An 896,320-nucleotide genomic window follows, 5' to 3' on the forward strand; every position below is an offset into this window, starting at 1 on the left:
GGCGGTGCCGGGTTTGCCCAGTCGATACCCGTCGAGGGACGCAGATGCACCCTGTCAACGAGCAGCGACCATGCCACCATCGGCCCGGCTGTGAATGCCATGGCCGCGAGCGAGGCGTAGGGTCCGGAAAGCGGTCCGCGCGGCCCGGGCAGGCCCAGCAGGTCGGCCACGGGCGCGTAATTCCTGCAGAACAGGATCCAGGCGGCTAAGCCGAGCAATCCGGCAAGGCCGACGCCTGCCGAAACGTCGCTCGGCGGTGGCCGGCGATCCATGCTGGCGGTGTAGGGCCCTGCATCCATGCCCCTGCACCTAGCGGCAAAGGGTTAAAGCCACGCCAACGATACGAAACGAGTGGCGATACAGGGCAATCGGGCCGCCGCGTCAGCTCTAGCGGAAAGCGTGAATCGTCCCGCTGTCGTCGAGCACATAGAGCGTCTCGTTGGCCACGATCGGCGGGACACTGACAGGCTGCTTCAGGTCCTGGAAGAGCTGCGCGCTGCCTTCACCAACGCTCAGACGCCAGATCTCGCCCTGGTTGCTGGCCACGTAGAGCGAATTTCCGGCGAGAACCGGACCGGTCCAGAATACCGGGCCTTCCTTGTCCTTTTCGTCGCGCCAACGCTGCAATTGGGTAATCCAGCGCACCTTGCCGCTCGACCGCGCGATGGCCAGCATGCGCGCATCGTCGGTAAGCGTGAAGATCCACTCGCCGGCGATCGCCGGGGTAGAAATCCCCGCCAGGTTGAGTTCCCAGATCCGCTGTCCCGTCACCAGTTCGTAGGCGGCCATGCGACCACCCTGCCCCAGCGCGTAAACCCGCCCGGAATCGATGATCGGATCCGCGTCGATGTCGGTCAGCGAGCCGACCGCAGTGCTGATCGACGTCCGTGCCAGCGCATCGGACCACAGCGTGCGGCCGTTTTCGTAGCGATAGGCGGTGAGCTCACCGGAGCTGTAGCCGGCAATCACGGAGCCCTGGCCCGCAGCGGGCGAAGCGACGCCGAAGACTCCGGCCTGCGCTTGCGAACCCGATTCCTGCCAGGAAAGGCTACCGTCCGCAGCGCTCAACGCGAGGATCTGGTTATCCTGCGTCATCACGATGACGAGGTTGAATGCGAGCGTTGGCGCATCGCGCAGCGGCCCGGCCGGCTTGACCTTCCAGATCTGCGCGCCGGTATCGGCATTGAGCGCAATGACTTCACCGACGCCGTTGGTGGCGAAAACGCGTCCGCCCGAGTAGCTCGCGCCGCCACCGAAGGCCGCGTTGCGCGCGGTCTTGTCGACTTCCATGCGATAGCTCCAGAGCTTCGCACCGGTTGCCGCATCGAAGGCGTTGACCGTACCTTCGGTGTCCACGGCGAACAGCTTGCCGCCACCAACGACCGGCGCCGCGCCGAAGCGGACGCGGTTGCTTGCTCCGGCAATCCGGGCGGTCCATGCGCGGCCCGGTGTGTCTGCCAGAGCAAGATGGCCGTAGCTCTTGCCCGGGGTTGCACTTGCCATGGCCCAGTCGGCGTTCACCTGCGCGGGCGGCAAGACCACGGCAACGCCTGCCAGCGCCGGATCGACGCTGGTTCCGGTTTCGATCCTCGACAACACCGGTTCGCGCACACCGAGGGTCGGCGTATCCTTCTTGCCTTCGCCTCCGCCGAAGAGGCCACCGGAACAGCCCGCAAGGCTCGCCGCCAGGGCGACCGCACTGGCCGCCTTGAAAGCCCATCCGGTGCGCGAAAATCGGTTCAAAGCCATTGCGTCCATGTTCCTGTGTCGGGCCTCGGCCACGCTGTTGTTCAATTGCCGCGTACGGAAGTCGCGCCAGTATCGGCATCGACTTCCTTCAGCACCTTGTCGACATCCTCGACCGCGTCGACCCCCAGCAGCCCTGCCATCTGCCGCGAGCGCGAACGCAGCGTTTCGGGCACGTCTTCATCCCTGGCGATCTGCCCGAACAGGGCCCCGGCCTCTTTCTGCTTGCCCTGTTCGAGATAGGCCATTGCCACCAGCTCACCCGCGCGGCCGAAAAACGGCTGGCCGGGCACCGCGATCGGTTTGAGGCGGGCGATGACCTCGGCAGGGTTCATCGTATCGAACTGCACTTCGACCTGCCGCACAAGAGCCAGGTCACGATAGGCCTTCGGGGCGCCGGTATCCGTCGCCACCTTGCCGAATGCCTCGGCGGCGCCGGCAAGATCGCCGCGCTGGGCCAGTGCGCCGCCCTGGAGAACGAGGGCTGCGGCACGCGTGCCTGCATTGTCACCGGCGGCGACCGCATCGAGCGATTCACGGGCGCTCTGGAGGTTGCCGGCATCGATCTGGTCCATGGCCGAGACGAGCTTTTCGGAGGACGCCTCCATCGCCGCTTCCTGGCGGGCGTCCCACCACAGGTAGCCGCCGAACAGCGCGAGGCCGCCGACCACTACGCCAAGCACAGGGCGGCCATACCTGCGACCGAACTCGGCCATGTCGTCCTGCCGGACAGCATCGTCGACCTCGCGCAGCAGCGCTTCGTCCTGGGCAGCAGCGATCTGGGCTTTCTTGTCCGGGGAATTGTTCGGACTGTTCGGTGTCAAGGCCACGTCGGGCTCGTCTCTCTTGTCGTGGTAATTCGGGTGAGCGCGTCTTTAGGGTCCGGCAGTGGTCAAATCAACCGCGATGGAATGTTGTGCCCGGCAGGTGAATGCAGGGTGAAGTGACGTCACAGGCCCTCGTCGATCCCGGCGGCGCGGCCATAGAGCTTCCGGTAGGCGGCGACCATCTCCGATGCATCGAAGCGCTCGCAGGCCCGCGCACGATTGGCCTCGCCAATCTTGCGTCGCAATGCCTCATCGCCCGACAAAGCCAGCAGCGCCGCACCGAGCGCCGTATCGTCTCCAGCGGCGACAACATAGGGCACATTGGCGGGGGCGACCATGGCGGCCACATCGCCGACCGAAGGCGCCGCCACCGGCAGTCCGGCGGCCATGGCCTCGACCAGCGAAATCGGGAATTGCTCGGAATCGCTCGACAAGGCGAAGATATCGAACAGGCCGACGTAGCGGGCGGGTTCGGCCGCGAATCCCGGCAGAATGACGCGATCGCCGACGCCCGCACGGTCGGCCTCGGCGCGGATCGCATGCTCTTCAGGTCCCTCGCCGACGATCACCAGTTTCCATGGCGCCGGTAGCCCTGAAAAGGCACGGACGAGGCGGGGAAGGTTCTTGATCTGGCGCAGTCCGGCCAGCGTGCCGACCCACTTCTCCCCGGCGGGCTTCACCAGGCCCGGTATGGCATCGCGCATCGGAGCAGCGGCAAAAGCGGCGGTATCTATGCCGTTCGGAATGCGGCGGACACGGCGCGGCGGCTGGTTCCACGCGCCGAGCGCAACCTGTTCCAGCGTTTCCGACGGAACGACGAGGTGCTGCGCCCTGGCAAGAGCCAGCCTGCGATAGCGATTGCGCCACGGATTGAGGCCATTGCGTTCGTCTTCGTTGAACCCGTCCTCGTGATGGATCAGGGGCGGCAAGCCCATCGGCATGGAATAGAGCGCATGCGCCAGCGCCGCATCCATCGCCCCCCAATTGTAGGTCAGGACAAGGTCGTATCCCGCCATTGCCCGGGCCAGCCCAAGCAGCCGCCATGGCCACGGCTTGCCCGCAAGCGAGGGAAAGTCCGTCGGGAAATCGACTCGTGCTTCTGCGGCGAAATGGTCGGCCGCGCCCATTGCGCCGGGAACCCCCGAAACGATCGTGTGGCCGATAGCCGGTCCGAAAGCGTTGATGAGCTGGACGCAGCGCAGTTCCTTTCCGCCGGCGGAGAAAGTGGAATGCAGATGAAGGAAGCGCAGGCTCACCCGGCGCCTGCCAGAAGTGCGTCGATCGCGGCCAGCACGTCCGGCTGGGTCAGCAGGGGGGCATGGCCCGTATCCGGAACGGTGACGAGGGTGAGGCGCTCGCTGCGCGCCTTCATCTCGCGGGCGGTCGCTTCGGACAGGATATCCGATTGCGCACCGCGCACCAGAACCTGCGGTATTCCGGCGAGAGCGGAATAAGCGGCCCACAAATCTGCGGGTGCCGCATTTGCAGGGGCGGTGTTGAAGGGTTCGGCAATGGCCATGTCGTAGTCGAAGACGATGCGTCCCCCCTGCCCCAGCACCATCACCCGCTTGGCCATGGCCAGCCAGTCCTCGATACCGAACCGGGGGTATGCACGCTGGTGCACTTCCCTGAGGGCGCGCGCGGCATGCATCCAGGTCTGGAAGCTGCGCCCTTGGCCGACATAGCCGCGGATCGTCTCGAGACCGCGAGGCTCGATGACCGGCCCGATGTCGTTGAGGACCGCAGCGACGATGCGCTCCGCACCCGCCGCAGCAAGCATCATCGTCATGATGCCGCCAAGCGAGGTGCCGATCGCAATGAAGCGGTCGAACTGCAATTCCCCCAGCAATAGCTCGACATCCGCGACATATTGGGCCGCATTGTAGCTGGCGCTGTCTTTCGCGTAGTCGCTCATTCCCCGTCCGCGCATTTCCGGGACGATTACCCGGCGTGACGGGGCAATCCGTTCTGCCAGCACCGCAAAGTCGCGCGCATTGCGGGTTAGTCCGTGGAGGCAGAGCACAGGCGCCAGCCCTGGCTCGCCCGGATAGTCGCGGTAATGGAGCTTCAGCCCGTCGGCGCTTTCCCACTGGCGATCCGTCCAGGCGGCGTCGGCTTCGGTCTGGTTGGTCAAGGCTCGTGGATCTCGGCGGTGGGGAAGGTTCTGCTTGTGCGCGGGCACGCAGTCCCCCACTTACCCGCGATGCGCTCCGAACCGCAAGCCGCCAGCTATCGCCCTTCCCAAGCTATCGAGCCACTGGCCCCCTGGCTTGGAGACGAAGTACAGGCTGCGGTTTTTCCTGAGGCGAGGCTGCGCTTCCGCAACGACCGTCATGCCGCAACGGTGGGCCTGGCGCAGCTCGACGATGCCGGCTGGGTCGACCACTTTGCCCGCTTTGAGCCCCTTTCCGGTACGTTGCAGCGCCCTTTGGCACTGCGGTACCACGGCCATCAGTTCCGCGTTTACAATCCCGACATCGGCGACGGACGGGGGTTCCTGTTTGCCCAGCTTGTCGATGGTGAAGGTCGGCTACTGGACCTCGGCACCAAGGGATCGGGGACCACCCCGTACAGCCGCACGGCCGACGGTCGATTGACGCTGAAAGGGGCGGTGCGGGAAATCCTGGCAACAGAATTCCTCGAAGCCCTCGGCGTAAACACCTCGAAGACGTTTTCGGTGGTCGAGACGGGCGAGGAACTGGAACGCGGGGACGAACCGTCCCCGGCACGCTCGGCAGTGCTGGTGCGGCTCAGCCATTCGCACATCCGCATCGGCAGCTTCCAGAGGTTGCTTGTGCTCGATGAACGCGATCACATGGCCGAACTGGTCGAATATTGCCTTTCGCGGTTCCCGGGAAGCGAGCCGCCCGCCGATGCGCCCGGGCGCGACGAGCCGGCCGCGCGGCTGCTGCACCAGGTCGTTGAACGGATGGCCGACCTCGCGGCCAGCTACATGGTTTCCGGCTTCGTTCACGGGGTCCTCAACACCGACAACATGAACATCACGGGCGAGAGTTTCGATTACGGTCCGTGGCGCTGGCTCCCGCGCTGGGATCCAGGGTTTACCGCCGCCTATTTCGATCACAGCGGTCTGTACGCATTCGGACGCCAGCCCGAAGCGCTTCATTGGAATTGCGGGCAGCTTGCCATCGCATTGCGCGCGCTGACCGAAGCGGAGCCGCTGATCGCAGCCATGAACCGGTTCGGTCCCGCTTATGCCGAGGCGATTTCGCGCCGCTGGTGCTGGCGGCTGGGTGTCGAACCGCAGGGCCTGGCGGCAGACAGCGCGCTGGTCGCCGCCTGCGAGAAGGAACTGCGCGAAGGAGGTTGGCAACCCGATGCCTTCTTCCACGCCCATCGCGGCGGCAGGGGCGATCTCGCCGCTCTGGCCGACTATGTCGCGGCAGACGGTGCGCTGGACCATCCCTACTGGCACGGGTCGGCGGCCGAAAGCATGTTGATCGACGAGGTCGAGACGATCTGGTCCGCAATTGCCGAGGCGGACGACTGGGCGCCGCTCGAGGCCAAGATTGTCCGCCTGCGGACGCTTGGCGAAGCACATGGCACGGCAGTTCGCCCCGCCGGTCATGTAAAATGAGGCACGGCAGTATGCTGCCTGAATTGACGCGCCGACCTATTGCGCTAGAAGCCGCGGCGGGAGACGCGGAAGGGTCGCATTCAACCCTCCAGAGAACGATCGCAAGACCTTGAGCCAGAACGAGATCATTTCGTACAATCCGTCCACCGGCGAAGAGCTGTGGCGGAGTGAAACCGGCGACGTCGATGCAGCGGTGGATCGCGCCCGTCGCGCCTGGCCCGACTGGGCAGCCAAGCCGCTGGCCTATCGCATCGAAGCTTGCCGCCGGTTCGCCAACGAGGTCCGGACCGCCGCCGACAAGCTTGCCAGGCTGATATCGCAGGAAACCGGAAAGCCGCTCTGGGAATCCAAGACCGAGGTCGAATCGGTCATCGCCAAGGTGGACATATCCGTATCGGCCTATGCCGAACGCACCGGACAGAAGAAGCTGGAGAGCGGCCTCGGCGGCACGGCCGCGGTCAGGCACAAACCCCATGGCGTCATGGTGGTTCTCGGCCCCTACAATTTCCCGGCGCACCTGCCTAACGGCCACATCGTCCCGGCGCTGATTGCCGGCAATGCGGTGATTTTCAAGCCGAGCGAAAAGACCCCCGCAGTCGGGGAACTGCTGGTCAAATGTTTCCACAAGGCCGGTGTGCCGGCAGCCGTGATCCAGTTGCTGGTCGGCGGGCCGGCCGAGGGCCAGGCGCTGGTCGCGCACCGCGGGATCGACGGCGTGCTGTTCACCGGTTCGGCGCAGGCAGGCATTGCCATCAACAAGAAACTGGCCACCAACCCCGGCAAGATCCTGGCGCTGGAGATGGGGGGCAACAATCCCATCGTGGTCGCCGATACGCCGCTGGTGACCGATGCGGCAATCCTGATTGTGCGATCCGCCTTCACCAGCGCCGGGCAGCGTTGCACGGCGGCCCGACGCCTGATCGTCGTCGATAGCATGTACGACGCGATCGTGCCCGAAGTGAAAAAGCTCGCCGACCGGCTTATCGTCGGGGAGCCGTTCGCAGAGCCTCAGCCCTTCATGGGCTGCCTGATCGATAACCAGGCGGCCGACCAGCTGGTCGAATCCTTCCTCTATTTCCTTTCGCACGGCGGCAAGGCCATCAAGCACATGACGCGGGCCGACGACGATCTGCCGTTCCTCAGCCCCGCCATCATCGACACCACTGCGATCAAGGATCGCCCCGATGTGGAACTGTTCGGGCCACTGCTGCAGGTCATAAAGGTGCCCGATCTGGCTGCGGGCATCGCCGAGGCGAACAATACGAGGTTCGGCCTCAGCGCGTCGCTGATCGGAGGCACGCCGCAGGACTACAACCGGTTCTGGGCCAGCGTCCGGGCAGGCATCGTCAACTGGAACCAGCCGACCAGCGGCGCCTCGTCCAAGGCACCGTTCGGGGGTCTGGGTCTGTCCGGCAACCACCGCCCGGCTGCCTATTACGCCGCGGATTACTGCGCCTATCCGGTCGCCAGCAGCGAAATGGAACAGCCGCGCGCCACCGTCGGGGTCGGGTTCCGCGACGGCTGATCGTCAGAACCCGCTGGTCACCAGTGCAACGTCGGTGATGCCCGTTTCGCGTCGCCTTACATAGACGGAATAGTGCCGCCGACCTGAAGAGCCGCGCAGTATATCCGTTTCGCCGGCGCGCTCGTGAACAACGCCGAACCCTCCCCTGCGCGCCATGGCGGCATAGAAGGCCAGAGCATCCTCGCTCGTCACAGGGGTGAGGAAGCGTACCGCACGCAGCTTGCAACCCCCTGCATCCGTTCCCGCAGCTTCGAGCGTATTCCCGCGCGGGTAGATCGGCAGCGCAGCGGGCATGCTGGCGGCCCAGGCCGCCGTAAAAGTGGCGCGATCTGCACAGCGACCCACGCCGGCTGTCAGTCTTGCCAGCTCGACAACGGAATAAAGCGTTTCTTCAGGCAAGCCCGTCGTCGCCGCTGGCTCGCCCAAGGGTCGCAGATTTGCCGTGCCGCCTGCCAGGTCCCCTGCCTCGAGCTTGGCCGCCTCTATGGCTTCGCGCGTCGCGATAACCGCCGGCAGCGAATGATCGGTGTTGCCGCCCAGCGCGGCGTTGGCTTCGTTCTGTTGCGAAAGATCGGGATCGACCGTCAACTGGTCGCCCAGCGCCTGCGTTGTCAAAGGATCCTGCTCGGAGACCGGAGCGGTCTCGTCAGCCCCGGAGTCGCAAGCGGAGAGGACAAGAAGGAATGGTAAGGCGAGGCTACGCATCCCCGCTTCATACGGCGCAAACCGTAAAATCCGCGTCAATTATCTGCGTCGGTCGATGCTGGCCCGAATAAGGATGCCCCGCCCCGAGCAGGTCGGGAACGGGGCATCCTCCGCGGCGTGGTGGGGTGCCGCGGCCCTGGCTCCGCTGGCGGAGCCGGAGTTTGTCATGTCGCTTAGCGGCAGCGGCTTCCACCGCGGTCGATCTCGCGGCCAAGGAGGGCCCCTGCGACACCGCCAAGCAGCGCGCCCAGAGTCCGGTCGCCACGGCCGGCGATTTCGCGGCCTGCGAGCGCCCCGGCGGCACCGCCGATCAGCAGCCCGGTCGTCCCGTTGCTGCGACGGCAGTAGAAGCGCCCGTCATCACCTTCCCAGACGCGGGTGTCGCGATAGACCGGCTCGTCATAACGATAGGAGTCGTAGCGTCCGCGGTCGTAGTAGTAACGGTCGCGATACTTGCGCTTCTTGCCGTGCTCGGACGTTTCGGCCTGCCAAGCGGGCACGCCGTAGGTCGTTTCCGCAGCCGGCAAATGGTGCGAGAAAGGAGCTGCGGCGATCGGCGTGGTCACCATGACTGCGGAGGCTGCGACGGCAAGAGCGGTGGTCTTGAGCAGGTTGGGCATGATTGTTTCCTTTGCATTCCTTGACTTGCGGGCGGGGATCCACCGGTAACCCGTCCGATGCGTTCATGTTTACGCCTTGATTCCTGAACGGTGTGCAACGTGGCTGTCAGAAACGGAAAATTCGACGAAGCGAGCCGTTGCGGGGGGTCAATCGCCGCTTGCGGGCGACAGGCCGTGACCCTAGGGCCGCGCCATGAGCTCATCTCCCGATAGGCCGCCATCCGGCCTGCCGCCTGCGCTGGCTGCCTATCTGATCTGGGGCTTCCTCCCCCTCTACCTGCTCCTGGTCAAGGCGGTACCGCCCTTCGAATTCGTGGCCTGGCGCATCGTCTGGACGCTGCCTGTCTGCCTGCTGATCGTCTGGTTCCGGCGGCAGTGGCCGGAGGTACGCGACGCCCTTCGTAATCCCAAGGTCATGCGGGTGCTCGCTGCAAGCGCTACGCTGGTGGCGATCAACTGGTTCGTCTATGTCTGGGCGATCCAGGCGGAGCAGGTCTATGCCGCCAGCCTGGGCTATTACATCAACCCGCTCGTCAATGTGCTGCTGGGCACGGTGCTACTGGGCGAGAAGCTGTCGCGGCTGCAATGGATCGCGGTCGCCATCGCCAGTGCTGGCGTGGCGGTGCTGGCCACCGGGGCATTGACCACCTTGTGGATCAGCCTGACGCTGGCGATCAGCTTCGGCACCTACGGCCTGCTGCGGAAACAGGTGCCGGTGGGCTCGTTGCCCGGTCTCACCATCGAAAGTGCCATCCTCCTGCTGCCGTCGATCTCCATTGCGATGTGGTACGCTTTCAGCCCGGCTGGCTCCAGTTTCGACAATTCGCTCGGCCTAAGCCTTGCGATCGTGCTCGGCGGGGTGCTGACGGCGGTTCCCCTCCTGCTGTTCGCCATCGCGGCGCGACGGATGGACTATTCGACGCTCGGCTTCACGCAGTTCCTGGCCCCCAGCATCGTCTTCGTTCTCGGCCTCACGGTCTTCGACAAGCCGTTGCACACGGCCGAGATGATCAGTTTCGCCCTGATCTGGACTGCACTTGCGGTGTTCGTCTGGGACCTGCTGGCGAAGCGCCGCGCTACGAGAGCAGCCGCCAGTTGAGCGTTTGCCCGGCGTGCCACGGCACGACCGCGCCGCCGGCCGTCTCCAGCACCTCGGGCACCTGCTGCGGCTCACGCACCAGAGTGATTGTCTCCTCGTTCACCGGCAAGCGGTAGAAAGCCGGGCCGTGGAGCGAAGCGAAGCCTTCGAAATGCTCCAGCGCGCCTTCTTCTTCGAACACGGCGAGATAGCTTTCCAGCGCATGCGGCGCATTGAAGATGCCGGCGCAGCCGCAGGCGCTCTCCTTGGTATGCTTTTCATGCGGAGCGCTGTCGGTACCGAGGAAGAATTTGGCCGAGCCTGACGTCGCAGCCTTGCGCAGCGCCAGCCGGTGCGTTTCGCGCTTGGCGACGGGCAGGCAGTAGTTGTGGGGCTGGATGCCGCCGACCAGCATGGCGTTGCGGTTGATATGGAGGTGCTGCGGCGTGATCGTCGCGGCGACATTCCCGCTCGCCGACGATACGAAATCGACCGCGTCGGACGTCGTGATGTGTTCGAATACGATCCGCAGGTTTGGCAGCCTGGCATGCAGCGGCGCAAGGGTGCGGTCGATGAATTCCTTTTCGCGGTCGAACACGTCCACATCCGCATCGGTCACTTCGCCATGGACGCAGAGCACCATACCGACAGCGGCCATGCGCTCGAACACCGGGTAGAGCCGCTCGATATCGCTGACACCATGCGCCGAATTGGTCGTGGCGTTGGCGGGATAGAGCTTCGCGGCGGTGAAAATGCCCCTAGCGTGGCCTGAAACCAGGTCCTCGGCATCGGTGCGGTCGGTGAGATAAGCAGTGATGAGCGGCATGAACGCCATGCCTTCGGGCACGGCCGCGAGGATCCGTTCGCGGTACGCCGCGCCCAGCGTGCTGGTTGTCACCGGCGGCGAAAGATTAGGCATGACGATGGCGCGGGCGAACTGGCGCGCGGTATAGCCGACCACTCCGGCAAGCATCGGCCCGTCGCGCAGGTGCACGTGCCAGTCATCGGGGCGGCGGATCGTCAGCGTCTCTGTCATGGCGGCTGTCTCTAGTGAGGGGCGCGGCGTCTTTCCAGCGGCGTTTGCGGCGCGTAGAGGCGCATTCCATGAACATCGCCTTCCTTACCTGTCCCGGGACGCACCCCGGATCCCCTGACCGCCGCGCCGATGCCTTCGAACACGATCTGATGGTGGCGGCCATCCGCCCCGAACTGGAAGCCCGGGGTCACGCGCTGGTGGAAATCGACTGGCGCAGCGACCTTGCAGCCTTCGCCGACATGCCGCTGGTCCTGGTCGGCACCCCATGGGACTATCACGACAGCGAAGAGCAATTCCTGGCAAAGCTCGACGCGCTCGAAGCGGCAGGGCACATCGTCTGCAACAGCGCGGCGACCGTGCGCTGGAACGCTCGCAAGACCTACCTTCAGGATCTGGAGGCCAGCGGGGCGGCGACCATTCCGACGGCCTGGATCGCTGCTCCGGTAGCTGCTGATGTGCTCGACGCAATGGACCGGTTCGGGACCGATACGGTTGTCGCCAAACGGCAGGTCGGTGCCGGCGCGGAAGGGCAATCGATCCATCATCGCGCTACCCTCGATCCCCAGTGGAACATGGAGCATCCGGCGATGCTGCAACCGTTCCTCCCGCAAATTCAGGAGGATGGGGAATACTCCTTCCTGTTTGTCGACGGGCAGTTTTCGCACGCGCTGCGCAAACGGGCGGCACAGGGCGACTACCGCGTGCAATCGATCTACGGCGGAACTGAAGAGGTGCTAAACCCTTCAGGCGAGGACTTGGCCGCAGCGGAGGCGGTCGTCGACACGGTGCCGGTCGGGAAACCGCTTTATGCACGCATCGACATGGTGCGCGGCGCGAGCGGACAATTGCTGCTGATGGAGGCGGAGATGATCGAACCCTATCTTTATCCCGAGCAAGGTGCGCGGCTCGGCGAGCTGATAGCCGGCGCGATCGCACGCCGCCTTGAAGCGGGCGCGACAGCCACCACGTGATACCCATGGCCACGCTTCTTACCGATCGCGCCGTGATCCGGCTCTCCCCCCTCGATGAGGGCGAAGATGTCGGCACCTTCCTCCAAGGTCTGGTCACCAACGACGTGCAAGGCCCGCTGCCCGCCTATGCGGCGCTGTTGAGCGCCCAGGGCAAGACGATGTTCGACTTTATCGTATGGGACGATGGCCGCGATCTCTTGCTCGACTGCGAGGCGGCCCACACCGACGAGTTGGTCAAGCGGCTGAGCCTGTACCGGCTTCGGCGCAAGATTTCGATCGCACGAGACGACGGGCTCGCAGTCCACTGGAGCGCCGGTGGCACCGATGGCCAACCCGACCCGCGCCTCGCTGCCCTCGGGCGCCGCTGGCTCGCACCCGCCTCTTCATCCGCTGCCGCCGACTCCGCATGGCTGGCTCACCGGCTGTCACTGGGCGTGCCGGAGGGGCGCGAGGAACTGGGCGATATCCTGTGGCTGGAAACGAATGCGGTTGAACTGAACGGGGTCAGCTTCACCAAAGGCTGTTACGTCGGACAGGAAAACACCGCGCGGATGAACTGGCGGCAAAAGGTCAATCGCCGGCTATTGGTCGTGCCAGTGCAAGACGCCGACCAGAAGCGTGTCAGGGTACGACATGAAGACCTCGGACTTGCGGTGGTCCACCAGCGCCTGGAAGACATCGACCGCACCACCGTGCCGGCATGGATGAGGCTCGAGGGCTAGACCTGTCTTTCCGCGTGGCGGCCAACGAGGTCTTCGATGATCATCCGCTCGGCCGTATCGCGAGCGACGGAATCGGGCAGCGCCAGCGATTTTGCCAGAGGGCCGCCGATTAAGGACTGGCCCAGCGCGAGAAGCACCACCGTATGCGTCACCCGGTGTGCGGCCATGGCATCGAGATGGCCGTCCTCCTCAGGGTTCAGGTCGTCGACCATGGAGTGGATCGTCTCCACGAACGGCTCGATTGCGTCTTCGTGGCCTGTCGCCAGCATCCAGCTGACCAGCGCGCCCCCGCCTTCGCGCTCGAATGCGTCGAAGGCGATATCGACAACCTCCCGGGGTGAACCCAATCCGGCGCGCGTAGCGCGAACGGCTTCCGCCACGCTTTCGCATACGGTTTGCGCCAGATGCGCCGCAAGATCGCGCTGCAAGCCGGCCGCCGAACCGAAATGATGCAACAGGTTCGCGTGGGTGCGCCCTACCCTTGCGCCGACCGCTTTCAACGTCACCGCCTGCGGGCCCGCCTCGATCAACAGGGTGCGAGCGGCAGCAAGGGCCGTGGCACGTGATTCTTCGGGTGAACGTCTTTTGCGGGTTACCATCAAAGTCCCTGTTTTTGCGATCCAGAGCAGCAAGGCTAGCCCCCACAGCCCCGCGCGGCAAGCTGTATGAGAAATCTTATTGACATCAATGTCAGTAGCATTTACTTACACCGTTGTCAGTAACGAATCAGGGTTTTTCGATGAACGCTCCCGCCACTTTCCCGGTCGATACCGCCACCCCCACCCCGGCGGATCTCGAGATCACCGTGCGCGACCGCCGCTTCGGTCGCGGGCTCAAGTCGCGCCGCTGGTGGCTTAATGGCGACCCGGTCGCAAGCGCCTGGATGAACGCACTCAGCGCCACCTTCCCGCGCGGCGAGGCCTTTTTCATCGAATCGGTAAAGGCCTTCCGCGACGGCGCCGATCCCAAACTCACCGCCGAAATCCGCGCTTTCGTGAAGCAGGAAATCAACCACACCCGCGAACACGTCGCCTTCAACAGGTTGGCGGAAGATCACGGTTACGACATCAAGGCCATCGACAAGCGGGTCGAAGTGCTGCTCGACGATCTCAAGGGCCGCCCGGTGATCCTCAACCTCGCCGCCACCATGGCGCTCGAGCATTTCACCGCCATGCTCGGCCACGAACTGCTCAAAAACCCAGCCTACCTCGAGGGCGCCGACGGCGACCTCGGCGACCTGTGGCGCTGGCACTCGGCCGAGGAAGTCGAGCACAAGGGCGTCGCCTACGATACCTGGATGCACGCCACGCGCGACTGGACGCGCTTCAAGCGGTGGAAGGTCAAGAGCCTGATGATGCTGCTCGTGACCGTGCGCTTCATCAAGCACCGCAGCGAAGACACCATGGAACTGCTGGCGCAGGACGGCCTGACCGGCTGGAAATGGCGCCTGGCGCTGGCCAAGTACCTGCTGGTGAAGCCCGGCTTCTTGCGCCGCATTATCCCCGGCTGGCTGGCCTATTTCATGCCCGGCTTCCACCCGTGGAACGAGGATGATCGCGCGCTGATCAACATCTACGAAGGCGATTTCGAAGACGCCTTGCTGCCGGCGGAATAGCTCTCCAGCCCCCTGCCGCGCATGCGCAAAAAAGAAAGGCCCCGCAATCGCTTGCGGGACCTTCTTCTATGTCGATCGAGGATCATGCTGCTCGTGGCAGCTCCATGGCCGGGCCATCGAGGTCGAGTTCGAACTCGACCGACGCTACTTCGCTGCCGCGTGCGAGGCTGTAGCGCTTGCGGATCTGCCCCGTGGGTCGGAAGCCGATCTTGCGCAGGACCTTGCCCGAAGCCGTGTTGTCGGCGAAGTGCCCCGCCTTCAATCGCCGGTGGCCCAGCACGCGGGCGATATCGACCACTGCACGGCCCGCTTCGGTGGCGAAGCCATGGCCCCAGTAGTCACGCCCGATCCAGTAGCCGATCTCGGGCTCGCCCTCGTGTTCGCCGAGCCCGGCGCTGCCGATCACGCCTTCACCCGGTAGGGTGACGAGGAAGTGCGGCAGGCGCATGTCCTGTTTCATCGAGGCGAAGAAACGCGCGTCGGCCTCGCCGTAAGGCCAGGGAGCACGGGCGAGGTTGCGCACGACACCTTCGTCGCTGACACGGGCGTGGATCGCCTGCCAGTCTTCGGGGAATGCGGGCCTCAGGAACAGTCTTTCGCTGCGGTGGAACATGAACTCTCTCCTCGTGGTCCCGCGCCGGGCTCCTAGGCCGGCCGCGTGACAATTGCGTGGCGGCGCAAGGAAATTACGCCAAACTGAGAGGGAGAAACGACAAGAGGGAGACGGGTCGGCCCCATCTCCCTCTACGTCTGCCGGTGGTTATCCCGGCTGGGACCGTCCCGTCTGGACGATCCCGTTATCGGATCGTCCGGTTATTCGGCTGCTTCCGCAAGCATGTCTACCGACACGTATTTGCGGCCGAGCTTGCCCGAGTGGAATCGGACGACACCGTCTTGCAGGGCGAACAGGGTGTGATCCTTGCCCATGCCGACGTTGGTCCCCGGGTAGAACTTGGTCCCGCGCTGACGCACGATAATGTTGCCCGCAACCACGCCCTGGCTGCCGAACTTCTTCACGCCAAGGCGACGACCGGCCGAATCACGACCGTTACGCGACGAACCGCCTGCTTTCTTATGTGCCATGGTCCGTGCTCCTTACTTCTTGTCGGCTGCCTTGGGGGCAGCCTTCTTCGCCGGGGCCTTCTTGGCGGCCGGCTTCGCATCGGCGTCGGCCTTGGCAGCAGCCTTCTTGGCCGGGGCCTTGGCTTCCTTCGCCGGGGCTTCGTCCTTCGACTCCGCAGCCTTCTTCGGCGCAGCCTTCTTTTCTTCGCCGACAGCCGTGATGCGCAGCAGGGTCATCTGCTGGCGGTGGCCGTTCTTGCGGCGATAGTTGTGGCGGCGACGCTTCTTGAAGACGATCACCTTCTCGCTCTTGGCCTGGGCAATGACTTCGGCCGAAACGACAACCTTGCTGGCATCGGCGATCGAATCGCCTTCACCGGCCAGGAGGACGTCACCCAGCGTGATGGTCTCGCCAGCTTCACCAGCCAGCTTTTCGACCGCGATCTTGTCTCCGGCGGCAACTCGGTACTGCTTGCCACCCGTGCGCACTACTGCGAACATCGGTTTAACTTCCATTCGTGTTGCTGTGCCGCTCTCTCATGACAACGGCGCGACCGGCTGCCCGCGTGGGCGGGGCCGGAAAGAAGCGTGCCGTTAAGGGAACATCCGCGCAAAGTCAACGCGCATCGGGGGCTTTTTCTTGTCGACGGCTTGCGCCAGCCACGAGGCAGGTGTGGCGCGGGCCGCAGTCCGTGATATGGGCAGGAAATGAACCCGATTTCGTCCCGCTACCTGCCTGCGACCTGCGTCCCCATCTTGCTGGCGGCCTGCGCCGCACCTCAAGGCGATTATCCCTCGCTCCAGATACGGCCTGCAGAGCGCATCGATCCCGATGCCGAGGCACCACCTCCGCCGCCCGCCGCACCGGTGCCAGCGGCGATACTCGCCCAAGCCGAGGCCCTGGAGCGCCGCGCCGAGGCGGCCGATGGCAGTTTCCAGCGTATGGCCCCGCGGGCAAGCTCCGCCGCCCAGTCGGCGCGGGGCGCGGCCATCGCGAGTGACGCCTGGGTCGAAGCGCAGGTCGCGATCGCCATGCTCGATTCGCAGCGGAGCGAGACCGCCGCCGCCCTGGCCGATCTCGAGGTGCTCTACACCGATCGGGCCATACGGCTGGAGGAGGTCGCACCGCTCGATGCCATCAGGGCAGATGTCGCCCGGATCCTTGCGGCGCAGGATACCACCCTCGCCCGCCTGAAAGGGGTCGTCGGCGGGTGAGCCTGGCCTGCGCGTCTTGCCCGGTTCGGGACAGCGCTGCCTGCGCGGTACTATCCGCCGAGGAGCGCCAGGCGCTGGCGAAGGCGGGACGCACGGTCACCTTGCACAGGGGTCAAACGCTGTTCGCTGCCGGAGACGAAAGCGATGCTTGCGCGACACTTGTTGCAGGGGCCCTGAAGGTAACCGCGTTCGACCGCGACGGCGAAGAGCGGATCCTGGCCCTTATCCACCCTGCCGGTTTCGTCGGCGAGATGTTCCAGCCCTTCGCGCAGCACGATGTGGTGGCCCTGTCGGACAGCAAGCTGTGCGTCTTTTCCCGCGCCGAGATGGAGCGGGCGCTGGAGAAGTATCCCGCCCTTGCCCGTGCCCTGCTGCGTCGTTCGCAGGACGACCTGCACGCCGCCCGCGAACTGCTGGAGCTGACCGGCAAGCAAGATGCCGAAACGCGCCTCGCCGGCCTTATCCTTTCACTCGCCCGGGCGGCCAGCGATTCGCCCTGCCATCCCGCGAAGGTGTTCGAGCTGCCTCTGTCACGCGGCGAAATGGCCCAGATGCTGGGACTGACCATAGAGACCGTCAGCCGGCGCCTGACGCGGTTCGAGAAAGACGGGCTCATTACCCGAAAAGGTGCGCGCGGGATCGAACTGGTCGACCCCGCGCGACTTGCGGCGCTCGTGGGAGTGGGCCTCTAGACGAGCGCTGCAATGGTGACGCAGGCCAGTCCCCAGAAAAGGATCAGGACGGGCAGGATCAGCATCTGGATGACGGCTTCGTTGGCGGGGAGATGTCCGGTCATGGTCCGGATCCCTCGCGACTTGAACTGGCCCCAGCTCATCGCCTCGGCCGAATTCTCGGGAGCCTCGCGCACGAATAGCAGGGGAATCCCATAAAAGCCGGCGAAAAAGATCCCGAAGATCGCCATGGGTATCGCCAGCTCGGGGTTGCCAAAGCCAAGCGTCATGACCGCGAGAAACGCGACGAACAACGCCAGGCTGGCGGCATAGAGACCGCCCGGCAGCTCGAAACTCTGGTCGAAGAACCCGCGGCGAAGCACGGGATGGTCCGTGTGGACGATTGCCTTGTCGGCGAGCAATTCGTTGTGAAGCATTTGGGTCATGAGGCCACTCCTTGTTTGTGGAGCGGTCATGCCGGTTGGCGCGCGGCGATTCCTTGACCTCGGTCAAAACCGGGCAGATTTATTCGTCCCAGCGGGACCTGCTCGCGTAATCGTCGGCTCGCGGTTCGATCCAGTGCCAGCCATCAGCGCGCTTCTCGCGCTTCCAGAACCAGCTCGCGCTCTTGAGATGGTCCATGCAGAAATCGACCGCGTCGATCACGTCGCGGCGATGCTTGGCAGCGGCGGACACGCAGACGACCGGCTCGCCGGGCATGAGCACGCCTACGCGGTGGACCATCAGCAAGCCCATGAGGTCGAACCGCCCGAAAGCGCGGTCGGCGAGGTCGTGCATGCCCGGCAAGGTCAGCGGCTCGTAATGCTGCAACTCCAGCGCCTCGACCCCGCTGTCGCCGCGCACCTCGCCGACGAAAGTGCACACGCCCCCAAGCCCGGGATTGGCCTGTGTGAACGGCCCGATCAGCGTGCCCGGAATGAACATGTGCTCGAGCAGGCGGATATCCCGCATGGCGCTAACCCCCGCTGACCGGCGGCAACAGCGCGACTTCGTCGCCATCCTGCGCCGCAAGCGCGGTCTTGTCCGCCAGCACCCGGCCCGCGCAGGCGACATTGACGCGTTCCTGCTGCAATTGTTCGGCGATGTCCGGACCGACGGCGGCGAGCAGGCCTGCCCAGTCGAGCGGAGCCGGTACCTCCCGCTCACCCTCGCCCGCCATGTCGCGCAAGGGGCCGAGGAAAACGATGGTCACGGCCATTCCTAGCCTCCCGTCATCGACATGTGGCGCGCCAACGCAGGCGCTTCACCCTCGCCGATACGGAAATGGTGCCGCTCGGGCTTGATCCGCAGCGCCGTGTCGAGCGCGGCCGACAGGTTTCCTTCGGGATCGTCCGAGCGCAGCGCAGCGCGCAAATCGACCTGCTCGCCGCCGCCGAGGCAGGGATAGAGTTGGCCGGTCGCCGTCACCCGAATGCGGTTGCAGCCGGCGCAGAAGTTGTTGGTCAGCGGGGTGATGAAGCCGAGCCGGCCGCCGGTTTCCCTGACCTCGACATAGCGCGACGGCCCGCCGGTACGGTGGTTGCTCTCGGTCAGCGTCCAGCGCGCTTCCAGCGCCTCGCGCACCGCCACCAGCGGCAGGAACTGGCCGGTGCGGTCCTCGTCGATCTCGCCCAGCGGCATGGTTTCGATCAGGGTCACATCGTGCCCTTCGCCATGCGCCCATTCGATCAGTGCCGGGATTTCGTGCTCGTTGACGCCCTTCATGGCGACGGTGTTGAGCTTGACATTGAGCCCCGCCGCCTTGGCCGCCGCGATCCCGCCCAGCACGCTCGCCAGCGCATCGCGGCGCGACAGGCGGATGAAGGTCTCCCGATCCAGCGTATCGAGCGAGATATTGATCCGCCGCACCCCGGCATCGGCGATTTGCTGGGCGTATTGCGAAAGCTGTGTGCCGTTGGTGGTCAGCGTCAGCTCTTCCAGCCCGCTGCCGACATATCGCCCGAGTGCAGCAATCAGGTCCACGACATCGCGACGAACCAGCGGCTCGCCGCCGGTCAGGCGGATCTTGGTGATCCCGCGCGCCATGAAGCCGAGCGAGAGATCGCGCAGTTCCTCGAGGCTCAGCACGTCCTTGCGCGGCAGGAATTCCATCCGCTCGGGCATGCAATAGGTGCAGCGCAAATCGCAGCGGTCGGTGACCGACAGGCGCAGGTAGGTGATGCGCCGCCCGAAGCTGTCGATGAGGCCTGTGTCGCTCATGTCCTCAACCTAGCGCATCCCCCGCGCCGGTTCCATCGACAGGAAGATATTGCCCGGTAACGCCCGGCGCCCTGGCAAGATATTCGAGCGTCGCCGACACATCGTTACCGCCAACGACATTGACCCGCTTGGGTGCATGCGCCCGCGCCAGGTCCCGCGCCACCGCACGCCGCCAGTCGGCATGGTCGTAGGGGGCGGCGGCCATGACGATGACGAGGCTCTCCGCACCGGCAAGCAGCCCGGCAATTTGCGGCAGGTATTCTGCATGGAACCGCGCCGCCGCCTCGAGCGGATTGTCGGGCAGCGCACTGCAATCGAGCACCGCCTGCGCCATTCAGCGCCGCTCGCGCCGCAGGGTGATGCCGATCTGCTCCTTGGCCGTGGCGATCGCCAGTTTCACGATCTTGACCGTGACGGCGAGCACCCTGGCATCCTGCACGAACAGCGTTTCGCAGATATGCTCCGCCACCGATTCGATCAGCTTGAAATGGACCCCCTCGGGCAGCGCCTCGGTCGCCGCGAACTTCAGGTCCATGTAGTTCTTGCTCTCGGAGAGCGGCGTGTCCGGGTCGTAACGGTCGGCAACCCTGTATTCGACCTCGATCGACATCCGCAGCGGCTGCGGCTTGCCGGTTTCCTCCGAATAGATCCCGGTCAGGACATCGTGTTCGATATCGACGAATTGCAGGGTCAGCGAATCGGCCATGCCCGCGCCTTAGCCTCGATTCGACCAGCGTGCGAAGATGGCAGTCGGCAGCAGGCGGTCGCTGACCTGTTCCTGTACCGCCAGGTCGCCATGTTCGACCATGCCCGGCAGCCCTTCGAAAATCTCGTCGAGCAGCCCGGCGAGCGAGAGGCTGCTCATCCGCACGGCATAGACCGTGAGGAACAGGAAGCGGCTGTCGCCATCGAGCAGCGCGCGGCAATCGCGGACCAGCGGGGCGAGACCTTCCTCGATGCGCCAGACCTCGCCGTCAGGCCCCCGACCGAACTTGGGCGGGTCGAGAATGATACCGTCGTAGCGCTTGCCGCGCCGCACTTCGCGGGCGGTGAACTTCGCGGCATCGTCGACCAGCCAGCGGATCGGGCGGCCTGCCATTCCGGCGAGTTCCGCGTTCGCGCGAGCCTGCGCGACCGACTTCTTGCTCGCATCGACATGGGTCACCGGGCCGCATGCGCTCAGGGCCTGTGATCCGACTCCGGTATAACCGAACAGGTTGAGCGACTGGGCCTCCTGCTTCCCCTCCAGCTGCGCACGCATCCAGTCCCACACCGGGGCCATGTCGGGGAAGAAACCAAGGTGGCGGAACGGCGTGCAGCTGGCGGTGAAGCGCGCCTCTTGCCAGCTCAGCGGCCAGCCATCGGGCACCTCGCCGGAAAGGTGCCAGCGCCCGCCGCCATCCTCGTCCGCGCCGGGGATGAACTCCCCATCCGCCTGCCACTCAGCGGCCTGCGGGGTCCACATCGCCTGCGGTTCGGGTCGGATGAAACGGTAGCGGCCGAAGCGTTCGAGCTTGCGCCCGTCGCCGCTGTCGAGGAGGGCATAGTCATCCCACCTCTCGCCCACCATCAACTGCGGTTCACGGACCAGGTCGGCCATCAGTCGCCCTGCGCCGCGTGCTCGAGGATGAAGGCGGTCAACGCGTCATAGTCGCCCGAAAGGTCGGTACAGCGTTCCTCGCGCGCGAACAGATCGCCCACGCGGGTCGGCAGGGGCGGGCGTACACCCGTCGCCCGTTCTACAGCATCGCGGAACTTGGCCGGATGCGCGGTGGCCAGCGTCACCACCGGCACAACGGCGGGCAGGTCCACCTCATAGGCAGCGAAGAGCCCTATCGCCGTATGGGGATCGATGATCTGGTGCGAATTCTCGAACGCGCGGCGCATCGAATGCGCCATCGCGTCCTGGTCCACCCGCACACTGGCGAACAGCTCTGCGGCCCCGTCCCGCTGGGCATTTGTCAGGCGCATCGCCTTGCTCGTCTCGAAGCCGCGCATCTGCTCGGCCATGGCGGCGCCATCCCTGCCGCCGACATCGAAGAGGAGCCGCTCGAAGTTGGAGCTAACCTGGATATCCATGCTCGGCGCGGCGGTAGGTGTCACGACCCCGGCGGAATAGTCACCCTCGGACAGTGCCCGATGGAGGATGTCGTTGACGTTGGTCGCGACGATCAGCTTCGCCACCGGCAGGCCCATTTTCGCCGCGACATAGCCGGCAAAGACATCGCCGAAATTTCCGGTTGGCACGCTGAAAGCGACCGCGCGGTCCGGAGCGCCAAGCTGCACGGCGGTGGTGAAGTAGTACACCACCTGCGCCATCAGCCGCGCCCAGTTGATCGAATTTACCGCGCCGAGCCTGATCCCGCCGGCGACCTCGGGGTCGGTGAACATCCGCTTCACCGCCGCCTGCCCGTCGTCGAAGCTGCCGGAAATGGCGATGTTGTGGACATTGGGCGAAAGCACCGTGGTCATCTGGCGGCGCTGGACGTCGCTGATCCGGCCCTTTGGGTGGAGCATGAATATCTCCACTCCATCGCGCCCGGCCACCGCGTCGATTGCCGCGCTGCCGGTGTCGCCGCTGGTCGCGCCGACCAGTGTCAATTGCTCCCCGCGCCGGGCGAGGAAGGTTTCGAACAGTTGGCCGAGCATCTGCAGCGCAACATCCTTGAACGCCAGCGTCGGCCCATGGAACAGCTCCATCAACCAGCGCCGCTCGTCCACCTGCACCAGCGGCACGACGGCGGCGTGGGAGAAGCGGCCATAGGCACGAGAGGTCAGTTCGCGCAGTTCTTCTGGCTTCAGGCAATCGCCGACGAAGGGCGTCATCACCCGCGCCGCGACCTCGGCATAGGGCAGCCCGCGGAAGGCGCGGATCTCGTCGGCGGAGAGCGTCGGCCACTCTTCCGGCACGTAGAGCCCGCCATCGCTGGCGAGCCCGGTCAGCGTGACTTCCTCGAAGGAGAGCGTGGGCGCAGAGCCGCGGGTGGAGATGTAGCGCATCGTGGCGCGCGCGTTAGCGGTGCGGATGGAAAGGGGCAAGCAGGACAGCTTTGGCGCCGCAAAAGTCAGCCACCGCGCTGCCTGCGCCGCAGGGCGAGCACATAGATTACCAGAGCCGTCAGCGCGAAAAAGAACCACTGTCCTGCGTAAGCCAGATGGTTGTTCGGCAAATCCGCTGGATCGGGTTGCGCCAGCGGCTCGAGCCCGGGGGCAGGCTGCGTCAACCGCACCCGGGCACCGTCCTTGCCGCCCGGAACGATCAGCCCGCGTACTTCCCCGCCCTGCCACGCAATGGCTGCGAAATCGCGCGACCAGCCGAGCTTTACGTCGGCAGGTCCCCGTTCCGTCTGGCAACGGGCTATCTGGGCATATCCCGATTGGCCTGACGCATTGCGCGCCGCTGTTGTCTCGCGCCCAATCACGGTGTCGCACGCAAAGACCGCCGGGTGGAACAGGTCGGCTTCGCTTGCCGCCCCGCCGTTGTCCCCCGGGAAGGGTCGCGGATCGCCATCGCGCAACGCCGCCTCGTATCGCGCAATCAGGGCCTCCTTCTCGTCCATCCGGCCAAGTTGCCAGAACCCGAGCGCAATCATCGTGGCGACCGCCGCCAAGACAATGACGGTCGGTATGAGGGGGAACCTCGGCATCGCTACAAATCCTCCAGCGTGGCTTCGCGGGCGTCGTTGCGATACTCGCTGGCCAGCAGCGCTGCCTTGGCCAGCCGCAACCCGGCCATCGTCAGGGCGATGGTCAGCGGCAGCCAGAGCAGCACATGCAGCCACCACGGCGGGTCGACCGCGACCTGCAACCAGACGGCAAGGCCGGTCACAAGTGCCCCCACCAGCAGGATGAGAAACGCCGCCGGTCCATCGCCGACATTGAAACGGTCGTAGTCGAGCCTGCAGGCGCTGCATTGCGGAGCCAGTTTGACCCAGCCCTGGAACAGGGTCCGCTCACCGCATCGCGGGCACAAACCGAAAAGGGCGGCCTCGCCAAGTGCGGGCCGCCCCTTCGCGTTTTCCGGCGAACCGGATTCCATCAGTGGACCGGCGCGCCCCAGCCGCCCCATACGTAGACGGCGACAAAGAGGAACAGCCACACCACGTCGACGAAGTGCCAGTACCACGCGGCCGCTTCGAAGCCGAAGTGCTGGCGCGGGGTAAAGTGGCCCTTGTAGGCGCGCACGAGGCAGACGATCAGGAAGATCGTACCGACCAGCACGTGGAACCCGTGGAAGCCGGTCGCCATGTAGAAGGCCGAACCATAGGTGTTCTGGCCGAAGGGGAACGGCGCGATGCTGTATTCATAGGCCTGGATGCCGGTAAACAGTACGCCGAGCAGAATGGTCGCCCACAGCCCCTTCTTAAGACCCTCGCGGTCGCCGTGCAGGAGCGCGTGGTGCGCCCAGGTGACCGTGGTGCCCGAACACAGCAGGATCAGCGTGTTGAGCAGCGGCAGGCTGAACGGATCGAGCACCTCGATCCCTTCAGGCGGGAAATTCGCCAGCGCGGCCGCGCCGTCCTGTCCGATCATATTGGTCCACAGACCCGCCGCGGCATCGTAGGACAGCGGCGCCGGGAACAGCGCGAAATCGAAGAAGGCCCAGAACCAGCCGACGAAGAACATAACTTCGGAGGCGATGAACAGGATCATGCCGTAGCGCAGGTGAAGCTGCACGACGGGCGTATGGTCGCCCCGCTGTGCTTCCTTCACCACATTGGCCCACCACGAGAAGAAGGTGGCGATGAGGCCGGCAATGCCGAGGCCCAGAACGATCTGCCAGCTCGGCATCTTGTGCATGAACAGCACCATGCCGCTGGTGAAGGTCAGCGCCGAGATGGAGCCGATCAGCGGCCAGATATCGGGTTCGAGAATATGATAATCGTGGTTCTTGGCACCGGCCATGATCATTACCCTGTAACGCGTGTTTCGTGCTGCCCTTAATACCCCCGTGGCAGCGGGTCTAGGGGGGAGTCGGCGCTATTCGCCGTCCTCCAGCTTCTTGTGGAAGGTGTAACTGAGCGTGATCTGCTCCACCCCCTTCATATTGGGATCGTCGAGCGCTGCGGGATCGACGTAATACAACACCGGCATGCGCAGTTCCTCGCCCGGCTGCAGCGTCTGTTCGGTGAAGCAGAAGCATTGGATCTTGTTGAAATAGACCCCGGCCTGCTCGGGCTCGACATTGAAGCTGGCGACACCCGTTACCGGAATGCTGGTATTGTTGCGGGCGGTGTAGAAGGCAAGCGCCCGCTGGCCGATCTTCACCGTGGCGGTCGTCGCCTCGGGTTTGAAGGTCCAGGGCAGATCGCGTGCCGTGCTGGCGTCGAACCGGATGGAGATCGGCGGTGCGCTGGCCGCTCGGGCGGCAGCGGCATCGGCCTGCGCCTCGGTCGCCACCTGGGTGGTTCCGCCGAAGCCCGTCACACGGCAGAACAGGTCGTAAAGCGGCACTGCCGCATAACCGAGCCCGAGCATGAAGAGTGCGCCAAGGATCGCGTACAGCCCGACCCGGGCATTGCGGCGACCGAGATCAGCGACGTCGGGGGCAGGAGCGCTGGCCATGGGTCAATCCCCCATTCGGACGATGGTGATGGCATAGAACAGGACCACGAAGAACAGCAGCAGCCCGCCCAGGACGAGATTGCGGCTTTTCTGGCGGCGGCGATACTCGGCATCTTCTTCGGGGGTCATGGTCACACGCTCAACATGGGGGTCAGGTAACGATCGGCCACCAGCGCCGCGAACAGCGCGAACAGGTAGAATACGCTGAAGCCGAACAGGCGTTTTTCGGGAAGCATCTTGTCACCCTCCACAGCGCGGCGGGTGGCGACAGGGACGGACAGCAGGGCGAAAGCAAGGGTCAGCGCCGCGGCAGCGACACCGTAGATCGCTCCCGTCCCACCGATCCACCAAGGCGCCACGGCAACCGGGATCAGCAGGATAGAATAAGCCAGGATCTGCCAGCGGGTGCTTGCCTCGCCCTTGACCACAGGCATCATCGGGATGCCCACATTGGCGTAGTCGGTCTTCACGAACAGGGCCAACGCCCAGAAATGGGGGGGCGTCCACATGAAGATAATCGCGAACAGCAGCACCGGCATCAGGGTGATATCGCCGGTAACGGCCACCCAGCCGATCATCGGCGGGAAAGCGCCCGCACCGCCGCCGATGACGATGTTCTGCGGCGTGCGCGGCTTGAGCCAGATGGTGTAAATGACCGCGTAATAGAAAATCGCCACGGCGAGGATCGTCGCCGCAAGCCAGCCGATGGCGAGGCCGAGGATGCCGACGGAGGCCGCCGACAGGGCGATGCCGAAGTCGCGCGCGTCGGTCGATCGCATCCGCCCCTGGGGCAGCGGGCGCTTGCTGGTCCGCTTCATCCCGGCATCGAGGTCCGCTTCCCACCATTGGTTCAGTGCGGCCGAGCCGCCCGCACCCATGGCGATACAGAGGATCGCGGTGAAGCCGAGAATCGGATTGATGCTGCCGGGCGCCGACAGCAAGCCGCAAATGCCGGTGAAGATGACCAGCGTCATCACCCGCGGCTTGGTCAGGGCGAAAAAATCGCGCCATTCGGCGGGCAAGACAACCTGTTGGGCGGCAACGCTCATGATCGGTTCTTGGTCTTTCCTTGCAAGAGGGGCGCACCATTGCTGGCGCGCCCCCCCTCTCGTCTGGTCCGGCAGGCCGATGTTCCGGCCCCGCCCGTGCCTACGCCTTGGCGGGCAGCTGGTTGTGGTAGTCGTGGTGGTCTTCGATCACCGGCAGCGTTTCATACTGGTGGAACGGCGGCGGGCTCGACAGGCTCCATTCGAGCGTCGTCGCCCCTTCGCCCCAGTAGTTGGCCGCAGCCTTCTTGCCGACGGTGAAGGCGTAGGCAAGGTTGATGAAGAAGATCGCCACCGAGACAGCCACGATCATGTAGCCGAACGAGGAGACTTCGTTCCAGTAGGCATAGGCTTCCGCGTAGTCCGGATAGCGGCGCGGCATGCCCTGCATCCCGAGGAAGTGCTGCGGGAAGAAGATCACGTTCACACCGATGAAGAACACCCAGAAATGCAGGTGGCTGAGGAACTCGCTGTGCATGCGGCCGCTCATCTTCGGGAACCAGTAGTAGAAGCCCGCGAAGATCGAGAACACCGCACCCATCGACAGCACGTAATGGAAGTGCGCGACGACGTAGTAGGTGTCGTGCAGGTTGTCGTCGATGCCGCCGTTGGCAAGCACCACGCCGGTCACGCCGCCGACGGTGAAGAGGAAGATGAAGCCCATCGCCCAGACCATCGGGCTCTTGAACTCGATCGAGCCGCCCCACATCGTGGCTATCCAGCTGAAGATCTTCACGCCGGTCGGCACGGCAATGACCATGGTCGCCGCGGTGAAGTACATCTTCGTGTTCACGTCGAGGCCGACGGTGTACATGTGGTGCGCCCACACGATGAAGCCGACGACGCCGATCGCGACCATGGCGTAGGCCATGCCGAGGTAGCCGAACACCGGCTTGCGGCTGAAGGTCGCGACGATCTGGCTGATCATGCCGAAGCCCGGCAGGATCATGATGTAGACTTCGGGGTGGCCGAAGAACCAGAACAGGTGCTGGTACAGGACCGGGTCACCACCGCCCGCAGGGGTGAAGAAGGTGGTGCCGAAGTTGCGGTCGGTCAGCAACATGGTGATGGCAGCGGCCAGAACCGGCAGTGCCAGCAGCAGCAGGAAAGCGGTGACCAGCACCGACCACACGAACAGAGGCATCTTGTGCAGGGTCATGCCCGGCGCGCGCATGTTGAAGATGGTGGTGATGAAGTTGGTCGCACCCAGGATCGACCCTGCGCCCGCAAGGTGCAGCGAGAAGATCGCGAAGTCGACGGCGGGGCCGACCGAACCGGTGGTCGAAAGCGGGGCATAGACAGTCCAGCCCGTGCCGGCGCCCAGGCCCGTGCCACCCGGCACAAACAAGCTGAAGCACAGCGACAGGAAGCCCGCCACAGTCAGCCAGAACGAGATGTTGTTCATGCGCGGGAAGGCCATGTCCGGCGCGCCGATCATCAGCGGCACGAACCAGTTGCCGAAACCGCCGATCATCGCCGGCATGACCATGAAGAACACCATGATCAGACCGTGGGCGGTGATGAACACGTTCCACATATGCAGGTTGGTGTCGAAGCTCGATTCGCCGCCGAAGAACTCGACCCAGTATCCGAGATACTGGATGCCCGGCTGTGCCAGTTCGGCGCGCATCACGCCCGACATCGCGCCACCGACAAGACCCGCGATGATCGCGAAGATCAGGTACAGCGTGCCGATGTCCTTGTGGTTGGTCGACATGAACCAGCGGGCGAAAAAGCCCGGCTTGTGATCCGCGTGCGAATGCGCGTGGTCGTCGTGGTGAGCCTGGAAGCCTTCAGCGGTGGTAGCCATCGTGTCTGGTCTCTAACTTTCGCGTAATCGTATCGGAACTGGTATCAGGAAGCAGCAGTCGCAGCGGCGGGAGTCTCGCCCGCCGCAGGTACGGCAGCAGGTGCAGTAGGCGCAGCCGGGGTCGCGCCGGCTGCCGGAGCGGCCTCAGCGGGCGCATCGCCTTCGAACGAGCCGCCCTGCGAGCGCACCCATGCGCGCCACTGCTCCATCGGCACCGCTTCGACGGCGATCGGCATGTAACCGTGACGCGCGCCGCACAGCTCGGAACACTGGCCGTAATAGATGCCCGGCTCGTTGATGGTCAGCATCTTCTCGTTGATGCGGCCCGGCACGGCGTCGAGCTTGAACCAGAGGCTCGGGACGGCAAAGGCATGGATCACATCGGCGGCCGTGGTCTGCACGCGGATTGGAACACCGACCGGCAGCACAAGGCGGTTGTCCACTGCGAGCTGGTGCGGCTCGCCGGCGGCGTCGGCCTGCTCTTCGGTCAGCATGTTCGAGACATACTCGCCGACGTTCTGGTCGGGGAACGCGTACCCCCAGTACCACTGGTAGCCCGTGATCTTCACGGTCACCGCGTCGGCCGGCGGGGTTTCGTACTGGTTAGCCAGCAGGCGGATCGACGGAACAGCGATGACCAGCAGGATGATGATCGGAATAACGGTCCAGACGACTTCGATCAGTGTGTTGTGCGTCGTCTTCGAAGGCACCGGGTTGGCACCGCGGCGGTAGCGCACGATGACCCAGAGCAGGAGGCCCAGGACGAACAGGCTGATGACGGTAATGACCGGCAGCAGGATAGCGTCGTGCATGAACAGCGCTTCTTCGCCGATCGCGTTGTACTGGTCCTGGAAGGTCATGCTCTTGACTGCATCGTCTTCGAACGCGGTCGGCTGGCCCTTGATCATATCGGGACCAAGCGGAGTGTAGCCCGAGGCCTCACCCGCAGCCGGCGTGGCGGCAGCGGCAGGCGGCGTGGCAACCCCTTCGGCAGCGGCGGCGGGCGCCGCAGGAGCCGCGGGTGCGGCAAATGCGGACTGCACGCCGAATGCGAGAACCACGGCAACCAGCAACAGCGCCATCGAACGGGTGGTATCACGAAGCCAGGTGGCGGAGATCATCTTGCGGACGCTTCCCATTTCTCAGTCAAGACCACCTGTGATGGCAGCCGGATCCGGCCCTCCCAGGGGCCATTTGCGGCGCGCTATACGCGCGCTTGCCGCCAGTCACAAGCGCCCCTAGGGAGAAAAATACACAAGCGAGGTTGACCGCGACGCAACGGGCCATACCTCGTTCCGATACAACAGGGAAATACCGCTTTTCAGCCATGACCGAAGAAGACGTCCTGTCCGAATTCCGCGCCAGCGAAGCCTTGCTCGAAGGGCACTTCAAACTCTCTTCGGGGCGGCACAGCGCCTATTACCTGCAATGCGCCCGCGTACTGATGAACCCGCAGCGCGCCAGCAGGCTGGCCATTGCGCTTGCCCAGAAGCTGCCGCGGGACCTGCGCGCCCAGGTCGACGTCGTGGTGTCGCCGGCGATGGGCGGCCTCATCATCGGCCACGAAATGGGCCGCGCACTCGACCGTGATGCCATGTTCCTCGAGCGCCCCGAAGGCGTGTTCCACCTGCGGCGCGGCTTCCGGCTGGAGCCCGGGGCGCGCGTCCTGATGGTCGAGGATGTCGTCACCACCGGCCTGTCCAGCCGCGAAGCTATCGAAGCGGTGCGCGTTGCCGGCGGCGAGGTGCTGGCCGAAGTGGCGCTGGTCGATCGCTCCGCCGGGCAGGTGGACCTTGGTGTCCCTTTCTACCCGCTCGTCGCGATCAATTTCCCGACCTACGCCGAATCCGAGGTCCCGGCCGAGCTGGCCGCCGTACCGATTACCAAGCCGGGAAGCCGCTCGGCGTGAGGCCGCCGGCGCTTCTCTGCGCGGCCTTGCTGGCGCTGGCACCTGCGGCTGCGGCGGCGCAGCCGGCCGAAGCCGCCTATCCCGCGCCCGCAGACGGGCTCTACACGGCGATGATTGCGGCAGTACCTGCTGACAATGGCGACCGCCGGCCCATGTCCGGGGAGGCGGCGACCATTGCCGACACCGGTTCGCTGGTCGAAATCGCCCTCGGCACGACGGGCGACCATAATGGCAATTATCCCTGGGCCTCGGTTACCAAACAGGTCCTTGCCACCATGGCCTTGCAACTGGTCGAAGAGAACCGCCTGTCGCTCGACGCACTGGCGGCAAGCTACATCGTCCTGCCGCGCCAGCGCCGTGCCGCCATGCCGACAGTGCGCCAGTTGCTCCGCCACCAGGCGGGCCTGCGCAATCCCGACGACACGCCGGCCGATGCGCGCGGGATCTCTTCCTTCTACTTGGATGCATCGACCGACCCTGTCGAATGGTGCCTGACCGGTCGCAAGGCTCCGCAGAGGAAGGGCTTTGCCTACAACAATTGCGATTACATCGTGCTTGGCCGAATCCTGGAAGCCGCCTCGGGCAAGAGCCTCGAGGCGTTGTTTCAGGAGAAGATTGCAGAACCGGCCGGGCTCGAGGCGACTCGATTCTCCGACATTGCCGATCCGGTTCCGTTCGAAATGGGCGATGCGACGGACTGGCGCTGGGTGGCAGGCTATGGCGCATCGGCCGCACTGGTCGGGCCGGTCAGCGACATGGCGCTGTTCTCGCGCGCGCTGGCCGACGGCCGCCTGCTCAAGCCCGAATCGCTCGAGGTGCTGTGGTCGGCCGACGCGGATCTCGGCTACATGGCCCTGGGCCAGTGGGTTTTCCCGGCGAACCTCGCCGGCTGCGAGGGACCGGTCAGGATCGTCGAACGACGCGGCGCGATCGGGCGGTACGAGGTGCGCAACTTCATCCTCCCCGACCAGGGCCGCTATCTTTCGGTGGTCGAGCTCGACCCGGACCAGGACTTCGGCGAAATCTGGTCCGGCGAAGGCCTCGCATACGACCTGCTGAGCAAGACTTTCTGCGGGGGCGCGCAATGACCCGGCGGCTGCGGCTCGGCGTCAACATCGACCACGTCGCCACCATCCGCAACGCGCGTGGCGGCGACCACCCCGATCCGGTCCGCGCCGCGCAGATCGTCGCGGCTGTCGGCGGCGACGGCATCACCGCGCACCTGCGCGAAGACCGCCGCCATATCCGCGACGAGGATCTGGCCCGCATCCAGGCCGCGACCAACCTGCCGTTGAACCTCGAGATGGCGGCCACCGAAAATATGCTGGCGATTGCCCTGCGCCACAAGCCGCACGCCGCCTGCATCGTCCCTGAAAAGCGCGAAGAGCGTACGACGGAGGGCGGGCTCGACGCCGCTGGCCTGCACAATACGCTGGTGCCGATCGCGGACCGCCTGGCAGAGGCAGGCATTCGCGTCAGCCTGTTCATCGAGGCAAGCGAACGCCAGCTTGATGCAGCCTTGCGGCTCGGTGTGCCGGTGGTCGAATTCCACACCGGCGAATACGCCCACGCCCAGCTCGCCGGTGACAGCGAGAAAACGGCAACCGAACTCAAACGCATTGCGGACATGGCTGCGCTTGCGGCCAAGAACGGCATCGAGCCACATGCGGGCCACGGCCTGACCTACGAAAACGTCCAGCCTATCGCCGCCATCCCGCAGTTGGCGGAGCTCAACATCGGCCATTACCTGATTGGCGAAGCCGTGTTCGTCGGGCTCGAGAACGCCGTGCGCAAGATGCGCGACCTGATGGACGATGCACGATGAGCGGCGCGAGATGATCATCGGCCTCGGCTCCGACCTCTGCAATATCGAACGCATCGCCAATTCGCTGGAGCGGTTCGGCGAACGCTTCGAGCAGCGGGTTTTCACCGAGATCGAGATCGCCAAGGCCCGCAGACGGCCATTCACCATCGCCGGCACCTATGCCAAGCGCTTCGCCGCCAAAGAGGCCTTCAGCAAGGCCGTCGGCACCGGTTTCCGGCGGGGCGTGTTCATGAAGGACATCGGCGTGATCAATGCCCGGTCGGGCGCGCCGACTTTGGCCTTGACGGGCGGCGCGGCGATTCGGCTTGCGGAACTGACGCCCGATGGCCATGAGGCGAGCATTCATCTGACCCTCACCGACGATCATCCATGGGCGCAGGCCTTCGTCATCATCGAGGCGCACAGGATATGACACCCCAACCCCCAGAAACCCTGCAGGCCAGTGTGACCGACAAAACTTCCTCCGAGACCGCAGAAGAGAAAATCAACTGGCTGGCGGAACTGCGCAGCCTGGCGCTGATGCTGCTGGCGGTGCTCGCCTTTCACAGCTTCGTGGCCAAGCCGTTCTATATCCCCTCGCAGTCCATGATGCCCAACCTCCTGGTCGGCGACCGGCTGGTGGTGAGCAAGTACCCCTACGGCTTCAACTGGTCGTCGGTGAGCTTCCACCTCCTCCCGCGCGGCGACTGGCGGGTTTTCGGCAGCACGCCGGAATATGGCGACATCGTGATCCCGGTCCATCCGGTCCGGAGCGAAGATTACATCAAGCGCGTGGTGGCGCTGCCGGGCGACACCATCGAGGTCCGCAACGGCCAGATCATCCTCAACGGGAAACGCGTACCGCAAAAGGTCGAACCTACCTTCGACCTGCCCATTGACCTCAACAACCCGTGCAACGAAACCGACTTCGAAATCGTGACCAGGCCGGACGGCAAGATGGTCTGCCGCGTGCCAGTGTACCGCGAGACGCTGCCCAACGGGGTGAGCTATCTCGTCATCGATTCCTCGCCGGATACCATGCTCGACAACTACGGGCCCTACAAGGTTCCGGCGGATTCCGTGTTCGTGATGGGCGACAATCGCGACCACTCGGCCGATAGCCGTGCGCCAGTCATGCCTGTCGGTGGCGGTCTTGGCGATGCGGTACCGCTCGCCAATATCGGTGGCCGGGCTGAATTCACTACCTTCTCGCTCGACGGTACGGCGAACTGGAACCCCTTCAGCTGGTGGGGAGCGCTGCGCGACGGGCGCGCCTGGCGTTCGCTGCGTCCGGCCAAGGCGGAGCGCATCGAGCCGCAAGAGGAACCGCCGGCTCCCGATACCGTTACGGCGGAATGAGCGAACGGGGATCAGCGCCGCCTGAAAGCGATGACGGGGCACTTTCGCAGCTAGGCGCCAGTCCGTCGTACATCGACAGCCCGGTCCTGAGACTGGAAGCCTACAAGGCCGCCATCTGGGTCTCGGTCATCGGCCTGGCGGTGCTGTCGGTCTATATCTCGCAATCCCTGCTGGTGATTTTCGGCGGGCTCGTGTTCGCCGCCATGATCGACGGGGGCGCGCGCCTTCTCGGCCGGGTCCTGCCGCTCGATCGGACCATCCGCATCTTCATTGTGCTGGCCGCGGTTACCGGATTTTTCGTCTGGCTGGGCGGTTTCGCCGGCGATCAGATCGCGCAACAGGCGGCAGCCCTGCCTGCCATCGTGCAGGGACAGGCGCAGCTCGTGTTCGAATGGGCCGAGGCCAACGGCTTCGCCGTGGAGGCGACGGACATCCAGTCGATTGTCGGCCAGCTGCTCAGCGGTGTGGGGACGGTCACCCGCGTGCTGACAGGCATTGCCGGCGGGGTGACCTCGGTCGTGCTGATCGTGATCATCGGCCTCTACGTCGCGCTCGAGCCCCGGCTGTACGAGCGCGGCGTCGAATGGATGGCGCCTGCCCACCGGCGCGAAGACCTGCGGGAAACCATCGTCCGCATGGCTTGGACCCTTCGTCGCCTCATGGCCGGGCGGCTCGTCGGCATGGTCATCGAAGGTGTCATGACCTACGTCATGCTGACTGTCGGCGCACAGCTTCTCGGCCTCGGCACCGTACCCATGGCGACGCTTCTGGCCATTCTCACCGGCTTGCTCGCCTTCGTGCCCAACATCGGGGCAATTGTATCGGGAATCCTGATGGTTACCGTCGGTTTCTCAGGCGGGACCGATATGGGGCTCTACACGCTGTTCGTCTATTTCTTCGTACAGAATTTCGACGGTTACGTGATCGTGCCGATGATCGCGAAGAAGACCGTCGACCTTGCGCCCGCCGTGGTGCTGGCTGCGCAGTTGATCATGGGGCTGCTGTTCGGCATCCTCGGGCTGTTCCTGGCCGATCCGCTGCTCGCCATGATCAAGGTTGCGCTGGAGCGGCGGTCGGAACGCAACGCGGAGCTGCAGGAAGCCGCACTACACCGAAAGCTGGCGAAGGCGGGCATCACACTGGATCCTCATAATGGCGCGTAAGTTTCTCTATTTCATTGTTTTTATCGCCGTGATCGTAATCGGCGCCGGTTTCGCTCTCAGTATCTGGAGCCGCGAACTGACCAAGTTTGCCTTCGTACCGAGCGGGGACTTCGTGGAACAGGATCCCCTCGCCGCGAATGCCTACCAGGACCCCAAGATGTGGATATCGCGGCCGGGCATGGGCACAGCGGACCCCGCACGGTGGCAACCGTCGTTCGAGGGCGAGAGGGCCCTGCTGCCCAGCCCGGCCAACCAGAAGCCCCCGCCCTTCGCGGTGTTCTTCGTCCATCCGACCAGCTACATGGACCGCGCCAGCTGGAATGCCCCGCTCGACAGCGCCGAAGCCAACGACCGCGCCCGCCTGTTCGTGCGCGGCCTTGCCAGCCCGTTCAACCAGGCCAGCGAGATCTGGGCGCCGCGCTATCGCCAGGCAACGATCGGCGCCTTCCTGACCGACGCGCCACAGGCGCAGCGCGCGCTCGACGCGGCCTATGCCGACGTGGCGCAGGCCTTTGCCGTGTTTCGCGACAGTGTCGGCGAGGATGTGCCGATTGTGCTCGCGGGCCACAGCCAGGGCTCTCTGCACCTGCTGCGGTTGCTGCGCGAGCAGGTCGCGGGCCAGCCGATCCAGTCCCGCATTGCCGTCGTCTATGCGGTTGGCTGGCCCATCTCGCTCGAACGGGACCTGCCCGAACTACCTTTGCCAGCCTGTGCCACGGCCGGTCAGGCAGGCTGCATCATGAGCTGGTCGAGCTATGCCGAACCGGCCGATCCCGGGCAACTGCTCGACACCTATGCCGCCTCGATCGGTTTTGACGGAAAGCCGCGCGGCAACAGCAATTTCCTGTGCACCAATCCGCTGACCGGCGGGATCGGCGGCAGTGCCGGTGCCGACGCCAATCTCGGCACACTGGTGCCCGATGCCGACCTCGCCGGAGGAGAGTTGGTAACGGGTTCCGTCCCTGCCCGCTGCGACGACCGCGGGCTGTTGCTGATCGGCGAGGCGCCGGAACTGGGCCCCTATGTGCTTCCCGGCAACAATTACCATGTCTACGACATCCCGTTATTCTGGCGTAACCTCCAGCTGGACGCGACGCGCCGGGTAGAAGCGTGGCGAATCCCGGCCTGATCACGGACAGCGCTCTGGCGTTCGGTGACGCCTTACCCGACGGCGGTGCCCTGCTGGCGCTCGACCTGGGCACGAAGACCATCGGCACCGCCACCGCCGATGCCGGCTGGCGCTTTGCCACCCCCGGCAAGACGATTGCCCGCGGCCGGTTCGGCAAGGATCGCACGACGCTGGAGGAAATCATCCACGCACGGGCGATCAGGGGCCTCGTCCTGGGCCTGCCACGCAACATGGACGGTAGCGAGGGACCGCGAGCCCAGGCGAGCCGCGCCTATGCCCGCAATCTTGCCGAAGCTTTTTCGCTGCCGGTACTCCTGTGGGACGAACGATGGTCGACCCAGAGCGCCGAGGCGGCGATGATCGGGCAGGACATCAGCCGCGCCAAGCGTGCGGAGCGCATCGACAGCCATGCCGCGGCGGTGTTCCTGCAGGGTGCGATAGATGCTCTGGCAGGAGGAGGGTTGTAGCCGATGTGGGACTTTATCGGCTCGCTTGCCGATCTTCTGCCCGACCGCCAGCTGCACCGTCGGCCGCGCGACATGGAGCGTGTGACGGGTGCGCTGCACCTTGGCCTTGCAGCGCTCGTGCTGGCGATAGTGGTCGTGGTTGCTTGGGCGTATCTCGCCTGAACCTGGCACGGAATCCAGGGGGATTGTCTCCGTCCTGCGGATGCGCCAAGGCCCTGCGATGAGTTTCGTTTTCGACCCTGCGCGCGCCGCCAAGTTCGTGCTGGGCCACGGCCATTCGGGCTGGCTCGGCCTGCAATTTCGTGGTCACGGCGATGACTGGGCCGAGCTCGAGCTTCCCTGGCGCGAGGATTTGGTCGGCGAAAGCGACCGCCCGGTGCTTGCCTCGGGGCCGATTATCAGCCTGCTCGACATGGCCAGCGGTCTTGCCATCTGGACCCGCATGAAAACCTTCCAGGCGGTGGCCACGCTCGACCTGCGGGTCGACTACCAGCGTCCTGCGCGCGAACGCGAAAACGTTGTCGGCCGCGTCGAATGCTATCGGCTGACAAGGTCGGCCGCCTTCGTTCGCGGCATAGCGCATGATGGCGATGCAGATGACCCGGTGGCGCATATGGCTGGCGTCTTCATGTCGCTGCCGGGGGTTTCGCGCGATGGGAAATGAAACCTGGGAGCTGACGCCCTATGCCCGCTCGCTCGGTATCCGCGTCGATGCCATGGAGGATGGCGTGCCGGTCTTGCGCGCGGGCGGCGAGGAGATGATCGAGGGGCGGCCCGGCGTTTATCACGGCGGGGCCATTAGCGGACTGCTCGAAACCGCCGGTTACGCGGCTCTTCGTCTTGCCCTTCGGCAGGCGGAGCGCGAGGCGCGGCTTAAACCGATCAACATCACGGTGCAGTTCCTCGCCCCTGCCAAGGCCGCGCCCCTGTTCGCCAAGGCACGCATAACCAAGCTCGGCCGCCGCAATGCCAATATCGAGGTGGAATGCTGGCAGGACGAGCGCGACCGCCCGCGCGCGACGGCAGTGATGAACGTGCTGCTCGCCGAAACGACCGCCGACTAGCGCCGCGGTTCGGGCTCGCGCTGGGGCTCGGGTTCGGGCTCGCGCTGGCCGGGCTGGATACCGAGGCCGTCCGGTCCCAGCCTGACATCGATCGGTACTCCGCCGACCTCCGTTCCCACTGTCACCCCGTCTTCCTCGATGCGCAGGCCCTCGGGCAGTTGGAAATCCTCTGGGTCCGGCAGGTCCATCGGCTCCACCGGTCCGGACGGATCGGCCCGGGGCTTCGTCGCGGCGGGAACGCGGCCAGTGGCTTGCAGCATGAAATCGCGCCACATGCGCGCCGGCAGGCCGCCGCCGTAAATCCCGCGGAGCGGCGTGTTGTCGTCATTGCCGATCCAGACGCCGACCACCAGATCGCCGGCCCAGCCGACGAACAGCGCATCGCGGTTATCCTGGCTGGTGCCGGTCTTGCCGAAATTGGCGATCGGCAGCATCGCCGCACGGCCGGTACCGCCATTGATGGCCGCGCGCAGCATCTGCTGCATATCCTTCTCGACCCGGCCGGGATAGCTTTCGGCGCCGTCCCACATCCATTCCCACCAACCCTGCCGTGCGACAGGCAAGGGGGTCGGCTTCACCGGAAAGGCGTTGCCGGCGATACCGGCATAGGCTGCCGTCAGTTCCAGCAACGTGGTTGTAGCCGTACCCAATGCGACGCTCGGATCGCCGGGCGTTAGCGATGCGGTTATGCCGAGTTCGCGCGCCGTCGCGATCACCGCTTCGTCGCCGACCGACTGGTACAGCCGGATCGCCGCGACATTGCTGGACCGGGCGAACGCCTGCTCAAGGGTCAGGGTCGGGGAATAGCGCCCCCCGGCATTGCGCGGCCGATAACTTCCCTGCGTGATCTCGGTGTTGTCGACCAGGTCGCCCGGTTCCATGCCCTGTTTCAGCGCTGCGAGCCAGACGAAGGTCTTGAAGGTCGACCCCGGCTGCCGCTTCGCCTGCGTCGCTCGGTTGAAGGGGCTTTTCGCATAATCCTTGCCGCCGACCATGGCGACGACTTCGCCGTTGGGACGCATCACCACCAGCGCCGCCTGCGCCCCGCCCAGCCCGGCATTGCGGACGATCCGCGTGGCCAAGCCCTGCAGCCGGGCGTCGAGCGTCGTGGTGACGGTTTGCGCTTCGTAGCCGCGCTCGCTCCCGTTGCGCAGAATGGGCAGGGCCCAGTCGGCGAAATAGGTCCCGGTCGGCAGGTCGCTGCGGGTGCGGACATCGAGCCGCGGCGCAGGAAGCCGCGCTTCTGCATCGGTCAGGTAACCGGCCGCGACCATCGCGCCGAGCACCAGGCGCATCCTTTTTTCGGCACGGGCATAGTGCTTGGTGGGACGGAGGGCCGACGGGGCCTGCACCAGTCCGGCCAGCATCGCCGCCTGTGCGGTCGTCAACCGTTCGGGCTGGCGATAGAAATAGTGCATGCTGGCCGCGCGCAGGCCGTAGGCATTGTCGCCGAAATAGGCGTTGGAGAGATACCGTTCGAGAATCTGGTCCTTGGTCAGCCAGGTTTCCAGCCAGAAGGCGATCAGCATTTCGCGCAACTTGCGGGTAATGCTGCGTTCCGGCGTCAGGAAGGTGAACTTGGCGAGCTGCTGGGTGATGGTGCTGCCGCCGCCGACCCCTGTTACGGCTGCGCGGGCAATCCCGCGCGGATCGACGCCCCAGTGGTTGTAGAAACGCCGGTCCTCAATCGCCAGGAATGCCTCGACCACATGGGGCGGCAGCTTCTCGACGGTGACGGGGTCATCGATGATTGCCCCGTTGCGCGCGATCGGGGTGCCGTCGGCGGCGAGGATCGTCAGTTGCGGGGGAACCACCGGTTCCAGCGACTTGCTCAGCGGCGTGGTTACCGCGAGGAAGCCGACGACGAGAACAAAGGCTAGGAGGAAGGCAAGAACCCCCCGCCCGATCCACCACCGCTTGCGGCGATCGCGCCAATAGGCGGGTTGCCACCACCGCTGGCGTTTGCGCTCTTCCAGCGCGACGGCATCGTCGAACCTGTCGAGGCGCTCGTCCCATCCGGAAAAGTCGAGGCCCGCATCGTCGGCTGCGCCGGACCGGCCTGCCATGGGTTCGCCATCACGGGCGAAATAGCCGGCATAAGCGCCTTGCGGCCGCAACGAGGCAAGCCTTCGGCGTTTCGATCCTCCGAACCAGGAAATACCCATCGTCCTACTGTGTTATCCCATTAATACAGCAATGGCGAGAGGTAATGTGACGCGTCTTGCCCTTCGTTGAACGAAGGCGGCAGTCGCGAGGTCAACCCTTGCCGACGATGCTTTCGGGCAGGTCCACACCGAAGACGCGCTGGTAGTATTCGGCCACCAGCATCCGCTCCGCCTCGTCGCATTTGTTGAGGAAGCTGAGGCGGAAGGCGAAGCCGACGTCCTTGAAGATCGCCGCGTTCTGCGCCCAGGTGATGACGGTGCGCGGGCTCATCACCGTGCTGATGTCGCCGTTGATAAAGCCCTGGCGGGTCAGATCGGCGACCTTGATCATGTCGGCCACGGTCTTGGGATCGGTTTCCGGGTTCTTGGCCGAAACGATCGCCTGTTCGGTCTCGGCCGGCAGGTAGTTCAGCCCGACGACGATGTTCCAGCGGTCCATCTGGCCCTGGTTGATCTGCTGCGTGCCGTGATACAGGCCGCTTGTATCGCCGAGGCCAACGGTGTTGGCGGTGGCGAACAGGCGGAAGTTGGGATCGGGCCTGATAACCCGGTTCTGGTCGAGCAGCGTCAGCTTGCCCTCCGTTTCCAGCACGCGCTGGATCACGAACATCACGTCCGGGCGGCCCGCATCGTATTCGTCGAACACCAGCGCCACGGGATGCTGCAGCGCCCACGGGAGCAGGCCCTCGCGGAACTCGGTCACCTGCAACCCGTCGCGCAGCACGATCGCATCGCGACCGATCAGGTCGATACGGCTGATGTGCGCGTCGAGGTTGATGCGGATGCACGGCCAGTTGAGCCGCGCGGCGACCTGTTCGATGTGAGTCGACTTGCCGGTGCCGTGATATCCCTGCACCATCACGCGGCGGTTGTGGGCAAAGCCGGCGAGGATCGCCAGCGTGGTGTCCGGATCGAACACGTAGTTTGCGTCAAGATCGGGCACGCGTTCGTCGCCCTTGCTGAAAGCGGGGACCTGCCAGTCGATATCGATGCCGAAGGTCGTGCGCACATCGACAGTGGTGTCTGGCGCGGCCAATGCAGTCTTGGCGGAGGGTTCGAAGCTCTTGTCGGTCATGTCGTTCATCTCGGGCCGAGGCCTAGACGCGCGCGCGCGCCGGAGCAAGCGGGACGAAAGGCGAGATTTGCTTTCCCACCCCCACGCCCTAGTTAGGACCAATGCCGCCCCCGTCTCCCAGCGAATTTCTGCGCCAGCAACTCGTCGGGCGGGTACGCGCAGTCTTCAACGATGTCGAGGCAGGGCAGCAACCGGTGCCCATCAGCGACGAGGCGCTGTTCGAGAAGGATTCGCCGATCCGCCGGGTCCATGCCGATGTAGTGGGGATGATGGTCGGCGGCATCCGCAGCCTGCTGCTGCAAATGCTCCATCCGCAGGCGCTGCAAGGCGTGCTCGACCATTCCAACTTCCGTGAGGACATGCATGGTCGCCTGCGGCGCACCGCCCGCTTCATCGCCGTCACCACCTTCGGCCACCGCGACGAGGCGATGAAGGCGATCGAGCGGGTCAACCGCATCCATGCGCATGTGACGGGCACCTTGCCCGACGGCCGGCCCTATGTCGCGACCGATCCGCGTACGCTGGCCTGGGTGCATGTGGCCGAGGCGCAGAGCTTCCTTGCCGCCTATTTGCGCCACGTCCGGCCCGATATGCCGGGGCACGAGCAGGACGAATACTATCGCCAGTTCTCGGTAATCGCCCGCGCGCTGGGGGCAGACCCGGTCCCGCTTGACCGCAACGAAGCCGAGGCGATCTTTCGCGAATTGCGCAGCGACCTGCGGCCGCGCCCGGAAGCACGGGAGGTGGCGCAACTCGTGCTGAACCAGCGCACCGAGGGCACCCCGGCTGCGGTCCAATCCGTGCTCGGTGCCGAAGCCGTGGCTCTGCTGCCCTCGTTCGCCCGCTCGATGCTGGGGCTCGAACGGCCGGGCCTGGCAGCCTTCCCTGCCCGCGCCGCGACCTGGGGCATGGGCAAGACCCTGCGCTGGGCTTTCAAGCAGGGCTAGGCGAGCGGTGGCGGCAGGCTGAAGAGCGTAACGTATCGCAGCGCCAGCTCGCGGTCGCCTTCGATCCGCAGGCCCGCCTCGCGCTCGAGCTCGTCCCACGGCACACCCGCATAGATGCCGCCCGCCAGTACGGCCGCAACGGGTGCATGGAACACCGCGTTGGCACCGGCGACATCGCCGCGCCTGATCGGCAACCGGCCTTCGCCCGGCTCGATGACGAAGCTGTCCTCCCCGACGACGAAGCCGATCCGCTTGCCGGCGAATTCCTCGATGCGGGCGTGGTCGACCATGGTGCGCATCGACAGCATCAGCGACACCGGAGAAAGCGGCAAGGTCGGATCGTGCGCGCTCGATTGCGCCGCCCAGCGCCCGGCCTCCTGGATCAGCGGTTCCGCAGCGTAGCCCCATTCGGTGAGTTCATAGACCTGCACCTTCGTTGGCGGCGGCAATTGCTTGCGGACGAGCACCCTGCCCTCCTCCAGCGAGCCAAGCCGTTCGGTCAGCACCTTGGCTGAAACGCCGGGCAGGCTGGCGCGCAGGTCGGAAAATCGCCTCGGCCCGAGCATCAGTTCCCTTACGACGAGCAACGACCAGCGCTCGCCCACCAGCTCCATAGCGAATGCGGTGCCGCAAGCATCGCCGTACCACTTGCCGTGCCCTTTGGTTTCTTTTTGTAACTTCATTGTTGCCTTTAGTAACTTCGAGGGCCACAAAAGACAAGGACCGAGTCGGATCGAGAGGAGAGACAACATGTATGTCGACGGTTTCGTGATCGCCTGCCCCAAGGCTAACAGGGAAAAGTTCATCGAGCACGCAAAGCTCGGCGACAGCGTGTTCATCGACCTTGGCGCGACCCGTGTGGTCGAATGTTGGGGCGATGATGTGCCCGTGGGTAAGACCACCGATTTCCGCATGGCGGTCAAGGCGGAGGAGGACGAAGAAGTCCTCTTCAGTTGGATCGAATGGCCTGACAAGGCGACGCGCGATGCGGCAATGGCGCGGATGATGTCGGACGATTTCAAGGACGATCGCATGGACCAGCAAAAGAACCCCATGCCGTTCGACGGCATGCGGCTGATCTACGGCGGGTTCTCGCCGGTCGTGGAAATGGGAGAGGGCAAATGACCGAGAAGCATGGCGACTTCATCTGGTACGAATTGATGACCCCGGATGCCGACGCGGCACAGGCCTTTTACGGCCCCCTGATCGGCTGGAGTTTCGACAAGGGCGACCCCGGCGGGATGGACTACCGAACTTTCAAGGCAGGAGACGCGCAGATCGGCGGCGTCCTGCAATTGACTGACGAGATGACCGGCGGCGGTGCCCGGCCTGCCTGGCTCGGCTACATCCGCGTCGACGATGTTCCGCAGGCCCTTGCCGGCATCCGCGCGGGCGGCGGCAGTGTCACGATGGAAGGCGGCGAAGTGCCCGGTGTCGGTCCATTTGCGATGGTTGCCGATCCGCAAGGCGCGATGTTCTATGTCATCGACGACCGCTCGGGCCAGTCCGGCAGTGCCTTCTCGAAATATGCGCCGCAGACGGGGCATTGCGCCTGGAACGAGCTCGCGAGTGCCGATCCCGAAGGCGCCAAAGCCTTCTACGGCAAGCTCTTCGGCTGGGTGAAGGACGGCGAAATGGAAATGGGGCCGTTGGGGGCCTATGAATTCCTGCGCCAGGACGACTACGGCATCGGCGCGGTCATGCCCAAGATGCCCGAGATGCCCGTCTCTGCGTGGTCGTTCTATTTTCGCATCCCCGACATCGATGCCGCTGCCGCCAAGCTGGCCGCTTCCGGAGGTACCGTCCTCCAGGAACCGATCGAAATCCCCGGCGGTGACTACTCGCTCGTGGCGCTCGATCCGCAGGGTGCATCATTCGGGCTCGTCGGCCCGCGCAGCTGAGGAGACGGACAATGGCTGAAACCAAGATCGCCACCTGCCTGTGGTTCCAGCGCAGCGCGCATGAGGCGGCGCAGCTGTACTGCGGTCTGTTTCCCGACAGCCAGATCGAGCGGGTCGATACCGCGCCGACCGACTATCCGGGCGGCAAGGCGGGCGATGTGCTGACAGTGAATTTTACCCTGCTCGGCCAGCCATTCATGGGGCTTAATGGCAAGGCAGAGAACGGCTTCACCGACGCGGTCAGCTTCCAGGTCTTCACCGATACGCAGGAGCAGACCGATCGCTACTGGGCCGCGCTCACCGCCGATGGCGGCGGCGAGATGGCTTGCAGCTGGTGCTATGACCGCTGGGGCGTGCGCTGGCAGATCGTCCCGCGCGTGCTCATGGATGCGCTGGGTCACGACGATCCGGGAGTTCGTGGCAGGGTCTTCGCCGCGATGCAGCAGATGGTGAAAATCGACCACGCCGCCATCGAGGCGGCTGTGGCAGGAGATTGAAATGCACGAGCTTTCCCTCACCCGCTTCATCGCCGCCCCGACCGACAAGGTGTGGGACGTGATGGCCAACCGCATCGAGGAATGGTTTTGCCCCGCCCCGTGGCGGGCGGAATTCCCCAGGCTCGAACGCCGCGCCGGCGGGGCGTCCGACTGCGTCATGTACGGCCCCGATAGCGAGGTTCAGCCCAACCCCGGCACGGTCGTCGCGTGGGACGAAGGCAAGCGCTTTGCCTTCACCGATGCGCTGGTCGGCGATCTCGAGCCGAGCGGCCCCTTCATGATCGGCATCTGGGAAGTCGAACCGGCGGAAGAGAACGGCGTCAGCGGGACCCGCTACACCGCCCGCGCCCGGCACTGGACCGAAGAGGCGTGCAAGCAGCACGACGAGATGGGTTTCACGGAAGGATGGGGTGCCTGTGCCGACCAGCTCAAGGCGCTGGCCGAAGCAGCCTGATCAGGCGATGGCGCGCGACTTGCGCAGCAACTGGTAGGCCTCGACCACGCGGTTGAGGCGGCTTTCGTGCTTGCGATCACCCCCGTTGCGGTCGGGGTGGTAACGGCGGACGAGTTCGGAATAGCGTTGGCGCAGGCGGCGGCGGTCGACATCGAGGCCGAGTCCCATGGTGTCAAGCGCCTGCGCCTCCTCGCGGCTGAAGCGCCCGTCGGCTGCCATCTCCGCCTCTCGCCGGGCACGGCTCTTGATGCCGCTGGCGCGCGCGGCGATGGCATCGAGCGGATCGTCGAAGTCCGCCCAGCGCGGCATGCCGTCGATCCCGGCAGTGGGTCGGAACGTGCGGCTCTCGGTCTGCCACCCGGCAGCCGGCGACTGCGCGTCCAGGATCTCGTCGGCGCTCATGCCCTCGAACCAGTCGTAGCCGCTGTTGAACTCGCGCACATGGTCGAGACAGAACCAGCGCCACTGGCCGGGGCCGTCGAACGAATTCCCGGACCCGCCCGGCGCCCGGAATTCGCCCGGCTCGGCGCAAGTCGGGTGTTCGCAGACTCGCCCTCGGGCTTCGTATCGTCCATGGAACCGGTCGGCAGGCATAGCGCCCTAGGATGGTGACGCTGGCCGCGTATTTGAAGAGGACAAACGCCGTGAGTGTACAGGCCGAGATGGAAATGCTGCTGCAAGCAGCCTTCGCCCCGACAAGGCTGGACGTGATCAACGACAGTGCCAGCCACCACGGCCACGCGGGCGATGACGGTTCAGGCGAATCGCATTTCACTGTCGTGATCGAAAGCGAGGCATTCACCGGGGTATCCCGCCTCCAGCGCCAGCGGCGGGTGATTGCGACTCTCGGCGATATCGTCGGCCAGCGGGTGCACGCCGTGGCGATCAAGGCGAGCGCGCCCGAAGAAAGCAGGTGCGAATGAGCGAGTCCGGCACCCCGAAGCGCATCAGGCGTGCTGCGCGGATTATCTTGCTCGATCCGGAGGACCGGGTGCTGCTGTTCCGCTTCGTGCTCGAAGATCGCCCGCCCTTCTGGGCGACTGTCGGCGGCGAATGCGACCCACACGAAAGTTTCGAGGACGCGGCAAGGCGCGAATTGCGGGAAGAAACCGGCATAGACGCCGATCCGGGCCTGCAAGTCGCTCAGCAGAACCCCGAGTTCATCACGCCCGAAGGGGAAGCCGTTCGCGGGGACGAGAGGTTCTTTCGCGTGCGGGTCAGCAATGTGAAAATCTCGACCGATGGTCACACCGCGCTGGAACAGCGGGTGATGCAGGAGCATCGCTGGTTCACCCGATCTGAACTCGCCAGCTGGCACGAGTATATTTACCCCCGTGAGCTCGCAGACCTGATTGAAGTGGACCCCCGGCCATGATCGAACAGACCATTACCCCTGTCACCCACGACCTCGGCCAGTTCCAGGTCCGCCGCGCCTTGCCCAGCAGGGGGCGAACGATGGTGGGACCCTTCATTTTCGTCGACCAGTTCGGCCCGGCGCAGCTCGACATTGGCAGCGCGATGGATGTGCGGCCGCACCCGCACATCAACCTCGCCACTGTGACCTGGCTGTTTGAAGGCGCCATCGACCACCGTGACAGCATCGGCAGCTTCTCGACCATTCGCCCGGGGCAAGTGAACCTGATGACCGCAGGGCGCGGCATCGTCCATTCGGAGCGCAGCCCGCAGGCCGAGCGCGATGCCGGGCCGCGACTCTACGGGATGCAGACCTGGCTGGCCCTGCCCGACGGGCGGGAGGAAATCGATCCGGCGTTCGAAGCGGTCAAGGACCTGCCAGTCGTCGAGGACCAGTGCGCCAAGGCCACCGTGATCATGGGCCAGCTTTGGGGCCAACGGGCTGCGACCACCACCTATGCCGACACCATCTATGCCGAAATCGTCCTCGCCCCCAGCGGCGCGCTGCCGATTGAGGCGGAGGCGGACGAGCGCGCGGTGATGCTGGTCGGCGGCGAAGCGAGCGTGGATGGCCAGCCGCTCGGACTCTATGAGCTGACCGTGTTGGCACCCGACAAGTCGATGACACTCCTGTCCGAGCACGGCGGGCGCGTGATGCTGCTCGGCGGCGAGGCCTTTGCCACCAGGCGGCACGTGTGGTGGAATTTCGTCAGTTCGAGCAAGGACCGGATCGAGCAGGCCAAGGACGACTGGAACAAGGGCCGCTTCCCCAAAGTGCCAGGGGACGAGGAGGAGTATATCCCCATCCCCGGCCAGCCAAAAACGGTCAGCGACCCATGAAAGGACAGGGAGAGGACATGAGCTACGAGGAAAAATGTTGGTGGATCACCGGCGCATCGAGCGGCATCGGCGCAGCGCTGGCCAGGGAGCTGGGCGCACGCGGGGCGCGGGTCATCCTGTCGGGGCGCGACGAGGCGCGGCTGGCCGAAGTGGCCGGGGGGATTGCGACGGAAACACTGACGCTGCCTTTCGATGTGCGTGACGAGGCCGCCATGCTGGCGGCAACCGACAAGGCGGTCGAATGGTCAGCCAAGGACTCAGGAGGCATCGACGGCTTCGTCGCCAACGCGGGCGTCTCGCAGCGCAGCCGCGCGACGAAAACCGCGATGCAGGTCTATCGCGAGATCATCGATATCGACCTGGTGTCGCAGATCGCCGCGACCCAGGCGTTGCTACCGCATATGACCGGGCGCGGGACGGGCCACCTGGCCTTCATCAGCTCCATCGCCGGCAAGGTCGGGGTGCCGATGCGCACGGCTTACTCGGCTGCGAAGTTCGGCCTCGCCGGCTATGCCGACGCGCTGCGGGCCGAGCTTTCGATCGACGGGGTCCAGGTGCACGCGATCTATCCCGGCTCTATCGCGACGAATGTCAGCCGCAATGCGCTGAACGCCGACGGCAGCAAGCGGGGGCGTAGCGACCGTGTGATCGACAACGGCATTGCGCCCGATGACGCGGCCAGGACCATGCTCGATGCCATGGCCGCAGGCGAGCGCGAGATCATCGTTGCCGAAGGGGCCGAGAAAGCCATGGGCGAAATGCGCCGCACGCCCGAGGCGCTGCTGGACCAGGTCGCGGCGATGGTTGCCGCCGGCTACATGGACAAGATGGAAGCGGACGGCTGACGCACATGGACCAGGTGCGGGTCACCCTCGCCAACGGGATCGAGCTGGATGTGGTGGATACGGGCCCACGCGATGGGCCGGTGCTGGTTTTCCTGCACGGTTTCCCGGAAAGCCACCGCACCTGGCGGCACCAGATCGCGCATTTCCGTGACCGCTTCCGCTGCATCGCGCCCGACCAGCGCGGCTATCGCGGCTCGTCCAAGCCTGAAGGGGTCGAAAAATACAAACCGGCCGAACTGGTCGGCGATGTGTTCCTGCTGGCCGACGCGCTCGGGGTCGCGCGTTTCACCATCGTCGGGCACGACTGGGGCGGCGCGCTGGCGTGGGCGGTAGCGATGAGAGGGCAAGGTTCGCGCGTCGAGCGTGCGATCCTGTGCAACGCCGCGCATCCGGTGATCTATGCCCGCCTGCTATGGACCGATGCCGAGCAGCGCGCGGCGGGGCAATATATGCGCGTCTATCGCGACACCTCGCGCGACGAGGAAATCCGCGAGAAAGGTTTGCTGGCGCTGGTCGGCGGGACCGGCAATGGCACCGGCGCCCTGCCCGAGGACGATCCCGAGGAGCGCGAGCGGATCCTCGCCGACTGGTCCGATGGTGAAGCGGCGCTGGCCATGATCACCTGGTACCGCGCCACTCCGATGGCCGTCCCGCCGGCCGAGGCGCCGCTGGAAATCCCGCCCGACGCGAGGTTGCCCAAAGTGCCCGTGCTGACGATCCCGACGCTGGTGGTCTGGGCGCTCGACGACCATGCCCTCTCGCCCGGCAATATCGAGGGGCTGGACGAGTTCGTCGAGGACCTGACGCTGGTGACGATACCGGACTGCGGCCATTTCCTGACCTGGCAGGCACCGGACCGGGTCAACGCGGCGATCGAGGAGTTTCTGGAGAGAACGTCCTAACCGGCCACCCATTCGATATCCGCACCATGCGGGTGCGACCACGTCAGCTGGACCTCTTCGTCGCCGCCGGGCGAGTATCGCACCTTGAGCATATGCCGGTGCACCGTCCGGTCGGCCTCGACCGAGACCCATGCGAGCGGCGTGTCCACCGTTGCCTTCGCCCCTGCCGACTCCATGGCGGCACGGACGCGGTCCTGCTGGTCCTCTGGCACATATTGCCACACGATCGAGTGCATCAGCATCCGCGTCGTGCCGCTCGCCTGCGGCCTTGCCAGTTCGGCCTCGACGAAATCGGCCGCGTTCATTTCCACGAGATCGGGCTCGCGTTGGCGCGCAGCCTCAATCGCCGCCTCCATCCGCTCGAAGCGGACGGTGTGTTCGGGCCAGATATAGGCCTTGAGCCGCAGGGCCTGCGCCGGATCGGTCAGATCGACCGGGGCGACATCGCAGCCCCTGGTGCCGGCGATCCCGATGGCGCGATCGGGCGGCGGCGCACCCTTCCAGTCGGGCGCGAAATGCATCACGCCGTCCTCTGGCCCTACCACCACCCCGCCGAGGTCGTAGCGATAGCGGTCGAGCATCAGGTTGATTCCCGCGCTGGAGCCGATCTCGAGACACTCGAAGCGCGGCGGAAGGCCCTTCTCCGCCAGCCACAGCATCGCGGCGATGAAATTGGCCGAACGGCCCGCCTCGTTGGTCTGCGGCGGGCCGTCTAGCCATGGCATGAGCGCTTCCTCGTGCTCCTGCATGACGGCGCCGATGATCGCTGCATCGTCCGCCGGATCGCCGCGATAGATCGGCGCTAGCGCGGGTGCGGTGCCCGCCAGGTGCAGCGAATGGATCCCGCCCGCGACCCGCAGAGAGAGCGCATCGGCGAGCGGCGCGCCTTGCCAGCTGCGGATGCGCTCGAGCAGCGCATTGCTCGCATCGGACCGCAGCACATCGGCAATCGCGCCCACCACCCGTGCGGTGATATGCGCTCCGGCATGCTCACAATAGGCGACCTGGTTGGCAAAGGCGGTCTGCACGGCGCCCTCCCCCTTGGTCTTCATGTCGACGAATTCATAGGCCGGTCGCGGCTTCTCTTCGCCCATTATCGTTGCCCTTTCGCCGTCCAGTGCCTAAGTGCCGCGCCGCTATGGCAAGCCAACTGACCTTCGCTGTTCCCAAGGGCCGCATCCTCGACGAGGCGCTGCCGGTAATGGCGCGTGCTGGCGTCGTGCCGGAAGACGGCTTCCACGACAAGAGCAACCGCGCGCTCAGCTTCGCCACCACGCGCGAGGACATGCGGCTTATCCGCGTGCGCGCCTTCGATGTTGCCACCTTCGTCGCCCATGGCGCGGCGCAGCTGGGCATCGTCGGGTCGGACGTGATCGAGGAATTCGACTATTCGGACCTCTACGCGCCGGTCGATCTCGATATCGGGCATTGCCGCCTGTCGGTCGCGGAGCCCGCGGGCGGTGCAGGCGAGAGCGCCAGCGCCAGCCACCTGCGCGTCGCGACGAAATACCCCAACCTGACGCGCCGCCATTTCGAGCGGCAGGGCATCCAGGCCGAATGCGTGAAGCTCAACGGCGCGATGGAACTTGCGCCCTCGCTGGGCTTGGCGGGCCGGATCGTCGACCTCGTTTCCACCGGGCAGACACTGAAGGACAACGGCTTGGTCGAAACCTCGCGCATTCTCGACATTTCGGCGCGGTTGATCGCCAATCGCGCGGCACTGAAGACCGATCCGCGCGTTGCTGCGCTGGTAGAGGCCTTTCGGGCCGACGCAGAACAACGGAAGGCCGCCTGATGCGTCGGTACCACATCAATGACGCCGATTTCGAGGAGCGCTTCACCCGCCTCGTCGAAGCGCGCCGCGAAAGCGCTGACGATGTCGGCCGAGACGTGACCGATATCCTGAACCGCGTCCGCGCCTTGGGTGACGACGCTCTGGTCGACTACACCATGCGCTTCGACAAGCACGCGCTGGGCGAGGACGGCAGCGGCTGGCAGATTGCGCCGGCGGACTGCAAGGCCGCCTATGACGCGCTCGACGTCGAGTTGCGCGATGCGCTGGAACTCGCGGCGGAACGCATCCGCGCCTATCACGAAGCGCAGCTGCCGAACGATCGCGACTATACCGATGCCGCCGGCGTGCGACTGGGCGCGAAGTGGTATCCGGTCGAGGCGGCGGGGCTCTATGTTCCCGGCGGCCGCGCGGCCTATCCCTCCTCGCTGCTGATGAACGCGATTCCGGCCAGGGTCGCGGGGGTCGAGCGGCTCGCCATCGTCACTCCGACCCCGAATGGCGAGACCAATCCGCTGGTGCTGGCCGCGGCGCATATCGCCGGGGTGGACGAGATCTGGCGCGTCGGCGGGGCGCAGGCGGTGGCCGCGCTCGCCTATGGCACCGACCGGATTGCCCGCGTCGATGTCATCACCGGCCCCGGCAATGCCTGGGTCGCCGAAGCCAAGCGGCAGCTTTACGGCGTGGTCGGCATCGACATGGTCGCGGGGCCGAGCGAAATCCTTGTCATCGCCGACGGCAGGAACGATCCCGACTGGATCGCCGCCGACCTGCTGAGCCAGGCCGAGCATGACCCCACCAGCCAGTCGATCCTGATCACCGACGATGCCGCCTTTGCCGGGCAGGTGGAGGACCGGGTCGACGTCCAGTGCTCGATGCTGGCGACGCAGAAGGTCGCCCGCGCCAGCTGGGACGCGCACGGGGCGATCATCCTGGTCGAGAACCTCGAACAGGCGATCCCGCTCGCCAACCGCCTGGCCGCCGAGCATGTCGAGCTGGCGGTGGACGATCCGGAAAGCCTGATGGCGGGCCTGCGCCATGCCGGCAGCGTGTTCCTCGGCCGCATGGTGCCAGAGGCCGTGGGCGATTACGTCGCCGGGCCCAACCACGTGCTGCCCACCGGGCGCCGCGCGCGCTTTGCCAGCGGGCTGTCGGTGCTCGATTTCATGAAGCGCACCAGCTTCATTTCCATGGACAAGGCCGGGTTCGACGCCATCGGGCCTGCCGCGGTCAAGCTGGCGCATGCCGAAGGCCTGCCCGCCCACGCCGCCTCGATAGAATTGCGACTCAAATGACCAATCGTGCCCAATCCCGTTCCGCCGCCCGCCTCGCCGCGGTGCAGGCGCTGTACCAGAAGGACATGGAAGGCACCGCGCTGACGCGGCTGCTCGACGAGTTCCACCAGCACCGCCTCGGCCGCGAGATCGAGGAAGGCGAGCAATACGCCGAGGCCGAGGTCGCCTTCTTCGACGATGTCGTGCGCGGGGTCGATGCCCGCCGCGAGGAGATCGACGCGCTGATCACCGGTAAGCTGTCCGAAGGCTGGAGCATCCGCCGGCTCGACAAGACCATGGTGCAGGTACTGCGCGCCGGCACCTACGAACTGCTCGCCCGCGCCGATGTGCCGGTGGGCAGCGTGATCAGCGAATATGTCGACGTCGCCAAGGCCTTCTTCGACGACCGCGAAGCGAAATTCGCCAACGGCGTGCTGGACGCGATTGCGAAGGAAGTGCGGGCGTAACCTCCCCCAGAACCGTCACCCCGGACTTGATCCGGGGTCCCGCTGCGTTTTGAGCGGCGGCTCGGTCAGATCAAGCGTTGCCGAAGAAAAGCGGGATCCCGGGTCAGGCCCGGGATGACGAAAGGGGTGGTGTCGCGGTGACGCGAAAGGCTAGAGCCGCCCCATGACCACCGAATTCGATCTTCTCGCCCGCCTGCGCGCGCTCGCCACCGATCCGGCGGCGCGGGGGCTCAATGACGATGCGGCGGTGCTCTCCATCGGCGGGCAGGAGCTGGTCGTCACGCATGACATGATGGTCGAGGGGATGCACTGGCTGCCCGGGCAGGACATGGCCGATGTCGCGTGGAAGCTGGTGGCGGTGAACCTGTCGGACCTCGCGGCCAAGGGCGCGCAGCCGATCGGGGTGATCCTGGGTCAGATGATGGGCGCCGACGACGACCGCTTTCTCGAAGGGCTGGCCGAGGCGCTGGAGGCCTTCGCTGTGCCCCTGCTCGGCGGGGACACCGTGGGGGACACCACCGGCCCGCGCGCGCTGGGGCTGACCGCGCTGGGCAAGGCGACCCATTCGCCGGTGCCGGGCCGCGACGGGGCGCAGCCGGGGGATTTGCTGTTTATTACCGGCCCGGTTGGCGGAGCGATGATGGGGTTCGAGGCGCTGCAGACGGGCTCCGACGCGGACAGCCTCGCCTTCCGCCGCCCGCAGCCGCTGCTTACCGCGGGGGCTGCGCTTGCCCCGCATGTGACGGCGATGATGGATGTTTCGGACGGGGTGCTGCTTGACGCCTGGCGCCTTGCCACCGCCAGCGGCGTGACCCTCGCGATCGCCAGCGAGGACATCCCCCTCACCGCCCCCGAAACCCGCCGCGCCGAGGCGCTGCGCTGGGGCGACGACTACCAGTTGTTGTTTACAGCCCCGCCCTCGGCCGAGCTACCGGTCAAGGCCACGCCCATCGGCACCGTCGAGGAAGGCGAACCGCCGCTTTTGCTGGACGGGCTCGCGGTATGGGACGCCGAGGGCTTGGGGTATCGGCATTGAGGGGTGCGGGAGGGAACCACGCGGAAGCCTACTTCTTGTCCGATCCCGAACTAGCTTCTGGGTTTGGTGCCATCCAAAGCCGCTCCTTTGGAAACGGTATTCGGTAGGAGGCTGACCACTTCCGGCCGTTAATTTCTATGGCTCCCTTTGGTCTTCTCCCAGCTAGGAAGCTCTTCAACGCGGCCAATTCCGATGATGGCAAGAAAAGGCTGTAACTTTCACCCCGCTTTACAGTGGATGGTGCAGACAGGTCGGGCCACTCTTCTTTCCATTGGATCGAGGCTTCAGGCGCATACTCGTATGGCCAGAGCATCACCTCAATCTGCGCTGGCATCCACGGTTCCGATCGCGCGGATTCGAATGTCCTTACCGTATCAAATGCTTTGGCAACCGACACCGGCAAGCGGGAGATAACTTGGTCGTCATCAAGTGAGCCGTAGACACTCAGGAACACTGACGGATTGCCATATATGAGAAGGTTGCTGTCAGGTTGGTCAGTCGCTTCAACCACCTGGTATTGCCCAGAAAGTGTGGGGGAGTTGGCTGCTAACAGAGATTTTTTGATCGAACGTGCCTCTGCTTCGGTCAAGCGTACCGAGTGGAAGCCACCTTCTGTGCGATAGATCACCTGCCCATCACTATAGAGTGCAAATCTCGGTGAGTCAGACCCAAGGACCTCTGCCCAGGGGTCGTGTTCCAAAAGAACAATCTCGGGGAAGGGTCCTTCGCCTTTCCGCATCTCTGCAAACATCTTGGGCCGCTCAAAGAAACGCACATTCTCGGGGAGCGGAGCTATTGGCGCATCTGCGTAGGTCAACTCGAATGACGGCTCTTCTGGCAGCTTGGCCCCTTCGGTTGCGTTGCATGAAGCGAACGCAAGGCTGATCAGAATAGCAGGCACTTGTTTCGCAATCTGCATCGATTGAACATGCATTAGTAGCAGTCGGAGCGCAATGAGATCGGTTGCATGCGAGCGACTTCTAGCGAAACCATTTTCCTACACGCCAACGCCCCGCTAACCTCGCGTCGGCCCTTCATCAAACTCAGGGCAGGCTCTTTCAGATCGTCGATCAGCGTCCGTCGTGCGAAGTTGTGTCAGAACTTCACTTTGCATCGCGCATATGGGCAAATTTCCTGAAGTTCTCCGCCATCGCGCGGCACGCGAATTTCGAGTGAACTTTGCGTGAACTTTGGCCCCGTTCCCCACCTCTCTAGAGCGCCGAACAGTCCACCCCGCGCTTCTCCAAAATCGGCTTGAGCGCGAAATAGGCCTGCCGCGTCCGGTGGTTGGGAATGCCCGGATACAGGTGATGGATCAGGTGGGTTTCCATGCACATCGACCAGAAATGGCCGACCCTGCTCTTGAAGATATAGGCCTGGTCATAACGGCCCGTATGCCCTTCGCGCGGGTGGTGCGGGGCCCAGCTGAGGAAGAAGCGGATCCAGCTGAGGCCGAGCTGGCGCGGCAGCCACCAACATACGGCGGCGGCGATGGCATAGCCGTTCCAAGCCATGGTGAAGAGCGTGGCCAGATAGACAAGCTGCACCATCAGCGTCTGCTTCAGCGCAGCCCGCGATTCCTCGGTATCGAGCTGCTCGCACACGGTCTTGTAGCGGTTGATCGTGCCGTCGACGCGCGGCTGGCGGTTCCACCAGGTCTTGTACCAGGCGAGCCACATATTCGGCGCCTCGTCGGTGTAGTCCGGGTCTTTTTCCGGATGGTTGCAGTGCTTGTGATGTTCCAGATGCGTCACCCGGCCCATGCTGAAGGGCACCGCGATGGGCAGCAGCGAAACCTCGCCGACCAGCTGGTTCATCCAGCGGTTCCGGTCGCCGCGCTTGGCGATATTGTCGTGCATCGCCTCGTGGCAGGTGACGTAGCCCGCCACCGTCAGGAAGGTCGAGATCGCCAGCGTCACCAGCGGGTGGACCACGCCGAACATGGTCAGCGGGAACAGCGCCAGCCAGAGGGCGAACCCGCCGAGCGCCGCCACGACATAGCCCCACATCGGCCCGCCATGGAACCGCGCGGCAATCTCGCGCTCCTCCTTCAGCAGTTCGACCCTTGCGTATTTGTCGAGCCCGTCGCCTTGCCCCAGCGGGATGGCACGTGCGTCTGTCCCGGTCGCCTCGTCCGCCGGACCGAGGTCGAAATCGAACTGCCGTTCGTCGAGGTCGGGTCGGTCGGTCATATCCACCGGCCCCGGATGGTGGCGTAAAGGCCCCACACTCCGCCGATGATCAGGCCAAGGCCGAGCCGCGACAGTCCCCCCGGCGCATCCCATTCCCAAACCGCCATGGTCTGCGCAATCAAGGGCGCAATAAAGCCGATGCCGAACAGAAACGGCATCACCAGGAATATCTTCTTAATCGCGCCCTGCATGGGCGTTTACTTATCCGTAACCATGAAACGGGGCAAGAGTCGCGCACCGCGATATGGCCGTCGCCTCGTTTCGGCACGCAACGGACAAGGCTGGGGAGGACACGCCGCAATTCGGCGGAAAGGCTTGCCTAACGCAGCCCCGCCCATTAGCCCTTCGCCGCACATGGGCCCCGTCTCGGCGGGGCCCTTGCACATAACAGACCGATTAATCCATTGAGGGGGAAGATGTCGTGAGTCTCGTACAGATCGCGATCGGACTGGGATTGCTTGCCGTTGTCTACGGCATCTTTACCAGCCGTCAGGTTCTCGGCGCGGATGCCGGGAACGCGAAGATGCAGGAAATCGCCGGTGCCATCCAGGAAGGTGCACAGGCCTATCTCAACCGCCAGTACACCACCATCGGCATCGTCGGCGTGATCGTCGCCGTGCTGGTCGGGGTGTTCCTGGGCACCGTGCCAGCCGTCGGTTTCGTCATCGGCGCCGTGCTCTCGGGCGTGGCCGGCTACATCGGGATGAACATCTCGGTCCGGTCCAACGTTCGCACCGCTCAAGCGGCGAGCAAGGGGCTGCAGGACGGCCTGACGCTGGCCTTCCGCGCCGGGGCCATCACCGGTCTGCTGGTGGCCGGCCTCGCGCTTCTCTCGATCGCCGTGTTTTACTGGTACCTGACGGGGCCCGGCGGCTACTCGGTCGGCGGTGAAGACCGTACGGTTGTCGATGGCCTCGTCGGCCTCGCCTTCGGCGCTTCGCTCATCTCGATCTTCGCCCGTCTCGGCGGCGGCATCTTCACCAAGGCAGCCGACGTCGGCGCCGACCTCGTCGGCAAAGTCGAGGCCGGGATTCCGGAGGACGACCCTCGCAACCCCGCCGTGATCGCCGACAACGTGGGCGACAACGTCGGCGACTGCGCCGGCATGGCTGCCGACCTGTTCGAAACCTATGTCGTCACCGTGGGCGCCACCATGGTGCTGACCGCGCTGCTGATGAAGGGTCTGGGCGATCTTCTGCCCAACATGATGGCACTTCCGCTGCTGATCGGCGGCGTATGCATCGTGACCTCGATCATCGGCACCTACTTCGTCCGCCTTGGTGGCGGCACGAATGTGATGGGCGCGATGTACAAGGGCTTCCTCGTCAGCGCGGTGCTCGCCCTGCCGGCGATCTGGTTCGCAACGGACTACGCCCTCGGCGGCATGGGCACCGACCTGCCGGGCACCGAGTTCAACGGCCGCGAGCTGTTCTACTGCGCCTTTGCCGGCATTCTCATCACCGGCCTGATCATCTGGATCACCGAGTACTATACCGGCACGGCCTACCGTCCGGTCCGCTCGATCGCCAAAGCCTCGGAAACGGGGCACGGCACCAACGTGATCCAGGGCCTCGCCATCAGCCTTGAATCGACCGCGCTGCCAACCATCGTCATCGTGGCCGGCATCATGATCACCTACCAGCTCGCCGGTCTGATCGGGATCGCCTATGCGGCGACCGCGATGCTGGCGCTGGCCGGTATGGTCGTGGCGCTCGACGCCTATGGCCCGGTCACCGACAACGCCGGCGGCATCGCCGAAATGGCCGGTCTAGACGACAGCGTTCGCGAGAAGACCGACCTGCTCGACGCCGTGGGTAACACCACCAAGGCGGTGACCAAGGGTTACGCGATCGGATCGGCCGGCCTTGCCGCGCTGGTGCTGTTTGCCGCCTACACCACCGACCTTCGCGAGTTCTTCCCGGGCCTGACCGTCAACTTCAGCCTCGAGAACCCCTATGTGATTGTCGGCCTGCTGCTCGGCGCGCTGCTCCCGTACCTGTTCGGTGCCATGGGCATGACCGCCGTCGGCCGCGCCGCCGGTGACGTGGTGGTCGACGTGCGCGACCAGTTCGCCAAGGATCCGGGCATCATGGCCGGCACCAGCCGTCCGAACTATGCCCGCACCGTGGACCTCGTGACCAAGGCGGCGATCAAGGAAATGATCATCCCGTCGCTGCTGCCAGTGCTCGCACCGGTGGTGGTGTACTTCGTGATCACCGCCATCGCGGGCCAGGAGAACGGCTTTGCTGCCCTCGGCGCGCTGCTGCTCGGCGTGATCGTCGGCGGGCTGTTCGTGGCGCTGTCCATGACCGCCGGCGGCGGTGCGTGGGACAATGCCAAGAAGTACATCGAAGACGGCAACCACGGCGGCAAGGGCTCGGAAGCGCACAAGGCTGCCGTGACCGGCGATACGGTGGGCGATCCCTACAAGGACACCGCCGGTCCCGCCGTGAACCCGATGATCAAGATCACCAACATCGTCGCGCTGCTGCTGCTCGCGGCGCTGGCCGGCCACTGATCGTCGGACAAAGGCACCAAGAGAGGGCGCGGGAACTTCGGTTCTCGCGCCCTTTTGCTTGCGTTAACCGCTCCTAAGCGCTTGCCCGCTAGGATCGACCCTGTCGGGAAGGGCCGAGGGTTAACGCATGACGCAGCACGACGGGGCATTGCTGGCGCAGGCGGCGCAAGCGCAACCGCGCCTGCTGGTCCAGCCCTGGCGCGCGGCGCATGTGCTCGACAACCTCTGGGACTGGGACGATCTGGCGCAGCGCGTTGCCACCCCCAATCCCTTCTTCGAACGCTGGGCCCTGTTGCCCGCACTCGAGAACTTCGCTTGCGATCATCCCGTCCGCCTCGTCACCCTCTATGACGGCGAGACGCTGGTCGGGCTGATGCCGCTGGCGATCAGCCGCCACTACTACGGGCGGGCTGTTCCGCACGTATCAGGCTGGCTGCATCACAACGCGTTCTGCGGCGCGCCGCTGGTCGCGCAGGGTTACGAGATCGCCTTCTGGTCGGCGCTGATCGAGTGGGCGGACCGGTACGGCAGGGGCGTGCCTTTCCTGCATTTGGCCAAGCTGCCGACCGACAGCGCGCTCCATACCGCCCTGCGCAGTGTCCTTGCACTGCAACAGCGGCCCGCAACGGTGGTGCAATCGATCGAGCGCGCCCTGCTCGCCTCCAGCCTGGAACCGGACGCCTATTTCGAACTGTCGATGAGCGCCAAGAAGCGCAAGGAGCTGCGCCGCCAGCACAACCGGCTATCCGAGGAAGGCGAACTGCGCTTCCATCGAAGCGAGGGCAGCGACAATATCGACGCGTGGCTCGACGCCTACCTCTTCCTCGAGAAGTCCGGCTGGAAGGGCGAACAGCGCACCTCCCTCGCCGACCGCAGCGACACCAGCGAGTTCTTCCGCGCCGCCATCGCCGGGGCCGCCCGGGCAGGGCGGCTCGAACGGCTGACGATGACGATCGACGGGCGCCCCATCGCCATGCTGGCAAATTTCCTTACTCCGCCCGGGGCCTTCAGCTTCAAGACTACCTTCGACGAGAGCTACGCCCGCTTCTCGCCCGGCGTGCTGCTCCAGCGCGAAAACCTCGCCCTGCTGGCCCGCGAAGGTATCGAATGGGCGGACTCCTGTGCCGCTGCGGATCACCCCATGATCGAGCGTATCTGGCGAGAGAAACGCACGGTAGTGAGCGTCAACATCGCGCTCGGCGGCGCGATCCGGCGCGGCACCATGCGGGTGCTGGCGCGGCTCGAGACCGGTTCCTTCCCGAAAGGCATCTGACCGATGGACCTTGTGCAGACCCCGACCAGCCACGACACCGATCGCTCGGTCGAGATCCCGCAGGACGTCTTCCCGGCGGCATCGCGCGCACTGTTCGCGGCCAACTATCCCGAGGTGCCGCACATCCTGAGCCACTCGCTGGAGCGACATGCGCTGCTGACGCTCGATGCGCTGGCCGACCTCGCCGGCCAGCTCCCGGCCACCTCGATCGAGTACAACCGCGGCGACCTTCCCATCGGTGTCGACGGCAAGCCTGGCAGCACCGGCATGAGCATCCAAGAGACCATCCTCCATATCGCCACCAGCAACAGCTGGGCGGTGCTCAAGAACATCGAGCAGGTCCCCGCCTATGATGCGCTGCTGCTGCGCCTGCTGGGCGAGCTGCGCGGCGAGATCGAGGCGAAGACCGGGACCATGCTCCGCCCGCAAGGGTTCGTCTTCATCTCCAGCCCCAATGCCGTCACGCCCTATCATTTCGACCCGGAGCACAACATCCTGCTGCAATTGAAGGGCAGCAAGGCGATGACCCAGTTCCCGGCCGGCGACCCCGCCTATGCGCCCGACGAGATCCACGAAGGCTATCACTCCGGCGGCGCGCGCGAGCTCACCTGGCGCGACGAACTGGCCGCAGGCGGCACCGAGTTCCCGCTCCGACCCGGCGAGGCGCTGTTCGTCCCTGTCATGGCCCCGCACTTCGTCCGCAACGGGCCCGACAGCTCGATCTCGCTCTCCATCACCTGGCGCAGCGACTGGAGCTTCGAGGAAGCCGACGCCCGCGGCCTGAACCGCCTGCTCCGCAAGGCCGGCCTCCGCCCCACCGCCCCCGGCCGCTGGCCCGCCGGCAACAGGGGCAAGGCCTACGCCTACCGGGCGCTGCGCAAGGCCGGTCTGGTCGGTTGACGAAACCCTGTCGCCGCCGCACAGGCGGGGCATGAGCGATACCGACCCGCCCGACATCCCGCCCGAGAAGATCGTCGGCAGCCTCGTCAGGCTGCTGACCGTCGAGAAGCACGCCGACGACCGCTTCGAGGGCAGCCCGCAGAAGGACGGCATCGGCCGCGTGTTCGGCGGGCAGGTGATCGCCCAGGCGCTGCAGGCGGCACAGGCCTCGGTAACCGACGGCAAAGAGGCCCACTCGCTCCACGCCTACTTCCTGCGCGGCGGCAAGGAAGGCCCGCCGATCGAATACCGCATCGAGCGCGACTTCGACGGGCGCAGCTTCGCCAACCGCCGGGTGGTCGCGAGCCAGCGGGACGAGGACGGCACCAGCACCCCGATCCTCAACCTCACCGCCAGCTTCCACGCGCCCGAGCCGGGCCTCGAACACGACGACGCGCCCATGCCCGACGTGCCCGACCCCGACAGCCTGAAGAGCGACATGGAGGTTCGCCGCGAGATCGCCGACAAGCTGGGCGAGCGCATGAGCGGGACCCAGCGCGCCATGATGCTGCGCCCGCGCCCGATCGAGATGCGCACCTGCGGCCGGCTCCACTGGATGAACCGCGACCCGAGCGAGCCCGCCGCGCAAAGCTGGTTTCGCACGCTTGCCCCGCTGCCCGACGATGCCGCGCTGCACCGCGCCGTGATCGCCTATGCCAGCGACTACACGTTGCTGGGCACCAGCGCCCTGCCCCACGGCCTCAGCTGGTTCCGCGGCGAGCTGGTCGGTGCCAGCCTCGACCACGCCATCTGGTTCCACCGACCCGCGCGGGCCGACGAGTGGCTGCTCTACGCCACCCAGAGCCCGTGGAGCGGCGGCGGCCGCGGCATGAACCTGGGCCGGATCTTCAACCGGCAAGGCGAGCTGGTGGCGAGCGTGGCGCAGGAGGGGATGATGCGGAAGCGGGTGAAAGCCTGAAACTGTTCTTTTTCAGAGAGTTAGCCTGAAATACTGCAGGAAATTCGCGCGGAGAACTTCAGGAAGTTTGCACAAGTGCGCATGGTAAAGTGAAGTTCTCGCCAGCCTGTGCGCGTGGGGGGATGATCGACGGCATGAAAGAGCCGGTTCGAGGCTAGCAGGCGCAGGGCGTGTAGGACAATCCCTTCGCTTGCAGGTAGAACCTGACGAGAAAGACCCCGCTCCCACGGGCACCCGGTTCTATCCAACCAGCCTTTTGCTGCCCCCTCAGTCCCCCAGCGCGTCTTCGATCGCGCCCAGCGGCACCAGCTTGAAGTTCTGCGCATTTGTGCCGTTTCGGCCGTCTTGCGCGATGAAGATGCCGCGGGGAAACGCTGGGCCGAAATCGCCGCGCTTTGCTTCGATGCCGTCGGTTTCCTCGGTCGCGCCGAATGCACCGGCTGCGATGCGGAAGCGGCCAGCCGGGGTCATGCCGGGCAAGGCAAAGCGCATGTAGGTGTTGTCGCCCTGGCTCGAGGCATAAAGCCAGCCGCCGGTCGTACCCTCAGGGATCAGGGCGAGCCCTTCGACATCTGCGACAAGCAGCCTGTTGTCGATCGGCGCGACCATTTCGCCGGTCGTTGCGCTTGCGCGAAAGCGCCAGATGCCGGCGTCTTCCTCGGCGATGTAAAGCGTGCCGTCTCGCGTATCGATAGCACAACCTTCAGGCTGGGTCGGGACGCGCATGGTACGCAGCAGCTCTGCTGAAGGCGTGGTGCCAAGCGTCAGCCGGTATTCGCCGATCACGCCCTGCTTGGGCACGGCATAGGCAATCAATTGGCCGTCCCGTTGCCATACGCAGACCCCGTAGGCCTCGCCCACGCCCGATGCGACACGACCAAGCGACACCAGCTGCGCGGTAGCGGTGTCGAGCCGGAACAGCGCGAAATGCGCATTGGCGAGGTCGCTGCGGTCGCTGGCGACGACAATCACCCCTTGCGCACCCATGTCGACCAGATCGACATTGTTGAGACCCGGCGCGACGACGAAGTGCTTCTTCGCGCCCTTCAGGTCGTAGACGTAAAGCCCGCTCTTTTTATCGGTGGCGACAATCAGGCTCGCGGCCGGATCGGCAGCATTGCGCCAGATTGCCGGATCGTCCGCCGCATCCTCGTTCGCGGTCCCGACCGGCACCGTTTCCGCCACCGCAGTGACCGGCACTGCCGGATCGCCGGTGATCGCGGGGACGCTTGCGCACGCCCCCACGATCCCCATCGAACCCAGCGCGAAGGCCTGGAAGCCGATCCGCATCAGAATGCGTACCGGGCGACGATCTGGAACACCGGCCCGGCGCGCTCGCTTTCCAGCTCATACTCGTCGAAATCGCGGTTGATCTGGTCGGCAACAGTGGCGAACTTGTTGAAGTCTTCGTCCTTGGTACCGTCGAGCAGGTTCGATCCCACCGCACGAATGGTGAAGCTGTCGCCGAAGCGCTTCTCGATGAAGACTTCGAGGTCCGCGCCATAGCGGGTGAAGATTTCCTCGCCCACGACCCGGCCGAAGGCCTCGCCCTGCTTGCGATAGGTCGCCCCGAAAGCGGCACCAAGGCTCGGCAGGTTCTGGATTGCGCCGAAGTTGTAGACGTACTTCGACTGGTCATTGAAGCGGCGTTCGCCAAACTCGTCGGTGATGTTGCTGTCTAGGATGGCGAGGTTCCCGAACACGCCGGTGTCGGGCAGTCCCATAAAGGCGAGGCTGAAAGAGGCGTCGAACTCGATGCCGTAGACCTCGCCGTTGCCGGTGTTTCGCGGGGTGTAGATAAAGGTGCCCGGCCCTTCCGAACCTTCGAACGGGTTGCCACCCGCATCGCGCACGGTCGCCAGTTCCGTCAAGTTGCTGACGTCACGGTAAAACACATTGACCCCGATCACCCCCGTCCGGCCGATCCGGTGCTCATAGCCCAGATCTCCGCCCCAGGCAGTTTCCGGGGCAAGCTGCGGATTGCCGAGAAAGTCGTTGTCGCCGAATTCGGCTTCCAGCAGGCCCGGGGTGATGAAATCGAACCGCGGACGGCGCAGCGTGCGCGCACCCGACAGGGTGATGCGACCGTCGCCGAGATCGATCTTGACCGAGGCCGAAGGCAGAAATGCGTCGTAGTCGGTTTCGGTCGTCTCGGCACCGCCGACGGTGAGGTCGGTCACGGTCACATCGGTGCTTTCCCAGCGAACACCGGCTTCGAAAGTGACGTTGTCGAACTCGCCCTCGATCAGGGCATAGAGATCGCGGCGGTCTTCCGAAATGGTGTTGAACGCGGTGTCGCCCAGCGCCGGGAAAGGATCGGGAGCGAATTCGCCGGGGTTACGATTGAACTGGTCGTAGCCCTGACGATCGGCTGCAGTCAGGTTGAAACGGCTGCGCACTTCCTGCAAGCGGAAGTCGCGATCCTTGTTCTGAAGGAACCCGCCCACGGCGAATTCAAGTTGCTCGCCGATATTGAACTCCTGCTCGAGATTGACGAAGAACTCCTCGTCACGCGTGTCGCTTAGGATCAGGTCGCCGGTGAAACGCGGCGTGGTGCGGTCGAAATCGACCTCGTATTCGAACTCGTCCTGCAGATCGTCGAAGGTCGAGAACCCGATCCGCAACTTGGTATCGCCGAAGCCCCAGTCATGATCGAGCTTGCCTCCGATCGACCAGCTTTCGGTGGTGATATCGTTGATATTGGCATTGTCGGTCAACAGGTTGCCTGCCGGGGTGGCGCGCACCGGGCCGTTGATCGCGGTCGGATCGTTGTATTCGAAGGAGCGTTCGTCCTCGATCCGCTCGGTGCGGACGAAATTGCCGAGGATCTCGAATTCGGTGTCGCCGCTCTCGATGCCCCAGCTGGCGTTGAAGGCATAGTCTGTGCCGTCGCGCGTATCGGTCTGGTCTTCGCGGTTGTCGAAATCGTCGGTGGCGAAATCGGGGTTGTTCTCCGGCGAATCGCCGAACCGCAGGCTCGACTTGAGCTTGGGGTTGTAGCGGCCCTGGATGTTGGCCCCGAGCAGAACGCGGCCACCGGCCAATGCGCCGCCATAGTAGAAGCCGCCGCTCGGCTTGATCTCGCCGTCGTCGAACAGCAGCGCACCGCCGCGGACATATCCGCCATCGAGCGAGAAGCCGTCGCGCAGTTCGATGTTGAGCGAGCCTGCCACCGCATCGCCGGTGCGGCGGGCGGAAGAGGATCGCACGATCTCCACACGCTCGATCAGTTCGGCAGGAATGCGATCAAGGAAGAACGAGCGGTCGGTTTGCCCGCCGGGCACCTTTTCGCCGTTGATGAGTATCTGGGTGTAGCCCGGATCGAGCCCGCGCAGGCGCGCGCCGTCGCTTTCGATCACGTCGGACAGGAAAGTCACGCCCGGGACGCGCTTGAGCGCGTCACCGGCGGTCAGCGGTTCGAAGCGCTGGAAATACTCCTCGTCATAGACCAGCACCGGCTCGGCTTCCTCGCTGCGGTTGCGGAACCCGATCGAGCCCTGCACCACGATCTGGCGTGCGGTCTGGACTTCTTCGGACTCGTCACCGGTTGCGGCATCCTCTTGTGCATTTTGCGCCATGGCAGGCGCGGCAAGAACGGCGGATAGCGCGCCAGAGGCGCAGGCGAGGAAGAGACGCGATCGGATCATTGGAATTGAGCCCCTGTTGGCCGGTTGGATTGAGGGGCCGGTAGTCGCCGATGTTTGCGGCGTGGTGTCCTTGGCGCGTCTGCTGCGTGACGATTGTGACTGATCGCCGAACACGCACCCGCTTGCGCCGCATCACCATCCGCCTAGACTAGGACAAGGAGAGCCGCCTCATGCACATCACCCGCCAGCCGCCGCTGCGGTATTCGCTCGAACCCTCCAACCACCCCTATCTCTCGGGCGCGTGGACGCCGCTGCACGAGGAGGTGGACGTTCCCGAGCTCGAAGTGATTGAGGGCGAGATCCCGGCGGATATCGACGGCATCTACCTGCGCAATACCGAGAACCAGGTGCACCAGCCATTGGGCCGGCATCATCCGTTCGATGGCGATGCGATGATCCACCAGCTGAGCATTTCGGGCGGCAAGGCGAGCTATCGCAATCGCTTTGTCCGCACCCATTGCTTCGAGGAGGAGCAGATCGCCGGGCGGTCGCTCTGGGGCGGGTTGATGGACCCGGCGGGCACCTCGCTGCGGCCCGGCTTCGGCGCGCATGGGGGGCTGAAGGACACCGGCAGCACCGACATCGTGGTCCACGCCGGGGTCGCCTATGCCACGCTCTACCAGTGCGGCGAGGCGTGGATGGTGGATCCCGAAACGCTGGAGACGCTCGGCAAGGCGCCGTGGGGGCCGCTGGACGGCATCTCCGCCCATCCCAAGGTGGACGAGGGCACGGGCGAGCTGATGTTTTTCAACTACTCCAAGCACGCGCCCTACATGCATTACGGCGTGGTCGACCGCGCGGGGAAGCTGGTGCACTATGTCCCCATCCCGCTGCCCGGCCCGCGCCTGCCGCATGACATGGCGGTGACGCCGCACTGGTCGATCCTCAACGACATGCCGCTGTTCTGGGATGAGGAATTGCTCAAGCGCGATATCCACGCCGCGCGGCTGCACGAGGGGCTGCCGACCCGCTTCGCGCTGATCCCGCGATACGGCCAGCCCGAGGATATCCGCTGGTTCGAGGCCGAGCCGACCTTCGTGCTGCACTGGACCAATGCCTATGAGCTGGGGGACGAGGTGGTGCTGGAGGGCTACCACCAGTCCAACCCCATGCCGCCGCCGCTGGAAGAATTCGGCCGCTACGCCCACATGATGGCCTATGTCGACGAGCACAGCTTCGGCTGCCGCCTGCACCGCTGGCGCTTCAACTTGCAGACCGGCGAAACCCGCGAGGAGCGGCTGAGCGAGCGGATCGTCGAATTCGGCATGATCAACTCGCGCTTCGCCATGCAGCCGAGCCGCTATGTCTGGTCGACCACCAGCAAGCCGGGTTGGTTCCTGTTCAACGGCTATGTCCGCCACGATACGCAAACGGGCGAGGAGCAGGTCTACCAACTGCCCGAAGGCGTCTATGCCAGCGAAAGTCCGATGGTGCCGAGAAAAGGTGCCACCTCCGAGGATGACGGGTACTTGGTCACCTTCCTGATCGACGAGAACACCGGCACCTCGCAGGCCGCGATCCTCGACGCATCGGACATTACCAAGGGCCCGATCTGCCGCCTCGCCCTGCCGCACAAGCTGTGCAGCGGCACCCATTCGACCTGGGTCGATCGCGGCCAGCTGGAGGCGGACAAGGCGTTCCGCCGCGCGCGGCTGGCGGCCTGACCCCCGGCAAGCACCGACCCGGCGCGGACCTCTCCTCCCCCGCCGGGCCGATGCCCTCCCGCCCCCGGGGGGCTGCCTAGTGCGCCATGACCAGCGGCACCTCTACGCCGGTCAGCATGTCGCGGGTCGCCCCGCCGAAGATGCGCTCGGTCAGGCGCATGTGGCCATAGGCACCCATGACGATCGCGCCGGCCTTGCGCGTGGCGGCCGCATCGCGCAGCACCTCGGCCACCCGCCGCCCTTCGCGGGGCAGTTCGACAAGCTCGCAGCCTATGCCGTGGCGCGAGAGATACTCGGCGCCGCGCAAGGGCGGCAGGTCGTAGAGATCCGTCTCCCCTTCGCGCTCCCTGACACAGGCCAGCGTAACCTTCGACGACATGGCCAGGAGCGGCAGCGCCATGCGCAGCGCCCGCGAAGCCTCCGGCGAACCGTCCCACGCGACCAGCACGGGGCAGCGCACATCGAAGCGTCCCCGGTCCTCCGGCACCACCAGCACCGGGCAGCGTGCATGCAGCACGAGGTCACCGACCGTCTCCGATGGCCCGCGCGAGGAAAATTGCGGCTCTGCGGCGCCGACTACGATCACGTCGCTCAGCACCGAATGCCGCAGCAGCACGCTCGATGGGGTGCCTGCACCCTCGATCCATTCGAACGGCACATCCTCATTGGCAAGATCGGCCTCGGTCCGCTTGCGCAACGCCTCTGCCATTTCGCGCCACACCGGCATCATCGAAGCAAAGGTCGCGCCATAGAGATCGCCCGGCATCCCGGCATCGACAGGGATCGCATAGACGATGGTGACGTGCCCGCCGAACGCCCTCGCCAGGTCGAGCGCGACTTGGAGACGCGCTTCGAAACCGGCATCGTCATGCGCGTGTACGGTGATGACTTTCATGGGCCGTCTCCTGCTTAAATGCCGGATGCCTCATGCGAAGCGCGGGCGCATTGACGTGCATCAATTCCCGGTGCGTCCGCAAAATTTGAACCCGGCAACACCCTGTCCGTTCGGCGCATCCCTCGCACGACTTGTCTGGTTGGGCTTGCTACAGAAATGAAAGTTAGAAAATTTTCGTCAATTAAATAATATTTTTTGGTAAACGGTTATAAAAATACAGTATCTGCAATTCGAATCTTTCTATTACAGAAAAATGGATATTTTTCAATAGATTGTTCTAACATCCTACCTGATAGTTTTTTATTGACGCAGGATCTTGATTGTATTAACCTTCCCACCGCGAATGAAGATTTCCGCAGCTTCTCCTTCGCTTAAGAGATCGACCGAGAGCATCCCGCGAAACTAAGGGTCGCGATTGATCAGGGTCGTAACAGTGCGGATTCCATTGGCCGGTCATCCAACTTGAACAAGAGGATGATCACATGAAAAACCTGGTACTTGCTGCATTGGCAGCTTCTCTCGCCCTGGCACCCGGCGGGACCCTGGCCCAGCCGGAAGATATCATCGTTTCGTCGGCACGCCCTATCGACCAGTTCGTCGAAGACGTTTCGCGCGACCTTGATCGGCAACTGAAGCGGCAGGGCGCGCCCTATCCCCACTTCGCTGAAACCGGGCTGACGCAGGTCTTCTTCGAATGCGGGGCCGACGGCAAACCCACCAATATCCGCGTGGGCAGGAAGTCGGGACTGTTCGCAGGCAGCACCGCCCGCAAGGCAGTTGCCAAGCTTCGCTCGCTCCACCCCCTGCCGCAGGGCGTCTCGCACGACCAGACCTTCCTGGCCAACGTCATCATCGCATCCGATCGTGACCAGTTGGAAGACATAACCGAAGAACTGCAGAAGCTGGAAAGGGAGCGGATCGCGGCGGAACGCGGCGGCCGCAAGGTCTTCGCCTTCACACTGCGGGTTTCCCCGAAAGCCTGATCCCCTCGGTCAGGTCAGCCTTGGCACTGCCAAAGGACCGCGCTGCGGGCGGGCCGGTGGCGGTGCCATCCTTCTGTGGCTTCCCGACCAATCGCCCTTGCGGCTGCGCATTTGCCGGCCGCGTCAGCCCCCGGCGTGGTAGAAATCATAGACCTTGCGCGCCACCGCATCGCTTACGCCCGGTGCCCGTTGCAGGTCTTCCAGCGCGGCCGCCCGCACCTTGCTCGCCGTACCGAAGTGCAGCAGGAGCGCGCGCTTGCGGGCCGGACCGATGCCCGGGATCTCGTCAAGCGGCGACGCCGTGATAGCGCGGCTGCGTTTCTCGCGGTGGGCACCGATGACATAGCGGTGAACCTCGTCGCGCAGGCGCTGCAAGTGGAACAGCAGCGGCGAATTGACCGGTAGCGTCTTCTCGCGCCCGTCGGGGAAGTGGAACACCTCGCGGCCCTCTCTGCCGTGGTCGGGGCCCTTGGCGATGGCGATCAGCGGAACATTCTCGATCCCCATTTCCTCGAGCGCGTTGCGCACTGTGCTCATCTGTCCCTTGCCGCCGTCGATCAGGACGAGGTCGGGCCAAAGGGTTTCGTGGCTGTCCTTCCTGCCCGGCGCGGCGTCGCCCTCGCCCTCTTCCGCCAATTTCCGAAACCGCCGCTGCATCACCTCGCGCATCATGGCAAAATCGTCGTTCGACTGCGCCTCGCGGATGTTGAACTTGCGGTACTGGTTCTTGAGGAACCCCTCCGGCCCGGCGACGACCATCGCCCCCACCGCCTTGGCGCCCTGGATATGGCTGTTGTCGTAGATCTCGATCCGCTCGGGCGGGTTGTCGAGTTCGAGGAATTCAGCCAGTTCGCGGTTGAGCTTCGCTTTGGTACCGCTTTCCGCCAGCCGCCGCTCCAGCGCCTCGACCGCATTGCGCTGGGCCTGCTGCATCAGCCTCCGCCGGTCGCCGCGCTCGGGGATCGACAGGCGCACCTTCCGCCCCGCCAGCTCGCTGAGCGCCGCTTCGATAAGTTCGCTTTCGGGCAATTCGCGGTCGACCAGTACGGTCGGCGGCGGGGGCACTTCCTCGTAGAACTGCAGGATCACGTCGGCGAGCACCTGCGCGTCCTCGATCTCGCGCGTGTGGCTGGGGAAGAAAGCGCGGTGGCCCCAGTTCTGGCCGCCGCGGATGAAGAAGCTCTGGATGCCGACCACGCCGTTCTTGTTGGCGAGCGCAAAGATATCCGCATCGCCCACCCCTTGCGCGTTGATCGCCTGGCTGCCCTGGATGAAGGTCGCGGCGCGCAGCCGGTCGCGCAGGATTGCGGCGGTCTCGAAGTCGAGCTCCGCCGCCGCCCTGGCCATCTGTTTCTCGAGCCCCTGCTGCACCTGGCTCGACTTGCCGCCGAGAAAATCCTTCGCCTCCTGCACCAGCGCGGCATAGCCGTCTTTGTCGATCCGCCCGACGCAAGGCGCGCTGCAACGCTTGATCTGGTAGAGCAGGCACGGCCGGTCGCGGTTGGAGAAGAAGCTGTCGGTGCAGCTGCGCAGCAGGAACAGCTTCTGCAGCGCGTTGATGGTGGTGTTGACGCTGCCCGCGCTGGCGAAGGGGCCGTAGTAATTGCCCTTGGCCCGCCGCGCGCCGCGATGCTTCATGATCCGCGGAAAATCATGTTCCGCCCGCAACAGGATGAAGGGGAAGCTCTTGTCGTCACGGAGCAGCACGTTGAACGGCGGGCGGAACCGCTTGATCAGCTGCGCTTCAAGCAGCAGCGCCTCGGCCTCCGAATTGGTGACGACGATTTCCATGCTGCGGCACTGGCTGACCATGCGCTGGAGCCGGCCGGAGAGCTGCTGGACCTGCGTGTAGTTGGCCACCCGCGCCTTCAGGCTGCGCGCCTTTCCCACATACAGCACGTCGCCGCGGGCATCGATCATGCGGTAGACGCCGGGGCGCGGCTTCAATGTCTTCACCGTCTCGCGGATCGCCTCGACACCGGCCTTCAGGTCCGGCTGGGCCGAGGCGACCGTATAGGCCGCGCGCTCCTCGTTGAAGCGCTCGGCTCCGCGGGGGTCGTGAGGAGTTCCGGCCGAGGAAGGTTCGCGTGTTCGGGCCATGGCCGGGACGATTTAGGGTGCCAGTCCGCTGTGGGAAACCCCTCCCTAGGGGAAGCTGTTGACGGGGGCGGCAGCTTGACGCCACGCCGCTAACTGTTACCCCCGGAGTAACAGACCTGCAAAAGCAGGCATCGCCGCGCAATATTCGTTCGGAGGGAGCGAGGGCCGGTATCCGCGCTCAAGCAGCGAAGCGATAGCGCGGAACAAGGACAGGAGGATGCCTTTGCGCCAGTTGCAGGGGATGGATGCGTCCTTCGTGGCGCTGGAAAGCCCGACTTCGCCGATGCACATCGGCTCGATCCTGATCTACAATCCGGAAACGGCGCCGGGCGGCTTCGTCCGCTTCAAGGATATCCTGCAATTCTTCCGCAGCCGCATGCAGCTGAGCCGCACGATCCGCCAGCGCATGGTGCGGGTCCCGTTCGACCTCGACTATCCCTACTGGATCGAGGATCCGGACTTCGACCTCGAGTATCACGTCCGCCACATCGCCCTGCCGAAGCCGGGCGACTGGCGCCAGCTGTGCATCCAGGCCGCGCGCATCTTCGCCCGCCCGCTCGACCTCAACAAGCCGCCATGGGAATTCACCGTGGTCGAGGGGCTGGATAATATCCCGGGCGTGACCCCCGGCAGTTTCGCCATGGTGACCAAGGTCCATCACGCCGCGATCGATGGGATGAGCGGCATCGACCTGATGGAGGCGATGCATACGCTCGACCCCCATGCCCCGCCGCCCAACGCGCCCGACGAGTGGAAGCCCGAACGCATTCCCAGCGCGGCCGAACTGCTGGGCAAGGCCTATATCGGCGCCATCGCCAATCCGGTGAAGCAGATCGAGGTCGCCGCCAAGGCCGCGCCCGGCCTCGCCAAGGCGATCAAGGGCCTGCTGGCGCAGGACTTCAAGCTGTCGAGCGACATGGTCGCCCCGCGCACGCGCTTCAATCGGAAGGTCTCCGCGCACCGCGTGGTCGAGGGGCGCAGCGTGCCACTGGCCGACATCAAGGCGATCCGTGCGCTCGATCCGGGCTGCAAGGTCAATGACGTTTTCCTCGCCATCATCGGCGGGGCGCTGCGCAGATACCTGCTGGCCAAGGACGATCTGCCCAAGGCGACGCTGACGGCAATGGCCCCGATCTCGGTCCGCGGCAAGGAAGAGAAGGGCGACATGGGCAACCAGGTCGCAGCCATGATCGCCCCGCTCGGCACTCATATCGAGGACCCGGCCGAACGGCTCAGATACGTTCACTCCAAGACGACCAATTCCAAGGCCATGAGCGACGCCATCGGCGCGCGCAACATGACGGAGATCAGCAAGGTCAGCCCGGCGCTTTACATGTCGCTCGGGGCCCAGCTCTATACCCGTCTCGGCCTCGCCAACCGTGGAGTCGGCCCGCCGTTCTCGACTGTGGTCACGAATGTCCCCGGCCCGCCGATCCCGATCTATTCGACCGGCGCGCGGCTCGAGAGCATGATGGGGCTGCTGTGCCTCAACGACGGGCTGGGCCTCGGCCATGTGGTGCAAAGCTATTGCGACGAGGCGACGATCAGCTTCACCGCCTGCCGGGAACTCCTGCCCGATCCTGAGTTCTATGTTCAGTGCATAGAGGACAGCTTCAAGGAAATGCTGGCAGCGAGCAAGGCGCTGGATGCAGCACCCGCCAAGCCGCAACCCGCGGCCACAAAACCTTCCGCAAGGAAGCCCGTCGCCAGGCAGGCGGCAAAGCCCGCGCCGAAAACCGCGCCGAAGCCCGCTTCGAAGACTGCGGCAAGGAAGCCGGCTGCGCGCAAGGCCAAGGCGACCAAGGTGCCAGCATCGGAAGCACTGACAAAGCTGAAGAAGACCACCAAACCGGCGACCGCCAAAAAGGCGGCGCTGCCTCGCAGGACGCCCTCGGGTAGCAAAGGGAACAGCAAGCAATGACCGCAGCCACCGCGACACTGGAGGGCGATGCCTCCATGGCCCGCCCTCCGCACAGACTGTTGACCCTGGCCGAACCCGGCCGGGCTTTGGGAGAGCTGGCCGCATTCTATGCCCTGCGACCCTTGCTCGGGCATCTGCCTAGGGGCGACGGGCATGGCGTGCTGGTGTTACCCGGTTTCATGGCTTCGGACGGATCGACCGCCCCCTTGCGGTCGCTCCTCGACGACCTTGGGTACCAGACGGCTGGCTGGGGCCTTGGCCGCAACGTCCGGGTGGACAACGCCCGCATCGAAGCCATGGCGAATTGCGTGGAAGACCTGCACGCCTCGTCGCGGGGCAAGGTGTCGATCGTCGGCTGGAGTCTGGGCGGCGTGTTCGCGCGGGAACTGGCCAAGCTGATGCCCGACAAGGTCCGCTTCGTCATCAGTCTCGGCAGCCCGATCAGCGATGATCGTAACCACACAAATGCGAGGCGGCTGTTCGAGTACCTGAACGGCAGGGAGCCCGAGCCCATGCGCGACGGCAGGTTCCGCCAGCTGGGCAAGGCGCCGCCGGTGCCGACCACCTCGATCCTGACCAAGACCGACGGCGTCGTCCACTGGCGCGGCTCGGTGCAGGCCGACGAGGGCGGGCAGACGGAGAATATCGAGGTTCTCGCCAGCCATTGCGGCCTCGGCGTCAATCCGCTCGTCGCCTATGCCGTCGCGGATCGGCTGGCGCAGGCCGATGGGGCGTGGCAACCCTTCGCCCCGCGCGGCCTCGCTTCGCTAGCATTTCCACGGACCGGGCTGAACTGACCGCTGCCCCGGTTGGGCAGTGTCAGAACAGCTTGCGGAATTCGATCTCCACAAACCGGCCGACCGGGTCGATCAGGGCAGGCTGGTAAGCCAGCGGCACTGCCCCGGTTTCGTCGGTAACGCGCTGGCGCGTGTCGAAGATGTTGTCGACACGCAGCGACAGGCGGGCGTTCTTGAAGATGCCGGGATCATCGCCGACGAGCCACTTCTGCTGGTCGAGCCCCATGAACATCCGCAGGTTGAGCGTACCGATATCGCCGAAGCGCAAGTCGCTGCTGCCCGGCAGGCCGCTGCCCCGCACCGTCGTCGCGGTGCGGTAGTTGCCCGACAGGCGGAATCCGATCCCGCTGAGGAACATGCCGCCTTCCAGCTCGAAGCTGTTGCGCGACACACCGCCGTTCGCACCCGTGGCGTCGCCATCGAGCAGGTCGAGCGTGGGTCCGCCGGGTGCGACCAGCACGGTGCTTTCCAGATTGACGGTGTGATAGAGCGACAGGCTCCAGCGCCCTTGCCCGTCGCCGCCGAAGCCGCCGGGACCGCCGCGGGGCGCGCCGCCACCCGCAGCCGGGGCAGCAACCGGCGCCGCACGTGGCGGAGGAGCCACGGCCGCAATCGTCTCGCCACCCTGGCCGCCGCCGCCCTGGTCTGTCGGCACGCCGCCGCCCTGTGCAGCGCCCGCCCCGCCCGGCAACAGGTCCGTCGGCTTGATCGCGCAGACCCGTTCGCGGAACTCCTTGAGGCGGGCCGGGTCGATCTGGCCGTCAGGCCCCCTGAGCTGGGCGAGCACTTCGGCCGGGATCAGCGAAAGATCGGCAGTGCCGGCCGGATCGTCGCAATGCAGGCCCTTCTGCATGTTGAGGAACACCTGCAGGTCCAGAGGTGCCACTCCGCCCGGGGTCGAGGGCGTGGCCGGGCTGGTCGGCGCACTTGCGGCGAGGTCGACGCTGCACATCCGCTGGCGCGCTGCGGCGATCTTCGCCGGATCGGGCTGGCCATCCGGACCGGCCAGCCGCTGCGCCATTTGCGGCGGCAATTGCGACAGATCGGGCATTTCGCCCGCAGGGGTCGCACAGAACTGCTGCTGCAACTGCTGGAAGCGCTGCGGGTCGAACCCGCCGCCGCCCGGCCCGCGGGCCGGGACAGGCGGGCCTGCGGCGCCATCGGCGAGGGGCTGGGAGGCTGGAGCGGTCGCCGCCCCCGACCCGCCGCGCGCCATAGCCGCGAAGGGACCACCGGCCGCCGCATTCGGGTTGGGTTTGCCAACTCGCCCGAACATGTTGAAACCGTAACGGATCCGGTTGCTGCGGATTTCGGCAAATGTCACCGGGCGCACATCGATCGCCGTCAACGCGCCGCCCGCGTCGCGGGTCACCCGCGATGCGAACGCCGCCTCCGTCGCTGCCGTCAGCTGGGGAAAAGCCGAGGTTACGTCGTTCGACCGGTTGTTGTAATATTCGACGACCAGGTTGGTCCGGTCGAAGAACGGCAGGTCGAGGTTAGCGGACAGCTTCCAGTCGCGCTGCGTTTCGGCCAGCAAGCCGGGATTGCCGCCGCTGGCCTGCGTGACCAGCACGGTCGTGCCGGTGGCGAAATCGAAATAGGGGACGTTGAACGTGTCGATGACCGGCGCACCGAGCTGCGTCAGGCTCGGCGCTTCCTCGCGCGTGACGTAGGAAACCTGCAGGGTCAGCGGCTCCAGCGGTTTCCAGGTGATGCCGGCGTTCCAGTTGGTCAGCGATCCGAAGTCCGACAGGTCCTCGATACCGCCCCCGATGCTCAGCGTGATGTCGCCGAGCGCCGCGCCGAAATCCTCCCGGCGGCTCGTTACGGGGATGCCAAGTGCGGCATTGCCTCGCCACCTCCGCCGGTCGAGCGAAAATCCGGACGTCGTGCTACGGGTATCGGTGCTGTCGATCCCGTTCAGCACGAATCCGGTGCTCAGGGTCAGGCTGGCTTCGCCCCCGGGCAGTTGCACCAGGCCGCCCTTCAGAGTGGCGAGGCTGTCGATACGGTAGGTCTTGTTGTCGGCGATGTCGGTGCCGGCAGCGGCCACCGAAGGCAGGGGACCTTCAATCGAGAGCGTCCCGGCCGCTGCGGCCGCGACCAGTGCGGAAGTGTCGCGGCGACGGTCGATCCGGGTCTGCGACACGCCGCGGTCGGCATCGAGCGTGACCTGCAGGTCGAACGCGCCGACATCGGTCGAAAGACCGCTGCCGAGAGAGTAGGTATTGCTGCGGGTCCGCCGCGCCAGCGGATCGGAGTCGAGCGTGCGCAGCGCACTTGCCCCGCCAGGCGCCGTAAGCACGACCGTGTCCAGCCCCGACAGCCCGCGGGTGACGCTGTTGACCCACCCGCCGTTGATCGTCAGCTGGGTGCGGGACCCCGCCCCGCCCAGCGTGCGCGTGGTCGTACCGTTGAGCTGCAGGGTGGAATTGCGGGACACCAGTGTACGGAAGGCGGCGGGGTCCGGGTCGCCGGCGACCAAGGGAAGACTTCCGGGCGTCTGGACGACCCCTCTTTCCGCCTCGGTCAGCCAGGTCGTGTTGCCATATTCGGCGCTGATGTTGGTCCGCTGCGGGCCGTTGATCGTCAGCATCGATCCGCCGATTTCAGCCGTCCGGTATCCGCCGGCGGTCGGCTGGCCGTATTCGAGCTCGGCTTCCTTGCTGCTGAAGTTGTTCTTGAGGATGAAATTGATGACACGCTGGTCCGGCTGGGCGCCGTATTTCAGGGCGACTTCTTCCGGCAGGACTTCGACCATGCGGATGGCTTCGGGCGGATAGCGCCGGATTTCCCGGAAGCTCGAAATCCGCTGCCCGTTGACGAGGAAGAGGGGAAATCCTCCGCGCCCCCGGCCGGCGCCGATCTGCGGTGCGAGCTGCGCCACAAGATCCTCGATCGAGCGCGCACCATAGGACGCGACCTGCGCCTCATCGAGTTTCACGACGGGGGCAGCATCGGTCTCGACCTGTCCGCGCACCCTGTCGGCAGAAACCACGATCTCCGGCGCGCCACCTTCGGCCGGGGCCGGAGCCGGGGCCGGTGCGTCTGGCGCCGGCTGGGCAGGCGCGGATGCATCCTGCGCCATGGCAGGAACGGCCAGCACGAGGGCGACGAGCGGCAAATATCCGAAACGGGACAATATCTTCCTACCTTTGGCAATCGTCCCCGTCCGGCGGCGTCTCTGACCTATCCGGCGGTCGAGCGCAACATGGCCGAAAGTATCGCCTTGTCGCACATCGGCGGGGGTGGTTAATTCGTCGAAAATGCCGTTCGACGCCTTGGGGTTCCCTTTTCGCCCCTGCGCCGCTAAAGGGCGCGCCACACTGCAACACTTCTCACGGAAACCCGGACTTTATGGCGAAAGAAGAACTCCTCGAAATGCGCGGCAAGGTGGTCGAACTGCTGCCCAACGCGATGTTCCGGGTCGAGCTCGAAAATGGCCATGAAGTGCTGGGCCACACCGCCGGCAAGATGCGCAAGAACCGCATCCGCGTGCTGGTGGGCGACGAAGTACTGTGCGAACTGACGCCTTACGACCTGACCAAGGCACGCATCACCTACCGCTTCATGCCGGGCCGCGGGGGCCCCGGCCAGAACGCGTCGCAGGGCCCCGGCCCGCAGTAATCGCCGGTGGCGACACCACAACTCGTACCAAGTCTCGTTCTGGCCAGCTCCAGCCCGCGCAGGCGCGACCTGCTCGGGCAGATCGGCGTTGTACCGGCGCGTGTGCAGTCACCCGATATCGACGAGACCCCGCACAAGGCGGAACAGCCGCGCCTTTATGCCGAGCGCATGGCGGTGGAGAAGGCACGGGCCGTGCCGCGCACTGATGCCGAGATCGTGCTGGCGGGCGACACGACCGTTGCGGCCGGGCGACGTATCCTCGGGCAGGCGCAATCGCCAGAGGATGTGGCCCGCTTCCTCGCGCTCCTTTCGGGGCGGCGCCACAGGGTTATCTCTGCCATCGCGCTGATCGACACCGCGGGCAAGCTGCGCAGCCGGGTGGTGACCTCGCAAGTCGGCTTCAAGCGGCTGAGCCCGCAGGAGATCGCCGCCTATGCCGAAAACGGTGAAGGCATCGGCAAGGCGGCAGGCTATGCCATCCAGGGCCAGGCCGCCGGTCTGATCGACTGGATCCAGGGCAGCTACACCGGCGTGGTCGGCCTGCCGCTATTCGAAACGCGGGCCCTGCTCAAGGCGGCGGGGATGCCAATTGCCTGAATGGCTGGTCGAGCGCGGCATCGGTGAGGAGCGCGCGGTCCTGTTCGATGACGGGGCGATCCGCGCCGCGCGGCTGCGCTGGAACGGGCGACTGGCGCATGGCGCTGTGGTCGAAGGCGTGGTCGCCGAGCGCTTTCCATCGACGCCTTCCGGCATCGTCCGCCTGCCCGACGGCACCGAGGCGTTCGCCCGCCGCCTGACCGCCGCCGACACCGTGGGCCGCACGGTCCGGATCGTGATCGAGCGAGAGGCCATCGCCGAGCGCGGGCGGCACAAGCGGGCACAGGCCATAGTCACGGCCGATCCGCTGAACCCAGCCCCGTCGCTGGCCGACAGCCTCCGCGCCGAAGGGCATGCCGCCACCGAAGTTCACCGCTTTCCGGCCGGGGCCGACTGGGAAGAGCTGTTCGCCGAGGCCTGGGCGGGAGCGGTGGACTTTTGCGGCGGCAGCCTGCTGTTCGCCGATACGCCCGCGATGACGGTGATCGACGTCGACGGCAGCCCGCCCGAAGCGATCGTGCACAATGCCGTCCCCGCCCTCGCCGCTGCCCTCAGACAGTTCGATATCGGCGGCAATATCGGCATCGATTTCCCGACGCTGGCCGACAAGGGCGACCGCCGCGTCGTGGACGGACGGCTCGGCGAGGCGCTAGTCGGCTGGCCGCATGAGCGCACCGCCATGAACGGCTTCGGCTTCGTGCAGATCGTCGCAAGGCTGCGCCGTCCGTCGCTCCTGCGGCTGATCGGACAGCACCGCACGTCCGCGGCCGTGCGCATTCTGCTGCGCCGCGCCGAATTGGTCGCCGATCCCGGTGCGATCCTGCTGACGATGCACCCTGCGCTGCAAGCGAAGCTGGCACCCGAATGGCTGGACGAGCTTGCCCGTCGCACAGGGCGCGAAGTGCGCACCGCGACCGATCCTGGTCTTGCTTTGAACGGCGCCTTCGCGCAGGCGGTACCGCTATGACCCGTACCTGCCCCATCTGCCGCAAACCCCGCACCGAGGAGTTCTCACCCTTTTGCTCGCAGCGCTGCAAGGACCGCGACCTCGCCCAATGGCTCAATGACGGCTACTCGGTCCCCGGCCCTCCCGCGGCACCGGAGGATATTGTCCCCGAAGACTGATTCCCCCCTTGCCAAGCGCGGTACCCTTCGCCATAGGCGCGCACTCATTCGCGCACAGGCCCAAGTCGGCTGATCGCGTAGGGATGCCTCGGTAGCTCAGTTGGTAGAGCATGCGACTGAAAATCGCAGTGTCGGTGGTTCGAATCCGCCCCGAGGCACCACCTCCTCCTAATCTTCGCCGAGATGCTCCATCAGCCGGCCGGTAACCTCCGGCAGCAGGGCAAGGTCTGCCGGTCGCGTCAGCCGCCAGACAGGCACGCTCGCAGCGATCCGGGCAGCGAGGTACGCCTGTTCGGCCAGTCGCCCCATCGCCTCTAGGAACTGCGGGCGATAGATCGTCTCGCGCAGCACCGTGGTGGCTGCTTCCCCGCCGGTGAGGCGCTCTATCGCGCAAGTCTCGCCATATGCGAGCGCATAGATGCCGGCCAGTGGCAGCGGTCGATCGACGGCAATGGTGGTGCCGCTTTCGAGATGGAACTTTTCCGCCCGGAACCAGTCCTGCACCCGCTCGCGGCCCGACAGGCCGAGCATGTCGATCGCCTCCGCCCACAGCTTGTGGCGCGTGCTGGACGGATAGAGCCAGGTGGGCTTGTCCGCCCGCCCCGGTTCGGCGCGGGAGAGGTCGTCGCCAACCAGCGGCAATCCCTGCTGCGCCAGCGCCGCCGCCATGGTCGACTTGCCCGCCCCTTGCGGTCCGCAAAATAGCACCGCGCCCGTCGGCCCGAGCACCGCGCTGCCATGCAGCATGGCCCAGCCGCGCTGGTAGCCAAGCGCGCCCCACGCACTGCCCAGGGTGAACAGCCTCGCCTCGAGCGAGGTTGGGTCGCCGTAAGGATTGATGGCGATCTCGCTCCCGGCGCTGATCTGCCACGTCCCGACATCCGGTACCGAAAAGCGCAGCGCGTCGCCGTCGATTACCGGAATATGGTCGGGTGTCGCGTCATCCCCCGGATGCCCGGCAAACCGAATGGTCACATCGGGCTCGCCCGCATCGCCATCCGCGCGGAAGGCGTGCCATTCGGGCAGTTCCATTTCCGAATGCACAAGGCAGCCGGAATGGCGATAGGCGAAGCGCGGGATCACCGGCGGGGACATAGCAGAGCTCGGGGAGCGGACAATTGCTATCACCGGCATTCCGCTGTAATGGCCGAGACACAGCCCCGGCGCGGCGAAGCTCACGGCTTCGCAGGCCGGGGCCAAGCGTTTTACCCTGAGGAATTCCCGCCATGTCGCGTCGCCGCCAGATTTATGAGGGCAAGGCCAAGATCCTGTACGAGGGCCCTGAACCGGGCACGATCATCCAGTACTTCAAGGACGATGCGACCGCTTTCAATGCCGAAAAGAAGGGCACTATCAGCGGCAAGGGCGTGATCAACAACCGCATCAGCGAGCATGTCTTCACCCGCCTCAGCCACATCGGCATCCCGACCCATTTCATCCGCCGCCTCAACATGCGCGAACAGCTGGTGCGGCAGGTCGAAATCATCCCGATCGAAGTGGTCGTGCGCAACGTCGCCGCCGGGTCTATTAGCAAGCGGCTGGGCATTCCCGAGGGGGAGCCGCTGCCGCACACGCTCATCGAATATTACTACAAGGACGATGCGCTGGGCGACCCGCTGATCGCCGAAGAGCATATCGCCTGCTTCAACTGGGCAGGCCCGGAAGAGATGCAGGATATCGCCAGCATGGCGATCCGCATCAACGATTTCATGGCCGGCATGTTCGCCGCGATCGACATCCGCCTGATCGACTTCAAGCTCGAATTCGGCCGCATCTGGGACGGCGACTACAGCCGCGTGATCCTGGCCGACGAGATCAGCCCCGACGGCTGCCGCCTGTGGGACATGACAACCGGCGAAAAGCTCGACAAGGACCGTTTCCGGAGGGACCTCGGCGGCGAGAGCGAGGCCTACCAGGAAGTCGCCCGCCGGCTCGGCCTGCTGCAGGAAGACGACGGGAGCAGCCCGGGCGAGGTATTCGACATGAGCGCCCACCGCAGCCGCCTGCGCGGGGCGCCCAAGCCCAAGAAATAGGCACCGACGGCCAGAAAACGCCTGCGCTCTTGCAGGCAAGCCATTGATGCGGCAGGTTGAAACGATGAAGGGTCGTTTCCTGCTCGCGTCTTTCGCGGCCATCGTCGCTGCTCCACTCGCAGCCAATCCATCGTCACCCCCTCCTGTCGCGGAGGCAACCACGGCCGAACCGGTCTGGGCGTGGGAAGAAGGCGACCTCGAACCGGAAAGCGGCTATATTTTCGGCGTGCTCGACAATGGCATGCGCTACATCATCCGCAGCAACGCAACCCCTGCCGGCACAGCGCTGGTCCGGATGGAGGTCGGGGCCGGTCGGCTCGATCAGAGCGAAACCGAACGAGGGGCAGCCCATTTCGTCGAGCACATGGTGTTCAATGGCAGCACCAATGTGCCCGAAGGCGAGATGGTCAAGCTGCTGGAGCGACTGGGCCTGCGGTTCGGGGCCGATACCAATGCCGAAACCAATTTCAACTACACCCAGTACAAGCTCGACCTGCCGGCCAGCACCCCTGAACTGATCGATACTGCATTGTTCCTCATGCGCGAGACCGCCAGCGAGCTGCTGTTCGATCCTGCAGCTGTCGAGCGGGAACGCGGCATCCTCCTGTCCGAACAACGCGACCGGACGAACTACGCCTTTACCAACAGCTATGACCTGCTGGCGTTTGCCGCGCCGGATTCGCGACTTGTCGCGCATTTTCCCGGCGAGGGACGGGAGGATCTCGATGACCTGGACGCCGACCGCCTGAAGGCTTTCTGGGAACGCAACTACGTGCCGCACAAGACAACGCTGGTCGTTGTCGGCGATTTCGATGCAGCCGAGGTGGAAGCCAAGATCAGGGCGCGCTTTGCCGACTGGGCACCGCGGTCGTCGCCAGCGCAGCCCGGTGCCGGCCCCGTGGACCCGAACCGCAAGGGACTGACCGATATCCATCTCGATCCTGCCCTGAGCGAACAGGTCGTCGTCAGCCGGGCGGGGCCTTGGACCGACCAGCCCGACACGCTCGTCAAGCGCGAGACCGACATGCTGCGGGTGATCGGCTACGGCATCCTCGCGCGCCGGTTCCAGCGCACCGCGCAGGCGGAAAACCCTCCCTTCCGCGCCGCCGGGTTCGGGACCGGCGACGTGCTGGAAGCATGGCGCGAAACATCGCTGTCGATACAGGCGGTCGACGGAAAATGGGCGGAAGGCCTTGCTGCGGCGACCGGCCTCTACCGCCAGTTTCTTACCCATGGCGTGAGCGAGGCCGAGATTGCGGAACAACTTGCGGCCATGCGGACCAATTTGCAGAATGCCCAAGCCGGCCAAGCGACGCGCAGCCATGCTGCCTTCGTCGCGCGTGCTATAGCGCTGGTGCGCAACGGGGCCATCCCGATTTCGCCCGATACGAACCTCGCGATACTCGAAGCCGTTGCGCCCAGGGCGACACCGGCGGCGGTCCTGGCGGCGGTCGCCGCCGATGCAATTCCCTTGGACGATCCCCTCATCCGTTTCAGCGGCCGGACCGCCCCGGAAGGTGGCGAAGCCGCTTTGCGGGCGGCATGGGAGACCGCCATGGCAGCGCCGATTGCAGCGCCTGTCGCAGCGCAGGTCGCCGATTGGGGCTATACCGATTTCGGCCCCGCCGGCACGGTCGTGTCCGATACCGTCAGCGAAGCGCTGGGCATCAGGCAAATCGTGTTTGCCAACAATGTGATGCTCAACCTCAAGCGGACCGACCTTGCGCGCGACAGTATCAGCCTGACGCTCGGGATCGATGGCGGATCCTACCTCGATACGCGCGAGGCCCCTTACGGCACGGATTTGACCGGGCTGTTTGCCGCTGCCGGCCTCGGCAAGCATTCGCTGGACGAACTGCAAACAATCCTGGCGGGACGTCGCGTCAATTTCTCGCTCGGCGAAACGCCGGACCGGTTCGCCGCCGGGGCAGCCACCACGCCGCGCGACCTGGAATTGCAATTGCAGCTTGTCGCCGCCTACCTGACCGATCCGGCATATCGGCAGGAACCCCTCGTCCGGTGGCGCAACGGGCTGGACGATTATTTCGCGCAACTGACGGCAACGCCGGGGTCCGCCCTGTCATCGGTGTTGGGAGGGATACTGTCGGACGGCGACCCGCGGTTCACGACCGCATCCCCCGAAGCGTTGCGCGCGCTCGATTTCGAGTTGCTGCGCGCGACAATCTCCGACCGGCTTCGCAACGGCGCAATCGAACTGGCGCTGGTAGGGGATTTCGACGAAGAGCAGGCCATAGCCCTTGTCGGCAAGACGCTGGGCGCCCTGCCGAAGCGCGAAGGGGCTTTCCGGTCCTATCCCGAAGGCAGGCAGCGCAGCTTCACGGCGCAGCGCGGCGACCGGATCGTCTATCATGACGGCGAAAGGTCGCAGGCCCTGCTGCAATATGCCTGGCCGACACGCGACTATGTCGACCCGCAAGCGACCGCCGAACTCAACCTGTTGCGGGCCGTAATCGACCTGGAGATGACGGAAACGCTGCGGGAAAAGCTCGGCAAGGCCTATACCCCGCAGGTCAGCAATTCGCAGTCGCGATTTTACGATGGCTACGGCGTTTTCGCTCTCCTCGCCTCGGTGGACGTGGCGGAAGTGGAGGCAACGCGGACGGCGATCGATGAAGTTATCGCGCGTCTGCGAACCGAGCCTATTTCGTCCGACACGCTGGAACGCGCGCGCCAGCCGATTTTCCAGGACCTCGAAAACGCGCTCAAGACCAATGCCGGCTGGTTGGGTTACGTCGCCCGCGTGCAGACCGATCCCGACCAGATCGACCGCTTCCTCAAGGCTCGCGAACGCTATGCCGCGATCGACCCGGCGCGTTTGCAGGCCGTGGCCGCGCAATATCTGACCGCCGATGGCGCCGTCCGCTTCATCGTCTTGCCGCGTCCCGCCGACGAAGCGCCCGCGAAACCCTGATCCCGGAACGAAGAAGGGCGCCTGCAAGAGGCGCCCTTCCCTATCTGCAACCTCGCCGAATGCGTCAGTAACTGATGCTGGCGGAGATACCGATGATGCGCGGTTCGTTGACGAAAGCCGTGTTGTTGTTGAAGTCGATGCCGCCGCGGACATTGTCCTCGTTGGTGATGTTGCGCGCGAACAGCGCCACCGACCACCTGTCGTCGATATCGCCGTAACCGATCCGCAGACCCCCCTCGATCTGGTTGTTCGAATTGAACTCCAGGCTTTCGTAGAGGAAGAAATTGGTCTTGCCCTGGTACTGCCAGTCGGTGAAGACGAAGATCTTGTTGTCGTCGCCCACGGGCAGGGTCAGCTCGGCGGTGACGTCGGCGGTGAATTCGGGGGCATTGGGGAACGGATTGCCGTCCACCAGCGCGCGAGTATTGCCGGCAATGACCGTGGTCGGATCGGTCACCGTACACTGGGCACAGATGCCCACCGCCAGCGCGTTGTCCTTGATCTCCGTATTGTTCCAGGCAACGCCGGCGGTGATCGTGAAGAAATCGCTGAGCTGGAAGGCGCTGTCGAGCTCGAAGCCGTAGCCGACGCCCTTGTTGGCATTGACGAGCTGCACCAGATTGCCGCCGCCGCCGACCGCAGTGAACTGCGGATCGTCAACGGTGTAGTAGAACACGGCGCCGTTCAGGCGCACGGTCCGCCCGGCCAGCTCGGATTTGAAGCCGGCCTCGTAGGACATGATCTTCTCGCTGGTCGCAACCGAAGGCGGGGAGAAGAAGGCGACGTCGCGGCCCTGGATGGTCGGCGCGCGGAACCCGCTCGCGACGCGCGCATAGAGGCTCGCATCGTCGCTCACATCGGCAAAGGCGCTGAGGTCCCAGCTCAGTCGGGCATCCTCGACCGAACGGAACTGCGGATCGGCGCTGTTGCGGACGCGGAAGAGCTTGTCGTCCTCGGTCCAGCGCAGGCCGCCGGTCACCCGCACGGTATCGCTGACCTGCCCGGTCAACTGACCGAACACCGCCCAGGCATCGTTGCTGTGGCGCACAGTCACGGGCGGCGGGAAGGTGAAACCGACAGTCGTGACGTCGAACTCGCTCCAGAAGCCGAACCCGCCGATCTGCCAGGTCAGCGGCCCTTCGGTGTTCGATGCCAGCCGGACTTCGTGGGTGACCTGTTCGAGCTCGATCGAATCCTGCGTATCGGCCGGGAACGGGATGAATCCCGGCCCCATCACGGGCAGGAAGGACGCGCCGAACCCGCCGTCGATATCTCCGCGGCTCGACCCGGTGCTGTCGTAGTACGAGGTGATGGAGGTCAGCGTGAGCGCATCGCTGGCCCATTCGAACTTCCCGCTGAGGCCGAAAGTCTTGTAGCGCGCCTGGTTGTCGGCACCGGCGTCGAAGAACACCGTGTTGCGGTCGTAATTGGCGTTGAGATCGTTGTTGCCCGGGCCAAGGATGTTGGCGCGGAACAGCGTCGAGGTGCCGTCGAGATCGCGATACTGCGCGTTGACGAGGAACGAGGCGTCTTCGGTGAACTGGAACAGCAACTGGCCGCGCACGGCCACATCGTCGAACCCGCCGAGCGCATCCTCTTCCCCCGTGAAGCCGTTGTCGACCCAGTTGTCCCGATGCTGCCACAGGCCCGACAGGCGTACGGCGATCTTCTCGGGCTCCAGTACAATGTTGGCACCGAAGTCGAGCGCAACCGAACCCAGCGTCCCGACGCTGAGCGAAGCCTGCCCGTCGGTTTCGAAGCCCGGCTTGCGGGTGTCGATCTTGACGATGCCGGCCGGCGTGTTGCGGCCGAACAGCGTGCCCTGCGGACCGCGAAGCACCTCGACCCTCGCGACGTCGAACAGCGGGAAACTTTTCAGCGTGACGTTTTCGAGCACGACATCGTCCATGACGACCGAAACCGGCTGCGAGGCGGCTAGGTCGAAATCGGTGTTGCCGAGCCCGCGGATATAGAAACGCGGCGCGGCCCGCCCGTTGGAGCTTTCGACGAACAGCCCGGGGACCTGCCCCGAAAGCGCAGTATTGTCGGCCCCGGCCGAGAACAGCGTGGTCACCCGGTCCTCATCGAGCGTCGCCGCCGAAACCGGCACGTCCTGCAGATTTTCCTCGCGCCGGTTGGCGGTGACGACAATGACATCGAGGCCTGTGCCTTCCGCCCCGGTAGCGGCAGGGTCCGCATCCTGCGCGGCGGCAGGCGCGGCAAAGGCAAGCGCGGCAAGCGCCAGGGCAAACGGGCTCGCATTGCAAAGCGAGGGTTGGATCGAATGGCGGTTCAGGTGGCGAAAGGTGCTCATCGGGTCCTCCCGGTTTGGGGGTAAAACGGAACGGTAGACACGTATTCCGGGCCGCTCATAGGCGCGAAAGGGTTGCCAGGGCGAGAAACAGGCACGCAAAAACGCGGTTTGCGCAGTCCTTTGCGCGCGGGGTGTAGCAGTAATGTAACGGTGATAGCCCTGGCCGTGGTGCGGAATGCACCTCGCTGCGGGATTGCGGCGCGGCGAGCGATCGCTATAGGGACCGGGCTCCAGTCCAGCCTGCGCACCAGTCCCGGAGCCTGCCCCATGAAGATTCGCGTCCACGTCAGCCTCAAGCCCGGGGTGCTCGACCCGCAGGGCCGCGCCGTTCATCACGCGCTGGAAGGGCTCGGGTTCGACGAAGTGTCCGATGTGCGGGTCGGCCGGCTGATCGAACTGGACGTGGCCGACAGCACCAGCGATGCGGCGCTGACGGAAATGTGCGAAAAGCTGCTGGCCAATACGGTGATCGAGAATTTCTGCATCGAAAAGGCGGGCTGAAGCGATGAAAACCGCCGTCATCACCTTCCCCGGCTCCAACTGCGACCGCGATATGGCGGTGGCGCTCGAACAGGCTGCCGGCAGCGCTCCGCTGCGGGTATGGCATGGCGATAGCGATTTGCCGGCCGGCCTCGATTTCATCGCCCTGCCCGGCGGTTTCTCCTACGGCGATTACCTGCGTTCGGGGGCGATGGCGGCCAAGAGCCCGATCATGCGCGCGGTCATGCGCGAGGCGGCGCGCGGGGTGCCGGTGCTCGGCGTGTGCAACGGTTTCCAGGTCCTGACCGAAGCAGGTCTTCTCCCGGGGGCGTTGATGCGCAACGCCGGACAGAACTTCGTTTGCCGGACGGTCGAGCTCAAGGTCGAAAACAGCCAGTCGCTGTTCACCGGCGGGTACGATGCGGGGCAGACCATCGCCATCCCGATCGCGCATCACGACGGGAACTACTACGCCGATGAAACCACGCTCGACCGGTTGGAAGGCGAAGGCCGGGTGGCGTTCCGCTATCTTGCCAATCCCAACGGCTCGCAGCGCGACATCGCGGGTATCCTCAACGATGCCGGCAATGTGCTGGGCATGATGCCACATCCCGAACGGGCCATCGAAACGGCACACGGCGGGACCGATGGATTGCCGCTGTTCAAGGCTGCGCTGGAACGCCTCGCCGCGGCCTGAGGCGCGCCGGCACCGCCCGCTAAGCGATGAGCCGCGCCTGCCGGTCGAACAGTGTGCGAGCGTCCTGCGCCGACATCGGCCGGCCGAAGTAATAGCCCTGGATCTTGGTGCAGCCCATGTCGCGGATCATCCGCGCCTCGTCGGCGTTCTCGACCCCTTCGGCCGTCGTGGTCATGTCGAGACTGTCGGCCATCGCCACCACGGCACGGATGATGGCAATGCTCTCGTTGTTACCCTGCGCCGCGCCCTGCACGAAGCTGCGGTCGACCTTGATCGTCGAGAACCGCAGCGTGCGCAGGTATCCGAGCGAGGAGTAACCCGTCCCGAAGTCGTCGAGCGCGACCTGGCAGCCCAGCGCCATCACTTCTTCCAGCGCGCCCCGCGCCACATTGGCATCGCGCAGGAAAATGCTTTCGGTGACCTCTATCTCCAGCCTGCTGGGTTCGAGTCCGCTGACCGACAGGGCGCGTACGACCGTCGCGGCAAAATCGGGCTCGACGAGCTGTTCGGGTGAAACATTCACATTGACCTTGGTTGGTGCCGGCCAACCAGCCGCCTCGATACAGGCCTGCTCGAGCACCCATGAGCCGATCGGCACAATCAATCGGGTTTCTTCCGCCAACGGCACGAACTTGACGGGCGACACGAAGCCGTGTTCCTCGCTGTTCCACCTCAGCAAAGCCTCGAAGCTGATGATGCTCTCGTCGTTGGCATCGACGACCGGCTGGAAATGCAACAGCATTTCGCCCTTTTCGAGCGCATTGCGCAGGGAAAATTCAAGCTTGCGCCGCTCTTCGGCCGACTTGTGCAGGGAAGGCTCGTAAATGCAGTGTTCCGCTCCGCCCAGATCCTTGGCGCGATAAAGCGCCAAATCGGCGTTGCGCATGAGTTCTTCGACACTCTTGCCGTCGCGCGGGGCCACTGCCGAACCGACGCTGGCCCCGACATATAGCGTGTGGTGATCGACCTCGTAGGGTTCCGACAGGCGCTTGATGACCCTGCGCGCGACATCTTCGACGCGGGCGCGATCCGAAGCGTCACGGATGACGATAGCGAACTCGTCTCCGCCGAGCCGGCCGCAGATCTCGTTCTCGGTCATCAGCTCCTTCAGCCTGGCCGAAACCTGCGCCAGCAGGCGATCGCCCACAAGGTGGCCGAGCGTGTCGTTGACGGCCTTGAACCGGTCGAGGTCGATCATCAGGAAAGCGCATCGCGAACGCCATTGCCGGGCGTAGCGCATGGCCTCTCCCAGCGCTTCGTTCAGCATCAGGCGATTGGGCAGTTCGGTCAGCGTGTCGTAGCGCGCGAGGTAGGCGATCTTCTCGGACGACTCGCGCTGTTCGGTCACGTCCGAGCCGACCCCACGGAAACCGATATGCTGGCCCTTGTCGTCGAGCATGGGTGTGCCCGACAGCTCCCACCAGCGGCTTTCATTGTCGATCGAGACCTTGACCAGCAGGTTGGAGAAGCTTTCCCGGCGCTTCAAGCGTTCGGCAAGATCGTGCAGGCTGGCCGGGAACTGTCCCGTCTCCCAAGCCTTGCCCGCGATCAGCTGCAGGAAGGGAACGCCCTCGGCCGCTTCCGGCTCGACGCCCATGGCGAAAGCGAAGCGCGGGCTGGCAGACCGAACCTTCCTGGTCGTGTCGATCTGCCAAAGCCAGTCGGCCTCGTTCTCCTCGAATTCACGGAGAAGCAGCGACACCACTTCGTTACGTTCTGCCATCCCCGCTTCCGCCACGGCACCGCGCAGGAACGATTGCGCGCGGGTGACAATCCCGAAGCCCGTAACGACTGCCAGCCACAGGGCGCTCGCTGCCGCGACGTATTCGCCCGCAACCAGCAAACTTACGAAGCCGACCGAATAGACGGTGAAGACATAGGCAAAGGCACCGAGTGGCGCGGAACCAATCGTGATGGCCGCCCCCACCGGGACGATCGCGACCAGGGACCAAACCAGTACGAGGTCGGCGCTATTGCCGCCGACCAGCATCATCGGCAACGGCAACGACCAGCTGGCCGCCGATCCAAGGGCTGCACGGCTGTGCCGCAGCATGTCCCCCCGGGCCAGCGTCCGGCCGTCGAGCCGGCGCAATTCAATGTCATGCCTGGTCAGGTTGGCGACGGCGATGGCAAGCAGGCCGGCCCACAGACCGAGCCACAAGGCAGGGAGTGTCGCCATGCTTGCAAGGATGACGAGCGTGGCGGTAACGACGTGCGATGCGACCCTTATGCGGGTGATCTGCCCCAACCGGGCATACTGGAACGCACGCAACCGCGGCCAGTCGAGCCCGCCTGTATCCTTGATGCCGACAAGCGCGAGCAGAGGCACGTCCGCCGGCAGGGAAACGGATTCAGTTCGGTTTTCGCTCACCCGGCGAGCGTTACGGGTGAAAGGTTATCTGCCAGTAAAGGATGGAGAAAGAAACGCAGCGCAGCCGTTCAATTGGACCCTACTCGACGGTAACCGACTTCGCGAGGTTGCGCGGCTGGTCCACATCCGTACCTTTGACGACCGCCACATGATAGGCCAGCAACTGCACCGGCACCGCGTAGACGAGCGGCGCGATCAGCGGGTGAACCTTGGGCATTTCGATCGTCGCCAGGCACCCGTCGCCCGCCTCCTCCAGCCCTTCGGCATCGGATATGAGCACGATCTTGCCGCCCCGGGCGCGCACTTCCTGCATGTTGGACACGGTCTTTTCGAACAGCGGTCCCGACGGCGCCAGGACGATCACGGGCACCGCTTCGTCGATCAGCGCGATCGGGCCGTGCTTCATCTCGCCTGCGGCATATCCTTCCGCGTGGATATAGCTGATTTCCTTGAGTTTCAGCGCGCCTTCCATGGCGAGCGGATAGTCCGGCCCACGGCCCAAGTAGAGCACGTCGCGCGCCGGGGCGAGGAGCGGCGCCATGGCGGCAATATCGTCGTCATGGTCGAGCGCGGCGTTCAGCGCCGCAGGGGCCTCGATCAGATGGCGCACCACCTCCTGCTCCTCCGCACGGGTCATGCGGCCTTTCCTGACCGCCAGATGCGCGGCCAGCGCCGCCAGTACGGCGAGCTGGCAGGTGAAGGCCTTGGTGGAAGCGACGCCGATCTCGGGGCCGGCATGGATCGGGAGCAGCAGGTCGGCCTCGCGTGCCATCGTGCTGGTCGGCACATTGACGACCGCGGCGATCGTCTGGCCGTTTTCCTTGCAGTGCCTCAGCGCCGCCAGCGTATCGGCCGTTTCGCCGCTCTGCGAGATGAAGATGGCGAGTCCGCCGTCCTCCAGCACGGGGTCGCGATAACGGAACTCGCTCGCCACATCGATATCGACCGGAACGCGAGCGAAGGTCTCGATCCAGTATTTCGCGACCATGCCGGCGTAATAAGATGTCCCGCAAGCGACGATGGTAATGCGCCGGATCGATGACAGGTCGAAATCGATCTGCGGCAAAGCCACGCTTTCGTCGGCCTGACGGACGTAGGAATTGAGTGTCTGGGCGACCACTGTCGGTTGCTCGAATATCTCCTTCTGCATGAAATGGCGGTAATTGCCCTTTTCTACCGCCGCGGCCGATGCGCCAGATGTCACGACGTCGCGCTCCACCGGCTTGTTCTCGAGGTCGAAAATGCGTGCGCCGTCGCGCGTGATGACGACCCAATCGCCTTCGTCAAGGTAGGCGATCCTCTGCGTCAGCGGAGCCAGTGCGAGGGCGTCCGAACCGAGATAGGTTTCGCCATCGCCATAGCCGACGACCAGCGGCGATCCGAGGCGGGCGCCGATCAGCATGTCGGGATGCTGCCGGAACGCAATCGCCAGGGCGAAGGCACCGCGCAGGCGCGGCAGCACGGCCTTGACGGCCTCTTCAGGCGATGCGCCCCGTTCGATCTCGACGGAGACAAGGTGCGCTACCACTTCGCTGTCGGTATCGCTTTCCAGGGTACGCCCTGCCGCCTCGAGCTCTGCCCGCAGCGGTTTGAAGTTTTCGATAATCCCGTTGTGGACCAGCGCCACCTCGCCGGTCGCATGGGGGTGGGCGTTGTTCTCGGTCGGCGCGCCGTGGGTCGCCCAACGGGTGTGGGCAATGCCGATGGTACCGGGGGCCGGACTGCGGGCCAGTTCGGCAGCGAGATTTGCCAGCTTGCCGCTGGCCCGGCGGCGGACCAGCGCGCCGCCGTCAACAGTGCAGACCCCTGCACTGTCGTAGCCGCGATACTCCATTCGCCGCAGACCGTCGACCAGCCGGTCGGCCACCGGTTCCTTGCCCACAATTCCGATAATGCCGCACATGGGGTTCTGCCTTCGTTACAAGATGTAGGGTACGCGGATGCCCGGCATCTTTGCCGGGAAATCCTTGGTATTTCGTGTGATCAGGATCGATCCGTTCACTTGCGCCGTCGCAAGTATGAAGGAATCGAGCAAGCCCATCTTCGCCCGCTGGCGGATGTCGGCGGCCGCGAGAGCGATGCGGGCGTCGATCTCGACCACTTCGAAAGGGGCGATCGCCTGCTGGATGATGTCGCGCCGCTCCAGCACCTCGCCGGACAGGACTTCCGTCCACACGATCCGGCTGATGCGATGGCGGTTGTACCTCGACAATTCGTTGACCGCCTGAGGCAGGTCCTTAAGCCAGTCGACCAGTATATTGGTATCGAAGAAGGGGTCGGACATGGATCAGGGATGTCCCCCACCGCGCCGATCCTGACGAATGGCCCGTTGATAATCCACGCCCTCGGCAATGTCATTGCGGTCCTTCCACAGGCCGGCACCGCGCTTGATCCAGCTCTTGTTTCCATCGGCCGGGGAATGGGCGCGATAGCCGGAAACAGCTTCCCGCAAGACCTGCGCGCGCGACTTGCCTTGCTCTGCCGCGAGCTTGTCGAGCCATTCGATGTCGTCATCGGGCAAGTCTGCGAGGATACGGGTCATAGGTGATATACTGATATCATATCATGATATCGTGTCAAGGCGGCGTTGCGGATGGTTCCGTCGCTGCCCTGTTATCTCTCCACAGGTACAGGCCGGCGGCGATGATGATCGTTGCGCCGAGCAGGCTTACCGCATCGGGCCGGTCGCCGAACCACCACCAGCCCAGCGCTACAGCGACGACGAGCTGGACATAGGTCATCGGCGCGACCACTGCGGCGCCGCTCCGTACCGTGGCCCAGAAGATCAGCCAGTGGGCGGTGCTGGCCGTGACAGCCACGATCGCGCTGCGCCAGAGGACATCCATCGGCGGCAGGGATAGCTGGAAATCGGCCACGCCGGTGGCATGCCCGACCGATGCTGCGACCCATAATACCGGGGCGGCTACGGCCGCGATGTAGACTTGCATCGAGAGGGGCGTACCGTCGCCTGCCGATGCCCTGTTGGCCACCATCAGCAAGGCCATGCAGCACGCCGCGCCCAGCGGCAGCAAGGCGACAGTGCCTACCTCGGCCAGGTTCGGCCGCAGGACGACCATCACTCCGGCGAAGGCGATCGCCGAGGCCACGAATGTCGCCGGCCGGACTTTTTCGCCCAGCAAGGGCCCGCTGAGCAAAGCCGTCAGGATCGGGGCGAGGAACACGAGCGCCGTCGCCTCTGCCAGCGGCATGACGAAGATCGCGCTGAAGAAGGTGATGGTCGCACCGGCAAGGCACAGCCCCCGTGCCAGTTGCAGCCACGGGCGTCTGGGCCGGAACCCGCCGGCGCCCTCGCGGATCGCCAGCAGGGTCGCGAGACCGGCGAAACCGATCGTGAAACGCAGCGCGGCCACAGCCACCGGCGACCACATGCCGGCCATGGTCTTGATCACGCCGTCGCCCACAGCAAGCAGCGCAAATCCCGCCAATGCAATGGCAAGGCCTGTCCTGTCGTCACCATGCATCGGAAAAACGCGTCGCTCCGGCCGAATTCCGCCCGGCGCTTCGCTGCGGGCCCCTTACGGTATCATGCTTCGCCTGCGCCTCGGGTGCGCGCGATCGCGAAGATTACCCCGTAGCCGAGCATTATCAGCATCAGGTGCCGTGCAAAGTAGAATGTGCCGTCGAACAGCGAATTGACCAGCAGGCAATATACCATGGCGAGGAACGGGACGGCGAGGATGTGCTGCCGCGCAACGGCATGGGCCGCAATCGTCGCACGTCCGATGAGGAACAATGCCGCAGCCGTGGCGATCGCGCCCCAGCTGAGCAGGAACTGCAGGATGATGTTGTGCGGCTGCACGTGCTGCTGGCTTCCTTCGGCAAGCGCCCAGCTCGATGCAGCGCTACCGGCACCGAACAGCGGGTATCGTCCGATGGCATTGAGGACATCGCTCCAATAGCTGAGCCTCCCCCCGGTCACGGCATCGCCGCTGGCACCGTCTGTTTCGGCATAGAGCTGGAACGCGGCATCGCCATAGGGTTGCAATGCGACAGCGCCGACGACCGCAACAACCAGGCACGCAACCAGCTTTGCGATCGTGGCCGAATCGAACCTCCAGCGCAGCAGGAAGGCCGTTGCCACGAGGCTCACGCCCACACCCACGATGGCGGCACGCGTGCCAGACCAGATCGTCAGTCCGCCGGCGATAGTCACTGCCACCAGCAGCCAGGCAGGCACCGGCCCCCGGTCGCGGCGGCACAATGCCAGCGCCACCAGGAACGCAGCCAGCGCCCCCGTGAAGGCCCCGAAGGTGCGGACGGAAATGAACCCCGGCAGGGCGAACTGCCAGACATGGTTGTAGGGATCGATATGCTCCGGCGGGAAAACGAAGGTCCACACGAGCAGCGGCACGTAGCAGAGCATGGCGGCCAGCAGGACCCGGGCGAAGCCGTCGACCGATGCCTCGTCAACACCCTCGAGACTGTGCCAGATCGCGCAGGCGAAAAGCATGTGCAGCACCATGACGAGGCTCAGCGACGTCGCGGTCGAGGCGATTTCAGAGAAAAGCACGCCCCCGGGCAGGAAACAGGCGAGGAAGATTGCCAGCGCGACCTTGTCGGGCCGGCGGAGCCCTCCTGCCACGCCCGCGACGGTCATTCCCCTCGCCAGCGCCACCGACAGGACAAGTGTCTCGAGCAATATGAACACGATGCCCAGCTGGCGCAAACCTTCCAGCCACGGCGGATCGACCGATATGTAATAGGTATGAAAAACGATCCCAGTGACCAGCAGCCCGGCGGCAACCGCAAGGCCGAGGTTCCGGAGCCGCAAAGGTGCCCTGGTTTGCACGAGGCTTCCGGCCGGTCCTGTTTCGGAGAGTGTCTGCATCCGGTTTCGGTAGGAAATCCTGGTTAATATGCCGTCAACGGCAAGGCGGCGCGCCTTGCCCTCTACGCGGGCCGACCTTCCCGATTTTCAGAAAATGATAAGGTTTCCCGATTATTCACCAAATTTCGGAAGGCGGCCTTGGGCAAACAGCACCCATCGCCGCGCCACGATTGAACGGTAATTCCTCGGAGGAAGCGCAATGAGTGCATTCGGACGCAAGAACGGGCCTGGGGGTATGGCTCCGGGTGCTCGTCCCGCATTCGGTGTCGCGCGTCCCATGCGCGGCGGCGCCGCCGCGGCGCCGTCACGCGACAATGCCCCGCCGCCCCCGGGTGGCGAGCAGTTTCCGCCGCTGCCAGGAGAAGAAGAGCCCGCCGCACCCGCCGCAGGCGTTCCCAACAAGGAAGATGCGCTGACGCGGCTGACCGACCGCGCGAATGCCGTCCACACCCAGCAGGAGGTCGGCGGCTTCGAAGCCAGCGTCCACAAGATAAAGGAACAGGTGCTGCCGCGCCTGCTCGAACGCGTCGATCCCGAAGCGGCCGCCACGCTTTCCAAGGAAGAGCTGTCGGAAGAATTCCGCCCGATCATCATGGAAGTGCTGGCCGAGCTCAAGGTCACCCTCAACCGCCGCGAACAGTTCGCGCTGGAAAAGGTGCTGATCGACGAACTGCTCGGCTTCGGTCCGCTCGAAGAGCTGCTCAACGACCCCGACGTGTCGGACATCATGGTCAACGGGCCGGACCAGACCTACATCGAAAAGAAGGGCAAGCTGCAGATCGCGCCGATCCGGTTCCGCGACGAACAGCACCTGTTCCAGATCGCCCAGCGCATCGTCAACCAGGTCGGCCGCCGCGTCGACCAGACCACCCCGCTGGCCGACGCCCGTCTGAAAGACGGCAGCCGCGTCAACGTCATCGTGCCGCCGCTGTCGCTGCGCGGCACCGCGATCTCGATTCGTAAGTTCTCCGAGAAGCCGATCACCATCGACATGCTCAAGGACTTCGGCTCGATGAGCGAGAAGATGGCGACTTGCCTCAAGGTTGCCGGCGCCTGCCGCATGAATATCGTCATCTCCGGCGGTACCGGTTCGGGCAAGACTACCATGCTCAACGCCCTGTCGAAGATGATTGACCCGGGCGAGCGCGTGCTGACCATTGAAGACGCGGCCGAACTCCGCCTCCAGCAGCCGCACTGGCTGCCGCTCGAAACCCGCCCGCCGAACCTCGAAGGCCAGGGTGCGATCACCATCGGCGACCTCGTCAAGAACGCCCTGCGTATGCGTCCTGACCGCATCATCCTGGGCGAAATCCGCGGCGCGGAATGTTTCGACCTTCTCGCCGCCATGAACACCGGTCACGACGGTTCGATGTGTACGCTTCACGCCAACAGCCCGCGCGAGTGTCTGGGCCGTATGGAAAACATGATCCTGATGGGAGACATCAAGATCCCCAAGGAAGCCATCTCGCGCCAGATCGCGGAATCGGTGGACCTGATCGTGCAGGTCAAGCGCCTTCGCGACGGTTCGCGCCGGACCACCGAAATCACCGAGGTGATCGGGATGGAAGGCGACGTGATCGTGACCCAGACCCTGTTCAAGTTCGAGTATCTCGACGAGACCGAGGACGGCAAGATCATCGGCGAATTCCGCTCCAGCGGCCTGCGTCCCTACACGCTGGAAAAGGCCCGCCAGTTCGGCTTCGACCAGGCGTATCTGGAGGCGTGCCTTTAGGCCAGGCCATACCCCGGCCTTGGATAATTCCGCCAAAGTTCACACAAAGTTCACACCAAAACCCAACACTGCGGGCAGGTCTGTCGGCGGTAATCTGCGTTGCATTTCAAAGAGCTGAGGGCGATCTAGCAAGGCCTCTGCCTGTAGGAAAGTGCCGCGGCGCAACGGCGCGCTGTCGCCTCGACTCTTCGCTTCGGCCTAGGCCCTGAAGATTGACGGCAACGCCACCATCAGCAAGCCGCCGCCGATGACCGTGCAGGCCATGAACAGGCTCAGCCAGGGCACCCATCCCACCCGATCGATCCGAGCGCGGCGCACACGGCGGCGTTCCATGAAGTTGGCGAACAGGCCAAGCAACACCAGCCCCGCCCCGATCATCGCGAGCAGCTCTGCATCGCCAGCGAAGATCAGGCGGTGAAGAAATTCCATCGCGCCGCCATATGGGCACTCGTCACGGCTTGCACTAGGGCGACTGCATGGATGGCTCCGTCGCCCGCCCCCGCCCGATGCTCGCGCTGCTGCTGCGCCTCGTAACGGCCCTGTGCCTGTCGACCATGGCGATGCTGGTAAAGCTGGCCGGCACACGCGGGGTGGACTTGCCCGAGCTGATTTTCTGGCGGCAATTCATCACCATGCTGGTGATCGGCGGCCTGATGGCGGCCCTGGGAAAGCTGGGCGAGTTGCGCACAAAGCGGTTCGGGGCCCATGCCAGGCGCGCGATCTACGGCATCACCGGTATGTTCTGCGTTTATGGCGCCGTGATGATGCTGCCCCTCGCAGAAGCAACCACGCTCAGCTTCACGACGCCGATGTTCGCCGTGTTGCTGGCGCTGGTCCTGTTCCGGGAAAGGATCGGCATCTATCGCTGGAGCGCCGTGGCGCTCGGCTTTGCCGGCGTGCTGATCGTGATGCAGCCGGGAAGCGGCGGCGACGTCAACCTATGGGGCGTGATGGTCGGCCTGGTGGCAGCCTTCATGGTCGCGCTCATCTCGTTCCAGATCCAGGATCTCAACAAGACCGAGACGCCCTATGCCATCGTCTTCTGGTTCACCGCGCTCACCGTCCCGCCCCTGGCGCTTGCCCTTCCCTTCGTGATCAAGGCGCACGATCCGGCAACCTGGCTCACCATCATCGCCATGGCGCTGAGCGGCGCTTTGGCCCAGATTGCCCTCACCAACTCGCTGCGCTTCGGATCGGCTGCCACCATCATCGTCATCGACTACTCGTCCCTGCTCTGGGCAGTCGCTTACGGATGGGCCATTTTCGGGGTCCTGCCGCCATCTACCCTGTGGCTGGGCGCTCCGCTCATCATGGGTGCAGGGCTACTCGTCGCATGGCGGGAGCATCGGCTGAAACGCAATGCCGCCGTACAGGAACGGGAAACCTCGGCGCTCGTTTGAACGGCAAGCAATTCCAAACAGGAGAGTTGAGATGACGAAGAAGATCGCACTCGCCCTCGGCATCGTCGCGATGTCGCTGGCGACCACCGCCTGCAACACGGTCAAGGGCCTCGGCAACGACATCGAATCGGTGGGCGAAGCCGGCGACCGCATCACCTAACGGCGGAATTTCCGTAACGGCGATTCGCTGGTGCGCGGGCCCCGATAGCGCTCGCGCACCAGTAGCCATATGAGCAGTCCGACCGGCCCTGCCAGGAAGGTCGGGACGAGGAACAGGGCCTGCCATGCGCGGCCGACCCCTTTCTGGTCTGCGTCCCTTGCAATCCAGATACCGACAAAGAGGTCGAAGGCGAGATAGTGGGTCCATCCGACCGTGGTCCCGCCTTGCGAGCCGAAAATGGACTGGACGCCGGCGATCGTCGTGAAATCCATGCCGCTTCCCGATGGGCCGACCGGGTCGAACACCCCACCCAGTATCCCGGCGAGACAGACGGCATACACCAGGCACAGCAATCCGACGCCAAGATACAGCACGGCTGCAAGAACCAGTTCGGTGCGAGGGAGCAGCAACAGCATCGCCCAGGCAATAAGGGCGACGATGTTGACGACCGAAAACAGAGTATCCCACATGGCTGGTTTTCCTAGTCCGCGTCCGCCGGCTGCCGCAATCCTGCTGCTGCACGGGCGATGGCATCATTGTCGTGCACGTAGCGCCCGCGAGCCTTTCTCAGGGACAGCGCGAGGGCGGCTCCGCCGACCGTTTTGGCCGAAATCGAGCGGTACTTGCGGTATTGGCCGTGGAGCAGCAGGTTCGTGAAAGGGCTGGCAAGAATGCCCAGGCGCTCGCCGAGGCGGCGGTCCGATGTCCTTTCGCCGACCAGCAGTCCCGGGCGGAGAATATCGAGACGCTCGAACCCGATCTTGCCGAGTTCGGCCTCCGCCTGCCCTTTGACGCTCAGATAGAAGTTACGGGAATGCGCGTCAGCCCCGATCGAGCTGACCGTGACCATCCGCTTCACCGCTGTCGCCTGCGCGGCGCGGGCCGTATCAACCACCAGCCGTTGATCGACGGCGCGAAACGCGTCTTCGTCCTTGCCGGCCTTGGCCCATGTCGTGCCGAGCGAACATACGAGGGCATCCGGCTTCACCGCCTCCAGCACTTCGCCCCATTTGTCCGGGTCCGCGACGAAGGCTTCCATCCGCGCCCCCGAAGGCAAGGGCACCTCGCGCCTGCCGATGGCGACGAGCCGCAGATCCTCGCGCCCCACGGCCAGCCGCAGGATAGCCTGGCCTATCAGTCCGGTAGCGCCGACGATGGCAATGCGCGTTGGTGCGGGCATGCGTCCTCTTGTTGTTCCTGCCTGTCCTGCCGCGGCCTTAGGGCGCAATGCCGGGCAAATCCATCCTGCAGGCGGGCGCTCGTCGCGGATCAGACATTGCTCAGCCCTGGCGGCACCATGCCGTAGATCTGCTGGCACTGGTTCACGGCGAACCGGTCGGTCATGCCGGCGATGTAATCGACGATGTGCCGCGACCGGGCTTCCTGGTCCTCCGGCAGGGCATGGGCCCAGCGCTCGCCCATCAGGCCGGGCTCCTGTTCGTAAGCTGCATAGAGCCGGGCAACGACATCCCGCGCCCGCTCGGCCGCCTGGACCTGCTCCTCGTGGTAGTACAGCCGTTCGTACATGAACGCCTTGAGCCGCCGTTCGCGCTCCTGCATCCCGGGCGAGAACCCGGCCAGCATCTGTCCTGCACTGCGGACCTCCTCCGGACCCGACAGCCCCTTCGTCGAGGCTTCCGTATGCCGGATGACATCGTTGACCATCAGGCCGATCTGGTTGCGCACCAGTTCCCGCAGCAGGCGCGAACGCTCGACCCCCGGATACTGCCGTTCGACCGCGCGCCAGCCATCCGCCACCAAGTCGATCGTCAGCAAATCGTCGAGCTGCAGGAAACCGGCCCGCAGCCCGTCGTCGATATCGTGATTGTCATAGGCGATGTCGTCCGCCACCGCGGCGACCTGCGCCTCCAGCGACGACCAGCGCGGCAGGTCGAGCGGATAGTCGCTGTCGAGCTCCGCCAGCGCCGGATGCGGCGTCGCCACAGGTCCGTTGTGCTTTGCCAGCCCCTCGAGCAGTTCCCAGCTGAGGTTGAGGCCATCGTGGGCGGGATAGGGACATTCCAGGCGCATGAGCGTGCGCAGCGTCTGGGCGTTGTGGTCGAACCCACCATGCCGCACGCTGGCCTGGTGCAGGGCATCTTCGCCCGCGTGGCCGAACGGCGGATGGCCGATGTCATGGGCCAGGCACAGGGCTTCGGTCAGGTCTTCGTCGAGGCCCAGCGAGCGGGCGATCACCCGCCCGATCTGCGCCACTTCCAGGCTGTGGGTCAGGCGCGTGCGGTAATGGTCGCCATCGGGCGCGACGAAGACCTGCGTCTTGGACTTGAGGCGGCGGAAAGCGATGGAATGGATGATCCGGTCGCGGTCGCGCTGGAAGGCGCTGCGCGGTCCGCGCGTCTCGCTCGCATTATGGGCGAACTCGCGCCCCCGGCTATGGGCGGGATCGGTTGCTAACGGGGAGCGCGGCATGGCACCGCTCTATTGGGCCGCCGACGGGCCGACAACGGGAACAATCGGGCAACATGGCGAAGTGGCAAAGGAAAGGCCGCGCATCGCCGTGGACACGCGGCCTTGCCTTGATAGTTCAATCGATCAGGCGATCAGCGAACGCCGATGGTGTCGGCATTGCCGTCCGGATCGCCCGAAACTGTGCCGCTGCCGCGGATCGCGCCGAGCAGCAGCAGGCCGGCCGCGTGCGGCGATGCCATCGAGGTGCCCGACAGGGTGGCGTAGCCGCCACCCTTGTAGGTCGAGAAGATCGACGAGCCCGGCTCGGCGAAATCGACCGGCGGGTTGCCGAAGTTCGAGAAGCTCGACCAGATATCGCCATTGGCGAAGGAGGAGATGGTGAAAATGCCATTCCCATTGGCCGATGCCGGCGACTTGGTGGTGGCGCTGGTGCTTTCGTTACCGGCCGCAAGCGCGAACTTGAGACCCGTGCCCGCAGCGGCGATCACCGCATCGTTGAGCGCTTGGCTGAATCCGCCGCCGAGCGACATATTGGCGACATCGCCGCTCTGGGCGATGCTGGCGGCATAGTCGATACCCGCGATCACGCCCGAGTTCGAACCCGAACCTCTCCGGTTGAGGACCTTGACCGGAATGACCTGCGTGCCCGGGGCGACGCCGACGACGCCGAACCCGTTGTTGATGGCAGCGATGGTGCCCGCGACATGGGTGCCATGGCCGTTGAGGTCGTCACCGCTGGTGTCGCTGGTGAAATTCGCGGCCAGAGCGGTGTTCACATTGAGATCCGGATGGTCGAAGTCGACGCCGGTATCGATCACTATGGCGCGACCGGCAGCAGCCTGCGTCCCGCCGCCCACGCGGGTGATGCCCCAGGGAATGCTCTGCGGCGGAGGAGTCGTGCCGCCACCGCCGGGCTTGCCCTTCTGCTGGGTGGACATCAGCTGGTCCTGTTCGCAGAAGGCGATGTTCGGATTGTTCGCGGCGATCCGGGCAGCACCCTGGGCCGATATATTGGCGGAAAAGCCGCGGATAGCGTTGCTGTAGACGCTCTTCACCGAGCCCCCGTTGCCGCGGGCCAGTTCGCCGGCCTTGCGGCCAACCGCGCTCTTGGCCACCGCGTCCTTCTTGAACACGCAAATATAGCTGTTTTCGATTTTCTGCGCTGCGGCAGGGCTGGAAACAAGCGCTGCACCCAACAGGGCTGCGCCGATGGCCGCAATGCGACCTGCGACTCGGATTTTCATTGGTGACGATCCCCCTCAAAAGGATTTTTGAGGTCGGCAGAGTGACAGCAAGCCAGCCCTTTGCAAGTGCCTAATTTCGCGTAATCGACACATTAAGCATCGAAATTACGGGAAAGCCGCCAAACTTATTTTATCCGGCGCACATCCAGTCGATCGCTGCTTCGCAGTGGATGCGGCTGCTGTCGAAAATCGGCAGCACGTTGGCCCCCGCATCGACCACGAGATTGAGCTCGGTACAAGCCAGCGCGACTGCGGTTACGCCATCCTGCTCCATGCGCGTGATCATGGTCTTGAAATAGCGTTCCGCACTCCGACTGGCCTGGCCCTTCATCAATTTGTCGTAGATGATGCGATCGGTTTCATCGACCGAGCCCATGTCGGGCGGCACCAGGTCGATGCCCTTGGCCACCAGCCGCTGGCGATAGAAGTTCTCGGTCATGACGTTGCGCGTGCCGATGAGCGCCGCGGGCCCGACGGCAGCCGCGGCCATCCGGTCGCCCATGCAATCGGCGATATGCAGGATCGGGACGCCGACGGAAGCGGCAACCCCGTCGTAGACGCGGTGCATCGAATTGGCCGCGATCACGAGCGCTTCGGCCCCTGCCGCTTCCAGCCGCTGCGCCGAACCCTTCAGCACCTCTTCGGCCCGGCTCCAGTCGCTCGCTTCGAGCAGCCCGTAGAGCTGGCAGAAATCGAGGCTTTCGATCAGCAGCGGTGCGCTCGCCATCGGTGCCACACGCCGTTGCACCAGCTTGTTGAGCGTTTCGTAGTACATGCGGGTCGAAACCCAGCTCATTCCGCCGATAATGCCAAGCGTGCGCAAGGTAATGAGCCCCCGAAAGATAACGCCGCTCGCAGCGGCCAGTCAGGCGGTAACGGTAGCGGCCCGGCCGTCCAAGGCAAGCCCGCTACCGATCAGTCCACCGCTTCGGTCGTGGACGGGGCGGCCAGCGTCGCCTCAAGCCACGACCGGAGGTCTTCGGCGCTGCGATCGGGTGCCTCCTCCATCGGGATGTGGCCTATTCCGGGATAGGAGACGAGCTTCGCATCGGGCAGCTGCTGCATGAACCACCCGGCCGCAGCAAAGGGTATCAGGCTGTCTTCCTCGCCCCACATCACCAGCGTCGGGACAGTGATCGCGCGCACCTGCTCTGCCGTGAATGAGGTCCACGGCAGGGAGAAACGCTCGCGCGTCGCTTCGCGGTTGCCGGGGTAGCGGGCGAGTTCCCAGTAGCGGTCGATCGTTTCGGGCGTCACCACAGACTGGTTGGCGACGCTCTGGCGCAGGCTCCGCTCGACCAGGGGCCGCTGCATCATCTGGCTGGCGACACTGCCGATGACCGGCATGCGCAGGACAGTGAAGGCAAGATTGCCGCCGCCCTCGCGCTTGACCGGCGCGCCCCCGGCATCGACCAGTACCAGCCCGGACAGGCGATCGGGATGAAGCATTGCGAAACGGGCGGCATTGGCCCCGCCCATGGAGTTGCCGGCGAGCACGAATTTGTCGAGCCCGAGCGTGTCGGCGACCGCGAGCGCATCGGCCGCAAACGCATCGGCGTCGTAACCGCCAGTGACATTGCCGGTCAGGCCGTGGCCCCGCTGGTCATAGCGGATGACCCGGTAGCGATCCTTCAGCCTGTCGACCCAGGGCTGCCAGGTGTGGAGATCGGCATTGGAGCCGTGCAGCAGGATGATGGCCGGCGCATCGCGCGGCCCCTCGTCCCGCAGGTGGACCGTGATGCCGTTGGCCAGCTTCACGAACTGCGACGGCGGCGCACCGTACTTCGCGCGCATCGCCGCACCGTCCGTATCCGGTACCCGCAAGGCGAGGAATGCGATGAGAAGCAGGGCGACAATTGCGCCGAGGATCTTGGCCAGTTTCTTCACTTGTATTCCATTTCCCTTATCCAGCGTTCGATCAGCGCCAAGCCGTCTGCGTCGACGGTCGATTTGCCGAGTTCCGGCATGGCGACGCCCGGCTCCCTGCTGCCCATGCGGTAAGTCAGGATCGACCGTTCGGGATGGCCCGGATCGATGTCGAAATCGAACCCGCCCGAACCGCGCCCTGCTGCGACCGGGCGCTTAAGCACTCCCAGTCTGACCGGATCGTCCTGTTCCCAGCGCAGGTCCAGTCCGGAATTGGAAGCTGCGGCACCCGGGCGGTGGCAATGCGCACAGTTGACGTCGAGATAGGCCCGCGCCGCCTTTGCCGCATCGGCGCCGGCCCGTTCTTCCCACACGGGCAGGCTGTCGGCCCCCGCAGGCGCAAGGCCGAGCCGGGCCAGCCAGTCGCGGTCGAGATTGCGGGCCTTGGGCCCGATCGGCACGACCGCACCGTCGAGGCCGTGGCATTCCTTGCACTGGTTCTTGTTGGGAATGCGGTAGGAGATCGTCTCGTCCGCCGCGGTTTCGATCTCGACCCGTCCGCCGGCGAGCGCCAGTACCGCGTCCGTCTGCTCCGCGTTCCAGCGATAGGGCAAGGCCACCCAGCCATTTGACCGATGGAGCAACACGCGGGTCTCGATCAGGCGGCGCGCTGCCCCCTCGCCGAAGGCGAATGTCTTGATCAGCGCGCTACCGACCGGGAATTTCAGAAGACCATCGCCTTCTGCGGCGATTTTTCCTCCCGGCGGAATATACAGGAAGCGCAGCTTGTCTGCCCCGTCCGAATAGAGCGGCATGTTCAGCCGGTAAGGCAGCACGTGCTCCGCCGGAAGCTGCCTCGTACCGTCGGCAAAAAAGCCGAACTGGGAAAGGCGCGCAGGGCTCTCATCGCCGAGGATTATCGCATCGCTTGGTGCGGGCGCGTCGCGCGCAGCGGCCCGGACGGCAAGCGTAGCTGTCAGGACCAGCACCGACGCAAGCAGCAGAACAGGCCCGCGCCGCATCATCCCGCCCGGTCGAACAGGGCGGCAGGCGCGCCGATTGCGCCGAAATCCCATGGCTGGCCATAGACCGGGACTTCGAGCGGCGCCGGCTGCGCTTCCGTCAAAGGCTGTCCCTGCCGGGTCAGGCCCAGCGTCCAGCCGCGGATTTCCGGCGTCGCCAGCAGTGCGGGCGTATCGCTATCCTGGCTGAGGCCGTCCCACAGGATCGGCGGCAGAGCGCCGCCGAAAGCCGCGAGCAGCATGTCCCTGCCTTCCAGCTGCGGGTCGGTACCGCCCTCGTCCACATTGTTGCCCGCAATCACCACTTCGCGCGGGAAAGGATTGTAGCGGGCATCGGTGAAAGGCTGGACATAGGCCACGACCATGAAGGGCGCGGTCGGGTTGTCGCGGACGATATTGTCCTCGATCCAGACCTTCTCGTTCGCCATCACCATGATCCCGGTCCCCCGCCGCACGCCTGCGACGATGTTGCCCGGCGGGGCGAAGTTGGGCGTGGTGTTGCCGACAACGAGGTTGTTCTTGATGACCACATTGCCCCCGCCCATCACCGGCAGGTCGGGCAGGTCGAACACCAGTATGCCGCCGGTGTTGCGGGTGACGAAATTACCCTCGACGATCGCATCGCGGCTGTTCTCGATCTCGATCCCGGCGACATTGTCGGTGGCGACCGAATTGCGCACGGTAATCTTGCTCGACTGGCCGACGTAGATGCCCGCGTCCGACGCGCCCGATACCTCGCTGTCGGTGACGAGGATGCCGGTGCTTTCGACCGGGTAGATGCCGTAGGCGCCGTTGGTGGGCTTGGGCCCGCCGGTCCAGGTGACGCGGATCCTGGCATAGACGATATCGTCGGCGCCCTTGGACTTGATGCCGTCGCCGCGTGCGTTCTCGACCGCGAAATCGCGCAGCGTTACCCGGTCGGAGGTCACCAGCAGCCCCTCGCCCCCATCCTTCTGCGCCCCGAAATCGAGCACGGTCGCATCCATCCCCGCCCCGCGCACGGTCACTCCGTCGACATCCAGACTGAGCCCGTCGGTCAGCACGAAGCGCCCTGCCCCGAGCAGGATCTCGTCACCCGGCTCGGCGAGGATCAGCGCCTCCTGCAGCCTTTCCTGCGCGCCATCGCCCGGAGCGACCGCGATAGTTTCGGCTAGACCCGGCGTCGCCAGCGCCGCAGCCAGCGACCCGATCAGCAGTCGTTTCATGATACCTCTCCCTCGCCGCGCATAGTGCCGCGCCGCCCGGCGAATGCAAGGGGTCAGTCGCCCTGCGCCTCGTCAGCAAGTCCCGTGGCGCACAGCGCCGCGGAACTCGCCGTGACCGCCAGCACCTCGCTATCCCCCACCGCGCGCACGCGTTCGACGAACTGCCTGAGCGTGCGCGGCTTGACCGGCTCGCCCTTCCGGCCGCGCAAGGCTTCGAGCTTGCGCAACTGCGAGATGGTCAGCCGGTCGACCATGCGTTCCGCCATGCAACCGGCATTGCGCTGGCTGAGACCAGCCTTCAGCAGCGCGCTCTCGACACGGTTCTCGGCGATGACCGAGACGCAGCCGGTCAGCAGCAAGGCGGCACACGCGGCCGCCAACGGTATCCGCATCAGTCGAGCGCCTTGACGATTTCCTCGACCATCTTCTTGGCGTCGGCCAGAAGCATCACGGTCTGGTTCATGTAGAACACGTCGTTGTCGACCCCGGCATAGCCGACCCCGCCCATGCTGCGCTTGATGAAGAAGACCTGCTTGGCCTTGTCGACGTCGAAGACGGGCATGCCGTAGATGGGACTGGACTTGTCGGTCTTGGCCGCAGGGTTGACCACGTCGTTGGCCCCGATGATGAAGGCGACATCGGCCTGGGCGAACTCGCTGTTGATGTCCTCCAGCTCGAACACCTCGTCGTAGGGGACATTGGCTTCGGCCAGCAGCACATTCATGTGCCCGGGCATGCGGCCCGCGACCGGGTGGATGGCGTATTTGACCTCGACCCCGTGCTCCTTCAGCTTGTCGGCCATTTCGCGCAGAGCGTGCTGCGCCTGCGCCACCGCCATGCCGTAACCGGGGATGATGATGACCTTCTCTGCCTGTTCGAGCATATAGGCCGCGTCCTCGGCGCTGCCCGACTTGTAGGGCCGCTGCTCGCGCGCTTCCCCGCCACTGCCCGAGCCGCCGTCCGCGCCGAAGCCGCCCGCGATCACGCTGATGAAGCTGCGGTTCATGGCGCGGCACATGATGTAGCTGAGGATCGCGCCCGAGGAGCCAACGAGCGCCCCGGTGATGATCATCGCGGTGTTACCAAGCGTGAAGCCCATCGCCGCCGCCGCCCAGCCGGAATAGCTGTTGAGCATCGAAACCACGACCGGCATGTCCGCCCCGCCGATCGGGATGATGAGCAGGAAGCCGATGATGAAGCTTAGCACCGTCAGCGCCACGATAAGCGTCATGGTATCGGTGGGTGCGGCCATGGCGAACAGCGCGGTCAGCACGATGATCGCCGCCAGCGTGCCGAGGTTGATCAGGTGCCGCGCGGGCAGCAGGATCGGCGAACCGCTCATCCGCCCGGAGAGTTTGAGGAACGCGATGACCGAGCCGGAGAATGTAATCGCACCGATGGCGATGCCGAGGCCCATCTCGATCTTGCTGACCGCGCCGATCCCGCCGTCCGGCATGAGCAGCCCGAAGCCCTCGGGATTGAGATAGGCGGCCCAGCCGACCAGCACGGCGGCGAGGCCGACGAGGCTGTGGAACGCCGCCACCAGTTCCGGCATCGCGGTCATGGCGATGCGCCGGGCCACGACAAGGCCGAAGGCCCCGCCAATCAGGATCGCGACGCCGATCTCGACGATATTGGCGACATCATGGGTCACCAGCGTCGTCGCCACCGCGATCAACATCCCGGCCATGCCGAAGCGGTTGCCGGTGCGACTGCTGGCGGGGCTGGAAAGCCCTCGCAGCGCGAGGATGAAGAACACGCCCGAGACGAGATAGGCCAGCGCGACCCACGGGTTTACGCCGCCATCGCCGGATGCTGCGGAGAGGAAGTCGAACATCACTTCTTCTCCTTCTTCTTGTACATCGCCAGCATCCGCTCGGTCACGGCAAAGCCGCCGAAGATATTGACGCTTGCGAGAACGACCCCGGCGAGGCCCAGCCACTTGGCCAATGCACTCCCAGCTTCAGCCGAAGCAATCAGCGCGCCGACGATAATCACCGATGAAATCGCATTGGTCACCGCCATCAGCGGCGTATGCAGCGCCGGAGTGACCGACCAGACCACATAATAGCCGACGAAACACGCCAGCACGAAAATCGACAGGATCGAGATAAAGTCCATGCTATCCGTCGTCCTTCCGCATCATATCTTCAAGAGATCCAACATCTTGCCAGCTTCCGCCATGCGGGAATCTAGGTAGCTGTCCATCGTCTCGTGAAAGCCCATTGGCTGATCAAGCTCTGGGCACTCCAGAACGTATGTCGTCCGCCGATAATCTTCATCAGCTTGCGCGATGGCAATATCGATGCCAAACTTCGACCCTTCTGCTCGATCAGTCATGGCAGCAAAGCGCTCCTTCAGAGGGGTGTACTTTTTTAACAATCTCGGTTGCGCTGTAAGGGGACATTCAGGATCAAGTTCCGCGATAATCTCAGTGACTAACAGCCGGAACTCGGCTCCCTCTTCCGGTGACCATGCCGACGGATTTCCGGACTCTACGCAGCTGCTAAGGACTGCGAGCAAGATGGGTGCAGAAGTGCATTTCCACTTCACCCAGCATTCCTCTCGATCACCGCCTTGTGCAATTTCACTTCGCCCAGTTCGCGCACTTTGAGGACAATCTCACACTCCAGCGATGCCACCATCTGCTCCACCTCGGCAATTTCCATTTCTGCCAAAGCCTTGCCGTTGATCTGGGTGATCAGCATGCCAACCTTGAGGCCGGCCCTTTCGGCGGCGGAGCCCTTTGTGACATCGCTGATCTCGATCCCGTCGTCGGCCAGCCAGAACCCCAGACCAATAATCGCCCTGTCCTCGCTTTCAGCCGTTTCGTCAGCAGTAGCATTCGCCATGATCGGGACCTGAAAGGTCGTCACGATCAGCGCGGCAGCGAGCAACCGCTTCACCCGCTGAGCCTCTCATTCACAACTTTGCCGCCCTGCGTCAGCCGGATCGCATTGCCTATTTCCTCGTCGAGTACCGGCCTGCCCGTCTCCTTGTCCCAGAAGGCGGAGAGGAAATTGTAATGGTTGCGCGCGAACAGCGCCGAGGCATCGGGCGCCAGCGCAGCGGGGGTGTTGGCATAGCCCATGATGGTGACGCCGTGCTTGACCACTAGCTCGTCGGCCTTGCTGCCTTCGACATTACCGCCCTGGGCGACCGCGAGATCGAAGATCACGCTGCCCGGCTTCATCGTCGCAATCTGCGCGTCGGCGATTAGGCGCGGCGCAGCGCGCCCCGGAATCAAAGCAGTGGTGATGACGATGTCCTGCTTGGCGATATGGCTGGAGACCAGCTCGGCCTGCGCCTTCTGGTATTCTTCGCTCATTTCGGTGGCATAGCCGCCGCTGCCCTCGCCTTCGATCCCGGCGACGTCCTCGACGAAGATCGGCTTGGCCCCGAGCGACTGGATCTGCTCCTTGGTGGCGGAACGAACGTCTGTTGCCGAAACCTGCGCCCCCAGCCGCTTGGCCGTGGCGATCGCCTGCAGGCCGGCAACACCAACGCCCATGATGAAGACACGCGCCGCCTGCACCGTGCCAGCGGCGGTCATCATCATCGGGAAGGCGCGGCCATACTGGTCCGCCGCAGCGATCACCGCCTTATAGCCCGCCAGGTTGGACTGGCTGGACAGTACGTCCATGCTCTGCGCCCGGGTGATGCGCGGCATGAATTCCATCGAGAGCGCTTCGAGCCCGGCCGTGGCATAGGCCTCGACCCGGTCCTTCTGTCCGAACGGATCGAAAGTCGCCGCGACCCACGCGCCCGGCCTGGCGCCCGCGAGCAGTGCCACATCGGGCGCCTGCACACCGAGCACGATGTCGGCATCCTTGATCACCGCGTCGGCGCTGCCGACTTCGGCCCCCGCCTCGGCATAGGCGGAATCGGGGATGGCGGCATGTTCGCCTGCCCCCGATTCGACTGCGACAGTGGCGCCAAGGGCAGCGAATTTCTTCGCCGTTTCGGGCGTCAGCGCAACGCGGGTTTCCCCTGCGGCGCGCTCTTTCAGGGCCGCAATCCGCAAGGGACTATTCGGCGATCAGCACGACGACGAGGAGCGTGATCAGGGCGATGATCGGGATGGAAATCTTTACTGCGGAGATGAACCCCGAATAGGTCTTTTCAGCCGACTTCATGTCGTTGGTGGCCATGGCGTTTGTTCCCCGAAAAACGGTTGGTGTGGTTATGGCGCAAATCCCTATCCGGCAGCGATGCGATTGCCAAGGGGATAGCGCGAATGCCGCGCGGACCTGCCAACAGCCTTAATCGGACCTTTACTCCTCTCGGGTAATTCCCCTGCCTGTACCGCGAAGGGACGGTTTCGGGGTTTTATGGCAGAAGACGATACGCGCCTGCTGATGCTGATCGACGACGAACCGGCGCAAAGCCGGCTCATCGCCGCGCTTGCCGCGCGCGAGGGCTGGCGCACGCTGGTTGTCCGCGATGCCGAAACCGCCATCGCTACGCTCGGCACGCGCCAGGGCATGCAGCTGTCGGCCATCATCCTCGACCAGTGGGTGCCGGGCGACGATGCCTGCCAACTGATCGAGGAACTGAAAAGCCGCCGTCCTGCCCTGCCGATCCTGATGCTGACCCAGAGCGCCAGTCCGCTGCTGGCAGTCGAAGCGATGCGTGCCGGCGCCACCGACTATCTTATCAAGCCCGTCGCGCCAGAGCGCCTGATGCGCGCCTTGCGCAGCGCCACCAAGTTCGAAGCCCCGAAGGCCGAGCTCCAGCCGCTCACCGAGAAGATGCCCGCGGTACTCGACTTCGATGCCATGATCGGGACGGCCCCCGCTTTCCGTACCGCGCTGGCCCGCGCCGCCAAGGCGGCCCGCGGCCATGGCCATGTCGTGATCGAGGGCGAGAGCGGAACCGGCAAGGAAATGCTGCTCCGGGCCATGCACGCCGCCAGCCCGCGGGCGAAATCGCCCCTGCGGCTGATCAACATCGGCGGCATTCCCGGCAATTCGGTCGAATCGGCGTTGTTCGGCCATGAACAGGGTGCGTTTCCCGGCGCCTTCGACCGGCAGATCGGCGCGCTGCAATTCTGCGACGGCGGCACGCTGGTCATCGACGAGATCGACAGGCTGGGCCCGGAACTGCAGGAACGGCTGGCGCAGACGCTGGAGGAAGGCATCGTCCGCCCGATCGGGGCCCGCCACGGCTTCAAGATCGATATCCGCCTCCTCACTGCGAGCAATCTGCCGCTGGTCGACTTGGTCGAGGCAGGCCATTTTGACGCGGGCCTGCTGCGGCTGCTCGGCGCGACGCATATCGCCTTGCCGCCGCTTCGCGACCGCGCCGGCGATATCCCGGCCCTCGCCCGCCATTTCCTCGGCCGGATCGGCGAACAGCCAGGCCTCAGGCACCTGTCGCTGGCCGACAGCGCGCTCGCCATCCTGTCCGCCTTCGACTGGCCGGGCAATGTCCGCCAGCTGCAAGCGGTGCTGTTCCGGGCCGCAGTGTTCTGCGAGGGCGAGGCCCTGACCGCCCGCGACTTCCCGCAGCTTTCCGAGATCGTCGGCGACCTCGGCGAAACCGGCGCATCCTTGCCGGAGGCGGTCGGCGTCATGCTCTATACAGAGGACGGCAACCTGCGCCCGCTCGACGAGATCGAGGCCGACGTCATCCGCCTTGCAATCGGCCATTATCGCGGGCGGATGACCGAAGTGGCGCGCCGGCTCGGCATCGGCCGATCCACTCTCTACCGCAAGCTCAGCGATCTCGGCATCGAGAGCGCAGCTTGAGGTAACGTCTCGACTGCGCTAGACCCTGCGCTGCAACAGGCGAGACCTCCGGTGAACAAGTAACCCTGCAAATCCGACAACCGACCTGCCGCACAGCACGGCGGGCGGGACGAATGCGATTACAGAGGTACTTTTTATGCAAGGATTGAATGGCAAACTGTGCGTCGTCACCGGCGGCGCGCGGGGCATCGGGCGCGCGGTGTGCGAGGCTTTCGTGCGCGAAGGGGGCGAGGTAATCCTGACCGATATCGATGCCGAAGCCGGGCAGGCGGCGGCGCGTGCCATCGGCTGCCGGTTTCACAAGCTCGACGTCGCGGAGGAGGCGGACTGGGACGCGCTCGCCCGGATCGCGCCCGCGATCGACGTGCTGGTCAACAATGCCGGCATCACCGGGTTCGAGGACGGCGCGGCAGGGCCGCACGATCCCGAGCACGCCAGCCTCGCCGAATGGCGGCGGGTCAACGCGGTCAACATGGAGGGGACGTTCCTCGGCTGCCGCTACGCCATCGGCGCGATGAAGGCGAAGGGCACCGGCTCGATCATCAACATGTCCTCGCGCTCGGGCGTGGTCGGCATCCCCGGCGCGGCGGCCTATGCTGCGAGCAAGGCGGCGATCCGCAACCATTCCAAGTCCGTTGCGCTCTACTGCGCGCAGCAGGGCTGGCACATCCGCTGCAACTCGGTCCAGCCGGCCGCGATCCTCACGCCCATGTGGGAAGCGCTGCTGGGCGACGGGCCCGACCTCGAGCAACGCAAGGCGGCCATGGTCAGGGACACGCCGCTGAAGCGCTTCGGCACGGTCGAGGAAGTCGCCGCCCTGTGCGTCTATCTCGCCAGCGACGAAAGCGCCTATATGACCGGCAGCGAACTCACGCTGGACGGCGGCCTGCTCGCCGGCAGCGCCGCTTCGCCCGGCGACTGACCCTTACTGCACCGGCTCGATTGCCTGCACCGGCTGCATGATCGGCGGCGCATCGCTGATTGGCGGGTCCCAGCTGAAGGCGTCGCTGGCGCGCTCTTCGCCCTGGTTGCCGATCAGCTTCATCGTCACCTGCTTCGCCTGCCAGTCGATTTCGACGAGGCCGAAGTTCTCTTCCGAAATGAAGTCCGTGAGCCGGCGCGGGTCGGGCTCGCGCGCGGTATTGCTGGCGGTGTCGTTGAAGGCGAGGTTGAGCGAGGAACTGGTAAGCTCCCACAGCTGTTCGCCGGCGGCGATCGGCGTGTCGGTGTAGATACCGCCCGCGTGGCGATCGCCAGACAGGATCACCAGCCCGCTTTCCTCGCGCCCCCGCAGCATTTCGTACAGCTTGCGCCGTTCGGCCGGGAGCGCTTCCCAGCTTTCGTAGTCGTGCGCATCGGTCAGCACCTGGATGGAGCTGACGAGGATCCGCAAATCGGCCGGCTTCGCCAGTTCCTGCTGCAACCAGGCCCATTGCGCCTCGCCCAGCATGGTGCGGCCTTCGTCCTCGTTCTGCACATAGGGGCCGAGCGGCGGGCGATTCTCGCTGTACGGCATCCGTTCGAGATCGGACCGGAAGAACCTCGTGTCGAGCATGATGAGCTGCACGGTCCGCCCGTCATTGCCGAAACTGCGGCTTTCATAGATGCCGGGGCGCGCCTTCACCTGGGGCGAGGCATCCCAGAAGGTTTCGTAGATATCCTCGGCAAACCCCTTGAAGGCAAAGGCGCCGCCGCCATCGTTGAAGCCGAAATCATGGTCGTCCCAGGTGGTGAGCATCGGCACCTGCGCGCGGAAGGCGGCGAATTCCGGATGGCTGGCCTGCAGTGCATAGGCCTCGCGCAGCGTCGTCAGCGAAGCATCGCCGTTCCAGTTGGTGTCGCCATAGACATTGTCGCCGATTAGCAGGAACAGGTCTGGATCGGTCGCCGCCACCCGGTCCCACATATGCTGCCCGCGCGACTGGTGGTTGCAGCTGCCGAAGGCGATGCGGGTAATCGTGGCCGCCGTCGACGGCATGGGCGCGGCGGGCGGCGCGACCGGCAGGCTGACCTGTTCGCGCAGCTTGGCATAATAGCCTTCGAGAAAATCGCCCGGCCCGGCGTCGACCGTGCCCTCCTGCGCCGCCAGCGGCGCGGAAGCGAGGGCGGCGAACAGCAGGGGAATGGCGGCAACAAGCGAACGCATGGCAATCTCCGGGTAACAGTCGGTCGTCCTTGCACGCGCCATATGACGCGCGGATGAAGCAAGTCCAGCGGGTCGTGATACGGTCGCGCTAGGCCGGCAGGTCGGCGAAGTCGGTCAGCGCCGCATCGCGCAGGCCCCGCCAGACGTTCCTCGCCTGCACCGTTTCGGCGACGTCGTGGACGCGGAGCAGGTGCACGCCGGCATCCATCCCCGCCATCGCCAGCGCGATGCTGCCGCCGAGCCGCTTGTCGGCAGGGGCCTCGTTGCTGAGCGCGCCGATCATCCGCTTGCGGCTTGCGCCGAGCAGGATCGGGTGGCCGAGCGCGTGGAACAGCGGCAGCGCGTTGACGAGCGCGGTATTGTCAGCCAGCGACTTGCCGAAGCCGAGGCCGGGGTCGAGCAGGATCCTGTCGGGCGAAATCCCCGCCGCCACCGCCGCATCGCGCCGCGCGCGCAGGGCGTCGAACACATCGAACACCACGCTCTCGTAATCGCCGTTCTCATGCAGATCCTGTCCCTTGCCCGGCGCGTGCATCAGCACCACCGGGCATCCGGCCCTCGCAACCAGTTCGGCGCTGCGCGGATCGTATTGCAGGCCGGACACATCGTTGACCAGCGTTGCGCCTGCATCGAGCGCGGCTTCCATCACCCCCGCCCTTCGGCTGTCGATGCTGACCGCCGCGCCCATCGCGGCGCAGTACTGCACCGCTGGCAGGACGCGCTTTATCTCCTCCTCCTCCCACACCGCCGCTGCGCCGGGACGCGTGCTTTCGCCGCCGATATCGATGATCGCCGCGCCGGCCTCGAGCATCTTCGCCGCCTGCGCCTTGCCGACTTCGGGGTCATCGAGAAACGCGCCGCCATCGCTGAAGCTGTCAGGCGTGACGTTGAGGATGCCCATCACCTGCGGCTGGTCGAGCCGCACGGTCCTCGCCCCCAGGCTCAACGGCGGATGGACGACCTTGAGATTGGCCCACTGCGTCTCCGCCTCCTCGCCGAGTGCATCGGGCAGTTCGCCTATCACTTGACCGATATGCTGCGGCGAGCAGGTCCATCGCTCGGCCACCTTGCCACCCGTGCGCAGGATCACCGCGAACCGGTGCGCATAGACCATACTCCCCGCCAACCGGATCGCATCGCCCTCCTCGGCCTGCGGGCCCGGCACGAAGCCGATGGGGCGGATATAGACGGTCTCGGTCATGGGCGCGCGCACTCGCAAATGTTGGACATGGACCACTTGGACCACTGTCCAAGGGGAAAAAAGTTACCGGGTGCGTTTTGCCTGTCGGGCGGCAGATGGAAAGGGGCGTAGGTGCGCATTTGCACGGTATAGCGCTGGGGGCGGGTTGTAGGACAGCACGACCTATCCCTCCACTTCCCGTCACCCCGGATCAAGTCCGGGGTGACGCGTTTGGTTCAGATCACATTAGGAGGCCCCAGCGGTCCTAATTCAAGCCATCAGCGGGGTGTGGTTCGTCAAGATCGACCAGGCTTCCGGAGGAACGCCGAAAACCTCGCAGCAAACGTCCTTGGCATCTGATAGGCTGTCGTACAGGTCGTCGCGCTTCATAAGAGGGTCGTCTTCTCTCTCGTAAAAAAGCAGTATGTGCCGAAGTCAAATTCTTCGAGCAGGAACCTGTGTCCTGCCCACGTTGCACCATGTGCCCTGATGAACATAGCCGCGCTCAATCCTCTGTCGCCAGCAGATACAACTGCCGCGCCGCGTCGAGCGGTTTGGCCACGCCCTCATCCTCGTAGTGCCAGAAGGTCCAGCCATTGCAGCTAGGCGCGCCTTGCAGGTCCTTGCCCAGCCCGTGGATCGAGCCTGACTGCTTGCCGCACACCAGCGAACCATCCGCCCGCACGGTCGCTTTCCAGCGGCGCTGCTTGTCGAACACTTCGGTGCCGGGCTTCAGCAGCCCTGCCTCCACCAGCGCGCCGAAGGCCACCTTTGGCGCGGCGCGGCCAGCTTGCATGGTGGTGAGCGCGCTTTCGTCGAGCGGGAGCTCCTTTTCGATCCGCTTCATCGCGACGCCGCGGTAGAAATCCTCGCGCTCGCAACCGATCCATGATCTCCCCAATCGCTTCGCAACCGCGCCGGTGGTGCCGGTGCCGAAGAACGGGTCGAGCACCACGTCGCCCTTCTCCGTCGTCGCCAGCAGCACGCGGTACAGCAGCGCCTCGGGCTTCTGCGTCGGGTGCGCCTTGTGGCCGTTTTCCTTGAGCCGCTCGCCGCCGTTGCAGATCGGGATGACCCAGTCGCTGCGCATCTGCAGCTCGTCGTTGAGCGTCTTCATCGCGCGGTAGTTGAAGTGGTATTTGGCCTTCTCGCCCTGGCTCGCCCACAACAGCGTTTCATGCGCATTGGTGAAGCGGGTGCCGCGGAAATTGGGCATGGGGTTGGTCTTGCGCCAGACGATATCGTTGAGCAGCCAGAAGCCGAGATCCTGCAGGATCGCACCGACGCGGTAGATGTTGTGATAGCTGCCGATCACCCACAGCGCACCGTCGGGCTTTAGAACGCGTTTCGCTTCCGTCAGCCAGGCCTTTGTAAAGTCATCATAAGCCTTGAAGCTGGAGAACTGGTCCCAGTGGTCGGTCACGGCATCGACATGGCTGCCGTCGGGCCGGTTGAGATCGCCGCCGAGCTGGAGGTTGTAGGGCGGATCGGCGAAGACCAGGTCGACCGATGCATCGGGCAATTGCCGCATCGCTTCGACGCAATCGCCCGAGAGGATCTGCCCCAGGGGCAGCGCTACTTTCGGTGCAGCAACCGGCTTCGGCGCGCGCAAAGCGCGCTGTTTCGTGGTCTCCAAGACCCCCATCATTCTTCCCCGTCTGGCTGGTTATCCACAGGGTGAGTCCAAGCGGACTCCGCGTCAAGCACGAAGTATCGGGGAATATGGTTAACGGGCCGTCAACCATGACGGAACATAAAGAGTCCTCCACAAGATGTTGAGTCCGGCTCGTCTTTCGGGACTCGATATACTGCGGTGTGGCGCTGAGGACTCAACTCGTCGAATTCTTGCGGATCAGATGAGCGCCAATTGCGCCACGGGCGCGAAACTCCGCCGGTGGAGCGGAGTGGGGCCGTGGTCCCGCAGCGCTGCCATGTGCTCGGCGCTGCCATAGCCCTTGTTGCGGTCCCAGCCGTATTGCGGGTGCTCGCGCGCGGCCTCGACCATCATCCGGTCGCGCCATTCCTTGGCGACGATGCTGGCGGCGCTGATCGCAGGTTCGATGCCGTCGCCGCCGACGATGGCGCGGGCGGGCCAGCACCACTGCTCGCAGCGCCCAAGAGGGGTGAGATTGCCGTCGATCAGCACCTCGGCCGGCCCCTGCCCCAGCACCTCGGCCAGTCGCGCCACCGCCAGCGTCATCGCCAGCATGGTCGCGCCGAGGATGTTGAGCCGGTCGATCTCCTCGACGCCCACCACCCCCACGCCCCAGGCGCTTTGCGACCGGATCGCCTCGTCGAGCGTGGCGCGCCGCCTGGCCGTCAGTTTCTTGGAATCATCGAGCCCTTGCGGAACATCCGTCCCCAGCATTACAGCAGCAGCCACCACCGGCCCGGCCAGCGGGCCTCGCCCGGCCTCGTCCACGCCGAAAACGGCCGGGGCACGGGAAACGCGAAAGCCTTCGGGAGTTGCAGCAAGCATGAACCAGAACCGCACCAGTCTCTTCGCCCTCTTGTCCCTCCCCGCCATCGCGCTCGCAAGCTGCGGTTCGACCAATTCGGGGGATAGGACGACAGCCACCGCGGGCGATGTCCGTTACGAGGTTTCGGAACACGGCACCTTTGCCGAACCTTGGGCGATGGCCTTCGCGCCGGGAACATCCACGGTGTTCGTGACCGAGAAGGCGGGGACGATGAAGTTCGTCGACCTGACTTCGGGCAAGATCGGCACGGTGTCCGGCCTGCCGCAGGTCGATTACGGCGGCCAGGGTGGACTGGGCGATGTCGCCTTCCTTCCGTCGGAAACCGGGGCGACCCTCGGCCGGCGCACCATTTTCCTCAGCTGGGCCGAAGCCGGCGATGGCGACACCCGCGGCGCTGCGGTCGGCAAGGGCACGCTGGTGTGCGAAGCGGCCGATGCCTGCCGGATCGACGGCCTGCGGGTGATCTGGCGCCAGACACCCAAGGTCACCGGGCGCGGGCACTACTCGCACAAGCTCGCCATATCGCCCGACGGCCAGTATCTCTTCGTCTCGAGCGGCGACCGGCAGAAGATGCAGCCGGCGCAGGACCTGTCGAACACGCTCGGCACGATCGTGCGGCTGACCCTCGATGGCGAGGCGGCCGAGGGCAACCCGTTCGGCTGGACCGACGAGTCGGTCACCCCCAACTGGCCCACACGGCAAATTTGGTCCTACGGCCATCGGAACGTTCTCGGCCTCCAGTTCGCGCCTGACGGCACGCTGTGGGACCTCGAGCACGGCCCGGCAGGCGGCGACGAGCTCAACAAGGTCGAACGTGCCGCCAACTATGGCTGGCCGGTGGTTTCCGATGGCGACCATTACGATGGCCGCGACATCCCGGCGCATGCGACCCGGCCCGAGTTCAAGGCCGCTGCGATCGGCTGGACCCCGGTCATCGCGCCCGGCGACTTCATCTTCTACACCGGCGATGCCTTCCCCGGCTGGAAGGGCGATGTGCTGATCGCGGGTCTCTCGATCGAATCGCTGGTCGAGGTCGCGATCGAAGGCGAGAAGGGCACGGAGGTCGCGCGCTACGGGTTCGACAACCGGTTGCGCGACATTGCCCAGGGCCCCGATGGCAGCGTCTGGCTGATCGAGGATGGCAAGGGCGGCCGTTTGCTGAAGCTGAGCCCGGCTAAGTAAGCGGCAAGCGAAACTGTATCGACAGCAGGGCGCGCGCGCCCTAACCGCCGCGCCCCTATGGCGACGCTTGTCCCCCTTTCCGTAGTCGATCCGTCACTGGTCGAGGCCCTGCTCGATGCAGCCTTCGGGCCGGACCGCCATGCGCGCACCGCCTATCGCATCCGCGAAGGCGCCCACTGGCTGGAAGGGCTGAGCTTCGCCGCGCTCGACGACGAGGACTTCCTTGCGGGCACGATCCAGCTCTGGCCCGTCGCCCTCGCGACCCCCGACGGCAAGGGTCATCCGCTGGTCATGGTCGGCCCGGTCGCGGTGATGCCGGGGCTACAGGGCGCAGGCTACGGCAAGGCGCTGATGGGTGCGACGCTCGGCGCGATCGATGCCATGGCACAGGGTGGCGCGCCCACCCTGCCGCAGGTCCTGATCGGCGATGCGGAGTATTACGGCCGCTGGGGCTTCACCGCCGAACACACGGGGGGTTGGCACTGCCCCGGCCCTTACGACCCGGCACGGCTGCTGCTGCGGTGCGAAAATCCCGGCATATTGCCGCGCGAAGGCATGCTCGGCCCCTGGGCCGGATGACGGGTTCTTGTGAGCGGCGGGCATATCTGCCAACGCTCCGGCCATGCCCTACCAGCCGCCCCCCGATCTAGCCGGACTGATACTCAGCGAGATCGCCGAACAGGTCGCGGCGCGCAAGCTGCCGCCGGTCGAGCAGTGGGCTCCGGAGCGGACCGGCGACAGCCGCATGCGCATCGCTGCCGACGGGAGCTGGTATCATGACGGCAGCCCGATCACCCGCCCGGCGATGGTGCGCGCCTTCTCGGGCCTGCTGGTGCGCGACGATAGCGGGCAGCACTGGCTGTACTCCCCGTTCGAGAAACTGGGCATCGAGGTCGAGGACGCGGCCTTCGTCGCGGTCGACATGGCGCAGCGCGACGGCGCCCTCGCCTTCCGGCTCAACACCGACGAGCTGATCGTGGCCGGGCCGGAGCATCCGTTATTCGCGCGGGGCGATCCGGAGACCCCGGCGCTCTATCTCGGCGTCCGGCGCGGCACCGAGGCGCGGCTCAACCGCAGCACCTACGAACAGCTGGCCGAGCATGCGCTTGCACTGGGCGACGACTGGACCGTCACCAGCCAAGGCGAGACCTTCTCGCTATTACCGGCATGAGCGAACTGTTCGACCGGCTCAAGCGCGTCTTCGACGACGGACATGGCGAGCCTGCCGCTGGCCTCATCAGCGACGAACGTTTCGCAAAGGGTACGCCGCGCCCCGCCGCCGTCCTGATCCCCGTGACCGACCGCCCGCAGCCCGGCGTCATCCTGACCAGGCGCCCCCACGATCTGCGCAGCCACCCGGGGCAGGTCGCCTTCCCTGGCGGCAAGATTGACCTTGGGGAAACCCCAGTGGAAGCGGCGCTGCGCGAGGCAGAGGAAGAGCTCGCCCTGCCCAGCCGCCACGTCCGCATCATCGGCGCGACCGACAATTACGTCACCGGCACCGGCTTCGACATCACCCCGGTGCTGGGCGTCGTCCCGCCCGACCTGCCGCTGGTGCCCAACCCGGGCGAGGTCGAAAGCTGGTTCGAGGTGCCGCTCGCCCACCTGTTCGACACGGCCAACTATGTCGAGCAGAGCGTCTGGTGGGGCGGCGCCGAGCGGCGCTATTTCGAGATGCATTACGAGGGATATCGCATCTGGGGCGTCACAGCGGGCATTATCGCCAACCTGTCACAGCGCTTGCGGCTGACCGAGCTGTTCGATTGACCAAGGCGTTCGGGCAAGGAGGAGTGAGCACGAAATCCCCACTTCCGTTCGCCCTGAGCTTGTCGAAGGGCAGCCCTTTCTTCTAGCGGATTGCTCAGGAAGAAGTGCGGGGCTTCGACAAGCTCAGCCCGAACGGAACTTTCATGTCAGACACACTCCCTTCCGCCGAATGGACCCAGCGCGCGGACCTTGCGCACTTGGCCGCAGTGCTGGGTGCCGACAATCTGCGCTGGGTCGGGGGTGCCGTGCGCGATACGCTGCTGGGCGACGAGGCCCAGGATATCGATGCGGCCACGCCGCTGCTGCCGGATGAGGTGATGGAGCGACTGCGGTCGGCCGGCATCCGCGTGGTTCCGACCGGGATCGACCATGGCACCATCACCGCCGTGCTGGAGGGCGGCCCGGTCGAGATCACCACGCTGCGGCACGATGTCTCGACCGACGGGCGCCGCGCCACGGTCGCCTTCGCCCGGGATTGGCGTGACGACGCGGCGCGGCGGGACTTCACCATCAATGCGCTCTATGCGCATCCGGAGACGCTGGAGATCAGCGATTTTTTCGGCGGCCTGGAAGACCTAAGGGACCGCCGTGTCCGGTTCATAGGCACGGCGCGTGAACGGATTGCCGAGGATCACCTGCGTATTCTCCGCTATTACCGCTTCCAGGCGCGCTTCGGGTCGGAACTGGACGACGAGGCGGAGGAGGCCTGCGCCGCACTGGCGCATACCCTCAAGGGCCTGAGCCGCGAACGCGTGGCGATGGAGCTGCTGGCGCTGCTCGCCCTGCCCGACCCTTACGCCACGGTGCTGCGGATGCGCCAGCGCGAGGTGCTGCCGGTCGTCCTGCCCGAAGCCGGGAATGCGGAACTGGCGCGGCTCGAACTGCTGGTCGGCAATGAAGCGAAGTTTGGCGCCGAACCCGACCCGCTGCGGCGCCTCGCCGCGCTGCTGCCTGCGGTGCCCGCAATCGCCGAGAACGTCGCCGCGCGGCTGCGCCTGTCGCGAACGCAGCGCGACCGGCTCGAAAGCCTGGCTGCGCGCGGACCTGCCGACGGAGAGGGTCCGCTGGCGCTGGCCTATCGCGAAGGGACCGAGAATGCGCGCGACAGGCTGCTGCTGACCAACCGGGACCCGCGCCCGGTGATCGAATGGCCGATCCCGCAATTCCCGCTGAAGGGCGGCGAGATCGTCGCCCGCGGCGTGGGCGCCGGGCCGGAAGTCGCGCGGACCTTGCGCCAGGTCGAGGCGCGCTGGATCGAGGAAGGCTTCCCCGACCGCGCACGGGTCGAGCAACTCCTGAACGAGGTTCTCGCGGGACGCTAGCCGAAGGAATTATCGCGCGGGAAGCCCTGCGGCGGCATCCGCCCGGCGGCCCCGCGGGCGACCTTCCACTGCCAGATGTCGCTTTCGGTCCGGGTCCGGTCGCCCTTGCCGCCCATCTGCCAGCTGAGGCCATTGGCGAGCACGAAGGTGGTGGCATCGGCCAGCCCGCCGTCGCGATAGCGTTGCAGCGTCACCCCCTGCCCGCGCGCCATCACCGGCACTTCCTCCATGTTGAAGACCACCAGCTTGCGGTTGTCCCCGACCACCGCGACATGATCGTGCCCCTCGCCGATCGGCCGCACCACGGAGAGCTTCGCCTTGTCCTTGAGGTTGACCACCTGCCTGCCTTTGCGGGTTTCTGCCAGCAGTTCAGCCGTCTCGGCGATGAAGCCCTTGCCGGTATCGGCCGCCAGCAACAGCCGCGTGCCATCCTTGTGCACGATGACCGCCACGAGCTGCGCCTCGGCCTCGATATCCAGCGTGTTGCGCACCGGCTCGCCGAAGCCCCGCGCGCCGGGCAGCTTGTCCGCGCCGACGGTGTAGAACCGGCCGTTGTCGGCGGCGAGCAGCAGCTTGTCGGTGGTCTGGCAATGGACCGCAAAGGCCGGGCCGTCGCCTTCCTTGTACTTGAAGTCGCCGCAGCCATCCACGCCCAGATCGACATGGCCGCGTGCGGCGCGGATCCAGCCCTTCTGGCTCAGCACGACGGTGACCGGTTCCTTCTCGATCATCGCGTCCATGCTGAATTCGACCGTCGGGGCGGCCTCGGCGATGGTGGTACGGCGGGCGCCCAATGCGGTGTCGAGCGCATATTCCTTCTGCAGCGTCGTCAGGTCGCGCTTCAATCGCGTGCGCTGGCGCGCCGGGCTGTCGAGCAGCTTATGCAGCTCGTCCTGCTCCTTCAGCAGTTCGTCCTTTTCCTGCCGCAGCTGCATTTCCTCGAGCTTGCGCAAGCTGCGCAGCCGCATGTTGAGGATGGCCTCGGCCTGGCGGTCGGTCAGGCTGAATTCCGCCATCATCACCGCCTTGGGATCGTCCTCGTAGCGGATGATCTCGATCACCCGGTCGAGGTTGAGGAAGGCGATGATATAGCCTTCGACCAGTTCCAGCCGCCGGGCGATCTGGTCGAGCCGGTGCTGCGCGCGGCGCTGGAGAATGTCGATCTGGCTGCGAACCCAGTTTTCGAGCAGTTCCTTCAGCCCCATCACCATCGGGGTCCGGGTGGCATCGAGCACGTTGAGGTTGAGCCCGAAGCGGGTCTCGAGGTCGGTCAGCTTGTAGATCGATTCCTTGAGCAGTTCCGGATCGACATTGCGGCTGCGCGGCACCAGCACGATGCGGATCTGTTCGTCGCTCTCGTCGCGCACGTCCTCGAGGATCGGCACTTTCTTGTCGGCGATCGCTTGCGCGATCTGCTCGATCAGCTTGCCCTTCTGCACCTGGTAGGGGATTTCGCTGATAACCAGTTGCCACTGCCCGCCGCCGAGCCGCTCGATGCCCGCCGCGCGGTCGGCCTCGTCCTTGGCCTCCGCCGCATGGAATCGCCCGCGCACGCGGAAGCTGCCGCGCCCGGTTTCATAGGCGGCGGAGATGACCTGCGGGCTATCGACGATCAGCCCACCGGTGGCGAAATCCGGACCGTGGAACAGCTCCATCAGCCGCGCATGTTCGACATGCGGGTTGTCGATCAGCTCCAGCGTCGCGTCGACGATTTCGGACACATTGTGGCTGGGGATGTTCGTCGCCATCCCCACCGCGATCCCGCTTGCGCCATTGGCCAGCAGGTTCGGGAACAGCCCGGGGAAGATCTCCGGTTCCTGCTCCTCGCCATTGTAGGTCGGGATGAAATCGACGGTGCCTTCGTCGAGCCCTTCCATCAGCCGCAGCGCGGTGCGGGTCAGGCGGGCCTCGGTATAGCGGTAGGCGGCGGCGTTATCGCCGTCGATATTGCCGAAATTGCCCTGCCCGTCGACCAGCGGGTAGCGCAGCGCGAAATCCTGCGCCAAGCGGACCATGGCGTCATAGACCGACTGGTCGCCATGCGGGTGGTACTTGCCGATCACGTCGCCGACGACGCGGGCCGACTTCTTGTATGCATCGTTCGGGTTGAGCTTGAGCTGGCGCATCGCCCACAGCAGGCGGCGGTGGACCGGCTTCAGCCCGTCGCGCAAATCGGGCAGCGAACGCGCGGTGATCGTGCTCAGCGCGTAGACCAGATAACGTTCTTCCAGCGCGGAATCGAACGGGGCATCGACGATGGCGTCGAAGGGATCAGGCTCTGTTGTAGTCGTATCGGCAGCGGACATGGCGCTCGCCCTAACAGAGCCACGGTTCGCCTGTCAGCACGGAACGCGGCGCTGTCCCCATGCATTCAAGCTGCATACCGAAACAAGGAGAACCCCCGCCATGAAACGCGTGCTGATTATAGCGACCGACGGCTTCGAACAGTCGGAACTGCTGGGACCGAAGGAACGGCTGGAGAAGGCCGATATCGAAACCACGGTCGCCAGCCTCGAAGAAGGCGAAATCAAGGGCTGGAAGGACAAGGACTGGGGCGAGAGCGTCGCAGTCGACCTCACCGTCGACGAAGTGTCGCCCGATGATTATGGCGCGCTTCTTCTTCCCGGCGGGCAGATGAACCCCGACATCCTGCGCATGAACGAAAAGGTCATCGGCCTGGTCAAGGCGTTCAACGATGCCGGCAAGCCGATTGCAGCCATCTGCCACGCGCCGTGGTTGCTGGTCGAGGCCGACATCGTCCGCGGTCGCACCGTGACCAGCTGGCCTTCGCTGCGCACCGATCTGAAAAACGCCGGCGGCAATGTGATCGACTCGCAGGTCGCGACCGACGGCAATCTGATCACCAGCCGCAATCCGGACGATATCCCCGCGTTCTCCGACGCGCTCATTGCGGCGGTCAAACAGAGTGCATTGGAAGAAGCCTAACCCTCTGTAATACTGAGCAAACGCAAGGCCCTGTCACCCTTGGTGACGGGGTCTTGTTGCATCTGACGCTTGCGCATTCGTCAGAATGTGGCAGAATTATGGCTACAATGTGTCTTCAATGAGGCATCATTGTGATCATGAGGAGAGTGAGGATGCGCAAGATTGTTACACTGGCGGCGGCATCGCTGCTTGCATTGGGGGCTTGCCAGCAAGCCCAGGAAGACGAAGCGGCAACCACCGATGCGGCGGAGTCCGCCGCAGTCACGGCTGAAAGCTCTGCCGGTGCGGATGCAGCCATGGAGGAGGCACCCGAAACTCGCTCTGCCTTACCGGAACTTGCCCAGATCCCCGTCACCCTGCCCCAGCTGGCTTATGCCTACGACTATCGCTGGCGCATGCCCGCCGCGGAGATCGGCTCGCTCCAGAGGCGCCATGCATCCCTATGCGAGCAGCAGGGACCGGCCAGCTGCCAGATCCTCGGCATGACCAAGACCGGGGAGGAAGAAGGCGAGGTACGCGGCGTGTTGCAGATGGCGGTCGCCAGCAAGCAGGCGCGTGCGTTCGGTGCCCTGCTGGAAGACGAGGCCGAAGACGCCGGAGCGGAGCAGGTTTCTGCCGAAATCGCCTCCGAAGAGCTGTCGAAAAACATCGTCGATACCGAAGCCCGCCTCGCCGCCCGCACCGAATTGCGCGACCGGCTCCTGCAGGTGCTCAAGACCCGCAAAGGCTCGGTGGAGGAACTGGTCGAGGCTGAACGCAGCGTGGCGGCCGTCAACGAAGAAATCGACCAGGCGAAGAGCTGGCTCAAGGAAATGGAAGGCCGGGTTGCCTACAGCAAGGTGACGGTCAATTACGAAACCGGCACCCCGGTCACGAGCGACTTCCTCGCACCTGTAGCGGGCGCACTGGGATCGCTCGGGACGATCTTCGGCTATATGCTGGCGATCCTGATCGTGGTGGGCGCAGTGTTGATGCCGATTGGCGGCATGGTCTGGGCTTCACGAGCGCTTGGGCGGCGGATGGCTGCGCCCACTTCGAACTAAGGAGCTTGACTTCCCCCCTTCGACGGGGAGGGGGGAAGTTCTGCCATGGTACCAATCGGCCGTACTTTCGTACCTCACATCCGCGGCCTATCATTGAACCATGGCACATCATGAAAGGCTCGCGCGCCTAACCGAGAACGAAAGAATTTGCCTGCGTCACTGGCTGCAGCACAAATCTGCCAAGGAGATCGCGGTCGAACTGAACATTTCGCACCATGCGGTCGAGAAGCGGCTGAAGACCGCCAGGACCAAGCTGGACGTGACGTCTTCAATCGAAGCTGCTCGAATGCTCGCTGCGGGCGAAGGGTACGGCCACACTGCACCCCATTCATCGGACCTAGCATCCGGTAGTACAGCGTTTCAGCAAAAGCTCCCTCGCACTCTGATTCTGGGAGTAACCGCAATGATTGTGGTTGGAATATTGCTTCTCGCGCCACTCGTGTATCCGGCGCCCGATGCCGTCGAAGGACCAATTTCGCCTACTGTTGCCAAAGCATATGACGAACAGCTCGAAGCAACGCTTGCAACGATGATCTCGTCGGCTGAAATCGGAGACGACGGGGAAGTGTTTTTCGTCCGCCCAATCGGCGACCCGCAATTTCTCCAGCCGAAGAGCGGGCGATACTGGCAGGTCAGTGGTGAGGGCCATGGCGATTTCACGTCGCGGTCGCTCTTCGATCGCCGTCTGCAATCGAGTGGCCGAAAGGCAAAAACACCTGATTTCTACGATTCGAACCAGTTTCCGGAAGAACCTTTGCGAGTGGCGGAGCGAACCGTCATCCTCCCCGGAAGCAAGGTCGAATGGCAATTCATCGTCGCACGCAGCCGTTAAAAGAGTTGCCTAGATCCCGCTCATGTCCCGGGCTTCGGAGGGGATGCGTACGGTGAGGCCGTCCATCTCCTCCGTCAGCTCGATCTGGCAGGAAAGGCGGCTGGTGGCAGTTACGCCATAAGCGAGGTCGAGCATGTCTTCCTCTTCCTCGCTCGCTTCGGGCAGCTGCGCGAACCACTCCCTCGCCACCACCACATGGCAGGTCGAGCAGGCCATCTGGCCTTCGCAGGTGCCCTCCAGCGGCATGTCGGCGGCCTGCGCGATCTTCAGGAGGTTGTCCCCCGGCTGCGCCTCGACCGTCACCGGTTCGCCGCGAGCGGGTTCGAAGGTGACTTTCACTACTGCGCCTCCGCTGCCGCATTGATGGACGCTGCGGCCTGTTCGATCTCGTCGAGCGTGGTGTAGCGCCCGAAGCCGAGCCTGATAGAGTTTTTTGCTTGCGCCTGCGAAAGCCCGATTGCGGCCAGCACATGGCTGGTCCTGCCCGAGCCGCTGGCGCAGGCGCTGCCCGCACTGAACATCACGTCACGGCAATCGCTCATCAGGCGGGCGACATCCAACCCATCGCGGCGGATATTGAGGTTGCCATGCCAGCGCGCCTCGGCGCTGCCGTTGAGCTTCCAGTCGGCGAACAGTTCCCGCGCCCGCGTCCACAACGCTTCGACATGCGCCGCGTCCTTATCCATCCGCTCGACCGCCAGCTGCGCTGCCGCGCCGAACCCGGCACAGAGCGCGGGGCTGAGCGTGCCGGAGCGGACGCCCGCTTCCTGCCCGCCCCCGCCCGAGGTCGAGACCAGCCCGACCCCATCGCGCAGCCACAGCGCACCAATCCCCTTGGGGCCGTGCAGCTTGTGGGCGGAGACGGCGATCATGTCGGCTTCGAACAGCGCCATGCGCCCGGCGGCCTGCACCCCGTCGACCAGCACCTGGGCGCCCTCGGCCTTCGCCTTCTGGGCGAGTTCCTCGAGCGGCTGGATCGTCCCGATCTCGTTGTTGACTTGCATCACCGCCATCAGGCCGATGCGGGCGGGGAAGTCCTGCGACAGGTCGACCAGCCCATCGGCGGTGACCGGTAGCTCGGCCCAGTTGCCGATATCCTTGCTAGTTTCCATGACGGCGGCGTGCTCGATGGCGCTGAAGGCGACCCGCTCCCCCGCGCGCACCGCATAACACCCGCGAATGGCAAGGTTGAGCGCCTCGGTCGCGCCGCTGGTGAAGATCACCTGCCCGCCCGACGGAAACAGCGCCGCGACCTTCTCCCGCGCCGCCTCCACCGCAGCGGCGGCCATGCGGCCCATCCGGTGCGGGCTGTGCGGGTTGCCGAAGCTTTCGCTGCCCGGCCCTCCCAGCCACCGCAGCATCGCCTCGCGCGGCTCGGGCGCGAGCGGGGTGGTGGCCTGGTAGTCGAGGTAGATCATATAAGCGAGCTCCACGCATCGGCAAAGCGCTCCAGCTCCTCGGGCGTTGTGTTCCAGCCGAGACTGACACGGATCGTGCGACTGGCCGTCGCATCGTCCACACCGAAGGCGTCGAGCACCCGGCTCTTCTTGAGCGTGCCCGAAGAACAGGCGCTGCCCGCCGAAACGGCAAAACCCATCGTATCGAGCCGGATTAACAGCGCCTGCGCGCTCATGGTCGGATGCGCGAGGGCGAATATGTAGTCCGCCTTTTCGCCAAAAGTGAGGGTCGAGGCGGAAAGCTGCCCGGCGAATTCCGCCCGCTGCTCGCCTGTCGTGGCCCAAGGACCAGCCTCCAACGCCGCCGCCATGCCCAAGGCGCCCGGCATGTTCTCCGTCCCTTGGCGATAGCCGCGCTCGTGCCCGCCCATCGGTTCGAGCATGGCAAAGTCGCGAACCATCAGCGCGCCGATGCCGATCGGGCCGCCGAACTTGTGGGCCGAGACGACCAGCATGTGGGCGTCAGGCAAGGCCAGCTTTCCCGCCGATTGCGAGCAATCCGACAGGACCAGCGCGCCCGCCTGCCTCACCGTTGCCACCATATCTGAAACGGGGTTGATCACCCCGGTTTCCGAATTGACATGCTGGATGGCGAGGATCGTCTTGCCGTCGATGTTCACCTCGTCCGAGAACAGCTCTGCGTCCGGCGCCGCACGGAACACCGCGTCATGCTCAACCGCGCTGACGATCCTCCGCTCGACCTTGGCCCGGTTGAGCGCCATCCACAGCGCCTCGCTCGCTCCGCTGGTGAAGATCACTTCGCCATCCCAGCCCAGCGCCCGCTTCACCCGTTCGCGCGCATCCTCCAGCGCAGCCCGCGCCCGCCGCCCCTCGGCGTGGGGGCTGCTGGAATTGGCCCAGATGCGGAAGCCTTCCTCCATCGCCGCCTTCGCTTCAGGGCGCAGCGGGGTGGTGGCGGCATGGTCGAGATAGATGCGGTCGGGTATGGCAGGCCCCAGGGGTTCAGGATGATTGCGAATTCAGGCTGGCGCACTATATAGCGCGCACTTCCGGCGCGTCACCCGCGCCGTGCCCGCGCTAACAGGTACCAGCAAATGCCCACCGTGATTTTCCCCGGCCCCGAAGGCCGCCTCGAAGGCCGTTTCTCCCCGCCGCCGCGCCCGCGCGCGCCGGTTGCGATGATCCTCCACCCGCATCCGCAGGGCGGCGGGACCATGAACGAGCAGATCACGCAGAAGCTCTACAAGACCTTCGTCGATCGCGGTTTCGCCACGCTGCGCTTCAACATGCGCGGGGTCGGCCGCAGTCAGGGCAGCTTCGACAATGGTATCGGCGAACTGTCCGATGCCGCCGCGGCGCTCGACTGGGTGCAGTCGATCCACGAAGAGGCGCAGGTGACCTGGGTCGCCGGCGTCAGCTTCGGCGCGCTGATCGGCATGCAGCTGCTTATGCGCCGCCCCGAAATCCGCGGCTGGATCAGCGTCTCGGCCCCGGCCAGCATGTACGATTTCTCGTTCCTCGCCCCCTGCCCCGCCAGCGGCATCTTCATCCACGGCGCGCAGGACACGGTGGTGCAGCCCAACTCGGTCACCAAGCTGGTCGAGAAGCTGCGCACGCAGAAGCACATTACCGTGCACCACGAGGAAATTCCGCGCGCCAACCACTTCTTCCAGGACGAGCAGGAAGAATTGATGGCCTCGGTCAACAACTACCTCGATTTCCGCCTCGATCCGGCCTGCCCGATCACCTGATCGCCGCGGTCGTCCCGGCTCCATCGCTGACCCTGACTGACCCGCCAAGGCGGGATCGGTAGCGCTTTGCTACGCGAAACCGCTTGCCAATCTATGTTATGTTGTATCATTCTCTTTGTGGGTGAGAGGAGAATGGCAATGGCTTATGCAGATACGGCAGGTGCAGGCACGCGCGGCCCGGCGGTAGTTGCGGTTGCGGCGATCCACGCCGCGCTGGCAGTGGTGGTCGTCACCGGGCTGGCGGGCGGCGTCGCGAAGATGATCCCGGGCATCATTCCCGATGCCGTCAATATCCCGCTGGATCCGGTCGAGCCGCCCCCGCCCGACCAGCCGGCGGTCGACGAACCGCGCAAATCGACCAAGATCGTCATTCCGGAAAAACCGTTCGACCTGCCCCTGTCGGGCAGCACCGTCGACGGAACGGAAGAGGAGCAGGACTACACGTCCACCGACACAACCGCGGGCGGGAGCGAAGGCGTCGGCGACGGGCTGGCGGAAACCGGCGGTGCGGGCGAGGCGACGATACAGCGCTTCACCCCCGTTGCACCCAAGGCGCGCAACGGAAACTGGGTGACCGACAACGATTATCGCACCAGCTGGATCAGCCGTGAATGGGAAGGCACCGCCGGTTTCCGGCTGACCATCGGGTCCGACGGCCGCGTCAGCGATTGCACCATTACCCGCTCGACCGGCCATAGCGCGCTGGACGACGCGACCTGCAGCCTGGTGACGCGAAGGGCGCGGTTCGAACCGGCGAGAAACGATCGGGGCGAGGTGACGAGCGGCACATTCTCCAGTGCCGTCGAGTGGCGCATCCCAGACTGATCAGCCTCGGACCGGGTCGCTTATCGGTCCGCAGGTTGCAGACGGTCCACCGGCGCCTGCCCCCCGGTGTCGGGGACCGTCCAGATCGCCACATTGAGCAGGGCGACCAGTGCCAGCAGGACCATCAGGCCCGCCTGCTTGCGTACCCCGCGCCGCCACAGCACGACGGCCCCGGCGACGAGCGCGAAGGCGGCGAGCATGAGGATGGACAGGACAAGGTTCGTCATAGTCGCGCCCCTAGCAAACCGCGTTTGACTTGCCCAGCGGTGCGGGCCAGACATCGCGCATGACCGCACGTACCTACGACATCGCCCTTCCCGCAGTTACCAGGCGGCAGGCGCTCGCCGGCCTCGGCGCGACGACCGCCCTGATGCTCGCCGGCTGCTCCACGACGGCGACGGTGAGCGAGGCAGGCGTGCTGCAGGCGCGCAAGATCGGGGCCGACCGGCTGCTGGAGGTCGTCGCCTACAACCTGCTGGAACATGAGCCCGAGCGGGCAACCGGTCTGGGCGTGGATACCGGCCAGTATGCGCATCTGCGCAGCAAGCTGGAGGATCAGTCGCCAGCCGGCCAGCAGGCTTTTGCCGCGACACTGCGGCAGGATCTGGAACGGGTGAAGGCGTACCCGCGCGACGGGCTCGACTCCGATACCGTCACCAATCTCGACGTCGTGCAGAGCGGCTACGAGGTCGCGCTGCAAGGCTTTGCCCTGCCCTACGGCGATGTCCCGGTCGGTAGTTGGCGTACCGCGCCCTATGTCGTGATCCAGAATGTGGGCAGCTATCTCGACCTGCCGCGCTTCATGGATTCGACCCATCCGCTCAAGACCGCCGAGGATGCCGAAGCCTATGTGGCACGGCTGGAGGCGGTGCCGGTCGTGCTGGCGGGCGAGCTCGAACGGATGAAGGCCGCGCGTGCGATGGGCGTCGTGCCGCCCGATTTCCTCCTGGCCAAGGCGGTCAAGCAGATGCAGGCGACGCTGCTCGATGCCATGGAAGGCGGCGCGCTGGCGGCCCCGGTGCTGCGGGATTCGGAAAACTATCCCGCTGTCGCGCGGCAGAACGTCAATGCGGCGCTGGATATCGTCAAGACCCGCATCGCGCCCGCGCTCGAGGCGCAATTGGCCGAGCTCTATGCCGAGCAGAAGGTCGCGAAGTCCGATCCCGGGATGTACGCGCGTCCCCGCGGCGAAGAGTTCTACGCCTGGGCCCTGCGATCGAGCACCACTACCACCATGACGCCGGACGAGGTTCATCGCCAGGGGCTGGAAGAGCTGGAGTCGCTCCATGCGCGGATGGAGCCGATCCTGCAGTCCGTAGGATATACCAAGGGCACGGTGGGCGAGCGGATGCAGGCGCTCAGCCAGGATCCCCGGTACAAGTTCGCCGAGGGCGACCCGGGCCGGGCGGAGATCATGGCCTTCATCGAAGAGCGTGTCGCCTGGATCAAGGCGCAGATGCCGCGCGCCTTCAACACGCTGGTCGATCCGAACCTCGAGATCCGTCGCCTGCCGCCTGCCGAGGAGCCCGGGGCGCCCGGCGCCTATGGCGGGGCGGGCAGCAAGGACGGCACCATCCCGGGGCGGATGTGGATCAACCTGCGCACCACCGACCTGCATCGCAAATACGACCTTGCGGACCTCGCCTATCACGAAACCATTCCGGGCCATGTGTGGGAAGGCGAGTTCTCGAACCGCCTGCCGCTGATCCGCTCGATCCTCGCCTTCAACCCCTTCAGCGAAGGCTGGGCGCTTTATGCCGAACAGCTGGCGGACGAGCTCGGCGCCTATGACGAATTCACCGTCGGGCGGCTGGGCTATCTGCAGAGCCTGGCATTCCGCGCCTGCCGCATGGTGGTCGACACCGGGCTCCACGCCAAGGGCTGGAGCCGGCAACAGGCGGTCGATTTCTTCGTCCAGCGCAACGGTTCCAAGGCCGAGGAAGTCGCCAGCGAGGTCGACCGCTATTGCAGCTGGCCGGGGCAGGCGACCGGGTACAAGCTGGGCCACAGCCGCATCGTCGGCCTGCGTGCCGAGGCGCAGCGTCAGCTGGGCAGCCGCTATGACCTCAAGGCCTTCAACGACGCAGTGATCCTGGGCGGTAATGCCCCGATGGACGTGCTGGCGAAGAACGTGCAGCGCTACATCGCCAAGACCGGCGCCTGACCCGTGGAGTCGCTCGGCGACGATCTTGCCACCATGCCGCGGGTGCCGCTGGCGGATGAACATGTCGCGGCGCTGCGGGCGATTGGTAGCGAGCGCACCTATCCTGCGGGCACGATGCTGGCCGTGGCGGGCGAAGCGATCGACCGCTTCGTCTATGTGATCGACGGCGAGGTCGAAGTCGTCGACCCGTTCACCGGCGGACGGATGGTCCCGAGCACTCTCGGCCCGACGCAGTTCATGGGCGAGATCGGCTTCCTCAACGGCGGCAGCTGGCTGCTGCCCATGCGCGCGGTGCGCGACACGGCCACGCTCGAAGTGCCGCGCCCCGACATGCTCGCGATGATGGCCCGCGTGCCGGAACTGTCGGACCATGTCATCCGCGTCTTCAGTGCCCGTCGTCGCCGCCAGTTCGAGCTCAGGAACAGCGCCATCAAGTTGATCGGTGCCGACCGTGACGCGGCCGTCCAGCGGGTCGAACAGTTCCTCAGCCGCAACCGCATCCCGTTCCAGAGCCTCGACATGGACGGATCGGGCGAAGAGGTGCTGGCCGCCTGCAATCTCGTCGGCCACCGGCCCGCCGTTATCCTCGGCCAGGACCGCGTGCTCGAGGAGCCGACCCCGCGCAAGGTGGCGCAGTATCTCAATCTCGACCTCGATGCCTGTGCCGAAACGCTCTACGACCTGCTTGTCGTCGGCGGCGGGCCTGCCGGGGTGGCCGCGGCAGTCTATGCCGGTGCCGAGGGACTGAAAGCGCTGGTGATCGAGGACACCGCCATCGGCGGCCAGGCCGGCACCTCCAGCCGGATCGAGAACTACATGGGTTTCCCGACCGGCATCAGCGGGACCGACCTGCTCTATCGCGGACAGATCCAGGCGATGAAGTTCGGCACCCGCTTCGCCATGCCGCGCCGGGTGGAAAGGCTGGAACGGCGCGCCGACGGCGCGTTCTGCGCGACGCTCGACGGCGGCGATGCCGTCTGCGCCCGGGCCGTGCTGGTGGCGACTGGCGTACAATACAGCCGCCTGCCGCTGGACCGGCTGGCCGAACTGGAAGGTGCCGGCGTCTTCTATGCCGCCACCGACATGGAGGCCCGCTTCTGCCGCAACACCGAAGCGGTGGTGATCGGTGGCGGCAATTCGGCGGGCCAGGCCGCCATGTATCTCAGCCGCACGGCAGGCCACGTCCATGTGGTCGTACGCGGCAAGTCCCTCGCCGCATCCATGTCGAGCTATTTGATGGAACGACTGAAGGCCGATCCGCGCATTACCGTCCACTACGACACGGCAGTCACCGCGCTGCATGGCGGCGATCATCTCGAAGCCGTCACATTCCGCACGGCAGGCGTCGAGCGGCACATCCCCACGCGGGCGCTGTTCATCATGATCGGCGCGGCCCCCAACACCTCGTGGCTGGGGACGCTGGTCGAGACCGACGAGCGGGGTTTCGTCCTGACCGGCAGTGCCACCGGCGAGACCTCTCCCTACGAAACATCGTGCGAGGGTATCTTTGCCGTCGGCGACGTCAGGTCCGGTTCCGTCAAACGCGTCGCGAGCGCGGTGGGCGAAGGTTCGGTCGTCGTGTCGCAGATCTGGAACTTCGTCGAGCGCGACCGCGCCTGACCTGCCGCATGGCGGCTCGCAAGCGGCGCGCCGAAAAGCTCGGTATTCCGCGCAGGCGAGTTGACTGGAGCGCGCCGTCATGAAAGCATCGGCCTTTCCCTAGTCGATTTCTTTGAATGGTTCGGGTCGCGCCGATGCGTTTTTTGGCTTTGAGTACACTTTTGGGTTTGTCCCATATGTTGGCGTTTGCCGTTTCAGCGGCATCAGCCAGCCAGTGGCGCGTAGCGCAGACCGACAATTTCGTGATCTATGCCGAAATCGAGGAAGAACGCCTCATTCGCTTTGCCGAAGCGCTGGAGCAGTATCACGATGCCTTGGGCTTGGTGACCGGACACCAGGTCGCACAGCCCAGCCCCTCGAACCGCCTGACCATTTTCGTGTCCGGAAACAGGCAGGACATCCGCGACCTTTACGGCGGCGGCAACCGCTTCATCTCGGCCTTCTATATCCCGCGTGCAGGAGATTCCGTTGCCTTCGTGCCAGCGATCGATGGGTCGCGCGAGGAAAGGAGCGAGGCCTTCACCGCGCTGCTCCACGAATATGCGCATCATTACATGGCCATGTCAGCACGAGACGCCATGCCGCTTTGGCTCAGCGAAGGGGCGGCGGAGTATTTCGCCTCTGCTCGCTTCGGACATGACGGGACCGTCCAGATAGGCGCGCCAGCCGGCCACCGGATCAGGGAGGTTTTCTTTGAGGAGCCGCTGCCGGTTCGCGAGCTTCTGGACCCGGAAACCTACGGCACCGATATCGGCAAGCAGTACGAATCCTACTACGGCAAGGCCTGGCTGCTCTACCACCTGTTGTCGACCGATGCTGATCGCAAGGGGCAATTGGAAAGCTATGTGACCGCGATCCGTTCGGGCAAGCGCTCCATCGATGCGGCGCAGGAAAGCTTCGGCGACCTCGCGGGACTTGACCGGGCGCTCCATGTGCATTCGCGGGGCGACGCCTGGTCGACACCGGCCATCGTTTTCCAGCCGGGCCAGCTCAAAATCGGCCAGGTTTCTGTCACCGAATTGAGCGACGGAGCTGCGGCGGTCATCCCGGTGATGATCCAGTCCCGGCGCGGCGTCACGCGGGAGGATGCGCAGCGGGTTGCGGCGGAGGCCCGGGTGATTGCATCGACCTACCCCGACGATGCCTTCGTGCTGGCGGCCCTGGCGGAAGCGGAGCTCGACGCGGGCAATGACGCGGCTTCTATCGCGGCGGCCGACCGGGCCATCGCCATCGATCCTGGTTTGCATGGTGCCTATGTGCACAAGGGAATTGCCATGTTCCGCACAGCGGCCGCGAGCGAGGACACGAACGCCGCGACAGTGGCGGCCATGGCCGCGTTCGAGGCGCTCAACGCCCTTGAAAACGACCATCCGACGCCGCTGGTGTATTTCTACCTGAGCTTCGCCCAGCGTGGCTTCGTTGCACCGCCTGAAGCGCGGCGGGCGCTGGAGCGGGCGGCCGAACTGGCACCGTTCGACAAGGCTCTGTGGCTGAGCGTTGGCATCATGCAGGCGCGCGAAGGCATGATCGAGCTTGCCCGCCAGAGCCTGCGCCCGGTCGCGCTCGATCCCCACGGAGGGGAACACGCGGTTACCGCCAAGGCGCTGCTGACGATGCTGGAGACTGCCGAGGAGGGACAACCTTTTCGACGGCAAGGGAACACCGGCCTTTAAGCGCGCACTTGCCACATGCTGCGCAGGTGTTAGGTTCTGTAATAGTTCAATGCTTGGTTGAATATTAGGGGTCCGATCCTTGACACACTACTTGCCAGGGCGTCTTTTCGCTTTCTTTGCCATTGCCTTGTTGGGTATCGCCTCGCCTGCATCGGCCAAATGGCGGGTCGCGGAGAGCGATCATTTCGTCATCTATGCAGAAGATAGCGAGAAGGATCTGCAGAGGTTCGCCCTAGCGCTCGAACGGTATCATGCGGCCATGAGCTATGTCGTGGGTCGCAAGGTGAGCCCGCCCAGCCCGTCCAACAGGGTGACCATTTTCGTAGTCGGCGACCAGGGCGACATCCGGCGGTTGAAGGGCGATAACGACCGCTTCGTTGGCGCATTCTACTCGCCCCGCGCCGGCGGTTCGGTGGCGTTCGTGCAGGACATCCAGTTCACCAGCGGCGAACCGACCTGGTCGATGATCCTGCTGCTGCACGAGTATGCCCACCATTTCATCATGACCAGTTCGCGCTTCGCCTTGCCACGCTGGATGAACGAAGGGGCTGCGGAGTTCTTCGCATCGGCCAAGTTCGGTAGCGACGGCACCGTCCAGATCGGCCGGCCTGCCAATCACCGCGCCGGCGAACTGGCCTATGCCGACGACGTGACCGTCCAGGAATTGCTGGATCCCGACCTTTACGAAGCCAAGCGCGGCAGGGGCTATGATGCGTTCTACGGCAAGTCCTGGCTGCTGTACCACTATCTGCGCTTCAACGAGGAGCGGCGGGGCCAGATCGGCACCTATATGCAGAAGCTGGCGACGGGAAGTCCATCGGCCGAAGCGGCACAGGAAGCCTTCGGCGATATCGACCAGCTCAATCGCGAAGTGAAAGCCTATCTCAAGTCCCGCAAGATGTCGGCCTACAATGTCACGCCGGACTTGCTCACGGTCGGCGCTGTCACCATCAGCGAACTGAGCACCGGGGCCGAGGCGATGATGCCCGTCGTCGTCCGCTCGCGCCGGGGCGTCGATGCCGAGGGAGCGGCGGAGGTCGTGGTCGAGGCGCGCAGGATAGCGGCCGCATATCCCGAAGACGCGTTCGTCCTGACCGCCCTGGCCGAGGCCGAATACGATGCCGGGAACGACGAGGCAGCGATTGCCGCCGCCGATGCAGCCATCACCCGCGATCGCGGAGCGAAGAACGCCTATGTCCAGAAGGGCTATGCGCTGTTCCGCCTTGCAGCCGATGCCGAGGACAAGGACGCCGCCTACAAGGCCGCCATGGCCCCGTTCACGACCCTCAACAGCCTGGAAAACGATCATCCCCTGCCGCTGATCTACTACTATCGCAGCTATGCCGAGCGCGGGCAGACTCCGCCCGAACAGGCGAAGCTGGCGTTGGAACAGGCGGCCATGATGGCGCCCTTCGACAAGGGTCTGTGGATCAACGCCGGCATGATGCAGGCACAGGAAGGGCAGATTGCGCTGGCGATTTCCAGCCTGACCTCGGTCGCCAACGATCCCCATGGCGGCAAGGCCTCCGCCGCGGCCAAATCGCTGATCGCGCAGCTTGAAAAGGCGACCGAAGGCCAGCCGTTCCGGTTCGGCAATGCCCGCGGTGTCGCCAATGCGCTGGAGGATGAGGAAGGCGACGAAGGCGAATAGGACGACATCGGCGGCGACGGCGCCTGACGCGCCGCCGCCTGACGCAGATCAGCCCTTCCCGAACAGTCCCTTGGCCATGCCGGCGATATCGTCGAGCGGATTGCCGTCGCCGTCCTTGTCGAGGATTCCCATGATCGACTTGGGATCGTTCCTGATGGCGTCGGCGAACTGGGTGAGCGATCCTTCGCCGCCGATCTGTTCGACAATGGTCTTGAGCGTGCCGGCATCGAGCCCGGTCTTCGCAGAGGCGAGTTCGACCGTGTCGCCCTGCATCTGGTGCGTCTGTCCCAAGGTGGCGACGGCCTTCTCGACCATCTTCGGATCGAGCCCGACCTTGGCCGCGAGATTGGCGATATCGTCGGGCGCGCCGCCGATGTTCTTAAGGATACCGTCCAGCATGCTCATCGCTTGTCTCCGTCGGTTGCGAGTCGTGGCGGCGAGGATACGCCCCGATCAACTGATAACCAAGTAAAGCAACGAAAAAGCCCCGCCAGCGTCTTCGCGCGGGCGGGGCTTCCCTCTCCAACCTGTATGGATGTCAGGCCGCTTGCGGTGCGGCCTGGCGTACGCCTTCGTCGACGTGGTTCTCGAACTGGGCGAAATTGTCGATGAACAGTTGCACCAGCTTCTGGGCGGTGCGGTCGTATTCGTCCTTGTCGGCCCAGGTGCTGCGCGGATCGAGCAGCGTCTGGTCGATCCCGGCCTCGGCCAGCGCCGGGACATGCACCGGAACATCGAAGCCGAAGTTCGGGTCCTTGCGGAACTCGACCTCGTCGATCTTGCCGTCGAGAACGGCATTCAGAAGCCCTCGTGTCGCCTTGATCGGCATGCGGCTGCCGGTGCCGTACTTGCCGCCGGTCCAGCCGGTGTTGAACAGCCAGCACTGCGCCCCGCCCCTGGCGATGCGTTCCTTGAGCAAGTTACCGTAGACGCTGGGATGCCGCGGCATGAAGGCGGCGCCGAAACAGGCCGAGAATGTTGCCTCGGGCTCGGTCACGCCGATTTCGGTTCCGGCAACCTTGGCGGTGTACCCGCTGAGGAAGTAGTACATCGCCTGGTCGGGCGTCAGCCGCGCGATCGGGGGCAGCACGCCGAAGGCATCGGCGGTCAGCATGATCACATTGGAAGGTGCCGGGCCGAGGTTCTTTTCCGAAGTGTTCGGAATGTACTCGATGGGATAGGCGCCGCGGGTGTTCTCGGTCTTGCTGCCGTCGGTGAAGTCGAGTTCGCGGGTCGCCGGGTCCATCGTCACGTTTTCGAGCACCGTGCCGAACATCTTGGTGGTGGCGTAGATCTCCGGCTCGCCTTCGGCCGAGAGGTTGATCATCTTGGCGTAGCAGCCGCCTTCGAAGTTGAAGACCGCCTCGTCCGACCAGCCATGCTCGTCGTCGCCGATCAGCGTGCGGCTGGCATCGGCCGACAGCGTGGTCTTGCCGGTGCCCGACAGGCCGAAGAAGATCGCGCTCTTGCCGTCGGCGCCGATGTTGGCCGAACAGTGCATCGGCATCACGCCCTGCGCGGGCAGAAGGTAGTTGAGCAGGCCGAACACGCCCTTCTTCATCTCGCCCGAATATTCGGTATTGCCGATGAGGATCAGCTTGTCGGTCAGGTTGACCGCGATCACCGTGTCGCTGCGGCAACCGTGGCGTTCCGGATCGGCCTTGAAGCTCGGCAGGTTGATGATGGTGTATTCGGGGACGAACCCGGCCAGCTCGTCTGCCGTCGGCCGCACCAGCAGCGTGCGGATGAACAGGTTGTGCCAGGCCATCTGGTTGATGACGCGGACATTCACCCGGTATTCGGGCTGGCTGCCCCCGAACAGGTCGGCAACGTAGAGTTCGCCCTGCTCCTGCACTGCGGCGAGGAAATCGGCCTTCAGATTGTCCCAGTGACCCTGCGCCATCGGCTGGTTGATCGAGCCCCAATTGATGGTGCTCTCGGTCTCCGCATCGCGGACGATGTACTTGTCCTTCACGCTGCGGCCGGTAAACTTGCCGGTATCGACCAGCAGCGCTCCGTCCCTGGTCAGCTGCCCTTCGCCCTTCTTCACCGCATGTTCGACGAGCTGCGCCGTCCCCAGGTTCGGGTGAATCACGGCTTCGGTGGCGATACCCTGTGCGGCAAGGCTGGTAGACAGCGGGAAGGTCACGCTGGAGTCTCCTGAATTCGGTTTGGCCGGGGGCCGGGGAGCGACACGGTGCAAGCTATGCATAGGTATGCACGCCTTTCCCGGCCCGATAATGCGCAATGGCGATTCCGTCAAACCTTGCGCGCCCCGCCATACACTATCCGTTATCCATGCGCGACGGGGCGTTGTGACCGTCCGGTCTTGGCGCTAGGGTCGCACACGGCCCCGGGCAAGGAAATGCGGCTACGCGATGATTGAGGAAACACAGGTTCTTACAGGCAAGGTCCGGCAGCGGCGCGTCATTGCGCTGGTCGACGACGATCGCAACATCCTGACAACCGTTTCCATTGCGCTACAGGCGGAAGGGTTCGACACCCGCGTCTATTCGGAAGGCGAGACCGCGCTGAAAGCGCTGCTGGAAAATCCGCCCGACCTGGCCGTATTCGACATCAAGATGCCCCGCATGGACGGCATGGAGTTGCTGCGCCGCCTGCGCGAGCATTCGGCCCTTCCCGTCATCTTCCTGACCAGCAAGGATGACGAGGCGGACGAGGAAGCCGGCCTCGAAATGGGGGCGGACGACTATATCTCGAAGCCGTTCAGCCTGCGCCTGCTGCTTGCGCGCATCCGGGCCATCCTGCGTCGCGGGGGCGGCGACGACGGCACTGCAGACCCGGGCAATGTCGAGCAGCCGGAACGCCGCGACATCTACGTACGCGGAAGGCTGACCATCGACCCAGCACGGCACCAAGTCACATGGGCTGGCCGGCAGGTCTCGCTGACCGTCACCGAGTTCCTGATCCTCGAGGCGCTGGCCGCGCGACCCGGCGTGATCAAGAGCCGCAACCAGCTGATGGACGCGGCCTATCCTGACGAAATGTACGTCGACGATCGCACGGTCGACAGTCACATCAAGCGGATGCGGCGCAAGTTCCGGGCCGTCGACGGAGAGTTCTCCGCCATCGAAACGCTATATGGCGCGGGATACAGTTTCTCCGATGGCTGAGCCGGAACGGCTCGCCTCGTTGCACGAACCCCGCGCCGGCCGCGATCTCGCGCGCAGGATGGTCCGGCCGTTCGAACGGATGAGCCTGCTCGACCGGCTGTCGCTTTCGGCGCGCATATTGCTGGTCAACCTCTTGCCGCTGGTCGCCCTGGGCGGCGGGATTTTCTATCTCGACAGTTACCGCGCCCAACTGCTCGACGAACGCTACAAGCTGGCGCGGATCGAAGCGCAGATCACGGCCGAGGCGCTCGCCGGGGCCAGCCGCGAACGGCAGGAAGCGCTTCTGGTGCAGATCGGCAAGGAACAGGGCATGCGCCTCAGGATGTTCGATGCCGAAGGGCGCCTGTGGGCCGACAGTTTCGCGCTCGATGCGCCGGGCTTCACGCTCGACGATCCCACCGACGACAGTTTCGGCCCGCGCTTCGCCCGCTTCCTCGACCAGACGGTCGATACGCTGGTCGGCGCCCCGCCCGTGCCGAAGTACGACGAGCCCGAGGCGCAAAGTGCCTCGGCGTGGCCGGAGCTGGTGCGTGCGAGGCGGCAGGGGCTGACCCAGATCGAATTGCGCCAGGCGGCTGACCGCACGCCTGTGATTACCGCCGCGGCCCCGGTCGGGCTCAAGGGCGTGACCCTGCTGACGACACGCAACGCAAAGGACATCACCGAGGCGGTGCGCTCGGCCCGCTCGACGCTCGGCATCGGGGTGGGCTTCGCGCTGGTCCTGTCGATCCTGCTTTCGCTGTATCTCGCGCGGACCATCGTGCGGCCGCTGCAGACGCTCTCGCGCGCTGCCCAGAAGGTCCGGCTGGGCCGCGAGCGCGAGGTCGAGGTGCCGCGCTTGCCCGAACGGCGCGACGAGATCGGGGTGCTCGCCCGGGCCGTTTCCGACATGACCGATGCGTTGCGCCAGCGGATCGACGCAGTGGAACATTTCGCAGCCGACGTGGCGCACGAAATCAAGAACCCGCTGGCATCGCTGCGCAGCGCGGTCGAATCGCTCGCCAAGGTGGAGGACAGCGAACTGCGCCGGCAACTGCTGGACATTGCGACCCACGACGTGCGCCGGATCGACCGCCTGGTGACGGAGATTTCGGACGCCAGCCGGGTCGATGCGGAAATTTCCCGCGCGACGTTCGAGCGGATCGACCTCGGCGAACTCGTTGCCAATATTCTGGCCACGCGCGAAAGCCGCGGGCTCGATGCCGGGCGGACGATGCGGTTCGAGAAACCTCCGTTCCGTGCGATGGCCATGGGCGTTCCAGTGCGGATCGAGCGAGTGGTCGAAAACCTGCTGGACAATGCGGTTTCGTTTTCGCCGCCGCAGGGGACCATCACTGTCGCGATCGACCGTGGGCCGAGCAGCCTCCATCTCTCCGTGAGCGATGAAGGCCCGGGTATCCCGCCCGAAAACCGGGTGAAGATCTTCAACCGCTTCCATTCCGATCGCCCTGAAGACGAACAGTTCGGGGACCACAGCGGCCTCGGCCTCGCCATTGCCCGGACCATTGCGGAGGCGCACGGCGGCTCGCTGGTGGCCGAGGACCGGGCCGACGGGGCCTCCGGTGCCTGCCTTGTCCTCAGCCTGCCCGAACCGCGCAGCGCCGCGACCGGCGCGCCATGACGCTTTACCAGGCCAGCTGTGTCGCGGTGAACGGCCGTGCCATCATGATCGAGGGTCCGCCCGGCTCGGGCAAGACCTCGCTCGCACTCGCCCTGATAGACCGCGGTGCGCGCCTGGTGGGGGATGACGGCGTAACGCTTGAACTGCGCGACGGCCCGGTGCTGTGGGCCTGCCCGCCCCCGCGCATCGCCGGCATGATCGAGATCCGTAATGTCGGCATTGCCGAACTCGAACCCGTCTCCGCCCCGGTGGCCCTGCTGCTGTCGCTCGACCCTTCCGCGCCCCGTTTCGTGGAGGAAGCGCCCACCCACGATCTTCTCGGCACCGCCGTCCCCGTGCTGCGCTTTGCCCCGCAGGGTCCGGTCGCCGCGATCCGGGCGGAATATGCATTGCGGATGCACGGGCTTGGCGATAGCGCAAGGGGCACATGACCGGCCGCCTCGAAATACTCCTCGTCACCGGCATGTCCGGCGCGGGCAAGACCACCGCCCTGCGCGTGCTCGAGGATCTCGGTTGGGAAACGCTCGACAATTTCCCGCTCCGCCTGCTGCCACCTCTGCTGCATGACATCAGTGCCTCCAACAATCCCGCGCCGCTCGCCGTGGGGTTCGATTCCCGGACGCGCGGTTTCGTGCCGCAGCACATCATCGACCTGGTCAAGCAGCTTGCCAATCGCAGCGACCTGGCAGTCAGCACGCTCTATCTCGACTGCGCCACCAACGAACTGGAGCGTCGCTTCAACGAAACGCGTCGCCACCATCCGCTGGCGCGCGGCCGCTCCGCAATCGAGGGGATACGGGCGGAACGCGAACTGATGGAACCGCTGCGTCGCTGGGCCGAAGCGGTGATCGACACCAGCGAGCTTGCCGCCAACGAATTGCAGCAGATGGTGCGCGAGCGGTTCCAGCACGACGATCCGGCCATCCAGGCGATTACCGTCAGCAGTTTCGGCTTCGCCCGCGGGATGCCGCCGCTCGCCGATCTCGTCTTCGACATGCGTTTTCTCGACAATCCCCACTGGGTGACGGAGCTGCGCGAGCAGACCGGGCTCGATCCCGCGGTCGGCGAATACATCACGGCCAAGGGCGATTTCGACGACGTGTTCCAGCGCATCCGCGACCTGGTGCTCTCGCTGCTGCCGCGCTACCGGGCCCAGGGCAAGGCCTATGTCCATGTCGCCTTCGGCTGCACCGGGGGGCGGCACCGCTCGGTGTTCACGGCCGAAACCATGGCCGCTGCCCTGCGCGAGGCGGGCTATGCGCCGACCGTCCTCCATCGCAATCTCGCCTCGCGCGCGGCCGACCAGTTCGAAGGCAGGCAGGCGTAAAGACAGCAGCCGTTAACCCGCAGTTGCCATGGTGGGGCTGCACGGTTAAGTCCCCGACTTTCCGATTCCGGACAGCACACCAGGCGCAAGACCTGTAACGACGAATACACGCACTGCATGATCGGTCTTATCCTAGTTACCCACGGTCGCCTCGCCGACCAGTTCGTCGAGGCGATGGAGCATGTCGTCGGCCGCCAGGAGGCGGTCGAGACTGTGTGCATCGGCCCCAACGACGATGTCGAGCAGCGCCGCGCCGAGATCGCCGAGAAGATCGCGCGGGTCGATAGCGGCAACGGTGCCATCGTGCTGACCGACCTGTTCGGGGGCACGCCGTCGAACCTCGCGATCTCGCTGCTGGAAACAGGCCGGGTCGAAGTGATCGCCGGCATCAACCTGCCGATGCTGATCCGTCTTGCCGGTGCGCGCAAGACCATGGACGTGGTCGCGGCCGTCAATGCCGGGCAGGAAGCCGGGCGCAACTATATCACCGTCGCCTCCGAGTTTCTCGGGCAGGCCGAAGCGCCGCCGAAGAAAAAGGCCTCATGAGCGGGTCGCGGCGGACCGTCACCATCGTGAACCAGCGCGGCCTCCATGCGCGGGCCAGCGCGAAGTTCGTGGGCGCCGTCGCGACCCTGCCCGACGGCCTGTCCGTGACCGTGGCGAAGGACGGCCACCAGGCGGCGGGCGGCTCGATCCTCGGCCTCATGATGCTGGGCGCGGCCAAGGGCGACACCATCGAGATCGCCGTAGCGGGCGCGGGCGAAGCCGAAGTGCTCGATCAGCTGTGCGCCATGGTCGAAGACGGTTTCGGCGAAGAGTAATCGGCCGATGCCCCGTCGGCAGATCACCGGCTTTTCCAACCCGACGGTCAAATTCCTTCGCTCGCTGCGGGAGAAGAAGCACCGCAAGGCTGCGGGCATGTTCCTGGCGGAAGGGCTGCGCCTGCTGACCGATGCGCGCGAATGCGGGCGGTTGCCGCACACGCTGGTGATGGCCGAAGGGCGCGAAGCGCATCCCCTGCTGGGCGCCCTCGAAACGGAGGTCGAGCACGCCGGCGGCGAGATCATCGAGACCTCGGCCGACATCCTCGCCAAGATTACCGGCAAATCCAACCCGCAGGCGGTGGCGGGGATCTTTGCCGAATGGGATACCTCGCTGGCAGCCCTCGACCGCACGGCGGCGCCGATCTGGCTGGTGGCCCAGGCCCTGCGTGACCCGGGCAACCTCGGGACGATGCTGCGGACCGGCGACGCGGTGGGTGCTGGGGGGCTGATCCTGATCGACGATTGCGCCGATCCCTTCAGCGTCGAGGCCGTCCGTGCCAGCATGGGCGCGGTTTTCACGCAAGCGATTGCCCTGGCGCGGTGGGAGGAATTCCTGCCATGGCTGCGGCAGGGGCCGGGATCGGAGCATGGCGGCCAATTGGTGGCGGCGTCCCTGCGCGATGCAGTGCCCTACCGCGGCGCTGACTATACAGCGCCGTGCTTCGTCCTGGTGGGCAACGAATCGCAAGGCCTTCCCGAAGCCTACGAGGCAGCCTGCGACCTGAGGGTGACGATGCCCATGCTGGGCCGGGCGGACAGCCTCAATGCTGCGGTCGCGGCAGCGGTCCTGTCGTACGAAGTGCTGGCGTCCCTCCCGTCCTGTAGGGCATAAGGCCCTGCAAATTTGGTACGTTTGGCGCTGGCGCGGCAAGGAACGGGCCACGCACGGGGGGATGCGATGCAGGATGTGTTGGCGAAATATGGCAGGATCGCACCCTTGCGGGCGGACGAGGAAGCGACGTTGCGCAACCTTGCGTCAAGGAAAAGCCACTATAGCGTCGGCACCGACCTCGTCGTGGGCGAACTGGACGAACCCGACCAGCTCTTCATCGTCGAAAAGGGGCGGCTGTTCGCCTCGGTGGAACTCGCCGGCGGCGAGCGGGCAATAACGCGGCTCTATTTCCCCGGAGACATAGTCGGCACGGCCAATATCCCTTTCGACCGCGCGACGCATTCGGTCACGGTCAGTACGGCTGCCGATGTTTATGTGTTTCCGCGAACGAAGCTCGTCGAGGCTTTTCGCAGCCTGCCCCGGATCGCGGCGATTTTCTACACCTTCGCGGCGATGGAGAACGCCATCCTCAACGACCGGCTCGTTTCGATCGGGCGGACGAAGGGCCTGGCGCGGCTCGCGGCGCTGATCCTCGAGATCGATGCCCGCCAGAAGCTGCTGCACGAACCGCCTGTAGGCGGCGCCTCGCTCGGCCTCACGCAATTGCAGATCGCCGATGCCATTGGCCTTACCGAAGTGCAGGTCAGCCGCCTGTTCAAGGAACTTGAAGCGAACGGTGCAATCGCGCGGTCCGGGCGGCGGGTCGAAATCCTGAACCGTCCCATGCTGGTCGAAATCGGCCAGTTCACCGACCGCTATGACGATCTCGACCTCGATTGGTTCACCGAAGAAGGCTGATCGGCCCCGGGTGCCCCGCCGGGATGGTGGGGATCCCGGCGGGGCGAGACCGAAGCTACGGCTTCAAGCAGCCGCACCCTCCGACCTCATTCGAACCATGTCCTGCCTGCCCGGGCCGGGCCGCGGACGGCGGTCAGCTCCGCGATCCCGCCCGGCTGACGCGCCAGACGCCGCTCGCGTCGATCAGCTGCATCCGGCACACAGGCTGGCCGTCCTCGTGCAGCTCGGCCCATTCGCCGACCGCGGATTTCTTCGCGACTTCCAGCGCGCTTTCGAGCGACAGCGCCCGGAAAGACAGGCTCTCCCTGTCACCCGGCCCGTCCCCTTCGAAGACAAGCATGTAGTTGCGCAAGCGACCCTCCCGACGGGCCGCTATAGGGGCTGGGAGAGAAGCCGCCTTAACATATGTTGGTAACGACAGGATGTGGTGGCCGCAGGCCGCGGCCGGGCCCTGCCATCGCTAGTCTTCGCGCGCATCCGCCAGCAGGTCGCCCGAGGTATAGCGAGGCGCGCTTTCCACCAGCGGCACATCTTCGATCTCGCGCTTGCCGATCTCGATACCCTTGTCAGCGAGGCGCTTGCCCGAGGACAGTACGTTTCTTTCAAAAGAGCCGACGAACTTGTTGTAATTGTTGACCGCGCTTTCCAGCCCGCCGCCGACACGCTTCAGGTGTTCAGCAGCCGTAGCCAGCCGATCGTAGAGTTCCGCCCCCATCCGGCCGATCTCCTGCGCCTCACGCGCGAGGCCATCCTGCCGCCAGACCTGCGCCACCGTCCGCGCGATCGCCACCAGATTGGTAGGAGTCGCCAGCAACACCCTCTTGTCGAAGGCGAAATTCCACAGCTCGGGATCATGCTCGAGCGCGGCGGCGACGAAATGTTCGCCCGGCACGAACATCACGACATAGTCGGGCGCGTCCTCGAACTGGCTCTGGTAGCTCTTGGCGCCGAGCGTCTGGACATGGCCGCGCATCGATCGGACGTGCTCGCCCATCGCCCGGGCGCGGGTATCCTCGTCACCCGCCTCGAACGCTTCCTGGTAGGCGTTGAGTGAGACCTTGGAGTCGATCACCAGCATCTTGCCGCCGGGGATCCGCACAATCGCGTCGGGGCGCAGCCGCCCGTCCTCGGTATCGATGGAATGCTCCATCATGAAATCGGTGTGTTCGGCGAGGCCGCACTGTTCGAGCAGGTTCTGCAGCGCTCGCTCGCCCCAGCGCCCGCGCGCTTTGGGGGCGTTGGTGAGCGAATTGCCTAGTCGCTGCGCCTCGCGCCGCACCTGCTCCTGCCCCTGCCGCATCTGCTCGATCACCCCGGCAAGCTGCCCGAAGGCATCGACGCGCTTTTCCTCCAGCGTCTTGACCTGTTCCTCGTAGCTCTTCAGCCGGTCGCCGACCGGAGCCAGCAATGCGCGCAGCTTTTCCTCGCTCGCCTTCTCCGAATGGCCCAGCCGTTCTTCGGCGCGCTTGAGGAATTCCTCCTGGCTGCGCGACAGCACCTCGCCGCCGACCGCCTTGAATTGCGCCAGCATCTCCTCGCGCGCTTCCTTCATCGCCGCGATCTGCTTGTCGAAGCTGGCGGCATTGGCCTGCAAGGTCGCGACCTCGATTCGCGCCTGCCCCAGCTCGGCAATGGCGCGCTTGAATTCGGCTTCCTGCTCGCCCGCCGCCTTCTCGGCTTCGGTCAGGCGATCCCGCAGTTCGCCAGCGGGGCGTGAACCGGCAAACCACCCGCCAAGGGCTCCGACGGCAAGTCCCGCAAGCAGGGCGACGATGATGAGAAGCATGGGATCCATTTGGGGAACATAGTCGGAACAGATTCCTACGCCAAGCGGCTTTCGGAACCAATCCCCCACCCTGTTCGCTCTCCTAGAGAAGGAGAATTCTGTCATGTCGATCAAGGAAATGATCAAGGAACACCCGCAGGTCGGGTCCGACTATAACGAGCAGCTGGCAGAAGCGGTGAAGCACGCCATGTATTGTGCGGCGATCTGCAACAGCTGTGCCGACGCGTGCAGCGCAGAGGACATGGATATGGCTGCCTGCATCCGTCGCTGCATGGACTGCGCCGACGTCTGCACCGCGACCTATCGCGTCGCAACCCGCCGGACGGCCGGCAATGTCGCGGTGATCGAGGCCCAGCTGCGCGCCTGCATTATCGCCTGCGAGGCCTGCATCGACGAGTGCGGCAAGCACGACAACGACCATTGCCGCCGTTGCGCCAAGATGTGCCGCGAATGCGCCGACGATTGCCAGAAGGCGCTGGAAGGAATGCTCGCAAAAGCCTGAAGAGGCGCTCTCCGAGAGACAAAAAAGCCCCGCATTCTTGCGGGGCTTTTCGTGTCCGGACTGCAATCAGGCTGCGCGCAGTTTCTGCAGCTTCTTGAGCGCCATGCCGCGCTTCAGGCGGCTGAGATGGTCGATGAACAGGATGCCCTCAAGGTGGTCCATCTCGTGCTGGATGCAGGTTGCCATCAGGCCTTCCATTGCCTCCGTATGCACTTTGCCGTCGAGATCCTGGTAACGGACCGTGCAGGTTGCCGGGCGATCGACATCGGCATAGATCTCGGGGACCGAGAGGCAGCCTTCCTGATAGGTTGCCATTTCTTCGGCAGGATCGAGAATTTCCGGATTCACGAACACCCGCGGCTCGCGCCTGGTGGGCTGGTGGTAGTGCTTGTGCCCGTCATGGTAGCATTCTTCCGGCTCGGCATCGGGATCGTCGGGCTGGAGGTCGATCACCAGCACGCGCTTGGGCACGCCGACCTGGATCGCCGCAAGGCCGATACCGGGGGCATCATACATCGTTTCGAACATGTCCTCGACCAGCGTGCGCAGCTCGTCATCGAACTCGGTCACGGGTTCGGACACGACTTTCAGCCGGGGGTCCGGCACTTCCAGGATTTCGCGAATAGCCATGGAGGTGATTTAGGCGCTGCCCGCGCCCGCTGCAAGCGATGGCTTTCGATCAGAGTGAGCGATCAGCCGACCGGTCGCCTCGCCCGCAGGGCCTGCGCCAATGTCCCTTCGTCGAGATAGTCGAGCTCGCCTCCCACCGGCAGGCCGTGGGCCAGCTGGGTGATCCGCACCGGGAAGGCCTCCAGCCGCTCGGCGAGGTAGTGGCTGGTGGTCTGCCCCTCCAGTGTGGCGTTCATGGCGAGCACGACCTCGTCGATCCCGCCCTCCTCGACCCGGCCGAGCAGGCTGGCGATGTTGAGGTCTTCCGGCCTCACCCCGTCCAATGCAGAGAGCTTGCCGCCGAGCACGTGGTAACGCCCGGTGTAGAGCTTGGCCCGGTCGAGCGCCCACAGATCGGCCACATCCTCGACCACGCAGAGCGAGCGCTGGTCGCGGCGCGGGTCGGTGCAGATGCCACAGGGGTCCTGCGTGTCGACATTGCCGCAGGTGCCGCATTCGACCAGCCGGTCCTGCACCGCCTCCAGGGCTTCGAGCAGTGCGGGCAGCGCGCTGTCGCGGCGCTTGACCAGCCACAGCACCGCCCGCCGCGCCGAGCGCGGGCCGAGGCCGGGAAGCCGCGCGAGGGCGGAGGCCAGCTGCTCGATCTCTTGCGATGCCATGGGCGGAGAGATAGGGGCAGCGCCAAACGAACGAAAGGCTGCCGCGCCCCTTATGCGTATCATTTTCATGGGAACCCCGGATTTCGCCGTGCCGACGCTGCGCGCGCTGGTGGCAGCGGGGCATGACGTGGTCGCCGCCTATACCCAGCCGCCGCGTCCGGCCGGCCGGGGCAAGAGGCTGCAGCCCTCGCCCGTGCAGAATGCTGCCGAGGAGCTGGGGATCGAGGTTCGCTCGCCCAAGTCGCTCAGGTCGCCAGAGGAGCAGGCAGCGTTCGCTTCGCTCGGGGCGGATATCGCGGTGGTCGCGGCCTATGGCCTGATCCTGCCGCGGCCGGTGCTCGATGCGCCCCAGCATGGCTGTCTCAACGTCCACGCCTCGATCCTGCCGCGCTGGCGCGGCGCGGCGCCGATCCACCGGGCGATCATGGCGGGCGACCCGGTGACCGGCGTCACCATCATGCAGATGGAGGCCGGACTCGACACCGGACCGATGCTGGCGACAATCCGCACGCCGGTGGATGGCAAGACCACGGGCGAACTGACCGAGGAATTGGCCGAGCTGGGCGCAAACCTGATGGTCGAGACCCTGCGCGAACTGGGCAAGCATGTCGCGGTCTCACAGGACGACGAATACGCGACCTACGCCCCCAAGATCGACAAGGCCGAAGCCCGGATCGACTGGTCGCTACCCGCCGAACAGGTCGTTCGCCACATCCACGGCCTCGCCCCCTTCCCCGGCGCATGGTGCGAGATCGAGGGCGAGCGGGTGAAGCTGCTGCGGGCCGTGGTGGTCGACGGCAACGGCACCCCCGGCAAGGTGCTCGACGACCGGTTCACCATCGCCTGCGGCACCGGCGCCATCCGCCCCGAACGGCTCCAGCGGGCCGGCAAGCCGGCGATGGACCTGGGCGACTTCCTGCGCGGCAACCCGGTCATGGCGGGCACAGTCCTCGCGTGACCCGGTTCGCGCTGACCCTCGAGTTCGACGGCACGCCGTTCCAGGGCCTGCAGCGGCAGGCGCATGGGCCGAGCGTGCAGCAAGCGGTCGAGGAAGCGGCCCAAGCCGTCACGGGGGCGCAGGTGACGCTGCACAGCGCCGGGCGGACCGATACCGGGGTCCATGCCCTCGCCATGCGCAGCCATTTCGATGTGGGGAGCAGCCTCACCCCGTTCCGCATGATGGAGGCGCTCAACGCGCACCTGCGACCGGACCCCATAGCGGTGACCCATTGCGAGGCAGTGCCCGATGACTGGCATGCCCGCTTCAGCTGCATCGGGCGCAGCTATGTTTATCGTATCGCCAACCGCCGCGCGCCGCTGACGCTGGAACTGAACCGGGCGTGGCAAGTGCCGCAGGAGCTCGACCACGAGGCCATGCATTGCGCGGCACAGGCGCTGGTAGGGCGCCATGACTTCACCACCTTCCGCTCAGCCCATTGCCAGGCACAAAGCCCGGTCAAGACGCTCGACCGGCTCGATGTCGAGCGAGACGGCGAGAATGTGCTGATCCACGCCGCAGCGCGCAGCTTCCTCCATCACCAGGTCCGCAGCATGGTCGGCTGTCTCGCCCTCGTCGGCATGGGCCGCTGGCGCGAGGAACAGGTTGCGGAAGCGCTGGCGGCGCGCGAGCGGCAAGCGCTCGGCCTCAACGCTCCGCCACATGGGCTTTATTTCGTCGAGGCGGTCTATCCGGGCGAGAGCTGACGTAACGTCACCCTTCACATCCCGTCATTGCGAGCGTAGCGAAACCGACAACCCGCATGGGACTCGATCTTGGGAGACATCACATGACCACCGGCAAACAGCTTTTCACCACGCTCGAAGCGGACGGCACCCTCACTGTCGCGATCGAGGACGTGACCTTCCCCGAACCGACCGGCAACCAGGTGCTCGTCAAGATGGAAGCGGCCCCGATCAACCCCTCCGACCTTGCGATCCTGACCGGCGCAGCGGACCTCGAGAACGCGGCCTATTCGCCCGGCAAATACGTCGCCACCATGCCGGAGCCGTTCAACACCGGCTCCAAGGCGCGCCACGGGGCGAAGCTTCCCGCCGGTAACGAGGGCGCGGGCACGGTCGTCGCCACCGGTGACAGCGACATGGCCAGTGCGCTGATGGGCCAGCGCGTCGCCTGCGTCCCGGGCAATGCCTACAGCCAGTACTGCATCGCCGATGCGATGATGTGCCTGCCGCTGGGCGACGTCAGTGCCGAGGACGGCGCCTCGGCCTTCGTCAACCCGATGACCGCGCTGGGCTTCGTCGAGAACGCGAAGATGGACGGTCAGAAGGCCATCCTCCACACCGCCGCGGCCTCGAACCTCGGCCAGATGCTGATCAAGATCTGCCAGGAAGACGGTATCGAGCTGGTCAACATCGTCCGCAAGGCCGAGCACGTCGACATGCTCAAGGGACTCGGTGCGAAGTGGGTGGTCAACTCGTCCGACCCCGATTTCATGAAGCAGTTGCGCGAAGCGATTGACGCGACCGACGCCTTCTACGGCTTCGACCCGATCGGCGGCGGACAGGCGACCGACACGGCCTTCAAGGCAATGGAGCAGGTCGCGGTCAGCAAGATGACCGAGTATTCGCGCTACGGCTCGAACCAGCCGAAGCGGATGTTCATCTACGGCCGGCTCGACATGGGGCCGACCATCCTGACCCCCAGCTATGGCTTTGGCTGGACGCTATCGGGCTGGCTGCTGACCCCGTTCCTGCAGCAGGCCGGCATGGAAACGATGATGCGGATGCGCCAGCGCGTGCTCAGCAACATCACGACGACATTCGCCAGCAGCTACAAGCGCAAAGTCAACCTGGAGGAGATGCTGACAAAGGAAGCGGTCATCGATTATCGCGCCATGAAGACCGGCGAAAAATACCTCGTCACGCCCTGGAGCTAACGCCGGTCGAACTCTGCCTGGATCGCGGCGGGATCGGTGATCCCGTGCGCGACCAGCAGGGCCAGCAGGATCCGCGCCTTTGCCGGACCCAGCGCGCGTGCGGCCACCAATCCGCGCGCATCGTCGTCCACCTCCACATTGCGGTCGACCATTCCCTCGTCGACCCGGCTCGATCGCACCACCGGCACCCCAGCTGCTACCGCAGCCTGCAGCGCGTCGAGCACCACGCGCGGCGCGTTGCCCTGTCCCATCCCGGCCAGCACCATGCCTTCGCAGCCGATACCGAGCAGCGCCTCGACCGGCTTGGCATCCATGCCCGCCCCGGCGGTCAGGATCGCGATTCGCGGCAGCCGCTCGGGCCATGCGAACCGCGCCTTCTCGCCCACGCGCGCCGCCGGACCGAACCAGTCGAGGCTCGTCGGTGTGACCCGCGCCAGCGGACCGCGCGGGAAGCCCTTGAAGGCATCGATATTGCTGGTTGCGGCCTTGCGCACGTCGCTCGACGCGAACACCGTGTCGCCCATCACCACCAGCACGCCCCGCGCTGCCGAGGCAGAATCGCTCGCCACCCGCACCCCGTTGGCGAAGTTGCGCATACCGTCGCTGCCGACCGCATTGGCGGGACGCATGGCGCCGACAAGCACCACGGGCTTGCCGGCGTCGATCGTCAGATCGAGCAGCAGTGCGGTTTCCTCCGCCGTGTCGGTCCCGTGGGTGATGATCACGCCGCAAACGCTGTCATCGGCCTGCGCCCGCAGGACCTCGGCGTGGATACGGTTCCATTCGGCCCAGCCGATATCCTGCGAACCGATGCTGGCGATGGCGACCGGGTCGAGCGCCGCGTCGATCCCCAGCGCCTTGATCTCGGCCACCATGTGTTCGACCGAGATTTGCCCGGGCGTGTATCCGCTTCCGAAAGCCGAGCCGCCACTGCCGGCGATGGTGCCGCCGGTGGCAAGGATGCGGATGCGGGGAGGAGCCATGCCCGCCCCCTATCGCACCCGACGTCCGCCCGACAAGCGGATTGCCACGAGGTCGAGCTTCGCGCATGGGACGGGCCATGAGCGAACGCGCCGATGACTATGGCTGGGACGGCAACGATCCCCAATCGAGCGGTTACATCGCGCCCGAAATCCTGCGGTGCCTTCGCGCGATCGGGGCCAGAAGCGTCCTCGACGCTGGATGCGGGAATGGCTCGATCACCGGGCTGCTGGCGCGCGAAGGATTTGCCGTGACCGGTGTCGACGGCGACGCGGGCGGGATCGCAATCGCCGCCGCAAAGCATCCGGACGTTCGTTTCGCTGTCGCCGATTTCGCCAGCCCTGGCTCCAGCGCTTCCGGCGCACCCTTCGATGCCGTGGTAAGCACCGAAGTCATCGAACATCTCTATGCCCCGCACCAACTCGCCCGCTTCGCTTGGGAGGCACTCAAGCCGGGCGGGCACTTCATCGTTACCACGCCCTACCACGGCTACTTGAAGAACCTCGCCCTGGCCGTACTGGGGAAGTGGGACCATCATCACACCGCACTGTGGCACGGTGGGCATATCAAGTTCTGGAGCCGCGATACTTTGGGCCAATTGCTCGCCGCACAGGGATTCGTGCCGGCCGGCTTCGGCGGTGTCGGTCGGCTGCCGTATCTCTGGAAAAGCATGGTCATGACCGTGCGCAAGCCGGGCTGAACCAGATCGGGTGTTGAAATTAACCCGTGTGGCGCTATGTGCCCCGCACCGGCCACACGGCCCGGGCGCTTAGCTCAGTTGGTAGAGCATCTCGTTTACACCGAGAGGGTCGGCGGTTCGAGCCCGTCAGCGCCCACCATCACCGCCTCCTTGCGCCATGCGCCACCCCGCCCTATCGCCACCCGCGAGCAGCACGGGATCGAGCCGACGTGAACGACAAGCCGGATACCATGGGTTCCAATCAGATGTGGGGCGGCCGCTTTGCCGAGGGGCCGAGCGCGATCATGCGCGAGATCAACGCCTCGATCCCGTTCGACAAGGCGCTGTGGCGGCAGGACATTGCCGGATCGCGCGCGCATGTCGCCATGTTGGCGCAGCAGGGCATTGTCAGTGCGGAGGACGCTGCGCAGATCGACGCCGGGCTCGCCAGGATCGCCGCTGAGTACGAGGCCGATGGCGTGCCCGAGGATTGGAACCTCGAAGACATCCACATGACCGTCGAGGCGCGGCTGACCGAACTGGTCGGCCCTGTCGCTGGTCGCCTGCACACGGCGCGCAGCCGCAACGACCAGGTGGCCACCGACTTCAAGCTGTGGGTGCGCGAGGCGATGACGCGGGCCTTGGCGGGCATAGATGCGCTGCAACGCGCACTAGTGACGCGGGCGGGCGAACATGCCGCCAGCGTCATGCCGGGATTCACCCATTTGCAGACCGCGCAGCCGGTGACGCTCGGCCATCACCTGCTGGCCTATTACGAGATGCTGCGGCGCGATGCCTCGCGCTTTTCCGATGCGCTGGCGCGGGCAGGCGAGTGCCCGCTGGGCGCGGCGGCTCTGGCCGGGACCGGCTTCCCGCTCGACCGCGAGAAAACCGCCAAGGCGCTCGGCTACGCGCGTCCGACCGCCAACAGCCTCGACACTGTCTCCGACCGCGATTTCGCGCTCGATTACCTGATGGCCGCGAGCCAGTGCGCGCTGCACCTCAGCCGCCTCGCCGAGGAGCTGATCTTGTGGGCGAGCCAGCCTTTCGGATTCGTCCGCCTGCCGGACAGCCTCTCCACCGGCAGTTCGATCATGCCGCAGAAGAAGAACCCCGACGCGGCCGAGCTGGTGCGCGGCCATGCCGGACGCATCGTCGGCAGCGCGACCTCGCTGATGGTGACGATGAAGGGCCTGCCGCTCGCCTATTCGAAGGACATGCAGGACGACAAGCCGCCGGTGTTCGAAGCCGCCGGCCTGCTGGACCTGTGCCTTGCGGCGATGGAGGGCATGATCGCAGGCGCCGATTTCCGCACGGACCGCATGCGGCAGGTGGCGGGCCTCGGCCATGCAACCGCGACCGATCTCGCCGACTGGCTGGTGCGGGCAGCCGATATCCCGTTCCGCGAAGCGCACCACATCACCGGGGCGGCGGTGAAGCTGGCAGACAGCCAAGGCTGTTCGCTGGAAGAGCTCTCGCTGGACGATCTGCAGTCGATCGACGGACGCATTACCGAGGCTGCCCTCGACGTGCTGACGCTCGATGCCTCGGTGGCCGCCCGCGCGTCCTATGGCGGCACGGCGCCTATTCGCGTAAGGGAGCAGGTCGCCGCAGCGCGCCGCGCCCTGGGGATGGAGAAATGATGCGTAACTATGTCGTCCCCGCCATTGTGCTGGCACTCGCAGGCTGCGGGCAGCAGGCCGACCTGCAGCGTCTCGAAGGCACGGGCGGTCCGGCCACGCCGTATGGGGCGGCAAGAGAGCCGACCACCGAGGAACTGCTCGCGCCCGATACGCTTGCGGCCCCCGAACGCAGCGTCGAATTGCGTCGCCGGTCGGAAGAACGGGAAGACGATCCGTTCGACCTACCACCCGAATAATCCCGATCCGGGGTAGGCGAGTTACCCCTGTTCCAAGCTAAGCTGTCTCGACTTCGCCGCGACCGGTCGGCAAGGGGCGCAGATGGACCATTTCGAGCTTCGCGACGGTGTGCTTCACGCCGAGAATGTCCCGCTGCCCGCGATTGCCGAGGCGGTGGGCACGCCCGTTTATGTCTATTCGCGCGCTACGCTGGAACGCCATGCCCGAGTCTTTACCGAGGCGCTGGCCGAGGTGCCGCACAAGCTCGTCGCCTTTGCGGTCAAATCCAATCCGAACCTCGCCGTGCTCAAGGTACTGCAGCGTGCCGGCTTCGGCGCGGATGTCGTGTCGGGCGGCGAATTGCGACGCGCGCTGGCTGCCGGGATGAGCCCGGACAAGATCGTCTTCTCGGGCGTGGGCAAGACCCGGGCCGAACTCCAGCTCGGCCTTGCCGAGGACATCGGCCAGTTCAATATCGAATCGCGCGAGGAAGGCTACGAGCTGGCCGGGCTCGCGGCAGCCTTGGGTCGGCGCGCGCCGGCGTGCCTCCGGGTCAATCCCGACGTGGACGCGAAGACCCATGCCAAGATCTCGACGGGCAAGGCGGAAAACAAGTTCGGCGTTCCCCTGATGCGGGCGCTGGAAACTTTCGACGAGCTCGCCACGCTCGATGGCCTCGACCTGCGCGGCGTGGCGGTTCACATCGGTAGCCAGCTGGCCGATCTCGGGCCGCTCGAAACGGCCTTCGGCAAGGTCGGGCAACTGGTGCTGGACCTGCGGGCAGCAGGGCACACCATCACCCATGTCGACCTCGGCGGAGGTCTTGGTGTGCCCTACAAGGCCGGGGACGTCCTTCCCGCACCGGCCGAATATGGCGCAATGGTTGCCCGCGTCACACGCGACTGGGGGGTTCACCTCACCTTCGAGCCGGGCCGCGTCATCGCCGGCAATGCCGGGGTGCTGCTGACCCGGGTGGTTCGGGTCAAGCGCGGCGGCAACGGCCCGCCCTTCGTGATCGTGGATGCGGCCATGAACGACCTTGCCCGTCCTGCACTTTACGGTGCGTGGCACGATTTCGACGCGGTCGAACCGACCGGCGAGAGGATGCTGGCCAATATCGTCGGGCCGATCTGCGAGACGGGCGACACATTCGCCACGGACCGCGATTGCGATGCGCTCGGCTCGGGCGATCTGGCGGTCTTCCGCACCGCCGGGGCCTACGGCGCGACCATGGCCTCGAGCTACAACTCGCGCGGCTTCGTTGCCGAGGTGCTTGTCGACGACGACAGGTTCGCCGTGGTCGCCGACCGGATCGATGCCGGCGCGATCATGGATGCGGAGCGGGTGCCGGAATGGCTGGCATAGGCTCGCTGCCGCTGTTCCACCGCATCCGCGGTACCCGCGTAGTCGTCGTCGGCGATGGCGAGATGGCCGAAGCCAAGGCGCGGCTGGTCGAGCGCGCCGGCGGCATCCCGTGCTCGGAGGCCGAAGCCCATCATGCCCGGCTTGCCTTTATCGCGCTCGAAAGCGAGCGCGATGCGCGCGCCGCTGCGGCGCGGCTGAAAAGCAGGGGTCTGCTGGTCAATGTCGCAGACATGCCGGAGCTGTGCGATTTCACGCTGCCCAGCATTCTCGATCGCGAACCCGTGCTCGTCGCCGTTTCCACCAGCGGTGCATCCGCCGGCCTTGCCAAGCATCTGCGCCTGCGGCTTGAGCGGCTGCTTCCGCAAGCACTGGGCGAACTGGCAGCGACGCTTGCCGGGGCGCGCGATGCCATGCGGGCCCGCTATCCCGACGGCGCGAAGCGCCGCCGCGCGCTGGATGCGGCGCTGGCGGAGGGCGGCATGCTCGATCCCTTCGCCCCGGGCGGTGCAGAACGCGTCGACCGCTGGCTTACCGGCGCGGCGGACACGCTCGCCACCGGCGTGTTCGACATGACCGTGCATGGCGACGATCCGGAAGACCTGACCCTGCGCCAGGCACGCCTTCTCGGCATGGCCGATACCGTACTGCATGACGAAGCGGTCGCCCCCGCGATACTCGACCGAGCGCGTGCTGACGCTTTGCGCCGCCCGCTTCCCCAAGACCCTGCCGGGTTCGAAGGCATCATCGTGGTCCTGCGGCGCGCCTGACAGCGCCTATACTATCCGGCCCGCGTCCGTTCCGATCTCGGCAAAATACCGGGCCATGCTATCGGCTGCGGAATCCGACAGGGCGATGAACGCGCGGCGACGATCCTGTTCGTCCTCCACCCGGACGAAAATCCCCATTTCCACCATCTGGCTGATCCAGCGCAGGGCTGTGGTCGGCGGAACACCGCTGGCGATACAGAGCGAAGTTACAGAAACGCGGCCATGCTCCGCCCTCGCGGCCGTCAGGTCGAGAAGCATATCCCAGGCCGGATCGGCAAACAGGTCGCCCTCGAACAGGCGGTTTCGCGCCTGACGCTGGCGGATGATCTGGCGCACCAGTCGCGGATCGGGCATCGGCGGGCGGGCGGTGCGAGCCAGCTTCTGCGAAAACGCGCCGTCACCCCCCGCGGCATAGCCCCGGCTGGGTGAGCGGAGCCGTAGTTCCGCGGCCGAATCGTTTGCCGGCGCCAGCGCATCAAGCTTGCGTGCAATCTCCGCCACCTGCTCGGCCAGACGCAGCAGGGATACCTGGTCCCCATTCGAATGCTCGCGAACACGCACACCGGCAATGTTGGCCAGCTCCTGCCCCAAGGCAACTACGCGTTCACCCCTAGTCGGCGCGACAAGGATGCGCGGTTGCGACTGGTCCAGGCAGGCGAATACGTCCTCCAGCGCATCGAGCATGGTCGAGACCACCAGCCGCGCACCGCTCCGGGCGACGCGCATGTCGAGCCGCGCCAGCGCCGCCAGCGTCGCGGCGTCGACCTGAGGGCAATCGAGCAGCACGATTTCGCCGAGCGCGACGGGCGCGCCGTCCAGCATCTCGCCCAGGGCCGCTTCGCGCAGGACACGAAAGCCCGCACCGCCCACATCCTCCGCGATCAGGGCGCGGACATGCGGCCGATCCGCAAAGATCGACACGGCCATCGGCAGTCCGGCCGCATCCCGGGATGTGGTGTATTCGAGCTGGGCGGCAAGCATGGCGATTCTCCCTGGATTGAGAACAGGGATAGAACAAAGCACGAATTGGTCAAGAACTACCGGCGGATTTCGATCGGCGTTCCGTCCGGAACCAGCCGCCACAATTCGTCCATTTCGGCATTGGAGAAGGCTATGCAACCGTCCGTCCAGTCACCGGCCATGCGCCCGAATGGCAGTCCGCTCGGTTGGCCGTGAAGGAAGATGTCGCCGCCGGGCGACCGGCCCTGTTCCTCGGCAAACGCGCGATCCTGCGCGTTGGGATAGGAAACCCGGAGGCTGAGGTAATAGGCGCTTTGCGGGTTGCGGGTATCGATGGTGTAGCGCCCCTCCGGCGTACGCTCGTCGCCTTCGAACCGCTTGTGGCCGAACCGCTCGCCCCCGAACTGGAGACCCGCATAGCGCCGTATCTCCGCGCCCCCGCGATAGAGCACCAGCGTCCTGTCCGATTTGTCGACCAGCAGGAAATCTGCCGAGGGCACGGCTGTACCCAGCGGCTCTTGCGCCGGAACGCAGCCCACAAGCAACAGTGCCAGGATAGCAACCCGACGGATCATTCCACGCAGCCTAGGCCGTCCGGCAGGGATGACAAGCCGGGCGTTCGCGCACATAGTCCGCCCCACTTGGTCGCGCCGAGGGAGAGACGGGCATGATCTGGCATTTCGCATCGCTGTTCGAAACGGTCGCCACGCTGGTGCCGGACAAGCCCGCGCTGATCGAAGGCGGGATGCGGCGGTGCTGGCGCGAGTACGAGGAGCGGGCGGCGCGGCTGGCGTCGTTGCTGGTCGAAAATGGCATCGCGCCCGATGCCAAGGTGGCCCTGTATGGCCACAATTCGCCCGAATTTCTCGAAGCGCAGTTTGCGGTGTTCAAGGCGCGCGCGGTGCCGATCAACGTCAACTACCGCTATGTCGAGGAGGAACTCGCCTACCTGTTCGACAATGCCGATGTCGAAGCAGTGTTCTTCGATGCCCGCTTCGCGCCGCAATTGGCGGCGATCCGCGACCGGCTGCCGAAGCTGAAGCTGTTCGTCCGTATGGACGACGGCACCGGAGAAGAGCTGGCGGGCGCGGTGGACTACGAAGCCGCCATTGCGAGCAACGAACCCCTGCCCCCGCTCGATTACAGCGAGGACGACATCTACATGGTCTACACCGGCGGGACGACCGGCATGCCCAAGGGCGTCATGTACCGCCACGGCGACTTCGTGAAGGGGGTCGCGGGATTCCTGCTCGGCCCGGAGATCGAACCGACGCCCGAAATCATCGTCGGCGCCATCCGCATGCTCGAAGCTGGCGGCGAGCTGCCGATCGCCTTCCCTGCCTGCCCGCTGATGCACGGCACCGGCATGTGGCTCGGCGGGTTTGCCGCGCACAGCTTCGGCGGGGCGGCAGCACTGCTGCGCGACGAGCGGTTCGATCCCGACCGGGTGTGGCGCTATGCCGCCGAGGTCGGCGCGACGGCGATCATCATCGTCGGCGACGCCTTCGCCAAGCCGATGCTCGCGGCGCTGCGCAGTGCGGTCGAGCGGGGGGATGCGCCGGACCTTTCGGCGCTGAAGGCCATCGGTTCCTCCGGCGCGATGTTCTCGGCCGAGACCAAGCAGGGGCTGCTCGAACTTCTCGACATCGAGATCCGCGACGCGATGGGATCGACCGAGGGCAGCATGGGCTCCTCCATCGTCAGCCGCGCCGAACCGCCGGGGCCGACCGCGCGCTTCATGATCGGGCCGCATACCAAGGTGTTCGACGAGAACGACGAGGAGATCGCCCCCGGCTCCGACAAGGCGGGCATGATCGCCAACGGCGGCTTCACGCCGGTCGGATATTACAAGGACCCTGAGAAGAGCGCGAAGACGTTCCGCACCGTGGGCGGCCACCTCTATTCCTTCCCGGGCGACTTTGCCAAGGTCGCGGCGGATGGCTCGCTGATCCTGCTCGGGCGCGGCTCGGTCTGCATCAACACCGGCGGCGAGAAGGTGTTTCCCGAAGAGGTCGAGGAAGCCCTCAAGGCCCATGACAGCGTGTGGGACGCGCTGGTGGTGGGCGTACCCGACGAACGCTTCGGCGAGCGGATCGTCGGCGTCGTCTCGACGGCGCCGGGTCACGCAATCGACGAGCCCGCGCTCATCGACTTCGCCCGCACGCGGCTGGCCGGCTACAAGATGCCGCGCCAACTGGTGGTGGTCGATACCGTCGCCCGTGCCGCCAATGGCAAGGCGGACTACAAATGGGCCAAGGAGACCGCGCTGCGGCGGTCACCTAGTCCATGAACGGATCGCGCACCAGGATGGTGTCATCGCGCTGGGGGCTGGTGCTGACGAGGGCCACCGGGGTCTCGATCAGTTCCTGCACGCGCTGGATATACTTGATCGCGTTGGCTGGCAGGTCGGCCCAGCTGCGCGCGCCGACGGTGCTTTCGGCCCAGCCGTCCATTTCCTCGTAGATCGGCTCGACCGCGGCCTGGCTGGCGGCGTGGCTGGGGAAATAGTCGAGCACCTTCCCGTTCAGCCGGTACCCGGTGCAGATCCTCACCTTGGGCAAGCCGTCGAGCACGTCGATCTTGGTCAGGGCAATGCCGGTGACGCCGCTGATGGCGCAGCTCTGGCGCACGATCACCGCATCGAACCAGCCGACGCGGCGCTTGCGCCCCGTGACCGTACCGAACTCGTGCCCGCGCTCGCCGATGCCCTGCCCGATCTCGTCCTCGAGCTCGGTCGGGAACGGCCCGCTGCCTACGCGGGTGGTGTAGGCCTTAACGATCCCCAGAACGAAACCGGTGACATTGGGGCCGAGCCCGCTGCCGCTTGCCGCCGTGCCGCTGACGGTGTTGGAGCTGGTGACGAAGGGATAGGTGCCGTGATCCACATCGAGCAGCACGCCCTGCGCCCCTTCGAACAGGATCCGCGCCCCGGCCTTGCGGACTTTCTTCAGCCGCTTCCACACCGGCTGGGCATATTGCAGCACCGACGGCGCGATCTCGCGCAGGTCGGCCAGCAGTTTCTCGCGATCCACCGGCGGCTCGCCGAACCCGGCGCGCAGCGCGTCATGGTGTGCGCACAGCCGGTCGAGCTGCGGGCCGAGGTCGTCGAGATGCGCAAGATCGCACACGCGGATCGCGCGGCGGCCGACCTTGTCCTCGTACGCCGGGCCGATGCCGCGCCCGGTGGTGCCGATCTTGCCAGCGCCGGCGGCGGTTTCGCGCAAGGCGTCGAGATCGCGGTGGATCGGCAGGATCAGCGGGCAATTGTCGGCGATGGCGAAGTTCTCGGTGGTGATCTCGACCCCCTGCCCCTCGAGCTTGGCGATCTCATCCCGGAGATGCCACGGGTCCAGCACCACGCCATTGCCGATGATGGAAAGCGTTCCGGTCACGATCCCGCTCGGCAACAGGCTCAGCTTGTAGGTAGTGTCGCCCACCACCAGCGTGTGGCCTGCGTTGTGTCCGCCCTGGAAACGGACGACGGCATCGGCGCGGTCGGCCAGCCAGTCGACGATCTTGCCCTTGCCCTCATCGCCCCACTGGGCGCCGATCACGGTTACGTTAGCCATGGATATGCCTTGTCCCCTGCCGGGGTGATCCACAAGGTCCTTCGACAGGACTCGACCAGGGGACGGAATGGAGGGGCGCGGCGCGTCCCGAATGCGGTGCGCGCCCTAGGGCGGAGGGGTGCGGAGAGTCAAGCGGGAGGGTGCCCATGTCACACACAGCCCCCCGCTTTTCAAAGCCGAGCGCCGGGAATTTCTGTCCGCTTTCCATAGGCTTGGTACCAAAAGCGGGGCATGATCGTGTCACTTTTGCGAATCCTTCGGACTCGCTGCTTCGGGGAGCGCATGCCTAGCGGACCAGCGGGCTGTAGGAAAACGTATCGCCTGCCGCCGAGCGGCGCATGGGGCGGCGTGACATTCAGCCGGAAACCATCGGCCTCGCCCGCCATTGATCCTCAAAGGAGATCACATGACCGACCAGCCCACCCTCGCCCTCAACGATGACCGCCGGATTCCGCAACTCGGCTTCGGCACCTGGAACATCGACGCGGATGACGCCGCCGATTGCGTCCGCGCCGCGCTCGATGCGGGATACTGGCTCATCGACACGGCCGCGATCTACGGCAACGAGAAGGAAGTCGGCGAAGGCATCGGCGAATGGTCCGACATCTTCCTCCAGACGAAGATCTGGAACTCCAGCCAGGGATACGACCGGACGCTCGCCGCAGCCGAAAAGTGCCTCGCGCGGCTCGGCCGCGAGCATGTCGACATGTTGCTGATCCACTGGCCCTGCCCGGAAAAAGGGCTGTTCGTGGAGACATGGAAGGCGCTGATCGAACTGCGCGACCAGGGCAAGGCCAAGTCCATCGGCGTGTCCAACTTCCGCGAGGAAGACCTGAAGCGCATCGTCGACGAAACCGGCGTGGTGCCCGCGCTCAACCAGATCGAACTGCATCCCGGCTTCCAGCAGCGCGCGACGCGCGAGGTGCACGACGCCATGGGCATCGTCACGCAAAGCTGGTCGCCGCTCGGCCAGGGCAATGCCTTCGGCAACGACACGATCGAGGCCATCGCGGCGGAGACAGGCCAGAGCGCGCCCGCAGTGGTGATCCGCTGGCACATCCAGAGCGGCTTCAGCACCCTGCCGCGCTCGACCAATCCCGATCACATTCGCGGCAACTTCGGCGCGCTGTCCTTCGAACTGAGCGACGACCAGATGCGGCGGATCGACGCGCTGGATCGCGCGGACGGCCGCATCGGGCCGGACCCGGCGCATTTCAACGGCTAGCCCACAGCCCCCTTGCATCCCGTCTCCGGCCGCGCCACTGGCTCGGCCATGCGCATCGCCCTCTACGAACCCGAAATCGCCGGCAATGTCGGCGCGGTCATGCGGCTCGGCGCCTGCATGGGCGCGGCCATCGACCTGATCGAGCCGCTGGGCTTTGCATGGGACGACCGCCGGGTACGACGCGCAGCCATGGACTACATCGATCATGTCGAGGTGGTCCGGCATCCCGGCTTCGCGGCGTTTCGCGCCAGCCTCGAACTTGGATCGCGGCTTGTCCTGTTCACGACCAAGGCGTCCGGTTCGCTCTACGACTTCGCCTTCCAGCCCGACGACGTGCTTCTGTTCGGCAAGGAAAGCGCCGGAGTACCCACCGATGTTGCAGACGGATGCGACGCGCTGGTCCGCATACCCATGCGGCCCGAGGTGCGCTCCATGAACATGGCATCGTCGGTCGCCGTGGCGGTGGGCGAAGCCTTGCGCCAGACCGGAACGTTGCCCGGGTAACATAACTCATGCCCACCAGTGCGGTCTTTGCGCCAAGCTGTCGACTTGTCCCGTCGCTATCCCGGGCCGCTTGCCATAGTAAAGACGGGGTTAAGTCCATGCGGTAGGATTTTCCGCAGGGGATGACGGGCATATCCGGGGGCATGACGGTCGCATGGGGGCGGCCGCGAGGGATCGGACGGGAGCCGGGTCGAATGAGGGACGAAACGCTGGATGCGGCGGATGCCGCACGTTTGCACGATGCTTTTCCGGCCGATAATCCGCCCGAGCCTGTTTCCCTTGACGGGGCGATGCCTCTTCCAGCGAAGGGCACCGCGGCTTCGGCACTGGCGCTCGCAGTCGCGGCTTGCGGCGGTGGCGGATCATCCGGCGGCGGCAGTCCCCCCACTGGCGGCACGCCCCCGCCGACCTTCCTGAAACCCGACACCGACGCGCAGGCCGCGCGTTTCATCCTGCACGCTTCGCTCGCCGCGTCGCCCGCTGCCATCGCCGACGTGCGGGCACGCGGCTACGAGCCCTGGCTTGATTCCCAGATGGCGCTGGCCAACGACCAGACGGCCGAACAGTTCTTCGTCGCCCGCGGTTACGACGCCGTCGATTCCAACCAGTACTACTTCAACTCCGGCATCGGCGACCGGATGATCTGGAAACAGCTGCTGAGCGGCAACAGCGGGGTGCGCAAACGGGTTGCACTGGCCCTGTCCGAGTTTTTCGTGGTCTCGCTCAACAGCATCGACATAAGCTGGCGCAGCCAGGCCATGGGATATTACTGGGACCAGTTGAACAGCCATGCGTTCGGCAACTTCCGCGACCTGCTGGAAGCCGTGACCCTGAACCCGGCAATGGGTGTCTTCCTCAACACGCTGGGCAATCGCAAGGCCGACCCGCGCACCGGGCGTGTGCCGGACGAAAACTACGGCCGCGAGGTGATGCAGCTGTTCTCCATCGGCCTCTACCAGCTCAACCCCGACGGCACTGTCAGGGCTGGGTCGAACGGCAACCCGGTCGAAACCTACACCAACGAGGATGTGACGGGCATCGCGAAGTCCTTCACCGGTTACGACTACGATTACACCGGCGTCACCTTCACCACCGCGCCCGGTTCGACCAACCAGGTCCAGAGCCCGCGTTACGTCCGCCAGCCGATGACGGCCGACCCGGCCAAGTGGCGGCGGCCCGGCACGACGAGCTTCCATGCGGATGATGCCAAGACCTTCCTCGGCACCACCATCCCGGCGGGAACCGGGGCTGCGGAAACCCTGCGGCTGACGCTCGATACACTGTTCAACCATCCCAACACCGGGCCGTTCTTTGCCAGGCAGATGATCCAGCGCCTTGTCACCAGCAATCCCTCGGCCGCCTATGTCCAGCGGGTGGCGGCTGTTTTCGCCAACAACGGCAGCGGGCGGCGCGGCGATTTGCGGGCGATGTTCAAGGCCATCCTGCTCGACGACGAGGCGCTGGCCGCGACCGGCCTGACCGACAACCGCTTCGGCAAGCTGCGCGAACCGATGCTGCGTTTCGCGCAGTGGGGCCGGACCTTTGGCGCCGCATCGGCGAGCGAGAACTGGGAAATTCCAGACCTCTCGGACAGTGCGGGACGGCTGGGACAATCGCCGCTGCGCTCGCCCTCGGTGTTCAATTTCTTCCGCCCCGGCTTCGTGCCGCTCAACACCCAGGCCGCCGCCAACAATCTCGTCGCGCCGGAATTCCAGCTGGTCAACGAGAGCACTGTCGCGGGTTACGTCAACTTCATCGAGCGCACGATCGACGGCTCGGGCTTCTGGGTGTCGGACGTCAAGGCCGCCTATACCGACGAGCTGGCGATCGCCCACGATGCGCCTGCCCTGCTCGACCGGCTCGACCTGTTGCTGACCGGCCGGCAGCTTTCGCAAGCGACCCGCGACCTCATCCTCGGGGCGATGAATGCCGAAGCGGTTACGCAGGCGTCTGACGATGTCACCAAGCGGCGGCGCATCCACATCGGCGTGCTGCTGGTGATGGTCGCCAACGAATACCTGGTCCAGAAGTAAGGGAGCGCGGGACATGTTCATCGGCAAGAACACCGAGATTTCACGCCGCGCCTTCCTGCAGCGGACAGGTCAGCTGGCCGTGGCGGGCTCCGCAGCGAGCTATGCGCTGGGCCTCGCGGGCATCGGCGAGGCGGCGGCCTTCAGTTCGGCGGGGGGCTACAAGGCGCTGGTGTGCGTCTTCCTCTACGGCGGCAACGATTACGCCAACACGCTCATTCCCGTCGACCAGCCGAACTACGACCGTTACGCCGCGATCCGCGGCGGCGGCGGGACCGGCGGCATCGCGCTGACGCAGGCGAGCCTCGCCAACACTGTGCTCGCCCTGCCGCAGGGCCAGACGCTGACGAACGACATCCGCTATGCCCTCGCCCCGACGATGCCGCGCCTCAAGGCCCGTTACGACGAGGGGGTGATGGCGCCGCTACTCAATGTCGGCCCGCTGGTGGTCCCGCTCACGAAGGTACAGTATCAGAGCGATAACAACGCAAGCTTTCCCAAGCCGCCCAAGCTGTTTTCGCACAACGACCAGCAATCGACCTGGCAGAGCTCCGGCCCGGAAGGAACCGTCACCGGCTGGGGCGGGCGGATGGGCGATCTCGCGCTGTCGTCCAATACCAATTCCATGTTCACCGCCATCAACGCCACGGGGAACGCCGTCTTCCTGTCGGGCCGCAATGCCCTGCCCTACCAGGTTTCGACCAACGGCGCGGTGACGATCGGTGGTCTCAGCCGGCGCGTCTACAATTCGACCGCGGCGCGCGACGCGCTGACCAGTCTCCTGCGCGCGCACAACGGCCATGTGTTCGAGGCGGACTATGCCCAGACCATGGCGCGCTCGATCACCTATGGCGGTTTCGTCAACGATGCCTTGCGCAATGCGTCCCTCACTACGGATTTCGGCACCACCAACCGGCTGGCCGGCCAGCTGTCGGTCGTGGCGAGGCTGATCGCGGCCCGCGCCGCGCTCGGCGTCACGCGGCAGGTGTTCCTCGTCAGCCTCGGCGGCTTCGACCACCACGACGGCCTGCTCGGCAGCCACGATGCCCTGCTCGGCCAGGTCGATTTTGCCATGGACGCCTTCTACCGCGCCACGGTGGAACTGGGCGTGGCCAACCAGGTGACAACCTTCACCGCCTCCGACTTCGGCCGCACGCTCAGCTCCAACGGCGATGGCAGCGACCACGGATGGGGTGCGCATCACTTCATCATGGGCGGGGCGGTCGCCGGCGGCAGGTTCTACGGCACTGCACCGCAGGTCTCGGTCACCTCCGACGACCAGGTGGGACAGGGGCGGCTGCTGCCGACCACCTCGGTCGACGAATATTCGGCGACACTGGCGCGCTGGTTCGGGGTGTCGGACAGCGAACTGCCGAGCGTCGCACCCAACATCGGGCGCTTCGCGACCTCCAACCTGGGTTTCATGCGCATCTGACCCTGCGACAATCGGTGACAATTCGCGACTGGCTTTCGTACCGGACTACGGGCGATATCCGACCCGTTGATCGCTGCCGGGAGATGTTGCGATGAGGAAGATTACCACGCTGGTCCTCGCGGCCACGGCATCGGCCCTGGTCGCCGCCACGTCGATCGGCAATGCGGCCGATCGGGCGAGGCCGCTTGCCGAGCGCGACGCGAGCGCGGCTGCCGGCGGCAGCAGGGAACTGACCTATGGCACCGCGCCCTTGCAGCGGCTCGATTACTGGTCTGCCGGACGGCGAGACGCCCCGCTGGTCGTGTTCGTCCACGGCGGCGGCTGGAAACGGGGCGACAAATCCATGATGAAGGGCTCTGCCAAGCTTTCGCACTGGCGGGAACAGGGCTACGCCGTGGCTTCGCTCAACTACCGCCTCGTGCCCGATGCGACCGTCGAACAGCAGGCGGCGGACGTCGCCGCCGCCGTAGCCTACCTCAAGGCGAACTCCGCCAGGCTCGGGTTCGACGGCCAGCGGATCGCCCTTGTCGGCCATAGCGCCGGAGCCCACCTGGTCGCCCTCGTCGGGACGGATCCGCAATGGTTGCGGGGCGCAGGGCTGAGCATGAACGATGTCGACGGGATCGTGCCGCTGGACGGCGCGGCCTATGATGTGCCGGCACAGATGGGCGAGAACGCGCGGCTGATGGGCGACACCTACGAACAGGCGTTCGGAACCGATCCGGCCCGGCAACGCGCCCTGTCGCCCACGTTCCACGCCGCTGCACCCAATGCGCCCGCGTTCCTGATCCTGCACGTCCAGCGCAAGGACGGCACGGCACAAAGCAGGTCGCTGGGCGATGCGCTGCGCAAGGCCGGGACGCCGGCAACGGTCGAAGGCTTCCCCGGCCGCGGCCTGAAAGGTCACATGGAAATCAACCGCAAGCTGGGCGAGGCCGACTATCCCGCAACGCCGGTGGTCGACGGCTTTCTCGGGGCAATCTTCCGCTAGAGGGCAACCGGCTCGGCGCCTTCCAGCCGATGGGTGCATCCCAAGGCGGCGGCATCGTCTTCCGGCGCGAGCGCAGCGACCGTCCGCCAGCCGATGGCCCGCAGCCGCGCGGCGACGTTCCCGTCATGCCCCAAGGGGAGGAACAGGGTATCGTGCACCGCCTGATCGGGCAGGGACGGCAGCAGCGCATCGAGATAGAGCGAAAAACCGGTAGCGGATTCCTCGCTGCCCCTGATCCAGTAGGTGCCGCCCCGCCCCAGGGCACCCCGGACGCCGTCGGCATACAGGGTGAAGCCGAACCAGCTCTGGTATTCGAAGCCGTGGCGTTCGGTCGGATCGAGCGTTATCCGCGCCCGGTTGCCGAGCCGCGCCGCAATAGTCTCGAGTGCCTCGATACGCCCGGCCAGCGCTCCGCCCGCATCGATGGCGCGCAGGCGGTCCAGCGCCTCGGGCAAGGGCCCCGCCGCATGGATCAGCGGCAGGTAGGCTTCACCACCGGCATCGACGAGGCCGCCTGCGTCCTTGGTATCGAGTTCGCGGCGGACCTTCCCGACCTGTCCGGCTTCCAGCGGGAAAGCGCCGGCCGCCAGCACGTCGACCAGGTCGGGCAAGGTGAAGTCCACCGAAATCCCGCCCGCGCCCGTCGCCTCGATGGCTTCGACCGCCAGCAGCACGATCTCGCTCGCCGCCGTCGCCGTGTCGGATCCGATCAGTTCCGCCCCGATCTGCAGGCGCTGGCGGGCCGGATCGAGCTGGTCGGCCGTAATGGTCGCAACTTCGCCGGCATAGCACAACCGCAGCGGACGCGGCGCTGCCGCCAGTGCAGTCGAGGCGATACGCCCCAGTTGCGGCGTCATGTCGCTGCGCAGGGCCAGCGTGCGCAGGCTCTGCGGATCGACGAAGCGGAACAGGCGGCGGGTACTGACCCCGTCCATCCGTCCCGCCAGCGAGCGCTCGAATTCGATCAGCGGCGGGCGGACCCGGTCATAGCCGTGGCTCTCCATCGCCGCCAGCGCGGCGCGCATGGCATGGCTGACCTTGCGCGCCTCTGCCGGGAGACGGTCTTCGAGGCCGATGGGGAGCAGGTCGTCGGTACTGGTCATAGCGCGTCGCGCCCTGCCCCATCTGCCATCAGAATGCCAGCGGGATCACGGTCTTGACCCCTTCCAGCCCGCACGCCGCCTTGACCACTTCGGCCGGGATCGGCTGGTCGACGCTGAGCAGCAGTACGGCCTCGCCGCCCGCCTGGCGACGACCCAGGTTGAAGGTGCCGATGTTGATGCCATGTTCGCCGAGCAGCGTCCCGATCCGGCCGATGAAGCCCGGTGCGTCCTGGTTGACGATATAGAGCATGTGCCCGTCGAGTTCCGCCTCGATCCGCACGCCGAATATCTCGACAAGCCGCGGCGCCTCTGTCCCGAACAGCGTGCCGGCCACCGAACGGTCGCCCTGCTCGGTCCCCACGGTGACCCGCACCAGCGTGTTGTAGGCCCCTTCCTTCTCGTGCCGGATCGAGCGCACGTCGAGGCCCCGCTCCTTCGCGAGATAGGGTGCATTGACCATGTTCACCGTATCCGAATACCGGCGCATGAACCCGGCGAGGACAGCGCCCTCGATCGGCTTGCCCGACAGGTCCGCCGCCGCGCCCTCGCGCTCGATGCTGATCTGCGTCAGGTTGCCATGCGCCAGTTGCCCCACAAGGCTGCCGAGTTTCTCGGCAAGCCCCATATAGGGCTTGAGCTTGGGCGCTTCCTCGGCGCTCAGCGAGGGCATGTTGAGCGCATTGGTGACGCCGCCGTTGACGAGGTAATCCGCCAGCTGTTCGGCCACCTGCAGGGCCACGTTGACCTGCGCTTCGGTCGTGCTTGCGCCGAGGTGCGGCGTGCAGATGAAATTCTTCGTTCCGAACAGCGGATGGTCGGCAGCCGGCGGCTCGGTCTCAAACACATCAAGCGCAGCGCCGGCCACGTGACCGCTGTCGAGCGCATCCTTGAGAGCCGCTTCGTCGATCAGGCCGCCGCGCGCGCAGTTGACGATCCGCACGCCTTTCTTCGTCTTGGCGAGGTTCTCGCGGCTGAGGATGTTGCGGGTCTGGTCGGTCAGCGGCGTGTGCAGGGTGATGAAATCGGCGCGTTCGAGCAACGTATCGAGGTCGGCCTTTTCGACACCCATCGACACGGCGCGTTCCTCGGTCAGGAACGGGTCGTAGGCGACGACCTTCATCTTGAGTCCGAGCGCGCGGGTGGCGACGATCGAGCCGATATTGCCCGCGCCGATCAGGCCGAGCGTCTTGCCGGTCAGTTCGACGCCCATGAAATCGTTCTTGGGCCAGGTGCCTGCCTGCGTCCCGGCATCGGCCGCAGGTATCTGCCGCGCAACGGCGAACAGCAGGGCGATGGCGTGTTCGGCTGTCGTGATCGAGTTGCCGAACGGCGTGTTCATCACCACCACGCCCTTGCTGCTGGCGTAGGGGATATCGACATTGTCCACCCCGATGCCGGCGCGGCCGATGACTTTGAGATTGGTCGCCGCGTCGAGGATCTCCTTCGTGACTTTGGTCGCCGAACGGATGGCAAGCCCGTCGTACTGGCCGATCACGGCCTTCAGTTCGTCGGGCGTCATGCCGGGTTTCACGTCGACCTCGCAGCCGCGCTCTTCGAAGATCTTGGCGGCGTTGGGGTCCATCTTGTCGCTGATGAGGACTTTGGGCTTGGTCATTGGATTACTCCGGAAATGTGAACTCCGTTCGCCCTCAGCCTGTCGATGGGCTGCACTTCACTTTCGGCGCAGCACTCGAAGAAAAGAACGGCGCTTCGACAAGCTCGGGACGAACGGGAATGGAAAGGAGGAAACGATCGGGTCGGCCTACGCGCCGGCCTTGACCTGTTCGTATGCCCACTCGATCCACGGCAGCAGGCGCTTCAGATCTTCCTGCTCGACCGTGCCGCCGCACCAGATGCGCAGGGACGGCGGCGCGTCGCGATAGCCGTTGAAGTCGTAGCCGACATCGCGGGCTTCCAGCATCGAGGCGATCTTCTTGGGCACGGCGGCCTGGTCTTCGGCAGACAGGCTGTCGTACCAGTCGCCCTGGAAGCGGAAGCAGACGCCGGTGTTGGTGCGCTTGGCCGGGTCCGACACGAGGTTGCGCACCCAGGGGGTCGCTTCGATCCAGTCGGTGACGATCTTCGCGTTGGCATCCGCCCGTTCGATCAGGGCCTTGCGCCCCCCGATCGCCTGCGCCCATTCGAGCGCGAGGATGTAATCCTCGGTCGCCAGCATCGAAGGCGTGTTGATCGTCTCGCCCTTGAAGATGCCTTCGTTGATCTTGCCGCCCTTCTTGAGGCGGAACAGCTTGGGCAGCGGCCAGGCCGGATCGTATTCCTCGATCCGGGCGACGGCCTTGGGGCTGAGGACCAGCATGCCATGCTGCGCCTCGCTGCCCATCACCTTCTGCCAGCTGTAGGTCGTGGCATCGAGCTTGGGCCAGTCCATCTCCATGGCGAAGACGGCGCTGGTGGCATCGTTGATGGTCACGCCCTCGCGGCCCGGGGCGAGCCAGTCGGTGTTCGGGATCTTCGCGCCCGAAGTGGTGCCGTTCCAGGTGAAAACGACGTCGTTGTCCTGCGGGATCGAAGCAAGATCGGGAATCTCGCCGTAATCCGCGTCGAGCGTGGTCAGCCGGGGCAGCTTGAGCTGCTTAGCCGCATCCTGGATCCAGATATTGCCGAAGCTTTCCCACGCCGCCACCGTCGCCGGGCGGGCCGGGTCGAGCATGGTCCACATGGCGCATTCGAGTGCGCCGGTGTCCGATGCGGGCATGATGCCGACGAGGTAATCCTCGGGCACGCCGAGCAATTCCTTCGACAGGTCGATGGCATATTTCAGCCGCGACTTGCCGAGCGCGCTGCGGTGCGAGCGGCCGAGGACTTCGGTTTTGAGATTTGCGGCAGACCAGCCCTTGAACTTGGCGGTCGGACCCGACGAAAAGAAGGGGCGCTCAGGCTTGAGCGTCGGTTCGGCAGTCATGTATTCTCTCCTTGCAGAGAGCTCGCGCGGCGTTGGGACCGCGTGGCCCGCTGGCCGCACTAGAGTTGCGCAGGATCAAGTCAATCGGAAACTTCCGGTCATCGACAGAAGGGTTCGCGCATCGGACCAACACCCCCTCGCCAATCGGGTTCCGCTTGCCTATGGCCGGTGCGATGGAGACGAGCGATTTGCGGATCGCGCTGTTCAGCGGGAACTACAATTACACCCGCGACGGTGCGAACCAGGCCCTGAACAGGCTGGTCGGCTACCTGCTGCGGCAGGGTGCCGCCGTGCGCGTATTCTCGCCCGTGGTCGACAAACCCGATTTCGAGCCGACCGGCGAATTGTTCGACGTGCCCAACATCCGCATGCCGGTGAAGGGGCGCGGCGAGTACCGCATGCCGCTGGGATTGAGTGCCAAGGCAAAGGATGCGCTCGAGGCGTTCAGGCCGAACATGGTCCATGTCTCCTCGCCGGATCCGACGGGCCATGCCGCCGTCAGCTGGGCAAGGGAGCGGGACATACCGGTCCTTGCGTCCGTCCACACACGCTTCGAGACCTATCCGCGTTACTACAATCTCGCCTTCATCGAGCCGGGCATCGAGTGGATTCTGCGCCGATTCTACAAACGCTGCGATGCGCTGGTCGCGCCGTCGCAGAGCATGATCGAGGAATACAAGGCGATGGGGATGCATTGCGACATCGGCCTGTGGACGCGCGGCGTGGACCGCGAGATTTTCGATCCCGGCAAGCGGGACATGGATTGGCGGCGCGCCATAGGCCTTGCCGACGCGGACGTCGCCGTCGCCTTCCTCGGCCGGCTGGTGATGGAAAAGGGTCTCGACGTCTTCGCCGATTCAATAGCCGAACTGCGCAAGCTGGGCGCGCCGCACAAAGTGCTGGTGATCGGCGACGGTCCGGCGCGCGAGTGGTTCGAGAAGGCCTTGCCCGGCGGCATTTTCGCAGGGTTCCAGACCGGCGCGGATCTGGGCCGCGCGCTGGCCAGCGCCGATGTGTTCTTCAATCCGTCGATCACCGAAACCTTTGGCAATGTCACCCTCGAAGCCATGGCGAGCGGGCTCCCGGTCGTCGCCGCGTCGGCCACCGGCGCATCGAGCCTGGTGCATGACGGCGAGACCGGCAGGCTGGTCCCGGCGGGCAAGCCGCGCCTCTTCGCAGAAGCGATAGCCCCGTATTGCACCGTCGAGGCCCTCCGGCACGCGCACGGCGCGGCAGGCGAACGGCGCAGCCGCGCATACAGCTGGGACGCGATCAACCAAGCGGTGGTCGATACCTACCTGCGGATCGCCGAGGCGCGCGGACTTCGATTCAGCGCAGAATGCCCTCGCGGCGCATCCTGAGCGCGTACCACAGCATGAATAGCGTGGTCGCCCAGATCGTCAGGTCAAGGCCCGGGTTGTGCAAGTCGGCGGGAACTTCGGTCACGAAATTCTGGTAGATCGTCGTGCCGACAAGGCCGACCAAGGCCACCATCACCGCCGTCACGGCCCAGCGCGATCGCAACAGGAGCAGGATCGAGGCGAGGAACGCGCCCCAGACGCCCAGCGCCCACACCGCGGTCGCCCATGCCGGGAAACTGTCGAACCAGGCGATCTGGCCGGCAGTCATGCCGAGATCGCCCAGCCTGCCAAGCTCGGTCATCAGATAGCTGAACACGCCGACGCTGTTCCACAACAGCGTCAGCCCGCCGACCGCCCAAAGGTGCCACGGCGCTGCGGCCCTGCCTAACCTGTCCATTGCAATACCCTCCTCCTCCCGCCTCGTTGCGGGCGGTTTGTGGAGGCATGGTAACACGTGATTCGGACAAGTCGAAACGGATTGCGAAGCGGTCGCGACCTGTCAGAGGCGCTCGATCCGTTTGGCGAGGTCGTCGATCATGTCGACGATTTCCTGCCGCATGGCCTCGTCGATCTCGCCGGCCTTGTACTTGTGCTTGAGCACGCTGGCGAGGTTGCCGGCCGCGCGGAAGAGGTCGTGCGGGGCGGCGCCGCCCTTGGCCCGTTCGCCGTGCGCGCCCAGGCGATCCATCAGCGCGTCGACCTCGTCGGCGCGCTCGGCCAGTTCGGCCCGTCCGGCCTCGGTCGCTTCATAGGCCTTGCGTGTGTCGGCGCTGGCAGCCTCGGCGATCGCACCTTCGTCCTGCAAAAGCGAAAGCGTGGGATAGATCGTGCCAGGGCTCGGTGCGTAATCGCCCGCCGTCATTTCCTCGATGGCCTTGATCAGTTCGTAGCCATGGCGCGGTTCGTCGGCGATCAGTTTCAGCAGCACCAGCCGCAGCTCGCCCGAGCCGAACATGCGCCCGCGACGTCTGCGACCGCCTTCGCCGAAGGGGCCTCCCGGGCCGAATGGTCCCGAAGGTCCGAACGGACCGCTCGGGCCGAATGGACCATTAGGTCCGAAGCTGTCCCACCCGCGCGCCCCGCCCATCATGGCGATAAAGGGCCAGGCGCCCTTGCCGAATTTGCCGCGATACCGATGTCCGTACATGCCAAGCCTCCTTATGCGCCTAAAGATATTTCTAAGATATATCTTGCATAGGTCATTGCAAGGGAGGGCGAGTGCACTGATGCGTTTTCCCGACGAGCGGTATAGGACGCCCGACAAATGGCCGACTTGTTCAACGACGACCCGCCCCCGAGCACTCCGGACGAGCCGCGCGAGGATGCGCCGCTGGCCAACAGGCTGCGCCCGCGCTCGCTGGACGAGGTCATCGGGCAGGAGCACCTGACCGGACCCGAAGGCGCGATCGGGCGGATGGTGGCGGCCGGGCGCCTTTCGAGCATGATCCTGTGGGGCCCGCCCGGCACCGGCAAGACCAGCACCGCGCGCCTGCTGGCCGATGCCGTCGGCATGCGCTTCGTGGCGATCAGCGCTGTGTTCAGCGGTGTCGCCGACCTCAAGAAAGCCTTCGCCGAGGCCGACAGGATGGCGCAAGCCGGTCAGCGCACACTGCTTTTCGTGGACGAGATCCACCGCTTCAACCGCTCCCAGCAGGACGGCTTCTTGCCCTTCGTCGAGCGCGGGACCGTGACGCTGGTCGGGGCAACGACCGAGAACCCCAGCTTCGAACTCAACGCCGCGCTGCTCAGCCGCGCGCAGGTGCTGATTCTCCACCGGCTCGATGCCGAGGCGCTGGGCAAGCTGCTCGACCGGGCGGAGGAACTGGAGGGACCGCTACCCCTCACGGCCGAAGCGCGCAAAGCGTTGATCGCGAGCGCCGATGGCGATGGCCGTTTCCTGCTTAACCAGGCCGAAACCCTGTACCATGCGAAGATCGCGGAACCGCTCGACCCGGCGGCGCTGGGCGCCTTCCTGCAGCGCCGCGTCGCCGTCTACGACAAGGACCGCGAGGGGCACTACAACCTCATCAGCGCGTTGCACAAGAGTTTGCGCGGCTCCGACCCGCAGGCGGCGCTCTATTACATGGCGCGGATGCTGGTGGCGGGCGAGGAGCCGCTCTATGTGCTCCGTCGGCTGGTCCGCTTCGCCAGCGAGGACATCGGCCTCGCTGATCCGCAGGCGCTGGTCCAGTGCCTCGCCGCCAAGGATTCCTACGACTTCCTCGGCAGCCCCGAAGGCGAGCTGGCAATCGTCCAGGCCTGCCTTTACCTCGCCACCGCGCCCAAATCGAACGCCGCCTACAAGGCACAGAAGGCAGCATGGAAAAGCGCCCGCGAGACGGGCAGCCTGATGCCGCCGCAGAACATCCTTAACGCCCCGACCAAGCTGATGAAGGAAATCGGCTACGGGGCGGGCTATGCCTACGATCACGACGCGGAAGATGGTTTTTCCGGCGACAATTACTGGCCCGAGGGGATGGCACCGCAAAGCTTTTACGAGCCGGTCGAACGCGGGTTCGAGCGGGAGGTGAGGAAACGGCTGGAATACTGGGACAAGCTGCGGGCGGAGCGCGGGTGAGGCGCTTCACCCATTTCCTCGCCATCGACTGGTCGGGCGCACGGGGCGAACGCCAGAAGGGGATCGCCTTATCGATCGCCGACGCCGCAGGCGGCCCGCCGGTGCTGGTCCGGCGAGGACGGGCATGGAGCCGCGAGGAAGTTCTGCATATCCTGCGGGACGACCTTCCCCCCGACACGCTCGTCGGCATGGACCTGGGGATCGCCCTGCCCTTCGCGGACGCTGGCGCCTACTTCCCCGGCTGGGCCGAAAGCCCGGACGATGCCAAAGCGCTGTGGGCGCTGATCGACCGGATCTGCGAGCAAGACCCGCATCTCGAGGCAGGCAGCTTCGTCTCCCATCCGGAAGCCTCGCGCTATTTCCGCCATTCGAAGGAAGGCGAGGGCGACCGTTTCCACCGGCCCGGCGCCCAGACCCGCGAGGGCCGCTTCCGCGTCGCCGAACATGCGCAGCGTCATCAGGGCGTGCGCCCCGTGAGCAATTTCAACCTCGTCGGTGCGGCCCAGGTAGGCAAGTCCAGCCTGACCGGCATGCGCATGCTCCACCGGCTGCGCGGCCACGCCAGCGTGTGGCCGATCGATCCGCTGCCCGCAAACGGCCCCGTGGTAGTGGAGATGTACACCAGCATCGCTGCCCGCGGGGGCGGGGTCGGAGGAGCGAAAACCAAGCTGCGGAGGATCGAGGATCTCAACACCGCCCTGGCCCGGCTCGGATCGCCCCCGGTCGCAGGAAGCGGCCCCATCGACGATCACTCGTCGGACGCGCTGGTCACCGCGGCCTGGCTCCGTGCCGTCGGTCACGAACCGCGCTACTGGTCCCCCGCCGGGTTGACGCCCGATGTCGCGCGAACGGAAGGCTGGACTTTCGGCGCGCTTTGAAGCAGTGGCGCGCCAACTGCCCTCAAGCAGCGAAGCGATAGGGCGAATGAGCACGCCCTCGAGCAGCAAAGCGATAGGGCAGACAAGTACGCCCTCAAGCAGCAAAGCGGTAGGGCAAACAAGTACGCCGGCTTAGCTCAGTTGGTAGAGCACCTGATTTGTAATCAGGGGGCCGCGGGTTCGAATCCTGCAGCCGGCACCACCCTTTTCGACAGCCACCCGCACCGGACGGATAGGTCCTGCGAGAGTCTTGCATGGCGCTATTGCAAACGATTGCAATTTGGCTTAGCCGTGGCGTTCGGAGAGGGAATTTCATGGACGAAGCACGCAAGCCGCATCTGACGCTGGGGCAGATCCTGAGCATGAACCTGGGGTTCCTGGGCCTGCAGTTCAGCTTCGGGTTGCAGCAGGGCAATATGGGGCCGATCTACTCGTTCCTGGGCGCGGAAGAGAGCCAGTTGCCGCTGCTGCAACTGGCCGGGCCGCTGACCGGGCTGATCGTCCAGCCGATCGTCGGCGCGCTGAGCGACCGGACGCTGTCGCGGCTGGGCCGCCGCACGCCCTATTTCCTCGTCGGCGCGATCATGTGCGCGGTGGGGCTGTTTTTCATGCCCCTGTCCGCCTCGATCATGTCGGCCGTCGCCTGGCTGTGGATCCTCGACGCCGGCAACAACATTACCATGGAGCCGTACCGCGCCTATGTCGCCGACCGGCTGAACCCGGTACAGCGCCAGACGGGCTTCCTGACGCAGAGCGCGTTCACTGGCCTCGCCCAGATGCTGGCCTTCCTGACACCGTCCGTGCTGGTGCTGATGGGAATGGACCGCGACTGGGTGGACGAGCACAACATCCCCTACACCGTGCGCGCGGTGTTCTGGGTCGGCGCGGTGCTCTCGCTCGCCACCATAGTCTGGTCGGTCACCCGCGTGCCCGAGCTGCCGCTGACCGCGAAGGAGCGCGAGTGGATCGAGAAGCAGCCCAGGGGCTTCGGCGCGACCTTTTCCGAGATCGGCTCTGCCATCCGCGAAATGCCGGTGCCGATGCGCAAACTGGGGATCATGATGCTGTTCCAGTGGTTCGCCATGTCGGGCTATTGGGGTTATGTCATCTACACCATCAGCCGCAGCGTTTATGGCACCGCCGATCCGGCCAGCGACGGGTTCCGCCAGGCGGTGCTGACCAATGGCGAGATGGCCGCCTTCTACAACGGCATCGCCTTCCTCGGCGCGTTTGCCATGGTTCCGGTCGCCCGGCGGCTCGGCGCCGGCCCCGTCCATGCGCTCGCGCTGGCGGCGGGCGGGATATCGATGTTGCTGTTGCCCGGAGTGACCGACAAGGCGATGCTGTTTGCCGTCATCATCGGCGTCGGCATCGCGTGGGGCAGCATCATGGGGAACCCCTATGTTATCCTGTCCGGCTGCATCCCGGCAGAGCGGGTCGGCGTCTACATGGGCATCTTCAACATGATGATCGTCATCCCCATGCTGCTGTTTGCCTTCATCATGAGCGCGGTCAATCTCGGCTTCGTGCAGATCGGGCTCGGCCTTTACGACGGACTGCTGGGCGGCGATCCGCGCAACGTGCTGCGCATATCGGGCGTCTGCATGTTCGTCGCTTCTTTCGCCGTGCTGTGGGTGCGTGAGGGGTGGCAGAAACCCGGCGAGGCGGTACCTACCGCGGCATGACAAAGCTTCACGTCCTCCATTCCGCCCAAGCAAGCATCGTCCTGGAACATGACCCGAAGCGGGGCGTGCTGTGGCGCCATTGCGGCCTAAGGCTGGAGCCGGGCGATCTGCCGAGGGCGAGCGAGGGGCGCGGCCCGGCCTCCTTCGCGCTCGACCGCGATGTGGGCATCCCGCTGGTGCCGCCTGCCGGGCTCGGCTGGTTCGGACCGGCAGCCGTGGAGCTGCGCGACGGGCAAGGCGCGCCGATGGTCTTCGCGCCGGGTGAAAGCTCGGTCGAGGAAAGCGGGAACGCGCTGTCGATCGCCTGCGCCGATCCGGCGGTCGGGCTTGAATGGCGCGGCACTTTCGATGCCCTGCCCGGCGGCGCGATCCGCTTTTCGGCGTCGCTAAGCAACACCGGCACCGCGCCGGTGACGCTGGCGCACCTCGCCAGCCTGCAGCTGCCTCTGTCCGCCGGTTTCGCCAACGTCATCTCATGGCGCGGGCGGCACAATGCCGAGCTTACCGAATGCACCGAGCCGATGCCGCAGCAGCGCTGGGAGAAGGTCGGGCGGCGCGGGCTGTCGGGTCATGGCGGGCCGCCGGGGCTCTACGTGCTGGGGCGGGATGCCGGCTGGCATGGCGGCATGACGCTTGCGGTGCAACTCGAATGGTCGGGCGATCACAGCCTCGCCATCGAACGAGACGACGAGGGCTACTGGACACTGTCTGCCGCTGCCATACTGGCAGCCGGGGAAGTCGTGCTGGCACCCGGCGAGCGCTACACCGCCCCCGCCGCCCTGCTCGCCCTGTCGGACAGGGGCCGAAACGGTGCGATGGCGCAGATGCACGCCGCGGTGCGCGATATGCTGCGCTGGCCCGGCGGCACGATGGCACCGCGTCCGGTCCATCTCAACAGCTGGGAAGCCTGCTATTTCGACCACGATGCAGGCCGGATCGAAGCCTTGGCACAGGCCGGTGCCGATGTCGGGATCGAACGCTTCGTGCTCGACGACGGCTGGTTCACAGGCCGCCGCCATGACCGCGCCGGGCTGGGCGACTGGTTCCCCGATCCGCTGACCTACCCCGATGGCCTCGCCCCGCTGGCGATGAAGATCGAGGCCATGGGCTTGCAGTTCGGCCTGTGGGTCGAACCCGAAATGATCAATCCCGACAGCGACCTCTACCGCGCCCATCCCGACTGGGCGCTGGCGGCGCCGGGGCGCGAGCGGCCGACTGCGCGCAACCAGCTGGTGCTCGACATGCGGCGCAAGGATGTGCGCGACTACCTGTTCGAACGGCTCGATGCGGTCCTGAAGAGTGCCCCCATCGGCTACCTCAAATGGGACCACAATCGCGACCACGCCCCTTCCGGTGGCGCAGCGCAGGTCCGCGGCGCCTATGCCCTGCTCGACCGGCTGCGCGCCGCGCATCCCGACGTCGAGATCGAGGGCTGCGCCGGTGGCGGCGGCCGCAGCGATGCCGGGCTCGTGCCCTATGTCCACCGCTTCTGGACGAGCGACAACATCGATGCCGTCGCCCGGGTGCGGATGCAGCGCGGTTTCAATGCCTTTCTCCCGCCCGAGATCATGGGTTCGCATATTGGCGCGAGCCCGTCGCACGCCACGGGGCGAAGCCAGTCTATGTCGTTCCGTGGGGCCATCGCCAGCATGGGCCACCTGGGCGTCGAACTCGACCCGGCCGCGCTGGACGAGGCCGACCGCGCCGAACTCGCAAGCTGGATCGCCTTCTCCAAGGAATGGCGGCACCTGCTCCACGGCACCGTTGTGGCGCTGGGCGAAGGGAGCGACAGCCTGCGCTGGCAGGTCGCCGGAACGCCGGGGCACAAGCTGCTCCATTGCATTCGCACCAGCCCGCCGCTCGACCGCCGTCCGCAGCCATTGCCCCTGCCCTTCGCCGCATCTGCCGAGGCTTGGGACGTGCGCCTGCTGGCGGTCGCGGAGGAAGCCGGACACGGCATCCCGCGATCGCACCTGCACGACCGGATGGAGCGCGAGCCGGTTCGCTACACCGGTAGCTGGCTCGCCCATGCGGGCCTCCCCCTGCCGGTCCAGAAGGCGGAAAGCGTCGCCATATTCGAGATGAAGGAAGTCCATTGATGGCCAGCACCCCGCGCCCGTCTCCGGCCCGTTTCGATCCGTCCGCCGTCAGCGTCTGGAACCCGCAAGGCTTCGCGGCCCTGCCCGCACTGCCGACCTTCACGGCGGCAGATGCACGGCCGATAGCGCCGGACCTCGACCTGTGGGACAGCTGGCCGCTGCAGCACGAGGATGGCTCGACCGTCGAAGTGGACGGGGCGCAGTACTGGTTCTTCCTCTCCTCGCAGAAATTCGACGATCCCGGCCACCGCCATTTCCATGCGCGGATCCGGCTGATGCGGGTCAGGGACGGGCAATGGACCGACCTCGGCAATGCCATGCCCGACGGCTTCTCGCCCGGCGAGGCGGAATGGGCCGGATCCTGCGTCCTTCACGACGACGGAAAGACGGTCACGCTGTTCTTCACCGCCGCCGGGCATCGCGGCGAGGGACGCAGCTTCGAACAGCGCATTTTCGGGACCGGCGGCGTGCTGGGCCCCGATGGCCCGGGCGACTGGCAGGAACCGGAGGAACTTTTTACCGCCGACGACACCGTCTTCATGCCCGCCAACCAGCCCGGCGGCGCCCCGGGCGCGATCAAGGCGTTCCGCGACCCGGCCTGGTTTCGCGACCCGGCAAGCGGGCAGGCCTACCTGCTGTTCACCGGCAGCGCCGGATGGGACGACAATCCGCACAACGGCCTCGTCGGTTACGCCACGCTGGTCGGCGGGTCATGGGATCTGGGCCAGCCGCTGATCCACGCGGTGGGCGTCAACAACGAGATGGAGCGGCCGCATATCCTGGTCCGTGACGGCCGGTACTACCTGCTCTGGTCGACCCAGCGACATACGTTTTCGCCATCGGCTACGGCCGGGCCGAACGGGCTCTACGGCGCGGTGGCGGACCGCTTCACCGGGCCGTGGACGGCTGTGAACGGCAATGGCCTCATCGCGACCAATCCGCCGGAGGAACCGACCCAAGCCTATAGCTGGTGGGCAACCGGCGAAGGCGTGGTGTGGAGCTTCATCGACCACTGGGGCATGCAGGGCCGCACCTTCGCCAGGCACCCCGAAACCCTGCGCACACAATTCGGCGGAACACCGGCGCCGACCTTCGGACTCGCGTTCCACGGGGACAGCGTAGAAATCGCTTGAGATTCAGACGTTTGGTCTGATGCTGGACTTGGAAGGTCACACAAAGTTCACACCAAAACCCTACGCCGCGCACCATGGCCGGGGCACCGCACCGGAAAACGATTTGAAAGAGCCGCAGCGACTGTATCGAAGCCGTGGCCCTGTAGGAAAACGGATTGAACCGTCCGCCTTCGGCCGCCCTTAGGCGCTGGCGCGGATCACCAGTTCGGGCGGCATGACCAACGCGGCGGCAGCCTCTCCGTTCAGCCGCGCCATCAGCCGCTTGACCATCTGCGCAGCGCCGCCGGTGATGTTCTGGCGGATCGTCGTCAGTTGCGGAACGGAATGCCGGGCAAGCGGGAGATCGTCGAACCCGATCACCGCCATGTCGGCAGGAACGTGCAGGCCGAGTTCGTGCAACTGGCGGATCGTCGCCATGGCGATGGCATCGGAGGCGCACACCGCGCCGTCGATATTCCCGTCGAGCGAGGTCATGGCGATGCCTATCTCGTTGGTCATTTCCTCGATCGAAAGGTGGATCGGGACATGCTGCAAGCGCGCACCCTGGCCGAATTCGTCCACTGCGGCCTGCGCCCCGCGGAAACGCTCTTCGATCTCGATGCCGGTCGTGTCGCCGAGGAACACCAGCGAGCGGAGCCCCTTGCCCAGCAGGTATTCCGCCGCCATGCGCCCGCCGGCGAAATTGTCGGTGCCGACCGAACAATGCGCTTGCCCGTCTCGGTGGCTGCCCCAGACGACCATGGGCGCGTAATCTCGCGCGACCGCCTCGATCGCCTCGTACTGGTCGGACTGGCCGATCATCAGCACCCCGTCGACCATGCCCGAATTGACCACCCGGTCGAGCCAGTCGGGATGTTCCTGCGGGATCGCGCGGCTGAGCATCACGTCGTAGCCGCGCTCTGTCAGCTCGTCGGCCAGCGCGCCCAGCAAGGTCATGAAGAACGGGTCGGAGATATGCTGGCGCCGGTCGTGGCCCAGCGGGATGACCACCGCGATCACGCCTGTTTTCTGGCGGCGCAGCTTGCTCGCCATCTGGTTGACCTGGAACCCGTGCTTGCGCGCCAGGGCCTGGATGCGTTCGCGCGTGCGCGCGTTGATCATCGGCTTGTCGGCAAGCGCCCGCGACACCGTGCCGGCTGAAACCCCGGCAAGCTGGGCCAGTTCGGCGAGCGTGCGCACGCGCCTTACGGGCCCGTCACCAGGCTTCGAGGTATCGTCTTCGGCCATTGTCCCCCTGCTCTACCGCAGATCGCGGAGAATGACAGCTTCTATATTGCAATCGATTGCAGTAGCGTTAAGCCGCGCTGGTCCAGGCCTTCGCCACCTGCAGGAGAACAGGGTGCGCCCTTCGTATCATTTCACACCCCGCCGCAACTGGCTGAGCGACCCCAACGGGCTCGTCCACGACGGCGAATGGTGGCACATGTTCTACCAGTACAATCCGCGCGGAGAGGACTGGGGCCACATGTCGTGGGGCCATGCGGTCAGCCGCGACCTCGCGCAGTGGCAGGAACTGCCGGTCGCCCTGCCCGATACTGATGCCCGAATGGTGTTTTCGGGCAGCGCGGTCATGGACCCTGCCGGTTCGGCCGGCTTCGGCCGCGGCGCGATGGTGGCGATCTATACGGCGGCCGCGACCGGGCCGCGCCTCAACCAGGCACAGGCGATCGCAGGCAGCATCGACGGCGGGCACAGCTGGTCCGACTATGGCGCAAACCCGGTGCTCGACCTGGGCATGGCCGATTTCCGCGACCCTTTCGTTTTCCGGCACGAGCCCAGCGACAGCTGGATCATGGCGGTGGTCAAATCCAACGAGCAGGTGGCGCAGATCTACCGCTCCGGCGATCTCAGGCGATGGGATCTCGCATCGGAGATTACCGGCGAGGCGGCACCGGGCCGGGTCTGGGAGTGCCCGACGCTGGTGGAATTGCCAGTGAATGGCAAAGGCCAGTCGCGCTGGCTGTTCAAGGTCGACGCGCTGCAGGGCGCACCGGGTGCCGGGGCGCTCTATCTGACAGGCTCGTTCGACGGGCACCGCTTCTTGCCCGACGGCGGCTGGCAGGTGGTCGACCAGGGGCGCGATTTCTACGCCGCAATCGCATGGAATGGCCCGCGCGACGATGCCGGACGACCGGCGTGGATCGGCTGGATGGGAAACCATGCCTACCAGAAGGACTTCCCGCTGAAAGGCTGGCGCGGGGTGATGAGCGCGCCACGCCGGATGGGCCTGCTGGAACGGGCCGAAGGATTGCGACTGGCGCAGCAGGTCGAACCCGGCGTCGCCGCGCTGTTCGCTGACTTTGGCGCGCTGCGTGCCGACGGGACGGTCGATGTTGCCAGCCGGGTCGAACTCTCTGCGGAGTTTGCCGGTTCAATCCGGCTGACCGACGGGCGGGATAGCCATTTCACCATCCGTGCCGACGGCGAGCGATGGCGGCTCGAACGGCGCGACGCCGCACTGCCGTTTCTCGATGCCGATGCCGTGCTGCAACGCCGCGACGGCGAGGGGCTATCGCTCTGGCTCGACAGCGAGACGATCGAAGTGCTGACGCCGGATGGCACAGGCAGCGCCGGCTTCCAGCATCGCCTGGGCGCAGCGCGACTGGCGGTGGAAACCGACCAGCCGCAGCGCGTGTCAGTCGCCTCGCTGGCCTGAGGCGCGGCGGGCAAGCTCGATCGCGCCAATGATCCCCGCATCGTCACCCAGGCCCGGAGCGACGATATAGCGCGCTAGTCCGGGATCGAGCCGGGGGTGCGAGACATAGCCTGCAAGCCTTTCCTCGGTCTGCACACGCAGGCTCTCGAGCAGGCCCGGCGCCTTCATCACCCCGCCGCCGAAGATCAGCCGGTCGGGCATGTGCATCAGCACCAGCGTGACGGCGAAATCGGCCAGGTAGGAGGCGATCAGCGGCACGGCGTCGGACTCGCGCGCCGCCATTTCGTCGAGCGAGGCACCCCAGCGGTCGATGATCGCCGGGCCGCTGGCAAGCCCTTCGAGGCAGTCGCCATGGAACGGGCAGCGCCCGGCGAAAGGATCGCGCGCCGCATCGCGCGGCGGGCGCACGTGCCCCGCCTCCAGATGGCTGATGCCCCCGCGCGATGCGCCCCTGTGCAGGACGCCGGTGCCGATGCCCGTGCCGACAGTGGTATAGGCGAGCGTCTCACAGCCCTGCCCCGCCCCTGCCAGCCATTCGCCCAGCGCCGCGCCGTTCACGTCGGTGTCGACGATGATCGGCGCACCGAGGCCGGCCAGCGCATCGTGGAACCGCGCGCCGCTCCAGCCCGGCTTGGGGGTGGTGGTGAAGGTGCCATAGGCGGGTGATGCGGGATCGATGTCGATTGGCCCGAAGCTGGCGATGCCGATCCCGGCCAAAGCATGACCGGCAAAAAAGTCCCGCATTTCGGGAAAGGTCTCGGCCGGGGTGCGCGTCTCCATCCGCGCCCGTTCGACGATGGTCCCGTCCATGCGTGCGAGGGCGAGGACGAACTTGGTCCCGCCAGCCTCGACCGCGCCGATCATCGGTTCGCTCACCTATTGCTCCCTGTTGGTCCCGGCGCGACATCGAAGGCGACCGTCAGCCGCTCCTCGCCCACGATCGGCACGGTGCCGTGCCATGTCGTAGAGGGGAACAGCGCCAGCCGCCCGGGCTTGGGCGTGACGTATTGCGTCGGCGCAAGGTCCAGCCCCAGTTCCGGTGGGGCCATACCCAGCGCCAGCTCGCCCGCATGGTCGCGCCCCGGTTCCGGCGGCACGACGATATAGAGCGCCGAGCTCGCCCAGCCATGGGGATGGGTATGCGCGCTGTGATGCCCCCCGCCCGCCAACCGCACCGACCAGCTGCCGGTGAAGCGGATCGCGTCGGGCTTGCGTGAGAGCAGCGGATGGCTGGGATCGTCGGGCAGGCCGTCCCGCCAGCCGCGAACCGCCTCGGTAATCTTGCCACGTAGTTGCTTGATCAGCGGATCATGTTGCAGCAACAGGTTGCGCTCTGTCTGCGTCCCGCCCCGCACCGATTGTTCGGGATAGGGCGCGGCCATGCGGTGCAATCCGCGCAAGAACACCGCCAGATCGGCCAGCTCATCGTCGTGCAGGCCGAGATCGATCGACCGCGCAAAACCGCCGTCCAGCCATTCGGCGCGCTCGTCGCCCGCCAGCCGCCAGCACAGGTTCGCATAGGGCCAGAACTGGCCTGCCTGCGGCGTCGCCAACTGCGCCTGCGAAAGCGCGAGCGCCCGCGACGGGTCGCCATTGCGCAAGGCGTGCCGCACTTGCAGCAGCACCAGGCCCGGGTCCCGCGACCCCTCGAACTGCGCGAAGATCGCCGGATCGCCTCCTGCCTCGCCACTCTCGCAATCAAGCCACAGGCGCAGCAGGGGCATCTCGCCCAGGGCCAGCACGCGGCGGGCACCGTCCCAGTCCCTCGCCGCCGCGAGCTTGTGGAACCATGCTTGCCTCAGCGCGGCATTGCCTGGCTCACGCCTGGCCGCCTCGGCAAAGCTGCGCAGTGGATCTTCCTCGCCCGCCGTGGTGCGCAGGGTGGCAAGGGTATTGTGGCCCTCGATCCAGCCGGGATTGCGCGCGAGGATGCCATCAAGCAGCCGCATCGCCCGCGTGCCCTGCCCCTCGGACGCGAGCGCCAGCGCGGCGTTGCGCACCACGTCCCTCCTGCCCGGATTGAGCAGCGCGGCCCGCTCGAACAGCGGCACGGCCTCGAACCATGCCTCCCAATGGAATTGCGCCTGCATGAAGGCGAGCGCCGGGCTGTCCGGCATCTGCTCGACGGCGGCGTCAACAGCGGCGCAGGCGGCGGCCATGTCCTGCACGGCATAGGCCGCCTGCGCCTGCTTCGCCAGCGAATGGGCATCCAGCTGCGCCATCGCGGCTGTCACACCGCCGGGGCCTTACAATGCCGGTCGATGAACTGCTGGTGGGTGGTCTGCTTCGCCGCCTCTGCCGCCATTGCCGCCTTCAGGCGGCCGAGCCATTCGCCCGGTGCCTGCTCGCGGTATCCCGCCACAGGGTCGCACGCCTCGGGGATATTGCCCTGCCCGATATGGACCGCGTGCCAGCTCGGTGGGCCGAACAGGTCCATGTCGCGCGCGATATGGCGACCATAGCGGCGGAAATGCTCGATCTTGAAGGCCAGCGTGTCGGGCACCTCCATGTCGCGGCAATAGCGCCACAGCTCGGAGTCCTCGCGCGTCGTCAGCTTGTAGTGCAGCACCAGGAAGTCGCGGATGCGTTCGAATTCAGTGCGGGCGATGTGGTTGTACTCGTCGCACACCATGGGGTCGAAGCTGCGGTCCGGGAACAGTGCCAGCAGCTTGGATATCCCCGCCTGGATCAGGTGGAGGCTGGTCGATTCCAATGGTTCCATGAAACCACTCGACAGGCCGATCGCGACGACGTTCCGGTCCCAGAACTTGCGCCGCATGCCGGTGACGAAGCGCAGCCGGTTGGGCCCTGCCAGCGGCTCCCCGTCGAGGTTCGCCAGCAGGGTCTGCTCGGCATCCTCGTCGCTGATGAACTTGCTGCAATAGACGTAGCCATTGCCGATCCGGTGCTGCAGCGGGATGCGCCATTGCCAGCCCGCCTCGCGCGCCGTCGAGCGGGTGTAGGGCGTGAATTCGCCATGGCCGTGGCTGCACGGGATCGCCACCGCGCGGTCGCACGGCAGCCAGTGGGTCCAGTCGTCGTACCCGGCCCCCAGCGCCCCTTCGATCAGCAGTCCGCGAAAGCCGGAGCAGTCGATGAACAGCTCGGCCTCCAGCACTCGCCCGTCCTCGAGCGTGACCGAGGAGACAATGCCGCTCTCCCCATCGAGGGTGACATCGGCGATCTTGCCTTCGACCCGGGTGACGCCGCGCTGCTCCGAATAGGTGCGCAGATAGCGCGCATAGCGCCCGGCATCGAAATGGAAGGCATAGTCGAAGGTCGACAGGACGTTGCGCCCGTCGGGGCTGGGGATGGTGAAGCGGCCGGCCTTCGCCAGTTGCCAGGCCATCGACAATTCGTCGAATTCCCCCGCGTCCTCGCCCGCCAGCCGCGCCTGCAACCACAGCTGGTGGACGTCGCGGATGTCCATCGGCTTGCCGTGCGGGCCGAAGGGGTGGAAATAGCGCGTGCCCTTGGCGCCCCAGTCGACGAACTCGATGCCGAGCTTGAACGAGCCCTGCGTCTCGCGGATGAACTCGCGCTCGTCGATGCCCAGCATGGCGTTGAAGGTGCGGATCGGCGGGATGGTCGCTTCGCCCACGCCGACGGTGCCGATGGCTTCGGATTCGACCAGAGTAATGGCGCAACCCCTGGGCAAGGCATTGGCCAAGGCCGCCGCCGTCATCCAGCCGGCCGAACCGCCGCCTACCACCAGGATCGACCGGATTGCCCGGTCCTTTGCTGCATCCGTCATAGCTCGACCTTAGCGACCAAAAAAAGGGACCGGTAGCCTCAACCACCGGTCCCCGTCTGGCGGGTGGGCCCCGCCTGGAGGATGTGCGCCGCGACCCCCATCGCGCCGCACAATCCCGTCAACCCTTCATCCTCAGAACGACAGGCGGACCGAGGCGCTGATGTTGCGGCCCGGTACCGGGGTACCGCTGACGATCGCGGGGGTCACACCCCCGTTGACGAGCGTCGCGCCGTTTCCGCGCAGGTCGTAGGTGTTGAAGATGTTGTAGACGTTGAGACCGAACTGCAGGTTCTCCATCGGATTGATCCGCAGCGAGGCGTTGAAGGTGGTCTTGCCCTCGAATTCGCGCAGGGCATCGTCGACAACGCTGCTCTGCCCGGTCGCGGAAAGACCGAAGGTCGCAAGGTCGCCGAAGTCGTACGAGGCCGAGAGCGAATAGCTGAGGTCGGGAATGAACGGCGCCTTGGTGTAACTCGGAGCCCCCGAGAGCTTGCGCTGGGCATCGGAATAGGTGGCATTGGCCACGAACAGCAGGCCACCGTTGCGATAGGTGCCGAAGAATTCGAACCCTTGCGACTTGTAGTTGCTGTCGATGATACAGCCGCCGGCACCGCCGGGGCAACGCGTGGCCGAGAGCTCGAAGGTGCTCTGGCTGAAATCGCCCTTGAGCAAGGTGAGTTCCGCCGTCCAGTCGCCGCCGCCGAGGCCGCCGCGCGCCTTCACGCCCAGTTCGTACTGGTTGACGAAATCGACCGAAGGCGTGACGCCGTCCGCGCTGCAACCATTGGTTCCAGCCAGCGCCTCCTGGCCGGTGCACAGCGATCCGTCGCTGGCGATCTTGCCGCCCAGCGTTTGCCGGTCAGAGTTGAACCGGCCGCCGCGCGAGGCCCGGGCGAAGACCGAGACATCGCTCGACGCCTTGAACAGGCCGCCGACCGACCAGCTGGTATAGCTGCGGCTGTAGTCGAGCTGTTCGCGGGTGCCATTGGCGGTGATCGCCTCGATCTGCAGGGTGGGCCTGCTCGGATCCGGCGTCACCAGGAAGGTGTTGCCGCCAGCAATGGCATAGCCGCTGGCGCTGACCCGTTCGAAGCGGACCGAGGCGTCGAAGTTGAACAGGTCGTGGTCGAGCACGAGTTGCGCATAGGGCGCTGTGTTGGTGTAACCAAGATCGTAGTCGCGGGCACAGCAGCTGCCCCAGTTGTTGTTGTAGCCCGAAATGCCCTGGTAGGTCAGCTGGTTGCCGGCGGCATCGAACAGGTCGAGCTGCGAGGGGTTGTCCCCCGACAGCTCGCGCGTCGACTTGTTGACGTGCCAGTCCATCGCGATGGTCTGGTCCATGTAGAAGAACCCGCCGCGCGCGGTCACGACCATGGAGCCGAGATCGAACTCGCCCGCCAGGACGAGATCGTTCACGAAAGCGCCGAGATCGCGCATGTTGGTCGTGACATTGACGTTGTTGTCCAGCAGCGCCCCGGTAAAGACCTGCCCGGCGTTCGGGCCGTCGGCATAGCGGATCTGCGCCACGGTACGGCCGTTGACGGTCGATCCGATCACGCTGGATGTGGGCGCGATATTGAGGAAGGGCGAGGAGAAGCTACCCGAAAGGTCGGAATACCGCGCCTTGTTGTCGATGGTGAAATTGTCGCCGAATTCCCAGTGCAGCTGAGCGCCGATGTATTTCTGGTCGGTCGAGATGCCGTCGATCCCGACACGCTCGAAGGCGCGGTCGCGGTTATAGATGAGCTGGTTCTGGTTGTAGATCGAATAGTTCGTCTGGCTGCGCCCGTCGAAGCCGGGGAAAGCCCGGATGTCGGAAATCTTGTTGCCCGAGAAATTGGCCAGCGCCGGGGCACCGGTATAGTTGATGCCCTGCGTATCGGCGACCTTGAAGAACAGCCGCAGGAACGAGGCGCCATCGCCGAATTCCTTGGTGAGATTGCCCTTCACCTGGATGCTGTCGTTGATCGTGTAATCCACGCCCAGCGGATCCTTGCCGCGCTGGAAGAAGCCGCCGACATGGAAATAGAGGTCGGACGCAATCGGCCCGCCATAGCGGAAGTCGAGCTTGGTATCGTTGAAGTCGACACCCTTGGTCAGCTGCACCAGCCCGCCTTCGGTTGCACCGGTGTGGCTGATATAGTTGATGACCGCACCCGGTGCCTGGCTCGCCAGCGTCGTGGCCGAACCGCCGCGGACCGCCTCGACCGTGGCAGTGGTCGTGTCGAACCGCGTCCAGTAGTCGTTGTTGCCGAACTGGATGTCCCCGAACAGCACCAGCGGCAAGCCGTCTTCCTGCAGCTGGACGAAGGGCGCACCGCCGGTCGCGACGGGCAGGCCGCGCACAGCGATGTTGGAGTTGCCGCCGGGACCCGAAGTGCCCGGCGTCTGGATACCCGGCAGCAGGCGGAAAATTTCCGCTTCCGACTGGGGCTGGAAGTTCTGGATGATCGAATCGTCGATCGCGGTGACCGAGATCGAGCTTTCGATCTGTGTCTGGTTGCCGCTCGATGCGGTGACAACGATCACGTCGAGCCCGGTGGCGTCCGTGGTGCCTTCCTCGGCATCCTGCGCCATGGCGGCGCCCGAAAACGGCAGCGCCACGACAAGGGCGAGCACGGACACACAGGTACGGTAACTGGTTTTCATCGGAATCCCTCTCCTGTTCCGCCGAATGGTCTGCGCATGCACAGCCATCCGAGTCGGAGCCGTTGTAACAATTCCGCAATCGATTGCAATGCCTTTGTGCAAACGATTGTAGGAGAGCTGTGAACCTCCTGAACTGGATGATTTTTCGGGCTGTGGGAGCAGGTTGAGTGGCGCCGCCGGCCGGCGACCGCGATCAGCCTCGACCGCGGTAGCCGGCCACGCCCTGTTCGGGCACCCAGAGCCCTTCTGGGGCGACGCCGGTCTGCCAGAAGACATCAATCGGAATGCCCCCGCGCGGGTACCAGTAGCCGCCGATGCGCAGCCAGCGGGGCTGCATTTCCGCCGCGAGGCGCTGGCCTATCCCGACCGTCACGTCTTCGTGAAAGCCGTTGTGGTTGCGGAAGGAGCCGAGGAACAGCTTGAGGCTCTTGGATTCGACGATGGTATCCTGCGGCGCATAATCGATCACCAGATGGGCGAAATCGGGCGCCCCGGTGACCGGGCAGAGCGAGGTGAATTCGGGCGCTGCGAAGCGTACCAGGTAGAGCGAACCGGGCCGCGGATTGGGAACGTAGTCGAGCACCGCCTCCTCGGGCGAGGACGGCAGGGGCGTCTGCTGGCCGAGGAACTGGGGCTGGGCGGCGGGGCCTTTGGGTGTGTCGCTCATGCCGCGCCTCTGCCGCTATCTTGCCCAAAGCACAAGCTGGCCGTTGGACCGCAGCAATTCACAGCCTATTCAGCGCCGCTTCCCTTGGGACAGGCCTTTCCTTCGACGAGTATCGATGCACACCCGTTTCCTTCTTCCGCTGCTGGCCTTGGGCCTCACGGCCTTCCCGGCCGCACCCGCGCTGGCGCAATCGGCCAGTGATTTCCAGCTGCCGCCGAATCCCGCGCCCTCCCCCACCCCGCGCGCGCAGGGGCCGGTGGACGACAGCGCGACCGTCCCGGTGGCCCCGCGCCCGATCATCCGGCCGACAGCGACCCCGACCGCAACGCCGAGCCCCGCGCCAACAAGTGCGGCCCCGACCGCTTCGCCATCGGCACAGCCCTCGCGTCCGGCGGCGGGAGCGACGCAGCCCGCATCGTCTCCGCGCCAGCCGCCTGGCACCCCCGCCCGTGCGACTGATCCTGCCCGTACTCCCTCCGGCCTGCCTTCGCCCGGCGCCTCCGCCGGGGTGACCGGGCTTCCGCAGGATGGCGCTGGAGGAACGGCCCCCGGCTTCTCCCTGCCGCCCGTGTCGCCGGAGGCATCGCCCCCGGCGCCGGTCGCCCAGGCCGATGAAGCAGATGCAGCAGCTGACGAAAGCCTGCCGTGGTGGTGGTGGATAGCAGCGCTGGCGGTGGCACTCGCAGCGCTGGCGGCCGGCTTGGTTGCCCTCCGCCGCAAGGCAAGTGTGCGCGCGCCCGCACCCATCGTCCGGCCTGTGGTCGCAAGCGAGCCGGCGGTGGCGGACGACGACCTGCTGCGCTACCTCAAGGTCGAGGTCGAGGCGGTGCGCCTAAGCCGCAGCCTCATGGCCGCAACGCTCAGCTACCGCCTGACGCTGAGCAACCGGGCACCGACGGCGATGCGCAATATCGTGCTGGACGGCGACCTGACCAGTGCCCACGGCCAGGCCCCTATCGCAGACCAGCTGGCCGATGCGGGGACTTCCCTGCCCGCGCTTCACTCAGTCGAACACCTCGGCGCAGGCCAGCGCAAGGTGGTGACCGGCGACCTGCGGCTGGAGCTGCGCAGTGTGCGGCCCATCCGGCAGGGAAATGTGCCGATCTACGTGCCGCTGGTCCGGCTGAAGGCGCAAGCCGCCGACGCGCCGGCACGGGCCTTTACCTTCGTCGTAGGCAAGACTGCGGGAACGGCCGGGGCGCGGTTGCAACCCTTCAGGCTCGACACGCCGCCGCAGACCTTCACTGAAATCGACGCCCGCCCGCTCGGCTAGACGTAGGCTTGCGGGGCCGCTAGGCCGGTGCCCATGGACATGCTGGTAACGACCGACTGGCTGGCGCAGGAACTGGGCGCGAGCGACCTCGTGCTGCTCGATGCCTCGCTCCATCTGCCGGGCGCCGGGCGCAATGCGCGCGACGAATTCGAAGTCGCACATCTGCCGGGGGCGCGTTTCCTCGATCTTGCCGGCCTGCACGATCCCGCCTCCAACATGCCCGGCAAGATTCCCGATGCGCCGCGGCTGCAGGACCGGCTCGGTGCCCTGGGGGTGCGGAACGCGAGCCGCATCGTCCTCTATGACGATTCCGCCCTGCGCAGTGCCTGCCGCGCGTGGTTCCTGCTGAAGGCTTTCGGGTACGAGGCTGTTGCGGTGCTCGACGGCGGACTCATCAAATGGCGGGCCGAGGAACGCCCGCTCGAAACCGATGTGCCGGCCGAAGGCAGCGACGACCTGTTCGGCGAGATTACCCTCGTGCCCGACATGGCGATGCTGCGCGACAAGGCGCAGATGCTCGCCAATTGCAGCAATGATGGCGAGCAGGTGCTCGACGCGCGCGATGCAGGTCGCTTCACCGGCACCACGCCCGACCTCGTACATGACCTGCCCGGCGGACACATTCCCGGCGCACGAAACCTCCCCTTTTCCGACCTGCTGCGCAGCGACGGCACTTTCCGGCCGAAGAGCGAACTGCGCGCCTTGTTCAATGGGGCGGGCCTCGACATGGCGAGGCCGCTGGTCACGACCTGCGGCAGCGGCGTCACCGCGTCCGTGCTCGTCTTCGCGTTGCACCTGATCGGCAAGACCGATGTTGCGCTCTACGATGGCAGCTGGTCGGAATGGGGCGCGGACCCCGCCACACCCAAGGAAACGGGAGAAGCGCGCTGAGCAGCGACAAGCCAGCAGGCACCGGGACGCGCCTCGTCGGCGCGGGACGGCGCGAGGAATGGACCGGCCCGGTGGTCAATCCCCCGGTGTGGCGTGCCAGCACGCATCTCTATGCCAGCGAAGCCGAGCGCAAGGCAGCGCAGGGCAACAATGCCGACGGGCAGTTCTATTACGGCCGCCGCGGCGCACCGACACAATGGGCGCTTTGCGAAGCGCTGACCGAGATCGAGCCTGGCGCCTTCGGCACCGTCATCTATCCCAGCGGCACGGCAGCGATCGTGCAGGCGCTGATGGCCGTACTGCGACCCGGCGATGTCCTGCTGGTGACCGACAATGCCTACGAACCGACCCGCAATATCGCCAGCGGCATCCTCAAGCGTTTCGGGGTCGAGCCGCGCTATTTCGATCCGATGGATGTGGACGGGTTTGCCGGCAAGTTCTGCGAACGCACCAGGGCGGTGATGCTGGAAAGTCCAGGCAGCCTGACGATGGAGGTGCAGGACGTGCCTGCCCTTGCCGCCATCGCGCGCGAAAAGGGGGCGGTGACGCTGCTCGATAATACCTGGGCCTCGCCGCTGGGTTTCCCGGCGCTGGAGCGCGGCTGCGATATCTCGGTCATGTCGCTGACCAAGCATGTCTCCGGGCATTCGGACATCATGATGGGCTCGGCCAGCGCGCGCGACGAGCGGCTTTACAAGCGTCTCCGCCAGACGGCGCAACAGATGGGTAACGTCGTCTCGCCCGACGATGCGGCGCTCATACTGCGCGGGCTCAGGACGATGCAGGTGCGGCTGGACCGCGAGACCGAAAGCGCGCTTGTCATTGCCGACTGGATCGCCACCCGGCCCGAAGTTGCGCATGTGCTCTGCCCGATGCGCGCCGGATCGCCCGGGCACGAACTTTGGCAGCGTGACTTTACCGGTGGCTGCGGCCTGCTGTCCTTCGTCTTCAAGGGTGCAACCGACGCGCACCGCGCCGCCTTTGTGGATGCGCTCGAGCTGTTCGGCATCGGCTACAGCTGGGGCGGTTTCGAAAGCCTCGTCGTCCCCTTCGACCCGGCCGACATCCGCAGCGCTACGCCCTGGCCGCCGACATCGTGGAACAGCACGGACCGACTGGGCGTTAGACTGTCGATAGGTCTGGAGGACTCGTCGGACCTCATGGCTGATCTCGCGCGCGCCTTTGCCGCCATGGAGCTAGTTTGAGAACCGCTGCCGCCCCGCCCCCCGCTGCAACGCCCGCTGCGGCCCCGTCCCCCGCCGCAGCGCCAAGCGCCGCCCCGGGGCCGCGTGAGGCTGTGTCGGCCGCCAATGATGCGAAGGACGCCGTCGCCGAAAAGAACGAGACCATTGGTGGCATGGTCAACTCGCTCGACAACATGGCTATCGAAATGGGCGACATGCGGTTGTCGCTTTGGGACGTTTTGTTCGCGTCTGCCATCGTCGTGCTGGTTATCGTCGGCGCGTGGTTCGCGACCAAGGCCATCAAGTCCGTCGTCGCGCGCGCCACCGCGCTGGACGAGACGCAGCGGCTGCTGACCGAAAAGATCATCACCATCATCGTCTGGGCGGCTGCCTTCTTCCTCGGCATCGATCTGCTAGGTATCGATCTGACCGCGCTGGCGGTATTTTCCGGCGCCTTCGGCCTCGCCATCGGCTTCGGCCTGCAGAAGACCTTCGGCAACCTCATCGCCGGGATCATCCTTCTGATGGACAAGTCGATCAAGCCGGGCGACGTCATCGCCATCGCCGACCAGTCGGGCGTTTCCACCTTCGGCCAGATCCGCAAGATCGGCATTCGCGCTGTCTCGATCACGACGCGCGACCAGAAGGAATACCTGATCCCCAACGAGAACCTGATGATCAACCAGGTCGAAAACTGGTCCTATTCCAGCAAAAATGTCCGCATCCAGGTGCCGGTGGGGATCGGCTACAATTGCGACATCGCCGCCGCAGAGGAACTGATGCTGCGCGCCGCATCGCAGGTCGTCCGCATCAAGCAGACCCCGCCTCCGGTCGTCTGGCTCGACAAGTTCGGCGAGAATTCCATCGATTTCGTCATCCATTGCTGGATTACCGACCCCGAGGAAGGCATCGGCAATGTCCGGTCCGAGGTGCTCAAGAACCTGTGGGCGCTGTTCAGGGAAGCCGCGATCGAAATCCCCTTCCCCCAGCGCGACATCAACCTGCGCGGCAATGCGCAGTTCGAGCAACTCGTGGCAGCGATTGCCCAGCGGGTCGAGAAGCCCGGCAAAGACTAGCTTCGTCGCCGGGAAGCGCCGGTTTTGAAACCATCGCTTCCCCGGCTGGTAGCGACCATTTCAAAATCCAAACTACCCCGCCTGCCAGTCATTCTGGTTGGCCGTTTGCAGCCGCAATCCCGAATAAGGCGGCATGACACAGGCTGGAACTATCTATCTCGTCGGCGCGGGTCCGGGTGACGCGGATCTGCTGACGCTGCGCGCGGCGCGCCTGCTCGCGGCTGCCGACCTCATCGTCCATGACGGGCTGGTCGATCGCTCGATCCTCGCCGTGGCAAGGCCCGGTGCGACCTTGATCTCTGTCGCCAAGAGCCGTTCGAACCACACCATGCCGCAGGACGCGATCAATGCCCTGCTGGTGCGAGAGGCGCTCGCGGGCCGCGACGTGGTGCGGTTGAAGGGCGGCGATCCCTTCATCTTCGGGCGCGGCGGCGAGGAAGCCGAGGCCGCCCATGCCGCAGGCGTTCCGGTCGAGGTGGTACCGGGCATCAGTGCCGCCAACGGTGCCGCCGCCGCCGCCCAGATCGCCCTCACCCACCGCGACGCCTCGAGCATCGTCAGCTTCGTCGCAGGGCAGTGCAAGGGTCTGAGCGAGCAGGACTGGTCGGGCCTTGCCGGCAAGGGGCGCACGCTGGTCATCTACATGGGTCTCAAGACCGCCCCGCAAATCGCGGAAAAGCTTATGGCCGATGGCGTTGCCCCCGAAGTGCCCGTCGCCGTGATCGAGAATGCCGCGCGCCCGCAGATGCGCGTGCTGCGCGGCGTGCTGGCCGCCCTGCCCGAGATCGTTTCGCGCGAAAGGGTCGCAACACCGGCCCTGATCGTGATCGGCGAAGTCGTCGCACGCCCCCAAGCCGGGGACGATCTTTCCACCCCTGACCGACAACTTGCGGCGCTGGCCTTGGAGGCGATGCGATGAGAATCCTGACCGGAAACGACCTCAAATCGGGCGCAGTAACATGGTGGGACGGCACCGGCTGGTCGCTCCATGTCGATCACGCCGTCGATGTCGCAGACCGCGCCGACGAGATCATCGCCCGCGAGGAATCCGCCCGCCGTGTCAACGCCGCCTATGCCATCGAGGCGGAGCGAACCGACAAGGGCGTGCGCCCGGCCCACATCAAGGACCGCGTCCGTGCGCTCGGCCCCACCGTCCGCCCCGACCTGACCCTCAAACCTGCCGACCCCGACGCCGGCAACTGGGTGATCTGACATGTACAAGTACGACCAATACGACCAGGCGATGGTCGACGCGCGGGTCGAGGAATTCCGCGACCAGACCCGTCGCCGCCTCGAAGGCAAGTTGCCGGAAGAAGCCTTCCGTCCGCTGCGGCTGATGAACGGGCTCTATCTGCAGCTCCACGCCTATATGCTGCGCGTCGCCATTCCCTATGGCACGCTCGACAGCCGGCAAATGCATGCGCTGGCCGATATCGCCGACAAGTACGACCGCGGTTACGGCCATTTCACCACCCGCCAGAACATCCAGTACAACTGGATCAAGCTGGAGGAAGCCCCTGATTTGCTGGCGGATCTCGCCAAGGCCGAGATGCATGCGATCCAGACCAGCGGCAATTGCATCCGCAATATCAGTTCGGACCACTTCGCCGGCGCGGCCGCCGACGAGCTGGTCGATCCGCGCCCCTATGCCGAGCTGCTGCGCCAGTGGTCGAGTTTCCACCCGGAATTCAGCTTCCTGCCGCGCAAGTTCAAGATTGCGGTCATCGCCAGCGACACCGACCGGGCGGCGATGCGGCTGCACGATATCGGCATCCAGATCGTCGCCAACGAAGCGGGCGAATTGGGCGCGGCCTTTTATGTCGGCGGCGGCATGGGCCGGACCCCGATGATCGCGCCCTGCATCAATCCCTTCGTCCCGCTCGACCAGCTCGTGACCTATGCCGAGGCGTGCCTCAGGGTCTACAATCGCCACGGTCGGCGCGACAACAAGTACAAGGCGCGGATCAAGATCCTCGTCCATGAAATGGGCGCGGTGGAATACACCCGCCAGGTCGAGGAAGAATTTGCCCACCTGCTCAGCCAGGGCATCGAACCCCCGCTGGCCGAGCTGGAACGGCTGCGACCCTTCTTCGCCGATCCGGCGTTCGAAACCGGGATCAGCGATACGCTGGACCGCTCCGACCCCGACTTCGCGCTGTGGGCCGACCGCAATGCCCATCCGCACAAGGCGCCGGGCTATGTCGCGGCGGTGATCAGCCTCAAGCCTGTGGGCGGCATCCCCGGCGATGCCAGCGCGGCGCAGATGCACCTGATGGCGGAGCTGGCGGCGAAATATTCCTTCGACGAGCTGCGGGTGATGCACACCCAGAACATCGTCCTGCCGCATGTGAAGATCGCCGATCTTCACGCGCTCTGGACCGAACTCGAGGCGGCGGGGCTCGGCAGTCCCAACCTCGACACCATCGAGGACATCATCGCCTGCCCGGGGCTCGACTATTGCAGCCTCGCCAATGCCCGCTCGATTCCCGTGGCGCAGAAGATCTCGCAGCGCTTCGCCGCCAGTGGCAAGACCGCCGCGCTGGGCGAATTGAAGCTCAAGATCTCCGGCTGCATCAATGCCTGCGGTCACCACCACGCGGGCCACATCGGTATCCTCGGCGTCGACAAGAAAGGCACCGAGAACTACCAGCTGCTGCTCGGCGGCAGCGAGGCGGCGGACACCTCGCTCGCCAAGATCACCGGCCCCGGCTTCGACGAGACCGGTATCGTCGATGCGGTCGAAACCGCAGCCGATGTCTATCTCGCCCACCGGCAGGAGGGCGAGCGTTTCCTCGACTGCTACCGCCGCATCGGCATGGATCCGTTCAAGGAGGCGCTTTATGGCTGAACACCTCGGCACTAGCCCCGACGACGTCCAGTTCCGCTTCCGCGATGACGAAGTGGCGGACCATGCGCAGGTCACGGTCGATGCGTTTCTCGAGCAATCCAACGCCGCCGCGGTGCGGATCGAGCCGGGCGACGATGCCCGCGCGCTGATCCCGCATCTCGGGCGGCTGCGGCTGGTCGAAGTCAACTTTCCCGCCTTCGGTGACGGGCGCGGCTATTCCTCGGCGCGGATCCTGCGCGAGGCCGGCTACACCGGCGAATTGCGCGCGGTGGGCGAAGTGCTGGTCGACCAGATCGGCTACATGCGCCGCTGCGGGTTCGACAGTTTCGCGCCCGACAGACCCATCGACGAAGACGACGCCAGGGCGGCGTTCGAACGCTGGCCGCATGTCTACCAGCGCGCCGCCGACGCGCGGCGCATGATTGCGGAATTGCGCCATGAATGAGATGCGCGCCATCGACCGGATCGACACCGGCCCGCGCTTCACCGAGCACGATGCCGTGCGCCTCAACCGCCTGTTCCGCGGGTCGAGCACGCAGGAGATGCTGGAATCGGTCATCCGCGACAGCCTCGCGGGCGAACTGGCAGTCGTCTCGAGCTTCGGCGCGGAGAGCGCGGTGTTGCTGCACCTAATCGCTGAGGTCGATCCCGGCATCCCGGTGCTGTTCCTCGAAACGGGCAAGCATTTCCCCGAAACGCTCGCCTACCGGGACGAGCTGGTCGAGGCGATCGGGCTGAAGAACCTCGTCAATCTCTACCCCTGCCTCGGCGAGCTGGAGACGCGCGACGAGACCGGGTTGCGCTGGTCCTATGACCCCGACGGCTGCTGCGAGATCCGCAAGGTCAAGCCGCTCGCCCGCGCGCTGGTGGGCTACGATGCGACTTTCACCGGCCGCAAGGCATTCCAGTCCAGCACCCGCGCCAACCTGCCCCGCTTTGAAGTCGATACGACGGACGAGCAGGGCCGGCTCAAGATCAACCCGCTGATCGACTGGAATGCCAGCCAGATCGAAGGCTACATGATCCAGCACGACCTGCCCCGCCATCCGCTGGTCGCGCAAGGCTATCCCTCGATCGGCTGCTCCCCCTGCACGCGGCCCGTTGCCATCGGCGAAGACCCCCGCGCCGGACGCTGGGCTGGCTGGGACAAGACCGAATGCGGCATCCACAAGCCGGGCGAGGAACCGTTTCTATAGCGCGTTTTATTTCGCGGATACGATCGCCAAGATTCGCGAGAATTCTTACGGAAAACGGCACTTCGGCTCCTGATCGCATTGCGGTCAGCTGTGGAATTTGGCTAGTCAAAGTCAATGGCCAAAGACGCAGCATATCTCAACGAGCACTACAGGTTCTGGCTGCATACTCGGCGCCCTAACTGCAGCACATATGATCGAGGTGACGATGTTCCGTTGAATGTAAGCTGCGCGAGACTTTCGCGAGAAAAGGAATCGCATCGCGGAATCAAGCTGCGAACCGCATTGCACGAGTTGCAGGCGCACGCGGTCAATCAGGACTTTTTGGAAGAAATTGGCTGCCTGAACCATTTGGAGTATCTGGAGCTGGAATATCCTGTCACTGCTTCCGACCTCTCCCCGCTTGCAGCGTTGGCCGAGCTGCGGATCCTCAAGATCAACTCGCCGCGCAACATTGCCGATTTTACGCCGATCCTCGCCCTGCCGAAACTTGAGCGCCTGTTTATCGAGAATGCCAAGCACCTTGCCGACCTTGACTGGCTTCGCCCGCTAGCTGGTCGGCTGAAGGTGCTCGGTATCGAAGGGAGTATGTACACCGCTCAGCGTATCCCAAGCCTCGCCCCGCTCGACCGCTTCGCGCTCGAAGCGCTGTTCCTCACCAACACAAAGCTTGACGACCAGAGCCTGTCTGCTCTGCGTGGTATGAACAGCCTTAGGTTTCTCGGTACCGCGCTTAACGCGCCGCGCAGCGAATTCGAGGCGCTGCATGCCGCGCAGCCTCAAGTGCAATGCGACTGGTTTAGGCCCGAGATGTGGGCGACCTTCAAAGACCCGCGCCCGCCAAAGGGATGAGCGAACCCGTCCCAATGCAAATGTGCGCGTTCCATTCTCATCTCGGAACTGAAGTGCCGATCAATGTTCCAAGTAATCCAGAACCGTGCTGCGGACTATAGCCAGCCATTCTCCCTGTACCATCGCGCGGTCGCCCTCAGCCCTTCGCGGGTCGCGATCATAGGCTGCCACAGCGATTCCGGTGGCTTGGCATCGGCACTTGAGACCCAGTCTGGGTGGCACATGTAGCCGACGCGGTCGGGCGTGAGCTTTGCGCCGTCGCCCCGGACCATGCCGTCCATCTTTGCCGCGAAATCCAGCATGCCGCGCGACAGGCGCGGGACCATCGGGCGTTTGCCCATCGCCCAACCGATGGCGCGGGCGAGTTCGCGGTGTTCCCAGCCGCCCGGCTTGCCGTCGTCGGGCTCGAAGGTGCGCCCGGTGGTGTCCTCACCCGAAGGCAGCACCGCCAGCAGGAGGCGCGCGAGATCGCCGACGTGGATCATCGAGGCATGGCCCTTGCCGGGCATCGGCACGATACCCCGCTTCGCCATCTTGAACAGGTCAAGCACCTCGCCATCGCGCGGGCCATAGACGGCGGGCGGGCGGACGATGGTCCAGTCGAGCGGGCTCGCCATAACCAGCTTCTCGGCCCGCGCCTTGGACGCACCATAAGCCGACAGATCGGGCTCGCGTGCGGCGAGAGAGGAAACGAAAACAAAGCGCGGCACCCGCGCCGCCAGCGCCGCCTCGATGACGTTGAGCGTGCCGGTGACATTGGCCGCTTCGAATTCGGAAACATCGCGCGCGCGGACCTGCCCGGCGATATGGATCACCGCCTCGGCACCTGCGGCGAGCCTGGCCAACGCATTCTTGTCGCCCAAGTCGCCCGGAACCCATTCAACCCCGCGCGCGTCGTCCGGAACCTTGCGCGCCAGCGAGCGCAGCGAGACGCCTTGCCTGGGCGCCAGATCGACCAGCGCCTGCCCGACGAAACCCGTGCCTCCGGTAATGGCGACGATCACAGCATCACCATGTGGTCGCGGTGGATCACCGCCGCACGCGGGGCATAGCCGAGCTGCGCCGCCTGGTCCTCGGCCCGCTTGCCGGCGATGGCCTGCACTTCGTGGACCGCATATTCGCTGAGGCCCTGCGCCAGCGCCTTGCCCTTGAGATCGCAGATCTTGACCAGATCACCGCGGCGGAACTGGCCCGAGACGCCGACGATCCCGGCGGCGAGCAGGCTCGCCCCCTTGCCCAGCGCCACCGCGCAGCCGGCATCGACCCGCAGAGTGCCCATCGGAGCCATGCGCCCGCCGAGCCAGCCCTTGCGCGCGCCTGCGCCGGCCTGCGGGCGGAACAGCGTGCCCACGGCCTCGCCCAAGGCCCGCTCTATCGGCCGCTCGACCGTGCCATTGGCGATAACCAGCGCAACCCCGGCGCGGGTGGCGATATCGGCGGCCTGGAGCTTCGACACCATCCCGCCCGAGCCGAGGCCCGACGAGGTATCGCCCGTCGCCATGGCGCGGATCGTGTCGTCCATTGCCGCGACGACGGGAACGCGCTGCGCCCCTTCCTCGCTCGGATGGCGATCGTAGAGGCCGTCGACATCGCTCAGCAGCAGGACCGCATCGGCCCCCGCCGCCTGCGCGACGCGCGCCGCCAGCCGGTCGTTATCGCCGAAGCGGATTTCCTCGGTCGCGACGCTGTCGTTCTCGTTGATGACCGGCACCGCGCCCGCCTCCAGCAGGCGCTCCAGCGTTGCCGACGCATTGAGATAGCGGCTGCGGTTCTCGAGGTCGTCGAGCGTCAGCAGCATCTGCGCGGCGACAAGGCCGTGCTGGGCCAGACCCTCCGACCACAGTCGCGCGAGCGCGATCTGCCCGACCGAGGCAGCCGCCTGCGCATCGGCGAGGCTCCGCCGACCGCGCTCGGGCAAGGCCAGCTTCGCCGCGCCCAGCGCGATCGCGCCCGAACTGACGATGACGATTTTCTGCCCGCCCTCATGCAGCGCGGCCAGTTCGCCCATCAGGCCGGACAGCCATTCCCGGCGCGGCTCGCCATCCGGCCCGACCAGCAAGGCCGAGCCGAGCTTGACCACCAGCAGGCGGCAAGCTTCCGGATCGCGCAGTTCGGGCAGTGCGGCAATCAAATGGGCGACCACTCGCCATCGCCCTCCTCGAGGTTTTCCTCGGGCGCAGCCTTGGTTTCGGTGGCGGTGCGATCGGGCAGGTAGCCGAGCACCGCATCGAGCAGGGTTTCGATACCCGCACCCGTCGCGCCGGACACCGCGAAAACTTCCTCCGCGCCCGCATCGAGCAACTGCCCGGCATAGGCGGCGACCAGTTCCTCGTCCGCCAGGTCGAGCTTGTTGAGCACCACCAACTGCGGCTTGTCGATCAGGTCCGCGCCGTAAGCTTCGAGCTCGCCATTGACCACCTCGAACGCCTCCAACGGGTCGGTGCCGGCAATGTCGACGAGGTGGATCAGGACCCGGCAGCGTTCGATATGCCCGAGGAAGCGGTCGCCTATTCCCGCGCCGTCCGCCGCGCCCTCGATCAGGCCGGGGATGTCCGCCAGCACAAATTCGCGGCCCTTGTGCCGCACCACGCCCAGCTTGGGCACCAGCGTGGTGAAGGCATAGTCGCCCACCTTGGCCTGGGCGTTGGAGACGGCGTTTATAAAGGTGCTCTTGCCCGCATTGGGCAGGCCCAGCAGGCCGACGTCGGCGAGCAGCTTCAGCCGCAGCCAGACCCACATTTCCTCGCCCGGAATGCCCGGCTGGTGCTGGCGCGGGGCGCGGTTGGTGCTGGTCTTGTAGCTGGCGTTGCCGCGGCCGCCCATGCCGCCTTCGAGCAATACGACCCGTTGGCCGGCTTCAGTGAAATCGGCGAGCACTTCCTCCTTGTCGTCCGACAGGATCTGCGTGCCGACCGGCACCTTGATAACGAGATCGTCCGCACCCTTGCCATAACGGTCCCGACCCATGCCATGCCCGCCGCGGGGCGCCTTGAAATGCTGCGTGTAGCGAAAGTCGATCAGCGTGTTAAGTCCGGAGACGGCTTCGAACACGATGTCGCCGCCCTTGCCGCCATTGCCGCCGTCGGGGCCGCCATACTGGATATATTTCTCGCGCCGGAACGAGACCGCTCCCGGGCCGCCAGCTCCCGCTTTGATGTAAATCTTGGCTTGATCGAGGAAGTGCATGGTGGCTCAACTAGGGATGAAAGAGGGATTGCGCCAGCCCGTTGGCCGGGCGCGGAGAACGGCGCGTAGCGCCGCAAGCCCGACCGGGCGCCCGCAGCGACCGAAAGGGAGCGAGGAAATCGCGCGCCGGAGGGCGTGCGGAAAACAGAAAACCAGTATCCTGCCGATGCAGGATACTGGTGGAGCCGAGCGGGATCGAACCGCTGACCTCGTCATTGCGAACGACGCGCTCTCCCAACTGAGCTACGGCCCCGTCCAGTATTCCTGACCGCCGAAGACAGCGGCAAGGAGCGGCGCTTTAGCGAAAAGCGCCGCCCGCGCAAAGCCCAAACCTCGGGGCGGGGTTACTCAGTCGTCCTTGCCGGGAACGGACTGCACCACCGGTTCCGACGTGAAGGTGACGCCGCCGACGGGGCGCGGCGTTGCCGGATCGGTCGTCGGGGCAGGTTCGGCCGGCATGGTCAGCACTTCGACTGTACCGACAGAGGGCGGGTAGGAGGCCCCGGTCGGCGTTTCGCGGAACAGGACCTGTTCGCCCGAGGTGGGCCCCAGCGATCCCGTCCGGACCCAGGCCGGCACCGGCGTGCCCGGTATGGCATCGGCGCCGTAGGTTGCGGTCCATGTGGCGAGGTTGCGTTCGTAGTTATCGTAGGAACGGAAGAAATCCTGGAACACCACCTCGATGCGCGGCAGCGCCCGGCTGGCGAAACTGTCGAGATCGGCGGGGACGACCAGCGTCGAATCCGCGCTGACCTGCAGCGCGGCATCGCAGAACTGGTCGAGCGCGGGCGGCAGGGCGAAATAGTTGTACACCTGCGTCATGTAGCCGTCGAACTGGCTCTGCCCCTGGCTGCGGCCGTGCTTCGCCCGGAATTCTTCGAGAATCTTGCTGCTGGTCGTCCGGAGCGGGCGTTCGAACTTCGTCAGGAACAGCTTGTAATTGTCGAGGATCGCGGCGTGGCGCGGGGTCAGGCAGTTGAGCGCGGCAACGTTGAGCGCCGAGCGCAGGTTCCATGTCGTCTGTGCCGTCGTGAGCCCGCTGTTTATGGTGAGCCGCTGCCCGTCCAGACCGACAGCAGGCAGTGCCATGGCGGCAGCCCCGCCCGGAGGCGCTGGCCGCGGGGGGATGAGCTGGACCGGCGCAGGCGGGGGCGGCGTGCTGACGACTTTCGGCGGCGGGGCAGCGCCACAGGCGGACACTGCCAGAGCGGCACCAGCAAGCGCGGTCATGCGCAGCCTACCGGAAACGGACAACCAAAGCGACCCGGCCATGCGGTTCAAACCCTCCTCCAAAACACGATCCATCCCACTCCGGACATGAGCCGAAGCTGAAGCGATACCGTTAATGCGACGGGCAGCATAAGAAAATGCCCGAGGTGCAATTTGCACCCCGGGCACGTTCAGTTGAGTCTTTCTTGCGACGGGCGGTTTGCACAGCCCGCCATCAGGCGCGACTATTCGCGCTGGCCAAGGAAGCTGAGCAGGAACTGGAACATGTTGATGAAGTCCAGGTACAGCGTCAGCGCACCCATGATCACGACCTTGCCCATCATGTCCGTCCCGCGCACATAGGCGTAGGTTTCCTTCAGACGCTGCGTATCATAGGCGGTGAGGCCCGCGAAAATCAGCACGCCGAGGAAGCTGATGGCATACATCAGCGCCGGGCTCTGCAGCCACAGGTTGAGCAGCATCGCGACCAGCAGACCGACCACACCCATGATGAGGAAGCTGCCGAGGCCGCTCAGGCTTTTCTTGGTGGTGTAACCGAACAGGCTGAGCCCCGCGAAGGCCGCTGCCGTGGCGAAAAAGGTCACGGCGATCGACCCGCCGGTGAAGCGCAGGAAGATCGTCGACATCGACAGGCCCATGAGCACCGCGAAGGTCCAGTACATCGCCTGGAGGGTCGCCTTGCCGAAGCGGTTCATGCCGAAGCTCATCGCGAAAACGATGGCCAGCGGCGAGAGAGCCACGATCCACATCAGCGGGCCGGAAGCGAAGTTCATCGCCATGCCCGAATTGTAAGTCAGCAGCGCCACGATCCCCGTCAGCAGCACGCCCGAGGTCATGTAGTTGTAAATCGACAGCATGTAAGAGCGCAGGCCTGCGTCGAAAGTCGTGCGCGACGCAACGTCGCCTCCTGCCCGCGGGACAGAGCCGAGGCCCGCCTGCGCCTGCCGAGGTTCGTTCCAGTCAGCCATTTCGATCCATACTCCAATAGCCGGCCGCACTATAGCGCCGGTCTAGGACGGAATATCGGGTCAACAGGCGTTGATTTCAAGCGAAACCGGACGCCGTTCGAAAGTTTGCAACGGCCCGCCGGTCAGCCCCGCCGGCGCGCTTCCCGGGCCATTTCCGCCCCCCGATCGCGCGCCGCGCGCAGCGTTTCGACCATGAGTTCGACGAGCGCATCGTCGCGGTCTAGAACGTCGAGGCCGCGCTGGGTCATTCCCCCCGGGCTGGCGACACGCCGGGCGAGTTCGGCCGGGCTCTCTGTCGACGCGGCGGCGAGCGCTGCAGCACCTTCCACCATCTGCACCGCCAGCCGCTGTGCCTGTTCCGTCGGCAGACCCAGGCGCGCGGCGGCAAGGCCCAGCGCGTCGATGAACCGGTAAACGAAGCCCGGGCCCGATCCGGCGAGGGCAGTCACCAGATCGAACAGGTCCTCCCCTTCGAGCCATTCGGCGCTGCCCAGCAACTCGGCCATGCCGGTGACGACTGTGCGCTGCTCCGCATCGATCCGGTCGGCGACCAGCGCATTGGGCGACTTGCCGAGCGCGCATGCCAGGTTCGGCATCAGCCGCACGATCGCGCCGGCTTGCGGAAAGCGCTGGCGCAGGCTCGCGAGCTCGACACCGGCCAGCACCGAGACCAGCAGCGTGCCGGCCCCGACTGCGCCGGCCAGCCCCGGAGCTACAGCATCGAGAACAGCGGGTTTCACGCCGAGCAGCACGGCCTCGACCGGCCGCTCGGGAAACTCGCTCACCAGGCCGACGCCCTCGGGCACCTGCTTGCCGTGCGGATGATAGACCGTGAAACGCGCAGCCGGCACTCCCGCGCCGAGCCAACCGGACACCATCGCGCCGGCCATGTTGCCGTAGCCGACGACGAGAGTTGCGGGAAAATTCATGCCCGCGCCCCGCAAGGACCCAGGCAAGGCCGCTCAGGCCTCTCCGGCAGCATCGACCAGTGCCGCATCGAGGGCCGCCTCCGGGGTCTTGTCGCCCCACAACACGAACTGGAACGCGGGATAGAACCGGTCGCAATCCTCGACCGCCGATTCGACCAGCGCCTGCGCCTGATTGAGGCTGAGCGTCCCGTCGTCGCCGAGCAATGCGGCGTGGCGATAAACGATGACGCCGCCATTGCTCCAGAGGTCGAAGTGGCCCAGCCACATCTGCTCGTTCACCAGCGCCAGCAGTTCCACCGCCGGTGCCCGCTTGTCCTTGGCCACGCGGATGTCCGGCAGGCAGATCAATTGCAGCACATTGTCGACCGCGCGCCAGATGCCGCGCAACTGGTATTTCGCCCAGCTGCCCTGGATCTCGCCCGACAATTCGTCATCCGACACCGATTCGACCGGCCAGCCGCGGGCTTCGAACAGCGCGGCAAGCATATCGAGCGGCGCCGATTCGTCCGGCTCGCGGTAGCGGTCGAGCGCGGAGTTCATTGCGCGAAGGCCCTTCGGTCGGAACGTGGCTTGGTCATGGGCCGACATGGCCTTACCCGCCGACCCTGCGCAACGCTGCGGTGAACCAAGCTTGGGGAGAACGCGAGCGGCTTGTTCATAGCATGTGCAAAACTGCCAACGCAGCACGCCGGATTCACCGCAATTGCTCGACTTCCTGCCCGTCGGGACTGGTGAAAGTGAACGCGTCGAAGCCCTTTTCCTGCAAATCTTTCAAAGCTTTGCGGGCATCTTCGCGGGTCTTGTAGGGCCCGGCAAGCAGCCTGCTGGTCTGGCCCCAAGCGGTCAGGTACGGACCCTTGCCGTCGAGCAGGCCGCCGGCCTGCTTGGCGAGGCGGCGCCAGTCGAACCTGAGCGCCGCCTTGTCCTGCCCGGTCGCGACCTGCACCCAGAAACGGCTCGGGTGGGAAGGCTTGGCGGGCTCGGGCTTTGCCGCAGGCCTTGCAGAAGGTGCCTTGGCCGCGCTGGCGGGCGCGACTGCGCTGGTCGCCACCGGCCGCTCCACTTCGCGCGGGGCCCTGATCGCGGTGATGTCCACGGCACCCGCTGCGGGAGTCGTTGCCGGACTTGCCGACGGCAAGGCAAGGTCGGCAAAAGCGTTGGCGACCGATGCGCCCGCCGCCGGAGTTGACGGAGCCGGCGCCGTCGACGGCGTGGCCGACGGGGCGACGGAGAGAGCGACCGATGGGGCGACAGGCTGCGCTACCGGCGCGCTTGCGGACGGCATTGTCGCTGCGAGATCGAAGCCGGGCGCGGCGGCCGCGCTATCTTCGATCCGTGCCACCACGACCGGTGCCGGACTTGCATCGGGGGCGGAAGCCGGCACCTCGGGCGCGGAAACAGGTGCCGTTGCCTGGAACGCAGGCGACGCAGGTGCCAGTTCGGGCACCCGCACACCGGCAAGTGGCGCCGAAGGCCCTGTCGTGGCAGGCACGGGAACCGCTTCGGCTGCTGCGTTGGCGAGCGTCGTTACGGGTGCCGATGGCTCTGGCGCACTGAGGGCTGGCTGATCGGTGCGCGGGCGCTCCACGATGCGGGGGCGTTCGGCTGTGCGCGCCAGCGGGTCGGATGCGGCTTCGCGGCGGGCGAGCCGGACGCTGCGTTCGGCTTCTTCGCGAGTCGCGGCGGGCCGTGCGGGAAGCTGGGCCGGTGAGAGGGCCGGCGACGGCGCGGACACCGCAGCCGTTGCGGGCGGAGCGGTCGCTACCGCCTGGGGCAAGCGGTCCGGGATAACCCCGAGCGCCTGTCCGGCCGGTGCAAGAGCTGCATCGGGTGCGCGAGCGGAGCTGGCCGGGGCAGCCGGGGTCGTGCCGGAATAGGCCGCGATGCGCGGGTCGTCACGGCCGATGCGCGCGGCGGTGGGATAGATGCCGAGATTGGCGGCGGCGGCCTGCTGCGCCTTGGTCAACTGCGGCATGAAGCGCAGGTATGGCTCCAGCTTGCCGGCCATGGCCCTGTCCATGACCGCTTCAGTGATAGCGACCGCATCGTCGGGCTTGCCCAGTATGGCAAGGCCGAAGGCGCGCGTGCGATAGGCCGCAAAGTCCCGCCGCGCGATCAGCGGCTGCAGCGTCTGCTCGAACCCGCGCGCGTCGCCGTCGATGGCGAGGCTGAGGGCCAGGCGGCGGATCGTCTCGTCGTCGGCCGGGGCTGCGGCCAGCGCCTGGCGATACCGGTTCTGCGCCTCGCGATTGTTGCCGACGAGATCCCAGGCGAGGCCGTAATCCCCGGCCAGCCGCACGATCTCGACGCCGGCGGCTTCCGCCTCCTGGAACAGCCGCAAGGCTTCGTCGGGTCGTTTCGTGCGGACGTAGGCGGCAGCCTTGCCAGCCTTCACCCGCGGGTCGCCCGGTGCGAGGTCCGCCGCGCGGCCGAAGAAGCCCACCGCCGCATCGATGTCGTCCAGTTCTAGCGAGGCCGTCCCGGCGGCGATCAGCGCATCGAGATTGCGCGGATCACGCGCCAGCCGGGCAAGGGCGGCACGCAGTTCGGCGGCGGCCGGTGACGGAAGCGGCTGGACCACTTCGCGGCCCGGGCCGAATTCCTGCGCCGCGGCAGGAGTGCCGAGCAGGGCGCCGATTGCGAGGGCCATCAGGGATGGGCGGGGCATCATTGGTCTTCCCGTCGTTACCACAGAATGCGGGGCCCGTCCGCCCCGCTGCACCAGTTTGGGGCAGAGCGCCTCGAAGGCCCCGCAAGCCTCTATCGCGGCCAGGCTGAACCCATCATGGCCGGCGGTTACTGGTTGTTCTGGCGTCCGAGGAAGCGCGGGATGTTGAGCGCACCGCCGTCGTCGTCATCGCCGTCTTCGTCGTCATCGCCCTTTTTCGAGCTGGCGCTGCCGCGCGAGAGATTGGCCATCCGTTCGAACAGCGTGCTGCCGCCCGAATCCCCGCCGCCGGCTGCACCGCCCCCGGCTACGAGCCCGCGGCGGCGACCGGGCTGCGCCGGTGTCTCGGGCTCGCCAACGAGGGCGTCGCGCTCGGCCAGTCGATCGGCATCCAGCAGGAGCTCGTCTCCGCCTCCGGAACCCGGCTCGCCGCCGGCATCGACCGGTTCCGCCGCTTCGCCCAGGTCGAGCGTGTCGTCCCAGTCGTCGTCGCCGTCGCCAGCCGGATCCGCACCGAGACCGTCGCTCTCGCCGCCGGCGCCGGGCGCGTAATAGCCTTCGTCGGCATCACTGCGCATTCCCGCCAGCGGATCGACGATGCCGTCGACGTCGTCGAAATCCTCGTCCTCGTCATACTCTTCGTCATCGTCGCCAGCGCCGTAGCCGGTCAGGCCGCCCATGGCCGGTGCGGGCGCCTCGACTTCCGGTTCGGGTTCGGCGAGATCGTAGGCCTCTTCCTCGACCGGTGCTTCATAGGTTTCGCTGCCGAGATCGAGCGGCTCTTCCGTTTCATAGGCATCCTCGGCCTCTGGCAGCTCCAGCACCGGACGCTTCGGCGCACGGGCGGCGCCAAGGCTTACCGCGGGCCGTGCCCCTGCGGACATGCCTTCGGACTGTTCGATACCGGTGGCGACCACCGAAACGCGTATCTTGCCGTTGAGATCGGGATTGAAGGCCGAACCCCAGATGATGTTCGCGTCCTCGTCCACCAGTTCGCGGATGTGATTTGCAGCCTCGTCGACTTCGAGCAGCTTCATGTCGTCGCCGCCGATGATAGAGATGATCACACCCTTGGCACCGGCCATGCTGACACCGTCGAGCAGCGGATTGGCAATGGCGCGCTCGGCGGCCTCGAGCGCGCGGTTCTCGCCCTCGCCCTCGCCGGTACCCATCATCGCCTTGCCCATTTCCTCCATCACCGACTTCACGTCGGCAAAGTCGAGGTTGATGAGGCCGGGCATGACCATCAGGTCGGTAATCGAGCGGACGCCCTGCTGCAGGACCTCGTCCGCCATCTGGAAGGCTTCCTTGAAGGTCGTTTCCGCCTTGGCCACCAGGAACAGGTTCTGGTTGGGAATGACGATCAGCGTGTCGACATGACGCTGGAGTTCCTCGATCCCCGATTCCGCCGCGCGCATCCGGCGCGTTCCTTCGAACAGGAAGGGCTTCGTCACCACGCCCACCGTCAGCACGCCCTTGCGGCGGGCAGCCTCGGCAATGACCGGCGCCGCACCGGTGCCCGTGCCGCCGCCCATGCCGGCGGCGATGAAGAGCATGTTGACGCCTTCGAGCATGTCCTCGAGCTCGGCCACGGTTTCCTCGGCCGCCGCCTTGCCCACTTCGGGCCGCGCGCCTGCACCGAGGCCACCGGTAATATCCGGCCCGAGCTGGATGCGGGTTTCCGCCGAGGAGGAGTTGAGCGCCTGCGCATCGGTGTTGGCGACGATAAACTCGACCCCTTCGATCTGCGCCTCGATCATGTTGGCGATCGCATTGCCGCCGGCACCGCCGACACCGATAACGGTGATCCGGGGCCGCAGCTCGTCAGTCGTAGCGGGGCCGATATTGATGCTCATGACGGTTCTCTCCAAAAGCCCGCAGGCCGCAATTAGTCACGACGAGTGTGACACAAAGCAATTCGCGCTTGAATCACACCGTTAAGCCTTATCCACAGTGGTTTCCACGGACTTGTCAACTGGCATCGCAGCAGAGCCGATCCCGTGGCGACCCACGATTGTCAGAACTGGTCGCGCGCGATCCGCAGGATCTGGCTGACGATACCCATCGCCCCCGGCCGCACCACCTCCTGCTGGCGGCTGCTGACAGACCGGATGTCGACCGGATCGGCGGCGGCATAGAGGCACAGGCCAACCAGTGTGGCGAAACCGGGATTACGCACCAGGTCTCCCATGCCGCGCAGTTCCGGCGGCGTGCCGATCCTGACCGGTCGGCCCAAAGCGCCCTGCATGAATTCCGCAACCCCTGCCAGCTGGGCCGCGCCGCCGGTGAGCACTACCTGCCCCCGCGCGCCGGAATAATCCATTTGCTTCAGTGCCTTGCCGATCAGCTCCGCCTGTTTGCCGAGGTGTTCGGTAATGACCGCGATCAGTTCCGCCCGGTTGACCTTGTGATCCTCTCCGCCCTCGTCGCCCGGCGCGTTGACGGGCACCATCTCGCGGTGATCGGTCGGACTGGCGATGGCAGATCCGGCGAGGCATTTAAGTCGTTCCGCCTGGAAGCGCCGTATGCCGAAGGCCCCGGCAATCGCATCGGTAATGTCGTTGCCGCCAAGCGGGATCGACACCAGCCCGGCCAGCATTCCGGCCTTGAACACGCTCACATTGGTCACTTCGCCGCCCAGTTCGATGAGCGCCGTTCCCAGTTCGCGCTCTTCGGGGCTGAGGCAGGCAAGCCCCGCAGCAATCGGAGTCGCGACCACGGACTCGACCGCGAAATGGGCTCGTTCGACCGCGTCGCGCAAGTTTCGCACCGGGGCGCCATCGGCCAGCATCACATGGATATCGACGCCAAGCTGTTCTGCATGCAGGCCCTTGGGATTGGCGACACCATGCGCCCCGTCGAGCGTGTAGTGGGCGGGTTGCGCGTGCAACACCATCCGCCCGTCCGGCTCGATGTTGTCGCGCGCCGCCAGCAGCAGGTGTTCGATGTCTTCTTCTTCGATCTGCCGGCCGCCGATCGGCACTTCGACCCGCGCAATCCTGCTGGCCAGACCCGCGCCGGCACAGCCGACCCAGACGCTCTGCACCCGAGTGCCGGCGTTCTCCTCGGCGCGCTCCATCGCCTGGCGGATCGCATAGGTAGCCGCCGTCATGTCGGTGATATAGCCGCGCCGGATACCCTGCGACTGGCGCAGGCCCGAGCCGAGCACGACCAGTTCCCCGGTCTCCGATAGGCCGAGGATCATGGCGGAAATCCGCACGCTGCCGAGATTCACCGCACCGAAGATGCGCGCGATGCGCGGAAGGCCCATTACTCGCTCTCCCCCCCGTCCTGCGCGAGCACATCCCGCCCCGGCACGCGCATGTAGACCCGCTCTGGTACCCGCATGTCGAAAGTCGCGACCTTGCCGCCGAGCAGGCGGTTCTGCCCGTCGAGACGGGCGAAGTTGATGAGCGCGGTGGCCGCCTCGGTTTCGCCGCGCGGGAGGGCCAGCACCTGGTCGGTCTTGAAGGTCAGGTTCCAGCGCCGGTTGCCGACCCATTCGGCTGCCACGACCTGCGACTTGAGCGCAGGCGCCGCGTCCAGGAGCTTGCCGAGAGCGCCGACCTGGCGGGCGGCACCCGGTCCGGATACGCGCAACATGCCTTTGGCCGCTGCCTGGGTGACCGGTTCGAGTTCCGTGCCCGTGGCGTCGATGAGGACCAGCCTTCCGGGCTTTGCCAACACCGCGTGGGGGATGCGTTCGACGATGTCGATGACCAGCGTGTCGGGCAACTGGCGCGAAACCCGGGCATCGCCGACCCAGTCCATCGCCAGCAGTTCGCGCCGCAGGCCGTCGAGATCGACCAGCGGCATGGGGGTATCGCGCGTCGCGTAGGCAGCCTCATAGACCTTCAGCTCGTTCATTCGCTCGACGCCGCTCACCCGCACGCGACGGACTTCGAAGCCGGCGTCCGATGCCACGGCGGCGACTTGCGCCTGCGCCATGGCCGGCACGCCGGCGAAGCTGGCGACGAACCACGCCAGCGCGACCCCGCCGCCGAGAATGACGGCAAGGAAAACGCGGTGGAGCTGCTCGTCCGTGAACGGAAGCACGGCCATCGCGCTGTCTAACGCGCCCTTGCCCTGCTTGCGCACCTGCCGGGCCTTGTCCGCCCGGTTCTGCGCCGCGGCTGCGCGCCGGACGCCCTGCCCGTTACGCCTGACCCTGGTTGCCACCTGCGCCTCCTGCTGACTTGCCGAAATGGTCGAGCGCGTCGGCTACGATAGCCTCGACCAGGTCTTCATAGCCCATGCCGACATAGGCCGCCTGTTCGGGTACCAGGCTGAGCGGGGTCATGCCCGGCTGGGTGTTCGTTTCCAGCACGAACAGCCCGGCCTCGCCCTGCTCGTCGTCCCAGCGGAAGTCGGTCCGGCTGGGGCCGCGGCAACCGAGCACGCGGTGCGCCTCGAGCGCGTATTTCTTGCACAGGGCTTCGATCTCGGCCGGTATATCGGCCGGACAGACATGTTCGGTCATGCCGTCGGTGTATTTGGCATCGAAATCGTAGAAGCCGCTCTTGGGCTTGAGCTCGGTCACCGCCAGCGCCCGGCCGCCGACGACGGCGCAGGTCATTTCGCGGCCGCGAATATAGGGTTCGGCCAGCAATTGCCGGAATTCCTGCCACGGGCCCACCGCGTCGCGGCGGATCGGGTTGCCGTAATTGCTCTCGTCAGTAACGATGGCGACCCCGACCGAGGAGCCTTCATTGACCGGTTTCAGCACGTAGGGCCTGGCCAAAGGGTCCTTGTGGAACAGGTCCTCGCTCTCGACGATGCGGCCGCCAGGCATCGGGATGCCGTGCGGGACGAGCGCCTGCTTCGTCAGTTCCTTGTCGATGGCGATGACCGAGGTCGCGAGGCCCGAATGCGTATAGGGCACGCCCATCAGGTCGAGCATCCCCTGCACTGTGCCGTCTTCCCCCGGGACGCCGTGGAGCGCGTTGAACACCACGTCGGGCGCAGCCTCGGCAATGCGCAGCGCCACCTGTCGGTCCATGTCGATCCGGGTCACGCGATGCCCGCGCACTTCCAGCGCCTTGGCCACGCCTTCGCCCGACATGAGGCTTACCGGGCGTTCGTTGGCCCAGCCTCCCATCAGGACAACGACGTGTAGCTTGCGGTCGAGAATCATCGGGGGGCACCTGCAGGATAAAGCTGGACCTGCCAGCCACGGATATCGGCGCCGCAGTCCGGCTGCCACGGATAGGCGCGGGTCTTGGGATCGGGCCAGACGATCTGCACCGCGCCGACGGCTTCCTCTGCGCCCCGCTGCCGCTCGAACCACGTGGCATAGCCGAGATGGGCAGTGCGGGCGCGCGGATCGTCGATCGGGCGGACCATGCAGTCATAGCCTTCGATCAGATTGCCGACGAGACGCCCGTCGGTCAGTTCCAGCCCATCCTCCTGGCACTGGCGGAAGACCTCGTTGATCATCGACTGGGCGAGACCCTGATCGAGGCCGTAGACCAGCACTTCGGGTCGGGAGAGCGAGTGTTTGAACCCGACAGAGTAGCTATAGGATGGCAGGCGGGGATCTTCCGACGCGACATGCATCACCGCCAGGCCGAACCGCTCGATATTGTCGAGGATCGCCTGCTGCTGCGGATCGAGTGTCGTCGAATGGGTCATGGCCGCCCCACCCGCTGGATTTCCCATTCCAGCTCCACCCCCGAATGCGCGTACACGCGGCGGCGGACTTCCTCGCCCAATCCTTCGATATCCGCGCTGGATGCGCCATCGACGTTGATAAGGAAGTTGGTGTGCTTCTCGCTTACCTGGGCCCCGCCCATGCGCAGGCCCCGGCAACCGGCCTCGTCGACCAGTTGCCAGGCCTTCCTGCCTTCGGGGTTCTTGAAGGTCGAACCGCCGGTCTTGGTCCGCACCGGCTGCGAATTCTCGCGCGCTTCGGCGATGCGCTCCATCTCGGCGCCAATCACTGTCGGATCGCCGGGCCGGCCTTGCAGCCGCGCGCGGACGACGACCGCGCCGTCCGGCAGGGCCGAGTGGCGATAGGTGTATTGCAGGTCGGCCACCGGCAGGCTGACCAGTTCGCCACCGGGCAGGACGACGTCGCAATCGATCAGCACATCGGCAGTCTCGCGGCCATAGGCCCCGGCGTTCATCCGCACGAAGCCACCAATCGTGCCGGGGATGCCGCGCATGAATTCCAGCCCCGCTATTCCCGCGTCGCGCGCGGTCGAGGCGACCAGCACCCCATGCGCCCCGGCGCCGCAGGTGACGGTGTGGTCGGCATGGGTTTCAACCCTGGCAAAGGCCTTGCCCAGCTTGATAACGACACCCGGCACCCCGCCGTCGCGGATGATGAGGTTGGAGCCGAGCCCAAGCGCCATGATCGGCAACTGTCCATCGAGCCGCGCGAGGAAGGTCTGCAGATCCTCCATGTCGGCGGGCTCGAACAGCCAGTCGGCTCGCCCGCCCGCCTTGAACCAGACGAGCCTGGCCAGCGGCGCGTCGGCCGTGAGCGGGCCGCGCAGCCCCTCGGTCGAAACCGGCGCGCCGACCGCGCCTTCGACCTCCGCGCTCGGCGCGGCGCCGCGATCATGCATGGCCCAGTCGTCGGGCTGGTGCATCGTCATGCGGCTCGCTCCTGCCGGATCGCATCGGCGAGGCCGGCCGCCCACCTGGTGATGTCGCCCGCACCGAGGCAGACGACCAGGTCGCCCGGTTCGACGTTTTCGGCGAGTACCCTCGCGAGCTCGGCCTGGTCGGCGACCGTGGCCGCATGGCGGTGCCCGCGCCGCTTGATCCCTTCGACCAGCGTTTCGGCGCTGACGCCTTCGATCGGTTCCTCGCCCGCCGGATAGACCGGGGTGACATAGACCGCATCGGCTTCGTTGAAGCAGGACTGGAACTCGTCCATCAGGTCGCGCAGGCGGGTGTAGCGATGCGGCTGGGCGACCGCGTGGACCTTGCCCACGGTCGCTTCGCGCGCGGCGGCGAGGACCGAGGCGATCTCCACCGGATGATGGCCGTAGTCGTCGATGATGGTCACGCCATCGACCTCGCCCGCCCGGGTGAAGCGGCGGCGCACCCCGCCGAAGCTGGCGAAGCCGCTCTGGATCGTCTCGTCGCTGCAGCCCATCTCGATCGCGACAGCGATGGCGGCGAGCGCATTCTGGACATTGTGACGGCCCGGCATCGGCAGGCGCACGTCGGCAATGCGCCGGTCTTCCTCGCCGCGCTGGCGCACGATCACATCGAACAGATTGCCGCCGCCCTCGGGCCGGATGTTGACCCCGCAGATATCGGCCTGGAGCGAGAAACCGTAGGTCACCACGCGCCGGTCGCGCACTTGCGCGATCACCGCCTGCACTTCCGGATGGTCGATGCACAGGATCGCCGCGCCGTAGAAGGGCACATTGTGGATGAACTCGACGAAGGCGCGCTTGACCCCGTCGAAATCACCGTAGTGGTCGAGGTGTTCGGGATCGATGTTGGTGACGACCGCGATGGTGCCGTCCAACCGCAGGAAGCTGCCGTCGCTTTCGTCGGCCTCGACCACCATCCAATCACTATCGCCGAGCCGGGCGTTGGAACCGTATTGCTCGATGATCCCGCCGTTGATGACCGTCGGATCGACCCCGCCCGCATCGAGCAGCGCTGCGATCATGCTGGTCGTGGTCGTCTTGCCGTGCGTTCCGGCAATGGCGACGGTGCTTTTCAGCCGCATCAGTTCCGCGAGCATTTCCGCACGGCGGACCACGGGGATGCGGTTTTCCAGCGCATAGGCGACTTCGGGATTGGTCCGGCGAACGGCAGTGGAGGTGACGATGACCGAGGCATTCTCGACGTTCCCGGCGACATGGCCGATCATCACCTTGATGCCCCGCGCACGCAGCCGTTCGACACTGGCGCCTTCGGCAATGTCGCTGCCCTGCACGGTATAGCCGAGGTTGTGCATCACTTCGGCGATACCCGACATGCCGATGCCGCCGATGCCGACGAAATGCACGATGCCGATATCAGTCGGTACGCCCCTCATTCGGCCCGCTCCCGCGCGGCGTTGCGGGTCGCGGTCGCGGCCTGCGACGACGCGCGCGGCGCTTCCCCCGACAGCTTGATCACGTCCATCATCTCCGCGCCGCCAAAGCTTTCGACCAGGTCCGCGAGGTCCTGTGCCGCCTTCGGCCTGCCACAGTTCCACGCCGCATGGGCAGCTGTCGCCAGCGTTTCCGGACGCTGCGCCATGGCCTGGATTTGCTTTGCCAGTTCCTTGGGCAGGAAGGCGTCCTGGCGGATCATGCGCGCTCCGCCCGCCTTGACCATTTCCTTGGTGTTGAACGACTGGTGATCATCTGTGGCGATGGGCAGGGGGACGAGGATCGCGGGCCGGCCGACCGCCGTCAGTTCCGCGATGGTCGAAGCACCTGCCCGGCCGATGAACAGGTGGGCCTGTGCCAGGCGCGACGCCATATCCTCGAAATACGTGCCGAGCTCCGCCGGGATGTCGTGGTTGCGGTAACGTTCGCGCACGCGCTCGAGATCCTCGGCACGGCACTGCTGGGTCACCTGCAGGCGCTGCCGGATTGCAGGCGGCAACATGGCGAGGCCGTCGGGCACGATGTCCGACAGGACGCTGGCGCCCTGGCTTCCACCCGTCACCAGCACCTTGAGCAGCCCGTCCTCGGTGAAGGGCGGGAATGGCTCGTCGCGCAAGGCGAGAACTTCGGCGCGGACCGGATTGCCGACCAAGTGCACTTTGGCGGCGTGCCGGGCATCGAGACGCCGGATTTCGGGATAGGCTGTGGCGATGGCATCGACGCGGCGGGCGAAAAACCGGTTTACCCTGCCCAGCACTGCATTCTGTTCGTGGATGACGGTCGGGATCCCGGCGCCGGTCGCAGCCAGCATGGTGGGAAAGGCGGGATAGCCGCCGAAACCGACCACTGCGCTCGGTTCGAAGGTTTCGAACAGCCGCAGCGCCATGTCGCGGCCTGCCATCACGGCCTTGGTCCCGGCCCACCAATGCAGCGGGTTCTTGCCGAAGCGACCGGCAGGAAGGACATGGGCAGGCAGGAAATCGGGCTTGCCGGGGATCCTGGCGCCGCGTTCGTCCGTCATCAGCGCGACGTGATGGCCGCGCCGTTCCAGTTCTGTCGCCAGCGCAAAGGCCGGCAGCAGGTGCCCACCGGTCCCACCGGCGGCAAGTACGTAATGGCGGTTGGCGCGGGTCATGCGCCTTTCTCCTTGTTCGTCGAACTCCGCTCCGTCAGGATCGCGCGCAGTCCGGGCGTTTCGCGCGTCAGGAACGGGTTCCGGCGCGTCAGCGCCAGCAGCAGGCCCACACCAAGGCATATGGCAATCGTCGACGAGCCGCCATAGCTGACCAGCGGCAGCGTCATGCCTTTCGACGGAAAAAGCTGGAGGTTTACGAGTATGTTGATGAAGGCCTGCCCGCCGATCTGGGTCACCAGCCCGGCCGAGGCCAGCAGCGCGAAGAGATTTTCCTCGTCGGCGAGCCTCACCAGCACGCGGACCACCAGCGCCAGGTACAGCGCGATGACAAGGGCGCAGGTCAACAGCCCGAATTCCTCGCCGATCACGGAAAACACATAGTCCGTATGCGCTTCCGGAAGGCTCATCTTCCTGAGGCCGAGCCAGAAACCGGTGCCCGTCCATCCCCCGCCCAGCAAGGTCTTTTCCGCCAGCCCGACCTGGTCGAATTCACTCCCGCCGCCGAGGAAACTGTCGATCCGGTACCGGGCGTTGTCATAGAGGAAATAGGCAGCGACGATGCCGGCCACGCCCGCGGCGGCCATGGCGCCGATCTTCTTCAGCGACACGCCCGACAGGGTCACCAGGACGAACCAGACGCCGCAGAACAGGACGGTCGAGCCGAGATCGGGCTGCAGCATCAACAGGGCGGCGACAAGGGCCATCAGCCCGCTGACGATGGCGAGGACGGGGAGTTGCGGATCCTTGAGGCGCCAGGAAAGGATCCAGGCGAGCGCAATCGCGAAGCCGGGCTTCAGGAACTCCGATGGCTGGAACCCCAGTCCGAACCGGATCCAGCGCTTCGCCCCGTTCACCTCGTAGCCGATCAGCGGCACGAGCAGCAGGCCGGCCAGCATTGCGCCGGCAAGGACGACCCCGACCCGCCGCGCATTGTCGCGGCTGAGCGCCGAGGCACCGAACATCACCGCAAGGCCGACGAATTGCCAACGCAGGTGCGCCCAATAGAAATAGAGGTCGGGCAGTTTTTCCTGCGCTGTCGACAGGCGCCGAGCACTGGCGGGCGAACCTGCCGCCACCGCCGCGGTACCGATCACCATGAGCGCCAGCACGAGGCCGAGGAGGACGCGGTCAACCTCGCGCCACCAGATCTTGACCTCCGACCATTTCGAACCGCGTCGCGGCCCGCCTTGCGCCAATGCAGCGCCGAATCCGGGCACATAGGGCTGGGTTGAACTCATGCCGCGTGCTCCCCTTCACCGCCTGTCAGAGCGGCGACGATCTGCCGGAAATGCTCGCCGCGCCGTTCGAAGTCCTTGAACTGGTCGAAGCTGGCGCAGGCGGGGGAAAGCAGGATCACGTCGCCCGGCACCGCCACCCGCATGGCGCGGCGCACGGCGGCATCGACCAGCTCGCTGCGATCGACCGGCACGCGGCCTTCGAGCAGCTCGGCAAAGCGCGGCCCGGCCTCGCCGATGGTATAGGCGGCCTTGACGTTGGCGAGATGCGCCTCGGTCGCGCCGAGCCCGTCTTCCTTGGGCAGCCCGCCAACGATCCAGTGAATGCGCGGGCCATGGCCCTCGGGCGGAAAAGCCGCGAGCGCCGGGGCGGCGCTATCGGTGTTGGTCGCCTTGCTGTCATTGATGAACAGCACGCCGTTGTGGGTCGCGACCCGCTCCATGCGGTGGGGGAGGCCGGTAAAGCTGCGGAGGCCCGCTTCGGTCTGCCCGACCGACAGACCCAGCCGCGCACAGGCGGCCATGGCGGCCCCCGCGTTCTGGGCATTGTGGGGACCTTGCAACGAGGGCCAGTTGGCCTGACCTTCAGGGCTGGCTTCGACGATCGCGTTGAACCCGGCCTTGCCGCGACGGATCAGTCCGGCTTCGTACGCTGGCCAGTTTGCCAGCGCATAGTGATCCTCGCCCTGCATTTCGAACAGGCGGCTCTTGGAGGCTGCGTATGCCTCGAAACTCTCATACCGATCCAGATGATCCGGCGTGATGTTCAACAAAACCGCCACATCGCAATCGAGGCTCTGCGTCAGGTCGATCTGGTAGCTCGACAGCTCCAGCACATAGACCCCCCCATCCGGCAACGGGTCCTGTCCCAGGATCGGCAAGCCGATATTGCCGCCCATCATGGTCGGCACCCCCGCAGTCTTGAGGATGTGGTGGACCAGCGCCGTGGTGGTGCTTTTGCCGTTGGTGCCGGTGATGCCGACGACCTTGTGCGGCGGCAGCTCGGCGCGGGCCTGCGCGAAGAGCTCGATATCGCCGATGATCGGCACGCCGAAGTCGCTGGCGCGCTGGGTGATCGGATGGGTGTTGAGCGGCACGCCGGGGGAAACCACCAGCCCGTCGAAACCGCTCAGGTCCTCCACCATCGGATCGCCGATGAGGGCGCGGCTTTCATAGGCCTCGCGCGGTTCCTGCTGCCGGTCCCACACCATCACGTCGGCACCGCTCGCCAGCAAGGCGTCCGCCGCAGCCTGACCCGAACGGGCGAGACCAAGTACGGCGTAGCGCTTGCCGGACCAGGCGGTGCAGGTGATCATCGGACCTTGAGCGTTGCCAGCCCCATCAGGGCCAGCACGATGGAGACGATCCAGAAGCGGATCACGACGGTCGATTCAGCCCAGCCCTTCTGTTCGAAGTGGTGGTGGATCGGGGCCATGCGGAACACCCGCTTGCCGGTCCGCTTGAACCAGAATACCTGGATGATGACGCTGAGCGCCTCGAACACGAACAGCCCGCCGACGATGGCGAGGACGATCTCGTGATGGCTCGCCACCGCGATGGCGCCGAGCGCGCCGCCCAGAGCAAGGCTGCCGGTATCACCCATGAACACTGCCGCCGGCGGCGCGTTGAACCACAGGAAGGCGAGCCCCGCCCCCATGATCGCACCGCAGAAAATCGCCAGCTCGCCCGCGCCGGGCACGTGCGGGATGCCAAGGTAGGCCGAAAAGTCGGCGCGTCCCGCCAGGTAGGCGATGATGGCAAAGGTGCCGGCCGCAATGATCACCGGCATGATGGCGAGCCCGTCGAGTCCGTCGGTCAGGTTCACGGCATTGCCCGCGCCGACGATGACCACGGCGGCGAAGACGTAGTAGAACGGCCCCAGCGGGATCGCGCGATCGGAGACGAATGGCACGTAAAGCCAGGTGTTGATCTGGCTGACGATCAGGTAGGAAGCGATGCCCGCGACCACGAATTCGAGCAGCAGGCGAACCTTGCTCGACAGGCCGGCGTGGTGGCGCTTGGTCACCTTGTCGTAATCGTCGAGGAAGCCGATGACGCCGAAGCCCACGGTTACCGCGATACAGGCCCACACGAAGGGATTGCGCAAGTCCATCCACAACGCCAGCGACAGCACCAGCGAGGTCAGGATCATCAGCCCGCCCATCGTCGGCGTACCGCGCTTCGAGAGGTGCGACTGCGGCCCGTCTTCGCGGATCGGCTGGCCCTTGCCCTGCCGCACGCGCAGCATGTTGATGAAACGCGGCCCGATGATGAGGCCGATCACGAGCGCCGTCATCACCGTCGCGCCAGTGCGGAATGTCTGGTAGCGGACGAGGTTGAAAATCCCCTCGAAATCCATCCACTCGGCTAGAAGATAGAGCATTCGGCCTTCCCGGCTCCTGTTTAGACCCGACTGGTGAAGTGTTCCACCAGCTTGCCGAGCCCGACCGAGTTGGAGCCCTTGACCAAAATCGCGTCACCGGCTGCAATCCCGTATTCCTGCAGCGCCGCGATCGCCTCGGCAGGCCCATGGCAATGGGCGAAGGAAAGCCCCTTGCCAAGCATGGCCTCGCCCGCTTTCCCCAAGTGCCGTGCCAGCGTCAGCATCTCGTCGCCCACAAGCACTGCGAAATCCACCTGCCCGTCCAGCAGGGGTTCGGCCAGTTGCTCGTGGAACCCCGGTGCGAAATCGCCCAGTTCCTTCATGCTGCCAAGCACCGCGATGCGGCGCGTTGCCGGGGTCTGGCCAAGCTGGCGGAGGGTGGCGCGCATCGACGCCGGATTGGCGTTGTAGCTCTCGTCGATCAGAAGCGCCTTGCCGCCCGCTGCAGAAACCTGGTGGCGCGCCCCGCGCCCTTTAAGTCCGCCCAGCTCTGCCAAGGCAAGCCCGGCCGCGCCAAGGTCGCCGCCAGCGGCATGGACCGCGCCCAGCACGGCGAGCGAATTGCTGATCCAGTGCTCCCCCGGCTCGGCCACAGTGTAGCACAGTCGCCGGTCGGCGATCTGTGCCGTAACCAGCGAGCCGCCATTGGCCGCCGGGATGGCATCGAGCAGTCGGACATTGGCTTCGGGTGCGCGGCCGAAGGACAGCACCCTGGCGCCAACCTTTTGCGCGGCGGCAAGGAGCTGGCCGTATTGCGGCACATCGGTGGGAATGACGGCGGTCCCGCCCGGCTCCAGCGCATCGAAGATTTCCGCCTTGGCATCGGCGATCGCCTCGATGGAACCAAGGTTCTCGATATGCGCCGGGGCGATGGTGGTGATGACGGCGACATGCGGGCGCACATGTTGGGTCAGCGTGGCAATTTCGCCTGCATTGTTCATCCCCATCTCGAACACGCCATAGGTGCTGCGTGACGGCATGCGGGCGAGCGTCAGCGGTACGCCGACATGGTTGTTGTAGCTGCGCACGCTGCGGTGCGCCTGCCCCCGGCTCGACCGTTCGAGCGCCGCGAAAATGGCTTCCTTTACGCCCGTCTTGCCGACCGAGCCGGTCACACCGACGCGCACGGCATCGGCCCGTTCTCGCGCCGCATGGGCCAGCGCGTGGAGCGCTTCGGTGGTATCGCGGACCAGCACGTGCGGCCCTTCGACCGGCCGGTCGACCAGAACCGCTGCCGCACCTGCAGCGAAGGCCTTGTCGACGAACTTGTGCCCGTCCATCGCTTCGCCTTTCAGCGCAACGAAGAGGTCGCCAGGCCGCACATCGCGGCTATCCATTTCGACGCCGGAGACCTGGAACTCGCCACTCGCGACACCGCCCGTCGCCTCGGCAATCGCCTGCGCCGTCCACAGCGCCAGCGGCAGGCTGTCGCGGCGGGTGCGCGGCCAGGACAGGATGGCATTCTGGGCAAACCGGGGGGCGATCATGCCGCGCCTCCCTGCCCGCCGGCACATTCGCGCGCAACCGTCACATCGTCGAATGGCAACAGCTTCATGTTCTCTCCCGAACCGATGATCTGGCCCTGTTCATGGCCCTTGCCCGCGATGAGCACGATGTCGTCTGCCTGCGCCTCGGCGATAGCGGCGCAGATCGCTTCGCGCCGGTCGCCGATCTCGCGCAGTGTGCCGTCGCCGCCCGCGAGCACCGCTGCGCGGATCGCGGCCGGGTCTTCCCCGCGTGGATTGTCGTCCGTAACGATGGCAATGTCCGAGGCGCGCGCCGCGACTTCGCCCATCGGCCCGCGCTTGCCCTGGTCACGGTCACCGCCGGCACCGAACACAGTGATGAGCCTTCCCGACACATGCGGACGCAGGGCGGCAATGGCAGCCTCCAGCGCGTCCGGCGTATGCGCGTAATCGACATAAACGGGCGCTCCCGCCATGTTGAGTGCGGCACGCTCCAAACGTCCCCGCACGGGCTGGAGGCGGGCAACGCCGTCCCACACCAGCGAAGCATCGGTCCCGGTCGCCAGCGCCAGCCCGGCGGCCGTCAGCGCATTGGCGACCTGGTACTCTCCGATCAGCGGCAGGCGCAGCTTGCGGGTCGTCCCGCCGTGCTCGATCTCGAGTTCCTGCCCCAACTGGGTCGGCGTGCGTGACAGCAGGCGAATATCCTCGCCTTGCTCGCCAACGGTAACAATCTTGAGCCCACGCGCCCTAGCCCGCTCGATGGCCCGGCCGGTCCATTCGTCGCCAAGCGTCCAGATGACCGCAGCGCCGCCATCCATCACGACTTCATCGAAAAGCCGCATCTTGGCGTCGAAATAGTCCTCCATCGTCGGATGGTAATCGAGATGGTCGCGGCTGAGATTTGTGAATGCCGCCGCCGCCACCGGCAGCCCTTCGTTGCGATACTGCGAAAGGCCGTGGCTGGATGCTTCATAGGCAACATGGGTGACGCCTTCGCGGGCGAGGCCGGTCATGTTGGCAAGGAAGGTAACGATGTCGGGCGTCGTAAGGCCGGTCGAGACGCTTTCGTCCGGCGTTGTGACGCCGAGTGTGCCGATGCTCGCCGCCCGCTCGCCCGCCATGCGCCACAACTGTCGCGTCATCTCCACGGTCGACGTCTTGCCGTTGGTGCCGGTGACCGCGATGATGGTGGAGGGAACGGGCACGAAGAACTGAGCTGCCAGCAAGGCGAAGGCGCGGCGGGGGTTGGCCTCGGCGATGTGGATCGCCCCTTCGACTGTCGCTTCGGGACGGGCAACGACCGCGATTGCCCCCGCTGCAACCGCTTGCGGAATGAAGTCCTCGCCATTTACGCTGGCGCCCTGGAACGCTCCGAACACGGTGCCCGGTGCGACCTTGCGATGATCGATGGCAAAGCCGGTTACGGACAATTCGTGTCCGGCAGCGATTTCGATTCCGGCACCATGCGCCAGTTTGCCGAGTTTCACTCGTCGCCTCCCGGAATAAGCGGTCGCAGGTCCGAAATGTCGACATCGCGGTTCATGTCCGGCCGAACCCCCAAAATCGGCCCGATCCGCGGGACGAGCTTGCCGACGATGGGTGCGGCATTCCAGGCCGCGGTGCGCTGGAAGGAACTGGCGGTCGTTCCCTGGGGTTCGTCGAGCATGGCGATGATGACGAAGCGCGGACGATCCATCGGGAAGGCGGCGGCAAAGGTCGAAACCAGGCTGGACCGGCGATAGCCGCCGGCGCCGGGCTTTTCGGCCGAACCGGTCTTGCCGCCGACACGGTAACCCGGCGCATCGGCATTCTTGCCGGTACCGTAGAGGGTAATCATCCGCATCAACTGGTTCATGCGGGCGGAGGTCGATGCCTTGAACACCCGGCGTCCCTTGGGTGCTTGTCCGGGCTCGATCTTGTGCAGGGTCGCCGGACGCAGGATGCCGCCGTTGACCATCGCCGCATAAGCGCTGGCGAGATGCAGCGGGGTGACGGCGATGCCGTGGCCGAAGCCGACGGTCATGTTGGTGATGCGCGACCACTTGCCTTTCTGCCAGATCGGGAAACCGCGTGCAGGCAATTCGATATGCGGGCGCTGGTTCATGCCGAGATCGATCATCGCGCGCCGCAGGCGGACCGGTCCCAATTCGTCCGATACCCGCGCGGTGACGGTATTGGACGAATGGATCAGCATCTCGGGAATATTGAGGCTGGCGCCGAGCGGGTGGCTGTCCTTGATGGTGTAGCCCGCAATCGAAACCGGGCTGGCATCGTAGCGCTTGCCGAAATTGCGGACAGTCCCGGCATCTATGGCCGCTGCGACAGTCAGCGGCTTGAAGGTCGACCCGAGTTCGTAGACCTGGTTGGTCACGCGGTTGAACATGTATTGTTCACCGGTCCGGTCGATCTTGTTGGGATTGAATTCGGGCAGCGAGGCGAGCGCCATCACCTCGCCGGTATCGACGTCCAGCACGAGCCCGGCCGCGCCCTTGGCATTGGTGGCCAACATGCCGCGCCGCAGCTCGTCTTCCAGTGCGCCCTGCACGCGCATGTCGATGCTCAGTTCGACCGGGGCCCCGCGCTGTGCCGGATCCGACAGCCGCGTGTCGAGCACCTGCTCCATGCCGACGCGGCCCTTGCCGTCCGCGCCGACGAAGCCCAGCACATGGGCCGCCATGGTGCCTTGCGGGTAGTGGCGGTCGGTTTCGGGCGGCACTTCCAGCGCGATCTCGCCCAGTTCGTAAACACGATTGGCTTCTTCGGGCAGGACACGGCGGCGCAGATAGCCGCCCTTGCCCGACGCCAGCATACGTTCGACCCGCTTCTGGTCGAGGTCGGGGAAAATGCGCTTCAGCTCGGCCGCGACTTCCGCAGCCGGCTTGACCAGCGGCGGGCCGTCTTCCCCCAATGCGGTCGGGTTGAACCACAGGGCCCGGGCGGGATAGTTGCGTGCGAGCGCGATACCGTTGCGATCCGAAATCTCGCCGCGCGGCGGCAGGAGGGCTTCCGAAAGCGACAAAGGCCCGCTCGAACCGCCGCCGATGCCGAGGACGGCGATACGCAGCATCGCTATCAGCGCCAGGACGGCAAAGCCGGCGGCGACCAACAAGACCCGGATGCGCGCCGTCAGCAGGGCTTCCTGGCGGTCCGAAACGAGCCTCACGCGCCCCGACGAAATCGCCGTACTGACCGTCAGCGACGTCATTCGCCGATCCTCGCACTCATGGCGGCAGCCCCGTCGATCTCGGCCGCCATTCCGAGCCGTTCGGCAAGCGAGGCACGCTCGGGACTGGTGGCGGCGGTCCGCGGCTTGCGGTCAGGGACAGCAGTGTCGGGGCGGTCGGCCGATTCATCACCGGACGCGGCCGGTCGGCCGGTCAGCGGCGACACCATGGCAGGCAGCTCGGCGGCCACATCCGTCCTGGCTACGCGGATCGGTGACGGGGCGTTCGGCATCACCGGTTGCGAAAGGCTTGCCAGCTGGCGCTCGTTCTCGAGATACTGGTCCGCGCGCGGAGCGATGTAACCGAAATCGACGGCATTCCAGTTGGCGAGCTGCTGCTGGTTGGCACGGGTTTCGAACTCGATTTCGAGGCGCTTGGTTTCGAGGGTCAGATCGACGATCTCCCGCTCCGCGCGGATGACATCGCTCTTGACCGCGTTCACGCGGAAACTGAGCGCCGCAAACAGCAGGAAGGCGAGGCTCAGTGCCATCGCCCAGCCGATCTGGCGCAACCTGCTGCCCGCCATGGTCATGCCGCTTCCTTTCGCGCTGGAAGGTCGGTGCGGACAGCGTGGCGCAGGGTCGACGAGCGGGCGCGGGGATTGCGCGCGATCTCGGCCTCGCCGGGGCGGATCGCCTTGGATACCTTGGAAAAAACGGCCGGCGGCCCCGAGTCTTGGGGAAGATGGCGGGAGGTGCCGCCGGCCTTTCCGGAAGCGCGCTGGAGAAAGCGCTTCACGATCCGATCTTCGAGCGAGTGGAAGCTGACGACTGCGAGCCGGCCGCCGCTCCGCAGCAGGCGTTCGGCGGCACGGAGCCCCTCCTCGAGTTCGTCCAGTTCGCCGTTCACGTGGATACGTATTGCCTGGAAGCTGCGGGTCGCAGGATCCTTCTTGTCATGCGGCTTGTGGCCCAGCGCCTTGCGGACCGCGCGGGCCAGCTCGCCCGTCGTCGTCAGCGGGCGGGCGGCAACGATGGCACGGGCGACGCGGCGCGATTGCCGCTCCTCGCCATATTCGAACAGGACATCGGCGATCTCGTCCACGTCCGCTTCGTTGACGAAATCGGCAGCGGTCATGCCGCTCTGGCTCATGCGCATGTCGAGCGGGCCATCGGACGAGAAAGCAAAGCCGCGCTCCGCCTGGTCGAGCTGCATCGATGACACGCCAATATCCAAAACAATTCCGTCGACGCTCGCCAGTCCCGATTCGGCGAGTGCATTAACCATTTCGGAGAAGCGGCGCGGATGGAGAACCAGCCGGGGCGGGTTTTCCGCACATTCCGGCCAGTTTTCCCCCGCCGCGATGGCGTCGGGATCGCGGTCGAAGGCGTGGACCGTCGCACCGCGGGCCAGCAGGGCGCGGGTGTAGCCGCCAGCGCCGAAAGTGCCGTCGACGATCACGTCGCCCGGCTGCGGGGACAGCGCGGCGAGGACTTCATCCAGCAGTACCGGGATATGGGGCGCATCCGGCGGCGTCATTTGCGCTTCGCTTCCGCTTCGGCGACGAGGGCCTTGCAGGCAGCCTTTGCCGCAGCCCAGTCGTCGCCCATCCGGTAGAGTTCTTCCGGCCGCCACAGCGTGAAGAAGCGGCCGCCGCCCTGGAAATAGAGGCCACCGTCGACCTGGCCCAGTTCGCGCAGATATTCGGGCATGACGAAGCGCCCGCTGTCGTCGAACGGCAGTTCGGCAAAGCCGTTCAGCTGAGACGAGCGGGTTTCGCGGTCGAATTCGCGGTTGAACTTGAAGGCCATTTCCTCTTCGCGGTCGAGCTGCTGCTCAAACTCCGCCTTGCGGGACAAGCCGAAGCCGACCAGGCAGGTCCAGCGGTCATGCTTGGTCAGGCACAGGATGCGGCTGCCCGAGCTTTCCTTGACCGATTTGCGGAACAGCGGCGGCAGGACGAAGCGGCCCTTGTCGCCAGCCGGCGAGAAGGCCTGTCCGCTATAGCCTGTAAAACCCTGCTCCACTCCCCGCCCGTCCCCGCTTGAGCGCCTTCGCCGTGGACACGGTCCCGCCAGGCCCAGAAGCGCAAGCGCCTCCGGCTCGTCCCCGCCTCAGGGAACGCGCGACAAAACTGCATGTCCGATGAGCGAACGTAATAACGCGCCATTTCCCGGGATTAAAGGGGAAAACACGGAAAAATAAGGGATTACATGGTAACCAAATGATTAATAAGGTTTTTTATAGCCAATTTCCCTGTCGATAACCGTAGCGGTACCCGTGGAATCCCGCAGCTTTTCCGTAATTGCCCGCAGTAAATCCGCTCACGAACCGGCCGCTCCCGCGTTTTCCCGACTCGCTTCCCGCGTCATCCCCAAAAGCTGCCCCAAGGCCACCGGCGAACCTTCGCCACCAACCGGGTCTTCCAGCAGGGTCGCATCCGCAACCAGCACCGCCCCACCGGTGCCGATCCGGCATTGTGCGGCAAGCCCGTCCAGCATCAGGCGACATTGCGACCCGTCGGCCGGACGCAGACGGAAGCTGCCTGCAGCAGCCACCCCCATCTCGGCGGTCCCCAGGCGGACAATCCGCAAGCCGTCGGCTGGGTCGAAGACCATTTCCAGTCCCCACCGCCCCAGGATCGGGCTGAGCATGGCGCTGTCGAGCGGTCGACGCGGATCGCCCAGGGGCAGGTGCGACTCGCCCACCAGCTTGGGATCCGCGAAGACGAGCACACGCCCGCCGCTGCGAACCCAGTCGTCGAGCGCGACGTTTTCCGCAGGGGTCAGGATGCGCGGCTGCGCGAGCAGCAGCAGGTCTACCCCGGCCAGCGAGCCCGGCTGAAGTATATCGAGCGGGGTCACCTCGTACTGGCCTCCCAGCGCTCCGACGGCCCAGTGCGATTGCGTTTCGGCGCCTCCGGATAGCGATGCGAAGGCATCGTTCTCGGCCCAAAAAATCGGCAGTGAAGTCATTACGCCTAGGCGTAGCTGGTCCTGCGGGTCGGGGGGTGGCGGGGTCGCCGCCGGCGTGCACGCGGCAAGCAGCAAGCCGGGCAGAACCGCCGCAAGGGATCGCATCATACTATTGCCGGGGTTCGCCCTGAGCAGGTAGGACGGGGCCCGTGGGGACGGGTTCGGCCGACGCATCCTTCGGCAGGTCCGGCACCACCCCGGCCGCTTCGAGTGCCGCGCCTTCCGAGGTCGGCATATCCGCCGGCTCCGTGGTCGCCGCCGCTTCGGGCACGGAGACGCGTTCGGCCAGCTGTGCACGTGTCATGATCATGTCGGCAACACCGACCAGCAGCACCATGGCGCCAAGCCCGATCAGACCGACTTGCAGGCGTTGCGCCCCTTCGCCTTGCGGAACCGCGGGCGATGCAGGCTTTGCCTCTGCCGCCGATGGGCGGAGCAGCTGTGGCAGCGGGTTCATGGTGCGTATCTTAGCCGATAGCACATGAACGTCAAACGAACGCGGCTTGCCGCTCAATCCCGTTGCAGCCAGTCGAACACCGGCAGGTTCTTCGATTGCAACCATTGGGAGTCGTAAAGGGTCGAGAGATAGCGAAATCCCGTGTCGCACAGGATCGTTGCGACCTGCGGGTTGCCGCGCCCTTCGGCCACGAGTTGCTTGCCCAGCGCCACTGCACCGCCGACATTGATGCCGCTCGACAGGCCCAGGCACAGGCCTTCTTCGCGCAGCAGGCGGGCGACCCATTCAAGGCCTTCCTCGTCCGAGATGCGGAACTGGGTGTCGATCGGTGCGCCTTCGAGGTTGCCGGTGATCCGGCCCTGCCCGATCCCCTCGGCGACGGATGAGCCTTCGCTCTTCAATTCGCCATGGGCGTAGTAATTGTAGAGCGCCGCCCCGTGCGGATCGGTGAGCGCGATGACGACGTTCTCGTCGAATTCCTTGAGGCCCATGCCGACCCCGGCGATCGTCCCGCCGGTGCCTGCGGCGCAGGTGAAGCCGTCGATCCGCCCGCCCATCTGGTCCCACAGCTCCCTGGCCGTGCTCTCGATATGCGCCTTGCGGTTGGCCGTGTTGTCGAACTGGCCGGCCCAGATCGCGCCCTCGATCTCGCCCGCCATCCGGCGCGAGACGTGTTGGAAGTGGTTGCAGTCGGCATATTTGGTGGGCGGCACCAGCACCAGCTCCGCGCCCAGCGCGCGCAGCGTGGCCATCTTCTCGCGGCTCTGGTTGTCGGGCATGACGATGATCGTCCTGTAGCCCAAGGCATTGGCGACCAGCGCGATGCCGATCCCGGTGTTGCCAGCCGTGCCCTCGACCACCGTGCCGCCAGGCTTCAGCTCGCCCTTCGCTTCGGCGTCGCGGATGATCCACAGCGCCGCCCGGTCCTTCACCGAAGCGCCGGGATTGGCGAATTCGCACTTGCCGTAGATATCGCAACCGGCAGCCGCGCTCGGCCCGGCGAGCCGGACCAGCGGGGTGTTGCCGATGAGGGAAAGAGTGTCCTTGAGAGGCGCAGCAGTCGTCATGGGCGGGAGGTAGGCGTTACCCCCGCCAGCGCCAACATAGTTCAATCTTCAGGGGCGATAGTAACCTTCAGCCCGTCGAGATCGGCGCTGAACGGGATCTGGCACGACAGGCGCGAATTGGCTTCGCGGTGGTCGGAACTTTCGAGCAGGTCGTCCTCGTCCTCACTCATGGCGGGCAGCTTGTCCATGAAGGCGGGATCGACATGGACATGGCAGGTCGCGCAGGAACAGCAGCCGCCGCACAGCGCCAGCAGTTCATCGAAACCATTGTCGCGGATAGCTTCCATAACGGTCAGGCCATCCTGCACATCGACCGTCTTTTCCTCGCCCGCACGATCGACCACAACCAGCTTCGGCATTGCTTGATTCCCCATGGATTGAACGGCCTTCCGGCCTCTTGCCCGCGCTGCTAAGCGGTGCGCGCGCGCAAGGCAAGAGAGGGGTTGCACATTGGGACTGACCGCAGAGCAGATTCGGCATGGGCTCGACGAAATGGCCGTGCGCGAGCCGCGCATCGGCAAGGTGCTCGAGACAGCCGGCTACCCCGAGCCGCGCATTCGCCCGACCGGGTACAAGACCATGCTCCGGACCATCGTCGGCCAGCAGGTTTCGGTCGCCGCCGCCAATTCGATGTGGAACAAGCTGGAGGCGGAACTGGGTGAAGCCTTCACGCCCTCATGCCTGCTGAAGCGCGATTTTGACACCCTGCGCGCCTGCGGCCTCTCGCAACAAAAGCAGGGCTATGCCCGATCCTTGTGCGAACTGGTCGAAAGCGGCGAGCTCGACTTCGACACCCTGCCCGCCGATGACGAGGAAGCGATCGAGCAGCTGACCCGGATCAAGGGCATCGGCCGGTGGTCTGCCGAAATCTATCTGCTGTTCGCAGAAGGCCGCCCGGACATTTGGCCGGCCGGCGACCTGGCGGTACAGAAGGCGGTCGGCCGCATATTGGGCCATGACGAGAGCCCCAAGGAAAAGGTGGTCCGCGAGGTCGCCGAGGCATGGCGCCCGCATCGCGGTGCAGTCGCAATCTTCGCCTGGCATACCTACAATATGGAAGCGATCTGATCGCGCTACCTCTCCGCCAGCAAACGGACCCTGCATGACCACCAGCATCGACGCCTTCCCGCTCATCCCCCGCGATCACCTGTTCGGCAACCCGACCCGCGCCGCCGGTCAGATCAGCCCCGACGGGAAATGGCTCAGCTGGCTCGCGCCGCGCGACGGCGTGCTCAATATCTGGATGGCGCCGAGCGCTGATCCCGAAGCCGCCCGGCCCATGTCGAACGACACTGAGCGGCCGATCCGCGAATATTTCTGGGCACCCGACAGCCGCAGCCTGCTCTACATCCAGGACAAGGGCGGCGACGAGAATTTCCTGCTCTATGGCATCGATGTCGGGACGGGGAAGGAGACCACCCTCACCCCGTTCGAGAACACGCGGGTGATGCTCGTCGGTGCGTCGGACACGCACAAGGACAAGCTGCTGGTCGGCCTCAACAACCGCGACGCGCGCTTCCACGATGTCCACCTGCTCGATCTCAACACCGGCGCGCTGACGCTGGTGCTGGAGAACAATGCCTATGCCGGGTTCATGGCCGACGACGACCTGCAGCTGCGCATCGCCATCCTGCCCAATGCCGAGGGCGGCACCGACTATTTCAAGGTCGTCGGCACCGCGGTCGAGACCGAGCCCTTCAAATCGACCGCTCTCGATGACGCGCTGACCACGGCGCCCGCCGGATTCACCCGCGACGGCAAGACGATGTACTGGCTCGACAGCGACGGGCGCGACACGGCAGCCCTCTTCGCGATGGACTGGGCGACCGGCACCATGACCCTCGTCGCCGAGGACCCGCGCGCCGATATCGGCGGGACCTTGCGCGACCAGCAGACCGGCGAGGTGCTGGCGTGGAGCGCGACCTACCTCAAGCGCGAGTGGACCGCGCTCGACCCGGAAATCGGCCAGGCCTTCGCCTTCCTGCGCGAGCAAATGCAGGGCGAGATCGCGATCGCCAGCCGCACCGACGACGATCGCAAGTGGATCGTCGCCAACGATCCGGTGTTCCAGCCCGCCGCGAGCTATCTCTACGACCGCGACGCCGGCACGCTGACCAGGCTTTATGTCAGCCGGCCCGAACTGGCCGATGCTCCACTCCGCCCGATGCACATGCTCGAACTCAAGAGCCGCGACGGGCTGACGCTGCCGTCCTACCTCACCCTGCCGCCGGGCACCGACAGCACCGGCGACGGCGTGCCCGACACGCCGGTGCCGATGGTGCTGCTGGTCCACGGCGGCCCCTGGGCGCGCGACGGCTATGGCTTCAATGGCTATCACCAATGGCTCGCCAATCGCGGCTATGCGGTGCTCTCCGTGAACTATCGCGGCTCGACCGGGTTTGGGAAAAGCTTCGTCAATGCGGCGAACCTGCAATGGGGCCGCCAGATGCACGACGATTTGATCGACGCGGTGGAGTGGGCCGTGGGGGCCGGCATCGCCCCGCGCGACAAGATCGCCATCATGGGCGGCTCCTACGGCGGCTATGCCACGCTGGCCGGGCTGACCTTCACGCCAGAGGTCTTTGCGTGCGGGGTCGATATCGTCGGCCCCTCGAACCTAGAGACGCTGCTCGAATCGATACCGCCCTATTGGGAGCCGCTGGTGGCGCAGTTCCACACCCGCATGGGCAATCCGAACACGCCGGAGGGCCTCGCCCTGCTCAAGGAACGCAGCCCGCTCTACAAGGCCGGCGAGATCGTCCGCCCGCTGCTGATCGCGCAGGGCGCCAACGATCCGCGCGTCAAGCAGGCCGAGAGCGACCAGATCGTGGCTGCGATGAAGGACGCGGGCGTGCCGGTGACCTACCTGCTCTATCCCGACGAGGGCCACGGCTTTGCCAAGCCTGCCAACAATATCGCCTTTACCGCGGTAACGGAGAGTTTCCTCGCCACCAACCTCGGCGGGCGGGCGGAGCCGATCGGCAAAACGCTGGCTGTTTCTACTGCGCAGATCGTCGACGGGGCCGAGTTCGTGGAAGGATTGGCAGCCAGCCTCGAACGAGCGTAAAGCCACGGCGTAGCGGGAGAGGACCTATGGCACGCAAGAGCATCTTCATCACCGGCGGCGGCAGCGGTATCGGCCGGGCCATCGCGCAGAAGTTCGCGGCAGAGGGCTGGTTCGTCGGCCTCGGCGACATCAGCGACAGCGGCATGGCGGAAACCGCGCGGCTGATCGGCGAGGACAATTGCTGGAGCGTCAATCTGGATGTCCGCGATCGCGCCGCATGGGACTCGGCGTTGGAGGGATTTTCGCAAGCCGCTGGCGGGCGGATCGACGTGCTCGCCAACAATGCCGGCATCCCCATCGGCGGATCGCTGGTGCTCAACAGCGAGGACGAGATAACCCGCTGCCTCGACATCAACCTCAAGGGCGTGCTGTTCGGGGCGCAGGCGGCCTATCCGCACCTCAAAAAGACCGCCCCGGGATCGTGCCTGCTCAACACCGCCAGCGCGGCAGGGATCTACGGCAGCGCGGGCGGATCGGTCTATTGCGCGACCAAGTTCGGTGTGCGCGGGATCACCGAGAGCCTCGACGGCGAATGGGCGGGGGTCGGCATCAACGTTCGCTCGCTGATGCCCAGCTTCATCGACACGCCGCTGCTCGACATGGTGCCCAACGCCGGGACCAACGAGCACATCCGCGCGCGCGTGAAGGCTTCGGGGCTCGAAATCACCCCGGTCGAGGAAGTCGCCGAAGCCGCCTGGCGCGCGGTGCACGAGGACCAGATGCACTGGCCCGTCGGCAAGACCGCCCGCCGCATCGCCTTCGGCGCACGCTGGCTGCCGGGCCGCGTACGCAAGCAATCACGCGAGCGCGGGGCGATGCAGTTGCTGGGGGATTAGGGGCGGCGCTCATTGGCCGGCAAGCGTGGATAGGCTGGATCTGACGGCCGGTTTCGGGTGAATTTATGCGGCCGCCGAATGTCTGGGATTGGTTGGAAAGCGGACTGATCTCTATCAGTCGGCAAGCCTGCAACCGTATTGCTGCGCACGCAATCCAAGTCGCTCGATGTGTTCGATCTCTACCAGCATCTCTTCGAGCATTCGGTTCTCTATTTCTCCCGAGTTTGCGGCTTTCAAGCTGCTGACCTGTCCAAGAAGTTTTCTGATGGACGCGGAGCTGAGATCAAAAGGGCACACTTCATAAGGCCAATCGTTCGCGCCATTCCCGAACGTCGAGTGGTTTTCAAATGATAGGCGGCTAATGGTCGGGCTCCCGCCTCCGCAGCTTGCAATGCCCCCGTAGATATCCAGTCCGCGAACTGCCCCGCTCTGGCCCTCGGCTGCAAACCATCGTGCACATCCGTCTGTCAGGCGATCCTCCCAATACCAGACGAGGCCAAAGCCCTTCCAATGATACTGCGCTTGCGCCCGCGAAGGTACGCCTTCTGGCTTCGGGACCAGCGGGCTGATTACCGGCACTAGCCAGCCATAGACAAAGATTGGGCCTATTGGGGTGAGGGTTACCGTAGCAACAGCTATCGCCGCTGCCAAAATGGCGCAGCCAAATGCGCGTTGCCTAGCGGATCTGACTGCCATTGATTGCAAGCTAGTAGACCGGTGGGATGGCTGCAACTGGGTCGCTTGCTAACGGGCAGGTATCGCACAGGCATCAGCCGAGCCGGTCATCCGCGTGTCTTTGTCCTTCCACTGATCTCGCATTGATGCATCACCCGAGCAATGGCGCGTGGTCACGGCAGGAATGGAATGGTGACGCAGCGCGCATTGCCGCATAGCGCTGTCCTACACGCTGCGATCTGTGCCATGCCCTTGCGCCATGGCAAATTTCACCGCTCGCGATGGCACCCCCCCCGCCGCCTCCCCTCGCGACACTCGCAGCCGGAAGTGTGCTTTTCCATCTATTTTTCAGATATTTGATCCGAGAAAGCGATATTGACACGGTGTCAACTTCGTCAAGCGAATGTCAGCTTCGGCGGCACATCACGCCAGCGCGGCGATCGCCGCGACCATCTCGACGTCGCGCTGCGACAATCCGCCCGCATCGTGCGTGGTCAGCGTGATCTCGACTCGGTTGTACACGTTGAACCATTCGGGATGGTGGTCGGCCTTCTCGGCCAGCAGAGCGACGCGGTTCATGAAGCCCCAGGCTTCGCTGAAGTCGGCGAACAGGAACGTGCGCTCGATCGCCTTGCCGTCGCGGGCCAGCGACCATTCCGGGTTCGCGGCCAGCAAGGCCTCGCGCTGGGCGGCGGTCAGTTCGGCGATGGCCATGGCGGTTCCTCGGGCAGCTTGTGGTGGTGCAGGCTTTGGCTTATCGCCCCGCGCCATGCAAGCCGCCCTCGCCGCCAAGGACCTCGCCTGCCGCCGCGGCGACCGGCTGTTGTTTGCAGGGCTCGATTTCGCGCTCGAAGCGGGCAGCGCGCTGCATGTCACCGGCCCCAACGGCACCGGCAAGTCGAGCCTCATCCGCATTCTTGCCGGGCTGCTCCGCCCCTATGCAGGCGCGGTCGAGAGCCATGGCAGCATGGGCTTGATCGACGAGCGGCTGGCGCTCGACCCGGACTGGCCGCTGGCGCGGGCGCTGCAATTCTGGGAGCGGCTCGACGGATGCGGCGACCCTTCCGGCCCGCTGGCGGTGATGGAGCTCGAACCGCTGCTCGACGTGCCGGTGCGCTATCTCTCCACGGGCCAGAAGAAGCGCGCCTCCTTCGCGAGGCTGTTGTGCAAGGCGCGCGACATCTGGCTGCTGGACGAGCCGTTCAACGGCCTCGATGCCGGCGCCTGCGAGAGGGTCGAGGCGCTGGTCGCCCTGCACTGCGGCGGCGGCGGGATCTGCGTGATCGCCTCGCACCAGCCGACCGCGATTGCCGCGCAGAGCCTCGCCATCACGGATTACGAGCGGTGAGCGGCTTCGGCGCCCTGATCCGGCGCGACCTTGCGCTGCTGCTTCCCGGCGGAGCGCGCGGCGGGGCCGTGCTGCCGCTGGTGTTCTTCCTCGCCGTGGCGATGCTCTATCCCTTCGCGGTCGGCCCCGATGCGCCCTTGCTGGCGCGGACCGGCGGCGGCGTGCTGTGGGTCGCCGCGCTGCTCGCCGCGATCCTGCCGCTCGACCGGCTGGTGGCAGACGACCTCCACGAAGGCGTGTTCGACCAGCTGGCGCTGCGGGGCATCGCAGAGGAAGCGACCATGGCGAGCCGGCTGCTGGCGCACTGGCTGGCCTTCGCCCCGCTGCTGCTTGTGGCCTGCTTCCCGGCCGCCGCTCTGCTTGGCCTCGACGGTCCGACGCTGCACCTCCTGTTGATGGGGCTGCTCGCAGGCACGCCGGGCCTTGCCGCCATCGGCCTCATCGTCGCGAGCCTGATGGCCTGCCTTCGTGCCGGAGCTGCACTCGGCGGCCTCATGCTGCTGCCGCTCGCAGTGCCGATCCTGATCTTCGGCGCAGGCAGCCTCGCGCAGGGCGACACGACCGGCGTGGCGCTGGCAGGGGCGATCAGCCTGGGGCTATGCGCCATCGCGCCGTTTGCGGCAGGCGCGGCAATCAGGGCGGCGCGGGAGAGCTAGGCGTAAGGCGGCTGGTGCCGGCCTGTCGGGCTTTCCGTGAAAATCTCCACCCCGTTCTCGGTAATGCCGAGCGAGTGCTCGAACTGCGCCGAGAGCGACTTGTCGCGCGTCACGGCGGTCCAGCCGTCGCCGAGCACCTTGGCCCAGGGCTTGCCGAGATTGATCATCGGTTCGATGGTGAAGAACATGCCCGGCTTGAGCAGCGGACCGGTGCCGGCGCGGGCGGCATGCACCACCTCGGGCGCGTCGTGGAACAGGCGGCCGAGGCCGTGGCCGCAAAATTCGCGCACTACGCCGTAGCGGTACTGGCGCGCGTGCTCCTCGATCGCAGCGCCGATATCGCCCAGCCGCGCGCCGGGCTTCGCCGCAGCCTCGATCCCGAGCATCAGGCATTCATAGGTCACATCGACCAGCTTCTTGGCTTTCAGCGAAGGCTCGCCGGCAAAGTACATCCTGCTGGTATCGCCGTGCCAGCCGTCGACCAGCGGGGTCACGTCGACATTGACGATATCGCCGTCCTTCAGCACCTTTTCGCCCGGGATACCGTGGCAGATCACGTGATTGATCGAGATGCAGCAGCTATGCGTATAGCCGCGGTAGCCCAAGGTTGCAGGCACTGCGCCCGCGTCCAGCATCATTTCGCGAATGGCGGTGTCGATGCTTTCGGTTGTGACGCCCGGGCGGACAAGTTCCGCGGTCGCGTCGAGGATTTCCGCTGCCAGCCTGCCGGCCTTGCGCATCCCTTCGAAACCTTCCGGCCCGTGCAGCTTGATGGTGCCGTCGCGCTGGACGTCGTCGTCGGCGGTGATGACCTGATATTCGCTCATGCCCCCTCATGTAGCGGGTGGCTGCGCAAATTGCGAGGCCCGCCTAACGCAGTGCGAAGGCATCGCGATAGGCCGGGCGGACGGCCTCCAGCACCTCTCGCGTAACGGGCACGGTGATATCGTAATCGCCCTCGGCATAGGGACCGGCGACATAGGGATCGGCGACCAGGCCGATGCGGTTGAACTTGCGCCCGTTCGACGAGCCGAGGAGGATGGTAAGATCGCCGATCGGCGGGCATTGGGCAAACTCGTCGATGCCCATGTCGGCATCGTCCCCTCGCCGTTTGCCACGCTCCGCGTCGAGGGCGGCGCAATAGCGGTCGCGGACTGCGGTTTCCAGAGCGGCCGGCGACAGGAAGAAATCCGCCGGGGCGAGCGCACGTTTCGCCTCGCGATCCCAGACGAGCGTTCGCGTCCCGCTGTTGGGGTGCGCCCCGCCGGTGTAGCTGTAAATGGCAGCGGACAGGCTGAGGAACCGCGGCGTATCCGCGACCACTTCCCACGCCGTCCCTTCGGCGTAGGCGTTATAGGGGAAGCCCTGCTCGCGCGCATCGGCTTCCGCCCTGGTTGCCAGCTCCGCCAGCCGCGCCTGCGCCGCTTCCAGCTCGCTGTCGAGCCGCTGCTTGAGCTCCGGGATCCGGGCAATTTGGACGGGATAGGAATAATCGAACCCATAGAGTTCGGTATCGACTTCCAGGTCCAGCGCAGCAGGCTCGCCCGGAACAGCAGACGCGGACGCTGTGGCTGCGGGCTTTGCGGGACCGGCAGCCTCCCCTGCGTCCGCCGGCTTGCCTCCGAAATCGCACCCGGCGAGGGCAAAGAGGGCAAGAAACAGCCACGCGACACGCATCATCAAGTTTGACTCCAATTCAAGCGCTTCCCATTAACACCCCCAAGCGCCTCGCCAAACGGGAATTGCATGACCACCACCGATCTGATCCAGCCCGACCGCGGGCAAGCCGCCATTCCCGTCCACCTCGTCAACGAAGCCGGCTTTGCCGACTGGAGCAAGACGCTCGGCGCCGGACAGCGGGCATCGCTGGCGGCGCAGAAGTTCGATGGCGGCGGATACCAAGTCGGCATCGTTCCCGATGGCGACATCTGGTTCGCCGTCGGTGGCGTGGCCGATCCTGCAAAGCTGTCGAGCTGGTGCCTGGCACGGCTGGCCGAAGTGCTCCCTGCCGGCACCTACAGGCTCGCTGCCGGCGGGCCCGGCGCGGCGCTTCTCGGCTGGCAAACGGCGCAGTACCGCTTCGCGCGCTATCGCAAGGATGACGACAAGACGCAGGGGCCGCGCGTCCTTCTGACAGAGGACGTGAAGGCTATCGCTCCATCGCAGGCGGAGGCCGAAGCGGTCGCGCTGGTCCGCAGGATGGTCGACACCCCTGCCGAAGACATGGGCCCTGCGGCAATCGAGGCGGAATGCGAGGTGCTGGCGAAAAAGCACAATGCCACGCTCACCGTCACCAAGGGCGACGCGTTGGAGCGCGAGTACCCTATGGTCCATGCCGTCGGGCGCGCCGCAGACCGCAAGCACGCGCCGCGGATCATGCATTTGACCTGGGGGAAGGAAACGGATCCCGTACTCGCCATAGTGGGCAAGGGCGTGGCCTTCGACAGCGGCGGGCTCGATATCAAGCCGGCCAGCGGCATGTTGCTGATGAAAAAGGACATGGGCGGAGCCGCGCACGCCATAGCTCTCGCCGGCCTGATCATGGGCTCAGGCCTCAAGGTGCGACTGCACCTGCTGGTCCCGGCCGTCGAAAACGCGATATCGGGTAATGCCTTCCGGCCCGGCGACGTGTTGCAGAGCCGCAAGGGGCTGACAGTGGAAATCGGCAACACCGATGCGGAAGGACGGCTGATCCTAGGCGACGCGCTGACCCGGGCCAGCGAAGAGAAACCCGATCTCATCATCGATTTCGCCACGCTTACCGGGGCGGCGCGTGTGGCCCTTGGGCCCGAATTCCCGGCCCTGATGGCGCGGCGCGACGAGACGGCGGATGCGCTCATCGCCGCCGGCAAGGCGTGCGACGATGAAGTCTGGCGGCTCCCGCTTCCCAAAGCCTACGCCGAGTGGCTGAAATCGGATATTGCCGACATCAACAACACCCACACCAACGGTTTCGCCGGGGCCAGCGTCGCCGGACTGTTCCTCGACCGGTTTGTCGGCGAGGATATCGACTGGGCCCATTTCGATACCTTCGCCTGGCGTCCGGTTTCCAAACCGGGCAGGCCGAAGGGCGGCGAGGCCTATGGGCTGCGCGCCAGCTGGCGGATGTTGCAGGAACGTTTCACCAGCCGGTAATCTGTTGGGCGCTACGCTTGCGAGCGCGCGAGGTGCAGTCTAAGCGCGCAGGGACGAAGGTTAACAGGGTTGAAAAGGGCACACGTGAGCGAGGACGCGCCATATCCGATTCCGCAGGGGCAGCTGTCCCTGAGCGGCCCGGTCCCGCGCCCGGTGCCCGGCACACTGCCTATTCGCGGCGATGTAGCCCATATCTCGCTCGCTAACCGTTATCTCGTGCCGCACTACGTGGTGCCGCAGGTCGTGCGGGTCGCGCGCGGACCGGCACCGATCCGTCTAGCGATGGATACCGAGAGCGCTACCGTCGCGTCGCTGGACGAAGGCGACAGGTTCGAAGCGCTCGATGTGACCAGCAACTGGGTCTGGGGTACCTGCGGACCGGAAGGCCCGAGCGGATACGTCGCGCGCACAGCATTCGACCTTTGATGCCCCGGTCGGTCTTTATCGACGGGGCGGCCGGCACGACCGGACTGGAAATCCACGACCGACTGGCCGCTTGCGGCGAGTTCGAACTTGTGGTGCTGGACGACACGCGCCGCAAGGATCCTGCCGCACGGCGTGACGCCCTGAACGGGAGCGACTTTGCCATCCTCTGCCTGCCCGACGAGGCGGCGGTGGGAGCAGTCGCCATGATCGACCCGGCGAGCAAGACCCGCGTAATCGATGCTTCCAGCGCGCATCGCGTCGCGCAGGGCTGGACCTACGGCTTCCCGGAACTCGTCGGAACGGATGCCGTGGCGGCCGCCACGCGGGTCAGCAATCCCGGGTGCTATCCCACCGGCTTCCTCGCTCTGGTGGCGCCGCTGGTGCGGCACGGCCTGATCCCTGCCGACTGGCCCTACACCGTGAACGCGGTTTCGGGTTTTTCAGGTGGCGGCAATGCGCTGATCGAGCGGTTCGGGCGGGAGCCCGACCTTGCCTATCGCACCTACGCCCTGGGATTGGGCCACAAGCACATTCCGGAAATGCAGCGCCATGCCGGACTGGTTCATGCGCCGCTGTTCGCCCCGTCCGTGGTGCCGGCTTTCCGCGGCATGCTGGTCGAAGTCCCCCTGCCCCTCGGCGCAATGCCGGGTGCAGCAGGTCCGGCCAGGCTGCAGGAGTGTTTGGCCGAATTCTACGCCGCGAGCGAAGTGGTCTCGGTCGTCGCATCGCACGAGGCGGAACTGGTCGTACGCGCCAACGAAGCTCCGCGCGACGATATGCGACTGGCCGTGTTCGCCAGCAGCGACGGGTCGCAGGCGCGGCTGGTGGCCCGGCTGGACAATCTCGGCAAGGGCGCGAGCGGGGCTGCGGTGCAGAGCCTCAACCTCATGGCTGGCCTGCCGGAGACTGCCGGGCTCTTGCTGCCTCAAAATTAGGCAGCCCGAGCACAGCCATTGGGCACCCCACCTGCCGGTGCCGAAGAGCGCCCTTCCCCCGTTCGAGGCTTTGGCCTAGGCATGTTCGCTGTGCCCATCCGTGAACGATTCTGGCACGATTCTTGGATCGCGCACGGGTGTATTTTCGATCGAACGCCGGCGGGCCCAGCCAGTTGACGCTGTGGGGCCTTCTCCGGCCATATGTGCAGGGGGAGCCGTTCCGGTGAAAAAGATCGAAGCGATCATCAAGCCGTTCAAGCTCGACGAGGTCAAGGAGGCGCTGCACGAGGTCGGCGTGTCCGGCATCACCGTGACCGAGGCCAAGGGTTTCGGCCGCCAGAAGGGCCATACCGAGCTTTACCGCGGCGCCGAATACGTGGTCGATTTCCTGCCCAAGGTGAAGCTCGAGGTCGTCGTTGCCGACAGTATCGCCGCGAATGTCATCGAAGCCATCGCTGGCGCCGCCCAGACGGGCCGGATCGGCGACGGCAAGATCTTCGTGTCCCCGATCGAGAGCGCACTGCGGATCCGCACCGGCGAGAAGGACGAAGACGCGATCTGACAGCCGCGACCAGTTACCCCGTTCCACAGATAACCAACACAGGAAGCATCCCATGTCCAAGGCCAAAGACGTCATCAAGCAGATCAAGGAAAACGAGGTCGAGTGGGTCGACCTGCGCTTCACCGACCCCAAGGGCAAGTGGCAGCACCTGACCATGGTTGCGGGCGTGATGGGCGAAGACGAGTTCGAAGACGGCCTGATGTTCGACGGCTCGTCGATCGAAGGCTGGAAGGCCATCAACGAGTCCGACATGATCCTCAAGCCCGACCTCGACCGGGTCTATATGGACCCGTTCAGCGCCACCCCGATGATGATCGTGTTCTGCGACATCGTCGAGCCTTCGACCGGTGACTGGTACAGCCGCGACCCGCGCTCGACCGCCAAGCGCGCCGAGGCCTATCTCCAGACCACCGGCATCGGCGACACCGTCTATGTCGGTCCGGAAGCCGAATTCTTCATGTTCGACGACGTGCGCTTCGAAGACGGCTATGCCGGCTCGGGGTTCGCCATCGACGACATCGAACTGCCGACCAATTCGGGCAAGGAATACGACGGCGGCAACATGGCCCACCGCCCGCGTGCCAAGGGCGGCTATTTCCCCGTCGCCCCGGTCGACAGCGCCGTCGACATCCGCGGCGAAATGGTCGCCACCATGATCGAGATGGGCCTCAACTGCGACAAGCACCACCACGAGGTCGCCGCCGCGCAGCACGAGCTCGGCCTGACCTTCGACACGCTGGTCAAGACCGCCGACAACATGCAGATCTACAAGTATGTCGTGCACCAGGTCGCCCATGCCTACGGCAAGTCGGCGACCTTCATGCCCAAGCCGATCAAGATGGATAACGGCAGCGGCATGCACACCCACATCTCGATCTGGGAAAAGGGCAAGCCGACCTTCGCCGGCAACGAATATGCCGGCCTGTCGACCAACTGCCTCTATTTCATCGGCGGCGTGATCAAGCACGCCAAGGCCCTCAATGCCTTCACCAATCCGACCACCAACAGCTACAAGCGGCTGGTGCCGGGCTTCGAGGCTCCGGTGCTGCTGGCCTATTCGGCCCGCAACCGCTCGGCCTCGTGCCGCATTCCCTATGGTGCGGGCGAGAAGGCCAAGCGCGTCGAGTTCCGCTTCCCCGACGCGATGGCCAACCCCTATCTCGCCTATGCGGCGCTGCTGATGGCCGGCCTCGACGGGATCCAGAACAAGATCCACCCGGGCGATGCCATGGACAAGAACCTCTACGACCTGCCGCCGGCCGAACTGGCCGAAGTGCCGACCGTCTGCGGCAGCTTGCGTGAAGCGTTGGAAGCGCTCGCCGCCGACCACGACTTCCTGCTCAAGGGCGACGTGTTCACCAAGGACCAGATCGATGCCTATATCGAGTTGAAGTGGGATGACGTGGTGCGCTGGGAAACCACGCCCAGCCCGGTCGAATTCGACATGTACTACAGCTACTGACCTGTCAGCTCGTACCGAACAAGGGGGCCGTCTGGATTACCGGGCGGCCCCTTTTCGTTGCCCGATCGAAAACAGTCAGCGCGGCATGAGCATGCCGCGCTTGCCGATCACGAAAAAGGACGCGGCAAGGGGAACCGCAAAGACCAGCGTGACGATCTCCAGCGCCGATGGGACGCGGACGAACGCCAGTTGCGCAGCTGCTGCCCAGCCACCGAGGACCGTCGCGAGCATGTAGAACGAGGCGGAGCCCGTTTCCCGGAAGACTGCCTGCATCAGCTCGTCCGCACGCCGCGTTGCGGCCAGGGAGATGACAATGGATAGCCCGATGCAGACCACGGCAACGACGCCCGCCAGTTCGCGTCGGAGCACCCCGCCCTCGCCGCCGAGTGCAATGGCGGCGAGTGATATTCCGATGAGGACGCAACCGACCGCGCTCGGGATCATCACCGACGATTGTTCCCGTACTTCGTCGGCATCCTCCACGTTGAGAACGGCCGCCCCCACATTGGGCGATAGGGAGCCGAAGCCGACAAACAGACCCATCAGGACGTATAGTGCAGCGACCAGCAGGCTGGTTTCCGCACCGGCAATCGCGGCAAGCGAGCCGCCCTCTTCGAACGCATCGCCAATGGTCATGGCCATGACGAAGCCGGTCAGCGCGCCCGCCAGACCGAGCCCGCCGAACTTGACCCAGCCGCTCCAGAACGGCTTCGGTGCATTATCAACCATCGTCATTCTCCGGCTCCCACGTATCGATAAACAGGTCGGTCACAGCCACCGCGAACAGCTTCGCCATTCGCAGCGCGAGCGGTAGGGAAGGATCGTATTTGTCGGTTTCGACTGCGTTGATCGTTTGCCGCGACACACCCAAGCGCCGAGCCAGTTCGCCCTGGCTCCAGCCTCTCGCCTCACGATGGTCACGCAACCGATTGAGCACGCAATTCTTCCATGCCTGTAAAGAGCCCTTTACAGTAAAGAATCCTTGTCAGTCAAGAGCTCTTTACAGGCAGAAGCAAGACGGTCGGCCCAGCAGGATGGAACCGAGGGTCCCGCGCAACCGTTGGGGGTCGCAAAGGAGATTGATGATGCGTTTTCTTGCAGCGACAGTAGCCACCATGGCTCTGCTGGCGACCAGCGCCGCGGCACAGCCGGACAAGGGCAATGGCCAGGGCAAGGGTAATGGCGGCGGCAACGGTGGCGGCCCTGCGGCAAAGGTCGAGCGTGGCCCGGCTGGCAATGGCGAGCGAGGAGGCCGCTCGGCCGAGCGCGGGCCGGATCGCGCTTCGGCGCCGCAACGCGACAGGGACAGCGGCCGCGGCGAAGCGAGAGGAAATGGCAACGACAACCGCGGCAATGCTTTTCGCGAAACTGGCGGCCGCGCCGATGATTTCCGCATCCGCGGTAACGATGGGCGGCGTGGTAAAGGCCGCGACGATGGCATCGACATCCGTTTCGTCGATCGCGGAGACAATTTTGCCGTTTTCAGGGACTTCGACCGCCGCGGATCGATCTACGACGGCTGCCCGCCGGGATTGGCCAAGAAGTACAATGGATGCATTCCGCCCGGCCTGGCCCGACAGCAGCCGTTCTTTGCGCCGGCTTTCTTCGGTTACAACGGGTTCGATGACACGCGCTTCTATTACGACGACGGCTTCCTGATCCGGCTTGGTGGTGACGGACGGATCTCCGCCTCCATCCCGCTGCTCGGCGGCGCGCTTGCCATCGGCAACCCGTGGCCTGCCTATTACCGGCCGGTGGAACTGCGACCCTATTACCGCGACTACTACGGACTGGCGCCCAACGGTTATCGCTACGCCGGAAACGCGATCTACCGTGTCGATCCCGAGACCGCTGCGATCACGTCCGTTGCCGCGCTCTTGACCGGTGACGATTTCGTGATCGGTCAGCCCGCCCCGGTCGGATATCCGGTCTACAATGTGCCGTACGCCTATCGCGACCGCTACAGCGATGGTCCGGACGGATATTATCGGTACGCCGACGGCTATGTGTACCGGATCGACCCGGAAACGCGACTGGTGGCTGCTGCCATCGAACTGCTCGCAAGCTGAGCTGGAGAAAACACATGCGAAAACACGCTACCCTCGCAGCCTTGCTTGCGCTCGCCGGCCTATCGGCCTGCGACGCCGCTGACGACACAGATACCACGGCCGTGGCCGGCGCGACGAAAGTCGATACGGGCCTGGACGAAGCCTTGAAAAACTCGCCCGATGTCAGCGGTCTCGCCGCGGCGATGGAGCGGGCCGGCCTTGCGGGAATCTTCTCCTCGCCCGGCGGCTACACGGTGATCGCCCCGCCCAACTCCGCGTTCGAGGAACTGACGGCAACGGGTGACGGGCAGGACGCGGTCGAGCCGGCGATCCTGGCCGCAATGATGCGCGAATACTTGCTGCCCGGCCAACTCGATCTCGATGCGATCGGCAAGGCGATCGACGACAATGGCGGGCCGATAACCGTCGCCACCATGGGCACCGGCACGATCGAATTTGCGCGCGATGGCGAGAAGATCATCGCAACGCATAGCGACGGCGGGACGAAAGCGGTGCTTACCGGGTCGAGCATCCAGGCCAACAATGGGGCCTTGCTGCTGGCGGATGGCCCCTTGGTGGCTCAGCCGACAGGCGCTGCGAGCTGACGGACGCCGAGCCTCAGCCAGCGGTGCTGAAATGGCGGGGGCGTTCCATCTTGGACGGGGCGCCCTCTTCCCGCACCCCGACAGCCTGGCGGACCAGACGTTCATGTTCGGCATCGCCGATTCTGACCCAGCCGTTGGGCCCCAGCTTTTCCATAGGCCGGTAGCGGATCTTGTAGTTCATCCGGCCCGAACCCTGCACCCAGTAGCCGAGATACACGAACGGCAGGCCCAGTTCGTTGGCGAGGCGGATGTGGTCGAGGATGATATAGTTGCCGAGGCCGGTCCGGCCGAAAGCGGCGGGATCGTAGAAGCTGTAGATCATCGACAGCCCGTCACCCTGCCGGTCGGTCAGGCAGGCACCGACCAGCCGGCCGGGCTCGCCGCTGGCGGTCGGTTCGCGATATTCGATGACCATCGTCGACACGGACGTGTGCTCGACCATGTCGGCGAAGTCCATTTCCTCCATCGCCGACATGCCGCCTTCGGGGTGGCGCGAGGCGAGATACGTGCGCAGCAGGTCGAATTGTTCGCTGGTCGCCCACGGGCGGCATTCGATACGGATGAGGTCGCCGTTGCGGCGGATGGCTCGCTTCTGCGACGATGACGCTCTGAACTCCCGCGCGACCACGCGCACGGATACGCAAGCCTGGCAATCGACGCAGCTCGGGCGATAGGCCACTGTCTGGCTACGGCGGAAACCGATCCTCCCGAGTGCTTCGTTCAGCTGGTCGGCATGGGGCCCCTTCAATTCGGTGAAGACCTTTCGTTCGGTCTTTCCCGGCAGGTAGGGGCACGGCGCCGGGCTCGTTACGAAAAACCGGGGAAAGCGAACGGGGGCCGTCACGGAATTGCAAAGCTCCTGTCGGGCGGTGGATTCGTTGCCATGCGACAAGGGCTGTATGCCCCAGAGGAGCGAACGGTAAAACCCCCTTAACCATAAAACAGGGTTAACCGTTGATTACTTTGCACAATTTCCGAAAAGTTAGCGCCCGCCTATCCGCTTGGGCGCCAAGGCTATTTGGCCAGTTCAACCGGGGTCACCGAATACCCTTTTTCGCGCAGGCCGGCGACCAGCCCTTCGAGCTGGGCGGCATCTCGCGCCTCGCATTCGATGTCGGTAATGAGACCCTTGGCCGGCAAGTGGGTGAAAATGCGCTGGTGATAGATCTCGATTATGTTGACGTTGTGGGCGTCGAACTCGCGCATCACCTTGAAAAGCGCTCCCGGCCGGTCCTGCAGGGTGATGCGCAACCGGGCCAGCCGTCCCGACCGCGCGAGGTCACGCAGCAGCACATTGGCGAGCAGCCTCGTGTCGATGTTGCCCCCGCACAAGACGAGCCCGATGGATTTGCCGCAAAAGCGTTCGCGATGCGCGAGGATAGCCGCGAGGCCGGCTGCGCCTGCCCCTTCGACGACCGTCTTCTCGATCTGCAGGAGCAGGCTCACAGCCTCTTCGAGATGCGGTTCGTCGACCAGCAGGATGTCGTCGACCGCCTGTTCGATGACGGCCTGGGTGAACTTGCCCGGCTCCTTCACGGCGATCCCTTCGGCCAGTGTGTCGCCGCCGTAGGGCAAGTCCGCCCCCTTGTAGGCGTTGTAGGAGGAGGGGTAGAGCCGCGCCTCCACCCCGACCACTTCGATTGGCCGCCCCAGCGACTTGGCAACGGTGGCCATGCCGGAGATCAATCCTCCCCCGCCGATCGGCACGACGATGCAATCGAGCTGCGGCGCATCCTCGAACAATTCGAGCGCAACCGTGCCCTGCCCTGCAGCGACGGCCGGGTCGTCGAAAGGATGGACGAAGGTCAGGCCCAGTTCCTCCTCCAGGCGGCGCGCATGCGCATTGGCCTCGTCGAACGTTTCGCCGTGGAGCACCACCTTTCCGCCCACCGCCTCGGTCTGCATCACCTTCACGGTCGGCGTGGTTCGCGGCATCACGATGTGCACCGGCACGCCCAGCCTGGTGCCGTGATAGCTAAGGCCCTGGGAATGGTTGCCGGCGCTTGCCGCGATAACTCCCCGTTGCCGCTGTTCTTCGGTCAGCTGGAGCAAGGCATTGAGCGCACCGCGTTCCTTGTATGCGGCGGTGAACTGCAGGTTCTCGAACTTGAGCCATATCTCGGCCCCGCAGATCTTCGACAGCGTGATCGAATGCATGGTCGGCGTCCTGACCACGGCTCCGGCAATCCGGCCGGCAGCCGCCTCGACGTTGGCGAGGGTCAGAGGCAAGCTGTCGCTGCCGGTTCCTGTGGGATCGGTCCTGCTCATGATGGCTTGGGGCGTAGGGGTGGCGCGGAACGCGTGCAATTCGAAAGAATGTTGGCACGCCCCAACATTACCATTACCCGCGTCGGTCATGCATGAGATCAGGACAGTCGCCTTTGTCGGCCTCGGCGTCATGGGCGGGCCGATGGCCGGGCATCTGGCGCGCGCCGGCTACGAGGTCACGGGATACAACCGCACGGAAGCCCGGGCTGCAGCCTGGCAGGCGAAGCTCGCCGCCGAGGGCCTGTCGGTTGCCACCGCCGCAACCCCCGCTGCGGCCGCAGAGGGCAAGGACATTGTCCTGACCTGCGTCGGCAATGACGATGACCTGCACCAAGTCCTCATGGGGCCTGACGGGATCTTGCCCGCCATGTCGGAAGGGGCGCTGCTCGTCGATCACACCACGGTGTCGGCCGGGCTGGCCCGGCGGATCGCGACCGAAGCCGCCGGTCGCGGCATTGCGGCCGTGGATGCGCCGGTTTCGGGCGGACAGGCTGGCGCGGAAAACGGCAAGCTCGCCATCATGTGCGGCGGGGATGCCGCTGCGGTGGAGCGGGCAAGGCCCGTCATGGAAGCTTTTGCGGCCCGCATCGTCCATGTCGGTGCGGCGGGGGCCGGGCAGACCACGAAGATGGCCAACCAGATGTGCATTGCCGGGACGCTGGCCGGCCTCGCCGAGGCTGTCCGCCTCGCGCAGGCCTCCGGGCTCGAACTGGAGCGCGTCTACGAGGCGATATCCGGCGGAGCGGCGCAGAGCTGGCAGATGGACAATCGCTGGTCGACCATGGCACGCGGCGAATTCGATTTCGGCTTCGCCATCGACTGGATGCGCAAGGATCTGGGCTACGCACTCGACGAGGCCCGCAAGCTCGGCCTTTCGGCACCGGTCACTGCCCTTGTCGACCAGTTCTATGCCGACGTCCAGGCGCTGGGCGGTGCACGGCAGGATACCAGCGCCTTGATCCGGCGCCTGCCACAAGCGAAAGAGACATGATGAAACTGACCAAGATCTTCGCTGCCGTCGCGGCGCTGGCCATATCCGCACCGGCGCTTGCCGACACCCTCGTTTTCAACGTCGACGGCATCCGCATAGACGAGGAAGGCAAGGTCGACCGCTTCGCCGCGCTCCTCATCGGGGATGACGGTCGGATATTGCAGGTACTCGACCGGGGCGCAAAGCTGCCGCAGGCGAGCGGAGGCTACGACGGCAAGGGCCAGGTCGTCATCCCTGGCCTGATCGATGCGCATCTCCATGTCATGGGCATCGGCTTCGGCGCGCTGACCCTGGACCTGTCGCAGACCCGCTCGCTGGAAGAAGCCCAGCAGGCGATCCGCGCCTTTTCCGAAGCCAATCCGGGCCGGCAATGGATCATCGGCCGCGGCTGGAACCAGGAGCTCTGGGGCCTCGGGCGTTTCCCGACCGCAGCCGAACTCGATGCGGCCGTGGCCGACCGGCCGGTGGTCATGGAACGGGTCGACGGCCACGCCACCTGGGTCAATTCGCGGGCGATCCAGCTTGCCGCGGTCACCGCCCAGACCGCCGACCCGGCAGGCGGGAGGATCGAGCGGACCCCCGGCACGAAAGCCCCGGCGGGCGTATTCGTCGATGCTGCCAGCACCCTCATCTACAAGGTCGTGCCGGAACCCCGCCCGCGCGAGCGCGACCTCGCCCTGCAGAAGGCACAGGATATCCTGCTGGCTATGGGTATCACCGCGGCGGCCGACATGGGAACGACCATCGACGACTGGCAGGCCTTCCGCCGGGCCGGCGACGCGGGAAGCCTGCGTCTGCGCATCATGTCCTACGCGGCGGGCGTCGAGGCGATGGAACTGATTGCCGGCTCCGGGCCGACGCCCTGGCTTTACGACGACCGCTTGCGGATGGGCGGCGTGAAACTTTACCTCGACGGTGCTCTCGGCTCGCGCGGGGCCTGGCTCAAGCGGCCCTACCACGACGACCCCGGTAACTCGGGCCTGCCTCTGCTCAAACCCGACCAGTTGCGCAACCTGATGAGCCGCGCTGCGATGGACAACTTCCAGCTGGCCATCCACGCGATCGGCGATGCCGCGAACAGCGAGTTGCTTGCCGCAATCGGCGAACTTGCGGAAACCTACCAGGGCGACCGGCGCTGGCGAATCGAACACGCCCAGATCGTCGATCCCGCCGAGCTGGCCGAATTCGGCAAATCCGGCATCATCGCCTCGATGCAGCCCGTCCACCAGACCTCGGACCGGGTCATGGCCGAGGCCCGCCTCGGCCCCGACCGTCTGGGCGGCGCCTATGCCTGGCGCAGCCTGACCGCCGCCGGCACCAGGCTGGCATTCGGCTCCGACGCGCCGGTGGAATCGCCCGATCCCTTCGCGGGCTGGGCTACGGCCTTCACCCGCGAGGATGCGCGCGGCGAACCGTTCGGCGGCTGGCGACCGGAAGAGCGTGTCTCACGCGAAGAGGCGCTGGCTGCCTTCACCGCAGATGCCGCCTATGCGGGCTTCGCCGATGGACGGTTCGGAAAGCTAGTCGTCGGGGAAAGGGCCGATTTCGTCATCGTCGATCGCGACCCGATGCTGGCGAGTGCCGGCGACCTGCGCGCGACCAAGGTGCTGGAAACCTGGGTTGGTGGCGAAAGGGTATATGTCGCGAAATAGCCCGATTATGGTCGGGCCATGCCGGTGCCGTTAACCCGGTCTTTACTCTCTGCCTCCAGAGGGGCGGGCGAATACAATTGTTTGAGCTGGAGAAAACCAATGAAGCTTCGCCACCTTGCTGCGGCAGCAGCCGCCGTCGGATTGGCCGCCGCACCGCTTGCGGCCGAATCCGTGCGCTCTGCCGCTCCCGTGACCGCGGCCAGCGAGCTCGAAGGCAATAGCGATGTTTTCTACATTCTGGGCGCCGCAGCCATCGTCGCAGCCATCGTACTCGTCGCGAGCGAAGACGACGAACCGATCAGTCGCTGAGCCACCCGATTGCGAATTGGAGCCGATTCTGTTGCTGCAACGCAACACGAGGCAGGCAAGACCTGCAAGGCTTTGTGATTTCGTCGAATTTTGGGGTTGCGCTTCGAGAGCCGGTTTCCTATTACGGCCGGGTATCCGAAACAAAAAAATGTCCTGAAGGAGGGCTCAAAATGAAGTTCCGTGGTGTATTGGCTGCTGCTGCTGCCGCTTCCCTTATCGCTGCCCCGGCTGTTGCCGAAGCTAGCGTTGCTCGCATCTCGGCTCCGGTCGAAGGCGAAAACGCCAACGGCGGTGGCGGCATGCTGCTCGGCATCGCTGCCGCAGCGCTCATCATCGGCGGCATCATCATCGCTGCCGGCGGTGACGACAACCCGATCAGCCGCTGATTTCAGCGCACAATCGAATTTGAAAGCGGGGCTTCGGCCCCGCTTTTTTATTGCCTGCGCCGATTGTCGCAGGGAAGGTATCGCAGGCCATGATGGCTGCGCGCCTACCTCGGCCAAGGCAAGTCGCCCGGCGTTCGACCGGGTCTATTCCTGGGAAGCCTCTGCAGGGGAAGCGGCATCGGTATCTCCGGCATCTTCGCCCGACCGCTCGGTCAAGCGCATGACCAGCAGCGACGCCTCGAACAGCAGGATCAGCGGGATGGCCAGCATGAGCTGCGAGATGACGTCGGGCGGCGTCACCACAGCCGCTATAACGAACATCGCCACGATGACATAACGCCGCGCGGTCACCAGCTGCGCCCGCTTCACCAGGCCGGCCTGGTTCAGCAGCAGCAATAGCACCGGCAGCAAAAAGCTGATCCCGAACGCCAGGATGAATTGCATCACGAGGTCGAGATAATCGCCCGTCCCCGGCAAGGCTTCCAGCTTGAGCCCGCCCGTCGTGCCCTCGAAGCCGAGAAACCACGCAAAGGCGGTCGGCATCACGACGTAATAGGCCAGCGCCGCACCGAGCGTGAACAGGATCGGCGTTGCAACCAGGAACGGAAGGAACGCCTTCTTCTCGCGCGCATAGAGTCCGGGCGCAACAAAGGCCCAGAGCTGGTTGGCGATGATCGGGAAGCTGACGAAGAAGGCCGCGAACAGCGCCACCTTCACCTCGACGAAAAAGGCTTCGTAAAGTTTCGTGTAGATCAGCCGCCCCTCGCCCTGGGGGAAGGCGTCGGTCAGCGGACGAACGAGAAAACCGAAAATGCGGTCCGCGAAATAGAAGCTGGCGACAAAGGCGACGCCAAGTGCCGCGACACTGCGCACCAGCCGCCTGCGCAGCTCGATCAGGTGATCGAGCAGCGGCGCCTGGGTATCGTCGATGTCCCTTATCTGGAAGGCCATGATCGCTGCATCACTCTTTCGGCCTCCCAGGCCCGGGCGCGGGCGCCGTATCGCCTGGCACTGTTTTTACCGGCGGAGCGTCCGCCGAAAACGCAGCCTTGGCCTCCGCCGCCGAAAGCCCTTCGCCGGGCGTAGCGGCAGGCCTTGCCTCGTCTTCCGGATGGAAATCGGACGCCGGATGCTGGGCCATGATAGCCTCGTTCCGTTCGCGCCACTTGCGGTCCATTTCTTCCATCTCGGCTTCCCGGATCATCGTCTCGATACCCGAACGGAAATGGCCCGAGACCCGCCGGACCTTGCCGATCCACCGACCTGCGGTCCGCAGCGCCAGCGGCAGGTCCTTGGGGCCGATCACCACCACGGCCACCACAACGATCAGCAGGAGTTCGGTTGCGCCGATATCGAACATGTGCGCGTTACGGCCTTTCGCGGCCCTTGCTAGGGATCAGGACTTGGCGCGATCGCCCGTGCCGGTTTCGGCGGGGGTTTCGGCGGCCGGGGCCTCGATCTTGGGCGCGTCGGCGGGCTTGTCCGCCTCGTTCATGCCCTTCTTGAAGCTGCTGATGCCCTTGCCGAAATCGCCCATGATCTCGGAAATGCGATTTCGCCCGAACAGGACCAGCACGATCAGCAATACGACCAGCCAGTGGACAAGAGAGAAGCTACCCATTCTGCACTCCGGAATTCGGTTCTTTCGCTACGAGGATGCAAGATAGGCGCAATGCGCCCCTTGCGCCACCCCGAAGCCGCAATTGCCGCGTCCTAGGCGAACGAGGGATCGTCGCGTTCGGCCGCATCGGCCTCCATATCGGCCTCCGGTTCGGCTTCAGGCCCATCCGCATCGTCTTCGCCGGAAACCATGGCTTCGTAGGCGTCGTCGACGGGATCGAGCAGGCCGGCAGCTTTCAGCTCGTCGATGCCGGGCAGGTCGCGCCGGCTCTGCAAGCCGAAGTGGCGGAGGAAATCGGGGGTTGTGGCGTAGATGACCGGGCGACCGGGCACTTCGCGCCGGCCTGCCACCCTCACCCAGCCGGCTTCCATCAGCACGTCGAGGGTACCCTTGGCCGTCTGCACCCCGCGGATCGATTCGATTTCCGCGCGGCTGACCGGCTCGTGATAGGCGACAATCGCCAGCACTTCGGTCGCAGCCCTCGTCAGGCGGCGAACCTGCTCCTTCTCCCGGCGCAGCAGGTGGGCGAGGTCCGGGGCGGTCTGGAAGTGCCATCGCCCGGACCGCTCGACCAGTTCCACACCCCCACCGCCGTAACGCGCCGCCAGCGCCTGCAAGGCCGCGCGAACGTCTCCGGAAGCGGCATCGCCAAGATGGGCCGAGAGCGCGTCGATGCTCAGCGGTTCCTCGGAAGCGAAGAGCGTTGCCTCGACCGCGCGCTCCAGGGGCTCTGGCCTGCTCATGCCACGACCCGGCGCAGGCGCAACTCTCCAAAGGCCTCATGCTGCTGCAATTCGGCCTTGCCGAGCCGGGCCAGCTCAAGCGCGGCGACAAAGCTCGATGCGCGGGCGCTGCGGCGCAATTGCGGGTCGGCAAAGGGCGGCAGGAATTCCTCGAGCGTCATCCAGTCCAGCGTGACCCCCAGCATGGCTGACACACGGTCGAGCGCGCTATCCAGCGTCATCACCGGGCGTTCGGCGATCATGTGGACGACCGGCGCGGTGCGCGCCTTGACCGCGCCATAGGCCTGCACCAGATCGAACCAGTCGCATTGCCACATGGTCTTGCGGTCGATCCGCAGCCCTTCCGGCGCAGCGCGCAGGAAAACGTCGCGCCCGATCCGGTCCCGGGCCATCAATCGTGCAGCGGCTTCCCGCATTGCGCCCAGCCGTTGCAGCCGCAACTGCAAGCGCAGCGCGAGCTCTTCCGGGCTCGGATCCTCCTGCTCTTCCCTGGGCAGCAGGAGCGAGGATTTGAGATAGGCGAGCCATGCCGCCATGACGAGGTAATCGGCCGCAACCTCGAGTTTCAGGGCCTCGGCGCGCTCGATATAGTCGAGATACTGGTCGACCAGCGCAAGAATGGAAATCTGGCGCAAATCGACCTTTTGCCGCCGTGCCAGGTCGAGTAGGAGATCGAGCGGCCCTTCCCACCCGTCGATCGCGAGGTAAAGCGCACTTTCGTCCTTGCTTCCGGGCGCGGCAATGCCGTCCCATGGCTCGTCGTCGAACGCGAGTTGCCCGGTGGCGACGATCAGGGTGTCCTCCGTCACACCGCCGCTCCTTCGATGCCCAGCAGTGCGTCGCGCTTGGCCAGGAGCTCTGCCATGTCCGCCACTTCCCCGGCCTTGCGCGAGGCGAGCGCACGCTCGAGCCTTGCCAGGCCCTCGTCGCGCATCGGGCCGCAGCGCTCGGCGATGCCTTGCATATCGTCCATCTTCGCCCAGCAGTTGAGCACTACGTCGCAACCCGCAGCGATCGATCGTTCCGCCCGTTCGGGAATGGTGCCCGAAAGCGCTTCCATGTCGATATCGTCGGTCAGCAGCAGCCCGTCGAAGCCGATCTTGCCGCGAATGACCTGCGAGATCACGGTGCTGGAAAGGGTGGAAGGATTCTCCGGATCCCACGCCGGGAAGAGCAGGTGCCCGGTCATCCCGACCGGCGTGTCCCTGAGCGCCCGGAAGGGGGCGAGGTCGATTTCCAGTTCGTCATCGCTCGCATGGACGGTCGGCAGGCTCTTGTGCGTATCGCAGGTCGTGCGACCGTGCCCGGGCATGTGCTTGATGCAGCCGAGGACGCCTCCACGAGCGAGCCCATCGAGTATGGCGCGCCCTAGCGCGGCGACCTGCATCGGCTCGCTGCCCAGCGCGCGATCGCCGATGACATCGTGTGCGCCCGGCTGCCTTACGTCGAGGGGCGGATGGCAATCGACGGTGATCCCGACCTCGGCAAGTTCCAGGGCCAGCGCATGGGCGTTGACCCGGGCCGCCTCGATCGCACTGGCCGGCGCGATCCGGTACAGGCGGTCGAACACCTCGCCCGACGGGAAGCCGGCCCAGACGGGAGGCTTGAGCCGGGTTACGCGGCCGCCTTCCTGATCGATGCAGACGAAGAGGTCGTCGCGGCCCTGAATGGCCCGCAGTTCGTCGGTCAGCGCCCGCAGTTGTTCGCGGTTGTCGATATTGCGCCCGAACAGGATGTATCCGGCCGGATCGGCCTCGCGGAAGAAGGCGCGTTCGTCCGCCGTCAGGGTGTGACCGGACATGCCGAAGATTGCGGGCGTCATAGGGCGATGAAGGTCGCAAGAAAGCCCGCTGGCCGCAAGGCCCGGCGGGCGTCCTGGTGTGGAAAGCTAGCAGCCCGCCAGGGTTACTTGACGATGCATTCGATCCCGTCGGCCTTCAGGGCGCTGCAGAGGCGATTGGCGGAAGCCCTGTCGCCCGCGATGGCTTGCAGGCGGTAAACGGTGCCATTGTCGATCCGTGCTTCCTCGACCCGGTACTTCACACCGGAAAGCGCATCGGTCCTGCCTGCCAGTTCGCGCCAGCGGGCATCGGCCCCGGCCTTGCTGGACAGGGCGCCGACCTGCACGAAGGACGAACCGGCCGGAGCCGAAGTCGCGGCAGCCTGGCCGGATGCGGCCGGGACGGCGGAACCCGCTCCGGGCTTGGGTGCCTCGACGCTCGGTCGCGGCGCGGCGCCGCTGTCGGCAAGGCGGCCCTCCCTGGTCTGGCCTTCTCCGACGGCAGGGGCGACATCGCCGGTCCCCTCGAATTTCTTGCCGCCGGGATCGGCCGGTCGTTCCTTGATGTCCCCTTCAGGGGCTGCGATCGTGCTGCCGTCGGCGACCAGCTCTGCGTCGGTCCCGCGATTGGTGAGGTACCAGAACCCGCCGACCAGCAGTGCAAGGATCACGAGCGCAAGCGACACGAAGCCGATCAGTCGGGCCGTGTCCACGCCCTCGTCTTCCTCGTAGTCGGAGGATTCCAGCCAGGGTAGCGGCTCGTCCTCGTCGAGATCGAGCTCCTGCGCTTCCTCGCCTTCCCAAGCTTCGCCGTCGGCGTCTGTCCTGTCCTCGAACGGACCGTCCCGGTCTCCCCCCAGAACAATCATCTCACATCTCCTCCACTGCCTCGACCCCGAGCAAGGTTAACCCGTTCCGGATAACTTGCCCGATTGCAGCGATAAGGAAAAGCCTTGCGGCCGAAAGCTCCGCATCCTGTGCCAGGATGACGCGTTTCGAGGTATCGTCGTTCCCCAGGTTGTAGAACGAATGGAAAGCACTCGCGAGGTCGTAAAGGTAGAAGGCGATGCGGTGCGGCTCGCGCGCGACCGCCGCCGCTTCGACGATGCGGGGGAACTGCGCCGCCTGCTTGACGAGGCTTAGTTCGGCCTCGCCCATGCGGGCAATCGCGCCCTCGGACGGGGTGATCCCCTCGCCCGCGGCCCGCCGCAGCGTGGAGTGGATCCGTGCGTGGGCATACTGGACGTAGAACACCGGATTGTCCTTCGACGCCTCCACCACCTTGGCAAAGTCGAAGTCCATCTGCGCTTCGGGCTTGCGGGTCAGCATGGTGAAGCGGACCACGTTCTTGCCCACTTCATCGACCATGTCGGCGATGGTGATGAAGTTGCCCGACCGCTTCGACATCTTCACCGGCTCGCCCGCGCGCATCAGTTGCACCATTTGCACAAGTTTGACGTCGAACGGGATCGGCTTGCCCTGCCCCTCCGACAAGGCTGCGACGGCAGCCTTGATGCGCTTGACCGTGCCGGCATGGTCCGCGCCCCAGATGTCGATCATCTCGTCGGCAGTTTCCGCCTTCTGCAGGTGGTAGGCGAGATCGGCCCCGAAGTAGGTCCAGCGCCCGTCGCTCTTCTTGATCGGGCGATCCTGGTCGTCGCCGAACCGTGTCGAGCGGAACAGCGGCAGTTCGACCGGTTCCCAGTCTTCCACGGTCTTGCCCTTGGGTTGCTCGAGCACACCATCATAGACGAGATCGTGCTGCCGCAGCCAGGCTTCGGCAGCCTCGGGCTTGCCTGCCGCCTGCAGCGCCGCTTCGGAGGAGAACAGGTCGTGGTGGATGCCCAGCAGCGCGAGGTCGGAGCGGATCATGTCCATCATCCGCTCGACGGCAAAGGCCTTGAAGATTTCCAGCCATTTGCCTTCAGGCGCCCCGCGATAACGCTCGCCGAATTCCTCGGCAGCGGCCTGACCGACCGGAATCAGGTAATCGCCGGGATAGAACCCCTCGGGGATTTCGCCGATATCCTCGCCCAGCGCCTCGCGGTACCGCAGGTGGGCCGAGCGCGCGAGCGTGTCGACCTGTCCGCCCGCATCGTTGACATAGTATTCGCGGATGACCCTGTGCCCGGCAAACTCGAGCAGGCTGGCGAGTGCATCCCCGACCACGGCTCCGCGGCAGTGCCCCATATGCATCGGGCCGGTGGGGTTGGCAGAGACATATTCGACGTTGACCCGGCGCCCATCGCCCAATCCCGACCGGCCATAGTCTGGGCCGAGCGCCGCGATGGCCTGCAATTCATCCAGCCAGGCCTCGTCAGCAAGACGCAGGTTGATAAAACCCGGTCCGGCGATCTCTGCGCTGGTGACATGAGGGTCGCGCAGCAGAAGTGCGGCGATCTTCTCGGCCAGTTGCCGGGGGTTGGTGCCCGCAGGCTTCGCCAGCACCATTGCCGCATTGGTGGAAAGATCGCCGTGAGACGGATCGCGCGGCGGTTCGACCGTTACATTGCGGCGGTCGATCGCGGCAGGCAGGTCGCCCGCGCTCTCGAGCACGGAGAGGACAGCATCGACCTTCGCGGCGAAGGCGGCGTGAATCGTTGTCGGATCAGGCATGCGCGCGCGGTTAGCGGGAATTGCCCGCGACCGCAAAGCGATATGCAGGAAAGGATCAGCGCGTGGCGTTGTAGGCCAGCTGCGCTTCGCTGAGCTGGAAGCCCACCAGGAGCTCGAAGGTGGCGCGCTGGAGCGCGGCCCTCACCTGCGGATCGGCCAGCGGATCGAGCGCCGCATCCACATCGCCCGGCTGGCGTTTGCGGGTGATGCGCTCACGCACGTCGGCGGGCAGCGTCGCTTCGGCCCGGTCGATGAAGGCGCCTGCCTGGGCGCGAGCCTGGGCGCGTGTCTGTCCATCGGCGAACTGGACGGTCACGGTCCCGACCCGTTTGCTGACGACAGCCGCGCCGCCGCGAAGGACGGTTGAGAAATAGGGCAGCTGCACAGTGCGGGCCCCGCGAGCATCGGTCCGGCTCGCTAGCACGTCGAAAGTGACGTTGCTGTAAACCCGCTCGCCCGTCTCGTCGCAGGTCGAACGCACATTGGTGATCGCTGCCGTGACATCGATATCGGCGACGGTGCGCGAGGTCGGCGAACTGAAGGTGGTAATGTCGCCGGTGAAATCCGGGACCCCCACTGCCGGGCACGCCGAACGAATGGCAGTGACGCCAACGCCTTCACCCAGCACAAGGTCGCCTTCGCTCGCACAACCGGCCAGCGCGGCCAGCGCAGCGAGAGGAACGGCGAAACGAAAAGGCAGGGTCATGCGGAATCCTTCGATCAGTCGGTCACGCGTGCCCTAGCGGGCGGCATGCGAAAGCGCTAGAGGGCGCTCCATGAACGCGCCATTTCCGTCCACCGCCGAAACCACCCTCAAGCCGGCCCTGCGGCTGCTGATCGCCGCCCCGCGCGGTTTTTGCGCAGGTGTGGACCGCGCCATCGAGATCGTCGAGCGGGCGATCGAGAAGTACGGCGCGCCGGTCTATGTCCGGCACGAGATCGTCCATAATCGCTACGTCGTCGATTCGCTGAAAGCCAAGGGAGCCGTTTTCGTCGAGGAACTGGACGAGGTGCCGGAAGGGGTGCCGGTCGTGTTCAGCGCCCACGGCGTGCCCAAATCCGTTCCCGCCGAGGCGCAACGGCGCGAGCTGCTGTATGTCGATGCCACGTGCCCGCTGGTCAGCAAGGTACACCGACAGGCCGAGCGCCAGATCGAGAAAGGACGGCACATCATTTTCGTCGGCCATGCCGGCCATCCGGAAGTGATCGGCACCATGGGCCAGGTGGACGAGGGGCAGATGACGCTGGTCGAGACGGTCGAAGACGTCGCGGCGCTCGATTTCGGTCCCGAGGACCGGCTGGCCTATCTCACGCAGACGACCCTGTCCGTCGACGACACCGCCGAAATCGTCGCCGCGCTCGAGCGTCGCTTCCCGCAGGTGCGGGGGCCGAAAGCGGAGGACATCTGCTACGCCACGTCCAACCGCCAGGCCGCCGTCAAACAGATCGCCCCGAGCGCCGACCTCGTCCTTGTAATCGGCGCGCCGAACTCGTCGAATTCGCTTCGCCTCGTCGAAGTCGCCGAGCGCCTCGGCACCAGCGCCCGCCTTATCCAGCGAGCCGACGAAATCGAGCGCGAATGGCTCGAAGGGGTCGGCACGCTGGGGCTCACCGCAGGCGCGTCCGCGCCCGAAAAGCTTGTCCGGGAAGTGGTCGAACGGCTTGGCGAATGGCGCACGGTCGAGGAAACCACCATCGCCGCGGCAGAAGAAAACATGGTGTTCAAGCTGCCCCGTCAGCTGATGGACTGACCTGGCGCGAATGGCGGTTTACACCCATCTTTCCGCCGAAGCGCTGGCCGCTCTGATTGCCGAATACGATGTCGGGGCGCTGCTCTCGGCCAAGGGCATTGCCGAGGGCGTATCGAATTCCAACTGGCTGGTGGAAACGACCGGCAAGGACGGAAACGGCGCGCGCTTCATCCTGACCATGTACGAGCGGCGGATCGATCTGACCGACCTGCCGTTTTTCCTCGACCTGCTCGATCACCTGTCCGAGGCGGGCGCGCCTGTCCCACGGACGATCCATGACCATAGCGGCGCGTCTTTTCGCAACATCGATTCCAAGACTGTCGCGCTTATCGAATTCCTGCCCGGCGTTTCGATTGACCATCCGACCCCGAGCCAGGCCCGTGCCGTGGGGTCCGCATTGGCCCAGATGCACCTGGCTGCACTGGATTTCGGCAAGAGCCGCGGGAATGCGCTCGATCTTGCGACAAACATCGGCAAGTTGCGGGAATGCGGCGCTGGGGCGCTTGCCGGGATCGATCCGTCTATGCCTGCCTATGTTGCACGGGGGGAGGCACTGCGGGATCATTGGCCCGCAGACCTGCCGCAGTCGGTGATCCATAGCGACCTTTTCCCCGACAACGTGCTGATGCTCGGCGAGCGTGTGACCGGCATGATAGACTTTTATTTCGCCTGCACAGACGCCATGGCCTACGACCTGGCAGTGACCCACGCCGCCTGGAGTTTCGAGCGCGGCGGCGGCACGTTTCGGCCCGACATCGGCTCTGCCCTGATGGAGGGGTATCAATCGCTCCGCCCTTTGCAGCCTGACGAGCGGGACGCGCTGCCCTGGCTCGCACAAGCGGCCTGCCTGCGCTTCGTCACCAGCCGGGCCGAGGACTGGATCGATACCCCGGCCGATGCCCAGGTTACCCGCAAGGACCCGATGGATTTCGTCCGGCGGTGGGACTTCTATGCCGAACAGGGCCATAGGGTCTTCGCATAGGCGTGCAGGCGGACTACACCGGCAAGTGATGAAAAAGGTAGAAATCTTCACCGATGGCGCCTGCAAGGGCAACCCAGGCCCCGGCGGATGGGGCGTCATCCTGCGCAAGGGGCGTCACGAAAAGGAACTGTCTGGCGGCGAGGCCGAAACGACCAACAACCGGATGGAAATGCAGGCCGTCATCGCCGGTCTCAACGCCCTGATCGAGCCCTGCGAGGTCGAGCTCTATACCGACAGCCGCTATGTCATCGACGGCATCACCAAGTGGGTCCATGGCTGGAAGAAGCGGGGCTGGATCAACGCCAGCAAGAAGCCCGTCCGCAACGAGGACCTGTGGCACGAGCTGATTGCCGCCGAACAACGGCACAAGGTCGCCTGGCACTGGGTGAAGGGCCATAACGGCCACGCCGAGAACGAGCGTGTCGACCGGCTGGCCAGCGATGCGGCGGAACGATGGGCCGGCGCGCGCCAGCCAGCCGGCTAGGAATTTCCGGCCGGATCAGTCGGCGGACTTGTCCACCACTTCGGCACCGGGCCCGTTCTTGAGGATCGAGTCGATCGCCTTCTTGGCGCTGGCCTTGCTGTTGTAGCCTTCGGTCCAGAAGATGGCTTCGGCATTGTAGCAGAAATAGGCGGCAAATTCGCCTTTCTTGTTCTTCCGGATTTCGAAACGATGCGGCATTCGCCTTCCTCCCACTCGGTGCATCGGCTCCCTTAGCCGAAGCGTGCCGGACTATACATGGCCGGATCGAGTGCGGGTGTAAAATCATCGCATGGCAGGTCGAGCAGCAGGCAGGCCGCAAGCTTGGCTGCGGCAGGCGCGGTCTGGATGCCGTAGCCGCCCTGCCCTGCGAACCAGAACAACCCTTCGCGGCGCATGTCATAGCCATAGACCGGCAGGCGGTCGGGAGCGAAGCTGCGCAGGCCAGCCCATTTGCGTTCCACCTTCAACACGCGCCAGTCGACGACTTTCTCGAACCGGTCGATGGCCTGCGCAACCGCCAGCTCTTCGGCCGCGGCGTCGCACGGCGGGCTCGGCTCCTCGTCATGGGGGCTGAGCCACACGCGGCCGGTTTCCGGCTTGAAGTAGAAACTGCCGGCAATGTCGAGCACGAGCGGCTGACCAGCCGGGGGCGGCGGATCGGTGACAAGCTGGCAGATGGTCCGGCGCAGGGGCTGGATGCCGAGCGGCCGCGCGCCTGCGACCTGCGCCAGTTCGTCAGCCCACGCACCCGCGGCATTGACCAGCGTTCCTGCAGTCCAGCGTCGCCCGTCCGCGCTCGCGAGTTCCCAACGATTGCCCGTGCGAACGGCAGAGACAATCTGCGCGCGGCATTCGAGCCTCGCCCCTGCCCGCTGCGCCCTTGCCAGGTAGTGCTGGTGCAGGCCGGCGACGTCGATGTCACTGCACAGCGGCTCCCACACCGCGTCGCACCATTCCCCGCGCAAGCCCGGGACTTTGTCCAGCATATCGGCCCTGCCGATACGCTCTATAGTGGCCCCGGTGGAGCCGAACTTGTCCATGAAGGCGTCAAGCAGCCCTCTGTCCCGCTCGCGGCCAATGTAAAGCGCACCGCGCGGGTTTAAGAAGCCGTGCTCGCGTAGGTAGGGACCCGAGGCAAGCGTCAGCGGCACGATGTCTGGGCCGCCGTAACATTCTTCCCAGAAGGCGGCCGAGCGCCCGGTCGTGTGATAGCCAGGGGCATGCTCGGCTTCCAGAAGCAGGACGCGAGCCGCCCCCGCGCATTCGGCAGCAAGGCTGGCGCCGGCAATTCCCGCCCCGACTATGGCGATATCGAGTTCTGCCATTGTTGCCCCTGATCAACCCCTTGATGGGGCCGCGCGGTCGAGGAAAGCGGAGATCGCCTCCATCGCGCGGTCCCTGACCGGATCGACTTCGCGCAGGATCTCGTGATGCGCTTCTTTCCCGAAAGCCAGCAGCTCGGCTCGTGGCAGCCGCTGCGACGCTTCGACGATTGGCGGATATGCGACCAGCTTGTCGGCCGAAGTTGCGATCAGGAGCACCGGCGTGTCGACTGCCTCGAGCTTCCCGCGGTCGAACAGCCCGCGCATCGAGGCATAGGCACGCTCCACCCAGCCCCAGCTGCCAGGGCCCATGACGATCTCCGGCCGATGGTCACGCCACCATTGCTCGTCGCGATACCGGTCCGGATCGTGGGTCAGCAATTGTTCGCGATGGGCAGGTGTCTCGCCCGGCTTCTCGCTCCACTTCCAGGCAGGGCGGCGACGGTCGCCAAGTCCCGCCATCAGCTTGGCGACGCGATGCATCAGAGGCATGGGCAGGACTTGCCCGACAAAACCGAGCATCGGGGCCGACAGCACCAGCGCATCGGGATCGACCCGCTTCTCCGCCACTGCGCGCAGCGCGAGATGCCCCCCCATCGAATGGCCGACGATTACATGCGGGCCCGGCGTCTCATTCTCCCAAGCACGCCACAGGGCCGCGAGATCGTCGATCCAGTGGCCGAAGTCATCGATATGGCCGGTCACGGCATCCTTGCCCAGCCGTCCGGACCCGCCCTGTCCGCGCCAGTCGGCTGCCGTTACACGCCACCCGCTCCGGTGCCACTGGTCGAGCGTCTCGAGATACTTCTCATAGTTGTCGCCGCGCCCGGGCATGAACAGGATCGATCCGCGCGCCTTGCCCGGCGCACCGGGCCAGTCGATGCGGCGGACAGGGTGCCCGTCCGGCAGCACGAAGCTGCTCTCGTGCGCGGCTGGCGGGATGGCACGCCGGTCGAACCCCTCGGTTGCAGGGTTAGCGGCGGATGTGCGGGCTTGGCTAATGGCGAACCTCCGGCCTTGGTTACTTTTTGGTAAGTGATGTTCTGTAGCACCTGAGCCTCAAGGGGGACCCACAGGGGCTATCATGCTGGACACACTCCACTACGTATTGCTCGGTGCATTGGCAATCGCGCTGGTGTTCGCGGCATTTACCGACCTGCGGCGGCGCCAGATCGACAACTGGCTCAATGCAGCCATCGCGCTCGCCGCGCCGCTGTTCTGGTGGACCAGCGGGCTCTCGCTGTGGCCGGATGTAGCCTGGCAGTTCGGAGTCGCCCTGGCGACCTTCACGATCTGCGCCGGACTCTTCGCCATGCGCTGGATGGGTGGCGGCGACGTCAAGCTGCTCAGCGCCCTGGCGCTCTGGATTGCGCCGTCGGCATTCCTGAAGCTGGTGGTGATCATGGCGCTGGTCGGCGGCGTGCTGACGCTCGCCTTCGGCATGTGGCACATCGCCCGCAGGCAGAAGGACCGCCTGGCCATTCCCTATGGCGTCGCGATCAGCGCGGCAGGCCTCTGGATACTCTCGACCGAATACCTCGCAACCGGAGCCCCAGCCCTCGGCCTGGCGGCCGCTGCGGGGTGAACCTGATTTTAACCATTTGGGCCGTAGTCACGGCAACCATACCTGCCCGCGTTTCCTGCGGGCCTGTTTGAAGGGGGCTTGTTAGCCATGGACAGGAAGAAGCTGGTTCTGCTGCTTGCGGCGCTGATCATCGCGGTGGGCACCGCCCTTGCCGCACGAAGCATGTTTGCAGGCGCATCCGCACCGCAGGCCGAGGCCGCAGCGGCCGAGGTGCAGGGACCGATGGTGCTCGTCGCGCAGCGTAGTCTGCCGGTCGGCACGATCATCACCGCCGACGCGCTCGGCTTCCAGAAATGGCCCAAGGAACTGGTCAAGGACGCCTACTTCATTGAAGGCGAATCCGACATCGGCAAGCTCCTCGGCACAGTCGTGCGCAATCCCGTCACGGCGGGCGAACCGGTCACCCAGGGCTCGCTCGTCAAGCCGGGCGATCGCGGCTTCCTCGCCGCCGCTCTCGGGCCGGGCATGCGCGCCATCACGGTTCCCGTGTCTGCCAACACCGCCGTCGCGGGCTTCGTTTTCCCGGGCGACCGTGTCGACCTCATGCTGACCCAGGCCGTCAAGGGCGAAGGCGAAGGTCTGAAGGCGACCGAGACGATCCTGCGCAACCTGCGCGTGCTCGCCACCGACCAGCAGACCGAACAGCTCACCGGCGAAGACGGCAAGACCATCGTGCGCGGCTTCAGCACCGTCACTCTCGAAGTGACGCCGAAGATCGCCGAAAAGGTCGCCGTCGCCCAGACGCTCGGCACCCTCAGCCTCTCGCTGCGCTCGATCGCGGACAACCAGGCCGAACTGGAGCGCGCCATTGCTTCGGGTGCGGTGAAGATCCCCGACGGTGCCAGCCCGGAAGAGGAAGAGCGCCTTCTGCAGGCCGCCCTCAACGCGCCCAACGACGGCCCGACGTCCTATTCGACCGGCGGCGACGTGTCGCGCTTCCAGAGCTCGGTGCTGCGCAAGCCGGCCACCGACAAGACCCAGGCCGCTGCCGCAGCCTTCGTCGAAACCATCAAGAAGTCGGGCGGCGCGGAAGCGGGCACCCAGACGGTGATCCGTCCGGTCCCCACCGTTCGCGTGAGCCGCGGCAAGTCCACTTCCGAGGAACCGATCGGCGCGACCGGTCGGGTTCTCACCGGCGAGCAAAGGTAAGGCAATGACCAATCTAGAGATCACTCGCCGCAACGCGGAAAATTCGAGGGGCAAGACCATGAAACGTCGCCTGATTGCAAAAGCGCTGATGCTGAGCCTGGCTGCCATGCCGGTCGCAGCGGGCCCTGCGAGCATCGCCAACGCCCAGTCCATCGTCCGTCCTTCGCAGGAAGTCGTCCTGTCGATCGGTCGCGGCGAGCTGGTGACCATCCCCGGCGCCATGAGCGATGTCTTCATCGCCAATGACGCGGTGGCCGACGTCCAGGTCAAGTCGCAGCGCCAGCTCTACCTGTTCGGCAAGTCGGGCGGCGAGACGACGATCTACGCCAGCAACGCCTCGGGCGACATCATCTGGGCCGCCAATGTGCGGGTCGGCTCCAACATCGACAGCCTCGACCAGATGCTGGCGCTGGCGATGCCGGAAGCGAAGATCGCGACCGCGACCATGGGCACCAACACTGTCCTGCTGACCGGCACTGTGCAGTCGCCCGAAGACGTGGCCGAGGCCGAACGCCTCGTCGGCGCTTTCCTTGGCGACGGCGTGAACGTCATCAGCCGCATCAAGATGGCGACTCCGCTGCAGGTGAACCTGCAGGTCCGTTTCGCCGAGGTGAACCGCAACTTCGCACGTGTCATCGGGGCCAACCTGCTGACCGTCGACAGCACCAGCGGCTTCAAGGGCGGTGTCGGCAGCGCTTCGCGCTCGGCCATTCCGACCTACACCCCGGGCGGACCGGTCGGCGTCGGCGTGACGTCGGGTCCCGACGGAGCGACGGTCGTCACGACGCTCGGTAGCTCGGCGGCAACCATCGCCGGCTTCGGCAAGTTCCTGGGCCTCGATATCGGTGCAGCCATCGACCTGGCGGAGAATACCGGCCTGCTGACCACGCTGTCGCAGCCGAACCTCACCGCCCTGTCGGGTGAAACCGCCGAATTCCTCGCGGGCGGCGAATATCCCTACGAGCAATCGGCGGGTCTCGGCACCACGGCGATCCAGTTCAAGCCCTACGGCATCAGCCTCGCCTATGCCCCGATCGTGCTGGAAAACGGCCGCATCTCGATGCGCATCCGTTCGGAAGTGTCGGAGCTGGACTTCAGCGCCAGCCAGACGGTCCCGGCCATCACCACTCGCCGGGCCGAAACCACGGTCGAGCTGGGTTCGGGTCAGAGCTTCATGATCGCCGGCCTGATGAGCAACCGGGCGCAGAACTCGATCGACAAGGCCCCGGGCCTCGGCGACGTGCCGATCCTCGGCAACCTGTTCCGTTCGAGCTCGTTCCGTCGCGGCGAGACCGAGCTGGTGATCGTGGTCACCCCGTACCTGGTGAAGCCGGTCAACGGCAACGACATCGCGCTGCCGACCGACGGTTACATGAGCCCGAACGAGTTCGAGCGCACCATCGGCTTCATGCAGAACGGCGATACCGGCAATCCGGACGCCTACAAGCCGACGACACGCGACGGGCAGGCCCCTGCCCCGGTGCCTTCGGTTTCGCCGGTCGAGCCGCTTGCTGTCCTCCCCGGCGCCACCGCCGAGGAAGGTCGCAAGTCGAAGAAGAAGAAACCGGCCGAGGACCGCGCGGATGCCGCGGCCCCGGGCTTCAGCCTGTAACGAGGGAGCGAGAACGATGACCAATACGAAACGCAATTTCGCCGGGCTTCTCACCCTTGCTGCCGGCATGGCGCTGGCAGCCTGTGGCGGGATGCCGCAGAACACCTCGCTTTACAGCACCAAGCAGCCGGTGGTGGAACGCACCAACTTTAAGTTCGACGTACAGTCGGGCCAAGGTGGGCTTTCGATCCCGGAACAGCAGCGCCTGGCGGGCTGGTTCGAATCCATGGACCTGCGCTACGGTGACCGCGTCGCGATCGAAGACCCGATGATGAGCGTCGCCACGCGCGAGAGCATTGCGGCACTCGCCGGGCGCCACGGCATCCTGGTCAGCGAAGGGGCTCCCGTCACGGCAGGGTACGTCCAGCCGGGCTTTGCCCGCGTGGTCATCACCCGCTCGACCGCCTCCGTTCCGGGCTGCCCCGACTGGTCGGTCAAGAGCGACATGAACTACACCAATGCGACGCATCCGGGCTACGGCTGCGCCATCAATTCGAACCTGGCCTCGATGGTCGCCGATCCGGAAGATCTCGTGAACGGCGACGAAGGCTCCGGCGAGACGTTCGTCCGCCGGTCGTCGCGGGCTGTCGAAGCATATCGTGAAAAAGCACCCACCGGTGCATCGGGCAGCCTGCCCGGCGGTGGCGTTGGCGGAGGAGGTCAGTAAATGAACGCGCCCTGGAGCTCCGGCATGGCCGGCAACCGTGATCCCTTCGCCGCCTACATCTGCGACGACACCGCGCTCGATATCCTGCGCCCGGTGGTCATCGAGATGGGCTGGCAGCCCGAGAAGTGCAACAAGGGCGGCCTGCGCAATGCAGTCCAGTCCCTGTCCGTCTCGGCCAGTCCGAACATCCTGATGGTCGACCTGTCGGAAAGCGGCGATCCGCTGAACGACATCAACGCCCTCGCCGAGGTTTGCGAACCCGGCACGGTCGTGGTCGCCATCGGCCAGGTCAACGACGTGCGCCTCTACCGCGACCTGCTCGCCAGCGGCATTCACGACTACCTGCTGAAGCCGCTTTCGGCCGGCCAGTTGCGCGATGCGCTCAACCAGGCGCAGGCCGTGTTCGCGGCGCCCAAGAACAGCGATCCCGATGCGGTCAAGCGTCACATCTCCACGGCCGTTGTCGGCACGCGGGGCGGCGTGGGAGCATCGATGCTGTCGACTTCGCTCGCCTGGCTGTTCAGCGACGATCACAAGATGCCGACCGCGCTGCTCGATCTCGACGTGCACTTCGGCACCGGCGCCCTGGCGCTCGATCTCGAACCGGGCCGCGGCCTGACCGACGCGATCGACAACCCGAGCCGCATCGACGGCCTGTTCATCGAACGCGCCATGATCCGTGCCAACGACAATCTTTCGATCCTGTCGGCCGAGGCCCCGATCAATTCGCCGCTGATGACCGACGGTTCGGCCTTCGTGCAGCTGGAGGAGGAATTCCGCCAGGCGTTCGAGATGACCGTGATCGACCTGCCGCGAAACATGCTGATCAACTTCCCCCACCTGCTCGCCGATGTGAACGTCGTCGTGCTGGCCACGGAAATGACGCTCGCCTCGGCGCGCGACACGATCCGCCTGCTGTCGTGGCTGAAGAGCAATGCGGCACACGCCCAGCCGATCATCGTGGCCAACAAGGTGCAGACCGGCGTCGTCGAGATCAGCAAGGCCGACTTCGAAGCGTCGATCGAACGCAGCATCGACTTCCTCATCCCGCTCGACGCCAAATCGGCCGCCAATGCGGCAAAGCTGGGGCAGGTCTTTGTCGACGCCAACCGCAGTGCCAAGTCCAGCCAGGTCATCCGCCAGCTGGCCGAACGCATCATCGGCGTGTCGGACGAGGAAATTTCCGATGGCAAGGCCCCTGCCAAGAAGGGTTCGCTGCTCGGGAACTTCGACTTCAAGTCGCTGCTGAAGAAGAAAGAGCCGGCGAAGCAGAGCGTCGCGGCCGACTAGGGATTATGCCGGCGGGAAGGATTCGTCCTGCCCGCACCGGCACCAGATATGGGAAAGGCAGATAGCGCATGAGCATTTTCCAGCTCTTGCTGTTCGGGGCAGGACTGATGGCTGTCATGGTCATCGGTTATACCGCGCTTTCGGGGCCGTCTGCGGCCAAGGAAAGCCAGCGCCGGCTCAACGCCGTGCGCTATCGCCACTCCGAGAGCACCGACACCAAGGTCGAATCCCAACTCAAGAAGGCCATCGCCGCGCGCAAGCCGCGTGCCCACAAGGTCGCAGGGTCAGGGTCGCGGCTGGAAGCACTGGAAGTGCGCCTCGAACGGACCGGCAAGGGCTGGACTACGAGCCAGTATTTCTACGGTTCGATCGGCATCGGCCTCGCAGTGGCCGTCATCATCTACCTGCGCAGCGGCGCGGCGCTGATGTCGCTCGTCGTCGGCCTCGTGATCGGCGCCGGCCTGCCGCACCTCGCCGTCAATTTCTTCATGAACAAGCGCACCAATGCCTTCAACGCCAAGTTCCCGGACGCCATCGAACTGCTGGTCCGTGGTTTGCGTTCGGGCCTGCCCGTGACCGAGACACTGCAGGTCGTGGCGCAGGAAATCCCGGGTCCCGTGGGCCTGGAATTCAAGGCCATCGTCGAGCGGATCAAGATCGGCAAGACCATGGAAGAAGCGTTGCAGCAGACGGGCGACAAGCTGGGCATTCCCGAATTCAACTTCTTCTGCATCACGCTGGCGATCCAGCGGGAGACGGGCGGCAACCTCGCCGAGACCTTGTCAAACCTGGCCGAGGTGCTCCGCAAGCGCGGCCAGATGAAGCTCAAGATCAAGGCCATGAGCTCGGAATCGAAGGCATCGGCCTACATCGTCGGATCGCTTCCCTTCATCGTGTTCATCATGATCTGGTGGATCAACCCGGTCTATGTCGGAGGCTTCTTCTCGGAAGACCGGCTGATCGTGGCTGGCCTCGGCGGGATGGTCTGGATGAGCATCGGCGCCTTCATCATGGCCAAGATGGTCAGCTTCGAAATCTAGGGAGGGAACGGACATGATCGACAATCCAACCGGCCCGACCCTGCTCGGCTTCGACGTCATCCTCGTCGGCACGATCCTTGCCGGGATCGCCGCACTGGCCGTCATGTTCGCGATCTACGCGGCGCTGACCGTCAAGGATCCGATGGCCAAGCGCGTCAAGGCGCTCAACGAGCGGCGCGACGAGCTCAAGGCGGGTATCGTCAAGTCGAGCGGCAAGAAGCGCCAGAGCCTCGTTCGCAAGACCGACCAGACCGAGAAGGTCAAGGACACGCTGAAGAACATGAGGGTTCTCCAGCAAAGCCAGATCGAAACCATCCAGCAGAAACTGGCCTGGGCGGGTATCCGCAACAGGGAACTGGCCGTCTACGTGATCGGCGCGCGCATGGTGCTGCCGGTCGTGTTCGGCCTTGTCGTCTTCGTGGTCGTCTACTGGCTCGACTTCTTCCCGGAATGGGGCAGCATGAAGCGCTATGCGGCTCTCGTGGCGGCGCTCGGCGCCGGCTACATGGGTCCGGAGATGTATCTCAAGAACATCGCCACCAAGCGAACCGACGCCATCCGCAAGGGCCTGCCCGACGCGCTCGACCTCCTGGTGATCTGCGCCGAAGCAGGCCTCACCGTCGACGCTGCCTTCAACCGTGTCGCCAAGGAACTGGGTCGGGCCTATCCCGAACTGGGTGATGAGTTCGCGCTGACCGCGATCGAACTGTCCTTCCTTACCGAACGCAAGATGGCGTTCGACAACCTCGCTTACCGCGTCAACCTCGAGGCGGTGAAGGGCGTCGTGACCACGATGGTCCAGACCGAACGCTACGGGACCCCGCTCGCCAGCGCGCTGCGCGTGCTGTCGGCCGAGTTCCGCAACGAGCGCATGATGCGGGCGGAAGAGAAGGCCGCACGCCTTCCTGCGATCATGACCATTCCGCTGATCCTGTTCATCCTGCCGGTGCTATTCATCGTCATTCTCGGCCCGGCGGCCTGTTCGATCAGCGACGCGTTCAACATGTAACGCGCCAGCGGTTCTCCAGCCCCCGGAGCATCGGTCTCCAAGGGCAATCCGGCGGCGGGAGGCGGTTCAGCCTTCCGCCGCTTCGATTCCGCCGGCAGCCGTGCGCAACCGCGCCAGCAGGTCGCGCAGCACCTTTCGTTCGGCGGCGCTGAACGGTTCGAGCAATTGGCCCTCGAGGTCGCGGGCCAGGGGCATGATCTGGCCGTAGATCGCCCGTCCCGCAGCGGTCAGCGCGACATGGTGCGAACGACCATCCTGCGCATTGGGTTTGCGCCCGACGAGCCCGCGGCTTTCGAGGACCTTGCAAGCGCGGTTGACCGCGACCTTGTCCATCAGCGTCAGAGCAGCCAGTTCGCGCTGGGTGCGGGCCTCTGCCTCGCCCAGCACGGCCATGATCCGCCATTCGGCGATGCGAAGGTCGAACCGGGCCTGGTACAGCTCCGCAATGCGGCCGCTGACCGCATTCGATGCGATGGACAGCTGGTAGGGCAGAAAGTCCGCCAGTACCGGGTGATTTCTCGGTTTGGTCGCCATTTGGATAGTTTCTAGGGAAACCATCGCCTCTGGCAAGCCGAGCAATGCGTTATCCCAAGACGCGCCCGGCGACGGCATCGAGCTTGGCCATCAATGCCCTGTCGCGCTGCTCGGGCGCGGTGATGATGGCATATTGCAACGCGGTGTCGTGCGGGCTTGCCTCGCGTGCCTTGGGCAGCATTGCGACCAGGTGCTGCAAGGCATTGCGCGCCATCTGCGCATTGTCGTTCAGCACCTTGAGGATATCGGCGGTCTCGACCCCTGCTTCCTCATCGCGCCAGCTGTCGTAATCGGTGACCATGGCAAGCATGGCGTAGGGCAGCTCCGCCTCGCGGGCGAGCTTCGCCTCGGGCATGCCGGTCATGCCGATCACGTCCCCGCCCCAGGCCCGGTACATCCGGCTTTCGGCGCGGGTCGAGAACTGCGGGCCTTCCATCGCCACATAGGTGCCGCCGCGATGGACCTTCGCTCCCGCCGCTTCGGCCGCATCGGCTGCGAGGGCGGACAGCCGCGCGCATACAGGATCCGCCAGCGCAACATGGGCCACCAGCCCCTCGCCGAAGAAGCTGCTTCGGCGCCCCCCAAAACTCCCATTGGTCCGGTCGATGAACTGGTCCACCGCAACGAAGCTGCCAGGCGCCATTTCCTCGCGCAAGGAACCGATGGCGCTGATTGCCAGCAGGTCGGTGACGCCGCAGCGCTTCATCACGTCGATATTGGCGCGATAGTTGACGCTGTCGGGACTGAGCGGATGCCCTGCCCCGTGCCGCGCCATGAAGGTCAGCTTCACATTGCCGATCCGGCCGGTCGTCACCGGTCCGGACGGCTCTCCGAAAGGCGATGCCACTTCGATGACCTGCTGTTCCTCCAGCGCGATGCCTTCGTACAAGCCCGAGCCGCCGAGGACGCCGATATGCCAGCCTTTCGCAATCTTCCTGCTCACTTGTATTCGGGCTCCTGCCACCACGGATAGAAGTCGGGCATATCCTTGCTCGGCCGACCGGGATAGGCGGGCTCGCGCTTTTCGAGGAAGCTGGCGATGCCTTCGGCGGCATCCTTGCCGCGCGACAGGCGGTAGATCGCCCGGCTGTCGATCCGGTGCGCGCCCATCGGGTGGTCCTCACTCGGCAGGCGCCACATCATCGCCCGGGTCATGGCGACGGAGACGGCGGAGGTATTGTCGGCAATCTCGCGCGCAAGGCCTCGGGCCACATCCATCAGTTCGGCCTGCGGGTGGACAGAGCGCACCAGCCGCCCGGCAAGCGCTTCCTGCGCATCGAACACCCTGCCCGAATAACACCATTCGAGCGCCTGCTGCACGCCGACCAGGCGCGGCAGGAACCAGCTTGAGGCCGCTTCGGGCACGATCCCGCGCCGGGCAAAGACGAAGCCGTAGCGGGCGTTGTCCGAGGCGAGGCGGATATCCATCGGCAGTTGCATGGTAATGCCCACGCCCACCGCCACGCCGTTGCAGGCGCTGATCAGCGGCTTGGTGCTGTCGAACAGCCGCAGCGTCAGCCGACCGCCGCCGTCACGGACGCGCTCGTCGGAAAGGTCGGCCACTTCGGTTGGGTCGGAGAAGACCCTGCCACCGCCTTCCGGCGTCAGGTCCGCCCCCGCGCAGAAGGCCCGGTCGCCGGCGCCGGTGAAGATTACCGCCCGCACATCGTCGTCGGCATCGATATCGTCCATCGCGGCGATGATCTCGTTCATCATCGTGCCGGTGAAGGCATTCATCTTTTGGGGCCGGTTGAGCGTGACGGTGGCGATGCCTTCGGCGATATCGAGGCTGATCTGGGTAAAGGACATGCTCGTTTGACTTTCCTCTCGTTCCAGAGGGTGGAGCACGTCGGCAGCTACAAATGCAAGCAAAAGAAAGTGGGCCCGGAGGCCCTTCTCGGAACCGCCCCGTGTCGGGAGCGGTTCATTGCGTGAAGCCCATTCACGCAATCAAGGTAAACCGTGCCCCACATAACGACCAACAATCCCGCCACAGGCGAGGATATCGCAACCTACGAGCTCATGTCGCGCGAGACCGCCTTCGCCAAGATTGATGCGGCTCATGAGTCCTACCTCGACTGGAGGCAGCGCGGCTTCGGCGATCGCGGGGCAATATTGCGCCAGATCGCAACAGTGTTGCGTGACAATTCCGACCGCATCAGCGCACTCATGACGCGCGAAACCGGCAAACTTCTGCGCGACGGCAAGACTGAAGTCGAAATCTGCGCCCGCATCTTCGAATACAGCGCCGACAATGGCGCAACGGTGCTCGCCGACGAGGAGCGCCGGCATTCAGGTGGCCAGAAGCGCGGCATCGTGACCTATGCGCCGATCGGGGTTATCTATTCGATCCAGCCGTGGAATTTCCCGCTGTATCAGCCAGTTCGGGTGCTGGCCGCCAACGCGATGGCGGGCAATGCTTGCATCCTGAAGCACGCCTCCATCTGCACCGGCAGCGGGTTGCTGCTGCGCGACCTATGCCTCGAAGCAGGGCTGCCCGAAGGCCTGTTCGACGTGGTGCTGGTCGATCACGACACCTCCGATGCGATCATCGCCCATGACAGGATCCGGGGCGTGACCATGACCGGCAGTGACGGCGCGGGTCGACACATCGGCAAGACCGCCGCCGAAGCACTCAAGAAGACCGTGCTCGAGCTGGGCTCCAACGATGCCTATCTTGTGCTGGAGGATGCCGATGTAGATCTCGCGGTGAAGACCTGCGTCACGGGCCGCCTCTACAACAATGGTGAAACCTGCGTCTCGGCCAAGCGCTTCGTCGTGACCGAGGCGGTGTACGACCGCTTCGTCGACGGCTTCGTCGAGCGGATGAATTCTACGAAGATGGGAGATCCGACTGCGGAGGATACCCAGCTCGGCCCGGTCTCGAGCAAGGAGCAGTTTGACACGCTGGTCGAGCAGGTGGGCAAGAGCATTGCGGGCGGCTGCACCCTGCTATGCGGTGGCAACCCCGAGGAGGATCCCGAAGGATGGTATTATCCGGCCACCGTGCTCGCCGACTGCAAGCCCGGGACCCCGGCCTACGATGATGAGCTGTTCGGTCCGGTGGCCTCGATCATCAGGGCGAAGGACGACGAAGACGCGATGCGCATTGCCAACGACAGCCGCTATGGCCTCGGAGGCGGGATCTTCACCACCGACGAGGAGAAGGCCATTCGCCTCGCTCGCGACCATTTCGATACGGGCATGGTGCGGATCAATTCGTTCGGCGCAGCCGACCCCAACATGCCCTTCGGCGGGGTCAAGGACAGCGGCTACGGCCGCGAACACGGCGGATTTGGAATGCGCGAGTTCGTGAACGCTAAGGCGATCTTCCTGCCCTGATCGGGCCCCCCAACAATCTGGAGACCACCCATGAATATCCTTATCGCCGGAGCGACCGGCAATACCGGCCTCAGGCTGACCCGCGAACTGGCCGAGCGCGGCCACACTCCCGTGGCGCTGGTTCGGGAAAGCTCGGACACCGAGGGTTTGCCAGAGGCGGCCCGCCAGCGCGTGGGCGACCTTACCGATCTCGATCCGAGCGTGACGGAGGGCTGCGAAGTGGTGATTTTCGCCGCCGGATCGGGCGGCGGCACGAGCGAGGAAATGACCGACAAGGTCGACCGCGACGGCGCGATCCGACTGATCGAGATCGCCGAGCAGACCGGTGTGAAGCGGTTCGTCATGCTTAGCTCGGTCGGCGCCGACAATCCGCCTCCCGACAGCGAGCTGAGGCATTATCTCGAAGCCAAGCATGCCGCCGACGAGCGGCTCATGGACAGCAGCCTCGATTATGCGATCCTGCGTCCGGTCAGCCTCACTGACGAAGGGCCGACGGGCGACGTGATCCTGGGCGATGCAGTCGATCCGAGCGCCAAGGCGGCACGCGGCGATGTCGCCATGCTGCTCGCCGACGCGGCAGAGCAGGACGAGTGGGTCGGCAAGGTGACACTGATGCAGACCGCTGGCTGAACGCCGGCTACGGAAACAGAAAACGCCGCCCGCCCGATGTCGGCAGGCGGCGCTTTTATGTCCATTGCGGACTGATCGTGGCTTAGCGCGGGGCCATGCGAATGGCGCCGTCGAGACGGACGTCCTCGCCGTTGAAGTAGCCGGTCTCGATCATGCACATCGCAAGCTTGGCGTATTCGGTCGGGATGCCGAGACGCTTGGGGAACGGTACCGAGGCGGCCAGCGCGTCGCGCACGTTCTGCGGCGCGGCGGCGAGCAGCGGGGTGTCGAAAATGCCCGGCAGGATGGTGTTCACGCGAATGCCTTCGTTCATCAGGTCGCGCGCGATCGGCAGGGTCATGCCGATGACACCGGCTTTCGAGGCCGAGTAGGCCGCCTGGCCGATCTGGCCGTCTTCACCGGCGACCGACGCCGTGTTGACGATGGCGCCGCGCTCGCCAAACTCGTCGAGCGGGTCGAGCGTCAGCATCCCGGCCGCCGACTTGGCGATGCAGCGGAAGGTGCCGATCAGGTTCACTTGGATCACGAAATCGAAAGCCGAGATCGGGAAGTGCTTGATGCTGCCGTCTTCCTTGCTGCGGCTGGCCGTCTTGATGGCATTGCCGATCCCTGCGCAGTTGACGAGGATGCGTTCCTGGCCATGCGCCTCGCGCGCCTTGGCGAAGCCGGCATCGACGTCCTCGTCGCTCATAACGTTGACCTTGCAGAACACCCCGCCGAGCTCGGCGGCCATGGCGTTGCCCTTTTCCTCGTTCATGTCGAAGATGGCGACCTTGGCACCCTTGGCGGCGAGCGCGCGGGCGGTGGCGGCGCCGAGGCCCGAGGCACCACCTGTCACGACGGCGGGGGTATTGGCTGAAACTTCCATCGGTTTTCCTCTCAGATACTGAAACTTAGACGCGTTCGATGATGGTCACATTGGCGACACCGCCGCCTTCGCACATCGTCTGCAGGCCATACTTCTTGCCGTGACGGTGGAGGCCATGGACCAGCGTCGCCATCAGCTTGGTGCCCGACGCGCCGAGCGGGTGGCCGAGCGCGATCGCGCCGCCGTGGACATTGAGCCGTTCCGGATCGGCACCGGTGTGCTTGAGCCAGGCCAGCGGCACCGGGGAAAAGGCTTCGTTGACTTCGTACAGGTCGATATCGCCGATCTTCATGCCGGCACGTTCCAGCGCGCGGTCGGTGGCGAACAGCGGTTCTTCCAGCATGATGACCGGATCGCCCGCAGTAACGGTGAGGTTCACGATCCGCGCCAGCGGAGTGAGGTTGTGGCGCTTCAGGGTTTCCTCGTTGACGACCAGCACCGCCGAAGAACCGTCGCAGATCTGGCTGGAGGTGGCCGCCGTGATGGTCCCTTCGGGGTTCAGCAGCTTGACGCCGGCAATGCTTCCATAGGTCGCATCGAAGCGGATGCCTTCGTCGACGGTGTGCTGCTCGGTCCCTTCGGGCGTTTCGATGGTGATCGGGATGATCTCGTTGCCGAAGGCGCCGGCATTGGTCGCGGCAATGGCCTTCTCGTGGCTGGCAAGGCCGAACCGGTCGAGATCTTCCTTGGTGAAGCCGTGCTTCTTCACGATCATCTCCGCGCCCATGAACTGGGACCACTGGATGCCCGGGTACTTCTCCTCGAGGCCCGGCGACTTGTAGTTGCCCAGCCCTTCCTTCATGTGGAACATCGCGGTCGAACCCATCGGCACGCGGGTCATGCTCTCGACGCCCGCGGCAATGACGGCATCCTGCGTCCCGCTCATCACCGCCTGCGCCGCGAACTGGATCGCCTGCTGGCTGGAACCGCACTGGCGGTCGATGGTGACCGCAGGCGTGCTTTCTCCCAGATGCTTGCTGGCGAGGACGGCATTGCGGCCGACCTGCATCGCCTGTTCGCCACCCTGGCTGACGCAGCCCATGATGACATCGTCGATGGCCTTGGGGTCGATGCCGCTCCGCTCGACAATGGCGTCGAGGCTGCGGGCGGCGAGATCGACGGGGTGGATACCGGCGAGGCGGCCGCCGCGGCGGCCCCCGGCCGTGCGCACGGCATCGACGATATAGGCGGCTGGCATCGAGTCTCTCCTCAAACGTTTCGATTTGCCACGGGCCTAGGGTGACCTTACGTTTGCGTCAACCGGCATTGTCCCGCGCGCTGGACCGGCACCCGGCCCGGTCGCGCCGGCGGTCGCCCCGGCGGTTGCCAACTCACGGGCCATCGGAATAAAGCGGGTGTGGATCATGACCAGGAAACTCTTCGAAATTAATCCGCACCTCGACCGGGAGGAGCTGGCGGCACGGTTCCGGCGGGACACGCGCGTGCAGGTTCACGATTTCCTGACCCGCGAAACGGCCGAGGAAATCCGCGCCATCCTGCAACAAGCCACCCCGTGGGGACTTGCCATGCAGGCCGAAGGCAGCGAATTCGACGGCGCCCAGCAGGTGCTGCCGCGCGACATGGGGACGCCCGAGGGCCAACGGCGGGCGCAGGCGCTCGGCGCGGCGACCGATGCAGCGGCGGGCCGCGGCGACTATGCCTTCCGTTACGCCCAGTATCCCATCCTGCAGGCGATCCAGGAAGGCTGGGCCCCGGGCAGCCCGCACGAGCTGATCCTCGAATACATCAATGCCCCGGATTTCCTCCAGCTGGCGCGGGACATCACCGGTTTTCCCGACCTGGTGAAGGCCGACGGGCAGGCCACGCTGTTTGCCAAGGCGCAATTCCTCGGCCTGCATATCGACAGCCATGTCGCCGAAGGCTGGAAGGTCGCTTACGTGATGAACTTCACGATCGACGGGTGGAAGCCCGACTGGGGCGGGTACCTCCAGTTCTTCGATGACAAGGGCAACATCACCCAGGGGTTCCTGCCGCGCTTCAACACGCTCAACATGCTGCTGGTGCCGCAGCCCCATTCGGTCAGCATGGTGGCGCCCTTTGCGCCGCTGGGCCGCTATGCCATCACCGGCTGGCTCCGCGACAGGTGAGCGCGGCGACGCCCCGGCAGTGGCACGAACGTGCCATGGCGGCCGAACGCGGCGGTGATGCCGCCGGTGCCGCCGCTCTTATCGGACAGGCGCTGGCTGTGTTTCCGGGCGATGCGGACCTGCTCAACAGCGCCGGCAATCTGGCCATGCGCCGGGGCCGGCCGCAGGACGCGGCGCCGTATTTTGCGGCGGCGTTGCAGGCCCGTCCTGGCGCGCTCGATTTCGCACTGAACCTCGCCATCGCCCTCACCGGCGCGGGCCGGGGCGAGGAGGCGGTGAAAGTGCTGGCCCCCTTTCAGGCCACAGGGGCGCGGGCGCCGCGCTATTGCTCCGCCCGCGCGGCGGCAGAACGGGCGGCGGGCAACCCGGGCGGCGCGGCGCGTTGGTACGATGCCTGCCTTGCCCTCGATCCGCTCCACCTGCGCGCGCTTCACGGGCGGGCGCGGACGGCTCTCGAGCGCGGCGAGCCCGGCGCCCTCGCCCGGGTCGATGCGGCCCTCGCCGCCAATCCGGGGGAAGCGGACCTCTGGCTCGCCCGGGCGCAGGCGCTGGACGTCGCCGGGGATACGGCCGCTGCACGCGACATCGCGCTGCAACTGGTCGAACAGGCGCCGCAATGGCTCGAAGGGCTGCGCTTCCTTGCCCAGTTGCGCCATGCCGCGGGGGAACGCGACTGGGCATCGCATTACGGCGAGGCGGCCCGCCGTGTGCCCAGCGATCCGGCCATCCCTGTCGACCATGTGGCGACACTTGCCGGCCTCGACCTCGCCGCCGAAGCTGCCGAGGTCGCGGCGGAGGCGAAGGCGCGCTTCCCCGGAGCGCCGCAGTTCGCCTTGCTGGAAGCGGTCAATGGCGGCGCGGCGGGCGACGACGATCGGGCCGAGCGGATATTCGCCGGGCTATCGCTGGAGGGCGCGGATCGCTGGCTGCAGGAGGCGCGCCACCGGCTGCGGCGGCACGAGGTCGGACAGGCCCTGGCCCTACTGGACCTCGTGCTCGACGAACGACCCTGGGATATCGGCGGCTGGGCGCTGCGCGGCATAGCCTGGCGGCTCGCAGGGGACGCACGTGCCGAGTGGCTGCATGGCCAGGGCGGCCTCGTTGCGCTGCTCCCGCTGGCCGATGCGCAATCCGTGCTGGCCCCGGCGATAGCGCGGCTGCACGAATTGCACGACGCCTCGCCCATGCCGCTGGGGCAATCGCTGCGCGGGGGAACGCAGACGCGCGGGATACTGTTCGACCGGATGGAGCCCGAATTCGCAGCGCTGCACCGCGCGATACGGGAGACGCTGGAGCTCTATCGCGCGCAGCTGCCTCCGGCCGATGCGGCCCACCCGCTGCTGCGCCATCGCGACGCGCCTTGGCGGCTGCACGGGTCATGGTCGGTCCGCCTGCTGGGCGGCGGCGATCATCACACCGCACATATCCATCCGCAGGGCATCGTGAGTTCGGCCTGTTACCTGGTGCTGCCCGAAGGCCGCGCTGACGGCGACGGCGCACTCGAAGTCGGGAGGCCGGCGCCGGACCTGCGGCTCGATCTCGGTCCGGTAGAGGTCATCGAGCCCCGCGAAGGGCATCTCGCGCTCTTTCCCAGCACGCTGTATCACGGCACCACACCCTTCGGCTCTGGCACCCGAATGACGGTCGCCTTCGACGTGGTAACGGGTGTAGGACCGTCCCGATGAGCGAGAACCAAAACAAGGCGTGGGGCGATTTCTGGGCCCGCCAGCAGGCGCGCGGTGGCGGCGGGTGCCTTCCTGATGGCTGGGGCGCAATCGAGGCAGCGCAGCGCGCGGTATGGACCCGCTTCGCGCAGGACCTGCCGCAGGAATGCCGCGTGCTCGACCTCGCTACCGGCGATGGCAGGGTCATGGGCTGGCTGAAGGAGGCGCGGCCCGACATCGCAGTCGAAGGGGTCGACCTGGCACCGCAGCTGCCCGACCCGCCCGCCGGCACGACCTCGACCGGCGGCGTTCCGATGGAGGAATTGCCCTTTCCCGATGCCGCTTTCGGGGCCGTCGTCAGCCAGTTCGGCTTCGAATACAGCCGGATCGAACTCACCGCCGGGGAAATCGCCCGCGTTCTCCAACCCGGCGGACGGGCCGCCCTGCTGACCCACCGTCTCGACGGCCCCATCATGGCGCATAACTGCAAGCGGCGGATGCAGATCGGCTGGCTGTTCGACCGCAAATCGCTGTTCGCGGTCGCGCAGCGGACCCTCGAAGCACGCGGTCATGCCTTTGCAGCAACACCTGCGGCCATCGGAGAAATCGTGACCGAGGCCTCGCAACGGTTCGGACCACAGTCGGCGGCATGGGAAATTGCAGAGGCAGTGCGGCGTACGCTCGTCATGCCCGGCACCGTCCCGGCAGGCCAGATCGCCCAAACGCTCGATCTCATTTCCGAACAGGCCCGCAACGAGATCGGTCGGATAGACTCGCTTGAAGGCGCCTGCCGGGTAACAGCCGACGAGTTCCGGCTGGCGCAAGCCTTCACGCGCGCCGGCCTGAGGCCGGTTTCACAGGAACAGCTCGGTGAAGAAGGCGGCAAGGAACCCTTTGCCGATTTTCGCATCCAGACCACCGCAACCTGACCACGATACCAACGTCGCATTCGACGAATTCGGGACTAAGGATCCCAGCGTCGCACCGCTGCCGCGACCGCCGTCAGCGCTCCATCGTCTTCCTCCATAGCAAAGAAAAAGGGCGGCGGAGCCGAAGCTCCACCGCCCGTTTTTCGTGTCGCGTGACGCGCGTCTTAGAACTTGAAGTTCACCGAAGCGAAGAAGTCACGGCCCAGCACGTCGTAGGTGCTCGGGTAGGTGTTGGCCTGTTCCTGGTTGTCGCCGAGGCGGGTGCCGTTGTTCGGGTTCGAGACAACGATACCGCCGTTCGCGAACTCGGGTGCCTGCGGCAGGGTGTCGAACAGGTTGTTCACACCGAAGGCCACGGTCACCTGCTCGTTCACGTCGTACGAGAAGGTCAGGTCGATCAGGTCGTATGCCGGGATACGCTCCGAGCCGTTGAGGGCTGCGTAGTCGGTATCCGGATCGTCGTCGTCAACCGCGCTCAGGTGACGCCAGCGGATCGAGGTCGTCAGCGGGCCATCGACGAACGACGCACGGGTCGTCCACTTGTAGCTCGCATTCGGCTCGCCGCAGTTGGCACCGAACTGGCCAGCGCACTCGAGAATGTCAGCGCCCGGGAAGGCTTCGAAAGCGTTGCTTTCGGTCCAGGTACCCAGGAAGCTGAGGTTCAGGGTCTGCTCGCCGGTGTCGGTGAGCAGCGAGAACGGCAGGCTGGTCGAATAGACGACCTGAAGGTCGACACCCGAGGTCGAGAGCGTAGCAACGTTCTGGCCGCCCAGTGCCGGTGCGAAGGCTTCGACGATCTGGCCGCCCGCGTTGCGGATCGGGCCGTTGGCGAAGAACGGTGCACAGACGACCGAGGTGGCATCCTGCACCTGGTCGAAGCACAGTTCGAACGACTGCTGCAACGAGATCGTGGTGATAGCATCATCGATCTTGATGTCGAAGTAGTCGGCCGTGATCTGCAGGCCCGGGATGAACGAGGGCTGCAGCACGATGCCGGCAGTCCAGCTGTCCGAGGTTTCTTCCTGCAGGTTCGGGTTGCCGCCGAAGAACGCCGGGATCTGCGCATTCAGCTGGATGCCAGCGGTGCCCAAGGAGGCAGCCGGGACGCCATTGGCCAAGCAGAGGTTACGCAGCGTGCCCGGAGCCGCCGCAGCAGCGCGCGAACACGGATCGGTCGCACCGGGGAAGCCGATCGACTGGCCGCCGAACAGTTCGCCCACGTTCGGGGCGCGAACGGCGCGCTGATACTGACCACGCAGGGTGATGTCCGGGATCGGCGAGAACTCGACGCCGCCGGCATAGGTCCACACGCCGCCAACCGCATCGAGCGAGTAGTCGGAGTAGCGGCCTGCACCGGTGACTTCGAGACGGAGGCCCGAGTCGGTTTCGATCAGCGGAACGTTGAGCTCGGCGAAGAGCTCCTTGACGCTGTACGAACCTTCGGTCGGGTCACCCGCGTTGAAGCCGATCACGTCGCCCGAGGCGAGCGCGGTGTCCGGAATGAACTGCGACGCAACGCGGCGGTATTCTGCACCGAGCGCGAAGCCGATATCGCCGCCGCCGATGTCGCCGAGGAAGCCCGAGAGGGCCGCGTTGGCAACTTCGAGGGTCGAGATGTCGCTGTTCTGGGCGAGGATCGAGATCTGGTCGACCATCGCCTGGGTCAGCGTGTTCGGGCCGAAGATGTTGATCGCCGGATCGGTACCGTCGAGGCCCCGCTGGAACGCCGAACGCGAGATGTTGCCGCGCTGGATGTTCGAGTTACGGGTACGTGCATACATGTAGTAGGCATCGTAGTTCAGCCAGTCGGTGATGCCGCCGCGGACACCGCCGAGGACGCGGAACGCGTTACGCTCGTCGAGCGTGTTGCGCGAACCGGATTCTACGGTACGACGCTGCAGGAACAGCGAGAGCTGGCCATTGCCCGGAGCCGAAGCGCCAGTGCCGGTTTCGGTTGCGTCGAGCTGCACCAGCTGGGCGAAGTCGGCGGCCGAAATGAACGGCTGGATGGTGGCGAGGTTCACGTTGAACGTGCCGGTCACCGGGGTGGCGGCGAGTTCGCCGGCAACACGGTTGTTGACGAACGAAACCTCGGTGTAGAACTCGTGACCGTCCGAGAATTCGTAGTCGGCATAACCACCGATCAGGTAACGTTCCTGCGGGATCTGCAGGTAGTTGACCGGAGCGTAGTTGTAGGTGTCGCCGGCGCGCGGGCGGAAGTTGCCCGGGGTGTCGAACACGACGGCACGGTTGGCAGCGAAATCGGTGCCGGTACGAACGCCGTTGCCGAAGTAGCGGATGACGCCGTTCGGCAGGGTCGACGAACCGAACTGGCGCTGGGTCAGGCCGCCGTTGCCCGGGCCTTCACCGCCGAGGGCGAAGTTCGAGAACGCACGGTCGCCCTGGAAGATTTCCTGGCGGTTGTAGTATTCGGCGTAAACCGTGGCGCTGCCGCGGCCGTCGTCGAACGAGGTGCCGATCGCGCCGAACAGGTTGTAACGCGCGCCGTCACCTTCCTGGGTCAGCGAGTACTGGCCGCCCAGCTCGACGCCTTCGACGTCCTTCAGGCGGAAGTTCACGACGCCCGAAAGCGCGTCCGAGCCGTACACGGCCGACGCACCACCGGTCACCACGTCGACGCTGTCGAGCAGGAACGACGGGATGGTGTTGAGGTCGACGATCTGGGCGGTATCGTAGAACATCCAGCGGCGGCCGTTGACCAGCACCATCGTGCGGGTCGAGCCGAGGCCGCGCAGGTTCAGCGTGGCGGTGCCGGTGCCGGGGTTGTTCGAGTTCGAGGTGAAGCCCGGAACGACCTGCGGCAGGGTGTTGACGACGTTTTCGACGTTGACGGTGCCGGAGAGCTTGAACTCTTCGTCCTGCACCACTGCGATCGGAGCGGCGGTTTCGACGTTACGCTGGGCGATGCGCGAGCCGGTGACAACGATCAGTTCGCTCTCTTCGGCAGCAGCCTCGTCCTGGGCGTAGGCCGGAGTGGCGAGCATCGCACCGGCCATTACGGTACCGGTAAGCAATGACGCCTTCGTAAAACGGTTGGACATTCCAATCCCCTTGATCCCGCGTGCCCACCTTGGGCACGCCTTGCACGGTTGGTCCTTCGGACACAGTTATCCGAATGATGCGCCTCTAGGCCACGGCCAAGGGTCGCTTCAATCGGGAAACAGCCCGTTCGCGCAATGCGCCGCAGTGTGTGACTTTGAAGTTACAGTTGGAACTAGCTGTTGGCGGGGGTGCCACAGTATGGCACTCGGACCGCCTGAATCCGGAGGAACCATGTCGCGAACCATCCCCATCGCCGCGCTCGCAACCGCAGCGCTCCTGATCCCCCCCGCCCTGTCGGCGCAGGACCCGGTCGTCCCGAACAGCGACGACACGATCGCGCAGCTGCGCAATTGCCGTGCGATTGCCGAACCTACGGAGCGACTGGCCTGCTACGACCGGGAAGTCGGCTCAGTCATCGCCGCGACCGAGCAGGGCACGCTGCAGGTGGTCGAGAAGGCCGATGTCGAGGAAGCAAAGCGCGGACTGTTCGGTTTCAGCCTGCCCAAGATCAAGCTGTTCGGCGACAATTCGCAGGAACTGGACGAACTCGAGACGACGATCGCAAGTGTGCGCCGCGAGGGCCGCGAGGCGTGGATTTTCACCACCGCCGAAGGATCCGTGTGGCGGATCTCCGAAACCAAGATGGGTTGGCGCCCGCCGCAGCCGGGCCAGACCGTGGTGCTCAAGAAGGCAGCAGTCGGCAGCTACTTCATCCGCGTCAACGGCCAGATCGGCGTCAAGGGTAAGCGCATCGAGTAATCACCCGCAGCGCGCGTCGCACGACAGGCACACGAAAGGGGCGGAACCGCAGAGGTTCCGCCCCTTTTTGTCGGCACCAAGGCGTGCGTCAGAGCCCGCCGGGGCCGCAATCGTTCGCCAGGTAGTCCAGCATCTTGGTGTAGAACGCCATCTGGTGTTCGTACATCAGCGTCGTGTAGAAGTGGTCGGCACCCTTCAGCGTGAGGTACTGGACATTGGTCTTGCCGGCCTTGTCGGCGGCATCCTTGAAGTCCTTCATGTGGTAGTACAGCACGCGGCTGTCCACGTCGCCATGCACCATCAGCAGCGGGATATTGGTCTTCGCCACATCGTTATAGGGGTGGATGCCGGTCGTGACGCCGCGGGTCTTGAACCAGTCGTCCAGCGCCTTCGGCGTATAGGCATTCACGACATCGCGGTACCAGACATCGGCCCGCGACACCGCCGCGCCGGCGATAGCGCACTGGTAGATGTTCTGCTCGCGCTGGGCCGCGACGAGCGCCGCATAACCGCCGTAGGACCAGCCGAACATGGCAATCCGGTCCGGATCGACCAGTCCCTGCTTCACCAGGTAGAGCGCACCGTCATCTTTGTCGTCCTGCATCGCGAAGCCGTGCTGATCGTAAGCGGCATCGAAATGCTTCTTCCCCCAGCCGACGGTCTGCCGGTAGCCGGGCTGGAGCACCATGTACCCCGCATTGGCGAGCAGTTGGCCCCATTCGTCGTAGCCGATGACTTCGGGGACAGCCGGGCCACCGTGCGGCAGGACGATCAGCGGGAACGGACCCTTGCCCTTGGGCTTGGTCACGTAACCCGGGATCATCATCCCGTCGCGAGCAGGGTAGCGGATGAATTCGACGTCCGAGAGCTGTTCGGCCTTGAGCAGCGGGTTCTCGCTGCCGAGCTTGGCGATCTTGCCGTCCTTGATGAACCAGTACGAGCCCGGATCGCGCGGCCCGCTGTTCTGGACGATCATGGTGTTGCCGTCGAGCGAGCGACTGGTCACGCGATACTGGTGGGCGTTGGGGATCAGCTTGGCGAGCTGTTCGTACAGCGCCTTTTCCTCCTCGTCGAACCAGTGGTATTCCATCTTGGCGCCAGGATAGATCGCCGCGACCAGGCGCTCGTCGCCCGGGATGGAGCTCTGCACAATGCCCATCACGTCGGCATTCTCGGCCTGGAACAGCTTGCGGGTGTATTCGCCGGTATCGAAATTGAACTCCCACAGCGCGGCCTTGTCATCGCCGTTGCGGGCTTCGATGATGTAGCCGATGTTGGGGTTGTCCGGGTCGAAGCCCTGCAGCCCCTGGAAACCGCCGAGGAAGCGGTAGAGCTGGGTCGGATCGTCCTGGTCGATGACTTCGCCGAACTGCGTCCACGACCCGTCGCCCGGCTTGCGGTAATAGGTCCGTACGGTGTTGTCCGGATCCTGCCCCTGGGTGAAGCGCGGATTGCCCTTGTCGTCGAAAACGGCGTTGGGGTACTTTGTCGTGCCTTTAAGCACGAGGGTACGCGCGCCGGTTTCCAGATTGTAGCGATAGTAGGACCGCGGCCGGAAGACGTCGAAGGGATCGACGCCGGTCAGGTCGCTGTCGCCGCGGCCGGTTTGCACCAGCACGGTATCAGGTTCGTCCGGCAGCGTGTTGACGATGCTGAAGTTGCCTTCGACCTGGTTGAACTTGTTCTTTTCAAGGTTGTAGGAATAGGTGGCGTAGCTGCGGACGTTTTCTTCCTGCCGCTTCACCGCGCTGCGCTTCACCTGCCAGGCCGTACCGAAGATATGGTTGTTGCTGACCCAGCGCGCGCTGATCAGTTCCATCGGGCTGGCATTGAGGCGACGCAGCGGCTTCGACATGTCGCCGGTGGCGTAGATCTCGAGGATGTTCTCCCCTTCGCGGCTTTCGTTCTTGAGCACCAGCACGTGCTTGCCGTCGGGCGACACCTGCACCGCAGTGATCACATCGCGCAGGGCCCATACTTCCAGCGGCACGGTCGGCTGGTTCTGCGGCCCGGCCACGGCCGGCAGCGGGGCCAGCACCGAACCGAGGGTCATGGCGACGCCGGCAAGGGCGAGGCTGGCGGTCTTGAATGCTTTCATTGGGGCGACTCTCTCAAACTTTCCGGTGGGGGAAGGGAAACGAAAAGGGCGGCCCCGGCACGAATGCGCAGGGCCGCCCTTAGTACTCGGTACTAACTGAACCCTCTTAGAACGACTTGGTGACGCTCATGAAGAATTCGCGGCCATCGTAGTTGTAGCCATTGCCGATCGCGGTGTTGTTGATGGCAAGGACTTCGCTGCTGTCGACCAGCGGCGGGGCGGTGTCGAACAGGTTGCTGACGCCGACCAGCACGGTGAAGGTGTCGGCGCGGTACCGCAGCGAGACCGTGTGCAGGAAGTAGGCATCGGCGAAACCGACGTCGCGGCAGAAGATGCCGTCGCCAGCCACGCGGCCGTTGGGGACGAAAGCCCCGCCCGGGCCGGTGTTCGATCCCGAACCGTTGCCGAGACAGGTGTCACCGACCACGCCGGCCGGGCGGCCGTCGGGGCCACGGCCGAAGGCGTCGCTGAACGCGTCCACACCGACCGGATCCTGATCCACCGGACCGGTGTAGTCGATCGTGTAGGCGAGACGGAACTTGTCGATGCCGGCGGTCAACTGGGCGAAGCCAGTCCACTTGGGCAGGCCGAACTCGCCCGCGTCGTCGTCGAAGATTTCGGCCCCGGTGTCGTCGATGAACAGGGTCGAACGCTCCATCAGGTGGTTGGCGCGGACGCGCAGGCCCAGTTCGATGTTCTCGCCGAAGGCTGCGACATCGGTGCCGATGAAGGCGTTGAAATCGATGCCTTCCACCTTTTCGCGGTTGAGATTGATGAAGCCCGAGTTGACGTCGGTGATCAGGAACCGCTGGGTCGCCAGCGGGCTGGCGGTGATGCGGTCACAGAACGGACTGCGCTGGCCGTCGTCGCGGGTGTAGCAGTCGTTGACGATGAACTGGCTGCTCGGCTCGACGATCGAGTCTTCCAGCTTGATGCGGAAGTAGCTCATGCCCAGGTTGATATCGACTCCGGCAAAGGTTTCCTCGAACGAGAAACCAGCGGTCAGCGCGGTCGAGGTTTCCGGGTTGATATCGAGGCTGCCGCCCGAGGTGATTTCCACGCTCGAGGTCTGCAGCGTGTTGAGACCGGTTGCTTCGATACCGACACGGGTCGGATCGCGGCCTTCGCGGCGGCAGTTTTCGAGGATCGTCGGGTCGCGGTCGTCATCCACCGCGCTGTAGGCACCGGCGACGAAGGCGTCGGTCGGGACCGCACAGGGGTCGAACAGCGTGTTGAACCCGCTCTGCCCGGCGAGGAAGTTCTCGCGCAGGTTCGGCGCACGGAACGATGTCCCGTAGGTTGCACGGATCAGCAGCGGGGCGATCGGACGCCAGCCCACAGCACCCGAATAGGTGTAGTTGGTGCCGTAGAACTCTTCGTCCGTGATACGGCCGGCGAGCTTGACGTCGAGCTCTTCGAAACCGGGGATGCCGGCCACGATCGGCAGGTCGAGTTCGCCGAAGACTTCCTTGATTTCCTTGTCGCCGACGGCGCCGAGGTCGGAGAAGAAGCCCCAGAACAGGCCGTTCGACGCCACGATATCCGGCCGCGAGTTGATCTCGTCGCGGCGGTATTCCGCACCGAGCACCGCGCCGACGGTGCCGCCGGGCAGTTCGAACAGGTCGCCGGTAAGGAACGCGTTCCAGGTGATCTGCTTGTAGATGGTGTTGAAGACGCGCTTGCCGAAGATGTAGTCGCGTTCCGCCTGGGTGGCGAAGTCGCCGACCGCACCGGTCAGCACGCTCGGTGCGAACAGGTTGACAGGCACACAGCCCGCAGCGTTGAGGTCCGGTGCAGCCAGGCCCGGATTGGCGAGGCGGGCGGAGTTACAAACGCCGATCCACTGAGGGTCGCCGAAGAAACCGAACACGTTCAGGTTGCTGTCGTAATCGTCGGCGATGCCGTCGCCATTGTTGTCGACGATGCCGTCGCCGTTGTAGTCGGCCGTCGGATCAAGGCCGAGCGCGAGGGCAAGGCGGTCTTCGCGGATACCGGTACGGCTCGAGACGCCCTTGGCGCGCGAATAGACCAGCGAGGTATCGAAGGTCCAGCTCGGGCCGAAGATCGGCGCATCGCCGCGCACGCCAACAACGGCACGGATCTGCTCCTGCACGACGTCGATGTCGTTACGGTCGCCGCGGATCGAGACGATCGGCTGCACCGGCAGGGCAAAGCCGGTCGACAGCGGAGTAAAGGGACGACCCGCACGTGCCTGCAGGGCGTTGTCCACGGCCCGGCAGTCCACCCCGTTGGGGTTGGTGCGGAAGTTACAGGGGTTGAACGGGTTGAGATCGGGCACGAAGGGGAAGAGCTGGGAATTGAACGTCTCTTCGCCATAGATATCGGCGCGGCTGTAACCTGCCTCGAAATAGGGGGTCAGGTTGATGTCGCTGGGAATGGTGTATTCGCCATAGGCCAGGACGTTGATCAGTTCCTGCTGCGGAACAAAGATCTGGTTCTGGTTGGCACCGTTGGTGTTGACGTTCTGGAAATCGACGTCGCGGACACCGTCGCCGTTGAGATCGAGATCGCGGCCGAAGAAGTCCTGCGAATCGCCGAAGTTGAACGGCCGGCCGGTGCGCGGATCGTTCGGGAAGTTGGCGATGTTGCCGTTGCCCGGGAAATAGACCGAGCCGACGCGGGTGTTCGAGAGGAACACGCGGCCGCTGATGCCCGCAATCTTACAAGCGCTTTCCTCGACCGTCACGCCGGGGGTGCGGTTGCGGACGACCGCATTGTCGGCAAGCCCGAGGGTCCGGATATTGCCGGCCTGGTCCACTTCGTAGTGGCGGTCGCATCCGCCGAAGAAGTCGCGATCGCGCAGGCGGATTTCGTCACGGAACGAGTATTCCGCGCCGATCCCGAAGAAGCCGCGGTCGCTGTTGACGCCCCACGAAGCGCCGATGGTGTAATCCTCGCCGCTGCCCATCGGATTGATGTTGCCGTTGGCCGAGAGTTCGAGACCGTCGAAATCCTTCTTGAGGACGACGTTGACAACGCCGGCTACGGCGTCCGAACCGTAAACCGACGACGCGCCGTCGAGCAGCAGGTCGATGCGTTCGATCATCGTGCCGGGCAGCAGGTTGATCGACGGGTTGGTCGGCGCGCCTTCCACACCGGCCGGAGCCATGCGGCGGCCATTGATCAGGACCAGGGTCCGGTCGGCACCGAGGCCGCGCAGGTTGATGGTCTGCGAACCCGGGCCGTTGTCGAGCACGAAGCCCTGGAAGGTGGCATCGATCTGCTGGCCGGCCGCGGCTTCCGAACGCTGCAGGATCTGCGACGGATCGAACAGGCCCGCGTCGTTCTGTTCTTCGGTGGTCAGGATCTGCAGCGGCGAAATGCTGGAGAAGGTGTCGCGCTTGAGGCGCGAACCGGTCACGACGATCTGGCCTTGAGCAGGGGCCGGGGTGCCGTCAGCCGAAATGTCGCAACCTTCGGGCAGGTTGCCGGCTTCGTCGGCGACGCATTCCTCTGCCGCGCCGGCGGTGTCCTGGGCAAAGGCCGGGGCGGCGAACGCCATAGCCATGACAGACGCCGAAACCGCGAGACCCTTGATCGAATTGGCGTGAAACTTCTTCATAACTTCTCCAGTCGCGAATGCGGGACCTGGAGAGCATCTGAAAAGCACGGAAATCGGGACGCCCCGTTCAAGGCTGCCCCCGCGACCTGTCGTTGATGCTGGAACCCCCAGTTCCTGCGATGTCACACGTGTGCAATAGTGACCGGAGAACTGTCAAAGCGGTTTGGGCGATTTCCGTTCATTGCGCGGCAAGGTTGTTGCGCATTTCCCACATTTTTTGCGGCGAGCCGAAAACTGCCTAATTTTATTACGCAGATTGGCCGTAGCAGCGCAATCGAATTACGCCCAATCCATTTCTGCACTGCGCAATATTGTTGCGCTGCACCATCGCACGATGCCGGAGACCGCGAATCCGCAACGATTCAGCCCGGCGCGTTGCGTGGCTAGCCGACTTCCATCCGCAATGCGCCGTCGCCTTCGTCAATCCTGACCGTGCTACCGTCCGGCACCATGCCCTCGAGCAGCTTCTCGGCCAGCGGGTCCTGCAAATAGCGCTGTACCGCGCGCTTGAGCGGACGCGCGCCATAGACCGGATCGTAGCCAACCCGCCCGAGCCATTTCTTCGCGCCTTCGGTCAGGTCGAGGACGATCTTGCGGTCCCTGAGGAGTTTCTGCACCCGGCCGACCTGGATCTCGACGATCGGCGCCATGTGCTCCTGGCCAAGCCGGTGGAACAGGATGATCTCGTCCAGCCGGTTGAGGAATTCGGGGCGGAAGTGCCCGCGCACCACGTCCATCACCTGCGGCTCGACATCCTCGACCTTCTGGCCGTCGTCCATCTGCGCCAGATACTGGCTGCCCAGGTTGCTGGTTAGGATGATCAGCGTGTTGGCGAAATCGACCACCCTGCCCTGCCCGTCGGTCAGGCGGCCGTCGTCGAGCACCTGCAGCAGCACGTTGAAGACATCGGTGTGTGCTTTCTCGACCTCGTCGAACAGCACCACCTGGTAGGGGCGACGCCGCACGGCTTCGGTCAGCACGCCGCCTTCCTCGTAGCCGACATAGCCCGGAGGCGCGCCGATCAGCCGCGCGACCGCGTGCTTCTCCATGAACTCGCTCATGTCGATACGGACCATGGCGGTGTCGTCATCGAACAGGAAGCCGGCGAGCGCCTTGGTCAGCTCGGTCTTGCCGACGCCCGTGGGCCCCAGGAACAGGAAGCTGCCGAGCGGACGGCCCGGGTCCTGCAGGCCGGCGCGCGCACGGCGCACGGCCTTGCTGACGGCCTCTATCGCCTGCGCCTGGCCGATCACCCGCTTGCCGAGGATGCTTTCCATCTGCAGCAGCTTGTCGCGTTCGCCTTCCAGCATCTTGTCGATGGGGATGCCGGTCGCCCGGCTGACGACATTGGCGATATCGTCCTCGGTCACTTCCTCGCGCAGCAGCGCGTTCTCGTTGTGGCCGGTCGCCTCATTGAGCTGCTTTTCCAGCGCCGGGATGCGGCCGTATTGCAGCTCGCCGGCCTTGGCGAGATCGCCGATGCGCTGCGCCTGCTCCAGTTCAAGCCGCGCGGCGTCGAGCTCTTCCTTGATCTTCGCTTCGGCGTGGATCTTGTCGCGCTCGTTCTGCCAGCGGGTGGTGAGCTCGGACGACTGCTGCTCCAGCTCGGCCAGTTCCTTGCGCAGCGCCTCGAGCCGGTCCTTCGACGCGGTGTCGCTTTCCTTCTGCAGCGCCTGCTCCTCGATCCGCAGCTGGATGATGCGGCGGTCGAGACCTTCGATTTCCTCGGGCTTGGACTCCACTTCCATGCGGATGCGCGACGCCGCCTCGTCCATCAGGTCGATGGCCTTGTCGGGCAGGAAACGGTTCTGGATGTAGCGATGGCTGAGCTGCGCCGCCGCGACGATCGCCCCGTCGGTGATCCGCACCCCGTGGTGCAACTCGTACTTGTCCTTGATCCCGCGCAGGATGCTGATCGTATCCTCGACGCTCGGCTCGTCGATATAGACCGACTGGAACCGCCGCTGCAGCGCCGGGTCCTTCTCGACATACTTCTGGTATTCGTCGAGCGTGGTTGCGCCGATGCAGTGCAGCTCGCCGCGGCTGAGCGCGGGCTTCAGCAGGTTCGAGGCATCCATGCTGCCTTCCGAAGCGCCCGCCCCGATAAGCGTGTGCATCTCGTCGATGAACAGGATGATCTGCCCATCGGAGTTCTTGACCTCGTCGAGCACGCTCTTGAGCCGTTCCTCGAACTCGCCGCGATACTTCGCGCCCGCGATCAGCGCACCGAGATCGAGGCTCATCAGCGTTCGCCCCTTGAGGCTGTCTGGCACGTCGCCATTGGCGATGCGCAGCGCCAGCCCTTCGGCAATCGCGGTCTTGCCGGTGCCGGGCTCGCCGATCAGCGCCGGGTTGTTCTTGGTCCGGCGAGCGAGGATCTGGATGGTGCGGCGGATTTCCTCGTCGCGGCCGATGACGGGATCGAGCTTGCCGTCACGCGCCGCCTGCGTCAGGTCGCGGGCATATTTCTTCATCGCGTCATAGGCGTTTTCGGCCCCGGCGCTGTCGGCGGTCTTGCCCTTGCGCAGCTCGGCGATGGCAGCCTCGAGCGCCTTGGGATCGACGCCCGCCGCCTTCATCGCCTGCCCGGCGGAGGTGGTAGTGGCCAGCGCGAGGGCGACCAGCAGCCGCTCGACCGTGACAAAGCTGTCGCCCGATTTCTCGGCGACCTGTTCGGCCTGGTCGAGCACGCGGACGCTGTCGTTGTCGAGGCCGGGTGTGGCCTGCGCGCCACTGCCGGATACCGCCGGAATTTTCGCCAGCGCGGCATCGACTTCATCCTCCACCGCGCGCGGATTCCCTCCCGACCGTGCCACGAGGCCGGACGCCATGCCCTCGCTGTCCTCGATCAGAGCCTTGAGGATATGCGCCGGTGTGATCCGCTGATGGTTCATGCGGATGGCAACGGTCTGCGCCGCCTGCAGGAAGCCCTTCGCCCGGTCGGTAAACTTTTCGAGATTCATGGGTGTGTCAACCTCCTGCTACACCGCGAAATAGTGCGGGCGCATGGCCTCACAAGGGGGGCCGACAATTTTCGCACCCCCAAACAGTGGGCGTTACCCGGCCGGAGGTGGCCGGACATCCGGTTAACGTTGCGATTACCATTCGGCTTTACGGCGATCCCGTCGTCCGGTCGCAATCAAGGGACGGTGGAGAAAAAGAAACGGGCCGAGGCAGGCGGGGGACATTCATGAACATCCAGCAAACCTTCAGCAGGGGAGGGTACGCGACGGTCGCCTTGTTGCTGGCCACGTTGCTGGTCGGTGCAGTCGGCGTCAGCACGATCCGTTTTGGCGGCCCGCTCCATCGCGAGAACGAAGAGATCAACACCTACATCGCGGATATCCTGCCGCCGCCGCAATACATTATCGAACCCTACCTCGAAGCTACCCTCGCGATACGCGGCGAGGGCGATTTCGAAGAGCACCGTCTCCACTTGCGACACCTGCGGGAAGAGCATGACGAAAGGACGGAGTACTGGCAGGGATCCTCCATCGACGCTTCTCTCCGCAAGCAATTGCTTGACAAGGCAGGGGCCGAATCCGACCAGTTCTGGAACGAACTCGACAATGCTTTCCTCCCCGCACTGGCCCGCAACGATCGAGCCGCGGCCGAGCGCAGCTATCAGCGCCTGAGCGCCGCCTACGAGCGCCACCGCGCGCAAATCGACATTGCCGTCAAAGCCGCCCTGGCCCAGCAGAAGCGGATTCATGACCAGGCTGCGGATTCCACCCGGAACTACGTGGCGATCATCGGCGCCTTGGCGCTGGCGCTGGCCGCACTGCTGTTGACCGGCCTGCGGTTCGTCCGTCGCCGCGTCGTGATGCCGCTGGGCCGAATTGCCCGTTCCATCACGCGCGTCGTCGATGGCGATCTCGTCACGGAGATCGAAGTTCCCAGGCATCAAGACGAAGTGGCAGAGGTCGCAGCGGCAATCGAAGTCTTCCGCCAGCGCTCGGTCGAGAAGCTCGAACACCAGGCGCAACTGCAGCGCGAACGCGAACAGGCGAGTGCGGAGCGGACAAGGGAACTGCTCGCTCTGGCCGACCGGATCGAAACGGGGATCGGCGCGATCGTCAACGACTTCGTGGCCTCCTCCGGCAGATTGCGTGAAAGCGCGACGGCGCTGGCATCGAGCGCCGAACAATCGGCCAAGCAAAGCGGCGAGGTCTCGAAGGCCATCAGCGAGACTGCGGAAGGCGTGACGGCAGCAGCGTCTGCGAGCGACGAATTCGCGCTGACGATCGGAGAAATCAGCAAGCAGGCATCATCGTCTGCAGACCTGGCACGCAATTCGACCGAAGCGGCCGCGCAAGCAGACGCAAAGATCCTGTCGCTCGACGCAGCGGCCGACGAGGCCGGCAAGGTCATCGAGATGATCTCCACCATCGCCGCCCGCACCAGCCTGCTGGCGCTCAACGCTTCGATCGAGGCAGCCCGGGCCAGCGAGGCGGGCCGCGGTTTTGCCGTCGTGGCGTCGGAAGTGACCGAACTGGCGCGGCAAACGTCGCAATCGTCCGACCAGGTCGCCGCGCTGATCAAGGCGATACAGGAAACCAGCGACTCCTCCGTAGAGGCGCTCGGCGCGATAACGAACCGCCTAGCCCAGCTCGAGATCAGCTCGACGGCGATCGCATCGGCGGTCGACCAGCAGGCCTGTTCGGGCCAGGAAATGGCGCGCAGCATCGACCGGGCGGCGAGCGGTGCCGATGTCGTGGCGCAGAATGTCCGCCACCTGCACGATGCCGCGCGCATGACCGGCGATGTTTCGGCCGAGGTCCTGGCCGCTTCGACCGATCTCGAGCGGCAAGCGGGCGAATTGTCGCGCCAGATCGGCCAGTTCGTCCGCCAGATCCGGGCGGGCTGACAACACCCGTCGGGCGTAGCCGCAGACCGGCTACTTCACCTCTAGCCTCATTCCCGCTAGGCGCGGGGCGGGAAGAGGAGAAGACATGGGTAGATGGCTCGTGCGCATCGGCGCAACGCTGGCGGTGCTTGCGCTGGTGGTGCTGGTCGGGCTGATGACGTGGGAGCCGTTCACGGCCCGTGCCGCCAAGCCGGCCGATACCGGGCGAACCTACACCTCCGAAATCATCCGCGACGATTTCGGCGTGCCGCATATCCATGGCAAGACCGACCCAGACGTCGCCTATGGCGTCGCCATCGCCCAGGCCGAGGATGATTTCTTCACCCTGCAGGATGTCGTCGCCATGGCGCGCGGGCGCTACGGCGCGATTGCAGGCGAGCAAGGGGCGCAGGTCGATTACGCCTACCACCTGCTCGACGCGCGCGGCACGGCGAAGCGGCATTACGGCAAGCTCCCCGCCGATACGCGCGCGCTGTTCGAAGCCTATGCCAGCGGCCTCAACGACTATGCCGCTGCCCATCCGGGCGAACTGAAGCTGGCCAATCTGTTCCCGGTGAATGGCGAGGACATTGCCGCCGGCTTCGCGCTGCGCCAGCCGTTCTTCTTCGGGCTCGGCAATATCATCGCCAATCTGGTCGCGGGCAAGGATCTCGATCCCGAGTTCGGGCCCGACATTCCCGGCTATTCGCGCGCCAAGGGGTGTGCCTGCATCGAGGAGGGTGCGACGATCTTCGATCCCGACGCGCACGACGCCTACATGAAGGGTAGCGAGCCAAAGGTAAGCTGGTCGCCCTTCTCGCAGGGCGGCGCACTGTCCGGATCGAACGCCTTTGCCGTCACCCCGGCCAGGTCCGGCGGGCCGAGCGTGCTTATCTCCAACAGCCACCAGCCGCTGGAAGGCGGGGTCGCATGGTATGAACTGGTGGTCGAGAGCGAGGAAGGCTGGCACTTCGCCGGGGCCAATTTCCCCGGCAGCCCCTTCCCCTTCCTCGGCCACAACCGCCATCTGGGCTGGACCAACACCGTCAACAGGCCGGATATGACCGATGTCTATCGGCTGGAGGTCGATCCCACAGGCACCAAGTACAAGCTCGACGGGAAATGGCGCAAGTTGGAGAAAAAGACCGTCACCCTGCCGGTCAGGATAGGGCCAGTGGTGCTGCCGATCCGCCAGACCATCTATCGCAGCGCCCATGGCCCGGTGATCAGGAATGACAAGGGCACTTTCGCCATTCGCTACGGCGGGATCGACAGCATCGAGCAGCTCGATGCCTATTACCGGCTCAACAAGGCCAAGAACCTTGCCGAGTGGCAGGCCCAGCTGGCACGCATGGCGATCCCCAGCACCAATTTCGTCTATGCCGACGAAGCTGGGAACATCGCCTATGTCTATAACGCCGCCATACCCGACAGGCCCAAGGGCGAGAACTGGCGCGGCATCCTCGACGGCACCGACAGCAGCCTGATCTGGGACGGACCGGTCGGCTACGAGCGCCTGCCCAAGCTGGTCAATCCGGCTTCGGGCTGGCTTTACAACTCCAACAACGAGCCGTGGACGGCAGCGGGCGCGGGAAGCGACCTCGAGGCGGCCGGTTTTGCGCCCGAGCTGGGCATCGAGACCAAGCAGACCAACCGCTCTCGCCGCGCCTACCGGCTGCTGAGCGAGGCCCGCCTGCTCGACCGTGCCGCGCTGGAGCGGATCAAGTACGATACCGGATATGCGCGCGAAGGCTATGTCGCCGATCTCTGGGATGCGCTGGCGAAGCTCGACCTGCGCAAGCAACCCGGGCTCGCCCGCGCGCGCGACCTGCTCATGCAATGGGATTTCAATGCCGATGGCAGGGGCGCGGGCGACGCGCTGGCGCTGCTGCTGATCCGGGATTTCATGTCCGCCGAATACCAGAACAAGCCCCTGCCCGATGCGAAGGCGAAGCTGCGCGAGGCCGTGGATCACCTGCAGACCCATTTCGGGCGCCTCGACCCCCCGATGGGCGAATTGCTGCGCCTGCGCCAGACACCGGGGCCGTTCGCGATCGACCTGCCGCTCGACGGCGGGTCCGACACGCTGCGCGCCTCCACCACCTGGGATGTCGATGCCGACGGGCGGCTGGCGCTCAAACATGGCGACAGCTTCATCCTCTGGGCGGAATGGTTGCCGGGCCAGTGGGTAACCTCCCGATCGATACAGCCCTTCGGCGCTGCGGTCACTCGGCCCGGCAGCAAGCACTTCACCGACCAGTCTAGGCTGTTCGTCAGCAAGCGGTTGAAACCGGTGTGGTTCTGGCGCGACGATGTCGTGGCAAATGCCATATCCCGAAAGACCGTGACCAGCCGTCGCTGACTGGTTACACCTGCCATCACCTTTGTCGCACAATCCACTGACCGGAGAGACCATGCCCCGTTTTGCCTCGACCAGCCTTGTCGCCCTCGCAACCGGCCTCGCGCTCGCTGCCGCCACCCCGGCCCTGGCCGACAACCATGCCCCCGCCGGCGCTGCGGGCGCTGCCACAGAAGCGGTCGCGCCGCTGCCCGGCCTGATCGAGCAGGTCGACATTCCGTACGAGGAGTTCCAGCTGGACAACGGGCTGACCGTGATCGTCCATGAAGACCGCAAGGCCCCGATCGTCGGGGTCGCGGTGTGGTACAACGTCGGCTCGAAGGACGAGCCCAAGGGCAAGACCGGCTTTGCCCACCTGTTCGAACACCTGATGTTCAACGGCTCGGAGAACGCGCAGGGCGACTATTTCCAGTACCTCCAGGAAATGGGCGCGACCGACTACAACGGCACGACCAATTTCGATCGCACCAATTATTTCCAGACCGTGCCGCGCGGCGCGCTCGAACGCGCGCTGTGGCTGGAAAGCGACCGCATGGGCTATCTGCTCGGCGCGGTGACGCAGGAGAAGCTCGATAACCAGCGCGGCGTCGTCCAGAACGAGAAGCGCCAGGGCGACAACCAGCCGGGCGGGCTCGTGTTCTACGAAATCCTCGAAACCCTCTTCCCCGAAGGCCACCCCTACCGCCATTCGCCGATCGGCTCGATGGCCGACCTCGACAGCGCCTCGATGGATGATGTGCGCAACTGGTTCGTCGACAATTACGGCCCCAACAATGCCACGCTGGTGCTGGCCGGCGATATCTCGCCTGCCGAAGCGCGGCCGCTGGTGGAAAAGTATTTCGGCCCGATCGCCCGTGGCCCCGTCAACACGCCCGCCGCGGCGGCGATTCCCGAATTGCAGGAAGACGTCCGCAAGGTGATGAAGGACCAGGTCGCGGCCACCAACATCAGCCGCTACTGGACGGCGCCGGGCCTCGATAGCCGTGACCTCGTGGCGCTGACGGTGGGTGCGGAGATCCTCGGCGGGCTTTCCTCCAGCCGTCTCGACAATATCCTCGTGCGCGACGAGAAGATCGCCGTCGGCGTGTCCGCCGGCAACTTCTCGTTCCAGCGGGTCGGCCTGCTCAACGTCGGCGCAACCGCCGCACCCGGTGTGTCGCCCGCCGATGTCGAAGCACGCATGAACGAGATCATCGACCAGTTCATCGCCGAAGGCCCGACCGAAGACGAAGTCCGCCGTGCCGCGACCCAAAGCGTGGCGGGCACGATCCGCGGGCTCGAGCAGGTCGGCGGCTTCGGCGGCAAGGCGGTGACCCTGGCAAGCGGCGAGGTGTTTGTCGGCGACCCCGATTTCTACGCCAAGCAGCTCGACATCCTCGCCACGCTGACGCCGGGCGAAGTGAAGGCCGCGATGCAGAAGTGGATGACCCGGCCCTCGATGACGCTGGTCCTCGAGCCGGGCGAGCGCGACAGCACCTACACCGAGGCGGCCTCCGTCGCCGGGGCCGATGCCGAAAAGCCAGCCGCCGACGACACTGTCAAGGTATCGGTGGTCCGCCCCAAGCCCGACATTGCGACGCTGGCCGAGCTCGACTTCCCTGACGTGACCGAAACCACGCTGAGCAACGGCATGAAGGTCTATTACGCGCGCCGCGATGCCGTGCCGGTCACCCGCGTGGCGCTGTCCTTCAACGCGGGCTCCGCCTCCGACCCGGTCGACAAGCGCGGGCTCGAAAGCCTTGCCATGAGCCTCTACGACGAAGGTACCACGACCCGCAGCTCGCAGCAGATCGCCGAGGCGCGCGAACGGCTCGGGGCGGAAATCTCGACCGGCGGCGGGGCCGATCGTTCGACCTTCACCCTGACCGCCCTCAGCGCCAACTTGGCCCCTTCGCTCGAGCTGATGACCGATATCGTGCGCAACCCGGCGTTCGATGCCGCCGAACTGGAACGGGTCCGCACCCAGACCATCACCGGCATCCAGCAACAGATGCGCTCGCCCCAGGGCATCGCCGCCATGACGCTGACGCCGCTGCTTTACGGCGCCAACAGCCCCTATGGCGACAGCGGCAGCGGCACCGTCGAGTCTGTCGCCGCGATCGGCCGGGACGACCTGATCGGCTTCAAGAACCGCTGGATCCAGCCGGACAATGCGTCCCTGTTCGTGGTGTCGGACCTGGCGCTCGATGCCATCAAGCCGCAGCTCGACGAAGCCTTCGGCAAGTGGGCCGGCAATCGCATGGCCCGCGGGACGAAGGATTTCTCCACCCTCGCACCTGCACCCCAGGCTGCGCGGATCGTGCTGGTCAACCGGCCCAATTCGCCGCAGAGTTTCATCTACGGCGGCTACCTCACCGGGGTCGATCCGAAGAGCGAGGGGATCGAGGACCTGTTTAGCGCCAACAATGCGCTGGGCGGCAACTTCCTCGCCCGGATGAACATGAACCTGCGCGAGACCAAGGGCTGGTCCTATGGTGTGCGCGGGGGCGTGGCGCAGCGCGAAGGCGCGGTGTCCTATCTCGTTTCCGCACCCGTCCAGTCGGACCGGACCGGCGATTCGCTCAAGGAACTCATCCGCGAGATCGACGAGTTCACCAGCACCAAGGGCGTAACCGCGGAAGAGCTCGAGCGGATCGTCAACAACGACATCTTCGAACTGCCCGGCCAGTACGAGACCGCCGGTGCCGTGCTCTCCACCATGCAGAGCAATGTCATCTACGGCCGCCCGATGGACTATGCAGAAACGCTGGCGGCGAAATACCGCGCCCAGTCCGCGGCCAGCCTCGATGCCGCTGCCCGCGGGGCGATCGATGTCGACCGCTTCACCTGGGTGATCGTCGGCGATGCGGAGAAGGTGCTGCCCCAGCTGGAAGGCATCGGCCTGCCGATCGAGCGGGTCGAGGCGCCCGGTGCGATCACCTTCAAGCCCGAAGGCGCCACCGGCGGCGAATGATCGAAGCCAATTGACAGCAATGTAGGTAGCGGCGATGGCCGGGCAGACGAACCGTCAGGCCACCGCCGCACCAACCTAACCCAAGGGAGAATGCCAATGTCCGTTTCCGGAACCTACAACACCACCGTCAGCAGCCCGATGGGCCCGCAGAGCGGCACGCTGACCGTCGAGGACAAGGGCGACGGCACCTTCAGCGGCAAGATGGCCGGCGCCATGGGCGCGATGGACATCGACGGCGGGACCGTGGAAGGCAACACCATCAAGTGGTCGATGAACATGACCGTGCCGATGCCGATGAAGCTCGACTGCGAAGCCACCATCGACGGCGACAGCCTGACCGGTGCGGTCAACGCCGGCGCCTTCGGCTCCATGCCGCTGAGCGGCACGCGCGCGTAAGATCTTTGCCCCTTCGGGCAAACGAAAGGCCCCGCTGCAGCGATGCAGCGGGGCCTTTTCTTCGGCTATCGCGCCCGCGCCTTACTTGGTGACCGAGAAATCGAAGATGCGCGAAGTCTGCGCCCCGACCCCTGCCGCACCGACGCCGCCACCGGTCGAGGACGAGTAGATGAAGCCGTATTCGCCCGGCTCCAGCGAGACCTGCGGGACGACCTTGAAGACCCCCGGCGCGATCCGTTCGTAGTCGAACGGGATCTGGTCCTTTTCCATCACCCCGGCCTTTGCCCCTCCGATGTTGAACTGGCCTACCTTGGCCTCGCGCTGGTTCTTCTTCACCTTGAAGCGGACCAGGCTGAATTCGGCGGGCGAGGTGACCGCCCCCGCCATCCAGAAACCGGCGCCGCCACGGTTGGACAGCGACGCATCGGCCTGGTCGAAATAGAAGTAGAAGGTCGGCCGTTCGACCGCCGTCTTGGTCCGCGCCTCGCCATTGGGAATGACGGTCCTGAAGCTCATGGGCGCAAGCCCGCCCGTCAGCGCGTAGCCGAAGAACCCGCCGGTCTTGGTCTGGTTGCTGGTGGTCGCATCGATCAGCCACATCTTCGGCTGTTCGAGCCAGTCGGCCAGCATGTAGACGCCCGAGGGATGCGGTACCATCGGATCTGGACTGTCGATCGATGCTGCAACCGACGATGACGCCTTCGTCTTGTTCGACGCCTGGATCATGGCCGCGATCACGGCCGACGAAACGCCCTTCGCCTTCAGCGCGATAAGCGCGTCGGTCGATACGTCGAAATTGGAGGGCGACGCCTCGATCTTGGCCACGATCGCCTCGTCACCGAGGCCGATGGCCGAAAGCTGCACGACAGTCGCATTGTCCAGCGTTTCCGCCAGCGCGGGCGTAGCTGCGACAAGTGCCGCAGCGGCCATCAAGAGTTTCAATTTCATGGTGCTCCCCTTAGATCCCCCGGCCCTTGGGCCAGGAACCATCAGGTAAACCATTCCGCGCAATGCGCAATCCCGGCAAGCCGGGGTCCGGGCGGCGTATGGCCGGCCTAGCCGTCCAGCTTGTCCTTCAGGATCTGGTTGACCACGCCGGGATTGCCCTTGCCCTGCAGCGCCTTCATCGTCTGGCCGACGAAGAAGCCGAACAGCTTGTCCTTGCCGCCGCGGTATTCCGCGACCTTGTCCTGGTTGTTCGCCAGCACTTCGTCGATCACCGCCTCGATCGCGCCCGTATCGCTGAGCTGCTTCAGCCCCTCGGTCTCGGCGATCTCGGCCGGGGCGCGGCCGGTCCTGAGGACGATCTCGAAGATTTCCTTGGCCTGGCCGCCGCTGATCTCGCCCTTGTCCTGCATGGCGAGGATGGCGGCCTGCGCCTCGGCGGTGGCATGGGCGGCGTTGCCTTCGTCACCGACCGAATTCATTACGCCCGGCGCGACCGAAAGCGCCCAGTTCGCGACCTGCGTCGCGACCGCAGCCTCGCCCTTGCCGATGGCGCTGGCAGTTGCGCCCAGCAGCGTTTCGAAGCGGGCGAAAGTCTCGACTTCGGCAGTCAGTTCGCGGGCGTTGTATTCGCTCAGCCCCAGCTCGCCGACATAGCGAGCACGCTTGGCATCGGGCAGCTCGGGCAAGGACGCCCGGCATTCGTCGAGGAAGCTGTCGTCAAGCTCCAGCGGCAGCAGGTCGGGATCGGGGAAGTAGCGGTAATCGTGCGCGTCTTCCTTGCTGCGCATGGTCCGCGTGGTCCCGGTGCCGGGGTCGAACAGGCGGGTTTCCTGCTCCACCGCGCCGCCACTTTCGATGAGGTCGACCTGGCGGTTGGCCTCGTACTCGATCACCTGCATGACGAAGCGCACCGAGTTGACGTTCTTGGTCTCGGTCCGGGTGCCGAATTCCTCGCCCGGACGGCGCACGCTGACGTTGACGTCGGCGCGCATCGAACCTTCTTCCATGTTCCCGTCGCACGAACCGACATAGCGCAGGATCGAGCGCAGCTTGCGCACATAGGCCCCGGCCTCTGCCGGCGAGCGCATGTCCGGGCGGCTGACGATTTCCATCAGCGCGACGCCCGAACGATTGAGATCGACATAGGACATGGTCGGGTGCTGGTCGTGCATCAGCTTGCCCGCGTCCTGCTCGACATGGATGCGTTCGATGCCGATGACCTTGTCTTCCGGGATGCCGGCCTTCTCGTCGGCCTCGATGGTCAGCGCGCCCTCGCCCACCAGCGGGTGATAGAGCTGGCTGATCTGGTAGCCCTGCGGCAGGTCGGCGTAGAAGTAGTTCTTGCGGTCGAACCGGCTCCACTTGTTGATCTGCGCCTCGATCGCCATGCCGGTGCGCACCGCCTGGCGGATGCATTCGCGGTTGGGCACAGGCAGCATGCCGGGCATGGCCGCGTCGACCAGCGACACTTGGGTGTTCGGCTCGGCCCCGAAGGCGGTGGCTGCGCCGCTGAACAGCTTGGCGTTGGAAGTGACCTGCGCGTGGACCTCGAGGCCGATCACGACCTCCCATTCGCCGGTGGCGCCCTGGATGCGATATGTGCTCATGCCCACCACTTCTCCGGCTTGGCGGTAAAACCGTTGCGCTGCTCGATGGCGAGGCCGGCATCGAGCACGCCCTGCTCGTCGAACGGCTTGCCGACCAGCTGTAGGCCCAGGGGCAGGCCGTTGCTGTCGAGGCCGGCGGGCACGCTCATCGCGGGCAGGCCGGCGAGGCTGGCCGGCACGGCGAAGACGTCGTTGAGATACATGGCGAGCGGATCGGCCTGCATCTCGCCGAGCGCGAACGCCGCGTTCGGCGTCGTCGGGGCGAGGATCAGGTCGCAGTCCGCCCAGGCGCGTTCGAAGTCGCGGGCGACCAGCGCGCGGACCTTTTGCGCCTGGTTGTAATAGGCGTCATAGAAGCCGGCGCTGAGCACATAGGTGCCGATGAGGATGCGGCGCTTGACCTCGTCACCGAAACCTTCGGCGCGGGTCGCGGCGTACATATCCTGCAATCCGGCCTTTTCCGGCAGGTCGCGCAGCCCGTATCGCACCCCGTCATAGCGGGCGAGGTTGGACGACGCCTCGGCCGGGGCGATGATGTAATAGGCCGGCAGCGCGTACTTGGTGTGCGGCAGGCTGATGTCGACGATCTCGGCCCCGGCGTCCTTGAGCCAGCGGGCGCCATTGTCCCAGCTGTCGAGGATATCCTGCGGCGTGCCGTCCATGCGGTATTCGCGCGGGATGCCGATCTTCTTGCCGCGCAAGTCGGCGGAAAGATTCGCTTCCCATTCGGGCACAGGCATGTCGAGGCTGGTCGCATCCTTGGGATCGAATCCGGCCATTGCCTCCAGCATGATCGCGCAATCCTTGACGCTGCGCGCCATTGGCCCGGCCTGGTCGAGGCTGCTGGCGAAGGCGACCACGCCCCAGCGGCTGCAGCGGCCATAGGTCGGCTTGATCCCGGTGGTGCCGGTGATCGCGGCAGGCTGGCGGATCGAACCGCCGGTGTCGGTCCCGGTTGCTGCCGGGCACAGCCGTGCGGCGATGGCCGCGCTGGAGCCGCCAGAAGAACCGCCCGGGGTCAGCGGAGCATTGCTGCCCGGCTTCTTCCACGGGCTCAGCACATTGCCGAAATAGCTCGTCTCGTTGGACGAACCCATGGCGAACTGGTCCATGTTGAGCTTGCCCAACATCCCCGCCCCGGCGCGCCAGAGGTTGGCGCTGACGGTGGATTCGTACTGCGGCACGAAGCCTTCGAGGATGTGGCTGGCGGCGGTGGTCTGGACGCCTTCGGTGGCGAACAGGTCCTTCATGCCGATGGGCACGCCGGCCATCTTGCCGAGCGGCTCGCCCTTCGCGCGGGCGGCATCGACCGCGTCGGCGGCTTCGAGCGCCTTTTCCGGCGTGGTGACGATGAAGGCGTTGAGCTGGCTGGCGGCGGCGACCTGCGCGTTGAAGGCTTCCGCCACTTCGCGTGCGGTGAAGGTGCCTGCCGCGACGCCATCGCGGATTTCGGCGACGCCGAGTTCGACAAGATCGCTCATTACTCGATCACCTTGGGCACGCCGAAGAAGCCGTGTTCGGCTGCAGGCGCATTGGCCAGCACCTTGTCGCGCACGCCGCCGCCGGTCAGCGGATCGGCATCGACCACGTCGTCGCGCAGCCGCAGCGTGTTGGGGATGACGGCGGTCATCGGCTCGATACCCGTGCAGTCGACTTCGCCGAGCTGCTCGACGAAGCCGAGGATCTTGTTGAGTTCGGGGACCATCCGCTCCAGCGCGGCATCGTCCATCTCGATGCGCGCCAGTGAGGCGATCTTGGCCACGGTTGCCTTGTCCACGGACATGGGTGTCTCGTCGCTAGAGGTTTGTCAGTTCGAAGGGGTCGCCGGTTCCGGAGCCGGGGCGGGAGCGGCACCGCCCTGGGGCCCGCCTTGCGCACCCTGGGCCGCCTGCATGGCCTGCTCCAGCGCGCGCATCTTCGCGTCGGCATCCTCGCGGCTCATGAAATCGACCATCTCGACCTCGAAGACGAGATCGGAATTGGCCGGAATGGCGGGGCCGGGGGAGACTTCGCCATAGCCGAGCGCGGCCGGGATTTCGAGCCGGTACTTGCCGCCCTTCTCCATCTGCTGCAGGCCCTGGAAGAAGCCTTCGATCTGCTGGCCCGGCTCGAGCAGCATGGGCGTGCCTTCGGGGAAGATTCCGGGCGGGATGGGCAGCGGGCGCGAGCGGTCGAATTCGGTCCCGTTGGCCAGCTTGCCGACATATTTCACGAACACCACATCGCCGACCTCGGGGCTGCCACCGGTTCCTTCGGTGATGACGTCGACATCGATCCCTTCGGGAACCGCAGCCCAGGCGATGCCTGCCCCGGCCAGCGCGGCAGCGACGACACCGACCCACAGCTTGGTCAGCGAACCCTTGGCGACGGGCTGGATCGGAACGCGGGTAACTTCGGTCATGGTGTATCCTGCAAAAAGCGAAGGGCGCGGAAGAATATCCTCCCGCGCCCTTTGGCGTAAGCCTGCCGCCACTTCAAGCGGGGCGAGGCAAAGAAATGCGGGTCGGCTTACTTGATGCCGTCACGCTCCATCCGCTTGCGCTCCATCTTGCGGGCGCGGCGGACAGCGGCGGCCTTTTCACGGGCGCGCTTCTCGCTCGGCTTTTCGAAGTGGCGGCGCAGCTTCATTTCGCGATACACCCCCTCGCGCTGCAGCTTCTTCTTGAGCGCGCGGAGAGCCTGGTCGACATTGTTATCGCGAACCATGATTTGCATAAAACTCGTCACCTCGTACCAATGGGGAGAGCCCGCGCCGGATGGCGGGTTGCACCGCAAATTTCCAATTAGAATCACGCCGAATCCGCAGAGCGGCCGGCCGAACACGTGGCGCCCCTACACAATAGGCCATGCTCTGGCAAGCCGTGAGACGGAGATTGCCGACGGGGTGTTGTGGCACTGCGGCAACACGCAAAGCGACTTGCCGCAGTGCAACTTGCCGCTTGGCGAGCATGGTGCCCTGCGTCTAAGGCCACGGCGTGAGCACGATGCCCCCCCTTTACGCCGCCCTAAATGTCGCTCTCGGCGGCGCCATCGGTGCCGTCCTTCGTTACCAGACCGGACGGTGGATGACCGGCTGGCTGGGCGCCCCGGCCATGGCGGTCTTCCCGTGGGCAACGCTCGCCGTCAACGCGATCGGCAGCGTGCTGATGGGCCTCCTGGCCGGCTGGTTGGTCAGGACATCGCCGGCAGGCGGCGAGCAGATGCGCCTGTTGCTGGGAACCGGCATCCTCGGCGGCTTTACCACTTTCAGTGCCTTCAGCCTCGAGCTGGTGCTGCTGATGCAGCGCGGACAGTTCACCATTGCGGCGCTCTACGCGATCCTTTCGGTATCGCTGGGCGTGACCGGCCTGCTGTTCGGCATGACCGTGATGCGGATCGCCGGATGAGCGGGTCCGAGCCTTCCGCCATCCGCCAGTTCATCGTCGGCGAGGACGACGCCGGCGTCCGGGTGGACCGCTGGTTCAAGCGGCACTTGCCGCAGGTCGGCTTCGGCACGGTCAGCCGCTGGGCCCGCACCGGCCAGCTGCGGGTCGACGGCAAGCGCGTGCGGCCCGAGGACCGGCTCGAGACTGGGCAGGTGCTGCGCATCCCGCCCGGCGGCGAGGATCCGGACCGCAAGGCCCCCGTTGCGCGCAGCCTTACGCCGGAGCAGGTCGCCGAAGCGCGGGCCATGGTCATCAAACAGACCAAGAGCGCCATCGTGCTCAACAAACCGCCCGGCCTCGCCACGCAGGGCGGGACGAAGACCAACCGCCATGTCGACGGTTTGCTCGATGCCTTCGTGGAAGGCGAAGAGCCGCGCCCCCGCCTCGTCCACCGTCTCGACAAGGACACGTCCGGCGTGCTGCTCATCGCCCGCACCCCGGGCAGCGCGGCGTCCTATTCGAAGCGTTTCTCCGGCCGGTCGGCCAAGAAGATCTACTGGGCGCTGGTGGTCGGTGTGCCCGAAGTCCACGAAGGCGAGATCGACGCGCCGCTGGCCAAGCAGCCGGGCACCGGCGGCGAGAAGATGCATGTCGACCACGAGAACGGCCAGCCGGCCAAGACCCGCTACCGAGTGGTCGAACGGGCCGGCAACCGCGCCGCCTGGGTCGAGCTGGAGCCGATGACGGGCCGTACCCACCAGCTGCGCGTCCACATGGCGGCGATGGGCCACCCGATCGTCGGCGATGGCAAGTACGGCGGGCAGGATGCCTTCCTGACCGGCAGCATCAGCCGCAAGATGCACCTGCACGCCCGCCGCCTGCTGATCGCCCAGCCGGAAGGCGGCAAGCTCGACGTCACCGCCGACCTGCCGGTGCATTTCGCCGAATCGATGGAACAGCTCGGTTTTGATCCTTCTCTGAGCAAGGCCAAGCCGCTGCGGGAGGACGTGACCGAACGCACCCCGGCGGAAAAGAAGCTCGCAGCCAAGCGCCATTTCAAGCAGGCCCGCAAGGAAGCCCGCGCCCCGCGCCGTTCCCGCGGTGGCGACGCGCCGAAGAAAAAGCTCGGCAAGAAGAGCCTGGGCAAGCCTTCCCCCGCCAAGAAGGGCGGGAAGCCCAAAGCGAAGCGCTGATGCATCCCAACCCGCTGTTCCGGAGCGAAGACAGGCAATGGCTCGGCGCCCTGATCGACCGGGTCGGCTTCGGGATGGTATTCCTGACCACACCCGATGGGCCGCGCGTAGCGCATATGCCGCTGCTGCGCGCCGGAGAGGACCGGTTGCGATTCCATCTTGCCAGGAGCAACGCCCTGACCCGCCATCTCGACGGGGCGCGGGCGCTGTTGGTCGTCAATGGCCCCGACGGCTACGTCAGCCCGCGATGGTACGATGATCGGGCGACCGTGCCGACATGGGATTACGTCGCGCTGGAGCTTGAAGGCATTGTCCGTCAGCTGGGCCATGAAGAGCTGGAGGACTTGCTCTATCGCTCGATAGAGGAAAACGAGAACCGGCTCGCCGGTGACAAATGGACCGCCGAGGAAACCCCGCAACCGATGTGGGACAAGCTCGCCGCCGCCATCGTCGGGTTCGAACTGACGATCGAGCACTGGCGCCCTACCCTGAAGCTGTCGCAGAAGAGATCCCGACCCGAGCGGGAGCGGATCGCCGAGCGGCACGCGGCCAACGGCAACGAACCGCTCGCCGCGATGATGCGCGAGGCATTACCGTGAAACTGGCGGTCTTCGATTGCGACGGCACGCTGGTCGACGGCCAGGCCCCTGTCTGCGATGCGATGGAGGCGGCCTTTGCTGCTGCTGGCCTGCCGGCGCCCGACCGGCGGGAGGTGCGGCACATCGTCGGCCTCAGCCTGCCGGTGGCAATCCGCCAGCTTGCCCTAGACGCGACCGACGGACAGGTCGCCTACGCGGTCGAGGCCTACAAGGCCGAATTCCGCGCCGCACGCGAACGCGGCATGGTGGCCGAACCGCTGTTCGAAGGGATCGTGCCGCTGCTCGACCGGTTGCAGGCCGCGCAGTGGTCGCTGGCGGTGGCGACGGGCAAGTCCAATCGCGGGCTCAACCTTTGTCTCACCGAACACGGCCTGCTCGGCCGGTTCGCCAGCCTGCAGGGCGCCGATCTCCATCCGTCGAAGCCGCACCCGGCCATGCTGCAGGTGGCCATGGAAGAATCCGGCGCCGTGCCGGAGCAGACGGTGATGATCGGCGACACGGTCTACGACATCGAGATGGGTCTTGCGGCGGGCACGCGTGCGATCGGGGTTGCCTGGGGCTACCACCCGATCGACGCGCTGCTGGCGGCGGGCGCCGAGGCAGTCGCCGCGACGCCTGAGGAACTGGGGGAGATGATCGATGGATGAAGCCGAAGCCCTGGCCCGCAAGCGGTTCATGGTGCTGCAGGCAATCCGGCTGAGCGGCGCTGTCCTGGCGCTGCTCGGCGCCATCATCATTTCCGGGCGGCTGATCGATATCCCGGCGGTGGGTTACGTGCTGCTGGTCGTGGGTGCGCTCGACCTGTTCCTCGTCCCCAATATCGTGTCGCGCCAATGGCGCAGCAAGGACCGATGAAACGTTTCTGGAAAACAGCCGAGCCGGTCGCCGTCGAAGGCGGCTGGCAGGTCTCGCTCGACGGGCGGCCGCTCAAGACGCAGGGCAACCGGGCGCAAGTCGTGCCGAGCCGCGATTTGGCCGACCTGCTGGCGGGCGAGTGGTCAGCGCAAGGGGAGCACGTCGATCCCTTGCTTTTCCCCCACCGCGACATGGCCGATTATGCCATCGACATGATTGCCAGCGGCGAAGACGATGTCGTCGCAAAGCTGATCGGTTTCATGGACACCGACACGCTGTGCTATCGCGCCGATCCCGACGAGGCGCTCTATCGCCGCCAGCTGGAGATGTGGGAACCCCTCGTCACCGCGTTCGAGCAGCGCGAAGGCGTGCGGGTCGAACGCGCCAGCGGCGTCCTCCACCGACCGCAGCCGGCCGCGACGCTGCAAGCGCTGGAGGCGAAGCTCCGCACGCTCGACCCGCTGTTGCTGGCCGCCCTGTTCACTCTGACGTCGCTTTCCGCATCGCTCGTGATCGGCCTCGCCGGGCTGGAGGATGAGGCTGACGCCGGAGACCTGTGGAACGCCGCCAATCTCGAGGAGGACTGGCAGATCGAGCTGTGGGGCGAGGATGCGGAGGCAACGGCGCGGCGGACCCGGCGGCTGGCAGACTTCACCCGGGCAATGGAATTCGCCCGTGCAGCGCGGGCAGGCTGACTAGCCGCCGATCCAGTCGGCGACCTGCGTCGCAACATCGTTAGCAGCCCTGTTGAGCGCATCGCCCACCGGGACGGCCTCGGCCGCAACGCCCGGCACAATGCTTTCGAACCGCCGCGTCACCACGGAACCGTCGGCCCCGTCGCGGATCGCCTCGAACCGCACGACGGCTGACGATGTCGTTGCGTCATAACCGAAATCGAGCAACCGTCCGCGCAGGCGCTGCCCGGTCTTGATGGTCGGATCGAGTCCGTCGACCACCACGCGCCCGCTCTTGGCGGCGATGGTTTCCGACAGCAGACGGCGGAACAGGCGGCTCGGCCGTTCGACCCATTGCGCATCCTTGAGATAGGCGACGGTCGAAGCATCGACCTGCACCGGCACGCGGGTCACGGAGAGCGCGGCGGGTGCATCCGGCTCGACCACGGTCAGTGCCGACTGGTTGCTGCCGCTGGTGCCGCTGCCGGCAGGGATCACAGTCGCCGGCGTCAGGGTCAGCAAGGCCGGCGGCGGTTCCTTGCCGAGGCTGATACAACCGGTCAGGCAAAGCGCGGCGAGCGGGACAAGGAACGGGCGCATCATTGGCCTTTCGGTTCGTAGTCGGGAAGGGGTTTGGACCCGAGCAGGCTCGACGCCCCCTCGTTCTCGAGGCGCTCGGTGACGACCCTGAGCGCCTTGCTGGTCTCGCGCAGTTCGGCGAGCGCGGCTTCGGCCGCCGGCAGGGTTTCCTCGTTGAAGGTCCGTGCCGCCGGCTCGGCGGAATCGAGCGTACGGCTGAGCGACTTGAGCGCTGTGCTGGCGGATGCGAGTGTGACGCGCAGTTCCTTCGCCAGGGCTCCGCCCTCCTGGTTGATCACAGCATCGGTCGAATTGGTCACCTTCTCGAAGGCGTCGAGCGTCTCGCCAGCCTCGCGCAGGGTGTTCTCCATCTCGCGGATCGTCCCTGCCAGCTGCGGCGAGGCGGCGGCAAGATCGGCGCTGACGGCGTTGGTGTTGCGCAATATGCCGGCCAGCTGGGCCTGGTTCTCGTCGGACATAACCAGCGTCAGCCGTTCGGTCAGCGTCGCCAGCCGTTCGAGCAGCAGCGGGGCGTTGGCGACGAGTTCGCCCAGGCCGCCGCGGCCCGGCGGAATGACGGGCTTGCCTTCCGGGCAGGCGGTGGTTTCGCAGGTGATCCTGGGCGCATCCTTGCGCGCACCGTCGAGCAGGATGGCGGACACGCCGGTGAAGCTCGCCTGGATGCTGGCGGTGGTGCCGACCAGCACAGGCACGTCGTCCTGCACCTTGATCCGGACGCGCACAAATTCGGGGTCCGCTTCGGCCAGTACGATTTCCGTCACCTGGCCGACCGGCACGCCGGCAAATGACACTTCCGATCCCTTGGCAAGGCCGGAGACGGACTGCTTGAAGAAGATATCGTATTCCTGGCTCTTGCCTTCGTTCCAGCGGCCCAGCCAGACGACGAAGATGGCCAGAGCCGCCAGCAAGGCCAGCGTCACCGCCCCGACCCAGATATGATTTGCCCGCGTTTCCATAGCTTATCCCTTTGAACCGCTGCCGCGGGAATTGTCCATGCCCTTGACCGCCGTCGCTGCGCCCCGCGCCTGGCTGGCCTGCGCCGCCCGGCCGCGTGGCCCGTTGAAATACTCCTCGATCCACGGGTGGCCGGTCTCGAGCAGTTCGGGGATGGTGCCCACCGCCACGACCTTGCGGTCGGCCAGCACCGCCACACGGTCGCAGATCTCGTAGAGCGTATCGAGGTCGTGGGTGATGAGGAACACCGTCAGGCCGAGCGTTTCCTTCAACTCGCGGGTCAGGTGGTCGAAAGCGGCGGCCCCGATGGGATCGAGACCGGCAGTGGGCTCGTCGAGAAACAGCAGTTCGGGATCGAGCGCCAGCGCCCGGGCGAGCCCGGCGCGTTTCTTCATCCCGCCCGACAGTTCGCTCGGAAACTTGATTACCGCATCTTCCGGCAGCCCGCTCATGAGCACTTTGAAGCGCGCGATCTCCGCCATCATGGCAGGTTCGATATCGGGATAGAACTGCTTAAGCGGAACCTGCACATTCTCCCCCACCGTCAGCGTGGAGAACAGCGCCCCGCCCTGGAACAGCACGCCCCAGCGGCTCTGGACGCCGAGGTAATCTTCCGGCTCGGCCGCCGTGATGGACTTGCCGAACACGTCGACATTGCCGGCCGCCGGGGTCTGCAGGCCGATGATCGACCGCATCAGGACCGACTTGCCGGTGCCCGAGCCGCCGACCACGCCGAGGATTTCCCCGCGCCTGACCTTCAGCGACAGGTCTTCGTGGATCACTGCCTCGCCGAAGCGGTTGGCCAGCCCTTCGACGACAATGGGAAACTCGCCGCGGAACCGCTTGTGGGCCTTGGCCGCTTCTTCGGGGGTCAGTTCCTCGCTCATCCCCAGCCCACCTCGGTGAAGAACACGGCGAAGAACGCGTCGAGGACGATGACGGCGAAGATGCCGGTGACCACCGCCATGGTAGTGCGCAAGCCGACCTCTTCCGAATTCCCCTTCACCTGCATCCCGTGATAACAACCCGCAAGCGCCACGATCAGGCCGAACACCGGCGCCTTCACCAGGCCGACCCACAGGTCGTACGTGGGCACAACTTCCTTGATCCGTTCCAGGAAGGTGACGAAGGGGATGCCCAGCAGCAGGTCGCCCACCACCGCGCCGCCGACGATGGCCACGACCGCGCTGTAGAAACCCAGCAATACCATCATGAAAGTGCAGGCCAGCACCCGCGGCACGACCAGTGCCTCGATCGGCGAGATGCCGATGGTGCGCATGGCGTCGATTTCTTCGGTCAGCTTCATCGTGCCGATCTGCGCGGCAAAGGCGCTGCCGGAACGGCCGGCGACCATGATCGCGGTCATCAGCACACCCAGTTCGCGCAGGGTGATGCGCCCGACGAGATTGATAGTGAGCGTTTCCGCCCCGAACTGCTGCAACTGCACCGCGCCCTGCTGCGCGATCACGATCCCGATAAGGAAGCTCATCAGCCCGACGATCGGTAGGGCGGATACCCCTACCAGCTCCATCTGCCGCACTGTGGCGCGCAGGCGAAACCGCGACGGGTGGCGGATGATGGCTGCCAGGGCGAGGAGGATCTGGCCGAGGAACCCGACCACGCCGACCATTCCCTGACCGAAATCGCTGACCAGTTCGCCGATGCGCTGCGGGACGCGCTCGAGCAGGCCCGGGCGCGGCGGCGACACGCTGACATGCTCGCTGCTCTGGTCGATGGCGGCCAGCAGGCGCTGGGCACGCTCCTTCGCCCCGACGATGTCGGCGCCTGCCCGGCGTGCGACGGAGCAGGCGATATAGGCGCCTGTGGTGTCGATTTCGCGCACATCGCTGAGATCGACCGTCGCGAAGCCGCCTTCGAGGCTGCGTAAATCCTGGTCTATCGCGCCGATCGTCGACACCAGGAATGACCCGTGCAGGCGCAGCACTTTCGTGCCATCTTCCTGCTCTTGCAGGGAAAAGCTTGCCCCTTGCGACATCCGACCACGCTATGCGGTCAAATGCCTGTTTTCTCAAGTGCGCAATCGCCATGTTGCACCGCAGCGCGCCCGCTGGCAAAGGCGCGCCCTATGACGACTGAACTGGCAAAGACGTTCGACCCCGCCGAAATCGAGGCGCGTTGGTACCGGCATTGGGAAGAGAAAGGCCTGTTCCGGCCCGAGCGTCCCGACGCCGAACCGTTTACGATCGTCAACCCGCCGCCGAACGTGACGGGCAGCCTGCATATCGGCCACGCGCTCGACAACACGCTGCAGGACGTCGTGATCCGTTACGAGCGGCTGCGCGGCAAGGATGCGCTGTGGGTGGTCGGCACCGACCATGCCGGGATCGCAACGCAGATGGTGGTCGAGCGCCAGCTGGAGCAGCGGCAGGACAAGCGCACCAACTATTCCCGCGAGGATTTCGTCGCCAAGGTGTGGGAGTGGAAGGAAGAGAGCGGCGGCACCATTACCCGCCAGCTGCGCCGCCTCGGCTGCTCAATGGACTGGAGCCGCGAACAGTTCACCATGGACGAGCACTTCACCAAGGCGGTGCTCAAGGTGTTCGTCGACCTCTACAACAAGGGGCTGATCTACCGCGATAAACGCCTGGTGAACTGGGACCCGAAGCTGAAGACCGCGATCAGCGATCTCGAGGTCGAGACGCAGACGATCGCCGGTGGCTTCTGGCACTTCAAGTATCCGCTGGCCGATGGAGTCACGACGGCGGAGGGCAAGGATTACCTCGTCGTCGCCACCACGCGGCCCGAAACGATGCTGGCCGATATGGCGGTGGCGGTCCACCCGACCGACGAACGCTACGCCAGCGTGGTCGGCAAGGAGATCGTCCAGCCGATCACCGGCCGCCGCTTCAAGGTGGTGGCGGACGAGCACGCCGATCCGGAACTCGGCAGCGGCTGCGTCAAGATCACGCCGGGGCATGACTTCAACGACTTCGAAGTCGGCAAGCGCGCCGGGATCGCTCCCGGCGAGATGCTCAACATGCTCGATGCCGAGGCGAACGTCTGCCAGACGGCGGACGGGCTGGTGCCGGAGGAGTTCATTGGCCTGCACCGCTTCCGGCGCGATGGCGTGGATGGCGCGCGCGAGCTGGTCGTAAGCCGGATGAAAGAACTCGGCTTCCTCATCCCGCATCTCACGAAGAACAAGGACGGCGAGGACGTCGAGCACGACGCTGAACCGCGCCAGATCGCAACGCCCTTCGGCGACCGCGGCGGGGTGGTGATCGAGCCGTGGCTGACCGACCAGTGGTACGTCAACGCCGCGGAACTGGCCAAGAAGCCGATCGAAGCGGTCCGCAGCGGCGAAGTCGAGATCGTCCCCAAGACGTGGGAGAAGACCTTCTTCAACTGGATGGAGAACATCCAGCCGTGGTGCGTTTCGCGCCAGTTGTGGTGGGGCCACCGGATCCCGGCTTGGTATGCCGAGGACGGTTCAGTCTATGTCGCCATGACCGAGGAAGAGGCACAGGCGCAGGCGGGCGAAGGCGTCGCCCTGACCCGCGACGAGGACGTGCTCGACACCTGGTTCTCCTCCGCCCTGTGGCCCTTCGCCACGCTCGGCTGGCCGGAGCGGACCGACCTGCTCGAAAAGCACTACCCCAACGACCTGCTGATCAGCGGCTTCGACATCCTGTTCTTCTGGGATGCGCGGATGCTGATGGCGGGGTACTTCAACATGGGCGAACGCCCGTGGAACAAGCTCTACCTCCACGGCCTCGTGCGCGCAGCCGATGGCCAGAAGATGTCCAAGTCCAAGGGCAATGTCGTCGATCCATTGGGCCTGATCGACCAGTACGGGGCCGATGCGCTGCGCTTCTTCATGTGCGCGATGGAAAGCCAGGGCCGAGACATCAAGATGGATGAGAAGCGGATCGAGGGATACCGCAACTTCGCCACCAAGCTGTGGAACGCGACCCGTTTCTGCCAGTCGAATGGCATCGGCGCGAGCGACACCATCGCCGCGCCCGAAGCGCGCCTTGCCGCCAACCAGTGGATCATCGGCGAAGTCCAGCAGACGGTCGAAGCGCTCGACGCGGCGATGGCCGACCTGCGCTTCGACGCGGCGGCGAACACGATCTACCACTTCGTGTGGGACCGGTTCTGCGACTGGTACTTGGAGCTGATCAAGCCTGTTTTTGTCGGACCAATCAATGTCGTTGGAGAAGGCGAACCTCAGGCAGCGGATTGGCACGCAATTCAAGAGACCCGCGCCGTCGCCGGATGGGCGCTCGACCAGATCCTCGTCATGCTGCACCCCTTCATGCCCTTCATCACCGAAGAGCTGTGGCACGCGCAGGGCGAGCGGCCCTACGAGCTGATCCTCGCCAAGTGGCCCAATCCGCGCGCCAGCGTTTCCAAGGACGCGACCGACGCGATCGACTGGGTGATCGAACTGACCACCAATGTCCGCAGCGCCAAGAACGAACTCGGCATCGCCCCCGGTGCCAAGCTGGCGGCGTTCTGCTCCGCCCCTTCGGACCTCGCCCGCAGCACAATCGAGCGCAGCGCGGCGGCCATCGAACGGCTCGCCCGCCTGACCCCGGTAACCATGGGCGACGCGCCCGACGGCCCGGCGATGCAGGTTACGGCTGGCGAGGATGTGTTCGTGATCCCGCTCGAAGGAATCATCGATATTGCCGCTGAAAAGGCCCGGCTGGAAAAGGCGCTGGCGACCTCGCAGAAAGAGGCCAAGTCGCTCGAAGGCCGCCTGTCGAACCCCGCCTTCGCCGAAAAGGCCAAGCCCGAAGCCGTCGAGAAGGCGCGCTCCGATCTCGCCTACCACCAGGGCGAGGTCGAGCGGCTGACAGCGGCGCTGTCGCGGCTGGGCTGAACCAATGCATCGCCTTCTGATCTCTGTCCTCGCGCTCCTGCTTCCGACCGGAACCTCGGCGCAAGAAGCGGCAGGTCAAAACGGCGATCCGGTCGTCATCATCAACGGCGTCGTGCAGTATCCGGGGATCGTTTACGAACCTACGGGCAGCGTTGATCATTACGGCCTAACCGTCGAATTCATCGCATGGAGGCAGGACGACGGCCCGGTGAGCACCCAGGCCCTCTCGCTTCACATCAAGGCGGGGTCCAAAGGAGAGATCGAGGCGATCCAAGGTTCGTTTCGAAGAGGGCAAATCGCGCGTTTCGAAGCTGATGGACCACTCACCTTTCACGGCCCCAACGAAGGCGCACAATCCGTACTCGCCGGGCTCGGACAACTGATCGCACCAGTCGAGGATGCGGAGCTCCTCGCGGCGGCTGAGAATGTCTGGAAACCGGAGGGTTTCGCCGATCCTGAATTGGGCGAGTTTGAACCGCATCCTCGGCTTTACGAACACTTCGGTCAAATTCGCGAGTGGCTGGGCAAGAAAACGGTGTTCGAGGTCATCCTTGAACCCATGGGACCGAACGCGCGAGAGCGGGCTTTGAACATGGCCCGCATCGTGTGGAACGATCACGTGGCAATCGACGAGACAATCCGTGAAAGCGTCACCGACAGCATCTACTCGGATGATGAAAGTTATCTGGAAGCGATGATTGTTCCAGTAGGTGGCGGCGAGCCGATCGCCAATGCAACCGAAGACGACCATCCTCCGATTTCACGTGAGGATTTCAAGGCCAATCACCGCCTCACCCGCGTTTCCTGCTCGGCGCAAGATTACTGCGCGCTCGAGTATGTGGCTCAGGGCATCGAATGGTATTGGACATATGACGCGACCATCCGGAGAAAGGATGATGGCTGGTATCTGGACGGATGGGACTTTCCCTAGTTGACGAGGAATGAGCGGCAACGACCTAAAAAAGTAACAGACCCGGCCCTACTTGTCCGACATGTCGCCCTGGTTGGTTCTATCGATCCCCTTGCTGATTATTGTGACGCTGCTGGTTCGCCAGCTGACGCCGGCCCGGCGATGCAGGTGACGGCCGGCGAGGATGTGTTCGTGATCCCGCTCGAAGGGATCATCGACATTGCCGCCGAAAAGGCCCGGCTGGAGAAGGCGCTCGCGGCCCCGCAGAAGGAAGCCAAGTCGCTCGAAGGCCGCCTGTCGAACCCCGCCTTCGCCGAAAAGGCCAAGCCCGAAGCCGTCGAGAAGGCCCGCACCGATCTCGCCTACCATCAGGGCGAGGTAGAGCGGCTGACAGCAGCACTGGCGCGGCTGGGGTAGGATTCAATCCTGCCCTTACGGGCGCATCGTCGACTTTCGGGCACGGGAGTGATGGTTTTGAATGGCCGGAATGAGGGTGGTTTTCGGCCACTTTTTCACGTAATCGGCAAGATGTCAGGTAAGTAGGGAGATGTAGTGTGCTCAAGCTCTTGCTGCTTGCCGGTGTGAGCTTGGCCCCCGCGTTCTCGTTCTCGAACGAAGAACGAGCAGGCCATGAGGCTGACGTCTTTTTTGTCTCTTCTGAAGAAGACACCAAGGCGACCCTTGAGCAACTGATTGATCAAGAATCCGAGCCGTGGAGCAGCGCTAATTCAGCCCTCCGACATTCTCAGGGTGGCCAAATTGCCGTGACAATCCTTCAATATGGGTCCGATGAAGCAACAATTGCTTACCTCTATCATGAGGTCTCTGGTGCCGAAGGTGATAATTACCTCTGCCGGATCAAGATCGATCCCAAAAGCGACGTGGGCTTTTTTCGAACGATGAAATGGTGCCTTAGCTTCATCGATCCGGCCTATCGTCCTACCGTAATTGTTCCACCGATGAAGCCGCGTTGACCTACCATAAGTTGGCAACAACCACGGCACCCTTGCTGATGTCCACCTTGGGGCCGAAAGCGGAATATCCGCATTCTGGATCGTAAAGTTGCCACACTATCAATCCGGCTTGGCCGTTCCTACTTCCCGCGAATGTCGCCATGGCTCGCACTCTCCATTCCCCTGCTGATCGCAACGGCGCTAGTGTTTCGCCATTTGTTGAAGCGGCAGAAGCGAAAGCGGCTGCTAAAAACTCCGCTCACCCCCGAACAACGCGCCGTGGTCGAACGAATGGTCCCGCTGATCCGGCGCTTGCCCTCACCCCTCCGGCATTCGCTGGAAGGCAAAATGAACCTGTTCATGGACCAGGTCATCTTTCGGGGGCAGAACGGCCTCGAAGTAACCGAGGCCATGCAGCTTTCCATTGCCGCGCAGGCGTGCCTGCTCGTCGTTAACAGCCCGGCGTGGTACGATACGCTGCGCAATGTGCTGATCTACCCGTCGGCTTACCTGACCGGCCGCCAAACCCATGACGGCTATGTCGTGCACGAGGGCAACCACGCGAACCTTGGCGAAAGCTGGGCGCGGGGGCCGGTGGTGCTGTCATGGGACGATGCGCTGCAGGGCGGTCTGGTGGCCAATGACGGGCACAATGTGGTGATCCACGAATTCGCCCACCAGCTCGATGGCCTGTCCGGCCACACCGACGGCATTCCCGTGCTGCGAAAAGGGCAGGCCTATGTCGGGTGGGAGAAGGCCATGCTGGACGCCTATCACGACCATGTCGAACGGCTCGAACGCGGCGAGCCGACGCTGATCGATCCCTACGGCGCGACCAACCATCAGGAGTTCTTTGCCGAAGCGATCGTCACTTTCTTCGAACGGCCCAAGCCGCTGAAGCGCGAAGAGCCGGCACTGTATGCCCAGCTGGCCCAACTGCTGTCGCTCGATCCTGCGGAGTGGGCGTGAAGCGGCGTTGTCCTACAGCCCTTTTTTCTGGCATGGCGCAGGAGAACAAAGAATGCCGGTCGGAAAACTCCACCCCCGCCCGAGTCACCTTCCGCATTCTTTCAAGATTTAACATTTTGATTCAAAGCCTTGAAGGACTTCGCGAAAGTGACACGCTGTAACCTTCGTCACTTTCGCAAGACATAATCCAATCCAATGACGCAACCTTCCTCCTCATCGCACAGCATGAGCGATAGACCTGCTGTCGCCGCCTGCCGGCCGGCTGGACATGTCGTGTTTTGGTGTGAACTTTATGTGACCTTTCGGGCAGACAGCCCATGCTGACGCTCGCCACAGACGACACCGGCGGGCCGGAAATCTTCGCCTCGGTCCAGGGCGAAGGCGCCTCTGCCGGTATGCCGGTCGCCTTCGTGCGCCTGAGCCGCTGCAATCTCGCCTGCGTCTGGTGCGACACGGCCTACACCTGGCATTTTGAGGGCGACAACCGCCCGCACCGGTCAGGCACGACCTTCGACCGCAAGGCCAACCAGGTGACGCTGGAGGTCGCCGACGTGGCGGAACGGATCAAGGCGCTGCACCAGACCCGCCTCGTCATCACCGGCGGCGAGCCGCTGTTGCAGGCTGGCGCGCTGGCCGACCTGCTCGAGCTGCTCCCCGACATGAGCGTGGAGATCGAGACCAACGGCACGACCAAGGCTCCGCCCCGGCTCGACATCCGTATCGACCAGTACAATGTCAGCCCAAAGCTCGGCCATTCGGGCAATCCGCCCGAGCTGGCGCTGATTGAGGAGCGGCTCGATGCATATGCGGCCGACCCCCGCGCCTTCTTCAAGTTCGTGATCGCCGATCCGCTGGATATCGACGAGGTGATCGCGCTCCAGCATCATCACGCCATCCCCTCCTCGCGCATCTTCCTGATGCCGGAAGGGACCGACAGCGCCACGCTGCGCAGCCGGATGGACTGGCTGGTCCCGCTCTGCCTCGATCATGGCTGGCGGCTCAGCGACCGGCTCCACATCCACCTGTTCGGCGATACGCGCGGCACATGAGCGAGGCGCAATCCGCACCGCCCGTCGCCATTCGCGGCGACCTGACCAGCGGGCCTATCCGGCGCACGCTGGTGTTGTTCGCGCTGCCGACGCTGATGGGCAATGTCCTCCAGTCGCTCAATGCCTCGATCAACACGGTGTGGATCGGGCGGCTGCTGGGCGAAGCGGCACTGACCGCGACCGCCAATGCCAATATCGTCCTGTTCCTGATCTTTGCCGCGACCTTCGGCCTCAGCATGGCGACCACGGTGGCCGTCGGCCAGCGTTATGGCGCGCGCGATCTCGATGGCGCGCGCCGTGCCTTCGGCGCCGGGATCGGATTGTGCATCGCCGTGTCGATCGCAGTCGCGGCGGCGGGATGGGTATTCTCGCCGCAGCTGCTGGCATTGCTGGAACTGCCTGCGGCCTCGGTCGAATATGCACTCACCTATCTGCGGGTGATCTTCCTCGTCGTGCCGGGGATGACGCTGACGGTGATGGTCTCGATGGGCCTGCGCGGGGCGGGCGATGCCAAGACCCCGCTCTATTTCCAGATTATCGTCGTGCTGCTCGACATCGCGCTCAACCCGCTGCTGATCCTTGGGGTCGGACCGTTTCCGGAACTGGGCATTGCCGGCGCCGCCACCGCGACGGCGATTGCGACCCTGTTCGGCCTCGTCGGGCTGGTCGGCTGGATCTACTGGCGGGACCTGCCGCTGCGGCTGCGCGGGGCGGAATTCGCCTATCCTATCCCCGGGCAGGAGCAATTGCGCTTCATCATAGGCAAGGGCCTGCCGATGGGGGCGCAGATGCTGGTGATTTCTGGTGCGGGGCTGGTGATGATCGGCCTCATCAACCGCGAAGGGCTGATCACGGCGGCGGCCTATGGCGCGCTGCTGCAGCTGTGGAGCTATGTCCAGATGCCGAGCCTCGCCATGGGCGCGGCGGTGAGCGCGATGGTCGCCCAGCACATCGGCGCCGGGCGCGAAGACCGGGTCGACCGGATCAGCTTCGACGGGGCGGTGGTGAACCTCGCCATGACGGCGGTGCTGGTCGTTCTGCTGGTCGCGTTCGACCGCTACGCGCTTTCGCTGTTCCTCGGCGGCGACAGCCCGGCGGTGCCTGCGGCGATCCATATCCAGTGGCTGGCGATCTGGAGCTACCTGCCCTTCGGCATCACCATCGTCGTGTTCGGCACGCTGCGCGCCTATGGCGAGGTGTGGTCGCCGATCTTCGTGCTAATCGCCTCGATGTATGGCGTCCGGCTGGCGGTCTATGCACTGGGATACCCCGCGCTGGGGGCCGACGCGATCTGGCTGTCGTTCCCCATCAGCTCTGTCTTCTCGACGCTGTTCGCCCTCGCGGTCTATTTCCGCGGCAGCTGGCGCGGCCGGAGCAACCTCGCCCCGGCCTGAAGCTTAACCCTGCGCGCGCCAGCGCTGGACCACGCGGAGGACCGATTCTTCCTCGCCGCCGCTCTGGTTCCAAAGTTCGACGAAGCTCGGGTCTTCCGACGCAGGGCGCTTGGCTTCCTCGAGATTGTCGAAAGCGACGCGGATCGGGATGGCGACACCCTCGCCGCAGACGATGCATTCGCGGTTGCGCAGGGCCGGGATACTGTCGAGGAAACCGCGCGCGCCTTCGGGCATGGCAGCCTTGACGAAGGCCTGGTCGCGTTCGTTGTTGAGGCGCATCGAGATGATCGTGCCGCACTGCGACAGCACGCCTTCGGCAAGGTCGGATGGCCGCTGGGTGATGAGGCCGAGCGAGATGCCGTACTTACGGCCTTCCTTGGCGATACGGCTGAGGATGTTGCCGACCGACGACCCGTCGGCGTTCTTCTCGTTGGGCACGTAGCGGTGCGCTTCCTCGCACACCAGCAAGATCGGCCGGGTCCGTTCCTCGCGCGCCCAGATGGCGTAGTCGAAAACGAGCCGGCTGAGCACCGCGACCACCGTGCTGGTGATGTCCGATGGAACGCCGGAGACGTCAATGATCGCAATCGGCTTGCCGCTGGATGGCATGCGGAAGATCTTGGCGATGAAGTCCGCCATGGTGTCGCCGACCAGCATGCCGGAGAACATGAACTGGTAACGCGGATCGCCCTTCAGTTCCTCGAGCTTGGTCTTGAGGCGCATATAGGGGGCCGAGGTATTGGCCTTGTCGAGCTTGCCCATCTCGTCGGCGATCGCTGCGCCGAGATCGGACAGCAGGTAGGGGATGGGGCTGTCGACCGTGATCTTGCCGAGCTGTTCCGCCAGCCGGTTCTTGCCTCTCGCTTTCAGCAGGCACTTGGCCAGGATCTCGGCATCGGTCTCTCGGTCGTTGCCGCTGCTTGTCAGCAGGACCTCGCAATGTTCTTCGAAGTTCATCAGCCAGTAGGGCATCTGCAGGTTCGAGACGTCAAGGATCAGCCCGGTGTTCTTGAAAGCGGCCGAGTATTCCCCGTGCGGGTCGATCATCAGGATATGGCCGTTGGGCGCAGCCTCGCAGATGCGGTGCAGGATCAGCGCCGCGCTGGTCGACTTGCCGGTACCGGTCGATCCGAGCAGCGCGAAATGCTTGCCGAGCATGGCATCGACATATAGGCCGGCGCGGATGTCCTTGGTGGGATAGACGGTGCCGATCTGGATGTTGGAGCGGCCGTCGCTCGCATAGACCATCTTGAGGTCCGCGGTACTCGCCGGATAGATATAGGCGCCGGGAATGGGATAGCGGGTCACACCGCGGCGGAAGCTGTGGATGCGGCCCGTCAGCTTCTCTTCCTGTCCTTCGCCGAGAAAGTCGATGTTGGCGAGGATGCTGCCCGCCTTGCGGTCCTGCCGCTGGTTGCGAACGCTGGCGAGCAGCCAGCTGTTGCCGACACGGATCTTGATCTGGCTGCCGACCTGGCCGGCAAGGGCGATTGAGGGGTCCTCGTCGGTCATGCATTCGTTGAGCCGCTGCAGGTCGAGCGCGATTTGCGAACCCGATCCGGCGATTTCCAGCACCACACCGATGGGTTGCGCGCTGTTGTCGGCGGGCCGCCGCTGCGCAGCCGAAGCGCCTTCGCCTGCTGCGCGGGCTGCACCGAATTCCTGCTTGCTCAAATCTGTCATCGAACGGACCCTGATCCCCTTGCCTCGGTCAAGGCCAGAGGCCTAGCCGCAGCAGGGTTAAGATCGCGTCAATCCTGCGGGGAAGCTGCGCAGGAACGGTCAGATCAGCGCGAAGAGGCGCCCGGCTATCCACCCCATGCCGACCGACAAGCTGATGGCGATGAGGCCGTAGAAGAACGACCAGTCGAGTGAAGCGAACTCCACAAAGCGCCCGAAGCCGACCTTCTCGACCTCCACTTCCGCAATGGCCGAGGCGACCACGCGCCCGTTGCTTATGGCAAAGGTTTCCGCGGTGTAGGTACCCACCTGCACATTCGACGGCAAGGCGATACGGGCCTGGTAGAGCACGCCCTCGCGCAGCTCCACCCCGGCGAAATCCTGCAGGTAGAGGCCCTGCCGCTGGCGCAGGTCGACCAGGCCGTCGCGGAACCGGGCCTGTTCCTCGGGATCGATCGTGCCGCTGGGGGATAGCTGGATGAAATCCGTGCCGAATTCGAAGATAGCCGCCGTGCGATCGTCGACGATCTGGTCGATCGGCCGGTTCGAAGCGACCGCGAAGTAGGACGGGGCCGATCGGAAATCGAGCGCGTCGGCATTCATCCAGACGCCGCCCACCTGCTGCTTTTCACGCAGCCGGATCGGCTGCGACGGACCGCGCAGGACCACGACGACATCGTAGGGATCGCCGCTTTGCACGCCGCCGGGGCCCAGCACGGCGCCGAACAGCAGCAATGTCGTGCCTGTAAAGCCCTGCTGCAGTTCGACCCGATGCTGCGAGACTTCGGGCACCAGCACCGGATCGCGCTGCGCCGTCAGCGCGAGGAAGGCCACGAACAGGAGCGCGAGCCGCTTCACAGCGGCGTCACCGAATAGATTTCGTCGGGTTGTACCCCGAGGCCGAACAGCATCCGCAAGGCGATCAGCAGGACGATGGTCGCCAGGACGAGGCGCAAGAGGTCCGGGCGGGCTTGCAGGGCAATCTTCGTGCCAAACTGGGCGCCGATCACCGACCCGAGCAGCAGCAGCGCTGCCAGCACAAGATCCACGGCCTTGGTCGTCAGCGCATGGGTCATCGTGGTCGCCATTGTAACGAACAGGATGTTGAACAGCGAGGTACCGACCACCACCCGCCCGCTCATCCCGAGGATGTAGAGCATCGCCGGCACGAGCATGAAACCGCCCCCTACGCCCATCAGCATGGTCAGGATACCGACCAGGAAGCCGAGGATCAGCGGGGCCAACGGGGAAATGTAGAGGCCCGAGGCATAGAACCTCCAGCGGTAGGGAAGCGAGGCCACCAGCGGATGATGGCGCCGTTTCGCGGCCGGCGCGGGCGCGCCTCCCCTGCTCGACCGCAGCGCCTCGATCGATTCCCGCATCATCAACGCACCGATCGTCCCGAGCATCAGGACGTAGAGGATGTTGATGACGACGTCGATCTGGCCGAGCAGCTGGAAGAGGCGAAACAGCCCGGCGCCGACAAGCGCGCCCAGAACCCCGCCTACGACCAGCACGCCGCCCATGCGGTAATCCACCCCGCCGGCCCGCTGGTGGGCAAGCACGCCCGACACGCTGGCGCCGGTGACCTGCGTGGCAGCAGATGCTGCGGCGACGGTGGGCGGGATGCCGTAGAATATCAGCAGCGGGGTGGTGAGGAACCCGCCCCCGACCCCGAACAGGCCCGACAATATCCCCGTCAGCGTCCCGAGGGCGACGATCACCAGCCCGTTGACGGAAAGATTGGCGATGGGAAGATAGACGTCCATGGGTCGCCGAGCCGTAGCTTACCGGGGCGACAGATTAAAGCAGGCTGGCGTCAGAATCCTCCGACAATTGTGAGCGCCGCACCCGATCCTGGCTGGGCGTCGCCGGCGAGGCGCTGGCGATAGTCGGCCGAAATGCGCACCGGCACGTCGCCGAGCGTCAGGCGTACGCTCACCGAGGGTCCCGCATCGAGCCGCTCGGCGCCCTTTTGCGCGCCGCCCCAAAGACCCAGGCCGACGCTGAGATCCGCATCGCCGACGCGCAAGACGTCTGCATCGACGCGTGCATGGCCGTCCACGAAGGCCGTGGCGAATTCCCCGCCGGCATAGCCTGCCTGGACATAGCCTTCCGCGACCATCGTGTCCGACAGCTTCAACGGGGCGAGCTCGGTCACGACGGTCGCCACCGGGCGGACAATCCTGCGTCCGGCCGTGTCGGTCAAACGCATTTCGGCCAGCAGCGTCACCGGTACACCTGCGATCGGCCGGGCGCCGAGCCCGGCACCGATGTCCGTCTCCGCATCACGGACCAGCGCCGTTGTTGCACGGGCAAATGCAAAGGGATGGTGTCCGCCGCCCTCGGCGAGACGATAGCGCAGGGAAACGCCGGCCTGGCTACCGCCATAACCGGAATACGGGCCGGCACCGGGGGAACGGCCACCTGCGCTGCCTTCGCGCCAGAAACCCCAGCCATCGATGCGCCATCGTTTCGTGGCTGGCCCCTCCCTCGCCAGACCGGGCACTGGTCCGCCGGCGAGTGAGGGGGCCCGGCCATCGCCGGTCGGGCCCGGACCGGCGGATAGTGCGAACGTCGTCGCGGCAGGCAGGAACGAGGATCCGGGACTATTGCCGGCCATCGCCGGACGAACGGAAGGGACAGGGACCGCATTCCACTTCCCTGGAACCGGCTGGCCCTGTCGTTGCCGGAACGGGATGAAGAGCGGGTGCGCCGGTTCGGGATGACCGCTCGCAATGGCCGAGTCGTCGGGAAACCGTGCTTCGTTCGGGGCATCATCGCCACGATTTCCCTCGACCCCGCGCGCGGTTGCGAAGGGCGGCACCCACACCACCGCCCGGACAGCTATCCACCCGCCGAGGATGAGGGCGAGAACCACCAGTGGCTCACCCCGCCGCACGCCGGAGCCGCTCATGCAGGCGGCCCTTGGCCGACCGTTTGCACAGGGTTGACCGGATGGTCGCGATGCTCGGTCTTGTCCCAGCGCACCTGCCCTCCGGCAAGACTGCCGACATAGGCGATCACTGCCCGGCGACCGGCCATGATGGAAATGATGTTGGCGACGGGAATACGCAGGACCGAGCGAAGCCCTTCGCGCCAACCGTATTCGCGCGCGGTGAACCCGGCCCGCATCACCGCCCGCCACAGCAGGCTGGCGAAATTCACCGCCAGCAGTGCCGTGAGCAGAGGGGAAGACTCGATTGCCGGAGCCATCCCTGTCGCCGCGAGCCCGAGACTGAGGGCCCCGAGCAAGACAAGGAGATAGGCTGTCGCGAGGACCAGTGCGGAAAAGGGCCCGCGCCGATCGCGCATCCGCATCCAGCATTCGGCGACGGACCTGCTCCATCCGAGCCTTTCCCAGCCCTGGAAGGCAATGCCGTGCAACCAGCGGGTCTTCTGCCGCACCGCTTCGTCCAGCCGTCCCGGGAAATAGGCGCGCGTCGCAACCAGCCTGCCATCCGCGTGCCGCACGCGCAGGAACCGCGTCCTTCCTCCGAGCCTGCGGATCGACAGGCCGAGCTGGTAGTCTTCCGTCAGGCTTCCGGCATCGAAGGGAAGACCGTCCCCGCGCGCGGCCGAGAGCAGCGCCAGCTGTTCGCGCGCGATCGCGCACCCGACTCCGGCCGACGGCAAGCCCGCACCGATAGCATCGCGGAGCGGCATCGCCTTGCCGTGAGCCTCGGCGAACTCGTCGCAGTAATGCCCTGCAATCCAGCGGGATCGCGGATGCACGACAGGCAGCACCGGCAGCTGAACGAAGTCAGCTTGGTCGATGGCGGAATCGAGCATGGGCAAAGCGGCCGGATCGACCATGTCTTCCGCATCGTGCAGCAGCACCATCCGGTACCGCCGCCCGTGCCGTCGCTCGTCTTCTTCAAGCGCGCGATACAGCCGGTTGAGGCAATCGGCCTTCGTCGTGGGGCCGGGCACCGAATGAACGACCACGCGAACGCGGGGATCGCCGGACGACGACCCGCTCGCGCTGGCGATGGTCAGCGGGTCATTGGGATAGCAGCCGCAATAGAGGGTCCAGTCGCCCTGCGGCCATGCCTCGAGCATGTGGCGGACCGTGGTCCCGATCACTGCATCTTCCTGCCATGCGGGAAGGAAGACCGCGGCGGGGCCGCTGAGCGGACGGGGACGATCGGTCGCATTTCCGGCGGGCTGCAGACTGGCTGTGACGATCCGCCCGCTGCGTTTCAAGCGCAGCCAGAGCAAATCGATCGCCAGCTCGTCGATCGCGCCGATAAGGAAAAACAGGCTCGCAAAGAGCAAAAGCTCGTATTGAGCGAGTAGCAACCATTCGCCCGGCGTGTAGCCGGCGAAATGCACGAGTCCCCCTGACCCTGTCCCTGCGTGTTCGATTAGCCAACCCCATGTACCCTTGCAACATTGGAATTTTGCCGCAAGAGCATTGGTCATGGCCGAAAAACTTCCCGCACCGACCAAGATACTCGCAACAGCCTTTGCGCCGGTGAAGGCTCTCTTCACCAGCGATGCCTCAGCTGGCATCCTCCTGATCCTGGTGGCTGCGGCAGCCATGCTGGCGGCCAATTCGCCTTTCGCGGACGCCTATCACGGCCTGTTCCACGATTCGCTCCCCTGGACGCCGATCCCCAAGCTCGACACGCTGCATCTGTGGATCAACGACGGCCTGATGGCGGTCTTCTTCTTCGTCGTCGGGCTGGAAGTTAAGCGCGAATGGATCGAGGGGCAGCTATCGACTGCAGACCAGCGGCGCTTGCCGATCCTTGCCGCGGCTGCGGGCATGATCGTGCCGGCCGCGATCTACTATCTCGTCGTTTCGGCCGAAGGGGCGGACGAACTGCTCCGCGGCTGGGCAATCCCCGCGGCTACCGATATTGCCTTTGCCATGGGCGTGCTCGGATTGCTGGGCAACCGGGTCCCTCCGTCGCTGCGGCTGTTCCTGCTGACGGTGGCGATTGTCGACGATATCGGCGCCGTGCTGGTCATCGCCTTTTTCTACACCGCCAATATCAAGTTGATGTGGCTGGCGGCATCGGCGGTGACCGTCGGGATCATGTTCGCGCTCAACCGCAGGCAGGTCGATTCCTACTGGCCCTACATCCTGCTCACGTTGGTCCTGTGGTACTTCGTGCTCAATTCGGGGGTCCATGCCACCATTGCCGGGGTTGCCGCAGCGCTGACCATCCCCATGCGCGGGCAGAACGACGATACCATGCTCGAGCATCTGGAACACGGGCTGGCCCCGTGGAGCGCCTATCTCGTCGTCCCGGTCTTCGGCTTTGCCAATGCCGGGGTTGCCCTGGGCGGCCTGGGCGCGGAAGCGGTCTTCGATCCGCTGCCCCTGGCGATTATCGCTGGCCTCTTCATCGGCAAGCAGGCCGGCATTTTCTCGATAGTGTTCGCGGCGGACAAGCTCGGGCTTGCCGACCGGCCCGAAGGGGCGAGCTGGGCCCAGATATGGGGCGTGTCGGTACTGTGCGGCATAGGTTTCACGATGTCGCTGTTCGTCAGCGGCCTCGCCTTTGCCGGCAACGCATTCCTGATCGAGGAGGCGAAGCTCGGAATCCTGCTCGGATCCCTTCTGTCTTCCCTGCTCGGCTACGGGGTCTTGCGGCTGGCCCGGGGCCTTCCCGCTGGAAAGGTCGCCTCGCCGTCCTGACCGCTACCAGCTGCCGGTATTCGGCATGCTTGCCCACGGTTCCTGCGGAGGCAGGTGGCCTTCCTGCAGCAGCTCGATCGAAATGCCGTCCGGGGCTTTTACGAATGCCATATGGCCGTCACGCGGGGGGCGGTTGATCGTGACCCCGGCATCGGCGAGCCGCTGGCAAGTGTCGTAGATATTCTCGACTCGGTAGGCGAGATGGCCGAAGTTGCGGCCACCGCTGTATTCCTCGGGGACGCTCCCGTCCTCCGGCGGCCAGTTGTATGTCAGTTCGACCTCGGCAAGGCCGGCTTGCCCCGGCGCGGCGAGGAAGATCAGGGTGAAGCGTCCCGCCTCGTTATCGAACCGGCGAACTTCCTCGAGGCCTATCAGCTTGAAGAAAGCGACTGTCGCGTCGGGATCGGTGACGCGGATCATGGTATGGAGGAAACGGGTCAGGCGAAGCTCCGCAGTTTGGCCGTCCGGTAACAGACTGACAGGTACGGTTATCGTTGGCGAATTCAACCCCGTCCTCTGACACCGACCAAAAACCAAGGCCCGCACCGCGCTAGCGGTGCGGGCCTCGCTGGTGGCCCCTTTCGGGGAACCTTACATGCTGTAGCCGATGGTCACGAAGATCCCGGCATCGGTGAAATCCTCCACCGCAGGACCTTCGGTGTCGACGTAATTGAGGCCGAGGGTCAAATTGTCCCCCAGGGCCGCCTTGGCGCCGACGCCCCAGTCGAACGATTCGCCGTCACCGGTGGTCGCGAAGAAGCCGTCGGTGTAGCCCAGATGGGCGGTCAGCGAGAACGGCGTGCTGGGGATCCCGACCTCGAAATCGGAATACAGGTAGAGGTTGTCGTCGCCGCCAAGGGAATCCTGGTCCCAGGCGTAGGCGACACCGACCGTCGCGCCGACCGGCCCCAGCGTCGTCGCGATCGAGGCATAAGGTTCGAAGTAGTCGGTATCGAAGTTGAGCGGATCGGCGATCTCGCCACCGGTCGGGTAGATATAGTAAAGCAGGCCGGCGTCGAAGGTGACGCCATCGGCGATGTCGCCGGTCCAGCCGGCATAGACGTCGAGCTCGACCTCGCCATAGGGCGTACCGCCCGAAATCGACGAAGCCCAGGTTCCGACATAGAAGCCCGTCGTGTGGGTAAGATCGAGGCCGCCCTGCAGGGCGAAATCGCCATCCGAGAAGGATACGCCGCGGAAACGGTAATCGGAAACGAGGGCCACATTGCCCGATAATTCGAAACCGCTCTCGCCGCCCGTAGAATTGACCGTTTCATCGGCCGGCACATCGCCAGCCCGGATGGTGGTCGCCACCGCCAGCGTGCCGGTATCCACAACCGCTGCGGCTTCGGCATCCGGAGTAGCCGGGATGGCTGCGGACGACTGTTCGACAATGTCGTCGGCGGCGAAGGCAGGCGTGGCAATCGTGGCCGCACCGGCAAGAAGAGTAGCGGCTAGGCCGCGAAAGGACGTAAGCATGACAAGCTTCCTTGCTTTTGTGTGTCGCTTCGTCCCACCTGCGCATCGAGCGGTTGCAATTTAACTAACGCAATCTCGCCTCGACGAGGCATAAGAATGCACATTCCTGCTGCACTGCACAACAAAATTGTCACAAAGTGCCAATCGCGGCGCAACCCGTTGCCGATACGCATCACCGGGGCTGGCGCCGCAGCCTCTTGTGCGTTGCGGCAATGTCGCCAAATCCCTATGTCGCGCCCCGCACTGCAGAAAGAACTGCCGACAATCCCCGATGATGAAGTCGCTGACAAAACTGTTCAAGGCCAAGCCTTCGGCGCCGTTACCGGCGGTCCCGGACGGCACGCGCTATTACATCATCGGCGATATCCATGGCCGCGACGACCTCTTCGCCGCGCTCGTTGCAGCGGTCGACGAGGATGCCGCCGGGGCGGACGGGCTGGATGTGCGGATCGTGCTGCTCGGAGACCTGGTGGACCGGGGGCCTGACAGCGCAGGCGTCATAGCGCGGGCTCGCGCATGGCAGGAGCGTCGGCAAGTGGCGATCCTGGCCGGCAACCACGAGGAAATGTTCCTCAAGTCCTTCGAACAGGTCCGCGTGCTCAAGCATTTCATTCGCCATGGCGGCCGCGAGACGATCCTGAGCTACGGCGTCCCTGTCGAGCTCTACAACGAAGCCTCGGTCGAGGAGCTGCAAGGCATCATCCACCAGTATGTGCCGCAGGCAGACAGGGAATTCCTCGCCGGTTTCGAGGAAACGATCGTAGCCGGGGACTATCTCTTCGTACATGCGGGAATCCAGCCCGGTGTTTCCCTTGATGGCCAATCGCGCGACGACCTGTTGTGGATCAGGGAGCAGTTCATCGAATACGATGGAGTCCATCCGCTATTCGTAGTGCATGGTCATACAATCTTCGAGAATGTCGACGTAAAAACTAATCGACTTGGTATTGACACCGGGGCCTTCCGCACCGGAAGGCTGACGGCCCTTGTTCTAGAAGGGACTTCGAGACGACTGATACAAGCAGTCGAGGCAAACAGGACGATTGTCGTCGAGAAAAAGGACAGGTTGGCATGAAAATCGCGATGGTCGGTTCCGGGTACGTCGGACTCGTTTCTGGCGCCTGTTTTGCCGATTTCGGCCATGAGGTAGTGTGTATCGACAAGGACCAGTCGAAGATCAATCGGCTGCACGACGGGATCATGCCGATCTACGAGCCCGGTCTCGATGCACTTGTCGCCAGCAACGTGAAGGCTGGCCGTCTCAGCTTCACGACCGACCTTGCCCTGGGCATTGCCGGCGCGAGCGCCATCTTCATCGCCGTCGGCACCCCCAGCCGTCGCGGCGACGGCCACGCCGATCTCACTTTCGTCCACGAAGTAGCGCGCGAAGTCGGGGAAAATCTCGCCAACGACGCAGTGATCGTCACTAAATCCACCGTCCCGGTTGGTACCGGCGATGAAGTCGAGCGGATCATTCGCGAAAGCGGCACCACCCATCGCTTCGCAGTAGTTTCGAACCCCGAATTCCTGCGCGAAGGCGCAGCCATCGGCGATTTCAAACGGCCCGACAGGATCGTGATCGGCGCCGAGGACGACTTCGGCCGCGAGGTGATGAGCGAGGTCTATCGCCCGCTGTTCCTCAACCAGTCGCCGATCCTGTTCACCAGCCGCCGGTCGAGCGAGCTGATAAAATATGCCGCCAACGCTTTCCTGGCGACGAAGATCACCTTCATCAACGAGATGGCAGATCTTTGCGAGAAGGTCGGAGCCAATGTGCAGGACGTCAGCCGCGGCATCGGCATGGACGGGCGCATCGGTTCGAAGTTCCTCCATGCAGGGCCCGGCTATGGAGGAAGCTGCTTTCCCAAGGACACGCTGGCGCTACTGAAGACTGCCGAGGATTACGATAGTCCGGTCCGGATCGTCGAAGCCGTCGTCAAGGTGAACGAAAGCCGGAAACGTGCCATGGGCCGCAAGGTGCTCGACGCCTTGGGCGGGCTGGAGCCAGCACGCGGCAAGAAGGTCGCGCTCCTCGGCCTTACCTTCAAACCCAACACCGACGACATGCGCGATTCGCCTGCCATCGCTGTGGCCCAGACACTCACCGATGCGGGTGTCGAGGTCGCTGCTTATGACCCCGAGGGGATGGAGCTAGCCAAGCCGCTGATGCCCGAAGTGAGCATGGTGGAAGACCCCTACGCCGCCATCGCGGGGGCCGACGCCGTAGCCATCGTGACTGAATGGGATGCCTTCCGCGCCCTCGATCTGAACCGCGTCAAGGAGCTCGCCAAGGCTCCGGTGCTGGTCGATTTGCGCAATATCTACCAGCCGGACGATGTCCGGTCGAAGGGTTTCACCTACGTCAGCGTCGGGCGGGCCTAGCCGAACCAGCGACGGCGGTTGGCCGTATCACGCAGTCCGGCAATCGTGGCGGCCACCACCAGGCCGGCGGCCACAATGCAGGCAATGGCAATGGCCTGCGCTTCCTGCCCCCCGCGGAAATAGATCGCCAGTAGCGCCCAGCAGAACACCAAGGCGTACCAGGGGTTGCCCCGGCTGCGGGCAACTGCGGCTGCGGCGATCAATCCAACAACGACAACCAGGCCTGCGGTCAGCACGGCATCCTGGCCGTCGCCGATACCGTGAAAAACTAGCGAAGCGGTGATGTTGACGATGCTCGCTGCCGTAAGCCATGCGGCCAGCGCGCTGAAGGTGAGCGCCACGATGAGCCGCTCGGGCAAAGTAAAGTCGCGCTGGAAGCCCACCATGATCCGCAGAATGGCGAGCAGTCCGACGAGCGAGACGAGGATGATGACCGCGCTCAGCGCGGTCAGATTGGCAAACTGCGTGTAGGTTGCCCAGGCGCCCTGCGCGGCGAGAGCCAGGGCCGCCCACCAGCCGATCCGGGCGACCAGGTCGTTCTCCGCCTGCTTCGGCAAGGCCTGCCAGACGGCAAACACTGCGGAACCGAAGAACAGCGGCCCCCAGATGGCGAAGGCCCAGCCCGACGGCGTGATAAGCGTGCGCACGCTGTCGGACCGGTCGCCGATCGGCTCCCCCAAACCGAGCTGCGGCAGGAAGCTCGAGCCGATCTGCCACACGACGGCAAGGATGATGGCGATGCGCTGCGTGGCAGGACGCGGGTATTGGGCTGTCATGTCCGGCGAACCCTTTGGCCGGAGCTCGGTTCCCGGATGGGCGATTTGCCAGGGGGCCTATAAGCCGGGTTCTGTCCTGCGACCGGTTTCGTTTCCGACCGGCGCCGCAGGGGCAGCCATTCATCTGGGCGGACGATTGCTCGTCGCGCTCTAGCAGCCAACCCGGACCTCTCGGAACGAAGCGTTCCTGCCTTTCGGCACGAGGCCCCTATTTGGCCTTGCTCCGGGTGGGGTTTGCCATGCGGGGACTGTCACCAGCCCCCCGGTGCGCTCTTGCCGCACCCTTTCACCCTTGCCTGTGCCTTTGCGGGGCCATCGGCGGTCTACTCTCTGTGGCACTTTCCCTGTGCCAGGGACCGAAATCCCTGCCACGGCGGGCGTTACCCGCCACCCTTGCTTCGTGGAGCCCGGACTTTCCTCGCGCCTTTCGACACGCGGCTGCCCGGCCCCCTGGCGGCACGGCCTATAGGGCGGATTTGACGGGTAGGAAAGTCAGCGCGACAGCCCGCGGTCGCGGTCGAGCAGAAGCTGGAACAGGATCGCGCGCACCTGCCCGCAAACCTCGCCGTCGATAATCTCGGGACGCCAGCGTCGCTGGAAGGCCTCAACCACCTTGTGCCCGTCGGTAATGTCGTAGCCGAACCGTTCGAGCGCGAGGTAGAACGCGGCATCGTTGTCGAACGGGTCGCCCTGTTCCAGCTTCTGCGGACGCGGCAGGCAGAGGTGGTATTCGGCCAGCCGTTCCCACGGAAACAGCTCGCCCGGATCGGCCTTGCGCTGAGGGGCGACGTCGGAATGGCCGACCACATTCGCGCGCGGGATATCGTAGCGCTGCATGATGGAATGGAGCAGCGGGATCAGCGCGTCGATCTGCGCTTCGGCAAAGGGGCGATAGCCGAGGCCGTGCCCCGGATGGTCGAGCTCGATCCCGATACTGGCCGAATTGACGTCGCGAATGCCGCGCCAATAGGACACGCCGGCGTGCCAGGCACGCCTGTCTTCCGGCACCAGCAGCGTGACTTCGCCTTCTTCGCTGATCACGTAATGCGCGCTGACCCCCGCCTCCGGATCACACAAGCGGTCGAGCGCGGTCTCGACCGGCTTCATTTCGGTGTAGTGGAGCACGACCATGGTGATCGGCAACTTGCGGTCGTTGCAGTTCGGCGACAGCCGCTCGCGATGCACCAGCTCGCCCATCAGCCGGGCAGCACCGCCCCCAGCACCAGCGCTTCCTCGCTCTGGTGATACTGCAACTCGCCCTCGCAGCTGTCTGCCAGCAGGTAGAGCATATGGGCAGGGGCGGTCCGGCCGCTCAATCCTTCTGCCGGGAGGCTGCCTTCCAGCGCCTTGCCGATGCTGTCGTCGAACGCGACTTTCGGCCCGGTGGCGCGGACCACGATCTCGCTCGCCCCGTCGCGCCGTTCCGCGCCGATATCCAGCGTTCCGCCGCGGACGAGCGCATCGAGACCCATCTGCGCGAAGTTCAGGAGCACCTTGACCGCCGGCTTGGGCAGGCTGTCCACCGCCAGCGCCCAGTTCAGTTCGACACGGCGGGCGTCGGCCGCCAGCGCCTCTATTACGGCCTTGGGGTCGGTCATGTCGATACGGTCGTCGAAGCCGCCGGCGGCGCCATAGGCGAGACGGAAGAACTTGAGCTTGTTGGCGCTGGTCCGTGCGCTCTGTTCGAGCAGTTCCATGCACCGTTGGCGCATTTCCGGATCCTGTTCGTCGGCCAGCAGCTCCAGCCCGTTGCTGAGCGCACCGACCGGTGAAAGCAGGTCATGGCAGAGCCGCGAACATAGCTGGCTGGCGAGAGTTACGGCGTCGGTATCGTTCATATCGCAGCTTTGTTTCCTGGCGGGGTGTTACACATGTTACACTGTCCTGGGGCAAAAAAATCCGCCCTGCCAGCCACCTGCCGGGAAGCATGGGATAGAGAATGCGGAAAAGCGGACCATGGCAGGGCTCTAGCTGTCCGACACGCGGTAGGAAAGCGGGATGAAGCCTTCTGCCACATCGCGCCAGAAGGTGACCTCGTCGCCGGCGACGATCGCCCATACACTGCCGTCATGCGTTGCCTGTGCGCGGTCGGTCCGGGATGGCCGGGCAAGGCGGTTGGGGTGCGAGTGGAAATAACCGATAACTCCGGGCCCGCCGTGCCGTGCCGTGCGGTAGGCATCGACCAGTGCCTGCGGATCGATCTCGAAATGCGTCTCGGCCTGCGGGTGGACGTTGGCCGCCGCAAGGATTGCGCTGATCCGCCCGCCCTCGCCCAGCAGGATACCGCAGCATTCGCGCGGGTGGGCCCCGGCGGCGAGCTCTGTCATCCCGGCAAGAACCGCGCTTGAGACTTCGAGTGTCATGGCCCATGGCCCTAGCATGAGCGACACCGAAGTCATCACCGGAACACTCGCTACATCGGGCCGCCTCGACAAAGCGCTCGCCGAAGCCACCGGGCTTTCTCGCGAGCGAGTCAAGGCGTTGATGGCCGAGGGCGCGGTGACGGTGGGCAGGACAGTCGCCACCAATCCTTCGGCCAAAATGCAGGCGGGCGCGAATTTCGAGATTCGCCTGCCCCCGCCAGAACCGCTCGCTGCCGAGCCGCAGGACATCCCGCTCGACGTGGTGTTCGAGGACGAGCACCTGATCGTCGTCGACAAGCCGGCCGGGATGGTGGTCCATCCTGCTGCCGGCAATCCCGACGGCACGCTGGTCAACGCGCTGTTGTTCCATTGCCAGGGGCAGCTCTCCGGCATCAACGGTGTCGCCCGCCCAGGCATCGTCCACCGCATCGACAAGGATACGTCGGGCCTGCTGGTGGTCGCCAAGTCGGATGCCGCGCACGAAGGGCTGGCGGAACAATTCGCGGCGCACACCATCCACCGCCGCTATCTGGCGGTTTGCGCGGGCCATCCTGTCCCGCGCGAGGGGACGATCGACGCGCGGCTCGGCCGCAGCGACCGCGACCGCAAGAAAATGGCAATCCTCCCCAAGGATTCCTCGCGTGGCAAGCACGCCATAACCCATTACAGGACCCTGCAGACGATGGCGGATTGCGCATTGATCGAATGCCGGCTGGAAACCGGGCGCACCCACCAGGTCCGTGTTCACTGCCAGTCCATCGGTCATCCCCTATTGGGCGACCCGGTATATGGCAGCGATCCGAAAAGCTTGCGCCCCCTGCTCAAGGAGCTCGGATTCGTCCGCCAGGCGCTTCATGCCGCCGAGCTGGGTTTCCTCCATCCCGTGACGGGCGAAAGGGTGCAATTTACCGCCGATTTACCCGCCGACATGCAGGAACTCATCGACCAAACCGAACGTATTTATCGATGAATGTCGGTGCAAAAATTGGCGCAATCCACTATATGTAACCGTGTGGCCCAGCCGCGCGGATGCCCAACAGGGGTCCGGGCAATCGGGTTGACGCAGAAAGGTTAGGGAAAGAGTGAGCAACACCAAAGCATTGAGCGTCCCGGCGCTTGGCGGCGAGCAGAGCCTCAACCGCTATCTCTCGGAAATCAAGAAATACCCGATTCTCACCGCCGAGCAGGAATACATGCTCGCCAAGCGGTACGAAGAGCACGAGGACCCCGAAGCTGCCGCGCAGCTCGTTACCTCGCACCTGCGGCTCGTGGCCAAGATCGCCATGGGCTATCGCGGCTACGGCCTGCCCGTTTCGGACCTCATTTCCGAAGGCAATGTCGGCCTGATGCAGGGCGTGAAGAAGTTCGAGCCCGATCGCGGCTTCCGCCTCGCGACCTACGCGATGTGGTGGATCAAGGCCTCGATCCAGGAATACATCCTGCGCAGCTGGTCGCTCGTAAAGATGGGCACCACCGCGGCGCAGAAGAAGCTGTTCTTCAACCTGCGCCGGATGAAGAAGAACCTCGACGCTTACGAGGACACCGACCTGCACCCCGACGACGTGACCAAGATCGCGACCGATCTGGGCGTGCCGGAGCAGGAGGTCGTCAACATGAACCGCCGCATGATGATGGGCGGCGACGGCTCGCTCAACGTGCCGATGCGCGGCGGCGAGGAAGGCAGCGGCGAATGGCAGGACTGGCTGACCGACGACCGCCCGCTGCAGGACGAAACCGTGGCCGATGCCGAAGAGGCGCAGGTTCGGCACGACATGCTGCTCGAGGCTATGGGCTCGCTCAACGAACGCGAACAGCACATCCTCACCGAACGGCGCCTGACGGACAATCCGCAGACGCTCGAGGAGCTGAGCCAGGAATACAATGTCAGCCGCGAACGCATCCGCCAGATCGAAGTGCGTGCTTTCGAGAAGCTGCAGAAGGCGATGCAGCGCATTGCCGGAGAGCGGCTGCTGCCCGGCCTCGCCTGAACGAAAGGCTGATCCCACACCCTGGAACCCGCTCCCCATTGCATTGCGATGGGGAGCAACCTAGGCAGGCGGAATGCTCGGCATCGGCACATGGCTGGCTCGGATTGCCGTAGGGTTCGTCCTGCTCAGTCTCATTCTCGTCATTCTCCTGCGGTTCGTGCCGGTGACCGTGACGGCCACGATGCTGCTGGACGACAAGGTCTGGGAGAACGGCCTCAGCCGCGACTGGGAGCCGCTCTCCAACATCGACCGCAACATGGTGCGCGCTGCGATTGCGGCCGAGGACGGCAAATTCTGCGAGCACCGCGGCTTCGATGCCGCCGCCATCGCCAATGCTGCGATGCGCAACATGGAAGGCGGGCGGATCAGGGGCGGATCCACCATCAGCCAGCAAACCGCCAAGAACGTCTTCCTGTGGCAGGGCGGCGGTTATATCCGCAAGGGTTTCGAAGCCTGGTTCACCTTCCTGATCGAGACAATCTGGGGCAAGCGCCGGATCATGGAAGTCTATCTCAATGTCGCCGAGACCGGGATCGCGACCTATGGGGTCGAGGCCGGGGCGCAGCGCTATTTCAGGAAATCGGCCGCTTCGCTGACCCCGACCGAGGCTGCCCGCATGGCCGCAGCCCTGCCCCTGCCCAAGCGGCGCGCGGTCAGCAATCCTTCGGGCTTTACCCGCCGCTACGGCAACACCATCGCTGCGCGGATCGGCGTCGTCCGCCGCGACGGGCTGGATGGCTGTGTCTACCGATAATTCCATGACCGCCGGGCATTCCCACACCCATGAGCACCGTCACGGTCATGCTCATTCACACGGGCACGGGCATGGGCACGGTCATGGTCATGGTCATGGACACGCGCCGAAGGATTTCGGGCCCGCTTTCGCCGCTGGCATCCTTCTCAACGCGGGGTTCGTGGCTGTCGAGGCGACCTATGGCTTCCTGTCGGGCTCGATGGCGCTGGTGGCCGATGCCGGGCACAATCTCTCCGACGTGCTGAGCCTGTTGCTGGCCTGGGGCGCCAGTGTGGCGGCGAAAAGGCCGGCCGGCGGGCGTTTCACCTACGGTTTCAAGAGCTCAACGATCCTCGCCGCCATCGCCAACGCCGCCCTGCTGTTCCTGGCAGTCGGCATCATCCTGTACGAGGCGATCCAGCGGCTGATGGCGCCGGCACCGGTCGAAGGCTGGACGATGATCGTGGTGGCGGGGATCGGCGTAGTCATCAACACCGCCACGGCCCTGCTGTTCCTGCGCGGACAACGCGATCTCAACATTCGCGGGGCGTTCCTGCACATGGCTGCCGATGCGCTGGTTTCGCTGGGCGTGGTGGTTGCCGGCATCGCGATCCTCTGGACCGGAGCGCTGTGGATCGATCCCGTTGCCAGCCTGGCGATCGTGGTCGTGATCGCCTGGGGCACGTGGCGATTGGCTCGCGACAGCGTGAAGCTCGGGCTCAATGCCGTGCCGGAAGGGATTTGCGAGAAGGATGTAGCGGCGTTCCTTGCCGGGCAGGACGGCGTGGCGATGATTCACGACCTGCACATCTGGCCGATGTCGACCACGGAAACCGCGCTGACGGCGCACCTTGTCATGCCGGGCGGAAGCGGCGGAGACGGCTTCCTGACGCATCTCGCGCACGAGCTCGAGCACCGCTTCGGCATAAATCACATGACCGTCCAGATCGAACGCGAACCGGGCTGCGGGGGCGGCTGTTGACGCCCGACCTGCGACGCGAGGCCCTGAAGGCCGCCATGGTCCGCCTCGCCGCTGGCGACCGCGACGCCCTGCGCGAAATTTACGATGCCACCCAGGCGAAGCTTTTCGGCATCTGCCTGCGTATCTTGGGGGACCGCAGGGAAGCCGAGGACGCATTGCAGGACGTGTACCTGAGCCTTTGGCGCCGGGCCGACCGTTTCGATCCGGCGCGCGCCAGCCCGATCAGCTGGCTTGCCACTTTCGCGCGCAACCGCGCGGTGGACCGGCTGCGCTCGGGCAAGGTGCAGCGCGGGGCGGTTCCGGTCGATGAGGCGCTCAATGTCGCTGACGAAGCGCCCCCCGCCGATGTCTTGCTGGAGGATGCCGAGCGCAGCGCGCGGATCCACCATTGCCTGGGCAGGCTGGAGGAACCGACGCGCACTTCGATCCGCACCGCCTTTTTCGAAGGCCGGACCTATGCGGAATTAGCGGACGCTGCCGGCGAACCGTTGGGAACCGTCAAGAGCCGCATCCGCCGCGGCCTTGCCAAACTCAAAGCCTGCCTCGAGCATGACGACCATGACTGACACGGATTTTCTTGCCGCGGAATACGCACTGGGACTGTTGGACGGCGAGGAGCTGGCCCGCGCGCGCGACCTCGAAGGGCGCGACCCCGCTTTCGCCAGTGCGGTCGCCGGCTGGCAGGCCCAGCTCGCCCCCCTCCTCGACGAGATCGGCGAAAAGCAGGCGCACGCGCATCTCTGGCAGTCCATCGAACGCCGGCTCGGCCCACGCCCCGCGAACGACAACCGGGCGGAGCTGGCCGGGCAACTGCGCCGGTGGAAATGGGCGACGGCGATCATGTCGGGCGCTGCCGCCGCCATGCTGGCCGCCCTGCTCGCGCTGCCTTTCCGGGCGTCCGCGCCGGTCCAGCCGGACCCCCTGCCCCCGCTGGCAGCCTCGATCCCGGTCGGCGACAGCGGCGTCCGCCTGGAGGTGACCTATCTCGGGCAGAGCAGGGAACTGGTCGTCGCCGCCGCCGGCCTCACCGCCGACGGGGTACACGATCACGAGCTGTGGCTGGTGCCGGGCGAAGGCGCGCCCCTGTCGCTCGGCGTGGTGGAGCCGGGCACGATCCGCAAGGCCCGGCTCGACGACGCGCTCGCAGCGCAACTGGCGGACGGCGGCAAGCTGGTCCTGACGCGCGAACCGCTCGGCGGCGCGCCCGAGGGCGGCAAGGCCGGGCCCGTGGTGGCGCAGGGCAGCTTTACCGCTCTGTAACGCCGGCAATTCCGGAAAAACTTTCAGCCCGACGCATCCGCCGCGCGGCGGGCTGCGTAACTGCGCGTGCCAGGCAGGACGGGGCCGTTGGCACAACAGGAGAGAATTCCCATGTCGATCATCAAGAAGTCCCTCGCCGCCGCCTCTGCCCTCGCCGTGCTCGGCGGCGGTGTCGCCATCGCTACCCAGCCGGCAATCGCCCATGATCACAAGGCGATGGCCGCCGCCAACATCGTCCAGACCGCGCAAGGCACCGGCGTCCATACGACGCTGGTGGCCGCAGTACAGGCTGCGGGGCTGGTCGACACGCTCGCCAACGGTGGCCCCTTCACCGTATTCGCGCCGACCGATGCGGCCTTCGCCAAGCTGCCCAACGGAACCGTGGCCACGCTGGTGAAGCCCGAGAACAAGGGCACGCTGACCAATATCCTCACCTACCATGTGGTGTCGGGCAAGGTTGGTTCGGCCGACCTGCTGGCGCTCATCAAGAAGCACGGCGGCACCGCGACGATCGAAACTCTGGCCGGGGGCAAGCTGACCGCGCGCCTGTCGGGCGACACCATCGTCATCACCGATGCCGCCGGCCGCGCCACTGCGGTATCGCAGGCCGACGTCAAGACTTCGAACGGCGTCATCCATGTCACCGACGGGGTGTTCCTGCCGGCCTGACAGCCCTTGTTCCCCGGCGGCGTCCGACGTCCCCCCTCTACCCAAGCGGACGCCGCAAAAGCGAAGCCCCGCCCGGCAATGGCCAGGCGGGGCTTTCCTGTATGATTGCTATCGGACGGATCAGCCGCCGAAGTCGTAGGTCAACCGGATGCCGACGGTCCGGGGCGCCAGCACGAATTCGCCGAAGGTACGAGCATAGACCGGATCGCCATTGATGTCGGAGACGATCTGGTTCGAATCCGGGTTCCCGCGGACGCCGCCGACGGCGAATTTGTTGAACGCATTGTCGACATAGAAGGTCGCGGTCCAGGCATCGGTCTTTGCCGCGATCGAGAAATTGTGGATCGCGAAGCCCGGAATCACATAGCCGTTGCCACGGTTGCCGGCAGTCCGCAGCACGTTCGACTGTGCCGTCATCCCCCAGCCGAAACGCAGGTCAACGCTGTCGTTGAGCGGCGTTTCGTAGCTGGCATTGAGCGAGAGCTTGCTCTTGGGCGAACCCGGCAGGCGGTCCCCGGCGAGGCCATCGAGCCGGTCTTCGTTGCCATTGCCGTCGTCCGGCGCGCTGAAGCCCGGCGGGACGAAATAGGCAATGAGGTCGATCGCATCCTCGGTGAACTGCGGATCGGTATAGGCATAGCTGCCCCCGATCTCCAGACCGGGTACCGGCCGCCAGTTGAGCGCCAGTTCGAAGCCCTTCGATTCCGCAGCAGCCCCGTTGATGGTGATCGGCTGGCTGCCGTTCACCGTGGCGGAGGCGACCTGCGGGCCGTTCCACTTGATGTAATAGACCGCACCGTTGAGAGTCACGGTGTTGTCGGCGAACTGGCTCTTGAAGCCCAGTTCGTAGTTGTTGGTGGTATCCGGGAAATACTGGAACTCGTTGGGCAACGCGCAGACGATCTGCGTGTTCGGCAACGGGTTCGGACACAGCGCCACGCCGTTCGCGCTACCGGTGCGGAAGCCTTCGGAATAGGTGGCATAGACCAGCACATCGTCGGTGATGTCGTACGATGTGTTGACCTTGAACAGGAAGCCGTCGTCCTTCTGCCCCACTTCCTGGAAGTCGAGCACGATCGAATCCGGCGCGTCGCCGTCGAAAACGGTGCGGAACAACGGGATGTCCACTGCCGACCGGGCGCGGAAGTCGTAGTCGTAATAGCGCACGCCTCCGGTGACCGACCAGCGATCGGTAATGTCGAAGGTCAATTCGCCGTAAAAGCCGAGCTCCTCGAGCTTCTGTTCGTCGACCGAGAAATACTCCAGGCTGTCGGGCCGTAGCTGGACGCCGCCGAATTCGTCCACCGCGAACTGGTCGAATCCGGGGGTGAATTCCTTGCTGAAACCGTCGAAGCGGAAGTTCTGGTAGAAACCGCCAACGATCCAGCTCAGCGGGCCGCCGTGGCTCGAAACCAGCCGCAACTCCTGCGTGAAGGCGCGCACGTCGCTGTCTTCAAGCGTGAAGGAAGTGAAATTGGGGAACGCCTCGTAGCTGTATTCGAGGCTGATGAGGAGGTCGGTCTGGTCGCGCTGCCCGGTCTCGTCCTCGGTCGCCCAGCCAGTGGCGCTGGTCAGCTGCGCGAAGCCGAGATCTGCGGTGGCTTCGATCGAGAAGAGCTGGGTCTTGCGATCGTTCGGTTCCGGCACGCGCATTGCGGATTCATACTTGCCGAGATCCACCGGCAGGGTGTCGATGCCGCGGTTGGAAAGCTGGCGGCCGCCGGTTTCCTGGTCCTGCAGGGTATAGGCCAGTTCGACGTCGAGCCAGTCCGTCGGTTGCGCCCTCAGGGCGGCACGCGCCGTCAGCGTCTGTTCGTCGTTGACGTCTTCCAGCGGGTTGAAATTGTCCGGATCGCCGAAGTCGTCGGGGTTCGACACGCCGACCGTGCGAACGGCATAGGGATAGTCGATGAAGCCCTTGTCATCGAGATAGTCGACGGACCCGCGGAAGGCGAGGACACCGGGCAGGATCGGCAGGTTCAGCGTGACGCCGGTATCGTGGCTGATGCCGTCGCTTTCCTTGATGGTGTAGAGGTCGGCACGCACGCTGGCGCTGAATTCGTCGAGATCGGCCTTGTTGGGAATGTAGCGGATGGCGCCGCCCAGCGTGCCCGAACCGTAGAGCGTGCCCTGCGGGCCGATCAGGAATTCGACGCGCTGCACATCCTTCAACCGCAAGTCGACCAGCAGCGGGACTTCGCCGAGATAGGTCCCCACAGTGCCGCCGTTGCCGCCGCCGTCGTTGGAACCGAGCGGGTCGGCGCTGAGACCGCGGAACACGACCAGCGAATTGTTGCGTGCGCCGTTATCGACGAAGAACACGCCCGGTACCAGGCGCGAGGCCTCGCGCAGGTTGAAGGCGCCCGCTTCGGCGAGATCGTCTCCGCTCACCGCCGAGATGTTGAACGGCACGTCCTGCACCGATTCCTCGCGCCGGGTCGCCGTCACCACGATGACGTTGTCGGCATTGGCCTCTGTCGCGGCAGCGGCATCGCCATCCTGCGCCATGGCCGGCGTGGCCAGGGCGGCCGCGATCATCGTGCTGCCGAGCAGCGCGGCGCGCAGCGTGTGGCGGGTGCTTGCGGTGGTCATTTTCTGGATTCCTCATCGATTGGGGGTTACGATCATCAGCCCCATGTTGCATGGCAACATAAGGCGAATGAGCCGCGCACTGCGCAATTTGTCAATTGTATGACCGGGAAAACCGCCGTTTCCATTTCAGATTCCCCGCTGACCCGTGCAAGAATGCAACTGTTTGCGGGCCACTTCGAAGCGGCTCATGTTGCAGCGCAGCAAGCGATAAGAGCCGATCCCGGCTGTGTCGAAGCGGTGCTGGTCATGGCGGCCATCGCCGTAGAGCATGGCAATGCCCCCGGGGCGGAGAAGCTCTGCGCCATGGTTACGCAGGCGGGGTGGGAAGGCTGCTGGCTGGCGGTGCTGGAAGCACGGGTAGCGCTGCTGAAGCAGGACCAGGCAAGGGCGAGAGAGCGGGCGCTGGCGGCCTGCCGGATGGGAACGGACGATCCGCATATTGCCAACCAGCTCGGCGTCGCCCTGTCGCGCACGGGTCGCTATGCCGAGGCGGTCGGTCCGTTCGCGCAGGCCGTGGCGGGGGTGCCGGACAACCCCGATTATCGCTACAACTACGGCGTTGCGCTGGAATTCGCGGGCGATCTTGCCGGGGCCGAGCGCGAGTTGCGGACCCTGGTCGCAATGCAGCCGGATCATGCGAAGGCGTGGGCCGCGCTAGTGGCCTTGTCCAGGCAGCCCGATGCCTCGTGGGCCGGGCAGGTCGAGACGCTGTTCGGGAAATCGCACGATACCGAAACCCGGCTGGTGCTCGGTCATGCCCTCGCCCGGTTGGCAGAAGCGCGCGAGGAATGGGACGCGTCGCTCGCATGGCTGGACCGGGCCAAGGCCGACAAGGCGCGCGAAGTGGCGCACGACCGATCCTTTGCCCGAGCACTGGTCGACGAAGCCATCGCCGCCGCTGCAGCCTGCAATTTCGCCGAGACGCCCGAAGGCGACGAGCGCCCGATCTTCATCACCGGCATGCCGCGCAGCGGGACCACGCTGGTCGAGCGGATCATTTCCTCGCACCCGCAGGTGACATCGCTGGGAGAGCTGTCGGATTTCGCCATCCTGCTCAAGCGCGAGCTCAAGACACCGGGTCCGCTGGTGCTGGAACCGGCATTGTTGCAGGCGGCGGCGGGCGATCTCGATCTCGCGCCGGTCGGGCGAGCCTATCTCGAACGAGTCAGCCAGCTCGCGGCTGACGCCCCGCATTTCATCGACAAGATGCCGTTCAACGCCTTCTTCGTGCCGGCCATACTGCAGACACTGCCGGGGGCGCGGGTAATCTGCTTGCGCCGGTCGCCCTTCGACGTGCTGTTCGCCAATTATCGCCAGCTCTTTGCCACCGGGTTCAGCTATTACAGCTATGCCTACGACTTCGGCGACACGGCGCATTTCGTCGCCGGGTTCGAGCGAATGGCCCAGGCCTTCGAGGCGGCCCTGCCCCCGGCGCGCTTCCTCGCCGTGCGTTACGAGGATGTCATCGCCGACCAGCGCGGCCAGACCGAACGATTGCTAGAATTCTGCGGCCTGCCGTGGGACGATGCCTGCATGGAATTTCACCGCAACGCCCAGCCGGTCGCGACTGCCAGCGCGGTGCAGGTTCGCTCACCCATCTACAGCAGCAGCGTCGAGAAGTGGCGCAGATATGGCGAAGGCAGCGCACGGGCGATCAGGGAACTCGCCCGATACGGTATCGCGCCGTAAGGGGCGAGGCAGCTTTTACGCTGCCTCGTCCTTCTTGCGCTTTACATCGTCATTGGCGACGACCCGGATCGGTTCCTTCTTACCGGCCACCACATCGGCATCGATCACGACCTCGCTCACATTGTCGAGATCGGGCAGGTCGAACATGGTGTCGAGCAGGATGCCCTCGACGATTGAGCGCAGGCCGCGCGCGCCGGTCTTGCGCAGGATGGCGCGTTCGGCGATCGCCTTCAATGCCTCGTCGGTGAAGGTCAGCTCCACGTTCTCCAGCTCGAACAGCTTGCGATACTGTTTGACCAGCGCGTTCTTGGGTTCCTGCAGGATCGTGACCAGCGCCTCGACATCGAGATCGTTGAGGGTGGCGATCACCGGCAGGCGGCCGACGAATTCGGGGATCAGGCCGAACTTGAGCAGGTCTTCCGGCTCGCTCTTCTCGAGCAGTTCGCCCACCTTGCGCTTGTCGGGATCTGCGACATGCGCGCCGAAGCCGATGCTGCGCTTCTGCAGGCGGTCGCCGATAATCTTGTCGAGCCCGGCAAAGGCACCGCCGCAGATGAACAGGATGTTGGTCGTATCGACCTGCAGGAATTCCTGTTGCGGGTGCTTGCGGCCGCCCTGCGGGGGGACGGAAGCGGTGGTGCCTTCCATCAGCTTGAGCAGCGCCTGCTGCACGCCTTCGCCCGACACGTCGCGGGTGATCGAGGGGTTTTCCGCCTTGCGCGTGATCTTGTCGATCTCGTCGATGTAGACGATCCCGTGCTGCGCCTTGTCAACATTGTAATCGGAGGCCTGCAGCAGCTTGAGAATGATGTTCTCGACATCCTCGCCCACGTAACCGGCCTCGGTCAGCGTGGTCGCGTCGGCCATAGTGAAAGGCACGTCGAAGGTGCGCGCCAGCGTCTGCGCCAGCAGCGTCTTGCCCGAACCGGTCGGCCCGACCAGCAGAATGTTCGACTTCGCCAGCTCGACATCGCCGCCCTTGCCGCTGTGCTTCAACCGCTTGTAGTGGTTGTGCACCGCGACCGAGAGGACGCGCTTGGCGCGGTCCTGGCCGATCACGTAATCGTTGAGGGTGGTGCAGATTTCCGACGGGGTCGGGACATCGCCTTCCTTGCGGCCCGAAAGCCCGGCCTTGGTTTCCTCGCGGATGATGTCGTTGCACAGTTCGACGCATTCATCGCAGATGAACACCGTCGGCCCGGCGATGAGCTTCCTCACCTCGTGCTGCGACTTACCGCAAAAGCTGCAGTAGAGTGTCGACTTGCTATCGGTTCCGCTCAATTTCGTCATACCTCAGGCTTTCGAACCCTTGCCCCGCCACACAGGCGGATTCGGGCGAGACTATCGCCCCCGGGCCGATTTGCAACCACTGCCATATAAAGGAAACACCTTGCCCGTGGCTGAAAGGGCAGGGTTTCCCACTTATTTCCGGCCGGCGTCCCGCTGCGGGGCACGCGCCCGGGCCGGCCTCACTCGGGCGCGCCGCCCGTGCCGCTGTCGTCGCCCGATGTCTCGCTGTCCGGACGGCTCTCGAAGACCTTGTCGACAATACCGAACTTCATCGCTTCCTCGGCCTCGAGGAAGGTGTCGCGATCCATCGCTTTTTCGATCTCGTCGAGGCTGCGGCCGGTATACTTGACATAGAGATCGTTCATCCGCTGGCGGATGCGCAGGATCTCGCGCGCCTGGATCTCGATGTCCGATGCCATGCCGCGGGCCCCACCGGAAGGCTGGTGAACCATGATGCGGGCGTTCGGCAACGCAATCCGCATGCCCGGTTCACCCGCCGCGAGCAGGAAGCTGCCCATGCTGGCGGCCTGTCCCATGCACACGGTCGAAACCCGCGGCTTGATGTACTGCATGGTGTCGTGGATCGCCATGCCCGCCGTCACCACGCCGCCGGGCGAATTGATGTACATGCTGATCGGCTTCGAGGGGTTTTCGCTTTCGAGGAAGAGCAATTGGGCGGTGATGAGCGAGGCCATGCCGTCTTCCACCGGGCCGGTCACGAAAACGATGCGTTCACGCAGCAGGCGGCTGAAGATGTCGAAGCTGCGTTCGCCGCGGCTGGTCTGTTCGACCACCACGGGCACCAGCGCCCCGGTCATCGGATCGCGCGCAAACTGGCCCTGCGTGCCGTAAATGTCGCCAAGCTGTTCGCGGAGATCGATCATGAAGGGTCCCTTTTTCGTGTTGCGGCTATATCTGTGCTGGCGCGGCAGGGTTCAAGGCTTGAATCACGCAATATCGTTGCCCAGTTTCGAAGCGATGCAACGTTGCGATGCGATGCACCTAGCGGTAACGCCGCTGCCAGATCAACAAAAGGTCCCTGACATGTCCTCACTTCCGTTCTCCTCGCTCGATCCCATCCGCGCCGACGAAGAGGAGGAGGAAGGCGGCAGCGACAAGGGTATGCGCGCCGCGATGATGAACAAGTTCCTCGAGGCGCGGACAGTCATGCTGTTCGGCGGGGTCGACCAGAAACTGGCAGAGCGCGTATCCATGCAGCTGCTCTACCTCGACCACCTGTCGAACGATCCGATCAAGCTGATCGTCAATTCGCCCGGCGGCCATGTCGAATCGGGCGACACCATCCACGACCTCATCGGCTACATCAGCTCGCCGGTTGCCATTATCGGGACCGGCTGGGTGGCGAGCATCGCGACGCATATCTTCCTGAGCGTCCCGCACGAACGCCGGTTCTGCCTGCCCAACACCCGCTTCCTGATCCACCAGCCTTCGGGCGGTGCAGGCGGCAAGGCGTCGGATATTGCCATCCAGGCCAAGGAAATCGTCAAGATGCGCGAACGCATCGCGCACAAGATCGCAGACGCGACGGGGCAGACCTTCGACAAGGTCCTCAAGGATATCGACCGCGACTACTGGATGAGCACGGACGAGGCCAAGGAATACGGCATCCTCGGCAACGTCATCAAGCATTCGAGCGAAGTGAAGTTCTGACCGAACCCGCCGCTCCGGAGGGCGACACAAGCCGCCCGTCCGGTCGAGGCAACGATCTGTCGAACAGGGGTTTGCAGCCCGGACTGCTCGCTTAAGGCGGCGCCTTCAATCGAGGGGCGCACGATTACCTTGCCTGGACCGGTCCGAATCCTTTCCGCAGTCGCGGCGGCGATGGCCTTTGCCGTCCCCTTTGCCGCGTCTGCGGAGGACGCGCTGCCATCCGCCGCCGCAGCGGGGGACACCACCACCGGATCGGCAAGAGGGCAGGTGTACGAGCCCGGCTATTTCGAACGGTTTGCGCCGCGCACCGCGCTCGACATGCTGGAACAAGTTCCCGGCTTCCAGATCACCGGCGACAGCGACGACGGCGGCCGCGGGCTCGGCCAGGCAAGCCAGAACGTGCTGGTCAATGGCGCAAGGCTGTCGAGCAAGAGCGAAGGCGTCCGCGACCAGCTGAAACGGATACCGGCGGCAAAGGTGCTGCGGATCGAGATCGTGGAAGGCACCTCGCTGGGGCTGCCCGGCCTCAGCGGCCCGGTCGCCAACGTGACGGTCGATCTCGACGGTGTCTCAGGTTCCTTCGCTTGGAAATCACGCATTCGTGCGACCTCGGTCGATCCCGAATGGTACGGCGGCGAGATATCGCTGGCAGGGCGCAGCGGCGCGCTGAACTACACGCTGGCGCTGCGCAACAACAACGATCGCGGCGGATCGGAAGGGCCGGGCGTACTGCGCGACGCGGCCGGCGCTGTCTTCCAGCGCGAAGACATCGTCGCCGTTTTCGCGTTCGACAAGCCGACGCTGTCTGCCAACCTCGGTTACGATTTCGGCGGCGGCGTCACCGCAACGCTCAACCTGTCCTACAACCGGGCCTATTTCCGGCGCAAGGATGACCGGACGATCACCGGGCCGGCGCTCGACCCGCTGCAACGCGCGATCCGCACGCGCGAGACCGGCTACGAATACGAGGTTGGCGGCGACATCGCCTTCCCGCTGGCCGGCGGCAAGCTCAAGCTGATCGGGCTTGAACGGTTCGACCGCGAGGATTTCAGCCAGACGCTGGTGGACGAATTCGACGACCCCGCCCTGGCATCGCGCGGATCGCGCTTCACCCGGCTCGACGGCATCGGCGAGCGGATCGGCCGGGCCGAATACGACTTTTCCCTGTGGGGCGGCGAATGGCAGATTGCCGGCGAGGCTGCCTTCAACCGTCTCGGCCGGGTATCGGGGCTGGGAATGCTCGGCGCCGATGGCAGCTTCGTGCCGGTGGATTTCCCGCAGGGCACCGGCGGTGTGACCGAAGACCGATACGAGTTTTCCGCCAGCCTCAGCCGCCCCTTGGGGCCGCGGCTGGGCCTGCAAGTGACCGGTGCCTACGAGTTGTCGACCCTGCGGCAGACCGGCAGCGCTGCCAACGATCGCAGCTTCGCCCGGCCCAAGGGTTCGGTTTCGCTGGCATGGAGCAACGGCGCCGGTTTAGATGTCACGGCAACTGCGGAACGCAAGGTCGGCCAGCTCTCGTTCGGCGATTTCCTCGCCAGCGTGTTTCTCGACAACGACAATGCCAATGGCGGCAACAACCAGCTGGTCCCGCAGCAGAGCTGGGAAACGCGGCTAGAACTGAGCAAGACGCTCGGCCGGTGGGGATCGACCAGCATGATCCTCGCCCGCGAGTGGGTCGAGGACTACATCGACATCATTCCCATCGGCACCGCGTCAGAGGCACGCGGCAATATCGATCGCGCGACCTTCAGCACGCTGGTCTGGAACACCACTCTCAAGCTCGATTCGCTGGGATGGAGAGGCGCCCAGCTCAATGCGGAAATCGCGCTGGAGGATACCTCGCTCCGCGATCCGCTGACCGGTGAAGGGCGCAGCATTTCCGAAGGGTCCGACCGGGAAACCGAAATCGAGCTCCGCCACGATGTGCCGGGTTCCGACATCGCCTGGGGCAGCCGGTTGCGCTACGAGCGCAAGCGCCCCTATTACCGAACAGGGGAGATCGGCCGCACCCAAGATGGCCCGGCCTTCCTCAGCCTGTTCCTCGAACACAAGGACCTGCTCGGCCTGACAGGCAAGGTGACGGTGGGCAATCTGCTCGGAGGCCGCGACCGGTTCGAACGGACGGTGTGGAACGGGTATCGCGATGTCGCCCCGGTCCGTTTCACCGAGGATCGCGACCGGCGCATCGGTCCCATCCTCCGCTTTGACGTCAGCGGCAATTTCTGAGCGCATTCAGCGACTAATGTCGTTCGTCCGGCAGTATCGGGCGTCCGTACCGTATTCGCCGGAGACCATGTCGCTCGTCTCGCGTGTTCGACTCTCCGTCGATGATTACTGTTGTAATCGACATAATCCCGCGAAACGCATCGAACCCCCCGAGGAGAGAGGACCCGATAGCGTGCGACCCCTGGCAACCCGATCCGTCGCCCTAGCGCTGGTACTGGCCACCCTGCCCTTCCCGGCCATGGCAGAAGACGTGGCCGCCCCTGCCGCCGACAGCGCCTCCTCCCTGCCCGAAGGGTCGCTGGTCACCGACGGACAGGGCCAGGTGTACGAACCGGCCTATTTCGCGCAGTTCACTCCGCGGACCGCGCTCGACATGGTCGTGCGCATCCCGGGCTTTGCCATCAATGACGGCAACCAGGGCCAGCGCGGCCTGGGGCAGGCGAACCAGAACGTGCTGGTCAACGGCAAGCGGTTTTCCAGCAAGTCGGACAGCCTGTTCGACCAGTTGCAGCGCATCCCCGCAGGCGACGTGCTGCGGATCGAGATCCTCGACGGAACCGCCCTCGATATCCCCGGGCTGAGCGGACAGGTCGCCAACGTCGTCTATCGCAGCACGCGCACCTCCGGCCAGTTCCGGTGGCGCGGGGGCTTTCGTCCCTACAACACCGAGGCCCAGCTTTTCGGCGGCGAGGTGTCCATCACCGGCCGCGAGGGGGCGCTGGGCTACACCGTGTCGCTTTCCAATCCCAATGACCGCTTCGGGGCTGACGGGCCGACCATTGTCACCGACGCTGCAGGGGTGCTGATCGAGGAACAGTTCAGCAAGTTTTCGGGTCGGTTCGACAACCCCAAGCTGGCGACCAATTTCAGCTATGATTTCGGCGGCGGCACGCTGGCCAATCTCAACCTCAGCTACGCCCATGAATTCTACGAGATCAAGGAGCCGGAAACAGGCACGTCTTCTGCCGGGCTGGTGCGGAGCCGCGACCTGCTGACGAACGGCACCAAGCCGTCCTACGAAATCGGCGGCGATATCGCGTTTCCGGCCGGGCCGGGCACGCTCAAGCTCATCGGGCTCGAACGCTACAGCCGCAATGACGATACCGTCACGCTGGTCGACAGCTTCAGCGACGGGCGCGGCGACACGGGCTTCCGCTTCAAGTCGCTGACTGGCATCGGCGAACGCATCGGGCGGTTCGAATACGGCTGGAAGATGTGGTCGGCCGACTGGCAGCTATCCGGCGAAGCGGCCTTCAACCGGCTCGACCGCGCGTCCCGCCTGTTCGAACTGGACCCGGCCGGCGACTTCGTGGAGCTGCCCTTCCCTGCCGGCACCGGGGGCGTCACCGAGGACCGCTACGAAGGTATTCTCAGTTTCAGCCGCCAGCTCACGCCCAAGCTGGCGCTGCAGATCACCGGCGGCGCCGAATACTCCAGGATCGAGCAGACCGGCTCCGCCGCCAACTCGCGCACCTTCCAGCGGCCCAAGGGTTCGCTCTCGCTCTCGTGGAAACCGCGCGCCGATTTCGACGTCACGCTCGAACTTCGGCGGCGCGTCGGCCAGCTCTCGTTCGGGGATTTTCTCGCGTCCGTTTCGCTCCAGAACGAGAACGAGAATGGCGGCAACAACCGCCTCCAGCCCGACCAGAGCTGGAATATCGAGGCGGAGGTGAACAAGGGCCTGGGCGCGTGGGGATCGGCCAAGCTGATCGTGCGGCAAGCATGGTTCGAGGATTTCGTCGACTTCTTCCCGCTGGCCAGCGGAGGCGAGGCGCGCGGCAATATCGGCGATGCGCAGCGCCTGCACGTCGAACTCAACGCCACGCTGAAAGGCGAGCCTGTCGGCCTGCCCGGGGCGAGGCTTGAGATGAAGGCGCTCAAGCGATGGATGGAGGTGACCGACCCCTTCACCGGCGAGACGCGCCCCTTCTCGTTCGACCTCGACAGCCTGCTCGAGGTCGACTTCCGGCATGACGTGCCACGGAGCGACTGGGCCTGGGGCGCCGGCCTCTTCACGGCCGACAACGTTCCCTATTCTCGTCGCCGCGAGATCGGGCGCGATTGGGAAGGGCCGACCTTCATGAACCTGTTCATCGAGAACAAGGACGTCTTCGGCCTCACAGTCCAGGCGCTGGTCGGCAACGTCCTGGGCGCGCGCAACAAGTTCGAGAGGACCGTGTTCGACGGCGACCGGCCCGGCGGCGGGGTGCTGTTTTCGGAAGTCCGCAACCGCCGGATCGGCCCGATCTTCCGCTTCACGGTGAGCGGCAGCTTCTAAACCGCTTGCATCGGTCGCTGCCGGTGGCAGTTTGCGGGGCATGAGATTGTTCGCCCCGCTGGTTGCGCTCGCCATTGCCCTGCCCGCCTCGGCGCAGGACGTCCCCCCGCCTGCCGAAGAGGTCGCTGCGGCACAGCTTGCGCGGATTGCCGCGCTCGACGACGCCGGCCCGCAGCTCAATGCCGTTATCGCGGTCAATCCCGATGCACCCCGCCAATCGCGCGAAGCGCAGGCGGCGGGCCTGCCGCTCGCCGGGCGCACGGTGCTGGTCAAGGACAATATAGAGACACGCGAACTGCCGACGACCGCAGGCAGCCTCGCCCTTGCCGCCAATCGCACCGACCGCGATGCGCCCCTCGTGGCGCGGCTGCGCGCGGCGGGCGGCGTGGTGCTGGGCAAGACCAACCTCAGCGAATGGGCCAATATCCGCAGCGATTCCTCGACCAGCGGGTGGAGCGCGGTCGGCGGACTGACGCGCAATCCCCATGCCACCGATCGCAACACCTGCGGCTCGTCCTCCGGCAGCGGCGCGGCGGTCGCAGCCGGCTTTGCCTGGGCCGCGATCGGGACCGAGACCAACGGGTCGATCACCTGCCCGGCCTCGATCAACGGGATCGTGGGCTTCAAGCCGAGCGTCGGCCTCGTCAGCCGGACCCATGTGGTGCCGATCTCGAGCACGCAGGATACGGCCGGGCCGATGACAAGGACCGTCGCGGACGCGGCGATGCTGCTGAACGCCATCGCCGGAACCGACCCGGCAGACCCGGCCACGGCCGAAGCCGACACGCGCAGGACCGACTTCACCAGCGGGCTTGGCGGAGACGGGCTGCGCGGGGTGCGGATCGGCGTCATGCGCAAGCAGGTCGGCAACCGGGCCGATGTCCGCTCTGCCTTCGAGCAGGCGCTGCGCGACATGCAGGCCGCCGGCGCGGAGCTGGTCGACATCGACTACGAGCCCGATGGTGCGATGTACCGCGACAGCTTCACCGTGCTGCTGTTCGAACTGCGCGAGGAGATGGGCAGGTATCTCGCCAGCCTGCCGGGCGAGGCGATGCCGCGCACGCTGGCCGACCTTATCGCCTTCAACAAGGCCAATGCCGCATCGGAGATGCGCTGGTTCGGGCAGGAGATCTTCGAACTGGCCGAAGCGACGACCGACCGCGAAGCCTATGCCAAGGCGCGGGAGAACGCAGTGCGCATCGCGGGGGCCGAGACGATCGACCGGCTGCTGGCCGACTTCAAGGTCAGCTTTCTCGTGTTCCCGACGATCGGGCCGGCCTGGACCACCGATCTCGTCAATGGCGACAACTACAATGGTTCGATCGGCTTCGGCAGCCCGGCCGCGATTGCCGGCTATCCCCACCTCACCGTTCCGATGGGCGCGGTCGAGGGCCTGCCTGTCGGCGTATCCCTTGTCGGCGCCAAGTGGGACGACCATGCCGTGCTCAAGGCAGGTGCAGCCTACGAAAAGGCCCGGACAGCGGTGCTGCCCGAGCCTTCTTTCGAACCCTGGCAACCGGCCGAGGCTGGCCCAGGCGAATAGCCCGCGGCCGGCCTGCCGGACCCGGCCTTACTTCTTGGCCGCCGCCTTCTTGGCAGCAGGCTTCTTGGCGGCCGGCTTCTTTTCGGCAGCTTCCTTCTTGGGAGCAGCTTCCTTCTTCGGGGCTGCTTCCTTCTTCGAAGCTGCTTCCTTCTTGGCAGGAGCCTTCTTCGCCGGAGCCTTCTTGGCCGGCTTCTTTTCTTCCTCGGCGTCGGCTTCGATCGCGGCCTCGAGTTCCTCGCGGGTCACTTCGCGGTCGGTGATCTCGGCCTTGTCGAACAGGAAGTCGACGACCTTGTCTTCATAGAGCGGGGCGCGCAGCTGGGCGGCGGCCATCGGGTCGTTGCGGATGAACTCCACGAACCGCTCGCGGTCCTCCTGGCGGTACTGCTGTGCCGCCTGGGTCATCAGCATGGTCATTTCCTGCTGGCTGATCTGGACGTTGTTGGCCTGGCCGATTTCCGACAGCAGCAGGCCGAGGCGCACGCGGCGTTCGGCGATGGCACGGTAATCGTCCTTCTCGGCCTCGATTTCCTTCAGCGCGGCGGCCGGGTCGTCTTCCCGTGCAGCTTCCTGCTGGAGCTGGTTCCAGATCTGCTGGAATTCGGCATCGACCATGCCCTGCGGCACGGCGAAGTCGTGACCCGCAGCGAGCTGGTCGAGAAGCGAGCGCTTCATCGCGGTCCGGGTCAGGCCCGCGGTTTCCTGCTCCAGCTGGCCGCGGATCAGTTCCTTGAGCTTGTCGAGACTTTCGAGGCCGAGGTTCGTGGCGAACTCGTCGTCGATGACGGTTTCGGTTTCGACCTTGACCTGCTTTACGACGATGGCGAACTGCGCATCCTTGCCGGCCAGGTGATCGGCCTGGTAGTTTTCCGGGAAGGTCACGGTGATGGTCTTCTCGTCACCGGTCTTCACGCCCACGAGCTGCTCTTCGAAGCCGGGGATGAATGTGCCCGAACCCAGCACCAGCGGTGCGTCTTCGGCCTTGCCGCCGTCGAATTCGACGCCGTCGATCGAGCCCACGAAGTCGATGATCAGCTGGTCGCCATCGGCCGCCTTCTTCGTTTTGGGCTCGTCCTTGTAGCTCTTGTTGTTGCCGGCGATGCGGGTGATGGTTTCCATCACCGCCTCGTCGGACACCGGCACGGTCAGCCGTTCGAGCTTGAGGCCGTCAACGCTCGGCGCCTCGATTTCGGGGAGGACTTCGAGGTCGATCGTGACCTTGGCATCCTTGCCCTGCTCGTAATCGTCGTTGAGCGCGATCGACGGCTGCATCGCGGGGCGCAGCTTGTTGTCGGCCATGACCTTGTCGACCGATTCGCGGATCGTGTCGTTGATGACCTGGGCGTGCAGCTGTTCGCCATGCATCTTGCGGACGAGGTTGGCAGGCACCTTGCCGGGGCGGAAGCCGGGCATGCGCACCTGCGGCGCGATCTTCTTCACCTCGGCTTCGATCTTCGCATCGATGTCCTTGGCGGTCAGCGTCAGCTCGTAGCCGCGCTTGAGGCCCTCGTTGGTGGTCTCTTTGGTCTGCATGGGGATGTCTTGTGCCTTACTCGAGTATTGCTGTGCGCGAGAGGTCAGCCAGGGGCGGATTGGTGCGGGCGAAGGGACTCGAACCCCCACATCTTTCGATACTGGTACCTAAAACCAGCGCGTCTACCAATTCCGCCACGCCCGCTAACCCGAACGAAGCCGCGCGGCACGCCGGGGGCGCACCGCGTTGAACGCGCGCCTCTAATGGCTGGCGCGGCAAAGGGCAAGCGCCGGATAGGCCAATTGCCTGAGCCGGTCGCCAGAGTGCTTGCGGAGCCGCGCGCGCACGACTATCGGCGCGGCCCATGAGCGACGAAAACACTCCAGAGAATGCCCCCGCCAAGGGTGGCACCGACACCCCGCCCGATCACCTGTCGGTCAATCCGCGCAGCCCGCATTTTAATGCCGACCTGCTGCAGCGGGGCGTGGGCATCCGGTTCAAGGGCCGCGTGCGGACCGATATCGAGGAATACTCGATCTCCGAAGGCTGGGTCCGGGTCCAGGCCGGCAAGACGCTCGACCGCAAGGGCCAGCCGCTGACGCTCAAGCTCAACGGCGAGGTCGAGGCCTGGTTCGAAGACCTGGGCGACAATCCGCCGGTGGCGAAAAAGGGCTGAGGCCGCTTCCATTCACCCCCGAAAAATCAACGGGTTGGCACGGAAGGTCACACAAAGTTCACACCAAAACCCAACACGTTCGGCGTAGAGGGCGGGCACGAGGTAATGCGGGCGACGGATCACGATCTGAAAGAGCCCGTGCGACTCTAGCAATCCCGTGCGCTGTAGGAAAACGGCCTGTTTGACCCCGCGACTGCCGGTCGCGCGGCAACAATTCAGTCGTATTGCGCCAGCACGGCCGCAAAGGGATCGGCCTGCGGTGCAGGGCGAGGTCCGGCGACGGGTTTGCGCTGGACAGGCGGCAATGCGGCGCGCGCTGGCGCGCTGCCTGCCCCGGCCTCAAGCTTCACTGCCGGCGGACTGGCCGGCTCGCCCAGACCCGCGAAGGCCTTGCTGAAATCGCGCGAAGGCTTGGCGGAAAGCGGGGCGCTTGCGGGCGGCGACAGCGAAACCTGCGGTGCTTGCCGTGGCGCAGCGGCAAGGCGCGTGTCGGGTGTTGCCTTGCTCGCCTTGCCATCGGCATAGATGAAGCCTGCAACCGGCCAGCGCGTCGTACCGAGATCCTGCAGCGGCGCATACCACACGCGCACTTCGCTCCAGTCGCCGCGTTCCGACACATCGACCGCCTTCACGCCGCGCTCGACCTGCCCGCGGCGTCCGTCGATCGGCGACCAGTTGGCATGGTCGAGCAGCACGGTCCGGGCATCGATGACGCGGACCACGGTGGCGACATGGCCCAATTGCATCCGCTCCGTCGGGATGAAGGCCATCACGGCACCCGGCTTCGGCTGGCGACCGCGAGCGTAGCGCCCTTCGGCCTGCGCCCACCAGGTGTGCGCATCGCCATAGATCTGGATCCCGCTGACGCTGCGGGCGTAGGGCGCACACTGGAGATAGGGCGGAAGTTCGCCCCCGGTCCCGATCGGAACGGCGACCGTTCGGGCGGTCGCGATGCCTTCGGGCACGACGCCGAGGGCGGCAAGTACCGTCATCGCAGCAAGGATTTTCGCGGTCCGCTTCATCCTGCCGGAGATGCCGCAACAGGGTTACCATGGCCCTGCCCGTTAGGGTAAACGCGCGTTTACACTATGTGACACGGGCCGCCTGCATTCCAATGCGCGCTTGCCAAGTCGCCTGCGAGGGGCCACCTGCGCGCTGTCATGTCCGCGCGCAAACCCACCGTCATCATCATCGGCCGTCCCAATGTCGGCAAGTCCACCCTGTTCAACCGGCTGGTGGGCAAGAAGCTGGCGCTGGTCGACGACCAGCCCGGGGTGACGCGCGACCGCCGGATGGGCGATGCAGAACTCGCGGGAATGCAGTTCACCGTGGTCGACACCGCCGGGTGGGAGGACGAGGATCCCGACACTCTCCCCGGCCGGATGCGCGCCCAGACGCAGGTCAGCCTCGAAGGGGCCGACGCGGCGCTCTTCGTCATCGATGCCCGTGCCGGGATCACGCCGCTCGACGAGGAAATCGCCCGCTGGCTGCGCACGGTCGAGGTGCCGGTGGTGCTGGTCGCCAACAAGGCGGAAGGCCGCGCGGGCGATGCCGGGCTGTACGAGGCCTACGCGCTGGGCCTCGGCGATCCGGCCCCGATCTCGGCCGAACACGGCGAAGGCGTTGCCGACCTGTTCGAAGGGCTATGGCCGGTGATCGGCCATTTCGAGAAGGAAGCCGAAGCGCTCGCCGAGGCGCGCGCAGAGGGCGGCGAGGACGGTTCCGGGGACGGGGACGAAGACGAACCGCTCGGCCCGCTCAAGCTCGCGATCGTCGGGCGGCCGAATGCCGGCAAGTCCACCCTGATCAACCGGCTGCTGGGCGAAGACCGGCTGCTGACCGGGCCCGAGGCCGGGATCACCCGCGATTCGATCGCCGTCGACTGGCAGTGGACCGATCCCAAGAGCGGCGAGACCCGCGACATTCGCCTGATAGACACCGCCGGGATGCGCAAGCGCGCCAAGGTCGTCGACAAGCTTGAGAAGCTCTCGGTCGCCGACGGGCTGCGGGCGGTCGACTATGCCGAGGTCGTCGTGCTGCTGCTCGATGCGACCCAGGGCCTCGAGCATCAGGATCTCAAGATCGCCAGCAAGGTGCTCGAGGAAGGGCGCGCGCTGATGGTTGCGATCAACAAGTGGGACGTGGCGGAACACGCCAGCTCGTTGTTCAACGGCATCAAGGGCGCGCTCGACGAAGGGCTGTCGCAGGTGCGCGGCCTGCCGGTGTTCGCGGTCAGCGCGCGAACCGGCAAGGGCCTCGACGACATGCTGCGCGCCGCCTTTGTGCTGCGCGAGGCGTGGAGCCGGCGGGTGCCGACATCGGCGCTCAACCGCTGGTTCGACGATGCGCTGGAGGCGAACCCGCCCCCGGCGCCTGGCGGCAAGCGCATCAAGCTGCGCTACATCACCCAGCCTACCACCCGCCCGCCGCGCTTCGTGGTGTTCGGCACTAGGCTGGAACTGCTGCCCAAGAGCTACGAGCGTTATCTCGTCAACGGCATCCGCAAGAACCTCGGCTTCGACGCGGTGCCGGTGCGGGTGGTGCTGAAAAGCGCGAAGAACCCGTATTCGAAGGATTGAGCCGATGCTCGACCTGCTGCTGCCGACCGGCAACATCGCTACCGAACTGGTCCAGCGAACCTCCAGCACGCTGATCGTGCAGGAAATCGTGCGGCTGAGCCTGGCCCCGGCGTTCCTGCTGGCCGCCATCGGCGCGGTCATGAACGTGATGATGAGCCGCCTGATCTGGGTCGCCAACCGGATCCACCGGCTGGAAGAGCGGATGGAAGAGGAACAGACGCCCAAGGAACGGCGCGAACTCGCGCGCCTGCGGCGCCGTCGCCGCTATGCCCAGCGGGCGATGATGTTCAGCACCGGCGCGGCGCTCACCATCTCGCTCGTCATTCTGCTGCTGTTCGTCAGCGCCTTCATCACCCCGCAGATCGGCACGCTGACGGCGATTGCATGGATCACGACCATGCTGCTGCTGATCGCCGGCCTCGTGCTGTTCGCGGTGGAGACGGTAATCGCCTCGCTTGGCCAGCGCCGCGAAGGGCAGGACGAGGGCAGCTAGCGGTCCTTTCGTCGCAGCGAGGCAACGGCGCGAGGCATCCGGCGACGACCGACCCCGATTCGTCGCGGGGCGGGGCCGCGATACGTCCGCGCGCAAGGTTCGCGGCGCAGAATCCGGGCAAATTCCCAGCCACAGGAGATTGCCATGAAAACCCTGGACATCACCGTCACCGGCGAAAGCGGCGCGCAGGCCACCCTGAAGGCGCCGGACATCGCGACCGCGCTTGCCGTCGCGGATATCAATGCGTGCGATGGCGAGGTCGCGATCAGCCGCGGCAAGCGCCCGCTCGCGCGTCTGCGCAAGCGCGAGGCGGACGGCGGCGGCTTCTGGGAGGTCAATCCCTGAGGCTGACCGCGAACTTGGGCCTCACCCCTCCTCCGCAGCCTTGCTTTGCAGCTGGACGTAGTTCTGCAGGCCCATGCGTTCGATCATGTCGAACTGGGTTTCGAGGAAATCGACATGCTCCTCCTCGCTTTCGAGGATGCGGGCGAAGATCTCGCGGGTGACGTAGTCGCGCACCTTCTCGCAATGCTCGATACCGTCGCGCAGCAGCGGGATCGCCTCGTGCTCAATCGCCAGGTCGGCGCGCAGGATTTCCTCGACCGTCTCGCCGACCTTGAGCTTGTGGATGGCCTGGAAGTTGGGCAACCCGCCGAGGAACAGCACGCGTTCGGCCAGCACATCGGCGTGCTTCATCTCGTCGATCGATTCGTGCCGCTCGTATTCGGCGAGCTTGTGCACGCCCCAGTCGGCCAGCACGCGGTAGTGCAGCCAGTACTGGTTGATCGCGGTCAGTTCGTTGGTCAGCGCCTTATTGAGATAGTCGATGACGACGGGATCGCCCTTCATGACCCACACTCCTGCAATGGAAGATCGGCCCCGAACATAGGCGGGCAAAGACCTTCCCGACAAGGGCGAAAAGCCGAAAAAACGGCGGAATTCCGCCATTTGCGAGCGATTAGCAATAGCGCGGTTTCAGTTCAGGCTGCGACGCGTTTGCAGCACAGCTGGCGTTCGTCGTCGAGGATCTCGTCTGCCTCGCACAGGCAGCTGCCGCACTGCGGTGCCTTGCCGAGCGCCGCATAGGCGGCGACCGCGTCACCCGGGCAGCGCAGGGCAACCGTGCGCAGCTCGCTTTCACGAATGGCATTGCAGACGCAGACGTACATCCGGTTGGCTCCTGCGAGTGATTCGCAAAAGGGAGTTTATGCGAACAATTCGCAATAGCAAGCGGAAAGCTGCTATCGCCTCAGAGCGAACAGGCGACCGTAGGTAAGGCATCGCCACAGCCACTCCAGCGGCCCGAAGCGGTAGCGTTCGAGCCAGGGCTTCGACCACAGCAACATGAGCCCCCACGTCAGTAGCACCACCAAGTAAAGCTGTGGCCGGTCCAGCTGGCCGAACAGGCCGAGCGCCCAGCCGTGGAAGACGATCATCATGACGATCGAAGTGCCGAGATAATTGGTGAAGGCCGCCCTGCCTGCAGCCGAGACGCGCTGGCCCAGCCACCCCGTCGCGCGCGGGGCATAGAGCGACAGCAAGGCGGCAAGGCCCAGCACCATGGCCAGCCGCGGCAGCACCGTCATGCCCATCATCGCGGCCAGCGTGCTCCAGTAACTGAAGCCCGCTGCCTTCACCCACAGGCCGATGGCGAGGTGGCAGGCCCCGCCCGCCAGCACGCCGATCCAGCCCCACAGCCGCATCCGGCCCGGGTCCAGCCCGCCGCTGAACAGGCCGAACCGGTAGAGCGCGATGCCGATCAGCATCAGCGGGAACGTCTCGAGGAAGAACATCAGAATACCCACCGCCGGGTCGGCCAGGTGGACGTCGAACCGATGCGCGATCAGCCCGGCATAGTCGCCGGCCAACTTCAGGCCGGTGTCGACCCGGTCATCCTCCAGCGCGTATTCCTGCTGCTCCAGCGCGCCCTCGCGCATTTCCGCGAAGGCAGGCTGCTCGCCCATCGGCGTCTCGGCGGCGAGGTAGAAGGGCACCAGCATCGCAGCCAGCATCAGCGCCCCGACAAGGTACCCCAGCAGGCCGACCACCAGCTGCGTCCGTGCCTTCCAGCGCAGGCACAGCAGCGCGACCATGCCAATGATGGCGTAATAGGTCAGGATGTCCCCGCGCCAGATGAAGAAGTAGTGGATCAGGCCGAACACCAGCAGCCAACACAGGCGCCGAAACTGCAGCCGCCGGTCCTGCCCCTTGGCCCAGGCCTTTTCCATGAACAGCATCATCCCTGCGCCGAACAGCAGCGAGAACAGCCCGCGCATCTTGCCGTCGACCAGCACCAGCTGGGCAATCCACATCCAGCCGCCCGGATCATTGACCGGGACGCGGAAGCTGTCGGGAAACATATAGGCCGAAAAGGGCTGGCCGAAGGCGACGATATTGGCAGCCAGGATGCCCATCACCGCTATGCCGCGAATGAAATCCAGGCTGGACAGCCGCTCTGCCGATGCCATCGCGACAGGCGCTGCAGGGCCTGCGGCCGTGCCCTCGTCGTCACTGCCCGATTGCGCCACACCGTCCATCGCAGTCCCTCCGTCCGGGCCAGGACCTAGCATGGTCGTCATGACGCCGGAAGCGGCCCGGCAGGCTTATCGCCCGCCGCGTGTGCGTGCCCCCAAGGTAAGCCGGCGCGTGCGCTAGCGGGTGACGAGACAGCTCTGGCCGCCGCGCTTCAGCGCGTCGCAGGCGGATTGCGCCTCGGCCTGCGTGGCGAAGCCGCCGGCCTGCAGCCTGGTCAGGTTGCCCGAGACGAAGAGCAGCTTGGTCGCCCCGGCGAGTTCCGGCCGCCTGGCCAGCTGGTCCCACAGCCGCTCGGCATTGGCCTTGACCGAGAATGCGCCGAGCTGAACCTTCCACGGCCCGGCAGCCTTCGGGGCAGCGGGGGCCGCCTTCGCAACAGTCGGGGCCGGGGCAGGCACCGTAACGGCAGGCGCAGGCGAAGCGACCGCGGCAACCTGCGGCGCGGGAACGGCAGCACGGGCACCCGTGTCGGCGGGGCTGCGCGCCCCGGTCACCCGTCCGGCTTCCGCAAGCGCCGCCTGTGCCGCTGCCACCGACGGGGCGGCAGCAACCTGCGGGATCGGCTGCGGCAACCGCACCGGCGGCGTGACGCGGGATTCGGAAGCGGCCGACGGCAACGAAGGTTCGGCGGCGGCCAGCGCGCGGCCATCGGCGCCGAGATCGGACGCTGCCAGCTGGCTCGACAGCCGCGCATCGGCCTCGCGCTTGAGCTGCGCGGCAAGAGGCTGGGCCTCCTGGCGCTGCTCGATCGGAATGAAATCGTCCATCTGCTTGATGGCGGGGCCGGCCTGCGGCAGGCCGGCGGCATTGGCAAGGGTCAGCAGGGCATAGGCGCGCACCCAGTCCTTTTCGACCAGGTCGCCGTTGAAATGGGCGATGCCGAGCAGGTACTGCGCCCGGGGATCGCCGCGGTCGGCGGCGGAGCGGACATAGGGCATGGCCTCTTCGCGGCGACCGCCCTGGAACAGCAGCAGCCCGAGATTGTCGGCCGCCTTGATGTGCCCCTGGGCCGCGGCCTTGGCGTAGAAGATTTCGGCCTGGCGGGCGTTCTGTTCCACCCCGCGCCCGAGACGATAGGCCTGTGCCATGTTGAACTGTGCGTCCGGATCGCCCTTGGCCGCGGGATCCCGCCATTCCTTCACCGCGCGGTCGTAATCGCCCGCGCCCCAGGCATCGACACCCGCCTTGACGTCGGCGAATGCTACTGCCGGCCACGCCAGCAATGTCGCCGCCAGCAAACCCTTACGTGCAAGTATCATGGTCATCGCGTCCCGCTAACCTCTCAGGTCGTTCCGTCAGGAAGTCGCGGGATAAGGTGACATAGTGAACATCGCGTTAGCAAAGATTTTCTAACCCGGCGCGGATAGCAGGGTGGATGAGATGGGCAGCCCCCAACCGCGCAGTCGCCACGTCGTTAACCCAAAATTAGGGGTATCCTGCGATCTCCCTTGGTGAAAGCCCGCGACAGGCGTGGGTCATCGAAGCAAATCAGGGGGATCGACCTGTGCGAGTATTGGCACTGGCTTCGCAAAAAGGCGGATCGGGCAAGACGACCCTTTCGGGGCACCTGGCCGTCCAGGCACAGCGCGCAGGCGCTGGCCCGGTGGTATTGATCGACATCGACCCGCAAGGTTCGCTGGCCGACTGGTGGAACGAGCGCGAGGCGGAATATCCGGCCTTTGCCCAGACGACCGTGGCGCGACTCGCCAACGACCTGCAGATCCTGCGCCAGCAGGGCTTCAAGCTGGCCGTGATCGATACACCTCCGGCCATCACCATGGCGATCCAGTCGGTCATCGGCGTCGCCGAACTGATCGTGGTGCCGACCCGTCCCAGCCCGCATGACCTGCGCGCCGTGGGCGCTACCGTCGACCTGTGCGAACGCGCCGGCAAGCCGCTGGTGTTCGTCGTCAACGCCGCCACGCCCAAGGCCAAGATCACCAGCGAGGCCGCCGTCGCCCTGTCGCAGCACGGCACTGTCGCCCCGATCACCCTCCATCACCGCACCGATTTCGCCGCCTCGATGATCGACGGCCGCACCGTGATGGAAGTCGATCCGGAAAGCCGCAGCGCCGCCGAAGTGACCGCGCTGTGGGGCTATATCGCCGACCGGCTCGAGAAGAATTTCCGCCGCACCGTTTTTGCCGCACCGGGCTCGGTCTCGCAGCTTCCCGGCGCAGGCCGTCCGCAGGGTGGCTTCGGCCGCCGGGTGGCCCAGTAAGCAAGGCGGACGCAGGCCATGAACGAAGCTTCCTTCGCCTCTCTCAACCCGAGCCTGCTCGCCCGCAAGGGCGGAGCCAAACCGGCCATGCGGCCGCAACTGACGCCGTTGAACCCGGCCGGCAGCAACGTCGCCGCCAATCTCGAGGATCTCGGCTGGAACGACATGGGTGACGATGCCGACGATGCATCGCACCATCACGGGCAGGTGCTCCACCTGACGCCGGAACCCGCCAACGAAGCCGCCGAGGCCGAATCGCGTGCCGTCGATCGCGCCTCGCAGGATGCGCTGGTAACCCGCGCCCCGGTCGAAGTGCATCGCCAGCAGGCTGAGATTGCCCAGCGCGTGGCAACCGCCGTGCCGACCCCGATCCGGTCCGCCCCGGCCCCGCGCCGCTCCGCTTTCGATCGCGGCAAGCGCGCCGCCTTCACGCTCCGGCTCGACGAGGGTCGCCATCTCAAGCTGCGCCTGCTCAGCACCATCCAGGGCAAGAGCGCGCAGCAGATCGTTACCGACGCACTCGACGCCCTGCTCGACGGCATGGCCGACATCGAATCACTCGCCGCCCAGGTCAAGCGGCGCTGAGAACCACCTTCGAAGGGGGAAAACCAATGGCTCGCATGAACCGTAACGCCGCGCTGGCTCTTTCGACCGCTCTCGGGCTGGTCGCGCTGGGCGGATGCACCGCACAGGGCGCCCCGCGCGCCGATGTGTCGGCGGGCAAGGCCCAGGTCGCGCTGCAGCGCGGCGATAGCGACAGCGCCATCGCCAGCGCCGAGGCCGCTGTCCTCGCCGAACCGCGCAATGCGTCCTATCGCGCCATGCTCGGTGCAGCCTACCTCAATGCCGGCCGCTTCCAGTCGGCCGCGACCTCATTCGACGACGCCATGAAGCTGGGCGACACCTCACCACGCACGGCGCTGGGCTTCGCCCTCGCCGCCATCGGCAAGGGCGACAACCGCGCCGCACTTGCCGTGCTGGAAGACTGGCGCGACGAAATTCCCGCCGCCGACCTCGGCCTCGCCACGGCGCTGGCCGGACGGGCCGATCGCGGCGTGCAGATTCTCGGCAATGCGCTGCGCGCCGGCGAGAACACTCCCAAGCTGCGCCAGAACCTGGCCTATGCCTATGCCCTGCAGGGCAACTGGCAGGCGGCCCGCGTGATGGCGGCGGAAGACCTCACCGGCAGCGCACTCGATGCGCGGATCACCGAATGGGCGATGATGGTGGGTCCCGAGGATCACCAGCAGCGTATCGCCGGCCTGCTGAACGTGCCGGTTCGCGCCGATGCCGGTCAGCCGATGCAGCTCGCGCTCAACGCCGATCCGGCCGCACAGCAGGTCGCCGCGGAAGCGTCTGCGATCGACAGCCCCTTCGTCCGGGCGGGTGAACTGCCCCCGACCGAAGGGTTCATCGCCGCTGTCCCGACCCCGGTTCGCGAGCTTCCGCCGATCGACGGTGTGCCCGTGGGCGGCCCGGTGGTGCAGCCGGCCCCCAAGGTCGCCGCAGCCGCTCCGCCGGTACGCGCGCCCGAAACCTTCCAGGATGCCTTCAGGGCCGATGCGCCTGCCGGGGCATCGATTGCCGAGGTTGCGGCCAGTGCCATCAAGTTTGTCTCGAGCCCGGTCGTGCAGGCCGCACCGAGCCGTGCCGGCGCCGCGCCGGCGCCGCGTGCAAAGGACAGCGTGGTTGCCCGCAAGCTCTCCGCCGACGGGTCGCACCTGATCCAGCTCGGCAGCTTCAGTTCCGAAGCCGGCGCCCGCCGCGCATGGGGCATCTATGCCCAGCAGTATCCGGAACTCGCCAACTACAAGATGGTCATCACCGAGGCCAAGGTGCGCGGCAAGATCTACTTCCGCGTTTCGGCCGGCGGTTTCGAACTCGCGTCGGCGAGCAGCATGTGCGGCAAGGTCCGCGCCAAGGGCCAGGGCTGCATCGCCTGGGCCGACGGCAAGCCGCTGCCCGGCGCGACCGACAAGGGCTATCGCCTGGCCAGCCGCTAAGGCAGCCTCCTGAGGAATATCGGAAGACCCCCCGGGTAATCCCGGGGGGTTTTTCGTATCAGGCCGCCGCTGCCGCGTCTGCTTCGACCCCGCCCTTGAAGACGCGCAGCACCCTGCCCTGCATCGGTTGGCCATGGAACGGCGTATTGCCTGCGCTCGCCGCCATGCGCTCGCGCAGGACGATCCACGGCTTGTCGGGGTCGACGATAGCGATATCGGCTTCGCTCCCTTCCGCCAGCCTGCCGGCCTCCACGCCCAGCAATGCCGCGGGATTGGTGCAGAGCAGTTCGACCGCCCGTTCGATGCCGATCACCCCGTCGCGCACCAGGGTCAGCGTGCAGGACAGCAGCGTCTGCGCCCCCGCCATGCCCGGGGCCGCATCGGCGAACGGCAGGCGCTTGTCCTCCGGCCCGCGCGGATCGTGCCCGCTGGCGATGACGTCGATGGTGCCGTCGCCGATGGCCTCGATCACCGCCTGGCGGTCCGCTTCCGACCGGAGCGGCGGCGACAGGCGGGCGAAGGTGCGGAAATCGCCCGTCGCGAGGTCCGACAGCATGAAATGGGCAGGCGTCACCCCGGCTGTCACGGCGACCCCGCGGGCCTTGGCTTGGCGGACCAGATCGAGCGCGGCGCGGGTCGTCACCTGGCGCAGGTGCAGGCGCGCACCGCTCATTTCGGCAAGCGCGATGTCGCGGGCGGCAGCCAGAGCCTCGGCTTCGGCCGGCGCACTCGGCAGCCCTAGGCGGGTCGCCATTTCGCCGGCGGTGGCGGCGGCTTCCCCGGCAAGTCCGCCGTCTTCGGCATGGCTCACCACGACCAGGTCCAGCATTGCGGCATATTGCAGCACCCGCAGCATCACGCCGCTGTCGGCAATCCAGCCGCGACCCGTGGCAATGCCCCGGGCGCCCGCATCGCGCATCAGGGCGAATTCCGCGAGATCGGTCCCGTCGAGCCCCCGCGTCGCGGCGGCGAGGGGGTGGACCCACAGGTCCGGCTTGCCGCTCTTGGCGATGTAGGAAACCCGGCTCGGCAGGTCGAGCGGCGGCGACTGGTCGGGCATCAGCGCGGCCCGGGTGATCCCGCCAAAATGGAACGCCGGCTTGTCGATCGCAAATACGCCGAGATCGACGAGACCGGGGATGACAAGTTTCCCACCGGCATCGATTGCCCGGTCGCCGTCTTCCGGCGCGTGCTGGCCGATGGCGAGGATGCGGCCCTGCGCACAGGTGAGCGCGCCTTCGACGATCCCCTGCGGCGTGACCAGTTTCCCGTTGGTGACGGCCAGGCGGTGCTGCTGCCTCATACCCATTGCCCCCGGCCAAGGTCGCTTTGCCACCCGGCGACGCCGCGCGCCTTGCGGGTCAGGATGTCGAGGCAGGCCATGCGCACCGCCACGCCCATTTCGACCTGCCGCGTGATGATCGAACGGTCGATCATGTCGGCAACGTCGCTGTCGATCTCCACGCCGCGGTTCATCGGGCCCGGATGCATCACCAGCGCATCGGGGGCACAGCGCTCCATCCGCGCCTTCGTCAGCCCGTAGAGATGGTGGTATTCGCGCGCCGAGGGGATGAACTGGCCGCTCATCCGTTCGTTCTGGAGGCGCAGCATCATCGCCACGTCCGCCCCTTTCAGCGCCGCATCGAAATCGTGAAACGCGACGGCCCCCATCCGCTCGATCCCCACCGGCATCAGCGCCGGCGGCGCACAGACCCGCACGGTCGCGCCGAGCGCCTGCAGGCACAATATGTTCGAGCGGGCGACGCGGCTGTGCAGGATATCGCCGCAGATCGTGACGGTGAGCCCGGTGAAGTCGTCGGCGCCCTCGCCCCGCTCCTCCAGCGCATGGCGCAGGGCCAGGGCATCGAGCAGGGCCTGCGTCGGGTGTTCGTGCTGCCCGTCGCCGGCGTTGAGGACCGGGCAATCGACCTTGCTGTCGATCAGGTCCACCGCCCCGCTGCTGCCGTGACGGATGACGATCGCATCGGCGCGCATCGCATTCAGCGTGATCGCAGTATCGATCAGCGTCTCGCCCTTCTTCACGCTCGATTGCGCGGCGTGCATGTTGACCACGTCCGCGCCCAGCCGCTTGCCGGCAATCTCGAAGCTGAGCAGCGTGCGAGTGCTGTTTTCGAAAAAGGCGTTGATGATGGTCAGGCCGCCGAGCAGGTCGCAATGCTTGTCGCTCTGGCGGTTGAATTCGACCCACTGCTCGGCCTCGTCGAGCAGGTAGAGGATTTCGTGCCGTTCGAGCTGGGCGATGCCGGTCAGGCTGCCGTGCGGAAAGGCCTGTCCGCCCGCTGGATAGCGGCCGGAAGCCGGGGTGTTGCCGTCGCTTGTCATTAAAGCCGAGCCCTTAGTCGAGCCCGGTCGCACCCTCAAGCGGTTTCCTGTGGCACGGCTGCCCGCGACTGCCTATGTCGCCCTTGCACAACAAGAGGGTTCGGCACCGCAATGTCATTCGCGCGCAAGGTCTGGAAGCTGCTGGTCGGGATCAAGGACGGTCTCAGCCTGCTGTTCCTGCTGCTGTTTTTCACCCTGCTGTTCGGCGTGTTGACCGCCCGGCCCGGACCGGCGCAGATCCAGGGCGGCGCGCTGCTGCTGGCGCTCGACGGCGTCGTCGTCGAGGAAAAGAGCGTCATCGATCCGGTGCAGGCCTTCCTCAGCGGCACGGCGCCGACCGGCGAATACGATGTGCAGGATATCGTCCATGCGATCGACACGGCTGCGCGCGACGAACGGATAAAGGTCATCGTGCTCGACCTGTCGCGCTTCCTCGGCGGAGGCAGCGTCCATCTGCAGGATATCGGCGAGGCACTCGACCGGGCGCGCGCAGCGAAGAAACCGGTGCTGGCCCATGCCATCGGCTATGGCGACGACGGCTTGCGGCTTGCCTCGCATGCGAGCGAAGTCTGGCTCGACCCGCTTGGCGGCGCAGTGGTGATGGGCCCGGGCGGCAACAGGCTCTATTACGGCGCCCTGCTCGACCGCTTCAGGATCAACGCCCGGATCTACAAGGTCGGGACCTACAAATCGGCGGTCGAACCCTATGACCGCAGCGACATGTCGCCCGAAGCCCGCGAGAATGCACAGGCGCTCTATGGCGCGCTGTGGGAAGAGTGGCAGGCCCAGGTGCGCAAGGCGCGGCCCAAGGCGGATATCGCCCGGGTAACGCGCGAACCCGCGCAGTGGGTGGCGGCCAGCGGCGGCGATCTCGCCCAGGCGGCGCTCGCCGCCGGGCTGGTGGACAAGCTCGGCAGCTCCGTCGCCTTCGGCAACAGGGTCGCCAAGCTGGCGGGGCAAGACCCGATGGACCAGGCCCCGGGCGCCTATCTCCACACCGGGCTCGACCCGTGGCTGGCGGGCAATCCGCGCGACACAGCCGGAAAACCCATCGGCGTCATCACCATCGCCGGCGAAATCCTCGACGGCGAGGCGGGCCCGGGCAGCGCCGGGGGCGACCGCATCGCCCAGCTGCTCGACGAAGCACTCGACGACGATCTGGCGGGCCTGGTGGTGCGGGTCGATTCCCCGGGCGGATCGGTTATGGCGAGCGAAGTGATCCGCGAAGCGATCGAGCGGCACAAGGCCCGCAAGATCCCCGTCGCCGTCTCCATGGCCAATGTCGCGGCGAGCGGCGGCTACTGGGTCGCGACACCGGCGGACCGGATATTCGCCGAGCCGGAAACGATCACCGGCTCGATCGGCATATTCGCGGTCATCCCGACCTTCGAAGGGCTGGCGGCCGAATACGGCGTCGGGTCGGACGGGGTGCAGACCACCCCGTTGACCGGCCAGCCCGACCTGGTCGGCGGCTTCACGCCCGAGGTGGACGCCATCCTGCAAAGCTCGATCGAAAATGGCTACGCCGATTTCCTCGCACGGGTGGCGCAGGCCCGCGGCATGACCCCGGCCCGCGTGGATACGATCGGCCAAGGCCGCGTCTGGGATGGCGGAACCGCCCGGCAGATCGGGCTCGTGGATCAATATGGCGGCCTCGACGAGGCGCTGGCCTGGGTCGCGGGGAAGGCCAAGCTGGGCCGGGGAGATTGGCATGCGCGATACCTCGGCACGCAGCCGCCGGCCTATGACAACATCTTGCGGTCCCTGCTGCTCGACGAGGAAGCCGCCGGGGAACGTACCGGCGATGTCTTCGGCATGATCGCCTCGCACCAGCGGTCGCTGCTGGGACAGGCCGAGGCGGATCTCGCCCGGCTGGCGCGCGGGAGCGGGATGCAGGCCTACTGCCTTTCCTGCCCTATCCAGCCGCGCGCCGCCGCTGCCGCTGCCGCAGGGCAGGATGGCGGCTGGCTGAAGGGCCTGCTGCGCTTTTTGGCAGAGTAGGTGCTTGTCAGGCGGTCCGCGCTTGCGTAAAGGCCCGCCCCTGTCCGGCGGATTGACCCATCCGCCCATGAAACGGACGGGCGCGTAGCTCAGCGGTAGAGCACACCCTTCACACGGGTGGGGTCACAGGTTCAATCCCTGTCGCGCCCACCAGTTTCAGCCAGACAAAACCGTCTGGGGGACGGTTTTGCGCTGAAACTCCCGAGCGTAAGCGAAGGGTCTGTGCCCTCCTCGGCAGACTAACCCTGCGCCATCAGCGTCCCGCGCCCGATTACCTGGGCCTGGATTTCGCCCGCGCCTTCGAAGATGTTGAGGATGCGCGCGTCGCACAGCACCCGGCTGATCGGGTATTCGAGCGCATAGCCGTTGCCGCCGTGGATTTGCAGGGCGTTGTCGGCATTGGCCCAGGCGACGCGGGCGGCAAGCAGCTTGGCCATGCCCGCCTCGATATCGCAGCGCTCGCCCTTGTCCTTGTGCCGGGCGGCGGAATAGGTCAGCTCGCGCGCCATGACGAGTTCGGCGACCATCACGGCCAGCTTGTCCGAGACGCGCGGGAAAGCCAGCAGCGGTTTGCCGAACTGCTTGCGGTCGAGGGCATATCCGAGGCCGAGGTCGAAGGCGTTCCAGCCGACCCCGATGGCGCGGGCGGCGGTCTGGATGCGGGCCCCTTCGAAAGTGCGCATCAGCTGCTTGAAGCCCTGCCCCTCGCTGCCGCCGAGAAGGCCATCGGATGCGACCGCAAAGCCGTCGAAACCGAGCGCATATTCCTTCATCCCGCGATAGCCAAGCACCTCGATCTCGCTCCCGTCGATGCCCGGGTCGGGGAACGGGACAGCGTCGCTGCCGCGGGTCTTTTCAGCCAGCAGCATGGACAGCCCGCCATAGCCGGGCGTCGCGGGATCGGTGCGGCACAGCACCGTCATCAGGTCGGCGCGGGCGGCGTGGGTGATCCAGGTCTTGGCCCCGGTAATCGTCCAGCTGCCGTCTGAATGGCGCACGGCACGGGTGCGCACCGACGCGAGGTCGGAGCCGGTATCGGGTTCGGTGAAGACTGCGGTCGGCAACACCGCTCCGTCCGCGATGCGCGGCAACCAATAGGCCTTCTGTTCGGCCGTCCCGTTTTCGCCGATCAGCTCGCCCGCGATCTCGGACCGTGTGCCGAGCGAGCCGGCGCAAATCCAGCCGCGCGAAAGCTCTTCGGAAACGAGACACATGGCCGCCTTGCCCAGCCCCAGCCCGCCGAATTCCTCGGCAATACAGACCCCGAAGACGCCGAGCCGCGCCATTTCGTCCACGACATCGAGCGGGATCAGCGCGTCGGCAAGATGCCACGCTTGCGCGTGCGGCGCGATCCGGTCGGCGGTGAAGCTGCGAAACTGTTCGCGGATCAGGTCGAGCGTGTCGTCGCCGAAAGCCTCGTCGGGGATCGCGCCCTCTGCCAGCAGTCCTGCCAACCGGGCGCGGGTCTCGGCCGTGTTGCCATGGGCCATCAACCGTCCGGCTGCGGCATCGGCCTGCAAGCGAGCGGCGGCGTCGGCAATCCCCAACTCGGACGGACGGACGTATTCGTTCTGGCTCATCGGCACGGCGCTGGCGAGCTGGTGCAGATATTCGCCGAAGCCAACCCGCAGCGCCAGTTCCTCCACTTCGCCGAAGCGACCGGCCTTGTGCGAGCGCGCGGCCCAGTCGGCGCAGGCTTCGAGCGCGGCGACCGTCGTCCCGATCCAGGCGAAGCCGTGCACCAGCCGCTGGTGACGTTCGAGCAATACGGGATCGGGCATACCGCCGGGCGCAACGACCCCGGCCACCGCGATCCGCGCCGTTTCCCGATAGTCCTTCGCCGCCGTGCAGGCGCCTTTTGCGGTGTCGATCCATTCGCTCATGGCCGATGGCCTAGCCTTTCGGTTTGCAGAACTGAACCTGTTTCACGCGGCGTCGCGCGCGCCGGGTCATTTCCGCCTCGACGCTGAAACTGCGCGGTCGCTGGTCCCACTCCCCTTCGGCAAAGACGACGAGGTCGCAAGGGGCGGTGTCGTCGGCGGCGTAGCGATCCCATGCCTCGTGGATCATGTCGGGCGGGCCGAACACGCGAACCGCGTTCCAGTAGCGATCGTCGCGGAAGCCGACGAAGTGGACGAGGCAGTCCTTAGCCGGCGCGTCGCCGCGAGGGCGGGACAAGGGGATTTTCCATCGGGACATCGAAGCGCTCGATATACCCCTGCATTCGCTCGCGCACCATGGCGGGGGAAAGGCCGAACATTTCCAGGCTGTAGTTGTGCGGATGACGTTTCAGCGCGCGTGCACGGTCGAGATAGCTTGCCATGCCCGGCAGGGCAGGCTCGATATCGAGTTCGAGGAAGCGATAGACCCGCTCCATGGTGCCGCGCCAGTCTCGTTCCACGTCCTCGTACTGCACGTCGATCATGCGTTCGGACGCGATATGCTCGCGCGCGGCCATCATGCGTTCGACCTGGAGCTGCGACTTGCGCAGCCATTCGCGGCCGATCTCGTTCGCATCGGCGTGGTCGGAGTAGATGATCGTCTGGTTCCAGGCGAGCGAGGCGGCGCTGCCGACCACCTGCTGCGGATCGCGGTGGGTGAAGATCAGCCGCGCATCGGGAAACACCTCGAGCAGCGCAGGCAGGTCGAGCATGTGCTGCGGGGTCTTGAGGATCCACGGCCGCAGGGTCGAGGCCTGCTGGCTCCAGCCGACCAGCCGCAACTGGTCCGCCAGATAGCGATAGGCCGGTGTGGCATCGGTTCCCTCGCACCAGGCGGCATAGCTCGGCACGTGCCACTGGGCCTCGTGCTTCATGCCGTAAAGGCTGGCGCAGAGCAGCCCAAGCTCTTCCTCGGGCTCGAAGGGCCCGGTCGGGTGGATCGAGAGCGTGCGCGGATTGGCGAGCCGGGCGACGCGCATGATCCGCTTGGCCAGGACCGGACGGAAGTCGTCCTTCTCGCCTGCCATGACGGCCTCGAAATCCTGCCGCGGGACCGGGCTGATGGTTTCGAAACTGCGCATGTGGCTGAAGCGGCGGTCGGCGGCGAGCAGGCGGTGCAGGCGCGTGGTGCCCGACCGCATCGGGCCGACGATGACCACCGGTCGCTTTACGGCCCGCTCCAGGATTTCGGGATGGCGGCTCATCCACCATTCGGACAGCAAGCGGTGCATCAGCACCTGCTCGAAATAGAGCATGGCCGAAAAATCGCCCGCCGCATTGAGGCGCGCCTCGTCGCGGACGGCATCCAGCAGCACATCGAACGGCTGGTGGAACCACGGGTCGCCGAAATCATCGAGCCCGATTTGCGCGGCCGCCTGTTCGAGCAGGTAGTCCTTTTCCAGCCGGGCCGGGCGCATCCGTCCGAGTGCACGCCCGGCGCGGATCACGCGGTCGGCGACCGAAATGAACGGTGCGCGGCGTGGCGGCGCGCTGGAAGTGTTTCTCAAGTTCGCCGCCCCTGTCCCCTGTGGCCGCAACCGGTGTGCAAATGCTTCTATTCCTTTGCCTTCAGCGCACAAGGGGGCGCGCGGTTCCGGTCACCGGCCATTTGCCCACTGGCAATCGCGCATGGGGCGAGGCATAGGCGCGGCCATGCACGATATTCGCCAGATCAGGGACAATCCCGAAGCTTTCGATGCCGCCCTCGCCCGCCGCGGGCTCGAGCCTGTGGCAACATCGCTCGTCGAACTCGACGAACGCCGCCGCGCCGCCGCGACGCGGGTGCAGGAAGCGCTGGCCCGCCGCAACGAAGCCTCGAAGCTGATCGGCGCGGCGATGGCCAAGGGCGACAAGGATGGCGCCGAGGCGCTCAAGGCCGAAGTCGCTGAGCTGAAGCATACGCTGCCCGCGATGGAAGAGGAAGAGCGGACGCTCAACGCCGAGATGGAAGGCAGGCTAGCGATCATTCCCAACCTCCCCGCCAACGACGTGCCGCAGGGTGCGGGCGAGGAAGACAATGTCGAGGTCAGCCGCTGGGGCACCCAGCGCGACTTCGCCTTCACGCCGCAGGAACATGCCGATATTGGCCCGGCGCTGGGCATGGACTTCGAAACCGGCACGGCGCTCAGCGGCGCGCGTTTCACCTTCCTGCGGGGCCAGATGGCGCGGCTTCATCGGGCCATCGCGCAGTTCATGCTCGACACGCAGGTGGACAGGAACGGCTACACCGAATGCAATCCGCCGGTGCTGGTCAACGATGCGGCGATGTATGGCACCGACAAGCTGCCGAAGTTTGCCGAGGATAGCTTCCGCACCACCGACGGGCGCTGGCTCATCTCGACCAGCGAAGTCAGCCTGACCGCCTCGGTCGCCGACCAGATCCTGCCCGACCTGTCGCAGCCGATCCGCCTCACCGCCCACACGCCGTGCTTCCGCAGCGAGGCCGGCGCGGCGGGCAAGGACACGCGCGGCTTCATCCGCCAGCACCAGTTCGAGAAGGTCGAGCTGGTCAGCATTTGCCGGCCCGAAGACAGCGAGGCCGAGCACGAGCGCATGACAGGCTGTGCGGAAGGCATCCTGCAGGCGCTCGACCTGCCCTATCGCAAGGTGCTGCTGTGCACCGGCGACATGGGCTTCGGTGCGCGCAAGACCTATGACCTCGAGGTTTGGCTCCCCGGCCAGGGCGCTTATCGCGAGATCAGCTCGTGCTCGAACACAGGCGACTTCCAGGCTCGCCGCATGAATGCGCGCTATCGCCCGGAAGGCGAGAAGAAGACCGCCTTCGTCCACACCCTTAACGGCTCGGGCCTCGCAGTCGGGCGCACGCTGGTGGCGGTGCTGGAAAACTACCAGCAGGAAGACGGCAGCGTGACCGTGCCCGAAGTGCTGCTGCCCTACATGGGCGGTCTCACCAGGCTGGAGCCGGCAGCTTGATGCGCATCCTCCTTACCAATGACGACGGCATCCACGCCCCCGGCTTCGCAGTGCTGGAGGAAATCGCCCGCAGCCTTTCCGACGATGTCTGGGTTTGCGCCCCGGCGGAGGAGCAGTCGGGCGCGGGCCATTCGCTGACGCTGCATCACCCCGTCCGGCTGCGGCAACTGGGCGAGAAGCGCTATTCTGTCACCGGCACCCCGACCGACAGCGTCATGCTGGCGCTGCGCACTGTGCTGGAGGACCAAAAGCCCGACCTGATCCTGTCGGGGGTCAATCGCGGCGCGAACCTTGCCGACGACATCACCTATTCCGGCACCGCCTCGGCGGCCATGGAAGGCGCGCTTGCCGGCATCCGCTCGATCGCGCTCAGCCAGGTTCTCGAACGCGACACCGATCACGAACCCTTCGCGGCGGCGCGGTCCTTCGGCGCCAAGGTGGTCGGCAAACTGCTCGATGCGCCATTCGGCGACCGCACCTTCATCAATGTCAATTTCCCCCCGTTGCCAGCCGAAAAGGTGAAGGGAATCCGCGCCGTACGACAGGGTTTCCACGACTATTCGCGCGGCAGCGTGGTCGAGGGGCGTGACCCGCGCGGGCTGACGTATTACTGGTTCGGGCTCTACGCGATCGAGCACACGCTCGATCACGGGACCGACCTGGAAGCCATCGACGAGGGATTTGTGTCCGTGACGCCCCTGCAGCTCGACCTGACCCAGCATTCGCTGCTTTCCGCAATCGGCGAGCGGTTCGACTGATGCGGCGCGCGGCGCTCCTCCTGCTCGCGGCTCCCTTGCTGCTGGCCGCCGCCGATCCCGCGACCGAGACAGAACACAAGGTAGCCGAGGGCGAGACCCTTTCCGGCATCGCCGAGCGCGCCGGGGTGCCGGCCGCTGTCATCGCCGCAGCGAACGGGATCGCGGAGCCCTATTCCGTGCGTGTCGGCGAAGTGCTGGTGATACCGCGCCAGCGCACCCACACCGTGAAGGATGGGGAGACCGCGCTTTCCATCGCCCGTCGGTACCGCGTGCCGTTCGAGAATATCGCCGTGGCCAACGGGCTCGACACCAAGGGAAGCGTCAAGGCAGGTCAGCGGCTCATCATTCCAGCCGTGATCGCACCCCGGCAGGCTGCCCGCCGGACCATCCCGGCGGCGCCCTATTTCCGCTGGCCGCATGACGGCAAGGTGCTCGCGGGCTTCGGCAAGGGGCACGACGGCATCGATATCGACGTCAAGGTGGGCGATATGGTGCGCGCCTCGGCCAGCGGGACGGTGATCTTCGCGGCGGAGGAAAAGACCCGCTTCGGCCGGCAGGTGCTCATCGATCACGGCAACGGCTGGCAGACATCCTACGGCCACCTGTCGCGCATCACGGTCAAGAAAGGCGATGTCGTCAAGGCCGGGGAACGGATCGGCATTGCGGGCGACGCGGGCACAGCGACCCGGCCCGAACTGCATTTCGAAATCCGTCACAAGGGCGAGGATGTCGATCCTGCAAGCAAACTGCCCGCGCGGGGCAAATAGGCTTCGGCCTCCTATGCGGACATGAGCAGGCAGTACGGACAAGCAAGGCCATTAAAGGGCAAGACTTCGCGGTCGGCGAGGCTGCAACCCTTGCGCCGGGCGGTGCGCGTGCCCGTCTGGGGTGATATCGCGATCCGGCTGGGGCTCGCGTTCTTCCTCATATTCATGGTCGTGATGATCCACTGGTGGGACCGGGCGGGCCTCATCGACCACCACGATGGCGAGATCAGCTTCCTCGACGTGGTCTACTTCACCATGATCTCCGTCACCACCACCGGTTTCGGCGACATTGCGCCGATAAGCGACCGCGCCCGGCTGATCGAAGCGGCCATCGTTACGCCTGTGCGGATAGCGGTGCTCTTCATCTTCATCGGCACGGCCTACACCTTCGTCATCAAGCGCAGCTGGGAGAAATGGCGCATGGCACGCATCCAGAAGCAGCTTTCCGATCACATCATTGTGCTCGGCTACGGCGTCTCGGGTTCCGAAGCAGTCGCCGAGCTGGTCGAACGCGGTACCGATCCTGCCTGTATCGTGGTGATCGATCCCGGCGAGGAGCGGCTGCGCGAGGCAGAGAAGCTCGGCTGCAATGTCATGGCGGGCGACGGCACGCGCGACGAGACGCTGCAGGCGGTCAGGATTGACCGGGCGCAGACAGTGCTGGTGTCCGCCGGGCGCGACGACACGTCGATCCTGATCGTACTTACGGTCCGTCATCTTGCCCCTTCGGTGCCCATCAGCGTTGTAGTCCGCGCGAGCGATAACGAATTGCTGGCCCGACAGGCCGGTGCCGACAACGTGATCAATCCGGTGCGCTTTACCGGCCTGCTGCTGGCAGGCAGCGCCAAGGGTGCCCATATCGCCGAATACATGGCCGATCTCGCCAGCGTCAGCGGCCGGGTGCAATTGACGGAACGCGCGGTCGGGCCGGAGGAAGTGGGCAAACCGTTGTCCGAAAGCTGCGGCCGAGGCATCGGCCTGCGTATCTATCGCGACGGCAAGGCGCACGGCTACTGGGAGGGTGAGTGCGCCGCCTTGCAGGAAGGCGATGTCATCGTCGAGGTGATCCCGACCGACAATGGCGATTGATCCGCGCCTGCGCGGTCGCCGTCAGTTCATCAGCGCGAAAACGCCGCCCATGGCAGCCATGCCCAGCACGAAGTGCCCCGCATCGATCGCGAACAAAGTCCCGCTCTTGCGCTGGTAGAGGTAGTTGATCCCGATCGCCGGAGTCATCACGAAGGCCCCGAAGCCGATCGAGATCATCATGATCGCCCGGTCGCTTGCCCCCGTCATGGCGAACTGGTGGGCGAGGACCAGTGCGATCAGCAATTCGAACGCCAAGGTCAGGCCGAGAATCAGGGCCATGTTGCCGCCCTTGACCTGCTCGTCACTCAGCCCCGCCGCGCGCTGCCACGCCTTGCCGAACAGCACGCCGTACCAGATCGCCCCAACCACGAAGAAGGCCAGCGCCGCCAGCACGATCGTCAGCAGGTTCATGTCACCCATCGTCACGTCCTCCCTGCGGCGGGGGATAGCGCAAACGGCCGCACAGGTGTAGGGGGCGCGCCGACATGTCCATCACCACTACCGCAATCCCCGATCAGAAGAAGGTCGGCATGGTTTCCCTCGGCTGCCCCAAGGCGCTGGTCGATAGCGAGCGCATCCTCACGCGGCTGCGCGCCGATGGTTACGCCATGTCCGCCGATTATGCCGGCGCGGACGTGGTGCTGGTCAACACCTGCGGCTTCCTCGACAGCGCCAAGGAAGAAAGCCTTGCCGCCATCGGCGAAGCGATTGCCGAGAACGGCCGCGTCATCGTGACCGGCTGCATGGGCGAGGAAGCCGATGCGATCCGCGCCGCGCATCCGAGCGTGCTCGCGATCACCGGGGCGCACCAGTACGAAGCGGTGGTCGAGGCAGTGCACACCCACGCGCCGCCGTCGCAAGGTCCGTTCATCGACCTGATCCCGCAACCGGATGTGAAGCTGACGCCGCGCCACTACAGCTACCTGAAGATTTCCGAGGGCTGCAATCACTCCTGCGCCTTCTGCATCATCCCGCAGCTACGCGGGAAGCTGGCCAGCCGCAGGATCGACGCGGTGCTGCGCGAGGCGGAGAAGCTGGTTGCGGCGGGGACGAAGGAACTCTTAGTCATTAGCCAGGACACCAGCGCCTATGGTGTCGACACGCGCCACGAGACGCGGACATGGAAGGGCCGCGAAGTCCGCGCCCACATGACCGACCTTGCCCGCGAACTCGGCCAGCTGCGCACGCCTGAAGGCGAACAGCCCTGGGTCCGCCTGCACTATGTCTACCCCTACCCGCATGTCGATGCGGTCATCCCGCTGATGGCCGAGGGCTTGCTGACGCCCTATCTCGACATCCCGTTCCAGCACGCCAGCCCCAGCGTCCTGCGTGCCATGAAGCGCCCGGCGAACGAGGCCAGGGTGCTCGAACGGCTGAAGAGCTGGCGCGAGATCTGCCCCGACATCGCCATTCGCAGCAGCTTCGTCGTCGGCTTCCCGGGCGAGACCGAGGACGATTTCCGCTACCTGCTCGACTGGCTGGAGGAGGCACAGCTCGACCGCGTCGGCGCGTTCCGCTTCGAACCGGTCGAAGGCGCGCAGGCAAACACCCTGCCCGATCCAGTGCCCGAGGCCGTCAAGGAAGAACGCTACGCCCGGGTCATGGAAGTGACCGAGCGCATCAGCGCCGCCAAGCTCGCGGCCAAGGTCGGCAAGGCGATCCCGGTCATCATCGACGAGGTCGGCGAGCCGGACGAGGACGGCGACATCGGCGCGACCGGTCGCAGCCAGGCCGACGCGCCCGAGATCGACGGAGCGGTCTACCTGCGCAATGTGCCGGCCACGCTCGGCGCGGGCGACATCGTCGAGGTCGAAATCGAGGACGCGGACGCGCACGACCTGTTCGGCGTAATTCGGTGAGGTCGCTGCGACACCATCGCGTTTGTGACGAAACGTCGGCGGGCTTGCGTCGTTAGTCCGGCATGACCCTGTCCATCACCGCCACGCTGCGTTTCAACGCCCCCCACAGGGTCGACTGCCTGCTCCAGTGCGAGGCGGCCATCACGGCAGAGCAGCGCATCCTCTCCGGCGTCACTACGCTTCCCGCGGCCGTCCCGATCACGCGCGTTGCCGCGCAGGACGGGGTGGGCGAACGGTTCTGGATCAGCCCCGAAGGCGATGTCACCATCACCTACGAGGCGGAGGTCGAGGTAACCCGGAAAGCGGTCGATTTCGATACCCTGCGCCAGCTCGAAAAGCCGGACCTGCCGGGCGAAGTCACGCAGTACCTGTTCGACAGCCGCTATTGCGCCGCGGAAAGCTTCCAGCCCTTCGTCGATAGCGAGTTTCCCGGCCTCGTCGGCGGGGGGCGCATCGGTGCGATGCGTGACTGGGTGGCGGAACACTTCAGCTATGTCCCCGGTGTCAGCGGGGCGCATACCACTGCGCGCGACAGTTTCGTCGAGCGGCGCGGGGTATGCCGCGACTATGCCCATGTGCTGGTCGCATTTGCCCGCGCCGCCGGCATCCCGGCACGCTATGCCAGCTGCTACGCCCCCGATGTCACGCCGCAGGATTTCCACGCCATTGCCGAGGTTTTCCTCGACGGCGGAGAAGGCGGGCGCTGGGTTCCGGTCGATGCCACGGGAATGGCCGACCCCATGGCGACGGCGCTGATCGGCGTCGGACGGGATGCGGCGGATGTCAGCTTCCTCACCAGTTTCGGCTTCGTCCAGTTCGACGGGCACGAGGTGACGGTCGAACGAAGCTGATGCCTGAATAGCTATGCGCGGCTCTGGCATGGGGCGCGCCGCACTGGTAGCGTGCCCGCGGTATCGACTGGAGAGGCGCCACCGCATGAGTTTCACTGCCGACCGGCTGCTGTTGTTCGGGGCCACGGGCGACCTGTCGCAGCGAATGCTGCTGCCCTCGCTCGCGGCACTGCATGCCGATCACCTTATCCGCGACGACCTGCGCATCATCGGCACCGCGCGGTCCGAAATGGACGACGAGGGCTTCCGCACCTTCGCCCGCGAGGCGCTGGAGAAATTCATGCCGGCCGAGCGGCGCGCCGACCTCGACGGGTTCCTGGCTCGGCTCAGCTACCAGCCGCTCGATGCCACCGCCCTCGCCGGATACGAGGCGCTGGCCGCCAAGGTCGGGAAGGGAAGCAGCGGCGAGGACGGCGGGCTCGCAATCTTCCTGTCCACCGCGCCGAGCCTGTTCGAGCCGACAATCGCCGGGCTGCAGCACGCGGGCCTCGCCGGGCGGGACGTGCGCATCGGGCTCGAAAAGCCGCTCGGCACCTCGCTCGAGACCAGCTGCGAGATCAACGACGCCGTCGCCGCCGCCTTCAGCGAGGACCGAACCTTCCGCATCGACCATTACCTGGGCAAGGAAACCGTCCAGAACCTGATGGCGCTGCGGTTCGCCAATATCCTGTTCGAACCGATTTGGAATTCGAACTACATCGAGCATGTCCAGATCACCGTCGCCGAAACCGTCGGGCTGGAAGGGCGGGTGGCGTTCTACGACGATGCCGGCGCGCTTCGCGACATGGTCCAGAACCACATGCTGCAATTGCTGGCACTGGTGGCGATGGAGCCGCCGACCGATTTCGACGCTACCGCGATCCGCGACGAGAAGGTCAAGGTGCTGCGCGCGCTGCGCAAGGTCGAAGGCGGCGAGACCGTGACCGGCCAGTATCGCAGCGGCGCCGTGGGCGGCAATGCTGTGCCCGGCTACGACGAGGAACTGGGCAAGGGCTCGGGCACCGAAACCTTCGTCGCGATCAAGGCCCATGTCGACAACTGGCGCTGGAAGGGCGTGCCCTTCTACCTGCGCACCGGCAAGCGGCTGCCCGAACGGGTTACCGAGATCGTCATCCAGTTCCGCTGCATCCCGCATTCGATCTTTGGTTCGAAGGGGGCAACGACCAAACCCAACCGCCTCGTCATCGGCATCCAGCCCGACGAGAACGTCACATTGCATGTCATGGCGAAAGTGCCGGGCCTCGACCGCGAGGGCATCCGCCTGCGGCAGGTCCCGCTCGACATCGCCATGCCCGATGCCTTCAGCGGCACGACCCGCCGCATCGCCTATGAACGGTTGCTGCTGGACCTGATCGAAGGCGACCAGACGCTGTTCGTGCGGCGCGACGAGGTCGAGGCCCAGTGGGACTGGGTCGATGCCATCCGCGCTATCTGGGATGCCAATGCGATCACGCCCAAGCCCTACAATGCAGGCACTTGGGGCCCAAGCGCGGCCATCGCGCTTGCCGAACGCGACGGGGTGAGCTGGCATGACGAGTAACCTCAACGACACCATCCACCGCATCACCCGGCGCGTGATCGAACGCTCGAAGCCGACCCGCGACGCCTATCTCGCCCTGATGGACCGCGAGGCCGACCGCGCGCCCGATCGCAGCCAGGTCAGCTGTTCCAACCTCGCCCATGCCTATGCCGGGGCGCTGGAGGACCAGGCGACGATGAAAGCGGGCAGCGCCCCCAATATCGGCATCGTCACCGCCTACAACGACATGCTTTCGGCCCACCAGCCCTACGGCCGGTACCCGGAACGGATGAAGATCTACGCCCGCGAAGCCGGGGCCACGGCGCAGGTCGCGGGCGGCACCCCGGCGATGTGCGACGGGGTGACGCAGGGCGAGGACGGGATGGAGCTCTCGCTGTTCAGCCGCGATGCCATCGCCATGGCGACCGGCGTCGCGCTGAGCCATGCGATGTACGACGGTGTCGCCGCCCTCGGCATCTGCGACAAGATCGTGCCCGGCCTGCTGATGGGCGCGTTGCGGTTCGGCCACCTGCCGACGATCTTCGTGCCCAGCGGCCCGATGCCGAGCGGGGTCGCCAACAAGGAAAAGCAGCGCATCCGCCAGCTCTATGCCGAGGGCAAGGTCGGGCGCGCCGAACTGCTGGCGAGCGAGATGGGCAGCTATCATTCGCCGGGCACCTGCACTTTCTACGGCACCGCCAACTCCAACCAGATGATGATGGAGATGATGGGTCTGCATATCCCGGGCGCGGCGTTCGTGCAGCCGGGCACGAAGCTGCGGCAGGCGCTCGACCGGGCGGCGGTGCACCGGTTAGCCGCTCTGACCGGGTCGAGGGATCGCAGCCTTGCCCGCTGCGTCGACGAGAAGGCGATCGTCAACGCCGCCATCGGCCTGCTCGCCACAGGCGGTTCGACCAACCATGCGATCCATATCCCGGCGATGGCGCGCGCGGCGGGTATCGTGTTCGACTGGACCGATCTTTCCGAGCTTTCGCACGCCGTGCCGCTGATCGCGCGGGTCTATCCTAACGGCGCGGGCGACGTGAACCATTTCCACGATGCGGGCGGCATGGGCTACGTCATCGGCGAATTGCTCGAAGCCGGCCTCGCCCACCGCGACATCGCGACGGTCTGGGATGGCGATCTGTCGGCCTATGCGCTGGAGCCGGGGCTGGACGAGGAGACGCTGGTGTGGCGTGCCATCGGCGCGAGCGGCGACGAAACCATGCTGCGTCCGCCGTCCGATCCGTTCAGTCCTGACGGCGGGATGCGGCTCGTCCAGGGAAATTTGGGCCGCGGCTGCTTCAAGACCAGCGCGGTGGAGGAAGCCCGCTGGACCATCGAGGCCCCTTGCCGCGTGTTCGAGGACCAGACCGATGTCATCGACGCGTTCAAGCAAGGCGAACTCGACCGCGATGTCGTGGTCGTGGTGCGCTTCCAGGGCCCGCGTGCCAACGGCATGCCGGAACTCCACAAACTGACCCCGCCCTTGGGCGTTCTGCAGGATCGCGGCTACCGCGTCGCGCTCGTCACCGACGGGCGCATGTCCGGCGCCAGCGGCAAGGTGCCCGCGGCGATCCATGTCACGCCCGAGGCGCTCGGCGGCGGCCCGCTGGCAAAGGTGCGCGATGGCGACATGGTCCGGCTTTGTGCCACCACCGGTGAGCTTTCGACCACCGCCGATCTCGCTTCCCGCGAAGCCGCACCCGATCCGCAGGCCGCGTGGGGCGTGGGTCGCGAGATGTTCTCCATGTTCCGCCTACACGCCGACAGTGCAGAGAAAGGCGCGAGCCCGATGCTCGCGGCAGCAGGGCTATGATGGAAGTCGTCGCAGTCGATATCGGCGGAACCCACGCTCGCTTCGCCATCGCCCGCATCGCCGATGACGGCGCGATCACGCTGGGCGAGCCGGAGACGCTCCACACGGTCGATCACGCCAGCTTCCAGACCGCGTGGGAGGATTTCCGCGAGCGGCAGGGCGGTTCCCTGCCCCGTGCCGTCAGTATGGCGATTGCCGGGCCGGTGGGCGGCGACGTGATCCGCTTCACCAACAATCCGTGGATCATCCGCCCGGCGCTGGTGCGGGAAAAGCTCGACGTCGACCGTTACACCATCGTCAACGATTTCGAGGCGGTCGCCCATGCCGTGGCGCGGGCGAGCGAGGACCAGTTCATCCACCTGACCGGCCCCGACAAGCCGCTGGCGCCGACCGGCCGGCTGAGCGTTCTCGGCCCGGGTACCGGCCTCGGCGTGGCGCATCTCTACCGCGAACCCGACGGTCGCTACCGTGTTTCCGCCACCGAGGGCGGCCATATCGACTTCGCCCCGCTCGACCAGATCGACGATGCGATCCTCGCCCGCCTGCGCAAGCGGCATACCCGCGTCTCGGTCGAGCGCGTGGTGGCAGGGCCGGCTATTTCCGACATCTACCAGGCGCTCGCCGCGATGGAGGGCCGCCCCGTTGCCGAAGAAGACGACATCGCCATCTGGACCCGCGGGCAGGACGGCAGCGACAGCCTCGCCGCAGCGGCGGTCGACCGGTTCTGCATGTCCCTGGGCAGCGTGGCCGGCGATATCGCGCTCGCACAGGGCGGCTTCGGCGGCGTCGTGATTGCCGGCGGCCTCGGCTACCGCATCCGCGACACACTGCTCACATCGGGCTTTGCCGAACGCTTCAAGGCCAAGGGGCGGTTCCAGGAATTGATGGCCTCGATCCCGGTCAAGCTGATCGTCCATCCGCAGCCCGGCCTGTTCGGCGCCGCTGCCGCCTATGCCTCCGAACACGGGAAACCCGCCGCATGAAACCTATCGAAGCCATCATGCGCACCGCGCCGGTCATTCCCGTGATCGTGATCGACGACGTTGCCGACGCCGTGCCGCTGGCCCAGGCGCTGGTGGCGGGCGGGCTGCGCGTGCTCGAAGTCACCTTGCGCACCCCCGCCGCGCTCGAGGCGATCGCCGCGATGAAGCAGGTCGAGGGGGCCATCGTCGGGGCGGGCACAGTGACCAATGCGGCCGAACTCGATGCCGCGCTCGCGGCGGGCAGCGAATTCATCGTCTCGCCAGGCCTCACCGAACCGCTCGGCAGGGCGGCGATTGCGGCAGGCGTGCCCTTCCTGCCCGGCACCGCCAATGCGGGCGACATCATGCGCGGCCTCGACTTCGGCCTCACGCACTTCAAGTTCTTCCCGGCCATGGCGGCGGGCGGGCTTCCGGCGCTGAAGGCGCTAGCCGCCCCGTTCGGCCAGTGCCTGTTCTGCCCGACCGGCGGGATCAGCGAAGCGACCGCGCCCGAATGGCTCGCCTTCGATCCCGTGTTGTGCGTCGGCGGCAGCTGGGTCGCGCCGCGAGAGCCCACCGACTTCACAGCCATCGAGGCTTCGGCCCGGGCGGCCATGGCGCTGGCGGCATGAAGTCGGTCGCCGATCTTCGCGACCGGCTCCAGCACCTTCATGCCCGCACGGCGGAAACCCCGCTGTTCAATCCCGTCTTCCAGCTCTCGCTCGACCTGTCGCGCGAGCTGGAGTCGGGCGAGCTGAACCTCGACCAGGTCGAGGGCATGATCTGCGAGCTGGAGACGCTAGCCCTGCAAGACCGCGCCGCGCGCACCCGCCGCCTGCTCGACCTGCCCCGCACCGGCGAGGCCCGGCTCGGCCCGGCGTTCAAGGACTTCGGTGCCTTTCGCGAACATTGGGAGCAGCCGCGCCTCCACGCTGTCTTCACCGCGCACCCGACGTTCCTGCTGACGCCCGAGCAGGCGCAATCGCTGGCCGGGGCGATCGAGGGCGACGGCAGCGTTGCCGACACCGCCTGCACGCTGACCGAGGACCGGCCAGCCGTCACCCTCGCCTATGAACACGCTCGGGCGATGCGAGCCATCGGCCATGCGCAGGATGCGCGCAACGACATCGTCGCGCGGCTGCTGTCTCGAGCCGCAGTCCAGTGGCCCGATCGCTGGCGCGACCTGAGGCCCCTGCCGTTCCGTTTCGCTACCTGGGTCGGCTACGACATGGACGGGCGGACCGATATCAAGTGGTACGATTCGATCGGCTTCCGCCTCGCCGAGAAGGCCCAGCGCCTGCGCCGCTACGTCGCACGGCTCGAAGGCATCGACAGCGGGCACAGGCTGCTGGCCACGCTAAACCCCGCCCTCGCCTATGCCGAAGCGCGGGCGGAGGATTTCGCGCAGGACCTGTCCGAGCCGGTCGACCTGTCGGATGCCGCCAACCGCTTGACGGCTGACCACGAGCACAAGCTGCTGACCCTCGCCCCGCTGATCGGAGCGCTGGAGGATGAAGCACTGACGGCACCCGAGGCCCGCGCGATCAAGCTGAAGGTGCTGGCCGCCGCCATGCGCGCCGACGGCCTCGGCATGGGGTGGATCCATTTCCGGGTGAACGCCAAGCAGCTGCACAACGCCATCCGCCGCCGTATCGAAGGCGGCGATACGCTCGACATCGGCAGCCGCGGTGCGCTGGCGGTGCTGCGCAAGATGGTGCGCGAGGTGCAGCCGAAACGCGCCAATTTCGGCGCGCTCGCGATCGAGGCCTCGACCGCGATCCGCCAGTTCCTCGCCATGGCGCAGATCCTCCACCACATCGATGCCGACGCGCCGATCCGCATGCTGGTGGCGGAATGCGAACAGCCTTCGACCGTCATGGCGGCGCTCTATTTCGCCAAGCTGTTCGGGATCGCCGACAAGGTCGATGTCTCGCCGCTCTTCGAGACCGAGGCAGCGCTTGAACACGGCGGGCGGTTCCTCGACGCGCTTTTGCAGGAGGACGAGTACCGCGCCTATGCCCGCACGCGCGGGCGGGTGTGTATCCAGACGGGCTTCAGCGATGCCGGGCGCTTCGTCGGCCAGCTTCCTGCCAGCCTCGCCATCGAGCGGCTGCAGGGGCGGATGGCCGATGCCATGCGTGCCAACGCGATGAGCGATGTCGCCGCGCTGGTGTTCAACACCCACGGCGAGAGCATGGGCCGCGGGGCGCATCCGGCGAGTTTCCGCGACCGGCTCGAATGGCCGCTCTCGCCCTGGGCGCGGGCCCGCTTCGCGCGCGGCAATATCCGGCTGGAGCCCGAAGCCAGTTTCCAGGGCGGCGACGGCTATCAGTTCTTCGAGACCCCGGCGCTGGCGCTTGCCACGCTGGAACAGATCGCCGACTACGAATGGACCGAGCACGCCCCCACCGAGCCAGACCCCTTCTACACCCGCACCGACCTCAGCCTCGATTTCTATCGCGCCATACGGGCCGAGCAGCGCGACCATCTCGAAAGCGCGACCTATTCGCGGGCGATTACCGCCTTCGGCCTCGGCATGCTCAATTCGACCGGCAGTCGCGTCAGCCGCCGCCAGAGCGATATTTCCGCCGACCGCAGCATGAACCTGCGGCAGATCCGCGCCATCCCGCACAATGCCATCCTGCAGCAATTGGGCTATCCCGTGAACGTCATCGCCGGGATCGGCGCGGCGGCCCAAGGGAATGAGGAAGAGCTCGCACAATTGATTCAATCAAGCCCGCGCGGGCGGCAATTGATGCGGCTGGTGCGCAATGCCAATGCGCTCGCCAGCATCAAGACGGTCGCCGCCTATGGCGAGCTGTTCAACAGCGCCTATTGGGCCAGCCGGACCTATCGCGGGACCGAGGAAGGGCTGTCCGATGCCTGCCAGGCGCTGGCCGATTACCTGACCAAGGACGATCGCAACGGCGTGTTCCGCCGGCTGGTGAGCCGCCTGCGCGTCGATGCGCTCAAGTTCCACCGCCTGCTCGACCTGCTGCCGCCCGAGGACCCGATGCCCGAGCGCGAAGCCACGCGCCGCACCATCGGCGTGCTGCAGGCGTTGCGGCTGGCGCTGTTCCAGCACATGTTCCTGCGCGCGGTCTCGATCCCCAGCTTCAGCAGGGCCAACGACATCAGCCGCGACGACGTGCTGGAGATGGTCTTCACCCTGCGGGTCGATGATGCGCTGGCGCAAATGCGCCGCGCCTTCCCCACCAGCTTCCCCAAGCTGGACGATTTCGCGCTCGACGAAGCCAGCGACTGGCCCGACGACGAGGGTGAGGGCTATGCCGCGATCGGGCGCAATTTCATCGACCCGATAGAACGGGCGCATTCGCTGTCGCTGCGGATCACCACCGCCATCGCCAATCATTTCGGCGCCCACGGCTAGCGTTAAGGATTGCGCCGCGCCCGTCCAAATGCGGGACGCGGCGTGCGTGCGGCTGGATTGCGTCAGCCAACGCGGGCATACGGGGCACCATGAACCCGATGATCAAATGGATTGGCGGCGCGACGGCGGCCGCGGTTTTCGTCCTCGGCGGCGCGACGCTGGCGAGTTCGATGATGGGCGGCGAGACGAAGCCGGTAGCCAAGGCCTCGCTTGAGGAAGCGATCCCGGTCGATCCGGCCAAGGTTGCGGGCTCGGCCAAGCCGGCCAGTGCTGCGCAGACCCCTGCGGCGGCCAAGCCGGATGACGGCTTCGTCGTCAAGCGCATCCTGCCGATAGAAGGGCCGATCAAATACGGCGAGTGGTTCTGGGACGACAAGGACGTGCCCTCCGGGCCGATCGTGATGACCGTGGACCTGCAGGCGCGTGTCATCTCCGTGTTCAAGGGCGGGTACGAGATCGGCACAGCCGCCGTCCTGCTCGGTACGGACGAACATCCTACCCCGCTCGGCGTCCATCCGATCCTCTACAAGCAGAAGGACAATGTGTCCGAGAAATACGGCAATGCGCCGATGCCCTATTCCATGTTCCTGACGACCGATGGCGTTGCGTTGCACGGGGCCGATGTCGAACTGGGCTTCGCCAGCCACGGCTGCGTCGGCCTGCCGACGGATTTCGCCGCGAAGATATTTGCCGTCGCCAGCAAAGGCGACAAGGTCATCATCACTGATGGCGAAACCATGGGGATGGGCGACAAGATCATCTGACCCGTCACGCCGGACGGCGCGGCGGTTCGCGGGTTACGCGGTATCCGTCATCGAGGCGTTCGATCAGCGCGCCGCCGAGATTGACCTTGCTGCCTGTCGTGCCGAGCCTGTCGCGGACAAGCGCGATGACCTCGCCCATGACAAGCCGGAGTCCGAGCGCCTTCGCTGCCCGGACCAGAAGGCGCGCCTGGGTATCGGCGACCGGCGTGCACGGCACACTGACCTCGTCCGTCGCCACCCGGGCGCCTTCATCCCACGCCAAGGTCGCAATTGCGTCGAGCGCCGCCTCGGCCTCGGCAAGGTGCAGGGCCGACCGTGCAATGGCTTGCGGATCCAGCCAGTCGGACTGCGCCAGCGCGCGGCGGATCCGCACACGGTCGAACCTCGGATCCTCGTTGCTCGGATCGCTGGCGTAGCCGATCCCGCAATCTTCCACTATCTGGCGTAACTCGGCCCGCCGGAAGCCGAGCAGCGGGCGGATAACCGGGATGCGGCTGTCCCCGAACCACATGGTCCCGCGAATGCCGCCGAGACCCTGCAAGCCCGCGCCGCGATTGAGACGCATGAGGACGGTTTCCGCCTGGTCGTCGGCATGATGGGCAGTGGCAACCGCGCCGAGCTGTCTCCGCTTCGCCCAGTCCATCAAGGCCGCGTAACGCGCATCCCGCGCTTGGTCCTGCACATTGCCTTCGGCCACATCCACGCGGAGGATTTCGCAGCGCACGGCCAGCAGCTCGCACTGCGCCTGCACCAAGGCACATTCGTCCGCAGCCTCCGGCCGCAGGCCATGATCCACCGCCGCCACCTCGATCTCGCCGGCCAGTGCCTGGTGGGCGAGCAACAGCATTGACATCGAATCGGGGCCGCCGGACACGGCAAGGCCGAGAGGCGCGGCAGCGTGTAGTCCGGCCAGTGCGGACTCGAACCGGCCGATCAGCGCAGCGTCGATAGCTAGGCGGGGTGCCCTATCAATTGCAGGTCACCTTGCGGCGATTGGCTTCGTACTGACTCGCCAGCCTGCCGGCCGCGACAGCAGGATAGGTCTCGCCGAATTCGGCGAGCGCAATGCAGGCGCGGTTGGTATCGCCCAGCGCGATCATGCTTTCGGCGAGGTACAGCAGGCTGTCGGGCGCGCGCGCGCCGTTGCGATCGTCCTGGTAGTTCTTCAGGAACCACGGCGCCGCCTCGCGCGGCTTGCCGTCATCGAGATACGCACGACCCAGCAGGTTGCGGCCGAAGCTGGTGCGGGAGTGATTGGGATACTTCTCGACGAACATGGCGAGCTGCTGCTGCGCCTCGGGATAGAACTTCGCTTCCCACAGGCGGAAGCCGTAGGAATATTCGTCATCCCCAGGATCGGCCGTTTGCGGTTTGGCGATCGCCTGTACGGCAGCAAGACGCTGTGCACTGGGTCCACTCGCGGCAGGCCGGGGCGCGGGGGCAGCGGTGGTTGTCGTCGCCGCTGTCGTCGTGCTGGCAGGGACCGCAACGGTGGAGGCCGGCGTTGCGCTGCCGGACGCGGGAATGACGCCGATCGTTCCGCCGACTGGCGCGCCCGTTGCCGGGACCGAAGCCGGTGCGGCAGCGGCGCCTCCCATGGCGTCGAGCCGGGCCGTCAGTCCGGCGATCGCATTGGTGTTGCTTTCGACCTGCCCGGTGACACGGGCGAGCGAGGCTTCCAGCGCGTCCAGCCGGGCCAGGATATCGGTGACCGCGGTGGTGGATGTCGGAGATGCCGCAGTCGGTGCCGAGGGCGTGGTACCGGTGATTTCCGGTTCGAAGAAGCGTCCGTCGGTGCCGGGGAAGACCTTGCGCTGGAGGGCGCGGACTTCCGCTTCCAGCTTGCGGATGCGGGCTTCGTCCCCGCTGTCCTGCGCAAGGGCCGGCGCGGCAGGCAGCGCAACGGCAAGCAGGGCGGTTCCCATGATCAGGCGGGTGTGGCGGAAAATCATCTGGTTCTCTCCATCGCGGCGCCAGCCCGTTGCAGGAAAAACGCCGAACCTTCGCTGAACATACTGGTTAATCTGCGGCCGCAAACGTGCCGCGCGGTCGAGGCGCTGTCGAGTGCGAGCCGCGCCAAAACCGGGGAAATTGGCGCCCGGTCAGCCTTGCGTCGCAGGCGAGGCGACTGGTGTCGGCGACGCGGCAGGGGCCGTCGGGGCACTGCCAGGTTCTGCAGGGCTTGCCGCTTCATTGCGTGCCAGCAGCGCCTCCGCGCTTACCGGGATGTCCTTGACCGTAACTTCCTGCTCGCTCAGCTTGGCCACCGGCTTGCCGCCGATCGTGATGGCGAAAGCCTGCGGGCGGCCGGTCCAGACCTGCGGGTTTTCCGCATCGGCCGGGACGACATAGCGTTCGCCGCGCGCCATCTGCTTCTGCATCAGCTGGTTGCCGCTGCCGTCGTAGAACTTGATCCACACATCGTCCTGCAAGGCGGTGAAGGCCACTTCGCCGGCGGGGTCGATTGCCGGAGCGCCCGGCTGCGGGGCATTGAGCGCGGCCTGCTCCGCCTCCGCCGCATCGGCGGCAGCCTGTTCGGCCGGCATGATGGATCCCGGCCCCGAACCGGGGGCGAAGAAGGTGCGGTAGAAAGCGAAACCGCCCACCAGCAGCAACAGGATCGAAGCGATCGAGAAAAACACGAGCCCCCGTGACGGCACACGCGCAGGATCGCCAGGCTCCAGCGCCTGCCCGCTGGCATAGCGTTCCCCTGGCCCTTCAACGCCCAGTTCGCTTCGTACCTGCTCGACGATAGCCTTGTCGTCCAGCGCGACCGCCTTGGCATAGCTGCGCGCGAAACCGACGGCGTAGGTCCGCGCCGGCAGCGCCCCGAAATCGCCTGCCTCGATCGCCTGCAGGTGCCGCAAGGGAATACGGGTCTTGCTGGCCACGTGTTCCAGCGTCATTCCCTGCGCCTCGCGAGCGGCGCGCAAGCGATCGCCTGCACTGGCATAGGCACCCGGCCCGACGGTTGCGGCGTCTTCTTCGTTCATAACTGTCTTTTGCGACCCCTGATTGTGAGGCATGTTTTATGGTTACTACATCCCAGCCGCACCACGTCCGTGTCAAGCAACGAGTGGTATCAGGCAGGACCGGCCAACCGATGCAACCGGCCCGGCGCGGCACTGGAGTCAGTCGATATCGATGCCGTGTGCGCGTGCCCAGTCGCCCAGCGCCGAGCGGATGGATGGCGGCGGCGAAAGGAGGAAACCGGCCATGGCCTGTTCCACCTGCTTCAGATCGACCTGCCGGACCAGTTCCTTGATCGGCCCCACGGCAACAGGCGTGATCGACAGGCGGTGGATGCCGATGCCGAGCAGGGCAAGAGCCTCCAGCTTGCGCCCGCCCATCTCCCCGCAGACGCCAAGCGTCACCGGCTGGCCGACACAGGCCTGCGCCACGCGCTTCAAAAAGCGCAGGATGGCAGGGCTCAGCCAGTCGTAGCGGGCGGCGAGCTTGGGATTGGCGCGGTCGGCAGCGAACAGGAACTGCGTCAGGTCGTTGGTGCCGATCGAAAGAAACGAAACCTTCGGAATCAGCAGGTCGAGCACCTCCGCCAGCGCGGGGACCTCCAGCATCGCGCCATAGTGTATCTCGTCCGGCAGCTGCTTCTTCTGCCCGCGCAGCCATTTTAGCTGTTCGTCGAACACCGCCTTGGCGGCATCGAATTCCCACGGTTCGCTGACCATCGGGAACATCACCCGCAATGTCTTGCCGGCCGAGGCTTCGAGCAGCGCCCGGGCTTGCACCTTGAGCAGGCCTTCGCGTTCCAGCGCCAGGCGCAGTGCGCGCCAGCCCATGGCCGGGTTCTCGTCGTTCTCGGCCTCGGCACTGGCGAGATAGGGTACCGCCTTGTCGCCGCCGATATCGACGGTGCGGAAGATCACCGGCTTCTCCCCCGCGGCCTCCAGCACGTCGCGGTAGAGCCGCGTCTGGCGGTCGCGCTGCGGCAGGGTTGCCGACACGAGGAACTGGAACTCGGTGCGGAACAGGCCGATGCCGTCGGCGCCGACCAGCGGCAGGTTCGCCATGTCGTCGCGCAGGCCCGCATTCATCAGCACCTGGATGCGCGTGCCGCAGCGGGTGAAGGGTTCGACATCGCGCAATTCGGCATAGGCCGCCTGGCGTTCCTTCGATTTCGCAAAGCGCGCGTCGAAGGCGTCCGCCAGTTGCTGGGTCGGGCGGATGGTGGCCATGGCCTTGTCGCTGTCGAGCAGGATCTCGTCGCCCTCGCGCACGATGCCGCGCAGGCCGCGCACACGGCCCAGCACCGGCACGCCCATGGCCCGCGCGACGATCACGACATGGGCGGTGAGCGAACCTTCCTCGAGGATAACGCCCTTCAGCCGCCGCTTGTCGTATTCCAGCAGTTCGGCCGGGCCGAGGTTTTTGGCGATCAGGATCGAATCGCGCCGCAAGCCCTGCGACGCCGCAGTGCCGAGCTGGCCGGAGACGATCCGGAGCAGGCGATTGGCCAGGTCCTCCAGGTCGTGCATCCGGTCGGCCAGCAGGGGATCGTCGATCTCGCGCATGCGCATTCTGGTGCGTTGCTGGACGCGCTCAATCGCTGCCTCGGCCGTCAGACCGCTGTCGATCGCCTCGTTGATACGGCGGCTCCAGCCTTCGTCGTAGGCGAACATCTTGTAGGTCTCGAGCACTTCCTCGTGCTCGCCGCCCTTGCCGAATTCCGCCTGCTGCGAGAGACCTTCGATCTGGTCGCGCATCTTGTCGAAAGCGCGGTAGACCCGCTGGCGCTCCAGCTCGATGTCTTCAGCCACAACCTGGTCGATGGTGATGCGCGGCTGGTGGAACACGGCAAAGCCGGCTGCGATACCACCGACCAGCGAAAGCCCCTCGACCTGAGCCTGGCCGGTCTGGGCACCGGTCGCGCCGACAGCCTCTTCGTCGATCAGGCCCGCGTTGCCGATCAGCTCGCTCAGCACCATGGCGGTGGTCTGCAGCGCTTCGATCTCGACATCTTCGTAGCGGCGCTGTTCGACATGCTGGACGTTGAGCGCCCCGACCGCGCGTTCGCGATAGACGATCGGCACCCCGGCAAAGCTGTGGAACTTGTCCTCGCCCGTTTCGGGCCGGTACTGGAAATCCGGGTGCGCGCGCGCCTCGGCGAGGTTGAGGGTTTCGTTGTTGGCGACCAGCGTGCCGGTTAGCCCCTCGCCCAGAGCCATGCGGGTGACGTGGACAGCTTCCTTGTTGAGACCCCGGGTGGCGAAGAGTTCCAGCATCCCCTCGCGCAGGAGGTAGATTGAGCAGACCTCGCTATCGAGCGCTTCGCCGATGATCTCCACCACCGCATCGAGCTTGCCCTGCGGATGCAGGCGCGACGCCATGATATCGTGCAGGCTGGTAAGGATCTGGCGGGCGGCGGCAGCGGCGGTCATGCCGCTGCGCCTAGCGCATCATGCATCCTTTTGGAATTGGCGAGAAAGCGGCCGCGGCTATCCTGCAGCGATTTCTTCCTTCACCCTGAGCTTGAGTTTCTTGAGTTGCTGGATCGTCGCCATGTCGGGAGCCGGCCGGTTCATCTCCTCGTGCAGGCGGGCCTCGAGACCGGCGTGCTTGGACCGTAGGGCGGAAACATGTGACGAGATCATACAGCTCTCCTTCTCGGGTGTGCGACCTTTGAAGCGACTCGCCTTTCGCGGGCGAACCGCGTCGATCGATAGAAACACACTAGACAAAGATTGCGAAGTCCTTGTTTCGTCCCTTGCGATTGATATGAGCAAATCCGCGACGAAACGTTCGCAGCATGGCAAGGCGGGGTGCGGACGGACGTGACCGAAGCGGAATTGCGCAAGCGGCTGGAACATTTGCGGGTGGAACATCGCGACCTCGATGCCGCGATTTCGGCCCTGACCGAATCCGGCAGCACCGACCAGCTCCAGATCGCCCGGCTGAAGAAGCGCAAGCTCGCCCTGCGCGACCAGATCGCGATCATCGAAGATCAGCTGATTCCGGACATCATTGCCTAGCTTGTTTTCCGCCCGGCGTCCGCCGTGCGAAATCCTCGCTCACACGGCCTGCGGTCGCGTCGCTGCGGGCGCGCGGGCGCGCTTGCACTCGCTTTCAGCTCGCGTTGGGACACCACTCCTAAAGAAAACTGTTCCCCAGCGGGACAGCTTGCAAATTCCCGATGAACATCGTCGTTACCGTCCTTTCCCCTGCCCGCCCGCAAGCGTAGCGGCTTTACAAATGGGAGAGCCTACCGACCTCACCGCGACGATCGTCGAGGAACTGTACTGCGAAGCGCTGGTGCTGGCCGACGACGTGCGCGCGGCCTTCGATCTCAGCACGCCGCGCGATGTGGGGAAGGCCGACCTGGTGCGCATTGCGCTGTCGACCGAAGGCCTGAAGACCACCACCAGGGTGATGCACGTGCTTGCCTGGTTGCTCAACCAGAGGGCCTTTTTCCGCGGCGAGATGACGGAATACCAGCTGAGCCAGCACGGGCGACTGCCACCGGATCGCCCGTCGGAACCGTCGCAGCTGGAGCTGCTGGAACTTCCCACCCAGCTGCTCATACTCGAAACCCAGCTGATGCATGCGCGCGTGGCGCGGCTCGACAACGCCTGGCGGGCAGGCGAACGCGGGCGGGCCGAGGGCCTTGACCAGATCCGCGCCCGGCTGGAAAGCGCGCTCAGGCGGCTGTAAGCGCCCGGCGCCAGCGCGCGAGGCGTTCCTGCCGCACGCCATCGTCCATCGCCGGTTCGAACCTTCTTACAGACCCGCGCATCGCGGCCGAGGCCTCTTCCAGCGACCCATGAAGCCCTGCCCCCACGGCCGCGCTCATCGCGGCGCCGAGGGCAGTGGTCTCGACAAAGTCCGGCCGTTCGACAGTGAGACCGAGCATGTCGGCAAGGTCCTGCGCCATCCAGTCGTTGGCGCTCATCCCGCCGTCGATCCGCAGGCATTTCCACGCCGCGCCGTCGGCGGCGAAGGCTTCGGCAAGGTCGTGCGTCTGATGCGCCATGGCCTCCAGCGCGGCGCGAGCGATCTGGGCCTTGCCGCTCGAGAAGCTGAGCCCGCTGACGACACCGCGCGCATCCGCCCGCCAGTGTGGCGCGCCAAGACCCGACAACGCGGGAACGATCACCACTTCACCCGAGTCCGGGATAGAGCGTGCCAGCGTCTCGGTTTCCACCGCGCTGGTGATGAGGCCGAGCTGGTCGCGCAGCCATTGCACCAGGCTGCCCGCCACGAAGACCGAGCCTTCGATGGCATAGGTCCGCTGCCCTGCCTGCTGGCACAGCACCGTGCCCAGCATCCGGTTGTCCGAGCGCGGCAGTTCCCGGCCCTTGTTGGCCAGCACGAAGGCACCCGTGCCATAGGTCGCCTTGGTATCGCCGAACGAGAGGCACCCTTGCCCCAGCGTGGCCGACTGCTGGTCGCCGACCATGCCGGTGATCGGCAAGGTGCGGCCGAACCACGCGACATCTGCCTCAGCCAGAGGGCCATGGGTGTCGACCACTTTCGGCAAGGCATCGCGCGGCACACCGAGCAGGTCACACAGCCCGTCGTCGAATTGCGCGCCATCCAGCGCGAGCAACAAGGTCCGGCTGGCATTGCTGGCATCGCTGATATGCGCCTGTCCGCGCGACAGGTTTGCCGCCAGCCAGCTTTCGACCGTGCCGAGCGCCAGCGTGCCCTTGGTCGCCGCCTGCCGTACCCGTTCGTCATGGTCGAGCAGCCAGCGCATCTTGGTGCCGGAGAAATAGGGGTCGAGCAGTAGGCCGGTCTTCGCCTGCACCGCGGGCTCGTGTCCCCGGTCCTTCAGCCCGGCGCAGAAGTCTGCCGTCCGCCGATCCTGCCAGACGATGGCGCGGCTTAGCGGTTCGAGCGTCTGCTCGTCCCACGCCACCACGGTCTCGCGCTGGTTGGTGATGCCGATGCAGGCGATCCGCTCGGCCCCGACCTTGCCGAGTACCTCTTGTGCGCAGACAAGGGTGCGCTCCCAGATCTCACCGGCATCGTGCTCGACCCAGCCGGGCTGCGGATAATGCTGTGTCAGTTCCTTCTGGGCGACGCCATGAAGGCTGCCATCCAGCCCGAACAGCATGGCGCGTGTGGAGGTGGTGCCCTCGTCGAGGACAAGTATGAGGTCGGACAAGCTGCTCTCTCCCGTGCAGAACTTCTTGCGGCGTGACATGCGCCAGCTTGCGCCCCATATGCAAGCACATGGCAACGCCTCCTCCCAAACCCTGGCCGGTGGGCCTGGTCGAGCGGCCCGAGCCGTTGGTGGCGCGGATCCTTGCGCCCAACCCCTCGCCCTACACCTTTACCGGCACGCAGACCTATATCGTCGGCAATGCCGGCGAAGTGGCGGTCATCGACCCTGGCCCTGCCGATCCGGCGCATATCGGGGCAATCATGGCGGCGATCGGCGACGACAAGCTGGTCGCCATCATGTGCACCCACACCCATCGCGACCATTCGCCCGCCGCCGGGCCGCTGGCGAGGTTGACCGGGGCGCCCATTGTCGGCTGCGCCCCACTGGTGCTTCAGACCGACCTGCCGCGCGCCGACGAGGCGTTCGATCCGACCTATGCGCCCGACCGCGTGCTGGAAGACGGCGAAGCGATGACCGGGAGGGGGTGGACCCTGCGTGCCGTGCACACGCCCGGTCATACCTCCAACCACCTGTGCTTTGCGCTGGAGGAAAGCGGCGCGCTGTTCACCGGCGACCATGTGATGGGCTGGTCGACCAGCGTCGTCATCCCGCCCGATGGCGACATGGGCGATTACATGAAGAGCCTCGACAAGCTCTACGCCCGCGAAGACAGGGTTTATTACTCCGCCCATGGCGACCCGATCACCAAGCCCCGCCAGCTGGTTCGCGGGATGATCGGCCACCGCCGCCAGCGCGAGAACCAGATCCTTCGTCACCTCGGCGAAGGCCCTCTGGCGCTCCCCGACTTCGTGCCGCTGATGTACAAGGGGCTTGACCCGCGGCTGGACAAGGCTGCGCAGATGAGCGTCCATGCCCATCTGATCGATCTGGAACGAAGAGGCCTCGTCGTCCGTTCGGGGGAAACATGGCAGACGATCTGACACTCAAGGACCAGAGCGCCACAATCGCGCCGGCCGATCCGCCCCCACCCGAACCCGCTCGCAGCGATAGTCGCAGTGCCGTCTCCCTGGCCCGCATCCAGGCGCTGCCGTGGCTGGTGGTGATCCTCCTGCTGGCAGCGGTCGCATGGCTCGCATGGAAGGCTTTCGGGCCCGACGAACTGGGCGATCCGGTCGCGACCAGCCTCGTGGCGTTCGAGGAACAGAACGCCCTCACCGTTTTCAGCGCGGAATTCGCCCCGGTCGTGGCCAGCAACGACAGCCGCTTCTTCGGTACCATCCGCACGCGTCAGGTCGCCGTCATTCCGGCGCGCGTAACTTATTCGGTGGACCTGTCGCAGGTCGACCGGTCGCGGCTTTCCTGGAACGAGGCTGCCCGGTCCCTTACGGTGCAATTGCCCCCGGTGCAGGTCGGCAAGCCCAATCTCGACGAAGGGCGGGCGCAGTACCTGCGCGAAGGTATCTGGATCACTCGCGACGCACAGGATAAGCTGACGCGGGACAATACTCGTTTGGCAGAGCGCGAAGCCCGCAAGGCGGCCGGCAACCCCGTGCTGATGGGGCTGGCACGCGATGCGGCAAGGCAAGCCATCACGCAGAATCTCGCCATCCCCATGCAGGTTGCCGGGTTCGGCGACGTCAAAGTGACAGTACGGTTCGACGGAGAGCTGACAGGCGGGGCACAGCGGAATTGACCATTGCCGCGCCCAGGCGGTAGGAGCGAGATAACAAGAACAAGCGGTCGCCAGTAACAACGGAGGGAGGGACTTCTCCATGGCAACTGCTGCCGCCCCGCGTCCGGGCAATCATTCCGCGCCAGTCCAGGGCACACGCTTCTTCACCGTCATGGCGTTCGTCATGTCGGGCATCATCATCGCCGGCTTCGTGTTCAACTATGCCATGGGGCGGTCGAGTTTCTCGGCGCCGCTGCCGTTCCACCTGCACGGCATGATCTTCATGGGCTGGATTGCCCTCTATCTCGCCCAGCACGTGAGCATATCGGCTGGCAACCGTGACCTGCACATCCGTCTCGGCCAGCTTGCCTATCTCTGGATCCCGCTGATGGTGGCGGCCGGGACCATGATCATCGTCGTGTCCGCCCGTACCAGCGGCGGCCCGTTCTTCTTCGCCCAGAACGAGTTTTTCGTCAGCAACCTGATGGGGCTGTTCGCGTTCGGGGGGCTCGGCCTGTGGGCCTTGCGGGCGCGGCGGCATACCGGATGGCACCGGCGGCTGATGCTGGTGGCCATGAGCGTGCTGACCGGACCCGGCCTCGGCCGGTTGCTGCCCATGCCGCTGTTCATCCCGAACGCCTGGACGATTGCCGTCAGCTTCACTTTCATCTTCCCTCTTGTCGGGATGCTCGCCGATCTGCGGCGCGACGGGCGCATCCACCCGGCCTATTGGTGGGGCCTCGGCATTTACGCAGGGGTCTTCGCCCTCTCCATGCTGATCGCCTATTCGCCAGTCGGCTATGCCGTGACAGAGTGGGTCATCGCCGGAACCCCCGGGGCGCAGCGCCCAATGGAAGCCTTCCTTCCGCCCGGCTTCAGCATGTGAGGATGGTGCAACCACACTTGCCCGGAACGCGCTCGCATCTCTGTTCGTTCGGTCTATAGAGAGGCGACGATCGCCCCTCGCAAGGACGGAACATGACTGCCGAAACCAAGCTGCCCACCGGGACGGACCTGCGTGCCGAAATCGACCGCCTGCGCAAGGAACGCAACGCCGTCATCCTGGCGCATTATTACCAGCGCCCGGAAATCCAGGACCTGGCCGATTACGTCGGCGACTCGCTCCAGCTTTCGCAGATGGCGGCGGATACCGATGCGGACGTGATTGCCTTCTGCGGCGTCAAGTTCATGGCAGATACCGCCAAGATTCTCAGCCCCGAGAAGATCGTCGTGCTGCCCGACATGGATGCCGGATGCAGTCTCGAGGACAGCTGCCCGCCGGAGAAGTTCCGCAAGTTCCGCGAGGCGCATCCCGATCACATCGCGCTGACCTACATCAATTGCTCGACCGAGGTGAAGGCGCTCTCCGACATCATCGTCACCAGCTCAAGCGCCGAGACGATCCTGCAGCAGATCCCGCCGGAACAGAAGATCATCTTCGGTCCCGACCGGCACCTGGGCGGCTACCTTAGCCGCAAGTTCAACCGCGAGATGTTGCTGTGGCCGGGCGTCTGCATCGTCCACGAGGCCTTCAGCGAGACCGAATTGCTGAAACTCAAGGAGCAGTACCCCGGCGCGCCCATTGCCGCGCACCCGGAATGTCCGCCGGCCATAGTCGATCACGCCGATTATGTCGGCAGCACCTCGGGCATCCTGCAATTCGCCAAGACCTTCCCCGGCGACACGCTGATCGTCGCGACAGAACCGCACATCATCCACCAGATGGAAAAGGCGCTGCCGGAAAAGAACTTCATCGGCGCGCCCGGGGCGGACGGCAACTGCAACTGCAACATCTGCCCCTACATGGCGCTTAATACGCTGGAGAAACTCTACGTCGCCCTGCGCGACCTGGAGCCCCGGATCGAGATCGAGGAAGAGCTGCGGGTGAAGGCCAAGCGCAGTCTCGACCGGATGCTGGACATGGCCAGCGGTACGATCGGGTTGGGCGATCTCGGGCCAGCCTGATCCCTAACGGTCTAGCCGCTCTGTAAGCATGTGAGGCGTCGCCAGGCCAAGCGCCAGGGCGACTGCCAGCCTCAAATCGATGCCGGCCGTCAGGACCAACAAGACCAGCGCGGCTGCACCCAGGGTCGCCGTGACGGTGGGCCAGGCCGTCGCGGCCCAGACAGCATCCGCGCCGTAGTCTTCCAACTGCCGCTGTAGGACAGGGATCGCGTGGCAGACGAGAAACACTAGGCCGACCGCCAGTACTGGCTGTAACATAGCCGTCGCGATAAGCGCGACGATGACTAGCATGGCTCCGCGCGATCTTGTCAAAAGCGCCGCTACCGCAGCCACCGAGCCCAGGCCCCCGGCCCAGGTCAATAGGGTCATGAAAAATGCCGGGACGGATCCCGACACCACCAACGACAACACCTGTTCCGTTTCGGCCGGGCGAAACAGCGCGCTTCCGCCGATCGCCAACCCGGCGATGGCAAGGCCTGACCACTTGCCGAGGGCAGGTTCGCATCGGGCAAAGTGCCAGGCCGACAATAAGAAAAACACGACCAGACCCGATAACGGAAACGCCAGATAGAGCGCCGCGACACCGGACCCTACCAGGAGGTAGGCAATGATTGCCTGAAAACGGTACGATCTGATCGCACCACTGTCTTCTTCTCCGGCGCCATGGGAAAATCCCAGTGCGAAAAGGACAATTCCCATCGCTATGGCCCAGTGTTCACCCGCGAGCTGCGCAATGGTCGCCACGAAGCAGGCTGCCATCGCCATGGCAGTAAGATAGGGGACCCCGGCATACTGCCGGGATCCCCCATAATAAAGTGCTTCGAACGGCCGCACTTTTGCTCAGTCGCCGCGGGCCGAAGCGACTTTCGAACCAACCGGATCGGTCGACAGCGCCTCGGCCGCTGGCAGGTAGCCTTCCAGCGCACTGCGCCTCAGCACATAGCGCGACAGGATGATGCCATAGACCAGCTTGGAGCTGATATCGGCGATCGAATAGAGCAGCTGGCGGACCACCACGACATCGCCGGTAAAGCCGAGCTGCGGCAAGGCGTAGGCGATGGGATAGAGGCCCCAGGTGGCGAGGAAATACCACCAGATATTCTTGGGCCACCCGGCCAGTTGCTGCGGACCGTAAGCAATCCCTGCGGTGATGACGCCGCGAACCTCGACGATAAGCCAGACGAAGAACACGGACGAAATGACGCCCCAGAGGTTCAGCCGGGCAAAATCGCCGCTTTCCCCGAACTGGCCATAAAGACCGGTCCAGATCATCAAGACGGCCGGTATGATCATACGCAGCGACCGGCGATGCAATTCCGGTCTCGGCAAGGCGAACGCGATCGCCAGCTGCGTGAGCAGGATGGGAACGGTAATGGTCCAGTTGCCGTAACGGAAGGCGTTGGTGAAGGTCTCGTTATCGGCGAGCGGACGATAGAGCCCGTCGACAAAGGCGTAGCTTGCCTCCCAAGTGGTAAATTCCCGCATCAGGCTCAGCCCGGCGCTGGCCATGACGACCGCCGACAGGATCGGCACCACGCGGTAGCGCGGTGCGAGCTGCATCGATGTCATGATGAAGTAGAGGATGAACGCAAAATGCGCCCCGTAGCTGACCATCAGGATCAAGGATCCCATGGTGTATTGCCCGGACGTCAGCGTGACGAGATTTTCGATATTGCCGACTTGTTGCGCCAGCGCATCGGCATTTGCGACTGTTGACATGTATTGCTCCTGTAAAGCAGCTCGACCGACCTTCGCCCCCTGTCGCTGAAGCTGTCTGCCGGATGAGACAACGCGTGCACCATCCGGCAACTTAATCAGCCATTCAGCGTTGGGTTCCCGGATTTCACGTGGAAGTAGTTGAGCTAGGAGTATTCGCTTATGCCCGATGTGTTGCGGGCGATCGTCCCCCATTGGCTCGTCCATCGCCTTGTAGCGAATTACTGGATGCTCGCTGTCTGTGCGACGCTTGCCGCCCTGCCGCTGGCGTACGGCGTGTTACTTGTCGACCGGAACGGCGCGACGGCGTGGCTGCTGGCGCAGGGAATGGCTCCGGTTGCTACCGCCGATACAGCGAAGGACTTCGTCGGCGTTGCCGCCGGCGTCAATGCGGCCTTCATCGCGCTCTACTTTTCCATCACGCTCATCGTGCTGAGCCTTGCAGCAGGCAACCTGGGCGTCCGCCTGATCGACCGCTGGTTGAAACGCCGGCTGGTGCGAGTGTCGCTGGCGGGGCTCAGCTTTTCGCAGATCGTGACGCTGGTCGCAGCGCTCGCCATCGATGGCGAGGCGCCGCTCGCAGAAACGCCGCTCTTGCTAGTGGCAACAGTCATGCTCCTGCAGGCTGTCAATGTTGCCATGCTGGCGGTATCGCTTCACGCATTGGGCCGGACGATGTTCGTCGACGATTCGATCGACCGCGTTGCCGACGATGCCTGCGCCTGCACGCTGGCATTGACCTCGGTCGCGCAGGTTCCGGCGGCCTTGCCGCACATCCTGCGGTCGCGGCGAGAAGGCTATGTCGAAGAGGTCGATCACGCTGCACTAGTCGCCGCGTTCGCAGATGGGGCTGCGCGCGTCGTGGTTCACGCAGCGCCCGGCCAGCACGTCATGGCGGGCGAGGCCTTGCTGAGCGCGGATGTGCCGTTCGATGCGGCCGCGCTGCGTCCGTCCCTGCCGATCGGCGGGTACAGGTCCGACCATCAGGGAACCGTGTTTCACATACGCTTGCTGGTCGAGATTGCCGCCCGCGCGCTTTCGCCGGCGATCAACGATTTCTACACCGCGATCACCTGCGCCGACAAATTGGCGGCGATCATGGAAAGCCATGCGGACCGCTGGGTTAGGGTCGGCCATGCCCCGGCGCTGGCCTCGAGGCCATGGCTCATTCTGGAGGGCCAGGATTTCCGGAGCCTGTTCGACGATCCGCTATCCGCATTGCGGCAGGCCGCCAGCGCGTATCCTTCGGTCACGATTCGTCTGATCGATAATCTTGGCCGATTGACACATCGCCTGGAAAAGCAGGCAGAGCCGGAGCTTTTGCAGTTCCTGCGCACCGAGGCCGCCCAATTGCGCGATCACGCCATGACCCTTGCCCAGATCGATGGCGACCGCGCCGATATTGCAACCGCTTACGCGCGGAGTTTCGAGCGAGCCTGACCATTCTGGTCGCAAAAGCGGCGAGCATCAGGTCAGCCCGAGGTCGGGCGGGCGTTTGGCCCGCCACTTTCGCTGCGGATCGAGGCTCTGCTCGTATCGCCTGGTCACTCAGCGGTCTTGCCGGAAGCTGCGCGCTTCGCCGGCTCCCCTCTCGCCACGACCAGCGCGCCGCCCAACAGCACCATGCCGACAATGTCCCAAACTCCGAGCACTTCGCCGAACACGCCATAGCCATAAAGCGCCGCGACCGCGGGCTGGGTGAGCAGTGCGAGGCCGATCACCAGCGGACTGAAGTGCCTCAGCGCGAAGACCAGCAGCCCTTGCCCCACCAGCTGGCTTAGCGCCGCGAGCGCCGCCAGCGGGGCCCAGCCTGCCGCGCCCGGTAGCACCGGCTCACCCAGCAACAGCGCCATGGCCAGCAACACGGGACAGCCGAACAGACTGACCCAGACCAGCAGGCTCCAGGCGCCGATGCCCTTGCGCGCATCCTGCAGGGTCAGGAGGTAGACCGCGTAGCTCAGCCCGGCTGCCAGGCAGAACAGGTCGCCCACGAGCGTCGCGGTGCTGATCTCCAGGCTCTCGCCCAAGAGGATAGCGGAGCCGCCGAGCGCGAAGACAATGGCGAGCCATTCCATGCCCTTGGGAAGGGTGCGGCTGACGATGAAGCCCCAGAACAGCAGCACGATACTGCCGGCATTGCCGAACAGCGTCGCATTGCCGAGCCGCGTCAGCCCGATCCCGTAATGCCAGGCCGCAAGGTCGATCGCGAAGGCCGAGCTGCCCAGCGCCACCAAGGCAAGATTGCGGGCCGGTATACCGCCCAATCTTTGCCCGGTGGCTCTAGCCAGCAAGACGAGGAATGGCAGGGCCAGGGCCAAGCGCCAGAACGCGGCGCTGACCGGGCCGGTGTCTGCCAGCCGCACCGCCCATGGACCCAGTGCCAGCGCGACATTGCCCGCCAGCAGGGCGGCGAACAGCACCCATCGGGGCGCCTGTCCGCTCGCCGCTTCGCGCCCTGTCACATTTTCTGATGTTGCGCCGGTCACGGCGCTGCCCTAGCCGCAGTTCACCAAATCGAAAAAGAAATTGCGGAGAGTCATCACGATGCACGACGCCTTGTTCCAGCCGCTCAAGATGGGGGCGCTCGAAGCCCGCAACCGGATCTTCATGGCCCCGCTGACCCGCGGCCGTGCGGCGGAGCCGATGTTCGTACCCAATGCGCTGATGGCGACCTATTACCGCCAGCGTGCCGGCGCCGGCATGATTTTGACCGAAGCCACCGGCATCAGCCGCGAAGGGCTGGGCTGGCCGTCGGCGCCCGGCATCTGGAGCGACGAGCAGGCCGAGGCGTGGAAGCTTTCGACCGAAGCCGTGCACGAGGAAGGCGGCCTCATCGTCATGCAGCTGTGGCACATGGGGCGGATCGTCCACCCCTATTTCCTCGATGGCGAACCGCCTTTCTCGGCCAGCGCCACCAAGGCCCCGGGCGAAGCGCACACGCCAGTCGGCAAGCAGGAATACGCCACCGCTCGTGCCATGACGCTGGACGACATCAAGCGCACGGTGGCGGATTACCACAACGCCGCGAAACAGGCGAAGAAGGCCGGTTTCGACGGCGTCCAGCTGCATGGCGCCAATGGCTATCTGGTCGACCAGTTCCTGCGCGACGGGACCAACCATCGCGACGACGAATACGGCGGCAGCCCGGAAAACCGCACCCGCTTCATGCGCGAAGTGCTCGAGGCGCTGATCGACGTCTGGGGCGCCGACCGCGTGGGCATCCGCCTTTCGCCCAATGGCGACAGCCAGGGCACCGACGACAGCAACCCGCCCGCAACCTTCGGCGCGGCAGCCAGGGTGTGCGCGGAACTGGGCCTGGCCTTTGTCGAGTTGCGCGAGCCGGGGCCGGACGGCACCTTCGGCAGCACCGATGTCCCCAAGCAGAGCCCGCTGATCCGCACGCTCTATTCCGGCGCGCTGATCCTGAATTCCGATTACGATGCGGCGCAGGCCGCGGCCGACGTCGAAAGCGGCAAGGCCGATGCCATCAGTTTCGGCCGTCCGTACATTTCGAACCCGGACCTGGAAAAACGCATCGCGGCGGGCGCACCTTTCAATCCCAACAAGGATGTCCCCAAGAGCTGGTACTTCCCGATCCCGGAAGGCTATGTCGACTATCCGACCCTGGCGGAGGAGCAGGCCGCAGTCGCCTGACGGCGTGGCCCTTCCGTCATGGCAATCCGTTCCTGGCTCCTGGTTCCGGCAGATAACGAGGCCAAGCTGGCCAAGGTGCCGTCTGCCGGTGCCGGGGCCGTTGTCCTCGACCTCGCTTCGGTCGGCGAAGGGCGCAAGGCGGCGGCCCGCGAGAATGTGTTCCAGTTCCTGCTGAGGCAGGAACACCAGCTCACCAGCAGGAAACGGTTTGCCCGCTGGGTGCGCATCAACCCGATCGGCAGCCCGCACTGGAAGGAAGACCTCGACGCGGCCATGGGCGGCAAGCCCGATGGTATCGTCCTGCCGCGCGCCATGGGGCCGCAACAGGTGCAGATGCTGGCTGCCGACATGTACGAGCTGGAACAGCGCAACAGCCTCGGCCACAATGCCGTGCGCGTCATTCCCCAGGTCGGCGACGCTCCCGAGGCAGCCCTCCTCATCCCGCAGTTCGCACATGATCCGCATCCGCGCATTGTCGGGTTGAGCTGGGACGCGCATGCGCTGGCCGCCGCGGCCCATATGGCCAGTGCCGACAACGACGCGATCCGGGCGATCCGGGCGCAACTGCTGCTGACGGCCAAGGCCCGCGGCCTTCTCGCCATCGAGAGTGCAAGCGGGATCGTCAAACGTCCGGAAGCGCTGGACGCGGCGGTGCAGCGGGCAAGGATGAACGGCTTCGACGCCATGATGGCGCGCCATCCGGCGCAGGTCGAGGTCATCGAGCGCCACTTCGCGCCCACCCAGGACGAACTCGTTGCAGCGCGCGCTGTCGTTTCGGGGTTCGATCTCCACCCGGAGGCGCAGGTTGTGACAGTGGACGGCCGCTGCGTCGACCGTATCGGCCTGGAGCGGGCCAAACGCCTGCTGGAGAGCGACTAGCCTTCGCTGTCCTCTGCCGCCGCCTCTCCGGGCGCGGCGGGCTCGTCTGTCGCAGCTGGACCGTCGCCGGCGTTTTCCTCCTCCTCGCTGGCAGCCTGCGTACCTCCGCCTCCGCTCGAGGTGCTGGTTGCGGCAGGAGACGGCTTCATCGGCGGAGATTTCGATTTGAGCTGGTCGAGCGGCAACATGTCATCGGTCACTGTGCCGCCCTTCAGGTCGCCCTGTGCCCCCGACCCGCCGGCCGCCTGGTCGTCGCCCGAGGAGCCGCAGGCGGCCAGTGCCAGCGCGGATGACAGCGCAATCGGTGTTGCGATTGCCCGGGCCAGCGAACGGCGGGCAGGCGATCTCGACATCATGCTGCTTCTCCTTCCAGCGCCGCGAAAAACTGCGGCGCCTGGGCGCGCAATGCCGCATCCCACTGTTCCGGCGCAAGAGCGATCCCGAGCCGCGCGAGGCTGGTGACGCCGAATTCCTCGATGCCGCAGGGTACGATCCCGCCGAAATGCGCGAGGTCGGGGTCGAGATTGACAGAAAATCCGTGCATCGTGACCCAGCGCCGCACCCGCACGCCGATGGCACCAATCTTGGCTTCGAGGCCATCGACATCGGTCGTCCAGATGCCGACCCGTCCGTCAACCGACCAGCTTTCGACGCCGAAGCCGCGCAAGGTGGCGATTACCCAGTCCTCCAGTGCGTGGACGAAACGCCGCACATCCTTCCCGCGCTGGCCAAGGTCGAGCAGCACATAACCCACGCGCTGGCCCGGACCATGATAGGTATAGCGTCCCCCTCGCCCGGCCTCGACCACTTCGAAGCGCGGGTCGAGCAACTCGGCCGCATCGGCGCTGGTTCCTGCCGTGTAGACGGGCGGGTGCTCGAGCAGCCACACCAGTTCCGGCGCGGTGCCTGCGGCAATTGCAGCATTGCGGGCTTCCATCCGGGCCAGTGCCTCGCGATAGGGTACGAGGGCAGATTCGCATTGCCATTCGACGGTGGAAGTATGCTCGGCCATAGTCCGTCATTGCGTGGCGCTTGCCGAAGCGCTTATCAAGGGGCCATGGCACCAACGCGAGGGCAGTACCGGTGAAATTCGACATGAGCAGGGCGTGGGACCACGCCACCGGCCTATTGCGCGCCAACAGCCGGGTCGTATCGGTAATGGCAGGCGTGTTCTTCTTCCTGCCTGTTTCCATGCTGATCCTGCTGCTCCCGGATTTGAGCCAGAACCCGGCCTTTGCCGGCGACAGTCAGGACCCTGCAGCCATGGCCGGGATGATCAACGCCGTTTTAGGCGAAATCTGGTGGGCCATTGTGCTGGCGACAGTGATGCAGATCATCGGCATGCTGGCGCTCTATCGCCTGCTCAGCGACCGGGCGCGGCCGACGGTGCGCGAGGCGCTGGCGTTCGGGGCCAAGGCGCTCTTGCCGTTCGTGGGTGCAAGCCTGCTGCTGCAGGTCATCCAGATCCTGCTGACGTCGGTGCTCGGGGGCCTTGCTGCCGGAACCGCCTTGGCCGGTCCGCTCTCGCTGGTCGGCCTGGCGCTGACGATCTGGCTGACCGTCCGCTTCCTTCCGACCGGACCGGTGGTGGCGATCGAACGCTGCTTCAATCCGTTCAAGGTCCTGCGCCGTGCCTGGCAGCTGACCGCCGGAAACGCAGCGCGCCTGTTCGCCTTCTTCGTCCTGCTGATCGCGGCTTTTGTCGTTCTGTGGATCGTCGCCGCGCTGGTCTTCACGCTGGTCTTCGGGCTGATGGGTCCGGAAGCTTCGCGCTTCGGCTTCGCGCTGGTAACCGGCGCGGCGATGGCGGCCTATTTTGCCATCTATGTCGGCGTGCAGGTGGCGATCCACCGCCAGCTCGCCGGCGAAGACCGCAACGAGGCGGCAAGAGTCTTCTAGGCGGTCAGTCCTTCCAGCCCCAGAACAGCTTGCAGGGAAGGATGTTCCAGAATTCGAAACCGCTGTCGATGCGGCGGAAATCGGCGCGCATGAGGTCGCGCACGGCGGCGGTGAACTGGTAGGCCATGAACGCCCCGCCCGGCCGCAGGACACGGTGCGTGGCGGATATGATGCGCGGGCCGACGCCGCCCGGAAGGGTCGAAAATGGCAGGCCCGACAACACGTAGTCGGCATGTGAGTGGCCAGACAGCCGGACGATTTCCTCCACGTCCTCCGCCGACCCAAGAACCGCTGTGAACCGGCTGTCCTTGATCGTCCGGTTGAGGAAATCGACATAGAGCGGATTGGTGTCGATCGCGATCAGCCGCGCATCGCCCTTCATCCGTTCGAGCACCGGCAGGCAGAACGTGCCGACCCCGGGGCCGTATTCTACGAACAGGTCACACCGGCCCCACTCGACCCGCGAGAGCATCTTGTCGATGGTGAAGCGCGAGGAGGGGATGATCGAGCCGACCATGCGGGGATGTTCGAGGAAGCCCTGGAAAAACACCGCCCACTGCGAATCGGATTGCGCAAGGGCAGGGCCCAGGCGCTTGCTGACCTTGTCGCGCAACCGCTCGATCGCGCGCGTCGAATTGTCGTTCAATCTGCGTCTCCGGCGTGGCAGGCATCACGCCCGGCCCGTTTCGTGAGCGACAGTTGGCAGCTTCACCGCGCCATTGCAACCGCGCTGCGGCGAGCGTAGCGCTGCGCCATGGCCGAAGCCGATCCGTCACCCCATACTACGCCGGCGACCCATGGCGCGGCACAGCCCGCCATCACCCGCGGCCGGCTGGTCCTGCTGTTCATGGTGATGCTGGTGACGGCGGCGGGCAACACCGCAATGCAGTCGGTCATGCCGTCTATCGGCACCGAACTGGGCGTGGCCGATGTCTGGATCAGCCTCGCCTACACCTGGTCTGCGCTGCTGTGGGTGGTATGCGCGCCGATGTGGGCCAAGCGGTCGGACAAGCGCGGGCGCAAGGCGATGATGGCGCTCGGCATGATCGGCTTCATAAGCTCGATGGCGCTGTGCGGGCTGGCCCTGCAACTGGGGCTCGGCGGGGTTCTCGGTGCCTTGTGGACGCTGGTGCTTTTCGCGCTCTGCCGCTCGCTCTACGGCCTGTTCGGATCGGCCGCGCCCCCTGCGGTACAGGCATACGTGGCCAGCCGCACTCCGCGCAGCGAGCGGACGCAGGCGCTGGCGCTGGTAGCCTCGAGCTTCGGTCTGGGTACGGTGCTCGGGCCAGCCCTGGCACCGTTGCTGTTGTTTCCCGGCACCGGCCTGACAGGTCCGTTCTATGCCTTTGCCGCCTTCGCCGTGCTGGTGCTGATTGCGCTGCGGCTGGGCCTGCCGGACGACGAACCGCAATTCGCTGCCCGCGGCAAGACATACGATGCGCCGTTCGGTAGCGGCGCTGGGCGGCACGTCCGCGACGACGATGGCGCGGAAACGGAAAGCGAGGAGAGCGGGGAAACGCAGGCGGCGCCCGCCATCGATCCGCCCGACCTGCGGTGGACCGACAAGCGCCTGTTGCCGTGGATGATCGCCGGCTTGCTGGGCGGGCACGCGCAGGCGATGATCCTCGGGATCTCGGGTTTCCTCGTGCTCGACCGGCTCGGACTGCGCGCAACGCCCGAACAGGGCGCGGGGCCCGTCGGCCTGGTGCTGATGGTCGGCGCGGTGGCCACGCTGCTGGCGCAATGGGGCCTTATTCCGACCCTGCGCCTCGGGCCGCGCGCCTCGACGCTGTGGGGCATGCTGCTCGCCATCGTCGGTGTCGCGATCGTCGCGGTGGCCTGGGACCTGCACGCCATCGCGCTGGGTTTTGCAGTCGCCTCGCTGGGCTTCGGGCTCTATCGGCCGGGCTTTACCGCCGGTGCCTCGCTAGCGGTTACCCGGCCCGAGCAGGGCCAGGTTTCCGGCAAGGTCGCGTCGATCAATGGTGCCAGCTATATCTACGCACCCGCGCTGGGCGTGTGGCTCTACGGGCATTCCGACTGGCTGGGGTTCGCCGTCATCATCGCCTTCTGCCTCGCGGTCTTCGTGATCGGCAGCCGGTCCCTGCAAAGCGACGAAGACCTCACCCGCGACCGCGCCTAGGCCGCTCCGCTAGAGGATTTCCAGCACCACGTCCTGCGGGCGGCACAGGCGCACACCCTTCTCCGTTTCCATCAGCGGGCGTTCGATGAGGATCGGGTCGGTCGCCATGGCCTCCAGCACGGCGTCGGGCGCGGCATCGGGCAGGCCGCGTTCCTGTGCATCCGTACCCCGAAGCCGCAGGCCCTGGTTCGGTGTAATGCCGGCATCGGCGTAGAGCTGCGCCAGCTTCTCTCGCGTCGGGGGGTGCTTGAGATATTCCACCACGGTTAGTTCGATCGTCGACAGGTTTTCGAGGATGGCCAGCGTCTTGCGCGAGGTCCCGCAAGCGGGATTGTGCCAGATGGTCGACTTCATTCGATGGTCTCCTACGCCGTGAAACAGTGCCGCCCTACCGTAGCCTTCGCGCCGCGGCATAGGAGAAAAATCGTCTCCAAGCATTTCTGAGGTTGCAATTGCGAATTATTCGCAATAGCGCCGCCGCAGATAGAGAATCCCTTGCAAGAAAGTTCGCAATGCCCTGCGTTTTCCGCCGTTTCGCCCTCTTCACCACCACTGCCCTTGCGCCCCTGGCGCCGCTTGCTGCCGCCGAAGAGGCCGTCGCCGAAGCACCCGAGCGTGACTACCTGCCGGCGGAAATCGTCGTCGTCGGCACGGTTGACGGATATGTCACCAGCGACGGATCGACCGGGACCAAGACGCCGACCCCGCTGATCGATGTGCCGCAAACCATCGCGGTCATCACCGCCGACCAGTTGCAGGACCAGGCCATCACCCAGCTCGGTGACGCCCTGCGCTATGTCCCCGGCGTAAGCCTCGAGACGGGCGAAGGCCACCGCGATGAAATCTTCATCCGCGGGCAGGAATCGACCGCCGACTTCTATCTCGACGGCCTGCGCGACGATGCGCAGTATTATCGCCCGCTCTACAACGTCGAACGGATCGAAGTGCTGAAAGGCGCCAATGCGCTGATCTTCGGGCGCGGCGGCGGCGGCGGCGTGGTCAACCGCGTCAGCAAGACCGCGCGGCTTGGCGATAGTGCCATCGGCCTCGCCGGGTCGGTCGACAGCTTCAGCGCCTTCGACCTTGCGGCCGACATCAACCAGCCGCTGGGCGACAATGTGGCCCTGCGTATCAACGCCGCCTACGAGGAATTCGATAGCCACCGCGATTTCTACGAAGGCCGCTTCATCGGCATTTCGCCTACCATCACCGCCAAACTCGGCGCCGATACGAGGCTCGTTGCCAGCTACACCTATGACGACGACCGGCGTGTGACCGATCGCGGCATTCCTTCCCTGGCGGGCCTGCCCCTGCGCGGTTACGACGAGACTTTCTTCGGCGATCCCGACTTCAACGGTTCGCGCAACAAGGCCCACATTGCCCGGCTACGGCTGGAACAGGGCCTCGGTGCGGGGTGGTCGGCCAATGCCTCGGTGCAGTACGCGAACTACGACAAGGTCTATGCCAATTTGCTGCCTGCCAGCACAAACGGGACCACCGTACGCCTGTCGGGTTACGAGGATTACCAGGATCGCGAGAACCTGATCGCGCAGGCCAATCTGGTCGGCGAATTCGACACCGGCGGCATCGGTCACACTCTTCTCGCAGGGATTGAGGCAAGCACGCAGGATTCGTTCAACGGGCGCCGCAACGTCCAGTTCGGCACCGGCCCTTTCACCAGCACCGTCGACGTGCCCCTCGCCGACGTACTGGCCATCCCCGCTTTTTCGCTGACCGCCCCCGTGCGCGGCAACGACAGCAATCTGACCGTCCTGTCGGCCTATATCCAGGACCAGGTGGCCATCGGCGACCATGTCGAACTGATCGCCGGCCTTCGCTGGGACCGGTTCGACCTCGAAACCGCCAACCTCGCCGGCACCGTCACCACGCGCGTGGACGAGAAGGTCAGCCCGCGTATCGGTCTGGTGGTCAAGCCGGTCGAGCGCCTGTCGCTTTACGCCAGCTATGCCACCAGCTTCCTGCCGCAGGCCGGTGACCAGTTCTTCCTTATTGCCCCGAACGACCAGGCGTTCGAGCCGGAAAAGTTCACCAACCTGGAGATCGGCGCGAAGTGGCTGATCCAGCCCGAACTGTTCTTCACCGCAGCGCTGTTCCAACTCGACCGGACCAACACCAAAGGGCCGAGCCCGAGCGACCCGACGCTGGTCGAACTCGTCGGTGAAAGCCGGGTAAAGGGCCTGGAGCTCAATCTGGCTGGTGAAATCCTGTCGGGCTGGCAGGCCAATATCGGCTATACCTATCTGGACGGCGAGATCCGCACCTCGACCAGCAGCGCCCCCGCAGGGCGCAGGCTCGAACAGCTGCCCGAGCACCAGTTCACCGCGTGGAACCATGTCGAGCTTTCGGACAGCTTCGGCCTCGGTCTCGGCGTCATCTACCAGGACGAACAGTTCGCCGGTCTCAGCAATGCCGTGACTTTGCCGGACTACTGGCGCGTCGACGCGGCAGCCTATTACCACTTCAACGACCGCGTGACCCTGCAGCTCAATGTCGAAAACCTGTTCGACGAAACCTATTATCCCAGCGCCCATGGCGACAACAATATCCAGCCGGCGGAGCCTTTCAGCGCCCGCATCGGTGTCCGGCTGGAACTGTAATCCGCCCTATCTGTTGATCGGCGGGGTCAGGGCTGGCACCGCCGAGGACGCATCGGCCGGATCGATCCCGGGCGCCGGCGCCGCGCTGACGGTTTCCTGCCTCAGCGCGACCCGCCCGGCCCGCTGCACCGCGCTGACCAGCCGCGGATAGACGCCGCAACGGCAGATGTTGGGAATGGCCTCGCCGATCTCTTCCTTTGTCGGTGCCGGATTGCGCTGGAGCAGGGCGGCGGCGGCGATGACGATGCCGGGCGTGCAGAACCCGCACTGTATCGCCTGTTCCGCCACCATCGCCTGCTGCACCGGGTGCGAGCGGTCGCGGCTCAGCCCTTCGATGGTCGTGACGTAGCGCCCTTCGACCTCCGCCAGGGTAATGAGGCATGATCGCAAGGCGGCCCCGTCGACCAGCACCATGCAGGCACCGCAGTCGCCGTCGCCGCAGCCATACTTGGTGCCGGTAAGGTTGGAGGCATCGCGCAGCGCCCACAGCAGCGGGGTCTGGGGATCCATGGTATATTCGACGGGCCGGTCGTTGACCGTCAGGCGTGACACAGTGGCTGTTTCCCGGGATCAGGCTGTCAGTTGCGCCAGCTGGTATCGATCTTGTCGATCCGCCGCTTCCACGCCTCGAAGTCGAAGGCGCCGGCCGGGCCGCCCTGTTCACCCACGACATGCAAATCGCGCTGGTGCACCGCGACGACATCGTCCGGCACGAACAACGGATCGCCCATGCCGAGCGTCGCGACCTGGATTTCGCACGCGCGCTGCAGCGCCCACATCTTCACGAACATGCCGGGAATGGTCTTGTCCATCACCACCGGGCCGTGGTTGCGCAGCATCAGGATGCTGTGCTGGCCGAGGTTCTCGACCAGCCGCTCGCCTTCCTCGGCGCGGACGGTGACGCCCTCGAAATCGTGATAGCCGATCTGGCCCTGGAAGTTGCAGGCGTAGAAATTGGTCGGCAGCAGGCCGCCCTTGTGGCTGCACACCGCCATGGTTGCAGTCGTATGGACGTGGCAGATGGCCGCAGCCTTGTCGCCCAGGTGCTTGTGGAAATAGCCGTGCTGGGTGAAGCCGGCCTTGTTCACCGGGTATTGCGACGGGCCGACATTGTTACCCTCGACGTCGATCTTGACGAGGTTCGACGCGGTCACTTCGTCGTACATCAGCCCGAACGGGTTGATCAGGAAGGTGTCGTCCTCGCCCGGGATCTTCACCGAGATGTGGTTGTAGATCGACTCCCCCCAGCCGAGGTGGTCGAAGATGCGGTAGCAGGCGGCCAGGTCCTGGCGCAGCTTCCACTCTTCGTCGGTGCACGGAAAATCGGCTTTGCGCTGGGTGGCCATCGACTCTCTCCTCGTCTCTCTATTGCACGGCATATCGCATGACTCCACCGCGCCGGACAAGCGGGTGCGCGCCTATTTCTGCTTTGCGTGCGCCAAGGCTCCAGCTACGCGCGACAGCATGAGCGAGAACGCCAAGCTGACGCGCGGGAGCATCCCCGGCCATCTCGTCTCGCAGACCCTGCCCGCCATCGTCGGGGTCGCCGCCATGATGTCGATCGGGATCGTGGACGCCTATTACATCGGCCAGCTCGGCAGCGCGGAGCTCGCGGCAGTGGCCTTTATCTTCCCGATCAGCGTAGCATTGGCGAGCCTCGGCGTCGGGGTCATGGTCGGGATCGCCTCGGTCGTCGCCCGAGCGCTGGGCGAAGGGGACCGCGACAAGGCCGCGCGGAGGGCCAATCTCGGCATCGTGCTGGCGGTCGGCTTCGGCGCGGTGATCGGACTGCTGCTGTTCGCCTTCCACGGCCCGCTGTTCCGCCTGATGAATGCCAGCCCCGCACAGCTGGAACTGATCGAGCTCTATATCCGGCCCTACGCGCTGGGCTTCCCGCTGCTGATCGCCAACATGGGCATGAGCGGCGCTCTGCGCGGCCAGGGCGAGGCGCGGCGCACCAGCACGATCAACATCACTTATGCCGTCACCAACTGGGTACTCAATCCGATCCTCATCACGGGCGCCTTCGGTTTCGAGGGGTTCGGCATTGCCGGTTCCGCCTATGCCACGCTGACCGGCTGGGCGCTCGGGATGGTGGTGGCGGTGGTGCTGATGCGCGGTACGCTGTTGCCGATCGATTTGTCGCTGCTGCGGCAGGGCAGGCTGCTCGAGCCAGCCGGTGCGATCCTCAAGGTTGCCGCGCCGGCGGCGATTTCCAACGCGATCAATCCCATCGGGCTGTCGGTGCTGACCGCGCTGCTCGCCCGTGAAGGGGCGGATGCGGTGGCCGGCTTCGGCGCCGCCGGGCGCGTGCAGAGTTTCGCAGTCGTACCCCTGTTGGCGCTGTCGGGTGCAATCGGCGGCATCGTCGGCCAGAACTGGGGCGCGCGCCAGTTCGGCCGGGCGCGCCAGGCCGCGCTCTATTCCGGCGTGTTCTGCATCGGCTGGGGCCTCGCCATGGCGGTGGTCCTGGTGCTGGCGGACGGCTGGCTGGCCCGGCTGTTCACCGACGATCCTGCTATCGCCCGCGAGTTCGAGCGCTATCTCACCATCGCATCGTGGGGCTATGCCGGGTTCGGCCTGCTGATCGTCGGTAACGGTGCGCTCAACGCCATCGACAAGTCCGGTTTCGCCCTGCTGCAAAGCTGCGCCCGGGTCTTCCTCGTCATGCTTCCCCTCGCGTGGGTCGTCGGCGCTGGCTGGGGATCGGATGCAATCTATGCGGCCGAGCTTGCCGCCAATGTCGCGGGCGGCGCACTGGCGTCGTTCGTGGTCTGGAAACTGCTACGCGGACCGAGGGCGGAGGCCGTGCTTGCCTGACATCCGCCTCCACATCTTCTGCCGCTGGCCGGAGCCGGGCAAGGCCAAGACGCGCCTGATCCCGGACTTCGGGCCGGAGGGAGCGGCGGCGATCTATGCCAAGTTACTGGCGCACACGGTCGAGGTTGCGCGGGCGAGCGGCATTCCCTTCGAACTGCGCGTGACAGGTGCCGAGCCGGACGTTTTCCGCACGGCATTGGGTGAGGAACTCGGTGTCGTCGACCAAGGCGATGGCGACCTGACCGACAAGCTTGTGCGGGTTCCCGCACCCGCCATCGTCATCGGCAGCGACTGCCCGGGTCTGACCCCGCAACACCTGTGGGCGGCACACGACACGCTGGCGAGGGAAGAGATGGTGATCGGCCCGGCAAGCGACGGCGGCTATTACCTGCTCGGTTTTCGAAAGGATGCCCGCTTCGCCTTTAAGGACATGCCCTGGAGCACGGACAAGGTGTTCGAGGAAACGCTGCGGCGGTTCGTGGCACGGGGTATTCGGCCTTCGGTGATGCCGGAGCTGACGGACATCGATACCGCCGAAGATCTCGAAGACTGGCCGGATTTCCTGCCGTGACCCAGACGGTTGCGCTGGTCATTCCACTGCTCGACGAGGAAAAGGCGCTGCCTGCACTGGTCGAAGTCGTGCGCGGACTGGAGCCCCGCCCGGACGAGGTAATCGCCGTCGATGGCGGCAGCAGCGACGCGACCTGCCAGCTTGTCCGCGCAGCGGGGTGGCAATTGCTTGAGACCGCCAAGGGCCGCGCGGTGCAGATCAATGCGGGTGTCGCGACGGCGCAGTCGTCGCTCGCGTGCATTCTCCACGCCGACACCATCCCGCCTGCCGACATGGTGCAGGTGATCCGCGACACGCTGCAGGATGACAGCATCGCCCTTGCCAGCTTCACGCCATTGATAACAGGCGAGAAAACCCGCTGGTTCACAAGTGCGCACAACTACGTCAAGACGTGGTACGCCCCGCTGATAACCCGCCCGCACCTGTTCTTCCGGGGGGTGCGGCTGCTGTTCGGCGACCATGCGATGTTCTTCCGCCGGGCGGATTTCCTGCGGGTCGGCGGCTGCACGCCGAGCGATGCGGTGATGGAAGAGGCCGACCTGTGCGTGAAATTCGCACGGTTGGGAAAGATCCGAATGGTCCGCCGGATCGTGCGCACATCCGATAGACGCATCGCCGCCTGGGGGCCGCTGAGGGCCAACTGTATATACTTCAAGGTCGGCATCTTGTGGGCGCTCGGCCTGCGCGAACGGATGGCGAAGGATTATCCCGACGTCCGCTGAAGCTCCGGAGCGTTCAGGAAACCCACGTCGATGCAATAGCTTATCAGCTTTCGCAGCATCGCCTGGTCCATCACTGGCGGCTCCAGCCCGGTCACTGCGCGCAGTCTCGCGTCGCCAAAACGCGGGTCGCGCTGGAAGTAGGCGGCATAAAGGGCAGCGACACGTTTGTAGAGCCTGCGCTCCAAAGGATGCAGCATGTTAGAATCGAAGCCCGCCGCATCGGCCAGAACCGGCGCGCTGAAGTGATCGAAGCTGCCGATCGCGGCCGCAAAATCCTCGACCGGCACTGGTCCGCCCGAAACCAGGTGGTAGGTGCCCCCCTGCGCCGCGTCGAACCGCTCCACCAGCGCCACGATCCCGGCCGCGACATGGTCGAGCGACACGAAGTCGAGCGTCGCGCCCTTGCTCACCGGCATGTGCCGCACGCGTCCCTCGGCGATCAGCTTGAATGCGGCGTAGATCGTATCGAACTGGCGGATCGCACCGGTGCGGCTGTCGCCAACGACGATGCTGGGCCGTGCGATGACGAAGGGCACGCCGCTGGCGCGGACCAGCGCCTCGGCCTCGGCCTTGCTCGCTTCGTAGCCGTTGGTGAAGCCGCCGGTCGGTAGCGGATCGTCCTCGCCGATCGGGCCGGAGCGATCGCCGCAGACATAGGCGGTGCTGACGTGGAGGAATCCCGCCCCCGCTTGCCGCGCCAGGTCAAGCGCGCGCGCGGTGCCGTCGATATTGGTGGCGCGGTAGGCGTCTTCGTCGAGATCGAAGCGGGTGAGCGCGGCGCAGTGGAGCACAAGGTCGATTTTGCCCGCCAGCCGCTCCAGCACCGCCGGGTCCAGCCCCATGCCGTCTTGCGACAGGTCACCCGTCAGCACCTCGGCGACAGCGGCCGGCGTACCGTCATTCGCCAGTACATCTGGGTTGGAGCGCACCAGCGCCGTCACCCGGTGCTCGGCATCAGCCAGCCGCGCGCAGACCTCGCCGCCGATCAGCCCGGCGGCCCCGGTGACGAAAATATGCATCAGCAGCAGGCAGCCGGCGTATCGGGAACCGAGCCTTCGCCCGCGCCGAACGGCACTGCCACCCCGCAATCGGGGAACACGCCATAGTGGTGCGCGAAATCGCCGAAGAACTCGAAATGTTCGGCGAAGCGGGTATCGGCCAGCATTTTCCAGCTGTTACCGCAGATCGGGAACATGCGCCCGGCCTCGATATGATGATGCCCGTCGAGTTCGAACACGCGCTCCTGCCCCTTCACAGTGCCGCGATAGCGGACGGCCTGGCCGTAATCCTCGCACTGCATCTCGAGATCGCCGAGCTTGAACAGGCGATAGGTCGCCGAATAGAAATTGATCCCGTCGAGCTTGGCTGCGACCTCCTCGTCGCCGATGCCCAGCGGGCGGCTGGTGACAAGGCGCGGGTCGGCGAAGCCTGCCGCCTTGGCCTGCGCGATGAAGTCGCCCCAGTAGAGTGCCCCGCCTAGGCATTCCCCATGCAGCACCGGATCGTTCCGCAGCGCTTCGGGCACGCGGCGGTCGGCATAGACGTCGGAGAAGTAGATCTCCCCGCCTTCCTTGAGCAGTCGGTGCGCGGCAGCGAAGACGGCCTGCTTGTCCGCCACCAGGTTGATCACGCAATTGGAGACGATGACGTCGAAATGCCCCTCGGGCAGGCCGAGTTCACCCAGCTTCTCGATATCGCCTTCGATGAAGCGGACATTGGACTTCGCGTAGCCGAATCGTTCGCGATGCCATTCAAGATGCTCGTTCGCCACCGCCAGCTGTTCGGGCGTGGTATCGACCCCGGTGACGCTGCCATGCTCGCCCACCAGTTGCGCGAGGATATAGGCATCCTGCCCGCTCCCGCTGCCGAGGTCGAGGATATGGCAGCCCTCGATCGCCTGCGGGGTGACGAGGCCGCAGCCGTAATAGCGCGCCCTGACCTCGTCATGCACATTGCGCATGGCGGCAAGGATGTCGGGCGGCGGGGCGTCGGTGGTGCAGCAGGCATCGGTCTTGAGGTCGGCCGATCCGGTCAGGACCTTGCCGTAATACTCGCGCGAATTTTCGATATTCATGAAACCGTTCGACCCCTTGCTGCGAATATGCTTGTGAAGGCTATACGGCGGTTAGCCGCATTCGGTTGCAGGGGCACCCATGAAATTCACCCATGACGTAATCGTGATCGGCGGCGGGGCTGCCGGGCTTACGGCAGCGGGCGGCTGCGCGCTGTTCGGGCTCCGGGTCGCGCTGATCGAAGGCCACAAGATGGGCGGCGAATGCCTCAACAACGGCTGCGTGCCCTCGAAGGCGCTGATCACTGCCGCGAAGCGGGCCGCCGAGGCGCGCGAGCGGACCCGCTTCGGGGTGACACTGGCCGCGCCGAAAATCGACTGGGCGGGGGTGCGCGGACATATCCACGATGCCATCGAGGGCATCGAGCACCACGATTCTGTCGAGACTTTCGAGGAAATGGGCTGCGAGGTGTTCACCGCCCGTGCCACGCTGACCGGGCGGCAGACGGTCGAGGTCGCGAGGCAAACCTTGCGCGCCCCGCGCATCGTGCTGGCGACCGGGTCCGAGCCGCTGGTGCCGCCGATCCCGGGCCTCGACGGCGTGCCCTATCTCACCAACGAGAACCTGTTCGAACTGCCCGAGCAGCCCGGCCATCTGATCATCATCGGTGGCGGGGTGATCGGCATGGAAATGGCGCAGGCCTTCCGCCGCCTCGGCAGTGAGGTGACGGTGGTCGAGCCCGAGCGCCCAATGGCCCGCGACGACGCGGATTCGGTAGCCGTCGTGGTCGAAGCCATGCGCGAGGAGGGCGTGCGCTTCGTTTCCGGCAAGGCGGCGACGGTCTCAGGGTCGGCCGGCAACATCACGCTCCATACCGATGGCGGCGAGGCCATCACCGGCACGCATGTGCTCGTCGCCGTGGGGCGCAAGGCGCGGGTTGCCGGGTTCGGCGCGGAGGCCATCGGCATCGCCACCGGCAAGAACGGCTTCGTCACCGATGACCGCAGGCGCACCTCGGTCAAGGGCATCTATGCCATCGGCGACTGCCGCGAGGGGCCGCGGCTGACCCATGTCTCGGGCTACGAAGGCTCCAACGTGGCGCTGGAAATCGTCACCGGCCTGCCGACCAAGGTCGATTACACCGCTCTGCCCTGGTGCACCTATACCGAGCCCGAAGTCGCCCAGATCGGCCTGACCGAGGAGGAGGCGCGCCAGAAACACGGCGACAAGGTAACGGTGGTGAAGCAGGACTTTTCCGAGAACGAGCGCGCCGTTGCCGAAGGCTCCACCAAGGGGCACATGAAAATGGTGCTCAAGGGCAAGAAGGTGCTCGGCGTCAGTATCGTCGGCAAGAACGCGGGCGAACTGCTGCTGCCCTTCAGCCAGACGATTACCGGCAAGAGCAGCACCTTCGCGCTGGGGTCTGCCATCATCAGCTATCCGACCCGCAGCGAGATCTCCAAGGCCGCCGCCTTTGCCGCCTGGGAGCCGACGGTGTTCGGCAGCCTGCCCAAGAAATACGCCGGTTTCGTCGCCGGCATGAGACGGAAGTTCAGTTGACCGAAGCACGGACCAAATCGCGTAACGCGCCGCAAGGCTCCTCTCCCTTCGCGGTCGAAGCGGCGCTGCTGCCGCCGGAGAAATTCACCGATCCGGACTGGACCGCCAAGGGCGAGCAGCGCGCCTCGGTCCCGCTGGTGGCGCTGGGGACGCTGTGGCTCAACACCGGCACGCTGTGCAATCTCGCCTGCGCCCATTGCTACATCGAGAGCAGCCCGACCAATGATGCACTGGTCTATCTCAGCCGCGCCGATGCTGCCCGCTTCCTGAATGAAGCGAAGGCCATGGGCACGCGCGAGATCGGCTTCACCGGCGGCGAACCCTTCATGAATCCCGAGTTCGTCGCCATGCTCACCGACACGCTTGAGCAAGGTTTCGAGGCGCTGGTGCTCAGCAATGCGATGAAGCCGATGCGCCGTCACGAGTCGGTGCTGCTGGATCTGCGCGAGCGGTTCGGTGACAGGCTGACGATCCGCGTCAGCCTCGACCACCACAGCAAGGCGGTGCACGAGGCCGAGCGCGGCCCGAACAGCTGGGACGCCGCGATCGACGGTCTGCAATGGCTTAGCCGCAACGGCTTCTCGCTCGCCGTGGCGGGCCGGATGCTACCGGGTGAAACCGAAGCCGACGAACGGGCGGGCTATGCGCAGCTGTTCGCCGAGCAGGGTATCGCCGTCGAAGCGAGCGATCCGGCGCGGCTGGTGCTGTTCCCGGAAATGGACGAGGCCAAGGACATCCCGGAGATCACTACCGCCTGCTGGGGCATCCTCGGCAAGGACCCGGCCGGGATCATGTGCGCGACCAGCCGGATGGTCGTCCACCGCAAGGGCGAGCCTGCCCCGCGCGTCGCGGCCTGCACGCTGATCCCCTATGATCCCGGCTTCGACATGGGCGCGACGCTGGCCGAGGCCGCCGCGCCCGTGAAGCTCAACCATCCGCATTGCGCCCGCTTCTGCGTGCTCGGCGGAGCGAGCTGCTCCGCCTGATCCTGACAAAAGAAAGGAGCCGGAGGTTTCCCCCCGGCCCCAATGTTTGCGCTAGCCGCCGTTTCAGAAGTTGAAGCGGGCAGTGACCCCGTAGGTCCGGGGCTCAGCCAGGAACTGCGAGAACAACTGGCGCCCGCCCGGATACACCGGATCGACGAAGGGTGCCGCCGTCGTGCCCGCCTGGAACGGCGTGTTGAAGGCGACCTGCGAATAGTCGGTATCGAAAATGTTCTGCGCCCAGAGTTCGAGCGACCACTTCTCGTCCGGTCCGCGCACACCGACGCGGGCATTGAACAGGGCGTAACCGTCCTGCTCCTTCTGCGGGAAGAGGTCCGAACCGGTGTTGTAGTCGCCGGTCAGACGGCCATCGATATAGACGAGGCCGGTCAGCCCGCTCGAGCCAAGTTCCGGCGTCCAGGTAACGCTGCCGGTGGCGACGATTTCGGGAGCGTTCGACAAATTGTCGCCCGGCAGCTTGCGCAGGGCCGGGTCGAGCGGCGAGCCGTTCGCGTTGCCAACGATGTTGTCACGATACTTAGTGCTGGCATAGGTCAGGCCGGCAGCGACACGGAAGTTGTCGGCCGGGACCATCGCTGCTTCGAGCTCGACGCCCTGGGTCAGGACGCCATAGCCGACCTCGTCGGGGGCGCAGGCGCCGGTTGCGGCGCTGGCATCGGAATCCGCTGCATCGCCGCCCACGAGGCCGCCGGTGCAACCGTTGACGTTCTGCACCAGGAAGACCGTGCCGTTGAAGGTGTTCAGCTGGAAATTGCTGAACTCGGACCGGAAGGCCGAGACGCTGAGGCTGAACGGTCCGGTCGCGTACTTAGCGCCGATTTCGTAGCTGTCGACCAGTTCGGGATCGAACTGCAGGTTGCCGACCAGTGCCTGCGCCCCGCCGGTGGTGGCGGCGAAGGGGAAGATCGGCGACTTCAGTGCCGAACGGTCGAGGTTGAAACCGCCCGCCTTGTAGCCGCGCGCGAAGCTGGCATAGAGCAGGAGGTCGTCGATCGGCTTCCACGACAGGATTGCCGTGCCGGTGAACTCGTCTTCCTTCCGGTCGTCGCTGATCGACACGCCGTTGATCTCGGCGGTGGAGTTGCCCTGGCAGCTCAGGCCGATCAGGGCACCGGCGAGCGCCCGCGCGGTTGCGTTGGTGCTGGCGAGATCATCGAGCACCAGGCCCTGAACACGGGTACAGACGGTGTTGTCGTTGCCGAAGGTGGCCGAGAAGTCCTTCTTGTCGTTGGTGTACCGCAGGCCCAGCGTCAGATCGAGACTGTCGGTAATGTGCAGGATGTTGTGGGTGAACACCGCCCAGTTGGTGCCCTCCTGGAAGTAGTTGTCGATCGTCGAGCCGAGGTTGTTGAGCCCGTCGAGCGCAGTGAAGGCGGCGACGATGTCGGGCCCCGAAGCGCCCGTCGCGCCGGCCAGGGTCGCCGGCCCGACGACCGGCACCACGCAGAGCGGGCTGGTCGGCGAATAAAGCCCGGCCAGGCCGCCGCCCGAAATGATGCGGCAATTGGCGAAACGGCCATACTGGTTGCCGAAACGCAGGTTGTCGCGCACCGTCAGCTTTTCATTGGCGAAGAAACCGCCGACGAGCCAGTCGAGCTTGCCGTCGAACGCTTCGCCCTGCAGGCGCAGTTCCTGGGTGAAGGTGTGGAACTGGCGATAGGCCTCGTCATTGACGCCGCGATAGAGGATGTCGACCGTACCGTAGTCGGTGTCCGACGCCTGGCCCGAACGATACTCGCGATAGGCCGTGATCGAGGTCAGCGTGGCACCGCCGATGTCCCAGTCGATCTGGCCCGAGAAGCCATAATCCTTCGTTTCGCCGGCGAAGCTGCGTCCCGGGGTGACCGACAGCGTGCGGTCGTAGCCCTGGTTGAACGCGGCAATCGGCTGGCCGAGATCGCGCAGCACGTTGATGATGTTGTTGCCGGTCGGCTGCAACGGCGCCAGCGGCACTGACGGATTGTTGAGATTGCCGATGAACGGATTGACCGTGTTGTCGACATAGATCGCGCCGCAGCACTTTTCTTCGCGCGAGGTATAGTCGGCGATGAGGCGCAGCGAGAAGCTGTCGGTCGGCTCGAACAGCACCTGGCCGCGGACGAAATACCGGTCACGATCGTTGACGTCGGTGTTGTTGGCGGGATCGAAGTAGAAACCGTCACGCTTCACCCAGATGCCGTCGACACGGGCGGCAATGGTGTCGCTGATGGGGCCGGTGACGCTGCCGCCAAGCCGCCAATAGTCGTAGTTGCCGTAGGTGATTTCGCCGGTGGCGCCGAAGCTGAACTGCGGCTTCTTGGAAAAGATGCTGATAAGGCCGGCCGACGAGTTGCGACCGCCCAGGGTGCCCTGCGGACCGCGCTGGACTTCGACCCGCTCGATCTCGCCCAGTTCGTTGAGGCCGATGCCCGACCGCGAGCGGTAGACGCCGTCGATGAAGACCGGGACCGAACTTTCGAGACCGGGGTTGTCGCCCACGGTGCCGATCCCGCGGATACGCGCCGAACCGTTGGCTTCCGAGCCGGTCGACGACACGAGCAGCGAAGGTGCCACCTGGTTGAGCTGGCGGATATCGTTGGCGCCGCTGTTCTGGAGGGTTTCCGCATTCACGGCGGAGATGGCGACGGGCACGTCGGCAAGCGCCTGGGCGCGGCCCTGCGCGGTCACGACGATGACGTTTTCGCCTTCCCCTTCGGTTCCGGCCTGTGCGTCTTCCGCGTCCTGCGCGAAGGCGGCGGACGAGGAGAAGGCCATGGCACCGGCGAGGGCACCGAGCGCGATCGAACGACGGAATGTGCTTTTCATGCGTGCTCCATAAAGCAGTGTTCAAGACACGGCCGGGAGCCTCCCCTGCAAACGCGAGCTGCCCCGCATTCGTATGCATCCCTTACCGTGGCAGCCGTTGCTTCTGGGCAACCGACATGTCCTGGATGCAAAGGCCTCTCCCTGCCTCGGGCGGGTTAATGTGCGACGGGAATCGCGGACGCAAGCAGGAATGTTGCGAAAATTCGACAATTATCGACAAGTGTGGCTTTCGCGCCTGCCGGTGACTACCCGAATGCTGTGCCCGCTTGTGCTTTGGCACGCAAGCTGGGGCACACCGGCAGACCGTGCTTCTCGAGCCCCGCCACCACCGTGTCTAGCCCGATCGTGCTGGCCCAGAACATGGGTCCGCCGGTCCAGAGCGGCCAGCCATAGCCGTTGATCCACACCACATCGATGTCGCTGGCGCGCTGGGCCATGCCTTCCTCGAGGATCATCGCCCCTTCGTTGACCATGGGGTAGAGCAGGCGTTCGCGGATCTCGTCCTTCGAGATTTCGCGCTGCGAGTGCCCTTCCTTGGCAGCGAAATCGGCGATCAGCGCCCTGACCTCGTCCGAAGGGGTGCGGTTGCGGGCCTCGTCATAGTCGTAGAAGCCCTTGCCGTTCTTCTGGCCGAAGCGGCCCGCAGCGCACAGCGCTTCGCGCAGCGTCGTGACCCTGGACGGATCGCGGTGCCAGCCGATGTCGATGCCCGCAAGGTCGGCCATCTGGAACGGGCCCATCGGGAAGCCGAATTCGAGCAGCACGTCGTCGACGTCCCAGTAGTTCGCACCCTCCAGTATAAGCGCATTGGCCTGCTGCTGGCGGGGCGAGAGCATGCGGTTGCCGATGAAGCCGTGGCACACGCCCGCGACCACCGCGACCTTGCCGATGGTCTTGGCGAGTTTCATCGAGGTCAGCAGCACATCGTCGCGGGTTTCCTTGCCGCGCACGATTTCCAGCAGCTTCATGACATTGGCGGGCGAGAAGAAGTGCAGCCCCAGTACGTAGCCCGGGCGCCCCGTCGCCTGCGCGATCTCGTCGACATCGAGATAGCTGGTGTTGGAAGCGAGGATCGCGCCCTGCTTCACCACCTCGTCGAGCTTGCCGAAGACCTCCTTCTTGACGTCCATGCTCTCGTAGACGGCTTCGATCACCAGGTCGCAATCGGCAAGGTCGGCGTATTCGAGCGTGGGCGTCAGCAGGCCCATCGCCGCATCGACCGCTTCCATCGTCAAGCGCCCACGCTGCGCGGTGCGCTCGTAATTCTTGCGCATCACCCCGGTGCCGCGGTCGAGCGCCTCCTGCTGCATTTCGAGGATCGTCACCGGGATCCCCGCGGACAAGAAGTTCATGGCGATCCCGCCGCCCATGGTTCCGGCGCCGATCACGCCGACCTTCCGGATCGGGATCAGCGGTGCGTTCTGGTCGACATTGTCGATCTTGTTGGCGGCGCGCTCGGCGAAGAAATAGTGCCGCATGGCAGCGCTCTGGGTGCCGGACATCAGCCCCACGAAGAGCTCGCGCTCCTTCTTCACGCCTTCGGCATAGGGCAATTCGGTCGAGGCCTTGACCGCCTGGATCGCGACATTGGGCGCATCGAACCCGCGCAGGCTCCTCGCATTCTTGGCACGGAACTGGTCGAACAGGTCGGGATTGCGGATGCCGTCCTCGTTGGCGGTGCCTTCGCTCGAACGTTTGACCGGCTGGCCGATCTTGCTGCGGGCAAAGGCGATCGCGTCGGCCTCCAGGCTGTCCTCGCCGAAGATGGCGTCGACCAGCCCGATCGCCTGCGCCTTCTTGGCCGAAATCGGATCGCCGCCGACCACCATCGGCAGGGCATTCTCGACCCCGACGACGCGCGGCAGGCGCTGGGTTCCGGCGGCTCCGGGAATGAGGCCGAGCTTGACCTCGGGCAGGCCCAGCTTCGCACTCGGCACCGCGACACGGTAGTGGCACGCCAGCGCGACTTCGCAGCCGCCACCCAGCGCGGTGCCGTGGATCGCGGCTACCACCGGCTTGTCGCTCGCCTCGAGCTTGTCGAGCGCCTCGGGCAGGCTCGGGCCGACCGGCGCCTTGCCGAATTCGGTGATGTCGGCGCCGGCAAAGAAAGTCCGCCCGTCGCAGCGGATCACCACCGCCTTGACGCTGTCGTCGCCCAGCGCTTCCTCCACGCCCGCGGCAAGACCGGCACGCACCGCCTGCCCCAGCGCGTTGACCGGCGGGTTGTCGGAAATGATCACCAGCACATCGTCATGGCGTTCGGTGCGGATGGGTGACGACATCTTCTCTCTCCTCGGCAGGTCGATTCAGGCGCGGCTGTCGGTCAGCGCGCTGTAGATCATGGTCTTCAACTGGCGGCGGATCGGATAGCTGCTCGACGGGTAGACCTGCGTCATGAACACCATCGTCACGCCTTCCAGCGGATCGACGAAGAAGGCCGTCGAATAGGCCCCGCCCCAGTAATACTCGCCGGGGCTCGACGGCATCAGCGTCTTGGCCGGATCGATCACTATGGCAAAGCCGAGGCCGAAACCGACCCCTGCGTTATTGCTTTCCGAAAACAGACTGCTCGACATCTCGGTCAGGTCGGCATTGTTCGGCATGTGGTTGGTGCGCATCATCCGAAGCGTCTTGGGACTGACGATCCGCGCCCCGTCGAGCTCGCCGCCATTGACCAGCATGTGGGTGAAGCGGTGATAGTCCGCGATGGTGCCGCACAGGCCGCCGCCGCCGCTGTCGAACCGGCCCGGCTCGGCCAGCTTGCTGCCCGGGCCGGCCTCGATCATCCTGGCCGCATGGCCCGGCACATATTGATAGGCATCGACCAGACGCATGTCGTCCGAGACGCCGAAAGCGGTGTCGACCATGCCGAGCGGCGCGAAGATGTGCTGCCGGAAATACTCGCCCAGCCGCATGCCGCTCAGCCGCTCCACGCAGATGCCCAGCACATCGGTCGAGACCGAATAGTTCCAGCCCTGTCCGGGCGCGAATTCCAGCGGCAGCTCGCTGAGGATGCGGATATACTCGTCGCTGTCCATGCGGCCGCGGGCGAAGTCGAGATTGTGCTCGCGGTAGACCGCATCGATATTGCTGCGGTTCTGCAGGCCGTAGGTCAGGCCCGACATATGGGTAATCAGGTCGATGAAGCGCATCGGCGGCGCAGGCGTGCCCGGCGCAAAGGGGATCGAACCGCCACCCCCGGCATATATGCGCAGCTTCGCGAATTCGGGCAGGACCTTGGTTACCGGTTCCTCCAGCGCGACCTTGCACTGTTCGACCAGCTGCATGAACGCGATCGAGGTCACCGGCTTGGTCATGCTGGCGATGCGGAAAATCGCATCGTCGCGGAGCGCTTCGCGTCCTTCGCCCATCATGCCGCGCGCGTCGTAATAGACCGGCTGTCCGTCGCGGGCGACCACAAGCTGGGTCATCGGCAGCTTGCCTGGAGCGACGTAGGCCGTTTCGAGAAAATCGCCGATGCGGGCCAGACGGGCCTCGTCGAAGCCCACCGAGGCCGGTTCGGCGCACACGAAAGGTGCGGTCATGTTCTCTCCCGATTCATCAGCGCTTGAGCGCTTGTCGAACCTCACCTAGCATCGGTTGCGAATAAAAACATACCCGATTGGGGAGAGACATTTTGAGAGATACGATCGGGCTGCCCTGGAGCAAACCCGAAGGTTGGCCGGCCATGAGCCTGGCGCAAGTCGAAGCCATGCTGTGCGCCCCCGGCGCGCGGTTCGAGATGGAAACCGTCGATATCCGCGGCGTTCCCACACGGGTCTGGAAGCATGCGCCCGCATCGCTTCGCGCCCTGGCCGATCACGCCCGCAGCCATGGCGACCGGCTGATCACGATCTACCAAGACGAGCGGGTCACTTACGAAGCGTGGTACCGCGCCGTGGCCAAGCTGGCGACCAACCTGCGCTCGCGCGGGGTACGCCCGGGCGACCGGGTGGCGCTCGCCATGCGCAACCTGCCCGAATGGCCGGTGGCCTTCTTCGCCGCGACCGCGATCGGCGCGATCTGCGTCCCGCTCAATGCGTGGTGGACGGGGGAGGAGCTGGCGTTCGGTCTCGCCAACTCCGGCGCGAGCGTGCTGATCTGCGACGACGAACGCTGGGACCGGATCGCGCCGCACCTGGCCGAGTGCCCCGATCTTGAACATATCATGGTCGGCCGGGCGCGATCGCTGGAGGCGCCGGCCGAACCGCTGGAGGCGGTCATCGGGACGCCCCACGACTGGCCTGCCCTGCCCGACCATCCGATCCCCGATGTCGCCATCGCGCCCGACGATCCCGCCACCATCTTCTACACCAGCGGCACCACCGGCCAGCCCAAGGGCGCGCTGGGGAGCCACCGGAACCTCACCACCAATATCTTTTCCAGCGCCTATGCCGCCGCGCGCAGCGTGCTGCGACGGGGCGAGCCGATCCCCCCGCCTGCGCCCAAGGTCGGGCTGACGGTGATCCCGCTGTTCCATGTCACGGCCTGTTCGGCCGGGATGATGGGGCAGCTGTTTGCCGGACACACGCTGATCTACATGCGCAAGTGGGATACGGTGAAGGCCTTCGAGATCATCGAGCGCGAGAGGGTCAACCTCACCGGCGGCGTGCCGACCATCGCCTGGCAGATGATCGAGCACCCCGATCGCGAGAAATACGACCTCTCCAGCATCGAGAGCATCGCCTATGGCGGCGCGCCCTCCGCGCCCGAACTGGTGCGCAAGATCTACGAGGTGTTCGGCGCCATGCCGGGCAACGGCTGGGGCATGACCGAGACCATGGCGACGGTCACCAGCCATTCGGGCGAGGACTATCTCAACCGCCCCGACAGCGCCGGGCCCCCGGTGCCGGTAGCCGATCTCAAGGTCACCGACGAGTTCGGCAAAACCCTGCCGGTGGGCCAGGTCGGCGAGCTATGGGCGCGTGGGCCGATGATCGTGATGGGCTACTGGAACCGGCCCGAGGCGACCGCAGACACTTTCGTGGGCGGCTGGGTCCGCACCGGCGACCTGGCGCGGCTCGACGAAGAAGGTTTCTGCACTATCGTCGACCGGGCGAAGGACATGATCATCCGCGGCGGCGAGAACATCTATTCGTCCGAAGTCGAGAACGTCCTCTACGACCACCCCGCCGTGACCGACGCGGCGCTCATCGGCATCCCCCATCGCACCTTGGGCGAGGAGCCGGCGGCGGTGGTCCACCTCGCCCCCGGGATGCAGGCAAGCGAGGCGGAATTGCAGGGCTGGGTCGGCGAAAGGCTAGCGCGGTTCAAGGTGCCGGTGCGGATCGTCTTCACCGAAGGCACGCTCCCCCGCAACGCCAACGGCAAGATCCTCAAAAAGGATCTTGGCTCGCTGTTCTAGCCATTCGTTCTGGGCTCCGTAACGCGCCAGAATACGATGCCCAGCGCCAACGCCAGCGAGACGAAGCTGGCAGCGATCAGCGGGACATAGCCCGACGCCGCGATTGCCAGCCCGACAAGGATCGGCCCGACCGAACTGACCGCGCCCTCGACCGTGGTGGTAAGGGCAATCCGCATCGGCACGTCCTCATGCGCGCCGAATTCCAGCACCAGCGTCAGCGCCGCCATCATCCAGCCGGAAAAGCCCAGCCCCAGCAGGGCAAACGCCCCGTGGAGCAAGATGCCGCTCTCGCCCAGAACCAACAGCACCATGCCGCCGAGGCTGCACAACAGCGCACCGAGATAGACCAGCCGGAACCCGAAACGGTCGCCGAGTTGGCCCCACAGCAGGTTGCTCAATGTCTCGGCGGCGAGGAAGGCGAGGCTGAGCGAGCCGATCAGCGCCCCGCTCAGCCCTAGCCGGTCGCCCACATAAATAGTCCAGAACGGCAGTCCCACCCGCGCGATGGAGGAGAACCCGTGCGCTAGCAGGAAGGCCCGAAAGGCCCGGTGCTGGAGCAGTTCGCCGAATTGGCCGAAGCGCTGGCGCAGCGGCATCGGCGCGCGAAGGGTCGGCGCTTCCGGCTCGTTTAGACCCCATTGCAGCGCGACCAGCCCTATCGAGGTCAGCAGGAATGCGAACAGGAAGGTCGTGGCATAGCCATTGCCGAGCCAGTCCTCTTCGATGAAATAATGCCCCGCGACCCACGCCAGCCCGGCCGCGATTCCGCCGCCGAGCATATTGCGCACGCCCTGCAAACGGCCGCGCTTCGCCAGCGGGATGACCTTGGCCATCAGCATCTGGAACGCGACGCGCTGCGCCCCGCTGAAGAAGCCGAGCAGCAGGAAAGCGGCCAGCGTCGCATAGAGCAGCGCCCGGCCTTCGAGAAACCAGCCGATCAGGGCCAGCGCCAGCACCATCACCCGCATCATCGAACCCACGCCGACCGCATAGGGCATGATGCGCGCCCGGCTTTCAACCCGCGCGCCTGACAGGATCGGCGACAGCGTCCCGCCCAGTTGCAGCAACGCCGTGCCCAGCCCGACCGCGGCTGCGCTACCGGTCAGTAGGTAGAGATAGGCCGGAATAATGGTGGGGGCATAGATCAGGCGAAAACCGGTCATGCCGAACACGCCGTGCACCAGCGTGGCGGCGTAGTTCCGCTTCAGGTTTTCATCGACAAAAGCGTGGTGGCGCGCCCAGATTTCCTCTTCCGGGCGCGCCTCCAGCGTATCTTCGGCTAGCGGGCCGCCGCTCAATAGCCCGCGAGCTTGGCGTGTCGGTCCTTGAGGAAGCCGGTGTTGCCCCAGCTCGTCTCCAGCACGCGGGCACGCTTGAGGTAGAAGCCGACGTCATACTCGTCGGTCATGCCGATCCCGCCATGGAGCTGGATGCCCTGACGGCTCATCACGTGGAGCACCTCGTTGGCGCGGCTCTTGGCGAGGCAAGCGGCCTCGGGCACCTTGAAGCCCATGTCGAGCGCCTGGAAGCCGCCCTCGACCGCGCTGCGCATCAGTTCGAGATCGGCATAGAGATCCGCCATCCGGTGCTGGAGCGACTGGAAGCTCGCCAGCACCTGGTTGAACTGCACGCGCTGCTTCAGGTAGTCGAGCGTGGTGTCGAACACCGCCTGCGCCATGCCGAGCATTTCGGCGCTGGTCAGGATACGGGCCCGGTCGAGGATCTTGTCGGCGAGGTCATCGCCGCCATCGGCCAGCTTTTCCGCCGCTGCGCCGTCGAAGGTGACTTCGGCATGGTCGCGCCGGTCGGTCAGCTCGCGAGCCGAAAGCGACACGCCGTCACCCTTTTCGACCAGGTACACCCCGTCAGCGGCAGAGACCACGAACAGGTCGGCCGTATCGGCTTCGTGCACGAAGGCCTTGGTACCGCTGAGCTTGCCGCCCGAAACCGTCGCTGCCGCAGCCGAACCTGTGTGACGCGAGCCTTCATCGAAGGCGAGCGTGCCGACCAGTTCGCCGCTGGCGAGGCGCGGCAGGAACTTTTCCTTCTGGGCCTGCGAGCCGCCGAGCACGATCGCCGCCGAAGCCAGCGAAGTCGCCACCAGCGGGCTGGCGGTCAGCGTCTTGCCCAGTTCCTCGACCACCAGGCCAAGGCTGGTCCAGCCGAAATCGGTGCCGCCGAATTCTTCCGGCACGACAATCCCGGTCCAGCCCATCTGACCCATGCTGGACCATGCGCCGGTATCGACCTTCTGGCCCGCATCGCGGGTCTTGCGCCAGTTGCCGACCGGGCTTTCGTTGGTCGCCCATTCCTGCGCCATATCGCGCAGCATGGTCTGTTCTTCGTTGAGAATGGCCATTGTTCCGCGCTCCCCTTACTGGTGGTCCAGCATGCCAAGGATCCGCTTGGCGATGATGTTGTTCTGGATCTCGGTCGATCCGCCGTAGATGGTGAAAGCCTTGCCGAAGAGCCAGCCGCGGACATGCTCGAGCTCCATCGAGGAGAAGCCCTCGCCTTCCCAGCCGAGGCCGCGGAAGCCCATGATCTCGATCAGCAGTTCGGCCCGTTCCTGGCTCAGCTTGGTGCCGACCTTCTTGAGGATCGAGCTGATCTCCGAGACACCGCCCTTGGCCTTCGATTCCTCGGTCGCACGGCGCGCCGTGAGGAGGAAGCTCGACCAGGCCAGTTCGAATTCGGCGATCTTGCCGCGCAGTTCCTGATCGGCCAGTTCGCCTTTCTCGTCGGTGCCGATGTATTCCTTGGCGATCAGCGAGAGCGGCTTGGCATTGATGCCCATGGCATTGCCGGCGCCCGAGATATTGGTGCGTTCGTGCTGCAGCAGGCGCTTGCCGATGGTCCAGCCCTGCCCTTCCTCGCCCACGAGGTTACCCTTGGGCACCTTCACATCGGTAAAGAAGGTTTCGCAGAACGGGCTGAGGCCGCTGATCATGGTGATCGGCTTCACTTCGACGCCCGGGCTGTCCATATCGATCAGCAGGAAGCTTATGCCCCGGTGCTTGTCGCTGCGGTCGGTGCGGACGAGGCAGAAGCACTTATCGGCCCACTGCCCGCCGCTGGTCCAGGTCTTCTGGCCGTTGACGAGGTAGTGGTCGCCCTTGTCCTCGGCGGTGGTCTGCAGGCTTGCAAGGTCGGACCCTGCGTTGGGTTCGGAATAGCCCTGGCACCAGCGCACTTCGCCGCGGCAGATCGGCGGGATATGCTCCAGCTTCTGTTCGTGGCTGGCGTATTCGAGCATGGTGGGGCCGAACATCATCACGCCCATGCCGCCGATCGGGTTCCACGCCCCGACCTTCGCCATCTCTTCGTTCAGCACCTTCGCCTCGGCCTTGGAGAGGCCGCCACCGCCGTATTCCTTGGGCCAGGTCGGCGTGCCCCAACCACGGCTGCCCATGGCTTCGCGCCAGGCTTTTTCTTCCGGCGTCTCCTCGCCCGGCCCTTCGACCGAGCGCATCGCGTTGCTCTTGCCCTTCAGCGAGGGTGGGAAGTTTTCGGCGAGGAAGGCCTGCACCTCGGCGCGGAATTCCGCGAGGTCGTCGTCAGGTCGCACTTCGGCTGCGGTTGCCATGGTTCTCTCCTGCTTATGAGTCTTGTTTTGCTACCTATGCCCCAAACGGAGCCCCCGCAACAGGGCCCCATGTCCATGCCGCTTGCCGTAGCGTCGCAGGTCAGGGCGCGGCCAGGCCTTCCGGCGAATCGCGCAGTTCCTGTTCGCGTTCCTGCGCGGCCCGCGCGGCGAGGATTTCGAGATTGGCGCGGTGCCGTGCCTCCGTGATGGGGTAGAACAGCAGCAACAGCGAACCGACCAGCCAGCACCCGATCATGATGGGGACGTACCATGCAATCAGCCGGTCGCTGACCGCCTTGCCGACACCCAGCGGATCGGCCTGCGCCGGAAAACTCGCAGCCTCCAGCACGAATCCGGCCAGCAGGATGCCGATACCGACGGCCGCCTGCGTTGTGAGGCTGTTGACGCTGAAAAACACGCCGGCGTTGTGCCGCCCGCTCTTCACGGCGTGGTCCTCGATCGTATCGGCGATCATGCCCGACGAGTTCATCAGCGAGGTCGCGATCATGGCGTGATAGATCGATCCGATCACGAACAGGCTGGGCAGCAACAACGGGTCGCCGGGGGCCAGGAACAGGCCGAAATAGGTCAGCACCAGTGGCACCATGCCGATGCAGATGCCGCCGAGACCCATCGCCATGGCCGCGTTTCGCTTGCCCATCTTGCGTGCCAGCCAGGGGGCCAGCGGCAAGGCCAGCGTGGCGGCGACGAGATTCTCAACCGTGAGGATCGCCAGCTCGACGGATGTAAGGCGGAAGACGAAGGTGTTGAAATAGATGTTCGTCGCCACGTACAGGCCGATCGCCGCCTGCTTCGCCAGCGAATAGCCGAAAATGGCGAGGAACGGACGATGCGTGAAGGCGTCGGCCATTTCGCGCAAATGATCGACGAGGCCGAGCTTGTCGCTGCGTTCGCGCACCTGGCGCAGGAAGCGAATGCGACCCATCGTGCCAAAAGCGCTGACCAGAACGGCTGCGGCGATCAGCACGCCGCCGGTAATCGCGAAACCGGTGTAGCCTGCGGGGTTGAGCTGTCCCTTGGGATAGTCGGGGGTTGCCACGAAAAAGAAGGCGAGACTGAACGCGCCGAAGCCGAAAGCGCCGATATAGCCGAACCAGTAGCGGATACCGAACAGGCGCGTACGCTCCGCATAGTCGTCGGTCAGCTCTGCCCCCAGCGCGCTCGAGGGGATTTCGAACAGGCTCATGCAGGCGCGCGTGAGCGAGGCGAGGCAGAAGATCCACACGCCCATCATCGTGTCGGACAGGCCGGCGGGCGGGAACCAGGTCAGGGCAAAGAACAGTCCGGCAGGCAGGGCGGCGGCGAACAGGAAGGGGTGACGCCGACCGAGCCGGCTTCTCGTCCGGTCGCTCCACCGGCCGATCAGCGGATCTGCCACCGCATCAACGAGCAGGGTCAGGAAGATTGCCTGCGACACGATACTGGCCGGCACGCCCAGCACCTGGTTGAAATAGAGCAGCAGGTAGGTGCTGAAAGCGGTCGTCTTGATGCCGCTCGCCATCAGACCGCTGCCGTATAGCCAGCGCGTACTGCGCGCGAGCGGCGGCATCTCCAGCGGCTGGGTGTTCAATCCTGGGCCCTTGTTCTTTCGACCGGACCGACAGCCTAGTCGCTGGCAATCCGGACACAAGCGGCTTTCTTCCAATTTCGCTTTGCAACCTGTCCTGCAGCTTGGCTAAGCGCGTCCGTCAGTGGAGAGCAATGGCATGGCGAATAACGACGAACGCATCCCGGTGATCATCGGTGTGGGACAGGTCAACGACCGCCCTGCCAACCCGGCCGAAGGGCTCGACCCCGTCGGATTGATGGTCGAGGCCTTGCGCCGGGCGGATGCCGATGCCGGCGGCGGATGGCTGGAAAGCTGCGACTCGCTCGGCATTGTCGGGCAGATTGCCTGGCCGCAGATGAACCCCGTTGCCGGAACCGTGGCGGAGGCGCTCGGCATAGCCCCCTCCCACCTCGTCGAAACCACGCCTCATGGCGACAACCCTATCCGCCTGCTCAACGAGGCCGCCAATCGCATCGGCGCGGGCGAGAGCATCGTGTGCGCGGTGACTGGCGGCGAAGCGCTGCGCACCGTTGGCGCACTGGCGAAGCTGAAGGCGGCCGAAGCCCGGGCCGATGCAAAGCCCAGCGAACACAATGCCCTGCGCGATGCTTCGCACCGCGTGAAGAAGGGTTACGCCCAGAGCTATGGCCTCATCGTCCCGGTCGATGTCTATCCGCTCTACGAGAACGCGATGCGCGCCGATCTCGGCCAGACCCTCGCCGAAGGGCAGGCCGAGAGCGGAGCCATCTGGGCCGGGTTCTCACGCGTCGCCGCAGCCAATCCGTCGGCGTGGATCCGCGAAGAGAAGGCGGCAGAGGAGATCACCGAAGTCACTGCCGACAACCGCCCCATCGCCTTTCCCTATACCAAGCTGCAGGTGGCCAATTCGTCGGTCAACCAGGGAGCCGGGTTCATCGTCACCTCGCTCGCCGAAGCGCGGCGGCGCGGCGTGCCCGAGGAGAAGCTCGTCCATATCGGCGCGGGTGCCAGCGCCTTCGAACCCGACAGCATCCTTGCCCGCGACAGTTACAGCCGCTCGGCAGGGATGGAGGCCTCGATCCGCAAGGCGCTCGAATTCAACAATCTCGCTGCCGACGATTTCGACCATGTCGAGCTCTATTCCTGCTTCCCCTGCGTGCCCAAGCTGGCGCGGCGCACGCTGGGCTGGCCGCTCGACCGTCCGATGACGGTGTTCGGCGGCCTGACCTTCGGCGGCGGGCCGATCGGCAACTATATGAGCCATGTCGTCGCCTGCATGGTCGAGAAGCTGCGGGAGACCGGCGGGAAAGGCCTGATGTTTGCGAACGGCGGATATGCCACCCACAGCCACACCATCGTGCTGGGCAAGGACCCGATCCCGGGCGTCAGTTTCCCGCAGGACTTCGACGTCAATGACGCCGCTGACGAAGCACGCGGCGAAGTGCCGGAGCTCGACAAGGAGTATACCGGCACAGCGACCATCGAGACCTATACCGTCCACTACAACCGCGACGGTTCGCCGCGGATGGGTACTGTGATTGCCCGCACTCCCGAAGGAAAACGGACGCTGGCGATGGTTCCGGCGGCGGATGCGGCTGGCATTTCAGCGCTCACCGATGGCAGCACCGAGCCTGTCGGTCGCAGCGGAAGGATTTCACGCGCCGATAGCGACGATCACCTTTCGATCTGGCAGATGGCCTAGACCGTACCCTCCTCGTCGCGGGCCTTTTCTTCCGGTACCTGCCAGTAACGTTCCATCTTGAGGTAGGTGAAGGACGCTGTCCAGCCGACCAGCACCAGCCCGTTGAGGGCCTCGATGCCAGACACGATGCGCAGGGCGCCATGCGGGAAAAGGTCGCCGATCCCCAAGGTGGTGTAGGTCGTGATCGAGAAGTAGAAGACATCGGCAAATGCCGGGTGCCGGTCCATCCCCCCGATATTGCCGAACCCGCCATGCTCGATCATCAGCACGTAGACACCGGCGTACAAAAGCACCTGCAAAAGGTGGGAAACAAGGGCCATCGCCAGAACGACGATCATCCGCGCGCGCGGGTGGATCGGCAGGTCGACGATCCACCGGGAGGTCAGCCGCAGGGCCTCGTAATGCAGCAGCAGGGTCGCAGCGACCAGGCCGAAGGCGATGAGCAGCGTCTCGATCATGCCGGTATCGTGGTCCTCTTGCCGCTGAAGACGGCCTGCCATGCCTGGACCTCGTGGAAAACGATGTCGTCCGCATCCTCGAAGATTCGCGCCACGCGGGCGAATTCCAGTTGCCGGTCGGGAGCGGACAGCAAATGGTCGATCCGGTCGGCCACCCGGGCGAGCTGCCCCGCGGTTGCCGCCGAAATGTCGGAAAAACGGTCGAAGTCGCCGAAATAGCGGATGGCGGCAATGGCCCCGCCGATCGTCGGGAGGGCGACGGCTATGACGGTGAACCACTTCGCTACCGAAAATAGCGCCGGCTCGGCTATCCAGCCGAAGGACTCGACCAGCGCCAGCAGGAGATAGACGCCGACCACCCCCACCGCGATTGCGAAGGAGTTTTCCGAAAGGTGGTCGAGCCGGTGGTGGACCCGCGACAGCCTGCTCGATTTCTCGATATGATAGTCGCGCTGCGGGACGACATGATGGTCCCGCAGGAGAACGAGCGCGGACCGCAAATACGCCTTGTCGATCCGCACCTGTGGCAAGCCGATGGCGCCCAGGGCGTGGCGGACATACCATTCGGGCCAGGGGCTGCCGCCGCCATCCGGCCACCGCCCCCGTGCCCGCGCCGTACCCAGCGCGAGGAGATAGGGGCTATGGCGCAGGTACTCGGCTGCGCGCCTGGTTTCGAACCAGCGACCGTGCCAGCGCAGCTTCTGCCCGCGCGACGTATTGGCGATGATACCCACGAGCAGCGCCAGTTCGATGGCTGCAAAGACCCATTTGTGCTCGGGTCCAGTCAGCGGCAGGTAGAGCGTCCCGACGATGATGGCGGCCGCACCCATGAGAAAATTGCGCACCATCCCGGAACGGTAACGGTCCGCCAGATGCGTTGCGATGCCATTGGTCCAGGCGAACCGACGCATGACCTCGGCCTCGACCCTGCGGGGTAGCTCGGGGTCGCCGCCCGGTATCCCTTCCAGTGCGACCAGCAGGGCTAGCCCGCTGCCGGCTCCGATCTCGGACGGTCGTTCGTATCTTTCGCGCAGGCGCTGGGTGATGCCCGCCCACCCAGGCTTGCCGAAAACCGCTTCGATCCGGCGGTAGGCATGTGCCGCCCACCAGCTCTCGTCCTGCCAGCATTCGGGGTCGATCGCTGCAATGCCTCCGTGCCGACCACGGCCTTCCCAATCGGGCAGCGACAAGACCGTTTGCACGGCATCGCTCAGGTCTTCGCTGCCACAGGGCCGACCTTCTCCGGCGCGGCCGATGCCCGCAGCCAGTTCCTCCGGGGTGGCATAGACCTGCCATTGCGCGGGGTGCACGGGGTCGATCCACACCACCGGCACGCCTAGCTCGACCGCGGAGGCGACCGTGTGGCCCGTGCCGCCGACCGATTCCACCGCCTTGCCGTCCCATACGGCAATGACGATGTCGGATTGCTGGACCAGCACCTTGCCGGCAAGGGCAGCACGCTGCGCGGATACCAGTTGCAGGCGGTCGAGCAGACTGCGGTCGTCCGGCGCTGCGAACGATGCGAGCAGCAGTTCGGTGATTTCCTCGTCGCGGTCGGCCATCTCGAAGGTCCGCGCCCGGGCTGCCAGGGCATCGATAGCTTCCGCCCGCCGCCCGGTGTCCGGATCGGACGGGCGTCGGCCCGCCAGAAGGGCGCGGGCGTCTTCGATGGTTCTTGCCGGTGCATTGATGGCGGCGTTGAGCCCGCGCCCGAACGGCAGGGGTGTGACCAGATCCCAGCCCCGCTCCAGCGCCAGCATGGCAGCGTGGTGGTCGGTCCCGTCCGCCAGAAGGGTTACGAGGCGGGTCGTGCATCCGCAGCTTTGGCCGGCCGGCGTCGGAATGCCGGACGCAGCCTCGTCGATCCGCTTGAGGATGTCGGTCAGCACGCGATCAAGCGGGCCGGTGTCTGCCGGGAAAGAGGGATGGGTGCTGCGGTGCCCGGTAACGCCCACGACAAGGCACGGACGGGGCAGCTCGGGCGCCTCGTTTCGACCGGTCCCTGATCGTCCCTCCACCGCGAATTGCCCCCCTCCGGAACCCGTGTCGGCAGCCTAGTGGCTAGGCCATGACTTGCCAAGCGGATGGAATTCGACAGCTGCCCGATTGCGAGCTATGTTTCAGGAACTTGGCGTGGGGAAGGCGACGCGCGCAGATGCAATCGGGGAATACCGCAGGCAATACAGGTGGCGCTGGCGACCCGCCATGGGTGTTCCTGAGCTATTCGCGCAGCGACCAGCCGACGGCGCTGAAGGTGCTGGCGGCGCTGGAGGACGCCGGCATACATGTCTGGTGGGACGGGCTGTTGCCGGGCGGCGCACGCTATAACGATGTGACCGAGCACCGGCTGGAAAACGCCTATGCCGTTGTCGCGCTGTGGTCCACTACCTCGACCCATTCCCACTGGGTCCATGACGAGGCGATGCGCGGACGCGACCGGGGTTGCCTCGTACCCGCCAGTATCGACGGATCCGAACCTCCGCTGGGTTTCCGCCAGTTCCAATGGGTCACGCTGGTCGATGGCAAGGGCGAACTGCTGCCTGCCGCCATGGACGCGCTTATCAAGTCGATTGCGCGGCTGCATCCCGACGCTACCAATACCGCGAAGGAGCCATCCCGCCAGCCCACCAACCGGCCCGCAGGAATGTCCAAGGTTGCCACGGGAGGCGGTTTCAGGATCGACCGCCGGATGGCCATCGGTGGCGGCGCGGTGGCTGCGTTGCTCGGTGCGGGGGCACTCGCCTGGAAAGGCGGGCTCATCGGTGGAAGTCACGGCAACAGCGTCGCCATCCTTCCGTTCAACCGGAGCGGCGGATCGCCCGATCAGGCCTATTTTGCCAACGGGCTCGCCGCCGAGATCCGATCTCGCCTCGCGCGCAATCCCTTGCTCAAGGTGGCGGCGGAGGCCTCGTCGCGGAGCGTTTCGGAAACGGACGCGGATGCCCGCGAAATCGCCCGCAAGCTGAAGGTCGCCTACCTCCTCGAAGGAACCGTCGCACGCGAGCAGGACCGTTTGGCAGTGCGCGTGGACCTGATCGACGGAGGAGACGGCACGGTCGTTGTCCCGCTGGAATTCGACCAGACTGTCGAATCGATCTTCGACATCCAAGGTGCCATCGCAGCCAAGGTCGCCAGCGAACTGGCGAGCCAGATGGACGGTGGATCGGCAGCCGAGGCCATCGGCGGCACCCGCAGCGTTGCGGCCTACGAGGCGTTCCTGCGCGGCAACGAGCTCTACGCCGCCGGTGAGACCGAAGCCGACGACCGCGAGGCACTAGCGCGGTACGAAGAGGCGATCAGGATCGACCCCAACTATGCTGCGGCCTATGCTGCCAAGGGTCTGTTGCTGACGAATATCGGCAACCTCCACGCAGCTCCGGCCCAGCGCGACGGATTGTTCGAGCAGGCGATCGGCGCGGGGAAGGAAGCGGTGCGTATTGCCCCCAAATTTGCACAGGGGCACTTCGTCATCGGCTTTGCGCTGGCGATGGGCAAACTCGACATGAAGGCGGCGCGGGCACCTTACCAGAAGGCTTACGAGCTTGGTGCCGGCGATGCCGAGATCATCACCCGCTACGCCATTTTCCGTTCGCGGATCGGCGATACCGTCAAGGCGGAAGCCGAAGCCAACAGGGCCATCGGGCTGGACCCGCTCAATGACAGGACTTTCCGCCTGAAGGGCGACGTCCTTTATGCCGGCGGCCGCCCCGCCGAGGCGATAGGGGCCTTCGACCAGGCACGCGCGATTGGCGGGACGAAGGGCAGCTATTGGTACCGCGTCGGATTGGCGCAACTCGAACTGGGACAGCCCGAAGCAGCCCGGGATTCCTTCGCACAGGACCCCTTCCCGGTATGGATGCGAACCGGGGGAGCAATCGCCGAACATCGCCTCGGCAATCGCTCCGCCGCAGAAGCACACCTTGCGGCCCTGCAGGCCGAGTACGGCGACAAGTCGAGCTATCAATATGGTCAGATTTACGCCCAGTGGGGCGACCGCGCCAGGTCGCTGGCAGCCCTGGCGGACGCGTGGCGCCTCAAGGATGCCGGCCTGTCGCAGCTCTATCGAGACCCGCTGCTTGCGCCCGTGCGCGATTCGGGCGACTATCAATGGCTTGTGAAGAAAATCGGGTTCGTTTGAGGGTCTCGCTGACGAAGGGGGAAAAACGATGAAGAAGACTGTAGCCATATTGGCGGCTCCGCTTGCGGCAGCTTTGCTGCTCGCCGCGTGCAGCAAGCCGGCACCGCCGCCGGCCGAGGAAGCGCCTGCAGCCGATGCACCGCCTGTGGCCGAAACGCCGCCTGCCGACGGCATGGAAGCGACCCCGCCGGCCGAAGCCGCGCCGGAACCGGGCGCCGCCGACGAGATGACCGGCCCGGACGAGCGCACCGGACCCGACGAGCGGACCGGCCCCGACGAGCGGACCGGACCGGACGAAAACTGATCGGAGGGACTGCGGCCCAGGCTTCGACCGGGCCGTTACCGAAGGCACATTTGCGGGCGCGTTGTCAGCCGACGACGCGCCCGTTTCGGCTCACGACGTGCCGTCCCGGCTGCATCGCCGCTCTCTTCGCCTGTTCGATCCACGAGCGGAAGTTTGCGACGCGGGTATAGACCCCGGGGGTTCCGGGCTGGGCACAACCGATGCCTGCCGCAACGATGCCGACCAGAATGCGCTTGCCGCCGACCAGCCGTGTCAAAGGCCCCCCGCTGTCGCCGAAACAGGCATCCTTCCCGTCCTCCGGCGATTTGGCGCAGACGATGTCGGCTGCCGCAAAATTCCTCAGCTTTTCGAACTTGAGGCAAAAGCTCGCTGGATGGGTCTTCATCGCCACCTTGGCGAGGAAGCGGGCATTGCGTTGCGTCCGCCCGGCGCTGTCGACTGTGCCCTGCCCGGTCGTCGCGCCGGTAAAACCCCATCCCGTGATGAGCACGTCGGTACCGTCGGCCAGCCGTTCGCCCGAAGGGGCGAGATCGATCGTTCCCAGCAGACCCTTGCGCAGCAGCGTATCGAGGCGGCTGTCCGGCTTGATACGCAAAAGCGCAATGTCGGCATTGCCCGGGCTCTTGCCGTAATCCTGGTGCACGACCATCGAAACGATCGGGAAGTTGCTGCCGCCAGCCGCAATATCGAGCGTGCCCAGCCGGACCTGCAGTTCCCCCACCTTGCGCTTGTCGACGCAGTGGGCGGCCGTCAGCACGAAACCGTCGCCGAGATAGGAACCGCCGCATTTATGCGACTTTTCGAAGTTCTGCCGCTGCGCGCCCCCGGGGCTGGGGTCGCCCGACACACCCAGGGGATCGCCTGCTCGCGGGAGGAACAATTGCGCCTGCCACCGGCCTTCGGCGAGGCTGGCCCTTCCGCCACCGACAGGGAGGCGGGCGAAGATCTGGTCGCTGGACACGCTCACCGTCGCCGCGCTTGCGTAGAGCGGCGGGTCGCTCATTACGTCGTAGCGCCCCTGCATTGCGGCACACAAGGCATCGGCAACGGGATCGTCACACAGGCCCGCTGGCGGCTCGTCGCCAGGGGCAAGCGTCCAGATGCGGGGATCGACGGGACCGGCGCTGACCAGCGCCATTACATGATACAGCCCCATCCGGGTGAGACGGACTGGCTGGTCCGGATCGCCGGCAAGGGTGAATCGCCGTTCCTTCGTAGCTTCGCCGGCCAGGCGGACGAGCTGGGTGACAGGCGCCGAATAGAGCGGAATCACCTCGCGGTTGGGCGCAATGGCGACGAAGGTCACCGTGTCGAGTGCCGGGTCGAGCAGCCCGTCGGCAATGCCCTGGATGTATATAGGCTCGCGGAACATGACGACGGGCGTGCCCGAATTGCCCGACAGCGGGCAGTCCCACCCGGACGGACGAATGTTCGTCACGCAAAGCTCCATGCCGAGCCACTGGTCGGTTGCCACGCCCAGCAGCGAATGATGGCGGGCGATGGGCGCGATCGCCGCTGCGAGACGCGGAAGCAATTCGGGCCCCTCGGCCAGGCCAAGGCTGACGGGCAGCGGAATTTCCAGGCCCCACTCGGGTTCCTTGGGAATGATCGGATAGGGCGCCTTGTCCGGGCCTTCGAAGCGTTCACCGCGTAGGCGCGGATCGTTCCAGAGCATGATTTCGGCGATATCCTTCGCCTCGGAGGGACGGGATTCTCCGGTGCGATCGAAACTGTATCGCTTGATCGGCGAGAACAGCAGCTCCTCGAAGTACTCTGGGTTGGGGACCACCTCGAATTCGGCCGGCTCCTCGACTTTCCAGCCCGGCTGACGCTCGATGAAGGCGATGATTTCCGCCCGGCGCTCTCCGATCTCCTCCGACACCCGCACGCGGGTCTTGATATAGGCAGGCTGCGGCGAATTCTCGATTGCCGGTTGGGGTGGCGGGATGGACGGTCCGGTAGGGCCCGGTTCCTGCGCCGCGAGCGGCAGGGCACAGATCGTCCCGAGTATTGCCGCCAAGACCGACATCAATATGCGCATCGCCGCTGCCTCCCTGCGGACAGGGTTTTATGCCAGGCGTGCGGCTAGGCGATAGGATTAACGCGACAGCGGAGCCGCGAGCGGCAATCGCAGGACGAAACATGCGCCGCCGGACGTGTCGGCCAGTTCCAGCGTGCCGCCCCGGTTGCCGACGAGGGCGCGAGCGATTGGAAGCCCGAGGCCGGTGCCGCCCTCCCCCCGCTTGGACGTGAAGAACGGATCGAAAATCCGTTCCCTGTCGCTGTCCGGAATACCGGGCCCGTTGTCGGCGAGTTCGATCACGCCCTCATCTTGCGCAATACGGACCGAGATTTCGATCCGGCTGGACCCTGCCTGGCGCGCGTTCTCGATAATCGTCGCCAGGACCGTTTCCAGGGCCGCGTTCTCGATCGCCAGGCTCGGCATCGTCGCCGGCACGGCAAAGCTGACAGCAAATCTCGCATCACCGAAACCGTCCGCGAGGCGCGCGAGGACCGGCTGCACCTGCGCCGGCTCTTTCGCGGAGCCGCCATCCATGTCTGCCTGCGCCAGTTGCATGAGCCGACTTACCAGTCGCGCCAGCCTGTCGGCATCTTCGGTCATATTCGAAAGGAACCGATCGCGTTCGTCATGGCTCATGCTGTTGGCATGATCCTGAAGCAGTTCGATCCCGCCGCGCAGTCCCGCCAGCGGGGTCTTGAACTCGTGGCTCAGCGATGCCGCAAAGTCGCGCAGATAGCGGGAACGCCGGTCGATTGCTTCGGCCATCGCCTCGAAATCGTCATAGAGACTGCCCACTTCGCGCACTTCCAGCGTCGGGCGCCTCAAGCGTGCCTGGCCGCCCGACGCAAGGTGACGCGCGGCCGCGCTCAGCTTCTCGATCGGGGTGACCACGGCGCGCGCAAGAACCGCTGTCAGGATCACGAGGAGCGCAAAGATCGAGACTGTACCAAAGGCGATCTTCCCCCAATCCTCCCACATTCCGCGGAACAGTGCCGCCGGGCTCCGCGACACCAGCACCGCACCGGCCACCCGTCCGTCCAGGACGATCGGTCGCGCGTGATGCAGCCGGATCGCGGTTGCGCGGCTGACAAGATAAAGGGGATTGGAGCTATCGTAGCGGTCGTTATGGCGCAAAACCGTGCTGCTGCGCCCGGCGAGCGCCGCCCGAACCTCTGCCAATCCTGCCAGGGAGCGCCCGTTTTCGGACCCGTTGAGTACGATCCCGGCGGAATCGAGCAGGATGATCGAGGCCAGCGTGGTTTGCCGGGTCTGCCCGACTACGGGCACCATCCTCCGGGCGACCGCCTGCAAGGCCGGATCGGCGGCCAGGTCGGTCGCTGCAGCGGGAGGGCGCGCGGGCCTGACAGGGGTGGAGCGCAGGTCGATTGCGGAGCCTTGGTCTTCATAGCGGCCGGAAGTGCTGTCCGAAGCTTTCTGCGCGGGAAGCGGCTCGCCCGTACGCGGCGCCGTGGCCTGTCGGGATTCGGCCAGCAAGAGGGAGGCTGTCGCTGCGATCGCTGCGGCCTGTGCGGCCAGCTCGGATTCGGTACGGCGGACAAGCGCATTCTCGTACACCCTGAGCCCCAGCGCGGCGAAGCCGGGCAATGCCGCGACGAACAAGAGTGTGCCGAAAAATATCCATCGCAGACGCATCACCGGCCACAGCGAACGGGCCAGGCGGCGCAGGCGATCGATCAAGCCGCGACCCCGCCGGTGCAGGGGCCGAGGCGGTAGCCGATGCCGGTTCTCGTTTCGATGAGGTCGTTTGCGCCGATCTCCGCAAACTTGCGACGCAGGTTCCGGATATGGCTGTCGATGGTGCGGTCGGTCACGGCAAAGCCCGGCCCCCGCAGCCGGTCGATCAGCTGGTCGCGGGTGAAGATACGTCCGGGAGCCGAGGCCAATGCCTTTAGCAGGCCGAATTCCGTCACCGTCAATGCGACGGGCTGGTCGGCCCAGCGCGCTTCCCAGCCATCGCTGTCCAGCCTGAGCAGGCCATGCGCAGATTGGTCCGGCCCCGGCCTCTCATCGATCCCGCGAGGGACAGTCCGCCGCAATATGGCATTCGATCGCGCCACGACCTCGCGTGGGCTGAAGGGTTTGACGACATAGTCGTCCGCCCCGAGTTCGATCCCCAGAACGCGGTCGATTTCGTCGTCGCGGGAAGACAGGAACAGGATCGGCACGTCGCTATCGGCGCGCAAGCGGCGGCAGACTTCGAGTCCGTCCATCGACGGCATGTTGATGTCGAGCACGACGAGGTCCGGCCCGGATTCGGCTGCGCGGGCCAGAGCCTCCACCCCGTCGGCCGCTTCGACCACCTGCATTCCGGCCTTGGCAAAGGCGAACGCCAGCACCTGGCGGATATGCGGATCGTCATCGACGAGGAGGACTGTGCGCGGCATGACAGGCTCCATCTTCACCGTTCGCGGCCTTGCGTCAACGATGGCGCCCGTCGTGGTACCGGAGTGATGGCCGCGGCGACAGGAGCCGGTACGGAAACGAGGATGCCATCGCAGCCATAGCGCCACGAAGCGGGTTGCGGGGCCGGGTCCGTGCCGAGCAGAGAGGCGGCTCGCCAAAGGCGATACTGATCGAGGATCTGCCACTCGCCGTCTCGCACGCCGGTGACCAGACGGAAATGGACCCTGTGCCTTACCCGCGCCACCCGCTCGCCAAAGGCGCTTCCAAGCGTTCGTTGTTCCAGTTCGATAAGCGGCAACAGGGCGGAACCGCCAAGGCTGTGGAGATAGCACAGGTCCAGCGCTGCGCCTTTTCCGCCTGCCTCCCGCGCATGGCGGACGTTCCACTGCGCCGCGATCGCGCCGAGATCGACGAAACACGTCGCCGTCAGCACGATGCCCGCAGACGCAAGATTGGCATTGATCAGCCAGGCCGCGCTCTTGCCCGCGAGCATGCGCCAGAGCACCAGCAGCAGGCCGGTTGCGACCAGCACCATCCATAGCAGCGCTGCGATCCGCAGGACCGTGAGCGAATAGGCCGCAACATAGTCCAGCGTCCGCAAGGCCGCATTGAACAGAAGGAACAGGTTCTGGCCGATCCAGAGCGACACGAGCCTGCGCACGATCGGCTGGCCGGCATTGATCGAACCGGGCCTTAGCGCGACCAGCACGAACAAGGCCGTGAGCAGGGCCGTCGCCACCAGGGGATAGGCACCGCGATGGGCATATTCGGCCAGAGAAATCCCCGGCGACAAGGGTAGCAGGCCCCAGAGCCAGGCGGCATCCATCGCGTTCTGCAACAGGAACACGGCATTGAACGCGACGAGGCTTAACAGGACTGCGGCACTGGAAAGGCCGGGCAGGCGCAAATCGCCGCGACCGTCGAAGGTCCCGAACAACGGCCTGCGCTGGCGCGGACGGAGTACCGCCCATGCTACCCATCCCAAGACAAGCCAAACGAACACCCGGGCCAGCCAGTATTCGTCCGGCTCGGGCAAGCGGAGGGAGGCTATCCAGCCGTCGATCACCGGATTTGCAATGGCAAACAGCCACACGAACAGGAGCGTTCCCACCAGCGGCACAACCACGACAGCCGCTAAATCTCGCACGCTGCCCTTATCGGACCCCCGCAACCTTCGGATGCGTGCGACCCGAACGGCATCCGCCAGCGGGCCGATGGCGGATGCTAACGCGTGTCGGATCAGCCGCTGCGACCAGCGCCAACCGTCGTCGAACGCCACGGTCCGGGGCAGGAGCACGGCCAGTCCCAGTGCCACCCAGAAGAGGGCGAAGGCGAGCGGGCTGGCATCAAAAATCATCGCAAGCGCGTAAATGGCAGCAAGACACAGCGCGGCACGGGCCTTGCGATCCGACCAGCTCGCCGGCTGACCCAGGGCCAGTGCAGCGGCGAGGCCCAACCCGACGGCTCCCAGGCCAGCAGGCAACAGCTCATGGACAAAAAGCAAGCGATCGCCTGCCGCGACAATGGATGCCGCCAGCACGAGCTTGAAGAGAAATGTGCCTCGAAACCGCTTGGGCAGCCTTGCCATGCATAAACCTCCGGCCCGGTATGGGTCAGCGACAGATGGCATCGCGGGATAGAGAGCGTGCTGGGGAAGCTGTGCGTTTCCTTCGGTGATCCTGTGCAGCCGATATGCAGGCCGGATAATCAGCCGGGCGCGCCCTCGTTCTCGGCAGCCGGTGTGCTGGTCAGCATGAGCTTCTCGGCACGATGTTGCCGGCTTGTCGATATGACTTCGTCAACTCCGGCAATCGTGATGGCAAGACCCGAATTGCTGTCGACTTCGATGAAGCCCTTGGCCTTGAGATACCAGACATGGAATTCGATTTCGTCGGGCTCGCAGCCGAGGGATTCCTCGAGCAACCACTGGACAACCCCGGCATCGTTGGGATTGTCGCGCCGGCGCCGATACAGGTGCATCAGGATCCGGGCGTGCATTTCGCCGTCATGCAGCGCGGTGCGCTCGTCGAGGCTGTCGTCCGGCGGGAAGACGAAGTGCGGGTCTTGCTGACCCTTGTCCGGAAAATAGCGTGCGTCGTAATCGGCTCGCGTGACGGGGTCCTTGAGCTCCCGATAGGCTTCGAGGACCTCGGTAAACCTCTCGAGATCGAAGGTGGCCCGATTGTCCGGATGATAGCGCTTGGCAAGCGCATGATAGGCCTGTTCGAGTTCGCGGTCCGAACAGGCCGGATCGACTCCAAGCCGGCGATAATGGTCGACGAACTCCTGCCCCTCGCTCATCAAGGTAACTCCAACGCTGGGCGCTCATCGGCGCAATGGGATCGAGCCCGGAGGAGGCGAACCAAAGCGATCGCCTGATACCAAACCTGCCTGTGCGTCCCGTTGGGTTATCGTGATTGAAAGCGGTTATTGCGGCACGAGGCTGCCTTGTCCATGGCCGTCGCGCTGCCGATCGGCAGATTAAGCGCGCAATTGCCAGGCGGATCGATTTCCCGAAGGTGAAAACTCAGATTTTCCGGAGTGTGTTCGGTGGTTGCGGGGGTTGGATTTGAACCAACGACCTTCAGGTTATGAGCCTGACGAGCTACCGGGCTGCTCCACCCCGCGTCACCGAATGCGGTCCGGGGCACAGCCCAGAGACCAAAAAGCCGCCGCTCGGTTTGCACCGGCAGCGGCTTTTGAAATCGTGAATGGGTTTTATACCGCACTCGCAAGCTGCAATGCCTGGCGACGACCTACTCTTCCATACCTTAAGGCATAGTACCATCGGCGCTGTCCGGTTTCACGGCCGAGTTCGAGATGGGATCGGGTGGGTCACAGACGCTATGGTCACCAAGCAATGAAGCTTGCGTGCGGGTTAATCGATGCACCCTTTCGGGCTTAGTCAGTGGGCGATCTGGCTGGAGGTCATCCTCCTCAACAGACATTCCCATTCAGGACTGTCGTTGATGGTGGGATTCATCAAGCGCGATCAGAACTATTAGGACTGGTTAGCTTCACACATTACTGCGCTTCCACACCCAGCCTATCAACGTCGTGGTCTACGACGGTTCGAAGATACCTAATCTCAAGGGAGGCTTCCCGCTTAGATGCTTTCAGCGGTTATCCCGTCCGTACATAGCTACCCTGCGGCACCCTTGGCAGGATGACAGGTACACCAGAGGTACGTTCACCCCGGTCCTCTCGTACTAGGGGCAACTCCTTTCAAGTATCGACGCCCACGGCAGATAGGGACCAAACTGTCTCGCGACGTTCTGAACCCAGCTCACGTACCACTTTAATTGGCGAACAGCCAAACCCTTGGGACCTGCTCCAGCCCCAGGATGTGATGAGCCGACATCGAGGTGCCAAACGATTCCGTCGATATGAGCTCTTGGGAATCATCAGCCTGTTATCCCCGGCGTACCTTTTATCCGTTGAGCGATGGCCCTTCCACGAGGGACCACCGGATCACTATGACCGACTTTCGTCTCTGCTCGACTCGTCAGTCTCGCAGTCAGGCAGGCTTATGCCATTGCACTCTTGCAGACGGTTTCCAACCGTCCTGAGCCTACCATCGCGCGCCTCCGTTACTCTTTAGGAGGCGACCGCCCCAGTCAAACTACCCGCCACAGAGGGTCCCTACACCGGATAACGGTGCGAGGTTAGACATCAGAAAACAGCAGGGTGGTATTTCACCTATGGCTCCACACCAGCTGGCGCCGGTGCTTCAAAGCCTCCCACCTATGCTACACAACTCTTTCCTAATGCCACTCTGAAGCTGCAGTAAAGGTGCACGGGGTCTTTCCGTCTAACCGCGGGTACTCCGCATCTTCACGGAGAATTCAATTTCGCTGAGCATATCCTGGAGACAGTGGGGAAGTCGTTACGCCATTCGTGCAGGTCGGAACTTACCCGACAAGGAATTTCGCTACCTTAGGACCGTTATAGTTACGGCCGCCGTTTACTTGGGCTTCAATTCGGAGCTTGCACTCCTCCTCTTAACCTTCAAGCACCGGGCAGGCGTCAGACCCTATACGTCGTCTTGAAGCCGACTTAGCAGAGTCCTGTGTTTTTGCTAAACAGTCGCTACCCCCTGGCCTGTGCCCCCCGCCAAAAGTTGCCTTAAGACGGGGCCTCCTTCTTCCGAAGGTACGGAGGCAATTTGCCGAGTTCCTTCAGGATACTTCTCTCAAGCGCCTTGGTATACTCTACCTGACCACCTGTGTCGGTTTCGGGTACGGTCTATACGGAGAGGCTATTTCCTGGAACAGCTTGGCAGCATGACCAATCCAATAAGGCCACACTACTTCCACCATCCGTCACACATCTCCAGGCCCACGAATATTAACGTGGTTCCCATCGACTACCCCCTTCGGGCTCGTCTTAGGGGCCGGCTCACCCTACGCTGATTAGCATTGCGTAGGAACCCTTGGTCTTTCGGCGACAGGGTATCTCACCCTGTTTGTCGCTACTCATGTCAGCATTCGCACTTCCGATATGTCCACCGTCGGTTACCCTTCGGCTTCAACCACTTACGGAACGCTCCGCTACCGCTGCAGTAAACTGCAACCCTAAGCTTCGGTGCATCACTTTAGCCCCGTTACATCTTCGCCGCAGGAACCCTTATTTAGACCAGTGAGCTGTTACGCTTTCTTTAAAGGATGGCTGCTTCTAAGCCAACCTCCTGGTTGTTTTGGGATTCCCACATGCTTTCCCACTTAGTGATGACTTGGGGACCTTAGCTGTAGGTTAGGGCTGTTTCCCTTTTGACGACGGACCTTAGCACCCGCCGTCTGTCTGCCGGATAAGACTCGATGGTATTCGGAGTTTGGTTAGGTTTGGTACCGCTCGCGCAGCCCTAGCCCATCCAGTGCTCTACCCCCATCGGCATACGTCCGACGCTCTACCTCAATAGATTTCGCGGAGAACCAGCTATTTCCCGGCTTGATTGGCCTTTCACCCCTAAACACAGCTCATCCGAGAATTTTTCAACATTCACCGGTTCGGTCCTCCAGTGCGTGTTACCGCACCTTCAACCTGGCCATGCCTAGATCGCCGGGGTTCGGGTCTAATTCATCATACTCAGTCGCCCTATTCAGACTCGCTTTCGCTGCGCCTACACCTAACGGCTTAAGCTCGCATGATAAATTAAGTCACTGACCCATTATGCAAGAGGTACGCGGTCACTCCCTGTGGAGCTCCCACTGCTTGTAAGCATTCGGTTTCAGGTACTGTTTCACTCCCCTAATCGGGGTGCTTTTCACCTTTCCCTCACGGTACTGTGTTCGCTATCGGTCATGTACGAGTATTTAGGCTTGGAGGGTGGTCCCCCCATGTTCAGACAGGATTTCACGTGTCCCGCCCTACTCGAGTCCTTCTTGATCATTTTCGCATACGGGACTGTCACCCACTATGGTCACACTTTCCAGAGTGTTTTGCTAATTTACAAGAAGGCACTGGCCTGGTCCGCGTTCGCTCGCCACTACTAACGGAATCTCGGTTGATGTCTTTTCCTCCAGGTACTGAGATGTTTCAGTTCCCCGGGTTCGCTTCACCAAAGCTATATATTCACTAAGGTGATACCCTATCCACCTCTTCTGACGTTCCCGAGGGAACAACAGAGGAAATGGTGAGGGTGGGTTTCCCCATTCGGAAATCGCCGGATCAAAGTTTGCTCACAACTCCCCGACGCTTATCGCAGCGTGCCACGTCCTTCTTCGCCTGTACATGCCAAGGCATCCACCAAATGCTCTTACCTCACGCTTGAGAATCCACACCATCAACGACAGGCCTGCATAAAAGCCTGACGCCTTGCGATGGCGCGGAGGATAATCTCAGCCAGATATATCATCTGATTGTGCGATACATACGGTTCGGTCCGAAGACGTCACCGATGCACCGCGGCATCGATTATAAAACCCATTCACAATGTCAAAGATCGCTGGCGGCAGATCCGCCAACTAACCGGCCGGAGCCGGATAGCTTTTCGTTTCATCCTGGAGAAGATTGGCTTGTCTGGTGGAGCCTATCGGGATCGAACCGATGACCCCCTGCTTGCAAAGCAGGTGCTCTCCCAGCTGAGCTAAGGCCCCTTATCAGACAAGAGCATGGTGGGCCTGAGAGGATTTGAACCTCTGACCTCACCCTTATCAGGGGTGCGCTCTAACCAACTGAGCTACAGGCCCGCCGGCCTCAGCGGCCTATGGACCGCGAGGGGCGTTAGCCAGCTCAGGCGCATCAACACAGCGCAAGCGCCGCGTGATCTCCAGTGATGAAAGGACATGAGGACGACGGCAATGTTCTTTGGAAACATGCGAAGCTCTTCCCGGCCGGAGCCAGGCGCTTTCGCAGTTATCCTTAGAAAGGAGGTGATCCAGCCGCAGGTTCCCCTACGGCTACCTTGTTACGACTTCACCCCAGTCGCTGAACCCACCGTGGTCAGCTGCCTCCTTGCGGTTAGCGCACTGCCTTCGGGTGAATCCAACTCCCATGGTGTGACGGGCGGTGTGTACAAGGCCTGGGAACGTATTCACCGCGGCATGCTGATCCGCGATTACTAGCGATTCCGCCTTCATGCTCTCGAGTTGCAGAGAACAATCCGAACTGAGACAACTTTTGGAGATTAGCTCACCCTCGCGGGATAGCTGCCCACTGTAGTTGCCATTGTAGCACGTGTGTAGCCCAGCCTGTAAGGGCCATGAGGACTTGACGTCATCCCCACCTTCCTCCGGCTTATCACCGGCAGTTTCCTTAAAGTGCCCAACTTAATGATGGCAACTAAGGACGAGGGTTGCGCTCGTTGCGGGACTTAACCCAACATCTCACGACACGAGCTGACGACAGCCATGCAGCACCTGTCACTAGGTCCCCGAAGGGAAGGAATCTGTCTCCAGAAGCCGTCCTAGGATGTCAAAGGCTGGTAAGGTTCTGCGCGTTGCTTCGAATTAAACCACATGCTCCACCGCTTGTGCAGGCCCCCGTCAATTCCTTTGAGTTTTAATCTTGCGACCGTACTCCCCAGGCGGATAACTTAATGCGTTAGCTGCGCCACCCAAGTTCCATGAACCCGGACAGCTAGTTATCATCGTTTACGGCGTGGACTACCAGGGTATCTAATCCTGTTTGCTCCCCACGCTTTCGCACCTCAGCGTCAATAACTGTCCAGTGAGTCGCCTTCGCCACTGGTGTTCTTCCGAATATCTACGAATTTCACCTCTACACTCGGAATTCCACTCACCTCTCCAGTATTCTAGCAATCTAGTTTCAAAGGCAGTTCCGGGGTTGAGCCCCGGGCTTTCACCTCTGACTTGAATCGCCGCCTACGTGCGCTTTACGCCCAGTAATTCCGAACAACGCTAGCTCCCTCCGTATTACCGCGGCTGCTGGCACGGAGTTAGCCGGAGCTTATTCTCCAGGTACTGTCATTATCATCCCTGGTAAAAGAGCTTTACAACCCTAAGGCCTTCATCACTCACGCGGCATTGCTGGATCAGGCTTTCGCCCATTGTCCAATATTCCCCACTGCTGCCTCCCGTAGGAGTCTGGGCCGTGTCTCAGTCCCAGTGTGGCTGATCATCCTCTCAGACCAGCTAAGGATCGTCGCCTTGGTAGGCCATTACCCTACCAACTAGCTAATCCTACGCGGGCCCATCTAAAGGCGATAAATCTTTGGTCCGAAGACATTATCCGGTATTAGCTCAAATTTCTCTGAGTTATTCCGAACCTAAAGGCAGGTTCCCACGCGTTACGCACCCGTGCGCCACTAAGCCCGAAGGCTTCGTTCGACTTGCATGTGTTAGGCATGCCGCCAGCGTTCGTTCTGAGCCAGGATCAAACTCTCAAGTTTGTGTCACATACCAAGCAGACACGATCCGAAGATCGCCATTCCGCAGGGCATGAGCATCAAGGAGCCGATACCTGCACTGTCAAACGTAATGGATACGAATGAACATGCATCATCGCAGACCGCCTGTGGAGGCGATCAGGATGTGGCGATCGGCTTAGTCTAACCGGTTACCGGAGCCTTGAGGTCCCCGGACCGGGCGCCGTCGCCCACATGTCCCTTCATCAAAATCTAACGATGTCAAAGAGCCACTCAACATTATAAAGCGGACAGCGAAGGCTTCCCCGATTTACACCGGGGGACCGGCTATCCGTTTATGTTGGCGACCGTTGCGGTGGGCGGTGGAAGCCGCCAGCGCCGCGTCGGTGGAGGCCATCTATGCGCGGAGTTGGATTCGGTCAACGCCTTTTTGCAATTTTATTTCACGAGGGCCAAAAAATGGCGGTTTTCTGCGGGTTTTCAGCCGTAGTTTCCCCATGCTCCCACCCGCCCGAGCCGGTCCGCAGGGCCTGACCGGGCCGGTTTCTGCCTGAATCACCGTGAATCGGGCCGCCAAAATCGCCGCGAGACCTGATTCTTCTCGCCCGGGAATGACGGAAATCTTCACTTTTCGGGGTTAATGCGCCGCTGTGATCGACGCAGCCACCCCTGCCAGCCGTCCCGGCAGCATCCATGATGCCGGATTCGCTACCCGCGTGCGCAACGCGCTCGCATGGCGCTGGGGCTCGCAGATCATTGCCCAGGCCATCGCCTGGACCTCGACCATCATGGTGGTCCGGCTGCTCGAGCCGAGCGACTACGGCCTCTTCGCCATGACCCAGGTGGTCCTGACCGCCCTCGCTTTCCTCAACGGCCAAAGCTTTGCCACCTCGCTGGTGCAGGCCGACCATGTCGACGATCGGCGCATCGGACAGGTGTTCGGCCTGCTCCTGCTGCTCGGCTGCGGGCTCGCGGCTGTTCAGATAGCAGCCGCGCCGGTCATGGCCGCCTATTATCGCGAGCCTCTCGTCGCGGACATGTTGCGCATACAGGCCATCATCTTCCTGACGGTGCCCTTCACTTCCCTCCCCACGGAATTGCTCGCCCGCCGGCTTGAGTTCCGCGTGCAGGGCAAGATCAGCATGGCCGCCGCCATGCTCTCGGCTGCCACGGCGCTGGGGCTGGCCTGGTGGGGATGGGGCGTATGGGCGCTGGTCTATGCGCCCATCGCCGGATTCGTTTTCCGCGCCGTCGGCCTGACCATCGCCGCCCGCTCGCTCGTGAAGCCGGTCTTCGACTTCCGCGGGGCGGGCGACCTGGTGCGCTTCGGCGGCACGCTGACCCTGTGCCAGCTCGCGTGGATCGTCCAGAGCCAAAGCGACATATTCATCGCCGGGCGCGCCTTCGATACGCACGACCTCGGCCTCTATGCCGAGGCCCTGTTCCTCACACTGATCGTGACGGGCCGTTTCCTGCCCCCCATCAACGACGTCGCCTTCCCGGCATATGCCACCTTGCACAAGGCAGGAAAAAGCATCGCGCCCTATTTCCTGCGCACGCTGCGCACGGTGCTGCTGGTGACGGCGCCGGTTTATGTCGGGCTCGCGCTGACCTCCGAATCGGCGGTGCTGGTCCTGTTCGGCGAGAAGTGGGTGGAGATGGCGCCGATCGTGGCCGGGCTTGCCATCGCTATGCCCGCGATGGCTCTCCAAATCGTTTGCAGCCCGGCGACCAATGCCCTCGGCAAACCGGGCATCTACCTGCGCAACAACGCCTTCGGGGCGATCCTGTTTCCCGCCAGCTTCCTCGTTGCGATCCACTCCGGTCCGCAGGGACTGGTTCACGCATGGTGGTTCGCCGCCCCCACCCTGCTGCTCTGGACGCTGTTCAACACCCTACCACAAGTGGGCCTGAAGTGGCGCGAGCTCCTGCGCGAACTGGCGCCGGTTGCGCTCGCCAACGGGCTGATGGCGACGGCGGTGTTGTGCAGCACGCGTTTCCTGCCGCCGCTGTCACCGTTCGCAACACTGGCGGTCGAAGGCCTGACCGGCGCTGCGACCTATGTGCTGACCATCAGGCTCCTGTGGCCCGATTTGCTGGCCGAGACCTGGTCCATGCTTCGGCCGCAGCCTTCATCTTCGCCAAAGCCTGCCGATCAAACCACCAGTAACGCGGATCCCTCCGCGGCCTGAAGCCCGGCAGGTATTCGCCATAGAGCGACGCCATCTCGTGCGGCAGGCCCGCCGGGCCCGGCCCGCGCATGATGGCGCTGACGATCCAGTTCTGGAAATGCCGCAGGCTGTAATTGCGCATCCGGGCGGACTGCATCCGCACCGATCCCGGCGACAGCGTGACCGGATCGCACAGGAAGCGCGCGCCCAGGCACGGCACCACCCGGCTATCGCGCCATTCGCGTTCATGCCCGAGGTCCGTCTTGGCCAGTGCTCCGATCAGGCTGTCGTCGCCGATGAGATCTTCCGGCAGGCGCAATCCGCTCTCGCGCAGGCGGGCGACGAAATCGCCGCTGAGGGCATAGAGGTCGCCGAACAGGCCATGTTCCGCGACGATGCTGCGCTGGTAGGCGGCCGCCTGCCGGCCGTTGTTGGGTACGCCGGACGCGGCATTGGCGCCGGGCACGGCCAGCCCTTCGACCAGCGCCTCGATCGCTCCGGGCAGGATTTCGGCATCCCCATCCACGAACACGAAGGCGTCGCCCTCGACGCCGGGCGTATGCAGCATGATGCGGTTCCAGCTGCGCGCCTTGCCGCCCTGCTCCCAATCGTGCACTGTCGCCCCTGCAAACCCGCGCGCGATCTGCGCCGTGCGGTCGGTCGTGCCGTTGACTACGATGTGGGCGGAAATGCCAGGTTGGTTGAGGGGCAGCGCCGCCAGGCACGCCGCGATCCGCGCCTCTTCGTTGTGAGCGAGCACGATAATGCACACGCGTGGCGCGGGCGTCGGTTTCTGGCTGTGCTCAGCGTGTGGCATCGGCCGCCCATACGACACAAACACAGGCCATGACACGGGGTAATTCCGCACCAGTGCCGACGTGGGCATCGCCGGGCAGCGGATCGGGTCAACAAGCCGATTGGTCACCTCACAGCCGCGTGGTATGGTAGGCGGATGCCGGACTGGAGGCCCGTCCGGTGCGGGAGACCGGGATCATGATGTTTCGCTGGATGGTCATGGCGCCAATGCTCGCGGCGAGCGCGACGCTTGCCGGGAACACGGGCAATTTCCCGCAACCGTCCTCGAGCGCGCCGGTAACCGAGGAAGCGGTACCCGATCTCCTGCAGCTCGAACGCGACCGCTTCGAACGCCTTACGATACCGGTGACGATCGAGGGCAAGGGCCCTTATCGCTTCATGGTCGACACGGGGTCGCAGGCAACCGTCGTCAGCCGGTCCGTGTCGGAGCAATTGCAATTGCCGCCGCTGGGCAAGGCAACGCTGGTCGCGATGGGCAGCCGCCGGCAGGTCGACATGGTCCAGTTGAACGGGCTGGAGTTCGCAGGACGCCTGTTCGACAATCTCGAGGCGCCCCTGCTCGAAGGCTACAACCTCGGTGCCGACGGAATCCTCGGCCTCGACAGCCTGCAGGACATGCGCGTGCTGATCGATTTCAAGGAAGACCGCATGCTGGTCGCCGATGCCGGTTCGCTGGGCGGCAACCGTGGTTACGAAATCGTCGTCAAGGCCCGTCGCCGGCTGGGCCAGATGATCATCACCGACGCCCGCATCGACGGTATCAAGACAGCAGTCATCATCGATACCGGCGCGCAGAACACGGTGGCCAACTTGGCGCTCAAGAACAAGTTGCGGGCCAAGGGCGATGTCGTCGTCCAGTCGACCGACGTGAACGGCGTCAAGGTTTATGGGAACCTCGGTTACGCCCGCAAGATGAGCATCGGCGGGCTGGAAATGAGCGGTATCCCGCTCACCTTCTCCGAGAGCCCGGCCTTCGCGGCGCTCGATCTTGAACGCAAACCCGCGCTGATCATGGGGATGCGTAACCTGCAGAACTTCGAGCGGATCGCCATCGATTTCTCGACCGGTCAGATCCTGTTCGACGTGCCGAGCGGCGCCTACAATGTCCGGGCCTACCAGCGGCAGTTCTTCCCCAGCCGGATCGGCGGCGGCTAGCCGGGCCATTGCGCAGGCGGGCGCAACGCCCCATCTAGCGCACCCATGGCGCATCCCCTTCCCACCGCGAGCGACGATCCGGCCGAGGGTCGCGATGTCGACGGCTGGGGCACGCTGCGCCGCTTCCTCCCCTATCTCTGGCCAGCCGGCCGCCGTGACCTGAAGCTGCGCATCGTCGGCGCCTTGCTGCTCGTGCTGCTGACCAAGGCGATCATCCTCGCCACCCCGCTCGCCATGAAGGAGCTGGTCGATACCATGGCCGCCCGCGGCGACGAGCTGCTGTGGGTGGCGCTCAGCTTCGTCATCGCCTTTACCGCAGGGCGCTTCCTCGGCGGCGCCTTCGACCAGGTACGCAATATCGTGTTCGAGCGGGTCGGGCAGGAAGCAACCCAGAACCTTGCCGAAGATACGTTCCAGCGGCTCCACAACCTTTCGCTGCGTTTCCACCTGTCGCGACGGACGGGCGAAGTGACCAAGATCATCGAGCGGGGGACAAAGAGCATCGACACCATGCTCTATTTCCTGCTGTTCAATATCGTCCCCACGATCATCGAGCTGATCGCGCTGGCGGTGATCTTCTACACCCTGTTCGGGATCGAACTGGTGCTGGCGACCACGGTGACGGTGGTGGTCTATATCGCCCTCACCCGCTGGATCACCGAATGGCGCACCGCATTGCGCAAGCGGATGAACGATCTCGACGGCACGGCGCTGGCGCGGGCGGTCGATTCGCTGCTCAATTACGAGACGGTGAAATATTTCGGGGCCGAGAAGCGCGAGCAGGAACGCTATTCGCACAGCGCCAAGGCCTATGCCGAGGCGGCGATCAAATCGGAAAATTCGCTCGGCGCGCTCAACATGGCGCAAAGCTTCGTGATGAATGCGCTGATGCTGTTTGCCCTGGGATTCACCGTTTACCAGTGGAGCATCGGCAGGCTGACCGTCGGCGACCTGGTGGCAGTGCAGACCTATCTCACCCAGCTGTTCCGCCCGCTCGACATGCTGGGCTTCGTCTATCGCACGATCCGCCAAGGGCTGATCGACATGGCGGCGATGTTCAAGCTGATGGACACGGCTGTCGAGGTGGAGGATGTGCCCGGCGCCCCCGCGCTGGTCGCCAGTCCGCCCACGATCGCCTTCGACGATGTGGTGTTCGGATACGATCCCGAGCGAACCATCCTCCACGGCCTCAGCTTCGAAGTGCCTGCCGGCGCGCGGGTCGCCATCGTCGGGCCGAGCGGCGCGGGCAAGAGCACCATCGGGCGGCTGCTGTTCCGGTTCTACGACCCGCTGGCGGGCCGCATCCTCATCGCCGGGCAGGATATCGCCAAGGTGACGCAGGAATCCCTGCGGGAGGCGATCGGCATCGTCCCGCAGGACAGCGTGCTGTTCAACGACACGCTCGGCTACAACATCGCCTATGGCCGAGACGGCGCGACGCATGACGAGATCCTCGCCGCCGCACGCGATGCCGCGATCCTGCCCTTTATCGAGAAGCTGCCAGAAGGCTTCGACACCCAGGTCGGCGAGCGCGGGCTGAAGCTCTCAGGGGGCGAGAAGCAGCGCGTCGCCATCGCCCGCACGCTGCTCAAGAACCCGCCAATCCTGCTCTTCGACGAGGCGACCAGCGCGCTCGATTCGCGCACCGAGCAGGATATCCTCGCCACCCTCCAGCGGGTCAGCCGCGACCGGACGACGCTCGCCATCGCGCACCGGCTGTCGACGATTGCCGATGCCGATACGATCCTGGTGCTCAACGAAGGGCGGCTGGAGGAACAGGGCCGCCACGCCGACCTGCTGCGCAAGGGCGGGCTCTATGCCGAAATGTGGGCGCGCCAGCAGGCCGAAGGCGACACGCTGGAGGAAGCGGCGGAGTAGCTATCCGCTCGACGGGAATCGCTCGAATTGCGGTAAGGCGTGAAGGGTTGCCTCCCACTCGAGCGCATCGGCCATCTGGACGTGCTTGTCCGGCGGGTAAGATTCGGGCTCGTCGAGCGTGGCGGTCTGGATATCGACCGAGCCGGGCGAAACGTTCTCGCTGACATACCAGAGCCCAGTGCCGCACCGGCCGCAGAAGTAGCGTTCGACATCGGGGGACGAGCGGTAAAGCGCGGGCTCACCCTGTTCGATGGCGAAATCGTCCGCCGCCACCCCGATCCACGCGACCCCGGTCGCGCCGGCGCAGCGGCGGCAATCCTCGCAATGGCAGACCGACGAATGCCGCACTCCGCCCTGGAACCGGTACACGACCGCGCCGCAATGGCACCTGCCTTTGGGCATTTCCTGTCCTCCACGCTGTCAGCGCAGAGAATGCTGCAATTCCTTGAGCAAGGCCAGCGCTTCGTCGGCTCGATCAGCCGGAACGAAGGCATGATCGTGGCGCAGCGCCGCAACCATGTTGCAGGCGATGCCGGCCCCTGCCAGCGCGCCGGAAACGGCCGCGGTCAGGCCGACGCCGTCGAGCGCGGAATGCACCCGCAAGGTGATGCGCGCATAGGGATCGGCCTCGATCTCGTTGGCGAGCGCCACCTCGTGCGGAACGATCAGCGACAGGCCCTCCTCCTCGCGGAAGGTGGCGAGCGCGTGGCCCATCAGCTGGAACACCAACTCGGGGTCCTCGCCGCCGACGAAGCTCCACCATCGCGCGTCGAGCACCGGGTCCATGCCCGATATCATCGCGGCGGTTTCGCGCACCGGTCCGGACTCTCTGGCGCTCACAGGATATATTTCGAAAGGTCGGTATCTTGCGCCAGGTCGGTGAGCCGTTCCTTCACATAGGCTGCATCGATCACGATGGTCTCGCCCTGGTGGTCCTCGGCCTCGAAGCTCAGCTCTTCGAGCAGGCGCTCCATCACGGTCTGCAAGCGGCGGGCACCGATGTTCTCAACGCTCTCGTTGACCTGCGCGGCGATGGTGGCGACTTCGCGGATCGCGTCTTCTGTGATTTCGACGGTGACGTTCTCCGTCCCCAACAGCGCTCGGTACTGCTCGACCAGGTTGGCGCGGGTTTCGCTGAGGATGCGGACGAAGTCTTCAACCTCGAGCGCGCGCAGCTCGACCCGGATCGGCAGGCGGCCCTGCAGTTCGGGCAGCATGTCGCTCGGCTTCGAAACATGGAACGCGCCGCTGGCAATGAAGAGGACGTGATCGGTCTTCATCGGGCCGTACTTGGTGCTGACGGTGGTGCCTTCGATCAGCGGCAGCAGGTCGCGCTGCACGCCTTCGCGCGAAACGCTGCCGCCGCGCACGTCGCTGACGGCGATCTTGTCGATTTCGTCGAGGAAGACGATGCCGTTGGTCTCGGCATTCTCCAGCGCGACGCGGGCGACATCGTCCTGGTCCATGCGCTTTTCGGCTTCCTCGTCGACGAGACGATCCCACGCATCGGGCACTTTCAGCTTGCGCCGCTTCTTGGGCGGGCCGCCGAAGGCCTTGCCCATCATCTCGGACAAATTGATCATGGTCGCGCCGCCGCCCATGCCGGGGATGTCCATTTGCATATTGCCGACTTCGGCCACTTCGACCTCGACCTCGACATCGTTCATCGCATTCTGGACGATGCGTTCGCGAAAACTTTCGCGGGTGGCCTCGCTGGCGTTGTCACCCACCAGCGCGTTGAGCAGCCGGTCCATCGCCGCCTTGCTCGCGGCATCGCGCACAGCCTCGCGGCGGCGGTCCTTTTCCAGCCGGATCGCTTCCTCGACCAGGTCGCGGGCGATCTGCTCAACATCGCGGCCGACATAGCCGACCTCGGTGAACTTGGTCGCCTCGACCTTGACGAAGGGCGCATCGGCGAGCTTGGCCAGCCGCCGGCTGATTTCGGTCTTGCCGCAGCCGGTCGGGCCGATCATCAGGATGTTCTTTGGCGTGACCTCGTCGCGCAGCTCGGGGCCGAGCTGCTGGCGCCGCCAGCGGTTGCGCAGGGCCACGGCGACGGCGCGCTTGGCGTCTTTCTGGCCGATGATGTGTTCGTCGAGCGCAGCAACGATGGCTTTGGGCGTGAGGGCTTCAGTCATGGGGTTCCGATCGCTCAGACGGTTTCGAGCGTGACGTTGTCGTTGGTGAAGACGCAGATGTCGGCGGCAACGGCCATGGCCTTGCGCGCGATCTGTTCGGCGTCGGACTCGTAGTCGGCCAGGGCCCGGGCGGCGGCGAGTGCATAATTGCCGCCGCTGCCGATGGCCGCGATCCCGCCTTCGGGCTCCAGCACATCTCCATTGCCGGTCAGCACCAGCAGCACATCCTTGTCGGCGACGATCATCAGCGCTTCGAGATTGCGCAGGTACTTGTCGGTGCGCCAGTCCTTGGCCAGCTCCACCGCGGCGCGCATCAGTTGGCCGTTATACTGGTCGAGCTTCTTTTCCAGCCGTTCGAACAGGGTGAAGGCATCGGCGGTCGCCCCGGCAAACCCGGCGACGACCTTGCCGTCACCGATGCGGCGCACCTTGCGGGCGTTCGGCTTCATCACCGTGTTGCCCATCGAGACCTGGCCGTCGCCGGCGACGACGGTCTTGTCGTCACGCTTGACGCCGATGATGGTGGTACCGTGCCAGGGCGTCAGCCCGTGCGCATTGGGAGAATTGTCCATGCCGCGCGATATGGGGCGCGGAAATGGCGGGTCAAGTGACGCCTAGCCGCCCGGGCCGCGGCCGCCCGCACCGCCGCCGGCGCCCGGCGCGCCCACTGTGCCGATATTGCCGAACAGGTCTTCGAAGAAGCTCCGCTCGCGGCCGAGGGTGGGCGTCTTGTCGCCGTCGGGCGCGAGATAGACGACCTGGTCGATCCCGGTGGTATCGGCCGCGACCACGTTCCCAGCGGCATCGAACTTCACCGCCAGCACCTGGTGCGTTTCGATCTTCGTGCGAACGAACGGCTTGCGGCCCGTCACGCTCGACACATAATACCACGTCGGTTCGCCGAACTGGCTGGTGAAGGTCGGACGACCCAGGGTCGCCTCGACCGACTGCCGGTTGTCGATTCCCGGCTGGACCGACGAGACCAGCAACTGGTCGACGACATACCCCTGGCTTTCGCGGATGGTGCCGCAGCCGGAAGCCGCGAAGGCGAGCGAAACCACCAGAGCCGCACTCGCAAGCTTGCCAACCTTCATCGAAAACCTTCCTTCGTCACGCGCGCCGGCGCGGGGCCTCTTCCACCGCGCGCCGCTTGCCCTATATCGGCGGCAAGCCTTAGGGCGAAGCGGCACGCACTGCAACGCCGCATCGCCGATTGGCTGTGCGTCAAGCCGGTTGGGCGGCGCGGCTTGAATTGCCGCTGAACGCCCACCCGAGGATCGAGGACCGAGATGAGCCTGTTCAGCCGCCTGTTCACCCGCGAACCCGATCCCAAGGAAGCGTTGCGCCCGCTATGGCACCAGCTGGTGAAGGTCGCCCGCACGCGCGAACTCTACGCCGAATGCGGGGTGGCCGACACGCTGGACGGACGGTTCGACATGCTTTCGACCGTGCTGGCGGTTGCCATGCTGCGGATGGAGGGGAACGAGGCAACCGTCCCCGCCGCCGCCCGGCTGACCGAGCTGTTCGTCGACGACATGGACGGGCAGTTGCGCGAGTCGGGTCTGGGCGATCCCACCGTCGGGAAACAGCTCGGCAAGCTGGTCAGCGCGCTCGGCGGACGGTGCGGTGCGCTGCGCGATGGCCTTGCCGAGGCAGACGATGCGGTCCTGATCGCGGCGGTGGAGCGAAACGTGTCGTTTCGCGAGGGCGGGTCGCCGGCGTGTGTCGCGAAGAAGCTTCGCGCCTTTGCCGCCAGCCTCGACGCGCTCGACTTCGAACCACTGCTGGCTGCGGACCTCAACCTGTGAGCTCCCCCGAGCTGAGCCGCCCGATCAAGTTGCGGGCGATAAAGGACGATCCCGTCGTCATCGAAGCCGACGAGGCCGAACGCGGGGCGCTGGCTGCACGGCTCGGCATCAGCAGCATCCAGTCCTTGCGGGCGCAGGTCACGCTCGATCCCGAAGGAGGAAGGGTCACGGCCACGGGCCGCCTTCACGCAGAGATAACCCAGGCCTGCGCGATCTCGTTCGAGGACTTCCCCGTGATCATCGACGAACAGCTGGCGCTGGTCTTTGTCCCGGCAGAAACCGGGGCGGCGCCCGCATTCGACGAGGAAATCGAACTCGAGGCCGACGATCTCGACCTGATCGCGTACGAAGGCGACAGCTTCGACCTAGGCGAAGCGATCGCGCAGAGCCTCGCACTCGCGATCGACCCCTATGCCGAAGGACCGAATGCCGACGTCGCGCGGGAAAAAGCCGGCATCGTCAGCGACGATGCGCCCAGAGGGCCGCTCGCAGAGGCGCTCGCGGCGCTCAGGAAGAACTGATCAGAACGGGATGTCGTCGTCGAGATCGTCGTAGTTCGAGCCGCCGCCCGAGCCACCGCCCGAACCGCCGCCCGAGCCCCCACCGCCCTGGTTCCAGCCGCCACCCTGGTCGCCGCCGCCATAGCTGCTGCCACCACCGCCACCGCCGTATCCGCCGCGCTGGCCACCGCCGCCGCCGCCGCCGGGAGCTCCATCCAGCATCGTCATGACCGAATTGGGGCCGCGCAGGACGACTTCGGTCGTGTAGCGATCCTGACCGTTCTGGTCCTGCCACTTGCGGGTCTGGAGCTGGCCTTCGATGTAAACCTTGCTGCCCTTTTTCAGGAACCGTTCGGCCACGCCCGCCAGACCCTCGTTGAAGATGGCGATGTTATGCCATTCGGTCCGCTCCTGCCGCTCGCCGCTGTTCCGGTCCTTCCAGCTTTCGCTGGTGGCGAGGCTGAAATTGCACACCTTGCCGCCATTCTGGAAGGTGCGCACTTCCGGGTCCTTGCCCAGGTTTCCGATCAGCATGACTTTGTTCAGAGACCCGGCCATCGATATTCCTTCGCGTTACAATCCGAGCGCTACCGCGCTCCAATAGGTGATTCCCGCGAAGACATAGGCCAACCCAAACAGGTAGGCCAACATGAACAAGGGCCATTTCCACCCATTCGTCTCGCGCCGGGCAACGGCGATGGTGGAGAGGCATTGCGGAGCGAAAACGAACCAGGCGAGGAAGGCGAGCGCGGTGGGCAGGCTCCACCGTCCGGCAAGGGTCGAGGTGAGGCCTTCGGCGGCCGCTTCCTCGTCCTCGGCGTCGATTGCGTAGGTCGTCGCCAGCGAGGCCACCGCCACTTCCCGCGCGGCCATGGCGGGGACGATCGCCAGACTCATCTCGCGGTTGAAGCCGATGGGTTCGAGCACGACGTGCAGCCCGCTCGAAATCTTGCCGGCGAAGCTGGCGTCGAGCTGGCTCTCGCCCTCGCCCGCGCGCGGGAAGGTCAGCAGCAACCAAAGGATCACCGTGGCGGCGAAGATGATGGTGCCGGCACGGCGCAGGAACACCCACGCGCGCTGCCACAGGCCGATCAGCAGGTCCTTCAGCAACGGCATCTGGTAACGCGGCAGTTCCATGATGAAGCCCGAAGCATCGCCCCGGGTCACCGAACGCCGCAGCACCAGCGCCACGACCAGCGCGCCGACGATGCCCGCGACGTAGAGCGCGAACAGCACCAGCCCCTGCAGACCGATGCCGGGGCCGACCTTGGTAGCCGGGATGAATGCCGCGATAATCACCGCATAGACCGGCAGACGCGCCGAGCAGGTCATCAGCGGGGCAACGAGGATGGTCGTCAGCCGGTCTTTCGGATCGGCGATGCTGCGGGTCGCCATGATGCCGGGAATGGCGCAGGCGAAGCTCGACAGCAGCGGGATGAAACTGCGCCCCGACAGTCCGACCGTCGCCATCAGGCGGTCCATCAGGAAAGCGGCGCGCGCCATGTAGCCGCTCGCCTCCATCACCAAGATGAAGGCGAACAGGATCACGATCTGCGGCAGGAACACGACCACCGATCCGACGCCCGCAATCACCCCTTCCGTAACGAAGTCACGTGCCAGCCCTGCCGGAAGGGTCGCCTTGACCCAATCGGACAGTCCGGCCGCAGCGGCGTCGATAGCGTCGGCGAAAGGCGTCGCCCAGGCGAACACCGCCTGGAAGATCACGAACAGGATGCCGAACAGGATGATCGGCCCGATCCACGGGTTGAGCAGGACCCGGTCCAGGTTGCTTTCGATGACATGGCGCGACGAGGCCGACAGGATTGCTGCCTTGGCGATGGCCCTGGCTTCGAGGCGCCGTTCGGTGAGGTCGAGATGCGGGCGCGAATGCGGTTCGGTCGCGGAGATTGCCGCGACGGCGGCAATCAGTTCTTCCAGCCCGCGCCGCCGGACAGCGACTGTCGGGATCACCGGCACGCCCAGCGCCCTCGACAGGGCCTCCGGGTCGAGCGTCAGGCCGTCGCGTTCGGCGAGGTCGATCATGTTGAGCGCCACCACGGTGGGACGGCCGAGCTCGATCACTTCCTGCGCGAAGACGAGGTGCTGTTCGAGGTTGGCCGCGTCGAGCACCACCACGAGCACATCGGGCTGGCGCTGCCCCTCCTGCTCGCCGAAGACGACCTTGCGGGTGACCTCTTCGTCCGGGCTGGCCGCATCGAAGGCGTAGCTGCCCGGCAGATCGAGCAATTCGACCGGCTCACCCGAAGGGAGCACCAGTCGCCCTGCCTTGCGCTCTACCGTCACGCCCGGATAGTTCGCGATCTTCTGCCGCGCGCCGGTGAGCTTGTTGAAGAGCGCGCTTTTCCCCGCATTGGGGTTGCCGACGAGGGCGACGGTGCGAGGGGTTGTCATGCTGCGGTCAGTCCATTTCGACAGCAACGGCGGCGGCATGGACGCGGCGAAGGGCCACGGTCATGCGGCCCAGTTGCACCGCCAGCGGATCCCGCCCGCCGAACACGCCGCGGTGTGCCACCTGCACCTCGACCCCCGTATCGAAGCCGAGCGCGCGCAGACGCTTCGCATCGTCGCGCGCAATGGCCTGCCATTCGATGCCGGTGATGATGGCGCTGCGCCCCGGCTCGAGGCATTCGAGAGTGGTGACGACGGTCATGCGCCGCCGCTGCCAGATGTGCAGGCTTATTGCAACTGATTATCAATAGTGTCGGATTTATCGCGCAGGATACCGCAAACGGCCGAGGAAACGGGTCAGGCTGAAACTCTCCCGCTCGGAGTTGAGCAGGCGCCCCTTGATCTTTTCGAACTGCATGACGCCATCGATCCTGCGTTCAAGGAACGCCCTCGTATCAGCCTTGCCCTCGCTCTCGTCGTTGATGAAATGCGTCAGGGTTGCCGCATAGAGCCCGGCGAGGATCGTGCGTTTCGTATAGTGGTTGTAATCGGTCGCGGTATCGCCCGCCAGCCGCCACATCCGGTCCGCGCTGCGCCAGCCGATGCGCAGGCTTTCCGCTGCGTTGAGGGGCATCGCCATGATTGCCATGGCGCGCCGCACGGCCTCTTCCTGCCCGGCCACGGCATCGAGGCGGAACTGGACCAGGGTGCGGATCCGCTCGCGCACCTTCAGCGTCGCCAGCCGGTCCTGCGGCCATTCGGCAGCCATCGCCGCGTCGACACCGTCGATCCAGGCGCGGATCATCGCCATCGCCCGGCCTCCATTGCCCTCGGCCTTGAAGGCGAGCCGGGCGACATCGATATCGACACCCTCGATCTCGGCAGCCATGATCAGCGCGGCATCGCTCCAGCCGTCGAACACCGCCGAATCGGCAATGGCCGGGGCGAGCGCGATACGAAGCTCGTCGAGCGTGAGATCGGCAGCGTTTTCGATCATCGCCCTACAGTCCCGGTCCGTAGCTTGGGCCCGTCTTGGCCGCCCGCTTGGCATCGGCCGCGGCGAACTCGTCGGCAAGCCGCTTGTTGCCCATGGCGGCGACATAGTCGCGCGCCGATCGGCCGCTGTTGTCGCTGCGTTCCGGATCGGCGCCCTTTTCGAGCAGGAGCTTGACCATTTCGACATCGCGGCGATGCGTCGCGCTGATCAGCGGGGTTTCGCCGAGGCTGTCCTGGTCGTCGACCCGGGCGCCGGACTTGATCAGTGCCTCCACCCCATCGACATTGCCCAGCGCTGCCGCAATCATGATCGGCGTCAGGCCCTTCTTGTTGGCAATGTTGGGATTCGCGCCTCGCTGGAGCAGGAAACGGATCCAGGCGGTATCGCCGCGCTCGGCAACAATGTGGAGCGCGGTATCCCCTGACGAGAGATCGCGAGTGTTGATTAGGGTATTGCCGGGCTGGCTGATGACCTGAGTTACCTTGTCCCCTTCGCGCTTGCGAACGGCCTCGAGGAATTCGTGGCTGTCCGAGAACTGCGCCGCCGCAGGGGCTGCGAGCACGGCCAGCGCCAGGCCTGCAGAAACGATGGACTTGCGAAAAAGAGGCAGCGACACCTTTGCACACTCCGCTAACATTCTATGTGACGGCCGAGACTCGCCTTCGTTCCAACCCCGTTAGCAGAGGCTGAACCTTTTCGCCATGCCCGCCCCGCTTCGAACCATTGCCCTAGCCGCCCTCGCCCTGGCCATCGCATCTTGCAGTGCCGCGCCGCCCCCGCCCGGCCCGACGACCGACGGGGTCGACATGCGCGGCGGCACCGTGGGCGGCGATTTCGTTCTCACCGACCCTGCCGGGCGCAAGGTCGCGTGGGACGATTTTGCCGGCAAGTACCGGATGGTCTATTTCGGGTTCGCCAATTGCCCCGCGATCTGCCCGACCGATGTGCTGAGGATGTCGCAGGGGCTGGAGCAGTTCGAGAAAAACCATCCCGATCTGGGCGCGAAGGTGCAGCCGATCTTCATCAGCGTCGATCCGGAACGCGACACGCCCGCCAAGGTCGGCGAGTTCGTAAGCAATTTCCACCCTCGACTCGTCGGCCTGACCGGTTCGCCCGAGGAAATCGCCGCCGTCGCCAGGGCTTTCGGCACGAGCGCACATAAGGAAGAGCCGGACGAAACAGGCTTCTACAATGTCGCCCACTCCACATTCGTCACCCTGTACGGGCCCGAGGGCGAACCGCTCGGCATCCTGCCGACAGACAAGGGGCCGGAAGGTATCGCGAGAGAACTGGAAGCATGGGTCCGGTAGCGCCCCCGCTGCGCGAACGTTTCTGGGAGCTGCCGCTGGCATCGCTGAGCGAGCCCGAGTGGGAGGCGCTGTGCGACGGGTGCGGGCGCTGCTGCCTGCACAAGATCGAGGACGACGAGACCGGCGAGATCGCCGATACCAATGTGGCCTGCAAGCTGCTCGATATCGATAGCGCACGCTGCAGCGATTATCCGAACCGCAAGGCGCAGGTGCCGGACTGCCTCCGCCTCACGCTGAAGATCGTGGAAGACGTCCAATGGCTGCCCCGCACCTGCGCCTACCGGCTGCGCGCGGATGGCGACCTGCTGCCAAGCTGGCATTACCTGATCTGCGGCGATCGCGATGCGGTGCATGTTCACGGCGCGGGGATCGCCGGCAGGGCCGTGTGCGAAACGCGCGCCGGCCCGCTCGAACATCACATCGTCGAATGGGACGACGGGCTGTGGGAAGACGAGGAATGATCGACTGGCTGCGCCGCAATCCGGGCGATACCGCGGTGCTGGTGGGCGAGGCCCGCCTGCCGGTCGATATCCGGCGGCATCCGACGGCGCGGCGAATGGTCCTGCGCCTTGCCGACGACGGAGCCAGCGTGCGCGTGACACTGCCCCGCTGGGGGCGCACGGCCGACGCCATGGAATTTGCCGAAAGCCGCCGGGAATGGCTCGCCGCGCAGCTCGCCAGGCGGCCACCGTCGCGGCACCCGGTCGCGGGCGGGACAGTGCCCTACCTCGGTGTCGAGACACGAATTGCCTGGGACCGCGCCTATCCGCGCCGGCCTGTCCTGGCCGATGGCGGGATCCGGCTCGGCGGACCCGAGGAGACGCTTGCCCTACGGCTCAAGGGGTGGCTGCAGGCCGAGGCGCGCGAGAGACTGGCAGACGATCTCGCCTTCTATTCCGGGCGCGTCGGCCTGCCCGTGCCGCCGCTTTCCCTCAGCAATGCACGCCGCCGCTGGGGCAGCTGTTCGGCGACGGGGCAGATGCGGATCAACTGGCGACTCATCATGGCACCCGATTTCGTCCGCCGCTCGGTGGCCGCCCACGAAACCGCACACCGCCTTCATTTCGACCATTCGCCGGCCTTCCACGATGCGCTCCGCACGCTGTTCGAAGGCGATCTTGCCTCGGCCGACCGCTGGCTGAAGCAGCATGGCCGCTCGCTCTACGCTCCGTTCGGCTGACGCCACTGGCGCGGGCCACCGGCAGGCCCTATGTTGCCGGCATGGGTAAGTTATCGCGCTTCAATCCGTCCGGCGGCATCGCGGACTTCTGGAACGAGTTCCGCAAGCCGACACCGTATCGCTGGCCGATCCTTTTGACATCGCTGGCCATACCGCTGACGTCGCTCTACCTGATATCGCAGGAACGGCACCTCATCCCGCCCGAACGCCCGACGATAGACTATATCACCAGCTTCGAGCCGGGGCGGAGCGATAGCGAGATCGTCGCCTCCAATATCGAGAACCAGAAGCGCAAGGAGGCCGAACAAGCCAGGATTGCCGCGCTCGAGGAAGAGGCGAAAGACGCCTATCGTGCGCTGGGCCGCGCCACGGGCGTCGATGTCGACGCGATGGAACGCGAAATCGCCGAAGAGAAAGCGCGCGAGGAAGCCGCTGCCGGATCCCGTCGCCAAGCCCCGACATCGCAGACCCAATCGCCGGACAACGAATGAGCCGGACCGTCCGGGACGATGGCGACTGGCTGGCCGCGGCTGCCCGGCTCGCATCGAGGGGCCGCCCGCTCAGTCGGCCCAATCCCGCGGTCGGGTGCATCGTGGTCAGGGACGGTGTCGTCGTCGGACGCGGCTGGACGCAGCCTGGCGGGCGCCCCCATGCCGAGGCTGTCGCCATCGAACAGGCCGGCGCGAAGGCGCGCGGCGCCACGGTCTATGTGACCCTGGAACCCTGCGCCCACCAGTCCGCTCGCGGGCCGTCGTGCACCGATGTACTGCTTGCCGCCGGCCCTGCCCGTGTCGTGGTGGCGGAAATCGATCCCGACAGCCGCACCGACGGTGCGGGGATAGCGCGCCTTCGCGCAGGCGGCGTGATGGTCGATCACCTGCCATGCGCCGAAGCACGGGGCAGCCTTGCCGGTTTCCTCACGCGCCAGCATCTCGGCCGCCCCCATGTGACCTTGAAACTGGCCATCTCGCTCGACGGGTGCATCGCGCTGGCCGACGGGACCAGCCGGTGGATCACCGGTGAAGAGGCCCGGGCCCATGTCCATTCGCGCCGCGCCATGGCCGATGCGATCCTGGTCGGGGGCAGGACCTGGCGCACCGACCGCCCGCGCCTCGACGTCCGGCTTCCGGGGCTTGGCGATCGCAGTCCGGAGCGGATGGTCCTGACCCGGGGAGACGCGCCCGCCGGGACGCGCGCCATCGCCTCGCCTGCGGGCATATCGGCACTCGAGGGCGTGCAATATCTCTACGTCGAAGGCGGCGCCAATGTCGCCGGGGCATTCCTCGCCGAAGACCTTGTCGACCGGCTCGAAATCTACCGCGCACCCCTTGTCATCGGCGACGGCCTGCGGGCGATCGGTGCGCTTGCGATTGCCGACCTGCCGGGCGCGCATGGCCGCTGGCACCTGGCCGAGCGCCGCCAGCTTGGCAGCGACTGCTTCGAGGCCTATGCGCGGACGCGCAACTGAGGAGAAAGCATGTTCACCGGCATCGTCACCGCCATCGGCACTATCGCCAGCGTGGAGGATCGGGGCGACCTGCATATCCGTATCGCCTGTCCCTACGACCCCGAAGGCATGGCCATCGGCGCATCCATTTCGTGTTCGGGGGTCTGCCTGACGGTGGTCGAGCGCGGCGGCGAGCAAGGCGATGCCTGGTTCGCGGTCGATGTCTCGGGCGAGACGGTCAGCCGCACCGCCCATGGCCAGTGGACCGAAGGGCGCAGGCTCAATCTCGAACAGGCGCTGCGTCTGGGCGACGAGCTCGGCGGGCATTTGGTGACGGGTCATGTCGATGCCGTGGGCACCGTGGCGCGCATGGCCGACGAAGGTGCCTCGATCCGGATCGACATCCGCGCGCCCCGTGCCATCGCGCCCTACGTGGCGGAGAAGGGCTCGATCACCGTCGATGGCGTCTCGCTGACGGTCAACAGTGTGGAAGACCTGCCCGCCGGCGATGTGGTGTTCGGCCTCAACATCATCCCCCACACCGGCGAAGTGACGACGCTCGGCACGCTGAAGGAGGGCGCCGCGGTCAACCTGGAGATCGACGTGCTGGCGCGGTATCTGAAACGGATGGAAAGCCTGCGGGGATAGGCAGGCGTGGCGCAAGTCATCGCCCTCAACGTCACCGGCAGCGGCAGTGGCAGCGCAGACAAATGGCATGATCCGGCAGATCGCCGATAGCTTCGGGATTCACGTCCTCTAGGCGGACTGCCTGAAACGGCCGCCCGGTCGCGTTCGAACTTTCCTACATTGCGAAATTCTGCCTTATCCTGGTCGATGACGCAGAGTCCCCCCGCACCCGCCAGGCTTCGCGGCCGTATCCCGCCATTCCATGCCGTCCCCGGCAAGGCGCGGTCCGACGGCTGGACTCCGCTCAAGCAGGCCGAGTTCATCGGCGAACTGGCGGAAACCCGCTCGGTCAGCGAGGCCGCGCGGCGGGTCGGCATGGCGCGCGAGACGGCTTACCGGCTGCGACGGCGCAAATGGTCGGCGAGCTTCTGTGCCGCGTGGGACGCGGCGATCGGTTCTGCGCCATTGCCATTGCGTCCGGCTTTCGCGGATGCGGGGGTCAGGAAAGCGCAGCTGGCCAGGCTCGGGCTCTCGGCGCCGGCGATGGACTTCAGGGCAGCGAACGCGGCTCTGGCCGCTTCCACAACCCCGGCCGCAAAGGTCACAATCGAGGAATTGCGCTGGCGCTGCGACACCGGGCTATGGCAGGTGTTGCTGCATCGCGGGAAGTATATCGGGGTGAGGCGAAAAGCCGACAATTCGGCGCTTTTCCGGCTGCTCGCGTCGGTCGACCGGGCTTCGCTGCAGGGCCAAGCCCCGGCGAGCCAGCGCCAAAGGTCACGGGTTTGAAAAGCGCATTTTGCGTGCCGCGCCGGGCGTCAGGCAAGCGGCCCCCTGGCAAAGCTTTCCTGCGTGATCTCGTAGATCACATGCCGATGCGCGACCCCGGCCAACATCGTGATATCCTCGCGCTCGCTCAGCACGCCGCCGATATTGGCCATGGCGCCGCGCGAGATCACGTTGGCTTCGCCGACGCGGAAGTCCACGCGGCGGACATATCGCAGGGCGTGCCCGAGCATCAGCCGCTTCATTTCGGCATTGAACCCGCCGCCCCACAGCCGCCGGGCGAGAAAGGTCCAGCCGATCTCGACCGAGCCGCCGTCGGCCGGATCATGGCCCTGAAAACGCGAGGAACCGACGATTGCCCAGCTCGACTTCTCGATCACTGCCAGTGCCCCGCCATTCGCTAGGGCATCGGCGAAGAATGCACGGAAGACCGGTTCCTGCCAGCGGTCATGCGCCGGGTGCACCGCCCAGATCTGCGGGTCGGCGGCGACAGCGAACAGGCCATCCCAGTCCTCTTCGCGCAGCGGCCGCAGCAGCAACCGTTCGCCTTCGAGGACCGGCTGCCGCTCCATTCAGGCGGTCACGTCCGCCAGGGCCGCGATGAACTTGTCGATGTTGCCGATGGTCAGGCCAGCGACGTTGATCCGGCCCGAGCCTGCCATGTAGACGGCGTGGTCGTCGCGCATCCTCTGGATCTGGTCCTTGTCGAGCGGAAGGGTCGCGAACATGCCGCTCTGCCGACCGAGGGCGGTGAGGTCGAGGCCGGGAACCTCGTTGTCGGCCTGCGCCAGCCGCTCGCGTACCCAGCGCAACCGGGTGCGCATGCTGTCCAGCTCGTCGAGCCAGACCCGCGTCATGCCCTCGTCGCGCAGGATCAGGCGGATGGCCGCACCGCCATGGTCCGGCGGCATCGACCAGTTCGCCCGCGCCAGGGCGGCGGCATTGGACATGGCGACGGGCAGGCGATCCTTGTCGTCGCTCTTGACGTAGAAGGCCCCGACCCGGTCGCGATAGACGCCGAAGTTCTTGTCGCAGCTATAGGCCACCAGCGCCTCCGGCACCCTGGCGAGCAGGCCGCGCATCCCGGCAGCATCCTCGTCGAGCCCGAAACCGAGCCCGTGATAGGCGAAATCGACGATCGGCAGGACTGCGCTGCCTGCCAGCGCATCGGCGATCGCGGCCCAGTCTTCGGCCGTGTAGTCCACACCCGTCGGGTTGTGACAACAGCCGTGGAGCAGGACCGCATCCCCCTCCCCGGCATTCGCCAGCGTATCGAGCAGGGCCTGCAGATCGGCACTGCCATCGGCCTTCGCGTGCTGGAAACCGACCGCTTCGAGGTCGAGATCGGCGAGGATCTGGGCATGGTTCGGCCAGCTCGGCAATCCCATCAGGACCCGCCGGATCCCGCCCTTCCGCGCGAGGGCGAACGCCAGCCGGCACGCGCCCGTCCCGCCCGGGGTCTGCATCCCCTCGATACGGCCCCCCATCGTCGCATCCGGGCCGAAGACATAGGGCATCAGGCCATGGACGAAGCCCATGTCGCCTTCGGGACCGAGATAGCCCTTGGAATCCTGCTCATCGACCAGCTTCTGCTCGGCCTGCTTGATCGCCCTGAACACCGGGGTCGCGCCATCGTCGGTGCGATAGACGCCGACACCGAGGTCGATCTTGTCCGCCCGCGTATCGGCGGCATAGAGTTTGATCAGCGCGAGCAGCGCATCGGGGGCTTGCGGTTGGAGAGCATCGAGCATGGGCGCGCTATTGCCCGCGCCCCGCAGCGCCCGCAACCTGAATTCGTATCGATCGGGGCCTTATGCGCCCCTGACCGGCACTTGCGACTAGAAGGGCAGCCAGCGCTGCTTCTTGGAGAATTTCATGTAGCCCGCGTTGACGCCCAACCGCAGCCCGGCCCCGACGCGGATGGGTATCAGCACGACATCGCCCTTGCGCAGGTAGCTCGCGGTGACGCCGCCCACCAGGTAGGCTTGGCCTTCGCCGGCCGGATACCGCTCGTACAGCTCTTCGGTGTCGTAGAGATTGTACACGAGAACGAAGGTGTTGCCGGCATTGGCCCCGGCATCGAGCCCGATCGAAGGTCCGGTCCAGTATACCGGCATCTGCCCCTCGACCTTGTGGAACAGCGTGCCCGAGCCGTAGCGGGCCCCAACGATGAAAGCGCCGCCGGCCTCGCGACCGACGATGTAGCCATTGGGCTCGCCCTGTTCGGCCAGCAGCTTCTGGATCATCTTGGCAAGCCCTTCGGCGCCCTTGCCGAACACACCTTCGGCCGCGCCGATCAAGTCGTCTTCGCCATAGGTCGCCTTGGCGGTCTGCGGGGTTGCAGCAGGGGCGGCAACCGGCGCTGCGGCAGGCTCGGCGACGGTCTGCGTTTTCCATCCCTGCACCTCGCCGGGATTCGACCAGGTCGGGGCAGGCGGCGCTGCGTCGACCTGCGGTGCGGCGGAATAGACCGATGGCTCGCCGGGCTGTTCGCCCAGGTCGCCGTCGATGGCGCCGGTCATCGCCGTGTCGGGATCGATCGTTTCGACCTGCTGCGCGGCCAGAGGCCCCGCGGCAAGGGCGAAGCAGGCTGCCAAAGCTGCCAACGTCGAACGGAAGGGGCGCATCAGGCTGGTCATTTTCGATCCCGGACCGGGGCTGGATGCCCCTCGCGCGTCAGAAGAATCCTTTGCCCCTTGCCCGGCAATGAACGAACGACGAAGCGAATCGAAAATGCGTCGAAACGAGTCCTGCTGCGGGCCGTAACGCCGGCCACGGCGCGTGACGACAGCCTGCGAATGTCCCCTTGCCCCGCGCCAGACCCCTAGCTATAGCGCCCCCCTCGCAGCCGCCGCCCGCAAGGGCATGCGCGCTTGCGGAGACGTGGGTGAGTGGCTGAAACCAGTTCCCTGCTAAGGAACCGTACTCGAACTGGGTACCGAGGGTTCGAATCCCTCCGTCTCCGCCACTCCTGCCGCTCAGCTTTCGCGCAGCCGTTCGTAGAGGATGCGGGTCTCGAGCAGGTTTCCGATCCGCAAGGCGACTTCGATGACGTCGAACGGTTTTGCGACGAAATCCTTGGCCCCGAGCGAAAGCGCGCGGCGCCGTGCCTGCAGGGTCGTATCGGCGGTCAGCACCAGGACCGGCCGGAATTCGCCGGGGCGGTCGTGACGCGAAAAGGCCTCGAGCAGTTCGAAGCCGTCGATCCCCGGCATCATCAGGTCAAGCAGGACGATATCCGGGGCGAGGTCGATATAGGCCCGCATGGCTTGCCGGGGATCGGTCAGGCAATGGACATCGCCATAGCCCTCGCGCTCCAGCACGCTGCGTAGCAGGAGGACATTGGCTTCCTCGTCGTCGATGGCGAGGATGCGCCGCGACGTCACTTCAGCCTGTGTAACCAGCCTGCCGATCATGCCTTCCCGATTCCTTCCTGTTCGCACGCCACGCCGGGATGGTTTTCTTCGTCAAGCGGAAGCGAGAACCAGAACCGTGACCCGTGCGCCCCGGCCTCGGGTTTCACCGGTTCATAGCCGATCGCACCGCCCATCGATTCGATGAGGCTTTTCGACAGGGCGAGGCCGAGCCCGGTTCCTTCGGTTGAAGACCGCCGCTGTTCGCCCAGCCGGTCGAATGCAGTAAACAGCCGCGGTACGTCGCGCGGCTCGATACCCGGCCCGTCGTCTTCGACCCATACCTTGGCCTCTCCGCCCGTCACCCCACCGCCGAGCCGGACCCGGCTTCCCGTGCGGTTGTATTTGGCGGCGTTGGCGATGAGATTGAGGATGACCTGCATGGTTCGCCGACGGTCGGCCAGAACCGCGATGCCCGGCCCGGGTGCCTCCAGCTCGAATGCGAGGCCAGCCTGCTGGACCAGCGGAGTGCCCAACCCATGGGCCTCTTCCAGCAATTCCCGCAGGTCGGCACGTACAACCACGATTTCGCTCGCGCCCGCCTCGATGCTGGAAATGTCGAGCAGGTCGTTGATCAGCGACAGCAGGTGACGCCCGGCCTTCATGATCTGGGCGATCGCTGCCCGGTGTGGCGGATCGAACTGTTCTTCCTCGATTTCGAGCAACTGGCCAAAGCCGAGGATAGCGTTCATGGGCGTCCGCAATTCGTGGCTGGTGCGCGAGAGGAACACGGTTTTTGCCTGGCTGGCCGCCACGGCCTCCTCGCGTGCGTTGCGCAATTCCTCTTCGGTCCTGCGCCGTTCGGAGATGTCGCGGGTCACCTTGGCAAATCCGCGCAAGGTCCCTTCCGCGTCGCGCAAGGCAGTGACCACCACGTTGGCCCAGAACCTCGAGCCGTCCTTGCGGACGCGCCATCCCTCGTCTTCCGCCGAACCGTCGGCAACAGCTCGTGCGATCATCTGCCGGGGCAGGAAATCTCTCGTCTCGGGCGGGTAGAAGGTGCTGAAGTGCCGGCCCAGGATCTCGTCCGCCTCCCACCCCTTGATCCGCTCTGCGCCGAGGTTCCAGGTCGCGACATTGCCGTCGGTGTCGAGCACGAAGATGCCGTAGTCCCGCACCTTCTCGACGATCAGACGGAAGCGCTCCTCGCTGTCGCTCAGGTCCTTCTCGCGTGCCCGCAAAAGATCGCTGGCCCGCGACAGGCGCTGCGCCAGCCGACCGATCTCATCGGCCTCGTCGGGCAGTTCGACAAGCTTTTCACCGCGGGCAAGGCTTTCCGCATTGCGTTCCAGCATCTTCACGCGCCGAACTATGCCGGTCGAGAAGAGGTAGACCGCGGCAAGACTGCCGAGCAACCCCAGGAGGGCACTGACGGCAGTTAATATGAGAAACCGGGTGCGCACATCCTGCACCCGGGCGCGGCGCTGGTCGAGCAACACTGCCTCGCTGCGCTGGATCGCATCGACCTGTTCCCCAAGGCGGGCAAGAATGTCGCGATTGGCCGTGAGTTCGTCCGTCATGGCACCGCGAGAGACGCTGAGGTCGGCTCCGGAACGCGAGACCTCCACGATCTGCTCCAGTCCTTGCATTTTGGCCTCGACCAGGCCGGTCAGGTCGGAAAACTGCCGCCTGACGCCGGGATCCCTGATCGCTTCGTCGAGCCTCGCCATTGTCGCGGGCAATTCGCGCTGTGCTGCGGCAAACGGTTCGAGGAAACGCACTTCGCCGGTCAGCGCATGGCCGCGGACTCCGGCCGCCGCCTGCGAAAGCAGGGCGTGGACCTGGTAGGTATCGCGCTGGATCGCGAACGCGCGCCTGACATCGGCCTCCGCCCGCTCTTCGGCGGTACTCGACAGATAGAGCGAGCCCAGCGCTGCGAACAGGATGGCAAGAGGAATGGCAATGAAGACCAGCCCCTTCATGGCAAGCGGCCGATCGGCCCAGAACCGCATCGGTGCGGCCATCGGTCGCTCGTAGCTCATCGGTCAGCCGTCGCTGCGCCGCATCTGGGTCACCAGCACCGCGGCCTGGGTCCGGTCGGCCACGCCCAGCTTGCCGATGATGCGCTCCACATGAACCTTGACCGTTGCCGGGCTGATGTCGAGCTGGCGGGCAATTTCCTTGTTGGTCAAACCTTCGGCGACAAGTCCCACGACATCGCGCTCGCGATCGGTCAACAGACGCGACATGTCGGCCTCCCGCCCCGGCAAGGGGGCGGCCCGGATGGCGGCATTGACCAGTTCCAGGGAAACGGCGGAATTCCCGGCCATGACCTGTGCGATCGCACCCTTGAGCTCGTCGATGGCAGCATCCTTCAGGACATAGCCCGCAGCACCGGCCGCCAAGGCTTCGCGCACATAGGCCGGCATTTCGTGCAGCGTCAGCATGATGACCCTCGTGCCCAACCCCAGCGCCGCAATCCGGCGGGTGGCTTCGAGCCCGTCGATTCCCGCACCAAGGCGAATGTCCATCAGCACGACATCGGGGCGCTGCTCGTCGACGATCCGGATCGCCTCTTCGCCGGAAGCCGCCATCGCCACCACTTCGATGCTGTCGCTAGCGAGCACCGCACGCAGACCCTCACGCGCGAGCTGGTGGTCGTCGACGATCACGATCCTCGCCGCGGTCATCGCCCGTCCCTGCCTGCCAGGAATGCCGTCACCGAGACGCCGCCCTTGGCACCCGCACGCCAGTCCAGCCTGCCGCCGATCGCCGCCATGCGCTCCGTCATGACGTCGATACCGATGTGGTACCCTTCGCCATCATCCTGCCGGACCGCCGCGCCGGATCCCCGCCCGCTGTCGACAATCCGAAGAAAGGGCTCCGCTTCCGATTCCGCCAGCGCCATTTCGATCGCGACCGCACAGGGCCCACCGGAATGCTTGCGGATATTGGAGATCGCTTCCTGCGCCACGCGGAACAGCGCCGTCTCGACAATCTTGGGCAAGCGGCCGACCGGCTGGCTGGTTCGGACCGTGACGGTGAAGCCCTCGGCCTGGAGGCCATCGGCCATGGCGCGGATGGCCGCCTCCAGCCCGAGATCGTCGAGCAGTGTCGGGCGCAATCCTCCGATTACCGCGCGCAATTCGCGTACCAGGCCGCGGGCGATTCCCGCCAGTTTCGCCCGTTCCGCGGCCGGCAGGTCCTCGGCGGACGACCCTGCGCCTTCGATCATCCGCGCCAGCGCGGTGGCCGTTTGCGCCACGCCGTCGTGCAATTCCCGGGATACGCCGAGACGCTCGGCCTCCTGCGCCGTGAACATCCGTTCGACCAGCATCTCCAGCCGCTTTTCGCGCTCCTGCAGCGTATCGACGAGGCGCTGGCGTTCCTGCTCGCGATTGGTGCGGTCAAGCGCCGAACCCATCAGTTCGAGTGCGAGGGCCAGCGTCTCGCGATCCTCGTCGTCGGCAATTTCGCGCTCGTTCCCGATCCCCTCGATGGCAATTCGGGCCAGCACGGATTCCTCACCGGGGGCCCGGATCGCGATGCCATGCAACGCATCGTGCGGGGCGAGGCGGCCACCGCGTCCGCCCAGGAAAAACGCGAGCCGTTCCGCGCAATCGTCGAGAGCCGCAGCCATCGTTTCAGGCGAGGCGTCCGACAGCGTCTTGCCGATGCCCGATAGCAACCGCATGCGCGCCGCACGCGCTTCGGCCGCGCGATAGAGCTCGCGCAGCTCAGCCACGGTTTCAAGAAGTGGCGGTGCAAGGGGCATCGTCCGGGACATGTCGCCCACCAATTACAGCAACCGGTACAAAACGCATAGGCCATCCGGCCTAAGCCGGTTAGCTAGCCGTCCGGCTGATTTGGCGCGAGCGAGCCGGAGCTATCTGGCCTGCATCAGGACGATATCCGTCGTTCCGAACCCGGCCACACCGGCGAATTTCCGGGGCCTATATGAAGGAGACGAACCATGACGACTTTCCGTACCAAGGCCCTCGGCCTTGCCGCTGCGCTTCCGCTTGCCGCTCTCGCTACCCCCGCGCTCGCTGACGACCACTCGGCTGCTGCGACCGCAAAGACGGCAACCTATGCGCCGATCACCAAGGCCGAAGTCGAAGCCGCTCAGACCGCCTGGTGCAACGCGCTCGTCGCCATTGCGACCGAAAACGACACCAAGGGCCAGCCTGCTGCCAAGGCACTGGCCAAGCAGGTCCTCGACGGGGCCTATGCCTATGACATGGGTCCGGTGCTGTTCAAGCCGACCCTGACGGTCGCCCCGCAGACCTTCCGCACCACCTATGACGGCGCGCTCGCCTACTTCGTCGGCGGCGACAAGGCCTTCCCGACCGACACCGGCTTCGCCCTGAAGGGCTGGCGCAAGTGCGAGGCGAGCAACATGACCATTGCGATCACCGGCACCTCGGCCATGGCGACCGGCAATGTCAGCATGTGGGACAGCAAGGGTGCCATGACCATGGTCGACAAGACCTGGGGCTACGTGCGCGGCCCGGACGGCAACCTGCGCATCGTCCTGCACCACTCGTCCCTGCCCTACAAGGCGGGCTGACCTGACCCCCTCGGCCCCGGATCGCTCCGGAATTCATCTCCCTCCCCTCCCCTGAAGGACGGGCGATCCGGGCCAACCCCCATTATCCGAAACCAGACCGAGCCCTTCAGGCGCGCATATCGCGCGCCTGAACGGGCCACCAACAGGACCCCCTCCCGATGTTCAAAACTCGTGCCCTCATCCTCTGTGCTGCCGCAGCGCTGCCGTTTGCAACCCCGGCCGCAGCCCAGGAAGCCGGCGACATCCAGATCAAGGGTTTCGTGACCGGCGTGCTGCCGGACGGCGCCATCACCGATGTCGTCACCGACCAGATCGGCCTGCCCGCCGGCTCGCAGACCGAAGCATCCGATTCCGTGGTGCCGACCGTCGCTATCGAATACTTCCTCTCTCCCAGCCTCTCGCTTGAGACGATCTGCTGTGTCACCCCGCATGATGTGCGTGGTGCCGGTGCGCTCGCAGGGGCCGAGCTGATCGACGATGCGATCATCCTGCCCGCCAGCGTCACCGCGAAGTACCACTTCAATCTGGGCGGGGGCGTGAAGCCCTATCTCGGTGCGGGTGCGACTTACTTCATGATCTTCTCCGAAGAAGTGGGCGCCGATGCAGCTGCGCTGGGCGCGACCGATGTCGACCTGTCCGACGAGTTCGGTTTCCTGCTTCAGGGCGGGGTCGACTTCGCGCTGAATGACCGCGGTCTCGGCCTCTCGCTCGACGCCAAGCGTTACTTCGTCGGCACGACCGCGACCTTCCGCGCCGGACAGGCCGTGGCGCTGCAAAGCGAGCACGATCTCGACCCCTGGGTCGTCAGCGCGGGCCTGTCGTACCGCTTCTGATACCGTCGCAACATGAAGGGCATCGCACGCACAAAGCGTGCGATGCCTTTCGCATTTCCCGTAGGTTCCTCCCGGAGTTCCCGCCCATGCTTCGTCTTCGCCTAGCCCTTGCCGCAACGGCCGTCCTTGCCCTGCCCGCCGCCGCCCATGCCAGCGACGACGGTGCGGAGCTGTGGTTCAACCCGTCGATCAGCTTCGACCTCGACAACGATACCGGGATCGAAATTGAAACGGCCCAGCGGTTTCGCGATGCGGGCGACGGGCGGGCCGACACCTATTTCGCCCGCCTGTGGGTCAACCAAGAGGTGGCCGACAATGTCACCCTGAGCGGTGCGGTCGAGCAGCGCATCAACGACGGCGGCGACGACGAGACGCGCCTCATCCAGCAGTTGTCGACCCGGCACGGCATCCTGCGCACGAGGCTGCGCCTCGAACAGCGATTCGTCGACGATGCCGACCGCATGGGTCTGCGCCTGCGCCCACGCCTCGGTGTATCGGTCCCGCTCGACGCGGACGGCAAGTGGGCTTTCAAGAGCGACGCGGAACTTTTCCTTACGCTGCGAAGCAATAGTGTCGGCGGCGATGACGGGCTGACGGGCCTGCGCACCCAGGTCGGTTTCAGCTACGACCTCAACGACAATTTCACCCTGAGTGCCGCATATCTGCGCCAGCAGGACATTCGCGACGGGCGCCCCGACACCGTGGGACATGCGCCGATCATCGGCATCGAGTTCGCTTTCTGACCGGTTCGCCACCCGCGCCGGCGGGGCGAGTGGCAAGGATCGACCGGGCCACTCTCCACCATTGGATTCACGCGCGCTCCCAGCTAGAGCGCGCCGCATATTGCAATACCGTGGAGAGGAAGTTTCATGCGCCAGGTCGATCATTTCATTGTGGGCGACAGCCCGGCGCCGGCCCGCAAGCACAGCATCTGGAACCCGTCGACGGGTGAAGTGCAGGCCGAGGTCGCGCTCGGCGATGCGGCATTGCTGGCGCGGGCAGTCGAGACCGCGAAGAAGGTCCAGCCCGAATGGGCCGCGACCAACCCGCAAAAGCGGGCCCGGGTCATGTTCGAATTCAAGCGGCTGGTCGAAACGCACAAGCAGGAACTGGCAGAGCTGCTGTCCAGCGAGCACGGCAAGGTCGTCGACGACGCGCATGGCGATATCCAGCGCGGGCTGGAGGTGATCGAGTTCGCTTGCGGCATCCCCCAGGCGCTGAAGGGCGAGTACACCCAGGGCGCAGGGCCGGGCATCGACGTCTATTCGATGCGCCAGCCGCTCGGCATCGGCGCGGGGATCACCCCGTTCAACTTCCCTGCGATGATCCCGATGTGGATGTTCGGCATGGCAATCGCGGCCGGCAATGCCTTCATCCTCAAGCCCAGCGAGCGTGACCCCTCCGTTCCGATACTGCTGGCCGAACTGTTCCTCGAGGCCGGCGCGCCCGAAGGGCTGCTGCAGGTCGTACACGGTGACAAGGAAATGGTCGATGCGATCCTCGACCATCCCGATATCGCTGCGATCAGCTTCGTCGGTTCGAGCGATATCGCGCAGTATATCTATTCGCGCGGAACGGCGAATGCGAAGCGGGTGCAGGCTTTCGGCGGGGCCAAGAACCACGGCGTGGTGATGCCCGACGCCGATCTGGACCAGGTGGTGAACGACCTGGCCGGGGCTGCCTTCGGTTCGGCAGGCGAGCGCTGCATGGCCCTGCCGGTGGTCGTCCCGGTCGGCGACGACACCGCCAACCGCCTGCGCGAAAAGCTGATCCCGGCGATCCACGCGCTGCGAGTCGGCGTCAGCACCGACAAGGACGCGCATTATGGCCCCGTCGTCACGCCCGAACACAAGGCGCGGGTCGAACAGTGGATTACCACAGCCGAGGCCGAAGGCGGCGAGATCGTCATCGACGGGCGCGGCTTTACCCTGCAGGGTCACGAGAAGGGCTTCTTCATCGGCCCGACCCTGATCGACCGGGTCACGCCCGACATGGAAAGCTACAAGGAAGAGATCTTCGGCCCCGTGCTCCAGATCGTCCGGGCGCACGACTTCGAGGAGGCGCTGCGCCTGCCCAGTGCGCACCAGTACGGCAACGGAGTCGCGATCTTCACCCGTAACGGCCACGCTGCGCGCGAATTCGCCAGCCGCGTCAACGTCGGCATGGTCGGGATCAATGTGCCGATCCCGGTGCCGGTCGCCTACCACAGCTTCGGCGGCTGGAAGCGTTCGGGCTTCGGCGATATCGACCAGTACGGCATGGAAGGCCTGCGCTTCTGGACCAAGACCAAGAAGGTCACCCAGCGCTGGCCCGATGGCGGGGGCGATGGTAGCAACGCCTTTGTCATTCCGACGATGGGGTAACTGACGATGGGTCGCCACTTCCTGTTCGCCGCCTGCCTGGTGGCTCTCGCCGCCTGTTCGTCCGAGCCCGAACCGCAGGAGACTGCGGATGATTTCGCCGACCGGATCGGGACAGGCCAGCCGCTTGCCCCCGACGCCACGCCGACCAGTTCGCTCAACCCGGGCCCCAAGGCGCCGATGGCGAAGCTGGGTGCACCCAGGCCGGTTCCGGCCAGGTTTCAGGGCAGCTGGGATTTCGTCGATGGCAATTGCAGCGCCGATTCCGACCTGCGCATCCGTGTCGGCACCAACAGCGTGCAATTCTACGAATCGACCGGGGTGGTGAACGGTTTCGATCAGCCCGACGAAAACACCGTGATCCTCAACCTCTCCATGGAAGGCGAAGGCGAAAAGTGGGAGGAACGGTTCCGCATGTCTCTGGTGGAAGGCGGGAAATTCCTCGAAGCGAGCGAGCAAAGCGGTTATGGTGCCGGGCAGGCCATGCGGCGCAAACGCTGCGGTTGATGGAGGAATGAATGAAGGCTCTGGCGCTTGTTCCTGTAACAATCTTCGCAGTAGCCTGCGCTCCCGTAGCCGAGCCCGGGCAACCGGCCGAGCGCATGGCGGGTGAAGGGCGCACTTGCTCTGCAGATGCTGCACAGGAGTTTGTCGGACAATTGACCTCAAAGGCCGTTGGCGAACAAATCGCCGCGGCGACTGGTGCGGGCATTTTCCAGTGGGTCGGCCCCGATATGGCCGTGACCATGGATTATCGCCCCGACCGCGTAAGGGTCTCGTACGACAGGGCGATGAAGATTGTTTCCGTAGTTTGCGGGTAAATCATGCGGCAGCGGGCGACTTCCGGCTCGCCGTTCGAGGCGCAATTCGGCTTTTCCAGAGCGGTCCGCATCGGGGACCGTATCGCGGTCGCCGGAACCGGGCCGATAGAAGATGACGGAACCACCACTCCGGGCGATGCCGCCGATCAGGCCATCCGCTGCTGCACATTGATCGTTCGCGCCATCGAACAACTCGGCGGCAAGGCGTCCGATGTCGTGCGAACCCGGATGCTCCTGACCGACCCGGCCGACCAGGATGCCGTGGGCGCGGTCCACGCCCGGTTTTTCGGCGAGGCCGCACCGGCCGCAACAATGCTAGGCGTGGCGTGGCTTTGCCGACCGGAATGGAAAGTCGAAATCGAGGCCGAAGCAATCGTTTCGGGGTGAGGCTGCCGCCCCTTCCCTCGCCCTTTTCGCGGCGCTAGAGCGCGTCCTATGACCGGACAATTCCAGCTCACCGACGATCAGCTCGCGATCCAGGAGATGGCGCAGCGGTTTACCGCAGATGCCATCACCCCCTTTGCCGCCGAGTGGGACGAGAAGCACCATTTCCCGCGCGATGTAATCAAGCGCAGCGCCGAGCTCGGCTTCGGCGCGATCTACGTTTCCGAGGAAAGCGGCGGGATCGGCCTCGGCCGGCTCGAGGCGGCGCTGATCATGGAGGCGATGGCCTATGGCTGCCCGGCGACCAGCGCCTTTATCTCGATCCACAACATGGCCGCGTGGATGATCGACCGGTTCGGCGGCGCCGAGGTCAAGGCGAAGTTCCTGCCCGATCTCGTCACCATGGAAAAGATCGCCAGCTATGCACTGACCGAGCCGGGGAGCGGCTCCGACGCGGCGGCGCTCAAGACCAGCGCAAAGCTTGATGGCGATCACTATGTGCTCAACGGCACCAAGCAGTTCATCTCGGGCAGCGGCGTCAACGACGTCTATGTCTGCATGGTCCGCACCGGCGACCACAAGAGCAAGGGCATCACCTGCCTGGTGGTCGACAAGGACACGCCGGGCGTCAGCTTCGGCGCGCCGGAGAAGAAGCTCGGCTGGAACGCCTCGCCCACCGCGCAGCTGATCTTCGAGGACGCGCGGGTGCCCGTCGCCAACCGGGTCGGCGATGAAGGCGAAGGTTTTCGCTTCGCCATGATGGGGCTTGACGGCGGGCGGCTCAACATCGGGGCATGTTCGCTCGGCGGGGCACAGCGGTGCCTAGACGAGGCAATCAAGTACACCAAGGAACGCCAGCAGTTCGGCCAGCCGGTGGCCGAATTCCAGAACACCCAGTTCATGCTGGCAGACATGGCCACCGAGCTCGAAGCGGCGCGCGCCCTGCTCTATCTGGCGGCGGCCAAGGTGACCGACAACGCGCCGGACAAGAGCCGCTTTTCCGCCATGGCCAAGCGGCTGGCGACCGACAGCGGCAGCAAGATCGTCAACGACGCGCTGCAACTGTTCGGCGGCTACGGCTATCTCAAGGATTACCCGATCGAGCGTTTCTGGCGCGACCTTCGCGTCCATTCGATCCTCGAAGGCACCAACCAGGTGATGCGGATGATCGTCGGCCGGGACCTGCTGCGCCAATGAGGGTGCTGACGATCCTCTTTGCCTACGCCTGCGCCGCCCTTGTCGCACCACTGCTAGTGTTCGCTTATGGTGCTGCAATCGATGGCTTTTCATTTGCCATTACTGCGAGTGAGACACTTCTGTCTACGAGCCTGTTAGCATCTGGGGCGGCGGTTTACGCTTTACCTATCGCATTGCCTGTCATTGGCTTTACGGAATTCTGCAAGCGCGGTGACTGGAAGATTTTCGCGTTTGCTGGTCTCGGGCTTGGCGTCGCCATGGCTGCGCTTTTCACCGAACTTCCCTTTAGCTGGCAGAACTTCGGCTACTCCATTTATCTGTTACCCATCGTGTTTGCATGCGTCATGACCTACTGGGCCGTAGCTTGGAAATGGCTTCCTCCGAAAGCGGTGACCCTATTGCGATCTGAGATAACCCAATGACCGACGACGTCCTCATCTCTACCTATGGCCGGGTCGGCCACATCAGCCTCAACCGGCCCAAGGCGCTCCATGCGCTGACGCTGGAAATGTGCCACGTCATGAGCGCGGCACTGACGGCCTGGGCGGACGACGACGAAGTCGAAGCGGTCATCCTCGACCATTCCGAAGGGCGCGGCTTCTGCGCCGGGGGCGACATCGCCTTCCTGCGCAATTCGGCGCTCAATGACGGCGGCGTGAGCGGGCGCAGGTTCTTCCACGACGAATACCAGCTCAACCACCAGATGTTCACCTATGCCAAGCCGATCGTGGCTTTCATGGACGGCATCACTATGGGCGGCGGGGTAGGCATTTCGCAGCCCTGCAAGTTCCGCGTCGCGACCGAGAACACCCGCTTCGCCATGCCGGAGACAGGCATCGGCCTGTTCCCCGATGTCGGTGGCGGCTGGTATCTTTCCCGCCTCGGCGGGCGACTGGGGCAGTTCCTAGCGCTGACCGGCGCACGGCTCGACGGGGCCGAGTGCCTCTGGACTGGCCTTGCGACGCACTACGTGCCGAGCGAGATGCTGGCCGAGATCAAGGCGCGCATCGTCGAGCATCCCGATCGCATCGCCGGCATTCTCTCGGAACCCGTCGGCACCCCGCCCAAGGCACGGATCGAAGGCAATGCCGAACTGATCCGCAAGCATTTCGCCTCGGACCGCTACGAGGATATTCTCGCTTCCCTGGAAGCCGACGACAGCGACTGGGCGATGAAGGAACGCGACACGCTCGGCACCAAGAGCCCCCAGACCTGCAAGGTTGCGCTGCGCCAACTGGCGGAAAGCGCGCAGATGGCCGACTTTGCCGACAACATGCGGATGGAATACCGCATCGCATCGCGCGTGCTGACCCGGCCCGATTTCGCCGAGGGCGTCCGCGCTGTGATCGTCGACAAGACCGGCGACCCCAAATGGGACCCGGCGACCCCCGAAGGCGTCACCGACGAATTGCTCGACAGCATTTTCGCGCCCTTGACTGCCGACGAAGAATGGAAGCCCCTGTGACCTACGAAACCATCCTCACCGAAACCGACGGTGCCGTCACCGTCATCACGCTCAACCGCCCGCAGGCGCTGAATGCGCTGTCGAGCGTGGTGCTGGAAGAGCTGATTGACGCCTTCGCCGCCTACCAGGCAGACGACAGTCAGCGCTGCGCGATCCTTACCGGGGCGGGCGACAAGGCGTTCGCCGCCGGGGCCGACATCAAGGAGATGGCAGACAAGGCAGCCGCCGATTTCTTCCTGCAGGATTTCTTCGCACGCTGGACCAGCCATCTGGTCAAGACCACGCGCAAGCCGTGGATCGCCGCCGTCAACGGCTTTGCGCTGGGCGGCGGGTGCGAGCTCGCCATGATGGCGGACTTCATCATCGCCAGCGACAATGCCAAGTTCGGCCAGCCCGAAATCAAGCTTGGGGTCGCCCCCGGCATGGGCGGGAGCCAGCGCCTGACCCGCGCCGTGGGCAAGGCCAAGGCGATGGAAATGTGCCTGACTGGCCGGATGATGGGTGCGGAAGAGGCTGAGCGCAGCAACCTCGTCGCCCGCGTCGTGCCCCATGCCGAACTGATGACCGAAGCCAAGAAGACCGCTGCCCTCATCGCCGCGATGCCTCCGATGGCCGCCATCGCCAACAAGGAAATGGTCAATGCAGCCTACGAGATGAACCTCGACCAGGGCCTGCTCCACGAACGCCGCCTGTTCCAGATCCTCACCGCCAGCGAGGACAAGGCGGAGGGCATGGCCGCCTTCATCGAGAAGCGCGAAGGCAACTGGAAGGGGCGCTGACATGAAGATCGCCTTTATCGGCCTAGGCAATATGGGTGGCGGGATGGCCGCGAACCTGGTGAAGGCGGGGCATGAGGTGCAGGCCTTTGACCTCAGCGACACCGCCATCGCCCATGCGCGGGAAGCCGGCTGCACCACCTTCGGCAGCGCCAAAGAGGTGGTGCAGGGCGTGGATGCTGTTGTTTCCATGTTGCCCAACGGCCAGATCGTAAAAGGCGTCTATACTATCGAAGTGATTGGACACGCCCCTGCCGGCGCAATCCTGCTCGACTGTTCGACCATCGATGTCGCCACAGCGCGCGAGGTGATCGCCGCGGCGGAAGCTGCAGGATATGACATGGTCGACGCCCCTGTCAGCGGCGGGATTGCCGCAGCCAATGGCGGCACGCTGACTTTCATGGTCGGCGGCACCGAGGAAGCTTTCGGACGGGCGCAGCCGATTCTCGAAGCGATGGGCAAGGCAGTGATCCACGCCGGGGCCGCAGGCAATGGGCAAGCGGCCAAGATCTGCAACAACATGCTGCTTGGCATCCACATGATCGGCACTTGCGAAGCCTTTGCCATGGCGCAGAAGCTGGGGCTCGACCCGCAGACGTTTTACGACATCTCGTCCGTCAGCTCGGGCCAGTGCTGGTCGATGACGAGTTATTGCCCCGTCCCCGGCGTCGGCCCGCAAAGCCCGTCGGACAACGACTACCAGGGCGGTTTCGCCACGGCTCTGATGCTGAAAGACTTGCGGCTGGCAATGGACGCCGCCGAGACTTCCGGCGCCGCCGCACCGATGGGCGCGAGAGCAACTGCACTCTATGAAGATTTCAATGGCGCGGGGAACGGCGGGCTGGATTTCTCCGCCATCATCAAGATGTTGCGGTAATATCGCCGGAGGTTGCACCGCGACTGCAACAGCGCTTGGGGTGGGCGACCTGAAGGGCGCGAGGCAGCCGCGATGCGATATCCGGTGTAGCTAATCCGATAGACGAAAGACAGTATAAAACGATCATTTGCCCGATCTTTCCCCCGTTTGGTCGCAAATCAGATCGATGATGTGGTCCGCCCATAGTCTCGGAGCGCGGCGCCGGCCAATATCGGCGACGAATTCCTGCCCGCGCGATACGCTGCGCAGCCGATTTCCGGTCAGCCACCGCTCCCGCCGGTCGTGGTAACTGAGTCCGCCATGTCGCAGCCATTGAGGCCTGTGCCACACGCCTGCAGGCCCACCGGGCACCGTCAGGCGCAAGTCCGGCAGGGCACGGGAAGCCGTCCGACCCTCGCCGACCCAGATCGCGTCATTGCCGGCGTGCAGGCCAAGCGCGTGGGGGTGCCCCATGCCTGCGAGCGACGCCACGACCCCGGCAGGGCTGGCGGCCAGGTCGATACGATCGCTTATGCGCAGGTAGCCGAATATCCGGTGATGTCTTTCGCCCGTTTCCTCCTCGCGGAAGAGGCCGAAGAAGAGGAAGACATCACCCTTGTCGACCCCGCGATTGCGGAGATGGGTCTGGGCAGCACCGCATTGTCCGAAAAGGCATGTGCCGTCAGGCAGGAACATCGGGTCGTGGTGACAGAAATCGTCGCGGCCGATCTTGCCCCTGCTCGCCTCTTCTACCAATTCGCCGAGACCCAGGTCTGCATAGCTGGTGCGCGACCATCCACCGCTGGGAATCGGCAGGCTGACGGGCCGCCCCCCGGCAATGGGGGAGGCACCGCCACCTGCAGCGCTGTCGAACCCCTTGCGACTGAAAACGATGCGCATGGCCCCTCGCAGTTTGTCTCTGGCAGCAAATCCCGCGCTTGCCTCTCGGCAAACTTCGGATAGGAAGCCGCCCCATGACCAAGCGTGCCGCCCCGATCAAGCCCGGCAGCCGTCCGGCGCCCGGCGCGGGAGGCTGACCGTGCGACGGATATTCCAGAATATGGGCTGGCTGCTCGGCGGGCGCGGCCTCAACGCGGTGCTGAGCCTGTTATATCTTGCGCTGGCCACAAGGTCGCTCGGGCTCGCGGGGTTCGGACACTTTGCCATCATCGTGGCACTGGGCCAGACCGTGACCGGCCTGGTCAATTTCCAGACATGGCAGTTCGTGGTCCGCTGGGGTGCAGGGGAGAACGGCCCGGCCCGCGCAGCAGGGTTCGCAGTCGCGTTGGACTTTATCTCGGCGCTTGTCGGAACGGCTGGAGCCGCGCTGCTGGTACTCAGCGCGCCCCTGTGGCTGCCCTTGCCCGAGGATCTCCTTTGGCTGGCCTTCGGATACTGCGTCGTTTCGCTGTTCTCCATCCGCTCGACCCCGACAGGGCTGCTGCGCCTCCGGTTCCAGTACGGCAGGGCAACCGCGGCGGAGGCCGTCCAGCCGCTGGTCCGCGTGTCGGGGGCGGTACTGGCGTGGCTCTACTTGCCGACCGTGACAGGATTCATCCTGGCATGGGCCGCAGCCGAGGTGGCCGTCGCCCTGTCGCTCTGGTTGGCAGCCCTCAAAGGGCATCCCTTCGACTTCAGCAAGGTCAGCCTCTTTGCTATCCCGCGCGCCAATCCCGGCGCCTGGCGGTTCGTTTTCTCGACCAATGCGCTCGGCAGCCTGCAGGTTGCCGGCAAGCAGGTCATGATCCTGCTGGTCGGGGCCATCGGCGGAGAGGCTTTCGCAGGCGGCTTCCGTGTGGCGAGCCAGTTGGGACAGGCGCTGGTGCAACTGGCCCAGACCGTCTCGAAGGCGATCTATCCCGAACTGGTCCATGCGCAGGACCGCGCGCTCGCGATTGCCCGCCGGATGGCCAACATCGCCCTGATCGGGGGTTTCGTCGCGGTCGCCGTCGCCATCCTGGTCGGCCGCGAGGCGCTGGTCCTCATCGCCGGCGACGAATTCAGGGTGGTGTACTGGGCCATGGTCATCCTCGCCATCGGCGGTGCGGTCGAACTGGTCGGGGCGAGCCTCGAATCGCTGCTGGTGAGCGCCGGCCGCGCCGGTACCGCCTTCGTCGTCCGCGCAGTGCCGATGGCGATCGCTTTCGCGGTGCTCGAAACGGCCATGGGCTGGCAGGGCCTGAAAGGCGCCGCGCTATGCATGCTCGGCGCGAGCGCGCTCGCGGTACTCGGCTTCTGGGTCGCGATCATCGACCAGGCGAGAATCCGGATCGATTTCGACGAAGACGAGAAGAGGCCGGCGGAATAAAATCCGCCTGCCTTCCTTCTCCTACTCGCTTTCCTCCCACGCCAGCACCGGCTTGCGCGCTGCCAGGGTCTCGTCGAGGCGGCGGCGCGGGGCGTAGTAGGGGGCTTGTTTCAGGCTTTCGTCCCCTGCCCGCGCGCGCTCGGCGACGCTGCGGAAGGCGCCGATGAACTGGTCGAGCGCGGCCTTGCTTTCGGTCTCGGTCGGTTCGACCAGCATCGCGCCGTGGACCACCAATGGGAAATAGACCGTCATCGGGTGGTATCCCTCGTCGATCATACCCTTGGCAAGATCCAGCGTCGACAGACCGTTCCCGAAACCCTTGTCGCTGAACAGCGCCTCATGCATGCAAGGACCGCTGGCCGCGAAGGGCGCGTCGAGCACGTCCTCGAGGCTGCGCAGGATGTAGTTGGCGTTGAGCACCGCGTCTTCGGCTACCTGCCGCAGGCCATCTGCACCGTGGCTGAGGATATAGGTCAGCGCGCGGGTGAACATGCCCATCTGGCCGTGGAATGCGGTCATCCTGCCGAACGACTGTAGCGGCCGACCGAAGTGCTCACGCGCAAAGGCATCGGCTTGCTCTTCCTCGACCAGATGCACCACGCCGTCGCTCGTCCGCGCGGTATAGGGGAGCGGGCCAAAGGGGCTGAGCGCTTCCGACAACACCACCGGACCCGAGCCTGGGCCGCCACCGCCATGCGGAGTGGAGAAAGTCTTGTGCAGGTTGATGTGCATCGCATCGACGCCGAGGTCGCCCGGGCGCACCTTGCCGACGATGGCGTTGAAGTTCGCCCCGTCGCAATAGACGAAGCCGCCAGCCGCATGGACCGCGTCGGAAATCGCCTTGAGGTCGCGCTCGAACAGGCCGCAGGTGTTGGGGTTGGTGATCATCACCCCGGCCACGTCCGGCCCCAGCCGCGCCTTCAATGCTTCGAGATCGACGCGGCCTTCCGGCGTCGCGGGGATATCCTCTACGCGGTACCCGGCGAAGGCGGCGGTGGCAGGGTTAGTGCCGTGCGCGCTTTCCGGCACGAGGATGACTTCGCGCGCATCGCCGCGCGCTTCGAGCGCGGCGCGGATGCAGAGGATGCCGCACAGTTCGCCATGCGCCCCGGCCTTGGGGCTCATCGCGACGCCATGCATGCCGGTCAGCTCGATCAGCCAGTGGGCCAGCTCGTTCATCACTTCCAGCGCGCCCTGCACGGTCGAGACCGGCTGCAGCGGGTGGACGTCGGCAAAGCCGGGCATCCGCGCGACCTTCTCGTTTAGGCGCGGGTTGTGCTTCATGGTGCAGCTGCCGAGCGGGAAAAGGCCGAGGTCGATGGCATAGTTCTGCCGGCTGAGGCGGGTGTAATGCCGCACCGCTTCCGGCTCGTGCAGGCCGACGAGGCCGATCGTCCCGGTCCGCTCGAACCCGCCAAGCCGGTTCGACCCGGGCTGGATTTCGGGCAGGTCGACGCCGGTCTCGTCGGCGTGGCCGAATTCGAACAGCAGCGGCTCTTCGAGCATGAGGGCACGATTGCCCGTCGAGGTCACCGGGCCTGCCGCCTCGCTGGCCGGGGTCATTTCGGGCTTCCATCCGGATGCGTTGGGCGTTTTGGCGGGCGCGTTCATGCCAGCACCTCCTCAAGGGCTGCACCGAGGGCTTCGATATCCTCCTCGGTGGTGGTTTCGGTGGTGGCGACGACCATCGCATTGGCGAGTGCGTCAACGCCCGGGAATAGCCGCCCGAGCGAGACACCGGCGAGCACGCCACGCTCGGCGAGCTTGCGCACGACAGCGCGGGCATCCTGCCCCAGCGTCACGGTAAACTCGTTGAAGAAGTTCGCGTTGAGCACCGTCACGCCGGGCACCTTCGCAAGACGATCAGCGGTGAGGCACGCCAGCCGATGGTTCTCCGCCGCCAGCTGGCGCAGGCCCTTCTCGCCCAGCAGTGTCATATGCACGCTGAAGGCCAGTGCACACAGACCGCTGTTGGTGCAGATGTTGCTGGTCGCCTTCTCGCGCCGGATGTGCTGCTCGCGGGTCGAGAGGGTGAGCACGAAGCCGCGCTTGCCCTCGGCATCGACGGTCTCGCCGCACAGCCGCCCCGGCATCTGGCGGACGTGCTTCTTGTCGCGCACCGCGAACAGGCCGAGGTACGGCCCGCCGAATTGCAAGCCGACGCCGATCGACTGGCCTTCGCCGACGACGATGTCCGCGCCCAGTTCGCCCGGGCTCTTGATCGCGCCCAGCGCAACCGGTTCGGTGTTGACGGCGATCAGCAGCGCGCCCTTGGCATGCGCGGCCTCGGCAACGGCGGAGAGGTCCGAAATGCGGCCGAGGATGTCGGGATACTGGACCACCACGCAGCTGGTCGTGTCGTCGATCCGCGCGATCAGGCCTTCGAGGTCGGCCTCGGGCTGGATCGAGGGCTGCGCATCGGCGATCTCGTCCTTGGTGAACTTGGCCATGGTCTTGACGACCTCGGCGTAATGCGGGTGGAGCGCGCCCGACAGGACCACGCGGTTGCGCCTGGTCACCCGGCTCGCCATCGCCACCGCTTCCCAGCACGCGGTCGATCCATCGTACATCGAGGCATTGGCGACCTCGCAGCCATAGAGCCGCGCGACCTGGGTCTGGAACTCGAACAGCATCTGCAGCGTGCCCTGGGCGATTTCCGGCTGGTAGGGCGTGTAGGCGGTCAAGAACTCGCCCCGCTGGATGATATGGTCGACCGTCGCCGGAACATGGTGGCGATAGGCCCCGGCCCCGAGGAAGAACGGCGCATCGGCCGCCGCAAGGTTCTTCTTGCTGAGCGCACGCATGTGCTTCTCGACCGCCATCTCGCTGGCATGCATCGGCAGGCCGGCGATGGGCCCGCTGAGGCGCGCTTCCTCGGGCACATCGACGAACAGGTCATCGATCGATGCAGCGCCGATAGTAGCCAGCATGTCGCCGCGATCGGCATCGGTCAGGGGCAGGTAACGCATTTCAACTCCTTCGCTCCGCGCGGCGGCGGGAGCATGCAATCACAGCTCGTCGCAGAACGCCTTGTAGGCCTTGGCATCCATCAGCCCTTCGAGCTCGGACTTGTCGGCCACGGTCATGCGGAAGAACCAGCCTTCCTCTTCGGGCGAGGTGTTGACCAGCGCCGGGTCTTCCTCGAGCGCGGCATTGGCTTCCATCACTTCGCCGGTAATCGGGGCGTAGACGTCGCTCGCGGCCTTGACGCTTTCGACCACGGCCGCCTCGCCGCCTTTCTCGACCATGGTGCCGACTTCGGGCAGTTCGACGAAGACGATGTCGCCCAGCTGGCCCTGCGCGTAGTCGGTGATGCCGACCGTGGCGAGGTCACCCTCGAGGTCGATCCATTCGTGTTCGTCGGTGAAATAACGGGCCATGCCTACTTGCTCCCTCGATAATAGCGGTGGGGTACGAACGGCGTCGGCACCACTGTGGCGGCGAGACGCTTGCTGCGGACTTCGATTTCCAGCGCGGTGCCTGGCGCGGCGTGCTCGCTCGCGACATAGGCCATGGCGATGGGAAGCCCAAGCGATGGCGAAAAGCCGCCGCTGGTGACGGTGCCGACCTTCTCGGTGCCGACGAATACCTCGGCACCTTCGCGCGCGGGCATGCGGCCTTCGACCTTGAGGCCGACCCATTTTCGCGCAGTGCCTTCCGCGATCTCGCGGTTGATCCGCTCGGCACCAGGATAGCCGCCTTCGGTGCGACGGCGCTTGTTGATGCCGAACACGAGACCGGCTTCGATCGGCGAGGTTTCCGGCGACATGTCGTGGCCGTAGAGCGGCAGGCCCGCTTCGAGCCGGAGGCTATCGCGCGCGCCGAGGCCGATGGGCTTCACTTCGGGTTCGCCGCACAGCAGGTCGGCAACCTCGGCCGCCGCATCTCCCGGCAGCGAAATCTCGAACCCGTCTTCACCGGTGTAGCCTGCGCGGGCGATGGTGACATCGTGACCGGCGATGGTGAAGCGGCCGAACTTCATGAAGGTCAGCGCGGAAAGCGGGTATTCGCCCTCGGCATGGCGGGCCAGCGCATCGGCGGCCTTGGGCCCTTGCAGCGCCAGCAGTGCCTGATCGTCGAGGTGGTTGAGCGTGATCTCGTCGGGCAAATATTCCCGCAGATGGCCGATATCGTCCCACTTGGTCGCGCCGTTGACTACGAGGTAGAGCGCTTCGGGCCAGCGCGAGACCATCAGGTCGTCGAGCACGCCGCCTTCCTCGTCAAGCAGCAGCGAGTAGCGCTGCTGTCCCAGCTTCAACGTCGAAAGGTCGATCGGCAGCACGGTCTCAACCGCAGCATCGAGGTCCGTACCGGACAGCAGCAGCTGCCCCATGTGGCTGACGTCGAACAGGCCCGCGCTGGTGCGGGTCCACTCGTGCTCGGCAACAATACCCTCATACTGGATCGGCATTTCATAGCCGGCGAAGGGCACCATCCGCGCACCTTGCGCACGATGCCAGGCGTCGAGCGGCAGCTTGCCCAGCTCGATCACTTCGTCGTCGGAATCGATATCGATATCGCTCATTACAGTCCCCGAACCAGCGCCATCCCGGAATCGAGACACCGCACCGCCCCCTCTGTCGGGAAACCTGAGAGCTTCATGCACCGGCATTGGCCTGCGCACTTCTTCCTTCGGTGGTCGCCGCAGTCGCGGCAACGCTTTCCAGAGTGTCAGCCGGTCCAGCGGTCCTTTGGCCTGAGAGATTCCGGGGCGGTTGCTCCTTCGGCGCCCTGCCCGGGGGCAAGGTCTCTCCCGCTGGTCCGTCCGGCGGATTCGCACCCGTCGGAAGACGGGTTTCGCATGGTCGAAGTTCGCCCGCCGGTCAATCACCGAACGGCGCGGTCCGCCGCTTTCTCAATACGCGGGGGCGGATTTCATGGCGCGGGCCACCAGGTCGATCTCTCGCGGATCGAACCCGCCTTCGTCCTCGGCGGTTTGGCGGGGAGGAACGGCAGTGGTGAAATAAGCGAGGCCTGTGCCCGATTTCACGTCGAGCCAAAGTCCGGAACGCAGGCCATAGGCCTCGCCCGCATGGCCGATGCGGTCAATGCCGTCGGCGAACAGCCGGTCCTCGCACGAACGTCCTCCTGCCTCGATCCGCTGTACACCGAGGCCGTAACTGCAGAAAAACTGCTGCCCGCCGATATCCGGCCACGCCGATGACACCCATTCGAGATAGGTCCGCTCCGACAATAGGCCGCCGTCGGGTCCGGCCAGCAGCGCTTGGCCGATGCGGGCGAGATCGAGCATGCCGATCCGAACCCCGCCTTGCGGCGAGAAGACCGACGCATTGGTGCCGGGTACATATCCGTCGAGAGAGCAATCGACACCTTCGGCGACCGGAATGGTGCAATTGGGCGGCAGGCCGCCCGCATCGTCGCGTGCCACCTCGCCGGTATCGCGGTAGAGCACCACCGCGCGGACCACGAGGTCTTGGCTGCAACCGACCCAGTTTAGGCACGCCCTGATGCCCAACGGCGCGAACACGGTCCGCTCGACCAGCCGGTCGTAGCGCTCGCCGCTCGCTGCCTCCAGCACCGTCGCCACGACCGGCGAACCCAGATTGGCATATTCGAAAGGTGCGTCGCCCGGCGGGGCAGCGGCATACCAGGCGGCGGGATCGGCAAGGCGCTGTTGCAGGCTTTCGCCCAGCGGGATGACGTAATCAACCCTGTCGCGCAGTCCGGCACGATGCGACAGGATCTGCCGCAGGGTGACCGGGCGGTCTGGATAGCCGGGTGCGCGCAAGTTCCAGCCCAGATAGGTCGAAACATCGGCATCGAGCTCGACCTTGCCCTCGTCCACCAGCCGCAGGGCCGCGAGCGCCATGACGAGCTTGGAAATGCTGGCGATACGGACCGGGTCGTTGGCCTCGACGGCCCGACCCGTGGCGCGGTCGGCCATTCCTTTGACCACCACCGGGCGAGCCTTCGTCCGGTCGAATGCCACCGCCACACTAGCGGGCGGCGCAGGGGGTTGCACAGTGGCACAGCCTGGCAGCATCATGCAAAGTCCAAGGAAGGCAGAACGCAGCACCAGGCCATATTTATCCGCGACGACGCCAGGTCAAGCACAGGCTCGACCGCCCCCTTGCCAAGTTTCGGGCGATGTTTCATCCGCCCGGCTACGAGCGGGGCCGATATGACCATCAACGAATACTATCTCATCGCACTGCTGATCATCTTCGCCCTGCCTTGGCTGTTCTGGCGGGTCCTGCGGACGGACTATTTCGCGCCGCTGGTCGTGGTGCAGATCGTCGGCGGCATCCTGCTCGGCCCTGGCGTGCTGGGCGCGGCCATGCCGGACTACTACGCCTTCGTATTCCGGCCCGAAGTGATCGGCATGCTCAATGGCGTGGCGGTGTGGGCCGTGATGCTGTTCGTGTGGATCGCCGGGATCGAACTGGACCTGTCGCAGGCGTGGAAGCACCGACGCGAGACTTCGATTACAGCCGGCCTCGCTCTCGGAATGCCCCTGCTACTGGGATCGCTGGCGGCGATGCTGATCCTACGCTGGCCCGGCTGGCAGGGCCCTGAAGGAGCGACCTGGCAGGTTATCGTGGGCCTAGGGATGGCCTGCGCCGTCACCGCGCTGCCGATCCTGGTGCTGTTCATGGAGAAGCTCGAAATCCTGCGCCAACCTCTGGGACAGCGCATCCTGCGCTATGCCAGCCTTGACGATATCGCCATCTGGGGGGTCCTGGCGCTGATCCTGCTCGATTGGGAGCGGATCGGACGGCAGGCAGCCTTCCTGATCGGCTTTGCCGTGGCGGCGTGGCTGATTCGGCGGCTAATGCAGCGGCTGGGCGAGCAAGACCGCTGGCCGGTCGGGCTGATCTGGCTGGCTTTATGCGGCCTCGCCGGGGACTGGTCGGGCATGCATTTCATGGTCGGGGCCTTCCTCGCCGGCACGGTTCTCGACGCCAGATGGTTCGGCCACGAGGCGATGGACCGGTTCCGCAATATCGTGCTGCTGACGATCATGCCGGTGTTCTTCCTTTCGACCGGGCTGCGGACCCAGTGGGAAGTCGGCGGGGCGGTGGTGTTCGGCCTCGCGGGGCTGCTGCTGGCGGCGGCGGTGGCGGGCAAACTGATCGGGGTGGCCATCGCCGGGCGCATCCTCGGCTGGGCCAAGGGCGAGGCCCGCCTGATCGGCTGGCTGCTTCAGACCAAGGCGCTGATAATGATCATCTTTGCCAACATCCTGCTCGACAAGGGCATCATCACCAACACCGCTTTCACCGCGCTGCTGCTGATGGCAGTCGCGAGCACAATGCTGACGATCCCGATGGTGACCCCGCTGCTGAAGCGGCTGGACGAGCTGAAAGGCCGCGACGCCTAGTCGAGATTGGGCCTGAGCCAGCGTTCGGCGTGCTCGAGGCTGACTCCGCGCCGCCTGGCATAGTCTTCCAGCTGGTCGCGGCCGATCCGGGCGACGCCGAAATACTGGCTTTCCGGGTGGGCGAAGTAGAACCCGCTAACCGCTGCCGTGGGCCACATGGCAAAGCTTTCGGTGAGCGTCAGCCCGGCATTGGCGGGCGCGTCGAGCAGGTCGAACAGGATCGGCTTGAGGCTGTGATCGGGGCAGGCCGGATAGCCCGGCGCCGGGCGGATACCGCGATACTGCTCCTTGATCAGCGCCTCGTTGGTCAGCTGCTCGCCCGGTGCGTAGCCCCACAGCGTGGTGCGGACATGCTGGTGCAGCCGCTCGGCAAAGGCTTCGGCGAAGCGGTCGGCCAGCGCCTTTAGCATGATGTCCGAATAATCGTCCTTGTCGGCAAGGAATCGCGCCGAATGCGGCTCGATGCCATGGATGCCGACCGCAAATCCGCCGATCCAGTCGCCCGCGGGGTCGATGAAGTCGGCAAGGCAGAAATTGGCCCGGTCGCGGCTCTTCTTGACCTGCTGGCGCAGGAACGGGAGCACGACGTGTTCCTCCTGTTCGGGCAGGTGGATGGTCACATCGTCGCCATCCCGCGCGCAGGGCCAGAAGCCGCACACGCCCCGGGCGGTCAGCCATTTCTCCCCAACGATCCGGTCGAGCATCGCCTGCGCATCGGCGAACAGGCTGCGGGCGCTTTCGCCCACGACCTCGTCGTCGAGGATGCGCGGATAGGTGCCATGCAGCTCCCAGGCGCGGAAGAACGGGGTCCAGTCGATGCATTCGCGCAGGTCCGCGAGCGACCAGTCGTCGAACACATGCACCCCCGGCTGGTCGGGCGGCGCGGCCTTGTCGCTGAGATAGGCGTCGTAATAGTTCGCCCGCGCCTCCTCGAGCGTGAAGAGCTCGCTCTGCCCCTTGCCTTCGCGGACATCGCGGACGTGCTGGTAATCGGCGGCAGTGGTTTCGACGAACTCGTCGCGCTGGGTCTCGCTGAGCAGCCGGCTCGCCACGCCCACCGCGCGGCTGGCGTCGAGCACGTGGATTACAGGGCCTTCATAGGCCGGGTCGATCCGCAGCGCGGTGTGAACCTTGCTGGTGGTCGCCCCGCCGATCAGCAGCGGCATGGTCATGCCGGCGCGCTGCATTTCCTCGGCCACGGTCACCATCTCGTCGAGCGAGGGGGTGATCAGGCCCGACAGGCCGATCATGTCGGCATCGTTCTCGTTCGCGGCCTTGAGGATATCCTGCCACGGCACCATGACGCCGAGGTCGATTACCTCGTAGCCGTTGCACTGCAGCACCACGCCGACAATGTTCTTGCCGATGTCGTGAACATCGCCCTTCACCGTCGCCATGATGATCTTGCCCTTGGCCCTGCGTTCGTCCTCGGGCAGCAGGTCCTTCTCCGCCTCGATGAAGGGGATGAGGTGCGCCACCGCCTTCTTCATCACGCGGGCGCTCTTGACCACCTGGGGCAGGAACATCTTGCCGCTGCCGAACAGGTCGCCGACGACGTTCATGCCGTCCATCAGCGGGCCTTCAATCACTTCGATCGGACGGCCGCCGCGTTCCTCGGTCAGGGCGCGCATTTCCTCGGTGTCGTCGACCACATGGGCGTCGATACCCTTGACCAGCGCATGCTCGAGCCGCCGCTCGACCGGCCAGCCGCGCCATTCCTCGGCCTCCTTCTCGGCCTTGGCGTCCTTGCCCTTGTAGCTTTCGGCGAGCGCGATCAGCCGCTCCGTCGCGTCCGGCCGCCGCATCAGGATCACATCCTCCGCCGCCTCGCGCAGCGCCGGGTCGATATCGTCGTAGATATCGAGCTGGCCCGCGTTGACGATGGCCATGTCGAGCCCGGCGGGGATCGCGTGATAGAGGAACACCGAATGCATCGCGCGGCGCACGGTCTCGTTGCCGCGGAAGCTAAAGCTGAGGTTGGAGAGCCCGCCGCTGGTACGCGCATGAGGGCACGTCGCCTTGATCTCCGCCACCGCCTCGATGAAGTCGAGGCCATAGCGGTCATGCTCCTCGATGCCCGTCGCGACGGCGAAGATATTGGGATCGAAGATGATATCTTCGGGCGGGAAGCCGATGCCGGTCAGCAGGGCATAGGCGCGTTGGCAGATCTCGACCTTGCGTGCCCTGGTGTCGGCCTGCCCGGTCTCGTCGAAGGCCATCACGACCACGGCCGCGCCGTAATCCATGCACAGCCTCGCTTGTTCGAGGAACGGCTCCTCGCCTTCCTTCATGCTGATCGAATTGACGATCGGCTTGCCACTGACGCATTTCAGGCCCGCTTCGATCACCTCCCACTTGGAGCTGTCGATCATCACCGGCACGCGGGCGATATCGGGTTCGGCGGCGATCAGCTTGAGGAAGGTCGTCATGGCGTGGACCGCATCAAGCAGCCCCTCGTCCATGTTGACGTCGATTACCTGCGCCCCGTTCTCGACCTGCTGGCGCGCGACCTCGACCGCGGCGGCATAATCGTCCGCCATGATCAGCTTCTTGAACGCCGCCGATCCCGTGACGTTGGTACGCTCGCCGATATTGACAAAACGGGCGGTCGATACTGTGTCGGTCATGTCAGGCTGCAATCGTAAAGGGTTCGAGCCCGGCAAGGCGCATGTCGGGCGCGACCCTGGGTACGCGGCGGGGGCTGAGATCCCTCACCGCACTGGAGATGCGGGCGATATGGTCGGGGGTGGAGCCGCAGCACCCGCCGAGGATGTTGACCTGCTCGTTCTCGGCCCACTGCCGCACCAGTCCGGCAGTGGTCTCGGGCGCCTCGTCATACTCGCCCAATTCGTTGGGCAGGCCCGCGTTGGGATAGGCGAGGATCAGCGTATCGGCGATGCGCGAGAGCAACTGGACGTGCGGGCGAAGCTGTTCCGCCCCGAAGCTGCAATTCAGCCCGATCGTCACCGGTTTCGCATGGCGCACCGCGTTCCAGAACGCCTCGACCGTGTGGCCCGACAGGTTGCGGCCCGAAAGATCGGTCAGCGTCATCGACAGCATCAGCGGGATGTCGCGGCCCAGTTCGCGCGCCAGCCTGCGGACCGCGAAAATCCCGGCCTTGGCATTGAGCGTGTCGAAGATCGTCTCGATCAGGATGAAGTCCACACCGCCTTCGACCAGTGCGGCGGCCTGTTCGTGATAGACATCGGCCAGCTCGTCGAAGTCGATCTCGCGGTAGCCCGGGTCCTCGACATCGGGGCTGAGCGAAAGGGTCTTGTTGGTCGGGCCGATCGCGCCCGCGACGAAACGCGGCCGCCCGTCCAGCTTCTCGTATTGGTCGGCCAGCTCGCGCGCAATCCGGCCCGAGGCGCGGTTGATGTCGCCCACCAGCGCTTCGGCCGCATAATCGGCTTGGCTGATGCGGTTGGCGGAGAAGGTGTTGGTCGACACCACGTCCGATCCCGCGTCGAGATAGGCGCGGGTGATATCCTCGATCACGTCGGGGCGGGTCAGCGCGAGGATATCGTTGTTGCCCTTCTGATCGGCCTCGAGGCCGAGATCGCCGGCATAGTCCTCTTCGGCCAGCTTGCGGTTCTGGATCTGGGTGCCGAAGGCGCCGTCGAACACCAGCACGCGCTTGGCGGCTTCGGCCTGCAATTGTTCGCGCGCGCTCATGCTGCCGCTCCTGCCGGGCGCTTCCCGAGCATATGGCAGATGGCATAGGCAAGGTCGGCGCGATTGAGGGTGTAGAAGTGGAAATCGCGCACGCCGCCGGCATAGAGGCGGCGGCACAGTTCGGCGGCGACGGTGGCCGCGACCAGCTGGCGGGCGGCGGGGCGCTCGTCGAGCCCTTCGAACAGTCCGTCCATCCATTGCGGGATATTCGCACCGCACTGGCCGGCAAATTTGCGCGCCTGCGCAACGTTGGTGACGGGCAAGATTCCCGGCACAATCGGTGCAACTATGCCTGCCGCAGCCGCCTTGTCGCGAAACTCGAAGAAGGTCTCGGCGGAAAAGAAGAACTGGGTGATCGCCCGGGTCGCCCCGGCATCGAGCTTGCGCTTGAGGTTGTCGAGATCGGATTGCGGGCAGTTCGCATCGGGATGGGTCTCGGGATAGGCCGCGACCGAAATCTCGAAATCGGCCACTTCCTTCAGCCCCGCAACCAGCTCCGCGGCGTTAAGGAAGCCATCGGGGTGCGGCACGAAGGGAGCGCCCGGTTCCCCTGCATCGCCGCGCAAAGCGACGATATGGCGCACGCCGGCCTCCCAATAAGCCTCGGCGATGGCGCGGGTTTCGGCCTTGCTGGCGTCGACGCAGGTGAGGTGCGCGGCGGCGGGAATGCCTGCCTCGGCAATGATCCGGGCCACGGTCTTGTGGGTCCGCTCGCGGGTCGAGCCGCCGGCGCCATAGGTCACCGAGACGAAGCTGGGTGCCAGCGGCGCGAGTTCCTGCACCGCGTCCCACAGCTGCGCCTCCATCTTCTCGCTCTTGGGCGGGAAGAATTCGAAGCTGACCGCAATATCGCCGGGCAGGCCGGAGAACAGCGGCGTTTCGATCGCGCGGCGCGCTTCGCGCATCTGGTCGAGCGTGGGGCTCATCGGACCGGTTCCTTGATGGGGGTGGGGGAAGATTGCGTGCTGCGCGTGCCGAGCCAGACCTTTACCACCAGCTCGCCGCCGTCGAGGGCCACGGGCTTGGCGGGTGTGAAACCCGCCTGCTGCAACAATTCGCGCATTTGCTTGTCGGCGAAACCGAGCCGGACATGCTGGAACCGGTCGCGCAGTTCCTCGCGCGTGTGGGCAGCGAAATCGACAATGGCGATGCGTCCCCCCGGCTTCAGCACGCGGGCCGCTTCGGCCAGCGCGCGCTCCGGTTCGGCGGTGAAGTGCAGCACCTGGTGCAGCAACACCATGTCGAAGCGGGCATCGGCGAAAGGCAGGCCGAGGAAGTCGCCCTGCACCAGTTCGACCCGGTCGGGCGGCAGATGCTGCAGCTTGGCACGGGCCACGCGCAGCATTTCAAGACTCTTGTCGAGCGCGACGATATGGTCGGCGCTGCTGCCGAAAAGCTCGGCCATGCGCCCGGTGCCGGTGCCGATATCGAGCAGTTCGCCGAGCGGCGCCCTGCCCAGGACCTCCGTCAGCGCTTGCTCTACAGCGTCGTCGGCCGTGTGCAGTCGGCGCAATTCGTCCCAGCTTTCGGCATTGGCGGCGAACCAATCGGCCGCGCCCGCCTCGCGCGCCTGCCGGATAGCAGCAAGATGGCGGCGATCCTGCGTGCACTGACGCTCGAATTCTTCGTCGTCGGTCTCTGCTGCGACCAGCAAACGCGCAACGGCTCCCCCAAGCGCACCGCTGTCGGCATCGGCCAGCTTCGAACGCAGGAAGACCCAGCTACCCTCGCGCCGCCTCTCGGCGAGGCCCGCATCGCACAGGATCGCGACATGGCGCGAAACACGCGGCTGGCTTTGCCCCAGCACCTGCGCGAGTTCCCCGACGGCAAGTTCCATGGTACCCAGCAGCTGCATGATCCGCAGCCGGGTCTGGTCCGCCAGGGCGCGCATGGTGGCTTCGAGCTTCATGACACATTGCATATAAAGATATTGTTATATGTGCAAGTCCGCTTCGCGCTTGTTGCGTCGCGCGCAGCAATGTTACGCCTTGCCGCCCGTCAAGGAGAGCTTCGATGCAATATACCCAGTTCGGCCGCTCGGGCCTCACCGTCTCGCGGCTATGCCTTGGGTGCATGAGCTTCGGCGATGCCGCGGCCGAGGGGCATGACTGGACCATGGGCGAAGACGAGGCCCGCCCGTTCTTCCGCCAGGCGCTCGAAGCCGGGATCAATTTCTTCGACACCGCCAACATGTATTCGGGCGGCACCAGCGAGGAAATTACCGGGCGCATCCTCAAGAACATGGCCCGCCGCGACGAGATCGTGATCGCGACCAAGGCGCATTTCCGCTGGCGCAACGCACCCAACACCGGCGGCCTGTCCGCCAAGGCGCTGATGCATGCGGTGGATGACAGCCTGCGCCGGCTCGGCACCGACTATATCGACCTCTACCAGATCCACCGGCTCGACCCGCACACGCCGATGGAGGAAATCGTCGAGACGCTCGATGCCATCGTGCGCAGCGGCAAGGTCCGCTATCTCGGCGCCTCCAGCATGTACGCCTGGCAGTTCCAGAAGATGCTGCACCTGGCCGACAAGGCGGGCCTGAAGAAATTCATCTCGATGCAGAACTACGTCAACCTGCTCTACCGCGAGGAAGAGCGCGAGATGCTGCCGCTATGCCGCGACCAGGGCATTGCGGTGATGCCGTGGAGCCCCCTCGCCCGCGGCAAGCTCGCCCGCCCGGCCGATGCCCAAGGCACCGCGCGCTCCGAAACCGACCGCATCCAGTCGCTGCTCTACAGCCGCACCGAAGAGGCCGACCGCAAGGTTATCGACGCAGTCGAGGCGATCGCCAAGGCGCGCGGTGTGCCGATGGCGCAGGTGGCGCTGGCGTGGGTGCTACAGGTGCCCGGCGTCACCAGCCCCATCATCGGAGCGACCAGGCAGGGCCATATCACCGATGCAGTGGCGGCACTCGATATTGAACTGACTGTCGAAGAACTGATGGCCCTCGAAGCCCCCTATGTGCCGCACGCAGTGGTCGGGATGTTCGACATGCCGGAGCCGGCACTCAAAGTGACGATGCAGGAATGAGGGAAATGGTGCCGCTTACGTGACTCGAACACGTGACCCCATCATTACGAATGATGTGCTCTACCAACTGAGCTAAAGCGGCGCCCATGCAGTGATGTGGTGGAGGCCCGAGCCGGAATCGAACCGGCGTGCAAGGATTTGCAGTCCTCTGCGTAACCACTCCGCCATCGGGCCGAGCCCGCGCGTGCCACTGCTGCGTCGTGCGGGAAGCGGCCCCCTAGCGCCCTTCACGCGGCAGTTCAATTGCTATTCCGCGCCCCGCTCGTATGCGCGCCCGGGAGGGTAGCGCTTTGCAATCGATCCGGTATGAGCGGCGGCTATGTCGATTGCCCAGCTGCTCGCACCGATCAATGCCGCCCCCGACGGCAGCACCGCCCCCGTCACCCTCGCGGCAGAGGGGTGGATGCAGGGCCGCACGCTCTATGGCGGCGCCGGCTCGCTCATTGCCTATACCGCGGCAAGGCGGGCCTTTCCCGATCTTCCGCCCTTGCGATCGGCGCAGGTCGGTTTCGTCGGGCCGGTCGGGCAGGAAATCGCCACGCGGGTCGAGATGGTCCGGCAGGGTCGCAATGTCGCCATCGTGCGCAGCGAATTGCTGGTCGAAGGCGCGGTCGGGCTGACGGCGCTATGGGTCTTCGGGACCGAACGCGAACCCAATGCCGTCCATCCCGCCCCGAAGGTCGAGCCCTGGCCGCGTGATCCGGAGGATTTCGAGCCGCTGCCGCAGCCGCCGGGCAATCACTTCATCTCGCGCTACGACATCCGCCGCGCACAGGACACGAGCGGGCCGGGCGCGCCGCTCGTCCGCCGCTGGTTCCGCCTGCGCGAGCCGGAGACCCTCGACCCGGTCTCGACCCTGATCCTGATGGGCGACACCCTGCCGCCCGGATCCATGCGGGCGATGCAGCGGCAGGGGCCGTTCAGCTCGGTCAACTGGTCGTTCAACGTGCTCGACCCCGAAGCGACCACGCGCGATGGCTGGTGGCTGGGCGAGACCGCGAGCGACCATGCCGATCACGGCTATTCGAGCGAGCGGCTGCGGCTGTGGAACGCCGCAGGGCAACAGGTTCTGGCCGGCCAGCAGGCCATGGCGATTTTCGGATAAATCCCTGTTATTCAGCGATTTGGTATCGGAAAGTCACACTAAGTTCACACCAAAACCCAACAGCGCCCGGTGTAGGGCCTTCGTGCCAGTCACGATCGGAAAGAGCCAAATCCCCCTTAGCGACGGACAAGCGTGTAGGAAAATGCTCCCCCCGCTGCGGCCTAGACGTCGGCGTAGCTGGCCTTGCGCTTCTGCATCCCGGCCATCACCGCCTCGATCTGGTTCGGCTTGCGGATGACGGCGTCCTGTTCGACGCTTTCGGCCATCAGCAGCTCGGCCCCGCTGGCATCGTACATCATGTTGGTGATGCGCTTGGCCGCCTGCATCGCATGCGGGTTGCGGTCGGCCATGATCCGGGCAAGGTCGGTCGCCTTGCCGAGCGGATCCTCGCTGACATGGGTGGCAAGCCCCAGCGCCTGCGCTTCTGCGCCGCTGAATTCGCGGTTGGTGTAGATCAGCTCGCGCAGCACGTCGTCGCGCACCAGCCCGCGCCATAGCGGATAGCCGCCCATGTCGGGGACCAGCCCCCACTTCATCTCCATGATCGCCATGCGCGTCGCCGGATGGACCACGCGGATGTCGGCCCCGCTGGCGATCTGCAGCCCGCCGCCGAAGCACACGCCGTGGATTGCGGCGATCACCGGTACCTTGAGCTTGCGCCACTGCGTCGCCACCTGCTGCGCCCGGTTGGAATCGCCATGGGTCCGGTCGGCCAGCGTGCCGCCGGCAGGGCTGTTGCCCGAACCCGCATTGCCGAAGTTCGACAGGTCGAGCCCGGCGCAGAAGGCACGTCCCTCGCCCGACAGCACCACGGCGCGCACGCCCGGCTGGGCCTGCAGGGCATCGCCGGCCGCAATCATGGTTTCGAACATCAGGCTGTCGAGCGCATTCATCTTGTCGGCACGGATGAAGCGCACCTGGGCCACGCCATCGTCTTCGAGCATGATCGAGACGCGGTCGTTGGTCTGGAAATCCATCGGGGTTCTCTCCTGCGGCTATTGCCGCGAAGAGTTGCCGATCGGGACTGGTCTGTCCAGCCCGTACGAAGGGTCAGGCGAGCAATCCGGCTGCGGCCATGCTGAAAAACCGCTCGCGGGTGAAAATCAGGTGGTCGATCAGCGTCAGTTCCAGCGCGGCGCCCAGTTCCTGCAGCCGATGTGTCGCATGGATATCCTGCGGACTGGGCCGGCACCGTCCGGAAAGGTGGTTGTGCGCCATGATAAGGCTGCCGGCGCCGATGGAAAGCGCCCGATGCACCAGCGGCCGGGCCTTGAGCACCAGGTGCCGGCTGCTGCCGATGACAAAGGTCTCGTCATGGAGGTAGCGCTGTGCCGCATCGCAATAGACGATGTGCAGGCGTTCCTCCGCCGCACCTTCGAACTTGGCGTGAAGATAGCCGAGGAAGGCCGGATCGGCCAGCGGCGGCGGTATCGCGCCACCCTGGGACGACAGCAAGGGAAGCGCCTGCCCGTCCGCGCGTATCCTTTGCTGCACGCCCATCAGACGAAACTCGACCTTGACCCGCGACCCGGCGGCGTGCGCCAGTCGCGATAGGGGCCGAGGCGCCGGGTGCGCCTCAGGTGGCGGGCAATTCCCCCCGCAACCACCAGCAGCTGGAACCAGAAGGGAATGGTGAAGAGAAGGTAGTAGGAAAGGCTCGTCACCGGTTCTGCCAACATGCGCACGATGTGCGCAGTAAAGGCCACCAGCTGCGCGGCAGCGAGCACCATCGGATAGAACCGGTTGGCCTGCAGGCTGACCGTCACGAAACAGACCAGCGCTGCCGTGTCGAGCAGCAGGTGCCAGGGATCGATCACAGCGAAGGTATCGGACGGGCCGAAGAAGGCGTGGTACGTCCGGTCCATCACGACCATGCCGAGCAATGTCCCAGCGCAGGCCCGTTCGGGGCCGCCGCCCGCCAGCAGGGCCGCGACGAATAGCGCGACGCTCGCCACATTGAGGATCGTGCCCTCGTATTGCAGCAGGAGCGCTATCATCCGCGGCCCTCGCCTCCCGCTCAGTCGACCAGGGCCGGCTGCGGGGTTTCGATGGCGCTGGGCGAGATATAGGTTTCGCCGGCCTCGCCGCCCGGACCCATGTATTCCCGGCTGACCTTGTTCAGTTCTTCGTGCACCCGCAGCAGATTGGTCGACATGGCGAGGGCCTGCTGCTCGGCCTGGAGCAGCCGCAACATCGCCTTCTGGGCCGCATCGACACCGACATCGGGGTTCTGCCGCGCTTTCAGGATGACCTGCTTCAGCTTCGAACAGGCGATCATCGCTTCGTCGGTGACCGCTTCGGCCTCGCGGATGTGCTTGCGGATCAGGGCGGCGTCTTCAACGATGCGTGCGGTCATGGCTGGATGGCTCCGTTCAGGCAGCCGGTTCGAGGGATCCCGCCTGCACTTGTCGATCACGGGGTCCGAACTGCTTTCCGCCCGACGCCTGACTCACGGAGAGTGCCGCCGTCACCACCAGAATGACCAATACGATGAACGCAATGGCCAGACCGATGATGACGGCTAGGCGATAGAGGACAGCATGATCGCCGTCGAGCACCCCGGGGACTACCCGGGGCTCGTGCCTGACCAACCATGGCGCCTCGATCGCAAGTGGCGCCACATCGGCCAGGACGAACTCCCCGGGTGCGACCCGGTCTTCTGGTTCGTCGATTTCGGCCTTGGGCGGCACTCCAGAAATTGTCGATGCAACATTTCTGGAGGGTGCAGGTTCGCCTTCCCCCTCCAGCTCCGCCCTGTAGGCTGCGCACAGATCGTTGAGGTTGGACACGGCGTAAGTGTCCTTGAGCGCACGGATATGCTGGTTGATGCGGCTTTCGGAAACACCGAGTTCGTCGGCGACGAGCTTGATCGGCATGCGCCTGTCGATGCGCACGAGTACTTCGATTTGCCGGTCCGTTAGCGAACGGAAGCGGGGCGACCCCATGGCATTACACTCCTAGCTTGCACAAACGACTAGGCGAAATTGTACGAATCGGCAATGCAATCGCCACGATGCGTGACATGTTCCCCGGCTAACCGCGGGCCTCTGGTGTCGCCTGGTTCGGGTCTTCAGGCCGCGCCGGTGTTGACGCCCATGCTGGCCAGGTAACGCTTGATGTTCCGCGCCGCCTGCCGCAGCCGCTGCTCGTTCTCGACCATGGCTATACGGACGAAGCCCTCGCCCTCTTCGCCGTAACCCACGCCCGGGGCCACGGCCACCTTTGCCTCGGTCAGCAATTGCTTGGAGAATTCGAGGCTGCCGAGATGCGCCAGCGCGGGTGGCAGCGGAGCCCAGGCGAACATGCTGGCCGGCGGCGGCGGGATGTCCCAGCCTGCCCGCCCGAACGCCTCCACCATCACGTCGCGCCGCTTGTGATAGATCAGGCGGTTTTCCTCGACCACATCCTGCGGTCCGTTGAGCGCGGCGCATGCGGCCGCCTGGATCGGGGTGAAGGCGCCGTAATCAAGATAGCTTTTCACGCGGGTCATCGCCGCGATCAGCTGCTGGTTGCCCACGGCAAAGCCCATGCGCCAGCCGGCCATGCTGTAGGTTTTCGACATGGAGGTAAACTCCACCGCCACATCCTTGGCGCCCGGCACCTGCATGATCGACGGGGTCGGCTTGCCGTCGAACCACAGTTCGGAATAGGCAAGGTCGGACAGCACCCAGACCTGGTTTTCCTTCGCCCAGGCCACGAGCCGTTCGTAGAATGCCAGATCGACGGTCTCGGCCGTCGGATTGGAGGGGTAGTTGACGACGAGGACGCTGGGGCGCGGCACGGTGAAGGCCATCGCCTTGTCGAGGCTGCTCCAGTAATTCTCGTCCGGCGTGGTCGGCACGCTGCGGATCGTCGCCCCGGCAATGATGAAGCCGAAGGTATGGATCGGGTAGCTCGGATTGGGCGCCAGCACCACGTCGCCCGGCGCGGTGATTGCGGTGGCAAGGCTCGCCAGCCCTTCCTTCGAGCCCATGGTGACGACCACTTCCCGCTCGGGATCGAGTTCCACGCCGAACCGGCGGGCATAGTAATTGGCCTGGGCCTTTCGAAGGCCGGGAATGCCCTTCGACTGCGAATAGCCGTGCGCGTCGGGCTTGGCTGCGACTTCGCACAGCTTGTCGATGACGTGCTGGGGCGGCGGGCGGTCGGGATTGCCCATGCCGAGATCGATGATGTCCTCGCCCGCCGAGCGCGCCGCATGCCGCATCGCGTTGACTTCAGCGATGACATAGGGGGGCAGGCGCTTGATGCGGTAGAAGTCGGTGTTCATGGGATCCCGGTCTGTCGTGTTCCTGTAGCCCTGCAGCTTTGCAGGTTGGCTCTAGTGGCGCAATGTTGCAGGGCGCGCAATCGAATGCGCCATTGGGTCATGCAAAGTGGGCCTTGCAGCCACAGCGCCGATTGCGCAAGGATTGCCGCGCAGGAGACAAGCGCATGAGCGACAAGACCGACCCCGACCGCACATTCAGCAAGCTGTTCGACCTGCAGGACGAGGCCGCACGCTCGATCTTCGGCCAGATGATGCCCGGCGCGATGCCCACGGGGATGCCGGACCTCGCCAGCCTGAGCGATGCCGGGGCGTGGGCCAAGAACGCCAGCACCATGCAGGCGATGTGGCTGTCGTTCCAGGCGGAACAGGCCGCGAAGCTGGCGAAGGAACTGCCCGACCCGACGCGCTGGATGGCGTATCTCGACAGCTTCCACAAACGCATGCCGATGGTCGACCTTTCGGCGCAGCAGGCGTTCTGGGGCGATGCGCTGCAGATGTGGCAGGGCGTGCTCGGCCAGTTCGGGGGCCAGTTCGGCGACAATTCCGCCGCTGCGCCCGAGCTGCCGCGCAAGGACAAGCGGTTCCGCGACGAACGCTGGAGCAACAACCCGGTGTTCGCGTTGATCCACCAGAGCTACCTGCTGATGGCCGAACAGCTCGAAGGCATGATCGACAGGATCGAAGGCGTCGACAAGGACAAGCGCGAGCAGCTGCGCTTTGCGGTCAAGGCGGTGATCGATGCGCTGAGCCCGTCGAACTTTGCCGCGACCAACCCGGTTGTGCTGGAACGGACGCTGGAGACCAAGGGCGAAAACCTGGTCAGGGGCATGCAGCACATGCTCGACGACATGCGGCGCGGGCAGCTTACCCACACCGATCCCGATGCCTTCAAGCTGGGCGAGAATATCGCCGTGACGCCCGGAAAGGTCGTGCACGAGACCCCGCTCTACCAGCTGATCCAGTATTCGCCTTCGACCGGGGAGGTGATCGAGACCCCGCTGATAATCTTCCCGCCGTGGATCAACCGCTTCTACATCCTCGACCTCAATCCGAAGAAGAGCTTCATCCGCTGGGCGGTGGACCAGGGCCTTACCGTCTTCGTCGCGAGCTGGAAGTCGGCCGACGCGAGCATGAAGGACGTGGTGTGGGACGATTACATCCGCGCCCAAATCGATGCCATCGACCATGTCCGCCAGCGGCTCGATGTGCCGAGCGTTCACGCGATCGGCTATTGCGTGGCGGGGACGACGCTGGCGGCGACGCTGGCGATCCTTGCCCGGCGGGGAGAGCAGGACAAGGTGGCCAGCGCAACCTTCTTCACCGCGCAGGTCGATTTCACCAAGGCGGGCGAACTGCTGCATTTCATCGACGACAAGCAATTCGCCGCGATCGAGGCGCTGTCGGGCGGGGGGTACCTCGACGGGCGTTACATGGCCGCGACCTTCAACCTGCTGCGCGGGACCGACCTCATCTGGAACTACGTCGTCAACAACTACCTGCTGGGCGAGGATTATCCGGCCTTCGACCTGCTGCACTGGAACGGCGACGTGACCAACCTTCCGGCCAAGTGGCACAAGGCCTATCTTGAGCAGCTCTATCGCGACAATCTGCTTGTGGTGCCCGATGCGCTCAGTGCCGACGGGACGCCGATCGACCTGACGCGCGTGTCCGTGCCGACCTACGTCCAGGCCGGCAAGGAAGACCATATCGCCCCGGCCGAAAGCGTGTGGAAGATCCGCGACCATTTCACCGGCCCGATCCGTTTCGTGCTGGCGGGGTCCGGCCATATCGCAGGGGTGGTGAACCCGCCCGACAGCGGCAAGTACCAGTACTGGATCAACGAGGATCCCAAGGTCGAGACGCTGAAGCAATTCCGTGACGGTGCGGTCGAGCATCCCGGCAGCTGGTGGCCCGACTGGATCGAGTGGATCCGCGCCCAGGGCGGCAAGAGAGTGAAGGCTGCCGGCAAGCGTGCACCCGGCTCGGGGAAGGACGACAGCGTCATCGAGGATGCGCCGGGCCGGTATGTGATGAGCCGCTGAACCGCCTCGCAACCCCTTGCAATCACGGCCCTTTCCGGTTTATGTTGCACTGCACAAAAAATCCTTGACTTCGCGCTTGCAATGCCTATTTTGTGCACTGCAACATAATGCAGTACGTGAAGTAAGGACATTCCCATGGCTGACACCGCCACGAGCAAGATCGATGCCGCTGCCGAGAAGGCCTTTGCCGAAGCAGCTGCCAAGAAAGTAGATACCCCGAAGGCCGAAGCTGCCGCCGAGGCTCCGAAGCCTGCCGCCAAGACCGCGGCCGCACCGGCCAAGAAGGCTCCGGCCAAGAAGGCCCCTGCCAAGAAGCCGGCGGCGAAGAAGCCTGCTGCGAAGAAGGCCGTGACCAAGCCCGTTGCCAAGAAGGCTCCGGTCAAGAAGGTCGCCGCCAAGACTGCACCCAAGAAGACCGTCGCCGCCAGGAAGGCTGCGCCGCTGACCGCTACCGTTTCCAAGATCAAGGATACCATCATGGCTACCGACACCACCAAGATCACTGAAACCGCCAAGGAATACGCTGCCGAGGCGCAGACCCGCCTGAAGGGCGCCTACACCAAGGGCACCGAACTCGCCGGCGACGTTGCCGAGTTCAACAAGGCGAACCTCGAAGCCGTCGTCGCTTCGGGCAAGGTCCTTGCCGCCGGCATGCAGACCATGGCGCGCGAAGGCTTCGAAGAAGCCAAGAAGGCTGCCGAAGTCGTGACCGCCGACGTCAAGGCGATGACCGCCGTCAAGTCGCCGACCGAACTCGTCAAGCTGCAGGGCGAACTCGCTCGTCGCAACTTCGACGCTGTGGTCGCCTATGGTTCGAAGAGCACCGAAGCGTGGCTGAAGCTCGCCAACGAAGCTTTCGCCCCGATTTCGACCCGCTACAGCGAAGCCGCCGAGAAGTTCTCGAAGGCCGCCTGAGGTTCGACGAAACAGTTTGAAGGCCGGGTAACCTCTCCTCTCCCACCCGGCCGGATACTGGAAGGGCTGGATAGCGAAAGCTGTCCAGCCCTTTTCTTTTTCCGGTTAGGCTTCGCTTAAGCTGCAAGGCCCATCTTGCAACGCCTGCCGCCGATACGATATTGCAGGGCCGATGACCGACCTTTCCCCTCCCTTTTTCGCTGCCGCGACCGTCGCCATCCGCATGGCCGGCGACGAGGACGGCCAAGGGGGTGCCGGCGGCAGCCAGGTCGGCGTCGCTACCAAGACCGTCGCCAAACCCAAGAAGCCGAGCCAGTACAAGGTGCTGATGCTGAACGACGATTACACCCCGATGGAATTCGTGGTGATGGTGCTGAAGCGGTTCTTCAGGATGGATCTGGACCAGGCGACGCGGGTCATGCTGCACGTCCACCAGAAAGGCGTCGGGGTATGCGGCATCTTTCCTTACGAAGTGGCCGAGACCAAGGTGAACCAGGTGATGGATTTCGCCCGGCAGAACCAGCATCCCTTGCAATGCACGCTGGAAAAGGCCTGACCGGCATTCCCGCCATCACAGGGCATGACCGCAGCGTAATTTGCCGCTAGGGCGGGAACGACACCAACAGCCAAGCGCGAACCTTGCTCCGATTCCTCCCCTCCATCGACCGGTACATCCTGCGGCTGACGATAGTGCCGATGATGTCGGTGTTCGTGCTCGCGGCATCGCTGCTGCTGCTCGACAAGATGCTGCGGCTGTTCGATTTCGTCGCGGTCGAAGGGGGCCCGGTCGGCGTCGTGTTCAAGATGCTGGGGGCGCTGATCCCCGAATATGCCAGCCTCGCCATCCCGCTCGGCCTGCTGCTCGGCATATTGTTCGCCTTCCGCAAGCTTGCCACCACCAGCGAACTCGACGTGCTCCACGCGGTCGGCATGGGCTATGGCCGGCTGCTGCGCGTGCCCTATGCGATCACCGCCGTGCTGGTCGCCGTCAATGTCGCGCTGGTGTTCTACATCCAGCCGATGAGCCGCTATACTTACGAACTGCTGGAATACGAATTGCGCTCGGGCTCGCTCGGCGCCTCGATCAAGGTCGGCGAATTTACGACGCTGGCCGACCGCATGGCGCTCCGCATCGAGGAGAGCGAGGACAACGGTCGCCAGCTCAAGGGCATTTTCGCCCGGGTCTCCGACGAGAAGGGGCAGGTCCTGTCGATCAGCGCACGGGAAGGCCGTTTCCTTGCGACCACCGACAGTCCCGACACCATCATCCTGCGCCTGACTGAAGGCACCATCGTCCAGGACACGGGCGGGCAGACCCCGCGGGTGTTGAGCTTTTCGCGGCACGACCTGCCGATCGATTTGCCGCGGATCGAGCAGTTTCGCGCCCGCGGCGATGCCGAGCGCGAGTACATACTGCCCGAACTGTTGAGCATCGGCTGGAACCGCGCGGAGCCGGCCGTCAAGCGCGACGCCAGCCAGGCCAGTTTCCACTTCCGGCTTGTTGAAGTGGTGATGATGCTGCTGATGCCGCTGCTGGCGGTGGCTCTGGCCGTACCGCCCAAACGATCGAGCAGCGCGCTCGGGGTGTTCGTGTCCATCGTGATGGTCGTCGCCTACCACAAGGTGAACCAATACGCCGAAGACATCGCCGCCCTGGGCCGGGTCGATCCCATCCCTGCCCTGTGGGGCCCGTTCGTGGTGTTTGCCGCACTGATTGTCTGGATGTACTGGACGCTGGCTTTCAAGCCCGGGGGGCAACCGATCGGAGCGCTCGAGAGCGCGTTCGCCAAGCTGTCGAAGCGGCTAGGCAAGCTGTTTCGCCGCCGCCGTCACCGGACCGACGATTTCGCGCAGCCCGTAGCGCCTCAGCCAGACGAATAGAAGCCGGAGCCGCCCGCAATGCATCTGGACTTCTTCCCGTCGCGCACACTGACGCTCTATCTCGCGAAATTGTTCGTCGTGCGCATCCTTGCCGTGCTGGTGATGCTGGTGCTGGTGCTGATGATGCTCGACCTGCTTTCCACCAGCGGCGACATCCTCAAGGTCCCGGGCAATGGCCAGGCCGAACTGCTGACCTATGCGTCGCTGCGCATCCCGCAGCTCATCCAGCGTTTCCTTCCCTACTCGGTCCTGCTTGCGACCATCATTTCGCTGATCACGCTGAACCAGAACAGTGAAGTCATCGCCATGAAGGCGGCCGGCCTGTCCGCCCACCAGGTGCTCGCGCCGCTATTGCTGACCGCACTGCTGGTATCGGCCACCAGCTTCGTCTTCAACGAACGCGTCGTGACCCGCGCCACGGCGACGCTGAAAGCGTGGGATGCCACGGAATACGGGGCCTTGCCGGCCGAAAGCAATGTCAAGGCGAACGTCTACATCACGGACGGGACCAATATCCTCACCGCGAGGACCGTCACCGGCACGGGCACATCCATCAAGCTGGGCGATGTGACATGGTACCAGCGCACCCCGGCCGGCAGCATCGAACGGCAGATCAGGGCGCCCCGCGCGAGCTTCGTCAAACCTGGCTGGCGACTGGAGAATGCGCGCGAGTTCGACGTCGCCACAGCCGCCACCACTGAGGTCGACAGCATCGTGATCGGCAAGGCCCTGACCCCCGACCAGATCGAGCTCGAGGCGATCGACCCGGATGCCGAACCCTTCTGGTCGCTGGGCAGCGCGATCGACGCCTACGAGGCGACCGGTCGCCGCACCAGCGAGCTGCGCGCAAAGTGGTGGCACAAGCTGGCAGGGCCGCTGAGCGCCTTCCTGATGCCGCTGCTCGGCGCGGTTGCCGCTTTCGGCCTGGCGCGTTCCGGCCAGCTGTTCGTCCGCGCGGTGATCGGCATGGCGCTGGGCTTCGCCTATTTCGTCGTCGACAATGCCGCGCTCGCCATGGGCAGCTTCGGTGGCTACCCGCCGCTGCTCGCCGCGTGGGCGCCCTTCTTCCTGTTCCTACTGGTCGGCGAGACCGTACTGATCCGGACCGAGGAGTGAGCGCCGACTGGCACTTGCGGCTCGCCCGGCCCGGCGATGCCGAGCAAATGCCGGCAATCGAAGCGCGGGCGGGCAGATTGTTCGACACAATCGAGGGGCTGGCAGGGCTGGCCGGGCAGCACATTGTCCCTGTCGAACGCCTGCAGCGCTTTATCCGCAAGGGACATTGTCTTGTCGCCCATGTCGGCGAACGCATGGCGGGCTGGCTTGCCAACGAGCCGTTCGGACGCGAGCTGCATATCTGGGAGTTCAATGTCGATCCGGATTTCCAGCAGCGAGGGATTGGCGCGGGCCTCCTGCGCGCTTGCCTGATCGACGCTGCCAATTCGGGCTTCAAGGCTGTCACGCTCACAACCTTCCGTGACGTTCCCTGGAACGCCCCGTTCTATCACAGGCTTGGGTTCGATGAGGTCACGGCGCTCGACGCCCACCCCCGTCTTGCGGGCGAGCTAGCGGTCGAGGTGGATCACGGGCTGCCTGCGGATCGCCGCTGTGCTATGATCCGGTTCCTTGACTGACGGTTCAGCGAGCCGCCATCGTGCTGCGTGCGATACGACCAACCAAGTGCAGCATCCCGGGGTGGTTCGCGCCTTCATAGGTCGAGCCAGCACCCAGTTCCCGGCGCAGCCGGCGGTGCGCCTCTGGCAGGTCGTGGTAGGGCATAGAGGGCATCAGGTGGTGCAACGCGTGATAACGCAGGCCCACCGGCGCCCAGATTTCCGCGGCGAGGCCCGGCGGTGGCACGTTGACGCTGTCGAGGAACTGAGCGGTGACGGTCATCGCCTCGCCATCGTTTTCCCATAGATGCGCCACCAGCGTGCGCAGCTGGTTCAGCACGGCGGTGAGCGACAGCACTGCACCGGCCGTCAGCAAGGGCGCCCATCCGAACAGGGACACGCTGCCCATCAAGGCCCAGGCCCACAGCATGCCAGCGGTTTCCTGCCAGAGGACGCGCGGCCGGAAATCTGGCTCCGGCGGGCGGCGGCGGAAATCGGGATTGATCGACAGGGCGCTGGCGCGTTCCCACACCAGCCGCCGGAGCGGCGGGATAACCGCACCCAGGGGCACCAGCACTGCGAACCGCAGGATCAGCCCGACCGGGGCCAGCAGTGCCACCAGCACGAACACCGGCAGGCTCCACGGCTTCATCAGGGCGAGCGGGAGGTATTCGGGATCTTCTACCGTGCCGTACTGCGTGCGCTTGTGATGCAGCGTGTGCACATTCTCGTACATGAAGGACGGCACCAGCAGCGGGATGCCAACCAGCAGGTTCCAGCCCGTGCGGAACCCGGGCAGGGCATCGCGGTGGAGATGCGTCAGTTCGTGGATGAACATCAGCGCGCGATAGAATGCCAGGGCACCGACCAGTCCGAAGGCGATCTTGGCAGCCACCGGACCGGCGAGGATGGCACCCGCGACCCCGGCATAGCCGAGCGCTGCCGACCCGATCATGTCGGGCCAGTAGATCGCGGCACGGGCTTCGCCGAGATCCCTGGTGGCATCGCGCGCGGCGCGCAGCATGGCCTTGTCGTCCGGCATTTGCGCATGCCAGCTCGAAGCGGTCGCTTTCGGCGCGGACTGCGCAGGATCGAGGGTCTGTTCGATGGTCATGGGTTCTGTCTCGAGGATGGCCCTTACCGCATCCCGCAGGCAAAGGACAACGCGGCCTTACGGCCAGAGTAATCGACTGGCCAACTTGACTTCACGCCCGTAGCAGACACAGGAAGCCCCAGCATGAACGAGCCAACGGGGTGCCGAGCGTGAGCGACCGCCAGATAGTGATCGAGCCCGTGACCGACAAGGCGGGTCGCCAGGCCTTCGTCCGCCTCGGCCGGGAATTTGCCGCGCGCGAGCCGCATTCGGTGCCGCAGCTGTTCTCCGAGATGATGGAGTTGATCGACCCCGACAAGAACCCGTTCTTCGGGCATGCGACGGTCGCGCTGTTCATCGCCCGCCGCGGCGGAAGGGCGGTGGGCCGGATTTCCGCACACATCGACCATCTCGCTCTCGACATCCCGCGCCAACAGGGCCTCGGCCCGGGCACCGGCATGTTCGGCTATTTCGACGCCGAAGACGCCGAAGTCGCTGCGGCCTTGCTCGACAGGGCCGAGCAGTGGCACTGCGAGATGGGCATGACGCGCATCCTCGGCCCCATCTCGCTGTCGATCTGGGAGGAGCCCGGGCTTCTGGTAAAAGGCCAGGACCACTCCCCGATGATCATGATGGGCCATCACCCGGCGCATTATCGCGCCTGGATCGAGGCTGCCGGTTTCATAAAGGCAAAAGCCTTGCTGACCTACGATATCGACGTCCGGGCGGAGTTCCCGCCCCTGATCCAGCGGATCGTCCAGTCGGGGGAACGCAACGAGCGGATCCGTATCAGGCCGGTCGATCTTGCGCGTTTCGACGAGGAAATCGCGATCGTCCTGCGCATCCTCAACGATGCATGGTCGCAGAACTGGGGCTTCGTGCCCTTCACCCCTGAAGAGGTGGCCTATGCCGGCAAGAAACTGCGGCAGATCATCCACCCCGAGCTCAACCGCGTGGCCGAACTGGACGGCCAGCCCGTCGCCTTCATGCTGACCTTTCCCGACATCAACGATGTCCTTAAGCGAGTGAACGGGAAGCTATGGCCGTTCGGCTGGTTTCACCTGCTGCGCTGGCTGCGCAAGCCGATGGGCGCGGGGATGCGCGTGCCACTGATGGGCGTGACGAAGGACCTCCACAATTCCCGCCTGGCAAGCCAGCTTGCTTTCATGATGATCGAGGACATCCGTCGCTGCGCGGTCGCGGAGTTCGACTCGCGCCGGGGAGAACTGGGCTGGGTCCTCGACGACAACCAGGGCATGGTCGCCATCGCCGATGCCATCGGCAGCAAGGTCAACCGCGAATACTGGATTTTCGAAAAGGCCATCTAGCCGCTGCAAACGTTGAAGGCCCTCGCTCCGGGGTCGGGGCGAGGGCCTTACGGGATCGTATCACCACCGGTTGGACGGGAGGGGGGTCGCGGCGGTGATACTGCTAGAATGCTCCGCCTGAAGTCCGGTTCCCCCGGCACGAAAAAATTTTTCGTTTTTTTCAGACCGGCCTGCAAGCCGGTTTATCCGGCGAATTTTCACGAGGCAGGAACCGAGACGCGCGCGGCTCGTTTGCTGTGCAAATCCATCCGGGAAGGGTAATCATGTCAATTTCTGAAGCCGTCGCCACACACCTGCCGTTGCTGCGCCGTTACGCCCGCGCACTTACAGGCTCGCAGCAGACCGGTGACGCCTATGTTCGCGCCACGCTCGAAGCCGCAATCGCAGACGACGGGCTGCGCGCCGAGATCGGCAACGGCCGCGTGCCGCTCTACCGCGTGTTCACGTCGCTGTTTTCGAGTAGCTATTTCGAGGCCGAACCGGAAATGGCCGAAGGCTATGGTCACGAGGCCACCGCGAGCGAGCGGCTCCGGACGATCACCCCCCTCAGCCGGCAGGCCCTGCTGCTGACCACGCTGGAAGATTTCACGCTCGAGGAAGCCAGCAAAATCCTGAACATGGAGCCGGAATCGGTGGAGAGCCTTGTCCGTGAAGCCGTGGCCGAAATCGATCGCGAATCGGCAACGCGCGTGCTCATCATCGAAGACGAACCGCTGATCGCCATGCAGCTCGAGGACCTTGTCCGCGGGCTCGGACACGAGATTGCAGGGACCGCAGCGACCCGGACCCAGGCCGTCGATGCCGTGGCCGAAGTCAAGCCGGGCCTGGTGCTGGCGGATATCCAGCTTGCCGACGGTTCGTCCGGCCTCGATGCGGTCGACGACATCCTGCAGCAGTTCGAAGTGCCGGTGATCTTCATCACCGCCTATCCCGAGCGGTTGCTGACCGGCGATCGCCCGGAACCGACCTATCTCGTCACCAAGCCTTTCCAGGAAGCCAGCGTGCGCGCGGCGATCAGCCAGGCACTGTTCTTCAACTCGAGCCGCCCGTTCTGATCGGATAGGGCGTCCCGGCGCCGGGCTGCTACCGCCGCAAGGCGTCAGCGCCCGGCCCTGATGGCGAATTCGCTCGGCTTGCGCACAGGCACCATCAGCGTGCAGCGCACACCACTGCGTTCGAATTGCAGGTCTACCGGGTGGCGCAGCTCGTGGGCGACAATCTTCTCGACAAGCTCGGTGCCGAAGCCGCGATGGCGGGTTTCGGGAACGGGCGGCCCGCCCTGCTCGTGCCATTCGACCCGTACCTTGTCCTCGCCCTCGCGCGCCCATTTGACCGATACCCTGCCGCCAGCTGCGCTGAGCGCGCCGTATTTGGCCGCATTGGTCGCCAGTTCATGGATTGCGAGGCCGAATGAAAGCGCATCGTTGGGCGCCAGTTCGACATTGGGGCCGTCGAGTTCGAGCATCCGCTCGTCGCCCTTTGCATAGGGGGCCATTTCGGCTTCCACGACCTCTCTCAGGGGGGTCGCGCCCCATTCCGACTGTGTCAGCAGGTCATGGGTCGCCGACAGGGCCCTGATGCGTCCGTCCAGGCTTGCGGCGAAGCTATCCAGATCCTCGCTCCGGCGCTTGGTCAGGGCGATGATCGACAGGACGTTGGCAAGGGTGTTCTTGACCCTGTGGTTTAGCTCGCGCGTCAACGAGATGCGGATGGCATTCTGTTCCGAATAATATTCGATTGCGGCCATGTCCTCGTTTGCCTGCCGCGTCAGCAAGCGCGCCACCAGCATGGCGAGGCTGGCGACGGCAAGGCCGAAGACCAGCGTGAGGGTGGACACGGGCGACAGCGAATTTCCCTTGGCCGACTGTACCTCCACCGTCATGGGGCGCGAGCCGACCATGATGCGATACCGGCTCGTCATGCCCTCGCCGTTCTCTTCCTGGAAGCCAGCAAGCTTGTTTCCCTCGTCCGGAGTCCCATCGTAAAGGTTCACGCGGCGTGCACCCACCAGACCGTTGTAAAGCGCCCCTTCGAGAAACTCCTGTCCGTCGAAGGGACTGTAGACGAAACCGCGCAAGGCGCGTTCGCCGCCGGCCTGGCCGTAAACCGGCATGAAGATCAGGAAGCCCGGATTGGGGCCGTCCTCGCCGCTGACCAGGATGACCCTCTCGGTGGCAGTCGGTTCCTGGGTCCGCGCCGCCGTTTCCATGGCCGCCCTGCGGGAGGGTTCGGAATAGAGGTCGAAGCCGATGGCGCGCTGCACGCGTTCGGAATCCGGCAGGGCGAAGGCGACCGGAACCAGTGACGGCAGCTCCGGCGCGGCCGGCATACGGTAGACGTCCACATCGCGCCCCAGCTGCCTGCCGACGCGGTCCTCGAAAGCGGCAGCAGCATTGGGCGAAATGACCTCGGCCCAACCGATACCGCCCGAAACGCGGTACTTGTTGTCGAGCCGGAGTTCCTGCGAAAAGCGTTCGAACAGTTCGTAGGGGACCGCGTCGACCGTCGAAAACAGGGCGGCGCCAGCCCGCAGATATGCCGAGGATGTGCTCGCCCGGCGCTCCAGCGTGGCACCGATGGAACTGGCGATCTGGTCCGTCTGCACCTGCTCCCGCCGGTTTTCGCCCTGTTCGACGGCATAGACGCTGACAAGCGTGATGCTCGCCACGAGAGCAAAAATTGCCAGGGGAAGGGCGCGCGGAAAACTGACGAGCCAGCGCCCGGAACGCCCGAGATTCAGTGGCGGCAAAGATGACAAGGACGATCCCTCTCTCGGTCCCCGGGACAGACGACGCTTTAGACGGGAACCAAGCTTGGCCGCTTTCGTTCCGCAATCTGGTACCAAAATACAGCGTGCGCTCCCCATGTATGACGCTTCGCTGCATAAACGCACAGGATCATGACCATACAACCTCCAAAGCCAGATGGATCCGTCGCCGGGACGAAGGCCGCAAAGCCCGAATGGGCCAATGGCCTGCGCCAGCTGTACGATTCCGTCGTCGACGAACCTCTGCCCGACAGTTTCAAGGACCTGCTGTCGAAGCTTGATGTCCCTGCGCCGTCAGCCAGCGCTGCGAATGAGACTCCCAAGGGCGGAGACAACGCCCGATGAGTTCGGCACCGCGCTCCGTAGCGGAGCGGACAGATTTCAGGCGGGAGCTGGAAGCTGTCATCCCCCATCTTCGAGCCTTCGCCCGCGGCCTTTGCGGCCGTCCGGACATGGCCGACGATCTTGTCCAGGAAGCCCTTATGAAAGCATGGGCTGCGCAGGATCGCTTCGAACCCGGCACCAGCATGCGCGCCTGGACCTTCGTCATCCTGCGCAATGCCTACCTTACCGACATGCGCCGCAACCGTTTTCGCGGGGAGTATGACGAAGGGGTAGCCGAGCGGATCCTGACCGCCCCTGCCGGACAGGAAGAGCCGATCCATCTGAGCGACATGCACCGCGCGCTGCTGACGCTGCCGGCGGAAAGGCGCGAGGCCCTGCTGCTGGTCGGGGCGGGCGGCTTTTCGTACGAGGAAGCTGCCGAGATCTGCGGCTGCGCCATCGGTACGATCAAGAGCCGCGTTGGGCGCGCGCGAGCAGCGCTGTCCGAGATGCTCGAGGACGGCTCGGTGCCGCAACGCTCGACCCGCGACGAAATCGCGCATGACGCCATTCTCGACGAACTCGACGTCGTCGCCGCCGGGGAAGGCGTTTCGGAACCCACCCGATAGTCCCAGGCCTTTCCGGCAAAGAAAAGGCCCGCCCCGATCGTTCGGGGCGGGCCTTTGCCATTGCGCCGAGCTCCGGGCTCAGTTCGGATATTTCCAGGTCGTTCCGCGCGCGAGGTTCTCGGCCGCGAAGCCCCAGTTGAGCTTGCCGCCTTCTGTCACCGCCTTGAGATATGCGGGCCGCGCGTTCTGGTGGTCGAGGTAATAGGCGTGTTCCCACAGGTCGATGACCAGCAGCGGATTGATACCGTCCTTGTCGGCGAGCGTATCCCCGTCATGGGTTTCCTCGATGGTCAGCTTGCCATCCTTTTCCGCCAGCCAGACCCAGCCGCTGGCAAAGTGCCCGGCGCCGCGGTCCTGCAGCTGTTTCAGCAGTTCATCGATCGAACCGAACGCACTTTCGATCATGCTCTTCAGTTCGTCATTGGGCGTGCCGCCGTCTTCGGCCAGCGAGTGCCAGTAGAAGCCGTGGTTCCAGCTTTGGGCGGCGTTGTTGAACAGCCCCTGGTTGCTGCCGCGGGCGGCGGCAATGATATCTTCCATCGACTTGTCGGCGTGATCGGTGCCCTCGATCGCGGCGTTCATCTTGTCGATATAGGCCTTGTGATGCTTGCCGTGGTGGAACGACAGCGTCTTTGCCGACACGGCCGGTTCCAGCGCGGTATCGGCATAGGGCAGCGGGGTTACGTCGAAAGCCATGGGTGATCTCCCGTTTCTTGATGTGGATCGATAATGGGTCTGCTTGGCGAACGCTTCAACCGCCGCCCGGTTGCAGCCGCGACGAATTTTGCCGGTCGAGCGCAGCCGTCAGCCCAACGTTCATGGTGACATTGCCCAGCGTACGCATGATGTCGGGCAGCATTTCGACCGCCACCAGCAAGGCCAGCGGCTCGATCGGGATGCCCATCGCGAGCGCAATCGGCCCGATCGAAATGACGAAACTGATCGAACCGGGCAGGCTGACCGACCCGATGCTGATCACGAAGGCTACCGCGACGCCCGCTGCAAGCACCCAGAGGGTCGGCTCGACCCCAGCGAGATGCGCAACATAGAGCGCGACGGCCAGGTTCATGGCCGGGCTTGTCGCCCGGAAGATCGCAACCGCCAGCGGCAGGACGAAATCGGCCACTTCTTCCCGCACGCCGAGCCGCCGCGCACTGTCGAGCATGGCCGGCAGGCTCGCCAGCGAGCTTTGCGTCGAAATGGCGACGGCCTGTGCCGGCAACAGGGCGCGCAGGAATGCGCCAGGGGCAATCCGTCCACCGATCGTTCCGACGAGATAGGCCATCAGGAACACGATCGTCCCGACGGCCGTGACGACGACGATGTAGTGCGCAAGGGCGGCAAAAGCGCCCCCGCCGGCCTCTGCCGCAACCCCCACCGCAAGCGCGAAGACGCCGATCGGGGCAACCCACAGGACCCAGCCGATGATCGTCAGCATGACGTTCGCCAGCGCATGGAACACCGCCAACAGGGTTGCCTTCTGCGCGCCCGGCAGCCGCGCGACCGCGACCGCGAACAGGGCGAAGAAGATGGTGAGCGGCAGCGTCGCCGTCTCGGCGGCGGCAGCCACGATGTTGGGCGCCACGAGCGATTTGATGAAATCACCGATGGTCGGCACTTCTTGCCCGGTCATCTCGGGGGCCTGGAGCAATTGCGCTGCACCCGGCGGCGGCGGGAAAATATCCAGCAGCATGGGCGTGGCGATGGTCGCCGCCACACCGCTGAACACCAGCAGCGCGGCCACCGACAGGATCATCAGCAAAGCGGTCCGCCCGGCACTGGCGGCGGCAATCATCTTGGCGATCCCGACCACCAGCAGCGATGCGACCAGCGGGATGATGGTCATCTGCAGCGCGCGCAGCCAAAGCGTGCCGACCGGCCCCGTCACTTCCACCACGCTGTCGACGATATCGCTTCCCGCCAGCGCCCAGCCGACCGTCAGGCCCGCCAGCAGTCCGCCGAAAGTCCACCACACCGGCAGGCGAATGGTAACGAGGCCCGCGTCGCCCGGCTCGACCGGCCGCATCTCCATTTTTCCTTCGCTCAAGCTGTGGCCCCTTTTTGCGTTTGGCCCTTCCCATGACAGGCGCTGGCACTCTAAAGCGCGTGGCAAATCGCGGTTTCGACCGCAACACTTATCCGCAGGCGCGATGCCTGCCGAGGGGACGGGACTTGGGACGCAAATTTTTCGGCACCGACGGGATCCGCGGCGAAACCAACTCCGGCAACATGACCGCCGCCATGGCCATGAAGGTCGCGCAGGCGGCAGGCGCCCATTTCCGCCGCGGCGACCATCGCCACCGCGTTGTTATCGGCAAGGACACGCGATTGTCCGGCTACATGATGGAATCGGCCCTTGTCGCAGGGTTCACCAGCGTCGGCATGGACGTGATCCAGACAGGGCCCTTGCCGACCCCCGCCATCGCCATGCTGACGCGCGAAATGCGCGCGGACCTCGGGGTGATGATCTCCGCCAGCCACAACAAGTATCTCGACAACGGCATCAAGCTGTTCGGCCCGGACGGCTTCAAGCTCTCCGACGAAACCGAGCTGGCGATCGAAGCCCTGATCGAAGCCGAGCCGCGCCTTGCTGCGCCGAGCGAGATAGGGCGCGCCCGCCGGATCGACGATGCGCGCGGCCGCTACATCCATGCGCTCAAGCAATCGATTAGCACCGAAACCCGCTTCGACGGGCTCAAGGTGGTGATCGACTGCGCACATGGCGCGGCCTACCAGGTCGCCCCCTCGGCGATCTGGGAACTGGGGGCCGATGTCGTGACCCTGGGCGTCAGCCCCAACGGGACGAACATCAACGCCGGCGTCGGTTCGACCGCGCTCGATGCGATCAAGGCCAAGGTGGTCGACGAAGGGGCCGATGTCGGCATAGCGCTCGACGGAGACGCAGACAGGCTGATCGTCATCGACGAGAAGGGTAACGCGGTCGATGGCGACCAGATCATGGCGCTGATCGCCACTCGCATGGCGGAAAAGGGCGTCCTTCGCGGGGGCGGCGTCGTCGCCACGGTGATGAGCAACCTCGGCCTCGAACGCTACCTGACCGGCAAGGGGCTGACCCTGGAGCGGACCAGCGTCGGCGACCGTTACGTCCTTGAACGGATGAAGGAAGGCGGTTTCAACATCGGCGGGGAGCAATCCGGCCACATGATCCTGCTCGACCATGCCACCACCGGCGACGGGACCGTCGCGGCCCTGCGGGTGCTGGCTGCGTTGCGGCACTTCAAGAAACCGGCGAGCGAAGTGCTGCATGTGTTCGACCCGGTTCCGCAATTGCTCAAGAACGTGCGGTTCGCCGGCGGCAAGCCGCTGGACGATCAGAAGGTCAAGGCCGTCATTGCCGACGCCGAGGCTGAGCTGGCCGGCCGCGGGCGCGTGGTCATCCGTCCGTCGGGGACCGAGCCGGTCATTCGGGTCATGGCCGAGGGTGACGACGCGGCGCAGGTCGAGGCGGTGGTGGACCGGATTTGCGACGCAGTCCGGGCGGCCGGCTGATGCTGGAGATGCGCCCCGATTGCGAACGCTGCGGCGCCGAACTGCCGGCGGAAGATCCCGGCGCTTTCATCTGCAGCTTCGAATGCACGTTTTGCGCGGACTGCGCAGACGCGCTGGACGATCGCTGCCCCAATTGCGGCGGCGAGCTGATGGACCGGCCGACCCGCGCAAGGAAGCTTCACGACAGCTACCCGCCTGCAACCGATCGCAAGTTCAAGGGGTGAGCGCCCCGCCGCCCCGCGTTCTCGTCATCGCCGGGTCCGACAGTTCGGGCGGCGCGGGGATCCAGGCCGATATCAAGACCGTCACCATGCTCGGCGGCTATGCCATGACGGCGATCACCGCCGTCACCGCGCAGAACACCACGGGCGTCACCGGCGTGGAAGTCCTGTCGCCGTCCTTCGTTGCCGCGCAGATGGATGCCTGCATCGGCGACATCGGGGTCGATGCCGTCAAGATCGGCATGCTCGGCAATGCCGATATCGCCGAGGTCGTGGCCGACCGGCTGGAGGACCTGCCCTGCCCGTTCGTGTTCGACCCGGTGATGATCGCGACCAGCGGCGCGGTGCTGGCCGATGATTCGACCGTGTCCGTTTTCGAATGGCTGATGGAGCTGGCCACCCTCACCACGCCCAATGTTCCCGAACTCCTCGCGCTCGGCGGGCACGAGGCGATGGCTGCGCGCGGTGTGGCCTATTTCGCCAAGGGTGGCGATGCCGACGGCCCCATTCTGGAGGATCGCCTCGTGCGGCCTGGACACGACGACCTCGTCTGGAACGAGGCGCGCATCGTGACCCGTCACACCCACGGCACGGGATGCACGCTGGCGAGCGCCATCGCCACTTTCCTCGGACGAGGGCTGGCACTGGAAGAGGCCGTATCCCGGGCACGCCGATTCGTCCGCCAGGCGATCCTGGAGGCACCCGGGTTTGGTTCCGGCTCGGGCCCGCTGGGCCACCAGGCCGTGCGGACCGACTAGCCCCTGATCTCGTAGAAGCGCGCGATGTGGTCCCAGGCCTCGTCGGCTGTCTCGCACCAGGTGATCAGCTCCAAGTCCTTGCGCGAAATCGTGCCTTCCTCGGCGATGGCTTCGAAATCCACCACCCGGGTCCAGAAATCGCGGCCGAACAGCAGGATCGGCATCGGCTTCATCTTGCCGGTCTGGACCAGCGTCAGCAGCTCGAAGAACTCGTCGAAGGTGCCGAACCCGCCCGGGAACACCGCCACCGCCTTGGCGCGCAGCAGGAAATGCATCTTGCGCAGGGCGAAATAGTGGAAGTTGAGCGCGAGGTAGGGGGTTACGTAGCGGTTGGGCGCCTGTTCGTGCGGCAGGATGATGTTGAGGCCGATGCTCTCGGCACCGGCGTCGCTGGCGCCCTTGTTGGCCGCTTCCATGATCGACGGGCCGCCGCCGGAGCAGACCACGAATTGCCGCTGGCCGTTTTCGACGATCGACTTCTCGCTCACCAGCCGGGCGAGCTTGTAGGCTTCGTCGTAATACTTCGCCTTGGCGGCAAGGTTCTGCGCCACCTTCTGTTCGTAGGCATCGCCGTCCTTGGCGGCAGCGATCCGGGCCTCGGCTTCCTCGGGCGCCGGGATGCGGGCGGATCCGTACATCACCAGCGTGGAACCGACGCCGGCCTCCTCCAGTAGCATCTCGGGCTTCAGCAATTCGAGCTGGAAGCGCACCGGGCGCAGTTCCTCGCGCAGCAGGAAGTCGGTATCCTGGAAGGCGAGACGATAGGCCGGATGCCGGGTCTGCGGGGTATCGGTGGGGCTTCGTTCGGCGAGCCGCGCCTCTTCCTCTGCGTGATAGAAGCGGCGGTCGCTAAGCTGGTGTTCGTTGTTCGGTTCGGTCATTGGCTGAGCCACTAGGCGCAAGGCATGACGGGGGCAAGTCACCCCGCATCACACTGTGCCGGTCAGAGAACGAAAGCCAGCACCCCGAAGACGACCGTTCCCGCACCCAGGCCGATGCCGGTCGCGCGGCGATAGGCCGGGGCCATCCAGCCTACGATCAGCCCGCCCAGCACGACGAGGAACAGGACCACCGCGGCGAGGATCTGGTAATAGCGATAGAGCGCCGGGCCGTGGCCCTTGTGGAGTTCGATCAGGGCATATTGCAGGTCGGGCTGGTTGAGCGTCGCCGTCCAGGTTCCATCCGTACGTTCGAAGCTGACGAAATCGCGGCTGGTCGGACGCGTGGTGATCGAATTATCGCCCATCCGCAGGTAGTCGAAATCGACGTCCAACTGGTTGGCGGCGAGAATGCTGCGCACGTCCGCCTCGACAGTCGGGCTTTCGGGGTCGAGCGCGGTGCCCGCAGGCACGGCCAGCGGCGTTTCCTTCACCTCGCCCTTGTAGTCGAGCAGGTAGGCCGCGCCCGTGTAGGCGACGAGTATGAACAGGGGCGCCAGGAGGCCCGCCGCCCAGAGGTGGCACTTGACGAGGAAGTTGCGGGTCTTGGCTTTGCTCATGGGCGTTCCTGCGGTTCAGATACTATTGATAATCACTTGCAATAACGCCTTTGGCGCCGAGTGCAAGCGGAGTCAATCGACCGGAACGTCGCGCGGTGTATCGGCTGGCAGGAATGGATGCCCCGTGAGGATTCGAACCTCAATAGACGGAGTCAGAGTCCGTAGTCTTACCATTAGACGACGGGGCAAGAGCGGGCGCGGTTAGACGGCGAACCTGTGACGGTCAAGCCCTTATGCGGCGGGTTTCGCAGTGGCAGGGGCGGAGGCAGGCTGCTCCGTCCGGATCGGCTCCGGAAGGGATCGGCTTGCCGCGCGGAGCCTTCCCGCGACCCATGCGGTGCGCGTCCGCCCCAGCGCCCTGTCGACGACAAGCAGGACAGCAGGCAGCAGGACGACCGCACAGGCAAGTGCCGCCCAGGCCAGTGGCGAGGCATCGTCCGGTATCGCGGCAGCCCATTGGACCAGCGGCCAGTGAACGAGATAGATGATGTAGCTGAGGTCCGCGAAGACAGCGTCATCGCGTGGGCTCGGACGCCACACCGTGCCCAGGGCAACCGGGGCGAGGAACAGCGCGGCCACCCAGTTGAGCGCGGAAGTTGCAGGATCGTCGCCGGACGCGAAGAGCACCGCCTGGTGGCCCGAGGCGACCAGTCCTGCAAACAGCGCTGCGGTCGCACCGGCGCTGAGCCACTGGAGCCGGCTGCCCGGTCGCCATTGACGGGCCGAGGCCGCCATCCCGATGACGAACAGGACGAGGTAGGGTGCGACCGGCAGGAATGCGGAGGCAAGGGACGGATAGATCGCCAGCACAGTCGTCGCCGCCAGGGGCAGGACGATCCCCGTCCGCCGTATGGCTAGGCACAGCAGCGGGGCCAGCAGGTAGAACTGCATCTCGAGATCGAGTGTCCATGCAGGCGGCAGCAACAGGGGCGCCGGGGTCAGCCCGTACCCGAGAATGAAGACATGGCTGAGGAGCTGCATCGCCGTCATGCCGGAAAGCAGAGCTCGCGGGTCAACGCCGTCGATTACTGACTGCACCAAAACGGTGATCACCATTGCCCCCGCCATGACGGGTACGAGGCGCCACAGCCGGCTGAGATAGAAGGTCACGAGCTTGCCCCGCGCCAACCGGTATTTCGTCTCCCACATCCGGTGGATCCAGAAGCCGCTGAGGATGAAGAACAGATAGACGGCGGCCAGCCCCAGGTGCAGCCCAGAGGCGTGATCGACGACCACGAGAAGCGCGAGCAGGAGCCGGAACGCCCCCGGACTGATCGGCTGGAACATCGGTTGGGACCCCATGCCAACTCCTTGCCGCAGTTTGGTTAATTTTCATTGCGCAGCAGGCGCGAATCGCATGTCCTTGCCGGAAAGCCCGGTCGGCGCTATTTTGTCCCCAAGTCCTCGCGCCCGTCCGGCGCGAGAGGAAGAAAGAGATCGTGGAAACTATGGCGGATGTTTTTCCGCCGGACAGGAAAAAGGGGGCAGGCCGCAGAGGGAACAAAAGGTCCGGCAAGGTAGCCGATTTTCGCTACAAGAGTTCCCCGCCGCCCGACAGCAAGACGACCGACCGCCGCCAGGCGCACGAGTCCGTTCGCGACGGGCGCGTGCGCCCTTCCCATGCAGCTTCGATCCACGCGTCGCCCCAGGGCCCGGCGCGCAATCCCCGCCCGGCCCGGCCCGGCCCGCATCATCGCCAGGCCTATGCCGCACTCGACCTGGGGACGAACAATTGCCGCCTGCTCATCGCCCGCCCGACAGGTGAGAATTTCACGGTCATCGACGCGTTCAGCCGCGTGGTGAAGCTTGGCGAGGGTCTCGCCCACAGCGGCCGCCTCTCCGATGTGGCGATGGACCGGGCGCTCGGAGCGCTCAAGGTGTGTTCGGAAAAACTGCAGCGCCGCAATGTCTACCTGGCTCGTTCGGTCGCGACCGAGGCTTGCCGGAGGGCTGCGAATGGTGAGCAATTCATCGCGAGGGTTCGCGAGGAAACCGGCATCGTGCTGGATATCATCACCGCCCAGGAAGAGGCGCGACTGGCCGTCCTGGGCTGCCATATCCTGCTCGAACAGGGCGACGGCCGGGCCGTCATTTTCGATATCGGCGGGGGGTCCACGGAACTCGTGCTGATCGAGCCCGACGGCCGCGCGGTCCCGCGCATCCTCGACTGGCAAAGCGTCCCTTGGGGCGTCGTTTCGCTCAGCGACATGGTGCCCCGCACCGGCAGGGGCCCCGATGCTCGGCTGGCACGCTACGCCGAGATGCGCCGCGTCGTGGGCGACAGCTTCGCGCCGTTCGCCGAGCGGATCGCCGAAGCCGCCCGGGCGCCCGACATTCGCCTCCTTGGAACCAGCGGGACGGTGACCACCCTTGCCAGCCTGCATCTTGAACTGCCGCAATACGACCGCCGCGCCGTCGACGGGCTGATCGTGCCGGCCGGGTCGATGCGAGAGATTTCCACGCGCCTTTCGGGCATGAGCGTGGAGGAACGCTGCACCCTGCCCTGCATCGGCAACGACCGCGCCGAACTCGTCGTGGCAGGCTGCGCCATCCTCGAGGCGATCCTCGACATCTGGCCGGCCGAAAAGCTTGGCGTTGCCGACCGGGGCATCCGTGAAGGCATCCTGCGCAGCCTGATGGCGGCCGATCACAACCCGGCCTACGAGCGGATCGCATGAGCAGGGGAAGCAAGGAGACGGGCAAGCGGGTCAAGACCGCGCGCGGGCGGACGGCATCGTCCAACCGCTGGCTCGAACGCCAGCTCAACGATCCTTACGTGAAACAGGCCAAGGCCGAGGGATACCGCAGCCGCGCGGCCTACAAGCTGATCGAACTCGACGAGAAATTCGGCCTGCTGAGGGGCGCGAACCGCGTGGTCGATCTCGGGATCGCCCCCGGGGGCTGGAGCCAGGTCGTCCGCAAGAAGCGGCCCAAGGCGGCCGTGGTGGGCATCGACCTGCTCGAGGTCGAACCGATCGAAGGCGTCACGATCTTCCAGATGGATTTCATGGCCGACGAGGCCCCCGCCGCCCTCGAGGGCGCATTGGAAGGCCGGCCCGATTTCGTGATGAGCGACATGGCCGCCAACACCGTCGGTCACAAGCAGACCGACCATCTGCGCACCATGGGGCTGGTCGAAACCGCAGCGCACTTCGCGATCGAGACGCTGGAAGAAGGCGGCACATTCCTGGCCAAGGTTTTGGCGGGCGGGACGGACGCCGACCTGCTGGCGTTGCTCAAGAAGCATTTCAGGACCGTCAAACACGCCAAACCCCCGGCGAGCCGCAAGGGCTCGTCGGAGTGGTATGTCGTCGCTCAGGGATTCAAGGGGCGCTAGCCGCGCCCCTTGACCGGGAGGTTATTCGACGACAGCTTCGACGGGTGTCTCGGCCGCAGGGGTTTCCGCTGCATCGCCTGCCGGAATTTCACCCGGAGTAGCAGCTTCACCCTCGGCGCCTGCGGCGGCATCGGCAACGAAGGTGGGAACCGGCAGGTTCGAACCCATCGAGTTCATGTAGAGGGTCACGGCGGCACGGTCTTCGATTTTCGAAAGGCCGGCGAAGCTCATCTTGGTGCCCTTGGCAAAGGCAGCCGGGCTCTTGAGCCATTCGTTCATCGTATCCCAGTCCCAATTGCCGCCCTTGCCGGAAAGCGCCGCGGAATAGGCGAACCCTGCGGCATGCTTGCCGATCGGCTGACCCATCACGCCCCACAGGTTGGGACCAATGCCGTTCGCACCGCCCTGCTCGATGGTGTGGCAGGCCGTGCACTTGGCGAAGACTTTCTCGCCCGCAGCCACGTCGACCATGGTCAGCGCTTCGGCCATCGACATTTCCGCCGCGCCGCCAGCTTCGGCCTCGCCCCCGGCGAGGAAGAACCCCGCCTTGCCTTCTTCCAGATGCTCGGGCTTGTCGGCGTGGAAATACTTGCCGCTCAGGATCGAGAGGCCGAGGGCCATGATGCCCGCGAACAGGATCCAGCCGAAGATGGTGTTGCGATTGTCGGTCATGCGATGAGAATCCACGCGCTTTGAGAGTTTGCGATTGGGCCGCGCTCTAGTCAGACGCGGGCCGTTCCGCAAGGGGCAAGCAGCCCTGCCGGTGGCGCTTCTGCTCCAGAAGGGGATGCAAAGGGCGACACGGGAATTGCTTGCCGCGCAACCAGACCCTCGCTACCCGCGCCCGACGATGGTCAGCTTTCCTGCCCCGGCACTCGCCATGGTCGAGCAGATGCGCTCCGAAGCGGCGCGCCATCCTGCACGGACCATCGCCCTGCAGGGTGCCCCCGGCGCCAATTCGCACCGGGCGGCGCGCGAGTACGCGCCCGACATGCTGCCGCTGCCCTGCTTCAGCTTCGAAGACGCAATCGAGGCCGTCCAGACCGGCACCGCAGCCTGCGCGATGATCCCGATCGAGAACAGCCAGAACGGGCGCGTCGCCGACATCCACTTCCTGCTGCCCGACAGCGGCCTCAAGATCGTCGACGAGCATTTCCTGCGCATCGAACACGCGCTGATGGGGCTGGGCACCGGTCCGTTCGAGGCTGTCTATTCGCATCCCCAGGCGCTCGGCCAGTCACGCCTGTTCCTGCGGACGCGCGGACTGGTGCCGCTCAGCTTCGCCGATACCGCGGGCGCCGCCGCCCATGTCGCGCAGATGGCCGACCCCTCGCTCGCCGCCATTGCCCCGGCTCTCGCCGCCGAACTTTACGGGCTCGACATCGTCGAGCGCAATGTCGAGGATGCCCACGACAACATGACGCGCTTCGTGGTGCTGGCGCGCGAAGGCCTCGATCCGGCGACCCTGGCGGGCCAGCCTGCGATGACGACCTTCGTCTTCACGGTGAAGAACATCCCCGCCGCGCTCTACAAGGCGATGGGGGGCTTTGCCACCAACGGGGTCAACATGACCAAGCTGGAAAGCTACCAGCAGGGGGCGAGCTTCTCGGCCAGCACCTTCTATGCCGACATCATCGGCGCCCCCGGGGATCCCGCCGTCGACCGGGCGCTGGAGGAGCTCGCCTTCCACAGCACGGAACTGCGCATGCTCGGCAGTTACCGCATGGCCCGCCCGCGGGGCTAAGCGACGAACGACAAAGGCCAATTCGCGCCTTGCGCCGCAGCAGCCGGCGTGCCACCAACTCGCTTGTGACGACGGGTCGGGTCAATCGGGAAGGGGCGGAAGAAGCCTGGCGCGCGGTGCGTGCCGATACGGATATCCAGTTCGAACCCCTGCCCGCTGCCCCGCCGCCCGAAACCCCGGCGTGGATGCAATGGTTGCAGGAGCTGCTGGAGACGGTTTTCGGACCGGTCGGGCAGTTCCTGGTCGAAAGCTGGCCGGTCTTGCGCTGGATCCTGCTGGCGATGGTGGCGGCGCTGCTGCTGTACCTGCTGTGGCAGTTGCTGGCCCCCTACCTGCAAAGAGCCACCGGAACGCAGGAAGAGGATGGCGGCTGGCAACCGGACCGTAGCGCGGCGCTGGCCTTGCTCGAAGACGCCGACCGGCTGGCCGAGGCTGGCGATTTCGGCGCGGCGGTGCACCTGCTGCTGCACCGCAGCGTCGGGCAGATCGCGCAATCGCGCCCCGACATGGTCGAGCCGAGCAGCACCGCCCGCGAACTGGCCGGCGCGTCCGCCCTGCCTGCCAAGGCCAGGACCGCGTTCGGGGTGATTGCCGAAGCGGTGGAACGAAACCTCTTCGCCCTCCAGCAACTCGACCGGAACGACTGGCAGCGTGCCCGCGGCGCCTATGCCGACTTCGCGCTGGAGCGACTGGCATGAGCGTGGCTGGCACCGTAGCATCGCCGGTCCCGGCGTTCGACAAGCGAAGGGTGCTGGCACTGGTCGCGGTGGGCACGCTCGCGTTTCTCGCGCTGCTCTATTCGATCGGCACGGGGCGCATGGGCGGCAACGAGAACAACGGCCAGGGCCATGCCGCGTCCAACGGCCTCAACGGTTTCTCGGCCCTCGTCCGACTGCTGGAGGCAGACGGACGCGAGGTGCGCATTTCCCGCAGCGAAGCGGCGGCGGACGATCCCGTGCTGCTGGTGCTGACGCCGCCACATTGGGTCGACGAGCAGGAACTCGGGGAACTGATCGCCCGCCGCGCCAACCATGGCCCCACGCTGGTGATTCTGCCGAAATGGTTCGCGAGCGCCGGCCAGGGCAAGGGCGCCCGCCCCGGCTGGGTCACATTGGGCGGCGCGGCGGAGCCGATGTTCGATTTTCTGGTCGACGGGCAAAAGGTCATCAGCGACCTCGGTAGCGGCAAAGTCGCCCAGCGTCGCCCCTGGACCACGCCGACGGGCGTCAGCGGCTTGCTGCCGCCCGGCAAGGCGGTCCTTTCGCTGGAGTCGACCGGTTCGATCGAGGCGACGCCGCTGGTCATGTCCGACCGCCTGGTCCTGGCGAGCCAGCTACGGCGCGGAAGCGATGCGAGCGACCTGCCGCAGGGGTTCGACGGCGATGGCGACGCCAGCCGCTTCGGCATGGCCGCAGAAGAAGCGTGGCGGGTGACGGTCGTGGCCGAACCCGACCTCGTCAACAACTGGGGGATCGCCGATGCGGATCGTGCGGCCGCCGCGCTCGACCTGTTCGGGGCCGCAGCCGGCGGTCGCAACCTGCCGATCGTGTTCGACCTCACCACCAACGGCCTCGGCCAGTCACGCAACCTGCTGTCGCTGGCGTTCGAACCGCCGTTCCTGGCGGCGACGCTGTGCCTGCTGGCGGCGCTGCTGCTGGTCGGCTGGCGCGCCTTCAACCGGTTCGGGCCGGTCCTCGCCGAAGCGCCGGTCCTGTCGTTCGGCAAGGCGCAACTGGTCGAGAACGGCGCCGGGGTGATCCAGCGCACCGGCCGCCTGCATCTCCTCACCCGCCCCTATGCCGGCCTGATCGAAAATCGCATCGCCCGCCGCCTCGGCCAGCGCACCGTGGCCGGCGCGGTGGACCGTCAACTGCTCGACGCATTGCTCGAGCGGCGGGGGCTGGACCCCGTGTCGCCGCGCCTCGCCGCGCTCGAAACGGCCCGGCGCACCGACGATATCCTCCGCGCTGCCCGCGCCCTCCATTCGCTCGAAAGGACCCTTGCCCGATGACCACTCCCCTTGCGACCCTGCGCCAGCTAGCGGACGGCGTGCGAGCCGAAGTCGCCAAGGCGATCGTCGGGCAGGATGCGCTGGTCGATCACCTGCTGATTGCGCTAATGAGCGAAGGCCACGTACTGCTGGAAGGTCCGCCCGGCACCGCCAAGACATTCCTCGCGCAGTGTTTCGCACGGGCGACGGGGCTGGACTTCGGGCGCATCCAGTTCACGCCCGACCTGCTGCCGGGCGACATCCTCGGTTCAAACCTGTTCAATTTCCAGACCAGCACCTTCACCCTGACGCGCGGGCCGATCTTCACCGAGCTGTTGCTGGGCGACGAGATCAACCGCACCCCGCCCAAGACGCAGGCGGCCTTGCTGGAAGCGATGCAGGAACGCCGCGTTACGCTCGACGGCGAAACCCATGCCCTGCCGGAACGCTTCATGGTGGTCGCGACCCAGAACCCGATCGAGAACCAGGGTGTCTATCCCCTGCCCGAAGCCCAGCTCGACCGCTTCCTGTTCAAGCTGCTGGTGCCCTATCCCGACGAGGGCGAGGAGGCGAAGATCGTCGCCCGCTTCTCGGTCGAGCAGGGACCGGTGAAGCCCGAGAAATTCGGCATCGCGCCGGTCGGCGATGCCGCCGCACTCGGTGCAGCGATCGGTGCGGTCAAGCAGGTGACGCTGGCGCAGGACAATATCGACTATGTCGTGCGACTGGTCCGGGCGACCCGAGAACACGCCGATCTGTCGACCGGGGCCAGCCCCCGCGCGGCGGTACTGCTGGCCAATGCCGCGCGGGCCCGGGCGGCGCTCGAGGGCCGCGACTACGTGGTCCCCGACGATATCAAGCTGCTCGCCACCGCCGTGCTGCGCCATCGCCTGACGCTGACCGCCGCAGCCGAGATCGAAGGGCGCTCGGTCGAGAGCATCGTCGATGAACTGGTGACCGGTACGGAGGCGCCGCGCTGACGCCGATGATGCAGCGGGTTCTCCTCGTGCCAACGGCCCGGGCGGCGTGGCTGGCTGCGCTGGCGGCACCGGCTGGCCTGCTGGTGGCCGTCATGGCGCCGCAGGCGTGGTTGTCCGTGCCCGTTGCCGCAGGTCTTCTGCTGGCGTTCGTCATGGTCGACGGATTGCTGGCAGGGCGGCTGGCCGGGCACCGCAGCCATGTTCCTGCCGATAGCGAGGTCGGGCAACCGGTATCGCTGTCCGTTCTCGCGGAATTCGCCGGCGGCACGCCCCGCCAGGTGGAGGCAGCGTGGCAATGCGACCCGCGGCTCGCCCCGGGCGGACGTGCCTCGGTTCGCCTCGAACCCGGGGAAGCACGGGTCTGGCACGGCAGCACCGGGCTCGTGCCGACACGGCGGGGCACGGGTGCCGTTTCGCGCCTGTGGCTCCAGTGGCAGGGCCCGCTCGGGCTCGGCGCACGCCAGGCGTCCTTCGCGCTGGACAGCGAGGTGCGGGTCTGGCCCGACCTGTCGCCGATCCGGTCGCGGACCCTGGAGACCTATCTGCGCAACAGCGAAATCGGGATGATCGCCCGCCGTCAGCGCGGCCAGGGGACGCAGTTCGAAGCGCTGGCCGAATACGACGCCGGGATGGACCGGCGCCGGATCGACTGGAAGGCGAGCGCGCGCCACACCCGCCTGCTGGCGCGCGAGAACGAGAGCGAGCGCAACAACCAGATCGTCTTCGCCTTCGATTGCGGCAAGGCCATGTGCGAGCCGCTCGACGGCGTGCCCCGTATCGACCGGGCGGTGACGGCCGCCCTGACCGCTGCCTATGTCGCCCTCAAAGGAGCCGACCGGGCGATGCTGTTCGGTTTCGCCCGGCGCCCCGAGGTCATCACCCCCTTCATCGGCGAGACCCGCGCCTTCAGCCGCTTGCAGGAGGCGGCGGCCGGCCTCGACTATCGTGCGGAGGAGCCCAATTTCACTCTCGGCCTCGCGACCCTGTCGGCCAGACTTCGGCGGCGTTCGCTGATCGTCCTGTTCTCCGAATTCACCGACCCGACCAGTGCCGAGATGATGATCGAGAGCATCGGGCGACTGGTGTCCAAGCACGTGGTCGTTTTCGTGACCTTCGAAGATACTGAACTGGAGCGCCTGCTGGCTGCCGAGCCCGACAGCATCGCCGCCGTCGCCGGCGCAGTGACGGCGCAAAGCCTCGCCCGGCAGCGGCAACTGGTCCATGAACGGCTGCGGCACATGGGAGTGGACATCATCGAGGCGCCTTACGACCAGCTGGGATTTGCCGTGATCGACAGGTACTTGCGGATCCGGCGCAGCGAGGCGATCGCAGGATGAAGGCCCCCGGCATCCTCGGCATGTTCTCCGACAAGGAAGTGATCGCGCCGCCCGACATCGAAGCCGCGGCCCTGCGTTCCGACAGGTTCCGGCTGGCCCGCGAAGGCGACTGGCGGCGGCTCGAATCGATCGTCGCGCGGCTGGAAAAGGGCCGGCTGAGGAGCATCGGCGACGACGATATCGCCGCCCTGCCGGTGCTGTACCGCACCGCCGCCTCCAGCCTCGCCGTCGCGCGCGAGACATCGCTCGACAAGGCCACGCTGACCTATCTCGAAAGCCTGGTGCAGCGCGCCTGGTACCAGGTCTACGGGCCGCGGCGCGGCTTGGTTTCCTGGCTGCGGCAGTTCCTCGCCGGCGGCTGGGGCCGCGCGGTGCGCGAACTTTGGCTCGACATATGCATCGCGCTTGCGGTCATGGTCGCGGGCACCCTCGCCGGCTGGCTGTTGGTCGCGCGCGACCAGGACTGGTACTACGCCCTCGTACCCACCGGCATGGCCGACACGCGCACACCCGGCGCGAGCCGCGAAGCCCTGCTGGAGACGCTGAAGGTCGAGAACGAAACCGGCGGCCTGTCGCAATTCGCGGCCTACCTGTTCTACAACAACGCCACCGTATCCATCATGGTGTTCGCGCTGGGCTTTGCCTTCGGGATCCCCAGCCTGATGCTGCTGGTGCACAACATGGCGCTGCTCGGCGCCATGCTCTGGCTTTATCATTCGGTCGGCCTGCTACCGGATTTCCTCGCCTGGCTGGCTGTCCACGGCACGACGGAACTGAGCGCGATCCTGCTCGCGGGCGCGGCAGGGCTGCACGTCGGGCGGCAGATGGCGTTTCCGGGGCAGCGCGGGATACTCGAGGCGGCTTCGTCGGCGGGTCGCCGGGCAGGGGTCATCATGGTCGGCGTCGTCATCATGCTGATATTCGCCGCCCTGCTGGAAGCCTTTCCCCGCCAGCTTGCCGACGGCGCCACGCGGGCGACCATCGGTGTCGCCATGGCTTTCCTGTGGCTCTTCTACTTTACGCTGTCCGGCCGCCGGGATCCGCGGAAGGTCGCGCCATGAGCCTCGCCCTTCCCGCCTCCACCGCCAAGCGGCAGCGCGAACTGGTGACGCCGGAGGGCATCGGCCTGCCGATCACCATCGCATCGCGCGGCGCGCGCTTCGTCGCGCTGGTGGTGGACTACCTGATCATCTTCGTATCGTTGTTCGCGCTCGTTCTGGGCACGCTCTACACCATCGGCAGTTTTCAGGCGCTGGAGAACGCGACCACCCAGGTGGGCGAATTCCTGGTGGTGCTGTTCCTGCTGACCCTGTTCGCCCTGTGGAACGGCTATTTCATGTATTTCGAAATGGGGCCGCGCGGGGCGACGCCCGGCAAACGGCTGATGCACATCCGTGTCTCGTCGCGCGATGGCGGACGGCTTACGCCCGAAGCCGTGGTGGCCCGGAACCTGCTGCGCCAGATCGAGATCTTCATGCCGCTGTCGTTCCTCGACGTGGCGAAAAGCGGGGATGGCGGCGCAGGCGGCTATGCCGCGGCCATCTGGTTCCTCGTCTTCATGCTGTTTCCCTTCTTCAACCGCGATGCGCTGCGTGCCGGCGACGTTATCGCCGGGACCTGGGTGCTGGAAGCGCCGCGCATCAAGCTGGCAGAGGCCATGTCGGTCGACGGGAACGGGGTCACCACCCCCGACTACAGGTTCGGGGAGGCGGAACTGTCCGTCTATGGCGAACACGAGCTGAAAACGCTCGAGGATGTGCTGCGGCGCGGCGACCCGCAGGCAATGGCGACCGTGCAGCAGGCGATCTGCCGCAAGATCGGCTGGGAAGGCGGTGCCGGGCACGAACGGGAATTCCTCGAAGCCTTCTACCGTTCGCTGCGGGCCCGGCTCGAAGGCGACATGCGCTTCGGCAAGCGCAAGCGCGACAAATTCGATGCCGGGTAGGTCGCAGCCTGCAACCGAATTGCGGGCGGCGGTTCGATGCCGTATGTTCGCGGCATGAAGCAGGCCCCGCAGATCAACGACTATTTGAGCCGCGAGGAGATTGCCGCCTTCTCCGAGAGATCGGACCTACGCGCCTTTGTCACGCTGGGGAGCCAAGTGGCCCTGTTCGTCGCCGCTTTTGCGCTCGCGATCCTGTGGCCCAACCCGCTGACCACCGTGCTGGCCGTCCTGCTGCTGGGCGGCCGCATCCAGGCCTGGGGCGTACTGGCGCACGACTGCGCGCACGGGGCGTTTTTCCGCACGCCGTGGCTCAACCAGTTCGTCGGCCGCTGGGTCGTCGGCGCGGCGGGGCATGTGCCGCTGGAGGCCTATCGCCGCTACCACCTCGAGCATCACCGCCATGCCGGGACGCCCGACGATCCCGACAAGTGGATGGTGAAGAACTACCCGATCAGCCGCGCCTCGCTCAAACGCAAGTTCGCCCGCGACCTGACCGGGCGGACCGGGTTCCGCGACCTGGTGCGCGAAGTGAAGGGTTTCGACCTTTCCGCCAATGGGCCGACCGTGCTGTTCCATCTCGTCCTTGCCGGAATGCTGGCGGCGCTGGGCGCGGCATGGGCCTATTTGCTCTACTGGCCGGCGCGATTGTTCGTCTATCCGGCGATCCACCGGCTGCGGCAGATTTCGGAGCATGGCGTGGTGCCCGACCGCGATGTGCTCGACGCGCGGCTCAATACCGGCACGACCATCCCGCGCTGGTGGGAACGGCTGTTCGTCAGCCCGTGCAATGTGAACTACCATCTGGAGCATCACATCTTCGCCGCCGTGCCGCCCTATCGCCTGCCCGCGCTGCACCGCACACTGGCGGAGCGGGGGTATTACGAGGGGCACGACTGCATCACCCGCGGCTTTGCCGAAGTGCTGCGGAAGGCCACAAAGCCCGATCCGGCACCGGTCGCCGCATGAACGCCCACGCCCCCATCCTGCCTGCCGACCTGTCGCAGCTGTCGAGCGCCGAGCTGACGCGGCTCGAACGCCAGATCGCGCGCAAGTATTCGGGCAAGGTTCCGTGGGAGACCGTCGTCTGGGGCCTCGCCATCCCGCCACTGTGGATCGCGAACTTCCTGCTGGCGCTGAACGGGATGATCTCGCTGTGGCTCGGCTTCGTGCTGTCGACCGTGCTGCTGATGTACACCTATGCGCCCAACCACGATGCGCAGCATCACATCATCGGGCGGCCGGGAACGAAGTGGCACGGGCTCAACGAATTCCTCGGCCACTGGACCAGCTGGCTGCTGGTGCTGCCGTTCGAAACGCTGCGCACGACGCATCTCGACCACCATCGCCATACCAATGATGAGCATCTCGACAGCGACATCACTACCCATGCCGACACGGCGCTGGGCGCGGTTTGGGAATCGGTCAAGCAGCGCCAGCCCAACGGCAAGCGGGCACAGGACTATCGCGCAAGCCTGGAGCGTGCGGGCCGCATGGACCTCGTCGCCACCACCGCCGCCTACAAGCTGGCGTTTTTCCTCTGCCTGTTCCTGCTGGCGCACTGGGGCTACGCGATCGAGGCCTTCCTGCTGTGGTGGCTGCCCTACCAGCTGGCGATGACCTATATCATCTTCTTCCTAAGCTGGGCCCCGCACAGCCCGGGGCTGATGAAGGGCAAGTATCGCGACACCAAGAGCTGGAAGTCGGTGCTGGGCGATCCGCTGTCGATGTGGATGGGCTACCACGTGGTGCACCACCTGCACCCCTATATCCCGCTGCTGAAGACAGGGCCGGCCTACCGCGAAATGCGCCCGATCCTCGAGGCTCGCGGCGTCCGGCTGGGAATGTAGTCGCTATTCGTCGGCGTAGATTGCGACTTCGTTGACCCCATCGCTGGTCGCACGGCCGCGGTACATGCCTGCGGAATTCATGCTGAAGACCGCCGGTCCGAAGGGCGAGACCACGATCACCCCGCCGCTGCCGCCCAGCACCTCGACATCGGCCATCACCGCATCGGCGACTGCCTGGACCTCGCTGGCTGACAAAGGCTCGCCGAGCGCTTTCTTGGGGCTGCTTTCCCAGGCAAACCGCAGGCCGAGGCAGATCGAGCGGGCGACCCCGGCACGGATGAAATACTCGCCGTCGCCGGTGGCCGAGACCGCGCAGTCGCGGTTGTCGGCATAGGTGCCCGCACCGATGATCGGGGCATCGCCGATCCGGCCCCAGCGCTTGCCGGTCATCCCGCCGGTGGAGGTCGCCGCCGCGACATCGCCCTTGGTATCGAGCGCCACCGCGCCCACGGTGCCGAAGCGGAATTCCGCTTCCAGCACCGACATCTTCTGCGACTTCACCGCCTCCAGCGCCTTGCGCCGCGGCTCGGTGGCGAAATAGGACGGGTCGACCAGTTCCAGCCCCTTGTCGGCGGCAAATTCCTCGGCGCCCTCGCCGCTAAGGAACACGTGCCGCCCGTCCTTCATCACTTCCAGCGCCAGTAGGATCGGGTTCTTGACGGTCTTCACCCCGGTCACGGCACCCGCCGCACGGCTGCGCCCTTCCATGATCGCGGCGTCGAGCTCGTTCTCGCCATTCCAGGTGAAAACCGCCCCCTTGCCCGCATTGAACTTCGGATCGTCCTCCAGGATCACGACGGCTGCGGTGACCGCCTCCATCGCCGTGCCGCCGTTGGCGAGGATGGCCGACCCGGCGTCGAGCGCCTTCTGGAGCGCGGCGCGATAGGCCGCGTCCTGTTCGGGCGTCATGTTGGCACGTTCGATCGTGCCCGCCCCGCCGTGGATGGCGAAGGACCAGCGGGGTTCCATGGCAGGCGTCTCCTCCTGCGCCGAAGCGGCGACGGACAGGGCAAGGCCGATCAGGCCGGCGGCGATGATGCGGAGCTTGGTCATGCACCAGGCATAGCATGCGATTGCGCAGTCGCCAGTGGGCATTGTAGAGCGGCCGCCATGATCCTGCGCGCTGCCACCCCTGCCGATGTGCCCGCCCTCTCGAAACTCGGCCGCGAAAGCTTCGTCGCCGCTTTCGGGCACCTGTATTCGCAGGAGAACCTCGACGCCTTTCTCGAGATGGTGTTTTCCGAGGACGCCGTGCGCGGCGAGATCGAGGGCGACGAGTGCACCCACTGCTTCGCCGACGACGGGAATCGCCTGCTCGGCTACGTCAAGCTGCGCTACCCCAGCTGGTACGCGGACGATTCCCCTACGGACATGCAAAACCCTATCGCCTTGGGCCAGCTGTACACCCAGCCCGACCTGACCGGACAGGGCATCGGCGCGGCGTTGATGGAATGGGCCATTGCCGAGGCACGCGCGCGGGGCCATGATGCGATCCAGCTTTCGGTCTGGGCCGAGAACTTCGGCGGCCAGCGCTTCTACCAGCGCTACGGCTTTGCCAAGGTGGCCGACATCGACTTCTGGGTCGGCGACCACCGCGACGAGGAATTCCTCTACGAGCTGGCGCTCGACTGAGGCTACCCGAGGGGAGAGAGACCATGGCCGAATTCGGAGCAACCACCACCGCCGACGAAGTGCTCGAAGGCAAGGACCTCAGCGGCAAGACCGCCTTCATCACCGGCGGCTATTCGGGTCTGGGACAGGAGACCGCCCGTGCCATGGCCGCCCGCGGCGCGCATGTGGTGATCGCCGGGCGCGACCTTGCGAAAGCCGAGGCTGCCGCTGCGGAACTGCGCGATACGGTCGAGGGCGCACAGGTCGATGCCATCGCCTGCGACCTCGCCTCGCTCGCCTCGGTCCGCGCCTGCGGCGAGGAAGCGCGCGGGCGGTTCGACAAGATCGACCTCCTCATCAACAACGCCGGGGTCATGGCCTGTCCGCAAGGCACAACCGCCGACGGCTTCGAAACACAGTTCGGCACCAATCACCTCGGCCATTTCCAGCTTACCAGCGAACTGATGCCGCTGGTCGAGAAAGCGGCCGCCGGGGGCAGCGATGCACGCATCGTCAACCTGTCCAGCCGGGCCCATTTCATGGACCGGGTGCATCTCGACGATCCCAATTTCGAGCGCCGCGACTACAACAGCTGGCTCAGCTACGGCCAGTCGAAGACTGCCAATGTGCTCTTCACCGTGGGCCTGCAGGACCGCTTCGGAGGCAAGGGCATCACCGCCGTGGCAGTCCATCCGGGCGGCATCCAGACCAACCTCGGTCGGCACATGACCGACGAGGACCGCGCCTTCATGCGCAGCCGCATGAAGGCCGCCACCGACGAGGAAATGCTCGCCGCCTTCAAGACCATTCCGCAGGGTGCGGCGACGACATGCTTCGCCGCCACCGATCCCGGACTGAAGGGCAAGGGCGGGGTGTACTGCGAGGATTGCCATGTCGCCCCGGTGGACGACGAAAGCCCGGTCGCCGGGGTGCGCTCCTACGCGCTCGACCCGGAAACCGCCGACGCGCTGTGGTCGCTCTCCGAAGAAATGGTCGGCGACAGATTTACCGCCTGAGAGCGGCGATCAGCCCGTCTTGAAGCCACTCGCCCAGCAGCGCACCGGCTCGGGCGACGCCCTCGTCCGGCCCGAGCCGCCCGGCCAGCAGGGCGCAGATGTCGCCGAAGGTGTCGCCCGCACGGCCCAATGCCAGCGCTTCGCTGGCGAGTCCGTCGACCAGCCGGAAGGTCGGCCGGAATTCCTCGCGCCAGACCAGCATGGTGTGGGGGGCGGCAAGCCCGATATCGGGTGCCACGAAATCCTCGCTACCCAGTGCATTCCACAAACCGCCGACATCGTGGCCGACCTCGATCGTCCGCAGTGCCGGCAGGAAATCGAACCGCAGGCTCTCCCAGTCGGCATCGCCCAGCGTCACTGTCTGCGCGGCGAAATCGCTCGCGGTCAGTCCTGCGCAGTCGGCCGAGACGAAAACCCGGTGCATGGCCCACTCGAGCGCGGCCAGCTCGGCAACCTCGGGATCGGCGGCGAACAGTTCGGCCAGCGTGGCGTCGAAGCCCTCGCCTGCATCGTCGAGGGTCCAGCTGCACGGCGGGTTGAGGATCAAGTGATGCGCGGCCGCGCGGCGGAAACTTTCCTCGCCAACCCAGCGCTGTGTCCTCTCGAAGGTCGCGGCGATGGCTTCCACCAGCGCCGAGCGGTAGTTGTTGCGGTAGATATCGAGCCCTGCCGCATGGCGCGCGGTCCAGTTGGCAGGCAGCGCCGCATCCTCGTCATGGATAGCGGCCATGAAGGCCTGCTGACGCGCGGCGAGGGTCATGCCGCGACCTGGCGGCTGTGCGCGGCCAGCGCGCGGGCGCGACCGAGCTCGGCGAGCAGTTCGGCCAAGGGCGGGATCCGGTCGTCACGCTCGATCATCGTCGCTACCGGCCCGAGCCGATCCATGGCGTAGGCATAGAGATCCCACACCTCATCGCACACCTCGCGGTCATGCGTGTCGATGACGATCTCGCCGCCCGCCTCTTCCTTGGGAGTATGGCCCGCAAGGTGGATTTGCCGCACCCGGTCGAGCGGCAGGCCATCGACATAGGTCCGCGCGTCGAACCCGTGGTTGCAGGCGCTGACATAGATATTGTTGAGGTCGAGCAGGAGGTAGCAGCCCGTCCGCCGCGCCATCGTAGCAATGAACTCCCACTCGCTCATTTCGTCTTCGGGGAAAGTGAGATAGCTCGACGGGTTCTCGAACAGCATCGCCCGGCCGAGTGCCGTTTGCGCACGGTGGATATTGTCGCACACCACCTCCAGCGCCTCTTGCGTATAGGGGATGGGCAGCAGGTCATGGCTGTTGTGCGCGCTGGTGCGGGTCCAGCACAAATGGTCGGACACCCACAGCGGCTCGATGCGCTGAGCCAGCGCACGCAGCCTGGCGAGGTACCCAGCGTCCAGCCCGTGAGCCGATCCGATCGACATGGAAACGCCGTGCAGGATCACCGGATGCCTCGCGCGGATCCGCTCGAGCGTTGCCAGCGGACGGCCGCCCTCGACCATGAAATTCTCGGAAATCACCTCGACGAAATCGACCGGGACATCGCCTTCGAAGAAGTCGGCATAATGGTCGCGGCGCAGGCCGAGGCCGAAACCTGGGAAAGGGGCGATACTGGCGCTCATGGCATCCTGTCTCGGGGGAAAGTGGCGAGGTCCGTCGCGGCTGTCCATGACGACGCGCCGGACCCCGCCGGGCGTCGATCAGGCGCCGATGTCGCCGATCGTGCCGCCCTTGCTGAGGCACTCGCCGGCCTTCATCGCCTTGAAGCCGTGGCCCTTGCAGGCGTTCTGGCCCTTGCAGGCGTTTTCGGCGGTCGCGCAGTCGGCATTGCCCTTGCAGCTGTGGACGCCGTAGCAATGGACGGTATCGTTCGCACCGATGGCGGCACCCTTGCTGCCGGCGGGCGGGTCGGCGGCGAAGGCGCCGGCAGACGAAAGCGCCATCATGGCGGCAGCGGCGGCAAAGGCGGTCTTGGGGGAAACGGTCATCTGAGCTCTCCTGATGGGATCATTGCCTCTCGGGCATGGCGAGCTTCGGCGCAGTGGGCGGGGCGGTTACAGCCCGAAAAAATTCAGGCCCGCTGTAACGTCCCGACGGACCAGGGCGAAACGCCAGCCAGCCCCGCAGCGATGCAGGGCGCCTTCAAGTCCCCCAGATTGGAGCCTGACATGACCAATTCGAACCTCGCCCGCGCTGCCGGCCTCGTCTTCACCGCCGGGATCGCCGCCGGTTTCGCCGCCACCCCCGCTGCGAATGCCCAGAGCAAGCCGGCGATGGAAAAGTGCTACGGCGTCGCCAAGGCCGGCCAGAACGATTGCGCCGCCGGGCCGGGCACCAGCTGCGCCGGCACTTCGACCAAGGATTACCAGGGCAATGCCTGGAAGCTGGTCAAGAAGGGCACCTGCGTGAAGATGGAGACGCCCAAGGGCAAGGGCTCGCTCACTCCGATCCAGCGCTGATCGGACTGCCGGAGCACCGCAATGCAGCGCGTCCTTTCAACCTACGACCGGGTCGTACAGTGGCTGTCGGGCCGCTGGGTCGAAAGCGGCGCGCTGCTGCTGACCCGCCTGGCGCTGGCGGGCGTCTTCTGGCGTTCGGGCCGGACCAAGGTCGTCGAAGGCAGCTGGCTGACCATCGACGAGACGCAGTACTTCCTGTTCGAGGAATTCGGCTTGCCGCTGTCTCCCGAAATCATGGTGCCGGTAACGACCTTCGCCGAGTTCGCGCTGCCGATCCTCGTCGCGCTCGGGCTGATGACGCGCTTCGCCGCGCTCGCGCTGCTGGGGATGACGCTGGTGATCCAGCTGTTCATCTTCCCGGAGGCCTGGTGGCCGACCCACAGCCTGTGGGCGGCGATGGCGCTGGTGCTGGTCAGCCGCGGCGGGGGCCAGTTCTCGCTCGATGCGGTGCTGGCGCGCGCGCGCAACTAGGCTAGGGATCGCGGGAGAGGGACAGTGATCGCGGACGAAACCACGCTGGCGCAGTTGATGCGGCAATCGCAGGCAGGCGACAGGCGCGCCTATACGGTGATGCTCGACGAATGCTCCGGCTGGCTGCAACGCTACTTCCGCCGCCGGGTGCCGCCGCACCAGATAGACGATTTGGTGCAGGACGTCCTGCTGGCGCTGCATCACAAGCGCGACAGCTGGGATGCCAGCCGGGCCTTCCTGCCCTGGCTGGCGGCCATCGCCCGCTATCGCTGGGTCGATCATTTGCGCAAGGTCTACCGCAGCGAGACGGAGCAGCTGGAAGAGCGGGACGCTGCCGAAGACAGCAGCGAGGAAGCGGTCCTCGCGCGGCTCAGCCTCGACAGGCTGTTCGTCGAACTGCCGGCGGGTCAGGCCCAGGCCATCGAGCTGGTCAAGATCGAGGGGCTCTCGATCGCCGAGGCCAGCGTGAAAACCGGCCAGAGCGAAAGCCTGGTCAAAGTGAATATCCATCGCGGGCTAAGAAAGCTCGCGACCCTTATCGAAAAGGCAGAATAGCAATGAACCGGTCCACCAAGGCGCTGATCGACCAGCTCGCCGAAGACCTCACCCCCGTCCGGCCGATGCGGCCGCGTGGCGGCCGAGCTCTGGTCGCGCTTGCCGGTGCGGCGACACTGGCCGCAGTCTGGCTGGTGGCAGGGTTCTGGTCCGGTCCGGTGGCAGGCGGGGCGCAGCCGTTCTTCTTCGTGACAAACGGGCTCTTGCTGCTGGTCGCAATGGCTGCGAGCGGCGCTGCCGTGGCGCTTGCCAACCCCGCGGTCGGCAACCGCCACGACGCCCCCGCATGGACCGCGGCCATGCTGGCCATCCTGCCGCTGACGGCCGTGGTGATCGCCATCGTCGGCGGGCACGGTCCGGCTCGCCTGGTCGATAGCCACAGCATCGCCTGCCTGACCTCTGCGGCGGCGGCGTCGGCGCTTACCTTCGTCGCTCTGGCCTATTGGCTGAAGCGCGGCGCGCCAGTCTCGACCGGCAGCGCGGGCCTCTATGCCGGGATGGCCGCCGGTGCCACCGGCTCCTTCGCCTACGGCCTGTCCTGCCCGATCGACACAGTGGCGCATCTGGGCATCTGGCATGTGCTGCCGGTGGCCCTGTGCGCCGCACTCGGCCGGGCGATCCTGCCCCGGCTTGTCCGCTGGTAGGTCAGAGCCAGCGCCATTTGCGGAGCAGCCATAGCTGCGTCATCAGGATCGCAAGGCACAGGCCGCTGAGGATCCAGAAGGCTTGCGGATGGTCGCTGCCCGGTATCCCGCCGATATTGCTGCCGAGCAGCCCGGTGAGGAAAGTCAGCGGCATGAAGATCGTGGCGACGATCGTCAGCACGAAGGTCGTCCGCTGCGATCCAGCGACCGCTCGGGCGCGCAGGTCGTCGAGCATGACGACGGCGCTTTCCTTGCTCGCGTCGATATCGTCGAGATCGCGCCGCAGGCGGTGGATGGCCTCGGCCATGGTTCGCCGGTCGTGGCTCTCGAACCAGTCCGGCGCATCGCGGCTGATCCCTTCCAGCGCGACATGCATCGGACCCATGTGCCGCTTCAGCGAGAGGCAGGCATGGCGGATGGTGGCGATCTGCTCGATCAGCGCATCGGTGTTGGCGGCGCTGCGGTCTTCCTCGTCGCAGGCATCGATCTGTTCGTTCAGGTCGACGATCACCTGGTCGACCCGGGTTATCAGGTGTTCGACCAGCGTGGTAACCAGCGAGCCCGCATCGACCGGCCCCCTGCCCGCATCCACCTCGGCCATGATTTCGCGCGGCGACTGGAGCGGCAGGCGGCGCAGCGTGAAAACCCGCTGCCCGTCGCTCCACAGCTGCATCGATACCATGTCTTCCGGCTCGGCCCCGGGATTGAAATTGATCCCACGCAGGGTTGCGACAAGTGTGTTCCCTTCATGGAACGCCCGCGGGCGGGTCGCATCGCTGGTCAGCATGTCGGCGGTCGGTTCCGGCACCCCGATCGCGTCGATCAGCCAGTTGCGCACCGCAGGATCGCCGCGGCAGAGATGCGCCCACAGCACTTCGCCGGGCGCCGAAGGCTGCCAGTCCGCTATCGCTTCCCAGGCGATCGGGCGTCCGCCGCCCTTGCCGTCGAGGATCCGGGCGAACAGCAGCGGCAGGCATTCGTCGCCGTCAGAGGCTGGCTTGGTGGTCGTCATGCCTGCCTTCAACGCGCAAACCCGGCGGCTGGCAAGGGGTCTCGCGCCATCGGTGCTTGCCTCGCCTGCGCGCTTGGCGCAATCAGCCCGCAGACCAATCACGAGGGAGAGATTTCATGCGCCACCACGTTTCCGCCCTTGCCATTGCCGGGGCCCTGGCCTGCGCCGCGATTCCCGCTCTCCCCGCCGCAGCGCAGGACGCCCCGGTCGTCGCCGCTGCCGAAACGCCCGGCTGGGTCGAGACGTCGAACGCCTACACGCAGAAACTGATCGCCTTCGATGCCGGCTTTTCGCCAGAAGGCGCATCATCGACCGGGTACGAACAGTATGACGGCCTCGCCTTCGATCTCGCGGCGGATCGCGACGAACGCTATCTCGCAGGCGCCAAGGCGCTGAAAGCCGAATTTGCCGCCGCGATCGCGACCGAGAGCGATCCCTATGTGAAGCAGGATCTCGAAATCCTGATCGGTTCGCTCGACCAGAGCATTGCCGGCATCGAGCTGGGCCGGAAGCTGATGCTCGACTGGACCGACGTGCCCGAGGCGGTCTATTTCGGCGTCTCCAACCTGCTCGACGAGCGGATTTCGCCCGCACGGCAGAAAAAGGCCGTCGAATTGCTGGAGCGCTATACCGGCACCTATAGGGGCACCACGCCGCTGGTCGACCAGGCCAAGGCGCGTTTCGTTGCGAGCCGGGGTGACGGCAAGACCGGCCCCTACGACGTCGAGGTGCGCGAGGCGGTGGCCAAGTACCCGACCTATGCCGCGGGCATCCGCGAGCTGTTCACCCGCTTCAAGGTCAAGGGCGCGGACAAGGCACTGAAGGCGATGGACCGGCAGTTCGCCGACTATGGCAAGTGGACGACCGAAACGGTCCTGCCCGCCGCGCGCACGACCGCACCCATGCCGCAGGAACTCTATGCCCTGAACCTGCTGCGCGTCGGCATCGATATCGATCCGCAGACTGCCATGTCGCAGGCCCGGCGCGGCTATTACGAGCTGCGCGCGCAGATGGATGCGCTCGCCCCGCAGGTCGCCGCCAAGTTCGGCTTTGCGGCGACCGACTACACCAGCGTGCTGGCCGAGCTGAAGAAGCAGACCATCCCCAACGACCAGATCGAGGCGTTCTATCGCGACATCAATTCGCAGATCGAGAAGAAGATGGTCGCCGCGGGCATCTCCAGCCTGCCGGAAACCGAGCTCCAGATGCGGCTCGCCACACCGGCGGAAAGCGCGGCCCAGCCCGCACCGCACATGTCCCCGCCGCGCCTCATCGGCAATACCGGCGAACAGGGGCAGTTCATCCTCACCGCCGGCAATCCCTCGGCCAGCGCCGAAGACGCCTATGACGATTTCAACCACCCTGCCGCGGCCTGGACGCTGAGCGCGCACGAGGCCCGGCCCGGCCACGAGATGCAGTTCGCGGCGCTGGTGAATCAGGGCGTCAGCCTCGCCCGGTTGCTCTATGCCTTCAACAGCACCAATGTCGAAGGCTGGGCGCTTTACGCCGAGGCCGAGATGATGCCGCTGGAGCCGATCGAGGGCCAGCTGATCGCGCTCCAGTTCCGCCAGCTGCGCGCCGCCCGCGCCATGCTCGACCCGATGCTCAATCTCGGCCTCATCACCCGCGAGGAAGCGGGCAAGGTGCTGCGCGACGAAGTCGGCTTCTCGCCCGGCATGGTGAAGCAGGAGCTGGACCGTTACCAGTTCCGCGCGCCGGGGCAGGCAGGCAGTTACTACTACGGCTATCGCAAGCTGATCGACCTGCGGGTCGAGACGGAACTGGCGCTGGGCGACAGGTTCGACCGCCTCGCCTTTAACGATTTCCTGCTGAGCCAGGGTATCATCCCGCTCGACCTCATCGCCAAAGCCGTGCGCGAGGAATTCGTACCGGCGCAGCTGGCGAAGTAGGCGCATTTCCTACTGCGCCGACCGGTGCTAGGAGGGGGCGGATGAACCACCCCCTCCCCATACTGCAACACGCTCGCCATATCGGGGGCGTAACGGCCCGGCCCGGGCCCGGCTTTTTCCCCCTTGGACAGTGTAACATGTGGTCCATGTCCTACATCGATTCAGGAATTCGCGCGTGAGTATGAATGCCATCCGTCCCTGGCGCACGGTCATGCGCCGCACCAGCCGCCAGATCATGGTCGGCAATGTACCCGTCGGCGGCGATGCGCCGATCACGGTGCAGACCATGACCAACACCCCCACCGAAGACGCGGTGGCGACGATCGACCAGATCCGTCGCTGCGAGGAGGCGGGGGCCGACATCATCCGCGTTTCCTGCCCCACTGAAGAGGCGACCGCCAGCTTCCGCAAGATCGCCAAGGCGTCGCGGGTGCCCTTGGTCGCGGACATCCACTTCCACTACAAGCGCGCGCTCGAGGCGGCGGATGCGGGCGCGGCCTGCCTGCGGATCAATCCTGGCAATATCGGCTCGTCCGAGCGCGTGGCGGAGGTCGTCCGCGCGGCCAAGGCCAATGGCTGTGCGATCCGCATCGGGGTCAATGCCGGCAGCCTCGAGAAGGACCTGCTGGAGAAATACGGCGAGCCCTGCCCCGAGGCGCTGATCGAAAGCGCGCTCGACCACATCAAGCTGCTGCAGGACCACGATTTCCACGAATACAAGGTGGCAGTGAAGGCCAGCGACGTGTTCCTCGCGGTCGCCGCCTACCAGGGCCTTGCCGAAGCGGTCGATTGCCCGCTGCACCTGGGCATCACCGAGGCCGGCGGGCTGATCGGCGGGACGGTCAAGTCGAGCATCGGGATCGGCAGCCTGCTGTGGGCGGGCATCGGCGACACCATCCGCGTCTCGCTCAGCGCCGAGCCGGAGCAGGAGGTCAAAGTCGGCTTCGAGATCCTGAAGGCCCTCGGCCTGCGTACCCGCGGCGTGCGGATCGTTTCCTGCCCCAGCTGCTCGCGCCAGGGCTTCGACGTCATCCGCACGGTCGAGGCGCTGGAAAAGCGGCTCGAACACATCAAGACCCCGATGAGCCTCTCGGTGCTCGGCTGCGTCGTCAACGGCCCGGGCGAAGCGCGCGAGACCGACATCGGCCTGACCGGCGGCGGCAAGGGCAAGCACATGGTCTATCTGAGCGGCGTGACCGACCACCATGTCGAGGACGAGGCCATGCTCGACCACCTCGTCGCGCTGGTCGAGAAGAAGGCCGCCGAGATCGAGGAAGAGATGAGCGACGCCGGCGAAGCGACCGAGGCTGCCGAGTGAAGCTGCCCCTGTTGCTGGCCGGCCTCGCGCTGGCGCTGAGCCCGGCGACGATTGCTGCGAAGGCGACGAACGAGGCCGGAGCGGAAGAGGCCGCACATCCAGAAGCGCGTCCCTACGATCCGGCGCTGGACGCCAAGGCCGCGGTCGATGCCGCGCTCGCCAGTGCGGCCGAACGCGGGACCCTGGCGCTGGTCGTGCTCGGCGCGAACTGGTGCCACGATAGCCGCGCGCTCGCCGGTTGGCTGGCGACCGATCGCTTCCGCCAGCTGACCGACGAAAAGTTCGAAGTCGTCTATGTCAACGTCGGCATGCCGCAGACGGGTGATGGCTATAACCTCGACATCGCTGCGCGCTTCGGCCTCGACAAGATGAAAGGCACCCCTGCGCTGTTCGTGGTCGATTCTGGTGGCGAGGTGCGGAATGCAGAGACCGCCGCAAGCTGGCGCAATGCCGCGAGCCGGAGCGAGGATGAGATATTCGACGAACTCGCCAGCCTTGCCGCAGGTAGCAGGGAAGACTGACCACTGCTCCACGTCGTCCACCACGCCGACTACATGGCTCCGCGCCCAGAGCGCGGGACCTTTCGGTTCGACAAGTACTTCCTTGTCATGGAGGCGCTGAGGGCGAGCGGGGAGCCTATCACCGAACACGCACCGGAACCGATGCCGCGCGCGTGGTTGGAAGCGGTGCATTGCCGGCTCTACGTCGAGGAGGTCTTCAGCCTCGCCGTCCCGCGCGAGAAGGAGCGGCGAATCGGCTTTCCCGTGACCGCCGCCATTCGCGACCGGGTGCGGCACACCAACGGCGGGACCTGGCTGGCGGCGCGGCTGGCGCTGGAGCATGGCTATGCCGCGAACAGCGCGGCGGGGAGCCACCATGCGCTGCATGATACCGGGGCGGGCTACTGCGTCTTCAACGACCTCGCCGTGGCGGCCAACAGGCTCATTGCGCAAGGCGATGCGGGCCGCATCCTCATCGTCGATCTCGACGTCCACCAGGGCGACGGCACCGCCAGCCTGACCGCCGGGCGGCAGGATATCGTCACCTTCTCCATGCATGCTGACAAGAACTTCCCCGTTCGCAAGGCGCGCTCCGACCTCGACATCGCCTTGCCCGACGGTATCGGCGATAGCGCCTATCTCGATGCGCTGGCCGCACACCTGCCCGCACTGCTCGACCGGGTTTGTCCCGACATCGTGCTCTACCAGGCCGGGGTCGATCCGCACGGCGCGGACAAGCTCGGGCGGCTGGCGCTGACCGATGCAGGGCTCGAGGCGCGCGACCGTTACGTGGTCGCGGAATCGCGGCGGCGCGGCATACCGGTCGCCAGCGCATTGGGCGGCGGCTACGGGGACGACCAGCACGCCGTCGCACAGCGCCATGCCCGCTCGATGCTGGCGATGGCCGCAGAAAACGCACGTTTCGGCGCTGGCGATCTTGCCTTGGCAACGATTGGTTCAACCAAGGCGCGGTAAATGGGCAAGATGCATCGTCGCGACCTCCTCAAAGGCACATTGGCGCTCGGCGCGCTGTCGGCGTTGCCGGCCCGGCTGCATGCGCAGGCTGCGGCGGGCTCGCTGCGCGATCGAAAGCTCTTCGCCCTTGCCAAGGAACAGCTCGACAAGGCGGGCAATGTCATCTGGAAGAGGGATGTCGTCGGGATTGCGGATTTCGGCCTGCGATCGAGCGAACCGCGGTTCCATTTCGTCAATCTCGACCTGCAGCGGGTGGACAGCTACCTCGTCAGCCACGGGACGGGATCGGACCCGGAACACGACGGCTGGTTGAAAAGCTATTCCAATGTCGAAGGTTCGAACGCCACGTCGAAGGGCGCCTATGTGACCTGGGAATGGTACACGGGCCGGTACGGGACGTCGGTCCGCCTCGGCGGGCTGGACGAAAGCAACAGCAACGCGCTGCAACGCTATATCGTCATGCACCGTGCTGCCTATGCAGAGCCTGACCACCTGGCGCGGTGGGGGCGTCTTGGCCGGTCCAACGGCTGCTTCGCCATGGGGACGGACGATTTCCGCACGGCGCTGCTGACGCTGTCCGGCGGCCGGCTGCTATACGCCGACACGCTCGGCTGGGCTGCCGACGGCAGCCTGGTGACCCGCCCCGAGCCGTCGGACAACCTTGCCTTGCTGGTACCCGAGGATGCGACCGGCGAGGATCTGCTTAATCCCGGCGTCTACTGACCGGGCAGCGGGGCCGTGCCCGCCATCCGGTCAGCCCAGCCCTCCCGATCGCATCAGGGGGCGATGTCGCGCAGGTCGTCCTCGATCACGATGATCTGTTCGTCGGTCACGCGCGGCCGGTTGGCGACGCGCGGGGCGTTGAACGATGCCAGCACAGCCTCGTCGCGCCCATAGATGTCCTTGAAGCTGGACAGCTTGCCGCCGATGTCGGTCGCCATGGTGAAATAGGTGATGTAGACCGGCATCTTCTTCTTGAAGTCGACCTTGGTGTACTTGCCGCTGTTGAGCAGAGCCAGCCCCTCGTCGGCGGTCAGCCCGGCCTGGAGGATGGCCAGCGTCAAGGCCAGCTTGACCGCGTTTTCCGTGCGGATGCAGCCGTGGCTGAGCGCCCGGTCCGCAGCACCGAACAGGTGACGGCTGGGGGTGTCGTGCACGAAGATCGCATGACGATTGGGCATGTCGAGCTTCATCTTGCCGAGCGAGTTGCCCGGCCCCGGCTGCTGCACCACCGTCACGAACCCGTTGGCGCCACGCGATGCGGTATAGCCTGCTTTCTTGGCCCAGGCCGGGTTGCCAAGCACCTTGGCACCCAGCCCTTCGCCCTTGACGATGCTCTGCGGCACCGTCCACGTCGGATTGAGCACGACGCCTTCGATCACTTCGGCCAACTGCGGCGTCGCTGTGTTGCCCGGCTTGCCGACCACGGTCCGGAAGGTTTCCATGATCTTGTCGTTGACCGTAAGCCGCAACTGGAATTCCGGCACGTTGGTAATGAGGTACTGGCCGCCGAGGTCACGCGGAAGCCAGCGCCACCGGTCCATATTGGCCTGGATCTGGCGATATTCGGGCGAACCCGGCGCAGCTGCGGCCAGCGCTTTCCTGAGCACTGCATAGTCGGGGTGAAGCGGGGCCACGCCCTTCAGCGCTTCTGCCGGACCACGGCCCTGAAGCGCATCCTTCATCACCTGGGCCGACGGCATGCGGTCGGCATCCGGATCCATCACGAACCACTGCTTGCGGTTCGCCATCGGCGTCCGGCCGTCGCGCATGTCCTCGACCAGCCACAGGAAACGCTGGCTCGCCCCTTCGTTGAGGGCGGCCCCGGGACCTGCGGCGATCAGCGCCTGCAGCCCCTTGGGATCGTAGTCGGCCGAGCGCAACCCTTCTGCGGCAATACCTTCGATCAGGGTGACCAGCGCAGTCGCCTGTTCGAGCGACCAGCTCTGCACAAGCGGTTCCGCAGGGGCCTGGGCGGCGCCCAGTTCGTCCTTGAAAGCTTCCGCAACGGTGCTCTGGCTGGGTGGATCATACCCTGCATCGAGTGGCTGCTTGGTAGTCGCGATAGCCGGGGCCGTCTGCGCCGGAAGCAGGTTTTCCGGGCCGTCCTGTGCCTGCGCCCCCACCGGCAACAGGACGCTCGCACCAAGCAACAGAACCGATTTACGCAACGACATTTCGCTTTCCCTGATCAAGACCACCTGGCGCGGCTGCACGCATCCGCCGCGTCGACGGAGACGGTTTTTGCCGCATTCGGCTGGCCGCTTCAAGCATCTCCGCTTTCCCCAAGCTGAATTGCATCGCGAGCGTGACGCGAAAACCCGCCCCGCTTATGGCAGTGCCGCGATGCACCGACACCACCCCCTGTTGCCCCTGTTGCTGACCTTTGCCGGGGTCGGGCTGCTGTCGCTTATGGACGCCCTGATGAAAGGCGCCGCGCTTGCCATAGGAGCCTACAGCGCCGCCTGGCTGCGATCTGCCGGGGGGCTCGCCATCATCGCGCCGGTCTGGCTCGGCACCGGCGGGCGCTGGCCGACCGGCCGGACCCTGCGCCTGCACCTGCTGCGCGGCACCGTATCGGCCTTCATGGCGCTGACGTTCTTCTTCGCCCTGACCAAGCTTCCTGTCGCGGAAGCGATCGCGCTTTCCTTCATCGCGCCGCTGATCGCCCTTTACCTCGCCGCGGTCCTTCTCGGGGAAGAGATACGGCGCAAGGCGATCCTGGCGTCGATATTGGGTTTCGTCGGAACGCTGGTAATCGTGGCGGGCAAGGTCGGCACCGGGCACGTCACCGACGATCTTTGGCTCGGCCTTTCATCGCTGCTCGTCTCGACGTTGCTCTATGCCTGGAACTTCATCCTCATCCGTCAGCAATCGCAGCTTGCCGGACCGACCGAAGTTGCCACGTTCCACAGCGGCGTGTCTGCCGTCCTGCTGGGGTTGGCGGCGCCCTGGCTGCTGGTCCTGCCGGATAGCGAGGCCGCGGTGCGTATCGGTCTGTCCGCCCTGCTGACAGTGGCGGCGGCGATGGCGCTGGCGTGGGCCTATGCGCGGGCGGAGGCGCAGGCGCTGGTGCCTATCGAATACTCGGGATTCCTGTGGGCGGCGCTGTTCGGATGGGTGTTTTTCCGTGAGCAATTGACTGTCCCGACGCTGGCCGGAACGGCGCTGATCGTCGTCGGATGCTGGATTGCCACTCGCGCCCCGACGGAACAGAGCACGATCTAGCGCGGGGCATCAATCCTTTCGCAAACGCAAGGGCCGCCCCCCGCCCGCGGGCAGGGAGCGGCCACCGGTATGCCCCCGAGCCACCGAACGATGCGGTCCTGCGTGGCCTGCGACCCGAAGTGCCCCGGGCTTGCCCCCTGCTTGTGCACCCTGTCCGGGCGTCTACAGCGCGGACCGCGTTTCGCCCATTTTACATCGCCGCGCCAGTAAACTGTTGTAACACCCCCGGCATGCGCGGTGAAACTTGACCTGAGACGCGCAAAAGAGCAGGGCGCAGGCGAAATCCACGGGCTGAGCGCGCCCCCGCGCCGCCCCTCCATGAACCTCTCGGAAAGGACCCCGGATGACCCAGGTCGGCAAGGACACGCTCGGAACCCGCAGCACGCTCAGCGTCAATGGCAAGGACTACGCCTATTACTCCTTCGCCAAGGCCGAGGCGGCCATCGGCGACGTGTCGAAGCTGCCCTTCAGCATGAAGGTCTTGCTGGAGAACCTGCTCCGCTTCGAAGACGGCGGCTTCACCGTTTCCACCGCCGACATCCAGGCGATTGCCGACTGGCAGAAGAACCCCGTAACCGGAAGCGAAATCCAGTACCGCCCGGCCCGCGTGCTGCTGCAGGACTTCACCGGCGTACCCTGCGTGGTCGACCTTGCCGCCATGCGCGATGCGATCGCCAAGCTCGGCGGCGACACCAGCAAAATCAACCCGCAGGTGCCGGTCAACCTCGTCATCGATCATTCGGTGATGGTCGACGAGTTCGGCCATCCCAAGGCGTTCGAGAAGAACATGGAGCTCGAATACGCCCGCAATGCCGAGCGCTACGACTTCCTCAAGTGGGGCTCGAAGAGCTTCCAGAACTTCTCCGCCGTGCCCCCGGGCACCGGCATCTGCCACCAGGTCAACCTAGAGCACATCGGCAAGGGCGTGTGGTCGAGCACCGACCAGCACGGCGCCATCGTGGCCTACCCCGACACCTGCGTCGGCACCGACAGCCACACCACCATGATCAACGGCCTCGGCGTACTCGGCTGGGGCGTCGGCGGGATCGAGGCGGAAGCCGCCATGCTCGGCCAGCCGGTATCCATGCTGATCCCCGAAGTCGTCGGCTTCAAGCTCACCGGCAAGATGGCCGAAGGGGTGACCGCGACCGACCTGGTGCTGACCTGCGTGCAGATGCTGCGCGAAGTCGGCGTCGTCGGCCGCTTCGTAGAGTTCTATGGCCCGGGCGTCTCCAACCTCAGCCTCGCCGACCGCGCCACGATTGCCAACATGGCCCCCGAATACGGCGCGACCTGCGGCTTCTTCGGCGTCGACGACAAGACGCTCGACTACCTGCGCCTGACCGGCCGCGACGAGGATGCCATCGCCCTTGTCGAAGCCTATTCGAAGGAACAGGGCATGTGGTTCAAGCCGGAAAACGAGCCGGTCTTCACCAAGACCCTCTGGCTAGACGTCGGCGCGGTCGTCCCCTCGCTCGCCGGGCCGAAGCGCCCGCAGGACAAGGTCATCCTCCCCGAAGTCGACGAGCTGTTCAACCGCGAGCTCGGCACCGTCTACGGCAAGTCGGGTGCCGCGCGAGTCAGCGTAGGCGGTGCGGACCATGACATCGGCGACGGCGACGTCGTGATTGCCGCCATTACCAGCTGCACAAACACCTCCAACCCCGACGTGCTGATCGCCGCCGGCCTCGTCGCCAAGAAGGCGGTCGAAAAGGGCCTCAAGCCCAAGCCGTGGGTCAAGACTTCGCTGGCCCCGGGGTCGCAGGTCGTCACCGACTACCTCGTGAAGTCGGGCCTGCAGGCCTATCTCGATCAGGTCGGCTTCGATCTCGTCGGCTATGGCTGCACCACCTGTATCGGCAACTCCGGCCCGCTGGCCGAGCCGATCAGCAAGGCGATCAACGGCAATGACATCGTCGCTGCCAGCGTCCTGTCGGGCAACCGCAACTTCGAAGGCCGTGTTTCGCCCGACGTGCGCGCCAACTTCCTCGCCTCGCCGCCGCTGGTGGTGGCCTATGCGCTGAAGGGCACCGTCACCGAGGACATCACCACCACCCCGATCGGGCAGGACCAGGACGGCAACGACGTGATGCTGGCCGACCTGTGGCCGTCGAACCAGGAGGTCTACGACCACCGCACCGCTAATATCGACCGGCAGATGTTCGAAACCCGCTACGCCGACGTCTACAAGGGCGACGAGCACTGGCAGGCGATCAAGGTCGAGGCGAGCGACACCTATCGCTGGAACCCGACCAGCACGTATGTCGCCAGCCCGCCTTATTTCGAAGGCATGACAATGACTCCTGCCCCGCTGCAGGACATCGTCGATGCCAAGCCGCTGGCGATCCTCGGCGATTCGGTCACCACCGACCACATCTCGCCCGCAGGCTCGATCAAGGCTGACAGCCCGGCCGGCACCTGGCTGCAGGAACGCCAGGTCGCCAAGGCCGACTTCAACTCCTACGGCAGCCGCCGTGGCCACCACGAAGTGATGATGCGCGGCACCTTCGCCAACATCCGCATCAGGAACGAGATGGTCCCGGGCGTCGAAGGCGGTGTGACCAGCTACAATGGCGAGCAGATGGCGATCTATGACGCCGCCATGAAGCACAAGGCCGACGGCACCCCGCTGGTCGTGATCGGCGGGAAGGAATACGGCACCGGATCGAGCCGCGACTGGGCGGCGAAGGGCACCATCCTGCTCGGCGTGCGCGCGGTGATCGTCGAAAGCTTCGAGCGCATCCACCGCTCGAACCTCGTCGGCATGGGCGTACTGCCGGTGCAGTTCAAGGACGGCGATACCCGCCAGTCCCTGGGCCTCACAGCCACCGACAGCTTCACGATCCACGGCATTGCGGACATGGTTCCGGGGCAGGATATCGAAGTCGCGGTCACCCGTGAGGACGGCACCGGCTTTACCTTCACCGCCACGTCGCGCATCGATACCGCCAACGAGTTGGAATACTACCGCAACGGCGGCATCCTCCACTACGTGCTGCGCAACCTCGCCGCGAGCTGAGCGCAGCAAAGTGACGCTGCCGATCTAGGGGTATCTTCAGTCATGCGTGCCGTCCGGCGCGCATGACTGCTGCCGCGACCGAGCCTCGGGACTGGGCGCCGGATCCTTTCTGCAATTTGGCGAAGCTGGCCATTTTCGGCCGACATGTCGGTGCGCGGCTCGACGCCAATCCGGCCGTCGAGCCGATCGACACGCCTCTGGCCGACATGTTCGTGGTGGCCCGTTTCCTGACGCGCCGCGACTGCAAGTCGGTGACCGAAGTGATCAACGCCAACGCTTCGCCCTCGACCCTCCAGCGCGGCACCGAACGAGAAGGGTTCGGCACCAGCTACACCCATCACTTCGCCGCAGAGGATGCGCTGACCCGCAGCATCGAATTGTATATCTCGGACCTCTTGGGCATCGACGACCTGCACTCCGAATTGATGCAGGGCCAGCGCTATCGCCCCGGCGAACAGTACAAACACCATCACGACTTCTTCTATCACGGCGAGGGATACTGGCAACTCGATCGCCCGCGCGGCGGCCAGCGGACATGGACTGCCATGATCTGCGTCCATGAACCCAAGGAAGGCGGGGAAACCGATTTCCCGCACCTGGTACTGCGATTCACCCTGCAGACCGGGGCCATGTATGTGTGTGGAACAACATGGCGCGCGACGGGCGTCCCGACATGAAGACATTGCACGCCGGGATGCCGGTGGCCCGCGGCGTCAAGCACGTCATCACCAAATGGTACCAGCAGGAACCCTGGCGGCTGCTCAGCGGCCACGGCTGAAGGGCCTGAGAACAAAAAAAGGGCGGCCCGCAAGGCCGCCCTTTCAGTTCGGAGAAAGCGCCTGCGTGGTTCAGGCAGCCTTCTTCCAGAATTTGCGACGCGAGAACACGGCAGCCGCGCCCAGGCCGAACAGGATCGTCATCGGCGGTGCCGGAACCGGCGTGCCGCTGCTCGAGGAAGAGCTGCTGCCGGAGGTGCTGCTCGACGAGGAACTCGAGGACGACGAGGAGCTGCTGCTCGAAGAGGAGGAGCTCGAGGACGACGAGGAGGAACTGGTCGAGCTGGTCATGTTGCCCGAGCTCGATCCGGAGGTCGAGATCCCGCCGCTCGACGAGCTGCTGCTCGAGGACGAGGAGCTGGACGAACTCGAGGATGAACCCGACGAGCCACCGGAGCCACCGGAGCCGCCCGAGCCACCCGACGAACCGGAACTGGACGAACTGCTGCTCGACGAAGAGGAAGACGACGAGGATCCGCCGCTGCTGCCCGACGAGCCCGAGGAGCCGCTGCCGCCCGACGAACCCGATGAGCCGCCCGGATGGCCGGAGCTTGACCCCGGTTTGCCCGAGCTACCCCCACCCGAGGAACCGCCGCTCGAAGAAGAGGACGAAGACGAGGAAGACGACGAGGACGAACTCGAACTGCTCGACGAGGAGCTGCTGCTCGAGACATTACCCGAGGTCGAGGACACATTGCCCGAACTGGACGAGACATTGCCGGACGAGCTGGACACGTTGCCCGACGAGCTGGAGACGTTGCCCGACGAGCTGGAAACGTTGCCCGACGAGCTGGAGACATTGCCCGAGGTGGTCGAGGTCGAAATGCCGCCGGTGCTCGTACTGCTGCCGCCGCTCGAGTTCTCGATGTCAATATCGATGTCGATCCCTCCGGTGGTGCCCGGCTCACCGCTGGAAGCGATGTTGCCGCTGGTGGTCGTGGTCGAGGTGACGGTCACATTGCCGCCGCTCGATCCGCCGCCGCCGAAGAAGCCGCCGAAGAAGCCGCCGCCGAAGCCACCGCCGAAACCGCCGCCGCCGCCGACGACGGTCACGCCGCCTTCACCTCCGCCGCCGCCGACAAAGCCGCCGCCGATCGGGAACACCGCCGGCGCGACCGATACGACCGTCGTGGTCGCACCGCCGCAGCCATTGCCGCCACCGATCACGGTGGTGCCTCCGGCATAGCCCTGGTACGCGCCCTGGGCTCCGGCACCGTAGGCGCTGCTGCCGTAGGGCGCGGCATAGCCCGGACCTGCGGGCACGCACTCGACCACGCGTTCGATGACGCGCTTCTTGCGCTTCACCGTCTTGGTCACCTTGCGCTTCTTGGGCGGGGCTTCCTTGATGTAGCGGACGGGCTGCGCCTTCACCGACTTGACCGACTTGTACGAGACGGTCGACGACTGCGGTTCGGCGACGCGCACCGCGCCACCTGCGAGCAAGGCACCGCCAGCTGCGGTTGCCGCCAGTTTCGCCAGGGCCAATTTCACCGACATGGGCAAACTCTTCTGTTCCTGCTGGGGCTTTCCGCACATCCGGCGTGTCCGGTGTGGGTGTATCCCCCTGCTGCCCTTGGAACATCGCGCCCCTTTAACCCGCAATCACGTTAACCATGAAAACGTGAGGTCGGAGCATTTTTTTGCCGCCGGTCGGCAAGTTGGCTAACGCCTTGTCCCGCAATGGCACCGAATCCGGGGCAAAGCTTGCCGAATGGTTAAGCCTCGTCGCCGAACAGGCCGGTTTGCGAACCGGCTGGCGGGCGGCGGTCGAGGTGTTCCCAGCCGCGATCGTTAAGACAGCGCCCACGTGCGGTGCGGGCGACCAGGCCGAGCTGGATCAGGAACGGCTCGACCACTTCCTCGATCGTGTCGCGCGGCTCGGCGAGGCCCGCCGCGAGCGTCTCCACCCCGACCGGGCCGCCCTTGTAGATATCGGCAATCATGGCAAGATAGCGCCGGTCCATCGCATCGAGGCCGAGCCGGTCGACCTCCAGCCGGGTCAGCGCGGCATCGGCGATGGCCGCCGTGACGGTAACGGCCTTTTCGACCTCGGCAAAGTCGCGCACGCGGCGCAGCAGGCGGCCGGCGACACGGGGCGTGCCGCGCGAACGCCGGGCAATCTCGCGCGCGCCCTCAGGATCGATCGGCAGCCCCATCAGCCCGGCCCCGCGCGTGACGACTTTTTCCAGCTCGTCCTCGGTGTAGAAATTCAACCGCACCGGGATGCCGAAGCGGTCGCGCAGTGGCGTCGTCAGCAGGCCTTGCCGCGTGGTGGCGCCGATCAGAGTGAAGGGCGGCAGGTCGATCCGCACGCTGCGCGCCGAGGGACCTTCGCCGATGATCAGGTCGAGCGCGCGGTCCTCCATCGCCGGGTAGAGCACTTCCTCGACCACCGGGTTGAGCCGGTGGATCTCGTCGATGAACAGCACATCATGCGGTTCGAGATTGGTCAGCAGCGCGGCCAGGTCCCCCGCCTTGGCAATCACCGGCCCGCTGGTGGCGCGGAAGCCCACGCCCAGCTCGCGCGCGATGATCTGCGCCAGCGTGGTCTTGCCCAGCCCCGGTGGACCGAAGAACAGCGTATGGTCCATCGCCTCACCGCGGCTGCGCGCCGCCTCGATGAACACCGCGAGATTGTCCTTCGCCGCCGCCTGCCCGACGAATTCGGCGAGCGACTTGGGCCGCAGCGCCGCGTCAGGGTCTTCCGGCTGCCGCTGGGGCGTATGGAGGGGGATGGGGTCGGTCACCCCGCCGCCCTCTTCAGCGCGACCCTGATCAATTCACCCTCGTTCGCGCCTTCGCCCAGTTCGCCTTGGGCCAGCGCCACGGCGCGGGCGGCGACGGCGGGTTTGAAGCCGAGGTTCTCCAGTGCGCTGACGGCATCGGCGCTATGGCTGCCCGCCGGGGTGATCGTGACGCCCGCCACGCCGCCGCCCGAGGGAAGCGCGCCCGCCTTGTCCTTCAATTCATTGACGATCCGGCCCGCCAGCTTCGGCCCGACGCCATTGGCGCGGGCCACCATCGCGGCATCGCCATTGGCGCAGGCGGTCTGGAGTTCGCCAGCTGAGAGCGCCGAGAGGATCGCGAGGCCGACCTTGCTGCCCACCCCCTGCACCTGCGTCAGCAGCCGGAACCAGTCGCGCTCGGCGCTGTCGGCAAAGCCGAGCAGGCGCATGTCGTTCTCGGACACCTGCAGGTCGGTGTAGACGGTGCAGGCTTCGCCCACCTCGCCCAGCGCGCTCAGCGTCTTGGTCGAGCAATGGACCAGATAGCCCACGCCCGCGACGTCGATCACCGCCCAGTCGGTGCCGGTTTCGTCGAGCAGGCCCTTTAGCTTGGCGATCATATGACACGTTCCACAATCACGTTTTGTTCCTGCCCGCTCCGCACCCGTTTGGAAAGCCCCGATATCAAGGATTTCCCGCGAAAGGTCACACTAAGTTCACACCAAAACCCAACACCGCCGATGACCGCTCCCTGCCGTTTGCCCTGGCCGGCGAGGACCGGTACGGCCTCGACCCACGGTCTGCCACAATCCCTCGACCGTAGGAAAGCGAAGCTTGCTTTCCATTCCCGCTTCCAGAGGGCATGAGGCCGGTCCATGAGCTGGAATACCTTCGGACGCGTGCTACGCATGACCACCTGGGGCGAGAGCCATGGCCCGGCGATCGGCTGCGTGCTCGATGGCTGCCCGCCGGGCCTTGCGCTTGGCGAGGATGACATCCAGCCGTATCTCGATGCGCGCCGTCCGGGGCAGAACAAGTTCACCACCCAGCGGCAGGAGCCCGACCGGGTTCGCATCCTCTCGGGCGTGTTCGAGGGCAGGACGACCGGCACGCCGATCAGCCTGCTGATCGAGAACGTCGATCAGCGCAGCAAGGACTATTCCGAGGTCGCCAAGGCCTATCGCCCGGGCCATGCCGACTATGCCTATGACGCCAAATACGGCTTGCGCGACTATCGCGGCGGCGGGCGCTCCAGCGCGCGCGAGACGGCGATGCGGGTGGCGGCAGGCTCGGTGGCGCGGCTGGTGATCCCCGAGGTCAGCATCCTCGCCTATGTCAGCGAGATCGGCGGCGATGCTATCGACCCGGCCAGTTTCGATGCGGCCGAGATTGCGCGCAATCCCTTCTGGTGTCCGGATGCGGAGGCAGCGCGGCGGTGGGAGGCGCTGGTCGACGATGCGCGCAAGGCGGGCTCTTCCTTGGGCGCGGTGGTCGAATGCGTCGCCACGGGCGTCCCCGCCGGTTGGGGCGCGCCGATCTATGCCAAGCTCGATGCCGACCTTGCCGCCGGGATGATGGGCATCAATGCAGTCAAGGGCGTCGAGATCGGCGACGGTTTCGGCGCGGCGCGGCTGACGGGCGAGCAGAACGCCGACCCGATGCGTCCCAATGAAACGGGGGCCAATGACGGCCCGCGCTTTGAAGCGAACCACGCGGGCGGCATCGCCGGCGGGATCAGCACCGGCCAGCCGGTCACCTGCCGCGTCGCCTTCAAGCCGACCAGTTCGATCCTGACCTCGGTCGAAACCATCGACAGCGAAGGCAACGCCACCGAGATACGTACCAAGGGTCGCCACGATCCCTGCGTCGGCATCCGCGGCACGCCCGTGGTCGAAGCGATGATGGCGCTGGTGCTGGCCGACCACAAACTGCTCGACCGCGCTCAGGTAGCGAAGCGATAGCGCAGCAAAAACGCGCTCAAATAGCGCAGCGATAGCGTATCGAACCCGGCACTCGCGGGTTTACGCGCCCGCTGGCTTTCGCTAGCGACACCGGCCTGTCACAATCCGGTAGATCGAAAGGGTCGCAGCTTGCCTACCAAGGTGGAAATACGAAAGGCCAAGGAACAACGCGAACGGCGCATGAAGGCGCTGGGCAAGGTTGCTGTCGTCCTGGTCGGCCTTGCCACCCTCGCGCTTGTCGGTGTCGCCCTCACCGGCTGAACGTGCTTCCGGTCCGGCGCCCGCCGATGTCCGGCTATTCCGATTAATAATTGCCATTTAATCGATTGGACTAATCAGCCGCGAACCGTCATTCCGCTGGCATGTTTCGCCCGTACCGGGTGATTCCCCCGATTCTAGCAGGAGAGACAATTATGGACGCGAAGACCGGAGATATCAGCGGCTGCCCGTTCCACGGCGATGCCGGAACCCGCAGCCTGTTCGGCCGCACCAATCGCGACTGGTGGCCGGATGCGCTGCAGCTCGACATCCTCGTCGCCGGCGGCAAGAACCCCGACCCGATGGGCGAGGACTTCGATTATTGCGAAGCCTTCAACGCGCTCGATTACGATGCGCTCAAGGCTGACCTGACCGCGCTGATGACCGACAGCCAGGACTGGTGGCCGGCCGACTACGGCCACTACGGCCCCTTCTTCATCCGCATGGCCTGGCACGCGGCCGGCACCTATCGCACCGGCGACGGGCGCGGCGGCTCCTCGAGCGGCCAGCAGCGCTTCGCCCCGCTCAACAGCTGGCCCGACAACGGCAACCTCGACAAGGCCCGCCGCCTGCTGTGGCCGATCAAGCAGAAGTACGGCAAGCACATTAGCTGGGCCGACCTCTTCATCCTGACCGGCAACGTCGCGATCGAATCGATGGGCGGCCCGGTGTTCGGTTTCGGCGGCGGCCGCAAGGACGTGTTCGAACCCGAAACCGTATACTGGGGCACCGAAGAGAAGTGGGTCGACCAAGGCGCCGAAACCCGCATCATCCCCGATGAAGGCAAGGCCTTGGAGAACCCGCTGGCGGCGATCCAGATGGGCCTCATCTACGTCAATCCCGAAGGACCGGGCGGCAACCCCGACCCGCTGCTGTCGGCCCGCGACATGCGCGAAACCTTCAGCCGCATGGCGATGAACGACGAGGAAACCGTGGCGCTGACCGCCGGCGGCCACGCCTTCGGCAAGGCGCACGGCGCGAAGCCTGCCGACACCTTCAGCGGCAACCCCGAATCCGAGGCGCTGGCGCTGCAGGGCTTCGGCTGGCTGACCGATGCCGACGAGATTGGAAAGGGCCACATCACCACTTCGGGCATCGAAGGCGCGTGGACCCCCAACCCGACCCAGTGGGGCGGCGACTATTTCCGCCTGCTGTTCAAATACGAGTACGAGCTGGTGAAGAGCCCGGCGGGCGCCAACCAGTGGCAACCGGTCAACCCCGATCCGGAGGACATGGCACCCGACGCGCGCGATCCGTCGAAGAAGGTGCCGACCATGATGACCACCGCCGACATGGCGCTGAAGATGGACCCGGAATATCGCAAGATCTCCGAACGCTTCCGCGACGACCAGGCGGCGCTCGACGATGCCTTTGCCCGCGCTTGGTTCAAGCTGTGCCACCGCGACATGGGCCCGAAGGTCCGTTACATGGGCCCTGAAGTCCCTGCAGAAGACCTGATCTGGCAGGACCCGGTCCCGGCGGGAACCAAGCCTTCGGACGCCGAGGTCGCCGCCTTCAAGTCGGCCGTGCTTGCCAGCGGGCTGACCGTCAGCGAACTGGTCAAGGCGGCGTGGGCCTCGGCCTCGACCTACCGCAACTCCGACCACCGCGGCGGTGCCAATGGTGCCCGCGTACGCCTCGCCCCGCAGAAGGACTGGAAGGTCAACGACCCGGCCGAACTCGGCAAGGTGCTGGCCAAGCTCGATGAGCTGCGGGGCAACCTCTCGATGGCCGACGCCATCGTGCTGGCCGGTGCGGCTGCGGTCGAGAAGGCGGCGAAGGACGGCGGTTTCGACGTCAAGGTCGGTGTCACCACCGGCCGCGGCGACGCCACCGCAGAGCAGACCGACGCGGAGAGCTTCGAACCGCTTGAGCCCTTCGCCGACGGCTTCCGCAACTACCTCAAGACCAAGTCCAGCGTGAAGACCGAGGAAATGCTGATCGACCGGGCGCATCTGCTCGGCCTGTCGATCCCGGAAATGACCGCGCTGGTCGGCGGGATGCGCGCGCTGGGTGCGGTCAGCACCCATGCCCACCACGGCAACCGCATCGGCGTGCTGACCGACCGCGCCGGCACGCTCAGCACCGACTTCTTCGTCAACCTGCTCGACATGGGGACGAAGTGGGAAACGGTCTCGGAAAGCGGCGACGAGGAATTCGTCGGCAAGGACCGCAAGACCGGCGAGGAAAAGTGGCGCGCCACCCGCACCGACCTCGTGTTCGGTTCGAACTCGCAGCTACGCGCCCAGTCCGAAGTCTTCGCCGAGAAGGGCAACGAACAGCTGTTCGTCGACATTTTCGTCAAGGCCTGGACCAAGGTGATGGACGCCGACCGGTTCGACCTGAGCTACGCGAGGTACCACGGCTAAGCCGCAGCGGCCCTGCGGGCCGCAAGGAGAACCCCCGGCTCCCCCAGCGGGCGCCGGGGGTTTTCCGTTTCAGCGCTGGCGCCGCAGAACGACGTAGAGCGCGCCCTCGCCCCCGTGGCGGCGGTGCGCCTTGCGAATGGCGGCGATGGCCTCGCCGTGCTCGCTCGCAGCCAGCCAGTCGAGGATCTTGGCGCGGATCACGCCGCGCGAAGTGGCGCGATCGGCCGCATCGACCGGGCGGGGCCTGCCGGTGACGACCAGCACCACCCGCGCGCCCATGGCCCGCGCCTGCGCCATGCCGTCCATCAGACGGCCGAAAGCCGCGACCATCCCGTGATCGTGCAGGTCGAGCGAGACGTCCGGGGTGATATCGCCGGCCTTCAGGCGCCGGTCCCAGTGCGAGTCGAGATTGCCAGGCGCCGGCACCCGCCGCGCCGACGGCGGCAGGGGCTGCACACCGGCATGCGGAAGGGAGGCATGCTGTGTCCGCACCTTCGATACCGGCGCGGGCGACGCCACCCTATCCTTTGGCGGGACAGGTCCGGCAGCGGCCTTTCGCCGCACGGCCTTCGCGGGATGGAGCGGCACGACCGTCGCCGCGACTTTTTCCCAGACCGCCGCTTCCTCGTCGCTTAGCCCCCGCGGATGGGTCATCGCGGTGTCGTGGCTTGCAGCCGTGCCACCACACCTTTCGGCAGCAGCAGCAAGGCTTGGCCGCGTCCGCTCATTCCGCCCGCGACTTCGGCGCTGTCGCCGCCATTGCCCCAGAAGGTGTCGAAGCGGTTGGCGCCCTTGATCGCCCCGCCGGTGTCCTGCGCCACCCACAGCCCGTCCGCGACATTCCGATCGAGATCGAGCCAGACCGGCGCGCCATAGGGCACGAAGCGCGGATCGATGGCCACGCTGTCGCCGCGCCGCACGGGAATGCCGAGCGAACCGAGCGGCCCGTCGGTTGTCAGCTCCCGGAAGAAAATCCAGCTTTCGTTGAGCCGCATCAGCGCGCTGCCTTCCGCCGGATACTCGCGCAGGTAGCGCACGATGCCCTGCATGCTGCCCGGATATTTGCCCGGCCCTTCGCCCAGCAGTCCGCGTTCGCGCATGACCCCGCCGATGCCTGTATAGGCATGGCCGTTCTGCCCGGCATAGCCGATCCGCATCACCGACCCGTCGGGCAGGCGCAACAGGCCGGATCCCTGGATCTGGAGGAAGAACATCTCGATGCTGTCCTTCGCCCACGCGATTTCCAGCCCCCTGCCGGCCAGCGCCCCGTCCTCGATCTCGGCCCGCGTGTGATAGGGCACGAACCGTCCGGCAGCATCGTAGCGGCCGAGCGGCGGGCGTCCGGTGCGCTCGCTTTCGGGCATGTCGGCGGGCCAGCCGCGGACCAGGTCGTCCGGTAGGCGATAGACCGGCACGTCATACCCTTGGCGACGCGTCCGGCTGCCGTCGATCTCGGGTTCGTAGTAACCGGTGGCGAAAGCCGCGCCGTCGCCGATACGGGCCGTCTCGAAGAACTGCGGGAAGAATTCGGTCGCCCGGGTTGCCGGCCAGGTCCGCGCGGCGGTGCACGATGCCTGCCAGTCTGCCGGCACCGTCAGGCCGCTGCGGTCATCCTTCGTCGTGATCCAGTTGCAACTGGCGACGAAGGCGGCAAGCGCCGCATTGGCATCGGCCGCCTGCAGCCCGAGCGAGGCGACCTGCGGCCCGGGCGTGACCCCGGCCGCGACCGCGCTTTCGAGGACAGGCTCGGGCGGCACTTCCAGCCCGCTCGGCGGCTTGGCCTGCGGGACGATGGCGCAGGACGGGAGAGCCAGTGCGGCAGCAAGGACGACCCAGCGACGCATGGCGACCGTAACCGCGTCCGCGCCGCTCAGCCTTCGTCGGTTTCGTCGAGGATCCAGTCCGGCCCTGCCGCGTCGATGTTGCGCTTGAAGGTCCAGATGTCGCGGCTCTCGATGGCATCGTTGAGCGAGCCGGCAACGACATTGCCTTCCGCATCGCGCGTCACGGCGGCGATATCGGACACGAACAGCACCGTCACGCGTGCCGTGCGCCCTTCGAGGGCTGCACCGCGGACCGTCACGTCCTCGATCCGGATCAGCTTGTTGTCGAGCGTCTGGCCCATTTCCTTGCGCGCGTCGATCGCGCCGGCGAAGCTCTGGTAGACGTCGAGGTCGCACAGCTCGCGCAGGGTTTCCTTGTCGCCCCGCCAGAATGCTTCGAGCACCATCGCATAGGCGCCCTTGGCCCCGTCGAGGAAATTGAGCAGGTCGAACGACCGGTCCGCCGCGGCAATCGCGCGGACCCCCAGGTCGACCGACGGATGCAGGTCGGGATTGCGCGGCAGGTCGATCACCTGCGCTGCCGGGCGCGGGCGGGCATCCTGCGCCACCTTGGACGAATCGGCCTGGTCATACCGGTTCGGGATCACTTCCTCTTCGTGCTCGGCCCGTTCGCCCAGCACGGAATAGAGCCGCATGCCGAGGAAGGCGGCGATCATGGCGAGGATGACGATCTCGACGATATAGTTCACGGGCACTCTTACCTTTGTCAGTCCGGACCCGGGACAGCAGGTTCCGGCGGGCCGGATTACCATGTTTTGCTGGCCAAGTCCTGTGCTTAACGCGCGAAACCCTACATAGGGGGCCGGGCGCGATTCACAACACCGCCGGGAGCCCGTACGCGCCCGGGCGGGCAAATCCCACGAGCAGCGTTGCGGGAGAGGTCGCGCGGTGCTAGGCGCCCGCGCTGACAGGGGGCGCGGTGCAAACGGCGGCGCGCCCCGCCCATCCAGACGAAAGACCTTGCATCATGGCCGAAGAAGGCGACGTTCTCACCGACCTCAACATGGACCCCGTCGCTGGCGGCAACGGTGCCGACACCCGTCCGACGGCCGGTTTCATCACGCAGTACATCAAGGACCTTTCGGTAGAGAACCCGAACTCCCCGGCCGTCTACCAGTGGAACGAGCAGCCCCAGATCGACCTGCAATTCAACATCGGTGCGCAGCCGGTGAACGAAGAGGTGCAGGAGGTCGAGCTCAAGATCAATGTCGAGGCAAAGGTCGAAAGCGGTGCGCTCTACCTGATCGAGCTGGTCTATGCCGGGCTGGTCGGCCTGCGCAACATGCCCGACGACCAGGCGCACATGTTCATCTATGCCGAAGCGCCGCGGGTGCTGTTCCCCTTCGCCCGCCGCATCATCGCCGACGCGACCCGCGACCTGGGCTTCCAGCCGCTGATGCTCGACCCGATCGATTTCAACGGCCTCTACATCGCCCGCCTGCAGCAGAAGGCTGCCGAGCAGGGCGAGGCGCCGGTCGGCGAAGCCTGACCCGCGCCGACGCGCGAACACCGGCATGAGCCTCGTCAGGAACGTCGGGACGATCGGCGGGCTGACCGCCGTCAGCCGCGTGTTCGGCTTCGCGCGCGACATGCTGCTGGCCCGCGTGCTGGGCGCCGGCGGCGTAGCCGATGCCTGGCAACTGGCTTTCCAGTTGCCGAACATCTTCCGCCGGCTGTTTGCCGAAGGTGCCTTCGCAAGCGCCTTCGTGCCCCTGTTCAATCGCAGGATGAAGGTCGAAGGCGACTATTCCGAAGCCCGCCGGTTCGGCGAGGACGTGCTGGCAGTGCTGGTCCCGATCCTGATCGTGTTCGGCGCGCTGGCACTGATCTTCATGCCGTGGATCGCGGGCTTGTTCGCCAACGAGGGGACATCAGGCGATCCGGCCCTGTTCGACCATGCCGTGCTGATGGCGCGGATCACCTTCCCCTACCTGCTGTTCATGAGCCTCGCGACGCTTTGTGCGGCAGTGCTCAATTCGCTGTCCCGCTTTGCCGCGGCGGCCGCAGCGCCGATCCTGCTCAACATCTGCCTGCTGGCGGCATTGACCTGGGGCGCAATCCAGCCGGACAGCGAGGCGACACGGCTGGCGACCGGGTTCTGGCTCGCGGTGGCGGTATCCGTGTCGGGCCTGCTGCAGCTCGTATGGCTGGGGTTCTGGATGCACCGCGCCGGGTTCAAGCTGAGCCTGCGCGTGCCGAGGCTGACCGCGGGGGTGAGGGAACTGGGCGTGCTGATCGTTCCGGCCGTGTTCGGCGCAGGCGTGTACCAGATAGCCCGGTTCATCGACCTGTTCTTCCTCTCAACCCTGCCCGACGGCAGTTACACCTATCTCGCCATGGCCGACCGCTGGAACCAGTTGCCGCTGGGCATCATCGGCATTGCGCTGGGCACGGCGATATTGCCGGCGCTGTCACGCTTCCTGGCGCGCGAGGAGGCCGACGAGGCCTCGCGCCTGCAATCCAATGCGATCGAGATGGCGATGCTGCTGACCGTGCCGGCTGCGGTGGCCTTGTGGATTACCGGTAGCGCCTTCACCCGCGTCTTCTTCGTCGGCGGGGCTTTCACGGTCGAGGATGCCCTGGTCACGGGCACAGTGGTCGGCGGGCTGGTCCTTGGCCTTCCGGCCTATGTGCTGGTCAAAGTGCTGACGCCCAATTTCTTCGCCCGCAAGGATACGCGCACGCCGGTGATGACAGCGGCCGCCAGCCTGGTGGTTACGGTCGCGCTCAATTTCCTGCTCGTGCCGCGCATCGGTGTGCTGGGCCTCGCCGTGGCGGGTTCCATCGGCGCCTGGTGCAATGTGGCTCTATTGCTGCTGCTGCTTGGGACGAAAGACTATTTCCGCCTCCCCGGACGCGTTGTCGGCCGCATCCTGCGCATAGCCATTGCCTCCGCCGTCATGGGTGGCGCGCTCTGGCTGCTGATGCCGCCGCTCGATAGCTGGTTCAGCGGCAGTGCGATCGAGCGCGCGATTGCCATTCTGGCGATCATGGCGGCCGGCTTGGCCAGCTTCGGCCTGGCGGCGGCGGCGTTGGGCGTTCTCGACAAGGGCACGGTCCAGCGCCTAATGCGCCGCCAGGTTTGAAGCCTTCTTCGATTCTCTCGGGACAATCTGACAATGCGCGTCGTTTCCGGCATCCAGCCCACCGGCAATCTCCACCTCGGAAATTACCTGGGGGCGATCCGCAACTGGGTGCGGATGCAGGACGAGATGCAGGAGGGCAGCGAGTGCCTGTTCTTCCTCGCTGACCTGCACGCCATTTCCATGCCGCATGACCCGGCCGAGCTGCGCAAGGCGACGCTGGAAATGGCCGCCGCGCTCGTCGCCTGCGGAATCGACCCGGACAGGAGCGTGCTGTTCAACCAGGCGCAGGTCCCGGCCCATGCCGAGCTGCAATGGCTGCTCAACGGCACGGCCCGCATGGGCTGGCTCAATCGCATGACGCAGTGGAAGGACAAGGCCGGCAAGAACCGCGAAGGACAGTCGGTCGCGCTGTTTGCCTATCCGGTGCTGCAGGCCGCCGACGTGCTACTGTATCAGGCGACCCACGTGCCCGTGGGCGACGACCAGAAGCAGCATCTCGAGCTCGCCCGCGACATCGCGCAAAAGTTCAACAACGACTTCGCATCGGAAGACGACCCGGTCTTCACCCTGCCCGATCCCTTCATCCCGCCGCAGGCGGCGCGGATCATGAGCCTGCGCGACGGCAGTGCCAAGATGTCGAAGTCCGACCCCAGCGACATGAGCCGGATCAACTTGGTCGACAATGCCGACACCATCATGAAGAAGGTCAAGAAGGCCAAGACGGACCCCGAACCGCTGCCGGGCGAGGAAGCCGGGCTCGAAGGCCGTCCCGAGGCACTCAACCTCGTGGCGATCTTTGCCGCCATGACGGACTCGACGATAGAGGGTGTCTTGCGCGACTTCGGCGGACAGGGGTTCGGCACATTCAAGCCGGCGCTGGCGGAATTGCTGGCAGAGAAGCTCAGCCCGATCTCGGTCCGCTTCAACGAACTGTTGCAAGACCGCGAGGCAATCGAGGCCGTGCTGGCCAAGGGTGCGGCCAAGGCGCGCGAACGGGGACTGCCGACGCTGCGGCGCACCTATGAGGCACTGGGCCTGCTGCGTCACTGAGGCGGTTCCCGCGGCGCAAGACGCCGCGTCGCCATTCAAACGCGGTTCATGGCTTTTGCGGTAAACCGGTGTTATCAGGCGATGATCCGGCCACGGTGGGGCGGCCGGCCGCCGTCGCACCCATTATCGCGCAGGACTATACGATGACCGCAAAGACCACCCTGACCCGCCGCCTGATGCAGGCCGCCGCCGTGCCGCTGATGCTGGTGACGCTGGGCGGCTGCGCAACAGCCGGGTTCAAGTCCGACGTTACCCGCTTCACGTCGCAGTTGCCTGCGCCGCAGGGCCAGACTTTTGCCGTCGTGGCCGATGATCCGGCGCTCGCCGGCGGGCTCGAGTTCTCGCAATACGCGCAGCTCGTGACTGCGCGCATGGCGCAGCTCGGCTATGTTCCCGCCTCGCCCGACAGCGCGGACCTGCTGGTGCGGTTCGACTACGGCGTGGACCAGGGCCGCGAGAAGGTCCGTACCACCGGTTTCTACGATCCGTTCTACAGCTCGTGGTACGGGTTTCACCCGCGCAGCCGCTTCGGCTATCGCAGCCGTTTCTATCCCAGCCGGTTCCGCAGTGCCTGGGGCTACGGCTTCTACGACCCCTGGTTCGGCGGCCCGGATGTCGTCAGCTACACCGTCTACACCAGCGGCATCGACATGAAGATCGACCGCCGCGCCACGGGCGAACGCCTGTTCGAAGGCAAGGCCGAGGCGCTTTCGACCAGCAACCGCCTGCGGTACCTGGTGCCGAACCTGGTCGAGGCGATGTTCACCGATTTCCCGGGCAATTCGGGCGAGACCCTGCGCATTTCGATCGCGCCGGAGAAGACCACGGTGAAGCGGGTCGACTGAGCCATGTGCCGGCACGCGGTGTCTTCACAGGTCCTGCACGAATAACTGACGGCAAATCCGTTATCCGCGACCGTTCGGCCCCGGTATGGACCGGGACCGAAGCCGCAGGAGTAAGCGCCATGAAACCCGCTGACGCCGCCTTTCCCGGTCGCACCCGAATCGCGGGCCGTTGGCAGCTGGGCTACCTGGCCTTCGCCGGCCTGATGCTGGGCGCGCCGCTCCTCGCTATGCAGGTCAGCGACGAGGTTGCCTGGGGGCCGGAGGACTTCGCCGCCATGGCTGCGATGCTGGCCGCTCTCGGCCTGATGCTCGAAGCGGCAGGCCGGCTCGCGCCGACGGTCCGGATGCGCGCCGTGGTGATGGGCGCCGCGGTGCTGGCGTTCCTGCTGCTCTGGGCGGAGCTCGCGGTCGGATTGTTCGACTGATCATCATCCGGCGCTATCGGTTGTCGAGCTGGGATCGCACCGCGGCGAGACCTTCGCGCGTGATGCGATAGGCCGCCCCGCCACTGCTGCGGACCAGCCGCCGCTTGCGCAGGCGCTGGAACACGCCGAGCGTGCAGTCGACCAGCCGGTGCCCGTCGCGATTGTAGCAATCGACTTCGATTACCCGACCATGTTCGTCGCGGATGTAATCGATGCGCCCACCCTGGGCGAGCGCGTGGAGCACGCGCTGTTCGTATTTCGAGATGTTCACTGGAAGGGATATCCACTTGCCGGGCCGTGGCCCGGAGATGAGCTGAATGCCCCCGCGCCCCGTCAACCGGCGCACGGTGCATACGACAGCCCGGACCCGCGCCTGGTTGCGCGGTCGGGCAGATCAGCTGGTGGCAATTTCTTGCATGCTTCCCCTGGGGATGTGGACGCCAGAGGAATGTCCCAAGGCGGGCGCCGCGTCAAGCTCAGGCCAGCTTGGCGTGCCCCCCGGTCGAGCCGAAGCCGCCCGCGCCCCGCCCGGTTTCATCGAGCTCGTCGACTTCCTGCCATGCGGCCCTGGTGACCGGCGCCAGCACCAGTTGCGCGACGCGGTCGCCGCGGTGGATGGTGAAAGGCTCGCTGCCGTGATTGATCAGGATCGCCTTCAGTTCGCCGCGATAGTCGCTGTCGATCGTACCGGGGGTGTTGGGCACGGTGATACCATGCTTGAGCGCGAGGCCGCTGCGCGGACGGACCTGGATTTCGTAGCCATCAGGGATGGCCATGCTGAGACCCGTCGCCACGGCGTGGCGCGACCCCGGCGGGATCGTCACGTCTTCCGCCGACACGACATCCATCCCCGCCGCACCTGCGGTGGCATATTCGGGCAGCGGCAGGCCGTGCCCGTTGTTGAGGCGTTTCAGTCGCACCGCAACAGTCCCGTCAACGGCGCGCGCGCCGTCCATAGCATCAGGGCTTGCAGTCTGGCTGTCAGTCATCGCGATCCTCCGGAACCTCGTCCAGCGCTGCAGCTATTCGCTGCACCAGGGCGCGGGCGACATCGTCCTTCGGCAGATCGGGCAGGGCCTCGGCTCCCTGCGATGTCACGATATGCACTGTGTTGCGGTCGCCGCCCATCACGCTCTTGCCCTTGCCGCCCGACACGTCGTTGGCGACGATCCAGTCGGCACCCTTGCGCTTGCGCTTGGTCTTCGCATTGTCGAGCACATTGTCGGTTTCCGCGGCAAAGCCGACCACCAGCCTCGGCCGCTTGTCGCCCGCCGACAGGTTGGTGAGGATGTCGGGATTTTCCTCCAGGATCAGCGCCGGCGGGGCGGAGCCGCGCTTCTTCATTTTCTGGCCGGCGACATCACGCGTGCGCCAGTCGGCCACGGCAGCGACCATCACGGCGACATCGGCCGGCAGCGCGCCGCGAACGGCATCGGCCATTTCCACGGCGCTTTCGACGTCGATCCGGTCGACCCCCGGCGGCGTTTTCAGGTGCACCGGCCCTGCCACCAGCGTCACCCGCGCCCCGGCCTCGGCAGCGGCAGCAGCAATCGCGAAGCCTTGCTTCCCGCTCGACCGGTTGGCGATGTAGCGAACCGGGTCGATCGGTTCATGCGTCGGCCCGGCAGTTACCAGCACATGCTTGCCGAACAAGGGACGGTGCTCGGGATCGGTGTCGAAGTCCGGCTGGCCGGCGAGCACGTCGTTCTCGAATTCGTCTTCTTCGACCAGCGGTCCGGCGGGCCGTTGCGGCCCGTCGCCGGCAATCGGCTCGGGGCGCTGTGCGCCGGTACCGGTAGCAACCGTGTGGTTAATGGCATCGGCATCCGTCGGCGGAGCGGAGACCGCCTTGCCTTTCTTGGCGAGGATCGGTCCTGCATCGGCCGCAGCGGGCGCGTCGATGGCGGCAGGGTCGGCGGGGTCATCGAGCGGTCCCTCGACTGCATCGTCGCCCCAACCGTTCTCGTCTCCTATCGCCTCGGCGACCGCTGGCGTCGGCTCTTCGGTCGGAGCGTCCCACTGCGCCTCGATTTCCTCCACCGAACGCTTGCGGGTCGTGCGCGGGATGATCGATGCGAACAGGCCGCTGAGCATGCCCCTGCTCTCGACCTCGGGTTCCGGTTCGAGCGCTTCAACGACCTGCGCGGCAGGCGCTGCAACCTGCGGCATGGCGGCCAGTTCGGCCTGCTGCCGCAAGCCGACCTGTGGCGCCCCGAGGAGCCCGGCCATGGCGTTCCAGATCTCTTCGGGTTCGGGCAGACGGCCGGGGCCGAATTCGCCGCAGGCCATCGCCCCCTCCGCAGGCTCGATCACGCTGACCCCGGCATCTTGCAGCCGCGCGACGTTGAGCTGGGTGGCTTCGTGCTGCCACATCTTCACGTTCATTGCCGGTGCGACCATCACCGGCTTGTCGGTCGCCAGCAGCAATGTGGTGGCGAGATCGTCGGCGATGCCCGCGGCCATCTTCGCCAGCATGTTCGCCGTGGCCGGGCACACCATCACTAGGTCCGCCTCGCGGCTGAGCTGGATGTGTCCCATCTCCACTTCGTTGCGCAGGTCCCACAGCGTGGTGTGGACCGGATTTTCGCTCAGCGCCGCCAGCGCCATGGGGGTGACGAACTTCGCCCCGCCTTCGGTCAGCACGCAGGTGACCGTGCCGCCCTGCTTGCGGATCAGGCGCACGAGTTCGCACGACTTGTACGCCGCGATACCGCCGCCGATCACGAGAAGGACGCGTGGGCCCTCGCCGCCTGCCATTGATCGAGCCCTCCTTGCCCGGTTGCCTTACGCACCAGCCTAGCCGTGCGCGCGATTGCGCGAAAGTCCTCGCTTCCAATGGTTACGATTTGCCTAGCGGCAAGTGGTTACCGGGTTTACGCTAACCGCCGTTACGGGAGGGAATTACTATGCGACTGGTCATCACGGCACTGCTGTTCGTCCTGGGGCTGTTCTTTCTTTACATGGGTTTCGGCTTCATCCTGAACCCGTCGGTCACGGGGGCCGAATTCGGCCTGTCGCCGAAAGGAACGCAGGGCCTTTCGACCATCCGCGGCGATATGACCGCGATCTTCTGGGTCACGGGAATATGCATGATCTGGGGCGCATGGAAGCGCAATGGCGACCCGCTGATCGCCAGCGCCCTGATCATGGGCGTGGTGTTCTTGGGTCGATGCGTCTCGCTGGTGGCGGACGGCACCTACGAGGCCTGGTTCGTCCCGATGGCGGTGGAAGCGCTCACCGTCGCACTCAGCCTGATCGGCTGGAAAGTACTGCCCCATCACGACCTGCGCGAGGAAGGGTAGGCCATCGCTTGCCCGCGCTGGCGGTTGCCAAGCGCGATCCTTTGCGCAATCCTCGGCGCGGCGCGACAGAACGAGGGGCACGATGAAGGCAAGACTGGCAGCCTGCCTGTTACTAGTGGCAACGACCCTGCCGGGATGCGCGCTGTTTGCGGGCGCGGAACCCGTACCGGCCCCGCCCCCTCCGCCGCCTGCACCGCCGCCTCCGCCCCCGCCACCGCCACCCCCTTCGCCCGTCACCATGCAGTCGCGCGGCGCTATCGGCGGCTTTTCCGTCCAGCCGCCAGCCGATGACGGGGACCCGGCCTCACCTGTCCGGAGGGCGACAAGGGCTGCATCCAGCCCCGTTGCCGACACGCCTGTGCGACCCGCGCACCCCATCGGCGAAGCCGCGAGCGCGGCAGGGGCCGGCTACTGCGCGGCGATGGAGGACTTCGCCCCCGCCGACCAATGCGCACGCTATACCATGCTGGCCGACCAGGCACCGCTCGGCATTGCCGCACTGGGCGCGCCGCGTTCGATGGAGGTCGGCCAGTTCTATCCCGTGAAGCTGGTCGTCGGGAAACAGGAGCGGGCCGAGCAGATCGAGCGTGCTGCCGGGGAAGACGGCGAAGTTTCGACCGGGGAGATCAAGCTCGGCCCGTGGATCTGCGCCGAACTGAAGGCGACCGACTTCGAAGTGCGGGGCGACCTGCGCCAATGCAAGCGCAAGGCCGGTGCGCCGCAATTGAGCTTCGACTGGGAGGTTTCGCCCGGGCAGCCGCGCGACCTCACGCTGTCGGCCACGGTGCAGAGCCTGACCGAACAGGACGGCCAGCCGCTCGACCAGATCGACAGCGAAACCATCAAGGTAGCCGTGACTGCCGATGGCATTGCGACTTTCGACAACACGGTCGAGCGCCTGACCGGCAGTGCCGGCGGGTTCAGGACTTTCTTGCTGGCAGTGCTCAGCGCGCTCGGCGTGCTGTCGGTGATTGTCTGGCGGGTGCGCAATCTCGGCAAGAAGCCCGACAAGGATGCCCTGAAAGACCTGACCGCGACGTAGCGCGGCCCGCGCGGGTCAACCGATCCAGCCCAGCGCCAAGGCCGCTGCCACGGCCCCTGCGCCGATCGCGGCGCTGAGAGCATAGCCCAGCCAGCCGCGTCCTTCCCGCTGGCGGCGTTCCCACACCAGCTCGATTTCGGGCAGCGGCGGCTGTTCGGGGGCACCGCCCTTGGGCGGGTACCGCTCCTCGATCCGGCGCACGAGGTCCGGCAAGCCGATCAAGGTCTCGATGTTGCGCTTGACGCTGTCGGCCAGCGCCGCCTCCGGCCCCAGTTCGTCGCGGATCCAGCTGCGGACATAGGGCGCGCTGACATCCCACATGTTGATTTGCGGATTGAGCTGGGTGGCGATGCCTTCGACCATGACCATGGTCTTCTGCAGCAGCAGAAGATGCGGCTGGGTCTGCATGTCGAAATCGCGGGTGATGGCGAACAGCCCGTCGAGCATCTGCCCGACCGAAAGCTCACTCACCGGCTTGCCGCGCATCGGTTCGCCCACCGCCCGCAGTGCCGTCGCGAATTCGCCGACAGAGTGGTAGCTCGGCACATATTGCGCCTCGAAATGGATTTCCGCGACACGCTGATAATTGCCGGTCGTCAGGCCATAGAGGATTTCGGCCAGCCACTGCCTCGCGCGGCGGTCGATCCGGCCCATGATGCCGAAGTCGATCGCAACGATGGTGCCGTCGGCTTCGACGAACAGATTGCCCTGGTGCATGTCGGCGTGAAAGAATCCGCCGCTGATCGCCTGGGTCAGGAAAGCGAGCACCAGCCGCTCGGCCAGTTCTTCGAGGTTGTGCCCCGCCGCGCGAAGTTCGTCGCGCTTGGAAATCTTGATGCCATCGACCCACTCGACCGTCATGACCTTGCCGTTGGTGCGGTCCCAGTCGACTGCGGGAATGCGATAGCCTTCGAACCCGCGCATCTTTTCGGCGAGTTCGCTGGCGGAGGCGGCCTCGCGCCGCAGGTCGAGCTCCGAGTTGCTCCAGCGTTTGAAGTTGGCGATGGTCAGCCGTGGGCGCAGCCGGGCCGCTTCGCCGCCCATCGCCTCGACATGGGCGGCCGCCCATTCGTAGGTCTGGATGTCGCGGGCGAATTTCTCGCGAATGCCGGGGCGCAGCACCTTCAATGCGACTGTCCGCCCGTCACTGGTCACGGCCTTGTGCACTTGCGCAATGGATGCCGCGCCAACCGGCACGGGATCGATGCTCTGGAACAGCGTATCGAGCGGCTGGGCGAAGGTCGCCGCCACGGCCGGTTCGATCTCCGAAAACGGGATCGGCGGCAGGTCGTCCTGCAGGGTCAGCAGGTTGTGCGCCGCCTCGTCGCCTACCAGGTCGGGCCGGGTCGCCAGCGACTGGCCGAGCTTGATCGCCGCCGGCCCGATATCGCGAAACGCACCGGCATAGTCGGGGACGACAGGCACACGCGCGCCTAGCCGCGCGATGCGGGCCATCCGCTTGACCGGCGGCGGTGTGTTCGGATCGTTTTCGATTCCGCGCAGCGCCCCGTGCCGCGCGGCGGTGCGGCCCCATTTGAGGAGGCGCCAGATATGGGTGGCAGGCCGTGTCATAGGTTCGGAATCAAATTTTCCAGCCCGAATGGATATTGACTGCCCCGCCGAGGATCTTCTCGACGCGCGTGTTGGCAAAACCCGCCGCCTTGATCATCGCCTCGAACTCGGGCGGCTTGGGGAAGCGGCGGATCGATTCGGCGAGATAGCGATAGCTGTCCTCATCATCGGCGATCGCCTTGCCGATCTTGGGCATCAGCCGGTGCGAGTAGAGATCGTAGATTTCCTTGAAGCCCGGCCATTCGGTGGTCGAGAACTCCATGCAGTAAAACCGGCCGCCATGCCGCAGCACCCGGTGCGCCTCGCGCAGGGCCTTATCGATATGGGTCACGTTCCGGATCCCGAAGACGATCGTGTAGGCGTCGAACTGTCGGTCGATATAGTCGAGCTGCTCGGCATTCTGGCAGCTCCACACAAGGCCGGTAATGCCCCGTTCCATGGCACGTTCCACGCCGACATCGAGCATGTCCTGGTTGATGTCGGCAACGGTCACTTCCGCGCCACGCTCCGCCATGCGGAAGGCGATGTCGCCGGTGCCGCCTGCCATGTCGAGGATCGCCTCGCCCGGCTGCGGCTTGACTCGCCGAACGAAACGGTCCTTCCACAACCGGTGCATTCCGCCCGACATCGCATCATTCATGATGTCGTACTTGGCCGCAACGCTGGAGAAAACCGCGCCGACGCGCTGGGTCTTCTCCTCGGGGGCCACGTCTTCGTAGCCGAAAGATACCGTTTCAGTCATTCTGCGCGCGCCTTAGAAGGAATTGCCCCACCGGCAAAGGGTGTTATCGGGGCCGGGACATGCCCGAACTTCCCGAAGTCGAAACAACGGTGCGCGGCCTCGCGCGGTTCCTCGACGGCCAGCAGATAATGCGGGCCCGCATCAATCGGCCCGACATGCGCTTTCCTTTTCCCGACGGTCTGGGCCAAGCGCTGACCGGGGCGACGGTGTCCGGCCTCGCCCGGCGTGCGAAATACGGACTGATCCACACCGACCGGGCACAGACGCTGGTCTTCCATCTCGGCATGAGCGGGCGCTGGCGAATCGATCCGGACGAGGACGACCGGCACGACCATTTCGTCATAGAGACCGCCAGCCATCGCTTCGCGCTCAACGATCCGCGTCGCTTCGGCTGGATCGACCTCATCGCCACCGACACGCTTCACGAATGGCCAAGCTTCGCTGCCATGGGTCCGGAGCCGCTGGGAGACGCGCTGAGCGTCGAACACCTGCGCACCGCGCTTCATGGTCGCAAGCAGGCGATCAAGTTGTGCCTACTCGATCAGCGGATCGTCGCCGGGCTAGGCAACATATATGTCTGCGAGGCGCTTCATATCGCCCGCATCGACCCGCGGAAGGCGGGCGGCGCAGTTTCTCGCCAGGCGCTGGCGCGACTGGTTCCGGCGATCCGGGCTGTGCTGGAGCAATCGATCAGCGACGGCGGCTCCTCTTTGCGCGATTATGCCCGGCCCGATGGCGAACTTGGCTATTTCGCCACGCGGTTCCAGGTCTATGGCCGGGAAAACCAGCCCTGCCTGCGGGGGGACGGGGGCGTGATACGCCGCTTCACACAGGGTGGCCGCAGCACCTGGTTCTGCCCGCGCTGCCAGAGGTAGGTTCTTACTTGACGATTCGGCGCTTGCCGCCTAAGTGCGCCGCTTTCCGGCGGCCCCGCTGCCGTTTCCGAAACACATTACGAGCTAGCATCCGGTCGCAACGGGCGGCCGAGCAACAAGGACGAACATGGCCAATACGCCGCAAGCCAAGAAGCGCATCCGTCGCAACACCCGCCGTGCCGAAGTCAATGGCGCGCGCATCAGCCGCATCCGTTCCTTCGTCAAGAAGGTGGAGGCCGCTTGCGAAGCCGGTGACAAGACCGCTGCCGCCGAAGCGCTCAAGGCCGCACAGCCGGAAATGGCCCGCGGCGTCGCCCGCGGCGTGCTGCACAAGAACACTGCCTCGCGCAAGTTCTCGCGCCTGACCAAGCGAGTCGCCGCACTTTAAGGCGCGGGCCCTGGCCCAAAAATTCGATTGAAACGACGCGGGGCGACGCATTGGGCGGCGCCCCGTTTTCGTTGCGTCATTGATCTGACACCTGCGAGACATCGTAAGTCTTGGTTTTCCGGCGATTCGCACCATATGCGAACATAAATCTACATAAAATCATCGGCTTATATGCATCCCTGCGGGTTAGCGCGTGTCAAACGAATTATTTCAGAAAAATTACCTCATCCACACTTGAACAGAATCGCGCTGTCCGTTTTATAGGGGGTCCGCGCCGCGGGACGGGACAGACCGGGGCAAGCACAAAGGAAGCCGAACAAAGGCACGCCGGGAACAGCGTTTCCGGTGAAGGGCAAAGCATTGCCCTGGCCCGACGGATCGGTTGGGGATACCAGTCCGGTGGGGGAAGCCGGCGAAAAAGGGCGGAAAGTGATGGGACAGGAATTCAGCCGTTCGGGGACGGCCAAGAAAACAACGAAAGAAGACCTGATGGAAGATCTCGAAGCAGTGAACCTGGCCGCCGATTGGGCAGACATCAGCCAGGGCCTGCGCAAGGATCTGGGGCACCAGTTGCACAGCCAGTGGATCAAGCCGATCCAGCTCGGCGGGTTCAACGATTCGACCGGTACGCTCGACCTCTACCTCCCGACCGAATTCTCCGCCAACTGGGTGAAGGACCGCTTCGCCGACCGTCTGTCGCTGGCGTGGAAGATTGCCCGCAGCAATATCCGCAACGTCAACATCCAAGTCCATCCGGGGCGCCGCAAGCTGCCCGACATCGCCCTTGGCGAAGGCCGCCGTGCCGCCAATGACGGCGGCAGCCTCGGCATCATGGTCACCGGCGTGGGCATGATGAACGATGCCAATTTCACCTCTTCGGTGGGTCTCGATGCCTCGCTCACCTTCGCCGCCTTCGTGACGGGCGAGACCAACATCCTCGCCTGCAACGCGGCGCAGCGCATGGCGGCGACCGAACAGCCGCAGTTCAGCCCGCTCTACATCAAGGCGGCGACCGGCCAGGGCAAGACGCACCTGCTCCACGCCATCGGCCACCAGTACCTGTCGGCCCACCCGCGCGCGCGCATCTTCTACTGCAGCGCCGAGCGTTTCATGGTCGAATTCGTGCAGGCGCTGAAGGCCGGGCAGATGATCGAGTTCAAGGCCCGGCTGCGCAGTTTCGACCTACTGCTGGTGGACGATATCCAGTTCATCATCGGCAAGGCCAGCGCGCAGGAAGAACTGCTCTACACGATCGATCACCTGCTGGCCGAAGGCAAGCGACTGGTCTTCGCCGCCGACCGCGCCCCGCAGGCGCTGGACGGGGTCGAACCCCGCCTGCTCAGCCGCCTGTCGATGGGGCTCGTGGCCGACATCCAGACCGCGGACATCGAACTGCGCAAGAAGATCCTCGAATCGAAGCTGACCAAGTTCGCCCCGCTCGACGTGCCGGCGGATGTGATCGACTTCCTCGCCCGGACCATTACCCGCAACGTGCGCGAGCTGGTCGGCGGCCTCAACAAGCTGATCGCCTATGCCCAGCTGACCGGGCAGGTGGTATCGCTTCAGCTCGCCGAAGAGCAGCTGACCGATATCCTTTCGGCCAATCGCCGCCGGATCACGATCGACGAAATCCAGCGCACGGTGTGCCAGTTCTACCGTATCGACCGGGCCGAGATGTCGTCCAAGCGCCGCGCCCGGGCCGTGGTTCGTCCGCGCCAGGTGGCGATGTATCTCTCCAAGGTGCTGACCCCGCGCAGCTACCCGGAAATTGGCCGCAAGTTCGGCGGGCGCGATCATTCGACGGTGATCCACGCGGTGCGCCTGATCGAGGACCTGCGCCAGCGCGATGCCGACATGGACGGCGACGTGCGCAGCCTGCTCCGGCAGCTGGAAAGTTAATTCGCACACACTTTCCCCATTGATGCCACATACTGATCGACAGCCCTGTTCACAGGGCTGTCGACAGGCTTTGCACAGCCTGCCAACAGGCTTTCCATGAGCTTGTCCCCCAAACTCGACGATGCGCGCCTCGACCGTTTCGCCCGCCATATCGTCCTGCCCGAAATCGGCGGCGCGGGGCAGGCGGCCTTGGTGGACAAGCACGTCATGCTGGTCGGCCTCGGCGGCATCGGATCGCCTGCGCTGCAATATCTTGCGGCAGCGGGCATCGGCCGGCTGACGCTGGTCGACAGCGACACCGTCGATGCCAGCAACCTCCAGCGCCAGACCCTGTTTGCCGAGCGCGATGTCGGCCACGGCAAGGCGGTGGTTGCGCGCGGCTGGGTGCAGAATTTCGACCGCTCGCTGCGCGTCACTATCAGCGACCGGCGCATCACCGCCGAGAACGCGCACGAGCTGATGGCGAGCGCCGACCTGGTGCTCGACGGGACCGACAATTTCGCCACCCGGCTGGCCGTGTCCGATGCCTGCGTGAAGGCCGGCGTGCCCTTGCTTTCCGCCGCAGTCGGCCGGTTCCAGGGCCAGGTCGCGGCCTTTGCCGGACACTTGCCGGACCAGCCCTGCTACCGCTGCTTCGTAGGCGATGCCTTCGATGCCGAGGATTGCGACACCTGCGCCGAGGACGGCGTGCTCGGCGCGATGGTCGGCTGGGTCGGCACCTTCGCGGCGATGCAGGCGGTGCGCGTGTTGCTTGAAGGCGTGAGCACGCTGGGCGATCCCCAGTGGGGCCGGCTGCAATTGCTCGACGGGCTCAAGCCGGGGATGCGCACCATCGCCATTCCGAAGGACGCAGGCTGCAAGGGTTGCGGCCGTTAGAAGCTTGCTCCATCGACGAAATTGCGCGGCAGGTCTCGCCACACTTCGGGATCGAACATCCGCAGGTTGAGGCCAATTTTTTCGTATTCCGGATCGATCGCCGTCCAATGCGTGGTGCAGCCGCAGGTCCCGCAATGCCAGGTCGTCAGGAAGCCGTCCCCCTGGACATAGCCGACGGTTTCACCCTCGACCGTCACCGTATCCGGTCGGCCATAGTGCCACAGACCTGCGGTACGCCTGCAGATCGAGCAATTGCACTCGCTGACTTCGAGCGGCACGTCGCGCAACTGCAAGCGGATTGCGCCGCAGTGGCAAGAACCCTCATGCACAGTCATCTCAAAACCTCCTCGACCCAACCCGGTACCAACTCCCCCGCCCTACCCTGCCGGCTCTCGTGGAACCAGTGCGAACCTTCGCTCCGCTCCAGATTGAGTTCCAGCGTCCGTACCCCCATCTCTCGCGCGTCGCGCACGAACCCCGCTGCCGGGTAGACCGCGCCTGAGGTACCGATGCTGACGAACAGGTCGGCCTCGCGCAAGGCGCGGTAAATACGGTCCATCTGGTAGGGCATTTCGCCGAACCACACGACATCGGGCCGCAGCATCGGGGCCTGACATACCGGACACGGAGGACGGGATATCATCGGCGCGTCCCACGGGCTGCGCATTTCGCACGAGGTGCACAACGCGCTCTTCAGCTCGCCGTGCATGTGCAGCACGCGGCGCGCGCCGGCCCGTTCGTGCAGGTCGTCGACGTTTTGGGTGACGATAAGCAGTTTGCCCTTCTTCCACTCCCGATCCAGCCTCGCCAGCGCGTCGTGCGCGGGGTTGGGCAAGACCCCGCCCAGCGCCGCACGCCGCATATCGTAAAAGCGCAGCACGAGGCTGGGGTCGCGCGCGAAACCTTCGGGCGTCGCAACATCCTCGACCCGGTGCTGCTCCCACAATCCGCCTGCGGACCGGAATGTGTCGATCCCGCTTTCGGCGGATATCCCGGCCCCTGTAAGGATGACGATGTTGCGTATCTCTGCCATGGTGCCCATCAAGCACGCCCAAGGTGGAGAGAGCAATGGCCCGTATCGGCATCATCGGCAGCGCGGGGCGCATGGGGCAGGCCATTGCCGAGGTCCTGCGCCCCAGCGAGCACACGGCATCGGGCGGTGTGGATGCGGGCGACAATGTCGCGGCCCTCGCCGAAGTCAGCGACGTGCTGGTCGATTTTTCCGCGCCATCCGCTCTCGAAGGCAATCTCCATGCCGCGATCGGTGCGGGCATCCCGATCGTGATCGGGACGACCGGCCTGGCGGAAAGCCACCACACCGACATCGACAATGCCGCTCGCGTCGTCCCTATCCTGCAGACCGGCAACACCTCTCTTGGCGTTACCCTGTTGGCGCACTTGGTAAAGGAAGCCGCCAGCCGCCTCGGCCCCGACTGGGACATCGAGATCGTCGAGATGCACCACAGGATGAAGGTCGATGCCCCCAGCGGCACCGCGCTGCTGCTGGGCGAAGCAGCTGCCGAGGGGCGCGGGATCGATATTTACCAGCACATGGAAAGCGGACGGGGCCATGAGTTCGGGAGTCACACCAGCGCACGGGCCGCGGGTGCCATCGGCTTTGCCGCCTTGCGCGGCGGCACGGTCGCGGGCGAGCACAGCGTCATTCTTGCGGGCGAGCAGGAACGCCTCACCCTGTCGCACAGCGCCGAGAACCGCCTGATCTTCGCCCGTGGCGCTGTGAAGGCGGCGGAATGGCTGATCGGCAAGCCCGCCGGACGCTATACGATGAATGATGTGCTGGGGCTGGACGCTTGACCGGTACTAACTCCTGTGTATTAGGCGCATAATACACAGGGAAAGCATCTGAGATGTCCGAACAACTGACGCCCGCCCAACAAACCGCGCGCTATATCGACAGCCTCGGTCCTGAAGCGCTGGCCAAAGCGGAGGCCTATACCATGGGCAACCACGGGCTGTTGTTCGCTGGGGTCGCAGTGTCGCTGTTGGTGGCGTGGCTAATGGTGCGATTCCGCCTGCTGGACCGGCTGGCCGAGCGGCTGGAGGGTCGCAGATGGTTCCTGGCTACGTTCGCGGTAGCGGCGGCATTCTTCCTCATTTCCGCAGTGCTGGCGCTGCCGTGGGAGGTCTATACCGAATGGTACCGCCAGCGCGCCTATGACCTGTCATCGCAGCCGCTGGGCGACTTCCTCGGGCAGCTTGCCTTGAGCGAGCTGATCTCGGCGGTGCTGGGTGGGCTGTTCCTGACCGGGGTCTATGCCCTCATCCGCCGCACCGGCGAGCGCTGGTGGCTATGGAGCGGTGGGCTTTCCGCTTTGGCCGTGGGGCTGATTTTGCTGGCCGGGCCGAGCCTGATCGACCCGCTGTTCAACGAGTACAAGCCGGTCCCGCCGGGCGAAGTACGCAGCGCGCTCGAGCAGATCGCCGACGACGTCGACATCCCGCATGACCGGATCTTCATGTACGATGGCTCGCGCCAGTCGGAACGGTTCACCGCGAATGTCGCCGGGCTCGGCCCCACCGCGCGGATCGCGATTTCCGATGTCGCGCTCAACGAGGCTTCGCTCGACGAGGTGCGTGCGGTAACCGGGCATGAGGCAGGGCATTACAAGCTAGGCCATATCTGGCGCTATGTGGTGATCTTCCCGCTGATCGCGATGCTGCTGTTTTACCTGCTACACCGGCTGTTCGCGCCAACTGCGCGGCTGCTGGGCAGCACAGCCCGGCTGGACGAGCCGCGCGGCCTGCCGGTGTTCGCGGTGGTGGGTTCGCTGCTCGGCCTGATAGTGACCCCGGTGACCAACAGCCTGACCCGGATCGGCGAGAACGAGGCCGACCAATACTCGCTGGAGACCGTGAACGAGCCGGACGCGCTGGCCACCGCGCTCATCAAGACCGCCGAGTACCGCTACCCGCGCCCGGCCGCGTGGCAGGAAGTGCTGTTCTACACCCATCCCTCGGTCGAAAAGCGCGTGCTGCGAGCGATGGAGTGGAAGGCCAATGCGGCACCGGAGGCGCCCCTGGCCGAATGACCAAGGACCAGATCTTCGAATTCTTCCGGCGGCTGGCGGAGGACAATCCCGCGCCCGAGACCGAGCTGGAATATGGCAATTGCTACCAGCTGGTCGTGGCCGTCGCTTTGTCGGCTCAAGCGACCGATGTCGGGGTCAACAAGGCCACACGGGCGCTGTTCGCCAAGGTCGCAACGCCCGCACAAATGATTGAACTAGGCGAAGATGGACTGAAGGAGCATATCAAGACCATCGGCCTGTTCAATTCCAAGGCCAAGAACGTGATCGCGCTGAGCGAAATCCTGGTCGAGCGGTTTGGCGGGGAGGTTCCCTCAACCCGCGAGGAGCTGGTGACCTTGCCCGGCGTCGGTCGCAAGACCGCCAATGTCGTGCTCAATTGCTGGTTCGGGCAGGAAACCTTCGCGGTCGACACCCATATCTTCCGTGTCGGCAACCGCACCGGCCTCGCCAAGGGCAAGACGCCCGACCATGTCGAGGCGAAGCTGGAAAAGCGCGTCCCCCAGCCCTTTCGCCTGGGCGCTCACCACTGGCTGATCCTGCACGGGCGCTATGTCTGCAAGGCCCGTACGCCTGAGTGCTGGCGCTGCAATGTGGCGGATTTGTGCAGCTTCCGGAAGAAGGTGCTGGAGGTGCCGAAGGGGCGTTGAGCGAAAAGGTCATTCCGAGGGAGTGGCATTTCCAGATAGCTCGGCAGCCTCCAGACGTCCATCGGTGTTCATGTCATACCCGTCGAACATGGTTCTTAACTGGCTGCCATCCTGCAGCGCGAAGGCATTGCCTTTGAAGGCCTGTTCGAACTCCAGGTAGGTGACATAGCCATCCCCATTGTCGTCCATGCGCGTCTCGACGGAGTGTGCGCGCCCGGCATCATCGCGTAAATTCGATGGCCGCGATTCCGCCTCACGCGAGCAGGCAGAGCAACAAAACAAGGCCGCAAGAGCCGTTAACTTGAGCAACATGCTCAACTGAACAGATGCGAGATAAGGTTGTAGCGCACCCCCGCCGTCGTCTCCTCGACCTCGTGCAGCAAGGATGACGAGAACACCATCGCGGTGCCCGCCGGCACCCGGTAACCCCTCGGGCTGAATTCTCTGAAGGCGATCCCGCCTCCTTCGTAGTCGTCGTTGAGGCTCATCGACAGGGCGAAGCGGCGGTGGGCGCCGGGCGGGCTGGTGTTGTCGCGGTGGCCGATAGCGTTGCCCTCGCGCGCGCCGACATAGCGGGCGATGTGCAGGTCCTCACGGCGGGTCACGTCGAAAGAGAGGGCCTTCTTGATCATCGGCACGACTCGGCCGAAAATCCGTTCGTCGAGAAAGGCGAGCGTATTCTGGTCCTTGATAATGAGGTCGACCCGGTCCTGCCGGTCGTATTCATAAACCGGGATGCGGTAATTGCCGGCAACCTCGCCCGGCTGCGGCCGCCGGATCATGAACGGCGTGTCGGTCTCGACCGATTCCACCAGCCGCCCGCATTCCTCCGCCGAGAGGACATTGGGCACGATCAGCACCGGCGCATGGGGCGGGCTCCAGCGCAGTTCCTCGGCGGCCTGGGCGTTGTCCAGCATCTCCATGATCGTCTCCAGTGTCGGGCGGGCGTTGCCGTCGAAATCGAACCATGTGCGAACCTGCCGATAGGGCGTCAGCAGCACCAGGCGGTTGGCGAGGTCGTGCCCCTTGTGCAAGCCGTAGGACGCGAACAGCGCGCCCGAGGCATCGCAGGCGATGGACCAGGGAAAGCCGGTCGCCCGTTTCAGCGCCTTGTTGCGCGCCGCATCGCTCGATGCGCTGATCGCAAGGGCCGCCGCGCCAGCAGCGAGAAAGCGTTCCTCCAGCCCGGCGAGCGCCCGCAGCAGCGCCTCGGCCTGCTCGCTATAGGGATCGCCGAGGAACACCAGCAGCATGGCGCAGCCCGACAGGTGATCGTCGGCAAGGCTGATGGGGCGGCCGTCCTCGTCGCGCGAGGCCACCGGCATCGCCAGCGCACCCGGCCACAGCGGCTGGACATAGGGCGCGAGCGCAGGCGAGGCCAGCTGGTAGGAGGGGCGGGTATCAACCATCGGAGCCTTGCTGTTTCGGTCGAGCCGTCACCCTAAGGGGCTGGTCCCGCTAGCTGAAGGGGAAACTGCCGCCAGCCACCTTCGGACATCGTTCCTCGATACCATCTTGGCCCGGTCGATCTCGCATGTCATCACCCTTTCATCACCGATGTAACTTGTCAGGGCGCATTCAGGCCTGAGCCCCGTCCCGACCACTTTCAACCCCATCCCCCGCCAGTTCCGGCGATAGCGTCGAGATCGTCTGCGCCGCCACCAAGTCGCCCACCACGTTCAGCGTCGTGCGGCACATGTCGAGGAAACGGTCGACGCCCAGGATCAAGCCGATGCCCGCCGGGTCCACGCCTACGCCCACCAGGATCAGCGCGATCACCGGCAGCGAGCCGCCGGGAACGCCCGCGGTGCCGATCCCGGCGAGGATGCAGATCAGCATGACGAAAGCCTGATCCATCAGGCCCAATTCCACGCCGAAGAACTGGGCGAGGAAGAGCACCGTCACCCCTTCAAACATCGCGGTGCCGTTCTGGTTGGCGGTCGCCCCGATGGTGAGGACAAAGCGCGATATGCGGCGGGGCAGCTTCAGCTCGTTTTCCGCCACCCGCAGCGCGGTTGGCAGGGTGGCATTGGAGCTGGCGGTGGAGAATGCCATCACGCTCGCTTCGCGCGTCTCGCGGAAGAACGCGCTCGGGTTCTTATGAGCGATGAATTTCAGGATCATCGGGAAGACGCCGAACATCTGCACCGCCAGCGCCAACAGGACGACCGCCACGAACGCGGCAAGCTTGACCAGGAGGTCCCAGCCGAACTGCGCGGTGAGGTTGAACATGAAGCAGAAGATCGCGATCGGCGCGAGCTGGATGACGAAGCCGATCAGCTTCATCGACACCTCAAACACCCCCTCGATCGCATCCTTCAATGTCTCGGTGCGGCTGGTCTGCACCAACAGCAGCCCGATGCCGAAGAACAGCGCGAAGAACATGACCGCGAGGATGTCGTTGGAGGACATCGCCGCGATGACATTGTTGGGCACGATGGCGATGACCTGGTTGACCCCGGCGTCGCTCTCGGCGCTGGCCTGGACGATGCTGGAGGCCCCCTCGGCGCCCTGCTCCAGCAATTCCTGCGCCGCAACGGGATCGATCCCCGCCCCCGGCTTGATCAGGTTTACCAGCGCCAGCGAAATCACCACCGCGATGGATGAGACGACCACCGTGTAAAGCAGCGTCTTGAGCCCGACCTTGCCGAGCGACTTGACCTCGCCCATCTCGGCGATGCCCACCACCAGCGCGCTGAACAGCAGCGGGATCACCAGCATGAACAGCAGCCGCAGGAACACCTGCCCGATCGGCCCGGTAACATAGGTCACCACGCTTTCGACCCAGGCCGCATCGCGGGCGAAACTGAAAGCCAGCAGGCCGGCAATCAGCCCGGCAACGAAACCGATCAGGATCCGCAGCTGCAGCTTGCCATGATTGGCAGGCGCGCTTTCGGCGGCCATTTCGGCGGCATCCTCGCTGGCCATCTGTGCTTCCCCTCGTTGTTCTATGGCAATGCAAGCGCGGCCCTGGCCACGCTGGAATAGATACGGCTTAGCGCATCGAGGTCGGCAATGGCCACCGCCTCGTCACGTTTGTGCATGGTCGCGTTGCACAGGCCGAACTCGATCACCGGGCACACGGCACGCAGGAAGCGGGCATCGGAGGTCCCCCCGGTGGTCGAAGGTTCGGGGTCCAGGCCCGTTTCCGCCTTCACGGCGGCTGCGATCATGGCGCTGAATTCGCCCGGCTCGGTCAGGAAGGGTTCGCCCGAAACGACAGGCCTGGCAGTGCCGCCGTGCTTCTCGGCAATCCCGCGCACCAGTTCGCTCAGCGATGCGCCGGAATGGCAGTCGTTGAAGCGGATGGAGATGCGCGCCCTCGCCACCGCCGGGATGACGTTGTGGGCGCGATTGGGGGTGTCGATCTCGGTGATCTCGAGATTGGAGGGCTGGAACCAGTCGGTCCCGTCGTCGAGATGCAGCGCATCGAGTTCGGCGAGGATTGCCACCAGTTTCGGCAACGGATTGTCGGCAAGGTGCGGATAGGCGACATGGCCCTGCGTGCCCTGCACCTCGATCCAGATATTGACCGAGCCGCGCCGCCCGATCTTCATCATGTCGCCCAGCCGGTTGACACTGGTCGGTTCGCCGACGAGGCAGAGGTCGGGCTGGATGCCCTCGGCGCGCATATGGTCGATCAGCGCGCGGGTGCCGTGGAGCGCAGGGCCTTCCTCGTCGCCGGTGATGAGGAAGCTGATCGTGCCGGCATCGGCCGGGACATGCGCGACGGCATCGGCCATGCAGGCGATCGCGCCCTTCATGTCCACCGCGCCGCGGCCATGGAGCAGCTCGCCGCGCACCTCCGGCTCGAACGGAGCGCTGGTCCAGCCCTCGCCCGGCGGCACCACGTCGAGGTGCCCGGCAAAGGCGAAATGCTTCGACCCTGGCGGTCCTTGGCGGATCGCCAGCAGGTTTTCGACCGGAGCCTCGTCGCTGCCTTCCGGCCCCTCGCCGCGCGTGAAGCGATGGACCGCAAAGCCGATCGGTTCCAGCATCGCCTGCAACTCGTCGAACACAGCGCCGGTTGCGGGGGTCACGCTGGGGGCCGCAATCAGCCGCTTGGCGAAGTCGAGGGCTTGGCTCATGGTGCTGTCGCTAGCAGGAGAATCCCCCGATGCCCAAGCTCGATCTCGACGCCATCCCCCAGACCAATGCGACCGGCTATCCTGCCCCCTACAACGAGCCGGTGCAGGGGCGGATGTATCGCCGCCTTGCGCCTGCCACCGGCATGACCCAGTTGCGCGCCAGCCATGTAGTGCTGCAGCCCGGCGCCTGGTCGAGCCAGCGGCACTGGCACCGGCTGATCGACGAGATGCTGGTGATGATCTCGGGCGAGGCGGTGCTGGTCGACGATCATGGCGAGCAGCCGGTCGGTCCGGGCGATGTCATAGTCTGGCCAGCGGGGGTCGAGAACGGGCATCACTTGCAGAACCGTTCTGCCGAACCATGCGTGTTCGTGGTCGCCAGTGCGGGCGATTACGGCACCGACGGCGGCGAGTATCCCGACATCGACATGGTGTTCGATCCCGAAGGCTATGCCCGCAAGGACGGGACGCGGTACGAGACGGTCCGGCTGCCCTAGTCGCGTGACGGAGGCGGCAGGGCTCCGGGGGCGAAGGCCTCGTCGAGCATGCGGGCCATGCGCAGCCCGGCCTGGGTGACGCGGCGCTGGCTGACGGGGATCGCCGCGACGATATCGTCCTGCGTCAGGGCGGTTTTGTCAGGCAGATCTCCGGTGCAATCGCTGCAATCGAAGGCGTTGGGATAGACGAAACCGCGCGCCAGTTCCCAGCTTTCGCGGCCCCAGTCGGCTGGCGCGCCGCCCGCCAGTTCCGCCTTTTCCGCCGCGCTATAGCGCCGCACCAGTGACGGCTGTGCCGAGGTGATGGCGCGTTCGGCCAACGGGCCGTCCCAGATCCAGTGCAGGTTGAGTTCGGGCACGATGCCGTAATCGGTCACCCGGTCGTTGCCGCCGCGATCGTCATGGTCGCCCGAATGGAGCGGCATATGCACATCGCCGATGAAATGGACCATGAAGGCGAGGGCCTGCAGGCGGACGTTGGCGGGCACGCTCTCGTCCGAAAGCACGCGCTGGTTGCGCTCAATCTGCGCCAGCACGCAATTGCCGCCGCCGCAGTTTCCGCGCGGGTCGTAATCGCGGTCGATCGGCGCGGTACGATAGTGCCAGGCGGCCGTGTGCCCCCAGCGGTCCTGGTCGCGGCGGACGCAATCGGGCCACACGGTCGCATCGAGCAGGTCGGACAAGGTGCAGTCCGGTGTGCCGATCAGCTGTTCCGAGCGGAACAGCCGCTCCATTGCGGCGCGCGTTTCCGGACGGATGTTAGCCAGCGCGATCTCGCCCGTCACGCGGTGGGCATAAAACCCCCACGCCTGCGCGGCGGCCGGCGCCAGCAGAGCGACCAGTGCGAGCGCCGCAGCGAACCCGTGCCTCATGCCCTGGCCGGCGCGCTTTCGTATTGTTCGATGACCCATTCTTCTTCCTCTGCCGCGGCGACCCATGCCTGCAGCCATTCGTGTTGCCACATCGCCTCCATATAGGCCTCGGCAAAGCCTGGCAGGCCGAACCCGTAGGTGAGGAAGCGCGTGACGACGGGAGCATAGTAGATGTCGGCCGCGCCGAAGGTGCCGAACAGAAACGGCCCGCCACTGCCGAACCGGGCGCGTGCTTCCGCCCAGAGGCCGAGGATGCGGACCGTGTCCTGCCGCGTTTCCTCGCTGATCTTGGCGCCTTCGAAGCGGCTGCGCACGTTCATCGGGCATTCGCGGCGCAGCGACTGGTAGGAGCTGTGCATCTCCGCCACCATGCTGCGAGCCATGCCGCGCGCGGTCTCGTCCTTGGGCCAGTAGCGCTCGCGCCCGACCTTGTCGGCGAGATATTCCATGATCGCGAGGCTGTCCCACACCACGGTGTCGCCGTCCCACAGGATCGGCACCTTGCCGCTGGAGGGCATCATCCCGCCCTCTTCCTGCAGCATGGCCTGCTGCCATTCCTCACCGAACATCGGCACCATGATCTCTTCGAACGGCAGGCCCGATTGCTTGACCGCCAGCCAGCCGCGCAGGGACCAGCTGGAATAGTTCTTGTTGCCGATGATCAGTTTCATTCCCGGGCTCCACCTTGCCGTGGGATGCGCCCTAGGCGTTCATCATTGCGCTGTCGAGGCTGAACGGGACGCCGCGAGCGGCGCGATCACTCGACCACGGCCTTGCCCGGCGGATAGTGCGTGATCTCGAACCGGATGCCGTCCCTGTCCTTCATGAAAAGCGCGGTCGCACCGTCGAAATGCTGGAGCTCGGGGACCTCGAAGCCGGCTGCCGCCATGGTGTCGCGGACGCGTTGGACCGTTTCCGCATCGGGCGCGCCGAAGCCGATGTGGTTCATGCCTGCGCCATACCGCTCGTAGGGGCGGGTCTCAGGCTTCGCTTGGGCAAACTGGAAGAAGAAGCCTTCGCCATCGGTCCAGATATGCGGCTTGACGGCGGTGAAGCCGATCGCGCCCAGTAGGGTACGGTAATAGGGCATGCTTTCCTCCATCGAGGAAAACAGGACGGTGACGTGATCGACTTTCAGGGCCATTGGTAATCCTGCGGGCAAGAGCTGCGGGGGTTCGGGCTCCAGAGATAGGAAGCTTCTTCGGCCCAGCAACAGCCCCCTATTCTACCGTAAATCCAGAGGTTGGCACTTGCGCGGAAACCGCGCGCCTTCGAACCGTTGTCACCTCTATGCTTCGCCCAAGAACCCGCCTGCACCACACCCTACTGATGCTTTTCGCCTGCCCGGCCCTCGCTGCCTGCAGCGACGATCCCGTGGGTGAAACGAAGCTGCCCGATCCCGACGAGCCGATCGTGAAGGTCGCTCCTGCGTCGGAAAAAGTGCCGCCCGCGACAGGCGTATCCCCGCTCGACCGGCCCGATTGCGAGGGTGTGCAGGCCCCTGCCCTTACCGCCGACGCTGCACGCAGCGAGACAGGCGCGCGTACGGTCCTGCTCGAATGGGCGCGGGCGCTCGAAGACCGGCAGTGGGCCCGCGCCTGGTGCCAGTTCGGCGACAAGGGAGGTGCCAGCGGGCAGATCTTCCGCGAATTCGAACGCGACTGGGCAGCCCGCCGGGATATTACCGTCGCGGTGCCGACCGGGAAGATGGAGAGTGCGACAGGCTCGCTATACTATACCGCCCCGGCGCGGGTGGCGATCCGCGGCGACGACGGCCGGCAGAGGGTGCTGCTGGGCGATGTGATCCTGCGCCACACGAAAGACGCGCCCGGCGCCAACGGGGACCCGTCACGGTGGTACATCGAAAGCGCGCGACTCACTGAAGTGCCGCAGTAGTCGTCAGGCCGACGCGTCGGCGACCACAGCAGCCCTTAGCGCCGCGATGCCCATGCCCTTTTCCGCACTGGTTACATGCAGCTCGGGAAAAGCGGCCACGTGCTTGCGCGCTTCCTCGGCCACCTTGGCGACGGTCGCTTCGAGCTCGCTCGCCTTGACCTTGTCGGCCTTGGTCAGGACGATCCGATAGCTGACCGCCGTCTCGTCGAGCATGGTCATCATCTCGCGGTCGACGTCCTTGAGGCCGTGGCGGCTGTCGACCAGCACCAGCGTGCGGGCCAGCGACGGGCGGCCGCGCAGGTAGGTGCGGACCAGCGCCTTCCATTTCTCGACCACCTTCACCGGGGCCTTGGCAAAGCCGTAACCCGGCATGTCGACCAGCCGGAACTGTGTCGGCTCGCCCACTTCGAAGAAGTTCAATTCCTGCGTCCGTCCCGGCGTGACCGAGGCACGGGCGATCGCCTTGCGGCCGGTCAGAGCATTGAGCAGCGAGCTCTTGCCCACATTGCTTCGCCCGCAAAAGGCGATCTCCGGCACGGTCGGTTCGGGCAGGAACTTCAGTTGCGGCGCCGACAGCAGGAAATCGACGCGGCCCGAGAAGAGCCGCGCCGCATCCAGTTCGTCGGGCGTTTCGGGCGTCCCGATCATCGCCGCGCTACGCCTTTGCCGCCTTCTCCGCTTCCGCCTGCGCCCGCAGCTGCGGATGCTTGGAGTAGAGATATTTCTGCTGTGCCAGCGTCAGCACGTTCGACGTATTCCAGTACAGCAGCAGGCCGGCCGCGAAGGGCGCCATCACGAACATCAGGATCCACGGCATGATGTTGAAAATCTGCTGCTGGACCGGATCCATCGCGCTCGGGTTTAACTTGAAGGTCAGCCACATGGTGATGCCGAGCAGGATCGCGAGCGGGCCGATGGCAATCAGCGCCGGAACCTCGAACGGCAGCAGGCCGAACAGGTTCAGCACATGGGCCGGATCGGGTGCGGACAGGTCGCGGATCCACAGCACGAACGGCTGGTGCCGCATCTCGATCGCCAGGACGAGGACCTTGTAGAGTGCATAGAAGATAGGGATCTGAATCAGCAGCGGCAGGCACCCGGCGAGTGGATTGACCTTCTCGTCCTTGTACAGCTTCATGATCTCCTGCTGCTGGCGCTGCTTGTCGTCCTTGAAGCGTTCCTGGATCGCCTTCATCTTGGGCTGGACCGCCTTCATCGCCGCCATGCTGGCGAACTGCTTCTGCGCGATCGGGAACATCACCCCGCGGATGATGACGGTGAGGCACATGATCGCCAAGCCGAAATTGCCGACCAGCTGGAACAGTTCGCGCAGCAGCCACAGCATCGGCTTTTCGAACCAGCGGAACCAGCCCCAGTCGATGGCGAGGCCGAATTTCCCGATCCCTGCCGCCTCGTACCTGTCGAGGATCACGCTTTCCTTGGCCCCGGCATAGAGCCGGGTGGAGAGCGTCACCGCCTTGCCGGCCGGAACGGTAACGGGATCGTAGATCAGGTCGGCCCGGAACAATTCCGAACCCAGCGATCTGTAATCGGCAGCGACCGCACGGCCGCTTTCGGGAACCAGCGCGCTAAGCCAGTAAATATCGGTAAAGCCTGTCCAGGCAACCTTGCCTTCGGGCGAAACCCGGCCGGTTTCCGCCAGGTCATCGTAATCGACATCGTAATTGGCGGCATCGCCGAACACGCCCATCGGGCCCGAATGCGCGATCCACTGGTCGATGCTGGCCGTCCGGCTGGTGCGATTGACCAGCGCGAAGGGCTGCACCACCGCCGCACCGGCCGTGGCGTTGCTGGCGGTCTGCTGGGCGGTGATCATGTAGCTGTCGTCGATCGAAAGCTTGATGCGATAGGTCACGCCGGCCGCATCGGTATGGCTCAGCGTCACCGGCGTGCCGGTGCCCAGCACCGCGCCATCGGCCTGCCAGGTCACTTCGGGCAGGCGCGCCCCATTGGCGATGAAGCCGAACTCGGCAAAATGCTGCGCCGGGGTGCCGGCCGGCGAGAACAGGCGGACGGGCCCTGAATCCTTCTCCACCGTCTCACGGTAATCCTCGAGCACGAGATCGTCGATCTTCGCCCCGACGAGGTTGATGGAACCGGAAACCTTCGGCGTGTCGATGCGCACGCGGTTGCCCGAAGCCAGCGCGGTCTTCAGATCGGTCCGTTCCTGCGCCTGTTCGGCCGGATCGACCAGCCCGCCGGTGCGCGAATGCTGCGCCGGGGCGCGCTCGCCATTGCCGACCGGCTGTTCGGCCGCCGGACCGCTGGCCGCCGCGACCGTCTTGTCCGGCTGCGGGTACCAGTAGTTCATCGCCGCGTCGTAGCCGATGATCAGCAGGCCGCACAGCACGACGGCAAGGATCAGATTGCGCTGGTTTTCCAAGGTGAGAGAATCCCGTCAGTCTCAGTCAGGTGTATTAGATAGGTACTACGGCACGGGATCAAAGCCGTGCCCGCCCCAAGGGTGGCAGCGCCCTATACGTTTCAGCGCCATCCATCCACCCTTGATTGCCCCGTGTTTCTGCAGGGCCTCGATGGCGTATTGGGAGCACGAAGGTTGATAGCGGCAGGTCGGCGGCAGCATGCGCGACGGGCCGATCTGCCAGGCCCGGGCAATCCAGATCAATACCGTCTTCACTTGCGCGGCCTCCGCGGTCGAAACGGCTTGTCGCCCTTGCCCTCGCCCGCACGCGCCAGCGCCGCCGAGAGTTCGGCGCGCAAGGTGGCGAAATCGCGTTCGATCCCGCCATCGCGGCCGATCAGGATGTGGTCGTGGTCGGGCAGGCCTTCACCTGGCAGCGCATCCCACAGCAGTTCGCGAAAACGCCGCTTCATCCGGTTGCGGACCACGGCATTGCCGACCTTCTTGGTCACGGTGATGCCGTAACGCTTGCCCAGCCCGCCATTGGGGCGCGCCAACAGAACGAAGCCCGGCCGCGCGATTCGCAGGCCGCGATTTGCGGAGAGGAAATCGGCACGCTTGCGGATGACTTGGGGCTTCATAATCCACACATACGAAAAACGGGCCGCAAACGCAGCCCGTCTCGTTCCGGTGAGGCTCGCCCGAATCGGGCCAACCTCGGAAAAATGCCGAGCGTTACGCTCAGGCAGAAAGCTTCTTGCGGCCGCGAGCGCGGCGAGCGCGCAAGACCTTGCGGCCGCCGACGGTGGCCTTGCGAGCGAAGAATCCGTGGCGGCGGGCGCGCACGAGATTGCTGGGCTGGAATGTCCGCTTCATCGGATCGTCCTTGCAAAATGGAGGTGCCTTGGCACCAATAAAAACGGCCGCCAGATCATGGCGACCCTGTACAGAAGCGCGCGGTTAGAAGCTTGCCGCGCCCAAGTCAAGATAGCTGATGCGCGGATCGGCAGGTGCGGGTGCGGCAGGGGCGACACCTCCGGCGGTGCCGGCCAGCCACCGTCGCATGTCCTGCGCCGTCAGCCATAGTGCAGTCTCGTGCGGGACGGAATTGGTCATCTCGTAGAAGGCACGGGCCTGCGCCGGATCCATTCCCATATCGCGGTAGTAGCGCAGGTAGGCGGCGTGTTCGGGCGAATCGGCGGCATAATCGTCGGCCTCGTGTCCGCTTTCGTCGAGCCAGCTGTGCACCGCGAACTCGGCCCCGTCCTCGATGCTGCGCGTCTGTCCGGCGAGAAACAGCTCGACCGCGCCGGACCGGACCGAGCCGTCTGCCGGGACATGGGTTTCGAGGCCTGCCGCGCGAATCAGGCGACCGGTTTCCAGATTGGCGCGATCGTCGTCGGTGCCGGGGCATTCAAGGAATTCCAATCGCGCCAGCGCCGGATAGTCGCGCAGCATGGCGCGGAACTGGTCTGGTGTTGCCGGACCCGTAATCCCGACGAGGACTGCCCGCTTCTCGTCGAGAACGCGGAACGGCCCATAGGCGGCGATGGACGTGGGGGTCCGGGCCCGGCGAAAGGCGATCGTGCGGTCCGCGCTTTCGGGGGCTTCCTCGACCCATTGCTCGCTGATGGTGAGGGTGACGACATACTGCTGCGCCGCCGACGGAGCGGCGGGCCATATCGACAGAACGGCCAGCAAGGCGAGGAATGCGCGCATCCCGGGCGTTCTGCTCCCCGCGCGCTTACGCAATCGGCAAGGGAGAAGGTTTCTACCGGGTTACCGATGTTTGGGGCATCGACTTTCCGCACGATCGCGGCCACATGGCGCTAAGAGGACACGCATGATGGGGGAATTGCGTGGTCGCTCTGGTCCGCACCGTGGCATATCTGGGTCTCGAAGCGCGCGCTGTCGAAGTGCAATGCTCACTCGCGCCCGGCCTGCCGAACTTCAATATCGTCGGCCTTGCCGACAAGGCCGTGGGCGAAAGCAAGGAACGTGTCCGTGCTTCGCTCAGTTCGATGGGCCTCGCGCTGCCGCCCAAGCGGATCACGATTAATCTGTCGCCCGCCGATCTGCCCAAGGAAGGCAGCCACTACGACCTGCCGGTCGCTTTGGCGCTGCTGGGGGCGATGGGCGTGACCGATGCGGAGCAACTCTCCGACTTCATTGCAGTCGGCGAACTGGCTCTGGATGGCCGCGTGGTGCCAAGCCCCGGCGTCCTGCTTGCCGCGCTCCATGCGAGCGAACAGGAATGCGGCCTCATCTGCCCCGCCGCGCAAGGCAGCGAGGCCAAATGGGCGAGCGATGTACCGGTGGTAGCCGCACCCAACCTCATCGCCCTGCTCAACCATCTGAAAGGCACCAGCCAGCTTCCCGCGCCGCAACCTGGCGAGGTGGAGGAGCCCGATCACGGTCCTGACCTGAAACAGGTCAAGGGCCAGGAAACCGCCAAGCGCGCGCTGGAGATCGCGGCGGCGGGCGGGCACAACCTGCTGATGAACGGGCCGCCGGGCGCGGGCAAGTCGCTGCTGGCGTCGTGCCTGCCCGGCATCCTGCCGCCGCTCTCGCCGACCGAGGCGCTCGGCATTATGTAGCAAACGCACCAATGCGTAGGCGGTTATCCGCCTTGCTGGTGGCGGCTGTCATCGTTTGTGGGACTTTAGGTTACAATCTCGCCTGGCAGAATTTCCATAGAAAGGCGACCCTCGTCGAGAAGGATAGACGTGTCCTTTATGAGCGAGTGCACAAAGCCCTTTTTGTCTCGCCAGTTCAAGAGATAGGCTCTGCTCGATTCAAGCCATTCGTTTGGCCGCAGGGTGGAACGATATTGGGCCGTGGCGACTATCAGAAGGAAAAAGGTCTTCTTTCCTTCGTCTTCCACAAAATACATTTCAGACACATCTTCCAACACGTTTATCAGCCTTGGAATAACCTCATTAGGAACAATGTGTGCGGAACTGGGCACTCTCAGATCATCCCTCATCTTATCCAGAATGGCCTTGTATTCGGATGGATAGTTCCCTTTCAGGAAGTGATAGCAAACAGCGGTATTCGCATTGATCGCGGCAGAAGCCCCGAGATTGGCGAAGCGCGCCTCTGCTTCGAAGGCAAAGATGCCACCGTTTATTCCGAGCCTCTTTGGGCGAACTTCAACAGTGACCCATGGCCGCTGTGCGGCCTCGGTCAACTCGTTTTGTCGAACCATAGCTTTTGTGGCGTTGCCAGTGTCTTTCACGGCTTCCGTGGTCAGGACAACTTGCCGCCAAATGAGCAAGGTTCCCCCCAAGGTGATGATGGTCGTGAGGCCCGCAAAGACAGCCATCCAGTAGGCCCAGACCGCCATGCCCTCCTGCGCGGCCAGGTCCCGCTTTTCGCGCTCATCGCCGTCCTTGGGCTCTGGGTTGCTTACAAAGGCTTCCGCAATTGCTGGAACCCCAGCTCGCGGAGTTCCGAACTGCTCGATGGTGTGGCCTTCATTGGCGGTAGCTGCATCGCGGCGGTAGGAATCTTGCTCGTCTTCCTTGCTGTAGCCTACAGCTAAGGCGAGCAAGATAAGTATTGCGACGATCAATCCAGTCGCAACACGTCCGCTCCAATTGCTTTCAGGCATTGCAGGAAGAACACCGCTGTAAATTTACCCCGGCTGATCTTGTTCCTGATATTCGGCTCAGAGTCCATAACCCCTACGTCGGCCAGCTTTCCTACCAGCTCGGCATAAGTGACATTTCGCCGCTTTAGCTCGGCTTTCAGGAGGCCCTTAACGCGGTCCTCCCATTCCTTTTCCTTGACGGGCATATATCGCTCCTGTGGTGTCGAATGTCACCATACGCGATACGTTTATCGTTGACAACAGTGCCTTGTGTCACTATTTAAGATGCATAAGCACTGGAAACGATGACATGGCACAACACTTCCTCCTCTCTGCAAAGGCTCGGACCCTCTCGCTGGCGAAGGTATTTCGCATGGGCGAGGATGCGGCTTACGGCGTGTTCTGCGATATGCGGTGGCCGGAAACCGATGGCGAGCCTGTTTGCCCGCGTTGCGGCTGCACAGAGGCCTATCACATTGCTACCCGCCGCAAATTCAAGTGCGTTGCCTGTCACCACCAGTTCAGCGTCACCAGCGGCACGATCTTTGCCTCGCGCAAGCTGTCGTTCACCGACCTTCTGGCCGCAATCGTCATTTTCGTGAACGGTGCGAAGGGCATTTCCGCCCTCCAGGCATCGCGCGATCTGGACGTGCAATACAAGACCGCGTTTGTGCTGTTTCACAAGCTGCGCGAAGCGATGCAGCGTGAGTTTGCCGAGGCCCAGCTTAACGGCGTTGTCGAAATCGATGGCGGCTATTTCGGCGGCTACGTGAAGCCGGAAAACCGGAAAGAGGATCGCAAGGATCGCCGCTTAAAGGCCAACACCAGCGGCAAGCGCCAGTGCGTTGTCGTGATGCGCGAGCGCAAGGGCCGGACCCTTCCTTTCGTTGTCCGTAATGAGGGCGATGCAGTCCCGTTCGTTCGTGACCACGTTGGCACCCTCGCCACCATCCATGCCGATGAAGGCACGGGCTGGGATGCTCTCCACGCTGGCTGGGAAACGCACCGCGTCAATCACAGCGTCCAGTTCATGGACAAGGGCGTATGCACCAATCAGGCTGAAAGCTATTTCTCGCGCCTTCGCCGGATGGAAACAGGAACGCACCACCATATCGCTGGTCCGTACCTCTATGCCTACGCTGGTGAAGCCGCATGGCGCGAAGATAACCGCCGTGTCGATAACGGCGGGCAGGCCATGAAGCTGGTGTTTGGTGCGATGGCTAGCCGCCAGAGCCGTAGCTGGACGGGCTACTGGCAGCGCTGATACAATTCGCGCATTGCTATCGCGCTAGAATTCCTACATACGATGATACGTGCCGATGGGTCGCCACACAATCAGTCGCAAACGCACCGCAAACGATGATGATTCAGATAATGTTAATCTGGAACTATTATCCTGTTGGTGCGTCGATGGTGTGCCCTGACGCACGGAACACAGGGGCAACGGAGAAGCAACATGGACAAAGAACTAGAGGAGCTGCTGGAGCAGTCTAGGTCTGTGGAGCTGACAGCGGAAGAGATCGAAGAGTACAGGATCGAACTAGCTGCGGCCAACGGGCAGCTGACTGACGAGCGGATTACAGTGGGAACGATGCGCGCAACGCGCACAATTATGTTGTCAGAAGAGGATAACGCTGACTAATCTCTGGGATGTCCCAGAATAATCTTGAGCGGCTGTTCCAGAAGCAGGTCAACGTATTTCGGCTTCAAGAACTGACTGACAGCATCGTAGCGGGAGCCTGCAAGTCTGGCTCCCGTTTTTTGTTTACCGAGGATGTAATCCGACGCCTGCATTCGGTTGCGATGCACAAGCTATTGGACGAGCCAGGCGAATATCGCCAAGGGCCCGTGCGTCTCACCAACTCACCACACGTCCCGCCGCCCTGGGTTGAAGTTCAAGGGCATATGGCAGGGCTATGCGAGTACGTGAACAAGGTGTGGGACGACGCCAACCTCATACATCTATCATCGTATGTGATGTGGCGGCTGAACTGGATTCACCCGTTTCGGAATGGTAATGGACGTACGTCTAGGGCGGCGTCGTACATGGTGTTGAACATCAAACATGGCCAGCTTCTGCCTCCAAAAAACTCGATAATTGCGCAGATTGTCGCCGACCGGTCACCCTACTACGCTGCGCTTCGCCATGCAGACGAGGTTGTTAAAGAAACCAGCGACGAAATCGCAGCGCTGAAACCCATGGAGCAACTCATGACGATGATGCTCAAAGAGCAGGTGAAGGCAAACCTCGCCTAGAACGCGTTATGCGCACCCACATAGAGTTCGCCGCCCTCCTAGCCCTATCTCTCCTAACCACAGGCTGGGCGATATGGTCGTGGCTTAGCTAGACTGGCCCGCCACCGATAAGCAGCGGGCCATGCCGTAGTTATTGCGGATCGTTGCCTTCAAGACCGGCAAGGCGTGGCCCGATGGTCTTGGCAACGTCTGCGCGAACACTGTCGTTGTGTTCCTTGACGGTCTGGACAACATTCCCGTCCTTATCGAGCAGGACAGCACCGCCTTCCGAACCGACCGGAGCAAGCTGCACGATCAGCGGGCGCGGATAGAGGCGATTGCTCGCCCCGTTGCTACCGTCAACGATAGCGCCGACGCCGCCGCCCAGGAGGATGTTGCCGAAGGCCGAGCCGCCAAGCTTGGACTGGATCAGCACATAAGTCGGCTTGAAGCCTTCCTTGGTAATGTCGGCGCGAAGATCGTCCTTGCGCTTGAACTCCAGTTCGCAGGGAGTGGTGCAGCTAGCGCCATTGGTGAACTTAACATCGGCCCCTTCAGGGCGCGATTCCGTGCTGTAATCGGTGCTGGTGCCATTAAGGACCGTCGCGCATCCGCTGGTTGCGAATGCGGCTACGGCGGCAAGAGCCGCCAATGCTTGCTTATTCATGTGACCCCCTAGTCAGATAGCGTGAATTACGCTGCCCGCCCTGTAACAGTGGCCCGAGAATTTACGCAAGCGCATTAATTTCGTTTGGCAATCTGCCATTCCAGATACAGCCCCGTTCGCATTTCGGGGTTCGACACCAGCCCTTGCTCGCGCCTGTCCCTAAGGCACCCTGCTACCCTTCGCGTCATTAGGTTGAGCAACTTGGGCGTTGAGGCCAATCCCTTGTGTACGATCATCTGTGAGGCGATCTCGCGACTTGTGAGTGGCCTCTGGCTCAAGCGCAGGACCGCCAATATCTGGCGCGACATTTCGCCGCGCTGTGACCAGTCGCTAGGCGGGCGCACCAGCTTGGGAGCAATGGGCGCTAGGTCCAGTTCCGGCGCCACAACCCGCAAGGCGTTGTCCAGTGTCTCAAGGTCTTTCGCCAGAGACGATAGCTTGTCCTGCGTAGCCTTCATTTCGCCAGCAATCGCGGCGCGTTTCTTGACCAGCCCTTCTACCATGTAGTCTGTCATCGCCCCCGATACATAAGGCATAACAGGCGATGGCATCTAGCTAGCTGTTGGTGCGTTTGCTACATAATGCCGGAGGCGCTCGAGGTGAGCATGGTGCAATCGGTTGCCGGCCTGCTCGAAGGCGGGCGGATTAGCCGCCAACGCCCATTCCGCGCGCCGCACCATTCGGCCAGCATGGCGGCGCTGACCGGCGGCGGGCTGAAGGTGAAACCGGGCGAGGTCAGCCTGGCGCATCTGGGTGTGCTGTTCCTCGACGAATTGCCCGAATTCCAGCGTGCCGTCCTCGACAGCCTGCGCCAGCCGCTCGAGACCGGCACGGTCGACGTCGCCCGCGCCAATGCCCATGTCACTTTCCCGGCACGGGTGCAGCTCGTCGCGGCGATGAACCCGTGCCGCTGCGGGCATCTTGGCGATCCCGCCCTCGCTTGCAGCCGCGCGCCCAAATGCGCGATCGACTACCAGACCCGGATCAGCGGGCCGATGCTCGACCGGATCGACCTGCATGTCGATGTCGATCCGGTGAGCGCGATGGACCTCGCCCTGCCCCCGCCGGCGGAAGGCTCGGCCGAAGTCGCCGCGCGCGTCGCCGCTGCACGCGCCCGGCAGACGGCGCGCTCCGGCGAGACCCGCGCGCGGACCAATGCCGAACTCGACGGCGAGCCGCTGGAACGTTTCGCGACCCCGGACGAAGCGGGCCGCAAGCTGCTGATGCAGGCTGCCGAAGCCATGCGGCTGAGCGCACGTGCCTACACTCGCATGCTGCGCGTCGCCCGCACGATCGCCGACCTTGCCGGGGTGGACCAGATCGGGCGGATCCATGTCGCCGAAGCGCTCAGCTACCGCCGCCAGCCTCCCCGAGCCTGAGCCGCCAACCACTCGCCTGCGGCACAAAGTCGGCTGTGACTATTTTGTTACAAATGGACCAAAAGAGGTATCGGGACGGATTTCCCGCTGTTTGAATTGGCTTTTGTGAGCGATTCTCTCCTCCTCACTGGATGGAGGGAACCCCCGATGCGCTTACCCCTAGCAATTGCCACCGGCTGTTCGGCCTTGGCCTTCTGCCTGCCCGCTACAGCACATGCACAGGATGCCGACGCGGCGACCGCCGAAGAAAGCTCCGAGGTGATCATCGTCACCGGCTCGCGCATCCGCCGCGATCCGCTTGACAACCCGTCTCCGGTTATCAGCCTCGACGAAAGCGCACTCGACCAGACCGGCCTGTCGTCGGTGGCGGACATCCTCCAGCGCTTGCCTAGCGCCGCGGGCGGCCTCAACACCAAGGTCAACAATTCCGGCAATATCGGCAACCCGCAGGATGGCGGCGGCGTCGGTGCCGGGACCGCGGAAATCGACCTGCGCTACCTGCTTGCCAAGCGCACGCTCGTCCTCGTCGATGGCCTGCGCTACGTGCCGGCCACGGCGGCGAGCGGCATCCCGTCGACCATCGACCTCAATTCGATCCCGCAGGGCATGATCCAGCGGATCGAAGTGCTGCAGTCGGGCCAGTCGCCACTGTATGGCTCGGATGCCATCGCCGGCGTCGTCAACGTCATCACCAAGACCCAGCAGGACGGGCTCCAGGCATCCGCGCAATACGGGCAGTACCTGTCCGAAGGCGACGGCGAGACGCTCGACCTCAGCCTCAGCTACGGCATCAACGCGGAACGCGTGAAGCTCGCCTTCGGGGTCGATTACGTCGACCAGAACCCGGTTTTCACCCGCGACCGGGAACTGACCCAGTTCCCCAACCCCGGGCAGACCAGCTGCACCGATCCAATCGGCGGCTGTTCTTCGGCCACGCTCGGCGGACGCATCGTGTTCAACCCCGGCAACCCGTCACTTCCGGCAGGCGGCAGCGTTACCGTGCGCAATTTCCCGCTCAACGGACGCGGCGTCTATGATCCGACGCTGGTCGGCGGGGACTTCAAGCGTTTCACCAGCGCCGACCGATTCAACTTCGCGCCGTTCAACCTGCTGCTGACCCCGTCGGAACGTTACGGCGGCTGGCTGAGCGCCAAGTTCGAGCTCAGCGACGCGGTCAACCTGCGTACGCGGATGGTCTACAACCGCCGCAATTCGCGCAACCAGGCCGCCTTCCTGCCGCTCTTCATCGGGCCCGATGCGGGCAATGGCAATTTGCTCGATACGGTCTCGATCGACGTGACCAACCCGTTCAATCCTTTCGGCATCACGCTGAATTCGGGTACCAACGGCCAGCCGGCGACATACAGCTTCATCGCCCGTCGCCTCGTCGAGAACGGCCAGCGCACCTATGACCAGACGGTCGATACCTGGACCGCGGCGGCCACGCTCGACGGCCAGTTCGGGGTCGGCAGCCGCACGTTCTACTGGGATGCCAACGCGGTGTTCGGCTGGAACGATGCGCACCAGCTGTTTACCGGCAACGTCAATGCGGCGCGGGTCGCGCAGGCCCTGGGTCCGGTCTCGCAATGCACCGGTTCCTGCGTACCGCTCAACATCTTCGGCGGGGTCGGATCGATCACTCAGGAGATGCTCGACTTCATCTCGTTCGACGAGAAGTCGCGCAGCGACCAGAAACTGCAGGACTACACGGTCAACCTTACCGGCGACCTGTTCGACCTGCCCGGCGGGCCGGTCGGCTTTGCCGTCGGGTACGAGCACCGCTACCAGTCGGGTTCGTTCACGCCGGATCCGATCATCCAAGCCGGTCTCGGCGCGGATATCCCGGCCCAGGCCGCCGCGGGTTCGTACAACACGGACGAAGTCTATGGCGAAATCCGCCTGCCGCTGCTGGACGACACGCCGTTCTTCCAGCTGCTCGAGCTGGACGGGGCGATCCGCTATGCCAACTACTCGACCGGCTTCAGCAACACGAGCCTGACCGGCACGGCCCTCTGGAAGCCGGTCAGCGACCTGCTGCTGCGGGCTTCCTACGCCGAAGGCTTCCGCGCCCCGGCGCTGGGCGAGCTGTTCGGCGCACAGTCGCGGGCCGACGCCCCTATCGACGATCCCTGCACAAACGTCGCCGGCTCGCCTTACCAGACCAATGCCACGGTGCGCGCGAATTGCACCGCCAACGGCGTGCCGGCGAGCGGCAGCTACCAGGAACCGAACGGCGGGCAGTTGCCGACGCTGACCGGCGGCAATTCGGCGCTGGCGCCGGAAACGTCCAAGACCTGGCTGTTCGGTGCCGTCTACAGCCCCGACTGGGCCCGTGACGGCGCCCTTGCCGACCTGTCGCTGGAAGTGAACTACTACGACATCACGGTCGACGGGGCCATCGCCGCCATCAACCCGCAGGTTACGCTGACCCGCTGCGCCTTCCTCGGCGATCCGCTGGCCTGCAGCAATGTGACGCGCACATCGAGCGGGATCATCTCCAGCATCCAGGGCCTGCTGCAGAACATCGGCGAAATCCGGACCACCGGGTTCGATGCCACGTTCAACCTGCGCACGCAGGAGACGTCGGCAGGCACTTTCGGCCTGTCGCTCAATGCGAACCTGCTCGACACCTACGAAGAGACGTTCCCCACCGCCGCCGGGGTTGCCACGATCGACTATCGCGGCACTACCAGGGGGTTCCCCGACCAGTCCTACCCCAAGTTCAAGGGTACGGGTGTGCTGAGCTGGGCGATCGGGGCGTTCGACGCGACGCTTACCGGCCGCTACATCGACAGCGTAGTCGAGGGCGACGGCAACGAGCTTGCCTCGCGGTTTTACACCGATGTGCAGCTAGGCTTCCGCCCCGCCTTCCTCGACGAGGCGTTCCGCCTGACGCTCGGGGTGGTCAACGTGTTCGACCAGGATCCGCCGCCGTGCTTCTCGTGCACGGGGCCGAACTACGATCCGACGACCTACGACATCCCGGGTCGCTACGGCTACGTCCGCCTCAGCTACAAGATGTAGTTGCGCCAACGAATGCAGGGGCCGGATGCACAGCGCATCCGGCCCCTTTTTCGTGTTTGCCCGGAACGCTAGCGCTTGCTCTCGGCATAAGGGGTGTTGACCACGAGCCTGCGATTGTAGTCGGGCGCCCCGTCATCCCACCACACCGGGCCGCGTTCGCCCAGCGCCACTTTCGCCGCGTGAACCCGTGCCCGGGCGGCCTTCTCGGCGACGCTATCCTGCGCGCGCCGGGCGGTACCGACAGCGCGCCGCGCATCCATCAGCCTCTGCACCAGCGATTGGCGTTCCTGTTCGGTCAGGGAGGGATTGGAGGCACGCCACAGGCGCCCGTCGACGATGGTATAGCGACCGTCCGGAGTTTGCTCCACCGACGAGCGCGAAACCAGCGCTACTCGGCTGCGACCGCGCTGCCGCCGTGGCCGTCGATCCAGGCTTCGCCGTTGCTGCGCAGCAGCCCTTCCTGCCAGTCGCGCTTTTCGGCAGGCAGGTCCTTGCGGGCGATCAGGTTGAGATCCTTGGGGCCCAGCACGCGGCCGTCGTGGCTGAGGATGGCAACCGGGCCGATCGGCAGCCGGTCGCGTTCATCGACCAGCACGGGATCGGTCGTGACGAAATCCTCACCGTATTTCTGCCCCCACTGGCGCAGGGCGAGCATGGCAGGCAGGAGATCGAACCCCTTTGCCGTCAGCCGGTATTCGATCCGGCGGCGATCTTCGGCATGCGGCTCGCGGTCGAGGATGCCGTGTTCGACCAAGCGGCTCAGCCGGTTGGACAGGATGTTGCGCGCAATGCCCAGTTCCGTAAGGAATTCCTCGAAATGGTGCAGGCCGTTGAAGCTGGCGCGCAGGATCATGAAGCTCCAGCGTTCGCCCATCACTTCCAGCGCTTCCGGCAGGCCGCATTCCTGCAGTTCACTCAACGGTTCGCGCACTTGACCCATGATCGATCCTCTCCTTGCAACCTATCTAACGCGGATTGCGCAGGTCGCAAAACCGAAACTAAGTTTTCGGTTGCAACCTAAAACCTAATCCATTAGGTAGTGATTCGCAACCGATCGAATCGCGGTCGGTTGGCCCATACACGCAAACCCCCGAAGAAGGACCCTCTCCATGTCTTCTTTTGCACACACCGCTCGCAATGCCGCCGTCGGCACCCTCGCCCTCGTCTACACCGCGCTGACTTTCGGCGTCGCCGTCGCCCCCGCCCCGGCCGAAGCTGCCGGAAACACTGCCTACTACCGCGCCGAACTGGCCCAGCCCGTCGAAGCCGGCGTGGAAGTGGTGCGCGGCACCGCCTGGTCTTGCAAGGGCACCGTCTGCGTTGCAGCAAAGGGCACCTCGCGGCCGGCCATCATATGCCAGCGCCTTGCCGGCAAGAAGGGCGAAATCGTTTCCTTCAAGATCGAAGGCGAAGCGCTTCCGGCCGAAGACCTGGCCAAGTGCCAGGGCCGCATCTGATCGCCCGACAACCGGTTACTCCCCCGTCCTATCACTCCGTCAGGACGGAACTTCGAAAAGGCTCCCGGCACCCCCGCCGGGGGCCTCTTTTTGTGGGATCAGATCAGGCCGCGTCCGAGCAGGTCGGCTTCGAGCGCATCGGCATGGGTGAAATGGTGGACATGCCAGCCGAGCGACGCCGCGCCGGCGATATTGTCGGCATTGTCGTCGACGAACAGCATTGATTCCGGTGCAAATCCGAAGCGACGCGCGGCAAGCCGATAGATCTGCGGGTCGGGCTTGGTCAGCCGCTCGCGTCCGGAAACCACGATATCGCGCATATGCGCCAGGACAGGCTCGGTCGGCAGATACTGGTCCCAGAACTCCGCCCCGAAATTGGTGATGGCGAACAGCGGCACCTCACGCTCCGCCAGTCGCTCGATCAGCAAATGCGTGCCCGGGACCCGTCCGGGGATCGAATCGGTGAACCTGGCGGCATAATGCTCGATCACGTGGGCGTAGCGCGGGAAGAGCGCCTTGCGTTCCGGGATCATCTCGGCCAGCGGGCGCCCGCTGTCGTGCTGGAAATGCCACGCCTCGGTCACGACATGCGCCGCCACCCAATCGGCCTCAGCCGGGTCAGCGATGAGCTTGGCGACCAGGTGGCGCAAGTCCCACTGCGCGATAACCCGCCCTACATCGAACACCACGGCCTCGACCTCGCTCACCTTTCGCCCCCTTCAGAAACGGCTCCGGCCCGCCCTCCAGCGAAGGAGAACGGGCCGAGACGATGCGGCGGGATCGATTGCATCGATCCCGTGCGAACGATCAATTAGCCCTGACGCGCCTTGAACCGGCGGTTGGTCTTGTTGATCACATAGGTGCGGCCGCGACGACGGATCACGCGGCAATCCCGGTGGCGGTCCTTCAGCGACTTGAGGCTGTTGCGAATCTTCATGGGTCTGGTCCTGAAAACAAACAGGCACCGGAGGTGGTCTCCGATGCCGGAAATTCAAGCGCGGCCCCTACGGACAGAATCGGCACTAGTCAACCTTGGCGTCACCCTTCGGAACCGGGCTCTGCGCGAAGTTCGGTCAGCTTGCGCTCCCACTGCAGCGCGTGGGCGATGATCGTGTCGACATCGGCATGCTCCGGCTGCCAAGGCAGCGTGGCTCGGATGCGCGATGGGTCGGAGATCAGCGAGGCCGGATCGCCTGCACGGCGCGGGGCCTTGACCCGCTCGATGATGCGGTTGGTGACCCGGTCGACCGCGTCGAGCACTTCCAGCACCGAAAAGCCCCTACCGTAGCCGCAGTTCATGGTCAGCGAGCGTCCGGGCTGCTCGATCAGCGCATCGAGCGCCAGCACATGCGCCGCCGCAAGGTCGCTGACATGGATGTAGTCGCGCACGCCGGTGCCGTCGGGTGTGTCGAAATCGGTCCCGAACACGCTGACGCTGTCGCGCTTGCCCAGCGCAGCCTCCACCGCGACCTTGATCAGATGCGTCGCACCCGCTGTCGATTGGCCGGTGCGGCCCTGCGGGTCGGCACCGGCAACGTTGAAATAACGCAGCGCGCAGTGGTTGATCGGATGCACGGCAGAGGTATCGGCCAGCATCTGCTCGGTCATCAGCTTCGACCAGCCATAGGGATTGATCGGCGCCTTCGGCGTGTCCTCGGTGACAGCCGCGACGTCTGGGATGCCATATGTCGCAGCAGTCGAGCTGAAGATGAAATGCTTCACCCCTGCGATCACCGCAGCCTCGATCAGGGCGCGGCTCTTCACCGTGTTGTTGTGATAATAGGCCAGCGGCTTCTCGACCGATTCCGGCACCACGATCGACCCGGCGAAATGCATTACCGCGCCGATCCGCTGTTCCGCAAAGATCCGCGCCAGCAAGGCCTGGTCCTCAATATCGCCCTCGTACAGCGGCACGCCTTCGGGAACGGCGAAGCGGAAACCGGTGGTGAGGTTGTCGATCACCGCCACTTGGCGCCCGGCATCCCGCAATGCGAGGACCGCATGACTGCCGATATAACCGGCTCCGCCGGTGACGAGGACGGGAACGTCTGCTGGACTGGTCATGGAGCCTGCCATAGCAGCAGGGTCGGTCAGAGTGGTTAACGAATTGGCAGCTATCACCATCTTACGGGCCGCGCCGGCAGGTGCATGGGCGCTGGCCGATTCCGGCCGTCGGCGCTACGGTCCCGGCACTTGATAGGAGTATCTTCATGCGCCCGCACGCCTTCCTCCTGCTCGCCTCCCTGGCGGTGGCCGGCTGCACCATTCCACCGACAGGTCCGGTCGAGGTCACCCGCTTCGTCGCCGCAGCCACCGTCGCGCGCCTGGGCAGCGGCACGATACATATCGAAACAGCGCCCGGCGAGAATGCCGATCCGGCCGAGCTCCTGCCATACAAGGCGGCCGTCGCGCGGGAGCTGGTCGCACTCGGCTATCGCGAAACGGCGCGCGCCGATGCTGCACAGATCGCCCGCGTCAGGGTCGAACGCGGTATCGTTGCGTCGGGCGCAGCGCGCGGCCCTGTTACCGTCGGGGTCGGCGGTGGTTCGGGCAGCTATGGCGGCGGGGCGGGTGTAGGCATCGGCATCAATCTCGGCGGCGGACAGCGGGAGATCGTTTCGACCCGGCTCGAAGTGCGCATCGACGACGCTCTGACAGGCACAAGCCTGTGGGAAGGACGCGCGCTGTTCGATGTTGCCAGCTCGGCACTGCTGGCCGATAGGGCCCAGAACGCGAACGTCGCGGCAGAAGCCCTGTTCAGGGATTTTCCCGGCAACGACGGACAGACCGTCGAAGTGCCGGTAACGACACAACCTCAAGAGACGAGTGAATGACCGACATCACGATCGATACCAGTTTCGACAGCGGCAATATCCAGGTCCTCGCCATCGACGGCGCGACGACGACGCTGGCGATCAACAAGGATCACATGAGCGAATTCGCCCAGTGGTTCCATTTCCGCGTCACCGGCGCGGCCGGGCGCGAGCTGGTGCTGAAGCTCACCGGCCTCAACATGAGCGCCTATCCCGCCGGCTGGCCGGGCTATAACGCCTGCGTTTCGGAAGACCGCGAACACTGGGTCCGGGCGGCGAGCGAATTCGACCAGATCGCCGACAACGGCACGCTGACGATCCGCTACTCGCCGGCCAGCGACATCGCCTGGTTCGCCTATTTCGCGCCCTATTCGATGGAACGCCACCACGACCTCATCGCCGAGGCGGCCGCCAGCGAGGGCGTCAGCTACCAGCGGCTTGGCCACTCTCTCGACGGGCAGCCGATCGACTACCTGACCTTCGGCGAAGGCGAGACCGTTGTCTGGCTGACCGCGCGCCAGCATCCGGGCGAGACCCAGGCCGAATGGTGGATGGAAGGCATGCTGGAACTGATGACCGACCTGTCGGACTCGGTCGCCCGGCGCCTGCGTGAACGCTGCACCTTCCATGTCGTGCCCAATTGCAACCCCGACGGCTCTCGCCGCGGGCATTTGCGCACCAACGCCGTGGGCGTGAACCTCAACCGCGAGTGGGAAACGCCCAGCGCCGAACAATCGCCCGAAGTGCTGTGCATCCGCGACAAGATGGACAACACCGGTGTCGATTTCGCGATGGACGTCCACGGCGACGAGGCCATCCCGGCGGTATTCCTCGCCGGATACGAAGGCATCCCCGACCTGAAGCCCGAACACATCGGCGGCTTCAACCGCTACGAGGCGATCCTCGACCGCCGCACGCCCGATTTCCAGACGGAACTAGGTTATCAGAAATCCGCGCCCGGCAAGGCCAACCTCACCATGTGCACCACGCAATTGGCGCACCGCTACGGCGCGGTCGCGATGACGCTGGAGATGCCCTACAAGGACCACAAGGCCGCTGCCGAGCCCGAACAGGAATGGTCGCCCGAACGCTGCAAGCAGCTGGGCAAGGACTGCATGGCCGCGCTTCTGGAGTGGCTGGAGGGCTAGGGGTGACGGGTCGCGTGCTTCATCTGGTCTTCGCCGGAATTTCCCTGAGCCTGCCGATTTCGACACCGGTGCGGGCTGCCAATGAAGCCGATGTGCCGCCCGGCTGGATCGTAAGCGAGGGCTCGTCGAGCTGCACCGCTTCCTACGAGTTGACCCGCGCCGAACGCGACGGGCGCTCCGCCTCGGTGGAAATCAATCGTTCTTACCGCAGGGAAGCCGAGCGTCCGGTTCGGCTTCGCCTGCCTCTCGACTATGACGTCGGTCCCGGCGGTGTAATCGGCGCCACGATCCATCTCGAAGGCACGGATACGGTTCTGGGCAGCGGCTTCGTGACCAACAATGCCTCCTTGGCCGGATCGGTCGGCAGCTTTACCCTGAATGCCGATGGCATTGCGATGTTGGGAGCTGGCAGCCTGACACCGCTTACTCTGGTGGTGATGTCAGCCGAGTTCGAACTTGATGCCTACAAAACTACCTTGCCTCCGACCGACCAGGTTACTTTCGATACCTGCTTCGAACGCGTTGGGGCCAAGTTGACGGCTGACGATCGTGCTGCCGGCACAATGCCGCAGACTGGACCGACAGCGCCCTTTCCAAAGGGAAATCCTGGACGGTGGATCACGATGGCAGACTATCCGTCGCGCGCGCTGCGGAATGAGGAACAGGGAAAAGTAACGGTAAGGCTGACGGTCAGCCGATACGGTTTTCCGACAGGTTGCGAGGTGGTCGGTCCATCCGGTTCGACCCTGTTGGACGAAGCGACCTGCAAGCACATGATGCTCAGGGCACAGTTTTCACCTGCACGCGACTCTGCCTTTCAGGCGGTCGAAAGTACCTTCATCCAACCGGTCACCTGGATGATTCCGGAATAGCCCTCACCCCAGCGCCGCCGGCCCAAAGGCATGCGGCAGCAGTTCGCTCAGCTTCACCCGCCGCACCTCGTCCTCGCCCACGCACAGCACCTCGGGATCGGTCCCGCCCAATTGCGCCAGTTCGTTGAGCACCTGCCGGCAGCGCCCGCATGGAGTGATCGGCGCGCCGCCGCCCTTGTCCTGCGGCCCGACCACCGCGACCGCCACCAGCCCGCCGCGCACGCCGTCGGCCATGGCCTTGGCCACCGCGATCGTCTCGGCGCAAAGCGCGAGGCCATAGCTGGCGTTCTCGATATTGGTCCCCGTCACCAAGCTGCCATCGGCAAAGCGCAGCGCTGCGCCGACAGGGTAGTCGGAATAGGGGGAATAGGATTGGAGCGCAGCCTCCCGCGCGGCGGTGATCAGGTCAATATCGGTCACGGTCTCACTACCACCCATTCCAGCGGTTCGCTTGCAGCCTCTGTCACAAGGCCCTCGTTCGCGCTCCATAACATCCACGGGCGCACGGTGTAGCCCGGCTCGAAGCGGGTCCGCACGACCCACAATTGCCGCTCGAGCTTGGCGGAGACGCCGTAGGCCGCCTCGAATTCCGGATAGACCTTGAGGATCACGGGGGCGCCGCTGTGGCGTTCGACCTGGTTGATGAAGGTCATCAGCTCGCTTTCGACTGCCGCTTCGCTGACCGGCGTCGGGCAATTCTCAGCCGCTTCGGCCAGCTCGATGGCGGGCGGCAGCATGTCGGCGCTGCGCGGGACCATGGTGACGAAATTGGCCGACTGTCCATCGGCCTTCTGGCACGGATCGAACTTGTGGACCGCCCCGACCTGCAACCCAGACTCGCGCGCGCGGGCGAGATTACGGACGAAGGCCGCGTCCTTGCCGCGTTCGCCGCTGCTCGCCTCGAGATAGGCGAAGCTGCCGCCGATCGCGGCGACAGTGCGAAAGTTGATCGCCCCGTGCCGCGACGAGACGGCGACACCCTGGTCGGGGAATGCCTCCTCCGCCGGGCGCCAGTCCCGCAGGCTCCACCATACCCAGCCCGCCAACAGCAGTGCCACCAGCACCGCTGCAGCCGAAGCGCGCCACAACCACCGTGGCTTCTGCCTGCCCCTGCGCGCCATGCCGTTAGCCCTTGATGTGCAGCACGCAGATCAGCGTGAACAGCCGCCGGGCGGTCGGGAAATCGGTTTCGACCTTGCCGTCCAGCCGCTCCATCAGCAGCTCCGCCGCGTGGTTGTGGACACCGCGCCGGGCCATGTCGATCGTCTCGATCTCCGCCGGGGTCGCCTTGCGGATGGCTTGGTAATAACTGTCGCAGATAGCGAAGTATTCGCGGATCGGGCGGCGGAACCGGGCGAGGCCGAGGACCAGCATTTCGAGCGGTTCGTCCCCGTCGGTGCGGATATCGAGCACCAGCCGCCCGTCCTGCACCGAAAGCTTCAGTCGGTAGGGGCCGTGGTGCCCGGCGTCGGCCGCCCGTACCGGCTTGAACACGTTTTCCTCGATCAGATCGTAGATCGCGACCCGGCGCTCCTGCTCGACATCGGCATTGCGCCACAGGATCGTGTCCTCGTCGAGTTCGATATGGGAGATGCGGTGCTGAGCCATCGTTGCCCCGCGCTTTCGCAGATTTTCGCGAGGCGGGGCAAGCGGCTTGCGCACTCATCCCCACTATCCACAAGCGACCGATGCAAACCGGCACTTGCGCTGCGGCGCGGTCCCTGCGCATTCAGCGCCGATGGACGATCAGGACCTCCTCATACGCAATGATTCCACGGACGCCGCAGCCGGACCGCAGGGCCGCAGCCTGCCGGCCAATGTGGAAGCCGAAGCCGCGTTCCTGGGCGCAGTGTTGATCGACAACCGCGTGGTCGAAGACCTGCCGATCGCGATTCGGCCGGACCATTTCTTCGCCTCCATCCACCAGCGCATCTACGAACGCATCCTGACCATGCTCGACCGCAGCGCCACCGCCAGCCCGGTGACGCTGAAGCCCTATTTCGACGGCGACGAGGAATTGCGCGAGCTGGGCGGAACGACCTATCTCGCCAAGCTGACGTCCGACGGGCAGGGCCTGCTCGCCGCCCGCGACCTCGCCCAGCAAATCTACGACCTCGCCCTGCTGCGCGAACTGGTGACGGTCGGCCGGACGCTGGTCGAAGGCGCGCTCGACACGTCCGAGGAAGTCGAGCCGCTGCGCCAGATCGAACAGGCCGAAGGCGCGCTCTACAAGGTGGCCGAGGGGGCCAGCAGCGGCAACGAGGCCAAGGATTTCCGCGACGCGGCGATGACCGCGATCCGCATGGTCGAGAAAGCGATGAATTCGGGCGGCGGGCTGTCGGGCAAGACCACCGGGCTCGAAGTCGTCGACAAGAAGACCAGCGGGCTGCACAATTCCGACCTCATCATCCTTGCCGGACGGCCGGGCATGGGCAAGACCTCGCTCGCCACCAACATCGCCTTCAATTGCGCCGAGGAGCACCTGAAGTGGCAGCGCGACGGGGGCGAGTTCAACTATGGCGCACCAGTCGCTTTCTTCAGCCTCGAAATGAGCGCTGACCAGCTGGCGACGCGCATCTTGGCCGAACAGGCGGAGATTTCCTCCGAATCGCTGCGCAGCGGCAAGATGAGCCGCGACGAATTCCAGCAGCTCGCCATGGCGAGCCAGCGCCTCGCCGAATTGCCGCTCTATATCGACGACACCCCGGCGCTGACCATCGCCGGCCTGCGCGCCCGCGCCCGGCGGCTGAAGCGGCGGCACGGCATCGGGCTGATCGTTGTCGACTACCTGCAGCTATTGCAGGGGTCGGGCCGTGCGAATGACAACCGGGTCAACGAAATTTCCGAAATCAGCCGCGGGCTCAAGACGCTAGCCAAAGAACTCGAAGTGCCGGTGATCGCGCTGTCGCAGCTGAGCCGTGCGGTGGAACAGCGCGAGGACAAGCGCCCGATGCTGTCGGACCTGCGCGAATCGGGCTCGATCGAGCAGGACGCCGACATGGTGTGGTTCATCTTCCGCTCGGACTACTACCACATGCTGGTGAAGCCCGACACGCCCGACGGCAGCTCGCCTCCCGATGTCGAGGAGAAGTACCGCACCTGGGAGGAGAAGTACGAACAGCTGGTGGGCAAGGCGACGCTGATCATCGCCAAGCAGCGCCACGGCTCGACCGGCAATGTGCCGCTCCATTTCCAGAGCGACATCACCAAGTTCACCTCGCCCAATTTCAAGGACTATTCGGACTGGGGAATCGGCGAATAGCGCTGCCGGCTCAGGCGTTGAGGCGCCGGGCCACGGTGTAGTCGACCACCGATACCAGGAACCAGCCGAGCAGCCATTTGAACCCGCCGAACAGGCCGCGGCGATCGCGCAGCACCTTGGTTGTAATCTCTTCCGATGCCTCGACCATGGTATCGACCATGCCCCGCACCTTGTCGGCCATTTCCGCGCTCTCGATGCGCACCATCAGTTCCATGTTCACCCGGATCGAACGATGGTCGAAGTTGGCGCTGCCGAAATAGGTCACGTCGTCGATGACGATCAGCTTCATGTGCAATTTGCAGGGCTGGAATTCGTAGATCTTCGCGCGCGATCGCAGCAAGGCGCCATAGGTCGCCCGCGCGGCCGCGATGGTCGTGGTATTATCCGACTTGCCCGCCATCACCAATCGCGCCTCGCCCCGGTTGGCGAGCTTGCGGATCAACCTGCGGAAGCTGCGGGGCGGCGAAAAGTACGCCATCACCATGTCGAGCCGCTTGCCGCGGACGAGATCGCGTTTGACCGCCCGGTTCCAGTTGCTCGGCGTCCGTGTCGGGCCGCCGACGAGGAACTGCACCGGCCCGTCGCCCGGGTCCCAGTCGCGCACTAGTCGCCGGATCGCGCGGAACTGGTGCCTGGGTTGCTCGGTCCAGGCCGACAGCCGGCTGAACCACTCGCACACGGTCTTGACCACCGGCCCCTTGACCACCACGCCGAGGTCCGCCCAGCCGTTTTCCTCGGGCGGCTGGAAATAGTGTTCGGAAACGTTGAACCCGCCCAGCAGCGCGATCTCCTTGTCGATGATCGTCATCTTCTGGTGGTTGCGGATGAGGTAGCGGACGTTCCACTTGGGATTGAAGATCGCGAACCGACCGCCGGCATCGACGATCGGCTGGAAAAACTCGTCGTTCGCATCGGAACCGAAACGGTCGATCACCAGGTGGACCTTGACCCCGCGCCGCTGCGCCGCGACCAGCGCATCGCGAACGATCACCCCCGCCGGATCGTCCTGGAACATGTAGTAGAACAGGTCGAGCGTCTCTCGCGCCCGTTCGATCATCGCCAGCAACGCGTCGAAGCGGTGGACCCCGTCGGGCAGGAACTCGAACTCGTGGCCATGCTCCGCGACAATGAAGGGTTCGGGGTAGCAATGCGCGCAAGGGTCGGCGATCTGATCCATTGACGATGCTCCTCCTGTTCGGCCACGGGCCCAGGCCCTGGCCCTGGCCCCGCCGCACCAACGCGCAATTCCTTGACTCGTGCCCGCCCTGCCCCTAACTGGCCCACTTTCCCAGAAACACAAGTTTTCGGAGTGCCCAGATGGCGCGCGTTACTGTCGAAGATTGCGTCGACAAGGTTCCCAACCGGTTCGATCTCGTCCTGCTCGCGGCCGAGCGTGCCCGTGAAATCTCGGGCGGTGCCGAACTCACTATCGATCGCGACCGCGACAAGAACCCGGTCGTCGCCCTGCGTGAAATCGCCGAGGAAACCGTTCACCCGGAAATCCTGCGCGAATCCGTGGTGACAAACCTGCAGAAGATCCTGCCCGACGACGACGACGATTTCGATGAAGTCGGCTCGCTCAGCCAGTCGGCCGAAGCCCTGCGCATCACCGCCTCGGCCCCGACCCGTTCCAATTCGCTCGGCGGCGATTTCGCCGACTGACACAGGCGACTGCGCCGCATGAAGAGCCGTCCCGCTGCGGGGCGGCTTTTTTTGTGCCATGACTCCCCTGCTTGCCTGACGCATAAATGTCATGCGGCGCACCTAAGTGTCGCGTGCAATCGGGGAGAAGCTTCGGCGCCATGGCCGTAGTGGCAGTCTATAGTGTCAAGGGCGGCGTCGGGAAGACGACCATGGCCGCGAACCTTGCCTGGTGCGCGGCCGCCATCTCCAAGCGGGAAACGCTCCTGTGGGATCTCGACGCCTCGGGTGGGGCCGGTTTCCTCCTCGGCATCGATGCGCGAAAGAAGCGCAGCGCCGACGCGGTCTTCAGTCTCGAAGCCGACCCGGCCAAGCTGATCCGCAAGACCGGCATCGCCAAGCTCGACCTGCTGCCCGCCGACGAATCGATCCGCGCGCTCGACGCGCAGCTGCTCGGGCTGGGCAAGAAGAAGCGCATCGCCAAGCTGACGGCGGCGCTCTCCAAGCGCTACGACCGGATCGTTTTCGACTGCCCGCCCGTGCTCAACGAGCTGAGCGCGCAGGTCGTGCGGGCTGCCGACCTGGTGATCGTGCCGATCCCGCCGTCCCCGCTCTCGGCCCGCGCGTTCGAACAGGTGGTGGAGGAAGTGCAGGCCCACGGCGCCGGCCATCCGCCGATCCTGCCGGTCTTGTCCATGCTCGACATGCGCCGTTCGCTGCACAAGGCGGCGCGGGATGCCAACCCGAAGTGGCCCGCGATCCCTCAGTCGAGCGCCATCGAGCAATGCGCGGTGCGGCAGATGCCGGTCGGTGTCTTCGCCCCGACAAGTCCCGGCGCGATGGCCTATCGCAAGTTGTGGACCGCAATCGAACGCAAGCTCGCGGCGAGACGACCCTAGTCCTGCCGGTTCGGCAGGAACGGCATCCGCAGGCTCCAGCCGAACTTTCGCGGCTCGTCGGTCTGCCACCGCGCAAGGCCGATGGTCATGCCGACCTGCCCCTCGCCGGGCGCCTCTGTCCATGTGCCCAGCAGGCGATCCCACCAAGGCAGGAGGGTCCCGTAATTGCTGTTGGTTTCCTGTTCGCGGGACGAATGATGGATGCGGTGCATGTCGGGCGTGACGATCAGGCGACGCGCCACTCGTTCCACCCTGTCGGGCAGGTGCAGGTTGGAATGGTTGAACAGGGTGGCCGCGGTAAACAGTGCCTCGAACGCGAGTACCGCCAGCACCGGCGCACCGAGCAGCACCACGACCGCCATTTTGTAGAGCATCGACAGGACGATCTCGAACGGATGGAACCGGGCCGCGGTGGCAACATCGAATTCGCGATCGGCGTGATGGACCCTGTGCATCCGCCACAACAGCGGTACGCGGTGGGTGGCGAGGTGCTGCACCCACAGCGCCAGGTCGAGCGCGACGATCGCCAGCGGAACGGCGAGCCATGCCGGAACGGCAGCAAGGTTCAGCACGCCCCAACCCCGCGCCCCGGCCCAGATCGCCGCGCCCGTCATCGCGCCCGGAACCAGCAGGCGCAGGGCCAGCGTATCGAGCGCAAAGAGACCGAGGTTGGTGCGCCAGCGTGGCCACCTGGGTTCCGACGGCGGCCGGAAGGGAAAGGCCCGCTCCAGCACGGCAAACAGCACGAAGGCCCCTGCCATGGTGGCAAGGACGATCACCGGGGTTCCTGTGCTGACGGCGTCCACCTGCATGTTGTCGGGCTTGGGACGGGGCATTGCAAGTGCCGCGACGTTGCGCCACGGGCGTCGCGGATGGTACCGGGACCAGCCATCAGGGAGGACCCATGAACGAGATCGGCGAGGCGCTGGGCACGGCAAGCGAAGGGGCGCTGTTGTCCGCGGCCGTCAGTCGCGACGAGGGCACAGCGGTTCCGCGCGACGGCGAACCGGGCGGCGAATGCCTCAATTGCGGCACCGGCCTGCAAGGCGATTTCTGCCATAGCTGCGGACAGAAAGCGCATATCCATCGCACCATTTCGGGCATCCTACACGATCTGGTGCACGGCGTGCTGCACCTCGACGGCAAGCTGTGGGAGACGCTGCCGCTGCTCGTCTTCAAGCCGGGCCGGCTTACCCGCGATTATATCGAAGGCAAGCGCGCCCGCCACGTCAGCCCGATGGCGATGTTCCTGTTCTCTGTGTTCATGATGTTCGTCGTTTTCCAGGCCCTGGGCATCACCACCCCAACCGACGTGAAGGGCTTGCAGCAGATCGAACCGGGCCTCCGGAAAGCGGAAGACAAGCTGCGCGAGGAAGAGGCGAGGATCTCCCAAGAGGTCGCAACAGCGCAGGAGGGGAGCGCCGAGCGTGAAGCGCTCGAAGAGGAACTGGCCGATGTCCGCACCGCGCTGAACGGCGTGGACAAGGCAGCCGGGATGAAACTGGGCGAAAATATCGGCGTCGAGACCAGGCTCACGGGAATCAAGGCCATCGACGACGGCCTGATCAAGAAATGGCGCGAGCATCCCGAACTCATGCTCTACAAGCTGCAGAACAACAGCTACAAGTTCAGCTGGTTGCTCATCCCCTTGTCGATCCCCTTTGTCTGGCTGTTGTTCCTGTGGCGGCGCCAGTACAAGGCCTACGACCACGCGATCTTCGTGACCTATTCGCTCAGCTTCATGTCGCTGCTGTTCATCGCCCTGTCGGTACTGGGCGTAGCGTTCGGGCTGCAATTCTGGGCCTTCACCGCGCTGGCGGTGGTGCCGCCGATCCATCTCTACAAGCAGCTGCGCGGCACCTATGGCCTGTCGCGCTTCTCGGCCTTCTGGCGGCTGATGGCGCTCAGCCTGTTCATCTGGGTGATCGTGATCCTGTTCTTGCAGGCACTGCTGCTGCTCGGCGCGTTCTAGCCCAAAGCGATCAAGGCTGGCCCTGCCGCAGCCAGCCGGTCACCGCATAGCGCCGGTACGGGGCGATGCGCGTCACTTCGGTCACGCTGTGCAGCCGGGGGACCCTGAACAGGTTGAGCCGGTTGAACGCCGGCGGCAGTGCCAGCACGCGGTTCGCTGCCTCGTCATGGAAGGCCAGCATCCCGCCCCATTCGACCGCCCACTTGGGCGTGAGGCCCAGGACATAAGCCGCCAGCCGCCCTTTGCCGTCGACATCGTCGGTATGCCCGGTCAAGAAATCGCCCGGCGAATAGGCAGTCGCCTGCAAATCGGCGAAATCGATTTCGGGCAGGCTCATCACCTCGCGCAGGAACTGGCGCGGTTCGCCGTGCGACCACCAGCGGGCGAAGGCTGCGAGGGGATCGCTGCTCGCGGCACGCCCCGCTTCATCGTCGGGCACGCGGATCGTTTCATAGCGGAACTGGAACTGCTGGCGCGCCGAGCCATAGACAGCATTGTCGAGTTCGGCCTTCTGCTGCGCGGTCATCGCCGCGCGGGTCGGGCGATCCAGTTCGACCAGCGAATTGCCCGAGGCGATGGACTGTTTCCAGTCTTCGCGGCTGCGGAGCAGCGTATGGAGCCACTCGGCCGTATCGACGCTGAGGATATCGGGGATGGACAGCACGCCGAAGCGCGCGAATTCGGCCTTGAGCGCCGAAAGGTCATGGCGCGGATTGAGAGCAAACGCGGGTATCATCGCCGCATCGTGTAGCCCGTGTGGCGGACGGGGCAAGCCATGGCCTGCCCCGTCCGCCGAGATCACACCCCTTGCGGAGCGGCGCCGCCGCCGAACTTCTTGCCGGCCTTGGGCACTGTCGTGGCGCCAGCAGGTGCGACAAAGGTCGGGCCGCGCGGCTGGTCGGGCCGGTCGAGCTTTCCGTCCTTCAGCAGCTGGTCGATTTCCTCGCCGGTCAGCGTCTCGTATTCGAGTAGCGCCTGGGCGAGCAGGTGGAGCTTGTCCTCCTGGCTCGTCAGCACTTCACGCGCACGGGCAAGGCCGCTTTCGACCAGGTTCTTGATCTCCGCGTCGATCAGCTTGTTGGTTTCCGCCCCGGCCATGGTCCGCTGGGTCGCGCCCATACCGAGGTAGCCTTCCTGGCTGGCCTCGTACTGCAAGGGGCCGAGCTTGTCGGACATGCCCCATTTGGTGACCATGTTGCGAGCAAGATCGGTCGCATACTGGATATCGCCCGACGCGCCGCTGGACACTTTCTCGTGTCCGAAGATGATCTCTTCGGCCACGCGCCCGCCCATGGCGACGGCAAGGTTCGCGTGCATCTTGTCGCGGTGGTACGAGTAGTTGTCGCGCTCCGGCAGGCGCATCACCATGCCCAGCGCACGGCCGCGCGGGATGATCGTGGCCTTGTGGATCGGGTCCGACGCCGGCTCGTTGATCGAGACGAGCGCATGGCCCGCCTCGTGATAGGCGGTCATCTTCTTCTCGTCTTCGGTCATGACCATGCTGCGGCGCTCCGCACCCATCATGACCTTGTCCTTGGCGTCCTCGAATTCCTGCATGGCCACCAGCCGCTTGTTGCGGCGCGCGGCCAGCAGCGCGGCTTCGTTGACAAGATTGGCGAGGTCCGCGCCCGAAAAGCCCGGAGTGCCGCGCGCGATGGTGCGCGGATTGACGTCGGGCGCCAGCGGGACCTTCTTCATGTGCACGCCGAGGATTTTCTCGCGCCCGTCAATATCGGGCACGGGCACCACGACCTGGCGGTCGAAACGGCCCGGGCGCAGCAGCGCCGGGTCAAGCACGTCGGGCCGGTTGGTCGCCGCGATGATGATGATGCCTTCGTTGGCTTCGAAGCCGTCCATCTCCACCAGCAGCTGGTTCAGCGTCTGCTCGCGCTCGTCGTTGGAATTGCCGAGGCCGTGGCCGCGCGAACGGCCGACCGCGTCGATTTCGTCGATGAAGACGATGCAGGGCGAATTCTTCTTCGCCTGTTCGAACATGTCGCGCACGCGGCTGGCGCCGACGCCGACGAACATTTCGACGAAGTCCGAGCCCGAAATGGTGAAGAAAGGCACACCCGCCTCGCCCGCGATGGCGCGGGCGAGCAGCGTCTTGCCGGTGCCGGGCGAACCGACCAGCAGCGCGCCCTTGGGGATCTGGCCGCCGAGCTTCGAGAAGCGCTGCGGATCGCGCAGGAACTCGACGATTTCCTCCAGTTCCTCGCGTGCCTCGTCGATCCCGGCAACGTCCGCAAAGGTCACCTTGCCCTGCTTTTCGGTCAGCAGCTTGGCCTTGGACTTGCCGAAGCCCATCGCGCCGCCTGCGCCGCCGCCCTTCTGCACCTGGCGCAGAGCGAAGAAAGCGATGCCCAGAATGAGGATGAAGGGCAGCGATTGGACGAGGATCACCAGCAGTATATTGGTCTGCTGTTCCGGCTCGCCGGAATATTCGACCCCGTTCTCGTCCAGCAGCTGGGTCAGCCCGGTGTCGCCTTCGACCCGCACGGTCGAGAAGGCCTGGTTGCCTTCCAGCACGCCGGTGATCTGCTCGGGCGAGATCTCGACGGATTTGACCTGGCCTTCGGCGACGCGGTTGCGAAACTCGGAATAGCTGATCTGGGTGCCGGCCGTGCTGGTGCCGCCGCCGAACATCGACACCACGAGGAGAAGGGCGAGGAAAACCCCGCCCCACATCATCAGGCTCTTAATCCAAGGGTTGGGACCGCCCTGGTCCGGGCCGTTCGGGCTGTTCTGGTCGCTCATGGCTGTCGGAGTCCTTTCCTGCGGTCAATGTAGGCACGCGGGGATGAATCGCAAGCTAACCTATGGTCGGTGGATTTGCCCCGTCTCAACCCGCCCTGCCGGCACCCCGCTGGTGGCATAAGCGGCGCAGAACACCTCCACCGCACCGGCGATGCGCTCGCGGTCGCGGGCATGATCCTTGGGCATGCCGAAACGGCGGTCGAGATCGCCCATACCCTTACACATCGATGCGAACTGTTCGGCCGCCAGCAGCGGATCGTCGAGTTCGATCTCGCCGGCCGCCTGCATCGCTTCCAGCAAGCGCGCAAAGGCCGACTTCATCCGGTGCGGCCCGGCGGCGAGGAACACCTCCCCGACAACAGGCTCCAGTTCCGTTTCGGCGGCGATCCGTCGTTCGAACTGGATCATTTCCGGGCGGGAGAGGAAGGCGACCATGGTCTCGCCGATGGCGGTCAACCGGTCGCGCAGGCTGCCGGGCGCGATGTCCTCGAGGCTGAAGGCGCCCCGCATCTGGTCGCATTGACGCTCCACCGAAGCGGTGAACAGGCCGCGCTTGTCCTTGAAATGATTGTAGATCGTGACCTTGGAAACGCCGGCATCCAGCGCCACCTGCTCGATCGATGTCGCCGCGAAACCGGCCGCGAAGAAGCTGCGCACCGCCGCATCGAGGATGGCCTCGCGCTTCGCCTCGTCGACCGGCCGACCGACACGGGGTTCGGCCATACGGGATTCGGCAGGTGTTGACAAAGTGAACGGCTCCGTTCAATTAAACGCGACCGTTCAATAATGGCGGTTGTCGATCGAAACTGCAACCCCGCCCTCCCGCAAAGGTTCCCCCGCCGATGCTCTGGATTGCCATCCGAATGCTGACCGGCGACCGCCAGAAGTTCTTCGGGCTGGTGTTCGGCATCGCATTTTCGACACTCCTCATCACGCAGCAGCTGACGATTTTCGTCAACCTGATCGAGCGCGGAGCGAGCGGTGCCTACAATGTCGGCGAGGCCGAGGTGTGGGTGATGGACCCGGTCAGCCGCACCACCGAAGTCGCCTATGCCATGCCGACGACCGCGCTCGACAAGGTGCGCGGGGTGCAGGGCGTCGAATGGGCGGTTCCCCACCTGCGCGCCGCCGCGTCGGTCCGGACCAAGGACGGCGATCTGGAAGGGGTCGCCATCATCGGGGTCGACGACGCAACGCTGATCGGCCTGCCCAAGCGCATGAAGGAGGGCAGCATCGACGTGCTCTCGGCCCCCGACAGCGTGATCATCGACGACGTGGGCACGATCAACATGTTCGGCGCCGATGTCGATCCGGTGGGCGAGCGGCTGGAGCTCAACGACCAGCGCGCCGTCATCCGCGGCATCGCCGATTCGATCCCCAGCTTCACCAGCCAGGTCACACTTTATACCAAGTACAGCCAGGCGCTGCGCTATGTCCCAGGTACGCGCAACCGGCTGAGCTTCGTGCTGGTCGGCGTTGCCGACGGCCAGACGCCAGCGGAAGTTGCCGACCGGATCGAGCGCGAAACCGGCCTCAAGGCGGAAACCCGCGACGAATTCGCGCAGGCCGGTGTCGATTTCATCATCCAGAACACCGGCATCCCGACCAATTTCGGGATCACCGTTGTGCTCGGCTTCATCGTCGGCGTGGCCATCGTCGGGCTGACCTTCAGCCTCTTCATCCGCGACAACATCAAGCAGTTCGGTGCGCTGAAGGCGATCGGCGTGACCAATGGACGCATCTTTCGCATGGTCAGCGCGCAGGCCGGGATGGTCGGCTTCATCGGCTACGGCCTCGGCGTGCTCGGCACGGTCGGCTTCATGTGGGCCTTCAGCGGCAATCCGTTCTTCAAGGGCTTCTACATCCCCTGGCAGATCCCGCTCATCAGCCTGGCGGCGGTGGTCGTAATACTTGCCATCACCGGCACGTTGGCGCTGCGCAGCGTCTTCAAGACCGAACCAGCATCGGTTTTCAGGTAATGGCCACACTCCTCAACACGACCGCCATCGGCGGCTGCAACCCCGAAGCGGCGATCTGCACCCGCGGCGTCACGCGCGACTTCAAGGCGGGTCAGCAGACCATCACCGTGCTGCACGGTATCGACACCGATATCCGCGCCGGCGAGCTGACCTACGTGGTCGGCGAGAGCGGATCGGGCAAGACGACGCTGATCTCGATCATGTGCGGCATCCTCTACCCCACGCTGGGCGAGGTGAAGGTGTTCGGGACCGACATCTACAAGCTGTCGGACACGGAGCTGGTGAAGTTCCGGCTGCAGAACATCGGCTTCATCTTCCAGCAGTACAACCTAATCCCCTCGATCGACGCCGCCTCCAACGCCGCGGTGCCGCTGATCGCGCAAGGCATGGACCGGCTGGAAGCGCGCGAGCGGGCAAGGACAATGCTGGAGCGGCTCAATATAGGCAACCAGTCCGACAAGCTGCCCAACCAGCTTTCGGGCGGGCAGCAGCAGCGCGTCGCCATCGCCCGCGCGCTGGTGCACGAACCGCGACTGGTGGTCTGCGACGAGCCGACTGCGGCGCTCGATGCCAGTTCCGGCCGCCGGGTGATGGACTTGCTGCGCGAAGTCGCTGTCGCTGCCGACCGCGCCTGCATTATCGTGACCCACGACAACCGCATTTTCGACCTCGCCGACCGGATCATCCAGCTGGAAGACGGACGCATCACCCACGACGGCACCGAAATGCCGAGCGGCCACTAGGAACCTCTCGAAATGGCTTTCAACCTTCACAACTTCAGCTTCTCGCGCATGGGCCTGCCGATCCTCGCAGTGATCGGACTGGCCATCGCCGCCTTCTTCATCGCCGGGCGGCTGCCGGACCGCGAGCTTGACGAGCCCGAGCGCGAACCCCCGCGTGCCACCGGGGCGCTGGCCAATGCCGACCGGGTGGCAGGGGCCGGGGTGGTCGAACCGTCGAGTGAAGTCGTCCAGATCGGCACGGCGCTGTCGGGCCTCGTCACGCAGCTCAACGTCAAGCCGGGCGATTTCGTTGCGCAGGGCCAGCCGCTGTTCACGGTCGACACGCGCAGCCTGCGCGCCCAGCTGAGCCAGGCGAATGCGGCCATCGGCGAAGCGCGCGCCGCTATTGCCGAGGCGCAGGCGGCGTCCGCCACCGCAGCCCAGCAGCTAGCCCTCTATCGCAAGGTCGACGATCCCGCCGCCGTCAGCCGCGCCGAGGTCATCCGGGCCGAAGGCGAAGCCAATGCCGCCCGCACCAGGCTGGGACTGGCCCGGGCACGGCTCGAAGCGGCGGAAGCAAGTGCGGCTCTCGCCAGCACGGAAATTGCCCGCGCCACGGTTCGCGCGCCGATGTCGGGCGAGATCCTCGCCGTCAACATCCGCCCGGGCGAATTCCTTTCTACCATGGGTGGCGGCGGCACGCCCTTCATCGAAATGGGCCAGACCCGCCCGCTGCATATTCGCATCGATATCGACGAGGACCAGGCCCCGCGCCTTGCCATGGGGGCGGAGGCGACCGTATCCCCGCGCGGTGCGGCCGACCGGCAGGTGCAGGCCCGCTTCGTCCGCGCCGATCCGCTGGTGATCCCCAAGCGATCGCTCACCAACAGCGCGCAGGAACGGGTCGATGTGCGCGTGCTGCAAGTCATCTACGAACTGCCCGCCCCGCGTGAAGGAGAAGATCCGCTGTTCCGGGTCGGCCAGCAGGTCGATGCCTTCATCCCGGCGAGGAAGACTGCGACCAAACAGACGGCCAAGCCCGCTAAGGCCGCAGAATGATGCGCACCGTCCTCCCCCTTGCCGCGGCGCTCGCGCTGGGCGCCTGTGTGGCCGGGCCGCCGCCGGTGATCGACACCGCGCCACCGGTGCTGCCGCTGCAGTTCGCCTTCGCCCCGGATCAAGGCATTCAGGCATCGGTGGCAAACCTCCTGCCGTCGGGCGATCCTGCCTACCGGAGCCTTGCCGCGCTGGCCTTGGCGGAGGCCCCGACCCTCGCCCAGGCCGCCGCGCGGATCGAGCAGGCCCGGGCGCAGGCCGCAGGCGCGGGCGCCAATCGCCTGCCCTCGCTGGGCGCCGATGCGGCAGTCACCGGCAGTCGCATCAATCCGGCGCAGTTCGGCGGCGCCCTGCCCGGCGGCATCAGCATCGATACCGAACAGGTAAGCTACGGCGCCAACCTGCGCGCCAGCTGGGACCCGGACCTGTTCGGCCGGCTGCGGGCACAGGAGCGCGCAGCCATCGCCCGGATCGATGCCGCCGATGCGGAGGCCGGCGCCGTCCGCAACGCCCTTCTGGCTGAAATCGCCGGCGCCGTGATCGATTCGCGCACGCTCGATGCGCGGCTTGCCGCCTTGCAGCAGGATCTGGCCGCAGCCGAGGACCTCGCGCGCCTGGCCGGCTCACGCGAACGGGCCGGGATCGCCCCCGGTTTCGACCGCGTCCGCGCCGAAAGCACGGCCGAGGCCAGCCGGACGCGGATCGCCGCGCTCGCCAGCGACCGGGCACGGCTCGTCGGGCGGCTCGTCACACTGACCGGGCAAAGCGCGCAGGACGTGCGCGCCGCCCTGTTGCAACCGGCCCCCGCCCTGGCCCAGCCGCAGGCGCCCGCTACCCTGCCGAGCGCCCTCCTCGCCAACCGGCCCGACGTGCTGGCCGCCGAAGCGCAGCTTCGCGCAGCGGACGCCGACCTCGCCGCCACCGCCGCGCGCCGCTTCCCCCAGTTCACGCTGTCGGCGGCGCTCGGCCTGCTGGCCTTCGACCTCGCCGACCTGTTCGACGAGAACTCGGTGGTCGGTTCGGTCGGCGGCAGCCTGCTGGCCCCGCTGCTCGATTTCGGGCGTATCGAGGCGGAGATCGACGCTTCGGCGGCGGGCAAGAGGCTCGCCTTCGCCGGATACCGCAACGCCATATTCACGGCGCTGGGCGATGCCGAAGCAGGGTACGGCCTCGTTGCCGCAGCCGACAACCAGCTGGCGGCGGCGACACGCGAATATGCCGCCGCATCACGCGCGGCGAAAATTGCCGACACCCGCTATCGCGCCGGACTTTCCGACTTCCTCACCGTGCTCGAAGCGCGCCGGGCAGCCGACGCGAGCGGAGAGCGGGTGGCGATTGCAAGGGGGCAGGCGGAAAGGGCGCGGGTAATCCTGTGGCAGGCGCTCGGCGGGGACGGTCAGCCGACCAGTCGCTCGACCAGCCAGTAGCTGCCGGTCACGCCGATCGCGTAGCTCGCCGCCCTGATGGCGGGTGCGAGCGCATCGTTCCGGATGCGCCGGATCGCTTCGAGTACCAGCAGCACACCCAGCACGACGCCCAACTGCCCCGCTTCGACCCCGAGGTTGAAGGCAATCAGCGCCGACGGCACTTCGCCTTCCGGCAGGCCGATTTCGCGCAAGGCGCCGGCGAAACCGAAGCCGTGGACCAGCCCGAACAGGAATGCCACCAGCCACGGCCAGCGGCGCGTGAGCGTCGTCCGCTCACCCCGCGCCACCTCCACCGCCAGCAAGACGATGCTGAGCGCGATGACCGCTTCGACCGGCCTCCCCGGCAGGCCGATCAGTCCGAGCGACACCCCCGCCAGCGTCAGCGAATGGGCGACGGTAAAGGCCGTCACCGCCTTTGCCACGGCCCAGCCGCGCCGTACCAGCAGGACGAGCGCGACGACAAACAGCAGGTGGTCCCAGCCTTCGAAGATATGTTCTACCCCGAGCGCGAAATAACTGCGCAGCACCTGCCAGCGCCCCGGTTGTGCGGCGATGGTCGCCATCGGCTGCGCAGCCGTCAGGCGGAAACTCTGCACCGGTCGGGCTAGCGGCGCGACCCGCAGCATGACATCGCCGCCGCCAAGGATCGTGTCGAGACCGACCATGCCGCCCGCGATGTCGCCCCGGCAGGCCACCCGAGCCGAACCGACCAGCGCCGAAGGCAGGGTGCGCACCACGGGCTCGCCGCGGATCGTGCAGCCCCCGGGCACCAGCGGCACGATTAGAGGTGCCGGGCCCGGCGAGGCGAGCGGCTGTTTCCAGTTCAGCGTCCAGTCGCGCGCATGGACCTGCGCGAACTCGATATAGCCAGGGCGCAGCTCGTCGGCGGCTGCCGGGACCGCGGCAAGCAACCCCGCGGGCAGGGCGAGCAGGGCAAGGAGCGCGCGGATCACCGCTCCACCCGTACCCTGTATGCATCGCGCAAGACGCGGTACGCCGCCTCCTCGCGCGCCTTTGCGGTGTCCTGCCGCCAGTCTTCTACCGCTCGGTCGCGCACCTGCGACAGGGCCGGTATCTTGCCCGGCTCTACCTTGCGCAGCCGGACGAAATGCCAGCCGACTCCCGATGCGAGCGGCCCGGTCCAGCCGCTACCGGGTTCGAGGCCGGCGATACGCTTGGCGAAGTCCCGGCCGAACATGGCCGCTACCTGCGCCATGTCGCGGCTATCGAGACTTTCCGGAAGCGAGGACGGATCGCCCAGCGTGCGCCAGTCGCCCTGCACGGATGGTCGGGCATCGGCGGGCGGGCGCTCCGGATGGAACACCTGGTCGAAGCTGAGCCTGGTATCCTCGGCATAGCGGGCGGCGTTGGCGCGGTACCATAGCTCCAGCTCCGCACCGGTCGGCTCGGCGGCCTGCGCGGAAGAAGCGGCAAGGAAATCCATCTTCTTCGCCAGCCGCCGCCGCACCACCGGGTCGCCCCCATCGAACCCCAGCCGCAGCGCCTCGCGGTACAGCACTTCCTCGCGCACCCAGCGAGCGATCAGCGCGTCGAGTTCCGCATCGGTCGGCGCGCGCTGAAGCGTGCGTTCGAAATCAAGCGCGATCTGCGCCTGCACCTGCCGGTCGACGGTAATCGTCCGGCTGGCTGGATCGACCTCCTCCCCCCGCCACAGGAAGATGGCGAAGATCAGCACCCCGCCGATGAGGAAATGCGTCAGCGGATCGCGCAGGACCGTGCGCGCAGCATCGGACACGGCCATCAGCCCGTCATCGGCTTCGCGGCAGCAGCCAGATCGGCGAGGTGTAGGCGCGTTCCTGTTCGGTCTTCACCACGTCCGGGCCGAGCTTCGTGCCGAAGCGCAGCGCATCGAACAGCACCCAGCGCGGAGTCGGGATCTCGAGCACGCGCAGGTAGTAGAAGGCCCGCTCGCCGGGCCGGTACTGCGGGTCGGTCCAGACCGTGCGGAGCTGTGCCGCGCCTATGGTGTTGGTGTAGGTCGCCTTGGCCTCGTCCACGGTAGTGCCGACCGCAGGCACCGGACTGTCGGAGGCGGCGTCCATCGCCCGCGCGCTCCAGGCCACGTCGAACACCTTTTCCTGCAGCGCGCCCGAGGCATCGACCCAGCCCTTGACCACCTGCACCCGGTCGAGATTGGCGCCTTCGGGGTCCTTCAGCGCCTCGATCATGAAGACCGGCGCCTTGCCGCTGTCTTCCAGCACGCCGCCCATGGGCACGCCGCCGCGATAGCCAGTGCGGACCCAGTCCTTGTCGAAGCTCGCCTGCGTGAAGCCGAAGCCGCCGAACACCCGCACGCTCATCCGCGTGCCGGTGGTGGCATAGACCTCGCGGCGCTTGAAGGCGTCGAAGATTTCCGCCCGCGTATTGCCCCGCGCCCAGGCCGCGGCATAGCCGCTGGCAAGGTACTGCCAGCCGAACCGACCTTGCCGCGTGCCCAGATTCTGGGGCGCGGTGGCACGATCCTTCTGCGGTTCGTTGCCGGTGTGCTTGCCAAAGAAATTGTCCTCGTCCGCGGTGGCGAGGCCGGTGTGCGAGTCGGTCGAACCGATCAGGCCGAAGCGGTAGGGATTGACCCCAAGTTGCTGCTCCAGCGACAGGCCGCGCTTGAGCGCCTCGCGGATGTAGCTGCCGCCGTTCATGTCGGGGGTCGCAGGGCGGGTCAGCGGCAGATTGCCGAGGTCCCAGCCCCAGTCGCCATAGCCGGCGAATTCGTCATTGGGCGAGAGGCTGGCGTGCGCCTCGCTGTCGCCCTTGATCTGGGTGACTTCCACCACCGGCTCCCACCGTGCCCGGGTGCGGGCATACTCGGCCGTCATCGGTGCGCCGCCCGGCCCTGTCAGCTCGAACATCATGCCGTTGGAAAGGTTGGAATTGTGCGGGATCGCGAGGACCTGCCCGCCGGTGCCCTTCTCATAGGCGGCAAGATAGTCCCACAGACCCTCGACCTCGCCGTCGAGACCGGGATAGGGCAGCGTATCGCCGATGGTCGGGGCGCCGTCACGGAACATCACCACCCGGTGCAGATTGTTGCCGTCGGGCATCAGCGTCCACTCGAAGCCGGCAAAGGCGGTGAATGTGCCCGGCTCGTTGTAGAGATCGACCAGCCGCAGGTTCTCCTGCCAGATTTCGGTCGTGCCCTTTTTCTGCGCTTCGGGATCGCGCAATGCGGCGGGGATCTCGCCATTGGCAGCGGCGGTGATGAGCTCGGCCACGGCGCGCTGCGAATCCCGTCCGCCCTTGCGCAGCATCCCCTGCCAGCGCTTCAGCGTCGGGTCGCGCACCATCGCGCTCGGCGCATTCATCAGCCGCTTGGTCGCGCCCAGTGCATCGGAATGGTCGGCGACCAGCAGGAAATCGAGCGGCCGGTCGAGCTGCGCGTCCGTACCGGTCGTCGCCCTGACCTTCTCGCCCCGCGCAAAGCGCAGCGCCTCTTCCGGCCCGATCCTGACGCCGAAGCCGAAAGCATCGACCGAATTGTCGGTGTGCAGGTGCGTGTCGCCCCAATAGGGCCGGTCGGGATACTCCGCGAGCGCGACGGTGCCCTCGCCATTGCCCGCCTGCGCGGCACCGGCGCGGGGCAGTAAGGCGCCGCTGTACCACGCCGCCCCGCCTGCCAGCGCCGCCGCCGAGACGCCCAGTACGATCCATCTTTTCCGCATAGCGATCCCTCCCCCGCCTGCGACCCCTCACCGTCACGGAATGCGCCCCGCCCCGGCACCCGTCAAGAGCGGGGAGCCATGCGCTACATGCTGCGCGCGATCACCATCTTCATGACCTCGTTCGAACCGCCGAAGATGCGGGTGATGCGGCTGTCGCGATACATCCGCGCGATCGGGTAATCGTTGATGAAGCCCGCGCCGCCATGGAACTGCAGGCACTTGTCGACCACCTCGCCCTGCAGTTCGGTGACCCAGTACTTGGCCATGCAGGCGGTCGCGACATCGAGCTCGCGCCTGAGGTGGCGTGCGATGCAGTCGTTGACGAAGATCTTCGCCGCGGTCGCTCGCGCCTTCAGGTCTGCCATCACGAACTGGGTGTTCTGGAAATCCCAGATGGTCTGGCCGAACGCCTTGCGATTCTTGACGAAATCCATAGTGGTTTCGAGCGCCTTCTCGATCCCCGTCATGGCGCCCATGGCGATGATCAGGCGTTCCTGCGGCAATTCGCCCATCAACTGGTAGAAGCCCTTGCCTTCGACCCCGCCGAGGACGTTTTCCGCCGGCACAAACACATCGTCGAAGAACAGCTCGCTGGTATCGGCCGCGTCGAGCCCGATCTTGTCGAGCTTCTTGCCGCGCTGGAAGCCTTCCGCGCCCTCGGTCTCCAGTAGCATCAGCGAGATGCCCTTGGCCCGCTCGTTCGGGTCGGTCTTGGCGACGACGATGATGAAGTCGGCGGTCTGCCCGTTGGAGATATAGGTCTTGGCCCCGTTGATGCGATAACCGTTGCCGTCCTTCAGCGCGGTGGTGGTGACGCTCTGCAGGTCGGAGCCGACGCCCGGTTCGGTCATGGCGATGGCGCTGACGAGTTCGCCGGTGACCAGCTTGGGCAGGTATTTCTTCTTCTGCTCTTCCGTGCCGTGCCGCACCAGGTAGGGCAGGATCACCGTGTTGTGGAGCGAGGCGGCGAAGCCTTCGACGCCGTTCTTCGCCTGCTGGTCGATCACCACCATGTCATGCCGGAAATCGCCGCCGTGGCCGCCATATTCGGACGGCACCGATACGCCGAGCAGGCCGGCCTGCCCTGCCTCGCGCCAGAAATCGCGTTCGACCTGGCCTTCCTCGCGCCACTTCAGCACCCGCTTTTCCGGCGCATGCTGCTGGTAGAACTTGCCCACCGCATCGGCGAAGATCGAGATCTCCTCGTCTTCCATGAAGGCGGGCTGGGGCACGTCGATTACGGGCATGGATGATTCCTCTCTCGCTTTTCTGTTGCCTTGCAGCCTATCCTATCGGTAGCGATCCGCAACGCAATTTTCCGCTTACGTGAAGGGAAACCATGTCGGACCTCATCGGCCCCACTTCGCAGACATTCATCAGCCAGCGTACGCGGCTGCACTATGCCGACTGGGGCAACGAAGGCGCGCCGCCGCTGATCCTGCAGCACGGCGGGCGCGACCACTGCCGGAGCTGGGACTGGGTGGCGGATGAACTGCGGCATGACTGGCACGTGATCTGCCCCGATTTGCGGGGGCACGGCGACAGCGAGTGGACCAACACCGGGGTCTACACCGTCAGCAGCTATGTCTACGACCTGGCGCAGCTGGTCCACCAGCTCGAGCTCGCCCCGGTGACGATCGTCTCGCACTCGCTCGGCGGCAATGTCAGCCTGCGTTATGCCGGCATGTATCCGGAAAACGTGCGCAAGATCGTCGCCATCGAGGGCCTCGGCCCCAGCCCCAAGGTGCAGGCGAAAATGGCCGAGACGCCGTGGTACGAGCACCGCAAGGAGTGGATCGACAAGAAGCGCGAGGCATCGTCGCGCCAGATCCGCAAATACGCGAGCTTCGCCGAAGCGCTCGACCGCATGCACGAGGCCAACAGCTACCTCACCCGCGCGCAGGCCGAACACCTCACCCGCCACGGCGCGATCCGCAACGAGGACGGCACCTGGAGCTGGAAGTTCGACCCGCACCTCCACGCCTGGCCGCCCGACGACATTACCCACGAACAGCTGGCCGAACTGTGGGCCCGCATCACCTGCCCCGCGCTGATGATCTACGGCGCCGACAGCTGGGCCAGCAATCCGGAGAAGGACGGCCGCATGGTCCACTTCGGCGACAATGTGAAAGTCACCGAATACGACCGCGCCGGGCACTGGGTGCACCATGACCGGTTCGAGGATTTCGTGAGCGAGGTGAAGGGGTTTATCGCGTGAGGGGCCTTTACAGGCCCTTCTTATCCGCCTGGGATTTGGCGGCCATGATGGTTTCGTAAGGCACCTTGATCACGGATGATCTGGCGAAGACATTGTAATGGTCTCCGCCATAGACCTGCAAACAGACGTCGTTGCCGTCTTTAAAGAGATCATACTCGCTCTGTGCATTTGGCCCCGTCTGGGGTGTCCCGTAATCGTCGTGGGTCTTTCCGGGTGGCGGATAGGCGCGAACCACGTAGATCTGGTAGCGATACTTGCCATCCGGTGATTGATCGGCGGGTTCGACCTCGGTGTCCCAGAAGCTGCCCCCTTTGTCGAAATCACCAAACGCAATTAGCATGTTATCATCCCTCAGCGGGCAATAATCTGACGCTGTTCCGACCCAGTAAGTCGGATATTCCCTCCGGAGTTGATGCGCAGATGCCAGTTCAACCTTGAGGTAGCCCCCACCGTCGTAACCATCTCCGGGGCCCGGCATTGTTGGGACAAATGTAACCCGTTCGACTGCAAAATTACCAAGACTGTGAGTATATCCGAACTGTGCAAGTGTCGGCTGCATCTCTTCACAACCGGAAATAATCAGAACCATTGTTATGGTTGCAATAATCTGTTTCATCGCAGCATAATGAGCGAGGAATTCTCTTCCTTCAAGCCTTTCCCGTCATAGCGGCCGTACCGAAGCAATCCCGAGCGAGGCAAGCGCCAAGGCCCAAAGGTAGCGGGACCGCGGATAAAGCCCGGGGTGACCGTTGGTGGGATACTGCGATAGGAATCAGATCGACCGCGAAATCACTTCCTTCATGATCTCGTTGGTGCCGCCGAAGATGCGGGTCACGCGGGCGTCGCGCCACAGCCTCGCGATGGGATATTCGTTCATGTAGCCCGCGCCGCCGTGGAGCTGGAGGCAGGCATCGACCATCTCCCACTGCAGGTCGGTGTGCCACAGCTTGGCCGCGCTCGCCTCGTCGGTGGTGAGTTCGCCCTTGAGGTGGCGCGAAATCGCCCAGTCGAGATGGGCCCAGCCGACCTGCAGCTTGGCCTTGAGATCGGCCAGGGTGAACTTGGTGTTCTGGAAATCGAACACTGTCTTGCCGAAGGCCTTGCGGTCCTTGGTGAACTTGACCGCTTCGTCGAAGGCGCGCTGGGCGCTGGCCTGCGCACCCACGGCGATGCCGAGGCGTTCCTGCGGCAGTTCCTCCATCAAATGGATAAAGCCGCGCCCTTCCTGCCCAAGGATATTGGTCTTGGGCACGCGCACGTCGTTGAAAAACAGCTCGGACGTGTCGGCCGAATGCTGCCCGATCTTGTCGAGATTGCGCCCGCGCTCGAAACCCGGGGTGCCGGCATCGACCAGCACCAGCGAAGTGCCCCTGGCGCCCTGGCTGGGATCGGTCTTGGCCACCACGATCACGCAGTCGGCGTTCTGGCCGTTGGTGATGTAGGTCTTCGACCCGTTGATCACGAGGTGGTTGCCATCCTCGATCGCGGTGGTGCGGATGCCCTGCAGGTCGCTGCCCGCGCCCGGTTCGGTCATGGCGATGGCGGTGATGATGTCGCCGCTGACCATGCCGGGGAGGTACTTCGCCCGCTGCTCGTCGCTGCCGAGGCGCTCGAAATAGTTGGCGGTGATGTCGCTCTGCAGCGTGAACCCGGCCGAGGAACCGAGGTAGCTCAGCTCCTCGCACAGCACGCAGTTGAAGCCGAAGTCGAGCCCCAGCCCGCCGTTCTCTTCCTTGACCGTAGGGCAGAGCAGGCCTGCCTCGCCGACCGCCTTCCACACCTCGCGCGGGACGATGCCGTTCTTTTCGTGCTCGTCGAGATGGGGTTCGAGATGCTGGGCGAAGACCTTGCGCACGGTGTCGCGGAAGGCCTCGTGGTCCTCGTTATAGGCGAAGCGGTTGGCGGTATCGAGCATCGGTCAGGTCCTCTTACGCTACCGTTCCTGCTTCGCGCAGGGCGGCGGCTTCGTTGGTGTCGATCCCCAGCGAACCGAGGATGGCATCGGTATCATCCCCCGGCAGCGGCGCCGGGGCAGGCACGGCATTCGCGGTGCCGGAATAGCGCGGCGCGGGTGCCGGCTGGGTGTCGCCGCCGACCTCGATGAAGGTCCCGCGCGCGGCATTGTGCGGGTGCTGCGCCGCCTCGCTCATGGTCAGCACGGGAGCATAGCAGACGTCGGTGTGCTCCATCAGTGCGTTCCACTCGGCACGGGTCTTGGTCTTGAACAGCGCGGTGAGCTTGTCCTTCATTTCGCCCCACTGGCGGCGATCGTGCTGGGCATCGAACTGGCTGTCCTCCTCCAGCCCCGCGAGCCGTCGCAGCTCGGCATAGAATTGCGGCTCGATGCTGCCGAGCGAGATGAACTTGCCGTCGGCGGTCTCGTAAGTGTCGTAGAAATGGGCCCCGGTATCGAGCATGTTGACGCCGAGGTCTTCCGACCACACGCCCATGTTCTTCATACCGTGCATCATGCTCATTAGCACCGCCGTGCCGTCGGTCATGGCGCAGTCGATCACCTGCCCCTCCCCGCCGCGCGCGACATTAAGCAGCGCCGCAACCATGCCATAGGCGAGCATCATCCCGCCGCCGCCGAAATCGCCGACCATGTTGATCGGCGGGGTCGGCTTGCCGCCCGCGCGGCCATAATGGGCGAGCGCGCCGGCGAGCGCGATGTAATTGATGTCATGCCCGGCCCAGGGCGCATAGGGACCGGTCTGGCCCCAGCCCGTCATCCGGCCATAGACCAGCTTGGGGTTGTCCTTGAGCAGTTCCTCGGGCCCGAGGCCGAGGCGCTCCATTACGCCGGGTCGGAAGCCTTCGATGATCCCGTCGGCACTGGCGGCCAGCTTGCGGGCAAGCGCCACGCCCTCGGCCGTCTTGAGGTTGATCGCGATCGACTTGCGCCCGCGTGCCAGCACATCCTTGCTGGTGACCGGCTGCGAGCCGCCGCGCGAGCCGCTGGCGCGGTCGATGCGGATCACCTCCGCGCCGTGGTCGGCCAGCATCATGCCGCAGAAGGGGCCCGGGCCGATCCCGGCGAATTCGACGATGCGGATACCCGCGAGCGGACCCGCCACCGGTTACTTCCCCTTCCAGTTGGGCTTGCGCTTTTCGGCAAAGGCGGCGGCGCCCTCGCGCGCATCCTCGCTCATGAAGATCTGCGGCATCAGCTTGCCCTGCTCCTTGTAGCGGTCGCCGCGCGGCCAGCCGCGCGAATCCTCGATGATCTGCTTGGAGACCTTTACGGCGAGCGGCCCATTGGCGTTGATCGCCTCGGCCAGCGCCAGCGCGCCGTCGAGCGCCGGACCGTCGGTGACACGGTTGATCAGGCCCAGCTCGTAGGCGCGGCCCGCGTCGATGAAGTCGCCCGTCAGCGCCAGCTCCATCGCCACCTTGTGCGGGATCAGGTCGGGCAGCACCATCAGGCCGCCGGCCGCCGCGACCAGGCCGCGCTTCGCCTCGGGGATACCGAACTTGGCGCCGCTGTTAGCGACCACGAGGTCGCAGGCGATCATCAGTTCGAGCCCGCCGGCCAGCGCATAGCCATCGACCGCCGCGATCAGCGGCTTGGCCGGCTTCTTCTCGGTCAGCCCGCCGAAACCGCGCCCCGGCACGCTCGGGGTTTCGCCGCGCAGGAAGCCCTTGAGGTCCATGCCCGAACAGAAGGTTCCGTCCGCGCCGGTCAAGATGCCGACCCGCAGATGGTCTTCGCCGTCGAGCCGGTCGAGCGCGGCGGCGATGCCTTCGGACGCCGCCTTGGTCATGGCGTTCTTCGCTTCGGGGCGGTTGATGGTGATGATCAGGATGCCGTCGCGTTCCTCGGTCAGCACTTCCTGCGTGGTCTCTTCGCTCATTGCGGGCCTCTCCATGGCAAATTGAAACTTTTCTTGTGCCCGTGCTGGCCAAGCTTTACGGAAACGTCAACCGGACTCTTGGACCAGAGTCGAAAATTCCAAAGGAGAGGACCATGCCCGAAGCCTATATCGTAGACGCCTGCCGCACACCGCGCGGGATCGGCAAGGTCGGCAAGGGCGCGCTCGCCGGCGAACATCCGCAGCATCTCGCCGCCACCGTGCTGAAGGCCCTGAAGGAGCGCAACAACCTCGACACCAAGACTGTCGACGACGTGATCTGGTCGGTCAGTACGCAGGACGGCAAGCAGGCGGGCGACATGGGCCGCATGGCCGCGCTCGATGCCGGCTACGACATCACCAGCAGCGGCATGACGCTCGACCGGTTCTGCGGCGGCGGCATTACTTCGGTGAATCTCGCGGCAGCGCAGGTCATGTCGGGCATGGCCGATTGCGTCATTGCCGGCGGGACCGAGATGATGAGCCTTACCGCCGAGATGGCGAAGGCCAAGATGGCTGCCGGAATCGACGGCCCGCGCATGGGCAGCGGCAACGAGCGGCTGCAGGCCAAGCACCCGCAGAGCCACCAGGGCGTCTGCGGCGATGCGATCGCCAGCATGGAAGGTTTTACCCGCGAGGAGCTAGACCATGTCGGCTACCTCAGCCAGCAGCGTGCCGCGGTGGCGATCGAGGAAGGCCGCTTCGACAAGTCGGTGGTGCCCGTGGTGCATGACGATGGCACGGTGGTGCTCGACCGCGAGGAATTCCCGCGCCCGCAGACCACCATGGAAACGCTGGCCCAGCTGGAGCCCGCCTTCCCCAAACTCGCCGACATCCCCCTCGATGCCAAGGGCACAACCTTCCGCGGCCTCATCAACCAGAAATATCCCGATCTCGAGATCCAGCACTTCCACCATGCCGGCAACAGCTCGGGCGTGGTCGATGGCGCGGCGGGCGTGCTGGTGGCGAGTAAGGAGTACTGCGAGAAGCACGGCCTCAAGCCCCGCGCCCGCATCGTCGCGACCGCGAATATGGGCGACTGCCCGACGCTGATGCTCAACGCCCCGGTCCCCGCGGCCAAGCGTGTGCTCGACAAGGCCGGGATGACGATCGACGACATCGACCTGTTCGAAATCAACGAGGCCTTCGCCGTCGTCGCCGCCAAGTTCGTGCGCGACCTCGGGCTCGACTGGGACAAGGTCAATGTCAACGGCGGCGCGATCGCCCTGGGCCACCCGATCGGCGCGACCGGTTCGATGCTTATCGGCACCATGGTCGACGAGCTCGAACGGACCGGCAAGAAGACCGGCCTCGTCACCATGTGCGCCGCGGGCGGCATGGCCCCGGCGATCATCGTCGAGCGGGTGGACGGCTTCGTCGACTGACGAGGAAAGCGGCTAGGGTCCCTTACGCGGCCGCTGCTGCCATCGCTGCGTTGTAAAATCGTTTGGCACCTCTGGTTGCCGCACTCGCGGTGTGTAAAGGCTCCGGTGCTTGCCCTTGCCCTACATGTGCGCATGGCTCACTATGCGGGTCCGGCATGCGGGGAGGAGAACCATGCACGCACTGTTCCGCAGCTTGTCGTTCGTTCTGGCGCTGGTTGCCGGCGCCGCCGGATTGCCGGCACCTGCATTCGCCCAGGATGATGCGGGTTTCGAATACGAGGTCCGCCGTGGCGATACGCTTTACGGGCTGGCGGAAACCTATCTGCGTGACAAAGCGGCCGCCTTGCGGGTCCAGCGGCTCAACCGCATTGCCGATCCGCGACGGTTGCCGGTAGGCAAGGTTCTCGCCATCCCGCGGGAGCTTGTGCGCTATACACCGGTTGAGCTGCGGGTGGCAGGCTTCACCGGCCCGGTGGACGTCGCAGGAAGGGGCGCGCAGCCAGGCCTCGTCCTGGCTGAAGGGCAGACCGTTTCTACCGGCCGCGGCGGTTTCGTGAGCTTCAGGGCGACAGGCGGCGGCGAGATCGCGCTGCCATCCAACACCCGCGCCCGCCTCGTCACGGCCCGGCGCTATGTCCTCGGCGACCTGCTCGACGTGGATTTCGCGCTGCTCGGCGGCCGGGGCGAGGCCAAGGCACCCAAGTTGAAACGGGGCGAGCGCTTCCGCGTCAGGACGCCCACGACCGTCACGGCCGTTCGCGGTACCGAGTTTCGCGTTGCGTTCGACGAAGCAGATGCGCGAAGCCTCGCCGAAGTGGTCGAAGGCGAGGTCGCGGTCGGCGCAGGAAAGGACGAGCGGTCGACTGCAGCAGGCTTCGGCGTGGCCAGCACCGCCGCAGGCCTGGGTCCGACAGAGCGGCTCCTGCCGCCGCCCGCGCTGGTCGAGCCAGGCGCGGTCCAGACAGGCGAAACCCTGCTATTCGTTATTCGTCCGCAGGAAGCTGCAACTGGCTATCGCACACAGGTCGCCCGCGATGCCGGCTTTCTCGAAGTGGTCGCCGAACAGGTCGGACCGGGTACCGAGGTTGCCCTGCCGACGCTCGATAACGGGCGATACTTCGTCCGTGCCCGGGCAATATCCGCGAGCCAGCTGGAGGGACTGTCCGAAACCTTTTCGTTCCGCCGCAAGCGGCTCGGCGTGGCCGCCGCTGCCGAAGAGTCACCGCTTGCCGACGGATTCCTTTTCAAATGGCAGGCAGAGGGCGAGGGCGAAACCCTGTTCGCCTTCCGCCTGTGGCGCGAGGGGGATGCCGCCCGCCCGCTGGTCGACGAAACTGGTCTGCCCGAAACCGGCATTTCCCTGACGGGCCTCGAGCCCGGCACCTATCGCTGGCAGGTGGCGGCGATCCAGGCTGTCGAGGAAGGGCTGCTCAAGGTTTGGGGGCCGGACCAGAAACTCACGGTATCCGAATAGACACCTTACGTGGGACCAGCACCGCCCGCCGCCTTGCGCCTTCGCCTCGAATGGCTGCTGCTTTTGTCGTTGGCCCTAGGCATGGCGCTGGCGGGAAACCGCTATGAATGGCTCCCCCGGTTCGACAATCGCGTGCTCGACCTTGCGACATCGCTGGTCAGGCCCCCGCCCGACGAACGGATCGTGATCGTGGAGATCGACGACCGCGCGCTCCGCGAGATTGGCGCATGGCCCTGGCCGCGCTCGACCCATGCTAGGCTGCTCGATGCGATCGACAGCCTCGGTGCCCGGTTGATCGTGCTCGACGTGTTGTTCGTCGAACCCACTGCCGCCGCCGAGGATGCGGCCCTTGCTGCCGCCATGCGCCGGGCCGGGACGGTCATCCTGCCGCATGGTTTCGACAGAGTGCCCAATACGCTGGACAGCTATCGCCCGGTGCCGCCCCTGCCCGAACTCGCCGCCGCCGCGCGCGGAGTCGGTCACGCGGCTGCGCAACCGGACCTCGACGGGGTGCTGCGCCGCTTTGCCCTGACCCAAGAGGCCGGCGGGGAAGCGTTGCCGCATCTTTCGGTGAGGGCGCTGGCCGCCCTTGGCCGTCCGCTGCCCGATGGCCGGCACGGTTCCGCCATAGCGTCGCAGGCGCCCGTCATTCCCTTCCACCCGACCGGGTCCTTCGTCAGCATTTCGGCCGCAGACGTTATCGGCGGCCGCTTGCCGCGCGGACTGCTGCGCGGCAAGAGCGTCCTGGTCGGCGCGACAGCGGCAGGCCTTGGAGACCGTTACCCGGTCCCCGGCGATGGCATCGAACTGATGGCCGGGGTGGAAACCCAGGCCAACCTGATCTCTGCGCTTTCGGCGGGCAAGGTAATCTTCCCTGCCCCTGCGGTCGCCCAGCCCGTGGTCGCCTTCCTTTCCCTGCTGGCGCTGTATCTCGCGTTCTGGTTCCTGCCGCCACGCTACGGCTTGCTCTGCACGGCTGCACTGTCACTGGCCCTGTTCGCGCTGACGGTGCTGCTGGTGCCGCTTGCCGGTCGCTGGCTGCAGGTCGCCTCCATCCTCGCGGCGGTAACCATTTCCTATCCGCTGTGGAGCTGGCGGCGGCTTTCCGCAGTCAGCGCCTATCTCGATCGCGAGGCAGGGCGGATGGGGCCGCGCGACGCCCCCTCCGGCACGGGCGGCATGGACTACATCGCCCGGCAGGTCGCGCGGATGCGGCAACTGGTGCGCAATGTGGAGGATTCGCTCGCTTTCCTTCGCCAGCTGATCGAAGCGGCGCCCGATGCGATCGTCGTGCTCGACAGGGACGGAATGACCCGCATGGCCAATGCGCAGGCGAAAGCCTTGCTGCCCGTGTCGGACCGTGGCGAGGCGTGGGCGTTCGGCGAGCTGGTGTCTGCATCGGGCGCCAGCCTCGACAACAAGGCCGGCGAGCTCGCCACTGCCGACGGCCGCGTTTTCCTGCTGGCCGAGGCCATTTTCGGACAGGAAGGCGGCGGCCGGATCCTCGCGCTGCGCGAAGTGACCGACCTGCGCCGGCGCGAGGAGGAACGCAGGCAGATGCTCGAATTCCTGTCGCACGACATGCGCGCGCCACAGGCAGCCATCATCGGGCTGGTCCAGCAGGCAGGAAGCGAATTCAGGGGGGCGAAGACAGACGAGCCGCGAACCCTCGACAGGATCAGGCACCAGGCGGAACGCACGCTAAAGCTCGCCGACGATTTCGTACAGCTGGCAAGGCTCGAGGAGACACAGCCGGACCCGGTCGAAACGGACCTGGTCTCGCTTGCAGAAGAAGCCTGCGACCGGTTCTACGCCATAGCCAAGGGCAGGCGGGTCGAGATCCGGCAGCAATCACCGACAGAAGCTGTCTGGGCCATGGTCGATCCGCCGGTGATTGCCCGCGTGCTCGACAATTTGCTGAGCAATGCGATCAGGCATTCGCCGCCCGATGGGGTTGTGACCGTCGCCCTTGAAAGACGCGACGCCGACTTTGCAACAGTGACAGTGACAGATCGCGGGTCAGGCTTTGCGGCAGAGCGGTTGGCCGATCCGTTCGCGAGGTTCGGCCATCGCGGGGCCGGTGCCGGTCCCAGCGCGGGACTCGGCCTCGCCTTCGTCAAACGGGCCATCGAGGCCCATGGCGGCACAGTGGTCATCCTGTCGTCGCCCGGCGAAGGGGCCAGCGTCGCGGTTACCCTGCCAATGGCCCCTGCCGCGACCTAGCCGGCCATCCGCGCCAGAGCATCGTCGACCAAGGCTGCTGCGGCCGCCTCGATGTCTTCGGGCGCAAAGCTGCACGCTGTCTCTTCGCCTTCGCCCCGGTAGGCCATCGCCCCTGTTTGCCGGTCGAAGAGGACAAGCGTTGCCCGCATGCGTTGCGGACGGCATCCGTCGAGCAGGCGCTTGCGGCGAGGCTCGGCCTGCCAGACGACCGCGTTCACGTTCGTGGCGGCGATACTCGTCGTCGCCCCGCCCGAAGCATCGCGGACGGACAGCGCAACATCGGCGAGATAGCGCCCATCGGCCGCCACGCGCACAGAGCGTTCGGCAAGAACCTTCCCCAGCGCCGTCGTAAAGCGGCCCGCTTCGCTGCTGTCAGGAGGAACGACGGGCAAGGCAATGGCGACGTCGGCCGGCAGGCCGCGTCCACTGGATTGCACCGCCAGCGGTGTAGAAACACTGCATGCAGCCGTGACCGCAATGAGGATGACCAGCGGTGCTCGCGTCAGGAACCGGCCTTTACCGTGGGCCTGGCTCGGCATGTGTCATCCCTCCCGCACCGCTTCGAAATCGTCCATCCTGTAGCCGAAACCGAACACGGTTTGAATGGCATATCCGTTTTGCGGACGAAGCCCCAGCTTGGAGCGCACGCGCGAGACATGCATGTCGAGCGTCCGTGTCTCGAGGTCGGGCGACCCGTTCCAGATTTGCGCGAAGATGTAGTTGCGCGAAAGCGGCCGGTTGAGGTTGTCGAACAGCAATTCGGCTAACCGGAATTCCTTGGCCGTCAGCTTCACCGGCTCACCGTCGCACTCGATAAGCTCCTGCAACCGGTCGATGCGATACCGCCCGAACTGGGTGAAGCGCGGCTTTTCCTTGGCCCGGATCCGGCGGGTTGCCGCCTCGATCCGTGCGATGATCACCTCGCTGGCTTCCGGCTTGACGATGTAATCGATTGCGCCCCCTTCCAGGCCGCGGACGATATCGGCCTTGTCCGCCCTGCTGGTCAGAAGGATCATGGCCGGGGGCGGCGAGAGATTGGCCATCGCCCAGGTAACGATTTCCAGCCCCGATGCGCCCGGCATGTTCCAGTCGACCAGGGCAATGTCGAATGTATCCCGCTTCAATGCAGTCAGCAGATCGTTACCGTTACGAAAGCGATCGAAACTGTAGTCAGCGGCCTGAAGCACGGTCGAGAGCTGTTCCAGCAGCTCGGGATCGTCGTCCGCTATTGCAATGCGCATGTGCCGTCCTCTCGCATGTCGATGCATGCCACGCCCGACTTCATTCAGAAATGTAACGGTACACGCCAATAATGGAAGCGACGAGCGGCCCAATCTGGCTCGATTTTACAATCTTTTACTAATTAGAACAGTGTGTTGATAAGCAATTCGGGTGCATGCGTCGGCAAGGGATCTTGCACGTATCGTGTCGCAATGGCCTAGTGTGGGACCACGATCACGGAAGATTTCCAGTTCGAACGGAGACGCGTCAGGAACATCCTGCTTTCACGTGCATTACGGGATCGGGCGGAGAACCGGGACGAAGGACCCTATTACTTTTTGCCCGTAGTATGCTAGGAGTGTCTCGAGGGTTCGAGTAAACGGTCCCCGTGGATCTGAGAGGGAGTTTGTATGAGCAAAATCAAGGCTTTTGCAGCAGCGGCAAGCTTGTCTGTCCTGGTTGCAGCGTGCTCCGGCGGAGAGTCGGAACCGGCTGAACCCGCAGCAACGGAAACGCCCGCAGCAGCAGCCACTCCGGCAGCGGCAGAAACGCCCGCAGCCGCAGAAACCCCTGCCGCGGCACCTGCTGCGGGCGGCATGGCAACCAAGGATGGCGTCGCCTACGCCAGCCTCACCGGCAATGCCGCTGCAGGCAAGGTCGTTTTCGCCGCATGCCAGACCTGCCACTCCGTCAAGGCTGGAGAAAACAAGACCGGCCCGTCGCTGGCCGGTATCGTGGGTCGTCCGGCCGGTTCGGTCGCTGGCTATAACTATTCGCCCGCGAACAAGAACAGCGGCCTGACCTGGACCGAAGAGCAGCTTTACGTCTACCTCGAAGATCCGAAGAAGGTCGTGCCCGGGACCAAGATGATTTTCCCGGGCCTTCCGGATGCGCAGAAGCGTGCCGACGTGATTGCCTATCTCAAGAACCCGGCCTGATCCGCGTTCTCTGGAAAAAGAAAAGGGGCCGGTTTCCCGGCCCCTTTTTGTTGGTCCAGTGGCGAGGCTATCAGGCGGCCAGCTCGCGCCGGGCTAGTTCGCAGCGCGACCATATCTCGCTCAACGCATCGAGGAGCCGGTCGATATCGCCATCGGTGTGGACCGGTGACGGGGTAACCCGCAACCGCTCGGTCCCGCGCGGAACCGTGGGATAATTGATCGGCTGCACGTAGATGCCGTGATGCTCCATCAGCCAGTCGCTGATGAATTTGCACTTGTGCGGGTCGCCCACCATCACCGGGATGATGTGGCTGGGATTGGGCAGGTGCGGAATGCCCATCCGGTCGAGCGCGCCGCGCACCTTGGCCACGCGTTCCTGCTGCATCTCGCGCTCGGCACTGCTTTCCTTGAGATGCCTGATGCTGGCGCAGGCCCCGGCGGCAACGGCAGGCGGCAAGGCGGTCGAGAAGATGAAGCCGCTGGCGAAAGTGCGGACGAAATCGCAAAGGTCACGGCTCGCGGCGATATAGCCGCCCATCACGCCGAAGGCCTTGCCCAGCGTGCCTTCGATCACGGTGATGCGGTCCATCAGCCCTTCGCGTTCGGCAACCCCGCCGCCACGCGGGCCGTAAAGGCCGACGGCATGCACCTCGTCGATGTAGCTCATCGCATTGTGCGCTTCGCAGACGTCGAGGATCTCGGCGATCGGCGCGATGTCGCCGTCCATCGAATAGACGCTTTCGAAGGCGACAAGCTTGGGCCGGTCAGGGTCGAGCGTCGCCAGCTTGCGGTCGAGGTCCTCGGGCGAGTTGTGTTCGAAGATCATGCGCGGTGCCTTGGAATGGCGGATACCCTCGATCATCGAGGCATGGTTGAGTGCGTCGGAAAGGATCACGCAGTCAGGGATCATTGCCCCCAACGTGCCCAGCGCCGCCCAGTTCGAAACATAGCCCGAAGTAAACAGCAGCGCGTCTTCCTTGCCGTGCAAATCGGCCAATTCCGCCTCGAGCAGCACGTGATGGTGGTTGGTGCCGGAGATATTGCGCGTACCGCCTGCACCCGCACCGCATTCATCGAGCACCTTGTGCATCGCGCCGAGCACCTTGGGATGCTGGCCCATGCCAAGGTAGTCGTTCGAGCACCACACGGTTACGTCGGTGGTCGTCCCGTCGACATAGCGGGTCGCCTGCGGGAAACTGCCCGCCTTGCGCTCGATCTCGGTGAAGACGCGGTAGCGCCCCTCTTCGCGGACCGCGTCCAGCTGTCCTGCAAAAAATGCTTCGTAGTTCATGCTTTGCCCTCACCCTCATGAATTTTGCCCGGTTCCGCGCGCGCCTCGAGCGCCCATTGCCAGAGGGCGGAATCGCGGAACGGAATGGCCAGAAAAATATGTTCGAGCGCGGCCAGCAGGCACAGGCCGCCCAGCAGAGCGCCTTGCGCCGTTCCCGCCGGCGTCGGCGAGACAAAAGCCGCGCGCGCAAACCACAGCCCGAAACCGAGGATGGCGAGCGTGCTCAACAGCAGGGCCGGATGCAGGCTGCGCGGTCCGAAGTAGCTCTTGAGATAGTCGAGATGGCGGGGCAGCAGTTCGTCGCTCATGTTGGGCACACCGCGGTAGATGTTGAGCTTGGACGAAAGCCGGAAGACCAGCAGCAGCGCAAAGGTGAGCGCGCCGGTGGCGTTGTGCGTGAACGCCGCGAGCGAGAGCAGCAAACCCGCCGTCATCGCCAGCGCCACTTCGTGATGGATCAGCGCCATTGTCGCAAGAGAGAACCGCTCCCACCCCCTCGCACCGCGCGGACAGGGCTCGCGGTGGACCCCGGCGACGGCACCGGTGAGGAAACTGATCTCGTGCCAGCTCCAGATCAGCAGCCCGCCGAGAAAACTGCTATAGACCGCCCATACGGCCTGTGACGTGCTGCTCAGCACCACGAGTGCCAGGCCACCGAGCGCGCAGGCCCCCGCAATCACCAGCGCGCGCCCGAAGGACTGGCGGAACCGGTGGTTGAGCATGGCGACAAGGCCCGTGCTCACGAACCACAGCGCCGTTACCACCGCGAAGGGAACCAGGAGGCCGCCCTCACCTACCACGCAGGCTGCATCCTGACAGTGGCGGGGAGTTCGTTACGCTTTGGCCGCATTAGGAACATCCGGGCAAAGGCCATGCCGGCCCTTGCCGTATTGCCGAACCGCGCGATCCGGCCGCCGATCCCGCCGCGCGCCTTGGCGTCCTCGATCTCGTCCGAGGCGAGGCGCAAGTCCTCCATCGCCCGGCGGAAACGCGGATCGTCCGTGTCGAGTTCGACCGGGAAGACCTGGCGGCTGATCTCGGTGCAGATCGAGAAGACCTTGTAGCCATATTCGGCCGGATGCACGCCCAGCGCCTTGTGGAATTCGGGCCGGTTGTGGTCGCGCACATACATGGTGGCGTAGACCGACAGCAGGAAGAAGCGGATCCACAGCTTGTTGAGACCCTGCAGCAGCTTTGGATCGGCCCGCATCAGCAGCGCGAAGGCCTCGCCATGGCGGAACTCGTCGTTGCACCAGTCGTGGAACCAGTCGAAGATCGGGTGGAACTTGTTCTCAGGCCGCTTTCCAAGCTCGCGGTAGATGGTGATGTAGCGCGCGTAACCGATCTTCTCCGACAGGTAGACCGCGTAGAAAATGAACTTCGGTTTGAAGAAGGTGTATTTCTTCGCCTTGGTCAGGAAGCTGAGATCGATCCCGATACCGGCCCCTTTCAGCGTTTCGTTGATGAAGCCGGCGTGGCGACTCTCGTCGCGGGCGAGCAGCTTGAACAACCGTTTCATGTCGGGGTTCTTCGTCCTCCGGGCGATCTCGGCATAGAGGATGCAGCCGGAAAATTCCGACGTCAGCGAACTGGCGAGGAAATCGATGAACTCCTTGCGCAGTTCGGGCTCGAGCCCTTCGATAACGCCGTCGAACTCTGCGGTTTTCTTGAAATGGCGTTTGTTGGGATCGCCTTCCATCTCGGTCATCAGCGATTCCCACTCGGCCCGCACCGGGGACACATCCAGACGGTCCATCGCGTCGAAGTCGGTCGTGTAGAAGCGCGGCGCGAGCACCGTGTCCTGCGTCGCGATCGCCATGGTGTCGGGCGTATCGTCCCCTGCAAAATGCGGCGCGGCGGTCACCTTGGTGTGGGCGTTCATCTGAGCCTCCCGGGATTGAAGCTGACTTCGTAAAGTTCGCCGAGCTCGAAATAGCTGGCGAGCTTGGTCCACGCGCGGCGCAGCGGCGCGGCGCGGCGGACCGTGGCGGTGCGCTCGAAACTGAGCTTTTCGCCGAAACCGACGGTGACCGGCGCACCGTGCACCAACACTTGGTCGCCGGGATAGATCGGGACATCGCCGTCGAGCTTCACATGGGCGTGGAAATGCTCGGGGCTCTGCTCGATCTCGATCCGGCAGCCGGTGTCGAAGGCCTCTGCGTAGAACATCCCGATCATCGGCCCGCCCCTTCCAGCAAGGCAGCGAAGGCGGCGCTGTGGTCTGCACCGTAACCGTTCAACTCCGCGCTCTCGCCCGTCACGGGATCCGAGAGCGACAGCGCGCCATTGCTCCAGCGGGTCAGCAGGAAAGGCGCTTCCGCCCCGATACCCTCGCGGGCGCGCTGCTTGGCGAGCCGCCGCAGGGTGACGCGGGTGAACCCTTCCTTGCCGTATCCGATGACCTTGACCAGCGCGCCCGTATCGGCGTCCGTCACCATGACTGACCCGTCACTGCCGTCGGCAAACAGCAGGTTTCGCTGGGCCGAAGGAGTCACTCCCGCCGCGCTGCGCGACATCTCGGGATTCGCGGAAGGCGCGACAAGGCCCCACGAGACCGCGCCGGTCAGCGCAAGGACGCAAGCCAGCATCGCCGCCGCTGCAACAAGCGCTTCTTTGGGCACGATCGGATCGTGGTGGTGGGCATGGCTCATGCCGGCACGCCTTCCAGCACCGGCGGCATCGCGGCAGCGTCTCTACGCCCTACCGGCTGCACCAGTCGCACAGCATCGAACAGCTGGTGCGCCACCGCCTCGGCATCCGGGATGGCGCGCAGCATCGGTTGCGGGCGAACAAGCCGCAAGGAACGGACATGGGGCCAGAGCATGACATAGCCGAGCCTCGGCATGCCCTTGAGGTGGAGGACGATGCTTCCTGCACCCTTTCCAAGCAGCTTCAGGTCGGCGCTTTCGATCTCCGACAGCGGGATGTTGATGCACTTGTTGAGCGCAACCCCGATACGCAGGACGATCCGCCGGTCAGTCAGCGTGTAGACCGTGGTCCGGTGAACGCCGTAGAGGAACAGCGCCGCGAGAGCGAGCACAAGCAGTGCCAGCCCTCCGGTTGCCGCCGCCGTCGCACGGTCGCCTTCGGCCAGCGTCCACACGGTAAGACCGGCGAAATAGACCGCGACGAGACGGACGTGCAGCGCCGAAAGCAGCAGGTCGGCGAAGCTCGGCGCACCCTGCCACAGTATCTGCTCTCCCGGGGGGAGGTCGCCCGGCAACCCCCGCACCGGTTCGTGGTCGTACTCGCTCATATCAGCGGCTCCTGCCGGGCACGATTGGCGTAGAGGTAGCCGCCGCCGAAATAGGCGACGATCCGCTCTTCCTCATAAAGGGTGATCGCATCCGCAGCTTCTGGGACGGGCGCAGCCGCGAACTGGCCGGCGTTGATTGCATCGATAACGACGGTGCCGGCTTTGCCGCGGACCTTGGCCATGCCCATGGGCGCGAGGACCTTGCGCGCACCCGTATCCACCTCGAGATAGCGGACCTGGTGCTCTGCCCGGTCGACCCAGAGGTCGGTCACCGTCCCGGCCTTGGCGCCATCGGCCCCGATGACGGTCATGCCGCGCGGATCGGCATCGCGCCGGTGCACTGTCACGCCCGCCGCGAGCGCGATGGGGACGATGCGGTTGCGCCCTTCCCCGTCGAGATCGGTGTGCTTTGCGCGGTCCGCCCATGCCGCCGGCCCGAGTCCGTCCTCGAGCGGGTTGCCGGTCGGGTAGTACGGCGCCCCGGCGGAACGGAATGTGCGCTTGCCCGCCACATCGACTTTCTCGCGGCCCTTGGTCGGGGTTGTCACCGTTCCGCGCCCGTAGGGCATGAGGAAAGTCTTGGTATCGTCGCTGTGGAGGATGCCTCCGGGCGTATCGACGCGGCCGGTCACCTCGTCTTCCAGCGGATATCCCTCGCGCCGGTCCTCGCGGCGGAGGTAGAACAGCAGCACCAGGAAAAAGGCCGCGAACAGGACCATGGCGATGGCCGCCAGGTCGTACTGGACTATGTTGAAATCCTTCATCTCAACTCTCCTTTGTCGTTCCGGCCGTCAGGTCGGGAATTCGGTCACCGCGAAGCGCGCGGCGGCCCCTGTGTTGTCGGGATCCGCAGGATTCCGGAGCCGCCCGACGACCGGCCCGAGAACAATCAAAGTTAGTACCAGCAACGCGATCTCCAGCGCGTAGACCATGCCGTAGCCCGCGGCGCGATCGGCCAGCGTGGCGACTTCATGAAAGCGGCTGCCGACAGCATCGCGGATGATGCCGCCGAGCGCGATGCCCAGCCCGGCGGAGCTCGCCTGCACCGCGCCCCACGCGCCGAGCGCCATCCCGGCAGCGCCTTCGCGTGCAAGGCCCATGGCCGCGATCATGGTCCCGACCGAAAACAGCCCGGTCCCGAAACCGATCATCGTCGCCCCGCCGAACAGCAGGACGGGCGAGACCAGTGGCGCTGCAAACAGGGTCATGAGGAAGGCGGCGATGCCCACCGCAACGCCGTAACCGGCCAGGCGCAGCGGGTCCGCCCCGGCCTGCATCCGGTGGGCGCACAGCCCGAAGGCGACCAGTGCGCCGAGCGCCCAGGCCCCGGTCAGGCTGGTGGTCGAACCCACCGACAGGTCGAGGATTTCGCCGCCATAGGGTTCGAGCAGCGCGTCCTGCATGGCGAAGGCCATCGCCCCGAAACCGATCGCGACCAGCAGCCGCATGGCATGGGGCTGGCCGGTAAAGCCGCGCCATTGTTCGGCGAAACCGGCATGCTGGACATTCCCGCCGGTCAGCGCCGAATTGCGCGCTTCCTGCTTCCACAGCGCGGCGATGTTGAGCAGCATGGTCAGGCCCGCCGCACCCTGAATGACCTGGATCAGCCGCGTGTGGCTGTAATTGCCGAGCAGCTGCCCCACGCTCAGTGCGGCGAGCATCATGCCGGCCAGCAGCATGACATAGAGCAACGCCACCACCGCCGGGCGCTTGTCTTCCGGCGAAAGATCGGTTGCGAGCGCGAGCCCGGCGGTCTGCACCACATGCATCCCCCCGCCGGCGAACAGGAAAGCAGCGATCGCAGCGACGATGCCAAGGACAAAGGTATCCTCGCGGCTCAGCAGCACCAGCGCGAAAGGCATGATGGCGAGTCCGCCGAACTGCGCCATCGTGCCGAACCAGATATAGGGTACCCGCCGCCACCCGAGGATCGACCTGTGGGTATCGCTCTTGTGCCCGATCAGCGCACGAAAAGGTGCCGCGACCAGTGGCAGCGCGATCAGCAGCGCGATGATCCAGCTCGGCGTACCCAGCTCGACGATCATGACCCGGTTGAGTGTGCCATTGAGCAGGACCGCCGCCAGCCCCACGCTGACCTGGAACAGCGCCAGCCGCAGGATCCGCGACAGGGGCAGGTTGTCGCTGGCCGCATCCGCAAACGGCAGCCAGGATGTCGCCACCCGGGTCCATGTTGCAGCAAGGCGGTCAGCGTCTGCCATCAGCGTTTCACCAGCTCCAACGCCTGCGAGGTGTAAAAGCCGCTCGAGATTCGCATCGTTCGTCCGACCTTCCAGCCCGCGAGCCTTGTTAGGCGGCGGCGCAGGTCGCGCTCGGCGATCGGGACGATGGCGGGCGAACGGTTGCCGCGCGGGAACAGCTTGCCGACGCCGTGCATCGCGCCGAGCAGCGGTGTGTGCGGTGCGAAGGTGAACAGGATCGACCCGCTGCAGCGCGTGGTCAGTTGTTCGAGCGTGTCGACCAGGTCCTCGGCGCGGTAGTGGATCAGAGAGTCCATCGCCACGACGTGTTCGAACGTGCCCAGCGAGGGATCGAGCATGTCGCCGACGTGCCAGTCGATCCTGCCGTGACCGAGGAAGCCCGGCGCGCGGGCTTGCGCGATCTCGACCAGCCCCCCGGCGATATCGATGCCGGTGACTTCCGCCCCCAGGCAGGCGACATCGACGCTCAGCGACCCGGTGCCGCAGCCGGCATCGAGCACGCGCTTGCGGCGCAAGTCCACCGGCAGCCATCCGACCAGCGTGCTACGCATCCGGTCGCGCCCGGCGCGGACGGTAGCCCGGATGCCGCTGACCTTGGCGTCGGATGTCAGGTCGATCCATGCCTTGCGTGCGGTGCCGTCAAAATAGGCGGCCAGCTTTTCGCGCTGGGCGTCGTAGCGGGAGGGGGCGAGCTGTGTGGCCATCATTCGAACCCCAGGAAGTCGAAGATATCGCGGTCCTTCATCGGCTGCGCATCGAGCGGTTCGACCCCGGCCCATAGCTGGCGGGCGAGGTTCATGTATTCCTCGCGCGCCGCCTCGACCTCGGGGCTGTCGTCCATTTCGAACAGTGTGCACTTCTTCAGCCGGCTGCGGCGGATCGCATCGAGATCCTTGAAATGCGCCAGCCGTTTCATCCCGATGGCGTCGGAGAAGCGGTCGATCTCGTCGGTCTGGGCCGAACGGTTGGCGACCACGCCAGCCAGCTTGACGTTATAGTTCTTGGCCTTGGCGTTGATGGCGGCGACGATCCGGTTCATCGCGAAGATGCTGTCGAAATCGTTGGCCGCGACAACGATGGCGTTGTCGGCATGCTGCAGCGGCGCGGCGAAGCCGCCGCACACCACGTCACCCAGCACGTCGAAGATGACCACATCGGTGTCTTCCAGCAGGTGATGCTGCTTCAGCAATTTGACCGTCTGCCCGACGACATAGCCGCCGCAGCCGGTGCCCGCCGGCGGGCCGCCCGCCTCGACGCACATCACCCCGTTGTAGCCTTCGAACATGAAGTCTTCGGTGCGCAGTTCCTCGGCATGGAAATCGACCTGCTCGAGCACGTCGATCACGGTCGGCATCATCTTCTTGGTCAGGGTGAAGGTGCTGTCGTGCTTTGGATCGCAACCGATCTGCAGCACCCGGTGCCCCAGGCGGGAAAAAGCGGCGGAAAGGTTCGACGAGGTGGTCGATTTGCCGATCCCGCCCTTGCCGTAGATCGCGAAGACCTTGGCGCCCTTGATCTCGTCGGCCGGATCGAGCGCGACCTGGACGCTGCCTTCGCCGTCCGGCCGGGCGTCTTTGCCATCGAGTAGCGTCATAGCGTCACCTTTCTCATTCGGCCGAGACCAGCCCTTCGAGCCGGTCTTCGAGATCGTTGGCGGCCGCTTTCAGCGCTGCCAGCGTTGCTGCATCGGGGGTCCAAAGCTCGCGTTCGGTCGCTTCGAGCAGGCGCTCGGCGACGCGGGCGGAGGACTTGGGATTGAGGCTGGCGAGGCGCGCGCGCATCGCGTCATCGAGCACGAAGGTCTCGCTGATCTGCTGGTACACCCAGGGCGAGACGCTGCCGGTAGTGGCCGACCAGCCCATGGTGTTGGTCACGTGCCCTTCGATATGGCGCACGCCTTCGAAGCCGTGCTTGAGCATGCCTTCGAACCACTTGGGGTTGAGCATGCGGGTACGGGTTTCGAGGTCGATCTGCTCGCCGAGCGTGCGGACCTTGGTCGCGCCTTGCGTGGCATCGACGACATAGACAGGGGCGGCGCTGCCCCGCGCCTTGGCCACCGCACGGCTCATCCCGCCGAGCCCGTCGACATAGTGGTCGATGTCGGTAACGCCGAGTTCGACCGACTCGAGGTTCTGGTAGGTCAGTTCGACGCTGGCGAGTTCGGTTTCGAACAGGTCGCGGCGCTGAACCGGGGCGCCCTTGCGGCCATAGGCATAGCCCTTGTGGGTCTCGAACATCTCCGCCAGTTCGTCAGCATCGGCCCAGGTACCGCCATCGATCAGCTGGTTGACGTTGGCACCGTAAGCCCCTTCCGCGTTGGAGAAGACCCGCAGCGATGCGGTCTCGAGGTCGCACTCGTGCCTGGCCATATGGGCCAGGCTGTGCTTGCGGACGAAGTTCTGCGCCTCCGGCTCCTCGGCCATCGTCGCGAGCCAGCTGGCCTCGGCAATCATGCGGGTCTGGAGCGGCAGCAGGTCGCGAAAGATGCCTGAGAGCGTCACAACCACGTCGATGCGCGGGCGGCCCAGCTCTTCCAGCGGGATCAACTCGGCTCCGGCGAGGCGGCCATAGTCGTCGAAGCGTGGGCGCGCACCGATCAGCGCCATCGCCTGCGCGATCTGGCTGCCCTCGCTCTTGAGGTTGTCGGTGCCCCAAAGCACCATGGCGATGCTTTCAGGCATCGCGCCGCCGTTTTGCAGGTGACGCGCCAGAAGTTGTTCGGCTTGCGTGGCGCCCTGCTTGCAGGCGAACTGGCTCGGAATGCGGAAGGGATCGAAACCGTGAAGGTTGCGGCCGGTTGGGAGCACCTCGGCGTTGTGCAGCAGATCGCCGCCCGGAGCCGGCTGGACATAGCGCCCGTCGAGCGCCCGGACGAGCGCGCCGAGTTCGTCGTTGGCATCGAGCTTCGCTTCAAGCTCCGCCCGGTCGAGCGCCGGGGTCGCGGTAAGCATGGCCTCGATCAGGCCCACGCGTTCCTCGCCTTCGAGCTTCGCGCCGATCACGTGCAGCCCGTGCGGGATCAGCTCACGCTCGATCTCGTAGATGCGGCCTGCCAGCGTGGCGATGTCGCCCATCTCGATGTCGAGCGCGGCGCACTGGTCGGCGATCATGGCGGCAAGTTCGGCGCGTTCGCTCACATCCTCGCTGGTGCGCTGGCGTTCGACCAGCGCCTTCAGCTCGCCGAAGCCCTTGTTGAGCCCGGCCTCTGCCAGCGGCGGGGTCAGGTAGCTGACCAGCGTCGCGCCCGAACGCCGCTTGGCGATGATGCCTTCGGACGGGTTGTTCGAGGCGTAGAGGTAGAAGTTGGGCAAGTCGCCCAGCAGCCGTTCGGGCCAGCAATCTCCGCTGAGGCCCGCCTGCTTGCCCGGCATGAATTCGAGCGCGCCATGGGTGCCGAAGTGCAGCACGGCATCGGCCCTGAAATCCTGCCGCAGGTAGCGGTAGAAAGCGCTGAAGGCATGGGTCGGGGTGAAGCCGCCTTCGAACAGCAGCCGCATCGGATCGCCTTCGTAACCGAACGCAGGCTGGACCCCAACGAAGACATTGCCGAAGCGTGCGCCATAAACGTGGATCGCCTGGCCGTCGCTCTGCTGGCGGCCTGGGGCGGGGCCCCATTGCGCTTCGATTTCCTTGAGATACGGTTCGGCACGAACGTAGGCATCGGCAGAGACGAAGGCCGCGACATTGGCGTCGGCGCCGTACTGCTCGGCATTGCCTTCGATAATCGCGCGGCGCAGCGCATCGACGCTCTCCGGAACCTCGACCCCATAGCCCTCGCCCGCCAGCCGCAAGAGCGTGGCGTGGAGCGATTCGAACACCGCCAGATGCGCCGCCGTGCCGGTCGCCCCGGCGTTGGGCGGGAAATTGAACAGCACCACCGCCAGTTTGCGCTCGGCTCGGGCGCGGTTGCGATTGGCGATCAGGCGGCCGACCTTGCGGGCGAGCGCCGCGGCGCGTTCCGGGCAGGCACGCATCGAACGGCTGCCCTCGGCGGCGAAGTCCGAACGCCCGCCGAACACCGAGGGCACGATCGCCCCGTCGAGTTCGGGGATCGCCAGCATCATGGTGGTTTCGAGCGGCAGCAGGCCCTGTTTGCTCTCGCCCCAGCTTTCGAGCGACTGGAACTCGATCGGATGCGCAGCGATATAGGGCACATCGAGCGCGGTCAGCGTTTGCACCGCCGCATCGACATCGTTGTAGGCCGGCCCACCGACCAGCGAGAAGCCCGTCAGGTTGATGACCGCATCGACTTGCGCTTCGCCGTCCTTGAGGAAATAGCGGTCGATTGCCGGGCGCGCGTCGAGCCCGTTGGCGAAGGCCGGGATCACCTTGAGCCCCTGCGCCTCGAGCGCCTCGATCATTCCGTCGTAATGCCCGCTGTCGCGACCGAGCAGGTATGAGCGCAGCATCAGTACACCGACCGTGCCTGCCTCGCCCTTCACCTTGGGAAGAGCCTTCACATCCTCCGCCATCAGCCCCTTCATGCGCGGGTGATAGACCCCGACCTCAGGGTAATCGCGCGGCGGCTGGGCGGCCATGGTGCCCTTGAGCGCGGCGCGCGGACCTGCGGCGTAGCGGTCGATAAGCGCGCGGACCATGTCGACGACATTGTCGTCCGATCCCGCCAGCCAGTATTGCAGGGTCAGGAAATACTGCCGCACATCCTGCGCTGCGCCGGGGACAAAACGCAGGATCTTGGGCAGGCGGCGCAGCATCTGCATCTGGCCCGCGCCGGAACTGGCACCCGGCTTGGAGGATCCGCGCAATTTCTTGAGCAGCGCCAGCGGGCCCTTGGCCGGCTTGTCCATGCGGTAGCCGCCGAGCCTGGTCAGCTTGACGATATCGGAGGCCGACATCAGCCCGACCATCGCGTCGCACTCCTCGCGCCGCGCCAGCAGCGCCGGATGGATCGCGCGGACATGGTCCTCGAGGAACAGCATGGTGGCGATGACGATATCGGCCTGCGCGACATCGGCCTTGGCCCGCTCCAGCACGGCAGGATCGCGATCCCAGTCCGACGCGGCGTAAAGCCCGATGCTGATGCGGTCGCCGGAAAGACGCTGGTTGGCCCGCTCGACCGCGCCCGCCAAGTGGTTGTCCAGCGTGACGATGACCACGCGGACCGGAGGCGAGCCCCTACCGGGCATAATGCGCCTTCGCCTCATACAGCGTGGCAAGTTCGATCCGCGCGACACCCTGTTCGGCGGCGAAGAGTTCGGTGTTGCGGCGCGCCTTGCCGCGGACGAAGAACGGGATCTTCTTCAGCTCGCGTTCGGCCTCCGCGCTCCACACGGCGGTATCGTTGGCCGGTTGGACGGGGATTTCGTTCGCGGGCTTGGCGTGGCCCGGCCCGAGATGCGATGGGCCGGCGCCATCGTTGAATTCGAAGTCGTCGCTGAACATCGTCAGCAGGTGCTCTTCCAGCCCCATCACCAGCGGGTGGACCCAGTCGTCGAAGATCACATTGGCGCCTTCGAAGCCCATCTGCGGCGAATGGCGGGCCGGGAAATCCTGCACATGGACCGGCGAAGAGATAACTGCGCAGGGCACCCCCAGCCGCTTGGCGATGTGGCGTTCCATCTGCGTGCCCAGCACCAGTTCAGGCTGCGCTTCGCCGATGGCGGCTTCGACCGCGAGGTGATCGTCAGTGATCAGTGCGGCGAGGCCCAGCTTTTCCGCCATGGCGCGCACATCAAGAGCGTATTCGCGGTTGTAGCAGCCGAGCCCACAGACCTTGAAGCCCAGCTCCTCGTGCGCAATCCGCGCAGCGGCCACCGCATGGGTTCCATCCCCGAAGATGAAAACACGCTTGCCGGTCAGATAGTTGGAGTCGACCGACCGGCTCCACCACGGCAGGCGGGAGAGCCCTTGGGACAGCAGTGGGGCGGGGTCGACTCCGGCGAGGCTGGAGACCTCGCGAACGAATTCCTGTGTCGCGCCGACGCCGATCGGCACGGTGCGCACGACCGGCTGGCGAAAGGTCCGTTTGAGCCAGTCGGCGGCGAGATCGCCGGTTTCGGGGTACATCACGATGTTGAAATCGGCTGCGCCGAGACGAGCGATGTCGGCGGCATCGGCACCCAACGGGGCGACGACGTTGACGTCGATGCCGAGCTGGTTGAGCAGGCGGGTCATTTCGACGATATCGTCGCGGTGGCGGAAGCCGAGCGCAGTCGGGCCGAGCAGGTTGACGAGCGGGCGGCGGGTGGAGGGATCGCTCGGCCGCACCTCCTTGTCGGCCAGGGTGCGGACGATCTGGTAGAAGGTCTCGGCCGCGCCCCAGTGCTCCTTGCGCTGATAGCTCGGCAGTTCGAGCGGCACGACCGGGATCGGCAGGCCCATTTTTTCAACGAGGCCCGCCGGATCGTCCTGGATCAGCTCGGCGGTGCAACTGGCACCCACCAGCATGGCATCGGGCTTGAACCGGTCGATCACATCGCACGCGGCATCCTGGAACAGCTGCGAGGTATCCTTGCCGAGATCGCGCGCCTGAAAGGTGGTGTAGGTCACCGGCGGGCGCTTGCCGCGCCGCTCGATCATGGTGAACAGCAGGTCGGCATAGGTATCGCCCTGCGGCGCATGCAGCAGGTAATGGATGCCCCTCATCGCCGTCGCTACGCGCATCGCGCCTACGTGCGGCGGGCCTTCGTATGTCCAGACGGCGAGCTGCATGGCCTATATCCTCAACAGGTCGCGGCGGCGCAGCGGACGGGCGAAGAGTTCGGCCAGGTCCCCGGCCTGGTCGAAACCGTGGATGGGCGAGAACACCAGCTCGATCGCCCACTTGGTCGAAAGCCCTTCCGCCTCGAGCGGGTTCGCGAGGCCGAGACCACATACGGTCAGGTCGGCGCGGGTGGCGCGGACCCTGTCGAGCTGCTTTTCGACGTCCTGCCCTTCGCTGAGCTGGACCCCGGCGGGCAGCGCGGCGAGCTCCTGCGCCAGGTGCGCGCGATGCAGGTAGGGCGTGCCGACTTCGGTCAGCACCATACCCAGCTCATTGGCTAGGAAGCGCGCGAGCGGCACCTCCAGCTGCGAGTCGGGCATGAAGAAGATCGACTTGCCGGCAAGCTTTGCGCGATGGTGCGCCAGTGCGGTGCGGGCGCGATCCTGATAGGGGGCGATGACCGCATCAACCTTCGCCGCATCGATCCCGAAAACGGCAGCGGCGGCATGGAGCCAGGCGGTGGTGCCCTCCACCCCGAACGGGAACAGCGTATCGATCCGCTGCGCGCCGCGCTTCTCCAGCGCATGGGCGGTTTCGTTGAGGAACGGCTGGGCGAGGAGGAAACGGGTGTTGGGCCCGACACCGGGCAGGTTGGAAATGCAGCGTTCGGGCAGGCTCGCCACCCATTCAATCCCGATCTCGGCAAACAGCCGCCGGAACTGGTCCTCGACGATGTCCGGCAACGAGCCGATCACCACGAGATTGGCAGGGTCGCCTTCACCCAGCACCGGCATTTCCGGCACCAGCGCGGTGAGGCAGGCGTCTTCGCCTTCGGTGAAGGTCGTCTCGATCCCGCTGCCCGAATAGTTGAGCACGCGCACCCGCGGCGCATGTTTGGTGCCCAGTCGCTGCGCTGCCTTGGAAAGGTCGAGCTTGATCACTTCGGACGGGCAGCTGCCGACGAGGAACAGCGCCTTGATTTCCGGCCGCCGCGCCAGCAGCTGGTCGACGATCCGGTCGAGCTCGTCATTCGCATCGGCGAGGCCCGCAAGATCGCGTTCCTCCATTATCGCGGTGGCGAAACGCGGCTCGGCGAAAATCATCACGCCGGCGGCCGACTGCATCAGATGCGCGCAGGTGCGCGAGCCGACGACGAGGAAAAACGCGTCCTGCATCTTGCGGTGCAGCCAAACGATCCCGGTAAGCCCGCAGAAGACTTCGCGCTGGCCGCGTTCGCGCAGGATCCCGTCTGTTCTTGGAGCGCAATCGCTCCCGTCGTCCGTGCGCAGGATGGCCGGTGCGTTCATGCGAGGGCCGCCGAAGGATCTGGCACAGGTTCCGATTGAAGCCGCGCGATCCGCAGTTTCCACAGGAACTGCACAGCATTGACCACATAGGTCGCATAGGCCGCGAGCGCGACATACATCCGGATCTCCGCCGTGCCCCACCCGTTCCACAGCATCACCACATAGGCGGTGTGCAGCGCCAGCACTGCCATGGAAAACATGTCTTCCCAGAAAAACGACTCGGCGAAGAGCCATTCGTCAAACACCACCTTCTCCCAGATCGAGCCGGTGACCATGATGGTGTAGAGGACGGCCGTTTTGATCAGGATCGAGACATTTGCTGCCTCCTCCCCCTCCCCAGTCGCGAGGAAGCGCAACACCAGCACCAAACTGACGCCGAAAACGAGGAACTGCACGGGGGCGAGGATGCCCTGCACTATTGTCCAGATCGTGGAGTCGCGGCGGGCGCGCTGGGCCGGGGTGTACAATGGCCGCGCTGTTCCCGGAGCCTCAGCTTGGGCCGGGGTGCCGACTCCACCGGTCGGCGTTCGAGGTCCCCAAGAGGACAGTGGCACTCTCCCGCATTTCTATGAAGGGAAGCTACGCCTCGCCGGAGGAAAGTGTCAAGTTTTTTGGACGTTCTGGAAAGTTTACAACAGGGATTTGCCAAGACGTGCGATCTGGCATAGGTTGCGACTCGTGCTCGACGGCAATGGCCGCTTGCCTGGCCGACGTTATGTCACGCCGACCAGACCTCTGGGAGAGTCTGACATGGCCAGCGTCTTCGGTATCTCGGCATTGCGGTCCCGGTTGGACGATTGGCGGATCAGCCTGTTCGGTTCCGGGCAGGACAATGCTGCAATACCCGAGAGCGAAGAACCGCATCTGACTGTGGTCGAGGAACCGATCGACCTGCCCGCGCTCATCGAAAGGCTCGTCATACCCCGGCTGGTTGCAGAGGATACTGGGCAAGGCGGCGACGCCGCAGACCTGTCGTCCCGTGCCGGCATGGCTGCCAATGCGCTGTTCCCGGTTTCCGATGCCGATGTCACAGCCTTCGCCGAAATGACCATCGCCGGCGAGGCGGCCACCTTGCTCGATTTTATCGACGATTGCCTGACGCGAGGCAGTTCGGTCGAACATATCTATGTCGACCTGCTGGCTCCGGCTGCCCGCAAGCTCGGAGTCATGTGGGAGGACGACCAGCGCGACTTTCTCGATGTAACGATGGGGCTGTGGCGCATCCAGGAAGTCCTGCGCGAATTGGGGCACCGGGTCCCGCAGGCGCAGCTGCGCGGTCACGGCCCGCGCACGGCGCTCTTCTCGACCATGCCGGGCGACCAGCACAGCCTCGGCACACTGATGATCAGCGAGTGCTTCGAGCGGGCCGGATGGTATGCCGAGCCGCTGATCGAACCGACCACTTCGGACCTCCTGAGCAAACTCGCCGGGAGGCATTACGACCTCGTCGGATTGACCGCCAGTAACGACTGCCCTACGGCGGCGCTCTCCAGCCTGGTCAGCTCGATCAGGTCTGTCTCCAGCAACCCGGGAATTCGCGTCATGGTGGGTGGCCGCCTGATCAACGAGCAACCTGACCTTGCCAGCGCATGCGGTGCCGATGCAACCGCCGCCGACGCCCTGGCGGCGCTGGAAATCGCCAACATGCTGGTTCCGGCAGTCGCCGCACCTTTCTCCGCTCTGGTGTAGGGACCCCGCGAGAATGGACGCGCCGACATCCGAAGGGGACCGGATCCCTTTCAGCGAACCGGATGCCGTGTTCGGCAACTTTACGCAGGACGATGTGATCGAGCTGGCCTATTGCGCTGGCGATTTCATGCTGGCGATCGACGAATACAGCATCATTCGCGACATCTCGGTACGCGGGGATGACCAGTCGATCGCAAGCCGCTGGATCGGGCAGAAATGGGTCGAGACGGTAACGACCGAAAGCCGCCCGAAGATCGAACGCATGCTCGATACGCGGCAGGGGCGCGACCGCACCTGGCGGCAGGTCAACCATCGGCATGATGGCGAGGAAGTGCCCGTCCGCTATCGGCTGATCCGCCCCCACAAGGGCCGTTGGGCACTCGCCATCGGGCAGGACATGCGCGGTATGGCCAGCATGCAGCAGAGACTGCTGAAGACGCAGCAATCGATGGAACGGGATTACCTCGCCCTCCGCCAGACGGAGACGCGATACCGGCTGCTGTTCGATACCATTTCCCATCCCGTCATCATCGCCGATGCCGCGCGGCTGGAGATCCAGCAGGCCAATCGTGCGATGCACGCGCTGGTGGGAGCCGGCGCAGGCGGGCTCGACGGCAAACCGTTGACCGCCTTGGTCGACGGCAAGGACCGCGACCGCCTGCTGACCCACATCGGCGCGGCAACAGCCCGCGGCACCGCAGTCGAGCCGCTGGAGCTGCAGCTCGTCGCCCACAAGGAGCCGGTGCGGCTGTCGCTCTCCACCTTCCGCCAGGCAGGCCGGCAATTGTGGCTGGTCAATGTCGACCCAGGGCGACAATCGCTGCCCCTGCGGCAGACCGACCGCCTTGTCCTCCATGCACTTGAGCAAATGCCTGACGCCTTCGTGCTGGCCGATGCGAAGCACAAGATCGTCGTTGCCAACAAGTCGTTCGCCGAACTGGTCCAGGCCGGTTCGGTGGAACAACTTGTGGGCCAGCCGCTGGAGCGCTTCATCGGCCGCCCCGATGTCGACCTGGCGCTGATCCGCAAGCAGTTGCGCGATCATGGGACCCTGCGCAACTTTTCCTCGGTGGTGGTGGACCTCACCGGGTTCGAAGAACCGGTCGAGATCTCGGCGCTGGCAATCGAGGACGATGGTCCCCTGTACGGTTTCGCCATCCGCCTCGTCGCACGGCGCGAACGTGACCTACCGGCGAGCGAGGAAGAAATGCCGCGATCGGTCGAACAGCTGACTGAACTTGTCGGGCGCAAGCCGCTCAAGGAGATTGTCCGCGAAAGCACGGACCTGATCGAACGCATGTGCATCGAAGCGGCACTGATCCATACGTCCGACAACCGGGCATCTGCGGCCGAGATCCTCGGGCTGAGCCGGCAGAGCCTGTATTCGAAGATGCACCGCCACGGTCTTGGCGACCTTGATCCGCGCGACTAGCGACGGTCGGGGCACAGCAAACCCGCTGTACACTTCGACTGTCCAATATAATTGACAGTCCTACGGGTGGGGCGTAGCCTCTACCCATGGCACAAACGGCGATCTCGACTCCGGTTGCGGGCCCACCCGCCCTGCGGGATCTAGTCGAACTCACCAAGCCGATCACCTGGTTTCCGCCCATGTGGGCGTTCCTGTGCGGTGTGGTCGCTTCCGGTGCATCCCTGTCCGCCAACTGGCTGTTCCTGCTGGGCGGGCTGGCACTGACCGGTCCGATCGTATGCGGCACCAGCCAGGTCATCAACGACTGGTGCGACCGGCACGTGGATGCCATCAACGAACCCGGCAGACCCATCCCGTCGGGCCGCGTTCCCGGGCGATGGCCGGTCTGGATCGCGCTCGCCGGCGCTATGCTTTCGATGCTTCTCGGCGCGGTACTGGGGCCTTGGGTCCTGCTCGCGACATGCGCTGCACTGTTCATGGGTTGGGCCTATTCCGCCCCGCCGCTGCGCCTGAAGCGGAGCGGCTGGTGGGGGCCGCTGGCCTGCGCCCTCAGCTACGAGGGCCTGTCCTGGTTCACCGGCTCCAGTATCATGCTCGGCGGCCTGCCGTCTGTCGAAGTCCTCGCCGTCCTGCTGCTCTACAGCCTCGGTGCTTTCGGGATCATGACACTCAACGATTTCAAGGCAGTTGCCGGTGACAGGGCAACCGGGTTGCGGTCGCTGCCGGTGGTATTGGGCGAACGACCCGCCGCCCTGCTGGCCTGCGCAGTCATGGCTTTGCCGCAGATGGCGGTCATCGCGCTGCTGGCGGCGCTGGGCATGGCCATCGCGGCGGCGATCGTTGCTTTGCTGCTGGCCGCGCAGCTCGTCTTCATGCGTCGCCTCGTACGCGAACCGGCGGCCTACGCGCCAACCTACAATGCCACGGGCGTCTCGCTCTACGTGCTGGGAATGCTGGCGTCCGCACTCGGCCTCGGGGGGTACGTCTGATGCAAGCCACCGGCGCCGGACTGGGCTGGATAGCAATTGTCCGCCTCGGCGTGGTGCAGGCTGCAATCGGCGCCATGGTGATGCTGTCGACATCGCTGCTGAATCGGCTGATGGTGGTCGAATACGCCATCCCCGCAGCGGTTCCTGCTGCCCTTGTCGCGTGGCACTACGCGGTGCAGCTGACCCGGCCACTGTGGGGACACACATCGGACCGGTCGCAGAACCGCACATCTTGGATCATCGCCGGTCTCGGCATATTGGCGCTGGGAACGCTACTGGCGGTCGATGCGACGGTGATGATGGCTCAGCCGGGCCTGCTAGCGGCACTGGCGGCCGTCGCAGGTTTCACTCTGATCGGGTTCGGCGTAGGCATGTCGGGCACCGCGCTCCTTGCCTTGCTGGCGTCTCGCACGACGGCCGCGCGCAAGGCCCCGGCAGCCGCAATCTGCTGGAGCATGATGGTGGCGGGAATCGTCGTTGCCGCCGCAATCTCCGGGTCCAATCTCGATCCCTATAGCGAAGAACGGTTGGCCATCGTTGCATCGCTCGTCGCGCTCGGTGCGTTCGGCGCGGGAATCGCCGCGCTGCGCCATGTGGAGCGCGATACGCCGCCGGTCGACCAGTCGGACGCGCCACAGTCCCGGCTTCCCTTCGCCGCCGCGCTGGCCCGTATCTGGCAAGAACGCGAGGCGCGCCGGTTCACCTATTTCGTGTTCCTGTCGATGCTGGCCTACAGCATGCAGGACCTGATCCTCGAACCCTTTGCAGGGATCGTGTTCGGGATGACCCCGGGCGAATCGACCCGGCTTGCCGGGGTCCAGCACAGCGGTGTGCTGGCCGGCATGATGGTCGCAGGGATCGGCGGCAGCCTCTATTCCCGGCGATTCGGTGCCGATCTCAGCATCTGGATCGTCGCCGGATGCATCGGGTCGGCTCTCATGCTGGGCGGTCTTGCGATGGCGGCGAGCCAGGGTCCGGCGTGGCCGCTCAAGGCCAATGTGTTCGGCCTCGGCCTCGCCAACGGGGTTTTTGCGGTGGCCGCAGTGGGCTCCATGCTTGGACTGGCTCGCAAGGCCGACGGCGCCGGAGAAGGCGCACGCATGGGTGTCTGGGGCGCAGCCCAGGCCGTCGCTTTCGGCCTCGGCGGGCTGTCGGGCGCGGTGCTGGTCGATGTGCTTCGAGCTGCGATGCTCAGCGATGGCGACGCGTTCCGAGTGGTTTTCTGCATCGAAGCGGCGTTGTTCGTTGCTGCTGCGCTGGTGGCCACGGGAACGACCCTCGTCCGCGCACCAGCCCATGGGGAGGTATTGGCGCAATGACGCGGACACCCGATTTCGATGTAATCGTGGTCGGTGGGGGACCATCGGGCGCAACCGCTGCAAACGACCTTGCCCAGGCCGGCTACAAGGTGATGCTGCTCGATAAGGCGGGCCGGATCAAACCCTGCGGCGGGGCGGTTCCGCCTCGCCTGCTCAAGGATTTTGCCATTCCGCAAAGCCTGCTGGTCGCCCATGCGAAATCGGCGCGGATCATCGCTCCTTCGAACGCGACCGTGACGATGCCCGTCGGCGAAGGCTTCGTCGGGATGGTGGACCGCGAACATTTCGACGAATGGTTGCGGTCTCGCGCAGCGAGCCATGGGGCGACCAGAGTAACGGGTGCGGTCGAACAGGTCCTCGACGATCCGAACGGCAACGCCACGGTAGTCTACCGGGCGGACCGCAGTTCGGCCGTGAAAACAGCGAGCGCGCGCTGCGTGATCGGCGCCGATGGCGCCCGGTCCAAAGTCGCCCGGCAGTGCATTCCGGGGGGCGGCAGCGTCAAATGCGTCTTCGCCTACCACGAAGTGGTCGAAGTGCCTGACCGGATCACGGAAGATTACGATCCCACGCGGTGCGACGTGTACTACCAAGGCCATCTGTCGCCCGATTTCTATGCCTGGATCTTTCCCCACGGCAAGACCGCCAGCATCGGGCTCGGCAGTGCCAACAAGGGCTTCCCGCTGCGCGAAACCACGGGGCTCATGCGCGAGCAGACGGGCCTCGCGCACTGGCGTACCTTGCGCAAGGAGGGCGCGCCAATCCCGCTCAAGCCGCTGCGGCGGTGGGACAACGGGCGCAACGTCATCGTGGCCGGCGATGCGGCCGGAGTGGTGGCACCATCTTCGGGGGAAGGTATCTATTATGCCATGACGGCCGGACGCATGGCGGCGACGGCGGCAGGTGCGTTCCTCGCCAGCGGCGATCCCGCGGCCTTGAAGGGCGCCCGCAAGGCCTTCATGAAGGCGCACGGGCGAGTTTTCTGGATACTCGGAGTGATGCAGTATTTCTGGTATTCGAGCGACAAGCGGCGCGAGCGCTTCGTCAAAATGTGCGCCGATCCCGATGTGCAGCGGCTTACCTGGGAAGCCTATATGAACAAGGAGCTCGTGCGAAGGGAGCCGGCTGCCCACATGAGAATATTCCTCAAGGACCTGGGTCATCTGTTCGGGCTGAAGACGGTCCACGGATGAACCGCGCAGCGCTTCTTCCCGTCGTCATCGCTGCTGCCTTCGCCCTCATCACCGCGGTCGTCGGCAGCACGATCACTGTTCTCGACCAATGGTACTACAGCCTTGAGCAACCCAAGTGGGCTCCACCCGACTACCTGTTCGGGATCATCTGGACGGCCATCTTCGCCCTCATCGCGCTGGCGGCCGTGGTCGGCTGGCAGGCTGCCACCTCACGCCGCGACAGCGAAATCATGGTCGGCCTGTTTGCGCTCAACGGGTTCCTCAACATCCTGTGGAGCTTCCTCTTCTTCCGCCTGCAGCGCCCCGATTATGCGTTCTACGAGCTGCTCTTGCTGTGGCTGTCGATCGCGGTGCTGATCTGGTTTTGCGGCCGGTTTTCCAAGGGCGCGGCGCTTCTGCTGCTGCCCTACCTCGCCTGGGTCACGATCGCAGGCGCACTGAACTGGCAGGTGGTGCAACTGAACGGCCCGTTCGGTTGAACGCACCCGGCATCAGCGAATTTTTCACCAGCGGAAGCGCCGTCGATGTCGTGTTTGCAGTGCTCGCTCTCGAAGCCGCCGTGCTGCTTGCGCGAGGTCGCCGTCCGTCGGCGGTCTTGGCTGCACTCGGACCGGCGGTGCTGATGATGATAGCCTTGCGCGCCGCGTTGACGGGTGCTGGCTGGCCATGGATAGCCGTGCCGCTTGCCGCGGCGTTTCCGGTACATATCGCCGACCTTCGGCTACGCCGGGTCCCGGGGGCGGAGGCTCCCGCGACAGACCGGCACCTTGGCGACTAGCGGACTTCGGCAGCCTCGCTCTCAGCCGGTTGCGGCGCGGTATCGGGCACGACCGGCTCGTTGGGATTGTCGGCAGCGCCGGGCGCCATGCCGCCACCTTCACGGATCGGCGGAGCACCGGAGTCCATCTCGTCCGCGACTGTCCCGTCGCTCGCATCTTCGGCCAGTTCCATCCCGTCGGAGGGCGGTGCCGGCTCGGCCGACTGGCCGCAGGCGGCAAGCGCAGCGGCAAGGATTGCGAGAGGCAGGATGGTTCCGGTTTTCATGGCGATTTCCTTGTCGTCTTGTCCGGGCAACGGCCGGGTCGCGCTCCCGGTTCCCGTAGCACGCCGGGACCTTCCAAAACGAAGGGGCCCGGTCTTTCGGCCGGACCCCTCGGCGTGACGACGGTTGGGAGGGGGGCCGTCGTACTGCGCACCCTAATAGGGATTGGCGTATTTGTGCTCGATCGCCCAGAGGTACCAGTTGTCGACCACTGTCCCTGTCAGCAGGATGCCGATGCCGCCTGTCAGCGTGCACAGCACCGCGAACCACCAGGCCCAGCGATGGATCGATTCCATGGTCGCGTTGAAGCCCATCGTCCAGCGCCAGAACAATGCCGCGCGTTCCGATGCCGTCCCGCGGTCGGTGATCTGTTCGAGCTCGCGTTCCCCGCCGTAGCGGCCCACCGCCAGGATCGTCGCGCCGTGCATGGCGAACAGCAGGGCCGAGCCATAGAGGAAGACGATCGAAAGCGCGTGGAACGGATTGTAGAACAGGTTCCCGTAAAGCAGCGAGAAGTTGTTGGTCCATTCGAGATGCGGGAAAATGCCGAACGGCACCGCTTCGGCCCAGCTACCCATGAAGAATGGCCGGATGAAACCCAAAACCAGGTACAGCCAGATCGCGCTGAGGAACGCCCATGCCACATGCGTGCCCATGCCCAGCGCCCTCGCCCGGCGGTAGGTCCGCACCCACCACAGCAGGATCGATAGCGTCAGGAAGAAGCCGGCGAGGATCCACCATCCGCCCTGGTTGAGGGGCACGAACGGTGTGAAGCCCCATTCCGGGCCCGGCGGCGAAAGCCCGAGCCAGAAGAACTGGCGGACGAATTCGGCAAGGTTCCAGTCGACCGAAGCCAGCATGTTGAACCCGATGATCTCGATCGCGAAGAAGCCGAACAGCAGCGATGCGAGGCCCGTCCAGCCGAGATAGACCGGGCCGATCTGCGCCTGCCCGAACTTGCCCATCCAGTAGTTGAAGGCCGTCATCCGGTACCGGGGCTCGTCGCCCTTGGGCAAGGGCATCCCCATTTCCGGCGAATGCGCCAGCTGGACCTGCGTGAATATGTTCTGATAGCGTGCCATGTCTATTCCCCCTCACGACCAGATCGGCATGTTGCGCCACCATTCCCACCATTCGGGGAAGCTTTCGGCATAGACCGGCCCGGCGATGATGATGCACACCGCGCTCCAGAACCCGGCATTGAGAGCGAGGAACAGGCCGAGGCGGTGGATGCCGATGGTGCCGACCGAATAGCCGATGAAGTCGCGGAAGAACGTATCCTCGTACTCCGGCGTCTTGACCGTTTCGCCCTTCTTCGGATTGACGGCCGACAGGATCAGCGCCCCGTGCAGGGCCAGCGCGAAGCAGGTCACGAAGAAGAACGAGACCGCTATCATGTGCGCCGGGTTGTAGTGGAAATTGACGTAGGCGTAGCCGGTGTTCGACACCCAATCGAGATGGCTGAAGATACCGTAGGGGAAACCGTATCCCCATGCCCCCATCAACAGCGGGCGAAACACGACCAGCGTGACATAGGCGAGAATCGCGACCCCGAATGCAAAGGGCACGTGGTATCCCATGCCTAGCTTGCGGCAGATTTCCACTTCGCGCAGCGCCCACGAAACGAAAGCGATGATCGCGCAGCAGGTTATGATCTGCCAGAACCCGCCCTGGTTGAGCGGCGCCAGCGAAAGGCCGGCCGAGATGTCCGGCGGATTGATGGAAATCAGCCACGGATTCCACGTCGGCCCTTGCGAGGCAGCGTAGAAGATCAGAGCCGTGCCCAGGATCGCCGATATCGCGGTCACCACTCCGAAAAAGCCGACGTAAAACGGCCCGATCCAGAAATCGAACAGGTCGCCACCGATCAGGGTTCCTCCCCTGACGCGGTATTTTCTTTCAAAGCTCAATAGCGACATCGCTTGTCCCCTGGGCATGATCCAGCGACGCGCCGCGAGGAGCGAGCGCTGCGGGATGTCATTCGATGGAACCCGGTGGGAGGCATGGTGCCGGATTACGGCACCATGACCTCCTCAAGGGGCCGGGTTCAGGTTAGGCTTTCCGCCTGTTCCACCATGGCCGTGGCCGCCGGGGCGGTCGGGCCTTCGATCCAGTTGAAGCGGTTGGTGCTCAACAGGATGAAGTGGATCAGCAGGGCCAGGACGAACAGGAAGATTGCCAGGGCAACCAGTGTCCGACGCGGGTCGAAAATCAGCCAAAGTCTCCACATGGTCTCTCTCCTATCCGAAGAACGTGGTCAGGGCGGCCTGCGCCACGCGCACACCATCGTCGAGCGCGGCATAGCCGTTCACGCCGGGGAACCACGGACGCCACATCCACACCAGCGCGTGGGCGATGATCGCCACGATGGTGAAAAAGATGAAGCTGCTCATGAAAATCTTGTGAAATTCCTTGGCCTCCTCGGGCGTGAGATACGCCCCTGGACCAAAGCGATCAGAGTCTTCGCTCATAGTTCCTTCTCCGGTTTAGCCCCCCGAAAGCCGCCGAGAGGCGCCTCCCACGGGTGTTCCCGGCCGGCCGACGTGGCCGCCCAGGTCTGTGATGCCGGACAAGGGCCCGGCAAATGGCGTCGGCGGGTCATGCGCCCGCCCCTTCGAGCAGCGCCGCGGCGAGGCGGTCTGCGGTAACTGTTGTGTCTCCGGCGAGGCGTGCCTGCCGCTCGGCGGCATCGCGCAGGCGCTTGGCGGCGGAAATCCGCACCAGCACCGGCTGCGCCTCGACGATGGCATCGAGCTTGGTCTTGGCCTCCGGCTCCCATGCGAGCGCGGCCTGGTTGCGCGCCGGGGTCTGGGCGCCTGCATCCATCTGGGTCGATAGCGGCAGGATGTGGAACAGCGCGTCGAACAGCGCATTGCACACTTCCTGCACCAGCCAGGTCGCGCCGGAATAGCCCATGTAGGGCGTGCCGGTGTGCCGCCGGATCGCCGCGCCGGGGAAACTCGCCGGGATATATAACCCGCGCGCGCCGCACTCAGCCATGTACATCCGTTCGTTGTAGCTGCCAAACACCACCATCGGCGGGTTCTCGGCGATCGCCTCGCGCACTGCCTGGTTATCGGGCTTCACCCCGGCCGAGCGGCTGAAGGCAAAGGCGCAAGGCAGGCCCATGTCGTTTTCGAGGAAGTTGCGGATACCGCGGGCGTAGGTCTCGTTCGCGACGATGCCGAAATTGGCGGTACCGAAAAAGTCCTGCGTGACCGATCGCCACAGGTCCCACAACGGCTTGATCGTGGTGTGCTTTTCCTTTGTGATGAAAGCCTCGGGGTCGAGCCCGGTCAGATCACCCAGCTGGCGCAGGAAGCGGGTGGTCGAGTCGAGGCCGATGGGCGCCTGCAGGTAGGGCCGTTCGAGCAGCTCGCACAGGTTCCGCCCGAACTCGCGGTACATGCAGATGTTGACCGAGGCATCGGCCAGCCGGCGGATATCCGCCAGATGCGTGCCGAGCGGGAAGACCATGTTGACCTCGGCCCCGATCCCTTCGACCAGCCGCCGGATCTCGGCGAGGTCGCTCGGCATGTTGAACATGCCGTAGGAAGGCCCGATGATGTTGACGAGCGGCTTGTCGCCTTCCCTGAGTTTGCGCGGCTCGGGCATCTTCTTGGGCCCGAACTCGGTCCACAGCCAGCTGAGCGCGCGGTCTTCGGACTGCCACTGGTCTTCGTCGATGGTGCGCGGCAGGAAGCGCTTGATATTGGTGCCTTCAGGCGTGACCCCGCCAGCGATCATTTCGGCGATGGAGCCTGTCACCACAACGGCGGGCAGGTCGGGGTCGAGTGACTGCCACGCGCGCTTCATCGCGCCTTCGGTGCCGGTCTTGCCGAGTTCTTCCTCTCCCAGCCCGGTCACCACGATCGGCAACTCGTGCGGAGGAAGCCCGTCGGTGTAGTGCAACACGCTGGTGACCGGCAGGTTCTCGCACCCGACCGGACCGTCGACGATCACCTGCAGACCCTTGACCGCGGTGAAGGCGTAGACCGCACCCCAGTAACCACCGGCCCGATCGTGATCGAGGATCAGCGTCATGAGCCCACCGCCTCCGCAGCCTTCGCGGCGGCAGCATTCTGTGCGGCATACTTGGCCTTGAACTTGGGCCGGTCGACAGGCGTCTCTTCCCAGATCCCGCTGGCATGGCCTTCACCGACGCCTTCGAAGAATTCGCGCATCCGGGCGAAGCGTTCGCGGTTGCCGATGGCGGCATTGACGACCTGCGCCAGGCTCCCCGCCCCTGCCGGCCCCATCAGCGGGCGGGCGGATATGAGGTTCGTGAAGTAGAGCGCCGGGATCGCCTTGGCCTTGGCATGCTGGACAACCGGCGTGGTGCCGATCGCGAGGTCTGGCCCGAACTCCTCGACCGCAGCAATGTCCTGCTCGAGGCTGGCGCGATAGTTAACCCGGACTCCGCGCGCCTCGAGCCAGTCGCGGTCGGCATCGGACCACAGCGTGCGCGGACAGGCGGTGCCGACATAGGGCACTTCGGCCCCGCTTTCGATCAGCAGGCGGGCAACCAGCAGTTCGGAGCCTTCGTAGCCCGAGACGGTGATCCGTCCTGTGATCGGCTTGGCTGCGAGCGCCTTGCGGATCGAGGGCAGGATCACGTTCTGCGCGGCGGCGATCTGCTCCGCGCTGGCGCCCGTCGCCTCGCCGATGCTGGCGAGCCATACGGCAGTGCCATCGACGGCGACCGGGGCAGAGCCGACGACCTTTCGCCCCGCCGCCTCGAATTCGCGCACGCTGGCAGTATAGAAGGGATGGATGGCGGCAATCACGGCGCCATCGAGCGCGGCGTAAAGCTCGCGCCATTCGCGGGTCGGCACCACCGGCCCCGCTGCAAGGCCCAGCGGGGCGAGCATCATGCCGATGCCCACCGGGTCGGCCGGGAACATCTCGCCAAGCAGGGTCACGCCAGGCTTGTCGGCTCGCGTGGCAGGAGCCGCCACCGGACCCTGCTGCGCCTCCTCGCGCGCATATTTGAGCATCGCCCCGGCGAGCACATCCTTCGCCTCGGCATGGGTCGGGACGCCGAACCCGGGCACGTCGATGCCGATGATCCGCACCCCGTTGATCGCGTCCGGGAGCAGCCGCAGCGGTACCCCGCTGGCGGTCGGGACGCACAGGTTGGTGACGACGATGGTGTCGTATTTTTCCGGATCGGCCATCTGCTCGACGGCTTCCTTGATGTCCTCGAACAGCTTGCCGGTGACGAGCGTCTCCGAACTGAAGGGAACGTAGCCGACGCTGCGGCGTGCACCGTAGAAGTGCGAAGTGAATGTCAGCCCGTAGACACAACAGGCTGACCCGGAGAGGATCGTCGCTGTGCGGCGCATCCTCAACCCAACCCGGAGCGACCCGAAGGCTGGGCACATCGACTGCGGTTGGTCATGCGGACCAACCGGATAGTCCTTTTCGAACTGTTCGAGGATCTCGCTCTTGCCGGCCTTGATGGCCGCGTCGCGCATGGTGTCCGCGCCGCCATGGCAGCCGCTTGCCGACTGCGGATCGAGATCGATCCGGTCCGGGGCGCGCTCTGTAGGGGCGGCGAGGTCGGTCATCCGCTACACCTCGTCATAAATCACCTCGAGCGACGGCTTCTCTTCGTAAGTGCCGCCGCGCATATCGGCCTGGGTCGCGGGAACGAGCTGGATGTCGCCGCCGACGTCCTCGGGCGAGAACAGACCTAGAAGGCCTTCCTGCTCCAGCGGGGTCGGGCGACGCGGCGGGGCATTGGCGACATTGGTCGCCAGTTCTTCGAACAGCCCACCCCATTCGCCGCCGGGCATGCCAATTATCTGGTAATTGGCCGATTTGCGGCGGATATCCTCGTTGGCGGGGATCGCGGTCAGCACGGGGATGTCGACCGCCTTGGCGAATGCCTGCGCCTCGCCGGTGCCGTCGTCCTTGTTGATGATCATGCCGGCAACGCCAACATTGCCGCCCATCTTGCGGAAATACTCGACCGCCTTGCAGACATTGTTGGCGACGTAGAGCGATTGCAGGTCGTTCGATCCGACGACGATCACTTTCTGGCACATGTCGCGCGCGATCGGCAGGCCGAAGCCGCCGCAGACCACGTCACCGAGGAAATCGAGCAGGACGTAGTCGAAGCCCCAGTCATGGAAGCCGAGCTTTTCCAGCAGTTCGAAGCCGTGGATGATCCCGCGGCCGCCGCATCCGCGGCCGACTTCGGGCCCGCCCAGTTCCATCGCGAAGACGCCATCGCGCTGGAAACACACGTCCTCGATCGTCACTTCCTCACCAGCCAGCTTCTTCCTGGAGCTGGTTTCGATGATGGTCGGGCAGCTCTTGCCGCCAAACAGCAGGCTGGTGGTGTCGCTTTTGGGATCGCAGCCGATCAGCAGCACCCGCTTGCCCTGCTGCGCCATCATGTAGCTGAGGTTGGACAGCGCGAAGCTCTTGCCGCTGCCGCCCTTGCCGTAGATCGCGATGACCTGCGTTTCCGACTTGGTCTCTCCGGTGTGGACCGGATCGGGCTCTTGCGCGGCTTCCTCGCGGAGCGTGGCGACGTCCAGCATGCTCATGCGGCTTCTCTCCAGTCGAGCACCATCTTGAGGCACTGCGGGTCTTCAAAGGCGGTGGGGTAGGCGCGCGCCGCGTCGGTCGCAGGCGCCTGGTGCGAAATGAGGCCCGACAGGTCGAGCGCGCCGGTTGCGATCAGCGCATCGACCGAGGCGAGATCGTCGGGCTGCCATTCGGCGGCAATGCGCAGCCGCGCTTCGCGCTGGAAGGCGGGCGGGAATGTGAACTGGATCGGCTGGCTGTAGAAGCCGGCCAGCACCAGCTCGCCGCCCTTGGCCAGCCGGGCGATAAAGCCATCCATCGCCGAAGCGTCGCCGCTGACGTCGTAGATGCTGGCATAGTCGCGCCGGTCGTCATCGTCCGGGTGGACCACGCTGTAGCCCTGCGCCCCGTCGTGACGCGCGGCATTCGTGTCCCACACCACGGGCGGCGGCGCCCCGGCTGCGATCGTCAGCCGCGCCAGCAGCCTGCCGAGGATGCCGTGCCCGACGATCAGTTCGGGCGGATTGCCATGCGCGATGGCATGGAGCGCAGTCGCTGCCAGTGCATAAAGGATGCCGTCACGACCGAGCGACTCGGAGATGGAAAGCGCGCGGGCGGAGGGGAGGATGACGGTTCGGGCCGATCCGCCGAACAGGCCGCGCGCCTCGCGATAGCAATTGGCGCCGGGAACGAAGACCCATTCTCCCATTCTGCACGTAGTGGCAGAACCGGTTTCAACCACGCGGCCGATCGACTCGTATCCGGGCACAAGCGGGTACCCCATGCCCGGAAATGCGGGCATCTTGCCGGTCCAGAGGAGCTTTTCGGTGCCGGTGCTGATGCCGCTCCAGTGGATTTCGACACGCACATCGTTCTCGGTCAGGGGAACCAGTTCAAGGTTCCGCAAGGACAGACGCTCTGGCGCGTCGAGAATGATGGCTGACGTTTCCAAACAGCTCCCTCTCTGGTCCCACTCGTACAGCGGAGGGACTCCGACAGCCGTCTAGGTAACACAACACGACTGGTTGTCAATTTTTCTAGACACTTTGCAGTGTCCGGTCACCCTGCTTTGGTAGCCAGCAATGCCCGCGCAATGACGGGAAGCGGCGTCCCGATCTCCGCGACTCGGGCAAATCCGGCCTTTCGGACCATTTCCGCCGTCTCGGCAAAGGGACGGGGACGACCGGAGCCGATGGCCCAGAGGTATAGTCCGAAGTAGGCATCGCCCATCGCTTCGGCGCCCCTAGTTTGGGCCATGGGTTCGAGGATCAGGAGCTTACCGCCAGGTGGCAGCGACTCGAAGATTGAAGCGAGCAAGGCCTGCGCCACGTCGTCATCATGATCGTGCAAGATGCGGACGAGGGTGACGAGGTCATAACCGATCGGAATCGAGTCCTGTCGGAAGCTGCCCGGATGGAGGGTCACGCGAGCATCCAGTGCGGTTCCGTCAAAGCGGTCGCGGGCAAGCGGGATGACTTCGGGCAGGTCGAAGATACCGAGCTCGAGACCTGGCGCACGGATCCCGATGGCCTCGACAAAGCCGCCAGATCCCCCGCCGACATCAAGCATTCGCCGATGCGAACCAAAACGATAACGGCCAATGATCTGCTGCCAAACCATCGGCTGGGTTGCGGCCATCAGCTGCGTATAAGGCTGCGACGACCGGCCGCTCTCGCCCGGAGTGGCATAGGTCCAGAAGGCTGCAAGCGCATTGCCCTCCCCGGGGGCACGGCGCAAGATTTCGAGCGGATCTGCGAGATCGCGGTACAGCAACGCATGATGCGCGACCATCGCCATGGCGCCCTCATTCGCGGAGAGTTCGGCCCCGGTCTGCCCCAGCGTCCACAGGCCCGGTTGTGGCGACTCGGCCAGACCGAGCGCTTCGCCGGCACCGAGCAAGCGCAGCGCCGCCGCTTCGTTCAATCCGGCAAGCGCCTGCACATCATCGAGGCGCATCAACCGCGCGCGCAAGGCAGGGAGCAGACCCGTCACGACATAGACCTGCGTCACCTGCGTATAGACAAATCCGGCTATGAGATTGAACTGCCGCGCGGCCCTGTAACGGGCTACGCTGCGAAAGACCGGCCAGCGCGATGCCCAGGATTGGAACCGAGCGCTGCCGAGCACTGCGTTGCGACGCAGCACCAACCGAGTTTTCCAGCTCAATTCGGTTTCACCGTTCTTGGACATATTGTTATGTCCAATGAACTGGACCCGTGTTAGCCTGCGGTCAATGACGGAAGCGCCAACCATCATAATCGGAGCGGGCATAGGCGGACTCGCCAGCGCTGCGCTGCTCTCGGCACGCGGCGTGCCGGTGGTGGTGGTCGAAAAGGACCATTCGCCCGGCGGCAAGATCCGCCAATTGCCGGTCGAGGGTGTCGATATCGATGCCGGTCCCACCGTCTTTACCATGCGCCCGGCGCTGGAAGCGATCTTCACCGATGCCGGTGCGCGGCTGGAAGATCACCTCACTCTCACCCGTGCCGACGTGCTGGCCCGGCACGCGTGGGACGATACCGGCCATCTCGACCTCCATGCCGATCACGAGGCCAGCGTCGATGCCGTGGGCCGCTTTGCCGGAGCCCGTGCCGCCGAGGGATTCCGCAGCTTCGCCGCCGAAGCCAAGAGCATCCATGACATACTCGACAGGCCGTTCCTGCAGGGCAGCAAGACCTACCCGCCCGGCCTGATGTGGCGCATCGGCCTGTGGCGCGTGGGCGCGCTGCTGGCGATCCGGCCCTACGAGAGCCTGTGGCAAGTGCTGGGCGAACATTTCGCCGACCCGCGCCTGCGCCAGCTGTTCGGCCGCTATACCACCTATTGCGGCTCGTCCCCTTTCCATACCCCCGCCACGCTGATGCTGATCGCCCATGTCGAGGCGCAAGGCGTGTGGGCGATCCAAGGCGGGATGAGCGCCCTCGCCTCGGCGCTCGAAAGGGTGGCCCGCGCCAATGGGGTGCGCTTCCGCTATGGGGCCAATGCCACCTGGATCCGCACCAAGGGAGGGCGCGTGACCGGCGTCGGCCTCGAAAGCGGCGAGGTGATGGATACTCCGTCGGTCATCTGCAATGCCGATCCGGCGGCCCTTGCCAAGGGCCTCTTCGGCACCAGTGCTGCCAGGTCGGTCCGCCCGATGCCGAAGGAAAGACGTTCGCTTTCGGCCATGGTCTGGCTCGCGAAGTCCGGGACGAGCGGCTTCGCACTGGATCACCACAATGTGTTCTTCTCGCCCAATTACCCGCGCGAGTTCGCCGAGATCGAACAGGGCCAGGTGCCTTCCGCACCCACCGCCTATGTCTGCGCGCTCGACCGTGGCGGCGGGGCAGTGCCGGACGGTCCGGAGCGCCTGCAAGTCATCGTCAATGCGCCCGCCAATGGCGACACCCACACCTATGGCTCCGAGGAGAGAGAGCGATGCACGTCCAACATGCTGGAGCGGCTGCAGGCCTGCGGGCTGGAGCTGGAGATGCCGCTGCCGCACGCGCTGATCACGCCGCACGATTTCTCGACACGCTTCCCGGCGACGGGCGGGGCGCTCTATGGTCGGGCTTCGCACGGGTGGGCGGCCTCCTTCCTCCGGCCCGGGAGCCGGACAGCGATCCGTGGGCTCTATTGCGCGGGCGGGGCGACGCATCCTGGCGCGGGCGTGCCGATGGCCGCCTTGTCGGGGAGACTGGCGAGCGAGGCCGTCCTGAAAGACCGTGCTTCGACGCGGTGGTACCACCGCAAGGCTATCGCTGGTGGTATGTCGATGCCATCAGCGAATGCGGCGCCTACGGGCTGACCATTATCGGATTCATCGGCAGCGTCTTCTCGCCCTATTACAAGAAGTCGGGTCGCGGCGCGCCGATCGATCATAGCTGCCTCAATGTCGCGCTCTACGGCCGGCGCGGCGCGCGCTGGGTGATGACCGAGCGGGGCGCGGGCGATGTTTCGCAAGAGCGCGACCAGCTGCAGATCGGCCCCAGCGCCATGCGATGGGAAAACGATCGCCTGATCATCGATATCGAGGAACGCGACATCCGCCTCGGCATCCCCTGGCGGCGACGGGTCAAAGGACGGATCGTGCTCCACCCCGAGGCGATGAACACCCGCCCCTTCCGCATCGACCCGGCGGGGCGGCACATGTGGCAGGCTTATGCCCCCCGCGCCCGGGTCGAGGTAGAGATGGAACAGCCGGGCGTGTCATGGCAGGGCAGCGGCTATCTCGACGGTAATCACGGCAGCGAACCGATCGAGGCCGGCTTCAAGAGCTGGCACTGGTCGCGCGCCCACGCCGGGCGGGACGTCGGGGTGATCTACGAAGGGACCCGGCGCGACGGCAGCCATTTCGCCAGCGCGCTGCGCTTCGACCACACCGGCACCCCGCACGAGGAGGAGCTGCCGCTGGTTGCCCCGCTGCCGCCGACGCTGTGGTTGATGCAGCGCCAGACCCGCGCCGACCGGGGCCATGCCAGCGTGATCAAAACGTGGGAGGATTCGCCCTTCTACGCCCGTTCGGCGCTGGAAATGCGGATGTTCGGGCACAAGGTCATGGCCGTGCAGGAAAGCATATCGCTCGACCGGCTGATCAACCCGGTGGTGCAGTTCATGCTGCCGTACAAGATGCCGCGCGAGACCTAGCAGGCGCTATTCGGCCTCGTCCTTCTTCGCCGCTGCTTCCTTGTCCCTGGCAATCTCGCGGTTGACCGACCACAATTGCCACGCCCCGAAGCCGAGCGCGACGGCGCCTGAAAAGATGATCTCGATGAAGCCGAGGTTTTCCATGGTCAGCCCTTCCCTTGCGCGTCGTCGAAGAAACCGGCGATCAGTTGCGCGATCTCTTGCGGGCGTTCTTCATGCGCAAGATGCCCGAGCCCCTGCAGGGTGACAAGCCGGGCACCGGGAATGAGTCTCGCCGACCCCTCGACTGCCGATCCGGGAATGGCCGTGTCGCCCTCGGCATGGACCAGCAGGACCGGCGCGTCGAGCAGCGGCAGGCTTCCCTGCAAATCCTCGAGCCGCCAGTTGGCCATCATCCGGATCGCACCGTCGCAATGGCCCGACTTCGTCAGCAGCGCGCGATAGGCCCGCAGCCCCGCCGCATCGAGGCGGGAGCCGGTCGCCCGTTTCAGGAACCGCCCGGGCTCGGCCGGAGCGCGCATCATCCGGGCGACGATGACCGAAACCACGGGATTGGCGAACAGCAGTTGCGCCAGCGAGGGAAAAAGCTTGGCCGCCAGCCCGGGGAACGGCAGCAAGGCGGGGTTGAGCCCGACCAGAGGCACCTTGCGACCGCTCGCGAGCAGCATCTGGATGCCGATAGCGGCTCCGGCGGAATGGCCCACGATCAGGTCGGGCGCGAAGTCTTCCTCCGCCAGCAGCGCCTCGACCGAGGCCGCCATGCCCCGCAGCGTCACCGCCTGCCCGAAGTTGGAGCGGGTGAAGCCGTGCCCCGGCAGGTCCATCGCCAGCACTTCGAACCGCTCGGCCAGCAGCGGCATCAGGTCGCGCCAGCTATGGGTCGCAGCGCCGGTGCCGTGCAGCAGCAGGCAGCGCGGCGCGCCTTGCCCGGCAACTTTCGGGCCCATCCGCTGGACGTGCCAGTGATAGCCGCCATTGGCGATGAACCGGCTGTGCTCGCGGATGGGCCAGTCGGCACCGTCGCGGTTCCAGTCGGGATAGCGCCCGCTCATCGCCCTTGCGCTGCCGAGACCGTTTCGATGGCCTCGACCATCGCCGCACTGCGGGCATGGGGCAGCGCCAGATAGGTCCCGCGCAAGGCGGCAGCGAGCGCGGCGGCTTCCTCGCGCGGGCGCGGGGCGATGTCGATCACCACGCTGAGATGCCCGGACAGCGCGATGGCGCGCGCCCATTGCTCGACCTCGGCGGCGGCGCGGTCGCGGTCGGCCTCGCCGTCAAGTGCCACATTGGCCTTACCGTCGGTCAGCAGCGCGATGGTGGGTGTGAGCCCGCGCTTCTGCGAGCTGTCGGCCATCAGCAAGGCTTCCCTAAGGCCAGCAGCGAGCGGAGTGCCGCCCCCGCCCGGCAGCGCCCCGAGAGCCCGTCGCGCGCGGGTGAGCGAGCGCGTGGGGGCCAGCAGCACTTCGGCCTCGGCCTTGCGAAAGGCAATCAGGGCGACCTGCGAACGCTTCACATGCGCCTGCGCCAACATCAGCTCGACCGCGCCCTTGGCCTCGGCCAGCCGTGCCCGCGCCGAGGAACCGGAAGCGTCGACGGCGAAGATGGTCAGGCTCTCGCGCCGCTGTTCGAAACGGCGGATGTGCAGGTCGTCGGTGCGGATATGCAGCCGCCCGGTGCCCGGCGCGCCTACCTTGGAACGGCGCAGGCCCTGCCAAGGCGCGGCGGCGCGCAACGTATCGACCAGCGCCAGCCGCCGCCCCTGCCCCGGCATGCCTGGCCGCGATCCGAGCGGCCGCCCGCGCCGCGCCGACTTCTGCTTCTGCCCGCTGCGCCCGGCCTGCCCGCGCCCTTCGCGCAGGGCGCCCTGCTGCATCAGGTCAAGGACATGCGGCGGGATCGAAGCGGCGGCAGCGGCGAGGAGGAGGTCTTCAAGCGGCAGGTCCTCGGGCGAAGGGGGAGGAGTACTGCTGTCGCCATTCTCATCAGGCGTGCTCTCAGGTGCCGGAGGGGGAGAGGTTTCATCCTGCTCCATCGGCATGCGGGTGGCGCGCGGAGCCAGCACCAGCCGCACTGCGGCGGCAAGGTCTTCGTCCGCGATCCTTGCCGCGCCACGTAAGGCCGCATGGTGCCGCGCCGCCTGCTCGGCGAACAGGACGGGCCGGATCGAGGCAATGCCCAGAGCCGCCGCGCTTCCGGCGAGCGCCTTGCGTTGGCGGGCAGTTGGCGCGCGGACCGGCGCCGCAGCACCTCTCTCCAGTGCGAAATCCAGCGTATCAGCGCGGGTCAGGTCGCAGTGGAACGCCGCGCGCTCCAGCAGGGCCGGAGGCGGGGCTTCGTCCGGCTCGATGCCGTCGTCGAGCAGCACCAGCGCCAGCTCGCCGCGATCGACCGCCTGCGCCAGTTGCGCGGCAATGCCGGGGTTGAGCCGCTCCGCCATGGGCACAACCAGAACGCCACTCGAGAGCCGTTCGAACAGGCCGGGGCGCATCGTCCGTGTGCCGCTCGCCAGCGTAGCGGGCAGGTCGATCCCGCCTGCGAGCAGCTCCGTATCGGCATTGATCGGCAGCTTGGCTACGGGGCGTAATGGCGCCAAGGCAGCCACGAGCTGTTCCACCAGCACATCGCGCGCCGGGCCGAAGCCGCGCAGCACGATGCCGCTGAAGCGCAACGGATGGTTGGTGAAGAGTGAAGCAGCGAGCCTAGCGTCCGCCAGCCCGGGATCGCTGGCGAGCGTCTCGCTCAACCGAACAGCTCTACGAGCGCCCGTTCGATCCGGACCGTCGAGCCGGTTTCGTCGAGCACGTCGCGCCGCAGCCGGTGGCGCAGCGCCAGCGGGGCCATGCGGGTGAGATGATCGAGGGTGGCCGATTTCTCGCCTTCCAGCGCCGCCAATGCCCGCGCGGCCCGCATAAGCGTCAATTCGCCGCGCAGGCCATCGACCCCCACCGCCTGACAGATCGCGGCCGTGTTGCGCAGCATCTTGGGCGAGATCTTGACCGACTTGAGCGTTTTCTTGGCCGCAGCGATGTTCGCCAGCACGGCGGCATCCTCGTCCGCCCACTTGGCAGCAAACTTCCTGGGATCGCGCTCCTGTGCGTCGCAGCGACGCATAATCTCGACACGCTGGTCGAGATCCTGCGGGGTGCGGACTTCGACCGAGAGGCCGAAGCGGTCGAGCAATTGCGGGCGCAGCTCGCCTTCCTCCGGGTTGCCGCTGCCGACCAGAACGAAGCGCGCATCGTGGCGTACGCTCAGCCCCTCGCGCTCGACCAGGTTTTCGCCCGAGGCGGCGACATCGAGCAGCAGGTCGACGACGTGATCCTCCAGCAGGTTGATCTCGTCGATATAGAGAAACCCGCGATGCGCCTTGGCCAGGAGCCCGGGCTCGAAATGCTTCTCGCCGGTCGACAGTGCCTTTTCCAGGTCCAGCGTACCCAGCACGCGATCTTCCGTCGAACCCAGCGGCAGGTCGACGAAGGGCACGGCGATCTCCACGCTGCGCTTCGAGGTGCAGCAATCGGGGCAGGAGCCGCGATGTTCCGGCGCGCAGTGATAGCGGCATCCCTCGACCGCCTTGATCGGCGGCAATGCAGCGGCGAGCGCGCGCGCGGCGGTGGACTTGCCGGTGCCGCGATCGCCGAAGATCATCACCCCGCCGATCCGCCCGTCGACCGCCGCCACCTGCAGGGCCAGTTTCATCTCTTCCTGGCCGACGATGGCGCTGAACGGGAATGCACTCATTTCAGCGACCTAACACAGCTTACCCAGCACGCAAACCGGCGCGTCAGTCGGCCACCGCCAAGGCGCCCTCGTTGCGACGGATCACGGGGATCAGCCAGTGAAACCACGCCAGTGCGAGCAGGTAGGACGACGACGCGAACACGAACAGAGGCGCGAAACCCAGCCCCGCGTCCAGCACGCGGCCCGCGACCAGGCTGATCGCGACCCCGCCCATATTCCCCATGAAGGCACCGAAGGCCGTCACCCGCGCCACCTTGGCGTTGGGCACGACATCGGTGATGGTGGAGAACAGCGACAGCGAAAAGCCTTGGTGCCCCGCCATGACGATGCCCATCATTACCGCCACCGGCCAGAAGGAATCGATCGCCAGCACCAGCGGCAGCGGCGCGACGACCAGCGCGGACACGAGCATCACGGTCTTGCGCACCCGGTTGACCGGCCACCCCCGCTCTAGGAGCCGTGTGGATGCCCAGCCCGCCAGGAGCGCTCCCAGGCCCGAACCGGCAAAGGCAATCGCCAGCGGCACGGCCAGTTCGAGCGTCGAGAGGCCGAATTCCTTGCGATAGTAATCCGCCAGCCAAAAATTGATGAACCACCAGGTCATGTCCGACAGCGCCTTGGCGACGACGATGCCCCAAGTTTGCCGGTTGGCGAGGATATTTCCGTAGCCGCCGCTGTCCCCTGCGGGATGCTCGTCGGTCGCTTGGATGGTGCTCTGGCGCAATTGCGCAAGGCCGCGGGCCAGGACCATCCATGCGACGAGCGAGATGAACCCACCGATCCCGCCCACCACCAGCGCCCCGCGCCAGCCGACCGCCAGCGCGATCGCCGGGATGACGAACGGCATGGCGATGGTGCCCGCGCCCGCCAGCAAGGTGGCGAAACCGAAGGCGAGCGAGCGCCTGTCCGGCTCGAAAAGCGTGGCGACGGTCTTGATGGTGAGCGGCGTCTGGACCGCTTCGGTCACGCCCAGCCCGACTCGCGCGGCCACTACCTGCCACGTCGTCATCGCCCAGCCGTGCGCCATCGCGGCCAGGCTCCAGGCCGATGCACCCAGTTGCATCGAACGGTGCACCCCCAGCCGGTCGACCAGCCAGCCGGTAAACAGGAAGGCGAAAGCGGCAGAGAACTGCGTCACCGCCGCCAGATCTCCGAAATCGCTGTCGGTCCAGCCGAAGTCCGCCATCATGTCGGGCTTGAGGATCGCGATGATCGGCCGGTCCATCGCGTTGAATACGCCGGCAACGCACAGCGTCGTGAACAGCGCCCAGCGCAGGCGGGTGGAGATAGGATGCGACGAACCGGTCATGGTCGGCTCCGGCAATGGAGGGGTTCGGTGGAAATGGAAAGGGCCGCCGGTTTGTACCGGCGGCCCCGTTCCTCGCTAGCGACCGCGAAGGGCCCTTGCGGGCATCAGATGCCGACCCGCAGCGAGACACCGACATAGCGGTCGGCATCGCGCGGGATCTGCAGGCGCTGGCCCGCGCTCACATTGAGCAGGGCGTAGCTTTCGTCGGTGATATTCCGGACGACGAAGGTCAGGCGGTACTGGTCGTCGGGATCGGAGAACCCGATCGAGGCGTTCCACAGGCCGTAGGGATCGATCGGACCCTGCTCGCCGAGATCGGAGAACTGCTTGCTGACGTGGCGGAAGTCGGTGTCGAGATAGAGCTTGAACCCGCCCAGATCGGTCTCGTATCCCGCGCCGAGCGTATAGACGAACTTCGGCGCGAGCGGCAGCTGGGTGCCGTTGCGGGCATCCGGCGCATTGGTCAGCGGGTTGGGATTGAACCGCTTGACCGTCGCATCGGCATAGGCCGCGCTGGCGCGCAGCGTCAGGCCGTCGACGGGTACGGCGAGGAGATCGGCTTCGAAGCCTTCGCTCTTCACGACGCCGGCATTGGTCAGGTTGCTCACCACCGCCCCGTTGAGCAGCACGAAGTTGTTGGCCTGGAACCCGTCGTATTCCACCGTGAAGGCCGCGAGGTTGAGCTGCACGCGGTTGTCGAGGAACTGCGATTTCAGCCCGATTTCGAAGGCGTCTGAGGTTTCCTCGTCGATCGGGATCGCATTGGTCGGCGCCGTGTGGTTGAAGAAGACGTTGAACGCCGGCCCCTTGTAGCCGCGCGTGTAGCTGCCGTAGAGCATCACATCGTCCGACGGCGTGAACTGCAGCACCGCCTTGCCCGAAAGATTGCCGTTGCTGCTGTCGCCGCGCGAGGTGTTGGTCCCGTTGCCGCCGCCGGCGATGGTGCCTCCGGCCGGGTTACCCGAAACGCCGGGGCCGGTCGCGGGCAGGCCCGTGACCCTGTTGCGGCCCGGTGCGCGGGTGTGGATGTAGTCGAGATCGTCCCAGGTGTACCGCAGCCCGCCGGTCAGCGCGAACATGTCGCTGAGGCGCCAGGTGGCCTGCCCGAACAGGGCGAGGTTGCGCGAGTTGACGTCGCTCACCGAGGTCGCCGTGGGGAAGATCGTGTTGACCGTGTCGGCAAGGTTGCAGGGCCGCGCGCCGCTGACCGGGTCGACCGGCAGGGTGGAGCTGGCGCAGCTGATCACTTCGCGGGTGAAAAGCTGCTGGTTGTCGGACTTCCAGGCGAACGCCCCGACCTGGTAGAAGAAGTCCTTGCTCTGATCCGATGCAAGGCGGATTTCGGACGAAAGCTGCTCGGTCTTCACCGTTCCGTCATCATGCAGCTGCGCAGTGCCCACGATCGCGCGCGGCAGGAAATCGCCTTCGCGCAGTTCGCGGTTGCGCCAGTTGCGATAGCCGGTGACGACGCTCAGCGTGTAGTCGGAGAAGACCTCCATCTCGGCCGAGGCGGTCAGGCTCCATTGCTTGTCCTTCGTGCGCGTCACGAGGTTGTGGTTGACATAGCGCTGGTCGAGCCCCTGCGCCACGCCGCCCGGCAGGCCCAGTTCTGCATCCAGCGTCGCACCGCGGCTGACCGTGGTGATGTCGGCACAGCAATCGTCGTCGGCCTGGAAATAATCCGCGATCAGGCGGAAGCTGCCGCCCTCGCCGTCCCAGTCGAGCAGGCCGCGCGCGCCGTAGCGTTCGTAGCCGTTGACGTCCTCGGTCGTGCCGCCGAACACGTTTTTGATGTTGCCGTCATAGGTCCCGTAGAACCCGGTGATACGGCCGGAAAGATCGCCGCCGAGCGGCCCGGCGACGGACCCACGCAGCCGGTATTCGTTGCCTTCGTACCATTCCGCGCGGAACTGGCCGTCCACTTCGTCCGTGCCACCCTTGGACACGATGCTGACGAGGCCGGCGCTGGCATTCTTGCCGAAGAGGGTGCCCTGCGGCCCGCGCAACACCTCCAGCCGCTCGGCATCGACCAGGTCCATGAAGGCCTGGCCCGAACGCGACAGGACGATGCCGTCGACCACCGTTGAGACGCTCGGCTCTGCGGCAATCGAGAATGTGATGGTGCCGACGCCGCGCATGACAATGGCGCTGTTGGCGCTGGTCGTGCCCTTGCGGAAGGTAACGGACGGAACGAGCTGGGTCAGCCCTTCGAGGCTAGTCGTGCCGGTCTGTTCCAGGCGATCGCCGGTAATGGCGGTAATGGAAATCGGAACGTCCTGGACATCTTCGGCGACCTTCTGGGCGGTGACGACGATCACGTCGATCCCTCCGCCTTCGGTCTCGTCGGCATCCTGCGCATGGGCCTGGGCGGATGCAACCATGCCGAGCATGCTCGTCGACAGCACCAGCGCGCGCGTCGCGCGGTTCCGGAAATTCCTCATGTGTCTCTCCCTCAACGCCGCTGCCATGCCCCGACGCTCCTCCCGCATCGCAACCGCATGGCCGACATGGGCGAAAAATGCGCTGGCGCGCCATGTATGTCAAGCGTTGTCATATGCTGCTTGATCGGGCCTTCCAGTTGAGGCAAGAATTGCCTTGAGGGAGAGCCATCGGGTCATCATGTGGGCGTTTCGCGCCATTACTGACGGGTTCGAGCTGCATTTCGGCGGCCGTCTCGTGCTGCGGCACACGAAACTATGTCCCTCGGTGGTCATGGCGCGGGGCGCGCCGCAGATCGAGATGGTGCGCGGCAATTTCAGCATCGCCGACCAGCCTTCCAGCCAGACCGCTCCCGACGGCTGGCGAGAGGCTGACGGCGGGGTCGACCTGCTGCTCGGCATGCAGACCGTCGGCCGCCTTGCGTGGCAACATGCTGCACTCGTCGTCACCGCAGCCGACCCGGGCTTAGACCGCATCACGATCGCCTTCCATGCCGAGCCCGGCGAGGCCGTCTGGGGCGGCGGGGAGCAGATGAGCTATCTCGCCCTCAATGGCCGCCGCTTCCCGATGTGGACCAGCGAACCGGGCGTCGGGCGCGACAAGGCGACCGAGCTGACCCGGCTGATGGACGCCGAGGGCATGGCGGGCGGCGATTACTGGACCACCAATTACCCGCAGCCGACCTTCCTCACCTCGCGCTGGCTGGCGGCGCATCTAAACGAGAGCTGTTACAGCGTCCTCGATTTCACCGATCCGTCGCGGCACGTGGTCGAGGTCTGGCGCAGTTCAGCCCGGTTCGAGTTCTTCGCCGCCGAGGGGCCCAAGCCGCTTGTCTCGCAATTGTCCGACCGGTTCGGTCGCCAGCCCGAACTGCCCGACTGGGCTATCGAGGGCGCAATCGTCGGCCTCAAGTCGGGCGCGAGCAGCTTCGACCGGCTCGAGGCGTTCATCGACGCTGGCGCGGCCATCTCGGCGCTGTGGTGCGAGGACTGGGCCGGGATCCGCGAGACAAGCTTCGGGCGCCGCCTGTTCTGGGACTGGCATCTGGGCTGGCGCAGCGCCGAGCGCTTTCCAGAGATCGAGGCCCGTATCGCTGCTCTGGCCGAACGCGGCATTCGCTTCCTCGCCTATGTGAACCCCTATCTAGCGGTCGATGGAGAGCTCTACGCCGAAGCGGCGGCGGGCGGACATTTCTGCCTGGAGCGCGATAGCGACGAACCGCACCTGGTCGACTTTGGCGAGTTCGACTGCGGGGTGCTCGACTTCACGCGCGAGGAGGCCCGCGCGTGGTTCGCCGAACGGATCATCGGCCGCGAAATGCTCGACCGGGGCATCATGGGCTGGATGGCCGATTTCGGGGAGTATCTCCCCACCGACCTTCGCCTTGCCGACGGGTCCGATCCGATGGAAGCGCACAACCTCTATCCGGTGCAATGGGCCGAGGTGAATCACCGCGCCGTCGCCAGCCGGGGCAAGACCGGCGAGGCGGTTTTCTTCATGCGCGCCGGTTTCTCGGGCGTGCAGGCGCATTGTCCGCTGCTATGGGCAGGCGACCAGTGCGTCGACTTCACCCGGCATGACGGGATTGGCACGGTCGTCACCGCAGCGCTTTCGGCGGGGCTGGTCGGCAATGCCTACAGCCACGGCGATTGCGGCGGCTACACGTCGCTCCACGGTCATGTGCGGACCGAGGAACTGCTGATGCGTTGGTGTGAACTGGCCGCCTTTGCCCCGGTGATGCGGAGTCATGAGGGCAACCGCCCCGACGACAACCTCCAGTACGACAGCACGCCCGAACTGCTCGCCTGCTTCGCCCGCTGGAGCCGGGTGCACGCGCATCTCGCGCCCTATGTTCACGCATTGAGTGCCGAGGCCGCGCAGACCGGCCTGCCGCTGCAACGCCCGCTGTTTCTCGAATATCCTGCCGAACTCGCGCTGTTTGCAGTGCAGGACCAGTATCTTTACGGTCCCGACCTACTGGTTGCGCCCGTGATCGAGGAAGGCGCGGACCGGCGCGAAGTCGTGCTGCCGGGAGCTTCGCCGTGGCGCCATTGCTGGACGGCTGAGGACTTCGCGCCCGGCACGCATCAAGTTGCCGCCCCGATCGGCGCACCGCCAGTCTTCTATCGTCCGGACAGCCCGCATGCAGGCCTGTTCGCAGGTCTGGCGAAAAGGTTGGCCGCATGAGCGAGCGATCGAATATCCGCGATGTCGCCGAACGCGCCGGGGTGGCGGTGAAGACCGTCAGCCGCCACCTCAACGGCCATCCCTATGTCCGCGCCGAAACCCGGGAGAAGATCGAACGGGCGATGAAGGAACTCGATTTCCGCCCCAGCGTCGCGGCGCGCATCCTGTCGGGCGCGAAGTCGAACCAGGTGGCGCTGATCTACGACAATCACAGCCCCTATTACATGTTCCAGATCCAGACCGGATGCTGGGACGCGTGCAAGGCGCAGGGCATCCGGCTGATCGCCCAGCCGGTCGATATCGATGATCCGGACGTGGGCGAGCAGGTGCGCGGGCTAGTGATGGAAACCCATGTCGACGGGATCATCCTGTCGAGCCCGGTAACCGATTGCGAGGCCGTGCTGGCGACGCTCGACACGCTCGACATTCCCTTCGTCCGCATCTCGCCCGGCACCAACCATGCGCTGACCAGTTCGGTCTTCATGGACGATGCCCAGGCCGCCGACGACATGACCAGCCTGCTGATCAACAAGGGGCACCGCCGCATCGGCTTCATCAAAGGCCATCCCAACCACATGGCCAGCGACGAGCGCCTGTTCGGCTATCGCCGCGCTCTCGACCGGGCCGGGATCGCTTTCGAGCCCGGGCTGGTCCACGATGGCGAATTCGACGTCGAAAGCGGCATCAAGGCGGGCGGCGAACTGCTCGACCTGCCCGAGCCACCGACGGCGATCTTTGCCTCCAACGACGACATGGCCGCCGGCGTGCTGGCGGTGGCGCATGAGCGCGATATCGACGTACCGGGCGATCTGTCCGTGGTCGGTTTCGACGACACGCCTCTGGCCCGCACGGTCTATCCGCCGCTGACCACCATCCACCAGCCGATGGCCGAACTGGCCAGGACCGCCGCCGAAATCCTTGTCTCGGGCGGCGATATCAACCACCGACGCCTGCCCCATCAATTGATCGAACGCGCCTCCGTCGCGCCACCGAAGGGATATGAATGAGCACTCTGCCCGCCCCACCCGAATGGCGCCGCCTCGGCACCAGCGACATCGCCATCTCTCCGCTTGCCTGGGGCATGTGGCGACTGGCGGAGGACGGTCGGTCCGCCGCCGAAGCTGCGGCGCTTGTCCACGCGGCACTCGATGCGGGCATCACGCTGCTCGATACCGCCGACATCTACGGCTTTGACGGATCGTCAGGCTTCGGCGACGCCGAGGCGCTGCTGGGCGAGGTGCTGGCCGCCGAGCCAGCCCTGCGAAGCCGCATGGTGCTGGCGAGCAAGGGCGGCATCATGCCGCCGCTACCATACGACCAGTCGGCCGAGTATCTCTCGGCCGCGATCGACGCCTCGCTCCGGCGGCTCAAGGTTGGGACGATCGACCTCTACCAGATCCACCGGCCCGACATTCTCGCCCACCCGCAGGAAGTGGCGCGCACGCTTGAGGACGCGGTTTCCGCCGGCAAGATCCGCACTTTGGGTGTCTCCAACTTCACCATCCAGCAGATCGAGGCGTTGAGTCACTATCTGAACATTCCCCTTGTCGCGACCCAGCCGGAGATCAGCCCGCTGCGGATCGACTGCTTCGAGAACGGTGAGTTGGACCAGGCCATTCGGCTGGGTCTGACCCCGCTGGCGTGGTCGCCGCTTGGCGGCGGACGTTTGCTCTCGCCCGAGAGCGAGCGCGACAAGGCCATGGCGGCGGAACTCGACCGCATCGCCGCCGATCAGGGCGTGAGCCGGTCCGTCGCGGCCTATGGCTGGCTGATGGCGCATCCGGCGGGCATCGTCCCCATCATCGGCTCGCAAAGCGCGGAACGCATCGCCGAAAGCACACAGGCGCTCGGCATGCGCTGGACGAGGCAGGATTGGTATGCGGTGCTGGTCGCCGCGCGTGGTGAAAGGCTTCCCTGATGACCGGCAATCTACAATGCGAAATTGCGTGGTTTTCCGCGCTGTGCGACGACGATTACGAGTTTCTCGGTGTGCCCGATCCGCAGCTTGCCTCTAGCTGGGAGCATTGCCGCAACATCGTGCTGCGCGCCGAAGAAGGCGGGTTCGACAATATCCTCCTCCCCTCCGGCTACCAGCTGGGCGTCGACACCACGATGTTCGCCGCCGCCGTCGCGCCCTATCTCAGCCGCATGAAGCTGCTGTGGGCGACCCGCATGGGCGAGGACTGGCCGCCTCAGCTGGCGCGCCGCATCGCCACGCTCGACCGGATCCTCGGATGGAACGCCGACAGGACCGCAGGGCGCCTCAACGTCAACATCATCTCCTCCGACATGCCGGGGCAGGCGATGGAAAGCGGTCCGCGCTACCGCCGCGGGACCGAGATCATGAAGATCGTCCGCACGCTTCTGAACGGCGAGCATCTCGACTTCGACGGCGAGTTCTACCAGTTGAAGCTCGACCCGGCGCGGATCACCACGCTCAGCGGCAAGTGCCCGCCGTTCTATTTCGGCGGCCTCAGCCACGAGGCCCGCGAATGTGCGGCCGAAGCGGCCGACGTCTACCTGATGTGGCCAGACACAATGGACAAGGTTCGCGAAAATGTCGCCGACCTGACCGAGCGGGCGGCGAAATTCGGGCGAAAACTCAAGTTCGGCTACCGCGCCCATGTCATCGTGCGCGAGACGGAGGAGGAGGCGCGAGCCTATGCCGACCGGCTGCTGTCGAAGCTCGACGACGAGGCGGGCAAGGCCATCCGCGAGAAATCGCTCGATGCCAAGAACTACGGCGTCCAGCGGCAGGCCGAATTGCGCGGCGCGGCGGGTGGTGACGGCTTCGTCGAGGACAATCTGTGGACCGGCATCGGCCGCGCCCGATCGGGCTGCGGCGCTGCCATCGTCGGCAACCCGGACCAGGTGCTGGCCAAGCTGCGTGCCTACCAGGCCGAGGGGATCGAGGCTTTCATCCTCTCCGGCTATCCGCACACGACCGAAGCGGACCTGTTCGCGCGGCATGTCCTGCCCCATATAGAGCACGGACCGCTGACATTCTGACATGACCGAGACCCCCAACCCAACCACTTATGACGTCGCCGTGATCGGCGGCGGCATCAACGGCTGCGGCGTGGCCCGCGACGCCGCCGGGCGCGGGGCGAAGGTCCTGCTTCTGGAAGCGGGCGATCTTGCGCAGGGGACCTCATCCGCCTCGTCCAAGCTGATCCACGGCGGGCTGCGCTATCTCGAACATTACGAGTTCGGACTGGTGCGCGAGTCGCTGTCCGAACGCGAAACGCTGTGGGGTATCGCCCCGCATATCGCTTGGCCGATGCGCTTCGTCCTGCCGCATGTGCGTGGCCTGCGCCCGCGCTGGCTGCTGCGGCTCGGCCTGTTCCTCTATGATCATATCGGCGGTCGCAAACTGCTGCCTGCAACCGAGAGTGTGTCCTTGCGCAACCACCCGGCCGGCCAGCCGTTGAAAGACGAATTCGCCAAGGGCTTCGTCTATTCGGACTGCTGGGTGGACGATGCCAGGCTGGTGGTGCTCAACGCACGCGACGCCGCCAACCATGGCGCCGACGTACGCACCCGCTGTCGCGTCGCCGGCTTCGTCCGCGAAGGCAATGTTTGGCGCATCCACGCGGGTGGTGAGACCTTCCACGCCAGGGCCATCGTGAATGCCGGTGGGCCTGGCGTGCTCAAGGTACTCGAAGCCGGCCATGTGCCAGATGCCAACAGGATGCGGCTGGTCCGCGGATCGCATATCGTGGTGCGCAAGCTGTTCGATCACAACTACGCCTATTTCTTCCAGTTGCCCGACGGGCGCATCTTCTTCGCCATTCCCTATGAGGAGGATTTCACCCTGGTCGGCACCACTGATGCCGACCACACAGGCCCGCTCGACCATGTCACCGCCAGCGCCGAGGAAATCGCCTACCTGTGCGAAGGCGCCAACCGCTTCTTCCGCCAGCAGCTCACCCCTAACGACGTGGTCTGGAGCTATGCCGGAGTACGGCCGCTGATCGATGACGGCTCGGGCAAGCCCGAGGCAGCAACGCGCGGGTACCGGCTCGAGCTGTCAGACGAAGCGGAAGGCGCTCCGCTCCTCAACATCTTCGGCGGCAAGCTGACGGTCTATCGCCACCTGGCGCAAGAGGCCATCGACCGCCTCGCCGAGCGGTTGCCGCTGCAAGAACGTTCGGGCTGGACCGCCAGGGAAGCCCTGCCCGGCGGCGACTTCGCCATCGGCACAGTGGACGCCATCGTCACTGAAATCGCTGCGCGCTACCATTTCCTCGAGGGTCAAACCGTGCGTCGCATGGCCCATGCGTACGGCAAGACTACCTTCGAAATCCTTGCCGACGCAGCGAGCTTGGCGGATTGCGGCCATCACTTCGGCCATGGCCTGACTGAGCGCGAGGTCGAGCATCTGACCAACAACGAATGGGCCCGGACCGCCGACGACATATTGTGGCGCCGGACCAAGCTGGGCCTGCGTTTCACCTCCGCCGAGGCGCAGGCGCTGGAAGAACATCTCAACGAAAGGATCGCGGCATGACGCTCCGCATCGTCGCCATCGGCGGCACGGTTTATCCTGGCAGTACGACCGAAATGGCGCTGCGCTACGCGACCCGCCCTTCGGTCGAGGCCGGTGCCGAGGTAACCGTGTTCGGAGCCGAATACATCGGCGCGCTGCCGCATTACCGCGGGCTCGGCCACGCCGCCGACACCGGGACCGAACTGGTCGAGGCAGTGCGGCAGGCCGACGGGTTGATCATCGCTGCGCCCGGCTATCACGGCACCATCTCCGGGCTGGTCAAGAACGCGCTCGACTACCTCGAGGATCTCGCCAAGGACGAGCGCCCCTACCTGCACGAGCGGCCGGTCGGCCTCATCGCCACCGCCTATGGTGACCAGGCAGCGATGGGCACGCTGCTGACCATGCGCGGGATCGTCCACGCGCTACGCGGCTGGCCAACCCCGATGGGGGCGACGGTGCGCACCTACAGCGGGCTGTTCTCGCCCGAAGGCGAATGCCTGGATGACCGCGCGCGGCTGCAACTGCAGCTGGTGGGTGAGCAGGTCATCTCGGCAGCAGGCAAGTTCGCGGCCCAGGCGGGGAAGGCCTGATGAGCGGGTTGGATGCGGCGCTGGAAGCGCTCAAACGCGGCGAAATCATCGTCCTCACCGGCGACCGCTTGCGCGGCGGCGATATCGATTTCTGCACGCCTGCCAGCATGGTCACGCCCGAGAAGATCAACTTCATGGCGACGCATGGTCGCGGCCTTATCTGCCTCACGCTGACCAGCGAAGCGGCGATGCGCTTGGGTATCTCGCTGATGAACCCGACCTCCGAACGCCAGACCGAGCGCCCCTTCGGCAATTCGATCGAGGCCGCGGAGGGCGTCACCACCGGCATTTCCGCTGCCGACCGGGCGCAGACGATTTTGGTCGCGGTGGCCGAAGGCGCGCGGGCGGATCATCTCGTCTCCCCCGGCCATGTCTTCCCCCTGATCGCCCGCAGCGGCGGTGTGGGAGAGCGCATGTCGGCGGTCGAAGGGTCGATCGACCTGTGCCGCCGCGCAGGTGTCGGCGATGCAGCGGTCATCTGCTCAATCATGCGCGACGATGGGGAAATGGCCCGGATCGACGATATCGCCGAGCTCAAGGCAGACCACGGGCTTGCGGTGGCCGATATCGGACTTCTGGCCTGATTTTCGCTCGCCTAGCATCGAATGGAACACGATGCTGGATCACCCGGAACAGTAGTGGTTATTCGGGTTCGCCCTTCCTTGGCGGAAATAGGCCCTGGCAAAGTCGATGGATCCTGAAAGCGATGTCGACCGGAAAGGTAATGTCCCGGGCCGGCAAACGCGGGCATGGATGATATGGAAACAAAGCCGTGGTTCCCGGCAACCCAACCCACCAGGACCAGGCCTAGAGGTGACGATCAAGCCTGCACCGCAGTGCTGCATGCTGGCTCAAACATATCGACCACGTAGCGGCACGGTTAGCCGTCCCTTGGACCTGCTCGGCCGCGAGAACAGCTGATAGGGCGGCGTTCTGTCGCTGCGACCAGCCTGTCGAGATCTACGCAAGCGACGCGGTCCACGTTCGGAAGGTCGAAAACTGCGGCAACGATTCTTGCCACATCGTTCGACCTTTCTCTCTACGGGCCGTTAACCGAGGGCCATCGTAATGGCAGGTTCGGGGCTGTTGGTGGTAAGTGTCGCATGGACTTCGGTCGGCTTTAGCTCGATACCGTTGTTGACGGCCCATATCGCAGCCTGCGTACGGTTCTGCGCTCCCAGCTTGCGAAGGATCGCCTTGACGTGAACCTTCACGGTGGCCTCGCTGATATTGAGGTGACCAGCGATGACCTTGTTGGGCGAACCGAGGATCAAGAACCGCAAGGTTTCGATTTCACGGTCGGACAGCAGCGATACGACCTCCCGTTCGGACAATGTCGGAAGCGAACCGCCGTTCCAGCGGCGTGGTAGTCCTTGCGCCAACTCGCTCGGCATCACTTTCTCGCCCAGGAAAACGAGTCTCAGGGATCCGATCAAAGGCTCACAATCGATACGCTTGACGATGTAACCATCGGCACCAGCCCTGAATGCCTCGATCATCATGTCGAAATCGAAATCGCGGCTCAAAACGACCACTTTCGATTGGGACATGGCCCGTTCCAGGGCGACCACTTGCGAGCAAACGCTCTCTTCGTCACCAATATCGAGTACAATGATTTGCGGCTCGATACGGTCCTTGGCCTGTATCAGAGCGGCGCTCGATCGATGTGAACCAATAACTGTAAATTCATCACCTTCGAGAATTCGCTTCATCCCCTCGCGATCTAGCGCGTTGTCACTGACCACTGCGATAGTAATAGGCGCCCATTTGCGCATTGCATTACCTCCTCGAGCTTTCATTTGCGACCCGAAGATATGCTTTTATTGGACAACCTCATTCACACCTTAGTGGAACGTGATTGTCGGCGCCTTTGTCTGTTAACCAGACTCACTTGCCCCTTTTTAGGTATTCATAGTAAACCGCAATCGAGTCGAATTGTAAAGTCCTAAATTGGCACACTTTTGCGCAGCAGGACTCGAAGGGCGGAGTCGGTCAAATCACATCACGGATAAGGACAAATGCCTCCGCAGCCTGTCGGTAGACGGTCGATCCTCTGACCGTTGCCAAAGCCCGTATCGTTTGAAGCGATCGTTCATCGGGGAATTGCTTAACCTGGCTCTTGAAGGCCGCGAATGCTTCGATCTTGCGGTCAATCGTAGTACCGATATCCACATAGACGTTCGGAACAAACACCTCCGTGATTCCCGGAGCAGCCCAATTTGTCTCAGACAGGGTCTCGTAAGCAAGAACCCGCCTTGGCGCGTTGAGCGCTCGCGGACGGGACGCAACCAGGGCGGCAGTGAACACCAGCTGATGGTCCCTGTGCACGTCCCCAACGAAGGGTATGAATACGGTGTCAGGTGCCAGCTCCCTGACCAGGCCGCCAATCGCCGCGTTTATCTGCGAGCCGGGCAAGGTGTCTAATGCGGCCGCCGGAAGATCGAGAAAGTGGCAACGGGTTACGCCGAGTACTCGGTGCGCTTCTAAAAGCTCGTTTCGAACCTCCTGCACCAGGCTGGACGGGAAAGCGGGCTCGTAACCCTTGGTTACGACGACAACATGCACCTCGTGTCCGTTATCGGCGAGGCGTGCAATTGTCCCACCACAACCCAAAACCTCGTCATCCGGATGCGGGGCGATCACGAGAACTGTGCCGAAATGGGCGAGAGAATTCGTCATTTGGCGCCCAGCACCATGTGTTGCCGGAGCGCCGCGCCACCTGAAAGTTCCCACTCTTCGATCCGCAGCATGCCTTGCCCCGTTATTACGTCGATATGTTCGCTCGACAGGTATACGATCTGCCCCAGAACACCGTGGTGGCGTCCGCTGTCGATCGGCTGCGCTTTCCACACAATCAACCGGCCATCGGCACAATGCGTGAAGGCGCCGGGATAGGGATGCGATATTGCCCTTACCAGCCGGTCGATATCGCACGCTGGATAGCTCCAGTCGATCAGGCCGTCTTCCGGACGCCGTCGAGCAGCATAGGTGGCATAGTCCTCGCACTGACGCTCTTTGCGCGGATTGCCAGCGGCGATCGCGGAAAGTGCGTCTCGCATCATGGAATCGAGTGCAAGCATGTGCCTGTCATAGAGGCTTCTAGCATTTTCCCGCGGCGCGACATGGAAGAAGCGTTGCTCGAGGATATCCCCGGTATCGACCCCGTCATCGATCCAAAACAGTGTGGCTCCGGTGATCTTCTCTTCGTTGAGGATGGTCCACGGCAGAACCGCCCTGCCGCGCATTCTGGGTAGAGGAGCCGGATGGTAGCCAATTACCCTGCCAGATACGAGCTGCATGAGTTCAGGACCGCAGATTTGCGACCAGCCGATCACGAAGATGAAATCAGGGGCGACCTCGGAGATCTGTGCGAGTGCGGCGGGATCGTTGATGTTGCGGACATGGGCAACCCGGATACCATGCGCATCGGCCAGCGGCCTGAGATCGACAAAATCGGAATGCCGCCCAGCCAATTCGGGCAGCAGAGTCGCCACGACTACCGGCGCGTTGCCCACATCGATCATGGCCTTCAACGCGCAAAGCGTACTTTCGACGGCTCCCACTAGCGCAATGCGCATCTGGTCACGCCGCTCCGCCAAGGCCGGCGTGCCGCTCGAGCTTGCGCCCGAGGCGCGCAACCTTGTGGGGAAAATCGATGGGTTGGTCGGGCAATAGCTGCATCTCGCTCAACAGGACATGGTTGACCAGTTTCACATCGTAGACCGTTTCAGCGAGGTTGCGTGATCGATCCGCCATTCGCGCAAGCATTTCGCGATCACGCACCAGCTTCAGCATGGCCTCGGCAAGCGCTTCGACGTTTTTTGGCGGAACCAGAAATCCATTGACGCCGTCGGTCACCGCATCGCGGCAGCCGGGCGCTTCGGTTGTGATCACCGCCCTGCCAACGGCCAGCGCTTCCAGTATGGTCCGCGGCAGCCCTTCTCGATAATAGGTCGGAAGGACGAAGACATGACACTGCCGGAGAAAAGTCGGTACGTCGTCAGTCTCGTCGATCACGGTGACCGGATAGTCATTTTTCAGCCCGGCAAGTTCTGCCGCACCAAGTCCGGTAGGATTGCTCGATTCAGGCCGGCCGATCAGTGAGAACTCCACCTCGGGATGCTGCGCGGCGACGATTGCGGCAGCCCTGGCATATTCCCAGACACCCTTGTCGCGCATCAGTCGGCCGATCATCAGGAAACGGACAGTCCCTGTAGGCAAAGGCGCCTTGCGAAACCGCTCTAGATCGACCCCAGACCCGGGAACCTGCAGGATTGGTGAAGAAGCGTCCAGTATGCCAGCCTGGATCATGTCTTGGCGATCATCGGAATTGAATACGAACACCTTTCTGACCGACTTAAGGCCCGCTCTGTAGAGGCGGCAGAACAGGCTGCGCAAGATCGGCCGATCGTTCGCAGCCTCGCTGAAGAGATAGCCCAATCCGGACATAAGCGCATAGTAGCGCCTGACCCCGGCAATGCGGCAGGCGAGGCCGCCATAAATGATGGGCTTCTGGGTGTACGCCAGCACGACGTCCGGCTTCTCCTGGCGGAGCAACCTGACATAGGCTGAAATGGTGGAGAGGTCTGCAAAGAGGCTGGTGCCGGTCCGATCCATAGGGACCGGCCTCATGGTAATCCCCATTCGTGACAGTTTGGCGCGGACAGCGGTATCGTCGTCCGGGGCGACCGCGACGACCTCGTGGCCGGCATCGCGCATCGCTTGAAGCAGCTTTCCTCGGAAGTTTATCAAGGAGAAGGCCAGGCTGGAAAGCACCACGATCTTCAATGCGATTCCCCTTCCTTGGGAGGCCGTAGACGTTCGCCGGCACAACGGTAACTGCCCCAGCGGCGAGCGAAAGGTAAGACGGCAATCGGTTGAATAGGCGAAAGGCAGATCTGGTCACACAAGGATTATAATACCTTGTCTATGGCGACAGCCCGCGTCACTTCCGAGCCAGGTGTACCTACCCTTCCGCAATGCATGCCTCCACTTTTGGGTGGGAGCGGCTTGGCTTGCTGCCCTTACGGCTATCGCCTCGATGCGCAGGTGCGCAGCGGCTTCCTACAATTTATCCAACGCTGTCTCGGGACTTTCTCCCGGTGTTTTCACAGGCGGGTAAACGATGCGCGCTGCCACGATCCCTTCCAACCCCGAAGATGGAACGGGTGCCGAAAGCACCCCTGACGAATTCGATCATTCCGCGGGCCGCCTGACCCGCCTCGCGCGCTATTGCACCAGAAAATTCGGGATCGGCACGACGTTTCGCTGGCGCCGCACGATCCGCTTGGTCGGGGTCATGACGCTTGATTTCCTGGCCGTCGCTGGATCGCTGGTGCTCCTGCTTCCGCTGATCAGGAAATTGCAGTTGTCTGGCGGGTACGTCGTATCGCCGATCGTCCTCGTCATGACCGTGGCGGTCGCAGGCGTCGCCATCATGTCTTTCGGGGGTCTTTACCGGAGGAGCTGGCGATTTACATCGCTGGCCGACTGCCTGACTATGGGAGCGAATGTGGCGGTGGCCCTCACCGCTATCTGGTTCGGCATATGGTGGAGCGCCGAGGTGCCCGACCCGAACCAAATTCTCCTCGTCGCGACGCTGCACCTGGCACTTGCGTTCGTTGCAATGCAATTCCTTCGGGTTATGCGGCGCGCTTCACGGCGACTGCCTTACTTCATGCTGGCAAATCGAGGCGTTTCTGGAGCCGTCCCGGTTAACCGCGATCGCGCACTCCTGGTGGGTCGTGCGGACTGGGTCGAATCGATAATCAGGATCACAACGACAGACGGCAAATCCCCGATCGCCGTGGTTGGCGCTCTGTTGCCGGAGACGGAAGGGCCCATCCGCCAGATCCATGGCATTCCCGTGCTCGGCTTTCCCGAGCACGTGCTCTCTGCCGTGATTGCACTCGAGCAGCAAGGTCGCCGGCCAGATACGGTGATGATTTGCGACGATGCGGTCAACCTTAGCGCGCGGGCCATCGCACTTATCAGGCGCCGGGTGCGCGATCTCGGCATCAAGATCGTCCAGGCAGGTGACGATTGGGGCTATCTGTTGGGCAGGACCAACACTTCCGCGATCGATCGACTTTCGACTGCGGAGTTGCTGGAACGGCACGAGTTCGAGCTTCGCGATGGAGCGATTTCACAGCAGATTGCCGGCCAGTCCGTGCTGGTGACCGGAGCCGGAGGAACGATCGGGGGGGAACTGGCGCGGCAATTGGCGGGCTTCCGGCCCGGCAGGCTCGTCCTGCTCGATAACAACGAATTCAACCTCTACAAGATAGAACAGCAGATCAGGGAGAACTTTCCCGCCATTCAAGTCTTCATGTCACTCTGCGACGTGCGTAACCTCGGCGAAGTCAAACGGGTCTTTAAGAAGCACGAACCGTCGATCATCTATCATGCGGCAGCGATCAAGCATGTGCCGATTGCGGAAGCCAACCCCTGCGCCAGCGCCCATACCAACATCATCGGCAGCAAGAACATTGCCGACGCGCTCTGCGAATTCGGCGCCAGGGCAATGGTCCAGGTCAGCACCGACAAAGCAGTTAATCCCGTCGGAATCATGGGTGCGAGCAAGCGCGTGGGCGAACTCTATGCCCAATCACTTGATTTATGCGGTGTCGATGATCCTGATGCACCGCGCTTCATGACTGTGCGGTTTGGCAACGTGCTAGGATCATCGGGCTCGGTGGTTCCCCTGTTTACCTCGCAACTGCTTGCGGGTGGGCCGCTGACCGTCACCCATCCCGATATCGAGCGGTTCTTCATGACCGTACGCGAGGCCGTGCAATTGATTCTGGAAAGCAGTTCGAGGGCCCTACAAGACAACGCACCGCGTGGCCGGATCATGGTGCTGGACATGGGCGAACCGGTAAAGATTGTCGAACTCGCAAGACGGATGATCCGGCTCCATGGCCTTGAACCAGATGTCGACATCGAGATCGCATTCACCGGCCTGCGTCCCGGCGAAAAGCTTTTCGAAGAGCTGTTTGACAGTTGCGAACAGCAGCAGGCGTCGGCCATCCCCGGCATCTTCGAGGCCCAATCGCATCCTATTCCTTTGCCGTTGATTACGCGCGCCATCGAGGAAATCGGGGTCGAGATCGAGAAGGGCAACGAGGCAAATGTCCGCAGGATTGTTCACCATCTCACCAACCTGCCGAGCAACTCCCCGACAGTGGCTGGTTTTGTTGCCAATTCCGAGTCGTTGTGGCGGCGCAAGTCAACGCCTGCAGAGGAGGTTAGTCTGTCATGATGCAGATAGCAGGGACCATTAGGCCAATCGTTTCGATCGAACCGGAATTGCCGCCCGCAGTGATTTCCACCTGGCCAAGACACGAAGACGACGAGATTGCCGCTGCATTGAAGGTGCTGCAGTCAGGGCGTGTAAACTCGCTTGTCCATGGGGACGAAACGCGCGCATTCGAGCATGAATTCGCTGACTATGTCGGGGTTCCGCATGCTATTGCAGTGGCTAATGGAACTGTCTCAATTGAGCTAGCGCTTCGCGCGTTGGGGATCGGACCGGGCGATGAAGTGATCGTCCCGGCACGAAGTTTTTTCGCGACCACGAGCGCAGTCGTTGCCGTTGGCGCGCTCCCTGTCTTTGCCGACGTGGAACCGGCGACCCAGAACATTGATCCTGATTCGGTCATCCGCATGATCAGTGCCGATACTCGCGCAATCATCTGCGTCCACCTGGCAGGGCAACCCTGCGACATGGACCGGCTCTGTGCGGTTGCATCGGCGAACGGCCTTTTCCTCGTCGAGGACTGTGCACAGGCCCACGGAGCCAAATGGGGCGGCCGGCCGGTCGGTTCCTTTGGCGACGCCGGCTCATTTTCGTTCTGCACCGACAAGATCATTTCTACCGGCGGTGAAGGCGGGATGCTGGTCTTGAAAGACGACGCAGCTTGGCAAAGGGCGTGGGCGTACAAGGATCATGGGAAAAATCCCCATCGCCTTACCGGGCAAGGCAATGGGCCGGCGGGCGAATACCGCTTCCTGCACGACAGCTTCGGCAGCAATTTCCGCATCACTGAAGTGCAGGCCGCGATCGGCCGCCGTCAGCTCGCCAAGCTCGATGAATGGATTGCCATCCGAGACAAAAATGCCGGCGCTCTGCTTGGCGAGGCATCGAGACACCCCGCGGTCAAGCTGATACCCCTGCCGGAAGCTGCCCGCCACGCCTATTACAAGTGCTACATCCGCCTCGACCTCGACAAGCTGCCCGCGGGCGTTTCGCGTGCGGACATCATCGGAGCGTTGCAAGCCAACGGAATCCAATGCGGGAGCGGTTCTTGCCCCGACATGAGTCGCGAAAAGGCTTTTGACGGTCTGAAGATCCGCCGCGATGGCAATCTGTCCAATGCCGCCCGTCTGGCCAAGGAGACGATCATGTTCCAGGTCGATCATACCCTCGATGACGCGCGTACTGCCTGGTTCGGCCGCTCTCTGGCAGACGCGCTGAACCGCGTTTCGCGACATGGAGCACTGGCATGAACAAGCCGGAACTCGACTTCATCGTGATCGGCGCGATCAAGGCGGCGACGACCTGGCTGCAGGCGCAGCTCCAGCATCACCCCGACATCGCAATACCCGAGATCGAACCACACTTTTTCACTCGCGAGTATGATCGAGGTTGGAAGTGGTATTCTTCGCTATTCCCTGCGACGAAGAAGCCTGGCACCCTGTGGGGCGAAAAGACTGCCGACTATCTCGCCAAGCCCGAAGCGGCAGAGCGGATCAGCCGCATCTATCCCGATGCGAAGCTGATCCTTCAGCTGCGCAATCCGGTGGATCGTGCCTATTCCGACTACAAGATGCTGTATCGTCGTGGAACGGTGACCGGGCCGCCCGAAGACTACCTCAAGTCACTCGACAATCCATTCCCGCGATTCCTGCATGACGGTCTGTACGCACAGCATTTGCGTCGTTGGCTGGAGCTATTTCCCCGAGAGAACATTCTGGTCTTCACATTCGAGGACGTACGCACTCGGCCCGAGCAAACACTTGTTGCGGTGTACGATCATCTGGGCGCGCAGCCTCTGGTCGAATCCGAGATCGTTGCGCGCAAGTTCAACAACAGCAGTGAGCAACTGTTGCCCTTACCGCTGCGAAAAATCCTGACACCGTTCAAGCCGATTGCCCGTCCGTTTCGAAATTCAGCCATCTTCCGGCGCACCCATGCACAGTTCGCGAAGGAAATGGTCTATCCGCCCCTTAGTGGGGAACTCAGGAAATCTCTCGCTGGCTTCTACTCGCGAGACGTAGAAGATCTGGGAAAGATGTTGGATCGCGATCTGTCGACCTGGATAGCGCCGGATCTGGATGGGGAACACAGCCGAGTGACCGACAGTCGCTTCCGCCGGACCGCCCTCATCGCGTGATTTTGCAACTCGGAATGGGAAGGGGATTTTCGATGATCTCAATTAGGAAAACGGTCACGATCCTTCTTGCAATCGCGCTTATGCCGCTTGCAAGCGGGTGCACCTCAGCATTGGCAAATCTTCCGCCGCTCGCAAATGCTGGCGTGGCTGAAATCCAGGCGGCGCCTGGCGACAAGCTGCGTATTGCCGTGCAAGATTTACCCGCAGTCGCAGGGGACTATGTGCTGGACGAGACGGGATCTATCTCGATACCGCTTATCAGGCAGGTCAAGGTCGCTGGCCTGACCTACGCGCAGATCGAAGACGTTATCGCACGACGGCTGATCGAGCAGGATGTCCTCAAGAACCCTGCCGTCACTGTGCAGCCACTGGATCTCAGGCCAATCTATATCATCGGCGAAGTACGGGAGCCGGGCGAACTTACCTACAGGCAAGGACTTACCGTGTTCGCCGCAGTTTCCATGGCGGGCGGCTACACCTATCGAGCCAAGACCGGAACCGTAGCGATCACGCGTTCGATGGACGGCCGAGAGGTAACAAGCGTGGCAGGAGAAGACGCGTTGCTCTTGCCCGGCGATCGCATCCGCGTGCTTGAGAGCTGGTTCTGATGAACACGAAGCTTTTCAAATGGCGGCTGTTCGCCGGAATTGCCGTCTGCGCCACATGCTTCTCGTCAACCGGCGTACTCGCACAAGCGACGATCGCCCCGCTTCTGGTCGGAGATGACACAGACTACAGGTTAGAGGCCAAAACTGTGGGCCCGGTGGCTCTCAGACCGCAAATTATCGCGGCAGTGACATATGATGACAATGTCATCGCAAGTCCCGAGGGGACGGAAGTCAGTGATATTGAAGTGGTCCTTCGACCCGAGTTGAATGCGAGAGTTGGAGACCAAAAACTGAGCCTCCAGCTCAATGGTTTCGGTGAGTTCTCGCGCTTTTTCGATTTTTCCAGCGAGAATTCCGATACCTACGGCGCAAACGGACTGATCTCTTTCAGCCCGAGAGTTGGCGACCGCCTCAGCCTGTCGGCCGGATACGCACGGCTCAAAGAAAATCGCGGCGATCCCGAAGCCCGTCTTCTGGCCGGGCCAGGCCCTCGATTGACGGACGAAACGTCTGCGGCGATCGCCTATCGCCGCAACGAAGGTCCCATCCAGTTAAACCTGGAGGCCTCCTTTAGTGATATGGACGCCGTATCGCCGTTCGACGATGATCGCGATTTCCAGACCTTCGCCGGTCGGGCGACAATCGGTTACAGGGTCAGCGGACCACTCTCTGCGACAGTCACCGGCTTCGTCAATTCGCGCGACTTCCGTCAGGAAGCGAGCCTCTTGGTTCCGGACCGTGATGCCTCGACCTACGGCGGCCAGATCGGTATAAACATCGACGAAAGCGAACGGCTGAGGGGGCGCTTGCGGCTCGGTATATTCAGGTTCGACCCCCAAGATCCGTCCATTGCCGCGCGAACCGGGTTCTCTGCGGACGCGTCGATTGCCTATCTTCCGACGCGTCGTCTCGCGTTTGTTCTCGAGGGCTTCAACGGTGACGTAGCGACTTTCCGTCAAGGCGCGCAGTCGCGTACCGATTCCAGGATTGCGTTTACCACTCAGTTCGAGATGCGTCACAACGTGTACGGTCGCATCGGAGCGAGATGGCTTAAGTCGCGATTTGTCGGTTCGGGTATTTCCGAGGAGATCGTCGGTACCAATATAGGAATCGAATATCTTGCAAACCGGCGCCTCTCCCTGATCGCGGAGGCCAGCGCCGCCCAAAGGACGAGCGACGATCCTTCGCAAGAGTTCGAGCGCTTTCGTTTCAGCCTGTCAGCGAGGTTCCGGTTCTAACGCGTCGGGTGGGGCGGCATTGCGTCAGCTCTTCGTAGACCCTCGTAACCGAAGCGACATGGCGTTTTTTCGAGAAGCGTTCACGCGCCGACTGCTCTGCCCGGTCAATCATCCGGTTCGTCTCGATCGGATCGGCAAGTAATTTCAATACGCCACTGGCCAGTGCCTCCGGGCTTTCTGGATCAACGAGGCAACCCGTATCGTTGGCAAGCGCCTCCGGGTTGCCGCCGGACCGTGTTGCAACTACCGGCGTGCGCACCAGCATTGCTTCGACCAGTGTCCGGCCTAAAGGCTCGCCAGTCGCCGGCACGATAAGAACATCGCATCCGGCGATCCACTCATGTCCCGGGGTTCTGTATCCCATCAATCGTATCGTCTGTCCCATTCCCGATCGGTGAATGTGCGTCTGCAGGGATTGCGCCATCTCGGGCTGCTCTGCCTCTCCGAACATCAGGCCATAGACGGGCCGGGCCTGGTGGCGACGCAGTTCCTTCACCGCGTCAACGAAAAGCAAGGGCCGCTTGCGATCGATGAAACTTCCGAAATATCCCAGTATCAGAGCATTTTCGGGCAGCGCGGCGGCAACGATGATTTGACGCCGCGCTGCCACGCGATCTGCAGTCAGCGACGTGTCGAACGGACTGAAAACCACCTCGGCCTTGTGCGCCGCGCTGAATATCCCGCCGGTCGGTAACGAGAATTTCGAAACGGTCAGGACCCTGCTGGCAAGGATTGGCGCAAGAAAGCGCAGTCCCATCGCCCCCGGATCGCCGCGATGGTGCCACAGCAACGGCGCGCCCGCCAGTCTTGCCGCCAGAGCCCAAGTGGCATGGGAGCGGCCGTCGTTGGTGTGCACGATGTCGACTCCCTGCTCGCGCAACATTGCGACACGTTGAGGCAGCCCCGCGAAGGTACTGGCGAATTTGGCCGGATTGAACTTTTCGTTCGGTATGAACGAGCTCTCCGGCCTTGCCGGATCGGGAATCTGCTCGAAACCTGCAAAAAACGCTGCGATCTTCCCGTCGGGCACTTCAGGTACGATAAGTATGCGAAATCGCGCAGGGTCGATGTCCTCGACAAGACCGCGTAACGAGTGATGGCTGCCGCCGATGCTGTCGCCGGATAACGGGTAGCACACGGTAGTCGGCGCAACGCCCGATTTCGCGCCACTGCTTGCCAGCAAGTGTTCGGTTGACGGCATTGCCTCAGCTTGCCGATCGCAGGGCTTCCTCGCGATCGGCGAGGAAATTCTCGAAATTGGAATAGGCGTCCTTATCCGCATTTCCCCAAGGATCGGCGACCTTAGGGTCCGCGCCATGTGCTCGCTCCCAACGATCGTCCATGCCGTCACGATCTTGATCGGGATACGCTTCTTCGCTCCATGGCGCGACAAATGTTCCAGGTCGCTCGACAATGTTTCCGGTACCGCGGCGAATATCACTCACGACAGTGCGGTCGATGGAGTCACGAGGCCAGGCGCCCGCGCTCATCAGCACGGAATCGTATGCATTGGCGGCGGTCGCCGGGGCGATCGTAAGCGGGCACGGCGGATTTTCGACCAGGGCATCTTTAGCCGAGGCGGTAACGTGGTCAAAGCTGCCGGAAAACGCATTCTGCCAAAGATATATGCTCGCGGGGCCGGTAGAGCCGATAATCTCTCGCACGATGCCTTGCGCGCTTTTGGTCGTATCGGGCCCGCCGATGAAGCTGTTTCCCACGATCGAAACCGGGGTTCCGCCATAGCTCTCCCAGACTTCGGCAAACTGTGATTGGGCATTATAGAAAACGTTGTTGATGACCTCCACGCATGAACCGGGAGGAAAATTGATGTCGGGATTGCGATCACCGTTGTGGGCACAGATGTTGCCGATGAAGCTGACATTCTGAGCATCTGTCGGATCGCTCGACAGCAACGCGCATTTGTCATGCCTGGGAATACCGTACGAGAAAATCGAATTGCTGATCGTGATCCGGTCATTGTCGGCAAAACCGTTGACAAGCTCATCGCTGGCCCAGCTCGCGCTGACATGATCCACTATGACGTCGTGACTGTCCTCGATTGTAATTCCATCATCGCTTTCGCGATTGCCGCTCAGTCGGTCGAGACGTATCCGGACGTGGCGAATGATCACGTCATGGGTGCGCTTGATCACGATTGGGGTCCGTGCTTGGCTGCCGCCACCATGGGTTATCACCACGCCGCCACCGGGCGCTGTCTGTCCCGCGACCGTCAGGTAAGGGTCACTGATGATCGGCGGGGTAGTGGTGAATCGAAATACACCTCCCACGCGAAAGACACAGGTTCGCTTGCCTTCACTGGTCAGGCATTCGCGCAGCGAACCCGGGCCTGCATCATTATGGTTGCTGACATAGATTATCTTGCCTCCCGCGCCCCCCAGAGATGCCGCGCCATAGCCGATCGCTCCTGAAAACATGCGCTCACCTGCGACAGGCCGCGGCGCACCCGGAGGTGCAGCCACTACTTTCTGGGCGCAAGCCGACAGCGTCAATCCAACGGCAACGATGGAAGGAGCCGCCGTCATGAGGAGTGCCCGGACCAACGATATACGCATTACATTCTCCGGGGCTTAAAAATCGAAGCCTCCCAATCGGAGCGCTTGTCCCATGGGATGCTACGCACTTCCGATTCCAGCAACGCCGGCTGCTGGCATCCATCCACCTTGAACAGCGCGCCAACGCGATTTCAGGCAGTTCGAGCTCGAAGCAGGCCACGCCGACCTTGCGGAGGTTCGAATCGTACCAGCATTCTCGCCACCCCCGACAACAGCGCAAGGCTTCTTTGGTATAAGCGGGCGCACACCTTTGCCGCAAATGCCTAACCCTTAATCGCCTGTCCTTTCACGGATAAGTCGTTGAGACCCCATGCAAGCCATTGGTACACAATGCGCCATGCTTGGAAGCAAGAGCCAGGACAACGCCAGCGCGATTTTCCCTCGAGACACATCGTCGACGGGTTACCAACCGCATGATCGAATGCAGTCTCCGCAGGCTTCAACGCAAGATGTGCCGTTTGCGAACTCAACGACCCCCCGTCTGGTTCGCGGCGCGATGATGGGAGCAGTATTCTTCTGCGGCTGGGCATTGCTGCGGATCGGAGAGATCAACCTTACGGTCAGTGACCTTTTCCTGATCGTTGTGCTAGCGGCGATGCTGACCAGAAGGCAGTTGAACAGCAGGCCATTCGGACAATTCTCACCATATTGGTTCTGTGGGATCGGGCTGATGTTGCTGGGGCTTCTTCTCGGCAGCGTTGTCCACGGAAGTGTTGACCGTTGGTTGATAGTCGGGGGCCAATACCTCTTCGGTTTCCTGCTGATCCCGATGATCTTCATGGGTCAGGATGTCTCGACGATGCGCAAACTGCCAGCGCTTTTCGTCGTTGGGATCGCGATCTCCCAGCTGGTGGGCATTTCTGCCAGCCTTGTGTTCGAGCAAAGTGAAATCGCTGCGGTCATGGGCCCCAACTTCCTCGCGGGCAATGGCCGTTTGGGAGCGATGACGGGTGAGATGAACTGGAACGGGGCGATGGTCGCCTTCGCCGCTCCGATGCTTATCTATTCTCTCGAGCGTCGCATTTTGCCGCTGGGCATTGGGTTGATCTGTGGAGGGCTTCTGGTCTGGGGAGTTCTCGCAAGCGGATCGTTCACCGGATTTGCCGCAACCGCCGTCGCAATTGCCATCTATCTCGCCATACGCGGGGTCGGTCTGCTTTTCCGGGCCGCAGTTGTCGGTGGGATATGCGCTGCCTTGTTCCTTATGTCCGGGTTGCCGCTGCCAAAACCGTTTGAGGACCGTGTCGCCGGTGCAGTAACTACCGGCGATCTCAACCAGGCTGGTACCTTTACCGATCGGGCTGCGCTCATTGCAGAAGCGTGGGAACTTACCGGAGATCACTTGATCGTCGGCGTGGGCGTGGACCGGATGCGCAAGATCAGCAGTAGCCGCACACCGGTGCACGAGTTTCATCTGCTGATCTGGAACGAGGGCGGATTCATCGCCTTGGCAGGCGTCATCATGTTGCTGCTGACAATGTTCGGCGTGGCGTTCCTGGTCGCCGCGCGAAGTCGAATTGAAGGTGCATTGATCCTGGCCACAGTCGTGGTGTTCAACATCTACACCTTCTCGATCCCGCACATGTTCTCTCGGATTTGGATCCTGCCAGTCCTGCTGGCGATGAGCACCTATCTGGCGCGTCATCCGGCCTTTGCGGGCTACCACAAGAACCCGTTGTCCCCATGAGTGAAGCCGTTTCCGTCAGCGAGGATTCAAAATCGACCGAGAACAGGATGCTCCGGTCCCGATTGGGCAGCATTCTGCACCTGTTGAGCGGTAACATGGCGGTTGCAGTGCTGATGGCGGCAAGCACAGCGATCGCGGCGCGCGCACTGGGCCCGGAGTCCTACGGGGTGCTCGCCCTCATCCTTACGACCGGTCGCATTTTTGAGCGGCTCATCCGCTTTGAAAGCTGGCAACCGATCATCCGCTTCGGCACGCAGCCCGAGATTGAGGGCGAGCCACGAGCCTTGTCGCAGCTGTTTCTGCTGGGATTGTTGCTCGACATAGCGTGTGCACTGCTCGCGGCAGCGCTGATGCTAGGGGTCGGATACCTCATCCTGCCAACACTCGGGCTTGACCGCTCGTACTTCTACCTGCTGGCCATTTTTGCACCCGCCATCGCCTTCAATATCCGCGGCATGCCTACGGCTGCGTTGCGCATGGCCGGGAAGTTCAAAGTGCTGGCCTATTTCCAGATATTTTCGGCAGCGCTGAGAATTCTGTTGGCCGTCACTGCATGGCAGCTTGACGCATCCATTGGCGTTTTCCTGGCTATCTGGGTCGCCGCACAGCTTATCGACACAATGCTTTTCGCCGCCCTCGCCGCGCGAGCCCTGAAGGATCTGGGTGTCGGCAATCCACTCAAATCGAAGGTCCGTGGACTGTTGGGTCAATTCCCTGGCTTCATGCGTTTCGCATGGTCGACCAATGCCTCGAGCGCGCTGCGGACGGCCACGCAGGAAGCTGACACCTTGCTGGTCGGCGCGCTGGCTGGGCCTTCGATGGCCGGTTTCTACCACCTGTCGAAGCGCTTCGCCAAGGTGGCCCAGCAGATCGGGCAACAGGTGCAGACGGTAATCTACCCCGATCTGGCCCGCATGTGGGCGCGCGGTCAATTCGACAGCGTCAAGTCGGTCAAGACGAAGACGCAGCTGTCGCTGGCGGCGATCGGCATCGTGATGATAGCGATTGTCGCTGTGATTGGCGAGCGAGGCGTCGGTTGGCTGTTCGGCAAAGAATACGTTGCCGTCTTTCCCCTCCTCGTCGCCCAGCTGGTTGCCGTCGGACTGATCATGGTGGCGGCTCCTTCGCGTTCGACCATGCTGGCGATGAATCGTCCAGGTACTGTTCTCGTCATCGCGGCGATATCAACGGTTGCGTTCTTCGTTGCGGGCTTCGCGCTCATTCCAGCGCTCGGGCCGCTCGGGGCAAATTTCGCCCATATTCTCTTCGGTCTGGTGACCGTCATTCTCCTGGAAACTTGCTTCTGGGCCGCGCGCCTGTCGGGTGACTTCAGGCAGGCAGCGGCCTCATGAATGCGATCAGCCCTCAACTGAGCAAGACCTCAAAGGCGCGACCGGCGCGTGCGCATCGCATTAGCTTCCTGTTGCCGGGACTTCGTGCGGGCGGGTCGGAGCATGTCGTCACGTTTGTCGCCAATCGCCTCGTCGAGCGGGGACACACAGTTGAAATCATCAGCTACGAAACGGGCACAGAGCAACCCTATTACACGCCCGATCCGCGCATCGAGTTACGCTACCTCGCGCTTCCTGTCGGACGGATGGCCAAACATGCTGCCGCGAGGGAAGTTGTAGCGAGGACGAGACGCTTGCGAAGTCACCTGCAGCACTCTCGACCCGACCTTCTCGTCAGCTTCCTCACGCGGACCAATGTCCAGGCATTGCTGGCGACCCGCGGGCTCGACATTCCGGTCATCGTATCCGAGCGCAACAATCCGGTCGAACAGGACCCGGGGCCAGTGTGGCGCTGGTTGCGGGCACGAACATATCCGAAGGCGTTTGGGCTGATCACGATGACGCACGGCGCCATGGAGTGCTTCCCGCCCAACATGCGCCGACGCTCTTGGGTTATTCCGAACATGTCGGATTTCGGCGAGCGCAGTGCCACATCTAGAGGTGGCGATACCAAGAACCTCGTAGCTGTTGGTCGCCTGACCCACCAAAAGGGGTTCGATCTCTTGCTCAGGGCTTTCGCCGAGGTTGCACAAAAGCATCACGACTGGCTTCTCACCATTTGGGGAGAAGGTCCGGACCGGAATATGCTCGAAAGTCTCCGTGAGGAACTCGGGCTGGCAGACCGCGTGCTTATGCCCGGCGTCACAAACCAGCCGGGCGGCTGGATCGCCGAAGCCGATGCCTTCGTCCTCAGTTCACGGTTCGAGGGCTGGGGGCTGGTGCTGGGCGAAGCCATGGCCGCAGGCCTGCCATCGATATCCTTTGCCTGCGATTTCGGTCCGGCAGAGATGATCTGCCATGATGAGGATGGAATTCTGGTCAGCGCCGGCGATGTCAACGAGATGGCAGCCGGGCTCGACCGGCTGATGGGCGACGCCGCACTCAGGACCCGGCTAGGCACCTGCGCGCAGCAATCGTCCCAACGGTTTCAGCCCGTGAGGATCGGCGAACTATGGACCGGACTGATCGAGGATGTGCTGAGGGAATTCGCGTCAACTGACGGCAACACGGGAACATCATGATCACCGCCCTTAAAGAAATCGTGCGCGACTACCGTCGATCAAGCCATGATGCGCGTTTGCAGCGCCAGACTTCGGCCATCGACGCGTTTCTTATCTCCTACCCCAAGAGCGGAAGGACATGGCTGCGGTATCTGCTTTCGATGTATCTGGCCCGCCATGCCGGCCTGGATTTTGATCCCGACCTGATTTCCACTTTCCGTGTGATGCCCAATTTCGATCTGGACAAGCAAAGAGGGCTGCCTTCGCGCCTGCAAGCGGCTGCCGGTGATCTGCCGTTAATTGCGGTGAGCCATCGCGACTACAACGCGAGCCTTTTTGCGCATATGCCGGTGGTAATGCTGGTGCGGGATCCGCGCGATGTCCTGGTGTCGTCCTATTTTCACCAGACCCGACACAAACACCGGTTCGAAGGCTCCATTGGCGAATTTCTGGAAAGCGAGGCGTTCGGTGCGGCGAGCATTGCCGAATACCATAACGAATGGGCCGAAGGGCTCCTCGGACGGCCGTCACTTGTGCTCAGCTACGAGGAAATGAGCAAGGCTACTGCCAAAGCCGTCGAGGCAGTTCTCGTCTTCCTGGGGTTGCCGGTAGACGCTGCATGGCTGGACGAGGCGATTGAGAAGGCCCGCTTCGACAAGATGCAGAAAAAGGAACGGGAAACCGGCATCCCGGGACACGAGTATAACAAGAAGGACGCTGACGCATCGCGTGTTCGGCGAGGCAAGGTGGCCGGCTACACCGACTACCTGAACGCAGAACACGATGCCCGTATAAGGCAGATCTTTGCGGATCGGTTGAACGATGCGGCTTGGGCGCTCTATCGACCGACTGGATTCGCACCTTAGGGGTGCGCCCTTCATGCGGATCTGCTCCATCATCAATTCCCTAACCACGGGGGGCGCAGAAGTCCTTGTCTGCGCCCTGACCGAGGAGTTTGCGCGCCTGGGTGACAAACCGTTGGTGGTAGCCCTTTGCGACTCGCAGACCTTAGGTAATTCTGTAGAAACCGAAGATCGAATGATCCGCGACATCAAGGCCGCGGGAGGCTCGTTTCGATCGCTCGGACTGAACGCGCGCCGTAATCCCGCGACGGGCTCCTTTTGGCTGAAGCGAGCGCTTTATGATTTCTCGATCGAGGTCGTGCACGCGCATACGGTACGTGCGTTGCCAATGCTGGCGTTATCGCAATGCGGGGTTCCGCGGGTCCTTACGCACCACAATACACGCCTGCCGTTTCCACCCTGGATGTTCAAGCTGTTCGACCATTGGACGGATCGATACGTGGCGATCGGATCAGACGTCGAGGAAATCTTGCTCAGGCATGCCGGGAAGCCGGTAGTAAGAATACCCAATGCGGCAAATCGATCCTTCAAGACTGGCGAAGCGCGCCGGACACCGTCCGACGGTGTGCGCGTGCTATCGGTCGGAGCCATCAGCGCGCAAAAGAACTATCCCCTCGTGATCGAGGCTGCCGTGGCTGTGAAGTCGCTTGTCTGGCCTGGCATGACACCCCGGTTCCAGGTCGCGGGTGGAGGCGCGGATTTGGCACAAATGCGCGAACTGGCGCGATCGCGCGGCGTTAGCGAAATGGTCGAGTTCTTGGGAGAGCGATCGGATGTTCCCGATCTCATGACAGGCAGCGACGTATACCTCAACGTGTCGCTATTCGAGGGCATGCCCTTGACCCTGCTCGAAGCTATGGCGAGTGGGTTGCCGATTGTTGCGACCGACGTTCCGGGCAACCGCGAGCTCGTTGAAGACGGCCGAAATGGGCTGCGGATCATGCTTGGCGACGGTGGCGGCATTGCGCAAAGTCTCAAAAGACTCGTCACAGAACCCGAGCTGTATCGTCGCCTGTCTGTCGGTTCCATTGAGAAAAGTCGCGATTTCACGATCGAGCAAACGGCATCGCGACATCGTGATCTTTACCGCAGCCTCGTCAATGGCCGCCCCTCGCCAATCGACCGACACCAAAGGGGGTAGCCTAAAGAGTACCGAATTCGCCGCAATAGCTTGTGCGAACCTGTCGTCCTTTCATTAACATCCTCTCACCGTGTCGTGGCGTGAAGCGGCCTGTGACGAGCAAGGGAGCAAGGCAGTGCATGATATTGTAGCCAATGAACCGGGGCCGATTGCCGCACCCAGAGAGCGCCGCTTCTCGGGCAACTATTACACCGCTTCACAACAGCCAGCATCGACCGAGCAACTTGGCGTCACCGACCTTGTCAGGACTTTCGCACGACATCGGTTGCTAGTGCTCGGGACCGTGATCGTAGTCGCCTTAGCGACTTTGGCGTGGCAGCTGACTTCCCCGAAGCTCTACCGCGCCAAAGCCAACATCCAAGTCGAGTTGATCGACGAAACCGGCACCAACCAGGCCGACGCCCTCGCAAAGAATTCACAGCGGCTGGCGAACGAAAGCAAGCTGTACCGTTCGCGCACCTCGGCACACAAGGTGGTTGAAAAGCTGAACCTGCTGGAAAACCCAGTATTTCTCAAGCAAATGGGAGGCAAGCCGATTGGAACTGAAGCGGAGCAGATAAGCGAGGCAGTCTCGGTCTTGCTCGCAACCACAGATGTGAAGTCCGAGGAAGGATCGGACTTGATCGAATTCTCGGCCACGGCGCGTTCTCCCGAGCTTGCAGCGAAGATCGCCAACACGTTTCCCGAAGCGGTAGGAGACCTGAAGCGCTCGCGCGACACCAAGCGCAGACGGGAGTTGATGAACGATCTCGAAGCCGAACGCGAAGATCGCATGGCACGTGCCGTCGAGGCCGCCGAAGCTTTGGCAAAATTTCGTGTCGCCAATCGTATGCTTGTAGGCGCGGGAGGGGCAGAGGATCTTGCGCAAATCAACCGGATATCCACCGAGGCCGCGTCAGCTGCAGCTCAGGGTTCGGGATCGGCGGCGCAGAGCGCGGGTATCGCGCAAGCAGCGGGTCTCTCGACGACTCTCGGGGCAACCTCCGCGGCAGTTCAGCAATTGCAGCGCCAGGAAGCAGAACTCAGCGCCCAAAACGCCCGGTTGTCGCAGACCTATGGCAGTGGGTATCCCGAATTGGCCAGGGTTCAGACCGAGCTTCAAAGCGTACGAGCCAGTCTCGCCCGCGAACAGGACGCTGCACGCAGGGCGGCGCAAGCCCAAGCAAGCGTAGAAGGGGAGCGGATGCGGCAGCTTGCGCGTGCCGAGGCCGCAGGCAGTGCAGCACGTGCCGGCCAGTTGCAGTCAGTCGTTGCCTCGATGACATCACGGGCATTCGCGAACACTGCCAATACTCCCCTGCTCGAGCAGCTCGAACGCGAAGCCCTCACCACAGCAGCGGCAGTGGCAAGCATTGCCGAGCAAATGAACCGCGTCGAATCCGAGAAACTGGTGGAAGGCGTAAGCTCGAACATAATCTCGCCGGCAACGCCCGACCGTGATGCGATTTCCCCCGCTCCCCTCAAGACCACTGCAGTTGCCGTCACGGGCGCCGCGGTCCTGGCGATGATCATTGCTTTCCTCATCGACTTGATGGACGATCGCCTGCGTACTGCCGCACAGATCCGGAAATATTTCGGACTTCCGGTCTTCGGCATGCTCCCATCGCTGACGGACGGTTACTCATCCAAGCTGCGGGAATCGCCGGTGATTACCGAACCGCATTCGATTTTCGCTGAAGTGGCGAGATCGGTCTACTCCGAAGTCCGTTCGCTCATGCCGTCCAATCAGTCGCAGAGTGTTCTGGTGACTTCGCCAATGCCTGGCGACGGCAAGTCAGTCACCGCGCTGACAATAGCGGCAGCTGCATTGACGATGGGCAAGCGGGCCGTGATCCTTGATCTCGACCTTCGCAGGTCGGGAATTCTGCAGAGAATACAGCAGGATATGGACGCTCCCGAGTTGATCGACGTGATCAGGGGGAATGTAGATGTGCACGGCCTCATCGCCCCTCCCAACAGCTCTGGGGAAATGACGAACGCCGGCTTTGAAGTCATGCTCAGGCCGGATGCGGATGAAATGCTGTCGCGGTTCATGCTCCTGAGTGCGTCCCAGCCGATCGCCGAACCTGCGGCCGTGCTCACTTCGCCACGCTTCCAGCAATTGGTTGCAGATCTGAAGAAGGACTTCGATATCGTGGTGGTCAACGCCCCGGCGGTTCTCGCCGTTCGCGACGCTCGTTCGATGAGCGACTACACCGATGACACGATCATTGTCGTTAAATGGGGCGAGACCAACATTGACCAGCTCCGCGCCACACTGGAATTGCTGGGCAGCGGAAACGTCGCAGGCTGCGTCTTCAATCAGGTCGACTACGCCGATCATGCCCGCCGGAAATACGGAGATTCTATTCAGTACTATCACGAGGCTGCGGACTATTTCAGCGGTGCGGTCCCCGCCCGGCTTACCCTTCGGGATGAGTTCATGCGGCTCTTCAGGAGGAAACCGCTGGCCGCGTAGGATACGTGCCAGCGAGCTCTAGTATCCCACCATGCGCATCGCAGTCATCAGCGACATTCATTCGGCGGCCGCTCCGTTTCGCAAGGCCTTGGCCGATGCCCGTGCAGAAGGTTTCGACCAGCTTATTCTGCTCGGGGACCTGTTCACCTACGGGGTCGATCCGACCGCCTGCCGTGAATTGGCGATCGAAGCGATTGATCGCGACGGCGCCTTCCTAGTCGGTGGGAACCACGAACAGCTGTACATCGACCTCAGAGACCGTCGCTCGGCCTATATTGATCGCTTGCCCAGTTGGATCCGCGAGTCCATCGAATGGACCTGGCAAGAACTCGGCGGAGAATGGCCGACCCAATTGGATTGGATCGCCGAATGGGCTTGGGGCAGCGCGTTGTTCGCCCATGCCAACCCTTTCGGCTTTGGTGACTGGACATATCTGTCCGATGAGGAGCTGCTCAGGGCAGCGGCCCGAAGGTTGCGAGAGCGCGGTTTTCGCTACGGTATATTCGGACACCTCCACCGCGAAAAATTCTTCCGGGACGAGCAAGGGGTCGAAGTGCACGTGGTGGACTCCGTCGGGCAACCACGTTCGCGTCAAGGCGGTATGCCTTCCTGGACAATGGTCGAAAGCAAATCCGACGCACTTCACGTAGAAGTTCGACCAGTAGAATTCGATCCACTTGCCCACCAATCCGCCATCCTTCGTGCACCTGGTCTATCGGAAGAAACCAAGTCGATGCTCTGCAGGTTTTATCAATGATCAAGGTCGCCGTTACCGGTGCGGGAGCCGTTCTCGGTCAAGGCATCATCAAGTCCCTCAAGATGGCACCATGCGAATACAACGTGGTGGCGCTCGATCCCAATCCGCTGTCGCCTGGCTTGTACTGGGCCAATTCGCACCGGCTCATACCCATGGCGAATGACGCCGGTTACGCTGGGGCGATCGAGGCGATGCTCGATACTGAACGGCCCGATGCGGTCCTGGTTGGCACAGATGTCGAACTGGGCATTTTCGCGGAGAAACGCGCTGCTTGGGAAGCGCGGTTTGGCACCAAGATTGTCGTCAGTTCGCCTGAAATCGTACAGATCGCCGACGACAAGCTGGCAACTGCGCAATGGCTCGAGCGGAGCGGGCTACCGTTCCCTCATTCCGCTTCTGCCGAACAGCACCAGGAAGTCGAGGCGCTTGTCGCCTCGCACGGGTTTCCGCTCATCGTGAAGCCGCGGCAGGGCGCCCGCGCCGTCGGAGTGTCGCTGGTTTACGACCGCGACGGACTGGCTGCGGCGCTGGATGGCCGCAAGGGATTGATCGTACAGCAATGGGCGGGTCCTGATCACGAGGAATACACTGCCGGTGTCATTTGCTTCGATGGTGAGGTCTCGGCCTCGATCGTGTTGCGACGGGACCTGCGCGACGGCAATACGTTTCGCGCCTACGCCGGCGAGTATCCCGATTGCGATGCCTACGTGCGTAGGGTCGCAAAAGCTTTGGGGCCTTTCGGGCCAGCAAATCTCCAATTTCGCCGTGGCCTGGACGGCCAGTTCCGGCTGTTCGAGATAAACGCGAGGTTTTCCGGCACTACACCGATGCGCGCATTGCTCGGCTTCAACGAGGTACACATGGTCTTGCAAAAAGTGTTGCACGGCAAGCCAGTGGAACAGCCGCCATCTGCCCGCGGTACGGTGGTACGCTTCCTCGAGGAGCAATTGTTGCCGGACGTCGACCGTGAAGGAATAGGGGCGACAGCGTAATGAGAATCGCGCTGACGGGAGCCTCGGGGAACGTCGGCACAGCTTTTGCCGACGAAGCGCTGAGGGCCGGTCACAGCCTCGTGTGTCTCGGTCGACAATTGCCCTCCTGGCTAGAGGGAAAGGTCGAATTCGAATGGTTCGATCTTGCCGCGCCGTCGGTGAATTCTGCCATTCCGGACGCGCTGCGCGGTGTGGACACGGCAGTTCATCTGGCTGCGAAAGTCGATACCAGTCCGGCCGATGATGCGGCTGCGCTCGCCATGTTCCAGACCAATGTGCTCGGAACAAAGCATCTGATCGAAAGCCTGGCGCAAGCGCGTGTCGGACATATGGTGCTGGCATCGACGGCCAACTTTTACGATCCTCGCCTACAATCGGCCGATGAAGGATCGTTGGTGCAGCCAATGTCGCGGACAATATACCTTTCGTCCAAGGCGGCGCAGGAGTGGATCGCCCGCGAGGCTTGTTCGAAGGCCGGACTTGGCCTCGGGGTCATGCGTATCTCGTCGGTGGTGGGGATCACCGGAGAAGATCTCATCGGCAGAATGGCGGGCAAGGTTATCCGTGGGCAAGCGGTGACGTTGACCGATCCAGAATTCGGTGCCGATTTTGTATCGCTGGACAGCGTAGTGCAGGGTCTCCTGATCGCGGTGACGCGCAGGCTCCAAGGAGATTTCAACCTGTCTTCGGGCATTCGCCATACCTTGCAGGAAGTTCTGGCGTTGGTCGCTGCGGAGGTCGGGTATGAACCGAAGGTCGAATACCGAGACCTTCCTTGCCCCCGCGATCGCGGTTTTCCGGCGATCGAGTGCGACCTTCTCCGGTCGGAAGGATATCTCCCCGAACCTCTCGAGCTATTGATTTCAAGAATGGTCGGCAATGTTGCTGGTGAATTGTCATCGGACTGTCCGGGACCACTATGATGGGTCAGCTCGGAACCCGACTGATTGCCCTCGTCCTGCTGGTTCTCGCGCTCCCACTAATGCTGACGATCGCGCTGGCTTCGGCTCTGACCCAGGGGCATCCGGTCGTATTTACACAGGACCGCGCTGGTATTCGAACCGTCCCGTTCAGACTCATCAAGTTCCGGTCGATGCGAGATGTGCGCGATTCCGATGGAAACCTTCTCCCCGATGCGCAGCGCGTCACAAGGTTTGGCTCATTCCTCAGACGTACGCGGCTTGATGAGATTCCCGGCCTGATCAATGTCGCGCGAGGCGAAATGGCGTTTGTCGGACCTCGGCCGCTACTGCCGGAAACGATCAAGGGTCTCGGGGCGCTTGGCGCCGAACGTTGTGAGGTCCGACCAGGCCTAACCGGATGGTCGCAGGTGAACGGGAATACCTTGCTCAGTCTCCAGCAAAAGGTGGCGCTCGACCTTTGGTATATCCGCAATCGCTCCTGGCTGCTCGATGCGCGAATCATCGGGATGACATTCGTGGTCATGATCGCCGGCGAACGGATGGGTGCCGGCAGGGTCTGATCGGCCGTTGCGTATCTGCGCCAATCGATCGCGTCTCGTCCCGTTACTGGGAGTGAACCATGCTCGTCAGAGCTGATGCCAGCACTCACGAACGATTACAGCGGATTAGGCATATGGCTGAACGCAGCCAGGCAATCCGATCGCGCAGAATACGGGTCACTTGCTTCCCGATTGGCGACTTTCGCTCGCCATAAGCTGGGCCTTTTGCCCGTTTTCGGCTGGCTTGCGACTGAGCGGTAATTTTACACCAACCATCGCCAGATACTGTTCCTTAACCAACAGTGCTGCTCTCTGTCGCCAGTCGCAACCAACCCAAAGATCCGCCATCGTGATTGACCAGCCCCCGAAGAAATCGGTGATGGGCCGCCTGCCGAAGCAGGCAGGGTACCATAACCACTATCTGCTGTTGCCGTTGGCATTGTTGCTTGCTGCTTGTGGCGGCGGAGATGCGGCACCACCAGCACCTCTTGCTGGCGGGACGCCGACGCCCTCGCCGTCACCGAGCCCCACACCCACGCCAACGCCGACGCCCGCCCCGACAACAGGGGCGTTCAACCCTGCCAAGCTGCCGGATGGCCGCCAGAGGGCTTTTCCGACGGCCGAAGGTTTTGGCGCGGCGTCCACCGGAGGCAGGGGCGGTCGGATTATCCAGGTCACAAACCTCAACGATTCCGGCACCGGATCGCTGCGTGCCTGTATGGAGGCCACTGGAGCGCGGACCTGCGTATTCCGGGTAGCTGGCACCATCGAACTCCTGTCGCAGATCAGGGTCGATTCTGGACAGCTCACAGTTGCAGGACAAACTGCACCCGGAGGCGGCATCGCCATACGCAACGCGCCGAACAATCTGACAGGGTCTCCCTTGTTTCTGCGCGCGCCCAACCTCATCATTCGCGGCATTCGCGTCAGGCCGGGGCCGACGTCCGGGACAAAGCAGGACACGACCGACGCGATCACCGTTGATGCCGGTGCTGAAAACACGATTATCGATCATGTATCGTTGTCCTGGGCAACGGACGAGGTGTTCAACTCGACCAAGGCGTCGAGCAAGATTACCCTCCAATGGAGCCTCATCTACGAAGGCCTTAGCCGGTCGACCCATATCCAGACCGAACATTCCAAGGGCGTATTCGTCGAAGGAAGCGACATTTCGTTGCATCATGTTTTCATGGCGCATGCGGTTGACCGGATGCCCAACGCTGGCACAGGGTCGCGGATCGATATCGTCAATACGATCTCTTACGACATGCGCGAGAAAGCGCACCAGTACTTCTCCAATCTCCAGAACCAGAGCGACCCGACCAGCGGGCTGACCCGCAGAGCCAATATCATGAGCAATTGGGTCTCGTACGGTCCCTCGACCCTGCGCGGATCGCCAGTATACGGCGCGGACTATGTGGTCGAGTTTTCGACCTTCCCGCGAAACGCACAGCTTTTCCTGCAAGGCAACATCGACGGGCGGAGACAATCGAATTCCGCCGACGACCGGCTGTTCCTCGATCCAAATGACTGGACCTATGTCGTCTCCAATCCGATCGGCGTCCTTTCGATCGAGCAATTCACGGATGCCCTGCAGGGAGTACGCGACACGCTATCGTTCGCGGGAGCCTGGCCGCGCGATGCGGCCGATCAGCGCGCAATCAATAACTTTCGCAACTGCAGTGGCCGTATCATAGATTCACCGACTGACGTTGGCGGTTGGCCGGCCTTGGCTAATGCAAACCCATATCCCGACGCGGATATGGACGGTATGGACGATGCTTGGGAAACAGCTACGGGATTGACCGATGCCATTGCCGATGCGGATGGCGACGGATTCACCAATCTCGAGGAGTTCCTGAACGAACTCGCCGGCGACCAGACTCGGCAGGGCAATCTGATTGTTCGCGTCGGCAATGGGTCCGGGACAGTTCCAGCGGTCAATTGCGGCATCTCGATCTGATGCGGTAGCCGAAGCAGGCGACACTCCGGATTATCTTCGCAGGCGATCACGATGCACCGCCGGCAGGTAAAGTGGTTTGCCGGGCTTTCACTGAAAAGCGCAACCGCCTGCCAGTGTACGGCGCACATGCGGGCGAGGGCCGCGCCCTTACTATGCCACCAGCCGCCCGATCTCGGCGGCCTGTCAACCGACCATCTCGTAGATCAGCAGCAATCGGAACCCATGCGAGATGCTGTTTTCGCAATCCGATCAACGGCATGGTTGGCGCGGCGATGGAGTAGGTGATCCAGAACGTCAAAAAAGTGTTGCTAGAAGAACAACAAATGGTGCCAGAAGAGGCATCACATTCGAGCTAGTTTTTTAAGTCTTATCAGATGGTTAGAAATTCGGCTATCTCCAAAAAGCCCTCAAAAGGCCCTCAAAACCCGTCTAATGCATTGGTTCGATGCCTTTTTCAGGACTCAGCATTAGCGCTAATCCCGCTTTGATATCGTCATTGCAAGTCAGCAAGAACGGTCAGCAAACCACCTTCGCACAGCCATCCGATCACGTGGTTATCCCGCAAATTCACGTTTTCGCAAATTGCGGGATAAATCATCTCGAAGCTTCTATTCGTCCACCGTAACCTCGTCGCGCACCTCCGGGCTGATAGGACGCTCAACCGCCTGTTTGGCTTCCTGCAATAGCTCTGGTGTGAGATCGGTCGTCCGCGCGGGGAGTGGCGTGCCGTCGCCCATCTCACCGTTCCTTTCGATATCTTCGATCAGCAACTTCATCTCTGCAATTTCTTTGACCTGAGCCTCGATGATCGAGTCCGCCAGCTTGCGAACACGCGGATCGGTGATCTCGGCCCGCGCGCTCGTCATGATTGCGATCGAATGGTGAGGGATCATAGCGGACATGTACTCTTCGTCGTTGACGGTCGCCTGGCTGCGGACCAGCCACAGCGCCACCGCAAAGACCAGCGCGCCTACGCCCAGGATGATGAAGTTCTTGGTCTTGTCCTTGTACATGCCCCACATGAAGAGGAGCATGACGATCATCATCATGCCGCCCATAACGAACGTCATCCAAAAGCGCGTCTCGCTCCAGAACACGTGATTAAGCTCGTATGTGTTTAGATACATCAGGCCGAACATGATCGCGGTCGACGTCGCCACCATCGCCATGAAGCGCCAGTAGTGGCTTCCACCACCGTTCTGCTGGTGGTCCGCGCTGTGGTTGTCAGCCATTCAATCCTCCTGTTGGCTCATCGTCTTGTATACGTAATGGGCTGTGCAGCTGATCAGGATGAAACCCGTCAGCGACGCGATGCCCGCAATCACCCTGAGATGATCGGTTGGATAGATGTCGCCCAGGCCCACTGTCGTCACGGTGATCAGGGCGAAGTAATAATAATCCATGGGCAACATGGCCGGTTCCTTGGCGAACCCGCCAAGACCGAGCGAGGCTGCCCATGCGAAACCGGCCGCGAAGACAACGGCTACCATCATGTGGCTGATGAGAACGAGCAATGAGCCGCCCGTTAGTCTCAGACCGGTCGGCGCAAGCCCCGGCGGTGCAAGCTTCTTCGCCAGGCGCAGCATGGCGAGATGCAATGTCAGCGAAGCAAGGAAGAGCGCTATTCCGATAGCCGTTGCCGCGATCATGCCCGACCTTCGCTCAAGGTTGGAAGGCTGAGCCCGCGAAGACGCAGGGCATTGGCGATGACCGACACCGACGAGAGGCTCATGGCCGCGGCGGCGATCATTGGATTGAGAAGAAGGCCAAAGGCGGGAAACAGCACGCCCGCTGCCACCGGGATGCCGAGCGCATTGTATCCGAACGCGAATACGAGGTTTTGGCGAATATTGCGCATGGTGGCGCGCGACAGGACGATCGCCTGGAGAACACCGGTCAGGTCGCCGCGAACCAGCGTGACGCCAGCGCTTTCGATTGCCACGTCGGTGCCGGTTCCCATCGCAATGCCGACATCCGCCGCCGCCAGCGCCGGCGCATCGTTGATGCCGTCCCCTGCCATCGCAACGCGCTTGCCGGCGGCCTTGAGAGCCTCGATCTTGCGATGCTTGTCCTCGGGCGACACATTGGCCTCGACCTCGTCGATACCGAGCTGGCGGGCCACGGCTTCGGCGGTGGCCCGGCTATCGCCGGTCAGCATGACCACTTCGATCCCGCGCTCGTGCAGCGCCCGAATGGCCGCAGCGCTGGTCGGCTTGATCGGATCGGCGACCGCGATCAGCCCTGCCGGTGCGCCATCGATGGCCACGAACATCACGGTCTGGCCCTGGGAGCGTCCGGCTTCTGCGGACGCGAGCCATTCCGCATCATCGATACCGAGCCGCCGCATCAGTTTCTCGTTACCAATGGCGACCTTCCGCGGTCCCACGCGCGCCTCGACACCCTCGCCGGTAGTCGACGACAAATCAGACGCTGCCTCGAACGCCACGCCTCGCGCCTTGGCGCCTTCAACTATTGCATGGGCAAGCGGATGCTCGCTCCCCGATTCGACCGCGGCGACGGCGGAAAGGAACTCGGCCTCGTCCAGGCCCACTCGGGGAGTGACGGCGACGAGATCAGGCTTGCCCATGGTGAGAGTGCCCGTCTTGTCGACCACCAGCGTGTCGATCTTTTCGAGCGTCTCGAGCGCCTCGGCGTTGCGGATGAGGATGCCGTGCTGGGCGCCCTTGCCGGTCCCGGTCATGATCGACATCGGCGTTGCGAGGCCGAGCGCGCATGGGCAGGCAATGATGAGAACGGCGATTGCGTTGACCAGCGCATAGGCAAGCGCGGGGAATGGCCCCCAGATGGCCCAGACGATAAAGGTAACGACCGCGATCACGACCACGGAAGGCACGAACCAGGCCGCGACCTGATCGGCCAGACGCTGGATCGGTGCGCGGCTGCGCTGAGCTTCGGCGACCATTTGGACGATCTTGGACAGCATCGTGTCCTTGCCGACCGCGCCCGCCCGCATAACGAAGCCGCCGGTCTGGTTGACCGTTCCGCCGATCACCTGGTCGCCGGCCTTTTTGGAAACAGGCAGCGGCTCGCCGCTGATCATGGACTCGTCAATGGCGCTCGCGCCCTCGGTCACTTCGCCATCGACCGGCACCTTGTCACCCGGGCGGACGCGGAGCAGGTCACCGCTTGCCAATTGGTCGAGCGACACTTCGCGCTCGTCGCCGCTGCCGAAGATCTTGAGCGCGGTCGGCGGCGCAAGTTCGAGCAGTGCACGCAGCGCGCTCGAGGTTGAGCCCCGCGCCCTGAGTTCGAGCACCTGGCCAAGTAGGACGAGCGTGGTGATGACCGCCGCTGCTTCGTAATATACCCCAACCCGACCCGAATGATCGCGGAAGGCGGGCGGGAATATATCGGGAAGGAGAGTCGCGACGAGGCTAAACAGGAATGCGATCGCAACGCCGAAGCCGATCAGCGTAAACATGTTGAGGTTGCGGGTCCTGAGCGACTGCCATGCGCGCTCGAAGAAAGGCCAGCCGCCCCAAAGTACGACCGGTGTAGCCAGGGCCAGCTGCGCCCATTGCGCACGCGCCGGTTCGATCAGCCGGTCGAAGCTGATCCCGGGCACCATGTCGCTCATCGCGTAGGCGAACAACGGCAGGGTGAAGAGCGCGCTGACCCAGAAGCGGCGGGTCATGTCGACGAGTTCGGGATCGGGGCCATCCTCGAGGCTGACCGTCTCGGGCTCCAGAGCCATTCCGCAGATGGGGCAGCTTCCCGGTCCTACCTGCCGGATCTCGGGATGCATGGGACAGGTGTAGATCGTCCCTTCGGGAACGTCTTCGACCTGCTTGTGATGCGCGCCCGACAGATAGTGCTCCGGATCGCTGACGAACTTGTCCTTGCATCGTGCCGAACAGAAGTAATGGGTCGCGCCATCGTGCTCGGCGACATGAGCCGCGCTTTCGATCGTCACGCTCATGCTGCAGACGGGGTCGACGGCGGTAGCTTCACCTTCCGCGTGATTTGCGTGGTGGGTGTCGCAACAGCTCATGGATTGCCTCCTCTGCTTCGCAGGTGCGTATGACTGAAATCAGGGATAGGATGCGAAAACCTCGCGGCGGCCGTTGCCGAACGCTATTACCTGGTACGGTTGGACTTTGCCCCCCGCTTCCATGCCGGGCGATCCGAGCGGCATACCGGCGACCGCGAGCCCTTCGACCCAGTCGGGCCTTTCCGCGAGCAGGCGTTCGACTTCGGCGGCGGGTACGTGGCCCTCGATGACGTAGCGATCCGCGATCAGGGTGTGACACGAACGAAGGTCATCAGGGACGCCGTTCTGCGTCTTTACCGACGCCATGTCGGGGTGATCGACCGTGGCGACTTCGTGCCGGTCGCCCTGCCGCATGTGCGCGGCCCAGGCTTCGCAGCATCCGCAGCTGGGATCGCGATACATGGTGAAGCTGGCTGCCTGCGCCGCGCCCGTACAGGCTGCGAGCAACATCGTGCCAAGTATGGGGAGAAGCGGGCGACGGGTCGGATTTCTGCGTTGGCTCATCAGTTGTGTCCCATTGCTTTCATGTCTTCGTCGGACATGGTGGTCATGTCGTGGCCCGCATGCGGATCAGCGGCGGGCGTTGCGGCTGCCGTCGGCGTGGGGGTTGCGACGGGTGCCGGCGCGACCTTGCGAGCGGAAGGCACGGGCGCACTGGTGGTTGCAGGCTGCGGACTCGACGCGGCGACTGGCGCATCAGATCGCGGCTCGGAGACCGGCTCGGTGACCGCCTCGGAAGCAACCGGAGCGGGGGTAGCGACAGCCGCCTCGGCTGCCGGAGTTTCCTCCTCCACCGGAGCGGCGGCATCACTGCATGCATACAGCGGGAGCAGGAGCGCTGGCGCAAGCAACGACTTTCCGGCGCAGGCGAAAGAATTGAAACGCATGGCAGGCTCCTTCAGAGTTTGAGGTGATTGAGACCATGAGCGAGTTCGCCGCCCATGTAGCCCTGAGCGATCAGTAGGACCGCAAGCGGAAAAAGCGTCAGGCGAAGAGCAAGGCGCGATTGCGGATTTCGGTAAGCGATCCAGGCTGCCACCAGGCCAAGGGCGGCGATCAGCATCCCGTTCCAGCGGTGAAGCTGCATGACGGTATCGCCGCCGAACCACAGTCCGGTATGTATCCACCCGAACAGCGCTGCCACGACAGATCCCGCAGCGCCGCCGTAGATCATGATCTTCATGGCCGCTTCGCGTTCTGAAGTACGGCGGGACATTACGAACATCTCGATTAGCGCAGCCATCAGCAAGAGCGCTATCGGGAAGTGGACGGTTGCCGGATGCAGGCTCTTGAGAGCTCCGGTTATGCCTTCACTCTCAACCTGCTCGGCATCATGGCCTTGCGTGGTTTCGTTGGGAACTGCGGCGCTGCCCATCGTTTCCATTTCGTGACCGGGCTGAGCACGGACCTCAGCGGTTACAGTAGGACGCGTGCCCTCCTCCCCATGCTTCTCGTCGCCGTGCGCGAACGCAACCGTTGCCGAGAGAAGAAGAGCCAGGCTGGCCAAAAGGCGTAGAACGGAGTTCACCGCTTGGCCTTCTCGAAAAGGTCGACCAGTTCGCCGAATTTCTGCTTCTGTTCGTCGGCGTCACCGCTGGCGATCGCTTCAGCCACGCAGCAAGCCGCATGGCGCTTCAAGATTTCGCTCTCGGCACGGCCGAGAGCAGCTTTGATCGCCTGGACCTGGTTCAGGACGTCGATGCAGTAACGATCATCCTCGATCATCTGCGCCACGCCGCGCACCTGTCCCTCGATCCTGCGAAGACGATTTACGATGCGGGAACCATCGGTTGCTGCCACGTTTAGCACTCCATCGGCGACGATACCCTCCCGGGTATCTTGCAATACTCCTGGGGGGTATATATGTCAGCGGCCGAAGGAGTTGCAAGACCCATGAGTGAATTGCTGGTTTCGCGTCGACGACTTTTGGGAGCGGGAGCGGTCGGTGCAGGCGCCTTGGCCCTGCCGGCCTGGGCCCGCGGCGCCGACCTTCACGGCGGCGGCCCCATCCGCGCTGGCTTCGATGAAGTCTCGGGTCGGGACATCGCGCTGACCATCGGCGAAGGCCCGCGCGTCGTGCAGGGCCGCCGCGGACACGCAGTCGCCGTGAACGGTAGCGTGCCCGGTCCGCTGGTGCGCCTGCGCGAAGGTCAGCCGGTTCGCCTGGCGGTCACGAACACTCTTGATGAGGACAGCTCGATCCATTGGCATGGCCTGCTGCTGCCGTTCCAGTTCGATGGCGTCCCTGGCGTCAGCTTCCCCGGGATTAAGCCGGGTGAGACCTTCGTCTACGACATCCCTGCGCTTCGCCAGCACGGCACCTACTGGTGGCACAGCCATTCGGGACTGCAGGAACAGGCGGGGCATTACGGGCCGATCGTGGTCGAACCCTCCGGCCCGGACGCGGTGCAGGCAGACCGCGATTACGTGCTGCTGCTGAGCGATTTCACCCCGCTCCACCCGCACACCATCATGGACAAGCTGAAGAAGGGCGAAGGCTACTTCAATTACCAGCAGAACACTTGGACCGACGACTATCCACTCTCTGGCGAAGACCGGCGGATGTGGGCGCGCATGCGCATGATGGCGACCGACATCCTGGACGTGACGGGCTCGACTTACACCTATCTCGCCAACGGACGCGGCCCGGAAGAGGGTCTCGAGTTCCTATTTAATCCCGGCGAGCGGGTGCGGCTGCGCGTCATCAACGGCAGCGCGATGACCTTCTTCAACGTCCGCATTCCCGGGGTGAAGTTCTGGGTGGTTGGCGCCGATGGGCAAAACGTGCGCCCGGTCGAGGTCGAGGAGTTCCAGATCGGCACGGCGGAGACCTACGACATCGTTGTCGAGCCGACCGGTGAGGCGCGGACAATCGTGGCCGAGAGCATGGACCGGTCGGGCATGGCGGTGGCGACCCTCGCCTCGCGTCCCGGCGCGCGGGCTCCTATCCCGCCCTTGCGCGATCCGCCGCTTCTGACGATGGCGGACATGGGTATGAGCCACGGGTCGGGTGGAATGGACCATGGCAGCGGCGACATGGCCGGCATGGATCATTTGGCCATGGGCCATGACATGTCATCGCAGGGTGCGACCCCCGATCCGATGTCCGGAATGGATATGAGCGGCATGAACATGCGCGACACGTCCCTGCTGCCGCCCAGTGTGAAGGTCGGCCCCGGTATCGACATGGTGTCGATGAATCCGGTCGATCGCATGGGCGATCCTGGCCTTGGGCTGGACGACGTGCCGCACAAAGTCCTGAACTACAAAGATCTTGTCGCGCTCGAACCGAACGACGATCTGCGCCGCCCGTCACGACAAATGGAGATTCATCTGACCGGCAATATGGAGCGCTACATGTGGTCGTTCGACGGCAAGAAGTTCACCGCCGTGAGCGACGATCCGATCCGCTTCGCCTATAACGAACGCGTGCGGGTCAAACTCGTCAACGACACGATGATGGCGCACCCGATCCACCTGCACGGCCATTTCTTCGAACTGGTCAACGGCGCGCCTGCCGATCGCCAGCCGCAGAAGCACACGGTGATCGTCCAGCCCGGCGGCAGCGCGACCTTCGACCTCACCGCCGACGAACAGGGCGACTGGGCCTTCCACTGCCATCTGCTCTACCACATGCATTCGGGCATGTTTCAGATCGTGACCGTCGCCAAGCCGCCTTCGGCACCCGATGTGAAGCGGGTGGGAGAAGACTGATGCGCCTGGTCGTCGCCATGCTCCTCGCGAGCGCCGCAACTCCCGCTATCGCACAGGACCATTCAGGTCACGCGCTGCCTAGCGCGCAATCGCCAGCCCAGACCGAATGCGAACAGGAAGCCGCACGCCATCGCGCCATGGGCCATCCGGTGCCCGAGGGGGCTTGTGAGCCTGCCACGCCACCGGGGGAACCAGTCTCCGCCGATCGGCACGAGGGCCATTCTGGCATGGATCATTCGCAGATGGACCACGCTCAAATGGAAGGAATGGACCATTCCGCCATGGACCATTCGGCGATGGATCATAGCGAGATGCCGGCGATGGAACATTCCAATATGGAAAGCATGGACCACGCGGCGATGGGCCATGAAGGGATGCAATCGTCCGGCCAAGCGCCGATGGACCATCAGACGATGGACCATGGAGACATGGACCACGGAGCCATGGACCATGGCACGATGGACATGACACCCATCCCACAAGGACCGCCTCCGGCAGCGGCGGGATCGGGACCGCCCCGCGCCGCCGACGCGATCTGGGGCGCCGAAGCGATGCGCGCCTCGCGCGATGCTCTGCGCGCCGAGAACGGCGGGATGAACGTGTTCTGGTTCCAGGGCGATCGGGCTGAGTATCGCGCACGGGAAGGTGGCGATGGTTACTTGTGGGACGTGCAAGGCTATTACGGCGGCGACCTCGACAAATTCTGGTTCAAAAGCGAGGGCGAAGGTACCTTCGGAGAGAAGCCCGAGTCCGCCGAAATCCAAGGCCTTTGGAGCCACGCGATCGGTCCTTGGTGGGACCTGCAGGCTGGTGTTCGACAGGACCTGACCGGTCCCGAACGCACCCATGCCGTCATCGGCGTGCAGGGACTTGCACCTTATATGTTCGAGATCGACGCGGCCGCGTTCCTGTCCACCAAAGGCGATCTGACGGCACGTGTGGAAGCCGAACTAGACCAGCGCATTACCCAGCGCCTGATCCTGCAACCGCGCGCCGAAGTGAACCTGTCAGCGCAGGACATTCCCGAACTGGGTGTCGGAGCAGGTCTCGAATCGGTCGAACTCGGACTGCGGCTGCGCTACGAATTCGCGCGTGAATTCGCGCCCTATGTCGGCGTTGAACAGGAATGGAAGGTGGGCCAAAGCGCCGACTATGCCCGCATTGCGGGCGAGGATCCGAGCGTGACCAACTACGTTGTGGGCGTCCGATTCTGGTTTTGAACACCGCCGCTTAGTGTGGGCGAATGGCGGGCCTTCATTTTTGCTGTGTTCAATTTAGGACAGCTAATGAACATCCTATTTGGATGATCACGTAGCTTTTTTGGGACTCAACATTGGTTCTGCGGCTACTGAAGTCAGGGCGGGATCAATGTACGCCTTGCACCTCATTTCGGTCTTCTGAGACTGCATCCAATGACGTCCAAAGCCGACCCTCCGCCAGTCATTGTCAACGCATGGGGCGCGCGAGGCTTTCGAGAATGCGACACTCGCCTACCCTGTCCGAACGGCAGGAATGAAGAAGCTGCCCAAGCTCGCCATGGAGTGACTGCAAATCTAAGATCTTGCGTTCGACATCCTCGAGATGATCCCGCACGATTTGATCAACATCTTCGCAGGGCTTGTCGTCGTGATCGGAAAGCATGAGCAATTCTTTCACTTGCACCATGTTGAATCCCAAGCCTCTAGCCCTACGCACGAAAGTCAGGGTAGCCAAATGGCTGTCGGAATAATCACGGTAGTTACTATCAGTCCTGTCGGCGACGGGCAGAACACCTTCACGCTCATAATAGCGGATGGTTTCCGCCTTGGTGCCGGTGGCTTTGGCGAGTTCTCCGATACGCATCGCTTGACCTTGTAGTTGCTACAAGGTGCATATGTGCTTGCGACTCGAATGTTGCAAGGAGAGCCGCATGGCCAAGTCCTGCTGCCAGACACCGGAACCCGATACCGCTGCGCACAATGAGCCGCGCTGGCGCCGCGCCCTTTGGATCGCGCTCATCGCGAACGCAGCCATGTTCATAGTCGAAATGGTAACGGGTATCGCTGCCGATTCCCGCTCCCTTCAGGCCGACGCGCTCGATTTCTTCGGCGATGCAGCGAACTATGCGATCAGCCTGGGCGTTGCCGGGATGGCGCTCGCATGGCGGGCGAAAGCTGCTCTGATAAAGGCAGCAACCATGCTCGCCTTCGGTATCTGGGTGATCGGCTACGCCATCTATGGCCTCATAGCAGGTGCCGATCCGGAGCCTTCGACGATGGGAATAGTCGGCACGCTGGCGTTGGCGACCAACGTAATCGTCGCACTTATGCTTTTCCGCTTCCGCGAGGGCGATGCGAACATGCGGTCGGTCTGGATTTGCTCGCGCAACGACGCCATCGGGAACATCGCGGTTCTCGGGGCCGCTCTCGGCGTTTTCGGAACGGGTCAGGCATGGCCCGACCTGCTGGTCGCCTCGATCATGGCCGGACTGGCGTTCTGGGGAAGCATCGAGGTATTCGGGCAGGCGCGGCGGGAGCTGGCCCATGAATAGCAATACTATCAGCAGCAGGAATGCATTCCTCGCAGAAGAATACCGACGCGCAGCGAAGGCCGCGAAGGAGCAGAATTTCGAGGAAGCCTGACACCATCTCGAGCGCGCCCACGTGGTCGCTCAAGACCGTTTCGGACCGCACTGCGTCGCGCATTTGCGCATGCTGCGGCTTGCCTGGAGAGTAGGAGACTGGCGGGAGGTCTGCGGTCAGATGTTCAGGCTTGCGCTCGCTCCCCTGGGTAACGCTACAGGAAAGCTGCCGGTCGGAAACACCGGCCGTTCCAATGTCAGTGCTTTCACCCGGATGGAAATAGAGCCGGAGATCAGACGTGTGCTAGGTCTACCAACAAATCGAAATGATGGGTGAAAAAGAAACGCGCTAGAGAGGACTATCGCTTTGTGATGACATCACATTTCCTCGTTCAAAATAGTTCTTCCGTAGTGGAGTTCGCGCTGGTATCGGACACGCGATGACCCGGCTCTTCGCCCGCTCCTTCTTGCTGCAGCTGATCACGCTGTGCACCGCATTCGGTGTCCTGTGGACTCCGGTGGCGGAAGCGGCCGAATGCGCGGGAGAGACTCCGGTCGCATCTCAGCTTGAGCAGCATGACGAGCCGGGCAATGACGACACGGGTCCGGAGAAGCACGGTACCTGTGCGCATGGCCATTGCCATCACGCGTCGCAGGCCGTGGGCCAATCGTCAAAACCTGCTGTGCTCGGCAAGGTTGTAGCGGTGCTCCGGGCGGCCGACCAACCCTGGTCCGCTTCTGGCCTGGCAGAACTGACCACACCCCCTCCTCGAGCCTGACGTTCGCCGCGCGTCGGACCAGTGATCCGACGCCGAACTGAACGTCAGCAGAGGAATAGTCATTCATGTCCGCCATATCGTGGCGAGCAGTCCCCGTCTGGGGACTGATACTCGCCCTGTCCACGGGATCTGCCAGCGCGCAGGCCCAGCGTGTCGTCACGCTCGACGACGCCCTCGAGCTCAGCGGGGTTGCCATTGAGACCGATACCCCCGCCACCAACCCTCGCCTCGTGGGACCCCGCGCGGAATCCGAGGCGGCAGCGGCGCTTGTCGATCAGGCCCGTCTCCGGCCTAATCCCGAAGTGTCCTTCGAGGTCGAGAACCTCGCTGGCAGCGGGGCTTTTTCCGGCCTTCAGGCGACCGAGTATACCCTCTCTGTAGGCCAGCGTCTCGAACTCGGCGGCAAACGTTCCGCCCGTGTCGGTGCGGCTGAAGCCCAGGCGGAACTCGCAGCCCTCAGGGCCGATCTGACCACGGTGGAACTCGGACAATTAGTGCGCGAACGATACCTCAGGGCTGCTGCCGCTGCTGCCCGGGTCGAACTTGCGCAGGATGTGGTCGCGCGCAATGACGAACTGGCGCGCATCGCCGGTGTCCTTGTGGAGGTCGGCCGCGAGCCGCCTCTGCGCGCGCTGAGAGCGGATGCAGCCCTCGCCGAAGCGCGCGCGCATCTGGTCGAGGCCGAGGCGGAGAGCCTGTCGGCCCGGATTGCGCTTGCCGCTCTATGGGCGGGCAGTGAAGCGCCCTTCGTTCCGGCGGATTTTCCGGATATCCTCCCGCCCGCTTCCCTCATGGCCGGGGCGGCCGATAGCCTGACCTACAGGGTTGCGCGTGCCGAGAGCACGGCTGCTGCGGCGGAAATCGAGCGGCAGCGAAGTCTGCGTATTCCCGATCCGACAGTCTCCGCGGGCGTGCGGCGCTTCGGGGAAAGCGGCGATAACGCCTTCCTCGTCGGTGTTTCGATCCCGCTTCCCTTTCGGGATCGCAACCAGGGTAACGTTGCGGCTGCCGAGGCTCGGTTGCGGGCAGCGAACGCTCGCGAAGCCGTAGCCCTCGCGGACTACGAGCAGGCGGTTGCCAGCGCCCGAGCGAAGTATCTTGGTGCCGAAGCGCGCGTCGAGACCCTGTCGCAAACATCGCTCCCGCAGGCGGAGGAGGCGCTACGCCTCGTGAGCATCGGATATCGCAACGGACGTTTCCCCCTGATCGAAGTTCTCGCTGCCGCCGAGGCGCGCGACACGATCCGCGAGGCGCTTATCGCAGCCCGCGAGCAGAGGGGCCTGGCCGCAGCCGAACTGATCGGGCTGGCCGCACAATGAAAGATACATCCATGACACGCAAAAAGCTTGCGATCCTCGTCGGAATCGTAATCGCGATCGGCGCGCTGACGCTGATCTTCTGGCCGACCGCCGAAGTCGACGACCATGCGCAGAAAGAAACGGAGGCGGAGACACCCGAGGGGGTAGTCACGCTGAGCAACGAGCAGATCAGCGAGGCCGGGATACAGGTGGCGGCAGTGCGTTCTGGAGCCGCTGTCGAACTCGTCTTCCCGGCAACGGTCGCGGCACGCCCCACCGCTTCGGCGCGGATCGACGCCCGCGCTTCGGGAGTCGTCCGCTCCGTGGGCAAGACGCTCGGCGACTATGTCTCGCGCGGCGAGATCGTAGCGCGCATCGAGAGCGCGGATGCCGCCGCGCTTGCCTCGCAACTCAGCGCGGCACGGGCCCGGGTGATCGAGCTGTCCTCCGCCTACGAACGCGAACGGCGTTTGTTCGAGGAGAATGTCACGGCCCGTCAGGATCTGGAAGCCGCGCAGGCCAATCTCAGCGTAGCGCGTTCGGAATTGCAACGGGCGCAGGCGGCAGTAGCAGCAGCCGGTGTCAGCGGCGACGGGCGTTCGCTGGCAGTCACCTCACCCCTCGCTGGCAGGATCACCGCGGCACCGATTGTGCTGGGGGCCTTCGTGGATGCCGGCGAAGAACTCTACCGCGTGGTCGATCCCAATGGACTCCAGATCGAGGTGGCACTGCCTTCGGCTGAAGCCTCACGCATCCAACCTGGTGACGAGGCGGTGCTGGTCGTCGGCGATGGCCGCGAAATCGGCGCCCGGGTTCGTTCGGTCACGCCTTCTCTCGATCCGGAAAGCCGCAGTGCCACTGCGGTCCTGTCGTTGTCGCGCGGTGTTCCTGGCCTTCAGCCGGGCGCGTTTCTCCAGGCGCGGATCAGACCTTCGGGTGAGATCGACCGCGACCGCATCGCGGTGCCGGAAGACGCCATCCAGGTGGTCGAGGGGCGCGATGTCGTCTTTGTCCGGACGCAGACCGGGTTCCAGGCCCGCGAGGTCCAAGTCGGAACTCGGTCTGCAGGCATGGTGACGATTCTCTCCGGCCTCCAGGAGGGATGGCGGATCGCTGTCGCCAACGCCTTCCTGCTCAAGGCCGAACTCGGGAAGGAGGGCGCCGAACATGGTCACTGAGACAGGGCTCACACCCGACGTGGGAAGTCACGCCGGTTCGGCCAGCCATCGCCACGGTTTGATCGGGGCCATCCTCGACATCGCCGTGCGGTTCCGCTGGGCGGTCATCGTCCTAACCGTCTTGGCCGCGATCTACGGCGCCATGAACCTTTTGCGCCTGCCGATCGATGCGGTGCCGGACATCACCAACACACAGGTGCAGATCAACACCAGCGTTCCCGCGCTCTCCCCCTCGCAGGTAGAGACGCAGGTGACATTTCCCATCGAGACCGGGCTTGCCGGGATCGAGGGGCTCGAGATGACCCGCTCGATCTCGCGCAACGGCTTCAGCCAGGTCACGGCGATCTTCGAAGAAGGCACCGATATCTACTTCGCACGCAGCCAGGTGAACGAACGGCTCGCCCCGATCGGCGCCTCCCTGCCGGAAGGCGCCGAGCCTACGATGGGGCCGATCTCGACGGGCCTGGGCGAAGTGCTCATGTATACGATCGAATACGAGTATCCGGGAGGTCGCGATGCGCCCAAGGGTGGTCGAACCGGCTGGCAGGCGGACGGGAGCTTCATCACCGAACGCGGCGAGCGCCTCGACACCGAAGTCGCCAAGGCAGCCTATCTTCGCACGGTGCAGGACTGGGTGGTGGCTCCGCTCATGCGCTCCATCGACGGGGTGGCGGGCGTGGACTCGATCGGTGGCTACGAGAAGCAGTTCCTGGTCCAGCCCGATCCTGCTCGTCTGACCGGCTACGGTCTGTCGTTCGACTCCCTGATCGATGCTCTGGAAGCGGCGAACCTCGCCGAAGGCGCAAACTTCGTCGATCGTGCAGGAGAGGCTCTGCTCGTCCGCGTCGATGCGCGGCTTGGGGGCACACAGGACATCGAACAGGCAGTGGTCGCGACCCGCGAGGGCGTTCCTATCCGGATCGGAGATGTCGCCTCGGTTCGCATCGGCGGCGACCTCAGAACCGGCGCTGCCTCGCTCAACGGCGAGGAAGCGGTCGTTGGCACGGTCCTGATGCGCAGCGGCGAGAACAGCCGCACCGTGGCTGCCGCCTCGGCCGAGCGACTGGAAGAAGTCCGCGCCTCGCTCCCTGCCGGAGTGGTCGCCGAGATCGTCTACAACCGCTCGTCGCTGGTCGATGCGACCATCGCCACGGTCGAGAAGAACCTCGTCGAGGGCGCGCTTCTGGTGATCGCAGTCCTGTTCCTGATGCTCGGCAATATCCGGGCAGCGATCATCGCCGCATTGGTCATTCCGATATCCATGCTGATGGCCGCGGTGGGAATGAACAGGCTTGGTGTCTCGGGCAACCTGATGAGCCTCGGGGCACTGGACTTCGGCCTAATCGTCGATGGCGCAGTTATCATCGTCGAGAACAGCGTCGCGCGGCTCGCTGCGAGGCAGCACCGCGAAGGTCGATTGCTCAGCCTCGGCGAACGGCTGACGGAGACACGGCTGGCTGCCCAGGAGATGATCAAGCCGACCGTCTACGGCCAGGCGATCATCCTCTTGGTCTATGCGCCGCTGCTCACCTTCACGGGGGTCGAGGGCAAGACGTTCTCGCCCATGGCCATCACGGTCATGCTGGCACTCGCCTCCGCCTTCGTGCTGTCCCTGACCTTCGTGCCGGCGATGATCGCGGTGCTTCTCAATCGCAAGCTGACCGAGAAGGAGGTCAAGCCCGTTCGGATGGCGAAGGAACGCTATGGCCCGGCGGTGCGCCGCGCCATCGCACGTCCCTGGCCGGTGATCGGGGCGGGCGCCGGGCTCTTCGCCGTAGCGGCTTTCGTGTTCACCTTCCTCGGCAGCGAGTTCACACCGCAGCTGGATGAACGCGACATCGCGGTTCAGTCGCTGCGGATACCGTCGACCTCGCTCGAACGCTCGCTCGCCATGCAGAGACAGGTGGAGGACAGGCTCGAGACCTTCCCACAAGTAGAACTGGTTTTCTCGCGCACCGGCACGGCCGAGGTCGCGAGCGATCCGATGCCGCCGAACGCGTCCGATGCCTACGTCATCCTGAAGCCGCGCGAAGAGTGGCCCGATCCCGACCTGTCGAAGGACGAACTCGTCGCCGAGATGGAGGAATCGCTCAGCGGTCTGGTCGGCAACCTCTACGAGTTCAGCCAACCCATCGAACTGCGCTTCAACGAGCTGATCGCGGGTGTTCGCGGCGACGTAGCGGTCAAGCTCTACGGAGACGACCTCACGGCGCTGACCCGGTCAGCCGGAGAAGTGGCCGGGGTGCTTCGCGGCGTCGAGGGTGCTGCCGACGTCAAGGTCCAGCAGGTCACCGGCTTCCCCACGCTCGACATCGCCTTCGATCGACCGACGATTGCCCGCTATGGTCTGACCGTGGAGGAGGTCGCGCAGTCCGTGGCCATCGCGCTGGGCGGCCGCCCCGCCGGGCTGGTGTTCGAGGGTGACCGCCGGTTCGATGTCGTCGTGCGGCTTGCCGATGCGACCCGGGACGATTTCGATCAGCTCGGCGCTCTGCCCATAGTCCTCGAAAGCGGGGTCACGGTCCCGCTTCGCACGCTGGCGGATTTCCAAGTGGTAGATGGTCTCGCCGAGGTTCGCCGGGAGCAGGGTCGCCGATTGGTGATCGTGTCGGCGAACGTGCGCGAACGCGATCTCGGGTCGTTTGTCGAGGAGGCCCGGGCAGGCGTCTCCGAAAGCGTCGAACTGCCGGCTGCCTCCTACATCGAATGGGGCGGGCAATACCAGAACCTCCAGGCCGCGCAGGCAAGGCTCGCCCTCGTCGTTCCGGTCTGCTTCGCGCTGGTGTTGCTGCTCCTGTTCATGGCGCTCGGCGGATGGGTGCCAGCGCTGGCGGTGTTCAGCGCGATCCCGATGGCACTGGCAGGCGGGGTTTTCGCGCTTGCCTTACGGGGGATGCCGTTCTCGGTGTCCGCCGCCGTGGGTTTCATCGCCCTATCGGGTGTCGCGGTATTGAACGGGCTCGTGATGATGACCGCGATACGCCAGCGGCTCGACAAGGGACTGCCTCTCGATGAGGCGATCACCGATGGCGCATTGGCGAGGTTGCGACCGGTGCTGATGACAGCCTTGGTGGCCTCGCTCGGCTTCGTGCCGATGGCCCTTGCGACCGGCACGGGCGCGGAAGTCCAGCGTCCGCTCGCCACTGTCGTGATCGGCGGATTGATCACCGCAACCGCGCTGACACTCTTCGTCCTTCCTGCCATTGCCCGGCTGGTGCTGCGCGCGAACGGCCAAGATGTCGGATGGCGTGAGAATTGGCGAGCGATGCTCCGGCTCAACCTGACTCGCGCCGAACGCCGCGAATATCCCTCTAGGGAGATCTGAATATATGGCTGACAATCACGATCACGCGCATGGGGTTGCCAAGCTTTTCGGCCTCCCCGTAGAACTGGCCTTCGCACTCCTTTCCGGCATCACGCTGGCGGTGGGGTTTGCGGTAGAGAAGCTGGTGCCCACCGCGCCGCACTGGGTGCCTCTGGCAGGGTATGTCGCCGCCTACTTTTTCGGCGGACTATTCACGCTTCGCGAAGCAGTCGAGAATGCGCTGGCACGCCAGTTCAAGATTGATTCGCTCATGCTCGTCGCGGCGGCGGGGGCGGCGATCCTGGGCGAGTTCGCGGAAGGCGCACTGCTGCTGTTCCTGTTCAGCCTGGGTCATGCGCTGGAAAGTTTCGCCATGGGCCGCGCGAAGCGCGCGATCGACGCGCTGGCCGAACTTGCACCCGAACGCGCGACCGTGCTGCGCGACGGATCGCCGGTCGATGTCGCAGTCGAGGAACTTGTCGTCGGCGACGTCGTGCTGGTCCGTCCCAACGAGCGCCTGCCTGCCGATGGTTTCATCATCAAGGGTCAGTCTGCCATCAATCAGGCACCCGTGACCGGCGAGAGCATTCCGGTCGACAAACGTCCGGTTGAGGATCCTGCCGCAGCGCGCACGGCTGCCGGCGCCGTCGATGCCGTCTCGCGCGCCTTTGCCGGGACCATCAATGGCAGCGGCGCGCTGGAAATCGAGGTAACGCGTAAATCGAACGAAAGCACGCTCAGCAAGGTTGCCGCGCTGGTGGCTGCAGCGGAAACCGAACGCTCCCCCACCCAGCGGATGACCGATAAGTTCGAACGCATATTTGTCCCGCTCGTGCTACTGCTGGCCGCGCTGTTGTTCTGTGCGCCGCTGGTGATCGACGAGCCTTTCAGCGAGAGCTTCTATCGTGCCATGGCCGTACTGGTCGCGGCCAGTCCCTGTGCCCTGGCAATCGCCACGCCAAGCGCCGTGTTGTCCGGCGTCGCCCGCGCAGCACGTGGCGGCGTGCTGGTGAAAGGCGGCGCAGCGCTGGAAGATCTCGGCACGCTAAAGGCCATCGCCTTCGACAAAACCGGCACGCTCACCGAAGGTGAGCCGCGGATAACCGATGTGATCCCGGCTCCGGGAATTGATGAAAATGAGCTGCTGCAAGTCGCCGTGGCAGTCGAGGCGCTGAGCGACCATCCGTTGGCGCAAGCGGTCGTTCGGGATGGGAAAGCGCGTCTGGACGCACCAGCGGATCGTAAAGCCGAGGGTCTGGAAAGCCTGACCGGACGCGGTGTGAAAGCCATGCTCGGCGGTGAGACGGCATGGATCGGCAAGGCGGAGATGTTCGGCGCGGATGGGCTCGAACCGCTCGGCACACCGTCAGCCGATGCCATCGGGACGCTGCGCGATAAGGGGCGCACAACCATGGCCGTGCGCTACGGCGGGCGCGATCTCGGCGTAATCGGGATGATGGATACGCCGCGCGACGGCGCGCAAGAGACGCTGCTGGAACTGCGCAAGCTTGGCATTGAACGGATGCTGATGATCTCGGGCGATCACACCAAGGTCGCGGAGGCTATCGCCGCCGAAGTGGGGCTGGACGAGGCGCGCGGCGACCTGATGCCCGAAGACAAAGTCGCGACTATTGAGGCGCTCAGCCGGGAGGCGAAGGTCGCCATGGTCGGCGACGGAGTGAATGATGCGCCCGCCATGGCGCGCGCTACGGTCGGCATCGCTATGGGTGCCGCCGGGTCCGATGTAGCGCTGGAAACGGCGGACGTCGCACTGATGGCAGACGATCTGCGCCGTCTGCCCTTTGCCGTCGGCCTGTCTCGCAAATCGCGCAGTATCATCCGCCAGAACGTCTATGTCAGCCTGGGCGTTGTCGCTCTGCTGGTTCCTGCGACCATATTCGGCCTTGGGATCGGGCCCGCTGTCGTAATGCATGAAGGATCGACGCTCCTCGTCGTGTTCAATGCGTTGCGACTTCTTCGCTACGATCCATAGTTGAGTTTTTTGCGCTCCGGACAGGCCCGCGTCCCCGCAAGCCAGTAGCAAGCAAGCATCGAACTTAAGAAGATTGTGATGTGACCGCGCCTGTTGCGATTTATCCCGCAATTTCCGATTTTTAAGGATTGCAGGATAAATCGCAAAAACCTTGAAAACTGCCAGCAACCAAGCGGTCAGGCCAGGATCCCTTGCTTGGATCGATGCGAACATATGGGTCGGCCTCGATCGGGCTTATCCAGGCCTCGATCCGTTTGCGATGGTCCCGGCGTAAGACCTCAAGCCCCGTACGCTTCTGCCATCCCGAAATTCAGATCCAGATCGCCCGATTGGACTGTTCGCCTTCATTTAAGCCGCGTCGCTATCCAGGCCTGTACCTCGTCTTCCGCCCAGGCGACCGCATAGCCACCCAGTTGAACGGGCTTCGGAAACTTGCCCTCGGCCATCCAACGGTAGATCGTCGAACGGCCAAGCCCGACGCGGTGCTGAACCTCGGGCAAGCGGATGAGCCGCGTCACACGCCGGGTCTCGGTTGCTCCCTTGTCGATCTCCCTACCCACGATGACCTCCTTCTGCACCGGCGAAGACTTCGCCGAGTAGCGCGTCCTTGCGCTCGAGCTCATCGATGTGGTCGGAAAGCAGCCGTGCGACGCGATGCGCGGTGCCCTTGGCCCAGCGCGGCTTCACGTCGTGAATCTGGTTTCCCAGGACACGTTCGAGCGCTGAAGGCAGTTCACCGGAAAAGTCCTCGAAGAACTGCGCGAGGTCCGATTGCAGCCACGCAATCGCGTGATCACCGCTACTGACGAGGAAGAGGAGCAGGTGCGCATGAGGAGCGACGCCGCTCGCGGCAAGAATGCGCAAGGCTTCTCCGAGGCTGGCCGAGCGCTCGCCGGCAAGGATGCGGCGCAAAGCGTCCTTATGGATCTGCGTATCGCGCGCGATGTCGCAGCGGGCGCGGCCGCTGGCTTCGACGGCAGCCAAAAGCAGCCGGGCGAGGTCGGCGCGAACCTGTTGTTCGGCAAAGAGCGCCATGTTGGTCATCGACGAATCCTTTTCTCCAGAGGTGGTCGACTCACCGGCTAACCGCGAAGGAAGCCTGTAGGAAAAAGAAAAGAACATCTAGAGAACATGGAGGAAGGAACGAATCAGCTTCCTTCAGTGATTCGCGCAAATTCCGGTCGCGTTCACGCGCATCGCGGCACGCTTCGCGCCAAAGCCGGCACAGTCGGCGCTGATCCGCGATCAACCTGCGCGAATCCCGTCCATCGCACCACCCGATGTCACTTTTCGCTTGGTCGGCAGCCCCAAAATCCAGTTCCCGATTTCCTACAGCCCGGCTCCGGGGAGAGGAAAGAACATACAGCGAACGCATCGCTGGCTGATGTTCAATCCCTCGGAGTTTCCATCCATGACCACCAAGACTGCCCTTTCGGCCCAGCAACTCACGCCCAACCGTGCACGGGGCCGCGACTACATTCTTCCCACCTGCGTGGCGCTGGCCTGCGCCGGTGCCGCCTTTGCCGGCGCCGACACCACCTTCGATCCCGCGCTGACCAAGTTCACCGACTTTCTCGAAGGCTCGGGCGGCAAGATCATCACCGTGCTCAGCCTCGCGGGCGGTCTGATCGGTCTCGCCTCAGGGCGCTTTTCACTCGGCCAGGTCGCAGTCCCGGTCGGCGTCGGGATCGGTGTCGGCACCGGCGTGCCGATCGTCACCTCGGTCGTGACCGCGGTCATCTGATCAGCGGATCCGGTCACGACAGGAGGGCGGCATGGCCGACAGGTACCTCGTTCCACGGCGGCTCGACGACCCGGAGCTCATCGGCTTCTGGACCATCGACGAGTTTGCAGGGATTCTCATTCCCTTCGCCTGGGGCATTCTCTCGCAGCATATCTTCATCGGTATCGGCCTGGCCGCCGGGGCCTGGCTTGCCTTGCGGAAGGCAAAGGCACGCGGCGCCGGTTCGGCACTGGTGCATGCTGCGTACTGGTACCTGCCCGGGAGCTTTCTCGGGCTGAAAGCCACGCCGCCCTCCCACTGCCGCCTGATGGCGGGCTGAGGGAGGCGACCCATGCGAGCAGAATTCGCGCACGAACAGGCGCAGACCTACCTCCGGCAACGCAATCGTTTTGCCGTGCTGGCAGGTGTCCTTGGCCTGACCACGCTGGTCAGCCTCGGCGCGGCGGTCACCCGCGACGAGCAGGTGGTGCTGGTCCCGATCACTGCTGAGCGGATCACCGTTTCGAGCGGCGGGATAGATGCGCCTTATCTCGAGCTCGTCACCCGCGACACGGCGCTGATGCTTCTCAACCGGGCACCCGAGAGCCTCGACTACTGGATGGCGAACATCCTGAAGCTCGCCGATCCCGCCGCGCACGGCCGCCTCAAGGCCGAGCTCATCAGAATCGTCGAGGAACAGCGCGGCTCGGACATCAGCCAGGCCTTCGTGATCGCGGAAATGCACGTTGATCCCAAGGCTCTGACCTCGACCGCCACCGGCACGCTCAAGACCTTTGTCGGCGCGCAGGTGATCGCGAGCCAGCGCCGCTCCTTCCGTTTCCGCTGGTCGAAGCGTGGCCTCAGCCTCGCGCTCGCCGGCTTCGAGCAACTTCCCACCGACAAGGAGGAACCCGGCCAATGAGCCTTCTCCCATCTCCCCTCGCCGCTGCGCTTGCCGGAACCGGCCTTGCCTGTTTCGCGATCGGCGCGACAAGGCGCCCCGATCCCGGGCTCAAGCTGACCGGCCTCGCCGTACTTGCCTTCGCGCTCGCGCCGGTCCCGGCGTATGCCGACCAGTTCGTCGAAGCGGCCGACAATGCGACGATCGACTGCGAGCTCGCCCGCGGCGAACTCACCCGGATCGCGCTCATCGATGACGGCTTTGCCAATGTCTCGAAGATCGCGAGCGGCTTTCCCTACAACGACTTCCAGGTGACGCACGAGCCAGTGCGCGGAGACATCTATATCTCCGTGCCCCCGCAATTTGCCGCTCCCCGGGTCAGCTTCTTTGCGACCAGCAAGGCGGGCTACGTCTACAAGTTCGCCTGCCGCCTCGGCGGCGAGGAAGCGACCCAGCTCTTCATCACCAATCCCGCGCTCGCTAAGGCCGAGGCCACCGAATGGGAGACCGAGACCGGGCCGGAGGACGCCGCGATCCGCCTGATCGAGGCGATGGCAAGCGATGCCGTCCTGCCCGGTTTCACTGCCCGCGCCGAACTTTCGGCTCCGCGCCGTACCGGCGGGATCGAGGTCCAGCTGGTCGCCGAATACCAGGGCGATGAACTCACCGGACAGCGCTTCCTCGTACGCAACCTCGGCCAGGAGAGCCTTGCGCTTGGCTCCGAGCGCGAAGGTCCCGCAGGCGCGCTCGCCTTTGCCTATGGCCGCGATGCACTCGCTCCCGGTGAAGCGACCAGTGCCTTCCTTGTCTTTGCCAAGGGAGGGCTCGACTGATGGCCGAGGCACCACAGAAGGACGCCGAAAAAAGGCCTCTGCCGGGCTCGCCGGAAGCGCGCGAAAGCGGGCGGCGCAACCTCAATTCGCAGATCGCGCAGCGCCAGAAGATGCTGCTCGCCGGGATCGGGGCCGTCGCGCTCATCGGCGGCGGGATGTTCATCTTCGGCGGCGACGGCGACGAGGGCGGCAGTGATGCCAATGGTGCGGCGACGATCGACACCGGCGGCCTCGTCAATCGCAACCTCTCGCAGCGCGAATTCGTCGCGAGCTACGGCAACCGGCTCGATGCACAGGGCCGCGCGATCAAGGATCTGCAGCAATCGCAGCTACCGCGACCCGAGATCGAGCAGGAGCTCGAAGCGCTGCGCAGCGAGAACGCGCAGATGCGCTCCGACGGGCAGGCGGCGATCGACGCGATTTCGGCCGAGAACGCCAATCTGCGGTCACAGCTCAGCGAAGCCGCGAAGGCGCCTGCAACCGCGCCGCCGCTGCCACCACCACCGGCCTATGGTCCCGGCGTGGGAACGGGTGGCGCTGTCCAGCCACCGCAAGGAGCGCCGGAAGGGCAGGGCGGACAGCTCAGCCTGATGAGTTTCAGCGCTGAGCCGGGCAAGGACGGCAAGCCGCGCGCGGCAGAGACTGCGCCCGCACTGCTGCTCGAAGCGAGCCGCGATTACCTGCCTCCCAACAGCTACGCACCGGCAACGGTCATCGTGGGTGTCGACGCCTCGACCGGCGTTGCCAGCCAGAGCGATCCGCTTCCCGTGGTGCTCCGGATCACCGGTCCGGCCCGATCGGTGATGCGCGGCAACAAGCTGCTCACCACCGATATTTCCGGCTGCCTCGTCAATGGCGCGGCGCGCGGCGATCTCTCGGCCGAGAAGGTCTACGTCAAGCTGGTGCGCATGACCTGCGCGCAGCCCGGTGGCCGCTTCGCGGTCAGCGAGGTCAAGGGGTTCATCTCCTTTGCCGGAAAGTCGGGTGTGCGTGGCCGCGTGGTCAGCCGCGAAGGCAGCCTTGTCAGCCAGGCGCTGCTGGCCGGGATCGTCGGCGGGTTCGGACGCGGATTTTCCGCCAACGCCAACGGCATCTTCACCGGTCAGGTCGGCGCCAACGGTCAGCGCGAAGCGCTATCGCCGACCGACATCCTCGCCGGTGGCTTTGGCCAGGGTGCCGGCGAAGCCGCCGACACCGTCAGCCGATACCTCATCGAACGCGCCGAACAATACCAACCCGTCGTCGAGATGCCGACCGGCATCGAGGTCGAGATCGTCTTTCTCGACGGCGTCCACGTCAGGAGCCCCTCCAAATGAACTACAATGACTCGCCGCCAAGCCTGAAGGCCCGCGCCGCCCACCTTGCCCTTGCCCTCTCGAGCGCCGCCGCCGTGCTGACGCTCGGCGTCTCCGCCGTAACCGCGATGCCTGCGAGCGCCGCGGGCATGGCGAGCGATGTCGCGCGGGCACTGAAACTGCGGCTGCCCAGGACCCCGATCGATGCGATCAACTGCGACACGCTGGGCCCCTGGTGCGAAGTCGTCTCGGGCGACACGCTGTTCTACATCGACGAGACCGCCCGCTATCTCTTCGTGGGCCGTCTCTACGACATGGAAGAACGGCGCGACGTTACCGCCGCCCGCCTGCTCGAACTCAATCCCGACCTGCTCGCGGCCGGTGCGGCGCGCGTAGCCAGCGACGCCCCGGCGGGTCGCGACGAAGCGCCCGTCCAGGCGGCTGCCAGCCATGTCGACCTCTCGTCGCTTCCGGCTGCAGGCGCGATCCACTGGGGCAACCCCAAGGGCGAACGCCTGGTCGTCTTCTCGGACTTCCAGTGCGGCTACTGCCAGCGCCTGGCGGGCGAACTCGCCAAAGCCAAGGTCCATGTCGAAGAGCGACCGATCTCGATCTTCGGCGCGGCAAGCCGCAAGATTTCCGAGGCCGTGCTGTGCGCCAAGGATCCGGCAAAGGCGCTCCATGCGGCCTACGCCGGTCAGGCACCGGCGACCGGCAAGACCTGCAAGGACGCCAAGGCGCTCGATGCCAACGAAGCCTTCGCTAAGGCCAATGGGATTGCCGGAACTCCGGTCATTGTGCGCGCCCGCGATGGGGCGGTGCTTCATGGCTACCGCGATGCCGCGGCGATCCGCCGCTTCGTCGCCGAGGGCAAGGGAGAGGCGCAATGAACCGGCTCCCGATCCTTCGCGCCGTGGTACTCGCCGCGCCGCTCCTTTTGGCCAGTGGCTGCGCCAGCCTTGGCGGAAACGTCAAAGGCAGTTTCGCCTGCCGCGCTCCCGAAGGGACCTGCGCGCCGACCTCCGCGATCGATGCCGGGGCGACCGGCATCGAAAAGGCCAACACGTCTGACGTGCAGCGGGCGGTGACCACGACCGGCGAAGCGGTTCGCCGCCTGCAGGTCGTGCTGACGCCCTACCGCGACGCGGCGGGCCGCGACCATGAGGCGCGCGTCGTTCACCTGACGCTGCCCGAACAGGCAGGGACAGGCTGGCGCGCCCCGCAGGGCCGCCGCGAAGTCCTGCGCTCGCTGGCATCGACCATTGCCGCGACGCGCGAAGGCAACCCCGCACCCGATTTCCAACCCACAGACACATTGCCGGAACAGCTGTTCATCCCCTCGCAGCCCGTTCCGGCGATGCCCGGCGCCGACGCGCCGGAATCCGGGGGACCTGGCTCGTTTTCCCCTCCCCGCGAGCCGGTCCCCCACTCTGACATGACCGAAGGAGAGAGCCAGTGACGCTATCCCTTGCTGCCGCGCGCGACGCACTCTCGCGGGGCCTGTTTGCCGACACGGCACGCCCCGAGAAGCCGCAGTCGCATTTCGGGCTCGACATGCTTTCGGACTGGCTGCCCTACCGGGTCTATGACGAGGGGGCGAAGCTCTACCGCAACGCCCGCTCGAAGGGCTTCGTGCTCGAAGTCACCCCGCTCATCGGGGCCGACGAGCGAACCGGCGAGATCCTCGGCCAGTTCTTCTCCGAAGGCCTGCCACAGGGCGCCTGCCTCCAGGTCCTGAACTTCGCATCTCCGCGGATCGGCAGCGTGGTCGGCCCCTGGTTCGCTCCGCGCTATGAGCAGGGCGGGATCTACGAGGCGATCGCCAGGGCGCGCACCAGGCGCCTTTACGATCTCGTCTGGAGCTCGGGCTCGGCGCATGCGCCCTTCCATGCCCGCAACGTCCGGCTGATCGTCTCGCTCGGCGTGCCCGTGCCCGGCAGCGTGACCGATGCCGAACTCTCCGAATGCCGCGAAGGGCTGATGGGCATGCTCCATTCACTCGGCCTCTCCGCGCAAGAGCTGCGTCCGGGCGGATTGCTGGCGCTGATCGACGAGCTCACCTCGCCGACCACCGCGCACGAGACCGACATCCATGCGTGGAACCCGCACGATACGCTCGATGTCCAGGCGATCCGCCGCGACATCGAGCTCGAGGTCGGCGATGATCGCCTGATCCTCAGGACCGAGCGCTTTCGCGAGACCGGCCGCGACGAGGAGGGCAATCCCGAAGTCGGCGAATGCTATCCCGACCATTTCGACGTTCGGCATTATGCCGTGCGCTCTACCCCTGAGCGCTGGGCACCCTGGGAATGTGCGCGGCTCATCGGCGACATGTTCACCGACAAGCTGCGCTTCCCCTGTCCGACGGCGACCATGCTGTGCCTCGTCTACCCCGACCAGGAAGCCGCATCGGCGCGCGCGGGCTTCAAGTTCATGCGCACGACCAGCCTCAGCCAGACCAAGAGCGCGCGTTTCTTGCCCAAGCTCGCCGAACAGTCGGCCGAATGGCGCCACGTCCAGGCCGAACTCCAGGCCGGCAAGAAGCTCGTCAAGCTGTTCTACGGGCTCACCAGCATCTCGCCGCTCGGCCAGGGCGACGCGCACGAACGCATCATCAAGGCGATCTACAAGGCGGCCGGATGGGACCTAGCCGATGAGCGCTTCCTCCAGCTGCAGGGCCTCGTCGCTGCCTTTCCCTTGAGCCTCGCCGATGGCCTCGCCGACGACATGGCGCGGCTAAAGCGCCTCAAGACCATGCTCTCGACGACGGCGGCGCATATCGCGCCGATGCAGGGGGAATATCTCGGCGGCGTGATCCCGCACCTCCTGCTTGTCGGCCGCCGCGGCCAGCCCTTCTGGTGGTCGCCATTCGAGAACACTGCCGGCAATCACAATATCGCGATCTGCGGCAAGTCGGGCTCGGGCAAATCGGTGCTGCTGCAGGAGCTTTGCGCCGCCTTGCGCGGCGCAGGCGCCAAGGTCGTCGTGATCGACGACGGGCGCAGCTTCGAGCATTCGGTCAAATTGCAGGGCGGACGCTTCGTCGAGTTCACGCTCGCCTCGGGCTTTTCCCTGAACCCCTTCTCGATGGTCGACGATGCCCGTGCGCACGAAGACGAGGACTACCGCCTCGATTGCTTCGCCATGATCAAGGCGATCGTCGGCCAGATGGCGCGACCCGGCACCGCGCCGAGCGACACCGAGCGCGGACTGATCGACCGGGCCGTGACTGCGACCTGGGAGGCACTCGGAAGCGGCGCATCGGTCGACGATGTCGCGCATGCGCTCCATGGATCGGAAAGCGAGGCGGGCCGCGATCTTGCCACCGCGATCGCGCCCTTCTGCCGCGGCGGCAGCTACGGCGGGTTCTTTGCAGGCAAGGCGAGCTTCGCACTCGATGATGATTTTACCGTCTTCGAGATGAGCGATCTCGCGTCCCGCGAGGAACTGCGCAGCGTGGTCCTTTCGGCGATCATGTTCATGACCAGCCAGGCGATGACCCGCTCGTCGCGAGCAACCAAGAAGCTGCTGCTGATCGACGAGGCCTGGGCCATGCTCAAGGGCGGCTCGATGGGCGAGTTCGTCGAGACCTATGCCCGCACCGCGCGCAAATATGGCGGTGCGCTCGCGACCGCGACCCAGTCCCTCAATGACTATTACAAGTCCGATGGCGCGCGCGCAGCACTCGAGAACAGCGACTGGATGCTGGTGCTCCAGCAGAAGGCCGAGACGATCGCCGATTTCAGGGCGAACGCGCGGCTCGACATGGACGACCGCACCGAGACGCTGATCCGCAGCCTCAAGCGTTCGGGGACCGAATACAGCGAGGTCTTCATCAAGGGCCCCGAGACCGAAGCGGTCGGCCGGCTCGTGCTCGATCCCTTCTCGGCGACGATCTACTCCTCCGATCCCGACACTTATGCCGCGATCCAGGACTGCGAGCGGCATGGGCACAGCCTCGCCGATGCCATCCGCATCGTGGCGGGAGGCGGACAATGATGGTCTCGCATCTTGCCGACCGGACCCCTCCGGCAAATCTCCGCAGCCTGCTGCCGTTCCTGCAAGGGAGCTGCTTCGTCCTCATCGAGACCGCGCGCTTTGCCGCGACTTCGCTGCTGATTGTGCTGGGATTGCCGCTTGCGCTCTTCCTTTTCGTTGCGGGCTGGGACCTCGGCGGCCTCTTCACCCAGCTCGCCAATCTGTCGGACCGCTACCTCGAAGCCGACGGGCTGCGCCGCAGCCTGTTCAGCCAGGACCTCAAGGGCTGCTTCCTCATCCTCGCGGGCGCTGTGACGCTGTTTCGCATGCCCCGCTTCCTGAAGCGGCTTGCGGCCGATCTCGACAACCATCCGGCCCGGGAGGCAAACCGTGACTGACACGCGCAGATTACAATCTTTTAATCGCCCGCTGGTGATCAGAATTCTTGGCGTGCTCGCGCTCGCGATCGCACTGCTCTGGGTAGCTTGGGTCAGCCGCGAGCTGTCCGAGCCGCGCCAGCAGATCGTCACCGTCCGGCTTGCCGAAACCATCGCGGGTTTCGTCGATGCCGAAGCGCGCGGGGCACAGGATCCCGAAGCAAGTCAGGCGCGCGTGCTCGCCTTCCTCCAGGCGTCCGAGCGCGCCGTTGCAGAAATGGGGACCGATGGCCGCGTGGTGCTGGTCGGTGAAGCGGTGCTCGCAGGCGATGCCCCCGATGCCACCGACGAACTGCGCATGCGGATCGCCCGCCAGCTTGGGCAGGGAGGCCGTCAGTGACGCAGTTTGCCTCTCGTCTTGTCCGCACGATCAAACGGCCGTTGGTCCTGACCGGACTGGTGCTTCTGCCGCTCGGATGGGGCGCGGTCGACGCCTTCGCGAAAGACCATGCCTTCCTCATCAACGCCAGCCCGAGCCTGCCCAACTGGGCTTTCTGGCTCGACAAGCACGCGCGGATCGAGCGCGGCAGCCTGATCTTCTTCGAGCCGCCGGCAAGCAGGCTCGTCGAAATGCATTTCGGAGAAGGCGCGCAGCTCTTCGGTAAACGGGTGCTCGGTGTGCCGGGCGATGTCGTGAGCCACCGTGGCCACGAGGTCTTCATCAACGGTCGCAAGATCGCCGCGCGGCTCGATGAGACCCGCCTCGGCATTGCGCTTCACAAAGGCCCCGAAGGACCGATCCCCGACGGCTGCTTCTACACCGGGACCAGCCATCCCCGCGGCCTCGACAGCCGCTACGCAGAGATCGGCTTCGTCTGCCGTGGTCAGATCCTCGGCAGCGGGAGGGCGATCCTGTGAGCAAGCTCATCCTCCCCGTAACCCTGCTTGCAGTGCTGCTCTGTCCCTCCCATGCACTGGCGCGCGACTATGGCCAGCGCGGCACGGTGTTTCCCGTGATCGAGCGCGACCTCCTCAAGCAGATCCATTCGCGCCTGACGCAGATGGAACGTTCGGGTGAGACCGCGCGGCTCAATGAAGGCCTGAAGCGCCGCACGATCGCGCGGGTGAACCGGCCCGACCCCGTCGCGGGGATCGTCCGGGCCAGCGAAGCGCGGCGCTGGCACTTCGATCCGACGATCACGCTCGCTGCCGATATCCGCGGGGCAAAAGGCGAGCTGATCCATGCCGCTGGCACGAGGGTCAATCCACTCGACAGCGTCGGCCTTCGCGCCGATCTCCTGTTCCTCGACGGCGACGATCCCGAGCAGCTCGCCTGGGCGCTCAAGCAGGGCGCCAATGCAAAGCTGATCCTGGTGAAGGGCGCGCCGCTCGAGCTGATGAAGGCCCGCCAGCGCCGCTTTTATTTCGACCAGGGCGGCAAGCTCACGGAAAGGTTCGGGATCAGGTCGGTGCCCGCACGCGTGCGCCAGCAGGGCCGCCTGCTCGAGGTCAGCGAAATCGCGCTGCCACCGAAAAAGAGGACAGCCCAATGACGCACTTAAGAAAGCTGGCGCTCATGCTGACCGCCATTCTTGGTCTAGCGACCGCAACGCCCGCCATGGCCGATGCCGGTCCGGGACGCTGCACCGGCAGCTTCGTCAACCCGATCACCGACATCTGCTGGTCTTGCCTGTTCCCGATCTCCATCGGCGGGCTGGACATCTGGCCGTCGAGCCGGCCCGATCCCGATAATCCCGATCTGCCGGTGTGCCTGTGCGGTCTGAGGCCAGGGATCGCGATGGGCTTCTGGGAGCCCGTTCGGCTTGCCGATGTCAGCATGAAGCCGTGGTGCTTCGTGAACCTCGGCGGCATGAAACTCGATCCGGGCTTCGATATCGGCTTTCGCTCGATCTCGGGTCCATCGGCAGTGGGCGGCGCGAGCCAGTATTATTCGAGCTGGCATGTCCACTGGTATGCCTATCCGCTGATCTACTGGATGGAGATCGTCGCCGATTTCCTGTGCCTGGAATCGGGCTCAATCGACATTCTCTACATCTCCGAGATCGATCCGCTGTGGCAGGATTCCGAGCTCACCGCGATCATCAACCCCGAGGCCGTGCTCTTCGCCAACCCGCTGGCGCTCGCTGCCTGTGCGGCTGACTGCGTCGCCTCGACCGCGAAGCTGCCGATCGACGAGATGTTCTGGTGCGCGGGCTGCCAGGGGTCGATGTATCCGATGAACGGCAATGTCTCGGCCTCGATCGGCCATGTGCAGGCCTCGCGGCTGGTGCTCTCGCGTTTCGCCTACAAGCTCCACCGCGAACTCGTCTCGTGGGGAACGATGGGGTCCAAGGGCCTGTGCGGCAAATATCTGATGCCGGTGATGCGCAAGCAGCAATACCGCTTCCAGGCCACCAACCCCAACCCGGCGACCTCGGGGCGCTATGCCTGCCCGCCTATCGGCGCCTCCACCACCTTTCAATCGGCCGGACAAGTCATCCCCGCCATCGGAGAAGACATGGGATATCTCGTCTGGCGCAAGCGGAACTGCTGCGCGCTATGAACAAGCACCTCCTCCTTTTGCCCGTCGGCCTTGCCGTCACCCTCGGTGGCCTCGCTCTCGCCCAGAGCGCGCCCGAAGGCATCGACCTCGAAGCGATCCGCGAGCGCGCGGCCGAACACGCCGACGATGCGCAGGCGCTTAGCACCAATGTCCGCCAACGCGCCGAGGCGCTGACCGAGGATGCACAAGCTATCCACGCACAAGCGCAGGCCAATCGCGCAGCCTATGCGGACAGCATCGAGGCAATCGAGACCGACGCCGTCCTCGACTTCGACGCGATGATCGCGGGGCAAGCCGCCGCCGAGAAAGCATCACTCGGTGGAGCTCCACGCTTCATTGCCTTTGCCAGCCTGTCGATGCCGCCCGAGGCGCTGAAAGCGCTGGTCCACGATATGACCGGGGCGGGAGGCGTCACCGTGCTGCGCGGCTTCCCGCAAGGTAACAGCGAGGCGTTCAAGAAGCGGCTCGCCGCCATCTGGAGCAATCGCGACGCGGCCGGTTCGCTCGGCATCGATCCGCGGCTGTTCCGCGCGTTCAACATCGAGGCCGCGCCGAGCTTCGTCATGCTCAGCACCGAGTTCAGCCCATGCGACGGGTTCGATTGCACCAGCGAGGTGCCGCCGCACGACCGCATCGCCGGCAACATCAGCGTGGGCGAAGTCCTCGAGACCTTTGCCTCGGGCAAGGGTCCGGGCGCCGAGCTTGCCCGCCTCCATCTGCGCCAGCTCTCCAGGGAGGAACGACCATGACCGGCAGAACCCTCGCCATTCTCCTTGCCGCACTCGTCGCCCTCACAAGCGCGGCTTCCATTCACGCTCAGACCCGCGATGAAGCCCGGGTCGATGGCAAGGACTTTGCCACCGAACTGCTGGGCGAAGCGCGCGAGGCAGCAACGACCAATCCCGACGCGGCGCGCGTTCCCAATTTCGATCCGCAGGCCACGCGCGACCTGCAGGATCTCGCGCGCGATCCCGAGCAGATCGAGGCCCGCGCCCGCAGCGCGGCGACGACCAGCACGCCGATGCGCACCATCCGCGACAGCATGGCCAATCGCGCAAGGTTCGAGCCTAACGAGATCGAGGACGTGATTGCCCGCAGCCTCGCGATCAACGAGACGCCGCTCGACTACACCAGCGGCATGGCAATTTCGGGCAGCCAGGGATCGTGCGTGCCGCTGCCGCCCGGTTCGGGGTCGGCGGGCAGCTATACCGCGACCTGCAATACGGGAACACGGATCGATCAGTCGGTTAGCCAATGCACGGTGCCGCTCGTCACCAGGGTCAGCCAGCAACCGCAGTATCATTACCTTTGCAGCCCATTGGGCAGCTTCAACCTGTCAGGTGAGCCGGATTGCGAAGAGTTTTCGGGCGCTCTTTGCCGGGTGACCGGACACCGGGACGGTCCTTGCCTGCAGTGGGGTTGGTCCGGCGGTCGCAAGTGGTGCACCGAGCCGGGCGATCCGATTACCGAGCTGACCTGCGACGAAGAGCTCGCGGGGCAGACGCCCTACCGCATCGCCACGGCGACCACCGTCACAACGACCCCTGACGAAAGCCAGTGCACAGGTCTCGCAGGCAATAGCGATTGCACGCTGGACGCCGAGATTTGCACCGACACTGATCCGCAGACGCGCGTGATCGACGGCGTCTCTGTCACCAGGCCCTGCTGGGAATGGCAACGCAGCTACACCTGTATCGCGCGCGAAGCGGCGACCGACTGCTCCGACATCGAAAGCCAGGGCACCTGCCGCTTTGTCCGCGAGGAATGTCTCACTGACGAAACCCCCTGCGAGACCTGGGAGCGCATCTACGAGTGCCCGCTTCCCGGGAACGACAGCTCCACCCAGTTTGTCTGCGACGGCGATGTCTATTGCATCGACGGCAGCTGCGAGACGATCGAGCGCACCGCGAACGATGAGTTCAAGGATGCCGTCACCGCCCTCCATGCGATGAACGAGGCCCGCGGCCAGTTCGATCCCGAGACGCTGACACTGTTCCGGGGCACGCGTAACACCTGCTCCTCCAAGGTCTTCGGCGTGCTCAACTGCTGCAAGGGTAAGGGTTTCCCGCTCATCCCCGGGATCAGCCTCTTGGTCGCGCTCGGCTGCAACCGCGAGGAAGTGCTGCTCCACGAACGCGATGCGCAGGGGCTGTGCGCTTATGTGGGGACCTATTGTTCGGACAAGTTCCTCGGCGTCTGCCTGACCAAGAAGAAGGTCTACTGCTGCTTCGAGAGCAAGCTCTCGCGGATCTTGCAGGAACAGGGCCGTCGCCAGCTGCCCAAGCCGTGGGACAAGCCCAAGGAAGAGCAGTGCGAGGGTTTCACGCTCGACGAATTCGCCCGGCTCGACCTCAGCCAGATGGATTTCAGCGAGGTCTATGCCGAGTTCACCGAGGCTGCGCGGCTCCCCGACGAGCTCGAGACCAGCATCCTCATCCAGCAGAAAATCGAAGACTATTACGCAAGGAGTGGCCAATGACGCGCCGCCAATCACTGCCGATGCTGGCGCTCCCAGTATTCGCCATGTGTCTCGCTGCATTGCTTCCCGTTCCGGCAGTTGCCCAGGAAGCGCGCCAGGCAGTGCCAACTGCCTCGGCAGACAGCCTTTACTGCGAGCAGCGGAGGCTCGGCTACTGGTTCTATTGCGTCGGGCCGGAGCCGAAAGCCGAGCCGCAGATGGCGCCGCCACCGGCCCACGTAACCGCCACGCAGGAGCTCGACGCGGTCACGGGGGAACTACGCGAGCTCAAGGCGCGCGCGATCCTCTATCCGACGCCGGAAAACGTCACCGCCTATATCCGGTTCCAGCGTGCCCAGCTCGACCGGGCTTCGCTGTTCTCCGATGTCTGGCAGCGCGCGATCTGGCAGGATCCCGAGCTCGACTACACGCTCGAAAGACCGGTCGGCGCGCTTGCCAAGAAGCAATGGCAGGACGCGCGCGCTGCCGACCGCGACGCGGTGATGGCCAGGCTCTCCGAACGCTATGGCCTCTTCTACTTCTTCGCCCAGACCTGCGGCGCGTGCGAAGTGATGAGCCCGATCGTGCGCTCGGTGGCGGACCGCTGGCATATCACGGTCCGAGCGATCTCGACCGATGGTGGACCGTCCCGGCACTTCCCCGACTACAAGGTCGAAAGCGGCCAGCGGCCGCGCATGGGGCTCGAGCCCGGCATCACCCCGGCGCTCGTGCTGTGGGACAGCGTGGCCAGGCGCCCGATCCCGATCGGTTACGGCGTGCTCTCGGCCGACGAGCTGCAGGACCGCATCTACCTCCTGACCTCGAAGGAAGCCGGACATGATTACTAGCATCCGCAATGCGGCGCTCACCATAGCTGCCGCCAGCATGGTCGCGTCCCCCGTCGCCGCAAACGTCGGCGACAGCATGGACCGTTTCATGGACGATATGGGCGCTGCGGCCAATGTCACCGGGCCGAGCGCGTTCGAAGGACAGTCGGCGGGCTATTACAGCCTCGGCAATATCTGGACGCGCTTCCCGCAAAAGACGACCAATATCGCGAACCTCCAGCTGCCCCGCGCCCGCGCTGGTTGCGGCGGTATCGATATCTTCGCCGGATCCTTCTCCTTCATCAACGCGAGCGAGATGGTCGCGCTCTTGAAGGCCGTCGCCAACAATGCGGTGGGGTTCGCCTTCAGCCTCGCGATCGATACCGTCTGCCCCGAGTGCTCGAAGATCATGCAGGAGTTCAGCCAGAAGGCGCAGCTCATGAACAATCTCTCGATCAACTCCTGCGAGATGGCGCAGGGGCTGGTCGGCGGCGTCTGGCCAAAGGGCGATCTCGCGGACAAGGCGATCTGCGAGGCGATCGGCAACTCCGAAGGAATCTTCACCGACTATGCCGCGGCCAAGCATGGTTGCGGGACGCGCGGCCAGCGCGCCTCGACCAACGAGGGCGCCGGCGCCGACTATGCCGACGTCAATCCCGGTGTGCCGCGCAATTACACCTGGCACGTCCTCAAGCAGAGCGCTTTCTTCAACCCCGGTGGCACCTTCGATCGCGACCTTGCCGAATATGCGATGACGCTCATTGGCACGGTGATCTACGTGCCGCCCCGCGACGACGAGCCGGGCAAATTCGTGCCCTTCGCGGGCGATGCCTCTTCGACGCTGGTGACCGCGCTGCTCGACGGGACGCAGGGCCAGTCGGTGCGGGTGTTCCAGTGCGACGAGCCCGACCAGTGTCTCAACCCCACTTTCCAGCAGATGAGCCTGTCGAGCGCGAAGGCTATCCGGCCGCGCGTTGCCCGGCTCATCGGCAGCATGGTCGAGGCCATCCGCAGCGACACCGCGATCGGCGACGAGGAGAAGGAGCTGCTCCAGGTGGCATCGGTGCCGCTCTACAAGATCCTCACCGTGCAGGCGGCCTATGGACGCGGGATGGCAACCGACGACCGCGACACGCTGGCCGAGATCGCCAGCATCGATCTCCTCTATGCCATTCTCGAACGCATCACCGCAGAGGCCGGACGCTCGATGGCGAGCTTCATTGCGGCCGACGAAGCCAAGCTCGCGATCTGGCGCGCGCAGGTCGCCGAGGTCCGGTCAAGCCTCGCCCAGCGGCAAGCGACCGGACAGGCGCGGGTCTCCGCGATCATGCAGATCATCGAGAAGACGGCGATGATCGAGAATATGCTCGCCGCCTCGATGTCACCGTCGATGGCCGCCGCGCTCGACTGGTCGCGCGGGATGCAGTCCCGCTCCATCGTTCCATAAGGGTCAGGCAGCATGGTCGAGATTTTCACGGTCGGCGGCGGCGAGTACATCGTCAATGTCCTCAACGCCGTTGCCGCCTGGACCGGTGCGGGCGGCTACAAGAGCCTGATTCAAGTCGCGCTGGTGATGGGCATGGTGCTCGCGGTCATCGTGGTCGCGTTCAACCAGGACTGGCGGGCCTGGCTCAACTGGTTCCTCGGTGCGACGCTCATCTACATGTGCCTGATGGTGCCGCGCATGGACGTCCATGTGACCGACCGGGTCAATCCGAGCCTGGCACCGGCAACGGTCGCCAATGTCCCGCTCGGGCTCGCCCTGATGGCAAGCTTCACCAGCCAGGCGGGGGACTATCTGACCCGCTCTGCCGAGCTCGTATTCGGCCTGCCGGACGACCTCAACTACTCCAAGAACGGCATGATCTATGGCGCGCGGCTGCTCGAATCGACGCGCAGCTTGCGCATTTCCGATCCAGAGTTTGCTGCGAACTTCGACGAGCATATCCGGCAATGCGTGTTCTACGATCTGCTGCTCGGCCGCTACTCGATGAAGGAGCTGTCCGAGAGCGATGACATCTGGGCGACGATTGCACCGGGCAGCGCGGCGCGCGCGCAGAAATTCCTGACCCGGCAGGCCGACGATAGCGTGACGGCCTCGATCATCACCTGCCGCGAAGCCTACACCGCGCTGTCGGGGCAATGGGCGAGCCTCATTGACGAGATGACGCTTGTCGCAGGGCGTCAGCTTTATCCGCGCCAGACCGAAGCACTCGCCAAGGCCAAGCTCATGGCCGATCTCCCGATTGCCTACCAGTATCTCACCGGCATCTCGCGCAGCGCGAGCGACATCTTCCGCCAGGTGCTGACGATCAATGCCATGAACCAGGCCATGCATGGCTTTGCAGGGGCGAGCGGAACGGGCAGTATCGACGTCTTTGCGCAGACCCGGGCCGATATTCAGACCGAGCGGACCTATTCCTCGATCGCGCACAACGCGATGAAATGGGTCCCAATCCTCAATGTCGTGCTGACAGTGGTGTTCTACGCGCTGTTCCCTGTCCTGTTTCCGTTGTTCCTGATGCCGCGGACCGGACCCATTGCATTGAGAGGTTACGTCACCGGTTTCTTCTATCTTGCGGCGTGGGGACCGCTCTTCGTCATCCTGCACATGATCCTGATGTTCAAAGGCGCGGGCGATGTCGCCGCCACTGGCGGCAGCACGGGTCTCAGCCTCGCGACCTTTGCGGGCATGAGCGACGTCAACAGCGATATCGGCATCTTGGCCGGCTATCTTGTGGCCTCGATCCCGTTCCTTGCTGGCGGGGTGGCGCGCGGTGCACTGGCGATCTCGGGCCAGGCGACGAGCTATCTCAACCCGAGCCAGAACGCGGCCGAGGAAGCCTCGCGCGAAGCAAGCACCGGCAATGTCTCGCTTGGCAATTCGAATATCGACAATTCGACGGTGTTTTCCCGCCAGTTTGCGCAGGGCAATCTTGCACCCAACATCGCCTATGGCGCCACGCAGACGCGTGGTTTCAGCGACAGCGGCACGCAGACCACCAGCTTCCCCGATGGAGAGTTCGCTGCTGTCCCGAATTCAAGCTATCCGTTCACGCCGACACTGGGGCAGGATTTCACCGGCCGCCTCGGAACGATGGCGAGCCAGAGCCGGACGCAGAGCGAGACCTATGCCAACCTCGCCCAGCAATCGACGAGCTCTGCGCTCACCCGGTTCAGCGAGATCCGCAACGCCTACAGCCAGGGTCAGAGCTCCGACACGGTCAGCGGCGTCGGGACGAACGACAGCATCGGCACGGCATTCAGCGAAGTCGACAATGCCTCGAGGACGCTCCAGCAGCAGTTTGGCCTGTCCCGGCGTGCATCCGACGACATTACCGTCTCTTGGTTTTTGAATGGTGACGCTGGAATTGGTCTGAAGGGAGAAAGGGGGCCGGTACAGGCGTCTGCAGGATTGCGGGGTGGTCGCAATCAGACTTGGACGGACAGCGATATCGGGATCGCCTCGGAAGACCGCGGTAGGATCATGGGTACGTTGCGCCAACTTTCCGACAGTCGCAACTGGTCGAACACGCGTGAAGGTTTCCTGCGCGAGACGAGCTCGAGCTCGGTATCGCAGGTATCGACCAGCTCGTCGGGTCTCAGCCGATCGCTGACCGAAGCCGAGAGCTACACGCGAGAGGCGCGTCGGGCCGAAGAGATGGCCAGCCGCCTCGAGAACCAGGCCAGCTGGTACGAGGCCAACAGCGCCGCAGGCACGCTGAACCTGAGCCAGGCTTATCGCGAATGGGGCATGGCCGAGATCGAAGCAAATCGCGACTATTACGGGCCGGTGCGCTTCGATGACATCGAGTTCCAGATGAGCGCGCGCGGCCAGCAGCTGCAATCACGGTTTGTCGAGAGCTATGCTGATCGGCTGCAGGACGACATCGAAGCCGACCTTTCGCTGCCGGACTTCGCTCCTGTTAGCCGCCCCGGGATCGGGAGTGCTGGGCAGGTACGCGCAAGGGGAGCCGTGGGCTCTGCGGGTGGTCCCTCAATGCCCGATGCTCCGGATCGGTCCGGCATCACGGATGAGGTCGACCGGGTTCGTCGGCACGGTCGAGGAAGGATTGGTACCGTTCGAGGTTACCTGGACCGCCAGACGCAGGGCGCCACGGGCGCAAGCGAGGAAGCTGCCGACGACGTAAAGGAATGGTAGGTGGTCAAAGCACCAAGTCGTAGATCACCACATAAATGATGAATGCTATGAGAAGGATCGCGAATGTAATGAAGCCAACCCGCCCCCATGGGTCGGCCCAGGCCTTCTTCCATGAGTAGGACGTGAGGCGATTTTCGGAGATCGCACGATCGATCTCCTGCAGACCTTCCCAGTGATGTTCCGAGTTCTGCGTGGGGTCGTCGCGCCCAGCCATGACGTTCTCCAATCGAGGCGAGTTTAATGTATGAAAATCGCGACACAAAGCCCAATTTTGGCCTTAATGCATCGATTTTGAAGCATTATCGCAGCGGCAATCACCGAGGCTCTCGGGGCATCTTACTAGTCAATCCGCTGCACGAAATCCCCGTGAGACTTGGCAACGGCCTCGATGACTTTCGCGACTTCGCTTTGAGGGTCTCGAAGCGTGATCACCAGCGTATCGATCGGCCTAGTCAAGGCAATCATGACCCATTGCCAGGCGACGCGGCTAGCCCGCTCATTCGGGCCGAGGAAGCCATGACTAGAGGTATCTTGTCGAAGCGAGGAATCGAACTTGCGATGCCAGAACTCGTCGAGCCCATCGAGCACCGTGACCCAACCCTCTAAACCTCGGCAAGATTCGTACTGGACGATCCTCGCCGTTTCGAGCGAGCGCGGGAAGTCTTTCCTGGCAGCCCGGTTGACCGCGTCCCAGGTAGCCAGTCCCTCGAGCTCGAATTGGTTGGCGAGGTTCGACCTTGGCCCATCTGCCGTGCCGACCACTTCCGAGGCTGGCACGCAGTGCAAGAAGTCTACTAGGGAATTCCCGGTTGCCTGGGCTTCTACCAGCAAGGCCTGCCTAGTCGGGCCGAGTGACGTGTACGGCTCGTAAGAGACGAGGACCTTCCCTCCAGCGGCTTCGTCGCTCGGCTCGATGGACCAGTTAAGGCCTGCATTCTCGGCCATGGCATTGGCAAATACGCCGAGATTTCGCTTCATGCGCAAGCAACGAGCCAAGCTCTTCTCTGATACATTCTCCTTCCCGCCTGCCGCCGCGTGCCAGTTCGTCCTCTCCCCGCGCACGAGCTGATCAAGCCCGTCGGCGACTAGGATCGTCGAGGGATCATAGAGGCGGGTAAGAAGGTCTGCCTCTGCTTGTGGCCAGTCCTGGCCCTCGTCCACGAGAACGACGTCGAAATCGAGCAGGGATTGCTCGGCGTCTTTTGCCTTCGAGATGTCAGAGGTAGACACGGTACCCGTGTCGATCCATTCAAGGGCAGTCGCGCACTTGCCAACGTACGCATCGAAGTCGTCCTCGGCTTCCTCCTCTTCCAATCCGAGCCGGTTCAGCCACGTGTAAACGAAAGACATAACTGTCTTGACCTCGACACCACCGCCGTCCGAGGCCCCTGGAATGCGCAGGAGTGCGAGTAGGCGGGTAATATCGGCAGCCAAGGCCACGTTGTAGGTGAGGACAATGCATCGTCGGCCATGACCAACGAATGCCTCGTGGGCAGCCTGCAAGAGTATGATGGTCTTGCCCGTGCCACCGTGCCCCTTGAGGCGAACCATGTGCTGGCCCAATAGTTCGGCCAGGTCCTTCGCCTCGGAGCGGCGCGCTGCAATTCGGTCCATCTTCGCCCGGTCGAGCTTCGAAGGGACGATCGCCCTGAAAATTGATGCCTCGAGAACCTTGCGGGCCTTGGCCATCGGGATAGAAGAAAGGACAAAGTCCCGTCCGAACTTTCGGACACCGTTCACACCCGCGACCGCGGTCAAGAAATCGGACCCGCTAAACCCGAAGGCAACCGCGCCCGCTTCGGGCACCGATTTTCCGTTGGAGATCGGCAGCGCGGGAATGCCTTGCAGCGCGACACAACGGTAAACCCAAGTCGAGAGATGTTGGTGCTCGAAGTACTTGGCTAGCGCGTGGACCTGGTCGATGTTCTGGCCGGTAGCGCTCTTCCATCCCTCGGGGTAACGAACCGTGACCTCGTCACCGGCGACGTTTATCCCCCCGGCATCGTGCCCCTTGACCTCGACGGCCACCACTAGGTTCTCGACCTTTACCTTGATACTGCCCAACCGCTTGCCGTCCTGGTCGTGCAAGGCCTTCCGCGGGACGAAGTAGCGCGGCTTGGCGAACACGCCAGCGACGACGATATCGACATCGCTGACCTTGTAGCCTGCCAATTTCGCGTTCGGCGCGATCTTTACGTGTTCGAGTTCGGAGGGAGACTCCCTCAAACCCGGCCAGAGCTTTGCAAGCGCGTCGGAAATGGCGACTGCCGCGTCGTATTCCTCGGTCCCTTCTTCGCCTATGATCTCGATCACGACTTCAGCGCCAACAAGTACTCGGGAAAGCGTATCGCAAGGTGTCGAACATCAACGAAGCGGATGTCGGAATCGGTACCATGTGCCGCGCGGAAGCTGTCCTGTGCGTCCAGCTGGACCGGCTGGACCAATCCGAGCGCGGAATGCCAAAGCGGGTGGCCGAGCACCAATGCCCGCGCGTCCTTGTGAATGACCGTCAAGCCAGCGTGCTGCTCGACGCCGACTTCCAGCCGGGACTTGGCGCAGAACGCCGCGAAGGCACTGGCAATACGTACCTCTGCGCCGTCAATCCAACGTCCAGTGCCCAGTGGCAGTCCAAGCGTTAGCTCGGCAAGGTCAAGGGCGAGCCTCCAGTCGAGTAGCCCGTGCGAAAAGCGGTTGGAGTAGCTTCGAAGGCAATCAGGGCAAGAACGGTCGCAGTTCTCGGCATGGATGGGACGCGTCCATTGCTCGCTTGTATCAGCGTAGAAGCGCGAAAGTGCACGGCTGAAGTTCGCGGGATCGGAAGCCCAGCGCGCGTAACCCGCGCCGTTTTCCAGTGCGTCGGCGAGGAAAACTTGCTCGGTCTTGCCCTTGTCCGTGATCGCGATCGGTTGCCTGCCTACCCGGAACTCGTCCGGCGAGATATCGAGCTCCGTGGCGATCGCTAACTTCGCGAACTCCGCGAACGAGGCTAGCGCAGGCGTGGTCGACGGCATTACCGACTCCAGCAGCCCGTGGTTACCCACGCCCTGTGCATTGTCGAAGTAGAAGCTCAGGACATCGGTGGTGAAGATCGCCCCGATTGCCCCGTATGGATCTTCCGAGATCGGGTTGCCTGGAAGGTCTCCAGGGATCCGGTCGTCGCGGTACAGCGCAGTGTCGTTCACCACGACCATGTTCGGTTCCTTGGCATGAAACTCGAAAAGGTGGTTGTCGTTGTCGTTCACCACGGTGACCGGGCCAGTCCCGATCGCCATCTCGAGGGGACCGCAGCGACGGTCCCCGTAAACCTGGTCAAAGGCCATGACAGGAGGGGGAAGTGCCGGACCGCGGCTGCGCTGGCCGTCGTAGTCCAACGCACGCCAGTGCGCCATGAAGCCCTTCGGCTGGTAAAGCTTGAAGTCCCTCGACGGGTTTCCGCAAACCTTGCAGGTTTCAGCCGATCCGTGCGTGATCGCGCCACACTCGTCATCGACGCAGCGAGAGTATGGAAGCGGGGCCCCGAGCGGATCTTCCTCGTTCCTGACGCCTTGCGGGGAATCGTACTTCGATACGAAACCACACGCGACGTGCAGTTGCTTGTCCTTGGGCACTTCCGAGCCCGGTGAAAAGGCCCAGACCGCGTGGTCGAGCGGACGGTCGCTTAGGGCTACCTTCTCGACCTTCGTTGCCTTCTTGTCCGAGTAAAGCGTTCGTACCTGTGTCGGGAAGCCGAACATGGGCAGCAACCCGGCAACCGCGAGGCGGTGGCTAAGCTCGCGCTGGATGAACCGGGAATCTTGAACCACCTCGTCAATTTTCGTGACGAGGTGCTCCTTCAGATGCGCGGCAATTTCTGTCTTCGTGTCGGGACTAAGCGGAGCGAAGGCGCTGAGCCTCGAGACAACCGCGTCGACGTCCGGCGCACGCGCCAGCCAGTCTGCGATGGCTTCTCGGTAGGTGGGCCATTCCTCCACGCGACCGAAGGCGCCGTGGAGGCTCTCGGGATTACGCTCCGGGCCATCCTCGATAGAACGAAAGGCCCGGCGCAAGAGCTCGGCCGTTGCCACGCGCGACAAGATCTCGCCTCGTGACAAGTCGAGCTCAGGCTGCGGGGGTACGTCCCCGGTCATGCGCTCGGGATGGTTGAAGTAGTAGTCGTCGTGGGCCGCGCCCCTTGAAATCGTCAACGCGTAGGAGAAGGGTTGGCCAGCACGGCCCGCACGACCAACCCGCTGCTGGTAGTTGAAGCGTTGCGGCGGCATGTTGGCCATCATCACGAGCTTCAGTGACCCGATGTCGACACCGACTTCCATGGTCGTCGTAACCGAGAGCACGTCGATCCCGTGCGTAACCGGGTGTTCGTGACCGATGTATGCTTGGCCCTTGAATAGGCGCTGTCGCTCGCGCTGCTTTTCCAAGGGCTTGGTTTGACCGGTAAGTTCCCAGGCAACCAGCCGGTGCGCGGGCTCCCGCGACACCCAACCATAGTAGTCTTCACCGGGCTCGGTGATTTCCTGGAACGTGTTCGAAGAGCAGTAGTCGGTCGTACAGACGAGGCCGGGGTTGTTGAGGGTCGCGGTCGCGCAACCTTCGCAGCGCAAGAGCGGTCGAGCGCCGCGCGGAACGAGCTCGATCTTGAGTTCCAAGAAGTTGCGGGTCTTGAGCAACCAGTTCTCGTTAAGGACGCCGATGCCCGTAAGCCGCTCGCCGATTTTCTCCTCGAGCGCTGCGGGATCCTGCCCCAGTTTCCGACCGAGCTTCTCCAAGTAGCCTTGGACCGCCATGGGAGCGTTGGTCGTGTTGCGCGTCGACCCGCCTTCGTAGAGTTTTCGCTGCCCCAGTATCCGAACGACATTGGAAAGCACGCCCTCGGCAACGTCGTCGCCTAGGCCCAGCGCGGCACCATGCTGACCCTTGATGGAGATGTACGCGACCCCCATGGACTCGAGGTCACGACCAGCCCGGTCGAACAAGGCATCTGCCACGTGGCTTGAAAGGTGACCAAGGTAGTTCGCCTGGCCGCGTTGCAGCGTCTCCGGGTCAAGGTCGTCCCAGGTTGCTCCCTTCGGCCTGGGAAAGAAGCGCCACCAATCGACGCCGTCCTTTCCCGGGTACTTGGCAAGGCTGACCTTTGGTCCCGCGGGGTTAACGCCCATGGCCACCATTTCGTCGACCAAGGTTGTTACGAGGGTGGGCCAGGCAACGCGGGACGTCGAAGCGCTGGCATCGAGCTCGGCAAGGACTGCCATCTCGGCCTCCTCGGCCATCCCACCGGAAACGAGCCTTGCTGCTTGCCAAGGATTGCCAGGTAACTTCTTCGCCTTCTCGACGATGGCTGCCTCGCTTTCGGATAGGTCCGTGCCCGACTTTGCCTTGGCAACGAGCTCCCTGAGCAGTTCGGATGTAATTGTTTCCCGGGGCTGCAACGCCTTGAAAAGGAGCTGGCGGACGAGGTCGCGGAAATGGTGGACCTCGACGCCGGCAGCAAGGTCTGCCGCGTCGTCGCGGCTGTCGGTAAAGGCGATCATTTGCTCCGCCTTCACCGTGTCGCTCGTCGCGATAGCGGACCTGTCCGCAACCAGCTGGGTGGTCGCGTTGAGACCGGTCCTGAGCCCGCGGATCGGCGTGTTAACAGACGCGCGGTAGAACTTCTCGATCTCCTTGGCGTTGCGCCATTTTTGCTCGCTGCCGCATCTTGGACAGCATTCGGGCAGGCCGGCCACGTTGACACCCTGCGCCGGGGAAAAGATCACCCCCGTCGCATCGTCACCGCCGGGAACGGCAGGACGTAGGAAGCCCGCCAACGGATCGAGGTGGCCAAGCGCGAACGAGAATTGCTTCTGGCCCTTCTTCCCGGGGCCTTGGTGTGTCCAGCTCCGGTTTTCACGCGGAAGCTGTCCTCCTGGCCAGTACCAGCGGAATTCCTCGTGCGGGCGCTCGTAGACCATCCCCGGGGGTGCCATTGCCATGCCTGGCTTTGTCGACTCCAGGAATGCCGCGTCCGGTCCCGTTGCAAACCCTTCCGGTTCCTTGACCTTGAACCCGCCGAGGTAGGCTTCCCCGCAATCGTAACAGTAGAGAAGCTCGAGCACTTGGCCACCGCAGGCGCATTTCATGGCAGGCGCCTGGAAGAGCTTGCCGATTTTGCGACCCGGCGTGCGGTAGTCCTCGTGGACTTGGTCGCAGCCTGGATTGCTGCAAGCCCAAATCCCTTGCACCTGCCGCAAGAACATGTGCGAGCGAAATGTTGGCAGCGGGCTTTCCCATTTCGTCGCCTCGTCGCCTTGCTCGGCCTTTGCCGCGGCGAGGAAGCCTTCAAAAGCCGCGTCCGAAGCCGCGTTCCCGAGCAAGACCTCTTTCAAGCGATTGAGCCTTGTTGGCCTGACATGTCCTGAATCGTCCTTGCCGGCGACGTTGCACGCGGCGGCCAAGGTTTCTCGCGGCGAGATACCTTCCAAGGCCGCCTGCAGGGCCTCGACAGTGGCTTCCCCTTGCCGGGTCGTTGCCTCGAGCTTGGCGTGCACTTCGCCAGACAACGGCAGGGTGGCTTCGTAGGTTGAGGGAGTGCCTTTCAAGATAGTGAAAGTCCGGCGGGGAACGCCGAAGAACTCCTCGAGGTACGCTTCGCCGGAATCGCCGTCGAGCGAGGCACTCGTCCCGATGCATCGCAGCTGTGGTGAGCCCGATTCCAAGCCAAGACGGTCAAGCAAGTTCCTGACCACGAGCGCCACCTCGGTCCCCTGCGTTCCGCGGTAACCGTGGAGTTCGTCCACGACCAGGGAGAACACGTTAGACGAGTCTGCCTCCAACCATGCCTTGGTCTGGTCGAAGATGGGGTCCTCGACGTCCCTCATGAGCATGATGTTGAGCATGCTCGTGTTCGTGATCAGGATGTCGGGTGGTGTCGCGATCATGTCCCAGCGAGTCAGCAGCTCGCCGCATTCCGGGTCTTGGAACTGGGATACTGCCTCGACGAGATCGTTTCCGCTCTTCCCCCCGTCAGCCAGGGCCTTGCGCAGGCTCTGTGCCTCGCGGGCGATCTTCTTGATCTCGGCGGCAACCTCGTTGACCTTGTTCTTACCGTTCGCGTTAAGTGGCCCTTGCGGGAAGAAAGTGCCTCCCGGCGTCGCGCCCGTGTAACGGCCGAAGTAGAACAAGGGCAGTTCGTGGATCTCGCGCGCGCGGATCGCTGCTTGCCGCAACCGCGAGACCTGGTCCTCGACCAGCGCGTTGGTCGGGTAAAGCACGAGCGCACGGACCGCGGCATGCGGCCCGCCTGAAAAGCCGTCGCGCATAGGTTTCCAGGTTGGCTGCTTTCCCTCGAGGCCTTTCTCCCACCAGCGGTGCAAAGCGCCGTTGCCCGCTCCTTGCCGTCGTTCCTCTAGCAAACCCGCCAGCAGTGGTAGCAGGAAGCTCTCGGTTTTGCCCGAGCCCGTGCCCGAGGTCACGATGACGTTCCGGTGCCCCTCGGTGGTTCCCTTGTGGGCCGCCACGAGCGATCTTGCCTGGTGGTCGCGCAGCTTGATCGACTCGTTGCCGAAAACCACCGGCCCAAGATGCCTAGCAGTGAAATCCGAAAGCCCGGCTTCTCGGCAAGCGTCTTCGATGGCCTTGACCGAGGGATACACGGGCACCGCTTCCAGCAGCGCTTCCTGCGCCATGACACCTGGTAGCGCGAGGATTTCGTCCCGTTCGCGCATGATGCCCGGATCGCGCATCCAGAACGCGCTATCGTAGTATCGCTTGTACGCATCGCGCACGTAGGCAAGGACATGCGGGGGATTAGCTACTCTCATCGGGAACCTCGGTGGAATACAGGACGTCCAGGACGGCCGCGGCGACATCGATCGGCACCTGGGAATACTTGAGCACGCCCCCTTCTTGGGTCGGCAGGCGCCCGGAACATGCACACAATGTCCTTGCCAAGAGCCCGGCCGGATCCGCACCAAGGCGCGAAACGAACTCCGCGTTCGCTTGCGAGTAGGCGTGCAGGTTGATCCCGGCATCATGCGCGGCGAGCACTTTGACTATCTCGTGGGGGCCTTGGAAGAGGTTTCCCCTCGCGTCGCGGTAGGCGTAGGCTTGGCCTCGCCATGCGAGGCGGTAAGCGCCCGGCTCCAACACGTCATGGCAACGGTTCCATCGGCCATGGACCAGGTCGTAGCGTTCGGATGCAACGTCATCGGCCACGGAAAGGGGGAGAAGCATGCCCCTTATCGAGCCAAGGCTTGCCATCCGGCTTGCAATGGCGCGCGGCGGATCCAGAACCAACGCGATCGATCTTCCGTGGGGATCTTTGATTGACTGCACGAGTAGCGCAGCGAGATCCGGTTCGATCCCGTCGAAAGCGATGTCTAGGGGCTGACCGTCCAATGCTTCCGATACGTCTCGTGCCCCGCCGCCGACGAGCAATTCGCGAATTGCGTTCGTCATGGTCGCGTTGCGAAAACCGCGCATGTGCGCTCGTCCGCTTCCGGAAAGGTTTAGCGTGGGAGCGGAAATAGACCATCGCGCGATCCTGCCAGCCCCGGGTTTACGCGCAAGGTCGATATACCCGAGAGCCTCGAGAGACCGGGCGATGGCATGGGCCTGCCATGGTTCCGAGACATTGCTCGATAGGAGCGCCTCGAACGAGGCCCAGCTGCCCTCGCCCAGGAAGCACAGGGCATCGAGCAATAGATCGTGGTCGACCTGCTCGACCGGCTCCGGCGCACGCGGCGCAGAGGGTACCGGCTGGCGCCTCTTCTCTTGAACCCGCTTCGGTGGCTTTCCCCTGTTCTCGGTCAAAACGGAGAGCCCACAATCCCTACATTCCATGTTGAGCGGCATGTCTTGCTTACCGCCTTGCGGGACTGTCTCGCAGATCCAGTAATGGCTTCCGCGTTCGCCGCACGACATCGCGAGGATGTCCTTGGTGTCCACGGACTTCCCGTGCTTCACTGGGTCAAGGCTGGTGGGAAGCGGTATTGCGAAACCCCGTTCTGCTTCGCCGCCTGCGCCCAAAACCTCGAAGCCTTGCGGCATCACCGAGGGAAGTTCGCCCGCCGCGTTCACCCAGTTTTCTGAGCGATCCCCATCGGCAAGTTCGGCCCTCGACTGGGCAGAAAATGGCGAAGCATATTGGAAACCTTGAAGGCAATCGACCTCGAGAGGCCTAGGACGTCGCGCGGTACGGCACAAGAAGCCGAGGTATCCCGCCTCCTTCCCCGCCTCGTGCGCTAGGGCCACCATGTCCCCGCTCTCGGGCACATGGCCCGAAACATCGAGTTCGCAAGCCTCGCCGTCGGTCTCGGCCTTTGCCAAGACGGTGCCATCGGTATCGATACCCTCGAACAGCTCGATGCGCGTTGGTCCCTTGCTTCCCTCGAAACGCAGGACCGGGGGAACTTGCCTGTGCCAAACACTGCGCGAAAGGCGCATGCCACCGACCGATTGGAGTCCAGCCGCCCGCGAAACGGGAACAAGCGAACGCAAATCGTTGTCTGGCAAAACGGCTGGCATGCGCATCAAGCGCACGTTCTCGTACAGCACCCAGCCCGCCGGAAGCCCCGGCAAGTCGGCCGATGTTGCCACCGTGAATCCCGGTGCGGCCAACTCGGTGAGCAAGTCCTCGACCGCGGACCGGGTCCGTTGCCTATCGCGAACAAGTATGACGTGGGGCGAACCTAGGGCAGTCTTGTTCGTCTCGATCCAGAAAGGCCCGGTCTCGGCCCGCACGAACGGGATCACGGCCTTGTATCGCCAACGAAACGTGCGATTCTGCGCTGGCGCAACGTACTCGGCTCCCTTGAGCAAGATCTCGGGAAGCGGAACCGATGCTGGAGGCGACAAGGTCGCGAAGGATCCGAACACGTCGTTATCAAGGGTAAGCTGGTGCCCTTGTCGATCAGACAATAGCTGCACGTCACCTTGTTCGCCGTGAAGGCCAAGGGAAAGTGCTGCAACGCGGTCAGGAAAACCCGGCACCAGGGAAAGGGCAAGGGCAAGCGCGGCAAGTTGCTCGCGATCACCAACGTTCGAAGCGCTCGACGCCTCCGACCAATCCTCCAGTTCGGCAAGTACGATCTCGCAGATCCTCGGGCGCAACTTCGGGTCCGCCCAGGCTTGGCGCAGTCGCCTATTCGCCGCCGAAGACCGGATCCAAGAATCGATGTATCGGCCGATCTCGGATTCGGTCACGTTGTAGCCGCCGGCAAATCCATAACGCTCGAACATGTCGTGGAAGCAGGCCCGGTCGCCTGCACGTATAATAGCCTGCGAAATCGCGATACTGATGTACTTGAACTGGTTTACCGGGCGAGCCGTGGGACGACCGTAGCGGTAGTCGGTGCTCACCAACCACCGCGCGAGCGAATGCCAAAATTTTTCCGTGTCGATGCCGTGCAAGCTGAGCTGGTCTCGCGGCAAGCCTGTTAGCTCGCTCAACCGCACGTAGTAGTTGCCCTGCGTGTGCGTGCCGTCCGAGGCCATGAGTTCCGCGGCGTGCGACAGGCAAAACAGCAAGGCCGTGAACGGCGGCTTTGTCACCATCCCTTCCTTGCGCCAGAACTTGAGCTGGGTTTCGTGACGAGCGTAGGGATCACCCGTCCGCGAAAGGCTTCGCCCCACTTCTCTACAGATGAACGCCTCGACCTCTTCCTCGCCTTGGCCAAGGCGCTTCGCGGCAGATGACAGCGCGACAGGATCGAGAACCATGAAGACGGGACGGGATTCGAAGCGCCCCGAGAAGATTACTTCGTTCAGGACCTCGTTTACTTCGCCGTACACCGAATAACCCCCTGGATTGGCACAAGATGACCGGGCAAAAGCTTGCTGTCCAGATGAAAGGAATGGATAATTCCCCGATGAAACGAAAAAGCGAAAAACCGAGCGAAACACCTGGACCGCCGAGAGGCCCCGTGCTAGCAAACACGGCATGACTCTCGACACCAAGACCCTCGACAAGGACGGGACGACCGCGGTCCCGCTGACTTCCGCCGAAGAGCCAACGGCGACTCGTTCGATCTATTCCGCGGTCGACTTGTTTGCGGGGTGCGGCGGGCTTGGCACCGGGCTCGAGAACGCCGGCTTCACGACGGTCTTCGTCAACGAGCTCGATAAGGACGCGATGGCAACCTACCTGCGCAACCGGGGACACGAGCTCGGCGGCATGCGCTTCTCTGACAATGCCGAGCTTCGCTGCCACGACGCGCACGAGCTCAAGGGCAAGCGGCTCGAGAAGCTGGTCAGCGATCTCGGATCGATGAGCGAGGTCGACTTGCGCTTCGAGCAAGCTAGCCTCGGCAAACTCAGCAACCTCGACCTCGTCGCCGGCGGCCCTCCTTGCCAAGGGTACTCGGGCATCGGGATCAGGCGTTCTTACGCGGTCGACAAGGAAGCCCTGCCTTCCAACCGGCTTTACGCGAGGATGACCAAGATCATTGACCGGCTTCGTCCGCGCATGTTCCTGTTCGAGAACGTGCGCGGGCTCTTGACCTCCCGCTGGACGCGCGAGGGTTCGCGGAAGATCTTCCCGGATGTATTGGGAGAATTCCGCAAGATCCCGGGTTACGAGGTCCGGTGGTCGCTGGTCTACGCCAAGGATTACGGCGTTCCGCAGAACCGGCCGCGCGTGCTGCTCGTCGGAATACGCAAGGACATTCTCGAGGCCTGTAGCTTCCTCGACAAGGACGCGGACGCGGAAGACGCTGTCGCGTGCGGGTTCTTGCCGCCGCCGAACCCGGGATCGTTTCCCGACCTCGTCGACCTGCTTGGCGACCTTATCGATCCCAAGATCACGAAGATCTTGCGGAGCGGTGAATTCCCCGCCGGTTCGTTCGAGACCACTGCCTACCCGCGCAAGCCGATGAACGAGTTGCAGGAAGGTTTTCGCACCCCGCCGACCTGGGCCGCCTCCCGGGCAGGCAAGCTGACGGAGCAGGAGTACAGCAAGCACAAGCGCGAGATCGTCGAGAAGTTCGACTACATGCTGGCGAATGGCGGCGAGATTCCCGCCCACGCGCAAACCAAGAAATTCTCGCAGCGCGTCTTGAAGCCGCGTTGGGGGAATGCCGAGCCGAACATGACCGCGACCTCGCTTCCGGACGATTACGTCCATTTTAGCCAGCCGCGCATCCTCACCGTGAGGGAATGGGCAAGGCTCCAGATGTTCCCCGATTGGTACGAGTTCTCGGGCAAGCGGACGACGGGTGGTATCCGCCGGGCCGGGAACCCGCTCGAAGGCAACTTCGACCGCGAGGTTCCCAAGTACACGCAGATCGGCAATGCCGTTCCCGTCGGCCTCGCCGAGGCAGTCGGCAAGCATTTCCGCAAGGTTCTGGACGAGGCCGTGGGAACCCGTGCTTGAGAAGAGTGACACGGACGTCGGCGATGTCCTCGCCGCGTTCACGCGGCACGAGATTGACGTAGCGCTCTTGGTCCCCACCGAAACGGGGCTGAAGAAGTCGATCATGGACGCGACCGCCAACGTGCGGGATTATCTCCTGTCAACCGGCATCCACGATTTCGACGACCAGGCGCAAGGCCCGGAGAACAAGGTGGTCCGCAGGGCCTACTTCGTCGAGCCCGATCGCCTCGTGGAATCGACGGTGTCCCTGTATCGTCCCCAGACTAAGTCCGGCGACCCACGTATCTGGTTTGCCCTGCTCGGGCGCTATGCCGATCCCTACAACTTGCTTGCCGTCTTCGAGCACGAAGGCGACCTCTACGTGGTCAACGCGAGCCGGCCCGAGGTCTTGGCCTCGCTCGACAATGCTGCCAGCTCCCTTGGGCATATCGCGGCAAAGTACCGGCGAGGCGAGGACCCTGTCGTTGGCGAATTGCTCGATGCGCTGAGGGAAATTGCCGCGCAGGGGTTCGTTCGCACGCTGCGTCCGGGTGACACCGGCGTCGGCATGACGCTGGAGACCTTGCTCGGCATCGCGGCCAATGCCGAGAAGACGCCTGACTTCAAGGGGATCGAGCTCAAGGCGAAGCGGATCAAGCGGGCTCCCACCAGGTCCACGCTATTCTCGCAGTCGCCCGATTGGACGGTCAGCCCCGTCGGCTCGGCGTGGAACCTGCTCAGCACCTTTGGGTACCGTCGCAATGGCAAGCTTCGCTTGAATTGCGAGATTAACGCGAAAGCTCCAAACTCCCTCGGGTTCATGCTGAGCGTCGACTCGGAAAAGGACTGGCTGAAGCAGGATCACGTCCGAGCCGAGGAAGAACGGCGCGCGCATGTAGTCACTTGGCCCCTCGAGGTCTTGAGAGGCAGGCTGCGGGAGAAGCATCCCCAGACATTCTGGGTCGGTGCGCGCTGCCGCGGTAAAGGCGCAGACGAGCATTTCCATTACATGCAGGTCGAACACACGCGCGCGCCGAACGTGCGTAATTTCCAAGCGCTCTTGGAAAGCGGCGTGATCTCGGTCGATTACCTCATGAGCCAGAGGGGCGAGAAGCAACTGGTCAGGGACCATGGCTACCTCTTCAAGATCAAGCAGAAAGATTTCCCGGCACTGTTCCCGCCATCCAATGTCCATGTCCTTGCCTGACACGGCCCTCGGGACCGGCGAAAAGCGTAAGCTGACGCTCCTCGCGGCCGATCTCGCGGACTGGTACCGGCAGGGTGGTGGCCGATCCTTCCCATGGCGCAAGCCGGGTACGCCGCTCTACCAGCTCGTTAGCGTGGAAGTCTTGCTCCAGCGGACCCGGGCCGAGACGGTCGCAAGCTTCTACGACCAATTCTTCACCCGCTTCCCGGGTTGGCACGAACTCGCGGGCGCACCAGCCGAAGAGCTCGAGGAGTTCCTCAAGCCGCTCGGCCTATGGAAACGCAGGGCCGCCTCGTTGCGTGCACTCGCGGCCTATGCTTCCGAACATGACGGCGTGTTTCCTAACCGTTACGAGGAGCTCCTGCAGGTGCCTGCCGTTGGCCAGTACGTTGCCCACGCGATCTTGATGTTCCAGCATGGAGAGAGGTTTCCGCTCATCGACGTGAACATGGCGCGCGTGGTGGAGCGCTTCGTGCGCCCGCGCAAACTTGCCGACATCCGGCACGATCCTTGGCTTCAGCAAGCTTGCAAGTGGCTCGTGAGGCGAGGCGACCCGACAACGGTCAATTGGTCAGTGCTCGACCATGCCGCGTTAACCTGTCGCGCGCGAAACCCCGGCTGCAAGTCGTGTTTCGTTTCCAGCAGGTGTGCCTTCAAGGCCGTCTAGGATCTTCGCGAGGCACGGTCGGCTTCGCATTTGACGCCAAGTAGGTTTCAACTTTCTCGATCGTGCGGCGCCGCGGTCGCCTTCCGAGCCGAAGGTCAAGAACGAACCGGGGGTCGCCGACTGCCCGCCTCCCGAAGCGCGTCGCGGACATCCGCGATTCCCGCAGGTGGCACTCGATCCTATCCAGCAGTTTCATGTGGTCCTCGACTCGCTTTGCCCTTGTGTTCTTGTTTTGTTCTTAGTAGGAAGAGTCCATTGAGTCTAGGAAATTTCCTTCACACCGGCATTGACCGGAAGGATGCAAGCGATGGAACAAGTACGGGAAGAACTCGACAGGCTGATCCAGCAAAGGCGGCTCGGTTACTCCTCGATTTCCCGCCTGATCGGGCGCAACTCGTCGTATATCCAGCAGTTCATCAAGCGCGGGTCTCCGCGTCGGCTCGACGATAACGACCGGCGAACGCTGGCGAGCTTCTTCGGCGTCGACGAGCAGGTCCTGGGTGGCCCACCGTTGCCGGTCCGCGACGGCTTGGTCGAGATCCCGGTGCTCGATGTCGATGCATCGGCCGGTTTCGGGGCGATTGCCGAGAGCGAAACGGCGCATACTCGCTTCGGCTTCGACGAGCGGTGGCTCAAGCGACTTACCCCGGCCAAGAGCCCCAGCCTCTCGATCATCCATGTCTTGGGCGACTCCATGGAGCCAACGCTCAGCGACGGCGACGAGGTCATGGTCGATGCGTCCGACCACGGTTCCCGCCTGCGTGACGGGATCTACGTCCTGCGGGCCGACGATGCTCTCGTTGTAAAGCGTGTCACCCTCAAGCCCGGTGGACGCAAGATCACGATTAGTAGCGACAACCCGGCCTACCCGAGCTGGGATGACGTCGACCGGTCGGGCATCCAGGTGGTCGGCCGCGTCATTTGGTTCGGCCGCGCGATCTAGCTGTCTGGCAAGCTGTAGCGTGCTTTCACGTGCTGCGCGGTCTCCTGGATGCTGGGATAGACCGTCGTGGCGTTGATGTTAAGGGCGTCGAGTTGACCAAGGATCCGCTCCTTGTCCTTGACGGTGATCCGCGAAACCTCGAGCCCGTCCTGGCCAGATTCGGGCAAGATCGCCTCGTGGCCAAACAGCAAGAATGCACCTGATTGCGACTTGATGCGGGTGTTCGTTTGCTTTGCCTTCACGCAGACGATCGAGCCAAGGTCGTCGGGCACGATCCGAGCTTCGAAGAAGCCTTTTTCCGACTTGATGTGATGCAGGAGCTTGCCGGTGACCGGCTCACGGTTAAACTCTTCGAGTTCCAACGAGAGATCGATATCGCTCTTCTGCTCGTAGCTCAGCTTGGATAGGTTGGAGATGCAACTAACCGTATCGGAATCGTAGTATTTCACCTGCTCTTCCGGCACGCGGAAGATGATGACCTCACCGTCCTCGTCCATCAGTTCGGGCTTGCAATAGCAGGCGAAAAACAGCGCCACCAACGGGTTGCCCGAGATGTCGAGAAGCCGCGTCGGTAACCCGTAGTGCTGCATCCTGACCAGCTGGTCGAAGCAGTACTGGTCGCCCTCGAACTCGTCGTAGTGGGCGATGAGCAGTTCCTTGCAGAGGCGATCCTCGTTCGGCATGAACTTCCAACTGCCATTCGGCCACTTTCGAAGCAGCGAAGGCGTTAGTTCGAACGTGACATCCTCGTGGCCCCTGTAAAACGTCTGTTCTCCATCCTTGGGCGGATGCGCCTGCAGAACTTCAAGAAACGCTTCAACGCTGTCGACCTCATCTATGATGTTCTTGTGCCTCTCGGGAGGCTCTGCACCGGGAGCATCGGCCACTCCACCGAGCAATTCGGCGACCGCATCGGCAAATGCTGGCTTCCGTTCGGCCAGCCCTGCGAGAATCGGACCGGATGCGCCTTCGCGCACGGCCCAGTGCGTGCGGTAGAGCTGGAACCCGTCGGCACCAAACATCTCTGTTGCCTGCTCAACGCTCTCGAACGCGACCTCGCCGAAATCTATGATCGGTTCGAAATCGGCCGTAACTTCCCTCTTGCCGGCCTCGAGGTTCGAAACGCGCCCGTAGCGGACAATCATCGTGGGATTGTCGGTCGACCGGTCAATCTCGCTACACAGGAAGGTCGGCAGCTTGCCGAGGAATTCGAGGGAAGGTGGCCCGAGGTCCTCCAAGCCCTTGGCCAGCTCGGTAGGAGTATACTCGAACATTCGGCCACGGCTCATGCCGATCTCGTCAACACCTACGACGTAATCGGGGTTGCCGAATGATATGTAGTTGAAGTTGTCTGCCATGGAGCTACGCGCAAAACCTCGCTTGAGACGGCCCAAAATAGATGCCTCTCACGGGTATGCGTTTCACTTAAAGATTCCAACGCCCAATCAGCCAGCAGCTCCACGGGAGACCATTTCTCGACACCCGGGACCCGTATCGATAGACAGCAGAACCTTGAGAACACGAAGCTTTAAGCCGTTTCAGTGTAAGTGAGCGCCCTTTTTGACCACTTCTTGAAGGTATCATCATGGCTGTAGGCTATCGGCGCATGAAGCTCACCGTCGAGCTGATCGATGAGGCCATGGAGCGTGCCGACAGCCTCCCCATCTTCGAGAATTCGCATAGGCAAGAACAGGCAAATCTCGTCGGCTGCATCGGCGAGATCGTCTTCGAGAGATACCTCGCTCACCACCAAGTCACCTTCAAGAACGACACGATTTCTACCCGCCGTGATTACGTTATCGGGAATTCGCTCGCGCTGGACGTGAAGACGAAAGATCGGACGGTTCGGCCGCAACGCCACTTCGACAACTCGGTCCCGCTGTACAACCACCCACACCAGCGACCCGACTATTATTACTTCATTTCGTTGCTCCGCGAGAAGTCGCTCGGCGCGACAGATCCTAGGCGCTTCAAAGAAGCGTACTTGATGGGCGGGATCTCGCTCCAAGACCTCGACCGGGTGGCGAAACGTTGGGACGCCGGGCAGACCGATCCTTCGAATGGCACGACGTTTTGGACGGCCTGCCTCAATGTCCAGATGGATCAATTGACTCCGAACGACCAGCTCCTCGAGACCTTCCGGAACGCGTAGGAGCGGTCGGCTTCTATCCAATCCCCCTAGATCCCTATTTCGAAGGGCTTTACGCGTTCCTTCGCGAGTTCGAGTTTCTCCTTTTCCGAAGGTACAACCTCGTTCCCGTTGTCCCTCGTGAGGCCCTTGGCAGCCGCCGCCTTGAGCCGCTGCGTAACTTCGAGGGCCGATGTCTTCTCGCCGCTGTTTGACTTGATGGCCCGGCCGAGTTTCTCGGCATTGTCCGCGACAAGCGTAAGGCCATCGCGAAGCCGGGTGACCGTAACAAGAAATGTCTGCCGGTTCGAGAGGTTGCGTTCGCGGCTGTCCATCACAGCAATCCCGCGATCTGACGTCAGTCCCTGTGCCATGTGCGCGTTCAGCGCGTAGGCCAAGTCTAGGCGTTTCAGCATCGGGTCACTTCGCGACAAGCGCAGTTCCTTTCCCGACGTGGTCTCCACCGTGACGCCTTTCGGATCGATCGCGACGATCCTCGCCTGGTCGGCGTTGAAGAGCGCGCGCTTGTGGTCGGTGTCGGTCCAACGGATCTTGTCACCCTCGAAAGCGACCAGCGACTTTCGCTCGAAAAGCGACAGCCGGTCATTCCCTGCACCGGGGCGGAGCCGTGACGGGCTGAAGTTGCGGGTTCGTCCCTTCTTGTCTTCAAGCACCAGTCGCTTTCGCGAGTGGTCGATCGATTTGACCGTGTAGTCTCCCGCCGCCAGTCCCTGGGCGCGGTCGAAGGATCGGAAGTTGAGGACCATGCCGACCCGGTATGCTCCGAGGTGTCGCAGTTCCTCGCGCGTGGCGTTAATCCGTACATGGACGCTCAACCTTGCCGCCCTTGGCCCGAGCTCGCCATTGGCCTTGAGGCCGCGCTGCACAGCCTCGTTGACCGCGGATCGAAGGGATCGCCCCGACGCGTAGATCGAAGTCCGATCACGATCCGCCGGGCTTAGCGAGAGCCATTGCTCGGCAGCAACGATCGCACTGTCCCCCCGAGCCTCGATGGTTGAAGGGGCAAGGGCCCGGAGCGCATCGTCGATGCGACCCTCCTGCGCGGCGGCCTGGGCTCGCCGCAAGCCGGGATCGCGGCCGCGCAGATTAACGTCCATGTTGGCGCGCTCGATCCCGGCCTGCTGGACGAGGTCGAAGGGCTTACCGGCATCGACGGCACCAAGTTGTCGCTTGTCGCCGACGAGAACCAGGCGCTGGACTTCGGCAAGGTTAGCCAACCGTACCAGCTTGGCCTTGTCCTCGTTTGACACCATAGAGGCCTCGTCGAGCACCAGGACATGGTCTCCTAGCGCGCTCCGAGCCTCACCAAGCAACGTGGTATTGCCCGGCTCGCGCAGAAGCCTGCCCCATTGCGCGAGGAAGCGAGCAATGGTCATTGATTGGATACCGGTGTCGCGCTCGAGCATCTGGACGAGCGTGTTCTGCACGGCGAGCCCCAGCACTTGCTTGCCTTCCTCGCGGAGCAGCTGGGCAACCGGCTTCATAACGCTGCTTTTGCCCGCCCCGGCTATGCCCTGGATCGCCACGATCCTGTCACGCGAGGAAAGGACAAGGCTCGCCGCATTCTCCTGCCCGTCGTTGAGCGAGATCCCGTGGTTGATCGCTGCAACAGCCTGGACCCGTTCAGAGGCGTCTTTCCGATCCGAGATGGGCGAAACCGCACCTCGTCCTTGGTCGACGTTCGCAAGAATGGTGCTTTCAAGGTCTAGCGCCTCGCGGCTCGCCAGCCAGCCCTTGTGTTCACCTTTGCCGTGCTCGAGTGCGCCGCTTCTGACCAATGCGTTCACACGGGTTTCTACGTGGTCCACCGTCGTCGGTAGCCCAAAATCGAGCGCCGCCTTCAGCAATCCCTCGCGGGGAAACGCTGCCTCGCGCTGCGAGAGGTGACGCACGGCAGAGGCCACGGCCTGCGCGGCCGCAATGGTCGGTGCATCCTGCTTGAGGACATGGGCAGGGATCAGTGGGTCAGCCGGATCGCCCTTGATCCGCTGCGCGAACTCTCTCAACTTCGCAATTCCGCGATGAAGGAGGCCTTGCTCTTTCGAACCGGCTAATGCCCTCGCCGCCGTACGCATCCGGGATGCGTCGATCAGGCTGCCAAGATCGAGACCGACCTCTTCGGCCCGCTGGCGCCACGACGAAAGAAGGCCTTCGCGATCGCGGGCTGGCTCCTTTCCTTTTCGTGTTTCCAGCGTTGCGACAATCCCTGCCTCCAGTCCGCTCCCGCGCCTCGCTTCGAGGACTTCTTCGCGCCGCGTTGAAAAGGCCGTCACCTGCTCGCGGGCAATGCCCGCTGCTTCGAAGTTGCCATGCTTTCCAACCGGCCCGGCCTCGTAGCCCATCTTCTCGACCGCCAAGCGAAAGCGCGCCATGGTCATCGAGTTGAGCAGCGTGTTGAACGACCAAAGCTTGTCATTGCGAAGCGCGCGCCACTTCCCATCGCTGCCTTGCGTGACGTTTGCCACGACCGCGTGAAAATGCAGGTTTGGCTCCTGGTTGCGGTTGGTGTCGTGCTGGAAAAGACCAATCGCCAGGTTATCTGTCGCGACTTTCCCGTAGCCAGCCTGACTGCCCATCCGGGTCTGCGCCGCGTTCCTTTCTGCCCAGCGCAAGGTCTCGATTACGGCCTCGCGATAGGCATCGATAATCCGCTGGTCGCCGCCCACTAACGCGAGCAGCGACCAGCTCTTCGGGAGTGAGAACGTGAGGTCGGTTCCCGGCCGGTGGGCCTGGCCCGCGTTGCCGACCTGGATACCACCGGGAAGTTCTCCCCGGAGCAAGGCATCAAACTGCTCGGCGCTGACGCGCCCTTCGAGACCAAGTCGTTCCGCTCCCTTCCCGACCCAGGTTCCGGAACGATCCGCATCGGCGCCGGTGTAGTAATTGTCTGCCGCGAAATAGCTCGCAGCAGCCGAAGGGGAGCGCACATTGGCGACGGAAAGCATTTTGTCTGGACCTCGTCACGGCTCCCCCCGCGGCCGGTAAACCCCTCCCCATTTCATCTTCACATGTCGGGCTCGAACTCGCCGAAATCCTTTTCCGGAGGATCCGCGACCGCACCTTCACGCAGGTCTTTCTCGACCGGCGTGAGAGATTGGTGCCCACTGGTCACTGCGCGAGCTTGGGGCGTCGAACCGCCCTTTCCAGCTGCGTCATCGCCGGCGGTTTCTGGTTCGGACGGGTGCTGTTCCGCGTCCACTGCTGGTGCATCCTCACCGGTTTGCACGGCGGCGAGGGGTAGCGTTGGACCTGCATCCAGATGCGTATCGGACCGATTTTCGGCACCGAGATCATCAGCGGCGTGCCCTGCGTTCAGCTTTTCAAACGGCACAGGCTCCTGACGATTGTGCGGTTCATCGGCGACACGGCGCTGCCCCTCCAGGTCGAGTTTGAGCTGCTTAGTATCGACAGGCTTACCGGCACCGTCGTCATTCGAGGCGGGATTTTCGTCATTCGGTTTCGAACCCGGTTTTGCTTGGAGCGGCGCTGCCGCAGGACCCGGGCCAGGCTTTACGAGCGGTTTCTCGCGGGCGATGAATCCCTCGGCAATGCGGCCACGCGTACGCGGAATGAGCGAAACCGGCGCAGCGGGGAATCCGTCGGGGAACTTGATGTAGGCCGACAACCGCGGAAGGTTCATGAACTGGTCGGGCAGGAGCAACGGCTCGATCTGCCGCCTCGGCGTCAGGCTGACTGCATCGCGCGCATTGTTGTACCCGTAGCTGTAACCTTCTTCCATGTCCCGCACCTGCCGGTGGCCGATGAAATCTGAGCACCAAGTCGCTGTCTCTCGATCGGCCGTCGCCAGGATGAGCTTGGTTCGCGCAAGCGAGGACAAGGTCATGGCCATGTTCTCGCCGTAGACTTCCTTGAGCTTGGCAAACGCATGCACCCCCGTGACGATCGCACCGCCAAAATTGCGCGCGGTTTGCAGCCCCTTTTCAAGCGCCGGTAGTCGGTGAAGGGCGCCGAGTTCGTCGATCAGAAACCACATCCGCAGGTCCTGTGTGCGCTCGAGCGTCATCAGCGTATTCATCGCCGTGTCGAGCCATAGCGTGAGCAACTGCGAGGAGATGCTCATGTCGACATAGCGGGCAGAGAGGAACAGGATCGAGCCCGCCTGGCAGTCGCCTTTGACCCAGTCGCGGACCGAAAAGCGCTGTCCGGATGAGGGCAAGAGCTTGAGCACTTTCGCATTCGCATTGAACACCGCGCGGATCGATTCCGCCATGCGGGCCGCCTCCGGAGCGGTCAGCGGGTCGGCCATCGTTCCTCGCATCAGCTTATGCACTTCGGACAGGTCAGCGGTCATCAGCCGCCGTGCCAAGGCCTCGTTGGTTGCCGTGCCGGTGCGGGCAAGATGGAGACACATCTCGACGAACAGCATGCGCGCCGCGAGCACCCAGAATTGTTCTGAACCACCCCCGTCATGGGGCACGAGCGCTTCGGCAGCGGCATGAAACTCCGCCTCTGTCGTGCAATCGTTGAACACGCTCCACAGCGGACACCGAACATCGACAGGATTGAGAATGATGTCGCGCGCGGGATCGTAGAAGGCTTCGATAAAGGCCCCTGTAAGGTCGAAAATGACCGCGCGCTGGCCGCGCTCACGCGCTTCGGCAACGAGTTCGGTGAGCGCCACGGTCTTGCCGGTTCCGGTCGTGCCAATGAGCATGGCGTGACTCTGCTCGAGCCGCCACGGCCAGCTTACACCAGCGAGATGTGCGGGTTGGTAGTGGCCCGCTTCGGCGAGCGCCGAGGAGCTCGCAAGCCGCCACTTCCAGCCGAACTTGCGTCCCAGTTCCTCGGCCCGGAATGCCTTGTTATGACGCTCGATTTCTTCTTCGAGTTCGTCGAGCGAAACAAGCATGGCTCCGCGCTCGTGCTTGCGCTCCTTCGACCGCCCGCCAAAACGCTCGGCGAACCACCAGAAGGACACGAAGGCCGGGATCAGCAGTACCGCCGAGACAAGCAGTCCCTGCTTCACTGCCGAACGAAACGCATCGACCGCCTCGCGCATTGGCGGGAACTCGCGAACAATGCCAAACGGGAGGCCGACCCTTTCGCCGTCGAGCAATTCAAGGTTGACCAGCTTGGCCGGATCGAACTCCATGAAGGCGTAGAGACTGGCGTAGATGTGCATCCAGACCAGGTAGATCTGGTGATCACTCAGAGCCGACCGCACTTCCCAATAGCAGGTGCTGACGGCAACCAGACCGGTCACAATAAGGGGACCCTTGAGACCCGCTGCAAACATGAAACCGAAGTGGCCGAGCAGCTGGCTCCCGCGGGTGAAGTTCAGGAGATTATGCTTCATGGGAATGGCCTCCCATGTTCGCGTTGACGGGGAGGCCAAGACGCTCGAGGCGTCGCCGGTACGCCTCGTGGGTACGGTCGCGCAAACTCGCGTCAGGATGGCTGGCTAAAAGCGCATCGAGCGCTACCGAAATGAAGATAGCTTGGCGCGCGGGATCGAGCCCTGCGGGCCGGTCCTTCGCCTCGTTCTCGCGCTGCCACGCCGCGACGATCAGGTCGCGGATGAAGACGCTGACGCTCTCTCCTTGGTCAGCCGCCCGCTGCCGCACCCAGGTGGAAACGGGAAGCGGCACGAATGCTTGGAGCCGATCGTGTCGGGTCATGAAACAGGTTCCTTGTCGGGCCGACGGAACCTGACTCACCTTGCGGAAGGTGCCGATGAGAATAAATCGTGAACAACTCGCAGTCAATCGAAAGATTCAGTCGATAATTCATAATGATACACCAAGGCGAGTGGCTGGCGGATCGGCGCAAAGCCGCTCTACTCGCAGGCGGGTTGAAAGTGCGCAAAACGGAATTTTCGCGCGATAACAGGAAGATAAATCCCGAATTCGCGGGGTACGGTGTGCTCCCTTGTTCCCAAGTGCGCGAGGCGGTCCAGGCAGTAAGGGGGATTGATCAAGAACGACCTTTCCCGATCTCAACGTTGGAGCGCGAGCAACCAGGCCTGCCCCCTGTTCGGATGCAGATCGAGAGCATTTCGACGCCTCCAGCCAAGGACCGCACCTGCGAAAAAGGCACCGGCCAAGGGCGCGTGGGAAGCAAGGCAAGCGGGGCATGTCGCGTGCCCAAGCTTCGCGCCGCCCGACCCGGTGCCGGTTCGCAAGTGCACGCGGGGCCCAAGAACAAATCGCGCCGCACCCTCAGGAGCGCATCTCCAGATGCGCGGGACAGAGTGCGTCCACAGCCCCGCTCCATTTGTCGGGCGCCGCCGCCTCGCGGTGGGCGACCGCCAGGGCAACCGACCGAACCGGGTTTTTGTGCTTCGCTGGACTACCCGGCGAACAAGAAAAAAGGGCGGGAACCGTTCGCGGTTCCCGCCCTGTCGATAGTCTCAGAACTCGTCGAGCATGCCGCCGTGGACCGTGTGGACCACCCGCGCTGCGAGATGCGCTGGCAAGATGTTGTAGTCGCCCTCGTCGAGGGCAAAGTACCCGAGTTCCTCATCCTCGATAACGTGCTGATCGAAGAAGCTGTGCAGCGCTCTCTTCTCGGCTGTTTCCAGGGCCTCGAAATAGCTCCGGGACGGAAGTGCGCAATGCATCGAATAAGCCATGATAATCCTCCTGGTTTCTGTCGTGAGACGACAGGAGGTGCGCGCGATGGTCTTGTGCATCCCGGGTCAGGGATCGCCCGGATGGGCGACCGCGATAGCGGCGGTGGGGGTAACGATTTTGTTCGCTGCCGGATGCAATCCGGTGGCGGGCAAAATGGTGGGGCCCCGCCGTCCTTGAGGCGGGATTCGCAAGGCCATCATGCTGGGAGAACCGTGAGCAAGAACCCACCACCTCCGCCCAATATCAAACATCTCCTGCGTGCGAATTGCCTTTCCTACACCCCGATAACGCGGGCATGGAAACAACCAGGGAGCAGACCCGAGGGGACAAAAGGACAAGTAACATGCCCCGAAACAGGAGCGCTATTGCAGCCCTGCAAAAGCTCGAAGCGGACCGCGAGGCGCTCGACGCCAAACAACGAGAACTTGAAGTGCAAGCGGCCAGAGAACTCGGCGAAATCATCCTGGGAAGCGGCCTCGAAAGCTTCTCGAAGAAGGGCCTGAGGAAGGTTGCTGAAGAACTCGGAAAACTCGGCGAGGATGCCGCGATCGAGAAATTGACTGGGCGCGGTTCAACCCGTGCTTCGAATGCTGCGCCGGGAACCCAGTAACCACAGAAGAAGAGGCCCTGCCGCTTGCGGCAGAGCCTCTTCGTAAGGAGGACGACCGGCATCGATGTCAGTCGATATCGGGAGCGTCGGTGTTGTCGTTGTCGTCGCTCGATCCACTACCGCGGGAGAGGAAGTCGACCTTGTCCGCGAGGATCTCGGTGCCGTAGCGCGTGACCCCGTCCTTGTCCTCCCACTGGGTGTAGTGGATGCGGCCCTGCACGCTGACCAACTGGCCCTTGGAGCAGTACTGGCCGACGGTCTTGGCGAGGCCATTGAAGCAGGTTACCCGGTGGAACTCGCTTTCCTTGGCGGTGTAGCCGTTCTCGTCCTTGTAAGTCTTGCCGTCCTTGTCGCGTGCGGGGCGATCGGTGACGACGGTGATCCCGGTGACATTGGTGCCGCCCTTGGTCTCGCGGGTTTCCGGATCGCGAGCGATGCGGCCGGTGAGGATTGCGATATTGGTCATGGTGTAAGTCCTTCGGTTCCTCAAACCGGAGACCATCTCCGGCTTGCGAACATCCAGAAGAAGCAGGGCATGGGAGGACTGCACCGCGGGAGCGAAGCTCCAAGGGAAACCTGTTCATGACGGGTGGTGCGGGCAGGCGCGCGAAGCGCGACCACACGGCCGGAAAGGAACGGGTTGCTGTCCTCAGCTGACCTGATTCAGGACTGTTCGCGAAGAAGGCCGGATGGGTATCGGGTGCGGGTCTGAAGGTGCCAGGACCCCGCTGCAATCAGCTTACCCCATCGCCCTCCGATGCCGCCAGGAGATCCATGAAGTTGCGGGCCGCTTCCCGGTCTTCCTCGTTCTCGAACGCCACGTCGAGATCGGGGGCGGACCCGAACATGTGCAGGAACGACCACAGTGCAAAGCGCTTGCCCCGGTCCTCCTCAAGGCCGAGATCGACCCGGCAATGCTCGATGCCAGCAGACAACGTGTCGGGGGCAACCCCGGAGAGGTCGGTGGTGGCAAAGTAGCGCTGCAGCAGATCGTCAAGTTGCATGACCGGTCCATAGTCGGGTCTGCGCCGAATGCACATCCGGGCAATGCAGTTGCAGACTGTAAAGGCCCCCTCAGGACCCGGGAGAGGTGCCCAAGGGGCCGCGACGATCAACCACGGTGATCCGGCGCGTCTTGGCATCGATCACCAGTCGTTCGGTGACGCCATTGCCCGGAAAGGCGACGACGTAACGCGGATTGAGCGAAAGCATCTGCTCGTTGCGCTTGAACCCGGCGCGGGCACCAAGTCGACGATCGAGCGAATAGGTCAGCTGCTGGACTTCGCGGCGCTCGGCCCAGCTCGCGGCGAGGCGATCGGCACCCTTGCCGTCGCCGCCATGGACCAGGAAGAGATCGGGAACCACATCGCGAACCTTGTCCAGCGTCGCCCAGATGTTGTCCGCATAGGTGCGCGCGTCCTCAGCGCTCTCGAAGCTCTGGCGACCACCGGCGAAGACGATTGGAGTTCCCTCCGGGATGAGGGCATGACGCCGGTTCTCGGCGCGTGCGCGGAGGAAATCGCGGGCATCGATAACAGCCGATGTGAGATTGCGTGAATGGCTCGTGCGCGAGCCGGAAACGGGCTTCCACGAGGAACCGGTCTCGTCGCGGTACAGTGCTGCCGCAGCCTCGCGCATCTGCTCGAAGGCCAGCATGCTGGCTTCGGCGGCCTGCGCGCGTTCAACCTGTTCTTCCAGATTGCTCGAATGCACTTCGGAGCCATCGGCGGATGCGAGGAGGACACGGATCTCGTCGCTGGCCCGGTCAAGCTGAGCGGACTTGCGGCTGGCTGCGCGGTGGAAGAGATTGACCATGCCCCATGCAATGTCCTCGGCATCAGCCTCCAGGGCCGTATCGGAAAACATGGCGAAAAGGTCGGACCATACGGCGCCAAGCGTCTGGTCGATGGCGTCCTCGCAGGGGAAATCGGTCTCATTGAAGGGAGCTGGCCTGATGCTGAGGCCTGAGAGGTCGAGGCCGCTCAACTGGTCGATGAAGCTGTCGCACATGGGGTGTCTCCTGATCGCGGGGACAAGGAGAGGAGGCACCATTGCCTCGGTCCTGTCCGCCGGAGCCCGATCAGGGCCGGGGAAAGGGGCGCGACGCACCGCGCAGCGGGAAACCTGCGGCCCTAGGCTGGCGCGGGCAACACGGGCCGACGGGCCGCAGGTTGCGGCGCGCCCCGACCGGCCCAAGGGCCTCTCCCGGCGGAGAGGGATGAGGCAGGATCAGGTCCCAATGTCGCAGGTGGATCGGGAGCGCTCGAAGATCGCTTCGCCATTCGAGAAGCGCCCGACCAGGCGCAGATCCCCGAACAGGTCAATAAAGCGTCCCGACACCTGGGCGAGCCAGTGCCGTGCCCTTGCCGTTCGTGGGTTGTAGAAATCCGCCTCCCAGTATCGGGCATCGTCGCGTTCGGCGAGCCAGATCGCGGCGAGCCCGCAATAGGTCGATATGCCGCAATCAGCGAAGGCATTGCGAAGGAGGATACGATCTTCGCGGCCGCGCCATCCATCGAAGCTCTGAAAGGAAGGAAAGGCCGCCTTCGTGGTATCGATGATCTCGTCGACTAGGCACTCGTAGGCCCAGTCGACATCATCGTCTTCGCCGTCATGGAGCAGGCGAAAGGCCACCACGGAGCCGGTCGGATAGCTGACGGAACGTCCCATCTCACTGCTCCTCAGGCGGCGTCAGCAAGGTCGATATCGTCCTCGCTTTCGCTGGATTGGTGTCCGCCCAGTTCGAGCAGCAGGCTGGCCGCTTCCTCGGCCTTGGCCGCAGCGGTCAGAATCGCGCGCTCGTCCGATTTAAGGATCTTGAGCCAGGACGCGATGTAGCTGGCGTGATGGTCGAGGTGGGTGACCGGAAGCCCCAGTTCTGCCCCAAGAATGGCTGAGGAAAGTTCGGCGATCAGTTCCTCGGCAGCATAGGCGTCGCTGCCGAAGCGATTCTTGAGATCGCGTTCGAGCCGCGAAGAATGACCCGTCCAGTGCGACAGCTCGTGCGCGAGCGTCGCGTAATAGTGGTCATAAGCTTCGAACAGTTCGGCAGGCGGCATCGTGACGCGGTCGCGCAGCGGTTCGTAGTAGGCTTGGGCACCATGATGGCGCAGGTCTGCGCCCACTTGACCGAAGAAGGCATCAAGGCGGTCTTCGCGTCCTTCGGGCTCAAGCGCGGCAACCAGCGACTTGGGATGATAGAATGCGGGGAGGCCATCGCATTGGTCCGCGTTGAACACGGCATAGGCCTTGAGCACGCGCCGGTTCTCGGTGTCGGCTTCGCCTTCGGCGTTCTCGACTTCCTTGGTGTAGCTCTTGTAGAAAATCGCGATGGTCGATTTCTCACCCTTGCGGACCTGTCCGCCGAGCTTCTGGCACTGGCGATAGGTCATCCAGTAGGGCGAGGCGTAGCCACAGCCGTCGGCCACCATCCACAACCAGAAGGTGTTCATGCCGCGATAGGGCGTCCCGCAGGAGCGCAAGGGCCGCGAGACGGGCACACCGCGCCACGGCTTGACCCAGGGCTTTGTGCCTTGCTCGAGCTTTTCGATGATGGCGGCGGTGATGCGCTGGGCAGGCGAAGTCGAAGCAGTGCGGCGGGACTTGGTCATGGGAGTTCTCCTGATCGCCGAGACGGACATGTCCCGGTTCAGGAAAAGCAAAAGCTCCCTCCCCTCTCGTCTAATGATGACGGCTTTGCGCCCCAATAGCGGCCATAAAGTCAGGCGAGGACACGCCTGAAAGCTGCCGTTCCAAAGTTTCGTCTGATTGAGGAAAATAAGCCTTCAATCGCAATAGGTCGAAAAATTTTCTTCGCGATGCGTCTTGGTCGCTGAAGTGAGGCGCATGAAATCCTCGTTAAGTTCGGCTTTGCCGTATCGTGACCGTGCACGAATTAAGTTGCTCCTTCATTATGACTTTCGGATGAGCACCACCCCAGCAATCACAAGCGCGCCGCCAGCCAGAAGCCAGGATTGATCGACAAGCAATGCGCTAGCCACGATCAATGCGGCAGCTAGAGGGCCTTTCAAGGACTGACGCTCATTGCGAAGTCCAGCGAGCTGCTCGATACTGAGCGGATCGAGCTGAACCGGCACATATCCTGACTTTGCGATCGAGTTCGCAGTGGCAAGTATGTCGGGCAAGGACGCCGACAACCCCAGCAGCTGACCGCGAAGTTTCTTCAAACCCGACCGAGCGCTGCCGAGCGAGAACCGCTCGGCGAGAAGCTCCGTCATGATCGGCCGTGTCTCTTCGGCGATGTTGTAGTCCGGTGCCAGCGATCGGACGAAGCCCTCTGCAGTCAACAAGGTACGCAGAAGAATGGCCAGATCAGGTGGCAGAACCAGTCGATAATCCCGCAACAGATCGAAAACGCGGGAAAAAATCTGCGAGAACTCGATGCCAGATAGCACGGTCCCCCTGAACTCTCCGATCAACTGATCCAGATCCACCGCGAGCGCATCGCGATCCACCTTCGGCTCCCCCGCCCATGCGAGCAGGACATTCGCGACATCGCTGGTTTTCTCACCAGCAATCGCAAGCACGAGCCGAACGATCTCGTCGCGCCTCGTCTTGGTGAGCGTCCCGACTGATCCGAAGTCGATGAAGCCGACATCCTGCTCGCCGATCAGGAAGACGTTACCCGGATGGGGGTCGCCGTGAAATTCGCCGTTCAGGATGATCATCCGCAGGACAGCGTTGGCATAGCTTTTAGCGAAAGCCGCCACCCGCGGGTCGCCCGATGGGCTGCCCAGCGAAGACGCGGGCCTGCCGTACAGGCGTTCCTGAACGTTCACCCGCAGCCCGGTCAGTTCCCAATGGATGGCCGGGGTCCTGACGCCGATGGTATCGAGATATGCGCCGATCCGCTCGCAGGCTCGGGATTCCGCAGCGAGGTCCATCTCCCAGGCAAGATTGCGGCCGAAGGTCCGCAGAAACTCGACTGGCCGGTAACGCGCGATGTCAGGAGAGCGTGCTTCAGCGATCTCGGCAAGACGCACAAGCAGACGCACATCGGCTTCCATCCGCGCGGCGGTGCCCGGGCGTCGAACCTTCACGATGACCTTGCTACCGTCCCTTAGCTCGGCGGAATAGGTCTGTGCAATCGAGGCGGACGCCAAAGGCTTTTCGTCGAACTGCGCAAAGTCGTTCCGCCAGTCCTCACCCCAGCTTGAAGCAAGTACGGGCTCGATATCTGCGAAGCGCACTGGCGACACCTGATCGTGCAGGGTTGAGAATGCCGTGATCCAGTGTTCGGTGAACAGATCGCTTCGGGTGGCGAGGAGCTGCCCCAGTTTTATGCCGACTGGCCCGATGTCACGGAGGAACGCGACAACTGCGGCCGGGCGAAATTCGCGAGGGTCGATGACATTGTTCGAAGAGGGAATAAACCCGAGGGCTCCGGCGAGATTCTTCGCTCCGTGCCTCATTAGGATTCGGCCAATCTCCGCGGCGCGAGCGATGCTGCCGATAGGCTTTTCCGGGGGCGATGCCATGATTTTATTCAGCCTCGGCACGGTGTTGGTCCAGATTTTCCGATACCCTTTCAAGAATCTGCTGCAGCGTTCGCTTCTCGTCGGCGGCAATGTCGCGCCAAAGCAGATCATGAAGCCTATCCGCGGAGCCTCTCAGTTCGGGCAGCAGATCGTCAAGCTGCTCCGTGAGGATGAGCTGCCACGCTCGCCGATCCGTCTCAGCTCGAAGCCTTTTCATCAGCCCGCGTGCGCAAAGACCTGCAACCGCCTGGCCGATGGTCGCCGATTCCAGTTCCAGTTTCTTGGCGATTTCAGCCTGCGTAAGGGCAGGATCGCGAAGAAGTTGTCCGATGATCCTCCACTGTGTCTGATTGAGACCGATCCTGGCGACCCTCGCATCGTACACTCTGCGCGCGCCGCGACTGATCTCGTCCATAAGATAGAGAATGCGGTCATCATCGGTGATGACCTTCTGCCGACGCTGAGACCGTGACATGGTATCTGGTTTTTCATCCATAGCGCTGTGTAGTCGGATAGCCTCGGATGCCCAAATGCAAACTGCTAAATGCCTTTACTATCTGACTCACGGCTAATAGGGCGCGAGACGCGTTCACCTTTTACTGAGGCTGCCGAAAGAGTCAGATGACCGATAACTCCAACCAACCGGAGCAGGAGGGCACAACCCCAACGAAACCGCAATCGCGGCGTGGCTTGCGCATCGTGCTAACCATCGTTGGTCTTGCCGTGCTGCTTGGCGGGATCTGGTGGTACTACCGGCACGTAACCTACGGACAGTACATGCAGTCGACCGATAACGCCTATGTCGCTGCCGACAGCGTCGTTATCTCTTCCAAGGTAGCGGGATACGTCGAAGAGGTCTTCGTGGGGGAGAACGAGCAGGTTGCTCGCGGCGGAGCCCTCGTACAACTGGATTTGCGGGATTATCAGGCGCAAGCGCAACAGGCGCGCGCACAGATCGCTGCGACCCTGGCCGGTGCCGACACAATCCGTTCTCAGGTATCCGAACAGGATGCAGCCATTCGCCAGGCGCGGGCCCAACTCGCCGCCGCAGCCGCGGCACTGGACCTCGCGAACGACCAGGTGGCGCGATATCGGCCCCTTGCCGCGACAGGAGCCGAACCGCGGGAAAAGCTAGACCAGTATGAGGCGCAGGCGCGGCAGGCGCGGGCCGAACTCGCCGCTGCGCAGGCGGCGGTGGCTGCCGCGACCGCTCGCCGGGGGACCCTGTTCGAGCAGATCAGCCAGACCCAGGCGCAGGCGGACGCTGCTCGCGCTCAGCTGGAAACAGCCGACCTTACGGTTGAATCGACCTTGCTGCGCGCCAGCAAGGCCGGCCGCGTCGGCGATCTCTCGGTGAGGGTGGGCCAGTTCGTGCAACCGGGTCAACGTTTGATGACGGTGGTTCCGGTGAGCGCGATCTACGTGACCGCGAACTTCAAAGAAACGCAGGTCGGCCTCATCCGGGCCGGCCAGAGCGTCAGGCTCGAAGTTGACGCCCTGCCAGACCTTGAGATCGCGGGACGAGTGGACAGCATATCGCCGGGAACGGGCGCGGAATTTTCCATCCTCCCCCCCGAAAATGCCACCGGCAACTTTACCAAGATCGTTCAACGGATACCCGTCCGCATCGCTATCGATGCTCCCCCTGAAGTGCGGCGTCTGCTCGTTCCCGGCATGTCGGTAGTGGCTACGGTCGACACCCGGAATGCTGCCGGCGAATTGGAAGAGATCTCGAGTCGGACTCAATGACCGAGATACTGGCAGCGCAGGACACTTCGATCGGGCCGGCCGGGGGCCGAAAGAACGCAGACGCTACCGCCTGGGTCGCTGTGGCCGCGGGCGCGCTTGGCGCCATGCTCGCGACGCTGGACATATCAATCGTCAATTCCGCACTCCCCGTCATTCAGGGCGAGATCGGTGCCACAGGCGCCGAAGGCACCTGGATTGCTACGTCATTTCTCGTTGCTGAAATCGTCGTCATTCCGCTGAGCGCTTGGCTCGAACGGCTGTTCGGTCTGCGAACCCTCCTCATCATCGCGGTCAGCGCGTTCACCGCCTTTTCGGTGCTATGCGGGATTGCAACCGACCTTACGACAATGATCATCGGCCGCACGGGTCAGGGATTCACGGGCGGAGTCCTCATTCCGACCGCAATGACTATTGTGGCTAAGCGATTGCCGCCACATCAGCAGCCCATCGGAATGGCCCTGTTTGGCATGACAGTGATCCTCGGCCCCGTGATGGGGCCTTTGATCGGGGGTTGGCTGACCGAGAATCTGAGCTGGCACTATGCCTTTTTCGTCAATGTGCCAGTCTGCGCAATCCTGCTGCTCTTGCTGTTTATCGGGCTGCCTCACGAGAAGCCCAAGTGGGAATATCTCACGGACGCGGATTGGGCGGGCATTGTCGGGCTCATCTTGGGGCTGGGCGGACTTACGGTCGTCCTTGAGGAGGGCCACCGCGAGGAATGGTTTGAATCCTCTCTCATTCGCTGGCTCACAATCATCACAGTCGTCGGATTTGCCTCGCTGATCTACGGACAGGTGAAGGCACGCAAGCCAGTCTTGAAGTTGCAGCTCTTGTTCAATCGACAGTTCGCCAGCGTCGCGATCATGGCGCTCGCCCTGGGTATGGTGATGTATGGTTCGACCTACGTCATCCCGCAGTTCCTCGCGATCATTTCTGATTATAACGCGCTTCAGACCGGGCTGGTGATCTTCTGGATGGGCGTCCCGGCCTTCCTGTTGATGCCTGTGCTTCCCTTGATGATCCGGAAGATCGACATTCGCATCGCCGTCGGCGCCGGCATGTTGCTGATGGCGGTCAGCTGCTTTGTCAGCACCAGCCTTACAGCAGAATCCGGTGGTGCCGTTTTTACCGAGAGCCAGCTCTTGCGCGGTGCCGGCATGATCCTTGCGATGATGTTCCTGAATCAGGCAACGGTGGCTTCGGTGGCCAAGGAAGACGCGGGCGATGCCTCGGGCATTTTCAACGCGGCCCGCAATCTTGGCGGATCATTCGCCCTCTCGGCCCTCGCTTCGTTCCAGGACCAGCGGATCTGGCATCATAGCCGGCGGATGGAAGAGACCCTGAATGCGAACAGCGTTTCGCTACAGGACTATCTCGAAGGGCTGGCGCGAAACTTCGGCGGCATGGAGGGGGCGATGGCCGTCCTGAGCCGCACCCTCCAACGCGAGGCGTTCATAATGACCTACAATGACGTGTTCCTGGTTATGGGGATTCTGACCCTCGCGACGGTTCCGCTGGTCCTCTTCCTGAGGCCGCTTCCAAAAAATGTCTCCCTTTCGATGCACTGAGCCCTACACGATGCGCCACTTGCTACCTCCGCTTGTCACTATCGCCTTGCTAGCTGGATGCACGGCAGGGCCCGATTATGCAGGCCCCCCGGAAGTTGTGTCAGCAGACACGGGCACTCGCTTTGTGCGCGCTGGCAGTGATGTGAGCGCATCTGATCCGGTTGTCGCTCAATGGTGGCTGCTGCTCGGCGATCCCGAGTTGACGCGGCTGGTGGAGGCTGCGCTGTCCGGCAACCCCTCGCTCGCCGCAGCGCAGGCGCGCATTGCCCAGGCACGGGCATCCATCAGGCAAGACCGTGCGGGTCGAATGCCATCGCTTGGGGCACAGGCCACCACCGTGCAGGGCCGGCTTCCTGGTCTCGACCTTCAAGGCGGGGCGCCCCCCCCGTCAGAGCAAACCAATTCCGACGCAGAAACCGATGACTCGCTCAGCTTTTACAATGTGGGCCTTAACGCCAACTGGGAGCTGGAGTTTGCCGGTGGCTCGCGCAGGCGCATTGAGGCCAGCAATGCCCAAGCTGCTGCAACGGTGGCCAATGCAGAGGACGCAAAGGTCCAGTTGACTGCCCAAGTGGCCAGCACCTACGTCAATTTGCGGGAGGCCCAATTCCGCGCAGAGCAATTTGAGGCGCAGATTTCGTTGCAGGAAGAGATCCTGGCGCTGACATACCAACGCTATCAGCGCGGTGCATTGCCGCTTTTCCCGGTAGGCACCGCGAATGCCGAACTGGAGATGCTCAAGTCACAACTTGCCGAAGCTGAAGCGGATATCGCAGTCCTGTCTGATGCGCTCGCTATACTGACCGGACACGTGCCGGGATCAGTTGATGCAGCGCTCACGACTGCGCGCTCCATTCCCATGCCGCCAGAGCAGGTCGCGATCGGCGATCCGGCAAGCCTGGTGGCGCGTCGGCCTGACATAAGGGCGGCCGAACGGTCTCTTGCCGCGTCGACGGCGCGGATCGGGGTGGCCGAGGCGGCGCGGTTCCCGAAATTGTCCTTCACAGGGATCCTGGGCCTCGGCGGATCCTCGTTGGACGACGTTGTCGATGTCGGCGAATTCTCCGCACTCGCGATCCCGCGCCTCCAGTGGAATTTTCTGGATTTCGGCAGGGTAGACGCTGCGATCGACCAAGCCGGGGCGGCGCGCAACGAAGCAGTCGCCAATTACCAGCAGACGGTGCTTCTGGCACTGCAAGACGCCGAACGTGCCTTGGCTCGCTTCGGCCAGCAGCGTGTTGCGCTCGCTGCCAGAATGCAAATCAAGAAGCAGGCTGACGACGCGGCGGACCTGAACCGCCAACGTTTTGCCGCAGGAGCGATCTCGAAGGCTGACCTCAACCGGGCCCTGCGAGAACAGCAGCAGGCCTCAGGAGACCTCGTCCGGGCAAGAGGCGCCCTTACGCTGTCGTGGATTGCGCTGCAGAAGTCGCTGGGCCTTGGGTGGCAAGAGCCTGTTCGAGATCAATAGTCCCGCCGCGCTGATCAATTGATCCGGTTGACGAGAAGTAGGCACCCCTGCCGCTGGCGACCAACTTGCCGTCGGGCTCGAGAACCCGGGTTTCCGCCACCGAAATCTGTCGCCCGATCTTCACGATCTGTCCGTGAGCAGTGAGAGGTCCTGAGGTTGCAGGACGGTGGTAATCGACATGCAGATCGGCCGTCGCTCTCGCCGCGACGCCCCCGGCAAGCAGAGTATAAAGCCCGGTGAGGTCGACCAGTGACGCCAGGACCCCTCCATGCGCCGACCCAATCATAGGGTTCGACACGATCTCTTCGCGCCATGGCATGGTGATCGCGATTCCCTGGTCGGAGCATGTCGCAATCTCCAGCCCAAGCCATCGATGAAACGGCGCGATATTCAGCATTTCCTGCAAGCGCTCTCGATCGATCATAGCTCCCTCGTCCCCTGTGGCTGAGCCGTATCGGATGAGTGATGGCGCCTCAGGAAATTGACGATAGCGGCGGAAAAGGCATCGTTCGCATCGCCCACGACCATGTGCGTGGCATCGGCAATATCGGTGTATTCTGCATGGGGGGCGAGTTGTCGCAGATGCAAAACGGCCTCTTCGGAAACAAGATCGCTAGAGCCGCCTCGGATGAGGTGAAGCGGAAGCGTGAGATTCGCCGCAGCTTGGCTGAGCATTGCCGATTGACGTTCTTGGCTGTCTGGGTCGCTTCGTCTGGCCGCCATTATATTACGGATAAACACCGGGTCCCAGTGCCAATAGAAGCGCCCATCCGGCTTCTGCCGCAGATAGTTTTTCAGACCATCGCTCGCGCCCCGCCTGGGACGATGCGGCATGTAGCGAGCGATCACGTCGGCCGCCTCCTCTGGTGAGGCGAAGCCGCTATCGACATGCTCTTCCATGAAACCAACCACGCGCATCACACCGCTGGGCTCCATGCGCGGGGCAATGTCGACCAATGTGAGTGAAGCAAAGCTACCTGGAGCAAGCTCCCCTGCGGCAATCAGTCCAGCGAGCCCGCCCAGTGAAGCGCCGACCAGCGCTGGCTTCTGGTCCAGGCGCGACGCTGCAGCGACCAGATCCGCCGCGAAGTCGCGCATTTCGTAAGCTCCGCATGGCGACCAATCGCTGTCTCCGTGACCGCGCATATCGAAGGCGATTGCGCGAAAGCCGGCTTGAGCCAGTTCGCTGACCACCCTTCTCCACGCGCGCCGTGTCTGCCCGCCGCCGTGCGCAAGAAGGACGGGTTTAGCGTAGGCATCCCCCTCAGCCTCGGCTGTAAGAGAAATAGCGCCTGCGCCCTCAATCGTAAAGGTTTCTCTCGCCATCTCTGGATGGTAGGAAAGGCGCGCTAAATAGTAAACCGATTTAGTTTGTGGCTCTCGGCTCCGTGTTGGCTGTCCTGCAGGGGCGTTTCAACGACGGCAAAAATCTATGCCAAGAGGGGTTTCTCCAGACCATTCTCTAATGCACCGGCTTGCGATTCGGTCAGCAGTCGCTGTCCGCTTAATCCGCTCAAAGATATAAAAGCTGCTTTTCCGCTTCCGTTTAGAGTTTCGGACGCCGCGAGGCGTCGGAAAGTCGACGGTGCCCGAACCCGCGGGCCGCACGCGATGAGCTATGGGGATTTCGATTTCGGGTTTGTCCGGGCGTCTGCTGACGGTGCCGATAAGCGGACGTGCCTGAGAGCAGCCGGTCCGATTTTGCGATGACAAAGCAGCCGTGGGATGCGCGTCCGTCCGATTTTGGTGATGCGACTACTGCTTTTGGGCGGGTAATATGCGGACGTCATCGCCGCCGGAAGCGTGGCTGCGGCGGGGTGGAACAGTGTCATGCCGAGCCGGGTCACGGCGCAGGTTGCCCGGATGGAGCGGCTGCGCTCGGCGGACCGCGTGGCGGATGGCAGCGCTGGAAGGTCTCGATGATGACCATGTGCCCGCCGCAGCAAGGGCATGCCGGACGCGGATCGGGCGGTTCGGTGGAGGGCTCGTCCGTAGCCGGCGGTACGATCGCTAGCAGCTGACGGGCGCGTTCGAGATGGGCTTTGCGGGTGCTGGCGGCGAGCAGGCCATAGTGGCGGATGCGATGGAACCCGCGCGGCAGGCAGTGCAGCAGGAAGCGGCGGATGAACTCGTCGGCGCTGAGCGTCATCACCTGCTGACGGTCTGGCGAGGAGCGGCGATAATCCTTGTAGCGGAACGTGACGCCGCTCTCGCCGAACCGGAGGAGACGGCTGTTCGAGATCGCGACCCGGTGGGTGTAGCGCGAGAGATAGGCGAGCACTGCCTCGGGACCGGCGAACGGCGGCTTGGCATATACCACCCAGCGCTTCTTCCTCACCGGTGACAGATGGCGCAGCAACGCACGGCGGTCGGCCAACTCCGCCAGCTTACCGAAGAAGGCGAGCTTGCCGGCATCGTGAAGCGCCAGCAGCCGGGTCAGGAACAGACGGCGGAACAAAGCGCCCAGCACGCGCACCGGCAGGAGGAAGGCCGGGCGGGACGATATCCATCGGTCCCCGTCCAGCGCGATACCGCCGCCCGGCACGATCATGTGGATGTGCGGATGATGGGTCATGGCCGAGCCCCAGGTGTGGAGCACGGCGGTGATGCCGATCCGGGCGCCGAGATGCTTCGGGTCGGCGGCGATGGTGAGCGTGGTCTCGGACGCGGTCTTGAACAGCAGGTCGTAGAGCAGAGCCTTGTTGTGGAACGCGATGGCGGCGATCTCGGCGGGCAGCGTGAACACGAGGTGGAAATAGCCGACCGGCAGCAGGTCGGCCTCGCGCGCGGCGAGCCAGGTCCGCGCGGCGGCGCCCTGGCACTTGGGGCAGTGGCGGTTGCGGCAGGAGTTGTAGGCGATCCGCCAATGGCCGCAGTCGGTGCAGGCCTCGACGTGCCCGCCCAGCGCGGCGGTGCGACAGTGCTCGATCGCCGACATGACCTTGAGCTGATGCAGGCTCAGGTGCCCGGCATGGGCGGCCCGATAAGCAGGCCCGGCAGCACGGAAGACGTCGGCAACCTCGAGCGAGGTGCGCACCGGCTCTCAGCCGCTCGGCACCTCGTTATCCGGTGCCGCCAAGGCCAGTCGGTCGAGCGGGCTGACAACTGCCCGCATCGTCTTCGTTGCCACCTTGGTGTAGAAGGCCGTGGTGTTGAGCTTGGCATGGCCGAGCAGTGCCTGGATAACGCGGATATCGACGCCGTCCTCGAGCAGATGCGTCGCAAAACTGTGCCGTAGGGTGTGCGGTCCGACCCGCTTGGCGATATCGGCTGCCTCTGCCGCTTGAACGACGACCCGGTAGAGCTGGCGGGTGCTGATCGGCACCGTCGCGTTCTGACCTGGGAAGAGCCAGCCATCGGCATGAAGCACACCCTGTTGCCGCCCCGCGCGCCACCACTCCCGCAGCAGCACAAGCAGACCTTCGGGCAGCATGGCGTTGCGATAGCGTCCACCCTTGCCGCGTTCGATCCTGAGCAGCATGCGCTTGCTGTCGATATCGCACACCTTGAGCGCCGAGACCTCGCCGACCCGCAGCCCCGCACCGTAGGCCACCGACAGCGCGGCCTGGTGCTTGAGGCAGGTCGTGGCGTCGAGGAGCCGCTTCACCTCGGGCTGGGTCAGCACCACCGGGATCTTGCGAGCATGAGCGGTGCGGACCAGCTTGCGGGCAAGCCCGGGCCGGTCGAGGGTGTGGGTGAAGAGGAAACGCAGCGCAGCCACGATGCTGTTCATGGTCGGCGCCGGCACCCCGGCTTCCCGTTGCTCAATCTGGAACCGCCGGACATCCTCGGCGGTCGCGGTGTGGGGCGAGCGCGCCAGCCAGGTCGCGAACCGCCCGACATCGCGCAGATAGTTGCGCTGCGTCTCCGGGCTGAACCGGCGCATGGTCATATCCTCGATCAGCCGCTGGCGCAGCGGGCTGATGGGCGAAACAGGTACAAGATCGTTCATCTCTCGACTCCTCGGTTGAAGGAGCCGGAATGGTCGGCCTTGTTCGATCTACTCGCTACGTTCTTGCTCTGGCGTCACCCGCGCCGCCAGCACCCCTCCCGCGAAGCGGGTTCGTGCAACGGCCCAAATTCTGACATGAAAAAGGCGGTCCGTCCCAATTGGGACGGACCGCCCACCGAGCGACCTCGACCTGTCAGGAGGGTCAGGCAGCCTGCTCGGCAATTTCGTCTGTCGCATCGTCGCTGACTGCCTCGTCGACTTCGACACCAATCGGCGCGACCTCCTGAGCAGCAGTGAACAGCATGATCGCAGGAACCCAGGCTTGCGCCCGCTCCTTGACCTCGGCCTCGCCGATGAAGTTGCCTGAGAAGATGCGCTCGGCTGCGCTCGCAAGCTCAGCCTTCTTCGAAGCAGCGTATCGGCTGACCAGCTCCGGACCACCCGCAGCATCGAGCGCTTCGAGCGTGCGAGCCTTGGCCACGCGGTCGAAATAGTTTGCCGCGGTGGGACGCCACCAATGCGCGGTTTCGATTTCCAGAAGTGCCCCGAGCGCTTCGTGCATGGGCACCGAACGATCGCCTTCGCAGGCTAGGCTGGCGACGAGCGTGCGCGAGACGACATGACCAAGCCAGGCCGAACGCGCCTCATCGGAAAGCGACCGGAACCTGGCAAACCGCTCGACGTCGGTCTCGCCCGAGCGCCAGCTTTCGTCGAGCGAACCAGCGAACTCGGCCAGAGCAGCGCTCGCCGGTGCATCCTTGGCCTCAAACCCGGCAACCGGTCCAGACGCGATGGAGCCGACAAGCGTCGATGCCTTTCTGGCGCGCCAGTCGTGCCCATCGGCATCCGCGAGCGTGAAGACCATGAAGTCGAGCGCCAGTGCCGGATCGTTAGCGAGATGGACCGCCAGGATATCGCGGCGCTGCATTGCAAGCTCGTCGAGCAGGCGCTGCGAAAGCGAGCTGCCCTTGGGTTTAACCGCTCCGCTTTCTTCGACTGCCTCCACCACACCTTCGTCAGCGATGACTTCGGTCTCGGTGTAGAACTGCGGGACCAAGGTCGGCTCGCCATTGCGCGAGAGGATAAGGAAGGCACCGGCCTCGGGTTTCAGCTCGTCGGCGAGCACGGGCGGCCGGTCATTGAGCGCGCGCATGGCGCGGTCGATGACGACGAGTTCCTGTTCGGCCTTGGCGACCTCGTCCTCGTGGCTGTCCTCGTCTTCGAGCACGGCGGCGACGCGGTCGTAGTCGGCCTCGAGCTCGCCAAGTTCCTTCGCTTCCTGTTCCGTCATCGGCGCAGGCTCGCAAGGCAGACGGCTCAGACCTTCGACAAGGTCGTGACTGAGATAGGTGCCCAGCGTCGGCCGAACCCAGGCAAGGCCATATTCGAGCGCAGCCTTATTTGCCGCCTCTTCAATGGCCTTGTGCGCGAGGTCCTCGAGCAGCGCGACATCGATCCAGCTCTCGCTGGCGTCATCGTCGAAGAGTTCGCGTTCGATCCGGCCACCCGCACCGATGTACGCATCGCGTCCGACCAAAACAGCTCGCGGATCAGAACCGCGCACCGTGGCATCGAGCACCATGCGGCGGATCGTGTCGGGCGTGATCTGGTACCAGGCGTCCTGCAGCTCGGCATAGACATGCGCCTGGCGCTCGACGTCGGAGATCGCGCCGTAGGCCTTGGCCATGTCGAGCGTGATCGTGCCTTCGGCGAGCGCTTCGAAGACGCAGGGTGCCAGACTTGCCAAACGCAGGCGCCCTTCGACGAACCGGACGGTGAGGCCGAAGCGGCGCGCCACGTCTTCAGGGGTAGCGCCTGCTTCGATGATGGAGGCGAAGGCCTGCGCCTCGTCGGCCGGGTTCATTGCGAGACGCTGGAAGTTCTCGGCAAGGCTGGCTTCGCGCACTTCCCTTTCCTCGCCTTCGATGACGAGGCAGGTGACTTCGTGCGTGTCAGGCAAGGTGCCCTCTTCGGCCAGCGCCTGCAGCGCGGCGAGCCGGCGACCGCCAGCATCGACCTCGAACTTGCCGCGCTTTCCTTTGCGCACGACGAGGTTCTGCAGCAGGCCACGCGCGGCAATGTCTGCCCGCAGCTGGAGGTCGGCCAGCACGTCGCTCGACTTGCGAACGTTACGCGGGCTCGGGACGAGCTTCTTCAAGGGAATCGACTGGATCATGGGTGTTCTCCTGATGGAATGAAGGCGCCAGTGAGGATCACTTGGCCCACAAGCCCAAAGGGCTCCCTCCACTCTCATTCCGAGATTGGGGTCTCCCGAGGGATCAGGCGGCTAGCGCAGGGAGGACGGACGAGGCTCTCGACACCGGCACGAACAGCCGCGTGCGGTAGCGGATGATCTCGGTGAAGCAGCCCTTGCCCTTGTACCAGTCGAGCCGATCGGGCGAAAATCCGGTCAGTTCAAGGCGCTGTTCGCCTCCGACCAGCGAGCGCTTCACGGTGAGCGGATCGTGGCTTGCAAGGTCCAGCGGTTTGCCGCTTTCGAGGACGAGGTCGCCAATCTGGTCCGGCGCCGGACCGGTAACTCCGGAAAGACCAAAGGTATCGGCGATTGCGGCGAGATCGATATCGAGCACTTCGCGACCGATGATCGACTGGCCGTCCTCGGCAACGAGCCGGGTGACGCGGACATGATCGCCGGGCAGGCGCTTCCAGACAGGAAGCAGCAGTCCGGTGGCGAGATGGACGCGCTCGGTCACCGGTGACTTGGCCGCTTCCTCTTCCTCGGCCAGCCAGGCGCTGGTGAACGCTGTGACGCCAATTTCCTCCCAGTGGCTCTCACCAAGTGCTTCAAGCGTCCAGTTCGCGGAATTGAGCGGACGCAGAAGGCGTCGGCGTTCGACCACGGCCCCGTCGTCGGCGATGAGGCGCCGGGCCGGAACCGACAGCGCGACCTTGCCCGAGCGCGCATTGCGCAAGGGGATCGCGTGCGCGCTGCCGATCTCGTGCATCCGCACCAGGCGTTGCAAGCGCAGAGGCCGAAGGTGCCTGGCTACTTCGAGCGAGACGAGGCGGGTCTCGGCACCGGTCACGGGGTCTGTACGAAGGAGCTCATCGGCGAGGACCGTGAAGTGATCGACCCTAACAGTTTCCAGTCCCTGGTCGAGCGTTCCGGCTTCACGCGCAGCTTCGATCCGCGCTTCGACGAGACCAAGATATTCCTCGAATATGGCGTTCTGGAGCGCGATCGGCAGCGCGAGGATGCGGTTGAGCCAGCGCTGGATCGTGGGGAGATTATCGATCAGCCCGCCATCGGGGCTTTCAAGCCGGAGGCCGGTGCGCTCGACGAAGTTGCCGAAGCTCGTGGCCTCCAGCTTGCCGTCATAGAGCAGCTGAAACCAGCGGCTGAGCGCGTCGCGCGCGTAATCGCTTTCGAGATTGTCTGCCGGGTCGAACAGGTTCTGTCCGCCGGTCTGGCGCTGGCCGCGCGTCAGCGCGCCCAATGCATCGAGCCTGCGCGCAATGGTCGAGATGAACCGGCGCTCGCCCTTCACGTCGGTGGTTACCGGGCGGAACAGTGGGGCGGAGGCCTGGTTGGTGCGGTTGGTGCGACCGAGCCCCTGGATCGCATTGTCGGCGCGCCAGCCCGGCTCGAGCAGGAAATGGACCCGGCGCTGCTGGTTCCTGGCGCCCAGGTCGGCATGATAGGAACGCCCCGTGCCGCCCGCATCCGAGAAGACCAGGATGCGCTTGGTTCCTTCCATGAAGCTTTGCGCTTCGGCGACATTGGCGCTGGGGCTGCGACGTTCGAGGCGTTGTTGACCATCGCGCCCCAAGACCAGCCTTCGGGTCCGACCCGTGACCTCGGCCACGGCCTCGGTTCCGAAGTGCTCGATGATGGCGTCGAGCGCGGTAGCGATGGGCGGCAGCGCGCAGAGCTGTTCGATCAGCGCATCACGCGCGGCAATGGCGCGGGGACAGAAAACGGGATTGCCCTCGTCGTCGCTCATGGGCTCGGAGCGAAGATTGCCATCCTCGTCTGAAAAGACCTGCATCAGGCGCACCGGGAAGCTCTTGGCAAGGTAGTCGATGACGTATTCGCGAGGGGACAGATCGATATCGAGCGCTTCGCGTTCTTCCACGGTAAGGTCAGCAAGGCGCCGGTCGAGCATGGCCTCGGCGGTCGAGACCAGCTGCACGACCACCGAATGGTCCTCGCCAAGCGCCGCTTCCATCGCGGGGATCAGGCTCGGTAGTTTCATCGAGAGCAGGAGCTGGGCAAAAAACCGCTGCTTGGTGCCTTCGAAGATCGACAGCGCCGCAGCCTTGGCATTGCGGTTGAGGGCATCGCCGCTGTCCTCGTCGACCACCCGCGTTGCCTCCAGTGCCGCTTCGAGATTGCGGTGAATAATCGCCCAGGCATCAGCATAGGCATCGTAAATCCGCACCTGCGCGTCGGTCAGGCAGTGTTCGAGGATCTCGTACTCGACGCCTGCAAAGGACAATGCGCGAGCGAGATAAAGACCCTGGGCCTTGAGGTCGCGGGCGACGAGTTCCATCGCCGCGACCCCGCCAGCGCGGATTTCGGTCATGAAGGCCTCGTGGGTCGGGAAAGCCGTCTCGGGTCCCCAGAGGCCAAGCCGGGACGTGTAGCCGAGGTTGGCGATATCCGAAGCGCCGGTGGCCGATGCGTAGAGCACACGGGCGCGCGGGAGATGGTTCTGCAGCCTGAGGCCCGCCATCCCTTGTTCGGAGCCCTTGACCTTGCCGCGGGTTGAATAGCCCCCGAGCGCATTGGCCATGGCGTGGGCTTCGTCGAAAGCGATCACGCCGTCGAAATCCTCGCTCGCCCAGGCAAGGATCTGGTCAAGGCGCGTATCTTCGGCGCGTCCCGAGCGTAGCGTCGGATAGGTGACGAAGAGGATGCCTTCGAACATCGTTACCGGATGGCCGAGTTTCCAGCGCGAGAGCGGCTGGAGATCGAGCGGCAGCCCGCCAAGCGCTTCCCAGTCCCGGCGAGCGTCTTCGAGCAGAGCCTCATTCTTGGTGATCCACACATGACGCCGCTCGCCTGCGAGCCAGCGATCCATGATGACCGCGGCGATCTGCCGTCCTTTGCCCGCTCCGGTTCCGTCGCCGAGGAAGAAGCCTTGGCGGTAGGAGTGTCCGTCCTCGGAGAGTTCCAGCGAGGTGCCTTCCTGGCTCACCTTGAACTGACCCGGAAGATCGCGCGCAAATGCCTGGGCAGCGTAGACCAGTGTCTCGCATTGCGCTTCGGACAGCAGGCCATCGGCCTGCCAACATGCGGGAAGGCGCGGGCAAACATCGGGCTGCGGTGCCGCGACCGAACCCATGGCGACCGATTCCACGAGCGGGGTGGGATGGACCGGAGCATCTTCGAAGGCGATGCGGCTGGGCCGGTAAGGCAGGTAGATGCCTGCCTGTTCGGGCACAGGCGCGGGGTCGGCGAGGACCGAATAGGCAAGGTCGATCGCATTCGCTGTAGCTCTTGGTGTCGCGGCGAACGGCGCCAACGGCCGGACCGGCGCGCAATCCGCTGAGCTATTGCCAACGAGGCGCACTGGCTTGCCGACTGGCAGGCGATGGATGTTGGCGGAGGTCTGTACGCGTGGCGGAAGCGCAGTGATAAGTTCGTGAAGCAAGATGAGGTCGGCGGTATCTCCGATGATCGCTGACGAGGACGCAGTCGGAGTCTTGTCGATCACGACCAGACGAACGGCGATCGCCGTCCCTGTCCGGCGAAACATCTGCTCCAAGCGGACATTGAGCAGGAACGACGATTCGTCCTGTGCTTTGGCGAACGTGGAAGCATCAAAGCCATCGGGCATGATCGCGACGATCCTCGCCCCACTGGCAGCAGCCCGGATCGCGCTGCGCAGGTGGCGCTGCGCCGCCGCACCGTCCTTGCCGCGTTCCTGGCTGCGGGCGAATGGCGGGTTCATCATTACGAGCGACGGAACAGGGCCATGATGCAGGTCGGCGATCAGCTCGCCGTCGTGCGCAGTGAATGTGGCCGAAGAGAAGATGTGGGCCAAGGCATCTCGTCTTGCCGGATCGATCTCGTTGAGTAGCAGCGAAGCGTTCTGAACGCTGCCCCAAAGGGCAAGGGCGCCATTGCCGGCGGACGGCTCGAGCAGCGTGTCGTGCGCAGAAACTGCTGCAGCGTTTGCCATCAGCCAGGTCAGCATTGGCGGGGTCGAGAACTGCTGAAGCTCGACCTGTGCTTCGCTGCGAACGTGCCGCGGCGGCAAGGCTGCTTCGAGCCAGTCGAAACGCGCTTCTGCTTCATGAACGCTGGTCGCAAGATCGATGCGCGAAGACTGTCGAAGCCAGAGCAGTGCGCCGATCTCGACGGCGTTGTTGTAGTCGTCGATGGTCCAGGCGCATCCCCAGTCCCTGCCGCCGGTTTCTTCGGCGAACAGGCCGGAAATGTCGGCACGGGTCAGGTGACGACCCGAGGCGAGAAGCGCGGCAATCCTGGTGCCGATGGCATAGGCCAGTGGCTCTGACGGCAACTGCTCGCCGGCGGGAAACAGGTCTGATTGAAACATGGCAATTCGTCCTCCTGATGGGGGCATCGGGACACGCCCTCTGCCGGATCAGGAATTCGAGAAGCTTTCTCTCCTCTACCGCGCCGCTTTGCGGCGCAGCCATGCTGTAAGTTCATCGTTCCAGTCGGTGTCGCGTGAGGATGGTTTGCGAACGTGGATCGTCCGCCCTTCGCGGGCATAAGCGGCCAGGCCACGCGACGCGGCCAGCTCGCCGCCAGCATCGTGATCGACGAAGAGGTGAAGCTCGGTCACGCTCTCAGGCACGCTGACGAGACCGAAGCGCTCATTGCCCAGGGTCGCCCAGACGGGAATGCCGGTGAGAGCATAGGCCGACATCGCGCTCTCGACCCCCTCGGCAAGGCCAAGCTTGCCGGAAACTGGAGCGAAGAGACGAACAGCAGCTTCACCGAGCGCGCCGAGCGCGCGTTTCGGCTTTTCGAAAGCGGCCTTGCCTGAAGCCTCGGTAGACAGGAACGTGCGGTGGATGGCGATCGGGCCCTCGTCGAGGCTGACTGCCGCGATCATGGCGGGCAGAAAGCGGGCCCGTCCTTTCGGGCCAAGCGGCGTTCGTGGATGGAAGCGGAGCGCCGGAGATGCGGCGAGGATGCCGCGGCTTTCAAGATATGCCTTTGCCGGACTGGCACGCAGTGGCTGTGCATCGCGCCAGATCCTCAGCGCTACCGCCGAGGGTTTGCAGGTGCTAGTCGATTCGGGTTCGTTGGTGGTCGCAGAACCTGAAAAAAGCGCCGGTGCCTCGAAACCTTCACGCGCCAGAGCAGCCAGCACGCTCTGCTGATCGCATCCCGCGAAACAGTGGAAGAGGATGGCCTGTCGGCCGAGCGACACACCGAGTGACGGCGTGCGGTCATCATGCGCGGGGCAACAGGCCATGCCCTTTGTGCCGGACCATTTGCCCCCTCGCGATTCGCAAATGCGACGGGCGGTCTCGGCAAGCGACCGGTTGGGATGAGTTTGGACAGACAGGGACATGCGAGCTCCTCAGCATGCAAAGTGGCCCCCTCATCAGCGTTCCTCTCCTCTCCCAAAGGCAGGCATTCGCGGCTTTCCTACAGGCACATGTTCTTTTTATGTTCTCTTTCGATTCGAATCAATGGAGCACAAGTCGAGATGAACTGCCTCAATTGTCTGACCGCGCTAGCGGTCGCCTGTCTGGGGATGATCGCGACCTCCTCACAGCAAGTTCGCGCCCAGGATTTCACCTTGTTCGAGCACGCGATCGTTCCGCCGAAGAAGGACCAGCAGCCGGCCAGGGAATATCTTCCTGCAATCTACCACGCCGAGCCAGCAAACGTATCCTACCGGGAAGGCTTGTATATGGCGGCGATAGCCGAGGCTGAACGCCGTTACCGGCTTCCGACCAACCTGCTCCGAGCTCTTATCTGGGCTGAGTCCCGCTTCAATCCGATGGCTGTTAGTCCAGCCGGTGCTGCCGGGCTGGCTCAGCTTATGCCGGCCACGGCGAGAGAACTGGGCGTCCGGAACCGTCACGACCCTCTTGCATCGATCGACGGTGGCGCCAGGTACCTTCGCGATATGTTGGACCGGTTCGACGCGGTCCACCTGGCCTTGGCAGCTTACAATGCTGGCCCAGGTGCCGTCTCCCGATCACGCGGCATTCCCAACAATGGTGAAACGCCGCAATATGTCCGGTCTGTGTTGGGACGTTGGCAAGCAATTGGTACGTACAATTGACGAAACTACCTGATTTCCGGCTATTGTCTGAAATCATGTGCCGGAATGAAGACGGACAACGCCAGTGAATGAAACCCCCGGTGAGCCGTTTGATTTTCGCAAGGCGTTGAAGGCACAGAAGCGCCGGAAGCTGAGAAAGGAGATCGCGTTGGGTTTGGGAGCATTCGCGATCGTATTTGCTGGAGGGATGCTGGCACTGAACTGGCCAGTCCATGATGCCAGCCTTGCTAACGACGATCAGCAGCCTCAGGCTTTATTCCAGCAAGCAAGCTCCCCACAATTCGACATCTGCGGATCCATCCGGCGCACATGCGTCGTGGATGGAGATACTTTCTGGCTTGATGGCGTGAAGATCCGGATTGCCGACATCGACACTCCCGAGATCGGCGAGCCTCGTTGCGACTATGAATACCAGCTCGGCATGCGCGCGACGCACCGCCTTGTCGAATTGCTGAATGGCGGGCCCTTTGAACTGAGGACCATCGGTAGCAGAGACGAGGATCAGTACGGTCGCAAATTGCGGGTTGTAACGCGCGGCGGCCGCTCGCTTGGCGATCAGCTGGTCAGCGAAGGCCTGGCGCGAACCTGGACCGGGAGACGTGAACCATGGTGCTGAACCGCGATCAGGAATTGTGGGCCGTCGCGCTCTGGGTCGAAAAGAACCATGGCGAAGAGGGAACCGCGTATATCGCGCAGCAAATCCAGCGGCTATCCAACGAAGGGGACGAGGCAGGCATAGCAACGTGGAAGACTATTGCTGAGCGCTTCGATCAGCTTAGCTGCCAAAGCTCTATGAACTGAGGCTCGGCACGATGCGGAAGTGGCTTAAGGTCTGGGGCATCAGAATTGAGTTTGCCTTGCTCGCGTCAGTGTCCCTGATAGGGCTGGTCCTGAGCCTTCAATCCTGCACTGGCTGAGAAGAAATTCGATCTCCCGATCAACCCTTCGCAAACTTCCCCATGATGACCTTGCCTCCAGTCCGGAGCTCATCGAGGTAGTCGCTCCACCATTGAGCCATCCGCACGCGCTCGTCCCAATGCTTGCCGCGATGGTAGATGCCACGCACAACATTGCTGTCGCCATGTGCCAAGGCACGCTCGATCGCATCAGGATTCCAAAGGCCCGACTCGTTCAGGAATGTCGATGCTGTCGCCCGGAGTCCATGAGCGGTGACTTCTTCCTTCGAATATCCCATGCGACGAAATGCGGCATTGAGCGTGTTTTCACTCATGGGACGCTTGGAGCTGCGCGCAGACGGGAAGACATATCCTTCGCGGCCGAGCATCTCGGCCAGATCAGTGAGATAGCCTCTAACCTGCTTGGAAAGCGGGACGGCATGCGCTCGGCGCGCTTTCATTTTACCGGCAGGGATCTTCCAGACCCCATCGACGAGGTCGATCTCATGCCATTCGGCGTGCCGGAGTTCGCCGGGGCGTACGAACACATGCGGCGCTATCTGCAAAGCTAACTTCGTCACCATGTAGCCAGTGAAGTCGTCGATTGCGCGCAGCAGCCCGCCTAGCTCGGTGGGTTCGAGGATTGCTGCATAATGCGTGGCTCTCGGCGTTACGAGAGCGCCCTTCAGCATGCTGGTCGGATCGGATTTGCAGCGGGTGGTAGCAACACCGTAGCGAAACACGCGGCCTGCGAACGAGCGGCATTTCTTCGCAGTCTCGTGCTTACCAGTGGCTTCCAGTCGTTTGAGAGGAGCCAGGACTTCGAACGGCTCGATCTCGTCGATGGGTCGGTTACCGATGGCAGGCGCAAGCTTGTCGAGGAAATAATTGGCCTTGACGATCGTGCCATCGGCGCGGCCATTCTGGACCATCATCTGTTCAATATACTCACGTGCGACTGCCTCGAACGTCTGTGCAGAAAGAAACTCGGCGCGGATTTTCCGCTTCCGCTTCTCAAAGGCCGGGTCGCCCCCAGAAGCAACAGCTCGTCGTGCCTCGTAGGCCGCGTCTCGCGCTTGCTTGAGGCTGATGTCGGGATAGCTGCCGATGCAGAGCTTCTTTTGCGTGCCGCCGATCCGGTATCGGAATCGCCAAAGTTTGCCGCCGGTCGGCGTGACCTCAACATATAGGCCGCGTTCATCGGTTACCTTGTACGGCTTATCCTTGGGCTTGAGTGCGCGGATGCGAGCATCTGTCAGCGGCATGTGGGGGCCTTTTCATCTGGGCCTTTGCGAAACGGCCTCAAAAGGCCCACAAAAGTGTCTGGAACCCCCGAGAACAGGCGGGACGATCCGGAACGATCCAAGGGCCAAATCCCTAGGATTTCTGCGGGTTTTATAGATTATTTGGGAGAACGTGAGAAGAACAAATGGTGCCCAGAAGAGGACTCGAACCTCCACGCCCTTGCGAGCGCCGCCACCTGAAGACGGTGCGTCTACCAATTCCGCCATCTGGGCACACTTGCGTCCGGTCATCGTGGTCCGGGCCGCGGGTAGGGGCGGGCCACTACGAAGAGTCGCGCGGCCTGTCAACGGTGATGTCGCAACGGTTGCGGGTGTTCGCGCGTTGAGGCATGGCGAACGCGCGCCTGCCCCGGCGGATTCACGAAACAGGATAGCTTACCGATGCCCAGCCCTTCCCCCCTCGCCAACAAGCTCGTCACCGTTTTCGGCGGCTCGGGATTTCTCGGGCGACATGTGGCGCAGGCGCTGCTGGAAAGCGGTGCGCGGCTGCGGATCGCCAGCCGTCATCCGGAAAAGGCCTATACGCTAAAGCCGCTCGCCAACCTCGGGCAGCTGCAGTTTGCGCGGTGCAATATCCTCAGCGAGAAGAGCATCGCCGCATGCCTGGCCGGGGCCGATGCCGTGGTGAACCTGGTCGGCGCCTTCGACGGTGACCAGATCGCGCTGATGGGCAAGGCGCCCGGCACCATCGCTAGGCTGTCGGCAGAAGCAGGCGTCCAGGCCCTCGTCCAGATCAGTGCCATCGGCGCCGATCCCGAGGGCCAGACGGATTATGCCGTCGGCAAGGCCATGGGCGAGGCAGGCGTGCTCGATGCCTTCCCCAAAGCCACCGTGCTGCGCCCGTCGGTCGTGTTCGGCAAGGACGACAGCTTCATCAACATGTTCGCCGGCCTGATCGCTAGCCTGCCCGCCCTGCCGGTATTCGGCCCCGAGGCGAAGATGCAGCCGGTTTTCGTCGACGACGTGGCCGAAGCCGTCGCCGCTGCGCTGGCCGACCCGGCCTCGCATGGCGGCAAGACCTACGAGCTGGCCGGCCCCGAAGTGCTGACCATGCTGGAGATCCACCAGCGCATCGCCGAGGCCCAGCGGCGTAATCGCGCCTTCTTCCCGATGCCCGATTTCGCCAGCGCCACCTTCGCCGCGCTGCCGCTGACGCCGATGAGCCGCGACCAGTGGACCATGCTCAAAGCCGGCAATGTCGCCTCGGGCAAGCTACCGGGGCTGGAGAAGCTGGGAGTCGAGCCCAAGCCGCTGGGCCTGTTCCTCGACGACTGGATGGTCCGCTTTCGCAAGCACGGCCGCTTCAACGAAGCGCTGGCCTGATCCGCGTCACGCAGGCGGAAGGGCCGACCCGGCAGGATCGATCGCATCGGCCGGAGCGACCAGCAGTATGGCCCCGTCGCTGCCCGTCACCCGCACCCGTTCGCCTGATTTCATGTCGACCCCCTTGGCCAGCCATTCGCTGTCGCCCAGCCGGACCCTGCCGCTGCCGCCGGCGAAATCCTGCGACACCACTGCCATCTCACCGACCAGTCGCGCGCCGCGGCGGTTCATCAGCGGGTCGGCGCCTGACGGCGGCGCATCGCGCAGCATCCGACGCGCGGTGAACACCATGATGAGCGCCAGCGAGACGAAATTGACGATCTGCAGCGGCACGCCGGGGTCGAGCACGAAGGTCAGCACGCCGGTGATGAGGGCCGCGGCCGCCAGCCAGATCAGGTAGACGCCCGGCACGAGAATTTCGAGCGCCGCGAGGACGAGGCCCAGTGCCGCCCAGATCCAGTGCGGTTCGATCCCGTCGAACATCGCCGCCTAGCCCTGCCCGCCGGTGCGCGGCACGGCACTGCGGGGGCGGTCGACCGGGGCGGCTGGCGGAAGCGGGGTGGTGGCGGTGACGGTCTGCGTGTCGCTGCCGAGCGCTCCCTTGACCAGTTCGCCGATCCCGCCGAGCGAACCAATCAGCTGGGTCGCCTCCATCGGGAACAATATGGTCTTGGCATTGGGGCTGTCGGCGAACTTGCCGAACGCCTTGGTGTATTCCTGGGCGATGAAGTAATTGATCGCCTGGTTGCCCGACGCGGCGATCGCGTCCGAGACGAGCTGCGTCGCCTTGGCCTCTGCCTCCGCCGCGCGTTCGCGGGCCTCGGCGTCACGGAAGGCGCTTTCGCGCTTGCCTTCGGCCTCGAGGATGGCGGACTGCTTCTTGCCTTCGGCGCGCAGGATCGAGCTGGTCTTGTCGCCCTCGGCCTCGAGGATTTCGGCGCGCTTCAGGCGCTCGGCCTTCATCTGGCGGGCCATGGCTTCGGAAATATCCTGCGGCGGGCGGATATCCTTGATTTCGACCCGGGTGATCTTGACCCCCCAGGGCGAGGTCGCGTGATCGACCACGCTCAGGAGCCGGGCGTTGATCTCGTCGCGCTTCGACAGGGTTTCGTCGAGGTCCATCGAGCCCATCACCGTGCGCAGGTTGGTGGTCGTGAGCGCCATGATCGCCTGGTAGAGGTTCGACACCTCGTAGGCGGCCTTGCCGGCATCCAGCACCTGGAAGAACACCACCGCATCGACCCCGACCATGGCGTTGTCGGCGGTGATGATTTCCTGCCCGGGAATGTCGAGCACCTGTTCCATCATGTTGATCTTGCGCCCGACGCGGTCGATGAACGGGATCAGGATATGCAGGCCCGGTTCGGCCGCATTGTGGAACCGGCCCAGCCGCTCGATGGTGTAGACGAAGCCCTGCTTCACCACCCGCACCGCCATGGCGAGGAACACCAGCAACAGAAACAGCAAGGCGACCAGTGCGAATTCCATGAAACCCTCCGACAAGTGATGCGGCCAGAGTAGCGGGTTTGCGGCCATGGACAAGCGCGCGATGCTTGGGCACAACCGGTTGCAATGCGCGACCGAAAGAGTCGCGGCGGAGGGGAGAGGACCGATGAATCGTTTCGCACTGGCGGCCATAGCTGCGCTTGCGCTGAGTGCATGCAACGGCGAGGAAGCCGTTGTCGAAGGCGGGATCGACAGCGCCCGGCTCGTAAACGCCGGCGCGGACACCGCCAACTGGATCTCGCATGGCCGCACCTATGACGAGCAGCGCTTCTCGCCGCTCGACTCGGTCAATCGCGAGAATGTGGCGCAGCTCGGCCTCGCTTGGTCGGCGGATATGGACACGGCACGCGGCCAGGAAGCGACGCCGCTGGTGATCGACGGCAAGCTCTATGTCACGACCGCCTGGAGCAAGGTGAAGGCCTATGACGCCAAGACCGGAACGCCGCTGTGGGAATACGACCCCAAAGTGCCGGGCGAAACCGGAGCAAAGGCCTGCTGCGATGTCGTCAATCGCGGGCTCGCAGCCTGGAACGACAAGCTCTATCTCGGCACGCTCGACGGACGGCTCGTCGCGCTCAACCGCGAAACCGGCGCGGTCGAGTGGGAAAAGGTCACGGTAGACCAGGGCAAGAGCTATACCATCACCGGCGCTCCGCGCGTGATCGACGGCAAGGTGCTGATCGGCAACGGCGGGGCAGAGTTCGGCGTGCGCGGCTACATCGCCGCCTATGACGCCGCCGATGGCGAAGAGCTGTGGCGGTTCTACACCGTGCCCGACGATGACAGCTCGGACGATCCCGAATATCTCAAGAAGGCAGCGGAAACCTGGTCGGGCGACGTGCTCGGCAGCGAAAGCGGCATCGGCGGCGGCGGCACCGTGTGGGATTCGATGGCCTACGATCCCGAGCTCGACCTGCTCTATTTCGGTGTCGGCAACGGCAGCCCGTGGAACCGCGCCTATCGCAGCCCGGGCAAGGACGGCACCGGCGAGGGCGATAACCTCTATCTCTCCAGCATCGTCGCGATCCGGCCCGATACCGGCGAATACGTCTGGCATTACCAGACCACGCCGGGCGAGACGTGGGATTACACCGCCACCCAGCACATCATGCTGGCCGACATCACCATCGACGGCAAGGAACGCAAGGTGCTGATGCAGGCACCCAAGAACGGGTTCTTCTACGTCATCGACCGCGCCACCGGCGAGTTCATCAGCGCGGAAGATTACATCCCGCAGAACTGGGCCAAGGGCATCGACGAGAACGGCCGCCCGATCGAGGTGGCCGAAGCCCGCGTCGACAAGACCGGCAAGCCGGCGCTGGTGATGCCGGGGCCGCTGGGCGGGCACAACTGGCATCCGATGGCTTTCAGCCCCGCCGACGGGCTCGTCTATATCCCGGCGTTCGAGGCAGCATCGATGTATGCGCCGGAAGCCAACTGGAAACCCGACACGGCGCGCGGCTTCAACGTCGGCTTCGATCTGGGCGCTGGCGACCTCCCGCCCGATCTCGGCATCCGCCGGGCTGTGTATGGCACGGTCAAGGGCAAGCTAACGGCGTGGGACCCCGTGAAGCAGGAAGCCCGCTGGACCGTCGAGTTCCCCGGCCCATGGAACGGCGGCCTGCTCGCCACGGGCGGCGGGCTGGTGTTCCAGGGCAATTCAGGCAGCGAGTTCAGCGCCTACAATTCGGCCACCGGCGAGAAACTGTGGAGCTTCCCGGCCCAGACCGGCATCGTCGCCCCGCCGATCACCTACACGGTCGACGGCGAGCAATATGTCGCGGTGCTGGCGGGCTGGGGCGGCGCCTATGCCATTACCGCCGACGGCCATCTGGTCAACGACCAGGGCCCGGTGCAGAACATCAGCCGGCTGCTGGTGTTCAAGCTGGGAGCAGACGGCAAGCTGCCGCCGATGAAGGAACTCGCCAGCCTGCCGCTCGACCCGCCACCGAGCCGCGCCAGCGAGGCAGTCATCGCCACCGGCAAGGCCAAATACGCCCGCTATTGCGCGGTGTGCCACGCCCCGGCGGCGGTCGGTTCCACCGTCCTGCCGGACCTGCGCCGTTCCGCCACCATCGCCAGCAAGGATGCCTTCAGCGCTGTGGTCTATGACGGCATCCTCAAGGATCGCGGCATGGTCAGCTTCAAGGGCTCGCTGACCAAGGAAGAGATCGACGCGGTGCGCGAATACATCATCAAGCGCGCCAACGAGGACAAGGTGCTGGAAGGCAGCGGCAAGGTTGCCCAGCGATAAGGTAACCACCGATCCCGCCGACATCTGCAACTGGCAAAGGCGGCCCGATGGGATAACCACTTCGGGCCGCCTGCTGCCCGGCGATCCTGCGCGGCTGGCGGCGATCGGCGTGCGGCACGTGATCAATCTGGCGCTCGACAGCCATCCCGAGGCGCTGGCGGACGAAGCGGCGCTGCTGGCGCAGCAGGGCATCGCCTACACACATATCCCGGTGCCCTTCGATGCCCCGACGCGCGATCATGTGGCGGCATTCGAGGCTGCGCTCGAGGCGGCCGAGGGGCCGGTCCATGTTCATTGCATCATGAACTACCGGGTGACGGCCTTCTTCTACCTGCTGGACCGGGCCCGCGGGCTACCCGAACAGGAAGCCGCCGCGCGCATGGCAAGGGTGTGGGACCCGCCCACCAGCGACGAACCGGCAGCGCAGCCGTGGAAGGCACTGCTGCAAGGCTGACAGACATGGCGTTTTCCTACACCGCCATGTCTTGCTAGCCCGGCGCCGGCTCTTTCACATTGTCGGGCGTTCCGGACCGGATTCCGCCGCTTTGCAGCGTCGGATTTTGGTGTGAACTTAGTGTGACCTTCCGCCTGTCGAGCGGGCCTGGAACAGTGCCGCCCTAGCCTTTCAGCGCGGTTCCATAAAGCGCCAGCAGGCGGCCCCACGCGCGGTCGGCCTCTGCCTTGTCATAGGTCGGGTTGTCGAGCACGCACCAGCCATGGTCGCCGCCATAGACCTCGATCTCGGCTGTGGCACCGGCAGCGGACGCGGCGTCGCGCAGCACGTCTTTTTCGCCCGGGGCTTTGGCATCGTCGTTCTTCGCGATGGCGATGAGATAGGAAGTGCCCTTCTCGAGTATCCTGTGCGGGCTCTTCGCATCCTCGGTCACCATCCCGCCGCCGTGGAAGCTGGCCGCCGCCCTGACCCGGTCCGGTCGGGCATGCGCCGCAAAGACAGTGAAGGGTCCGCCCATGCAATAGCCCTGCGTTCCGATGGCTTTCGTCTTGTCGACCGTCTGCTGACGGTCGAGCCAGTCCACCAGCGATCCCGTGTCGCGCATGATCGCATCGGCGGTCAGCCTGGCGCGCCAGGGCTCGACCTTCTGGAACCCGCCACCACTGCGGAACGAAGGCATGTCGGCGAACTGGTCTGCCGGCACGTCGCGGTAATAGGGATTGACCACCAGGACGGCGTAGCCTTCCGCCGCCAGCCGCCGCGCCATCACGCGCTTGGCTTCGCGCAGCGAGGCGATGTCCGGCCACAGGATCACACCGGGGTGCCTGCCGCTTGCCGGATGGACGAAGAAGGCATCCATCGTGCCGTCCTGTGTCGCGATGCTCACCATGCTTTCGGCAAGGTCGCTCGCCGGCCCTGCTCCGGCCTCTGCGCCAGCCATGGTGCCGGTGCACGCGGACAGGGCGACCGCGCCGCCGAGCATCCCGAAATGGCGCCGCGACAGGCCCGTGGCCGCGGTCTTCGCATCCCATTCGGCAAGGTCCGTTTCATCGCACATCGTGTGTCTCCCCGTTATGGTTCAGACGAACAACGCAGCCCTGCGCGCCGGTTCCCGCCTAGCTGCGCATGAATACGCGCGCGCTCTGGCCGTCGTCGATACGGATGATGGCCCCGGTCACGCATTCGCTCGACGGTGCGACGAGATAGAGCAGCGTCGAATCCATCTGCGCGGGAACGGGCACGCGCTTGCGCGCGACATGTTCGCGCGGGTCGCCGATGCGCTCGAACATGCCGTCGGTCATCTCGCTGACGAACATTCCCGGGGCGATGGCGTTGACGTTGATCCCGGCGTATGCCCATTCGACGCTGAGCGCCTCGGTCATGCGGGCGATCGCGGTCTTGGTCACGGCATAGAGCGCAGCCCCGCCGCCGTCGTAGCGGTAATGCGCGACCGAGCTGATGTTGACGATATTGCCCGGCTTCTTCGCCGCGATCAGCCGCTTGGCGACCTCGCAGGCGAGCAGCCACGGCCCGCGCAGGTTCACGCCCAGCACCTGGTCGACCAGTTCGACGCTCATCTTGTGGGCGCGCTGGGCGTCAGGCATCCCGGCGTTGTTGACGAGGATGTCGATCGTGCCGAAGGCCGCCTCGCCCGCATCGACCGCCGCCACCAGCGCAGCGGCATTGGTCGCGTCCATCTGCACCGGCAGCGCCCTGCCGCCCGCCGCCTCGATCTCTGCCGCCAGCTTCTCCAGCCGGTCGAGCCGCCGGGCCGCGAGCACCACCGCAGCGCCCTGGCTCGCCAGCACCCGGGCAAAGCGCTCGCCAAGGCCGGAGGAGGCCCCGGTGACCAGCGCCACCCGGCCGCCGAGGTCCATCGAAGCATTGGGCAATGGATAATCGGTCATGTCTCTCTCTCCGCGACCTGCTCTGTCTCTAACTCCGGAATACCACCGTCCGCTGGCCGTTCAGCAGCACCCGTTCCTCCACATGCATCCGCACCGCCTCGGCCAGCACGCGGCTCTCGATATCGCGGCCCTTGCGGACGAGGTCGTCGGGGCTGTCGGCATGGCTGATCGGCTCGACATCCTGGTGGATGATCGGCCCTTCGTCGAGATCGGTGGTGACGTAATGCGCCGTCGCCCCGATCATCTTCACCCCCCGCGCATGCGCCTGGTGATAGGGCTTGGCGCCCTTGAAGCCGGGCAGGAAGCTGTGGTGGATATTGATGCACCGCCCGGCGAAATGCGCCGCCTGTTCGTCGGAGAGGATCTGCATGTAGCGAGCCAGCACCACTAGCTCCGCCCCGCTCTGCTCCGCCACGGCGCGGACCTGCGCCTCCTGTTCCGACTTGGTCGCGGCGATAACCGGCAAATGGTGGAACGGCACCTCGCCGATATGGGTGTGGCTGATCGCCTCGCGCGGATGGTTGGAGACGATCGCCACCGGATCGATCGGCAGCTCGCCGATGCGCCAGCGATAGAGCAGGTCGGCGAGGCAATGGTCGAACTTGCTGACCATGACCAGCACCCGCCGCCGCCGGTCGCGCCGGACCAGCTTCCAGTCCATGCCGAGCTCTGTCGCGAGCGGCAGGAACGCCGCCCGGAGGGCATCGGCATCGGCACCCAGCGGGTCGAACTCGATCCGCATGAAGAAGCGGTCGGCCTCGCGGTCGTTGAACTGTTGCGCCTCGAGGATGTTGCACCCCTGCTCGAACAGGAAACCCGTGACCCGCGCCGTAATCCCGGGCCGGTCGGCGCAGGAGAGGGTCAGGATCAGCGGCTCGGCCATGTCAGCGCCGGGTAAGCGCCTCTTCGCTTTCGCGCATCAGCTGGGCGATGATGTCGGCGACGGCTTCTTCCTGCGTCACCATGCCGACCGATTGGCCCGCCATCAGGCTGCCGCCCTCGACGTCGCCGTCGATCACCGCGCGGCGCAGCGCGCCGGCCCAGAAGTGCTCGATCTGAAGCTGCGCCTCGCCCATCTCGATCTCGCCGGCGTCGAGCAGCTTGGCGACTTCGAGCTGCTTGGCGGTGAAGGCCTCGGTGCCCTTGTTCTTGAGCGCGCGGACCGGGATCACCGGCAGGCGCGGATCGACCTGCACGCTGGCCTCGGCATCCCGTGCCTTGGCGCGGAAGAAGGCCTTCTTGAAATCGGGGTGGGCGATGCTCTCGGTTGCACAAGCGAAGCGGGTGCCGAGCTGCACCCCGACGGCGCCCATCTCGAGGTATCCGGCGATTGCCTCGCCCCTGCCGATGCCGCCAGCGACGAACACGAGGTGATCCTCGGCCAGCTCAGGCAAGAACTCCTGCGCCAGCACGCTGGTCGCGACCGGACCGATATGTCCGCCCGCCTCCATGCCCTCGATGACCAGTGCATCGCCGCCAGACCGGAGCAGCTTCTTCGCCAGCGCCAGCGTGGGGGCGAAAACGATGACCTTGGCTCCGAAAGCCTTGATCGCCTCCACGCTACCCTTGGGCGGGATGCCGCCAGCCAGCACGACATGCGTCACGCCGTGCTTCTGACAAACGCCGATCAGGTCGAACAGCTGCGGGTGCATGGTGATGAGGTTGACGCCGAAGGGCTTGCTCGTGAGCGCCCTCGTTGCGGCGATTTCGGTATCTAGGAGTTCGGGAGACATGGCCCCGCAGGCGATCACCCCGAACCCACCCGCATTGGAGATGGCGGAGACGAGGTTGCGTTCGGACACCCAGCTCATCGCCCCACACAGGATGGCGTGCTCCGAACCGAGGAAGTCGATCCCGCGCTGCATCAGCGCGGTGGTCCTGGGGTGGGCGCTCAAGCCGGCTCCTCCGCATCGAGGCCATAGGCGGTGTGCAGCACGCGAACGGCCAGTTCGGTCTCGTCCTCGTCGATCATCACGCTGACCTTGATTTCCGAGGTCGAGATCGCCTGGATGTTGATACCGCGCTCGCTCAGCGCCTTGAACATGGTGCTGGCGACGCCCGCGTGGCTTTTCATGCCGACGCCGACGACGCTGATCTTGGCGATCTTGCTGTCGGTGATGATGCGGTTGAAGCCGATCACGTCGCGCTTGTCATCCAGCAGCGCCTGCGCCCGGGCGAGGTCGGCCTGCGGCACGGTGAAGGTCACGTCGGTCTCGCCCTTGTCGCGGCCGACGTTCTGGATGATCATGTCGACATTGATGCTGGCCGCGGCCAGCGGGCCGAAGATATTGGCCACCGCGCCGGGCCGGTCGGGCACGCGGGTGAGGATCACCTTGGCCTCGTTCTTGTCATGCGCGATGCCGGTCACGAGCTGGCGTTCCATATCGCCCTCCTGAAGTATGCGTTCCATTTCCTCGTCCGACACGATCATCGTGCCGGGCAAATCGTCTGCCGGGATGGCATCGTCACCGACGAAGCTGGAGAGGACCTGCACCCTCACCCCTTCCTTCATGGCGAGGCCGACCGAGCGGGTCTGCAGCACCTTGGCGCCGACCGACGCCAGCTCGAGCATTTCCTCGTAGGTGACCGCCTTCTGCTTGCGGGCGCGGGCGACGATGCGCGGGTCGGTGGTATAGACCCCGTCCACATCGGTGTAGATGTCGCAGCGGTCGGCCTTGATCGCCGCCGCCACCGCCACAGCCGAGGTATCCGACCCGCCCCGGCCGAGCGTGGTGACCCGGCCGTCCTCACTGAGGCCCTGGAATCCGGGGATCACGGCGATCACGCCTTCGGCCATGCTGGCGAGCAGTTCGTCGCTGTCGATGCTCTCGATGCGAGCCTTGGCGTGGGCTTCGATGGTGTGCACCGGCAATTGCCAACCGAGCCAGCTGCGCGCCTTGCAGCCAAGGGATTGCAGTGTCAGGGCAAGGAGGCCCGAGGTGACCTGCTCGCCCGAAGCGACGACCACGTCGTATTCGGCCGGGTCATACAGCGCATTGGCTTCGCGGCAGAAATTGACCAGCCGGTCGGTCTCGCCCGCCATGGCGCTGACGACCACGGCGACCTCGTCGCCATTCGCCGCCTGCTTGCGCACGATATTGGCGACGCGGCGAATCCGCTCGGTCCCCGCCATCGAGGTGCCGCCGAATTTCATGACGATACGGGCCAAGGACTTGCTCCGCTCTGGATTGGTCTTCGTGGCGCTGTTAGGGGGGAGCCATGAGCGATGCAACCGGCCAGAGCGATACCAAATCTACGGGCACCCCAACGATACGGCCCGATGAGGCCGCGCATTTCGGCCGGCTGGCGGCGGAATGGTGGGACCCGAAGGGTTCGAGCGCCATGCTGCACAAGCTCAATCCCGTCCGGCTGGGCTTTGTCCGCGAGGCGATCGACCTGCACTGGGGCGGCGATATCGACAGCTACGCGCCGCTGGCGGGCAAGACCGCGCTCGATATCGGCTGCGGGGCCGGGCTACTGTGCGAGCCGCTGGCGCGGATGGGCGCGAAGGTAACCGGCGTAGATGCAGCGGCCGAGAATATAGAGGCAGCGCAGGCCCATGCGAAGGGTTCGGGCCTCGCCATCGACTATCGCCATGGCGAACTCGGCGAACTGGGCCTCGGCCGGTTCGATCTCGTCACCTGCCTCGAAGTGATCGAGCATGTCGCTGACAAACCCGCCTTCATCGGCCAGCTTGCCGACCGCCTGGCGCCAGGCGGGCTCATGATCCTTTCCACCCCCAACCGCACGCCGCAATCGCGCCTGCTGCTGGTCGGCGCGGCGGAAGCCATGGGCATGGTGCCCAAGGGTACGCATCACTGGGAGGACTTCATCGGGCCGGAGGAGTTGACCGAGATACTCGCCGGTCTTGGACTGACGGTCACAGAAACGCGCGGCATCGCCTTTTCCGTGGCGAAGGGTCTGCACCTCAGCGACGACCGGTCGCTCAACTACATCCTGAGCGCGCGCGCCGCCTAATCGTTGGCCTGCATGTCTTCCGGAACATCGTCCCACGGCCGGAAGTACAGCTTGGCGCATTCCGCCGCCTGAACCCCACCGACCAGGTCGAGATCGTCCTTGTAGGCATCGGCGACGAAATCGAGCGTCGAGAGATGGCGATCCTCGAAATACATTTCGTGCACATCGTCACGACCGGCACCGTAAACGATGCGGCTGACCCCGGCCCAGATGCTGGCGAAGGTGCACATTCCGCAGGGCTGCAGCGTCGAATAGAGCGTCGCGCCCTTGATCTGCATGTCGCCGTAAGCCTTGCCGCCTGCGCGCAGGGTCATCACTTCGGCATGGGCGGTGGCATCGCAACATTCGGCGGTGCGGTTGACCCCGCGGGCGATTTCCTTGCCGTCCAGCACGAGGATCGCCGCGATCGGCGTGTCGGCAGGGTCGGCGCCCTTTTCCGCCACGGCATGCTCGCGCGCCTTGCGCATCCAGGTCTCGTCGTCAGTTGGTGTGCCGGTCATGCGCCATGAACGTACGAGGCCTCATTGCGCTCCGGCGAGTGCCTTCACGACCGGTGCCGGGTCGTCGGTGAAGAGCCCGTCGACCCCTGTCCGGCGGAGGATTTGTGCGAGTTTGGCAATATCGCCTCGCCCCGCATCCCCGCCCCCACCGCGCAGCGGCGGCGGCAGGAAGGCGTTTTCCTTTCGCAGCGTCCATGCATGGACCTTCAGCCCGGCCGAATGCGCCGCACTCACCAGCGCCGAGGGCGTCCCGTCCAGCTTCATCAGCAGGCGAAGGTCCGCGCCGATAGCATCGGCATAGGCGGCGATGTCGGCCAGCCCGCTCGGCGCCAGCATGTCGGCATATGTCAGCGCCGGCTCGTCCGCCGGGCCGCCGTCGGCCTTCACCAGCTGCACCAGCTTGAAGTCGCTGCGTTGCTTCAAACGCTTGAGCGGCCCGACTTCGAAGCTCTGGATGAAGACCGGGTCTGTGGCGGTGATGCCAAGCCGCTTCAGTTCGGCGAGCAGCAGGTCGACCGTGTCGATCCCTTCTGACTGGAGCAGGAATTCCGGGTGCTTCAATTCGGGATAGAGCCCAATCCGCCGCCCCGTCGCGGCTTCCCTGGCGCGCACCAGCCTGACGATTTCCTCCAGCGTCGGGACCTGCCACAACCCGTCGTAGAGCGCATTGCGCGGGCGAATGACGGGCAGGCGTTCCTTGGCGCGGAGCGTCCGCAATTCGGCGAGCGTGAAATCTTCCGCGAACCATCCGGCCACCAGTTGCCCGTCGATAGTCTTCGAGCGGCGGCGGTCGGCAAATTCCTCGCGGGCCGCGACATCGGTGGTGCCCGACAGCTCGTTCTCGTGCCGCGCGACCAGCACGCCGTCTTTCGTCGGCACAAGGTCGGGCTCGATATAATCCGCCCCCTGCTCGATCGCGAGTTCATAGGCGGCCAGCGTATGCTCGGGCCGCTCGCCGCTCGCCCCGCGATGGGCGATGACAAGGACATCGTCGTCGGCAGCGGCAGCCGGCAAGGTTCCGAACATCAGCGCCAGCGCAGCAAGCCATCTCAGCACCAGGCATTCTCCCATTCGCTCTGCGCGAAACCGACGAGGATGCGTTGCCCGTCCTCGTGTTCGGCCACCGGGCGTTTGATGAGGCTTGGGTGTTGCAGCATCAGGTCGATTGCCTTGCTGCGGTCGATATCGGCCTTGTCGGCATCGTCCAGCGCGCGAAAGGTGGTGCCGCGGCGGTTGAGCAGGACCTCCCAGCCGACCCGGTCGGCCCAGCGTTCGAGATGGCCCCTCTCGGCGCCTTCCTTCTTGTAGTCGTGGAAGGTGTAATCGACCCCCTGCGCCTCGAGCCAGCCGCGCGCCTTCTTGACGGTGTCGCAATTGGGGATGCCGTAAACGTGGATCATGCGCGTATCCTGATGTTGGAGATGGACCGGATGTTACACTGTCCAGGGCCAAAAAAACCGGCCCCTCCGGCAACCGTTTCGGCAAGGAGGATTCCGGAGGACGGCTGCTGAGCGAAAGCGATCATGCGGCGGGCCTAGCGCGATGCGGGCGTGTAGGACAGATGGGCATCGGCGATCGCCACGGCCAGCGCATCGGCGGCGTCGGCCCCGGCGATGGCGACGCCGGGCAACAGCACCTTCAGCATCGCCTGCACCTGCGCCTTTTCCGCCCCACCGGTGCCGACCACGGCTTTCTTGACCAGCCGCGCGGCGTGTTCGTTGACGGTCAGCCCCGCCGCCCCGCAGGCTGCCAGCACCGCGCCGCGTGCCTGCGCCAGCTTGAGGGTCGATTGCGGGTTCTTGTTGACGAAGATTTCCTCGCACGCAGCGCGGTCGGGCCCGTGCGCGGCAATGACCGCGCGCACCGCGTCGTGCAGGTGATGCAGCCGCTGGACAATCGAAGCCTTGGCGTCGGTCTTCACCTCGCCATGCGCGACATGGGCGATGCGCGAACCCTCCGCCCGGATCAGGCCCCAGCCGGTGCAGCTGAGCGACGGGTCGAGGCCGAGGATCAGCAAACCTCCCCCTCCCGATCGCGGTAGGGGGACTTGGTCACCCCAGCTTCTCCATGATCTCGTCGGAGATCTCGTAATTGCCCCAGACGGTCTGGACGTCGTCGTCGTCGTCGAGTGCATCGACCAGCTTGAGCAGCGTGCCCGCTGCCGCTTCGTCGATGGCGACGGTGATGTTGGGCTTCCACGCCAGCTTGACGCTGTCGGCTGCGCCCAGTTCGGCTTCGAGCGCGCTGGCGACGGCGTGGAGGTCTTCCGCAGCGGTCCAGATACTGTGGCCGTCCTCGCTGCTCTCGACGTCGTCGGCGCCCGCTTCGATCGCGGCTTCGAGGACCCTCTCCTCGTCGCCCGCACCGGCAGGATATTCGATCAGGCCCTTGCGATCGAAGCCGTGGCTGACCGACCCTTCGGAGCCGAGGTTGCCGCCGTTCTTGCTGAAGGCGGTGCGGACATTGGTGGCGGTGCGGTTGCGGTTGTCGGTCAGCGCCTCGACGATCAGCGCCACGCCCGCCGGGCCATAGCCTTCGTAGCGGATCTCCTCATAGTTCTCGCCATCGCTCGCGCTCGCCTTGTCGATCGCGCGCTGGATGTTGTCCTTGGGCATCGACTGCGCCTTGGCCGCATTGACCGCCAGGCGCAGGCGCGGGTTCATGTCCGGATCGGGCATGCCCATCTTCGCAGCCACCGTGATTTCGCGGCTGAGCTTGGAGAACATCGCCGAGCGCTTCTTATCCTGCGCGCCCTTGCGGTGCATAATGTTCTTGAACTTGGAATGGCCGGCCATGGCGGTGTTTTCGGTCCTGTGCCTGTGGGTTGGGATGCGCAACCGCCCCTAGCGAAGCCGGACGGACCGGGCAATCTCTAGGGCGCAATATCGAAATGGAGCGCGGTGATCTCTTCGCTCGCAAGATTGCGGTAGAGCGCGCGGGCCGGCTCGTCCTCCGGCACGATGTCGGCCTGAACAAAGATGGTCCAGGCCCCGCGTTCACGAGCGATCCGGCGCAGTTCGTCAATCAGGGCCGTGGCTACGCCTTGCCGCCGGTGGCTATCCGCCACGGCAAGATCGTAGATGTAGATTTCCGACCGGGCCTGCTCGAACTTGGCGAGCTCGTATCCGGCCAGCGCGCCGACGACCTGCCCTTCCGCTTCCGCCAGCAGGGCGATGTTCGACGGTTGCCCGAGCCAGCCAATGACGTATTCATCGTCCGGGGGACGGCTGGCATACTGCCCGGGTTCACCGAAGACCTCGCAAAACAGCGCATTCATGGCCCTGAAGCCAACAAGGTCGCCCGCACCGAGATGGCGGACCCGCATCACTGTCAGATCCGGACCGCGGTGCCGCTGGCGCTGACCATCAGCATCGAGCCGTTGGCGCCGATCACCTCGTAATCGAGGTCGATCCCGACCACGGCATTGCCGCCGCGGCTGGCACATTCTGCCTGAAGTTCCTCGATCGCCTGGCTGCGGGCATCGGCGAGGATGCGCTCGTAACTGCCCGATCGGCCGCCGACGATGTCGCGGATACCGGCAAACAGATCGCGCATGATGTTCGCGCCCACGATCACCTCGCCGGTGACGATGCCGATATAGTCCTGGATCGGCCGGCCTTCGATGGTGGGGGTAGTGGTGACGATGACGCCGCGCGCGTCTTTCCAGGGGCCTGCCATTGATTCTATTCCTTTTGCATCTGCCACGTCTTGCCCCATCCTAGTGGCGCTGGGTGCGGCAGGCTATCGCGAAAACGCCAGGTGCGGCAGCCCCGGCGACCGGTTTTCTTAGGACTTTGCTGGCAGGACCTCCGGGCAATGAAAGACGACTTGAACCTTTCGACCGCCCCGCAAGTGCAGCTTGCCGCACCTTCGTTACGTCAGGAATGGTCTGCCTATGCCGCCTTCCTTCGCCGTCCCGTCCTTCCCCCTGCAGCGAGCGGTTTGAACCGGGCTGGCGGGCTCGCCTTGCTGCGCCTGTACCTGCTCGACCTCCTGCTCGCAGGTAGCCTTGTCGCCATAGGGTTGCTGGCTATCGGTGCGGGATTCGCCCCGCCCGATCATTCGCTGGCGCAGTTCGACTGGGGACCGGGTACGGTGCTGCTCATCGTGCTCGGCGCGCCGCTGATGGAAGAACTCGCCTTTCGCGGATGGCTGTCGGGACGCCCAGGCGCGGTGCTGGGCATCGCCCTGCTGCTCGTTGCGGCGGCGACCCTGCTGCTGGCCGGGCGAGAAGGGGCGCCGGATACGCTCGTCCCCGTGGCCTTCGCCGCCCTTGCCGCCTTGGCCGGTCTTGCCGCGGCCGTGCTGCTGCGCCGCCGCGCGCCATGGAACTGGTTTGCGCGGATTTTCCCGCTGTTTTTCTGGATCAGCACCCTCGCCTTTGCGCTGGTGCATCTTTCGAACTACCAGGAAGGTTCGCTCACATCCTCGCTGCCGCTGGTGATCCCGCAATTCATCGCCGGGTCGATCTTCGCCTATGCGCGAGTCACCCATGGCCTGTGGGCCAGCGTGGTCCTGCATGCGCTCCACAACGGCACGCTCGCCGCCATCATCGGCCTGGCCCTCGCCGCATCCGGCTAGGTTTGCATCGCCGCCCCCCAAAGAGGGCGCGGCGATGCAATACAGGCCCCGCAAAACGGGCAGGCGTTGCTACGGCTTGTGCGAAACAGCCGCGCGAAGGAAGCCGCCGACGAACCCGAGCATTGCCCCGATTTGCCACGCAGGCACGGCCTTCCCGAACACCAGTTGCGACAGATTGTCGAACACCTGCGGGAAGATCAGCCCGCCGATCAACCCCGCAACCGCGCCGAACAGCAGCGTCAGCAGGGGGTAAACGGCGCTGACGACCGGGGCAGCGATCAGAAAGATGCCGATGGTTTGAAGTTTGCTTCTGGTCATCCTGTATTGGTGAAATAATACAGTGTGTTCGTCAAGCAATTTCAATGATTTCAGCCGAGGCCCAGTGCCGCCTTGTAGGTATCGAGCACCATTTCCATCTCGTTGCGATCGTCAGGCTTCATCTTCCTGAGGCGCACGACCTGGCGCATGATCTTGGGATCGTATCCGACCGCCTTGGCCTCGGCATAGACGTCGCGGATATCGTCGGCGATGCCCTTCTTCTCTTCCTCGAGGCGTTCGATGCGCTCGATCAGCAGGCGCAGGCGGTCGTCGGTGGCTTCGGCCATGTGGGGTCTCCGTGAATCGGGTGAGAATCAGTTGGCGGCTCGATAGCCAGCGACCGCGCACGATTGAACCGCACGCGGAAATTATTCCTGTGCGTTCTTCGCCACGCTCGCTTCCATCGCTGCCACCTGCTCCGGCGTCGCCTCGCTCTGGCGGGTCGCCTTCCATTCCGCCATCGGCATGCCATGGATCAGTTCGCGCGCGGCCAGCTTGTCGCCTTCGAAGCCGGCCTCGCGGATCCAGTCGGCGAGGCAGTTGCGGCAGAAGCCGGCGAGGCCCATCAGCTCGATGTTCTGCGCATCGTGGCGATGGCGCAAGTGGCGGACGAGGCGGCGGAACGCGGCGGCCGCTACGGCATCGTCCAGGGTATCGAGGGCGTCAGGCGCATTCGTATCCATTGTGACTATTCCTTGAGTTGCAACGAAGCTGTGCCATAGCTCGGGCCCATGCAAAAGCTCGATCCGAAGCACGTCGATCCCCGCGGCCGCAAGGTCAAGATCCTTGCCACCGTCGGCCCCGCCAGCCGCGATCCCGAGGTGCTGCGCCGCCTGTTCAGGGCCGGGGCCGATGCCTTCCGCGTCAACATGAGCCACGGCGAACACGCCGACCATGCCGCCACGATCCAGGCGATCCGCGCGCTGGAGAAGGAATTCCACCGCCCGATCGCGATCCTGGCCGACCTGCAGGGGCCGAAACTGCGGGTCGGCAAGTTCAGGGACGGGCAGGCCGTGATCCGCCATTCGGGCCATTTCACGCTCGACCGCAACCCGGAGCCGGGCGACGAAACGCGGGTCGAACTGCCGCATCCCGAACTGTTTGGCCTGCTGAGCAAGGGGCAGCGGCTGCTGATCAACGACGGCAAGATCCGCCTGCGGGTGATCGAGGCCGATGACGAGAAGATCCTCTGTTCGGCCGAAGTCGGCGGGGTCATTTCCGACCGCAAGGGCGTCAACGTGCCCGACGCGGAAATTCCGATCCCGGCGATGACGCCCAAGGACCGGCGCGACCTCGCCTTCGCCATGGAACACGGTGCCGACTGGATTGGCCTCAGCTTCGTCCAGCGCCCCGAAGACCTTGCCGAAGCCCGCAAATTGATGGGTGGCAAGGGCGCGCTCTGCGCCAAGATCGAGAAGCCAATGGCGGTCCGGCGCCTCGACGAGATCATCGAGATGTCCGACGGCATCATGGTGGCGCGCGGCGACCTCGGCGTCGAGCTCGAGCCGCAGGAAGTGCCGCCGCTGCAGAAGCGGATCGTCAACGCCACCCGCCTCAAGGGCAAGCCGGTGATCGTCGCCACGCAGATGCTGGAATCGATGATCGAGAGCCCGGCCCCGACCCGCGCCGAAGTCTCCGACGTCGCCAATGCGGTCTATGACGGGGCCGATGCGGTGATGCTTTCCGCCGAGACGGCGGCAGGCGACTGGCCCGAGGAAGCGGTCACCATCATGCACAAGATCGCCGTGCAGGTGGAGCAGGACGAGGCCTATCTCGAACGTGTCCGCCTGCTCGACACCCCGCCCGATCCGACCACCGCCGACGCGCTGAGCCATGCCTGCATGACCATCGCCGACACGGTCAATATCGCCGCCATCACCGTCTTCACCGGCTCCGGCTCGACCGCGCGCCGCGTCGCCCGCGAACGGCCGAGCGTGCCGATGCTGGTCCTCACCCCGTCGATGCGCACCGCGCGGCGGCTGTGCCTGCAGTGGGGCGCGCACGCGGTGGCGACCAAGGATATCGGCAGCTTCGAAGAAATGATCGCCAAGGGCAAGCGCATGGCCCTGCGCCACGGCTTCGGCCAGGCGGGCAGCAAGCTGATCGCGCTGGCGGGCGTGCCCTTCGGGACGCCGGGCAGCACGAACCTGCTCCACGTCGTGACGCTGAAGGGCGACGAACTGGAAACGCATGAGGGGTAGGCCGCTTGGCCCAACCTCTATGTTTCTACCCCTGCGTTAACACCTCTGGATGGTTTCGGGCGCATAGGTGTGTGCGTCAGGAACAAACCTATGAAATTCGTAAACCTCAAATCCCGCGGCGGCGACTATATGGTCGTCGCCAGCAATATCGCGTGGCTGCGCACCGGCGAGAATGGCCAGACGCTGGTCGGCATGGTCGGCAGCACGCCGCTGCTGGTCACCGGCAGCGTCGAAGAAGTCTCGCAAATGATCCTCTCGGGCTGATCCCTCAACCGGTCAGCCGTACGGCAGCTTGATATCCCACTGCAGCGCCGTAACGCCTTCCTTCGCGTCGAGCGGATCTGTTGCCCTGGCGACCAGCATCGAGCCTTCGGCGATGTCCTCGAGCGCGTTCTCCGGCTCGCCGGGGAAATACATCTGCGTCGTCAGGCGCACCTGCCGGCTCTTGATGTCGAAATGGATATGGCGCGGGCGCGGTACGCCGCCGAAGGCATAGACGCCCGGCCGGATGGTGCGGAACCGGTAGCGGCCCTGGGCATCGGTCGTCAGCAGCGCCGAACCCTGAAAATTCGGATCGAGCGGCAATTCCTCGCGCTGGTCGCCGCCATGGATATACCGGCCGACAGCATTTGCTTGCCAAAGGTCGAGCGTCGCGCCCGCGATCGGGTTGCCATCATGATCGGTCACCACCCCGAATACGTCGAGCAATTCACCGCTGGCGACGCCGGTGCTGCCTTGCAAGCGGGTGAGATCGGCATCTTGGTCGAGCGGGCGGACGGTCGGATAGAACGGCCCGAGCTGCTGCGGCGGGGTCGATCGTTCGAGAACCTTCAGCAGGTCCTGGGCGGCAAGCGGGGCAGCAACCGTGGCGCTACCTCCGGCAATGATGAAGTTGCGGCGTGAAAAAGCAGGCATCAGTCCCTCCCCCTCGAATGGAGATGCGCGACCCTGCGACCTTTTGCCCGGATGCTAGACCTCGCCGCTACGTCACGCAAGGCTGCCGGCAGCGCGCGCCAGGCGGGCCCGTGCTTCGGCCTCGCCGATAAGCGGGAGGAGTTCGGCCATGTCCGGACCGTGATCCATGCCGGTGAGCGCCTGGCGAAGCGGCAGGAACAGCGCCTTGCCCTTGCGGCCGGTGTTGTTCTTAAGTGCGCCGGTCAGCGCGTGCCACGGGTCGTCGCCCCAGACGAGCGCCTGCGCCGCTTGGGCGAGATAGGCCCGGTCCTCGTCCGAGAACGCCGGTTGCTCGATCGGCCCGGTCACCAGTCGCCATAACTCGGCGGCCTCTGCCACATGCGACAGGTTGGGACGGATGGCGTGCCAGCCGGCCTCGTCGATCCCGTCTGGCAGGCGATGCGCCACATCCGCAAAGTCCAGCTGGTGGACGATGGCGGCGTTGAGCCGCTCCAGCTCCGCATCGTCGAAGCGCGCCGGGGCGCGGCCGAAATGGGCGAGGTCGAAGCTGTCGACCAGCACCTGCCGGTCCGCAATCGGCTCGACCGGCTGAGAGGTCCCGAGCCGCGCCAGCATGGCGATGATCGCCTGCGGCTCGATGCCCTTCTCGCGGAAAGCGTCGCAACCGAGCGAGCCCAGCCGTTTCGACAGTTTGCCCTCGTTGCCGACCAGCAGCGCCTCATGCGCGAAGGCCGGCGGGGCCTTGCCCATGGCGGTGAACATCTGGACCTGCACCGCGGTGTTGGAGACATGGTCCTCGCCGCGCAGCACATGGGTCACCCCCATATCGATATCGTCGACCGCGCTGGGCAGCATATAGAGCCACGAGCCGTCGGCGCGGCGGATCACCGGATCGCTCAGCGTCGCCGGATCGAATTTCTGCGGCCCGCGAATGCCGTCGTCCCAGGCGATCGGCTCGTCATGGTCGAGTTTGAAGCGCCAGTGCGGGGCGATGCCTTCGGCCTCCTTCGCCGCGCGCTCCGCATCGCTGAGCGCCAGCGCGCCGCGATCGTAGATCGGCGGCAGCCCGCGCCCGAGCTGGATCTTGCGTTTCAGGTCGAGCTCCTGCGCGGTCTCATAGCAGGGGTAGACCCGGCCCGCCTCGCGCAGCGTCTCGAACGCGGCCTCGTACAGCGCCAGCCGCGCCGACTGCCGTTCCTCGCCGTCGGGCTCCAGCCCCAGCCAGGCGAGGTCGGCGCGGATCGCCTCGACATACTCCTCGCGGCTGCGTTCGGCATCGGTGTCGTCGATGCGGAGCATGAAGGTGCCGCCGTGCTTCCTCGCCAGCATCCAGTTGTGGAGCGCGGTGCGGATATTGCCGACATGCAGCCGCCCGGTGGGCGAAGGGGCGAAACGGGTTGTGACCATGGCGCTTGCGCTAGCGGTATTTTGCCCACATTCAAAGCTCGGGAAGAGGGAGAGGACGATGGACGACAGCGCATTCGTGAAGGTCGTGGAAGAGGCGGCACTGCCCGGCGCCGCTTGCATGATCGTCGACCGGCAGGGTGCGCGCTATTCCCGGGCGTTCGGCCAGGCCGACGCGGTGCGGGGCGTGCCGATGGCGCTGGACACACCGTGCCAGATCGCCTCGATGACCAAGGCGCTCGTGTCCGTCGCGGCGATGCAGCTGGTGGAGCAGGGCAAGCTCTCGCTCGACGCGCCGATCGGCAACGTGTTGCCCGACCTCGCGGATGCGCAGGTGCTGACGGGGTTCGACGACAGCGGTGCCCCCCTCCTGCGCCCGGCAGCGCGGCCGGTAACGCTGCGGCACCTGCTGACCCACACCGCCGGGCTGGGCTATTTCTTCATCCATCCGGAAATCCTGCGCTATTTCGCCCATGTCGGGATGCCGGAGCCGGGTTCGCTGGCGAGCCTCAGGATGCCGCTCATGTTCGATCCGGGCGACAAGTGGGAGTATTCGGTCGGCACCGATTACGTCGGACTTGCGGTCGAGGCGGCTAGCGGGATGCGGCTGGGGGACTATCTCGCTGTGAACGTCTTCGCCCCGCTCGGCATGACCGACACCGGCTTCCGGCCGGAACTGGCCGGTCATGCCGCCACGGTTCATCGCCGCAAGCATGGCGGCGGGTTCGAAACCGCCCCGATGATCCTAGGCGGCGGCGAATACCAGAACGGTGGCGGGGGCCTGACCTCGACCGCGCCCGACTATGCCCGTTTCCTGCGCGCGATCCTGCGCGGCGGCGAGCTCGACGGTAACCGCATCCTGAGCGAAGGCACCGTCGCGGAGATGAGCCGCAACCAGGTCGGCGATTTGCGTGCGGGCTACATGGGCTCGGCCATGCCGGAGCTCGCCGCCCCGTTCGACAACTTTCCTGACCAGCACACCGGCTGGAGCCTCGCCTTCCTCGTCAATCCGGAGCGGGGTCCGAACGGTCGCTCGCCCCGCAGCCTGGCCTGGGCCGGGATCTTCAACTCGTATTACTGGATCGACCCCGCCGAGGGCGTGGCGGGCGTGTTCGTCTCGCAGCTGTCCCCGTTCGGCGATCCCGGGGCGCTGGCGGCCTTCGGAGCGCTGGAACGGCTGGCCTACGGACGAGGTTGATGACCGGGCCGGAACCCTGCGCCTGGCTGCACCACGAATGGAACGCAGGCGGTACCCTGTCCGCCTATCCGCCCGAGACCGCGGAAGAGAACCGCGCGGGCGACCTCATCCACCACCGGCTCTACGGCGTTGCCACCACGTCGCCCGCCACACCCTACATCTGCATCTGGCGCGATAGTGCGCGTGGCACTGTACAGGATCGCAAGCTGGGCTGGCCGAGCCGGATCCTCCTCGTCGCATCCTTCGGTACCGAGCCCTGGCAGCCGCCGCGCGACCTGGTGGAGGAGGCAACCCTGCGGCAAATGCGCGACGAAGGGCAGTTGCGGACACATTGGGAATGGCAGGACGACGGGTACCGGCTGTCCGAACTAGGCATCGAGCTCCGCAAAGGGGGCGAAGCGCGGCCGTTCCGCTCGTTCCATCGCGGCGAAGAAATCGCCACGCTCGACATTGCTTTCGACCCGATCGGGCGCCCGGGCGCGCCTGACGAACCCATCGCCTTCCGCCTGTCGGGGCAGGTCCGCGAACGGTACAATGCGGGCGAGCAGGCGAAAGGCGATGCGGTGCGGCTGGCGATCATGGGCACGGCACGGCCGATGCCGCCATGGCTGATGTACTGACGCGCGGCGACCGCGTTCCTACTGCGAGAACAGCAGCACGCTCCGGCCTCCTCCCGAGATCAGCACGCCATTCTCGGGCGTACGGGCAATGGTGTCGGCCGCGTCCATCGCCTGCCAGATCTGCGGAACCTCGGGCGGATAGCCGATAGCGCAGACAGTCGCCGGTCCGGGCGGCGGCGGGAGCGTTTCGAAGCGGTTGCCGACAATCGCATAGTCGCGCCCCTGCCCGGCACAGCCCGGTTCCCACCAGACGTTGCGGAAATCGGCGCGAATGGCCAGCCCGTAACTTTGATCGATCGGCTTGCCATCGATCCCGGCAACGCGCCATTCGCCGCTAAGGTCGACTGCCCGCGCAGAGCGCTGCGCCTCGCTTGGGACCAGTCGCAACTGGACCTTCTCGCCGCCGCCCTCCACATAGACGCCGCCTTCGACACGGAGGATCAATTCAAGTTCGTCGAAGGCCCGCTCGACCTGCTGCTCTTCTTGCGTCAGGCCACGGGCGCACATGCCGGTGCCAGCCTCGTAGTAACGCTCGGTCCGGTAGTCCTCGTCCGAACCGCGATAGGTCCACTGCGCCCCGACACATTGCGAAGTCCAAACGATCCGGTCGGGGCCGATCGTCACCCTCATCGCCGGCCAGTCTCCACGCGGTGCAGGTTCGCGGTGATTGATGAAAGCAACCGTGTAGCTACCCTCCATCGTCCAGGGTTCGATAATCGAACCGGATTGCGCGGGCGCATCGTTCGAGGTTGCAGGCAGCGCCTGTTCCGGGCCCGAGCAACCGGGCAGGATCGCGGTGCAGACGGCAAGTACCACTAGTCTGGCAAACAACATTATGGCGCGTCCTCAACGAAAAGGGCCCCGGAGACCGAAGTCCCCGGAGCCCGTTTTTCCTCGCCCGTCGCTGAACGGGGGCTGAGGCTTATTCGCCGTCCGCCGCTTCGGGATTCAGGTACTCGCCGGCATCCGCATCGGTGCCGTGGGTTTCGCCCTCGACTGCGGCCAGCGGGTCGTCGCCGATGGCGGCTTCCGGACCCTGGGCCAGTTCGGCCTTGTGCTGTTCCTCGGCCGTGTCGGCGACCACCAGCGCTTCCTGCTGCTTGCGCCAGGCGGCGCGCAGGGCGGCGTCGCGAGTGGAGGCAGTCACGCGCAGGCGGTTCATGCCCGCACCGGTACCGGCGGGGATGAGACGGCCGACGATGACGTTTTCCTTGAGGCCGATCAGGCTGTCGCGCTTTCCTTCGACTGCCGCCTGCGTCAGCACGCGGGTGGTTTCCTGGAACGACGCGGCAGAGATGAACGAACGGGTCTGGAGCGACGCCTTGGTGATGCCGAGCAGCACCGGAGTGCCCGTCGCCGGCTGCTTGCCCTTGGCGAGCTTCGCATTGGCTTCGTTCATCTCTTCGAGGTCGACTTGTTCGCCCGGCAGCAGCACGGTGTCGCCACCGTCGGTGATCTCGACCTTCTGCAGCATCTGGCGAACGATCACCTCGATGTGCTTGTCGTTGATCTTCACGCCCTGCAAGCGATAGACTTCCTGGATTTCCGCCACGAGATATTCGGCCAGCGCTTCCACGCCCAGGACATCGAGGATGTCGTGCGGGTTGGGGCTGCCCGAAATCAGCGTGTCGCCCTTCTTGACGAAGTCGCCTTCCTGGACGTCGATCACCTTGGTCTTGGGGATCAGGTATTCCACCGGATCGCCTTCCTCGGGCACGATCGCGATCTTGCGCTTGGCCTTGTACTCGCGGACGAATTCGATCTTGCCGGAAATCTTGGCGATGATCGCATTGTCCTTGGGCACGCGGGCTTCGAACAGTTCGGCAACACGCGGCAGACCGCCGGTGATGTCGCGGGTCTTGGCAGCTTCGCGGCTGGCACGGGCGAGAATGTCGCCCGCTTCGACCTGCTGGCCGTCCTCGACCGACAGCGCGGTGCCCGGGGCGAGCATGTAGCGCGCCGCCTCGGTTTCCGCACCGGCATCGTTCAGAAGGGTGAGCCGCGGACGCAGGTCTTCCTTCTTCTTGCGGCCGGTGGCGCGGTTCTCGGTCACGACACGCTGGGCGATACCCGTCGCATCGTCGACCATTTCTTCCATGGTCACGGCATCGATCAGGTCCTGGTACCGGACCACGCCCGACTGTTCGGTGATGATCGGCAGCGAGAAGGGATCCCACTCTGCCAGGCGTTCGCCTTCCTTCACCTTGCCGCCATCCTTGTGCATCAGCACGGTACCGTAAGGCACCTTGTGGATTTCGCGTTCGCGGCCTTCGGCGTCGATCACCGCCAGTTCGCCGTTGCGGGCGAGCGACAGGATACGGCCCTTCTTGTCGGTGATGGTCGGCATGTCACGGTAAACCACGGTGCCGTCCGAGATCGCCTCGAGGTGGCTCGTTTCGTTGAGCTGCGCCGCGCCGCCGATGTGGAAGGTCCGCATCGTCAGCTGGGTGCCCGGCTCGCCGATCGACTGCGCGGCGATGACGCCCACAGCCTCGCCGATGTTGACCGGGGTCCCGCGGGCAAGGTCACGGCCGTAGCAGGTGCCGCAGACGCCCTGTTCGGCTTCGCAGACCAGCGGGCTGCGGATCTTGGCGACCTGCACTTCGGCTTCCTCGATGGCCTTGACCATCGGTTCGTCCAGCAGCGTGCCGGCCTTGACGATCACTTCGCCGGTCTTGGCGTTGACGAGGTCTTCTGCCGTGGTGCGGCCGAGGATACGTTCGCCGAGCGAGGCAATGACCGAACCGCCCTGCACGATGGCGCGCATTTCCAGCGCGTTCTCGGTGCCGCAGTCGTCGACCACGATCACGCAGTCCTGCGACACGTCGACAAGGCGGCGGGTCAGGTAGCCCGAGTTCGCCGTCTTGAGCGCGGTGTCGGCCAGACCCTTGCGGGCGCCGTGGGTCGAGTTGAAGTATTCAAGGACGGTCAGGCCTTCCTTGAAGTTCGAGATGATCGGGGTCTCGATGATCTCGCCCGACGGCTTCGCCATCAGGCCGCGCATCCCGGCGAGCTGCTTCATCTGCGCCGGGCTACCACGGGCACCGGAGTGCGACATCATGTAGATCGAGTTGATCTGCGATTCCTTGCCGTCGTCGTCGAACTTCTGCGACTTGATCTCGGCCATCATCGCGTCGGCCACCTGGTCGCCGCAGCGGCTCCAGGCGTCGATCACCTTGTTGTACTTTTCCTGCTGGGTGATGAGACCGTCCTGGTACTGCTGCTCGTAGTCGGCGACCAGCTTCTTGGTTTCCTCGATCATGCCGTCCTTGCTGTCCGGAATGATCATGTCGTCCTTGCCGAAGCTGATGCCGGCCTTGAACGCGTGGCGGAAGCCCAGCGCCATGATGGCGTCGGCAAACAGCACCGTGTCCTTCTGGCCGGTGTGGCGATAGACCTCGTCGATCACGTCGCCGATGTCCTTCTTGGTCAGCAGGCGGTTGACGATATCGAACGGAACCTTGTGGTTCTTGGGCAGGCATTCGCCGATCAGCATGCGGCCCGGCGTGGTGACGAAGCGCTGCATCGACACGTTGCCCTGCTCGTCGGCCTGCGGGACGCGGGCGATGATGCGGGTGTGCAGCGTGACCGACTTCACTTCCAGCGCCTGGTGCACTTCGGCCATGTCGGCAAAGCGCGGCAGCTTCTCGATCTTCTCGCCGTTTTCGCCGTCGATGTACTCGGGCGTCTTCTCCTGCCGTTCCATCGACAGGTAGTAGAGGCCCAGTACCATGTCCTGCGAAGGCACGATGATCGGCTTGCCGTTGGCGGGCGAGAGGATGTTGTTGGTCGACATCATCAGCACGCGCGCTTCGAGCTGGGCTTCCAGCGAAAGCGGCACGTGGACGGCCATCTGGTCGCCGTCGAAGTCGGCGTTGAAGGCCGAGCAGACCAGCGGGTGCAGCTGGATCGCCTTGCCTTCGATGAGGACCGGCTCGAACGCCTGGATGCCCAGGCGGTGCAGCGTCGGCGCACGGTTGAGTAGGACCGGGTGTTCGCGGATGACTTCATCCAGGATGTCCCAGACTTCCTTGCGCTCCTTCTCGACCCACTTCTTGGCCTGCTTGAGGGTCATGGAAAGACCCTTGGCGTCGAGGCGGGCGTAGATGAACGGCTTGAACAGTTCGAGCGCCATCTTCTTGGGCAGGCCGCACTGGTGCAGCTTCAATTCCGGACCGGTCACGATGACCGAACGGCCCGAATAGTCGACGCGCTTGCCGAGCAGGTTCTGGCGGAAGCGGCCCTGCTTGCCCTTGAGCATGTCGGAGAGCGACTTCAGCGGGCGCTTGTTGGCACCGGTGATGACGCGGCCGCGGCGGCCGTTGTCGAACAGCGCATCGACCGATTCCTGCAGCATGCGCTTTTCGTTGCGGACGATGATGTCCGGCGCGCGCAGTTCGATCAGGCGCTTCAGGCGGTTGTTGCGGTTGATGACGCGGCGATAGAGATCGTTGAGGTCCGAAGTCGCGAAGCGGCCACCGTCGAGCGGCACGAGCGGGCGCAGTTCGGGCGGAATGACCGGCACGACGTCGAGGATCATCCATTCCGGGCGATTGCCCGAATCGATGAAGCTTTCGACGACCTTCAGCCGCTTGATGATCTTGGCGGGCTTCAGCTTCGACTTGGTGGTCGCGAGCTCTTCTAGCAGGACGTCACGCTCCTGCTCGAGGTCGAGATCCATCAGCATGATCTTGACCGCTTCCGCGCCGATGCCGGCGGTGAAGGCGTCTTCGCCATACTCGTCCTGCGCGTCGAGCAGTTCGTCCTCGGTCAGCAGCTGGAACTTCTCCAGCGGCGTCAGGCCCGGCTCGGTGACGATGTAGTTCTCGAAATAGAGCACGCGCTCGAGCTGCTTTAGCTGCATGTCGAGCAGCAGGCCGATGCGCGAGGGCAGCGACTTCAGGAACCAGATGTGCGCGACCGGCGCGGCCAGTTCGATGTGGCCCATGCGCTCGCGGCGGACCTTGGTCACGGTCACTTCGACGCCGCACTTTTCGCAGACGACGCCCTTGTACTTCATGCGCTTGTACTTGCCGCACAGGCACTCGTAGTCCTTCACGGGACCGAAGATGCGGGCGCAGAACAGGCCGTCACGTTCCGGCTTGAAGGTGCGGTAGTTGATCGTTTCCGGCTTCTTGATCTCGCCGAACGACCAGCTGCGAATACGCTCCGGGCTGGCGATGCCGATCTGGATCTGGTCGAAGGTTTCGGGCTTCGCCATCTGGTTGCTGAATTTGGTCAGTTCGTTCATTTCTCACATCCCTTGAAGGGGAAAACAGGGGCGGTTCGGGCGGGCGACCCGGAAGGCCGCCCTCGCCCTGCTATTCTGCCGCGATGGCCAGGCCGTCGCCGTCCTCGTCGGTGTCCTCGCCCAGCGACGACAGTTCGACATTGAGGCCGAGCGAGCGCATTTCCTTGACCAGCACGTTGAAGCTTTCGGGAATGCCGGCTTCGAAGGTGTCGTCGCCCTTGACGATCGCTTCGTAGACCTTGGTGCGGCCGACGACGTCGTCGGACTTTACCGTCAGCATTTCCTGCAGCGTGTAGGCCGCACCGTAGGCCTGCAGCGCCCAGACTTCCATTTCCCCGAAGCGCTGGCCGCCGAACTGCGCCTTGCCGCCCAGCGGCTGCTGGGTGACGAGCGAGTAGGGGCCGATCGAACGGGCATGGATCTTGTCGTCGACCAGGTGGTGCAGCTTGAGCATGTAGATGATGCCAACCGTGACCTTGCGGTCGAAGGCTTCACCGGTCCGCCCGTCGTAGAGCACCGACTGGCCGTCGCTGTCGATCCCGGCAGCCTGGAGCTGCGTGGTAACATCGCCTTCGCGCGCCCCGTCGAACACCGGGGTGCCCATCGGGATGCCGGCGGTGAGGTTCGACGCCAGTTCGACGATCTCGGCGGTCCCGCGCGAGGCGATATCCTCGGCATAGCGATCGCCGTAGATCTCCTGCAGCTTGGCCTTGACCGCTTCGGGCGGAGCGCCCGCTTCGGGGTTGGGGTTGGCTGCGCGCCATTCTTCCAGCGCCGCCTTGACCTGCTGGCCGAGACCGCGCGCCGCAAAGCCGAGGTGGGTTTCGAAGATCTGCCCGACGTTCATGCGCGAGGGCACGCCCAGCGGATTGAGCACGAGGTCGACCGGGGTCCCGTCTTCGAGGAACGGCATGTCCTCGACCGGCAGGATGCGGCTGATCACACCCTTGTTGCCGTGACGGCCGGCCATCTTGTCGCCCGGCTGCAGCTTGCGCTTGATGGCGACGAAGACCTTGACCATCTTGAGCACGCCCGGGGCGAGTTCGTCGCCGCGTTCGAGCTTTTCCTTACGATCCTCGAACTTCTCGTCGATGCCCTTCACGGCCTCGTCGTACTGGGCCTTGATCGCTTCGATCTGGCTCTGGCGCGTATCGTCGGCCACCGCGAACTTGAACCATTCGTGGCGCTCGACGTCCTCCAGCAGGGCCTCGGTGATCTCCGTGCCCTTCTTGATGCCCTTCGGCGCCGCCGAGGCGGTCTGGCCGAGCAGCATGTCGCGCAGGCGGTTGTAGGTCGCCCGGTTGAGGATTGCGCGCTCGTCCTGGCTGTCCTTGCGCAGGCGCTCGATCTCTTCCTGCTGGATCGCACGGGTACGGTCGTCGACCTCGATGCCGTGGCGGTTGAAGATCCGCACGTCGACGATCGTGCCGCTGGTGCCCGGCGGCAGGCGGAGCGAGGTGTCGCGCACGTCGCTGGCCTTCTCGCCGAAGATGGCGCGCAGCAGCTTTTCTTCCGGCGTCATCGGGCTTTCGCCCTTGGGCGTGATCTTGCCGACCAGGATGTCGCCCGGATGCACTTCGGCGCCGATGTAGACGATGCCCGCTTCGTCGAGGTTGCGCAGCGCTTCCTCGCCGACGTTCGGGATGTCGCGGGTGATGTCTTCCGGCCCGAGCTTGGTGTCGCGGGCCATCACTTCGAATTCCTCGATGTGGATCGAGGTGAAGACGTCGTCCTTCACGATGCGTTCGCTGATCAGGATCGAGTCTTCGTAGTTGTAGCCGTTCCAGGGCATGAAGGCGACGAGGCTGTTCTTGCCCAGCGCCAGTTCGCCGAGGTCCGTCGAGGGGCCGTCGGCGATGATGTCACCAGCCTCGACCGTCTCGCCGACCTTCACCAGCGGACGCTGGTTGATGCAGGTCGACTGGTTCGAACGCTGGAACTTCTGCAGGCTGTAGATGTCGACGCCCGACTGGCCGGGTTCGACATCGCCGATCGCACGGATGACGATACGGCTGGCATCGACCTGGTCGACCACGCCGCCACGGGTTGCGGTGATCGCCGCGCCCGAATCGCGGGCGACGGTTTCTTCCATGCCGGTGCCGACCCACGGAGCCTCGGCCTTGACCAGCGGCACCGCCTGGCGCTGCATGTTCGAGCCCATCAGCGCGCGGTTGGCGTCATCGTTTTCCAGGAACGGAATGAGCGAAGCGGCGACCGAGACGAGCTGCTTGGGCGACACGTCCATCAGCGTAATCGTTTCGCGCGGCGCCATCATGTTGTCGCCATTGGCGCGGGCCGAAATGAGCTCTTCGACGAAGGAACCGTCGTCGTTGAGTTCCGCCGAGGCCTGCGCCACGGTGTGCTTCTGCTCTTCCATGGCCGACAGGTAGATTACTTCGCTGGTGACCTTACCGTCCTTGACCACGCGGTACGGGGTTTCGATGAAACCGTACTTGTTGACGCGGGCGAAGGTCGACAGCGAGTTGATGAGGCCGATGTTCGGGCCTTCCGGCGTTTCGATCGGGCAGATGCGGCCATAGTGCGTCGGGTGGACGTCGCGCACTTCGAAACCGGCACGCTCGCGGGTCAGACCACCCGGTCCAAGCGCCGAGACACGGCGCTTGTGGGTGACTTCCGAGAGCGGGTTGGTCTGGTCCATGAACTGCGAGAGCTGCGAGGAACCGAAGAACTCGCGCACGGCAGCCACGGCGGGCTTGGCGTTGATCAGGTCGTTCGGCATCACGGTGCTGACGTCGACCGAACTCATGCGCTCCTTCACGGCGCGCTCCATACGGAGCAGGCCGACGCGGTACTGGTTTTCGAGCAGCTCGCCCACCGAGCGCACGCGGCGGTTGCCGAGGTTGTCGATGTCGTCGACTTCGCCCTTGCCGTCCTTGAGGCCGACGAGTTCCTTCACCACCGCGAGGATATCTTGCTTCCGCAATGTGGTGACGGTGTCTTCGGCGTCGAGGTCGAGACGCATGTTGAGCTTGACGCGGCCCACGGCCGACAGGTCATAGCGTTCGCCGTCGAAGAACAGGCCTTCGAACAGGGCTTCGGCGGTTTCCTTCGTCGGCGGTTCGCCCGGGCGCATGACCTTGTAGATCGCCTCCAGGCCCTCGTCGCGGTTTTCGGCCTTGTCTGCCTTGAGCGTGTTGCGGATCCAGGGGCCGATGCCGACGTGGTCGATGTCGAGCAGGGCGATCTTGTCGAACCCGGCGGCGTCGAGCGCTTCGAGGTGGTCGGGACCGACTTCGTCGCCGGCTTCGATGTAGATGCGACCGGTCGACTCGTCGATCATGTCATTCGCGGCATAGCGCGCGAAGATTTCCTCGGTCGGCAGCAGCAGGGTGGCAAGACCGTCCTTGGCGGCCTTGTTGGCGGCACGCGGGCTGATCTTCTGGCCGGCCGGGAACACTTCCTCGCCCGTCTTGGCATCGACCAGCGGGAAGGCCGGCTTCGCGCCGCGCCACTGTTCGGGCACGAACGGGATCTGCCAGCCGTCCTCCGCCCGTTCCCAGGTGACAGTCGAATAGAAGTAGTTGAGGATATCCTCGGCATCGAGGCCGAGCGCGAACAGCAGCGAGGTGACCGGCAGCTTGCGCTTGCGATCGATACGCACGTTGACGATGTCCTTGGCGTCGAATTCGAAGTCGAGCCACGAACCGCGGTAGGGGATCACGCGGGCGGCGAACAGCAGCTTGCCCGAGCTGTGGGTCTTGCCCCGGTCATGGTCGAACAGCACACCCGGCGAACGGTGCATCTGCGACACGATGACGCGTTCCGTCCCGTTGATGATGAAGGTGCCGTTCTCGGTCATGAGCGGCATGTCGCCCATGTAGACGTCCTGTTCCTTAATATCGAGCACCGAGCGGGTTTCCGTCTCAGTATCGACTTCGAAGACGATGAGGCGCAGCGTGACCTTCATCGGGGCGGCATAGGTGATGCCGCGCTGGCGACACTCGGTCGTGTCGTACTTCGGGTCTTCGAGTTCGTAGTGCACGAAGTCGAGCTCGGCGGTGCCGGCGAAGTCGCGGATCGGGAACACCGAACGCAGCGTCTTTTCGAGGCCCGAGACATAGCCCGTGCTCTTGTCCGAGCGCAGGAAATGCTCGTAGCTTTCGCGCTGGACCTCGATCAGGTTCGGCATCTGCACCACTTCGTGGATGTCGCCGAAGATCTTGCGGATGCGCCGCTTTGCCGTACCCGAAGCCTTCGTCATCGCCTTCGGGGTTTTCGCCTTGCTTGCCATGGAGGAGTGTCGCCTCTTCTCGTGCTGCGCCGGACTCGCTCATGCTGCGGCCCGGCAGGAAAATCTCGTGTCGAACGCGAGGAGGATCACAACCGGGACGCGAAAAGGCCGCAGCTGGGGCACACCGAATCCGGCGGCACTGCTGCAGCACAATCAAGGCGTCGCGATTATGGAGCCCGCTGCTTCCATTCCTTGGCCGATTCCCGCGCATGAATCGGCCTTGCTCGAAGCGAGCGGTCGGGAGGCCATATAGGTAGAGAGGGATGCCCGGTCAAGCGCGCTCGGCGGGGTTGCGGCCAAGGCCGAAGGTCAGGCCGACGACCGACCGGATCAGCGCCGGGTCGTTCGCAACCTGTCCCGAAAGGATCAGGTTGGCCAGACCGTGAACCATCGACCAGGCATGGATCGCGGCGCTGGCGCGGTCGCTGCCGGGTTCGAGCTGCGGGAGGACGCTGGAAATCCCGGCCTGGAGCTGGCGGAAAGCCTCGTTGTCGTCGCTTCCGGCATCGCCCATGTCGGGGCCCGGCTTGCAGGCGAAGGTCAACGCGAACAGCGCCGGATTGGCGACCGCCCACTCGACATAAGCAACGCCGGTCGCCTGGAACGCGGCATAGCCCCCGCCTGCGGCCGTGGCTGCAGCCAATTGCGACCGGCCGAGCTGGCGGATGCCCTCCCCCGCCAGCGCTTCGAGCAAGGCATCCTTGTTGGCAAAGTGGCGATAGAGCGCGGTGGCGCTGACGCCGAGTTCGCGTGCGATGGCCCGCAGGCCCAGGTCCGGCACCTCCTGCGAGGCCAGTTTCTCGAGCCCAAGTGCGATCGCCGCGGCGCGCAGATCGCCGTGGTGGTACGCCTCGTCGGATTTGATGTTGACAGTGTTATCATTCGCAGTCATGTTAACAGCATAAACATTCCGACTCGTGCTTACAACTTCAACTTTGGGGAGACCCGCCATGGCCAGCGTCATCGAGAAGACCATCCGTTCCGCCGTTACCAAGGGCGTGATGACCGTTGCCGATTTCAATCGCAAGCGGCTGCGCGAACCGGAAGGTGGGCACCCCTACCTGACCGGCATCCATACCCCGATGACCGAGGAAGTGACGCTCGACACGCTGCGCGTCGACGGCGAGATCCCGGCGCAGCTCGACGGCCGCTACCTTCGCATCGGGCCGAACCCCGTGACCCCTCCCGAGCCCGGCAGCTACCACTGGTTCGTCGGCGACGGCATGGCGCACGGCGTGCGGATCAGGGACGGCAAGGCCGAGTGGTATCGCAACCGCTGGATCCGCTCCAATGCCGTAAGCGACGCGCTGGGTGAACCGCGCAAGCCCGGCACCCGCAATCCCCGGACCGACACCGCCAACACAAATATCGTCGGCATCGACGGGCGCACCTTCGCCATCGTCGAGGCGGGCGGCAAGCCGGTCGAGCTCGACGATACGCTGGGCACCATCGCCCACAACCCGTTCGACGGGACGCTGCAGAACAGCTTCTCGGCCCACCCGCACCTCGACCCAGCGACGGGTGAGATGCACGCGATCTGCTACGACGTTCAGCATCCCAGGACCGTGTGGCACACCGTGGTCGATGCCCATGGCAAGGTGGTGCGCGAGGAACCGATCCCGGTGAAGGATGGCCCCTCGATCCACGACTGCCAGATCACGAAGAACTATGTGCTGGTGTTCGACCTGCCGGCGGTGTTCTCGATGAAGCGGCTGACCTCGGGCTTCAGCTTCCCGTTCCACTGGGACCCGGACCACGGCACGCGCCTCGGCCTGCTGCCGCGAGGCGGCAAGGGCGGGGACACCATCTGGTGCACAATCGACGAGCCCGTCTACGTCTATCACCCGGCCAATGCCTTCGAGACGGAGGACGGGAAGGTCGTCGTCGACGTGGTGGCGCACGAAAGCACCTACGACAGCTCGCCGGTCGGCCCTGGCGGGCGCTGGACGCGGTTCGAACGCTGGGTGGCCGACCCGGTCGCCCGCCATGTGACCCGCACCGTGCTGCACGACCGCGCCCAGGAATTTCCGCGCTATGACGAGCGGCTGACCTGCCAGCCCTATCGCTACGCCTATGCCATCGCCCTGGCGCCGGTCGAGGGCCTCGACATGGGGGCGACGCAGCTGTTCAAGCACGACGTCGTCGCCGGGACCACCGAGGTCCGCGAACTGGGCGCGCACCGGCATCCGGGCGAATTCGTCTTCGTGCCGCGCAGCCCCGACGCGGCGGAGGATGACGGCTGGCTGATCGGCCTGGTGATCGACATGGCGAACGAGACCACCGAGCTGCAGATTCTCAGGGCCGACGACTTCACCGGCGCGCCGCAGGCGGTGATCCACATCCCCCACCGCATCCCGCCCGGCTTCCACGGCAACTGGGTGCCCAGCGCCAGCTGACATTCGATCTCCCCTAAGGGTCGCCCCCTCTCCCGACCCTGCCCTGGCCCGCCCCGGACATCCGGCGGCGGGCCTCTTGTTTTCTGGGGCACGATAAGCGAGTTATCGTTTTGCGATATTATCGATTGACAATAAGTGCGACTCGGATTATTGATTATCGATATTGACTATCAAGGAGATCGATAATGCCTCGCTTCACCCAGAACCTCTTCGCCGCATTCGCCGCAGTCATGATCATGGCCGGCAGCTTCGGCGCCATCGTCACCGTCCCGCCTGCACAGGCGCAGGCTGCGCTCGTCACACCCACGCTCGCCTGAGTCCCTTCGCTCAAGGATTGCTACCATGAAAGACCGTCCCAACGATCTCATCCTGCTGGCCGGCAGAATCCTCACCGTGTTCCTGCAAGCGGTCATGATATTCGGCGGCATCGTGCTCGTCGGCGTCCTCGGAGCGATTGTGCTCTACAGGGACAGCTTTTTGGCCGAGTACGTCGCCGACTCGGGCAACGCCGCCGCGACATTCCCCGTTGCGGCGCTGCTGGGCGTATTCGCCATAGGCCTCGTCATCGTCGCCGCTCTGTTCGTGTTTTTCGGCAATCTGCGGAAGATCATCACCACCGTCGGCGAGGGGGACCCGTTCCAGCCCGCCAATGCCGACCGGCTGGGCCAGATGGGCTGGCTCATGCTCGGGGTGCAGCTCCTCTTCATTCCGGCCACCGCTTTCGGGAAGAAACTCGCCGAGATCGCCGATGAGGCGAAGGAAGCGAGCATGATGGTGGACAGCAGCCTCGACGTTACCGGGATCCTGCTGGTCGTCATCCTGTTCATCCTCGCCCGCGTGTTCCGCCACGGCGCTGCCATGCGCGACGACCTGGAAGGGACCGTGTGATGCCGGCCGAGGAAGGAACCAACATCGTGGTCAGACTCGACGACCTGCTCCACGCCCGCCGAATGACGCTGACCGAACTGGCCGAGCGTGTCGGGTTGACCCTCGCCAACCTGTCGATCCTCAAGACCGGAAAGGCCAAGGCTATCCGCTTCTCCACGCTGGAAGCGATCTGCCGCGAGCTCGACTGCCAGCCGGGCGATCTGCTGGGCTACCAGCGAGACTGACGCACCGGGGCGGCCCGGTCCGCCCCCGAACCTGCCATACCAAATCATGGAGTCCGATCATGGTCCGATGGATCACGCTTTTCTGCGCCCTGCTTCTGGGTACCTTGCCTTCGCTTGCCCATGCGGCACCCGCCTCGCCGCTGCCTGATCGCGTACTGCTCGTGGTCAGCAGCCATGGGCGCGATGGCGGCAAGGTGCAGCCCGGCTTCGAGATGGACGAACTCGCCCAGGCCTGGCTGGTCTTCCGCGCCAACGGCATGGATGTCGACATCGCCAGCCCGGAAGGCGGCGCGGTCGTCCCGGACGAATTCGATCCCGCAAAGCCGTACAACCGGGCCTTCGCCGACGATCCGGAAGCGAGCGCAAAGCTGGCCGGAACCCTGCGCCTCAGCACCGACATGGCCGGGCAATATGCCGCCGTTATGGTGATCGGCGGCAAAGGGGCGATGTTGGACCTGCCCTTCAGCCAGGTGCTGCAAGGTCTGCTGGTCGCGACCGAAAGCAGGGGCGGTGTGATCGCGGCAGTCTGCCACGGTCCGGCAGTGTTTGCCCGGATGCGCAATCAGGATGGTTCGGACTGGGCGCGCGGCCGCGCCCTTACGGGCTTTGCCGACGAGGAAGAGGCCTTGTTCGGCAAGAAATGGGTACCGCATTTCCCCTTCCTGCTGGAAACCGAGCTACGCCGCCAGCAGGCCGATTTCTCCGACGCGCCAATCATGCTGCCCTACGTCGTTACCGACGGGCGGGTCGTGACAGGCCAGAACCCCTACTCCGTTGCTGCTGCATCGGATGCGGTGCTGCGGGCGCTCGGCAAGCGTACTGTCGAACGCCAGCTGTGGGCCGACGAGCGGAGCCTGATGCTGGTGGCCAAGGCGATCGGCGGCGATACGGCACCGCTGGAAGCCGCGCTGGCGACGAGCAAGGATACGCTGGACATCCCGCTGATCGCCATCTGGGGTTATTACCGCGCGATGCAGGCGGAAGGCGAAGCCACCATGCTTGCGCCCGCACTCAAGGTCATGGAACTGGCCTACCCGCACTTCCCCGAACCCCAGCTGGCCGAAGCGATCGCGCAGGCGAAGGCCGCTCTGGCGGCCAGTTAGGCCACCCGCTTTCGCTTGACACGGCGCCGCAAATCCCTAGAGGCCCGCCCCTGAACGGCGGGTCTCTTCGATCCGCAGTTCATCCGTCCGAGACAGTTGGTGACCGGAATCTGCCGGTCTTAATTTCCAGCCTAGACGGGGAAACGAGTTTTCCGGCCTCCTCCAGACAGGTGGCCACCTGGCGTGTATGCGCCCTCCTTCCCCATCATTGGACACAGTGCTGCGCCGCATGAGCGGCGGAGCGAATTGAGCCGGTCGTATGGGAGCCATCCCGTGCGATCATATGTGAAGGAGTATGGCATGGATCGTTCGCAAAAAGCCGACGCGGTTGCCCAGCTCAATGCAGTCTTCAACGAGGCGGGCGTGGTGGTTGTCACCCGCAACCTCGGCCTGACGGTGGCCCAGTCCACCGACCTGCGCCTGAAGATGCGTGACGTTGGTGCTTCCTACAAGGTTGCGAAAAACCGTCTTGCCAAGATCGCCCTTAAGGACACGGCTTACGAAGGCATGGGTGACATGCTGACGGGCCCGACCGCGATCGGTTATTCGACCGACCCGGTCGCTGCAGCCAAGGCTGCGGTGGACTTCGCCAAGACGAACGACAAGCTCGAAATTGTCGGCGGCGCAATGGGCGGTCAGGTGCTCGACGAAGCCGGGATCAAGGCACTCGCCTCGCTCCCCAGCCTCGACGAGCTGCGTGCAAAGCTGGTGGGTCTCGTCAACGCCCCGGCGACCAAGGTCGCCCAGGTCGTCAACGCCCCCGCCGCCAAGCTCGCCCGCGTTTTCGGGGCCTATGCGGCCAAGGATGCGGCGTAAGCGGTTTTCGCAAGAACAGACATTCCACCGGGGCCAGCCACAGGCACCCCGACCATTTTTGGAGTACGTACAATGGCCGATATCAAGGCTCTCGTTGAAGAACTTTCGAAGCTGACCGTCCTGGAAGCCGCCGAGCTCGCCAAGGCGCTTGAAGAAGAGTGGGGCGTGTCCGCCGCTGCTGCTGTCGCCGTGGCTGCTGCCCCGGCTGGCGGCGACGCCGGCGGTGCTGCCGAAGAGCAGACCGAATTCGACGTCATTCTCACCGGCGACGGTGGCAAGAAGATCCAGGTCATCAAGGAAGTCCGCGCCATCACCGGCCTGGGCCTGACCGAAGCCAAGGCTCTCGTCGAAGGCGCGCCGAAGGCCGTCAAGGAAGGCGTCAGCAAGGCCGAAGCCGAAGAACTCAAGAAGAAGATCGAAGAAGCCGGCGGCACCGTCGAGCTCAAGTAAGCCTGAGGCGGCGCGGCCTGGCTTCGCCGGGTCGCTGCTCGCCGCAAGGCCGGCCGGCGCGGCCCCGCCGCGTTCGACGTCACGGCTCTGCCGGGACGTCCGGCCCGATCTAAGAGACTACAAGAGGGCGGTGCCGCGAGGTGCCGCCCTTTTCTCGTGCCCGTTTCAATACCGCTCGATGAAGGCGATGATCTGGGCGCGCTGGGCCGGGTCGCTAAGGCCGGCGAAGGACATCTTGTTGCCGGGTACCAGGTCGCGGGGTCGCGTGAGGAAACGGTCTAGCGTTGCCGCGTCCCACACCAGGCCCGACGTGCGCAGCGCATCGCTGTAGCGATAGACGGGGTCGCGAGCGGCAGGCTTGCCGAAGACCCCGGCGAGCGAAGGGCCGATCCCGTTCTGGCCGGGCTTTAGCGAGTGGCACGAGGCACACTTGGCGAAGCCACCCGCGTCGGCGGGCAATGGCTCCCGCCCGACCAACTCGATGACATCGGGACGACGCGGCGGCGGCGGGACGACGGTTATCGGCGGAGGCACCGGCACCGTTACCAGTGGCACATCGTCTCGCACTGCGATGTCCGACGGGGCACAGCCCACCAGGGTTCCTATCGCCAGCATCGAAAACACCATGAAGCGACGGCCCATTTGGCGATGGTGGGCCCGGCTGGAATTGCGGTCAAGCGATAACGAGCCTGTGGCAGGCTTGCCGCAAGGCCCCCGGCAAATTTGATCGACGGCGCAATTCGCTTTCGGGCGTCCGCTCTCGCGCCTATCCGGGACGGCTTTATGACGCACGCGCCTGCCTTGCCTTCGGCCCCTGCTTCCCCATGGAAGGCCGAGATCGCCGCCACTTTCCGGCTGGCGTGGCCGCTCGCGCTCGCCAATTTGCTGCAGATGCTGGTGCATGCGGTCGACGTGATCTTCGTCGCGCGGCTGGGCGAGGTCGAGCTGGCGGCCTCGGCGCTCGCCATCGCGCTCTTCGGCCTGCTGATGTGGGCGTTCTCCGGCCTCACCGGCATCGTCGCCGCGCTGATCGCCGAGGAACTGGGCCGCCGCGCCCATGCGGTGCGCGAGGTGCGCCGTTCGGTGCGCATGGGGCTGTGGCTGGCGGCGGCGTCGGGCGTGGCCGGCATGGCGATCTGCTGGAACGGCGAGGCGCTGCTGCTGATGACGGGGCAGGAAGCGAACCTCGCTGCGCGGGCGGGCGATTTCCTGCGCATCATCATGTGGGCCATGGTGCCGATGATCATGGCGAGCGTGCTGCGCAATTTCGTCTCGGCGCTCGGCCGGCCGATCTTCGCCACCGCCATCACCGGCCTGGCGCTCGGGGCGAGCCTGCTGTTCAACTGGATGTTCGTGTTCGGCAATCTCGGCGCGCCCGCCCTCGGCCTGGAAGGATCGGCGCTGGCGAGCGTGCTGACCTCGCTGTTCGTGCTGGCGAGCTACCTCGTCGCCATCCGCGTGGACCGGCGGCTGCGGCGCTACCGCATCCTCGGCAACTGGTGGCGGCCCGAATGGTCGCGCTTTGCCGACATCCTGCGGCTCGGCAGCCCGATCATGATGATCATCATCGCCGAGGCCGGCCTGTTCAGCGGCGCGGCGCTGCTGATGGGCCGCATCGGCGCCTCGGAACTGGCCGGGCATACGGTGGCGCTGCAGATCGCCGCGCTCGCTTTCCAGGTGCCGTTCGGCGTCGGGCAGGCGGCGACGATCCGGGTCGGATACCACTACGGCGCGCGCGACCGCGATGCGATCGGCCGCGCCGGCTGGACCGGGCTCGCCATGGCCGCGGCCTTCATGGCCCTGCCTGCTGCACTGATGTTGTTCGCGCCCATGCTGCTGCTGCGCATCTATGTCGATCCGATGGCCCCCGCCAACGCCGCCATGGTCGGTTTCGCGGTGCAGTACATGCTGGTCGCCGCCGCCTTCCAGCTGTTTGACGGGGTGCAGGCCGTTGCCGCCGGGGCGCTGCGCGGCCTTCAGGACACGCGCATGCCGATGTGGATCGCGCTCTTCAGCTATTGGGTGCCGGGCTACGGCGTCGCCATCTGGCTCGGCTTCAACACGCCGCTCGAAGGCACTGGCGTATGGATCGGGCTCGCCACCGGGCTCGTTTTCGCCGCCGTGCTGCTGACGGCGCGCTGGGCTCGCCGCGACCGGCTCGGCCTCGTCCCGCGCGACCGCTGATCGGCGAAAAATTTCTGCTCCGGGGTTGTTGACTCTGCCTTCCGACGCACCCATTTGCGCTGCGCTGGCACTCTCGGGGTGAGAGTGCCAAGAGCATTCAACATTTGAAACGAAGAGGTCACATCATGGCATTTCGTCCGCTGCACGACCGCGTCCTGGTCCGTCGCATCGAAGCCGAGGAAAAGACCGCCGGCGGGATCATCATTCCCGACAGCGCCAAGGAAAAGCCGAGCGAAGGCGAGATCGTTGCCATCGGCGACGGCGCCCGCGACGAGAGCGGCAACCGCGTCGCCCTCGACGTCAAGGCCGGCGACCGCGTGCTGTTCGGCAAGTGGTCCGGCACCGAAGTGACGGTCGACGGCCAGGAGCTGCTGATCATGAAGGAAAGCGACATCATGGGGATCATTTCCTGATCCGCTGATCGCACCGCTTTCACAACCAACCAATTTTCTCAGGAGAAACACCAATGGCTGCCAAGGACGTGAAATTTTCGCGCGACGCACGCGAACGCATCCTGCGCGGGGTCGACACCCTCGCCAACGCCGTCAAGGTCACGCTCGGCCCCAAGGGCCGCAACGTCGTCATCGACAAGAGCTTCGGCGCGCCGCGCATCACCAAGGACGGCGTCACCGTCGCCAAGGAAATCGAACTGAAGGACAAGTTCGAGAACATGGGCGCGCAGATGATCCGCGAAGTCGCCAGCAAGGCGAACGACGCGGCCGGTGACGGCACCACCACCGCCACCGTGCTGGCCCAGGCCATCGTCAACGAAGGCATGAAGTCGGTTGCTGCCGGTATGAACCCGATGGATCTCAAGCGCGGCATCGATCTCGCCGTGACCAAGGTCGTCGAAGACCTCAAGGGCCGTTCGAAGGACGTCTCGGGCTCGTCGGAAATCGCACAGGTCGGCATCATTTCGGCCAATGGCGACACCGAAGTCGGCGAAAAGATCGCCGAAGCCATGGAAAAGGTCGGCAAGGAAGGCGTCATCACCGTGGAAGAGGCCAAGGGCCTCGAATTCGAACTCGATGTCGTCGAAGGCATGCAGTTCGACCGCGGCTACCTGTCGCCCTACTTCATCACCAACCCGGAAAAGATGACGGTCGAACTCGAAAACCCGTACATCCTGATCCACGAGAAGAAGCTCAGCAACCTCCAGTCGATGCTGCCGGTGCTCGAAGCCGCGGTCCAGTCGGGCCGTCCGCTGCTGATCATCGCCGAAGACATCGAAGGCGAAGCGCTGGCGACCCTGGTGGTCAACAAGCTGCGCGGCGGCCTCAAGGTCGCGGCCGTGAAGGCTCCGGGTTTCGGCGATCGCCGCAAGGCCATGCTGCAGGACATCGCAATCCTGACCAAGGGCGAAATGATCAGCGAAGATCTCGGCATCAAGCTCGAGAACGTCACGCTGGGCATGCTCGGCCAGGCCAAGAAGGTCACCATCGACAAGGACAACACCACCATCGTCGACGGTGCCGGTGACGAAGGCGACATCAAGGCCCGCGTCGGCGAAATCCGCACGCAGATCGACAACACCTCGAGCGACTACGACCGCGAGAAGCTGCAGGAGCGTCTCGCCAAGCTCGCCGGCGGTGTGGCCGTGATCAAGGTCGGCGGTGCGACCGAAGTCGAAGTGAAGGAGCGCAAGGACCGCGTCGACGACGCTCTCCACGCGACCCGCGCTGCGGTCGAAGAAGGCATCGTCCCGGGCGGCGGTACCGCGCTGCTCTATGCCTCGAAGGCATTGGACGGCCTCAAGGGTGCCAACGACGACCAGACCCGCGGCATCGACATCATCCGCAAGGCGATCCTCGCGCCGATCCGCCAGATCGCCGAGAACGCCGGTCACGATGGTGCCGTGGTTTCGGGCAACCTGCTGCGCGAAGGCGACGAGACCCAGGGCTTCAACGCCGCGACCGACACCTACGAGAACCTCGTTGCGGCCGGCGTGATCGACCCGACCAAGGTGGTGCGCACGGCCCTGCAGGACGCAGCCTCGGTTGCCGGCCTGCTGATCACCACCGAAGCGGCGATCTCGGAAGCTCCGGAAGACAAGCCGGCCCCGGCAATGCCCGACATGGGCGGCATGGGCGGAATGGGCTTCTAAGCTCAGGTCCACTGACCAAACGCGAAGGGCCGGGAGCGATCCCGGCCCTTTTCTTTTGTGTTGGAGGGGGCGGTTACATCGCCATTGGCCTTGCCAGCATCCACAACGCCATGCCGATCATGAACAGGTTCTCCGTCAGCGAGACGAAACCGAGCGGCACATTGCTGTCGCCGCCGACGCAGGCGCATTTGAGCTCGCGCCGGTCGATATAGACCGCCTTGAAGACGCTCGCCGCGCCCACCGTGCCGATGAACAGCGCGACCGGGATCGACAGCCAGTCCAGCGCCCGCGCGGTCATCAACACGCCCGCCAACCCTTCGGCGAAAGGGTAGATATAGGCATAGGGCACCCAGCGCCGCGCCAACAGGTCGTAGTTCAGGAACATGGTCGAGAAGCTCTCGACGTCGCGCAGCTTCAGATAGGCGAGCCCGCACATGGAGAAGCTGACAAACCATTCGGCGGACAGGACCGAAAGCGGCCGGCCGGTCGCGACATAGGCCGCGGCAATCGCCACCAGCGCCATCACGGCGAACAGGGCGATCACCGGGCGGTAGGTGGTCTCGCCCTTTTCCAGCACCCGGCGGCCGAAGTGCCGGCGCAGGTCGGTGTAGCCGCCGATCCTTTTGTCGCCGATCCATGCCTGCGGGGTCGTCGCGACATCGTGCTGCGCCTTGAAGGCGTCCGTATCCTCGCGCGTGAGCAGCGGGTGGTCTTCGACCGCGAAACCTTCGCTCTCGAGCAGCCACTTGGCCTTGAGGCCCGAGGGGCACAGGTGGTCGGGCAGGACCATGCGATAGAGCGTGGCGGTCTTGCCGGTCATCGGCGCGTCTTTTCCATGAGATCGATAAGCTCGGAAAACTTCTCGCGCTGTTCGGCCTCGTCGCCCGAGGCGATGGCGAAAGCGACGCAGGACGCGGCGTTGCGCTTGAGCACTTCGCTTTCAACCTTGGCCAGCGCCGACTTGATCGCCGCGAGCTGGGTCAGCACGTCGATGCAGTAACGGTCCTGCTCGATCATGCGAACCACGCCCTGCACCTGCCCGGATATGCGGTTGAGCCGGTTCACCGTCGATTTATTGTCCCTGCAAGCTGTGTCCTGCATGGCCGAAAGACCTTCTTTGCAAAATACCCTAGGGGGGTATAGATAGCGGCCATGTCGAGACTCATCAAGCCGGCCCCGATCACATTCTCCCGCCGCGGCCTCATCACCAGCACCGCCGCGCTCGCCGCCGCCTCCGCCCTGCCCGTGCCGGCCTGGGCCAAGGGCGGGTCGATGCACGGTCACGAAGCCAAGAAGGGCTTCGGAACCTATTCGGGCGAGGATATTCGCCTGAATATCGGCCATGCGAAGTTCTCGACCGGCGGGCGCAGCGGACATGCGATCGCGGTCGACGGAATGATACCGGGGCCGCTGATCCGCCTGAAGGAAGGCCAGGACGTGCGGCTCCACGTCACCAACAATCTGGACGAGGACAGCTCGATCCACTGGCACGGGCTGCTGCTGCCGTTCCAGTTCGACGGCGTGCCGGGTGTCAACTTCCCCGGCATCAAGCCGGGCGAGACCTTTACCTACGAGTTCCCCATCCGGCAGGCGGGCACCTACTGGTGGCACAGCCACTCCGGCTTGCAGGAGCAGATGGGCCACTACGGCCCGCTGGTGATCGAGGCGAAGGACGGCTCCGACGAGCGATACGACCGCGACTATGTCGTGCTGCTGAGCGAGTTCACCCCGCTCCACCCGCACGAGATCATGCGCAAGCTGAAGGTTGGCGAACACTACTTCAATCGCTCGATGATGACCGCGACCGAAGGCGAGATGTCGGGCGAGGAACGCCGCATGTGGGGCGAAATGCGGATGAACCCGCGCGACATCGCCGACGTCAATGGCACCACCTACACCTATCTGATCAACGGCCACGGCCCGGCGGACAACCTCGAGTACCTGTTCAAACCGGGCGAGAGGGTGCGGCTGCGCATCATCAACGGATCGGCCATGAGCTTCTTCAACATTCGCATACCGGGCGTGCCGATGACGGTGATCCAGGCCGACGGGCAGGATGTGAAGGACGTCACCGTCGACGAACTCCAGATCGGTACCGCCGAAACCTACGACGTGGTCGTCACCCCGCCCGACGGCAGCCACGCGCTGGTGGCAGAAGCCATGGATCGCAGCGGCATGGGCATCGCCAGCCTGACCTCGCATCCCGGCCACAGGGCGACCGCGCCTGCGCTACGCGAAGTGCCGACGCTGACCATGGCTGACATGGGCATGGCCGAAATGAGTATGGCCGGCATGGATCACGGTTCGGGCGGCCATGGCGGCTCGATGGGCCACTCCATGCGCGAAAAGTCCCTCGTCCCGCCCGATGTCGAGGTCGGCCCGGGCGTCGACATGATCGCGCCGATGCCGGTCGACCGGATGGACTTCCCCGGCCTCGGCCTCGATAAGGTGCCGCACCGCGTGTTGCGCTACACCGACCTGCGCTCGAAGACGATGAACCCGCACCGGATGCCCGAGCGGACCATGCAGATCCACCTGACCGGCAATATGGAACGGTACATGTGGAGCTTCGACGGCAGGAAGTTCACCGCCGTCACCGACGATCCGATCCGCTTCGCCTATAACGAGCGGGTCCGGGTGAAGCTCGTCAACGACACCATGATGGCGCACCCGATTCACCTGCACGGGCATTTCTTCGAGCTGGTCAATGGCAAGGACCCGCACGACATGTTCCAGCCGCGCAAGCACACCGTAATCGTCCAGCCGGGCAGCAGTGCGACCTTCGACCTGACCGCCGACGAGCCGGGCGACTGGGCCTTCCACTGCCACCTGCTCTATCACATGCACGCCGGGATGATGCAGGTTGTGACGGTGCGGCCGTTTCCGGAGAAGGCGTGATGCGCGCCTTGATCGGCCTTTCCCTGCTGGCGCTTGCCACACCGCTTGCCTCACAGGTGCAGGACCCGCATGCCGGGCACGATATGCCGGCACCCGCTCCGGCCCCGGCTCCGAAGCCCACAACCGCGCCGTCCGCAGGGCATGACCATCATCCCCCGGCATCAGAGCCGATGGATCATGGCGCGATGGACCACGGAGCGATGGACCACGGGGCTATGGATCACGGGCAAATGGATCACGGTTCGGGCGCTCACGGCGAAGCGCCCACCGCCGACGAACCGCCGCCTGCCCGCGCGCTCGAAGGCCCGCGCCATGCGGCCGATGCGATCTGGGGCGAGGAAGCGATGGCTCCCGCTCGCAAGCAGCTGGGGCGGGAGCATGGTACCATGATCACCGGCGTGGTGCTGATCGAGCGGCTTGAAGCGAGGGTCAAGGACGGGGCTGACGGTTTCGTCTGGGACGGTCAGGCCTGGTGGGGCGGCGACCTCGACAAGTTGTTCGTCAAGACCGAGGGCGAAGGCGAGCTTGATGGCCCGGTGGAGGATGCCGAAGTGCAGCTGCTCTACAGCCGCGCCATCGGCCCGTTCTTCGACCTTCAGGCAGGCGCAAGGCTCGACCTCGAACCCGAAACGCGCAGCCACCTGGTGCTCGGCGTGCAGGGCCTTGCGCCCTACATGTTCCATGTCGATGCCGCCGCCTTCCTTTCGGACCGGGGCGATCTGACGGCCCGGCTGGAGGGCGAGTACGACCAGAAGATTACGCAAGCCCTGATCCTCCAGCCCCGATCCGAGCTCGAGCTGGCGGCGCAGGACATCCCCGAGCGCGCGATCGGTGCAGGCTTCACCAAGCTCGAAGCGGGTTTGCGGCTGCGGTACGAGATCGTTCGCGAGTTCGCGCCCTATCTCGGCGTCGAATACGAGGCGAAGCTGGGAGAGACTGCCGATATCGCGCGTGCGCAAGGCGAGGACCCGGACGGTTTTGCAATGGTGTTGGGCCTGCGGGCCTGGTTCTGACGCGGCGCGACCCGTCGACACGGAGAATCGCGACATGTAAAGCGGCTTTACAGGACCCAACCGCGTGGTGGGCCGTTGTTTTCCCGACACCCCCAATCAGGAGAACCAAACCATGCGATTTCCGCAAAACGCCCATGTCGCCGTCGTCGACGGCACGCAGTTCCGCTTTTTCCGCAACACCGGTCAGGCTGACGCGATCAAGCTGGAAGGCATTCCGGCCGACGAGGTTGATGCGACCAACAAGAGTGCAGGTATCCGCGATCACGAAGCGACGAACCGAAATGACGGCGGTCGGCATCTCGAGGAATTGAGCCACGCGGCGGGTGTAGCCGAAAGGCTCAACGGCATGGCGATCGCCGGGAAGATCGAAAAGATCGCGATCATCGCTGATCCCTCGAGCCTCGGCGAAATGCGGCGGCACTATCACACCGAATTGCAGAACGCGCTCGTCGGCGAGATTGATTCGACCCTGACCAACAGTGCTGTCGAAGACATCGTTCGCGCCCTGGAAACGGCGTAACGATCGATACTATCAGCGTTAGGGGGCGGCGCAGCAGCAATGCGCGCCGCCCCTTTTTTGTTTGCCGGTTCAGCCGCCCTTGCGGCTCGCCTCCGCCGCTGCGACCACATCGGCCGGCCAGCTTACCTGCGTCTGGGTCTGCGGGTTGAAGACGTCGCCCGGATAGATCGCTGCTTCGGCGGCGGCGATTTCCTCGGCCGTCAGGAACTCGCTCGGCTCCAGCGCGAAGACATCGAGCCCGCGCGCGATCTCGGTCGCGTAGATACGGCCCTTGTACCAGTAGGCCGACCAGTAACCGCCGACGACCATCTGGTCCTTGTCGATCGGGCCGCGGTCGAAATAGGCGATTTCCCGCACATTGGCCGGGTCGGTAAAGTCGATCACGCTCAGCCCGCCCTGGTACCACGCCTGGACGAAGATATCGCGCCCCGGGACCGGGATGATCGAACCGTTGTGCGCGACGCAGTTCTCCTTGTCGCCCTGCGGTGCGGGCAGCTTGTAGGTGCCGCGATAGACCAGCTTGCCGTTCTCCACGCCGTAGAAGGCATTGGCGCCCCAGTTCGTCGGATCGCCCGCCTGGCAGCGCGGCCGCCCGCCGCCGCCCCATTCGTCGGTGAACAGCACCTTGGTGCCGTCGTTGTTGAAGGTGGCCGAATGCCAGTAGGCGAAGCCCTTGTCGGTCACGTCGTCGATCCGCTTCGGCTTCAGCGGGTCCGACACGTCGAGGATGATGCCGTTGCCCGAACAGGCGCCTGCCGCCAGTTTCTTCGACGGAAACACGGTGATGTCGTGGCACTGGTCGGTCTCGGCCGTGTCCTGCGTGCCTTCGCCGTGGTCGCCGCCGCGCCACAGGCCGGCGATCTGGCCGGCAGCGGCGAACACGCGCGGCCGGTCGACAATGCGCGCAGCAGCAGGATTCGCCACCGGCACCTCGATCACGTCGATCGAGAACAGCGCGGTGTCGTCGCCGGGTAGTGTCGTGCAGCTCGAGAGTTCTTCAGTGAGGCGCACGCCGCCGGTGCCCGAGGCGTAAATGACAAGGCGCTTATCGTCGGTGCTGACGATCGAATGGGTGTGGCTGCCGCGGCAGGTCTGCACCTGCCCGACCTGGCGCGGTGCAGCGGGATCGGAAATGTCGAAGATGCGAAGGCCGCGGAAGCGTTCGGCGGTGGCGCGCTCCATGTTGCCTTCAAGACCGCAATCGACGCGGCCGCGGCCCTCTTCAACGCTCATCACCAGCAGCTTGCCGGCGATCGATACGTCGCCCTGCCCGCCCGGGCAGACCACCGAGCTGACGAGGCCCGGCATCCCGTCCGCCCCCAGCCGGTAGATGTTGAAGCCGTGATAATTGCCCGCCACCATCAGGTCGCCCGAAAAGGCGATGTCGGTGTTCGCGAAATCGAGCATTGATCCGCGATCCGACAGGCGCGGACGCTCCGGCTCGCGCTCGTCTTCCGCCAGCGCCAATGGATCGTTGGGGTCGACTGCAGGCTTGTCTGCGGCTTCTTTTGCCGGCTTTTCTTCTTGCGCAGGCGTATTCGTCTTCGCCGCGGCGGCTTTTTCTTCCGCAGCCTTCGCCTTGCGCGACTTGGCGGCAAGCGGCTGCAAGCCCGCCGGGTTGGCCGGATCGAAGAAGCCGGCCGGCTTTTCCAGGCTGGCAAGCTTCTTCAGGCCGGAAATCGCCTCGCCCGCATCGCGGAAGCCCGGAGCGAGCGTTGCGCGCGGATCCTGCGACAGGCTTGCCAGTCGCTTGTTCATCCGCGTGATTTCGGCGCTCTGGTCGCTCATCACATCGGCGGTGAACTGGTTCATCTCGGGGTCGGAGGCGGTTCCGTACCAGTTCAGGAGGTTGCGGGTCATGTCGACCGCACCGCGGTGGTGGGCGATCATCAGTTGCAGGAACAGCCGGTCGAAGGCGACCCCTTCGGCGGCGGCGAGCGCGGCCATCTGGGCGGGTGTCGCCATGCCTTCCATGATCACCATGCCCCTGCCGGCCGGGGAGGTTCCGTGATCCATGTGATCGCCGTGGTCCATCGGTTCCTTGCCCATGCCGGGCATGGCGACCGGTTCGCCGCGGCTGGTGAGCCAGTCGGTCATGAACTTCATCTCGTCGGCCTGACTGGCCTCGATGCGGCGGGCGATACGGCGGATGTCGGCATTGGAGGTGCGCGCTTCGACCAGCGCCGTCATTTCGGTCGCCTGTTTGTGGTGCACGATCATGTGCTGCATGTAAGCGACGTCGCCGGGGGAATAGCGCATGTCGGCGAGCTTGATCGCCTCGTCCGCCGAAAGCACCTTGGCCGGCTGTCCCGGCGCACCCGGCTGCACGATCGGCACTTCGCGAGCAATGGCGGTGGCAGAGGTCGAAAGCAGGAGGCCGGCGGCAAGCGCCCGCAAGGCATTGGTCATGGTATCAGTCCCCGAATGTGATGCGGGCGGTATGGCACGCCCCGCCCCGCAGCCGTCAAGCACAAGTTCTGCGAACGACTTGTGACAGGGCACCAGTGGCTTACCCGTATTTTCCCCGCTTCGGCCCCAGATAGCCGAACAGGTAAGCCCCGACCTTGCGCATCTGGATCTCTTCCGCGCCCTCGGTGATGCGGTAGCGGCGGTGGTGGCGATAGATGTGCTCGAACGGCTTGTGCCGCGAATAGCCGATCCCGCCGTGGACCTGCATCGCCCGGTCGGCGGCCTGGCAGACCAGCCGGTTCGCCCAGTAATTGCACATGCTGACCTTGTCGGAGATCGTCTTCTCGATCTCCTCGTGCGGCATGTTGTCCATTTCCCAGGCGGTCTTGTAGATCAGCAGGCGCAGCATCTCGCACTGGGTCGCCAGCTCGACCAGCGGGAACTGGATCGCCTGGTTGCGCGCCAGTTCCTCGCCGAAGGGCTTGCGGTGGCGGGCATAGGCGACGCTTTCCTCGACACAGAACTGCGCCGCGCCGAGCGACGATGCCGCCTGGCGGATGCGGTTCTGGTGGACGAAGCTCTGCGCCAGCGCCAGCCCGCGCCCTTCGACGCCGAGGATCGCGCTGTCGGGCACCCAGACATTGTTGACCGACAGGCGCGGGTGATCGGTCGGCATGTTGAAGGTCCACATCCACTCCTCGATCTCGAGGCCGGGGGTGGGATTGGGCACGAGGAAGCAGGTGATCCCGCTGGCGTCGCCGTCCTTGCCGCCTGTCCGGGCGAACATGGCGCAGTGGGTCGCGACATGCATGCCGGTGATCCACATCTTCTCGCCATCGATACGCCAGCCGTCGATGCCGTCGCGGGTCTCGCGCACGGCCCTGGTCTCCATGTGGGTGGCATCGGAGCCGTGGTGCGGTTCGGTCAGGCCGAAGGCGACGCGGCGGGTGCCCTCGAACCCGCCGAGGATATATTCCTGCTTCTGCTCCTCGGTGCCCCATTGTTCGAACATTTCGACGAAGGGGAAATTGCCGACGATCGAGTGTTCGTTCTGCAAATCGTTGTGCAGCCCCAGCCCGCGCTGGGCGAAGCGGTCGCGGATCACCGCCATCCACAGGTTGGAGCCGTCCTTGCCGCCGTATTTCTTAGGCGCGGAGAAGCGCCAGTGGCCGGCCTTGTCGGCGCGCCGCTTGGCCTCGACCAGGAGCTGCTCCCATTCGTGGCGCGGCAGCCCGCCCGCCTCGAAATTGGTCCGCGCCCATTCGCGGCGATGGTCGAAGAAGCGGATGTTGTCGTCCGCCTGCTCGAGCGGAATGATTTCCGCGTCGATGAAGGCGACCAGCTCGGCGTAGTAGTCTTCAAGTGCCTGCGGTACGGTGAAATCCATCGCTCAGTCCTCTCCGGTCCATTTCCTGCGCGCCACGGCGAGCGCGGGGTATTTGGGTACGTCTTCTTCGAGCTTTTCGAGCGCGCGAAGGCGCAGCTCGTGGAGCAGGTCGCCCGAGGCCAGGTCGGCCTTGCCGGCAAAGATGTCTTCGCACAGCGCGGCATCGGTCGCGGGACGGCGGAACGGCCGATCCTCGCGTGCCAGCATGCCGAGCGCATTGCGGGCCACGGCCAGCTGGAACCGGTCGTGCCCTTCGACCTTGTCCTTGAGGGTCGCGAGCCATTCCGAAACGGCGGTGGCTATTTCACCATATCCCGCCTCGCCGCGGGGGGTTTCCTGATAGACCGTACCGGCAGGCACGCGGTCGAGCCGGCCGTCGCTCAAGGCGGCTGGCGCATCCTCTTCCAGCAGCAACAGCAGGTCGAGTTCGTTCTCGCTCGTCCGCCTCGAGATGACGACACGCTCAAGCATCCGGTCCTCGCCGCGCCGCCAGAAGTCGGCCATGCGGATGCAGCCCAGCGCCCACCACACCGTGCGGTAGATCATCCAGAAGCGGAACCGGGCACGGTCGACCGGTGCGCCGCCCGCCGCCTCATAGGCGGCGAAATAGTCCTCCAGAGTGCCCAGCCCCAGTGCAGGCCGGTCGTAGCGGGCGAAGCGCCACACCGCCATGCAGCCAAAGGCGAGATCCTCGTGCCGGTCGCCGAAATGGGCCAGCTCCCAGTCGAGCACGCCGGTAAGGTGCGAATCCTCGGCGAGGATATTGCCGAGCCGGTAATCGCCATGGTTGAGCACAGGCGTCGCCGATTCGGGCACATTGTTCATCAGCCAGCGCAGCCCCAGCGCGATGATCGGGCGGTCGCCGCCGGCATCCTCGAATTGCTGGCGCAGGCCCGCAATCCCTTCGGCATAGTCCATGGTCGGGATGGCATCGGGCAGCGCGGCTGGTTCGAGCGAATGGATGCGGGCAAGGTCGCCCGCCACTTCGCGCAGCAACCGGTCCGGCTGCTCCATCGCCAGGATCGCCCTGGGATCGGGCGTGCCGGGCAGCGCGCGCATCACGAAGCCGCTGCCGATCCCATCCTCGGGCACAAGCTCGACCATCACCTCGGGCGCCTTGACCCCGGCACCGTGCGCGGCGCGGATCACTGCCGCCTCGACATCGTGGCCGTAGGGTCGCCCTTCCATGAAAGCGAGGCTGGGCGCGCGGCGCAGCACGAAATCCTCGCCGCCAACAGAAAAGCGCCAGCTTTCCATCGTCGCCCCGCCGGTCAACCGCCGCAGGCCACCGATATCACCGTAACCTGCACGGGTCATGGCCAGGGCCAGCCCGTCGCCCAGCATGCGAATCGCCTCTGTCTCTCCCATTGGGTCAATGGTTGCAGCGCGCTTGCGGAGTCACAAGTCGAAGGTGCGATCCGCAACACTTCCGGGTCCGATTCCGCCACACAGGCCAACGTTTCGCACACGGGAATGAAATCATCTGTCGCAGCGAGGTCACATTCCGTCTCAACCCCATTGCTGCACGCGAATTGAAGCTGTGTAATCTCTTGTAAAGCATAAGGGGGTATAGAACGGGTCCATGATCTCGCGCTTTTTCAGGAATGTCGCCGCTGTCGCCGCCCTTTCGGCCAGCCTGATCGCAACCCCGGCTCAGGCAGACGGGACCGAACTGGAAGCGGCTTTCGATCGCACCTTCGGTACCGAGCAGCGTAAGCCGCAGAGCTTCGAAGCCACCTATGCCAACCCGTTCGAACGGCGCGTGGCGATGCTGGCAGACGGGTCGGCCGGGCGCATCGGCGTCGCCGCCGTCGACCTCGCCTCGGGCCAGCAGATATCCATCCTTGGCGACCAGCGCTTCCCGATGGCCAGCACCAGCAAGATCGCGGTGGCGGCGGTCTTCCTCGAAGGGGTCGAGCAAGGGCGCTGGAGCCTGTCGAGCGAATTCCCGCTGATGGTGCCCACCGCATCGAAGAAATTCTCCACGGCCGTGGCCCCGGTGCGGGCCGGCCAGTACCTCCCCGCGATTGACCTGATCGAACTGATGATCACCCGGTCCAGCAACCCGGCGACCGATGCACTGCTGAAGGTCGTCGGCGGTCCCAAGGCTGTCAACGACTGGGCTCGCCGCAACGGCATTCGCGAATTCAGCCTCGACCGCGATATCGCGACGCTGGTGCGCGACGACGGGGAATTCGATCCCGCAACCCACATCGATCGCCGCGACAGCACCACGCCGCGCGCGATGGTCGATATGCTGGCCGGCCTCTACCAGGGCAAGTTCCTGAAGCGCGAAAGCCGCGACGTGCTGCTCGGCGCGATGAGCCGGACCGTCACCGGCACCCGCCGCATTCCCGCGATGATCCCGGACGAGGCGCAGGTGCTGCACAAGACCGGTTCGCTGAGCAACACCTCGAGCGACGTGGGCATCATCAAGCTGCCCGATGGCCGCGCCTTCGCCGTCGCAATCTACGTCACCGGCCAGGGCGGCAAGGGCGAGCGCGAAGCGAAGATCGCAGCCATCGCCCGTGCGCTCTACGATGGTTTCGCCGAAAGTCCCAAGCGCCAGTATGCGAGCGCCGGATACGGCACGCAGTAGGCGCCTCGCAGACGGTTACAGCGGACAAACGAAAAGGGCGGCACCGAAGTGCCGCCCTTCCTTTTTCGAGCGATGCCCGAAACGTGCTCTTACGAAGCAGCGGCTTCGGTAGCAGCTTCGACTTCGGCGCCGGCTTCGGCAGCTTCGTCGCCAGCTTCTTCCATCGCGCCTTCGGCAGCGGCGGTAGCCTCTTCGGCAGCGCCTTCGACGGCTTCGCCAGCAGCTTCGGCATTCGCTTCAGCGTCGGCAGCAGCGCCTTCGGCGGCTTCGGTGGCGGCGTCTTCGGTGGCTTCCGAGCAAGCGGCGAGCGAGAGAGCGGCGCCAGCAGCGGCGGCAGCGAGGATGATCTTACGCATAGTGTTCAGTTCCTTACTCTGACGAGTGGGTAACCCTTCCAGGCCAGCGCCGGGAAGGAGAAACCGCCCGAAAAGGTTGGCTTCTGCGTGGCTAAATAATGGCTGGAATATGGCAGCGCAAGCAGATTCGCCACATTTGGCCAGATTGTGCCACATTTTTGCCTTATTTTACGCCCGCCGCATGCCAGCCCCGTCGGTGCCCGAATTTTCGGATGGCTTGAAGCCGCGCGGCTGCTAGCAGGGCCCATGGCCGACAAGCAGCATCTCTACCTCGTCGACGGGTCCTCCTACATCTTCCGCGCCTATCACCGGCTACCCCCGCTGACCGACCCCGAAGGCACGCCGGTCGGCGCGGTCTATGGCTACACCACCATGCTGTGGAAGCTGGCGGACGATCTCGACAAGGCCGAGGGTCCGACGCACTTGGCGGTCATTCTCGACAAGTCGAGCCAGTCGTTCCGCAACGAGATTTACGACCAGTACAAGGCCAACCGGCCCGACCCGCCCGAGGACCTGGTGCCGCAGTTCCCGCTGATCCGCGATGCCACCCGCGCCTTCAGCCTGCCGCTGATCGAGGAAGAGAACGTCGAGGCCGACGACATGATCGCCTCCTACGCCCGCGCCGCCACGCGCATCGGCTGGGACGTGACCATCGTCTCGAGCGACAAGGACCTGATGCAGCTTGTCGGCCAGTGCGGCGAAGGCGGCGGCTGCGTCGACATGCTCGACACGATGAAGAACCAGCGGATCGACATCGCCGAGGTCGAGGAGAAATTCGGCGTCCGGCCCGAACTGGTCGGCGACGTGCTGGCACTGATGGGCGACAGCGTGGACAATGTGCCCGGCATCTTCGGGGTCGGGCCGAAGACCGCGACCAAGCTGATCCAGGACCACGGTTCGCTTACCGCCGCGCTCGATGCGGCGGCCGACATGAAGCCCTCGAAGCTGAAGGAACGCCTGATCGAGCACCGCAAGGATGCCGAACTCAGCCGCATTCTCGTGACGCTGAAAGAAGACTGCCCGCTGCCGATCGCACTGGAGGACATGAAGCTTTCGGGTATCCCCCCCGAACCGCTCGCCGCCTTCCTCGAAAAGCACGGCTTCACCTCTCTTTTGAAGCGATTGGGCGCGGGGCACGGGAGCCCCGAGCGAGCCAACAACCTTCATCCCGCCAAGCCGGAAACCAGGGGCGCCGACGCCTCTGCCCAGGGCAACAGCCAGCCGCTGCCCGACGTTCCGGCGGTCGACCGCAGCACCTACGAGACCGTGCAGACGATTGAGCGGCTGGAACACTGGATCGCGAAGTGCCTCGCCGCGCGGACCGTCGCGGTCGATACCGAAACCAGCGCGCTCGATTCGATGCGGGCCGAACTCGTCGGGGTAAGCCTCGCGACCGGTCCGAACGAGGCCTGCTATATCCCCCTCGGCCATCTTAACGAAGGTGGGGGCGGCTCCGATATGTTCGCCCAGAAGCCGCAGCAGGTGCCGCTCGATGCCGCCCTCGCGGCGCTCAGGCCGCTGCTCGAAAGCGACGCGGTGCTCAAGGTCGGGCAGAACATCAAATACGACCTCACCGTGTTCGCCCGCCACGGCATCGCGGTGGCCCCGATCGACGATACGATGATCATCAGCTTCGATCTCGACGCCGGACGCGCGCTCGACGGCATCGGCGGCGGCCACGGGATGGACGAGCTCTCGCAGCGCCATCTCGGCCACACCACGCTCGCCTTCAAGGACATTTGCGGCACCGGCAAGAAGGCCATTCCTTTCGGCGAAGTGCCGCTCGACCGGGCGACCGAATATGCCGCCGAGGATGCCGACGTCACCTTGCGGCTCTACCGCGTGCTCAAACCCCGGCTTTCGAGCGAGGGCGGCACGCGCATCTACGAACGGGTCGACCGGCCACTGATCGCGGTCGTGGCCCAGATGGAACGGCACGGCATCAAGGTTGATCGTGCGCGCCTGGCCGGACTGTCGGAGGAATTCGCCCGCGAAACCGCACGGCTCGAAGGCGAAATCCACGCGCTGGCGGGCGAGCCCTTCACCGTCGGCAGCCCGAAGCAACTGGGCGATATCCTGTTCGACAAGCTCGGCTACAAGGGCGGACGGAAGGGCAAAAGCGGGCAGTATTCGACCGATCAGGCGATCCTCGAAGGGCTCGCCGCGCAGGGTGCAGAAATCGCCAACAAGGTGCTCGAATGGCGCCAGCTGGCGAAGCTCAAATCAACCTATACCGATGCGCTGCAGGACGCGATCAATCCCGATACCGGCCGCGTCCACACCAGCTACAGCCTGGTCGGGGCGCAGACCGGGCGATTGAGCTCGACCGATCCCAACCTCCAGAACATCCCGATCCGCACCCCCATCGGGCGCCAGATCCGCGAGGCCTTCGTGCCCGAGGACGGCAATGTGCTGCTCGCCGCCGACTATTCGCAGATCGAACTGCGGCTGGCGGCGCACATGGCGGACGTGCCCGAGCTCAAGGAAGCCTTCGCCAATGGCGAGGATATCCATGCCCGCACGGCGCGCGAGATGTACGGAACGGTCGACCGCGACACCCGCGCGCGGGCCAAGACGATCAACTTCGCCATCCTCTACGGCATATCGCGCTGGGGCCTGGCCGGGCGGCTGGGCGTGACGGCGGAGGAAGCGCAGGAAGTGATCGACACCTATTTCAAGCGCTTCCCCGGCATCCAGAGCTATATCCACGAAACCTTGGAGAGCGTGCGCGCCAAGGGCTATTCGGAGACGCTGTTCGGCCGCAAGACCTGGTTCCCGCGGATCAGGTCGGGCAACCAGGCCGAACGCCAGGGCAGCGAGCGCGCGGCCATCAACGCCCCGATTCAGGGCACCAGCGCCGACATCATCAAGCGCGCCATGGCCCGGATGATGCCCGCCCTCGACGATGCAAGGCTAGGCCATGTGAAGATGCTGCTGCAGGTGCACGACGAACTGGTGTTCGAACTGCCCGAAGCCGACGTCGCCGCCGCGAGCCCGATCATCGAGCGGGTGATGGCCGAGGCCGCTCTGCCTGCCGTGGAACTCTCCGTCCCGCTGGGCATTGAGATAGGGACAGGCGCAAGCTGGGACGCTGCGCACTGATGACCCCCATGAACCCCCAGAAGCAATCATAGGTGGCAAGCCATTCTTGATCGTTACGCTCTTTCGCGGTGGTCCATCGACTGGATCGGCATCGGCGAATCCGCGCTGATCGTCGCGCTGGCGGTGACGGCTGCCTACCTTCTCCACCGCGTCGTCTTCGCCGTGGCGGGCAAGCTGGCCCGGGCATCGCAAAGCACCGTCGATGACCATGTCATCGACAGCATCCGCAGGCCGGTCAAATGGGCGATGATTGCCATCGCCATCACGCTGGTGGCGAACGCCAACGACACGCTGGCGGCCCTATGGGAACCGATCGCGCGGTTCGTGCGCCCGGCGCTGCTCGGTTGGATTGCCTACACGCTGGTCAAGGCTTTCACCGTCTCGCTCGAGTACCGGCTCGACGAGCGGGAGGAAGGCGGCGCGATCGACATCGCTGCCCTGCGCAGCCGCAAGACCCGTATCGCGATCCTGTCGCGCACGGCGACTTTCGTGATCGTGTTCATCACCGTCGGGCTGATGCTGCTGAGCATCCCGCAGGTCGCGGCCATCGGCACCACCGTGCTCGCCTCCGCCGGCATCGCGGCGCTGGCCGTGGGTGCGGCAGCGCAGCCGGCGCTCAAATCGCTGATCGCCGGCATCCAGATGGCCCTGACCGAGCCGATCCGCATCGGCGACCTGGTGGCGGTCGACGGCCAGAATGGCCGCGTTGAAGAAATCCGCATGAGCTATGTCATCGTCCGCACCTGGGACGAGCGGGCTTTGCTGGTGCCGACCAGCCGCTTCCTCGACGACAGTTTCGAGAACTGGTCGCGCAAGAGCGAGCGGTTGACCGGGCCAGTCATGCTGCATCTTGACCCGATGGCGGATATCGCCCCGATCAGGACGGAATTCGACCGGTTCGTCAAAGCACATCCGTTGTGGGACGGGCGTACGGCCGAACTGCTGATGACCGACGCCTATCCTGAAAGCGTCGCGCTGCGGCTGTCGGTCAGTTCCTCGACCATCGCCGACCTCTTCACCCTGCGCTGCGAACTGCGCGAGCATATGCTGGCCTGGCTGCGCGCGGAACAACCCGACGCGCTGATCCGCCACCGGCTCGAACTGCCCGGCGGTCACCCGAAGGCTCCGGAAGCGGAAGCGCCCGGAACGGGCGGCTAGTCACGGGATAGCCAGGGAAGCTCTCATATTTTAGGTGTGTTACTGTATTGACACAGTGATGTTCGTGTATCATCGTCGTGCGCAACCCTTCATACGGGGCAAGCGGGATCGTTACCTTGGACCAGCCGGACAGACGCTTCATCGCCAACACACCCAGCAGCAGCAGCAGCAGTGCCGATGCCTGGCTTTCGCGCGCGGCCACCGCCTGCGGCTGGTCGATCGCCGCGGGGCAGGCGCTGTTCATCGCCTTCATTCTGCTGTTCTACTACCCGACCACGCTGACCGGCCGGTTCGAACAGTGGAATTCCAAACCGCTGATCACGGGTTTCCAGGCCGGGGACACGCTCGGCAATGCCGGATTCGCGCTGCACGTAACCCTGGCAGCGGTCATCACGTTCTGCGGGTTGCTGCAATTGCTGTCGTCGCTTCGCAGGCGATGGCCCGCAGTGCATCGCTGGTCCGGTCGGACGTTCATCGTAACCGCCATCGTGCTGTCGCTGGGCGGCCTGTGGCTGGTCTGGGTCCGCGGCAGTTACCTCACCCTGGTCGGGGCGGCAGGGATCAGCGTCAACGCGGTGGTGATCCTAGCCTGCGCGACCATGGCCTGGATCAGGGCGCGCGAACGCCAGTTCAAGCTGCACCGCGAATGGGCGCTGCGCCTCTTCGTCGCGGCGAGCGCGGTCTGGTTCATGCGCGTGGGCTACATGGCATGGGGCCTCGCCACTGGCGGTGTCGGGATCGGCGACAGCATGAATGGGCCGTTCGACTTTTTCCTCGCCTTCGCCAACACCGTCGTGCCGCTCCTGGTACTGGAGGCCTACCTTCGCGCCGACGGGGCGGGAGACAGGCAAAAGCTCGCAACCTCTGCGCTGCTCGCCCTATCGGCACTCGTCATTCTCGGCGGCAGCGCCGGAGCCTGGCTCGCCATGTGGGGCCCTTATATCTAGCGAGCGCTATTCCTCGAACCTGGCCGCTTCCCTGGCGCCGTGCTTCTGGTCGCGCGTCGATGCGACCATGCCTTCGTAGAGGAACCCGATCGGCTTGACCTCGGCAGCGCGCTTCTTCAGCTCGCCCTGCATCTTCTTGTATTCCTCTTCCATTTCCGCCGTCACCGTGGCGCGAGAGTCCTCCAGCGCCTCGGCGAAGTCGGCCGCAGTGACGTTCTGCACCTCGGCCCCTGCGCGGTGAAGCGCATTAAGGCCGGCGCGGCGCACAACGTCTTCCAGGTCGGCTCCGGTGAAGCGGTCGGTCTTGCCGGCAATATCCGCCAAGTCGACATCCTTCGCCAGCGGCATCTTGGAGGTGTGGATGCCGAGGATCTGCTCCCGACCCGCCTTGTCGGGCGTGCCGACATAGACCAGCTCGTCGAAGCGGCCCGGCCGCAGCAGCGCCGGATCGACCAGCGCCGGGCGGTTGGTCGCCCCAATGACGACCACCGATTGCAGTTCCTCCAGCCCGTCCATCTCCGCAAGGATCGTGTTGACGACCCGCCCGGTGACCTGCGGTTCGCCCTGCCCGCTGCCGCGCGCCGGTACGAGGCTGTCGATCTCGTCGATGAAAATCACGCAAGGCGCAACAGCGCGGGCGCGCTGAAACATCTTGGCGATCTGCTGCTCGCTCTCGCCGTACCATTTCGACAGGAGGTCGCTGCTCTTCATCGAGATGAAATTGGCTTCCGCCTCCTTGGCGACAGCCTTGGCCAGCAGCGTCTTGCCGGTGCCCGGAGGGCCGTAGAGCAGGAAGCCCTTGGCCGGACGGATGCCGAGCCGCCGGAAGGCATCCGCATTCTTGAGCGGCAGCTCGATGCCTTCCTTAAGCTTGCCAATCGCCTCGCCGACGCCGCCGATATCGTCCCAGCCGACATTGGGCATCTGCACCATGACCTCGCGCATGGCCGAAGGCTGCACCCGCTTGAGCGCGGAGAGGAAATCGTCCCACTCCACACAGAGCGATTCGAGCACGTCCTGCGGCACCTCGCGGGCGTCGAGATCGATCTTGGGCATGATCCGCCGCACCGCATCGATCGCCGCCTCGCGGGCCAGAGCCGCAAGGTCCGCGCCGACATAGCCATAGGTCATGCGGGCCAGTTCCTTGAGATCGACTTCCGTGCCGAGCGGCATGCCGCGGGTGTGGATGCCGATGATCTCGCGCCGGCCCTTCTCGTCGGGCACGCCGATCACGATTTCGCGGTCGAAGCGACCCGGACGGCGCAGCGCCTCGTCGATGGCGTCGGGGCGGTTGGTGGCAGCGATAACGACGATGTTGGCGCGCGCTTCCAGCCCGTCCATCAGCGTCAGCAATTGGGCGACGAGGCGCTTCTCGGCCTCGCCCGGCACCCGGTCGCGCTTGGGCGCGATCGAATCGATCTCGTCGATGAAGATGATCGCAGGCGCATTCTTGGCGGCGTTCTCGAACACCTCGCGCAGCGCCTTCTCGCTCTCGCCATAGCCCGAACCCATGATTTCGGGCCCGTTGATGATGGAGAAATCCGCATCGCTTTCGTTGGCGACGGCCTGCGCCAGCCGGGTCTTGCCGGTGCCCGGCGGGCCGTGCAGCAGCACGCCCTTGGGCGGATCGACACCGAGGCGGATGAACAGTTCGGGATAGCGCAGCGGCAGTTCGACCATCTCGCGCAGCTGCTGGATCGTGTCGTCGATACCGCCGACGTCGTCGTAGTTGACGACTGCGCGGCCCGCCTTCGCCTCCTCGAATTCGGCCCGCAGCTCGACCTCGGTATCGTCGTCGATATGCACCACGCCCTTGGGCACGGTCGAGACGACGCGCAGGCGGATCTGGGTCAGCGCATAGGCCGGCGCATTGAACATGCGGCGCACTTCGGGCGGCATGTTCTGCACCGGTTGCTGGCCGGTGGTGGCGACGAAATCGCCCGCGACGATCGGCTTGCGGAAGAAATTGCGCTTGAGCGCCTGCGTCGGGCCCTGCAGGCGCATCTCGCGGCTGGCGGGGGCGAAGACGACCCGTGTTGCCGGACGCGATTCGGCGGCGCGAACGGTCACATGCTCGCCGCCGGCGGTTTCCGCATTGCCGCGCTGCAGGCCGTCGAGCCGGATGACTTCCAGGCCCTGGTCTTCGGCATAGGAAGCCATGGCGATGGCGGCCGTCGCCCGCTTGCCTTCGATGGCGACGACATCCCCTTCGGTAATGCCCAGCGCCTTGAACGCCGTCCGCGGCAGGCGCGCGATGCCCTGCCCGCTTTCTTCCTGCCGGGCTGCGGCCACCTGCAGGCGCACCTGCCGTTCTGTCACTGCGTCCTGCGCATCGGCCATAGTGTCGAATTCCCGTCGCTGCTCGCCCATGTCGGGCTGTCCCGCCAAGCTAGGTAGCGCCGGCGCACTATGCAAATGCAGCGCGATGCAAAGGGTTTCCGCAAGCCGCCCCCAGCGGCCTGTCGAGCCAAAGAAAAAAGCCCGGCTGGACGAACCAACCGGGCTGGAAAGTTTGGGAGAGGATGCCTGAAAGGCACCGCCGATATGCTGTCATTGGCGTTTTTGTGCAAGTGCGAAATGCACCGTTAGTGTTGCATGAAACGCAAGAAAGCCATTACGACTCTACATAGGCTTCTGAAATTTCATGATGAATCGGTCGGTCTTACCGCGCAACTGCTCGTCGAAAACCGACTTCGACAGGTCGTCGTTGCTGCGCCGCAGCACATCGGACTGGCCGACCAGCCTGAATCCCGCCCTGGTCATGTCGCGGATGACCGTTGCGGGGTCGATGCGATGGACATCGTTGACGATCTGCCGCGTGTCGCCGGGGGGACCGACATGATCGACGATTATCACGGTGCCGCCCGGCTTCACCGCGGCGAACCAGTTGGCGAGCATGAAATCCACATCGAGGCGCGAAAACTTGAAACGTTCCGATTCGAAATAGAGGTCATGGAAGACGAGGTGCGCGAAAATGCTGTCGACGCTGCCCGGCGCCAGTTGCATGGCCCGGGCATCGGTGACGAGGGTGCGGATATTGCCGTCGGCCCTGAGCCTCGCATCCCAGGCGTCGGCCCGGTGAAAGCTCAACGGATTGACGGCATAGACCATGCCCTGCGGCCCAACGAGGTCGGCCAGCAAGGCGGAGTAATAGCCGCCGCCCGCCATGAAATCGGCCACCACATCGCCCCGCTTGATGCCGGAAAAAGCGAGCACCTCGGCCGGGTGCCGCCCTTCGTCCTGCACGCGGTCCGCTTCAGTCCGGTCCTTTGCTGCGACGACCGCCTGCGCCGTCTGCGCGGACACGGAGACGGGTAGCGCCAGCGTCAGCGCGAGCGCTGCTGTCAATCCGGCGCATCGCGCCTGCTTGGTGATCCTGTTCGTCATGGTGTTATCCCCTCTCTTCCCGGAACCGTCCGAAGATGCGCCGCTTCACCCTGCGATGCAAACGGCGCAAGCAAGGGTCGACCAAGCTGCCAGCCATGCCGATGGACGGATGACAGCCCCCCTGCCTTTGGCTATGGCGCGCGCGACCAGCCCCGGCCCTGCCAGCGGGCATTTCCGGCCACCGCTCGACGAGGTTTCCATGCAAAAGCTCTATCCCGATGCCGCCGCCGCCCTCGAAGGCCTCTTGCGCGACGACATGCTGATCGCCAGCGGCGGTTTCGGCCTGTGCGGTATTCCCGAACGCCTGCTCGTCGCCATCCGCGACAGCGGGGTGACTGGGCTGACCTTCGCCAGCAACAATGCGGGCATCGACGGCGAAGGCATCGGCATGCTGCTGCGCACCCGCCAGGTGAAGAAGATGATCAGCAGCTATGTGGGCGAGAACAAGGAGTTCGAACGCCAGTTCCTCTCCGGCGAGCTCGAGGTCGAATTCTGCCCGCAGGGTACGCTGGCCGAGCGCATGCGCGCGGGCGGCGCGGGCATCCCCGGGTTCTACACCAAGACCGGCGTCGGCACGCAGGTGGCCGAAGGCAAGGAAGTGAAGGAATTCGACGGGCCCAACGGCAAGGAGGAATACATCCTCGAACGCGGCATCTTTGCCGACCTCGCCATCGTCAAGGCGTGGAAGGCCGACGAGACCGGCAATGTCGTGTTCCGCAAGACCGCGCGCAATTTCAACGTGCCGGCCGCCACCTGCGGCAAGGTCTGCGTGGTGGAGGTGGAGGAAGTGGTGCCCGCAGGCAGCCTCGATCCCGACGCCATCCACCTGCCGGGTGTCTATGTCCAGCGCATGATCGTCGGCGCGCCCTACGACAAGAAGATCGAATTCCGCACTGTGCGCGAGCGCGAAGCCGCCTGACCCCGCGATGAAGCCGGCCGCCGTCCTCCTGCTTGCCGCTGCCGCTGCCCTGCAGGGTTGCGCTGCCGCTGTGATCCCGGTCGCGGCCGGTGCGCTGATGGCGACAGGCAAGGCTGGCGGCAACACGGAGGCAAGGGATCAGAGCATAGACCTCCAAAGGGTGGACGTGGCAGCGCCGGAGGCAGCGCAACGGAATTCATCCGATGCGGTGCCAGTGCCGTCCCCGGTACCGGTCGATGCATTGCCCGAGACCGGAACGCGGGCGATCCTGCTCCCCGGGGTAACCGAACTGCCGGCCCCTTCGCCCCAGGCCCCCGCCGGTATCGATACGACTTACCGCGCATTTGCCGACTACGCGCTCGGGATTGCGGGCCGCGACCCGCTCGCCGATCCCGTCCGCCCCTCGGCGTTGCTAGCCGCACCGGGATCGCTCGTCCCGCGCACCGCACCATGCCGCTTCGCCGCCAGCGCGGTCCTTATCGACCTTGATCCGCAGCAGGGGGATTTCGACCCGGCGTTGCCCGTGTCGCGTCCGGGACTGGCCGATGCGCTGGCCCGCCTCCGCAGTGCCGGGGTGGACATCGTCTGGAGCACGGCGCTGACAGCGGACCGGGCAGGCGACGTGCGCCGCTGGCTGCGCGAAAACGGCCTCGACCCGGCAGGCGGGGATCGCCTGTTGCTGATGCGGTATGCCGAGGATCGCAAGCAAACGAGGCGGGCGGAGGCATCTGGGGAACACTGCCTCGTCGCCATGCTCGGCGACGAACGCGCCGATTTCGACGAATTGTTCGACTACCTCAGGAACCCCGACGCGGCACTGCCGCTCGACGCATTGCTGGGCCGGGGCTGGTTTCTCGCCCCGGTGTCGAGTGCCGTCAGCCGCAATCCAGCGGCAACCCCCGATAACGATGAAGGACCCCTTCCATGAGCTGGACCCGCGACGAAATGGCCGCCCGCGCCGCACAGGAATTGCAGGATGGCTATTACGTCAACCTCGGCATCGGCATCCCGACGCTGGTGGCGAACCATATCCCGGCGGGGATGCAGGTGACCCTGCAAAGCGAGAACGGCATGCTCGGCATCGGCCCGTTCCCCTATGACGACGAGGTCGATGCCGACCTCATCAACGCCGGCAAGCAGACCATCAGCGAGCTGCCGCACAGCGCCTATTTCGACAGTGCGGCGAGCTTCGCCATGATCCGCGGCGGGCACATCGACCTGACAGTGCTGGGCGCGATGGAAGTGGCCGAGAACGGCGACATCGCCAACTGGATGATCCCGGGCAAGATGATCAAGGGCATGGGCGGGGCGATGGACCTTGTCGCCGGGGTCAGGAAGATCATCGTGGTGATGGAACATAACGCCAAGGACGGCAGCCCCAAGTTCATCCCCGCCTGCACCCTGCCGCTGACTGGCAGGAACGTGGTCGACATGATCATCACCGACAAATGCGTGTTCCACCGGGTCAATCACGCCAGCCCGTTCCGGCTGATCGAGCTTGCGCCCGGCGTAACGGCTGAGGAAATCGCTGCCAGCACCACCGCCCGCTACGAGGTGGCGCTTTGAACCGCGGCAGTGGCTGGCTGGTAGCCGGCGGCGTCCTCAGCCTCGTCGCAGCGCTCGCGCACCTCGCCTGCATCCTGTTCGGGCCGGCGTGGTTCCGGTTCTTCGGCGCGCCGGAGCCCTTGATCGTCGCCTATGAAGGTGGCGCGATGGGGCTGGTCTGGATGACCGTGGCCATTGCAGCCCTCCTTGCCGTCTGGGCGGCCTACGCCTTTGCGGGCGCAGGGTTGATCCGGCGATTGCCATTGCTGAGGACCGCGCTGGTCGTCATTGCGGCGATCTACCTCGCGCGCGGCGCGGTGCTGTTCCCGGCGCTGGCTGCGGCGCCCTATCCGCGCTCAGGATTCGATATCTGGTCCTCGGCCATCGTGCTGGTCTACGGTCTCGCCTATGCCATCGGAACATGGCTGGCTTGGGCGCGCCTGAAGCCCGCCTCTACCGCAAGGGCCTGATCCGTCATGTGGCTCGACGCGCCCCGCAACGCGAATTCCCCGTTGGCGGGCCTCAAGGTGCTCGAATTGGCGCGGGTGCTGGCGGGGCCGTGGGTCGGGCAGATGCTGGCCGATCTGGGTGCGGACGTGATCAAGGTCGAGGCGCCGGAGGGCGACAATACCCGGATCTGGGGACCGCCCTGGGTGGAGCACGACGGCGAACGGACCTCGGCCTATTACCACGCCTGCAACCGCGGCAAGCGCGGCATCGTAGCGGACTTCAGGGCCGCGGACGACCTGGCGCTGGTCCGGTCGCTGGCCGACAGCGCCGATGTCGTGCTGGAGAACTTCAAGCCCGGCGCGCTGGCAAAGTTCGCGCTCGACTACGCCAGCATCGCCGCCGCCAACCCGGCGGTGGTCTATTGCTCGGTCACCGGCTTCGGGCAGGACGGCCCGCGCCGCAACGAGCCGGGGTACGATTTCGTCATCCAGGCCATGAGCGGCTTTATGGCGCTCACCGGCGAGCCGGACGGCGATCCCATGAAGATGGGCGTATCGATCAGCGACCTCTCCACCGGACTATGGGCCGCCAACGCCGTGCAGGCCGCGCTGCTGATGCGGCATCGGACCGAGAAGGGGCAGTGGATCGACATGAGCCTGCTCGATTGCTCGGTCGGATTGCTCGCCAACCAGGCGATGAACCTTTTCGCCAGCGGCACCAATCCGCCGCGAATGGGCAATGCCCATGCCCAGGTCAGCGCCTATGGCGTTTTCCCGACTGCGGACGGCCCGGTGGTGCTTGCGCCTGCCAACGATGCCCTGTTCCGCAAGCTGCTGGTAGTACTCGGGCGGCACGATTTGCTCGACGATGCGCGCTTTGCCGACAACGAAGGCCGGGTGACCCACCGCGCCAAGATCGACAAACTGATTGCCGCCGAGACGCAGAAATGGCCGCGCGAGGATCTGCTCGGCGCCTGCGCCGAGGCAGGAGTGCCCGCCGGCCCGATCCAGCAGCTCGACGAGGTCTTCGCCGACCCGCAGGTGGTTGCGCGGGGCATGAAGATCGAACCCGGTGGCATGCCGGGGGTGCGCAGCCCGTTCCGGTTTTCGGACGCGGAGCTGGTGCTGGACGCGCCGTCACCGACGCTGGGCCAGCACCAGCCGGACTAGGCTCAGGCCAGTGCGGCCTTGAGGCTTTCAACGAGGTCGGTCCGTTCCCACGGGAAGGTCTCGCCCTCGGCCTTGCGACCGAAATGGCCGTAAGCGGCCGAGATGCGATAGATCGGCTTGTTGAGGCCGAGGTGGGTGCGGATGCCGCGCGGGGTCAGGCGAACGAGCTGCGGCAGGATCTTTTCGAGCTGCGCCTCGGTGACGCCGTTGCCGGTACCGTGGAGGTCGACATAGAGCGACAGCGGCTCGCTGACGCCGATGGCATAGGCGATCTGGATCGTGCAGCGGCGGGCGAGCCCGGCTGCGACCACATTCTTGGCGAGGTAGCGCGTGATGTAGGCGGCCGATCGGTCGACCTTGGTCGGGTCCTTGCCGCTGAACGCGCCGCCTCCGTGGGGCGATGCGCCGCCGTAGGTGTCGACGATGATCTTGCGGCCGGTCAGGCCTGCGTCACCGTCCGGCCCGCCGATCTCGAAGCAGCCGGTCGGGTTGATGTGATAGACCGTGTTCGCGGTCAGCAATGTCGCCGGCAGAACGTCGGCAATCACGCCCTTCACATAGGATTCGAGCTCGCCGTATTTCGCCGCATCGCCTTCGCCATTGTGGAAGTGATAGCCCGGTGCGTGCTGGGTCGAGACTACGATGGCGGTCGCTTCGACCGGCTTCTCGTTCTCGTAACGCAGCGTGACCTGGCTCTTCGCATCGGGTTCGAGGAACGGTGCAGCACCGCTCTTACGGTCCTGCGCCATGCGCTGGAGGATCTTGTGGCTGTAGTCCAGCGTTGCCGGCATCAGGTCGGGCGTCTCGTCGCTGGCATATCCGAACATGATGCCCTGGTCGCCTGCGCCTTCGTCCTTGTTCGAGCCTTCGCCGCCGGCATCGACACCCTGGGCGATATGCGCGCTCTGGCCGTGCAGGTGGTTTTCGAACGTCAGCGTTTCCCAGTGGAAACCGTCCTGCTCGTAACCGATATCCTTGACCACGCCGCGCACCGTGCGTTCGATTTCCTCGAGCGCGCCCGGAGCCCATTCGCCGTTCTCGTACACGCCCTTGCAGCGAATTTCCCCGGCCAGCACGACTCGCTGCGTGGTAGTCAGCGTTTCGCAGGCAACGCGGGCTTCGGCATCCTTCGACAGGAACAGGTCGACGATCGCATCCGAGATCTGGTCCGAAACCTTGTCCGGATGACCTTCGGAAACGCTTTCCGAAGTGAAGAGAAATTCGCTGCGCATGGGGCCTCTCGAGGGATGATCGTCAAAGGGGATATAAAGAAAGCTTTATGTCTTGATATGGCCTCTAGCCGCGCCGCCAGCGCATGGCAACCAGTGACAGCGCGACAAGCAGCAGTGCCCAGCCCAGCGCGAGGGCATTGCCCAAGCGGGCGAACACCGTGGGTTCGTGCGGGGGCGGGATACGCCCCGTCAGCGCACCCTTGACCCCCATGCCGAGCGACTGGCGGACCACGCCATCGGCATCGATCACACCGCTGATGCCGGTGGTGGTGGCACGCACCACGGGCAGGCCTTCCTCGATCGCGCGCATCCGGGCCTGCGCGAAATGCTGGGGCGGGCCATAGGTGCCGAACCAGCCATCGTTCGACGGATTGAAGAGGAATTGGGGCCGGTCGCTGCGATCGACCACCTGCCCGGAAAAAACGATTTCATAGCAGATCTGGATGCCGGCCCGGCCATAGGGTCCGAGCGCGATCGTCCGCGGACCGGGCCCTTCCCAGAATTCGATCGTCCCGGCCACCAGCCTGCTGAGGCCGAGCGGTTCGAGCAGCACCTTCATCGGCAGGTATTCGCCGTAGGGTACCAGGTGCGCCTTGCGGTAGGACCCCACGATCCGCCCGCGCTGGTCGAGCGCGGTGACGACGTTGTAGGCGGCCACCGCCCGCCCGCCACGGATCTCGAGGTCGATGGCACCGGTCAGCAGCACGGTATCGGCACCCATCAGCGTGGCGATGCGGTGCCGTGCGTAGGCTGGGTCTCCGCCGGCGGTGGTGGCCCGATAGTAGCGCCTCGGATAGCCATCCCGCAGATAGTCGGGCAGGCCGGATTCGGGCCAGAAGACGATGCGCTTGCCGCTATCGCCCGGGGCACGTTCGCTCAGCCCTACGATCCTGACGAAGGCGCGTTCATAGAGGCGGGGGTCATTGATATCGTCCTGGCTGAAATCGGGCTGCGCGACCAGGTAGGCCTGCGTGCCCTCTTCGCGCGGGCCGAAGGCAGGCAACAACATTCCGGCGGAGATTGCGACGGCCAATGCCAGCGCGGGAATCCAGCGCCTGCCTTTGAGCCACCAGACCAGCAGGCCCGACAGGAAAATACCGATACCTGACAGCGCATAGGTGCCGGTCCATGGCAGCAGCATGGCGAGGCCCGGCACCTTGTCCGTCCCCAGCATGGCGAGGCTGAACGGTCCCCAGGCATAGCCGGTGAAGACCCACGAGCGCAGCCATTCGCTGACGATCCAGAGCCCCGCAAAGGCGAGCACGGTGGCGAGGGTCCGGTCCTGTTCGCGCACCAACAGCCGCGTCGCCCCCGCGGCCAGCGCGGGATAGACCGCAAGGTAAAGCGAAAGCAGCGGCACCGCCAGCCAGCCGAGGGCGGCCGGCATCTCGCTCTGGTGGGTGAAGGCCGTCGCGATCCACGCATTGGTGACCGAGAAATGGGCCACCCCGAACAGCCATCCGCGCAGCAGGGCCGTGCGCCAGCGATCGGTCCGCGTCAGGTGGAAAACCGCTACGCCTATCGCCAGCAAGGCCAGCGGCCAGAGCTTGAACGGAGGAAATCCGGTTGCCGCGGCCGCGCCTAGCAACAGGCTGGCGAGCCGCGGATACCGGTCGAGCAGACGGTCGAGCGCCGACATCACTTCCTATCCCGAAGCGAAAGTCTTCGCCGTTCAGCCGACTGCGCTCAGAGCCTCGCTGTCGCCATCGTCGGCAGCGGCACGGCGGCGGCGGCGCGGCTTGGCCGCACCCTCGCCATCGTCGCTGCCCGTCGCGAAGGACGGAGGAAGGACCGAGGCATCGATCTCGCCCTCGACCGCACGGACGCCCTCTTCGCTCGGTGCATCGCCGCGGGGTTCGCCGCGCCCTTCGTTTCTGGGCTTGCGCGCGCGGCGGTTGCGCTGGCGTTCGGCCCGCGCAGCCTCGGCTGCCTCGCGATCGTCCTCGTCGCTGCCGCTGTCGCCTTCGCCATCGGCTTGGGCGTCCTGCTCGTCGAAGCGATCGTCGCGCGAATCGTCGTTCTCGCCCCGGCGGGCGTTGCGATTGTCGCGCTGGTCGCGATTATCGCGCCGCGAGCGCCGGGAATCGTCGCCATCCTCGTCGTCGAAGTCGTCGCCCTGGTCATAGCCACGCTCGGAATCGCGCCTGGCGCGCTGCTCGTCCTGGCGGGCCTTGTTGTCGGCGATGACGCGGAAATAGTGATCGGCGAACTGCAGATAGTATTCCATCTGCACGCGGTCGCCGTTGTGGTGCGCATCCTGCGCCAGCTTCTTGTACTTGTCGAGCAGCTGGGGCGCATTGCCGCGCGCGCGGCTGTCGATACGGTTGGCGTTATTGCCGCCGCCGTTGCCGCCTCCGCCGCCCTGGTTGCGATTGCCGCGACCGCGCCGGCGGTTGTTATTCCGGTTCTGGTTCAAGGAATACTCTTCCTCATCTGTCGGGGTATCTTCGTCCCGTATGGCGCCCGGGCAATATGCCCCGGGCCGCAGCCCCGCATCTGCCGTGGGGGCAAGCGCGAGGGCGCCCGCACACATCTGCAAATGTTGGATCAAGACCGGGGAGAGCACCAAGCAATCCGCAGGCCTTGCCCTAGAGTTAGCCCTTGATTCGCGCTTTGCCAAGCCCAAAGCGCAGAATCATCCCCCGCGGCCGCCCGGCGAGATCGCGCTTGAACTCCGATTCGGCCCCTGCCGCGGCGGCGATGGCCGCGACAGACTCCGCCTGAGTCGCACCGATTTCCAGCACCCCGATACCGCCCGGCGACAAAAGACTCGACAGTTGCGGGATGAGCGCCCGGTAGTCGTCAAGCCCATCCTTTCCGGAAAACAGCGCCGACGCCGGTTCGTAATCGCGTACCGAGGCATCGAGCAGCGCATCGGCCTCGACATAGGGCGGGTTGGCGATGACGAGGTCGAACCGGCCAAGCCCGTCCGCCCAGCCGGGTATGTGCCAGTCGGCATGCACGATCCGTGCGCGATCACCGACACCGAGCCTTGCGGCATTGGCTGCGGCCACTGCCAGCGCGCCGAGCGAGGCATCGATGCCGACGCCGTGCAACCGCGGACGTTCGGCCAGCAGGGTCAGGAGCAGCGCTCCGGACCCCGTCCCGCAATCGAGCACGCGGGCGCCATCCGGCATCACCGCCAGCGTCGCCTCCACCACCTGCTCGCTGTCGCTGCGCGGGATCAATACATCGGGCGTCACAAGGAAGCTGCGCCCGAAGAATTCCTGTTCGCCGGTGATATAGGCCAGCGGTTCATGCGCGAGGCGGCGCGCGACCAGTGCCTCGAACCCGTCCGGCACCCCGTCGCGCTGATGCTTCAGAAGCATGTCCGAGCGCGACGCGCCGAGCGCATGGGCCATGAGGTATTCGGCATCGAGCCGGGCGGTATCGCTGCCGGCAACAAGGCGTTCGGCTGCGGCACGAAGGGCGTCAGCGACGGTCACCTTGCCGCCCTCATCCCTCCATCGCCGCCAGCCGCTTGGCCTCGTCCTCGGCGATCAGCGTGTCGACCAGTTCGGCGAGGCCGGGGCCGGCGAGGATTTCGTCGAGCTTGTGCAGGGTCAGACCGATGCGATGGTCGGTCACGCGGCCTTGCGGAAAGTTGTAGGTGCGGATGCGCTCCGAACGGTCGCCGCTGCCGACCATGGCCTTGCGCGCTTCGGCCTCGGCGCCCTGGGTCGCTTCGCGCTCGGCCTCATAGAGCCTCGCGCGCAGCACCTGCATCGCCTTTTCCTTGTTCTTGTGCTGGCTGCGCCCGTCCTGGCAGGTCACCACCGTGCCGGTCGGCAGGTGCGTGATGCGCACGGCGCTGTCGGTGGTGTTGACGTGCTGTCCGCCCGCGCCGCTGGCGCGATAGACGTCGATCTTGAGATCCCTGTCCTCGATCCGGATATCGACCTCGTCGGGTTCGGGCAGCACTGCCACGGTCGCTGCGCTGGTGTGGATGCGCCCGCCGCTTTCGGTGACGGGCACCCGCTGGACGCGGTGGACCCCGCTTTCGAACTTGAGCTTGGCGAAGACGCCGGTGCCGGTGACGTTGGCGACCACTTCCTTGAAACCGCCGATGTCGCTGGCGTTCATGCTGATCGGCTCGACGCGCCAGCCCTGTTCGGCGGCATAGCGTTCGTACATCCGATAGAGATCGGCCGCGAACAGCGCCGCCTCGTCGCCGCCGGTGCCGGCGCGGATTTCCAGCATGGCGGGCTTGGCATCGGCGCTGTCGCGCGGCAGCATGGCGATGGCAAGCTGGCGCTCGGCCTCGGGCAATTGCTCGCGCAGGGCGGCAAGCTCTTCCTCGGCCATGGCCTTCATCTCGGGGTCGGCGAGCATTTCCTCCAGCCCGGCGATCTCCTCGCGCATGGCCTTCACCCCGGCCGCGGCCTTGGCCACCGGCTCCAGCTCGGCATAGCCGCGGCTGGCCTGGACGAAGGCCTCACCCTCGAGCGTCCCCGACGCCATCCGCGCCTCGAGCTCGGCGAAGCGATGGGCGATCTGGTCAAGGCGTTCGGCGGGGATGGTCAATTGCGCGGCTCCTGAAGGACCGCATCCACCCAGTATCCAATCTCAGGTCTAGTATGCCTCACCACCCTGAACGTCTGTTCGAGTATCTTGAGGATCACATCCTTAATCCACAATTCCGCTGCGTCGAACGAGTCTGGCTCATTTACGACAATATGATGGCCCAATCGGTCAGGATGGCCTTCAATTCCAGTTTGCCGCCGGATTACAAGCCTAGCTTTGACACCAGACCTGTTTGCTAGCTCGAATTGCTTTTTCGGCTTGCCCGCATAGGCTACTTGAACCGATATTCCGTTCCGACGAAGAAGAGCAGCTATCTGATTCGCTAGGGGAAAGTCCTCCCTTTCGTCAGGGATGACTGCGATGAACGGAGCATCTTCTCCCTTCTCCCCTACCAGCATCGCCAGTCGCTCGATCCCCGCGGCCCAGCCCACCGCCGGCGTCGGTGCGCCGCCGAGGCTTTCCATCAGGCCGTCGTAGCGGCCGCCGCCGAGGATGGTGCTCTGGCTGCCGAGCTTGCCGGCGGCCTCGCTGCCCTCGTCGGGGATGAACTCGAACGCCGTATGGCGGTAGTAGTCAAGCCCGCGCACAAGGCTTTCGGCGCGGACCCATTTCACGCCTGCGGCATCGAGCCCGCTGGTGACGGCCTCGAAGAATCCGCGCGCCTCGTCCGACAGGAAGGCGTCGATCTTCGGCGCATCGGCGACGAACTTGCGGTCGCGCGGATCCTTGCTGTCGAGGATGCGCAGGGGGTTCTTTTCCAGCCGCTCCTGCGAATCTTCGCTCAGCTCGCCCTTCACCGCGCCAAAATAGTCGATCAGCGCCGCGCGCCATGCCGTGCGTGTCTCGCCGTCGCCCAAAGTGTTGAGGTGCAGGGTCACCCCCTTGATACCCAGCTCGCGGATGACCTGGTCGGCCATCGCCAGCAGCTCGACATCGGCCTGCGGTTCGGCCGCACCGATAATCTCGGCGTCGATCTGGTGGAACTGGCGATAGCGGCCCTTCTGCGGGCGCTCGTAGCGGAACAGCGGCCCGTGGGTCGCGACCTTCAGCGGCGCGTGCTGCTGCCAGCCGTTGGTGAGATAGGCGCGGGCGATCCCGGCGGTGAATTCCGGCCGCAGGGTCAGGCTTTCGTCGCCCCGGTCGAGGAAGGAGTACATTTCCTTGCTGACCACATCGGTCGTCTCGCCGATCGCGCGGCTGAACACCTCGGTCTTCTCGAACACCGGCATCTCGACGCGGCGGAAGCGATAGAGCTTGCGCACGCGCTCGAAGGTTTCGACCACGAAGGCGAACGCCTCGGCATCGGCGCCGAAGATGTCCTGGGTGCCCCTGATCGCTTGTGGTGTGTTCTTGCTCATGGGCTGCGCAACTAGGCGGTCGGCGGCGCTTTCGCAATCGGGCTGGCGAAACCCCCTTTCGCACATGCAGCATCGCGGTTAAGGGCCGCGCCATTATGGACATCAGCAAGATCCCCGTCGGCGACAACCCGCCCGAGAGCCTCAACGTCATCATCGAAGTGCCCACCGGCGGCGAACCGGTGAAGTACGAATTCGACAAGGCATCGGGCGCGCTGTTCGTCGACCGCATCCTCCACACGCCGATGCGCTATCCCGCCAATTACGGCTTCGTGCCGCACACGCTGTCGGACGATGGCGACCCGATCGATGCGCTGGTGATCAGCCGCAGCCCGTTCATCCCGGGCTGCGTCGTGCGCGCCCGGCCGATCGGCGTGCTCCACCTCGAAGACGAGCACGGCGGCGACGAGAAGCTGATCTGCGTGCCGGTCGATTCGACGTTCCCGTATTATTCGGACGTCGGCGAACGCAAGGACCTGCCCTCGATCGTGCTGCAGCAGATCGAGCACTTCTTCACCCACTACAAGGATCTGGAAGCTGAAAAGTGGGTCCGCGTGGGCAAGTGGGGCGATGCCAAAGAGGCGCGCCGCATGGTGCTGGAAGCGATCGAACGTTACAAGGCGGGCTGAGAGGCGGGCCTATTCGACCGGGCGCCGGTTATCGAGCAGGTCGTCGGCCTGCCCGCCGTCGCCGCGCCGTTCCTCGTCCACCATTTCCGCGATCTCGCGTTCCGGGCGGACGTCATTGGTTTCGGGCGCGATCGAACCGCGTGATCTGGTTTGCTCCGGCTTCTCGTCCCCTCCCCCGGCACGGCCGATCGGCAGGGGATCGGTACGGCTGTCGAAGCGCAGGCGGTAGATCGGTTCGGGCATGGCGAAGCCATGGTCCTCCAGAGCCTCCTTCACGGCCGCGATGGCCATGCTGCGCGATTTGAACCAGTCGCTTTCCCGCTGGTCGACCCAGCCGAGGAACAGCAGCACGATGTTGGAATCGCCCACTTGCCGGATGCGGGCCGACGGTTCGGGTTCGGCCAGCACGAAAGGCAGGCCGGCGAGGGTCTGGATGCCGAGCTTCATCGCCGAGCGCGGATCGTCGTCGGCGTCAATGCCGAGCTCGAAGTCGAATCGGCGTTGCGGGTTGGTGGTGTAGTTGAGGATGACCGCCTTGAATACCTGCGAATTGGGGATGCGCAGGTGGTTGCCGTCCAGCGTCATGAGCACCGTTGCGCGACTGGTCAATCGGATCACGCGGCCTTCCTTGTCGCCGATCAGCACGTGATCGTTGGCGCGGAACGGCTGGCGCAGGCTGAGCATGAGCGAGGCGACGTAGTTCTCGATCGTGTCGCGCATCGCGAAACCGAGCGCGATGCCGATGACGCCGGCACCGCCGAGCACCGCGCCGAGCAGGGCCCCAGCCCCGAGCATGTCGAGCGCGATGACCAGGCCGAGCACGACGAAGACGAAGCGGATCGCGCTGGCGACCAGTTCGGCAAGGAAGCTGTTGGGGGTGATGCGCCGCCACAGGGCGGTAAAGCTCGCCAGCACATAGCCGAGCGCCCCGATGAGGAGCGCGACCAGCAGGGCCAGCCCGGCGAGCGGCACCACGCCGGCCCATCCCTGCACCCGTTCGGACAGGTTGCCGAGCGCATCCAGGCCACCCTCGACCGAGGTATCGCGCTCGATCCGGTTCTGCACCGTCACCACGGAATCTATCCTCCCGGCGATGCTTTCCGCCTGGGTAGCTGCGCCCTCGTCGGTGACCATGCCCTCCAGCGTCACCACCCCGTCGCTCACCGAGACCTCGACGCCCTGAAGGCTAGGGATCTCGCCGAAAATACCCCGGATGCGCTGGGCGATGCGGATATCGGATGCGCCATCCGTGTCCTGCGCGATGGCGCGTTCGGTGGCGGCGGGCTGGGGCGCTTCGGCCTCTGAGGGTATGGGGAGCGCGGCAAAGGCCGGCGCAGCGGGGAAGGTGGCAACGGCCAGCATTGCCGACAGCAATGTCACGAAAAAAGGTGCCCTCATGCTCCTAGAGCGAATGGGCAACCGGGAGGTTCCCCGCTCAGGAATCGCCCGCGAAGACCAGCTTGAAAAATGCGGTGAGGCCGAGCGGCAGGCCGATGGCCAGCAGCCACAGCATAACCTGATCGCGGCGATAGGCCGGGGCGAGCGACTCGTCCGCAGCGGCGCTGTCGGGGATGTCGCGCCAGCGGCGTTCGAAGCGGTGGCAGGCAGGGATGATACCGGCCACCAGCACGACGAGCGCGAGATAGGGCAGGATCGAGATGCCGCCCGCCTTCATCGCGGTGATGGTGACGAAAATCGTGAGGCCGGTGTAGACCAGCAGGGCATAGGCCACATTGTCGCTCATCGACCGGCGCCAGTCGCGCCCGCGCACTGCACCTTGTGCAGATGCCTGTACAGGGCCCTCGGCGGAATGCGCCCGTCCCGAATGCCCGCGTGCCGATCTTGCCATCTGCGCTGTCCCCTTCGCAGTCCTCTTCCCGTGCCGACTATCTCAAAGACGGGGGCCGTAATCAAGGCCCCTGTCGCCATCGTGCCGTCGTGGGATGGGGCGGGGACGACAGCAGGCGCCATGCATAAAGCTTGCCAGATCGATGCAAACGGGGTTTTCCCGCGCCGCGGCGGTGCTACATGGTGCGCATGAGCATGCTCGATACAGCACCCGTTGCCCTCTCCAGCGCCTCCCAGCCGATCCCGCAGGGCGGCCTGGAAGTCATCTCCATCGCCAAGAGCTACGACAAGCGGGCGGTGCTGACCGACATCTCGCTGACCGTCGGCAAGGGCGAGGTGCTCGGCCTGCTCGGCCCGAACGGCGCGGGCAAGACGACCTGTTTCTATTCGGTCATGGGCCTCGTCCGCCCCGATGCCGGACGCATCGTCATGGACGGGGAGGATGTCACTCACCTGCCGATGTATCGCCGCGCGATCCTCGGCCTCGGCTACCTGCCGCAGGAAACCAGCATTTTCCGCGGCATGACGGTGGAGCAGAACATCAACTGCGTGCTGGAAATGGTCGAGCCCGATCCCGCCACGCGCGAGAAGGAGCTCGACAGGCTGCTCGACGAGTTCGGGCTCCAGCGGCTGCGGACCAGCCCGGCGATGGCGCTGTCGGGCGGCGAGCGGCGGCGTTGCGAGATCGCCCGCGCGCTGGCGGCCAAGCCCTCGATCATGCTGCTCGACGAGCCATTCGCCGGGATCGACCCGCTCTCGATCAGCGACATCCGCGACTTGGTGAAGGATTTGAAGACCCGCGGCATCGGGGTGCTGATCACCGACCACAACGTGCGCGAGACGCTGGAAATCGTCGACCGCGCCTGCATCATCTATGGCGGGCAGGTACTGTTCGCCGGCACACCGCAGGAACTGGTTGCGGACGAGAATGTGAAGCGCCTGTACCTGGGCGAGAATTTCACGCTGTGACGTCTTGTCCCAGCCTTGCGGCTGGGGCGAGGTGCCAGCCCACTCCCCCTCCCAGCCAACCGATGATCGTCCAATACCCTATCGGGTGGCTGGGAGGGGGAGTGGGCTGTCACCGTCCGGGCGTTAGCGAGCAAGAATAATGGCGCTCGGTCCCCGCCTCGATCTCAGGCAGTCGCAATCGCTGGTGATGACGCCGCAGCTGCAGCAGGCGATCAAGCTGCTGGCGCTGTCGAACCTCGAGATCGAAACCTTTATCGGCGAGGCGCTGGAGGCCAACCCGTTGCTCGAAGCGGGCGAGGTGCGGCGCGAGGACACGCCTGCCGAGACTGTCCCCGAACCGCAGGAAACCGGCGCCGACAGCTTCGACACCGATTTCACGTCGCTCGACATCAACCCCAATGCGCTCGACCGCGACCGCGACACAGGGGATGGCGAATGGGGCGCGGGCGGGGCGGCGGCGCGGGCCGACGACCTGACCCCGATCGAGGACCGCCGCAGCGCCGAGATCTCGCTCGCCGACCACCTGCACGAACAGGTCGGGGCCATCGCCTTTACCCCGCGGGAGGAAGCCATCGCCCGGCACATCGTCGACCTGCTCGACGAGGCGGGCTATCTCGACACCGATTTGCGCGAAATCGCCGCCGCGCTCGATGCCGCCCCCTACGAGGTCGAGGACGCGCTGGAACTGGTCCAGTCGCTCGATCCGACCGGCGTCGGCGCGCGCAATCTGGGCGAATGCCTTGCGCTGCAGGCGAAAGAGGCCAACCGCTACGACCCGTGCATGGCGCGGATGCTCGACAATCTCGACCTGCTCGCCAGCGGCGAATTCGCCCGGCTGCGGCGCATGTGCGACGTCGACGAGGAAGATTTCGCCGACATGCTGGCCGAGCTGCGCGGCTATGACCCCAAGCCGGGGCTGCGCTATGGCGGCGGCGAGGCGGGCGCGGTGGTGCCGGACATTCTCCTCACCCGAGACGAGCAGGGCCACTGGAAGATCGCGCTCAACGAGGCGACTCTGCCGCGGCTGGTGGTCAATCGCGGCTATTTCCTCGAGCTGAAGCAGGGCTGCGCCGACCGCGCAAGCAAGGGCTGGCTCAAGGAAAAGCTCGCCGATGCCAATTGGCTGATCAAGGCGCTCGACCAGCGGCAGAAGACCATCCTCAGCGTCGCGGCGGAAATCGTGAAAAAGCAGGCGGCGTTCTTCCGCGAAGGCGTAAGCGGGCTCAAGCCCCTGACCCTGCGCGAGGTGGCGGAAGAGATCGACATGCACGAAAGCACTGTCAGCCGGGTCACCAGCAACAAGTACATCGCCTGCGAACGCGGCACCTTCGAACTGAAGTACTTCTTCCGCTCGGGTGTGGCGAGTGCCGACGGCGAAGGCGCGAGCAGCGAAGCGGTCAAGGCCCGCATCAAGGCCCTGATTGACGCCGAGGATCCGAAAAAAATCCTCAGCGACGATACGCTGG

The 896,320-nt window shown here is 65.0% G+C and carries 852 protein-coding genes, 14 tRNA genes, 3 rRNA genes, 1 other RNA gene, 5 pseudogenes and 1 riboswitch (2 of these 876 only partly in view); of the genes and pseudogenes, 432 read left to right on the plus strand and 443 right to left on the minus strand.

Annotated features, from left to right (window positions below):
* From WAB17_RS00585 to WAB17_RS00605, 5 genes are all read right to left on the minus strand, one after another.
* On the minus strand, positions 1–299 hold the 5' end (the start) of the coding sequence (locus WAB17_RS00585; RefSeq protein WP_435418105.1) for a methyltransferase family protein. The gene continues 1,069 nt to the left of window position 1, outside the view; 299 of the gene's 1,368 nt are visible here — the first part of the coding sequence; its start codon is at positions 297–299; its stop codon lies off the left edge, out of view.
* Between the two features lie 88 nt (positions 300–387).
* Positions 388–1,749: a PQQ-binding-like beta-propeller repeat protein gene (locus WAB17_RS00590; protein ID WP_435418106.1), complete on the minus strand. Its 1,362-nt coding sequence runs from the start codon at positions 1,747–1,749 to the stop codon at positions 388–390.
* 41 nt (positions 1,750–1,790) lie between these two features.
* A complete protein-coding gene (locus tag WAB17_RS00595; protein WP_435418107.1) occupies positions 1,791–2,576 on the minus strand; it encodes a tetratricopeptide repeat protein in 786 nt (261 codons plus the stop codon).
* Positions 2,577–2,695: 119 nt separating this feature from the next.
* Positions 2,696–3,823, minus strand: coding sequence for a glycosyltransferase family 4 protein (locus WAB17_RS00600; RefSeq protein WP_435419404.1), 1,128 nt, complete (start codon positions 3,821–3,823; stop codon positions 2,696–2,698).
* A 2-nt stretch (positions 3,824–3,825) separates the two neighbouring features.
* Positions 3,826–4,707: an alpha/beta fold hydrolase gene (locus tag WAB17_RS00605; RefSeq protein ID WP_435418108.1), complete on the minus strand. Its 882-nt coding sequence runs from the start codon at positions 4,705–4,707 to the stop codon at positions 3,826–3,828.
* 69 nt (positions 4,708–4,776) lie between these two features.
* Between WAB17_RS00605 and WAB17_RS00610 the strand changes: the two genes are divergently transcribed.
* Complete coding sequence (locus WAB17_RS00610) at positions 4,777–6,171, plus strand: protein adenylyltransferase SelO family protein (protein WP_435418109.1); 1,395 nt, start codon at positions 4,777–4,779, stop codon at positions 6,169–6,171.
* Between the two features lie 109 nt (positions 6,172–6,280).
* Complete coding sequence (gene astD / locus WAB17_RS00615; RefSeq protein ID WP_435418110.1) at positions 6,281–7,696, plus strand: succinylglutamate-semialdehyde dehydrogenase; 1,416 nt, start codon at positions 6,281–6,283, stop codon at positions 7,694–7,696.
* A 3-nt stretch (positions 7,697–7,699) separates the two neighbouring features.
* Here the strand turns inward: astD and WAB17_RS00620 are convergent, their stop codons facing one another.
* Together WAB17_RS00620 and WAB17_RS00625 are read right to left on the minus strand one after the other, a co-directional pair.
* Complete coding sequence (locus WAB17_RS00620) at positions 7,700–8,311, minus strand: hypothetical protein (RefSeq protein ID WP_435418111.1); 612 nt, start codon at positions 8,309–8,311, stop codon at positions 7,700–7,702.
* 263 nt (positions 8,312–8,574) lie between these two features.
* Positions 8,575–9,021 carry a glycine zipper 2TM domain-containing protein gene (locus tag WAB17_RS00625; protein ID WP_435418112.1) on the minus strand — a complete coding sequence of 149 codons (447 nt, stop codon included), beginning with the start codon at positions 9,019–9,021 and terminating at the stop codon, positions 8,575–8,577.
* A 193-nt stretch (positions 9,022–9,214) separates the two neighbouring features.
* On the opposite strand from WAB17_RS00625, the gene rarD reads away from it, so the two are divergent.
* Positions 9,215–10,120 carry an EamA family transporter RarD gene (rarD, locus tag WAB17_RS00630; RefSeq protein WP_435418113.1) on the plus strand — a complete coding sequence of 302 codons (906 nt, stop codon included), beginning with the start codon at positions 9,215–9,217 and terminating at the stop codon, positions 10,118–10,120.
* Here rarD and pyrC read toward each other — a convergent pair.
* Entirely contained in the window at positions 10,098–11,135 is a 1,038-nt protein-coding gene (gene pyrC, locus WAB17_RS00635; protein ID WP_435418114.1) for a dihydroorotase, read from the minus strand. The two genes, rarD and pyrC, sit on opposite strands and share 23 nt — an antisense overlap.
* A 68-nt stretch (positions 11,136–11,203) precedes the next feature.
* On the opposite strand from pyrC, the gene WAB17_RS00640 reads away from it, so the two are divergent.
* Together WAB17_RS00640 and ygfZ are read left to right on the plus strand one after the other, a co-directional pair.
* Positions 11,204–12,106 (plus strand): ATP-grasp domain-containing protein, encoded by a 903-nt coding sequence (locus WAB17_RS00640; protein ID WP_435418115.1) that lies wholly within the window; start codon positions 11,204–11,206, stop codon positions 12,104–12,106.
* Positions 12,107–12,111: 5 nt separating this feature from the next.
* Positions 12,112–12,828 carry a CAF17-like 4Fe-4S cluster assembly/insertion protein YgfZ gene (gene ygfZ, locus WAB17_RS00645; protein WP_435418116.1) on the plus strand — a complete coding sequence of 239 codons (717 nt, stop codon included), beginning with the start codon at positions 12,112–12,114 and terminating at the stop codon, positions 12,826–12,828.
* On the opposite strand, the gene WAB17_RS00650 is transcribed toward ygfZ, so the two are convergent.
* Positions 12,825–13,427, minus strand: a complete 603-nt coding sequence (locus WAB17_RS00650) for a TetR family transcriptional regulator (protein WP_435419405.1) — start codon at positions 13,425–13,427, stop codon at positions 12,825–12,827. The genes ygfZ and WAB17_RS00650 overlap by 4 nt on opposite strands.
* Positions 13,428–13,567: 140 nt before the next feature.
* Here WAB17_RS00650 and WAB17_RS00655 point away from each other — a divergent pair, with 140 nt between their 5' ends.
* Positions 13,568–14,443, plus strand: a complete 876-nt coding sequence (locus tag WAB17_RS00655; RefSeq protein WP_435418117.1) for a metal-dependent hydrolase — start codon at positions 13,568–13,570, stop codon at positions 14,441–14,443.
* An 82-nt stretch (positions 14,444–14,525) separates the two neighbouring features.
* On the opposite strand, the gene WAB17_RS00660 is transcribed toward WAB17_RS00655, so the two are convergent.
* The 3 genes from WAB17_RS00660 to rplU form a co-directional block, all read right to left on the minus strand.
* Complete coding sequence (locus WAB17_RS00660; RefSeq protein WP_435418118.1) at positions 14,526–15,056, minus strand: GNAT family N-acetyltransferase; 531 nt, start codon at positions 15,054–15,056, stop codon at positions 14,526–14,528.
* Positions 15,057–15,256: 200 nt separating this feature from the next.
* On the minus strand, positions 15,257–15,526 hold the full coding sequence (gene rpmA / locus WAB17_RS00665) for a 50S ribosomal protein L27 (protein ID WP_435418119.1): 270 nt from the start codon (positions 15,524–15,526) through the stop codon (positions 15,257–15,259).
* Between the two features lie 12 nt (positions 15,527–15,538).
* Complete coding sequence (gene rplU / locus WAB17_RS00670; RefSeq protein ID WP_435418120.1) at positions 15,539–16,006, minus strand: 50S ribosomal protein L21; 468 nt, start codon at positions 16,004–16,006, stop codon at positions 15,539–15,541.
* Positions 16,007–16,213: 207 nt separating this feature from the next.
* Between rplU and WAB17_RS00675 the strand changes: the two genes are divergently transcribed.
* The gene (locus WAB17_RS00675; RefSeq protein ID WP_435418121.1) at positions 16,214–16,720 is read left to right on the plus strand and encodes a hypothetical protein; all 507 of its coding nucleotides are present in this window, start codon (positions 16,214–16,216) and stop codon (positions 16,718–16,720) included.
* Positions 16,717–17,412, plus strand: a complete 696-nt coding sequence (locus WAB17_RS00680; RefSeq protein WP_435418122.1) for a Crp/Fnr family transcriptional regulator — start codon at positions 16,717–16,719, stop codon at positions 17,410–17,412. Before WAB17_RS00675 ends, WAB17_RS00680 begins: the two co-directional genes overlap by 4 nt.
* Here WAB17_RS00680 and WAB17_RS00685 read toward each other — a convergent pair.
* The 16 genes from WAB17_RS00685 to coxB form a co-directional block, all read right to left on the minus strand.
* The gene (locus WAB17_RS00685; protein ID WP_435418123.1) at positions 17,409–17,837 is read right to left on the minus strand and encodes a hypothetical protein; all 429 of its coding nucleotides are present in this window, start codon (positions 17,835–17,837) and stop codon (positions 17,409–17,411) included. The two genes, WAB17_RS00680 and WAB17_RS00685, sit on opposite strands and share 4 nt — an antisense overlap.
* Positions 17,838–17,916: 79 nt before the next feature.
* Positions 17,917–18,363 carry a molybdenum cofactor biosynthesis protein MoaE gene (locus WAB17_RS00690; RefSeq protein WP_435418124.1) on the minus strand — a complete coding sequence of 149 codons (447 nt, stop codon included), beginning with the start codon at positions 18,361–18,363 and terminating at the stop codon, positions 17,917–17,919.
* A 4-nt stretch (positions 18,364–18,367) separates the two neighbouring features.
* Positions 18,368–18,610: a MoaD/ThiS family protein gene (locus WAB17_RS00695; protein ID WP_435418125.1), complete on the minus strand. Its 243-nt coding sequence runs from the start codon at positions 18,608–18,610 to the stop codon at positions 18,368–18,370.
* Positions 18,611–18,612: 2 nt separating this feature from the next.
* Entirely contained in the window at positions 18,613–19,611 is a 999-nt protein-coding gene (gene moaA / locus WAB17_RS00700; protein WP_435418126.1) for a GTP 3',8-cyclase MoaA, read from the minus strand.
* Between the two features lie 4 nt (positions 19,612–19,615).
* Positions 19,616–19,945, minus strand: a complete 330-nt coding sequence (locus WAB17_RS00705) for a Rossmann fold domain-containing protein (RefSeq protein WP_435418127.1) — start codon at positions 19,943–19,945, stop codon at positions 19,616–19,618.
* Positions 19,946–20,317, minus strand: a complete 372-nt coding sequence (locus tag WAB17_RS00710) for a dihydroneopterin aldolase (protein ID WP_435418128.1) — start codon at positions 20,315–20,317, stop codon at positions 19,946–19,948.
* Positions 20,318–20,326: 9 nt separating this feature from the next.
* Positions 20,327–21,211: a class I SAM-dependent methyltransferase gene (locus WAB17_RS00715; RefSeq protein ID WP_435418129.1), complete on the minus strand. Its 885-nt coding sequence runs from the start codon at positions 21,209–21,211 to the stop codon at positions 20,327–20,329.
* Complete coding sequence (gene thrC, locus WAB17_RS00720; RefSeq protein ID WP_435418130.1) at positions 21,211–22,611, minus strand: threonine synthase; 1,401 nt, start codon at positions 22,609–22,611, stop codon at positions 21,211–21,213. The genes WAB17_RS00715 and thrC overlap by 1 nt, the downstream gene beginning before the upstream one ends.
* A gap of 65 nt (positions 22,612–22,676) precedes the next feature.
* The gene (locus WAB17_RS00725) at positions 22,677–23,258 is read right to left on the minus strand and encodes an SURF1 family protein (protein WP_435418131.1); all 582 of its coding nucleotides are present in this window, start codon (positions 23,256–23,258) and stop codon (positions 22,677–22,679) included.
* A 2-nt stretch (positions 23,259–23,260) separates the two neighbouring features.
* Positions 23,261–23,650, minus strand: a complete 390-nt coding sequence (locus WAB17_RS00730; RefSeq protein ID WP_435418132.1) for a DUF983 domain-containing protein — start codon at positions 23,648–23,650, stop codon at positions 23,261–23,263.
* Positions 23,650–24,516 (minus strand): cytochrome c oxidase subunit 3, encoded by an 867-nt coding sequence (locus WAB17_RS00735; protein WP_435418133.1) that lies wholly within the window; start codon positions 24,514–24,516, stop codon positions 23,650–23,652. Before WAB17_RS00735 ends, WAB17_RS00730 begins: the two co-directional genes overlap by 1 nt.
* Before the next feature lie 75 nt (positions 24,517–24,591).
* On the minus strand, positions 24,592–25,176 hold the full coding sequence (locus WAB17_RS00740) for a cytochrome c oxidase assembly protein (RefSeq protein ID WP_435418134.1): 585 nt from the start codon (positions 25,174–25,176) through the stop codon (positions 24,592–24,594).
* A 3-nt stretch (positions 25,177–25,179) separates the two neighbouring features.
* Positions 25,180–25,305 carry a hypothetical protein gene (locus tag WAB17_RS00745; RefSeq protein ID WP_435418135.1) on the minus strand — a complete coding sequence of 42 codons (126 nt, stop codon included), beginning with the start codon at positions 25,303–25,305 and terminating at the stop codon, positions 25,180–25,182.
* A 2-nt stretch (positions 25,306–25,307) separates the two neighbouring features.
* Positions 25,308–26,225, minus strand: coding sequence for a heme o synthase (locus tag WAB17_RS00750; protein ID WP_435418136.1), 918 nt, complete (start codon positions 26,223–26,225; stop codon positions 25,308–25,310).
* A 100-nt stretch (positions 26,226–26,325) separates the two neighbouring features.
* Positions 26,326–28,032, minus strand: a complete 1,707-nt coding sequence (ctaD, locus tag WAB17_RS00755) for a cytochrome c oxidase subunit I (protein WP_435418137.1) — start codon at positions 28,030–28,032, stop codon at positions 26,326–26,328.
* Positions 28,033–28,076: 44 nt separating this feature from the next.
* Positions 28,077–29,153: a cytochrome c oxidase subunit II gene (gene coxB, locus WAB17_RS00760; RefSeq protein WP_435418138.1), complete on the minus strand. Its 1,077-nt coding sequence runs from the start codon at positions 29,151–29,153 to the stop codon at positions 28,077–28,079.
* Between the two features lie 206 nt (positions 29,154–29,359).
* On the opposite strand from coxB, the gene pyrE reads away from it, so the two are divergent.
* From pyrE to WAB17_RS00815, 11 genes are read left to right on the plus strand one after another with little or no spacing between them, the layout of a single operon-like run.
* Positions 29,360–29,941: an orotate phosphoribosyltransferase gene (pyrE, locus tag WAB17_RS00765; protein WP_435418139.1), complete on the plus strand. Its 582-nt coding sequence runs from the start codon at positions 29,360–29,362 to the stop codon at positions 29,939–29,941.
* Positions 29,938–31,029, plus strand: a complete 1,092-nt coding sequence (locus WAB17_RS00770; protein ID WP_435418140.1) for a serine hydrolase domain-containing protein — start codon at positions 29,938–29,940, stop codon at positions 31,027–31,029. Before pyrE ends, WAB17_RS00770 begins: the two co-directional genes overlap by 4 nt.
* On the plus strand, positions 31,026–31,766 hold the full coding sequence (locus WAB17_RS00775; protein ID WP_435418141.1) for a pyridoxine 5'-phosphate synthase: 741 nt from the start codon (positions 31,026–31,028) through the stop codon (positions 31,764–31,766). The genes WAB17_RS00770 and WAB17_RS00775 overlap by 4 nt, the downstream gene beginning before the upstream one ends.
* Positions 31,767–31,776: 10 nt before the next feature.
* Entirely contained in the window at positions 31,777–32,178 is a 402-nt protein-coding gene (acpS, locus tag WAB17_RS00780) for a holo-ACP synthase (protein ID WP_435418142.1), read from the plus strand.
* Entirely contained in the window at positions 32,175–33,104 is a 930-nt protein-coding gene (gene lepB / locus WAB17_RS00785; RefSeq protein WP_435418143.1) for a signal peptidase I, read from the plus strand. The genes acpS and lepB overlap by 4 nt, the downstream gene beginning before the upstream one ends.
* On the plus strand, positions 33,101–34,267 hold the full coding sequence (locus WAB17_RS00790) for an AI-2E family transporter (protein WP_435418144.1): 1,167 nt from the start codon (positions 33,101–33,103) through the stop codon (positions 34,265–34,267). Before lepB ends, WAB17_RS00790 begins: the two co-directional genes overlap by 4 nt.
* The gene (locus tag WAB17_RS00795; RefSeq protein WP_435418145.1) at positions 34,257–35,396 is read left to right on the plus strand and encodes a DUF3089 domain-containing protein; all 1,140 of its coding nucleotides are present in this window, start codon (positions 34,257–34,259) and stop codon (positions 35,394–35,396) included. The genes WAB17_RS00790 and WAB17_RS00795 overlap by 11 nt, the downstream gene beginning before the upstream one ends.
* Positions 35,378–35,863: a Holliday junction resolvase RuvX gene (gene ruvX, locus WAB17_RS00800; protein ID WP_435418146.1), complete on the plus strand. Its 486-nt coding sequence runs from the start codon at positions 35,378–35,380 to the stop codon at positions 35,861–35,863. Before WAB17_RS00795 ends, ruvX begins: the two co-directional genes overlap by 19 nt.
* A gap of 3 nt (positions 35,864–35,866) precedes the next feature.
* Positions 35,867–36,025 carry a hypothetical protein gene (locus WAB17_RS00805; RefSeq protein ID WP_435418147.1) on the plus strand — a complete coding sequence of 53 codons (159 nt, stop codon included), beginning with the start codon at positions 35,867–35,869 and terminating at the stop codon, positions 36,023–36,025.
* A 58-nt stretch (positions 36,026–36,083) separates the two neighbouring features.
* Positions 36,084–36,527 carry a PaaI family thioesterase gene (locus WAB17_RS00810; RefSeq protein WP_435418148.1) on the plus strand — a complete coding sequence of 148 codons (444 nt, stop codon included), beginning with the start codon at positions 36,084–36,086 and terminating at the stop codon, positions 36,525–36,527.
* The gene (locus tag WAB17_RS00815) at positions 36,517–36,927 is read left to right on the plus strand and encodes a PaaI family thioesterase (RefSeq protein WP_435418149.1); all 411 of its coding nucleotides are present in this window, start codon (positions 36,517–36,519) and stop codon (positions 36,925–36,927) included. Before WAB17_RS00810 ends, WAB17_RS00815 begins: the two co-directional genes overlap by 11 nt.
* Here the strand turns inward: WAB17_RS00815 and WAB17_RS00820 are convergent.
* Entirely contained in the window at positions 36,924–39,092 is a 2,169-nt protein-coding gene (locus WAB17_RS00820; protein WP_435418150.1) for a transglycosylase domain-containing protein, read from the minus strand. The two genes, WAB17_RS00815 and WAB17_RS00820, sit on opposite strands and share 4 nt — an antisense overlap.
* 91 nt (positions 39,093–39,183) lie before the next feature.
* Complete coding sequence (cobS, locus tag WAB17_RS00825; protein WP_435418151.1) at positions 39,184–40,176, minus strand: cobaltochelatase subunit CobS; 993 nt, start codon at positions 40,174–40,176, stop codon at positions 39,184–39,186.
* A 92-nt stretch (positions 40,177–40,268) separates the two neighbouring features.
* Here cobS and WAB17_RS00830 point away from each other — a divergent pair, with 92 nt between their 5' ends.
* Positions 40,269–41,114 (plus strand): oxygenase MpaB family protein, encoded by an 846-nt coding sequence (locus tag WAB17_RS00830; RefSeq protein WP_435418152.1) that lies wholly within the window; start codon positions 40,269–40,271, stop codon positions 41,112–41,114.
* On the opposite strand, the gene WAB17_RS00835 is transcribed toward WAB17_RS00830, so the two are convergent.
* Positions 41,111–41,797 carry a winged helix-turn-helix transcriptional regulator gene (locus WAB17_RS00835; protein ID WP_435418153.1) on the minus strand — a complete coding sequence of 229 codons (687 nt, stop codon included), beginning with the start codon at positions 41,795–41,797 and terminating at the stop codon, positions 41,111–41,113. The genes WAB17_RS00830 and WAB17_RS00835 overlap by 4 nt on opposite strands.
* A gap of 67 nt (positions 41,798–41,864) precedes the next feature.
* Between WAB17_RS00835 and WAB17_RS00840 the strand changes: the two genes are divergently transcribed.
* Genes WAB17_RS00840 through WAB17_RS00855 form a run of 4 tightly spaced genes read left to right on the plus strand, consistent with a single transcriptional unit; the run spans position 41,865 to position 43,966 of the window.
* Positions 41,865–42,239: a DUF1428 domain-containing protein gene (locus tag WAB17_RS00840; RefSeq protein ID WP_435418154.1), complete on the plus strand. Its 375-nt coding sequence runs from the start codon at positions 41,865–41,867 to the stop codon at positions 42,237–42,239.
* Positions 42,236–43,015, plus strand: a complete 780-nt coding sequence (locus WAB17_RS00845; protein WP_435418155.1) for a VOC family protein — start codon at positions 42,236–42,238, stop codon at positions 43,013–43,015. Before WAB17_RS00840 ends, WAB17_RS00845 begins: the two co-directional genes overlap by 4 nt.
* Positions 43,016–43,026: 11 nt before the next feature.
* Entirely contained in the window at positions 43,027–43,512 is a 486-nt protein-coding gene (locus WAB17_RS00850; RefSeq protein ID WP_435418156.1) for a VOC family protein, read from the plus strand.
* Between the two features lies 1 nt (position 43,513).
* Complete coding sequence (locus WAB17_RS00855) at positions 43,514–43,966, plus strand: SRPBCC domain-containing protein (RefSeq protein WP_435418157.1); 453 nt, start codon at positions 43,514–43,516, stop codon at positions 43,964–43,966.
* On the opposite strand, the gene WAB17_RS00860 is transcribed toward WAB17_RS00855, so the two are convergent.
* On the minus strand, positions 43,967–44,560 hold the full coding sequence (locus tag WAB17_RS00860; protein WP_435418158.1) for a J domain-containing protein: 594 nt from the start codon (positions 44,558–44,560) through the stop codon (positions 43,967–43,969).
* Between the two features lie 68 nt (positions 44,561–44,628).
* On the opposite strand from WAB17_RS00860, the gene WAB17_RS00865 reads away from it, so the two are divergent.
* The 5 genes from WAB17_RS00865 to WAB17_RS00885 are packed head-to-tail and all read left to right on the plus strand — an operon-like array spanning position 44,629 to position 47,966.
* Positions 44,629–44,889 (plus strand): BolA family protein, encoded by a 261-nt coding sequence (locus WAB17_RS00865; RefSeq protein WP_435419406.1) that lies wholly within the window; start codon positions 44,629–44,631, stop codon positions 44,887–44,889.
* Positions 44,886–45,341, plus strand: a complete 456-nt coding sequence (locus WAB17_RS00870) for an NUDIX hydrolase (RefSeq protein WP_435418159.1) — start codon at positions 44,886–44,888, stop codon at positions 45,339–45,341. Before WAB17_RS00865 ends, WAB17_RS00870 begins: the two co-directional genes overlap by 4 nt.
* Positions 45,338–46,219, plus strand: coding sequence for a pirin family protein (locus WAB17_RS00875; RefSeq protein WP_435418160.1), 882 nt, complete (start codon positions 45,338–45,340; stop codon positions 46,217–46,219). The genes WAB17_RS00870 and WAB17_RS00875 overlap by 4 nt, the downstream gene beginning before the upstream one ends.
* Positions 46,220–46,236: 17 nt before the next feature.
* Positions 46,237–47,064, plus strand: a complete 828-nt coding sequence (locus tag WAB17_RS00880) for an SDR family NAD(P)-dependent oxidoreductase (protein WP_435418161.1) — start codon at positions 46,237–46,239, stop codon at positions 47,062–47,064.
* Positions 47,065–47,069: 5 nt separating this feature from the next.
* Positions 47,070–47,966, plus strand: a complete 897-nt coding sequence (locus tag WAB17_RS00885) for an alpha/beta fold hydrolase (protein ID WP_435418162.1) — start codon at positions 47,070–47,072, stop codon at positions 47,964–47,966.
* On the opposite strand, the gene WAB17_RS00890 is transcribed toward WAB17_RS00885, so the two are convergent.
* Positions 47,963–49,060 (minus strand): DUF2332 domain-containing protein, encoded by a 1,098-nt coding sequence (locus WAB17_RS00890; RefSeq protein WP_435418163.1) that lies wholly within the window; start codon positions 49,058–49,060, stop codon positions 47,963–47,965. The genes WAB17_RS00885 and WAB17_RS00890 overlap by 4 nt on opposite strands.
* A gap of 44 nt (positions 49,061–49,104) precedes the next feature.
* On the opposite strand from WAB17_RS00890, the gene hisG reads away from it, so the two are divergent.
* The 4 genes from hisG to thiL all read left to right on the plus strand — a co-directional run bounded on the left by hisG (position 49,105) and on the right by thiL (position 52,535).
* Complete coding sequence (gene hisG, locus WAB17_RS00895; protein ID WP_435418164.1) at positions 49,105–49,761, plus strand: ATP phosphoribosyltransferase; 657 nt, start codon at positions 49,105–49,107, stop codon at positions 49,759–49,761.
* Entirely contained in the window at positions 49,761–51,053 is a 1,293-nt protein-coding gene (gene hisD, locus WAB17_RS00900) for a histidinol dehydrogenase (RefSeq protein ID WP_435418165.1), read from the plus strand. Before hisG ends, hisD begins: the two co-directional genes overlap by 1 nt.
* Positions 51,050–51,499, plus strand: coding sequence for a transcription antitermination factor NusB (gene nusB / locus WAB17_RS00905; protein WP_435418166.1), 450 nt, complete (start codon positions 51,050–51,052; stop codon positions 51,497–51,499). Before hisD ends, nusB begins: the two co-directional genes overlap by 4 nt.
* A 163-nt stretch (positions 51,500–51,662) precedes the next feature.
* Entirely contained in the window at positions 51,663–52,535 is an 873-nt protein-coding gene (gene thiL, locus WAB17_RS00910) for a thiamine-phosphate kinase (RefSeq protein WP_435418167.1), read from the plus strand.
* Between the two features lie 28 nt (positions 52,536–52,563).
* On the opposite strand, the gene WAB17_RS00915 is transcribed toward thiL, so the two are convergent.
* The 3 genes from WAB17_RS00915 to WAB17_RS00925 all read right to left on the minus strand — a co-directional run bounded on the left by WAB17_RS00915 (position 52,564) and on the right by WAB17_RS00925 (position 54,918).
* Positions 52,564–53,454 carry a hypothetical protein gene (locus WAB17_RS00915; protein WP_435418168.1) on the minus strand — a complete coding sequence of 297 codons (891 nt, stop codon included), beginning with the start codon at positions 53,452–53,454 and terminating at the stop codon, positions 52,564–52,566.
* A gap of 292 nt (positions 53,455–53,746) precedes the next feature.
* A complete protein-coding gene (locus WAB17_RS00920; protein WP_435418169.1) occupies positions 53,747–54,727 on the minus strand; it encodes a fatty acid desaturase in 981 nt (326 codons plus the stop codon).
* On the minus strand, positions 54,724–54,918 hold the full coding sequence (locus tag WAB17_RS00925; protein WP_435418170.1) for a hypothetical protein: 195 nt from the start codon (positions 54,916–54,918) through the stop codon (positions 54,724–54,726). The genes WAB17_RS00920 and WAB17_RS00925 overlap by 4 nt, the downstream gene beginning before the upstream one ends.
* A 230-nt stretch (positions 54,919–55,148) precedes the next feature.
* Here WAB17_RS00925 and WAB17_RS00930 point away from each other — a divergent pair, with 230 nt between their 5' ends.
* The 4 genes from WAB17_RS00930 to WAB17_RS00945 all read left to right on the plus strand — a co-directional run bounded on the left by WAB17_RS00930 (position 55,149) and on the right by WAB17_RS00945 (position 60,376).
* Complete coding sequence (locus tag WAB17_RS00930; RefSeq protein WP_435418171.1) at positions 55,149–57,245, plus strand: sodium-translocating pyrophosphatase; 2,097 nt, start codon at positions 55,149–55,151, stop codon at positions 57,243–57,245.
* A 127-nt stretch (positions 57,246–57,372) separates the two neighbouring features.
* Positions 57,373–58,518, plus strand: a complete 1,146-nt coding sequence (locus tag WAB17_RS00935) for a GNAT family N-acetyltransferase (protein WP_435418172.1) — start codon at positions 57,373–57,375, stop codon at positions 58,516–58,518.
* A gap of 3 nt (positions 58,519–58,521) precedes the next feature.
* The gene (locus WAB17_RS00940) at positions 58,522–59,418 is read left to right on the plus strand and encodes a transcriptional regulator (RefSeq protein ID WP_435418173.1); all 897 of its coding nucleotides are present in this window, start codon (positions 58,522–58,524) and stop codon (positions 59,416–59,418) included.
* A gap of 31 nt (positions 59,419–59,449) precedes the next feature.
* Complete coding sequence (locus tag WAB17_RS00945) at positions 59,450–60,376, plus strand: acyl-CoA thioesterase (RefSeq protein ID WP_435418174.1); 927 nt, start codon at positions 59,450–59,452, stop codon at positions 60,374–60,376.
* A gap of 267 nt (positions 60,377–60,643) precedes the next feature.
* Here WAB17_RS00945 and WAB17_RS00950 read toward each other — a convergent pair whose 3' ends face one another.
* Both WAB17_RS00950 and WAB17_RS00955 read right to left on the minus strand, forming a co-directional pair.
* Positions 60,644–61,666 (minus strand): phytase, encoded by a 1,023-nt coding sequence (locus tag WAB17_RS00950; RefSeq protein WP_435418175.1) that lies wholly within the window; start codon positions 61,664–61,666, stop codon positions 60,644–60,646.
* Complete coding sequence (locus WAB17_RS00955) at positions 61,666–64,023, minus strand: TonB-dependent receptor plug domain-containing protein (protein ID WP_435418176.1); 2,358 nt, start codon at positions 64,021–64,023, stop codon at positions 61,666–61,668. Before WAB17_RS00955 ends, WAB17_RS00950 begins: the two co-directional genes overlap by 1 nt.
* Positions 64,024–64,193: 170 nt before the next feature.
* Here WAB17_RS00955 and WAB17_RS00960 point away from each other — a divergent pair, with 170 nt between their 5' ends.
* Positions 64,194–65,687 (plus strand): carotenoid oxygenase family protein, encoded by a 1,494-nt coding sequence (locus tag WAB17_RS00960; RefSeq protein ID WP_435418177.1) that lies wholly within the window; start codon positions 64,194–64,196, stop codon positions 65,685–65,687.
* Positions 65,688–65,763: 76 nt separating this feature from the next.
* On the opposite strand, the gene WAB17_RS00965 is transcribed toward WAB17_RS00960, so the two are convergent.
* Complete coding sequence (locus tag WAB17_RS00965; protein ID WP_435418178.1) at positions 65,764–66,582, minus strand: universal stress protein; 819 nt, start codon at positions 66,580–66,582, stop codon at positions 65,764–65,766.
* A 482-nt stretch (positions 66,583–67,064) separates the two neighbouring features.
* Between WAB17_RS00965 and WAB17_RS00970 the strand changes: the two genes are divergently transcribed.
* On the plus strand, positions 67,065–67,565 hold the full coding sequence (locus WAB17_RS00970) for a hypothetical protein (protein ID WP_435418179.1): 501 nt from the start codon (positions 67,065–67,067) through the stop codon (positions 67,563–67,565).
* 123 nt (positions 67,566–67,688) lie between these two features.
* On the opposite strand, the gene uvrC is transcribed toward WAB17_RS00970, so the two are convergent.
* Positions 67,689–69,665, minus strand: a complete 1,977-nt coding sequence (gene uvrC / locus WAB17_RS00975) for an excinuclease ABC subunit UvrC (RefSeq protein WP_435418180.1) — start codon at positions 69,663–69,665, stop codon at positions 67,689–67,691.
* Positions 69,666–69,882: 217 nt separating this feature from the next.
* Here uvrC and WAB17_RS00980 point away from each other — a divergent pair, with 217 nt between their 5' ends.
* Together WAB17_RS00980 and WAB17_RS00985 are read left to right on the plus strand one after the other, a co-directional pair.
* On the plus strand, positions 69,883–71,586 hold the full coding sequence (locus tag WAB17_RS00980) for a WS/DGAT/MGAT family O-acyltransferase (protein WP_435418181.1): 1,704 nt from the start codon (positions 69,883–69,885) through the stop codon (positions 71,584–71,586).
* A complete protein-coding gene (locus WAB17_RS00985; RefSeq protein ID WP_435418182.1) occupies positions 71,583–72,383 on the plus strand; it encodes an esterase/lipase family protein in 801 nt (266 codons plus the stop codon). The genes WAB17_RS00980 and WAB17_RS00985 overlap by 4 nt, the downstream gene beginning before the upstream one ends.
* A gap of 22 nt (positions 72,384–72,405) precedes the next feature.
* Here the strand turns inward: WAB17_RS00985 and WAB17_RS00990 are convergent, their stop codons facing one another.
* Positions 72,406–75,507, minus strand: a complete 3,102-nt coding sequence (locus WAB17_RS00990; protein WP_435418183.1) for a hypothetical protein — start codon at positions 75,505–75,507, stop codon at positions 72,406–72,408.
* Positions 75,508–75,740: 233 nt separating this feature from the next.
* Here WAB17_RS00990 and infA point away from each other — a divergent pair, with 233 nt between their 5' ends.
* From infA to WAB17_RS01015, 5 genes are all read left to right on the plus strand, one after another.
* A complete protein-coding gene (gene infA, locus WAB17_RS00995) occupies positions 75,741–76,010 on the plus strand; it encodes a translation initiation factor IF-1 (protein WP_176272837.1) in 270 nt (89 codons plus the stop codon).
* 6 nt (positions 76,011–76,016) lie between these two features.
* Positions 76,017–76,607: a Maf family protein gene (locus tag WAB17_RS01000; RefSeq protein ID WP_435418184.1), complete on the plus strand. Its 591-nt coding sequence runs from the start codon at positions 76,017–76,019 to the stop codon at positions 76,605–76,607.
* Positions 76,600–77,574 carry a ribonuclease gene (locus WAB17_RS01005; protein WP_435418185.1) on the plus strand — a complete coding sequence of 325 codons (975 nt, stop codon included), beginning with the start codon at positions 76,600–76,602 and terminating at the stop codon, positions 77,572–77,574. The genes WAB17_RS01000 and WAB17_RS01005 overlap by 8 nt, the downstream gene beginning before the upstream one ends.
* Entirely contained in the window at positions 77,571–77,732 is a 162-nt protein-coding gene (locus WAB17_RS01010; RefSeq protein WP_435418186.1) for a DNA gyrase inhibitor YacG, read from the plus strand. The genes WAB17_RS01005 and WAB17_RS01010 overlap by 4 nt, the downstream gene beginning before the upstream one ends.
* An 85-nt stretch (positions 77,733–77,817) precedes the next feature.
* A tRNA-Phe gene (locus WAB17_RS01015) sits at positions 77,818–77,893 on the plus strand.
* Between the two features lie 7 nt (positions 77,894–77,900).
* On the opposite strand, the gene WAB17_RS01020 is transcribed toward WAB17_RS01015, so the two are convergent.
* Entirely contained in the window at positions 77,901–78,827 is a 927-nt protein-coding gene (locus tag WAB17_RS01020) for a hypothetical protein (RefSeq protein WP_435418187.1), read from the minus strand.
* A 131-nt stretch (positions 78,828–78,958) separates the two neighbouring features.
* Here WAB17_RS01020 and purC point away from each other — a divergent pair, with 131 nt between their 5' ends.
* On the plus strand, positions 78,959–79,765 hold the full coding sequence (purC, locus tag WAB17_RS01025; protein ID WP_435418188.1) for a phosphoribosylaminoimidazolesuccinocarboxamide synthase: 807 nt from the start codon (positions 78,959–78,961) through the stop codon (positions 79,763–79,765).
* 64 nt (positions 79,766–79,829) lie between these two features.
* Positions 79,830–82,697: a M16 family metallopeptidase gene (locus tag WAB17_RS01030; protein WP_435418189.1), complete on the plus strand. Its 2,868-nt coding sequence runs from the start codon at positions 79,830–79,832 to the stop codon at positions 82,695–82,697.
* Positions 82,698–82,761: 64 nt separating this feature from the next.
* On the opposite strand, the gene WAB17_RS01035 is transcribed toward WAB17_RS01030, so the two are convergent.
* Positions 82,762–85,011, minus strand: coding sequence for a TonB-dependent receptor (locus tag WAB17_RS01035; RefSeq protein ID WP_435418190.1), 2,250 nt, complete (start codon positions 85,009–85,011; stop codon positions 82,762–82,764).
* Positions 85,012–85,278: 267 nt separating this feature from the next.
* Between WAB17_RS01035 and purS the strand changes: the two genes are divergently transcribed.
* Positions 85,279–85,512, plus strand: a complete 234-nt coding sequence (gene purS, locus WAB17_RS01040) for a phosphoribosylformylglycinamidine synthase subunit PurS (RefSeq protein ID WP_435418191.1) — start codon at positions 85,279–85,281, stop codon at positions 85,510–85,512.
* 4 nt (positions 85,513–85,516) lie between these two features.
* Positions 85,517–86,188, plus strand: coding sequence for a phosphoribosylformylglycinamidine synthase subunit PurQ (gene purQ, locus WAB17_RS01045; RefSeq protein ID WP_435418192.1), 672 nt, complete (start codon positions 85,517–85,519; stop codon positions 86,186–86,188).
* Positions 86,189–86,207: 19 nt separating this feature from the next.
* Here purQ and WAB17_RS01050 read toward each other — a convergent pair whose 3' ends face one another.
* The 6 genes from WAB17_RS01050 to WAB17_RS01075 form a co-directional block, all read right to left on the minus strand.
* The gene (locus tag WAB17_RS01050) at positions 86,208–88,517 is read right to left on the minus strand and encodes a putative bifunctional diguanylate cyclase/phosphodiesterase (protein ID WP_435418193.1); all 2,310 of its coding nucleotides are present in this window, start codon (positions 88,515–88,517) and stop codon (positions 86,208–86,210) included.
* Between the two features lie 121 nt (positions 88,518–88,638).
* Positions 88,639–90,462: a glutamine--fructose-6-phosphate transaminase (isomerizing) gene (gene glmS, locus WAB17_RS01055; protein ID WP_435418194.1), complete on the minus strand. Its 1,824-nt coding sequence runs from the start codon at positions 90,460–90,462 to the stop codon at positions 88,639–88,641.
* Positions 90,463–90,477: 15 nt separating this feature from the next.
* Positions 90,478–90,843, minus strand: coding sequence for a type II toxin-antitoxin system VapC family toxin (locus WAB17_RS01060; protein ID WP_435418195.1), 366 nt, complete (start codon positions 90,841–90,843; stop codon positions 90,478–90,480).
* A 3-nt stretch (positions 90,844–90,846) separates the two neighbouring features.
* Entirely contained in the window at positions 90,847–91,101 is a 255-nt protein-coding gene (locus tag WAB17_RS01065; protein WP_435418196.1) for a ribbon-helix-helix domain-containing protein, read from the minus strand.
* Between the two features lie 34 nt (positions 91,102–91,135).
* A complete protein-coding gene (locus WAB17_RS01070) occupies positions 91,136–92,041 on the minus strand; it encodes a DMT family transporter (protein ID WP_435418197.1) in 906 nt (301 codons plus the stop codon).
* A gap of 62 nt (positions 92,042–92,103) precedes the next feature.
* Positions 92,104–93,408, minus strand: a complete 1,305-nt coding sequence (locus WAB17_RS01075) for an O-antigen ligase family protein (RefSeq protein WP_435418198.1) — start codon at positions 93,406–93,408, stop codon at positions 92,104–92,106.
* 199 nt (positions 93,409–93,607) lie between these two features.
* On the opposite strand from WAB17_RS01075, the gene WAB17_RS01080 reads away from it, so the two are divergent.
* Entirely contained in the window at positions 93,608–95,140 is a 1,533-nt protein-coding gene (locus WAB17_RS01080; RefSeq protein ID WP_435418199.1) for an ATPase, T2SS/T4P/T4SS family, read from the plus strand.
* Between the two features lie 198 nt (positions 95,141–95,338).
* Here WAB17_RS01080 and WAB17_RS01085 read toward each other — a convergent pair whose 3' ends face one another.
* Complete coding sequence (locus tag WAB17_RS01085; RefSeq protein ID WP_435418200.1) at positions 95,339–95,569, minus strand: hypothetical protein; 231 nt, start codon at positions 95,567–95,569, stop codon at positions 95,339–95,341.
* 47 nt (positions 95,570–95,616) lie between these two features.
* Between WAB17_RS01085 and WAB17_RS01090 the strand changes: the two genes are divergently transcribed.
* Positions 95,617–96,540, plus strand: a complete 924-nt coding sequence (locus WAB17_RS01090; protein WP_435418201.1) for a DMT family transporter — start codon at positions 95,617–95,619, stop codon at positions 96,538–96,540.
* A gap of 31 nt (positions 96,541–96,571) precedes the next feature.
* The gene (locus WAB17_RS01095) at positions 96,572–96,700 is read left to right on the plus strand and encodes an entericidin A/B family lipoprotein (protein ID WP_435418202.1); all 129 of its coding nucleotides are present in this window, start codon (positions 96,572–96,574) and stop codon (positions 96,698–96,700) included.
* Here the strand turns inward: WAB17_RS01095 and WAB17_RS01100 are convergent.
* The 15 genes from WAB17_RS01100 to WAB17_RS01170 form a co-directional block, all read right to left on the minus strand.
* Positions 96,697–97,170: an ABA4-like family protein gene (locus WAB17_RS01100; protein WP_435418203.1), complete on the minus strand. Its 474-nt coding sequence runs from the start codon at positions 97,168–97,170 to the stop codon at positions 96,697–96,699. The two genes, WAB17_RS01095 and WAB17_RS01100, sit on opposite strands and share 4 nt — an antisense overlap.
* 11 nt (positions 97,171–97,181) lie before the next feature.
* A complete protein-coding gene (locus tag WAB17_RS01105) occupies positions 97,182–97,880 on the minus strand; it encodes an NAD(P)H-binding protein (protein WP_435418204.1) in 699 nt (232 codons plus the stop codon).
* Between the two features lie 89 nt (positions 97,881–97,969).
* Complete coding sequence (locus tag WAB17_RS01110; protein ID WP_435418205.1) at positions 97,970–99,130, minus strand: deoxyguanosinetriphosphate triphosphohydrolase; 1,161 nt, start codon at positions 99,128–99,130, stop codon at positions 97,970–97,972.
* 131 nt (positions 99,131–99,261) lie between these two features.
* Entirely contained in the window at positions 99,262–100,374 is a 1,113-nt protein-coding gene (locus WAB17_RS01115; protein ID WP_435418206.1) for a S8 family serine peptidase, read from the minus strand.
* 130 nt (positions 100,375–100,504) lie between these two features.
* On the minus strand, positions 100,505–101,197 hold the full coding sequence (locus WAB17_RS01120) for an aspartate/glutamate racemase family protein (RefSeq protein WP_435418207.1): 693 nt from the start codon (positions 101,195–101,197) through the stop codon (positions 100,505–100,507).
* Positions 101,198–101,289: 92 nt separating this feature from the next.
* A complete protein-coding gene (locus WAB17_RS01125) occupies positions 101,290–102,261 on the minus strand; it encodes an alpha/beta fold hydrolase (RefSeq protein WP_435418208.1) in 972 nt (323 codons plus the stop codon).
* On the minus strand, positions 102,258–103,265 hold the full coding sequence (locus tag WAB17_RS01130; protein ID WP_435418209.1) for an SO2930 family diheme c-type cytochrome: 1,008 nt from the start codon (positions 103,263–103,265) through the stop codon (positions 102,258–102,260). The genes WAB17_RS01125 and WAB17_RS01130 overlap by 4 nt, the downstream gene beginning before the upstream one ends.
* On the minus strand, positions 103,262–104,467 hold the full coding sequence (locus WAB17_RS01135; protein WP_435418210.1) for a parallel beta-helix domain-containing protein: 1,206 nt from the start codon (positions 104,465–104,467) through the stop codon (positions 103,262–103,264). Before WAB17_RS01135 ends, WAB17_RS01130 begins: the two co-directional genes overlap by 4 nt.
* A 53-nt stretch (positions 104,468–104,520) precedes the next feature.
* Positions 104,521–104,859 carry a hypothetical protein gene (locus WAB17_RS01140; RefSeq protein WP_435418211.1) on the minus strand — a complete coding sequence of 113 codons (339 nt, stop codon included), beginning with the start codon at positions 104,857–104,859 and terminating at the stop codon, positions 104,521–104,523.
* Positions 104,859–106,304, minus strand: coding sequence for an NAD(P)(+) transhydrogenase (Re/Si-specific) subunit beta (locus WAB17_RS01145; protein WP_435418212.1), 1,446 nt, complete (start codon positions 106,302–106,304; stop codon positions 104,859–104,861). The genes WAB17_RS01140 and WAB17_RS01145 overlap by 1 nt, the downstream gene beginning before the upstream one ends.
* The gene (locus WAB17_RS01150) at positions 106,304–106,588 is read right to left on the minus strand and encodes an NAD(P) transhydrogenase subunit alpha (RefSeq protein ID WP_435418213.1); all 285 of its coding nucleotides are present in this window, start codon (positions 106,586–106,588) and stop codon (positions 106,304–106,306) included. The genes WAB17_RS01145 and WAB17_RS01150 overlap by 1 nt, the downstream gene beginning before the upstream one ends.
* 21 nt (positions 106,589–106,609) lie before the next feature.
* Positions 106,610–106,807, minus strand: a complete 198-nt coding sequence (locus WAB17_RS01155) for a hypothetical protein (RefSeq protein WP_435418214.1) — start codon at positions 106,805–106,807, stop codon at positions 106,610–106,612.
* Positions 106,808–107,016: 209 nt separating this feature from the next.
* Positions 107,017–107,373, minus strand: coding sequence for a PDZ domain-containing protein (locus WAB17_RS01160; protein WP_435418215.1), 357 nt, complete (start codon positions 107,371–107,373; stop codon positions 107,017–107,019).
* Positions 107,370–108,491 (minus strand): NAD(P) transhydrogenase subunit alpha, encoded by a 1,122-nt coding sequence (locus WAB17_RS01165; RefSeq protein WP_435418216.1) that lies wholly within the window; start codon positions 108,489–108,491, stop codon positions 107,370–107,372. Before WAB17_RS01165 ends, WAB17_RS01160 begins: the two co-directional genes overlap by 4 nt.
* A gap of 4 nt (positions 108,492–108,495) precedes the next feature.
* On the minus strand, positions 108,496–108,618 hold the full coding sequence (locus WAB17_RS01170) for an aa3-type cytochrome c oxidase subunit IV (RefSeq protein ID WP_435418217.1): 123 nt from the start codon (positions 108,616–108,618) through the stop codon (positions 108,496–108,498).
* A gap of 180 nt (positions 108,619–108,798) precedes the next feature.
* Between WAB17_RS01170 and WAB17_RS01175 the strand changes: the two genes are divergently transcribed.
* On the plus strand, positions 108,799–110,217 hold the full coding sequence (locus WAB17_RS01175; protein WP_435418218.1) for a sigma-54-dependent transcriptional regulator: 1,419 nt from the start codon (positions 108,799–108,801) through the stop codon (positions 110,215–110,217).
* Between the two features lie 136 nt (positions 110,218–110,353).
* Entirely contained in the window at positions 110,354–111,139 is a 786-nt protein-coding gene (locus WAB17_RS01180) for an SDR family oxidoreductase (RefSeq protein WP_435418219.1), read from the plus strand.
* Between the two features lie 3 nt (positions 111,140–111,142).
* Here the strand turns inward: WAB17_RS01180 and WAB17_RS01185 are convergent, their stop codons facing one another.
* From WAB17_RS01185 to WAB17_RS01200, 4 genes are all read right to left on the minus strand, one after another.
* Positions 111,143–112,363: an alkaline phosphatase D family protein gene (locus WAB17_RS01185; protein ID WP_435418220.1), complete on the minus strand. Its 1,221-nt coding sequence runs from the start codon at positions 112,361–112,363 to the stop codon at positions 111,143–111,145.
* Positions 112,364–112,451: 88 nt separating this feature from the next.
* Entirely contained in the window at positions 112,452–113,564 is a 1,113-nt protein-coding gene (folP, locus tag WAB17_RS01190) for a dihydropteroate synthase (protein ID WP_435418221.1), read from the minus strand.
* Positions 113,565–114,048: 484 nt separating this feature from the next.
* On the minus strand, positions 114,049–115,188 hold the full coding sequence (locus WAB17_RS01195; RefSeq protein WP_435419407.1) for a site-specific DNA-methyltransferase: 1,140 nt from the start codon (positions 115,186–115,188) through the stop codon (positions 114,049–114,051).
* Between the two features lie 207 nt (positions 115,189–115,395).
* A complete protein-coding gene (locus WAB17_RS01200) occupies positions 115,396–116,022 on the minus strand; it encodes a ribonuclease HII (protein WP_435418222.1) in 627 nt (208 codons plus the stop codon).
* Between WAB17_RS01200 and WAB17_RS01205 the strand changes: the two genes are divergently transcribed.
* The 5 genes from WAB17_RS01205 (at position 116,021) to WAB17_RS01225 (ending at position 120,294) form a co-directional block, all read left to right on the plus strand.
* On the plus strand, positions 116,021–117,205 hold the full coding sequence (locus WAB17_RS01205) for a PQQ-dependent sugar dehydrogenase (protein ID WP_435418223.1): 1,185 nt from the start codon (positions 116,021–116,023) through the stop codon (positions 117,203–117,205). The two genes, WAB17_RS01200 and WAB17_RS01205, sit on opposite strands and share 2 nt — an antisense overlap.
* A gap of 57 nt (positions 117,206–117,262) precedes the next feature.
* Positions 117,263–117,784: a GNAT family N-acetyltransferase gene (locus tag WAB17_RS01210; protein WP_435418224.1), complete on the plus strand. Its 522-nt coding sequence runs from the start codon at positions 117,263–117,265 to the stop codon at positions 117,782–117,784.
* Between the two features lie 43 nt (positions 117,785–117,827).
* The gene (locus WAB17_RS01215) at positions 117,828–118,376 is read left to right on the plus strand and encodes a DUF1285 domain-containing protein (protein ID WP_435418225.1); all 549 of its coding nucleotides are present in this window, start codon (positions 117,828–117,830) and stop codon (positions 118,374–118,376) included.
* Complete coding sequence (locus WAB17_RS01220) at positions 118,373–118,972, plus strand: CoA pyrophosphatase (protein ID WP_435418226.1); 600 nt, start codon at positions 118,373–118,375, stop codon at positions 118,970–118,972. Before WAB17_RS01215 ends, WAB17_RS01220 begins: the two co-directional genes overlap by 4 nt.
* A gap of 143 nt (positions 118,973–119,115) precedes the next feature.
* The gene (locus tag WAB17_RS01225) at positions 119,116–120,294 is read left to right on the plus strand and encodes a CCA tRNA nucleotidyltransferase (protein ID WP_435418227.1); all 1,179 of its coding nucleotides are present in this window, start codon (positions 119,116–119,118) and stop codon (positions 120,292–120,294) included.
* Here WAB17_RS01225 and parC read toward each other — a convergent pair.
* A complete protein-coding gene (gene parC / locus WAB17_RS01230; protein WP_435418228.1) occupies positions 120,291–122,600 on the minus strand; it encodes a DNA topoisomerase IV subunit A in 2,310 nt (769 codons plus the stop codon). The two genes, WAB17_RS01225 and parC, sit on opposite strands and share 4 nt — an antisense overlap.
* A gap of 100 nt (positions 122,601–122,700) precedes the next feature.
* On the opposite strand from parC, the gene WAB17_RS01235 reads away from it, so the two are divergent.
* The 3 genes from WAB17_RS01235 to WAB17_RS01245 all read left to right on the plus strand — a co-directional run bounded on the left by WAB17_RS01235 (position 122,701) and on the right by WAB17_RS01245 (position 125,115).
* Positions 122,701–123,240, plus strand: coding sequence for a type 1 glutamine amidotransferase domain-containing protein (locus tag WAB17_RS01235; RefSeq protein ID WP_435418229.1), 540 nt, complete (start codon positions 122,701–122,703; stop codon positions 123,238–123,240).
* 152 nt (positions 123,241–123,392) lie between these two features.
* On the plus strand, positions 123,393–124,283 hold the full coding sequence (locus WAB17_RS01240) for a DUF4349 domain-containing protein (RefSeq protein WP_435418230.1): 891 nt from the start codon (positions 123,393–123,395) through the stop codon (positions 124,281–124,283).
* 100 nt (positions 124,284–124,383) lie between these two features.
* Complete coding sequence (locus tag WAB17_RS01245; protein WP_435418231.1) at positions 124,384–125,115, plus strand: helix-turn-helix transcriptional regulator; 732 nt, start codon at positions 124,384–124,386, stop codon at positions 125,113–125,115.
* Positions 125,116–125,124: 9 nt separating this feature from the next.
* Here the strand turns inward: WAB17_RS01245 and WAB17_RS01250 are convergent, their stop codons facing one another.
* From WAB17_RS01250 to WAB17_RS01260, 3 genes are read right to left on the minus strand one after another with little or no spacing between them, the layout of a single operon-like run.
* Positions 125,125–125,454 carry a 2Fe-2S iron-sulfur cluster-binding protein gene (locus WAB17_RS01250; protein WP_435418232.1) on the minus strand — a complete coding sequence of 110 codons (330 nt, stop codon included), beginning with the start codon at positions 125,452–125,454 and terminating at the stop codon, positions 125,125–125,127.
* Positions 125,454–126,533, minus strand: a complete 1,080-nt coding sequence (locus tag WAB17_RS01255) for a cysteine desulfurase family protein (RefSeq protein ID WP_435418233.1) — start codon at positions 126,531–126,533, stop codon at positions 125,454–125,456. Before WAB17_RS01255 ends, WAB17_RS01250 begins: the two co-directional genes overlap by 1 nt.
* On the minus strand, positions 126,530–127,453 hold the full coding sequence (locus WAB17_RS01260) for a cysteine desulfurase family protein (protein WP_435418234.1): 924 nt from the start codon (positions 127,451–127,453) through the stop codon (positions 126,530–126,532). The genes WAB17_RS01255 and WAB17_RS01260 overlap by 4 nt, the downstream gene beginning before the upstream one ends.
* Before the next feature lie 174 nt (positions 127,454–127,627).
* Here WAB17_RS01260 and WAB17_RS01265 point away from each other — a divergent pair, with 174 nt between their 5' ends.
* Complete coding sequence (locus tag WAB17_RS01265) at positions 127,628–128,284, plus strand: alpha/beta hydrolase (protein WP_435418235.1); 657 nt, start codon at positions 127,628–127,630, stop codon at positions 128,282–128,284.
* Between the two features lie 138 nt (positions 128,285–128,422).
* Positions 128,423–129,109, plus strand: a complete 687-nt coding sequence (locus WAB17_RS01270; RefSeq protein WP_435418236.1) for an energy transducer TonB — start codon at positions 128,423–128,425, stop codon at positions 129,107–129,109.
* Between the two features lie 20 nt (positions 129,110–129,129).
* Here the strand turns inward: WAB17_RS01270 and WAB17_RS01275 are convergent, their stop codons facing one another.
* On the minus strand, positions 129,130–129,336 hold the full coding sequence (locus WAB17_RS01275) for a hypothetical protein (protein WP_435418237.1): 207 nt from the start codon (positions 129,334–129,336) through the stop codon (positions 129,130–129,132).
* Between the two features lie 59 nt (positions 129,337–129,395).
* On the opposite strand from WAB17_RS01275, the gene WAB17_RS01280 reads away from it, so the two are divergent.
* The 4 genes from WAB17_RS01280 (at position 129,396) to WAB17_RS01295 (ending at position 136,217) form a co-directional block, all read left to right on the plus strand.
* Positions 129,396–131,273: a DUF885 domain-containing protein gene (locus tag WAB17_RS01280; RefSeq protein WP_435418238.1), complete on the plus strand. Its 1,878-nt coding sequence runs from the start codon at positions 129,396–129,398 to the stop codon at positions 131,271–131,273.
* A gap of 3 nt (positions 131,274–131,276) precedes the next feature.
* The gene (locus WAB17_RS01285) at positions 131,277–132,893 is read left to right on the plus strand and encodes an FAD-dependent oxidoreductase (RefSeq protein WP_435418239.1); all 1,617 of its coding nucleotides are present in this window, start codon (positions 131,277–131,279) and stop codon (positions 132,891–132,893) included.
* Positions 132,894–133,069: 176 nt separating this feature from the next.
* Complete coding sequence (locus WAB17_RS01290; RefSeq protein WP_435418240.1) at positions 133,070–134,566, plus strand: hypothetical protein; 1,497 nt, start codon at positions 133,070–133,072, stop codon at positions 134,564–134,566.
* Between the two features lie 127 nt (positions 134,567–134,693).
* Positions 134,694–136,217, plus strand: a complete 1,524-nt coding sequence (locus tag WAB17_RS01295; RefSeq protein ID WP_435418241.1) for a DUF1570 domain-containing protein — start codon at positions 134,694–134,696, stop codon at positions 136,215–136,217.
* 48 nt (positions 136,218–136,265) lie between these two features.
* On the opposite strand, the gene WAB17_RS01300 is transcribed toward WAB17_RS01295, so the two are convergent.
* Positions 136,266–136,622 (minus strand): hypothetical protein, encoded by a 357-nt coding sequence (locus WAB17_RS01300; RefSeq protein ID WP_435418242.1) that lies wholly within the window; start codon positions 136,620–136,622, stop codon positions 136,266–136,268.
* Between the two features lie 133 nt (positions 136,623–136,755).
* A complete protein-coding gene (locus WAB17_RS01305; RefSeq protein ID WP_435418243.1) occupies positions 136,756–138,366 on the minus strand; it encodes a phosphoenolpyruvate carboxykinase in 1,611 nt (536 codons plus the stop codon).
* Positions 138,367–138,595: 229 nt separating this feature from the next.
* Here WAB17_RS01305 and WAB17_RS01310 point away from each other — a divergent pair, with 229 nt between their 5' ends.
* From WAB17_RS01310 to WAB17_RS01345, 8 genes are all read left to right on the plus strand, one after another.
* A complete protein-coding gene (locus WAB17_RS01310; protein WP_435418244.1) occupies positions 138,596–139,351 on the plus strand; it encodes a response regulator transcription factor in 756 nt (251 codons plus the stop codon).
* 58 nt (positions 139,352–139,409) lie between these two features.
* The gene (locus WAB17_RS01315) at positions 139,410–140,972 is read left to right on the plus strand and encodes an ATP-binding protein (protein WP_435419408.1); all 1,563 of its coding nucleotides are present in this window, start codon (positions 139,410–139,412) and stop codon (positions 140,970–140,972) included.
* Positions 140,969–141,403, plus strand: a complete 435-nt coding sequence (locus WAB17_RS01320; RefSeq protein WP_435418245.1) for an HPr kinase/phosphorylase — start codon at positions 140,969–140,971, stop codon at positions 141,401–141,403. The genes WAB17_RS01315 and WAB17_RS01320 overlap by 4 nt, the downstream gene beginning before the upstream one ends.
* On the plus strand, positions 141,400–142,299 hold the full coding sequence (gene rapZ / locus WAB17_RS01325) for an RNase adapter RapZ (protein WP_435418246.1): 900 nt from the start codon (positions 141,400–141,402) through the stop codon (positions 142,297–142,299). Before WAB17_RS01320 ends, rapZ begins: the two co-directional genes overlap by 4 nt.
* 117 nt (positions 142,300–142,416) lie before the next feature.
* Positions 142,417–142,845 (plus strand): PTS sugar transporter subunit IIA, encoded by a 429-nt coding sequence (locus tag WAB17_RS01330; protein WP_435418247.1) that lies wholly within the window; start codon positions 142,417–142,419, stop codon positions 142,843–142,845.
* Complete coding sequence (locus WAB17_RS01335) at positions 142,842–143,120, plus strand: HPr family phosphocarrier protein (protein WP_435418248.1); 279 nt, start codon at positions 142,842–142,844, stop codon at positions 143,118–143,120. Before WAB17_RS01330 ends, WAB17_RS01335 begins: the two co-directional genes overlap by 4 nt.
* A gap of 7 nt (positions 143,121–143,127) precedes the next feature.
* Positions 143,128–143,955 (plus strand): TrmH family RNA methyltransferase, encoded by an 828-nt coding sequence (locus WAB17_RS01340; protein ID WP_435418249.1) that lies wholly within the window; start codon positions 143,128–143,130, stop codon positions 143,953–143,955.
* Positions 143,956–144,021: 66 nt separating this feature from the next.
* The gene (locus WAB17_RS01345) at positions 144,022–144,753 is read left to right on the plus strand and encodes a Crp/Fnr family transcriptional regulator (RefSeq protein WP_435418250.1); all 732 of its coding nucleotides are present in this window, start codon (positions 144,022–144,024) and stop codon (positions 144,751–144,753) included.
* 133 nt (positions 144,754–144,886) lie between these two features.
* Here the strand turns inward: WAB17_RS01345 and WAB17_RS01350 are convergent, their stop codons facing one another.
* Positions 144,887–145,093 (minus strand): hypothetical protein, encoded by a 207-nt coding sequence (locus WAB17_RS01350; protein WP_435418251.1) that lies wholly within the window; start codon positions 145,091–145,093, stop codon positions 144,887–144,889.
* A 120-nt stretch (positions 145,094–145,213) separates the two neighbouring features.
* Complete coding sequence (rmuC, locus tag WAB17_RS01355) at positions 145,214–146,548, minus strand: DNA recombination protein RmuC (protein ID WP_435418252.1); 1,335 nt, start codon at positions 146,546–146,548, stop codon at positions 145,214–145,216.
* Between the two features lie 94 nt (positions 146,549–146,642).
* Here rmuC and WAB17_RS01360 point away from each other — a divergent pair, with 94 nt between their 5' ends.
* Positions 146,643–147,041: a four-helix bundle copper-binding protein gene (locus tag WAB17_RS01360; RefSeq protein WP_435418253.1), complete on the plus strand. Its 399-nt coding sequence runs from the start codon at positions 146,643–146,645 to the stop codon at positions 147,039–147,041.
* Positions 147,042–147,107: 66 nt separating this feature from the next.
* On the opposite strand, the gene def is transcribed toward WAB17_RS01360, so the two are convergent.
* Positions 147,108–147,671: a peptide deformylase gene (gene def, locus WAB17_RS01365; RefSeq protein WP_435418254.1), complete on the minus strand. Its 564-nt coding sequence runs from the start codon at positions 147,669–147,671 to the stop codon at positions 147,108–147,110.
* A 62-nt stretch (positions 147,672–147,733) separates the two neighbouring features.
* Positions 147,734–148,330 (minus strand): recombination mediator RecR, encoded by a 597-nt coding sequence (gene recR, locus WAB17_RS01370; protein ID WP_435418255.1) that lies wholly within the window; start codon positions 148,328–148,330, stop codon positions 147,734–147,736.
* 52 nt (positions 148,331–148,382) lie between these two features.
* Here recR and fmt point away from each other — a divergent pair, with 52 nt between their 5' ends.
* The 3 genes from fmt (at position 148,383) to WAB17_RS01385 (ending at position 151,227) form a co-directional block, all read left to right on the plus strand.
* Complete coding sequence (gene fmt / locus WAB17_RS01375) at positions 148,383–149,288, plus strand: methionyl-tRNA formyltransferase (protein WP_435418256.1); 906 nt, start codon at positions 148,383–148,385, stop codon at positions 149,286–149,288.
* Entirely contained in the window at positions 149,285–150,034 is a 750-nt protein-coding gene (gene truA / locus WAB17_RS01380; RefSeq protein WP_435418257.1) for a tRNA pseudouridine(38-40) synthase TruA, read from the plus strand. Before fmt ends, truA begins: the two co-directional genes overlap by 4 nt.
* An 83-nt stretch (positions 150,035–150,117) precedes the next feature.
* On the plus strand, positions 150,118–151,227 hold the full coding sequence (locus WAB17_RS01385; protein WP_435418258.1) for a zinc-binding dehydrogenase: 1,110 nt from the start codon (positions 150,118–150,120) through the stop codon (positions 151,225–151,227).
* On the opposite strand, the gene WAB17_RS01390 is transcribed toward WAB17_RS01385, so the two are convergent.
* Positions 151,224–152,210 carry an asparaginase gene (locus WAB17_RS01390; RefSeq protein ID WP_435418259.1) on the minus strand — a complete coding sequence of 329 codons (987 nt, stop codon included), beginning with the start codon at positions 152,208–152,210 and terminating at the stop codon, positions 151,224–151,226. The genes WAB17_RS01385 and WAB17_RS01390 overlap by 4 nt on opposite strands.
* Before the next feature lie 77 nt (positions 152,211–152,287).
* Between WAB17_RS01390 and WAB17_RS01395 the strand changes: the two genes are divergently transcribed.
* The 6 genes from WAB17_RS01395 (at position 152,288) to WAB17_RS01420 (ending at position 156,878) form a co-directional block, all read left to right on the plus strand.
* Positions 152,288–152,908, plus strand: coding sequence for a class I SAM-dependent methyltransferase (locus WAB17_RS01395; protein ID WP_435418260.1), 621 nt, complete (start codon positions 152,288–152,290; stop codon positions 152,906–152,908).
* Between the two features lie 63 nt (positions 152,909–152,971).
* Positions 152,972–153,047: transfer RNA gene (locus WAB17_RS01400), tRNA-Val, on the plus strand.
* A gap of 145 nt (positions 153,048–153,192) precedes the next feature.
* Entirely contained in the window at positions 153,193–154,530 is a 1,338-nt protein-coding gene (gene argH / locus WAB17_RS01405) for an argininosuccinate lyase (RefSeq protein WP_435419409.1), read from the plus strand.
* Positions 154,527–154,766, plus strand: a complete 240-nt coding sequence (locus tag WAB17_RS01410; RefSeq protein WP_435418261.1) for a hypothetical protein — start codon at positions 154,527–154,529, stop codon at positions 154,764–154,766. The genes argH and WAB17_RS01410 overlap by 4 nt, the downstream gene beginning before the upstream one ends.
* Positions 154,767–154,848: 82 nt before the next feature.
* Positions 154,849–156,111 carry a diaminopimelate decarboxylase gene (gene lysA, locus WAB17_RS01415; RefSeq protein ID WP_435418262.1) on the plus strand — a complete coding sequence of 421 codons (1,263 nt, stop codon included), beginning with the start codon at positions 154,849–154,851 and terminating at the stop codon, positions 156,109–156,111.
* Positions 156,099–156,878 (plus strand): NAD(P)-dependent oxidoreductase, encoded by a 780-nt coding sequence (locus tag WAB17_RS01420; protein ID WP_435418263.1) that lies wholly within the window; start codon positions 156,099–156,101, stop codon positions 156,876–156,878. Before lysA ends, WAB17_RS01420 begins: the two co-directional genes overlap by 13 nt.
* Positions 156,879–156,884: 6 nt before the next feature.
* On the opposite strand, the gene WAB17_RS01425 is transcribed toward WAB17_RS01420, so the two are convergent.
* Entirely contained in the window at positions 156,885–157,859 is a 975-nt protein-coding gene (locus tag WAB17_RS01425) for a MarR family transcriptional regulator (protein WP_435418264.1), read from the minus strand.
* 56 nt (positions 157,860–157,915) lie between these two features.
* On the minus strand, positions 157,916–158,413 hold the full coding sequence (locus tag WAB17_RS01430; RefSeq protein ID WP_435418265.1) for a L,D-transpeptidase family protein: 498 nt from the start codon (positions 158,411–158,413) through the stop codon (positions 157,916–157,918).
* A gap of 92 nt (positions 158,414–158,505) precedes the next feature.
* Between WAB17_RS01430 and WAB17_RS01435 the strand changes: the two genes are divergently transcribed.
* The gene (locus tag WAB17_RS01435; protein ID WP_435418266.1) at positions 158,506–160,128 is read left to right on the plus strand and encodes an acyl-CoA synthetase; all 1,623 of its coding nucleotides are present in this window, start codon (positions 158,506–158,508) and stop codon (positions 160,126–160,128) included.
* Here WAB17_RS01435 and WAB17_RS01440 read toward each other — a convergent pair.
* On the minus strand, positions 160,118–161,407 hold the full coding sequence (locus WAB17_RS01440; RefSeq protein ID WP_435418267.1) for an adenylosuccinate synthase: 1,290 nt from the start codon (positions 161,405–161,407) through the stop codon (positions 160,118–160,120). The genes WAB17_RS01435 and WAB17_RS01440 overlap by 11 nt on opposite strands.
* A gap of 406 nt (positions 161,408–161,813) precedes the next feature.
* On the opposite strand from WAB17_RS01440, the gene WAB17_RS01445 reads away from it, so the two are divergent.
* The 5 genes from WAB17_RS01445 to WAB17_RS01465 all read left to right on the plus strand — a co-directional run bounded on the left by WAB17_RS01445 (position 161,814) and on the right by WAB17_RS01465 (position 167,592).
* Positions 161,814–162,632 carry an aldo/keto reductase gene (locus WAB17_RS01445; protein ID WP_435418268.1) on the plus strand — a complete coding sequence of 273 codons (819 nt, stop codon included), beginning with the start codon at positions 161,814–161,816 and terminating at the stop codon, positions 162,630–162,632.
* Positions 162,633–162,680: 48 nt separating this feature from the next.
* Positions 162,681–163,136, plus strand: a complete 456-nt coding sequence (locus tag WAB17_RS01450) for a tRNA (cytidine(34)-2'-O)-methyltransferase (protein ID WP_435418269.1) — start codon at positions 162,681–162,683, stop codon at positions 163,134–163,136.
* Positions 163,137–163,330: 194 nt separating this feature from the next.
* Positions 163,331–165,169: a DUF1800 domain-containing protein gene (locus tag WAB17_RS01455; RefSeq protein WP_435418270.1), complete on the plus strand. Its 1,839-nt coding sequence runs from the start codon at positions 163,331–163,333 to the stop codon at positions 165,167–165,169.
* A 13-nt stretch (positions 165,170–165,182) separates the two neighbouring features.
* Entirely contained in the window at positions 165,183–166,601 is a 1,419-nt protein-coding gene (locus WAB17_RS01460) for a DUF1501 domain-containing protein (protein WP_435418271.1), read from the plus strand.
* 91 nt (positions 166,602–166,692) lie between these two features.
* Complete coding sequence (locus tag WAB17_RS01465; RefSeq protein ID WP_435418272.1) at positions 166,693–167,592, plus strand: alpha/beta hydrolase; 900 nt, start codon at positions 166,693–166,695, stop codon at positions 167,590–167,592.
* Here the strand turns inward: WAB17_RS01465 and WAB17_RS01470 are convergent.
* The 3 genes from WAB17_RS01470 to WAB17_RS01480 form a co-directional block, all read right to left on the minus strand.
* Positions 167,589–168,695, minus strand: coding sequence for an ATP phosphoribosyltransferase regulatory subunit (locus WAB17_RS01470; protein ID WP_435418273.1), 1,107 nt, complete (start codon positions 168,693–168,695; stop codon positions 167,589–167,591). The two genes, WAB17_RS01465 and WAB17_RS01470, sit on opposite strands and share 4 nt — an antisense overlap.
* A gap of 28 nt (positions 168,696–168,723) precedes the next feature.
* Positions 168,724–170,310, minus strand: coding sequence for a phosphoglycerate dehydrogenase (gene serA, locus WAB17_RS01475; protein ID WP_435418274.1), 1,587 nt, complete (start codon positions 170,308–170,310; stop codon positions 168,724–168,726).
* Positions 170,311–170,457: 147 nt separating this feature from the next.
* Positions 170,458–171,618, minus strand: coding sequence for a phosphoserine transaminase (locus WAB17_RS01480; RefSeq protein WP_435418275.1), 1,161 nt, complete (start codon positions 171,616–171,618; stop codon positions 170,458–170,460).
* 173 nt (positions 171,619–171,791) lie between these two features.
* On the opposite strand from WAB17_RS01480, the gene WAB17_RS01485 reads away from it, so the two are divergent.
* Positions 171,792–172,979 carry a glycosyltransferase family 4 protein gene (locus WAB17_RS01485; RefSeq protein WP_435418276.1) on the plus strand — a complete coding sequence of 396 codons (1,188 nt, stop codon included), beginning with the start codon at positions 171,792–171,794 and terminating at the stop codon, positions 172,977–172,979.
* Here WAB17_RS01485 and WAB17_RS01490 read toward each other — a convergent pair.
* A complete protein-coding gene (locus WAB17_RS01490; protein WP_435418277.1) occupies positions 172,948–173,376 on the minus strand; it encodes a hypothetical protein in 429 nt (142 codons plus the stop codon). The genes WAB17_RS01485 and WAB17_RS01490 overlap by 32 nt on opposite strands.
* A gap of 102 nt (positions 173,377–173,478) precedes the next feature.
* Positions 173,479–174,126 carry a PadR family transcriptional regulator gene (locus tag WAB17_RS01495; RefSeq protein WP_435418278.1) on the minus strand — a complete coding sequence of 216 codons (648 nt, stop codon included), beginning with the start codon at positions 174,124–174,126 and terminating at the stop codon, positions 173,479–173,481.
* A 117-nt stretch (positions 174,127–174,243) separates the two neighbouring features.
* On the opposite strand from WAB17_RS01495, the gene WAB17_RS01500 reads away from it, so the two are divergent.
* From WAB17_RS01500 to WAB17_RS01525, 6 genes are all read left to right on the plus strand, one after another.
* A complete protein-coding gene (locus tag WAB17_RS01500; protein ID WP_435418279.1) occupies positions 174,244–175,557 on the plus strand; it encodes a replication-associated recombination protein A in 1,314 nt (437 codons plus the stop codon).
* Entirely contained in the window at positions 175,554–176,435 is an 882-nt protein-coding gene (locus WAB17_RS01505) for a hypothetical protein (protein ID WP_435418280.1), read from the plus strand. The genes WAB17_RS01500 and WAB17_RS01505 overlap by 4 nt, the downstream gene beginning before the upstream one ends.
* Before the next feature lie 126 nt (positions 176,436–176,561).
* Positions 176,562–176,637 (plus strand) — tRNA-Thr (locus tag WAB17_RS01510).
* Between the two features lie 112 nt (positions 176,638–176,749).
* Positions 176,750–178,120 (plus strand): MFS transporter, encoded by a 1,371-nt coding sequence (locus tag WAB17_RS01515; protein ID WP_435418281.1) that lies wholly within the window; start codon positions 176,750–176,752, stop codon positions 178,118–178,120.
* Positions 178,117–180,219, plus strand: a complete 2,103-nt coding sequence (locus WAB17_RS01520) for an alpha-galactosidase (RefSeq protein WP_435418282.1) — start codon at positions 178,117–178,119, stop codon at positions 180,217–180,219. Before WAB17_RS01515 ends, WAB17_RS01520 begins: the two co-directional genes overlap by 4 nt.
* Positions 180,219–181,352: a glycoside hydrolase family 68 protein gene (locus tag WAB17_RS01525; protein WP_435418283.1), complete on the plus strand. Its 1,134-nt coding sequence runs from the start codon at positions 180,219–180,221 to the stop codon at positions 181,350–181,352. The genes WAB17_RS01520 and WAB17_RS01525 overlap by 1 nt, the downstream gene beginning before the upstream one ends.
* A 180-nt stretch (positions 181,353–181,532) precedes the next feature.
* Here the strand turns inward: WAB17_RS01525 and WAB17_RS01530 are convergent, their stop codons facing one another.
* Positions 181,533–182,579 carry a LacI family DNA-binding transcriptional regulator gene (locus WAB17_RS01530; protein WP_435418284.1) on the minus strand — a complete coding sequence of 349 codons (1,047 nt, stop codon included), beginning with the start codon at positions 182,577–182,579 and terminating at the stop codon, positions 181,533–181,535.
* A 112-nt stretch (positions 182,580–182,691) separates the two neighbouring features.
* On the opposite strand from WAB17_RS01530, the gene WAB17_RS01535 reads away from it, so the two are divergent.
* Positions 182,692–184,008, plus strand: coding sequence for a glycoside hydrolase family 32 protein (locus tag WAB17_RS01535; RefSeq protein WP_435418285.1), 1,317 nt, complete (start codon positions 182,692–182,694; stop codon positions 184,006–184,008).
* Here WAB17_RS01535 and WAB17_RS01540 read toward each other — a convergent pair.
* The 5 genes from WAB17_RS01540 to queF all read right to left on the minus strand — a co-directional run bounded on the left by WAB17_RS01540 (position 183,988) and on the right by queF (position 191,078).
* Positions 183,988–184,884 (minus strand): ROK family protein, encoded by an 897-nt coding sequence (locus WAB17_RS01540; protein WP_435418286.1) that lies wholly within the window; start codon positions 184,882–184,884, stop codon positions 183,988–183,990. The two genes, WAB17_RS01535 and WAB17_RS01540, sit on opposite strands and share 21 nt — an antisense overlap.
* A complete protein-coding gene (locus tag WAB17_RS01545) occupies positions 184,881–186,230 on the minus strand; it encodes a putative 2OG-Fe(II) oxygenase (protein ID WP_435418287.1) in 1,350 nt (449 codons plus the stop codon). The genes WAB17_RS01540 and WAB17_RS01545 overlap by 4 nt, the downstream gene beginning before the upstream one ends.
* An 8-nt stretch (positions 186,231–186,238) precedes the next feature.
* Positions 186,239–187,762 carry a tryptophan halogenase family protein gene (locus WAB17_RS01550; RefSeq protein WP_435418288.1) on the minus strand — a complete coding sequence of 508 codons (1,524 nt, stop codon included), beginning with the start codon at positions 187,760–187,762 and terminating at the stop codon, positions 186,239–186,241.
* A gap of 132 nt (positions 187,763–187,894) precedes the next feature.
* A complete protein-coding gene (locus WAB17_RS01555; RefSeq protein ID WP_435418289.1) occupies positions 187,895–190,411 on the minus strand; it encodes a TonB-dependent receptor in 2,517 nt (838 codons plus the stop codon).
* Positions 190,412–190,604: 193 nt separating this feature from the next.
* Positions 190,605–191,078 carry a preQ(1) synthase gene (gene queF, locus WAB17_RS01560; protein WP_435418290.1) on the minus strand — a complete coding sequence of 158 codons (474 nt, stop codon included), beginning with the start codon at positions 191,076–191,078 and terminating at the stop codon, positions 190,605–190,607.
* Between the two features lie 115 nt (positions 191,079–191,193).
* Here queF and WAB17_RS01565 point away from each other — a divergent pair, with 115 nt between their 5' ends.
* The 10 genes from WAB17_RS01565 (at position 191,194) to WAB17_RS01610 (ending at position 200,395) form a co-directional block, all read left to right on the plus strand.
* On the plus strand, positions 191,194–192,351 hold the full coding sequence (locus tag WAB17_RS01565; protein ID WP_435418291.1) for a hypothetical protein: 1,158 nt from the start codon (positions 191,194–191,196) through the stop codon (positions 192,349–192,351).
* Positions 192,352–192,384: 33 nt separating this feature from the next.
* On the plus strand, positions 192,385–193,242 hold the full coding sequence (locus WAB17_RS01570) for a sulfurtransferase (protein WP_435418292.1): 858 nt from the start codon (positions 192,385–192,387) through the stop codon (positions 193,240–193,242).
* Positions 193,194–194,447, plus strand: coding sequence for a cystathionine beta-lyase (gene metC / locus WAB17_RS01575; protein ID WP_435418293.1), 1,254 nt, complete (start codon positions 193,194–193,196; stop codon positions 194,445–194,447). The genes WAB17_RS01570 and metC overlap by 49 nt, the downstream gene beginning before the upstream one ends.
* A gap of 92 nt (positions 194,448–194,539) precedes the next feature.
* Positions 194,540–195,502, plus strand: a complete 963-nt coding sequence (locus WAB17_RS01580; protein WP_435418294.1) for a mechanosensitive ion channel family protein — start codon at positions 194,540–194,542, stop codon at positions 195,500–195,502.
* A gap of 133 nt (positions 195,503–195,635) precedes the next feature.
* Positions 195,636–196,421 (plus strand): uroporphyrinogen-III C-methyltransferase, encoded by a 786-nt coding sequence (gene cobA, locus WAB17_RS01585; protein ID WP_435418295.1) that lies wholly within the window; start codon positions 195,636–195,638, stop codon positions 196,419–196,421.
* Positions 196,418–196,714: a DUF2849 domain-containing protein gene (locus WAB17_RS01590; RefSeq protein ID WP_435418296.1), complete on the plus strand. Its 297-nt coding sequence runs from the start codon at positions 196,418–196,420 to the stop codon at positions 196,712–196,714. The genes cobA and WAB17_RS01590 overlap by 4 nt, the downstream gene beginning before the upstream one ends.
* Before the next feature lies 1 nt (position 196,715).
* A complete protein-coding gene (locus WAB17_RS01595) occupies positions 196,716–198,350 on the plus strand; it encodes a nitrite/sulfite reductase (RefSeq protein WP_435418297.1) in 1,635 nt (544 codons plus the stop codon).
* Positions 198,343–198,795: a DUF934 domain-containing protein gene (locus tag WAB17_RS01600; RefSeq protein ID WP_435418298.1), complete on the plus strand. Its 453-nt coding sequence runs from the start codon at positions 198,343–198,345 to the stop codon at positions 198,793–198,795. Before WAB17_RS01595 ends, WAB17_RS01600 begins: the two co-directional genes overlap by 8 nt.
* Positions 198,788–199,546, plus strand: coding sequence for a phosphoadenylyl-sulfate reductase (locus WAB17_RS01605; RefSeq protein WP_435418299.1), 759 nt, complete (start codon positions 198,788–198,790; stop codon positions 199,544–199,546). The genes WAB17_RS01600 and WAB17_RS01605 overlap by 8 nt, the downstream gene beginning before the upstream one ends.
* Positions 199,547–199,660: 114 nt before the next feature.
* Entirely contained in the window at positions 199,661–200,395 is a 735-nt protein-coding gene (locus WAB17_RS01610) for a hypothetical protein (RefSeq protein ID WP_435418300.1), read from the plus strand.
* A 95-nt stretch (positions 200,396–200,490) separates the two neighbouring features.
* Here WAB17_RS01610 and WAB17_RS01615 read toward each other — a convergent pair whose 3' ends face one another.
* The 30 genes from WAB17_RS01615 to WAB17_RS01760 all read right to left on the minus strand — a co-directional run bounded on the left by WAB17_RS01615 (position 200,491) and on the right by WAB17_RS01760 (position 231,683).
* Positions 200,491–201,399 carry an NAD-dependent epimerase/dehydratase family protein gene (locus tag WAB17_RS01615; RefSeq protein ID WP_435418301.1) on the minus strand — a complete coding sequence of 303 codons (909 nt, stop codon included), beginning with the start codon at positions 201,397–201,399 and terminating at the stop codon, positions 200,491–200,493.
* Positions 201,396–202,538, minus strand: a complete 1,143-nt coding sequence (gene proB, locus WAB17_RS01620; RefSeq protein ID WP_435418302.1) for a glutamate 5-kinase — start codon at positions 202,536–202,538, stop codon at positions 201,396–201,398. The genes WAB17_RS01615 and proB overlap by 4 nt, the downstream gene beginning before the upstream one ends.
* Positions 202,523–203,581, minus strand: coding sequence for a GTPase ObgE (obgE, locus tag WAB17_RS01625; protein ID WP_435418303.1), 1,059 nt, complete (start codon positions 203,579–203,581; stop codon positions 202,523–202,525). Before obgE ends, proB begins: the two co-directional genes overlap by 16 nt.
* A gap of 177 nt (positions 203,582–203,758) precedes the next feature.
* Positions 203,759–203,834, minus strand: a tRNA-Ala gene (locus WAB17_RS01630).
* A 95-nt stretch (positions 203,835–203,929) separates the two neighbouring features.
* On the minus strand, positions 203,930–204,811 hold the full coding sequence (locus WAB17_RS01635; protein ID WP_435418304.1) for a hypothetical protein: 882 nt from the start codon (positions 204,809–204,811) through the stop codon (positions 203,930–203,932).
* A gap of 224 nt (positions 204,812–205,035) precedes the next feature.
* Positions 205,036–205,779: a Bax inhibitor-1/YccA family protein gene (locus WAB17_RS01640; RefSeq protein ID WP_435418305.1), complete on the minus strand. Its 744-nt coding sequence runs from the start codon at positions 205,777–205,779 to the stop codon at positions 205,036–205,038.
* Between the two features lie 122 nt (positions 205,780–205,901).
* Positions 205,902–206,708 (minus strand): pyrroline-5-carboxylate reductase family protein, encoded by an 807-nt coding sequence (locus WAB17_RS01645; protein ID WP_435418306.1) that lies wholly within the window; start codon positions 206,706–206,708, stop codon positions 205,902–205,904.
* Between the two features lie 33 nt (positions 206,709–206,741).
* Complete coding sequence (locus tag WAB17_RS01650; RefSeq protein ID WP_435418307.1) at positions 206,742–207,248, minus strand: YbjN domain-containing protein; 507 nt, start codon at positions 207,246–207,248, stop codon at positions 206,742–206,744.
* Positions 207,249–207,402: 154 nt separating this feature from the next.
* Positions 207,403–209,379 carry an SPOR domain-containing protein gene (locus WAB17_RS01655; protein WP_435418308.1) on the minus strand — a complete coding sequence of 659 codons (1,977 nt, stop codon included), beginning with the start codon at positions 209,377–209,379 and terminating at the stop codon, positions 207,403–207,405.
* Between the two features lie 125 nt (positions 209,380–209,504).
* Positions 209,505–211,232, minus strand: a complete 1,728-nt coding sequence (gene ftsZ / locus WAB17_RS01660) for a cell division protein FtsZ (RefSeq protein WP_435418309.1) — start codon at positions 211,230–211,232, stop codon at positions 209,505–209,507.
* A 161-nt stretch (positions 211,233–211,393) separates the two neighbouring features.
* A complete protein-coding gene (gene ftsA / locus WAB17_RS01665; RefSeq protein ID WP_435418310.1) occupies positions 211,394–212,647 on the minus strand; it encodes a cell division protein FtsA in 1,254 nt (417 codons plus the stop codon).
* Positions 212,647–213,555, minus strand: a complete 909-nt coding sequence (locus WAB17_RS01670; protein ID WP_435418311.1) for a cell division protein FtsQ/DivIB — start codon at positions 213,553–213,555, stop codon at positions 212,647–212,649. The genes ftsA and WAB17_RS01670 overlap by 1 nt, the downstream gene beginning before the upstream one ends.
* Positions 213,533–214,510 (minus strand): D-alanine--D-alanine ligase, encoded by a 978-nt coding sequence (locus WAB17_RS01675; RefSeq protein ID WP_435418312.1) that lies wholly within the window; start codon positions 214,508–214,510, stop codon positions 213,533–213,535. The genes WAB17_RS01670 and WAB17_RS01675 overlap by 23 nt, the downstream gene beginning before the upstream one ends.
* Positions 214,507–215,007, minus strand: coding sequence for a DUF4262 domain-containing protein (locus WAB17_RS01680; RefSeq protein ID WP_435418313.1), 501 nt, complete (start codon positions 215,005–215,007; stop codon positions 214,507–214,509). The genes WAB17_RS01675 and WAB17_RS01680 overlap by 4 nt, the downstream gene beginning before the upstream one ends.
* Positions 215,004–215,975 carry a UDP-N-acetylmuramate dehydrogenase gene (gene murB / locus WAB17_RS01685; RefSeq protein ID WP_435418314.1) on the minus strand — a complete coding sequence of 324 codons (972 nt, stop codon included), beginning with the start codon at positions 215,973–215,975 and terminating at the stop codon, positions 215,004–215,006. Before murB ends, WAB17_RS01680 begins: the two co-directional genes overlap by 4 nt.
* On the minus strand, positions 215,972–217,381 hold the full coding sequence (gene murC / locus WAB17_RS01690) for a UDP-N-acetylmuramate--L-alanine ligase (protein WP_435418315.1): 1,410 nt from the start codon (positions 217,379–217,381) through the stop codon (positions 215,972–215,974). Before murC ends, murB begins: the two co-directional genes overlap by 4 nt.
* A complete protein-coding gene (gene murG / locus WAB17_RS01695) occupies positions 217,378–218,574 on the minus strand; it encodes an undecaprenyldiphospho-muramoylpentapeptide beta-N-acetylglucosaminyltransferase (protein ID WP_435418316.1) in 1,197 nt (398 codons plus the stop codon). Before murG ends, murC begins: the two co-directional genes overlap by 4 nt.
* Positions 218,571–219,812, minus strand: coding sequence for an FtsW/RodA/SpoVE family cell cycle protein (locus WAB17_RS01700; protein ID WP_435418317.1), 1,242 nt, complete (start codon positions 219,810–219,812; stop codon positions 218,571–218,573). The genes murG and WAB17_RS01700 overlap by 4 nt, the downstream gene beginning before the upstream one ends.
* Entirely contained in the window at positions 219,809–221,125 is a 1,317-nt protein-coding gene (gene murD / locus WAB17_RS01705; protein WP_435418318.1) for a UDP-N-acetylmuramoyl-L-alanine--D-glutamate ligase, read from the minus strand. The genes WAB17_RS01700 and murD overlap by 4 nt, the downstream gene beginning before the upstream one ends.
* Positions 221,122–222,192, minus strand: coding sequence for a phospho-N-acetylmuramoyl-pentapeptide-transferase (mraY, locus tag WAB17_RS01710; protein ID WP_435418319.1), 1,071 nt, complete (start codon positions 222,190–222,192; stop codon positions 221,122–221,124). The genes murD and mraY overlap by 4 nt, the downstream gene beginning before the upstream one ends.
* Before the next feature lie 20 nt (positions 222,193–222,212).
* A complete protein-coding gene (locus WAB17_RS01715) occupies positions 222,213–223,679 on the minus strand; it encodes a UDP-N-acetylmuramoyl-tripeptide--D-alanyl-D-alanine ligase (protein ID WP_435418320.1) in 1,467 nt (488 codons plus the stop codon).
* Positions 223,676–225,148 (minus strand): UDP-N-acetylmuramoyl-L-alanyl-D-glutamate--2,6-diaminopimelate ligase, encoded by a 1,473-nt coding sequence (locus WAB17_RS01720; RefSeq protein WP_435418321.1) that lies wholly within the window; start codon positions 225,146–225,148, stop codon positions 223,676–223,678. Before WAB17_RS01720 ends, WAB17_RS01715 begins: the two co-directional genes overlap by 4 nt.
* Entirely contained in the window at positions 225,145–226,866 is a 1,722-nt protein-coding gene (locus WAB17_RS01725; RefSeq protein ID WP_435418322.1) for a peptidoglycan D,D-transpeptidase FtsI family protein, read from the minus strand. Before WAB17_RS01725 ends, WAB17_RS01720 begins: the two co-directional genes overlap by 4 nt.
* Positions 226,863–227,417 (minus strand): hypothetical protein, encoded by a 555-nt coding sequence (locus WAB17_RS01730; protein WP_435418323.1) that lies wholly within the window; start codon positions 227,415–227,417, stop codon positions 226,863–226,865. Before WAB17_RS01730 ends, WAB17_RS01725 begins: the two co-directional genes overlap by 4 nt.
* A complete protein-coding gene (rsmH, locus tag WAB17_RS01735; protein WP_435418324.1) occupies positions 227,414–228,364 on the minus strand; it encodes a 16S rRNA (cytosine(1402)-N(4))-methyltransferase RsmH in 951 nt (316 codons plus the stop codon). Before rsmH ends, WAB17_RS01730 begins: the two co-directional genes overlap by 4 nt.
* Positions 228,361–228,852, minus strand: a complete 492-nt coding sequence (locus WAB17_RS01740) for a division/cell wall cluster transcriptional repressor MraZ (protein ID WP_435418325.1) — start codon at positions 228,850–228,852, stop codon at positions 228,361–228,363. Before WAB17_RS01740 ends, rsmH begins: the two co-directional genes overlap by 4 nt.
* A 297-nt stretch (positions 228,853–229,149) precedes the next feature.
* Positions 229,150–229,800 carry a Gldg family protein gene (locus WAB17_RS01745; protein ID WP_435418326.1) on the minus strand — a complete coding sequence of 217 codons (651 nt, stop codon included), beginning with the start codon at positions 229,798–229,800 and terminating at the stop codon, positions 229,150–229,152.
* Between the two features lie 109 nt (positions 229,801–229,909).
* Positions 229,910–230,257, minus strand: coding sequence for a hypothetical protein (locus WAB17_RS01750; protein WP_435418327.1), 348 nt, complete (start codon positions 230,255–230,257; stop codon positions 229,910–229,912).
* 53 nt (positions 230,258–230,310) lie between these two features.
* Entirely contained in the window at positions 230,311–231,324 is a 1,014-nt protein-coding gene (locus tag WAB17_RS01755) for a cysteine synthase A (RefSeq protein ID WP_435418328.1), read from the minus strand.
* Between the two features lie 41 nt (positions 231,325–231,365).
* Positions 231,366–231,683 (minus strand): 2Fe-2S iron-sulfur cluster-binding protein, encoded by a 318-nt coding sequence (locus WAB17_RS01760; protein WP_435418329.1) that lies wholly within the window; start codon positions 231,681–231,683, stop codon positions 231,366–231,368.
* A 91-nt stretch (positions 231,684–231,774) separates the two neighbouring features.
* Between WAB17_RS01760 and WAB17_RS01765 the strand changes: the two genes are divergently transcribed.
* The 3 genes from WAB17_RS01765 to WAB17_RS01775 are packed head-to-tail and all read left to right on the plus strand — an operon-like array spanning position 231,775 to position 235,227.
* Positions 231,775–232,392: a DNA-3-methyladenine glycosylase family protein gene (locus WAB17_RS01765; RefSeq protein WP_435418330.1), complete on the plus strand. Its 618-nt coding sequence runs from the start codon at positions 231,775–231,777 to the stop codon at positions 232,390–232,392.
* Between the two features lie 34 nt (positions 232,393–232,426).
* Positions 232,427–234,391, plus strand: coding sequence for a S9 family peptidase (locus WAB17_RS01770; protein ID WP_435418331.1), 1,965 nt, complete (start codon positions 232,427–232,429; stop codon positions 234,389–234,391).
* Between the two features lie 26 nt (positions 234,392–234,417).
* Positions 234,418–235,227 carry an SDR family oxidoreductase gene (locus WAB17_RS01775; protein ID WP_435418332.1) on the plus strand — a complete coding sequence of 270 codons (810 nt, stop codon included), beginning with the start codon at positions 234,418–234,420 and terminating at the stop codon, positions 235,225–235,227.
* 114 nt (positions 235,228–235,341) lie between these two features.
* Here the strand turns inward: WAB17_RS01775 and WAB17_RS01780 are convergent, their stop codons facing one another.
* Positions 235,342–235,923 (minus strand): hypothetical protein, encoded by a 582-nt coding sequence (locus WAB17_RS01780; protein ID WP_435418333.1) that lies wholly within the window; start codon positions 235,921–235,923, stop codon positions 235,342–235,344.
* Between the two features lie 402 nt (positions 235,924–236,325).
* Positions 236,326–236,616: a 4a-hydroxytetrahydrobiopterin dehydratase gene (locus tag WAB17_RS01785; protein WP_435418334.1), complete on the minus strand. Its 291-nt coding sequence runs from the start codon at positions 236,614–236,616 to the stop codon at positions 236,326–236,328.
* 55 nt (positions 236,617–236,671) lie between these two features.
* On the opposite strand from WAB17_RS01785, the gene ccmA reads away from it, so the two are divergent.
* Positions 236,672–237,250 carry a heme ABC exporter ATP-binding protein CcmA gene (gene ccmA, locus WAB17_RS01790; protein ID WP_435418335.1) on the plus strand — a complete coding sequence of 193 codons (579 nt, stop codon included), beginning with the start codon at positions 236,672–236,674 and terminating at the stop codon, positions 237,248–237,250.
* On the plus strand, positions 237,247–237,906 hold the full coding sequence (locus tag WAB17_RS01795; RefSeq protein ID WP_435418336.1) for a heme exporter protein CcmB: 660 nt from the start codon (positions 237,247–237,249) through the stop codon (positions 237,904–237,906). Before ccmA ends, WAB17_RS01795 begins: the two co-directional genes overlap by 4 nt.
* On the opposite strand, the gene map is transcribed toward WAB17_RS01795, so the two are convergent.
* Both map and WAB17_RS01805 read right to left on the minus strand, forming a co-directional pair.
* On the minus strand, positions 237,903–238,733 hold the full coding sequence (gene map / locus WAB17_RS01800; RefSeq protein WP_435418337.1) for a type I methionyl aminopeptidase: 831 nt from the start codon (positions 238,731–238,733) through the stop codon (positions 237,903–237,905). The genes WAB17_RS01795 and map overlap by 4 nt on opposite strands.
* Positions 238,734–238,776: 43 nt before the next feature.
* Positions 238,777–239,586 carry a DUF4163 domain-containing protein gene (locus WAB17_RS01805; RefSeq protein ID WP_435419410.1) on the minus strand — a complete coding sequence of 270 codons (810 nt, stop codon included), beginning with the start codon at positions 239,584–239,586 and terminating at the stop codon, positions 238,777–238,779.
* Positions 239,587–239,652: 66 nt separating this feature from the next.
* Between WAB17_RS01805 and WAB17_RS01810 the strand changes: the two genes are divergently transcribed.
* From WAB17_RS01810 to glnA, 5 genes are all read left to right on the plus strand, one after another.
* Positions 239,653–241,041, plus strand: coding sequence for a leucyl aminopeptidase family protein (locus tag WAB17_RS01810; protein WP_435418338.1), 1,389 nt, complete (start codon positions 239,653–239,655; stop codon positions 241,039–241,041).
* An 84-nt stretch (positions 241,042–241,125) separates the two neighbouring features.
* Positions 241,126–241,467, plus strand: coding sequence for a hypothetical protein (locus tag WAB17_RS01815; RefSeq protein ID WP_435418339.1), 342 nt, complete (start codon positions 241,126–241,128; stop codon positions 241,465–241,467).
* Positions 241,467–242,402 carry an N-acetyl-gamma-glutamyl-phosphate reductase gene (gene argC / locus WAB17_RS01820; protein ID WP_435418340.1) on the plus strand — a complete coding sequence of 312 codons (936 nt, stop codon included), beginning with the start codon at positions 241,467–241,469 and terminating at the stop codon, positions 242,400–242,402. Before WAB17_RS01815 ends, argC begins: the two co-directional genes overlap by 1 nt.
* A gap of 223 nt (positions 242,403–242,625) precedes the next feature.
* The gene (locus WAB17_RS01825) at positions 242,626–242,964 is read left to right on the plus strand and encodes a P-II family nitrogen regulator (protein WP_435418341.1); all 339 of its coding nucleotides are present in this window, start codon (positions 242,626–242,628) and stop codon (positions 242,962–242,964) included.
* A 52-nt stretch (positions 242,965–243,016) separates the two neighbouring features.
* On the plus strand, positions 243,017–244,426 hold the full coding sequence (gene glnA, locus WAB17_RS01830; protein WP_435418342.1) for a type I glutamate--ammonia ligase: 1,410 nt from the start codon (positions 243,017–243,019) through the stop codon (positions 244,424–244,426).
* Between the two features lie 75 nt (positions 244,427–244,501).
* On the opposite strand, the gene WAB17_RS01835 is transcribed toward glnA, so the two are convergent.
* A complete protein-coding gene (locus WAB17_RS01835) occupies positions 244,502–245,161 on the minus strand; it encodes a hypothetical protein (protein WP_435418343.1) in 660 nt (219 codons plus the stop codon).
* Positions 245,148–245,363: a helix-turn-helix transcriptional regulator gene (locus tag WAB17_RS01840; protein WP_435418344.1), complete on the minus strand. Its 216-nt coding sequence runs from the start codon at positions 245,361–245,363 to the stop codon at positions 245,148–245,150. Before WAB17_RS01840 ends, WAB17_RS01835 begins: the two co-directional genes overlap by 14 nt.
* A gap of 145 nt (positions 245,364–245,508) precedes the next feature.
* Here WAB17_RS01840 and WAB17_RS01845 point away from each other — a divergent pair, with 145 nt between their 5' ends.
* Entirely contained in the window at positions 245,509–246,495 is a 987-nt protein-coding gene (locus WAB17_RS01845; RefSeq protein ID WP_435418345.1) for a hypothetical protein, read from the plus strand.
* A 14-nt stretch (positions 246,496–246,509) separates the two neighbouring features.
* Positions 246,510–247,079 (plus strand): fasciclin domain-containing protein, encoded by a 570-nt coding sequence (locus WAB17_RS01850; RefSeq protein ID WP_435418346.1) that lies wholly within the window; start codon positions 246,510–246,512, stop codon positions 247,077–247,079.
* Positions 247,080–247,092: 13 nt separating this feature from the next.
* Here the strand turns inward: WAB17_RS01850 and WAB17_RS01855 are convergent, their stop codons facing one another.
* Both WAB17_RS01855 and WAB17_RS01860 read right to left on the minus strand, forming a co-directional pair.
* The gene (locus tag WAB17_RS01855) at positions 247,093–247,923 is read right to left on the minus strand and encodes an arginyltransferase (RefSeq protein ID WP_435418347.1); all 831 of its coding nucleotides are present in this window, start codon (positions 247,921–247,923) and stop codon (positions 247,093–247,095) included.
* A gap of 170 nt (positions 247,924–248,093) precedes the next feature.
* Positions 248,094–249,347, minus strand: coding sequence for a threonine ammonia-lyase (locus WAB17_RS01860; protein ID WP_435418348.1), 1,254 nt, complete (start codon positions 249,345–249,347; stop codon positions 248,094–248,096).
* 88 nt (positions 249,348–249,435) lie between these two features.
* Between WAB17_RS01860 and WAB17_RS01865 the strand changes: the two genes are divergently transcribed.
* From WAB17_RS01865 to WAB17_RS01880, 4 genes are all read left to right on the plus strand, one after another.
* Positions 249,436–250,338, plus strand: coding sequence for an NAD(P)-dependent oxidoreductase (locus tag WAB17_RS01865; RefSeq protein ID WP_435418349.1), 903 nt, complete (start codon positions 249,436–249,438; stop codon positions 250,336–250,338).
* Positions 250,338–251,990 (plus strand): amidohydrolase, encoded by a 1,653-nt coding sequence (locus WAB17_RS01870; RefSeq protein WP_435419411.1) that lies wholly within the window; start codon positions 250,338–250,340, stop codon positions 251,988–251,990. Before WAB17_RS01865 ends, WAB17_RS01870 begins: the two co-directional genes overlap by 1 nt.
* 99 nt (positions 251,991–252,089) lie before the next feature.
* On the plus strand, positions 252,090–252,299 hold the full coding sequence (locus WAB17_RS01875) for a hypothetical protein (RefSeq protein WP_435418350.1): 210 nt from the start codon (positions 252,090–252,092) through the stop codon (positions 252,297–252,299).
* A gap of 170 nt (positions 252,300–252,469) precedes the next feature.
* A complete protein-coding gene (locus tag WAB17_RS01880) occupies positions 252,470–252,685 on the plus strand; it encodes a hypothetical protein (RefSeq protein WP_435418351.1) in 216 nt (71 codons plus the stop codon).
* Positions 252,686–252,829: 144 nt separating this feature from the next.
* Here the strand turns inward: WAB17_RS01880 and tatC are convergent, their stop codons facing one another.
* The 9 genes from tatC to WAB17_RS01925 form a co-directional block, all read right to left on the minus strand.
* Positions 252,830–253,636: a twin-arginine translocase subunit TatC gene (gene tatC, locus WAB17_RS01885; protein ID WP_435418352.1), complete on the minus strand. Its 807-nt coding sequence runs from the start codon at positions 253,634–253,636 to the stop codon at positions 252,830–252,832.
* A gap of 10 nt (positions 253,637–253,646) precedes the next feature.
* Positions 253,647–254,045: a Sec-independent protein translocase protein TatB gene (tatB, locus tag WAB17_RS01890; protein ID WP_435418353.1), complete on the minus strand. Its 399-nt coding sequence runs from the start codon at positions 254,043–254,045 to the stop codon at positions 253,647–253,649.
* A 36-nt stretch (positions 254,046–254,081) separates the two neighbouring features.
* Entirely contained in the window at positions 254,082–254,306 is a 225-nt protein-coding gene (locus WAB17_RS01895; RefSeq protein WP_435418354.1) for a twin-arginine translocase TatA/TatE family subunit, read from the minus strand.
* A 92-nt stretch (positions 254,307–254,398) separates the two neighbouring features.
* Positions 254,399–255,049 (minus strand): SMC-Scp complex subunit ScpB, encoded by a 651-nt coding sequence (gene scpB, locus WAB17_RS01900; protein ID WP_435418355.1) that lies wholly within the window; start codon positions 255,047–255,049, stop codon positions 254,399–254,401.
* Positions 255,046–255,858 (minus strand): segregation and condensation protein A, encoded by an 813-nt coding sequence (locus WAB17_RS01905; RefSeq protein WP_435418356.1) that lies wholly within the window; start codon positions 255,856–255,858, stop codon positions 255,046–255,048. Before WAB17_RS01905 ends, scpB begins: the two co-directional genes overlap by 4 nt.
* A complete protein-coding gene (gene nagZ, locus WAB17_RS01910) occupies positions 255,855–256,871 on the minus strand; it encodes a beta-N-acetylhexosaminidase (protein ID WP_435418357.1) in 1,017 nt (338 codons plus the stop codon). The genes WAB17_RS01905 and nagZ overlap by 4 nt, the downstream gene beginning before the upstream one ends.
* An 83-nt stretch (positions 256,872–256,954) precedes the next feature.
* On the minus strand, positions 256,955–257,698 hold the full coding sequence (locus WAB17_RS01915; protein ID WP_435418358.1) for an SPOR domain-containing protein: 744 nt from the start codon (positions 257,696–257,698) through the stop codon (positions 256,955–256,957).
* Between the two features lies 1 nt (position 257,699).
* On the minus strand, positions 257,700–259,445 hold the full coding sequence (gene argS / locus WAB17_RS01920; protein ID WP_435418359.1) for an arginine--tRNA ligase: 1,746 nt from the start codon (positions 259,443–259,445) through the stop codon (positions 257,700–257,702).
* A 55-nt stretch (positions 259,446–259,500) separates the two neighbouring features.
* Positions 259,501–260,151, minus strand: a complete 651-nt coding sequence (locus WAB17_RS01925; RefSeq protein ID WP_435418360.1) for a hypothetical protein — start codon at positions 260,149–260,151, stop codon at positions 259,501–259,503.
* A 70-nt stretch (positions 260,152–260,221) separates the two neighbouring features.
* Between WAB17_RS01925 and ispH the strand changes: the two genes are divergently transcribed.
* The 3 genes from ispH to rnhA are packed head-to-tail and all read left to right on the plus strand — an operon-like array spanning position 260,222 to position 262,662.
* Positions 260,222–261,196 carry a 4-hydroxy-3-methylbut-2-enyl diphosphate reductase gene (gene ispH, locus WAB17_RS01930; protein ID WP_435418361.1) on the plus strand — a complete coding sequence of 325 codons (975 nt, stop codon included), beginning with the start codon at positions 260,222–260,224 and terminating at the stop codon, positions 261,194–261,196.
* A gap of 10 nt (positions 261,197–261,206) precedes the next feature.
* Positions 261,207–262,178, plus strand: a complete 972-nt coding sequence (thrB, locus tag WAB17_RS01935) for a homoserine kinase (RefSeq protein ID WP_435418362.1) — start codon at positions 261,207–261,209, stop codon at positions 262,176–262,178.
* A 28-nt stretch (positions 262,179–262,206) separates the two neighbouring features.
* Positions 262,207–262,662 (plus strand): ribonuclease HI, encoded by a 456-nt coding sequence (gene rnhA, locus WAB17_RS01940; protein ID WP_435418363.1) that lies wholly within the window; start codon positions 262,207–262,209, stop codon positions 262,660–262,662.
* 15 nt (positions 262,663–262,677) lie between these two features.
* Here the strand turns inward: rnhA and WAB17_RS01945 are convergent, their stop codons facing one another.
* Genes WAB17_RS01945 through WAB17_RS01955 form a run of 3 tightly spaced genes read right to left on the minus strand, consistent with a single transcriptional unit; the run spans position 262,678 to position 264,986 of the window.
* Positions 262,678–262,860, minus strand: coding sequence for a YegP family protein (locus tag WAB17_RS01945; RefSeq protein ID WP_435418364.1), 183 nt, complete (start codon positions 262,858–262,860; stop codon positions 262,678–262,680).
* A gap of 32 nt (positions 262,861–262,892) precedes the next feature.
* Positions 262,893–263,987: an NAD(P)/FAD-dependent oxidoreductase gene (locus tag WAB17_RS01950; protein WP_435418365.1), complete on the minus strand. Its 1,095-nt coding sequence runs from the start codon at positions 263,985–263,987 to the stop codon at positions 262,893–262,895.
* 12 nt (positions 263,988–263,999) lie between these two features.
* Entirely contained in the window at positions 264,000–264,986 is a 987-nt protein-coding gene (locus WAB17_RS01955; RefSeq protein ID WP_435419412.1) for an alpha/beta fold hydrolase, read from the minus strand.
* An 82-nt stretch (positions 264,987–265,068) separates the two neighbouring features.
* On the opposite strand from WAB17_RS01955, the gene WAB17_RS01960 reads away from it, so the two are divergent.
* The 7 genes from WAB17_RS01960 to WAB17_RS01990 all read left to right on the plus strand — a co-directional run bounded on the left by WAB17_RS01960 (position 265,069) and on the right by WAB17_RS01990 (position 272,336).
* Complete coding sequence (locus WAB17_RS01960; protein ID WP_435418366.1) at positions 265,069–265,569, plus strand: A24 family peptidase; 501 nt, start codon at positions 265,069–265,071, stop codon at positions 265,567–265,569.
* Positions 265,570–265,656: 87 nt separating this feature from the next.
* Positions 265,657–266,718: a Flp pilus assembly protein CpaB gene (cpaB, locus tag WAB17_RS01965; RefSeq protein WP_435418367.1), complete on the plus strand. Its 1,062-nt coding sequence runs from the start codon at positions 265,657–265,659 to the stop codon at positions 266,716–266,718.
* Positions 266,719–266,776: 58 nt separating this feature from the next.
* Entirely contained in the window at positions 266,777–268,330 is a 1,554-nt protein-coding gene (locus WAB17_RS01970; protein ID WP_435418368.1) for a type II and III secretion system protein family protein, read from the plus strand.
* Positions 268,331–268,346: 16 nt separating this feature from the next.
* Complete coding sequence (locus WAB17_RS01975; RefSeq protein WP_435418369.1) at positions 268,347–268,997, plus strand: CpaD family pilus assembly protein; 651 nt, start codon at positions 268,347–268,349, stop codon at positions 268,995–268,997.
* Positions 268,998–270,287 (plus strand): pilus assembly protein CpaE, encoded by a 1,290-nt coding sequence (locus WAB17_RS01980; protein WP_435418370.1) that lies wholly within the window; start codon positions 268,998–269,000, stop codon positions 270,285–270,287.
* A 68-nt stretch (positions 270,288–270,355) separates the two neighbouring features.
* Complete coding sequence (locus WAB17_RS01985; protein WP_435418371.1) at positions 270,356–271,327, plus strand: type II secretion system F family protein; 972 nt, start codon at positions 270,356–270,358, stop codon at positions 271,325–271,327.
* Positions 271,328–271,340: 13 nt separating this feature from the next.
* Complete coding sequence (locus tag WAB17_RS01990; RefSeq protein WP_435418372.1) at positions 271,341–272,336, plus strand: type II secretion system F family protein; 996 nt, start codon at positions 271,341–271,343, stop codon at positions 272,334–272,336.
* 66 nt (positions 272,337–272,402) lie between these two features.
* Here WAB17_RS01990 and WAB17_RS01995 read toward each other — a convergent pair whose 3' ends face one another.
* From WAB17_RS01995 to WAB17_RS02005, 3 genes are read right to left on the minus strand one after another with little or no spacing between them, the layout of a single operon-like run.
* Complete coding sequence (locus tag WAB17_RS01995; protein WP_435418373.1) at positions 272,403–272,870, minus strand: MarR family winged helix-turn-helix transcriptional regulator; 468 nt, start codon at positions 272,868–272,870, stop codon at positions 272,403–272,405.
* A 49-nt stretch (positions 272,871–272,919) separates the two neighbouring features.
* Positions 272,920–273,813 carry an S-methyl-5'-thioadenosine phosphorylase gene (locus WAB17_RS02000; protein WP_435418374.1) on the minus strand — a complete coding sequence of 298 codons (894 nt, stop codon included), beginning with the start codon at positions 273,811–273,813 and terminating at the stop codon, positions 272,920–272,922.
* Complete coding sequence (locus WAB17_RS02005; RefSeq protein WP_435418375.1) at positions 273,810–274,679, minus strand: crotonase/enoyl-CoA hydratase family protein; 870 nt, start codon at positions 274,677–274,679, stop codon at positions 273,810–273,812. The genes WAB17_RS02000 and WAB17_RS02005 overlap by 4 nt, the downstream gene beginning before the upstream one ends.
* 153 nt (positions 274,680–274,832) lie before the next feature.
* Between WAB17_RS02005 and WAB17_RS02010 the strand changes: the two genes are divergently transcribed.
* A complete protein-coding gene (locus WAB17_RS02010) occupies positions 274,833–276,212 on the plus strand; it encodes an NAD-dependent succinate-semialdehyde dehydrogenase (protein WP_435418376.1) in 1,380 nt (459 codons plus the stop codon).
* A gap of 30 nt (positions 276,213–276,242) precedes the next feature.
* The gene (locus WAB17_RS02015) at positions 276,243–276,842 is read left to right on the plus strand and encodes an SDR family oxidoreductase (RefSeq protein WP_435418377.1); all 600 of its coding nucleotides are present in this window, start codon (positions 276,243–276,245) and stop codon (positions 276,840–276,842) included.
* 82 nt (positions 276,843–276,924) lie between these two features.
* Here the strand turns inward: WAB17_RS02015 and WAB17_RS02020 are convergent, their stop codons facing one another.
* Together WAB17_RS02020 and WAB17_RS02025 are read right to left on the minus strand one after the other, a co-directional pair.
* The gene (locus tag WAB17_RS02020; RefSeq protein WP_435418378.1) at positions 276,925–277,710 is read right to left on the minus strand and encodes an SDR family NAD(P)-dependent oxidoreductase; all 786 of its coding nucleotides are present in this window, start codon (positions 277,708–277,710) and stop codon (positions 276,925–276,927) included.
* Positions 277,711–277,735: 25 nt separating this feature from the next.
* Positions 277,736–278,908 (minus strand): acetyl-CoA C-acetyltransferase, encoded by a 1,173-nt coding sequence (locus WAB17_RS02025; RefSeq protein WP_435418379.1) that lies wholly within the window; start codon positions 278,906–278,908, stop codon positions 277,736–277,738.
* 166 nt (positions 278,909–279,074) lie between these two features.
* Between WAB17_RS02025 and WAB17_RS02030 the strand changes: the two genes are divergently transcribed.
* The 3 genes from WAB17_RS02030 to WAB17_RS02040 are packed head-to-tail and all read left to right on the plus strand — an operon-like array spanning position 279,075 to position 282,411.
* Positions 279,075–279,818, plus strand: a complete 744-nt coding sequence (locus WAB17_RS02030) for a 2OG-Fe(II) oxygenase (RefSeq protein ID WP_435418380.1) — start codon at positions 279,075–279,077, stop codon at positions 279,816–279,818.
* A complete protein-coding gene (locus WAB17_RS02035; RefSeq protein WP_435418381.1) occupies positions 279,815–281,503 on the plus strand; it encodes a putative 2OG-Fe(II) oxygenase in 1,689 nt (562 codons plus the stop codon). The genes WAB17_RS02030 and WAB17_RS02035 overlap by 4 nt, the downstream gene beginning before the upstream one ends.
* On the plus strand, positions 281,500–282,411 hold the full coding sequence (locus tag WAB17_RS02040; protein WP_435418382.1) for a class I SAM-dependent methyltransferase: 912 nt from the start codon (positions 281,500–281,502) through the stop codon (positions 282,409–282,411). Before WAB17_RS02035 ends, WAB17_RS02040 begins: the two co-directional genes overlap by 4 nt.
* 164 nt (positions 282,412–282,575) lie before the next feature.
* Here WAB17_RS02040 and WAB17_RS02045 read toward each other — a convergent pair whose 3' ends face one another.
* The gene (locus WAB17_RS02045; protein ID WP_435418383.1) at positions 282,576–285,473 is read right to left on the minus strand and encodes a TonB-dependent receptor domain-containing protein; all 2,898 of its coding nucleotides are present in this window, start codon (positions 285,471–285,473) and stop codon (positions 282,576–282,578) included.
* A gap of 232 nt (positions 285,474–285,705) precedes the next feature.
* Here WAB17_RS02045 and WAB17_RS02050 point away from each other — a divergent pair, with 232 nt between their 5' ends.
* The gene (locus WAB17_RS02050) at positions 285,706–286,233 is read left to right on the plus strand and encodes a hypothetical protein (RefSeq protein WP_435418384.1); all 528 of its coding nucleotides are present in this window, start codon (positions 285,706–285,708) and stop codon (positions 286,231–286,233) included.
* Positions 286,234–286,321: 88 nt separating this feature from the next.
* Here the strand turns inward: WAB17_RS02050 and WAB17_RS02055 are convergent, their stop codons facing one another.
* The 3 genes from WAB17_RS02055 to clpB form a co-directional block, all read right to left on the minus strand.
* A complete protein-coding gene (locus WAB17_RS02055) occupies positions 286,322–288,331 on the minus strand; it encodes an alpha/beta hydrolase family protein (protein ID WP_435418385.1) in 2,010 nt (669 codons plus the stop codon).
* Positions 288,332–288,437: 106 nt separating this feature from the next.
* Positions 288,438–291,914: a TonB-dependent receptor domain-containing protein gene (locus WAB17_RS02060; RefSeq protein ID WP_435418386.1), complete on the minus strand. Its 3,477-nt coding sequence runs from the start codon at positions 291,912–291,914 to the stop codon at positions 288,438–288,440.
* 383 nt (positions 291,915–292,297) lie between these two features.
* Positions 292,298–294,877: an ATP-dependent chaperone ClpB gene (gene clpB / locus WAB17_RS02065; RefSeq protein ID WP_435418387.1), complete on the minus strand. Its 2,580-nt coding sequence runs from the start codon at positions 294,875–294,877 to the stop codon at positions 292,298–292,300.
* Between the two features lie 227 nt (positions 294,878–295,104).
* On the opposite strand from clpB, the gene WAB17_RS02070 reads away from it, so the two are divergent.
* The 4 genes from WAB17_RS02070 (at position 295,105) to WAB17_RS02085 (ending at position 302,468) form a co-directional block, all read left to right on the plus strand.
* Positions 295,105–296,781 carry a methyl-accepting chemotaxis protein gene (locus WAB17_RS02070; RefSeq protein WP_435418388.1) on the plus strand — a complete coding sequence of 559 codons (1,677 nt, stop codon included), beginning with the start codon at positions 295,105–295,107 and terminating at the stop codon, positions 296,779–296,781.
* Positions 296,782–296,866: 85 nt separating this feature from the next.
* Entirely contained in the window at positions 296,867–299,122 is a 2,256-nt protein-coding gene (locus WAB17_RS02075; RefSeq protein ID WP_435418389.1) for an acylase, read from the plus strand.
* 52 nt (positions 299,123–299,174) lie between these two features.
* The gene (locus tag WAB17_RS02080; protein ID WP_435418390.1) at positions 299,175–302,072 is read left to right on the plus strand and encodes a M16 family metallopeptidase; all 2,898 of its coding nucleotides are present in this window, start codon (positions 299,175–299,177) and stop codon (positions 302,070–302,072) included.
* Positions 302,073–302,168: 96 nt separating this feature from the next.
* Positions 302,169–302,468, plus strand: coding sequence for a hypothetical protein (locus tag WAB17_RS02085; protein WP_435418391.1), 300 nt, complete (start codon positions 302,169–302,171; stop codon positions 302,466–302,468).
* A gap of 81 nt (positions 302,469–302,549) precedes the next feature.
* On the opposite strand, the gene WAB17_RS02090 is transcribed toward WAB17_RS02085, so the two are convergent.
* From WAB17_RS02090 to rpsU, 6 genes are all read right to left on the minus strand, one after another.
* Positions 302,550–303,416, minus strand: coding sequence for a hypothetical protein (locus WAB17_RS02090; protein WP_435418392.1), 867 nt, complete (start codon positions 303,414–303,416; stop codon positions 302,550–302,552).
* A gap of 107 nt (positions 303,417–303,523) precedes the next feature.
* Positions 303,524–305,023, minus strand: coding sequence for an Asp-tRNA(Asn)/Glu-tRNA(Gln) amidotransferase subunit GatB (gene gatB, locus WAB17_RS02095; protein WP_435418393.1), 1,500 nt, complete (start codon positions 305,021–305,023; stop codon positions 303,524–303,526).
* Positions 305,020–306,504, minus strand: coding sequence for an Asp-tRNA(Asn)/Glu-tRNA(Gln) amidotransferase subunit GatA (gene gatA / locus WAB17_RS02100; protein ID WP_435418394.1), 1,485 nt, complete (start codon positions 306,502–306,504; stop codon positions 305,020–305,022). The genes gatB and gatA overlap by 4 nt, the downstream gene beginning before the upstream one ends.
* Positions 306,504–306,806, minus strand: a complete 303-nt coding sequence (gene gatC, locus WAB17_RS02105; protein WP_435418395.1) for an Asp-tRNA(Asn)/Glu-tRNA(Gln) amidotransferase subunit GatC — start codon at positions 306,804–306,806, stop codon at positions 306,504–306,506. Before gatC ends, gatA begins: the two co-directional genes overlap by 1 nt.
* A 24-nt stretch (positions 306,807–306,830) precedes the next feature.
* Complete coding sequence (locus WAB17_RS02110) at positions 306,831–307,424, minus strand: FKBP-type peptidyl-prolyl cis-trans isomerase (RefSeq protein WP_435418396.1); 594 nt, start codon at positions 307,422–307,424, stop codon at positions 306,831–306,833.
* A gap of 107 nt (positions 307,425–307,531) precedes the next feature.
* On the minus strand, positions 307,532–307,738 hold the full coding sequence (gene rpsU / locus WAB17_RS02115; protein ID WP_234091531.1) for a 30S ribosomal protein S21: 207 nt from the start codon (positions 307,736–307,738) through the stop codon (positions 307,532–307,534).
* Positions 307,739–308,007: 269 nt separating this feature from the next.
* On the opposite strand from rpsU, the gene crcB reads away from it, so the two are divergent.
* Genes crcB through WAB17_RS02145 form a run of 6 tightly spaced genes read left to right on the plus strand, consistent with a single transcriptional unit; the run spans position 308,008 to position 311,730 of the window.
* Entirely contained in the window at positions 308,008–308,409 is a 402-nt protein-coding gene (crcB, locus tag WAB17_RS02120; protein WP_435419413.1) for a fluoride efflux transporter CrcB, read from the plus strand.
* Positions 308,406–309,581 carry an RluA family pseudouridine synthase gene (locus tag WAB17_RS02125; RefSeq protein WP_435418397.1) on the plus strand — a complete coding sequence of 392 codons (1,176 nt, stop codon included), beginning with the start codon at positions 308,406–308,408 and terminating at the stop codon, positions 309,579–309,581. The genes crcB and WAB17_RS02125 overlap by 4 nt, the downstream gene beginning before the upstream one ends.
* On the plus strand, positions 309,581–310,180 hold the full coding sequence (locus tag WAB17_RS02130; protein ID WP_435418398.1) for an FMN-binding negative transcriptional regulator: 600 nt from the start codon (positions 309,581–309,583) through the stop codon (positions 310,178–310,180). Before WAB17_RS02125 ends, WAB17_RS02130 begins: the two co-directional genes overlap by 1 nt.
* On the plus strand, positions 310,171–310,827 hold the full coding sequence (locus tag WAB17_RS02135; protein ID WP_435419414.1) for an HAD-IA family hydrolase: 657 nt from the start codon (positions 310,171–310,173) through the stop codon (positions 310,825–310,827). The genes WAB17_RS02130 and WAB17_RS02135 overlap by 10 nt, the downstream gene beginning before the upstream one ends.
* On the plus strand, positions 310,820–311,035 hold the full coding sequence (locus WAB17_RS02140; RefSeq protein ID WP_435418399.1) for a hypothetical protein: 216 nt from the start codon (positions 310,820–310,822) through the stop codon (positions 311,033–311,035). The genes WAB17_RS02135 and WAB17_RS02140 overlap by 8 nt, the downstream gene beginning before the upstream one ends.
* Positions 311,032–311,730 carry an ATP12 family chaperone protein gene (locus WAB17_RS02145; protein WP_435418400.1) on the plus strand — a complete coding sequence of 233 codons (699 nt, stop codon included), beginning with the start codon at positions 311,032–311,034 and terminating at the stop codon, positions 311,728–311,730. The genes WAB17_RS02140 and WAB17_RS02145 overlap by 4 nt, the downstream gene beginning before the upstream one ends.
* Here WAB17_RS02145 and WAB17_RS02150 read toward each other — a convergent pair whose 3' ends face one another.
* From WAB17_RS02150 to WAB17_RS02165, 4 genes are read right to left on the minus strand one after another with little or no spacing between them, the layout of a single operon-like run.
* Entirely contained in the window at positions 311,731–312,312 is a 582-nt protein-coding gene (locus WAB17_RS02150) for an ABC-type transport auxiliary lipoprotein family protein (RefSeq protein WP_435418401.1), read from the minus strand.
* On the minus strand, positions 312,309–313,265 hold the full coding sequence (locus WAB17_RS02155; protein ID WP_435418402.1) for an MlaD family protein: 957 nt from the start codon (positions 313,263–313,265) through the stop codon (positions 312,309–312,311). Before WAB17_RS02155 ends, WAB17_RS02150 begins: the two co-directional genes overlap by 4 nt.
* A 3-nt stretch (positions 313,266–313,268) precedes the next feature.
* Positions 313,269–314,150 carry an ABC transporter ATP-binding protein gene (locus WAB17_RS02160; RefSeq protein WP_435418403.1) on the minus strand — a complete coding sequence of 294 codons (882 nt, stop codon included), beginning with the start codon at positions 314,148–314,150 and terminating at the stop codon, positions 313,269–313,271.
* Positions 314,147–315,259, minus strand: a complete 1,113-nt coding sequence (locus tag WAB17_RS02165; protein ID WP_435418404.1) for an MlaE family ABC transporter permease — start codon at positions 315,257–315,259, stop codon at positions 314,147–314,149. The genes WAB17_RS02160 and WAB17_RS02165 overlap by 4 nt, the downstream gene beginning before the upstream one ends.
* Positions 315,260–315,349: 90 nt before the next feature.
* Here WAB17_RS02165 and WAB17_RS02170 point away from each other — a divergent pair, with 90 nt between their 5' ends.
* The 7 genes and pseudogenes from WAB17_RS02170 to WAB17_RS02200 all read left to right on the plus strand — a co-directional run bounded on the left by WAB17_RS02170 (position 315,350) and on the right by WAB17_RS02200 (position 323,387).
* Positions 315,350–318,112 carry a valine--tRNA ligase gene (locus WAB17_RS02170; protein ID WP_435418405.1) on the plus strand — a complete coding sequence of 921 codons (2,763 nt, stop codon included), beginning with the start codon at positions 315,350–315,352 and terminating at the stop codon, positions 318,110–318,112.
* 4 nt (positions 318,113–318,116) lie between these two features.
* On the plus strand, positions 318,117–319,043 hold the full coding sequence (locus tag WAB17_RS02175; protein WP_435418406.1) for a hypothetical protein: 927 nt from the start codon (positions 318,117–318,119) through the stop codon (positions 319,041–319,043).
* Positions 319,044–319,121: 78 nt separating this feature from the next.
* Positions 319,122–319,439, plus strand: a pseudogene (locus tag WAB17_RS02180) (valine--tRNA ligase); the annotation flags it as partial.
* 137 nt (positions 319,440–319,576) lie between these two features.
* Positions 319,577–319,996: a hypothetical protein gene (locus WAB17_RS02185; RefSeq protein ID WP_435418407.1), complete on the plus strand. Its 420-nt coding sequence runs from the start codon at positions 319,577–319,579 to the stop codon at positions 319,994–319,996.
* Positions 319,997–320,128: 132 nt separating this feature from the next.
* Positions 320,129–320,944 (plus strand): zinc-dependent peptidase, encoded by an 816-nt coding sequence (locus tag WAB17_RS02190; protein ID WP_435418408.1) that lies wholly within the window; start codon positions 320,129–320,131, stop codon positions 320,942–320,944.
* Positions 320,945–321,261: 317 nt separating this feature from the next.
* Positions 321,262–321,993 (plus strand): 7-carboxy-7-deazaguanine synthase QueE, encoded by a 732-nt coding sequence (locus WAB17_RS02195; RefSeq protein WP_435418409.1) that lies wholly within the window; start codon positions 321,262–321,264, stop codon positions 321,991–321,993.
* A complete protein-coding gene (locus WAB17_RS02200) occupies positions 321,990–323,387 on the plus strand; it encodes an MATE family efflux transporter (RefSeq protein WP_435418410.1) in 1,398 nt (465 codons plus the stop codon). Before WAB17_RS02195 ends, WAB17_RS02200 begins: the two co-directional genes overlap by 4 nt.
* 3 nt (positions 323,388–323,390) lie before the next feature.
* Here the strand turns inward: WAB17_RS02200 and WAB17_RS02205 are convergent, their stop codons facing one another.
* From WAB17_RS02205 to WAB17_RS02225, 5 genes are all read right to left on the minus strand, one after another.
* A complete protein-coding gene (locus WAB17_RS02205) occupies positions 323,391–325,070 on the minus strand; it encodes an ATP-binding protein (protein ID WP_435418411.1) in 1,680 nt (559 codons plus the stop codon).
* Positions 325,071–325,169: 99 nt separating this feature from the next.
* On the minus strand, positions 325,170–325,925 hold the full coding sequence (locus WAB17_RS02210) for a TIGR02186 family protein (protein WP_435418412.1): 756 nt from the start codon (positions 325,923–325,925) through the stop codon (positions 325,170–325,172).
* Positions 325,922–326,836, minus strand: a complete 915-nt coding sequence (locus WAB17_RS02215; RefSeq protein ID WP_435418413.1) for a sulfite exporter TauE/SafE family protein — start codon at positions 326,834–326,836, stop codon at positions 325,922–325,924. The genes WAB17_RS02210 and WAB17_RS02215 overlap by 4 nt, the downstream gene beginning before the upstream one ends.
* A gap of 50 nt (positions 326,837–326,886) precedes the next feature.
* On the minus strand, positions 326,887–327,984 hold the full coding sequence (locus tag WAB17_RS02220) for a hypothetical protein (RefSeq protein WP_435418414.1): 1,098 nt from the start codon (positions 327,982–327,984) through the stop codon (positions 326,887–326,889).
* The gene (locus WAB17_RS02225) at positions 327,981–329,402 is read right to left on the minus strand and encodes a glycosyl transferase family protein (protein WP_435418415.1); all 1,422 of its coding nucleotides are present in this window, start codon (positions 329,400–329,402) and stop codon (positions 327,981–327,983) included. Before WAB17_RS02225 ends, WAB17_RS02220 begins: the two co-directional genes overlap by 4 nt.
* A gap of 88 nt (positions 329,403–329,490) precedes the next feature.
* Between WAB17_RS02225 and nhaA the strand changes: the two genes are divergently transcribed.
* A complete protein-coding gene (gene nhaA / locus WAB17_RS02230) occupies positions 329,491–330,717 on the plus strand; it encodes a Na+/H+ antiporter NhaA (protein WP_435418416.1) in 1,227 nt (408 codons plus the stop codon).
* 3 nt (positions 330,718–330,720) lie between these two features.
* Here the strand turns inward: nhaA and WAB17_RS02235 are convergent, their stop codons facing one another.
* Both WAB17_RS02235 and WAB17_RS02240 read right to left on the minus strand, forming a co-directional pair.
* Positions 330,721–331,158: a VOC family protein gene (locus WAB17_RS02235; protein WP_435419415.1), complete on the minus strand. Its 438-nt coding sequence runs from the start codon at positions 331,156–331,158 to the stop codon at positions 330,721–330,723.
* A gap of 150 nt (positions 331,159–331,308) precedes the next feature.
* A complete protein-coding gene (locus WAB17_RS02240; protein ID WP_435418417.1) occupies positions 331,309–332,196 on the minus strand; it encodes a TorF family putative porin in 888 nt (295 codons plus the stop codon).
* Between the two features lie 271 nt (positions 332,197–332,467).
* On the opposite strand from WAB17_RS02240, the gene WAB17_RS02245 reads away from it, so the two are divergent.
* Positions 332,468–333,271, plus strand: a complete 804-nt coding sequence (locus WAB17_RS02245; RefSeq protein ID WP_435418418.1) for a metallophosphoesterase family protein — start codon at positions 332,468–332,470, stop codon at positions 333,269–333,271.
* Positions 333,268–334,578: a UDP-glucose dehydrogenase family protein gene (locus tag WAB17_RS02250; RefSeq protein ID WP_435418419.1), complete on the plus strand. Its 1,311-nt coding sequence runs from the start codon at positions 333,268–333,270 to the stop codon at positions 334,576–334,578. The genes WAB17_RS02245 and WAB17_RS02250 overlap by 4 nt, the downstream gene beginning before the upstream one ends.
* Here WAB17_RS02250 and WAB17_RS02255 read toward each other — a convergent pair.
* The 5 genes from WAB17_RS02255 to WAB17_RS02275 form a co-directional block, all read right to left on the minus strand.
* Positions 334,575–335,354 (minus strand): hypothetical protein, encoded by a 780-nt coding sequence (locus WAB17_RS02255; RefSeq protein ID WP_435418420.1) that lies wholly within the window; start codon positions 335,352–335,354, stop codon positions 334,575–334,577. The genes WAB17_RS02250 and WAB17_RS02255 overlap by 4 nt on opposite strands.
* Positions 335,355–335,398: 44 nt before the next feature.
* Positions 335,399–335,808, minus strand: an RNA gene (rnpB, locus tag WAB17_RS02260) — RNase P RNA component class A.
* A gap of 38 nt (positions 335,809–335,846) precedes the next feature.
* Positions 335,847–336,551, minus strand: coding sequence for an N-acetylmuramoyl-L-alanine amidase (locus WAB17_RS02265; RefSeq protein WP_435418421.1), 705 nt, complete (start codon positions 336,549–336,551; stop codon positions 335,847–335,849).
* A complete protein-coding gene (locus WAB17_RS02270) occupies positions 336,551–337,192 on the minus strand; it encodes a histidine phosphotransferase family protein (RefSeq protein WP_435418422.1) in 642 nt (213 codons plus the stop codon). The genes WAB17_RS02265 and WAB17_RS02270 overlap by 1 nt, the downstream gene beginning before the upstream one ends.
* Positions 337,193–337,321: 129 nt before the next feature.
* Entirely contained in the window at positions 337,322–337,717 is a 396-nt protein-coding gene (locus WAB17_RS02275) for a Mov34/MPN/PAD-1 family protein (protein WP_435418423.1), read from the minus strand.
* A gap of 16 nt (positions 337,718–337,733) precedes the next feature.
* On the opposite strand from WAB17_RS02275, the gene WAB17_RS02280 reads away from it, so the two are divergent.
* The 7 genes from WAB17_RS02280 (at position 337,734) to WAB17_RS02310 (ending at position 343,349) form a co-directional block, all read left to right on the plus strand.
* A complete protein-coding gene (locus WAB17_RS02280) occupies positions 337,734–338,687 on the plus strand; it encodes an RluA family pseudouridine synthase (RefSeq protein WP_435418424.1) in 954 nt (317 codons plus the stop codon).
* 112 nt (positions 338,688–338,799) lie between these two features.
* Positions 338,800–339,705 (plus strand): RNA polymerase sigma factor RpoH, encoded by a 906-nt coding sequence (gene rpoH, locus WAB17_RS02285; RefSeq protein ID WP_435418425.1) that lies wholly within the window; start codon positions 338,800–338,802, stop codon positions 339,703–339,705.
* A gap of 73 nt (positions 339,706–339,778) precedes the next feature.
* On the plus strand, positions 339,779–340,459 hold the full coding sequence (gene mtgA, locus WAB17_RS02290; protein ID WP_435418426.1) for a monofunctional biosynthetic peptidoglycan transglycosylase: 681 nt from the start codon (positions 339,779–339,781) through the stop codon (positions 340,457–340,459).
* A 4-nt stretch (positions 340,460–340,463) separates the two neighbouring features.
* Positions 340,464–341,420 (plus strand): cation diffusion facilitator family transporter, encoded by a 957-nt coding sequence (locus WAB17_RS02295; RefSeq protein WP_435419316.1) that lies wholly within the window; start codon positions 340,464–340,466, stop codon positions 341,418–341,420.
* Between the two features lie 35 nt (positions 341,421–341,455).
* Complete coding sequence (locus WAB17_RS02300) at positions 341,456–341,986, plus strand: sigma-70 family RNA polymerase sigma factor (RefSeq protein WP_435419317.1); 531 nt, start codon at positions 341,456–341,458, stop codon at positions 341,984–341,986.
* The gene (locus WAB17_RS02305; protein WP_435418427.1) at positions 341,979–342,680 is read left to right on the plus strand and encodes an anti-sigma factor; all 702 of its coding nucleotides are present in this window, start codon (positions 341,979–341,981) and stop codon (positions 342,678–342,680) included. The genes WAB17_RS02300 and WAB17_RS02305 overlap by 8 nt, the downstream gene beginning before the upstream one ends.
* Positions 342,681–342,791: 111 nt before the next feature.
* A complete protein-coding gene (locus tag WAB17_RS02310; RefSeq protein WP_435418428.1) occupies positions 342,792–343,349 on the plus strand; it encodes a fasciclin domain-containing protein in 558 nt (185 codons plus the stop codon).
* Positions 343,350–343,469: 120 nt separating this feature from the next.
* Here WAB17_RS02310 and WAB17_RS02315 read toward each other — a convergent pair whose 3' ends face one another.
* Positions 343,470–345,941 carry a TonB-dependent receptor gene (locus tag WAB17_RS02315; protein WP_435418429.1) on the minus strand — a complete coding sequence of 824 codons (2,472 nt, stop codon included), beginning with the start codon at positions 345,939–345,941 and terminating at the stop codon, positions 343,470–343,472.
* A gap of 153 nt (positions 345,942–346,094) precedes the next feature.
* Here WAB17_RS02315 and WAB17_RS02320 point away from each other — a divergent pair, with 153 nt between their 5' ends.
* Positions 346,095–347,630 carry a tetratricopeptide repeat-containing sulfotransferase family protein gene (locus WAB17_RS02320; RefSeq protein WP_435418430.1) on the plus strand — a complete coding sequence of 512 codons (1,536 nt, stop codon included), beginning with the start codon at positions 346,095–346,097 and terminating at the stop codon, positions 347,628–347,630.
* A 15-nt stretch (positions 347,631–347,645) separates the two neighbouring features.
* Here the strand turns inward: WAB17_RS02320 and clpX are convergent, their stop codons facing one another.
* Together clpX and WAB17_RS02330 are read right to left on the minus strand one after the other, a co-directional pair.
* Positions 347,646–348,920: an ATP-dependent Clp protease ATP-binding subunit ClpX gene (clpX, locus tag WAB17_RS02325; protein ID WP_435418431.1), complete on the minus strand. Its 1,275-nt coding sequence runs from the start codon at positions 348,918–348,920 to the stop codon at positions 347,646–347,648.
* A 179-nt stretch (positions 348,921–349,099) separates the two neighbouring features.
* A complete protein-coding gene (locus WAB17_RS02330) occupies positions 349,100–349,804 on the minus strand; it encodes an ATP-dependent Clp protease proteolytic subunit (protein WP_435418432.1) in 705 nt (234 codons plus the stop codon).
* 160 nt (positions 349,805–349,964) lie between these two features.
* Between WAB17_RS02330 and WAB17_RS02335 the strand changes: the two genes are divergently transcribed.
* The 4 genes from WAB17_RS02335 to WAB17_RS02350 all read left to right on the plus strand — a co-directional run bounded on the left by WAB17_RS02335 (position 349,965) and on the right by WAB17_RS02350 (position 356,641).
* Complete coding sequence (locus tag WAB17_RS02335; RefSeq protein ID WP_435418433.1) at positions 349,965–350,591, plus strand: ATP-dependent Clp protease proteolytic subunit; 627 nt, start codon at positions 349,965–349,967, stop codon at positions 350,589–350,591.
* A 171-nt stretch (positions 350,592–350,762) separates the two neighbouring features.
* Positions 350,763–352,820, plus strand: a complete 2,058-nt coding sequence (locus tag WAB17_RS02340; protein ID WP_435418434.1) for a TonB-dependent receptor plug domain-containing protein — start codon at positions 350,763–350,765, stop codon at positions 352,818–352,820.
* Between the two features lie 172 nt (positions 352,821–352,992).
* On the plus strand, positions 352,993–355,098 hold the full coding sequence (locus tag WAB17_RS02345; protein ID WP_435418435.1) for a TonB-dependent receptor plug domain-containing protein: 2,106 nt from the start codon (positions 352,993–352,995) through the stop codon (positions 355,096–355,098).
* A 40-nt stretch (positions 355,099–355,138) separates the two neighbouring features.
* Positions 355,139–356,641, plus strand: coding sequence for an amidase (locus WAB17_RS02350; protein ID WP_435418436.1), 1,503 nt, complete (start codon positions 355,139–355,141; stop codon positions 356,639–356,641).
* A gap of 27 nt (positions 356,642–356,668) precedes the next feature.
* On the opposite strand, the gene tig is transcribed toward WAB17_RS02350, so the two are convergent.
* Both tig and WAB17_RS02360 read right to left on the minus strand, forming a co-directional pair.
* Complete coding sequence (gene tig, locus WAB17_RS02355; protein ID WP_435418437.1) at positions 356,669–358,174, minus strand: trigger factor; 1,506 nt, start codon at positions 358,172–358,174, stop codon at positions 356,669–356,671.
* Positions 358,175–358,234: 60 nt separating this feature from the next.
* Positions 358,235–358,319: transfer RNA gene (locus WAB17_RS02360), tRNA-Leu, on the minus strand.
* A gap of 160 nt (positions 358,320–358,479) precedes the next feature.
* Between WAB17_RS02360 and WAB17_RS02365 the strand changes: the two genes are divergently transcribed.
* Complete coding sequence (locus tag WAB17_RS02365) at positions 358,480–358,791, plus strand: DUF3297 family protein (RefSeq protein WP_435418438.1); 312 nt, start codon at positions 358,480–358,482, stop codon at positions 358,789–358,791.
* Positions 358,792–359,006: 215 nt separating this feature from the next.
* Here the strand turns inward: WAB17_RS02365 and WAB17_RS02370 are convergent, their stop codons facing one another.
* Positions 359,007–359,813, minus strand: coding sequence for a CHAP domain-containing protein (locus tag WAB17_RS02370; RefSeq protein ID WP_435418439.1), 807 nt, complete (start codon positions 359,811–359,813; stop codon positions 359,007–359,009).
* A gap of 138 nt (positions 359,814–359,951) precedes the next feature.
* Between WAB17_RS02370 and der the strand changes: the two genes are divergently transcribed.
* The 3 genes from der to WAB17_RS02385 all read left to right on the plus strand — a co-directional run bounded on the left by der (position 359,952) and on the right by WAB17_RS02385 (position 362,208).
* Positions 359,952–361,370, plus strand: coding sequence for a ribosome biogenesis GTPase Der (gene der / locus WAB17_RS02375; RefSeq protein ID WP_435418440.1), 1,419 nt, complete (start codon positions 359,952–359,954; stop codon positions 361,368–361,370).
* A 4-nt stretch (positions 361,371–361,374) separates the two neighbouring features.
* The gene (locus WAB17_RS02380; RefSeq protein WP_435418441.1) at positions 361,375–361,863 is read left to right on the plus strand and encodes a DUF2721 domain-containing protein; all 489 of its coding nucleotides are present in this window, start codon (positions 361,375–361,377) and stop codon (positions 361,861–361,863) included.
* Positions 361,864–362,007: 144 nt separating this feature from the next.
* Entirely contained in the window at positions 362,008–362,208 is a 201-nt protein-coding gene (locus WAB17_RS02385; RefSeq protein WP_435418442.1) for a hypothetical protein, read from the plus strand.
* A 21-nt stretch (positions 362,209–362,229) separates the two neighbouring features.
* On the opposite strand, the gene bfr is transcribed toward WAB17_RS02385, so the two are convergent.
* From bfr to WAB17_RS02405, 4 genes are all read right to left on the minus strand, one after another.
* Positions 362,230–362,712 carry a bacterioferritin gene (bfr, locus tag WAB17_RS02390; RefSeq protein WP_435418443.1) on the minus strand — a complete coding sequence of 161 codons (483 nt, stop codon included), beginning with the start codon at positions 362,710–362,712 and terminating at the stop codon, positions 362,230–362,232.
* Positions 362,713–362,843: 131 nt separating this feature from the next.
* Positions 362,844–363,032, minus strand: coding sequence for a (2Fe-2S)-binding protein (locus WAB17_RS02395; protein WP_435418444.1), 189 nt, complete (start codon positions 363,030–363,032; stop codon positions 362,844–362,846).
* Positions 363,033–363,104: 72 nt separating this feature from the next.
* On the minus strand, positions 363,105–364,442 hold the full coding sequence (locus WAB17_RS02400; protein WP_435418445.1) for a DUF418 domain-containing protein: 1,338 nt from the start codon (positions 364,440–364,442) through the stop codon (positions 363,105–363,107).
* Positions 364,443–364,514: 72 nt separating this feature from the next.
* Positions 364,515–365,657 (minus strand): SPOR domain-containing protein, encoded by a 1,143-nt coding sequence (locus WAB17_RS02405; RefSeq protein ID WP_435418446.1) that lies wholly within the window; start codon positions 365,655–365,657, stop codon positions 364,515–364,517.
* Positions 365,658–365,902: 245 nt separating this feature from the next.
* Between WAB17_RS02405 and WAB17_RS02410 the strand changes: the two genes are divergently transcribed.
* From WAB17_RS02410 to WAB17_RS02420, 3 genes are read left to right on the plus strand one after another with little or no spacing between them, the layout of a single operon-like run.
* Positions 365,903–366,619 carry an AAA family ATPase gene (locus tag WAB17_RS02410; RefSeq protein WP_435418447.1) on the plus strand — a complete coding sequence of 239 codons (717 nt, stop codon included), beginning with the start codon at positions 365,903–365,905 and terminating at the stop codon, positions 366,617–366,619.
* Positions 366,620–366,637: 18 nt separating this feature from the next.
* The gene (locus tag WAB17_RS02415; RefSeq protein WP_435418448.1) at positions 366,638–367,204 is read left to right on the plus strand and encodes a hypothetical protein; all 567 of its coding nucleotides are present in this window, start codon (positions 366,638–366,640) and stop codon (positions 367,202–367,204) included.
* Positions 367,205–367,230: 26 nt separating this feature from the next.
* Positions 367,231–368,622 carry an SPOR domain-containing protein gene (locus WAB17_RS02420; RefSeq protein ID WP_435418449.1) on the plus strand — a complete coding sequence of 464 codons (1,392 nt, stop codon included), beginning with the start codon at positions 367,231–367,233 and terminating at the stop codon, positions 368,620–368,622.
* 58 nt (positions 368,623–368,680) lie between these two features.
* Here WAB17_RS02420 and WAB17_RS02425 read toward each other — a convergent pair whose 3' ends face one another.
* Positions 368,681–369,925, minus strand: coding sequence for a dihydroorotase (locus WAB17_RS02425; protein WP_435419318.1), 1,245 nt, complete (start codon positions 369,923–369,925; stop codon positions 368,681–368,683).
* Positions 369,922–370,965, minus strand: coding sequence for an aspartate carbamoyltransferase catalytic subunit (locus tag WAB17_RS02430; RefSeq protein ID WP_435418450.1), 1,044 nt, complete (start codon positions 370,963–370,965; stop codon positions 369,922–369,924). Before WAB17_RS02430 ends, WAB17_RS02425 begins: the two co-directional genes overlap by 4 nt.
* A gap of 111 nt (positions 370,966–371,076) precedes the next feature.
* On the opposite strand from WAB17_RS02430, the gene sppA reads away from it, so the two are divergent.
* Together sppA and WAB17_RS02440 are read left to right on the plus strand one after the other, a co-directional pair.
* On the plus strand, positions 371,077–372,966 hold the full coding sequence (gene sppA, locus WAB17_RS02435; protein ID WP_435418451.1) for a signal peptide peptidase SppA: 1,890 nt from the start codon (positions 371,077–371,079) through the stop codon (positions 372,964–372,966).
* Between the two features lie 78 nt (positions 372,967–373,044).
* Positions 373,045–373,119, plus strand: a tRNA-Val gene (locus WAB17_RS02440).
* An 86-nt stretch (positions 373,120–373,205) separates the two neighbouring features.
* Here the strand turns inward: WAB17_RS02440 and WAB17_RS02445 are convergent.
* From WAB17_RS02445 to WAB17_RS02455, 3 genes are read right to left on the minus strand one after another with little or no spacing between them, the layout of a single operon-like run.
* Positions 373,206–374,849 (minus strand): acyl-CoA dehydrogenase family protein, encoded by a 1,644-nt coding sequence (locus WAB17_RS02445; protein WP_435418452.1) that lies wholly within the window; start codon positions 374,847–374,849, stop codon positions 373,206–373,208.
* Positions 374,850–374,859: 10 nt separating this feature from the next.
* Positions 374,860–375,144, minus strand: a complete 285-nt coding sequence (locus WAB17_RS02450) for a hypothetical protein (RefSeq protein WP_435418453.1) — start codon at positions 375,142–375,144, stop codon at positions 374,860–374,862.
* On the minus strand, positions 375,113–376,414 hold the full coding sequence (locus tag WAB17_RS02455; RefSeq protein WP_435418454.1) for a sulfotransferase family protein: 1,302 nt from the start codon (positions 376,412–376,414) through the stop codon (positions 375,113–375,115). The genes WAB17_RS02450 and WAB17_RS02455 overlap by 32 nt, the downstream gene beginning before the upstream one ends.
* 145 nt (positions 376,415–376,559) lie before the next feature.
* Between WAB17_RS02455 and serS the strand changes: the two genes are divergently transcribed.
* The 4 genes from serS to WAB17_RS02475 are packed head-to-tail and all read left to right on the plus strand — an operon-like array spanning position 376,560 to position 380,454.
* Positions 376,560–377,840, plus strand: a complete 1,281-nt coding sequence (gene serS, locus WAB17_RS02460) for a serine--tRNA ligase (protein WP_435418455.1) — start codon at positions 376,560–376,562, stop codon at positions 377,838–377,840.
* The gene (gene surE, locus WAB17_RS02465) at positions 377,840–378,598 is read left to right on the plus strand and encodes a 5'/3'-nucleotidase SurE (protein WP_435419319.1); all 759 of its coding nucleotides are present in this window, start codon (positions 377,840–377,842) and stop codon (positions 378,596–378,598) included. The genes serS and surE overlap by 1 nt, the downstream gene beginning before the upstream one ends.
* Positions 378,598–379,365 (plus strand): peptidoglycan DD-metalloendopeptidase family protein, encoded by a 768-nt coding sequence (locus WAB17_RS02470; RefSeq protein WP_435418456.1) that lies wholly within the window; start codon positions 378,598–378,600, stop codon positions 379,363–379,365. The genes surE and WAB17_RS02470 overlap by 1 nt, the downstream gene beginning before the upstream one ends.
* 21 nt (positions 379,366–379,386) lie before the next feature.
* Positions 379,387–380,454, plus strand: a complete 1,068-nt coding sequence (locus tag WAB17_RS02475) for a potassium channel family protein (protein WP_435418457.1) — start codon at positions 379,387–379,389, stop codon at positions 380,452–380,454.
* A 21-nt stretch (positions 380,455–380,475) separates the two neighbouring features.
* On the opposite strand, the gene WAB17_RS02480 is transcribed toward WAB17_RS02475, so the two are convergent.
* Positions 380,476–380,874 (minus strand): DUF1761 domain-containing protein, encoded by a 399-nt coding sequence (locus WAB17_RS02480; protein ID WP_435418458.1) that lies wholly within the window; start codon positions 380,872–380,874, stop codon positions 380,476–380,478.
* A 65-nt stretch (positions 380,875–380,939) separates the two neighbouring features.
* Here WAB17_RS02480 and rimO point away from each other — a divergent pair, with 65 nt between their 5' ends.
* From rimO to WAB17_RS02520, 8 genes are all read left to right on the plus strand, one after another.
* Positions 380,940–382,313, plus strand: coding sequence for a 30S ribosomal protein S12 methylthiotransferase RimO (gene rimO / locus WAB17_RS02485; RefSeq protein WP_435418459.1), 1,374 nt, complete (start codon positions 380,940–380,942; stop codon positions 382,311–382,313).
* A gap of 62 nt (positions 382,314–382,375) precedes the next feature.
* Entirely contained in the window at positions 382,376–383,164 is a 789-nt protein-coding gene (locus WAB17_RS02490; protein ID WP_435418460.1) for a transglutaminase-like domain-containing protein, read from the plus strand.
* 85 nt (positions 383,165–383,249) lie between these two features.
* A complete protein-coding gene (zwf, locus tag WAB17_RS02495; RefSeq protein WP_435418461.1) occupies positions 383,250–384,704 on the plus strand; it encodes a glucose-6-phosphate dehydrogenase in 1,455 nt (484 codons plus the stop codon).
* Complete coding sequence (gene edd / locus WAB17_RS02500; RefSeq protein WP_435418462.1) at positions 384,694–386,502, plus strand: phosphogluconate dehydratase; 1,809 nt, start codon at positions 384,694–384,696, stop codon at positions 386,500–386,502. The genes zwf and edd overlap by 11 nt, the downstream gene beginning before the upstream one ends.
* Complete coding sequence (glk, locus tag WAB17_RS02505) at positions 386,499–387,485, plus strand: glucokinase (RefSeq protein ID WP_435418463.1); 987 nt, start codon at positions 386,499–386,501, stop codon at positions 387,483–387,485. Before edd ends, glk begins: the two co-directional genes overlap by 4 nt.
* A complete protein-coding gene (eda, locus tag WAB17_RS02510) occupies positions 387,482–388,096 on the plus strand; it encodes a bifunctional 4-hydroxy-2-oxoglutarate aldolase/2-dehydro-3-deoxy-phosphogluconate aldolase (protein ID WP_435418464.1) in 615 nt (204 codons plus the stop codon). Before glk ends, eda begins: the two co-directional genes overlap by 4 nt.
* Complete coding sequence (locus WAB17_RS02515) at positions 388,093–390,855, plus strand: phosphoenolpyruvate carboxylase (protein WP_435418465.1); 2,763 nt, start codon at positions 388,093–388,095, stop codon at positions 390,853–390,855. The genes eda and WAB17_RS02515 overlap by 4 nt, the downstream gene beginning before the upstream one ends.
* An 89-nt stretch (positions 390,856–390,944) precedes the next feature.
* A complete protein-coding gene (locus WAB17_RS02520; protein WP_435418466.1) occupies positions 390,945–391,619 on the plus strand; it encodes a L,D-transpeptidase family protein in 675 nt (224 codons plus the stop codon).
* A gap of 4 nt (positions 391,620–391,623) precedes the next feature.
* Here the strand turns inward: WAB17_RS02520 and tilS are convergent, their stop codons facing one another.
* The 5 genes from tilS to WAB17_RS02545 all read right to left on the minus strand — a co-directional run bounded on the left by tilS (position 391,624) and on the right by WAB17_RS02545 (position 397,231).
* Positions 391,624–392,493, minus strand: a complete 870-nt coding sequence (tilS, locus tag WAB17_RS02525) for a tRNA lysidine(34) synthetase TilS (protein ID WP_435418467.1) — start codon at positions 392,491–392,493, stop codon at positions 391,624–391,626.
* A gap of 94 nt (positions 392,494–392,587) precedes the next feature.
* Positions 392,588–393,571: a tetratricopeptide repeat protein gene (locus tag WAB17_RS02530; RefSeq protein WP_435418468.1), complete on the minus strand. Its 984-nt coding sequence runs from the start codon at positions 393,569–393,571 to the stop codon at positions 392,588–392,590.
* Between the two features lie 150 nt (positions 393,572–393,721).
* Complete coding sequence (locus WAB17_RS02535) at positions 393,722–394,612, minus strand: helix-turn-helix domain-containing protein (protein ID WP_435418469.1); 891 nt, start codon at positions 394,610–394,612, stop codon at positions 393,722–393,724.
* 138 nt (positions 394,613–394,750) lie between these two features.
* Positions 394,751–397,018, minus strand: coding sequence for a phosphoenolpyruvate--protein phosphotransferase (gene ptsP, locus WAB17_RS02540; protein WP_435418470.1), 2,268 nt, complete (start codon positions 397,016–397,018; stop codon positions 394,751–394,753).
* A 57-nt stretch (positions 397,019–397,075) separates the two neighbouring features.
* Positions 397,076–397,231, minus strand: coding sequence for a YdcH family protein (locus tag WAB17_RS02545; RefSeq protein WP_435418471.1), 156 nt, complete (start codon positions 397,229–397,231; stop codon positions 397,076–397,078).
* 180 nt (positions 397,232–397,411) lie between these two features.
* Between WAB17_RS02545 and WAB17_RS02550 the strand changes: the two genes are divergently transcribed.
* Together WAB17_RS02550 and WAB17_RS02555 are read left to right on the plus strand one after the other, a co-directional pair.
* Positions 397,412–397,609, plus strand: coding sequence for a YdcH family protein (locus WAB17_RS02550; RefSeq protein ID WP_435418472.1), 198 nt, complete (start codon positions 397,412–397,414; stop codon positions 397,607–397,609).
* 220 nt (positions 397,610–397,829) lie between these two features.
* On the plus strand, positions 397,830–398,288 hold the full coding sequence (locus WAB17_RS02555) for a DUF1465 family protein (protein ID WP_435418473.1): 459 nt from the start codon (positions 397,830–397,832) through the stop codon (positions 398,286–398,288).
* Here the strand turns inward: WAB17_RS02555 and WAB17_RS02560 are convergent.
* On the minus strand, positions 398,275–399,783 hold the full coding sequence (locus tag WAB17_RS02560) for a glycerol kinase (protein WP_435418474.1): 1,509 nt from the start codon (positions 399,781–399,783) through the stop codon (positions 398,275–398,277). The genes WAB17_RS02555 and WAB17_RS02560 overlap by 14 nt on opposite strands.
* A gap of 29 nt (positions 399,784–399,812) precedes the next feature.
* On the opposite strand from WAB17_RS02560, the gene WAB17_RS02565 reads away from it, so the two are divergent.
* The 4 genes from WAB17_RS02565 to nadA all read left to right on the plus strand — a co-directional run bounded on the left by WAB17_RS02565 (position 399,813) and on the right by nadA (position 403,342).
* The gene (locus tag WAB17_RS02565; RefSeq protein ID WP_435418475.1) at positions 399,813–400,685 is read left to right on the plus strand and encodes an MBL fold metallo-hydrolase; all 873 of its coding nucleotides are present in this window, start codon (positions 399,813–399,815) and stop codon (positions 400,683–400,685) included.
* On the plus strand, positions 400,670–401,398 hold the full coding sequence (locus WAB17_RS02570) for a DUF4230 domain-containing protein (RefSeq protein WP_435418476.1): 729 nt from the start codon (positions 400,670–400,672) through the stop codon (positions 401,396–401,398). The genes WAB17_RS02565 and WAB17_RS02570 overlap by 16 nt, the downstream gene beginning before the upstream one ends.
* Before the next feature lie 79 nt (positions 401,399–401,477).
* Positions 401,478–402,263, plus strand: coding sequence for a hypothetical protein (locus WAB17_RS02575; protein WP_435418477.1), 786 nt, complete (start codon positions 401,478–401,480; stop codon positions 402,261–402,263).
* Positions 402,264–402,355: 92 nt separating this feature from the next.
* On the plus strand, positions 402,356–403,342 hold the full coding sequence (gene nadA / locus WAB17_RS02580; RefSeq protein WP_435418478.1) for a quinolinate synthase NadA: 987 nt from the start codon (positions 402,356–402,358) through the stop codon (positions 403,340–403,342).
* A 3-nt stretch (positions 403,343–403,345) separates the two neighbouring features.
* On the opposite strand, the gene WAB17_RS02585 is transcribed toward nadA, so the two are convergent.
* Both WAB17_RS02585 and WAB17_RS02590 read right to left on the minus strand, forming a co-directional pair.
* On the minus strand, positions 403,346–404,107 hold the full coding sequence (locus tag WAB17_RS02585) for a Brp/Blh family beta-carotene 15,15'-dioxygenase (RefSeq protein ID WP_435418479.1): 762 nt from the start codon (positions 404,105–404,107) through the stop codon (positions 403,346–403,348).
* A 75-nt stretch (positions 404,108–404,182) separates the two neighbouring features.
* Positions 404,183–405,061, minus strand: coding sequence for a bacteriorhodopsin (locus tag WAB17_RS02590; RefSeq protein ID WP_435418480.1), 879 nt, complete (start codon positions 405,059–405,061; stop codon positions 404,183–404,185).
* Positions 405,062–405,220: 159 nt separating this feature from the next.
* Here WAB17_RS02590 and WAB17_RS02595 point away from each other — a divergent pair, with 159 nt between their 5' ends.
* Complete coding sequence (locus WAB17_RS02595) at positions 405,221–406,498, plus strand: DUF2254 family protein (protein ID WP_435418481.1); 1,278 nt, start codon at positions 405,221–405,223, stop codon at positions 406,496–406,498.
* A gap of 104 nt (positions 406,499–406,602) precedes the next feature.
* On the opposite strand, the gene WAB17_RS02600 is transcribed toward WAB17_RS02595, so the two are convergent.
* Positions 406,603–407,544: a DMT family transporter gene (locus WAB17_RS02600; RefSeq protein WP_435418482.1), complete on the minus strand. Its 942-nt coding sequence runs from the start codon at positions 407,542–407,544 to the stop codon at positions 406,603–406,605.
* Positions 407,545–407,602: 58 nt separating this feature from the next.
* Between WAB17_RS02600 and WAB17_RS02605 the strand changes: the two genes are divergently transcribed.
* A complete protein-coding gene (locus WAB17_RS02605) occupies positions 407,603–408,712 on the plus strand; it encodes an alkene reductase (RefSeq protein ID WP_435418483.1) in 1,110 nt (369 codons plus the stop codon).
* A gap of 18 nt (positions 408,713–408,730) precedes the next feature.
* The gene (locus WAB17_RS02610) at positions 408,731–409,591 is read left to right on the plus strand and encodes an HpcH/HpaI aldolase/citrate lyase family protein (RefSeq protein WP_435418484.1); all 861 of its coding nucleotides are present in this window, start codon (positions 408,731–408,733) and stop codon (positions 409,589–409,591) included.
* On the opposite strand, the gene WAB17_RS02615 is transcribed toward WAB17_RS02610, so the two are convergent.
* Together WAB17_RS02615 and lipB are read right to left on the minus strand one after the other, a co-directional pair.
* Complete coding sequence (locus WAB17_RS02615) at positions 409,588–409,947, minus strand: hypothetical protein (RefSeq protein WP_435418485.1); 360 nt, start codon at positions 409,945–409,947, stop codon at positions 409,588–409,590. The two genes, WAB17_RS02610 and WAB17_RS02615, sit on opposite strands and share 4 nt — an antisense overlap.
* Entirely contained in the window at positions 409,944–410,603 is a 660-nt protein-coding gene (gene lipB / locus WAB17_RS02620) for a lipoyl(octanoyl) transferase LipB (protein WP_435418486.1), read from the minus strand. The genes WAB17_RS02615 and lipB overlap by 4 nt, the downstream gene beginning before the upstream one ends.
* An 83-nt stretch (positions 410,604–410,686) precedes the next feature.
* Between lipB and WAB17_RS02625 the strand changes: the two genes are divergently transcribed.
* The gene (locus tag WAB17_RS02625) at positions 410,687–411,490 is read left to right on the plus strand and encodes a glycerophosphoryl diester phosphodiesterase membrane domain-containing protein (protein ID WP_435418487.1); all 804 of its coding nucleotides are present in this window, start codon (positions 410,687–410,689) and stop codon (positions 411,488–411,490) included.
* 4 nt (positions 411,491–411,494) lie between these two features.
* Here the strand turns inward: WAB17_RS02625 and WAB17_RS02630 are convergent, their stop codons facing one another.
* Positions 411,495–412,136 (minus strand): class I SAM-dependent methyltransferase, encoded by a 642-nt coding sequence (locus WAB17_RS02630; RefSeq protein ID WP_435418488.1) that lies wholly within the window; start codon positions 412,134–412,136, stop codon positions 411,495–411,497.
* 108 nt (positions 412,137–412,244) lie between these two features.
* On the opposite strand from WAB17_RS02630, the gene WAB17_RS02635 reads away from it, so the two are divergent.
* Positions 412,245–413,633, plus strand: coding sequence for an MFS transporter (locus tag WAB17_RS02635; protein ID WP_435418489.1), 1,389 nt, complete (start codon positions 412,245–412,247; stop codon positions 413,631–413,633).
* A 9-nt stretch (positions 413,634–413,642) separates the two neighbouring features.
* Here WAB17_RS02635 and WAB17_RS02640 read toward each other — a convergent pair whose 3' ends face one another.
* On the minus strand, positions 413,643–413,987 hold the full coding sequence (locus WAB17_RS02640) for an arsenate reductase family protein (protein ID WP_435418490.1): 345 nt from the start codon (positions 413,985–413,987) through the stop codon (positions 413,643–413,645).
* Between the two features lie 158 nt (positions 413,988–414,145).
* On the opposite strand from WAB17_RS02640, the gene WAB17_RS02645 reads away from it, so the two are divergent.
* The gene (locus WAB17_RS02645) at positions 414,146–416,251 is read left to right on the plus strand and encodes a TonB-dependent receptor (protein ID WP_435418491.1); all 2,106 of its coding nucleotides are present in this window, start codon (positions 414,146–414,148) and stop codon (positions 416,249–416,251) included.
* Between the two features lie 6 nt (positions 416,252–416,257).
* Here WAB17_RS02645 and WAB17_RS02650 read toward each other — a convergent pair whose 3' ends face one another.
* The gene (locus WAB17_RS02650) at positions 416,258–416,803 is read right to left on the minus strand and encodes a (2Fe-2S)-binding protein (protein ID WP_435418492.1); all 546 of its coding nucleotides are present in this window, start codon (positions 416,801–416,803) and stop codon (positions 416,258–416,260) included.
* Positions 416,804–416,829: 26 nt separating this feature from the next.
* Positions 416,830–417,597: a class II aldolase/adducin family protein gene (locus WAB17_RS02655; RefSeq protein ID WP_435418493.1), complete on the minus strand. Its 768-nt coding sequence runs from the start codon at positions 417,595–417,597 to the stop codon at positions 416,830–416,832.
* 118 nt (positions 417,598–417,715) lie between these two features.
* Between WAB17_RS02655 and WAB17_RS02660 the strand changes: the two genes are divergently transcribed.
* Genes WAB17_RS02660 through WAB17_RS02670 form a run of 3 tightly spaced genes read left to right on the plus strand, consistent with a single transcriptional unit; the run spans position 417,716 to position 420,364 of the window.
* Positions 417,716–419,071, plus strand: a complete 1,356-nt coding sequence (locus WAB17_RS02660; RefSeq protein ID WP_435418494.1) for an MATE family efflux transporter — start codon at positions 417,716–417,718, stop codon at positions 419,069–419,071.
* Positions 419,064–419,642: a TIGR04282 family arsenosugar biosynthesis glycosyltransferase gene (locus WAB17_RS02665; RefSeq protein WP_435418495.1), complete on the plus strand. Its 579-nt coding sequence runs from the start codon at positions 419,064–419,066 to the stop codon at positions 419,640–419,642. Before WAB17_RS02660 ends, WAB17_RS02665 begins: the two co-directional genes overlap by 8 nt.
* Positions 419,639–420,364 carry a glycosyltransferase gene (locus tag WAB17_RS02670; RefSeq protein ID WP_435418496.1) on the plus strand — a complete coding sequence of 242 codons (726 nt, stop codon included), beginning with the start codon at positions 419,639–419,641 and terminating at the stop codon, positions 420,362–420,364. The genes WAB17_RS02665 and WAB17_RS02670 overlap by 4 nt, the downstream gene beginning before the upstream one ends.
* Here the strand turns inward: WAB17_RS02670 and WAB17_RS02675 are convergent.
* Together WAB17_RS02675 and WAB17_RS02680 are read right to left on the minus strand one after the other, a co-directional pair.
* On the minus strand, positions 420,346–421,383 hold the full coding sequence (locus WAB17_RS02675; protein ID WP_435418497.1) for an SDR family oxidoreductase: 1,038 nt from the start codon (positions 421,381–421,383) through the stop codon (positions 420,346–420,348). The two genes, WAB17_RS02670 and WAB17_RS02675, sit on opposite strands and share 19 nt — an antisense overlap.
* Positions 421,383–422,438: a methyltransferase domain-containing protein gene (locus WAB17_RS02680; protein WP_435418498.1), complete on the minus strand. Its 1,056-nt coding sequence runs from the start codon at positions 422,436–422,438 to the stop codon at positions 421,383–421,385. The genes WAB17_RS02675 and WAB17_RS02680 overlap by 1 nt, the downstream gene beginning before the upstream one ends.
* Positions 422,439–422,517: 79 nt before the next feature.
* Between WAB17_RS02680 and WAB17_RS02685 the strand changes: the two genes are divergently transcribed.
* Together WAB17_RS02685 and WAB17_RS02690 are read left to right on the plus strand one after the other, a co-directional pair.
* Positions 422,518–423,936, plus strand: a complete 1,419-nt coding sequence (locus WAB17_RS02685) for a dihydrolipoyl dehydrogenase family protein (RefSeq protein ID WP_435418499.1) — start codon at positions 422,518–422,520, stop codon at positions 423,934–423,936.
* Positions 423,933–424,922, plus strand: a complete 990-nt coding sequence (locus WAB17_RS02690; RefSeq protein WP_435418500.1) for a radical SAM protein — start codon at positions 423,933–423,935, stop codon at positions 424,920–424,922. Before WAB17_RS02685 ends, WAB17_RS02690 begins: the two co-directional genes overlap by 4 nt.
* Positions 424,923–424,985: 63 nt before the next feature.
* Here WAB17_RS02690 and WAB17_RS02695 read toward each other — a convergent pair whose 3' ends face one another.
* The 3 genes from WAB17_RS02695 to WAB17_RS02705 all read right to left on the minus strand — a co-directional run bounded on the left by WAB17_RS02695 (position 424,986) and on the right by WAB17_RS02705 (position 431,290).
* The gene (locus WAB17_RS02695) at positions 424,986–427,745 is read right to left on the minus strand and encodes a TonB-dependent receptor (RefSeq protein WP_435418501.1); all 2,760 of its coding nucleotides are present in this window, start codon (positions 427,743–427,745) and stop codon (positions 424,986–424,988) included.
* Positions 427,746–427,990: 245 nt separating this feature from the next.
* The gene (locus WAB17_RS02700) at positions 427,991–430,027 is read right to left on the minus strand and encodes a 3-hydroxyacyl-CoA dehydrogenase NAD-binding domain-containing protein (protein ID WP_435418502.1); all 2,037 of its coding nucleotides are present in this window, start codon (positions 430,025–430,027) and stop codon (positions 427,991–427,993) included.
* A gap of 24 nt (positions 430,028–430,051) precedes the next feature.
* Positions 430,052–431,290, minus strand: coding sequence for a serine hydrolase domain-containing protein (locus WAB17_RS02705; RefSeq protein WP_435418503.1), 1,239 nt, complete (start codon positions 431,288–431,290; stop codon positions 430,052–430,054).
* A 143-nt stretch (positions 431,291–431,433) separates the two neighbouring features.
* Between WAB17_RS02705 and WAB17_RS02710 the strand changes: the two genes are divergently transcribed.
* Positions 431,434–433,110: a class I adenylate-forming enzyme family protein gene (locus WAB17_RS02710; protein ID WP_435418504.1), complete on the plus strand. Its 1,677-nt coding sequence runs from the start codon at positions 431,434–431,436 to the stop codon at positions 433,108–433,110.
* On the opposite strand, the gene WAB17_RS02715 is transcribed toward WAB17_RS02710, so the two are convergent.
* The 4 genes from WAB17_RS02715 to WAB17_RS02730 form a co-directional block, all read right to left on the minus strand.
* Entirely contained in the window at positions 433,107–434,408 is a 1,302-nt protein-coding gene (locus tag WAB17_RS02715) for an MFS transporter (RefSeq protein ID WP_435418505.1), read from the minus strand. The two genes, WAB17_RS02710 and WAB17_RS02715, sit on opposite strands and share 4 nt — an antisense overlap.
* Positions 434,405–435,469, minus strand: coding sequence for an acyl-CoA dehydrogenase family protein (locus WAB17_RS02720; protein ID WP_435418506.1), 1,065 nt, complete (start codon positions 435,467–435,469; stop codon positions 434,405–434,407). Before WAB17_RS02720 ends, WAB17_RS02715 begins: the two co-directional genes overlap by 4 nt.
* A gap of 15 nt (positions 435,470–435,484) precedes the next feature.
* Entirely contained in the window at positions 435,485–436,696 is a 1,212-nt protein-coding gene (locus WAB17_RS02725) for an acyl-CoA dehydrogenase family protein (protein ID WP_435418507.1), read from the minus strand.
* Positions 436,697–436,796: 100 nt separating this feature from the next.
* Entirely contained in the window at positions 436,797–438,287 is a 1,491-nt protein-coding gene (locus tag WAB17_RS02730) for an MFS transporter (RefSeq protein ID WP_435418508.1), read from the minus strand.
* Between the two features lie 136 nt (positions 438,288–438,423).
* On the opposite strand from WAB17_RS02730, the gene WAB17_RS02735 reads away from it, so the two are divergent.
* Positions 438,424–439,947 (plus strand): acetyl-CoA acetyltransferase, encoded by a 1,524-nt coding sequence (locus WAB17_RS02735; protein ID WP_435418509.1) that lies wholly within the window; start codon positions 438,424–438,426, stop codon positions 439,945–439,947.
* Here the strand turns inward: WAB17_RS02735 and WAB17_RS02740 are convergent.
* Positions 439,944–440,447 carry a potassium channel family protein gene (locus WAB17_RS02740; protein WP_435418510.1) on the minus strand — a complete coding sequence of 168 codons (504 nt, stop codon included), beginning with the start codon at positions 440,445–440,447 and terminating at the stop codon, positions 439,944–439,946. The genes WAB17_RS02735 and WAB17_RS02740 overlap by 4 nt on opposite strands.
* A complete protein-coding gene (locus tag WAB17_RS02745; protein WP_435418511.1) occupies positions 440,402–442,360 on the minus strand; it encodes a hypothetical protein in 1,959 nt (652 codons plus the stop codon). The genes WAB17_RS02740 and WAB17_RS02745 overlap by 46 nt, the downstream gene beginning before the upstream one ends.
* 200 nt (positions 442,361–442,560) lie before the next feature.
* Here WAB17_RS02745 and WAB17_RS02750 point away from each other — a divergent pair, with 200 nt between their 5' ends.
* Positions 442,561–444,543, plus strand: a complete 1,983-nt coding sequence (locus tag WAB17_RS02750; protein ID WP_435418512.1) for a TIR domain-containing protein — start codon at positions 442,561–442,563, stop codon at positions 444,541–444,543.
* Positions 444,544–444,571: 28 nt separating this feature from the next.
* On the plus strand, positions 444,572–444,847 hold the full coding sequence (locus WAB17_RS02755) for a hypothetical protein (RefSeq protein ID WP_435418513.1): 276 nt from the start codon (positions 444,572–444,574) through the stop codon (positions 444,845–444,847).
* Between the two features lie 64 nt (positions 444,848–444,911).
* Here the strand turns inward: WAB17_RS02755 and WAB17_RS02760 are convergent, their stop codons facing one another.
* The 11 genes from WAB17_RS02760 to WAB17_RS02810 form a co-directional block, all read right to left on the minus strand.
* The gene (locus WAB17_RS02760) at positions 444,912–446,888 is read right to left on the minus strand and encodes a serine protease (protein ID WP_435418514.1); all 1,977 of its coding nucleotides are present in this window, start codon (positions 446,886–446,888) and stop codon (positions 444,912–444,914) included.
* A 57-nt stretch (positions 446,889–446,945) separates the two neighbouring features.
* Positions 446,946–448,568: a HAMP domain-containing sensor histidine kinase gene (locus WAB17_RS02765; protein WP_435418515.1), complete on the minus strand. Its 1,623-nt coding sequence runs from the start codon at positions 448,566–448,568 to the stop codon at positions 446,946–446,948.
* Positions 448,565–449,275, minus strand: coding sequence for a response regulator transcription factor (locus tag WAB17_RS02770; protein ID WP_435418516.1), 711 nt, complete (start codon positions 449,273–449,275; stop codon positions 448,565–448,567). The genes WAB17_RS02765 and WAB17_RS02770 overlap by 4 nt, the downstream gene beginning before the upstream one ends.
* Positions 449,276–449,289: 14 nt before the next feature.
* Positions 449,290–450,882, minus strand: coding sequence for a DUF4153 domain-containing protein (locus WAB17_RS02775; RefSeq protein WP_435418517.1), 1,593 nt, complete (start codon positions 450,880–450,882; stop codon positions 449,290–449,292).
* A 119-nt stretch (positions 450,883–451,001) separates the two neighbouring features.
* A complete protein-coding gene (locus WAB17_RS02780) occupies positions 451,002–451,595 on the minus strand; it encodes a J domain-containing protein (protein WP_435418518.1) in 594 nt (197 codons plus the stop codon).
* A 250-nt stretch (positions 451,596–451,845) separates the two neighbouring features.
* Positions 451,846–451,922: transfer RNA gene (locus tag WAB17_RS02785), tRNA-Met, on the minus strand.
* 115 nt (positions 451,923–452,037) lie between these two features.
* Positions 452,038–452,152, minus strand: a 5S ribosomal RNA gene (gene rrf, locus WAB17_RS02790).
* Positions 452,153–452,275: 123 nt separating this feature from the next.
* Positions 452,276–455,063, minus strand: a 23S ribosomal RNA gene (locus WAB17_RS02795).
* 250 nt (positions 455,064–455,313) lie between these two features.
* Positions 455,314–455,389, minus strand: a tRNA-Ala gene (locus WAB17_RS02800).
* Positions 455,390–455,405: 16 nt separating this feature from the next.
* Positions 455,406–455,482, minus strand: a tRNA-Ile gene (locus tag WAB17_RS02805).
* A 176-nt stretch (positions 455,483–455,658) separates the two neighbouring features.
* Positions 455,659–457,143: ribosomal RNA gene (locus tag WAB17_RS02810) — 16S ribosomal RNA — on the minus strand.
* Together the 16S, 23S and 5S rRNA genes with 3 tRNA genes alongside form the textbook arrangement of a ribosomal RNA operon.
* A 626-nt stretch (positions 457,144–457,769) precedes the next feature.
* Here WAB17_RS02810 and WAB17_RS02815 point away from each other — a divergent pair.
* Positions 457,770–459,311: a lipopolysaccharide biosynthesis protein gene (locus WAB17_RS02815; protein ID WP_435418519.1), complete on the plus strand. Its 1,542-nt coding sequence runs from the start codon at positions 457,770–457,772 to the stop codon at positions 459,309–459,311.
* Here WAB17_RS02815 and WAB17_RS02820 read toward each other — a convergent pair.
* The gene (locus WAB17_RS02820) at positions 459,193–460,107 is read right to left on the minus strand and encodes a glycosyltransferase (protein ID WP_435418520.1); all 915 of its coding nucleotides are present in this window, start codon (positions 460,105–460,107) and stop codon (positions 459,193–459,195) included. The two genes, WAB17_RS02815 and WAB17_RS02820, sit on opposite strands and share 119 nt — an antisense overlap.
* Before the next feature lie 176 nt (positions 460,108–460,283).
* On the opposite strand from WAB17_RS02820, the gene WAB17_RS02825 reads away from it, so the two are divergent.
* A complete protein-coding gene (locus tag WAB17_RS02825; RefSeq protein WP_435418521.1) occupies positions 460,284–461,261 on the plus strand; it encodes a retroviral-like aspartic protease family protein in 978 nt (325 codons plus the stop codon).
* Between the two features lie 45 nt (positions 461,262–461,306).
* Positions 461,307–463,139 (plus strand): ABCB family ABC transporter ATP-binding protein/permease, encoded by a 1,833-nt coding sequence (locus WAB17_RS02830; RefSeq protein ID WP_435418522.1) that lies wholly within the window; start codon positions 461,307–461,309, stop codon positions 463,137–463,139.
* Here WAB17_RS02830 and WAB17_RS02835 read toward each other — a convergent pair whose 3' ends face one another.
* The 5 genes from WAB17_RS02835 to WAB17_RS02855 are packed head-to-tail and all read right to left on the minus strand — an operon-like array spanning position 463,140 to position 466,371.
* Positions 463,140–463,541, minus strand: a complete 402-nt coding sequence (locus WAB17_RS02835) for a GFA family protein (protein ID WP_435418523.1) — start codon at positions 463,539–463,541, stop codon at positions 463,140–463,142. It lies immediately after the preceding gene.
* Between the two features lie 18 nt (positions 463,542–463,559).
* Positions 463,560–463,979, minus strand: coding sequence for an ACT domain-containing protein (locus WAB17_RS02840; RefSeq protein ID WP_435418524.1), 420 nt, complete (start codon positions 463,977–463,979; stop codon positions 463,560–463,562).
* Positions 463,976–465,277, minus strand: coding sequence for an ATP-dependent protease ATPase subunit HslU (gene hslU / locus WAB17_RS02845; RefSeq protein WP_435418525.1), 1,302 nt, complete (start codon positions 465,275–465,277; stop codon positions 463,976–463,978). Before hslU ends, WAB17_RS02840 begins: the two co-directional genes overlap by 4 nt.
* Before the next feature lie 14 nt (positions 465,278–465,291).
* Positions 465,292–465,849 carry an ATP-dependent protease subunit HslV gene (gene hslV, locus WAB17_RS02850; protein WP_435418526.1) on the minus strand — a complete coding sequence of 186 codons (558 nt, stop codon included), beginning with the start codon at positions 465,847–465,849 and terminating at the stop codon, positions 465,292–465,294.
* Positions 465,850–465,891: 42 nt separating this feature from the next.
* Positions 465,892–466,371 carry an outer membrane protein assembly factor BamE gene (locus WAB17_RS02855; RefSeq protein WP_435418527.1) on the minus strand — a complete coding sequence of 160 codons (480 nt, stop codon included), beginning with the start codon at positions 466,369–466,371 and terminating at the stop codon, positions 465,892–465,894.
* Between the two features lie 195 nt (positions 466,372–466,566).
* Here WAB17_RS02855 and WAB17_RS02860 point away from each other — a divergent pair, with 195 nt between their 5' ends.
* Together WAB17_RS02860 and WAB17_RS02865 are read left to right on the plus strand one after the other, a co-directional pair.
* A complete protein-coding gene (locus WAB17_RS02860; RefSeq protein WP_435418528.1) occupies positions 466,567–467,085 on the plus strand; it encodes a ubiquinol-cytochrome C chaperone family protein in 519 nt (172 codons plus the stop codon).
* Positions 467,082–467,606: a YceD family protein gene (locus WAB17_RS02865; RefSeq protein WP_435418529.1), complete on the plus strand. Its 525-nt coding sequence runs from the start codon at positions 467,082–467,084 to the stop codon at positions 467,604–467,606. The genes WAB17_RS02860 and WAB17_RS02865 overlap by 4 nt, the downstream gene beginning before the upstream one ends.
* Here WAB17_RS02865 and ssb read toward each other — a convergent pair whose 3' ends face one another.
* From ssb to WAB17_RS02890, 5 genes are read right to left on the minus strand one after another with little or no spacing between them, the layout of a single operon-like run.
* Positions 467,607–468,143 carry a single-stranded DNA-binding protein gene (ssb, locus tag WAB17_RS02870; RefSeq protein ID WP_435418530.1) on the minus strand — a complete coding sequence of 179 codons (537 nt, stop codon included), beginning with the start codon at positions 468,141–468,143 and terminating at the stop codon, positions 467,607–467,609.
* A 15-nt stretch (positions 468,144–468,158) separates the two neighbouring features.
* Positions 468,159–469,997 carry a ferrous iron transporter B gene (feoB, locus tag WAB17_RS02875; protein WP_435418531.1) on the minus strand — a complete coding sequence of 613 codons (1,839 nt, stop codon included), beginning with the start codon at positions 469,995–469,997 and terminating at the stop codon, positions 468,159–468,161.
* A 7-nt stretch (positions 469,998–470,004) separates the two neighbouring features.
* Positions 470,005–470,256, minus strand: a complete 252-nt coding sequence (locus WAB17_RS02880) for a FeoA family protein (protein ID WP_435418532.1) — start codon at positions 470,254–470,256, stop codon at positions 470,005–470,007.
* A 57-nt stretch (positions 470,257–470,313) separates the two neighbouring features.
* The gene (locus WAB17_RS02885) at positions 470,314–470,991 is read right to left on the minus strand and encodes a COQ9 family protein (RefSeq protein ID WP_435418533.1); all 678 of its coding nucleotides are present in this window, start codon (positions 470,989–470,991) and stop codon (positions 470,314–470,316) included.
* 4 nt (positions 470,992–470,995) lie between these two features.
* Positions 470,996–471,607, minus strand: coding sequence for an ankyrin repeat domain-containing protein (locus tag WAB17_RS02890; RefSeq protein WP_435418534.1), 612 nt, complete (start codon positions 471,605–471,607; stop codon positions 470,996–470,998).
* 85 nt (positions 471,608–471,692) lie between these two features.
* On the opposite strand from WAB17_RS02890, the gene WAB17_RS02895 reads away from it, so the two are divergent.
* From WAB17_RS02895 to WAB17_RS02925, 7 genes are all read left to right on the plus strand, one after another.
* On the plus strand, positions 471,693–472,301 hold the full coding sequence (locus tag WAB17_RS02895; RefSeq protein ID WP_435418535.1) for an SCO family protein: 609 nt from the start codon (positions 471,693–471,695) through the stop codon (positions 472,299–472,301).
* Positions 472,289–472,762 (plus strand): YcgN family cysteine cluster protein, encoded by a 474-nt coding sequence (locus tag WAB17_RS02900; protein ID WP_435418536.1) that lies wholly within the window; start codon positions 472,289–472,291, stop codon positions 472,760–472,762. The genes WAB17_RS02895 and WAB17_RS02900 overlap by 13 nt, the downstream gene beginning before the upstream one ends.
* The gene (locus WAB17_RS02905; RefSeq protein WP_435418537.1) at positions 472,759–473,481 is read left to right on the plus strand and encodes a M48 family metallopeptidase; all 723 of its coding nucleotides are present in this window, start codon (positions 472,759–472,761) and stop codon (positions 473,479–473,481) included. The genes WAB17_RS02900 and WAB17_RS02905 overlap by 4 nt, the downstream gene beginning before the upstream one ends.
* 41 nt (positions 473,482–473,522) lie before the next feature.
* Complete coding sequence (locus WAB17_RS02910) at positions 473,523–473,972, plus strand: hypothetical protein (RefSeq protein ID WP_435418538.1); 450 nt, start codon at positions 473,523–473,525, stop codon at positions 473,970–473,972.
* Entirely contained in the window at positions 473,969–474,949 is a 981-nt protein-coding gene (gene ribD, locus WAB17_RS02915) for a bifunctional diaminohydroxyphosphoribosylaminopyrimidine deaminase/5-amino-6-(5-phosphoribosylamino)uracil reductase RibD (RefSeq protein ID WP_435418539.1), read from the plus strand. The genes WAB17_RS02910 and ribD overlap by 4 nt, the downstream gene beginning before the upstream one ends.
* 9 nt (positions 474,950–474,958) lie before the next feature.
* A complete protein-coding gene (locus WAB17_RS02920; protein WP_435418540.1) occupies positions 474,959–475,576 on the plus strand; it encodes a riboflavin synthase in 618 nt (205 codons plus the stop codon).
* Between the two features lie 186 nt (positions 475,577–475,762).
* Positions 475,763–476,344, plus strand: a complete 582-nt coding sequence (locus tag WAB17_RS02925) for a hypothetical protein (protein WP_435418541.1) — start codon at positions 475,763–475,765, stop codon at positions 476,342–476,344.
* Positions 476,345–476,373: 29 nt separating this feature from the next.
* Here WAB17_RS02925 and WAB17_RS02930 read toward each other — a convergent pair whose 3' ends face one another.
* The 3 genes from WAB17_RS02930 to WAB17_RS02940 all read right to left on the minus strand — a co-directional run bounded on the left by WAB17_RS02930 (position 476,374) and on the right by WAB17_RS02940 (position 478,980).
* On the minus strand, positions 476,374–476,913 hold the full coding sequence (locus tag WAB17_RS02930) for a GNAT family N-acetyltransferase (RefSeq protein WP_435418542.1): 540 nt from the start codon (positions 476,911–476,913) through the stop codon (positions 476,374–476,376).
* On the minus strand, positions 476,914–478,092 hold the full coding sequence (locus WAB17_RS02935) for an aromatic amino acid transaminase (RefSeq protein WP_435418543.1): 1,179 nt from the start codon (positions 478,090–478,092) through the stop codon (positions 476,914–476,916).
* Positions 478,093–478,179: 87 nt separating this feature from the next.
* Positions 478,180–478,980, minus strand: a complete 801-nt coding sequence (locus WAB17_RS02940) for a DUF1134 domain-containing protein (RefSeq protein WP_435418544.1) — start codon at positions 478,978–478,980, stop codon at positions 478,180–478,182.
* Between the two features lie 238 nt (positions 478,981–479,218).
* Here WAB17_RS02940 and WAB17_RS02945 point away from each other — a divergent pair.
* A tRNA-Ser gene (locus tag WAB17_RS02945) sits at positions 479,219–479,309 on the plus strand.
* Between the two features lie 10 nt (positions 479,310–479,319).
* Here the strand turns inward: WAB17_RS02945 and WAB17_RS02950 are convergent.
* The 4 genes from WAB17_RS02950 to WAB17_RS02965 are packed head-to-tail and all read right to left on the minus strand — an operon-like array spanning position 479,320 to position 483,439.
* Positions 479,320–479,757: a response regulator gene (locus WAB17_RS02950; protein WP_435418545.1), complete on the minus strand. Its 438-nt coding sequence runs from the start codon at positions 479,755–479,757 to the stop codon at positions 479,320–479,322.
* A complete protein-coding gene (locus WAB17_RS02955) occupies positions 479,754–481,736 on the minus strand; it encodes a PAS domain S-box protein (RefSeq protein ID WP_435418546.1) in 1,983 nt (660 codons plus the stop codon). Before WAB17_RS02955 ends, WAB17_RS02950 begins: the two co-directional genes overlap by 4 nt.
* A gap of 3 nt (positions 481,737–481,739) precedes the next feature.
* Entirely contained in the window at positions 481,740–482,384 is a 645-nt protein-coding gene (locus WAB17_RS02960) for a response regulator (protein WP_435418547.1), read from the minus strand.
* Positions 482,381–483,439: a sensor histidine kinase gene (locus WAB17_RS02965; protein WP_435418548.1), complete on the minus strand. Its 1,059-nt coding sequence runs from the start codon at positions 483,437–483,439 to the stop codon at positions 482,381–482,383. Before WAB17_RS02965 ends, WAB17_RS02960 begins: the two co-directional genes overlap by 4 nt.
* Positions 483,440–483,667: 228 nt before the next feature.
* Here WAB17_RS02965 and WAB17_RS02970 point away from each other — a divergent pair, with 228 nt between their 5' ends.
* From WAB17_RS02970 to mmsB, 12 genes and pseudogenes are all read left to right on the plus strand, one after another.
* Positions 483,668–484,264 (plus strand): phosphoribosyl-AMP cyclohydrolase, encoded by a 597-nt coding sequence (locus WAB17_RS02970; protein WP_435418549.1) that lies wholly within the window; start codon positions 483,668–483,670, stop codon positions 484,262–484,264.
* A gap of 158 nt (positions 484,265–484,422) precedes the next feature.
* Positions 484,423–485,097 (plus strand): OmpW/AlkL family protein, encoded by a 675-nt coding sequence (locus WAB17_RS02975; RefSeq protein ID WP_435418550.1) that lies wholly within the window; start codon positions 484,423–484,425, stop codon positions 485,095–485,097.
* A gap of 86 nt (positions 485,098–485,183) precedes the next feature.
* On the plus strand, positions 485,184–485,840 hold the full coding sequence (locus tag WAB17_RS02980) for a DUF2490 domain-containing protein (protein WP_435418551.1): 657 nt from the start codon (positions 485,184–485,186) through the stop codon (positions 485,838–485,840).
* A gap of 126 nt (positions 485,841–485,966) precedes the next feature.
* Positions 485,967–487,460: a CoA-acylating methylmalonate-semialdehyde dehydrogenase gene (locus tag WAB17_RS02985; protein WP_435418552.1), complete on the plus strand. Its 1,494-nt coding sequence runs from the start codon at positions 485,967–485,969 to the stop codon at positions 487,458–487,460.
* 6 nt (positions 487,461–487,466) lie between these two features.
* A complete protein-coding gene (locus tag WAB17_RS02990) occupies positions 487,467–487,964 on the plus strand; it encodes a hypothetical protein (RefSeq protein ID WP_435418553.1) in 498 nt (165 codons plus the stop codon).
* 11 nt (positions 487,965–487,975) lie between these two features.
* On the plus strand, positions 487,976–488,278 hold the full coding sequence (locus WAB17_RS02995; protein ID WP_435418554.1) for an I78 family peptidase inhibitor: 303 nt from the start codon (positions 487,976–487,978) through the stop codon (positions 488,276–488,278).
* 3 nt (positions 488,279–488,281) lie between these two features.
* Positions 488,282–488,665, plus strand: coding sequence for a RidA family protein (locus WAB17_RS03000; RefSeq protein WP_435418555.1), 384 nt, complete (start codon positions 488,282–488,284; stop codon positions 488,663–488,665).
* 48 nt (positions 488,666–488,713) lie between these two features.
* Positions 488,714–489,859: an acyl-CoA dehydrogenase family protein gene (locus WAB17_RS03005; protein ID WP_435418556.1), complete on the plus strand. Its 1,146-nt coding sequence runs from the start codon at positions 488,714–488,716 to the stop codon at positions 489,857–489,859.
* Positions 489,856–490,281, plus strand: a complete 426-nt coding sequence (locus tag WAB17_RS03010; protein WP_435418557.1) for a hypothetical protein — start codon at positions 489,856–489,858, stop codon at positions 490,279–490,281. Before WAB17_RS03005 ends, WAB17_RS03010 begins: the two co-directional genes overlap by 4 nt.
* Positions 490,278–491,324 (plus strand): enoyl-CoA hydratase/isomerase family protein, encoded by a 1,047-nt coding sequence (locus tag WAB17_RS03015; protein ID WP_435418558.1) that lies wholly within the window; start codon positions 490,278–490,280, stop codon positions 491,322–491,324. The genes WAB17_RS03010 and WAB17_RS03015 overlap by 4 nt, the downstream gene beginning before the upstream one ends.
* Positions 491,321–492,103: an enoyl-CoA hydratase-related protein gene (locus WAB17_RS03020; RefSeq protein ID WP_435418559.1), complete on the plus strand. Its 783-nt coding sequence runs from the start codon at positions 491,321–491,323 to the stop codon at positions 492,101–492,103. Before WAB17_RS03015 ends, WAB17_RS03020 begins: the two co-directional genes overlap by 4 nt.
* Positions 492,099–492,977, plus strand: a pseudogene (gene mmsB, locus WAB17_RS03025) (3-hydroxyisobutyrate dehydrogenase); the annotation flags it as partial. The gene WAB17_RS03020 and the pseudogene mmsB, both read left to right, overlap by 5 nt.
* A 123-nt stretch (positions 492,978–493,100) precedes the next feature.
* Here the strand turns inward: mmsB and WAB17_RS03030 are convergent.
* The gene (locus tag WAB17_RS03030; RefSeq protein ID WP_435418560.1) at positions 493,101–493,856 is read right to left on the minus strand and encodes a hypothetical protein; all 756 of its coding nucleotides are present in this window, start codon (positions 493,854–493,856) and stop codon (positions 493,101–493,103) included.
* 139 nt (positions 493,857–493,995) lie between these two features.
* Between WAB17_RS03030 and WAB17_RS03035 the strand changes: the two genes are divergently transcribed.
* Positions 493,996–495,264 (plus strand): lipopolysaccharide biosynthesis protein, encoded by a 1,269-nt coding sequence (locus WAB17_RS03035; protein ID WP_435418561.1) that lies wholly within the window; start codon positions 493,996–493,998, stop codon positions 495,262–495,264.
* Between the two features lie 21 nt (positions 495,265–495,285).
* Here WAB17_RS03035 and gcvPB read toward each other — a convergent pair whose 3' ends face one another.
* From gcvPB to WAB17_RS03060, 5 genes are all read right to left on the minus strand, one after another.
* Entirely contained in the window at positions 495,286–496,875 is a 1,590-nt protein-coding gene (gene gcvPB / locus WAB17_RS03040) for an aminomethyl-transferring glycine dehydrogenase subunit GcvPB (protein WP_435418562.1), read from the minus strand.
* Positions 496,872–498,233, minus strand: a complete 1,362-nt coding sequence (gene gcvPA / locus WAB17_RS03045; protein ID WP_435418563.1) for an aminomethyl-transferring glycine dehydrogenase subunit GcvPA — start codon at positions 498,231–498,233, stop codon at positions 496,872–496,874. Before gcvPA ends, gcvPB begins: the two co-directional genes overlap by 4 nt.
* A gap of 39 nt (positions 498,234–498,272) precedes the next feature.
* Positions 498,273–498,644: a glycine cleavage system protein GcvH gene (gcvH, locus tag WAB17_RS03050; RefSeq protein ID WP_435418564.1), complete on the minus strand. Its 372-nt coding sequence runs from the start codon at positions 498,642–498,644 to the stop codon at positions 498,273–498,275.
* Between the two features lie 2 nt (positions 498,645–498,646).
* The gene (gene gcvT, locus WAB17_RS03055) at positions 498,647–499,789 is read right to left on the minus strand and encodes a glycine cleavage system aminomethyltransferase GcvT (RefSeq protein ID WP_435418565.1); all 1,143 of its coding nucleotides are present in this window, start codon (positions 499,787–499,789) and stop codon (positions 498,647–498,649) included.
* Between the two features lie 149 nt (positions 499,790–499,938).
* Positions 499,939–500,030, minus strand: a riboswitch (glycine riboswitch).
* 89 nt (positions 500,031–500,119) lie between these two features.
* On the minus strand, positions 500,120–501,220 hold the full coding sequence (locus tag WAB17_RS03060) for a serine hydrolase domain-containing protein (protein WP_435418566.1): 1,101 nt from the start codon (positions 501,218–501,220) through the stop codon (positions 500,120–500,122).
* Positions 501,221–501,406: 186 nt separating this feature from the next.
* On the opposite strand from WAB17_RS03060, the gene WAB17_RS03065 reads away from it, so the two are divergent.
* A complete protein-coding gene (locus WAB17_RS03065; RefSeq protein ID WP_435418567.1) occupies positions 501,407–502,606 on the plus strand; it encodes a cation:proton antiporter in 1,200 nt (399 codons plus the stop codon).
* On the opposite strand, the gene metH is transcribed toward WAB17_RS03065, so the two are convergent.
* From metH to WAB17_RS03085, 4 genes are read right to left on the minus strand one after another with little or no spacing between them, the layout of a single operon-like run.
* Positions 502,603–505,233 (minus strand): methionine synthase, encoded by a 2,631-nt coding sequence (gene metH, locus WAB17_RS03070; protein WP_435418568.1) that lies wholly within the window; start codon positions 505,231–505,233, stop codon positions 502,603–502,605. The two genes, WAB17_RS03065 and metH, sit on opposite strands and share 4 nt — an antisense overlap.
* Position 505,234: 1 nt before the next feature.
* The gene (locus WAB17_RS03075; RefSeq protein WP_435418569.1) at positions 505,235–506,281 is read right to left on the minus strand and encodes a homocysteine S-methyltransferase family protein; all 1,047 of its coding nucleotides are present in this window, start codon (positions 506,279–506,281) and stop codon (positions 505,235–505,237) included.
* Positions 506,278–507,207, minus strand: coding sequence for a methylenetetrahydrofolate reductase [NAD(P)H] (metF, locus tag WAB17_RS03080; protein ID WP_435418570.1), 930 nt, complete (start codon positions 507,205–507,207; stop codon positions 506,278–506,280). Before metF ends, WAB17_RS03075 begins: the two co-directional genes overlap by 4 nt.
* Positions 507,204–508,190, minus strand: coding sequence for an ArsR/SmtB family transcription factor (locus WAB17_RS03085; RefSeq protein WP_435418571.1), 987 nt, complete (start codon positions 508,188–508,190; stop codon positions 507,204–507,206). The genes metF and WAB17_RS03085 overlap by 4 nt, the downstream gene beginning before the upstream one ends.
* Positions 508,191–508,294: 104 nt before the next feature.
* On the opposite strand from WAB17_RS03085, the gene WAB17_RS03090 reads away from it, so the two are divergent.
* Positions 508,295–509,317, plus strand: a complete 1,023-nt coding sequence (locus WAB17_RS03090) for an aldo/keto reductase (RefSeq protein WP_435418572.1) — start codon at positions 508,295–508,297, stop codon at positions 509,315–509,317.
* Between the two features lie 6 nt (positions 509,318–509,323).
* On the opposite strand, the gene WAB17_RS03095 is transcribed toward WAB17_RS03090, so the two are convergent.
* Together WAB17_RS03095 and WAB17_RS03100 are read right to left on the minus strand one after the other, a co-directional pair.
* A tRNA-Thr gene (locus WAB17_RS03095) sits at positions 509,324–509,399 on the minus strand.
* Between the two features lie 18 nt (positions 509,400–509,417).
* A tRNA-Cys gene (locus WAB17_RS03100) sits at positions 509,418–509,491 on the minus strand.
* Positions 509,492–509,636: 145 nt separating this feature from the next.
* Between WAB17_RS03100 and WAB17_RS03105 the strand changes: the two genes are divergently transcribed.
* Entirely contained in the window at positions 509,637–510,422 is a 786-nt protein-coding gene (locus WAB17_RS03105) for an acyl-CoA thioesterase (protein ID WP_435418573.1), read from the plus strand.
* 161 nt (positions 510,423–510,583) lie between these two features.
* Here WAB17_RS03105 and WAB17_RS03110 read toward each other — a convergent pair whose 3' ends face one another.
* The 6 genes from WAB17_RS03110 to WAB17_RS03135 form a co-directional block, all read right to left on the minus strand.
* Positions 510,584–511,399 carry a crotonase/enoyl-CoA hydratase family protein gene (locus tag WAB17_RS03110; protein ID WP_435418574.1) on the minus strand — a complete coding sequence of 272 codons (816 nt, stop codon included), beginning with the start codon at positions 511,397–511,399 and terminating at the stop codon, positions 510,584–510,586.
* A gap of 73 nt (positions 511,400–511,472) precedes the next feature.
* Positions 511,473–511,877: a JAB domain-containing protein gene (locus WAB17_RS03115; protein ID WP_435418575.1), complete on the minus strand. Its 405-nt coding sequence runs from the start codon at positions 511,875–511,877 to the stop codon at positions 511,473–511,475.
* A 44-nt stretch (positions 511,878–511,921) separates the two neighbouring features.
* Positions 511,922–512,419 carry a hypothetical protein gene (locus tag WAB17_RS03120; protein ID WP_435418576.1) on the minus strand — a complete coding sequence of 166 codons (498 nt, stop codon included), beginning with the start codon at positions 512,417–512,419 and terminating at the stop codon, positions 511,922–511,924.
* Between the two features lie 20 nt (positions 512,420–512,439).
* Positions 512,440–512,778, minus strand: coding sequence for a hypothetical protein (locus tag WAB17_RS03125; RefSeq protein WP_435418577.1), 339 nt, complete (start codon positions 512,776–512,778; stop codon positions 512,440–512,442).
* 16 nt (positions 512,779–512,794) lie between these two features.
* The gene (locus WAB17_RS03130) at positions 512,795–513,298 is read right to left on the minus strand and encodes a hypothetical protein (protein WP_435418578.1); all 504 of its coding nucleotides are present in this window, start codon (positions 513,296–513,298) and stop codon (positions 512,795–512,797) included.
* A 194-nt stretch (positions 513,299–513,492) separates the two neighbouring features.
* Entirely contained in the window at positions 513,493–514,692 is a 1,200-nt protein-coding gene (locus tag WAB17_RS03135; protein ID WP_435418579.1) for an LL-diaminopimelate aminotransferase, read from the minus strand.
* Positions 514,693–514,856: 164 nt separating this feature from the next.
* Between WAB17_RS03135 and WAB17_RS03140 the strand changes: the two genes are divergently transcribed.
* The 6 genes from WAB17_RS03140 (at position 514,857) to WAB17_RS03165 (ending at position 521,164) form a co-directional block, all read left to right on the plus strand.
* Positions 514,857–516,734 (plus strand): PHA/PHB synthase family protein, encoded by a 1,878-nt coding sequence (locus WAB17_RS03140; RefSeq protein ID WP_435418580.1) that lies wholly within the window; start codon positions 514,857–514,859, stop codon positions 516,732–516,734.
* 135 nt (positions 516,735–516,869) lie between these two features.
* Positions 516,870–517,649: a phasin family protein gene (locus WAB17_RS03145; RefSeq protein ID WP_435418581.1), complete on the plus strand. Its 780-nt coding sequence runs from the start codon at positions 516,870–516,872 to the stop codon at positions 517,647–517,649.
* 223 nt (positions 517,650–517,872) lie between these two features.
* Positions 517,873–518,205, plus strand: coding sequence for an ATP-dependent Clp protease adapter ClpS (clpS, locus tag WAB17_RS03150; protein ID WP_435419320.1), 333 nt, complete (start codon positions 517,873–517,875; stop codon positions 518,203–518,205).
* Positions 518,206–518,288: 83 nt separating this feature from the next.
* Positions 518,289–519,530, plus strand: a complete 1,242-nt coding sequence (locus tag WAB17_RS03155) for an LptF/LptG family permease (RefSeq protein ID WP_435418582.1) — start codon at positions 518,289–518,291, stop codon at positions 519,528–519,530.
* A gap of 18 nt (positions 519,531–519,548) precedes the next feature.
* A complete protein-coding gene (gene lptG, locus WAB17_RS03160) occupies positions 519,549–520,646 on the plus strand; it encodes an LPS export ABC transporter permease LptG (RefSeq protein WP_435418583.1) in 1,098 nt (365 codons plus the stop codon).
* A complete protein-coding gene (locus tag WAB17_RS03165) occupies positions 520,643–521,164 on the plus strand; it encodes a GNAT family N-acetyltransferase (protein ID WP_435418584.1) in 522 nt (173 codons plus the stop codon). Before lptG ends, WAB17_RS03165 begins: the two co-directional genes overlap by 4 nt.
* 4 nt (positions 521,165–521,168) lie before the next feature.
* On the opposite strand, the gene WAB17_RS03170 is transcribed toward WAB17_RS03165, so the two are convergent.
* On the minus strand, positions 521,169–522,257 hold the full coding sequence (locus WAB17_RS03170; RefSeq protein WP_435418585.1) for a fatty acid desaturase family protein: 1,089 nt from the start codon (positions 522,255–522,257) through the stop codon (positions 521,169–521,171).
* Between the two features lie 149 nt (positions 522,258–522,406).
* Here WAB17_RS03170 and WAB17_RS03175 point away from each other — a divergent pair, with 149 nt between their 5' ends.
* Positions 522,407–523,564 (plus strand): N-acetyltransferase, encoded by a 1,158-nt coding sequence (locus WAB17_RS03175; RefSeq protein ID WP_435418586.1) that lies wholly within the window; start codon positions 522,407–522,409, stop codon positions 523,562–523,564.
* Between the two features lie 263 nt (positions 523,565–523,827).
* Complete coding sequence (locus tag WAB17_RS03180) at positions 523,828–524,619, plus strand: response regulator (protein WP_435418587.1); 792 nt, start codon at positions 523,828–523,830, stop codon at positions 524,617–524,619.
* Between the two features lie 44 nt (positions 524,620–524,663).
* Here the strand turns inward: WAB17_RS03180 and WAB17_RS03185 are convergent, their stop codons facing one another.
* The gene (locus WAB17_RS03185; protein ID WP_435418588.1) at positions 524,664–526,232 is read right to left on the minus strand and encodes a CHASE domain-containing protein; all 1,569 of its coding nucleotides are present in this window, start codon (positions 526,230–526,232) and stop codon (positions 524,664–524,666) included.
* A 231-nt stretch (positions 526,233–526,463) separates the two neighbouring features.
* Here WAB17_RS03185 and WAB17_RS03190 point away from each other — a divergent pair, with 231 nt between their 5' ends.
* Complete coding sequence (locus WAB17_RS03190) at positions 526,464–526,676, plus strand: NepR family anti-sigma factor (protein ID WP_435418589.1); 213 nt, start codon at positions 526,464–526,466, stop codon at positions 526,674–526,676.
* Positions 526,673–527,284, plus strand: coding sequence for a sigma-70 family RNA polymerase sigma factor (locus tag WAB17_RS03195; RefSeq protein WP_435418590.1), 612 nt, complete (start codon positions 526,673–526,675; stop codon positions 527,282–527,284). Before WAB17_RS03190 ends, WAB17_RS03195 begins: the two co-directional genes overlap by 4 nt.
* Positions 527,285–527,362: 78 nt before the next feature.
* On the opposite strand, the gene WAB17_RS03200 is transcribed toward WAB17_RS03195, so the two are convergent.
* Both WAB17_RS03200 and WAB17_RS03205 read right to left on the minus strand, forming a co-directional pair.
* Positions 527,363–527,980 carry a superoxide dismutase gene (locus WAB17_RS03200; RefSeq protein ID WP_435418591.1) on the minus strand — a complete coding sequence of 206 codons (618 nt, stop codon included), beginning with the start codon at positions 527,978–527,980 and terminating at the stop codon, positions 527,363–527,365.
* A gap of 55 nt (positions 527,981–528,035) precedes the next feature.
* Positions 528,036–529,316, minus strand: coding sequence for a dicarboxylate/amino acid:cation symporter (locus tag WAB17_RS03205; RefSeq protein ID WP_435419321.1), 1,281 nt, complete (start codon positions 529,314–529,316; stop codon positions 528,036–528,038).
* A gap of 140 nt (positions 529,317–529,456) precedes the next feature.
* Between WAB17_RS03205 and glmM the strand changes: the two genes are divergently transcribed.
* Genes glmM through thiD form a run of 3 tightly spaced genes read left to right on the plus strand, consistent with a single transcriptional unit; the run spans position 529,457 to position 531,773 of the window.
* Positions 529,457–530,794 carry a phosphoglucosamine mutase gene (gene glmM, locus WAB17_RS03210; RefSeq protein WP_435418592.1) on the plus strand — a complete coding sequence of 446 codons (1,338 nt, stop codon included), beginning with the start codon at positions 529,457–529,459 and terminating at the stop codon, positions 530,792–530,794.
* Positions 530,794–531,018, plus strand: a complete 225-nt coding sequence (locus WAB17_RS03215) for a DUF1272 domain-containing protein (RefSeq protein ID WP_435418593.1) — start codon at positions 530,794–530,796, stop codon at positions 531,016–531,018. Before glmM ends, WAB17_RS03215 begins: the two co-directional genes overlap by 1 nt.
* Positions 531,015–531,773, plus strand: coding sequence for a bifunctional hydroxymethylpyrimidine kinase/phosphomethylpyrimidine kinase (gene thiD / locus WAB17_RS03220; RefSeq protein WP_435418594.1), 759 nt, complete (start codon positions 531,015–531,017; stop codon positions 531,771–531,773). The genes WAB17_RS03215 and thiD overlap by 4 nt, the downstream gene beginning before the upstream one ends.
* Here thiD and WAB17_RS03225 read toward each other — a convergent pair.
* The 4 genes from WAB17_RS03225 to WAB17_RS03240 all read right to left on the minus strand — a co-directional run bounded on the left by WAB17_RS03225 (position 531,770) and on the right by WAB17_RS03240 (position 534,573).
* Complete coding sequence (locus tag WAB17_RS03225; protein ID WP_435418595.1) at positions 531,770–532,654, minus strand: TIGR00730 family Rossman fold protein; 885 nt, start codon at positions 532,652–532,654, stop codon at positions 531,770–531,772. The two genes, thiD and WAB17_RS03225, sit on opposite strands and share 4 nt — an antisense overlap.
* Before the next feature lie 62 nt (positions 532,655–532,716).
* Complete coding sequence (locus tag WAB17_RS03230) at positions 532,717–533,271, minus strand: PepSY domain-containing protein (protein ID WP_435418596.1); 555 nt, start codon at positions 533,269–533,271, stop codon at positions 532,717–532,719.
* A gap of 114 nt (positions 533,272–533,385) precedes the next feature.
* Positions 533,386–533,459: transfer RNA gene (locus WAB17_RS03235), tRNA-Gln, on the minus strand.
* Positions 533,460–533,502: 43 nt separating this feature from the next.
* A complete protein-coding gene (locus WAB17_RS03240; protein ID WP_435418597.1) occupies positions 533,503–534,573 on the minus strand; it encodes an acyltransferase family protein in 1,071 nt (356 codons plus the stop codon).
* Positions 534,574–534,719: 146 nt separating this feature from the next.
* Between WAB17_RS03240 and WAB17_RS03245 the strand changes: the two genes are divergently transcribed.
* Positions 534,720–535,949, plus strand: coding sequence for a Ppx/GppA phosphatase family protein (locus WAB17_RS03245; protein WP_435418598.1), 1,230 nt, complete (start codon positions 534,720–534,722; stop codon positions 535,947–535,949).
* The gene (locus WAB17_RS03250; protein WP_435418599.1) at positions 535,946–536,608 is read left to right on the plus strand and encodes an RlmE family RNA methyltransferase; all 663 of its coding nucleotides are present in this window, start codon (positions 535,946–535,948) and stop codon (positions 536,606–536,608) included. The genes WAB17_RS03245 and WAB17_RS03250 overlap by 4 nt, the downstream gene beginning before the upstream one ends.
* Before the next feature lie 21 nt (positions 536,609–536,629).
* Here WAB17_RS03250 and WAB17_RS03255 read toward each other — a convergent pair whose 3' ends face one another.
* On the minus strand, positions 536,630–537,280 hold the full coding sequence (locus tag WAB17_RS03255; protein ID WP_435418600.1) for a c-type cytochrome: 651 nt from the start codon (positions 537,278–537,280) through the stop codon (positions 536,630–536,632).
* 178 nt (positions 537,281–537,458) lie between these two features.
* Here WAB17_RS03255 and WAB17_RS03260 point away from each other — a divergent pair, with 178 nt between their 5' ends.
* The 9 genes from WAB17_RS03260 to WAB17_RS03300 all read left to right on the plus strand — a co-directional run bounded on the left by WAB17_RS03260 (position 537,459) and on the right by WAB17_RS03300 (position 546,451).
* Positions 537,459–538,352 carry a prephenate dehydratase gene (locus tag WAB17_RS03260; RefSeq protein WP_435418601.1) on the plus strand — a complete coding sequence of 298 codons (894 nt, stop codon included), beginning with the start codon at positions 537,459–537,461 and terminating at the stop codon, positions 538,350–538,352.
* Positions 538,353–538,417: 65 nt separating this feature from the next.
* The gene (locus WAB17_RS03265; protein WP_435418602.1) at positions 538,418–539,050 is read left to right on the plus strand and encodes a hypothetical protein; all 633 of its coding nucleotides are present in this window, start codon (positions 538,418–538,420) and stop codon (positions 539,048–539,050) included.
* A complete protein-coding gene (locus WAB17_RS03270) occupies positions 539,047–540,363 on the plus strand; it encodes a DUF4350 domain-containing protein (RefSeq protein ID WP_435418603.1) in 1,317 nt (438 codons plus the stop codon). The genes WAB17_RS03265 and WAB17_RS03270 overlap by 4 nt, the downstream gene beginning before the upstream one ends.
* A complete protein-coding gene (locus WAB17_RS03275) occupies positions 540,360–541,322 on the plus strand; it encodes an AAA family ATPase (protein ID WP_435418604.1) in 963 nt (320 codons plus the stop codon). The genes WAB17_RS03270 and WAB17_RS03275 overlap by 4 nt, the downstream gene beginning before the upstream one ends.
* 5 nt (positions 541,323–541,327) lie before the next feature.
* Positions 541,328–542,659, plus strand: coding sequence for a DUF58 domain-containing protein (locus WAB17_RS03280; protein ID WP_435418605.1), 1,332 nt, complete (start codon positions 541,328–541,330; stop codon positions 542,657–542,659).
* Positions 542,656–543,720, plus strand: coding sequence for a stage II sporulation protein M (locus tag WAB17_RS03285; RefSeq protein ID WP_435418606.1), 1,065 nt, complete (start codon positions 542,656–542,658; stop codon positions 543,718–543,720). The genes WAB17_RS03280 and WAB17_RS03285 overlap by 4 nt, the downstream gene beginning before the upstream one ends.
* A complete protein-coding gene (locus tag WAB17_RS03290) occupies positions 543,717–544,604 on the plus strand; it encodes an RDD family protein (RefSeq protein WP_435418607.1) in 888 nt (295 codons plus the stop codon). The genes WAB17_RS03285 and WAB17_RS03290 overlap by 4 nt, the downstream gene beginning before the upstream one ends.
* Before the next feature lie 54 nt (positions 544,605–544,658).
* A complete protein-coding gene (locus WAB17_RS03295) occupies positions 544,659–545,570 on the plus strand; it encodes a fatty acid desaturase family protein (RefSeq protein ID WP_435418608.1) in 912 nt (303 codons plus the stop codon).
* Entirely contained in the window at positions 545,567–546,451 is an 885-nt protein-coding gene (locus tag WAB17_RS03300; RefSeq protein WP_435418609.1) for a fatty acid desaturase, read from the plus strand. Before WAB17_RS03295 ends, WAB17_RS03300 begins: the two co-directional genes overlap by 4 nt.
* 3 nt (positions 546,452–546,454) lie before the next feature.
* Here WAB17_RS03300 and WAB17_RS03305 read toward each other — a convergent pair whose 3' ends face one another.
* Positions 546,455–547,504 (minus strand): isoaspartyl peptidase/L-asparaginase family protein, encoded by a 1,050-nt coding sequence (locus WAB17_RS03305; protein WP_435418610.1) that lies wholly within the window; start codon positions 547,502–547,504, stop codon positions 546,455–546,457.
* Between the two features lie 57 nt (positions 547,505–547,561).
* Between WAB17_RS03305 and WAB17_RS03310 the strand changes: the two genes are divergently transcribed.
* Complete coding sequence (locus WAB17_RS03310; protein WP_435418611.1) at positions 547,562–548,083, plus strand: N-acetyltransferase family protein; 522 nt, start codon at positions 547,562–547,564, stop codon at positions 548,081–548,083.
* 23 nt (positions 548,084–548,106) lie between these two features.
* On the plus strand, positions 548,107–549,078 hold the full coding sequence (locus tag WAB17_RS03315) for an SDR family NAD(P)-dependent oxidoreductase (protein WP_435418612.1): 972 nt from the start codon (positions 548,107–548,109) through the stop codon (positions 549,076–549,078).
* Here WAB17_RS03315 and WAB17_RS03320 read toward each other — a convergent pair.
* The 3 genes from WAB17_RS03320 to bufA2 all read right to left on the minus strand — a co-directional run bounded on the left by WAB17_RS03320 (position 549,068) and on the right by bufA2 (position 551,052).
* Complete coding sequence (locus WAB17_RS03320) at positions 549,068–549,838, minus strand: HvfC/BufC family peptide modification chaperone (RefSeq protein WP_435418613.1); 771 nt, start codon at positions 549,836–549,838, stop codon at positions 549,068–549,070. The two genes, WAB17_RS03315 and WAB17_RS03320, sit on opposite strands and share 11 nt — an antisense overlap.
* Positions 549,835–550,686 carry an MNIO family bufferin maturase gene (gene bufB / locus WAB17_RS03325; protein WP_435418614.1) on the minus strand — a complete coding sequence of 284 codons (852 nt, stop codon included), beginning with the start codon at positions 550,684–550,686 and terminating at the stop codon, positions 549,835–549,837. Before bufB ends, WAB17_RS03320 begins: the two co-directional genes overlap by 4 nt.
* Positions 550,687–550,764: 78 nt before the next feature.
* The gene (gene bufA2, locus WAB17_RS03330) at positions 550,765–551,052 is read right to left on the minus strand and encodes a BufA2 family periplasmic bufferin-type metallophore (protein WP_435418615.1); all 288 of its coding nucleotides are present in this window, start codon (positions 551,050–551,052) and stop codon (positions 550,765–550,767) included.
* A 180-nt stretch (positions 551,053–551,232) separates the two neighbouring features.
* On the opposite strand from bufA2, the gene WAB17_RS03335 reads away from it, so the two are divergent.
* Genes WAB17_RS03335 through WAB17_RS03350 form a run of 4 tightly spaced genes read left to right on the plus strand, consistent with a single transcriptional unit; the run spans position 551,233 to position 553,193 of the window.
* Complete coding sequence (locus tag WAB17_RS03335; protein WP_435418616.1) at positions 551,233–551,523, plus strand: BufA1 family periplasmic bufferin-type metallophore; 291 nt, start codon at positions 551,233–551,235, stop codon at positions 551,521–551,523.
* Between the two features lie 21 nt (positions 551,524–551,544).
* The gene (locus tag WAB17_RS03340) at positions 551,545–551,994 is read left to right on the plus strand and encodes a DoxX family protein (protein ID WP_435418617.1); all 450 of its coding nucleotides are present in this window, start codon (positions 551,545–551,547) and stop codon (positions 551,992–551,994) included.
* Between the two features lie 24 nt (positions 551,995–552,018).
* Positions 552,019–552,549, plus strand: a complete 531-nt coding sequence (locus WAB17_RS03345) for a sigma-70 family RNA polymerase sigma factor (RefSeq protein ID WP_435418618.1) — start codon at positions 552,019–552,021, stop codon at positions 552,547–552,549.
* Between the two features lie 2 nt (positions 552,550–552,551).
* Entirely contained in the window at positions 552,552–553,193 is a 642-nt protein-coding gene (locus WAB17_RS03350; RefSeq protein ID WP_435418619.1) for an NrsF family protein, read from the plus strand.
* 1 nt (position 553,194) lies between these two features.
* Here the strand turns inward: WAB17_RS03350 and WAB17_RS03355 are convergent, their stop codons facing one another.
* Positions 553,195–554,205, minus strand: coding sequence for a CorA family divalent cation transporter (locus WAB17_RS03355; protein ID WP_435418620.1), 1,011 nt, complete (start codon positions 554,203–554,205; stop codon positions 553,195–553,197).
* Positions 554,206–554,321: 116 nt separating this feature from the next.
* Here WAB17_RS03355 and WAB17_RS03360 point away from each other — a divergent pair, with 116 nt between their 5' ends.
* The 5 genes from WAB17_RS03360 to WAB17_RS03380 all read left to right on the plus strand — a co-directional run bounded on the left by WAB17_RS03360 (position 554,322) and on the right by WAB17_RS03380 (position 559,631).
* Positions 554,322–556,115 (plus strand): DUF885 domain-containing protein, encoded by a 1,794-nt coding sequence (locus WAB17_RS03360; RefSeq protein WP_435418621.1) that lies wholly within the window; start codon positions 554,322–554,324, stop codon positions 556,113–556,115.
* A 181-nt stretch (positions 556,116–556,296) separates the two neighbouring features.
* Positions 556,297–557,433 carry a flavodoxin-dependent (E)-4-hydroxy-3-methylbut-2-enyl-diphosphate synthase gene (gene ispG, locus WAB17_RS03365; protein WP_435419322.1) on the plus strand — a complete coding sequence of 379 codons (1,137 nt, stop codon included), beginning with the start codon at positions 556,297–556,299 and terminating at the stop codon, positions 557,431–557,433.
* The gene (locus tag WAB17_RS03370; RefSeq protein ID WP_435418622.1) at positions 557,430–557,954 is read left to right on the plus strand and encodes a TlpA family protein disulfide reductase; all 525 of its coding nucleotides are present in this window, start codon (positions 557,430–557,432) and stop codon (positions 557,952–557,954) included. Before ispG ends, WAB17_RS03370 begins: the two co-directional genes overlap by 4 nt.
* Positions 557,955–557,987: 33 nt before the next feature.
* The gene (locus WAB17_RS03375) at positions 557,988–558,908 is read left to right on the plus strand and encodes a histone deacetylase family protein (protein WP_435418623.1); all 921 of its coding nucleotides are present in this window, start codon (positions 557,988–557,990) and stop codon (positions 558,906–558,908) included.
* Positions 558,909–558,917: 9 nt separating this feature from the next.
* Positions 558,918–559,631: a murein L,D-transpeptidase catalytic domain-containing protein gene (locus WAB17_RS03380; protein WP_435419323.1), complete on the plus strand. Its 714-nt coding sequence runs from the start codon at positions 558,918–558,920 to the stop codon at positions 559,629–559,631.
* A gap of 53 nt (positions 559,632–559,684) precedes the next feature.
* On the opposite strand, the gene WAB17_RS03385 is transcribed toward WAB17_RS03380, so the two are convergent.
* Positions 559,685–561,085 carry a L,D-transpeptidase family protein gene (locus WAB17_RS03385; protein WP_435418624.1) on the minus strand — a complete coding sequence of 467 codons (1,401 nt, stop codon included), beginning with the start codon at positions 561,083–561,085 and terminating at the stop codon, positions 559,685–559,687.
* A 169-nt stretch (positions 561,086–561,254) separates the two neighbouring features.
* Here WAB17_RS03385 and WAB17_RS03390 point away from each other — a divergent pair, with 169 nt between their 5' ends.
* The 4 genes from WAB17_RS03390 to WAB17_RS03405 all read left to right on the plus strand — a co-directional run bounded on the left by WAB17_RS03390 (position 561,255) and on the right by WAB17_RS03405 (position 567,117).
* Positions 561,255–562,136 carry a DMT family transporter gene (locus tag WAB17_RS03390; RefSeq protein WP_435418625.1) on the plus strand — a complete coding sequence of 294 codons (882 nt, stop codon included), beginning with the start codon at positions 561,255–561,257 and terminating at the stop codon, positions 562,134–562,136.
* Positions 562,137–562,479: 343 nt separating this feature from the next.
* On the plus strand, positions 562,480–565,155 hold the full coding sequence (gene acnA, locus WAB17_RS03395) for an aconitate hydratase AcnA (protein ID WP_435418626.1): 2,676 nt from the start codon (positions 562,480–562,482) through the stop codon (positions 565,153–565,155).
* A gap of 62 nt (positions 565,156–565,217) precedes the next feature.
* Positions 565,218–565,832 (plus strand): 2OG-Fe(II) oxygenase, encoded by a 615-nt coding sequence (locus WAB17_RS03400; protein WP_435418627.1) that lies wholly within the window; start codon positions 565,218–565,220, stop codon positions 565,830–565,832.
* Between the two features lie 166 nt (positions 565,833–565,998).
* A complete protein-coding gene (locus WAB17_RS03405; RefSeq protein WP_435418628.1) occupies positions 565,999–567,117 on the plus strand; it encodes a hypothetical protein in 1,119 nt (372 codons plus the stop codon).
* A gap of 529 nt (positions 567,118–567,646) precedes the next feature.
* Here the strand turns inward: WAB17_RS03405 and ruvB are convergent.
* Positions 567,647–568,678: a Holliday junction branch migration DNA helicase RuvB gene (ruvB, locus tag WAB17_RS03410; RefSeq protein ID WP_435418629.1), complete on the minus strand. Its 1,032-nt coding sequence runs from the start codon at positions 568,676–568,678 to the stop codon at positions 567,647–567,649.
* On the minus strand, positions 568,675–569,277 hold the full coding sequence (gene ruvA, locus WAB17_RS03415; protein WP_435418630.1) for a Holliday junction branch migration protein RuvA: 603 nt from the start codon (positions 569,275–569,277) through the stop codon (positions 568,675–568,677). The genes ruvB and ruvA overlap by 4 nt, the downstream gene beginning before the upstream one ends.
* A gap of 255 nt (positions 569,278–569,532) precedes the next feature.
* On the opposite strand from ruvA, the gene aroC reads away from it, so the two are divergent.
* Positions 569,533–570,618, plus strand: a complete 1,086-nt coding sequence (aroC, locus tag WAB17_RS03420) for a chorismate synthase (protein WP_435418631.1) — start codon at positions 569,533–569,535, stop codon at positions 570,616–570,618.
* 413 nt (positions 570,619–571,031) lie between these two features.
* A complete protein-coding gene (gene katG, locus WAB17_RS03425) occupies positions 571,032–573,245 on the plus strand; it encodes a catalase/peroxidase HPI (RefSeq protein ID WP_435418632.1) in 2,214 nt (737 codons plus the stop codon).
* Between the two features lie 69 nt (positions 573,246–573,314).
* Here the strand turns inward: katG and WAB17_RS03430 are convergent, their stop codons facing one another.
* Genes WAB17_RS03430 through WAB17_RS03440 form a run of 3 tightly spaced genes read right to left on the minus strand, consistent with a single transcriptional unit; the run spans position 573,315 to position 575,745 of the window.
* Positions 573,315–573,899, minus strand: coding sequence for a Smr/MutS family protein (locus WAB17_RS03430; protein WP_435418633.1), 585 nt, complete (start codon positions 573,897–573,899; stop codon positions 573,315–573,317).
* Positions 573,896–575,089 carry a murein transglycosylase A gene (gene mltA, locus WAB17_RS03435; protein ID WP_435418634.1) on the minus strand — a complete coding sequence of 398 codons (1,194 nt, stop codon included), beginning with the start codon at positions 575,087–575,089 and terminating at the stop codon, positions 573,896–573,898. Before mltA ends, WAB17_RS03430 begins: the two co-directional genes overlap by 4 nt.
* A 26-nt stretch (positions 575,090–575,115) precedes the next feature.
* The gene (locus tag WAB17_RS03440; RefSeq protein ID WP_435419324.1) at positions 575,116–575,745 is read right to left on the minus strand and encodes a Tim44/TimA family putative adaptor protein; all 630 of its coding nucleotides are present in this window, start codon (positions 575,743–575,745) and stop codon (positions 575,116–575,118) included.
* A 311-nt stretch (positions 575,746–576,056) separates the two neighbouring features.
* Here WAB17_RS03440 and secB point away from each other — a divergent pair, with 311 nt between their 5' ends.
* The 5 genes from secB (at position 576,057) to WAB17_RS03465 (ending at position 580,495) form a co-directional block, all read left to right on the plus strand.
* Complete coding sequence (gene secB, locus WAB17_RS03445) at positions 576,057–576,578, plus strand: protein-export chaperone SecB (RefSeq protein WP_435418635.1); 522 nt, start codon at positions 576,057–576,059, stop codon at positions 576,576–576,578.
* Positions 576,579–576,603: 25 nt separating this feature from the next.
* Positions 576,604–578,175: a murein biosynthesis integral membrane protein MurJ gene (murJ, locus tag WAB17_RS03450; RefSeq protein WP_435418636.1), complete on the plus strand. Its 1,572-nt coding sequence runs from the start codon at positions 576,604–576,606 to the stop codon at positions 578,173–578,175.
* Between the two features lie 33 nt (positions 578,176–578,208).
* On the plus strand, positions 578,209–579,225 hold the full coding sequence (trpS, locus tag WAB17_RS03455; protein WP_435418637.1) for a tryptophan--tRNA ligase: 1,017 nt from the start codon (positions 578,209–578,211) through the stop codon (positions 579,223–579,225).
* A 143-nt stretch (positions 579,226–579,368) separates the two neighbouring features.
* Positions 579,369–580,070, plus strand: a complete 702-nt coding sequence (locus tag WAB17_RS03460; RefSeq protein ID WP_435418638.1) for a DUF4136 domain-containing protein — start codon at positions 579,369–579,371, stop codon at positions 580,068–580,070.
* Between the two features lie 119 nt (positions 580,071–580,189).
* On the plus strand, positions 580,190–580,495 hold the full coding sequence (locus tag WAB17_RS03465; protein ID WP_435418639.1) for a hypothetical protein: 306 nt from the start codon (positions 580,190–580,192) through the stop codon (positions 580,493–580,495).
* 13 nt (positions 580,496–580,508) lie between these two features.
* Here the strand turns inward: WAB17_RS03465 and WAB17_RS03470 are convergent, their stop codons facing one another.
* The 3 genes from WAB17_RS03470 to WAB17_RS03480 form a co-directional block, all read right to left on the minus strand.
* Positions 580,509–580,766: a YjhX family toxin gene (locus tag WAB17_RS03470; protein WP_435418640.1), complete on the minus strand. Its 258-nt coding sequence runs from the start codon at positions 580,764–580,766 to the stop codon at positions 580,509–580,511.
* A 205-nt stretch (positions 580,767–580,971) separates the two neighbouring features.
* Positions 580,972–581,451, minus strand: coding sequence for a dUTP diphosphatase (dut, locus tag WAB17_RS03475; protein ID WP_435419325.1), 480 nt, complete (start codon positions 581,449–581,451; stop codon positions 580,972–580,974).
* 25 nt (positions 581,452–581,476) lie between these two features.
* Positions 581,477–583,252 (minus strand): bifunctional phosphopantothenoylcysteine decarboxylase/phosphopantothenate synthase, encoded by a 1,776-nt coding sequence (locus WAB17_RS03480; RefSeq protein ID WP_435418641.1) that lies wholly within the window; start codon positions 583,250–583,252, stop codon positions 581,477–581,479.
* A 149-nt stretch (positions 583,253–583,401) separates the two neighbouring features.
* Between WAB17_RS03480 and WAB17_RS03485 the strand changes: the two genes are divergently transcribed.
* On the plus strand, positions 583,402–583,797 hold the full coding sequence (locus WAB17_RS03485; RefSeq protein ID WP_435418642.1) for a DUF4345 family protein: 396 nt from the start codon (positions 583,402–583,404) through the stop codon (positions 583,795–583,797).
* 238 nt (positions 583,798–584,035) lie between these two features.
* Positions 584,036–584,839, plus strand: a complete 804-nt coding sequence (locus WAB17_RS03490; protein ID WP_435418643.1) for a hypothetical protein — start codon at positions 584,036–584,038, stop codon at positions 584,837–584,839.
* A 15-nt stretch (positions 584,840–584,854) separates the two neighbouring features.
* On the opposite strand, the gene ubiB is transcribed toward WAB17_RS03490, so the two are convergent.
* Positions 584,855–586,411, minus strand: coding sequence for a 2-polyprenylphenol 6-hydroxylase (ubiB, locus tag WAB17_RS03495; RefSeq protein WP_435418644.1), 1,557 nt, complete (start codon positions 586,409–586,411; stop codon positions 584,855–584,857).
* A 10-nt stretch (positions 586,412–586,421) separates the two neighbouring features.
* On the minus strand, positions 586,422–587,153 hold the full coding sequence (locus WAB17_RS03500) for a class I SAM-dependent methyltransferase (protein ID WP_435418645.1): 732 nt from the start codon (positions 587,151–587,153) through the stop codon (positions 586,422–586,424).
* A 59-nt stretch (positions 587,154–587,212) separates the two neighbouring features.
* Between WAB17_RS03500 and mutM the strand changes: the two genes are divergently transcribed.
* The 4 genes from mutM to WAB17_RS03520 all read left to right on the plus strand — a co-directional run bounded on the left by mutM (position 587,213) and on the right by WAB17_RS03520 (position 591,191).
* Entirely contained in the window at positions 587,213–588,028 is an 816-nt protein-coding gene (gene mutM / locus WAB17_RS03505) for a bifunctional DNA-formamidopyrimidine glycosylase/DNA-(apurinic or apyrimidinic site) lyase (RefSeq protein ID WP_435418646.1), read from the plus strand.
* A 127-nt stretch (positions 588,029–588,155) separates the two neighbouring features.
* Positions 588,156–588,416 carry a 30S ribosomal protein S20 gene (rpsT, locus tag WAB17_RS03510; RefSeq protein WP_435418647.1) on the plus strand — a complete coding sequence of 87 codons (261 nt, stop codon included), beginning with the start codon at positions 588,156–588,158 and terminating at the stop codon, positions 588,414–588,416.
* Between the two features lie 432 nt (positions 588,417–588,848).
* Complete coding sequence (gene dnaA / locus WAB17_RS03515; RefSeq protein WP_435418648.1) at positions 588,849–590,315, plus strand: chromosomal replication initiator protein DnaA; 1,467 nt, start codon at positions 588,849–588,851, stop codon at positions 590,313–590,315.
* Positions 590,316–590,411: 96 nt separating this feature from the next.
* Positions 590,412–591,191: a HesA/MoeB/ThiF family protein gene (locus WAB17_RS03520; RefSeq protein WP_435418649.1), complete on the plus strand. Its 780-nt coding sequence runs from the start codon at positions 590,412–590,414 to the stop codon at positions 591,189–591,191.
* Here the strand turns inward: WAB17_RS03520 and WAB17_RS03525 are convergent.
* Both WAB17_RS03525 and WAB17_RS03530 read right to left on the minus strand, forming a co-directional pair.
* On the minus strand, positions 591,188–591,526 hold the full coding sequence (locus tag WAB17_RS03525; RefSeq protein ID WP_435418650.1) for a GFA family protein: 339 nt from the start codon (positions 591,524–591,526) through the stop codon (positions 591,188–591,190). The genes WAB17_RS03520 and WAB17_RS03525 overlap by 4 nt on opposite strands.
* Positions 591,523–592,224 carry an NAD-dependent deacylase gene (locus tag WAB17_RS03530; protein WP_435418651.1) on the minus strand — a complete coding sequence of 234 codons (702 nt, stop codon included), beginning with the start codon at positions 592,222–592,224 and terminating at the stop codon, positions 591,523–591,525. The genes WAB17_RS03525 and WAB17_RS03530 overlap by 4 nt, the downstream gene beginning before the upstream one ends.
* Positions 592,225–592,259: 35 nt before the next feature.
* Between WAB17_RS03530 and dapB the strand changes: the two genes are divergently transcribed.
* The 3 genes from dapB to nth are packed head-to-tail and all read left to right on the plus strand — an operon-like array spanning position 592,260 to position 594,888.
* Positions 592,260–593,006 carry a 4-hydroxy-tetrahydrodipicolinate reductase gene (dapB, locus tag WAB17_RS03535; RefSeq protein WP_435418652.1) on the plus strand — a complete coding sequence of 249 codons (747 nt, stop codon included), beginning with the start codon at positions 592,260–592,262 and terminating at the stop codon, positions 593,004–593,006.
* Positions 593,007–593,059: 53 nt separating this feature from the next.
* Positions 593,060–594,241, plus strand: coding sequence for a M48 family metallopeptidase (locus tag WAB17_RS03540; RefSeq protein ID WP_435418653.1), 1,182 nt, complete (start codon positions 593,060–593,062; stop codon positions 594,239–594,241).
* Positions 594,238–594,888 (plus strand): endonuclease III, encoded by a 651-nt coding sequence (gene nth, locus WAB17_RS03545; protein ID WP_435418654.1) that lies wholly within the window; start codon positions 594,238–594,240, stop codon positions 594,886–594,888. The genes WAB17_RS03540 and nth overlap by 4 nt, the downstream gene beginning before the upstream one ends.
* A gap of 9 nt (positions 594,889–594,897) precedes the next feature.
* On the opposite strand, the gene WAB17_RS03550 is transcribed toward nth, so the two are convergent.
* The 4 genes from WAB17_RS03550 to dapE all read right to left on the minus strand — a co-directional run bounded on the left by WAB17_RS03550 (position 594,898) and on the right by dapE (position 598,976).
* Entirely contained in the window at positions 594,898–595,077 is a 180-nt protein-coding gene (locus WAB17_RS03550) for a hypothetical protein (RefSeq protein ID WP_435418655.1), read from the minus strand.
* A 125-nt stretch (positions 595,078–595,202) separates the two neighbouring features.
* On the minus strand, positions 595,203–596,297 hold the full coding sequence (locus WAB17_RS03555; protein ID WP_435418656.1) for a redoxin domain-containing protein: 1,095 nt from the start codon (positions 596,295–596,297) through the stop codon (positions 595,203–595,205).
* Positions 596,298–596,466: 169 nt separating this feature from the next.
* Entirely contained in the window at positions 596,467–597,816 is a 1,350-nt protein-coding gene (locus WAB17_RS03560; RefSeq protein WP_435418657.1) for a dicarboxylate/amino acid:cation symporter, read from the minus strand.
* Between the two features lie 20 nt (positions 597,817–597,836).
* Entirely contained in the window at positions 597,837–598,976 is a 1,140-nt protein-coding gene (gene dapE, locus WAB17_RS03565; RefSeq protein WP_435418658.1) for a succinyl-diaminopimelate desuccinylase, read from the minus strand.
* A 29-nt stretch (positions 598,977–599,005) separates the two neighbouring features.
* Between dapE and WAB17_RS03570 the strand changes: the two genes are divergently transcribed.
* The gene (locus WAB17_RS03570; RefSeq protein ID WP_435418659.1) at positions 599,006–599,473 is read left to right on the plus strand and encodes a cupin domain-containing protein; all 468 of its coding nucleotides are present in this window, start codon (positions 599,006–599,008) and stop codon (positions 599,471–599,473) included.
* Here the strand turns inward: WAB17_RS03570 and WAB17_RS03575 are convergent.
* The 3 genes from WAB17_RS03575 to WAB17_RS03585 all read right to left on the minus strand — a co-directional run bounded on the left by WAB17_RS03575 (position 599,470) and on the right by WAB17_RS03585 (position 601,489).
* Positions 599,470–600,384: a S1/P1 nuclease gene (locus tag WAB17_RS03575; protein ID WP_435418660.1), complete on the minus strand. Its 915-nt coding sequence runs from the start codon at positions 600,382–600,384 to the stop codon at positions 599,470–599,472. The two genes, WAB17_RS03570 and WAB17_RS03575, sit on opposite strands and share 4 nt — an antisense overlap.
* Entirely contained in the window at positions 600,342–601,016 is a 675-nt protein-coding gene (locus tag WAB17_RS03580; RefSeq protein WP_435418661.1) for a glutathione S-transferase family protein, read from the minus strand. Before WAB17_RS03580 ends, WAB17_RS03575 begins: the two co-directional genes overlap by 43 nt.
* 86 nt (positions 601,017–601,102) lie before the next feature.
* A complete protein-coding gene (locus WAB17_RS03585) occupies positions 601,103–601,489 on the minus strand; it encodes a VOC family protein (RefSeq protein WP_435418662.1) in 387 nt (128 codons plus the stop codon).
* Between the two features lie 230 nt (positions 601,490–601,719).
* On the opposite strand from WAB17_RS03585, the gene WAB17_RS03590 reads away from it, so the two are divergent.
* Positions 601,720–602,241, plus strand: coding sequence for a hypothetical protein (locus WAB17_RS03590; protein ID WP_435418663.1), 522 nt, complete (start codon positions 601,720–601,722; stop codon positions 602,239–602,241).
* A gap of 3 nt (positions 602,242–602,244) precedes the next feature.
* Here WAB17_RS03590 and yihA read toward each other — a convergent pair whose 3' ends face one another.
* From yihA to WAB17_RS03620, 6 genes are all read right to left on the minus strand, one after another.
* Positions 602,245–602,889 carry a ribosome biogenesis GTP-binding protein YihA/YsxC gene (gene yihA / locus WAB17_RS03595; RefSeq protein ID WP_435418664.1) on the minus strand — a complete coding sequence of 215 codons (645 nt, stop codon included), beginning with the start codon at positions 602,887–602,889 and terminating at the stop codon, positions 602,245–602,247.
* A gap of 7 nt (positions 602,890–602,896) precedes the next feature.
* Positions 602,897–604,645, minus strand: a complete 1,749-nt coding sequence (gene yidC, locus WAB17_RS03600) for a membrane protein insertase YidC (RefSeq protein ID WP_435418665.1) — start codon at positions 604,643–604,645, stop codon at positions 602,897–602,899.
* Between the two features lie 45 nt (positions 604,646–604,690).
* Positions 604,691–604,900: a membrane protein insertion efficiency factor YidD gene (gene yidD / locus WAB17_RS03605; protein WP_435418666.1), complete on the minus strand. Its 210-nt coding sequence runs from the start codon at positions 604,898–604,900 to the stop codon at positions 604,691–604,693.
* On the minus strand, positions 604,897–605,265 hold the full coding sequence (gene rnpA / locus WAB17_RS03610; RefSeq protein WP_435418667.1) for a ribonuclease P protein component: 369 nt from the start codon (positions 605,263–605,265) through the stop codon (positions 604,897–604,899). The genes yidD and rnpA overlap by 4 nt, the downstream gene beginning before the upstream one ends.
* Positions 605,266–605,365: 100 nt before the next feature.
* Positions 605,366–605,500: a 50S ribosomal protein L34 gene (gene rpmH, locus WAB17_RS03615; RefSeq protein WP_170012854.1), complete on the minus strand. Its 135-nt coding sequence runs from the start codon at positions 605,498–605,500 to the stop codon at positions 605,366–605,368.
* 84 nt (positions 605,501–605,584) lie between these two features.
* Positions 605,585–606,343, minus strand: coding sequence for an alpha/beta hydrolase (locus WAB17_RS03620; RefSeq protein ID WP_435418668.1), 759 nt, complete (start codon positions 606,341–606,343; stop codon positions 605,585–605,587).
* A gap of 140 nt (positions 606,344–606,483) precedes the next feature.
* Between WAB17_RS03620 and WAB17_RS03625 the strand changes: the two are divergent.
* Positions 606,484–607,215, plus strand: a pseudogene (locus WAB17_RS03625) (magnesium chelatase domain-containing protein); the annotation flags it as partial.
* A gap of 71 nt (positions 607,216–607,286) precedes the next feature.
* Here the strand turns inward: WAB17_RS03625 and WAB17_RS03630 are convergent.
* Together WAB17_RS03630 and WAB17_RS03635 are read right to left on the minus strand one after the other, a co-directional pair.
* A complete protein-coding gene (locus WAB17_RS03630) occupies positions 607,287–608,198 on the minus strand; it encodes a hypothetical protein (RefSeq protein WP_435418669.1) in 912 nt (303 codons plus the stop codon).
* Positions 608,195–608,422, minus strand: a complete 228-nt coding sequence (locus WAB17_RS03635) for a DUF6471 domain-containing protein (protein ID WP_435418670.1) — start codon at positions 608,420–608,422, stop codon at positions 608,195–608,197. The genes WAB17_RS03630 and WAB17_RS03635 overlap by 4 nt, the downstream gene beginning before the upstream one ends.
* 104 nt (positions 608,423–608,526) lie before the next feature.
* Between WAB17_RS03635 and WAB17_RS03640 the strand changes: the two genes are divergently transcribed.
* From WAB17_RS03640 to WAB17_RS03650, 3 genes are all read left to right on the plus strand, one after another.
* A complete protein-coding gene (locus WAB17_RS03640) occupies positions 608,527–609,480 on the plus strand; it encodes an IS1595 family transposase (protein WP_435418671.1) in 954 nt (317 codons plus the stop codon).
* A gap of 192 nt (positions 609,481–609,672) precedes the next feature.
* The gene (locus WAB17_RS03645; RefSeq protein ID WP_435418672.1) at positions 609,673–609,858 is read left to right on the plus strand and encodes a hypothetical protein; all 186 of its coding nucleotides are present in this window, start codon (positions 609,673–609,675) and stop codon (positions 609,856–609,858) included.
* Positions 609,859–609,866: 8 nt separating this feature from the next.
* Entirely contained in the window at positions 609,867–610,472 is a 606-nt protein-coding gene (locus WAB17_RS03650) for a Fic family protein (RefSeq protein WP_435418673.1), read from the plus strand.
* Positions 610,473–610,602: 130 nt separating this feature from the next.
* Here the strand turns inward: WAB17_RS03650 and WAB17_RS03655 are convergent, their stop codons facing one another.
* Together WAB17_RS03655 and WAB17_RS03660 are read right to left on the minus strand one after the other, a co-directional pair.
* Positions 610,603–611,118: a hypothetical protein gene (locus WAB17_RS03655; protein ID WP_435418674.1), complete on the minus strand. Its 516-nt coding sequence runs from the start codon at positions 611,116–611,118 to the stop codon at positions 610,603–610,605.
* A 74-nt stretch (positions 611,119–611,192) separates the two neighbouring features.
* Positions 611,193–611,633, minus strand: coding sequence for a hypothetical protein (locus WAB17_RS03660; protein WP_435418675.1), 441 nt, complete (start codon positions 611,631–611,633; stop codon positions 611,193–611,195).
* 72 nt (positions 611,634–611,705) lie between these two features.
* Here WAB17_RS03660 and WAB17_RS03665 point away from each other — a divergent pair.
* Positions 611,706–612,497 (plus strand): annotated as a pseudogene (locus tag WAB17_RS03665) (ATP-binding protein); the annotation flags it as partial.
* A gap of 147 nt (positions 612,498–612,644) precedes the next feature.
* Positions 612,645–615,521, plus strand: coding sequence for a TonB-dependent receptor domain-containing protein (locus tag WAB17_RS03670; protein ID WP_435418676.1), 2,877 nt, complete (start codon positions 612,645–612,647; stop codon positions 615,519–615,521).
* A 68-nt stretch (positions 615,522–615,589) separates the two neighbouring features.
* Here the strand turns inward: WAB17_RS03670 and WAB17_RS03675 are convergent, their stop codons facing one another.
* Both WAB17_RS03675 and WAB17_RS03680 read right to left on the minus strand, forming a co-directional pair.
* Entirely contained in the window at positions 615,590–615,889 is a 300-nt protein-coding gene (locus tag WAB17_RS03675; protein WP_435418677.1) for a hypothetical protein, read from the minus strand.
* 20 nt (positions 615,890–615,909) lie between these two features.
* Positions 615,910–616,461, minus strand: a complete 552-nt coding sequence (locus WAB17_RS03680; RefSeq protein ID WP_435418678.1) for a winged helix-turn-helix transcriptional regulator — start codon at positions 616,459–616,461, stop codon at positions 615,910–615,912.
* Positions 616,462–616,630: 169 nt separating this feature from the next.
* On the opposite strand from WAB17_RS03680, the gene WAB17_RS03685 reads away from it, so the two are divergent.
* On the plus strand, positions 616,631–616,978 hold the full coding sequence (locus WAB17_RS03685; RefSeq protein ID WP_435418679.1) for a CC_3452 family protein: 348 nt from the start codon (positions 616,631–616,633) through the stop codon (positions 616,976–616,978).
* Positions 616,979–617,076: 98 nt separating this feature from the next.
* Here WAB17_RS03685 and WAB17_RS03690 read toward each other — a convergent pair whose 3' ends face one another.
* From WAB17_RS03690 to galE, 3 genes are all read right to left on the minus strand, one after another.
* Positions 617,077–617,685, minus strand: coding sequence for an HAD family hydrolase (locus WAB17_RS03690; RefSeq protein WP_435418680.1), 609 nt, complete (start codon positions 617,683–617,685; stop codon positions 617,077–617,079).
* Between the two features lie 104 nt (positions 617,686–617,789).
* Entirely contained in the window at positions 617,790–617,915 is a 126-nt protein-coding gene (gene ykgO / locus WAB17_RS03695; RefSeq protein ID WP_029941846.1) for a type B 50S ribosomal protein L36, read from the minus strand.
* Positions 617,916–618,016: 101 nt separating this feature from the next.
* Positions 618,017–619,042, minus strand: a complete 1,026-nt coding sequence (galE, locus tag WAB17_RS03700) for a UDP-glucose 4-epimerase GalE (RefSeq protein ID WP_435418681.1) — start codon at positions 619,040–619,042, stop codon at positions 618,017–618,019.
* A 146-nt stretch (positions 619,043–619,188) separates the two neighbouring features.
* Between galE and WAB17_RS03705 the strand changes: the two genes are divergently transcribed.
* The 3 genes from WAB17_RS03705 to WAB17_RS03715 are packed head-to-tail and all read left to right on the plus strand — an operon-like array spanning position 619,189 to position 621,811.
* Positions 619,189–619,812 (plus strand): DUF4136 domain-containing protein, encoded by a 624-nt coding sequence (locus tag WAB17_RS03705; RefSeq protein ID WP_435418682.1) that lies wholly within the window; start codon positions 619,189–619,191, stop codon positions 619,810–619,812.
* Positions 619,809–620,939, plus strand: coding sequence for a M14 family metallopeptidase (locus WAB17_RS03710; RefSeq protein ID WP_435418683.1), 1,131 nt, complete (start codon positions 619,809–619,811; stop codon positions 620,937–620,939). Before WAB17_RS03705 ends, WAB17_RS03710 begins: the two co-directional genes overlap by 4 nt.
* Before the next feature lie 14 nt (positions 620,940–620,953).
* The gene (locus WAB17_RS03715; protein WP_435418684.1) at positions 620,954–621,811 is read left to right on the plus strand and encodes an energy transducer TonB; all 858 of its coding nucleotides are present in this window, start codon (positions 620,954–620,956) and stop codon (positions 621,809–621,811) included.
* Positions 621,812–621,814: 3 nt separating this feature from the next.
* On the opposite strand, the gene WAB17_RS03720 is transcribed toward WAB17_RS03715, so the two are convergent.
* From WAB17_RS03720 to WAB17_RS03730, 3 genes are read right to left on the minus strand one after another with little or no spacing between them, the layout of a single operon-like run.
* A complete protein-coding gene (locus WAB17_RS03720) occupies positions 621,815–622,231 on the minus strand; it encodes a cytidine deaminase (protein WP_435418685.1) in 417 nt (138 codons plus the stop codon).
* On the minus strand, positions 622,228–622,932 hold the full coding sequence (locus WAB17_RS03725) for a glycoside hydrolase family 25 protein (protein WP_435418686.1): 705 nt from the start codon (positions 622,930–622,932) through the stop codon (positions 622,228–622,230). The genes WAB17_RS03720 and WAB17_RS03725 overlap by 4 nt, the downstream gene beginning before the upstream one ends.
* A gap of 4 nt (positions 622,933–622,936) precedes the next feature.
* Positions 622,937–623,419 carry a UPF0262 family protein gene (locus tag WAB17_RS03730; protein WP_435418687.1) on the minus strand — a complete coding sequence of 161 codons (483 nt, stop codon included), beginning with the start codon at positions 623,417–623,419 and terminating at the stop codon, positions 622,937–622,939.
* A gap of 130 nt (positions 623,420–623,549) precedes the next feature.
* Here WAB17_RS03730 and WAB17_RS03735 point away from each other — a divergent pair, with 130 nt between their 5' ends.
* Positions 623,550–625,073, plus strand: coding sequence for a replicative DNA helicase (locus tag WAB17_RS03735; protein ID WP_435418688.1), 1,524 nt, complete (start codon positions 623,550–623,552; stop codon positions 625,071–625,073).
* Positions 625,074–625,083: 10 nt separating this feature from the next.
* On the opposite strand, the gene WAB17_RS03740 is transcribed toward WAB17_RS03735, so the two are convergent.
* Complete coding sequence (locus WAB17_RS03740) at positions 625,084–626,250, minus strand: phospholipase D-like domain-containing protein (protein WP_435418689.1); 1,167 nt, start codon at positions 626,248–626,250, stop codon at positions 625,084–625,086.
* 140 nt (positions 626,251–626,390) lie between these two features.
* On the opposite strand from WAB17_RS03740, the gene rpoZ reads away from it, so the two are divergent.
* Positions 626,391–626,735 carry a DNA-directed RNA polymerase subunit omega gene (gene rpoZ / locus WAB17_RS03745; protein WP_435418690.1) on the plus strand — a complete coding sequence of 115 codons (345 nt, stop codon included), beginning with the start codon at positions 626,391–626,393 and terminating at the stop codon, positions 626,733–626,735.
* Positions 626,736–626,875: 140 nt separating this feature from the next.
* Positions 626,876–627,613, plus strand: a complete 738-nt coding sequence (locus tag WAB17_RS03750; protein WP_435418691.1) for a ParA family protein — start codon at positions 626,876–626,878, stop codon at positions 627,611–627,613.
* Here WAB17_RS03750 and WAB17_RS03755 read toward each other — a convergent pair.
* On the minus strand, positions 627,610–628,419 hold the full coding sequence (locus WAB17_RS03755; protein WP_435418692.1) for a sterol desaturase family protein: 810 nt from the start codon (positions 628,417–628,419) through the stop codon (positions 627,610–627,612). The genes WAB17_RS03750 and WAB17_RS03755 overlap by 4 nt on opposite strands.
* A gap of 98 nt (positions 628,420–628,517) precedes the next feature.
* Here WAB17_RS03755 and WAB17_RS03760 point away from each other — a divergent pair, with 98 nt between their 5' ends.
* Positions 628,518–629,585: a DUF3667 domain-containing protein gene (locus WAB17_RS03760; protein ID WP_435418693.1), complete on the plus strand. Its 1,068-nt coding sequence runs from the start codon at positions 628,518–628,520 to the stop codon at positions 629,583–629,585.
* Positions 629,586–629,595: 10 nt separating this feature from the next.
* On the opposite strand, the gene WAB17_RS03765 is transcribed toward WAB17_RS03760, so the two are convergent.
* From WAB17_RS03765 to WAB17_RS03775, 3 genes are all read right to left on the minus strand, one after another.
* Positions 629,596–630,321, minus strand: a complete 726-nt coding sequence (locus tag WAB17_RS03765) for a 2OG-Fe(II) oxygenase (protein ID WP_435418694.1) — start codon at positions 630,319–630,321, stop codon at positions 629,596–629,598.
* 62 nt (positions 630,322–630,383) lie between these two features.
* On the minus strand, positions 630,384–632,342 hold the full coding sequence (ftsH, locus tag WAB17_RS03770; RefSeq protein ID WP_435418695.1) for an ATP-dependent zinc metalloprotease FtsH: 1,959 nt from the start codon (positions 632,340–632,342) through the stop codon (positions 630,384–630,386).
* A 60-nt stretch (positions 632,343–632,402) separates the two neighbouring features.
* Entirely contained in the window at positions 632,403–633,065 is a 663-nt protein-coding gene (locus tag WAB17_RS03775; protein ID WP_435418696.1) for a TetR/AcrR family transcriptional regulator, read from the minus strand.
* A gap of 119 nt (positions 633,066–633,184) precedes the next feature.
* On the opposite strand from WAB17_RS03775, the gene WAB17_RS03780 reads away from it, so the two are divergent.
* The 4 genes from WAB17_RS03780 to WAB17_RS03795 are packed head-to-tail and all read left to right on the plus strand — an operon-like array spanning position 633,185 to position 637,526.
* Complete coding sequence (locus tag WAB17_RS03780) at positions 633,185–634,321, plus strand: ABC transporter permease (protein ID WP_435418697.1); 1,137 nt, start codon at positions 633,185–633,187, stop codon at positions 634,319–634,321.
* Positions 634,321–635,064, plus strand: coding sequence for an ABC transporter ATP-binding protein (locus tag WAB17_RS03785; protein ID WP_435418698.1), 744 nt, complete (start codon positions 634,321–634,323; stop codon positions 635,062–635,064). The genes WAB17_RS03780 and WAB17_RS03785 overlap by 1 nt, the downstream gene beginning before the upstream one ends.
* 12 nt (positions 635,065–635,076) lie before the next feature.
* The gene (locus tag WAB17_RS03790) at positions 635,077–636,102 is read left to right on the plus strand and encodes an efflux RND transporter periplasmic adaptor subunit (RefSeq protein ID WP_435418699.1); all 1,026 of its coding nucleotides are present in this window, start codon (positions 635,077–635,079) and stop codon (positions 636,100–636,102) included.
* Positions 636,099–637,526 (plus strand): efflux transporter outer membrane subunit, encoded by a 1,428-nt coding sequence (locus WAB17_RS03795; RefSeq protein WP_435418700.1) that lies wholly within the window; start codon positions 636,099–636,101, stop codon positions 637,524–637,526. Before WAB17_RS03790 ends, WAB17_RS03795 begins: the two co-directional genes overlap by 4 nt.
* On the opposite strand, the gene WAB17_RS03800 is transcribed toward WAB17_RS03795, so the two are convergent.
* From WAB17_RS03800 to WAB17_RS03815, 4 genes are all read right to left on the minus strand, one after another.
* A complete protein-coding gene (locus WAB17_RS03800; RefSeq protein WP_435418701.1) occupies positions 637,496–638,479 on the minus strand; it encodes a HupE/UreJ family protein in 984 nt (327 codons plus the stop codon). The genes WAB17_RS03795 and WAB17_RS03800 overlap by 31 nt on opposite strands.
* The gene (locus tag WAB17_RS03805) at positions 638,476–639,288 is read right to left on the minus strand and encodes a peptidyl-prolyl cis-trans isomerase (RefSeq protein ID WP_435418702.1); all 813 of its coding nucleotides are present in this window, start codon (positions 639,286–639,288) and stop codon (positions 638,476–638,478) included. The genes WAB17_RS03800 and WAB17_RS03805 overlap by 4 nt, the downstream gene beginning before the upstream one ends.
* Positions 639,289–639,295: 7 nt before the next feature.
* Positions 639,296–641,206 (minus strand): DUF3604 domain-containing protein, encoded by a 1,911-nt coding sequence (locus WAB17_RS03810; RefSeq protein WP_435418703.1) that lies wholly within the window; start codon positions 641,204–641,206, stop codon positions 639,296–639,298.
* A gap of 83 nt (positions 641,207–641,289) precedes the next feature.
* On the minus strand, positions 641,290–642,453 hold the full coding sequence (locus WAB17_RS03815) for an acyl-CoA dehydrogenase family protein (protein ID WP_435418704.1): 1,164 nt from the start codon (positions 642,451–642,453) through the stop codon (positions 641,290–641,292).
* Between the two features lie 92 nt (positions 642,454–642,545).
* Here WAB17_RS03815 and WAB17_RS03820 point away from each other — a divergent pair, with 92 nt between their 5' ends.
* Positions 642,546–643,424: an alpha/beta fold hydrolase gene (locus WAB17_RS03820; protein WP_435418705.1), complete on the plus strand. Its 879-nt coding sequence runs from the start codon at positions 642,546–642,548 to the stop codon at positions 643,422–643,424.
* 7 nt (positions 643,425–643,431) lie between these two features.
* Here WAB17_RS03820 and WAB17_RS03825 read toward each other — a convergent pair whose 3' ends face one another.
* From WAB17_RS03825 to WAB17_RS03840, 4 genes are all read right to left on the minus strand, one after another.
* Positions 643,432–644,040 carry a hypothetical protein gene (locus WAB17_RS03825; protein ID WP_435418706.1) on the minus strand — a complete coding sequence of 203 codons (609 nt, stop codon included), beginning with the start codon at positions 644,038–644,040 and terminating at the stop codon, positions 643,432–643,434.
* Positions 644,041–644,196: 156 nt separating this feature from the next.
* Positions 644,197–645,339, minus strand: coding sequence for an acyl-CoA dehydrogenase family protein (locus WAB17_RS03830; RefSeq protein ID WP_435418707.1), 1,143 nt, complete (start codon positions 645,337–645,339; stop codon positions 644,197–644,199).
* A 13-nt stretch (positions 645,340–645,352) separates the two neighbouring features.
* On the minus strand, positions 645,353–646,501 hold the full coding sequence (locus WAB17_RS03835; RefSeq protein ID WP_435418708.1) for a CaiB/BaiF CoA transferase family protein: 1,149 nt from the start codon (positions 646,499–646,501) through the stop codon (positions 645,353–645,355).
* 3 nt (positions 646,502–646,504) lie between these two features.
* The gene (locus tag WAB17_RS03840; RefSeq protein WP_435418709.1) at positions 646,505–647,278 is read right to left on the minus strand and encodes a crotonase/enoyl-CoA hydratase family protein; all 774 of its coding nucleotides are present in this window, start codon (positions 647,276–647,278) and stop codon (positions 646,505–646,507) included.
* Between the two features lie 113 nt (positions 647,279–647,391).
* On the opposite strand from WAB17_RS03840, the gene WAB17_RS03845 reads away from it, so the two are divergent.
* The 3 genes from WAB17_RS03845 to WAB17_RS03855 all read left to right on the plus strand — a co-directional run bounded on the left by WAB17_RS03845 (position 647,392) and on the right by WAB17_RS03855 (position 652,357).
* Positions 647,392–648,660 carry an acetyl-CoA C-acetyltransferase gene (locus WAB17_RS03845; RefSeq protein WP_435418710.1) on the plus strand — a complete coding sequence of 423 codons (1,269 nt, stop codon included), beginning with the start codon at positions 647,392–647,394 and terminating at the stop codon, positions 648,658–648,660.
* 172 nt (positions 648,661–648,832) lie between these two features.
* Positions 648,833–650,134: a FecR family protein gene (locus tag WAB17_RS03850; RefSeq protein ID WP_435418711.1), complete on the plus strand. Its 1,302-nt coding sequence runs from the start codon at positions 648,833–648,835 to the stop codon at positions 650,132–650,134.
* A gap of 81 nt (positions 650,135–650,215) precedes the next feature.
* Complete coding sequence (locus WAB17_RS03855; protein ID WP_435418712.1) at positions 650,216–652,357, plus strand: CHASE2 domain-containing protein; 2,142 nt, start codon at positions 650,216–650,218, stop codon at positions 652,355–652,357.
* Here the strand turns inward: WAB17_RS03855 and WAB17_RS03860 are convergent.
* Both WAB17_RS03860 and WAB17_RS03865 read right to left on the minus strand, forming a co-directional pair.
* Complete coding sequence (locus WAB17_RS03860) at positions 652,354–652,896, minus strand: hypothetical protein (RefSeq protein WP_435418713.1); 543 nt, start codon at positions 652,894–652,896, stop codon at positions 652,354–652,356. The genes WAB17_RS03855 and WAB17_RS03860 overlap by 4 nt on opposite strands.
* Positions 652,897–652,899: 3 nt before the next feature.
* The gene (locus tag WAB17_RS03865; protein WP_435418714.1) at positions 652,900–653,598 is read right to left on the minus strand and encodes a response regulator transcription factor; all 699 of its coding nucleotides are present in this window, start codon (positions 653,596–653,598) and stop codon (positions 652,900–652,902) included.
* A gap of 390 nt (positions 653,599–653,988) precedes the next feature.
* Between WAB17_RS03865 and WAB17_RS03870 the strand changes: the two genes are divergently transcribed.
* Positions 653,989–654,516, plus strand: a complete 528-nt coding sequence (locus WAB17_RS03870; RefSeq protein ID WP_435418715.1) for a c-type cytochrome — start codon at positions 653,989–653,991, stop codon at positions 654,514–654,516.
* A gap of 70 nt (positions 654,517–654,586) precedes the next feature.
* Here WAB17_RS03870 and hemA read toward each other — a convergent pair whose 3' ends face one another.
* From hemA to bchF, 14 genes are read right to left on the minus strand one after another with little or no spacing between them, the layout of a single operon-like run.
* Complete coding sequence (hemA, locus tag WAB17_RS03875; RefSeq protein ID WP_435418716.1) at positions 654,587–655,807, minus strand: 5-aminolevulinate synthase; 1,221 nt, start codon at positions 655,805–655,807, stop codon at positions 654,587–654,589.
* Positions 655,804–656,607: a putative photosynthetic complex assembly protein PuhE gene (gene puhE, locus WAB17_RS03880; RefSeq protein WP_435418717.1), complete on the minus strand. Its 804-nt coding sequence runs from the start codon at positions 656,605–656,607 to the stop codon at positions 655,804–655,806. Before puhE ends, hemA begins: the two co-directional genes overlap by 4 nt.
* Positions 656,601–657,689 (minus strand): magnesium-protoporphyrin IX monomethyl ester (oxidative) cyclase, encoded by a 1,089-nt coding sequence (gene acsF / locus WAB17_RS03885; RefSeq protein WP_435418718.1) that lies wholly within the window; start codon positions 657,687–657,689, stop codon positions 656,601–656,603. The genes puhE and acsF overlap by 7 nt, the downstream gene beginning before the upstream one ends.
* The gene (locus WAB17_RS03890) at positions 657,686–657,985 is read right to left on the minus strand and encodes a hypothetical protein (protein WP_435418719.1); all 300 of its coding nucleotides are present in this window, start codon (positions 657,983–657,985) and stop codon (positions 657,686–657,688) included. Before WAB17_RS03890 ends, acsF begins: the two co-directional genes overlap by 4 nt.
* On the minus strand, positions 657,982–658,458 hold the full coding sequence (puhC, locus tag WAB17_RS03895) for a photosynthetic complex assembly protein PuhC (protein WP_435418720.1): 477 nt from the start codon (positions 658,456–658,458) through the stop codon (positions 657,982–657,984). The genes WAB17_RS03890 and puhC overlap by 4 nt, the downstream gene beginning before the upstream one ends.
* Complete coding sequence (puhB, locus tag WAB17_RS03900) at positions 658,455–659,063, minus strand: photosynthetic complex putative assembly protein PuhB (protein WP_435418721.1); 609 nt, start codon at positions 659,061–659,063, stop codon at positions 658,455–658,457. The genes puhC and puhB overlap by 4 nt, the downstream gene beginning before the upstream one ends.
* On the minus strand, positions 659,060–659,827 hold the full coding sequence (puhA, locus tag WAB17_RS03905) for a photosynthetic reaction center subunit H (RefSeq protein WP_435418722.1): 768 nt from the start codon (positions 659,825–659,827) through the stop codon (positions 659,060–659,062). Before puhA ends, puhB begins: the two co-directional genes overlap by 4 nt.
* Before the next feature lie 27 nt (positions 659,828–659,854).
* The gene (locus tag WAB17_RS03910) at positions 659,855–661,282 is read right to left on the minus strand and encodes a BCD family MFS transporter (protein WP_435418723.1); all 1,428 of its coding nucleotides are present in this window, start codon (positions 661,280–661,282) and stop codon (positions 659,855–659,857) included.
* Complete coding sequence (gene bchM / locus WAB17_RS03915) at positions 661,282–661,986, minus strand: magnesium protoporphyrin IX methyltransferase (protein WP_435419326.1); 705 nt, start codon at positions 661,984–661,986, stop codon at positions 661,282–661,284. Before bchM ends, WAB17_RS03910 begins: the two co-directional genes overlap by 1 nt.
* The gene (gene bchL, locus WAB17_RS03920; protein ID WP_435418724.1) at positions 661,986–662,876 is read right to left on the minus strand and encodes a ferredoxin:protochlorophyllide reductase (ATP-dependent) iron-sulfur ATP-binding protein; all 891 of its coding nucleotides are present in this window, start codon (positions 662,874–662,876) and stop codon (positions 661,986–661,988) included. Before bchL ends, bchM begins: the two co-directional genes overlap by 1 nt.
* 13 nt (positions 662,877–662,889) lie before the next feature.
* Positions 662,890–666,429 carry a magnesium chelatase subunit H gene (locus WAB17_RS03925; RefSeq protein ID WP_435418725.1) on the minus strand — a complete coding sequence of 1,180 codons (3,540 nt, stop codon included), beginning with the start codon at positions 666,427–666,429 and terminating at the stop codon, positions 662,890–662,892.
* Positions 666,419–667,954, minus strand: a complete 1,536-nt coding sequence (bchB, locus tag WAB17_RS03930) for a ferredoxin:protochlorophyllide reductase (ATP-dependent) subunit B (protein WP_435418726.1) — start codon at positions 667,952–667,954, stop codon at positions 666,419–666,421. Before bchB ends, WAB17_RS03925 begins: the two co-directional genes overlap by 11 nt.
* A gap of 3 nt (positions 667,955–667,957) precedes the next feature.
* On the minus strand, positions 667,958–669,253 hold the full coding sequence (locus tag WAB17_RS03935) for a ferredoxin:protochlorophyllide reductase (ATP-dependent) subunit N (RefSeq protein ID WP_435418727.1): 1,296 nt from the start codon (positions 669,251–669,253) through the stop codon (positions 667,958–667,960).
* On the minus strand, positions 669,250–669,720 hold the full coding sequence (gene bchF / locus WAB17_RS03940) for a 2-vinyl bacteriochlorophyllide hydratase (RefSeq protein WP_435418728.1): 471 nt from the start codon (positions 669,718–669,720) through the stop codon (positions 669,250–669,252). Before bchF ends, WAB17_RS03935 begins: the two co-directional genes overlap by 4 nt.
* Before the next feature lie 283 nt (positions 669,721–670,003).
* Between bchF and WAB17_RS03945 the strand changes: the two genes are divergently transcribed.
* The 7 genes from WAB17_RS03945 to WAB17_RS03975 all read left to right on the plus strand — a co-directional run bounded on the left by WAB17_RS03945 (position 670,004) and on the right by WAB17_RS03975 (position 676,653).
* On the plus strand, positions 670,004–670,942 hold the full coding sequence (locus WAB17_RS03945; RefSeq protein WP_435418729.1) for a cobalamin B12-binding domain-containing protein: 939 nt from the start codon (positions 670,004–670,006) through the stop codon (positions 670,940–670,942).
* Positions 670,943–670,955: 13 nt separating this feature from the next.
* Positions 670,956–672,374 carry a transcriptional regulator PpsR gene (gene ppsR / locus WAB17_RS03950; protein WP_435418730.1) on the plus strand — a complete coding sequence of 473 codons (1,419 nt, stop codon included), beginning with the start codon at positions 670,956–670,958 and terminating at the stop codon, positions 672,372–672,374.
* A gap of 86 nt (positions 672,375–672,460) precedes the next feature.
* The gene (chlG, locus tag WAB17_RS03955) at positions 672,461–673,363 is read left to right on the plus strand and encodes a chlorophyll synthase ChlG (protein WP_435418731.1); all 903 of its coding nucleotides are present in this window, start codon (positions 672,461–672,463) and stop codon (positions 673,361–673,363) included.
* Positions 673,363–674,682: a BCD family MFS transporter gene (locus WAB17_RS03960; RefSeq protein WP_435418732.1), complete on the plus strand. Its 1,320-nt coding sequence runs from the start codon at positions 673,363–673,365 to the stop codon at positions 674,680–674,682. Before chlG ends, WAB17_RS03960 begins: the two co-directional genes overlap by 1 nt.
* Positions 674,679–675,875 (plus strand): geranylgeranyl diphosphate reductase, encoded by a 1,197-nt coding sequence (locus WAB17_RS03965; protein WP_435418733.1) that lies wholly within the window; start codon positions 674,679–674,681, stop codon positions 675,873–675,875. The genes WAB17_RS03960 and WAB17_RS03965 overlap by 4 nt, the downstream gene beginning before the upstream one ends.
* Entirely contained in the window at positions 675,872–676,354 is a 483-nt protein-coding gene (locus tag WAB17_RS03970; RefSeq protein ID WP_435418734.1) for a TspO/MBR family protein, read from the plus strand. Before WAB17_RS03965 ends, WAB17_RS03970 begins: the two co-directional genes overlap by 4 nt.
* Positions 676,351–676,653 carry a hypothetical protein gene (locus WAB17_RS03975; RefSeq protein WP_435418735.1) on the plus strand — a complete coding sequence of 101 codons (303 nt, stop codon included), beginning with the start codon at positions 676,351–676,353 and terminating at the stop codon, positions 676,651–676,653. The genes WAB17_RS03970 and WAB17_RS03975 overlap by 4 nt, the downstream gene beginning before the upstream one ends.
* Here the strand turns inward: WAB17_RS03975 and WAB17_RS03980 are convergent.
* From WAB17_RS03980 to WAB17_RS04025, 10 genes are all read right to left on the minus strand, one after another.
* Positions 676,650–676,919: a hypothetical protein gene (locus tag WAB17_RS03980; protein ID WP_435418736.1), complete on the minus strand. Its 270-nt coding sequence runs from the start codon at positions 676,917–676,919 to the stop codon at positions 676,650–676,652. The genes WAB17_RS03975 and WAB17_RS03980 overlap by 4 nt on opposite strands.
* 153 nt (positions 676,920–677,072) lie before the next feature.
* Positions 677,073–677,999 carry a photosynthetic reaction center subunit M gene (pufM, locus tag WAB17_RS03985; protein ID WP_435418737.1) on the minus strand — a complete coding sequence of 309 codons (927 nt, stop codon included), beginning with the start codon at positions 677,997–677,999 and terminating at the stop codon, positions 677,073–677,075.
* 12 nt (positions 678,000–678,011) lie between these two features.
* Entirely contained in the window at positions 678,012–678,836 is an 825-nt protein-coding gene (gene pufL, locus WAB17_RS03990; RefSeq protein ID WP_435418738.1) for a photosynthetic reaction center subunit L, read from the minus strand.
* Positions 678,837–678,964: 128 nt separating this feature from the next.
* A complete protein-coding gene (pufA, locus tag WAB17_RS03995) occupies positions 678,965–679,147 on the minus strand; it encodes a light-harvesting antenna LH1, alpha subunit (protein WP_435418739.1) in 183 nt (60 codons plus the stop codon).
* A gap of 10 nt (positions 679,148–679,157) precedes the next feature.
* The gene (gene pufB, locus WAB17_RS04000) at positions 679,158–679,388 is read right to left on the minus strand and encodes a light-harvesting antenna LH1, beta subunit (protein WP_435418740.1); all 231 of its coding nucleotides are present in this window, start codon (positions 679,386–679,388) and stop codon (positions 679,158–679,160) included.
* Between the two features lie 127 nt (positions 679,389–679,515).
* Complete coding sequence (bchZ, locus tag WAB17_RS04005; protein WP_435418741.1) at positions 679,516–680,961, minus strand: chlorophyllide a reductase subunit Z; 1,446 nt, start codon at positions 680,959–680,961, stop codon at positions 679,516–679,518.
* Entirely contained in the window at positions 680,958–682,487 is a 1,530-nt protein-coding gene (bchY, locus tag WAB17_RS04010) for a chlorophyllide a reductase subunit Y (protein WP_435418742.1), read from the minus strand. The genes bchZ and bchY overlap by 4 nt, the downstream gene beginning before the upstream one ends.
* A gap of 3 nt (positions 682,488–682,490) precedes the next feature.
* Complete coding sequence (locus WAB17_RS04015; protein ID WP_435418743.1) at positions 682,491–683,474, minus strand: chlorophyllide a reductase iron protein subunit X; 984 nt, start codon at positions 683,472–683,474, stop codon at positions 682,491–682,493.
* The gene (bchC, locus tag WAB17_RS04020; protein ID WP_435418744.1) at positions 683,471–684,406 is read right to left on the minus strand and encodes a chlorophyll synthesis pathway protein BchC; all 936 of its coding nucleotides are present in this window, start codon (positions 684,404–684,406) and stop codon (positions 683,471–683,473) included. The genes WAB17_RS04015 and bchC overlap by 4 nt, the downstream gene beginning before the upstream one ends.
* A gap of 107 nt (positions 684,407–684,513) precedes the next feature.
* Positions 684,514–685,644 carry a methyltransferase gene (locus tag WAB17_RS04025; RefSeq protein WP_435418745.1) on the minus strand — a complete coding sequence of 377 codons (1,131 nt, stop codon included), beginning with the start codon at positions 685,642–685,644 and terminating at the stop codon, positions 684,514–684,516.
* A 43-nt stretch (positions 685,645–685,687) separates the two neighbouring features.
* Here WAB17_RS04025 and crtD point away from each other — a divergent pair, with 43 nt between their 5' ends.
* On the plus strand, positions 685,688–687,241 hold the full coding sequence (gene crtD / locus WAB17_RS04030; protein WP_435418746.1) for a 1-hydroxycarotenoid 3,4-desaturase CrtD: 1,554 nt from the start codon (positions 685,688–685,690) through the stop codon (positions 687,239–687,241).
* On the plus strand, positions 687,172–688,080 hold the full coding sequence (locus WAB17_RS04035; RefSeq protein WP_435418747.1) for a hypothetical protein: 909 nt from the start codon (positions 687,172–687,174) through the stop codon (positions 688,078–688,080). The genes crtD and WAB17_RS04035 overlap by 70 nt, the downstream gene beginning before the upstream one ends.
* 6 nt (positions 688,081–688,086) lie before the next feature.
* Here WAB17_RS04035 and WAB17_RS04040 read toward each other — a convergent pair whose 3' ends face one another.
* The 6 genes from WAB17_RS04040 to WAB17_RS04065 form a co-directional block, all read right to left on the minus strand.
* The gene (locus WAB17_RS04040; protein ID WP_435418748.1) at positions 688,087–688,224 is read right to left on the minus strand and encodes a hypothetical protein; all 138 of its coding nucleotides are present in this window, start codon (positions 688,222–688,224) and stop codon (positions 688,087–688,089) included.
* 2 nt (positions 688,225–688,226) lie between these two features.
* Positions 688,227–689,132, minus strand: coding sequence for an alpha/beta fold hydrolase BchO (gene bchO, locus WAB17_RS04045; RefSeq protein ID WP_435418749.1), 906 nt, complete (start codon positions 689,130–689,132; stop codon positions 688,227–688,229).
* Complete coding sequence (locus WAB17_RS04050) at positions 689,129–690,823, minus strand: VWA domain-containing protein (RefSeq protein WP_435418750.1); 1,695 nt, start codon at positions 690,821–690,823, stop codon at positions 689,129–689,131. Before WAB17_RS04050 ends, bchO begins: the two co-directional genes overlap by 4 nt.
* Positions 690,820–691,821: a magnesium chelatase ATPase subunit I gene (gene bchI / locus WAB17_RS04055; protein WP_435418751.1), complete on the minus strand. Its 1,002-nt coding sequence runs from the start codon at positions 691,819–691,821 to the stop codon at positions 690,820–690,822. Before bchI ends, WAB17_RS04050 begins: the two co-directional genes overlap by 4 nt.
* Before the next feature lie 43 nt (positions 691,822–691,864).
* Positions 691,865–693,130 (minus strand): MFS transporter, encoded by a 1,266-nt coding sequence (locus WAB17_RS04060; RefSeq protein WP_435418752.1) that lies wholly within the window; start codon positions 693,128–693,130, stop codon positions 691,865–691,867.
* Between the two features lie 104 nt (positions 693,131–693,234).
* Entirely contained in the window at positions 693,235–695,571 is a 2,337-nt protein-coding gene (locus tag WAB17_RS04065; RefSeq protein ID WP_435418753.1) for a TonB-dependent receptor, read from the minus strand.
* A gap of 178 nt (positions 695,572–695,749) precedes the next feature.
* Here WAB17_RS04065 and WAB17_RS04070 point away from each other — a divergent pair, with 178 nt between their 5' ends.
* From WAB17_RS04070 to WAB17_RS04100, 7 genes are read left to right on the plus strand one after another with little or no spacing between them, the layout of a single operon-like run.
* Entirely contained in the window at positions 695,750–697,756 is a 2,007-nt protein-coding gene (locus tag WAB17_RS04070) for an alpha-glucosidase (protein ID WP_435418754.1), read from the plus strand.
* Positions 697,753–698,763, plus strand: a complete 1,011-nt coding sequence (locus tag WAB17_RS04075) for a LacI family DNA-binding transcriptional regulator (RefSeq protein WP_435418755.1) — start codon at positions 697,753–697,755, stop codon at positions 698,761–698,763. Before WAB17_RS04070 ends, WAB17_RS04075 begins: the two co-directional genes overlap by 4 nt.
* A complete protein-coding gene (locus tag WAB17_RS04080) occupies positions 698,760–699,674 on the plus strand; it encodes an aldo/keto reductase (protein ID WP_435418756.1) in 915 nt (304 codons plus the stop codon). Before WAB17_RS04075 ends, WAB17_RS04080 begins: the two co-directional genes overlap by 4 nt.
* Positions 699,674–700,765, plus strand: coding sequence for an LLM class flavin-dependent oxidoreductase (locus WAB17_RS04085; RefSeq protein ID WP_435418757.1), 1,092 nt, complete (start codon positions 699,674–699,676; stop codon positions 700,763–700,765). The genes WAB17_RS04080 and WAB17_RS04085 overlap by 1 nt, the downstream gene beginning before the upstream one ends.
* A 1-nt stretch (position 700,766) precedes the next feature.
* Positions 700,767–702,266: a glycerol-3-phosphate dehydrogenase gene (locus WAB17_RS04090; RefSeq protein WP_435418758.1), complete on the plus strand. Its 1,500-nt coding sequence runs from the start codon at positions 700,767–700,769 to the stop codon at positions 702,264–702,266.
* A complete protein-coding gene (locus WAB17_RS04095; RefSeq protein ID WP_435418759.1) occupies positions 702,263–702,838 on the plus strand; it encodes an NADPH-dependent FMN reductase in 576 nt (191 codons plus the stop codon). The genes WAB17_RS04090 and WAB17_RS04095 overlap by 4 nt, the downstream gene beginning before the upstream one ends.
* A complete protein-coding gene (locus WAB17_RS04100) occupies positions 702,838–703,422 on the plus strand; it encodes a 3,4-dihydroxy-2-butanone-4-phosphate synthase (RefSeq protein ID WP_435418760.1) in 585 nt (194 codons plus the stop codon). Before WAB17_RS04095 ends, WAB17_RS04100 begins: the two co-directional genes overlap by 1 nt.
* A gap of 465 nt (positions 703,423–703,887) precedes the next feature.
* Here WAB17_RS04100 and WAB17_RS04105 read toward each other — a convergent pair whose 3' ends face one another.
* The 4 genes from WAB17_RS04105 to WAB17_RS04120 form a co-directional block, all read right to left on the minus strand.
* Positions 703,888–704,613 carry a LuxR C-terminal-related transcriptional regulator gene (locus WAB17_RS04105; protein WP_435418761.1) on the minus strand — a complete coding sequence of 242 codons (726 nt, stop codon included), beginning with the start codon at positions 704,611–704,613 and terminating at the stop codon, positions 703,888–703,890.
* A gap of 217 nt (positions 704,614–704,830) precedes the next feature.
* On the minus strand, positions 704,831–705,517 hold the full coding sequence (locus WAB17_RS04110) for a PIG-L deacetylase family protein (protein WP_435418762.1): 687 nt from the start codon (positions 705,515–705,517) through the stop codon (positions 704,831–704,833).
* Complete coding sequence (locus tag WAB17_RS04115) at positions 705,514–706,362, minus strand: methionyl-tRNA formyltransferase (protein WP_435419327.1); 849 nt, start codon at positions 706,360–706,362, stop codon at positions 705,514–705,516. The genes WAB17_RS04110 and WAB17_RS04115 overlap by 4 nt, the downstream gene beginning before the upstream one ends.
* Before the next feature lie 58 nt (positions 706,363–706,420).
* A complete protein-coding gene (locus WAB17_RS04120; protein ID WP_435419328.1) occupies positions 706,421–707,617 on the minus strand; it encodes a glycosyltransferase family 4 protein in 1,197 nt (398 codons plus the stop codon).
* Positions 707,618–707,963: 346 nt separating this feature from the next.
* On the opposite strand from WAB17_RS04120, the gene WAB17_RS04125 reads away from it, so the two are divergent.
* The 5 genes from WAB17_RS04125 to WAB17_RS04145 all read left to right on the plus strand — a co-directional run bounded on the left by WAB17_RS04125 (position 707,964) and on the right by WAB17_RS04145 (position 714,079).
* Positions 707,964–710,099 carry a polysaccharide biosynthesis protein gene (locus tag WAB17_RS04125; RefSeq protein ID WP_435418763.1) on the plus strand — a complete coding sequence of 712 codons (2,136 nt, stop codon included), beginning with the start codon at positions 707,964–707,966 and terminating at the stop codon, positions 710,097–710,099.
* Complete coding sequence (locus WAB17_RS04130) at positions 710,096–711,346, plus strand: DegT/DnrJ/EryC1/StrS family aminotransferase (protein ID WP_435418764.1); 1,251 nt, start codon at positions 710,096–710,098, stop codon at positions 711,344–711,346. Before WAB17_RS04125 ends, WAB17_RS04130 begins: the two co-directional genes overlap by 4 nt.
* Positions 711,343–712,233 carry a sulfotransferase family protein gene (locus WAB17_RS04135; RefSeq protein WP_435418765.1) on the plus strand — a complete coding sequence of 297 codons (891 nt, stop codon included), beginning with the start codon at positions 711,343–711,345 and terminating at the stop codon, positions 712,231–712,233. The genes WAB17_RS04130 and WAB17_RS04135 overlap by 4 nt, the downstream gene beginning before the upstream one ends.
* A 143-nt stretch (positions 712,234–712,376) precedes the next feature.
* Entirely contained in the window at positions 712,377–712,841 is a 465-nt protein-coding gene (locus WAB17_RS04140; RefSeq protein WP_435418766.1) for a polysaccharide biosynthesis/export family protein, read from the plus strand.
* Positions 712,841–714,079 carry an outer membrane beta-barrel protein gene (locus WAB17_RS04145; protein ID WP_435418767.1) on the plus strand — a complete coding sequence of 413 codons (1,239 nt, stop codon included), beginning with the start codon at positions 712,841–712,843 and terminating at the stop codon, positions 714,077–714,079. The genes WAB17_RS04140 and WAB17_RS04145 overlap by 1 nt, the downstream gene beginning before the upstream one ends.
* Here WAB17_RS04145 and WAB17_RS04150 read toward each other — a convergent pair.
* Positions 714,051–715,280, minus strand: a complete 1,230-nt coding sequence (locus WAB17_RS04150) for a glycosyltransferase family 4 protein (RefSeq protein ID WP_435418768.1) — start codon at positions 715,278–715,280, stop codon at positions 714,051–714,053. The two genes, WAB17_RS04145 and WAB17_RS04150, sit on opposite strands and share 29 nt — an antisense overlap.
* Before the next feature lie 4 nt (positions 715,281–715,284).
* Positions 715,285–716,622 (minus strand): pectate lyase family protein, encoded by a 1,338-nt coding sequence (locus tag WAB17_RS04155; RefSeq protein ID WP_435418769.1) that lies wholly within the window; start codon positions 716,620–716,622, stop codon positions 715,285–715,287.
* Between the two features lie 526 nt (positions 716,623–717,148).
* Here WAB17_RS04155 and WAB17_RS04160 point away from each other — a divergent pair.
* The 11 genes from WAB17_RS04160 (at position 717,149) to WAB17_RS04210 (ending at position 730,487) form a co-directional block, all read left to right on the plus strand.
* Positions 717,149–718,339, plus strand: a complete 1,191-nt coding sequence (locus WAB17_RS04160) for an O-antigen ligase family protein (RefSeq protein ID WP_435418770.1) — start codon at positions 717,149–717,151, stop codon at positions 718,337–718,339.
* Complete coding sequence (locus WAB17_RS04165) at positions 718,336–719,691, plus strand: lipopolysaccharide biosynthesis protein (protein ID WP_435418771.1); 1,356 nt, start codon at positions 718,336–718,338, stop codon at positions 719,689–719,691. Before WAB17_RS04160 ends, WAB17_RS04165 begins: the two co-directional genes overlap by 4 nt.
* Positions 719,692–719,762: 71 nt before the next feature.
* Positions 719,763–720,872, plus strand: coding sequence for a glycosyltransferase family 4 protein (locus tag WAB17_RS04170; RefSeq protein ID WP_435418772.1), 1,110 nt, complete (start codon positions 719,763–719,765; stop codon positions 720,870–720,872).
* The gene (locus tag WAB17_RS04175) at positions 720,869–721,717 is read left to right on the plus strand and encodes a sulfotransferase domain-containing protein (protein ID WP_435418773.1); all 849 of its coding nucleotides are present in this window, start codon (positions 720,869–720,871) and stop codon (positions 721,715–721,717) included. The genes WAB17_RS04170 and WAB17_RS04175 overlap by 4 nt, the downstream gene beginning before the upstream one ends.
* A 13-nt stretch (positions 721,718–721,730) precedes the next feature.
* Entirely contained in the window at positions 721,731–722,855 is a 1,125-nt protein-coding gene (locus WAB17_RS04180) for a glycosyltransferase family 4 protein (protein ID WP_435418774.1), read from the plus strand.
* Between the two features lie 115 nt (positions 722,856–722,970).
* The gene (locus WAB17_RS04185; protein ID WP_435418775.1) at positions 722,971–725,313 is read left to right on the plus strand and encodes a GumC family protein; all 2,343 of its coding nucleotides are present in this window, start codon (positions 722,971–722,973) and stop codon (positions 725,311–725,313) included.
* Positions 725,314–725,344: 31 nt separating this feature from the next.
* Positions 725,345–726,070: a metallophosphoesterase family protein gene (locus tag WAB17_RS04190; protein WP_435418776.1), complete on the plus strand. Its 726-nt coding sequence runs from the start codon at positions 725,345–725,347 to the stop codon at positions 726,068–726,070.
* Entirely contained in the window at positions 726,067–727,062 is a 996-nt protein-coding gene (locus WAB17_RS04195; RefSeq protein ID WP_435418777.1) for an ATP-grasp domain-containing protein, read from the plus strand. Before WAB17_RS04190 ends, WAB17_RS04195 begins: the two co-directional genes overlap by 4 nt.
* A complete protein-coding gene (locus WAB17_RS04200; protein WP_435418778.1) occupies positions 727,062–727,985 on the plus strand; it encodes an NAD-dependent epimerase/dehydratase family protein in 924 nt (307 codons plus the stop codon). The genes WAB17_RS04195 and WAB17_RS04200 overlap by 1 nt, the downstream gene beginning before the upstream one ends.
* A complete protein-coding gene (locus WAB17_RS04205) occupies positions 727,985–728,545 on the plus strand; it encodes a sugar transferase (RefSeq protein ID WP_435419329.1) in 561 nt (186 codons plus the stop codon). The genes WAB17_RS04200 and WAB17_RS04205 overlap by 1 nt, the downstream gene beginning before the upstream one ends.
* Positions 728,546–728,873: 328 nt before the next feature.
* Positions 728,874–730,487, plus strand: a complete 1,614-nt coding sequence (locus tag WAB17_RS04210) for a hypothetical protein (protein WP_435418779.1) — start codon at positions 728,874–728,876, stop codon at positions 730,485–730,487.
* A 608-nt stretch (positions 730,488–731,095) separates the two neighbouring features.
* On the opposite strand, the gene WAB17_RS04215 is transcribed toward WAB17_RS04210, so the two are convergent.
* The 7 genes from WAB17_RS04215 to WAB17_RS04245 all read right to left on the minus strand — a co-directional run bounded on the left by WAB17_RS04215 (position 731,096) and on the right by WAB17_RS04245 (position 736,299).
* The gene (locus tag WAB17_RS04215; protein ID WP_193504476.1) at positions 731,096–731,719 is read right to left on the minus strand and encodes a DUF305 domain-containing protein; all 624 of its coding nucleotides are present in this window, start codon (positions 731,717–731,719) and stop codon (positions 731,096–731,098) included.
* Positions 731,720–732,136: an ion channel gene (locus WAB17_RS04220; RefSeq protein WP_435418780.1), complete on the minus strand. Its 417-nt coding sequence runs from the start codon at positions 732,134–732,136 to the stop codon at positions 731,720–731,722.
* Positions 732,133–734,499, minus strand: a complete 2,367-nt coding sequence (locus WAB17_RS04225; RefSeq protein WP_435418781.1) for a heavy metal translocating P-type ATPase — start codon at positions 734,497–734,499, stop codon at positions 732,133–732,135. The genes WAB17_RS04220 and WAB17_RS04225 overlap by 4 nt, the downstream gene beginning before the upstream one ends.
* A gap of 39 nt (positions 734,500–734,538) precedes the next feature.
* The gene (locus WAB17_RS04230) at positions 734,539–735,003 is read right to left on the minus strand and encodes a DUF411 domain-containing protein (protein WP_144097308.1); all 465 of its coding nucleotides are present in this window, start codon (positions 735,001–735,003) and stop codon (positions 734,539–734,541) included.
* Complete coding sequence (locus WAB17_RS04235; RefSeq protein ID WP_109808973.1) at positions 735,003–735,386, minus strand: hypothetical protein; 384 nt, start codon at positions 735,384–735,386, stop codon at positions 735,003–735,005. Before WAB17_RS04235 ends, WAB17_RS04230 begins: the two co-directional genes overlap by 1 nt.
* Before the next feature lie 11 nt (positions 735,387–735,397).
* Positions 735,398–735,883, minus strand: a complete 486-nt coding sequence (locus tag WAB17_RS04240; protein WP_435418782.1) for a DUF2231 domain-containing protein — start codon at positions 735,881–735,883, stop codon at positions 735,398–735,400.
* Between the two features lie 140 nt (positions 735,884–736,023).
* Positions 736,024–736,299, minus strand: a complete 276-nt coding sequence (locus WAB17_RS04245; RefSeq protein WP_109808972.1) for a metal-sensitive transcriptional regulator — start codon at positions 736,297–736,299, stop codon at positions 736,024–736,026.
* A gap of 93 nt (positions 736,300–736,392) precedes the next feature.
* Here WAB17_RS04245 and WAB17_RS04250 point away from each other — a divergent pair, with 93 nt between their 5' ends.
* Together WAB17_RS04250 and WAB17_RS04255 are read left to right on the plus strand one after the other, a co-directional pair.
* Positions 736,393–738,213 (plus strand): copper resistance system multicopper oxidase, encoded by a 1,821-nt coding sequence (locus tag WAB17_RS04250; RefSeq protein ID WP_435418783.1) that lies wholly within the window; start codon positions 736,393–736,395, stop codon positions 738,211–738,213.
* The gene (locus WAB17_RS04255; protein WP_109808970.1) at positions 738,213–739,433 is read left to right on the plus strand and encodes a copper resistance protein B; all 1,221 of its coding nucleotides are present in this window, start codon (positions 738,213–738,215) and stop codon (positions 739,431–739,433) included. Before WAB17_RS04250 ends, WAB17_RS04255 begins: the two co-directional genes overlap by 1 nt.
* 226 nt (positions 739,434–739,659) lie before the next feature.
* On the opposite strand, the gene WAB17_RS04260 is transcribed toward WAB17_RS04255, so the two are convergent.
* On the minus strand, positions 739,660–740,055 hold the full coding sequence (locus WAB17_RS04260) for a MerR family transcriptional regulator (protein ID WP_109808969.1): 396 nt from the start codon (positions 740,053–740,055) through the stop codon (positions 739,660–739,662).
* Positions 740,056–740,122: 67 nt separating this feature from the next.
* Here WAB17_RS04260 and WAB17_RS04265 point away from each other — a divergent pair, with 67 nt between their 5' ends.
* From WAB17_RS04265 to WAB17_RS04295, 7 genes and pseudogenes are all read left to right on the plus strand, one after another.
* The gene (locus tag WAB17_RS04265; protein WP_109808968.1) at positions 740,123–740,743 is read left to right on the plus strand and encodes a cation transporter; all 621 of its coding nucleotides are present in this window, start codon (positions 740,123–740,125) and stop codon (positions 740,741–740,743) included.
* Positions 740,744–740,846: 103 nt separating this feature from the next.
* A pseudogene (locus tag WAB17_RS04270) lies at positions 740,847–741,110 on the plus strand (DUF3703 domain-containing protein); the annotation flags it as partial.
* Positions 741,111–741,213: 103 nt separating this feature from the next.
* Complete coding sequence (locus tag WAB17_RS04275; protein ID WP_435418784.1) at positions 741,214–741,552, plus strand: hypothetical protein; 339 nt, start codon at positions 741,214–741,216, stop codon at positions 741,550–741,552.
* 65 nt (positions 741,553–741,617) lie between these two features.
* The gene (locus WAB17_RS04280; protein WP_109808965.1) at positions 741,618–742,871 is read left to right on the plus strand and encodes a TolC family protein; all 1,254 of its coding nucleotides are present in this window, start codon (positions 741,618–741,620) and stop codon (positions 742,869–742,871) included.
* A gap of 11 nt (positions 742,872–742,882) precedes the next feature.
* Positions 742,883–744,028, plus strand: a complete 1,146-nt coding sequence (locus tag WAB17_RS04285; protein WP_435418785.1) for an efflux RND transporter periplasmic adaptor subunit — start codon at positions 742,883–742,885, stop codon at positions 744,026–744,028.
* 58 nt (positions 744,029–744,086) lie between these two features.
* A complete protein-coding gene (locus WAB17_RS04290) occupies positions 744,087–747,353 on the plus strand; it encodes an efflux RND transporter permease subunit (protein WP_145961024.1) in 3,267 nt (1,088 codons plus the stop codon).
* 4 nt (positions 747,354–747,357) lie between these two features.
* Entirely contained in the window at positions 747,358–749,325 is a 1,968-nt protein-coding gene (locus tag WAB17_RS04295) for a heavy metal translocating P-type ATPase (protein WP_435418786.1), read from the plus strand.
* A gap of 344 nt (positions 749,326–749,669) precedes the next feature.
* Here the strand turns inward: WAB17_RS04295 and WAB17_RS04300 are convergent, their stop codons facing one another.
* Both WAB17_RS04300 and WAB17_RS04305 read right to left on the minus strand, forming a co-directional pair.
* A complete protein-coding gene (locus WAB17_RS04300) occupies positions 749,670–749,885 on the minus strand; it encodes a helix-turn-helix transcriptional regulator (protein WP_435418787.1) in 216 nt (71 codons plus the stop codon).
* Positions 749,878–750,369: a hypothetical protein gene (locus tag WAB17_RS04305; RefSeq protein WP_061921330.1), complete on the minus strand. Its 492-nt coding sequence runs from the start codon at positions 750,367–750,369 to the stop codon at positions 749,878–749,880. The genes WAB17_RS04300 and WAB17_RS04305 overlap by 8 nt, the downstream gene beginning before the upstream one ends.
* Before the next feature lie 367 nt (positions 750,370–750,736).
* Between WAB17_RS04305 and WAB17_RS04310 the strand changes: the two genes are divergently transcribed.
* The 18 genes from WAB17_RS04310 to WAB17_RS04395 are packed head-to-tail and all read left to right on the plus strand — an operon-like array spanning position 750,737 to position 768,442.
* Positions 750,737–751,069 (plus strand): hypothetical protein, encoded by a 333-nt coding sequence (locus WAB17_RS04310; RefSeq protein ID WP_435418788.1) that lies wholly within the window; start codon positions 750,737–750,739, stop codon positions 751,067–751,069.
* A 31-nt stretch (positions 751,070–751,100) separates the two neighbouring features.
* Positions 751,101–751,388 (plus strand): type IV conjugative transfer system protein TraL, encoded by a 288-nt coding sequence (gene traL / locus WAB17_RS04315; RefSeq protein ID WP_435418789.1) that lies wholly within the window; start codon positions 751,101–751,103, stop codon positions 751,386–751,388.
* 12 nt (positions 751,389–751,400) lie between these two features.
* Positions 751,401–751,970, plus strand: a complete 570-nt coding sequence (locus WAB17_RS04320; RefSeq protein ID WP_435418790.1) for a type IV conjugative transfer system protein TraE — start codon at positions 751,401–751,403, stop codon at positions 751,968–751,970.
* On the plus strand, positions 751,967–752,782 hold the full coding sequence (locus WAB17_RS04325) for a type-F conjugative transfer system secretin TraK (RefSeq protein ID WP_435418791.1): 816 nt from the start codon (positions 751,967–751,969) through the stop codon (positions 752,780–752,782). The genes WAB17_RS04320 and WAB17_RS04325 overlap by 4 nt, the downstream gene beginning before the upstream one ends.
* Positions 752,782–754,098 carry a TraB/VirB10 family protein gene (locus WAB17_RS04330; protein ID WP_435418792.1) on the plus strand — a complete coding sequence of 439 codons (1,317 nt, stop codon included), beginning with the start codon at positions 752,782–752,784 and terminating at the stop codon, positions 754,096–754,098. Before WAB17_RS04325 ends, WAB17_RS04330 begins: the two co-directional genes overlap by 1 nt.
* Positions 754,095–754,967 carry a DsbC family protein gene (locus WAB17_RS04335; protein WP_435418793.1) on the plus strand — a complete coding sequence of 291 codons (873 nt, stop codon included), beginning with the start codon at positions 754,095–754,097 and terminating at the stop codon, positions 754,965–754,967. Before WAB17_RS04330 ends, WAB17_RS04335 begins: the two co-directional genes overlap by 4 nt.
* Positions 754,964–755,536, plus strand: a complete 573-nt coding sequence (locus tag WAB17_RS04340; RefSeq protein ID WP_435418794.1) for a hypothetical protein — start codon at positions 754,964–754,966, stop codon at positions 755,534–755,536. The genes WAB17_RS04335 and WAB17_RS04340 overlap by 4 nt, the downstream gene beginning before the upstream one ends.
* The gene (traC, locus tag WAB17_RS04345; protein ID WP_435418795.1) at positions 755,533–758,076 is read left to right on the plus strand and encodes a type IV secretion system protein TraC; all 2,544 of its coding nucleotides are present in this window, start codon (positions 755,533–755,535) and stop codon (positions 758,074–758,076) included. Before WAB17_RS04340 ends, traC begins: the two co-directional genes overlap by 4 nt.
* Positions 758,073–758,453, plus strand: coding sequence for a hypothetical protein (locus WAB17_RS04350; protein WP_435418796.1), 381 nt, complete (start codon positions 758,073–758,075; stop codon positions 758,451–758,453). Before traC ends, WAB17_RS04350 begins: the two co-directional genes overlap by 4 nt.
* A gap of 34 nt (positions 758,454–758,487) precedes the next feature.
* On the plus strand, positions 758,488–758,832 hold the full coding sequence (locus WAB17_RS04355) for a TrbI F-type domain-containing protein (protein ID WP_435418797.1): 345 nt from the start codon (positions 758,488–758,490) through the stop codon (positions 758,830–758,832).
* Positions 758,829–759,350, plus strand: coding sequence for a S26 family signal peptidase (locus WAB17_RS04360; RefSeq protein ID WP_435418798.1), 522 nt, complete (start codon positions 758,829–758,831; stop codon positions 759,348–759,350). The genes WAB17_RS04355 and WAB17_RS04360 overlap by 4 nt, the downstream gene beginning before the upstream one ends.
* The gene (gene traW / locus WAB17_RS04365) at positions 759,347–759,985 is read left to right on the plus strand and encodes a type-F conjugative transfer system protein TraW (RefSeq protein ID WP_435418799.1); all 639 of its coding nucleotides are present in this window, start codon (positions 759,347–759,349) and stop codon (positions 759,983–759,985) included. The genes WAB17_RS04360 and traW overlap by 4 nt, the downstream gene beginning before the upstream one ends.
* Positions 759,982–760,995 (plus strand): conjugal transfer pilus assembly protein TraU, encoded by a 1,014-nt coding sequence (traU, locus tag WAB17_RS04370; RefSeq protein WP_435418800.1) that lies wholly within the window; start codon positions 759,982–759,984, stop codon positions 760,993–760,995. The genes traW and traU overlap by 4 nt, the downstream gene beginning before the upstream one ends.
* Positions 760,992–761,744, plus strand: coding sequence for a type-F conjugative transfer system pilin assembly protein TrbC (gene trbC / locus WAB17_RS04375; RefSeq protein ID WP_435418801.1), 753 nt, complete (start codon positions 760,992–760,994; stop codon positions 761,742–761,744). The genes traU and trbC overlap by 4 nt, the downstream gene beginning before the upstream one ends.
* Complete coding sequence (locus WAB17_RS04380; protein WP_435418802.1) at positions 761,741–763,474, plus strand: conjugal transfer protein TraN; 1,734 nt, start codon at positions 761,741–761,743, stop codon at positions 763,472–763,474. The genes trbC and WAB17_RS04380 overlap by 4 nt, the downstream gene beginning before the upstream one ends.
* Positions 763,471–764,301 carry a conjugal transfer protein TraF gene (locus WAB17_RS04385; protein WP_435418803.1) on the plus strand — a complete coding sequence of 277 codons (831 nt, stop codon included), beginning with the start codon at positions 763,471–763,473 and terminating at the stop codon, positions 764,299–764,301. The genes WAB17_RS04380 and WAB17_RS04385 overlap by 4 nt, the downstream gene beginning before the upstream one ends.
* The gene (locus tag WAB17_RS04390) at positions 764,291–765,727 is read left to right on the plus strand and encodes a conjugal transfer protein TraH (protein WP_435418804.1); all 1,437 of its coding nucleotides are present in this window, start codon (positions 764,291–764,293) and stop codon (positions 765,725–765,727) included. Before WAB17_RS04385 ends, WAB17_RS04390 begins: the two co-directional genes overlap by 11 nt.
* Positions 765,728–765,739: 12 nt before the next feature.
* Positions 765,740–768,442, plus strand: a complete 2,703-nt coding sequence (locus WAB17_RS04395; RefSeq protein WP_435418805.1) for a conjugal transfer protein TraG N-terminal domain-containing protein — start codon at positions 765,740–765,742, stop codon at positions 768,440–768,442.
* 4 nt (positions 768,443–768,446) lie between these two features.
* Here the strand turns inward: WAB17_RS04395 and WAB17_RS04400 are convergent, their stop codons facing one another.
* The 4 genes from WAB17_RS04400 to WAB17_RS04415 form a co-directional block, all read right to left on the minus strand.
* Positions 768,447–768,656 carry a hypothetical protein gene (locus WAB17_RS04400; protein ID WP_435418806.1) on the minus strand — a complete coding sequence of 70 codons (210 nt, stop codon included), beginning with the start codon at positions 768,654–768,656 and terminating at the stop codon, positions 768,447–768,449.
* A gap of 125 nt (positions 768,657–768,781) precedes the next feature.
* Positions 768,782–770,755: a hypothetical protein gene (locus tag WAB17_RS04405; RefSeq protein WP_435418807.1), complete on the minus strand. Its 1,974-nt coding sequence runs from the start codon at positions 770,753–770,755 to the stop codon at positions 768,782–768,784.
* The gene (locus WAB17_RS04410) at positions 770,752–776,199 is read right to left on the minus strand and encodes a DEAD/DEAH box helicase (protein WP_435418808.1); all 5,448 of its coding nucleotides are present in this window, start codon (positions 776,197–776,199) and stop codon (positions 770,752–770,754) included. Before WAB17_RS04410 ends, WAB17_RS04405 begins: the two co-directional genes overlap by 4 nt.
* A gap of 22 nt (positions 776,200–776,221) precedes the next feature.
* A complete protein-coding gene (locus tag WAB17_RS04415; protein WP_435418809.1) occupies positions 776,222–779,206 on the minus strand; it encodes a hypothetical protein in 2,985 nt (994 codons plus the stop codon).
* 148 nt (positions 779,207–779,354) lie between these two features.
* On the opposite strand from WAB17_RS04415, the gene WAB17_RS04420 reads away from it, so the two are divergent.
* From WAB17_RS04420 to WAB17_RS04435, 4 genes are all read left to right on the plus strand, one after another.
* Positions 779,355–780,785, plus strand: a complete 1,431-nt coding sequence (locus WAB17_RS04420) for a DNA cytosine methyltransferase (protein ID WP_435418810.1) — start codon at positions 779,355–779,357, stop codon at positions 780,783–780,785.
* Positions 780,786–780,888: 103 nt separating this feature from the next.
* Positions 780,889–781,971: an MvaI/BcnI family restriction endonuclease gene (locus tag WAB17_RS04425; RefSeq protein ID WP_435418811.1), complete on the plus strand. Its 1,083-nt coding sequence runs from the start codon at positions 780,889–780,891 to the stop codon at positions 781,969–781,971.
* Positions 781,964–782,638 (plus strand): hypothetical protein, encoded by a 675-nt coding sequence (locus WAB17_RS04430; protein WP_435418812.1) that lies wholly within the window; start codon positions 781,964–781,966, stop codon positions 782,636–782,638. The genes WAB17_RS04425 and WAB17_RS04430 overlap by 8 nt, the downstream gene beginning before the upstream one ends.
* A gap of 307 nt (positions 782,639–782,945) precedes the next feature.
* Positions 782,946–783,581 (plus strand): S24 family peptidase, encoded by a 636-nt coding sequence (locus WAB17_RS04435; RefSeq protein ID WP_221597146.1) that lies wholly within the window; start codon positions 782,946–782,948, stop codon positions 783,579–783,581.
* Here the strand turns inward: WAB17_RS04435 and WAB17_RS04440 are convergent.
* Positions 783,578–784,939, minus strand: coding sequence for an FRG domain-containing protein (locus WAB17_RS04440; RefSeq protein ID WP_435418813.1), 1,362 nt, complete (start codon positions 784,937–784,939; stop codon positions 783,578–783,580). The genes WAB17_RS04435 and WAB17_RS04440 overlap by 4 nt on opposite strands.
* A gap of 248 nt (positions 784,940–785,187) precedes the next feature.
* On the opposite strand from WAB17_RS04440, the gene WAB17_RS04445 reads away from it, so the two are divergent.
* Positions 785,188–785,733 (plus strand): hypothetical protein, encoded by a 546-nt coding sequence (locus WAB17_RS04445; RefSeq protein WP_305930455.1) that lies wholly within the window; start codon positions 785,188–785,190, stop codon positions 785,731–785,733.
* A gap of 26 nt (positions 785,734–785,759) precedes the next feature.
* Here WAB17_RS04445 and mobF read toward each other — a convergent pair whose 3' ends face one another.
* From mobF to WAB17_RS04465, 4 genes are all read right to left on the minus strand, one after another.
* Entirely contained in the window at positions 785,760–788,675 is a 2,916-nt protein-coding gene (mobF, locus tag WAB17_RS04450) for a MobF family relaxase (protein WP_435418814.1), read from the minus strand.
* Positions 788,676–788,734: 59 nt separating this feature from the next.
* Complete coding sequence (locus WAB17_RS04455; protein ID WP_435418815.1) at positions 788,735–791,047, minus strand: type IV secretion system DNA-binding domain-containing protein; 2,313 nt, start codon at positions 791,045–791,047, stop codon at positions 788,735–788,737.
* Positions 791,037–791,369: a hypothetical protein gene (locus WAB17_RS04460; protein ID WP_435418816.1), complete on the minus strand. Its 333-nt coding sequence runs from the start codon at positions 791,367–791,369 to the stop codon at positions 791,037–791,039. Before WAB17_RS04460 ends, WAB17_RS04455 begins: the two co-directional genes overlap by 11 nt.
* Before the next feature lie 731 nt (positions 791,370–792,100).
* Positions 792,101–792,322: a hypothetical protein gene (locus tag WAB17_RS04465; RefSeq protein WP_435418817.1), complete on the minus strand. Its 222-nt coding sequence runs from the start codon at positions 792,320–792,322 to the stop codon at positions 792,101–792,103.
* Positions 792,323–792,666: 344 nt separating this feature from the next.
* Between WAB17_RS04465 and WAB17_RS04470 the strand changes: the two genes are divergently transcribed.
* Entirely contained in the window at positions 792,667–792,933 is a 267-nt protein-coding gene (locus WAB17_RS04470; RefSeq protein WP_435418818.1) for a DUF6437 family protein, read from the plus strand.
* A 67-nt stretch (positions 792,934–793,000) separates the two neighbouring features.
* Here the strand turns inward: WAB17_RS04470 and WAB17_RS04475 are convergent, their stop codons facing one another.
* The 7 genes from WAB17_RS04475 to WAB17_RS04505 form a co-directional block, all read right to left on the minus strand.
* A complete protein-coding gene (locus tag WAB17_RS04475) occupies positions 793,001–793,399 on the minus strand; it encodes a single-stranded DNA-binding protein (protein WP_435418819.1) in 399 nt (132 codons plus the stop codon).
* 268 nt (positions 793,400–793,667) lie between these two features.
* Complete coding sequence (locus WAB17_RS04480; RefSeq protein ID WP_435418820.1) at positions 793,668–793,937, minus strand: hypothetical protein; 270 nt, start codon at positions 793,935–793,937, stop codon at positions 793,668–793,670.
* A 70-nt stretch (positions 793,938–794,007) separates the two neighbouring features.
* Positions 794,008–794,943, minus strand: coding sequence for a DUF2493 domain-containing protein (locus WAB17_RS04485; RefSeq protein WP_435418821.1), 936 nt, complete (start codon positions 794,941–794,943; stop codon positions 794,008–794,010).
* Between the two features lie 219 nt (positions 794,944–795,162).
* The gene (locus WAB17_RS04490; RefSeq protein ID WP_435418822.1) at positions 795,163–795,603 is read right to left on the minus strand and encodes a hypothetical protein; all 441 of its coding nucleotides are present in this window, start codon (positions 795,601–795,603) and stop codon (positions 795,163–795,165) included.
* An 11-nt stretch (positions 795,604–795,614) separates the two neighbouring features.
* Positions 795,615–796,544 (minus strand): ArdC family protein, encoded by a 930-nt coding sequence (locus WAB17_RS04495; RefSeq protein ID WP_435418823.1) that lies wholly within the window; start codon positions 796,542–796,544, stop codon positions 795,615–795,617.
* Positions 796,545–796,844: 300 nt separating this feature from the next.
* Positions 796,845–798,485: an ABC1 kinase family protein gene (locus WAB17_RS04500; protein ID WP_435418824.1), complete on the minus strand. Its 1,641-nt coding sequence runs from the start codon at positions 798,483–798,485 to the stop codon at positions 796,845–796,847.
* Entirely contained in the window at positions 798,436–798,927 is a 492-nt protein-coding gene (locus tag WAB17_RS04505; protein ID WP_435418825.1) for a MarR family winged helix-turn-helix transcriptional regulator, read from the minus strand. Before WAB17_RS04505 ends, WAB17_RS04500 begins: the two co-directional genes overlap by 50 nt.
* A gap of 125 nt (positions 798,928–799,052) precedes the next feature.
* On the opposite strand from WAB17_RS04505, the gene WAB17_RS04510 reads away from it, so the two are divergent.
* From WAB17_RS04510 to WAB17_RS04520, 3 genes are read left to right on the plus strand one after another with little or no spacing between them, the layout of a single operon-like run.
* Positions 799,053–800,180: an HlyD family secretion protein gene (locus WAB17_RS04510; RefSeq protein ID WP_435418826.1), complete on the plus strand. Its 1,128-nt coding sequence runs from the start codon at positions 799,053–799,055 to the stop codon at positions 800,178–800,180.
* Positions 800,177–801,748, plus strand: coding sequence for an MDR family MFS transporter (locus tag WAB17_RS04515; RefSeq protein ID WP_435418827.1), 1,572 nt, complete (start codon positions 800,177–800,179; stop codon positions 801,746–801,748). The genes WAB17_RS04510 and WAB17_RS04515 overlap by 4 nt, the downstream gene beginning before the upstream one ends.
* A gap of 10 nt (positions 801,749–801,758) precedes the next feature.
* Entirely contained in the window at positions 801,759–803,219 is a 1,461-nt protein-coding gene (locus WAB17_RS04520; RefSeq protein WP_435418828.1) for an efflux transporter outer membrane subunit, read from the plus strand.
* Here the strand turns inward: WAB17_RS04520 and WAB17_RS04525 are convergent.
* The 7 genes from WAB17_RS04525 to WAB17_RS04555 form a co-directional block, all read right to left on the minus strand.
* Complete coding sequence (locus WAB17_RS04525) at positions 803,149–803,643, minus strand: hotdog fold thioesterase (RefSeq protein WP_435418829.1); 495 nt, start codon at positions 803,641–803,643, stop codon at positions 803,149–803,151. The two genes, WAB17_RS04520 and WAB17_RS04525, sit on opposite strands and share 71 nt — an antisense overlap.
* Complete coding sequence (locus WAB17_RS04530; protein ID WP_435418830.1) at positions 803,640–804,545, minus strand: alpha/beta fold hydrolase; 906 nt, start codon at positions 804,543–804,545, stop codon at positions 803,640–803,642. Before WAB17_RS04530 ends, WAB17_RS04525 begins: the two co-directional genes overlap by 4 nt.
* Before the next feature lie 517 nt (positions 804,546–805,062).
* On the minus strand, positions 805,063–806,256 hold the full coding sequence (locus WAB17_RS04535) for an IS91 family transposase (RefSeq protein ID WP_435418831.1): 1,194 nt from the start codon (positions 806,254–806,256) through the stop codon (positions 805,063–805,065).
* 6 nt (positions 806,257–806,262) lie between these two features.
* Entirely contained in the window at positions 806,263–807,171 is a 909-nt protein-coding gene (locus tag WAB17_RS04540) for a tyrosine-type recombinase/integrase (protein ID WP_160987269.1), read from the minus strand.
* A 202-nt stretch (positions 807,172–807,373) separates the two neighbouring features.
* Positions 807,374–809,347 carry a ParB/RepB/Spo0J family partition protein gene (locus WAB17_RS04545; RefSeq protein WP_435418832.1) on the minus strand — a complete coding sequence of 658 codons (1,974 nt, stop codon included), beginning with the start codon at positions 809,345–809,347 and terminating at the stop codon, positions 807,374–807,376.
* Between the two features lie 103 nt (positions 809,348–809,450).
* Positions 809,451–813,698, minus strand: a complete 4,248-nt coding sequence (locus tag WAB17_RS04550; protein ID WP_435418833.1) for a strawberry notch-like NTP hydrolase domain-containing protein — start codon at positions 813,696–813,698, stop codon at positions 809,451–809,453.
* A gap of 75 nt (positions 813,699–813,773) precedes the next feature.
* A complete protein-coding gene (locus WAB17_RS04555) occupies positions 813,774–814,688 on the minus strand; it encodes a DUF7146 domain-containing protein (protein ID WP_120324986.1) in 915 nt (304 codons plus the stop codon).
* An 87-nt stretch (positions 814,689–814,775) separates the two neighbouring features.
* Between WAB17_RS04555 and WAB17_RS04560 the strand changes: the two genes are divergently transcribed.
* The 3 genes from WAB17_RS04560 to WAB17_RS04570 all read left to right on the plus strand — a co-directional run bounded on the left by WAB17_RS04560 (position 814,776) and on the right by WAB17_RS04570 (position 816,212).
* Positions 814,776–815,411, plus strand: a complete 636-nt coding sequence (locus WAB17_RS04560; RefSeq protein WP_435418834.1) for a lytic transglycosylase domain-containing protein — start codon at positions 814,776–814,778, stop codon at positions 815,409–815,411.
* A gap of 64 nt (positions 815,412–815,475) precedes the next feature.
* Positions 815,476–816,027, plus strand: coding sequence for a thermonuclease family protein (locus WAB17_RS04565; protein ID WP_435418835.1), 552 nt, complete (start codon positions 815,476–815,478; stop codon positions 816,025–816,027).
* Positions 816,018–816,212: a DUF6961 family protein gene (locus WAB17_RS04570; protein ID WP_435418836.1), complete on the plus strand. Its 195-nt coding sequence runs from the start codon at positions 816,018–816,020 to the stop codon at positions 816,210–816,212. The genes WAB17_RS04565 and WAB17_RS04570 overlap by 10 nt, the downstream gene beginning before the upstream one ends.
* 136 nt (positions 816,213–816,348) lie before the next feature.
* On the opposite strand, the gene WAB17_RS04575 is transcribed toward WAB17_RS04570, so the two are convergent.
* Together WAB17_RS04575 and WAB17_RS04580 are read right to left on the minus strand one after the other, a co-directional pair.
* Complete coding sequence (locus WAB17_RS04575) at positions 816,349–817,572, minus strand: tyrosine-type recombinase/integrase (protein ID WP_435418837.1); 1,224 nt, start codon at positions 817,570–817,572, stop codon at positions 816,349–816,351.
* Positions 817,573–817,737: 165 nt separating this feature from the next.
* Positions 817,738–817,824 (minus strand) — tRNA-Leu (locus tag WAB17_RS04580).
* 168 nt (positions 817,825–817,992) lie between these two features.
* On the opposite strand from WAB17_RS04580, the gene WAB17_RS04585 reads away from it, so the two are divergent.
* The gene (locus WAB17_RS04585; RefSeq protein WP_435418838.1) at positions 817,993–818,934 is read left to right on the plus strand and encodes a complex I NDUFA9 subunit family protein; all 942 of its coding nucleotides are present in this window, start codon (positions 817,993–817,995) and stop codon (positions 818,932–818,934) included.
* A 6-nt stretch (positions 818,935–818,940) separates the two neighbouring features.
* On the opposite strand, the gene WAB17_RS04590 is transcribed toward WAB17_RS04585, so the two are convergent.
* Together WAB17_RS04590 and WAB17_RS04595 are read right to left on the minus strand one after the other, a co-directional pair.
* Positions 818,941–819,417 carry an NfeD family protein gene (locus tag WAB17_RS04590; RefSeq protein ID WP_435418839.1) on the minus strand — a complete coding sequence of 159 codons (477 nt, stop codon included), beginning with the start codon at positions 819,415–819,417 and terminating at the stop codon, positions 818,941–818,943.
* A gap of 6 nt (positions 819,418–819,423) precedes the next feature.
* On the minus strand, positions 819,424–820,422 hold the full coding sequence (locus tag WAB17_RS04595; RefSeq protein ID WP_435418840.1) for an SPFH domain-containing protein: 999 nt from the start codon (positions 820,420–820,422) through the stop codon (positions 819,424–819,426).
* 124 nt (positions 820,423–820,546) lie between these two features.
* Between WAB17_RS04595 and WAB17_RS04600 the strand changes: the two genes are divergently transcribed.
* Positions 820,547–822,694 (plus strand): PQQ-dependent dehydrogenase, methanol/ethanol family, encoded by a 2,148-nt coding sequence (locus WAB17_RS04600; protein WP_435418841.1) that lies wholly within the window; start codon positions 820,547–820,549, stop codon positions 822,692–822,694.
* Positions 822,681–823,148, plus strand: coding sequence for a beta-lactamase hydrolase domain-containing protein (locus WAB17_RS04605; RefSeq protein ID WP_435418842.1), 468 nt, complete (start codon positions 822,681–822,683; stop codon positions 823,146–823,148). Before WAB17_RS04600 ends, WAB17_RS04605 begins: the two co-directional genes overlap by 14 nt.
* Positions 823,149–823,311: 163 nt before the next feature.
* On the opposite strand, the gene WAB17_RS04610 is transcribed toward WAB17_RS04605, so the two are convergent.
* Genes WAB17_RS04610 through WAB17_RS04630 form a run of 5 tightly spaced genes read right to left on the minus strand, consistent with a single transcriptional unit; the run spans position 823,312 to position 828,224 of the window.
* On the minus strand, positions 823,312–824,205 hold the full coding sequence (locus WAB17_RS04610; protein ID WP_435418843.1) for a dienelactone hydrolase family protein: 894 nt from the start codon (positions 824,203–824,205) through the stop codon (positions 823,312–823,314).
* 58 nt (positions 824,206–824,263) lie between these two features.
* Positions 824,264–825,055 carry an SDR family NAD(P)-dependent oxidoreductase gene (locus WAB17_RS04615; protein ID WP_435418844.1) on the minus strand — a complete coding sequence of 264 codons (792 nt, stop codon included), beginning with the start codon at positions 825,053–825,055 and terminating at the stop codon, positions 824,264–824,266.
* Positions 825,056–825,083: 28 nt separating this feature from the next.
* Complete coding sequence (purU, locus tag WAB17_RS04620) at positions 825,084–825,938, minus strand: formyltetrahydrofolate deformylase (protein WP_435418845.1); 855 nt, start codon at positions 825,936–825,938, stop codon at positions 825,084–825,086.
* A 1-nt stretch (position 825,939) separates the two neighbouring features.
* Positions 825,940–826,920, minus strand: a complete 981-nt coding sequence (locus WAB17_RS04625; protein WP_435419330.1) for an NAD(P)H-dependent flavin oxidoreductase — start codon at positions 826,918–826,920, stop codon at positions 825,940–825,942.
* 26 nt (positions 826,921–826,946) lie between these two features.
* Complete coding sequence (locus WAB17_RS04630) at positions 826,947–828,224, minus strand: aspartate kinase (RefSeq protein WP_435418846.1); 1,278 nt, start codon at positions 828,222–828,224, stop codon at positions 826,947–826,949.
* 50 nt (positions 828,225–828,274) lie between these two features.
* Between WAB17_RS04630 and ubiG the strand changes: the two genes are divergently transcribed.
* Positions 828,275–829,033 (plus strand): bifunctional 2-polyprenyl-6-hydroxyphenol methylase/3-demethylubiquinol 3-O-methyltransferase UbiG, encoded by a 759-nt coding sequence (gene ubiG, locus WAB17_RS04635; protein ID WP_435418847.1) that lies wholly within the window; start codon positions 828,275–828,277, stop codon positions 829,031–829,033.
* Here ubiG and WAB17_RS04640 read toward each other — a convergent pair.
* The 7 genes from WAB17_RS04640 to WAB17_RS04670 all read right to left on the minus strand — a co-directional run bounded on the left by WAB17_RS04640 (position 829,030) and on the right by WAB17_RS04670 (position 833,211).
* Positions 829,030–829,533, minus strand: a complete 504-nt coding sequence (locus WAB17_RS04640) for a nucleoside deaminase (RefSeq protein WP_435418848.1) — start codon at positions 829,531–829,533, stop codon at positions 829,030–829,032. The genes ubiG and WAB17_RS04640 overlap by 4 nt on opposite strands.
* A gap of 21 nt (positions 829,534–829,554) precedes the next feature.
* Positions 829,555–830,604, minus strand: coding sequence for a glycerophosphodiester phosphodiesterase family protein (locus WAB17_RS04645; protein WP_435418849.1), 1,050 nt, complete (start codon positions 830,602–830,604; stop codon positions 829,555–829,557).
* Positions 830,583–830,933 (minus strand): ArsC family reductase, encoded by a 351-nt coding sequence (locus WAB17_RS04650; protein ID WP_435418850.1) that lies wholly within the window; start codon positions 830,931–830,933, stop codon positions 830,583–830,585. The genes WAB17_RS04645 and WAB17_RS04650 overlap by 22 nt, the downstream gene beginning before the upstream one ends.
* A gap of 134 nt (positions 830,934–831,067) precedes the next feature.
* A complete protein-coding gene (ruvC, locus tag WAB17_RS04655; RefSeq protein WP_435418851.1) occupies positions 831,068–831,550 on the minus strand; it encodes a crossover junction endodeoxyribonuclease RuvC in 483 nt (160 codons plus the stop codon).
* Between the two features lie 34 nt (positions 831,551–831,584).
* Positions 831,585–832,328, minus strand: a complete 744-nt coding sequence (locus WAB17_RS04660) for a YebC/PmpR family DNA-binding transcriptional regulator (protein ID WP_435418852.1) — start codon at positions 832,326–832,328, stop codon at positions 831,585–831,587.
* A 77-nt stretch (positions 832,329–832,405) separates the two neighbouring features.
* Complete coding sequence (locus WAB17_RS04665; RefSeq protein ID WP_435419331.1) at positions 832,406–832,858, minus strand: N-acetyltransferase family protein; 453 nt, start codon at positions 832,856–832,858, stop codon at positions 832,406–832,408.
* 5 nt (positions 832,859–832,863) lie between these two features.
* A complete protein-coding gene (locus tag WAB17_RS04670; RefSeq protein WP_435418853.1) occupies positions 832,864–833,211 on the minus strand; it encodes a heavy metal-binding domain-containing protein in 348 nt (115 codons plus the stop codon).
* Positions 833,212–833,349: 138 nt separating this feature from the next.
* Here WAB17_RS04670 and WAB17_RS04675 point away from each other — a divergent pair, with 138 nt between their 5' ends.
* A complete protein-coding gene (locus WAB17_RS04675) occupies positions 833,350–834,114 on the plus strand; it encodes a CPBP family glutamic-type intramembrane protease (RefSeq protein ID WP_435418854.1) in 765 nt (254 codons plus the stop codon).
* 69 nt (positions 834,115–834,183) lie between these two features.
* On the opposite strand, the gene WAB17_RS04680 is transcribed toward WAB17_RS04675, so the two are convergent.
* The 3 genes from WAB17_RS04680 to WAB17_RS04690 all read right to left on the minus strand — a co-directional run bounded on the left by WAB17_RS04680 (position 834,184) and on the right by WAB17_RS04690 (position 835,115).
* Positions 834,184–834,432: a hypothetical protein gene (locus tag WAB17_RS04680; protein ID WP_435418855.1), complete on the minus strand. Its 249-nt coding sequence runs from the start codon at positions 834,430–834,432 to the stop codon at positions 834,184–834,186.
* A gap of 50 nt (positions 834,433–834,482) precedes the next feature.
* Positions 834,483–834,719 (minus strand): DUF2312 domain-containing protein, encoded by a 237-nt coding sequence (locus WAB17_RS04685; RefSeq protein ID WP_118055007.1) that lies wholly within the window; start codon positions 834,717–834,719, stop codon positions 834,483–834,485.
* An 81-nt stretch (positions 834,720–834,800) separates the two neighbouring features.
* Positions 834,801–835,115, minus strand: coding sequence for a DUF1244 domain-containing protein (locus WAB17_RS04690; RefSeq protein ID WP_435418856.1), 315 nt, complete (start codon positions 835,113–835,115; stop codon positions 834,801–834,803).
* A 48-nt stretch (positions 835,116–835,163) separates the two neighbouring features.
* Here WAB17_RS04690 and pyk point away from each other — a divergent pair, with 48 nt between their 5' ends.
* The gene (gene pyk / locus WAB17_RS04695; RefSeq protein WP_435418857.1) at positions 835,164–836,633 is read left to right on the plus strand and encodes a pyruvate kinase; all 1,470 of its coding nucleotides are present in this window, start codon (positions 835,164–835,166) and stop codon (positions 836,631–836,633) included.
* 90 nt (positions 836,634–836,723) lie between these two features.
* The gene (locus WAB17_RS04700) at positions 836,724–836,897 is read left to right on the plus strand and encodes a hypothetical protein (RefSeq protein ID WP_435418858.1); all 174 of its coding nucleotides are present in this window, start codon (positions 836,724–836,726) and stop codon (positions 836,895–836,897) included.
* A 12-nt stretch (positions 836,898–836,909) separates the two neighbouring features.
* Here WAB17_RS04700 and WAB17_RS04705 read toward each other — a convergent pair whose 3' ends face one another.
* Positions 836,910–837,548: a hypothetical protein gene (locus tag WAB17_RS04705; RefSeq protein ID WP_435418859.1), complete on the minus strand. Its 639-nt coding sequence runs from the start codon at positions 837,546–837,548 to the stop codon at positions 836,910–836,912.
* A 72-nt stretch (positions 837,549–837,620) separates the two neighbouring features.
* On the minus strand, positions 837,621–838,955 hold the full coding sequence (gltX, locus tag WAB17_RS04710; RefSeq protein ID WP_435418860.1) for a glutamate--tRNA ligase: 1,335 nt from the start codon (positions 838,953–838,955) through the stop codon (positions 837,621–837,623).
* Positions 838,956–839,013: 58 nt separating this feature from the next.
* Between gltX and WAB17_RS04715 the strand changes: the two genes are divergently transcribed.
* Together WAB17_RS04715 and WAB17_RS04720 are read left to right on the plus strand one after the other, a co-directional pair.
* The gene (locus tag WAB17_RS04715; RefSeq protein WP_435418861.1) at positions 839,014–840,150 is read left to right on the plus strand and encodes a serine hydrolase domain-containing protein; all 1,137 of its coding nucleotides are present in this window, start codon (positions 839,014–839,016) and stop codon (positions 840,148–840,150) included.
* Positions 840,150–840,770 carry a hypothetical protein gene (locus tag WAB17_RS04720; RefSeq protein ID WP_435418862.1) on the plus strand — a complete coding sequence of 207 codons (621 nt, stop codon included), beginning with the start codon at positions 840,150–840,152 and terminating at the stop codon, positions 840,768–840,770. The genes WAB17_RS04715 and WAB17_RS04720 overlap by 1 nt, the downstream gene beginning before the upstream one ends.
* 18 nt (positions 840,771–840,788) lie before the next feature.
* Here WAB17_RS04720 and WAB17_RS04725 read toward each other — a convergent pair whose 3' ends face one another.
* The 3 genes from WAB17_RS04725 to rpoB form a co-directional block, all read right to left on the minus strand.
* A complete protein-coding gene (locus WAB17_RS04725) occupies positions 840,789–841,604 on the minus strand; it encodes a hypothetical protein (RefSeq protein WP_435418863.1) in 816 nt (271 codons plus the stop codon).
* Positions 841,605–841,692: 88 nt separating this feature from the next.
* Complete coding sequence (gene rpoC / locus WAB17_RS04730) at positions 841,693–846,021, minus strand: DNA-directed RNA polymerase subunit beta' (protein WP_435418864.1); 4,329 nt, start codon at positions 846,019–846,021, stop codon at positions 841,693–841,695.
* A 70-nt stretch (positions 846,022–846,091) separates the two neighbouring features.
* Complete coding sequence (gene rpoB, locus WAB17_RS04735) at positions 846,092–850,273, minus strand: DNA-directed RNA polymerase subunit beta (RefSeq protein ID WP_435418865.1); 4,182 nt, start codon at positions 850,271–850,273, stop codon at positions 846,092–846,094.
* Here rpoB and WAB17_RS04740 point away from each other — a divergent pair.
* Positions 850,209–850,526, plus strand: a complete 318-nt coding sequence (locus WAB17_RS04740; RefSeq protein ID WP_435419416.1) for a hypothetical protein — start codon at positions 850,209–850,211, stop codon at positions 850,524–850,526. The two genes, rpoB and WAB17_RS04740, sit on opposite strands and share 65 nt — an antisense overlap.
* 18 nt (positions 850,527–850,544) lie before the next feature.
* Here the strand turns inward: WAB17_RS04740 and WAB17_RS04745 are convergent, their stop codons facing one another.
* Positions 850,545–851,165 (minus strand): TetR/AcrR family transcriptional regulator, encoded by a 621-nt coding sequence (locus WAB17_RS04745; RefSeq protein ID WP_435418866.1) that lies wholly within the window; start codon positions 851,163–851,165, stop codon positions 850,545–850,547.
* A 58-nt stretch (positions 851,166–851,223) separates the two neighbouring features.
* Between WAB17_RS04745 and WAB17_RS04750 the strand changes: the two genes are divergently transcribed.
* The 7 genes from WAB17_RS04750 to rplL all read left to right on the plus strand — a co-directional run bounded on the left by WAB17_RS04750 (position 851,224) and on the right by rplL (position 856,150).
* The gene (locus WAB17_RS04750) at positions 851,224–852,669 is read left to right on the plus strand and encodes a carotenoid oxygenase family protein (RefSeq protein ID WP_435418867.1); all 1,446 of its coding nucleotides are present in this window, start codon (positions 851,224–851,226) and stop codon (positions 852,667–852,669) included.
* Between the two features lie 185 nt (positions 852,670–852,854).
* Complete coding sequence (locus tag WAB17_RS04755) at positions 852,855–852,986, plus strand: hypothetical protein (RefSeq protein ID WP_435418868.1); 132 nt, start codon at positions 852,855–852,857, stop codon at positions 852,984–852,986.
* 25 nt (positions 852,987–853,011) lie between these two features.
* The gene (locus WAB17_RS04760; protein WP_435418869.1) at positions 853,012–853,557 is read left to right on the plus strand and encodes a DUF2975 domain-containing protein; all 546 of its coding nucleotides are present in this window, start codon (positions 853,012–853,014) and stop codon (positions 853,555–853,557) included.
* Positions 853,557–853,781, plus strand: coding sequence for a helix-turn-helix domain-containing protein (locus WAB17_RS04765; protein WP_435418870.1), 225 nt, complete (start codon positions 853,557–853,559; stop codon positions 853,779–853,781). The genes WAB17_RS04760 and WAB17_RS04765 overlap by 1 nt, the downstream gene beginning before the upstream one ends.
* 59 nt (positions 853,782–853,840) lie before the next feature.
* The gene (locus WAB17_RS04770; RefSeq protein WP_435418871.1) at positions 853,841–854,884 is read left to right on the plus strand and encodes a type 1 glutamine amidotransferase domain-containing protein; all 1,044 of its coding nucleotides are present in this window, start codon (positions 853,841–853,843) and stop codon (positions 854,882–854,884) included.
* 300 nt (positions 854,885–855,184) lie between these two features.
* Positions 855,185–855,700, plus strand: a complete 516-nt coding sequence (rplJ, locus tag WAB17_RS04775; protein ID WP_435418872.1) for a 50S ribosomal protein L10 — start codon at positions 855,185–855,187, stop codon at positions 855,698–855,700.
* Positions 855,701–855,772: 72 nt separating this feature from the next.
* Positions 855,773–856,150, plus strand: coding sequence for a 50S ribosomal protein L7/L12 (gene rplL, locus WAB17_RS04780; protein WP_435418873.1), 378 nt, complete (start codon positions 855,773–855,775; stop codon positions 856,148–856,150).
* Positions 856,151–856,315: 165 nt separating this feature from the next.
* On the opposite strand, the gene WAB17_RS04785 is transcribed toward rplL, so the two are convergent.
* Complete coding sequence (locus WAB17_RS04785; RefSeq protein WP_435418874.1) at positions 856,316–856,792, minus strand: c-type cytochrome; 477 nt, start codon at positions 856,790–856,792, stop codon at positions 856,316–856,318.
* Between the two features lie 141 nt (positions 856,793–856,933).
* Between WAB17_RS04785 and WAB17_RS04790 the strand changes: the two genes are divergently transcribed.
* The 3 genes from WAB17_RS04790 to groL all read left to right on the plus strand — a co-directional run bounded on the left by WAB17_RS04790 (position 856,934) and on the right by groL (position 860,438).
* The gene (locus WAB17_RS04790) at positions 856,934–858,334 is read left to right on the plus strand and encodes an MATE family efflux transporter (RefSeq protein WP_435418875.1); all 1,401 of its coding nucleotides are present in this window, start codon (positions 856,934–856,936) and stop codon (positions 858,332–858,334) included.
* Positions 858,335–858,459: 125 nt separating this feature from the next.
* The gene (gene groES, locus WAB17_RS04795; protein ID WP_435418876.1) at positions 858,460–858,747 is read left to right on the plus strand and encodes a co-chaperone GroES; all 288 of its coding nucleotides are present in this window, start codon (positions 858,460–858,462) and stop codon (positions 858,745–858,747) included.
* Positions 858,748–858,800: 53 nt separating this feature from the next.
* Complete coding sequence (gene groL, locus WAB17_RS04800; RefSeq protein WP_435418877.1) at positions 858,801–860,438, plus strand: chaperonin GroEL; 1,638 nt, start codon at positions 858,801–858,803, stop codon at positions 860,436–860,438.
* 73 nt (positions 860,439–860,511) lie between these two features.
* On the opposite strand, the gene WAB17_RS04805 is transcribed toward groL, so the two are convergent.
* Entirely contained in the window at positions 860,512–861,258 is a 747-nt protein-coding gene (locus tag WAB17_RS04805; RefSeq protein ID WP_435418878.1) for a MauE/DoxX family redox-associated membrane protein, read from the minus strand.
* Positions 861,255–861,539 (minus strand): metal-sensitive transcriptional regulator, encoded by a 285-nt coding sequence (locus tag WAB17_RS04810; protein WP_435418879.1) that lies wholly within the window; start codon positions 861,537–861,539, stop codon positions 861,255–861,257. Before WAB17_RS04810 ends, WAB17_RS04805 begins: the two co-directional genes overlap by 4 nt.
* 51 nt (positions 861,540–861,590) lie before the next feature.
* On the opposite strand from WAB17_RS04810, the gene WAB17_RS04815 reads away from it, so the two are divergent.
* The 3 genes from WAB17_RS04815 (at position 861,591) to WAB17_RS04825 (ending at position 864,869) form a co-directional block, all read left to right on the plus strand.
* Positions 861,591–863,336 carry a copper resistance system multicopper oxidase gene (locus WAB17_RS04815; protein ID WP_435418880.1) on the plus strand — a complete coding sequence of 582 codons (1,746 nt, stop codon included), beginning with the start codon at positions 861,591–861,593 and terminating at the stop codon, positions 863,334–863,336.
* Positions 863,336–864,349, plus strand: coding sequence for a copper resistance protein B (locus WAB17_RS04820; RefSeq protein WP_435418881.1), 1,014 nt, complete (start codon positions 863,336–863,338; stop codon positions 864,347–864,349). Before WAB17_RS04815 ends, WAB17_RS04820 begins: the two co-directional genes overlap by 1 nt.
* 112 nt (positions 864,350–864,461) lie before the next feature.
* The gene (locus tag WAB17_RS04825) at positions 864,462–864,869 is read left to right on the plus strand and encodes a host attachment protein (protein ID WP_435418882.1); all 408 of its coding nucleotides are present in this window, start codon (positions 864,462–864,464) and stop codon (positions 864,867–864,869) included.
* A 69-nt stretch (positions 864,870–864,938) separates the two neighbouring features.
* Here the strand turns inward: WAB17_RS04825 and WAB17_RS04830 are convergent, their stop codons facing one another.
* The 3 genes from WAB17_RS04830 to WAB17_RS04840 all read right to left on the minus strand — a co-directional run bounded on the left by WAB17_RS04830 (position 864,939) and on the right by WAB17_RS04840 (position 870,033).
* On the minus strand, positions 864,939–867,278 hold the full coding sequence (locus WAB17_RS04830) for a DUF305 domain-containing protein (RefSeq protein WP_435418883.1): 2,340 nt from the start codon (positions 867,276–867,278) through the stop codon (positions 864,939–864,941).
* Between the two features lie 100 nt (positions 867,279–867,378).
* Entirely contained in the window at positions 867,379–868,665 is a 1,287-nt protein-coding gene (locus WAB17_RS04835; protein ID WP_435418884.1) for an acyl-CoA dehydrogenase family protein, read from the minus strand.
* 3 nt (positions 868,666–868,668) lie between these two features.
* Positions 868,669–870,033 carry a phosphotransferase gene (locus WAB17_RS04840; RefSeq protein ID WP_435418885.1) on the minus strand — a complete coding sequence of 455 codons (1,365 nt, stop codon included), beginning with the start codon at positions 870,031–870,033 and terminating at the stop codon, positions 868,669–868,671.
* A 214-nt stretch (positions 870,034–870,247) separates the two neighbouring features.
* Between WAB17_RS04840 and WAB17_RS04845 the strand changes: the two genes are divergently transcribed.
* On the plus strand, positions 870,248–871,264 hold the full coding sequence (locus WAB17_RS04845; protein ID WP_435418886.1) for a serine hydrolase: 1,017 nt from the start codon (positions 870,248–870,250) through the stop codon (positions 871,262–871,264).
* Positions 871,265–871,353: 89 nt separating this feature from the next.
* Here WAB17_RS04845 and WAB17_RS04850 read toward each other — a convergent pair whose 3' ends face one another.
* Positions 871,354–871,620, minus strand: coding sequence for a hypothetical protein (locus tag WAB17_RS04850; RefSeq protein ID WP_435418887.1), 267 nt, complete (start codon positions 871,618–871,620; stop codon positions 871,354–871,356).
* A gap of 246 nt (positions 871,621–871,866) precedes the next feature.
* On the opposite strand from WAB17_RS04850, the gene polA reads away from it, so the two are divergent.
* The 3 genes from polA to WAB17_RS04865 all read left to right on the plus strand — a co-directional run bounded on the left by polA (position 871,867) and on the right by WAB17_RS04865 (position 876,827).
* On the plus strand, positions 871,867–874,722 hold the full coding sequence (gene polA / locus WAB17_RS04855; protein WP_435418888.1) for a DNA polymerase I: 2,856 nt from the start codon (positions 871,867–871,869) through the stop codon (positions 874,720–874,722).
* A gap of 123 nt (positions 874,723–874,845) precedes the next feature.
* Positions 874,846–875,880 (plus strand): mechanosensitive ion channel family protein, encoded by a 1,035-nt coding sequence (locus WAB17_RS04860; RefSeq protein ID WP_435418889.1) that lies wholly within the window; start codon positions 874,846–874,848, stop codon positions 875,878–875,880.
* A gap of 116 nt (positions 875,881–875,996) precedes the next feature.
* Complete coding sequence (locus WAB17_RS04865) at positions 875,997–876,827, plus strand: DUF2306 domain-containing protein (protein ID WP_435418890.1); 831 nt, start codon at positions 875,997–875,999, stop codon at positions 876,825–876,827.
* Between the two features lie 6 nt (positions 876,828–876,833).
* On the opposite strand, the gene WAB17_RS04870 is transcribed toward WAB17_RS04865, so the two are convergent.
* Both WAB17_RS04870 and WAB17_RS04875 read right to left on the minus strand, forming a co-directional pair.
* Entirely contained in the window at positions 876,834–879,167 is a 2,334-nt protein-coding gene (locus WAB17_RS04870; protein WP_435419332.1) for a CDC48 family AAA ATPase, read from the minus strand.
* 282 nt (positions 879,168–879,449) lie between these two features.
* Positions 879,450–880,214, minus strand: coding sequence for a class I SAM-dependent methyltransferase (locus WAB17_RS04875; RefSeq protein WP_435418891.1), 765 nt, complete (start codon positions 880,212–880,214; stop codon positions 879,450–879,452).
* Between the two features lie 199 nt (positions 880,215–880,413).
* Here WAB17_RS04875 and WAB17_RS04880 point away from each other — a divergent pair, with 199 nt between their 5' ends.
* The 5 genes from WAB17_RS04880 to WAB17_RS04900 are packed head-to-tail and all read left to right on the plus strand — an operon-like array spanning position 880,414 to position 884,297.
* A complete protein-coding gene (locus tag WAB17_RS04880; protein WP_435419333.1) occupies positions 880,414–881,133 on the plus strand; it encodes a CoA transferase subunit A in 720 nt (239 codons plus the stop codon).
* 7 nt (positions 881,134–881,140) lie between these two features.
* Positions 881,141–882,061 (plus strand): hypothetical protein, encoded by a 921-nt coding sequence (locus tag WAB17_RS04885; protein ID WP_435418892.1) that lies wholly within the window; start codon positions 881,141–881,143, stop codon positions 882,059–882,061.
* The gene (locus WAB17_RS04890; protein ID WP_435418893.1) at positions 882,058–882,699 is read left to right on the plus strand and encodes a CoA transferase subunit B; all 642 of its coding nucleotides are present in this window, start codon (positions 882,058–882,060) and stop codon (positions 882,697–882,699) included. Before WAB17_RS04885 ends, WAB17_RS04890 begins: the two co-directional genes overlap by 4 nt.
* Positions 882,696–883,148, plus strand: a complete 453-nt coding sequence (locus tag WAB17_RS04895; protein ID WP_435418894.1) for a hypothetical protein — start codon at positions 882,696–882,698, stop codon at positions 883,146–883,148. The genes WAB17_RS04890 and WAB17_RS04895 overlap by 4 nt, the downstream gene beginning before the upstream one ends.
* A gap of 6 nt (positions 883,149–883,154) precedes the next feature.
* On the plus strand, positions 883,155–884,297 hold the full coding sequence (locus WAB17_RS04900) for a CaiB/BaiF CoA transferase family protein (RefSeq protein ID WP_435418895.1): 1,143 nt from the start codon (positions 883,155–883,157) through the stop codon (positions 884,295–884,297).
* 2 nt (positions 884,298–884,299) lie between these two features.
* On the opposite strand, the gene metK is transcribed toward WAB17_RS04900, so the two are convergent.
* The 6 genes from metK to hisS all read right to left on the minus strand — a co-directional run bounded on the left by metK (position 884,300) and on the right by hisS (position 891,411).
* Positions 884,300–885,529 (minus strand): methionine adenosyltransferase, encoded by a 1,230-nt coding sequence (gene metK / locus WAB17_RS04905; protein WP_435418896.1) that lies wholly within the window; start codon positions 885,527–885,529, stop codon positions 884,300–884,302.
* Positions 885,530–885,593: 64 nt separating this feature from the next.
* Positions 885,594–887,168: an apolipoprotein N-acyltransferase gene (gene lnt, locus WAB17_RS04910; protein ID WP_435418897.1), complete on the minus strand. Its 1,575-nt coding sequence runs from the start codon at positions 887,166–887,168 to the stop codon at positions 885,594–885,596.
* Between the two features lie 33 nt (positions 887,169–887,201).
* Entirely contained in the window at positions 887,202–887,945 is a 744-nt protein-coding gene (locus WAB17_RS04915; RefSeq protein WP_435418898.1) for a DUF4167 domain-containing protein, read from the minus strand.
* Between the two features lie 178 nt (positions 887,946–888,123).
* Complete coding sequence (prmC, locus tag WAB17_RS04920; RefSeq protein WP_435418899.1) at positions 888,124–888,975, minus strand: peptide chain release factor N(5)-glutamine methyltransferase; 852 nt, start codon at positions 888,973–888,975, stop codon at positions 888,124–888,126.
* A gap of 10 nt (positions 888,976–888,985) precedes the next feature.
* Positions 888,986–890,053 (minus strand): peptide chain release factor 1, encoded by a 1,068-nt coding sequence (gene prfA, locus WAB17_RS04925; RefSeq protein WP_435418900.1) that lies wholly within the window; start codon positions 890,051–890,053, stop codon positions 888,986–888,988.
* Positions 890,050–891,411 (minus strand): histidine--tRNA ligase, encoded by a 1,362-nt coding sequence (hisS, locus tag WAB17_RS04930; protein WP_435418901.1) that lies wholly within the window; start codon positions 891,409–891,411, stop codon positions 890,050–890,052. The genes prfA and hisS overlap by 4 nt, the downstream gene beginning before the upstream one ends.
* Before the next feature lie 95 nt (positions 891,412–891,506).
* On the opposite strand from hisS, the gene ppa reads away from it, so the two are divergent.
* Positions 891,507–892,037 (plus strand): inorganic diphosphatase, encoded by a 531-nt coding sequence (ppa, locus tag WAB17_RS04935; RefSeq protein WP_435418902.1) that lies wholly within the window; start codon positions 891,507–891,509, stop codon positions 892,035–892,037.
* A 9-nt stretch (positions 892,038–892,046) separates the two neighbouring features.
* On the opposite strand, the gene WAB17_RS04940 is transcribed toward ppa, so the two are convergent.
* Complete coding sequence (locus tag WAB17_RS04940) at positions 892,047–893,435, minus strand: mechanosensitive ion channel domain-containing protein (protein ID WP_435418903.1); 1,389 nt, start codon at positions 893,433–893,435, stop codon at positions 892,047–892,049.
* Between the two features lie 37 nt (positions 893,436–893,472).
* Positions 893,473–893,781, minus strand: coding sequence for a hypothetical protein (locus WAB17_RS04945; protein WP_435418904.1), 309 nt, complete (start codon positions 893,779–893,781; stop codon positions 893,473–893,475).
* Between the two features lie 299 nt (positions 893,782–894,080).
* Between WAB17_RS04945 and lptB the strand changes: the two genes are divergently transcribed.
* Both lptB and rpoN read left to right on the plus strand, forming a co-directional pair.
* Positions 894,081–894,854, plus strand: a complete 774-nt coding sequence (gene lptB / locus WAB17_RS04950; protein ID WP_435418905.1) for an LPS export ABC transporter ATP-binding protein — start codon at positions 894,081–894,083, stop codon at positions 894,852–894,854.
* 139 nt (positions 894,855–894,993) lie between these two features.
* Positions 894,994–896,320 carry the 5' portion of an RNA polymerase factor sigma-54 gene (gene rpoN, locus WAB17_RS04955; protein ID WP_435418906.1) on the plus strand. The gene runs 122 nt beyond the window's last position, so 1,327 of the gene's 1,449 nt are visible here — the first part of the coding sequence; it begins with the start codon at positions 894,994–894,996; its stop codon lies off the right edge, out of view.

Source organism: Parerythrobacter aurantius, assembly GCF_045291475.1.
Taxonomy (GTDB): domain Bacteria; phylum Pseudomonadota; class Alphaproteobacteria; order Sphingomonadales; family Sphingomonadaceae; genus Parerythrobacter; species Parerythrobacter aurantius.

What these genes read in the sequence shown, in the direction of transcription:
- WAB17_RS02075 (WP_435418389.1), top strand. Translation starts at nt 296,867, where the DNA reads ATGGGTAGATGGCTCGTGCGCATCGGCGCAACGCTGGCGGTGCTTGCG.
- WAB17_RS04645 (WP_435418849.1), bottom strand. Translation starts at nt 830,604, where the DNA reads ATGGGAGAATGCCTGGTGCTGAGATGGCTTGCTGCGCTGGCGCTGATG.
- WAB17_RS00860 (WP_435418158.1), bottom strand. Translation starts at nt 44,560, where the DNA reads ATGCCTGCCGACCGGTTCCATGGACGATACGAAGCCCGAGGGCGAGTC.
- WAB17_RS00885 (WP_435418162.1), top strand. Translation starts at nt 47,070, where the DNA reads ATGGACCAGGTGCGGGTCACCCTCGCCAACGGGATCGAGCTGGATGTG.
- ubiB (WP_435418644.1), bottom strand. Translation starts at nt 586,411, where the DNA reads ATGACACGGCCTGCCACCCATATCTGGCGCCTCCTCAAATGGGGCCGC.
- WAB17_RS03645 (WP_435418672.1), top strand. Translation starts at nt 609,673, where the DNA reads ATGGACAAAGAACTAGAGGAGCTGCTGGAGCAGTCTAGGTCTGTGGAG.
- WAB17_RS04165 (WP_435418771.1), top strand. Translation starts at nt 718,336, where the DNA reads ATGAGTGAAGCCGTTTCCGTCAGCGAGGATTCAAAATCGACCGAGAAC.
- gcvPA (WP_435418563.1), bottom strand. Translation starts at nt 498,233, where the DNA reads ATGCGTTACCTGCCCCTGACCGATGCCGATCGCGGCGACATGCTGGCT.
- WAB17_RS00655 (WP_435418117.1), top strand. Translation starts at nt 13,568, where the DNA reads ATGAACGCTCCCGCCACTTTCCCGGTCGATACCGCCACCCCCACCCCG.
- hemA (WP_435418716.1), bottom strand. Translation starts at nt 655,807, where the DNA reads ATGAACTACGAAGCATTTTTTGCAGGACAGCTGGACGCGGTCCGCGAA.
- WAB17_RS04875 (WP_435418891.1), bottom strand. Translation starts at nt 880,214, where the DNA reads ATGACGAACAGGATCACCAAGCAGGCGCGATGCGCCGGATTGACAGCA.
- WAB17_RS01260 (WP_435418234.1), bottom strand. Translation starts at nt 127,453, where the DNA reads ATGGAGGAAGGCTTCCGCATCTGGGCCAATTCCAGCAGCCCCCACGCC.
- WAB17_RS04455 (WP_435418815.1), bottom strand. Translation starts at nt 791,047, where the DNA reads ATGAAGCATAATCTCCTGAACTTCACCCGCGGGAGCCAGCTGCTCGGC.
- WAB17_RS04475 (WP_435418819.1), bottom strand. Translation starts at nt 793,399, where the DNA reads ATGACCAATATCGCAATCCTCACCGGCCGCATCGCTCGCGATCCGGAA.
- WAB17_RS04845 (WP_435418886.1), top strand. Translation starts at nt 870,248, where the DNA reads ATGATCTCGCGCTTTTTCAGGAATGTCGCCGCTGTCGCCGCCCTTTCG.
- purS (WP_435418191.1), top strand. Translation starts at nt 85,279, where the DNA reads ATGAAGATTCGCGTCCACGTCAGCCTCAAGCCCGGGGTGCTCGACCCG.
- WAB17_RS04215 (WP_193504476.1), bottom strand. Translation starts at nt 731,719, where the DNA reads ATGGCTGACAACCACAGCGCGGACCACCAGCAGAACGGTGGTGGAAGC.
- WAB17_RS03785 (WP_435418698.1), top strand. Translation starts at nt 634,321, where the DNA reads ATGGCCACACTCCTCAACACGACCGCCATCGGCGGCTGCAACCCCGAA.
- WAB17_RS01915 (WP_435418358.1), bottom strand. Translation starts at nt 257,698, where the DNA reads ATGATTGTTCTGGGGGGAGACCGGGACGGTCCGTTCGAGGACAGGACA.
- WAB17_RS02250 (WP_435418419.1), top strand. Translation starts at nt 333,268, where the DNA reads ATGAAAATCGCGATGGTCGGTTCCGGGTACGTCGGACTCGTTTCTGGC.
- WAB17_RS02860 (WP_435418528.1), top strand. Translation starts at nt 466,567, where the DNA reads ATGAGCCTGTTCAGCCGCCTGTTCACCCGCGAACCCGATCCCAAGGAA.
- WAB17_RS04650 (WP_435418850.1), bottom strand. Translation starts at nt 830,933, where the DNA reads ATGATCCACGTTTACGGCATCCCCAATTGCGACACCGTCAAGAAGGCG.
- WAB17_RS03010 (WP_435418557.1), top strand. Translation starts at nt 489,856, where the DNA reads ATGAGGGTGCTGACGATCCTCTTTGCCTACGCCTGCGCCGCCCTTGTC.
- WAB17_RS00925 (WP_435418170.1), bottom strand. Translation starts at nt 54,918, where the DNA reads ATGCAGGGCGCGATTAAGAAGATATTCCTGGTGATGCCGTTTCTGTTC.
- WAB17_RS03030 (WP_435418560.1), bottom strand. Translation starts at nt 493,856, where the DNA reads ATGCGCATCGTTTTCAGTCGCAAGGGGTTCGACAGCGCTGCAGGTGGC.
- WAB17_RS02940 (WP_435418544.1), bottom strand. Translation starts at nt 478,980, where the DNA reads ATGACCAGCCTGATGCGCCCCTTCCGTTCGACGTTGGCAGCTTTGGCA.
- WAB17_RS02520 (WP_435418466.1), top strand. Translation starts at nt 390,945, where the DNA reads ATGAACCCGATGATCAAATGGATTGGCGGCGCGACGGCGGCCGCGGTT.
- map (WP_435418337.1), bottom strand. Translation starts at nt 238,733, where the DNA reads ATGAGCGAATATCAGGTCATCACCGCCGACGACGACGTCCAGCGCGAC.
- WAB17_RS02060 (WP_435418386.1), bottom strand. Translation starts at nt 291,914, where the DNA reads ATGAAGAAGTTTCACGCCAATTCGATCAAGGGTCTCGCGGTTTCGGCG.
- WAB17_RS02515 (WP_435418465.1), top strand. Translation starts at nt 388,093, where the DNA reads ATGAAGTCGGTCGCCGATCTTCGCGACCGGCTCCAGCACCTTCATGCC.
- WAB17_RS04305 (WP_061921330.1), bottom strand. Translation starts at nt 750,369, where the DNA reads ATGACCAACATGGCGCTCTTTGCCGAACAACAGGTTCGCGCCGACCTC.
- WAB17_RS04660 (WP_435418852.1), bottom strand. Translation starts at nt 832,328, where the DNA reads ATGGCCGGCCATTCCAAGTTCAAGAACATTATGCACCGCAAGGGCGCG.
- WAB17_RS04135 (WP_435418765.1), top strand. Translation starts at nt 711,343, where the DNA reads ATGAACAAGCCGGAACTCGACTTCATCGTGATCGGCGCGATCAAGGCG.
- WAB17_RS01185 (WP_435418220.1), bottom strand. Translation starts at nt 112,363, where the DNA reads ATGCGTTCGCTTGTTGCCGCCATTCCCCTGCTGTTCGCCGCCCTCGCT.
- WAB17_RS02660 (WP_435418494.1), top strand. Translation starts at nt 417,716, where the DNA reads ATGAGCGAGAACGCCAAGCTGACGCGCGGGAGCATCCCCGGCCATCTC.
- WAB17_RS03120 (WP_435418576.1), bottom strand. Translation starts at nt 512,419, where the DNA reads ATGATAGCGCTCCTGCTGCAATACGAGGGCACGATCCTCAATGTGGCG.
- WAB17_RS01265 (WP_435418235.1), top strand. Translation starts at nt 127,628, where the DNA reads ATGCCCACCGTGATTTTCCCCGGCCCCGAAGGCCGCCTCGAAGGCCGT.
- WAB17_RS03760 (WP_435418693.1), top strand. Translation starts at nt 628,518, where the DNA reads ATGAACGAGATCGGCGAGGCGCTGGGCACGGCAAGCGAAGGGGCGCTG.
- WAB17_RS03530 (WP_435418651.1), bottom strand. Translation starts at nt 592,224, where the DNA reads ATGGCAGAGATACGCAACATCGTCATCCTTACAGGGGCCGGGATATCC.
- WAB17_RS04060 (WP_435418752.1), bottom strand. Translation starts at nt 693,130, where the DNA reads ATGACCGGTTCGTCGCATCCTATCTCCACCCGCCTGCGCTGGGCGCTG.
- moaA (WP_435418126.1), bottom strand. Translation starts at nt 19,611, where the DNA reads ATGAGCGACACAGGCCTCATCGACAGCTTCGGGCGGCGCATCACCTAC.
- WAB17_RS03240 (WP_435418597.1), bottom strand. Translation starts at nt 534,573, where the DNA reads ATGGGGTCCCAACCGATGTTCCAGCCGATCAGTCCGGGGGCGTTCCGG.
- WAB17_RS03200 (WP_435418591.1), bottom strand. Translation starts at nt 527,980, where the DNA reads ATGGCTTTCGACGTAACCCCGCTGCCCTATGCCGATACCGCGCTGGAA.
- WAB17_RS04835 (WP_435418884.1), bottom strand. Translation starts at nt 868,665, where the DNA reads ATGGATTTCACCGTACCGCAGGCACTTGAAGACTACTACGCCGAGCTG.
- WAB17_RS03255 (WP_435418600.1), bottom strand. Translation starts at nt 537,280, where the DNA reads ATGACCGACAATCGCAACACCATCTTCGGCTGGATCCTGTTCGCGGGC.
- murC (WP_435418315.1), bottom strand. Translation starts at nt 217,381, where the DNA reads ATGAGGGGCGTACCGACTGATATCGGCATCGTGCATTTCGTCGGCATC.
- WAB17_RS01985 (WP_435418371.1), top strand. Translation starts at nt 270,356, where the DNA reads ATGAGCATTTTCCAGCTCTTGCTGTTCGGGGCAGGACTGATGGCTGTC.
- WAB17_RS04515 (WP_435418827.1), top strand. Translation starts at nt 800,177, where the DNA reads ATGACCGAGATACTGGCAGCGCAGGACACTTCGATCGGGCCGGCCGGG.
- WAB17_RS02415 (WP_435418448.1), top strand. Translation starts at nt 366,638, where the DNA reads ATGAACGAAGCTTCCTTCGCCTCTCTCAACCCGAGCCTGCTCGCCCGC.
- WAB17_RS02775 (WP_435418517.1), bottom strand. Translation starts at nt 450,882, where the DNA reads ATGGCAAGGCTGCCCAAGCGGTTTCGAGGCACATTTCTCTTCAAGCTC.
- ctaD (WP_435418137.1), bottom strand. Translation starts at nt 28,032, where the DNA reads ATGGCTACCACCGCTGAAGGCTTCCAGGCTCACCACGACGACCACGCG.
- WAB17_RS03575 (WP_435418660.1), bottom strand. Translation starts at nt 600,384, where the DNA reads ATGGGTCATCGAACAATACGAAAGCGCGCCGGCCAGGGCATGAGGCAC.
- rpsT (WP_435418647.1), top strand. Translation starts at nt 588,156, where the DNA reads ATGGCCAATACGCCGCAAGCCAAGAAGCGCATCCGTCGCAACACCCGC.
- nth (WP_435418654.1), top strand. Translation starts at nt 594,238, where the DNA reads ATGACCAAGGACCAGATCTTCGAATTCTTCCGGCGGCTGGCGGAGGAC.
- rplU (WP_435418120.1), bottom strand. Translation starts at nt 16,006, where the DNA reads ATGTTCGCAGTAGTGCGCACGGGTGGCAAGCAGTACCGAGTTGCCGCC.
- groL (WP_435418877.1), top strand. Translation starts at nt 858,801, where the DNA reads ATGGCTGCCAAGGACGTGAAATTTTCGCGCGACGCACGCGAACGCATC.
- feoB (WP_435418531.1), bottom strand. Translation starts at nt 469,997, where the DNA reads ATGACAACCCCTCGCACCGTCGCCCTCGTCGGCAACCCCAATGCGGGG.
- ppsR (WP_435418730.1), top strand. Translation starts at nt 670,956, where the DNA reads ATGGACGCGCCGACATCCGAAGGGGACCGGATCCCTTTCAGCGAACCG.
- WAB17_RS04310 (WP_435418788.1), top strand. Translation starts at nt 750,737, where the DNA reads ATGACCACCAAGACTGCCCTTTCGGCCCAGCAACTCACGCCCAACCGT.
- WAB17_RS02935 (WP_435418543.1), bottom strand. Translation starts at nt 478,092, where the DNA reads ATGCTCGATGCTCTCCAACCGCAAGCCCCCGATGCGCTGCTCGCGCTG.
- WAB17_RS04665 (WP_435419331.1), bottom strand. Translation starts at nt 832,858, where the DNA reads ATGCGGGTCCGCCATCTCGGTGCGGGCGACCTTGTTGGCTTCAGGGCC.
- murB (WP_435418314.1), bottom strand. Translation starts at nt 215,975, where the DNA reads ATGACGATGCACCAGCCCGACGACTGGGCCATGCATGATCGCGGCGCC.
- WAB17_RS01135 (WP_435418210.1), bottom strand. Translation starts at nt 104,467, where the DNA reads ATGAAACGACTGCTGATCGGGTCGCTGGCTGCGGCGCTGGCGACGCCG.
- def (WP_435418254.1), bottom strand. Translation starts at nt 147,671, where the DNA reads ATGGCTATTCGCGAAATCCTGGAAGTGCCGGACCCCCGGCTGAAAGTC.
- gcvPB (WP_435418562.1), bottom strand. Translation starts at nt 496,875, where the DNA reads ATGAACGCGCCCGCCAAAACGCCCAACGCATCCGGATGGAAGCCCGAA.
- katG (WP_435418632.1), top strand. Translation starts at nt 571,032, where the DNA reads ATGGACGCGAAGACCGGAGATATCAGCGGCTGCCCGTTCCACGGCGAT.
- WAB17_RS01175 (WP_435418218.1), top strand. Translation starts at nt 108,799, where the DNA reads ATGGCAGAAGACGATACGCGCCTGCTGATGCTGATCGACGACGAACCG.
- WAB17_RS01215 (WP_435418225.1), top strand. Translation starts at nt 117,828, where the DNA reads ATGCCCTACCAGCCGCCCCCCGATCTAGCCGGACTGATACTCAGCGAG.
- traL (WP_435418789.1), top strand. Translation starts at nt 751,101, where the DNA reads ATGGCCGACAGGTACCTCGTTCCACGGCGGCTCGACGACCCGGAGCTC.
- WAB17_RS04585 (WP_435418838.1), top strand. Translation starts at nt 817,993, where the DNA reads ATGCCCAGCCCTTCCCCCCTCGCCAACAAGCTCGTCACCGTTTTCGGC.
- WAB17_RS00815 (WP_435418149.1), top strand. Translation starts at nt 36,517, where the DNA reads ATGGGAAATGAAACCTGGGAGCTGACGCCCTATGCCCGCTCGCTCGGT.
- ygfZ (WP_435418116.1), top strand. Translation starts at nt 12,112, where the DNA reads ATGGCCACGCTTCTTACCGATCGCGCCGTGATCCGGCTCTCCCCCCTC.
- WAB17_RS03815 (WP_435418704.1), bottom strand. Translation starts at nt 642,453, where the DNA reads ATGCCCGTAATCGACGTGCCCCAGCCCGCCTTCATGGAAGACGAGGAG.
- folP (WP_435418221.1), bottom strand. Translation starts at nt 113,564, where the DNA reads ATGACCGAGACCGTCTATATCCGCCCCATCGGCTTCGTGCCGGGCCCG.
- WAB17_RS02200 (WP_435418410.1), top strand. Translation starts at nt 321,990, where the DNA reads ATGAGCGAGGCGCAATCCGCACCGCCCGTCGCCATTCGCGGCGACCTG.
- WAB17_RS02545 (WP_435418471.1), bottom strand. Translation starts at nt 397,231, where the DNA reads ATGATCTCGTCACATGTTTCCGCCCTACGGTCCAAGCACGCCGGTCTC.
- murJ (WP_435418636.1), top strand. Translation starts at nt 576,604, where the DNA reads ATGAGCCTCGTCAGGAACGTCGGGACGATCGGCGGGCTGACCGCCGTC.
- bufB (WP_435418614.1), bottom strand. Translation starts at nt 550,686, where the DNA reads ATGAGCGCCAGTATCGCCCCTTTCCCAGGTTTCGGCCTCGGCCTGCGC.
- polA (WP_435418888.1), top strand. Translation starts at nt 871,867, where the DNA reads ATGGCCGACAAGCAGCATCTCTACCTCGTCGACGGGTCCTCCTACATC.
- pufB (WP_435418740.1), bottom strand. Translation starts at nt 679,388, where the DNA reads ATGAGCGAAGACTCTGATCGCTTTGGTCCAGGGGCGTATCTCACGCCC.
- serS (WP_435418455.1), top strand. Translation starts at nt 376,560, where the DNA reads ATGCACGATATTCGCCAGATCAGGGACAATCCCGAAGCTTTCGATGCC.
- WAB17_RS02755 (WP_435418513.1), top strand. Translation starts at nt 444,572, where the DNA reads ATGAAGAAGACTGTAGCCATATTGGCGGCTCCGCTTGCGGCAGCTTTG.
- WAB17_RS04285 (WP_435418785.1), top strand. Translation starts at nt 742,883, where the DNA reads ATGACACGCAAAAAGCTTGCGATCCTCGTCGGAATCGTAATCGCGATC.
- WAB17_RS01100 (WP_435418203.1), bottom strand. Translation starts at nt 97,170, where the DNA reads ATGTGGGATACTCTGTTTTCGGTCGTCAACATCGTCGCCCTTATTGCC.
- WAB17_RS00865 (WP_435419406.1), top strand. Translation starts at nt 44,629, where the DNA reads ATGGAAATGCTGCTGCAAGCAGCCTTCGCCCCGACAAGGCTGGACGTG.
- WAB17_RS01345 (WP_435418250.1), top strand. Translation starts at nt 144,022, where the DNA reads ATGCAGGATGTGTTGGCGAAATATGGCAGGATCGCACCCTTGCGGGCG.
- WAB17_RS03910 (WP_435418723.1), bottom strand. Translation starts at nt 661,282, where the DNA reads ATGGCAGACGCTGACCGCCTTGCTGCAACATGGACCCGGGTGGCGACA.
- WAB17_RS04350 (WP_435418796.1), top strand. Translation starts at nt 758,073, where the DNA reads ATGATGGTCTCGCATCTTGCCGACCGGACCCCTCCGGCAAATCTCCGC.
- argS (WP_435418359.1), bottom strand. Translation starts at nt 259,445, where the DNA reads ATGCCTGATCCGACAACGATTCACGCCGCCTTCGCCGCGAAGGTCGAT.
- WAB17_RS01010 (WP_435418186.1), top strand. Translation starts at nt 77,571, where the DNA reads ATGACCCGTACCTGCCCCATCTGCCGCAAACCCCGCACCGAGGAGTTC.
- WAB17_RS04145 (WP_435418767.1), top strand. Translation starts at nt 712,841, where the DNA reads ATGAACACGAAGCTTTTCAAATGGCGGCTGTTCGCCGGAATTGCCGTC.
- mobF (WP_435418814.1), bottom strand. Translation starts at nt 788,675, where the DNA reads ATGCTTTCCGTCGCCAATGTGCGCTCCCCTTCGGCTGCTGCGAGCTAT.
- WAB17_RS02040 (WP_435418382.1), top strand. Translation starts at nt 281,500, where the DNA reads ATGAGCGAGAACCAAAACAAGGCGTGGGGCGATTTCTGGGCCCGCCAG.
- WAB17_RS01330 (WP_435418247.1), top strand. Translation starts at nt 142,417, where the DNA reads ATGATCGGTCTTATCCTAGTTACCCACGGTCGCCTCGCCGACCAGTTC.
- edd (WP_435418462.1), top strand. Translation starts at nt 384,694, where the DNA reads ATGACGAGTAACCTCAACGACACCATCCACCGCATCACCCGGCGCGTG.
- WAB17_RS00970 (WP_435418179.1), top strand. Translation starts at nt 67,065, where the DNA reads ATGAAAAACCTGGTACTTGCTGCATTGGCAGCTTCTCTCGCCCTGGCA.
- WAB17_RS02950 (WP_435418545.1), bottom strand. Translation starts at nt 479,757, where the DNA reads ATGATCGGCAGGCTGGTTACACAGGCTGAAGTGACGTCGCGGCGCATC.
- WAB17_RS00880 (WP_435418161.1), top strand. Translation starts at nt 46,237, where the DNA reads ATGAGCTACGAGGAAAAATGTTGGTGGATCACCGGCGCATCGAGCGGC.
- WAB17_RS02605 (WP_435418483.1), top strand. Translation starts at nt 407,603, where the DNA reads ATGCACGACGCCTTGTTCCAGCCGCTCAAGATGGGGGCGCTCGAAGCC.
- WAB17_RS01650 (WP_435418307.1), bottom strand. Translation starts at nt 207,248, where the DNA reads ATGAACTCCGCGCTCGACCGCTACCGCGAGCCGGACGAATCGGCGCCG.
- WAB17_RS01430 (WP_435418265.1), bottom strand. Translation starts at nt 158,413, where the DNA reads ATGATCCGTCGGGTTGCTATCCTGGCACTGTTGCTTGTGGGCTGCGTT.
- WAB17_RS04770 (WP_435418871.1), top strand. Translation starts at nt 853,841, where the DNA reads ATGGTCCGATGGATCACGCTTTTCTGCGCCCTGCTTCTGGGTACCTTG.
- WAB17_RS03260 (WP_435418601.1), top strand. Translation starts at nt 537,459, where the DNA reads ATGGTCAGCTTTCCTGCCCCGGCACTCGCCATGGTCGAGCAGATGCGC.
- ispG (WP_435419322.1), top strand. Translation starts at nt 556,297, where the DNA reads ATGAATGCCATCCGTCCCTGGCGCACGGTCATGCGCCGCACCAGCCGC.
- WAB17_RS00715 (WP_435418129.1), bottom strand. Translation starts at nt 21,211, where the DNA reads ATGGCCGACCTGGTCCGTGAACCGCAGTTGATGGTGGGCGAGAGGTGG.
- aroC (WP_435418631.1), top strand. Translation starts at nt 569,533, where the DNA reads ATGAGCTGGAATACCTTCGGACGCGTGCTACGCATGACCACCTGGGGC.
- WAB17_RS02295 (WP_435419316.1), top strand. Translation starts at nt 340,464, where the DNA reads ATGACCGCCGGGCATTCCCACACCCATGAGCACCGTCACGGTCATGCT.
- WAB17_RS04705 (WP_435418859.1), bottom strand. Translation starts at nt 837,548, where the DNA reads ATGCCTGCTTTTTCACGCCGCAACTTCATCATTGCCGGAGGTAGCGCC.
- WAB17_RS01545 (WP_435418287.1), bottom strand. Translation starts at nt 186,230, where the DNA reads ATGGCGCAGCTGGATGCCCATTCGCTGGCGAAGCAGGCGCAGGCGGCC.
- WAB17_RS04550 (WP_435418833.1), bottom strand. Translation starts at nt 813,698, where the DNA reads ATGTTTCAATCAGACCTGTTTCCCGCCGGCGAGCAGTTGCCGTCAGAG.
- WAB17_RS03775 (WP_435418696.1), bottom strand. Translation starts at nt 633,065, where the DNA reads ATGGCCGAACCCCGTGTCGGTCGGCCGGTCGACGAGGCGAAGCGCGAG.
- WAB17_RS03795 (WP_435418700.1), top strand. Translation starts at nt 636,099, where the DNA reads ATGATGCGCACCGTCCTCCCCCTTGCCGCGGCGCTCGCGCTGGGCGCC.
- WAB17_RS01060 (WP_435418195.1), bottom strand. Translation starts at nt 90,843, where the DNA reads ATGTCCGACCCCTTCTTCGATACCAATATACTGGTCGACTGGCTTAAG.
- WAB17_RS00940 (WP_435418173.1), top strand. Translation starts at nt 58,522, where the DNA reads ATGGACCTTGTGCAGACCCCGACCAGCCACGACACCGATCGCTCGGTC.
- WAB17_RS00820 (WP_435418150.1), bottom strand. Translation starts at nt 39,092, where the DNA reads ATGGGTATTTCCTGGTTCGGAGGATCGAAACGCCGAAGGCTTGCCTCG.
- WAB17_RS01095 (WP_435418202.1), top strand. Translation starts at nt 96,572, where the DNA reads ATGACGAAGAAGATCGCACTCGCCCTCGGCATCGTCGCGATGTCGCTG.
- acsF (WP_435418718.1), bottom strand. Translation starts at nt 657,689, where the DNA reads ATGAACGCCCACACCAAGGTGACCGCCGCGCCGCATTTTGCAGGGGAC.
- WAB17_RS01875 (WP_435418350.1), top strand. Translation starts at nt 252,090, where the DNA reads ATGAAGCTTCGCCACCTTGCTGCGGCAGCAGCCGCCGTCGGATTGGCC.
- WAB17_RS03750 (WP_435418691.1), top strand. Translation starts at nt 626,876, where the DNA reads ATGGCCGTAGTGGCAGTCTATAGTGTCAAGGGCGGCGTCGGGAAGACG.
- WAB17_RS01420 (WP_435418263.1), top strand. Translation starts at nt 156,099, where the DNA reads ATGGCTGGCATAGGCTCGCTGCCGCTGTTCCACCGCATCCGCGGTACC.
- WAB17_RS02310 (WP_435418428.1), top strand. Translation starts at nt 342,792, where the DNA reads ATGTCGATCATCAAGAAGTCCCTCGCCGCCGCCTCTGCCCTCGCCGTG.
- WAB17_RS01445 (WP_435418268.1), top strand. Translation starts at nt 161,814, where the DNA reads ATGACCGACCAGCCCACCCTCGCCCTCAACGATGACCGCCGGATTCCG.
- WAB17_RS03385 (WP_435418624.1), bottom strand. Translation starts at nt 561,085, where the DNA reads ATGTCGTTGCGTAAATCGGTTCTGTTGCTTGGTGCGAGCGTCCTGTTG.
- WAB17_RS03670 (WP_435418676.1), top strand. Translation starts at nt 612,645, where the DNA reads ATGCGCTTACCCCTAGCAATTGCCACCGGCTGTTCGGCCTTGGCCTTC.
- rpsU (WP_234091531.1), bottom strand. Translation starts at nt 307,738, where the DNA reads ATGCAAATCATGGTTCGCGATAACAATGTCGACCAGGCTCTCCGCGCG.
- rmuC (WP_435418252.1), bottom strand. Translation starts at nt 146,548, where the DNA reads ATGGATCCCATGCTTCTCATCATCGTCGCCCTGCTTGCGGGACTTGCC.
- WAB17_RS01170 (WP_435418217.1), bottom strand. Translation starts at nt 108,618, where the DNA reads ATGGCCACCAACGACATGAAGTCGGCTGAAAAGACCTATTCGGGGTTC.
- WAB17_RS02340 (WP_435418434.1), top strand. Translation starts at nt 350,763, where the DNA reads ATGGCCTTTGCCGTCCCCTTTGCCGCGTCTGCGGAGGACGCGCTGCCA.
- dapE (WP_435418658.1), bottom strand. Translation starts at nt 598,976, where the DNA reads ATGAGCCAAGCCCTCGACTTCGCCAAGCGGCTGATTGCGGCCCCCAGC.
- WAB17_RS02175 (WP_435418406.1), top strand. Translation starts at nt 318,117, where the DNA reads ATGCATCGCCTTCTGATCTCTGTCCTCGCGCTCCTGCTTCCGACCGGA.
- WAB17_RS02990 (WP_435418553.1), top strand. Translation starts at nt 487,467, where the DNA reads ATGGGTCGCCACTTCCTGTTCGCCGCCTGCCTGGTGGCTCTCGCCGCC.
- WAB17_RS00960 (WP_435418177.1), top strand. Translation starts at nt 64,194, where the DNA reads ATGCACATCACCCGCCAGCCGCCGCTGCGGTATTCGCTCGAACCCTCC.
- WAB17_RS02305 (WP_435418427.1), top strand. Translation starts at nt 341,979, where the DNA reads ATGACTGACACGGATTTTCTTGCCGCGGAATACGCACTGGGACTGTTG.
- WAB17_RS03125 (WP_435418577.1), bottom strand. Translation starts at nt 512,778, where the DNA reads ATGACCGCACGCATCGTTGAAGACGCCGCCCTGATCCGCAAGCACATC.
- WAB17_RS01680 (WP_435418313.1), bottom strand. Translation starts at nt 215,007, where the DNA reads ATGACCCATTCGACGACACTCGATCCGCAGCAGCAGGCGATCCTCGAC.
- ubiG (WP_435418847.1), top strand. Translation starts at nt 828,275, where the DNA reads ATGAGCGATGCAACCGGCCAGAGCGATACCAAATCTACGGGCACCCCA.
- WAB17_RS03130 (WP_435418578.1), bottom strand. Translation starts at nt 513,298, where the DNA reads ATGCCGATCAAGCTCGTCGCCGACGAACTCGGTGTTTCCGAAAGCCGC.
- WAB17_RS04200 (WP_435418778.1), top strand. Translation starts at nt 727,062, where the DNA reads ATGAGAATCGCGCTGACGGGAGCCTCGGGGAACGTCGGCACAGCTTTT.
- WAB17_RS04670 (WP_435418853.1), bottom strand. Translation starts at nt 833,211, where the DNA reads ATGGCAGGCCCCTGGAAAGACGCGCGCGGCGTCATCGTCACCACTACC.
- WAB17_RS00965 (WP_435418178.1), bottom strand. Translation starts at nt 66,582, where the DNA reads ATGAAAGTCATCACCGTACACGCGCATGACGATGCCGGTTTCGAAGCG.
- ftsA (WP_435418310.1), bottom strand. Translation starts at nt 212,647, where the DNA reads ATGGGCCTTCCGCGCATCGCGCGCATCTTCGGTGCGGTGAATCTCGGC.
- WAB17_RS00740 (WP_435418134.1), bottom strand. Translation starts at nt 25,176, where the DNA reads ATGGCCAGCGCTCCTGCCCCCGACGTCGCTGATCTCGGTCGCCGCAAT.
- WAB17_RS03480 (WP_435418641.1), bottom strand. Translation starts at nt 583,252, where the DNA reads ATGGCAGGCGGCGAGGGCCCACGCGTCCTTCTCGTGATCGGCGGCGGT.
- WAB17_RS03820 (WP_435418705.1), top strand. Translation starts at nt 642,546, where the DNA reads ATGTCGGACCTCATCGGCCCCACTTCGCAGACATTCATCAGCCAGCGT.
- WAB17_RS03570 (WP_435418659.1), top strand. Translation starts at nt 599,006, where the DNA reads ATGCCCAAGCTCGATCTCGACGCCATCCCCCAGACCAATGCGACCGGC.
- WAB17_RS04615 (WP_435418844.1), bottom strand. Translation starts at nt 825,055, where the DNA reads ATGACCGATTATCCATTGCCCAATGCTTCGATGGACCTCGGCGGCCGG.
- WAB17_RS03400 (WP_435418627.1), top strand. Translation starts at nt 565,218, where the DNA reads ATGACTGCTGCCGCGACCGAGCCTCGGGACTGGGCGCCGGATCCTTTC.
- WAB17_RS03075 (WP_435418569.1), bottom strand. Translation starts at nt 506,281, where the DNA reads ATGAGCGCGCGCGAACAATTGCAGGCCGAAGCCGCCAAGCGCGTGCTG.
- ruvA (WP_435418630.1), bottom strand. Translation starts at nt 569,277, where the DNA reads ATGATCGCCAAGCTAAAGGGCCTGCTCGACGAAACCGGCACCGACTGG.
- WAB17_RS04465 (WP_435418817.1), bottom strand. Translation starts at nt 792,322, where the DNA reads ATGGCTTATTCGATGCATTGCGCACTTCCGTCCCGGAGCTATTTCGAG.
- WAB17_RS04520 (WP_435418828.1), top strand. Translation starts at nt 801,759, where the DNA reads ATGCGCCACTTGCTACCTCCGCTTGTCACTATCGCCTTGCTAGCTGGA.
- WAB17_RS03375 (WP_435418623.1), top strand. Translation starts at nt 557,988, where the DNA reads ATGGCTCCGCGCCCAGAGCGCGGGACCTTTCGGTTCGACAAGTACTTC.
- WAB17_RS03705 (WP_435418682.1), top strand. Translation starts at nt 619,189, where the DNA reads ATGCGCCCGCACGCCTTCCTCCTGCTCGCCTCCCTGGCGGTGGCCGGC.
- ppa (WP_435418902.1), top strand. Translation starts at nt 891,507, where the DNA reads ATGGACATCAGCAAGATCCCCGTCGGCGACAACCCGCCCGAGAGCCTC.
- WAB17_RS03620 (WP_435418668.1), bottom strand. Translation starts at nt 606,343, where the DNA reads ATGCGCGCATTCCTCGCCTTGCTGGCCGTTCTGTCGATATGGCCCGCC.
- WAB17_RS02430 (WP_435418450.1), bottom strand. Translation starts at nt 370,965, where the DNA reads ATGACAAGCGACGGCAACACCCCGGCTTCCGGCCGCTATCCAGCGGGC.
- mtgA (WP_435418426.1), top strand. Translation starts at nt 339,779, where the DNA reads ATGCTCGGCATCGGCACATGGCTGGCTCGGATTGCCGTAGGGTTCGTC.
- WAB17_RS03585 (WP_435418662.1), bottom strand. Translation starts at nt 601,489, where the DNA reads ATGGCCCTGAAAGTCGATCACGTCACCGTCCTGTTTTCCTCGATGGAG.
- secB (WP_435418635.1), top strand. Translation starts at nt 576,057, where the DNA reads ATGGCCGAAGAAGGCGACGTTCTCACCGACCTCAACATGGACCCCGTC.
- WAB17_RS02265 (WP_435418421.1), bottom strand. Translation starts at nt 336,551, where the DNA reads ATGGGCGAGCTGGTGCATCGCGAGCGGCTGTCGCCGAACTGCAACGAC.
- WAB17_RS03085 (WP_435418571.1), bottom strand. Translation starts at nt 508,190, where the DNA reads ATGAAGCTCGAAGCCACCATGCGCGCCCTGGCGGACCAGACCCGGCTG.
- WAB17_RS02995 (WP_435418554.1), top strand. Translation starts at nt 487,976, where the DNA reads ATGAAGGCTCTGGCGCTTGTTCCTGTAACAATCTTCGCAGTAGCCTGC.
- gcvH (WP_435418564.1), bottom strand. Translation starts at nt 498,644, where the DNA reads ATGGCCCGTTATTTCACCGACGAACACGAATGGATCGACCTCGAGGGT.
- WAB17_RS01080 (WP_435418199.1), top strand. Translation starts at nt 93,608, where the DNA reads ATGAGTGCATTCGGACGCAAGAACGGGCCTGGGGGTATGGCTCCGGGT.
- WAB17_RS04610 (WP_435418843.1), bottom strand. Translation starts at nt 824,205, where the DNA reads ATGTGCGATGAAACGGACCTTGCCGAATGGGATGCGAAGACCGCGGCC.
- WAB17_RS01280 (WP_435418238.1), top strand. Translation starts at nt 129,396, where the DNA reads ATGACCGCACGTACCTACGACATCGCCCTTCCCGCAGTTACCAGGCGG.
- WAB17_RS04175 (WP_435418773.1), top strand. Translation starts at nt 720,869, where the DNA reads ATGATCACCGCCCTTAAAGAAATCGTGCGCGACTACCGTCGATCAAGC.
- WAB17_RS03580 (WP_435418661.1), bottom strand. Translation starts at nt 601,016, where the DNA reads ATGAAACTGATCATCGGCAACAAGAACTATTCCAGCTGGTCCCTGCGC.
- WAB17_RS00980 (WP_435418181.1), top strand. Translation starts at nt 69,883, where the DNA reads ATGCCTTTGCGCCAGTTGCAGGGGATGGATGCGTCCTTCGTGGCGCTG.
- WAB17_RS02585 (WP_435418479.1), bottom strand. Translation starts at nt 404,107, where the DNA reads ATGGCGATGGCAGCCTGCTTCGTGGCGACCATTGCGCAGCTCGCGGGT.
- bfr (WP_435418443.1), bottom strand. Translation starts at nt 362,712, where the DNA reads ATGAAGGGCGATCCCGTCGTCATCGACTATCTCAATAAGGCGCTGACC.
- tig (WP_435418437.1), bottom strand. Translation starts at nt 358,174, where the DNA reads ATGCAGACCAAAGAGACCACCAACGAGGGCCTCAAGCGCGGCTACGAG.
- WAB17_RS03215 (WP_435418593.1), top strand. Translation starts at nt 530,794, where the DNA reads ATGCTGGAGATGCGCCCCGATTGCGAACGCTGCGGCGCCGAACTGCCG.
- WAB17_RS04225 (WP_435418781.1), bottom strand. Translation starts at nt 734,499, where the DNA reads ATGAGCTGTTGCGACACCCACCACGCAAATCACGCGGAAGGTGAAGCT.
- WAB17_RS01115 (WP_435418206.1), bottom strand. Translation starts at nt 100,374, where the DNA reads ATGAAAATCCGAGTCGCAGGTCGCATTGCGGCCATCGGCGCAGCCCTG.
- ssb (WP_435418530.1), bottom strand. Translation starts at nt 468,143, where the DNA reads ATGGCCGGGTCTCTGAACAAAGTCATGCTGATCGGAAACCTGGGCAAG.
- rpmA (WP_435418119.1), bottom strand. Translation starts at nt 15,526, where the DNA reads ATGGCACATAAGAAAGCAGGCGGTTCGTCGCGTAACGGTCGTGATTCG.
- WAB17_RS01485 (WP_435418276.1), top strand. Translation starts at nt 171,792, where the DNA reads ATGGAGACGAGCGATTTGCGGATCGCGCTGTTCAGCGGGAACTACAAT.
- WAB17_RS01810 (WP_435418338.1), top strand. Translation starts at nt 239,653, where the DNA reads ATGACCACCACCGATCTGATCCAGCCCGACCGCGGGCAAGCCGCCATT.
- WAB17_RS03195 (WP_435418590.1), top strand. Translation starts at nt 526,673, where the DNA reads ATGAGTTCGGCACCGCGCTCCGTAGCGGAGCGGACAGATTTCAGGCGG.
- WAB17_RS02825 (WP_435418521.1), top strand. Translation starts at nt 460,284, where the DNA reads ATGATGTTTCGCTGGATGGTCATGGCGCCAATGCTCGCGGCGAGCGCG.
- WAB17_RS04470 (WP_435418818.1), top strand. Translation starts at nt 792,667, where the DNA reads ATGCCCCGAAACAGGAGCGCTATTGCAGCCCTGCAAAAGCTCGAAGCG.
- bchI (WP_435418751.1), bottom strand. Translation starts at nt 691,821, where the DNA reads ATGAGTGCATTCCCGTTCAGCGCCATCGTCGGCCAGGAAGAGATGAAA.
- WAB17_RS01410 (WP_435418261.1), top strand. Translation starts at nt 154,527, where the DNA reads ATGATGCGTAACTATGTCGTCCCCGCCATTGTGCTGGCACTCGCAGGC.
- dnaA (WP_435418648.1), top strand. Translation starts at nt 588,849, where the DNA reads ATGGGACAGGAATTCAGCCGTTCGGGGACGGCCAAGAAAACAACGAAA.
- WAB17_RS03305 (WP_435418610.1), bottom strand. Translation starts at nt 547,504, where the DNA reads ATGACCAAGCTCCGCATCATCGCCGCCGGCCTGATCGGCCTTGCCCTG.
- WAB17_RS02920 (WP_435418540.1), top strand. Translation starts at nt 474,959, where the DNA reads ATGTTCACCGGCATCGTCACCGCCATCGGCACTATCGCCAGCGTGGAG.
- WAB17_RS01715 (WP_435418320.1), bottom strand. Translation starts at nt 223,679, where the DNA reads ATGATCGCCCCCCGGTTTGCCCAGAATGCCATCCTGTCCTGGCCGCGC.
- WAB17_RS02045 (WP_435418383.1), bottom strand. Translation starts at nt 285,473, where the DNA reads ATGTCCAACCGTTTTACGAAGGCGTCATTGCTTACCGGTACCGTAATG.
- queF (WP_435418290.1), bottom strand. Translation starts at nt 191,078, where the DNA reads ATGAGCGACACACCCAAAGGCCCCGCCGCCCAGCCCCAGTTCCTCGGC.
- WAB17_RS00685 (WP_435418123.1), bottom strand. Translation starts at nt 17,837, where the DNA reads ATGACCCAAATGCTTCACAACGAATTGCTCGCCGACAAGGCAATCGTC.
- WAB17_RS00675 (WP_435418121.1), top strand. Translation starts at nt 16,214, where the DNA reads ATGAACCCGATTTCGTCCCGCTACCTGCCTGCGACCTGCGTCCCCATC.
- WAB17_RS02655 (WP_435418493.1), bottom strand. Translation starts at nt 417,597, where the DNA reads ATGGCCACCCAGCGCAAAGCCGATTTTCCGTGCACCGACGAAGAGTGG.
- WAB17_RS01590 (WP_435418296.1), top strand. Translation starts at nt 196,418, where the DNA reads ATGAGAATCCTGACCGGAAACGACCTCAAATCGGGCGCAGTAACATGG.
- WAB17_RS04325 (WP_435418791.1), top strand. Translation starts at nt 751,967, where the DNA reads ATGAGCCTTCTCCCATCTCCCCTCGCCGCTGCGCTTGCCGGAACCGGC.
- WAB17_RS02400 (WP_435418445.1), bottom strand. Translation starts at nt 364,442, where the DNA reads ATGACGACCATGCTAGGTCCTGGCCCGGACGGAGGGACTGCGATGGAC.
- WAB17_RS02565 (WP_435418475.1), top strand. Translation starts at nt 399,813, where the DNA reads ATGGCAACGCCTCCTCCCAAACCCTGGCCGGTGGGCCTGGTCGAGCGG.
- zwf (WP_435418461.1), top strand. Translation starts at nt 383,250, where the DNA reads ATGAGTTTCACTGCCGACCGGCTGCTGTTGTTCGGGGCCACGGGCGAC.
- WAB17_RS02215 (WP_435418413.1), bottom strand. Translation starts at nt 326,836, where the DNA reads ATGGACGTCTATCTTCCCATCGCCAATCTTTCCGTCAACGGGCTGGTG.
- WAB17_RS02005 (WP_435418375.1), bottom strand. Translation starts at nt 274,679, where the DNA reads ATGTCCTTTACCCAGATCAGCCTCGATATCGCCGAAGGCATCGCCACC.
- tatC (WP_435418352.1), bottom strand. Translation starts at nt 253,636, where the DNA reads ATGGCCTTCCAGATAAGGGACATCGACGATACCCAGGCGCCGCTGCTC.
- WAB17_RS03965 (WP_435418733.1), top strand. Translation starts at nt 674,679, where the DNA reads ATGACGCGGACACCCGATTTCGATGTAATCGTGGTCGGTGGGGGACCA.
- WAB17_RS00735 (WP_435418133.1), bottom strand. Translation starts at nt 24,516, where the DNA reads ATGGCCGGTGCCAAGAACCACGATTATCATATTCTCGAACCCGATATC.
- bchM (WP_435419326.1), bottom strand. Translation starts at nt 661,986, where the DNA reads ATGGCCACACAGCTCGCCCCCTCCCGCTACGACGCCCAGCGCGAAAAG.
- WAB17_RS01140 (WP_435418211.1), bottom strand. Translation starts at nt 104,859, where the DNA reads ATGCGGATACCGTTGGCGGCCGCGTGTGCCGCCTTGCTGCTGACCGGC.
- dut (WP_435419325.1), bottom strand. Translation starts at nt 581,451, where the DNA reads ATGGACGGCGCGCGCGCCGTTGACGGGACTGTTGCGGTGCGACTGAAA.
- WAB17_RS03355 (WP_435418620.1), bottom strand. Translation starts at nt 554,205, where the DNA reads ATGACGACCACCAAGCCAGCCTCTGACGGCGACGAATGCCTGCCGCTG.
- WAB17_RS04625 (WP_435419330.1), bottom strand. Translation starts at nt 826,920, where the DNA reads ATGCAGCGCGGGATCGACTTCCTCGGTTCGGAGCACGCCATCCTGTGT.
- eda (WP_435418464.1), top strand. Translation starts at nt 387,482, where the DNA reads ATGAAACCTATCGAAGCCATCATGCGCACCGCGCCGGTCATTCCCGTG.
- thrB (WP_435418362.1), top strand. Translation starts at nt 261,207, where the DNA reads ATGGCGGTTTACACCCATCTTTCCGCCGAAGCGCTGGCCGCTCTGATT.
- WAB17_RS01030 (WP_435418189.1), top strand. Translation starts at nt 79,830, where the DNA reads ATGAAGGGTCGTTTCCTGCTCGCGTCTTTCGCGGCCATCGTCGCTGCT.
- WAB17_RS02970 (WP_435418549.1), top strand. Translation starts at nt 483,668, where the DNA reads ATGACGACTTTCCGTACCAAGGCCCTCGGCCTTGCCGCTGCGCTTCCG.
- WAB17_RS04715 (WP_435418861.1), top strand. Translation starts at nt 839,014, where the DNA reads ATGGACGACAGCGCATTCGTGAAGGTCGTGGAAGAGGCGGCACTGCCC.
- traU (WP_435418800.1), top strand. Translation starts at nt 759,982, where the DNA reads ATGACGCACTTAAGAAAGCTGGCGCTCATGCTGACCGCCATTCTTGGT.
- WAB17_RS01950 (WP_435418365.1), bottom strand. Translation starts at nt 263,987, where the DNA reads ATGGCAGAACTCGATATCGCCATAGTCGGGGCGGGAATTGCCGGCGCC.
- WAB17_RS01555 (WP_435418289.1), bottom strand. Translation starts at nt 190,411, where the DNA reads ATGAAAACCAGTTACCGTACCTGTGTGTCCGTGCTCGCCCTTGTCGTG.
- WAB17_RS03350 (WP_435418619.1), top strand. Translation starts at nt 552,552, where the DNA reads ATGAACCGGTCCACCAAGGCGCTGATCGACCAGCTCGCCGAAGACCTC.
- WAB17_RS00845 (WP_435418155.1), top strand. Translation starts at nt 42,236, where the DNA reads ATGACCGAGAAGCATGGCGACTTCATCTGGTACGAATTGATGACCCCG.
- WAB17_RS02150 (WP_435418401.1), bottom strand. Translation starts at nt 312,312, where the DNA reads ATGATGCGCCCGTTCCTTGTCCCGCTCGCCGCGCTTTGCCTGACCGGT.
- WAB17_RS01465 (WP_435418272.1), top strand. Translation starts at nt 166,693, where the DNA reads ATGAGGAAGATTACCACGCTGGTCCTCGCGGCCACGGCATCGGCCCTG.
- WAB17_RS03520 (WP_435418649.1), top strand. Translation starts at nt 590,412, where the DNA reads ATGAGCTTGTCCCCCAAACTCGACGATGCGCGCCTCGACCGTTTCGCC.
- WAB17_RS02050 (WP_435418384.1), top strand. Translation starts at nt 285,706, where the DNA reads ATGTCGCGAACCATCCCCATCGCCGCGCTCGCAACCGCAGCGCTCCTG.
- WAB17_RS03555 (WP_435418656.1), bottom strand. Translation starts at nt 596,297, where the DNA reads ATGGTTGATACCCGCCCCTCCTACCAGCTGGCCTCGCCTGCGCTCGCG.
- WAB17_RS03015 (WP_435418558.1), top strand. Translation starts at nt 490,278, where the DNA reads ATGACCGACGACGTCCTCATCTCTACCTATGGCCGGGTCGGCCACATC.
- WAB17_RS04570 (WP_435418836.1), top strand. Translation starts at nt 816,018, where the DNA reads ATGGTGCTGAACCGCGATCAGGAATTGTGGGCCGTCGCGCTCTGGGTC.
- WAB17_RS03850 (WP_435418711.1), top strand. Translation starts at nt 648,833, where the DNA reads ATGCACGCACTGTTCCGCAGCTTGTCGTTCGTTCTGGCGCTGGTTGCC.
- WAB17_RS02685 (WP_435418499.1), top strand. Translation starts at nt 422,518, where the DNA reads ATGAAATTCACCCATGACGTAATCGTGATCGGCGGCGGGGCTGCCGGG.
- WAB17_RS04680 (WP_435418855.1), bottom strand. Translation starts at nt 834,432, where the DNA reads ATGACCAGAAGCAAACTTCAAACCATCGGCATCTTTCTGATCGCTGCC.
- purQ (WP_435418192.1), top strand. Translation starts at nt 85,517, where the DNA reads ATGAAAACCGCCGTCATCACCTTCCCCGGCTCCAACTGCGACCGCGAT.
- WAB17_RS04825 (WP_435418882.1), top strand. Translation starts at nt 864,462, where the DNA reads ATGCGATTTCCGCAAAACGCCCATGTCGCCGTCGTCGACGGCACGCAG.
- WAB17_RS04460 (WP_435418816.1), bottom strand. Translation starts at nt 791,369, where the DNA reads ATGACCCGACACGATCGGCTCCAAGCATTCGTGCCGCTTCCCGTTTCC.
- WAB17_RS02880 (WP_435418532.1), bottom strand. Translation starts at nt 470,256, where the DNA reads ATGACCGTCGTCACCACTCTCGAATGCCTCGAGCCGGGGCGCAGCGCC.
- WAB17_RS00935 (WP_435418172.1), top strand. Translation starts at nt 57,373, where the DNA reads ATGACGCAGCACGACGGGGCATTGCTGGCGCAGGCGGCGCAAGCGCAA.
- parC (WP_435418228.1), bottom strand. Translation starts at nt 122,600, where the DNA reads ATGTCCGCTGCCGATACGACTACAACAGAGCCTGATCCCTTCGACGCC.
- WAB17_RS02720 (WP_435418506.1), bottom strand. Translation starts at nt 435,469, where the DNA reads ATGGCCATTCTCAACGAAGAACAGACCATGCTGCGCGATATGGCGCAG.
- WAB17_RS03805 (WP_435418702.1), bottom strand. Translation starts at nt 639,288, where the DNA reads ATGGCCGTGTCCGATGCTGCGCGCACGGTCCTGCGCGATCCGCTGACG.
- hslU (WP_435418525.1), bottom strand. Translation starts at nt 465,277, where the DNA reads ATGACTGAAGCCCTCACGCCCAAAGCCATCGTTGCTGCGCTCGACGAA.
- WAB17_RS00730 (WP_435418132.1), bottom strand. Translation starts at nt 23,650, where the DNA reads ATGGAATCCGGTTCGCCGGAAAACGCGAAGGGGCGGCCCGCACTTGGC.
- WAB17_RS04765 (WP_435418870.1), top strand. Translation starts at nt 853,557, where the DNA reads ATGCCGGCCGAGGAAGGAACCAACATCGTGGTCAGACTCGACGACCTG.
- WAB17_RS02575 (WP_435418477.1), top strand. Translation starts at nt 401,478, where the DNA reads ATGGCAACTGCTGCCGCCCCGCGTCCGGGCAATCATTCCGCGCCAGTC.
- WAB17_RS03710 (WP_435418683.1), top strand. Translation starts at nt 619,809, where the DNA reads ATGACCGACATCACGATCGATACCAGTTTCGACAGCGGCAATATCCAG.
- WAB17_RS04075 (WP_435418755.1), top strand. Translation starts at nt 697,753, where the DNA reads ATGAGCGAGCGATCGAATATCCGCGATGTCGCCGAACGCGCCGGGGTG.
- WAB17_RS03230 (WP_435418596.1), bottom strand. Translation starts at nt 533,271, where the DNA reads ATGAGCAAAGCCAAGACCCGCAACTTCCTCGTCAAGTGCCACCTCTGG.
- WAB17_RS01440 (WP_435418267.1), bottom strand. Translation starts at nt 161,407, where the DNA reads ATGGCTAACGTAACCGTGATCGGCGCCCAGTGGGGCGATGAGGGCAAG.
- WAB17_RS01525 (WP_435418283.1), top strand. Translation starts at nt 180,219, where the DNA reads ATGGCCAGCACCCCGCGCCCGTCTCCGGCCCGTTTCGATCCGTCCGCC.
- WAB17_RS03110 (WP_435418574.1), bottom strand. Translation starts at nt 511,399, where the DNA reads ATGGATTTCCAGACCAACGACCGCGTCTCGATCATGCTCGAAGACGAT.
- WAB17_RS03440 (WP_435419324.1), bottom strand. Translation starts at nt 575,745, where the DNA reads ATGATCGCCGCCTTCCTCGGCATGCGGCTCTATTCCGTGCTGGGCGAA.
- WAB17_RS00745 (WP_435418135.1), bottom strand. Translation starts at nt 25,305, where the DNA reads ATGACCCCCGAAGAAGATGCCGAGTATCGCCGCCGCCAGAAAAGCCGC.
- hisD (WP_435418165.1), top strand. Translation starts at nt 49,761, where the DNA reads ATGCGTCGGTACCACATCAATGACGCCGATTTCGAGGAGCGCTTCACC.
- WAB17_RS01225 (WP_435418227.1), top strand. Translation starts at nt 119,116, where the DNA reads ATGTCAGACACACTCCCTTCCGCCGAATGGACCCAGCGCGCGGACCTT.
- metF (WP_435418570.1), bottom strand. Translation starts at nt 507,207, where the DNA reads ATGAGCCCCACGCTCGACCAGATGCGCGAAGCGCGCCGCGCGATCGAA.
- WAB17_RS00725 (WP_435418131.1), bottom strand. Translation starts at nt 23,258, where the DNA reads ATGCCGAGGTTCCCCCTCATACCGACCGTCATTGTCTTGGCGGCGGTC.
- clpB (WP_435418387.1), bottom strand. Translation starts at nt 294,877, where the DNA reads ATGAATCTCGAAAAGTTTACCGACCGGGCGAAGGGCTTCCTGCAGGCG.
- WAB17_RS02680 (WP_435418498.1), bottom strand. Translation starts at nt 422,438, where the DNA reads ATGAATATCGAAAATTCGCGCGAGTATTACGGCAAGGTCCTGACCGGA.
- rimO (WP_435418459.1), top strand. Translation starts at nt 380,940, where the DNA reads ATGTCCATCACCACTACCGCAATCCCCGATCAGAAGAAGGTCGGCATG.
- WAB17_RS02700 (WP_435418502.1), bottom strand. Translation starts at nt 430,027, where the DNA reads ATGTCGTCACCCATCCGCACCGAACGCCATGACGATGTGCTGGTGATC.
- WAB17_RS03780 (WP_435418697.1), top strand. Translation starts at nt 633,185, where the DNA reads ATGCTCTGGATTGCCATCCGAATGCTGACCGGCGACCGCCAGAAGTTC.
- WAB17_RS02300 (WP_435419317.1), top strand. Translation starts at nt 341,456, where the DNA reads ATGGTCCGCCTCGCCGCTGGCGACCGCGACGCCCTGCGCGAAATTTAC.
- WAB17_RS00805 (WP_435418147.1), top strand. Translation starts at nt 35,867, where the DNA reads ATGTGGGACTTTATCGGCTCGCTTGCCGATCTTCTGCCCGACCGCCAG.
- glmS (WP_435418194.1), bottom strand. Translation starts at nt 90,462, where the DNA reads ATGTGCGGCATTATCGGAATTGTGGGCAAGGAACCGGTGGCCGACCGG.
- WAB17_RS03465 (WP_435418639.1), top strand. Translation starts at nt 580,190, where the DNA reads ATGAAACCCGCTGACGCCGCCTTTCCCGGTCGCACCCGAATCGCGGGC.
- WAB17_RS01995 (WP_435418373.1), bottom strand. Translation starts at nt 272,870, where the DNA reads ATGGCGACCAAACCGAGAAATCACCCGGTACTGGCGGACTTTCTGCCC.
- WAB17_RS01220 (WP_435418226.1), top strand. Translation starts at nt 118,373, where the DNA reads ATGAGCGAACTGTTCGACCGGCTCAAGCGCGTCTTCGACGACGGACAT.
- bchY (WP_435418742.1), bottom strand. Translation starts at nt 682,487, where the DNA reads ATGACCGACCTCGCCGCCCCTACAGAGCGCGCCCCGGACCGGATCGAT.
- WAB17_RS02025 (WP_435418379.1), bottom strand. Translation starts at nt 278,908, where the DNA reads ATGCCAGCCGCCTATATCGTCGATGCCGTGCGCACGGCCGGGGGCCGC.
- lnt (WP_435418897.1), bottom strand. Translation starts at nt 887,168, where the DNA reads ATGTCGGCGCTCGACCGTCTGCTCGACCGGTATCCGCGGCTCGCCAGC.
- WAB17_RS02705 (WP_435418503.1), bottom strand. Translation starts at nt 431,290, where the DNA reads ATGACCGCACCTTTCGTGTGCGCCGAACCGGCCTCGGTGGGCTTCGAC.
- nusB (WP_435418166.1), top strand. Translation starts at nt 51,050, where the DNA reads ATGACCAATCGTGCCCAATCCCGTTCCGCCGCCCGCCTCGCCGCGGTG.
- WAB17_RS00660 (WP_435418118.1), bottom strand. Translation starts at nt 15,056, where the DNA reads ATGTTCCACCGCAGCGAAAGACTGTTCCTGAGGCCCGCATTCCCCGAA.
- WAB17_RS01845 (WP_435418345.1), top strand. Translation starts at nt 245,509, where the DNA reads ATGATGCGTTTTCTTGCAGCGACAGTAGCCACCATGGCTCTGCTGGCG.
- WAB17_RS03960 (WP_435418732.1), top strand. Translation starts at nt 673,363, where the DNA reads ATGCAAGCCACCGGCGCCGGACTGGGCTGGATAGCAATTGTCCGCCTC.
- WAB17_RS02245 (WP_435418418.1), top strand. Translation starts at nt 332,468, where the DNA reads ATGATGAAGTCGCTGACAAAACTGTTCAAGGCCAAGCCTTCGGCGCCG.
- WAB17_RS00850 (WP_435418156.1), top strand. Translation starts at nt 43,027, where the DNA reads ATGGCTGAAACCAAGATCGCCACCTGCCTGTGGTTCCAGCGCAGCGCG.
- WAB17_RS03655 (WP_435418674.1), bottom strand. Translation starts at nt 611,118, where the DNA reads ATGAATAAGCAAGCATTGGCGGCTCTTGCCGCCGTAGCCGCATTCGCA.
- WAB17_RS01550 (WP_435418288.1), bottom strand. Translation starts at nt 187,762, where the DNA reads ATGACGGATGCAGCAAAGGACCGGGCAATCCGGTCGATCCTGGTGGTA.
- WAB17_RS03135 (WP_435418579.1), bottom strand. Translation starts at nt 514,692, where the DNA reads ATGAACACCGACTTCTACCGCATCAAGCGCCTGCCCCCCTATGTCATC.
- lptB (WP_435418905.1), top strand. Translation starts at nt 894,081, where the DNA reads ATGCTCGATACAGCACCCGTTGCCCTCTCCAGCGCCTCCCAGCCGATC.
- WAB17_RS01195 (WP_435419407.1), bottom strand. Translation starts at nt 115,188, where the DNA reads ATGGGGGTCTTGGAGACCACGAAACAGCGCGCTTTGCGCGCGCCGAAG.
- WAB17_RS00795 (WP_435418145.1), top strand. Translation starts at nt 34,257, where the DNA reads ATGGCGCGTAAGTTTCTCTATTTCATTGTTTTTATCGCCGTGATCGTA.
- WAB17_RS02220 (WP_435418414.1), bottom strand. Translation starts at nt 327,984, where the DNA reads ATGAGCGGCTCCGGCGTGCGGCGGGGTGAGCCACTGGTGGTTCTCGCC.
- WAB17_RS03640 (WP_435418671.1), top strand. Translation starts at nt 608,527, where the DNA reads ATGGCACAACACTTCCTCCTCTCTGCAAAGGCTCGGACCCTCTCGCTG.
- WAB17_RS04065 (WP_435418753.1), bottom strand. Translation starts at nt 695,571, where the DNA reads ATGAGGAATTTCCGGAACCGCGCGACGCGCGCGCTGGTGCTGTCGACG.
- WAB17_RS02080 (WP_435418390.1), top strand. Translation starts at nt 299,175, where the DNA reads ATGCCCCGTTTTGCCTCGACCAGCCTTGTCGCCCTCGCAACCGGCCTC.
- WAB17_RS03145 (WP_435418581.1), top strand. Translation starts at nt 516,870, where the DNA reads ATGGCTGACACCGCCACGAGCAAGATCGATGCCGCTGCCGAGAAGGCC.
- WAB17_RS01865 (WP_435418349.1), top strand. Translation starts at nt 249,436, where the DNA reads ATGCATGAGATCAGGACAGTCGCCTTTGTCGGCCTCGGCGTCATGGGC.
- WAB17_RS02420 (WP_435418449.1), top strand. Translation starts at nt 367,231, where the DNA reads ATGGCTCGCATGAACCGTAACGCCGCGCTGGCTCTTTCGACCGCTCTC.
- WAB17_RS03725 (WP_435418686.1), bottom strand. Translation starts at nt 622,932, where the DNA reads ATGGCGCGCAGGGGCAGGCAGAAGCCACGGTGGTTGTGGCGCGCTTCG.
- WAB17_RS04080 (WP_435418756.1), top strand. Translation starts at nt 698,760, where the DNA reads ATGAGCACTCTGCCCGCCCCACCCGAATGGCGCCGCCTCGGCACCAGC.
- WAB17_RS04840 (WP_435418885.1), bottom strand. Translation starts at nt 870,033, where the DNA reads ATGGGAGAGACAGAGGCGATTCGCATGCTGGGCGACGGGCTGGCCCTG.
- WAB17_RS02370 (WP_435418439.1), bottom strand. Translation starts at nt 359,813, where the DNA reads ATGAAGCGGACCGCGAAAATCCTTGCTGCGATGACGGTACTTGCCGCC.
- WAB17_RS04885 (WP_435418892.1), top strand. Translation starts at nt 881,141, where the DNA reads ATGAAGCCGGCCGCCGTCCTCCTGCTTGCCGCTGCCGCTGCCCTGCAG.
- WAB17_RS00985 (WP_435418182.1), top strand. Translation starts at nt 71,583, where the DNA reads ATGACCGCAGCCACCGCGACACTGGAGGGCGATGCCTCCATGGCCCGC.
- WAB17_RS04850 (WP_435418887.1), bottom strand. Translation starts at nt 871,620, where the DNA reads ATGCGTAAGATCATCCTCGCTGCCGCCGCTGCTGGCGCCGCTCTCTCG.
- WAB17_RS04130 (WP_435418764.1), top strand. Translation starts at nt 710,096, where the DNA reads ATGATGCAGATAGCAGGGACCATTAGGCCAATCGTTTCGATCGAACCG.
- WAB17_RS02925 (WP_435418541.1), top strand. Translation starts at nt 475,763, where the DNA reads ATGACGCAGAGTCCCCCCGCACCCGCCAGGCTTCGCGGCCGTATCCCG.
- WAB17_RS04340 (WP_435418794.1), top strand. Translation starts at nt 754,964, where the DNA reads ATGAACCGGCTCCCGATCCTTCGCGCCGTGGTACTCGCCGCGCCGCTC.
- lepB (WP_435418143.1), top strand. Translation starts at nt 32,175, where the DNA reads ATGACACCCCAACCCCCAGAAACCCTGCAGGCCAGTGTGACCGACAAA.
- WAB17_RS01760 (WP_435418329.1), bottom strand. Translation starts at nt 231,683, where the DNA reads ATGCCGAAGCTGGTTGTGGTCGATCGTGCGGGCGAGGAAAAGACGGTC.
- WAB17_RS01455 (WP_435418270.1), top strand. Translation starts at nt 163,331, where the DNA reads ATGAGGGACGAAACGCTGGATGCGGCGGATGCCGCACGTTTGCACGAT.
- WAB17_RS04265 (WP_109808968.1), top strand. Translation starts at nt 740,123, where the DNA reads ATGGCCAAGTCCTGCTGCCAGACACCGGAACCCGATACCGCTGCGCAC.
- WAB17_RS00705 (WP_435418127.1), bottom strand. Translation starts at nt 19,945, where the DNA reads ATGGCGCAGGCGGTGCTCGATTGCAGTGCGCTGCCCGACAATCCGCTC.
- WAB17_RS01360 (WP_435418253.1), top strand. Translation starts at nt 146,643, where the DNA reads ATGTCGATCAAGGAAATGATCAAGGAACACCCGCAGGTCGGGTCCGAC.
- metK (WP_435418896.1), bottom strand. Translation starts at nt 885,529, where the DNA reads ATGCGCAGCGAATTTCTCTTCACTTCGGAAAGCGTTTCCGAAGGTCAT.
- WAB17_RS02895 (WP_435418535.1), top strand. Translation starts at nt 471,693, where the DNA reads ATGCCCGCCCCGCTTCGAACCATTGCCCTAGCCGCCCTCGCCCTGGCC.
- WAB17_RS02190 (WP_435418408.1), top strand. Translation starts at nt 320,129, where the DNA reads ATGTCGCCATGGCTCGCACTCTCCATTCCCCTGCTGATCGCAACGGCG.
- WAB17_RS01240 (WP_435418230.1), top strand. Translation starts at nt 123,393, where the DNA reads ATGCGCAAGATTGTTACACTGGCGGCGGCATCGCTGCTTGCATTGGGG.
- trpS (WP_435418637.1), top strand. Translation starts at nt 578,209, where the DNA reads ATGCGCGTCGTTTCCGGCATCCAGCCCACCGGCAATCTCCACCTCGGA.
- WAB17_RS01245 (WP_435418231.1), top strand. Translation starts at nt 124,384, where the DNA reads ATGGCACATCATGAAAGGCTCGCGCGCCTAACCGAGAACGAAAGAATT.
- WAB17_RS01065 (WP_435418196.1), bottom strand. Translation starts at nt 91,101, where the DNA reads ATGACCCGTATCCTCGCAGACTTGCCCGATGACGACATCGAATGGCTC.
- clpX (WP_435418431.1), bottom strand. Translation starts at nt 348,920, where the DNA reads ATGACGAAATTGAGCGGAACCGATAGCAAGTCGACACTCTACTGCAGC.
- WAB17_RS04275 (WP_435418784.1), top strand. Translation starts at nt 741,214, where the DNA reads ATGACCCGGCTCTTCGCCCGCTCCTTCTTGCTGCAGCTGATCACGCTG.
- WAB17_RS01255 (WP_435418233.1), bottom strand. Translation starts at nt 126,533, where the DNA reads ATGATCTACCTCGACTACCAGGCCACCACCCCGCTCGCGCCCGAGCCG.
- WAB17_RS03830 (WP_435418707.1), bottom strand. Translation starts at nt 645,339, where the DNA reads ATGCTCGATACCGCCAACCGCTTCGCCTATAACGAGGACCACGAGGCC.
- WAB17_RS01020 (WP_435418187.1), bottom strand. Translation starts at nt 78,827, where the DNA reads ATGTCCCCGCCGGTGATCCCGCGCTTCGCCTATCGCCATTCCGGCTGC.
- nagZ (WP_435418357.1), bottom strand. Translation starts at nt 256,871, where the DNA reads ATGACGCCCGCAATCTTCGGCATGTCCGGTCACACCCTGACGGCGGAC.
- nhaA (WP_435418416.1), top strand. Translation starts at nt 329,491, where the DNA reads ATGGCCGAAAAACTTCCCGCACCGACCAAGATACTCGCAACAGCCTTT.
- nadA (WP_435418478.1), top strand. Translation starts at nt 402,356, where the DNA reads ATGACTGCCGAAACCAAGCTGCCCACCGGGACGGACCTGCGTGCCGAA.
- WAB17_RS01090 (WP_435418201.1), top strand. Translation starts at nt 95,617, where the DNA reads ATGGATGGCTCCGTCGCCCGCCCCCGCCCGATGCTCGCGCTGCTGCTG.
- WAB17_RS01395 (WP_435418260.1), top strand. Translation starts at nt 152,288, where the DNA reads ATGAGCGAACGCGCCGATGACTATGGCTGGGACGGCAACGATCCCCAA.
- WAB17_RS01155 (WP_435418214.1), bottom strand. Translation starts at nt 106,807, where the DNA reads ATGACTGATCGAGCAGAAGGGTCGAAGTTTGGCATCGATATTGCCATC.
- WAB17_RS03680 (WP_435418678.1), bottom strand. Translation starts at nt 616,461, where the DNA reads ATGGGTCAAGTGCGCGAACCGTTGAGTGAACTGCAGGAATGCGGCCTG.
- WAB17_RS03865 (WP_435418714.1), bottom strand. Translation starts at nt 653,598, where the DNA reads ATGCGCATTGCAATAGCGGACGACGATCCCGAGCTGCTGGAACAGCTC.
- WAB17_RS02610 (WP_435418484.1), top strand. Translation starts at nt 408,731, where the DNA reads ATGGCAATCCGTTCCTGGCTCCTGGTTCCGGCAGATAACGAGGCCAAG.
- WAB17_RS01770 (WP_435418331.1), top strand. Translation starts at nt 232,427, where the DNA reads ATGACCACCAGCATCGACGCCTTCCCGCTCATCCCCCGCGATCACCTG.
- WAB17_RS04240 (WP_435418782.1), bottom strand. Translation starts at nt 735,883, where the DNA reads ATGGAAACGATGGGCAGCGCCGCAGTTCCCAACGAAACCACGCAAGGC.
- scpB (WP_435418355.1), bottom strand. Translation starts at nt 255,049, where the DNA reads ATGAGCAGGCCAGAGCCCCTGGAGCGCGCGGTCGAGGCAACGCTCTTC.
- ftsZ (WP_435418309.1), bottom strand. Translation starts at nt 211,232, where the DNA reads ATGAGCATCAATATCGGCCCCGCTACGACTGACGAGCTGCGGCCCCGG.
- WAB17_RS02780 (WP_435418518.1), bottom strand. Translation starts at nt 451,595, where the DNA reads ATGAGCGAGGGGCAGGAGTTCGTCGACCATTATCGCCGGCTTGGAGTC.
- WAB17_RS04820 (WP_435418881.1), top strand. Translation starts at nt 863,336, where the DNA reads ATGCGCGCCTTGATCGGCCTTTCCCTGCTGGCGCTTGCCACACCGCTT.
- WAB17_RS04420 (WP_435418810.1), top strand. Translation starts at nt 779,355, where the DNA reads ATGACTCTCGACACCAAGACCCTCGACAAGGACGGGACGACCGCGGTC.
- WAB17_RS00695 (WP_435418125.1), bottom strand. Translation starts at nt 18,610, where the DNA reads ATGGCCGTGACCATCGTTTTCCTCGGCCCCTTGCGCGACATGGCGGGC.
- WAB17_RS03140 (WP_435418580.1), top strand. Translation starts at nt 514,857, where the DNA reads ATGAGCGACAAGACCGACCCCGACCGCACATTCAGCAAGCTGTTCGAC.
- WAB17_RS01200 (WP_435418222.1), bottom strand. Translation starts at nt 116,022, where the DNA reads ATGCTTGCTGCAACTCCCGAAGGCTTTCGCGTTTCCCGTGCCCCGGCC.
- WAB17_RS02205 (WP_435418411.1), bottom strand. Translation starts at nt 325,070, where the DNA reads ATGACAGATTTGAGCAAGCAGGAATTCGGTGCAGCCCGCGCAGCAGGC.
- WAB17_RS02930 (WP_435418542.1), bottom strand. Translation starts at nt 476,913, where the DNA reads ATGGAGCGGCAGCCGGTCCTCGAAGGCGAACGGTTGCTGCTGCGGCCG.
- thrC (WP_435418130.1), bottom strand. Translation starts at nt 22,611, where the DNA reads ATGCGCTACATCTCCACCCGCGGCTCTGCGCCCACGCTCTCCTTCGAG.
- WAB17_RS03550 (WP_435418655.1), bottom strand. Translation starts at nt 595,077, where the DNA reads ATGGACGACAATGGGGATGGCTATGTCACCTACCTGGAGTTCGAACAG.
- WAB17_RS01980 (WP_435418370.1), top strand. Translation starts at nt 268,998, where the DNA reads ATGAACGCGCCCTGGAGCTCCGGCATGGCCGGCAACCGTGATCCCTTC.
- WAB17_RS04810 (WP_435418879.1), bottom strand. Translation starts at nt 861,539, where the DNA reads ATGCAGGACACAGCTTGCAGGGACAATAAATCGACGGTGAACCGGCTC.
- WAB17_RS02380 (WP_435418441.1), top strand. Translation starts at nt 361,375, where the DNA reads ATGCTCGACCTGCTGCTGCCGACCGGCAACATCGCTACCGAACTGGTC.
- WAB17_RS01105 (WP_435418204.1), bottom strand. Translation starts at nt 97,880, where the DNA reads ATGCCCGCACCAACGCGCATTGCCATCGTCGGCGCTACCGGACTGATA.
- WAB17_RS01110 (WP_435418205.1), bottom strand. Translation starts at nt 99,130, where the DNA reads ATGCCGCGCTCCCCGTTAGCAACCGATCCCGCCCATAGCCGGGGGCGC.
- WAB17_RS03685 (WP_435418679.1), top strand. Translation starts at nt 616,631, where the DNA reads ATGTCTTCTTTTGCACACACCGCTCGCAATGCCGCCGTCGGCACCCTC.
- WAB17_RS02130 (WP_435418398.1), top strand. Translation starts at nt 309,581, where the DNA reads ATGCATCCCAACCCGCTGTTCCGGAGCGAAGACAGGCAATGGCTCGGC.
- WAB17_RS03460 (WP_435418638.1), top strand. Translation starts at nt 579,369, where the DNA reads ATGACCGCAAAGACCACCCTGACCCGCCGCCTGATGCAGGCCGCCGCC.
- WAB17_RS02615 (WP_435418485.1), bottom strand. Translation starts at nt 409,947, where the DNA reads ATGATGTCGAGATCGCCTGCCCGCCGTTCGCTGGCCCGGGCAATCGCA.
- WAB17_RS01210 (WP_435418224.1), top strand. Translation starts at nt 117,263, where the DNA reads ATGGCGACGCTTGTCCCCCTTTCCGTAGTCGATCCGTCACTGGTCGAG.
- WAB17_RS03300 (WP_435418609.1), top strand. Translation starts at nt 545,567, where the DNA reads ATGAACGCCCACGCCCCCATCCTGCCTGCCGACCTGTCGCAGCTGTCG.
- gatC (WP_435418395.1), bottom strand. Translation starts at nt 306,806, where the DNA reads ATGTCCGTGGACAAGGCAACCGTGGCCAAGATCGCCTCACTGGCGCGC.
- WAB17_RS01515 (WP_435418281.1), top strand. Translation starts at nt 176,750, where the DNA reads ATGGACGAAGCACGCAAGCCGCATCTGACGCTGGGGCAGATCCTGAGC.
- WAB17_RS02695 (WP_435418501.1), bottom strand. Translation starts at nt 427,745, where the DNA reads ATGAAAAGCACATTCCGTCGTTCGATCGCGCTCGGTGCCCTCGCCGGT.
- WAB17_RS04880 (WP_435419333.1), top strand. Translation starts at nt 880,414, where the DNA reads ATGCAAAAGCTCTATCCCGATGCCGCCGCCGCCCTCGAAGGCCTCTTG.
- WAB17_RS04230 (WP_144097308.1), bottom strand. Translation starts at nt 735,003, where the DNA reads ATGAGCCAACGCAGAAATCCGACCCGTCGCCCGCTTCTCCCCATACTT.
- WAB17_RS02625 (WP_435418487.1), top strand. Translation starts at nt 410,687, where the DNA reads ATGAGCAGGGCGTGGGACCACGCCACCGGCCTATTGCGCGCCAACAGC.
- WAB17_RS03295 (WP_435418608.1), top strand. Translation starts at nt 544,659, where the DNA reads ATGAAGCAGGCCCCGCAGATCAACGACTATTTGAGCCGCGAGGAGATT.
- rsmH (WP_435418324.1), bottom strand. Translation starts at nt 228,364, where the DNA reads ATGACGCCGCCGGATGCGCCCCATATCCCGGTACTGCTGGATGAAGTC.
- recR (WP_435418255.1), bottom strand. Translation starts at nt 148,330, where the DNA reads ATGGCATCGCAAGAGATCGAGCAGCTGGCCTCCGCCCTCGCGCGGCTT.
- WAB17_RS01700 (WP_435418317.1), bottom strand. Translation starts at nt 219,812, where the DNA reads ATGAGTTCAACCCAGCCCTATGTGCCCGGATTCGGCGCTGCATTGGCG.
- WAB17_RS02155 (WP_435418402.1), bottom strand. Translation starts at nt 313,265, where the DNA reads ATGGAAACGCGGGCAAATCATATCTGGGTCGGGGCGGTGACGCTGGCC.
- argC (WP_435418340.1), top strand. Translation starts at nt 241,467, where the DNA reads ATGCCCCGGTCGGTCTTTATCGACGGGGCGGCCGGCACGACCGGACTG.
- WAB17_RS01145 (WP_435418212.1), bottom strand. Translation starts at nt 106,304, where the DNA reads ATGTTCGACTTCCTCTCCGCAGCATCCGGCGATGGCGGCGTAAACCCG.
- rpoC (WP_435418864.1), bottom strand. Translation starts at nt 846,021, where the DNA reads ATGAACGAACTGACCAAATTCAGCAACCAGATGGCGAAGCCCGAAACC.
- WAB17_RS01235 (WP_435418229.1), top strand. Translation starts at nt 122,701, where the DNA reads ATGAAACGCGTGCTGATTATAGCGACCGACGGCTTCGAACAGTCGGAA.
- WAB17_RS03925 (WP_435418725.1), bottom strand. Translation starts at nt 666,429, where the DNA reads ATGCCCGGTAGGGGCTCGCCTCCGGTCCGCGTGGTCATCGTCACGCTG.
- cobS (WP_435418151.1), bottom strand. Translation starts at nt 40,176, where the DNA reads ATGAACGACATGACCGACAAGAGCTTCGAACCCTCCGCCAAGACTGCA.
- ykgO (WP_029941846.1), bottom strand. Translation starts at nt 617,915, where the DNA reads ATGAAGATTCGCAACAGCCTCAAGTCGCTGAAGGACCGCCACCGGGAT.
- WAB17_RS00650 (WP_435419405.1), bottom strand. Translation starts at nt 13,427, where the DNA reads ATGGTAACCCGCAAAAGACGTTCACCCGAAGAATCACGTGCCACGGCC.
- WAB17_RS04640 (WP_435418848.1), bottom strand. Translation starts at nt 829,533, where the DNA reads ATGACCGGCACACCAACTGACGACGAGACCTGGATGCGCAAGGCGCGC.
- WAB17_RS02395 (WP_435418444.1), bottom strand. Translation starts at nt 363,032, where the DNA reads ATGTACGTCTGCGTCTGCAATGCCATTCGTGAAAGCGAGCTGCGCACG.
- pyrC (WP_435418114.1), bottom strand. Translation starts at nt 11,135, where the DNA reads ATGACAGAGACGCTGACGATCCGCCGCCCCGATGACTGGCACGTGCAC.
- WAB17_RS02475 (WP_435418457.1), top strand. Translation starts at nt 379,387, where the DNA reads ATGAGCAGGCAGTACGGACAAGCAAGGCCATTAAAGGGCAAGACTTCG.
- WAB17_RS01870 (WP_435419411.1), top strand. Translation starts at nt 250,338, where the DNA reads ATGAAACTGACCAAGATCTTCGCTGCCGTCGCGGCGCTGGCCATATCC.
- WAB17_RS02170 (WP_435418405.1), top strand. Translation starts at nt 315,350, where the DNA reads ATGACGACTGAACTGGCAAAGACGTTCGACCCCGCCGAAATCGAGGCG.
- WAB17_RS04205 (WP_435419329.1), top strand. Translation starts at nt 727,985, where the DNA reads ATGGGTCAGCTCGGAACCCGACTGATTGCCCTCGTCCTGCTGGTTCTC.
- WAB17_RS04115 (WP_435419327.1), bottom strand. Translation starts at nt 706,362, where the DNA reads ATGATCGATGTGGGCAACGCGCCGGTAGTCGTGGCGACTCTGCTGCCC.
- WAB17_RS03320 (WP_435418613.1), bottom strand. Translation starts at nt 549,838, where the DNA reads ATGACCCTCGCCGCGCGTCAGCAGGCCTTCATGGCCGCTATCCATGAC.
- WAB17_RS00890 (WP_435418163.1), bottom strand. Translation starts at nt 49,060, where the DNA reads ATGGGCGAAGAGAAGCCGCGACCGGCCTATGAATTCGTCGACATGAAG.
- WAB17_RS03275 (WP_435418604.1), top strand. Translation starts at nt 540,360, where the DNA reads ATGACCACTCCCCTTGCGACCCTGCGCCAGCTAGCGGACGGCGTGCGA.
- WAB17_RS03005 (WP_435418556.1), top strand. Translation starts at nt 488,714, where the DNA reads ATGACCGGACAATTCCAGCTCACCGACGATCAGCTCGCGATCCAGGAG.
- WAB17_RS04590 (WP_435418839.1), bottom strand. Translation starts at nt 819,417, where the DNA reads ATGTTCGACGGGATCGAACCGCACTGGATCTGGGCGGCACTGGGCCTC.
- ptsP (WP_435418470.1), bottom strand. Translation starts at nt 397,018, where the DNA reads ATGACCGCCGCTGCCGCCGCCCGCCAGATCCTTACCAGCCTGCACGAT.
- WAB17_RS04295 (WP_435418786.1), top strand. Translation starts at nt 747,358, where the DNA reads ATGGCTGACAATCACGATCACGCGCATGGGGTTGCCAAGCTTTTCGGC.
- WAB17_RS02015 (WP_435418377.1), top strand. Translation starts at nt 276,243, where the DNA reads ATGAATATCCTTATCGCCGGAGCGACCGGCAATACCGGCCTCAGGCTG.
- groES (WP_435418876.1), top strand. Translation starts at nt 858,460, where the DNA reads ATGGCATTTCGTCCGCTGCACGACCGCGTCCTGGTCCGTCGCATCGAA.
- WAB17_RS03790 (WP_435418699.1), top strand. Translation starts at nt 635,077, where the DNA reads ATGGCTTTCAACCTTCACAACTTCAGCTTCTCGCGCATGGGCCTGCCG.
- rpoZ (WP_435418690.1), top strand. Translation starts at nt 626,391, where the DNA reads ATGGCGCGCGTTACTGTCGAAGATTGCGTCGACAAGGTTCCCAACCGG.
- WAB17_RS04525 (WP_435418829.1), bottom strand. Translation starts at nt 803,643, where the DNA reads ATGATCGATCGAGAGCGCTTGCAGGAAATGCTGAATATCGCGCCGTTT.
- WAB17_RS01605 (WP_435418299.1), top strand. Translation starts at nt 198,788, where the DNA reads ATGAATGAGATGCGCGCCATCGACCGGATCGACACCGGCCCGCGCTTC.
- WAB17_RS01990 (WP_435418372.1), top strand. Translation starts at nt 271,341, where the DNA reads ATGATCGACAATCCAACCGGCCCGACCCTGCTCGGCTTCGACGTCATC.
- WAB17_RS01860 (WP_435418348.1), bottom strand. Translation starts at nt 249,347, where the DNA reads ATGAGCAGGACCGATCCCACAGGAACCGGCAGCGACAGCTTGCCTCTG.
- WAB17_RS03935 (WP_435418727.1), bottom strand. Translation starts at nt 669,253, where the DNA reads ATGAACGCACCGGCCATCCTGCGCACGGACGACGGGAGCGATTGCGCT.
- WAB17_RS02085 (WP_435418391.1), top strand. Translation starts at nt 302,169, where the DNA reads ATGTCCGTTTCCGGAACCTACAACACCACCGTCAGCAGCCCGATGGGC.
- WAB17_RS04255 (WP_109808970.1), top strand. Translation starts at nt 738,213, where the DNA reads ATGCGCCTGGTCGTCGCCATGCTCCTCGCGAGCGCCGCAACTCCCGCT.
- WAB17_RS03280 (WP_435418605.1), top strand. Translation starts at nt 541,328, where the DNA reads ATGATGCAGCGGGTTCTCCTCGTGCCAACGGCCCGGGCGGCGTGGCTG.
- WAB17_RS01755 (WP_435418328.1), bottom strand. Translation starts at nt 231,324, where the DNA reads ATGACGACTGCTGCGCCTCTCAAGGACACTCTTTCCCTCATCGGCAAC.
- WAB17_RS01320 (WP_435418245.1), top strand. Translation starts at nt 140,969, where the DNA reads ATGACGCTTTACCAGGCCAGCTGTGTCGCGGTGAACGGCCGTGCCATC.
- WAB17_RS02560 (WP_435418474.1), bottom strand. Translation starts at nt 399,783, where the DNA reads ATGTCACGCCGCAAGAAGTTCTGCACGGGAGAGAGCAGCTTGTCCGAC.
- crtD (WP_435418746.1), top strand. Translation starts at nt 685,688, where the DNA reads ATGACGGAAGCGCCAACCATCATAATCGGAGCGGGCATAGGCGGACTC.
- WAB17_RS04785 (WP_435418874.1), bottom strand. Translation starts at nt 856,792, where the DNA reads ATGGGCCGTCGCTTCATGGTGTTTTCGATGCTGGCGATAGGAACCCTG.
- WAB17_RS00710 (WP_435418128.1), bottom strand. Translation starts at nt 20,317, where the DNA reads ATGGCCGATTCGCTGACCCTGCAATTCGTCGATATCGAACACGATGTC.
- WAB17_RS03810 (WP_435418703.1), bottom strand. Translation starts at nt 641,206, where the DNA reads ATGCGGAAAAGATGGATCGTACTGGGCGTCTCGGCGGCGGCGCTGGCA.
- WAB17_RS03190 (WP_435418589.1), top strand. Translation starts at nt 526,464, where the DNA reads ATGACCATACAACCTCCAAAGCCAGATGGATCCGTCGCCGGGACGAAG.
- WAB17_RS01425 (WP_435418264.1), bottom strand. Translation starts at nt 157,859, where the DNA reads ATGCTTGCCGCCCAGCTCGAATACACCACATCCCGGGATGCGGCCGGA.
- WAB17_RS01880 (WP_435418351.1), top strand. Translation starts at nt 252,470, where the DNA reads ATGAAGTTCCGTGGTGTATTGGCTGCTGCTGCTGCCGCTTCCCTTATC.
- sppA (WP_435418451.1), top strand. Translation starts at nt 371,077, where the DNA reads ATGTCATTCGCGCGCAAGGTCTGGAAGCTGCTGGTCGGGATCAAGGAC.
- WAB17_RS02165 (WP_435418404.1), bottom strand. Translation starts at nt 315,259, where the DNA reads ATGTCGCAAGGGGCAAGCTTTTCCCTGCAAGAGCAGGAAGATGGCACG.
- WAB17_RS02980 (WP_435418551.1), top strand. Translation starts at nt 485,184, where the DNA reads ATGCTTCGTCTTCGCCTAGCCCTTGCCGCAACGGCCGTCCTTGCCCTG.
- pyrE (WP_435418139.1), top strand. Translation starts at nt 29,360, where the DNA reads ATGACCGAAGAAGACGTCCTGTCCGAATTCCGCGCCAGCGAAGCCTTG.
- WAB17_RS02645 (WP_435418491.1), top strand. Translation starts at nt 414,146, where the DNA reads ATGCCCTGCGTTTTCCGCCGTTTCGCCCTCTTCACCACCACTGCCCTT.
- WAB17_RS01805 (WP_435419410.1), bottom strand. Translation starts at nt 239,586, where the DNA reads ATGATGCGTGTCGCGTGGCTGTTTCTTGCCCTCTTTGCCCTCGCCGGG.
- WAB17_RS01495 (WP_435418278.1), bottom strand. Translation starts at nt 174,126, where the DNA reads ATGTACGGACATCGGTATCGCGGCAAATTCGGCAAGGGCGCCTGGCCC.
- serA (WP_435418274.1), bottom strand. Translation starts at nt 170,310, where the DNA reads ATGACCAAGCCCAAAGTCCTCATCAGCGACAAGATGGACCCCAACGCC.
- WAB17_RS03525 (WP_435418650.1), bottom strand. Translation starts at nt 591,526, where the DNA reads ATGACTGTGCATGAGGGTTCTTGCCACTGCGGCGCAATCCGCTTGCAG.
- surE (WP_435419319.1), top strand. Translation starts at nt 377,840, where the DNA reads ATGCGCATCCTCCTTACCAATGACGACGGCATCCACGCCCCCGGCTTC.
- WAB17_RS00830 (WP_435418152.1), top strand. Translation starts at nt 40,269, where the DNA reads ATGCCGCCCCCGTCTCCCAGCGAATTTCTGCGCCAGCAACTCGTCGGG.
- WAB17_RS01725 (WP_435418322.1), bottom strand. Translation starts at nt 226,866, where the DNA reads ATGACGTCGCTGACGGTCAGTACGGCGATTTCGTCGGGGCGCGTGAGG.
- WAB17_RS01570 (WP_435418292.1), top strand. Translation starts at nt 192,385, where the DNA reads ATGGACATGCTGGTAACGACCGACTGGCTGGCGCAGGAACTGGGCGCG.
- WAB17_RS02635 (WP_435418489.1), top strand. Translation starts at nt 412,245, where the DNA reads ATGGCCGAAGCCGATCCGTCACCCCATACTACGCCGGCGACCCATGGC.
- rnpA (WP_435418667.1), bottom strand. Translation starts at nt 605,265, where the DNA reads ATGAAGCCCCAAGTCATCCGCAAGCGTGCCGATTTCCTCTCCGCAAAT.
- hisS (WP_435418901.1), bottom strand. Translation starts at nt 891,411, where the DNA reads ATGAGCAAGAACACACCACAAGCGATCAGGGGCACCCAGGACATCTTC.
- WAB17_RS04105 (WP_435418761.1), bottom strand. Translation starts at nt 704,613, where the DNA reads ATGCGCAAATGGGCGCCTATTACTATCGCAGTGGTCAGTGACAACGCG.
- WAB17_RS01500 (WP_435418279.1), top strand. Translation starts at nt 174,244, where the DNA reads ATGGCCGACTTGTTCAACGACGACCCGCCCCCGAGCACTCCGGACGAG.
- WAB17_RS02530 (WP_435418468.1), bottom strand. Translation starts at nt 393,571, where the DNA reads ATGATTTTCCGCCACACCCGCCTGATCATGGGAACCGCCCTGCTTGCC.
- WAB17_RS01835 (WP_435418343.1), bottom strand. Translation starts at nt 245,161, where the DNA reads ATGACGATGGTTGATAATGCACCGAAGCCGTTCTGGAGCGGCTGGGTC.
- bufA2 (WP_435418615.1), bottom strand. Translation starts at nt 551,052, where the DNA reads ATGACCGTTTCCCCCAAGACCGCCTTTGCCGCCGCTGCCGCCATGATG.
- WAB17_RS02385 (WP_435418442.1), top strand. Translation starts at nt 362,008, where the DNA reads ATGAAAACCCTGGACATCACCGTCACCGGCGAAAGCGGCGCGCAGGCC.
- WAB17_RS04510 (WP_435418826.1), top strand. Translation starts at nt 799,053, where the DNA reads ATGACCGATAACTCCAACCAACCGGAGCAGGAGGGCACAACCCCAACG.
- WAB17_RS01460 (WP_435418271.1), top strand. Translation starts at nt 165,183, where the DNA reads ATGTTCATCGGCAAGAACACCGAGATTTCACGCCGCGCCTTCCTGCAG.
- WAB17_RS00855 (WP_435418157.1), top strand. Translation starts at nt 43,514, where the DNA reads ATGCACGAGCTTTCCCTCACCCGCTTCATCGCCGCCCCGACCGACAAG.
- WAB17_RS02905 (WP_435418537.1), top strand. Translation starts at nt 472,759, where the DNA reads ATGATCGACTGGCTGCGCCGCAATCCGGGCGATACCGCGGTGCTGGTG.
- gltX (WP_435418860.1), bottom strand. Translation starts at nt 838,955, where the DNA reads ATGGTCACAACCCGTTTCGCCCCTTCGCCCACCGGGCGGCTGCATGTC.
- WAB17_RS02490 (WP_435418460.1), top strand. Translation starts at nt 382,376, where the DNA reads ATGACCCTGTCCATCACCGCCACGCTGCGTTTCAACGCCCCCCACAGG.
- WAB17_RS01270 (WP_435418236.1), top strand. Translation starts at nt 128,423, where the DNA reads ATGGCTTATGCAGATACGGCAGGTGCAGGCACGCGCGGCCCGGCGGTA.
- WAB17_RS03765 (WP_435418694.1), bottom strand. Translation starts at nt 630,321, where the DNA reads ATGATACCCGCGTTTGCTCTCAATCCGCGCCATGACCTTTCGGCGCTC.
- WAB17_RS01300 (WP_435418242.1), bottom strand. Translation starts at nt 136,622, where the DNA reads ATGAGCATGCTGGACGGTATCCTTAAGAACATCGGCGGCGCGCCCGAC.
- WAB17_RS04160 (WP_435418770.1), top strand. Translation starts at nt 717,149, where the DNA reads ATGATGGGAGCAGTATTCTTCTGCGGCTGGGCATTGCTGCGGATCGGA.
- WAB17_RS02960 (WP_435418547.1), bottom strand. Translation starts at nt 482,384, where the DNA reads ATGACCGCGGCGAGGATCGTGATCGTCGACGACCACCAGCTCGCGCGT.
- WAB17_RS03825 (WP_435418706.1), bottom strand. Translation starts at nt 644,040, where the DNA reads ATGAAACAGATTATTGCAACCATAACAATGGTTCTGATTATTTCCGGT.
- WAB17_RS01035 (WP_435418190.1), bottom strand. Translation starts at nt 85,011, where the DNA reads ATGAGCACCTTTCGCCACCTGAACCGCCATTCGATCCAACCCTCGCTT.
- WAB17_RS01730 (WP_435418323.1), bottom strand. Translation starts at nt 227,417, where the DNA reads ATGACCATGGCGGGCAGCAGGTTGCGCCAGATCGGCTGGGCGATGGCA.
- WAB17_RS01275 (WP_435418237.1), bottom strand. Translation starts at nt 129,336, where the DNA reads ATGACGAACCTTGTCCTGTCCATCCTCATGCTCGCCGCCTTCGCGCTC.
- WAB17_RS00590 (WP_435418106.1), bottom strand. Translation starts at nt 1,749, where the DNA reads ATGGCTTTGAACCGATTTTCGCGCACCGGATGGGCTTTCAAGGCGGCC.
- WAB17_RS02955 (WP_435418546.1), bottom strand. Translation starts at nt 481,736, where the DNA reads ATGAGCTACGAGCGACCGATGGCCGCACCGATGCGGTTCTGGGCCGAT.
- WAB17_RS02020 (WP_435418378.1), bottom strand. Translation starts at nt 277,710, where the DNA reads ATGGAAGTTTCAGCCAATACCCCCGCCGTCGTGACAGGTGGTGCCTCG.
- WAB17_RS04335 (WP_435418793.1), top strand. Translation starts at nt 754,095, where the DNA reads ATGAACTACAATGACTCGCCGCCAAGCCTGAAGGCCCGCGCCGCCCAC.
- WAB17_RS04070 (WP_435418754.1), top strand. Translation starts at nt 695,750, where the DNA reads ATGTGGGCGTTTCGCGCCATTACTGACGGGTTCGAGCTGCATTTCGGC.
- WAB17_RS04250 (WP_435418783.1), top strand. Translation starts at nt 736,393, where the DNA reads ATGAGTGAATTGCTGGTTTCGCGTCGACGACTTTTGGGAGCGGGAGCG.
- WAB17_RS01530 (WP_435418284.1), bottom strand. Translation starts at nt 182,579, where the DNA reads ATGGCCGAAGACGATACCTCGAAGCCTGGTGACGGGCCCGTAAGGCGC.
- WAB17_RS01075 (WP_435418198.1), bottom strand. Translation starts at nt 93,408, where the DNA reads ATGCAGACACTCTCCGAAACAGGACCGGCCGGAAGCCTCGTGCAAACC.
- rpmH (WP_170012854.1), bottom strand. Translation starts at nt 605,500, where the DNA reads ATGAAGCGGACATTCCAGCCCAGCAATCTCGTGCGCGCCCGCCGCCAC.
- WAB17_RS02320 (WP_435418430.1), top strand. Translation starts at nt 346,095, where the DNA reads ATGCAACTGTTTGCGGGCCACTTCGAAGCGGCTCATGTTGCAGCGCAG.
- dapB (WP_435418652.1), top strand. Translation starts at nt 592,260, where the DNA reads ATGGCCCGTATCGGCATCATCGGCAGCGCGGGGCGCATGGGGCAGGCC.
- WAB17_RS02405 (WP_435418446.1), bottom strand. Translation starts at nt 365,657, where the DNA reads ATGATACTTGCACGTAAGGGTTTGCTGGCGGCGACATTGCTGGCGTGG.
- WAB17_RS04385 (WP_435418803.1), top strand. Translation starts at nt 763,471, where the DNA reads ATGACGCGCCGCCAATCACTGCCGATGCTGGCGCTCCCAGTATTCGCC.
- WAB17_RS00640 (WP_435418115.1), top strand. Translation starts at nt 11,204, where the DNA reads ATGAACATCGCCTTCCTTACCTGTCCCGGGACGCACCCCGGATCCCCT.
- WAB17_RS02140 (WP_435418399.1), top strand. Translation starts at nt 310,820, where the DNA reads ATGGATGAAGCCGAAGCCCTGGCCCGCAAGCGGTTCATGGTGCTGCAG.
- galE (WP_435418681.1), bottom strand. Translation starts at nt 619,042, where the DNA reads ATGACCAGTCCAGCAGACGTTCCCGTCCTCGTCACCGGCGGAGCCGGT.
- WAB17_RS01315 (WP_435419408.1), top strand. Translation starts at nt 139,410, where the DNA reads ATGGTCCGGCCGTTCGAACGGATGAGCCTGCTCGACCGGCTGTCGCTT.
- WAB17_RS01150 (WP_435418213.1), bottom strand. Translation starts at nt 106,588, where the DNA reads ATGGACTTTATCTCGATCCTGTCGATTTTCGTGCTGGCGTGTTTCGTC.
- WAB17_RS04700 (WP_435418858.1), top strand. Translation starts at nt 836,724, where the DNA reads ATGAAATTCGTAAACCTCAAATCCCGCGGCGGCGACTATATGGTCGTC.
- WAB17_RS04320 (WP_435418790.1), top strand. Translation starts at nt 751,401, where the DNA reads ATGCGAGCAGAATTCGCGCACGAACAGGCGCAGACCTACCTCCGGCAA.
- WAB17_RS03660 (WP_435418675.1), bottom strand. Translation starts at nt 611,633, where the DNA reads ATGACAGACTACATGGTAGAAGGGCTGGTCAAGAAACGCGCCGCGATT.
- WAB17_RS01480 (WP_435418275.1), bottom strand. Translation starts at nt 171,618, where the DNA reads ATGACTGCCGAACCGACGCTCAAGCCTGAGCGCCCCTTCTTTTCGTCG.
- WAB17_RS03180 (WP_435418587.1), top strand. Translation starts at nt 523,828, where the DNA reads ATGTCAATTTCTGAAGCCGTCGCCACACACCTGCCGTTGCTGCGCCGT.
- metC (WP_435418293.1), top strand. Translation starts at nt 193,194, where the DNA reads ATGGGGCGCGGACCCCGCCACACCCAAGGAAACGGGAGAAGCGCGCTG.
- WAB17_RS02770 (WP_435418516.1), bottom strand. Translation starts at nt 449,275, where the DNA reads ATGCCGCGCACAGTCCTCCTCGTCGATGACGATCCGCATATCCGCCAG.
- WAB17_RS02555 (WP_435418473.1), top strand. Translation starts at nt 397,830, where the DNA reads ATGGGAGAGCCTACCGACCTCACCGCGACGATCGTCGAGGAACTGTAC.
- WAB17_RS04155 (WP_435418769.1), bottom strand. Translation starts at nt 716,622, where the DNA reads ATGACGGCGGCTCCTTCCATCGTTGCCGTTGGATTGACGCTGTCGGCT.
- WAB17_RS01470 (WP_435418273.1), bottom strand. Translation starts at nt 168,695, where the DNA reads ATGACCAGTACCGACGACCTGCTCCCCATCGGCCTCGAAGACCGTCTC.
- pyk (WP_435418857.1), top strand. Translation starts at nt 835,164, where the DNA reads ATGCAAAAGCTCGATCCGAAGCACGTCGATCCCCGCGGCCGCAAGGTC.
- WAB17_RS01895 (WP_435418354.1), bottom strand. Translation starts at nt 254,306, where the DNA reads ATGGGTAGCTTCTCTCTTGTCCACTGGCTGGTCGTATTGCTGATCGTG.
- WAB17_RS01385 (WP_435418258.1), top strand. Translation starts at nt 150,118, where the DNA reads ATGACCACCGGCAAACAGCTTTTCACCACGCTCGAAGCGGACGGCACC.
- puhC (WP_435418720.1), bottom strand. Translation starts at nt 658,458, where the DNA reads ATGAGCCATGCCCACCACCACGATCCGATCGTGCCCAAAGAAGCGCTT.
- trbC (WP_435418801.1), top strand. Translation starts at nt 760,992, where the DNA reads ATGAACAAGCACCTCCTCCTTTTGCCCGTCGGCCTTGCCGTCACCCTC.
- WAB17_RS01205 (WP_435418223.1), top strand. Translation starts at nt 116,021, where the DNA reads ATGAACCAGAACCGCACCAGTCTCTTCGCCCTCTTGTCCCTCCCCGCC.
- ccmA (WP_435418335.1), top strand. Translation starts at nt 236,672, where the DNA reads ATGCAAGCCGCCCTCGCCGCCAAGGACCTCGCCTGCCGCCGCGGCGAC.
- WAB17_RS00775 (WP_435418141.1), top strand. Translation starts at nt 31,026, where the DNA reads ATGACCCGGCGGCTGCGGCTCGGCGTCAACATCGACCACGTCGCCACC.
- WAB17_RS04040 (WP_435418748.1), bottom strand. Translation starts at nt 688,224, where the DNA reads ATGGAAAACCTCGGCTTCATCGAGATCATCTTTTCAGGCGCCGTCGCG.
- WAB17_RS01975 (WP_435418369.1), top strand. Translation starts at nt 268,347, where the DNA reads ATGACCAATACGAAACGCAATTTCGCCGGGCTTCTCACCCTTGCTGCC.
- WAB17_RS02830 (WP_435418522.1), top strand. Translation starts at nt 461,307, where the DNA reads ATGGCGCATCCCCTTCCCACCGCGAGCGACGATCCGGCCGAGGGTCGC.
- WAB17_RS03730 (WP_435418687.1), bottom strand. Translation starts at nt 623,419, where the DNA reads ATGGCTCAGCACCGCATCTCCCATATCGAACTCGACGAGGACACGATC.
- WAB17_RS04830 (WP_435418883.1), bottom strand. Translation starts at nt 867,278, where the DNA reads ATGACCAATGCCTTGCGGGCGCTTGCCGCCGGCCTCCTGCTTTCGACC.
- der (WP_435418440.1), top strand. Translation starts at nt 359,952, where the DNA reads ATGTCCGCGCGCAAACCCACCGTCATCATCATCGGCCGTCCCAATGTC.
- WAB17_RS03225 (WP_435418595.1), bottom strand. Translation starts at nt 532,654, where the DNA reads ATGACCGAACCGAACAACGAACACCAGCTTAGCGACCGCCGCTTCTAT.
- WAB17_RS00810 (WP_435418148.1), top strand. Translation starts at nt 36,084, where the DNA reads ATGAGTTTCGTTTTCGACCCTGCGCGCGCCGCCAAGTTCGTGCTGGGC.
- WAB17_RS02270 (WP_435418422.1), bottom strand. Translation starts at nt 337,192, where the DNA reads ATGAACGATACCGACGCCGTAACTCTCGCCAGCCAGCTATGTTCGCGG.
- WAB17_RS00870 (WP_435418159.1), top strand. Translation starts at nt 44,886, where the DNA reads ATGAGCGAGTCCGGCACCCCGAAGCGCATCAGGCGTGCTGCGCGGATT.
- hslV (WP_435418526.1), bottom strand. Translation starts at nt 465,849, where the DNA reads ATGGACAATTCTCCCAATGCGCACGGGCTGACGCCCTGGCACGGTACC.
- WAB17_RS04435 (WP_221597146.1), top strand. Translation starts at nt 782,946, where the DNA reads ATGGAACAAGTACGGGAAGAACTCGACAGGCTGATCCAGCAAAGGCGG.
- WAB17_RS03315 (WP_435418612.1), top strand. Translation starts at nt 548,107, where the DNA reads ATGGCCGAATTCGGAGCAACCACCACCGCCGACGAAGTGCTCGAAGGC.
- rplJ (WP_435418872.1), top strand. Translation starts at nt 855,185, where the DNA reads ATGGATCGTTCGCAAAAAGCCGACGCGGTTGCCCAGCTCAATGCAGTC.
- cobA (WP_435418295.1), top strand. Translation starts at nt 195,636, where the DNA reads ATGACACAGGCTGGAACTATCTATCTCGTCGGCGCGGGTCCGGGTGAC.
- WAB17_RS03870 (WP_435418715.1), top strand. Translation starts at nt 653,989, where the DNA reads ATGAGCAAAATCAAGGCTTTTGCAGCAGCGGCAAGCTTGTCTGTCCTG.
- WAB17_RS03380 (WP_435419323.1), top strand. Translation starts at nt 558,918, where the DNA reads ATGCATCGTCGCGACCTCCTCAAAGGCACATTGGCGCTCGGCGCGCTG.
- WAB17_RS04790 (WP_435418875.1), top strand. Translation starts at nt 856,934, where the DNA reads ATGACGCACGCGCCTGCCTTGCCTTCGGCCCCTGCTTCCCCATGGAAG.
- WAB17_RS04870 (WP_435419332.1), bottom strand. Translation starts at nt 879,167, where the DNA reads ATGGCCGATGCGCAGGACGCAGTGACAGAACGGCAGGTGCGCCTGCAG.
- WAB17_RS02315 (WP_435418429.1), bottom strand. Translation starts at nt 345,941, where the DNA reads ATGACCACCGCAAGCACCCGCCACACGCTGCGCGCCGCGCTGCTCGGC.
- WAB17_RS04755 (WP_435418868.1), top strand. Translation starts at nt 852,855, where the DNA reads ATGCCTCGCTTCACCCAGAACCTCTTCGCCGCATTCGCCGCAGTCATG.
- WAB17_RS04390 (WP_435418804.1), top strand. Translation starts at nt 764,291, where the DNA reads ATGATTACTAGCATCCGCAATGCGGCGCTCACCATAGCTGCCGCCAGC.
- WAB17_RS01750 (WP_435418327.1), bottom strand. Translation starts at nt 230,257, where the DNA reads ATGAACCCGCTGCCACAGCTGCTCCGCCCATCGGCGGCAGAGGCAAAG.
- WAB17_RS00790 (WP_435418144.1), top strand. Translation starts at nt 33,101, where the DNA reads ATGAGCGAACGGGGATCAGCGCCGCCTGAAAGCGATGACGGGGCACTT.
- rarD (WP_435418113.1), top strand. Translation starts at nt 9,215, where the DNA reads ATGAGCTCATCTCCCGATAGGCCGCCATCCGGCCTGCCGCCTGCGCTG.
- WAB17_RS02910 (WP_435418538.1), top strand. Translation starts at nt 473,523, where the DNA reads ATGGGTAAGTTATCGCGCTTCAATCCGTCCGGCGGCATCGCGGACTTC.
- lysA (WP_435418262.1), top strand. Translation starts at nt 154,849, where the DNA reads ATGGACCATTTCGAGCTTCGCGACGGTGTGCTTCACGCCGAGAATGTC.
- WAB17_RS02675 (WP_435418497.1), bottom strand. Translation starts at nt 421,383, where the DNA reads ATGCATATTTTCGTCACCGGGGCCGCCGGGCTGATCGGCGGCGAGGTC.
- WAB17_RS02330 (WP_435418432.1), bottom strand. Translation starts at nt 349,804, where the DNA reads ATGATCGATCTCCGCGAACAGCTTGGCGACATTTACGGCACGCAGGGC.
- murG (WP_435418316.1), bottom strand. Translation starts at nt 218,574, where the DNA reads ATGACCCGCGCCAACCGCCATTACGTACTTGCCGCCGGTGGGACCGGT.
- WAB17_RS04195 (WP_435418777.1), top strand. Translation starts at nt 726,067, where the DNA reads ATGATCAAGGTCGCCGTTACCGGTGCGGGAGCCGTTCTCGGTCAAGGC.
- puhB (WP_435418721.1), bottom strand. Translation starts at nt 659,063, where the DNA reads ATGAGCGAGTACGACCACGAACCGGTGCGGGGGTTGCCGGGCGACCTC.
- WAB17_RS04235 (WP_109808973.1), bottom strand. Translation starts at nt 735,386, where the DNA reads ATGCGTTTCAATTCTTTCGCCTGCGCCGGAAAGTCGTTGCTTGCGCCA.
- WAB17_RS01070 (WP_435418197.1), bottom strand. Translation starts at nt 92,041, where the DNA reads ATGCATGGTGACGACAGGACAGGCCTTGCCATTGCATTGGCGGGATTT.
- rplL (WP_435418873.1), top strand. Translation starts at nt 855,773, where the DNA reads ATGGCCGATATCAAGGCTCTCGTTGAAGAACTTTCGAAGCTGACCGTC.
- WAB17_RS01610 (WP_435418300.1), top strand. Translation starts at nt 199,661, where the DNA reads ATGGCCAAAGACGCAGCATATCTCAACGAGCACTACAGGTTCTGGCTG.
- WAB17_RS01655 (WP_435418308.1), bottom strand. Translation starts at nt 209,379, where the DNA reads ATGATGCCCCGCCCATCCCTGATGGCCCTCGCAATCGGCGCCCTGCTC.
- WAB17_RS03845 (WP_435418710.1), top strand. Translation starts at nt 647,392, where the DNA reads ATGCCCGAAGCCTATATCGTAGACGCCTGCCGCACACCGCGCGGGATC.
- ribD (WP_435418539.1), top strand. Translation starts at nt 473,969, where the DNA reads ATGAGCCGGACCGTCCGGGACGATGGCGACTGGCTGGCCGCGGCTGCC.
- pufA (WP_435418739.1), bottom strand. Translation starts at nt 679,147, where the DNA reads ATGTGGAGACTTTGGCTGATTTTCGACCCGCGTCGGACACTGGTTGCC.
- WAB17_RS01850 (WP_435418346.1), top strand. Translation starts at nt 246,510, where the DNA reads ATGCGAAAACACGCTACCCTCGCAGCCTTGCTTGCGCTCGCCGGCCTA.
- WAB17_RS02710 (WP_435418504.1), top strand. Translation starts at nt 431,434, where the DNA reads ATGAGCCTGGCGCAAGTCGAAGCCATGCTGTGCGCCCCCGGCGCGCGG.
- WAB17_RS04440 (WP_435418813.1), bottom strand. Translation starts at nt 784,939, where the DNA reads ATGGCAGACAACTTCAACTACATATCATTCGGCAACCCCGATTACGTC.
- WAB17_RS02275 (WP_435418423.1), bottom strand. Translation starts at nt 337,717, where the DNA reads ATGACACTCGAAGTCTCAAGCGCGGTTCTTGCCGGGATGACAGAGCTC.
- uvrC (WP_435418180.1), bottom strand. Translation starts at nt 69,665, where the DNA reads ATGGCCCGAACACGCGAACCTTCCTCGGCCGGAACTCCTCACGACCCC.
- WAB17_RS02125 (WP_435418397.1), top strand. Translation starts at nt 308,406, where the DNA reads ATGAGCGGGTCCGAGCCTTCCGCCATCCGCCAGTTCATCGTCGGCGAG.
- WAB17_RS02740 (WP_435418510.1), bottom strand. Translation starts at nt 440,447, where the DNA reads ATGGCAGGCCGTCTTCAGCGGCAAGAGGACCACGATACCGGCATGATC.
- WAB17_RS01745 (WP_435418326.1), bottom strand. Translation starts at nt 229,800, where the DNA reads ATGACTTCACTGCCGATTTTTTGGGCCGAGAACGATGCCTTCGCATCG.
- WAB17_RS02280 (WP_435418424.1), top strand. Translation starts at nt 337,734, where the DNA reads ATGAGCGACACCGAAGTCATCACCGGAACACTCGCTACATCGGGCCGC.
- chlG (WP_435418731.1), top strand. Translation starts at nt 672,461, where the DNA reads ATGGCACAAACGGCGATCTCGACTCCGGTTGCGGGCCCACCCGCCCTG.
- WAB17_RS01130 (WP_435418209.1), bottom strand. Translation starts at nt 103,265, where the DNA reads ATGATGCGGCGCGGGCCTGTTCTGCTGCTTGCGTCGGTGCTGGTCCTG.
- WAB17_RS00690 (WP_435418124.1), bottom strand. Translation starts at nt 18,363, where the DNA reads ATGCGGGATATCCGCCTGCTCGAGCACATGTTCATTCCGGGCACGCTG.
- WAB17_RS04480 (WP_435418820.1), bottom strand. Translation starts at nt 793,937, where the DNA reads ATGCAACTTGACGATCTGCTGCAGCGCTACTTTGCCACCACCGACCTC.
- WAB17_RS02470 (WP_435418456.1), top strand. Translation starts at nt 378,598, where the DNA reads ATGCGGCGCGCGGCGCTCCTCCTGCTCGCGGCTCCCTTGCTGCTGGCC.
- WAB17_RS02240 (WP_435418417.1), bottom strand. Translation starts at nt 332,196, where the DNA reads ATGCTTACGTCCTTTCGCGGCCTAGCCGCTACTCTTCTTGCCGGTGCG.
- WAB17_RS02425 (WP_435419318.1), bottom strand. Translation starts at nt 369,925, where the DNA reads ATGAGGCAGCAGCACCGCCTGGCCGTCACCAACGGGAAACTGGTCACG.
- WAB17_RS04690 (WP_435418856.1), bottom strand. Translation starts at nt 835,115, where the DNA reads ATGGATACGAATGCGCCTGACGCCCTCGATACCCTGGACGATGCCGTA.
- WAB17_RS04760 (WP_435418869.1), top strand. Translation starts at nt 853,012, where the DNA reads ATGAAAGACCGTCCCAACGATCTCATCCTGCTGGCCGGCAGAATCCTC.
- murD (WP_435418318.1), bottom strand. Translation starts at nt 221,125, where the DNA reads ATGATCACCTGCACCGCCTGGTCCGGCAAGCGCTACGCCGTACTTGGT.
- WAB17_RS04745 (WP_435418866.1), bottom strand. Translation starts at nt 851,165, where the DNA reads ATGACTGCGAATGATAACACTGTCAACATCAAATCCGACGAGGCGTAC.
- gatA (WP_435418394.1), bottom strand. Translation starts at nt 306,504, where the DNA reads ATGAGCGATCTTGTCGAACTCGGCGTCGCCGAAATCCGCGATGGCGTC.
- infA (WP_176272837.1), top strand. Translation starts at nt 75,741, where the DNA reads ATGGCGAAAGAAGAACTCCTCGAAATGCGCGGCAAGGTGGTCGAACTG.
- WAB17_RS01290 (WP_435418240.1), top strand. Translation starts at nt 133,070, where the DNA reads ATGTTGGCGTTTGCCGTTTCAGCGGCATCAGCCAGCCAGTGGCGCGTA.
- WAB17_RS03560 (WP_435418657.1), bottom strand. Translation starts at nt 597,816, where the DNA reads ATGGCCAGCGAGGATGCCGCCGAAATGGCCGCCGAAAGCGCGCCTGCC.
- WAB17_RS03650 (WP_435418673.1), top strand. Translation starts at nt 609,867, where the DNA reads ATGTCCCAGAATAATCTTGAGCGGCTGTTCCAGAAGCAGGTCAACGTA.
- WAB17_RS04380 (WP_435418802.1), top strand. Translation starts at nt 761,741, where the DNA reads ATGACCGGCAGAACCCTCGCCATTCTCCTTGCCGCACTCGTCGCCCTC.
- WAB17_RS02350 (WP_435418436.1), top strand. Translation starts at nt 355,139, where the DNA reads ATGAGATTGTTCGCCCCGCTGGTTGCGCTCGCCATTGCCCTGCCCGCC.
- WAB17_RS02750 (WP_435418512.1), top strand. Translation starts at nt 442,561, where the DNA reads ATGCAATCGGGGAATACCGCAGGCAATACAGGTGGCGCTGGCGACCCG.
- WAB17_RS01520 (WP_435418282.1), top strand. Translation starts at nt 178,117, where the DNA reads ATGACAAAGCTTCACGTCCTCCATTCCGCCCAAGCAAGCATCGTCCTG.
- mraY (WP_435418319.1), bottom strand. Translation starts at nt 222,192, where the DNA reads ATGCTCTATCTTCTAGCCGAGTGGATGGATTTCGAGGGGATTTTCAAC.
- WAB17_RS01970 (WP_435418368.1), top strand. Translation starts at nt 266,777, where the DNA reads ATGAAACGTCGCCTGATTGCAAAAGCGCTGATGCTGAGCCTGGCTGCC.
- WAB17_RS04150 (WP_435418768.1), bottom strand. Translation starts at nt 715,280, where the DNA reads ATGCCGTCAACCGAACACTTGCTGGCAAGCAGTGGCGCGAAATCGGGC.
- WAB17_RS00950 (WP_435418175.1), bottom strand. Translation starts at nt 61,666, where the DNA reads ATGCGGATCGGCTTCCAGGCCTTCGCGCTGGGTTCGATGGGGATCGTG.
- WAB17_RS04815 (WP_435418880.1), top strand. Translation starts at nt 861,591, where the DNA reads ATGTCGAGACTCATCAAGCCGGCCCCGATCACATTCTCCCGCCGCGGC.
- WAB17_RS01180 (WP_435418219.1), top strand. Translation starts at nt 110,354, where the DNA reads ATGCAAGGATTGAATGGCAAACTGTGCGTCGTCACCGGCGGCGCGCGG.
- WAB17_RS03310 (WP_435418611.1), top strand. Translation starts at nt 547,562, where the DNA reads ATGATCCTGCGCGCTGCCACCCCTGCCGATGTGCCCGCCCTCTCGAAA.
- metH (WP_435418568.1), bottom strand. Translation starts at nt 505,233, where the DNA reads ATGACCGACACAGTATCGACCGCCCGTTTTGTCAATATCGGCGAGCGT.
- mltA (WP_435418634.1), bottom strand. Translation starts at nt 575,089, where the DNA reads ATGCGTCGCTGGGTCGTCCTTGCTGCCGCACTGGCTCTCCCGTCCTGC.
- rnhA (WP_435418363.1), top strand. Translation starts at nt 262,207, where the DNA reads ATGAAAAAGGTAGAAATCTTCACCGATGGCGCCTGCAAGGGCAACCCA.
- WAB17_RS00840 (WP_435418154.1), top strand. Translation starts at nt 41,865, where the DNA reads ATGTATGTCGACGGTTTCGTGATCGCCTGCCCCAAGGCTAACAGGGAA.
- WAB17_RS04805 (WP_435418878.1), bottom strand. Translation starts at nt 861,258, where the DNA reads ATGACCGGCAAGACCGCCACGCTCTATCGCATGGTCCTGCCCGACCAC.
- WAB17_RS00610 (WP_435418109.1), top strand. Translation starts at nt 4,777, where the DNA reads ATGCGCTCCGAACCGCAAGCCGCCAGCTATCGCCCTTCCCAAGCTATC.
- WAB17_RS04110 (WP_435418762.1), bottom strand. Translation starts at nt 705,517, where the DNA reads ATGACGAATTCTCTCGCCCATTTCGGCACAGTTCTCGTGATCGCCCCG.
- coxB (WP_435418138.1), bottom strand. Translation starts at nt 29,153, where the DNA reads ATGATCTCCGCCACCTGGCTTCGTGATACCACCCGTTCGATGGCGCTG.
- WAB17_RS03430 (WP_435418633.1), bottom strand. Translation starts at nt 573,899, where the DNA reads ATGACCCATCCGCGGGGGCTAAGCGACGAGGAAGCGGCGGTCTGGGAA.
- WAB17_RS04260 (WP_109808969.1), bottom strand. Translation starts at nt 740,055, where the DNA reads ATGCGTATCGGAGAACTCGCCAAAGCCACCGGCACCAAGGCGGAAACC.
- WAB17_RS03740 (WP_435418689.1), bottom strand. Translation starts at nt 626,250, where the DNA reads ATGGATCAGATCGCCGACCCTTGCGCGCATTGCTACCCCGAACCCTTC.
- WAB17_RS04485 (WP_435418821.1), bottom strand. Translation starts at nt 794,943, where the DNA reads ATGTGCGACAGCTTCATCGACCAGTTGAGCGGCCTCGACCTCTCAGGC.
- WAB17_RS04725 (WP_435418863.1), bottom strand. Translation starts at nt 841,604, where the DNA reads ATGTTGTTTGCCAGACTAGTGGTACTTGCCGTCTGCACCGCGATCCTG.
- WAB17_RS02480 (WP_435418458.1), bottom strand. Translation starts at nt 380,874, where the DNA reads ATGGGTGACATGAACCTGCTGACGATCGTGCTGGCGGCGCTGGCCTTC.
- WAB17_RS01310 (WP_435418244.1), top strand. Translation starts at nt 138,596, where the DNA reads ATGATTGAGGAAACACAGGTTCTTACAGGCAAGGTCCGGCAGCGGCGC.
- WAB17_RS02640 (WP_435418490.1), bottom strand. Translation starts at nt 413,987, where the DNA reads ATGAAGTCGACCATCTGGCACAATCCCGCTTGCGGGACCTCGCGCAAG.
- WAB17_RS04395 (WP_435418805.1), top strand. Translation starts at nt 765,740, where the DNA reads ATGGTCGAGATTTTCACGGTCGGCGGCGGCGAGTACATCGTCAATGTC.
- WAB17_RS04015 (WP_435418743.1), bottom strand. Translation starts at nt 683,474, where the DNA reads ATGAGCATGCTGGACGTCGCCACGCTCCGCGAGGAAGCCGCGCAAGAG.
- WAB17_RS02760 (WP_435418514.1), bottom strand. Translation starts at nt 446,888, where the DNA reads ATGCGCATATTGATGTCGGTCTTGGCGGCAATACTCGGGACGATCTGT.
- bchL (WP_435418724.1), bottom strand. Translation starts at nt 662,876, where the DNA reads ATGACGCTACTCGATGGCAAAGACGCCCGGCCGGACGGCGAAGGCAGC.
- WAB17_RS01565 (WP_435418291.1), top strand. Translation starts at nt 191,194, where the DNA reads ATGCACACCCGTTTCCTTCTTCCGCTGCTGGCCTTGGGCCTCACGGCC.
- WAB17_RS03890 (WP_435418719.1), bottom strand. Translation starts at nt 657,985, where the DNA reads ATGATCGGGATGTTCTACGCAGAGGCCTTCGACACCGGCTGCCGGATC.
- WAB17_RS04900 (WP_435418895.1), top strand. Translation starts at nt 883,155, where the DNA reads ATGTGGCTCGACGCGCCCCGCAACGCGAATTCCCCGTTGGCGGGCCTC.
- WAB17_RS04740 (WP_435419416.1), top strand. Translation starts at nt 850,209, where the DNA reads ATGCGCCGCTTTGCCGTACCCGAAGCCTTCGTCATCGCCTTCGGGGTT.
- WAB17_RS04750 (WP_435418867.1), top strand. Translation starts at nt 851,224, where the DNA reads ATGGCCAGCGTCATCGAGAAGACCATCCGTTCCGCCGTTACCAAGGGC.
- crcB (WP_435419413.1), top strand. Translation starts at nt 308,008, where the DNA reads ATGCCCCCCCTTTACGCCGCCCTAAATGTCGCTCTCGGCGGCGCCATC.
- WAB17_RS02985 (WP_435418552.1), top strand. Translation starts at nt 485,967, where the DNA reads ATGCGCCAGGTCGATCATTTCATTGTGGGCGACAGCCCGGCGCCGGCC.
- WAB17_RS04490 (WP_435418822.1), bottom strand. Translation starts at nt 795,603, where the DNA reads ATGGGACGTTCCGTCAGCTATCCGACCGGCTCCGTGGTGGCCTTTCGC.
- WAB17_RS04085 (WP_435418757.1), top strand. Translation starts at nt 699,674, where the DNA reads ATGACCGGCAATCTACAATGCGAAATTGCGTGGTTTTCCGCGCTGTGC.
- WAB17_RS01595 (WP_435418297.1), top strand. Translation starts at nt 196,716, where the DNA reads ATGTACAAGTACGACCAATACGACCAGGCGATGGTCGACGCGCGGGTC.
- WAB17_RS02975 (WP_435418550.1), top strand. Translation starts at nt 484,423, where the DNA reads ATGTTCAAAACTCGTGCCCTCATCCTCTGTGCTGCCGCAGCGCTGCCG.
- thiL (WP_435418167.1), top strand. Translation starts at nt 51,663, where the DNA reads ATGACCACCGAATTCGATCTTCTCGCCCGCCTGCGCGCGCTCGCCACC.
- clpS (WP_435419320.1), top strand. Translation starts at nt 517,873, where the DNA reads ATGGCCGGCGACGAGGACGGCCAAGGGGGTGCCGGCGGCAGCCAGGTC.
- rapZ (WP_435418246.1), top strand. Translation starts at nt 141,400, where the DNA reads ATGACCGGCCGCCTCGAAATACTCCTCGTCACCGGCATGTCCGGCGCG.
- WAB17_RS02855 (WP_435418527.1), bottom strand. Translation starts at nt 466,371, where the DNA reads ATGAAGGTTGGCAAGCTTGCGAGTGCGGCTCTGGTGGTTTCGCTCGCC.
- WAB17_RS04575 (WP_435418837.1), bottom strand. Translation starts at nt 817,572, where the DNA reads ATGCCGCTGACAGATGCTCGCATCCGCGCACTCAAGCCCAAGGATAAG.
- WAB17_RS01340 (WP_435418249.1), top strand. Translation starts at nt 143,128, where the DNA reads ATGCCCCGTCGGCAGATCACCGGCTTTTCCAACCCGACGGTCAAATTC.
- obgE (WP_435418303.1), bottom strand. Translation starts at nt 203,581, where the DNA reads ATGCACTTCCTCGATCAAGCCAAGATTTACATCAAAGCGGGAGCTGGC.
- WAB17_RS03105 (WP_435418573.1), top strand. Translation starts at nt 509,637, where the DNA reads ATGTCGATTGCCCAGCTGCTCGCACCGATCAATGCCGCCCCCGACGGC.
- WAB17_RS01490 (WP_435418277.1), bottom strand. Translation starts at nt 173,376, where the DNA reads ATGGACAGGTTAGGCAGGGCCGCAGCGCCGTGGCACCTTTGGGCGGTC.
- WAB17_RS02335 (WP_435418433.1), top strand. Translation starts at nt 349,965, where the DNA reads ATGTCCTCACTTCCGTTCTCCTCGCTCGATCCCATCCGCGCCGACGAA.
- WAB17_RS03490 (WP_435418643.1), top strand. Translation starts at nt 584,036, where the DNA reads ATGCAGTCGCGCGGCGCTATCGGCGGCTTTTCCGTCCAGCCGCCAGCC.
- WAB17_RS04125 (WP_435418763.1), top strand. Translation starts at nt 707,964, where the DNA reads ATGCGCGCTGCCACGATCCCTTCCAACCCCGAAGATGGAACGGGTGCC.
- WAB17_RS01600 (WP_435418298.1), top strand. Translation starts at nt 198,343, where the DNA reads ATGGCTGAACACCTCGGCACTAGCCCCGACGACGTCCAGTTCCGCTTC.
- WAB17_RS00915 (WP_435418168.1), bottom strand. Translation starts at nt 53,454, where the DNA reads ATGCAGATTGCGAAACAAGTGCCTGCTATTCTGATCAGCCTTGCGTTC.
- WAB17_RS02445 (WP_435418452.1), bottom strand. Translation starts at nt 374,849, where the DNA reads ATGAGCGAATGGATCGACACCGCAAAAGGCGCCTGCACGGCGGCGAAG.
- ispH (WP_435418361.1), top strand. Translation starts at nt 260,222, where the DNA reads ATGAACGCGCCATTTCCGTCCACCGCCGAAACCACCCTCAAGCCGGCC.
- WAB17_RS02835 (WP_435418523.1), bottom strand. Translation starts at nt 463,541, where the DNA reads ATGCCCAAAGGCAGGTGCCATTGCGGCGCGGTCGTGTACCGGTTCCAG.
- WAB17_RS02365 (WP_435418438.1), top strand. Translation starts at nt 358,480, where the DNA reads ATGAGCGACGAAAACACTCCAGAGAATGCCCCCGCCAAGGGTGGCACC.
- WAB17_RS02195 (WP_435418409.1), top strand. Translation starts at nt 321,262, where the DNA reads ATGCTGACGCTCGCCACAGACGACACCGGCGGGCCGGAAATCTTCGCC.
- WAB17_RS04720 (WP_435418862.1), top strand. Translation starts at nt 840,150, where the DNA reads ATGACCGGGCCGGAACCCTGCGCCTGGCTGCACCACGAATGGAACGCA.
- WAB17_RS04100 (WP_435418760.1), top strand. Translation starts at nt 702,838, where the DNA reads ATGAGCGGGTTGGATGCGGCGCTGGAAGCGCTCAAACGCGGCGAAATC.
- WAB17_RS00875 (WP_435418160.1), top strand. Translation starts at nt 45,338, where the DNA reads ATGATCGAACAGACCATTACCCCTGTCACCCACGACCTCGGCCAGTTC.
- lipB (WP_435418486.1), bottom strand. Translation starts at nt 410,603, where the DNA reads ATGGCCGAGCATACTTCCACCGTCGAATGGCAATGCGAATCTGCCCTC.
- WAB17_RS03485 (WP_435418642.1), top strand. Translation starts at nt 583,402, where the DNA reads ATGCGACTGGTCATCACGGCACTGCTGTTCGTCCTGGGGCTGTTCTTT.
- WAB17_RS01450 (WP_435418269.1), top strand. Translation starts at nt 162,681, where the DNA reads ATGCGCATCGCCCTCTACGAACCCGAAATCGCCGGCAATGTCGGCGCG.
- WAB17_RS02735 (WP_435418509.1), top strand. Translation starts at nt 438,424, where the DNA reads ATGGCGAATAACGACGAACGCATCCCGGTGATCATCGGTGTGGGACAG.
- WAB17_RS04555 (WP_120324986.1), bottom strand. Translation starts at nt 814,688, where the DNA reads ATGTCCCTGTCTGTCCAAACTCATCCCAACCGGTCGCTTGCCGAGACC.
- WAB17_RS03205 (WP_435419321.1), bottom strand. Translation starts at nt 529,316, where the DNA reads ATGGAGATGCGGCCGGTCGAGCCGGGCGACGCGGGCCTCGTTACCATT.
- WAB17_RS03500 (WP_435418645.1), bottom strand. Translation starts at nt 587,153, where the DNA reads ATGACTGAAACGGTATCTTTCGGCTACGAAGACGTGGCCCCCGAGGAG.
- WAB17_RS01775 (WP_435418332.1), top strand. Translation starts at nt 234,418, where the DNA reads ATGGCACGCAAGAGCATCTTCATCACCGGCGGCGGCAGCGGTATCGGC.
- WAB17_RS04425 (WP_435418811.1), top strand. Translation starts at nt 780,889, where the DNA reads ATGGACGCGACCGCCAACGTGCGGGATTATCTCCTGTCAACCGGCATC.
- purU (WP_435418845.1), bottom strand. Translation starts at nt 825,938, where the DNA reads ATGGCCGAGCCGCTGATCCTGACCCTCTCCTGCGCCGACCGGCCCGGG.
- WAB17_RS02900 (WP_435418536.1), top strand. Translation starts at nt 472,289, where the DNA reads ATGGGTCCGGTAGCGCCCCCGCTGCGCGAACGTTTCTGGGAGCTGCCG.
- yihA (WP_435418664.1), bottom strand. Translation starts at nt 602,889, where the DNA reads ATGATCGGGACGCCCGAAACGCCCGACGAACTGGATGCGGCGCGGCTC.
- WAB17_RS03635 (WP_435418670.1), bottom strand. Translation starts at nt 608,422, where the DNA reads ATGCCCGTCAAGGAAAAGGAATGGGAGGACCGCGTTAAGGGCCTCCTG.
- WAB17_RS00945 (WP_435418174.1), top strand. Translation starts at nt 59,450, where the DNA reads ATGAGCGATACCGACCCGCCCGACATCCCGCCCGAGAAGATCGTCGGC.
- WAB17_RS02590 (WP_435418480.1), bottom strand. Translation starts at nt 405,061, where the DNA reads ATGTCAACAGTCGCAAATGCCGATGCGCTGGCGCAACAAGTCGGCAAT.
- mutM (WP_435418646.1), top strand. Translation starts at nt 587,213, where the DNA reads ATGCCCGAACTTCCCGAAGTCGAAACAACGGTGCGCGGCCTCGCGCGG.
- WAB17_RS02725 (WP_435418507.1), bottom strand. Translation starts at nt 436,696, where the DNA reads ATGGCAACCGCAGCCGAAGTGCGACCTGACGACGACCTCGCGGAATTC.
- WAB17_RS01785 (WP_435418334.1), bottom strand. Translation starts at nt 236,616, where the DNA reads ATGGCCATCGCCGAACTGACCGCCGCCCAGCGCGAGGCCTTGCTGGCC.
- cpaB (WP_435418367.1), top strand. Translation starts at nt 265,657, where the DNA reads ATGGACAGGAAGAAGCTGGTTCTGCTGCTTGCGGCGCTGATCATCGCG.
- WAB17_RS00750 (WP_435418136.1), bottom strand. Translation starts at nt 26,225, where the DNA reads ATGAGCGTTGCCGCCCAACAGGTTGTCTTGCCCGCCGAATGGCGCGAT.
- WAB17_RS03270 (WP_435418603.1), top strand. Translation starts at nt 539,047, where the DNA reads ATGAGCGTGGCTGGCACCGTAGCATCGCCGGTCCCGGCGTTCGACAAG.
- WAB17_RS02885 (WP_435418533.1), bottom strand. Translation starts at nt 470,991, where the DNA reads ATGATCGAAAACGCTGCCGATCTCACGCTCGACGAGCTTCGTATCGCG.
- WAB17_RS03245 (WP_435418598.1), top strand. Translation starts at nt 534,720, where the DNA reads ATGGCGGATGTTTTTCCGCCGGACAGGAAAAAGGGGGCAGGCCGCAGA.
- WAB17_RS03390 (WP_435418625.1), top strand. Translation starts at nt 561,255, where the DNA reads ATGCACCGACACCACCCCCTGTTGCCCCTGTTGCTGACCTTTGCCGGG.
- WAB17_RS02030 (WP_435418380.1), top strand. Translation starts at nt 279,075, where the DNA reads ATGACCAGGAAACTCTTCGAAATTAATCCGCACCTCGACCGGGAGGAG.
- WAB17_RS04220 (WP_435418780.1), bottom strand. Translation starts at nt 732,136, where the DNA reads ATGATCGCGGCAACGGCTATCGGAATAGCGCTCTTCCTTGCTTCGCTG.
- WAB17_RS03735 (WP_435418688.1), top strand. Translation starts at nt 623,550, where the DNA reads ATGGACGATCAGGACCTCCTCATACGCAATGATTCCACGGACGCCGCA.
- WAB17_RS02070 (WP_435418388.1), top strand. Translation starts at nt 295,105, where the DNA reads ATGAACATCCAGCAAACCTTCAGCAGGGGAGGGTACGCGACGGTCGCC.
- pufL (WP_435418738.1), bottom strand. Translation starts at nt 678,836, where the DNA reads ATGTCGCTATTGAGCTTTGAAAGAAAATACCGCGTCAGGGGAGGAACC.
- WAB17_RS03970 (WP_435418734.1), top strand. Translation starts at nt 675,872, where the DNA reads ATGAACCGCGCAGCGCTTCTTCCCGTCGTCATCGCTGCTGCCTTCGCC.
- WAB17_RS04600 (WP_435418841.1), top strand. Translation starts at nt 820,547, where the DNA reads ATGAATCGTTTCGCACTGGCGGCCATAGCTGCGCTTGCGCTGAGTGCA.
- WAB17_RS01350 (WP_435418251.1), bottom strand. Translation starts at nt 145,093, where the DNA reads ATGCTTGTCTTCGAAGGGGACGGGCCGGGTGACAGGGAGAGCCTGTCT.
- acpS (WP_435418142.1), top strand. Translation starts at nt 31,777, where the DNA reads ATGATCATCGGCCTCGGCTCCGACCTCTGCAATATCGAACGCATCGCC.
- WAB17_RS04495 (WP_435418823.1), bottom strand. Translation starts at nt 796,544, where the DNA reads ATGACCAAGTCCCGCCGCACTGCTTCGACTTCGCCTGCCCAGCGCATC.
- WAB17_RS03540 (WP_435418653.1), top strand. Translation starts at nt 593,060, where the DNA reads ATGTCCGAACAACTGACGCCCGCCCAACAAACCGCGCGCTATATCGAC.
- WAB17_RS03290 (WP_435418607.1), top strand. Translation starts at nt 543,717, where the DNA reads ATGAGCCTCGCCCTTCCCGCCTCCACCGCCAAGCGGCAGCGCGAACTG.
- WAB17_RS00955 (WP_435418176.1), bottom strand. Translation starts at nt 64,023, where the DNA reads ATGATCCGATCGCGTCTCTTCCTCGCCTGCGCCTCTGGCGCGCTATCC.
- WAB17_RS01635 (WP_435418304.1), bottom strand. Translation starts at nt 204,811, where the DNA reads ATGACCGCGCTTGCTGGTGCCGCTCTGGCAGTGTCCGCCTGTGGCGCT.
- WAB17_RS01960 (WP_435418366.1), top strand. Translation starts at nt 265,069, where the DNA reads ATGCTGGACACACTCCACTACGTATTGCTCGGTGCATTGGCAATCGCG.
- WAB17_RS02090 (WP_435418392.1), bottom strand. Translation starts at nt 303,416, where the DNA reads ATGAAATTGAAACTCTTGATGGCCGCTGCGGCACTTGTCGCAGCTACG.
- glnA (WP_435418342.1), top strand. Translation starts at nt 243,017, where the DNA reads ATGTCCAAGGCCAAAGACGTCATCAAGCAGATCAAGGAAAACGAGGTC.
- rpoB (WP_435418865.1), bottom strand. Translation starts at nt 850,273, where the DNA reads ATGGCAAGCAAGGCGAAAACCCCGAAGGCGATGACGAAGGCTTCGGGT.
- acnA (WP_435418626.1), top strand. Translation starts at nt 562,480, where the DNA reads ATGACCCAGGTCGGCAAGGACACGCTCGGAACCCGCAGCACGCTCAGC.
- WAB17_RS01390 (WP_435418259.1), bottom strand. Translation starts at nt 152,210, where the DNA reads ATGGCTCCTCCCCGCATCCGCATCCTTGCCACCGGCGGCACCATCGCC.
- WAB17_RS01780 (WP_435418333.1), bottom strand. Translation starts at nt 235,923, where the DNA reads ATGGCAGTCAGATCCGCTAGGCAACGCGCATTTGGCTGCGCCATTTTG.
- WAB17_RS03840 (WP_435418709.1), bottom strand. Translation starts at nt 647,278, where the DNA reads ATGAGCGAAGAGACCACGCAGGAAGTGCTGACCGAGGAACGCGACGGC.
- WAB17_RS00625 (WP_435418112.1), bottom strand. Translation starts at nt 9,021, where the DNA reads ATGCCCAACCTGCTCAAGACCACCGCTCTTGCCGTCGCAGCCTCCGCA.
- WAB17_RS04890 (WP_435418893.1), top strand. Translation starts at nt 882,058, where the DNA reads ATGAGCTGGACCCGCGACGAAATGGCCGCCCGCGCCGCACAGGAATTG.
- bchZ (WP_435418741.1), bottom strand. Translation starts at nt 680,961, where the DNA reads ATGACGCTGATCCTCGATCACGATCGGGCCGGTGGTTACTGGGGTGCG.
- WAB17_RS04540 (WP_160987269.1), bottom strand. Translation starts at nt 807,171, where the DNA reads ATGAACGATCTTGTACCTGTTTCGCCCATCAGCCCGCTGCGCCAGCGG.
- bchB (WP_435418726.1), bottom strand. Translation starts at nt 667,954, where the DNA reads ATGCAGCTCGCCGTCTGGACATACGAAGGCCCGCCGCACGTAGGCGCG.
- WAB17_RS04685 (WP_118055007.1), bottom strand. Translation starts at nt 834,719, where the DNA reads ATGGCCGAAGCCACCGACGACCGCCTGCGCCTGCTGATCGAGCGCATC.
- argH (WP_435419409.1), top strand. Translation starts at nt 153,193, where the DNA reads ATGCGCGAGATCAACGCCTCGATCCCGTTCGACAAGGCGCTGTGGCGG.
- WAB17_RS04505 (WP_435418825.1), bottom strand. Translation starts at nt 798,927, where the DNA reads ATGGATGAAAAACCAGATACCATGTCACGGTCTCAGCGTCGGCAGAAG.
- WAB17_RS01945 (WP_435418364.1), bottom strand. Translation starts at nt 262,860, where the DNA reads ATGCCGCATCGTTTCGAAATCCGGAAGAACAAGAAAGGCGAATTTGCC.
- WAB17_RS04945 (WP_435418904.1), bottom strand. Translation starts at nt 893,781, where the DNA reads ATGAGCGACAATGTGGCCTATGCCCTGCTGGTCTACACCGGCCTCACG.
- WAB17_RS04675 (WP_435418854.1), top strand. Translation starts at nt 833,350, where the DNA reads ATGAAAGACGACTTGAACCTTTCGACCGCCCCGCAAGTGCAGCTTGCC.
- WAB17_RS03855 (WP_435418712.1), top strand. Translation starts at nt 650,216, where the DNA reads ATGGCGCTGGCGGGAAACCGCTATGAATGGCTCCCCCGGTTCGACAAT.
- WAB17_RS03285 (WP_435418606.1), top strand. Translation starts at nt 542,656, where the DNA reads ATGAAGGCCCCCGGCATCCTCGGCATGTTCTCCGACAAGGAAGTGATC.
- WAB17_RS02110 (WP_435418396.1), bottom strand. Translation starts at nt 307,424, where the DNA reads ATGACCGAAGTTACCCGCGTTCCGATCCAGCCCGTCGCCAAGGGTTCG.
- WAB17_RS01675 (WP_435418312.1), bottom strand. Translation starts at nt 214,510, where the DNA reads ATGATTCTCGACCGCAAGCTACACGTCGTTGTCCTGATGGGAGGCTGG.
- WAB17_RS04940 (WP_435418903.1), bottom strand. Translation starts at nt 893,435, where the DNA reads ATGAGGGCACCTTTTTTCGTGACATTGCTGTCGGCAATGCTGGCCGTT.
- WAB17_RS04180 (WP_435418774.1), top strand. Translation starts at nt 721,731, where the DNA reads ATGCGGATCTGCTCCATCATCAATTCCCTAACCACGGGGGGCGCAGAA.
- WAB17_RS03090 (WP_435418572.1), top strand. Translation starts at nt 508,295, where the DNA reads ATGCAATATACCCAGTTCGGCCGCTCGGGCCTCACCGTCTCGCGGCTA.
- WAB17_RS03980 (WP_435418736.1), bottom strand. Translation starts at nt 676,919, where the DNA reads ATGAAAACCGGAACCATCCTGCCTCTCGCAATCCTTGCCGCTGCGCTT.
- WAB17_RS02255 (WP_435418420.1), bottom strand. Translation starts at nt 335,354, where the DNA reads ATGACAGCCCAATACCCGCGTCCTGCCACGCAGCGCATCGCCATCATC.
- WAB17_RS03340 (WP_435418617.1), top strand. Translation starts at nt 551,545, where the DNA reads ATGCAGCGCGTCCTTTCAACCTACGACCGGGTCGTACAGTGGCTGTCG.
- WAB17_RS04330 (WP_435418792.1), top strand. Translation starts at nt 752,782, where the DNA reads ATGGCCGAGGCACCACAGAAGGACGCCGAAAAAAGGCCTCTGCCGGGC.
- WAB17_RS03065 (WP_435418567.1), top strand. Translation starts at nt 501,407, where the DNA reads ATGACCATCAACGAATACTATCTCATCGCACTGCTGATCATCTTCGCC.
- WAB17_RS01645 (WP_435418306.1), bottom strand. Translation starts at nt 206,708, where the DNA reads ATGAATTTTCCCGCAACTCTCGTCGTCGGCTACGGCAACATGGCCGGC.
- WAB17_RS02160 (WP_435418403.1), bottom strand. Translation starts at nt 314,150, where the DNA reads ATGAGCGAGGAACTGACCCCCGAAGAAGCGGCCAAGGCCCACAAGCGG.
- WAB17_RS03860 (WP_435418713.1), bottom strand. Translation starts at nt 652,896, where the DNA reads ATGCCGAGCCAGGCCCACGGTAAAGGCCGGTTCCTGACGCGAGCACCG.
- WAB17_RS04280 (WP_109808965.1), top strand. Translation starts at nt 741,618, where the DNA reads ATGTCCGCCATATCGTGGCGAGCAGTCCCCGTCTGGGGACTGATACTC.
- WAB17_RS03945 (WP_435418729.1), top strand. Translation starts at nt 670,004, where the DNA reads ATGGCCAGCGTCTTCGGTATCTCGGCATTGCGGTCCCGGTTGGACGAT.
- gatB (WP_435418393.1), bottom strand. Translation starts at nt 305,023, where the DNA reads ATGAGCACATATCGCATCCAGGGCGCCACCGGCGAATGGGAGGTCGTG.
- gcvT (WP_435418565.1), bottom strand. Translation starts at nt 499,789, where the DNA reads ATGAGCGATATCGATATCGATTCCGACGACGAAGTGATCGAGCTGGGC.
- tatB (WP_435418353.1), bottom strand. Translation starts at nt 254,045, where the DNA reads ATGTTCGATATCGGCGCAACCGAACTCCTGCTGATCGTTGTGGTGGCC.
- WAB17_RS02595 (WP_435418481.1), top strand. Translation starts at nt 405,221, where the DNA reads ATGCCCGATGTGTTGCGGGCGATCGTCCCCCATTGGCTCGTCCATCGC.
- WAB17_RS04560 (WP_435418834.1), top strand. Translation starts at nt 814,776, where the DNA reads ATGTTCTTTTTATGTTCTCTTTCGATTCGAATCAATGGAGCACAAGTC.
- WAB17_RS00835 (WP_435418153.1), bottom strand. Translation starts at nt 41,797, where the DNA reads ATGAAGTTACAAAAAGAAACCAAAGGGCACGGCAAGTGGTACGGCGAT.
- WAB17_RS00920 (WP_435418169.1), bottom strand. Translation starts at nt 54,727, where the DNA reads ATGACCGACCGACCCGACCTCGACGAACGGCAGTTCGATTTCGACCTC.
- glk (WP_435418463.1), top strand. Translation starts at nt 386,499, where the DNA reads ATGATGGAAGTCGTCGCAGTCGATATCGGCGGAACCCACGCTCGCTTC.
- WAB17_RS04090 (WP_435418758.1), top strand. Translation starts at nt 700,767, where the DNA reads ATGACCGAGACCCCCAACCCAACCACTTATGACGTCGCCGTGATCGGC.
- WAB17_RS02055 (WP_435418385.1), bottom strand. Translation starts at nt 288,331, where the DNA reads ATGAAAGCATTCAAGACCGCCAGCCTCGCCCTTGCCGGCGTCGCCATG.
- pufM (WP_435418737.1), bottom strand. Translation starts at nt 677,999, where the DNA reads ATGGCACGCTATCAGAACATATTCACGCAGGTCCAGCTGGCGCATTCG.
- WAB17_RS03250 (WP_435418599.1), top strand. Translation starts at nt 535,946, where the DNA reads ATGAGCAGGGGAAGCAAGGAGACGGGCAAGCGGGTCAAGACCGCGCGC.
- WAB17_RS04445 (WP_305930455.1), top strand. Translation starts at nt 785,188, where the DNA reads ATGAAGCTCACCGTCGAGCTGATCGATGAGGCCATGGAGCGTGCCGAC.
- WAB17_RS04190 (WP_435418776.1), top strand. Translation starts at nt 725,345, where the DNA reads ATGCGCATCGCAGTCATCAGCGACATTCATTCGGCGGCCGCTCCGTTT.
- WAB17_RS04095 (WP_435418759.1), top strand. Translation starts at nt 702,263, where the DNA reads ATGACGCTCCGCATCGTCGCCATCGGCGGCACGGTTTATCCTGGCAGT.
- WAB17_RS04595 (WP_435418840.1), bottom strand. Translation starts at nt 820,422, where the DNA reads ATGGAATTCGCACTGGTCGCCTTGCTGTTTCTGTTGCTGGTGTTCCTC.
- WAB17_RS04530 (WP_435418830.1), bottom strand. Translation starts at nt 804,545, where the DNA reads ATGGCGAGAGAAACCTTTACGATTGAGGGCGCAGGCGCTATTTCTCTT.
- WAB17_RS02570 (WP_435418476.1), top strand. Translation starts at nt 400,670, where the DNA reads ATGGCAGACGATCTGACACTCAAGGACCAGAGCGCCACAATCGCGCCG.
- fmt (WP_435418256.1), top strand. Translation starts at nt 148,383, where the DNA reads ATGCGTATCATTTTCATGGGAACCCCGGATTTCGCCGTGCCGACGCTG.
- hisG (WP_435418164.1), top strand. Translation starts at nt 49,105, where the DNA reads ATGGCAAGCCAACTGACCTTCGCTGTTCCCAAGGGCCGCATCCTCGAC.
- WAB17_RS04025 (WP_435418745.1), bottom strand. Translation starts at nt 685,644, where the DNA reads ATGTCCAAGAACGGTGAAACCGAATTGAGCTGGAAAACTCGGTTGGTG.
- WAB17_RS02535 (WP_435418469.1), bottom strand. Translation starts at nt 394,612, where the DNA reads ATGAACGAAGAAGACGCCGCAACCGTCGGGCCGGGTGCCTATGCCAGT.
- WAB17_RS02820 (WP_435418520.1), bottom strand. Translation starts at nt 460,107, where the DNA reads ATGCCACACGCTGAGCACAGCCAGAAACCGACGCCCGCGCCACGCGTG.
- WAB17_RS01925 (WP_435418360.1), bottom strand. Translation starts at nt 260,151, where the DNA reads ATGACCCTGCCTTTTCGTTTCGCCGTTCCTCTCGCTGCGCTGGCCGCG.
- WAB17_RS03335 (WP_435418616.1), top strand. Translation starts at nt 551,233, where the DNA reads ATGACCAATTCGAACCTCGCCCGCGCTGCCGGCCTCGTCTTCACCGCC.
- WAB17_RS01435 (WP_435418266.1), top strand. Translation starts at nt 158,506, where the DNA reads ATGATCTGGCATTTCGCATCGCTGTTCGAAACGGTCGCCACGCTGGTG.
- ftsH (WP_435418695.1), bottom strand. Translation starts at nt 632,342, where the DNA reads ATGAGCGACCAGAACAGCCCGAACGGCCCGGACCAGGGCGGTCCCAAC.
- WAB17_RS03000 (WP_435418555.1), top strand. Translation starts at nt 488,282, where the DNA reads ATGCGGCAGCGGGCGACTTCCGGCTCGCCGTTCGAGGCGCAATTCGGC.
- lptG (WP_435418583.1), top strand. Translation starts at nt 519,549, where the DNA reads ATGCATCTGGACTTCTTCCCGTCGCGCACACTGACGCTCTATCTCGCG.
- puhA (WP_435418722.1), bottom strand. Translation starts at nt 659,827, where the DNA reads ATGAAGGATTTCAACATAGTCCAGTACGACCTGGCGGCCATCGCCATG.
- purC (WP_435418188.1), top strand. Translation starts at nt 78,959, where the DNA reads ATGTCGCGTCGCCGCCAGATTTATGAGGGCAAGGCCAAGATCCTGTAC.
- WAB17_RS01085 (WP_435418200.1), bottom strand. Translation starts at nt 95,569, where the DNA reads ATGGAATTTCTTCACCGCCTGATCTTCGCTGGCGATGCAGAGCTGCTC.
- WAB17_RS02145 (WP_435418400.1), top strand. Translation starts at nt 311,032, where the DNA reads ATGAAACGTTTCTGGAAAACAGCCGAGCCGGTCGCCGTCGAAGGCGGC.
- WAB17_RS01335 (WP_435418248.1), top strand. Translation starts at nt 142,842, where the DNA reads ATGAGCGGGTCGCGGCGGACCGTCACCATCGTGAACCAGCGCGGCCTC.
- WAB17_RS04545 (WP_435418832.1), bottom strand. Translation starts at nt 809,347, where the DNA reads ATGATCCAGTCGATTCCCTTGAAGAAGCTCGTCCCGAGCCCGCGTAAC.
- WAB17_RS03360 (WP_435418621.1), top strand. Translation starts at nt 554,322, where the DNA reads ATGCGCCACCACGTTTCCGCCCTTGCCATTGCCGGGGCCCTGGCCTGC.
- WAB17_RS01640 (WP_435418305.1), bottom strand. Translation starts at nt 205,779, where the DNA reads ATGGCTGACTGGAACGAACCTCGGCAGGCGCAGGCGGGCCTCGGCTCT.
- bchO (WP_435418749.1), bottom strand. Translation starts at nt 689,132, where the DNA reads ATGAGCGGGCGCTATCCCGACTGGAACCGCGACGGTGCCGACTGGCCC.
- WAB17_RS03170 (WP_435418585.1), bottom strand. Translation starts at nt 522,257, where the DNA reads ATGACCATCGAACAGACCCTCGATCCTGCGCAGTCCGCGCCGAAAGCG.
- WAB17_RS04400 (WP_435418806.1), bottom strand. Translation starts at nt 768,656, where the DNA reads ATGGCTGGGCGCGACGACCCCACGCAGAACTCGGAACATCACTGGGAA.